The sequence below is a fragment of the Nocardioides sp. NPDC087217 genome, assembly GCF_044744805.1.
Classification (GTDB): Bacteria; Actinomycetota; Actinomycetes; order Propionibacteriales; family Nocardioidaceae; genus Nocardioides.
Genome location: NZ_JBIUZB010000001.1, coordinates 330262 through 1240001, shown reverse-complemented (window position 1 = coordinate 1240001; position 909740 = coordinate 330262). Strand labels below are relative to the sequence as shown.

General features: G+C 69.2%; 861 protein-coding genes, 9 tRNA genes, 1 pseudogene and 2 riboswitches (2 of these 873 only partly in view). Of the genes and pseudogenes, 381 read left to right on the top strand and 490 right to left on the bottom strand.

From position 1 onward, the window contains the following. Positions 1–401: the end of a pyruvate carboxylase gene (locus ACIO3S_RS06050; protein WP_400460537.1), read on the top strand. Its footprint begins 2977 nt before the window's first position; the window shows 401 of its 3378 coding nt (coding positions 2978–3378); its start codon lies beyond the left edge, outside the window; it ends in the stop codon at positions 399–401. Between the two features lie 96 nt (positions 402–497). Here the strand turns inward: ACIO3S_RS06050 and erm are convergent, their stop codons facing one another. The 3 genes from erm to ACIO3S_RS06035 form a co-directional block, all read right to left on the bottom strand. Beyond that, complete coding sequence (erm, locus tag ACIO3S_RS06045; protein ID WP_400460535.1) at positions 498–1256, bottom strand: 23S ribosomal RNA methyltransferase Erm; 759 nt, start codon at positions 1254–1256, stop codon at positions 498–500. A 258-nt stretch (positions 1257–1514) separates the two neighbouring features. Next, entirely contained in the window at positions 1515–2915 is a 1401-nt protein-coding gene (locus ACIO3S_RS06040; protein ID WP_400460534.1) for an NAD(P)H-quinone dehydrogenase, read from the bottom strand. 36 nt (positions 2916–2951) lie between these two features. Next, positions 2952–3494: a DinB family protein gene (locus ACIO3S_RS06035; RefSeq protein WP_400460532.1), complete on the bottom strand. Its 543-nt coding sequence runs from the start codon at positions 3492–3494 to the stop codon at positions 2952–2954. Positions 3495–3613: 119 nt separating this feature from the next. On the opposite strand from ACIO3S_RS06035, the gene ACIO3S_RS06030 reads away from it, so the two are divergent. Next, the gene (locus ACIO3S_RS06030; protein ID WP_400460530.1) at positions 3614–4147 is read left to right on the top strand and encodes a TetR/AcrR family transcriptional regulator; all 534 of its coding nucleotides are present in this window, start codon (positions 3614–3616) and stop codon (positions 4145–4147) included. Between the two features lie 67 nt (positions 4148–4214). Here ACIO3S_RS06030 and lpdA read toward each other — a convergent pair whose 3' ends face one another. Continuing rightward, positions 4215–5615 (bottom strand): dihydrolipoyl dehydrogenase, encoded by a 1401-nt coding sequence (gene lpdA / locus ACIO3S_RS06025; RefSeq protein WP_400460528.1) that lies wholly within the window; start codon positions 5613–5615, stop codon positions 4215–4217. A 72-nt stretch (positions 5616–5687) separates the two neighbouring features. On the opposite strand from lpdA, the gene ACIO3S_RS06020 reads away from it, so the two are divergent. The 3 genes from ACIO3S_RS06020 (at position 5688) to ACIO3S_RS06010 (ending at position 9292) form a co-directional block, all read left to right on the top strand. Continuing rightward, positions 5688–6140 (top strand): gamma-glutamylcyclotransferase family protein, encoded by a 453-nt coding sequence (locus ACIO3S_RS06020; protein ID WP_141806039.1) that lies wholly within the window; start codon positions 5688–5690, stop codon positions 6138–6140. Between the two features lie 31 nt (positions 6141–6171). Beyond that, positions 6172–6969 (top strand): purine-nucleoside phosphorylase, encoded by a 798-nt coding sequence (locus tag ACIO3S_RS06015; RefSeq protein ID WP_400460525.1) that lies wholly within the window; start codon positions 6172–6174, stop codon positions 6967–6969. 673 nt (positions 6970–7642) lie between these two features. Continuing rightward, a complete protein-coding gene (locus ACIO3S_RS06010) occupies positions 7643–9292 on the top strand; it encodes a phospho-sugar mutase (protein WP_400460523.1) in 1650 nt (549 codons plus the stop codon). 131 nt (positions 9293–9423) lie between these two features. Here ACIO3S_RS06010 and ACIO3S_RS06005 read toward each other — a convergent pair whose 3' ends face one another. After that, positions 9424–9993, bottom strand: a complete 570-nt coding sequence (locus ACIO3S_RS06005; RefSeq protein WP_400460521.1) for a hypothetical protein — start codon at positions 9991–9993, stop codon at positions 9424–9426. A gap of 45 nt (positions 9994–10038) precedes the next feature. On the opposite strand from ACIO3S_RS06005, the gene deoC reads away from it, so the two are divergent. Further along, positions 10039–10707 carry a deoxyribose-phosphate aldolase gene (deoC, locus tag ACIO3S_RS06000; protein ID WP_400460519.1) on the top strand — a complete coding sequence of 223 codons (669 nt, stop codon included), beginning with the start codon at positions 10039–10041 and terminating at the stop codon, positions 10705–10707. A 30-nt stretch (positions 10708–10737) separates the two neighbouring features. Then, positions 10738–11349 carry a uridine kinase gene (locus ACIO3S_RS05995; RefSeq protein WP_400460517.1) on the top strand — a complete coding sequence of 204 codons (612 nt, stop codon included), beginning with the start codon at positions 10738–10740 and terminating at the stop codon, positions 11347–11349. Here the strand turns inward: ACIO3S_RS05995 and ACIO3S_RS05990 are convergent. Then, a complete protein-coding gene (locus ACIO3S_RS05990) occupies positions 11324–12403 on the bottom strand; it encodes an adenosine deaminase (protein WP_400460515.1) in 1080 nt (359 codons plus the stop codon). The two genes, ACIO3S_RS05995 and ACIO3S_RS05990, sit on opposite strands and share 26 nt — an antisense overlap. Before the next feature lie 35 nt (positions 12404–12438). Here ACIO3S_RS05990 and ACIO3S_RS05985 point away from each other — a divergent pair, with 35 nt between their 5' ends. Next, positions 12439–12894, top strand: coding sequence for a MaoC family dehydratase (locus tag ACIO3S_RS05985; RefSeq protein ID WP_400460513.1), 456 nt, complete (start codon positions 12439–12441; stop codon positions 12892–12894). A gap of 7 nt (positions 12895–12901) precedes the next feature. Here the strand turns inward: ACIO3S_RS05985 and ACIO3S_RS05980 are convergent, their stop codons facing one another. From ACIO3S_RS05980 to ACIO3S_RS05970, 3 genes are all read right to left on the bottom strand, one after another. Continuing rightward, positions 12902–13945: a S66 peptidase family protein gene (locus ACIO3S_RS05980; RefSeq protein ID WP_400460511.1), complete on the bottom strand. Its 1044-nt coding sequence runs from the start codon at positions 13943–13945 to the stop codon at positions 12902–12904. Between the two features lie 188 nt (positions 13946–14133). Then, a complete protein-coding gene (locus ACIO3S_RS05975; RefSeq protein ID WP_350841198.1) occupies positions 14134–15417 on the bottom strand; it encodes a thymidine phosphorylase in 1284 nt (427 codons plus the stop codon). A gap of 53 nt (positions 15418–15470) precedes the next feature. Then, entirely contained in the window at positions 15471–15884 is a 414-nt protein-coding gene (locus ACIO3S_RS05970) for a cytidine deaminase (RefSeq protein WP_350666577.1), read from the bottom strand. A 179-nt stretch (positions 15885–16063) separates the two neighbouring features. On the opposite strand from ACIO3S_RS05970, the gene ACIO3S_RS05965 reads away from it, so the two are divergent. From ACIO3S_RS05965 to ACIO3S_RS05950, 4 genes are all read left to right on the top strand, one after another. Further along, entirely contained in the window at positions 16064–17152 is a 1089-nt protein-coding gene (locus ACIO3S_RS05965; RefSeq protein ID WP_400460508.1) for a BMP family protein, read from the top strand. 114 nt (positions 17153–17266) lie between these two features. Then, the gene (locus ACIO3S_RS05960) at positions 17267–18781 is read left to right on the top strand and encodes an ABC transporter ATP-binding protein (RefSeq protein ID WP_400460506.1); all 1515 of its coding nucleotides are present in this window, start codon (positions 17267–17269) and stop codon (positions 18779–18781) included. After that, positions 18778–20058, top strand: coding sequence for an ABC transporter permease (locus ACIO3S_RS05955; protein WP_400460504.1), 1281 nt, complete (start codon positions 18778–18780; stop codon positions 20056–20058). The genes ACIO3S_RS05960 and ACIO3S_RS05955 overlap by 4 nt, the downstream gene beginning before the upstream one ends. Positions 20059–20063: 5 nt before the next feature. Continuing rightward, positions 20064–21347 (top strand): ABC transporter permease, encoded by a 1284-nt coding sequence (locus ACIO3S_RS05950; protein WP_400460502.1) that lies wholly within the window; start codon positions 20064–20066, stop codon positions 21345–21347. A gap of 7 nt (positions 21348–21354) precedes the next feature. On the opposite strand, the gene ACIO3S_RS05945 is transcribed toward ACIO3S_RS05950, so the two are convergent. From ACIO3S_RS05945 to ACIO3S_RS05925, 5 genes are read right to left on the bottom strand one after another with little or no spacing between them, the layout of a single operon-like run. Next, positions 21355–22539, bottom strand: coding sequence for an amidohydrolase (locus tag ACIO3S_RS05945; RefSeq protein ID WP_400460500.1), 1185 nt, complete (start codon positions 22537–22539; stop codon positions 21355–21357). Between the two features lie 12 nt (positions 22540–22551). Then, complete coding sequence (gene meaB, locus ACIO3S_RS05940; RefSeq protein WP_400460498.1) at positions 22552–23550, bottom strand: methylmalonyl Co-A mutase-associated GTPase MeaB; 999 nt, start codon at positions 23548–23550, stop codon at positions 22552–22554. A gap of 12 nt (positions 23551–23562) precedes the next feature. Beyond that, positions 23563–25254, bottom strand: coding sequence for a protein kinase (locus ACIO3S_RS05935; protein WP_400460496.1), 1692 nt, complete (start codon positions 25252–25254; stop codon positions 23563–23565). Positions 25255–25314: 60 nt separating this feature from the next. Continuing rightward, on the bottom strand, positions 25315–27492 hold the full coding sequence (scpA, locus tag ACIO3S_RS05930) for a methylmalonyl-CoA mutase (protein ID WP_400460494.1): 2178 nt from the start codon (positions 27490–27492) through the stop codon (positions 25315–25317). Continuing rightward, positions 27489–29279: a methylmalonyl-CoA mutase family protein gene (locus ACIO3S_RS05925; protein WP_400460492.1), complete on the bottom strand. Its 1791-nt coding sequence runs from the start codon at positions 29277–29279 to the stop codon at positions 27489–27491. Before ACIO3S_RS05925 ends, scpA begins: the two co-directional genes overlap by 4 nt. An 89-nt stretch (positions 29280–29368) precedes the next feature. Between ACIO3S_RS05925 and ACIO3S_RS05920 the strand changes: the two genes are divergently transcribed. Beyond that, complete coding sequence (locus ACIO3S_RS05920) at positions 29369–29812, top strand: hypothetical protein (protein WP_400460490.1); 444 nt, start codon at positions 29369–29371, stop codon at positions 29810–29812. Here ACIO3S_RS05920 and ACIO3S_RS05915 read toward each other — a convergent pair. The 3 genes from ACIO3S_RS05915 to ACIO3S_RS05905 are packed head-to-tail and all read right to left on the bottom strand — an operon-like array spanning position 29809 to position 33309. Continuing rightward, positions 29809–30147: a DUF1707 domain-containing protein gene (locus ACIO3S_RS05915; protein ID WP_400460488.1), complete on the bottom strand. Its 339-nt coding sequence runs from the start codon at positions 30145–30147 to the stop codon at positions 29809–29811. The two genes, ACIO3S_RS05920 and ACIO3S_RS05915, sit on opposite strands and share 4 nt — an antisense overlap. Continuing rightward, the gene (locus ACIO3S_RS05910) at positions 30144–31688 is read right to left on the bottom strand and encodes a sulfatase-like hydrolase/transferase (RefSeq protein ID WP_400460486.1); all 1545 of its coding nucleotides are present in this window, start codon (positions 31686–31688) and stop codon (positions 30144–30146) included. The genes ACIO3S_RS05915 and ACIO3S_RS05910 overlap by 4 nt, the downstream gene beginning before the upstream one ends. A 49-nt stretch (positions 31689–31737) precedes the next feature. Next, on the bottom strand, positions 31738–33309 hold the full coding sequence (locus ACIO3S_RS05905; protein WP_400460484.1) for a sulfatase-like hydrolase/transferase: 1572 nt from the start codon (positions 33307–33309) through the stop codon (positions 31738–31740). Between the two features lie 104 nt (positions 33310–33413). Between ACIO3S_RS05905 and ACIO3S_RS05900 the strand changes: the two genes are divergently transcribed. The 4 genes from ACIO3S_RS05900 to ACIO3S_RS05885 all read left to right on the top strand — a co-directional run bounded on the left by ACIO3S_RS05900 (position 33414) and on the right by ACIO3S_RS05885 (position 38150). Then, positions 33414–34517, top strand: a complete 1104-nt coding sequence (locus ACIO3S_RS05900; protein ID WP_400460482.1) for a glycosyltransferase — start codon at positions 33414–33416, stop codon at positions 34515–34517. A 108-nt stretch (positions 34518–34625) separates the two neighbouring features. Further along, positions 34626–35345, top strand: a complete 720-nt coding sequence (locus ACIO3S_RS05895) for a succinate dehydrogenase cytochrome b subunit (RefSeq protein ID WP_350719721.1) — start codon at positions 34626–34628, stop codon at positions 35343–35345. A gap of 13 nt (positions 35346–35358) precedes the next feature. Further along, positions 35359–37413 (top strand): fumarate reductase/succinate dehydrogenase flavoprotein subunit, encoded by a 2055-nt coding sequence (locus tag ACIO3S_RS05890; RefSeq protein ID WP_160025236.1) that lies wholly within the window; start codon positions 35359–35361, stop codon positions 37411–37413. Further along, a complete protein-coding gene (locus tag ACIO3S_RS05885) occupies positions 37410–38150 on the top strand; it encodes a succinate dehydrogenase/fumarate reductase iron-sulfur subunit (protein WP_400460479.1) in 741 nt (246 codons plus the stop codon). Before ACIO3S_RS05890 ends, ACIO3S_RS05885 begins: the two co-directional genes overlap by 4 nt. Positions 38151–38287: 137 nt before the next feature. Here the strand turns inward: ACIO3S_RS05885 and ACIO3S_RS05880 are convergent, their stop codons facing one another. Beyond that, a complete protein-coding gene (locus tag ACIO3S_RS05880) occupies positions 38288–38704 on the bottom strand; it encodes an organic hydroperoxide resistance protein (RefSeq protein ID WP_400460477.1) in 417 nt (138 codons plus the stop codon). 48 nt (positions 38705–38752) lie between these two features. Between ACIO3S_RS05880 and ACIO3S_RS05875 the strand changes: the two genes are divergently transcribed. Further along, positions 38753–39214 carry a MarR family transcriptional regulator gene (locus ACIO3S_RS05875; protein WP_160025239.1) on the top strand — a complete coding sequence of 154 codons (462 nt, stop codon included), beginning with the start codon at positions 38753–38755 and terminating at the stop codon, positions 39212–39214. Between the two features lie 3 nt (positions 39215–39217). Here ACIO3S_RS05875 and ACIO3S_RS05870 read toward each other — a convergent pair whose 3' ends face one another. The 4 genes from ACIO3S_RS05870 to trpS (ACIO3S_RS05855) all read right to left on the bottom strand — a co-directional run bounded on the left by ACIO3S_RS05870 (position 39218) and on the right by trpS (ACIO3S_RS05855) (position 42055). Continuing rightward, positions 39218–39442 carry an SCO4848 family membrane protein gene (locus ACIO3S_RS05870; RefSeq protein ID WP_091052819.1) on the bottom strand — a complete coding sequence of 75 codons (225 nt, stop codon included), beginning with the start codon at positions 39440–39442 and terminating at the stop codon, positions 39218–39220. 76 nt (positions 39443–39518) lie between these two features. Continuing rightward, complete coding sequence (locus tag ACIO3S_RS05865) at positions 39519–40436, bottom strand: YihY/virulence factor BrkB family protein (RefSeq protein ID WP_400460475.1); 918 nt, start codon at positions 40434–40436, stop codon at positions 39519–39521. A 44-nt stretch (positions 40437–40480) separates the two neighbouring features. Then, a complete protein-coding gene (locus ACIO3S_RS05860; protein WP_350665729.1) occupies positions 40481–41005 on the bottom strand; it encodes a 2'-5' RNA ligase family protein in 525 nt (174 codons plus the stop codon). A gap of 12 nt (positions 41006–41017) precedes the next feature. Then, positions 41018–42055, bottom strand: coding sequence for a tryptophan--tRNA ligase (gene trpS / locus ACIO3S_RS05855; RefSeq protein WP_400460473.1), 1038 nt, complete (start codon positions 42053–42055; stop codon positions 41018–41020). A gap of 440 nt (positions 42056–42495) precedes the next feature. Here trpS (ACIO3S_RS05855) and ggpS point away from each other — a divergent pair, with 440 nt between their 5' ends. After that, a complete protein-coding gene (gene ggpS / locus ACIO3S_RS05850) occupies positions 42496–44778 on the top strand; it encodes a glucosylglycerol-phosphate synthase (protein ID WP_400460471.1) in 2283 nt (760 codons plus the stop codon). On the opposite strand, the gene ACIO3S_RS05845 is transcribed toward ggpS, so the two are convergent. After that, on the bottom strand, positions 44775–45977 hold the full coding sequence (locus ACIO3S_RS05845; RefSeq protein ID WP_400460469.1) for an MFS transporter: 1203 nt from the start codon (positions 45975–45977) through the stop codon (positions 44775–44777). The two genes, ggpS and ACIO3S_RS05845, sit on opposite strands and share 4 nt — an antisense overlap. 122 nt (positions 45978–46099) lie before the next feature. On the opposite strand from ACIO3S_RS05845, the gene ACIO3S_RS05840 reads away from it, so the two are divergent. After that, positions 46100–46312, top strand: a complete 213-nt coding sequence (locus ACIO3S_RS05840; protein ID WP_141802873.1) for a helix-turn-helix domain-containing protein — start codon at positions 46100–46102, stop codon at positions 46310–46312. Then, complete coding sequence (locus ACIO3S_RS05835; RefSeq protein ID WP_400460466.1) at positions 46312–46851, top strand: Clp protease N-terminal domain-containing protein; 540 nt, start codon at positions 46312–46314, stop codon at positions 46849–46851. Before ACIO3S_RS05840 ends, ACIO3S_RS05835 begins: the two co-directional genes overlap by 1 nt. A gap of 100 nt (positions 46852–46951) precedes the next feature. On the opposite strand, the gene ACIO3S_RS05830 is transcribed toward ACIO3S_RS05835, so the two are convergent. Together ACIO3S_RS05830 and ACIO3S_RS05825 are read right to left on the bottom strand one after the other, a co-directional pair. Next, a complete protein-coding gene (locus ACIO3S_RS05830; RefSeq protein ID WP_400460464.1) occupies positions 46952–50485 on the bottom strand; it encodes an ATP-binding cassette domain-containing protein in 3534 nt (1177 codons plus the stop codon). Between the two features lie 226 nt (positions 50486–50711). Next, entirely contained in the window at positions 50712–52904 is a 2193-nt protein-coding gene (locus tag ACIO3S_RS05825; RefSeq protein ID WP_400460462.1) for an NADP-dependent isocitrate dehydrogenase, read from the bottom strand. 254 nt (positions 52905–53158) lie between these two features. On the opposite strand from ACIO3S_RS05825, the gene ACIO3S_RS05820 reads away from it, so the two are divergent. Continuing rightward, positions 53159–54238, top strand: coding sequence for an MIP/aquaporin family protein (locus tag ACIO3S_RS05820; protein WP_400460460.1), 1080 nt, complete (start codon positions 53159–53161; stop codon positions 54236–54238). 57 nt (positions 54239–54295) lie between these two features. Here the strand turns inward: ACIO3S_RS05820 and ACIO3S_RS05815 are convergent, their stop codons facing one another. From ACIO3S_RS05815 to ACIO3S_RS05795, 5 genes are all read right to left on the bottom strand, one after another. Then, the gene (locus ACIO3S_RS05815; protein ID WP_400460458.1) at positions 54296–54658 is read right to left on the bottom strand and encodes a DUF3017 domain-containing protein; all 363 of its coding nucleotides are present in this window, start codon (positions 54656–54658) and stop codon (positions 54296–54298) included. Positions 54659–54663: 5 nt separating this feature from the next. Beyond that, positions 54664–55515 (bottom strand): bifunctional methylenetetrahydrofolate dehydrogenase/methenyltetrahydrofolate cyclohydrolase, encoded by an 852-nt coding sequence (locus ACIO3S_RS05810; protein ID WP_400460456.1) that lies wholly within the window; start codon positions 55513–55515, stop codon positions 54664–54666. 152 nt (positions 55516–55667) lie between these two features. After that, a complete protein-coding gene (gene purH / locus ACIO3S_RS05805; protein ID WP_400460454.1) occupies positions 55668–57245 on the bottom strand; it encodes a bifunctional phosphoribosylaminoimidazolecarboxamide formyltransferase/IMP cyclohydrolase in 1578 nt (525 codons plus the stop codon). 30 nt (positions 57246–57275) lie between these two features. Then, a riboswitch (ZMP/ZTP riboswitch) is annotated at positions 57276–57352 on the bottom strand. Between the two features lie 10 nt (positions 57353–57362). Then, complete coding sequence (purN, locus tag ACIO3S_RS05800) at positions 57363–57974, bottom strand: phosphoribosylglycinamide formyltransferase (protein ID WP_400460452.1); 612 nt, start codon at positions 57972–57974, stop codon at positions 57363–57365. 10 nt (positions 57975–57984) lie between these two features. Beyond that, positions 57985–59247, bottom strand: coding sequence for a DUF6350 family protein (locus tag ACIO3S_RS05795; RefSeq protein ID WP_400460450.1), 1263 nt, complete (start codon positions 59245–59247; stop codon positions 57985–57987). A 156-nt stretch (positions 59248–59403) separates the two neighbouring features. Here ACIO3S_RS05795 and ACIO3S_RS05790 point away from each other — a divergent pair, with 156 nt between their 5' ends. The 6 genes from ACIO3S_RS05790 to ACIO3S_RS05765 all read left to right on the top strand — a co-directional run bounded on the left by ACIO3S_RS05790 (position 59404) and on the right by ACIO3S_RS05765 (position 67052). Continuing rightward, positions 59404–61236 (top strand): hypothetical protein, encoded by a 1833-nt coding sequence (locus ACIO3S_RS05790; protein ID WP_400460448.1) that lies wholly within the window; start codon positions 59404–59406, stop codon positions 61234–61236. Positions 61237–61370: 134 nt separating this feature from the next. Further along, positions 61371–61874 (top strand): SigE family RNA polymerase sigma factor, encoded by a 504-nt coding sequence (locus ACIO3S_RS05785; RefSeq protein WP_160025253.1) that lies wholly within the window; start codon positions 61371–61373, stop codon positions 61872–61874. 1 nt (position 61875) lies between these two features. After that, positions 61876–63408 (top strand): hypothetical protein, encoded by a 1533-nt coding sequence (locus ACIO3S_RS05780; protein ID WP_400460446.1) that lies wholly within the window; start codon positions 61876–61878, stop codon positions 63406–63408. A gap of 97 nt (positions 63409–63505) precedes the next feature. Next, positions 63506–64009, top strand: a complete 504-nt coding sequence (locus ACIO3S_RS05775; protein ID WP_350719689.1) for a SigE family RNA polymerase sigma factor — start codon at positions 63506–63508, stop codon at positions 64007–64009. A gap of 1 nt (position 64010) precedes the next feature. Continuing rightward, positions 64011–65513 carry a hypothetical protein gene (locus ACIO3S_RS05770; protein ID WP_400460443.1) on the top strand — a complete coding sequence of 501 codons (1503 nt, stop codon included), beginning with the start codon at positions 64011–64013 and terminating at the stop codon, positions 65511–65513. Between the two features lie 156 nt (positions 65514–65669). Then, a complete protein-coding gene (locus tag ACIO3S_RS05765) occupies positions 65670–67052 on the top strand; it encodes a dicarboxylate/amino acid:cation symporter (RefSeq protein ID WP_400460441.1) in 1383 nt (460 codons plus the stop codon). Between the two features lie 63 nt (positions 67053–67115). On the opposite strand, the gene ACIO3S_RS05760 is transcribed toward ACIO3S_RS05765, so the two are convergent. After that, entirely contained in the window at positions 67116–67712 is a 597-nt protein-coding gene (locus tag ACIO3S_RS05760; protein WP_400460439.1) for an NADPH-dependent FMN reductase, read from the bottom strand. A gap of 102 nt (positions 67713–67814) precedes the next feature. Here ACIO3S_RS05760 and ACIO3S_RS05755 point away from each other — a divergent pair, with 102 nt between their 5' ends. Next, positions 67815–68651 carry a helix-turn-helix domain-containing protein gene (locus ACIO3S_RS05755; RefSeq protein ID WP_400460437.1) on the top strand — a complete coding sequence of 279 codons (837 nt, stop codon included), beginning with the start codon at positions 67815–67817 and terminating at the stop codon, positions 68649–68651. A 6-nt stretch (positions 68652–68657) separates the two neighbouring features. Here the strand turns inward: ACIO3S_RS05755 and ACIO3S_RS05750 are convergent, their stop codons facing one another. Next, the gene (locus ACIO3S_RS05750; protein WP_400460435.1) at positions 68658–69326 is read right to left on the bottom strand and encodes a GntR family transcriptional regulator; all 669 of its coding nucleotides are present in this window, start codon (positions 69324–69326) and stop codon (positions 68658–68660) included. Positions 69327–69477: 151 nt separating this feature from the next. Between ACIO3S_RS05750 and ACIO3S_RS05745 the strand changes: the two genes are divergently transcribed. Further along, entirely contained in the window at positions 69478–70188 is a 711-nt protein-coding gene (locus ACIO3S_RS05745; protein ID WP_160025261.1) for an alpha/beta hydrolase, read from the top strand. Between the two features lie 97 nt (positions 70189–70285). Continuing rightward, positions 70286–70954, top strand: a complete 669-nt coding sequence (locus tag ACIO3S_RS05740) for a trimeric intracellular cation channel family protein (RefSeq protein WP_400460432.1) — start codon at positions 70286–70288, stop codon at positions 70952–70954. Between the two features lie 15 nt (positions 70955–70969). Here ACIO3S_RS05740 and ACIO3S_RS05735 read toward each other — a convergent pair whose 3' ends face one another. The 3 genes from ACIO3S_RS05735 to sucC all read right to left on the bottom strand — a co-directional run bounded on the left by ACIO3S_RS05735 (position 70970) and on the right by sucC (position 73964). Continuing rightward, on the bottom strand, positions 70970–71731 hold the full coding sequence (locus ACIO3S_RS05735; protein ID WP_400460430.1) for a LysM peptidoglycan-binding domain-containing protein: 762 nt from the start codon (positions 71729–71731) through the stop codon (positions 70970–70972). Positions 71732–71886: 155 nt separating this feature from the next. Next, positions 71887–72783 (bottom strand): succinate--CoA ligase subunit alpha, encoded by an 897-nt coding sequence (sucD, locus tag ACIO3S_RS05730; RefSeq protein WP_008364062.1) that lies wholly within the window; start codon positions 72781–72783, stop codon positions 71887–71889. A gap of 17 nt (positions 72784–72800) precedes the next feature. Further along, the gene (sucC, locus tag ACIO3S_RS05725) at positions 72801–73964 is read right to left on the bottom strand and encodes an ADP-forming succinate--CoA ligase subunit beta (RefSeq protein ID WP_091052902.1); all 1164 of its coding nucleotides are present in this window, start codon (positions 73962–73964) and stop codon (positions 72801–72803) included. 511 nt (positions 73965–74475) lie between these two features. Here sucC and ACIO3S_RS05720 point away from each other — a divergent pair. Next, positions 74476–76503, top strand: a complete 2028-nt coding sequence (locus tag ACIO3S_RS05720; protein ID WP_201451131.1) for a peptidoglycan DD-metalloendopeptidase family protein — start codon at positions 74476–74478, stop codon at positions 76501–76503. 162 nt (positions 76504–76665) lie between these two features. Here ACIO3S_RS05720 and pcrA read toward each other — a convergent pair whose 3' ends face one another. Together pcrA and ACIO3S_RS05710 are read right to left on the bottom strand one after the other, a co-directional pair. Further along, positions 76666–79125, bottom strand: coding sequence for a DNA helicase PcrA (gene pcrA / locus ACIO3S_RS05715; RefSeq protein WP_400460426.1), 2460 nt, complete (start codon positions 79123–79125; stop codon positions 76666–76668). A 62-nt stretch (positions 79126–79187) separates the two neighbouring features. Then, positions 79188–79550, bottom strand: a complete 363-nt coding sequence (locus ACIO3S_RS05710) for a hypothetical protein (protein WP_350719670.1) — start codon at positions 79548–79550, stop codon at positions 79188–79190. A 170-nt stretch (positions 79551–79720) separates the two neighbouring features. Here ACIO3S_RS05710 and ACIO3S_RS05705 point away from each other — a divergent pair, with 170 nt between their 5' ends. Continuing rightward, on the top strand, positions 79721–81991 hold the full coding sequence (locus ACIO3S_RS05705; RefSeq protein ID WP_400460424.1) for a SulP family inorganic anion transporter: 2271 nt from the start codon (positions 79721–79723) through the stop codon (positions 81989–81991). Between the two features lie 5 nt (positions 81992–81996). Here ACIO3S_RS05705 and ACIO3S_RS05700 read toward each other — a convergent pair whose 3' ends face one another. Together ACIO3S_RS05700 and ACIO3S_RS05695 are read right to left on the bottom strand one after the other, a co-directional pair. After that, positions 81997–82644: a response regulator transcription factor gene (locus ACIO3S_RS05700; protein WP_350719667.1), complete on the bottom strand. Its 648-nt coding sequence runs from the start codon at positions 82642–82644 to the stop codon at positions 81997–81999. Further along, positions 82637–83962 (bottom strand): PspC domain-containing protein, encoded by a 1326-nt coding sequence (locus ACIO3S_RS05695; RefSeq protein ID WP_400460421.1) that lies wholly within the window; start codon positions 83960–83962, stop codon positions 82637–82639. Before ACIO3S_RS05695 ends, ACIO3S_RS05700 begins: the two co-directional genes overlap by 8 nt. 124 nt (positions 83963–84086) lie before the next feature. Between ACIO3S_RS05695 and ACIO3S_RS05690 the strand changes: the two genes are divergently transcribed. From ACIO3S_RS05690 to ACIO3S_RS05680, 3 genes are all read left to right on the top strand, one after another. Further along, the gene (locus ACIO3S_RS05690; RefSeq protein WP_400460419.1) at positions 84087–85385 is read left to right on the top strand and encodes a PspC domain-containing protein; all 1299 of its coding nucleotides are present in this window, start codon (positions 84087–84089) and stop codon (positions 85383–85385) included. Further along, positions 85382–85636 carry a hypothetical protein gene (locus ACIO3S_RS05685; protein ID WP_160025267.1) on the top strand — a complete coding sequence of 85 codons (255 nt, stop codon included), beginning with the start codon at positions 85382–85384 and terminating at the stop codon, positions 85634–85636. The genes ACIO3S_RS05690 and ACIO3S_RS05685 overlap by 4 nt, the downstream gene beginning before the upstream one ends. A gap of 410 nt (positions 85637–86046) precedes the next feature. Continuing rightward, positions 86047–87321 (top strand): DUF222 domain-containing protein, encoded by a 1275-nt coding sequence (locus tag ACIO3S_RS05680; RefSeq protein ID WP_400460417.1) that lies wholly within the window; start codon positions 86047–86049, stop codon positions 87319–87321. A gap of 641 nt (positions 87322–87962) precedes the next feature. Here ACIO3S_RS05680 and ACIO3S_RS05675 read toward each other — a convergent pair. The 6 genes from ACIO3S_RS05675 to fgd form a co-directional block, all read right to left on the bottom strand. Then, positions 87963–88583: a helix-turn-helix domain-containing protein gene (locus ACIO3S_RS05675; RefSeq protein WP_350841120.1), complete on the bottom strand. Its 621-nt coding sequence runs from the start codon at positions 88581–88583 to the stop codon at positions 87963–87965. 29 nt (positions 88584–88612) lie between these two features. After that, positions 88613–89491 (bottom strand): glycerophosphodiester phosphodiesterase family protein, encoded by an 879-nt coding sequence (locus tag ACIO3S_RS05670; protein ID WP_400460414.1) that lies wholly within the window; start codon positions 89489–89491, stop codon positions 88613–88615. A 101-nt stretch (positions 89492–89592) separates the two neighbouring features. Next, the gene (locus ACIO3S_RS05665) at positions 89593–90318 is read right to left on the bottom strand and encodes an acyltransferase (protein ID WP_378840532.1); all 726 of its coding nucleotides are present in this window, start codon (positions 90316–90318) and stop codon (positions 89593–89595) included. Between the two features lie 19 nt (positions 90319–90337). After that, a complete protein-coding gene (locus ACIO3S_RS05660) occupies positions 90338–91120 on the bottom strand; it encodes an SDR family NAD(P)-dependent oxidoreductase (protein ID WP_400460411.1) in 783 nt (260 codons plus the stop codon). A gap of 107 nt (positions 91121–91227) precedes the next feature. Then, positions 91228–92202 carry an RNA polymerase subunit sigma-70 gene (locus ACIO3S_RS05655; protein WP_400460409.1) on the bottom strand — a complete coding sequence of 325 codons (975 nt, stop codon included), beginning with the start codon at positions 92200–92202 and terminating at the stop codon, positions 91228–91230. A 168-nt stretch (positions 92203–92370) separates the two neighbouring features. Further along, entirely contained in the window at positions 92371–93375 is a 1005-nt protein-coding gene (gene fgd, locus ACIO3S_RS05650) for a glucose-6-phosphate dehydrogenase (coenzyme-F420) (protein ID WP_160025275.1), read from the bottom strand. A gap of 23 nt (positions 93376–93398) precedes the next feature. Here fgd and ACIO3S_RS05645 point away from each other — a divergent pair, with 23 nt between their 5' ends. From ACIO3S_RS05645 to ACIO3S_RS05615, 7 genes are all read left to right on the top strand, one after another. Next, positions 93399–94454, top strand: a complete 1056-nt coding sequence (locus ACIO3S_RS05645) for an LLM class F420-dependent oxidoreductase (RefSeq protein WP_400460406.1) — start codon at positions 93399–93401, stop codon at positions 94452–94454. A 92-nt stretch (positions 94455–94546) separates the two neighbouring features. Further along, the gene (locus ACIO3S_RS05640; RefSeq protein ID WP_400460404.1) at positions 94547–96856 is read left to right on the top strand and encodes an MMPL family transporter; all 2310 of its coding nucleotides are present in this window, start codon (positions 94547–94549) and stop codon (positions 96854–96856) included. A gap of 337 nt (positions 96857–97193) precedes the next feature. Then, complete coding sequence (locus tag ACIO3S_RS05635; protein WP_400460402.1) at positions 97194–98372, top strand: hypothetical protein; 1179 nt, start codon at positions 97194–97196, stop codon at positions 98370–98372. A gap of 128 nt (positions 98373–98500) precedes the next feature. Then, entirely contained in the window at positions 98501–100759 is a 2259-nt protein-coding gene (locus ACIO3S_RS05630) for a serine/threonine protein kinase (RefSeq protein ID WP_400460400.1), read from the top strand. Positions 100760–100796: 37 nt separating this feature from the next. Then, complete coding sequence (locus ACIO3S_RS05625; RefSeq protein WP_400460398.1) at positions 100797–103322, top strand: bifunctional FO biosynthesis protein CofGH; 2526 nt, start codon at positions 100797–100799, stop codon at positions 103320–103322. Between the two features lie 19 nt (positions 103323–103341). Continuing rightward, complete coding sequence (locus tag ACIO3S_RS05620) at positions 103342–104559, top strand: hypothetical protein (RefSeq protein WP_400460396.1); 1218 nt, start codon at positions 103342–103344, stop codon at positions 104557–104559. A gap of 10 nt (positions 104560–104569) precedes the next feature. Beyond that, a complete protein-coding gene (locus ACIO3S_RS05615) occupies positions 104570–105547 on the top strand; it encodes a formylglycine-generating enzyme family protein (RefSeq protein ID WP_400460394.1) in 978 nt (325 codons plus the stop codon). Here the strand turns inward: ACIO3S_RS05615 and ACIO3S_RS05610 are convergent. After that, positions 105532–107073 (bottom strand): sulfatase-like hydrolase/transferase, encoded by a 1542-nt coding sequence (locus ACIO3S_RS05610; RefSeq protein WP_400460392.1) that lies wholly within the window; start codon positions 107071–107073, stop codon positions 105532–105534. The two genes, ACIO3S_RS05615 and ACIO3S_RS05610, sit on opposite strands and share 16 nt — an antisense overlap. A 127-nt stretch (positions 107074–107200) precedes the next feature. Here ACIO3S_RS05610 and ACIO3S_RS05605 point away from each other — a divergent pair, with 127 nt between their 5' ends. After that, positions 107201–107668, top strand: a complete 468-nt coding sequence (locus ACIO3S_RS05605) for a DUF5709 domain-containing protein (RefSeq protein WP_400460390.1) — start codon at positions 107201–107203, stop codon at positions 107666–107668. On the opposite strand, the gene ACIO3S_RS05600 is transcribed toward ACIO3S_RS05605, so the two are convergent. After that, positions 107665–108060: a VOC family protein gene (locus ACIO3S_RS05600; RefSeq protein ID WP_160025283.1), complete on the bottom strand. Its 396-nt coding sequence runs from the start codon at positions 108058–108060 to the stop codon at positions 107665–107667. The two genes, ACIO3S_RS05605 and ACIO3S_RS05600, sit on opposite strands and share 4 nt — an antisense overlap. A gap of 138 nt (positions 108061–108198) precedes the next feature. Here ACIO3S_RS05600 and ACIO3S_RS05595 point away from each other — a divergent pair, with 138 nt between their 5' ends. Then, positions 108199–109248 carry an adenosine deaminase gene (locus ACIO3S_RS05595; protein ID WP_400460387.1) on the top strand — a complete coding sequence of 350 codons (1050 nt, stop codon included), beginning with the start codon at positions 108199–108201 and terminating at the stop codon, positions 109246–109248. 40 nt (positions 109249–109288) lie between these two features. Next, positions 109289–110140: an alpha/beta fold hydrolase gene (locus tag ACIO3S_RS05590; RefSeq protein ID WP_400460385.1), complete on the top strand. Its 852-nt coding sequence runs from the start codon at positions 109289–109291 to the stop codon at positions 110138–110140. Here ACIO3S_RS05590 and ACIO3S_RS05585 read toward each other — a convergent pair. The 5 genes from ACIO3S_RS05585 to ACIO3S_RS05565 are packed head-to-tail and all read right to left on the bottom strand — an operon-like array spanning position 110137 to position 116320. Then, entirely contained in the window at positions 110137–111864 is a 1728-nt protein-coding gene (locus ACIO3S_RS05585; RefSeq protein ID WP_400460383.1) for an acetyl/propionyl/methylcrotonyl-CoA carboxylase subunit alpha, read from the bottom strand. The genes ACIO3S_RS05590 and ACIO3S_RS05585 overlap by 4 nt on opposite strands. 1 nt (position 111865) lies before the next feature. Then, a complete protein-coding gene (locus tag ACIO3S_RS05580; RefSeq protein ID WP_400460381.1) occupies positions 111866–113488 on the bottom strand; it encodes a 5-oxoprolinase/urea amidolyase family protein in 1623 nt (540 codons plus the stop codon). Further along, the gene (locus tag ACIO3S_RS05575) at positions 113485–114279 is read right to left on the bottom strand and encodes a putative hydro-lyase (RefSeq protein ID WP_400460379.1); all 795 of its coding nucleotides are present in this window, start codon (positions 114277–114279) and stop codon (positions 113485–113487) included. The genes ACIO3S_RS05580 and ACIO3S_RS05575 overlap by 4 nt, the downstream gene beginning before the upstream one ends. Next, positions 114276–115049, bottom strand: a complete 774-nt coding sequence (locus ACIO3S_RS05570) for a 5-oxoprolinase subunit PxpA (RefSeq protein WP_350841077.1) — start codon at positions 115047–115049, stop codon at positions 114276–114278. The genes ACIO3S_RS05575 and ACIO3S_RS05570 overlap by 4 nt, the downstream gene beginning before the upstream one ends. A gap of 14 nt (positions 115050–115063) precedes the next feature. Then, entirely contained in the window at positions 115064–116320 is a 1257-nt protein-coding gene (locus tag ACIO3S_RS05565) for an NRAMP family divalent metal transporter (protein WP_400460376.1), read from the bottom strand. A 150-nt stretch (positions 116321–116470) separates the two neighbouring features. Here ACIO3S_RS05565 and ACIO3S_RS05560 point away from each other — a divergent pair, with 150 nt between their 5' ends. Next, a complete protein-coding gene (locus tag ACIO3S_RS05560) occupies positions 116471–117112 on the top strand; it encodes a GntR family transcriptional regulator (RefSeq protein WP_400460374.1) in 642 nt (213 codons plus the stop codon). Between the two features lie 98 nt (positions 117113–117210). Here ACIO3S_RS05560 and ACIO3S_RS05555 read toward each other — a convergent pair whose 3' ends face one another. The 5 genes from ACIO3S_RS05555 to guaA form a co-directional block, all read right to left on the bottom strand. Then, on the bottom strand, positions 117211–117582 hold the full coding sequence (locus ACIO3S_RS05555; protein WP_400460372.1) for a DoxX family protein: 372 nt from the start codon (positions 117580–117582) through the stop codon (positions 117211–117213). A 76-nt stretch (positions 117583–117658) separates the two neighbouring features. Beyond that, complete coding sequence (locus ACIO3S_RS05550) at positions 117659–118294, bottom strand: UdgX family uracil-DNA binding protein (RefSeq protein WP_400460370.1); 636 nt, start codon at positions 118292–118294, stop codon at positions 117659–117661. Further along, positions 118291–118632 carry a DUF3140 domain-containing protein gene (locus ACIO3S_RS05545; protein WP_400460368.1) on the bottom strand — a complete coding sequence of 114 codons (342 nt, stop codon included), beginning with the start codon at positions 118630–118632 and terminating at the stop codon, positions 118291–118293. The genes ACIO3S_RS05550 and ACIO3S_RS05545 overlap by 4 nt, the downstream gene beginning before the upstream one ends. A 66-nt stretch (positions 118633–118698) precedes the next feature. Beyond that, positions 118699–119730: a hypothetical protein gene (locus ACIO3S_RS05540; RefSeq protein ID WP_400460366.1), complete on the bottom strand. Its 1032-nt coding sequence runs from the start codon at positions 119728–119730 to the stop codon at positions 118699–118701. Positions 119731–119766: 36 nt separating this feature from the next. Continuing rightward, positions 119767–121341 carry a glutamine-hydrolyzing GMP synthase gene (guaA, locus tag ACIO3S_RS05535; RefSeq protein WP_160025297.1) on the bottom strand — a complete coding sequence of 525 codons (1575 nt, stop codon included), beginning with the start codon at positions 121339–121341 and terminating at the stop codon, positions 119767–119769. A gap of 175 nt (positions 121342–121516) precedes the next feature. Here guaA and ACIO3S_RS05530 point away from each other — a divergent pair, with 175 nt between their 5' ends. Next, positions 121517–122245 (top strand): phosphotransferase family protein, encoded by a 729-nt coding sequence (locus ACIO3S_RS05530; protein WP_400460363.1) that lies wholly within the window; start codon positions 121517–121519, stop codon positions 122243–122245. A gap of 266 nt (positions 122246–122511) precedes the next feature. Here ACIO3S_RS05530 and ACIO3S_RS05525 read toward each other — a convergent pair whose 3' ends face one another. The 14 genes from ACIO3S_RS05525 to ACIO3S_RS05460 all read right to left on the bottom strand — a co-directional run bounded on the left by ACIO3S_RS05525 (position 122512) and on the right by ACIO3S_RS05460 (position 137363). Beyond that, positions 122512–124230 carry a GMC family oxidoreductase N-terminal domain-containing protein gene (locus tag ACIO3S_RS05525; RefSeq protein WP_400460361.1) on the bottom strand — a complete coding sequence of 573 codons (1719 nt, stop codon included), beginning with the start codon at positions 124228–124230 and terminating at the stop codon, positions 122512–122514. Further along, entirely contained in the window at positions 124227–125849 is a 1623-nt protein-coding gene (locus tag ACIO3S_RS05520) for a succinic semialdehyde dehydrogenase (RefSeq protein WP_400460359.1), read from the bottom strand. Before ACIO3S_RS05520 ends, ACIO3S_RS05525 begins: the two co-directional genes overlap by 4 nt. A gap of 48 nt (positions 125850–125897) precedes the next feature. After that, a complete protein-coding gene (locus tag ACIO3S_RS05515) occupies positions 125898–126497 on the bottom strand; it encodes a hypothetical protein (RefSeq protein ID WP_350716723.1) in 600 nt (199 codons plus the stop codon). 90 nt (positions 126498–126587) lie between these two features. Continuing rightward, positions 126588–127214: a hypothetical protein gene (locus ACIO3S_RS05510; protein WP_400460357.1), complete on the bottom strand. Its 627-nt coding sequence runs from the start codon at positions 127212–127214 to the stop codon at positions 126588–126590. A gap of 88 nt (positions 127215–127302) precedes the next feature. Next, positions 127303–129042 (bottom strand): glycerol-3-phosphate dehydrogenase/oxidase, encoded by a 1740-nt coding sequence (locus tag ACIO3S_RS05505; RefSeq protein WP_160025303.1) that lies wholly within the window; start codon positions 129040–129042, stop codon positions 127303–127305. A gap of 99 nt (positions 129043–129141) precedes the next feature. Then, a complete protein-coding gene (locus ACIO3S_RS05500) occupies positions 129142–129723 on the bottom strand; it encodes a C40 family peptidase (protein WP_400460354.1) in 582 nt (193 codons plus the stop codon). Next, positions 129720–130874, bottom strand: a complete 1155-nt coding sequence (locus ACIO3S_RS05495) for a dipeptide epimerase (RefSeq protein ID WP_400460352.1) — start codon at positions 130872–130874, stop codon at positions 129720–129722. Before ACIO3S_RS05495 ends, ACIO3S_RS05500 begins: the two co-directional genes overlap by 4 nt. Positions 130875–130876: 2 nt before the next feature. Then, positions 130877–131647: a serine hydrolase gene (locus tag ACIO3S_RS05490; protein WP_160025306.1), complete on the bottom strand. Its 771-nt coding sequence runs from the start codon at positions 131645–131647 to the stop codon at positions 130877–130879. 9 nt (positions 131648–131656) lie between these two features. Next, positions 131657–132403 carry an SDR family oxidoreductase gene (locus ACIO3S_RS05485; protein ID WP_400461063.1) on the bottom strand — a complete coding sequence of 249 codons (747 nt, stop codon included), beginning with the start codon at positions 132401–132403 and terminating at the stop codon, positions 131657–131659. A 138-nt stretch (positions 132404–132541) separates the two neighbouring features. Further along, complete coding sequence (locus ACIO3S_RS05480) at positions 132542–133870, bottom strand: ABC transporter substrate-binding protein (RefSeq protein ID WP_400460350.1); 1329 nt, start codon at positions 133868–133870, stop codon at positions 132542–132544. Next, complete coding sequence (locus ACIO3S_RS05475) at positions 133867–134949, bottom strand: branched-chain amino acid ABC transporter permease (RefSeq protein ID WP_400460348.1); 1083 nt, start codon at positions 134947–134949, stop codon at positions 133867–133869. Before ACIO3S_RS05475 ends, ACIO3S_RS05480 begins: the two co-directional genes overlap by 4 nt. Positions 134950–134952: 3 nt before the next feature. Further along, positions 134953–135831 carry a branched-chain amino acid ABC transporter permease gene (locus ACIO3S_RS05470; protein WP_400460346.1) on the bottom strand — a complete coding sequence of 293 codons (879 nt, stop codon included), beginning with the start codon at positions 135829–135831 and terminating at the stop codon, positions 134953–134955. Positions 135832–135840: 9 nt separating this feature from the next. Further along, the gene (locus ACIO3S_RS05465; protein ID WP_400460344.1) at positions 135841–136545 is read right to left on the bottom strand and encodes an ABC transporter ATP-binding protein; all 705 of its coding nucleotides are present in this window, start codon (positions 136543–136545) and stop codon (positions 135841–135843) included. Continuing rightward, positions 136545–137363, bottom strand: a complete 819-nt coding sequence (locus tag ACIO3S_RS05460; RefSeq protein ID WP_400460342.1) for an ABC transporter ATP-binding protein — start codon at positions 137361–137363, stop codon at positions 136545–136547. Before ACIO3S_RS05460 ends, ACIO3S_RS05465 begins: the two co-directional genes overlap by 1 nt. Before the next feature lie 156 nt (positions 137364–137519). On the opposite strand from ACIO3S_RS05460, the gene ACIO3S_RS05455 reads away from it, so the two are divergent. Then, positions 137520–138734, top strand: coding sequence for a helix-turn-helix domain-containing protein (locus ACIO3S_RS05455; RefSeq protein ID WP_350716706.1), 1215 nt, complete (start codon positions 137520–137522; stop codon positions 138732–138734). 72 nt (positions 138735–138806) lie between these two features. On the opposite strand, the gene ACIO3S_RS05450 is transcribed toward ACIO3S_RS05455, so the two are convergent. From ACIO3S_RS05450 to ACIO3S_RS05405, 10 genes are all read right to left on the bottom strand, one after another. Further along, the gene (locus ACIO3S_RS05450) at positions 138807–139889 is read right to left on the bottom strand and encodes an acyl-CoA dehydrogenase family protein (protein ID WP_400460340.1); all 1083 of its coding nucleotides are present in this window, start codon (positions 139887–139889) and stop codon (positions 138807–138809) included. Beyond that, complete coding sequence (locus ACIO3S_RS05445; protein WP_400460338.1) at positions 139886–141073, bottom strand: acyl-CoA dehydrogenase family protein; 1188 nt, start codon at positions 141071–141073, stop codon at positions 139886–139888. Before ACIO3S_RS05445 ends, ACIO3S_RS05450 begins: the two co-directional genes overlap by 4 nt. Continuing rightward, complete coding sequence (locus ACIO3S_RS05440; RefSeq protein WP_160025315.1) at positions 141070–142302, bottom strand: acyl-CoA dehydrogenase family protein; 1233 nt, start codon at positions 142300–142302, stop codon at positions 141070–141072. The genes ACIO3S_RS05445 and ACIO3S_RS05440 overlap by 4 nt, the downstream gene beginning before the upstream one ends. 3 nt (positions 142303–142305) lie before the next feature. After that, positions 142306–143340, bottom strand: a complete 1035-nt coding sequence (locus tag ACIO3S_RS05435) for a phosphotransferase family protein (protein ID WP_400460335.1) — start codon at positions 143338–143340, stop codon at positions 142306–142308. Then, positions 143337–143972 (bottom strand): HAD family hydrolase, encoded by a 636-nt coding sequence (locus ACIO3S_RS05430; RefSeq protein ID WP_400460333.1) that lies wholly within the window; start codon positions 143970–143972, stop codon positions 143337–143339. Before ACIO3S_RS05430 ends, ACIO3S_RS05435 begins: the two co-directional genes overlap by 4 nt. Continuing rightward, the gene (locus ACIO3S_RS05425; protein WP_400460331.1) at positions 143969–144952 is read right to left on the bottom strand and encodes an NADPH:quinone oxidoreductase family protein; all 984 of its coding nucleotides are present in this window, start codon (positions 144950–144952) and stop codon (positions 143969–143971) included. The genes ACIO3S_RS05430 and ACIO3S_RS05425 overlap by 4 nt, the downstream gene beginning before the upstream one ends. Then, positions 144949–145725: an SDR family oxidoreductase gene (locus ACIO3S_RS05420; RefSeq protein WP_350844612.1), complete on the bottom strand. Its 777-nt coding sequence runs from the start codon at positions 145723–145725 to the stop codon at positions 144949–144951. The genes ACIO3S_RS05425 and ACIO3S_RS05420 overlap by 4 nt, the downstream gene beginning before the upstream one ends. Beyond that, the gene (locus ACIO3S_RS05415) at positions 145725–146480 is read right to left on the bottom strand and encodes an SDR family oxidoreductase (RefSeq protein ID WP_160029184.1); all 756 of its coding nucleotides are present in this window, start codon (positions 146478–146480) and stop codon (positions 145725–145727) included. Before ACIO3S_RS05415 ends, ACIO3S_RS05420 begins: the two co-directional genes overlap by 1 nt. A 318-nt stretch (positions 146481–146798) precedes the next feature. Beyond that, positions 146799–147905, bottom strand: a complete 1107-nt coding sequence (locus tag ACIO3S_RS05410; RefSeq protein WP_091051839.1) for a GuaB3 family IMP dehydrogenase-related protein — start codon at positions 147903–147905, stop codon at positions 146799–146801. 69 nt (positions 147906–147974) lie between these two features. Continuing rightward, complete coding sequence (locus tag ACIO3S_RS05405; RefSeq protein ID WP_400460328.1) at positions 147975–148796, bottom strand: class I SAM-dependent methyltransferase; 822 nt, start codon at positions 148794–148796, stop codon at positions 147975–147977. A gap of 161 nt (positions 148797–148957) precedes the next feature. Here ACIO3S_RS05405 and ACIO3S_RS05400 point away from each other — a divergent pair, with 161 nt between their 5' ends. Continuing rightward, complete coding sequence (locus ACIO3S_RS05400; RefSeq protein WP_400460326.1) at positions 148958–149662, top strand: winged helix-turn-helix transcriptional regulator; 705 nt, start codon at positions 148958–148960, stop codon at positions 149660–149662. On the opposite strand, the gene ACIO3S_RS05395 is transcribed toward ACIO3S_RS05400, so the two are convergent. Continuing rightward, complete coding sequence (locus tag ACIO3S_RS05395; RefSeq protein ID WP_400460324.1) at positions 149647–150108, bottom strand: DUF3224 domain-containing protein; 462 nt, start codon at positions 150106–150108, stop codon at positions 149647–149649. The two genes, ACIO3S_RS05400 and ACIO3S_RS05395, sit on opposite strands and share 16 nt — an antisense overlap. Positions 150109–150171: 63 nt before the next feature. Here ACIO3S_RS05395 and ACIO3S_RS05390 point away from each other — a divergent pair, with 63 nt between their 5' ends. After that, a complete protein-coding gene (locus ACIO3S_RS05390) occupies positions 150172–150969 on the top strand; it encodes a DUF6597 domain-containing transcriptional factor (RefSeq protein ID WP_400460322.1) in 798 nt (265 codons plus the stop codon). Here the strand turns inward: ACIO3S_RS05390 and ACIO3S_RS05385 are convergent. Beyond that, entirely contained in the window at positions 150947–151444 is a 498-nt protein-coding gene (locus ACIO3S_RS05385; RefSeq protein WP_400460320.1) for a GNAT family N-acetyltransferase, read from the bottom strand. The two genes, ACIO3S_RS05390 and ACIO3S_RS05385, sit on opposite strands and share 23 nt — an antisense overlap. Then, positions 151434–151874: a rhodanese-like domain-containing protein gene (locus tag ACIO3S_RS05380; protein WP_400460318.1), complete on the bottom strand. Its 441-nt coding sequence runs from the start codon at positions 151872–151874 to the stop codon at positions 151434–151436. Before ACIO3S_RS05380 ends, ACIO3S_RS05385 begins: the two co-directional genes overlap by 11 nt. 92 nt (positions 151875–151966) lie before the next feature. Between ACIO3S_RS05380 and ACIO3S_RS05375 the strand changes: the two genes are divergently transcribed. Continuing rightward, positions 151967–152428: an Lrp/AsnC family transcriptional regulator gene (locus tag ACIO3S_RS05375; protein ID WP_350716679.1), complete on the top strand. Its 462-nt coding sequence runs from the start codon at positions 151967–151969 to the stop codon at positions 152426–152428. Here ACIO3S_RS05375 and ACIO3S_RS05370 read toward each other — a convergent pair. Next, on the bottom strand, positions 152383–153261 hold the full coding sequence (locus ACIO3S_RS05370; RefSeq protein ID WP_400460316.1) for a helix-turn-helix transcriptional regulator: 879 nt from the start codon (positions 153259–153261) through the stop codon (positions 152383–152385). The genes ACIO3S_RS05375 and ACIO3S_RS05370 overlap by 46 nt on opposite strands. 118 nt (positions 153262–153379) lie before the next feature. Between ACIO3S_RS05370 and ACIO3S_RS05365 the strand changes: the two genes are divergently transcribed. Genes ACIO3S_RS05365 through ACIO3S_RS05345 form a run of 5 tightly spaced genes read left to right on the top strand, consistent with a single transcriptional unit; the run spans position 153380 to position 159625 of the window. Beyond that, positions 153380–154801, top strand: a complete 1422-nt coding sequence (locus ACIO3S_RS05365; protein ID WP_400460314.1) for an MFS transporter — start codon at positions 153380–153382, stop codon at positions 154799–154801. 27 nt (positions 154802–154828) lie between these two features. Continuing rightward, positions 154829–156055 carry an LLM class flavin-dependent oxidoreductase gene (locus ACIO3S_RS05360; RefSeq protein ID WP_400460312.1) on the top strand — a complete coding sequence of 409 codons (1227 nt, stop codon included), beginning with the start codon at positions 154829–154831 and terminating at the stop codon, positions 156053–156055. Further along, a complete protein-coding gene (locus ACIO3S_RS05355; protein WP_400460310.1) occupies positions 156052–157419 on the top strand; it encodes an NtaA/DmoA family FMN-dependent monooxygenase in 1368 nt (455 codons plus the stop codon). The genes ACIO3S_RS05360 and ACIO3S_RS05355 overlap by 4 nt, the downstream gene beginning before the upstream one ends. After that, a complete protein-coding gene (locus ACIO3S_RS05350) occupies positions 157416–158501 on the top strand; it encodes an LLM class flavin-dependent oxidoreductase (RefSeq protein ID WP_400460308.1) in 1086 nt (361 codons plus the stop codon). The genes ACIO3S_RS05355 and ACIO3S_RS05350 overlap by 4 nt, the downstream gene beginning before the upstream one ends. Continuing rightward, positions 158498–159625, top strand: coding sequence for an LLM class flavin-dependent oxidoreductase (locus ACIO3S_RS05345; RefSeq protein ID WP_400460306.1), 1128 nt, complete (start codon positions 158498–158500; stop codon positions 159623–159625). Before ACIO3S_RS05350 ends, ACIO3S_RS05345 begins: the two co-directional genes overlap by 4 nt. A gap of 21 nt (positions 159626–159646) precedes the next feature. Here the strand turns inward: ACIO3S_RS05345 and ACIO3S_RS05340 are convergent, their stop codons facing one another. The 9 genes from ACIO3S_RS05340 to ACIO3S_RS05300 all read right to left on the bottom strand — a co-directional run bounded on the left by ACIO3S_RS05340 (position 159647) and on the right by ACIO3S_RS05300 (position 169193). Further along, a complete protein-coding gene (locus ACIO3S_RS05340; protein WP_400460304.1) occupies positions 159647–160441 on the bottom strand; it encodes a DUF1684 domain-containing protein in 795 nt (264 codons plus the stop codon). A 17-nt stretch (positions 160442–160458) separates the two neighbouring features. Beyond that, positions 160459–161412, bottom strand: coding sequence for a transporter substrate-binding domain-containing protein (locus tag ACIO3S_RS05335; protein ID WP_400460302.1), 954 nt, complete (start codon positions 161410–161412; stop codon positions 160459–160461). A 23-nt stretch (positions 161413–161435) separates the two neighbouring features. Then, entirely contained in the window at positions 161436–162197 is a 762-nt protein-coding gene (locus ACIO3S_RS05330; RefSeq protein ID WP_160025334.1) for an amino acid ABC transporter ATP-binding protein, read from the bottom strand. Then, positions 162194–163165 (bottom strand): amino acid ABC transporter permease, encoded by a 972-nt coding sequence (locus ACIO3S_RS05325; protein WP_400460299.1) that lies wholly within the window; start codon positions 163163–163165, stop codon positions 162194–162196. Before ACIO3S_RS05325 ends, ACIO3S_RS05330 begins: the two co-directional genes overlap by 4 nt. A 220-nt stretch (positions 163166–163385) precedes the next feature. Then, positions 163386–164885: an IMP dehydrogenase gene (gene guaB, locus ACIO3S_RS05320; RefSeq protein ID WP_091051815.1), complete on the bottom strand. Its 1500-nt coding sequence runs from the start codon at positions 164883–164885 to the stop codon at positions 163386–163388. A 125-nt stretch (positions 164886–165010) separates the two neighbouring features. After that, positions 165011–165922: a GNAT family N-acetyltransferase gene (locus ACIO3S_RS05315; protein ID WP_160025336.1), complete on the bottom strand. Its 912-nt coding sequence runs from the start codon at positions 165920–165922 to the stop codon at positions 165011–165013. Positions 165923–165985: 63 nt separating this feature from the next. Continuing rightward, positions 165986–166771, bottom strand: coding sequence for a DUF1684 domain-containing protein (locus ACIO3S_RS05310; RefSeq protein WP_400460297.1), 786 nt, complete (start codon positions 166769–166771; stop codon positions 165986–165988). Positions 166772–166852: 81 nt separating this feature from the next. Beyond that, positions 166853–167566, bottom strand: a complete 714-nt coding sequence (locus ACIO3S_RS05305; protein WP_400460295.1) for a hypothetical protein — start codon at positions 167564–167566, stop codon at positions 166853–166855. 160 nt (positions 167567–167726) lie between these two features. Beyond that, positions 167727–169193: an LVIVD repeat-containing protein gene (locus ACIO3S_RS05300; RefSeq protein ID WP_400460293.1), complete on the bottom strand. Its 1467-nt coding sequence runs from the start codon at positions 169191–169193 to the stop codon at positions 167727–167729. A 219-nt stretch (positions 169194–169412) separates the two neighbouring features. On the opposite strand from ACIO3S_RS05300, the gene ACIO3S_RS05295 reads away from it, so the two are divergent. Together ACIO3S_RS05295 and ACIO3S_RS05290 are read left to right on the top strand one after the other, a co-directional pair. After that, positions 169413–170042, top strand: coding sequence for a DUF305 domain-containing protein (locus ACIO3S_RS05295; RefSeq protein WP_400460291.1), 630 nt, complete (start codon positions 169413–169415; stop codon positions 170040–170042). A gap of 19 nt (positions 170043–170061) precedes the next feature. Continuing rightward, the gene (locus ACIO3S_RS05290) at positions 170062–170811 is read left to right on the top strand and encodes a GH25 family lysozyme (protein WP_400460289.1); all 750 of its coding nucleotides are present in this window, start codon (positions 170062–170064) and stop codon (positions 170809–170811) included. 83 nt (positions 170812–170894) lie between these two features. Here the strand turns inward: ACIO3S_RS05290 and groL are convergent, their stop codons facing one another. The 3 genes from groL to ACIO3S_RS05275 all read right to left on the bottom strand — a co-directional run bounded on the left by groL (position 170895) and on the right by ACIO3S_RS05275 (position 173706). Next, entirely contained in the window at positions 170895–172514 is a 1620-nt protein-coding gene (gene groL / locus ACIO3S_RS05285) for a chaperonin GroEL (RefSeq protein WP_400460287.1), read from the bottom strand. Positions 172515–172592: 78 nt separating this feature from the next. Then, complete coding sequence (groES, locus tag ACIO3S_RS05280; protein ID WP_008362423.1) at positions 172593–172886, bottom strand: co-chaperone GroES; 294 nt, start codon at positions 172884–172886, stop codon at positions 172593–172595. A gap of 187 nt (positions 172887–173073) precedes the next feature. Beyond that, positions 173074–173706, bottom strand: a complete 633-nt coding sequence (locus tag ACIO3S_RS05275; protein WP_400460284.1) for a hypothetical protein — start codon at positions 173704–173706, stop codon at positions 173074–173076. 99 nt (positions 173707–173805) lie between these two features. On the opposite strand from ACIO3S_RS05275, the gene ACIO3S_RS05270 reads away from it, so the two are divergent. Next, positions 173806–174999, top strand: coding sequence for an SAM-dependent methyltransferase (locus ACIO3S_RS05270; RefSeq protein WP_400460282.1), 1194 nt, complete (start codon positions 173806–173808; stop codon positions 174997–174999). A gap of 8 nt (positions 175000–175007) precedes the next feature. Here the strand turns inward: ACIO3S_RS05270 and tsaD are convergent, their stop codons facing one another. From tsaD to glmS, 10 genes are all read right to left on the bottom strand, one after another. Next, positions 175008–176069: a tRNA (adenosine(37)-N6)-threonylcarbamoyltransferase complex transferase subunit TsaD gene (tsaD, locus tag ACIO3S_RS05265; protein WP_400460280.1), complete on the bottom strand. Its 1062-nt coding sequence runs from the start codon at positions 176067–176069 to the stop codon at positions 175008–175010. A gap of 255 nt (positions 176070–176324) precedes the next feature. After that, a complete protein-coding gene (locus ACIO3S_RS05260) occupies positions 176325–176879 on the bottom strand; it encodes a hypothetical protein (protein WP_400460278.1) in 555 nt (184 codons plus the stop codon). Positions 176880–176950: 71 nt separating this feature from the next. After that, positions 176951–177406 carry a ribosomal protein S18-alanine N-acetyltransferase gene (gene rimI, locus ACIO3S_RS05255; RefSeq protein WP_400460276.1) on the bottom strand — a complete coding sequence of 152 codons (456 nt, stop codon included), beginning with the start codon at positions 177404–177406 and terminating at the stop codon, positions 176951–176953. Continuing rightward, positions 177403–178083, bottom strand: coding sequence for a tRNA (adenosine(37)-N6)-threonylcarbamoyltransferase complex dimerization subunit type 1 TsaB (gene tsaB, locus ACIO3S_RS05250; RefSeq protein ID WP_400460274.1), 681 nt, complete (start codon positions 178081–178083; stop codon positions 177403–177405). The genes rimI and tsaB overlap by 4 nt, the downstream gene beginning before the upstream one ends. 10 nt (positions 178084–178093) lie before the next feature. Continuing rightward, complete coding sequence (tsaE, locus tag ACIO3S_RS05245) at positions 178094–179038, bottom strand: tRNA (adenosine(37)-N6)-threonylcarbamoyltransferase complex ATPase subunit type 1 TsaE (RefSeq protein ID WP_400460272.1); 945 nt, start codon at positions 179036–179038, stop codon at positions 178094–178096. Beyond that, a complete protein-coding gene (locus ACIO3S_RS05240; RefSeq protein ID WP_400460270.1) occupies positions 179035–180132 on the bottom strand; it encodes an alpha/beta fold hydrolase in 1098 nt (365 codons plus the stop codon). The genes tsaE and ACIO3S_RS05240 overlap by 4 nt, the downstream gene beginning before the upstream one ends. Further along, a complete protein-coding gene (alr, locus tag ACIO3S_RS05235) occupies positions 180129–181325 on the bottom strand; it encodes an alanine racemase (protein ID WP_400460268.1) in 1197 nt (398 codons plus the stop codon). Before alr ends, ACIO3S_RS05240 begins: the two co-directional genes overlap by 4 nt. Positions 181326–181353: 28 nt before the next feature. Further along, the gene (locus ACIO3S_RS05230) at positions 181354–182730 is read right to left on the bottom strand and encodes a bifunctional ADP-dependent NAD(P)H-hydrate dehydratase/NAD(P)H-hydrate epimerase (RefSeq protein WP_400460266.1); all 1377 of its coding nucleotides are present in this window, start codon (positions 182728–182730) and stop codon (positions 181354–181356) included. Between the two features lie 112 nt (positions 182731–182842). Then, positions 182843–183196, bottom strand: coding sequence for a holo-ACP synthase (locus tag ACIO3S_RS05225; RefSeq protein ID WP_160025352.1), 354 nt, complete (start codon positions 183194–183196; stop codon positions 182843–182845). A 13-nt stretch (positions 183197–183209) separates the two neighbouring features. Next, positions 183210–185054 (bottom strand): glutamine--fructose-6-phosphate transaminase (isomerizing), encoded by a 1845-nt coding sequence (gene glmS / locus ACIO3S_RS05220; protein WP_400460264.1) that lies wholly within the window; start codon positions 185052–185054, stop codon positions 183210–183212. Positions 185055–185124: 70 nt separating this feature from the next. Here glmS and coaA point away from each other — a divergent pair, with 70 nt between their 5' ends. Further along, the gene (gene coaA, locus ACIO3S_RS05215; RefSeq protein WP_400460262.1) at positions 185125–186090 is read left to right on the top strand and encodes a type I pantothenate kinase; all 966 of its coding nucleotides are present in this window, start codon (positions 185125–185127) and stop codon (positions 186088–186090) included. A gap of 55 nt (positions 186091–186145) precedes the next feature. Here the strand turns inward: coaA and glmM are convergent, their stop codons facing one another. The 5 genes from glmM to ACIO3S_RS05190 all read right to left on the bottom strand — a co-directional run bounded on the left by glmM (position 186146) and on the right by ACIO3S_RS05190 (position 190652). Beyond that, positions 186146–187516, bottom strand: coding sequence for a phosphoglucosamine mutase (gene glmM, locus ACIO3S_RS05210; protein WP_400460260.1), 1371 nt, complete (start codon positions 187514–187516; stop codon positions 186146–186148). Positions 187517–187620: 104 nt separating this feature from the next. Beyond that, complete coding sequence (rpsI, locus tag ACIO3S_RS05205) at positions 187621–188121, bottom strand: 30S ribosomal protein S9 (RefSeq protein WP_160025356.1); 501 nt, start codon at positions 188119–188121, stop codon at positions 187621–187623. A gap of 14 nt (positions 188122–188135) precedes the next feature. Beyond that, positions 188136–188579, bottom strand: coding sequence for a 50S ribosomal protein L13 (rplM, locus tag ACIO3S_RS05200; protein ID WP_141791781.1), 444 nt, complete (start codon positions 188577–188579; stop codon positions 188136–188138). A gap of 415 nt (positions 188580–188994) precedes the next feature. Further along, the gene (locus ACIO3S_RS05195) at positions 188995–189210 is read right to left on the bottom strand and encodes a hypothetical protein (protein ID WP_160025357.1); all 216 of its coding nucleotides are present in this window, start codon (positions 189208–189210) and stop codon (positions 188995–188997) included. Continuing rightward, entirely contained in the window at positions 189207–190652 is a 1446-nt protein-coding gene (locus tag ACIO3S_RS05190) for a hypothetical protein (RefSeq protein ID WP_400460256.1), read from the bottom strand. The genes ACIO3S_RS05195 and ACIO3S_RS05190 overlap by 4 nt, the downstream gene beginning before the upstream one ends. A gap of 251 nt (positions 190653–190903) precedes the next feature. Between ACIO3S_RS05190 and rocD the strand changes: the two genes are divergently transcribed. Further along, a complete protein-coding gene (gene rocD, locus ACIO3S_RS05185; RefSeq protein WP_350838445.1) occupies positions 190904–192142 on the top strand; it encodes an ornithine--oxo-acid transaminase in 1239 nt (412 codons plus the stop codon). 106 nt (positions 192143–192248) lie between these two features. Here rocD and ACIO3S_RS05180 read toward each other — a convergent pair whose 3' ends face one another. From ACIO3S_RS05180 to ACIO3S_RS05155, 6 genes are all read right to left on the bottom strand, one after another. Continuing rightward, entirely contained in the window at positions 192249–193319 is a 1071-nt protein-coding gene (locus ACIO3S_RS05180) for a nitrate- and nitrite sensing domain-containing protein (protein ID WP_400460254.1), read from the bottom strand. Further along, positions 193316–193840, bottom strand: a complete 525-nt coding sequence (locus ACIO3S_RS05175) for a SigE family RNA polymerase sigma factor (protein ID WP_400460252.1) — start codon at positions 193838–193840, stop codon at positions 193316–193318. Before ACIO3S_RS05175 ends, ACIO3S_RS05180 begins: the two co-directional genes overlap by 4 nt. Positions 193841–193982: 142 nt before the next feature. Next, positions 193983–195239 (bottom strand): hypothetical protein, encoded by a 1257-nt coding sequence (locus ACIO3S_RS05170; protein WP_400460250.1) that lies wholly within the window; start codon positions 195237–195239, stop codon positions 193983–193985. Further along, entirely contained in the window at positions 195239–195835 is a 597-nt protein-coding gene (locus tag ACIO3S_RS05165) for an RNA polymerase sigma factor (RefSeq protein ID WP_400460249.1), read from the bottom strand. The genes ACIO3S_RS05170 and ACIO3S_RS05165 overlap by 1 nt, the downstream gene beginning before the upstream one ends. 136 nt (positions 195836–195971) lie before the next feature. Beyond that, positions 195972–197555, bottom strand: coding sequence for a hypothetical protein (locus ACIO3S_RS05160; protein WP_400460247.1), 1584 nt, complete (start codon positions 197553–197555; stop codon positions 195972–195974). Between the two features lie 157 nt (positions 197556–197712). Next, entirely contained in the window at positions 197713–198312 is a 600-nt protein-coding gene (locus ACIO3S_RS05155; protein ID WP_400460245.1) for a TetR/AcrR family transcriptional regulator, read from the bottom strand. Positions 198313–198361: 49 nt separating this feature from the next. Between ACIO3S_RS05155 and ACIO3S_RS05150 the strand changes: the two genes are divergently transcribed. The 3 genes from ACIO3S_RS05150 to ACIO3S_RS05140 are packed head-to-tail and all read left to right on the top strand — an operon-like array spanning position 198362 to position 201251. Beyond that, on the top strand, positions 198362–199876 hold the full coding sequence (locus tag ACIO3S_RS05150; protein ID WP_400460243.1) for a flavin-containing monooxygenase: 1515 nt from the start codon (positions 198362–198364) through the stop codon (positions 199874–199876). After that, on the top strand, positions 199873–200709 hold the full coding sequence (locus tag ACIO3S_RS05145; protein ID WP_350716615.1) for an SDR family NAD(P)-dependent oxidoreductase: 837 nt from the start codon (positions 199873–199875) through the stop codon (positions 200707–200709). Before ACIO3S_RS05150 ends, ACIO3S_RS05145 begins: the two co-directional genes overlap by 4 nt. A gap of 17 nt (positions 200710–200726) precedes the next feature. After that, positions 200727–201251: a DUF402 domain-containing protein gene (locus ACIO3S_RS05140; protein ID WP_400460241.1), complete on the top strand. Its 525-nt coding sequence runs from the start codon at positions 200727–200729 to the stop codon at positions 201249–201251. On the opposite strand, the gene ACIO3S_RS05135 is transcribed toward ACIO3S_RS05140, so the two are convergent. Then, on the bottom strand, positions 201246–202586 hold the full coding sequence (locus ACIO3S_RS05135; protein ID WP_400460239.1) for a threonine/serine exporter ThrE family protein: 1341 nt from the start codon (positions 202584–202586) through the stop codon (positions 201246–201248). The genes ACIO3S_RS05140 and ACIO3S_RS05135 overlap by 6 nt on opposite strands. Before the next feature lie 82 nt (positions 202587–202668). Between ACIO3S_RS05135 and ACIO3S_RS05130 the strand changes: the two genes are divergently transcribed. Continuing rightward, positions 202669–203796, top strand: a complete 1128-nt coding sequence (locus tag ACIO3S_RS05130) for a glutamate--cysteine ligase (RefSeq protein WP_400460237.1) — start codon at positions 202669–202671, stop codon at positions 203794–203796. A 94-nt stretch (positions 203797–203890) separates the two neighbouring features. On the opposite strand, the gene ACIO3S_RS05125 is transcribed toward ACIO3S_RS05130, so the two are convergent. The 5 genes from ACIO3S_RS05125 to ACIO3S_RS05105 all read right to left on the bottom strand — a co-directional run bounded on the left by ACIO3S_RS05125 (position 203891) and on the right by ACIO3S_RS05105 (position 208529). After that, a complete protein-coding gene (locus ACIO3S_RS05125) occupies positions 203891–205006 on the bottom strand; it encodes an aromatic acid exporter family protein (protein ID WP_400460235.1) in 1116 nt (371 codons plus the stop codon). A 128-nt stretch (positions 205007–205134) separates the two neighbouring features. After that, entirely contained in the window at positions 205135–205785 is a 651-nt protein-coding gene (locus tag ACIO3S_RS05120; protein ID WP_400460233.1) for an HNH endonuclease family protein, read from the bottom strand. 109 nt (positions 205786–205894) lie between these two features. Then, on the bottom strand, positions 205895–206707 hold the full coding sequence (locus tag ACIO3S_RS05115; RefSeq protein WP_400460231.1) for an MBL fold metallo-hydrolase: 813 nt from the start codon (positions 206705–206707) through the stop codon (positions 205895–205897). Between the two features lie 18 nt (positions 206708–206725). Continuing rightward, entirely contained in the window at positions 206726–207967 is a 1242-nt protein-coding gene (locus ACIO3S_RS05110) for a site-specific DNA-methyltransferase (RefSeq protein WP_400460229.1), read from the bottom strand. 10 nt (positions 207968–207977) lie between these two features. Further along, positions 207978–208529: a hypothetical protein gene (locus tag ACIO3S_RS05105; protein ID WP_400460227.1), complete on the bottom strand. Its 552-nt coding sequence runs from the start codon at positions 208527–208529 to the stop codon at positions 207978–207980. A 77-nt stretch (positions 208530–208606) separates the two neighbouring features. Between ACIO3S_RS05105 and ACIO3S_RS05100 the strand changes: the two genes are divergently transcribed. Beyond that, positions 208607–209182, top strand: a complete 576-nt coding sequence (locus tag ACIO3S_RS05100; protein ID WP_350716598.1) for a mismatch-specific DNA-glycosylase — start codon at positions 208607–208609, stop codon at positions 209180–209182. Positions 209183–209284: 102 nt separating this feature from the next. On the opposite strand, the gene ACIO3S_RS05095 is transcribed toward ACIO3S_RS05100, so the two are convergent. Together ACIO3S_RS05095 and ACIO3S_RS05090 are read right to left on the bottom strand one after the other, a co-directional pair. After that, complete coding sequence (locus ACIO3S_RS05095) at positions 209285–210442, bottom strand: hypothetical protein (protein ID WP_400460225.1); 1158 nt, start codon at positions 210440–210442, stop codon at positions 209285–209287. 150 nt (positions 210443–210592) lie between these two features. Then, on the bottom strand, positions 210593–214633 hold the full coding sequence (locus ACIO3S_RS05090) for a carboxypeptidase regulatory-like domain-containing protein (protein ID WP_400460223.1): 4041 nt from the start codon (positions 214631–214633) through the stop codon (positions 210593–210595). A gap of 328 nt (positions 214634–214961) precedes the next feature. On the opposite strand from ACIO3S_RS05090, the gene ACIO3S_RS05085 reads away from it, so the two are divergent. Further along, positions 214962–216803 (top strand): hypothetical protein, encoded by a 1842-nt coding sequence (locus ACIO3S_RS05085; protein WP_400460221.1) that lies wholly within the window; start codon positions 214962–214964, stop codon positions 216801–216803. A gap of 1 nt (position 216804) precedes the next feature. Here ACIO3S_RS05085 and ACIO3S_RS05080 read toward each other — a convergent pair whose 3' ends face one another. Then, complete coding sequence (locus ACIO3S_RS05080) at positions 216805–217344, bottom strand: TOPRIM nucleotidyl transferase/hydrolase domain-containing protein (RefSeq protein WP_400460219.1); 540 nt, start codon at positions 217342–217344, stop codon at positions 216805–216807. A gap of 75 nt (positions 217345–217419) precedes the next feature. On the opposite strand from ACIO3S_RS05080, the gene ACIO3S_RS05075 reads away from it, so the two are divergent. Beyond that, a complete protein-coding gene (locus ACIO3S_RS05075) occupies positions 217420–218169 on the top strand; it encodes a helix-turn-helix domain-containing protein (RefSeq protein ID WP_400460217.1) in 750 nt (249 codons plus the stop codon). Then, positions 218163–218948 (top strand): hypothetical protein, encoded by a 786-nt coding sequence (locus ACIO3S_RS05070; RefSeq protein ID WP_400460215.1) that lies wholly within the window; start codon positions 218163–218165, stop codon positions 218946–218948. Before ACIO3S_RS05075 ends, ACIO3S_RS05070 begins: the two co-directional genes overlap by 7 nt. Before the next feature lie 3 nt (positions 218949–218951). Here the strand turns inward: ACIO3S_RS05070 and ACIO3S_RS05065 are convergent, their stop codons facing one another. The 4 genes from ACIO3S_RS05065 to ACIO3S_RS05050 all read right to left on the bottom strand — a co-directional run bounded on the left by ACIO3S_RS05065 (position 218952) and on the right by ACIO3S_RS05050 (position 223027). After that, complete coding sequence (locus ACIO3S_RS05065) at positions 218952–219566, bottom strand: nucleoside/nucleotide kinase family protein (RefSeq protein ID WP_400460213.1); 615 nt, start codon at positions 219564–219566, stop codon at positions 218952–218954. Positions 219567–219581: 15 nt separating this feature from the next. Beyond that, positions 219582–221117 (bottom strand): alpha-N-arabinofuranosidase, encoded by a 1536-nt coding sequence (locus ACIO3S_RS05060; RefSeq protein WP_400460211.1) that lies wholly within the window; start codon positions 221115–221117, stop codon positions 219582–219584. A gap of 254 nt (positions 221118–221371) precedes the next feature. Continuing rightward, on the bottom strand, positions 221372–222394 hold the full coding sequence (locus tag ACIO3S_RS05055; protein ID WP_400460209.1) for a LacI family DNA-binding transcriptional regulator: 1023 nt from the start codon (positions 222392–222394) through the stop codon (positions 221372–221374). A 207-nt stretch (positions 222395–222601) separates the two neighbouring features. Continuing rightward, positions 222602–223027 carry a very short patch repair endonuclease gene (locus ACIO3S_RS05050; protein WP_400460207.1) on the bottom strand — a complete coding sequence of 142 codons (426 nt, stop codon included), beginning with the start codon at positions 223025–223027 and terminating at the stop codon, positions 222602–222604. 76 nt (positions 223028–223103) lie between these two features. On the opposite strand from ACIO3S_RS05050, the gene ACIO3S_RS05045 reads away from it, so the two are divergent. Then, a complete protein-coding gene (locus tag ACIO3S_RS05045) occupies positions 223104–223532 on the top strand; it encodes a hypothetical protein (RefSeq protein WP_400460205.1) in 429 nt (142 codons plus the stop codon). A gap of 10 nt (positions 223533–223542) precedes the next feature. Here the strand turns inward: ACIO3S_RS05045 and ACIO3S_RS05040 are convergent, their stop codons facing one another. Continuing rightward, positions 223543–224985 carry a hypothetical protein gene (locus ACIO3S_RS05040; RefSeq protein WP_400460203.1) on the bottom strand — a complete coding sequence of 481 codons (1443 nt, stop codon included), beginning with the start codon at positions 224983–224985 and terminating at the stop codon, positions 223543–223545. Between the two features lie 49 nt (positions 224986–225034). Next, positions 225035–226630, bottom strand: coding sequence for a DNA cytosine methyltransferase (locus tag ACIO3S_RS05035; RefSeq protein WP_400460201.1), 1596 nt, complete (start codon positions 226628–226630; stop codon positions 225035–225037). 210 nt (positions 226631–226840) lie between these two features. Between ACIO3S_RS05035 and ACIO3S_RS05030 the strand changes: the two genes are divergently transcribed. Beyond that, a complete protein-coding gene (locus ACIO3S_RS05030) occupies positions 226841–227683 on the top strand; it encodes a hypothetical protein (protein ID WP_400460199.1) in 843 nt (280 codons plus the stop codon). A gap of 204 nt (positions 227684–227887) precedes the next feature. Here ACIO3S_RS05030 and ACIO3S_RS05025 read toward each other — a convergent pair whose 3' ends face one another. Continuing rightward, positions 227888–228562, bottom strand: coding sequence for a helix-turn-helix domain-containing protein (locus ACIO3S_RS05025; protein ID WP_400460197.1), 675 nt, complete (start codon positions 228560–228562; stop codon positions 227888–227890). Positions 228563–228750: 188 nt separating this feature from the next. On the opposite strand from ACIO3S_RS05025, the gene ACIO3S_RS05020 reads away from it, so the two are divergent. From ACIO3S_RS05020 to ACIO3S_RS05005, 4 genes are all read left to right on the top strand, one after another. Further along, on the top strand, positions 228751–229629 hold the full coding sequence (locus tag ACIO3S_RS05020; RefSeq protein ID WP_400460195.1) for a DUF5919 domain-containing protein: 879 nt from the start codon (positions 228751–228753) through the stop codon (positions 229627–229629). Continuing rightward, on the top strand, positions 229629–230402 hold the full coding sequence (locus tag ACIO3S_RS05015) for an inositol monophosphatase family protein (protein ID WP_400460193.1): 774 nt from the start codon (positions 229629–229631) through the stop codon (positions 230400–230402). Before ACIO3S_RS05020 ends, ACIO3S_RS05015 begins: the two co-directional genes overlap by 1 nt. A 144-nt stretch (positions 230403–230546) precedes the next feature. Beyond that, positions 230547–232940 carry a DNA/RNA non-specific endonuclease gene (locus ACIO3S_RS05010; protein ID WP_400460191.1) on the top strand — a complete coding sequence of 798 codons (2394 nt, stop codon included), beginning with the start codon at positions 230547–230549 and terminating at the stop codon, positions 232938–232940. Next, a complete protein-coding gene (locus tag ACIO3S_RS05005; protein WP_400460189.1) occupies positions 232891–233358 on the top strand; it encodes an agglutinin cell wall attachment protein in 468 nt (155 codons plus the stop codon). Before ACIO3S_RS05010 ends, ACIO3S_RS05005 begins: the two co-directional genes overlap by 50 nt. Positions 233359–233364: 6 nt before the next feature. On the opposite strand, the gene ACIO3S_RS05000 is transcribed toward ACIO3S_RS05005, so the two are convergent. Next, a complete protein-coding gene (locus ACIO3S_RS05000; RefSeq protein ID WP_400460187.1) occupies positions 233365–233721 on the bottom strand; it encodes a hypothetical protein in 357 nt (118 codons plus the stop codon). 91 nt (positions 233722–233812) lie between these two features. Then, entirely contained in the window at positions 233813–234733 is a 921-nt protein-coding gene (locus ACIO3S_RS04995) for an AraC family transcriptional regulator (protein WP_400460185.1), read from the bottom strand. A 53-nt stretch (positions 234734–234786) separates the two neighbouring features. Between ACIO3S_RS04995 and ACIO3S_RS04990 the strand changes: the two genes are divergently transcribed. From ACIO3S_RS04990 to ACIO3S_RS04955, 8 genes are all read left to right on the top strand, one after another. Next, a complete protein-coding gene (locus tag ACIO3S_RS04990) occupies positions 234787–235482 on the top strand; it encodes a class I SAM-dependent methyltransferase (RefSeq protein WP_400460183.1) in 696 nt (231 codons plus the stop codon). A 48-nt stretch (positions 235483–235530) separates the two neighbouring features. Beyond that, positions 235531–237288, top strand: a complete 1758-nt coding sequence (locus ACIO3S_RS04985) for a DUF429 domain-containing protein (protein WP_400460181.1) — start codon at positions 235531–235533, stop codon at positions 237286–237288. A 119-nt stretch (positions 237289–237407) separates the two neighbouring features. Then, entirely contained in the window at positions 237408–238946 is a 1539-nt protein-coding gene (locus ACIO3S_RS04980) for a molybdopterin-dependent oxidoreductase (protein ID WP_400460179.1), read from the top strand. An 82-nt stretch (positions 238947–239028) separates the two neighbouring features. Beyond that, complete coding sequence (locus tag ACIO3S_RS04975; RefSeq protein WP_400460177.1) at positions 239029–239670, top strand: fasciclin domain-containing protein; 642 nt, start codon at positions 239029–239031, stop codon at positions 239668–239670. A gap of 37 nt (positions 239671–239707) precedes the next feature. Beyond that, positions 239708–240307 (top strand): ECF RNA polymerase sigma factor SigK, encoded by a 600-nt coding sequence (gene sigK, locus ACIO3S_RS04970; protein WP_400460175.1) that lies wholly within the window; start codon positions 239708–239710, stop codon positions 240305–240307. Beyond that, positions 240304–241059, top strand: a complete 756-nt coding sequence (locus tag ACIO3S_RS04965; protein ID WP_400460173.1) for an anti-sigma factor domain-containing protein — start codon at positions 240304–240306, stop codon at positions 241057–241059. Before sigK ends, ACIO3S_RS04965 begins: the two co-directional genes overlap by 4 nt. Before the next feature lie 126 nt (positions 241060–241185). Beyond that, positions 241186–241320 (top strand): hypothetical protein, encoded by a 135-nt coding sequence (locus tag ACIO3S_RS04960; RefSeq protein WP_400460171.1) that lies wholly within the window; start codon positions 241186–241188, stop codon positions 241318–241320. After that, on the top strand, positions 241320–242459 hold the full coding sequence (locus tag ACIO3S_RS04955; protein WP_400460169.1) for a N(5)-(carboxyethyl)ornithine synthase: 1140 nt from the start codon (positions 241320–241322) through the stop codon (positions 242457–242459). Before ACIO3S_RS04960 ends, ACIO3S_RS04955 begins: the two co-directional genes overlap by 1 nt. A gap of 7 nt (positions 242460–242466) precedes the next feature. On the opposite strand, the gene ACIO3S_RS04950 is transcribed toward ACIO3S_RS04955, so the two are convergent. Beyond that, positions 242467–243243, bottom strand: a complete 777-nt coding sequence (locus ACIO3S_RS04950; RefSeq protein WP_400460167.1) for an NPP1 family protein — start codon at positions 243241–243243, stop codon at positions 242467–242469. A 124-nt stretch (positions 243244–243367) separates the two neighbouring features. Between ACIO3S_RS04950 and ACIO3S_RS04945 the strand changes: the two genes are divergently transcribed. Continuing rightward, positions 243368–243814: a TY-Chap domain-containing protein gene (locus tag ACIO3S_RS04945; protein ID WP_400460164.1), complete on the top strand. Its 447-nt coding sequence runs from the start codon at positions 243368–243370 to the stop codon at positions 243812–243814. Here ACIO3S_RS04945 and ACIO3S_RS04940 read toward each other — a convergent pair. The 9 genes from ACIO3S_RS04940 to ACIO3S_RS04900 form a co-directional block, all read right to left on the bottom strand. Beyond that, positions 243808–244254 carry a hypothetical protein gene (locus ACIO3S_RS04940; RefSeq protein ID WP_400460162.1) on the bottom strand — a complete coding sequence of 149 codons (447 nt, stop codon included), beginning with the start codon at positions 244252–244254 and terminating at the stop codon, positions 243808–243810. The two genes, ACIO3S_RS04945 and ACIO3S_RS04940, sit on opposite strands and share 7 nt — an antisense overlap. Beyond that, positions 244251–244673, bottom strand: coding sequence for a hypothetical protein (locus ACIO3S_RS04935; RefSeq protein WP_400460160.1), 423 nt, complete (start codon positions 244671–244673; stop codon positions 244251–244253). Before ACIO3S_RS04935 ends, ACIO3S_RS04940 begins: the two co-directional genes overlap by 4 nt. Before the next feature lie 2 nt (positions 244674–244675). Next, complete coding sequence (locus tag ACIO3S_RS04930; protein ID WP_160025412.1) at positions 244676–245035, bottom strand: hypothetical protein; 360 nt, start codon at positions 245033–245035, stop codon at positions 244676–244678. Between the two features lie 7 nt (positions 245036–245042). Beyond that, positions 245043–246245: a hypothetical protein gene (locus ACIO3S_RS04925; RefSeq protein ID WP_350716524.1), complete on the bottom strand. Its 1203-nt coding sequence runs from the start codon at positions 246243–246245 to the stop codon at positions 245043–245045. Next, positions 246245–246547: a hypothetical protein gene (locus ACIO3S_RS04920; protein ID WP_400460158.1), complete on the bottom strand. Its 303-nt coding sequence runs from the start codon at positions 246545–246547 to the stop codon at positions 246245–246247. Before ACIO3S_RS04920 ends, ACIO3S_RS04925 begins: the two co-directional genes overlap by 1 nt. Positions 246548–246599: 52 nt before the next feature. Then, the gene (locus ACIO3S_RS04915) at positions 246600–248612 is read right to left on the bottom strand and encodes an MDR family MFS transporter (RefSeq protein ID WP_400460155.1); all 2013 of its coding nucleotides are present in this window, start codon (positions 248610–248612) and stop codon (positions 246600–246602) included. Positions 248613–248685: 73 nt separating this feature from the next. Further along, entirely contained in the window at positions 248686–249735 is a 1050-nt protein-coding gene (locus ACIO3S_RS04910) for a hypothetical protein (protein WP_400460152.1), read from the bottom strand. Positions 249736–249949: 214 nt separating this feature from the next. After that, positions 249950–250210: a metal-sensitive transcriptional regulator gene (locus ACIO3S_RS04905; protein WP_091051628.1), complete on the bottom strand. Its 261-nt coding sequence runs from the start codon at positions 250208–250210 to the stop codon at positions 249950–249952. Beyond that, on the bottom strand, positions 250194–250616 hold the full coding sequence (locus ACIO3S_RS04900) for a DUF302 domain-containing protein (RefSeq protein WP_400460150.1): 423 nt from the start codon (positions 250614–250616) through the stop codon (positions 250194–250196). The genes ACIO3S_RS04905 and ACIO3S_RS04900 overlap by 17 nt, the downstream gene beginning before the upstream one ends. Before the next feature lie 129 nt (positions 250617–250745). Here ACIO3S_RS04900 and ACIO3S_RS04895 point away from each other — a divergent pair, with 129 nt between their 5' ends. The 3 genes from ACIO3S_RS04895 to ACIO3S_RS04885 all read left to right on the top strand — a co-directional run bounded on the left by ACIO3S_RS04895 (position 250746) and on the right by ACIO3S_RS04885 (position 252428). Then, the gene (locus ACIO3S_RS04895) at positions 250746–251135 is read left to right on the top strand and encodes a carboxymuconolactone decarboxylase family protein (RefSeq protein ID WP_400460149.1); all 390 of its coding nucleotides are present in this window, start codon (positions 250746–250748) and stop codon (positions 251133–251135) included. Positions 251136–251170: 35 nt separating this feature from the next. Beyond that, the gene (locus ACIO3S_RS04890; RefSeq protein WP_400460146.1) at positions 251171–251341 is read left to right on the top strand and encodes a hypothetical protein; all 171 of its coding nucleotides are present in this window, start codon (positions 251171–251173) and stop codon (positions 251339–251341) included. Positions 251342–251429: 88 nt separating this feature from the next. Continuing rightward, a complete protein-coding gene (locus ACIO3S_RS04885; protein ID WP_400460143.1) occupies positions 251430–252428 on the top strand; it encodes a hypothetical protein in 999 nt (332 codons plus the stop codon). 51 nt (positions 252429–252479) lie between these two features. Here the strand turns inward: ACIO3S_RS04885 and ACIO3S_RS04880 are convergent, their stop codons facing one another. The 4 genes from ACIO3S_RS04880 to nrdR form a co-directional block, all read right to left on the bottom strand. Then, a complete protein-coding gene (locus ACIO3S_RS04880; RefSeq protein WP_400460141.1) occupies positions 252480–252830 on the bottom strand; it encodes an HIT domain-containing protein in 351 nt (116 codons plus the stop codon). A 21-nt stretch (positions 252831–252851) separates the two neighbouring features. Continuing rightward, positions 252852–253217: a DUF4440 domain-containing protein gene (locus tag ACIO3S_RS04875; RefSeq protein ID WP_400460139.1), complete on the bottom strand. Its 366-nt coding sequence runs from the start codon at positions 253215–253217 to the stop codon at positions 252852–252854. Positions 253218–253355: 138 nt separating this feature from the next. After that, on the bottom strand, positions 253356–256283 hold the full coding sequence (locus ACIO3S_RS04870; RefSeq protein WP_400460137.1) for a vitamin B12-dependent ribonucleotide reductase: 2928 nt from the start codon (positions 256281–256283) through the stop codon (positions 253356–253358). A gap of 164 nt (positions 256284–256447) precedes the next feature. Next, entirely contained in the window at positions 256448–256948 is a 501-nt protein-coding gene (nrdR, locus tag ACIO3S_RS04865; protein ID WP_160025421.1) for a transcriptional regulator NrdR, read from the bottom strand. Positions 256949–257346: 398 nt separating this feature from the next. On the opposite strand from nrdR, the gene ACIO3S_RS04860 reads away from it, so the two are divergent. Continuing rightward, positions 257347–258243 (top strand): hypothetical protein, encoded by an 897-nt coding sequence (locus ACIO3S_RS04860; protein WP_400460134.1) that lies wholly within the window; start codon positions 257347–257349, stop codon positions 258241–258243. A 111-nt stretch (positions 258244–258354) separates the two neighbouring features. On the opposite strand, the gene ACIO3S_RS04855 is transcribed toward ACIO3S_RS04860, so the two are convergent. Beyond that, positions 258355–258732 (bottom strand): LysM peptidoglycan-binding domain-containing protein, encoded by a 378-nt coding sequence (locus tag ACIO3S_RS04855; RefSeq protein ID WP_400460132.1) that lies wholly within the window; start codon positions 258730–258732, stop codon positions 258355–258357. 182 nt (positions 258733–258914) lie between these two features. On the opposite strand from ACIO3S_RS04855, the gene lexA reads away from it, so the two are divergent. The 3 genes from lexA (at position 258915) to ACIO3S_RS04840 (ending at position 263070) form a co-directional block, all read left to right on the top strand. Further along, on the top strand, positions 258915–259682 hold the full coding sequence (gene lexA, locus ACIO3S_RS04850; RefSeq protein WP_160025424.1) for a transcriptional repressor LexA: 768 nt from the start codon (positions 258915–258917) through the stop codon (positions 259680–259682). An 86-nt stretch (positions 259683–259768) separates the two neighbouring features. Continuing rightward, positions 259769–261439 carry an alkaline phosphatase D family protein gene (locus tag ACIO3S_RS04845; RefSeq protein ID WP_400460128.1) on the top strand — a complete coding sequence of 557 codons (1671 nt, stop codon included), beginning with the start codon at positions 259769–259771 and terminating at the stop codon, positions 261437–261439. 74 nt (positions 261440–261513) lie between these two features. After that, the gene (locus tag ACIO3S_RS04840) at positions 261514–263070 is read left to right on the top strand and encodes an MXAN_6640 family putative metalloprotease (RefSeq protein WP_400460125.1); all 1557 of its coding nucleotides are present in this window, start codon (positions 261514–261516) and stop codon (positions 263068–263070) included. 57 nt (positions 263071–263127) lie between these two features. Here the strand turns inward: ACIO3S_RS04840 and ACIO3S_RS04835 are convergent, their stop codons facing one another. The 9 genes from ACIO3S_RS04835 to miaA form a co-directional block, all read right to left on the bottom strand. Continuing rightward, a complete protein-coding gene (locus ACIO3S_RS04835) occupies positions 263128–265122 on the bottom strand; it encodes an ATP-dependent DNA helicase (RefSeq protein WP_400460122.1) in 1995 nt (664 codons plus the stop codon). A gap of 10 nt (positions 265123–265132) precedes the next feature. Next, positions 265133–265885: an SGNH/GDSL hydrolase family protein gene (locus ACIO3S_RS04830; protein WP_160025428.1), complete on the bottom strand. Its 753-nt coding sequence runs from the start codon at positions 265883–265885 to the stop codon at positions 265133–265135. A gap of 113 nt (positions 265886–265998) precedes the next feature. Beyond that, complete coding sequence (gene hflX / locus ACIO3S_RS04825; protein WP_400460118.1) at positions 265999–267483, bottom strand: GTPase HflX; 1485 nt, start codon at positions 267481–267483, stop codon at positions 265999–266001. Positions 267484–267543: 60 nt separating this feature from the next. After that, a complete protein-coding gene (locus ACIO3S_RS04820; protein WP_400460115.1) occupies positions 267544–269175 on the bottom strand; it encodes a VWA domain-containing protein in 1632 nt (543 codons plus the stop codon). 101 nt (positions 269176–269276) lie between these two features. Continuing rightward, positions 269277–270053 (bottom strand): SDR family NAD(P)-dependent oxidoreductase, encoded by a 777-nt coding sequence (locus ACIO3S_RS04815; RefSeq protein ID WP_378826466.1) that lies wholly within the window; start codon positions 270051–270053, stop codon positions 269277–269279. Positions 270054–270113: 60 nt separating this feature from the next. Next, complete coding sequence (dapF, locus tag ACIO3S_RS04810; RefSeq protein ID WP_400460111.1) at positions 270114–270965, bottom strand: diaminopimelate epimerase; 852 nt, start codon at positions 270963–270965, stop codon at positions 270114–270116. After that, positions 270965–271594, bottom strand: a complete 630-nt coding sequence (locus tag ACIO3S_RS04805; RefSeq protein ID WP_160025433.1) for a pyridoxamine 5'-phosphate oxidase family protein — start codon at positions 271592–271594, stop codon at positions 270965–270967. Before ACIO3S_RS04805 ends, dapF begins: the two co-directional genes overlap by 1 nt. A gap of 53 nt (positions 271595–271647) precedes the next feature. Further along, complete coding sequence (locus ACIO3S_RS04800; protein WP_400460107.1) at positions 271648–272577, bottom strand: helix-turn-helix domain-containing protein; 930 nt, start codon at positions 272575–272577, stop codon at positions 271648–271650. Then, the gene (miaA, locus tag ACIO3S_RS04795; protein WP_400460104.1) at positions 272574–273473 is read right to left on the bottom strand and encodes a tRNA (adenosine(37)-N6)-dimethylallyltransferase MiaA; all 900 of its coding nucleotides are present in this window, start codon (positions 273471–273473) and stop codon (positions 272574–272576) included. Before miaA ends, ACIO3S_RS04800 begins: the two co-directional genes overlap by 4 nt. A 153-nt stretch (positions 273474–273626) precedes the next feature. On the opposite strand from miaA, the gene ACIO3S_RS04790 reads away from it, so the two are divergent. Beyond that, complete coding sequence (locus ACIO3S_RS04790) at positions 273627–273821, top strand: antitoxin (protein WP_400460101.1); 195 nt, start codon at positions 273627–273629, stop codon at positions 273819–273821. A 257-nt stretch (positions 273822–274078) separates the two neighbouring features. Beyond that, positions 274079–274588, top strand: coding sequence for a hypothetical protein (locus tag ACIO3S_RS04785; RefSeq protein WP_400460098.1), 510 nt, complete (start codon positions 274079–274081; stop codon positions 274586–274588). Positions 274589–274685: 97 nt separating this feature from the next. Here the strand turns inward: ACIO3S_RS04785 and ACIO3S_RS04780 are convergent, their stop codons facing one another. Continuing rightward, complete coding sequence (locus tag ACIO3S_RS04780; RefSeq protein ID WP_160025436.1) at positions 274686–275618, bottom strand: zinc metalloprotease; 933 nt, start codon at positions 275616–275618, stop codon at positions 274686–274688. Between the two features lie 107 nt (positions 275619–275725). Next, entirely contained in the window at positions 275726–277231 is a 1506-nt protein-coding gene (gene miaB / locus ACIO3S_RS04775; protein ID WP_160025437.1) for a tRNA (N6-isopentenyl adenosine(37)-C2)-methylthiotransferase MiaB, read from the bottom strand. A gap of 157 nt (positions 277232–277388) precedes the next feature. Here miaB and ACIO3S_RS04770 point away from each other — a divergent pair, with 157 nt between their 5' ends. The 4 genes from ACIO3S_RS04770 (at position 277389) to ACIO3S_RS04755 (ending at position 280777) form a co-directional block, all read left to right on the top strand. After that, positions 277389–278165, top strand: a complete 777-nt coding sequence (locus ACIO3S_RS04770; protein ID WP_160025438.1) for an amino acid ABC transporter ATP-binding protein — start codon at positions 277389–277391, stop codon at positions 278163–278165. 82 nt (positions 278166–278247) lie between these two features. Next, positions 278248–279066, top strand: a complete 819-nt coding sequence (locus ACIO3S_RS04765; RefSeq protein WP_400460093.1) for a glutamate ABC transporter substrate-binding protein — start codon at positions 278248–278250, stop codon at positions 279064–279066. Between the two features lie 116 nt (positions 279067–279182). Next, a complete protein-coding gene (locus tag ACIO3S_RS04760) occupies positions 279183–279872 on the top strand; it encodes an amino acid ABC transporter permease (RefSeq protein WP_400460090.1) in 690 nt (229 codons plus the stop codon). Further along, positions 279872–280777 carry an amino acid ABC transporter permease gene (locus tag ACIO3S_RS04755; RefSeq protein WP_400460087.1) on the top strand — a complete coding sequence of 302 codons (906 nt, stop codon included), beginning with the start codon at positions 279872–279874 and terminating at the stop codon, positions 280775–280777. The genes ACIO3S_RS04760 and ACIO3S_RS04755 overlap by 1 nt, the downstream gene beginning before the upstream one ends. A gap of 64 nt (positions 280778–280841) precedes the next feature. On the opposite strand, the gene ACIO3S_RS04750 is transcribed toward ACIO3S_RS04755, so the two are convergent. From ACIO3S_RS04750 to ACIO3S_RS04735, 4 genes are all read right to left on the bottom strand, one after another. Beyond that, complete coding sequence (locus ACIO3S_RS04750; protein WP_160025442.1) at positions 280842–281309, bottom strand: hotdog fold domain-containing protein; 468 nt, start codon at positions 281307–281309, stop codon at positions 280842–280844. A gap of 49 nt (positions 281310–281358) precedes the next feature. Continuing rightward, positions 281359–281625 (bottom strand): metal-sensitive transcriptional regulator, encoded by a 267-nt coding sequence (locus tag ACIO3S_RS04745; protein WP_008362591.1) that lies wholly within the window; start codon positions 281623–281625, stop codon positions 281359–281361. Between the two features lie 149 nt (positions 281626–281774). Next, positions 281775–282155: a VOC family protein gene (locus tag ACIO3S_RS04740; protein WP_400460082.1), complete on the bottom strand. Its 381-nt coding sequence runs from the start codon at positions 282153–282155 to the stop codon at positions 281775–281777. Further along, on the bottom strand, positions 282152–282949 hold the full coding sequence (locus tag ACIO3S_RS04735; protein WP_400460079.1) for a methyltransferase domain-containing protein: 798 nt from the start codon (positions 282947–282949) through the stop codon (positions 282152–282154). The genes ACIO3S_RS04740 and ACIO3S_RS04735 overlap by 4 nt, the downstream gene beginning before the upstream one ends. Positions 282950–283057: 108 nt before the next feature. Between ACIO3S_RS04735 and ACIO3S_RS04730 the strand changes: the two genes are divergently transcribed. Further along, the gene (locus ACIO3S_RS04730) at positions 283058–283546 is read left to right on the top strand and encodes a MarR family transcriptional regulator (RefSeq protein ID WP_141791697.1); all 489 of its coding nucleotides are present in this window, start codon (positions 283058–283060) and stop codon (positions 283544–283546) included. A 106-nt stretch (positions 283547–283652) separates the two neighbouring features. Here the strand turns inward: ACIO3S_RS04730 and ACIO3S_RS04725 are convergent, their stop codons facing one another. Next, on the bottom strand, positions 283653–285446 hold the full coding sequence (locus ACIO3S_RS04725; protein ID WP_400460075.1) for an ATP-binding cassette domain-containing protein: 1794 nt from the start codon (positions 285444–285446) through the stop codon (positions 283653–283655). A 107-nt stretch (positions 285447–285553) separates the two neighbouring features. On the opposite strand from ACIO3S_RS04725, the gene ACIO3S_RS04720 reads away from it, so the two are divergent. Next, positions 285554–286819: a TetR/AcrR family transcriptional regulator gene (locus ACIO3S_RS04720; RefSeq protein WP_400460072.1), complete on the top strand. Its 1266-nt coding sequence runs from the start codon at positions 285554–285556 to the stop codon at positions 286817–286819. 219 nt (positions 286820–287038) lie between these two features. Then, positions 287039–287851, top strand: coding sequence for an IclR family transcriptional regulator (locus tag ACIO3S_RS04715; protein WP_160025447.1), 813 nt, complete (start codon positions 287039–287041; stop codon positions 287849–287851). A gap of 99 nt (positions 287852–287950) precedes the next feature. Here ACIO3S_RS04715 and ACIO3S_RS04710 read toward each other — a convergent pair whose 3' ends face one another. Genes ACIO3S_RS04710 through ACIO3S_RS04700 form a run of 3 tightly spaced genes read right to left on the bottom strand, consistent with a single transcriptional unit; the run spans position 287951 to position 290914 of the window. Further along, positions 287951–288853, bottom strand: coding sequence for a 4-(cytidine 5'-diphospho)-2-C-methyl-D-erythritol kinase (locus tag ACIO3S_RS04710; RefSeq protein ID WP_400460068.1), 903 nt, complete (start codon positions 288851–288853; stop codon positions 287951–287953). Further along, on the bottom strand, positions 288850–289719 hold the full coding sequence (gene rsmA, locus ACIO3S_RS04705) for a 16S rRNA (adenine(1518)-N(6)/adenine(1519)-N(6))-dimethyltransferase RsmA (RefSeq protein WP_400460065.1): 870 nt from the start codon (positions 289717–289719) through the stop codon (positions 288850–288852). The genes ACIO3S_RS04710 and rsmA overlap by 4 nt, the downstream gene beginning before the upstream one ends. 34 nt (positions 289720–289753) lie before the next feature. Continuing rightward, positions 289754–290914, bottom strand: a complete 1161-nt coding sequence (locus ACIO3S_RS04700) for a ubiquitin-like domain-containing protein (protein WP_400460062.1) — start codon at positions 290912–290914, stop codon at positions 289754–289756. A gap of 480 nt (positions 290915–291394) precedes the next feature. Here ACIO3S_RS04700 and ACIO3S_RS04695 point away from each other — a divergent pair, with 480 nt between their 5' ends. Next, on the top strand, positions 291395–293725 hold the full coding sequence (locus tag ACIO3S_RS04695) for an immune inhibitor A domain-containing protein (protein ID WP_400460058.1): 2331 nt from the start codon (positions 291395–291397) through the stop codon (positions 293723–293725). Between the two features lie 67 nt (positions 293726–293792). Here ACIO3S_RS04695 and ACIO3S_RS04690 read toward each other — a convergent pair whose 3' ends face one another. Next, complete coding sequence (locus ACIO3S_RS04690) at positions 293793–294614, bottom strand: TatD family hydrolase (protein WP_400460055.1); 822 nt, start codon at positions 294612–294614, stop codon at positions 293793–293795. A gap of 13 nt (positions 294615–294627) precedes the next feature. Further along, on the bottom strand, positions 294628–295476 hold the full coding sequence (rsmI, locus tag ACIO3S_RS04685; protein ID WP_400460052.1) for a 16S rRNA (cytidine(1402)-2'-O)-methyltransferase: 849 nt from the start codon (positions 295474–295476) through the stop codon (positions 294628–294630). 33 nt (positions 295477–295509) lie between these two features. Between rsmI and ACIO3S_RS04680 the strand changes: the two genes are divergently transcribed. From ACIO3S_RS04680 to ACIO3S_RS04670, 3 genes are read left to right on the top strand one after another with little or no spacing between them, the layout of a single operon-like run. Next, positions 295510–297291 (top strand): dolichyl-phosphate-mannose--protein mannosyltransferase, encoded by a 1782-nt coding sequence (locus ACIO3S_RS04680; RefSeq protein WP_400460049.1) that lies wholly within the window; start codon positions 295510–295512, stop codon positions 297289–297291. Beyond that, positions 297282–298412: an N-acetylglucosamine-6-phosphate deacetylase gene (locus ACIO3S_RS04675; RefSeq protein ID WP_400460046.1), complete on the top strand. Its 1131-nt coding sequence runs from the start codon at positions 297282–297284 to the stop codon at positions 298410–298412. The genes ACIO3S_RS04680 and ACIO3S_RS04675 overlap by 10 nt, the downstream gene beginning before the upstream one ends. Positions 298413–298435: 23 nt before the next feature. Continuing rightward, complete coding sequence (locus tag ACIO3S_RS04670) at positions 298436–298861, top strand: DUF3054 domain-containing protein (protein WP_400460043.1); 426 nt, start codon at positions 298436–298438, stop codon at positions 298859–298861. A 4-nt stretch (positions 298862–298865) separates the two neighbouring features. Here the strand turns inward: ACIO3S_RS04670 and ACIO3S_RS04665 are convergent, their stop codons facing one another. From ACIO3S_RS04665 to ACIO3S_RS04650, 4 genes are read right to left on the bottom strand one after another with little or no spacing between them, the layout of a single operon-like run. Next, the gene (locus tag ACIO3S_RS04665) at positions 298866–299618 is read right to left on the bottom strand and encodes an ABC transporter ATP-binding protein (RefSeq protein WP_350838591.1); all 753 of its coding nucleotides are present in this window, start codon (positions 299616–299618) and stop codon (positions 298866–298868) included. Next, positions 299615–300226, bottom strand: coding sequence for a cobalt ECF transporter T component CbiQ (gene cbiQ, locus ACIO3S_RS04660; protein ID WP_160025458.1), 612 nt, complete (start codon positions 300224–300226; stop codon positions 299615–299617). Before cbiQ ends, ACIO3S_RS04665 begins: the two co-directional genes overlap by 4 nt. 4 nt (positions 300227–300230) lie before the next feature. After that, positions 300231–300560 carry a PDGLE domain-containing protein gene (locus tag ACIO3S_RS04655; RefSeq protein ID WP_400460039.1) on the bottom strand — a complete coding sequence of 110 codons (330 nt, stop codon included), beginning with the start codon at positions 300558–300560 and terminating at the stop codon, positions 300231–300233. Further along, a complete protein-coding gene (locus tag ACIO3S_RS04650) occupies positions 300557–301249 on the bottom strand; it encodes an energy-coupling factor ABC transporter permease (RefSeq protein WP_160025460.1) in 693 nt (230 codons plus the stop codon). The genes ACIO3S_RS04655 and ACIO3S_RS04650 overlap by 4 nt, the downstream gene beginning before the upstream one ends. A 186-nt stretch (positions 301250–301435) precedes the next feature. Between ACIO3S_RS04650 and ACIO3S_RS04645 the strand changes: the two genes are divergently transcribed. The 4 genes from ACIO3S_RS04645 (at position 301436) to ACIO3S_RS04630 (ending at position 306082) form a co-directional block, all read left to right on the top strand. Beyond that, positions 301436–302662, top strand: coding sequence for an acetyl-CoA C-acetyltransferase (locus ACIO3S_RS04645; protein ID WP_400460036.1), 1227 nt, complete (start codon positions 301436–301438; stop codon positions 302660–302662). 49 nt (positions 302663–302711) lie between these two features. Next, positions 302712–303500, top strand: a complete 789-nt coding sequence (locus ACIO3S_RS04640) for a CoA transferase subunit A (protein WP_160025462.1) — start codon at positions 302712–302714, stop codon at positions 303498–303500. 3 nt (positions 303501–303503) lie between these two features. Then, positions 303504–304154 carry a CoA transferase subunit B gene (locus ACIO3S_RS04635; RefSeq protein WP_400460033.1) on the top strand — a complete coding sequence of 217 codons (651 nt, stop codon included), beginning with the start codon at positions 303504–303506 and terminating at the stop codon, positions 304152–304154. Positions 304155–304246: 92 nt separating this feature from the next. After that, entirely contained in the window at positions 304247–306082 is a 1836-nt protein-coding gene (locus tag ACIO3S_RS04630) for a CocE/NonD family hydrolase (protein ID WP_400460030.1), read from the top strand. Positions 306083–306113: 31 nt separating this feature from the next. Here ACIO3S_RS04630 and ACIO3S_RS04625 read toward each other — a convergent pair whose 3' ends face one another. The 4 genes from ACIO3S_RS04625 to ACIO3S_RS04610 form a co-directional block, all read right to left on the bottom strand. Continuing rightward, a complete protein-coding gene (locus tag ACIO3S_RS04625) occupies positions 306114–307334 on the bottom strand; it encodes an MFS transporter (RefSeq protein ID WP_400460027.1) in 1221 nt (406 codons plus the stop codon). 69 nt (positions 307335–307403) lie between these two features. After that, positions 307404–307877 (bottom strand): MarR family winged helix-turn-helix transcriptional regulator, encoded by a 474-nt coding sequence (locus ACIO3S_RS04620; RefSeq protein WP_400460024.1) that lies wholly within the window; start codon positions 307875–307877, stop codon positions 307404–307406. A gap of 111 nt (positions 307878–307988) precedes the next feature. Further along, entirely contained in the window at positions 307989–308453 is a 465-nt protein-coding gene (locus tag ACIO3S_RS04615) for a glutathione peroxidase (protein ID WP_400460021.1), read from the bottom strand. Between the two features lie 55 nt (positions 308454–308508). After that, a complete protein-coding gene (locus tag ACIO3S_RS04610) occupies positions 308509–308811 on the bottom strand; it encodes a hypothetical protein (RefSeq protein WP_400460018.1) in 303 nt (100 codons plus the stop codon). Positions 308812–308997: 186 nt separating this feature from the next. On the opposite strand from ACIO3S_RS04610, the gene ACIO3S_RS04605 reads away from it, so the two are divergent. Further along, a complete protein-coding gene (locus tag ACIO3S_RS04605) occupies positions 308998–309822 on the top strand; it encodes a metal-dependent hydrolase (RefSeq protein WP_160025469.1) in 825 nt (274 codons plus the stop codon). Between the two features lie 15 nt (positions 309823–309837). Here ACIO3S_RS04605 and ACIO3S_RS04600 read toward each other — a convergent pair whose 3' ends face one another. The 3 genes from ACIO3S_RS04600 to ACIO3S_RS04590 form a co-directional block, all read right to left on the bottom strand. Continuing rightward, the gene (locus tag ACIO3S_RS04600; RefSeq protein ID WP_400460014.1) at positions 309838–311892 is read right to left on the bottom strand and encodes a protein kinase; all 2055 of its coding nucleotides are present in this window, start codon (positions 311890–311892) and stop codon (positions 309838–309840) included. Between the two features lie 82 nt (positions 311893–311974). Next, a complete protein-coding gene (locus tag ACIO3S_RS04595) occupies positions 311975–313582 on the bottom strand; it encodes a serine/threonine-protein kinase (RefSeq protein WP_400460011.1) in 1608 nt (535 codons plus the stop codon). A 90-nt stretch (positions 313583–313672) separates the two neighbouring features. Then, positions 313673–315145: a GAF domain-containing protein gene (locus tag ACIO3S_RS04590; protein ID WP_400460008.1), complete on the bottom strand. Its 1473-nt coding sequence runs from the start codon at positions 315143–315145 to the stop codon at positions 313673–313675. Positions 315146–315299: 154 nt separating this feature from the next. Here ACIO3S_RS04590 and ACIO3S_RS04585 point away from each other — a divergent pair, with 154 nt between their 5' ends. Genes ACIO3S_RS04585 through ACIO3S_RS04570 form a run of 4 tightly spaced genes read left to right on the top strand, consistent with a single transcriptional unit; the run spans position 315300 to position 318638 of the window. Continuing rightward, complete coding sequence (locus ACIO3S_RS04585; protein WP_400460005.1) at positions 315300–316343, top strand: amidohydrolase family protein; 1044 nt, start codon at positions 315300–315302, stop codon at positions 316341–316343. Position 316344: 1 nt separating this feature from the next. Continuing rightward, positions 316345–317115: an iron-sulfur cluster assembly protein gene (locus ACIO3S_RS04580; RefSeq protein ID WP_400460002.1), complete on the top strand. Its 771-nt coding sequence runs from the start codon at positions 316345–316347 to the stop codon at positions 317113–317115. Further along, positions 317112–318146, top strand: a complete 1035-nt coding sequence (locus ACIO3S_RS04575; RefSeq protein WP_400459999.1) for an NAD(P)-dependent alcohol dehydrogenase — start codon at positions 317112–317114, stop codon at positions 318144–318146. The genes ACIO3S_RS04580 and ACIO3S_RS04575 overlap by 4 nt, the downstream gene beginning before the upstream one ends. Positions 318147–318158: 12 nt before the next feature. Further along, positions 318159–318638 (top strand): DUF1097 domain-containing protein, encoded by a 480-nt coding sequence (locus ACIO3S_RS04570; RefSeq protein ID WP_400459996.1) that lies wholly within the window; start codon positions 318159–318161, stop codon positions 318636–318638. A gap of 62 nt (positions 318639–318700) precedes the next feature. Here ACIO3S_RS04570 and ACIO3S_RS04565 read toward each other — a convergent pair whose 3' ends face one another. The 5 genes from ACIO3S_RS04565 to ACIO3S_RS04545 form a co-directional block, all read right to left on the bottom strand. Further along, a complete protein-coding gene (locus tag ACIO3S_RS04565; RefSeq protein WP_400459993.1) occupies positions 318701–319714 on the bottom strand; it encodes a hypothetical protein in 1014 nt (337 codons plus the stop codon). Next, on the bottom strand, positions 319711–320322 hold the full coding sequence (locus ACIO3S_RS04560) for a DUF2867 domain-containing protein (RefSeq protein WP_400459990.1): 612 nt from the start codon (positions 320320–320322) through the stop codon (positions 319711–319713). Before ACIO3S_RS04560 ends, ACIO3S_RS04565 begins: the two co-directional genes overlap by 4 nt. 75 nt (positions 320323–320397) lie before the next feature. Further along, entirely contained in the window at positions 320398–321075 is a 678-nt protein-coding gene (locus ACIO3S_RS04555; RefSeq protein ID WP_400459987.1) for a response regulator, read from the bottom strand. Continuing rightward, positions 321072–322238 (bottom strand): sensor histidine kinase, encoded by a 1167-nt coding sequence (locus ACIO3S_RS04550; protein WP_400459984.1) that lies wholly within the window; start codon positions 322236–322238, stop codon positions 321072–321074. Before ACIO3S_RS04550 ends, ACIO3S_RS04555 begins: the two co-directional genes overlap by 4 nt. A gap of 97 nt (positions 322239–322335) precedes the next feature. Then, positions 322336–323349 carry a TerC/Alx family metal homeostasis membrane protein gene (locus ACIO3S_RS04545; protein ID WP_160025480.1) on the bottom strand — a complete coding sequence of 338 codons (1014 nt, stop codon included), beginning with the start codon at positions 323347–323349 and terminating at the stop codon, positions 322336–322338. Between the two features lie 311 nt (positions 323350–323660). On the opposite strand from ACIO3S_RS04545, the gene ACIO3S_RS04540 reads away from it, so the two are divergent. The 5 genes from ACIO3S_RS04540 (at position 323661) to ACIO3S_RS04520 (ending at position 327384) form a co-directional block, all read left to right on the top strand. Further along, complete coding sequence (locus ACIO3S_RS04540; protein ID WP_400459980.1) at positions 323661–324191, top strand: flavin reductase family protein; 531 nt, start codon at positions 323661–323663, stop codon at positions 324189–324191. Positions 324192–324240: 49 nt separating this feature from the next. Then, on the top strand, positions 324241–324636 hold the full coding sequence (gene sodN / locus ACIO3S_RS04535) for a superoxide dismutase, Ni (protein WP_400459977.1): 396 nt from the start codon (positions 324241–324243) through the stop codon (positions 324634–324636). 110 nt (positions 324637–324746) lie between these two features. Then, positions 324747–325127: a bile acid:sodium symporter family protein gene (locus ACIO3S_RS04530; protein WP_400459974.1), complete on the top strand. Its 381-nt coding sequence runs from the start codon at positions 324747–324749 to the stop codon at positions 325125–325127. A 644-nt stretch (positions 325128–325771) separates the two neighbouring features. After that, a complete protein-coding gene (locus ACIO3S_RS04525) occupies positions 325772–326380 on the top strand; it encodes a copper resistance protein CopC (RefSeq protein WP_400459971.1) in 609 nt (202 codons plus the stop codon). After that, positions 326377–327384 carry a copper resistance D family protein gene (locus tag ACIO3S_RS04520; protein ID WP_400459968.1) on the top strand — a complete coding sequence of 336 codons (1008 nt, stop codon included), beginning with the start codon at positions 326377–326379 and terminating at the stop codon, positions 327382–327384. Before ACIO3S_RS04525 ends, ACIO3S_RS04520 begins: the two co-directional genes overlap by 4 nt. A gap of 56 nt (positions 327385–327440) precedes the next feature. Here ACIO3S_RS04520 and ACIO3S_RS04515 read toward each other — a convergent pair whose 3' ends face one another. After that, positions 327441–328826, bottom strand: a complete 1386-nt coding sequence (locus tag ACIO3S_RS04515; RefSeq protein WP_400459965.1) for a PepSY-associated TM helix domain-containing protein — start codon at positions 328824–328826, stop codon at positions 327441–327443. Positions 328827–329514: 688 nt separating this feature from the next. On the opposite strand from ACIO3S_RS04515, the gene ACIO3S_RS04510 reads away from it, so the two are divergent. From ACIO3S_RS04510 to ACIO3S_RS04495, 4 genes are all read left to right on the top strand, one after another. Beyond that, the gene (locus tag ACIO3S_RS04510; protein WP_400459962.1) at positions 329515–331704 is read left to right on the top strand and encodes a YncE family protein; all 2190 of its coding nucleotides are present in this window, start codon (positions 329515–329517) and stop codon (positions 331702–331704) included. Positions 331705–331889: 185 nt separating this feature from the next. Beyond that, positions 331890–333158 carry a copper resistance protein CopC gene (locus ACIO3S_RS04505; protein ID WP_400459959.1) on the top strand — a complete coding sequence of 423 codons (1269 nt, stop codon included), beginning with the start codon at positions 331890–331892 and terminating at the stop codon, positions 333156–333158. A 16-nt stretch (positions 333159–333174) separates the two neighbouring features. Continuing rightward, positions 333175–333642, top strand: coding sequence for a hypothetical protein (locus tag ACIO3S_RS04500; RefSeq protein ID WP_400459956.1), 468 nt, complete (start codon positions 333175–333177; stop codon positions 333640–333642). A 2-nt stretch (positions 333643–333644) separates the two neighbouring features. Beyond that, positions 333645–334973: a hypothetical protein gene (locus tag ACIO3S_RS04495; RefSeq protein ID WP_400459953.1), complete on the top strand. Its 1329-nt coding sequence runs from the start codon at positions 333645–333647 to the stop codon at positions 334971–334973. 129 nt (positions 334974–335102) lie between these two features. Here the strand turns inward: ACIO3S_RS04495 and ACIO3S_RS04490 are convergent, their stop codons facing one another. Together ACIO3S_RS04490 and ACIO3S_RS04485 are read right to left on the bottom strand one after the other, a co-directional pair. Further along, positions 335103–335438, bottom strand: a complete 336-nt coding sequence (locus tag ACIO3S_RS04490; protein ID WP_400459950.1) for a hypothetical protein — start codon at positions 335436–335438, stop codon at positions 335103–335105. A gap of 4 nt (positions 335439–335442) precedes the next feature. Beyond that, positions 335443–336138 (bottom strand): ArsR family transcriptional regulator, encoded by a 696-nt coding sequence (locus tag ACIO3S_RS04485; RefSeq protein WP_400459947.1) that lies wholly within the window; start codon positions 336136–336138, stop codon positions 335443–335445. Positions 336139–336334: 196 nt separating this feature from the next. Between ACIO3S_RS04485 and ACIO3S_RS04480 the strand changes: the two genes are divergently transcribed. Beyond that, the gene (locus ACIO3S_RS04480) at positions 336335–336739 is read left to right on the top strand and encodes a DUF4345 domain-containing protein (RefSeq protein ID WP_400459944.1); all 405 of its coding nucleotides are present in this window, start codon (positions 336335–336337) and stop codon (positions 336737–336739) included. Positions 336740–336809: 70 nt separating this feature from the next. On the opposite strand, the gene ACIO3S_RS04475 is transcribed toward ACIO3S_RS04480, so the two are convergent. From ACIO3S_RS04475 to ACIO3S_RS04455, 5 genes are all read right to left on the bottom strand, one after another. Then, on the bottom strand, positions 336810–338369 hold the full coding sequence (locus tag ACIO3S_RS04475) for a sulfatase-like hydrolase/transferase (RefSeq protein WP_400459941.1): 1560 nt from the start codon (positions 338367–338369) through the stop codon (positions 336810–336812). 322 nt (positions 338370–338691) lie between these two features. Beyond that, positions 338692–339636 (bottom strand): phosphatase domain-containing protein, encoded by a 945-nt coding sequence (locus tag ACIO3S_RS04470; RefSeq protein WP_400459938.1) that lies wholly within the window; start codon positions 339634–339636, stop codon positions 338692–338694. A 590-nt stretch (positions 339637–340226) separates the two neighbouring features. Then, a complete protein-coding gene (locus tag ACIO3S_RS04465; protein WP_400459935.1) occupies positions 340227–340865 on the bottom strand; it encodes a T6SS immunity protein Tdi1 domain-containing protein in 639 nt (212 codons plus the stop codon). Between the two features lie 376 nt (positions 340866–341241). Continuing rightward, the gene (locus tag ACIO3S_RS04460; protein ID WP_400459932.1) at positions 341242–341757 is read right to left on the bottom strand and encodes an SUKH-3 domain-containing protein; all 516 of its coding nucleotides are present in this window, start codon (positions 341755–341757) and stop codon (positions 341242–341244) included. Then, on the bottom strand, positions 341757–348371 hold the full coding sequence (locus tag ACIO3S_RS04455; protein WP_400459929.1) for an RHS repeat-associated core domain-containing protein: 6615 nt from the start codon (positions 348369–348371) through the stop codon (positions 341757–341759). The genes ACIO3S_RS04460 and ACIO3S_RS04455 overlap by 1 nt, the downstream gene beginning before the upstream one ends. Before the next feature lie 1046 nt (positions 348372–349417). On the opposite strand from ACIO3S_RS04455, the gene ACIO3S_RS04450 reads away from it, so the two are divergent. Both ACIO3S_RS04450 and ACIO3S_RS04445 read left to right on the top strand, forming a co-directional pair. After that, the gene (locus tag ACIO3S_RS04450) at positions 349418–352951 is read left to right on the top strand and encodes a hypothetical protein (RefSeq protein WP_400459926.1); all 3534 of its coding nucleotides are present in this window, start codon (positions 349418–349420) and stop codon (positions 352949–352951) included. Positions 352952–352966: 15 nt separating this feature from the next. Next, the gene (locus tag ACIO3S_RS04445; RefSeq protein WP_400459923.1) at positions 352967–353446 is read left to right on the top strand and encodes a tyrosine-type recombinase/integrase; all 480 of its coding nucleotides are present in this window, start codon (positions 352967–352969) and stop codon (positions 353444–353446) included. Between the two features lie 69 nt (positions 353447–353515). Here ACIO3S_RS04445 and ACIO3S_RS04440 read toward each other — a convergent pair. The 8 genes from ACIO3S_RS04440 to ACIO3S_RS04405 form a co-directional block, all read right to left on the bottom strand. Next, positions 353516–353591, bottom strand: a tRNA-Ala gene (locus ACIO3S_RS04440). A gap of 54 nt (positions 353592–353645) precedes the next feature. After that, entirely contained in the window at positions 353646–354455 is an 810-nt protein-coding gene (locus ACIO3S_RS04435) for a hypothetical protein (RefSeq protein ID WP_400459920.1), read from the bottom strand. A 100-nt stretch (positions 354456–354555) separates the two neighbouring features. Next, a complete protein-coding gene (locus ACIO3S_RS04430) occupies positions 354556–355155 on the bottom strand; it encodes a GNAT family N-acetyltransferase (RefSeq protein WP_160025521.1) in 600 nt (199 codons plus the stop codon). Further along, positions 355152–355631, bottom strand: coding sequence for a molybdenum cofactor biosynthesis protein B (locus ACIO3S_RS04425; RefSeq protein WP_400459916.1), 480 nt, complete (start codon positions 355629–355631; stop codon positions 355152–355154). Before ACIO3S_RS04425 ends, ACIO3S_RS04430 begins: the two co-directional genes overlap by 4 nt. Continuing rightward, on the bottom strand, positions 355628–356098 hold the full coding sequence (moaC, locus tag ACIO3S_RS04420; RefSeq protein ID WP_400459913.1) for a cyclic pyranopterin monophosphate synthase MoaC: 471 nt from the start codon (positions 356096–356098) through the stop codon (positions 355628–355630). Before moaC ends, ACIO3S_RS04425 begins: the two co-directional genes overlap by 4 nt. Further along, positions 356098–357306: a gephyrin-like molybdotransferase Glp gene (gene glp / locus ACIO3S_RS04415; RefSeq protein WP_400459910.1), complete on the bottom strand. Its 1209-nt coding sequence runs from the start codon at positions 357304–357306 to the stop codon at positions 356098–356100. Before glp ends, moaC begins: the two co-directional genes overlap by 1 nt. A 10-nt stretch (positions 357307–357316) precedes the next feature. Continuing rightward, positions 357317–357910, bottom strand: coding sequence for a hypothetical protein (locus ACIO3S_RS04410; protein ID WP_400459908.1), 594 nt, complete (start codon positions 357908–357910; stop codon positions 357317–357319). 66 nt (positions 357911–357976) lie between these two features. Further along, entirely contained in the window at positions 357977–359353 is a 1377-nt protein-coding gene (locus ACIO3S_RS04405; protein WP_350713311.1) for a UTP--glucose-1-phosphate uridylyltransferase, read from the bottom strand. A gap of 23 nt (positions 359354–359376) precedes the next feature. On the opposite strand from ACIO3S_RS04405, the gene ACIO3S_RS04400 reads away from it, so the two are divergent. The 4 genes from ACIO3S_RS04400 to ACIO3S_RS04385 all read left to right on the top strand — a co-directional run bounded on the left by ACIO3S_RS04400 (position 359377) and on the right by ACIO3S_RS04385 (position 361503). Then, positions 359377–359994 (top strand): 5-formyltetrahydrofolate cyclo-ligase, encoded by a 618-nt coding sequence (locus ACIO3S_RS04400; protein WP_400459905.1) that lies wholly within the window; start codon positions 359377–359379, stop codon positions 359992–359994. Positions 359995–360053: 59 nt separating this feature from the next. Beyond that, positions 360054–360323, top strand: a complete 270-nt coding sequence (locus ACIO3S_RS04395) for an FmdB family zinc ribbon protein (RefSeq protein ID WP_160025529.1) — start codon at positions 360054–360056, stop codon at positions 360321–360323. A 102-nt stretch (positions 360324–360425) separates the two neighbouring features. Beyond that, positions 360426–361085 carry an SAF domain-containing protein gene (locus ACIO3S_RS04390; RefSeq protein WP_400459900.1) on the top strand — a complete coding sequence of 220 codons (660 nt, stop codon included), beginning with the start codon at positions 360426–360428 and terminating at the stop codon, positions 361083–361085. A gap of 67 nt (positions 361086–361152) precedes the next feature. Further along, a complete protein-coding gene (locus ACIO3S_RS04385) occupies positions 361153–361503 on the top strand; it encodes an MscL family protein (RefSeq protein ID WP_400459897.1) in 351 nt (116 codons plus the stop codon). A 23-nt stretch (positions 361504–361526) separates the two neighbouring features. On the opposite strand, the gene ACIO3S_RS04380 is transcribed toward ACIO3S_RS04385, so the two are convergent. Further along, positions 361527–361730, bottom strand: a complete 204-nt coding sequence (locus ACIO3S_RS04380) for a hypothetical protein (protein WP_350713315.1) — start codon at positions 361728–361730, stop codon at positions 361527–361529. After that, the gene (locus tag ACIO3S_RS04375; protein ID WP_400459894.1) at positions 361730–363805 is read right to left on the bottom strand and encodes an LCP family protein; all 2076 of its coding nucleotides are present in this window, start codon (positions 363803–363805) and stop codon (positions 361730–361732) included. The genes ACIO3S_RS04380 and ACIO3S_RS04375 overlap by 1 nt, the downstream gene beginning before the upstream one ends. Before the next feature lie 203 nt (positions 363806–364008). Here ACIO3S_RS04375 and ACIO3S_RS04370 point away from each other — a divergent pair. Continuing rightward, a tRNA-Arg gene (locus ACIO3S_RS04370) sits at positions 364009–364084 on the top strand. 15 nt (positions 364085–364099) lie between these two features. Here the strand turns inward: ACIO3S_RS04370 and ACIO3S_RS04365 are convergent. After that, positions 364100–365305: a saccharopine dehydrogenase family protein gene (locus ACIO3S_RS04365; RefSeq protein ID WP_400459891.1), complete on the bottom strand. Its 1206-nt coding sequence runs from the start codon at positions 365303–365305 to the stop codon at positions 364100–364102. A 176-nt stretch (positions 365306–365481) separates the two neighbouring features. Here ACIO3S_RS04365 and ACIO3S_RS04360 point away from each other — a divergent pair, with 176 nt between their 5' ends. Genes ACIO3S_RS04360 through ACIO3S_RS04350 form a run of 3 tightly spaced genes read left to right on the top strand, consistent with a single transcriptional unit; the run spans position 365482 to position 367434 of the window. Further along, a complete protein-coding gene (locus tag ACIO3S_RS04360) occupies positions 365482–366243 on the top strand; it encodes a response regulator transcription factor (protein WP_160025538.1) in 762 nt (253 codons plus the stop codon). A gap of 31 nt (positions 366244–366274) precedes the next feature. Then, a complete protein-coding gene (locus ACIO3S_RS04355) occupies positions 366275–366544 on the top strand; it encodes a DUF2277 domain-containing protein (RefSeq protein WP_160025540.1) in 270 nt (89 codons plus the stop codon). Further along, positions 366541–367434, top strand: a complete 894-nt coding sequence (locus tag ACIO3S_RS04350) for a Sir2 family NAD-dependent protein deacetylase (protein WP_400459887.1) — start codon at positions 366541–366543, stop codon at positions 367432–367434. The genes ACIO3S_RS04355 and ACIO3S_RS04350 overlap by 4 nt, the downstream gene beginning before the upstream one ends. Here the strand turns inward: ACIO3S_RS04350 and ACIO3S_RS04345 are convergent. The 7 genes from ACIO3S_RS04345 to ACIO3S_RS04315 all read right to left on the bottom strand — a co-directional run bounded on the left by ACIO3S_RS04345 (position 367420) and on the right by ACIO3S_RS04315 (position 375579). Then, positions 367420–367689 (bottom strand): hypothetical protein, encoded by a 270-nt coding sequence (locus tag ACIO3S_RS04345; RefSeq protein WP_160025542.1) that lies wholly within the window; start codon positions 367687–367689, stop codon positions 367420–367422. The two genes, ACIO3S_RS04350 and ACIO3S_RS04345, sit on opposite strands and share 15 nt — an antisense overlap. Before the next feature lie 263 nt (positions 367690–367952). Next, positions 367953–368639, bottom strand: coding sequence for a metal-dependent transcriptional regulator (locus ACIO3S_RS04340; RefSeq protein WP_160025543.1), 687 nt, complete (start codon positions 368637–368639; stop codon positions 367953–367955). Between the two features lie 101 nt (positions 368640–368740). After that, positions 368741–369232: a MarR family winged helix-turn-helix transcriptional regulator gene (locus tag ACIO3S_RS04335; protein ID WP_400459882.1), complete on the bottom strand. Its 492-nt coding sequence runs from the start codon at positions 369230–369232 to the stop codon at positions 368741–368743. 5 nt (positions 369233–369237) lie between these two features. Beyond that, a complete protein-coding gene (locus ACIO3S_RS04330) occupies positions 369238–370863 on the bottom strand; it encodes an MDR family MFS transporter (RefSeq protein WP_400459879.1) in 1626 nt (541 codons plus the stop codon). Positions 370864–371215: 352 nt separating this feature from the next. Further along, positions 371216–373204, bottom strand: coding sequence for an ABC transporter ATP-binding protein (locus ACIO3S_RS04325; RefSeq protein WP_400459876.1), 1989 nt, complete (start codon positions 373202–373204; stop codon positions 371216–371218). Continuing rightward, positions 373201–374949 (bottom strand): ABC transporter ATP-binding protein, encoded by a 1749-nt coding sequence (locus ACIO3S_RS04320; RefSeq protein WP_400459873.1) that lies wholly within the window; start codon positions 374947–374949, stop codon positions 373201–373203. Before ACIO3S_RS04320 ends, ACIO3S_RS04325 begins: the two co-directional genes overlap by 4 nt. Then, entirely contained in the window at positions 374950–375579 is a 630-nt protein-coding gene (locus tag ACIO3S_RS04315) for a TetR/AcrR family transcriptional regulator (protein WP_400459870.1), read from the bottom strand. It lies immediately after the preceding gene. 181 nt (positions 375580–375760) lie between these two features. Here ACIO3S_RS04315 and ACIO3S_RS04310 point away from each other — a divergent pair, with 181 nt between their 5' ends. The 8 genes from ACIO3S_RS04310 to ACIO3S_RS04275 all read left to right on the top strand — a co-directional run bounded on the left by ACIO3S_RS04310 (position 375761) and on the right by ACIO3S_RS04275 (position 385352). Beyond that, entirely contained in the window at positions 375761–377470 is a 1710-nt protein-coding gene (locus tag ACIO3S_RS04310; RefSeq protein WP_400459867.1) for a S8 family peptidase, read from the top strand. A gap of 165 nt (positions 377471–377635) precedes the next feature. Then, on the top strand, positions 377636–378259 hold the full coding sequence (gene pnuC / locus ACIO3S_RS04305; RefSeq protein WP_400459864.1) for a nicotinamide riboside transporter PnuC: 624 nt from the start codon (positions 377636–377638) through the stop codon (positions 378257–378259). Beyond that, positions 378252–379286: an AAA family ATPase gene (locus tag ACIO3S_RS04300; RefSeq protein ID WP_400459861.1), complete on the top strand. Its 1035-nt coding sequence runs from the start codon at positions 378252–378254 to the stop codon at positions 379284–379286. The genes pnuC and ACIO3S_RS04300 overlap by 8 nt, the downstream gene beginning before the upstream one ends. Beyond that, a complete protein-coding gene (locus ACIO3S_RS04295; protein ID WP_400459858.1) occupies positions 379283–380848 on the top strand; it encodes a hypothetical protein in 1566 nt (521 codons plus the stop codon). The genes ACIO3S_RS04300 and ACIO3S_RS04295 overlap by 4 nt, the downstream gene beginning before the upstream one ends. Further along, entirely contained in the window at positions 380845–381510 is a 666-nt protein-coding gene (locus ACIO3S_RS04290) for a hypothetical protein (protein WP_400459855.1), read from the top strand. The genes ACIO3S_RS04295 and ACIO3S_RS04290 overlap by 4 nt, the downstream gene beginning before the upstream one ends. Beyond that, a complete protein-coding gene (locus tag ACIO3S_RS04285) occupies positions 381507–383357 on the top strand; it encodes a hypothetical protein (protein ID WP_400459852.1) in 1851 nt (616 codons plus the stop codon). The genes ACIO3S_RS04290 and ACIO3S_RS04285 overlap by 4 nt, the downstream gene beginning before the upstream one ends. Beyond that, positions 383350–383976 (top strand): hypothetical protein, encoded by a 627-nt coding sequence (locus tag ACIO3S_RS04280; RefSeq protein WP_400459849.1) that lies wholly within the window; start codon positions 383350–383352, stop codon positions 383974–383976. Before ACIO3S_RS04285 ends, ACIO3S_RS04280 begins: the two co-directional genes overlap by 8 nt. A gap of 2 nt (positions 383977–383978) precedes the next feature. Further along, entirely contained in the window at positions 383979–385352 is a 1374-nt protein-coding gene (locus tag ACIO3S_RS04275) for a hypothetical protein (protein WP_400459846.1), read from the top strand. On the opposite strand, the gene ACIO3S_RS04270 is transcribed toward ACIO3S_RS04275, so the two are convergent. The 4 genes from ACIO3S_RS04270 to ACIO3S_RS04255 are packed head-to-tail and all read right to left on the bottom strand — an operon-like array spanning position 385306 to position 388863. After that, on the bottom strand, positions 385306–385641 hold the full coding sequence (locus ACIO3S_RS04270; RefSeq protein ID WP_400461061.1) for a DUF234 domain-containing protein: 336 nt from the start codon (positions 385639–385641) through the stop codon (positions 385306–385308). The genes ACIO3S_RS04275 and ACIO3S_RS04270 overlap by 47 nt on opposite strands. A 27-nt stretch (positions 385642–385668) precedes the next feature. After that, positions 385669–387672 carry a beta-galactosidase gene (locus ACIO3S_RS04265; RefSeq protein WP_400459843.1) on the bottom strand — a complete coding sequence of 668 codons (2004 nt, stop codon included), beginning with the start codon at positions 387670–387672 and terminating at the stop codon, positions 385669–385671. Beyond that, on the bottom strand, positions 387669–388316 hold the full coding sequence (gene pdxH / locus ACIO3S_RS04260; protein WP_400459840.1) for a pyridoxamine 5'-phosphate oxidase: 648 nt from the start codon (positions 388314–388316) through the stop codon (positions 387669–387671). The genes ACIO3S_RS04265 and pdxH overlap by 4 nt, the downstream gene beginning before the upstream one ends. Positions 388317–388359: 43 nt before the next feature. Further along, entirely contained in the window at positions 388360–388863 is a 504-nt protein-coding gene (locus tag ACIO3S_RS04255; RefSeq protein WP_400459836.1) for a hypothetical protein, read from the bottom strand. Between the two features lie 63 nt (positions 388864–388926). On the opposite strand from ACIO3S_RS04255, the pseudogene ACIO3S_RS04250 reads away from it, so the two are divergent. Further along, positions 388927–390073: pseudogene (locus ACIO3S_RS04250) on the top strand (citrate synthase 2). A gap of 69 nt (positions 390074–390142) precedes the next feature. Here ACIO3S_RS04250 and ACIO3S_RS04245 read toward each other — a convergent pair. After that, on the bottom strand, positions 390143–390622 hold the full coding sequence (locus ACIO3S_RS04245; protein WP_400459833.1) for a GNAT family N-acetyltransferase: 480 nt from the start codon (positions 390620–390622) through the stop codon (positions 390143–390145). Positions 390623–390665: 43 nt separating this feature from the next. Here ACIO3S_RS04245 and serC point away from each other — a divergent pair, with 43 nt between their 5' ends. Continuing rightward, entirely contained in the window at positions 390666–391781 is a 1116-nt protein-coding gene (gene serC, locus ACIO3S_RS04240; protein WP_400459830.1) for a phosphoserine transaminase, read from the top strand. A 38-nt stretch (positions 391782–391819) separates the two neighbouring features. Here the strand turns inward: serC and ACIO3S_RS04235 are convergent, their stop codons facing one another. After that, positions 391820–392788 carry a hypothetical protein gene (locus tag ACIO3S_RS04235; protein ID WP_400459827.1) on the bottom strand — a complete coding sequence of 323 codons (969 nt, stop codon included), beginning with the start codon at positions 392786–392788 and terminating at the stop codon, positions 391820–391822. Positions 392789–392798: 10 nt separating this feature from the next. Beyond that, positions 392799–394010 carry a class I SAM-dependent methyltransferase gene (locus ACIO3S_RS04230; RefSeq protein ID WP_400459824.1) on the bottom strand — a complete coding sequence of 404 codons (1212 nt, stop codon included), beginning with the start codon at positions 394008–394010 and terminating at the stop codon, positions 392799–392801. Positions 394011–394266: 256 nt separating this feature from the next. On the opposite strand from ACIO3S_RS04230, the gene ACIO3S_RS04225 reads away from it, so the two are divergent. Beyond that, the gene (locus ACIO3S_RS04225; protein ID WP_400459821.1) at positions 394267–394638 is read left to right on the top strand and encodes a DUF4267 domain-containing protein; all 372 of its coding nucleotides are present in this window, start codon (positions 394267–394269) and stop codon (positions 394636–394638) included. Between the two features lie 12 nt (positions 394639–394650). Here ACIO3S_RS04225 and ACIO3S_RS04220 read toward each other — a convergent pair whose 3' ends face one another. Further along, a complete protein-coding gene (locus ACIO3S_RS04220; RefSeq protein WP_400459818.1) occupies positions 394651–397449 on the bottom strand; it encodes an FAD-binding and (Fe-S)-binding domain-containing protein in 2799 nt (932 codons plus the stop codon). 151 nt (positions 397450–397600) lie between these two features. On the opposite strand from ACIO3S_RS04220, the gene ACIO3S_RS04215 reads away from it, so the two are divergent. Both ACIO3S_RS04215 and ACIO3S_RS04210 read left to right on the top strand, forming a co-directional pair. After that, positions 397601–398959, top strand: a complete 1359-nt coding sequence (locus tag ACIO3S_RS04215; RefSeq protein ID WP_400459815.1) for an MFS transporter — start codon at positions 397601–397603, stop codon at positions 398957–398959. A 19-nt stretch (positions 398960–398978) separates the two neighbouring features. Then, on the top strand, positions 398979–399938 hold the full coding sequence (locus ACIO3S_RS04210) for an ornithine cyclodeaminase family protein (protein WP_400459812.1): 960 nt from the start codon (positions 398979–398981) through the stop codon (positions 399936–399938). A 118-nt stretch (positions 399939–400056) separates the two neighbouring features. On the opposite strand, the gene ACIO3S_RS04205 is transcribed toward ACIO3S_RS04210, so the two are convergent. Then, complete coding sequence (locus ACIO3S_RS04205; RefSeq protein WP_400459809.1) at positions 400057–400989, bottom strand: NUDIX domain-containing protein; 933 nt, start codon at positions 400987–400989, stop codon at positions 400057–400059. Then, positions 400989–402221, bottom strand: a complete 1233-nt coding sequence (locus tag ACIO3S_RS04200) for a geranylgeranyl reductase family protein (RefSeq protein ID WP_350836602.1) — start codon at positions 402219–402221, stop codon at positions 400989–400991. Before ACIO3S_RS04200 ends, ACIO3S_RS04205 begins: the two co-directional genes overlap by 1 nt. A 126-nt stretch (positions 402222–402347) precedes the next feature. Between ACIO3S_RS04200 and ACIO3S_RS04195 the strand changes: the two genes are divergently transcribed. From ACIO3S_RS04195 to ACIO3S_RS04185, 3 genes are read left to right on the top strand one after another with little or no spacing between them, the layout of a single operon-like run. Next, the gene (locus ACIO3S_RS04195) at positions 402348–403406 is read left to right on the top strand and encodes a FecCD family ABC transporter permease (protein WP_400459805.1); all 1059 of its coding nucleotides are present in this window, start codon (positions 402348–402350) and stop codon (positions 403404–403406) included. 16 nt (positions 403407–403422) lie between these two features. After that, entirely contained in the window at positions 403423–404391 is a 969-nt protein-coding gene (locus tag ACIO3S_RS04190; protein ID WP_400459802.1) for an ABC transporter substrate-binding protein, read from the top strand. Beyond that, positions 404388–405143: an ABC transporter ATP-binding protein gene (locus ACIO3S_RS04185; protein WP_400459799.1), complete on the top strand. Its 756-nt coding sequence runs from the start codon at positions 404388–404390 to the stop codon at positions 405141–405143. The genes ACIO3S_RS04190 and ACIO3S_RS04185 overlap by 4 nt, the downstream gene beginning before the upstream one ends. A gap of 7 nt (positions 405144–405150) precedes the next feature. Here the strand turns inward: ACIO3S_RS04185 and ACIO3S_RS04180 are convergent, their stop codons facing one another. The 4 genes from ACIO3S_RS04180 to ACIO3S_RS04165 form a co-directional block, all read right to left on the bottom strand. Beyond that, positions 405151–405636 (bottom strand): pyridoxamine 5'-phosphate oxidase family protein, encoded by a 486-nt coding sequence (locus ACIO3S_RS04180; protein WP_400459796.1) that lies wholly within the window; start codon positions 405634–405636, stop codon positions 405151–405153. Between the two features lie 23 nt (positions 405637–405659). Beyond that, positions 405660–406727 carry a glycerophosphodiester phosphodiesterase family protein gene (locus ACIO3S_RS04175; RefSeq protein ID WP_400459793.1) on the bottom strand — a complete coding sequence of 356 codons (1068 nt, stop codon included), beginning with the start codon at positions 406725–406727 and terminating at the stop codon, positions 405660–405662. 30 nt (positions 406728–406757) lie between these two features. Then, a complete protein-coding gene (locus tag ACIO3S_RS04170; protein ID WP_400459790.1) occupies positions 406758–407219 on the bottom strand; it encodes a DUF4232 domain-containing protein in 462 nt (153 codons plus the stop codon). Positions 407220–407499: 280 nt separating this feature from the next. Further along, positions 407500–407886 (bottom strand): helix-turn-helix domain-containing protein, encoded by a 387-nt coding sequence (locus ACIO3S_RS04165; RefSeq protein WP_350836613.1) that lies wholly within the window; start codon positions 407884–407886, stop codon positions 407500–407502. Positions 407887–407995: 109 nt separating this feature from the next. On the opposite strand from ACIO3S_RS04165, the gene ACIO3S_RS04160 reads away from it, so the two are divergent. Then, the gene (locus ACIO3S_RS04160) at positions 407996–408877 is read left to right on the top strand and encodes an alcohol dehydrogenase catalytic domain-containing protein (protein WP_400459787.1); all 882 of its coding nucleotides are present in this window, start codon (positions 407996–407998) and stop codon (positions 408875–408877) included. Between the two features lie 55 nt (positions 408878–408932). On the opposite strand, the gene ACIO3S_RS04155 is transcribed toward ACIO3S_RS04160, so the two are convergent. From ACIO3S_RS04155 to rplJ, 15 genes are all read right to left on the bottom strand, one after another. Further along, the gene (locus tag ACIO3S_RS04155) at positions 408933–412808 is read right to left on the bottom strand and encodes a DNA-directed RNA polymerase subunit beta' (RefSeq protein ID WP_400459783.1); all 3876 of its coding nucleotides are present in this window, start codon (positions 412806–412808) and stop codon (positions 408933–408935) included. Between the two features lie 88 nt (positions 412809–412896). Then, complete coding sequence (rpoB, locus tag ACIO3S_RS04150) at positions 412897–416367, bottom strand: DNA-directed RNA polymerase subunit beta (protein ID WP_350713356.1); 3471 nt, start codon at positions 416365–416367, stop codon at positions 412897–412899. A gap of 349 nt (positions 416368–416716) precedes the next feature. Further along, complete coding sequence (locus tag ACIO3S_RS04145) at positions 416717–417637, bottom strand: J domain-containing protein (RefSeq protein ID WP_400459778.1); 921 nt, start codon at positions 417635–417637, stop codon at positions 416717–416719. Next, positions 417634–418266, bottom strand: coding sequence for a hypothetical protein (locus ACIO3S_RS04140; RefSeq protein WP_400459775.1), 633 nt, complete (start codon positions 418264–418266; stop codon positions 417634–417636). Before ACIO3S_RS04140 ends, ACIO3S_RS04145 begins: the two co-directional genes overlap by 4 nt. A gap of 135 nt (positions 418267–418401) precedes the next feature. Then, on the bottom strand, positions 418402–419670 hold the full coding sequence (locus tag ACIO3S_RS04135; protein ID WP_400459772.1) for an MCE family protein: 1269 nt from the start codon (positions 419668–419670) through the stop codon (positions 418402–418404). After that, positions 419667–421139: an MCE family protein gene (locus ACIO3S_RS04130; RefSeq protein WP_160025581.1), complete on the bottom strand. Its 1473-nt coding sequence runs from the start codon at positions 421137–421139 to the stop codon at positions 419667–419669. The genes ACIO3S_RS04135 and ACIO3S_RS04130 overlap by 4 nt, the downstream gene beginning before the upstream one ends. Next, positions 421136–422278, bottom strand: coding sequence for an MCE family protein (locus ACIO3S_RS04125; protein ID WP_400459768.1), 1143 nt, complete (start codon positions 422276–422278; stop codon positions 421136–421138). Before ACIO3S_RS04125 ends, ACIO3S_RS04130 begins: the two co-directional genes overlap by 4 nt. Positions 422279–422357: 79 nt before the next feature. Next, on the bottom strand, positions 422358–423332 hold the full coding sequence (locus ACIO3S_RS04120; protein ID WP_400459765.1) for an MCE family protein: 975 nt from the start codon (positions 423330–423332) through the stop codon (positions 422358–422360). Further along, the gene (locus ACIO3S_RS04115; RefSeq protein ID WP_400459762.1) at positions 423329–424381 is read right to left on the bottom strand and encodes an MCE family protein; all 1053 of its coding nucleotides are present in this window, start codon (positions 424379–424381) and stop codon (positions 423329–423331) included. Before ACIO3S_RS04115 ends, ACIO3S_RS04120 begins: the two co-directional genes overlap by 4 nt. Next, positions 424378–425739: an MCE family protein gene (locus ACIO3S_RS04110; protein WP_400459759.1), complete on the bottom strand. Its 1362-nt coding sequence runs from the start codon at positions 425737–425739 to the stop codon at positions 424378–424380. Before ACIO3S_RS04110 ends, ACIO3S_RS04115 begins: the two co-directional genes overlap by 4 nt. After that, on the bottom strand, positions 425736–426563 hold the full coding sequence (locus ACIO3S_RS04105) for an ABC transporter permease (protein ID WP_355228099.1): 828 nt from the start codon (positions 426561–426563) through the stop codon (positions 425736–425738). The genes ACIO3S_RS04110 and ACIO3S_RS04105 overlap by 4 nt, the downstream gene beginning before the upstream one ends. A gap of 12 nt (positions 426564–426575) precedes the next feature. Next, entirely contained in the window at positions 426576–427361 is a 786-nt protein-coding gene (locus ACIO3S_RS04100; protein ID WP_160025586.1) for an ABC transporter permease, read from the bottom strand. Then, positions 427361–428347, bottom strand: a complete 987-nt coding sequence (locus tag ACIO3S_RS04095; protein ID WP_350713365.1) for an ABC transporter ATP-binding protein — start codon at positions 428345–428347, stop codon at positions 427361–427363. Before ACIO3S_RS04095 ends, ACIO3S_RS04100 begins: the two co-directional genes overlap by 1 nt. 395 nt (positions 428348–428742) lie before the next feature. Next, positions 428743–429129: a 50S ribosomal protein L7/L12 gene (gene rplL / locus ACIO3S_RS04090; protein ID WP_141802532.1), complete on the bottom strand. Its 387-nt coding sequence runs from the start codon at positions 429127–429129 to the stop codon at positions 428743–428745. A 93-nt stretch (positions 429130–429222) separates the two neighbouring features. After that, positions 429223–429804, bottom strand: a complete 582-nt coding sequence (gene rplJ, locus ACIO3S_RS04085; RefSeq protein WP_400459754.1) for a 50S ribosomal protein L10 — start codon at positions 429802–429804, stop codon at positions 429223–429225. 245 nt (positions 429805–430049) lie between these two features. Between rplJ and ACIO3S_RS04080 the strand changes: the two genes are divergently transcribed. After that, positions 430050–431039, top strand: a complete 990-nt coding sequence (locus ACIO3S_RS04080) for an aldo/keto reductase (protein WP_400459751.1) — start codon at positions 430050–430052, stop codon at positions 431037–431039. Positions 431040–431230: 191 nt separating this feature from the next. Continuing rightward, entirely contained in the window at positions 431231–432463 is a 1233-nt protein-coding gene (locus tag ACIO3S_RS04075) for an MFS transporter (RefSeq protein ID WP_400459748.1), read from the top strand. Here the strand turns inward: ACIO3S_RS04075 and ACIO3S_RS04070 are convergent. Both ACIO3S_RS04070 and ACIO3S_RS04065 read right to left on the bottom strand, forming a co-directional pair. Next, positions 432440–433150: a maleylpyruvate isomerase family mycothiol-dependent enzyme gene (locus ACIO3S_RS04070; RefSeq protein ID WP_400459745.1), complete on the bottom strand. Its 711-nt coding sequence runs from the start codon at positions 433148–433150 to the stop codon at positions 432440–432442. The two genes, ACIO3S_RS04075 and ACIO3S_RS04070, sit on opposite strands and share 24 nt — an antisense overlap. 57 nt (positions 433151–433207) lie before the next feature. Further along, entirely contained in the window at positions 433208–433747 is a 540-nt protein-coding gene (locus tag ACIO3S_RS04065; protein WP_400459742.1) for a CGNR zinc finger domain-containing protein, read from the bottom strand. 64 nt (positions 433748–433811) lie between these two features. Between ACIO3S_RS04065 and ACIO3S_RS04060 the strand changes: the two genes are divergently transcribed. Further along, positions 433812–434990, top strand: coding sequence for an MFS transporter (locus tag ACIO3S_RS04060; RefSeq protein WP_400459740.1), 1179 nt, complete (start codon positions 433812–433814; stop codon positions 434988–434990). A 64-nt stretch (positions 434991–435054) separates the two neighbouring features. On the opposite strand, the gene ACIO3S_RS04055 is transcribed toward ACIO3S_RS04060, so the two are convergent. The 5 genes from ACIO3S_RS04055 to rplK form a co-directional block, all read right to left on the bottom strand. Next, entirely contained in the window at positions 435055–435822 is a 768-nt protein-coding gene (locus ACIO3S_RS04055; protein WP_400459737.1) for an amino acid ABC transporter ATP-binding protein, read from the bottom strand. After that, positions 435822–436634, bottom strand: a complete 813-nt coding sequence (locus tag ACIO3S_RS04050; RefSeq protein ID WP_400459734.1) for an amino acid ABC transporter permease — start codon at positions 436632–436634, stop codon at positions 435822–435824. The genes ACIO3S_RS04055 and ACIO3S_RS04050 overlap by 1 nt, the downstream gene beginning before the upstream one ends. Then, on the bottom strand, positions 436631–437422 hold the full coding sequence (locus tag ACIO3S_RS04045; protein ID WP_400459731.1) for a transporter substrate-binding domain-containing protein: 792 nt from the start codon (positions 437420–437422) through the stop codon (positions 436631–436633). Before ACIO3S_RS04045 ends, ACIO3S_RS04050 begins: the two co-directional genes overlap by 4 nt. Before the next feature lie 80 nt (positions 437423–437502). Then, on the bottom strand, positions 437503–438219 hold the full coding sequence (gene rplA / locus ACIO3S_RS04040) for a 50S ribosomal protein L1 (protein ID WP_400459728.1): 717 nt from the start codon (positions 438217–438219) through the stop codon (positions 437503–437505). Between the two features lie 61 nt (positions 438220–438280). Beyond that, positions 438281–438709, bottom strand: coding sequence for a 50S ribosomal protein L11 (gene rplK / locus ACIO3S_RS04035; protein ID WP_160025595.1), 429 nt, complete (start codon positions 438707–438709; stop codon positions 438281–438283). A 212-nt stretch (positions 438710–438921) separates the two neighbouring features. Between rplK and ACIO3S_RS04030 the strand changes: the two genes are divergently transcribed. The 3 genes from ACIO3S_RS04030 (at position 438922) to ACIO3S_RS04020 (ending at position 443209) form a co-directional block, all read left to right on the top strand. Continuing rightward, entirely contained in the window at positions 438922–440115 is a 1194-nt protein-coding gene (locus tag ACIO3S_RS04030; RefSeq protein ID WP_400459724.1) for a lytic transglycosylase domain-containing protein, read from the top strand. A gap of 116 nt (positions 440116–440231) precedes the next feature. Further along, positions 440232–441947 (top strand): alpha-glucosidase, encoded by a 1716-nt coding sequence (locus ACIO3S_RS04025; protein ID WP_400459721.1) that lies wholly within the window; start codon positions 440232–440234, stop codon positions 441945–441947. Positions 441948–442057: 110 nt separating this feature from the next. Beyond that, entirely contained in the window at positions 442058–443209 is a 1152-nt protein-coding gene (locus tag ACIO3S_RS04020; RefSeq protein WP_400459718.1) for a glycosyltransferase family 4 protein, read from the top strand. Between the two features lie 190 nt (positions 443210–443399). On the opposite strand, the gene nusG is transcribed toward ACIO3S_RS04020, so the two are convergent. From nusG to ACIO3S_RS04005, 3 genes are all read right to left on the bottom strand, one after another. Continuing rightward, the gene (gene nusG / locus ACIO3S_RS04015) at positions 443400–444206 is read right to left on the bottom strand and encodes a transcription termination/antitermination protein NusG (RefSeq protein ID WP_400459715.1); all 807 of its coding nucleotides are present in this window, start codon (positions 444204–444206) and stop codon (positions 443400–443402) included. Between the two features lie 62 nt (positions 444207–444268). Beyond that, positions 444269–444544 carry a preprotein translocase subunit SecE gene (gene secE / locus ACIO3S_RS04010; protein ID WP_160025598.1) on the bottom strand — a complete coding sequence of 92 codons (276 nt, stop codon included), beginning with the start codon at positions 444542–444544 and terminating at the stop codon, positions 444269–444271. 16 nt (positions 444545–444560) lie between these two features. Further along, positions 444561–444633, bottom strand: a tRNA-Trp gene (locus ACIO3S_RS04005). Positions 444634–444761: 128 nt separating this feature from the next. On the opposite strand from ACIO3S_RS04005, the gene ACIO3S_RS04000 reads away from it, so the two are divergent. The 5 genes from ACIO3S_RS04000 to rlmC all read left to right on the top strand — a co-directional run bounded on the left by ACIO3S_RS04000 (position 444762) and on the right by rlmC (position 449416). Beyond that, positions 444762–446045 (top strand): aminotransferase class I/II-fold pyridoxal phosphate-dependent enzyme, encoded by a 1284-nt coding sequence (locus ACIO3S_RS04000; RefSeq protein WP_400459712.1) that lies wholly within the window; start codon positions 444762–444764, stop codon positions 446043–446045. Positions 446046–446124: 79 nt separating this feature from the next. Then, positions 446125–447189 (top strand): adenosine deaminase, encoded by a 1065-nt coding sequence (locus tag ACIO3S_RS03995; protein WP_400459709.1) that lies wholly within the window; start codon positions 446125–446127, stop codon positions 447187–447189. Positions 447190–447204: 15 nt separating this feature from the next. Continuing rightward, on the top strand, positions 447205–447894 hold the full coding sequence (locus ACIO3S_RS03990) for a DUF4190 domain-containing protein (RefSeq protein ID WP_400459707.1): 690 nt from the start codon (positions 447205–447207) through the stop codon (positions 447892–447894). Between the two features lies 1 nt (position 447895). Next, on the top strand, positions 447896–448300 hold the full coding sequence (locus tag ACIO3S_RS03985; protein ID WP_400459704.1) for a DUF4190 domain-containing protein: 405 nt from the start codon (positions 447896–447898) through the stop codon (positions 448298–448300). Between the two features lie 3 nt (positions 448301–448303). Beyond that, a complete protein-coding gene (gene rlmC / locus ACIO3S_RS03980) occupies positions 448304–449416 on the top strand; it encodes a 23S rRNA (uracil(747)-C(5))-methyltransferase RlmC (RefSeq protein WP_400459701.1) in 1113 nt (370 codons plus the stop codon). 46 nt (positions 449417–449462) lie between these two features. Here rlmC and ACIO3S_RS03975 read toward each other — a convergent pair whose 3' ends face one another. Then, positions 449463–449828: a DUF6223 family protein gene (locus ACIO3S_RS03975; RefSeq protein WP_400459698.1), complete on the bottom strand. Its 366-nt coding sequence runs from the start codon at positions 449826–449828 to the stop codon at positions 449463–449465. Between the two features lie 171 nt (positions 449829–449999). Here ACIO3S_RS03975 and ACIO3S_RS03970 point away from each other — a divergent pair, with 171 nt between their 5' ends. Next, entirely contained in the window at positions 450000–451109 is a 1110-nt protein-coding gene (locus ACIO3S_RS03970) for a sensor histidine kinase (protein ID WP_400459695.1), read from the top strand. Further along, positions 451106–451777, top strand: coding sequence for a response regulator (locus tag ACIO3S_RS03965; RefSeq protein WP_400459692.1), 672 nt, complete (start codon positions 451106–451108; stop codon positions 451775–451777). The genes ACIO3S_RS03970 and ACIO3S_RS03965 overlap by 4 nt, the downstream gene beginning before the upstream one ends. Here the strand turns inward: ACIO3S_RS03965 and ACIO3S_RS03960 are convergent. The 11 genes from ACIO3S_RS03960 to ACIO3S_RS03910 all read right to left on the bottom strand — a co-directional run bounded on the left by ACIO3S_RS03960 (position 451755) and on the right by ACIO3S_RS03910 (position 458825). Next, positions 451755–452771 carry a UDP-N-acetylmuramate dehydrogenase gene (locus ACIO3S_RS03960; RefSeq protein ID WP_400459689.1) on the bottom strand — a complete coding sequence of 339 codons (1017 nt, stop codon included), beginning with the start codon at positions 452769–452771 and terminating at the stop codon, positions 451755–451757. The two genes, ACIO3S_RS03965 and ACIO3S_RS03960, sit on opposite strands and share 23 nt — an antisense overlap. Continuing rightward, positions 452764–453162, bottom strand: a complete 399-nt coding sequence (locus ACIO3S_RS03955; RefSeq protein ID WP_400459686.1) for a MaoC/PaaZ C-terminal domain-containing protein — start codon at positions 453160–453162, stop codon at positions 452764–452766. The genes ACIO3S_RS03960 and ACIO3S_RS03955 overlap by 8 nt, the downstream gene beginning before the upstream one ends. Then, on the bottom strand, positions 453162–453569 hold the full coding sequence (locus ACIO3S_RS03950; protein ID WP_400459682.1) for a MaoC family dehydratase N-terminal domain-containing protein: 408 nt from the start codon (positions 453567–453569) through the stop codon (positions 453162–453164). Before ACIO3S_RS03950 ends, ACIO3S_RS03955 begins: the two co-directional genes overlap by 1 nt. Positions 453570–453809: 240 nt before the next feature. Then, entirely contained in the window at positions 453810–453980 is a 171-nt protein-coding gene (gene rpmG / locus ACIO3S_RS03945) for a 50S ribosomal protein L33 (protein WP_091042824.1), read from the bottom strand. 47 nt (positions 453981–454027) lie between these two features. Continuing rightward, positions 454028–454101 (bottom strand) — tRNA-Met (locus tag ACIO3S_RS03940). A gap of 67 nt (positions 454102–454168) precedes the next feature. Then, a tRNA-Thr gene (locus tag ACIO3S_RS03935) sits at positions 454169–454241 on the bottom strand. A gap of 74 nt (positions 454242–454315) precedes the next feature. Beyond that, the gene (locus ACIO3S_RS03930; RefSeq protein ID WP_400459679.1) at positions 454316–455746 is read right to left on the bottom strand and encodes an amidase; all 1431 of its coding nucleotides are present in this window, start codon (positions 455744–455746) and stop codon (positions 454316–454318) included. A gap of 27 nt (positions 455747–455773) precedes the next feature. Beyond that, entirely contained in the window at positions 455774–456451 is a 678-nt protein-coding gene (locus ACIO3S_RS03925) for an LrgB family protein (protein ID WP_400459676.1), read from the bottom strand. Further along, positions 456448–456837 carry a CidA/LrgA family protein gene (locus ACIO3S_RS03920; protein ID WP_378815802.1) on the bottom strand — a complete coding sequence of 130 codons (390 nt, stop codon included), beginning with the start codon at positions 456835–456837 and terminating at the stop codon, positions 456448–456450. Before ACIO3S_RS03920 ends, ACIO3S_RS03925 begins: the two co-directional genes overlap by 4 nt. Continuing rightward, positions 456834–457772, bottom strand: coding sequence for an ROK family protein (locus ACIO3S_RS03915; protein WP_160025612.1), 939 nt, complete (start codon positions 457770–457772; stop codon positions 456834–456836). The genes ACIO3S_RS03920 and ACIO3S_RS03915 overlap by 4 nt, the downstream gene beginning before the upstream one ends. A 21-nt stretch (positions 457773–457793) precedes the next feature. Further along, positions 457794–458825 (bottom strand): pirin family protein, encoded by a 1032-nt coding sequence (locus ACIO3S_RS03910; RefSeq protein ID WP_400459673.1) that lies wholly within the window; start codon positions 458823–458825, stop codon positions 457794–457796. A 91-nt stretch (positions 458826–458916) separates the two neighbouring features. On the opposite strand from ACIO3S_RS03910, the gene ACIO3S_RS03905 reads away from it, so the two are divergent. Together ACIO3S_RS03905 and ACIO3S_RS03900 are read left to right on the top strand one after the other, a co-directional pair. Continuing rightward, the gene (locus ACIO3S_RS03905; RefSeq protein ID WP_400459670.1) at positions 458917–460101 is read left to right on the top strand and encodes a glycosyltransferase; all 1185 of its coding nucleotides are present in this window, start codon (positions 458917–458919) and stop codon (positions 460099–460101) included. 176 nt (positions 460102–460277) lie between these two features. Next, positions 460278–460520 (top strand): hypothetical protein, encoded by a 243-nt coding sequence (locus ACIO3S_RS03900; RefSeq protein WP_160025614.1) that lies wholly within the window; start codon positions 460278–460280, stop codon positions 460518–460520. Here the strand turns inward: ACIO3S_RS03900 and ACIO3S_RS03895 are convergent. Together ACIO3S_RS03895 and ACIO3S_RS03890 are read right to left on the bottom strand one after the other, a co-directional pair. Then, positions 460517–461404 (bottom strand): DMT family transporter, encoded by an 888-nt coding sequence (locus ACIO3S_RS03895; protein WP_400459667.1) that lies wholly within the window; start codon positions 461402–461404, stop codon positions 460517–460519. The two genes, ACIO3S_RS03900 and ACIO3S_RS03895, sit on opposite strands and share 4 nt — an antisense overlap. A gap of 80 nt (positions 461405–461484) precedes the next feature. Further along, entirely contained in the window at positions 461485–463188 is a 1704-nt protein-coding gene (locus ACIO3S_RS03890; protein ID WP_400459664.1) for a hypothetical protein, read from the bottom strand. Positions 463189–463485: 297 nt separating this feature from the next. Between ACIO3S_RS03890 and ACIO3S_RS03885 the strand changes: the two genes are divergently transcribed. Both ACIO3S_RS03885 and ACIO3S_RS03880 read left to right on the top strand, forming a co-directional pair. Further along, complete coding sequence (locus ACIO3S_RS03885) at positions 463486–464022, top strand: type III effector (protein ID WP_400459661.1); 537 nt, start codon at positions 463486–463488, stop codon at positions 464020–464022. A gap of 333 nt (positions 464023–464355) precedes the next feature. Continuing rightward, positions 464356–464922, top strand: coding sequence for a type III effector (locus ACIO3S_RS03880; protein ID WP_400459659.1), 567 nt, complete (start codon positions 464356–464358; stop codon positions 464920–464922). Between the two features lie 125 nt (positions 464923–465047). Here ACIO3S_RS03880 and ACIO3S_RS03875 read toward each other — a convergent pair whose 3' ends face one another. Further along, positions 465048–466214 carry a Fic family protein gene (locus ACIO3S_RS03875; protein WP_400459656.1) on the bottom strand — a complete coding sequence of 389 codons (1167 nt, stop codon included), beginning with the start codon at positions 466212–466214 and terminating at the stop codon, positions 465048–465050. Between the two features lie 111 nt (positions 466215–466325). Here ACIO3S_RS03875 and ACIO3S_RS03870 point away from each other — a divergent pair, with 111 nt between their 5' ends. From ACIO3S_RS03870 to ACIO3S_RS03860, 3 genes are all read left to right on the top strand, one after another. After that, positions 466326–467276, top strand: coding sequence for a metallophosphoesterase (locus ACIO3S_RS03870; RefSeq protein ID WP_400459653.1), 951 nt, complete (start codon positions 466326–466328; stop codon positions 467274–467276). A 96-nt stretch (positions 467277–467372) separates the two neighbouring features. Then, entirely contained in the window at positions 467373–468632 is a 1260-nt protein-coding gene (locus tag ACIO3S_RS03865; RefSeq protein ID WP_400459650.1) for a serine hydrolase domain-containing protein, read from the top strand. Between the two features lie 88 nt (positions 468633–468720). Further along, on the top strand, positions 468721–470979 hold the full coding sequence (locus tag ACIO3S_RS03860; protein ID WP_400459647.1) for a hypothetical protein: 2259 nt from the start codon (positions 468721–468723) through the stop codon (positions 470977–470979). A gap of 14 nt (positions 470980–470993) precedes the next feature. Here ACIO3S_RS03860 and ACIO3S_RS03855 read toward each other — a convergent pair whose 3' ends face one another. Next, positions 470994–471629 (bottom strand): response regulator, encoded by a 636-nt coding sequence (locus ACIO3S_RS03855; RefSeq protein ID WP_400459644.1) that lies wholly within the window; start codon positions 471627–471629, stop codon positions 470994–470996. Beyond that, complete coding sequence (locus ACIO3S_RS03850; protein ID WP_400459641.1) at positions 471622–472854, bottom strand: sensor histidine kinase; 1233 nt, start codon at positions 472852–472854, stop codon at positions 471622–471624. Before ACIO3S_RS03850 ends, ACIO3S_RS03855 begins: the two co-directional genes overlap by 8 nt. A gap of 175 nt (positions 472855–473029) precedes the next feature. On the opposite strand from ACIO3S_RS03850, the gene ACIO3S_RS03845 reads away from it, so the two are divergent. Beyond that, positions 473030–474025 (top strand): SMP-30/gluconolactonase/LRE family protein, encoded by a 996-nt coding sequence (locus tag ACIO3S_RS03845; RefSeq protein WP_400459638.1) that lies wholly within the window; start codon positions 473030–473032, stop codon positions 474023–474025. Further along, complete coding sequence (locus tag ACIO3S_RS03840; RefSeq protein ID WP_400459635.1) at positions 474022–475314, top strand: ankyrin repeat domain-containing protein; 1293 nt, start codon at positions 474022–474024, stop codon at positions 475312–475314. The genes ACIO3S_RS03845 and ACIO3S_RS03840 overlap by 4 nt, the downstream gene beginning before the upstream one ends. Before the next feature lie 73 nt (positions 475315–475387). Here the strand turns inward: ACIO3S_RS03840 and ACIO3S_RS03835 are convergent, their stop codons facing one another. Beyond that, positions 475388–476182: a MerR family transcriptional regulator gene (locus ACIO3S_RS03835; protein WP_400459632.1), complete on the bottom strand. Its 795-nt coding sequence runs from the start codon at positions 476180–476182 to the stop codon at positions 475388–475390. Positions 476183–476260: 78 nt separating this feature from the next. On the opposite strand from ACIO3S_RS03835, the gene ACIO3S_RS03830 reads away from it, so the two are divergent. Next, on the top strand, positions 476261–476623 hold the full coding sequence (locus ACIO3S_RS03830; RefSeq protein WP_400459629.1) for a nuclear transport factor 2 family protein: 363 nt from the start codon (positions 476261–476263) through the stop codon (positions 476621–476623). Positions 476624–476659: 36 nt separating this feature from the next. After that, on the top strand, positions 476660–477445 hold the full coding sequence (locus tag ACIO3S_RS03825) for an SDR family oxidoreductase (RefSeq protein WP_400459625.1): 786 nt from the start codon (positions 476660–476662) through the stop codon (positions 477443–477445). A 10-nt stretch (positions 477446–477455) separates the two neighbouring features. Here the strand turns inward: ACIO3S_RS03825 and ACIO3S_RS03820 are convergent, their stop codons facing one another. The 10 genes from ACIO3S_RS03820 to ACIO3S_RS03775 form a co-directional block, all read right to left on the bottom strand. Beyond that, entirely contained in the window at positions 477456–478715 is a 1260-nt protein-coding gene (locus ACIO3S_RS03820) for a class I SAM-dependent methyltransferase (protein WP_400459622.1), read from the bottom strand. Next, positions 478712–480715 carry an FAD-dependent oxidoreductase gene (locus ACIO3S_RS03815; protein ID WP_400459619.1) on the bottom strand — a complete coding sequence of 668 codons (2004 nt, stop codon included), beginning with the start codon at positions 480713–480715 and terminating at the stop codon, positions 478712–478714. The genes ACIO3S_RS03820 and ACIO3S_RS03815 overlap by 4 nt, the downstream gene beginning before the upstream one ends. A gap of 120 nt (positions 480716–480835) precedes the next feature. Next, positions 480836–481570: an SDR family oxidoreductase gene (locus ACIO3S_RS03810; protein ID WP_400459617.1), complete on the bottom strand. Its 735-nt coding sequence runs from the start codon at positions 481568–481570 to the stop codon at positions 480836–480838. Then, positions 481570–482403 (bottom strand): bifunctional allantoicase/(S)-ureidoglycine aminohydrolase, encoded by an 834-nt coding sequence (locus ACIO3S_RS03805; RefSeq protein WP_400459614.1) that lies wholly within the window; start codon positions 482401–482403, stop codon positions 481570–481572. The genes ACIO3S_RS03810 and ACIO3S_RS03805 overlap by 1 nt, the downstream gene beginning before the upstream one ends. Next, entirely contained in the window at positions 482400–483758 is a 1359-nt protein-coding gene (gene allB, locus ACIO3S_RS03800) for an allantoinase AllB (protein WP_400459611.1), read from the bottom strand. Before allB ends, ACIO3S_RS03805 begins: the two co-directional genes overlap by 4 nt. After that, positions 483755–484627: a fumarylacetoacetate hydrolase family protein gene (locus ACIO3S_RS03795; protein ID WP_400459608.1), complete on the bottom strand. Its 873-nt coding sequence runs from the start codon at positions 484625–484627 to the stop codon at positions 483755–483757. The genes allB and ACIO3S_RS03795 overlap by 4 nt, the downstream gene beginning before the upstream one ends. Positions 484628–484742: 115 nt before the next feature. Further along, positions 484743–485924 carry a glycerate kinase gene (locus ACIO3S_RS03790; RefSeq protein ID WP_400459605.1) on the bottom strand — a complete coding sequence of 394 codons (1182 nt, stop codon included), beginning with the start codon at positions 485922–485924 and terminating at the stop codon, positions 484743–484745. Between the two features lie 74 nt (positions 485925–485998). Further along, positions 485999–487774: a glyoxylate carboligase gene (gene gcl / locus ACIO3S_RS03785; RefSeq protein ID WP_400459602.1), complete on the bottom strand. Its 1776-nt coding sequence runs from the start codon at positions 487772–487774 to the stop codon at positions 485999–486001. A 1-nt stretch (position 487775) separates the two neighbouring features. Then, complete coding sequence (locus tag ACIO3S_RS03780) at positions 487776–488669, bottom strand: 2-hydroxy-3-oxopropionate reductase (RefSeq protein WP_400459599.1); 894 nt, start codon at positions 488667–488669, stop codon at positions 487776–487778. 21 nt (positions 488670–488690) lie between these two features. Continuing rightward, positions 488691–489512: a hydroxypyruvate isomerase family protein gene (locus ACIO3S_RS03775; protein WP_400459596.1), complete on the bottom strand. Its 822-nt coding sequence runs from the start codon at positions 489510–489512 to the stop codon at positions 488691–488693. 200 nt (positions 489513–489712) lie between these two features. On the opposite strand from ACIO3S_RS03775, the gene ACIO3S_RS03770 reads away from it, so the two are divergent. From ACIO3S_RS03770 to ACIO3S_RS03740, 7 genes are all read left to right on the top strand, one after another. Beyond that, entirely contained in the window at positions 489713–491245 is a 1533-nt protein-coding gene (locus ACIO3S_RS03770; RefSeq protein ID WP_160025639.1) for a helix-turn-helix domain-containing protein, read from the top strand. Between the two features lie 311 nt (positions 491246–491556). Next, positions 491557–493512 (top strand): 2-oxo-4-hydroxy-4-carboxy-5-ureidoimidazoline decarboxylase, encoded by a 1956-nt coding sequence (gene uraD, locus ACIO3S_RS03765; RefSeq protein ID WP_400459592.1) that lies wholly within the window; start codon positions 491557–491559, stop codon positions 493510–493512. Next, the gene (locus tag ACIO3S_RS03760; protein WP_400459589.1) at positions 493509–494951 is read left to right on the top strand and encodes a xanthine dehydrogenase small subunit; all 1443 of its coding nucleotides are present in this window, start codon (positions 493509–493511) and stop codon (positions 494949–494951) included. The genes uraD (ACIO3S_RS03765) and ACIO3S_RS03760 overlap by 4 nt, the downstream gene beginning before the upstream one ends. Next, positions 494948–497329, top strand: coding sequence for a xanthine dehydrogenase molybdopterin binding subunit (xdhB, locus tag ACIO3S_RS03755; protein WP_400459586.1), 2382 nt, complete (start codon positions 494948–494950; stop codon positions 497327–497329). The genes ACIO3S_RS03760 and xdhB overlap by 4 nt, the downstream gene beginning before the upstream one ends. 4 nt (positions 497330–497333) lie before the next feature. Further along, positions 497334–498161, top strand: a complete 828-nt coding sequence (gene xdhC / locus ACIO3S_RS03750; protein ID WP_400459583.1) for a xanthine dehydrogenase accessory protein XdhC — start codon at positions 497334–497336, stop codon at positions 498159–498161. An 8-nt stretch (positions 498162–498169) separates the two neighbouring features. Beyond that, positions 498170–499471 (top strand): guanine deaminase, encoded by a 1302-nt coding sequence (locus ACIO3S_RS03745; RefSeq protein WP_400459581.1) that lies wholly within the window; start codon positions 498170–498172, stop codon positions 499469–499471. Positions 499472–499624: 153 nt separating this feature from the next. Further along, positions 499625–500122 carry a hypothetical protein gene (locus ACIO3S_RS03740; protein WP_400459578.1) on the top strand — a complete coding sequence of 166 codons (498 nt, stop codon included), beginning with the start codon at positions 499625–499627 and terminating at the stop codon, positions 500120–500122. Positions 500123–500326: 204 nt separating this feature from the next. Here ACIO3S_RS03740 and ACIO3S_RS03735 read toward each other — a convergent pair whose 3' ends face one another. From ACIO3S_RS03735 to aceB, 7 genes are all read right to left on the bottom strand, one after another. Then, positions 500327–501739 carry a nucleobase:cation symporter-2 family protein gene (locus ACIO3S_RS03735; RefSeq protein WP_400459575.1) on the bottom strand — a complete coding sequence of 471 codons (1413 nt, stop codon included), beginning with the start codon at positions 501737–501739 and terminating at the stop codon, positions 500327–500329. Positions 501740–501748: 9 nt separating this feature from the next. Then, the gene (gene pucL, locus ACIO3S_RS03730) at positions 501749–502654 is read right to left on the bottom strand and encodes a factor-independent urate hydroxylase (RefSeq protein WP_400459572.1); all 906 of its coding nucleotides are present in this window, start codon (positions 502652–502654) and stop codon (positions 501749–501751) included. Position 502655: 1 nt separating this feature from the next. Then, entirely contained in the window at positions 502656–502994 is a 339-nt protein-coding gene (uraH, locus tag ACIO3S_RS03725) for a hydroxyisourate hydrolase (RefSeq protein WP_350836729.1), read from the bottom strand. Then, on the bottom strand, positions 502991–503497 hold the full coding sequence (gene uraD, locus ACIO3S_RS03720; protein ID WP_400459568.1) for a 2-oxo-4-hydroxy-4-carboxy-5-ureidoimidazoline decarboxylase: 507 nt from the start codon (positions 503495–503497) through the stop codon (positions 502991–502993). The genes uraH (ACIO3S_RS03725) and uraD (ACIO3S_RS03720) overlap by 4 nt, the downstream gene beginning before the upstream one ends. A 100-nt stretch (positions 503498–503597) precedes the next feature. Next, entirely contained in the window at positions 503598–504065 is a 468-nt protein-coding gene (locus ACIO3S_RS03715) for a helix-turn-helix domain-containing protein (RefSeq protein ID WP_160025650.1), read from the bottom strand. A gap of 41 nt (positions 504066–504106) precedes the next feature. Beyond that, a complete protein-coding gene (locus ACIO3S_RS03710) occupies positions 504107–505363 on the bottom strand; it encodes a DUF6986 family protein (RefSeq protein ID WP_400459565.1) in 1257 nt (418 codons plus the stop codon). After that, positions 505360–506949 (bottom strand): malate synthase A, encoded by a 1590-nt coding sequence (gene aceB / locus ACIO3S_RS03705; RefSeq protein ID WP_400459562.1) that lies wholly within the window; start codon positions 506947–506949, stop codon positions 505360–505362. The genes ACIO3S_RS03710 and aceB overlap by 4 nt, the downstream gene beginning before the upstream one ends. A gap of 164 nt (positions 506950–507113) precedes the next feature. Between aceB and ACIO3S_RS03700 the strand changes: the two genes are divergently transcribed. Then, positions 507114–507881, top strand: coding sequence for an IclR family transcriptional regulator (locus tag ACIO3S_RS03700; protein WP_160025653.1), 768 nt, complete (start codon positions 507114–507116; stop codon positions 507879–507881). A 13-nt stretch (positions 507882–507894) separates the two neighbouring features. On the opposite strand, the gene ACIO3S_RS03695 is transcribed toward ACIO3S_RS03700, so the two are convergent. Further along, complete coding sequence (locus tag ACIO3S_RS03695; RefSeq protein ID WP_350713428.1) at positions 507895–508269, bottom strand: VOC family protein; 375 nt, start codon at positions 508267–508269, stop codon at positions 507895–507897. Between the two features lie 120 nt (positions 508270–508389). Here ACIO3S_RS03695 and ACIO3S_RS03690 point away from each other — a divergent pair, with 120 nt between their 5' ends. Further along, positions 508390–509163 carry a carbonic anhydrase family protein gene (locus tag ACIO3S_RS03690; RefSeq protein ID WP_400459558.1) on the top strand — a complete coding sequence of 258 codons (774 nt, stop codon included), beginning with the start codon at positions 508390–508392 and terminating at the stop codon, positions 509161–509163. Between the two features lie 6 nt (positions 509164–509169). Here the strand turns inward: ACIO3S_RS03690 and ACIO3S_RS03685 are convergent, their stop codons facing one another. Beyond that, positions 509170–510096: an alpha/beta hydrolase gene (locus tag ACIO3S_RS03685; RefSeq protein WP_400459555.1), complete on the bottom strand. Its 927-nt coding sequence runs from the start codon at positions 510094–510096 to the stop codon at positions 509170–509172. A gap of 140 nt (positions 510097–510236) precedes the next feature. On the opposite strand from ACIO3S_RS03685, the gene ACIO3S_RS03680 reads away from it, so the two are divergent. After that, positions 510237–511115: a helix-turn-helix domain-containing protein gene (locus tag ACIO3S_RS03680; protein ID WP_400459552.1), complete on the top strand. Its 879-nt coding sequence runs from the start codon at positions 510237–510239 to the stop codon at positions 511113–511115. A 6-nt stretch (positions 511116–511121) separates the two neighbouring features. On the opposite strand, the gene ACIO3S_RS03675 is transcribed toward ACIO3S_RS03680, so the two are convergent. Further along, positions 511122–511826 (bottom strand): PPOX class F420-dependent oxidoreductase, encoded by a 705-nt coding sequence (locus ACIO3S_RS03675; RefSeq protein WP_400459549.1) that lies wholly within the window; start codon positions 511824–511826, stop codon positions 511122–511124. Positions 511827–511933: 107 nt separating this feature from the next. Then, positions 511934–512015: transfer RNA gene (locus ACIO3S_RS03670), tRNA-Tyr, on the bottom strand. A gap of 152 nt (positions 512016–512167) precedes the next feature. Between ACIO3S_RS03670 and ACIO3S_RS03665 the strand changes: the two genes are divergently transcribed. Genes ACIO3S_RS03665 through ACIO3S_RS03655 form a run of 3 tightly spaced genes read left to right on the top strand, consistent with a single transcriptional unit; the run spans position 512168 to position 513656 of the window. Then, positions 512168–512659, top strand: coding sequence for a YajQ family cyclic di-GMP-binding protein (locus ACIO3S_RS03665; protein ID WP_160025658.1), 492 nt, complete (start codon positions 512168–512170; stop codon positions 512657–512659). A gap of 4 nt (positions 512660–512663) precedes the next feature. Continuing rightward, positions 512664–513158, top strand: a complete 495-nt coding sequence (locus ACIO3S_RS03660) for an SRPBCC domain-containing protein (protein WP_400459546.1) — start codon at positions 512664–512666, stop codon at positions 513156–513158. A gap of 39 nt (positions 513159–513197) precedes the next feature. Next, complete coding sequence (locus ACIO3S_RS03655) at positions 513198–513656, top strand: Rrf2 family transcriptional regulator (RefSeq protein WP_160025663.1); 459 nt, start codon at positions 513198–513200, stop codon at positions 513654–513656. A gap of 104 nt (positions 513657–513760) precedes the next feature. Here ACIO3S_RS03655 and ACIO3S_RS03650 read toward each other — a convergent pair whose 3' ends face one another. From ACIO3S_RS03650 to ACIO3S_RS03520, 27 genes are all read right to left on the bottom strand, one after another. After that, entirely contained in the window at positions 513761–514732 is a 972-nt protein-coding gene (locus ACIO3S_RS03650) for a sulfate/molybdate ABC transporter ATP-binding protein (RefSeq protein WP_400459543.1), read from the bottom strand. 13 nt (positions 514733–514745) lie between these two features. Further along, on the bottom strand, positions 514746–515588 hold the full coding sequence (locus tag ACIO3S_RS03645; RefSeq protein ID WP_350713439.1) for a sulfate ABC transporter permease subunit: 843 nt from the start codon (positions 515586–515588) through the stop codon (positions 514746–514748). Beyond that, a complete protein-coding gene (cysT, locus tag ACIO3S_RS03640; protein WP_400459538.1) occupies positions 515581–516420 on the bottom strand; it encodes a sulfate ABC transporter permease subunit CysT in 840 nt (279 codons plus the stop codon). The genes ACIO3S_RS03645 and cysT overlap by 8 nt, the downstream gene beginning before the upstream one ends. Before the next feature lie 7 nt (positions 516421–516427). Next, positions 516428–517504 (bottom strand): sulfate ABC transporter substrate-binding protein, encoded by a 1077-nt coding sequence (locus tag ACIO3S_RS03635; protein ID WP_400459535.1) that lies wholly within the window; start codon positions 517502–517504, stop codon positions 516428–516430. A gap of 218 nt (positions 517505–517722) precedes the next feature. Continuing rightward, positions 517723–518640, bottom strand: a complete 918-nt coding sequence (rarD, locus tag ACIO3S_RS03630) for an EamA family transporter RarD (protein WP_400459533.1) — start codon at positions 518638–518640, stop codon at positions 517723–517725. Positions 518641–518840: 200 nt separating this feature from the next. After that, the gene (locus ACIO3S_RS03625) at positions 518841–519854 is read right to left on the bottom strand and encodes a polyprenyl synthetase family protein (RefSeq protein ID WP_160025669.1); all 1014 of its coding nucleotides are present in this window, start codon (positions 519852–519854) and stop codon (positions 518841–518843) included. After that, positions 519851–521395 carry an NADH-quinone oxidoreductase subunit NuoN gene (gene nuoN / locus ACIO3S_RS03620; protein ID WP_400459531.1) on the bottom strand — a complete coding sequence of 515 codons (1545 nt, stop codon included), beginning with the start codon at positions 521393–521395 and terminating at the stop codon, positions 519851–519853. The genes ACIO3S_RS03625 and nuoN overlap by 4 nt, the downstream gene beginning before the upstream one ends. A 4-nt stretch (positions 521396–521399) precedes the next feature. Next, on the bottom strand, positions 521400–522821 hold the full coding sequence (locus ACIO3S_RS03615) for a NuoM family protein (protein WP_400459529.1): 1422 nt from the start codon (positions 522819–522821) through the stop codon (positions 521400–521402). Next, positions 522821–524686 (bottom strand): NADH-quinone oxidoreductase subunit L, encoded by a 1866-nt coding sequence (gene nuoL, locus ACIO3S_RS03610; protein ID WP_400459527.1) that lies wholly within the window; start codon positions 524684–524686, stop codon positions 522821–522823. The genes ACIO3S_RS03615 and nuoL overlap by 1 nt, the downstream gene beginning before the upstream one ends. Then, the gene (nuoK, locus tag ACIO3S_RS03605) at positions 524680–524985 is read right to left on the bottom strand and encodes an NADH-quinone oxidoreductase subunit NuoK (RefSeq protein ID WP_008356449.1); all 306 of its coding nucleotides are present in this window, start codon (positions 524983–524985) and stop codon (positions 524680–524682) included. The genes nuoL and nuoK overlap by 7 nt, the downstream gene beginning before the upstream one ends. Then, positions 524982–525686: an NADH-quinone oxidoreductase subunit J gene (locus ACIO3S_RS03600; RefSeq protein WP_350713446.1), complete on the bottom strand. Its 705-nt coding sequence runs from the start codon at positions 525684–525686 to the stop codon at positions 524982–524984. The genes nuoK and ACIO3S_RS03600 overlap by 4 nt, the downstream gene beginning before the upstream one ends. Next, the gene (nuoI, locus tag ACIO3S_RS03595; protein WP_400459522.1) at positions 525683–526222 is read right to left on the bottom strand and encodes an NADH-quinone oxidoreductase subunit NuoI; all 540 of its coding nucleotides are present in this window, start codon (positions 526220–526222) and stop codon (positions 525683–525685) included. Before nuoI ends, ACIO3S_RS03600 begins: the two co-directional genes overlap by 4 nt. Then, positions 526219–527514, bottom strand: coding sequence for an NADH-quinone oxidoreductase subunit NuoH (gene nuoH, locus ACIO3S_RS03590; protein ID WP_160025675.1), 1296 nt, complete (start codon positions 527512–527514; stop codon positions 526219–526221). Before nuoH ends, nuoI begins: the two co-directional genes overlap by 4 nt. After that, the gene (locus ACIO3S_RS03585) at positions 527511–529742 is read right to left on the bottom strand and encodes an NADH-quinone oxidoreductase subunit G (protein WP_400459519.1); all 2232 of its coding nucleotides are present in this window, start codon (positions 529740–529742) and stop codon (positions 527511–527513) included. The genes nuoH and ACIO3S_RS03585 overlap by 4 nt, the downstream gene beginning before the upstream one ends. Further along, a complete protein-coding gene (gene nuoF / locus ACIO3S_RS03580) occupies positions 529721–531034 on the bottom strand; it encodes an NADH-quinone oxidoreductase subunit NuoF (protein ID WP_400459517.1) in 1314 nt (437 codons plus the stop codon). The genes ACIO3S_RS03585 and nuoF overlap by 22 nt, the downstream gene beginning before the upstream one ends. Next, positions 531027–531773, bottom strand: coding sequence for an NADH-quinone oxidoreductase subunit NuoE (nuoE, locus tag ACIO3S_RS03575; RefSeq protein WP_400459514.1), 747 nt, complete (start codon positions 531771–531773; stop codon positions 531027–531029). Before nuoE ends, nuoF begins: the two co-directional genes overlap by 8 nt. Beyond that, positions 531770–533083 (bottom strand): NADH-quinone oxidoreductase subunit D, encoded by a 1314-nt coding sequence (locus ACIO3S_RS03570; RefSeq protein WP_160025679.1) that lies wholly within the window; start codon positions 533081–533083, stop codon positions 531770–531772. Before ACIO3S_RS03570 ends, nuoE begins: the two co-directional genes overlap by 4 nt. Beyond that, complete coding sequence (locus ACIO3S_RS03565; RefSeq protein ID WP_400459511.1) at positions 533080–533733, bottom strand: NADH-quinone oxidoreductase subunit C; 654 nt, start codon at positions 533731–533733, stop codon at positions 533080–533082. The genes ACIO3S_RS03570 and ACIO3S_RS03565 overlap by 4 nt, the downstream gene beginning before the upstream one ends. 79 nt (positions 533734–533812) lie before the next feature. Then, positions 533813–534367 (bottom strand): NADH-quinone oxidoreductase subunit B family protein, encoded by a 555-nt coding sequence (locus tag ACIO3S_RS03560; protein WP_160025681.1) that lies wholly within the window; start codon positions 534365–534367, stop codon positions 533813–533815. A 1-nt stretch (position 534368) separates the two neighbouring features. After that, positions 534369–534725 carry an NADH-quinone oxidoreductase subunit A gene (locus ACIO3S_RS03555; protein ID WP_008356428.1) on the bottom strand — a complete coding sequence of 119 codons (357 nt, stop codon included), beginning with the start codon at positions 534723–534725 and terminating at the stop codon, positions 534369–534371. A 207-nt stretch (positions 534726–534932) separates the two neighbouring features. Beyond that, positions 534933–535994, bottom strand: a complete 1062-nt coding sequence (locus tag ACIO3S_RS03550; protein ID WP_400459507.1) for a hypothetical protein — start codon at positions 535992–535994, stop codon at positions 534933–534935. Positions 535995–536166: 172 nt separating this feature from the next. After that, complete coding sequence (locus ACIO3S_RS03545) at positions 536167–536886, bottom strand: hypothetical protein (protein ID WP_400459504.1); 720 nt, start codon at positions 536884–536886, stop codon at positions 536167–536169. A gap of 523 nt (positions 536887–537409) precedes the next feature. After that, positions 537410–538060, bottom strand: coding sequence for an HD family hydrolase (locus ACIO3S_RS03540; protein WP_400459501.1), 651 nt, complete (start codon positions 538058–538060; stop codon positions 537410–537412). Between the two features lie 37 nt (positions 538061–538097). Further along, positions 538098–539012: a hypothetical protein gene (locus ACIO3S_RS03535; protein ID WP_400459499.1), complete on the bottom strand. Its 915-nt coding sequence runs from the start codon at positions 539010–539012 to the stop codon at positions 538098–538100. Between the two features lie 46 nt (positions 539013–539058). Beyond that, the gene (locus ACIO3S_RS03530; RefSeq protein WP_400459496.1) at positions 539059–539739 is read right to left on the bottom strand and encodes a hypothetical protein; all 681 of its coding nucleotides are present in this window, start codon (positions 539737–539739) and stop codon (positions 539059–539061) included. A 19-nt stretch (positions 539740–539758) separates the two neighbouring features. Beyond that, positions 539759–540448 (bottom strand): demethylmenaquinone methyltransferase, encoded by a 690-nt coding sequence (locus ACIO3S_RS03525; RefSeq protein WP_350836793.1) that lies wholly within the window; start codon positions 540446–540448, stop codon positions 539759–539761. A gap of 37 nt (positions 540449–540485) precedes the next feature. Continuing rightward, positions 540486–541067: a hypothetical protein gene (locus tag ACIO3S_RS03520; RefSeq protein WP_160025686.1), complete on the bottom strand. Its 582-nt coding sequence runs from the start codon at positions 541065–541067 to the stop codon at positions 540486–540488. Between the two features lie 105 nt (positions 541068–541172). Between ACIO3S_RS03520 and ACIO3S_RS03515 the strand changes: the two genes are divergently transcribed. Genes ACIO3S_RS03515 through ACIO3S_RS03500 form a run of 4 tightly spaced genes read left to right on the top strand, consistent with a single transcriptional unit; the run spans position 541173 to position 543859 of the window. Then, positions 541173–542423, top strand: coding sequence for an isochorismate synthase MenF (locus ACIO3S_RS03515; protein ID WP_400459491.1), 1251 nt, complete (start codon positions 541173–541175; stop codon positions 542421–542423). Between the two features lie 9 nt (positions 542424–542432). Further along, on the top strand, positions 542433–542924 hold the full coding sequence (locus ACIO3S_RS03510; protein WP_400459488.1) for a hypothetical protein: 492 nt from the start codon (positions 542433–542435) through the stop codon (positions 542922–542924). A 24-nt stretch (positions 542925–542948) separates the two neighbouring features. Beyond that, complete coding sequence (locus ACIO3S_RS03505) at positions 542949–543581, top strand: MBL fold metallo-hydrolase (RefSeq protein ID WP_400459485.1); 633 nt, start codon at positions 542949–542951, stop codon at positions 543579–543581. After that, positions 543581–543859 carry a YciI family protein gene (locus ACIO3S_RS03500; RefSeq protein WP_400459483.1) on the top strand — a complete coding sequence of 93 codons (279 nt, stop codon included), beginning with the start codon at positions 543581–543583 and terminating at the stop codon, positions 543857–543859. Before ACIO3S_RS03505 ends, ACIO3S_RS03500 begins: the two co-directional genes overlap by 1 nt. Positions 543860–543885: 26 nt before the next feature. Here the strand turns inward: ACIO3S_RS03500 and ACIO3S_RS03495 are convergent, their stop codons facing one another. Continuing rightward, entirely contained in the window at positions 543886–544722 is an 837-nt protein-coding gene (locus tag ACIO3S_RS03495) for a GH25 family lysozyme (RefSeq protein WP_400459480.1), read from the bottom strand. Positions 544723–544928: 206 nt separating this feature from the next. Between ACIO3S_RS03495 and ACIO3S_RS03490 the strand changes: the two genes are divergently transcribed. From ACIO3S_RS03490 to ACIO3S_RS03480, 3 genes are read left to right on the top strand one after another with little or no spacing between them, the layout of a single operon-like run. Beyond that, positions 544929–545288: a metalloregulator ArsR/SmtB family transcription factor gene (locus tag ACIO3S_RS03490; RefSeq protein WP_160025692.1), complete on the top strand. Its 360-nt coding sequence runs from the start codon at positions 544929–544931 to the stop codon at positions 545286–545288. Continuing rightward, complete coding sequence (locus ACIO3S_RS03485; RefSeq protein ID WP_400459476.1) at positions 545285–545773, top strand: SRPBCC family protein; 489 nt, start codon at positions 545285–545287, stop codon at positions 545771–545773. The genes ACIO3S_RS03490 and ACIO3S_RS03485 overlap by 4 nt, the downstream gene beginning before the upstream one ends. Beyond that, complete coding sequence (locus ACIO3S_RS03480) at positions 545770–546339, top strand: TIGR03086 family metal-binding protein (RefSeq protein WP_400459473.1); 570 nt, start codon at positions 545770–545772, stop codon at positions 546337–546339. Before ACIO3S_RS03485 ends, ACIO3S_RS03480 begins: the two co-directional genes overlap by 4 nt. A gap of 1 nt (position 546340) precedes the next feature. Here ACIO3S_RS03480 and ACIO3S_RS03475 read toward each other — a convergent pair whose 3' ends face one another. From ACIO3S_RS03475 to ACIO3S_RS03430, 10 genes are all read right to left on the bottom strand, one after another. Further along, positions 546341–546685, bottom strand: a complete 345-nt coding sequence (locus ACIO3S_RS03475; protein WP_350836808.1) for a hypothetical protein — start codon at positions 546683–546685, stop codon at positions 546341–546343. A gap of 35 nt (positions 546686–546720) precedes the next feature. Further along, positions 546721–548325: a 2-succinyl-5-enolpyruvyl-6-hydroxy-3-cyclohexene-1-carboxylic-acid synthase gene (gene menD / locus ACIO3S_RS03470; RefSeq protein ID WP_400459469.1), complete on the bottom strand. Its 1605-nt coding sequence runs from the start codon at positions 548323–548325 to the stop codon at positions 546721–546723. A gap of 99 nt (positions 548326–548424) precedes the next feature. Continuing rightward, entirely contained in the window at positions 548425–549393 is a 969-nt protein-coding gene (locus ACIO3S_RS03465; RefSeq protein WP_400459467.1) for an o-succinylbenzoate synthase, read from the bottom strand. Further along, positions 549390–550430 (bottom strand): AMP-binding protein, encoded by a 1041-nt coding sequence (locus ACIO3S_RS03460; RefSeq protein WP_400459464.1) that lies wholly within the window; start codon positions 550428–550430, stop codon positions 549390–549392. The genes ACIO3S_RS03465 and ACIO3S_RS03460 overlap by 4 nt, the downstream gene beginning before the upstream one ends. Positions 550431–550565: 135 nt before the next feature. After that, positions 550566–552509, bottom strand: coding sequence for a peptidoglycan DD-metalloendopeptidase family protein (locus ACIO3S_RS03455; RefSeq protein ID WP_400459461.1), 1944 nt, complete (start codon positions 552507–552509; stop codon positions 550566–550568). Positions 552510–552514: 5 nt separating this feature from the next. Beyond that, on the bottom strand, positions 552515–552982 hold the full coding sequence (locus tag ACIO3S_RS03450) for a hypothetical protein (protein WP_400459458.1): 468 nt from the start codon (positions 552980–552982) through the stop codon (positions 552515–552517). Positions 552983–553044: 62 nt separating this feature from the next. Further along, complete coding sequence (locus tag ACIO3S_RS03445) at positions 553045–555177, bottom strand: hypothetical protein (protein WP_400459455.1); 2133 nt, start codon at positions 555175–555177, stop codon at positions 553045–553047. Next, complete coding sequence (locus ACIO3S_RS03440) at positions 555177–557900, bottom strand: ATP-binding protein (RefSeq protein WP_400459452.1); 2724 nt, start codon at positions 557898–557900, stop codon at positions 555177–555179. Before ACIO3S_RS03440 ends, ACIO3S_RS03445 begins: the two co-directional genes overlap by 1 nt. Then, positions 557897–559171, bottom strand: a complete 1275-nt coding sequence (locus tag ACIO3S_RS03435) for a hypothetical protein (RefSeq protein WP_400459449.1) — start codon at positions 559169–559171, stop codon at positions 557897–557899. Before ACIO3S_RS03435 ends, ACIO3S_RS03440 begins: the two co-directional genes overlap by 4 nt. A gap of 39 nt (positions 559172–559210) precedes the next feature. Then, positions 559211–559471, bottom strand: a complete 261-nt coding sequence (locus tag ACIO3S_RS03430; RefSeq protein ID WP_350713473.1) for a hypothetical protein — start codon at positions 559469–559471, stop codon at positions 559211–559213. A 468-nt stretch (positions 559472–559939) separates the two neighbouring features. Here ACIO3S_RS03430 and ACIO3S_RS03425 point away from each other — a divergent pair, with 468 nt between their 5' ends. The 3 genes from ACIO3S_RS03425 (at position 559940) to ACIO3S_RS03415 (ending at position 562769) form a co-directional block, all read left to right on the top strand. Continuing rightward, complete coding sequence (locus tag ACIO3S_RS03425) at positions 559940–560113, top strand: hypothetical protein (RefSeq protein ID WP_160025706.1); 174 nt, start codon at positions 559940–559942, stop codon at positions 560111–560113. Positions 560114–560274: 161 nt separating this feature from the next. Beyond that, positions 560275–561540, top strand: coding sequence for an MFS transporter (locus ACIO3S_RS03420; RefSeq protein ID WP_400459445.1), 1266 nt, complete (start codon positions 560275–560277; stop codon positions 561538–561540). A gap of 218 nt (positions 561541–561758) precedes the next feature. Beyond that, positions 561759–562769 (top strand): type IV toxin-antitoxin system AbiEi family antitoxin domain-containing protein, encoded by a 1011-nt coding sequence (locus tag ACIO3S_RS03415; protein ID WP_400459442.1) that lies wholly within the window; start codon positions 561759–561761, stop codon positions 562767–562769. Positions 562770–562868: 99 nt separating this feature from the next. Here ACIO3S_RS03415 and ACIO3S_RS03410 read toward each other — a convergent pair whose 3' ends face one another. The 13 genes from ACIO3S_RS03410 to ACIO3S_RS03350 all read right to left on the bottom strand — a co-directional run bounded on the left by ACIO3S_RS03410 (position 562869) and on the right by ACIO3S_RS03350 (position 576874). After that, positions 562869–563744, bottom strand: coding sequence for a 1,4-dihydroxy-2-naphthoate polyprenyltransferase (locus tag ACIO3S_RS03410; RefSeq protein ID WP_400459439.1), 876 nt, complete (start codon positions 563742–563744; stop codon positions 562869–562871). Between the two features lie 195 nt (positions 563745–563939). Beyond that, positions 563940–565226 carry a multiple monosaccharide ABC transporter permease gene (gene mmsB, locus ACIO3S_RS03405; RefSeq protein ID WP_160025709.1) on the bottom strand — a complete coding sequence of 429 codons (1287 nt, stop codon included), beginning with the start codon at positions 565224–565226 and terminating at the stop codon, positions 563940–563942. A gap of 6 nt (positions 565227–565232) precedes the next feature. Beyond that, positions 565233–566765: a multiple monosaccharide ABC transporter ATP-binding protein gene (gene mmsA, locus ACIO3S_RS03400; RefSeq protein WP_400459435.1), complete on the bottom strand. Its 1533-nt coding sequence runs from the start codon at positions 566763–566765 to the stop codon at positions 565233–565235. A gap of 80 nt (positions 566766–566845) precedes the next feature. Continuing rightward, positions 566846–567913: a multiple monosaccharide ABC transporter substrate-binding protein gene (gene chvE, locus ACIO3S_RS03395; protein WP_400459432.1), complete on the bottom strand. Its 1068-nt coding sequence runs from the start codon at positions 567911–567913 to the stop codon at positions 566846–566848. A 259-nt stretch (positions 567914–568172) separates the two neighbouring features. Further along, the gene (locus ACIO3S_RS03390) at positions 568173–568793 is read right to left on the bottom strand and encodes a hypothetical protein (protein WP_400459429.1); all 621 of its coding nucleotides are present in this window, start codon (positions 568791–568793) and stop codon (positions 568173–568175) included. 17 nt (positions 568794–568810) lie between these two features. Beyond that, positions 568811–569119, bottom strand: a complete 309-nt coding sequence (locus ACIO3S_RS03385) for a DUF4229 domain-containing protein (RefSeq protein ID WP_400459426.1) — start codon at positions 569117–569119, stop codon at positions 568811–568813. Beyond that, positions 569116–570117 (bottom strand): c-type cytochrome biogenesis protein CcsB, encoded by a 1002-nt coding sequence (gene ccsB / locus ACIO3S_RS03380; protein ID WP_400459423.1) that lies wholly within the window; start codon positions 570115–570117, stop codon positions 569116–569118. The genes ACIO3S_RS03385 and ccsB overlap by 4 nt, the downstream gene beginning before the upstream one ends. Continuing rightward, complete coding sequence (locus tag ACIO3S_RS03375; RefSeq protein WP_400459420.1) at positions 570114–571700, bottom strand: cytochrome c biogenesis protein ResB; 1587 nt, start codon at positions 571698–571700, stop codon at positions 570114–570116. Before ACIO3S_RS03375 ends, ccsB begins: the two co-directional genes overlap by 4 nt. Then, positions 571697–572455, bottom strand: coding sequence for a cytochrome c biogenesis CcdA family protein (locus tag ACIO3S_RS03370; RefSeq protein ID WP_400459417.1), 759 nt, complete (start codon positions 572453–572455; stop codon positions 571697–571699). Before ACIO3S_RS03370 ends, ACIO3S_RS03375 begins: the two co-directional genes overlap by 4 nt. Beyond that, positions 572452–573015 carry a TlpA family protein disulfide reductase gene (locus ACIO3S_RS03365; RefSeq protein ID WP_400459414.1) on the bottom strand — a complete coding sequence of 188 codons (564 nt, stop codon included), beginning with the start codon at positions 573013–573015 and terminating at the stop codon, positions 572452–572454. The genes ACIO3S_RS03370 and ACIO3S_RS03365 overlap by 4 nt, the downstream gene beginning before the upstream one ends. 34 nt (positions 573016–573049) lie before the next feature. Then, complete coding sequence (locus ACIO3S_RS03360; RefSeq protein ID WP_400459411.1) at positions 573050–573727, bottom strand: histidine phosphatase family protein; 678 nt, start codon at positions 573725–573727, stop codon at positions 573050–573052. Next, a complete protein-coding gene (gene hemL, locus ACIO3S_RS03355) occupies positions 573724–575049 on the bottom strand; it encodes a glutamate-1-semialdehyde 2,1-aminomutase (RefSeq protein ID WP_400459408.1) in 1326 nt (441 codons plus the stop codon). The genes ACIO3S_RS03360 and hemL overlap by 4 nt, the downstream gene beginning before the upstream one ends. Before the next feature lie 43 nt (positions 575050–575092). Further along, the gene (locus ACIO3S_RS03350; RefSeq protein ID WP_400459405.1) at positions 575093–576874 is read right to left on the bottom strand and encodes a LamG-like jellyroll fold domain-containing protein; all 1782 of its coding nucleotides are present in this window, start codon (positions 576872–576874) and stop codon (positions 575093–575095) included. 225 nt (positions 576875–577099) lie between these two features. Here ACIO3S_RS03350 and ACIO3S_RS03345 point away from each other — a divergent pair, with 225 nt between their 5' ends. Beyond that, positions 577100–577696, top strand: coding sequence for a TetR family transcriptional regulator C-terminal domain-containing protein (locus tag ACIO3S_RS03345; protein WP_160025720.1), 597 nt, complete (start codon positions 577100–577102; stop codon positions 577694–577696). A gap of 78 nt (positions 577697–577774) precedes the next feature. Further along, on the top strand, positions 577775–579811 hold the full coding sequence (locus tag ACIO3S_RS03340; RefSeq protein WP_400459401.1) for a discoidin domain-containing protein: 2037 nt from the start codon (positions 577775–577777) through the stop codon (positions 579809–579811). Here ACIO3S_RS03340 and ACIO3S_RS03335 read toward each other — a convergent pair. Genes ACIO3S_RS03335 through ACIO3S_RS03325 form a run of 3 tightly spaced genes read right to left on the bottom strand, consistent with a single transcriptional unit; the run spans position 579799 to position 583817 of the window. Further along, complete coding sequence (locus ACIO3S_RS03335; protein ID WP_400459398.1) at positions 579799–581196, bottom strand: GH1 family beta-glucosidase; 1398 nt, start codon at positions 581194–581196, stop codon at positions 579799–579801. The genes ACIO3S_RS03340 and ACIO3S_RS03335 overlap by 13 nt on opposite strands. Before the next feature lie 10 nt (positions 581197–581206). Beyond that, positions 581207–582454, bottom strand: a complete 1248-nt coding sequence (locus ACIO3S_RS03330) for an MFS transporter (RefSeq protein ID WP_400459395.1) — start codon at positions 582452–582454, stop codon at positions 581207–581209. After that, positions 582441–583817 (bottom strand): GH1 family beta-glucosidase, encoded by a 1377-nt coding sequence (locus ACIO3S_RS03325; protein WP_400459392.1) that lies wholly within the window; start codon positions 583815–583817, stop codon positions 582441–582443. The genes ACIO3S_RS03330 and ACIO3S_RS03325 overlap by 14 nt, the downstream gene beginning before the upstream one ends. A gap of 67 nt (positions 583818–583884) precedes the next feature. Here ACIO3S_RS03325 and ACIO3S_RS03320 point away from each other — a divergent pair, with 67 nt between their 5' ends. Continuing rightward, complete coding sequence (locus tag ACIO3S_RS03320; protein WP_400459389.1) at positions 583885–584502, top strand: TetR/AcrR family transcriptional regulator; 618 nt, start codon at positions 583885–583887, stop codon at positions 584500–584502. Positions 584503–584521: 19 nt separating this feature from the next. On the opposite strand, the gene ACIO3S_RS03315 is transcribed toward ACIO3S_RS03320, so the two are convergent. Genes ACIO3S_RS03315 through ACIO3S_RS03305 form a run of 3 tightly spaced genes read right to left on the bottom strand, consistent with a single transcriptional unit; the run spans position 584522 to position 588407 of the window. Beyond that, positions 584522–586021: an aldehyde dehydrogenase family protein gene (locus ACIO3S_RS03315; RefSeq protein ID WP_400459386.1), complete on the bottom strand. Its 1500-nt coding sequence runs from the start codon at positions 586019–586021 to the stop codon at positions 584522–584524. After that, positions 586018–587202 carry an MFS transporter gene (locus ACIO3S_RS03310; RefSeq protein ID WP_400459383.1) on the bottom strand — a complete coding sequence of 395 codons (1185 nt, stop codon included), beginning with the start codon at positions 587200–587202 and terminating at the stop codon, positions 586018–586020. Before ACIO3S_RS03310 ends, ACIO3S_RS03315 begins: the two co-directional genes overlap by 4 nt. Further along, entirely contained in the window at positions 587199–588407 is a 1209-nt protein-coding gene (locus ACIO3S_RS03305) for an amino acid deaminase/aldolase (RefSeq protein ID WP_400459380.1), read from the bottom strand. The genes ACIO3S_RS03310 and ACIO3S_RS03305 overlap by 4 nt, the downstream gene beginning before the upstream one ends. 109 nt (positions 588408–588516) lie before the next feature. On the opposite strand from ACIO3S_RS03305, the gene ACIO3S_RS03300 reads away from it, so the two are divergent. Next, positions 588517–589851 (top strand): D-arabinono-1,4-lactone oxidase, encoded by a 1335-nt coding sequence (locus ACIO3S_RS03300; RefSeq protein ID WP_400459378.1) that lies wholly within the window; start codon positions 588517–588519, stop codon positions 589849–589851. Positions 589852–589870: 19 nt separating this feature from the next. Here the strand turns inward: ACIO3S_RS03300 and ACIO3S_RS03295 are convergent, their stop codons facing one another. Genes ACIO3S_RS03295 through ACIO3S_RS03270 form a run of 6 tightly spaced genes read right to left on the bottom strand, consistent with a single transcriptional unit; the run spans position 589871 to position 596290 of the window. Continuing rightward, positions 589871–590350: an SRPBCC family protein gene (locus ACIO3S_RS03295; protein WP_400459375.1), complete on the bottom strand. Its 480-nt coding sequence runs from the start codon at positions 590348–590350 to the stop codon at positions 589871–589873. Continuing rightward, on the bottom strand, positions 590347–591738 hold the full coding sequence (locus ACIO3S_RS03290) for a flavin monoamine oxidase family protein (RefSeq protein ID WP_400459372.1): 1392 nt from the start codon (positions 591736–591738) through the stop codon (positions 590347–590349). The genes ACIO3S_RS03295 and ACIO3S_RS03290 overlap by 4 nt, the downstream gene beginning before the upstream one ends. 3 nt (positions 591739–591741) lie before the next feature. Next, positions 591742–592686, bottom strand: coding sequence for a carbohydrate kinase family protein (locus ACIO3S_RS03285; protein ID WP_400459370.1), 945 nt, complete (start codon positions 592684–592686; stop codon positions 591742–591744). Next, positions 592683–593360 (bottom strand): class II aldolase/adducin family protein, encoded by a 678-nt coding sequence (locus ACIO3S_RS03280; protein ID WP_400459367.1) that lies wholly within the window; start codon positions 593358–593360, stop codon positions 592683–592685. The genes ACIO3S_RS03285 and ACIO3S_RS03280 overlap by 4 nt, the downstream gene beginning before the upstream one ends. A gap of 9 nt (positions 593361–593369) precedes the next feature. Continuing rightward, complete coding sequence (gene sph / locus ACIO3S_RS03275) at positions 593370–594311, bottom strand: sphingomyelin phosphodiesterase (protein ID WP_400459364.1); 942 nt, start codon at positions 594309–594311, stop codon at positions 593370–593372. Continuing rightward, the gene (locus ACIO3S_RS03270; protein ID WP_400459361.1) at positions 594308–596290 is read right to left on the bottom strand and encodes a neutral/alkaline ceramidase; all 1983 of its coding nucleotides are present in this window, start codon (positions 596288–596290) and stop codon (positions 594308–594310) included. Before ACIO3S_RS03270 ends, sph begins: the two co-directional genes overlap by 4 nt. 411 nt (positions 596291–596701) lie before the next feature. On the opposite strand from ACIO3S_RS03270, the gene ACIO3S_RS03265 reads away from it, so the two are divergent. After that, positions 596702–597970, top strand: a complete 1269-nt coding sequence (locus tag ACIO3S_RS03265; protein ID WP_400459359.1) for a lytic transglycosylase domain-containing protein — start codon at positions 596702–596704, stop codon at positions 597968–597970. Positions 597971–598041: 71 nt separating this feature from the next. Here the strand turns inward: ACIO3S_RS03265 and ACIO3S_RS03260 are convergent, their stop codons facing one another. The 7 genes from ACIO3S_RS03260 to ACIO3S_RS03230 form a co-directional block, all read right to left on the bottom strand. Beyond that, positions 598042–598761, bottom strand: coding sequence for a TetR/AcrR family transcriptional regulator (locus tag ACIO3S_RS03260; protein ID WP_400459356.1), 720 nt, complete (start codon positions 598759–598761; stop codon positions 598042–598044). A gap of 66 nt (positions 598762–598827) precedes the next feature. Continuing rightward, entirely contained in the window at positions 598828–599811 is a 984-nt protein-coding gene (gene hemB, locus ACIO3S_RS03255) for a porphobilinogen synthase (RefSeq protein WP_400459353.1), read from the bottom strand. Between the two features lie 96 nt (positions 599812–599907). Then, the gene (locus ACIO3S_RS03250; RefSeq protein WP_400459351.1) at positions 599908–601593 is read right to left on the bottom strand and encodes a uroporphyrinogen-III synthase; all 1686 of its coding nucleotides are present in this window, start codon (positions 601591–601593) and stop codon (positions 599908–599910) included. Beyond that, positions 601590–602603, bottom strand: a complete 1014-nt coding sequence (hemC, locus tag ACIO3S_RS03245; protein ID WP_400459348.1) for a hydroxymethylbilane synthase — start codon at positions 602601–602603, stop codon at positions 601590–601592. The genes ACIO3S_RS03250 and hemC overlap by 4 nt, the downstream gene beginning before the upstream one ends. After that, complete coding sequence (locus tag ACIO3S_RS03240) at positions 602600–603895, bottom strand: glutamyl-tRNA reductase (protein ID WP_400459346.1); 1296 nt, start codon at positions 603893–603895, stop codon at positions 602600–602602. The genes hemC and ACIO3S_RS03240 overlap by 4 nt, the downstream gene beginning before the upstream one ends. Next, the gene (locus ACIO3S_RS03235) at positions 603892–604617 is read right to left on the bottom strand and encodes a redox-sensing transcriptional repressor Rex (protein ID WP_400459344.1); all 726 of its coding nucleotides are present in this window, start codon (positions 604615–604617) and stop codon (positions 603892–603894) included. Before ACIO3S_RS03235 ends, ACIO3S_RS03240 begins: the two co-directional genes overlap by 4 nt. A gap of 178 nt (positions 604618–604795) precedes the next feature. Further along, a complete protein-coding gene (locus ACIO3S_RS03230) occupies positions 604796–605035 on the bottom strand; it encodes a glutaredoxin family protein (RefSeq protein WP_160025742.1) in 240 nt (79 codons plus the stop codon). 57 nt (positions 605036–605092) lie between these two features. Between ACIO3S_RS03230 and ACIO3S_RS03225 the strand changes: the two genes are divergently transcribed. The 3 genes from ACIO3S_RS03225 to ACIO3S_RS03215 all read left to right on the top strand — a co-directional run bounded on the left by ACIO3S_RS03225 (position 605093) and on the right by ACIO3S_RS03215 (position 608266). Beyond that, a complete protein-coding gene (locus tag ACIO3S_RS03225; protein ID WP_160025743.1) occupies positions 605093–605992 on the top strand; it encodes an HAD-IB family hydrolase in 900 nt (299 codons plus the stop codon). A 158-nt stretch (positions 605993–606150) separates the two neighbouring features. After that, positions 606151–606933, top strand: coding sequence for a sigma-70 family RNA polymerase sigma factor (locus tag ACIO3S_RS03220; protein ID WP_350665890.1), 783 nt, complete (start codon positions 606151–606153; stop codon positions 606931–606933). Between the two features lie 142 nt (positions 606934–607075). Further along, positions 607076–608266, top strand: coding sequence for a DUF5667 domain-containing protein (locus tag ACIO3S_RS03215; RefSeq protein ID WP_160025745.1), 1191 nt, complete (start codon positions 607076–607078; stop codon positions 608264–608266). A gap of 99 nt (positions 608267–608365) precedes the next feature. Here the strand turns inward: ACIO3S_RS03215 and ACIO3S_RS03210 are convergent, their stop codons facing one another. From ACIO3S_RS03210 to ACIO3S_RS03190, 5 genes are all read right to left on the bottom strand, one after another. Continuing rightward, positions 608366–609322: a lysophospholipid acyltransferase family protein gene (locus ACIO3S_RS03210; protein WP_160025746.1), complete on the bottom strand. Its 957-nt coding sequence runs from the start codon at positions 609320–609322 to the stop codon at positions 608366–608368. After that, positions 609315–610334 (bottom strand): NAD-dependent epimerase/dehydratase family protein, encoded by a 1020-nt coding sequence (locus tag ACIO3S_RS03205; protein WP_400459338.1) that lies wholly within the window; start codon positions 610332–610334, stop codon positions 609315–609317. The genes ACIO3S_RS03210 and ACIO3S_RS03205 overlap by 8 nt, the downstream gene beginning before the upstream one ends. A gap of 14 nt (positions 610335–610348) precedes the next feature. Next, positions 610349–610450 carry a 30S ribosomal protein bS22 gene (locus tag ACIO3S_RS03200; RefSeq protein WP_008356322.1) on the bottom strand — a complete coding sequence of 34 codons (102 nt, stop codon included), beginning with the start codon at positions 610448–610450 and terminating at the stop codon, positions 610349–610351. Between the two features lie 186 nt (positions 610451–610636). Next, complete coding sequence (locus ACIO3S_RS03195) at positions 610637–610840, bottom strand: helix-turn-helix domain-containing protein (RefSeq protein ID WP_008356311.1); 204 nt, start codon at positions 610838–610840, stop codon at positions 610637–610639. A 208-nt stretch (positions 610841–611048) separates the two neighbouring features. Then, positions 611049–612254 (bottom strand): acetoin utilization protein AcuC, encoded by a 1206-nt coding sequence (locus ACIO3S_RS03190; protein WP_160025748.1) that lies wholly within the window; start codon positions 612252–612254, stop codon positions 611049–611051. Between the two features lie 184 nt (positions 612255–612438). On the opposite strand from ACIO3S_RS03190, the gene trpS (ACIO3S_RS03185) reads away from it, so the two are divergent. Then, positions 612439–613392 (top strand): tryptophan--tRNA ligase, encoded by a 954-nt coding sequence (gene trpS, locus ACIO3S_RS03185; RefSeq protein WP_400459330.1) that lies wholly within the window; start codon positions 612439–612441, stop codon positions 613390–613392. Positions 613393–613490: 98 nt separating this feature from the next. Here the strand turns inward: trpS (ACIO3S_RS03185) and ACIO3S_RS03180 are convergent, their stop codons facing one another. The 3 genes from ACIO3S_RS03180 to ACIO3S_RS03170 form a co-directional block, all read right to left on the bottom strand. Then, positions 613491–614942, bottom strand: coding sequence for an MFS transporter (locus ACIO3S_RS03180; protein WP_400459327.1), 1452 nt, complete (start codon positions 614940–614942; stop codon positions 613491–613493). A gap of 203 nt (positions 614943–615145) precedes the next feature. After that, entirely contained in the window at positions 615146–616603 is a 1458-nt protein-coding gene (locus ACIO3S_RS03175; protein ID WP_400459325.1) for an alkaline phosphatase PhoX, read from the bottom strand. A 427-nt stretch (positions 616604–617030) separates the two neighbouring features. After that, positions 617031–617981, bottom strand: coding sequence for a 5'-nucleotidase (locus ACIO3S_RS03170; RefSeq protein ID WP_400459322.1), 951 nt, complete (start codon positions 617979–617981; stop codon positions 617031–617033). Positions 617982–618088: 107 nt separating this feature from the next. Between ACIO3S_RS03170 and ACIO3S_RS03165 the strand changes: the two genes are divergently transcribed. Then, positions 618089–618161 (top strand) — tRNA-Pro (locus ACIO3S_RS03165). 8 nt (positions 618162–618169) lie between these two features. On the opposite strand, the gene ACIO3S_RS03160 is transcribed toward ACIO3S_RS03165, so the two are convergent. After that, positions 618170–618643, bottom strand: a complete 474-nt coding sequence (locus tag ACIO3S_RS03160) for a nitroreductase (RefSeq protein WP_160025754.1) — start codon at positions 618641–618643, stop codon at positions 618170–618172. 92 nt (positions 618644–618735) lie between these two features. Between ACIO3S_RS03160 and ACIO3S_RS03155 the strand changes: the two genes are divergently transcribed. From ACIO3S_RS03155 to acs, 7 genes are all read left to right on the top strand, one after another. After that, positions 618736–619851 (top strand): histidine kinase, encoded by a 1116-nt coding sequence (locus tag ACIO3S_RS03155; RefSeq protein WP_201451158.1) that lies wholly within the window; start codon positions 618736–618738, stop codon positions 619849–619851. Continuing rightward, the gene (locus ACIO3S_RS03150; RefSeq protein ID WP_160025755.1) at positions 619848–620618 is read left to right on the top strand and encodes a LytTR family DNA-binding domain-containing protein; all 771 of its coding nucleotides are present in this window, start codon (positions 619848–619850) and stop codon (positions 620616–620618) included. The genes ACIO3S_RS03155 and ACIO3S_RS03150 overlap by 4 nt, the downstream gene beginning before the upstream one ends. A 1-nt stretch (position 620619) precedes the next feature. Then, positions 620620–620988, top strand: coding sequence for a hypothetical protein (locus tag ACIO3S_RS03145; protein ID WP_400459317.1), 369 nt, complete (start codon positions 620620–620622; stop codon positions 620986–620988). Further along, positions 620985–622523: a cation acetate symporter gene (locus ACIO3S_RS03140; RefSeq protein ID WP_400459314.1), complete on the top strand. Its 1539-nt coding sequence runs from the start codon at positions 620985–620987 to the stop codon at positions 622521–622523. Before ACIO3S_RS03145 ends, ACIO3S_RS03140 begins: the two co-directional genes overlap by 4 nt. 186 nt (positions 622524–622709) lie before the next feature. Then, positions 622710–623060 carry a DUF485 domain-containing protein gene (locus tag ACIO3S_RS03135; RefSeq protein WP_160025759.1) on the top strand — a complete coding sequence of 117 codons (351 nt, stop codon included), beginning with the start codon at positions 622710–622712 and terminating at the stop codon, positions 623058–623060. Then, positions 623060–624691, top strand: a complete 1632-nt coding sequence (locus ACIO3S_RS03130) for a cation acetate symporter (RefSeq protein ID WP_400459310.1) — start codon at positions 623060–623062, stop codon at positions 624689–624691. Before ACIO3S_RS03135 ends, ACIO3S_RS03130 begins: the two co-directional genes overlap by 1 nt. Positions 624692–624802: 111 nt before the next feature. Further along, positions 624803–626773 carry an acetate--CoA ligase gene (gene acs / locus ACIO3S_RS03125; protein WP_400459307.1) on the top strand — a complete coding sequence of 657 codons (1971 nt, stop codon included), beginning with the start codon at positions 624803–624805 and terminating at the stop codon, positions 626771–626773. A gap of 93 nt (positions 626774–626866) precedes the next feature. On the opposite strand, the gene ACIO3S_RS03120 is transcribed toward acs, so the two are convergent. Then, on the bottom strand, positions 626867–627394 hold the full coding sequence (locus tag ACIO3S_RS03120) for a C40 family peptidase (protein ID WP_400459304.1): 528 nt from the start codon (positions 627392–627394) through the stop codon (positions 626867–626869). Between the two features lie 517 nt (positions 627395–627911). Between ACIO3S_RS03120 and nhaA the strand changes: the two genes are divergently transcribed. From nhaA to ACIO3S_RS03065, 11 genes are all read left to right on the top strand, one after another. Continuing rightward, positions 627912–629210, top strand: a complete 1299-nt coding sequence (gene nhaA, locus ACIO3S_RS03115; RefSeq protein ID WP_400459301.1) for a Na+/H+ antiporter NhaA — start codon at positions 627912–627914, stop codon at positions 629208–629210. A 42-nt stretch (positions 629211–629252) separates the two neighbouring features. Further along, positions 629253–629660 (top strand): phage holin family protein, encoded by a 408-nt coding sequence (locus ACIO3S_RS03110; RefSeq protein WP_400459298.1) that lies wholly within the window; start codon positions 629253–629255, stop codon positions 629658–629660. A 146-nt stretch (positions 629661–629806) separates the two neighbouring features. Continuing rightward, positions 629807–630739: a DUF559 domain-containing protein gene (locus ACIO3S_RS03105; RefSeq protein ID WP_400459295.1), complete on the top strand. Its 933-nt coding sequence runs from the start codon at positions 629807–629809 to the stop codon at positions 630737–630739. A 296-nt stretch (positions 630740–631035) separates the two neighbouring features. Beyond that, positions 631036–631635 (top strand): septum formation initiator family protein, encoded by a 600-nt coding sequence (locus ACIO3S_RS03100; RefSeq protein ID WP_350714280.1) that lies wholly within the window; start codon positions 631036–631038, stop codon positions 631633–631635. A 4-nt stretch (positions 631636–631639) separates the two neighbouring features. Further along, positions 631640–632149, top strand: coding sequence for a DUF501 domain-containing protein (locus ACIO3S_RS03095; protein WP_400459292.1), 510 nt, complete (start codon positions 631640–631642; stop codon positions 632147–632149). Beyond that, complete coding sequence (locus tag ACIO3S_RS03090; protein WP_400459289.1) at positions 632146–633066, top strand: exopolyphosphatase; 921 nt, start codon at positions 632146–632148, stop codon at positions 633064–633066. Before ACIO3S_RS03095 ends, ACIO3S_RS03090 begins: the two co-directional genes overlap by 4 nt. Positions 633067–633165: 99 nt before the next feature. After that, the gene (locus ACIO3S_RS03085) at positions 633166–633831 is read left to right on the top strand and encodes a hypothetical protein (RefSeq protein WP_400459286.1); all 666 of its coding nucleotides are present in this window, start codon (positions 633166–633168) and stop codon (positions 633829–633831) included. A gap of 87 nt (positions 633832–633918) precedes the next feature. Continuing rightward, positions 633919–634437, top strand: coding sequence for a glycine cleavage system protein R (locus ACIO3S_RS03080; RefSeq protein ID WP_400459283.1), 519 nt, complete (start codon positions 633919–633921; stop codon positions 634435–634437). Then, positions 634434–634994: a peptide deformylase gene (gene def, locus ACIO3S_RS03075; protein ID WP_400459280.1), complete on the top strand. Its 561-nt coding sequence runs from the start codon at positions 634434–634436 to the stop codon at positions 634992–634994. The genes ACIO3S_RS03080 and def overlap by 4 nt, the downstream gene beginning before the upstream one ends. Positions 634995–635012: 18 nt before the next feature. Beyond that, a tRNA-Leu gene (locus ACIO3S_RS03070) sits at positions 635013–635087 on the top strand. A 125-nt stretch (positions 635088–635212) separates the two neighbouring features. Continuing rightward, entirely contained in the window at positions 635213–636061 is an 849-nt protein-coding gene (locus tag ACIO3S_RS03065; RefSeq protein WP_400459277.1) for a Bax inhibitor-1/YccA family protein, read from the top strand. A gap of 54 nt (positions 636062–636115) precedes the next feature. Here ACIO3S_RS03065 and ACIO3S_RS03060 read toward each other — a convergent pair whose 3' ends face one another. Beyond that, a complete protein-coding gene (locus tag ACIO3S_RS03060; protein ID WP_350842712.1) occupies positions 636116–637138 on the bottom strand; it encodes an SGNH/GDSL hydrolase family protein in 1023 nt (340 codons plus the stop codon). A gap of 87 nt (positions 637139–637225) precedes the next feature. On the opposite strand from ACIO3S_RS03060, the gene ACIO3S_RS03055 reads away from it, so the two are divergent. Continuing rightward, positions 637226–638626: a cystathionine beta-synthase gene (locus ACIO3S_RS03055; RefSeq protein WP_160025018.1), complete on the top strand. Its 1401-nt coding sequence runs from the start codon at positions 637226–637228 to the stop codon at positions 638624–638626. Positions 638627–638681: 55 nt separating this feature from the next. Continuing rightward, positions 638682–639056: a hypothetical protein gene (locus ACIO3S_RS03050; protein WP_400459273.1), complete on the top strand. Its 375-nt coding sequence runs from the start codon at positions 638682–638684 to the stop codon at positions 639054–639056. On the opposite strand, the gene ACIO3S_RS03045 is transcribed toward ACIO3S_RS03050, so the two are convergent. Continuing rightward, positions 639017–641581 carry a LuxR C-terminal-related transcriptional regulator gene (locus ACIO3S_RS03045; protein ID WP_400459270.1) on the bottom strand — a complete coding sequence of 855 codons (2565 nt, stop codon included), beginning with the start codon at positions 641579–641581 and terminating at the stop codon, positions 639017–639019. The genes ACIO3S_RS03050 and ACIO3S_RS03045 overlap by 40 nt on opposite strands. 465 nt (positions 641582–642046) lie before the next feature. Between ACIO3S_RS03045 and ACIO3S_RS03040 the strand changes: the two genes are divergently transcribed. From ACIO3S_RS03040 to ACIO3S_RS03025, 4 genes are read left to right on the top strand one after another with little or no spacing between them, the layout of a single operon-like run. After that, positions 642047–643516, top strand: a complete 1470-nt coding sequence (locus ACIO3S_RS03040) for a cytochrome ubiquinol oxidase subunit I (protein WP_400459267.1) — start codon at positions 642047–642049, stop codon at positions 643514–643516. A 10-nt stretch (positions 643517–643526) separates the two neighbouring features. Next, complete coding sequence (gene cydB / locus ACIO3S_RS03035; protein WP_400459264.1) at positions 643527–644528, top strand: cytochrome d ubiquinol oxidase subunit II; 1002 nt, start codon at positions 643527–643529, stop codon at positions 644526–644528. 1 nt (position 644529) lies between these two features. Further along, entirely contained in the window at positions 644530–647910 is a 3381-nt protein-coding gene (gene cydD, locus ACIO3S_RS03030; RefSeq protein ID WP_400459261.1) for a thiol reductant ABC exporter subunit CydD, read from the top strand. Then, entirely contained in the window at positions 647904–648566 is a 663-nt protein-coding gene (locus ACIO3S_RS03025) for a response regulator transcription factor (protein ID WP_350714305.1), read from the top strand. The genes cydD and ACIO3S_RS03025 overlap by 7 nt, the downstream gene beginning before the upstream one ends. A gap of 1 nt (position 648567) precedes the next feature. Here ACIO3S_RS03025 and ACIO3S_RS03020 read toward each other — a convergent pair whose 3' ends face one another. Further along, positions 648568–650208, bottom strand: a complete 1641-nt coding sequence (locus tag ACIO3S_RS03020; RefSeq protein ID WP_400459257.1) for a GAF domain-containing sensor histidine kinase — start codon at positions 650206–650208, stop codon at positions 648568–648570. A gap of 96 nt (positions 650209–650304) precedes the next feature. Further along, positions 650305–650730, bottom strand: coding sequence for a YchJ family protein (locus tag ACIO3S_RS03015; protein WP_400459254.1), 426 nt, complete (start codon positions 650728–650730; stop codon positions 650305–650307). A gap of 114 nt (positions 650731–650844) precedes the next feature. On the opposite strand from ACIO3S_RS03015, the gene ACIO3S_RS03010 reads away from it, so the two are divergent. The 3 genes from ACIO3S_RS03010 to ACIO3S_RS03000 all read left to right on the top strand — a co-directional run bounded on the left by ACIO3S_RS03010 (position 650845) and on the right by ACIO3S_RS03000 (position 657224). After that, positions 650845–653697: a BTAD domain-containing putative transcriptional regulator gene (locus ACIO3S_RS03010; protein ID WP_400459251.1), complete on the top strand. Its 2853-nt coding sequence runs from the start codon at positions 650845–650847 to the stop codon at positions 653695–653697. After that, positions 653694–655097, top strand: coding sequence for a magnesium chelatase (locus ACIO3S_RS03005; RefSeq protein ID WP_400459249.1), 1404 nt, complete (start codon positions 653694–653696; stop codon positions 655095–655097). The genes ACIO3S_RS03010 and ACIO3S_RS03005 overlap by 4 nt, the downstream gene beginning before the upstream one ends. Positions 655098–655208: 111 nt before the next feature. Continuing rightward, entirely contained in the window at positions 655209–657224 is a 2016-nt protein-coding gene (locus ACIO3S_RS03000; RefSeq protein ID WP_400459246.1) for a hypothetical protein, read from the top strand. 32 nt (positions 657225–657256) lie between these two features. On the opposite strand, the gene ACIO3S_RS02995 is transcribed toward ACIO3S_RS03000, so the two are convergent. Beyond that, positions 657257–657859: a DUF6461 domain-containing protein gene (locus ACIO3S_RS02995; RefSeq protein ID WP_400459244.1), complete on the bottom strand. Its 603-nt coding sequence runs from the start codon at positions 657857–657859 to the stop codon at positions 657257–657259. A 94-nt stretch (positions 657860–657953) separates the two neighbouring features. Between ACIO3S_RS02995 and ACIO3S_RS02990 the strand changes: the two genes are divergently transcribed. The 3 genes from ACIO3S_RS02990 to ACIO3S_RS02980 are packed head-to-tail and all read left to right on the top strand — an operon-like array spanning position 657954 to position 660406. Continuing rightward, positions 657954–658733 (top strand): TSUP family transporter, encoded by a 780-nt coding sequence (locus tag ACIO3S_RS02990; RefSeq protein WP_350714315.1) that lies wholly within the window; start codon positions 657954–657956, stop codon positions 658731–658733. 1 nt (position 658734) lies between these two features. Next, complete coding sequence (locus ACIO3S_RS02985) at positions 658735–659358, top strand: YigZ family protein (RefSeq protein WP_400459241.1); 624 nt, start codon at positions 658735–658737, stop codon at positions 659356–659358. 46 nt (positions 659359–659404) lie between these two features. Continuing rightward, positions 659405–660406 (top strand): GNAT family N-acetyltransferase, encoded by a 1002-nt coding sequence (locus ACIO3S_RS02980; protein WP_400459239.1) that lies wholly within the window; start codon positions 659405–659407, stop codon positions 660404–660406. A 7-nt stretch (positions 660407–660413) separates the two neighbouring features. On the opposite strand, the gene ACIO3S_RS02975 is transcribed toward ACIO3S_RS02980, so the two are convergent. Both ACIO3S_RS02975 and ACIO3S_RS02970 read right to left on the bottom strand, forming a co-directional pair. Continuing rightward, positions 660414–661217 (bottom strand): SDR family oxidoreductase, encoded by an 804-nt coding sequence (locus ACIO3S_RS02975; RefSeq protein ID WP_400459237.1) that lies wholly within the window; start codon positions 661215–661217, stop codon positions 660414–660416. A gap of 166 nt (positions 661218–661383) precedes the next feature. After that, the gene (locus ACIO3S_RS02970; RefSeq protein WP_400459235.1) at positions 661384–662496 is read right to left on the bottom strand and encodes a diacylglycerol kinase; all 1113 of its coding nucleotides are present in this window, start codon (positions 662494–662496) and stop codon (positions 661384–661386) included. A 76-nt stretch (positions 662497–662572) separates the two neighbouring features. Between ACIO3S_RS02970 and ACIO3S_RS02965 the strand changes: the two genes are divergently transcribed. Beyond that, the gene (locus ACIO3S_RS02965) at positions 662573–663112 is read left to right on the top strand and encodes a DinB family protein (RefSeq protein ID WP_400459233.1); all 540 of its coding nucleotides are present in this window, start codon (positions 662573–662575) and stop codon (positions 663110–663112) included. Beyond that, positions 663112–663591, top strand: coding sequence for a GNAT family N-acetyltransferase (locus ACIO3S_RS02960; protein WP_400459231.1), 480 nt, complete (start codon positions 663112–663114; stop codon positions 663589–663591). Before ACIO3S_RS02965 ends, ACIO3S_RS02960 begins: the two co-directional genes overlap by 1 nt. A 2-nt stretch (positions 663592–663593) precedes the next feature. On the opposite strand, the gene msrA is transcribed toward ACIO3S_RS02960, so the two are convergent. Further along, on the bottom strand, positions 663594–664247 hold the full coding sequence (gene msrA / locus ACIO3S_RS02955) for a peptide-methionine (S)-S-oxide reductase MsrA (RefSeq protein ID WP_400459229.1): 654 nt from the start codon (positions 664245–664247) through the stop codon (positions 663594–663596). A 105-nt stretch (positions 664248–664352) separates the two neighbouring features. Between msrA and ACIO3S_RS02950 the strand changes: the two genes are divergently transcribed. The 5 genes from ACIO3S_RS02950 (at position 664353) to greA (ending at position 670310) form a co-directional block, all read left to right on the top strand. Continuing rightward, a complete protein-coding gene (locus tag ACIO3S_RS02950) occupies positions 664353–665522 on the top strand; it encodes a cystathionine gamma-synthase (protein ID WP_350842749.1) in 1170 nt (389 codons plus the stop codon). Continuing rightward, entirely contained in the window at positions 665509–666900 is a 1392-nt protein-coding gene (locus tag ACIO3S_RS02945) for a glutamate mutase L (protein WP_400459227.1), read from the top strand. The genes ACIO3S_RS02950 and ACIO3S_RS02945 overlap by 14 nt, the downstream gene beginning before the upstream one ends. Positions 666901–666910: 10 nt before the next feature. Next, entirely contained in the window at positions 666911–668359 is a 1449-nt protein-coding gene (locus ACIO3S_RS02940; protein ID WP_350842753.1) for an AI-2E family transporter, read from the top strand. A gap of 1 nt (position 668360) precedes the next feature. Beyond that, positions 668361–669572 carry a threonine ammonia-lyase gene (ilvA, locus tag ACIO3S_RS02935; protein WP_400461059.1) on the top strand — a complete coding sequence of 404 codons (1212 nt, stop codon included), beginning with the start codon at positions 668361–668363 and terminating at the stop codon, positions 669570–669572. Between the two features lie 228 nt (positions 669573–669800). Beyond that, positions 669801–670310, top strand: a complete 510-nt coding sequence (gene greA / locus ACIO3S_RS02930; protein WP_400459224.1) for a transcription elongation factor GreA — start codon at positions 669801–669803, stop codon at positions 670308–670310. A 91-nt stretch (positions 670311–670401) separates the two neighbouring features. Here greA and ACIO3S_RS02925 read toward each other — a convergent pair whose 3' ends face one another. Beyond that, a complete protein-coding gene (locus ACIO3S_RS02925) occupies positions 670402–670785 on the bottom strand; it encodes a DUF4307 domain-containing protein (protein WP_400459221.1) in 384 nt (127 codons plus the stop codon). A 166-nt stretch (positions 670786–670951) separates the two neighbouring features. On the opposite strand from ACIO3S_RS02925, the gene mca reads away from it, so the two are divergent. Continuing rightward, positions 670952–671938, top strand: coding sequence for a mycothiol conjugate amidase Mca (gene mca, locus ACIO3S_RS02920; protein WP_400459218.1), 987 nt, complete (start codon positions 670952–670954; stop codon positions 671936–671938). Positions 671939–671971: 33 nt separating this feature from the next. Further along, positions 671972–672247, top strand: a complete 276-nt coding sequence (locus ACIO3S_RS02915; RefSeq protein WP_160024995.1) for a hypothetical protein — start codon at positions 671972–671974, stop codon at positions 672245–672247. Here the strand turns inward: ACIO3S_RS02915 and ACIO3S_RS02910 are convergent. Further along, positions 672228–672890: a hypothetical protein gene (locus ACIO3S_RS02910; protein ID WP_400459214.1), complete on the bottom strand. Its 663-nt coding sequence runs from the start codon at positions 672888–672890 to the stop codon at positions 672228–672230. The genes ACIO3S_RS02915 and ACIO3S_RS02910 overlap by 20 nt on opposite strands. Next, positions 672890–677134 (bottom strand): LamG-like jellyroll fold domain-containing protein, encoded by a 4245-nt coding sequence (locus ACIO3S_RS02905; RefSeq protein WP_400459211.1) that lies wholly within the window; start codon positions 677132–677134, stop codon positions 672890–672892. Before ACIO3S_RS02905 ends, ACIO3S_RS02910 begins: the two co-directional genes overlap by 1 nt. Positions 677135–677338: 204 nt before the next feature. Here ACIO3S_RS02905 and ACIO3S_RS02900 point away from each other — a divergent pair, with 204 nt between their 5' ends. Then, positions 677339–678139, top strand: a complete 801-nt coding sequence (locus ACIO3S_RS02900; RefSeq protein WP_400459208.1) for a cobalt transporter — start codon at positions 677339–677341, stop codon at positions 678137–678139. A 24-nt stretch (positions 678140–678163) separates the two neighbouring features. On the opposite strand, the gene ACIO3S_RS02895 is transcribed toward ACIO3S_RS02900, so the two are convergent. Both ACIO3S_RS02895 and ACIO3S_RS02890 read right to left on the bottom strand, forming a co-directional pair. Beyond that, positions 678164–678739 carry a TerD family protein gene (locus ACIO3S_RS02895; RefSeq protein WP_400459205.1) on the bottom strand — a complete coding sequence of 192 codons (576 nt, stop codon included), beginning with the start codon at positions 678737–678739 and terminating at the stop codon, positions 678164–678166. 198 nt (positions 678740–678937) lie between these two features. Then, a complete protein-coding gene (locus tag ACIO3S_RS02890; RefSeq protein WP_400459201.1) occupies positions 678938–680419 on the bottom strand; it encodes a cellulase family glycosylhydrolase in 1482 nt (493 codons plus the stop codon). A 158-nt stretch (positions 680420–680577) separates the two neighbouring features. On the opposite strand from ACIO3S_RS02890, the gene ACIO3S_RS02885 reads away from it, so the two are divergent. Together ACIO3S_RS02885 and ACIO3S_RS02880 are read left to right on the top strand one after the other, a co-directional pair. After that, positions 680578–682938 carry a phosphoribosyltransferase domain-containing protein gene (locus ACIO3S_RS02885; protein ID WP_400459198.1) on the top strand — a complete coding sequence of 787 codons (2361 nt, stop codon included), beginning with the start codon at positions 680578–680580 and terminating at the stop codon, positions 682936–682938. Further along, positions 682938–683780 carry a ribokinase gene (locus tag ACIO3S_RS02880; protein ID WP_400459195.1) on the top strand — a complete coding sequence of 281 codons (843 nt, stop codon included), beginning with the start codon at positions 682938–682940 and terminating at the stop codon, positions 683778–683780. The genes ACIO3S_RS02885 and ACIO3S_RS02880 overlap by 1 nt, the downstream gene beginning before the upstream one ends. Here the strand turns inward: ACIO3S_RS02880 and ACIO3S_RS02875 are convergent. Then, positions 683777–684670, bottom strand: a complete 894-nt coding sequence (locus ACIO3S_RS02875) for a GNAT family N-acetyltransferase (RefSeq protein ID WP_400459192.1) — start codon at positions 684668–684670, stop codon at positions 683777–683779. The genes ACIO3S_RS02880 and ACIO3S_RS02875 overlap by 4 nt on opposite strands. Positions 684671–684786: 116 nt before the next feature. On the opposite strand from ACIO3S_RS02875, the gene ACIO3S_RS02870 reads away from it, so the two are divergent. Further along, entirely contained in the window at positions 684787–685683 is an 897-nt protein-coding gene (locus ACIO3S_RS02870) for a virginiamycin B lyase (protein ID WP_400459189.1), read from the top strand. A gap of 63 nt (positions 685684–685746) precedes the next feature. Here the strand turns inward: ACIO3S_RS02870 and ACIO3S_RS02865 are convergent. Continuing rightward, positions 685747–685822, bottom strand: a tRNA-His gene (locus ACIO3S_RS02865). A 48-nt stretch (positions 685823–685870) separates the two neighbouring features. After that, positions 685871–686518 carry an oligoribonuclease gene (orn, locus tag ACIO3S_RS02860; RefSeq protein WP_350842792.1) on the bottom strand — a complete coding sequence of 216 codons (648 nt, stop codon included), beginning with the start codon at positions 686516–686518 and terminating at the stop codon, positions 685871–685873. A 125-nt stretch (positions 686519–686643) separates the two neighbouring features. Here orn and ACIO3S_RS02855 point away from each other — a divergent pair, with 125 nt between their 5' ends. The 4 genes from ACIO3S_RS02855 to ACIO3S_RS02840 all read left to right on the top strand — a co-directional run bounded on the left by ACIO3S_RS02855 (position 686644) and on the right by ACIO3S_RS02840 (position 691361). Then, positions 686644–687402, top strand: coding sequence for a DsbA family protein (locus ACIO3S_RS02855; protein WP_400459186.1), 759 nt, complete (start codon positions 686644–686646; stop codon positions 687400–687402). A 1367-nt stretch (positions 687403–688769) separates the two neighbouring features. Beyond that, positions 688770–689531, top strand: coding sequence for an FkbM family methyltransferase (locus ACIO3S_RS02850; RefSeq protein WP_400459184.1), 762 nt, complete (start codon positions 688770–688772; stop codon positions 689529–689531). A gap of 9 nt (positions 689532–689540) precedes the next feature. Further along, the gene (locus ACIO3S_RS02845; protein ID WP_400459182.1) at positions 689541–689957 is read left to right on the top strand and encodes a limonene-1,2-epoxide hydrolase family protein; all 417 of its coding nucleotides are present in this window, start codon (positions 689541–689543) and stop codon (positions 689955–689957) included. A 78-nt stretch (positions 689958–690035) separates the two neighbouring features. After that, positions 690036–691361 (top strand): hypothetical protein, encoded by a 1326-nt coding sequence (locus ACIO3S_RS02840; protein ID WP_400459180.1) that lies wholly within the window; start codon positions 690036–690038, stop codon positions 691359–691361. A gap of 6 nt (positions 691362–691367) precedes the next feature. Here ACIO3S_RS02840 and ACIO3S_RS02835 read toward each other — a convergent pair whose 3' ends face one another. Then, complete coding sequence (locus tag ACIO3S_RS02835) at positions 691368–691949, bottom strand: dihydrofolate reductase family protein (RefSeq protein ID WP_400459177.1); 582 nt, start codon at positions 691947–691949, stop codon at positions 691368–691370. Between the two features lie 187 nt (positions 691950–692136). Here ACIO3S_RS02835 and ACIO3S_RS02830 point away from each other — a divergent pair, with 187 nt between their 5' ends. Genes ACIO3S_RS02830 through ACIO3S_RS02820 form a run of 3 tightly spaced genes read left to right on the top strand, consistent with a single transcriptional unit; the run spans position 692137 to position 695319 of the window. Continuing rightward, positions 692137–693684, top strand: a complete 1548-nt coding sequence (locus ACIO3S_RS02830) for a heme peroxidase family protein (RefSeq protein ID WP_400459174.1) — start codon at positions 692137–692139, stop codon at positions 693682–693684. A gap of 19 nt (positions 693685–693703) precedes the next feature. Next, positions 693704–694777 carry an NAD(P)H-dependent flavin oxidoreductase gene (locus ACIO3S_RS02825; RefSeq protein WP_400459172.1) on the top strand — a complete coding sequence of 358 codons (1074 nt, stop codon included), beginning with the start codon at positions 693704–693706 and terminating at the stop codon, positions 694775–694777. 23 nt (positions 694778–694800) lie between these two features. After that, positions 694801–695319 carry a DUF664 domain-containing protein gene (locus ACIO3S_RS02820; RefSeq protein ID WP_400459169.1) on the top strand — a complete coding sequence of 173 codons (519 nt, stop codon included), beginning with the start codon at positions 694801–694803 and terminating at the stop codon, positions 695317–695319. A 13-nt stretch (positions 695320–695332) separates the two neighbouring features. On the opposite strand, the gene ACIO3S_RS02815 is transcribed toward ACIO3S_RS02820, so the two are convergent. Beyond that, positions 695333–695986: an NAD(P)H-binding protein gene (locus ACIO3S_RS02815; protein WP_400459166.1), complete on the bottom strand. Its 654-nt coding sequence runs from the start codon at positions 695984–695986 to the stop codon at positions 695333–695335. Positions 695987–696122: 136 nt separating this feature from the next. On the opposite strand from ACIO3S_RS02815, the gene ACIO3S_RS02810 reads away from it, so the two are divergent. Genes ACIO3S_RS02810 through ACIO3S_RS02800 form a run of 3 tightly spaced genes read left to right on the top strand, consistent with a single transcriptional unit; the run spans position 696123 to position 698210 of the window. After that, on the top strand, positions 696123–696530 hold the full coding sequence (locus ACIO3S_RS02810) for a DUF6069 family protein (RefSeq protein ID WP_400459163.1): 408 nt from the start codon (positions 696123–696125) through the stop codon (positions 696528–696530). A gap of 10 nt (positions 696531–696540) precedes the next feature. Continuing rightward, a complete protein-coding gene (locus ACIO3S_RS02805) occupies positions 696541–697605 on the top strand; it encodes a sensor histidine kinase (RefSeq protein ID WP_400459160.1) in 1065 nt (354 codons plus the stop codon). Beyond that, positions 697602–698210 carry a response regulator gene (locus ACIO3S_RS02800; protein WP_400459157.1) on the top strand — a complete coding sequence of 203 codons (609 nt, stop codon included), beginning with the start codon at positions 697602–697604 and terminating at the stop codon, positions 698208–698210. Before ACIO3S_RS02805 ends, ACIO3S_RS02800 begins: the two co-directional genes overlap by 4 nt. A gap of 10 nt (positions 698211–698220) precedes the next feature. Here ACIO3S_RS02800 and ACIO3S_RS02795 read toward each other — a convergent pair whose 3' ends face one another. Beyond that, positions 698221–698673: a MarR family winged helix-turn-helix transcriptional regulator gene (locus tag ACIO3S_RS02795; RefSeq protein WP_400459154.1), complete on the bottom strand. Its 453-nt coding sequence runs from the start codon at positions 698671–698673 to the stop codon at positions 698221–698223. Positions 698674–698814: 141 nt separating this feature from the next. Here ACIO3S_RS02795 and ACIO3S_RS02790 point away from each other — a divergent pair, with 141 nt between their 5' ends. The 3 genes from ACIO3S_RS02790 to ACIO3S_RS02780 all read left to right on the top strand — a co-directional run bounded on the left by ACIO3S_RS02790 (position 698815) and on the right by ACIO3S_RS02780 (position 701325). Continuing rightward, complete coding sequence (locus ACIO3S_RS02790) at positions 698815–699996, top strand: MFS transporter (protein WP_400459151.1); 1182 nt, start codon at positions 698815–698817, stop codon at positions 699994–699996. Positions 699997–700025: 29 nt separating this feature from the next. Continuing rightward, positions 700026–700847 carry an aldo/keto reductase gene (locus ACIO3S_RS02785; RefSeq protein WP_400459148.1) on the top strand — a complete coding sequence of 274 codons (822 nt, stop codon included), beginning with the start codon at positions 700026–700028 and terminating at the stop codon, positions 700845–700847. Positions 700848–700938: 91 nt separating this feature from the next. Beyond that, the gene (locus tag ACIO3S_RS02780) at positions 700939–701325 is read left to right on the top strand and encodes a hypothetical protein (protein WP_160024970.1); all 387 of its coding nucleotides are present in this window, start codon (positions 700939–700941) and stop codon (positions 701323–701325) included. Positions 701326–701345: 20 nt separating this feature from the next. Here ACIO3S_RS02780 and ACIO3S_RS02775 read toward each other — a convergent pair whose 3' ends face one another. Next, positions 701346–701771 carry a hypothetical protein gene (locus ACIO3S_RS02775; protein WP_400459144.1) on the bottom strand — a complete coding sequence of 142 codons (426 nt, stop codon included), beginning with the start codon at positions 701769–701771 and terminating at the stop codon, positions 701346–701348. A gap of 155 nt (positions 701772–701926) precedes the next feature. On the opposite strand from ACIO3S_RS02775, the gene ACIO3S_RS02770 reads away from it, so the two are divergent. From ACIO3S_RS02770 to ACIO3S_RS02755, 4 genes are all read left to right on the top strand, one after another. Next, positions 701927–702160 carry a hypothetical protein gene (locus tag ACIO3S_RS02770; RefSeq protein ID WP_400459141.1) on the top strand — a complete coding sequence of 78 codons (234 nt, stop codon included), beginning with the start codon at positions 701927–701929 and terminating at the stop codon, positions 702158–702160. After that, positions 702157–702807, top strand: coding sequence for an RNA polymerase sigma factor (locus ACIO3S_RS02765; RefSeq protein ID WP_400459138.1), 651 nt, complete (start codon positions 702157–702159; stop codon positions 702805–702807). The genes ACIO3S_RS02770 and ACIO3S_RS02765 overlap by 4 nt, the downstream gene beginning before the upstream one ends. Continuing rightward, positions 702804–703028 (top strand): hypothetical protein, encoded by a 225-nt coding sequence (locus ACIO3S_RS02760; protein WP_400459135.1) that lies wholly within the window; start codon positions 702804–702806, stop codon positions 703026–703028. Before ACIO3S_RS02765 ends, ACIO3S_RS02760 begins: the two co-directional genes overlap by 4 nt. A 91-nt stretch (positions 703029–703119) precedes the next feature. Beyond that, the gene (locus tag ACIO3S_RS02755; protein WP_400459132.1) at positions 703120–703611 is read left to right on the top strand and encodes an SRPBCC family protein; all 492 of its coding nucleotides are present in this window, start codon (positions 703120–703122) and stop codon (positions 703609–703611) included. Between the two features lie 141 nt (positions 703612–703752). Here ACIO3S_RS02755 and ACIO3S_RS02750 read toward each other — a convergent pair whose 3' ends face one another. After that, complete coding sequence (locus tag ACIO3S_RS02750) at positions 703753–705282, bottom strand: alpha/beta hydrolase (protein WP_400459128.1); 1530 nt, start codon at positions 705280–705282, stop codon at positions 703753–703755. A 253-nt stretch (positions 705283–705535) separates the two neighbouring features. Here ACIO3S_RS02750 and ACIO3S_RS02745 point away from each other — a divergent pair, with 253 nt between their 5' ends. After that, positions 705536–706309 (top strand): HAD-IIA family hydrolase, encoded by a 774-nt coding sequence (locus ACIO3S_RS02745; protein WP_400461056.1) that lies wholly within the window; start codon positions 705536–705538, stop codon positions 706307–706309. Here ACIO3S_RS02745 and ACIO3S_RS02740 read toward each other — a convergent pair. Next, positions 706303–707010 carry an SDR family NAD(P)-dependent oxidoreductase gene (locus ACIO3S_RS02740; RefSeq protein ID WP_400459125.1) on the bottom strand — a complete coding sequence of 236 codons (708 nt, stop codon included), beginning with the start codon at positions 707008–707010 and terminating at the stop codon, positions 706303–706305. The genes ACIO3S_RS02745 and ACIO3S_RS02740 overlap by 7 nt on opposite strands. Before the next feature lie 101 nt (positions 707011–707111). Between ACIO3S_RS02740 and ACIO3S_RS02735 the strand changes: the two genes are divergently transcribed. The 6 genes from ACIO3S_RS02735 (at position 707112) to ACIO3S_RS02710 (ending at position 713336) form a co-directional block, all read left to right on the top strand. Further along, positions 707112–707972, top strand: a complete 861-nt coding sequence (locus ACIO3S_RS02735) for a helix-turn-helix transcriptional regulator (protein ID WP_400459122.1) — start codon at positions 707112–707114, stop codon at positions 707970–707972. A gap of 124 nt (positions 707973–708096) precedes the next feature. Next, positions 708097–709359, top strand: a complete 1263-nt coding sequence (locus ACIO3S_RS02730) for an Nramp family divalent metal transporter (protein ID WP_400459119.1) — start codon at positions 708097–708099, stop codon at positions 709357–709359. Between the two features lie 26 nt (positions 709360–709385). After that, positions 709386–710051 (top strand): response regulator transcription factor, encoded by a 666-nt coding sequence (locus ACIO3S_RS02725; RefSeq protein ID WP_160024960.1) that lies wholly within the window; start codon positions 709386–709388, stop codon positions 710049–710051. 19 nt (positions 710052–710070) lie between these two features. Next, complete coding sequence (locus tag ACIO3S_RS02720) at positions 710071–711429, top strand: sensor histidine kinase (RefSeq protein WP_400459115.1); 1359 nt, start codon at positions 710071–710073, stop codon at positions 711427–711429. Next, positions 711426–712394 (top strand): TAXI family TRAP transporter solute-binding subunit, encoded by a 969-nt coding sequence (locus ACIO3S_RS02715; RefSeq protein ID WP_400459112.1) that lies wholly within the window; start codon positions 711426–711428, stop codon positions 712392–712394. The genes ACIO3S_RS02720 and ACIO3S_RS02715 overlap by 4 nt, the downstream gene beginning before the upstream one ends. 54 nt (positions 712395–712448) lie before the next feature. Then, on the top strand, positions 712449–713336 hold the full coding sequence (locus ACIO3S_RS02710; protein ID WP_400459110.1) for a helix-turn-helix domain-containing protein: 888 nt from the start codon (positions 712449–712451) through the stop codon (positions 713334–713336). Here the strand turns inward: ACIO3S_RS02710 and ACIO3S_RS02705 are convergent. After that, on the bottom strand, positions 713223–714392 hold the full coding sequence (locus tag ACIO3S_RS02705) for an MFS transporter (protein ID WP_400459107.1): 1170 nt from the start codon (positions 714390–714392) through the stop codon (positions 713223–713225). The genes ACIO3S_RS02710 and ACIO3S_RS02705 overlap by 114 nt on opposite strands. Before the next feature lie 178 nt (positions 714393–714570). Between ACIO3S_RS02705 and ACIO3S_RS02700 the strand changes: the two genes are divergently transcribed. The 7 genes from ACIO3S_RS02700 to ACIO3S_RS02670 are packed head-to-tail and all read left to right on the top strand — an operon-like array spanning position 714571 to position 722063. Then, a complete protein-coding gene (locus ACIO3S_RS02700) occupies positions 714571–715848 on the top strand; it encodes an amidohydrolase family protein (protein WP_400459104.1) in 1278 nt (425 codons plus the stop codon). Between the two features lies 1 nt (position 715849). Further along, the gene (locus ACIO3S_RS02695; RefSeq protein ID WP_400459101.1) at positions 715850–716596 is read left to right on the top strand and encodes an ABC transporter ATP-binding protein; all 747 of its coding nucleotides are present in this window, start codon (positions 715850–715852) and stop codon (positions 716594–716596) included. Continuing rightward, positions 716593–717474: an ABC transporter permease gene (locus ACIO3S_RS02690; protein ID WP_400459098.1), complete on the top strand. Its 882-nt coding sequence runs from the start codon at positions 716593–716595 to the stop codon at positions 717472–717474. The genes ACIO3S_RS02695 and ACIO3S_RS02690 overlap by 4 nt, the downstream gene beginning before the upstream one ends. A gap of 47 nt (positions 717475–717521) precedes the next feature. Beyond that, positions 717522–718706: a hypothetical protein gene (locus ACIO3S_RS02685; RefSeq protein ID WP_400459095.1), complete on the top strand. Its 1185-nt coding sequence runs from the start codon at positions 717522–717524 to the stop codon at positions 718704–718706. A gap of 5 nt (positions 718707–718711) precedes the next feature. Beyond that, positions 718712–720055 (top strand): FAD-binding oxidoreductase, encoded by a 1344-nt coding sequence (locus tag ACIO3S_RS02680; protein ID WP_400459092.1) that lies wholly within the window; start codon positions 718712–718714, stop codon positions 720053–720055. Then, entirely contained in the window at positions 720055–720828 is a 774-nt protein-coding gene (locus tag ACIO3S_RS02675; protein ID WP_400459089.1) for a creatininase family protein, read from the top strand. Before ACIO3S_RS02680 ends, ACIO3S_RS02675 begins: the two co-directional genes overlap by 1 nt. Beyond that, the gene (locus tag ACIO3S_RS02670; protein ID WP_400459086.1) at positions 720825–722063 is read left to right on the top strand and encodes an amidohydrolase family protein; all 1239 of its coding nucleotides are present in this window, start codon (positions 720825–720827) and stop codon (positions 722061–722063) included. Before ACIO3S_RS02675 ends, ACIO3S_RS02670 begins: the two co-directional genes overlap by 4 nt. Here ACIO3S_RS02670 and ACIO3S_RS02665 read toward each other — a convergent pair. Then, complete coding sequence (locus ACIO3S_RS02665) at positions 722041–722586, bottom strand: helix-turn-helix domain-containing protein (RefSeq protein WP_400461054.1); 546 nt, start codon at positions 722584–722586, stop codon at positions 722041–722043. The genes ACIO3S_RS02670 and ACIO3S_RS02665 overlap by 23 nt on opposite strands. A 184-nt stretch (positions 722587–722770) precedes the next feature. Here ACIO3S_RS02665 and ACIO3S_RS02660 point away from each other — a divergent pair, with 184 nt between their 5' ends. Continuing rightward, positions 722771–723223, top strand: a complete 453-nt coding sequence (locus tag ACIO3S_RS02660) for an agglutinin cell wall attachment protein (RefSeq protein WP_400459083.1) — start codon at positions 722771–722773, stop codon at positions 723221–723223. 108 nt (positions 723224–723331) lie between these two features. Next, a complete protein-coding gene (locus ACIO3S_RS02655; RefSeq protein ID WP_400459080.1) occupies positions 723332–728857 on the top strand; it encodes a carboxyl transferase domain-containing protein in 5526 nt (1841 codons plus the stop codon). Positions 728858–728879: 22 nt separating this feature from the next. On the opposite strand, the gene ACIO3S_RS02650 is transcribed toward ACIO3S_RS02655, so the two are convergent. After that, the gene (locus tag ACIO3S_RS02650; protein WP_400459077.1) at positions 728880–730169 is read right to left on the bottom strand and encodes a hypothetical protein; all 1290 of its coding nucleotides are present in this window, start codon (positions 730167–730169) and stop codon (positions 728880–728882) included. A gap of 139 nt (positions 730170–730308) precedes the next feature. After that, the gene (locus tag ACIO3S_RS02645) at positions 730309–730746 is read right to left on the bottom strand and encodes a hypothetical protein (protein WP_400459074.1); all 438 of its coding nucleotides are present in this window, start codon (positions 730744–730746) and stop codon (positions 730309–730311) included. 228 nt (positions 730747–730974) lie between these two features. On the opposite strand from ACIO3S_RS02645, the gene ACIO3S_RS02640 reads away from it, so the two are divergent. Beyond that, a complete protein-coding gene (locus tag ACIO3S_RS02640; RefSeq protein WP_400459071.1) occupies positions 730975–733215 on the top strand; it encodes a LuxR C-terminal-related transcriptional regulator in 2241 nt (746 codons plus the stop codon). On the opposite strand, the gene ACIO3S_RS02635 is transcribed toward ACIO3S_RS02640, so the two are convergent. The 5 genes from ACIO3S_RS02635 to ACIO3S_RS02615 all read right to left on the bottom strand — a co-directional run bounded on the left by ACIO3S_RS02635 (position 733212) and on the right by ACIO3S_RS02615 (position 740730). Beyond that, a complete protein-coding gene (locus tag ACIO3S_RS02635) occupies positions 733212–734408 on the bottom strand; it encodes a cation:proton antiporter (protein ID WP_350838341.1) in 1197 nt (398 codons plus the stop codon). The two genes, ACIO3S_RS02640 and ACIO3S_RS02635, sit on opposite strands and share 4 nt — an antisense overlap. A gap of 94 nt (positions 734409–734502) precedes the next feature. Then, positions 734503–735321 carry a substrate-binding periplasmic protein gene (locus ACIO3S_RS02630; RefSeq protein WP_400459068.1) on the bottom strand — a complete coding sequence of 273 codons (819 nt, stop codon included), beginning with the start codon at positions 735319–735321 and terminating at the stop codon, positions 734503–734505. 158 nt (positions 735322–735479) lie between these two features. Next, positions 735480–737627 carry an alpha-galactosidase gene (locus ACIO3S_RS02625; RefSeq protein ID WP_400459065.1) on the bottom strand — a complete coding sequence of 716 codons (2148 nt, stop codon included), beginning with the start codon at positions 737625–737627 and terminating at the stop codon, positions 735480–735482. Further along, positions 737624–739693, bottom strand: coding sequence for a beta-galactosidase (locus tag ACIO3S_RS02620; RefSeq protein ID WP_400459062.1), 2070 nt, complete (start codon positions 739691–739693; stop codon positions 737624–737626). Before ACIO3S_RS02620 ends, ACIO3S_RS02625 begins: the two co-directional genes overlap by 4 nt. Further along, positions 739690–740730, bottom strand: a complete 1041-nt coding sequence (locus ACIO3S_RS02615; protein ID WP_400459059.1) for a LacI family DNA-binding transcriptional regulator — start codon at positions 740728–740730, stop codon at positions 739690–739692. The genes ACIO3S_RS02620 and ACIO3S_RS02615 overlap by 4 nt, the downstream gene beginning before the upstream one ends. A gap of 110 nt (positions 740731–740840) precedes the next feature. Between ACIO3S_RS02615 and ACIO3S_RS02610 the strand changes: the two genes are divergently transcribed. From ACIO3S_RS02610 to ACIO3S_RS02595, 4 genes are all read left to right on the top strand, one after another. After that, positions 740841–741788 (top strand): carbohydrate ABC transporter permease, encoded by a 948-nt coding sequence (locus ACIO3S_RS02610; protein ID WP_400459056.1) that lies wholly within the window; start codon positions 740841–740843, stop codon positions 741786–741788. Then, positions 741788–742657, top strand: coding sequence for a carbohydrate ABC transporter permease (locus ACIO3S_RS02605; RefSeq protein ID WP_400459054.1), 870 nt, complete (start codon positions 741788–741790; stop codon positions 742655–742657). Before ACIO3S_RS02610 ends, ACIO3S_RS02605 begins: the two co-directional genes overlap by 1 nt. 15 nt (positions 742658–742672) lie before the next feature. Beyond that, the gene (locus tag ACIO3S_RS02600) at positions 742673–744013 is read left to right on the top strand and encodes an ABC transporter substrate-binding protein (protein WP_400459051.1); all 1341 of its coding nucleotides are present in this window, start codon (positions 742673–742675) and stop codon (positions 744011–744013) included. A gap of 71 nt (positions 744014–744084) precedes the next feature. Continuing rightward, entirely contained in the window at positions 744085–745839 is a 1755-nt protein-coding gene (locus ACIO3S_RS02595; protein ID WP_400459048.1) for a beta-galactosidase family protein, read from the top strand. A gap of 37 nt (positions 745840–745876) precedes the next feature. Here ACIO3S_RS02595 and ACIO3S_RS02590 read toward each other — a convergent pair whose 3' ends face one another. Further along, entirely contained in the window at positions 745877–746461 is a 585-nt protein-coding gene (locus ACIO3S_RS02590) for a TetR/AcrR family transcriptional regulator (RefSeq protein WP_400459046.1), read from the bottom strand. Between the two features lie 117 nt (positions 746462–746578). Between ACIO3S_RS02590 and ACIO3S_RS02585 the strand changes: the two genes are divergently transcribed. After that, complete coding sequence (locus ACIO3S_RS02585) at positions 746579–747421, top strand: alpha/beta fold hydrolase (RefSeq protein WP_400459043.1); 843 nt, start codon at positions 746579–746581, stop codon at positions 747419–747421. 102 nt (positions 747422–747523) lie between these two features. On the opposite strand, the gene ACIO3S_RS02580 is transcribed toward ACIO3S_RS02585, so the two are convergent. Genes ACIO3S_RS02580 through ACIO3S_RS02550 form a run of 7 tightly spaced genes read right to left on the bottom strand, consistent with a single transcriptional unit; the run spans position 747524 to position 756338 of the window. Further along, entirely contained in the window at positions 747524–749101 is a 1578-nt protein-coding gene (locus ACIO3S_RS02580; RefSeq protein WP_400459041.1) for a glycoside hydrolase family 32 protein, read from the bottom strand. A 38-nt stretch (positions 749102–749139) separates the two neighbouring features. After that, on the bottom strand, positions 749140–750612 hold the full coding sequence (locus tag ACIO3S_RS02575; protein WP_400459039.1) for a glycoside hydrolase family 32 protein: 1473 nt from the start codon (positions 750610–750612) through the stop codon (positions 749140–749142). Positions 750613–750622: 10 nt separating this feature from the next. Beyond that, positions 750623–751600, bottom strand: a complete 978-nt coding sequence (locus tag ACIO3S_RS02570; protein ID WP_400461052.1) for a LacI family DNA-binding transcriptional regulator — start codon at positions 751598–751600, stop codon at positions 750623–750625. Positions 751601–751653: 53 nt separating this feature from the next. Beyond that, positions 751654–752562 carry a carbohydrate ABC transporter permease gene (locus tag ACIO3S_RS02565; RefSeq protein ID WP_400459036.1) on the bottom strand — a complete coding sequence of 303 codons (909 nt, stop codon included), beginning with the start codon at positions 752560–752562 and terminating at the stop codon, positions 751654–751656. Beyond that, entirely contained in the window at positions 752559–753464 is a 906-nt protein-coding gene (locus ACIO3S_RS02560; protein WP_400459033.1) for a carbohydrate ABC transporter permease, read from the bottom strand. Before ACIO3S_RS02560 ends, ACIO3S_RS02565 begins: the two co-directional genes overlap by 4 nt. Further along, positions 753457–754794, bottom strand: coding sequence for an ABC transporter substrate-binding protein (locus ACIO3S_RS02555; RefSeq protein WP_400459029.1), 1338 nt, complete (start codon positions 754792–754794; stop codon positions 753457–753459). The genes ACIO3S_RS02560 and ACIO3S_RS02555 overlap by 8 nt, the downstream gene beginning before the upstream one ends. Positions 754795–754853: 59 nt before the next feature. Next, the gene (locus ACIO3S_RS02550) at positions 754854–756338 is read right to left on the bottom strand and encodes a GH32 C-terminal domain-containing protein (RefSeq protein WP_400459026.1); all 1485 of its coding nucleotides are present in this window, start codon (positions 756336–756338) and stop codon (positions 754854–754856) included. A 124-nt stretch (positions 756339–756462) separates the two neighbouring features. Here ACIO3S_RS02550 and ACIO3S_RS02545 point away from each other — a divergent pair, with 124 nt between their 5' ends. Further along, positions 756463–756555, top strand: a complete 93-nt coding sequence (locus tag ACIO3S_RS02545; RefSeq protein ID WP_400459024.1) for a DUF255 domain-containing protein — start codon at positions 756463–756465, stop codon at positions 756553–756555. 348 nt (positions 756556–756903) lie between these two features. On the opposite strand, the gene ACIO3S_RS02540 is transcribed toward ACIO3S_RS02545, so the two are convergent. Then, the gene (locus ACIO3S_RS02540) at positions 756904–757644 is read right to left on the bottom strand and encodes an SDR family oxidoreductase (protein ID WP_400459021.1); all 741 of its coding nucleotides are present in this window, start codon (positions 757642–757644) and stop codon (positions 756904–756906) included. Then, the gene (locus ACIO3S_RS02535; RefSeq protein WP_400459019.1) at positions 757641–759314 is read right to left on the bottom strand and encodes a (2,3-dihydroxybenzoyl)adenylate synthase; all 1674 of its coding nucleotides are present in this window, start codon (positions 759312–759314) and stop codon (positions 757641–757643) included. Before ACIO3S_RS02535 ends, ACIO3S_RS02540 begins: the two co-directional genes overlap by 4 nt. 153 nt (positions 759315–759467) lie before the next feature. On the opposite strand from ACIO3S_RS02535, the gene ACIO3S_RS02530 reads away from it, so the two are divergent. Then, positions 759468–761012, top strand: a complete 1545-nt coding sequence (locus ACIO3S_RS02530) for an FAD-dependent monooxygenase (RefSeq protein WP_400459017.1) — start codon at positions 759468–759470, stop codon at positions 761010–761012. 147 nt (positions 761013–761159) lie between these two features. Here ACIO3S_RS02530 and ACIO3S_RS02525 read toward each other — a convergent pair whose 3' ends face one another. The 4 genes from ACIO3S_RS02525 to ACIO3S_RS02510 are packed head-to-tail and all read right to left on the bottom strand — an operon-like array spanning position 761160 to position 764127. Continuing rightward, the gene (locus ACIO3S_RS02525; RefSeq protein ID WP_400459014.1) at positions 761160–762410 is read right to left on the bottom strand and encodes an alpha/beta hydrolase; all 1251 of its coding nucleotides are present in this window, start codon (positions 762408–762410) and stop codon (positions 761160–761162) included. Continuing rightward, positions 762407–762655, bottom strand: coding sequence for a hypothetical protein (locus ACIO3S_RS02520; protein ID WP_400459012.1), 249 nt, complete (start codon positions 762653–762655; stop codon positions 762407–762409). The genes ACIO3S_RS02525 and ACIO3S_RS02520 overlap by 4 nt, the downstream gene beginning before the upstream one ends. Then, on the bottom strand, positions 762652–763338 hold the full coding sequence (locus tag ACIO3S_RS02515; protein ID WP_400459009.1) for a VOC family protein: 687 nt from the start codon (positions 763336–763338) through the stop codon (positions 762652–762654). The genes ACIO3S_RS02520 and ACIO3S_RS02515 overlap by 4 nt, the downstream gene beginning before the upstream one ends. Before the next feature lie 33 nt (positions 763339–763371). Then, entirely contained in the window at positions 763372–764127 is a 756-nt protein-coding gene (locus tag ACIO3S_RS02510) for a maleate cis-trans isomerase (RefSeq protein ID WP_400459007.1), read from the bottom strand. A gap of 162 nt (positions 764128–764289) precedes the next feature. On the opposite strand from ACIO3S_RS02510, the gene ACIO3S_RS02505 reads away from it, so the two are divergent. The 7 genes from ACIO3S_RS02505 to ACIO3S_RS02475 all read left to right on the top strand — a co-directional run bounded on the left by ACIO3S_RS02505 (position 764290) and on the right by ACIO3S_RS02475 (position 776255). Next, on the top strand, positions 764290–765639 hold the full coding sequence (locus ACIO3S_RS02505) for an MFS transporter (RefSeq protein ID WP_400459004.1): 1350 nt from the start codon (positions 764290–764292) through the stop codon (positions 765637–765639). Further along, entirely contained in the window at positions 765632–766771 is a 1140-nt protein-coding gene (locus ACIO3S_RS02500) for an acetyl-CoA C-acyltransferase (protein ID WP_400459001.1), read from the top strand. The genes ACIO3S_RS02505 and ACIO3S_RS02500 overlap by 8 nt, the downstream gene beginning before the upstream one ends. 47 nt (positions 766772–766818) lie before the next feature. Next, entirely contained in the window at positions 766819–767550 is a 732-nt protein-coding gene (locus tag ACIO3S_RS02495) for a TetR/AcrR family transcriptional regulator (protein ID WP_400458999.1), read from the top strand. 181 nt (positions 767551–767731) lie between these two features. After that, entirely contained in the window at positions 767732–769837 is a 2106-nt protein-coding gene (locus ACIO3S_RS02490) for a hydantoinase/oxoprolinase family protein (protein ID WP_400458996.1), read from the top strand. 11 nt (positions 769838–769848) lie between these two features. Further along, positions 769849–772164, top strand: coding sequence for a hydantoinase B/oxoprolinase family protein (locus tag ACIO3S_RS02485; protein WP_400458994.1), 2316 nt, complete (start codon positions 769849–769851; stop codon positions 772162–772164). A 101-nt stretch (positions 772165–772265) separates the two neighbouring features. Next, positions 772266–774296 carry a thioredoxin domain-containing protein gene (locus ACIO3S_RS02480; RefSeq protein ID WP_400458991.1) on the top strand — a complete coding sequence of 677 codons (2031 nt, stop codon included), beginning with the start codon at positions 772266–772268 and terminating at the stop codon, positions 774294–774296. A 63-nt stretch (positions 774297–774359) separates the two neighbouring features. Further along, the gene (locus ACIO3S_RS02475; RefSeq protein ID WP_400458989.1) at positions 774360–776255 is read left to right on the top strand and encodes a helix-turn-helix domain-containing protein; all 1896 of its coding nucleotides are present in this window, start codon (positions 774360–774362) and stop codon (positions 776253–776255) included. Here ACIO3S_RS02475 and ACIO3S_RS02470 read toward each other — a convergent pair. The 5 genes from ACIO3S_RS02470 to ACIO3S_RS02450 are packed head-to-tail and all read right to left on the bottom strand — an operon-like array spanning position 776252 to position 780895. Further along, on the bottom strand, positions 776252–777247 hold the full coding sequence (locus ACIO3S_RS02470; RefSeq protein WP_400458986.1) for a branched-chain amino acid ABC transporter permease: 996 nt from the start codon (positions 777245–777247) through the stop codon (positions 776252–776254). The two genes, ACIO3S_RS02475 and ACIO3S_RS02470, sit on opposite strands and share 4 nt — an antisense overlap. After that, positions 777244–778116 (bottom strand): branched-chain amino acid ABC transporter permease, encoded by an 873-nt coding sequence (locus ACIO3S_RS02465; RefSeq protein WP_160024912.1) that lies wholly within the window; start codon positions 778114–778116, stop codon positions 777244–777246. Before ACIO3S_RS02465 ends, ACIO3S_RS02470 begins: the two co-directional genes overlap by 4 nt. Positions 778117–778139: 23 nt before the next feature. After that, on the bottom strand, positions 778140–779387 hold the full coding sequence (locus tag ACIO3S_RS02460; protein ID WP_400458983.1) for an ABC transporter substrate-binding protein: 1248 nt from the start codon (positions 779385–779387) through the stop codon (positions 778140–778142). Between the two features lie 49 nt (positions 779388–779436). Beyond that, positions 779437–780129 carry an ABC transporter ATP-binding protein gene (locus tag ACIO3S_RS02455; RefSeq protein WP_160024910.1) on the bottom strand — a complete coding sequence of 231 codons (693 nt, stop codon included), beginning with the start codon at positions 780127–780129 and terminating at the stop codon, positions 779437–779439. Then, the gene (locus ACIO3S_RS02450; RefSeq protein ID WP_400458981.1) at positions 780122–780895 is read right to left on the bottom strand and encodes an ABC transporter ATP-binding protein; all 774 of its coding nucleotides are present in this window, start codon (positions 780893–780895) and stop codon (positions 780122–780124) included. The genes ACIO3S_RS02455 and ACIO3S_RS02450 overlap by 8 nt, the downstream gene beginning before the upstream one ends. A gap of 189 nt (positions 780896–781084) precedes the next feature. Here ACIO3S_RS02450 and ACIO3S_RS02445 point away from each other — a divergent pair, with 189 nt between their 5' ends. Both ACIO3S_RS02445 and ACIO3S_RS02440 read left to right on the top strand, forming a co-directional pair. Next, positions 781085–782755 carry a tannase/feruloyl esterase family alpha/beta hydrolase gene (locus ACIO3S_RS02445; RefSeq protein ID WP_400458979.1) on the top strand — a complete coding sequence of 557 codons (1671 nt, stop codon included), beginning with the start codon at positions 781085–781087 and terminating at the stop codon, positions 782753–782755. 55 nt (positions 782756–782810) lie between these two features. Beyond that, on the top strand, positions 782811–784310 hold the full coding sequence (locus ACIO3S_RS02440; RefSeq protein WP_400458977.1) for an amino acid permease: 1500 nt from the start codon (positions 782811–782813) through the stop codon (positions 784308–784310). A 65-nt stretch (positions 784311–784375) separates the two neighbouring features. Here ACIO3S_RS02440 and ACIO3S_RS02435 read toward each other — a convergent pair whose 3' ends face one another. Then, positions 784376–785338: a DUF5937 family protein gene (locus tag ACIO3S_RS02435; protein ID WP_400458975.1), complete on the bottom strand. Its 963-nt coding sequence runs from the start codon at positions 785336–785338 to the stop codon at positions 784376–784378. A 56-nt stretch (positions 785339–785394) separates the two neighbouring features. Between ACIO3S_RS02435 and ACIO3S_RS02430 the strand changes: the two genes are divergently transcribed. Continuing rightward, the gene (locus tag ACIO3S_RS02430) at positions 785395–786660 is read left to right on the top strand and encodes an MFS transporter (RefSeq protein ID WP_400458973.1); all 1266 of its coding nucleotides are present in this window, start codon (positions 785395–785397) and stop codon (positions 786658–786660) included. On the opposite strand, the gene ACIO3S_RS02425 is transcribed toward ACIO3S_RS02430, so the two are convergent. Continuing rightward, entirely contained in the window at positions 786621–787361 is a 741-nt protein-coding gene (locus ACIO3S_RS02425; RefSeq protein ID WP_400458971.1) for a hemolysin III family protein, read from the bottom strand. The genes ACIO3S_RS02430 and ACIO3S_RS02425 overlap by 40 nt on opposite strands. A gap of 88 nt (positions 787362–787449) precedes the next feature. Between ACIO3S_RS02425 and ACIO3S_RS02420 the strand changes: the two genes are divergently transcribed. The 3 genes from ACIO3S_RS02420 (at position 787450) to ACIO3S_RS02410 (ending at position 790816) form a co-directional block, all read left to right on the top strand. Then, positions 787450–788226, top strand: coding sequence for an isoprenyl transferase (locus tag ACIO3S_RS02420; protein WP_400458969.1), 777 nt, complete (start codon positions 787450–787452; stop codon positions 788224–788226). Between the two features lie 299 nt (positions 788227–788525). Then, positions 788526–789917 carry a PhoH family protein gene (locus ACIO3S_RS02415; protein WP_350838275.1) on the top strand — a complete coding sequence of 464 codons (1392 nt, stop codon included), beginning with the start codon at positions 788526–788528 and terminating at the stop codon, positions 789915–789917. A gap of 188 nt (positions 789918–790105) precedes the next feature. Next, positions 790106–790816: a lytic transglycosylase domain-containing protein gene (locus ACIO3S_RS02410; RefSeq protein ID WP_160024902.1), complete on the top strand. Its 711-nt coding sequence runs from the start codon at positions 790106–790108 to the stop codon at positions 790814–790816. Between the two features lie 120 nt (positions 790817–790936). On the opposite strand, the gene ACIO3S_RS02405 is transcribed toward ACIO3S_RS02410, so the two are convergent. Further along, on the bottom strand, positions 790937–792325 hold the full coding sequence (locus ACIO3S_RS02405; RefSeq protein WP_400458967.1) for a class II fumarate hydratase: 1389 nt from the start codon (positions 792323–792325) through the stop codon (positions 790937–790939). A gap of 18 nt (positions 792326–792343) precedes the next feature. Further along, positions 792344–793030, bottom strand: coding sequence for a spermidine synthase (locus ACIO3S_RS02400; protein ID WP_400458965.1), 687 nt, complete (start codon positions 793028–793030; stop codon positions 792344–792346). 36 nt (positions 793031–793066) lie between these two features. Here ACIO3S_RS02400 and ACIO3S_RS02395 point away from each other — a divergent pair, with 36 nt between their 5' ends. The 6 genes from ACIO3S_RS02395 (at position 793067) to ACIO3S_RS02370 (ending at position 796853) form a co-directional block, all read left to right on the top strand. Then, positions 793067–793933: a glucose 1-dehydrogenase gene (locus ACIO3S_RS02395; RefSeq protein ID WP_400458963.1), complete on the top strand. Its 867-nt coding sequence runs from the start codon at positions 793067–793069 to the stop codon at positions 793931–793933. Beyond that, complete coding sequence (locus tag ACIO3S_RS02390; protein ID WP_400458961.1) at positions 793933–794433, top strand: DUF6328 family protein; 501 nt, start codon at positions 793933–793935, stop codon at positions 794431–794433. The genes ACIO3S_RS02395 and ACIO3S_RS02390 overlap by 1 nt, the downstream gene beginning before the upstream one ends. Before the next feature lie 61 nt (positions 794434–794494). After that, positions 794495–794941, top strand: a complete 447-nt coding sequence (locus tag ACIO3S_RS02385; protein ID WP_400458959.1) for an NfeD family protein — start codon at positions 794495–794497, stop codon at positions 794939–794941. A gap of 15 nt (positions 794942–794956) precedes the next feature. Further along, entirely contained in the window at positions 794957–795985 is a 1029-nt protein-coding gene (locus ACIO3S_RS02380) for an SPFH domain-containing protein (protein WP_160024896.1), read from the top strand. Between the two features lie 61 nt (positions 795986–796046). Further along, entirely contained in the window at positions 796047–796592 is a 546-nt protein-coding gene (locus ACIO3S_RS02375) for a GNAT family N-acetyltransferase (protein WP_400458955.1), read from the top strand. Positions 796593–796610: 18 nt separating this feature from the next. After that, a complete protein-coding gene (locus ACIO3S_RS02370; RefSeq protein WP_400458953.1) occupies positions 796611–796853 on the top strand; it encodes a hypothetical protein in 243 nt (80 codons plus the stop codon). An 87-nt stretch (positions 796854–796940) separates the two neighbouring features. On the opposite strand, the gene ACIO3S_RS02365 is transcribed toward ACIO3S_RS02370, so the two are convergent. The 5 genes from ACIO3S_RS02365 to ACIO3S_RS02345 all read right to left on the bottom strand — a co-directional run bounded on the left by ACIO3S_RS02365 (position 796941) and on the right by ACIO3S_RS02345 (position 801148). After that, positions 796941–797243: a zf-TFIIB domain-containing protein gene (locus ACIO3S_RS02365; RefSeq protein WP_350714639.1), complete on the bottom strand. Its 303-nt coding sequence runs from the start codon at positions 797241–797243 to the stop codon at positions 796941–796943. Positions 797244–797357: 114 nt separating this feature from the next. Next, a complete protein-coding gene (locus tag ACIO3S_RS02360; protein WP_292648302.1) occupies positions 797358–797591 on the bottom strand; it encodes a helix-turn-helix transcriptional regulator in 234 nt (77 codons plus the stop codon). Between the two features lie 3 nt (positions 797592–797594). Continuing rightward, positions 797595–798461 carry an ABC transporter permease gene (locus ACIO3S_RS02355; RefSeq protein ID WP_400458950.1) on the bottom strand — a complete coding sequence of 289 codons (867 nt, stop codon included), beginning with the start codon at positions 798459–798461 and terminating at the stop codon, positions 797595–797597. Continuing rightward, positions 798458–799402, bottom strand: coding sequence for an ABC transporter ATP-binding protein (locus tag ACIO3S_RS02350; protein WP_400458947.1), 945 nt, complete (start codon positions 799400–799402; stop codon positions 798458–798460). Before ACIO3S_RS02350 ends, ACIO3S_RS02355 begins: the two co-directional genes overlap by 4 nt. Positions 799403–799459: 57 nt before the next feature. Beyond that, on the bottom strand, positions 799460–801148 hold the full coding sequence (locus tag ACIO3S_RS02345; protein WP_400458944.1) for a fumarate hydratase: 1689 nt from the start codon (positions 801146–801148) through the stop codon (positions 799460–799462). A 101-nt stretch (positions 801149–801249) separates the two neighbouring features. Here ACIO3S_RS02345 and ACIO3S_RS02340 point away from each other — a divergent pair, with 101 nt between their 5' ends. The 8 genes from ACIO3S_RS02340 (at position 801250) to thiC (ending at position 807756) form a co-directional block, all read left to right on the top strand. Next, the gene (locus ACIO3S_RS02340) at positions 801250–801840 is read left to right on the top strand and encodes a carboxymuconolactone decarboxylase family protein (RefSeq protein WP_400458942.1); all 591 of its coding nucleotides are present in this window, start codon (positions 801250–801252) and stop codon (positions 801838–801840) included. Positions 801841–801884: 44 nt separating this feature from the next. Beyond that, positions 801885–801994, top strand: a riboswitch (TPP riboswitch). Beyond that, a complete protein-coding gene (thiE, locus tag ACIO3S_RS02335) occupies positions 801988–802599 on the top strand; it encodes a thiamine phosphate synthase (RefSeq protein ID WP_160024888.1) in 612 nt (203 codons plus the stop codon). (Overlaps the previous riboswitch by 7 nt.) Then, complete coding sequence (thiO, locus tag ACIO3S_RS02330; protein ID WP_400458940.1) at positions 802599–803702, top strand: glycine oxidase ThiO; 1104 nt, start codon at positions 802599–802601, stop codon at positions 803700–803702. The genes thiE and thiO overlap by 1 nt, the downstream gene beginning before the upstream one ends. Beyond that, entirely contained in the window at positions 803699–803899 is a 201-nt protein-coding gene (thiS, locus tag ACIO3S_RS02325; protein ID WP_400458937.1) for a sulfur carrier protein ThiS, read from the top strand. Before thiO ends, thiS begins: the two co-directional genes overlap by 4 nt. Next, positions 803896–804663, top strand: coding sequence for a thiazole synthase (locus ACIO3S_RS02320; RefSeq protein ID WP_400458935.1), 768 nt, complete (start codon positions 803896–803898; stop codon positions 804661–804663). The genes thiS and ACIO3S_RS02320 overlap by 4 nt, the downstream gene beginning before the upstream one ends. After that, the gene (locus ACIO3S_RS02315) at positions 804660–805295 is read left to right on the top strand and encodes a thiamine phosphate synthase (protein WP_400458932.1); all 636 of its coding nucleotides are present in this window, start codon (positions 804660–804662) and stop codon (positions 805293–805295) included. The genes ACIO3S_RS02320 and ACIO3S_RS02315 overlap by 4 nt, the downstream gene beginning before the upstream one ends. After that, entirely contained in the window at positions 805292–806071 is a 780-nt protein-coding gene (gene thiD, locus ACIO3S_RS02310; RefSeq protein ID WP_400458929.1) for a bifunctional hydroxymethylpyrimidine kinase/phosphomethylpyrimidine kinase, read from the top strand. The genes ACIO3S_RS02315 and thiD overlap by 4 nt, the downstream gene beginning before the upstream one ends. Then, positions 806068–807756 carry a phosphomethylpyrimidine synthase ThiC gene (gene thiC, locus ACIO3S_RS02305; protein ID WP_160024882.1) on the top strand — a complete coding sequence of 563 codons (1689 nt, stop codon included), beginning with the start codon at positions 806068–806070 and terminating at the stop codon, positions 807754–807756. The genes thiD and thiC overlap by 4 nt, the downstream gene beginning before the upstream one ends. An 8-nt stretch (positions 807757–807764) precedes the next feature. On the opposite strand, the gene ACIO3S_RS02300 is transcribed toward thiC, so the two are convergent. Then, entirely contained in the window at positions 807765–808664 is a 900-nt protein-coding gene (locus tag ACIO3S_RS02300) for an NAD(P)-dependent oxidoreductase (RefSeq protein WP_400458926.1), read from the bottom strand. A 127-nt stretch (positions 808665–808791) separates the two neighbouring features. Here ACIO3S_RS02300 and ACIO3S_RS02295 point away from each other — a divergent pair, with 127 nt between their 5' ends. The 4 genes from ACIO3S_RS02295 (at position 808792) to ACIO3S_RS02280 (ending at position 813207) form a co-directional block, all read left to right on the top strand. Next, positions 808792–809451 (top strand): DUF1707 domain-containing protein, encoded by a 660-nt coding sequence (locus tag ACIO3S_RS02295; RefSeq protein WP_400458923.1) that lies wholly within the window; start codon positions 808792–808794, stop codon positions 809449–809451. Between the two features lie 56 nt (positions 809452–809507). After that, positions 809508–810188, top strand: coding sequence for a DUF1707 and DUF2154 domain-containing protein (locus ACIO3S_RS02290; RefSeq protein WP_160024879.1), 681 nt, complete (start codon positions 809508–809510; stop codon positions 810186–810188). A gap of 120 nt (positions 810189–810308) precedes the next feature. Beyond that, positions 810309–812030, top strand: a complete 1722-nt coding sequence (locus tag ACIO3S_RS02285; protein WP_400458920.1) for a sulfatase-like hydrolase/transferase — start codon at positions 810309–810311, stop codon at positions 812028–812030. A gap of 103 nt (positions 812031–812133) precedes the next feature. Further along, positions 812134–813207 carry a sn-glycerol-3-phosphate ABC transporter ATP-binding protein UgpC gene (locus tag ACIO3S_RS02280; RefSeq protein WP_160024877.1) on the top strand — a complete coding sequence of 358 codons (1074 nt, stop codon included), beginning with the start codon at positions 812134–812136 and terminating at the stop codon, positions 813205–813207. Between the two features lie 16 nt (positions 813208–813223). Here ACIO3S_RS02280 and ACIO3S_RS02275 read toward each other — a convergent pair whose 3' ends face one another. The 12 genes from ACIO3S_RS02275 to ACIO3S_RS02220 all read right to left on the bottom strand — a co-directional run bounded on the left by ACIO3S_RS02275 (position 813224) and on the right by ACIO3S_RS02220 (position 822805). Continuing rightward, positions 813224–814201 carry a cytochrome c oxidase assembly protein gene (locus ACIO3S_RS02275; RefSeq protein ID WP_400458917.1) on the bottom strand — a complete coding sequence of 326 codons (978 nt, stop codon included), beginning with the start codon at positions 814199–814201 and terminating at the stop codon, positions 813224–813226. Between the two features lie 33 nt (positions 814202–814234). Continuing rightward, complete coding sequence (locus ACIO3S_RS02270; RefSeq protein ID WP_400458916.1) at positions 814235–814900, bottom strand: TetR/AcrR family transcriptional regulator; 666 nt, start codon at positions 814898–814900, stop codon at positions 814235–814237. A 3-nt stretch (positions 814901–814903) separates the two neighbouring features. After that, a complete protein-coding gene (locus ACIO3S_RS02265; RefSeq protein WP_400458914.1) occupies positions 814904–815827 on the bottom strand; it encodes an alpha/beta fold hydrolase in 924 nt (307 codons plus the stop codon). A 20-nt stretch (positions 815828–815847) separates the two neighbouring features. Continuing rightward, positions 815848–816282: a hypothetical protein gene (locus ACIO3S_RS02260; RefSeq protein ID WP_400458913.1), complete on the bottom strand. Its 435-nt coding sequence runs from the start codon at positions 816280–816282 to the stop codon at positions 815848–815850. A gap of 65 nt (positions 816283–816347) precedes the next feature. Beyond that, positions 816348–818138, bottom strand: a complete 1791-nt coding sequence (locus tag ACIO3S_RS02255; protein WP_400458911.1) for an alpha/beta hydrolase — start codon at positions 818136–818138, stop codon at positions 816348–816350. Next, entirely contained in the window at positions 818135–818440 is a 306-nt protein-coding gene (locus tag ACIO3S_RS02250) for a hypothetical protein (protein ID WP_400458909.1), read from the bottom strand. Before ACIO3S_RS02250 ends, ACIO3S_RS02255 begins: the two co-directional genes overlap by 4 nt. Next, positions 818437–818904, bottom strand: a complete 468-nt coding sequence (locus ACIO3S_RS02245) for a hypothetical protein (protein WP_400458907.1) — start codon at positions 818902–818904, stop codon at positions 818437–818439. Before ACIO3S_RS02245 ends, ACIO3S_RS02250 begins: the two co-directional genes overlap by 4 nt. A gap of 181 nt (positions 818905–819085) precedes the next feature. Next, positions 819086–820105 carry a class II fructose-bisphosphatase gene (gene glpX, locus ACIO3S_RS02240; RefSeq protein ID WP_160024873.1) on the bottom strand — a complete coding sequence of 340 codons (1020 nt, stop codon included), beginning with the start codon at positions 820103–820105 and terminating at the stop codon, positions 819086–819088. Between the two features lie 43 nt (positions 820106–820148). Beyond that, positions 820149–820847 carry an ATP-binding cassette domain-containing protein gene (locus ACIO3S_RS02235; RefSeq protein WP_160024872.1) on the bottom strand — a complete coding sequence of 233 codons (699 nt, stop codon included), beginning with the start codon at positions 820845–820847 and terminating at the stop codon, positions 820149–820151. Continuing rightward, a complete protein-coding gene (locus tag ACIO3S_RS02230) occupies positions 820844–821605 on the bottom strand; it encodes an ABC transporter permease (RefSeq protein ID WP_400458906.1) in 762 nt (253 codons plus the stop codon). Before ACIO3S_RS02230 ends, ACIO3S_RS02235 begins: the two co-directional genes overlap by 4 nt. Positions 821606–821663: 58 nt before the next feature. Next, the gene (gene modA / locus ACIO3S_RS02225; RefSeq protein WP_400458905.1) at positions 821664–822419 is read right to left on the bottom strand and encodes a molybdate ABC transporter substrate-binding protein; all 756 of its coding nucleotides are present in this window, start codon (positions 822417–822419) and stop codon (positions 821664–821666) included. Beyond that, positions 822416–822805: a molybdopterin-binding protein gene (locus ACIO3S_RS02220; protein WP_400458904.1), complete on the bottom strand. Its 390-nt coding sequence runs from the start codon at positions 822803–822805 to the stop codon at positions 822416–822418. Before ACIO3S_RS02220 ends, modA begins: the two co-directional genes overlap by 4 nt. Positions 822806–822935: 130 nt before the next feature. Between ACIO3S_RS02220 and ACIO3S_RS02215 the strand changes: the two genes are divergently transcribed. Further along, entirely contained in the window at positions 822936–823559 is a 624-nt protein-coding gene (locus tag ACIO3S_RS02215) for a DUF4245 family protein (protein WP_400458903.1), read from the top strand. A gap of 110 nt (positions 823560–823669) precedes the next feature. Here ACIO3S_RS02215 and ACIO3S_RS02210 read toward each other — a convergent pair whose 3' ends face one another. Both ACIO3S_RS02210 and xseA read right to left on the bottom strand, forming a co-directional pair. Then, complete coding sequence (locus ACIO3S_RS02210) at positions 823670–823870, bottom strand: exodeoxyribonuclease VII small subunit (RefSeq protein ID WP_160024867.1); 201 nt, start codon at positions 823868–823870, stop codon at positions 823670–823672. Further along, entirely contained in the window at positions 823863–825095 is a 1233-nt protein-coding gene (gene xseA, locus ACIO3S_RS02205; protein WP_400458902.1) for an exodeoxyribonuclease VII large subunit, read from the bottom strand. Before xseA ends, ACIO3S_RS02210 begins: the two co-directional genes overlap by 8 nt. Before the next feature lie 113 nt (positions 825096–825208). Between xseA and ACIO3S_RS02200 the strand changes: the two genes are divergently transcribed. Both ACIO3S_RS02200 and ACIO3S_RS02195 read left to right on the top strand, forming a co-directional pair. Continuing rightward, on the top strand, positions 825209–826207 hold the full coding sequence (locus tag ACIO3S_RS02200; protein ID WP_400458901.1) for a 4-hydroxy-3-methylbut-2-enyl diphosphate reductase: 999 nt from the start codon (positions 825209–825211) through the stop codon (positions 826205–826207). Positions 826208–826240: 33 nt separating this feature from the next. Continuing rightward, positions 826241–826870, top strand: coding sequence for an L-threonylcarbamoyladenylate synthase (locus ACIO3S_RS02195; protein ID WP_160024864.1), 630 nt, complete (start codon positions 826241–826243; stop codon positions 826868–826870). Here the strand turns inward: ACIO3S_RS02195 and ACIO3S_RS02190 are convergent, their stop codons facing one another. Together ACIO3S_RS02190 and ACIO3S_RS02185 are read right to left on the bottom strand one after the other, a co-directional pair. Then, the gene (locus ACIO3S_RS02190; RefSeq protein WP_350720373.1) at positions 826871–827314 is read right to left on the bottom strand and encodes a DUF6542 domain-containing protein; all 444 of its coding nucleotides are present in this window, start codon (positions 827312–827314) and stop codon (positions 826871–826873) included. Between the two features lie 4 nt (positions 827315–827318). Further along, entirely contained in the window at positions 827319–828410 is a 1092-nt protein-coding gene (locus ACIO3S_RS02185; protein WP_400458900.1) for a DNA recombination protein RmuC, read from the bottom strand. Positions 828411–828485: 75 nt separating this feature from the next. Here ACIO3S_RS02185 and ACIO3S_RS02180 point away from each other — a divergent pair, with 75 nt between their 5' ends. Then, positions 828486–828803: a TfoX/Sxy family protein gene (locus tag ACIO3S_RS02180; protein ID WP_400458899.1), complete on the top strand. Its 318-nt coding sequence runs from the start codon at positions 828486–828488 to the stop codon at positions 828801–828803. On the opposite strand, the gene ACIO3S_RS02175 is transcribed toward ACIO3S_RS02180, so the two are convergent. Together ACIO3S_RS02175 and ACIO3S_RS02170 are read right to left on the bottom strand one after the other, a co-directional pair. Further along, the gene (locus tag ACIO3S_RS02175; RefSeq protein WP_400458898.1) at positions 828786–829691 is read right to left on the bottom strand and encodes an endonuclease/exonuclease/phosphatase family protein; all 906 of its coding nucleotides are present in this window, start codon (positions 829689–829691) and stop codon (positions 828786–828788) included. The genes ACIO3S_RS02180 and ACIO3S_RS02175 overlap by 18 nt on opposite strands. 52 nt (positions 829692–829743) lie before the next feature. Next, positions 829744–830526: an exodeoxyribonuclease III gene (locus ACIO3S_RS02170; protein WP_400458897.1), complete on the bottom strand. Its 783-nt coding sequence runs from the start codon at positions 830524–830526 to the stop codon at positions 829744–829746. Between the two features lie 45 nt (positions 830527–830571). On the opposite strand from ACIO3S_RS02170, the gene ACIO3S_RS02165 reads away from it, so the two are divergent. The 4 genes from ACIO3S_RS02165 (at position 830572) to ACIO3S_RS02150 (ending at position 834285) form a co-directional block, all read left to right on the top strand. Then, positions 830572–831363, top strand: coding sequence for an ABC transporter ATP-binding protein (locus ACIO3S_RS02165; RefSeq protein ID WP_350720381.1), 792 nt, complete (start codon positions 830572–830574; stop codon positions 831361–831363). Further along, on the top strand, positions 831360–832205 hold the full coding sequence (locus tag ACIO3S_RS02160) for an ABC transporter permease (protein WP_350838223.1): 846 nt from the start codon (positions 831360–831362) through the stop codon (positions 832203–832205). Before ACIO3S_RS02165 ends, ACIO3S_RS02160 begins: the two co-directional genes overlap by 4 nt. Positions 832206–832227: 22 nt before the next feature. Then, a complete protein-coding gene (locus tag ACIO3S_RS02155) occupies positions 832228–833316 on the top strand; it encodes an ABC transporter substrate-binding protein (protein WP_400458896.1) in 1089 nt (362 codons plus the stop codon). A gap of 165 nt (positions 833317–833481) precedes the next feature. Continuing rightward, on the top strand, positions 833482–834285 hold the full coding sequence (locus ACIO3S_RS02150; protein WP_400458895.1) for a M57 family metalloprotease: 804 nt from the start codon (positions 833482–833484) through the stop codon (positions 834283–834285). A gap of 65 nt (positions 834286–834350) precedes the next feature. On the opposite strand, the gene ACIO3S_RS02145 is transcribed toward ACIO3S_RS02150, so the two are convergent. Next, positions 834351–836198 carry a glycoside hydrolase family 3 protein gene (locus ACIO3S_RS02145; RefSeq protein WP_400458894.1) on the bottom strand — a complete coding sequence of 616 codons (1848 nt, stop codon included), beginning with the start codon at positions 836196–836198 and terminating at the stop codon, positions 834351–834353. A gap of 243 nt (positions 836199–836441) precedes the next feature. On the opposite strand from ACIO3S_RS02145, the gene ACIO3S_RS02140 reads away from it, so the two are divergent. Beyond that, positions 836442–837494 carry a WD40/YVTN/BNR-like repeat-containing protein gene (locus tag ACIO3S_RS02140; RefSeq protein ID WP_400458893.1) on the top strand — a complete coding sequence of 351 codons (1053 nt, stop codon included), beginning with the start codon at positions 836442–836444 and terminating at the stop codon, positions 837492–837494. A 2-nt stretch (positions 837495–837496) separates the two neighbouring features. On the opposite strand, the gene ACIO3S_RS02135 is transcribed toward ACIO3S_RS02140, so the two are convergent. From ACIO3S_RS02135 to ACIO3S_RS02125, 3 genes are read right to left on the bottom strand one after another with little or no spacing between them, the layout of a single operon-like run. Beyond that, positions 837497–837904, bottom strand: a complete 408-nt coding sequence (locus ACIO3S_RS02135) for a VOC family protein (protein WP_165112114.1) — start codon at positions 837902–837904, stop codon at positions 837497–837499. A gap of 40 nt (positions 837905–837944) precedes the next feature. After that, positions 837945–839546: a PH domain-containing protein gene (locus ACIO3S_RS02130; RefSeq protein ID WP_400458892.1), complete on the bottom strand. Its 1602-nt coding sequence runs from the start codon at positions 839544–839546 to the stop codon at positions 837945–837947. After that, positions 839543–840061, bottom strand: a complete 519-nt coding sequence (locus ACIO3S_RS02125; RefSeq protein WP_400458891.1) for a PH domain-containing protein — start codon at positions 840059–840061, stop codon at positions 839543–839545. The genes ACIO3S_RS02130 and ACIO3S_RS02125 overlap by 4 nt, the downstream gene beginning before the upstream one ends. Positions 840062–840192: 131 nt before the next feature. Between ACIO3S_RS02125 and ACIO3S_RS02120 the strand changes: the two genes are divergently transcribed. From ACIO3S_RS02120 to ACIO3S_RS02085, 8 genes are all read left to right on the top strand, one after another. Then, positions 840193–840552: a PadR family transcriptional regulator gene (locus tag ACIO3S_RS02120; RefSeq protein WP_400458890.1), complete on the top strand. Its 360-nt coding sequence runs from the start codon at positions 840193–840195 to the stop codon at positions 840550–840552. Continuing rightward, complete coding sequence (locus ACIO3S_RS02115; RefSeq protein ID WP_400458889.1) at positions 840549–841916, top strand: permease prefix domain 1-containing protein; 1368 nt, start codon at positions 840549–840551, stop codon at positions 841914–841916. Before ACIO3S_RS02120 ends, ACIO3S_RS02115 begins: the two co-directional genes overlap by 4 nt. A 183-nt stretch (positions 841917–842099) precedes the next feature. After that, complete coding sequence (ychF, locus tag ACIO3S_RS02110; protein ID WP_141803377.1) at positions 842100–843173, top strand: redox-regulated ATPase YchF; 1074 nt, start codon at positions 842100–842102, stop codon at positions 843171–843173. Between the two features lie 37 nt (positions 843174–843210). Then, positions 843211–844026, top strand: a complete 816-nt coding sequence (locus ACIO3S_RS02105; RefSeq protein ID WP_400458887.1) for an APH(3'') family aminoglycoside O-phosphotransferase — start codon at positions 843211–843213, stop codon at positions 844024–844026. 180 nt (positions 844027–844206) lie between these two features. Further along, a complete protein-coding gene (locus ACIO3S_RS02100; protein WP_350838209.1) occupies positions 844207–844500 on the top strand; it encodes a DUF1330 domain-containing protein in 294 nt (97 codons plus the stop codon). 20 nt (positions 844501–844520) lie between these two features. Next, on the top strand, positions 844521–844979 hold the full coding sequence (locus tag ACIO3S_RS02095) for an SRPBCC family protein (RefSeq protein WP_400458885.1): 459 nt from the start codon (positions 844521–844523) through the stop codon (positions 844977–844979). 54 nt (positions 844980–845033) lie between these two features. Next, entirely contained in the window at positions 845034–845522 is a 489-nt protein-coding gene (locus ACIO3S_RS02090; protein ID WP_400458883.1) for a hypothetical protein, read from the top strand. A gap of 31 nt (positions 845523–845553) precedes the next feature. Continuing rightward, positions 845554–846219, top strand: a complete 666-nt coding sequence (locus ACIO3S_RS02085) for a hypothetical protein (protein WP_400458881.1) — start codon at positions 845554–845556, stop codon at positions 846217–846219. A gap of 23 nt (positions 846220–846242) precedes the next feature. Here ACIO3S_RS02085 and ACIO3S_RS02080 read toward each other — a convergent pair whose 3' ends face one another. Next, on the bottom strand, positions 846243–847187 hold the full coding sequence (locus ACIO3S_RS02080; protein WP_400458879.1) for an SMP-30/gluconolactonase/LRE family protein: 945 nt from the start codon (positions 847185–847187) through the stop codon (positions 846243–846245). 104 nt (positions 847188–847291) lie between these two features. Here ACIO3S_RS02080 and ACIO3S_RS02075 point away from each other — a divergent pair, with 104 nt between their 5' ends. Further along, positions 847292–847744, top strand: coding sequence for an Lrp/AsnC family transcriptional regulator (locus ACIO3S_RS02075; RefSeq protein ID WP_160024846.1), 453 nt, complete (start codon positions 847292–847294; stop codon positions 847742–847744). A gap of 2 nt (positions 847745–847746) precedes the next feature. Here ACIO3S_RS02075 and ACIO3S_RS02070 read toward each other — a convergent pair whose 3' ends face one another. Beyond that, positions 847747–848100 (bottom strand): nuclear transport factor 2 family protein, encoded by a 354-nt coding sequence (locus ACIO3S_RS02070; protein ID WP_400458877.1) that lies wholly within the window; start codon positions 848098–848100, stop codon positions 847747–847749. A 117-nt stretch (positions 848101–848217) separates the two neighbouring features. Here ACIO3S_RS02070 and ACIO3S_RS02065 point away from each other — a divergent pair, with 117 nt between their 5' ends. Then, positions 848218–849006 (top strand): helix-turn-helix domain-containing protein, encoded by a 789-nt coding sequence (locus ACIO3S_RS02065; protein WP_400458876.1) that lies wholly within the window; start codon positions 848218–848220, stop codon positions 849004–849006. 22 nt (positions 849007–849028) lie between these two features. Here ACIO3S_RS02065 and ACIO3S_RS02060 read toward each other — a convergent pair whose 3' ends face one another. After that, the gene (locus tag ACIO3S_RS02060; RefSeq protein ID WP_400458875.1) at positions 849029–849934 is read right to left on the bottom strand and encodes an SDR family NAD(P)-dependent oxidoreductase; all 906 of its coding nucleotides are present in this window, start codon (positions 849932–849934) and stop codon (positions 849029–849031) included. A 98-nt stretch (positions 849935–850032) separates the two neighbouring features. Between ACIO3S_RS02060 and ACIO3S_RS02055 the strand changes: the two genes are divergently transcribed. Next, positions 850033–850695, top strand: a complete 663-nt coding sequence (locus tag ACIO3S_RS02055) for a TetR/AcrR family transcriptional regulator (RefSeq protein ID WP_400458873.1) — start codon at positions 850033–850035, stop codon at positions 850693–850695. A 1-nt stretch (position 850696) separates the two neighbouring features. Here the strand turns inward: ACIO3S_RS02055 and ACIO3S_RS02050 are convergent, their stop codons facing one another. Next, on the bottom strand, positions 850697–851149 hold the full coding sequence (locus ACIO3S_RS02050) for an Lrp/AsnC family transcriptional regulator (RefSeq protein ID WP_350838185.1): 453 nt from the start codon (positions 851147–851149) through the stop codon (positions 850697–850699). 63 nt (positions 851150–851212) lie between these two features. On the opposite strand from ACIO3S_RS02050, the gene ACIO3S_RS02045 reads away from it, so the two are divergent. From ACIO3S_RS02045 to ACIO3S_RS02025, 5 genes are read left to right on the top strand one after another with little or no spacing between them, the layout of a single operon-like run. Further along, complete coding sequence (locus ACIO3S_RS02045) at positions 851213–851941, top strand: AzlC family ABC transporter permease (RefSeq protein WP_400458871.1); 729 nt, start codon at positions 851213–851215, stop codon at positions 851939–851941. Next, positions 851934–852263: a branched-chain amino acid transporter permease gene (locus ACIO3S_RS02040; RefSeq protein ID WP_400458869.1), complete on the top strand. Its 330-nt coding sequence runs from the start codon at positions 851934–851936 to the stop codon at positions 852261–852263. The genes ACIO3S_RS02045 and ACIO3S_RS02040 overlap by 8 nt, the downstream gene beginning before the upstream one ends. 30 nt (positions 852264–852293) lie before the next feature. Beyond that, positions 852294–852692 carry a low affinity iron permease family protein gene (locus ACIO3S_RS02035; protein ID WP_400458867.1) on the top strand — a complete coding sequence of 133 codons (399 nt, stop codon included), beginning with the start codon at positions 852294–852296 and terminating at the stop codon, positions 852690–852692. A 35-nt stretch (positions 852693–852727) separates the two neighbouring features. Then, positions 852728–853057 (top strand): nuclear transport factor 2 family protein, encoded by a 330-nt coding sequence (locus ACIO3S_RS02030; protein WP_400458865.1) that lies wholly within the window; start codon positions 852728–852730, stop codon positions 853055–853057. Between the two features lie 6 nt (positions 853058–853063). Next, positions 853064–853642: a DUF1349 domain-containing protein gene (locus ACIO3S_RS02025; protein ID WP_400458864.1), complete on the top strand. Its 579-nt coding sequence runs from the start codon at positions 853064–853066 to the stop codon at positions 853640–853642. An 8-nt stretch (positions 853643–853650) separates the two neighbouring features. On the opposite strand, the gene arr is transcribed toward ACIO3S_RS02025, so the two are convergent. Further along, a complete protein-coding gene (gene arr / locus ACIO3S_RS02020; protein ID WP_400458862.1) occupies positions 853651–854061 on the bottom strand; it encodes an NAD(+)--rifampin ADP-ribosyltransferase in 411 nt (136 codons plus the stop codon). 447 nt (positions 854062–854508) lie between these two features. Between arr and ACIO3S_RS02015 the strand changes: the two genes are divergently transcribed. The 3 genes from ACIO3S_RS02015 to ACIO3S_RS02005 all read left to right on the top strand — a co-directional run bounded on the left by ACIO3S_RS02015 (position 854509) and on the right by ACIO3S_RS02005 (position 856843). Next, the gene (locus tag ACIO3S_RS02015) at positions 854509–855750 is read left to right on the top strand and encodes a DUF222 domain-containing protein (protein ID WP_400458860.1); all 1242 of its coding nucleotides are present in this window, start codon (positions 854509–854511) and stop codon (positions 855748–855750) included. Between the two features lie 62 nt (positions 855751–855812). Next, the gene (locus ACIO3S_RS02010) at positions 855813–856289 is read left to right on the top strand and encodes a GNAT family N-acetyltransferase (RefSeq protein ID WP_400458858.1); all 477 of its coding nucleotides are present in this window, start codon (positions 855813–855815) and stop codon (positions 856287–856289) included. A 5-nt stretch (positions 856290–856294) separates the two neighbouring features. Beyond that, entirely contained in the window at positions 856295–856843 is a 549-nt protein-coding gene (locus ACIO3S_RS02005; protein ID WP_400458857.1) for an AAA family ATPase, read from the top strand. Here the strand turns inward: ACIO3S_RS02005 and ACIO3S_RS02000 are convergent. Continuing rightward, a complete protein-coding gene (locus ACIO3S_RS02000) occupies positions 856802–857566 on the bottom strand; it encodes a DeoR/GlpR family DNA-binding transcription regulator (protein WP_400458855.1) in 765 nt (254 codons plus the stop codon). The genes ACIO3S_RS02005 and ACIO3S_RS02000 overlap by 42 nt on opposite strands. A gap of 47 nt (positions 857567–857613) precedes the next feature. Between ACIO3S_RS02000 and ACIO3S_RS01995 the strand changes: the two genes are divergently transcribed. Further along, positions 857614–857997: a DUF4406 domain-containing protein gene (locus ACIO3S_RS01995; RefSeq protein WP_400458853.1), complete on the top strand. Its 384-nt coding sequence runs from the start codon at positions 857614–857616 to the stop codon at positions 857995–857997. Further along, positions 857994–858680 (top strand): NUDIX domain-containing protein, encoded by a 687-nt coding sequence (locus ACIO3S_RS01990; RefSeq protein ID WP_400458852.1) that lies wholly within the window; start codon positions 857994–857996, stop codon positions 858678–858680. The genes ACIO3S_RS01995 and ACIO3S_RS01990 overlap by 4 nt, the downstream gene beginning before the upstream one ends. On the opposite strand, the gene ACIO3S_RS01985 is transcribed toward ACIO3S_RS01990, so the two are convergent. Both ACIO3S_RS01985 and ACIO3S_RS01980 read right to left on the bottom strand, forming a co-directional pair. Next, positions 858655–859293: a dihydrofolate reductase family protein gene (locus ACIO3S_RS01985; protein WP_400458850.1), complete on the bottom strand. Its 639-nt coding sequence runs from the start codon at positions 859291–859293 to the stop codon at positions 858655–858657. The genes ACIO3S_RS01990 and ACIO3S_RS01985 overlap by 26 nt on opposite strands. A 65-nt stretch (positions 859294–859358) precedes the next feature. Further along, the gene (locus tag ACIO3S_RS01980; RefSeq protein ID WP_400458848.1) at positions 859359–859919 is read right to left on the bottom strand and encodes a TetR/AcrR family transcriptional regulator; all 561 of its coding nucleotides are present in this window, start codon (positions 859917–859919) and stop codon (positions 859359–859361) included. Positions 859920–860005: 86 nt separating this feature from the next. Between ACIO3S_RS01980 and ACIO3S_RS01975 the strand changes: the two genes are divergently transcribed. After that, positions 860006–860770 carry an SDR family NAD(P)-dependent oxidoreductase gene (locus ACIO3S_RS01975; RefSeq protein WP_400458846.1) on the top strand — a complete coding sequence of 255 codons (765 nt, stop codon included), beginning with the start codon at positions 860006–860008 and terminating at the stop codon, positions 860768–860770. Between the two features lie 81 nt (positions 860771–860851). Beyond that, on the top strand, positions 860852–861268 hold the full coding sequence (locus tag ACIO3S_RS01970) for a YkvA family protein (protein WP_400458844.1): 417 nt from the start codon (positions 860852–860854) through the stop codon (positions 861266–861268). A gap of 19 nt (positions 861269–861287) precedes the next feature. Here the strand turns inward: ACIO3S_RS01970 and ACIO3S_RS01965 are convergent, their stop codons facing one another. Beyond that, the gene (locus ACIO3S_RS01965) at positions 861288–861812 is read right to left on the bottom strand and encodes a VOC family protein (protein WP_400458842.1); all 525 of its coding nucleotides are present in this window, start codon (positions 861810–861812) and stop codon (positions 861288–861290) included. A gap of 109 nt (positions 861813–861921) precedes the next feature. Between ACIO3S_RS01965 and ACIO3S_RS01960 the strand changes: the two genes are divergently transcribed. Together ACIO3S_RS01960 and ACIO3S_RS01955 are read left to right on the top strand one after the other, a co-directional pair. Continuing rightward, positions 861922–863109: a winged helix DNA-binding domain-containing protein gene (locus ACIO3S_RS01960; RefSeq protein WP_400458840.1), complete on the top strand. Its 1188-nt coding sequence runs from the start codon at positions 861922–861924 to the stop codon at positions 863107–863109. Positions 863110–863133: 24 nt separating this feature from the next. Then, positions 863134–863988, top strand: a complete 855-nt coding sequence (locus ACIO3S_RS01955) for a carbohydrate kinase family protein (RefSeq protein WP_400458838.1) — start codon at positions 863134–863136, stop codon at positions 863986–863988. A gap of 11 nt (positions 863989–863999) precedes the next feature. Here ACIO3S_RS01955 and ACIO3S_RS01950 read toward each other — a convergent pair whose 3' ends face one another. Then, positions 864000–864539, bottom strand: coding sequence for a TetR/AcrR family transcriptional regulator (locus ACIO3S_RS01950; RefSeq protein ID WP_400458837.1), 540 nt, complete (start codon positions 864537–864539; stop codon positions 864000–864002). An 83-nt stretch (positions 864540–864622) separates the two neighbouring features. Between ACIO3S_RS01950 and ACIO3S_RS01945 the strand changes: the two genes are divergently transcribed. Then, entirely contained in the window at positions 864623–865603 is a 981-nt protein-coding gene (locus ACIO3S_RS01945) for an SDR family NAD(P)-dependent oxidoreductase (RefSeq protein ID WP_400458836.1), read from the top strand. Here ACIO3S_RS01945 and ACIO3S_RS01940 read toward each other — a convergent pair. From ACIO3S_RS01940 to ACIO3S_RS01920, 5 genes are all read right to left on the bottom strand, one after another. Continuing rightward, positions 865591–867054, bottom strand: coding sequence for a benzaldehyde dehydrogenase (locus tag ACIO3S_RS01940; protein WP_400458834.1), 1464 nt, complete (start codon positions 867052–867054; stop codon positions 865591–865593). The two genes, ACIO3S_RS01945 and ACIO3S_RS01940, sit on opposite strands and share 13 nt — an antisense overlap. A 24-nt stretch (positions 867055–867078) precedes the next feature. Next, on the bottom strand, positions 867079–868296 hold the full coding sequence (locus ACIO3S_RS01935) for an MFS transporter (protein ID WP_400458832.1): 1218 nt from the start codon (positions 868294–868296) through the stop codon (positions 867079–867081). 90 nt (positions 868297–868386) lie between these two features. Continuing rightward, positions 868387–869097, bottom strand: a complete 711-nt coding sequence (locus tag ACIO3S_RS01930; protein WP_400458830.1) for an IclR family transcriptional regulator — start codon at positions 869095–869097, stop codon at positions 868387–868389. Positions 869098–869148: 51 nt separating this feature from the next. Next, on the bottom strand, positions 869149–870141 hold the full coding sequence (locus ACIO3S_RS01925; RefSeq protein ID WP_400458828.1) for a DUF5829 family protein: 993 nt from the start codon (positions 870139–870141) through the stop codon (positions 869149–869151). Positions 870142–870218: 77 nt separating this feature from the next. Further along, a complete protein-coding gene (locus tag ACIO3S_RS01920) occupies positions 870219–870857 on the bottom strand; it encodes a LysE family translocator (protein ID WP_400458826.1) in 639 nt (212 codons plus the stop codon). Positions 870858–870995: 138 nt separating this feature from the next. Between ACIO3S_RS01920 and ACIO3S_RS01915 the strand changes: the two genes are divergently transcribed. Next, positions 870996–872624, top strand: a complete 1629-nt coding sequence (locus ACIO3S_RS01915; protein WP_400458825.1) for an MFS transporter — start codon at positions 870996–870998, stop codon at positions 872622–872624. Between the two features lie 7 nt (positions 872625–872631). On the opposite strand, the gene ACIO3S_RS01910 is transcribed toward ACIO3S_RS01915, so the two are convergent. The 4 genes from ACIO3S_RS01910 to ACIO3S_RS01895 are packed head-to-tail and all read right to left on the bottom strand — an operon-like array spanning position 872632 to position 878089. Further along, positions 872632–873108, bottom strand: coding sequence for a DinB family protein (locus tag ACIO3S_RS01910; RefSeq protein WP_400458823.1), 477 nt, complete (start codon positions 873106–873108; stop codon positions 872632–872634). A gap of 24 nt (positions 873109–873132) precedes the next feature. Beyond that, a complete protein-coding gene (locus ACIO3S_RS01905; RefSeq protein ID WP_400458821.1) occupies positions 873133–873714 on the bottom strand; it encodes a histone deacetylase in 582 nt (193 codons plus the stop codon). A gap of 44 nt (positions 873715–873758) precedes the next feature. Continuing rightward, positions 873759–875573, bottom strand: a complete 1815-nt coding sequence (recQ, locus tag ACIO3S_RS01900) for a DNA helicase RecQ (RefSeq protein ID WP_400458820.1) — start codon at positions 875571–875573, stop codon at positions 873759–873761. Positions 875574–875608: 35 nt separating this feature from the next. Then, entirely contained in the window at positions 875609–878089 is a 2481-nt protein-coding gene (locus ACIO3S_RS01895; protein WP_400458818.1) for an MMPL family transporter, read from the bottom strand. Positions 878090–878226: 137 nt separating this feature from the next. On the opposite strand from ACIO3S_RS01895, the gene ACIO3S_RS01890 reads away from it, so the two are divergent. The 4 genes from ACIO3S_RS01890 to ACIO3S_RS01875 are packed head-to-tail and all read left to right on the top strand — an operon-like array spanning position 878227 to position 880072. Continuing rightward, on the top strand, positions 878227–878805 hold the full coding sequence (locus tag ACIO3S_RS01890; protein WP_400458816.1) for a TetR/AcrR family transcriptional regulator: 579 nt from the start codon (positions 878227–878229) through the stop codon (positions 878803–878805). A gap of 60 nt (positions 878806–878865) precedes the next feature. Next, positions 878866–879330 (top strand): methyltransferase family protein, encoded by a 465-nt coding sequence (locus ACIO3S_RS01885; RefSeq protein WP_400458814.1) that lies wholly within the window; start codon positions 878866–878868, stop codon positions 879328–879330. Continuing rightward, positions 879323–879718, top strand: coding sequence for a VOC family protein (locus ACIO3S_RS01880; RefSeq protein ID WP_400458812.1), 396 nt, complete (start codon positions 879323–879325; stop codon positions 879716–879718). Before ACIO3S_RS01885 ends, ACIO3S_RS01880 begins: the two co-directional genes overlap by 8 nt. Before the next feature lie 54 nt (positions 879719–879772). Then, on the top strand, positions 879773–880072 hold the full coding sequence (locus tag ACIO3S_RS01875; protein WP_400458810.1) for a GNAT family N-acetyltransferase: 300 nt from the start codon (positions 879773–879775) through the stop codon (positions 880070–880072). A 10-nt stretch (positions 880073–880082) separates the two neighbouring features. On the opposite strand, the gene ACIO3S_RS01870 is transcribed toward ACIO3S_RS01875, so the two are convergent. Continuing rightward, complete coding sequence (locus ACIO3S_RS01870) at positions 880083–880994, bottom strand: hypothetical protein (protein WP_400458809.1); 912 nt, start codon at positions 880992–880994, stop codon at positions 880083–880085. 137 nt (positions 880995–881131) lie between these two features. On the opposite strand from ACIO3S_RS01870, the gene ACIO3S_RS01865 reads away from it, so the two are divergent. Then, positions 881132–882793: an FAD-binding dehydrogenase gene (locus ACIO3S_RS01865; RefSeq protein ID WP_400458807.1), complete on the top strand. Its 1662-nt coding sequence runs from the start codon at positions 881132–881134 to the stop codon at positions 882791–882793. A 10-nt stretch (positions 882794–882803) separates the two neighbouring features. Here ACIO3S_RS01865 and ACIO3S_RS01860 read toward each other — a convergent pair whose 3' ends face one another. Continuing rightward, positions 882804–883127 (bottom strand): multidrug efflux SMR transporter, encoded by a 324-nt coding sequence (locus tag ACIO3S_RS01860; protein WP_160024812.1) that lies wholly within the window; start codon positions 883125–883127, stop codon positions 882804–882806. 83 nt (positions 883128–883210) lie between these two features. Between ACIO3S_RS01860 and ACIO3S_RS01855 the strand changes: the two genes are divergently transcribed. From ACIO3S_RS01855 to ACIO3S_RS01845, 3 genes are read left to right on the top strand one after another with little or no spacing between them, the layout of a single operon-like run. Continuing rightward, complete coding sequence (locus ACIO3S_RS01855) at positions 883211–883762, top strand: TetR/AcrR family transcriptional regulator (protein WP_400458805.1); 552 nt, start codon at positions 883211–883213, stop codon at positions 883760–883762. Positions 883763–883786: 24 nt separating this feature from the next. After that, positions 883787–884494, top strand: coding sequence for a YoaK family protein (locus ACIO3S_RS01850; protein ID WP_400458803.1), 708 nt, complete (start codon positions 883787–883789; stop codon positions 884492–884494). 10 nt (positions 884495–884504) lie between these two features. Continuing rightward, entirely contained in the window at positions 884505–885215 is a 711-nt protein-coding gene (locus ACIO3S_RS01845) for an NUDIX domain-containing protein (protein WP_160024809.1), read from the top strand. Here the strand turns inward: ACIO3S_RS01845 and ACIO3S_RS01840 are convergent. The 3 genes from ACIO3S_RS01840 to ACIO3S_RS01830 all read right to left on the bottom strand — a co-directional run bounded on the left by ACIO3S_RS01840 (position 885199) and on the right by ACIO3S_RS01830 (position 888246). Continuing rightward, complete coding sequence (locus ACIO3S_RS01840; protein ID WP_400458801.1) at positions 885199–885909, bottom strand: aspartate/glutamate racemase family protein; 711 nt, start codon at positions 885907–885909, stop codon at positions 885199–885201. The genes ACIO3S_RS01845 and ACIO3S_RS01840 overlap by 17 nt on opposite strands. Then, the gene (locus ACIO3S_RS01835) at positions 885909–887411 is read right to left on the bottom strand and encodes an NCS1 family nucleobase:cation symporter-1 (RefSeq protein WP_400458799.1); all 1503 of its coding nucleotides are present in this window, start codon (positions 887409–887411) and stop codon (positions 885909–885911) included. The genes ACIO3S_RS01840 and ACIO3S_RS01835 overlap by 1 nt, the downstream gene beginning before the upstream one ends. Before the next feature lie 124 nt (positions 887412–887535). Further along, the gene (locus ACIO3S_RS01830) at positions 887536–888246 is read right to left on the bottom strand and encodes a GntR family transcriptional regulator (protein ID WP_400458797.1); all 711 of its coding nucleotides are present in this window, start codon (positions 888244–888246) and stop codon (positions 887536–887538) included. Between the two features lie 314 nt (positions 888247–888560). On the opposite strand from ACIO3S_RS01830, the gene ACIO3S_RS01825 reads away from it, so the two are divergent. From ACIO3S_RS01825 to ACIO3S_RS01810, 4 genes are read left to right on the top strand one after another with little or no spacing between them, the layout of a single operon-like run. Further along, positions 888561–889676: an ABC transporter substrate-binding protein gene (locus ACIO3S_RS01825; protein ID WP_400458795.1), complete on the top strand. Its 1116-nt coding sequence runs from the start codon at positions 888561–888563 to the stop codon at positions 889674–889676. Between the two features lie 2 nt (positions 889677–889678). Beyond that, positions 889679–890512, top strand: coding sequence for an ABC transporter ATP-binding protein (locus ACIO3S_RS01820; protein WP_350720500.1), 834 nt, complete (start codon positions 889679–889681; stop codon positions 890510–890512). Beyond that, entirely contained in the window at positions 890512–891321 is an 810-nt protein-coding gene (locus ACIO3S_RS01815) for an ABC transporter permease (RefSeq protein ID WP_400458793.1), read from the top strand. Before ACIO3S_RS01820 ends, ACIO3S_RS01815 begins: the two co-directional genes overlap by 1 nt. Beyond that, entirely contained in the window at positions 891297–892124 is an 828-nt protein-coding gene (locus tag ACIO3S_RS01810) for an ABC transporter permease (RefSeq protein ID WP_400458792.1), read from the top strand. Before ACIO3S_RS01815 ends, ACIO3S_RS01810 begins: the two co-directional genes overlap by 25 nt. 97 nt (positions 892125–892221) lie before the next feature. On the opposite strand, the gene ACIO3S_RS01805 is transcribed toward ACIO3S_RS01810, so the two are convergent. The 8 genes from ACIO3S_RS01805 to ACIO3S_RS01770 form a co-directional block, all read right to left on the bottom strand. Then, positions 892222–892701 (bottom strand): nucleoside deaminase, encoded by a 480-nt coding sequence (locus ACIO3S_RS01805; RefSeq protein WP_400458790.1) that lies wholly within the window; start codon positions 892699–892701, stop codon positions 892222–892224. 61 nt (positions 892702–892762) lie between these two features. Further along, entirely contained in the window at positions 892763–893596 is an 834-nt protein-coding gene (locus ACIO3S_RS01800; protein WP_400458788.1) for a MurR/RpiR family transcriptional regulator, read from the bottom strand. Between the two features lie 5 nt (positions 893597–893601). Next, positions 893602–894477, bottom strand: a complete 876-nt coding sequence (gene pucL, locus ACIO3S_RS01795; protein WP_400458786.1) for a factor-independent urate hydroxylase — start codon at positions 894475–894477, stop codon at positions 893602–893604. Beyond that, positions 894477–894791, bottom strand: coding sequence for a hydroxyisourate hydrolase (gene uraH, locus ACIO3S_RS01790; protein ID WP_350844098.1), 315 nt, complete (start codon positions 894789–894791; stop codon positions 894477–894479). Before uraH (ACIO3S_RS01790) ends, pucL (ACIO3S_RS01795) begins: the two co-directional genes overlap by 1 nt. After that, a complete protein-coding gene (gene uraD / locus ACIO3S_RS01785; RefSeq protein WP_400461049.1) occupies positions 894788–895282 on the bottom strand; it encodes a 2-oxo-4-hydroxy-4-carboxy-5-ureidoimidazoline decarboxylase in 495 nt (164 codons plus the stop codon). The genes uraH (ACIO3S_RS01790) and uraD (ACIO3S_RS01785) overlap by 4 nt, the downstream gene beginning before the upstream one ends. Positions 895283–895357: 75 nt before the next feature. After that, the gene (locus tag ACIO3S_RS01780; RefSeq protein ID WP_400458783.1) at positions 895358–896896 is read right to left on the bottom strand and encodes an AtzH-like domain-containing protein; all 1539 of its coding nucleotides are present in this window, start codon (positions 896894–896896) and stop codon (positions 895358–895360) included. Then, a complete protein-coding gene (locus tag ACIO3S_RS01775; RefSeq protein WP_400458782.1) occupies positions 896893–897288 on the bottom strand; it encodes an acetamidase/formamidase family protein in 396 nt (131 codons plus the stop codon). Before ACIO3S_RS01775 ends, ACIO3S_RS01780 begins: the two co-directional genes overlap by 4 nt. A 28-nt stretch (positions 897289–897316) precedes the next feature. Then, complete coding sequence (locus ACIO3S_RS01770) at positions 897317–897694, bottom strand: DUF202 domain-containing protein (RefSeq protein WP_160024799.1); 378 nt, start codon at positions 897692–897694, stop codon at positions 897317–897319. 45 nt (positions 897695–897739) lie between these two features. Between ACIO3S_RS01770 and ACIO3S_RS01765 the strand changes: the two genes are divergently transcribed. Further along, positions 897740–898567 (top strand): thioesterase family protein, encoded by an 828-nt coding sequence (locus tag ACIO3S_RS01765; RefSeq protein ID WP_400458779.1) that lies wholly within the window; start codon positions 897740–897742, stop codon positions 898565–898567. A gap of 34 nt (positions 898568–898601) precedes the next feature. Here ACIO3S_RS01765 and ACIO3S_RS01760 read toward each other — a convergent pair whose 3' ends face one another. Then, entirely contained in the window at positions 898602–900257 is a 1656-nt protein-coding gene (locus ACIO3S_RS01760) for a D-alanyl-D-alanine carboxypeptidase family protein (protein ID WP_400458777.1), read from the bottom strand. A 112-nt stretch (positions 900258–900369) separates the two neighbouring features. Here ACIO3S_RS01760 and ACIO3S_RS01755 point away from each other — a divergent pair, with 112 nt between their 5' ends. The 5 genes from ACIO3S_RS01755 to ACIO3S_RS01735 all read left to right on the top strand — a co-directional run bounded on the left by ACIO3S_RS01755 (position 900370) and on the right by ACIO3S_RS01735 (position 905646). After that, on the top strand, positions 900370–901077 hold the full coding sequence (locus tag ACIO3S_RS01755) for a (deoxy)nucleoside triphosphate pyrophosphohydrolase (protein ID WP_400458776.1): 708 nt from the start codon (positions 900370–900372) through the stop codon (positions 901075–901077). 10 nt (positions 901078–901087) lie between these two features. Continuing rightward, positions 901088–902011: an N-acetyl-1-D-myo-inositol-2-amino-2-deoxy-alpha-D-glucopyranoside deacetylase gene (gene mshB / locus ACIO3S_RS01750; RefSeq protein WP_400458774.1), complete on the top strand. Its 924-nt coding sequence runs from the start codon at positions 901088–901090 to the stop codon at positions 902009–902011. After that, positions 902008–902364 (top strand): hypothetical protein, encoded by a 357-nt coding sequence (locus ACIO3S_RS01745; protein ID WP_400458772.1) that lies wholly within the window; start codon positions 902008–902010, stop codon positions 902362–902364. The genes mshB and ACIO3S_RS01745 overlap by 4 nt, the downstream gene beginning before the upstream one ends. Before the next feature lie 62 nt (positions 902365–902426). Next, complete coding sequence (locus tag ACIO3S_RS01740) at positions 902427–904706, top strand: VanW family protein (RefSeq protein WP_400458771.1); 2280 nt, start codon at positions 902427–902429, stop codon at positions 904704–904706. Between the two features lie 109 nt (positions 904707–904815). Beyond that, positions 904816–905646 carry an esterase/lipase family protein gene (locus ACIO3S_RS01735; protein ID WP_400458770.1) on the top strand — a complete coding sequence of 277 codons (831 nt, stop codon included), beginning with the start codon at positions 904816–904818 and terminating at the stop codon, positions 905644–905646. Between the two features lie 34 nt (positions 905647–905680). On the opposite strand, the gene ACIO3S_RS01730 is transcribed toward ACIO3S_RS01735, so the two are convergent. Together ACIO3S_RS01730 and ACIO3S_RS01725 are read right to left on the bottom strand one after the other, a co-directional pair. Beyond that, complete coding sequence (locus tag ACIO3S_RS01730; RefSeq protein WP_400458769.1) at positions 905681–906082, bottom strand: type II toxin-antitoxin system VapC family toxin; 402 nt, start codon at positions 906080–906082, stop codon at positions 905681–905683. Then, a complete protein-coding gene (locus tag ACIO3S_RS01725) occupies positions 906069–906320 on the bottom strand; it encodes a type II toxin-antitoxin system Phd/YefM family antitoxin (RefSeq protein ID WP_350720710.1) in 252 nt (83 codons plus the stop codon). The genes ACIO3S_RS01730 and ACIO3S_RS01725 overlap by 14 nt, the downstream gene beginning before the upstream one ends. 68 nt (positions 906321–906388) lie before the next feature. On the opposite strand from ACIO3S_RS01725, the gene ACIO3S_RS01720 reads away from it, so the two are divergent. Next, entirely contained in the window at positions 906389–906778 is a 390-nt protein-coding gene (locus tag ACIO3S_RS01720; RefSeq protein ID WP_400458768.1) for a VOC family protein, read from the top strand. A gap of 4 nt (positions 906779–906782) precedes the next feature. On the opposite strand, the gene ACIO3S_RS01715 is transcribed toward ACIO3S_RS01720, so the two are convergent. Then, complete coding sequence (locus ACIO3S_RS01715; protein ID WP_400458767.1) at positions 906783–907673, bottom strand: GNAT family N-acetyltransferase; 891 nt, start codon at positions 907671–907673, stop codon at positions 906783–906785. 79 nt (positions 907674–907752) lie between these two features. Here ACIO3S_RS01715 and fdxA point away from each other — a divergent pair, with 79 nt between their 5' ends. The 3 genes in view from fdxA to ACIO3S_RS01700 are tightly spaced (at most 37 nt apart) and all read left to right on the top strand, a layout consistent with a single transcriptional unit that may run on beyond the window. Further along, positions 907753–908076: a ferredoxin gene (gene fdxA / locus ACIO3S_RS01710; protein ID WP_008358813.1), complete on the top strand. Its 324-nt coding sequence runs from the start codon at positions 907753–907755 to the stop codon at positions 908074–908076. Further along, positions 908076–909182: a succinyldiaminopimelate transaminase gene (gene dapC / locus ACIO3S_RS01705; RefSeq protein WP_350720716.1), complete on the top strand. Its 1107-nt coding sequence runs from the start codon at positions 908076–908078 to the stop codon at positions 909180–909182. The genes fdxA and dapC overlap by 1 nt, the downstream gene beginning before the upstream one ends. Before the next feature lie 37 nt (positions 909183–909219). Then, a protein-coding gene (locus ACIO3S_RS01700) for a hypothetical protein (RefSeq protein ID WP_400458765.1) crosses the window boundary here: on the top strand, positions 909220–909740 show its 5' portion. The gene runs 511 nt beyond the window's last position; the window shows 521 of its 1032 coding nt (coding positions 1–521); its start codon is at positions 909220–909222; the stop codon falls past the right edge of the window.

The window sequence follows — 909740 nt, the reverse complement described above, 5'->3', positions numbered from 1 at the left end:
GCGAGGAGCACATCGTCGAGCTCTCCGAGGGCAAGACGGTCATCTTCGGGCTCACCGCCGTCTCCGAGCCCGACGAGCGCGGCATCCGCACCGTCATGGCCACCATCAACGGCCACCTGCGTCCGATCGGAGTACGTGACCGGTCCGTCGCCGCGGAGGTCGCCGCCGCCGAGAAGGCCGACCCCGCCGTTCCCGGCCAGGTCGCAGCGCCGTTCCAGGGCGTCGTGACCATCTCGGTCGCGGCCGGTGAGTCGGTCAAGGCCGGCGACACCGTCGCCACCATCGAGGCCATGAAGATGGAGGCCGCCATCACCGCGCCCGTCGACGGCACCGTCTCCCGGCTCGCCTTCTCCGGCACCCAGGCCGTCGACGGCGGCGACCTGGTGCTCGTCCTCGGCTGAGCCGAGACGTCAGCCGCGTCGGCCGAAGCGTCGCTGCGGCAGGCCGAGATGGCACCTAGGTGCCATCTCGGCCTGCGCGAGTGACGTCTGGGCAGGTCAGACCGCTGCGTACGCCGCGACCCAGTCCTCCGCACGCAGGTCCCGCGGCAGCACCGGGGCCTGAGACCGCCGGCGCCGCTGAGCGATCTGGTTGGCGAGACGAGCGGGGACACCGTTGCGGCGCAGGATCTCGGCAACCCCGCGGCCTCGGCTGCTGAAGACCTTCGCCACCCAGGACTGGAAGTCGCGGACGTCCGTGTCCGGGAGCAGCGGCTCACGACGGCGGTCGATCAGCAGCAGCCCGCCGTCGACGTTCGGCCGCGGTCGGAAGGCGGACGACGGCACCCGGCGGTCGAGGGTGAAGGTGAACCACGGCCACCACTGCGCGGTGAGCTGGGTCGTACCGCCGACGCCCGCGCGCTTGCGGGCGACCTCCCACTGGGTGAGGAGTACGGCATGGCGCCACGTCGTCGAGGCGAGCAGGTGGCGCAGGACCGGTGTGGTCAGGTGGAACGGGACGTTGGAGACGACGACCGCGTCCTGCGGTGGCGCGTGACGCAGGATGTCGCCCTCGGCGATACACACGTGCGGACCGATCCGTCGGCGCAGCTCGGCGGCTCGGCGAGAGTCGATCTCGACCCCCTCCAGCGGACGACCCAGTTCGGACAGCGCCAGGGTGACGGCGCCGTTGCCGGTGCCCCACTCGACCAGCGGACCCGGCCGCTGCGAGACGAGATGGACGATGCGGTCGAGTACCGACCTGTCGGTGAGAAAGTTCTGGCCGAGCTCGTGCCGGCCAGGGCGTACGTCGGGCATGGATGCTCCTCGAGACAGAAGGAGCCGGGCGGCCTGCGGGTAGCACTCGGAGCCGCCCGGCAGGGTTGCCAGGTGGCGGCGCGAATGCGACGAGTGCTTCGGTGGGATCCGCGCCGTCAGCGGCGGCGGATCCGGACGAACATCGTCATGCAGCAGTTACCCATGGCGCTCACGCTAGCGAAGCCGTGGCGCTGCTCGCACACCGTTTTCGGGTGCCTTCTCGGCCGACGCAAGTGACGTCTCGGCCGACGTAAGTGACTACTCGACGTGGTGGAGGCGGCGGGCGACCTCGGCGGTGGAGCCGGAGATCGAGGGGTAGACGGTGAAGGTGTTGGCGATCTGGTCGACGGTGAGCCCGGTGGAGACGGCGAGCGTGATGGGGTGGATGAGCTCCGAGGCGCGCGGGCCGACGACGACGCCGCCGATGACGACGCCGGTGCCGGGGCGGGAGATGAGCTTGACGAAGCCGTCGGTGATGCCCTGCATCTTGGCTCGCGCATTGCCCTTGAGGTCGAGTCGCAGGGTGTCGGCGACGACCTCGCCCGAGTCGACCTGAGCCTGCGAGTAGCCGACCGTGGCGATCTCCGGGGAGGTGAAGACGTTGGCCGCGACCTCCTTGAGGTCCATCGGGATGACCGCGTCGCCGAGGAAGTGGCGCATCGCGATCCGGCCGGCCATGGCGGCCGTCGAGGCGAGCATGAAGCCGCCGGTGCAGTCGCCCGCTGCGTACACGCCGTAGGCGGAGGTACGCGACACCTTGTCGGTGCGGATGAAACCGCCCTCGTCGAGCTCGATGCCGGCCTCCTCCAGGCCCAGGCCCTCGGTGTTGGGGATCGAGCCCAGCGCGAGGATGCAGTGGCTGCCGGTGACCTCGCGGCCGTCGGTCAGCTTGACGGTGACGACGTCGCCGGAGCGGGTCACCGACTCCATCCGCGACTTGCTGAGGATGTTCATCCCCTGCCGCTCGAGTACGTCCTGCAGGACCGTCGCCGCATCCGCGTCCTCGCCGGGGAGAACCCGATCGCGCGACGAGACCAGGGTGACCTGGGAGCCGAGGTTGAGGTAGGCGTTGGCGAACTCCACGCCCGTGACACCCGAGCCCACGACGATCATGTGCGAGGGCAGCTCGTCGAGGTCGTAGACCTGCTCCCAGGTCAGGATCCGCTCGCCGTCGGGCTGTGCGGTGGGCAGCACCCGCGGCCGGGCGCCGGTGGCGATGAGGACCGCGTCGTTCTCGATCGCCTCCTCGGTTCCGTCCTGGGCCCGGGTCGCGATCACCTGACGCTTGTCGGCGTCGATGCGCCCGGTGCCCTTGACGATGCGGATCCCGCGGCGGGTCAGCCGGCTCTCGATGTCGCTCGACTGCGCGAGCGCGAGCGACTTGACCCGCTTGTTGACGACCCCGAGGTCGGCGTAGAGCTCGGTGGCCGGGTCACCCTGGTGATCGCGGAAGTGGATGCCCAGGTCGCGGGCGAGCGTCATGTCCGACATCAGCTCGGAGGTGGCGATCAGGGTCTTGCTCGGCACGCAGTCGGTGAGCACCGCGCTGCCACCGAGGCCGTCACGGTCGACGACCGTGACCTCCGCCCCGAGCTGCTGCGCGACCAGCGCCGCCTCGTATCCGCCTGGACCCCCACCAATGATCGTCACCCGCGCCATGGGCCGCATTCTTCCACGCCCCCTGGAGCGACAGAGTCAGCCCATCGTCTTCTGACCGTCGATGGTCTCCCGGATGATGTCGGCGTGACCGGCATGCTGGGCGGTCTCGGCCAGGATGTGGGTGAGGACGCGACGGTTGGACCAGCGGCCACCCGGCTCGAACCACGGCGCCTCGGGAAGCGCGTGGTCCGCGTCCAGATCGACCGTGCGGATCAGCTCGTCGGTGGCCGCGGCCACGTCCTCGTACGCCTCGAGCACGCCCGCCAGCGTCTCGTGCTCGGCGAGCACGAAGTCGGCGGCGAACTCGGCGTACTTCTCCGGGGTGAGCTCCTGCGCCACCGCGCCACGGACGATGAAGTCGGCCCAGCCCCGCTCGCAGGCTGACACGTGCTTGACCAGGCCGCCGAGGCTGAGCGCGGAGGCGGTCGGGGTGAGCCGGGCCTGGTCGTCGGTCAGGTTGCGGACGGCGTAGCGCAGGAAGCCGCGGTGCTTGGCCAGGGTCTCGAGCAGGTCGGAGCGCTCACGGGACAGGGTGGCGGTGGCGCTGGTCTTCACGGCGCTGGCGGCGGTTGCGGTCATGACATGGACTCCTTGGTGGTGTTTCCCTCTGACACCACCAACGCTATGAGGCGTTCAGGTCAGTTTCTGTCCGCATTGGTCGGAGGGCCGAAAGATCCTCCGGCCATTACCCTGCTGGGATGACGAGCCCAGCCAACCCGACCCGAAGCGACGCGGTCCGCAACCGGGACCTCCTGGTCACCGCCGCCCGCGAGGTGCTCGCCGAGCAGGGTCTGGACGCGCCGATGTCGGCGGTCGCCAAGCGCGCCGGCGTCGGCCAGGGCACCCTCTACCGGCACTTCCCCGACCGGCTCACCTTGGCCACCGCGGTGCTGGAGGGGAACGTACGCGACATCGAGCAGGTCGCCGCCCGCCCCGATGCGACGCTGGCCGATGTGCTCGGCGTCGTCACCTGGCAGATGATCCGCTCGACCGCGTTCGTCGGCATCATCCGGCTCACCGACGAGGAGAGCTCCCGCTTCCTGGCCGACCGGGTACGCACCGCCATCGACGGGCTCCCGAGGGAGACCTACAGCACCGACGACCTCATGCTCGCCGTCGCGATGGTCTCCGGCGGGGTGCACGGACCGACCCCGGAGGCGCGCGAGGCCGCCGCCCGCCGGGCGTGGGACCTGCTCGGCATCGAGATCGGCCCGGTCACGGCGGGCGTGTAGAGGACACCGCAGACGTGACGAGGCCCGGATCCGCGGATCCGGGCCTCGACGCGAGAGATTGGTCTGATCAGAGGTTGATCATGTGACCAGCGATGCCTTCGATGGCTTCCTTCATCGCCTCCGAGAGAGTCGGGTGGGCGAAGACGTTGCGCGCGACCTCGTCGGCGGTCAGGTCCCACTGCTGAGCGAGCGTCAGCGCGGGCAGCAGCTCGGTGACCTCGGGGCCGATCATGTGGGCGCCGAGGATCTCGTTGTGCTCGGCGTCGGCGACGATCTTCACGAAGCCGACGGTCTCGGCCATGCCGCGGGCCTTGCCGTTGGCGGAGAACGGGAAGGACGAGGTCTTGACGTCGTAGCCCTTCTCCTTGGCCTGCGCCTCGGAGTAGCCGAACGAGGCGATCTGCGGCTGGCAGAACGTCGCGCGCGGGATCATGTCGAAGTTGATCTCCATGGTCTCGGCCTCGGCGATGGTCTCGGCGGCGACGACACCCATGGCCTCGGCGGTGTGGGCGAGCATCAGCTTGCCGGTGCAGTCACCGATGGCGTAGATGCCCTCGACGTTGGTGCGGCCACGGGCATCGACAGCGATCGCGCCCCGGTCGGTGAGCTCGACGCCGGTGTTCTCGAGGCCGAAGCCCGCGACCCGCGGCGCGAACCCGAAGGCGGCCAGGAACTTGTCGGCCTCGAGGACCTGCTCGTCGCCGCCGGCGGCCGGAGCCACGGTGACCTTCACGCCCGATCCGGTGTCCTCGGCGCCCTTGACGGCGGTCGAGAGCAGCACGTTGACGCCGAGCTTCTTGTACTGGCGCAGCAGCTCCTTGGACACGTCGGCGTCCTCGGTCGGCACCATCCGGTCGAGGAACTCCACGATCGTGACGTCCACGCCGAAGTTCTTCAGCACGTAGGCGAACTCGACGCCGATGGCGCCCGAGCCGCCGATGATGATCGAGCTCGGCAGCTGCTCGGTGAGGATGTGCTCCTCGTAGGTCACGATGTTCTGCCCGTTGGGCACGACACCTGGGACCGAGCGCACGGTCGCGCCGGTGCCGATGATCAGGTTGTCGAAGGTGTAGTCGGTCGAGGCGCCGTCCTTGCCCTTGACGGCGATCGACTTCGGCCCGGTGAGGGTGCCCCAGCCGTCGATCTCGGTGATCTTGTTCTTCTTCATCAGGTAGTGCACGCCCTTGGCGCTGGCGTCCGCGACACCGCGGCTGCGCTTGAAGGTCGCGCTGAAGTCCATGGTCGCGTCACCCGAGATCCCGAAGGTCTTCTTCTCGTGGGTGATGATGTGCGCGATCTCTGCGTTGCGCAGCAGCGCCTTGGACGGGATACACCCGACGTTGAGGCAGACACCGCCCCAGTACTTGTCTTCGACGACGGCGACGGACTTGCCGAGCTGAGCGGCACGGATGGCGGCGACGTAGCCACCGGGGCCAGCGCCGAGGACGAGAACATCAAAGTGGGTCACGTACCCAAGGGTAGACCGCCAATAACAGATAGATCCCAAGCGGGTGAGGACTGGGCGGTAACCTCGTGACCCGTGACTCTCTATGCGGCCTATGGCGTCAATCTCGACCCGGCGCTGATGAGTGAGCGGTGCCCGCATTCGCCGTTGCGCACGACCGGGTGGCTGGGCGGTTGGCGACTCACCTTCGGGGGCGAGGACAACGTGCTCGGCGACGGACCGACGGCCACGATCGTCCAAGACCCGTTCGAGCAGGTCTTCGTCGCGGTCTACGACGTCGTGGACCAGGACATGGAAGCCCTGGAGAAGTGGGAGCTGGCCGACATCGGCCTCTACTTCAAGACCAAGGTGCGGATCTCGGCGCTCGCCGAGGACCTGCTCTGCGAGACCTATGTCCTGGACACGTACGAGGGTGGCATCCCGGACGCCCGGCACCTGGGCGCGCTGGCCGATGCCGCCGAGGCGGCCGGGGCACCGGACGACTACGTGCACGCGCTGCGTACGCGCCCGTGCCGGTCCAACGACTGAGTCGGTCTGGGCGCGGGTCTAAACTCGGCGAGTGACCACGCCTTACGAACTCGCCAAGGAAGCCGCCTCCGCGCTCGCGGAGAAGACCGGCATCGAGAAGCACGACATCGCGTTGGTGCTGGGCTCGGGCTGGCTGCCCGCCGTCGACGCGCTCGGCGAGGACTACACCGAGATCGCCACCACCGACCTGCCCGGCTTCAGCGCCGCCGCGGTCCAGGGGCACAGCGGCAAGATCCGCTCCATCCGGTCGGCGAGCGGTCGCAACCTGCTGGTCTTCCTCAGCCGCACGCACTACTACGAGGGCAAGGGCGTCGACGCGGTCGTGCACCCGGTACGCACCGCCGCGGCCGCAGGCTGCTCGACGATGGTGCTGACCAACGGCTGCGGCGGACTCAACCCGTCCTGGTCCCCCGGCACCCCGGTGCTGATCAAGGACCACATCAACCTCACCGCCACCTCGCCGCTGGTCGGCGCCAACTTCGTCGACCTCACCGACCTCTACTCCTCCCGCCTGCGCGGGCTGGCGAAGCAGGTCGACTCCTCGCTCGACGAGGGTGTGTACGTCCAGTTCCCCGGCCCCCACTACGAGACCCCGGCCGAGGTGAAGATGGCTGGCATCATCGGTGGTGACCTGGTCGGCATGTCGACCACCCTCGAGGCGATCGCGGCTCGCGAGGCCGGGATGGAGATCCTCGGGATCTCGCTGGTCACCAACCTCGCCGCCGGCATCTCTGACCAGCCGCTCGACCATGCCGAGGTTCTCGAGGCTGGGCGCAATGCGGCTGCTCGGATGGGCGGGCTTCTTGGGGATCTGTTGCCGAAGATCTGAGGTCGTCATCCCGGTCCGACGCTTGTCGCGGGTCGTTCTTCGGGGTTGGTCTTGGGCCGCCGACCCGTTCTTTCAGGGTGTTCTCGACCTGCCCCGGAGTCAAGGACGGCCTGCGGCCGCCGGCTACGCCGGCCGCTTCGCGGTCCTTGACACCGGACCATGTCGAGAAAGATTTTGGCTGGCTATCGGGGCGGCGGCCCGGGTGTGGCCACGGCACACTCACCCACGGCAGGTGACCGCTCCACTCCGAGACCAGACATGGGGTCTCCGGGTGGAAGAAAAATTTCTTCCACCCGCCAACCCCACCCCAGACCAGGCTCCCTCTGAGGCGAACGAAAATTCGTTCGCCTCACCGAACTAGCTGCAGAGCTGGTCCCCGGGCGGAAAGAAAATTCCTTCCACCGGTCGGCTCACCCCAGTCCCCAAACCCCTACCCAACCCAAACCGCTGCGCCAAACCCCTGCCGCCGACCCGATAGCCAGCCAAAAATTCTCGACGAATCCCGGTGTCAAGGATCGCCGAAGGCGACCGGCGTCAGCCGGCGGCCGAAGGCCGTCCTTTACTCCGGACGCCGCTGAGAACACCCCCCAAGAACGGGTCGGCGGCAAACACCAGCCACAAAACGGCAGAAGCCCTTCCATCTTCCGCCACCCGATGACCTAGGGTCAGATCCATGGTCCCCACAGATCAATCTGCGCTCGTCGTCCAAGCCCGGGAATGGCTTGCCGATGACCCAGACGCACAGACCCGAGCAGAGCTCGAGAGCCTCCTCACGTCCACCGCCCCGGGCGCCGCGGCCGAGCTGGCCGACAGGTTCTCGGGCATGCTGCAGTTCGGCACCGCTGGGCTGCGAGGCGCGCTCGGGGCCGGTCCCAACCGGATGAACCGGGTGGTCGTGATCAAGGCCGCCGCGGGGCTGGCGCGCTACCTGCTCGCGACCGGCGCGCAGGGGCCGGTGGTGATCGGCTACGACGCGCGGCACAACTCCGACGTCTTCGCCCAGGACACGGCCGAGGTGATGACCGGAGCGGGCCTCCACGCGCTGGTGATGCCGCGCTCGCTGCCGACGCCGGTGCTGGCGTACGCCGTCAAGGCGCTGGGCGCGAGCGCTGGGGTGATGGTGACAGCCAGCCACAACCCACCGCAGGACAACGGCTACAAGGTCTACCTCGGTGACGGTTCGCAGATCGTGCCGCCGGCGGACATCGAGATCGCGAAGCGGATCGCGGCGGTCGACAAGGTGAGCTCGGTCCCGCAGGGGCCGGCCGGCCAGGTGATCAGCGAGGACCTGGTCGACAGCTATCTCGACACCGTGGTTGGGCTCCTCACCGAAGGTGGCCCGCGTGACCTCAAGACGGTCTACACGCCGCTGCACGGTGTCGGCGGCGATCTGGTGAACCTGGCGATGAAGTTCGCCGGCTTCCCCGAGCCGCTCGTGGTCAAGGAGCAGGAGCGGCCCGACCCCGACTTCCCGACCGTCGCCTTCCCCAACCCCGAGGAGCCCGGGGCGATGGACCGGGCGATGGCGCTGGCGAGCAAGAAGGGCGCCGACCTGGTCATCGCCAACGACCCCGACGCCGACCGCTGCGCTGCCGCCATCCCGGTCGGAAAGAAGTGGCGGATGCTGACCGGTGACGAGGTCGGCGCGCTGCTGGCGACCCACCTGATCCGCAAGGGCGTGACCGGGACGTACGCGGCCTCGATCGTCTCCTCCTCGCTGCTCGGCAAGATCGCCGCGGCCGCCGGCCAGGCCTACGCCGAGACGCTGACCGGCTTCAAGTGGATCTCCCGCGCGCCGGGGCTCGCCTTCGGCTACGAGGAGGCGCTGGGCTACTGCGTCGACCCCGAGCACGTACGCGACAAGGACGGCATCTCGGCGCTCCTGCTCCTGTGCGAGCTCGCGGCGTCGCTGAAGGCGGAGGGTCGCGGCCTGGCCGACCTGCTCGACGAGCTCGCGGTCGAGCACGGTCTGCACGCCACCACCCAGCTCTCCGTCCGGCTCGAGGACCCTGCCCAGATCGCGGGCGCGATGCAGCGCCTCCGCGACCGGCCGGTGACCGCGTTGGCCGGGGCCACCGTGCAGCAGCTCGACGACCTCACCACCGGAGTCGGTGGCCTGCCGCCGACCGACGGGATCCGTTACCAGCTGGCCGGCGGGTCACGGGTGATCGTGCGGCCCAGCGGCACCGAGCCCAAGATCAAGTGCTACCTCGAGGTCGTCGAGCCGGTCGACTCACCGGAGGCTCTGGCACAGGCCCGCACGGACGCCGAGATCGCTCTCGGCGCGCTCAAGGTCGACATCCGCGCCGCCCTCGGCGTCTAGCATTCAGCTGGTCGAGCCGCGAGCGCCAGCGAGCGTGTCGAGACCAACACGTCCCCTCGGCGCTCGATAGGACCGTGTTGGTCTCGACACGCCTCCGCCTAGCGGCTCCGGCGGCTCGACCAGCGGGCGGCTCAGACGACGAGCAGGACCACGAAGACGACGGCCACGACGCCGGTGACGGCGATCAGCGGCCAGTCCCAGCTGCGGCGTACGTCCTCGGCGAGGGCGAACTGCTCGTCGGAGTCGCGCTTGATCCGGCGCCGGTCGCGCGCGTCCTGGGCCAGCGCGTTGAGCCGGTCCTCGATGAAGTCGGCATGGTTGCTCAGCGGCTTGTGGTCGCGCTTGGCGCCCTTGATCGCCTCCCGCATCGGACGCCCGACGGCACCGCTGACGAAGGTGCGTCCACCGGCGTAGGCGCCGAGGGTGCGGCCGACCGAGACGCTCTCCAGCGCGGCCATCGGGAAGCGCACCGTCGAGTAGAGATGGTGGAGCACGAAGTCGCCCTCGCTGACCCCGACCTTGGTGCGGACGAACGCGGCGTACGCGACCAGCGCAAAGAGCACCCCACCGGCTGTCGTCTCGGGGTGCCAGCCGGTGACCACGTCGATCACCACGACCGCGATCGCGGCCCCTGCCGAGAGGAATCCCCAGGTGGTGCTGCTGGAGTTGCGGAACCACTCCTCGGGCTGATCGTCATTCACGGCGCAAACCTTAGCCCTCCGGGCGTAGATGCATATGCTGAGCCCGTGCCTACCCCCGCTGACATCGCGAAGCTGATCGACCACACCCTTCTCAAGCCCGAGGCGACCCACGCCGACGTCGAGGCGCTGATCCTGGAGGCCGCCGAGCTCGGCACCTACTCGGTGTGCGTCTCTCCCTCGATGCTCCCGGTCAACGCGCCGGCCGAGCTGAAGATCGCGGTCGTGTGCGGATTCCCGAGTGGCAAGCACCTCTCCTCGATCAAGGCCGCCGAGGCCAGGGCCGCGGTCGACGCCGGCGCGGACGAGGTCGACATGGTCATCGACGTCGGCGCGGCGAAGGAGAAGCGGTACGCCGACGTGGAGGCCGACATCGCCGCCGTCCGTGCGGCCGTTCCCGCTCCCACCGTGCTGAAGGTGATCATCGAGTCCGCGGCGCTCGACGACGACGAGATCGTCGGCGTGTGCCAGGCGGCCGTTAACGCCGGCGCGGACTTCGTGAAGACCTCCACCGGCTTCCACCCCGCCGGTGGCGCCAGCGTCCACGCCGTGAAGCTGATGCGCCAGACCGTCGGCCCCGACCTCGGCGTCAAGGCCTCGGGCGGCGTACGGACCATGGAGCAGGCCGAGCAGATGATCGCCGCAGGGGCGACCAGGCTCGGGGTCTCGGGCTCGCGCGCGCTGCTGGCGGGTTCGGCTCCCGGCGCCGGCTACTGACTTCGGCCTGCCACAGGCGAGAATGCTCCGGTGCGCGCTCAGGTCATCGTCCTCGCCGGCCCCTCGGGGGCCGGCAAGTCCCGCCTCGCCGAGCGGCTCGGTCTGCCGGTCCTGAGACTGGACGACTTCTACAAGGACGGCTCCGACCCCTCGCTCCCCCGGATCACCGAGGGCCCCAACGCGGGCCTGGTCGACTGGGATCACCCCGACTCCTGGCATCCCGCTGACGCGATGAAGGCGATCACGGCGCTCTGCGAGACGGGCACTGCCGACGTACCCGTCTACGACATCGCCCACGACGGCCGCACCGGCTGCCAGTCACTGACCCTCGGCGACGAGCCGTTCTTCGTCGCCGAGGGGATCTTCGCCCAGGACATCGTCGCCGAGTGCCGCGACGCGGGGCTGCTGGCCGCCGCCTACTGCGTCACCCAGTCACCGACGGTGACCTTCTGGCGACGGCTCACCCGCGATCTCCGCGAGCACCGCAAACCACCGTTCGTGCTGGTCAAGCGGGGCCTGGCGCTGATGCGAGCGCAGCCGCAGGTCGTCGCTGACGCGGTCGCGAAGGGCTGCACGGCGGTCTACCCGAAGCACGGCTTCATCGCCATCCAGCGACTCACAGGGCCGCGTACGCGTCCTTGATCTCGTGGATCAGGTCGACCCGCTCGTCGTAGGGCAGGAACGCCGACTTCATCGCGTTGGTCGTCAGCCGCTGGAGCTCGGGCAGCCCCCAGCCGAACGCCTCCACGATGCCGGCCATCTCCGCCGACATCGAGGTGCGTGACATCAGTCGGTTGTCGGTGTTGATCGTGACCCGGAAACCCAGGTCGTAGAGCAGCCCGATCGGGTGCTCGGCGATCGACTTCGCCGCCCCGGTCTGCACGTTGGAGCGCGGGCAGAGCTCGAGGGGGATCCGCCGGTCCCGGACGTACGCAGCGAGCCGGCCGAGCCGCGGCGCCTCGCCCTCCTCGAGGGTGATGTCGTCGACGATGCGTACGCCGTGACCGAGCCGGTCGCAGCCACAAGGGTGCACCGCCTCCCAGATCGAGGGCAGCCCGAAGCCTTCGCCGGCGTGGATCGTGAAGCGCATGTTGTCGGCGGCCAGCTGCTCGAACGCCGCCAGGAAACGGCTCGGCGGGAAGCCCTTCTCCGGCCCGGCGATGTCGAACCCGGCGACGCCGCGGTCGCGCCAGGTCACCGCGAGCTCGGCGATCTCGGCGGCGCGAGCGGCCTGCCGCATAGCGGTGAGCAGCTGGCGTACGACGATCTTCCGCCCGGTCGCCGCAACGGCCGCCATACCCTCGTCGAACCCGGTCTGAACGGCCGCGACGACCTCATCCAGCTCGAGACCGTTGGCCAGGTGGAGCTCCGGCGCCCAGCGAACCTCGGCGTAGACGACGCCGTCCTCGGCCAGGTCCTCGACGCACTCCCGAGCCACCCTGGTCAGCGCGGGCAGCGTCTGCATGACCGCCAGCGTGTGCGCGAAGGTGTCGAGGTAGCGCTCCAGCGACCCCGAGTCCGCGCTGGTCACGAACCACTCCTCCAGCGCCACCGGATCGTCCTGAGTCCCCTCCGGCAGCCGGTGACCCACCTCAGCGGCGAGCTCGACGAGGGTCGAGGGACGTACGCCACCGTCGAGGTGGTCGTGGAGCAGCACCTTCGGGGCGGCCTTGATCTGCATGTCGGACGGTTCCATGGGCCCATCATTCCGTATGCCGCTAGATTCCGGGGGTGCGCACATTCACCACTCTCCAAGAAGTCTCCGACGCCGCAGGCACCGAGATCGGCACCGGCGAATGGCTCCTGGTCGACCAGGACCGGGTCAACGCCTTCGCTGACGCCACCGGCGACCACCAGTGGATCCACGTCGACGAGGAGCGAGCCAAGGAAGGCCCCTTCGGGGGCACCATCGCCCACGGCTACCTGACGCTGTCGCTGATCCCCTACCTCGGCACGAGCGTCTACTCGCTGGAGACTCCCGGCGCGAAGCTCAACTACGGCCTCAACAAGGTCCGGTTCCCGATGCCGGTCCTGGTCGGCTCCCGCATCCGACCGGTCATCACCTTCGGCGAGGTCACCGAGCTCCCCGCCGGCCTCCAGCTCGTCGTGAAGACGACGGTCGAGATCGAGGGCTCCGCCAAGCCCGCATGCGTCGCGGAGTCGGTCGTCCTGCTCCTCGAGGGCTGAGCCCCGCTCAGGAGTAGTCGGCCCACAGACGCTGGCTCGTGCCGTCGACGGTCATCTCGCCGCCGTAGGGCACGATCCACTGCGGCCGGGTGTGACCGAACGGCGGGCCGACGACGACCACCGCGTCGGGGTTGTAGCGGGCGACGGTCTCGATCGCCGCGTCGCGCTGTTCGGCGCGCTTGGCGACACGCTCGTCGGCGCTGGGCCGTCGCTCGAAGTCCGACGTCGGCGGGCGCGCGACCACGACGGCGTCGATCGCCTCGAGCAGCCCGCGCTCTCCCAGCGAGCGCGCGATCCAGCCGAACTCCTGCGCCGGGATGAGCTCCTCGGAGGTCTCCAGGAGGAGTACGCCGCCCGCCAGCACCCCCGGATCGGCCGGGAAGCGTCCGGCGGTCAGCGCCCACTGGAGGATCTCGATGCAGCCTCCCCAGGTGCGGCCGGTGACCTTCCGTTCGGGACCCGTCCAGGTCCAGGGCTCGGTCGCCTCCCGCTCGCCGTACTCGGTCAGCGCGCGCGGGTCGTTCCAGTCGCGCCCGATGTCCTCGGACTCTCCTGGCTCGGTGATCTCGAGGGTCTCGCCCGTGAGGAGCGCGGCCTCGAGCGAAGCCTCGTGGATCGGATCGACTCCCGGGCCCGGACCGAGGTGGACCTGGGTCGACCCACCGTGGAAGGCGGCCACGCCGTTGGTCCACAGCCAGTTGAGCAGGTTGGTGTTGTCGCTGTAGCCGAGGAACGGCTTGGGATCGGCCCGCACCAGCTCGGCGTCGAGATGCGGGATCACGGTGATCTGGTCCTCGCCCCCGATGGTCGCCAGCACCGCCCGGATCTCCGGATCGCCGAACGCGGCGTTCAGGTCGGCCGCCCGCTGCTGCGGCGTCGCACCGACCTTCCTCGTCGTCGGATACTCCACCGGCACCAGCCCGGTCACCTCAGTCAGCCGCCTCAGCGCCTGCTCGTGGATCGCCGGTGCCACCCCGGGCGCGGCGAACGAGGGTGACAGCACGGCGACCTTGTCGCCCGCGACGGCCTTGGGTGGCTTGACGATCTCCATGAGTGAAGTCTGGCGGTACGCCGGCCGGTGAAGCGAACGGTTATCGCCGCCCGCTGGTCGAGCCGGATTCGTGAGGAACGAACGAATCCGTGTCGAGACCAACACGGTCCCATCGAGCGCGAAGGGGACCGTGTTGGTCTCGACACGCTCGGCCGCAGGCGGCCTCGCGGCTCGACCAGCGGATCGAGTCAGCCGATCCGGTCGAGGATCAGCGGGGTCGCCTCGTACGCAGCTCCGTCCTCGATCTCGTAGCCACCCTCCAGCGCGGCCAGCGCACGGTCGAAGCGCTCAGGGGTGTCGGTGTGGAGGGTGAACAGCGGCGCACCGGCAGCGACAGAGTCGCCCGGGCGAGCGTGCCAGGTGACCCCGGCCCCGGCCTGGACGGCGTCCTCCTTCCGCTCCCGCCCGGCGCCGAGGCGCCAGGCGGCGAGCCCGACGGCCATGGCGTCGAGCCGGGTGAGGACACCGGACGTCGGCGCGGTGACCACGTGGGTCTCGCGGGCGACCGGCAGCGGCGCCGACGGATCGCCGCCCTGGGCCGAGATCATCGCCCGCCAGGCGTCCATGGCTTTGCCGGAGGCGAGTACGTCGGCAGGGTCCGGGCCGGACACACCGGCGGCGGCCAGCATCTCCCGGGCCAGCGCGACGGTGAGCTCGACGACGTCGGCGGGTCCACCGCCGGCCAGGACCTCGACGGACTCGGTGACCTCGATGGCGTTGCCTGCGGTCAGGCCGAGCGGGGTGGCCATGTCGGTCACGAGCGCGACCGTGTTGACGCCCGCGTCGGTGCCGAGGTCGACCATCGTTCGCGCCAGCTCCTGCGCGGAGGCCAGCGTCTTCATGAACGCCCCGGCACCGACCTTGACGTCGAGGACCAGCGCCCCGGTGCCCTCGGCGATCTTCTTGGACATGATCGAGGAGGCGATCAGCGGGATCGACTCGACGGTGCCGGTGACGTCGCGCAGCGCGTACAGCTTGCGGTCGGCCGGGGCCAGCCCCTCACCGGCTGCGCAGATCACCGCACCGACCGACCCGAGCTGGGCCAGCATCTCCTCGTTGGAGAGCGACGCGCGCCACCCGGGGATCGACTCGAGCTTGTCGAGCGTCCCGCCGGTGTGGCCGAGCCCGCGCCCGGACAGCTGCGGCACCGCCACCCCGCACGCGGCGACCAGCGGCGCCAGCGGCAGCGTGATCTTGTCGCCCACGCCGCCGGTGGAGTGCTTGTCGGCGGTCGGCCTGTCCAGGGAGGAGAACGACATCCGCTCTCCCGAGGCGATCATCGCCGCCGTCCACCTCGCGATCTCACGCCGCGACATCCCGTTGAGCAGGATCGCCATGTTGAGCGCCGACATCTGCTCCTCGGCCACCACCCCACGGGTGTAGGCCGCGATCATCCAGTCGATCTGGGAGTCGCTCAGCTCGCCACCGTCGCGCTTGGCGAGGATCACCTCGACCGCATCATGTTCCGCCATGCGGACAGCGTAAGGCGCGATCGCCGCGGGTCCGCTACCGGCAGGAACGAGGCCTACGCGAGATTCTCCGGACCGAAGGCGTCCGGAAGGACCTCGGACATCGGCCGCACTCCCGAGACGGTCATCAGCAGCAGCTCCGGTCCGCCGTTCTCCCAGAGCAGCTGACGGCAGCGGCCGCAGGGCATGATGACCTCGCCGGAGCCGTTGACGCAGACGACGTGGGTGAGGCGGCCGCCGCCGGTCATGTGCAGTGAGGAGACGAGCCCGCACTCGGCACACAGGGTCACACCGTAGGCGGCGTTCTCCACGTTGCACCCGTGGAGCAGGCGTCCGTCGTCTGCGTATCCGGCCACTCCGACGGGGTAGTTGGAGTAGGGCGCGTACGCATGTTTTGCGGCTTCCACCGCCTGTGCACGCAGGCCTTCCCAGTCAAAGCCCTCTGCGGCGTACGTCTGCTTCTCGGTCATGGTTCGACCTTAAAGCCTGTCCGGACAACCAAGCACAAGGTACGAGGCTTAGGCTTCGTCGAGATCAAAAGTTGGTAACCGTTCGCGTAATCCCTGGCAATGCTCGGTCTTTGGGGAGAACGTTCGGACATGAATGTCCTTTGCGCCGCGCTTCGCGGAGCAACGACCTGGAGGCACCAGTGAAGAACAACATCAAAAAGGCCGCCGCCGGCGGCTTCGCCGCGGTCCTGACCGCTGCCGCGCTCGCCGCGTGCGGAGAGGCGCCGGCCGAGCGCGCTGGGGAGGGGAACAGCGACTACCTTCCCTGCATCGTCTCCGACGAGGGCGGGTTCGACGACAAGTCGTTCAACCAGCTCAGCTACGAGGGTGTGAAGGAAGCCGCCGACGAGCTCGGCGCGAAGTTCAAGGACGTCGAGTCCAACAGCCCCAACGACTACACCTCCAACCTGGAGAGCCTGGTCGGGCAGGGCTGCGACACCATCGTGACCGTCGGCTTCGCCCTCTCGGCCGCGACCATCGAGTCCGCCAAGGCCAACCCCGAGACCGAGTACGTCCTGATCGACGACGCGGCCGACGCCGACTTCGACGGCAAGACCGACGCGGAGAACATCAAGCCGATCCTCTACGACACCGCCCAGGCCGCGTTCCTGGCCGGCTACGTCGCCGCCGACTACACCAAGACCGGCGTCGTCGGCACCTACGGCGGCCAGCCGTTCCCGACCGTGACGATCTTCATGGACGGGTTCAAGCAGGGCGTCGAGTACTACGCCAAGACCAAGAACAAGGACGTCAAGGTCGTCGGCTACGAGGGTGGCGAGAAGGGCTCCTTCACCGGTGAGTTCGTCGCCAACGAGAAGGCCACCAACACCGCCCGCCAGATCATCGACCAGAACGCCGACGTGATCCTGCCGGTCGGCGGCCCGATCTACCAGGGTGCGCTCACCGCGATCGACGACTCCGGCAAGGAGGTCGCCCTGATCGGTGTCGACGCCGACTTCTACGAGACCGACCCGAACACCCAGGACGTCGTGCTCACCTCCATCCTGAAGAACATGAAGACCTCCACCACGGATGTCATCCTCGCCGCGGGTGAGGACAAGTTCGACGCGACGCCGTACGTCGGCACGCTCGAGAACGACGGGGTCGGCCTGGCGCCGTTCCACAACTTCGAGTCCAAGGTCTCCGAGACTCTCCCCGACGAGATCGAGGAAGTCACCGCGGGCATCAAGGACGGCTCGATCAAGGTCAACTCCTACCTGGCGAAGTGACCTAGGTGGTGGTCCCGCTCGTCGGGACCACCACGACGAGGGGGCCGGATGCACCCGGCCCCCTCACCACGTACTTCCGGAATTTCTCCACCCCTGCAAGGAATGATCCGTGCCATGAGACTCGCGCTTCGCGACATCACCAAGCGCTTCGGCTCCCTGGTCGCCAACGACCACATCTCCCTGACCGTCGAGCCGGGTGAGATCCACTGCCTGCTCGGTGAGAACGGCGCGGGCAAGTCCACGCTGATGAACGTCCTCTACGGCCTCTACCAGGCCGACGAGGGCGAGATCGTCATCGACGACGTGCCGCAGCGCTTCAAGGGTCCCGGCGATGCTATGGCCGCCGGCATCGGCATGGTGCACCAGCACTTCATGCTCATCCCCGTCTTCACCGTCGCCGAGAACGTCATGCTCGGCCACGAGGCCACCGGGTTCGCCGGCAGTCTCGACCTCGACGCCGCCCGCAAGCGCGTCCGGGAGATCTCCGAGCGCTTCGGCTTCCAGGTGGACCCCGACGCGCTCGTCGAGGATCTCCCCGTCGGCGTGCAGCAGCGGGTCGAGATCATCAAGGCTCTCTCGCGTGACGCCGAGGTGCTCGTCTTCGACGAGCCGACCGCTGTGCTGACGCCGCAGGAGACCGACGAGCTGATGGCGATCATGCGCCAGCTCAAGGAGTCGGGCACGGGCATCGTGTTCATCACCCACAAGCTGCGCGAGGTGCGCGAGGTGGCCGACCGGATCACGGTCATCCGCCGCGGCGCCGTGGTCGGCGAGGCCTCCCCGGAGGCCTCCAACGCCGAGCTCGCGGCCCTGATGGTGGGGCGACCGGTCGAGCTCAAGGTGCACAAGGACCCGGCACAGCCGGGCGAGCGTGCGCTCGTCGTCTCCGACCTCACCGTCGCCGACGAGGACGGCCGTGTCCACGTCGACTCGATCAGCTTCCACATCGACGTCGGTGAGATCCTCGCCGTCGCCGGGGTCCAGGGCAACGGCCAGACCGAGCTCACCGAGGCCATGGTGGGCCTGGCTCCGCACGTCGAGGGCTCGATCATGCTCGACGGCCGCGAGATCGTCGGCCGCTCGGTGCGCAAGGCGCTCGAGGCCGGGATCGGGTTCATCCCCGAGGACCGCCAGGTCGACGGTCTCGTCAGCAACTTCACCATCGCCGAGAACCTCATGCTCAACCGCAGCTACGACGAGCCCTTCGTCTCGCGCGGCTCGCTGAACCTGAAGAAGCTCGACACCTTCGCCAAGGAGAAGCTGGCCGAGTACGACGTACGCGCCCCCGGGGTCTCGACTCTGGCCGGGCAGCTGTCGGGCGGCAACCAGCAGAAGGTCGTCGTAGCCCGTGAACTCTCCCGTGACCTGCGACTTCTCGTCGCGGCACAGCCGACGCGCGGCGTCGATGTCGGGTCGATCGAGTTCATCCACCAGCAGATCGTGGCCGCGCGCGACTCCGGTGTCCCGGTCCTCGTGGTCTCCACCGAGCTCGACGAGATCGCCGCCCTCGCCGACCGGATCATGGTCCTCTACCGCGGGCGGGTCGTGGGCATCGTGCCCGCCGACACCTCCCGCGACACCCTCGGCCTGATGATGGCCGGCGAGTCTCCTGAAGGGAGCGATTCGTGAGCGAGAAGGGGCCGGAGAACGAACCGGCCGAGACGACAGAGCCCACCGAGCCGACCGAGCCAACTGAGCCGGCTGAGCCGGAGAAGGCGTCCGCCGACACCGACCGGGTGCCCGAGGCGAGCCGTTGGCACGTGGCGATGCGCGAGATCACCACGGGCAACGCGCTGGTCGCGGTGCTCTCGGTGGTGCTCGCGATGTTCTTCGGGTCGCTGATGATCCTCTTCACCGACGAGGACGTCCGCTACGGGCTCTCCTACTTCTTCGCCCGCCCCTCCGACACGTTCTTCTACGCGTGGGAGGCCATCTCGGGGGCGTACGTCTCGCTGTGGCGGGGCTCGGTCTACAACGATCTGGGCGGCACGTTCGCCCAGCAGATCAAGCCGATCACCGAGACGATGAAGTTCGCCGCGCCGCTGACGCTGGCCGGCCTCGGCATCGGCCTGACCTTCCGCGCCGGGCTCTTCAACATCGGCGGTCGCGGGCAGATGCTGCTCGGTGGCGCCGCGGCCGCGTTCGTGGCGGTCAGGTTCGACCTGCCGATGATCGTGCACCTGCCGCTGGCCATCCTCGTCGGAGCGCTGGCTGCCGCCCTGTGGGGCGGGATCGCCGGCCTCCTCAAGGCGCTCACCGGCGCCCACGAGGTGATCGTGACGATCATGCTCAACTACATCGGCTACTACCTGGTCTTCTACGCCCTGACCCGCAAGTCGCTGCTCCAAGCGCCCGGGTCGGGCAACCCGAAGTCCTCGCCGATGCCGGAGTCGGCGATCCTGCCCGACCTGCTCGGGCCGCAGTTCAACCTGCATGCCGGTTTCCTGCTCGCCGTGCTGGCGACGTTCCTGGTCTGGTGGATCCTCAACCGTTCCTCGCTCGGCTACCGGTTCCGGGCGGTCGGCGAGAACCCCTCGGCCGCGAAGGCTGCCGGCATCAACGTCGGGGTCGCCTACCTGAGCGCGTTCCTGATCTCCGGCGCGCTGGTCGGCCTGGCCGGTGTCAACCAGGTGCTCGGCTCGGTGACCGACGGCGCGACCAGCGGTCTCGACGCCGGGATCGGCTTCGACGCGATCACCGTCGCGCTGCTGGGACGGTCGCGGCCGTTCGGCATCCTGGCCGCCGGGATCCTGTTCGGCGCGTTCAAGTCCGGCGGCTTCTTCATGCAGGCCTCCGAAGGCATCCCGGTCGACATCGTGCTGGTCATCCAGTCCCTGATCGTGCTCTTCCTCGCCGCGCCACCTCTGGTGAAGGCGATCTTCCGACTCCCCACGAAGGAGGCCTGAGGACCGTGTCTGTTGTCGATCTTCCGGTCAACTCCGACGAACCAGTCGTCGCCGAGCGCATCCCGGGCCTGTGGAAGACGCCCATCGTCATGGCGGTGTTCACCGTGCTGGTGGCGCTGCTCGTCATCGTGGCTCCGCGCACCGGTGACTCCACCTTCCGGTGGAGCCGCGACGGTGACTGGTTCGCCATCCCCGACATCACGCTGCCCGCCAACGGCGTTGTGTGGACGGCCGTGGTGCTGTGCCTGCTGTGCACGGCGTACGCCGCCTGGAACGCTCGCGCCGGCCGCAAGACTCCCCTGGTGCTGGTCGCGGCGTTCGCCGTGATCGCCGTGTCCGGGTTCCTGGCCTGGGCGGTCGCGGGCAAGACGCTGCCCGTGGTCGGCCTGCTCGCCGGCGCGCTCGCGCTGGCGGTGCCGCTGGTGTTCGGTGCACTCGGCGGCGTACTCGGTGAGCGGGCGGGCGTCGTCAACATCGCCATCGACGGCCAGCTGCTCTTCGGCGCCTTCGGCGCCGCGATCGTCGCCTCCCTCACCGGCAGTCCATGGGCCGGCCTGGTGTCCGCGATGGTCGCGGGGATGCTGGTCGCGCTGCTCCTGGGCCTGTTCGCGATCACCTACTGGGTCGAGCAGGTCATCGTCGGTGTCGTCCTCAACGTGCTCGTGATCGGCTTCACCAGCTTCATGTTCTCCCAGGTCCTCTCGGAGAACGCCGGAGCACTGAACAACCCGCCGCACTTCCCGCGCTTGGAGATCCCGCTGCTGTCCGGCATCCCGGTGGTCGGCCCGATCTTCTTCCGCCAGACGGTGCTGGTCTACATCATGTACGCCGCCGTCTTCCTCGTCGCCTGGGCCCTCTACCGGTCCAAGTGGGGCCTGCGCGTGCGCGCGGTCGGCGAGCACCCGAAGGCGGCCGACACCGTCGGCATCAACGTGATCGCGACCCGCTACCGCACCATCGTGCTGGCCGGCGCGATCGCGGGCATCGGCGGAGCGACGTACACGCTCGTCTCGGTGCCGTCCTTCGGACGTGAGATGACCGGCGGCGCGGGCTACATCGCGCTGGCGGCGGTGATCTTCGGCAAGTGGGATCCGATCAAGGCGACGCTGGCGGCGCTGCTCTTCGGCTTCGCCTCCAACGTCGAGTCCGTGCTCTCGGTGATCGGCTCTCCGGTGCCGTCGCAGTTCATGCTGATGCTGCCGTACGTGGTGACGATCTTCGCCGTCGCCGGTCTCGTCGGCCACTCACGCGCACCCGCCGCCGACGGCATCCCGTACCGAAAGGGCTGACCCCGAGCTAGACCAGCGCGCGGTGGGCGGCGGCGGCCAGAACCTTGGCGCCGACGCCCACCGCGCGTTCGTCGATGCGCAGGTCACCCTGGTGGAGGTCGTAGGTGGGGCCGCCGGGGGTGCGTACGCCGAGCCGGAACATCGAGCCGGCGACCTGCTCCTGGTACCAGCCGAAGTCCTCGCCACCCAGGCTCTGCGCGGAGACGACGGCACCCCGCTCCCCCAGAACCTCGCGGACGCTCTCCACGAGGATCTGGTGGGACTCCTCGTCGTTGCTCACCGGTGGGACACCGCGGGTGTAGTCGACGGCGGCGGTCACGCCGTAGGGGGCGATGATCTCGGCGACGACCTCACGCACGACGTGCTCGACCTCGCTCCAGGCGTCGCTGTCGAGGATCCGCACGGTGCCTCCGACGGAGCCGTGGGCCGGGATCACGTTGTGGATCTGGCCGGCGGTGACCTTGCCCCAGACCACGCTCACGCCGGCCCGGGGGTCCATCCGGCGGCTCAGGATCACCGGCAGCTCGGTGGTCACCTTGGCGAGCGCGAAGACCAGGTCGCCGGTCAGGTGCGGGCGCGAGGTGTGACCGCCGGTGCCACTGAGGTGTACGTCGATCAGGTCGGCCGCGCTGGTCAGCGCGCCGGAGCGGATCCCGACGCGGCCGACGTCCACGGTCGGGTCGCAGTGCAGCGCGAAGATCCGCTCCACGTCGTCGAGCGCGCCCAGGCTCATCAGGTGCAGCGCCCCGCCCGGCATGACCTCCTCGGCGGGCTGGAACAGCAGGCGTACGCCACCGGGCAGCGGCGACTCGCGATGCAGGTCGGCCAGCGCGAGGCCGGCGCCGAGCAGGGCCGTGGTGTGGACGTCGTGGCCGCAGGCGTGCGCGACCCCGGGAACGGTGCTCGTCCAGAGGTCGGTGGTGACGTCGTCGACGGGCAGGGCGTCCATGTCGCCGCGCAGCGCGACGATCCTCGACTCCTTGCCCCCGCTGCCCAGGTCGGCGATCAGACCGGTCGCGGACGGCCGGTCGACCTGCCAGCCCGCCTTCTCCAGTCGTTCGGCGACCAGCTCGGTGGTGCGATGCTCTTGCCACGAGAGCTCCGGGTGCGCGTGGATGTCCCGGCGCAGGTCGATCAGCTCGGCGTCGTAGGCGTCGACTCGCTCGGCGAGGAAGGCAGCAGGCTCCAGCATGGTCCCGTCAGACTAATCCTTGTCGTAGGCGGCGAGGATCCTGTCCGCGGCAACGGTCGCCGGCAGCTCGCCTGAGAGCACCTCGGCACGCACCTCGTCGCGGATCGCCTTGACGCCCGCAGAGTGCTTGAGCCGCTGGTCGAGCTCGTCGCGGACGAGCGCCCAGGTGAAGTCGAGCTGCTGCTCGGCGCGCTTGGTGCGCAGCCCGTCCTTGCCGAGGTGCGTGCGGTGCGCCATCACCTGCTCCCAGACCGAGTCGACCCCGTCGTCGTGGAGCGCCGAGGCGGTGACCACCGGTGGCGCCCACTCCTCGCGGGAGCGCACCAGCCGGAGCGCGCCGGCGAGCTCGCGCGCGGCCGCGCGCGCCTCCTGGGCGCGGTGGGGGTCGTTGGGGTCGGCCTTGTTGACCGCGATCACGTCGGAGATCTCCAGGATGCCCTTCTTGATCCCCTGCAGCTGGTCACCGGTGCGCGCGATGGTGAGGAACAGGAACGTGTCCACCATCCCTGCCACGGTCACCTCGGACTGCCCGACGCCGACGGTCTCGACCAGCACCACGTCGTAGCCGGCCGCCTCGAGCACCGCCATCGCCTGCACGGTCGCCCGCGCGACCCCGCCGAGCGTGCCGGCCGACGGGGAGGGCCGGATGAACGCGTTGGGGTCCACGGAGAGCCGCTGCATGCGCGTCTTGTCGCCCAGGACGGAGCCTCCGGTGCGTACCGACGACGGATCGACGGCCAGCACTCCCACCTTGAGGCCGTTGGCGGTCAGCCGGCTGCCGAGCGCCTCGATGAAGGTCGACTTGCCGACCCCGGGAACCCCGGAGATCCCGACCCGCACCGTGTCGCCGGCCGGAAGCTTGGTGAGCAGCTCGCGCGCGATGTCGCGGTGCTGGGGCTTGGTCGACTCCACCAAGGTGATCGCTCGTGACACCGCCGCCCGCTTGCCGTCGCTGATGCCGTCGAGAAGGTCTTGTACGTCGGGCCCTGGCATGGCCAGCACCTTAGCCAATCGCGAACCCGGTCAGCGAGCGCGCCGCAGGACGTCGCGCACGACGCCCGGCAGCTGACCCGAACGGACGTCGTCCAGCGGCACCCACGAGACACCCATCTGCACCGCGTACCAGGCCGCCGCGGCGGCGATGATCGCCAGGCCGACGACGGCGACGACCCAGCGCTGTGACGGCGAGGACGCTGCCCGGGCGACCGGTCCGACGGTGTCACGGACCCGTTGCGAGGCGAGCCAGGCCGCGGACATGAAGACCATCGCGGCGACGTAGAGCACCGCGGTCAGCGGCAGCCCGAGCGCCAGGCAGCCGACCGCGACGGCGGCCGCGATCACGCCCGTCAGCGCGGTCAACGCCATCGTGCCGGGGACGGCGCGCACCAGGTCCCACGGCGAGCGGACGAGCGCCCACAGGCCGTCGTACCACTTCCGGCCTCGCGCCTCGCGACGCTTCGACAGATGGTCGGCGGCCAGCGAGACCGCCCGCAGCAGCCAGACACCGAGGCCGAGCAGGGTGGCGCCCGGGAGCGGGTACGCAGCCACCACCCCGGCGAGGATCGCGGCGAGCGCGACCAGGATCAGGAAGTGCATCGGCCCCGGCCAGCGCTTGAGGTTGGCGTGCTTGCTGGGTGGGCTCCAGCCGGGCTCGGGCGACGGAGCCGGTGGCGGCGCCTGCGGGTCGAACCGGCGCACCACCACAGGCTCGGCCGGCGCGTCGGCCACGGTCACCGCGGTCGGCGGCACCTCCTCCACCTCCGTGACGGCATCGCCGGCGGCGTCCGGGTCCACCAGCGTCGGCTTCAGCCCGGCGTCCACCGGTGCGGCGGCCAGCGGCATCGTCACCGGCAGCACCTTGGTGACCGCCGAGGCGTCGGCTCGCGACCACGGCACCTCGGGCTCCATCAGCCACTCCCGCAGCTCCTCCAGGCCCGGCCGGTCCGCGGGATCCGTCGCCAGCGCCGCCGTCAGGACCTCCCGCATCGACCCCTCGATGCCGTCGAGGTCGTGCTGGCCGCGGCGTACCCGATCCAGGACGGCCATCGACGGACCGGTCCCGAACGGCGGGCGGCCCAGCAGCGCATAGGCCGTGGTGGCAGCCCAGGAGTGCACGTCACTGGCAGGCGAGGAGGGCGTCCCCTCCAGGATCTCCGGCGCCAGGTATCCCGGGGTGCCGACCAGCCATCCGGTGAGGGTGATCTTGGGATCGTCGGCGACTCGGGCGAGCCCGAAGTCGATGAGCACCGGCGTACGCCCCTCCATCACCACGTTGGAGGGCTTCACGTCACGGTGCAGCACGCCGGCGTCGTGGCAGGCGGCGACGCCGCCGGCCAGGCAGCGCGCCAGCCAGAACCGGTCCTCGCCGACGACGGGTCCGTCGTCCTTGATCCGGTCGTGCAGCGTCGGCCCCGGCACGTAGCGGGTCGCGACGTAGGGAAGGTCCGCGTAGGGGTCGGCGTCGACGATCTCGGCGATCCACGGGCTGCGCACCTGCCGCAGCGACCGCACCTCGCGCTCCAGCCGGGCGCGGGTCTCCTCGTCCCCCACGACATGGGTACGCAGCACCTTCAGCGCCACCCGCTCGCCGGTCTCCTCGTGGCGGGCCAGGTGGACGACGCCCATGCCGCCCTCACCGAGCTTGCTGAGGATCTCGTAGGCGCCGACCCTCATCAGCCCGTCCCCGGATGCCCGCCCGGGGCGTAGGTCCGTCACAGCTCTGAGGCTAGACGAGCCCGACGCCCCCGGCGAGGACATACTCGGAGCTACCGCTGGTCAGTGGTCGAGCTGCTCCCGCAGACGACCGAGCAGGTCGATGGCGGAGTCGGCGATGACGGTGCCGGGCAGGAAGACCGCGGCGGCGCCCATCTGCTCGAGCGTGGCCACGTCGTCGGGCGGGATGACCCCGCCGATGACGATCATGATGTCCGGGCGCCCCTGCTCCTCCAGCGCCGCCTTCAGCGCGGGGAGCAGCGCGAGGTGACCGGCAGCCAGCGACGAGACCCCGACGATGTGTACGTCGGCGTCGACCGCCTGCTGCGCGACCTCCTCGGGGGTGGAGAACAGCGGGCCTACGTCGACGTCGAAGCCGAGGTCGGCGAAGGCCGAGACCACGACCTTCTGGCCACGGTCGTGACCGTCCTGGCCCATCTTCGCGACCAGGATCCGCGGGCGGCGTCCCTCGGCCTCCTCGAACTCCTTGGTCGCCTCCAGCACCTTGGTGACCTTCGAGTCACCCGACGTCGTCGCCTCGTCCCGATACACACCGGAGATGGTACGGATGACGGCCTGGTGCCGTCCCCAGGCCTTCTCCATCGCGTCGGAGATCTCCCCGACGGTCGCCTTCGCCCGGGCCGCGTCGACGGCCAGCTTGAGCAGGTTGCCGTCCAGGTTGCCGGTGCCGCTGGGCTTGCTCGTCGAGCCGGCCGCGTTGGTGATGGCCTCCAGGGCCCGGCGTACGTCCTCGTCGTCGCGCTCCGCGCGCAGCCGCTCGAGCTTGGCGAGCTGCTGCTTGTAGACCTGGTCGTTGTCGACCTTGAGCACGTCGAGCGGGTCCTCGGAGGGAAGTCGGAAGGTGTTGACGCCGATCAGCTTCTGGGCACCGGAGTCGAGGCGCGCCTGGGTGCGGGCGGCCGCCTCCTCGATGCGCATCTTCGGGATGCCCTGCTCGATCGCCTTGGCCATCCCGCCGGCCGCCTCGGCCTCCTGGATGTGTGCCCAGGCGCGCTCGGCGAGGTCGTGCGTCAGACGCTCGACGTAGTAGGAGCCGCCCCACGGGTCGATGATCTCGGTCGTGCCGGACTCCTGCTGCAGCAGCAGCTGGGTGTTGCGGGCGATGCGGGCCGAGAAGTCGGTCGGCAGCGCGATCGCCTCGTCCAGCGCGTTCGTGTGCAGCGACTGGGTGTGGCCCTGGGTCGCCGCCATCGCCTCGATCGCGGTGCGGCCGACGTTGTTGAAGACGTCCTGGGCGGTCAGCGACCAGCCGGAGGTCTGCGAGTGGGTCCGCAGCGAGAGCGACTTGGGGTTCGCCGGGTCGAACTGCGAGACCAGACGCGACCACAGCGCGCGGGCCGCGCGCATCTTGGCGACCTCCATGAAGAAGTTCATCCCGATCGCCCAGAAGAAGCTGAGCCGCGGCGCGAACGCGTCGACGTCGAGGCCCGCGGCCAGACCGGTCCGCAGGTATTCGACACCGTCGGCCAGCGTGTAGGCGAGCTCGAGATCGGCCGTCGCCCCGGCCTCCTGCATGTGGTAGCCGGAGATCGAGATCGAGTTGAACCGGGGCATCTTCGCGGCGGTGTAGGAGAAGATGTCGCCGATGATCCGCATCGACGCCGCCGGCGGGTAGATGTAGGTGTTGCGGACCATGAACTCCTTGAGGATGTCGTTCTGGATGGTCCCAGCCAGCTTCTCCGGCGGGACACCCTGCTCCTCAGCGGCCACGATGTAGAGCGCCAGCACTGGCAGCACCGCGCCGTTCATGGTCATCGAGACCGACATCTGGTCCAGCGGGATGCCGTCGAACAGCGTCCTGGTGTCGTAGATGGAGTCGATCGCGACGCCCGCCATGCCGACATCGCCGCGCACCCGCGGGTGGTCGGAGTCGTAGCCACGGTGGGTGGCCAGGTCGAAGGCGACGCTCAGACCCTTCTGGCCGGCGGCGAGGTTGCGGCGGTAGAACGCGTTGGACTCCTCCGCGGTCGAGAACCCGGCGTACTGCCGGATCGTCCACGGCTGGGTCGTGTACATCGTCGGGTAGGGCCCGCGCAGGAACGGGCTCAGCCCCGGGAAGGTGTCGAGCGCGTCGAGACCCTCGAGATCCTCAGGCCCGTACGCCGGCTGGATCTCGATGCCCTCAGGGCTCAGCCAGCCCTCACCCGAGGGAGCGTCGGCGGGGTACGGCGGGGTCTCGCCCTTCAGCGGGAGGCCCTTGAAGGAGCTGGGGATGGTCATGCGAGCTTCTCCCTCGTAGCGGTCAGGAAGGCGAGCGCGTCGACACCCATCGAGGCGGCGTCGTCCACCTCGGCGTCGACGGCGTCAGGCTTCCCGGCGATGATCACGTGTGTGGCACCGGCCTCGCGGAGGGCTGCGATCGCGGCCGCACCCCACTCGGCGTACGCCTTGTCCGAGCCGGCCAGGCAGACGACCGGCGGCGCGCCGGTATGCCCCCGAGAAATTGCGCGGTACTTCCCGGCGAGGTCCTCGGCGTCAGCGGTCGCGCCCGCGACCTCGACGCCGATGCCACCGGCGGCGAGGAGGTTGGTCGCGAACGTCGCCCGGGCGGTGTGCTGGGCGACCGTGCCGAGGGTGGCGAGGAAGACCTTGGTGGTGGCGGGAGCGTCGCGCAGGGCCTCGAAGGAGGCGCCGTAGCGCACCACCCGCTCGTTGAGCGGGTCGACCGGCCGCTCCGGGAGCGTCTCGGCGAGGTTGGGGAACTCAGTGAGCCCGGTGATCGGACGTCGGCGGCGCGCGATCGCCTTCTCCCGCTCGGCGGAGACCGCGGCGATCCGGTCGCGGAAGGGCGAGAAGTCGCGTCCCTGCTCCCACTCCTCCTCGATCTGGATGAACGCCTCCCAGCCGGCCGCGGCCATGTCGGCGGTCAGCTGCTCGACGGCGAAGGAGCCACCGGCGGGGTCGGCGACGGCCGCGACGTGGGACTCGTCGATCAGCAGGTGGGACACGTTGCGGGCGATCCGTCGCCCGAACCCGTCCGGCACGCCGTTGGCGGAGTCGAACGGCAGCACGGTCACCGCGTCCGCGCCGCCGACACCGGCGGCGAAGGCCGCGACGGTGCCGCGCAGCATGTTCACGTAGGGGTCGTACTTCGACAGCATCGGTCGCGAGCTCACCGCGTGGGTGCGCATCTCCACGCCCTCGGCCCCGGAGAGCTCGAGGACGCGTGCCCACAGCTGACGGGCGGCCCGCAGCTTGGCGATCGTCGGGAACTGCTCGTCGGTGGCCGCGAACCGGAACTCGATGAGGCTCGCCGCCACGGCGGGCGAGAACCCGGCCTCGGTCAGCGCACGCAGGTAGGCGACGCCGACCGCGATCGACCAGCCGAGCTCCTGCACGTCGGACGCGCCGAGATCGTGCGCAGCCGTGGCGTCGACGACGATCGCGCGCACCCCGATCCCCTGGGCGAGGCGGGCGAGGTCGACCAGCTCGGCGAACGCCTCGTCGGGCGCCAGCGGCAGGTCGCGCAGCAGCGCGCCCATCGGGTCGGCACCCAGGTTGGTCGCGGCGTGCAGGCCGGTGCCGCGCTCGGCGATCAGCGCGAGCAGGTTCTGGGCGACCTTGACCGCACCGATCGGCGCGTCGAGCACGATCGGGGCCAGGTCGAGGAGCACCTTGTCGAGGAGCACTGCGAGGTCGGTGGTCTCGTCGGCTGCCACCCACAGCGAGGAGACCCCGCCGTCCAGGTCGACCAGCGCGGCCTCGTTGGCCGCCTTGGCGTCCACGCCGGAGAGACCGGAGACGAGCGAGCGGATGTCCCAGGCGCCGGCGCGCGCAGGACGGGCCGCGTCGACGAAGGACCCTCCCGGCAGGCCGAGCGGGGCGATCCGGAGTCCGTCGAGGGAGGTGCGGGTCAGCTTGTCCCAGACGAGCGAGTCGGCGTCGTCGGCGGTCAGCCGACCGCTCTTACGGAGGACGGCAGCAGTCGCCGCCTCCCACTCTGCCTGGGAATGGGCATCCGCCGGCTGGGCAAGGCGCAACGAGTCGTCGCGAGCGGCGTCGTTCATGGGTCGAACCTTAGGCCGATGAAGTGGCGGTGACCACAAAGTGTGAGGTTTACAACCGCTAACTGAGACACGCCGTTAGGTTGACCGCCGTGAAGGTACGTACTCCGGGCGGACAGGCCTATCGGATCACCCGACGCTGGGTCCCCTGGCAGCGGAAGTCGCGCCGCCTGAGTCTCGACGCATTGGAGATCCCTCTCGGCGCCCCTTCCGGCGACGACCCGATCAGCGCGATCCTCATGGTGCTCTGGCTCATCATCGCGCTGCCGATCCTCGTCGTGGTCGTCGCGGTCATGCTGCTCACCGGCATCGAGCTCCTCCTCCTGCTCGCGATCCTCCCCTTCGCCGTCGGCGCCCGGGTCGTCTTCGGCCGCCACTGGACCGTCGAGGTGCGCCGCGCCTTCACCCCCATCCACGAGGAGCGCGCCGGCAGCTGGGCCGCCAGCGGCGTACGCATCACCGAGCTGGCGCGGGAGATCGAGTCGGGCCGCGTCCCCGCGGACACCCTGGCCAAGCAGTCGGCCAAGCAGTCCTAGTCGCGCCACAGGCGCAGCAGGGGCAGGCCGGTGTAGACCAGCACCCAGACCGGCCAGAAGAACCCCCTGCCAGTGAGGTGCCAGACCAGGACGGCGATCGCGCCGCAGATCAGGAAGACCAGCAGATCACGTACGAGGCGGGGGCCCGCCCCACCAGGCGGAGCGGGATCCTCGCCCAAGTCGTCGACGACCGCGGCGAGCTCGGCGGACCGGGCGGCGCCCCACACCGCCTCGGCACGCGACTCCAGCTCGGGCGCGTCGATCCTCCCCTCGGCGTACGCCTCGACGAGCCGCGCCCGCGCGGCCTCGCGGTCCAGGTCACCGATCCTGGTCACAGCGTCTCCAGGTCGAGCGCCCGGCCGGAGGCGTACAGGTCCTTCGGGCAGGTCGAGTCGGCGCAGTTCTGATAGCGGTCGGCTAGCCTCGCGAGCGCCTTCACGGTCTCCGCGACGGCCGGGTCCGCGGCGAGGTTGTGCTGCTCATAGGGGTCCGAGGAGCGGTCGTAGACCTCGACCTGGCCGGTGTGCAGACGGGCGTAGGTCCAGGAGCCGACCCGGACGCCGGACCACAGCTGCCTGCTCCCGTCGGTCACCCGCCAGCCGCTGATCGGGATCGCGCGGACCTGCTCGGGCGCGCTCAGCCACGGCATGATGTCGATCCCGTCCGGCGCCCGAGGTGGCCGAGCCCCGGCCGCCGCCAGCAGGGTCGCGGCGAGATCCGGGTTGGTGACCGGGGTCCGTACCGTCCGGCCGCGCGGCACTCCGGGGCCGCTCATCAGCACCGGGATCCGCAGCGACTCGTCGTAGTGCCACAGCTTGCCGTTGAGGTTGTGGTAACCGTTCGAGAAGCCGTTGTCGGAGGTGAACACGACCAGCGTCCGCTTCAGCTCACCGCTCTTCTTCAGCCCACCCAGAAGCGAGGCGATGTTGCGATCCAGGCTGCGGATCGCCTCGAGGCGGCGCTGGTAGGCGATCCGGAGGGCGTCCTTCTTGCGCGGGTTGAACTTCCCGCGCCCGGGCGAGCCCTTCGCGTAGCCGGAGGTGTCCTCGGGAAAGAGGTTCGGCCGCGCCGGGATCTGGACGTTGTCGTAGAACCCTCGGTCCTGGGCGTCGGGCACGGTCACGGACAGAGCGGCGTCGGTGCCCGGGTAGATCTTCTTCGGATCGTCGGGCCCCGAGGGCCCACCGTGGTGCGGCGCCACGTAGTTGACCCAGGTGAACCAGGGCTTCCCGCTCGCCCGCTCGGCCGCGATCCCGGCCTTCGCGTGCTCGGTGATGACCGTCGAGGAGTAGCCCTTGGACTTGATGATCTCGCCGTTGACGTTGAACTTCGGCGAACGGAAGTTGTAGGTCGACGGGTCGACGGTCGCGCGCCACTGGTCCCAGCCGGGCGGCACGTCGCCGCGGGTCGCGCCCTCTCCGTAGCCGTTGAGGTACTTCCCCGCCAGGACCGTCGAGTAGCCCGCGTCCTGCAGCGACGTCGCGACCGTCGAGGAGTCGTCGAAGGCCTGATACCCGCCGTACGGCCCCTCGATCGTGCGCGCGCCGTGGTTGTGGGCGTACTGCCCGGTCAGCAGCGAGGCCCGCGCCGGCACACAGATCGGCGTCGGCGCGATCCCGTCGGAGAAGGAGACGCCGGTCCGCTCGAGCAGCTTCCGCACTCGCGGCAGGTAGTCCATGTCCAGGGCGGAGAGATCGTCGACCGTGACCATCAGCAGGTTCGGCCTCTCCGTCGGCCGCTCCAGAGCAGGCGTACGCGTCGGGCCGGCCGCCACCGCGGCCGGCTCGTGCACCAGGCCGGTCACCGCGAGGGCGCTCATCGCCGCCGTCGCCACAGCAGCGCGCTTGCGACGCGTGAACAGGTTGACGACCGGCATGACCAAACACTCCCCAAGTAATAAGAGTTATTTAGTCTACTTTAACTCGTTAGAGACCGTCGAGGTCGAGCGGGCGGTCGGCGGCGTACATCTTCTTGGGACAGCTGTCGCCGGCGCAGTCGCGGTACTTGTCGGTCAGGTCGGCCAGCTGCGAGACCGTCGCGGCGTGGGCCGGGTCGTCGGCGAGGTTCTTCATCTCGTACGGATCGTTGGTGCGGTCGTAGAGCTCGACCTCACCGGTGGTCAGCTCGACGTAGGTCCACCGCCCCACGCGCACCCCGGACCAGAGCCGCGAGGTGCCGTCGGAGGTCGGCCACGCCTCGATCGGTACGACGCGGGTCTGCTCGGGCGCACGCAGCCACGGCAGGATGTCGATGCCGTCGGGCTCGTGCGGATCGCCGGCCCCGGCCGCCGCGAGCAGCGTCGTGGCGATGTCCGGGTTGGTCAGCGTGGTCCCGACCTCGCGCCCCTTCGGTACGCCGGGCCCGCTCATCAGCACGGGGATCCGCAGCGACTCCTCGTAGTACCAGAGCTTGCCGTTGAAGTTGTGGTAGCCGCTCGAGAAGCCGTTGTCGGAGGTGAAGACGACCAGGGTGCGCGCCAGGTCGCCGCTCTTCTTCAGCCCACCGAGCAGGGAGGCGATGTTGCGGTCCAGACTGCGCGCCGACTCGATCCGCCGCTGATAGGAGAGCCGGTAGGCGTCCTTCTCGATCTGCGAGGGGTTCTTCCGCGACGGCGACCCCTTCGGGAACTTCTTGCGCGCCTCCGGGAACAGGTTGGGCTGCTCCGGGATCGGCTCGTCGGCGTACTTGTCCCGGTCCTGCTTGTCCGGCACCGGTACGCCGATCGCACCCTTGGTGCCCGGGAAACGCTGCTTGGGGTCACCCTTCTCCGTCGGCCCGCCGATGTGCGGGGCCACGTAGTTGACCCACTGGAACCACGGCTTCTCCGCGGCCCCGGCCTTCTTCTTGGCGTCCGTCAGCGCTGCTCTCGCCTGCTGGGTGATGACGGTGGTCGAGTAGCCCTTGGGCTTCACCAGACGCCCGTTGACGTTGAACTTCGCACCCAGATAGTTGTACGTCGAGGGGTCGACGGTCGCGCGCCACTCGTCCCAGCCCGGAGGCAGGTCGCGCTCGGTCCCCGCGTCGCCGTACTCGTTGAGGTACTTCCCGGTGAACACCGTCGAGTAGCCCGCCTCCTGCAACGAGGTGGCCAGGGTCGCGGAGTCGTCGAAGGAGGGATAGCCACCCTCGGGACCGTGGATGGTGTGGGCCCCGTGGTTGTGGGCGTACTGCCCCGACAGCAGCGAGGCGCGGGCCGGCACGCAGATCGGCGTCGGCGCGACCGCGTCGGTGAAGGTGACGCCGCTGTCCCCCACGAGCTTCTTCACGCTCGGCAGGTAGTCCATGTCGAGGGCGGAGAGGTCATCGACCGTGATCATCAGCAGGTTGGGCTTCTCGACCGGCATCTCGAAGGCCGGCGTCGCGGTCGAGGGCTGCTCGGAGACGCGCTCGCCCGACGGCTGCTGGGTCGGTGCCTGACCACAGCCCGACATCCCTACGAGCCCAGCAACCGCGAGTGCTGCTGCCGAAAGCGTCCAGACCCGTCTGGATACCGCCACTGATTGTCCTCATCACGCTGGTCGTCTACTGGTCGTGCCGATGGTTCATCCCAGGTCAACGCACACGTCGCGCTCTCGCCATCCCCGGCCAGGACGCTGGTCCCATGAAGATGGCGCTGGTCACCGAGAGCTTCTTTCCTACCATCGATGGTGTCACAACCACGGTGAAGGCCATCGCCGACCGCATGATCGAGTCGGGCCACGAGGTGCGGTTCATCGCGCCCGGCCCCGGACTCTCGGTCTACCGCAACAGCCGGGTCGTCCGCGTCTCGCCGATCGCCAAGACCGGCCGCCAGGTACGCAACGCCCTGGAGTCGTTCGAGCCGGACGTCGTGGTCACCTTCGACCCGGGCCGCCTGGGCCGCAAGGCTCTGTCGTCGCCGACGGCGGCCGCCGCGACTACGCTGGTCGTCCAGCAGTCCCCTCTCTCCCCCAAGGCGGCGCTCACCTGGAGCACCTCGATCGCCGCGTACGCCGATGAGATCTTTGTCACAAGCGAGTACCTGCGCCGCACGCTCGCGGCGATCGACGTCGCCGCCGAGGTGTGGGAGCCGGGGGTCGACACGGCCGCCTTCTCGCCCAGTCTGCGCGACGACTGGCTCCACCGCCGGTGGTCCAAGGCGAAGTCCCGACCCACACCGCTGGTCGTGGTCGGCTACGCGGGCAACCTCGCCAAGAGCCATGGCGTACGCCGCCTCGCCGAGCTCACCGTGGTGCCGGGGATCCGCCTCGTCATCATCGGCGACGGACCCCAGCGCGGATGGCTCAAGCAGCGGGTCCCGCAGGCGAAGCTGACCGGCCCGCTGGGCACCGGCGACCTCGCCATCGCACTGGCGTCGCTCGACGTTCTGGTCCACCCCGGCGAGGAGGAGGGATGCGGCCACATCCTGCGTGAGGCCGCGGCCAGCGCCCTCCCGGTGGTCGCCCCGCGCGCCGGCGCGGCGGCTGAGATCGTCCAGCACATGGAGACCGGATTGCTCTACAACCCGGCCCGCGCCCGCGAGCTCGCCGACGCGGTCGCCTCGGTCGTCTCCGACCCCCGGCGGCGCCTGCTCGGCGACCGCGGCCGGGAGCTGGTCGCGACGCGTCCGTGGACCGATGCCGTCGACGAGCTGCTGGCCCGCCTGGTGGCGCTGAGCGAGGTCCGGTCCTCACAATCTCACGCCATCGCCACGGAGAATGCACACCCTGCTGTTAGGCTTGCCTAACCCATTCCCAAGATACTCGCCAGTAACCCCACCCGCCCACGCAGCGACGAAAATGTCACATACTCCCTGCGTACAAGTTCGGGTATGAGGGGTAGTAGCGTGCGTGCCGTGGCAACCACGACTCTGATCAAAGGCGCGCGGTCGACGCGCTCGACGATCGCCCTGAAGCTCCTTATGGCGGCCAGCGGCATCGTCTTCATCCTCTTTGTGCTGGCGCACATGTACGGCAACCTCAAAGCCTTCAGCGGCGAGATGGCCTACAACGAGTACGCCGAGCACCTGCGTACGTTCGGGGAGCCGATGCTGCCGTACGGCGGGCTCCTCTGGATCCTGCGGGTAGTGCTCCTGGGCTCACTGATCGCGCACGTCGCTTCGGCGGTGGCGCTCTCCATCCGTGCCCACGCGCAGCGCCCGGTGAAGTACGCGGTGAAGAAGAACAAGGCTTCGTCGCTCTCCTCGCGCACCATGCGCTGGGGCGGCGTGGCCCTGCTCCTCTTCGTCGTCTGGCACCTGCTCCAGTTCACCATCGTGAAGATCAACGTGGGTGCTGGCGGGCAGGCCCCTGAGGTCACCGAGAACCCCTACCGGCTGCTGATCGCCGCGTTCCAGCCGGAGCAGTGGTGGATGGTCATCATCTACCTGCTCGCGATGCTCGCGCTCGCGTTCCACCTGCACCACGGCACCTTCAGCGCCATCCAGACGCTCGGGTTCACCAACACCGCTGAGTCGCGTGCCAGGGCCCGCGTCGCCGGCTGGGTCGTCGCGATCGTGGTCGCCGGCGGCTTCTCGCTGGTCCCCCTGTTCACCGTCTTCGGCGTCATCTCGTAAGGACATCTGACACATGGCTGCTGGAACCCACTACCTGTCCGGCCTCACCCCGACCAACGAGGCACCGGTCCAGAAATCCGACGACGCCGCGGGCTACTACGTGCTCGGCGACAAGCTGGTCGACCCGAAGGCGCCGACCGGCCCGATCGCGGAGCGCTGGACGACCCGCAAGTTCGAGAACCGCCTGGTCAACCCGGCCAACCGCCGCAAGCTGTCGGTGATCATCGTCGGCACCGGTCTCGCCGGTGGCGCCGCTGCCGCCACGCTCGGCGAGGCCGGCTACAACGTGAAGTCGTTCTGCTACCAGGACTCCCCGCGTCGCGCCCACTCGATCGCCGCCCAGGGCGGCATCAACGCCGCCAAGAACTACAAGGGCGACGGCGACTCGGCCTACCGGCTCTTCTACGACACGGTCAAGGGCGGCGACTACCGCGCCCGCGAGTCCAACGTCTACCGCCTCGCCGAGGAGTCGGTGAACATCATCGACCAGTGCGTGGCCCAGGGCGTGCCCTTCGCCCGCGAGTACGGCGGCCTGCTCGACAACCGCTCCTTCGGTGGCGTGCAGGTGTCGCGTACGTTCTACGCCCGCGGCCAGACGGGGCAGCAGCTCCTCATCGGCGCCTACCAGGCCATGGAGCGCCAGGTCGCCGCCGGCACCGTGGAGCAGTTCACGCGTCACGAGATGCTCGAGCTGATCGTCGCCGATGGCAAGGCCCGCGGCATCATCGCCCGCGACATGGTCACCGGCGAGATCGAGACCCACCTGGCCGACGTGGTCGTGCTCGCGACCGGCGGCTACGGCAACGTCTTCTACCTCTCGACCAACGCGATGGGGTCCAACGTCACCGCCACGTGGCGTGCGCACCGCAAGGGCGCCTACATGGCCAACCCCTGCTACACGCAGATCCACCCGACCTGCATCCCGGTGACCGGCGCCCACCAGTCGAAGCTGACCCTGATGTCGGAGTCGCTGCGTAACGACGGCCGCATCTGGGTGCCCAAGAACGCCGAGGACTGCGCCAAGGACCCGCGCGAGATCCCCGAGGAGGACCGCGACTACTTCCTGGAGCGGATCTACCCCGCCTTCGGAAACCTGGTCCCCCGTGACATCGCCTCGCGCGCGGCGAAGTACATGTGCGACGAGGGCCGCGGCGTCGGTCCGGAGGTCGACGAGACCCAGCCCGACGGCACGGTGAAGAAGTTCCGCCGCGGTGTCTACCTCGACCTGGGTGCCGCGATCGAGCGCCTGGGCAAGGCCGCGATCGAGGAGAAGTACGACAACCTCCTCGACATGTACGAGCGGATCACGGGTGAGAACCCCTACGAGCTGCCGATGCGCATCTACCCCGCCGTCCACTACGTCATGGGCGGCCTCTGGGTCGACTACGAGCTCTCGACCAACATCGAGGGTCTCTACTGCACCGGTGAGGCCAACTTCTCCGACCACGGCGCGAACCGCCTCGGTGCCTCGGCGCTGATGCAGGGTCTGGCCGACGGCTACTTCGTGCTCCCGAACACCATCCGCGAGTACCTCGCCGACGGCCCGTTCGACCCGATCTCCGAGGACCACCCGGCGGTCGTCGAGGCGAAGCAGTCGGTCCAGGAGCGGATCGACAAGTTCATGTCGATCAACGGCACCCGCTCGGTCGAGTCGATCCACAAGGAGCTCGGCCTGATCATGTGGGAGTACTGCGGCATGGAGCGGACCGAGGAGGGCCTCAAGAAGGCCATCGGGCTGATCCGCGAGCTCAAGAAGGAGTTCTGGACCAACGTCAAGGTCCTCGGCTCGGCCGACTCCCTCAACCAGGACCTCGAGAAGGCCGGCCGTGTCGCCGACTTCATCGAGCTCGGTGAGCTCATGTGCATCGACGCGCTCAACCGGCGCGAGTCCTGCGGCGGCCACTTCCGCGCCGAGTCGCAGACCGAGGACGGCGAGGCGCTGCGTCACGACGACGAGTTCGCCTACGTCGCGGCCTGGGAGTTCGGTGGCGAGGACGGCGCCCCGATCCTCCACAAGGAAGATCTGATCTACACCGCCATCGAGATGAAGCAGAGGTCCTACAAGTGAAGCTGACGCTCAAGATCTGGCGGCAGGCCAACGCGTCCGACAAGGGTGCGCTCAAGACGTACGAGCTGGACGGCGTCTCGCAGGACATGTCCTTCCTCGAGATGCTCGACCTGCTCAACGAGCAGCTCCTGCACAACGACGAGGAGCCGATCGCGTTCGACTCCGACTGTCGCGAGGGCATCTGCGGCATGTGTTCGCTGATGATCAACGGCGAGGCGCACGGCCCGGAGGTCACCACGACCTGCCAGCTGCACATGCGCTCCTTCAACGACGGTGACACCATCACCATCGAGCCGTGGCGCGCCGCGTCGTTCCCGATCGTCAAGGACCTGATCGTCGACCGCTCCGCGTTCGACCGGATCATCCAGAACGGCGGCTACATCTCGGCCAACACCGGCTCGGCCCCCGAGGCCAACTCGGTGCCGGCCCCGCGCGACAAGGCCATGCGGGCGTTCAACACGGCCACCTGCATCGGCTGCGGCGCCTGCGTCGCCGCCTGCCCCAACGGCTCCGCCTCGCTGTTCCTCGGCGCGAAGATCACCCACCTCGGTGAGCTGCCGCAGGGCCAGCCGGAGCGCTACTCGCGCGTGCAGTCCATGGTCGGCCAGCACGACGCCGAGGGCTTCGGTGGCTGCACCAACATCGGTGAGTGCGCCTCCGCCTGCCCCAAGGAGATCCCGCTCGACGTGATCTCCCAGCTCAACAAGGACCTGCGCAAGTCGCTGATCCTCGGCTGACCGTCTGGTCACCACGTGACAGAAGGGCCGCTCTCCTCGGAGAGCGGCCCTTCTTCTATGCCGAGACGTCAGGTACGTCGGCCGAGACGTCACGGTCGTGCCCACTCGGCCGACGTAGGTGACGCCTCGACCGGTGGTCAGGCGACGGTGAGCTTGACCTCGATGTTGCCACGGGTGGCGTTGGAGTACGGGCAGACCTGGTGGGCCTGCTCGGCGAGCTGCTGCGCGGTCGTGGCGTCGGCGCCGGGGATGGTCACCTCGAGCTGCACGGCGAGGCCGAAGCCGCCCTGGCCGTTCTCACCGATGCTCACGTCGGCGACGACCTCGGAGTCGGTCATGTCGACCTTGGCCTTGCCTGCGACGAGCTTGAGCGCCGAGTGGAAGCAGGCCGCGTAGCCGGCGGCGAAGAGCTGCTCGGGGTTGGTGGCACCGCCGGCGCCACCCATCTCCTTGGGGACGCGAACGTCGGCGTCGATGAGACCGTCGGAGGACTGGACGTGGCCGTTGCGGGCGTCGCCGGTGCTGACTGCGGTGGCTGTGTAGATCGGTGTCATGTGCACAACTATATTGTGCACAATTTAATAGCGCAAGGGGGTAGACTGATCGATGTGTCCGGCCGTACCTACCCTCAGCTCTCGCTCGACCTTCAGCTCTGCTTCCCGCTGTACGCAGCGACCAGAGCCGTGACGAAGCGCTATGTGACGCTGCTCAAGGGGACCGGGCTGACCTATCCGCAGTATCTGGTGATGCTGGTGCTCTGGGAGAGCGAGGAGCCGCTCTCGGTGACCTCCCTCGGCCAGCGCCTGCGGCTCGACTCGGGCACCCTGACGCCGCTGCTCAAGCGGCTCGAGACCGCTGGGCTGGTGCGGCGCGACCGCGACCCCGGCGACGAGCGCCGGGTGCTGGTCAGCCTGACTGAGGCCGGCCAGGCCCTGGAGGAGCAGGTCTCCGGCGTACCGCAGGAGCTCGGCGCATCGATGGGGATCACCCGTGACGAGGCGCTCGCGCTGCGCGACCAGCTCACCGAGCTGGTCGACCACCTCGACACGGCCGAGTCCTCCTGAGGGCTATCCCCTCGTCAGCAGCCGCTGCACTCCCAGCTTGATCAGCAGGCCGCCGAGGAGAACGTCGACGACCACGAGCACCGCGTGGGCGATGTAGTAGGGCTTCGGACGGGTCTGCTCCGGGTCCTTGGCGGTCTTGACGAGGTTGCGGCCGAAGTTGGTCCAGATCGCGATCGTCCAGACCCCGATGACCAGGAGGAGCGCGCCGTCAGTCTTCTCGAGCTTCATGGGTACGACTCTCTCATCCGCCGCACCCGTGCTGGCGTTCGGGCCGCTCCCGGATAGTCCGGGGAGTTTCCGTCCATTACTCGCCGGTAGACCGACCGGAACTCCCCGGACTATCGGTCTCCGGCTCGGCAGGAGTCGCGCCGACGTGGGCGTAGCAGGCGGCGTACAGGATCACCATCGAGGTGTAGTGGATCCAGACGACCAGGATGAGGGCGATGCCGAAGGCCTGGAAGGCCGGCTGCCCCTGGGTGGCCTTGAGCAGCAGGGTCGAGGCCTGCTTGAGGATCTCGAAGCCGATCGCGCCGAGCACGGCGCCGGCCCACAGGGGACGCTTGGGGGTGTCGCTCTGGGGAGCCAGGTGGAACATCGCGAAGAAGAGCACCGTGTTGGCCGCCAGGCCGAGCACCAGGGTGAGGAGGACGATCAACCAGCCGAAGCCTTCGTCGAGGCCGATCCAGTCCAAGACGTTGACCGAGAAGGTGCGTACGAGGCCGGTGACGGCCACCGCGACCAGCAGGATCAGGCCGAGCCCGATGAGTGCGACCAGGTCGCGGGCCTTGGCCGCCAAGAAGCCCGGCTGATCCTCGTCGGGCACCAGGAAGACCGCCTCGAGGGCCTTGCGAAGTCCGTCGATGAAGCCGAGGCCGGCGTAGAGCAGACCGATGACACCGATGATCCCGACCGCGCCGGCCGCACTCTCGATGTCGGAGATCTTCAGCTGCCCGGCACCGTCGCCGACCAGCCCGGGCAGGACCTGGTCGATCGCCTCGACGAGGTCGCTCTCGGCTCCGGAGTAGACCTTGGCGATCTGGCCGACGGCGAAGAACGCGAGCGCGAGGATCGGGAACGTCGACAGGAAGCCGAAGTAGGTGATCGCACCGGCCTGCTGGGCGGCCCCGACGTCGCCGTAGTGCTCCTGCGTGCGAATCACCCGGTCCAGCGCCGGGAAGCGCGCACGCAGCTCGGCGATCTTTGCCTTGACCTTGTCCTTCATCCCGAGGTCCCCATCCGTCGTTCATGGGCGGACCCGAGCCCGCCTCAACCGGTCAGTGCTGCTCTCAGCGCGAACTCCCGCGTCGGGCGCCAGCCATCCGTGTCGTCGTGGACGTAGAGGTGGAACTCCTCGACCGACCACTCGCACTCGAAGTCGGCCAGCTCGCCGAAAGCCTTGTCGAGGCTAGCGTCGGGAAGGTCGTGAGCGATCGTGACATGCGGGTGATAGGGAAACGTGAGCTTCTGATCGAGCGGTCCCTGCCGAACCGCGTTGGCCAGCTGTTCACAGCCCGAGATGCCCTGCACCACAGCCACGAACACCACCGGCGAGACCGGCCGGAAGGTGCCGGTGCCGCGCAGGTGCACGCTGAAGGGGGCGACCCGCGAAGCCGCCGACTCGAGATGGCTCTCGACGTCGGGCAGCAGGTCGTCGTGGATCTCCGTCGGGGGCACAAGAGTGATGTGCGTCGGGATCATGGTCGCCGTCGCGTCCCCGAGAGACGTCCGGTAGTCCTGGAGCTGACTTGCCCATGGCTCCGGGATCGCGATGGCAACACCGATGGTGCGCATGCGCCGACCTTACTAGCCGAGCGGCGACGCGGGGGGCACAAAGCCGACCCGCTCGTAGACGTCGGCCAGAGTCTTGCGGGCGACCACGCCTGCCTTCTCCGCACCCTGCTGCAAGATGCCGTCGAGGTACGCCCGGTCCTCGAGAACCTCGAAGGTCTTCTCCCGGAACGGGGTGACGTAGTCGACGACGACCTCGGCGAGATCCTTCTTCAGATCGCCGTAGCCCTTGCCGGCGTACTTGCCGACCAGGGTGTCGATCTCGGAGCCGGTCAGCGCGGAGTAGATCCGGAGCAGGTTGGAGACGCCCGGCTTGGCCTCCTCGTCGAAGCGGATCTCCATCTCGGAGTCGGTGACCGCGGAGCGGATCTTCTTCGCCGAGACGTTCGGGTCGTCGAGCATGTCGATCAACCCGGTCGGCGACGAGGCCGACTTGGACATCTTGATCGTCGGGTCCTGGAGGTCGTAGATCTTCGCGACCTCCTTGAGGATGTAGGGCTCGGGCAGCCGGAACGTCTTCTTGTAGCGGCTGTTGAACCGCTGCGCGAGGTCGCGGGTCAGCTCGAGGTGCTGCCGCTGGTCCTCACCGACCGGGACGTACGCCGGGCGGTAGAGCAGGATGTCGGCGGCCATCAGCATCGGGTAGGAGAAGAGGCCGACCGAGGCCGCGCCCTCACCGCCCTTGGCGGACTTGTCCTTGAACTGGGTCATCCGCCGGGCCTCACCGAACGAGGTGATGCACTGCATCACCCAGCCGAGCTGAGCGTGCTCGGGCAGGTGGGACTGGACGAAGATCGCGGACCGGTCCGGGTCGACGCCGGCGGCCAGCAGCTGGGCGGCGGCCCGCCGCGTACGCTCGCGGAGCACCTTCGGGTCCTGCTCGACCGTGATCGCGTGCAGGTCGGCGATGAAGAAGAACGGCTCGTGCTCCTCCTGCAGGCTCACCCACTGCCGGACCGCGCCGAGATAGTTGCCGAGGTGGTAGGAGTCCGCCGTCGGCTGGATGCCGGAGAGGACCCTGGGCCTAGTCGTAGGAGCAGTGCTGCCGGTCATGTGCGCATTCTGTCAGCCACCCGCCGAAAGGCTCGAAATGGTGGGAGGAAGAGGATCGATCACCGATCCGTACGATCTGTGGATCCTGCCCGCGGCACCGACCTGCGTGCCGGCCATGGGCCTCGGCGCCCCCCGTGATCAACGTCGAGGACCGTGGTCGCCCGCGGTCTTCTTGAAGGCCGCGGGCAGGATCCGCATGACCCATCAACGACCGATTCTCGACGGAGTTATCGAACAGGTGCATCCAATTTCTTACGAGTTTGTGGACCTCCTGAGAGGCTCCACTCAGTGCAGATTCGATGGCCCGTCAAATGCCCTTTTCCGGCCCGACACATGCCCCTGTTAACCTGTTTGGTCGACCCGCGGATCCTCCAAGGGGTCCGCAGCCTCGGGCCAGCTGCCGAATCGGCCTCGAGGCCAGGCGACCCTCGAGGAGACTTGTGAACGACACGTCCGCTGCCAACGCACGCATGCTGCTTGCGACCGATCTGGACGGAACATTCCTAGCCGGCGACCCCGAGGCGAAGGTCAAGCTGTACCAGACGCTGAGCCGTCGCGAGGACGTACTTCTGTCTTTCGTCACCGGTCGTGGGCTGGAGTCCGTGCTGCCGCTGCTCGCCGACCCGACCATCCCGACGCCCGACTTCATCATCTGCGACGTCGGCGCCACCATCGTGACCGGACACGACCTGCTCGCCGTCGAGCCCATCCAGCAGGAGATCGCCGCCAAGTGGCCGGGCGAGCTCACCGTGCTCGAGAAGATCGGCGACCGCCCCGGGCTGGTCCGGCAGAACGTGCCCCAGGACCGCAGGGTCTCCTACTTCTGCGACCCCGAGGCCGTCACCGACGACCTCGCCCCGCTGGTCGCGGAGATCGGCTGCGACCTGCTCTACTCCGCCAGCCACTATCTCGACGTGCTGCCCGCCGGGATCAACAAGGGCCACACGGTGACGAAGCTCGTCGAGCACCTCGGCATCCCCAAGGACCGCGTGCTGGTCGCAGGTGACACCCTCAACGACCTGTCGATGTACGACATCGGGTTCCCGGGCGTCTGCGTCGGCGAGGCCGAGGACCTGCTGCTGGACGCGACCCGCGACAAGGAGCGTACGTTCCACGCCACCTCCCCCGGCACCGGCGGGATCCTGCAGGCGATCAGGCACTTCAACCTGCTCGACGACGAGCACATCTACGACCCGGAGAACGACGCCGACGACCCCGGGAAGTCCGACCTCGTCATGGTCTACCACCGGCTCCCCTATGACGAGGTGATCGAGGACGGCGAGGTCAAGCGCCGGCGGCCGAAGTCGCCCAACGGCATCATCCCGACGCTGCTCTCGTTCTTCACCGAGCGCACCGGATCCTGGGTCGCCTGGTCCATCGACGACCCCAAGCGCGGCAAGTTCGCCACCCATACGGTCGTCGACCCCAAGCTCTACCCGGGCCTGGTGGCCTCCCGGCTGCCCCTGTCGAAGAAGGACGTCGACGTCTTCTACAAACGCTTCTCCAAGGAAGCGTTCTGGCCGCTGCTGCACACCTTCTGGGAACGCGCGAAGTTCAAGGAGGACGATTGGAAGGTCTATTGCCGGGTCAACAGGGCCTTCGCCGAGCAGGCGGCGGCCGAGGCGGCGTACGGCGGCATCGTCTGGATCCACGACTACAACCTGTGGATGGTGCCGGCCTACCTGCGGGAGATGCGGCCGGACGTGAAGATCGCGTTCCTGCACCACACCCACTTCCCCGGCGCTGACGTCTTCAACGTGGTGCCGTGGCGCCGCGAGATCATCGGCTCGCTGCTGCAGTGCGACTACATCTCGTTCCACATCCCCCGCCAGGTCGAGAACTTCGTCGACGTGGCCCGCGGAGTGGCGCCGGTCGAGGTCATCGAGACCGAGGACTCGGCGCCTCGGTTCCGGACGTACGGCTTCGCTCTCGGTCTGGACACCATGCCCTCGGTGATCGACGTCGGTGGACGTCGCGTGCACCTGGGCGCCAACCCGGTCAGCGTCGACACGAAGCGGATCGAGCAGACCCTGGCCTCCCCGGCGGTGCAGAGCTCGATCGCCCGGGTGAAGGAGGAATTCGAGGGTCAGCGGATCGCGCTGGCCGTCTCCCGCCTCGACTACACCAAGGGCGTGCTGCAGCAGCTCGAGGCCTTCGAGCGAGCGCTGCTGGAGGACCCGTCGCTGCTGGGCGAGCTGTCGCTGGTGCTGGTCTGCGTGCCCGCGGCCGGCGAGATGACCGTCTACAAGACCCTGCAGAACCAGATCGAGCAGGCGGTCGGGCGGATCAACGGCCGGTTCTCGCGGATGGGCTGGATGCCGGTCCACTTCTACTTCCGGCCGATCCCGTTCGAGGAGCTGCTGGCCTACTACGCCAACGCCGACGTCATGTGGATCACCCCGCTGCGCGACGGCCTCAACCTGGTCGCGAAGGAGTACGCCGCGGTCCACGGTCTCCTCGGCACGAGCGGCACGCTGGTGCTCTCCGAGTTCGCCGGGGCAGCCGCCGAGCTTCGCGGCGCGGTGCTGACCAACCCCCACGACGTCTCCGACATGGTCCGGGTCTTCCTGCAGGCCGTCGACATGGACGAGGCCGAGGCCAAGGACCGGATGCGCGGACTGTGGGACACCATCCGCCACCACGACTCCAAGGCCTGGGCCGACGGTTTCCTGGCGGCGGTCGAGGCGGCGACCGCCACGGACGGCAACGAAGAGGCCCTCTAGGCCTTACGCCGGTGGATGCTGGTGCTCCACAGCAGCACCAGCATCCCGGCGGCGGCCAGGCCGGCGCCGACCAGGGGCGCCTCACGGACGCTCCAGACGTCGAGGGCCAGGCCACCGGCGAAGGCGCCGAGGGCGTTGGCGATGTTGAGGCTCGCGTGGTTCATCGCGGCGCCGAGGGTCACCGCGTCATCGGCGACGTCCATCAGGCGCACCTGCAGGTTGATCACCAGCACCGACGCGATCGCGGTGGTCAGGAAGGCGACTGGCGCGAGCCACCACCCGGCCGGGGCGACCAGCCAGAAGAGCGTCAGCACCGCCACCATGCCGAGGCTGCTCGCGAGCAGCGAGCCCATCACCGACCAGCGGGCCAGCTCCCCCGCGACCCAGGTGCCGACGACCATCCCGGTGCCGAACGCGAAGACGAACCACGGCACCGCCCCCTCGGCCAGGCCGGCGGTGTCGGTGACGATCGGGGAGATGTAGGAGTAGGCCGCGAACATGCCGCCGAACCCGATCGCACCCGCGAGCATCGTCAGCCAGACCTGCTTGTTGGTGAAGAATTGGCCGGCCTCGCTGCGGCCGGTCGCGGTCGGGTCACCCGGGAAGTGGGGCACCGAGAGCTGCACCAGGACCACGGTCAGCAGCGCGAGGCCCGCTGCGGCTGCGTACGGTGCCCGCCAGCCGGCGGTCTGACCGAGCCAGGTCGCGAACGGGACGCCGATCACATTGGCGACCGAGAGCCCGAGCATCACCAGGGCGACCGCTCGTCCGCGGTGCTTGGGCGCGGCCATCGACGTCGCGACGATGCTTGCGACGCCGAAGTAGGCGCCGTGCGGGAGCCCGTCGAGGAACCTCGCGACCAGCAGCATCTTGTAGTCCACGGCGACGGCGCTGAGCAGGTTGAACAGCGCGTACGCCGCCATCAGCGACAGCAGTAGCCCCTTGCGCGGAAGATGGGCGACGAAGAACGAGAGGATCGGTACGCCGACCACCACTCCCACCGCATAGGCGCTGATCAGGTGGCCGGCCGTCGAGGTGCCGACGCCGACGCCCTCGGCGATCTCGGGCAGCACGCCCATGGTGACGAACTCGGTCGTACCGATCGCGAACCCACCCGTTGCGAGGGCGAGCATGGCGATCACGAACCGGACGGTGGTGACCGGTCTCGCGGCGGTCTCGGGGCTGGCGATGTCAGTCACTACTGCCTAACCTTCGGCGATTTGCGGGCTATTCCGTGAATCGGTGTGACGCGTGTCCCGGCGGCGGGCCGGTTTCGTCAACCCAGGTTGACACGATGGTGATGTCAACCTATATTGACAGCATGACGGATGCGAAGGACCTTGCCGAGTCGGCCGCGAGCGCCGACCCGAGCACCGGGTTGCGAGCCGCGCTCGCACTGCGTCGCCTCGCCGACTCGCTGGAGCGGCTGCAGGTGGCGAACGCCCGCCGACAGGGATGGGCCTGGCAGGAGATCGCCGACGCGCTGGAGGTCAGCCGACAGGCGGTCCACAAGAAGTACGCGAAGGAGATGTGATGTTCGAGAGGTTCACCAAGCCGGCCCGCGATGCGGTGACCGCTGCCCAGACGTACGCCGCCGAGCTCGGTCACGAGCGCATCGGCGACGACCACCTGCTGCTGGCGGTCGGCTCCAGCGCCGGCTCGTCCGCCGCCCGGGCACTCGCCGAGGCCGGTGTCGATGCCGCTGCGCTGCGGGCGGAGGTCGAGCGGGCCCACGGGCGCCTCGGCGACGACGACGCCGACGCGCTGTCTGCGCTCGGGATCGACCTGGACGCGGTGCGATCCAAGGTGGAGGAGGTGTTCGGTGCCGGTGCTCTGGACAGTGGGAAGCCACGCCGCCGCCTCGGCGGGCACATCCCCTTCACCAAGGACGCGAAGAAGGTCCTCGAGCTCTCGCTGCGCGAGGCGATCCGGCTCAAGGACCGCTCGATCGGCACCGAGCACATCCTGCTCGCCATCCTGCGCGCGGAGGGGGAAGGACATGCTGCCCTACAGGCCCTCGGCGTGGATGCTGCTTCGCTGCGCCGCGCACTCGAGCACGGCAAAGCCGCCTGAGGCCGAGGCGTCACCCCCGTCGGCCGAGGCGTCACCCCCGTCGGCCGAGTGGGCACCGCAGTGCCCAGTCGAACGACCGGAGTGACGCCTCGGCGGGGAGTCAGCCGGCCAGGTGGGACCACGCCGGAGCGAGCTCGGTCCACGGACCCACCGCGGCGATCTCACCGTCGACCATGACGACGACCCGGTCGGCCTGAGCGAGAGCGGCTCGCTTCGAGGTGGCGCCGATGACCGTCGTGTGCCGGTCACGCAGCGCCCGCCAGAGCTCGATCTCGGTGGCCGCGTCGAGCGCACTGGAGACGTCGTCGGCCAGGAGCAGCTCGGTGTCGGCGGCCAGCGCTCGCGCCAGGGCGAGGCGCTGGACCTGTCCCCCGGAGAGGCGTACGCCACGGTGACCGACGATCGCGTCCGCGCCGCCCGCCTCCTTGACGTCGAGCTCGAGCCGCGCGTCGGCGACCGGGCTGTCGAACGGCCGGTCGTGGCCCAGGCGGATGTTGTCGGCGAAGGTGCCGGAGAGCACCCGCGGCACCTGGGCGACGTACGCCACCTGCCCCGGCCTCAGGAAGGACTGCGGGTCCTGGACCAGCTCGTCGTTCCACCGGATCGTGCCGGTGTGCTCGATCAGGCCGGCCAGCGACGCCAGCAGGGATGACTTGCCGGAGCCGACCTGCCCCACGAGCAGGACCAGCTCGCCGCTCGAGATCGTGAGCGAGACGTCGGAGACGCCGATCGTGCCGTCGTCGTGGACCGCCGACAGGGCCGAGAGCTCGAGGGACTCGAGCGGCACCTGCTCGACCGGGCCCGGATCCGGCGCGTCACCGGTGACCAGGTCGACGCCCGGCGGCAGATCCATCAGGTCGCGACCGCCGGCGAACCGGCTGGTCTCCTTCTGCCATGCGCGGGTGCCGGGAGCCTCGGTGACGACCATGCCGGCCACCCGGCCGAACCAGTCGAAGCCCGAGACCGCGTTGGCGACCAGCAGCGCGGTCGCCAGACCCCAGCCGCCGCCGAAGTAGATCCCCCAGGCAGCCACGACACCGCACTGCACCATGAGCGCGGGAACCCCGTCGAGGAACGCCTGCACCCGGTGCTCCTTCACCGCTGCCTCGACCCTCCCTGCGTCGACGTGCTGCAGGTGGGCGTGGACCTGCGGCGTGGCCGCGGCCAGCTTCACCGTGCGTACGGACTCCAGCGCGGAGACCACCGCACGGCCGAACCGCGCGCGAGCGGCGGAGGAGGCCGCGGCCGAGCGGCCGGCGATCGGCCGACCGACCGCGGAGGCCAGCGCCGAGGCGATCATGACGACCAGGAGCACAGCGCCCGCGAGCGCGGTGCCGGCGAGCAGAGCGGTGATCGTCGCGATCACGAGACCGTTGACGAAGTCGACCCAGCGGTCGGCGTAGCGGGCGTACCGGTCCGCGTCCATCGAGCGGGCGACAACCTCGCCCGGCGGCGTACGCGTCAGGCGGTGCTGGCGGGTCTGGCCGTAGAGCACGGCCATCCGGGCACGCAGCATGACCTCGATCCACCAGCGCGGGTAGCGGTAGAAGGCGTCGGCGAGCATCAGCGGCGCGGCCAGCAGGCTGACCACGAGCAGTCCCGACATCACCGTCGGCCTGCCGCCGTCCTGCAGCGACTCGACGATCCGGCCCCACAGGAGCCCGGTGAAGGCACCCTGCGCACCGGTCATCGAGGCGAACAGGAAGAGCAGCGCACCCGCGACGCCCCACTCGGGGCGCAGGAACAGGACGTGCAGCATCCCACGGGCGAGCGACGGCCCGGTGCCGACCTCGGGGACGTCCGGCGGAGCGCCCTGGCGGCGCTTGCCGCCGACGTTGCCCTCCGCGACATGGTCGAGGGTGGAGTGGTCCACAGGCTTGGCAGCCGGGGAGGGTGAGTCGTGATGGTCGGTGCGGCTGGCCTCCAGCAGGTCATGGAACGGCCCCGGCGTGGTCGCCAGCGAGGCCCGCAGGCCGTGCTGGATCACCCGGCCGTGGTCGAGCACGGCCACGTGAGGCGCCCGCTCGATGGTGGAGAGCCGATGGGCGATCAGGATGCCCGTACGCCCGGTCAGCAGCCGGTCGGCGGCCGCGACCACCCGGCGCTCGGTGAGCGGGTCCATCCGCGCCGTCGCCTCGTCGAGGACGACCACCCGTACGTCACGCACCAGCAGCCGGGCGAAGGCGACCAGCTGCTCCTCCCCCGCAGACAGCGAGGTGCCGCCAGGTCCGAGCAGGGTGTCGAGCCCGTCGGGCAGACCGGCGACCCACTCCGAGAGCCCGAGCCGGGCCACCGCCCGCTCGATGTCCTCGCGCGGACGCACGTCATCGAAGAGCGCGATGTTCTCCGCGAGCGTGCCGGCCAGGATCTCGGTGCGCTGAGTCACCACGCCCACGGAGGCGCGCAGCTGCTGCAGGTCGAGGTCGCGTACGTCCACGCCACCCAGGAACACCGAGCCGCGCGGGGGCTCGACGGCCCGGGAGAGCAGCGAGGCGAGCGTCGACTTGCCGGAGCCGGTGCGGCCGACCAGGGCGATGGTGTCGCCGGCCGGCACCGTGAGCGAGATGCCCTGGAGGGCGAAGGTGCCCTCGGCGTAGGAGAAGGTCAGGTCGCGCAGCTCGACCTCGAGGGCTCCCCCGCCGGGGACGGGCTCGCCGCCTTCGGGCTCCGGCTCCGATCCCATCATCTGGCGCAGCCGGATGACCGCGCCCAGGCCCGCCTGGATGTCGGGCAAGTGGTTGGCGAGCATGGCGATCTGGCCCACGAACGTGCTCGTGACCAGGAACAGCGTCACCAGCGCGCTGATCCCGAGGCGGTCGTTCGCGGCGAGCGCCACTCCGGCGAGACCGATGCCGGCCAGCAGGGAGTGCAGGAGCACGCCGGCCCGGCGGCCGACCTTCGCCTCGACCGTGACGACCGCTCGGAACTTCTCGTGGACGATCGCCGACAGCCGGGCCACCCGGGCGACCACGTGGTCCTGGCCCAGGCTCGTACGCAGGTCGTCACGCCCCGCGATGCCCTCCTCGAGCACAGCGGCGTGGTCGGTCCAGGAGGCCTCCTCGATGACCTTGAGCTCGGAGATCTTGCCCAGCAGCCGGCGGATGACGAACCAGGTCACCGCGGCGAGCAGCGGGAACAGGATCGCCGCCGGCCACCAGGTGAAGCTGGCCACGATCCACATCGGCAGCGCCGCGAAGACGGAGCGGAAGAGCATCCACAGCTGCCAGCGCAGCAGGTTGCCGACCTCGTGGGAGTCGTCGTCGACCCGGTCGAGGATCTCGCCGACGGCCTGCTCGCTCAACTCGGAGAGCGGCTGTCGCATGGCCGCTTGGAGCACGTCCTCGCGCAGCTTGCCCTCGACCCGGTCCGAGACCCCGACCCAGGCGATCTTCGCCGTCGAGTCGATCAGCGAGGCGCCGATCACGCAGAGCGCCAGCCAGCCGACCAGGCTCGCGGTCGGGTTCTCCGCCAGCCGTCCGGCCACGACGGTGCCGATCGACTGGGCCACCATGGCCACCGCCAGCGCGATCAGCGCGGCGAGCGTCACCGGCCCCTTCAGGCGTCGCCAGTCGACCTGCCGGCTCGGGTCGGCAGGGTCGGCGGGGACTCCGAGAGCCTTGCCTGAGGTGGGCACGGGCGGAGTCGAGAGCGTCGCAGTCATCAGAAGATCACGGTATGCGCGACCACCGACACCAGCCTAAAGGTTTTCCGCCCTCAACCGGCGACAAACACCACGCTGACCTGCATCTATAGGAATCAGAAGAAAGATCTGGAGAGCAAGGTCACGTACGCCGGGAAGGTGTCCCGAAACGGCACGACGGCCCGGCACGGGAGTCCGTGCCGGGCCGTCGTGAGGTGAATCAGAGAGAGTCGATCGCCTCGTTGAGCGTCGCGGAAGGACGCATCACGGCGGTGACCTTCTCGGGGTCGGGCAGGTAGTAGCCGCCGATGTCGGCGGGCTTGCCCTGGACCGCGAGGAGCTCCTCGACGATCTTGGCCTCGTTGGCGGCGAGGGTCTCGGCGAGGCCCTTGAACGCTGCGGCGAGCTCGGTGTCCTCGGTCTGCGCGGCGAGCTCCTGGGCCCAGTAGAGACCCAGGTAGAAGTGCGAGCCGCGGTTGTCGGTGGTGCCGAGCTTGCGACCCGGGGAGCGGTCGTTCTCGAGGAAGGTCGCGGTCGCACGGTCGAGCGCACCGGCGAGCACCTTCGCGGCCGGAGCGGACGCCTGCTCGGCGTACTTCTCGAACGCGGGCACCAGCGCGAAGAACTCACCCAGCGAGTCCCAGCGGAGGTAGTCCTGCTCGACCAGCTGCTGCACGTGCTTCGGCGCCGAGCCGCCCGCACCGGTCTCGAACAGACCGCCACCGGCGATCAGCGGGACGATGGAGAGCATCTTCGCCGACGTACCGACCTCGAGGATCGGGAACAGGTCGGTGTTGTAGTCACGCAGCACGTTGCCGGTGACCGAGATGGTGTCCTCACCGTTGCGCAGGCGCTCGAGGGAGTACGCCGTGGCGAGCTCGGGCGAGAGGATCTTGATCTCGAGACCCTCCGTGTCGTGCTCGGTCAGGTAGGTCGCGACCTTCTTGATCAGCTCGGCATCGTGGGCGCGCGACTCGTCGAGCCAGAAGATGGCCGGGGTCTTCGAGTCACGGGCACGCGAAACGGCGAGCTTGACCCAGTCGCGTACCGGGATGTCCTTGGTCTGGCAGGCGCGCCAGATGTCGCCGGCCTCGACGTCGTGCTCGATGAGCACGTCGCCGGCCTCGTTGAGGATCCGCACGGTGCCGGCGGCCTCGATCTGGAAGGTCTTGTCGTGGGAGCCGTACTCCTCGGCCTTCTGCGCCATCAGACCGACGTTGGGGACGGTGCCGATCGTGGCCGGGTCGAGCGGGCCGTTCTTCTTCACGTCGTCGATGACCGTCTGGTAGACGCCGGCGTAGGAGGAGTCCGGGATCACCGCGAGGGTGTCGTCCTCGCCGCCGTCGGCACCCCAGAGCTTGCCGCCGTTGCGGACCAGGGCCGGGATCGAGGCGTCGATGATCACGTCCGAGGGGACGTGCAGGTTGGTGATGCCCTTGTCGGAGTTGACGTAGGACAGGCGCGGGCCGGCCTCGATCGCGGCCTTGAAGGCGGCCTCGATCTCGGCGCCCTTCTCCAGGCCGGAGAGACCGGACAGGATCGCGCCCAGGCCGTCGTTGGCGGACAGGCCGGCGGCCTCGAGGTCTGCGCCGTACTTCTCGAAGACGTCGGTGAAGTAGGCCTTCACGACGTGGCCGAAGATGATCGGGTCGGAGACCTTCATCATCGTGGCCTTCAGGTGCAGCGAGAAGAGCACGTCGTCGGCCTTGGCCTTGGCGAGCGCGTTCTCGAGGAAGGCGTGCAGGTTGGCCACGGACATGTACGTCGCGTCGACGATCTCGCCCTCGAGCACCGGCAGCTCGGCGAGCAGCGTCACCGTCTCGCCGTCGGCCTTCTCGAGCACGATGGAGAGCGTGTCGTCGGCCGGGAGCGTCACGGACTTCTCGTTGGACTTGAAGTCGTGGGAGCCCATCGTGGCGACGGTCGTCTTGGAGTCGTCGGAGAACGGCTTGTTGGTGTGCGGGTGAGCCTTGGCGTACGCCTTGACCGAGCCCGGCGCGCGGCGGTCCGAGTTGCCCTCACGCAGGACCGGGTTCACCGCGGAGCCCTTGACCTTGTCGTACTTGGCCCGGATCTCCTCCTCCTCGGGCGTGCTGGGCGCCTCGGGGTAGTCGGGGATCTGGTAGCCCTGAGTCTGCAGCTCCTTGATCGCGGCCTTCAGCTGCGGGATGGAGGCGGAGATGTTGGGCAGCTTGACGATGTTGGCTTCCGGCGTCTTCGCCAGGTCACCGAGCTCGCCGAGCGCGTCGTCGGCCAGGCCGAACTGGGCCAGGATGCGCGAGGCCACGGAGATGTCACGCGTCTCGACCTCGACCCCCGCCTTGGCCGCGTAGGCCGAGACGATCGGAAGGAAGGAGTACGTCGCCAGCAGCGGCGCCTCGTCGGTGTGGGTGTAGATGATTCGTGCGGCCATTGCTGTGGCTACTCCTGACAAGTTGCGATCTGCGTAGATCCGGACCCGGGACGATAGAAAGTGTCTTGATATCAAGATAACAGAAAGGGTGATGAGACACCGCCCCGCCCCACCTAAGCACCACGATGTGCCGTCGCAAAAGAGTTACTGTGTGTCAACACCTCATGTTGTTCAGGTGACTGCTGATACCTGAGTGCTTCTCGGGTGTCGATGGGTCTGACCGACGTCAACAGACATTGAAGGGTTAAGGGGACATGACTGAGGAATCACTGTCGGCGGCTGAGCCGACCTTCATCCAGAAACTCGCAGCCGAGGTCATCGGGACATTCATCCTCGTGTTCATCGGGTGCGGCTCGGTCGTAGCCGTCGTCGCCGGCGCCACCCACGCCGGGCAGCCGACCTGGGGGCTCGAGGTCGCGGCCGTCGGCCTCGCCTTCGGCATCGCCGTCGTGATCGGCGCCTACACCTTCGGCCGCATCTCCGGCGGCCACTTCAACCCGGCGGTGACGCTCGGCGTGGCCACCGCCGGCCGGATCAGCTGGAAGGACGCCGGCGCCTACATCGGCGCACAGTTCGTCGGCGCCACCCTCGGTGCGATCGTGCTGTTCCTCGTCGCGCTCGCCTCGGACTACAACTCGTGGAACGACGGCGGCCTCGGCGCCAACCGCTTCGGCGACGGAGCCGGCACCGGCCTCATCGGCGCGATCCTGGTCGAGCTGGTCCTCACCTTCATCTTCGTCTTCATCATTCTCGGCGTCACCGACGTTCGGGCCGGGACCAACGCCACCGCTGCGCCGCTGGCCATCGGCCTTGCGCTGGCCGCGATCCACTTCGTCGGCATCCCGCTGACCGGCACCTCGGTCAACCCCGCCCGTTCGTTCGGTCCCGCCCTCTTCTCGGGCACCGACGCACTGGCCAACCTCCCGGTCTTCCTGATCGTGCCGGCTCTCGGCGGTGCGATCGCCGGTTTCGTCTACCCGCTGCTCTTCGACAAGGACGGCTCCGAGCTCGCGGGGGCCGGCCTCGCCTTCGGCGGCGACAACCTGAAGCCGGCCCAGAGCGTCCCGTCCTGGGACTCCCAGGCTGTCGCCCCGGCGGCACCCGCCGCCGCTCCGGCGGCGCCAGCGGCTGCGGCTCCGGCGGCACCCGCTGCGCCCGCCGCCGAACCGACGCCTCCGGCTCCGGACACCGGCGACCGCACGGTCGTCTCCGGTGGCGGTCAGCCGGCCTGGCAGCAGCCGACCCCGGCCGCCGAGGGCGACCTCCCGGTCTACGAGCAGGACGGCTGGCGCTGGGACTACGCCAAGCAGGAATGGGTCCCGATCGAGCAGTAGTCTCGAGAAGCACGAAGGCCGCCCCTCGGGGCGGCCTTCGTGCTATCTGTACGTCTTCTATTCGCCTGGAACGGTCACCGCGAGGATCCACAGCGCGCCTGCGGTCAGCGCCAGCAGGGCCACGTCGAACCAGCGGTTGCGCACCGCGAGCATCCCGGCATCCTTCGTACGCAGCACCGCACGCCCCAGCGACGCGGCCCCCACCCCGGCGGCGAGGACGATGATCCCCACCCGCCAGTGGCCGAAGCCGACCAGCCCGAGACCGACGATCGCCGCGGTCAGCACCCCGAGGTAGACGAACCCACCGATGGTCGAGGGGAAGCCGCGTACGTCCTGGAGGTCCGTCTTCTCGTGCTCAGACGCCACCACCACCGGTGCGGGAGCCTCCGGTGTGGGGGTGAGCGGCGGGTGAACGGACACGATTTTCAGAGCCTTTCGAGAGCCTTCTCGGCGCTGAGGACGATATTGGAGAGCAGCATCGCGCGTGTCATCGGACCCACCCCACCCGGGTTCGGCGACACCCAGCCAGCCACGTCCCATACGTCCTCGGCCAAGTCTCCTGCGATCTTACCGTCGACCCGGGAGACACCGACGTCCAACAGGGCCGCGCCGGGCTTGACCATGTCCTTGGTGATGATCCCGGGGACGCCCGCGGCAGCCACCACGATGTCGGCGTTGCGGGTGTGGGCGGCCAGGTCGCGGGTGCCGGTGTGGCACAAGGTGACCGTGGCGTTCTCGCTGCGGCGGGTGAGCAACAGGCCCAGCGGACGCCCGACGGTCAGCCCACGGCCGACCACGACGACCTCGGCGCCGTTGATCTCGACCCCGTGACGCCGCAGCAGCTCGATGCAGCCCACCGGGGTGCACGGCAGCGGCCCGTCCTCACCGAGGACCAGCTTGCCGAGGTTGTAGGGGTGCAGCCCGTCGACGTCCTTCTCCGGAGCGACCCGGGAGAGCAGCGCGAACTCGTCCAGACCGGTCGGCTGCTGGATGAGGTAGCCGGTGACGGCAGGATCCGCGTTGAGCTCGTCGATGACCTTCTCGACCTCCGCCTGGGTCGCGGTGGCGGGCAGGTCGACACGGGTGGAGGCGACACCGATCTCGGCGGCGTCCTTGTGCTTGGCGTTGACGTACCAGTGCGAGCCCGGGTCATCACCGACCAGAACGGTCCCGATGCCCGGGGTGACCCCCTGGGCCTTCAACTTCTCGACCCGCTCTGCGAGCTCGGCCTTGATCGCCTTCAGCGTCGCGGTGCCGTCCAGCTTCTGTGCTGTCACGATGTCAATCCTGTCACTCGAGTCTCTGTATTCCTTGTACGCGACGCCGACCCGGCTCATCTTGACCAAATCCCAGGCCGAGTCGGCTCGTTCTGACACGATTTCCCGCCGAGTCGGCTCGTCACAACGAGCCGACTCGGCGGGGTTGGAGATCAGTGTGCGAAATGCCTGGTGCCGGTGAAGTACATCGTGACTCCGGCCGCCTCGCACGCCTTGATGGTGAGCTCGTCGCGGATGGAACCGCCGGGCTGGACGATGGCCTTGACGCCGGCGTCGATCAGGATCTGCGGGCCGTCCTCGAAGGGGAAGAAGGCGTCGGAGGCGGCGACGGCGCCGCGGGCCCGCTCGGAGCCCTCGGCGAGGGTGTTGGCGCGCTCGACCGCGAGTCGGCAGGAGTCGACGCGGTTGACCTGGCCCATGCCGATGCCGACCGAGGCACCGTCGGAGGCCAGCAGGATCGCGTTGGACTTGGCCGAGCGGCAGGCCTTCCAGGCGAAGGCGAGGTCGGCGAGGGTGGCCTCGTCGGCGGCCTCACCCGTGGCCAACGTCCACGCAGCCGGGTCGTCGCCCTCGGCGTCGACGTGGTCGACCTGCTGCATCAGCAGGCCACCGGAGATCGGGCGGGTCTCGACCGCGGAGCGCTCGTCGGCGGCGGCGACCAGGATGCGGATGTTCTTCTTGCCCTGCAGGATCTCGACGGCACCGTCCTCGTAGCCCGGAGCCACGATGACCTCGGTGAACACCTCGGCGACCTGCTCGGCCATCTCGACCGATACCGGCCGGTTCGAGGCGATCACGCCACCGAAGGCGGAGACCGGGTCGCAGGCGTGCGCCCGGCGGTGCGCCTCGGCGATGTCGGCGCCGACGGCCAGGCCGCACGGGTTGGCGTGCTTGATGATCGCGACCGCCGGCTCGGCGAAGCCGTTGGCGGCCCGACGCGCGGCGTCGGTGTCGACGTAGTTGTTGTAGGACATCTCCTTGCCGTGCAGCTGCTCGGCACGTGCGAGCCCGGCGGGTCCGAACCCGTTGAGGTAGAGCGCCGCCTTCTGGTGCGGGTTCTCGCCGTAGCGCAGGACGTTGGCCTTCTCGTACGTCCCGCCGACCCACGCCGGGAAACCGGTGCCCTCGGAGGTGTCGGTGAGCACGGAGCCCATCCAGGAGGCGACGGCCACGTCGTACGTCGCGGTGTGGACGAACGCGGCCGCGGCGAGGGCCTTGCGCTGGTCGTAGGTGAATCCTCCGGCCTGCACCGCGGCGAGGGTGTCGGCGTACTGCTCCGGGGACGTCACGATCGCGACGGAGGGGTGGTTCTTGGCAGCGGCGCGGACCATCGAGGGGCCGCCGATGTCGATCTGCTCGACGACCTCGTCCGGGCCGGCGCCGGAGGCGACGGTCTGCACGAACGGGTAGAGGTTGGAGACGACCAGGTCGAAGGGCTCGACCTCGAGCTCCTTGAGCTGCTCGACGTGGGACTCGAGGCGGCGGTCGGCGAGGATGCCGGCGTGCACGCGCGGGTGCAGCGTCTTCACGCGGCCGTCGAGGCACTCGGGGAAGCCGGTCAGGTCCTCGACCTTGGTCACCGGCAGGCCCAGCTTCTCGATCAGTGCCGCCGAGCCGCCGGTCGAGACGAGCTCGACACCGGCGTCATGGAGCCCGCGGACCAGGTCCTCGAGACCGGTCTTGTCGTAGACGGACACCAGGGCCCTCTTGATGGTGATCTGATCGAGCACAGCAATCTCCTCATCGGTCAACGATTTCGATGAGGGCACCCAGGCGGTCGATGCCGTCTCTCACACTCCCCGGTGGTCCCCCACCCGCGCCAGTCGTGTGCTCGTCACTCTAACCGCTCAGGCAGGCCCGAATCGAACTCGCCTGCCGTCGACCGTGTAGCCCTCGCGGGCGATCCGCCCGACCGTCTCGACGAGCATCGACCGCTCGACGACCTTGATCCGCTCGTGGAGCGTCTCCTCGGTGTCGTCGTCCTCCACCGGCACCGTCACCTGGGCCATGATCATCCCGGTGTCGACCCCGGCGTCGACGATGAACAGCGTCGCCCCGGTGACCTTCACGCCGTAATCCAGCGCATCCCGCGCCCCGTGCATCCCCGGGAAGGACGGCAGCAGCGCCGGATGCGTGTTGAGCGTCTTCCCGCCGAACCGGTCCAGGAACGCCTCCCCCACCAGCTTCATGAAGCCCGCCGAGACCACGAGATCGGGCTCGTACGCAGCGACCGACTCGGCCAGGGCCGCGTCCCACTCCTCACGCGAGCCGAAGTCCTTGACCCGGTGCACGAAGGTCGGGATCCCGGCGTCGGTCGCCCGGGTGAGCCCCTGGATCCCGTCGCGGTCGGCCCCGACCGCGACGACCTCTGCCCCGAACCCCGGGGACGCGCAGGCGTCCAGCAGGGCCTGGAGGTTGGTGCCCGAGCCGGACACGAGGACGACGAGACGCAGCGACATGCTGCGAACTCTAGGCGGCCGGCTCGGTCGGGAGGGAACGCCGGTGCCACCAGGTCATGGTGAGCCCGGCGAGCAGACCGGCGAGACCGAAGAACGCGATGGCGTTGACGAGCACCTGCCCGGCGTACGGCCCGACGTCGAGCATCCGACCGGGGCCGACCGCGCCGCCGGCGACACCGGACAGAATCGCGACGAGGAGGCCGGCGACGACGCCGGCGCTGACGCCACGGAGCGCGCCCTCCGACCAGCGCAGGGTCGGCCGGACCCGGCTGACCCGGCAGACGGCCCAGAAGGCGGTGAGCGGGCCGAGCGCCATCACCGCGGCGACCCAGGCGGGCGGGGCACCGTTGTCGGGCAGAGCGGCGAGCATCGGGAACATCGGGAGCGGCCCGAGGGTGACAGCGGTGGGGGTCACCGTGGTGCCGACGCCGACGGTGAACCCTGGCCCGAGGGCGTACGCACTGGAGAACAGCACGGCGTTGGGCAGCACCAGGACGGCGAGCAGGGAGTAGAGGATGATCCCGCCGAGGTCGAGGTGGAGCTGGGAGACGACGTTGATCGAGGTGGTGAAGTCGGCGAAGAGGGCCGCGAAGAACACCAGCGTGCTGACCGCGATCCACCAGAGCAGGATCGACCTGACCATCACCAGTACGTCCACGGCGGCGCGTGGCAGCAGGGTGATCCACAGCGCCGCACGGCCGGAGCCGACCGCGATCGCGGGCAGGGCGACGACCACGCAGAGCCCGACCGACCAGGCGAAGACGCCGAGGACACTCGGCGCGGTGGCCGGGGTGCCGGCGATGATCGCGGTGGTCAGCGCGGTGCCGGTGTAGCCGAGCGTGAAGAGGCCGGCGACGACAGGGACGGTCAGGTCACGCTCGCCGTCGGCGAGGGCGTTGACGTCCGGGCCGTGCAGCGAGACCGAGTCACCGACCCGGACGGCGACCTGCCACATCGCCCAGGCGAGGACCAGCGTCAGCCCGAGCGGGACGACGGTGACCGCGACGCCGGAGACGAGGACGCCCGATCCGTGGCCGAGCAGCCACCCCAGCGCAGCGACGCGCAGGGCGTCCGAAGGCTCGCCGTGAGCTCCCATGTCGCTGAGGAACCAGCCGAGGATGCCGATCGCCAGGCACACGACCAGCGTCGCGGCGGCCGTGCCGATACCGCCCAGCAGGGCGACCGCGACCAGCGGGCGGCGGTGGCGGAGATCGTGGAGATCATCCGCGACTCGCCCGCGGTCAGGGGTACGTGGAGGCAGCAGCGAGGACATCGCGTCTCATCCTCGCAACCCGCGTCGTCTCGATCTCGGCGACGCGCCGCCTCAGGCGTTCACCGGGTTGGTCACAGCGGTTGATACCCGCCTGTGCATCTGCGGCTATTGCCGTTCATTCGACCGAATCACCTACAGTTGACCGCTGACATGGGCATGACCACGGCAGACCACGAGACCTTCGAGGCGTTCTATCAGGACGTCCGTGGACGCCTCCTTCTCCAAACCTGGTCGCTGACCGGGGATCTGGAGGCTGCCAAGGCCGCCGTGCGCGGTGCGCTGGTCATCACCTGGCACCACTGGCGCAAGGTGAAGCCGATGGACGACTTCGAGCGCGAGGACTGGGTGCGCCCGATCGCCTGGTCCAAGGCGATCCGCAACCACTCGGTGCCGCTGCTCCACCGCGACCAGACGATCGCGCCGGAGGCCCGCCACACGCTCTCCGCGCTGCGCAGCCTGCCGCTCCACGACCGCAAGGTCTTCCTGCTCGGCCACCTCACCAGCGTCGACCTGGCCCAACTGGCCCGCGAGGTCGGCACCCCGATCAGCCGCACCGAGACCGATCTGCAGGGCGCCAACGCCGCCATCTGCGCCGAACTCGGGATCGCCCCGGAGCAACTGCAGTCCATCTTCGACCCGCTCGTCGACGTGCTCACCGAGCAGCCCTGGCCGAAGACCTCGACGATCACCACCGCCGGCGCCGTACGCCGCCGGGTGCACACCGCCATCGGCGCGGCCGCGGCCATCGCCGCCCTGGTCGGCACCGGCTTCTTCGTCACCCAGGACGCGGAGAGCGAGCCGCGGCTCAACACCCTCTCGATGCAGTCGGCGGCCGAGGAGTTCGAGGTCGAGCCGAGCCAGATCCCCGGCAAGAAGCTGACCGCCAAGGACCTGATGACCGAGGAGGAGGTCGCGAAGATCTATGGCGGCTCCTGGGCCGTCGACATCTCCTCCGACAACCTCGAGGGCACCGGCCTCACCATCCCCTGCCAGGCCGACACCTCGGCCGACAAGCGGCCGGTGGCGAGCCTGGCGCGCACCTTCGTCGCCAGGGCGAAGGCGACCACCGCAGGCACCACGATCGAGTCTTCGGTCGACGCGAAGGCGGCGGCTGGGGCGTACAAGAAGATGCAGGGGTGGTACGCAGCGTGCGCCGAGCCCCGCTACCAGCTGATCTTCACCGAGTCGGTCGATGGCATCGGCGACCAGGCGACGCTCTTCACCTACCGCGACTGGGAGAACAACCGGGCGGTCACCTATGGCGTCGCTCGGACCGGCAGGCACACCGCCGCGGTCACCGTGAAGACCGAGGGCAAGTCGAGCACGACCGCGGCCAAGACCTCGACCATGCTCGGCACCGCCGTCCACAACCTCTGCTCCATGCCCGGTGCGGGCGCGTGCGTCGAGACCAAGCGACCGCGGACGACGGTGGTCCCGATCGCCACCGGCAAGGCGCCCGGGCTGATCAACGAGACCGATCTGCCCCCGGTCAGCACGATCGGTGACCCGTGGGAGGGCACCGAGGCGAAGCCGGCCAAGTCCAACCCCGCCCAGACCCGCTGCGACGAGACGCAGTTCAACGCCAAGGGCATGACCGGCGCCCAGACCCGCTCCTTCGTGATCCCCGAGACGAAGAAGAAGCTCGCGCCGATCTTCGGGCTCACCGAGACGGTCGGCAAGTTCGGCTCCGCCAAGGAGGCGCAGGCCTTCAACGTCGGGATCAAGGGCCGCTTGGACAAGTGCAGCGACAAGCAGCTCGGCAGCCACGTCACCCAGGTCGCGACCGAGTCCATCAAGGACGGCGCGATCACGGTGTGGTACATCCGAGTGGAGCTCGAGAACACCTCGATCTACTACCGGATGGCTGCGATCCGACGCGGCGCCACCGTCGCCCAGATGAGCTTCGTGCCCGACGGCGGCGCCGACATCAGCAACTCCGAGTTCGTCACCCTCGCCAAGCGCGCCGCCTACCGGCTCGACTATCTCTGAGCCCGGAGTCTCTGAGCCCAGAAATCTGAGCCCAGTTTCCTCCCGGATGCAACCGGACCTGCCTCCCAGGCATCTGACCCTCTGAGGCTGGCGCAGCGCCAGATCAGGGTCCGGCCAGTCTGGGGAGGCAAGCGATGGACGAGGACGAGTTCGACGCGTTCTACAACGCGTCCTTTCGTCGCGTGTGCGCTCAGGTGTACGCCATGATCGGCGACTCCGACGAGGCCGCCGAATGCGTCCAGGAGGCCTTCGCCCGCGCCTGGGCGCACCGGCGCAAGCTGTCCTCGGTCGACTACCCCGAAGCCTGGGTCCGCACCACCGCCTACCGCCTCGCAGTCGGCCGCTGGCGCCGGAAGAAGTACGCCGGCCGCGTCACCGACAGAGCCGTCGGCGTCCGCACGGAGATGCCCGCCGTCGACGAGACCCATGTCGCCCTCGTCGCCGCTCTCAAGAAGCTCCCCGAGGCCCAGCGCCAAGCCATCGTCCTGCACCACATCGCCGACCTGCCCGTCCACCAGGTGGCCGCGGAGGTCGGCGCCCCCACCGGCACCATCAAAGCCCGCCTGGCCCGAGGACGAGCCACCCTGGCCGAGCTGCTCGCCGACGAACAACCCGGCGCCGTCTGGAAGGAGGCCTGAGATGAGTGACCCGATCTCGCGTCTGGACCAGTTCCGCGCCGACACCCCTGGAGCACCGATGAAGTCCGCAGCCGAGGTACGCCGACGGGGTGACCAGATCCGCCGCCGCCGGCGCACCCTCGTCGCCGCCGGCGCGGTCGCCGTGGCCGCGGTCGTCGCCGGACCGATCATCTTCCTCTCCGCCGGGTTCGGCGAACGCGCCATCGAACCGCAGCCCGCACCGGCGCCGAGCCAGACGCCGAGCACGGTGGCGCCGAGCCCGTCAGGCTCGGCCCCCGCGTCGGACCTCACCCGCGCCAACCTGCCGACGGAGGACGACCTGGTCGCCGAAGATCCCTATCCGCAGTGGGTCCTGGAGCAGACCTACGACGGCGAAGGCCGGGGCGACCACAACGAGTGCCTGCCGGCATTGGCAGACGCGGGCGCGTTGGCGACCTTCCGCCGCGACTTCATCGCCGAGGCCGGGCAGGAGTACGCAGACTCGGCCGGGACGCTGAAGGCGGTCGTCGCCGAGTTCGGCTCGGCCGACGAGGCCGAGAAGGCACGCGCGGAGCTCTCCGACGCCGCGAGCTCCTGCAGTGCCGTCGACGGCGCGGAGGTGGCCGGCTCGCTCCCGGTCGAGGGCGGCGTCGTCACCCGTGGTGACATCGACGTGGTGACGTACCTGCCCGAGGACACCGACACGAACGCCCGCCGGGAGGTCGCGACCGCTGTCGTCGCCGTCGAGGACCGGCTGGTGGTGATCACGCGGCGGCGCGGCGTACAGGACTACGTCTCGCCGACCTCCCTGCAGACCTCCGCCGTCAACGCCGCCTACCGACTGGTCGGTTCGTCGCCGCCACCCGCGTCGACGTCGAGCTCAGCGTCCTCGAGCTCGTCCTCATCCTCATCCGCGACCGCACCGGCGGCGGTCCTCAGCGACGCGCATCTCGTCGTGGCCGGGTCACTGCCGGGGCTGCCGATGGAGGGTGAGTCGTCCGCGGTCTGGCAGCAGGTCGCGCCGCAGCCGACCCCGACGCTGTACTGCCAGGGCGCCTGGCTCTCGTCGCTGAAGGCCGCCGAGTCGGTCAGCCGGGAGTTCCGCCTCGAGAACGGCGGCAGCCAGATCGGCAAGGTCAACGTGACCGTGCTGGAGTTCGCCGAGCAGAAGGGCGCCGACGCGGCCTTCGACACGGTCCACGGCTGGCTCGACGCCTGTCCGGCGTCGATGGCCGACGCGAAGCTCTTCACCGCCAGGCCGGTCGAGGCCATCGAGATCGGCACCACCCCCGAGATCGACCGAGCCGCGCAGACGCTCGCCGAGTACGCCGCCGACTGCGGTGGCGAGGGCTGCGATGCCACCTGGTACGACCACCAGACCGTCGCCCAGCTCGGGACCCGGCTGGTGCTGGTCACCCACGCCGAGGCCGGTGGCCCCTGCCCGCCGACCAGAGCCTGCCCGCCGGAGGAGGCCTCCGACTACACCGAATGGGACAACCGGGTCGACCAGACGGTCGAGGCCACGGTGGACCGTGCCTTCCAGGACCTGCCCTGATGAGGACGCAGTGCAATTGACCTTTACGCTCGCACAGGCCACCGCAGACACTGGCGCACGGGCAACAGTCAGGGAAAGCCAGCCGGGGAGGCGAACGATGGACGAGGACGAGTTCGACGCGCTCTACAACGCGTCGTACCGCCGCTTGTGTGCTCAGCTGTATGCCATGATCGGCGACTTCGACGAGGCTGCGGAGTGCGTCCAGGAGGCGTTCGCCCGTGCCTGGGCGCACCGGCGCAAGATGTCCTCGGTCGACTACCCCGAAGCCTGGGTCCGCACCACCGCGTACCGTCTCGCGGTCGGCCGCTGGCGCCGGAAGAAGTACGCCGGAAGGGCCGCCGACAGGGCCGTCGGAGCCCGCACGGAGATGCCGGCGGTCGACGAGTCCCACGTGGCTCTCGTCGCGGCCCTCAAGAAGCTCCCCGAGGCGCAGCGCCAGGCCATCGTCCTGCACCACATCGCCGATCTGCCGGTCCATCAGGTGGCCGCCGAGGTCGGTGCGCCCACCGGGACCATCAAAGCCCGCCTGGCTCGAGGACGAGCCGCGCTCGCGGAGCTGCTCGCCGAGGACAATCCCGGCGCCGTCTGGAAGGAGGCCTGAGATGAGTGACCCGATCTCGCGTCTGGACCAGTTCCGCGCCGATGCCCCCGGAGCGCCGATGAGCTCCGCAGCCGAGGCACGGAGGCGAGGCGACCAGATCCGGCGCCGCCATCGTGCCGTCGTGACCGCGAGCGCGGCGGCCGTGGCCGCCGTCGTCGCCGGGCCGATCATCTTCCTCTCCACCGGACTCGGCGACAAGGGCATCGACCCCGCACCGGCGCCGAGCGACAGCGCGGCCGCGCCCAGCGCGTCCGCCTCTGCGTCGGCGTCCGATCTCAGCCGAGCCAACCTGCCGATCGCGGACGACCTCGTCGCCGACGAGCCCTATCCGGCCTGGGTCCAGGAGCAGACCTACGACGGCGAGGGCACCGACGCCTACAACGACTGCCTGACCGAGTCGCTGGGCGACGCGGGTGCACAGGCGACGTTCCGCCGCGACTTCGTCGCGAAGCCCGGGGAGGAGATGGCTGACGCCGCCGGCACCATGAAGGCCGTCGTCGCCGAGTTCGACTCGGCCGCCGAGGCCGACAAGGTGAGCGTCGACCTCTCCGACGCCGCGATCTCCTGCTCCGGTGTGGACGGGGCGGAGCTGGCCGGCACGCTGCCGGTCGAGGGCGGCGTCGTCTCGAGCGGCAGCATCGACGTGGTGACGTACCAGCCCGAGGACCCCGAGATGAACGCGGTCTGGGAGACCGCGACGGCCGTCGTCTCCGCCGAGGACCGGGTGCTGGTGATGACCCGGAAGCGGGGCGTGCAGGATTACGTCTCACCGACCACCCTGCAGACCTCCGCCGTCAACGCGGCCTACCGGATGGTCGGCGCCACGCCCCCGGGCGAGCCGTCCGAGGAGCCGACGGAGACTGAATCGCCAGCGGCGGACGGTCTCAGCGCCGCCAACCTGGTCGACGGCAGCGCCCTCCCCGCTCTCGACCGCTTCGAGAGTGCTCTCGGCTGGAACCAGTACACGCCCACCCCCGACGTACCGACCCTCGCCTGCCAGAAGGAATGGCTCTCCTCGCTCGGCGCCTCGGCGAAGGTTGCCTCCGACTACCGCTGGGACACCGACAGCGCCGTGGTCGGGCAGGTCCACGTCGCGGTGCTGGAGTTCGCCGACGCGAACGCCGCCGGCGCTGCGTACAACGAGGTCATGGAGTGGATGGAGGTCTGCCCGGCCAACAAGCTCGGGGTCGACCCGGACGTCACCGCGCTGCCCATGGACGTCAGCGCCGACCTCGATGCCGGGCCGAAGCGTGCGGCACGCTCACAGGCGACCTACCCGGGCCTGGACGGCGGCGACAGCATCTGGTTCGAGACCGAGCTGGTCGCGGAGTACGAGACCCGGCTCGTCCTGGTCGGCTACGCCGAGCTCGCCGGCCCCTGCCCGCCGAGCACCGGCGACGAGGACGACCCGTGCTACCAGCCCGACCAGCCCGACTCGTGGCCCGGCCGGATCCTCGCGATCGAGAAGGCGGCGGTCACGGCCGGGATCAGCGACCTGCGCTGACGGACACCACTCAAACACGATATGGTTGATTGTCTTTCATGACTTAGCGCGTGGAGACTCCTGTCACAACGCGCTCACCCGAGGAAGACACGTATCGGTCATGGCGTTTGGGCCCATCAGAGCCCCGACCCGCATCAACCTTGGAGTAGCCCTCTCGTGTCCACCGCCCCCACTGCACCCGCCAGGCGGCGGTTGCGCCTTCCGTCCTTCTCGGTCCAGATCATCCTGGGCCTCGTCCTCGGCGTCGCTCTCGGCGCGGTCGCGCGAGCGATCGGTCCCGGGGCGGGCGACGAGGCCAACTGGCTGACGACGACGCTGGCCACGATCGGCGACTCGTTCGTCTCGCTGCTCAAGGCCGTCGTCGTACCGCTGATCTTCACCGCCATCATCGCCTCGATCGCCAACCTGCGTACGGTCAGCAACGCGGCTCGGCTCGCGGGCCAGACGCTGCTGTGGTTCGCCATCACCGCGGCGATCTCGGTCGCCATCGGCATCGGCCTGGGGCTGCTCTTCCGGCCCGGCAGCAACACCGCCGTCAGCACCTCCGACGCGGCCGAGGCCGGCGCATCCGCCTCGTGGCTCGACTTCCTCCAGGGCCTGATCCCGGGCAACTTCCTCGGCCTCCAGGCATCGACCAGCGTCGAGCAGGTCGGCGGGAGCCCGCTCGCGGAGACCGCGCTGAGCTTCAACGTCCTCCAAGTGCTCGTGGCGGCCCTCGCGATCGGCATCGCGGCACTCAAGACCGGCGACAAGGCCGAGCCGTTCCTCGCCCTCAACCGCTCCTTCCTCGCCATCGTGCAGAAGGTGCTGTGGTGGATCATCCGGCTGGCGCCGATCGGCACCCTCGGCCTGATCGGCAACGCGGTCGCCTCCTACGGCTGGGACTCGCTGAGCTCCCTGGCCTGGTTCGCGGTGGCCGTCTACGTCGGCCTGGCACTGGTCCTGTTCGTCGTCTACCCGGTGCTGCTGCGGGTCAACGGCCTCAACCCGCTGGCGTACTTCCGCGGTGCCTGGCCGGCGATCCAGCTCGCCTTCGTCTCACGCTCCTCGGTGGGCACCATGCCGGTGACCGAGCAGGTGACGGTCAAGAACCTCGGCGTCCCGCAGGAGTACGCCTCGTTCGCCGTCCCACTGGGCTCGACCACCAAGATGGACGGCTGCGCGTCGATCTACCCGGCGATCTCGGCGATCTTCGTCGCCCAGATCTTCGGGATCGACCTGGGCATCACCGACTACCTGCTGATCGCCTTCGTCTCGGTCGTCGGCTCGGCCGCCACCGCGGGCCTCACCGGCGCCGTCGTGATGCTGACGCTCACCCTCTCGACCCTCGGCCTGCCGCTGGCCGGCGTCGGCCTGCTGCTCGCGATCGACCCGATCCTCGACATGGGTCGTACCGCCGTCAACGTCGCGGGGCAGGCGCTCGTGCCGACCATCGTGGCCAAGCGCGAGGGCATCCTCGACGTCGGCCGCTACCGCTCCGCCTCCGCGGCCGGGCTCCTGGCCGACGACGAGCCCGTCAAGGAGACGGTCGCCGCCTGACGTCTCCCGGACGTACGCGATCGAGCGCCCCGGCAGCCGGCTGGCTGCCGGGGCGTCTCTGTCTCACCCGGGATAGGGCGCGCCACCACGCGCGGCACGCAGGGCCTCGGCCCACCAGGTGAGCTGGGCGAGCATGCCCTTGGCGTAGACGGCCGAGTCCGGGTCGTTGGGGCGACCGTTCTCGTCGAGGCGCTCCCAGTAGCGCGGGAAGGCGAGGCGCGCCTGCAGCGGGTGGGCGTGCAGCTCGGTGAGCACGTTCTCCAGGTGGAGGGCGGCGTGGCGACCGCCGCTGTCGCCACCGTAGGAGACCAGCGCGACCGGCTTGGCCTGCCACTGGGTGAAGTGCCAGTCCAGGGCCGACTTCAGCGAGGCCGGATAGCTGTGGTTGTACTCCGGAGTGACGATGACGAAGCCCTCTGCCGCAGCGAGGGCGTCGGTCAGGTCCGCCTGGCCCTCCGGTCGCGGGTAGTCGTCGCCGGCCGCCTTCGGCGACTCGGCGGGCAGGGACAACGGGATCTCATGGTCGGCCAGGTCGATCAGCTCGACGTCGAGACCGCCGTACGCCTCGGCCTGCTCGGCCATCCAGGAGCCGAAGATCGGGCCGCCGCGGCCTTCCCGGACGCTGGCGGTGATGACTGCGATACGTAGTGGTTGGGTCATGCCGTCCAGGCTCACGCGGATCGGCGAGCGCCGGGAGACCGAGCCGAGGCTGGCCCCAGCAGGGCCACCCTGACCGCCCGTCCGGCCCGTAGGCTCGACGACATGCCAGCCAACGCGGGAGCCCTCGGCTCGTACATCCGGGACCGCCGCGACCAGACCACGCCGGAGAGCGTCGGTCTCCCGGAAGGCGTACGTCGCCGGGCCCCCGGCCTGCGGCGCTCCGAGCTGGCCACGCTGGCCGGGATCAGCGTCGAGTACCTGGTCCGGATCGAGCAGGGCCGCGACCGTCACCCCTCACCGCAGGTCCTGCGGGCGATCGGTGACGCGCTCCGCTTCGACGCCGCCGCCCACGAGCACCTGCGCACCCTCGCGATGGCCTCCAGCGGCCAGTGCCTCGGACCCTTCTCCTCCGGTCGTGACGTACGCCCCGGCGCACGCGCCCTGGTGGAGCAGTTCGAGCCGGGCGTCGCTGTGCTCACCAACCGGCTCGGCGACCTGCTCGCCCACACGTCCACGTTCGACCTGCTGGCTCGGCCCCTGGGGATGCTCGACCACGCGGAGCCCAACCTGACCGCGTACGCCTTCCTCCACCCGCGCGCCCGCGAGGCGTTCCCCGACTGGGCGCGGGTGGCCGACGACCTGGTCGCGAACCTCTACCGGGGCCCCAACCCGGTCGCCTCGCGGATGATGGTCGAGGCGATGTCGGACCAGGCTGGGCCGGAGTTCACCGACCGGCTGACTCGCCATGACCCGCCCCACGGCGGCGTGTGGCGCTGGCTGCATCCCGACGCCGGCGAGCTGCGGTTCGACGTCGAGGAGCTCGAGCTCCCGGCCGCCGACAACCAGCAGATCCAGGTGCTGATGCCGGCCGACGACGCCACCGCCGAGGCCCTCGACGCGATGCGGCGCCGCCGCTCGGGAGCGTTGCGCGCGGTCTGACGTAGGTCAGCCTCGGCCGCTCTTCTCAGCGTCGTCGTCGGCCGACAGGCTGTGCCAGACCTCGTAGGCGACCGATGCTGCACCCTCTGCGTCGCCGGAAGCGAGCAGATCGATCAGGGTGTCGTGGCGCTCGACGGAGGCCTGGCCATCGGCGTCGAAGCGGAGTCGCTCGGCGCGGCGCACCAGCGGGTCGAACTGATCGAGGACCGTCTCGATGGCGCGGTTGCCGAGAGCTGCCACAGGGATTCGGTGAAGCTCCTCGTCGGCGTCGAGAGCAGCGTCGACGTCGCCTGCACGCACCGCATCCGCGAACCGGCGGTTGGCCTCGCGCATGCGATCGAGGTCCCGCTCCGTCAGCTTGCCGGCGACCTCGCGTGCGGCCAGCTGGTGCATCGCGGCCACCACGTCGCGCGCGTCTCGCACTGCTTGCGACTCGATCTTGCTCACGGTCGTCGACCGTCCAGGGAGCGCCACGACGAGCCCGCTTCCCCCGAGGCGCAGTAGCGCCTCGCGGACGGGGGTGCGGCTGACACCGAGCCACTCCGCCAGCTCGACGTCCTTCAACTGCTCGCCAGGACCGAAGGTGCCATCGACGATCGCATCTCTGAGCCGTCGGTAGACGTCATCCCGGAGGAGTGTGCGGTCGACTGCGGGGGTACCCGAGGGGATCGGCATGCAACATATTGCACACGCTTCCCGGGGCCGACGCAAACCCGGGAGGGCTTGTCCTCGATCACCGCATGCAATATATTGCACATTGGATGGCGAAAGCGCGCCGCTCAAATTCCCGCGGGACCGCCTCGCGGCACACGAAAGGAACTGCAGCATGAGCACCACCGGTCAGCAGATCAAGAACATCGTCCTGGTGCACGGGGCCTTCGCCGACGGCGCGGGATGGCGCCGCGTCTACGACGACCTCACCGCCCGCGGATACCGCGTCAGCATCGTGCAGAACCCCCTGACGTCGCTCGCCGACGACGTCGCGGCAACTACGCGGGTCCTTGATCGTCAGGACGGTCCGACCGTCCTGGTCGGTCACTCGTGGGGCGGCACCGTCATCACGGAGGCGGGCAACCACCCGAACGTCGCCGGCCTCGTCTACGTCTCGGCGCTCGCGCCGGCTTCGGGCGAAACGACCGCGCAGCAGTACGAGGGCTTCGGCCCCACCCCGGATTTCGTCATCGAGGTCGGCGAAGACGGCTACGGGTTCCTCAACTCCGAGAAGTTCAAGGTCGGCTTCGCGGCGGACGCGAGCGATGAGGACGCCGCGTTCCTCCGCGACTCGCAGGTGCCGATCAACATGTCGGTGTTCGACGAGGCCGTGACCCGCGCCGCGTGGGCCGACAAGCCCAGCTGGGCGGTCATCGCCACCGAGGACAAGTCGTTCGACCAGGCGATGCTCCAGCACATGGCCAGCCGCGCGGGCGCCAAGATCACGAACGTGTCTGCGAGCCACGCGTTGTACATCACCCAGTCGGGCGTCGTCGCCGACGCGATCGTCGACGCCGCCGAACACGCGCTGATCGCGGTCGGCTGAGTCACGCGGGCCGCTGAGTTCATCCGACCGCTGAAGCACGGGGAGCGGCCCGGACTACCACAGCCCGGGCCTCGCTCCTCGAAGGAGACAGACCATCATGATCACCACGCTCCAGGCGCCCTTGTGGATCGAGTTGCTTGCAGCCGGCCTCGGCGGGCTACAGGGCGCTCTCTTCGCCGCCAGCGAGCGCCACCGCCGCATCGATGTCCTGGGAGTCGTCGTCATCGGCCTCGCCGTCTCACTGGGCGGCAGCCTGCTGCGCGACATCTTGCTCAATCAGCCGCCCGTGGTGATCTGGAGCAACGGGTACCTGCTCGTGGCCGGCGCCTCCGCGGTCCTCGGAATGCTGATTCAGCCTCTGCTGGCGCGCGCCGACTGGACGCTCACCGCCCTGGACGCGGTCGTGATGGGCCTGTTCGGCGCGATCGGCGCCTCCAAGGCGCTCGCGCTCGGGGCGGGTGAAGCCGGTGCACTGGTGGTCGGGGTCGTGGGCGCCATCGGTGGCGGGATGCTGCGCGACGTCATCCTGAGCCTGCCCCTCTCGTTCCTCCAGGTAGGGACCCTGTACGCCGTCGCCGCGGGAACCGGCGCCGGCGTCCTCATCCTGCTCGTCGGCCTCGGCGCCCCGGTAGCGGTGGCGGGCCCTGTCTGCGTCATCGTGACGGCGACCGTCCGGCTGGTCGCCGTGCGCTTCGAATGGCGCTTTCCCGAGCAAGGGCCACTACGCCTCCGGCGTCGTGTCGGGCGCGGCGGCGAACCCGCGTGAATCGAGAGCGAGTGATCAGTTCGTCGGGATGTACAGCTTGTACCCAGGAGGCAGCTTGTCCGGCGCCCTGGACCCGTTGTACATCCGCAGCTCCTCCTCGGTGACGCGGAACCTCTTGGCGACGCTTGCGTAGGTGTCCCCGGCAACGGTCGTGTAGACCGTCTCCCCGGTGCCGGGCTGGGGTTTCGGCTCGGGCTTGGGCTTGTCGGCCTTGACCGGGATCTCGATCGTCGTGCCGGCGAGCAGCTTGGTGGCGTCCTGGTAGCCGTTGTGCGCCATCAGCTCGTCCGCGGTGACGCCGAACTTCTTGCCGATGCTGAAGAACGTGTCACCGGCGGCGACCTTGTACTTCTTCGGCTTCGGCTTCGCCGTCGGGATCTTGATCTCGCTCCCCGCCAGCAGCTTGGTGGGATCTTCGTAGCCGTTGTAGGCCATCAGCTCCCCGACATCGACGCCGAACTTCTCGGCGATACCGGAGAAGGTGTCACCGGGCGCCACGGTGTACGTCTTCCCGGCCGGCTTCGCGGGCGGGCTCACCATGAGCTTGGCCCCCGCTCGGATCTTGGCGGGGTCGGCGATCTGGTTCCAGGTCACGAGGTCGCTGACCTTGACGCCGTACTTCCCGGCGATGCCGGAGAGGGTCTCCCCCGGCTGGACGGTGTGGGTCTTCCGCTCCGTCTTTGCCTGATCCACGCTCTGGTGCGCGCTCCGGGTCGACGCCGCCACGGCCGGGGCCAACCCGGCGATCGACGACCCGACCGAGGCTGAGACAGCCATAACAACCGCACCCGAGATCAAACGCCTCATTCTCTTGGCCATAGCCGTCACAGTAATCCGTTCGGACGCTCACCCGCGCCCAATCGAACCAATCCCCGAAAACACGACCACCCCGCGACCATGACGGTCGCGGGGCGGTCAGGAACTGACGTACGTCAGAGGGACTGCAGGATCTCGCGAGCGAGAGCAGCGGTCTCCGACGGGGTCTTGCCGACCTTGACGCCGGCGGCCTCGAGGGCCTCCTTCTTCGCCTGCGCGGTGCCGGCGGAGCCGGACACGATCGCACCGGCGTGACCCATGGTCTTACCCTCCGGCGCGGTGAAGCCGGCGACGTAGCCGACGACAGGCTTGGAGATGTTCTCCTTGATGTAGGCCGCGGCCCGCTCCTCGGCGTCGCCACCGATCTCACCGATCATGACGATGAGCTTGGTCTCGTCGTCCTTCTCGAACGCCTCGAGGGCGTCGATGTGGGTGGTGCCGATGATCGGGTCACCGCCGATGCCGATGGCGGTGGAGAAGCCGAAGTCCTTCAGCTCGTACATCATCTGGTAGGTCAGCGTGCCCGACTTGGAGACGAGACCGACCGGGCCCTTGCCGGTGATGGTGTGCGGGGTGATGCCAGCCAGCGACTCGCCCGGTGTGATGATGCCGGGGCAGTTCGGGCCGATCATCCGGGTGGCCTTGCCCTGCAGGTAGGACCACACCTCGGCGGTGTCCTGGACCGGGACGCCCTCGGTGATGACCACGATCAGCGGCATCTCGGCGTCGATGGCCTCGATCGCGGCGTCCTTGGTGAACGCCGGCGGCACGAAGAGCACCGACACGTTGGCGCCGGTCTCCTTCATCGCCTCCGCGACCGTGCCGAACACCGGGAGCTCCACGTCGGCGCCCTGGGCGTCCTTGTGGGTGACCGTGGTGCCGGCCTTGCGGGCGTTGACGCCACCGACGATCTGGGCGCCCGAGTCGAGCATCAGGGCGGTGTGCTTCGCACCCATGCCGCCGGTGATGCCCTGGACGATGACCTTGCTGTCCTTGTTGAGGTAGATGCTCATGTTTCTCTCTCCTGACCTCAGGCGTTGGCCAGCTCGGCGGCCTTGTCGGCGCCGCCGTCCATGGTGTCGACGATGGTGACCAGCGGGTGGTTGGCCTCACTGAGGATCTGGCGACCCAGGTCCACGTTGTTGCCGTCCAGACGCACGACGAGCGGCTTGGTGGCCTCGTTGCCGAGGATGTCCAGCGCGCCGACGATGCCCTTGGCGACCTCGTCACACGCGGTGATGCCACCGAAGACGTTCACGAACACGGACTTGACCTGCTCGTCGTTCAGGATGACGTCGAGACCGTCGGCCATGACCTGCGCGTTGGCGCCGCCACCGATGTCGAGGAAGTTGGCGGGCTTGACGCCGCCGTGAGCCTCACCGGCGTACGCGACGACGTCGAGGGTCGACATGACCAGACCCGCGCCGTTGCCGATGATGCCGACCTGGCCGTCGAGCTTGACGTAGTTGAGGCCCTTGTCCTTGGCCTTGGCCTCGAGCGGGTCCTCCTCGTCACGGATGACGAACTGCTCGTGGTCCTCGTGGCGGATCTCGGAGGCGTTGTCGTCCAGCGACACCTTGCCGTCGAGAGCCTCCAGCTTGTCGCCCTCCAGGCGAGCCAGCGGGTTGACCTCGACGAGCGTCGCGTCCTCCTCGGTGAACACCGTGTAGAGGCTCTGGATCATCGCGACGGCCTGCTCGAAGACGGGCTCCGGGAAGCCGCACTCGGTCGCGATCTCGCGCGCCTTGGCCTCGTCGACGCCCTTGCCGGGGTCGATGCCGATCTGCTTCACGGCGTCGGGGTTGGTCTTGGCGACCTCCTCGATCTCCACACCACCCTCGACGGACGCGATGCAGAGGTACTGCCGGTTCGACCGGTCCAGCAGGAAGGAGAAGTAGTACTCCTCCACCGGCGGGGTCGCCGGCGTGATCAGCACCCGGTTGACCCTCAGGCCCTTGATCTCCATACCGAGGATGTTCGAGGCGTGCTCGAACGCCTCGTCCGCGGTCTTGGCCAGCTTCACGCCGCCGGCCTTGCCTCGGCCACCGGCCTTGACCTGCGCCTTGACGACGCAGAAGCCGATCTCCTCGGCGGCCTTCCTGGCTTCCTCAGCCGTCTCGACGACGACACCTTCGGTCACGGCGACGCCGTGCTTGGCGAAGAGCTTCTTCGCCTGGTACTCCATGAGATCCACTGATCCACCTGGTCTGTGTGTTGCGGTACGGGGCGGCGTACCGCATGGATCAGCGGTCGACGCCCTCGTCTTCAGATGTGTCCGTCCAGCACCATAGACCCCGCCGAGCCGGACTTACGAGCCCAGGGCACACGACGTGACGTATGCCACTAGCGGGGCGTGGGGCCGGACACACCGGACATATACCAACAAATCGGCAACCTCGGGTAACAGACCGTAGCCGCACGTAGTGACCCCCGTTTGACCCCGTACGACGCGGTCCGAGGTCCGGGGACCGGACGGTTTTGACACCGTATCGAGGCTCAAATGGACCGAAGACACGCGTTTCGGGTGACATGAATATTCCGCAATCGAGTTCCGAATCTGGCGGAAATACGCAGATCAGCGACTGATTCGGCCGTCGCCGAAGGTGAAATCAGCGAAACGGGCGTGCCACATTTCTTGACCGCGCCCTCCGGTCCGTTACAGTCATGGCTCGCCGTCTGACCCCGAACAGCGGAGATATGAACTGATGGGCAACCACCGAGCCGACGTCACAAGTGACAGTCCGCGTTCGGTCACCCCTTCCCCCGGAGCAACCACGAGCAGCAGCAGCTACGTCGGGAAGCGGCGCGCAGCGCCGGCGACCGACAGCCCTGCCTCCAGGCCTGCCCCGCGAGCGACCGGATCGACCTCCTACGTCGGGAAGCGGCGCGCCGCGCCGTCCCCCGCCGTTGGGACCGCGAAGCCATCCCCCGCCCCTGAGATTCCTGAAGAGCCGGTCGCCAAGGCCCGGCCCAACCGCGTGGTCCTCGATCAGACCGGCAAGTTGCCGGTCGTCGGATCCCCGCGTGCCGACGAGACCCGAGACGGCCGCATCTCGACGGGTGAGCTGCGTGCTCTCGTCGAGGGCGACGGCCCTTCCTTCCCGGCCTCGTTCCCGACGCCGCCGCCTCCCGCGGCGACCCCGATCGTGCCCGTGCAGCGCCGGGCGGCCCAGATCGACCCGGTCCTGGCCGACCTGCTCTCCTCGATGGGCATCGACCCGGACAAGGTGACCCCCGAGGTGCTCGAAGACCTCGGCGTCGGAGGCATGACGACCTCCGAGCTCACCATGTTCCTGACCCAGCCGACCAAGCCCGCGCCGACCAAGGCGACGTCGAGCAGGTCGGTCTCGACCAAGACGCCGCCGCGCGGCGTCCCGGCGGTTCCCGCAGCTCCGGTTGTTCCCGCGCCGGTGCTTCCCGAGCCGGTGGCGCCCGTCGCCCCGGTCGCTCCCGTCGCTCCCGAGCCGACCTTCCAGGCCCCCGAGCCGACGCACACCCCGAAGCCGCTGCGAATGGCCAACACGTTCGCGCCGCTGACCGGCAAGATCCGCGCCGTGCGCGAGGCCCGCCAGATCCCGGCTCCGCCGGTGGCCCCGGCCGCTCCGGCCTACGAGCCGGAGATCCAGGAGCCCCGCGGGTTCCAGGAGGCGTTCGACGCGCCGCCGACGTCGTTCAAGATCGACACGACCTCGTTCCCGGCCCCGCCGGTGTCGCTGCCGCAGCAGATCGACTTCGATTCGATGGCGATCGACCTGCCGGCCGAGACCTACACCGTCGACGCGCCCTACTACGAGGCGCCGCAGCCCCACGAGGCGTACTACCAGGACGACTACGCCGACGGCTACCACAGCGACCCGCAGCAGGCCGAGACCTACTTCCGCGCCGACACCGGCAGCATCGACCTGCCGAGCATCAGCGAGATCGCGACCTACCGGCCCGAGCTGCACGACCTCCCGGCGGTCGAGACCACCGGCACGATGGTCGGCATCGGCGGCCCCACCCGTCCCCGCACCCGGCGCGCCGCCGCTGCGGCGGCCGGTGGCCGCCCGACGGTCCCGCTGACCGCCGGCGCCGCGGCTCTCGCCGCAGCCATCGGTGGCATCGCGCTGACCGGCGGTCCGACGATGGTCGCCGCCGATGACGTACGCCTCGTCGGCGCCACCGCGCTCGGTGGCGACAGCGACATGGTCGTCGTCGGTGACCGCTCCGCGACCGTCACCCGTAACGACGAGCGCTCCGAGGCCGACACCGCGGCGAGCGACCGCGAGAAGGCGCTCCAGGGCGTCGACGTCCAGGCCGACAAGCAGGACAAGTTCCTCAAGTCCAACATGTGGGAGCTGCCGATCCCGGCGGGCGTCTACCGCATCACCGGCACCTTCGGCTCCTCGGGCTCCAACTGGTCCAGCACCCACACGGGTCTCGACTTCGCTGCTCCCTACGGCACGCCGATCCACGCGATCGCCCGCGGCACGGTCACCGAGACCGCCTGGGGCGGGGCGTACGGAAACCGGACGATCATCACGCTCGAGGACGGCACCGAGATCTGGTACTGCCACCAGAGCGACTACGGCGTCTCCGTCGGCCAGACGGTCTCCCCCGGCGAGGTCATCGGCTACGTCGGCTCGACCGGTAACTCCACCGGCAACCACCTCCACGTGGAGGTCCGCCCCGGTGGTGGTGACGCCGTCGACCCCGACGCCGCCCTCAACGAGCACGGCGTAGACCCGAGCTGACGCGCGCAGCGCGTCAGCTCGGCACACAGCCGAGTCGGCGCAACTGCACGCCTTGCAGCGAAGCGAAGCGAGCGAGGCGTGCGGTTGCGCCGACTCGGCGTACCACGAGGAACAGCCGCTTACCGCGCTACCAAAGCCCCGTGAGCCCTCAGCCGCCCCGCGTCACAGCTTCTCGACCGGCGCGTAGCGCAGCAGCAGCCGCTTGACCCCGGTGTCCCCGAAGTCGATGCTCGCGACCTGCTTGTCGCCCGAGCCCTCGATGGTGACGACGGTGCCGAGGCCGAAGGAGTCGTGGGTGACGCGGTCGCCCGGGTCGAGCGAGGGCACCTCACGGGCCGGCTTCGACTTGGCCGCGACGTCGGCACGCAGCGCGGCCGAGGAGAAGTTGCGGCGTCCGGCGGCCGTGGGCTGACCGAGACGCTGGCCACCGCCCCAGCTGTCGTTGGCGAAGTTCGGCCGGCCCCAGGAGGACATCTCCTTCTCCGTACGCCGCCAGTCGACCAGGTCGACCGGGAGCTCGTCGAGGAAGCGGCTGCCGGGGTTGTGCGAGGGCGCGCCCCAGGCGGACCTGACGACGGCGCGCGAGATGAAGAGCCGCTTCTCGGCACGGGTGATGCCGACGTAGGCCAGGCGGCGCTCCTCCTCGAGCTCGGTGCCGTCACCGAGGGCCCGGGAGTGCGGGAAGACGCCGTCCTCCATGCCGGTGAGGAAGACCGCGGGGAACTCCAGGCCCTTGGCGGTGTGGAGGGTCATCAGGGTGACCACGCCGTCCTCGTCGTCGGGGATCTGGTCGGTGTCGGCGACGAGGGCGACCCGCTCCAGGAAGTCGCGGAGCCCGGGCTCGACGGTTCCGGCGTCGACGTCGGCCGGGTCGGCGCTCGGGGCCGCGACCGGGTCGTCGGAGAACTCACGGGCCACGGCGACGAGCTCGGCGAGGTTCTCCACGCGGGTCTCGTCCTGCGGGTCGTCGGACTCCTCGAGCGAGGCGAGGTAGCCCGATCGGTCGAGCACCGTCTCCAGGATGACGTCGGCCCGCTCACCGGCGGCGACCATCTGCAGCAGCTCTTCGACCATCGCGACGAAGGCCTTGATGTTGGTCAGGCTGCGGGTGGCCAGACCGGGAGCGTCCTCGGCCTTCTGCAGCGCGTCCCAGAAGGTCAGGCCGTCGCGCTCGGCGAGCGCGTTGACACAGGCCACGGCACGGTCGCCGATGCCCCGCTTGGGGGTGTTGAGGATCCTTCGGAGCGAGACCTGGTCGTCGGGGTTGGCCAGGGTGCGCAGGTAGGCCAGGGCGTCGCGTACTTCCTTGCGCTCGTAGAAGCGCACACCGCCGACGACCTTGTAGGGCTGGCCGGTGCGGATGAACACCTCCTCGAAGACACGCGACTGGGCGTTGGTGCGGTAGAAGACGGCGACGTCGGCAGCCTTGAGCCCACCGTCGACCAGCTTGTCGATCTCGTCGGAGACGAACCGGGCCTCGTCGCGCTCGTCGTCGGCGACGTAGCCGACGATGCGATCACCGTTGCCGGCGTCGCTCCACAGCGCCTTCTCCTTGCGACCCTTGTTGTGCTTGATGACCGCGTTGGCCGCGGTGAGGATCGTCTGGGTGGAGCGGTAGTTCTGCTCCAGCAGGATGGTGGTCGCGTTGGGGAAGTCCTGCTCGAAGTCGAGGATGTTGCGGATGTTGGCGCCGCGGAAGGCGTAGATCGACTGGTCGGCGTCGCCGACGACCATCAGCTCGGCCGGCTCGGCACGCGGAGTCTCCTCGGCGTAGGTGTCGGTCAGCGCGGTGTCGTCCATCCGGTCGGCGCAGAGCTCGTGGACCAGGGCGTACTGAGCGTGGTTGGTGTCCTGGTACTCGTCGACCAGCACATGCCGGAAGCGGCGCCGGTAGACCTCGCGCACCTCCGGGTAGGTCCGGAAGAGCTCGACCGTCGACATGATCAGGTCGTCGAAGTCGAGGGCGTTCGCCTGCCGCAGACGCTTCTGATACTCCTTGTAGGCCGCCACATAGGTCTGCTCGAGGTGGTTGCGCGCGTCCTTCTCGGCCGCCTCGACGTCGCGCAGCTCGTTCTTCTGGTCGCTGACCCAGTTGAGCACCTGGCCGGGCTGGTAGTGACGCGGGTCGAGGTCGAGGTCGCTGAGCACCAGCTGCATCAGCCGCTTCTGGTCCTGGGCGTCGTAGATGGAGAAGTTGGACTTCAGCCCGACCTTGTCGATCTCCTTGCGAAGGATCCGCACGCAGGCGCTGTGGAACGTGGAGACCCACATGATCCGGGCGCGCTTGCCGACCAGGGCCTCGACGCGCTCCTTCATCTCGGCCGCGGCCTTGTTGGTGAAGGTGATCGCCAGGATGCTGCCGGGGTGGGCGCCGCGCTGCGAGATCAGCCACGCGATCCGCCGGGTCAGCACCCGGGTCTTGCCCGACCCCGCACCCGCGACGACCAGGAGGGGCGCTCCCTGGTGCTGCACCGCGGCCTTCTGGGGCTCGTTGAGCCCGTCGAGGAGCTCCTCGGTGCTCGGGCCACGCCGTTTCGTACGCGGCTCGTCGGCCGGCTGCGCCGAGGCGAAGGCCTCGAGGCCCGGAATGGTTGCGACAGGGGTCTGGTCAGGCGTACTCATGCTGCCTCCAGCCTAGGGGCTGGCACCGACAAGTCACGGGTCGGCGGGCCCTGTGAGAATCGTCAGGCAGCGACGTGCGCGGAGGACCAGAAGACCGCCACGCAGACGTTGATGATCGTCAGCCCGAAGATCGTCCAGTAGAGCCCGTCGGAGATCTTGGGCTTGCGCAGCTGCGACATCACCAGGCCGAGGATGACCAGGCCGATCACGAGCTTCACGCCGACCTTGGCGTGGTCGACCGGCCCGTCGCCCATCTCGAGGACGCCGACGAGCAGCAGCCCGGCGAGGAACGCGGTGCCGGAGCCGTCGCGCATGAGGCCGTTGGCGACCTTGTCAGGGGTCTTGATCTGCACCAGCAGGCCGCCGAAGAGCGCTGCGAAGCCGAGCAGGTGAATGACGAGCAGGATGTGCCGCACGATCTCCATGGGCAAAGACTAGAGCCACCGCTTCGGAGCCCACCACGCGGTACCGCTTCGGCACGTTTTCGAACGATCACACGATTTTGGTCACATTCACCTTGGGGAATTCGGCGACGTCTGCCTACTCTCACCGTGACCGCCACCATCGCTCTCGGCTCCGCAAGGAGGATTCTGACGTGTCATCACCCAACCCGACCCTGCCCACTGGCGGGTCCAGACCGCTCGATCAGCTCCGCCAGACCATTCGCTTCGACGTACCGGCCTCGCTGGTCGTCTTTCTCGTCGCCGTGCCGCTCTCGCTCGGCATCGCCGTCGCCTCCGGTGCTCCTGTCGCCGCGGGCCTGATCGCCGCCGCAGCGGGCGGCATCGTTGCCGGCCTGTTCGGCGGCTCCCCACTGCAGGTCAGCGGCCCCGCTGCCGGCATGACCGTCGTCGTGGCCGAGACGGTCGCCGAGTTCGGCTGGGAGGCGACCTGCGCCATCACCGTGATGGCCGGGGTGCTCCAAGTCGTGCTCGGTGCCACCCGGCTCGGGCGCTACGCGCTGGCGATCTCGCCCACCGTCGTCAGCGCGATGCTCGCTGCGATCGGAATCTCGATCGTGCTCGGCCAGCTCAACGTCGCCCTCGGCGGCCGGTCGCAGTCCAGCGCGTTCGAGAACGTCAAGCACATCATCGGCAACGCTCAGGAACCCAACATCCACGCCGTCCTGGCCGGGCTCGGGGTGATCGCCATCCTGCTCGCCTGGCCACGGCTCCCGCAGCGGATCCGCGCGGTGCCCGGCCAGCTGGTCGCTGTCGTCGCGCTCACCCTCCTCGCGGCTGCGTGGCTGCCGGGCGCCGAGCGGGTCGAGCTCGGCGGTGACCTGCTCAACGAGATCGGCTCGGTCGCGCTGCCGGAAGGCACCCCGCTCGCCGTGGCCGGCGCGGTGCTCACCGTGGCGCTGGTCGCGAGCGTCGAGAGCCTGCTCTCGGCGGTTGCCGTCGACAAGCTGCACGGCGGCCCGCGCAGCAACCTCAACCGCGAGCTCGTCGGCCAGGGTCTGGCCAACTCCGCATCCGGTGCCCTGGGCGGCCTCCCGGTCACCGGCGTCATCGTGCGCAGCTCGACCAACGTCGCCGCCGGAGCCCGCACCCGTGCGTCCGCGATCCTGCACGGCGTCTGGGTGCTCCTCTTCGCCCTCGTCCTGGTCGGACTCGTGGAGCAGATCCCGCTCGCCGCTCTGGCCGGGCTGCTGATCATGATGGGCACCGGCCTGGTCCGGCCTGCCGACATCTCCCAGGCGCACGCCCGTGGCGAGCTGTGGATCTACGGCCTCACCATCGCGGGAGTGCTCGCGCTCAACCTCATCGAAGGTGTCCTGATCGGCCTCGTGGCCGCGCTGGTGCTGGTGCTGTGGCGCCTGGTCCATGTGCGGATCGACGTACGGATGGCCGGCCAGGCCGCCGACGGCCGCGAGAAGTGGCTGGTCGAGTTGCACGGCAGCCTTTCGTTCCTGGCGACGCCGACACTGGTGAGCAGGCTCGACGAGATCCCGGAGGGCCAGGTCGTCGAGCTCGACCTCCTCGTCGACTACCTCGACCCGGCGGGACGTGACCAGCTCGACCACTGGCGCGCCCGCTACGAGGCCGCCGGTGGCACCGTGCTCGTGGAACACTCCGGACCGCACGGCGAAGAAGCACCCCGCCAGGAGCGCGCACTGAAGGCGCCGCCGATCAGCCCCCGCGGCCTGCTGCCGTGGAGCGCCTGGCAGGACGTACGCGCCGACCGCACCGACCGGCACCACCCGCTCGCCCTCGGCGTGCGGGAGTACCACCGCCGCCACGCGGCACCGCTGCGCCCGGTCTACGAGGGGCTGGCCGACGGCCAGGAGCCGCACGCGGTCTTCCTGACCTGCGTCGACTCCCGGGTCGTGCCGAACCTGATCACGTCGAGCGGACCGGGCGACCTGCTGACCGTGCGCACCATGGGCAACCTGGTGCCCGAGCCCGGTAGCCCGGACAGCTCGGTCGCGGCGCCGATGCTCTTCGGCGTCGACGACCTCGGCATCAACACCGTCGTCGTCTGCGGCCACTCCCGCTGCGGGGCGATCACCTCCGCGCTGGAGAGCACCCGTGCCGGGGACGTGCCCGCCGGGCCGGTCGGCGACTGGCTGCGCCATGCCGCTCCGGCCATCCACGAGTGGCAGGCCGGACACCCCGTCGGCGCCGCAGCCGCCGCGGCCGGCCGGAGCGAGGTCGACCAGGTCTCCCAGGTCAACGTCGCGGTGATGATCGACCGCCTCGGGGAGCTCCTGGCAGGCCGGGACGTACGTCTCGTGGGGCTGTTCCTGGACATCTCCGACGGGACGCTGCAGATCCTGCGCGGCGACGGGTTCACGACGCTCACCGACGCGGAGACCGATGAGCTCGCCCACCTGATGGAGGCTCGCCCACCGGAGCCGGCGTAGGAGGTCTAGAGCAGGCGGCGGTCGTTGGCCCAGCGAGTGAGCTCGTGACGGCTCGACAGCTGCAGCTTGCGCAGCACGTTGGACATGTGGGTCTCGACCGTCTTGATCGAGATGAACAGCTCGCCGGCGACCTCCTTGTAGGAGTAGCCACGGGCGATGAGGCGCATCACTTCGCGCTCTCGTTCGGTCAGGCGGTCGAGATCCTCGTCGATGTCGGCGATGGCGATGGTGCCGGCGAAGGCGTCGAGCACGAAGCCGGCCAGACGCGGTGAGAAGACCGCGTCTCCGCCGGAGACGCGCTGGATCGCGGCGACCAGCTCGGCACCGGTGATGGTCTTGGTGACGTAACCCCTGGCGCCGCCGCGGATGGTGCCGATGACGTCCTCGGCCGCGTCGGAGACAGACAGCGCGAGGTAGCGCGGCGAGCCGTCGACGGCGGGCGCCTTGCGCATCACCTCGACACCGCCCCCGCCGGGAAGATGTACGTCGAGCAGCACCACGTCGGGCTTGCCCTCGGCGATCGCCTTGACCGCGGAGTCGACATCCTCGGCCTCCCCGACGATCCGGATCACCGGCGAACGGCTCAGCTCGGCGCGTACGCCGGTGCGGAACATCGCATGGTCGTCGACGATGACGACCTTGACCTCACTCATGGTTGCTCTCCATCCGCGGCTGCTTCAGCCGCACCTCGGTGCCCTCTCCCGGAGACGATCTCACCACAGCGCTGCCGCCGTGGCGCGACATCCGGTCGATGATGCTGTCGCGTACGCCGTGCCGGTCGGCGGAGACCTCGTCGACGACGAAGCCCGCTCCCCGGTCGCGGACGAAGACCTCGAAGGCCTCCTCGGTCGCCTCAGCGTAGACGTCGACCCGTCCGGTGCCGGCGTGCTTGGCGGCGTTGGTGACCGCCTCTCGGGTGGCGGCGACGATCGGGCGCACGGTCTCGTCGAAGGGGCCGTCGCCGACGACCACCACGTCGACGGTCACGCCGTGGGCGTCCTCGACCTCTGCTGCGGCCGCCTTCAGCGCGGCCGCGAACGTCTCGTCGGCCTCGGCCGGGGTCGAGAAGAGCCACTCTCGCAGGTCGCGCTCCTGGGCGCGGGCCAGCTTCTGCACCATCGCGGGATCGCCGGAGTTGCGCTGGATCAGGGCGAGGGTCTGAAGGACGGAGTCGTGCAGGTGAGCGGCCATGTCGGCACGCTCCTGGCTCCGGATCCGCTCCTCGCGCTCGCTGCCCAGATCGCTGGCGAGCTGGTGCATCCACGGCCCGACGACGAGGAAGCCCGCGCCGAGCACGATCAGCCCGGCGATGATCAGCGCGGTGGCGTTGCCGAAGTCCAGCTGGCCGCCGGCGAGGATCACCGCGAAGAGCATCAGCCCGACGCCGACACCGACCCGGACGTACGCCCGCCAGCCACCCTTCCCGAACACCATCCGCACCAGGTCGAGGCGTCCGGTGCCGTCGATCCAGCGCTCCCGCTGGGCGGCGTCGGCCTGGCGCCACAGCAGCGCGACACCGGCGACGCCGAGCATCGCCGGCCAGATCAGCGCACCGGCACCGAGCACGGTGTCGAAGAGCACCACGGCACCGAACCCGAGGGCGAGCAGCGCGATCGCCGGGCCCTTGTCGACGCCGCCCGAACGCGCGGCGGGGCGGCGGCCACCGCGGGTCGCGCTCTCACCGCCTGGTGTGGACTGCTCCAGGAGAGGCGCGGCGGGGATGAAGATCCACAGGGCGGCGTAGAGCAGCACGCCGAAGCCGCTGAACACGGCGGTCACCACGAAGAACGCACGCACGGCGAGCACCGGGAGGCCGAGGTGTTCGGCCAGGCCCGCGGCCACGCCGCCGATCACCGACGCGTCGGTGTCGCGGTAGGCGCGGCGTACCGCTGGAGCGGGGCCCGAAGCCATAGGGCCTGTGCGCTCCGGGGGCGGTTCCGGCAGCTCCGCGGTGGCATGGGTTGTCGTCATGATGACATCCATCGTCACACCAACCACGGGTGTGTGCCATGAGGATTCACCCTGATCCTTGCTCGTCGAGAACTCAGGGCCGTCCCTGATGGTCTGCGGGGTGCGGAGGAGTCAGAGTAGGGGTGTGACGATCCCGCCCGAGGCGCCGCCGCCTCCCAACCCGGAGCCGCCACCGCCTGCCTCCGAGGCGCGCGCCCGGCCCAGTGTCGAGCAGCTGCGCAACCTCAGTGGCCTGCGGCGTACGACCCATGCCTCTCCGGAGGGACGGCACATCGCCGGCGTCGCGGGTGGGATCGCACGCCACTTCGACGTCGACCCGCTGCTGGTGCGGGTGTTGCTGGTCGTGGCGGTGTTCTTCGGGGGCGCCGGCGGGATCGTGTACGTCGCGGCCTGGGTGCTGGTGCCCGAGGAGGGCGCCGAGGACGGGATGATCCCCGTCGGACCACCTGCCCGCAACCTCCTGCTCTGGATCGCCGGCGGGATCGCGGCGATCTCGCTGCTCGGCGACGCGTTCGGTGACACCAGCGTCCCGTGGTTCTGGCTCGCGGTGCTCGGGGTGGTCGCGCTCTGGTACGCCAACCGCGGGAAGTGGGGCCGCAAGCGCGGCGGACCTCCCCCGTCCTCTGCCTCGTCTCCTTCCACCACGAGCATGCACGTTCCCGCAGCCCAGACACGTACTCTTCCGGCGCCGTGGCCGCCCGGATCCTACGATCCCAGCGCGCCCGTCACCGTGGCCGGTCGGCGGCGCCCGCCGCTGCTGTTCGGACGCGCCATCGCGGTCGCCGCGCTGGTGGTCGGTGTCCTCGGGCTCGTCGACGTCGCCGACTGGGCGCCGGTCCCGACCAGCGCCTACCCGGCGGCGCTCCTGGCCGTCTTCGGTGGCTTCCTCGTGCTCGGCGCCTTCTGGGGCCGGGCCGGCGGGCTGATCTTCCTCGGGCTGCTGGCGCTCGCCGCGCTGCCGCTCACCATGATCGACCCCTCCAACATCGACACCGGCAGCAGCATCGAGTCCCATCCGCGGAGCGTCGCGATGCTGGAGTCGTCGTACCAGGTCGACGCCGGGGAGATCACGCTGGACCTGAGCGCCATCGATGCGAAGACGCTCGACGGCCGCGAGCTCGACATCAACAGCTCCTTCGGCGAGATCACCGTGATCGTCCCCGACGACGCCACCGTCGCCGTCGACGCCTCCGTCAGCGCCCTCGGTGAGACGCGGATCTTCGACGAGACCCGCGGCGACGTCGGCGGGTTCAGCCTCGCCCGCACCCACGTCGCCGGCGAGGAAGGCAGTGAACCCGGTCTCGCCGACGACGCCGACCTCCACCTGACCATCACCGCGGACGTCGGGGAGATCAAGGTCTTCGAGGAGAGCGACCCCCGAGCCGCCGCCTTCGTCGGAACGGCCGAGAGGAGCAACCCGTGAGCTACGACTACGCCCCGCCGCCACGTTTCGAGGACCAGGCGCAACCGCCGAAGCCCACCGGCCGGCACCCGGTCAACATCGGCCACCTGGTCATGGGACTCGCCTTTCTCGTCTTCGTCGTCGTGTGGGCCTTGATCGTCAGCGGGACCGTCGTCATCCACAGCGTCGAGGACCTTCGCTGGCTTCTTCCGCTTCCCTGGATCGTCGGCGGCTCCATCGGGCTTCTCGCTGCGCTTCTTCGGAAGAACTGACTTCTTTTCGCGGGGGCGCGTTTGTCTTCTCTGCGGGATCGTTCTTCTTGGTTGGGGTGGGCCGCCGACCCTTGCTTTGAGGGTCTTCTCGACGAACCCCGGAGTCAAGGACGGCCTTCGGCCGCCGGCTTCGCCGGCCGCTTCGCGGTCCTTGACACCGGGGCCCGTCGAGAAAGATTTTGGCTGGCTATCGGGGCGGCGGCCCGGGTGTGGCGCAGCGGAATCTAGCTTCGGACAGGTGATGCTCATGGGGTGTGAGGGTGGCCCTTCGGGCCACTTACCATCCACAGGAACGAGAGCGTTCGCTCACCGCGAAAACAGTGCTTGACCTGGGAAAATAGATAGTCAGATGAGCATCTGAGGCGTAGAATCGGACACATCACAGCACACCTCTGAAGGAGAGGGCAGCGATGAGTCTCGGCCGCTCGATCGACCACTGGGGCACCAACCCCGGCGACGCGATCGACGCTGCCCTGCAGGCCATCGAGACCGCCCTCGAAGAGCTCCTCGCCACCGATCCCGCCTACTGGCGCACTGAGCAGAAGAAAGGCCTCCTCGAGCGGCTGGAGAAACTCCAAGCCCAACAAGCCGCACTGAAACTGCGAGTCCTTGCTGCGGCCGGTGATATTGCTGAGGAGACCGGCGCGAAAGACGCCTCCGGATGGATGCGGGCCGACCTCCTCGTTGACAAGGCCGTGGCGCGCTCCCAGATCAAACTCGCGGCGGCGGTGACCAAGTACGACCTCGTCGCTGCCGGCCTGGCCGCAGGTGTCGTGTCCCAGGACAAGGCCCGGGTGATCACCCAGGCGCTCGACAAGATCGAGGCCGACCCTGTCGCGAGTGCCGAGGACCTGGTCCTGGCGGAGAAGCTGCTCGTTGACTACGCCACCCGGTTGACCGCGAACGAACTCCGCATCGTCGGGAGACGGATCCTGGCCGAGATCGACCCGGCCCGGTTCGAGGACGCCGAAGCCAAAGCCCTGTTGGCCGAAGAAGAACGCGCCCACCAGAAGACCGCGCTACGGGTGTGGGACAACCACGACGGCACCATCGGGTTCGACGGCGTCCTGCCGACCTCGATCGGGATGCGGTTCAAGCGGCTGGTGGAGGCCTACGCCCAGCCCCGTAAGCAGCAGTTGGTCGGCAAGGGTGCCCCGCTGCCGCCGTGGGAACGGCTGATGGGCCAGGGCTTCGCCCGGCTGCTCGAGACCGTCGACCCGGCCGCGCTACCCCGCCACGGTGGCGATGCCACCACCATCAACGTGGTCATCAGCCTCGAGGAGCTCCGCAAGGACCTCGGGATCGCCACGTTGGGCTATGACGAGACCAACGGCACCACCATCAGCGCGGCCGAGGCCCGCAAGTTGGCGTGTAACGCCACCATCATCCCCTGGGTCCTCGGCGGCGACAGCGAGGTCCTCGACGCCGGTCGGGGCAGCAGGTTCTTCCAGCCCATCCAACGCAAAGCGATGCGGCTCCAGCACAAGTGCTGCCAAGCCGAGGGGTGTGACATGCCACCCGAATGGTGCGATGCCCACCATCTAGACCCGTGGTCCGCCGGCGGGAAGACAGATCTCAAGGACGGTGCGTTGTTGTGTCCGCATCATCACCGATTGGCCCACAATGCGGCGTACGTTCATGAGCGGCTACCGGACGGCACCATCCGGTTCACCCGCCGCCCCTGACCGGCTGGGCGAGGAACCACACCACCGGGCCTGCCCGTCGGGCCTGACGACTCGCTGAAGGCGCCTGGTGCCCAAATGAGCCTTCCGGCCAGATGCCTCGACTCCACGCGCGCCGTTCCCCTGCTGGCGGGAACATTTCCCCACTGCAGCGAACGTTCCCCACACTCCGGCGCATGGGGAACCTCCACGCCCGTAGAGAACTCTCCCGATCGGTGGGAAACTCGCGACCCGGCCGGCACCGAACCATACCCGGTACCGAACCAGACCCGGTCAGGAACAACGGCCCGCTTGTGAACCATTCACAAGATCGCGCCGACTGCCGTAGGCACCCACGAGGCACGATCCGCCCGCACACGACGAGCCCACGGCCCCCAAGCCCGTGCCCAACTGAATCCGCTGCGCCAAACTCTCGCCGCCGACCCGATACAGGCCAAGTCTTTCTCGATCGCGTACCGGGTCAAGGATCGCCGCAGGCGACCGGCGAAGCCGGCGGGCGAAGCCCGTCCTTGACGCGGTGCGCGATCGAGAAACAATCGAACCAAGGGTCGGCGGCGAACCCCGAAACGAAACCACGGCCACCTCCGCGGCGGCGAACCGAGACCAAACCAAGACCGACGAAGCTCGACAGCGAAACCGACAGCCTAGGAGACGCTCGAGATCTCCCCCGCCCACCGCCCGATCAACTCAGCTTCATGCGGAGGCGGACCGGGGAGGCGGCGGCTGGCTGCCTCGGCGCGAAGGCCGTCGCAGACGAGGGCGAGGTAGCGGCGACGCAGGGCGGCGCTGCGTACGTCGTCTCCTACGTCGATGCGGCTGATCTGCTCGAGGAGCACGGTGATGTCGGCGCGAGTGACGTCGGGGCGGAGGATGCCGCTGCCACGGGCGCCGCGCAGGAGGCGGTTGGTGGTGTGTACGGCGAGTTTGTCCAGGTCACGCAGGACCTCGTCGAAGCTGACCTCGTCGCGCAGGGCGAGGGTGAGCCTCGGGAGTCCGTCGTCGAGCACCTGGCGCAGGAAGCCCGTGAACGCGTGCCACGGGTCGTCGGTGTCGCTCAGCGCCGCCTCGGCGAAGGCGATGTAGCGGCGATAGCTGTCGGCGGCGACGGCCCGCAGCAGTGTCTGCTTGTTGGCGTAGCGCCGATAGAGCCCGGCCACTCCCATCCCGGCCTCCTCTGCGACCGCGGCCATAGTCGCGCGGGGGTCCCTGAGCAGGACCTCCCGAGCGGCGATCAGGACCGCGCGGTCCGCATTGAGGGGCGGCATGCCCCACACCCTACGTGCGGGCGCCAGACTCAGGCGGTCTGAACCTGTGTGATGTCGGCCAAGGCCGCGATCGGACGGTTCGGGTAGTCGGCGAACACGCCGTCCACACCGGCCTCGAAGAGGCGATTCGCCTGGTCGCGGCCTGCTTTCAGGGTCCAGACGAAGACCAGCAGACCGTGCCGGTGGGCCTCGTCGGCCAAGCCGGTGGGTGGCTGTCCCTTCTTGCGGACCATCGACTTCTTGGGGCCGATGGCCTGGGCGTACGTCGCGATCTCCGCACAGTCGACCGCACCCCACTTCTTGTCGACCAGCTGGACCAGCGGAAGGTCGGTGCGGGTGCTCATCTCCCGCACCCACGCCTCGTCGAAGCTCTGCAGCCACAGCCGCTGGGTGGGCAGGCCCGGAAGACTGTTCCAGGCGTCGACGCCGTGGTCGGCGAGGATCTGCAGCAGGGTCTCGGTGACGGGCAGGCCGATGGAGGCGAAGTACGTCGGGTGCTTGACCTCCACATGCAGCCCGACCCGCCGACCGCGGCGCTGCGACTCGTCGGCGACGAGCAGCAGGAGCGTGTCGAGGGTGATGATCGGCTGGCTGTTCGTCGGTGCCCCGAGGCTGAGCAGCTCGGAGAAGGTGAAGTCCTCGGTGAACCAGCCGGTCCACTTCTTGCCGCTGATGACCTTGGTCGTACGCCGCTCCGCGAACTCCAGGCGCGAGGCCACGTCCGTGGTGCGGGAGAGCTCGTTCTCGTGGCGGAGCACCATCACCCCGTCCCTCGTCATCACCACGTCCGTCTCGAGCGCGTCCACGCCCTGGCGCAGCGCCAGACGGTAGGACTCCAAGGAGTGCTCCGGCAGATAGCCGGGCGCTCCGCGATGGCCGATCACAAGGGGGCGGTGGGCCGATGCCATGGCGTCAAGCGTGCGTGCCGGCAGCGACGCTGCGGCGGGCGCAATGTGAATGGGACGTTACGAGCGGCGGGCCGTTCGGTTCGGCGCCCTGAGGGTTGTCGTCAGGGGGTGTCCTCGCCGGACCAGACGACGTTCTCGCGGATCAGTCGGGCGGGGACGCCGGCCACGGCCGTACGCGGTTCGACCTTCTGGTTGCGGACCATGGCGCGCATACCGACGACGGCACCGTCACCGATCTCGGCGTGGCCGGTGACGATCACGTCACGGCCGAGCCAGACGTGCTCGCCGAAGCGGATGTTGGCGCCGTACGGATTGATCCGCTGCCCGGTCTCACCGTCCTCGAGCCGGTGCATGTCGTCGGTGGCGACGTAGACGTTGGCCGCCCAGAGCTGGTCGCGGGCAGCCACGATGGAGCCGCCGTTGCGGGCGTCGATCTGCGCGCGCGAGGTCGCGACGAGACCACCGGAGAGGATCACCGCAGAGCCGCCGCCGCAGTAGATCTCGCCCCAGACCATGCTCGTGTCCGGGCCGATGAAGATGGTCGGCGAGTCGCCGCCGACCAGCAGCGCCTGCATCGAGGTGATGTCGGTCGCGACCACGATCAGCGCGTCGGAGAACGGGTAGAACCCGAGCAGCTCGATCAGCCGCTCGTCGAGGGGGAACCCGTCGCGCAGGTAGAGCGCGTTGCCGCCCTCGTGCCACCACTCCGGCAACGGCCCGGTGATCTCGCTGAGCTCGAGCCCGGCAAGCACCTCCGGCTCGAGCCCCGCGGCGATGAGCCGCTCCCGATGTACGTCGGTGAGCGGCTCACCCCTGGTCCAGGACATGCCGGGAACCATAACCGGTTCAGCTCGGGTACATCCCACTGGTCACGTTGAGCCAGGCGCCGGTGATCGCGCCGGCGCCGTCGGAGGCGAGGAAGATCGCGGTGTCGGCGACCTCCTTCAGCCGCGGCGACCGCTTGGTCATCCGCATTCCGTCGAGGTTCGCCCGGATCCCGTCGAGGGCCTCCTCCGGCAGCCGCGTCCCGAGGACCCGCTCGAACTTCTCCACCGTGAACGTCTCGGTGATCCCGGCGGTCCAGATCCCCACGACGCGTACGCCGGAGGGTCCGACCTCCGCGGCGAGATCACGGACCAGCGCGTCGAGGGCACCGTCGGCCGCGCTGGTCCCGCCCATGCCGGGCGCCGAGCCGCGTGCGGAGCCGGAGTCGAGCGCGAGCACGACACCGCGGCCCTGCGCAACCATCTGCCGCGCGGCCGCGCGGGCGGTGTGGAAGGAGCCGGCGATGCCGCGTACGACTGGCTGGGTGTAGTCGTCGGCCGAGATCTCCAGCAGCGTCTGCCCCTGGATGTCGCCGCGGTCGGCGACGTTGAACGAGATGTCGAGCGAGCCGGTCTCGGCAACGACCCGCTCCACGAAGTCGATCACGGCGTCCTCGTCGAGGATGTCGACCACCCCGTAGCCGGCTGCGCCGACCTCCTCGGCTCTGGCCGCCAGGCTGGCCTCGGTGCGGCCGGCGAGGTAGACCGTGGCACCCGCCTCGGCGAAGGCCTTCGCGGTCGCCGAGCCGATGTCGCCCGCGCCGCCCCAGACGATGGCGGTGCGGTCCTGAAGCTGTGCGTTCATGGTTTCTCCTGAGCTCCTGTCGCGCACCCGTCGTGCGCGATCTGCCCGTTAGGACGTACGCAGCGCCGGCAGCTCATCGGGTGCGCCGAGACTTTTTCGGGCCGGCGTCAGGTCAGCGCCTGCGGGAGCCCGAAGGCGGGGAAGAGATGCGGCTCGAAGGTGGTGATCTGGGCGAGCCGGCCGTCGACGATGCGGAGCACGTCGAGCGTCTGCGGGCGGTAGATCGTGGTGCCGGGGCGGCGTACGTAGCCCGCGACCGCGGGCATCCGGTTGGCCTGCGCCGGGATGAACCTCCATTCGCCCAGGTAGGTCGGCGAGTTCGGGTCGAGGTTGGGCAGCACGAACGACAGCAGCGCGTCGCGGGTGGTGAACCAGAACGGGTTGGGCGGCATGGTGAGCACGGCATCGCTGGTCAGCAGGTCGGCGATGCCCTCGCGCCAGTTGCTCGCCCCGGCGGCGATGTAGGCGTCGATGACCTTCCGCTCCTCCTCGGTCGGCCCCTCGGTGCGCCACGTCGACCGGTCCTCGGGCAGATGGCGGCGCAGCGCCGGCTTGGCGCGCTGCAGCAGCGAGTTCACGGTGGCGACGGTGACGTCGAGCGCGGCCGCGGTGTCGTCGGCCGACCAGCCGAGCACCTCGCGGAAGACGAAGACGGCCCGCTGCTGCGGGGTCAGGTGCTGGATCGCGGTCAGGAAGACCAGCTCGATCGTCTCGCGCGCGACCGCCTCGTCCTCCGGGCGCTCCGGCTCGAGCAGGGAGTCCGGGAACGGCTGGAGCCACTCCAGCAGCTCCGGGGGCTCACCGGTGCCGTGATCGAACCCCGGCAGCGGGGCGTACGTCCTCGGCCGCCGTTCGTTGCGGCGCAGAAAGTCGAGGCAGGTGTTGGTGGCGATCCGGTAGAGCCACGCCCGCATCGCCTCGGGGTCGGTCAGCTGGTCGCGCCGCTCCCAGGCCTTGACCAGGGTCTCCTGCACCAGGTCCTCGGCCTCGTCGAAGCTCGCCACCATCCGGTAGCAGTGCACACGCAGCTCGCGCCGGTGCTTCTCGGCGGCGTCCACGAACGGGTCGACCATCAGGCTCATGCCTGGTGAGCGTAGGTGCCCGCCGACCACACCGAGAACGGAATTCGCAACCGATCCCAAACGAGTGCAACACAACACATCCGGACGGCGTACCACGTATGTGGGGCGGTCCTCCCAGGGCCCCGGTTCTGATTCCCGGCCGGGGCCCTGGCCATGCTCCGGCCCAGCTCAGGCGAGAGCGCGGAGCTTGGGGAGGATCTCCTCACCGTAGAGCTTGAGGAACTTCGCCTGGTCCGGACCCGGGGCGTGGAAGACCAGGTGGGTGAAGCCCATGTCGAGGTATTCCTTGATCCGCGCGACGTGCTCGTCGGGGTCGGTCGACACGATGAACCGCTTGGCGGTCGCCTCGGTCGGGAGCGCGTCGGCGAGTCGCTGCATCTCGACCGGGTCCTCGACGGAGTGCTTCTGCTCGGCGCTGAGACCGAGAGCGCCCCAGAAGCGGGTCGCCTCCATCGCCTGCTCCAGGTCGTGGTCGAAGGAGACCTTGACCTCGATCATCATGTCCACGTCCTCCGGCTTGCGCTCGGAGAGCTCGATGCCGGTCCGTACGGCCGGGAGCAGCGTGTCGGTGTAGAGCTCGGCGCCCTTGCCCGACGTGGTGATGTAGCCGTCACCGGCTCGGCCGGCGTACTTGGTCGCGGCCGGGCCGCTGCCGGCCAGGTAGATCGGGACCGGCGTCGACGGCTTGTCGTAGATGGTCGCCCGGTCGAGCTGGTAGTAGTCGCCCTCGAAGGTGACCCGGTCCTCGGACCAGAGCTTCTTGATCACGCGCACGGCCTCGCGGAACCGCGCGAACCGCACCTTGCCCTCGGGCCACTCGATGCCCAGCGGGGCCTCGTTCATCGCCTCACCGGTGCCCATCCCGAGGACGACGCGGTCGGGGAAGAGCGAGCCGAGGGTCGCGAACGACTGCGCCACGATCGCCGGGTGGTAGCGGAACGTCGGGGTGAGCACCGAGGTGCCCATCACGATCCGCTCCGTGCGCGCACCGAGTGCGCCCAGCCAGGTCATCGCGAATGGTGCGTGACCGCCGTCGTGTCTCCAGGGCTGGAGATGGTCGGAGATGAAGACCGAGTCGAAACCCTGCTCCTCCGCCATCACGCCGTAGTTCAGCAGCTCCGTGGGTGCGAACTGCTCGTTGGACGCCTTGTATCCGAACCTGATCTCCGTCACACGGTCACGGTAGCCTCCCCAACATGAAGCAGCCCAGTATGAAGCTTGCGATGCCCTTGACCTACTTCGGCAACCCGCGCGAGACCGCGGACCAGGTCGTCGGCCTGGAGAAGGCGGGGCTCGACCAGCTCTGGGTCGCCGAGCCGTACGGCTTCGACGCGGTCTCGCTGCTCGGCTACCTGGCCGCCAAGACGGAGAGGGTCGAGCTCGGCTCGGGCATCCTCAACATCTACAGCCGTACGCCGGGAGCACTGCTCCAGACCGCGGCCGGTCTCGACAACGTCTCCGGCGGCCGCGCGATCCTGGGCCTGGGCGCGAGCGGACCCCAGGTCATCGAGGGCTTCCACGGGGTGGCGTACGACAAGCCGTTGACCCGCACCCGCGAGATCATCGGGCTGCTGCGCGCCGGCCTGCGGGGCGAGCGGCTGAAGAGCGACGGTCTCTACAAGATCCCGCTGCCGGCCGACCAGGGCACCGGTCTCGGCAAGCCGCTCAAGCTGCTCAACAGGCCTGAGCGTGCCGACACCCCGATCTGGGTGGCCGCGCTCGGTGACAACAACGTCGCCATGACCGCCGAGATCGCCGACGGCTGGCTGCCGTTCCAGTTCCTGCCCGACAAGGCCCGCGACGTCTGGGGCGCGGCGCTCGACAAGGGCCTGGCCAAGCGCTCGCCCGACCTGAAGCCGCTGGAGATCTCCGCCGGCGGTCTGCTCGCGATCACGGACGACCCCGACGAGGCCAAGCGCCACCGCGACACGATGCGCGGACTGCTGGCGCTGTACGTCGGCGGCATGGGCGCCCGCGGTAAGAACTTCTACAACGACATGGCCGTGAAGTACGGCTTCGGCGACGCGGCCAAGAAGATCCAGGACCTCTACCTCGACGGCCACAAGCGCGACGCCGAGGCCGAGGTCCCCGACGCCTGGCTCGAGGCCGGCAACCTCGTCGGACCGGAGTCGTTCGTGAAGGAGCGGATCGCGGCGTTCCAGGAGGCCGGCGTGACCAGCCTCCAGGTGACTCCCGCCTTCGGCACCGACGGTCTCGCGTCGATCGCCCAGGTCAAGGAGTGGCTGGCCTGATCTCCCGGCCGGCTGTGAACTCGCTTACACCCACGGCCGGCCCGGACGTCCCGCTGTGACGCTGCCCCCACGGGCATTGGTTGCATGGACGTATGTCTGAGCGGATCGTCAGCGCCATCACCGGGCCCGTCACCAAGTGGGTCGTGCTCGGCTTCTGGCTGGTGATGCTGGTCCTGATGGGTCCGCTGACGGGCAAGCTCGGCGACGTCGAGTCCCACGACAACTCCGACTGGCTCCCGGCCAACGCGGAGTCGACCCAGGCGATCGACGAGCTCGCCAAGGTGCAGGACCCCGACGACCTGACCACCACGATCGTCTACCACCGCGAGGGCGGCCTGACGAAGTCCGACTACACCGCGATCGTGCTGCAGATCCCGGAGATCGCGTCGCTCGACGGCGTGGTGACCCAGGAGAGCAAGCCGGATCAGCCGGTCATGCCGGCGATCGCGTATCCGACCGGGGAGAAGAAGGGTCAGAAGCACGGCCTGGTCTCCGCCGACGGCGAGGTCGCCACGGTCTCGCTCGTGGTCAACTACGCCGACGAGGACCCGACCGCGCTGCTCGAGCTGCGCGACGACCTGGTCGAGATGACGAAGATCGACGGCGTCGACGTCTACATCGGCGGCGCGGGTGGTTCCACGGCCGACCAGATGGAGGCCGGCGCCGGCATCGGCGGCGCGCTGCTCTACGCCGCCGCGGGCGTGGTCATCGTGATCCTGCTGATCACCTACCGCAGCCCGGTGCTGTGGTTCCTCCCGCTCGTCTCGGTGCTGGTCGCGCTGGTCGTGTCGATGGGGGTCGTCTACCTCTGCGCGATGTACGCCGGGCTGACCCTCAACCAGATGAACCGGGCGATCCTCGACGTGCTCGTCTTCGGCGCGGGCACCGACTATGCGCTGCTGCTCATCGCCCGCTATCGCGAGGAGCTGGGCCGCCACGAGGACCGGCACAAGGCGATGGCGGCTGCGCTGCGCGGGTCGGCCCCCGCGATCATCGCCTCGGCCGGCACCGTCACCGTCGGCATGCTCGGCCTGATGGTCGCCACCATGGGGTCGACCGCCAGCCTCGGCCCGGTCTGCGCGATCGGCATCGTCGCCGGCCTGGTCGTGATGCTGACCCTGCTCCCGGCCCTGCTGGTGATCACGGGTCGCTGGGTGTTCTGGCCGGTCAAGCCGGCGTACGGCACTTCCGGCGAGAAGTCCGGCGGCATCTGGGCGCGGCTCGGCGACTGGATCCGGAAGCGGCCCCGGGCGGTCTGGATCGGCACCGCCGCGGTGCTGCTGGCCTGCTGCGGCGGGCTCTCGATGCTCAACATCACCACGCTGGACAGCTCGGAGACCTACACCAAGGACTTCCCGTCGCTGATCGGCGACCGGGTACTCGAGGAGCACGACCTCGGTGACCCGTCCAACCCGATCCAGGTCGTCTCGGCCCCGGGCACCGAGAAGGACGTCGTCGAGGCGCTCACGAAAGCCGGCTACGAGGGCGTCACCCCGGTCACCGACGGCACCCACGAGGTCGCGCTGACCGCGGTCCCGCTGGCCACCGACCCGATGTCGAAGGCGTCGTTCGACACCGTCGAGGACGTACGCGGCGTCGTCCACGCCGTCGACGGCGCCGACGCGCTCGCCACCGGCACCGCAGCGATCCAGCTCGACATGGCCTCGGCGACCGACCGGGACACCAAGGTCGTGATGCCGCTGGTGCTCGGGCTGGTGCTGATCATCTTGATGATCCTGCTCCGCTCGGTCCTCTCCCCGCTGCTGCTGATGGCCACGGTCGTCCTCAGCTTCGGCGCCGCGCTCGGCCTCTCGGCGATCATCTTCGACGCGATGGGATTCGCCGGGCAGGGCCGCGAGTTCCCGCTGTTCGTCTTCGTGTTCCTGGTCGCGCTGGGCATCGACTACAACATCTTCCTGATGCACCGGGTCCGTGAGGAGGTCGTCGCCCATGGCGACACCCGCCGCGCCTCTCTGGTCGCCCTCTCGGCGACCGGCGGCGTCATCACCAGCGCCGGCATCGTCCTGGCCGCGACGTTCGCGGTGCTCACCACGCTGCCGCACGTGAGCTTCATCGAGATCGGCCTGGCGATCGCCCTCGGCGTACTCCTCGACACCCTCGTGGTCCGCTCCATCCTGGTGACCGCCATCAACCTCGATCTGGGTGACGTCATCTGGTGGCCGAGCCGGCTCGCGCGCGGGCGAACGAAAATTCGTTCGCCGCATCCGGCGGCCGTCGGGCAGCCGATGGCCCCTGCCTATCACCAGCCCCGCCAGCAGATCGATCACCAGCTCCGCCAACCTCCGCCCATGCGCGGCCCGCGGCCCCCTCGGGACCTCCGGGGTCAGCCACCGCAGCAGCGCCGGCCGCGCGACCCCGGCCGGTATCCGGGCCAGTACTGAGGCCCCGGCTGCGAATTCGGCGAAGTGTCTTTACGATGTGCCCTACGACTCGGGTCGCTCGGCCCGGTCGCCCACTTCACTGACATGCGGGGCGTGCGACATGGGGCCAGACGACCAGGACAAGACGAGACCGGGTACGCCGCGGCCCACGCCGCCTCCGGCGCCTGAGCCGGCGAACCCCATCGACCCGGACGCGACCCGGATCCCCAGCGCGCGCCCCACCCCGCCGCCTCCTCCGCCTCCCCCGTCGTCGCCTCCCCCGTCGTCGCCCCCTCCCTCATCGCCGCCGCCCTCTCAGCCGCCGACGGCACCGCCCCCGCCGCCACCCACAACGGCGATGCCGGCTGCACCGCCCAGCGGCTACGGGCCGCCCCCGGGGCAGCCGCCCGTTGCGTACGCCTCGGCCTATGGGCTGCCGCCACACCACCAACAGCAGAAGAAGAGCAACAAGGGACTGTTGATCGGGCTCGGCGCCGCGGGCGCGGTGGTGCTCGTCGCACTGCTCGGCACCGGGGCATGGGCGTTCTTCACCGGGCGTCTCGGGTTCGGCCCGCTGAGCGCGGAGGACAAGAAGGCGGTGGCGGCGATCGCCGCGGACGCGCCGAAGCCGGCCTGGGCCTCGGCCGGGGACGCCACGTGTGCCGCCGAGCAGCTGGTCAAGGACGAGCGCAGCGACGCCCTGCGCAAGGCCGGGCTGATCCAGATCTCCGGCGAGTCGGTGACCTACACCGGCGCGTGGCGGGGACAGCAGGCGACGACGTACGCCGAGGGTCTGCTCTCCTGCTCGGGTGACTGGAGCAAGGCGATCGGCAAGGAGTGGGCACTGACCGACACCGACTGCCTCGGCGACGTCGACGAGACTGCGATGGCCGGCCTGATCACCACCCAGGTCATGGAGGTCGAGGACGCCGGCGTCACGAAGCAGGCCGACAAGGCGGTCGCCGCGCTCGACGAGTGCTACGTCAGCGACGAGCTCACTGCGCCGGCCGCGACGGCCACCCCGGCCGTGCTCGGCGTCGACTTCGCGGTCACCTCGCCGACCGTCGAGGGCAGCGAGGTGGTCGTGCAGGCGAAGTCCGCCGACTCCTCGGAGTGGGCGCCGGTGACCGGCGGGAAGATCAACATCCCCGTCCGCGAAGGCGGCCAGGAGGGCTGCGCGACCTTCCAGGCCTCGATCAACTACCCCTGGGGCACCACCAAGACCAGCGAGAGCGAGGCCTGCGGGAAGGCGAAGGATCGCAGGCTGTGGTGGACGAAGGACAAGTCGTGCGCCCAGCCGAAGTACGCCCCGTGCAGCTCCTGGACGCTCCACTACGAGGGCTACGAGCTCCTCTCCAGCGTCACCATCAAGCTGAAGCTCAACGGCGGGGACTGCCGGTCGGCCTCCGGATCGTGCTCGGACACGGCCTTCGTCACCAAGCCGAGTGGCACCTGGACCAACTGGACCGCACCGAAGGGCTGGAAGGACCGGTTCACCGCAGAGGTCGACGGGCTCAAGGCCGTCCTCCCGAACTAGTCCAACCGAACGAGCGTCTTAACAATTGGTCTCGCCCGTGGCGTTGCCGCACGACGATCGTTAAGGGGACGCTAGGGTTTCGGCAGAGGTCTGGAATCGGGTAAAAAAATCAGGGCGAGGTTCTAAAGATGGTTGCGTTCCCCCAGGAAGGCGAGCAGTTCGGTCGCTACGTGATCGAGCGGGTCCTGGGTCAAGGTGGCATGGGTGTCGTCTACCAGGCGAAGGACCCGGCACTGCGACGCAAGGTGGCGCTGAAGCTGGTGCTGCCCTCGCTCACGGTCGACAAGGACTTCATCACCCGCTTCGAGCGGGAAGCCAACATCCTGGCCAAGCTGCGCTCGCGCAACATCGTTCAGATCATCGAATACGGCGAGGTCGAGGGCACCGTCTACCTCGTCACCGAGTACGTCCCCGATGGCGACCTGCACGGCTGGCTGAAGACCAAGGGGGCGCTGGAGACCGTCCAGGCGCTGCGCCTGGTCGGTGACGTCAGCGACGCCCTCTTCGACGCGCACCGCGCCGGTGTGGTCCACCGCGACGTGAAGCCGTCCAACGTGCTCCTGTGGGAGCGCCAGGAAGGCGAGCTCGTCCCCTACCTCACCGACTTCGGCATCGCGACCGAGGGCGACTCCAACGTGACCCGGGCCGGCTCGGTGGTGGGCTCGCTGCCCTACATGTCGCCCGAGCGTCACATGGGTGAGCAGGCGACCGCGGCGGGCGACATCTACGCCGCCGGCTGTCTGCTGTGGGCCTGCCTGACCGGCAAGGCGCCCTACACCGGCACCGACTTCGAGCTGATGAGCGCCCACATCAACAGCCCGGTGCCGCGGCTGCCCGCCTCGACGCCCGGCGCCGACCTGATCAACCCGATCATCCAGCGGGCGCTGGCGAAGAAGCCGGAGAACCGCTTCCGGACCGCGGCCGAGCTCTCCAAGGCGCTCGACAAGGCCGCCGACCGGCTCGAGGAGTCCGGTCTCGGTGGTGGTGTCATCGGCGGTGTCGCCGGAGCGGCCGCTGCCGATCTCGGCTCCCGTCCCGGGGTCACCTGGGACACCACCGCGGACGGCACCTCCGGGGCCGGCGCCGACGCCCCCGAGGCCGAGGCTCAGCCGACGATCGTCAAGCGCCCGGGCGAAGGCACCCCGACTCCCGCCCCGCTCGCCAACGAGACCGACTCCACGGTCGTGCACAGCGGCAAGGGCCTGCCCCAGACTGCTGCCGCCGCGGCCTCGACCGGCGGCACCGGCGCCGGCGGCGGCCAGCCCGAGTGGCTGCCCTCGCACCACTCCAACGCCGGCCAGGGCAACGCCGGCGACAAGAAGAAGCTCTACACCATCGTCGGTGGCGGGGTCGCCGCGGTTCTGCTGCTCGGCGTCGGCATCTTCACCCAAGGCTTCGGCATCTTCGGTCTCCACGGCGACGACGCCAAGGCGGCCGAGGCGATCGCCAGTGGCGTTCCCAAGCCGGGCTGGGCCACCGAGGACCAGATGACCTGCGCGGCCGAGACTCTGGTCGGGAAGGTTCCCGCGGCCGAGCTGCGCTCTCACGGCGTCGTGGACGCCGGCGACGACTGGACCTACACCGGCGAATGGCCCGCGGACGACGCGATGAACTTCAGCCGGGGCCTGCTCGACTGCACCGAGTCGTGGGCGACCGAGATCGGCGACAACTGGAAGGTCGGCGACACCCGCTGCATGGAGAAGGAGGTCGACAAGACCTCCATGGCCGGCCTCCTCGCGGTCGGCGACCTCCTCAAAGACGGCGACCCCGGCGCTGCCGGCCCGGCCAAGGAGAAGGCGGTCAAGGCCCTCGACGCGTGCTACGTGAAGGCCGACGCGCTCGGCGCCAAGGTGACTCCCAAGGCCGCCTACATGCAGGTCGACTTCGACGTCCAGGAGCCCACCGCTCCCGGCGGGCAGTCGGTGATCGGGATCGCCAAGGGCGGAAGCGAAAGCTTCGAGGAGCTCAAGGGCTCCACCTACGAGCTGCCCGTCACCGAGGGTGGCGTCGAGGGCTGTATCGCGGTCAAGACCACCGTCACCTTCGCCTGGGGCACCGAGAAGGCCACCGACGCCCAGTCCTGCGGCCGGGCCGCGGCGAAGAAGCTCGAGTGGACCAAGCAGGACAAGTGCACCGACCCCGTCTACACGAAGCAGAAGATCGCCTGCAACACCTGGCGGCTCAGCTTCGAAGGCTTCCAGCCGGGCAAGAAGTTCAACGTGAAGCTCACCCTCAACGGGGGCAAGTGCGGCGCCAAGAAGTGTGACTGGCCGGGCACCCCCGGCGGCGACGGCAAGGGTGTCATCGTCGACTGGTCGGGCCCCCAGGACTGGAACGCCAAGTTCGTCGCCACCGCCCCCGGAGCGAGCGCCCAGATCGACAACTAGTTCGACAACTGGGCGGTGCCTACTAGGCTGCTTGGTGATGAGCGAGCAGCCGACACCTCAGCAGATCCGCCGGGCGCTGGCCCGGGCCGAACGCGGCGCAGCCCTGGACGTGGCGGAGGCTTCGGCACTCCTCGCGGCCAGGGGCGATGACCTCGAACGACTGACCGCCGCCGCGGCGAAGGTACGCGACGCCGGGCTGGTCGCGGCCGGGCGACCCGAGACGGTGACGTACTCCCCCAAGGTCTTCATCCCGGTCACCAAGCTGTGCCGGGACCGATGTCACTACTGCACGTTCGTGGAGACGCCGGGGCAGGCCGAGCGCGAGGGCCGCGAGCCCTATCTGAGCCCTGACGAGATCCTCGAGATCGCCGCCGAGGGCGCGAAGCTCGGTTGCCTGGAGGCGCTGTTCACCCTCGGGGACCGGCCCGAGGACCGGTGGCCCGAGGCGCGGGAGTGGCTCGAGTCCCGTGGCTATGAGTCGACCCTCGACTACGTGCGCGCGATGGCGATCCGGGTGCTCGAGGAGACCGGACTGCTCCCCCACCTCAACCCCGGGGTGATGTCGTGGGAGGAGATGAACCGGCTCAAGCCGGTCTCCCCCTCGATGGGGATGATGCTCGAGACGACGAGCCGACGACTGTTCGAGACCAAGGGCGAGGCCCACTTCGGCTCGCCCGACAAGGACCCCGCGGTGCGTCTGCGGGTGCTCGAGGACGCGGGTCGCCTCTCGATCCCGTTCACCTCCGGGCTGCTGGTCGGCATCGGCGAGAACCTCACCGAGCGCGCGGAGACGATCTTCGCGCTGCGGAAGGTGCACAAGGCGTACGCCGGGCTGCAGGAGATCATCGTGCAGAACTTCCGGGCCAAGCCGTCGACCGCGATGCGCCATGTCGACGACCTGGGGCTGGACGAGTACCTGGCCGCGATCGCGGTCACCCGGATCGTCCTCGGGCCCAAGGCCCGGGTTCAGGCGCCACCCAACCTGGTCGACCTCGACGAGTGCCGGGCGCTGCTCGGCGCCGGGATCGACGACTGGGGCGGCGTCTCACCGCTGACCCCGGACCACGTCAACCCCGAGCGCCCCTGGCCCTCGCTGGACGCGCTGCGCCAGGTCAGCGCCGAGGCCGGATTCCAGCTGCGGCCGCGACTGACCGTCCACCCGGAGTACGTCAACGGCACCCTGCGCGAGGGGCAGGCCTGGATCGACCCGCGCGTCCTCTCCCACGTCGAGGCACTCGCCGACCAGGACGGGCTGGCCCGTGACGGCATTCGGCCCGAGGGTCGTCCGTGGCAGGAGCCCGATGGTGGCTTCACCGCAGCCGGCCGGGTCGACCTGCACGCCTCGGTCGACACCACCGGCCGCACCAACGACCGCAGGGACGACTTCGAGACGGTCTACGGCGACTGGGACGCCGTCCGAGAGGCAGCCACGGCGACCGGTGCTCCGGCCGTACTCCACGCCGAGGGACACGAGGCTCTCGCCGCCGCCGAGAAGGACCCCGGCAACCTCTCCGACGAGCACGCACTGACCCTGATGACCGCCGAGGGCGACCTGCTGCGCCAGGTCACCAAGCTCGCCGACGACCTGCGCCAACAGGTCAACGGCGACACCGTGACGTACGTCGTCAACCGCAACATCAACTTCACCAACGTCTGCTACGTCGGCTGCCGGTTCTGTGCCTTCGCCCAGCGCAAGACCGACGCGGATGCGTACTCCCTGGATCTTGACCAGGTCGCCGACCGCGCCGAGGAGGCCTGGAACCTCGGCGCCACCGAGGTGTGCATGCAGGGCGGGATCGACCCCGAGCTCCCCTCGACGGCGTACTTCGACCTCGTCCAGGCCGTCAAGCAGCGGGTGCCCGAGATGCACGTGCACGCCTTCTCCCCGATGGAGATCGTCAACGGCACCTCCCGCACCGGACTCTCCATCGAGGACTTCCTGATCAAGGTCCGCGAGGCCGGGCTGGGCTCGCTGCCCGGCACCGCCGCGGAGATCCTCGACGACGAGGTCCGCTGGGTGCTGACCAAGGGCAAGCTGCCCGCGAAGACCTGGATCGAGATCGTCTCCACCGCTCACCGCGTCGGCATCCCGACGACCTCGACGATGATGTACGGCCACGTCGACAACCCGCGCCACTGGGTCGGTCACCTCCGCGTCCTGGCCGGCATCCAGGACCAGGCCCGGGAGCACGGAAACGCCGGATTCACCGAGTTCGTACCCCTCCCCTTCGTCCACACCAGCGCACCGATCTACCTCGCCGGCGCAGCCCGCCCCGGCCCGACCATGCGCGACAACCTCGCCGTCCACGCGCTCGCGCGGATCATGCTCCACGGTCGCATCGACAACATCCAGACGAGCTGGGTCAAGCTCGGCATCGACGGCACCCGGGCGATGCTCCAAGCCGGCGCCAACGACCTCGGCGGCACCCTGATGGAGGAGACCATCTCCCGCATGGCCGGCTCCGAGCACGGCTCGGCAAAAACTGTGTCCGAGCTCGAAGAAATCGGTGCCGGCATAGGCCGGGCGGTATCGGAAAGGACTACCCTCTACGATCCTCGCTGAACCGTCTCGAGGGAGTGAGATGTCCGACCCCACCGGCAGCACCGCTCAACAACAACCGAAACCCACCGAGCTCGCCAACGCGGCGGCCGAGGAGGCTCGTCGGCGACGGCTCGGGCTGCCGCCGCTGCCACGGCGGCGGCGTGACCGGAGCCGCCCCGTACGCCTGGCGCTGCGCTGGCTCGTGAGCGTCGGCGTACTCGTCGCGGTGGCCTTCCTCGGCACCTCGGCGTGGGCCTACTTCACCGGTGAGATCGGTCCGCTGCGCGGTGACGAGAAGGACGTGGCGCGCACGCTCGCCCTCGCCGGCGACACCCCGGCCTGGGCCGACCCCGAACAGATCCGCTGCGCAGCGGAGGCCGTGGTCAAGGACAAGGGCAGCGCGGGGCTCACCCGTGCCGGAGTCGTGGCCAAGGCCGGCAGCGGGTTCAGCTACGCCGGCGAGTGGCCCTCGGCGCTGGGCTCGCAGTGGTACGCGGAACTGCTCGACTGCGCCGACGGTGGCGCCCACAGCTGGAGCAGGCAGGTCGCGGACGCCTGGACGCTCGATGACCCCCGATGCCTGCGGGAGGTCGGGCGACCGGCGATCGCCGGGGTCCTGGCCGTCACCAACCTGCGACTCACCGACGAGGACCTCGCCGCCAAGAACGTCGACGCGATCACCCACCTCGACAGCTGCTACGCCCGCACACCGGAGGCGCCCGTCGGTGCTGCTGCCGCGGGCTACCGCGAGGTCACGCTGAAGGTCACCGCCCCGTCGGTCACCTCCGGCATCGCCTCGATCGATGACGGCACCGCGCAGCCATCCGCCGGTGAGGACCCGGAGCTCACCTACACGCTGCCCGTCGCCAAGGGCGGCACCGAGGCCTGCGTGCAGGCGACCACCAAGGTGACGTACGCCTGGGGCACGGTCCGCGCCGGCGAGCCGGCCAAGCTCTGCGGCAAGGCGGCCGCGGCCCGGATGGAGTGGCACACGGTCGAGCGTTCCTGCCCGAAGGGGAAGCCGAAGTGCACCTACATGGCGGCCTACGTCGAGGGGCTGGCGGACAACCAGACGATGACGGTCACCTACCGGCCGACGGGTGACTTCAAGTGTGCCGGCAAGAAGCCGACCTGCACGGTCAAGATCAAGGCGGACGCCAACGGAAAGGCCCGTACGCCCGGCCTCATGGTCACCGGCAAGAAGGGGAAGGTCGTGGCGAGCGCAGGCAGTCTGAAGGCGACGTACGCCGGCTCGTAGGCTGGTGGGCGTGCCTTCCAACCTCACCTTCGGCGCGACCCGTGGACCCAGCCCCGACCCGGCCCAGCGCCCGCCGGCGCTGCCCCGCAAGCGCCGCCGGACCCTTGTCGACCTCCCCGGTGGGACGTACGCCGCCGGCGACTCGTTCGGCGAGGGCTACCAGGCCGACGGCGAAGGTCCGGTGCACCCGGTCGGCCTGCCCGGCTTCCGGCTGGACGCGACCGCGGTCACCAACGAGGAGTTCGCCCGGTTCGTGAAGGCGACGGGCCACGTCACCACGGCCGAACGAGAGGGCTTCTCTGCCGTCTTCCACCTGGCCTTCGACGGCTCGCCCCGCGACATCCTGGGCCGCTCGCCCGAGGCACCCTGGTGGCTCGGCGTACGCGCCGCCTCCTGGCGGGCCCCGGAGGGCCCCGGCTCGAACATCGGCCGCCGCGGCAACCACCCGGTCGTGCACGTCTCCCACGACGACGCGCTGGCCTACTGCGACTGGGCCGGGACCAGGCTGCCGACCGAGGCCGAGTGGGAGTACGCCGCCCGCGGCGGTCTCGCCGGCTCACGGTTCCCGTGGGGCGACGACCTGGAGCAGGACGGCACTCACCATGCCAACGTCTGGCAAGGAGTCTTCCCCGACACCAACACCGCCGAGGACGGGTTCGTCACGACAGCGCCGGTGCGGACGTACGAACCCAACGGCTTCGGGCTGTTCCAGATGATCGGCAACGTCTGGGAGTGGTGCGCGGACTGGTTCTCGCCGACCTACTACGCCGACCTCGTCGGCTCTCCCGATTCCGGGGGCTCCTCATCCGACCCGCGGGGCCCTGCCGAGGGCCTGACCCGGGTCATGCGCGGTGGCTCCTACCTCTGCCACGACTCCTACTGCCACCGCTATCGGCTCTCGGCGCGCTCCAGCAGCCCGCCCGACTCGACCGCGGGCAACCTGGGGTTCCGCTGCGCGGCCGACCTGGACGATCAGTCGGCGGGGTAGAACTCCTTCGGGCAGGTGGCACCTGCACAGTCGGCGTACTTCTCGCTCAGCCCACGCAGCTCGGCCAGCTCGTCGGCGTACTCGGGGAGCAGCGCGAGCGAGCGGATCTGGTAGGGGTCGTCGGCCAGGTTGTAGAGCTCTTCGCTGCCGTCGGAGAAGCGGGCGTAGGTCCAGTCGCCGAAGCGGATCCCCGAGTAGATCTGCTTGTAGCCGTCGTTGACCCGCCAGGCGGAGAGCGGGATCACCCGGTTCTGCGCGGGGGCCTTGAGCCACGGCATGATGTTGACGCCGTCCTGGGTCCGCCCCGGCTCGGCGCCGGCGACCGCCATGATCGTGGTGGCGATGTCGGGGTTGCCGACGCCGGTGGCCAGGGTCCGGCCGGCCGGGATGCCCGGGCCGCGCAGGATCACCGGGATCCGCTGCGTCTCGCGGTAGTGCATCAGCTTGCCGTTGATGTTGTGACCGCCGGTGGTGTAGCCGTTGTCCGAGGAGAAGATGATGATCGTGTTGTCGAGCTGGCCGGTCTCCTGAAGACGGAGTACGTGGCTGGCGACCGCGCGGTCGAGCGACTGGACCGCCTCCACCCGCTGCTCGTGCGCGATCCGCAGCTCGGCGCGGCCCTGCGCGTCGAAGTACTTGCGGGAGGCCGAGATCCGCGGCGCATCGGTCGGGGTGCGGAACATGTAGGGAGTGTCCGGCAGCTCGAGTCCGTCGAAGGAGTGCTTGTCCTCCTCCGCCGGCCGGGTCGTGCTGGTGCCCTCCGGGTCCTCCGGCTCATCGGGCCCGCCGTGGTGCGGTGCCACATAGTTGAGCCACATGTACCACGGCTTGTCGGCACGCTCCGGCGCCGAGATCATCTCGTTGGCCTGGTCCCGCATGACGTACGTCGTGTAGCGGTTGTAGGTCGTGAGCTTGCCGTTGTGGTTGATCCGCGGCCGGATGAAGTTGTAGGTCGACATGTCGGTCGTAGCCCGCCAGTCGGTCCACCCGGGCGGCACGTCCTTCGCCGTTCCGTTGAGGCCGTAGCCGTTGAGGTACTTGCCGGCGAAGAGGGTGTCGTAGCCGGCGTCCTGCAGCGCCTCGGGCAGCGTGCCGGTGTGGTCCATCGACTCGTAGCCACCGCGTTCGCCGTTGATCGTGACGGTGTGGTGGTTCTGGCTGTACTGCCCGGTCAGCAGGGACGCACGGGCCGGCACGCAGATCGGCGTCGGAGCGATCGCCTCGGTCAGCGAGGTGCCCTGCGCGGCCAGAAGGCTGCGGGTGTGGGGCATGAACTCGAGATCCTCGTAGGCGAGGTCGTCCGCCGTGATCATGAGGATGTTGGGTGGGGTCGAGTAGGGCGCCCAGTCGGGCGTCGATGTCGGCGTCGAGGGCACCACACCCTCGTTGTCGCGCGCGAAGGCGTTCCCGGCCAGAGACCCCAGCGACCCCAGCGGACCGGCCGACTCAGGCATCGCGCCGAGTGCGATCGAGGCGCCGGCGAGCACGGCAACGGCCGCCACCGCCAATCGGGCGCGAGGCGCCATCTGGTCTGCTCCCTTGGTCGATCCCCGCGTCGTATATTTCCGTCCGGTTCCACTCCATACCGGACCGGGTTAACGTTACCGAAGGGGGCCGTCATGACCCCAATGCCCGGCCGATCAGGAGACTCAAGTGAGCGAATCGCGCGAGAACTACGGCGACTACAGTGTCGACGACGAGGACCAGATCACCGGGGAGGACGCGCTCTCCGGGGAGGTTCTCGAAGGTGAGGTGCGCGACGAGCTCGACCACGGCATCGTCACCGCCGACCACTACTCCACCGACTACGGCAACACGCCCTGGGAGGAGGAGCACCGGGAGTGCATCGACCAGCGGGTCCACCAGGAGGTGCCGGAGCCGGATCCGTACGCGGTCGAGTACGACGACGCCGAGGAGAGCGACGACCCCGACGGCCGCGAGGTCGGCAACCAGCGAGCGGGCCGGCTGGTCGACCCCGACCGCGGCGAGGGCGAGGACGCGGAGTCCGAGCTCTACGGGATCGATGCCGGCATCGACGGCGCCGGCGCCTCCGCGGAGGAGGCCGCCATCCACATCATCGACGACAGCGACGACGGTGACGACGGTGACGACTATCGCTAGGCCGTGAGGTCGTCGATCTCCAGCACGATCTCGACCTCGAACCCCTCAGAGCTCTCCAGGTAGAGCGCCGTGTGCTCGTCGCCGCCTGCATGCGGGTAGCGGTCGGCGTACATCTCGTGCCAGCCGTGCTCGGTCGACGCAGCCCGGATCCTGTCGAGCTGGTCTCGGTCGTCGATCATGAACGCGATGTGGTTGACGCCGGGGCGGAGCCGATCCTGCGTGCCGTGCTGGTCCTTGGAGTGCTCCATGAAGACGTACGTCCCGTCCGGCGCCTCCCAGAAGTGGCCCTTCTCGCCGGCCTCCCAGCCGAGCTCGCCGAAGAGCCAGCCCCACTCCCCCGAAGCGGTCTCGAAGTCGTCGACCCAGAGGTCCCAGTGGTGGATCGCCCGCATCTCTCCCCCTTACCAGCCGGTGAGCCTGAGGCTACATCGTGCACCGGCGTACGCGGATCGGTTCAGGCCCGAAGACTTGGGTGGCGAAGCCGAGAAACGGAGTCGCGGGAGGACGAACCCGCGTGTGAGGATCGGGGCGTGAGTGACCTGAAGACCTTCATCGCCGGGCTGCCCAAGGCTGAGCTGCATGTCCACCACGTCGGGTCGGCTTCGCCGCGGATCGTCGCGGAGCTGGCGGCACGGCATCCGGGGACGGTGCCGGCGGACATCGAGCTGCTGCGGGAGTACTTCACGTTCAGCGACTTCGCGCACTTCATCGAGGTCTACCTCTCGGTCGTGGACCTGGTCAGGACCCCCGAGGACATCCGCTATCTGACCTACGAGATCGCGCGCGACCTCGCGCAGACCCAGCAGGTGCGCTACGCCGAGCTGACCTGCACGCCCTACACCTCCGTACGCCCGGATCTGGCCGAGCGCCCCGCCGGGAGCGGGCACACCGGGATGGCGATCGAGGCCTACACCGAGGCACTCGAGGACGCCCGGGTGGGCGCCGAGCGCGACTTCGGGATCACGCTGCGCTGGATCTACGACATCCCGGGTGAGTCGGGGATCCCGGCGGCCGATGCGACGCTGGCGTACGCCGTCGACCACGGCCCCGAGGCGCTCGTCGGGTTCGGGCTCGGCGGGCCCGAGGTGGGGGTTCCCCGGCCGCAGTTCGAAAGGCACTTCGACGCGGCCCGCGCCGCGGGGCTCCGCTCGCTGCCGCACGCCGGCGAGACCACCGGTCCGCAGACGATCTGGGACGCGCTGACCGTGCTGAAGGCCGAGCGGATCGGTCACGGCACCTCGGCGGCTCAGGATCCCGCCCTGCTCGCCCACCTCGCCGAGCACCGGATCCCGCTCGAGGTCTGCCCCTCGTCCAACGTCGCCACCGGCGCGGTCGCGACGCTCGAGGAGCACCCGCTGAAGACGTTCGTCGATGCCGGTGTGCCGGTCACGATCAACTCGGACGACCCGCCGATGTTCGCGACCACGCTCAACCAGGAGTACGAGATCGCGACCGACCTCCTCGGCCTCGACACCGCCGGCATCGCCGACCTCGCCCGCGCCGCCGTCGACGTCTCCTACGCACCCGACGACCTCAAGGCCCGGCTGCGCGCCGAGATCGACACGTACGCCACGGCTTAAGCGCTTGACGCGGCTCGGACCCGCCCGTTTGCTGGTCGCCATGGGCGAACTGACACTGGCGGTCAACGGGATCGAGCTGTGCGTCGAGACGTTCGGGAGTCCTGCGGACCCGCCGATCCTGCTCGTCGGTGGGATGAGCGCCTCGATGGACTACTGGGAGGACGACTTCTGCCGGGCGCTGGCCGCGGGCCGGAGGTTCGTGATCCGCTACGACCACCGCGACACCGGCCGCTCGACGACCTGGCCGCCGGGAGAGCCGGGCTACACCGGCCGCGACATGATCGCGGACATCCCGGCGCTCCTCGACGCCTTCGGCCTCGACAAGGCCCACATCTTCGGCATCTCGATGGGCGGGGCGATGGCCCAGTGTGCGGCGGTGCTCTATTCGGAGCGGGTCGAGACGCTGATCCTCGACGAGACCTCACCGGCCTTCGACGGCGTACCCGACCTGCCGCCCATCGGCGAGGAGCTGGCCGACTTCTTCGCGAAGGCAGCCACGACCACCGTCCCGGATCCCGATGACCACGAGGCTCTGGTGTCGATGCTCGTCGAGGACCAGCGCGCGTTCGTCCCGGAGGGCTTCGACGAGGCCAGGATGCGGGCGGTGATCGAGCGGGTCGTACGCCGCACACCGGACATGCGGCCGAGCTTCGCCAACCACCAGGCGATGAGCGACGGCGAGCCGATCGAGGCGACCCTGGCCGACATCGCCGTCCCGACGCTGGTCATCCACGGCACCCGCGACCCGCTCTTCCCGATCGGGCATGCCGAGATCCTGGCCCGCGACATCCCCGACGCGACGCTCCTCGTCCTCGACGGCGTCGGTCACGAGCCGCCGCCGCCCTCCACCTGGGACAAGGTCATCCCGGCGATCATCGATCACACGAGCTAGACCTCGATCTTCCCGAGCACGTCCCCGATCGCGACCGTCCCACCCACGTCGGTGCCGCGGGAGAGCACGCCCGCACGATGTGCGGCGACCCGGGTCTCCATCTTCATGGCGTCGATGACCGCGACGTCCTGGCCCTCGGTGACCTGCTCGCCGTCAGGAACGAGCCAGTCGACGAGCACACCGGGGACGGTGGCCTCGAGCACGGCCGGGTCCGCGACGGCAGCTGCCGATCCGACCTCGGTCGTCGCCGTCCCGCCGGCCGCGATCCCCCGGAGCAGATCGTCGGGGAGACCGAGCATCACCCGACGTCCGTCGATCTCGATCGGCACCCGCCGCAGCGGCTGCACGGGTGCCGGCTCGGGTCGCCGCTGCGCCTCCAGGCGCGGCATCAGCGTGGTCTCGATCCACTGCGTGTGCACCGCGAACCCGGCGGTCGAGAAGGCCGGGTCGTCGAGCAGGACGCGAGCGAAGGGTACGACGGTCGCGACCCCCTCGACGTCGAGCTCGCGGAGCGCGCGGCGGGCACGTACGACGGCGGTGTCCCGGTCCGGGGCATGCACGATCAGCTTGGCGATCAGCGAGTCGAAGGCGCTCTGCACCGTGTCGCCTGCCTCGATCCCGGCGTCCCAGCGCACGCCGGGACCCGCGGGCACCCGCAGGCCGGTCACGACGCCGGGGCTCGGCAGGAAGCCGCGGCCCGGGTCCTCGGCATTGATCCGCAGCTCGATCGCGTGGCCCGAGGGCACCGGGGTCTCCGCGAAGGAGATGCCCTCACCCGCGGCGATCCGCAGCTGCTCGGCGACGAGGTCGACGCCGGTGACCGCCTCGGTGATCGGGTGCTCGACCTGGAGGCGGGTGTTCACCTCGAGGAACGAGATCACTCCGTCCTCCCCCATCAGGAACTCGACGGTCCCGGCCCCGCGGTAGGAGACCGCCGCGCAGATGTCGCGGGCGGCGTCGTGGATGCGGCGACGCTGCTCGTCCGTGAGCCCCGGAGCGGGTGCTTCCTCGACGAGCTTCTGGTTGCGTCGCTGCAGCGAGCAGTCCCGGTCGCCGACGACCACGACGTGCCCGGTGCCGTCGCCGAGCACCTGCGCCTCGATGTGCCGCGGGCGCTCGAGGAACCGCTCGACGAAGCACTCACCGCGACCGAACGCGGCCAGCGCCTCGCGCGAGGCGGAGTCGAAGGCGTCGGCGACGTCGTCGAACTCGCGGGCGACCTTCAACCCGCGGCCGCCACCGCCGAAGGCGGCCTTGATCGCGATCGGAAGCCCGTGCTCGCGCGCGAACGCGACCGCCTCGTCGGCCGACTCCAGCGGCCGGTCGGTGCCCGCGACCAGCGGGGCACCGACGCTCTGCGCGATCCGGCGGGCGGTGATCTTGTCGCCGAGGCTGTCGATGCTCTCGGGGCTGGGGCCGATCCAGATCAGGCCGGCGGCCTCGACGGCGCGCGCGAACTCGGCGCTCTCCGACAGGAACCCGTAGCCCGGATGCACCGCGTCGGCACCGGAGGCCTGCGCCGCGGCCATCAACCACTCGATGCTGAGGTAGGACTCGGCGGCGGTGGCGCCGCCGAGCACGTACGCCTCGTCGGCAAGACGCACGTGCAGCGCGTCTGCGTCCTGGTCGGCGTAGACGGCGACCGACACGAGGCCGGCCTCGGCAACCGCCCGCACGACGCGGACGGCGATCTCTCCCCTGTTGGCGATGAGCACCCTGCGCATGTCAGTCTCCTCGGGTCTTGGTGGTCGACCCAATGGGCACACTGGGCACAGTGGGCGCGACGGGTCGGAAGCGGATGCGGACGCCGGGCGGCAGCTGACCGGCCAGGTCCAGGTCGCGGTCGATGACCGCGCCGATGATCGGATAGCCGCCGGTGAGCGGGTGGTCCGGAAGGAACAGCACGGGCTGGCCGTCGGGCGGCACCTGGATCGCGCCGGTCACCGCCCCCTCGCTCGGCAGCTCACCGGCGACGTCTCGCTCGAGCGGTACGGCGCCCTCGAGACGTACGCCCACGCGGTCGGAGCGCGGCGTGACGGTCCACTCCTGCTCGACGAGAGTGCGTACGCCGGCAGGGGTGAACCAGTCCTCGCGCGGGCCGAGCACGACCCGCAGCTCGACCGTGTCACCGGGTGCGGGCAGTGGGACGGCGGGAGCCGGACAGGGGTCGACCGCGTACGGCGCGGCCGCAGGCCCCAACAGCGGGACCACGTCGCCCGTGCGCAAGGGCCGTCCGCCGAGGTCGCCGGGGCCGAGGCCCGCGAGCGTGTCGCTGGAGAGGCTGCCGAGCGCCGGCGGAAGATCCAGTCCGCCACGTACCGCGATCACGGCGCGCAGGCCGGCGCTCACCGCGCCGAGACGCAGCTCCTCGCCGTCCTCGAGCGCGGCGGCGGCGCCGTGCTCGACGGGGAGCGGCGGGCCGTCGCTGCGTACGATCGTCGCCTCGGCAGTGGCGCCCGCGACCGCCACGACCGCGGGGCCGCTGAAACGCAGAACGGCGCCGCCACCGGCGAGCTCGAACGCGGCGGCTCCGGGAGCGTTCCCGACGGCGCGGTTCGCGGCCCGCAGCGCGCGGCGGTCTGCCGCACCCGATGCGGAGACGCCGAGGGCGGCATGGCCGGAACGACCGAGGTCCTCGAGCACGAGCTGGAGGCCGGGACGTACCACCTCGACGGCGAAGGGGTGCTCCGCGGCGTCGGCCGAGGGAGCGGACGCCGTCACCGCGACCGACTCCCGCTCGAGCCGCTCGAACCGCACGGTCATCCCGGGCGCGAGCAGGGCGGGCGGATCCCGGTGCAGGTCCCACATCGGCGCGTCCGTACGCCCGATCAGCTGCCAGCCGCCGGGACTCTCGCGCGGGTAGACGCCCGAGAACGTCCCGGCGAGCCCGACCGAGCCGGCCGGGATCCGGGTGCGTGGAGAGGAGCGCCGCGGTACGTCGAAGAGCGGGTCGTCACCGACGAGGTAGCCGAAGCCGGGCGCGTAGCCGGTGAACGCCACCCGCCAGGTCGCGGCCGCGTGGCGCTCGGCGACCTGCTCGGCGCTGACCCCGAGCAGGGCCGCGACCTCGTCGAGGTCCTGCCCGTCGTAGCGCACGCCGATCGTCACCGAACCAGCGGTCGGGAGACCACCGTGGACGGCTTCGACCCCACCCAGCTCCTTCGCGAGGCTGACCTCGTCGACCAGCGTCGGATCGAACCGGACGAGGACCGTCCGGGCCGCAGGCACCAGCTCGACGACGCCGGTCGGCGGGGCGGCCACGAGCGCCGCGTGCAGCCGCATCGCGCCCTCGAGGTCGTCCTCCTCGACCAGCAGCGCCTGGTCCGATGCGATGAGAACGCGCCTCACGCCAGATACTCCGCATCCCGTACGTCGGTGATGAACATGTGACCGGGCGCGTGGGTGAGCGCGAACGGCGGGCGCGAGTCCATGATCGCGGCCTGCGGCGTGACCCCGCAGGCCCAGAACACCGGCACCTCGCCGTCGCGCACCTCCGGCGGGTCCCCGAACTCGGGAGCGGCGAGCTCGGCGATCCCGAGCGACGCCGGGTCACCGACATGCACCGGCGCACCGTGCACCGCCGGATACCGCCCGGAGATGCGTACGGCATCGGCGACGCGGTCAGCGGGGATCGGGCGCATCGAGACCACCATGTCGCCGCGCAGGCGCCCGGCCGGTGCGCACGGGCGCGACGTGCGGTACATCGGCACGTTGCGGCCGAGCTCCTGGTGACGGATCGGGATCTCGGCGTCGGCCAGGCCCGCCTCGAAGGTGAAGCTGCAGCCGATCAGGAACGAGACCAGATCGGGGTGCTCCTCCCACGCCGCGCTCGCGTCCGTGACCTCCTCGGCCAGCACACCATCACGCCAGATCCGGTACGCCGGGATGTCGGTGCGCAGGTCGGATCCGGGTGCCAGGGTCGACTCGTGGGCGCCCGGGTCGAGCACCTCGAGCACCGGGCACGGCTTCGGGTTGCGCTGCGCGAAGAGCAGCACCTCGAAGGCCCAGTCCGCCGGTACGGAGATCAGGTTGGCCTGCACCAGGCCGTGGGCGACGCCGCTCGTCGGCGCGACCTCGCCCGCCCGGTAGGAGGTGCGCGCGGCGCGGGCCGCGGCGAGCTGGGTGATGCTCGCGGTCATGCGGCGGCTCCGGCGAACGGAGCGATCACGATGCCCTCGGCCTCGAACAGGGCCCGGGTCGCGGCAGCCATCCGGATCGCCCCGTCACTATCGCCGTGCACGCAGATCGAGTCGGCACGAATGGCGACGTCGGTGCCGTCGATCGCCTCGACCACACCCTCGCGCGCGAGTCGCAGCATGCGGGCCGCGACCGCGTCGGCGTCGTGCAGCACCGCACCCGGCTCGGCGCGCGAGACCAGCTCACCGCCGGGGGTGTAGGCCCGGTCCGCGAAGGCCTCCGCGGCCGTCGCCAGCCCGGCGGCGTCTGCCACGTCGAGCACGACGCCGCCCGCGAGCCCGAGCAGCACGAGGGACGGGTCGACCGCCTTGACCGCGGCGACCACGTCACGGGCCTGTCGCTCGTCGCGGGCGATCGTGTTGTAGAGCGCACCGTGCGGCTTCACGTAGCGGACCGCGCCGCCGACCGACGAGGTCAGGCCGATCAGCGCGCCGAGCTGGTACTCGACGTGCGCCTGCAGCGTCGCGGAGTCGATGTCCATGGCGCGGCGTCCGAACCCTTCGTAGTCGCGGTAGCCGGGATGCGCGCCGATCGTGACGCCGTTGGCCACGGCGTCGGCGAGCGTCGTACGGATCCCCTCGGGGCTGCCGGCGTGGAACCCGCAGGCGACGTTGGCGCTCGAGACGATCGCGAGCATGGCCGCGTCGTCGGCGACCACCCGGTCGGGCGTGTTCTCGCCGAGGTCGGAGTTCAGGTCGATGGTTGCTGCCATGTCGTTCATGGTGCTCACGCTCCAATGCCGATGAAGGCGAAGATCGGGCGGATCGAGACGATGCCCATGTACCAGCTGAGCAGGGTCGCGAGCGTGCCCACGGTCAGCAGCCACACCGGGTAGCGGTAGCCGTGCAGGACGTCGCGCTGACGGAACCAGCCGATGTACATGAAGATCGTCATGCCGATCGGGAGGATCAGACCGTTGAAACCGCCGACGAAGACCAGGATAGCCGCGGGCGCGGCGCCGATCAGCAGGTAGAGGACGAGGGAGACCACGATGAAGGCGACCGTCGCGACCTGCAGCCGCCACCCCGCTCCGAGCTTCTTCGAGAACGTCGAGATGAAGGTGGCCGAGGTGTAGGCGGCGCCGATGACCGAGGTGATCGCCGCGGCCCAGAAGATCGCCCCGAAGATGCGGATGCCCGCGTCGCCGAGCACGGCGCCGAACGCCTGACCGGCGGGGTTGGCCGCCTGGCTGGAGAAGTCGAGGGTGACGCCGGAGGCCACGACTCCGAGGATCGCGAGGAAGAGTACGTAGCGCATGATCCCGGTGACGAGGATGCCGCTCATCGAGGCACGGTGCACGGCCGGGACGTGCTCGGGGCCGGTCAGCCCGGAGTCGAGGTAGCGGTGGGCGCCGGCGTAGGTGATGTAGCCGCCGACGGTGCCGCCCACGATCGTGGTGATGGTCGCGAAGTTGAGCGTGTCGGGCGCGAAGGTCTGGCGCAGCGCGTCGCCGACCGGAGGCTGCGAGGCGATCGCGACGAAGAGCGTCAGCCCGATCATCAGCAGACCGAGCACGAGCACGACCATGTCGACGACGCGGCCGGCCCGCTTGTACACGAAGATGCCGATGGCGAGCAGCGCCGAGAGCAGGCCGCCGACCTTCGGGTCGAGTCCCAGCAGGGCGTTCAGGCCGAGCCCGGCACCCGCGATGTTGCCGATGTTGAACGCCAGACCACCGATCACGATGAGCGTCGCCAGCAGGTGACCGGAGTACGGCACCGCCTCGTTCGCCAGATCGCCGGCCCGTTTGCCGGCGACGGTGATCATGCGCCACACGTTCATCTGCAGCGCGAAGTCGATCAGGATCGAGGCCAGGATCGCGAAGGCGAACGCCGCGCCGAGCTGCGCGGTGAAGGTCGCGGTCTGGGTGATGAAGCCGGGGCCGATGGCCGAGGTGGCCATCAGGAAGATGGCGCCGAGGATGGGTCCTCGACGAGTTCGGGCGAAGCTCTTCGCGCGCTCGGCGCTGGTCGTCTCGGTCATGGGGGACTCCTGCCATCAACGGACTGTGTGGCTCCCACCACACTCTCTCTGGTGTAGTACAGGATGGCAGTAATTGTTCAACAATAATAGTTCTGCCTGTTAAAAGGATGTTTCGATTGTCCGCGGATGCGATTCCCCTAGGATGCGGTCATGCCCGATGTCGAGGACACCCTGACGAACGCCCTGCGCCGGCGAATCATCGACGGCGAGTTCGCGCCCGGCACCCGGCTGTCGGAGATCTCCCTAGCCGAGAAGCTCGGCGTCTCGCGCAACACGCTCCGCGAGGCGTTCCGCGTGCTGGCCGAGCAGGGCCTCATCGAGCACGTGCCCCATCGCGGGGTCTCGGTCGCCTCCCCCACCGTGGCGGACGTCGTCGACATCTATCGGGCGCGGCGCTACGTCGAGCCGGCCGCGCTGGCCGCCGGCTCCCCGCTGCATCCCGCGGTGACGGCGATGCGCGCGGCGGTGGAACAGAGCGAGACCAGCCTCGAGGCGCGCGACTGGCGCACGGTGGGCACCGCCAACATGGCGTTCCACGACGCCATCGTCGCCCTCGCCGACAGCCCACGCCTGGAGCGCCTGTTCCGCGACATCGCCGCCGAACTGCGGCTCGCGTTCCTCGAGATCGACAACCCCGAGGCGCTGCACGCTCCGTTCGTGACACGCAACCGCTCCCTGCTCGAGACCTTCCTCGAGCAGGGAGGACCTGCGGCCGCTGAGGAGCTTCGCGACTACCTCATCCTCTCCGAGCAGACCGTGCTCGGAGCGTTCACGCGACTGCGCCGCGGCTAGGCCGGCTCGTCGTTGAGGGGTAGTCCGGGAGCGAACTGCCCATTTACTGGCGAGTAATGGCAGTTCGCTCCCGGACTACCCCGACGATGTCGCCTACCTCAGGCGGCGACCAGACCGCGCAGCCGCTCGTCCCGCGGCCAGGCACCGGCCCAGACGAGGACAGCGGTGGCGATGGCGAAGACGGTGTTGAAGGCCGGCTGGCCGAACACCAGGTTCACCGTGACCGCGCCACCCAGGTAGGCGGTGATCAAGATCGTGCCCATCGCCCGGGTGGCCGGGACGTGGTAGGCGACCAGCGACAGGCCGAGGACGACGCCGCAGACGACGGGGAACCAGCCCGGGGCGCCGATCTTGTCGTTGAAATCCATGACGGGCTCGACCTGCAGCAGGTGCGAGACGATGTCGAAGCCGAGGAACAGGGTGACCAGGACGGTGATGACCCAGCCGGCTCGTTGTGCGTTGGTGCTCATCTCGATCTCCTCAGAGGTGGGTGGTGATGCTCTTACCCACGCGTCGAGCGTGCACCGGCGATCTCGACATCGCCTCTCACCTTTTCTCGAGAGCGGCGGCGGCGACCCGCAGATCGGCGACCAGACCGTCGTACGTCGCCTGCCGCTCGTCCTCCGCCCTGAGGACGGCGGAGGGGTGGGTCGTCGCGAGGACCCAGGGGTCGAGGGTCTCCGTGGCGATGGCGTCGGGCCATTCGAGGAGGTGGCCGCGGGCCTCACCGACACGGAAGGACGAGCCGTACAGCGCCTTGCCGGCGGTGCCGCCGAGCAGGACGACGCCGCTGGGACGTACCAGATCCAGCTCCGCCGCCAGCCACGGAGCGCAGGCGCCGACGTGCTTGCTCGTGGGCGATTGATGGATGCGGCGCTTGCCCGAGAGGCGGTGGCGGAAGTGCTTGACGACGTTCGTCGTGTACGTCTCCTCCGGCTCGATCCCGGCATCGGCCAGTGCCTCGTGGAGGATGCCGCCCGCCGGACCGACGAACGGCTCGCCCTCACGGTCCTCCCGGTCACCGGGCTGCTCACCGAGCAGCATCAGCGGGGCCGGCGTACACCCCTCGCCCATCACCCCCTGGGTCGCGTCGCGGTAGAGCTCGCAGCCACGGCAGTCCTGGACCGCGGTGCGCAGGTCGGCGAGAGTCGGCGACTCCGGCACCCACTCCGCCGCGCTCACGGGCTCAGCGGGTCGTGTCCGACGTTCATCAGCCGGTGCCGCCAGTGGTCCTCGCCCGCGGTCGGCTCCCACTGGCCGGTGTCACCGCCGCGAAGGTCGGTCACCTTGTCGACGACGCGTCGCATCACCTCGACGTCGTCGGGGGTCACGTCAGCCCGGCGCTTGCCGAGGATGTCGGCCACCCGGTGGCCGAGCTCGCTACCGGCCTGGTCCGGCTCGGTCTCGGTGATCTCCCCCGCACCCTGCACGGCGAGCCACTTCCGCAGCTCGCGCGAACTCATGTTCACCGCGCGGTGGAAGTTCTCCCAGAGCCTGTCATCGACGATCGTCTCGGCCATCTCGTGCCTCCTGCCTGATCGAGTGCACCGGTTCCGGTACCCATCCCGACGGCCAGGCACACGGCCTCACGCCAGGAGGGTCCGAGCCTCCGGCGAGTCGTAGAAGCTCGAGAGCCGGCGGCGGATCAGCTGCTCGAGGACGCCGGCCTCGGCGAGCGCCTCGATCACCGGCGGGCCGAAGCGGAGCGCCTCCTCGACCAGGTCGTCGCGGCCCAGACCCCACTCCTCCAGGAGCCGGTCGAGGGTGAAGCTCCCATAGGTGTCGAAGAAGAAGTCGACGCCCGTGTCGACCAAGGCCTGCAGGTATTCGGAGTCGCGGACGTCGAGCCAGACCTGGTAGAGCCCGACGAAGAGCGCGACCAGCTGCTCGTCGTCGACGAGGTCGGCGATCTCACGCACAGGGCGGGTCGCGAGCGCGTCCCAGACCTCCAGCAGCGCGTCGTGCACCTCCTCGTCGGTGACCGAGCTCGCGGCGGTGTCGGTGAGGTAGCCGAGCAGCGCTCCGGCACCCCGCTCCGCGAGCTCGCGGGCGCTCTGGTCCACGGCCGCGCCGACCGGGGTGCCCTTCATCGTGTCCGCCATCCGGCCGGCGACACGTTCGGCGATCGAGAAGCCGAGGGAGCCACCCGGCAGGTTGTCGGCGAGCCTGCGGCCGGTGTCGACCGCACCCCGGGCGGTGCCGCGCATCAAGGTGCCGACACCCGCCTGGATCCCGGAGTTGTCGGCCAGGCTGCGCAAGACCTGCTGGCGCAGCGTACGCATCTCGACGAGGGCCTCGACGAGCTCTGCGATCCGCGGCCGGCTGACCACCTTGCCCAGCGGCGTCTCGTTGGCGGGATGCGCCTTGAGCCTCGTCGCGAGCGCACCAGCGACCTCCGGGATCGCGCCCGGGAGGCGGAAGGTGCTGACGTACTTCAGTGCGACCTCCTTGATCAGGTCGCGGGGCATCACCTGGTCGAGGGTCAGCTCGCTGGCGGAGCGCAGCGCGAAGTCGATCTCGCCGGTGACGAGATCGAGGAAACGTACGCCGCGCAGCGCCGCCATCTCATGGGCGACGTGGGCGTCGAGGAGTCGTCGAGCGAGGTCCGGCTCAGTCATGGACGACATTGTCCACGGCCGAGACCTGTCAACGAATCATTCCCACTCGATGGTGCCCGGGGGCTTCGAGGTGATGTCGACGGTGACCCGGTTGATCTCGCTCACCTCGTTGGTGATCCGGGTGGAGATGCGCTCCATGACCTCGTAGGGAAGTCGGGCCCAGTCGGCGGTCATCGCGTCCTCGGAGGTGACCGGGCGGAGCACGACGGGGTGGCCGTAGGTGCGGCCGTCGCCCTGGACGCCGACCGAGCGGACGTCGGCGAGCAGCACGACCGGCATCTGCCAGATGTCGCGGTCGAGACCGGCGAGGGTCATCTCCTCGCGGGCGATCGCGTCGGCCTCGCGGAGGATGTCGAGCCGCTCCTTGGTGACCTCACCGATGATGCGGATCCCGAGGCCGGGGCCGGGGAACGGCTGACGCTGGACGATCTCGTCGGGCAGGCCGAGCTGGGAGCCGACGGCGCGCACCTCGTCCTTGAAGAGCTCACGCAGCGGCTCGACCAGCTCGAACTCGAGGTCCTCGGGGAGGCCGCCGACGTTGTGGTGGGACTTGATGTTGGACGTGCCGGCACCGCCGCCGGACTCGACGACGTCGGGGTAGAGGGTGCCCTGGACGAGGAAGGCGACCTTCTCGTCGCTGTCGCCCAGGATCTCGACCTCGGCACGCTCGAAGCAGCGGATGAACTCGCGGCCGATGATCTTGCGCTTCTCCTCCGGGTCGGTGACCCCGGCGAGCGCGTCGAGGAACTCCTTCTCGGCGTCGACGATCTTCAGCTCGGCGCCGGTCGACTCCCGGAACGCCTTCTCGATCGCGACCGACTCGTTCTTCCGCATCAGGCCGTGGTCGACGTAGACGCAGGTCAGCCGGTCACCGATCGCCTTGGCGACGATGGCCGCCGCGACCGCGGAGTCGACTCCACCCGAGAGCGCGCAGATCGCGCGGTGGTCACCGATCTGCTCGCGAACCCGCTCGATCTGGTCCTCGGCGATGTTGCCGATGGTCCAGGTCTGGCGCGCGCCGGCGATGTCCCACAGGAAGTGCTCGAGCACCTTCTGCCCGTGCTCGGAGTGGAGCACCTCGGGGTGCCACTGCACGCCCGCCAGCTGCTTCTCGACGTTCTCGAAGGCCGCCACCGGGGTGTCGGCGGTGCTCGCGAGGACGGTGAAGCCCTCGGGCGCCTCGGAGACCGAGTCGCCGTGCGACATCCACACGTTGTGAGCCGGCGGGATGTCCTTGAGCAGCGTGCCGGAGACACCGACGGTGACCGGCGTGCGGCCGTACTCGCGCGCCCCGTTGTCGTCGACGGTCCCGCCCAGGCCCTGGGCCATCAGCTGGAACCCGTAGCACATCCCGAACACCGGGGTGCCCGCGGTGAACAGGCTGTTGTCGATGGCGGGGGCGCCCTCGGCGTACACGCTCGAGGGGCCGCCGGAGAGGATGATCGCCTTCGGGTTCTTGGCGAGCATCTCCTCGACCGGCATCGAGTGCGGCACGATCTCGGAGTAGACCTTCGCCTCACGTACGCGGCGGGCGATCAGCTGCGCATACTGCGCGCCGAAGTCCACCACGAGAACCAGATCGTGCTCTTCCGCCCCAGGAGCCTGCGTCATGCACGAATCCTAACGACGCCGTACGCCACGGCCCAATCTCACCGGACTGTCGCCGATCGAGCCCCCACCGCTGGTGACAGGGATCGTCCGCGCGAACGGCCAAGCGCGCCGATCCTTGCCTGAGCACCCGAAAACCCGTCGCGCCCACGGCGGCGATCTGGGAATCATGGCCGACATGGACGAAGTCGAGGTCGTCGTCGCCCACAACGAGCGAGCGACCCTGCGTGTCGGCGACACCTTCTTGAAGGTCGACGCCGATCAGACGCGCATCGACGCGGAGGTCGCGGCGATGACGGCCGCGCCGATCCCGACCCCGGAGATCCTCTGGCGGAAACCGCCGGTGCTGGCTCTGGCCGCCCTACCGGGTTCCGCGCTCGGCACTCTCTACGAGCCGTCGCCCGCCTCGTCCGCGGCATGGGCCGCGGCCGGTGCCACCGCACGGATGCTGCACGAGGCGCCGCTGCCGTCACGGCGCGTCACCTACCTGGACGACATCGCGTCACACCTCGATCACGAGTGCCGGTGGCTTGTCGAGAACGATGTCCTCTCTTCCGACGTTGTCCGCCGCAACCGCCGGATCGCCGAGGCGGCACTCCGGCCGCTGACGCCTGCGTTCATACACGGCGACCTCCAGATCACCCATGTGTTCGTCGATGGTGACGAGGTGACGGGCGTGATCGACTGGTCCGAGGCTGGCCAAGGAGACCCGATGTTCGACATCGCAACCTTGACGCTCGGACACGAGGACCACCTCGACGATGTCATCGCCGGCTACGGCACCGACGTCGACATCGCGGTGATCCGCGCATGGTGGTCGTTGCGGAGCCTGCGGGCGATCAGGTGGCTGGTCGGTCATGGCTTCGACCCGGCACCTGAGATCGCCGTCCTGAGATCTCAGGTGTGAGGACGCCCGGCCGATGAGCCACTCAGCGCCCCGCCTCGACGCGCACGTCGGTGAAATGCACCAGGGCCCGGCCGGGGAGGGAGGTGGCCGGGCCCTGATTGCCCGAGGCAAAACTGTCCCGGACGAAAGACCCGGCATGTATTAGGGAGGGAGCAATCCCGGGTCTGATCACTCCAACGAACCCTCTTAACCACAGTTACGGGTCAACTAAAAACTTCCTGCCAGAAAATTCCTGCGCAGCCCGTGTCACCAACACAACAGTCTGGTCACCGTACGTCAACAATGGGCAGCTGCAGGGCGGCCGGCGCACTCGCGGGCACGGCAGGCGAGGCCGGCCTGACGGGCTGGATCCGGGCATAGCCGGCACCGAGCTCCGGCCGCGGGTCGGCCTGGTCCTTGTTGGGCCAGAACGCCATCGCTCGCTCGGCCTGAGCGGTGATCGTCAGCGACGGGTTCACGCCCAGGTTGGCGGAGATCGCGGAGCCGTCGACGACGTGCAGGCCGTCGTAGCCGTAGAGCCGCTGGTAGGGGTCGATCACGCCGGTCTCCACCGAGTCGCCGATGGTGCATCCGCCGATGAAGTGGGCTGTCATCGGCTTGTTGAACGGCTCTCCGATCGTGCCACCGGCATACCCCGGCTTCTCGCCCGAGCTCATCACCCCCGCCATCTTCCGCACGGCGTCGAGGCCGGCGGGGATCCAGGTCGGGTTGGGCTTGCCGTGGCCCTGCTTGGACGACATCCGCCACCCGAAGATGGTGCGCTTCGGGAAGGTCGTGATCGAGTTGTCCAGCGCCTGCATGACCAGCGCGATGACGGTGCGCTCGGACCAGTGCTTGAAGTCGTAGAACGTACGCAGCGACCGCCGCTGCAGCCACATCTCCTTGAGCCACCGGCGGAGGCGATGGGGGCCACCCTCGGTGAGCACCGTCTGCATCGCGGCGATCGCGTTGCTGCCGTGCCCGTAGCGGACCGGCTCGATGTGGGTGTGCTCGTCGGGGTGCCACGAGGAGGTGATCGCCACGCCCTCGGTGTAGTCGATGGCGGTGTCCGGGGCGATCGCGCCCAGGATCGACTCGGAGTTGGTGCGGGTCAGCTCACCCAGGCGCGGGGAGATCTCGGGGAGGTCGCCGGTGCGCTTGAGCTTGTGGAGCAGCTTCTGCGTGCCGAGCGAGGCCGCCGAGAAGATCACCTGGTCGGCGGTGAACCGCTTCGTGCGGCCGATGCCCAGCTTGGCCTTCGTGGAGCGGGTCTCGATGACGTACCCGCTTCCGGTCTTGGCCGGGTAGACGCGCGTCACCGTGGTCAGCGGGTGCACCTCGGCGCCGTTCTTCTCGGCCAGGTAGAGGTAGTTCTTGACCAGGGTGTTCTTCGCGTTGTGACGGCAGCCGGTCATGCACTCGCCGCAGTTGGTGCACGTACGCCGGTCCGGGCCCTCCCCGCCGAAGTAGGGGTCGGCGACCTCCTGCCCGGCCACATGGCTCGGGCCGCCGAAGAAGACGCCGACCGGCGCCTTGTGGAAGGTGTCCCCGCGTCCGGCCTCCGCCGCGACCTTCTGCATGACCTCGTCGGCAGGGGTCAGATGGGGGTAGAGGGTGACGCCGAGCATCCGCTTGGCCTGCTCGTAGTAGGGAGCGAGCTCGTCCTTCCAGTCGGTGATGTGGCTCCAGGAAGGGTCCTCGTAGAAGGGGTCGAGCGGCTCGTAGAGGGTGTTGGCGTAGACCAGCGAGCCGCCACCGACCCCGGCGCCGGCCATGATCACGCAGTCCTTGACCATGTCGATGCGCTGGATCCCGTAGCAGCCGATCGCCGGCGCCCAGAGGTATTTGCGCAGGTCGAAGGAGGTGTTGGGCAGCTCGTCGTCGGCGAACCTACGTCCGGCCTCGACCACTCCGACCTTGTAGCCCTTCTCGGTCAGGCGCAGCGCGCTGACCGATCCACCGAAGCCCGACCCGATGATGAGTACGTCGTAGTGGTTCCCGCTCATGCGCGGCCCAGCGACTTCAGCACCCGCAGCGAGGCGGTCATGAACTTGGCGTACGCCTGGTCGCTCATCCCGAACTGCGGGGCGAAGCGCAGGATGGCCTGGGAGGCGACCGACTGGGTCTCGGTGTAGCGCAGGATGCCCTCGACACCCTGACGACGGCCCTGGCCGGACTCGCGCATGCCGCCCATCGGGGCGTCGATGCTCGCGAAGGTGGCGCCGAAGGCCTCGTTGATGTTGATCGTGCCGCACTTGATCTGCCGGGCGATGCGGCGGGCGCGCGAGGTGTCGCGGCTGTAGATCGAGCCGTTGAGGCCGTACTCACCGTCGTTGGCGCGCTCGATCGCCTCCTCCTCGCTGTGGAAGCGGTAGATCGAGACGACCGGGCCGAAGGTCTCGTTGCCGAAGCAGGTCATCTCCGGGGTGACGCCCTCGAGGATGGTCGGCTCGAAGAAGAACGGCGCGAGGTCGGGACGAGCCTTGCCGCCGGTGAGGACGCGGGCCCCCTTCGAGACGGCGTCCTCGACGTGGGCGGTCGCGGTGTCGACCTGTGCCTGCGAGATCAAGGTGCCCATGTCGTTCTCCCAGCCCAGGGTGGCGCCGAGGGTCATCGCCTGGGTGCGGGCGACGAAGCGCTCCACGAACCGGTCGTAGACCTTGTCGTCGACGAAGAGCCGCTCGACGCTCACGCACAGCTGGCCGGAGTTGGAGAAGACCGCGCGGGTAGCGCCCTCGGCCGCCTTCTCGATGTCGGCGTCCTTGAGGACGAGCATGGGGTTCTTGCCCCCGAGCTCCAGGCTGGCGCCGATCAGCCGCTCCGCCGCCTGCTTGGCGACGAGCTTGCCGGTGTTGGTCGAGCCGGTGAAGCAGACGTAGTCGGCGCGCTGGATGATGCTGGTGCCGATCTTCGAGCCCGGGCCGGCGACGACGGTCCACAGGTTCTCCGGGAGCCCCGCCTCCGCGAGCAGCTCGGCGCCGAGGAGCGCGCTGAGCATGGTCTGCGAGTCGGGCTTGATGACCACCGCGTTGCCCGCTGCGATCGCGGCGAGGCCGTCGCACAGCGCCATGGTGAACGGGTAGTTCCACGGGCTGATGATGCCGACGACGCCCTTGGGGACGTGGTTGAGCTCGACCCGGGTGAGCACGGGGATGACGCCGAGCTTGCGCTCGGTGTCGAGGATCTTGCTGCTCCGGCGGCCGTAGTAGCGCGCGGTCAGCGCGATGTGCAGCGGCTCGTCGAAGGCGTGCTTGCGGGCCTTGCCCGACTCCAGCACGATCAGGTCGAGGATCTCGTCCTGCCGGTCGAGGACGAGGTCGTGCAGCTTGATCAGGATGCGCTCGCGCTCGGCGACCGGCGTCGCCGCCCACTTCTCCTGCGCGACCCGCGCCTTGGCGAAGGCCGCGGCGACATCGTCATCGCTCGACTGCGGGATGTGCGCCAGCGGCGCCCCGTTGAGCGGACTGATGACCTCTCGAGACTCCCCCGTGGTCGCCACGACGCGGCCGGTCAGGCGGGCAACATAGTCAGGCTCGAGGGCCAGGGACGCCGTGGCGTCGTGCTCGGGATCGAGCGGGCCCTCGACGATCGGGCCGCCGGAAGAGGTCGGGTTCGATGCGCTCATGTACCGAGAGTATGTGACGGGCGTCTCGGAAGCCAGACAGCCGTCCCACTAACTCACCATGCGAACATCCGCGGCCCACCACAGATAGTCGTGTTGCTCGGCCGGGAGGTCGATCACGACACGGTCGAGAGGCAGCCGGTCGAGCGCGTGCACGGTGCACTCCTCCGCGGGCGTGGCCCGGTAGAGATAGGCGTCCAACGGCCATTTCGTACGCAGCCACTCGTCCAGCCGCTCGGCGACCGATGCGGTGAGCTCGGGCTTTCGGTCCTGGCGGAGCCAGTAGCTGACCCGGGCGGTGGACCCACCGGCGTACCTGAGCAGGGTCTGGGCGTCGGCACCCATCGCCTCCAGGTAGGGGAACAGGGGCTGCACGTAGAGACAGCCGAGGGACGACGTGCCCTCGGGGTCGAGGAAGAGGTAGGTGAACGCTCGTTTCGCCTGGTGGTCGGACCAGTGCCGGATCACCAGCGGTAGGTTGTCGTCGCTGCCGAAGCCCTCCCGCGGCCACCTGCCGCAGCTGTGGTCGCGGATCACGTCCGGGCTGGCCAGGTAGGCCTCGGTGTCCAGGTCGAGCAGCTCGGGGCGGAGCGGGGCAAGCACGAAATCGTCGGTGGCCAGCGGCTCGGGGGGATCAGCGACCAAGAACATGGAGTCAGATTGCTACGTCAACCGCTTGCTCCGCCACGGCAATTCGTGGGACGCAGCCATGCCGGGCTCGGTCGCGACCCGCGAGCACCATCAACTTGAGGTGAACCGCTCCAAGGACGCCAGCTCTGCGCGGTCGGCAGGGGTCTTGGCGTACCGGGACACAAGACCGATGACCTCCTTGGCGGGGAAGGCAACAGCCGTGATACCAACCTTGATCTCCTCGTCACCACGTAGGTGCAGCCCGATCCACCCGTCCCAGAGCGGATCGCTCTCCACCTCGAAGATGTCGCGCCACAACACGGTGCGTGATCGGCTCAGCATCGGGTACGAGGTCAAACCATCCGGGGTCAAGAGCAAGCCGCCCCGACGACGGACAATGGCGACGGCCATGAAGCCGGCCAGTGCGAGTAACCCCGGCGCGCAGATGACGAGCGCTCCCGCGCGACGATCCCCTGCATCGGCAAGGAGCGAGACGACCCCGACGATGCCGCTTCCGACAGCCCCGAACAGGCAGATGGCGAACATTTCGGCGGCATAACCCGGGCGTCGCGGCAGCAGTACGCCTCCGCCGAACGCCTCCGGTTCCAGTCGTCCCCGTGGCGCGTACACAACATGGGCTGATACGCCGCATGCGATCACCCCGCATCCCCCGGCAACCTGGAGCCACGTCGAGTCCGACAGTGCAACCAGGAAGGCACACGCGATGACACCCGCCACCAGGAGAACCCCCACCCCGATTCGATGACGTCGACGGCGGCTCAGACCCAACTTCCTCGCCCCGAATTTTGCCTTCACCGCAGACAGGTCAGACGAGGTCTTCGACCTCCAGACGTGCGCGGTCGGCCTCCTCGTCGGTGACCTGGAGCTGGGAGCGACGCTCGGCCTCGATGCGGCGCAGGTAGTGGTCGACCTCCTCCTTGGTGCGCGTCTCGTCCCAGCCGAGCTCGTCGGCCATGATCTTGGCGACCCCCGGGGCAGCGCTGACGCCGCGGTCGAAGGTCTCCATCGAGATCCGGGTGCGGCGCTCGAGCACGTCGTCGAGGTGGCGGGCACCCTCGTTGTTGACGGCGTAGACGACCTCGGCGGCCAGGTAGTCCTCGGCGCCCTCCAGGGGCAGCGCGAGCGGGCGGCGCTCTTGGATGAGGTCGAGCACGTCGTCGATCAGGCCGCCGTGGCGGCCCAGGAGGTGGTCGATCCGGGCGACGTGGAGGCCGGAGCGGCGGGCGAGCAGGACGCGCTGGTTCGAGCGGGTCTCGAAGCCCTCGGCGCCGACCAGCCGGACCTTGTCGGTGATCGAGTCGCGCAGGGTCATGTTGGTGGTCGTGCCGAGCGAGTGGGCCGCGGCGTCGACGGCGTCCTTGGCCATCACCCGGTAGGTCGTCAGCTTGCCGCCGGCGATCAGCACGAGGCCCGGCAGCGGCGTGACCACGGTGTGCTCGCGGCTGAGAGCGGCGGTCTGCTCGGACTCGCCGGTCAGGAGCGGGCGGAGCCCGGCGTACACGCCCTCGACGTCCTCGAGGTCGAGCGGCACGCGCAGGATCGCGTTGACGTGCTCCAGGACGTACTCGATGTCGGTCTTGGAGGCCGCCGGGTGGGCGAGGTCGTAGGTCCACGGGGTGTCGGTGGTGCCGATGATCCAGTGGCGGCCCCACGGGATCACGAAGAGGACCGACTTCTCGGTGCGGACGATGAAGCCCGACTCCGAGCGGATCCGATCGCGCGGGACGACGAGGTGGATGCCCTTGGACGCCTTGACGTGCAGCGCGCCGCGGCCGCCGACCATGTCCTGGATCTCGTCGGTCCACACCCCGGCGGCGTTGACGACCGTCTTGGCCCGGATGACCAGGTCCTGGTCGTGCTCGAGGTCGCGGGCTCGGACGCCGACGACCCGCTCGCCCTCGCGCAGGAATCCGGTCACCTGGACGCGGGTCGCGATATGGGCGCCGTGGGAGGCCGCGGTGCGGGCGATGGTCATGACCAGGCGGGCGTCATCGACCTGGGCGTCGTAGTACTGGATCGCGCCGGTGATCGCATCGGTGCGGAAGTCGGGGGCGATCCGGGCGACGCCCCGGCGGGTGAGGTGGCGGTGGCGCGGGAGGCCGGAGTTGCCCATCCCGGAGAGCGGCCCGAAGCTCGCCATCCCGTCGTAGAGCGCGAGGCCGGCGCCGATGTAGGCGCGCTCCCACACCGGGTTGGTCAGCGGGTAGAGGAACGGCACCGGCCGGACCAGGTGCGGGGCCAGAGTGTTGAGCAGCAGCCCACGCTCCTGGAGCGCCTCGCGGACCAGCTCGAAGTCGAGCATCTCGAGGTAGCGGAGTCCGCCGTGGACGAGCTTCGAGCTCCGCGAGCTCGTTCCCGAGGCCAGGTCGCGCTGCTCTACCAGCCCCGTGCTCAGGCCTCTGGTGACGGCGTCCAGCGCCACCCCGGCGCCGGTCACACCCCCTCCGACGACGAGTACGTCGAGCTCGGTCTCCCCCGCCGCACCGACCATCGTGCCGATCGCGAGGTCGCGGCTGTGTGGACTCAGTGCCCCTGTACGAGTCATACGTTCGAAGTTAACTCACCACGTCGAATTGTCACTTCTGGCGCGCGAGAAATTCACCGGCGCCGCTCGATACGTCACGCAGCCGTCACAGACAGGCGGTCACAGACGCGCGGCGCTGACGAGGGTGGCGAGCCGGTCGGGAGGCATCGGCTCCTCGACGACGACCATCTTGTCGCCGTCGGCGTGGATCATCGGACGTACGCCGTCGGGCTCCGGGGGCGCGGTGGCGATGGCCACGTGGGTGATGCGTTCGCCGGGATCCTGGGCGAAGAAGTAGAGGTCGCCCGGACGGACCTCGTCGAGGTCGATCGCCGCGAGCGCGGCGGCCTGGTCGCGGGCGTCTCGCGGGACACGTACGCCGATGGCCTCCGCGGCTCGGAAGACCAGGCCGGAGCAGTCGATGCCCGCGTCGGTGGTGCCGCCCCAGACGTAGGGGACGCCGAGGAAGCTGCGAGCCTTGCCCAGCAGCGTGGCCACCGGCTCGGCGAGGGCTGCTGTCGGCAGCCAGCCGGGATAGCCCCGCTCGTCCTTCGTCGAGGAGTGGGAGGGGACCACGACGTACGCCCACTCCCCCTGCGTCTTCAGGACGACGATCTCCTCGCCGGGGACGACCTCGGTCTCGTGCTCGGCGTCGTCGGCGGGCTCGGAGACGACGAAGGTGGGCTGGTTCACGGTGGTCACGAGAGGACTCCTTCGATGCCGAGGCCGGGGGCGTCGGGGAACAGGATGCGGGGGCCGTCGTAGCCGATGCCACCGATATACGGACTGGTCTTCGCCCACCAGCCCGCGTCGAGGTCCTGCTCGCCGGGGATGCCTGCCGCCGCGACCAGTGCCGCGGCCGCGCCGATGCCGAGGTGCGACTCGATCATGCAGCCGACGAGCCGGCCGAGGCCGTGCAGCTTCGCGACCTCCAGCAGCTCGATCGCGGGCGTGATCCCGCCGCACTTGGCGAGCTTGACGTTGACCGCATCGGCCGCGCCGGCCCGGATGACGTCGACGAGGTCCTCGAGGTCGAAGACCGACTCGTCGGCCAGGACCTTGTAGGGCTGGTGACGACGGACGTACGCCATCGCCTCCAGGTCTCGCCGGGCGACCGGCTGCTCGACGAACTCCAGCTCGACACCCTGGTCGGCCAAGTCCGTCAGCACCGCCACCGCCTCGTCCGCCCGCCAGCCGGTGTTGGCGTCGAGCCTGAGTACGCAACCCGGGGCTGCCTCGCGGACCGCGAGCACCCGCTCGGCATCGCCCGCGGCATCGGTCCCGACCTTGATCTTGAGCGTCGTGAACCCGTCTCGCGCTCGCGCGGCCGCTGCCTCCGCCAGCTCGTCGGGGGTGCCTACGGAGAGGGTCATGTCGGTGGTGAGCTGCGTTGGAATACCCGGTTCACCGGGTATTCCTGCACTTCTCCGGTGTTGCATTGCCCGAGAAGCGCAGGAAGTGCCTGAGCGCTGTGACGCATGAGACTGCAGATGCTCGGTCATGGACATACCTGCCCGCCGGGCGACGAGGTCGTGCAGCGCGATGTCGGCGGCCATCTTGGCCGAGTGGTTGCCGACGACCGCGCCCTGGATCAGGCCGGCCGACGACAGATCGGCGGCGGCACCGGCGAGGACATCGGAGATCGGCCCCTCCAGCGCCGCGGCGGACCCGGCGAGCGAGTCGCCGGTGACCTTCCAGACCTGCGGAGCCTCACCCCAGCCGACGCACCCGTCGGAGTCCTCGACGGTCACGACGACGGTCTCGGCGAAGTCTGTACGCCGCAGAGCGGTCACGAACGGGGTGTGCAGCGGCACCCGGACCCGCTGGGTGCGCACCGCGGCGACCCGAGGCACCGTCACAGGGTCGACCACAGATAGCGAGCGACCTCGCTGATCCGGAACTCCGACTCGTCGTCGTCCAGGCCGGTCGTGAGCACGACCATCACCTGCGGTTCACCCTGAGCCGGCCGGATGATCGCCATGTCGTGGCGTACGCCGTCGATCCAGCCGGTCTTGTTGCCGACCACCGCGTCCTCGGGGACGCCGAGCGGGATCGCGTCGCGATACTCCTGGGCGACCAGGATCCCCTCGAGCTCGGCGGTCGACTCGGGCGAGAGCAGCCGGCCGGAGGCAAGCTTGGTGAGCAGCTTGCCCATGTCGTTGGCGGTCACCAGGTTCTGCAGCCCGGCCTCGCGCGCGGGCGCGTCCTCGATCCCCCGCGAGACCGTCGTCATCGGCGTCACGCCGGCGTCGGCGAGCACCGCGGCGACCTCCTCGAGCCCGACCCGCTCGAGCACGAGGTTGACGGCCAGGTTGCCGGAGACGGTCAGGGAGCGGCGTACGAGATCACCCAGCGGCAGCGGGGAGCCGACCGCCGCCCAGGTCTCAGGATCCTGATCCTCCTCCTGCGACATCTCGAAACGCGCCCCGACGACGGCGGAGTCGAAGTCGGGATGTACCGTGATCGGCTCGTCGAGCGAGAGCAGCCCGCGGTCGCGCAGTCGATAGGCGGCGATCGCGACGGGCACCTTCATCAGGCTCGCCGCATAGTGCTGCTGGTTGACGTTCTGCGCCTGCGTCGGGATGCCGTCGAGGCCGCTGAGCCAGGTCGAGACCAAAGGTTCCACGGCTCGAGACTAGTCGGTGCGGTCGAGCTCCTGCCGGACACGGTTCACGTCGTCGATCCAGGCGTCGACGTCCGAGGCACGCGTGGCGTACTCCTCGGCCACGTCGGGCTCGAGCGAGATCCAGAACCTCGAGCTCTGCCCGGCTTCCCAGACGGCGTCGGCGACCTCCTCGGCGGTGAGCGCGCCCTCGGCCGACCGGAAACCCGGGAGTCCGGAGGAGCGCTCGAGCATCGCCGTCTTCACGCTGCGCGCGACGATCGCCTGAGCGACGACGCCCTGGTGCCGGTAGGTGGCGGCGAGCCACTCGGCGAAGGCGATCTCGGCGTGCTCGGTGGCCGCGTACGACGGGGAGCCGAGCAGTGTGAGGAGACCCGCTGAGGAGGAGGTGACCACGAACCGGCCGGCACCGCGCGCGACCCACTCCGGCAGCAGCAGCCGCGCTGCGCGTACGTGGGCGAGGACGTTGACCTCGTACGAGGTCATCCAGGCGTGGTCGGAGGCCTCGAGGCCGCGGCCGCGCTCCACTCCCGCGTTGCCGTACCAGGCGTCGATCTTGCCGAGCTCCTCCCGCGCAGCGTCCACCAGCGCCGCGGTGCCTGCGGCCGAGGCGGCGTCCCCGGGGACCGCCAGGGCGCCGATCGAGTCCGCCACGGAGTTGAGCTCGGCGGTCTCGATGTCCGCCACGACGACGCGACACCCCTCCGCTGCGAACCGCATGGCCAGAGCTCTCCCGATCCCTCGGGCTGCTCCGGTCACAACCACCCCGCTCCCGGGTGCGAGTACGTTCACGGACCGACCACCTCCAGTGGCGTTAGTGAGGGTTAATCACTGTAACCGAGGCCGGTCCGTGAACGTGCAGCAACCTACTGATCAGTACCGATCACTCCGCCCATCTCACTCGGGCAGACCCGACGAGGGCGGGGCGTCCGAGGCGGCGCTGTCGTCCTCCTCGATGGGGGCGTCGCCGATGTCGGTGACGAGGACCGGCGTGAGCGGCTCGGAGGCACCGTTCTTGATCTCGACCACGCTCATCCCGGAGATGCCCATGTGGGAGTCCTCGGAGAACCGGAAGGGTGCCATCCCGGGTCCTTCGAAGGAGGAGCCCTCCTTCTCGATCGTCTCCACGATCGACTCGCGGGTGAGATCCTTGCCGTTGGCCTGCAGCGCCTGGACGAAGGTGTAGGCCTGCGACATGCCGTAGATCCGGTAGTTGGTCAGCTTCTCCGAGCCCTTCTTGGAGTACTCGTCCCAGACCTTCTGCCACAGCTTGACCCACTCGTCGTCGGGAGCGTCGACGCCGGGGATGTACTCGGTCGTCATCATCCCGTCCATCAGCTTCACGCCCTGCTCGGCCGGGATCTTGCCCTTGGTCATCGAGGCCAGCAGCCCGCCGACGAGCGCCGGGTCCGAGCCGACGTTCGAGTAGAACCACTTCGACTTGAAGCCGACGCCCTGCGCGGCGATCTGGCTCAGCGCGGTGTAGGACGGCGTGTTGAAGCCGATCACCAGGTCGACGCCCTTGGACTTGAACGAGGACATCTGCGGGGAGAAGTCGGTCGACCCACCTGGCGTGTACTTCTGTACGTCGACGATCTGGGCGTCGAGGAACTGCCGTGCGCCCTTCTCGCCGTCCTCGCCGAAGTCGTCGTCCTGCAGGAAGAGACCGACCTTGGCGTCGGGCATGTTCTCCTTGATGTACTGACCGATGACCTTGCCCTCGATCTCGTAGTCCGGCTGCCAGCCGAACGTCATCGGCGAGCCGGACGGGTTGTCGCCCCACTGCAGCGAGCCGCTGGAGACGAAGAGGTCGGGGATGCCGTCGTCGTTGAGGCGCTGGACGACCGCGCGGTGCGTGGGGGTGCCGAGGCCACCGACCATCGCGAAGATCTCGTCCTGCAGGATCATGTCGTTGGTGACGGCGCTGGTGTTGGTCGGGTTGTAGGCGTCGTCCTTGACGACCATCTCGATGTCGCGGCCGTGGACGCCACCGTTGTCGTTGACGTACTCATAGAACGCCTGGTGGCCCGACGGGATCTCCGAGTAGCCGGGCGCGGCCGGACCGGTCAGTGGGAAGTGCGCGCCGACCTTGATCGAGGTGTCGGTGACGCCGACCGCCGTCCCGTCCTCGGACGGCCTTTCCTTCCCCGCGCCACAGGCCGCGAGGAGCGAGGCAGTGGTGAGGACACAGACGACCTGTACGGCTCTGCGTGCAGTGGTTCTCATGTTGTCTTCTCCTTGGTTGACCCGAGAGTTGAGCGCGCTAGGAAGGTGCGCAGGCTGCCGACGATCCCTGCCGGAGCGAGGAGGATGACGAGCATCAGCACCAGTCCGTAGACCACCGGGGTGACCTCCGCGGCCTGGGTTGCGCTGAGTCCGACCGACTCCCCGAGATCGGTGGCGAAGTGAGGAAGAAAGGCGAGTACGCCGGCCCCGATGAGCGCTCCGGTCAGGCTGCCGAGCCCGCCCAGGACGACCGCGGCCAGGAGCGTCAGGGAGAGCGTGATCGTGAACGCGCCCGGCGCCGTGAGACGTACGTTCATGGCCATCAGGCCGCCGGCCAGCCCGGCAGCCATGGCGCTGACGGTGAAGGCGACCACGCGGGCGCGGCCCAGGTGGATGCCGGCCAGCTCGGCGGAGACGTCGTCGTCCCGCACCGCCCGCCAACGACGACCGATTCGGGAGCGGCTCAGGTTGGCGAGCGCCACGAAGGTGATCGCGAGGAGCAGCCAGCCGAGGTAGGCAAGGAAGGAGTACTGGTCGATCTCCACGGCGGTGAAGAACCAGACCAGGTCCTGGATCCAGGCCGGGAGGTCGGTCGCGCGGGGAACGGGCACCTGGAGCCCCTGCTCGCCGCCGAGGACCTCCCACTGGTTGGCCAGCCGGGGCACCGCCACGGCCAGCGTCAGGGTCGCGCCGGCGATGTAGGGTCCGTGCAGCCGCGCCGCCGGGACCCCGACCACCACCCCGACCACGGCACAGACCGCGATCGCGACGAGCAGGGCGACGAAGACGTCGGCCAGGGTCTCGCCGCCGGTGCGCTCGAGCACCAGGGTGGCGGCGTACGCCCCGACGGCCATGAGCGCGCCGTGGCCCAGCGAGAGCTGGCCGGAGAGACCGGTCAGGAGCGTGAGCCCGCCGGCGGCGATGGCGAAGTAGGCCATCTCGGCGTAGCGGGTCTGCAGGTACTGGCTGGAGCTGCCGATGACCGCCATCGCCACCACGAAGGCGACCAGGGCCACGACGAGGTGACGTGCCAGCGGCACCGAGGTCACCGGACGGACGAGTGAGCGCAGACGTTCCATGGGTCAGACCCTCCTGGCCGCAGCCGCCGCGAAGAGGCCGCTGGGACGTACCAGCAGCACCACCATCAAGATCCCGAGCGCGACCAGCGGCGCCAGGTGCTCACCGACGTAGCCGGTGACGTAGGAGAGCGAGAGGCCGAGGATCAGGCCGCCGATCACCGACCCGAGCGGCGAGTCGAGGCCGCCCAGCACGGCGGCGATGAAGCCGTAGATCACGAACGGGTCCATGAACGCCGGGTTCACCAGGTCGCCGCCGGCGATGAGCATCCCGGCCACCGCGCCCACGGCCGCGGCGAGCGCCCAGCCGAGGGTGAGCATGCGGCCGACGCGTACGCCCAGGAGCCGGGACACCTCGCCGTTGAACGCGGACGCCCGCATCCGCAGCCCCAGGTCGGTGAAGCGGAAGAGGACCACGAGCCCGGCCATCACGACGGCGACCACGACGATCGTGAGGATGCCGAACGGGGTGATCCCGATCGAGGTGTCCCCGACGTTGATCGCGTTGGTACTGACCGGGGCCGGGAAGCCGCGGTGCTGGACGCCGAAGGTGATCGCGGTCAGGCCGTGGAGCACCATGAACAGCCCGAGGGTGAGGATCACCGCGTTGAGCTCGGCCTTGCCCTCGACCGGGCGGATGATCACCCGCTCGATCACGGCGCCGAGCCCGAACCCGGCGGCGATCGCGGCCATGAAGGCGACCCAGTAGGGCACGTCGGCGTTGATCAGCGAGAGCGCGATGTAGGTGGTCACCATCGCCATCGCCGCCTGGGCGAAGTTGACGATCCGGGTGGAGCGCCAGATCAGGCACAGGGCCAGCGCGAACGCGGCGTAGACCGCGCCCAGGACCAGCCCTCCGAGGGTGGTGTCGAGAAACTGCTGCATGTCTGCTCCTCAGAACCCGAGATAGGCGTGGCGGAGCTGCTCGTCGGCGGCCAGCTCGGCAGCTGGCGCCGAGGCGACGACCCTGCCGAGGTTGAGCACGACTCCGTGGTCAGCGATGGACAGGGCACTGCGGGCGTTCTGCTCGACCAGGACGACGGTGAGCTCCTCGGTCTGCACCAGCCCGCGGAGCAGGTCGAAGATCTGGGCCACCACCCGGGGCGCGAGCCCCAGGGACGGCTCGTCGAGCAGGAGCACGGTCGGTCGCGCCATCAGCGCGCGGCCGATGACGAGCATCTGCCGCTCACCGCCCGAGAGCATGTGAGCGGTGGCCTCGCGGCGCTCGCCCAGGCGCGGGAAGAGCTCGAAGACCCGCTCGACCGGCATCGGCTCGGAGCCGGTCGCGCGGTGCAGCCCGCCGAGGCGGAGGTTCTCGGTGACGGTCAGCTCGGCGATCACGCCGCGCCCCTCCGGGACGTGGGAGAGGCCGTACGAGGTCAGCTTCTCGGTCGCGGTGCGCGTGATGTCCTTGCCGTTCAGCGTCACGGTGCCCTTGCTGGACTTCACCAGGCCGGACACGGTGCGCAGCAGCGTGGTCTTGCCGGCGCCGTTGGCGCCCAGGACGGCGGTGACCTGGCCTCTAGAGGCGGTGAAGGTGACGCCGTTGAGCGCCTTGACGGGTCCGTACGCAGCGCTCAGGTCCTCGACGGCGAACATCAGGCCTCCTCGGCGACGGTCAGTGCGTGGACCTCGGCGGCGTCGTCGTGCTCGACCTGGTCACCCAGGTAGGCGGCGAGGACGGCCGGGTCGTTGCGGATCTCGTCGGGTGAGCCGGCGGCGATGACCCGCCCGAAGTCGAGCACCGTGATCCGGTGGCAGACGGACATCACCAGGTCCATGTGGTGCTCGACGAGCATCACGGCGGTGCGTTCGGTCAGGCCGGTGATGATCTCGCCGAGCTCGGTCATCTCCTCGGCGCTCAGCCCGCTGGCGGGCTCGTCGAGAAGCAGCAGCTCCGGCTCGGCCACCAGGGCGCGCGCGAGCGCGACCTTCTTCCGGATCGGGTACGGCAGGCTGCCCGGGTAGCGGGAGGCGTACGACTCGATCCCGAGCTCGCCGAGGACCTCGCGCGCCTTGGCGGCCAGCCGGGCGTCGTCGCGGTGGCCGAGCCCGAGCAGCCCGCGCACGAAGCCGGCGCGGGCGAGTCGGTCCGCGCCGACCATCACGTTGTCGAGCACCGTCATCCGCTCGAAGAGCCCGAGCCCCTGCAGGGTCCGGGCGATGCCGTGGCCGGCGAGCTGGTGCGGGCGGAGGTCGTGGATCGTCTCGCCGCGCAGCCGGAGCTCGCCCTCGGCGGGGCTGACGAAGCCGCACACGACGTTGAACAGTGTGGTCTTGCCGGCACCGTTGGGGCCGATGACGCCGAGCACCTCACGGGGCGCGACCTCCAAGGAGACGTCCTCGAGGGCACGCACGCCCCCGAACCGGACCGAGACTCCCTCGACCGCGAACAGCGGTGGGTCTTCGCCAGGCATCTGCATCATGCTCCCTTCACCCGTTGTGACGGCTATCACTTTGGACTCTCCGCACAACTGGGGATATGGGCAGTGAGCACAAAATCTTTCGGGCGCTCCGACCGAGATTCCCTGGTTTACTGGCGGATGCGGCAGTGGGCATGGGACGCTCCGCACATGGGTGTGACGAGTGACACAGCTCCCGACGCGGAACTCCGCCCGCTGGTCGAGCGTGCCTGGGCCTCGCTGGTGAGCCAGGCGGACGCGATCGCCGACGACATCACGCTGACCCTGATCGCGATCCAGCCGGAGTGGCACCAGAACGCCGAGCCGTCGGTGCGGGCCGACCTGCGCTCGAGCACGCGGGAGCACGTACGCCGCGGCATCCGGGCCATGGCCGGAATGACCCCGGGAGCCAATCCCGTCGACCTGTGGCGCGAGACCGGCCGGCGGCGGGCGCGGCAGGGCGTACCTCTGGAGTACTGCCTCAACGCCTACACCGTCGGCACCCGGATGCTGTGGGAGGCGATGGTCCACCAGCAGGAGGAGCTCGGGATCGACGACCGGGTGATGGTGCTCGCCGGACGCCAGGTGTGGACCGACCTGGACGTGCAGAACTCGGTCATGTCGGGGGCCTACCGGAAGGAGGCGGCGCTGCTGCAGCGCCGCGACCTGCAGCTCCAGGGCCGGCTCCTCGACGGGCTCGCCGAGGGTCGCGGCGGCGACCCCGCGTTCGCCGCCGAGGTGCAGGACATCCTCGGGGTCGCCGCCGACGCGCGGATGGCCTGCGTGGTCGCGGCCTTCGACGGCAACCGCGACTCACCGCTGCGCAACCCCGACGACCGGCTGGAGAAGGCCGGTCTGGTGTCGTTCTGGCACGTACGCGGCGACCACCACTTCGGGCTGGTCCCGTTGGGGTCGCGCCCGGTCGCGGAGGCCGTCGCCGATCTGGTCGACCAGCTCGCCTGCTGCAACTCGGGCCGGGTCGGGATCGCCACCGCCGACGACCTCAGCGGCTTCGGCACCGCCTTCCAGCTCGCCACCCACACGGTGGAGACGGTGCCCCGAGGACGTACGGACATCGCGGTCGTCGACGACCGTCTGCCGCAGGTGCTGCTGACCGCCTCACCCGCCGTCTCCCACCTGCTCGTACGCCGCACCCTCGGCCCGATCCTGGCGCAGCCGACCCACCAGTCCGACGTACTGCTGGCGACGCTCCGAGCCCTCATCGCGCACGGCGGCTCCCCCACCCACGCCGCCGAGGACCTGATCTGCCACCGCAACACGGTCATCTACCGCATCAAGCAGATCCAGGACCTGACCGCGAAGAGCATCTCCGACCCGCGCGACCGACTCCTGTTCGCTCTCGCCCTGATGGCGCTGGAGAAGTAGCCGAGGCGTCACTCGCGCCGGCCGAGATGGCACCGTGGTGCCACCTCGGCCGACCGGCGTGACGCCTCGGCGTCAGATGTCGACGAGGGCCCCCAAACGGTCGCGATGGAGGCCGGGAAGGCCGTACGCGATCTGGTCGGCCTTGGCCCGCTTGAGGTAGAGGTGGGCGGGGTGCTCCCACGTCATGCCGATGCCGCCGTGCAGCTGCACCGCCTCCTCGGCCGCGGTGACGGCCAGGTCACCGCAGTACGCGGCGGCGACGTGGGTCGCGATCTCGGTCTCCTTCGCGTCTCCGAGAGTCAGCGCCCCGGCGGCGTAGCGCGCAGCCGCGCCGGCGCCCTCGACGTTGGTGTAGAGGTCGGCGAGCCGGTGCTTGAGCGCCTGGTAGCCACCGACGATCCGGCCGAACTGCCGCCGGACCTTGAGGTACTCCACCGTCGTGGTCAGGCACCACTGCGCCACGCCGACCTGCTCGGAGGCCATCAGCGCGGCCCCGGCCAGCAGACCGGAGCGTACGCCCTCGGCACCGTGCTCAGCGGCCACGACCACCTCGCCGGAGGCCGGATCGAGGGTGACATCGGCGAGCTGGCGGGTCATGTCGAGCGAGCTCACCGGGGCGATCGTCGCCCGGTCCGCAGGGACGGCTCGGATCTCGATGCCGTCGGGAGTCGTCACGGGCACCAGGAGCGTGTCCGCCTCCAGGGCGCCGGCGACCGACCGGATCTCGGTCTCGACGGGCTCCAAGGGCTGGACGGTCGTGGTCGCGAGCGACACGGCCAGGGCTGCGGTGCGGTCCCCCGAAGCCAGTGCGGCCAGCAGCTCCGAACCGGCCTCGGTGGGCCCGGCCAGCAGGACCGAGGTGGCGACGACGGAGCTGGTCAGGAACGGCACCGGCGCAACCGCCCGGCCCAGCTCCTCCAGGACCACGGCGGCCTCGCGGGCGGACGCCCCGGCACCACCGTAGGACTCCGGGATCAGCAGCCCCGCGAGCCCGAGCTCGCTGGCGAGCCCCTTCCACAGGACCGGGGTGAGCGAGCTGTCACCGTCGTACGCCTTGACCACGTCGGCCGGCGCGCAGTGCTCTGCCAGGAACGACCTGACCGTGGCCCGCAGGTCGGCATCGAGCTCGTTGTCGAGCAGTTCGACATCGCTCATCGCGGGATCTCCTTCCAGGAAACGTCCTTGTCGACCCGGTGCTCCCCGGGGAGACCGAGGACTCGCTCGGCCACGATGTTGCGCAGGATCTCCGAGGTGCCGCCCTCGATGGAGTTGCCCTTGGCGCGCAGGTAGCGATAGACGGCGTCGCGACCGCCGAAGTCGACGTGCTCGGGCCGGACCATCGCCCAGCCGTCGCCGTCCTCGTAGCGGAGCCCTTCCTCGCCGCGCAGCTCCAGATCGAGCCCGGTGAGCTGCTGGTTGATCTTGGCGAAGGTCAGCTTCATCGCCGACCCCTCGGGGCCGGGCTGGCCGACGGCCAGCTTCTGCCGCAGCCGGGCTCCGGTCAGCCGGGCCACCTCCGACTCGACCCACAGCCTCAAGAGCCGGTCGCGCAGCTCCGGGGTGTGGTTCTCCGGATGCGTACGCCACGACTCGGCGACCACGCCGAGCATCCCGCCCTCGCGGGGCATCGCGGCGCCGCCGATGGCGACCCGCTCGTTGTTGAGGGTGGCGTTGGCGACCTCCCATCCCTGCCCGACCGCACCGAGACGGTGGGCGTCGGGGATCCTCACATCGGTCAGGAAGACCTCGTTGAACTCAGCCTCGCCGGTGATCTGGCGCAGCGGCCGCACCTCGACGCCCGGATCGTGCATATCGCACAAGAAGTAGGTCAGACCGCGATGCTTCGGGACGTCCGGATCCGTGCGGGCGACGAGGATCGCGAAGTCGGCGTTGTGGGCGCCCGAGGTCCACACCTTCTGCCCGTTGACGACCCACTCGTCACCGTCGAGGACGGCCCGGGTGGCCAAGCCGGCGAGGTCGGAGCCGGCGCCGGGCTCGGAGAAGAGCTGGCACCAGATCTCCTCGCCGCACCACAGCGGCTCCAGGAAGCGAGACTTCTGCTCCGGGGTGCCGTAGGCCAGGATCGTCGGCGCGGCCATGCCGAGCCCGATCCCGTTGCGTCGCGGGTTGTTGTCGGGGGCGCCGGCCGCCTCGAAGAGGTCGGAGACCAGCGGCTGCAGGGCGCGCGACGCGCCGAGACCACCGTGGCCCTCGGGGAACGCGACCCACGCCAGCCCCGCCTGGTATCGGGCGTGCAGGAAGGCGCTCGGCTCGGTCGTCGCGACCGGGTGCTCAGCGAGGAACGCCTTGACCCGGCCCTGCAGCTCCTCGGGAGTCACTGCCGTCCCTCCCGCCGCGCGGCCTGCTTGCGCAGCTCGGCCTTGGCCAGGGCGTTCTTGTGCACCTCGTCGGGGCCGTCGGCGAACCGCAGCGTACGGATGCCGGCGTAGGACTTGGCCAGCGGGAAGTCCTGGGAGAGACCACCGGCGCCGTGGGCCTGGATCGCCTTGTCGAGGATCCACTGGACGGTCGCCGGAGTGGCGATCTTGATCGCCTGGATCTCGGTGTGGGCGCCCTTGTTGCCGACCGTGTCCATCAGCCAGGCGGTCTTGAGGACGAGGAGCCGCAGCTGCTCGATCCGCACCCGCGACTCGGCGATCCAGTCACGGATCACGCCCTGCTCGGAGAGCGGCTTGCCGAAGGCGACCCGCTCCTCGACCCGGGCACACATCAGCTCGATCGCCCGCTCGGCCAGGCCGATGGAACGCATGCAGTGGTGGATGCGGCCGGGGCCCAGGCGCGCCTGCGCGATCGCGAACCCCATGCCCTCGGTGCCGATGAGATTGCCCGCCGGGACACGTACGTCGGAGAAGATCAGCTCCGCGTGACCGCCGTGGTCGTGGTCGTCGTAGCCGAAGACCTCCATGCCGCGCTTGATCGTGAGGCCCGGGGTGTCGCGGGGCACCAGGATCATCGACTGCTGCTTGTGGCGCTCGGCGGACGGGTCGGTCTTGCCCATCACGATGAAGATCTTGGCGTTGGGGTTCATCGCGCCGGTGATCCACCACTTGCGGCCGTTGATGACGTACTCGTCGCCGTCGGGCACGATCGAGGTCTCGATGTTGGTCGCGTCGGAGGAGGCGACGCCCGGCTCGGTCATCGCGAAGGCGCTGCGGATCTGCCCGTCCAGGAGCGGCTCCAGCCACTCCTTCTGCTGCGCCTCGTTGCCGAAGTCGTGCAGTACCTCCATGTTGCCGGTGTCCGGCGCGGCGCAGTTGAACGCGGCCGGCGCGAGGTGACTGCGGCCGGTGATCTCGGCCAGCGGGGCGTACTGCAGGTTGGTCAGACCCGCCCCGCCCTCACCGGGCAGGAAGAGGTTCCACAGGCCGCGCTTGCGGGCCTCGGCGCGGATCTCGCCGAGGATCGGCACGCTGTCCCAGGCCCACTTGTCGTCCTGGGCCGCGAGCTGCTCCTCGAAGACGGCCTCGTTGGGCTCGACGTACGTCTTCTGGAAGTCCCATACCGAGGCGACGAGCTCCTCGGTCCTGGCGTCGGGTGCGAAATCCATGCGTCACTTCTCCTTCATTGCAGACAGTCCCATGTCCAGGAGCGGGTGGATCCCGTCCCCGATCTTGTCGAAGCCGGGCCCCACGGTCTGGCCCTTGAGGTAGCGGTAGTGGATCCCCTCGAGGATCGCGGCGAGCTTGTAGGCGGCGAGCCCGCGGTAGAAGCCGAACTCGCTCAGGTCACGTGGGCTGGCCGCGTCGTAGCGGGCGATGATCTCGTCCTCGGAGAGCCAGCCGGGAGCGTTGCTGACGTCGGTCACGGTGCCGTCACCGGAGACCGAGGCCATCCGCTGGTAGGTGAGCAGGATCGCCAGGTCGGTGACCGGGTCGCCGAGCGTGGCCATCTCCCAGTCGACAACGGCCTTGATCTGGTCGGCCTCGTCGGTGAGCACGTTGTCGAGGCGGTAGTCGCCGTGCACGATCCCCGGCCCGGTCGAGGCGGCCTCGGCAGCACCCACCTGCGCCTCCAGCAGCGCGTGGAGCTCGTCGGCTGCGGGGAGATCGCGGGAGTACGACGCCTCGAGCTGCTTCTTCCAGCGCCGGACCTGCCGGCTCAGGAAGCCCTCGGGGCGGCCGAACTCGCTCAGCCCGACCTCGGCCGGGTCGACCGCGTGCAGCGCGGCCATCACGTCGATGAGCTGCTCCGAGATCGCCTTCGTGCGGTCCGCACCGAGCGGCTCGAGCTCGCGGGCGTAGCGGTAAGGCCGGCCGTCGACCTTCTCCATCACGTAGAACGGCGCCCCGAGCACGTCCTCGTCGTCGCAGAACGCGAAGGTGTGCGGCACCGGTACGTCCGTGTCGCGCAGCGCGGTGATCACCGTGAACTCACGCTTCATGTCGTGCGCGGTGGCGAGCACGTGCCCGAGCGGTGGACGGCGGACGATCCACTCGTGGGTGCCGTCGGAGACGGCGTACGTCAGGTTGGACTTGCCTCCGGAGATGTGGGTGGCGCTCAGCTCGTGGCCGGCGCCTGTCACGTTCTTGGCCAGCCAGGGGCCGAGCCGGTCCAGGTCGAGTCCGGGCAGCGATTCGGTCGTCACGCGGCACCTCCGAGGGTGGGAATCATGCGGGCGAGCGCCGCGCGGGTGCTCGCCGGGTCTGTGTGCAGCAGGGCGTCGAGGCCGACCGCCCGGGCGCCGAGGACGTTGGGCTCTGCGTCGTCGATGAAGAGGCACTCCTCGGCCGGGAGACCGAGCCTGCTCAGGGTGCGATCGAAGATCGGCGCCTCCGGCTTCCGCATGGCGACCTCCTCGGAGATCACCACCACCTCGAACAGCGCGTCGACCTGCTTGCGCGGGTAGAAGTTGCCCCAGCTGTTGGAGAGCAGGGCCAGCCGGATGCCGGCGTCGCGGAGCTCCTCGGCCAGCGCGAACATCTCCGGGTTGGGCCGCATCCCGGCGAAGAGCCGGGACAGGACGCCGTCGGGATCGACCGGGTTGCCGTCGTACGTCTCCAGGCGAGCGGCCAGGAGCTTGTCGAACTCCTTGACCGAGAGCTCGCCGAGCTCGAGGCGGTGGATCGGGGTGCCGGCGTCGGCGTAGCGGCCCAGCCACTCCTTGAGCACCTTCGTGAAGCTCTCCGGCTTGATGCCGTCAGCCTCCAGCCAGGCCCGGATCGAGTCGCCGATGGGCGTGGTCAGCACCCCGCCGTAGTCGAAGATGACCGCCTTCATGCGACGTACACGACCCGTCCGACGGTGGTGCCGTCGGCAAGGCGCTGTACGCCGTCGGCCACCTCGTCCAGGGACAGCTCCTCGCTGACCAGCGGCTTGATCGACCCCTCGGCGGCCATCCGGGTGAGCTCGCGGTGGCACTCGGCGACCAGGTCGGGCGCGAGCGCGTTGTAGAGGCCCCAGTGGAGTCCGACGATCGAGTAGTTCTTGATCAGCGAGTGGTTGAGCGCGGCCTCCTGGATGCGGCCGCCGGCGAAGCCGATGATCAGGATCCGGCCCTCGAAGGCGATGCACTTGGTGGAGCGGTCGTAGGTGTCGCCGCCGACCGGGTCGTAGATCACGTCGGCGCCCTTGCCGCCGGTGACCTCCTTGACGACCTTGACGAAGTCCTCGGTGTGGCGGTCGATCACGACATCCGCACCGAGCTGCTTGGCGACCGCGGCCTTCTCCGGCCCGCCGACGACACCGATCACGGTCGCTCCGGCGGCCTTGCCGAGCTGGATCGCGGCGCTGCCGACCCCGCCCGCGGCAGCGTGCACGAGCAGCGTCTCGCCGGGCTGGATGTGGGCGCGGCGGTGGAGCGCGAACCAGCCGGTCTGGTAGCCGATGTAGAGGCTCGACGCCTCGGCGTCGGTGAGCGCCTCCGGAGCCGGGAACGTGGTCGCGGCGTCCATCAGCGCGAGCTCGCCGAAACCGCCGTACGGCAGCGACCCGCCGCCGATGACGCGGTCCCCGACCTGGAAACCGTCGACGCCCTCGCCGAGCGCGACGACGTCACCGCACAGCTCGACGCCGGCGGTGAACGGCAGCTCGGGCTTGACCTGGTAGAGGCCGCGGCACATGAGTACGTCGGGGAAGTTGGCCGGGCTGGCCAGCACCTTCACGACGAGCTGTCCGGCGCCGGGGGTCGGGTCGGGCACCTCCTCGAGCCGCATCACGTCCTGGGGCTCGCCGAGCGAGCCGATCCGCCACGCCTTCATACCTGTCCTTCCACGTGCTGCCAGAGTCGATTCATTCCGCCGAGCCACTTGTCGGTCTGCGTCGCCCGCGCGGCGTAGTAGTCGCCCACCTCCGGGTGCGGCAGCACCAGGAAGCGGTCATCGGTCGTCGCCTCCCAGGCCGCATCGGCGACCTGCTCGGGCGTCAGCGCTCCGTCGCGGCTGAGCAGGCCGGCCATCGGTCCCGACCGCTCGAGCATCCCGGTCTGCACGCCCTGCGGGCAGATCGCCTGCACGACGATCCCGTGGTGGCGGTAGGTCGCCGAGAGCCACTCCGCGAAGGCGACCGCGGCGTGCTTGGTGACCGAGTAGGTCGGCGTACCGACCATCATCAGCAGCCCCGCCGCACTCGCCGTCACCACGTAGCGACCACTCTTCCGCTCGACCCAGTCGGGGACGAGGAGACGCGCCGCCCGGACGTGGGCCATCACGTTGACCTCGTGCGACGCCTGCCAGTCCTCCTCGGGACAGTCCAGGCCGATGCCGCGGTCGATGCCGGCATTTCCGTACCACGCGTCGATCTGGCCGAGGTGGTCCTTCGCCGCCTCGACGAGGCGGGCCACGCCCTCGACCGAGGCCGCGTCGCCGGCCACCGGATGGGCGCCGATCTCCTTCGCCGTCTCGGTCAGGCGTACGTCGTCGATGTCGTTGACCACGACGCGCACGCCCTCGGCGACGAGGCGGGCGGCGAGGGCACGGCCGATCCCGCCCGCGGCTCCGGTGACGACGGCGGTGCTGCCTGGGGCCGGGGCCATCAGACGCGTCCGCCGGCGAGGGTGAGGCCGCCGTCTACGGTGACGAGCTGGCCGGTCATCCAGCCTGCGTCCTCGGAGAGGAGGAACGAGGCGACACCGGCGATGTCCTCGGGGGTGCCGAGGCGCTTGAGCGGGTACGCCGCCGAGACCTCCTGCTCGCGGCCCTCGTAGAGGAGCTCGGCGAACTTGGTCTTCACCACGGCCGGGAGGATCGCGTTGACCCGCACCTTCGGGCCGAGCTCGACCGAGAGCTCCTGGGTGATGTAGCTGAGCATCGCCTTGCTCGCGCCGTACGTCGCGATCAGCGGGGTCGGGGCCAGGCCGGCCACCGATGAGATGTTGACGATCGCGCCGCCGTGCTCGGACATCCACGCCCGCCAGACCTGCTGGGTCCAGCCGATCGGCGAGAGGCAGTTGACCTCGACGGTCTTGCGGGCCGACTCGCGGTCCATGTCGATCAGGCCGCCGGCCTTCGGATTGATGCCGGCGTTGTTGACCAGCAGGTCGGCGCTGCCGAAGGTGTCGATCGCAGCCTTGACGACCTCCTCCTGGTGCTCGGGGTCGTCGGCCTTGCCGGCGATGCCGAGGGCGACCTCTTTGCCTCCGAGACCCTCGACCGCCTCCGCGAGCGCCTCGGGCTTGCGCGCCGTGATGACGACCTTCGCCCCCTCGTCCACCAGCCGCTGGGCGATGCCCAGACCGATGCCCCGGCTGGCCCCGGTGATGATCGCCGTACGTCCCTCGAACCTCGACATGCTCATTCCCTCGTGTGCTCGGCTAATCTAAGCGCTTGCTTAGGTGGTGACAGCGGTCACTCTACGGGGTAGCCCAAGAACATGGAAGGTCGGCGTCCAACCAATGCCGAGAAGTCAGCCGCGTCGGCCGAGACGTCGCTCCGGTCGGCCGAAGCGCCACCTCCTGACGTCTCGGCCGACGTACGCGACGCCTCGACCTGCGGGAGTGACGCCTCGGTAGCACCGATCGAAAACGCAGTTGTGGGCGACGAAACCAGAGTTTCGTCGCCCACAACTACAGATTCGGCCCGCCAGAAGTGCGGATTCGGCCGAGGGGCGTCAGCCGACGACGACCTCGATCCGCTGGAACTCCTTGAGGTCGGTGTAGCCGGTGGTGGCCATGGCGCGCTTGAGGGCGCCGACGAGGTTCATGGTGCCGTTGGCGACGTGCGAAGGACCGAAGAGGACCTCCTCGAAGGTGCCGACGGGCTCGAAGGCGACGCGCTCGCCGCGGGGCAGGTCGGCGTGGTGGGCCTCGTTGCCCCAGTGGAATCCCTTGCCGGGCGCATCCGTCGCCCGCGCGAACGGGCTACCGACCATGACCGCGTCGGCACCGCAGGCGATCGCCTTGGCGATGTCGCCGGAGCGGCCGACGGCGCCGTCGGCGATGACGTGTACGTAGCGGCCGCCGGACTCGTCCAGGTAGTCGCGGCGCGCGGCGGCGACGTCGGCCACCGCGGAGGCCATCGGCACGGCCACGCCGAGCACGGTGCGGGTCGTGTGCGCCGCACCGCCGCCGAAGCCGACCAGGACGCCGGCAGCACCGGTGCGCATCAGGTGGAGCGCGGCCTGGTAGGTCGCGCACCCGCCCACGATCACCGGCACGTCGAGCTCGTAGATGAACTCCTTGAGGTTGAGCGGCTCGGCCTGCGAGGAGACGTGCTCGGCCGAGACCGTGGTGCCGCGGATGACGAAGAGGTCGACGCCGGCGTCGACGACGGCCTTGGCGAACTCCTTCGTACGCTGCGGGGACAGCGCCCCGGCCACGGTGACACCCGAGGCGCGCACCTCGCGCAGCCGCTCGGTGATCAGCTCGGCCCGGATCGGGGCCTCGTAGATCTCCTGCAGACGCCGGGTCGCGTCGACACCGCTCAGCTCGGCCAGCTCGTCGAGCAGCGGCTGCGGGTCGTCGTAGCGGGTCCACACGCCCTCGAGGTTGAGCACCCCGAGGCCGCCGAGCTTGCCCATCGCGATCGCGGTCGACGGCGACATCACCGAATCCATCGGCGCCGCGATCAGCGGGATGTCGAAGCGGTAGGCGTCGATCTGCCAGTCGGTGCTCACCTCGGTGGTGTCACGGGTGCGCCGGGACGGCACGATCGCCACGTCGTCGAAGGCGTACGCCCGTCGTGCTCGCTTGGCCCGGCCGATCTCGATCTCAGTCACATGACGGATTGTTCCACGGGACCGGATCGAGATCGGAAAGGCCACACGCACCGAGCCAGCACGACCGGACTAGCTACGCACCGCGGTCAGCAGCAGGTACTCCCACTTCATCACCCCGGCCGTGACGTAGCGGTCCCCCAGCTCGGCGAGCGCGGCGTCGAGCTCCGCCGTCCGCTCGGCGTCCTCGGCGATCCCGCGATAGGCGACGATCGTCGGCCCGTAGCAGGCCTTGAAGAAGTCACGGAACTCCGCGCCGGTCTCGAACGAGTCGATCGCGACCATCCGCTTCTCGGCCCGGACGGAGGTCACCTGGTCACCCAGCAGGCCGCGTACGTGGCTCTCGTCGCCCCATCGCGGCGGCGGCTGCGCTCCCTCGGGCGGCGGCGCCATGAACGGCTTCATCGTCGAGAACATCTGGCCGATGAAGCCCTCCGGCGTCCAGCTGACCAGGCCGATCCGGCCACCCGGCCGTACGACCCGGAGCAGCTCGGACGCGGCCTTCTCGTGGAACGGCGCGAACATGATGCCGACGCAGGACATCGCGACATCGAAGGCGGCATCGTCGAACGGCAGCGCCTCGGCATCGGCGGCGCGCCAGGTGATCGAGTCGGCACCTGTCTCGCCGGCTGCCCGAGCCTGGCCGATCTCGAGCAGCTCGGGCGTCAGGTCGCTCGCGGTCACCTCGGCGCCGGCGAGGGCGGCGGGGATGGCGGCGTTCCCGGTGCCGGCGGCGATGTCGAGCACGCGGTCGCCCGGCCCGATCTCGCAGGCCTCGACGATCACCTGGCCGAGCTCTGGGATGAGCTCGTCGGCGACCCGGGCATAGTTTCCGAGGCCCCACATCGCACGGTGGCGGGCCTTCAGGTCTGGCTGGACGGGTGTTGCGGTCATGGCTTCCTCCACGGACGTCGAACCCGAGAGGAGATCTGGAGTCTCCAGCATCGCCCCCGCGCCGCCGCCCGGATAGTTCCTTATCTGTACTTGCCGCCCGCGACCGATAGGGGTCTACTGAACGGACAGGGATCTCGGGCTGCACAAGGGGAGGCGGTCCCATGACGGGATACGGCCAGTTCTGTCCGATGGCGAAAGCCATGGAGGTGCTCGACGAGCGGTGGACGCTGCTCGTCGTTCGCGAGCTTCTGCTCGGCAGCACCCACTTCAACGAGCTGCGCCGGGGTGTGCCCAAGATGTCGCCCGCCCTGCTCTCCAAACGCCTGCGGACCCTGGAGCGGGCGGGCATCATCCAGCGCCGCGGCGAGGGGCAGAGGACCTCCTACCACCTCACCGCCAGCGGCCAGGAGCTCGCCACGGTCGTCACCGCACTCAACGAGTGGGGGGCGCGCTGGGTCGGCTCGCTGGGCCAGGCCGACCTCGATCCGCACCTATTGCTGTGGGACATGCGCCGCACGATCCCGGTCGACGTGTGGCCGGAGCAGCGCACCGTCGTCGAGTTCCGGCTCACCGACGTCGCCCCGAAGGTCGCCCGCTGGTGGCTGATGGTGGCCGCCGACCAGGCCGAGGTCTGCGACTTCGACCCCGGGTTCGAGATCGACGCGCGGCTCACCGCCAGCCTGCGCACGCTCACCGAGATCTGGCGCGGCGACCTCGCCTGGCCGATGGCGCTCCGCGCCGAGATGGTCACCATCGCCGCCGACCAGGAGGTACGCCACGCCCTGCCCTCCTGGCTCGGCCAGTCCTCCGCCGCTCGCGTCCCCCGCCCCCGCGTCGAAGCGGGACGGGTTCAGCTCCAGTCGTAGGAGAGGACGAAGCCGTACGCCTCTCCGCCGCCCTCCTCGGAGAGGACCATGTCGGCCTCGCCGACAAGACCCTCGAGGCCGCCGGTGCCGAGCCCGGGGATGATGGTGAGGTGGGAGCGGACGGTCTTGTCGGCGTACGCACCGCTGATCCGCCACACGCACGAGCCCTCCTGGCCGGCGATGGAGCCGGTGAACTGCTCGTACGCCTCGAAGACCGCGCCGCCGGCGGGGTTGCCGTAGGCGCCGATCATCCGCGCGACGCCCGTGCCCTGGATCTCGCCCGCGTAGGTGTAGTCGGTCTCGGCGGTGGTCAGGCCGCGGTGGGGGATGTAGACGTCGTCGCCAATCGTGGTGCCCTCGCCGTCGATGTCGACGTAGGCCGCCTCGTGCCAGCGCGCGACGGTCATGGTGGTGCTTGCCTTGTTGCTGTAGCTCTTCTCGGTCATGGGTCCAGCCTGCTCCGGACACCAGGGCCGAGGATTGAAGGAACGCGCCATATCGTTGGCGGCATGGCCGACGACACCGAGGGCAGGGGCTATCCCGACGCGATCGTGCGCCCGGTGACGGCGGCCCGGACGATCACCACCGAGCGGTTCGCGGTCTCACCGGCGCTGGCGGGACACGTGGACTACCACTGGTACGTCGGCTGGGAGCTCGAGCACCCGCACGACCAGCAGGTCATCCCGCAGCCGCGGATCCACGTCGCCGCCGAGGACGGCCGGCTGCTGGTGCACGGCATCGGCCGGCGCCCGTTCGTCCGGCATCTCACCGGCCGCGGCCACACGCTCGGCGTCTCGTTCCTGCCCGGCCTCTTCCGTCCGGTGCTCGGCAGCCGGGTCAGCGCGATCGCCGACCAGGTCGTCCCGGCCCAGGACCTCCTCGGCGTCGACGACCGGCCGGCCGCGGAGCGCATCCTCTCCGTCGCCGATCCCGCGGAGATGGCCGCCGCGATGGAGTCCTACCTCCTGGAGGTCGGCCTCCCCACGGACCCGGTCGCCGAGGACGTACGTCGCTGGGCGACCCTGGCCGAGGAGGACCGCTCGATCACCCGGGCCGAGCAGCTCGCCGACCGCGCCGGCGTGAGCCTGCGGTCGCTGCAGCGCCTGTTCAGCGAGTACGTCGGGATCGGCCCGAAGTGGGTCGTGCAGCGGTTCCGCGTGCTGGAGGTCGCCGCCCGCGCCCACTCCGGTGAGGTCGACTGGGCCGCGGTCGCCGCGGAGCTGGACTTCAGCGACCAGGCCCACCTGGTGCGTACGTTCCGCGACGTCGTCGGCGCTCCTCCGGCTACGTACGCGAAGGATCTGTGAGCGGCAGCGTGAACCGCGCCTTGGCGTCGTCGCGCGCGCCGGTGCGTCGGTAGAAGCGGATCGCGCCCTCGTTCCACTCCGGCGTCTGCCACTGCAGCTCGCCGGCGCCGGCCGCTCGCGCCTCGGCCTCCACCGCCCCCATCAGCAGGCGGCCGGCCCCTCGACCCCGAGTGGCCTCCCGCAGGTAGAGGCAGTCGAGATGGGCGTACTCGGCCGCCTGCCAGGTCGAGGCCTCCAGGCTCCAGCTCGCGTAGCCGACCAGCGCGTCGTTCTGGACGGCAACGAGCACACGCACCCGCGGCCGAGGGACGAACACCCACGCCGCCAACGCGGTCTCCAGGTCCGGTCGCGGCTCGCTGGCTCGCTCGTAGCGGGCGTGCTCCCGGATCAGCTCGACCAGCTCGGGCAGGTCGTCGACCCCGACGGGACGGATCGAGACGCTGCGGGTCAGGCGGATCCTGGGGTCAGCAAGCACAGGAGATCGCGTCCAACGGCACGGTCAGCGGGTCCTTGGCACGCAGGACAGGGCCGCGTTCGTCCTCGACCGGATAGCCTTCGCGGGCCCAGTACTCGAAGCCGCCGATCATCTCCTTGACCTGGTAGCCGAGCTTGGCGAACTCGAGCGCGGCTCGAGTCGCGCCGTTGCAGCCCGGACCCCAGCAGTACGTCACGACCGGCAGGTCCACGGGAATCTCCGCGGGAGCCCGGGTGGCGATCTCGGCGGTCGGCATGTGGACGGCGCCGACGACGCGGCCCTGGGTCCAGGCGGCCTCACCACGGGAGTCGACCAGCACGAACCGGACGCTCGCTGACTGGTCGGCGTACACGTCGGAGGCGTCGGTCTCGAAGGCGAGCTTGCTCGCGAAATGGGCGACGGCATCGGCGGAGGCGGCGGGGAATTTCATGCCTGAACCGTACTGACGCCAGAACGCGATCTGAAGGTTCGTTCCCCGGCATCCAGAGCGGATGGCCTTCGATTTCATGGCATTCTTGCGCGGTGCCCGTGAATATCCCGTTCGAGCCCGACAAGGTCGACACCGCCATCCTGAAGTCGCTGCAGACCAACGGTCGGCAGAGCATCGCCGACCTGGCCCGACACATCAACATGAGCCACAGCGCCGCCGCCGAGCGGGTGCGTCGACTCGAGGAGTCCGGTGTCATCGCCGGCTACGGGGCACAGGTCGATCCCGAGAGGCTCGGCTTCACCATCCTGGCCTACCTTCGCCTGCGCTACCCCAGCAGCAACTACGACCCGCTCCACAAGCTGCTCGCCGACCAGCCCGAGGTCATCGAGGCCCATCACGTCACCGGCGACGACTGCTTCATCATGAAGGTCGTGGCCACCAGCATGAAGCACCTGGAGCAGGTCAGCGGCAGGATCGGCACCCTGGGCAGCGTCACCACCAGCGTCGTCTACTCGTCCCCGTTGCCGCCGCGGCCGCTGCTGCCGCCGAGCTGACCGACCGAAGACGTCGCAGCCAGCGTGGCCAGCGCGTCCGCTGACGGCGAGCCGGGCTCGGCTCGGTAGAGCACGATGCGCTGGCTGGTCTCGGGCAGCACCATCGCCTCGTACGCCAGGTCCATCCGCCCCGCCACCGGATGCCGCAGCCGCTTGATCCCGTAGCCGCAGTCCATCACCGGATGCTCGGCCCACAGCTCGGCGAACAGGTCGCTGCGCTGGACGAGCTCGCCGACCAGGCAGCTGAGGATGTGGTCGTCGGGGTGCAGGCCCGATGAGTAGCGCAGGAAGCCGACCATCTGCAGGCCGGTGCCCTCGGGGTCGACGAAGAGCTCCGGCCCGTCCGGCTCGAGGAAGAACCGGCGAATGAGGTTGGGGCGGTGGGGACGGCCGGCATAAGGCGCGTCGAAGTCCAGCCCGTGGCCGTAGAGGCGGTGACCGAGATCGTTCCAGGCGAGCACGTAGTTGGCGTGGTCGACGATGAGCGCCGGACCGGGGTAGTCCATCACCATCGCCACCGCGGACGGGCGCGGCTCCACGTCGCGGCCGCCCGAGACCGTCTCGACGGGCCGCGCCAGCCGACGCAGGTGGTCGTGCTCCTCGGCGCTCAGCCGCAGCGCCCGGGCGAGCGAGTCGATCACCGCGTCGGAGGCGTTGTGGTGGGCTGCCTGCTCGAGCCGGGTGTAGTACGTCGGCGAGACGCCGGCCAGCATCGCCAGCTCCTCACGCCTGAGCCCGGGTACCCGGCGGGCGCCATAGGACACCAGCCCGGCGTCCTGGGGACTGATCGCCGCCCGGCGGCTGCGCAGGAACTCTCCGAGCTCGGTCGTCATGGTTCCTATAGTGCGGCCGCGCGGCGTTTTCTTCCTGACCCTGTCAGTGCCAGGCAGGCGGGTGGGTGGCAGGACAGGTGTCTGGCTGGCGTACGTCATCTGCCAGAGCGTTGATGTCATGACCCTCACCACCCAGGCCGAGCCCGTACGCCCGGCCGCCATGACCCGCGGACAGCTGCTGGTGCTCCTGCTGCTGCTCGCCTCCCAGTTCACCCTCACCGTCGACTTCTCGATCCTCAACGTGGCGCTGCCGACCGTCGGTGCCAGCCTCGGTTTCGCCCAGGCAGACGTGCAGTGGATCGCAACCGCGTTCGCGCTGTGCGCGGCCGGGTTCACGCTGCTCTTCGGCCGGATCGGCGACTACGTCGGCCGGCGGCGGGTCTTCCTGATCGGCATGGTCGCGCTGGGTGCGGCCTCCCTGCTCGGCGGGGTCGCCACCTCGCCCGAACTGCTCCTCACGGCCCGGGTCGCCCAGGGTCTCGCGACCGCCGCAGTCACCCCCGCGGCGCTCTCCCTGCTCACCGTCTCCTTCCCGGAGGGTCCGCTGCGCCAGCGTGCTCTGGGGCTGAACAGCGTGGTGATGTCGACCGGGTTCACCGCCGGGGCGGTGCTGGGTGGCGTACTCACCGATCTGCTGTCGTGGCGCTGGGCCTTCCTGGTCAACGTGCCGATCGCGTTGCTGGTGGTCGCCGTCGCGCCGTTCGTGCTGCGTGACTCCGCCGACCGGGAGCGGTCGCGGCTCGACCTCCCGGGCGCTGTGCTGGTGACGTCCGGGCTGCTCGCGCTGGTCTACGGCGCGACCCGGCTGGGCGAGGCGGGCATCGCCGACATGTGGGGGATGGCGGCGATCGGCGTCGCGGTGGCGCTGCTGGTCGCGTTCTGGCGGGCCGAGTCCACGCACCCGCACCCGCTGGTGCCGCTGCACATCCTCACCCGCCGCACCATCGGCTTCGGCAACATCGCCGGCTTCGCGACCTTCGCCTTCGAGTCGTCGCTGGTCTTCGTGCTGACTATGTATCTGCAGCACGTCCTCGGCCTGAACGCTCTGCAGACCGGGCTGATGCTCGTCGCGATGGGGGCTGGGGCGATCATCGGCGGATCCGTCGGTTCGCGGGTCATCGAGGCGTTCGGCGTACGCAACACCGTGGCCGGCGGACTCGCGATCCAGGCGGTCACCACCGGCGCGCTCGTCCTGATCGGGCCCTCGGCCGGCTGGCTGTGGTTCATCGGTCTGATGAACTTCATCGGCGCCATCGGGCACGTCGCCGCGATCGTCGGGTTCATGGTCGCGGCGACCTCCGGACTTCCCGACCACGAGCAGGGCCTGGCCACCGGGCTGGCGATGATGACCCAGCAGGTCGCGATCGCGCTCGGCATCCCCATCATGTCCACCGTCGCCACCGCCGCCGGCGGCGTCGCCTCGCTCGGAGCACTCCAGGTGGCGATCGCGGTCAACGCGGTCCTGGTCCTGGCCGCGGCGCTGCTCGTGGCCGTCGGACTGCCCCGGGCGCGGTCCATCCTCCGAAACTCTCCACACTAAGTTGATGAAGTCAGTAGACTTTTACTCATGAGTGCGCCCCCATCTCGTCTTCGACTCGCCGTGGCTCTCGACGGCGCCGGGTGGCACCCGGCCGCCTGGCGGGAGCCGAACGCCCGGCCCGGTGATCTACTGAAGTCCGGCTACTGGGCCGGTCTCGTCCAGGAGGCCGAGGCCGGCCTGCTGGACTTCGTCACGATCGAGGACTCGCTCTCGATCCAGACCGACTCACCGTTCGGCACCGAGGACGACGAGCGCACCGACCGGGTGCGCGGACGGCTCGACGCGGTGCTGATCGCCTCCCGGATAGCCCCGCTGACCAGCCACATCGGCATCGTGCCGACGGCCGTCGTCACCCACACCGAGCCGTTCCATCTCAGCAAGGCGATCGCGACGCTGGACTACGTCAGCCGCGGCCGGGCCGGCGTACGTGTGCAGGTGGCGCCGCGGCCACGGGATGCGGCGCTGTTCGGCCGGCGCGAGTTCCCAGAGATCTCCTACGCCGCCCTCGGCTCCCCCGAAGGGCAGGAGCTGATCCGGGACGCCTTCGCCGAGGCGGCCGACCATGTCGAGGTGCTGCGGCGTCTGTGGGACTCCTGGGAAGACGATGCGGAGATCCGCGACGTCGCGACCGGGCGGTTCATCGACCGGGACAAGATCCACTACATCGACTTCGAGGGCCGCTACTTCGACGTGAAGGGGCCCTCGATCACCCCGCGACCGCCGCAGGGTCAGCCGGTCGTGGCCGCCCTCGCCCACCGCGACCGGCCGTTCGAGCTGGTCGGCACCTCGGCCGACGTGGGGTTCGTGACGCCTCGGACAGCGGCCGACATCGCCTCGATCACCGCCGAGATCCGGGCCGCGCAGGACGCCGCCGGACGCGGTGGCGACACGGTGCACGTCTTCGGCGATGTCGTCGTCCTTCTCGACGAGACCGAGCAGGCTGCCCGCGAGCGGCTGGCTCTCCTCGATGAGGCGGCCGGGGCTGCGTACGCCTCGGACGCACTGGTCTTCGCCGGCACCCCGGAGGGGCTCGCCGACCTGCTCGCGACCTGGCACGCCGCCGGGCTCTCCGGGTTCCGGCTGCGGCCGGCGGTGCTCCCCGACGACCTGGAGCAGATCACCCGCCGGCTCGTGCCCGAGCTGCAGAGGCGCGGGCTCTTCCACGATGCGTACGACGGAGCCACCCTGCGCGGCGCGCTCGGCCTGCCGCGTCCCATCAGCCGCTACGCCACCACCGAGGGGACGCCCGCATGAGCACGCCGCACCGGAACGACAGGCCGAAGAAGCAGATCCACCTCGCCGCCCACTTCCCCGGCGTCAACAACACGACCGTGTGGAGCGACCCGGCGTCGGGCAGCCACATCGAGTTCGACTCGTTCGTGGAGTTCGCGCAGATCGCCGAGCGCGGACTGTTCGACTTCATGTTCCTCGCCGAAGGGCTGCGGCTGCGCGAGCAGGCCGGGAGGATCTACGACCTCGACGTGGTCGGTCGGCCGGACACGTTCACGATCCTGGCCGCGCTCGCGGCGGTCACCGACCATCTCGGACTGACCGGCACGATCAACTCGACCTTCAACGAGCCCTACGAGGTGGCCCGCCAGTTCGCCTCCCTGGACCACCTCTCCGACGGGCGCGCTGCCTGGAACGTGGTCACCTCCTGGGACGCGTTCACCGGCGAGAACTTCCGGCGCGGCGGCTACCTGCCGCAGAGCGAGCGCTACGAGCGCGCCAAGACGTTCCTCGACGCCGCGACCCGACTGTGGGACACCTGGACGGGCGACGAGATCCTCGCCGACAAGACCTCCGGAGAGTTCCTGTCGACACCGGCGCCGGGCGCCTTCGAGCACCACGACTCGCAGTTCGACATCAGCGGCCGGTTCAACGTCCCGCGCAGCCCGCAGGGCCGCCCGGTGATCTTCCAGGCGGGCGACTCCGAGGAGGGTCGCGAGTTCGCCGCCCAGAAGGCCGACGCGATCTTCTCGCGGCACAGCCACCTGGACGACGGTCAGCGGTTCTACGTCGACGTGAAGGGACGCCTGGAGAAGTACGGGCGCCGCCACGAGGACCTGCTGATCCTGCCCGCCGCCACCTTCGTGCTCGCCGACACCGACGCCGAGGCCGTCGAGCTGGCCCGGGAGATCAGGTTGCAGCAGGTCTCCCCCGCGACCGCGATCAAGCTGCTCGAGCAGCTGTGGAACCGCGACCTCTCCGACCACGACCCCGACGGCCCGCTGCCCACCGTCGACCCGCTCGAGTCCGACGAGCTGATCGCGCAGGGGCGTGCCAGCGCCCGCAGCCACGGCGACCGGCTGGAGCAGGCCGAGCGCTGGCGGACGATCTCGCAGGCGAAGGGGCTGAGCACCCGCGAGACGATCGTCGAGGTCACCGGCCGGCAGAGCTTCATCGGCTCGGCGGAGACCATCGCGTCCACCATCGACGACTACGTGCAGGCGGATGCCGCCGACGGCTACATCCTGGTCCCCCACATCACCCCCGGCGGCCTGGCGCCCTTCGTCGACCACGTCGTGCCGCTGCTCCAGGAGCGCGGCGTCTTCCGCACCGCCTACGAAGGGACCACGCTCCGCGAGAACCTCGGCCTGCGGGAGCCGACCAGATGAGGTTCCTGGCGATCACGCTCATCGTCCACCGGCCCGATCCGGTGACGGGGCAGCAGAAGGCGACGTACGACCGGTTCCAGGAGGTCGTCACCAACGCCGTCCTCGCCGAGGAGCTGGGCTTCGACGGGTTCGGGGTCGGCGAGCGGCACGAGCGGCCGTTCATCTCCTCCTCCCCAACCGTCGTGCTGTCCCACCTCGCCGCACGCACCGAGCGGATCCGGCTCTTCACCGCGGTGACGACGCTGGCCCTGCTCGACCCGGTGCGCGCCTATGAGGACTACGCCACCCTCGACCACCTCTCCGGCGGTCGGCTCGAGCTGATCATCGGCAAGGGCAACGGCTCCGCGCAGCGTGACCTGTTCCGGGTGACGCCGGAGGACCAGTGGGACCGGAACGCGGAGTCGTACGAGATCTTCCGCAAGCTGTGGCGTCAGGATCGGGTGACCGCCTCGCCTCGCTTCCGCCCCGAGCTGGTCGATGCGGAGGTCTGGCCGCGGCCGCTGCAGCAGCCGGTGCGGGTCTGGCACGGGAGCGCCACCTCGAAGGAATCCGTCGACCTCGCCGCGCGCTACGGCGACCCGCTGTTCTCGGCCAACGTCACCCACCCGATCGAGCCCTACGGCGAGCTGGTCGACCACTACCGCGAGCGCTGGCTCGCCTACGGACACGACCCTGCCGACATCGCGATCGGCGCCGGAACGGCAGGGCTGTTCGTGGCGCCGACCAGCCAGGAGGCGTACGCCGCCTATCGGCCCGTCTTCGAGGGCCAGCTCGCCTTCCAGGCCGACCTCGGGCTGGAGCCGGTCTTCCCAACCCTGGAGGACTTCGTCGAGCGATCCTCGGCGCTGATCGGGTCGCCGCAGCAGGTGATCGAGAAGATCCACCGCTACCACGAGCGCTTCGGGCACCAGGTCGTCCACGTCCAGGCGGACGCCAGCGGCCTGTCCGAGCAGCAGCACCGCGACAGCCTGGAGCTCTTCGCCACCGAGGTCGCCGCCCCACTGCGGACCGCCCTCCCCGACCCGCCCTGGGGCTGGGGCTCCCCGGCCGAGGACACCCCCACGATCGGAGCACACCGATGAGCCGCATCCCCCTGTCAGTCCTCGATCTCGTGCCGGTGTCCTCCGGAGCCTCCGGCCCTGATGCCGTACGCAACGCCATCGCGCTCGCGCGGGCGGCCGAGTCCTTCGGCTACCACCGCTACTGGGTCGCCGAGCACCACCTCAACCCCGGCGTCGCCGGCACCTCACCGGCCGTGGTCCTGGCCCTGCTGGGCGCGGCGACCTCGCGCATCCGGCTGGGCTCCGGCGCGGTGCTGATGGGGCACCGGACGGCGCTGTCGACGATCGAGGAGTTCGGGCTGCTCGACGCCGCCTTCCCCGGCCGGATCGACCTCGGCCTGGGTCGCTCCGGCGGCCGGCCCGGGGCCTCCGGCCCGGCGGTCATCCCGGTGGAGCTGGTCGACGGACGTACCCCGGAGGGCCTGCTCGTCCCGCCGAAGTTCGATCCGAGCGGGCTGCTCGGGTCGCCGCGGTTCCAGCTCCAGAAGGAGCTCCTGCAGCTGCCCGGGGCGGCTTCCGCCGACTACGGGGAGCAGATCGACACGATCCTCGCCTTCATCGACGGCACCTACCGGGATGCCGCCGGCACCCCGGCGAGAGTAGTCCCCGGCGAGGGCGCCGAGCTCGAGCTGTGGGTGCTGGGGAGCAGCGGCGGCGAGAGCGCCGAGGTGGCCGGCAAGCGCGGCCTCCGGTTCGCGACGAACTACCACGTCAACCCCTCCGGGGTCCTCGAGGCGGCGCACTCCTACCGCACCGCCTTCGCACCCTCCGACACCCTGACCGCGCCCCACGTCGCGGTCTCCGCCGACGCGGTGGTCGCCGAGACCGAGCAGGAGGCACGCGAGCTCGCCGCCGGCTACGGCCTCTGGGTCCGCTCCATCCGCACCGGCGAGGGAGCCATCCCGTTCCCGACCCCCGACGAGGCTCGCGCCTGGGAGTGGACCGAGGAGGACCGGGCCCTGGTCCAGGACCGCCTCGACACCCAGTTCGTCGGCACCGCTGCCCAGGTCGCCGATCAGCTGGAGATCCTCCAGCACGCCGTCGAGGCGGACGAGCTGGTCATCACGACCATCACCCACGATCACGCCGACCGCGTCCGCTCCTACGAGCTCATCGCCGAGGAGTGGGCCCGCCGCGGCCACTGAGACCGCGGCGGGCCGCGGGTGTCAGGGCTTCTTCTCCCCCGCCTCGACCGCAATCGGGAGCCGGTTGCCGGCCGGCGGGAGCGGGCAGGTGGCGTGGTCGGTGTAGGCGCACGGCAGGTTGGTCGCGCGGTTGAAGTCGATCACCACGTTGCCGTCCGCGTCAGGCGCGCCCACGGAGAGCGAGCGGTTGGCGGCGTACGTCGTCTTTCCCGAGGTCTCGTCCACGAACAGCACGTGCAGAGAGCCGGGGGCGAAGCCGGGGAAGGCGATGAGGCTGTGCACCGCACCGCCCACCTCGAACTCGATCTCGCCGACGGCCTCGTAGACGTGCTCGAGGCCGTCGACGACCGAGCCGACGGTGGTCGGCACCGGCGTCTCATAGGCGACGAAGCGCCCGGGCACGGCCCAGCGGGGGTCCGGCGCGTACGCCTCGGTCCCCTGGTAGCCGGTCAGGACCGGATTGTCGGGATGGCGGGGGCGGATGATGTCGTTGCCGCCGCGCTTGGCGATCTCGACGGCCGCGTCGCCGAACTCGGCGGTGATCCCGCCCCGCTCGTCGATGACGCCGAACGAGTGCCGGCCGGTGATCTCGACGCCGTCGACGACCAGCGACTCGCCCGGTGCCAACGAGACCACGATGCCCTCGGGGCCGCTCGACCAGGCGCCCGGCACGTCGTCGTACGTCTCCGGCTCCTCGCCGAGCCAGCGGATCGAGGTGATCGCGAGAAACCCGTGTGCCGAGGCGCGCTTCTTCTCGTGCTCGTCGTGCCAGGCGGTCCAGTCCTGGACGAAGGTATCGGCGTCGGTGACGGTCATTGGTCCTCCCGGAAGGTTCAGAATGCCGGCTTCGGATTGAACTCCGACTTGTCGAGCTTTATGTCCGAAACGTCCCACTTCGTGAAGATCTTGTTATAGGTCCCGTCGGCGATGAGCGCATTGATGGCGTCGACCAGCACCGGCGCCAGCGGCGACTTCTTGGCGACGACGAAGCCGACGTCGGTGAGGCTGAGCTCGCCGAGGTACTTCAGGCCGGGCTGGTGGGAAACCAGGTACTTCAGCGACAGGGTCGGCCCGAAGTAGAGGTCGGTCTTGCCGTTCTGCAGACCGAGCAGGATCGCGGCGTTGTCCTTGAAGTACTCGACCTCATAGGCCTTCTTGCCCGCCTTCTCGCACTCCGCGGCGCCGTCCTCGAGGATCTGCTGGAAGCTGGAGCCGGGCGTGGTCGCGACCGTGTGGCCGCAGATGTCGGTCAGGGCCTCGACCTGGTCGAGGTCGCCGTCCTCGCGGGTGACGAACGACTGTCCGTCGAGCAGGTAGGTCGCGTAGTCGACCACCTTGATCCGCTCCGAGGTGACCGCGAAGTTGGCCTGGCCGACGTCGTACTTGCCGCTCTGGGTGCCCGGGACGATCGTCTCGAAGCTGCCGAACTCCGTCTTCCAGGTCACCCCGAGCTTGGCCGCGAGGGCGTTGCGCAGGTCGATGTCGAGGCCGATCTGCTCGCCGGACTGGTCCGAGCCGCCGTGCGGGAGCCCCTGCTCGCCGGTCGCCTCGGTCGTGCCGAGGACGAGCGTCTTGGACTTCCGTACGTCGGCGGGCAACCGCTCGGTCAGCGCGGGGTCCGCCTGGACGTCGGAGACGACATCCTGGGTCGGGATCGCGGCCGGGGTGGCGGAGGCCGAGCCGTCCGACCCGATCCCGCGCTCGGCGTCGCTGAGCGTGTCGGAGGCGTTGCCGCATCCTGCGAGGGCGAGGGCCGCGATGGCGACCAGGGCGAGCTTGAGCTTCACGGAACGGGGTCCTTTCGAGGGGGTCACAACACAGCGGAGAGGAACGCCCGAGCGCGCTCATGGGTGGGAGATACGAGTACGTCGCCGGGTGCCCCGGCCTCGACCAGCCGACCTTCGTCGAGGAAGACGACCTGGTCGGCGACCTCGCGCGCGAAGCCGATCTCGTGGGTGACCACGATCATCGTCATCCCGGTCTGGGCGAGGTCCTTCATCACGCCGAGCACCTCGCCGACCATCTCGGGGTCGAGCGCGGAGGTCGGCTCGTCGAAGAGCATCAGGTCGGGTTCGACCGCGAGCGCGCGGGCGATCGCCACGCGCTGCTGCTGACCACCCGACATCTGCCGCGGGTAGGAGCGCTCCCGGTCGGCGAGGCCGACCCGGTCGAGGAGCTCGCGCCCGCGCGCCTCGGCCGCCCGGCGGCGTACGCCTGCGGCCAGCTGCCCCTCCAGGATGTTCTCCAGCGCGGTCTTGTGCGGAAACAGATTGAACTGCTGGAAGACCATCCCGATCCGGCTGCGCTGCCGGGTGATCGCCCGGCCGGAGAGCTCCCGCAGCTGGTGACCGTCACGCCGGTAGCCGATGATCTCGCCGTCGACCTCGACGAAGCCGGCATCGGGCTTCTCCAGGTGGTTGACCGTACGCAGCAGTGTGGACTTGCCCGAGCCCGACGGCCCCAGGACCACCGCCACCGAGCCCCGGGCGACGTCGAGGTCGATGCCGTCGAGGACCGTGGCGGGGCCGAACCGCTTGGTCAGGCCGCGGACTCGCACGAGGGGCTCGCTCATCGGAGCACCTCCAGCTCACGTCGCCGGGGCGAGCGCGGCACCAGCGGGAGCTGACCGCGCCACAGCCGCCAGAAGCCGGTGCGCGCACCCTTGCCGCGGGCGTAGTAGCGCTCGACGAAGAACTGGATCGTCGACAGGATCGTGACCAGGATCAGGTACCAGATGGTGGCGACCAGCAGCAGCGGGATGACCAGGTAGTTCTGGGCGTAGATGAGTTGGACCGAGTAGAGCAGGTCCTGCACCGCGATCACCGAGACGATCGAGGTGCCCTTGAGCAGCCCGATCAGCAGGTTGCCGGAGGCGGGGATGATCGCGGGCATCGCCTGCGGCAGCACGATCCGCCAGAAGATCCGCGCCCTGGACAGGCCGAGCGCCTTGGCCGCCTCGGTCTGCCCCGCCTCGACCGAGACCAGCCCGCCGCGGATGATCTCGGCGGCGAACGCGGCGATGTCGAAGGTGAGCCCGACGAAGGCGGCGAGCAGGCCGCTGAACAGGTGAGCCGTCTCGATCGTGACGAACGGTTTCAGGAGCGGGATACCCAGGCTGATCTGCGGATACAGCGACGCCATCTGGAACCAGAAGAGCAGCTGCAGCAGCGGCGGCACGCTCCGGAAGAACCAGATGTAGACAGCGCTGACCGAGCTCAGCACCGGGTTCGAGGAGAGCCGCATGACCGCGAGCACGATGCCGAGCAGGTAGGAGCTCACCAGCACCGCGGCGGTCAGCCACAGGGTCAGCACCAGACCGTCGAGGATCGAGGGGCGCAGGAAGAACGCGCCGACCACGTCCCAGTGGTAGCGCGGGTTCGTCACCAGGCTCTTCGCGATCCCGGCGACGACCAGCAGCGCGAGCACCGCCGAGATCCACTGTCCCGGTTTGCGGCGCCCGACGAGCCTCGCACTGAGGAGCTCGTCGTCTCCGTCGCGAGCGAGCAGGGGGTGGCGACGTACGGCCTCATCAACACTCACGCCGCCGCCTCCGTAGCGCAAGCGCAATCGTACGGAGGCGGCGGCGTGTGGAGCCGTTGGTTCACTCGCTGACGCTCGTTCACGCGCGACCACCTCTATATGTCGAGTAACTTACTCAACATTCTATCCGTAGTGGGTGTTCCCGGGTGAGGCATCCGAGAAATGGGACGAGCCCCGAACCCAGGGGGTTCGGGGCTCGACGCGCGAGCGGGTCAGCCGGTCAGACGTGGTAGTTCGGCGCCTCGGCGGTGACCTGGACGTCGTGGGGGTGCGACTCCTTGAGCGAGGCGGAGGTGATCCGCATGAAGCGGCCCTGCGTCTGGAGCTCGGGGATGGTGCGCGCGCCGACGTAGAACATGGTCTGGTGCAGGCCGCCGGTGAGCTGGTGGGCGACGGTGGCCAGCGAGCCCTTGTAGGCGACCTGGCCCTCGACACCCTCAGGGACGATCATGTCGTCGTCGGTGACCTCGGCCTGGAAGTAGCGGTCCTTGGAGAAGGACTTCTTGCCGCGGCTCGACATCGCGCCCATCGAGCCCATGCCGCGGTAGGCCTTGAACTGCTTGCCGTTGATCAGGACCGTGTCACCGGGGGTCTCCTCGGTGCCGGCGAGCATCGAGCCGAGCATCACCGTGTCGGCGCCGGCGACGATGGCCTTGCCGATCTCGCCGGAGTAGCGCAGACCGCCGTCGGCGATCACCGGGACGCCTGCGGGCTTGCAGGCCAGGGAGGCCTCGTAGACCGCGGAGATCTGCGGCACGCCGACGCCGGTGACGACGCGGGTGGTGCAGATCGAGCCCGGGCCGACGCCGACCTTGACCGCGTCGGCGCCCGCGTCGACGAAGCTCTGCGCGCCTTCCTTGGTGGCGACGTTGCCTCCGATGACCTGGACGTGCTTGGTGGCCGGGTCGGTCTTGAGGCGGCGGACCATGTCGATCAGCATGCGTACGTTGCCGTGGGCCGTGTCCGCGACCAGCACGTCGACACCGGCCTCGATGAGCGTGGTGGCCCGCTCCCAGGCGTCACCGAAGTAGCCGATCGCCGCACCGACGAGCAGCCGGCCCTGAGCGTCCTTGGAGGCGTCGGGGAACTGCTCGGACTTCACGAAGTCCTTGACGGTGATCAGGCCGGTGATCCGGCCGTCGGTGTCGACCAGCGGAAGCCGCTCGAGCTTGTGCTGGCGCAGCAGCTTGGTGGCCTCTTCGCGCGAGATCTCGGCGGGGCCGGTGATCAGGTCCTTGGAGGTCATCACCTCGTTGACCTTGGTGGTCGCCCACTCCGCTACCGGGGTGAACCGGAGGTCGCGGTTGGTGATGATGCCGATCAGCTTCTGGTCGACGTCGACGACGGGGAAGCCGGAGATCCGGTATTCACCGGCGAGCTTGTCGAGCTGCTCCAGGGTCGCGTCGGGGCCGATGGTGACCGGGTTGGAGATGATCCCGGTCTGGGTGCGCTTGACCAAGTCGACCTGGTAGGCCTGATCCTCGATGCTCAGGTTGCGGTGGAGCACGCCGATGCCGCCCTGGCGCGCCATCGCGATCGCCATCCGGGACTCGGTGACAGTGTCCATCGCCGCGGAGATCAGCGGGACCCGCAGGTTGATCTCGCGGGTCAGCCGGGAGGTCGTATCGATGTCAGACGGCGCCAGATCCGAGTATCCAGGCATCAGGAGTACGTCGTCGTAGGTGAGGCCGAGCGTCGCGAACTTCTCCGGGATCTCCATAAAGAAATGTTACGGCCGAGCCCCAGGGATCGCCGAAACGGCGATACTTCTCTGGCTTTTCCTGCACTTCTCGGGTGTTGCAACGCCTGAGAAGTGCAGGGATACCCGGTTAACCGGGTATCCCTTCATCTGTCCAACGGCTTGAGGTCCCGCACCGGCACCTTGACGGTCAGCAGGTCGCCGGCCATCCGTATCCGTCCGCGCATCCCGGCGGCGAGAACCATGGGCAGCACGGCCTGGTTGTCGGACTGGGTGGTGAGCAGGATCTCGTCGGCGCCGAGCATGTGCGCGAGCCTGGCGGTGTCGACCAGCAGCCGGGTGCCGATGCCGCGGCGCTGCCAGGCCGGGTCGACGCGCAGGTTGACGATGCGTACGTTCTCGTCGTCCTCGGTCGGGGCCAGGACCTCGCCGATGCCGACGGCGACACCGTCGATCAGGGCGGTGACGGTCTCTCCGGTGACGACGAGGTCGGGGGTGCTTCCGGTGCCCAGGCGGCGTACGGGCGGGGTGGTGCCGATCGCCGCCGACTCGCGGCTGCGGTCGAGGACGTCGTTGACAAGGTCGGCCATCGCGGACCCGCGGGCGTGCTCGGTCGCGGTGAAGGGGGCGGTGCGGTGCAGCTGGACGTCGACGTCGGCGACCCGCAGCTCCATGGTGTCGTGGACGACGCCGGGCGGGGCCTCGGCCTCGGCGTCGAAGAGCTGGGCGACCACCTCCGGGAACGCCATCGGCCGCTCCAGGACGTGTCGAGCCGCCTGCACGTAGCGCGTCGGCTGGTCGGCGAGCGCAGCCTCGTTGGCGGTCTGGATCACCATGTCGCAACCGCCGGCCGAGGCCAGCAGCTCAGCCACGCGCAGGTCGTCCCAGCCCGGTGGCGTGCGCAGCACGAACTCGTCGGTCACCTCTTCCAGCCCGGGGAAGATCTGCATCCCCAGGATGTTGACCCCGGCCTCACCACAGCGCTGCGCCAGCGCCGCCAGCGTGCCGGGTCGGTCCGGCAGCGTCGTACGTACTCTCCACAACATCGTCCCCGCCATGAGCCCTAGTCTGCCTGTTTCGCTGTTTCTGGTCCGTTACCCAGGGTTAAACCTTCGACCCAGTCAGTCCGCGGGTGGTCGCGGCGGGGTCTGTTCGCCCGCTTCGACAAGCACGTCGATGTGGTTGGTCGCGGGCGGGAGCGGGCAGGTGGCGTGGATCGTGTAGGCGCAGGGCATGTTGGCGGCGCGGTTGAAGTCGAGGACGACGGTGCCGTCGACCGGCGGATCGACGGCGAGCTGGCGGCAGGCGGCGTACGTCGTCACGCCGCTGGTCTCGTCGGTGAAGAGCAGCCACAGCTCGCCGTCGCCACCGTCGAACGCGATCAGCCGCTGCGGGCGGCCTCCCACCTCGAACGCGACCTCCCCCACGGCGTCGATGACGCTCGAACGACCCTCGACCACGGAGCCGACCGAGATCGGGCGGTTCGTCTCGTAGGCGGTGAAGGCGGCCCTGATCCGCCACGCTGGGTCCGGAGCGTACGTCGGCGTGCCGGTGTAGTCGCGCAGGAAGGGTCCGTCGGGCTGCCGCGGCCGCAGCACCGGGGTGCCGAAGCGGTCGGCGACCTCGACCGTGCCGCCGTCGAAGGTCGCGATCACGCCGACGGGATCCACGTGACCGAAGACGTGCCGGCCGGCGAGCTTGGTACCGCCGAGCTCGAGCCACTCATCCTCACCGAGCTCGACGACGGCACCCTCCGGACCGGTCGACCAGACACCCGGGATGCCGGGGAACCGCACCGGTCTGCGGCCCAGCCAGTGCAGGCCGGTGATCGCCAGGAAACCTTCGGGGCTTCTCAGCTCGGCTTCCCGCTCATCGCGCCACCGTTGCCAAGCCCGCTCGAAAGTCACGCGCTGCACTCTACAAAGACTTGCGTTGCCAGGTCTTGCAATGGTTGCTGACTTTTACCCTCGGGTTCACCGTCGGGGCGCCTAACCCTTCACGCGAGCGAGCCGGGCCAGACGGATCGCACCGCGGGCCGCGGTGACCAGGACGAGGTACCAGATCGCGGCCACCACCAGCAGCGGGATGATCAGGTGGTTGCGCTCCTCGAGCGCCTGGACGACCCCGAGCAGGTCGGTGATCGAGAGCACCGAGACCAGGCTCGTCATCTGGAGCGTCGTCACCAGGAGATCGCCCAGCGCGGTCAGCCGGTCGCCGCCCGGGTAAGCCTTCGCCTCGTACGCTCCCATCGCCAGCGCCAGCCCCGCGATCGCCGCGTAGACCGGCGTGACCAGCTGGACCGCGTCGATGTGCACCCCCGGGATCCCGAAGGTGATGTCGGGAAAGATCAGCGCGACGTTGCTCCACAGCAGCAGCTGGACGAGCACCGGGATGCTGCCGAAGACCCAGACGTACGCCGCCGCGATCCCGCCCAGCACCGGGTTGGCCGACCTCTGCATCCAGATCGCGACGAGTCCGATCGCCCAGGCCGCCGCGAAGACCAGCACGGTCAGCCGGATCGTGAGCCAGACTCCGGCGAGGACGTCCGGATGGAGCAGATAGCCGACCACCGCACCCGGGAGGAGGTTCTCGTTCCTCAGCAGGCTCCAGCTGAGTCTTGCGAGAACTACGGCCAGGAGGGCTGCGATCACCCAATTGACTGGGTTGGTCTCGACTTCGTCGTTGGCAGCCGTTTCGGTCACGACGGAGAACCATCTCGTCCCACGATGACCAGCGGGTTGCGGACAGCTGGTCATTCACTGAAATCGCCGAGTCGGCGCATCGTGCCCCTCTTGCTCGCTTCGCTTCGCAAGATACGGGGCAAGATGCGCCGACTCGGCTCTGTCCCGGCTCGGCTCTGCCTCAGTAAGACGGCTGAGCCTGGACGTTCAGCTCATCGAACCTGACCCGCTTCGCCGAGGCGACGCGGGGGTCGCGCAGGTCGAAGACGTCGAAGCCGCGCTGGATCTCGTTGGAGTAGATGAAGCCGTTGTAGTAGTAGGTCGACCAGGGTCCGGCGATGGTCGTGGTGTCCTCGAACGGACCGCGGTCGAACCAGGCGATCTCCTTCGGGTTGGCCGAGTCGGTGAAGTCGTAGACCGACACACCGCCCTGGTACCAGGCCTGCACCATGATGTCCTTGCCCTTGACCGGGATCAGCGAGCCGTTGTGGGCGACGCAGTTCTCGGTGTTGGACTGGGTGCGCGGGATCTTGTAGTAGGACTTGAAGACGAGCTGGCCGCCCTCGATGTCGTAGATGCCGTTGGCGCCCTTCTCCATCCCCGTCTCCGGGTTGCAGGTCGGCGCACCGCCGCCGCCGAGCTCGTCGGTGAAGACGACCTTGGTGCCGGTGTTGTTGAAGGTGGCCGAGTGCCAGAACGCGAAGTTCGCGGTGTCGGTGACCTGCTCGGTCACCACCGGGTTCTCGCGGTCGGAGATGTCCATCAGGATGCCGTCACCCATGCAGGCGCCGGCGGCGATGTCCTTGGACGGGTAGGTGGTGATGTCGTGGCAGCCGGCGGTGTTGGTGTAGCCGCCGTCGGGGAACAGCACCGGCTCGTTGACCACCGCAGCGCGCTCCGGCGCCCGCTTCGGGATCTTCACGACGCTGATCTTGTCGTGCGGGGGCTGGCAGTCGGGGTATTCCGCGCGCGGGCCGTAGGAGGAGACGTACGCATAGACCGACCGCCCGTCCCTGCTCGGTGCCAGCGAGTGGGTGTGCGAGCCGCACTTGGTCTCGACCGCCGCGACGTACTCCGGGTCTCTCGGGTTGCTGATGTCGAAGACGCGGATGCCTTCCCACGACTCCTTGATCGCGGCCGACTGCGCCACGTTGTCGCAGGTGTTGTTGCTGCGGCTGGAGTCGACGGAGAGGACCAGCAGGTCGTCATAGACGGAGATGTCGTTCTGGGACCCGGGGCAGACGTACTGCTTCACGAGTCGCGGGCGGGCCGGGTTCCGGATGTCGATGACGTTGAACCCGTTGTAGTTGCCCGCGAAGGCGTAGTTGCCCTGGAAGGCGAGGTCGCTGTTGAGCGCGTTGGTGGGTGTGAAGGCACCAGACTTGGGGATGTTGGCGATCAGGTGCATGTTGGGTGTGCCGTCGGACTCGCCAGCGGGCACGACCGGATTGTTGGCGCCCAGCTGGGCGAGGTCGTTGCCGGCGACGCAAGCGGAAGCGAAGTTGTCACCGAGCTTGGTGATCGCCTGCTTCTCTTCGGCCGTGCAGCTCGTCTGGGCCTCGGGAGCCTCGGTGGTCTCGTTGCCGTGGGTGTGGGACTCGTCTGCGGAGGACGGGGCGGCGACGGCCAGCCCTCCTGCGACAACCATGACCACCGCGATGGGGGCCAGGTATTGGGTGGGTCGTCTAAGCCTCATGTTCGCAAGCCTTCCGAGTCGGCCGCCGTGGGGTGGCACGGGCAGGACCTCTCAACTTTAGTAAAAGTCGTACACAGCAGGCATGGAATGTGAATAAATTGTTCACCTCTGCGGGATCTCGGAAGGAGACACGTGCGCGGTAGGCGGTTGGGTGTCATCACATCGGGCGTCGTGTTCGCAGCGATCTCGCTCGGCGGGTGCGGAGGTTCCTCGGACGACGCGCACGGCGAGCACGCGGGGCACTCGCCCAGCCCGGAGGCGGCCGCCCAGTCGGCTCCCGTGGTTCAGGGCGGAGCGCCGGGCGAGGCCGCGGCGACGATCTCGCCCTCGGCCGCTGCCACGGACCCCTGGACCCAGACCGATGCCGACTTCGTGACGATGATGATCCCGCACCACGCCCAGGCGCTGGAGATGACCCGGCTGGCGCGCGAGCACGGCGTCCACCCCGAGGTCGTCTCCCTGGCCAAGCGCATCGAGTCGGCCCAGGGCCCCGAGATCGTGGCGATGAGCGGATGGCTCAACACCCGCGGGCTGCGGGTGCCGCGTGCCTCGGACCCCGCGCACACCATGGCCGGCATGCTCACGCCGGATCAGATGAGCGAGCTCGGCAAGGCCCGGGGCGAGGCGTTCGACCGGCTCTTCCTGACCGGGATGATCCAGCACCACCAGGGCGCCCTGGAGATGGCGAAGCCGATGGCCTCCCAAGGCAGCGACGCGCTGGCGATCGAGATGGCGACGGACATCGAGGCCACCCAGTCGGTCGAGATCGACATCATGGAGAAGCTGCTCGAAGAGCTGTGAGAACCGGTACGGTTCCGCGGTGCCCCTCGCCCCCGCCCGCCGTCGACGCGTGCTGATCGGCTCCGCCGTCGTCGTCTGCCTCGCCCTGATCATGACCGCGCTGGTCTATACCGGCGTCGTGATGCCGACCCGTCTGTTCGCGGCCAAGTACGACGTACGCGGCATCGACGTCTCCCACCACAACGGCACCGTCGACTGGCCACGGGTCGCTGAGCAGGACATCGACTTCGCCTGGATCAAGGCGACCGAGGGCTCAGCGCACGTGGACACGCGCTTCGCCGCCAACTGGGCCGAGGCCCAGCGGGCCGGGATCGCGACCGGTGCCTACCACTTCATGAGCTTCGAGAGCCCTGGCGCCGACCAGGCGCACAACGTGATCGGCACCGTGCCCCGCGTGCCCGGCACGCTCGCCCCGGTCGTCGACCTGGAGCCCTATGGCTCCTTCAAGGGGAATCTGCCGCCCGCCACCGAGGTCCGCGCCATCCTCGACCCGCTGCTCGCCAAGCTCGAGGCTCACTACGGCATCGCGCCGGTCATCTACACCACCCCGTCGGCCTACCGCGCCTACCTGGTCGACCTCTACCCCGACAACCCCATCTGGTTCCGCTCCGTCGCCTGGCCGCCCCGGGTCCCCGACGGACGTGAATGGACGATCTGGCAGTACTCCAACCGGGACCGGCTCGACGGCGTGGGCAGCGAGGACGAGGCATACGTGGATATGAATGTGCTCTCCGACGACGTGGACCTCGACGAGCTCACCCTTCGCTGAAATCGCCGAGTCGGCGCATCCCGCCCCTTTCGCTCGCTTCGCTTCGCGAAGCACGGGGCAAGATGCGCCGACTCGGCTATTCGTCAGTGGCCGTGACCGTGGCCGTGACCGGCTGCGGGGGCCTCTTCCTCTTCCGGCTGGTCGACGACCAGGGTCTCGGTCGTGAGCAGCATGCCCGCGATCGAGGTGGCGTTGATCAGCGCGGAGCGGGTGACCTTGACGGGGTCGATGACGCCCTGGGCGACCAGGTCGCCGTACTCACCCGTGGCGGCGTTGAAGCCCTGCCCAACGCCGAGCTCGCGGACCTTGGTGGTGATGACGTAGCCGTTGTCGCCACCGTTCTCGGCGATCCAGCGCAGCGGCTCGTCGGCGGCCTTGCGGACGACGCGTACGCCGACCGCCTCGTCGCCCTCGAGGCCGAGGTCCTTCTCCAGGACGGAGACGGCGTGGATCAGCGCGGAGCCACCGCCGGCGACGATGCCCTCCTCGATGGCGGCGCGGGTCGCGGAGACAGCGTCCTCGATGCGGTGCTTCTTCTCCTTGAGCTCCACCTCGGTGTGAGCGCCGACCTTGATCACGCAGACGCCACCGGCGAGCTTCGCGAGGCGCTCCTGGAGCTTCTCGCGGTCCCAGTCGGAGTCGGTGCGCTCGATCTCGGACTTGATCTCGTTGACGCGACCCTCGACCGCGGCAGCGTCGCCGCCGCCTTCGACGATCGTGGTGTTGTCCTTCGTGACCGTGATCCGGCGAGCGGTGCCGAGCACCTCGAGGCCGACCTGGTCGAGCTTGAGGCCGACCTCCTCGGCGACGACCTGCGCGCCGGTGAGGATCGCGATGTCCTGCAGCATGGCCTTGCGGCGGTCACCGAACGCGGGCGCCTTGACGGCGGTCGCGTTGAAGGTGCCCTTGATCTTGTTCACGACCAGGGTCGAGAGGGCTTCGCCCTCGACGTCCTCGGCGATGATGAACAGCGGCTTGCCGGCGGCGATGACCTTCTCCAGCAGCGGCAGGAGCTCCTGGATGGAGCTGATCTTGCCCTGGACGAGCAGGATCAGCGGGTCGTCGATGACGGCCTCCATCCGCTCCTGGTCGGTCACGAAGTACTGAGAGATGTAGCCCTTGTCGAACTGCATACCCTCGGTGAACTCGAGCTCGGTGCCGGTGGTGTTGGACTCCTCGACGGTGATGACACCGTCCTTGCCCACCTTGGCGAAGGCCTCGGCGAGGATCTCGCCGATCTTCGCGTCGCGGGAGGAGATGGTGGCGACCGAGGCCATGTCGGACTCGTCGACGACCTCACGGGCGGCGGCACGCAGGGCGTCGCCGACGGCGGCCGCGGCGGCGTCCATACCGCGCTTGAGGCTCATCGGGTTCGCACCGGCGGCAACCGCGCGCAGACCCTCGTGGACCATCGCCTGGGCGAGGACGGTCGCGGTGGTCGTACCGTCACCAGCGATGTCGTTGGTCTTGGTCGCAACCTCCTTGGTGAGCTGAGCACCAAGGTTCTCGAACGGGTCGTCCAGCTCGATCTCACGCGCGACGGTGACACCGTCGTTGGTGATGGTCGGAGCGCCCCACTTCTTGTCGAGGACGACGTAGCGGCCCTTGGGGCCCAGCGTCACCTTGACGGCGTTGGCGAGGGCGTCGACGCCACGCTCGAGGGCGCGGCGGGCGTTCTCGTCGAACTCCAGGATCTTCGGCATTTCACATACTCCCTTGTACGCACGGACGCGGCCGGGCCGGCTGGCCCGGCCGCGTCAGATGTGCGAGACGGATGATCGTCAGGCGATGACTGCGAGGATGTCGCGGGCCGAAAGGATGAGGTACTCCTCGCCGGCGTACTTCACCTCGGTGCCGCCGTACTTGCTGTAGATGACCTTGTCGCCGACGGCGACGTCGAGCGGGACGCGGTTGCCCTTGTCGTCGATGCGACCCGGGCCGAGCGCCAGGACCTCGCCCTCCTGGGGCTTCTCCTTGGCGGTGTCCGGGATGACCAGACCGGAGGCGGTGGTCTGCTCGGCCTCGACGGCCTTGACGACGATCCGGTCCTCAAGAGGCTTGATGTTGACCGACACTGTGTCGACCTCCCCATTTCTTTTCTACGGAGTCAGACTTCGGTGGGTGTTGCTACGTCTGTGCTTGCGATCTGCCACGTACGCCGTCGCGGGGGTCGCACCCGGCTCGCAAGCGCTGGCACACTCAGGGGGAGAGTGCCAGTGCAGACGTTAGCACTCGGCTGCAATGAGTGCCAGCAAGGCCGGTCTATCGCTGCCCGGGGATCCGCACCATCAGCGCGATCGCACCGGCGAGAAGCCCGACGACGATGATCCCGCCGACCACCAGGAACGACCAGCGATCCTCGCTGTCGTCCTTTTCCTCGAAAGTGGTGATCTGGAGCTCCTCCCCGTCGCTCAGCTGGGACGGCAGCAGCGTGGACTTCCCCGGGGCGGCCGACTTCTCGGCGGGGGCCGAGCGGCGCGGTTCCGGCTCCGACTCCTCAGCTGTCGGCGTACGTTCGGCCTTCGCCTCTTCCTTCTCCGCCGTCGTCTCCTCGGCCGTTTCCGGCACGCTCGCGGCCGGGACCTGCACGTACGTCACCGAGTAGCTCTCCAGCTGCTTGCCGGAGCTGTGCGCGACGACCGTGCTCCTCTGCGGCGTGGACAGGGTGTGCGTCTCCGCGCCCGCGTTGCCGCGGCCGACCACGCAGAAGGACGCGATCCGGTAGCCCTCGGGCGCCGTCGCGGTGACAGAGGCGGTGCCGACCGAGGAGTAGGTGCGATCCCCGGATGAGCACTGGCCCACCGGAGTCGCAGTGTCTGCCGAGACCGGCGCGGCGAGCAACAGTGACAGCAGCGTGATGACGGCCGCGGCCGCCGAGAAGGTCAGAGAGGTCATGCGGGGGGATCTACGCACTCGGCGGATCCTAGATCACAAACACCCAGTGGGGTAATGGAGTTTGCCCGGACCGGAAACCGGCCTGAGAGGATCGGCTGCATGGATCTCGACGCCTTCTCCTGGTTGCTGACCGATGACGGGCAGCGGCTGCTGGCGCGGGCCACCGAGATGACGGCGTCGGCGCGCACCGACGGCAAGGGAGACGGCAAGGACTCGGCGCTGGCGGTGCAGACCGCCCTGCGCAAGGACGAGGCGGCCGAGCGCGTGGCCGTCGCGATGACCCAGGTCGACCTGCGCCGGAAGGCGGCCGCCAAGTTCGGCGACCTGGCACCGCGGATGTACTTCACCCCAGACGGCCTCGAGCAGGCCACCCGCCTCGCCGTGGCCCACCACCGGGCGGCGCGGCTGCGTGCCTTCGATGCGACGAGCGTCATCGACCTGGGCTGCGGGATCGGCGGTGACCTGATCGCCTCCTCGCGAGCCGGGCTCACCGCCGCCGGGGTCGACAACGATCCGGAGCGGGTCGCCGTCGCCCAGGCGAACCTCGACGCCCTCGAGCTGCCAGGTGCAGTCACCGTCGCCGACGCGACAGGTGTCGACCATTCCCCCTTCGACGTCGCGTACGCCGATCCGGCACGCCGCGGCGCCAAGGGCCGGGTGTTCTCCGCGGAGGGGTGGACGCCGCCGTGGTCGTGGGTCGAGACGCTCTTCGCGCGCGACGCATGCGTGAAGGTCGCCCCCGGCATCCCGCACGACCTCGTACCCGACAAGGTGGAGGCCGAATGGGTCAGCGACCGCGGCGAGGTCAAGGAGGCCGCGCTGTGGTCAGGCTCCCTGGCCAGCACCCACCGCCGGGCCACCGTGATCGGCGAGCGCGGCCTGGCGACGCTCACCTCCGAGGACGATCCCGGCGCCGAGGTCGGTGCGGTCGCCGAGTTCCTCTACGAGCCCGACGGGGCCGTGATCCGCGCGGGGCTGGTCACCGCCGTCGCCGCCGGGGTGCAGGGTCACCTGATCGACGAGCACATCGCATACGTCACCTCCTCCGCCTCCTTCGAGACACCGTTCGCCCGCGGGTATCAGGTGCTCGAGGAGCTCCCCTACCGGGACAAGCAGCTCAAGGCGGCGCTGCGCGAGCGCGGGATCGGGAAGCTGACCATCAAGAAGCGCGGCGTACAGGTCGTCCCCGAGCAGCTCCGCAAGCGGCTCGCACTGTCCGGCTCCGAGGAAGCCACGATCGTGCTCACCCGGGTCGCCGGCGAGGGAACGTGTCTGTTGGTGCGGCCGTTCTGAGATGGAGGTCAGACCAGGACGGTCGTGATCGGCTGGGAGGAGTCCGCCGGGAGGTCAAGCGCCGAAGGTGTACGTCCTCTGGCCACCATCTCCGCCCCCAGAGCCGCCACCATCGCCCCGTTGTCGGTGCACAGGCCCGGGCGCGGAACTCGGACGCGGATGCCGAGCTGGGTGGCACGCTCCTCGGCGAGCACTCGGAGCCGGCTGTTGGCCGCGACCCCGCCGCCGATGATGATGTCCTCGATACCTTCGGAGGAGGCTGCGTCGAGGGCCTTTCGCACCAGGACGTCGACCACGGCCTCCTGGAAGCTGGCGGCCACATCGGCAACCGGGACGGGTTCGCCGCTGCGCTCCTTGGCCTCGATCCAACGGGCGACCGCGGTCTTGAGGCCAGAGAAGGAGAAGTCGAAGCGGTGACGCTCCAGGTCGCGGCGGCCGGTGAGCCCGCGGGGGAAGTCGATCGCGATCGAGCTGCCCGACGTGGCTGTCCGGTCGATCACCGGGCCGCCGGGGAAGCCGAGGCCGAGCAGGCGGGCGACCTTGTCGAAGGCCTCGCCCGCGGCGTCGTCGATGGTCGCGCCCATCGGGTCGACACCCTCGGTGATGTCGGTGACCTTGAGCAGGCTGGAGTGGCCGCCGGAGACGAGCATGGCAACGCACGGTTCGGGAAGCGGCCCGTGCTGCAACTGGTCGACCGCGACGTGCGAAGCGAGGTGGTTGACCCCGTAGATCGGCTTGTCGAGCCCGAGGGCGAGCGCCTTGGCCGCCGCCACCCCGACCAGCAGGGCACCCGCGAGGCCCGGTCCCGAGGTGACGGCGATCGCGTCTACGTCGTGGAGCTTGATGCCCGACTCCTCGCAGGCACGCTCGATCGTCGGCACCATCGCCTCCAGATGCGCCCGGCTGGCAACCTCTGGCACGACCCCGCCGAACCGGGCATGCTCCTCGACGCTGCTCGCCACCGCGTCTGCCAACAGCGTGTGCCCGCGCACCACCCCGATCCCCGTCTCATCGCACGACGTCTCGATGCCAAGGACCAAGGGCTCGTCGGCGAGGGGACCAGCAGTCATAGGGGCATTCTGCCTTGTGAGCGCTGAGCAACCGGAAAGCGGCCCGCGTGCCTTGTAACCGACGCGGCCAGCGAGAGAGTCCTCCGGCAGCGGAAGGAATTTTCCTTGCGCTCGGCAGCCGTCAGGTTTGCGGCGTGATCCCGGGCCACGCTGGACTCACCTTCTCTCCGCGGAAGGAATTTTCCTTCCGCTGGCACCGCTAGGCCCCACCTCAGTTGATCCGCCGGAAGGAATTTTCCTTCCGGCGACAGCCGATCACGCCGCCGCAGCGCCGATCGGGAACTCCGCCAGAGACGCATGGACCGCCTCCCACAGGCGATGCGCGAGATCTGCGTCGATCGGATCCGCTGTGCAGAGACCGTCCCAGAGTCCCCGAAGGATCACCTCCACTCCTGCCGCCTCGAAGTCGGTGAGCTCGCGGCCGAGTACTGATCGGAACCAGAACCTCGCGTCGTGCCACAGCTCGCCCACTGCTTGTCCGACGCCGTCGTCGGAACGGGCGAGCTCCTCGAAGCCGAGCCAAGCTCTCAGGAAGAACAGGTCGTCCTCGCTCGCGGGCAGAAAGCCGGCCCAGCCGGTCCCATTCACCCGATCCGCGATCCGAGTCCAAAACATGTCCGCGAACGCAGCGGTTGCGTGCGGCAACATCCCCTGCGTCCCGCCGAACCACCGGTGCAGCGTCGACACACCCGTCTTCGCCTCCTCGGCGATCGTCTGAAGCGTGGGCGGACGGAGCCCGCTGCGCCCGATCGTCCGGGCCAGAGCGAGGCCCGCGGTCTGCGAATCGAAGGCGTTGCGTCTGAGGTGCATGACACCCATCGCAACACAGAGCACCGACAATTTTCGGGCTCGTAAGTTTCGGGCTAGTCAGCCTCGGCCGCTCACGACGGAGCAACAAGATCGAAAGCCAGCACGATCCCCGTCGCCCCATCGCGGTAGTAGCGCTCCCGGCGGTCGATCTCGACGAATCCGGCTTGGTGGTAGAACTCGATGGCCCCGACGTTGCCCTCGCGTACCTCGAGGAGAAGTCGCTCGGCTCCCTCGCTCCGAGCGAGGTCGATCGACGCGGCGAGGAGCGATCCACCGATCCCGCGGCGGCGCTGCTCCTCAGCGGTCGCGATCCGCTGGAGCTCGGCGATCTCGTAGACGACGCTCACCAGCGCATGACCGATGACCGTTCCCGCATCATCGACCGCGACGAGGATCCGGACCGTCGGCATCTTCCCTTCGATCGCCACCTGCAGGTACTCGGGTGTCCAGGCATCGTCCGGGAACGCCTCGAGCTCGAGGGCGGCGATCGCGTCGACGTCGTCCGGGCCGGCCGGACGCACAGTCACTGGGAAACCTTCTTCTGGACCTTCTTCTGGACCTTCTTCTGGGCAGCCTGCTCCACCGCATCCGGCCGACGCAGGTAGAGCGGCTCGGGATCCATCAGCTCGACCTGCTCCTCGGCGACCGCCCGGGCCAACCAGCCGGCGGAGGGCCGCGCGGGGCCAAGCGGTGTCGGGAACGCGTCGGGATAGAGCAACGCCCCCTCGCCGACGACCGGCGCCGACGTGGCGACCTCGGCGGGGCGGGCGACGACAGGACCCTCGAGGCGTACGCCGTCGGGGTCGTAGGAGGCCAGGTAGACCTCCTTACGCCGCGCATCCGTCGCCACGAAGAATCCCTCGGTGGTCGAGCTCGTCGAGATCACTCCCGAGGCAACGGCCTCCACCGCCAGCACGTCCAGCGTGCAGGCCGCATAGACCGGGATCTCCAGCGCGAACCCGAGCGTCCGAGCGGTGACCAGCCCGACGCGTAGGCCGGTGAACGGCCCGGGGCCCGCGCCGACGGCGATGGCGGTCAGATCCTGGCGTACGATCCCGGCCGCCGCGAGGACGTCGGAGATCAGCGGCGCGAGCTGCTCACCATGCTTCATGGTGCGGTCGGAGACGACCTCGGCGACGACGTCGTCGCCATCGTGGAGCGCCACGGTCACCTGGGGCGTGGCGGTGTCAAAGGCGAGAAGCACAACTCACACCCTAGAGCGCACTGAGGTCCACGCCGCGCCAGCGGGCCCCGACCGGGAGGATCTCCACGCGCCGAGGATCCGCACCGTCGGGTGCCTCGACCAGATCCAACGGGGCCTCGTCGGCCTCGGCACGTACGATCCGGATCTCCAGCCGCGACTCGGAGAGCCCCTCGGCCAGGCCCTCGCCCCACTCCACGACCGTCACCGCGTCGTCGAGATCGGTGTCCAGGTCGAGGTCGTCGAGCTCCTCGATACCGCCGAGCCGATACGCGTCGACGTGGACGAGCTCCGGGCCGCCGACGGTCGAAGGATGCACCCGGGCGATGACAAAGGTCGGCGAGGTGATCTCGCCGCGGACCTCGAGCCCGGCCCCCAGACCCTTGGTGAAAGTGGTCTTGCCGGCGCCGAGGCCGCCGGAGAGGACGAGTACGTCACCGGCGGCGACCAGGCCGGCCACCCGTCGACCGAGCTCGAACATGGCGTCGGGATCGAGCGCCTCGACGACATACTCGTTCAACGGACGATGGAGCCGTACCGCGGGCGACTCCCGGGAGATCTCCCGAAATCCCTGCCGCACCCAGAACCGCAACGTCTCCGGAAGCTCCTCGCGCGCGATCACCGCGAGATCCTCGAACCCCTCCGAGACCGCGACCCCGGCGGCGTACGTCACCATCTTGTGCGCCACCCCATGACCCTGCTGATCAGGCAGAACAGCGAAACGACGCAGCCACAGGGTCGAGTCCGCGGGATCCATGACGACGGCCCCGACGCCAACCCCGTCCAACCGCGCCACCACCCCGCCGAAGCCAGCCAAGCGGTCCTTCATCGACGCCTCGGTCTCGCCGAGCGCATCCGCGGGCGGGTCCAGCGGCGGGCGGGCGGAGAATGCCGCCCGGACGATACCGAGCACCTCGGTCGCGGCCTCCGGCCCGACCCGCTCGAAGACGAGCGTCATGCCGAGGCCGCATCCCGGGTGGCCGAGGCGAGCAGCTGATCGAGCTCGGCGTTGACCTGACCGTGCCGCTCGAGGATGACCATGTGGCCGGCCTTCTCGCACTCGACCAGCCGGGAGCCCGGGATGTAGGAGTGCAGCTTGCGGCTGTGGCCGATCGAGGTGAGCCGGTCGGCGGTGCCGCAGATGATCGTGGTCGGCACCCGGCCGAGCATGGTGATCGACGAGAACTTGTCCAGCGCGCGGAAGCTCGGGAAGAACTCCGCGACCACCTCGAACGGTGTCTGCGAGAGCAGTCCGTCGACGAAGTCGACGTACGCCTCCGGCACCTCGTCCCCGAAGGCGAACACGTCGGTGAAGACCGTCGCCACCGAGGACCCCATGGCGCGGAACCGGTCGACGATGCCGTGTCCCCTGGCCAGCGTCCGCATGGTGCTGTTGGCGATCCCGCCGGACAGCTTGGCCGGGAGCACCGGGATCAGCAGCCGGCTCGGGTCGAGACCACCGGCGGTCGTGGAGATCAGGGCGGCGCCGATGATGCGGCCACCCTCGCCGTACGGCGCGAACAGCTCGGGGTGATCCTCGGCGAGCGCCGCGATCGTCATTCCGCCCATCGAGTGGCCGACCAGGATCACCGGTCCCTCCGGCACGACCGCGTCCAGCACCCGGAGCAGGTCGTCGCCGAGCTGGTCGATCGTGGCGTTGCCGAGCGAGGAGCGGCCGCTGCGGCCGTGGCTGCGCTGGTCGTAGAAGACCGACCGCACCAAACCCCGGTACGCCGCCCGCTGGAAGTGCCAGCAGTCGAGGTTGAGGGCAAAGCCGTGCACGAAGACGAGCGTCACCCCGCTCGCCCCGCCCGGGTGCGAGTGAGCCGGGTCGACCTCGTCGACCTCGACATGAAGAGGTACGCCGTCAGAGGTCACCACGGTGACCGGGCAGGACCGCAGGGTGCCGAGCGGGGTCCGGTCCTCGGGGCGTTCCTCTATCGCGCGGCGGCGCTTCCTGACCACCACCGCGCCGCGGGCCGCGGCAGCGACCGCCGCCGCGCCCAGAGTTCCCGCCGCGATCTGACCGATCCGTGCTGCGATGCTGCTCATGTGTCGCCTCCCTGCTCGGCCTGCTCGGTGTCGACGTCTGTGTCAACATAACGGCGCTTCATCCGTCCTCCGATTCTGGTGACGACCTCGTAGGCGATGGTCTCGCTCGCCTCGGCCCAGTCCTGGGCGGTCGGCTCGCCATCGGCACCGGTGCCCCACAGGAGCACCTCGGCACCGCGTTCGACCGAAGCGTCCCCGAGATCGACGACGATCTGGTCCATGCAGATGGTGCCGCGCACGGGGTATCGAGCTCCGTCGATCCACACCTCGGCGCGATTCCCGGCACGACGCTGGATGCCCTCGGCGTAGCCGACCGGGATCAGCCCCACCGTCGTCGGCTCATCGGCCACCCAGGTGTGGTTGTAGGAGACGCCCGCACCGGCCTCGATCGGCTTCACCAGCGCCAGCTCGGCCCGCACGGTCATCGCCGGGACGAGTCCGAGCTCGGCCCACGGCGATCCCTCGACGCCGGGCGCCGGGTCGATGCCGTACGTCGCGATCCCGACCCGCACCAGGTCGAGCCGCGCGCTGGGGCGCAGCAGCGCTCCCGCGGAGTTGGCCAGGTGACGCACCTCGGGCCGGAGGCCGGCCTCCTCGGCGACCGCGAGCGCCTCGGCGAAGACCTTCTCCTGGAGGGCGCTGGCCGGGTCGGCGGTGTTCTCGCTGGCGCTGAAGTGCGACCAGATCCCGGTGACCCGGATCGCGCCCTCGGCCTCCAGGATGCGCGCCAGTCCGACCAGCTTCGGCCAGTCGCCGAACGGCGCGCCGCCCCGGCTGAGTCCGGTGTCGACCTTGAGCTGCACCCGCGGCGTAATGCCCAGGGTGTCACCGGCGGCGGCGAACTTCTCCAGGTCGGCGATCGTGTAGGCGGTGACGTCGATGTCCGCGGCCACGAGCTCCTCGGCGGGCTCGCTGGGCATGATCAGCCAGGCCAGCAGCCGGCCCTCGTCGCCCGCCGCGCGCAGCGCGAGCGCCTCGTCGGCCGAGGCCACGCCGAGCCAGTCCGCACCGCCCTCACGAGCGGCCCGCCCGGCCTCGACCAGACCGTGCCCGTAGCCGTCGGCCTTGACCACCGTCATGATCGGCGTACGCAGGTGCTCCCGCAGCCGCGAGACGTTGTGTCGGATCGCGGCGAGGTCGATGACGATCTCGGCTCGCCGAAGCGGAGCCCGAGGCGCTGGGCTCGGTGACATGGTGTCAAGGATAGTTCCTGCGCAGTGCTCAATTGCGTAGGGGGGAGACAGCAGGAAGGGACCGGATAACGGCGGGTATGGCCGCAGCCACCCCGCTCGCGGTGACCGGCCCACCCGCGCTCGCGAGGCTCGCCGCCGCGCCATGCAGCCAGGCGCCCGCCGAGGCGGCGTCGATGGGGGCGAGACCGGCGGCCAGCAACGAGCCGATCAGTCCGCCGAGCACGTCCCCCGAACCGGCGGTGGCCAGCCAGGAGGTGCCTGTGGTGTTGACCCGTACCGGTGTGCCGGGGTCCGGTGAGGCGATCGTGGTACGCCGCCCCTTCAGCAGCACCACCGCGTCGAACCGCTTGGCCGCGAGCCGTGCGTAGTGCAATGGACGAGCCTCGATCTCGCCGCGGTCCTCCCGGATCAGCGCCGCGAGCTCGCCGGCGTGCGGAGTCAGGATCGCGGGCACCCCGAGCGGCCCGTTCAGGGCGCGCAGGCTGTCGGCGTCGATGACCAGAGGTACGCCGCTCGCCCGGGCGAACGCGAGCGCGCTGTTGGCGCCGTCGGCGCTGCCGGAGCCGACCACCCAGGCCTGTGCCTGGCCGTCGCCGACGACCTCCGGGTTGTGTCGCTTGACCCACTCCGAGGCGGTGCCGACGTAGCGGACCATCCCGGCCAGTCCGGTGTTGGCACCGGAGACGGCCAGCAGCGCGGCCCCGGGGTAGGTGGCACTGCCGACCCTCAGCCCCACCACGCCGCGGGAGTACTTGTGCCCGTCCGGCGCGGGACGCGGCACCAGGTCCGCCACATCCGCGGCCTCGAGGCTCTCGATGGCCGGCCTCGGCAGCCGGAGGCCGATGTCCACCAGCTGTACCGTCCCGCACGCCGAAGCGGCCGGGTCGAGCAGGTGACACGGTTTGTGGGTTCCGAAGGTGACCGTCAGGTCAGCGGTCACATGGGCGCCGTCGACCTCGCCGGTGTCGACGCAGACGCCGCTCGGCGTGTCGACCGAGACGACCGGGATCCCGGGGAGCAGGGCCAGTGCCCTCTCCGCGTCCGGCCTCAGCCCGGGCTTTCCCCCGATCCCGACGATCCCGTCGACGACGACATCGAAGGCGCCGGTGGTCGAGCTCGTCGAGAAGACGTCCGAGGACACCGTCCCTCCGGCCGCTTTCAGAGCTGCGACCCCACCCGCGTGCGCCCGGTCCGACAGCAGCCACGCCTCGACCCGCGCCCCTCGACGCGCGAGCAGCGCCCCGGCGTACAACGCGTCTCCGCCGTTGTCCCCGCTCCCGACGAGCAGGACGATGCGTTTCCCGTAGGCACCGCCGAGACCCCGCCCGCGAAGGTGACCGACGACCGCGTAGGCCAGCCCGGCCGCCGCGCGCTGCATCAGGGCACCTTCTGGCAGGCTCGCCATCAGGGCTCTCTCTGCCGCTCTGACCTGCTCAACCGAGTGCGCACGCCGCATGGCCCCAGCCTACGCGCCCATGCCCTGGCGGGCCTGGGCCGAAGGGCTCGAACAAGCCCCGTCAGTCCTCCAGGACGACCATCGCCGAGGCGATGCCGGCGTCGTGGGAGAGCGAGAGGTGGACGGTGGCGACACCGAGCTTGGTGGCCTGCGCCAGCACCGTGCCGCGGAGCTCGAACCGGGGCTGGCCGGAGGACTCCGAGATCACCTCGGCGTCGTGCCACTCCATCCCCTGCGGCGCGCCGAGCGCCTTGGCGAGCGCCTCCTTGGCGGCGAACCGGGCGGCCAGCGAGGCCATCGGCTTCGCCGCCTCTGCAGGCGTGAACAGGCGCTCGCGCAGCCGCGGCGTACGCTCCAGCGACTCCTCGAAGCGCTCCAGGTCGCAGACGTCGATCCCGACCCCGAGGACAGCCATCAGAGGACCGCCATCACTCGACCGTGACGGACTTGGCGAGGTTGCGCGGCTGGTCGACGTCGTAGCCGAGCTCGGTGGCGAGCTGGCAGGCGAAGAGCTGCAGCGGTACGACCGCGACGAGCGGCTGCAGGAGCACGGGCACCTTGGGCAGCCGGATGATCGTGTCGGAGACCGAGTCGACCGAGTCGTCGCCCTCCTCGACCAGGGCGATGGTGCGGGCGCCGCGGGCGCGCACCTCCATGATCCCGGAGCGCATCTTGTCGTGCAGGAAGTCGCGGCCGCGCGGGGGCACGATGCACCAGATCGGCAGGCCCTCCTCGACCAGCGCGATCGGGCCGTGCTTGAGCTCGCCGGCGGCGAACCCCTCGGCGTGCAGGTAGGCGAGCTCCTTGAGCTTGAGCGCGCCCTCCAGCGCCACCGGGTAGCCGGCGTGGCGCCCCAGGAACAGGAAGGCCCGGCGGTCCGCGTACTCACGCGCGAGGTCGTAGACCTGCGGCGCCGTCTCCAGGACCTTCTCGACCGCCGCGGGCATCGCCTCGAGCTGGGTCATCACGCCGTCGATCTCGTCGCCGTACATGGTGCCCTTGACCTGGGCCAGGTAGAGCGCGAGCAGGTAGCAGGCGACCAGCTGGGTGACGTACCCCTTGGTCGAGGCGACGCCGATCTCCGGGCCGGCGTGGGTGTAGATGACCGCGTCGGACTCGCGCGGGATCGTGGAGCCGTTGGTGTTGCAGATCGCCAGCACCTTGGAGCGCTGCGAGCGCGCGTGCCGGATCGCCTGCAGCGTGTCGGCGGTCTCGCCGGACTGCGAGATCGCCACGACCAGGGTGGAGTTGTCGAGGATCGGGTCGCGGTAGCGGAACTCGGAGGCCAGCTCGACCTCGACCGAGATCCGGCACCAGTGCTCGATGGCGTACTTCGCGACCATCCCGGCATAGAACGAGGTCCCCGCGGCGATGATGATGATCTTGGTGACCTCGCGCAGCTCGTCGTCGTCGAGCCGCATCTCGTCGAGATGCAGAGACCCCGAAGGCGTACGCCGCCCCAGGAGAGAGTCTGCGACCGCACGAGGCTGCTCGAGGATCTCCTTGCGCATGAACCAGTCGTGGCCGTCCTTCTCGGCGGCGGCGAGGTCCCAGTCGACGTGGAAGCGGCGGCCCTCGGCGGGAGTGCCGTCGAAGTTGGTGACCGTCGCGCCGTCGCGGGTGATGGTGACGACCTGGTCCTGGTCGAGCTCCATCGCCTCGCGGGTGTGCTCGATGAAGGCGGCGACGTCGGAGCCGAGGAACGACTCGCCCTCGCCGAGACCGACCACGAGCGGGCTGTTGCGCCGGGCGGCGACGACCCGGGACGGGTCCTGGGCGTCGATCGCGACGAAGGTGAACGCGCCTTCGAGGATCGAGCAGACCTTCTGCATCGCGATGGTCAGGTCGGCTCCGCCGACGACCTCGCGCTCGAGCAGGTGGGCGGCGACCTCGGTGTCGGTCTGCGAGGTGAACTCGTGCCCGTCGGTCTCCAGCGAGGCCCGCAGCTCGGCGAAGTTCTCGATGATGCCGTTGTGCACGACCGCGACGCGGCCGGTGCGGCCGACGTGCGGGTGGGCGTTGCCGTCGGTCGGGCCGCCGTGGGTCGCCCAGCGGGTGTGGCCGATCCCGGTCGTCGACGCCGGCAGCGGCGTGTCCGCGATCGCCTTCTCCAGGTTGGCGAGCTTGCCGGCCCTCTTGTCCACCGCCAGCCCGTCGGCGGTGATCAGAGCGATCCCCGCCGAGTCATAGCCGCGGTACTCCAACCGCCGCAGCCCATCGATCACGACGTCCTGCGCCGACCGGTCTCCGACGTACCCAACGATGCCGCACATGGCGGATGATCCTACGGCTCTCGTGGACCCCAGCAGGAAGCGGCGGCGCATGTGCGTAACAATCGTTGCCATGTCACACCCCGGGCCACACGGCGATGACCGCGGCTCCTCGCCCTACGTCGAGCTCGACCGTAGCGCGTGGGCCGAGCTCGCGACCGAGACCGAGAGTCCGCTGACCGAGGCCGAGATCGAGTCGCTGCGGGGCCTGGGCGACCAGATCGACCTCAACGAGGTCGAGGAGGTCTTCCTACCGCTGAGCCGCCTGCTGAGCCTCTACGTGAGCGCCTCGGACAAGCTCCACGACCAGCAGGAGCTGTTCCTCGGCAAGGCGATGCCGGAACGTACGCCGTTCGTCATCGGGGTCGCCGGATCCGTCGCCGTCGGCAAGTCGACCACGGCTCGTGTCCTCCAGCAGATGCTCGCCCACTGGCCCGAGCACCCCAACGTCGCTCTGGTCACCACCGACGGGTTCCTCTACCCCAACGCCGAGCTCGAGCGTCGCGGCCTGATGGAGCGCAAGGGCTTCCCGGAGTCGTACGACCGCAAGGCCCTGCTCCGCTTCCTCGTCGACCTCAAGTCGGGTGAGGACGAGGTGCGTGCGCCGATCTACTCGCACCTGACCTACGACGTCACCGACCAGACCGTGCTGGTCAAGAAGCCCGACATCGTCATCCTCGAGGGCCTCAACGTCCTGCAGCCCTCCCGGGTCCGCGCCGACGGCACCATCTCCCTCGCCCTCTCGGACTTCTTCGACTTCTCCGTCTTCGTCGACGCCGACTCCCGCGACATCAAGCAGTGGTACGTCGAGCGGTTCCTCCGGCTGCGCGAGACCGCCTTCCGCGACCCCTCGTCCTACTTCACGAAATATGCGGCCCTGAGCCACGACGAGGCCATCACCCGCGCCACCGAGATCTGGAACGAGATCAACGGCCCCAACCTCCGCGAGAACGTCCTCCCCACCCGCTCCCGCGCCACCCTCGTCCTCCGCAAGGACCGCGACCACTCCGTCCGCTACGTACGTCTCCGAAAGATCTGACGCCGAGTCGGCTCGTTAGAACGAGCCGACTCGGCGACGGGTGTGACAGGAGGGGTCAGAGGGCCAGGCGGGACCGGACCACGTCCGCGAGCCGCTCGGCGCAGGCCTCGGCCTCGTGATGGGTGGGGGCCTCGACCATGACGCGTACGAGGTTCTCGGTGCCCGACGGGCGCAGCAGGATCCGCCCGGAGCCGGCGAGGGCCTTCTCCTCGGCAGCGACGGCGTCGAGGAGGCCGTGGTCGGTCTTGCAGCGGGCCTTGTCGACGCCCTTGACGTTGAGCAGAACCTGCGGGAGGCGGGTGACGACGGAGGCGAGGTCGGCGAGGGTACGCCCGGTGAGGGTCATCCGCTGCAGGACGTGCAGCGCGGTGAGGATGCCGTCGCCGGTGGTGGCGTGCTCGCTCATGATGATGTGCCCGGACTGCTCGCCACCGATGGCGTAGCCGCCCCGGCGCATCTCCTCGAGCACGTAGCGGTCGCCCACGGCGGTCTGCTTCACGTGGACGCCCGCAGCGTCCATCGCCTTGACGAACCCGAGATTGCTCATCACGGTGACGACCACGGTGTCGTCCGGGAGCCGGCCGGCGTCGTGGAGCCCGAGGGCGAGGATCGCGATGAGTTGGTCGCCGTCGACGAGGTTTCCCTCACCGTCGACGGCCAGGCAGCGGTCGGCGTCGCCGTCCCAGGCGAACCCGACGTCGGCGCCGTGCTCGACGACCGCCTTCTGGAGCATCTCCGGGTGGGTCGAACCGACGCCGTCGTTGATCGAGAGGCCGTCGTTGACGTCGTTGATCGCGATCACCTTCGCCCCGGCCTGGTCCAGGGCCAGCGGACCCGCGGCCGCGGCGGCTCCGTTGGCGCAGTCGACGACGACGGTCAGCCCGTCGAGTCGGCGCTCGAGCGTGGAGATCAGGTGGGCTGCGTACGTCTCCACGGGATTCTCGTGGGTCGAGATCCGGCCCACCGACGCGCCGGTGGGGCGGTCCCAGGGCTCGTCGAGGTGTGCCTCGATCCGGTCCTCGAGCACGTCGTCGAGCTTGTGCCCGCCGCGCTGGAGGAACTTGATGCCGTTGTCGGGCATCGGGTTGTGCGAGGCCGAGATGACCACACCGAGGTCGGCCTGGAGGGCCGCGGTGAGGTAGGCGACCCCGGGCGTCGGCAGCACGCCGACGTCGATCACGTCGCAGCCGGCCGAGGCCAGACCGCCGGCCACCGTCGCCTGCAGGAACTGTCCGGAGACGCGCGAGTCGTTGCCGACCACCGCCAGCGGCTTGCGCGGTCCATCGGTGGTCGAGCCTGTCGAGACCCGCAGCTCCTCGGTCAGGACCAATGCCGCCGAGGTCGCCAGGTTCTGGGCGAGCGAGGCGGTGAGGATCTCGCCGTTCGCGAGACCGCGAACTCCGTCAGTGCCGAAAAGGCGTGCCACGTCCGTGTGACCTTCTTTCGTACGTCGGCCCCCGCCCGAAAAATGAGTTGGGGTGCCTCGGCGAGCCGAGGCACCCCAACAATGCTAGGCGATCGCGAGGGCGATCAGCGCTTGCTGAACTGCGAGGCCTTGCGGGCCTTCTTGAGACCGGCCTTCTTCCGCTCCACGACGCGGGCGTCGCGGGTCAGCAGACCGGCCTTCTTCAGGGTCGGGCGGTTGGCCTCGACGTCGACGTCGTTCAGCGCACGGGCCACGCCGAGACGCAGCGCGCCGGCCTGACCGGCGATGCCGCCGCCGTCGATACGGGCGATCACGTCGAAGCGACCCTCGAGCTGCAGCGCGGCGAACGGCTCGTTCGCGATCTGCTGGTGCAGCTTGTTGGGGAAGTAGTCCTCGATGGTGCGACCGTTGATGGTCCACTCGCCGGTGCCCGGGACGATCCGGACGCGGGCGACGGACTCCTTGCGGCGGCCGGTGGCGGCAGCCGGGGCGATGGTCGCCGGGCGCTCGGGGGTGTCGGCGGACGGGGCGCTCTCGGAGGTGTACGCGAGGCCCTGCTCGTCGGTCTCGAAGGTCTCCTCGACCTCTACGGTGTTCTCAGTCATGTCCTGGTCCTGGCTCACTGGGCGATCTGCTTGATCTCGAACGGAACGGCCTGCTGCGCGGCGTGCGGGTGCGTCGGACCGGAGTAGACCTTGAGCTTCTTGAGCATCTGGCGGCCGAGCTTGTTCTTCGGCAGCATGCCCCACACAGCGGTCTCGATCGCCTTGCGAGCGTCCTTCTCGAGGATCTCGCCGATCGGGGTCGCGGTCAGACCACCCGGGTAGCCGGAGTGGCGGTAAGCCAGCTTGGTCTTGGCCTTGTTGCCGGAGAGGGAGACCTTCTCGGCGTTGATGACGATGACGAAGTCGCCGGTGTCCGCGTTGGGCGCGAAGATCGCCTTGTGCTTGCCGCGGAGGAGCTCAGCGGCCTGGACCGCGAGGCGGCCGAGACGGACGTCGGTCGCGTCGATCACGAGCCAGGCGCGCTCGATGTCGCCCGGCTTGGGAGCGTAAGTACGCACGTATGCCTTCTTAGTTCGTTGGACCCGGCGCACGGATGCGCACCGGGATGGTGCTGCGTGGCTTCTGACGAACACGGCCCGGCTTGCCCTGTCCTCTGGGTGGTCCCAGTGGCAGTCATCCGGATCTGCGTCCCTGACCGTGCGCAGTTCTTATCGAACCAGGGATCAGGACGCGGCAGGAGTCACGACTCACAAGGTTACGAGCCCCCGCACGGCGGAGCCAAATCAAGACGTACGCCGCCGGTCGGGGAGCCGGGCGGCGTACGCGATCTTGGGCGGGTCGACTCGGCCGACCCTGGCTCCAGTGTCCGTCGGGTTCCTGTGACGAGGCTGTGACAGGCCTTCTGCTCTCCTGAAAACCACAGACGTACGCCGCCGGGACCGTGCCCGGCGGCGTACGTCTTCTTCTTGTCGGCTAGTGGTCGACGCCGACCTCACCCTCGGGGGCGTACAGGTCGGTGACCTCCTCCGGGTCCGGGTGCTTCTCTGGCCCGGGCGGGGTGGACTGCTTCTTCTCGACCACCGGTCGCTTCGGCTCGTCCTCGCCGGTGAGCGCGACGGCGCCGCCGACAGCGCCGCCGGCCACCAGGACCGCTGCGGCGGCCAGGATCAGCTTGCTCGACACGGTCACGCCAGCACGCGGTACTGGATGCCGACGGAGTACTTCCAGACGTCGTAGCGCGAGCTCGAGTTGAGCCCGGCGGTCCACCACACGGCGGGGCAGTACTGCGTCGAGAGACGGCTCTGGATCAGGCTGTTGGGCGAAGCGACCGACGCCATCGTCTTCCACTTGATCGAGTTGCCGAACTGGTGGCGCTGACGCGTCGACCAGTCGGACGGACGCAGGACGGTGGTGACCAGGTAGACGTCCTTGGTGTAGCCCTTCGGACGGCCGCCGTAGTGCTTGAGGGTCAGGTTGCGGTAGTTGCCGTCGACCGACTTCGGCAGGCACTTGACGTTCTCGGTGTAGACGGTCGCCTTGGCGCTGTCGCCGGGGGCCTTGCAGCGTACGTTCGAACGCAGGCCGCGGGACTCGGACCAGTCGCTGCGAGCGGGCGCCTTGAGGGTCGAGCAGGAGCCGACGTACTTGTAGTCGAGGGCATCGGCTGCGGTGACGGTCCTGCTGTAGGTCTTCCAGGTCAGCTTCTTGGCGGACGCGGCGACCGAGATCTGGGCGGTGGTGGCGTTGCCAGCCTTGTCCTTGGCCTCGATGCGGATGTAGAAGGTGCCCGAGACCCGGGTGCCAGCGTTGTTGTAGCCGTTCCAGGTGTAGGAGGTGGTGCCGGTGAAGCTCGTGGACGAACCCAGGGTGCGGACCAGCGTGCCGGTGGCGGTGACCACCTTCGCGGTGTAGCCGACGGTCTCGTTCACGGTCATCTTCGCCGTGACCGTGTCGCGGTAGCCGTCCGGGTAGGGGTAGAACGTCGTCAGGCTGCGGCTCAGGGTGACGACCGGCTTGGTGGCGTCGACGGACCCGAGCTCGACGGTGACAGAGTCGGTCGCACCGCTCTCACCCTCGACGAATCCGGTGATCCGGTAGGTGTCGGTCGCGGTCGGCATCGTCGCCTGGACCGACCCGACACCGTCGGCGTCGAGCGTGATCGGCGCCGACTGCGGGCCGCTCGGCGAGGTGCCGTTCGAGCCGGTGATCGTCCAGTTGGCCACCGGGTTGGCGCCGAGCGCCTCCACGTTCTCCACGTCGTACGTCACCGGGAACGTCGCACCCCCGGCAGGGGTGGTGGCGGGAACGGTGATCGCGACGGTGGTCACGACGGCGGCTGCGGGCTCCTCGGCCACGCCTGCCGCGGGAGGCTCGGCCTCGGCGACGGGGTCGGTCTCGACCTGGGTCTCGGGCTGGGTCTCCGGCTCCGTCTGGGTCCCCGTCTCGGTGCCCGTCTCGGTGCCCGTCTCGGCACCCGTCTCGGGAGCAGGCTGCGAGTCGTCCGGGGTCGTCTCGACGGTCGTCGTCTCCGACGGGTCCGTGGTGGTCGACGGGGCCTCCGTCGCGAAGGCCGGCACCGCCGGCACGATCAGGGCGACGGCAGCAGCCGCCACCAGTGCGCGGATGCGCATCTGTGGTTCCTCCGAGTCTCTTGCCCGAGATGGTCTAGGGGTCGCTTCGCTGCCAGAGAACGCGAGGCGGGCCGAGATGGCTGACGCAACATATACCCCGGGGCGCACACCCCTCGCACCGGTATTTGCTGCCGCGTTACCGGCCTGGCGACAACGATGAGACATCTGGCGTAGCCTGATCGTAGGATTGTCTGACAATCAGATGATCCTGTCTCAGATCACCGAGAACGCCCCACAGATGGAGGAGTGCGATGACCCTGCTCAACGAGGCTCAGGCCACCGCTGCGACCAGCTTGACCCCCGCCGCTTTCGCGGCCGCCGAGGCGCACTCCGCGCACAACTACCACCCCCTCGAGGTCGTGATCAGCCACGCCGAGGGCGCCTGGGTGACCGACGTCGACGGCCGCCGCTGCCTCGACATGCTGGCCGGCTACAGCGCGCTGAACTTCGGTCACGGCCACCCCGCTCTGCTGTCCGCGGCCCGTGAGCAGCTCGACAAGGTCACGCTGACCTCCCGTGCGTTCGTGCACGACCAGTTCGCCGAGTTCACCGCCCGCCTGGCCGCGATGTGCGGCAAGGACATGGTGCTGCCGATGAACACCGGCGCCGAGGCGGTCGAGACCGCGATCAAGGTCGCCCGCAAGTGGGGCTACGACGTCAAGGGCGTCCCGGCCGACCAGGCCGAGATCATCGTGATGGCCGGCAACTTCCACGGCCGCACCACCACGATCGTCGGCTTCTCCGACGACGCCGACGCGCGCGACGGCTTCGGCCCGTTCGCCCCCGGCTTCGTGATGGTCCCCTACGCCGACCTCGCCGCGATCGAGGCCGCCATCACCCCCAACACGGTGGCCGTGCTGGTCGAGCCGATCCAGGGTGAGTCCGGCGTCGTCATCCCCGGCGACGACTTCCTGATCGGGCTGCGCGAGGTCTGCACCCGCGAGAACGTGCTCTTCGCCGCCGACGAGATCCAGGCCGGCCTCGGCCGCACCGGCTACACCTTCGCCTGCGACCACGCCGGCGTGAAGCCGGACATGTACATCCTCGGCAAGGCCCTCGGCGGCGGCATCGTCCCCGTCTCGGCCGTCGTCGCCGACCGCGACGTGCTCGGCGTCATCGGCCCCGGCCAGCACGGCTCCACCTTCGGTGGCAACCCGCTCGCCTGCGCCGTCGGCACCGCCGTCATCGACCTGCTGGAGACCGGCGAGTTCCAGGCCCGCGCCGAGGCGCTCGGCCAGGTCCTGCGCGACCGCCTCCTGGCGATGGTCGGCAAGGGCATCGTCGGCTTCCGCTCCCGCGGCCTGTGGGCCGGCGTCGACATCGACCCGGCGATCGCCAGCGGTCGCGAGATCTGCGAGCGCCTGCTCGCCCGCGGCGTACTCGCCAAGGACACCCACGGCTCCACCATCCGCCTCGCGCCGCCCCTGGTGATCGCCGAGGAGGACCTCCACTGGGCCCTCGACCAGCTCGAGGCGGCAGTCTCGGCCTGACCCAAGCGAGCCCGCAGTTCTGGCAGGCCGAATCTGTAGTTGTGGGCGACGAAACTCTACTTTCGTCGCCCACAACTACCATCTCGGCCGTTTGGCCGTGCCGAGCTCAGTCGACCTCGGCGAGGTCGTCGATGAGCTCGTTCGCCGCCGCGACGGACAGCTTTTGCAGCCCGCGGAACAGCTCGGTGCAGGACGCCGCATGCTGGTCCGGCGTCATCGTGACCCGGTCCAGATTGCCGTTGGCCAGGACCTGGTTGACCGCCCGTTGCGCGGGAACGCCGACGGCCCCGTTGGTGGCAGTGTTCTTGGTGATCTCGTCGAGGGAGTCGCGCTGAGGTTCCGAGCTCGACGTGTAGAGCGCCGAGAGCGACAGGCGCCACTCAGCCTCGGCCCGAGCAAGCTCGGCGAACTCCTGCTTGCTGAGAGCATCCGCGCCCGCAGCGCCCGCACTCTGCATGGCCTCACGCTTGGCGAGTGCCGGCATCATGATGTTCCGCTGCGTACCGAGCGACCGGAAGGCCGGGCCCAGGTGGCCGAGCGCCTCGATCTCGTCGTCGATCTCGGCGTCACCGACGTACGGCACGAGCGTCGAGATCGCGAGGAGGCCGTTGGAGAGTGTCGACAAGGCCAGCGCCCCCTGCAGCCGAGTCTCCTCCGTACGCATCATGGATCGCGTCTCCGGCAGGGCGGCCAACGACTGCTGGATCTCGGAGACGAGGTCAGCGAGCTCCTGGTCCCCGCCGTCGATCTTCTCCGCCTTCGCGGTCCAGGTCACGACGGCCTCGTCGGTCTGCTCCTGGATCGGCTTCATCACCACGTCAGGGACGTCCGCGAGGGCAGCGTCGCGCTCGAAGATCAGGTTGATCGCCAGGCCGAACGTGCTGGGCAGCGCCTGCGCGACCGACTCGGCCCGGCGCACCGACGAGGAAGATGTGGAGGTGGGCGACACGGCCGGGTCGGTGGCCCGATCCGCAACGAGAGGCCGCAGCGCGACCCCGGTGATGGCGATGATCCCGGCCGCCATGATGGTCCCGGCGGCGGTGAGCAGTCGCGCCGAGCGCACGCGGCGGCGGCCGCGGCGTACGTCCTCGGAGGGGTCCGGGAGCGGGACCGGAACTGTGGCGCCGATGCGGTAGAGGCGCTCGCGCAGCAGGGTGTCGTCGTCGAAGGTGTTCATCGCCGGCCTCCTCGGGCAGCGTCGGGGGCAACGTCGGGGACAGCGAGGCCGGGACGGAGGGCGCGGCGCAGGCTGGCCAGGGCGGCCGAGGTCTGGCTCTTGACCGTCCCGGTGCTGATGCCGAGGTCGGCAGCGGTCTCCTCGACCGACAGACCCCAGTAGTGACGGAGCACGACGACTCGCCGCTGACCTGCGGGAAGCGCACGCAGCGCGGTCCAGAGCTCGTCGAGGTCCTCGGTCTCCGGGCCGCTCGGCGCCGGCCGGTCGACGATCTCACCGGCCCGCTCACGCCGCCACGGACGACGGCCCTCGTCCAGGTGGCTGTTGACCAGCACCCTGCGTACGTAGGCATCGACGCTGTCGGCCTTCCGAACCTTTCGCCATGCCGCGTACACCTTCGACAGCGTCAGCTGCACGATGTCCTCGGCGCGATGCTCGTCACCGCACAACAGGTACGCCGCGCGGTACAGATGCGCGCGTCTCTCCCTGACGTAGGCGGTGAACTCCTCGTCCCTGCTCAACGTCTCTCCTCCTCCGGTTCCAACCCCCGACGCCCTATTGACGTAGCCGGCGCTGGATCGGTTGGGGCACCGAGCCCCTCGACGTAGATCGCGCACAGGACCGGGTCGCACTCGCCAAGACCGCCGACGGCGAAACCTGACCTCAGCCCTGCGGCTGCCACCTCCGATCGAGTACGAAGTCGACGGCGCGGTCCACCGGGATCGCGCGGTCGCCGTAGACGCTGACGGTGTAGACGGGGCCCTGGAAGACGACGAGGTTCACCGGGTCAGCGGGCTTGCCCATCCAGCGGCGGTTCTTGCCGAGCCCGATGAAGACCTCGTTGCCATCGACGGTGCGGATGATGCAGCGCTTGTAGACGGTGCGGTGGCACGCCTTGTCCATCTGGATCGGGTTGAGCGTCTCCTCCAGCCGCACCTCGACAAAGCCCGGCTCGCCACTGGAGAAGCTGTCCGCCATGTCCTGCTTGACGTCGGTCAGAACGACGTACGCCTCGTGGTCGAAGCGCATGGGCATGCCGTCGCGCCACGTTGCCGGGGTTCCGGGCGGGACCAGCGTCTTCAGCGCGGTCCTGCCCAGCTCCTTGGCGTCGACCTGAGGCGGCAGATCGAGTTCCGGGACGACCAGCCGGGGGTCGGCAGCGGCCGCCATGACCTCCTTCTCCCCGAGGTCGACACCGGAGACGGGGATCGTCGAGTTGTTACCGAACAGCGAGTCGAGGGTGATCGCGACGACCGTCCCGTCGGAGCGCTCGACGGCATAGGTCCGTGCGCCGCCATTCGTCGCGACTCTCGCCTCCTTCGCTCCCGGGTGGTCGACGTCCTCACAGGTCCACCCGGGGTCATCGCACAGGAAGCCGACTCCATCCCAACCGGACCCGACGGCAAGCTGAATCATCCCGAGACCGTCCTCGCCTTCGACGGTCCACCCCAGCTTCGTACCGATGCGGCGCCCACTGCCCGCCTCACCGGCCTGCATGTTCGAGACGGTCTTCTCGAGGTGCTCCCCGGCGGGATCCAGATGCTCGGCGAGGACGTCTCGGTACTTCTGAAGCACCGGGATGTCGCGAGACCACGAGACTCCGTGGCCGTTGAAGGCCGCGGGCCACAGCCCCGTGACGTCGTCCCCGGGGACCTTCACCGGCGCTACCACCCGGTCCGGCACCGGCGACGGCTTCGCAGACGTCTCCAGTGGACCTGCGATCTGCTCGTCGCCCTTCAGCAACGACGTCCTCTGGGTGACCACGACGCCACCGGCCGCCGTGATCGCCACCGCGGCGGCAGCCGCGACAGGTACCATCCACCTCTTCGTACGACTCTCCTGGGAGATCGCCTGCATCAGCTCCGCCTCTCGCCGCGCCTTCACATGAGGGCGCAGGCTGCGTTCAGGAATTCCGGTCATCATTTCTCCCCCTCACCCATCAGCGCGGCGACCCGCTTGCGTGCGCGGGAGAGCCGGCTGCGTACGGTCCCGACAGGGATGTCGAGAGCCTGGGCAACTTGCAGATACGAGAGGCCGTCCCAGGCGATGAGCATCAGGATCTGACGGTCCTTGCGGCTGAGCCTGTCGACGGCCGCGAGGAGCTCGGACATCCGGCGCTCCTCGTCGAGGCGGCGTACGACTCCGTCCGCGTGGTCCTCGGCGTCGTCGACCCGCACCAGCTGCAGCCTGCCCGCCAGCGCGTTCTGCCGGCGGGCACCACGGGTGGCGTTGCGGCAGACGTTCTCGGCGACGGTGAAGAGCCACGGCATCAGCGAGCCGTCGTAGGCCACCGCCCGTTCCCGCACCCGCCAGACCTCCAGGAACGCCTGGGACATCACGTCCTCGGCGAGGTTCCAGGAAGCCACGCGCCGGAAGCAGAAGTTGTAGACCGGATCCGCATAGCGCCCGAACAGCTCCGCCATCGCCTCGTGGTCGCCCCGGCGCAGACGCTCCGCCAGACCGCTGTCGTTCTCCGTCACCACGAGCCCGAAGCTCTGCGACTCACTACCTCTCACGCACCCTCTATGTCCGGGAGGCCCGAAGTGGTTCCAGCTCCGGGCCTCCCTTTGTCAGGCCGTCATCTGCATGCCGGTCCTGGGATGACCGGCTCCTGGCGATGGTCGGCACGGGCAGCGGGGGTGTAACAGCAGGTCAGCCGCGGGTCGGCGCCGGCGGCAGGTTCTTCGCGGGGTCGGGGATGACGAACACCTTGCCGATGAGGACGTCCTTCGTCGTGACCGGGACGAAGCGGATCCGCTCGTGCGCCTCACGCGTCGCGGTGAGAGTGACCCACTTGGTCCCTACCGTGGAGGAGTAGGCGTTGATGGTGCCGAAGTACGTCCCGCTGACATAGACCTTCGCCCGACCCCACCTCGGGCCGACTCGGTATTGGATCCGCAGCTTCTTGGCCGAGTAGCGATCTCTGGTACGTGCCGGCCGGTGGTAGTAGTCGTCGAGCATGCGCACCGACGTCCAGGCCTTGCCTGCCACCGCAGGACCGGCGCTCGCGGTCCAGTCACTGATCGGAATCAGCGGCGCATGCGAGCACTTCCAGCTCGTCCACGGCGAGAAGTTCCCGGCCGCGTCGAACGCCCGGACCCGGTGGCAGGTCGCCGAGCCGGCCCAGTCGACGATGACCGGCATCGACGTGCTGGTCGTCGCACCCGAGCCGCCGTCGTAATAGGAGGTCGAGCCGCCGTGCTTGGTCGCAACCTCATAGCCGGTGACCTTGACGTTGTCACTGCCTCGCCAGGACGCCTTCACGCTGTAGAAGCCGTTGCTGTTCCGGGTTGTCGGGAACGTCGGAGACAGCGAGAAGCCGGTCATCTTCGGGCGCGTGGTGTCGGAGCTCTCCACCGGGTCCGTGACCGGCCACAGCTCGCTTGGCGACCGCCAGGTGACCACCCTGCTCGACCCCAGAGGGGCCGTCGCCCGCAGCGCCCACAGGCCGACGAACCTGAACGGTCGGGAGTCGTCGGAGATCGCCCGGACCTTGATCGCGCCGGTCAGGTTGGCGGACTTCTGCAGCGTCACGACCTTGTAGCCGGACTTGCTCGCATAGCCGCTGACCGTGCCGAGCAGCGTCGAACCGACGAGGATCCGCGCCTTGCCGTACTTCGGGCCGGTGCGCACCTTCACCCGCACGCCCTTGGCGAGGTAGCTCGCGGACCGCATCGGATTGTTCGACGCCCCGTTGTTCCTCGCGTAGTAGTCGAAGACACCGTTGTCGAAGCCGTAACCCGGCTCGAACTCCTCGGTGCCGAGCGGAGCGTAGCTGCACTTCCACCCCGACCATCGGCCGACCGTCCCAGCACTGTTGACGGCCCGTACGCGGCGGCAGACCTGATCGCCGGAGTAGATGTGTCCGGCGACCGAGGTGCGCGACGCCGGGTAGTTGGCGACCGTCGACTGGTAGCCAGAACCCAAGGAGTCCATGCCGACCATCGACCCCCGCCGCTTCCCGTGCCAGGTCTGCACCTGGTACTTCGCGACGCCTGCCGTGGTCGTCGGCGTCCACCGGAAGGACGGAGTCGCGCTCCAGTGCGTGCCACGCCAGCGCATCGAAGAGGACTCGACGAACTTCGGGTACGAGGTGGAGGCGATCGACGGCGGCGCCGTATCGGCGGACGCGCTCGGGGCACTGGTTGCGACCGGGGTGAGCACAGCCGAAACCAGTGCGACCGCACCGACGAGGCGCATCTTGCGCGCACCTCGAGCGGCGGAAATCCAAGACATGGGGACTCCTCGAGTTCAACCGGCTCACGGGCACTCCCGGAGCCTGGCCAGCGGAGCATAGCGAACACCCACCGGGGTGTATGCGCACCCGTGTAACACGTCGTTCGCAGCACTACTCGCCCGTTCGGAACGACCGGATAGTGCTACGAACGACGTGTTACAGCTCGCCTGGACCCGCCCCGGGCAGCAGCTCCAGCAGCACCGGCAACGACCCCGCCAGCATCCCCAGCAGCTCCTCGCGCGACAGCCCCGCAGGATCGGCCTTCCAAGACAGCACCAGCTCCTCCGACATCGCCTGCCAGCCCCTGACGACCAAGCGGGCGGCGGGGGTGTCGACGACGAAGTCGACGTCGGCCTTGAAGATCCGGGCCCCGAGAGCGCCGAAGGCGTCGTCGTAGATCTGGCGCAGGACGGGGTCGCTGGCGGCGCCGCGGACCATCGAGACGTACCCCTCGTAGTTGGCGTCGACGAAGTCCACATAGGCCGTCATCGACGCCAGCAGGCGCTCGACCGGCTCCCCCGTCTCGGGTGGGGCGGTCTGGGCGACGAGCGCGTCGGCGGCGCGGCGCACGACCGCCTCACGGAAGGCCATCTTGTCGCCGAAGTAGTGGTAGAGCAGCCCGCGCGAGATGCCGGCCTCACGCGCGACCACGTCGATCGAGATCTCGTCGAGGGAGTGGTTCGCGAAGAGGCGAATGCCCAGATCGAGCAGCTGCTCGCGGCGTTGCTCGGGCGTCAGTCTCGTCCGTTGGCTCATGCCCACCATTCTATTGACATCTGTTCAATAGGCAAGCCATACTCGAAGTATGACCACTGCTGACCTCACCCATGTCGACCACCTGATCGTCGGTGCCGGCTTCGGAGGCCTGTGCGCGGCGATCAAGCTCGAAGAGGACGGCGAGCGCGACTTCGTCGTCATCGAGAAGGGCTCCGGCGTCGGCGGCACCTGGCGCGACAACACCTACCCCGGCGCCGCCTGCGACGTCCCCAGCCAGCTCTACAGCTACTCCTTCGCACTCAACCCCGACTGGTCGATGAGCTTCTCGCCCCAGCCGGAGATCGAGGCGTACATCAAGAAGGTCGCCGAGCTGTCCGGCACGCTGGACCGCTTCGTCTTCGACACTGCGATGACCGCCGCGACCTGGGACGAGACCCGGCAGCGCTGGCTCGTCGAGACCGAGGGCAAGGCCGGGAAGAAGACGTACGCAGCGACCACCGTCATCGCCGGCCCCGGCGCGCTCTCCGAGCCCAAGCTCCCGGACATCGCGGGCATCGACACCTTCCAGGGCGAGATCTTCCACTCCGCTCAGTGGAACCACGACGTCGACCTCACCGGGAAGCGCATCGCGGTGATCGGCACCGGCGCCAGCGCGATCCAGATCGTCCCGGAGATCCAGAAGAAGGCCGCCCGCCTCGACGTCTACCAGCGCACCGCACCGTGGGTCCTCCCCCGCAACGAGCACCGCTACTCCAAGCTCGAGAAGGCCGCCTTCCGCCACGTCCCGGGCGTCCAGCGGCTCGCCCGCGCGGCGGTCTACTGGGGCCTCGAGGTCCGCGTCCTCGGCCTCGCCGTGCAGCCCAAGCTGACCCTGGCCCACGAGCTGATGGCGAAGAACAACATCCGCCGCGGCATCAAGGACCCCGAGCTCCGCCGCAAGGTCACTCCCGACTACACGCTCGGCTGCAAGCGCACGCTGATCTCCAACGCCTACTACCCGGCGCTGGCCGCCGACAACGTCGACCTGATCACCGACGGCATCGCCCGAGTGAGCGAGAACGCGATCGTCGCCAAGGACGGCACCAGCCGCGAGATCGACGTCCTCGTCGTGGCCACCGGCTTCTACACCACCGACCTCCCGATCGCCCACGCGATCACCGGCAACAAGGGCCGCACCATGGCCGAGCGGTTCGTGGAGACCGGGATGAGCGCCTACAAGGGCACCACTGTTCCGGAGTTCCCCAACCTCTTCTTCGTGGTCGGCCCCAACACCGGCCTGGGCCACTCCTCGATGGTCTACATGATCGAGTCGCAGGTGGCGTACATCCGCGACGCGATCCGCACCATGCGCACCAACTCCTACGCGACCGTCGAACCCACCGAGGACGCCACCTCCGCCTGGAACGACGACCTGCAGCGCAAGATGGACAACACCGTCTGGTCCGAGGGCGGCTGCGCGTCGTGGTACCTCGACGAGCACGGCCGCAACACCACCCTGTGGCCGAGCTTCACCTTCCTGTTCCGTCACCTGACCAGCAAGTTCGACGTCGACAAGTACGCCGTCACCGCCGCCACCACGACCAAGGAGAGTGTCCCCGCATGAAGTCCTTCGACGACAAGGTAGTCGTACTCACCGGAGCCGGCTCCGGGATCGGCCGCGCCCTCGCGGTCAACCTCGCCGGCCGCGGCGCCCGGCTGGCGCTCTCCGACGTCAACGAGGCCGGTCTGGCCGAGACCGTCGAGCTCGCCAAGCAGGCCGGAGCCCGCGAGATCAAGGAGGACAGGCTCGACGTCGCCGACCGCGAGGCCTTCAAGACGTACGCCGAGGGCGTCATCGCCCACTTCGGCCAGGTCAACGTGGTGATCAACAACGCCGGCGTAGCGCTGTCGGGTCGGGTCAACGACCTCGACTGGGAGGACATCGACTGGATCATGGGCATCGACTGGTGGGGCGTCGTGCACGGCACGAAGTTCTTCCTGCCGGCCCTGATCGAGTCCGGCGACGCGCACATCGTGAACATCTCCTCGCTGTTCGGGCTGGTCTCGATGCCCGACCAGGCCTTCTACAACGCGGCGAAGTACGCCGTGCGCGGCTTCACCGAGGCGCTGCGCGAGGAGATGCTGATCGACGGTCACAACGTCGGCGTCACCTCGGTCCACCCCGGTGGCATCAAGACCGCGGTCGCCCGCAGCGCCCGCGTCTCGGCCAAGGACGACCAGGCCGCGACCGCGAAGTTCTTCGACGAGAAGCTCGCCAAGATGGAGCCGGCGCGCGCCGCGGAGATCATCGTCAAGGGCATCGAGAAGAAGCAGGCCCGCGTGCTGGTCGGCCTCGACGCCCACGTGATCCACAACTTCGGCAAGTTCACCGGCTCGCGCTACCAGGACCTCATCGCGATGGGGGCCAAGTATGTGATGCCGAAGAAGAACGGCTGATCCCTAGACTGAGCGCCATGCGCTTCGAGGCCGGTCACCCTGTTCGTGTCGAGTTCACGAAGTGGGGTGGCCGGCCTCATTGGTCCTTCACGGGCCTCTACCTCGGCGAGGACGAGCACGGCGAGTGGATCGGCCACCCGATCGGCACCGAATTCGCCCGTCCCGGTCATGGCTGGGTCGCCGACTGGGAGTCGGTCAGCCTGGTCCCCCACCACGACGCGGCCCACTTCCCCGCCTTCAACCGGCCCAACAACCGGGTGAGCTCGCAGATATATGTCGACATGTGCACCCCGCCGGTGTGGCAGGACTCGACAGTCACCTGCATCGACCTGGACCTCGACGTGGTCAAGAAGTTCGACGGCTCGGTCTACATCGACGACGAGGACGAGTTCGAGCACCACCAGCTCGAGTACGGCTATCCGCCCGAGATCATCTCGATGACCGAGGACTCCGCCGAGCGCGTCTTCCTCGCGGTCAAGGAGAGCCAGGCGCCGTACGACACGACGCCCGAGCGCTGGTTCGAGGTGCTGAGCGGCCTATGAGTCGGTGTCCGCGACAGGCACCGGGGCTCGATCCTTCCGCAGCGGACCGACCAGGCGCGGCCCGGACAGGCGCGTCTCGATCCGCCACGACCGGCGACTGAGCGGCTGGGCGATGTATTCGCCCAGGTAGACGCCGGAGGCGAGAGCGAGCGCGACCGAGGCTGCGGTGAAGAGGGCGACCAGGCCGACCGAGGTGGTCGCGGGCGTCTCCTGGGCGAGCATCGTGAGACCGCGGTAGATCGAGTAGCCGGGCAGGAACGGCACCACCGACGAGACCACGACGACCAGCGGCGGCACCTTCAGCCGGGTGGCGACCGAGTAGGCGACCAGACCGATGAAGAGGGCCGCCACCGCCACCCGCCAGGTACGCCCGACGTCGCCGGGTACGACGATCGACAGGATCACGGCGACGCCGGCGATGACGGCGATCGGGAGCAGCGTCCGCTTGGGCGCGTACGCCGCGTAGGCGAAGGCCGCGGCGCCGACAGCACCACCCGCGGTGGCGAGCGTGATCGACTGCAGCGACGTGGTGCCGCCCGAGACCGCACCGTCGATCGGCACCCCGACCGCGCCCGCGAAGACCAGACCGCCGGTGACCCCGGCGATGATGCCGGCCGTGGAGACAAGGGCCTCCATGATCCGGGCGCTGGCGGTGACGTGGAATCCGGTCAGGGCGTCCTGGAGGGCACCCATGAAACTGATCCCGGCCAGCATCACCGTGATGTTGGCGGCGATCGAGGTGGAGACGTCGAGATCCAGCGGCAGCGCCGCGGCGATGACCGCGAGCAGCGTGGCCAGACCCGCGCCGGCGACCTGCAGGTAGAAGAGCGGCAGCCGCCAGCGGCGGTGGAGGAAGTGCTGCAGCTGGTCGATCGCGGCACCGGAGATGAAGGCGAGGATGACGACTCGGAGCTCACCGCCGACGTAGACGGTGAACGCGGCCGCCATGATCGCCATGCCGAGCGTCACCGCCCAGCGTGGCCGGCGGTGACCGCCGGAGATGATCCGGCCGAGCGCGATCCGGGCGCCCTGGAGGTCGACCTCGTCGTGTACGACCTGACGGACCAGGTGGTCGACGGCGGTCAGGTGGTCGTAGTCGATGGTGCGGTTCTTGACCTGGCGGGTGGTGTGGATCGGGATGGCCTCGGGATCGGCCTGATAGCTCATCGAGAGGCTGGTGTAGGTGACGTCGACCTCGGCGCCGCGGAGGCCCAGATGTTGGGCGAGCGACCTCATCGTCGCGGTCACGTCAGCGGCCCCGGCGCCGGTCGAGATCAGCAGCTCACCGACGCGGAGGCAGAAGTCCAGAGTCAGGTTCACCTCACGCGCGTCCACCGTCACAGGGTGCCATCGGGCCGGTGAACGACAGGCATTCACGATGCTCGACAAACGGGCCCGTGCAAGGAACGCTCGTTACATGCGGATCGACTTCCATCCCTCCCCCCGGCCGACGCTCGGCGTCGAGTGGGAGCTCGCGCTCGTCGACCGCGAGACCCGGGACCTGGTCAACGTCGCGGACCACATCTTCGCCCGGGCCAAGGCACGGGTTCCCCACCCCGGGCGGATCCACAAAGAGCTGCTGCGCAACACCGTCGAGGTCGTCACCGGGGTCTGCGAAACGGTCGAGGAGGCCATGGACCAGATCCGCGAGACGACCACCGGTGTGGTCCGCGCCGGTGACGATCTCGGCGTGGATCTCTTCGGCGCCGGCACCCACCCGTTCGCGTCCTGGACCAGGCAGGAGCTGTCCGCGGGGCATCGCTACCAGGAGCTGATCAACCGCACCCAGTGGTGGGGCCGGCAGATGCTGATCTGGGGCGTCCACGTGCACGTCGGGATGCCGGAGCGTGACCGGCTGCTCCCGGTCCTCAACGGGCTGCTGACCTACTACCCCCACTTCCAGGCGCTGTCGGCCTCGTCACCGATCTGGGCGGGCATGGACACCGGCTACGCCTCCAACCGGGCGCTGATGTTCCAGCAGCTGCCGACCGCCGGGCTGCCGTTCCAGTTCTCGACGTGGCAGGAGTTCGAGGCGTACGTCTCGGACCAGACGGTCACCGGCGTGATCGAGGACATCAGCGAGATCCGCTGGGACATCCGGCCCTCGCCCCGGATCGGCACCATCGAGAACCGGATCTGCGACGGGGTCTCCACGATCCAGGAGCTGGCCGCGATCGCCGCGCTGGCGCACTGTCTCTGTGTCGACCTGGACTCCCGGGTGGCGGCCGGGGAGCCGGTGGCGACGATGCCGCCGTGGCACGTCCAGGAGAACAAGTGGCGCGCCGCGCGCTACGGCCTGGACGCGATCGTGATCCTCAACGACGCCTCCGAGGAGCGGCTGGTCACCGACGACCTCGCGGACCTGCTGGTGCGCCTGGAGCCGGTGGCCGCGCGCCTGGGTTGCGAGAAGGAGCTCGCCGGGGTGCACGACATCATCCACAAAGGTGCTTCCTACCAGCGACAACGGGCCATCGCGGCGTCCACCGAGGGCGACCTGGTCGCGGTCGTCGACTCGGTCGTACGCGACCTGCGCGGGTCGCTCTAGCGGGATGCTGACCGAGGTACCTCGGTCAGCCGTCGCTTCCCTCGTGGAGTTCCCCGAAGTCAGTACGCGTTCGCCGAGTTACCTCGGTGAGCATTCAGCGAGGCGGTAACGGCGGCAGGGCGTCGGTCGCCTCGAACTGCCCCATCCCGGTGACCCCGAGCAGGTCGACGATGATCGACCTGATCTGGACGAGGATGACCTCGGCGTTGAGCGATTCCGTACGCTCCACCTCGGCCGAGTGCTCGCCGACGGCGAGCAGCACCGACCTGGCCTCCCCACTCAGTCCGTCCGGGCCGAGGCCCGCGGCGAGCTCGGCCTCGACGACATCGACGGCGTCGGCGAGCCCGAAGGCCAGCTGGTAGTAGCTCTCCGGCACCACGTCCCCGCGGTAGGCCGACACCGCCGCCCTCCGCACCAGCACCCGGGTGCTGCGCAGGGCACGGTCGAGCGGCTCGACGAGCTCGGCCATCCGATGCACGTGGCTGCGATGTCGGAACCGGAACGGCGAGACGGCCAGCACCGACATGCCCTCGTCGGAGGCGTCCTGCAGCTCCCGGATCAGCGGGTCGGTGGCGCGCGCGTCGGCGAGCACCTTGAGCCCGTGGACCGCGTCCGCGTCGAGCATCACCTGGCCGGCGGCGCGCAGCAGCGAGGCGATCTTCTTGGCGACCACGGCCGCCTGCTCACCGGGCCGCCGCAGCGGCGCGGCGGGCACGATCGAGGCCGCGACCAGCGCGACCGCACCGCCGATGAGCGCGTCGGTCCAGCGCGTGAACGCCGCGCCGGGCGTCGGCAGCAGCCCCATCACGAAGATGGACTGCACCGCGGCCTGGTTGCGGAAGACCTGGCCCGAGGAGATGAAGATCCCCACCGCCATGGCCATCGCGACCACCAGGGTCATCTGCCAGGCGCCCTCGCCGATGACCTGCACCACGACGTCGCCCAGGAACACCCCGAGCGCGACCCCGATGGTCACTTCGGTCACTCGCCTCAGCCGCTGGCCGTAGGAGGTGCCGAGGCTGACCACCGCCGCGATCGGCGCGAAGACGGGTTGGGCGTGGCCGAGCAGAGTGGCCGCGATGAACCAGGCCACCCCGGCCGCCCCAGCGGCCTGCAGCACGTGCCACCGCTTCGACTTCAATCGCGCCAGTCGGCGACGTACGTCGGAATTCACCTGCTCACGGGTGACTCGCGGAGCAGAGAACGCCATGCCGCAGATCCTAAGGCAGCCGAGTCCTCAGTTGTGGCGGCCGAATCGGTCGTACTGGCGAATGAGATCGGGATCTCGGCCGCCATTTCTACGGATTCGGCCGCCACTTCTGCGGACTCGGCGCGGGGTCAGCGGGCGAGGGTCACCGAGACAGCCTGGCTGCCGCAGCCGTTGGCGGAGGTGAGGTTGGTGAGGGCGGACTTCTCGGTGCTGTCGACGGAGAGGCGCCAGCGGATCTTCACCGAGACGTACTCCTTCAGGTAGCGGCACTTCTGCAGGTCGGGCATCCACTCGGCCGGGTCGGCGTCGGACTTCTCCTGGTTCTCGTTGTCGGTGACGCCGACGAGGGAGCCGTAGTAGCCGAGGTCGTTGGCGTAGTTCTTGCGCTCGGTCGAGGTCCAGGTGCGGGCGCCGGAGTCCCAGGCCTCGGCGAGCGGGACCATGTGGTCGATGTCGATGTCGCTGGTGAGGGTCCAGGACAGTCCGTCGTAGTAGGAGTACCAGCGGCCGCCCGACAGCGAGCAGCTGGAGCTGACCGTGGGGGCCTCCTCGGCCTCCGCGATCAGCACCTCGTTGCGGGTGTTGCAGCCGTCGCCGTCGGCGTCGATCCAGTGCTGGAAGAGGTCACGGCTGTAGCCGGTGCGGTTCTCTGCCGCGACCGGGAGGTCGCCGATGGCGGTCGAGAGCGGCTGGGAGTAGGTCTCGGCGTGTGCTGCCGCCGGAACGGTGAGCGGCACGAGCGCGCCGCAGGCGAGGATGAACAGGCCACGGAGTTTCATGGGGGTCTCCCGAGGTGAGGTGTTCGGTCGCCCCCAGACGATGCCGCGTTTTACGCGCCCCGTGTAACTCGGTTACCAGATGTTTCGAGAAGTTCACCCAGTGGCGCGATCACGCCGAGATGAACGGCTCCGTCAGATGCGGCGTCGCCAGGTGAAGCGTGGTGGCGGTTTCGCGGTTGAGCATGCGCTCCCTCGAGCGCCTGGCCGCCTCAGGGTCGATCTCGTTCGAGTAGGCGAGCTCGGGGTGCAGCAGTTGCAGCGCGTGCACCAGGAGGTCTCCGGTGACGAGCACCAGCTCGCGCCCCTCGGCAACCAGCACGCTCTGATGCCCGGGCGTGTGACCGGGCGTGGCGACCGTACGCCCGGCGCGCAGGGGCGTGTCGCCGTCGAGAAGCCGGAGCCGGCCGGCCGCCGCGAGCGGGTCGGTGAGGGTCTCGCGAAGCCGGGGGTTGAGCGCGTCGAGGGCGTCGTACTCGGCCCGCTGGAGCAGGTATTCAGCGTTCGGGAAATAGGGGCGGCGGCCGCTGGCCTCGGTCACGACCGCCCAGCCGACGTGGTCGGTGTGCAGATGGGTGAGCACGACCGTGTCGACCTCGGCCGGGTCGATGCCCGCGGCGTCGAGCGACCGGGGAAGCACACCGGGCACGGGCGCCCACGAGGCAGCCGGGCTGTCCGCTGGACCGATCCCTGCGTCCACGACGGTGAGGCCCTTGTCGCTGCGGATCGCATAGGCACGGAACTGGAGCCGCCAGCGTCCCTCGGCGTCGACCGCGCCCGGATCGTAGCGGTCGACCTCGGCCCATTGATCGGCCGTGGCCTCAGGGAAGGCATCGGCGCGCGGGGAGAAGAACGGGCCCTCGCCGTCGGCGAGGGCGATGATCTCGGTCGAGCCGATCCGGAGGCGGGGGACGCTGAGAGCCATGGTCGCGATCCTGCCCTCCTACGCGCCCCGCGTCACGCCAGATATTTCGAGAAGTTCACCCATGTCGCGTTCGACCAACCCCTCCGCGCCGCCGTTCCCGTGGGCCGCGACCACGGCCCGCAGGCGCGCGCGGGTGATGTCGGAGACGTACGCCATCTCGGCCTTGGCCGCGTTCGAGCCGGGCCGGGTGGTCTCGGCGATCTGGACGGACCAGCACGTACGCCGCGCCCCGTCCTCCACGTTGGCCAGCGCGACCGCGTGGCCAGTGGTGCCGGAGCCGGCGAAGAAGTCGAGGACCCGCGCGTCGGCCGGCATCGTGGCCAGGATCCGCCGGATCAGGCCGGTCGGCTTCGGCGACTCGAACAGCGGCCCCACCAGCGACTTCAGCTCCGCGACGGCGGTGTCGGTCGAGCCGATCTCCTCGGCCATCCAGATCGTGGTGAGCTTCTTCCGCCTCGCGTCACCGGAGGCGTCTCGGGAGAGCCAGTCGCGCTGATAGACGTCGACCCGCTCCCCCAGCTTCCCGCGTACCCGACGGCACATCAGGTCGTCGGGACGGGCCGCGATCAGCGGGGCGCTCCACCGCCAGACCGCGGGACGGCCGTCACCGAAGACCGGCCAGATCTCCTGCCCGCCCTCGAACGGCTCGATCCCGACCCGACCGGTCTCCGGGTCGCCCCATACCGGGAAGTGGAGCGTCCTGGCGGTTGCCGGGTTGAACTTCTTGTTGGTGTTGCGCAGCGGCAGCCGCCGGTAGTGGCGCCCGTCGTCGGTGACCAGCGGGAAGTCCTGCTCGTTGACGGCCTCGGGGATGCTCGACTCCAGCGCACAGGCCCGGGCGTCCTTGGCGTAGACCAGCAGATACTCGTGGGACGTCGCGAACCCGTTGCCGAGCTGGCGGCCCTTGGGGTTGAGGTTGACCACGATCTGCGCGAGCTGGTTGCGCTCCTCGAAGACCTCGTCCATCAGGACCTTGAGGTGGGCGGCCTCGTTGTCGTCGATGGAGACGTAGATCGCCGCGCGCTCCGACATCACGGTGCGCGCCGCCTGCAGCCGGGGCCTCATCATCGCGACCCAGGCCTCGTGGCGACCGGCCCGACGGCCGTCCTCACCGCGCCGGTCGTCGTGGTAGGCGAAGAGACTGCCGGTGTTGTAGGGCGGGTCGATGTAGATCAGGTCGAACTTCTCCCCCGCGACCGAGAGCGCCCGAAGAACGTCGAGGTTGTCGCCCTCGACGAAGGTGTTCCACGGCTCCCCCACGCGGGGAACGTTAGCCGACGGGCAGGTCGGTGCTCAGCAACGCGACCGATCGCTCGGCGACCAGGCACTGGATCTTGGTGCTCTTCGGCGGCGTGACGCTCAGGACCACGTCATCGCCGGTCGTCCCGGCCGTGATCGTCGCCGGGTCCGGGGCCTCGCAGCCGTCGTAGACCGTCTGGGCGTAGAGCCGCTGGCCCGCCGGGACGTGGGCGAGCAGCCTGGTCGCCTCGGTGGTGAAGGACGCCTGCAGCGAGGTGCCGAGGGTGGCTGCGTACGCCTTGATCGCAGCCTCGTCCGGGAGGGGCGTCGCGGTCTTCTCCAGGTCGCCCTCGGCCGCGCCGCCGGCGGAGACCAGGCCGCGTACGGGCTTCTCCGAGCTCGGCGGGCGGGACGGCTCGGGCTGGGGCTTCGGCTTGGCCGAACCAGTTGGGGACAGTGGGGTGCCGGAAGGCGAGGCCGACGGGCTCGTGCCCGGGTCGGTCGCTTCCTCGGCGGTGCCGCAGGCGGAGACCAGGAGCGCCGTCGCAGCGAGTGCGAGTGGGAGAAGACGCGTGGGGTGCATATTTCACATACTCCCCACGGCACCCGGCTGTTGCACCCCCGACCGGTACGTCGTTACGGAGATGGAAGGATCACGCCGTGGCCCGCTTCACCCAGGCCGAGCTCCAGACCTACTACGGCGCCTCGGTACCCGACCTCCTTCCGGCAGACGACCAGCCGCTTCGCCTCCTCTTCGTCGGCATCAACCCCGGCCTGTGGACGGCAGCGACCCAGACCCACTTCGCGCACCCGCTCAACCGGTTCTATCCGGCGATCTTCCGCGCCGGGATCACCACCCGTCCGATCGACGCCTCGGCTGGGATGACGCCGGAGGACCGCGACTATTTCCGAGCCCGCGGCATCGGCTTCACCAACATCGTCCGTCGCGCCACCGCGAAGGCGTCCGAGCTCAGCAACGCTGAGCTCAAGGAGGGCGGCGCCGAGCTGTTCTCCCTGGTCGCACGGAGGAAACCTGCGGTCGTCGCGATCGCCGGGATCACCGCCTACCGGACCGCGTTCAACCGCCCCAAGGCCAAGCAGGGCCTCCAGCCGGAGCCGCTGGCCGGCGCCGAGCTCTGGGTCGTGCCGAACCCGTCAGGCCTCAACGCCCACGAAACCGTCCCCACCCTCGCCGCGGCCTACGCCGAAGCAGCCCGCGCCGCCGGTCTCCTCTGACCTGCCGAGGCGTCACCCCCGTCGCCCGAAGCGTCAGTTACGTCGTTCGAGTGCGCACACGTGTGCCAACTCGGCCGACGTAACTGACGTCTCGGCAGAGAGTCAGAAACCGGAGGGTGGCTGAGGAAGCTCCGGCACCCCGAGCTTAGCCAGCAGCGCCACCGCGTCGTCGGCCGAGACCCGCGACGACTGGGAGTGAAGCATGTCGTCGACGGCGAGGTCGACCTCGGCGGTGAGGCAGACGAGCACGTCCTCGCCCTCGGCCTCGGCAGGCCCCTGGAAGGCGAGCACGGGCAGGTAGGCGAGATCGAGGGAAGCGGTCTTCTGTAGAAGACGTACGGCGGCGAGCACATCGGCCCGCGGGTCGGCGACCTCCAGCGGACGGCCGTCGACGGACGCCGCGCCCGCGGCCGGCACCTCGACCATGCCGGCGGTCGAGGGGATGTCGTGCTGCTCGATGACCGCGACCCCACCCGGATGCACCACGACCGCCTCGAGCTCGCGCGACCCGATGCTCACGTTGAGCACGACCAGCGCCGACTCGAGCTGGCCGAGCGCCTGACGGAGCTTCTCCTCGCCGAAGGTCTCGGGCGCGCCGAGGTCGAGCATCCACCCGCCCGCGGCGGTGGCGACCCACGAGGCGGTCTCCTGCTCCTTCAGCGCCACCAGCTTCTCGGCCTCCTGCCGCAGCCGGTCCCGCTCGAGGGCCGCGTCGTGGGCGCGCCGGCGCTCGTCGTCGAGCTCGGCGCGCAGCATCGCGACCTCGCTCTCGGCCAGCTGCTGCAGCTCTCGGCGCCGCTCGGCCTCCCGGGCACGCTCCTCGGCCTGCTGCTTCTCGGCCTTCAGCCGGGCGACCTCGAAGCGGCGTACGCCCTCCTCGAGCAGCCCGAGCGTGCGGTCGGAGACCGCCACATCGGCGCCCGACTCGAGCCGGTCCCGCAGCGCACCCCAGTTGACCTCGGGGTGGTCGGTCACCAGCGCGTCCAGCACCTTCAGGAGTACGTCACCCTCGACCCCGGCACGCGAAGCCAGCGAGGCCTGGTTGAACCGAGCCGGCACGGGCGCCGCGGTCGAGGCCGGAGCCAGGCTCCACTGCCCCGGCGGCCCCTCGACGAAGCCGCCCGAGTTCAGCACGGCGAGCAGCTCCTCCTCGGTCAGCAGCACTCGCTTGCCCTTCAAAGCGGCGCGCAGGACCTGCAGGCTCAACGGAGCCCGCAGGCGCAGGATCTCGGCGACGGCCGGCATGGAGGAATGAGGCATAGGGGCTGGTTAGGGGGTTGTTCTCGCAGGCGCCGCGATCGTACACCGCAGCACCGACATTCGAGCCGTGCCAGAGCCGTTCCGAACAAACACGCGAAGGCCCCGGACACCGGATGGTGCCCGGGGCCTCGCTGTCGAGCCGGTCGAGTGCTAGTCGAGCGGCTTCAGGTCGAAGTCGTAGACAGTCGTCTGACCAGCCACGATCTGCGCCTTCTTGGTCGCCGGGACAAACCCGTCGGCCGCGACGACCACCTGGAGCGGCGCGTTGGACTTCTGCATCCAGTACCCGTAGGTGCCGTCCGCATCCGTCCGCAGCGTCACGTCGTACGACACGCCGTCGAGGGCCACCACAGCACCCTCGAGCGCCTCACCCGAACCCGTCACCGTGCCCGTGACCTTGCCCCAGCCGGAGGGCGCCTTCACGATCATGGTCGCCGGGACCGGCGCCACGGTGTAGGGAGTGTTGTTCCCGATGACCACGTCGGCCGTGTAGGTGCCCGGCTGGTCGACCGTGGCCGCGAACGTGGCGATCGCGGTGACCGACTTGCCCGGTGCCAGCGTGAACGACGGCGGCTGGACGTCCAGCCACGCGACGCCACCGCCGCCACCGGTCTCACCGGTCACATCGAGGATGATGTTGGAGTCGGGGAACCCGAGCTCCGCGGCGTCGGTCGGCTCCGGCGTACCGCAGGCGTCGGAGGCCAGGTAGGTCGGCGAGGTCTCGGCGGCGGCGTTGCCACCGAAGTAGACCGCACCACCGGCGACGGAGACGACCAGGATGTCGTCCGGCGCGATCTCCGCCGACGCCGCGATCGGCACCGTGTAGGTCGCCCCGAAGTCACCGGTCACCGTCGTCGTACCCGACCCGATCGGGGTCAGGTTGGCGAAGGTGAACGCCGCGCCCTCCGGCAGCGTGTAGAGCGTCGCCGTCACCGGCGTGCTCCCGTTCGCCGACTCCTGGACCGCGAAGCTCACGCTGGTGGGCGTGAAGCCGCCGGAGACCCCGAAGTCACCCGGAGAGTAGGTGCGCAGGATCGTCGTGGTCCCCGAGGGGCACGCGACCGAGCTGGACATCACGACCTCGTGCGAGCTCGAGTGGGACAGGGTCGTCTCACCCGCGGGGGTCGGCGCGAGAGCGGTCACCGAGGGCTGACCCGACGAACCCAGCTTGCTCCCCGACTTCGACGAGGTCAGGCCCGACGCCTTCGACCCGGCACCCGGCTTGGTCTCGACCGTCGTGGCCTTCGTGGTGACGCTCTTGGTGACGCCGGCCGAGGCGGTCTTGTCGCCCTGGATGACGATCTCCTCGCCGCTGGCACCCAGATCGACCTCGACGGGCGCGGACCCGGTGTTGGCGATCTTCAGGTTGCGGGAGACCGAGCCACCCATCGCGAGGCTGGCGTTGAGCGCGGTCTGAGTGACGGCGAGCCGGCCGGCCTTGAGCTGGGCGTTGGAGGTGAGCGTGGTGTCCTCGGCGACGGTGAGGTTGCGGCTGATCGGGTCGTAGTCGGGCGCGGTGAAGCTCACGCCGTACGCACCGGTCACCAGGTCGACGCTGTAGGAGCCGTCGGCGCCGGTCTCGACCGTCTTGACGGACCCGCCGGCGGTCGGGGTCAGGGTGACCTCGGCGCCGTCGATGCCCTCCTTGGTGTTGTAGTCCTTGACGACACCGGAGACCGTGCCCATCGAGGCCAGGTCGAAGGTGATCGACTTGTCGTCGCTCAGCGAGGCGGTGTTGAGCGAGAACTGGGTGCCGATCGTGCCGGTGGCGTTCTCGATCCCGATCGTGGCCGAGCCGCCCAGTGCCCGGTCGCCGGTGGGCAGGTCCCCGTAGCCCAGCTCGACCCGGCCGTCCTCGAAGAGGGTGACCGAGAAGTCGAGCAGGTCCGAGCTGCTCAGCGGGTAGACGTCACGCCACTCGATGACGAACGCGTCCACGCCGTCGACCGTCGTCGCCGCGGTGAACACGTCGGCCTCACCGCGAGCGTCGAGGTCGTCCCAGAACGGGTAGATCGCCGCGTTCGGCACGGCCGTGGACGGCAGCGCCCCGTTGGCGTAGGCCGTGCTGGACGCGAGGAAGTTCACGTGACCGTTCGATGCGACGTACGCCTTGGCGTAGCTGCCTCCGTAGAGCGGGAAGCTGAACGGCAGGTCGACCGAGGCGGCCGCGTCGTCACCTTCCAGCCCGAGCGCGGTGGTGCCGGAGCGTACGCCGCTCGAGCCCTCCGAGCAGAAGTAGCCGTAGTCGTCGTAGGAGAAGACCACCTTGACGTTGTGGGTCTTGGCGCCCGTGACCTCGATCTCGGAGCTCGTGGCCTCGGCACAGCCGGACCCCTCGGTGAAGATCGTGTACGTCCCCTCCGGGACGCCCGCGATCGAGTAGGTCCCGTCGGCACCCGAGGTCGCGGACAGGTTGCCCGGCGAGAGCTGGATCTCGGCCCCGGCGATCGGGGCGTTGGTGCTGGCGTTGGTGACCGTGCCGCTGACCGTGTGCTTCGGAGCCTCGGCGAGGTCGAAGTCGACGGTCGTGGTGGCGTCCTGGGTGACCGTCGCGGACCCCGTCTCGGTGACGAACCCGAAGGCGGAGGTGGTCAGGTCGTAGTCACCCACGAAGACACCGGCCGAGAAGTGGCCCTCGGCGTCGGTCGTGAGGGTCCGGTCGAGAGCCTCGCCGTCGAGCTCGACGGTCGCGCCCTCGATCGGCTCACCGCCGCTGGTGACGGTGCCGGCGACCGTGCCGCCCTCGGCCGGAGCCAGGGCGATCAGGCGCGCCAGGTCGAGGTAGCCCTCGCCGTACACGTTGTTGTTCTCGGCGGTGCCACCGCAGGTGGTGTCGTCGACATCGGTCGCCGCCTCGTTGAGCAGGCGGCGGGTCTCCTCGACGTTGCCGATCAGGGTGGGGTTGTAGCTCCACAGCGCCGCGACGGCTCCCGCGAGGTGCGGGGCGGCCATCGAGGTGCCGTTGTAGCTGCCGTACGAACCGCCCGGGAGGGAGGAGCGTACGTTCACGCCCGGCGCCGCGATGTTGGGCTTGACCAGGCCGTTCTGGCCCGAGCCACGGCCCGAGAAGGAGGCGACGGCGCCGGAGGAGTCGACCGCGCCCACCGAGTAGGTGAGCACGTTCGCGCCCGGGGACGACGTCCCCTGGCACATCGAGCCCGGGTTGCCGGAGGCCCACGAGGAGAATTGGCCGGCTGCGTTCCAGGCGGCGTTCACGTCGTCGAAGAAGGAGTCGATGTAGCCGACGCCGTTCCAGCCCCAGGAGTTGTTGATGACGTGCGGGCGCTTGGCGACGTCCGGGTTCTCCCCGGCGGCGTCGGTCGGCTCCAGCAGCCACCAGCCCGACTCGAGCAGCCCGGCGTCGGTGCCGCAGCAGCCGTTGGTCTCGATCCACTCGGCGTCGGGTGCGACACCGATCTGGTTGCCGGCGCCGTCGTCGCCGACCATCGTGCCCATCGTGTGGGTGCCGTGGCCGTCGAGGTCGCAGGGACCGCTGGAGCAGTCGCCGTAGGCGTCGTACCAGTTGTAGTCGTGGGTGAAGGTGCCGTCACCGTTGTTGCCGCGGTACTGGTTCACCAGGGCCGGGTGGGTGTAGTCGGTGCCGGAGTCGACGCTGGAGACCACGATGCCGGCGCCGGTCGCGCCCTGCTCCCACGCCTCGGGGGCGTTGATGAAGTCGATGCCCCACTCGATGCCCTGCGGCGCCTTGGTGGCCGTCTCCTCCTTGACCGGCTCCACGAGCGAGAGCTTGGCCCGCTCGTGGACGGTCTTGATCTCCGGGTCGGCGGCCAGCTTCAGCGCCAGGTCCTCGGAGCCGTCCTTCACCAGGATCGCGTTCGAGATCGCGTACGTCTTGTAGCTGACCTTGGCGGCGTCGAGCTCGGCGACGGCGCCGGCCTGAGATGCCTTCGCCGTCTTCTCGAGCGCGTCGACGACGTACTGGCCACGCTCGGTCCAGTCGTCGATGGAGGAGGCCGGGCCGAGGTTGGCCTTGTCGGAGAACCGGAGCCAGAAGTCGGTCGATTCCGACTTCTCGAACTTCGACTCGAGGGTGGACGTGAGCTTGGCCGCGGGGGCCTTGTCGTCGGCCGTAGGGGTGCCGGCGAATGCGGGAGTGGCAAGCATCGCAGCCGTGGCGGCGAGTATGCCTGTGGCTGCTACGGCCGATCGGCCGAGGCGTGAATATCTCAAGGTGGGTCTCCTTGCGGAAACCGTCGGCAAAACCCGCGAGCAGAGATCGTGCACATTCCCGGGTAATGCGGACGGATCGATTATTGCCACGGGAGAGCGTTCTCTCGATTTGTTACAGGCGCAGTCATTCCAAGCGCCGGAGCGCGGCAGATACCTGCCAATGTCGTAAAAGCGTCACGGCTCTAGACAAGTTGGCGAGGCAAATATGACACGGCCGCGTCATTGACACCCGCCCCCGGTATCGGCTCTGACGAATGCTCCCTCAAAGGCCGGGTCGTTGACGTCGGTCCGCTTTCCGTTCGCTGTACGTTTTTGTAAAAGGAGGGGCATGTCTGCGATCAAACGCGTGACGAACACGTCCGAGGCCGAGGCGCTGGCGGCGTTGCTCAACGGCGACTCCCGCACGAAGCCGACCGTGGTGGTGACGGTCGCGTCAGGACACACCGAGCCCTACGCCGACGTGGAGCGGATCGCGGCCGAGATCGGCGACCTCGCCGACCTCTACCTGGTCACGACCGGCGGACACACCTGGGCCTTCTCCAACAAGATGACGCCGGGCACGCAGGTCTACGGCGGCGCCGGACGGGTCTACCCGGTCGGCCTGGGGTGGAACATCGATCTGAAGCAGGCCCCGCTGCGGTTCGCGTGGAGCAAGTCCGAGGGCCCCAAGCTCACCGGGCAGCTCATCGACGACGCTCTCGACATGGCCGCGGCGGCCGGGCTCTTCGACAGCGCCCGCACCGCCTCCACCCGCGAGCGCCGGGCCGGCACGGTGCGCTCGATCATGAGCGAGCGCGCTCTGGTCGCCCTCGATGGGGGCGACATGGCCTCGGTCCCGCCCCAGCTCGCCCAGGCCGGGGTGCCGATCGAGCGCGTACTCGCCCCTGGGATGCACGTCGACGGCGTCCTGGAGAAGAAGTCACGCTGGCTCGACATCCGAGAGAGCCGCCCCACCGCCGAAGAGGCATTGAAGACGTACGCCGCCGGGGACGTCGTCCCCGCCGAGGTCCGCTCCGTGCTGGCCGGCTCGGCCGACCTGCGCCTGCATCCCGACGTCACCGTCGAGCTCTTCCGCTCCGATGTGACCGGCGACCCCGACGACGACCTCTCGGCGCTTCTCACCCCCGGTGAGGTCGTGCTCGCGCGGGTCATCGCCACCGGGCCCAAGTGGCGGCTGTCGCTGCGCGAGGTCCGCGAGCACGACACCGCCCGCGAGGCCCTGGCTCTGTACGCCGGTGGCCCGCCCTGGCTCGATCCGGATGCTCCACCGCCCGCCGTCGTCGAGCACGTCGATCCCGAGCCTGCGTCTGCCGAGGTCGCCGCGGTGGTCGAGCCGGTCGAGCCGGCTGTCGCGATGGCTGTCGAGCCCGTTGCCGAGGCTCCGCCCAGGCCGGCGATCCCGAGCCCCGCGATGATGCCGCGCCGCAAGGGCGAGCCGGTCCGCGCGGTCCGTCCGGCCCCGGCGCCTCCGCCCGAGCCCGCGCCGATGCCGGAGAAGGAGACCGCGCCGGCGAAGAAGGCCGCGGTGCAGTCGATGTCGCTGCAGGTCACCGCCATCAAGGCCGAGAAGGCTCACCTCGAGGCCGAACTGGCCGAGCTCCGCGACCAGGTCTCCGGGCTGCGCAACGAGCGCGTGCAGTTCGCCAAGGACCTCGCCCGCGCGGCCCGCCAGGTCGAGACCCGCGACGCCGAGCTGGCCCGGATGCGCTCCCAGCTGCGTCGCGCCAAGCAGCGCACCGCACCACCCGATGTCGCTCTGCCGGTCTTCGCCGACCGCGAGCGCGGCTTCCGTCACCTGGTCGAGGCCGCCTGGGCCCGCCGTATCCCCGTAGGCGAACAACCGACCCGGCCGCTGCCGGACTACGCGATCGGCGAGCGGTTCCTCGACAGCGTCGACGCACTCGAAGGCATCGCCGTCGACAAGATCGCCGACGTGGTCATGGAGGTGCTCACCGGCCTCGCGGAGCAGTCGACCGGCCGCGAGCTGCACCAGCTGCGTACCTCCGCCGGGGGCAACTCCGCGCCACAGTCCCGCCCCGACGGCGCGGTCTGCTACCGGGTCTCGATGCAGATCCACACCCCCAGCGCCCGCCGGCTGCACTTCTGGAAGTGCCCCGACGGCACCATCGAGCTCTCCCGCGTCGTCGTCCACGACGACATGGAGCCCTAGCTCAGCCCCAGCACCAGGTCAGCAGCCCGATGAGCGGGTCCGGGATCGACTCGATCTCGACGGCCTCGCCGAGGATGGTGCCGTAGCGGATCTTGCGGCCCGACGCGGTGCCGAAGAAGCGATGCAGCTGGTCGGCGACCTCCTCGCCGCGGTGCTCGGGCTGGTTCTGCAGCGTACGGAACTTGCCGCCCTCACCGTTGGCCTCGAGGATCTCCACGATCCGCGCGGCGCCGATGGCCCGGATCATCTCGTCCTCCAGGTCGCGCCGGCACGCGAAGAACCCCTGGCCGGAGAGGTCCTCGCCGACCTGCCGGCCGAGCGCATTGGTGACGAAGTGCTCCTCGGCTTCGTCGTAGAGGCCGCCGACCCGGTGCCCCGCCGCCGTCGTCTCCCGGATGAACCGCCCCGCGTTCCCGGCACCGCCCATCGAGACGACCTCGATCCCGAGTTCGGTCAGCTCCACTCCGTAGCGCGGAGCCAGCGCCTCCACCAGAGCCTTGTCCGACTCTCCTTCGACGAGCAGCGTGATCGGTCGCGTCATGGCGCACACATTAGAAGAAAGGTACGTCGCCGCGCCTGTTCCATATATGCAACACCTCGACCTAGAGTTGCATATATGGAATCGGACGTCGGCCGCCTGGTCGCCGAGTGCATCGAGCACTCGGGCCTCAACGCCCGCCAAGTGGCGGCGCGCGCGGGCGTGGCCGCGTCGACGGTCCATAGGATCCTCAACGACCAGGTCAGCCCGTCGGTCGCGACGCTCCACAACATCACCGCCGCCTGCGGGCTCGACCTGACGATGAGCACCTCACCGCTGGCATCCGCAGCAGCCGCCGCGGCGGCGCGAGCCATCCTCGACGAGAACTACCCGGCGGAGGTGGACGCCGACATCGAACAGTGGGCCGCCCGGCTCGACACCTGGGCCGACGGCGACCCGGTCCAGATCATCGAGGAGGCCGCGCGCGCCTCGGGCGTCCTCCACCGACCGGACGCCGTCCGACTCGGCGGGGAGGCCACCATCGGCCGGCTCGCCTCCGCCGGCGACGCCTCCGGCCAGCGCTGGGCGCTCTCCGGCGCGGCCGGCCTGGACCTCCCGTCCTTCGATGGAGCCGTCCCCCGGATCTCGGTCCTGTGGTGCGAGGATCCGAGCTCGATCCGGACTCTTCTCACCGGCGGAGCCCTCCGGCCGGCATCCGCCCCGCACCGTTCCACCGTGGTCATCGCCGCCGCCGAACCCGACCTGTTCCTCGGCACGTTCGAGCGCGACCGGGTGGTCTACGCGGCCCCGATCCAGATCGCGATCGACGCCATCTCGGTCGGCGGCGACGCCGCGGCCCGCGCCCGCGAGGAGATCCGGACATGGTGACCAAGCAGCCCCGCTGGGCACCGGACCCCGAGACGTACGCCGCCCGCAAGGCGACCACGGACGACTCCTACCGGGAGGTCGCGGACCGTGATGCCCAACTGCGCGACACCGGCATCTGGTGGACCGAGGTCGACACCGCCCGCATCCTCCCGAGCGACACCGACCGCGCCTGGCGCCGGTTCCGCGCGACCCTGCCTGAGTTGATCTGGAACGCCGCGACACTCGAGGGCAACAGCTTCACGCTTCCCGAGGTCCGCTCCCTCCTCGACGGCATCACCGTCGGTGGCCATCGGGCCGCGGACGAGCTGCAGGTGCTGGCGCTGAACGAGGCGTACGGCGCGCTTCGCGACCTGATCGGCTACGGCAGGTTCCATATCGACAAATCGACGTCCGACCGCCTCAACCGCATCGTCGCCCTCCACGAGACGCCTGACGCCGGACGGTTCCGCGGCGAGGGCACGCTGCGTCGCAACGGCAGCGAGCTGCTCCGAACCCGCTTCGCCACACTGCGGGAGCGCCTCGCCGAGACCGACGACCCCCGGCTCCAGGCACTGATCTACTTCTGCTCCGCCGCGCGGACCCGGTTCTACGCCGGCGGCAACGAACGCACCGCCCTGCTGATGATGACCGGCATCCTGATCTCGAACGGCTTCGACGCCATCAGCATCCCCGGCGCCCGCCGCCTCGAGCTCGACCACGCCCTCGACACCCTCGTCACCACCGACGACGCCACCGAGCTGATGTCGTTCCTGATCGACTGCGCCGCGTCGGCGGACTGAGGATCAGAGCACCCGATCTGCTCGATCCCGCGTCGCCCGCACCAGCGCGGCGTTGCGCAGATCGCTCCCGGCGATCTTGGCCTCCGCCTCCGCCCGAGACCTCCCGCCGGCAAGAAACCGCTCGAGCAGCCGGGGCACGAGGATGTCATCCGGGACGTCGACGAACCATGCCTCGTCCAGCAGGCCGCGCACGTCCTTCCACGGCCCATCCGCCAGCAGCAGGTAGTTCCCCTCGGTGATCACGATCGGCTCGCCGTCGATCACCACCCCGCTGGGCACCGGCTCGTCCGTAATCCGACTGAACGTCGGCCACTCGACTCGTCCGCGACCCCGCACCTGTCGCAACGCCGCCACGTATGCCTCGGCGTCGAAGGTGTCCGGCTCGCCCTTCCGCGCCCGCGCGCCCATCGCGTCGAGCTCGGCGTTGCTCCGGTGGAACCCGTCCATCGGCGCGACCACCGCAACCTGCGCGGTCAAATTGAGTACGTCGCGCAGCCGCTCCGCCAGCGTCGACTTCCCCGCCCCCGGCGGACCGACGATGCCGAGTACGAACCTGGCGCCTGCCTTCTCCCCGATCTTCTCCGCCAGCCGGAGGAGCTCGCTCTCACTGACGGTCAAGGTCAACCTCGGGCCTCACGACACCGACACCTCGAGCTCGACGACCGCCCACGACAACGGCGGAAGGTTCAGCCGCAGGCTCCCGTCCTGGACGCCGACGTCGCGAAGCGGCACGAGCCCCACCCGATCGGGTGCGGCCTCCACGTTGGACGTGTGCCGGTCGCCGCCCTCGGGAATGGTGAGAACCTCGGCACTCGCCACCCGCGAAACCCCGAGGCCGCGCAGATCGACGGTCACCTCGGAAGCCTCCTCGAGCCCACGGTTGGCGACGAAGAGGGCGACCCGACCGTCCGGCTCCGACCAGGTCGCGGCAGCGTCGATGACGTCGACGTCGCCGAACTTCTCGGTCGGGATCTGGTCGGCGGAGACGGCGAGCCGCAGGATCTGTCCGCGGGCGAGGGAAGCCATCCGGGCGAACGGCCAGAAGATCGTCTGCCGCCAGGCCGGCCCGCCCTCCCCGGAGCGGATCGGCGCGATCACGTTGACCAGCTGCGCCTGGTTGGCGATGCGTACGCGATCACCGTGGCGCAGCAGGCTGTTGAGCAGGGTCCCGACGACCACGGCATCGGTGACGGAGTAGGTGTCCTCGATCAGCCGCGGGTGCTCGCGCCACTCCTTCTTCACCTGGTGGGGCTGGTCCTCGGAGTCGAGGCCCTCGTAGTACCAGACGTTCCACTCGTCGAAGGAGATGTCGACCTGCTTGGTGTGCTTGCCGGCCGCCTTGACGGCATCGATCGTGGCGACGACGCCGTCGATGAACGCGTCCATCCCGACCGCCTCGGCGAGGAACGAGGCGGCGTCCCCAGAGCGCTCCTGGTAGTACTCGTGCATCGAGATGTAGTCGATCTCGTCGTACGCGTGGGTCAGCACGGTGTGCTCCCACGAGCCGAACGTGTCCATGTAGCGGTTGGACGAACCCACCGCGACCAGCTCGATCGAGTCGTCGACGAGCTTCATCGCCTTGGCCGTCTCCTGCGCCAACCGGCCGTACTCGTGCGCCGTCTTGTGGCCGATCTGCCACGGCCCGTCGAGCTCGTTGCCGAGACACCACAGCTTGATATCGAAGGGCTCCTCGGCCCCGTTCTTCCGGCGAAGATCGGACCAGTACGTCCCACCGGGATGGTTCGCGTACTCGACCAGCGCTCGCGCCTCCTCGACCCCGCGCGTACCGAGGTTGATCGCCTCCATCACCTCGACGTCGGCCTCGCGGGCCCACCCGACGAACTCGTGGAGCCCGAACGCGTTGGTCTCGATCGTGTGCCAGGCGCCGTCGAGGCGGCGGGGCCGGTCCCCGACCGGGCCGATGCCGTCCTCCCAGCGATAGCCGGAGACGAAGTTGCCGCCGGGGTAGCGTACGACCGTCGGGCCCAGTTCGCGGACGAGCTCGAGCACGTCCTTGCGGTAGCCGCGGTCGTCGGCCGTCGGGTGGCCGGGTTCGTAGATGCCGGTGTAGACGCACCTCCCCATGTGCTCGACGAACGAGCCGAAGAGACGACGAGGTACGTCGGCGATGGTGAAGTCACGGTCGATGGTGATTCGTGCGTGGGTCATAGATCTCCTAGCGTTGCATGCGCACTATTACATCGTTGTAATGATGTGGGCAAGTGTCTCTTCCTCCCCTATTCGGTGGATCCCTCCCGACGCCGACCGACCAGGTCTCGATCACGAGTGCCAATGGGAAGCATGACGTCCCGAAAGCCACTCGCCCGATGAGCACGACGCTCCTCATCGGTGCGGGTATCGGCTACCTGCTGGGCATCCTCGTCGGCGCGTGGATCGCCCGCGGCCGCCGGACCGCCCACTAGCTACCGCGTAGTGCTTGCCCGCACGACCAGCTCGTGCGGGATCGCGACGGCGCGCGGTGGGGACGTACGGTCGCCGATCCGGGTCAGCAGCAGATCGACCGCCGCCTCGGCGTACGCACGCCGATCCAGGGCGACCGTGGTCAGCGTCGGATTCATGAAGCGAGCGTGCTCGACATCGTCGAACCCGCTCACCAGGACGTCGCCCGGCACCGCGAGCCCATGCTCCTGGAGCACGTGCACCGCGCCGAACGCGATCGAGTCGGTGAACGCCATGACCGCGTCGAACTCGACGCCGCGGGCCAGCAACTCCTCCGCCGCCGCTGCCCCACCCACCATCGACCAGTCCGCGATATCCACCTCCAGCGAAGGGTCGTACGCGACGCCGTGCTCATCGAGCGCCCCGCGGTAACCCTCGAGCCGCTGGACGCTGGTAGCCGGGGCGTAATCGGCACCCCTCGCCCCACCCAGAACGGCGATCCTCCGCGCGCCCTGGTCCAGAAGGTGAGCCGCCACCTCGTACCCCGCCTGCCGGCTGTCGACCAGCACCCGGTCGACCTTGTGCTGCTCGACCTCCCCGATCAGCACCACCGGCGGCAGCTGATCGTCATGGACGAGGACGCTGTCCTGGAGCCGGATCGGATTGAGGATCAGGCCGTCGACAAGGTGCTCACGGGCACGCGAGACGAGGTCGTGCTCCCGCTTCGGCTCGGCGCCCGTCTCTTCGATCTGGACCGCCATCCCCCGCGCGTGCGCCACCTGCACCACCCAGTGCACCATCTCGGCCGAGAAGGCCGTCGACAGGTCCGGCAGCGCCAGCGCGATCACCCCGGTCCGCCCGTTCCGCAGGCTCCTGGCACTCAGGTTCGGTACGAAGTCCAGCTCCGCGACCGCCGCCAGCACCTTCTCGCGGGTGTCGGGACGTACGAACACCGTCTCGTTCATCACGTTCGAGACCGTCTTCGGCGACACCCCCGCCAGCGCCGCGACATCCTTCACCGTCGCCCGCCGCGGCCCCCTGGTCATGGGGTCAGCGTAGTTGAGTTCCGCTGCTTGGCCTGTGCCTCATCGGCTCGAGAGTGGCCCCAGGGAATCGGAGATTTGTGACGCTCGAATCTAGACGCCCAAGCGGCGACCGAGGCAGATCCCGACCGGTAGCCGGGCGCAGATTCGTGTTGCAGTCCACTCGACGAGCTCCAGCCCGACCGACGTGCGACGCAAGCGACGACGGGGTTACGTTCGCGCCCGCACAGATGCAACGATCCGACTGCAAACGAGCGCTGGGTCCTCGTGCTCCCAAGCTCGTACGACCACCCACCCGGCCTCACTCAGCAGCTGGTTCGTCTCGCGGTCGCGCTCGACGTTTCGGGCAATCTTTGCCGACCAGTACTCGTCGTTGGTCTTCGCCCGCGTCCCATGGTCGGGGCAGCCATGCCAATAACACCCATCGATCATTACGGCAACCCTCGCGCGGGTGAAGACGAGGTCTGCTCGTCGATTTAGGTCGGGAATCGGCCTGACGTCCACTCGGTAGCGAAGACCCTGGGCGTGCACCAGGCGCCGCACCGCCAGTTCCGGCTTGGTGTCACGCCGCCGGTTACCTTGCATCGTTGACCGGGCTGATGGCGAAGACGCCCACGATGTGTACTTAGCGCTCATACAACAACTCCCCGCACGCTCTACTACGAGCAAGAATCTCAACCACCAACCAACACACGGCGCTAGGCTGCGAACTGTGGCCAAGTATGCCAACTGCAAACATGGCAGGAACTCAGCCTTCTGCCCCTACGGCTGCGAAGCCGTCGAGGCGACGAAGAAACCACGACACGCCGCACAAGCTCGCGAGCGCAAGGGTGAGCACGGCTTTCACGGGGGCGAAACAAAGCAAGACGTCATCGACGACATCTGCCTCCTCCTAGGAGTTCGCAGACAGCAGGTCTCGGTAGGCAGCAGCCTCCCCTCCGAAGTCTTCCGGACCGCTTCCGAACGGCTTGGCCTGCCGTATCACTCAATGCCTGATGCTTGTGAACGAATCGTGAAGCGCGCCGGCATGACGTGGAACACGGCCTTCGACTCTCGCGGCACCGCCTCAGGTGGCGGCTCCACCGTCACTCTCGATGGCATTCAAGCAGTCCGTGCTGCGTTGCGTTCGCTGCTCGCCTAACAAGACGCGGCTACGTCTGCCTCGCCGCCGGCCAGTCGTGTCGAGCGACTCGAATTCCTCGTCGTGCCTTTCGAACATTCATCATGAACTTGGGCTCTCGAGTCGCTCCGCGCTCCCCTGCCTTCTTCGGCGCCTGGGGTGGCTGTTCCTGCACACGAACCTCACCACCGGCAATCGCTGCTGATAGTGCTGGAGGGTTGGGGATCCAGAACGCTTCGACATGGAGCGGGGTGAAGGCCGACTTCCTGATGCGGCTAATGCCACTATTCGACGGTGCCGGCGCTTTGCCCGTCGCGGCGGCCTTGAACTCTCTGTGCCAAACCACAAATTCGCCGTCGGCATCCATCTCGGCAGCACCACTGATAGTGAGGAAGCCGAGGCCCTGCTCTTGCACACACTGCCACACGGCTTGCTCGTCGTTGAGCCACATCGCTCCGTTGTTGGTCTTCACTCGCTCGGGGAAACGTTGGAGTTCGACATGGACTTTGATGTCCCAGACCCAGTTCAGCGAGTAATCGAACACCGTGTTGCCATACTTTACTCGCGGACCTGGAACCTTGGGCTGATATGCGGCACCGAGCACTTGCCGAGCACGTTGCTCCCCGAAGAAACCCTGCCACTCATTGTCGTTCGCGCCACGCAGGCTGTTGTCCGCGAGCCACTTGACCGACTTCCTGCCGTCCCAGTAGTTGGGTAGACCCGCTTGGAGCGCAGCGGCAAGCGCGTCGCCTTCGGCCTCCGGTGTGGCGAGCATGTCGGAGACCACCGCACCGAGACGTCCGAGCTTTCGTTCGGCGCCGGCGAGGATGGTGTTGAGGCCAGGGAGCTGGATCGTCTCACCCGTTGAGGCGCAGTCGTCAGTCCATGGCACGTTGAGCACGCTTGCGAGGGATGCACCGAGTCTGGTCTTGCTGCTCTTATCGATCCGCGAATCGCCCGGAAAGAGGGCGTCTGCAAGGTTCACGAAGACCGACTTGTGTTCCTTCGATCCTGGTCCGAGCGTCTCTCGTGGTGCGTTCGTCAAGGCGGCGATGCGCGTGACCGCCTCGATCTTAGAGCGCGCAGGCTCGAAAGCATCCCACTCCTCCCCGCGCAGCGCTACCGGTGCCTCATCCTTGAGTTGGCGGAGAGAGCCCGCGTAGAAGGCGCGCGTGGCGCCTTCGAGCAACGCGTTGAATCCGTCGAGCGTGACCATGTTCTTGACTACGAAACGGTCATCTGTCCAGACAATATCGAGGTGCGACGCAATCGCCTTTCCCATCGCGGCTGGGGTGCGGACGACGTCGACGTCGAGTTCAAGCGAATCACGCAGAGCAACCAGGGCCCGCTTGCCGGCTCGGGTACCACCAACGCTAGCGCTGGGCGCCCTGCCCGTCAGAGCGTGTATGCGTCCGAGCGCCTCCCCAAGTGACTCCGCGGGGATAAAGAACGGGTCATCAAGAACAGCGCGCACAGGCGTACTACATCAGATCCAGGCCCGTGATGTTCACGAATCCGGAGGTTCACCCACGTTCAATCGCGGGTACATGCTGGCTGAGGAACTGCTCAACGACAGCCGGCGTCGTCCGCTCCGCTGCCTCAGCAAGCCACTTACCCACGCCGTTCGCATCGTACGGCTCACCGTTCGGACCTTCCACCCCGTCGGTGTCGTAGTTCGCCAAAATCGACGCGTCTCGTCGGAGATGTTCGCGGAAGACGTGCTGCACGGCGCCAATCGCTACGCCGTTTCCTAGTTGCTTATAGGTCGCAGCGTCCCTCTGGTTTGGGAAGATGAACGAGTCCGGCAAACCCTGAAGACGGGCCGTCTCGCGGGGCGACATGCGACGCTCACGTGGGCCAACGATCGTCGTCTGGGTGATCGCGACAAGAGCCGGGACATAGGTCGGCCTCTTGGCACGGATGCCCGATGGCCGGAGATGCATGATCGTGTCCCACAGACGCTTGGTGTCCTGCGCCTGCCACTCGAGTTTGCGACGGGACGCCGGGAAGAGTTCGGTGTAAACCCCCCAACGGTATGCCCAAGCGAGAATGTCCCCCCAATGCGCCTCGAACGCGTCGTAATTACGACGAAGGTGGCTCTTCTTCCACTCAGGCAGTTCGGGGTCGATGCTTGGCCTAGTGACGCGAGCGGGCATCCAGGTCTTCGGCATGTCGCCAAGCGGCTCATACTTGCCCGTGGTCGCATCGCGCTCGGGACTCGGCAACGGGCGTCGCACCAGCTGTGCGACCTCTTGAAAATCACGCCACGAATCTGCCCAGTAAGGGAAGCCCTTCAGGTGCTCACCCGTGCGGTCGTACATCATCGTCTTGAACTCGTCCCAAGCGTCGATCCACAGACGCTCAGCCGGCGTGAGCGTGCAACCGGCGATGTTGTGCGAGTCGTCCAAGAGCCGATCGAGGTCCCAGCCGTGGTCCGGATGCCCCGGGTCGAAGAGATCCGCGGACCCGGGCTCTCGGGGGAAACGCTTCGCCATCTCCGCAACCGGCGCAGGACCGATCTCAAACTCTGCGATGCTCCCATCGGGCTCCCGCGGAACCCGATGAGGAGCGTAGGTGGCGGTGATAAACACCCGCTCGCGAACCTGAGGCGTTCCGCCCAGGTGCTCGGGCAGCAGGTGCGGGGAAAAGATCGCCGGCTTGTACGAGACGTGATAGCCCTCTTGGCGGAGCGTCTTGATGATGACGTGCCATTCGTGCTCGTGACGAGGGCCGATCAGATTGCGGACGTTTTCAAGTAGAACGACCTTCGGATGGTGCGCCTTGATGATCGAAGCGATGTTGTAGAAGAGCGTCCCGCGGGCCTCATCCATGCCGCGCTGAGCACCAGACTTGGAGAACGGCTGACACGGGAACCCTGCACAGAGCACATCGTGCTCAGGGACGTTCATGATGTGGCGCTGGTCGTCAGCATCCTGGGTGATGTCACCCAGTGCCGACTCTCCACCGTGGAGGCCCCAGTTGGCGTCGTAGACAGCAGCGGCGGCCTTGTCGATCTCGACGGCGTACACACACTCACCACCGAAAGCCTTCATCACAGCATGGAAGCCGCCGATCCCGGCGAAGAGGTCAATGAACCTGAAGTTGCGCTGCTCCGCCATGACTGCATCCTACGGGAGGGGAGCTGATGTTCGAACACGGCAGCCCTGGCGTGTCCAGTTCCGTTGATCACTCCCGCTGACTCAAGCCGTCCTGCGGCGCTGGTGCACGAGCACGTAGCCCGAAGCCCAGGCCCACCTCAGGGTCGACCTGGCCCTTGGCTCTGATGACTTCCATGGCCTTAGACGACCTGGCGTGCCATCGTTGGGGACGTGGCGGCCAACCGGAAGGTGATCCATGGCGACGATCTCATCTATCGGTTCCTGCGAGACCTGTTCGCTAACGATCCCGACCGCCGGTTCGGGGCAGTTGCACGTTCGCTGATTGCCGCAACAGCGATCTGGTTCCCGGTCGATCTGTACGCCACCTTGCCGGTGCTCACTCCATTCGTAGCCCGGGACAGTTCTGCCCGCGGAGGAAAGGGCAAGCCTGACGAGTGGTCAAGCCCCGATTCGCAGGGATACTTGCGAGATGACAACTCCATGATCAAGGGGCTTCCCCGTTCGCTAGACATCCACGCGCCTGCTCAACCCCACCTCAACGGACGCCGGATGGGAACTGAGTTCGTCGCGGCGCATGTTTGGAGAGTCACTGCGGATGGTGGCCCACTGGCGAGCCGACGACCTCTGCTCAACTCCTTCGTGCCAAATCTTGTCTGGGTCCCGAGCCAGATCGCCAAGCTCACAGACCTCGAGGGCCAAGTCGTCCAACGCACGCTTCAGGGGATGTCGTGGCTGCTGTACCACGATGTAGACGTGCACCCTTCGATGACGGACGTTGCGAAAGAGGCATGGGCTCTGCTCCCTCCTCCTGATCTCACGTACATGGACGACATCACCTCCGTCGATTGGAACTTCTTCATCCACACCGACCGCTTCCTCACGACTCGATTCCATCGAATTGACCTGGTCCGCGCAGCCGTTACGGAGGTACTCCAGGGCATCACCCTGAGCACTAAGGTCATCTCGACTCGCTACACCGAAGGACTCCCAGGTGTGGATCATGAAGCGCTTGGCAATCTACGGACGTTTCTGGATCGCTTCAGCCGCGCCTGACCTCACATCACACCTGGGCGGCGTCGGTGCGGCGAGCCTGAGGCTCGCTGTCCCGGATGCCTCATGCAATCGCCCAACCGACCCGTCGCCCGCTGCCGCAGCCGACCACGCCACCCCCCGCGCTATCCTGGCTCAACTTCTCGCGCCCTGTTTGCAGCCGCCGACCCACCACCACCGTGATAGGCCGGCAACCGGTTCTTGGGATCATGCCTCTAAAGACCCGATCAGGTCCGCCGCCCGTGCAGCCGCCTCATCGATTCGCGATTGGTCAGTCAGACAGACCCGAAGACATGACGCGGCTACGATCGCCTCGATCGCCGGCGTGATCCGGTGCCCGTGCGAACGCATGCCGATGACGACCTCGACCAACTGGAGCAACAGCGCGCCGAGGAGGTCGCGGTCAGGAGTCATCGCTACTGCTCGACCGTCCGTGATCTGCATTCCCAGACGCGCATACGCGTCTCGGAGCTCATTGCGTGCAGAGCCGAACGGTCCGAACACATCCTTGCGCTGCACCTCTGGCAGCCGGCTCAGCACGCCTGCGTTGCGCGGCGCTGCGGCAAGCGTGCGTACGTCCAGCACGACCAGCACGTGCAACAGGACCTCCGGCCCCGCGCCGGTCTCAGCAGCCAGCGCCTCGATCCGCTCGATCCTGTCGAGCGTGGGCCGGATCGATCGCTGGAGCAGTTCGCCCAGAATCTCCTCCTTGTTGGCGAAGTGGAAGTAGAGCGACGCTTGCCGGATCCCTACCGCCTCGGCGATCTCTCTGGTTGAAGTCGCCGCGAAGCCCCGTTCCACGAACAGGCCTGCTGCGACGTCGAGGATCTCCTCACGCGGCTCGATCAGCGACGGCCGCCCTCGGGCAGCCTGAGGCAGCACGCGAGGGCGCCCTGCCCGGCGAGCGACCAACGCTCCGCGTTGGATGGTTGCCCCCTCGGCGCCCCTCATCGTGGAGCACCGAGAATGACGTGGCGTTTAGTCATGACTTCACGCTAAGCGGGGGTTTGTCTCGTGTTAGTCTCAATTCGTCTCATATTGGTCCGGTTTCGGTCTCATGGAGTCTCATCGTGCCTACGGAAGCGGCTCGCTCAGTGCAGGTTGATCAGCCAACGACGGTGCTCAAGGCGTTGCTGGAGCGGACTCATAGCGCGCAGTACGCGGTCTTCGTGCGCGACTACAACCGCCATGCTCGGACCGCCTCTCCAGAGATGAAGGCTCCAAGCCGGGCAACGTTCTACCGCTGGCTCAACGGTGACCTCGGCACCCGTCCCCACCCGGGACACCGCAGGGTGCTGGCGAGCATGTTCCCCGGTTGGGAGGTCGCAGAACTCACCCAGACGTGGGAACCAGGGATGCCACTGGTGCGCGAGCGCAGCGACCGCCCGACACCGGCGACCGTGGGTGATCTGGCTGGAGTCACTCACGTCTTCCAGAACCGGCCGGCGTTCCTCCGTGAGTTCTCCACGAGCCGACTCTTCGACGCCGCCACAGAGGTTGACGGGTTAGGGCTCTCCCACAATCTGCTGTGCCAGCAGTACTCCGACGGCGACCTTGCCGACCTGCTCACTCGTGCCCACGTACGTCTGCTGTTCCTGGATCCCGACGGTGAGGCGATCCAAGTCCGCAACACTGAGGAGGGCCACGCCAAGGGCCATCTGTCGGAGTGGACCCGAGTGAACCTCCAGGTCATCGCCAAGCACCGAGCCAGCCTGCCACCCGAGGCAGCCGACCGCGTCCGGGTCAGGCTCTATGACGAGACCGTCCGCTTCCAGGTGATGCTCGTTGATGGCAATCTCGGGATTGTTCAGCCCTACCTGCCCCGCGGGCGCGGACTCGACAGCCCGACCTTCGTGATGCAGCCCCTGATCGGCACTCCATCGCTCTACTCCACCTACCGCCAGATCTTCGACGACGTCTGGGCCCGAGGAAGCGAGATACCCGCCTGATGTCCGACCTGGACAAGTACCTCACTGCCGCCCACGAGGCCGTCGACGTTGCCGACGCAATCCTGCGGGCGAGCAGGGACCACGCCGTCGCTTTCAAGGGCGACCGGGACCCGGTCACGGAGACCGACCTTGCCATCGAACGGGCCATGCGCGACTGTCTCCGCCGAACGACGCCCGAGGCGGGGTTCCTGGGCGAAGAGACCGGCGGCAGCACCGATGGCCTCGCTTGGGTTCTCGACCCGATCGACGGCACCGCAAACTTCACCCACGGCGTCCCGCTGACCGCGGTCAGCCTCGCCCTCCTCGACCACGGCGAACCAGTCGTCGGCCTCATCGCAGTCCAGGCGGAAGGCATCCGGTACGCCGCGATACGCGGACAAGGCGCTACCCGAGGCGAAGACCCCATCAGTGCCAGCGCCTGCGCCGAACTGCAATCGGCCATCGTTGCCATGGGTGACTACGCGACCGGCCCCAACGCCGACGCCCGCAACCAGGTCCGCCTCGGCATCACGGCCGTTCTCGCCGCCCGCGCTCAACGCGTGCGTATGCTCGGCAGCGCCGCCATCGACCTCGCCTGGGTCGCTGCGGGCAAACTCGACGCCTCGGTGATGCTCTCCAACAAGCCCTGGGACACCGCTGCCGGTGTTCTCCTCGCCCGCGAGGCTGGCGCACGAGTCACCGACCTCGACGGTCAAGACCACGACCTGACCTCGACCGCCACGATCGCCGCCGCGCCCGGGGTCATTGACCAGCTTCTGACCCTGTTGAGCTAAGACGGCCGGGCCTGACTGCACGAAGATTCTTTGCTTGATTCGGTTTAGATGTCGGTGGTCGCGGGTAGAACACTTCACGTGAAGGCTGCTCGGGCGGCATCGAGGGATCGGGGAGGCAGGCGGGCGTTTGGCCGGCTGCTGGCCTTGGCAACCCTTCTGCTCACGCTGCTGACCGCGGTTCCGGCTGCGGCGATCGACGTACCGTTCGACCCGTTGCCGATCCCTGGCGAGGACGCGTGCAACAACCTCGATGCGCCGATTCCGGCATCACCTCATGGGTTCGGATCGTTCGTCGTCGAGCTCGATGTCGATCGCGCGGGGCGGTCGGCAGATCCGTTCGCCGCCGATCACCCAGCATCGATCGAATCGGTCTACGGGACATCACCGCAATGGTTCACCTACGACAACGGTTGCACCGGGCAGTTCATCGCCGACGCCGGCACGGCGCTCAGCAACATCCTGCTCGAGCTTTCCGGCCTGCTGCCGAACTGGTCGCATGCTCTGCTCCACTCGGTGCTCTCCCCCAGCTCATGGCTGATCGCACTCGAAGAACCCGTCGTGGATGCCACTACCGCGACCGCACAGGGAGTGTGGTCGCCATGGCTGCCGATCGTCCTGCTTCTCGTCGCCGTGATCATCATCTTGCGGTCACGAGCCGGCCGATTCGCCGGGTCGGCTACCGCAGCAGCCTGGGCGCTTCTCGTACTCGGCCTCTCGTCCTGGTTGATGAACTACCCGTTGGAGGCGGTTCACCTCGTCGACGACGGTGTGCGCGGCGCGACCGAGCTGATCGCCACATCGTTCAACGACGACAAGGCCCTCCCGGAGGACGCCAAGGACCTCGGCGACGAGTCGGCGGTGGTCGCGGTGGACGTCCAGTTCGACCACATCGTCCGAACCACGCAGTACCGCACCTGGGCCACGGGAGTCTTCGGCAATCCAGACTCGGCGACCGCCAAGGAGTACGGGCCGAAGGTCTTCGCCGCTACGCACTTCTCCTGGGAGGAGTACGAGACCTACCGCGACGATCCTGATGGCGCCGGCGCAAAGATCGTCGAGAAGAAGGCCGATGACTTCAAGACGTACGCCGAGCAGATCAAAGAGACCGACGCGCTCGCGTACGACCACTTCAAGGGCGGCCACTGGTCACAGCGAGTCACCACTTCGCTCGTGAACCTCGCCATGATCCTGGCGACCTGCGGTTTCCTGCTCCTCGCCGCTCTCGCCACGCTGCTCGCGTACGCGCTGATTCGGCTCATTGTTCCCTTCTCCCCGGCGCTGGGTGTGCTGTTCATGATCGATCGCACCCGCGACGCGGCAGTCGCGATGCTCAAGCGTGTCGCCGGGCCACTGGTGATGGGCCCCGTCTGCTTCCTCGTGGGACTTCTGCTGCTGCGGTTCTTCGCCGCCATCCTTGCCACCGACGCCATCTGGTTCGTCCTCAAGCTCGGCCTCATCGGCGTCCTGACGTACGTCGCTTGGAAGCTGGTCCGCCCGCAGGCCTACACCGTTGGCCCCATCCTGAGTCGCGCGTTCGCGCCGCTCAGGACGGCGTTGTCGGCTCGAATGGGTGCCGCGCATGGCACAGCACGCCGCCCTGTGGGCAGTGCCGAGGCAGCGTCCACGTTCGCAGGTGCGCAGTCGGCCAGCTTCGCTCTCCCTTACCTGCCGCCGCCCGGCGCGACCTGGACCGATCCTGATGCTGCCAACTTCGTGCCGTACGTTCCAACGCCGAAGGCACTGGAAGCATCGCCGTCGGCCACGCCGACCGAGAGAGAGCCGCAGTACGGCTGGCCGATCGGGCCGCACCCATTGGTTCGAGCCACTGAGAAGTACCCACCACCGCGTGTGAGCCGAACCCTCACAACCAATCCCCTAGGACCCCGAACTCGATTCCCGCCGAGAGGGCTTGCCCTAGAGCCGAACACTGCGTACGAGGTGCCCGGTCGGGGCATCTACTACACCAACGACGCAGCAGAGCTCACCCACGTCGAAACGGCCTTTGGGACGAAGGGCAACCTGAACTGGGATCTCAACTATCCGGCCCCGAATGTCACCTACGTCGTCAGCGACCGATTCCGCTACGACACCGACGACGAGACCCGGACGGTGAAGGCAAACGACGTCCAGGCGGCCCGCGGGGATGCACCACGGTCGGAGTCGATCCAGGCCGCAGTCGGAAACGCAGCGGGCGACGGGTACGACGGCGGTCACCTGCATCAGAACGCCCATGCAGGAGGAGCGGAGAGGATCAATATCGTCGCCATGCTCGAAGAGTTGAACCGATCCGGGTCGCAGGAATTCGGTTCGATCCCGAACAGCTTCTACGCGTTCGAGGCGAGGCTGCGTGGGCTTGTCAACCAAGGGCGTAACGTGAGCGTCGACCTCAAAATCGAGTACCAGCGCAACAGCCCCAGCCGGACGCCACGCCGGATCCGGGCCGACTACACCATCGACGGGGTCCACCAGCCGGAGGAGTATTTCAGGAATGTCCGAAGCCAGCGAAGCCGGGACTCCAGCGATGATCCGCCAAGGTGAGCTGATCAGCGAGATCGCAGCGCTGGCGGCCCAGGCGGTTCCCGGTGAGTGGTCAAGCTTGGTCTACGCCCCTCGAGTTCTCACGATGTACGCCGAGATCGAACTGCTTGCTCATCGGCCAGACGGCACGGTCGAACGCGTCCCGGGACCCGATGCACTCGATGCGATCGAGGAGCTTCGCGACGTCATGTATCGGCCCGGTGCCGGAACGTGGTTCTCATCGCAGTGGACTGTCACCAACAACGATGGTCAGTGGTCCACAGAGGTCGAGTTCAACTACGACGCCGAGCCCGAGTGGAGCAGGCCCGTCGACCCGGGACTCTACGGGCTCGATCTGGAGGATTTCCCACGCCGCGATGACCTCATCCCCAACTGGCTCACTGCAAGGCTGGAGGAGGCCCGCGCTCGCGCAAAGTGAGCGCTGTCAGCGCTCATAGGAGAGCGTGATCGGCCTGGTAGAAGTCACGGCCACGCCGGGAAGCTGGGCGAAGGCGGCACAGACGAAGGATGAGCGCTTCACATTGAGGTCGTCGTGGGCGACGAGTTCCTTGTTCGTGAGCACACCCCGGACAGTTAGACGTTCCCAAGCCTTCGTCAGCATCTCGGCGGGAACACGCTCGGGATCGACACCACGGCCTCTCGAGCGCTCGGTCTCCACGTAGATCCCCTCAGGCGCGATCCTGATGATCCAGTTTGGTCGCTGCGAACCGAGCGTATAGATCGCCTCGCCGAGTGGGAGATGGTCGGAGAGGAGCTGGCGTAGGCCGTCGTCGAGCGACATGCGATGAGCATCCCATGCATCGGCCTGGCTTGCAGACGCTCACGGAGCATCCTCGCCCCGACTCAGGAGCCAAGGTCGACCATCACGGTGCTCATGCCTCCCGACGCCAGCGGTCGGGGGTGGTGCCGTAGCGGGTTTTGAAGCGGCGTACTAGGTAGCCGGGGTCGGTGAGGCCGGTGCGGGTGGAGATGACCGACAAGGGCAGGTCGGTCTCGCGGAGGAGGCGGCGGGCTTCGGTGAGGCGGCGCTCGGTGAGCCAGTCGAGGAGGGTGCGGCCGGTGCGTTGGCGGACGACCGTGGTGAGGTGGCCGGGGGTGTAGCCCAGGGTGCGGGCGAGATCGCCGGTGGAGACCTTGGTGGCGTACGTCCTCTCGATCTCGTCGAAGACCCGGCTGACCAGCGGGTCCGGGGCGATAGGAGCACTGGGAGCGAGACGCGCGGACGCGACGAGGAGCCGGGTGAGGATGGCGGTGACGGTGTCGTGGGAGCCGAGGCGTTCGGGGTGGCGTAGCTCGTCGTCGAGCTCGGTGAGCCAGGCCTGCCAGCGCGGGCGCTCGACCTCGGGGACGACGCCACGGCGACCGTCGGCGGCAAACAACGCAAGCAGCGGGTGGTGGGCCCAGGTGAGCGGAGAGATGGAGGCCAGCGACGGGATGGCGTCGGGGGTGAACGCCACCGACCAGGCTCGGGCGTGGGTGAGCTCGGCGATCGACTCGGCGGCCACGACCTCGCCGGGAGCCACCGCGTGGACCTCGCCGTCGCGCAGCTCCACCTGCTTCCCGTCGAGACCGACGGCGCCGCCGCCGCGCTCGACGTAGGCCAGCACCCAGAAGTCGTGGGCGTGCCGGTTGTCGGGCGGCAGGTGCTCGCCCTCGCAGTCGGGGTCGAGGGGGACGACCCTGACCGGAGGTACGCCGGGGCGCTGGTCCCAGCGGTAGACAGGGGTGCCGTCGGCGCGCACGGTGCGCACCCGGCGCGCGTCGACCGACGCCGGATCCGAAGAACGTCCCATGGCGACCGACTTCCCTCCCACCGCTGATCCGCAAGATGTCCCATCGTGGATGTATGACCACCATACAGATCATCGACGGCCGCGCCGAGAGCGATCGGGGCCGCGAATTCCTTCCCGGCATGGGCCGCACCTGGCTCCTCCCCCTCTACGACCTCTTCACCCGGTTCGCCCACGTCCGCGCGCTCCATGAGCGGACGGTCGAGCTCGCCCGCATCGAGCCCGGCCAGAGCGTCCTCGACGTCGGCTGCGGCACCGCCAACCTCTCCTTCGCGGTGCTCAGGTCCGTCCCCGGGGCCGTCGTCACCGGGCACGACCCGGACGCCGGCGCATTGCGGATCGCCGCCCGGAAGGCGGGTCGGCGAGGCGTACGTCTCTCGCTGGTGCAGGGGTACGCCGACCGGTTGCTGCCCGAGGACGGCAGCGTCGACCACGTCGTCTCCTCGCTCGCGCTGCACCACGTCGACGACGCCGGGCGCGAGGGGTTCGCACGGGAGGCCCACCGGGTGCTCCGGCCCGGCGGGCGGGTGACCATCGTCGACTTCGGCGCCCCCGACCACGGACACGGTGGCCACGGAAAGGGACACGGCCACGAGGGCCACCGGCACCGCGGGATGAACGTCCACACCGAGCGGAACCTCGACGGCGGGATCGTCACCCTGCTGAGCGGCGCCGGGTTCACCGACGCCCGCGAGATCGACCACATCGAGCATCGGTTCGGGCCGATCACGATCGTCCAGGCGACTCGCTGACGAGCTCGGGGGTTAGACCCGCGCCTCACGGACGGGCAGTCTTGCCCCATGTACTTCCTCGGAGTCGACCTCGCCTGGGGCGTGCGCAGGCCCACCGGCGTGGCCGTCCTGGACGAGGATGGCCGTCTCGTGCACGTCAGCGCCGCCAAGACCGACGACGAGATCGTCGCGGCCATGGAGCCGTACGTCGGCGACGACTGCCTGGTCGCGTTCGATGCTCCCCTGATCGTCAACAACCCCACCGGGAACCGTCCGGCCGAGGCGGCGCTCAACAAGGACTTCGCGCGCTTCGACGCCGGCGCGCATCCCTCCAACACCAGCAAGCCGGAGTTCAGCGAGCAGCCTCGAGGCGCCCGGATCGCGGCCCGGCTCGGGCTCGACATGAACCCCCGGTCCGGCCGGCGGCGCCGGGCGATCGAGGTCTACCCCCACCCCGCGACGGTGGCACTCTTCCGCCTGGGCCGGACACTCAAGTACAAGCACAAGTCGGGGCGTGACATCGACCAACTGCGCGCCGAGCTGATCACGTTGCTCGGCCTGCTCGAGGGGCTCGCCAGTGCCGACCCGCCGCTGCTGCTCGACAACCCGTCCTGGCACGCCCTGCGAACCGCCGCCGAGAGTGCCGTACGCAAGAGCGAGCTGCGCGCTGTCGAGGACCAGGTCGACGCGGTGCTGGCCGCCTACATCGGCCTCTTCGCGACCCGCGCACCGGACCGCACCACCACCTACGGAGACTTCGCCACCGGCTACATCGTCACCCCGACGCTGCCCGACGACCTCCGCCCGACACCCCGCGGACGAGCCGGGTCGAGGATCCACGACACCGCGACCGCGGTCCGTGAGTACGCCGCGATCCAGCCGATCCTGCAAGAGGCGGCCGACCAGTACGTACAGCTGGTGACCTCGATCCTCGACGACGCGGGCATCAACTACCTGACCGTGACCTCGCGCGCGAAGTCCGTCGCGTCGTTCGCCGCCAAGGCGGCTCGTACCGTCGACGGACGGCAGGTCTTCACCGACCCGCTCCGCCAGATCACCGACCAGATCGGGCTGCGGGTGATCACCTACGTCCACAGTGACGTCCAGGCCGTCGCCGACCTCCTCGACGACCAGGTCGTGGTCCACGACGACCGCGACATGGGCGAGGAGACCGCGAGCGAGGGCCGGTTCGGGTACGCCAGCCGCCATCTGCTGGTCAGCCTCGACCCCGCGCGCGAGGGCCAGGCGGCGTACGAGCTGTTGCGGGGCCGCCAGGCGCAGATCCAGATCCGCACCGTGCTGCAGCACGCCTGGGCCGAGTTCGAGCACGACATCCGCTACAAGGGCACCATCCCCAGAGAGCACAGACCCGACTTCGACCGACGGTTCACGCTCGCGGCCGGCCTGCTCGAGCTCGCCGACCGCGAGTTCTCCACGATCAGGGATCGGCTGCGGGAGGGCGGGACCGCCGCCAGCACGGAGTCTCCCGACGACGACCCGCGGATCAGTCCCCGCGAGCTGGCGGCCTTCTTGGCCGGGCAGTACGCCGACGCCGGCTGGTCACGCACCGACCACTACGGGTGGATCTCCGGGGTCATCCTCGAGCTCGGCATCACCTCCCTGAGCGAGCTCGGCGACGCGCTGCGCTCGGTCGACGAGGAGACCCTCATGGCGCGGATGGACTACCGCTATCCGCCGGGGGCGGTGCGGCGGCTCGATGACGCCCTGCTCTGGGTCTACGGCGACGCCTACGTCGAGCTGCGTGCCAATGCGCACCGGGAGCAGGGCCTGCGTGCCAGGCTCGCCAAGATGCGCGACACGGACTGACTCGATCGCCCGTGTAACACGCTGTTCGTAGGACTATCCGGTCGTTCTGATAGGGCGAGTAGTCCTACGAACAGCGTGTTACAGGAAATCCGCTCCGTCTCCGGGCGCGAACCACCCCCATGAGACGTCTGGATCGTCACACCCTCGCCCATGCCGCCGCCGGTGTGCTCGCCGGAGCGGTCGGAATGTCCGTCGCGCACCTCACGGCCGCGCTGCTCACGCCGGCCTCCTCCCCCGCGCTCGCGGTCAGCACCGCGGTCATCGACGCGACACCCACTCCCGTCAAGGAATGGGCGGTGCGCGAGCTCGGCAGCGCGGACAAGCCGATCCTGATCGGCAGCGTGCTGCTGGTCACGATCGCGTTCGCCGCCGTGATCGGCGTGATCGCCCGCAGACGTCTGTGGCTCGGCGTCGGCCTGATGGCGGGCCTGGTCCTGCTCGCCGGAGCCGCCGTGGTCCGCCAGCCGCTCTTCGAGATCGCCAACCTCGTGCCTACGCTGGTGGCGCTCGTCCTCGGACCAGGCGTGCTGGTGCTGCTGACCCGCGCCCTGACCGCCGAGCGCACCCCGGCCCGCCGGCAGGATGCCCCAGACGAAGGCGCGGCCACCCGCCGCAGCGTCCTGATCGGGTTCGGGGCCCTCGCCCTGCTCTCCGCCGCGGCCGCGACCGGCGGGCAGATGATCGTGCGCGGCCGTACGGCGCTCGCCGACATCATGCTGCCGCGGGTCCGCAAGCCGTTGCCGGCGCTCCCGGCAGGGCTGGAGGAGACCCACCAGGGGATCTCCCGGTTCATCACCCGCAACCGCGACTTCTACCGGGTCGACACCAAGCTGGCCGTCCCGATCGTCGACCAGAACAGCTGGTCGCTGACCATCGACGGTGACGTCGACCGCGAGCTCACCTTCAGCTACGACGACCTGCGCGCGCGGGAGAACGTCGAGTACGACATCACCCTGGCCTGCGTCTCCAACGAGGTCGGCGGCAAGCTCGTCGGCGCGGCGCGCTGGACCGGCGTACCTCTCAAGGAGCTGCTCGAGGAGGCTGGAGTCGGCAAGAACGCCGACCAGATCCTCTCGACCGACGTCGAGGGCTTCACGATCAGCACCCCGCTCGAGGCCGCGATGGACGGCCGTAACGCGATGGTCGCCCTCGGCATGAACGGCGAGGTCCTCCCCCGCACCCACGGCTTCCCGGCCAGGCTGGTGGTGCCCGGCCTCTACGGGTACGTCGGCGCCACCAAGTGGGTCACCAAGCTCACCCTGACCCGCTATGACGAGGCGACGGCCTACTGGACCGACCGCGACTGGGCCATCGATGCCCCGATCAAGCTCTCCAGCCGGATCGACACGCCCCGGCCGCTGAGCAACATCGAAGGCGGCCGCACAGTGATCGGCGGCGTCGCCTGGGCCCAGCACCACGGCGTTGCCACGGTCGACGTACGCATCGACGGCGGCCGCTGGCAGCCGGCCGAGCTCGGTCCGGACGCCGGGATCGACTACTGGCGCCAGTGGTTCATGCCGTGGGACGCCGAGCCCGGGAGCCGCCAGCTGGCCGTCCGGGTCACCGATCGCGACGGCAACGTGCAGAGCGCTGAGCGAACCACCCCCTTCCCCGACGGGTCCAGCGGGATCCAGGAAATCGTCGTCACCGTCACCTGAGAACAAATTGGCGAAATCCGATTCGGCGACCGCGCCGAAGCCCTCATGACAGCAAGAGACCAACCCTCGAAAGGCTCTCCCAATGAAGCTCAACACGATCACCCGCACCGGCAGCGTCGCCGCGTCCATGGCGCTCCTGCTGGGTCTCGGTCTCTCGGCATGTGGCTCCGAGGACACCGCTTCCGGCAGCGAAGGCGGGTCCAGCACCTCCGAGTCGACCGAGGCCGCTCCTGAGGAGGACATGGAGGCCGGTGCGCAGACCTTCGGTGAGGGCTGCAAGCTGATCCCCGCCGACGGCGCCGGCTCGTTCAACGGCATGTCGACCGCTCCGGTCGCCTCCGCGGCGAGCGCCAACCCGCTCCTCAAGACGCTCGTCTCGGCCGTCGGCCAGGCCGAGCTCGTCGACACCCTCAACAGCGCCGACGCGCTGACCGTCTTCGCCCCGACCGACGACGCCTTCGCGAAGATCCCGAAGGCCGACCTGGACGCCGTGCTGGCGGACAAGGAGACGCTGACCAAGGTCCTCACCCACCACGTGGTGGCCGGGCAGCTCGGCCCGGACGAGGTCGCTGGTGAGCACGAGACCCTGGCCGGCGACATGATCACCGTCGAGGGCTCGGACGAGGAGTTCACCGTGGGCAAGGAGAACGCCAAGGTGCTGTGCGGCAACATCCCGACCGCCAACGCCACGGTGTACGTCGTCGACACCGTCCTGATGCCCTGATCGGGACATCGGACCGGATCTCCGCGAGGATCGACACATGAGACCGCTCAGCTCAGTTCCCTCCGGCGACTCGTCGCCGGAGGGAACCGGGTCCCCGGGGCTTGCCGAGCTCCTCCGTCGCGTCGCCCGAGGCGATGAGACCGCCTTCGCCGCCCTCTACGACGCGACCTCCGCCCGTGTGCACGGACTGGTGCTGCGGGTGGTCCGAGACTCGGCTCAGGCGGAGGAGGTCACCCAGGAGACGTACCTCCAGGTGTGGCGCACCGCCAGCCGGTACGACGAGAACCTGGGCAGCGCCCATTCGTGGCTGCTGACGCTGGCCCATCGTCGTGCGGTCGACCGGGTCCGATCCGCGGAGTCCGCCGGCCGCAACGACACGGCCTACCACGGGACCACCCAGACCCCACCACATGACACGACGGCCGAGGCCGTGGAGACCTCCTTGGAGGCTCGCCGCGTCCACGCCGCCCTCGAAACCTTGACGGCGGTCCAACGGGAGGCGCTACAACTGGCGTACTTCGGCGGTTACACCCACACTGAGGTCGCCGCCATGCTGGACCTGCCGATAGGCACTGCAAAGACCCGTATCCGGGACGGACTGATCCGGTTGCGCGACGCGATGGGAGTGAGCCGATGAACGCGCAAGACATTCACGCCCTCTCCGGCGCATACGCGGTGGACGCCCTCGACGACCTCGAGCGCATTCGCTTCGAGGAGCATCTCGCCGCCTGCGCGGACTGCCGCGACGAGGTGGCCAGCCTGCGCGACAGCGCCTGGATGCTCGGCAGCCTGACCGACACCGCACCTCCGCCTGAGCTGCGCGACCGTCTGCTCGCCGGGATCAAGGAGATCCGGCCGCTTCCGCCCGAGACCACACCGAAGCACAGGGCCGTCGAGGCTCCTGAGCCCTCGGACGAGTCGTCCGGCCGTCGCCGGTTCGGGTGGCGTACGTTCGCCGCCGCGGCCGCGGTGCTGGCCGTCGTCGGCAGCGGGACGGTCGCCGCGGTCGAGCTGATCCGCGAGGACTCCAGCCAGACCATGTCGACCGCGGAACGGGTGCTGAACGCGAAGGACGCGACGACCGTGGCCGTCGACCTGCCCGGCGACGCCCGGGCCCGCGTGGTCCGCTCGGTCTCGGAGAACAGGGCGGTGCTGGTCACCTCCGACATGCCGGCCGCGCCGGCAGGCAAGGTCTACGAGCTCTGGCTCCAGCACGACGAGGTCATGGTCCCCGCCGGCCTGATGCCCGCCGGCAGCGACCAGACCGTCGTCCTCGAGGGCGACGCCGGGGACGCGAGTGCGGCTGGGATCACCGTCGAGCCCGAGGGAGGCTCCGACGAACCGACCTCGGCCCCGATCGCGCTCTTCGACTTCTCGCAGGCCACCTGACCTGCGAGAAGTGGAGGCCGGCCGGCTCAGGCGCACGGGGCGAGGGAAACTCCGGCCGGCTTCCGACCACTAGGGGCGTACTGTCACAGGATGGAGCCATTCAGGCTTCCCATCAGAGAGATCCCCATGAGCGACAAGTCGCCGCGGCAGAAGATGTCCAAGAAGTCCGGGAAATCCATCAAGGCGAAGCGCGCCGAGAAGCGCAGCTCGGGGTCCCCGGAGACCCTCGCCGACAAGATCCACCCGCCGAAGAAGAAATGATGCATCTGGGGCTCGGGGTCATCGGCTCGTCGGCCAAGGAGAACGAGCACCGGCTGCCGCTCCACCCCGAGCACATCCCGCACCTGGACCCTGACATCCGGTCCAGGATCACGCTCGAGGACGGCTATGGCGCCCGGTTCGGGGTCAGCGACGAGACTCTCGGGAAGTACGTCGCAGGGTTCGCGTCACGCGAGCAGATCTTGGCCGACTCCGACGTCGTGCTGCTCCCCAAGCCGCAGCTCGAGGACGTCGAGGCGCTGAGCCCCGGGCAGACGCTCTGGGGCTGGCCGCACTGCGTACAGGACCCCGAGCTGACCCAGATCGCCATCGACCGGCGCCTGACCCTGATCGCCTTCGAGGCGATGAACCACTGGACCAGCGACGGTGCGGTCGGGCTGCACGTGTTCCACAAGAACAACGAGCTGGCCGGCTACTGCTCGGTCCTCCAAGCGCTCGAGCTGGCCGGGTTGACAGGTGACTACGGTCGCCGCTTGAGCGCGGTGGTGATCGGGTTCGGGGCCACCGCACGTGGCGCCGTGACCGCCCTCAACGCGCACGGCGTGCACGAGGTCGCGGTGCTCACCAACCGAGAGGTGGCCGCGGTCGGCTCACCGATCCACTCAGTGCGGATCCGGCAGTTCGACCACGAGCCGGACGGCAAGCACCTCAGCCACGTGATCACCGAGCGGGGGCGCGAGCCGCTGGCGCCGTACCTCGCCGAGAACGACATCATCGTCAACTGCACCCTGCAGGACACGGCCAACCCGCTGATCTACCTCGAGGAGGAGGACCTGTCCGCGTTCCGCCGCGGCAGCGTCATCGTCGACGTCTCCTGCGATCTGGGCATGGGCTTCGCCTGGGCCCGGCCCACGACCTTCGACGACCCGGCCTTCCTGGTCGGCGACAACGTCCTCTACTACGCGGTCGACCACAGTCCGTCGTACCTGTGGAACTCGGCGACCTGGGAGAACAGCAACGCGTTGATCCCGTTCCTGCGCCCGGTACTCGAGGGACCGACCGCGTGGGACGCCGTCGAGACGCTGCGCCGAGCGATCGAGATCCGCGACGGCCGCGTGCTCAACCCCGCCATCCTCGCCTTCCAGGGGCGCGCGACGGAGGCGCCTCACGCTCTGGTGTGACTGTGGGTCAGGCGTACGGATCCAGAGTGACCGCCGCCGGCTTCCCGCCCGCGAGCGCGTTGCCGAAGCGCGCGTCGGTGAGCTTGAAGGTGGCGGCGCCGAAGTCGGCTGCGACGAGGCGGTCACGGATGCCGGCGGGGTAGTTGTCCCAGCCGACCAGGCCCTTGACCTGCCAGACGCCCTCGTGGTTCTCGGGCGGCTCGTCTCCACCGCCGGTCTTGGGGAAGCGGAAGCAGTGGGTGCTGCCGCCGTCCTTGTGATAGACGGCCTTGGGGTGCGTACCGCCCTCGAACTGCAGCTCCGACTCGGGCTTGATCTGGTAGCCGGAGTGCTGTGAGACGGACATGAACCGCGCGTGACCGTCCTGCACCCACACGATGATGTGCTCCCAGTCGTGCCGGTGGCCGGCCGAGCCGGGGCCCCAGGAGACCTGGTCCTTCTCGAAGTAGTAGCCGTAGAGGTACGCACACCAGCCGTTGTTGCACTTCGAGCGGGAGTAGACGTTGGTGTTCTGCAGGTCGGAGAGGTCGCGGCACTGGCCGTTGACCGTGCCGCCCATCGCCAGGCCGCCGTTGAGCGTGCCGTCCGGGCCGATCGCCGGGGTGCTGTAACAGCCGTCGGTGTCGAAGTCGAGGGCCGGCTGCCAGGTGCGGTCGCCCTCCGGGGCCGAGGCTGGCAGCGCCGGCGGCGGGGCGGCCCAGGCGGCCGCGGGAACGAGGGAGAGGAGTGCGGCGAGCGGGAGCGCGAGGGCGAGCTTGCGCGTGAGTCGTTTCCCGAGAGTCATGTGGGGTCCCTTGATCGTGGGGGGAAGGGGGTGCTCAGATGCAACCAGTGCCACGATCGCGTGACAACCCCTGGTGTGTGAACGCGCCGGTAACGCTGCTCGCCGGCCCTGGTTGGATGGACCGGTGGACGCAACGCAGTGGCAGGAACGGATCACCGCCGAGCTCGCCGGCCTCGGGCAGCAGGAGTTCGTGATCATCGCTGAGCCCTCGCCGCCGGCGCCGGAACCGACGGGCATCTTCGCCCGGCTCAGGTCGAAGGCCTCACGGTCGGCCCCGCCGTCTCGCTGGGGCCAGGTGCTGTGCGTGGACTCGGTCCTCTACGCAGAGTTCGCGGGTACGCAGCACGTCGGCGGCACCTGGGAGGCCTCCGCCGAGCAGCACGAGGCGCTTCGCGCGGCCGGCTGGCTCACCCCCGACGAGACCGACCCGATCGCCCCGGCGCCGGGGGTGCCGCACTACTGGCGCACCGTTCCTCAGGCCGAGGCAGCGCTCGTCGCCGGGCTCCTCGTCGATGCCTTCGGCATCCTCGGCGCCGACTTCGCGACGCTCACTCTCCGCCGGGATCAGTAGTCGCCGAGCTGCTGGCAGAGCATCCGGTAGAAGCCGGTGTTGGTCATCGGGGTGAGCCTGTTCTCCAGCGCGAGATGCAGGCCGTCGGGGCCGTTGATGCCGGCGAGCTGCCACGGGCCGACCGTGATCGACCAGGCGGTGCGGGCACCGAGCTCCGTCAGGATCACCTCGCGAGCGTCCTGGTCCTCGCCCAACAGCTCGGCCAACCGGGAAGTCGGGAACGGGCGCACCGACCCGGCCGCGCCCTTGACCGGGCGGATCTTCAGCGTGCGCACCAGGCTCGGGACCAGGTGACCTCGCGGGAGGTCGAGGGGCTGCGTACGCGTGCCGTCGACGCCGAGCTCGAGGTGGATGCCCGCGGGGTCGACAGCGGCGCGGTGCTCGAGGCGTCCGCCCGGGCCGGCAAGGACCCAGACGACCTCCGTCGCGGCGGCGCTCATGCCGGGCTCCAGGTCATGGCGGCGGCGTCGATCTGGGCGGCCCAGGTCGCATAGTCGCTGGTCGGCAAGGTGGCGGTCAGGGTGTGACCGACTCCGTCGATCGCCACGAACCACTGCTCCATGGTCAGCGCGGAGCCGCCCGGCCCGTCGTACATCGCCAGCCGCCGCCCTGCCTCCTGCCCGGCGATCGTTAGGCGCTCGAGGTCGATCGGCGTGTAGCCCGGCATCATCTCGGTGAACGCCATCTCGGAGCCGACCTGCCAGTCGCGGAACCCCAGATCGCCGTTGGTCTGGGCGGTCACCGTGAGGTTGGCGCGGAAGGTCCCGCTCGCGGGCGCGAGCGCCAGAAAACGTACGCCCTCGGGTGGCTCGACGCTCTCCCAGCCTTCCGGGAGCGTCATCGTCGTCTGATCGGACATGGTCACTTCTTTCCTGCGGTGCGCTTCTTCTTCGGGCGCGACTCGCGATACCACTTCGGCTTGATGAACGACGGGGTGGGCACGATGACCAGCAGCGGATAGACGAGGCAGGTGAGCAGGAAGAGCCCACCGATGATCGTCCATGCCGCGGTCTGCTCCGGCACCAGCCCGAACGCCGTCGAGCCGGTGATGGCCAGCGCGGAGATGCAGGGCAGATGGATGAGTACGACGTCCTCGCCCACGCCGCCCCGGTTCCACGCGGTCGCCCAAGAACGGGCACGAGCCGAAAGCCCGAGATGCTGCCAGATGCTGACCCCGGCGCCGATGACGCCGGCGACGAGGATGAGTGCGGCCCAGATCATTGCGGTCCTAGTCCCAGAAGGTGATGGCGTCGCCGACATCGGAGGCTACCTCGCCGGCGCCCTCCGCGAAGTCGCTGACCCCGTCGACCACGGCCTCACCGAGCTCGCCGGCCTCGTCGACCACGAAGTCGGCGGCCTTGCCGGCCAGCCCGGAGCCGATCGCACCACCGATCACGCCACCGACGACACCGCCGATCACCGTGCCCGGTCCCGGGAAGATGCTGCCGATCGCGGCACCGGCTTGAGCGCCCGCCCAGGCTCCACCCGCAGCGCCCGCGGTCGTGATCGCGGAGGTGCTCACCGTGCGACTCACCCGCTCCGTCGTCGACAGCGACGGGTCATCGGCGTCCTTCTGCCACTGCTCCCACGCCGAGGTGCCGGCCGTGACCACCCAGCCCGCCCGGGTCGCCCACTTGCCCGCGGTCAGCCACTTGCCGCGTACGGCTGCCTTGTTGGCCTTCGCGTGCCAGTTCTTGTCGCTGAGCACCTTCGCGGCGCGCTCCAGCTTCGTCAGGCTCGACGGGCTGGCGAACCGGCCGTTCACCCGCGGCTGGAACGTGCCGTAACGGCTCTTCACCATCCAGTCGACGCCGGCACCGGCCCCCAGACCGGCCAGCCCCAGAGCGTACGCACCGATCTGCATGCCGTCGGAGAAGTCCTTCGGCAGCAGGCCCAGGTCCTCGAGGCGGTCCTCGATCCAGCCGTCGCCGGTCGACTTCGAGATCGCCTTGCCGAGGTCCTCGTGGGCGTTGTCCTCGTCCTTGCGAGCCGTCTCGACCCGGCTGACCAGGTCGTTCCACTTCTCGACCTTGGTGTTGTGGGCGTTGACGTCGCCCTCGGAGGCGTCCTCGCCCGGGTCGGTCGGCGGCGAGATCATGGTGCCGCTGACCGTGAGCCCAGCGCCGCTGGCTTCGGTGCGGATCGTCGACATCTTGGTCTCGACCGCCTTGAGGTCGCCCGAGAAGGTCGAGAGACCCTTGCCCATGGCCTCGATGCGCGACTCGAGCTGGCGCAGGTCGCTCTTGCGCTTCTCCGCCTTGGACTCGAACGCGGCGCCCGCCTGGCCCTTCCAGGAACCGGCGGTCTTGATCGCCTTGCCGAGATCGTCGAGCGCGTCACCGACCGCGTCCTTGGCGGTCGTACACGCATCCGCCGCGGTCTGCGCCGCCGACGCGTCGCCGTAGACCTTCGTGTCCATCGCCTCAGGCATCAGTTGCCCCTCACCCTCTGCTCGTGACGCCGGCCCGCGTCGCCGGCCGCGTCATCGGTCGTGGTCGCGTGGTCGAGAGCGTTCTGTACGCCGTCGCTGAGTGACCCGAGGCCTTCTGCCATCCCGCCGACGGCCGCCGCCAGCGACGCCAGCGCGGTCGCGACCTCCGAGGACGACTCGCCCACGTCAGGTGTCTTCTGCAGCGGCTTGGCCTGCTTGAAGAGGTCGCCGCCGGCGGTGTCGAGCGTGCTCTTGATGGACCTGAGATCGTCGGGATTGACGTGCATGTCGTCGTCACTCATGCCTTCGTCCTACCCGCTTTCGCCGATTTCAAACAGGACGAAAGTAAAAGCCCTATATGGCCGCCTCGGCCGGGCTCCGCACGTCCTGCTCGCCCTCGACGATCCTGCGGGAGAGCGCGGCGAGCGCCTCATCGAGCTTGGCGTCGTCGGCACCCCAGTCGGCGAGCTCGGTGACCAGCCATTGCTTGAACGCAGCGACCAGCTTGGCGAGCTCCTCCTTGCCCGCCTCTGTCAGGGCGTACGCCGTCTCGTCACCGTGGAGGTAGCCCTGCGCCGCAGCGGAGGCGAACGCCGGCGCCAGCACCGCGCCGGGCATCCCGAGGCGGTGGCCGATCGCGACCAGCGAGGTCTCGCCGCCGACCCACTCGCGGATCCCGATCTGGCGTACGCACCAAGCGGTCGCCGCGTCGAGGTCGACCGCCGACTCCCGGAGCATGGTGAAGGTCTCCGGCGGTTGCCGGCGGACGAGCTGGGCGACGGCGGCATCGAGGCGCATCGCGCTGTCGGCGGAGTTGGGCATCGCGAAGCCGTCGCCGGTGTCGGTCGCGGCTGCCCTCGAGGTGCCGCGAAGGGGCACCTCCTTGAGGAAGAGCGCGACCAGGAACGCGAGTCCGGCGACAGGGACCGCGGCGAGGAAGACGACCTGCAGCGTCGCCGCGTAGGCGCCGATGATCGGCGCGCTCTGGGCGTCGGGCAGCGTGTGCAGCAGGGCGGGTGTTGCGACGTCGTTCGGGGAGACTCCGGCCGTGGCGAGGGCGGCGGGGAGCCGGTCGGCGAGCTGGTTGGCGTAGACGGTGCCCATGATCGAGGCGCCGAACGAGCTGCCCATCGTCCGGAAGAACGTCACGCCCGAGGTCGCGACGCCGAGGTCCTCGTAGGCCGCGGTGTTCTGCACGATGATCGTCAGGATCTGCATGCTCAGGCCGACACCCATGCCCATGATCAGCAGATACAGCGACATCATCAGCGTGCTCGTGTCGGCGTCCATGGTCGAGAGCAGATAGAGCCCCAGCGACATGATCAGCGCACCGGCGACCGGGAAGATCTTGTAGCGACCCGTCCGGCCCACGATCGAACCCGCCACTGTCGATGTCACCAGCAGACCGATGACCATCGGCAGGGTGCGGATCCCGGACGACGTCGCGGAGACGCCATGGACGTACTGCATGTAGGTAGGCAGGTAGGTCATCGCGCCGAGCATCGCGAAGCCGACGATGAACGAGAGCACGACGCTGACCGTGAACACCCGGTCCCGGAACAGCCGCAACGGCAGGATCGGAGAGACCGCCCGCGACTCGACCCAGACGAAGATCGCGAAGGCGACGGCCGAGCCGACGAACAGACCGATGATGGTCGCCGATCCCCAGGGGTACTCGGTCCCGCCCCAGCTGACGGCCAGCGTCAGCATCGAGGCGCCGAGGCCGACGAAGAGGATGCCGAGGTAGTCGATCGAGGGTCGCTTGCCGCGGGCGATCTGCGGCAGCGTCACGCTGGCGATCGCAATCACGGCGATGCCGAGCGGCAGGTTGATGTAGAACGCCCAGCGCCAGGAGAGGTGGTCGGTGAAGAGACCGCCGAGGAGCGGACCGAGGACGGTGGTGGCACCGAAGACCGCGCCGAGTGCGCCCTGGTACTTCCCGCGATCTCGCAGCGGGATGATGTCGCCGATCAGAGCCGTCGCGGTCACCATCAGGCCACCGGCGCCGATGCCCTGCACGGCGCGGGCGCCGATCAGCCAGGCCATGTCGGTCGCGAACCCGCACGCGGCGGAGGCGAGGATGAAGAGCCCGGCAGAGACCTGCAGCATCAGCTTGCGACCGAAGAGGTCGCCGAACTTGCCGGCGAGCACGGTCGCCACCGTCTCGGCCAGGAGGTAGGACGACACCACCCAGGACAGGTGTCCGGCACCTCCGACGTCGGCCACGATCGTCGGCAGCGCTGTCGACACGATCGTCTGGTCGAGCGCCGCGAGCAGCATGCCGAGGAGCACGGTGCCGAAGATGAGATTGATCCGGCGCCGGCTCAGCTGAGGCTCGGTGTCCGACGTCGCCTGCGGTGCTGCCATTGCGACCCCCACGGTCTCGACTGGAATCAAACTAAGCCAAACTCCAGGTCGGAGCGGGAGGCCTCGCGGAGTGTCAGGCAGCCTCCTCGTGGTGGTCGGCCAGGTCGCGGATCAGGCTCGCGGCCGGCTCGTGGACGAACTCTGCGAACCCGCCGAGCGCGGCGAGACCATCGAGCGGCACGCCCGCACCGAGCGCAGTGATCGTCTCCGGTCGCATCAGCCACGCGGCCAGACAGGCGGGATAGTCGGCCGGATGGTTGAACAGCTCGTCGAGCTCGACCAACCCATCGTCGTCGGGATTCCTGAACGCATGTAGACCAGCGTCCATGGCGAGGTTGACCAGTCCGTACGGAATGTCGGTGAGCAAGCCGTAGTCGCGCAGCCCGCGGTGGGTCCAGATCTCCCCCGGCTCGTGACCCGGCCTGCCGGTCCGGTCACGCAGCGCGTCGATCCACCGCTCCGGCTCATCCGCGACGGCGTACGCCACCTCCTCAGGCACCCGCAGCGGCGCGGTCTCGAACATCAGGCCATCGTCGATCGGCACGATCCGGCCGATCACGCACTCGCCGTCGTCGACGAGCAGTCCGGCACCGATGTTGATCGTGGTCAGCTGCTCGCCGGTCCTCGGATCCGCCCAGAGCAGGTGTCGCGGCTCGCGTCCCAGCAGCCGTAGGCCACGCATCGGTGCCCGCACCCATTCCCAGATACTGTCGGCACCGGCGATCAGGTCGCCGGACGCGTTGTGACGCAAGAACGCCTCGAGTCCGCCGAGCTCGTAGAGGAAGGTCTGCCGGTAGACCCAGTCGCGATCCAAGATCTGGATCCGGTCGTCCTCCCGGTCACGTCCGGGGTCGGGGCCGCCACGGACGTCCAGCGCGACACGGATCGCCTTCGACATCCGCCACTGGTTGCGCGCGTTGGTGCTCTGCATCGCCTGTGCGACGATCCATCGCGAATGCGCCCACCTCGGCATGAGCGCCTCGAGCAGCTGCAGCTGTTCCAGCCGCTCGAGGCGCGACGGATGCCAGAACTGCTCCTTGTCGAGCTGATCGCTGGTCGTGTGGATGATCTCCAGGGCCGACTTCACATCCCCGCGGGCCTCGGCGTCGTTCACCGCGAACATCGCCGGCCAATAGGGACTGTCGATGACCTTCTCCGCGAACGACCGCCGCCGCGGATCCGCGGGCCTGTTCGGTGGACGAGGTGACTTCTCACGCTTCTTTCGTTTGGGCATGACCCCAGCAGACCTCGGATCCCGAGGCCCCGCCAGCGCCTATCACCTGCCTGTGGATAACCCCGTCCCGGAGCTCGCCTGTGGACAGTGATCGGCCCGCCGATCAGGCAAGAGCGAGGAAGAGCTTCTCCATCTTCTTGGTGTCGACACTGTCGCGCCCACCCTCGGCGAGGCACTTCTCCAGCCCGGTGGCGACCAGCGCATAACCGCCTCGGCTGACCGCCTTGTTGACCGCCGCGAGCTGGGTCAGGGCGTCTTCACACTCCGAGCCCTCCTCGAGCATCCGGATCACGGACGCGAGGTGTCCGTTGGCCTTCTTGAGTCGGGTGATGATGGCCTTGATCTCGTCAGGCTCGAGCTGCATGGTCGTCCTTCTTCGCTTCCGTGAGTGCTTCCAACATGCCAGTGAGGCGCTGGCGCGCGTCCGCCGCGACCTCGGCGACGCCGGCGTCCGAGCTGAACGAGGTCATCGCGACCGGATCGAAGATCTCCACCCGGGTCTCCTCCCCCTCGGCCGCCACCACGACGTTGCACGGCAGCATCGTCGCGATCCGCGGGTCGGCCTCGAGCGCGCGATGTGCGAGCTGGGGCATGCAGGCTCCGAGAATCACCTGCTGCGGGATGTCGACACCGAGCTTGGCGTGCAGGGTGGCGGCCAGGTCGATCTCGGTGAGGACGCCGAATCCGGCGTCGCCGAGGAGGTCTCGCACGCGCGCCAAGGTCTCCGCGTACGACGCGGGGATGGTGGCGCTCAGAGTGAAGCTGGTCATCGGTTCTCCTTCGTCTTCAGTGATTCTATAACCCCCCGGGGGGTTATGCTACCGTCGTCAACGTAACCCCCCGGGGGGTTATGCCCGCCGAGGAGAGACAGTCCCTCGACCACGCCGAAAGGAGCCATCATGTCCACCACGACCGACCACAGCTCACCTCACGGCAAGAGCGTCCTGCGTGACCTGGGGCCGCTCCACCAGGAGCTACGCCGCGCCATCCCCGACGTCTACAAGGGCTGGGGCGGGCTCTCCAAGGCGGCCTTCGCCGACGGTGCGCTCGACCGCAAGACGAAGGAGCTGATCGCCTTCGCGATCGGCGTGGTCGAAGGCTGCGACGGCTGCATCGCCTCTCACGGCCAGGCCGCCGCCCGCGCCGGCGCGAGCCCCCAGGAGGCAGCCGAAGCGATCGGCGTCACCTTCCTCATGCACGGCGGCCCCGCCACCATCCACGGCGCGCGAGCCTTCGACGCGTTCTGCGAGTTCGTCGACGCCCTCGACGCCGGCGAACCTCCCGCCTGAGCCCCGACCAGAACCACAGAAGCAGGAACCGAACCATGTGTCGCCCCGTCCGCTGCAAGAAGTGCAAGAAGACCACCTGGGCCGGCTGCGGCCGCCACGTCTCCGACATCAAGGCCTCCGTACCCGCCGGCCAGTGGTGTCCCGGCCACACCGCCGACCCCAACGACCCCAACGGCACCTGGCTGAGCCGCATCCTCGGCCGCTGACCGCTCGGCATCGACGGAGCACGCGAAACTGTCGGCGCCTGCACCTATCGTTCCGAGCGACGCTCATCGTGGCCGGAAGGGGGCAGAGGTGACGGCTATTGCAGATCTTGAGCTCTCCGCCCGCGAGTTGGCCGCGCGGCGAGCCTGGGCCGAGCGTGAGCTGGAGCTTCAGGATGGCGTGGCGAGCCGCGCTCAGCTCGCCTTCGGTGGATACACGCCGAACGACATCCGTCGGGCGATCAGACGCCGCGAGATGCAGCTGGTCCATCGCGGCGTCTACGTGACCCACACCGGCCCCCTCACCTGGCGCCAGCGCGCCTGGGCGGCGGTGCTCTACGCAGAGCCCGCAGCATTGTGCGGACCGACCGTCCTCGAGCCGATTCGCACGGACGACGCCGACGGCCCCATCCACGTCGCCATCGACCACAGCCGCCGCCTCGTCGCGCCCCCAGGCGTCGTAGTCCACCGCGTCGTCGGGCTGGCCCGCCAGATGTTCGCCGGCCAGCGCCCGCCGCGGCTCAAGCTCGAAGACAACGCCCTCCTCCGAGCTCGCGAGGCAACCTCCGAGATCGAGGTCATCGGCCTGCTCACCGACATCATCGGCCGCCGTGGAGTGACGACCGATGCCGTACGCACAGCCCTGAAGCGCCACCCACGTCTCCCCCGTCGCGGCTTCATCACCGGTCTGCTCGCCGACGTGGAGGCGGGCACCTGCTCGGTCCTCGAGCACGGCTACCTCACCCGCGTCGAACGCGCCCACGGGCTCCCCACGGGCACCCGCCAGAGCAAGAGACTGACTCCGACGGGCAACGAGTTTCGCGACGTCGAATACGAGGCGTACGGCCTCGTCGTGGAGCTCGACGGCCGCCTCAACCACGAGTCCTGGAGAGCTCAGGGCCGCGACACCGACCGCGACCTCGACGACCTGGCGCTGGGCGGCAGGCTCACCGCCCGCCTTCGCTGGCACCAAGTGTTCGAGACTCAGTGCCGAACGGCCGCAAGAGTCACGCAACTACTGCACCAGCGCGGCTGGACGGAGGACCCGACGAGGTGCGGAGACGATTGCACCCTGGAGAACTGGAGGTGACGTGGGAGTCCCGATGTCACCCAGTGACACCGGGGCTCCCACGTCGCCGGATCAATCTCGGCGCCCGCCGCTATGGACGTGCACATGCAGGTGCTTGGAGTCCTGGTAGGCGCCTAGATTGGTGAGCACGGCCGCGGCGCCATGCTCGACCTCCACGTCTCTGGCCACTGCTTGGACGACACCGAACAGCTCACGTACATCGATCTCATCCTCGTCGCCCACAGTTGTGAGCGACCCGATGTGGCGTTTGGGCACCACCACGACATGGACCGCCCAGAACGGCCGCGTGTGGTGGAACGCCAGCACCCTGGCGCTGTTGTGCACCACCTCGAGACGGTCGGGGTGGGGAATGGCGACGTCACAGTAGAAGTCGTTTCCGTGGTACGAGGCGCCTGCGGTCACGAGCACTCCCACGTCGTCGGCCTAGCCGTCAGCTTCAGGCGCGGGCGTTCCTTGATGGTGCACTAGGCGCCAACCTTCGGGGCGTCGTTGCCACAGAGACGTTCGGTGGACCCGTCGTCCACCCCTGACCGACTGCCACCGATCCATCATCACGTCATCCGTGATCGCGCGCCCTGCGAGTCCGTGCACCTCGATGTCTGGAGCCTTGTCGTTCTCGGCTAGGAGCATCCCGAGAATCGACTGAATATCCCACACTCGTCCCGACGCACCGATCTCCTCGAAGTCTGGCGCCAGAAGTTCGGTGAGCCGCTCTTTGTCCGCGCGAACCGCAGCGGTCTGCAACTCGCGCTCGCGCGCCATCACCTCGGCCAGGTCCGCGTCACTCACGTGCCGCATGGTAATCGAGAGGAACGTGGGAGTCCTGATGTCACCCAGTGACACCGAGACTCCCACGTCACCTCTGAAAACGAGCCGGTCCCGCACCCCAGGCTCGGGTGCGGGACCGGACTCATTCAGCCTTCAGGCTCAGCTGCAACCAGAGGTCGAGCCGCAGCCCTCGCAGACGTAGCAGGAGCCGGCGGGGCGCATCTTGGTGCCGCAGGTGAAGCAGAGCGGGCTGTCGATGGCCATGCCGCTGATCGACTCGAGCAGCTCGGCGGTGGTGTGGGCGGTGGCCTTCGGCGCCTCCTCGACGACCTCGGCCTCAGTCTCCTCCTCGGCCTCGGCCTCGACCGGCTCGGCGACAGGAGCAGCCTTGCGCTCCGGAGCCGGCTTCTGGACCAGCTCGGCGGCGGTGGTGCCGTTGCCGAGCTGCTCGTAGGAGCCGGTCTCGAGGTAGCGCTGACGCTCGTCGGCGGAGTAGATGCCGAGAGCCGAGCGATCCTCGAAGGACATGTAGTCCAGCGCCAGGCGGCGGAAGACGTAGTCCATGAGCGACTGCGCCATGCGTACGTCCGGGTCGTCGGTCAGGCCGGCGGGCTCGAACTTCAGGTTGGTGAACTTGGAGACGTAGGTCTCCAGGGGCACGCCGTACTGGAGACCGACGGAGACCGCGATGGAGAAGGCGTCCATGACACCGGCGAGGGTCGAGCCCTGCTTGCCGAGCTTGAGGAAGACCTCACCGAGCTCGCCGTCGGCGTGGGCACCGGAGGTCATGTAGCCCTCGGCGCCACCGACCGTGAAGGAGGTGGTGCGCGAGACGCGGGACTTCGGCAGGCGCTTGCGGGTCGGCGCGTAGACGATCTTCTCGATGATCTTCTCGACGACCTCGGGCTCGACCTCGGCGGCCGCGGCCTCCGCAGCGGCAGCGGTGGAGAGACCCTGGTCCTTCTTGGCGCCCTCCGACTTGCCGTCGGCCAGCGGCTGGCCGACCTTGCAGTTGTCGCGGTAGATCGCGGTGGCCTTCAGGCCCAGCTTCCACGACTCCATGTAGACCTGCTCGATCTCCTCGACCGTGGCGGTCTCGGGCAGGTTGACGGTCTTGGAGATCGCACCGGAGAGGAACGGCTGGGTCGCCGCCATCATGCGTACGTGGCCCATCGGCTGCAGCGCACGCTTGCCCATCGCGGTGTCGAAGACCTCGTAGTGCTCCTGGCGCAGGCCGGGGGCGTCGATGACGTGGCCGTGCTCGGCGATGTAGGCGACGATCGCCTCGATCTGCTCGGGCTGGTAGCCCATCTTCTTCAGCGCGCGCGGGATCACCTGGTTGACGATCTGCATGGAGCCGCCGCCGACGAGCTTCTTGAACTTGACCAGCGAGAAGTCGGGCTCGATGCCGGTGGTGTCGCAGTCCATCATGAAGCCGATGGTGCCGGTCGGGGCGAGCAGCGAGGCCTGCGCGTTGCGGAAGCCGTTGACCTTGCCGATCTCGACGACGTCGTTCCACACGCGGGTCGCCGCGTCGATGATGTTGCGGTCGACCGGGTTGATCGAGCGGACCGCGTCGTTGGCGGCCTGGTGCTTGCGCATGACCCGCTGGTGGGCCTCGGCGTTGCGGGCGTAACCGGCGTACGGCCCGACGACACCGGCCAGCTCGGCCGAGCGCTTGTAGCCGGCACCGGTCATCAGCGAGGTGATGGCGGCGGCCATGGTGCGGCCACCCTCGGAGTCGTAGCCGAGGCCCATCGCCATCAGCAGGGCGCCGAGGTTGGCGTAGCCGATACCGAGCTGGCGGTAGTCGCGGGTGGTCTCACCGATCGCCTCGGTCGGGAAGTCGGCGAAGCAGATGGAGATGTCCATCGCGGTGAAGACGACCTCACAGGCCTGCTGGAAGCGGACCGCGTCGAAGGTGTCGTCCTCCTTGAGGAACTTCAGCAGGTTCAGCGACGCCAGGTTGCAGGAGGAGTTGTCCAGCGACATGTACTCCGAGCACGGGTTGGAGCCGGTGATCCGGCCCGTCTCCGGGTTGGTGTGCCAGTCGTTGATGGTGTCGTCGTACTGCAGACCCGGGTCGGCACACTCCCACGCAGCGATCGAGATCTTGCGGAACAGCTCGCGGGCGTCGATCTCCTCGATGACCTCGCCGGTCGTACGCGCCCGGAGGCCGAACTTCTTGCCCTCCTCGACAGCGCGCATGAACTCGTCGGAGACGCGCACGGAGTTGTTGGCGTTCTGGTACTGCACGGACGAGATGTCCTTGCCGCCCAGGTCCATGTCGAAGCCGGCGTCGCGCAGCGCGCGGATCTTGTCCTCCTCGCGCGCCTTGGTCTCGACGAACTCCTCGATGTCGGGGTGGTCGACGTCGAGCACGACCATCTTCGCCGCGCGGCGGGTGGCGCCACCGGACTTGATGGTGCCCGCGGACGCGTCGGCGCCGCGCATGAAGGAGACCGGGCCGGAGGCGGTGCCGCCGGAGGACTTCAGCAGCTCCTTGGAGGAGCGGATGCGGGAGAGGTTGAGACCGGCACCGGAGCCGCCCTTGAAGATCAGGCCCTCCTCCTTGTACCAGTTCAGGATCGAGTCCATGGAGTCGTCGACCGAGAGGATGAAGCAGGCCGAGACCTGCTGGGGGGACTCGGTGCCGACGTTGAACCAGACCGGCGAGTTGAAGGCGAAGTGCTGGTTGACCAGCAGCCAGGTGAGCTCGCGACCGAAGAGGTCGGCGTCGTCGTCGGAGGCGAAGTAGCCGTTCTCCTTGCCGGAGGCGACGTAGGTGTTCACGACCCGGTCGATCAGCTGCTTCAGGCTCTGCTCACGCTTCTCGGTGCCGAGCGCGCCGCGGAAGTACTTGGTCGTCACGATCGTCGAGGCGTTGATCGACCAGAAGTCGGGGAACTCCACTCCGGTCTGCTCGAAGACGGTCTCGCCGGTCTTCCAGTTCTTCTGGACGACGTCGCGCCGCTCCCAGGTGATCTCGTCGTAGGGGTGGACGCCCTCGGTGCTGAAGATCCGCTCGATCTTCAGCCCGGCGCCTGCCTTCGCCGATGCCTGTGCCTCTGCTGCCGTGTCTGTCATTTCGTTCCCCCTGTTGTCATCGATCGCTGTGCCGTACTGCTGGTCGGTGCTGATGGTGGAGTCCTTGCTCTGTTCTATCTGTTTCCGCTGGCTGTGCCGTTGAATGGCCCGAGCAGGTCGCTTCCCCACGGCCTGCCCGGGCCGGTCTGTGTGTCCCGTGGGACCTAGTCGGAGCCCACCGGGGCCTCGACCGGATGTTCTGCCTCGAAGTCCTGGACTTCCCGTTCCGTACGCAGCATCTGGATCTCACGCTCGAAGTCCTCCACCGAGCCGAAGGCCCGGTAGACGCTCGCGAAGCGCAGGTAGGCCACCTCGTCGAGCTCCCGCAGCGGCGCGAGGATCGCCAGCCCCACCTCGTTGCTGGGAACCTCGGCCAGCCCCTGGCTGCGCAGCGCCTGCTCGACCTCCTGGCCGAGGCAGGCGAGCTGGTCCTCGGTGACCGGCCGACCCTTGCAAGCCTTGCGTACGCCGTGCACCGCCTTGTCGCGACTGAACGGCTCCGCTGCGCCGGAGCGCTTGGCCACCATCAGCTGCATCTGCTCGACGGTCGTGAACCGCTTCCCACATTCCTGGCAGACCCGGCGGCGCCTGATCTGGCCACCGTCCTCGGCCACGCGGGAGTCGAGCACCTTGGTGTCGCTGTGTCGGCAGAACGGACAGTGCACGGTCGAGCCCCTCTCGTGAGACCTGTGGATCCAGGCCGTCTCATTGGCGGCCCGAGCCTGTGGAACCTGTGGATATGAGCGTGAGTCCCTGTGGAACAACACCCCCATCGCTGTGGGCCATCCGCCTGTTCATGTGAACTAGATGTGGATAACTACAGCGGTGTAACTACTAGATGTAGTGGTAACCGTACGCCCGCCCCCACGACGATGCAAGCGAGCGCCGTGTTTACCCGCGTGTCCGGCGTGTCGCCGGTCAAACACCGAAAGATTCCGGTTCAGCGGCGACGGACTGGCCTGGATGAGTAAGAATGACCCCCGTGACAAACATCTCCGGAGGAAATCGCGTCGGGTCGCGGAGAGGCACGCGCCCCAGAAGCGGTCCCCGGCCACCTTTCATCTTGCCTGCGATCGCGACACTGGCCTTCCTCGTCATCTGGGGAGTGCTCGTGTGGGTCGCCGTCGGTTTCGGGGCCGACGCACGGGGAGGCGATTCCGGCGCCTGGGCGAAGCTCGCCATCGCGGCGGTCGTTGCAGTCGCCTGCCTCTTCCTGACCTTCACCTTCGCCGGGAAGGCCTGGCGGGCCTTCTCCGGCTCCCCCACCACGCCACCCACCGACGACTACACCGGAAGCCACTCCAACGCCTACGTCGAGGAGCAGGACTACTCGGCCCCGGCCTACTCCGACCAGGCCTACCCTGAGCAGGCCTACCCGGAGCAGGACTACTACGGCACCGGCTCCTACGGCTACGACGACACCGGTTCGTACGGCCGGCACAGCTCCGACACCGGGAGCCAGCCGCCCTACGGCGACACCAGCAACCGCTCGGCCTATACCGACACCGGCTCCCAGTCGCCCTACGGCTACCCCAGCAGCGACCAGGCCTACGGCAACACCGGCAGCCGGGCCGCCTACGGTGCGCCGTCCTACCAACCGCCGACCAGCCCGCCGCCCGCCCCACAGCCCTACTACTCCAGCCCGCCGACACCGACGTCGACACCACAGAGCACTCCGGGGTACAGCTCGCAGGGATACGGCACGGACAGCTACCCCACCCAGCAGGCCAGCTCCCCGCAGTATCAGTCCGGCGCCTACCAGACCCCGACCGGCTACGGCCAGACCGGCTCGCGGGCTCGACTGACCCAGGACCCCGCCGCGACCCAGGCGATGCCCACCCAGCGCCAGCCCCAGGAACCGACGGTCGAGCCGGACGACGAGTGGCCGCCGCGACACAGCACACGCAACAAGCAGTGGCCGCCGGCCGAGCCGGACAGCCCCTACCGCGGGCGCCACTGACCCGACACAGCGAGAGTGCTGCAGACGCTTCCCATCGTCTGCAGCACTCTCACTTTCCCCGGTAGCCGGCTGCCAGGGTCGAAGGAGCAGCCGGACATCTATAGCGGCGCCCTACGGCGCGGTCGGAACGATCAGCGTCTGTCCGGACACGAGCATCGAGGACTCGAGACCGTTGAGCTCCTTGATCCTCTGCTCCATCTCCCGAATCGAGGAGTCGGTGCCGGCGATGGCCTTCGAGGAGATGTCCCAGAGCGTGTCGCCATCGCCGACGACCATCGTGTGGGCGGAGGTGGAGGGGCTTTTGTCCGCACCGTTCTCCACCGCGAACGCCACCCGTGCCCCGATCAGCGCGATCCCGAAGAGCACGACGAGCGCGAATGCGAACACGACGACTCGGCCGCGACGCGTGAGCCGCACGGTCGAGCGACGCACCTCCGGCGCCGGACGCGGCGGCTCGGCTACGGGCAGCACATAGACTGTTGCACTCATCTCACGGCCTCCTGATCACAAGTCTCTCGATCACGTGTTCGATCGAGCACATGTTCGAAGGTAGATCACGTGTTCGAACAACGCAAGTAGCGACCCCAAGAATTTTCGAACGCCGACACGCGCCGCCCACGAGGTCGAACAAATGTTTGATGTCGTGGTGCCAGAGGGACTAATGTGATGACATGACCACGCAGAAGACAGGCACCGGATCAGGCGGTTCGAAGAAGAGCCGCGTCCGCGAGCTGCCCGACGGGCCGCCGGACGCGACCGGGCTCACGCCGCGTCAGCAGCGCATCCTCGCTCACCTGCGCGACAGCATCGAGCAGCGCGGCTACCCGCCCAGCATGCGCGAGATCGGGGCCGCGGTCGGGCTGACCAGCACCAGCAGCGTCGCCCACCAGCTCCGTGCGCTGGAGCAGCGTGGTCTGATCCGCAAGGACCCGAAGCGACCGCGCGCTCTGGAGGTCTTCCTCCCGGAGGTGATGGCCCACCGCAAGGCCATGTCCGGCGAGGAGCCCGAGTCGACGATCACCGCCGAGGCCGACATCAACCCCAACCCCGACGCCGCCATGGTCCCCCTGGTCGGGCGGATCGCGGCCGGTGGCCCGATCCTGGCCGAGGAGACCTCGAGCCAGCAGAGCATCGAGGACGTCTTCCCGCTGCCCAAGCAGCTGGTCGGCAACGGCGACCTCTTCCTGCTCTCGGTCTCCGGTGACTCGATGGTCGACGCGGCGATCTGCGACGGCGACTTCGTGGTCGTGCGCCAGCAGCCGACCGCCGAGAACGGCGAGATCGTGGCCGCGCTGATCGACGGCGAGGCCACGGTCAAGACGCTCTCCCGCAAGGACGGCAAGGTCTGGCTGCTGCCGCACAACGCTGCGTACGAGCCGATCGACGGCACCCACGCGACCATCCTCGGCAAGGTGACGGCGGTTCTGCGAAGCCTCTGAGCCCTCCCGGAACCAGTCCGGGAACACTGCGTGAAATCCAGCCGCCGGCCCATGACAGGGCCGGCGGCTGCGTCGTTCCATACAGCGTGACCCAGACGCAGATCGACCGCCGTACCCTCATCGCCGCCGGGCTGGCGACCGCCGCAGGGGCCGGAGCCATCGCTCTTCCCGAGCCCGCCGAGGCAGCGAGCGGCGCGCTCACCCACTTCCAGCACGGTGTCGCCTCCGGTGACCCACTCCCGGACCGCGTGGTCATCTGGACCCGGGTCACGCCGACCGTGGACGCGACTCCGGGGTCCGGACAGGGTGAGGAGGTCCTGGTCCGCTGGGAGGTCTCACCCACCGCCGACTTCGGCCGCGTCACCGCGAAGGGATCCCAGCAGACGGGCCCCGACCGCGACCACACCGTGAAGCTCGACGTCTCCGGCCTGGCCCCGGAGAGCTGGTACTTCTACCGCTTCACCTACAACGGCCAGACCAGCCGGGTCGGCCGCACCCGCACCGCTCCGGCCGCGGACGCAACCCCGGAGAACGTACGTTTCGGGGTGGTCTCCTGCTCCAACCTGCAGGCCGGCTGGTTCGCGTCCTACCGCCACCTGGCCGCCCGCGACGACCTGCACGCGATCCTCCACCTGGGCGACTACCTCTACGAGTACGCGCCCGGCGAGTACGGCTACGGCATGGCCAACGAGAACGTCCGGCCGCACGAGCCTGCCCACGAGATGCACACGCTGGCCGACTACCGGATCCGGCACGCGCAGTACAAGCGCGACGCCGACCTCTCCGCCGCCCACGCCCGGCTGCCCTGGATCGTCACCTGGGACGACCACGAGTCGGCCAACGACGCCTGGCTGCTGGGCGCCGAGAACAACGAGCCCGGCGAGTACGACTGGATCGACCGCAAGACCAACGCCAACCAGGCCTATGACGAGTGGATGCCGCTGCGCGTCGACGGCACAGCCACGGTGGAGACCGACAGCCACCTCCACGACCGCATCTACCGGCGGCTGCGTTTCGGCAACCTGCTCGAGCTGAGCATGCTCGACCTGCGCTCCTACCGCTCCCAGCAGGTCGCCCGCACCGACCTCTCCGGCGTCGACGACCCTGACCGCACGATCACCGGTGACGAGCAGCTTGCCTGGCTCAAGGACGGCCTGCTCACCGATGCTCAGTGGAAGATCGTCGGCAACCCGGTGATGATCGCGCCGGTCACCTTCGGCGCGCTCCCCAAGAGCCTCATCAGCCCGGTCAACGACGTCACCGGCCTGCTGCCCGACAACGGCATCGCCTACAACGTGGACCAGTGGGACGGCTACACCGCCGACCGCACCGAGCTCTTCGAGCACATCCGCAACCACGCGATCACCGACACCGTCTTCGTCACCGGCGACATCCACTCGGCGTGGGCCTGCGACCTGCCGTACGACTCCGCCGTCTACCCGCTCGGCAAGACCGCCGGGGTCGAGTTCGTGGCCACCTCGGTGACCTCGAACAACCTCAAGGACATCCTCGGTGCGCCGCGCCGCACGGTCAGCCTCACGGTCGAGAACATCATCAGGACCGCCAACCGCCACGTCCGCTACCTCAACTTCGACGACCACGGCTACTCCGTCCTCGACGTGACCCGCAACCGGGCTCAGATGGACTGGTACGTCATCGGCGAGCGCAAGGACTCCACCACCACCGCCACCTGGACCAGGTCGTACGCCACCGCAACCGGAAGGAACAGGCTCCATCACGTCACGGAGCCCGTCTAGGCCGTGTCCCCCGGACACAGCGGCGCTCTGCGCTTAGACTGCCCAGGTCTGCCTTCCCGAACGTCTGGTATCTCATGCGAAACATTGCCCGCCGGATCAACCGCAAACAACGATCCCTCGTCCTGATCGCAGGCATGGTCGCCGCGACATTCGTCGCCACCATGCCCGCAACCGGTTCGACGCCGGCGACCTCGGTGAGGACCGGCGGTGACACCAGCGCCGCGCAGCCGGTGACGGAGAAGGCGGCCCGGGAGGCGCTCGCCGCGGCCAAGAAGGTCAAGCGCAACCAGTCGGTGCGCGGCGCTCGCCAGGTCGTGCCCGGTCGGCACGTCGCGGGCCGGCCCGACGCAACCATCGCGCTGACCGACCTGTGGAACGCCAAGGACGCCCTGGACGGCTCCAACAAGGCGGCCGCGCGTGAGCTGCTCGCCCGCCCGCGCACCGCCACCCAGACCTGCAGCGACGCGGTCTGCGTCCACTACACGCCGGGCAAGGGCGGCGACCGCGCCTCGTCGACGTACGCGAACCAGGTCCGTGACGTGGTCACGAAGGTCCACAACCTCTACGTGCAGGCGGGCTACCGCAAGCCCGCGGCCGACAAGTCGGTCACCCCGGGCAAGGTCGACATCTACCTGGAGAACCTCTACGACGAGGGCTACTACGGCTACTGCGCGCCTGAGACCAAGGTCTCCAAGACGGCCGCGACGGCCTACTGCGTCATGGACAACGACTACGCCACCAGCGAGTACGGCACGGTCAACACACCCACCGAGAACCTCCGGGTGACCGCCGCCCACGAATACTTCCACGCGGTCCAGTTCGCCTACGACGCCGGCGAGGACCGCTGGATGATGGAGTCGACCGCGACCTGGGTCGAGGACGAGGTCTACGACAGCATCAACGACAACCGGCAGTACCTGGGCTACGGCCAGCTCGAGGACCAGCGCAAGCCGCTGGACAACTCCTACGCCTCCAACCTCGGCATCTACGGCAACTGGATCTTCTTCCGCTACCTGTCCGAGCGCTTCGCCAAGGAGCGCGGGACCCTGCCGGAGGTCGTCCTCTCGATCTGGAACCGAGCGCCCTCGACCTACTCGACCACCGCCATCCGACAGGCGCTTGCCGCTCGTGGCACCACGCTTAAGCAGCAGTACATCCGCTTCGCCGCCGCGAACCTGGCCCCCTCGAAGACCTACAGCGAAGGCCGGGCCTACTACCCGCCGGTCTACGACGGCCGCACTGCGCTGCCCGCCAAGCGCCAGACCGTCGACGGCCAGTTCACCCTCAAGCACCTGACCTACGCCTCCCAGCGCCTCGTCCCGAAGAACGTCGGCAAGGGCTGGAAGCTGCGGGTCAAGGTCGACGTGGCCCGGCCCAACGCCAACGGCGCCGTGGTCAGCATCTTCCGCACCGACGGCACCCGCGGCGTCTACTACCTCAAGCCCAACAGCAAGGGCATCGCCACCAAGACCATCGAGGGCTTCTCCTCGAAGCGGATCCGCAAGGTCGAGGTCACCTTCGCCAACGCGAGCAGCAACTTCAACTGCGGCCAGGGCACCGCGTTCTCGTGCCACGGCATCGCGACCCCCGACAAGGCCACCCACCGCTGGTGGGCGAAGACGTACCGCTGACCCTCAGATCACGCCGAGTCGGCTCGTTAGAACGAGCCGACTCGGCGTGATTTTCGGTCAGGACGAGGCCATCTCCGACAGTCGCTTGAGGGCCTTCCGTACGACATCCGGGTCGGTTGTGGCCCACATCGGCGGCAGGCTGGCCTTGAGGAATCCGCCGTAGCGGGCGGTGGCCAGGCGGGCGTCCAGGACGGCCACCACGCCACGGTCGGTGGTGGTGCGGATCAGCCGGCCGGCGCCCTGGGCGAGCAGCAGCGCCGCATGGGTGGCGGCGACCTGCATGAACCCGTTGCCGCCGGCCTTGTCCGCCGCCTGCTGCCGGGCTGACATCAGCGGGTCGTCGGGCCGCGGGAACGGGATCCGGTCGATGATCACGAGCTGGCAGGTGTCGCCGGGGACGTCGAGGCCCTGCCACAGCGACAGCGTGCCGAAGAGCACCGTGTGCGGGTCGGCGACGAACTGCGCGGCGAGCTCGGGCAGCTGCGCGTCGCCCTGGGCCAGCGTGGTCAGGTGAGGCAGCTTCTGGCGCACGACCTCGGCGGCGGCCTCGGCGGCTCGCCGGGAGGAGAAGAGCCCGAGCGTACGCCCGTCGGCCGCGTCGACCAGGTCGACGATCTCGTCCAGGGTCTTGGCGCCCATGCCGTCGCGTCCGGGCGGAGGCAGGTGGCGGGCGACGTAGAGGATCCCCTGCTTGCCGTAGTCGAACGGGCTGCCAACATCGAGCCCGATCCACGGCAGCACGTCATCGGTACGCTGCGCCCCGGCGCCCACCGCTGTGCGCTCCTCCGCCTTGAGCCCGAGGGATCCGGCCACGGGGCCGAAGTCGCCGCCGAGCTTGAGGGTCGCCGAGGCGAAGACGACGGTCTTCTCGGTGAGTAGCTTCTCGCGCATCTGCGCCCAGACCTGCAGCGGCGCGACGCAGAGGCGCGGCGGGATCCGGTCTCCGCCCTCGTTGAGCCAGATCACGTCGTGCTCGGAGGCGGCGGCCATCCGCTCAGCGGTGGTGAAGACCTCCTGCAGGCCGCCCTTGGCCTGCTGGAAGCCGGGGTCGGCGCCTTCGGAGTCCTTCGGCTTCGGGAGCGCGGAGAGCGCTGACCGAGCGGCGTCGCGCACCAGCACGAGCGCGTCCGAGACGACCTCGGGCAGCGTGATCAGCCGCCCGGGCGAGGTCTCGTTGATCGCCGCCCGCAACGCGTCGGAGGCGTCGGCGAGGTCGTCGGCCTCGGAGCCCTCGATGTGCTTCTGGGCCCGTCGGGCGGCCCGCTCCACCTCGGCCGCGGTCAGCTCGTCGGTCGCCGCCTGGGTCACCCGGGCGACGAGCTCGTGGGCCTCGTCGATCACCACTGCGTCGTACTCCGGGATCATCGGCACGCCCTCGATCGCGTCGATCGCGAGCAGGGAGTGGTTGGTGACGATCAGGTGGCTCTTCTGAGCCTTGTCGCGGGCGACCTCGGCGAAGCACTCCTCGCCGAAGGGGCACTTGGCGGCGCCGAGGCAGTCGCGGTGGTTGACGGAGACCTGACGCCACTCGCGGTCGGTGTGGCGGGGCGCGGAGTCGCGCTCGCCGCTGCCGCCCTTCTCCGCCTCCTTCTCGGCCCACCTGCGCAGCTCGAGGACCTTCTCGGCCATCGGGCCCAGCGGGACGTCGACCAGGGTGCCCTGGTCGTCGGGGGCGCCCTCGCGCACCCGGTGGAGGCAGGCGTAGTTGGAGCGGCCCTTGAGTACGGCGTAGGACGCGTCGACGCCGGGGCGCGAGCCGATCGCCTTGACCAGGCGCGGCAGGTCACGCTCGACGAGCTGGTGCTGCAGCGCCAGGGTCGCGGTGGCGACCACGACCCGGCTGTCGTGGAGCAGCGACGGGACCAGGTAGGCCAGCGACTTCCCGGTGCCGGTGCCGGCCTCGACCAGCAGGTGCTCCTCGTCGGCCAGAGCCTGCGCGACCGCGTCGGCCATCAGCACCTGACCCTCGCGGGTGGCCCCGCCGAGGGTCGCGACCGCATCCGCCAGGGCTTCACGTACGGGCGTCTGGGAGGCGGTCTCGGTTACGGTCACCCGGGCAACTTTAGCCGTGGGCGGGGACAGTCTCCGATCGGCTCTCCGCGATCCGGCGGGCGACGATCTCCCCGAACTGCATGTGGCCCGCCACGGTCAGGTGGGTGTTGTCCTCGAGCATCGGCAGCTCGAGGTCGAAGACGTTGATGTACGTCACGCCGTACTCCGCCGAGACCCGCCGCATCATCTTGTTGACGCCCCGGATGGCCTTGGCGCGGGAGTTCACCTTGGGCGCGCTGAGCACGATCACCTCGTGGCCCTTCAGCTCGTCCAGGGTGGCCCGGAAGCCCTTCTCGACGTCGTCGAGATCGCTCTTGGAGTCGTTGATGCCGCCCTCGAGCACGACCAGGTCGGCCCCCTGCGCCACCGCGTCGGGGACCCGCTCGGGGAACGAGATCGGGCCGCACCGCTCCATCAGCTCGTGCGAGTAGCCGGTGCCGCCGAAGCCGGAGACCCGCACCTCCCCGTCGAGATAGCGCGGCCAGGACAGGCCGGGGTCGTCCAGCCCGAAGCCGGAGGCCCAGGAGTCACCGATCACCACGACCTTCTCGCCGGCTCCGGTCACCACAGAGGCGCGGGTCACCGACTCGGCGGCCAGACGAGTGCACAGGTCCTGGGTCACCTCGGACTCGTGGCTCGCCTTCTGCCCTGGGAGCGCGCCCTCGTCCTGGCTGCCGCAGCCCGCCAGCGTGGCCACCAGGACAGCACCAGCCAGCGCGCTCACGATCGTGGCGCGCGCCGCGTGGCGTACCTCTGTCCGCATCCCTGACCTCTCCGACGACTGATCGTCCCAAGTGTGAGGGACCAGCCTGTCATCGCCAATGTCGCAACGCCGGATCAGCGTCGAAGATCAGCGCCCAAGATCAGCTTCCAAGATCATGCAGAGTAAGCAGCCAGCTCCCCGGCCAGGTCCGCGTTGGCGCGGCCCTTGACGATGGTGCCTTCGGCAGTGTGCTCGAGGTGGTCGATCTCGCCGTGCTGGTGGATCCGGTTGACCAGGTCGCCCCGCTCGTAGGGAACCAGCGCGGAGAACTCGACGCCCGGTCGCGGCAGGTCGGTCTCGACGGCCTTGATGGCCGCGTCGATGCCCTCTCCGGTCTTGGCCGAGACTGCGACCGAGTGGGGCTCGGCGCGCAGCAGCCTGGCGATCACCAGCGGGTCGGAGATGTCGGCCTTGTTGATCACGACCAGCTCCGGCACCTCGCTGGCACCGATTTCGGCGAAGACCTCACGCACCGCCGCCAGCTGACCCTCGGGATCAGGGTGAGAACCGTCGACGACGTGCACGACCAGGTCGGCGTCGGCGACCTCCTCCAGCGTCGAGCGGAAGGCCTCGACGAGCTGGTGGGGCAGGTGGCGCACGAACCCAACGGTGTCGGACATCGTGTAGACCCGCCCGTCCTCGGTGGTGGTGCGGCGGGTGGTCGGGTCCAGGGTCGCGAAGAGGGCGTCCTCGACGAGCACGCCGGCACCGGTGAGGCGGTTGAGCAGCGACGACTTGCCGGCGTTGGTGTAGCCGGCGATCGCGACCGCCGGGATGTGGTGGCGCTTGCGGTCGGCACGCTTGGTGTCTCGGGTGCCCTTCATCGCCTTCAGCTCACGGTTGAGCTTGGCGATCTTGGTGTTGATCCGGCGGCGGTCGGTCTCGATCTTGGTCTCACCGGGACCACGGCCACCGATACCGGCACCACCGGCGACACGGCCACCGGCCTGGCGGGACAGGTTGCCACCCCAACCACGAAGCCGCTGCTTCATGTAGTTGAGCTGGGCGAGCTCCACCTGCGCCTGGCCCTCGCGCGACTTGGCGTGCTGAGCGAAGATGTCGAGGATCAGCGCGGTCCGGTCGACGACCTTGACCCCGGTGCGGTCCTCGAGGTTCCTGAGCTGGCTCGGCGCCAGCTCGCCGTCGGCGATCACGGTGTCGGCGCCGGTCGCGGCGACGATCTCCTTGAGCGCCTCGACCTTGCCGCGTCCGATGTACGTCGCGGGGTCCGGCGCCTGGCGGCGCTGGTAGATCGCCTCGAGCACCTCCGAGCCGGCCGTCTCGGCGAGGAGCGCGAGCTCGGCCAGGGAGTTCTCGGCGTCGGTCTGGGTGCCGCCGGCCCACACGCCCACGAGCACCACTCGCTCCAGGCGAAGCTGGCGGTATTCGACCTCGGTGATGTCCTCGAGCTCGGTGCGCAGGCTGGCGACGCGCTTGAGCGCGTGCCGCTCGGCGAGCTCCATCGCACCGACGGTGGGGTCGATGTCCTCGGGATCCTCGTCGGCGTAGCCGGACTCGAACCCGTCCTCGAGCGCGTCCCAGTCCTCGGTGGCCTCGAGCTCGTCAGCGAGTGAAAAATCGTGTGCGTTGTTCGTCATATACCAACAAGGGTACGGCGCCGCACCACCCGGGGGACAATGCTTATCCAAGAGCGCGCCTCAGCGCTGCTCCAGGGCCTCTCGCAGAACGGTTCCGACGTCCTCCGGCCGCTCGGCGACGTACGCCGCCCCGCCGGTCGTTTCGGCGATCGCCTGCAGCGTGCCGAGGTCGGCGTCGGCGGTGATACCGATCCCCAGGATGCGGACCGGCCGCCGTGGGTCGGAGGCAGCCTCGAGCTGGCGTACGAGCTCTGCCACGTCCATCGAGTCGGGGTCGTCGTTGGTGCCGTCGGTGAACAGGAGCACGTCGTTGGAGGCCAGCGGGTCGTAGGAGGCGACCGCGGCCTGGTAGGCCGCCAGGGCGGTGTCGTGCAGGGACGTGCCGCCACCGGTGCGCTCGGTGAGACCGGCGATCTCCTCGGTCAGCTGAGCGCGCTGGTCCTTCGAGGCCAGCTGACGGGTGGGGACGAGCACCTTGTGGTCCGCGCCCAGCGTGCCCTCGGTCTTCTCGGAGAAGGCCCAGAGCCCGAGCGCGGCGCTGCCGGGAAGGAGACCGACGGCCTCCGACGCCGCCTCCTGGGTGAGCTGGAGGCGGGTGGTGGCGCTGTCGGGAGCGGCCGGCCAGGCCATCGAGCCGGAGACGTCCATGACCGCGATCGCCCGGGTCGGCCGAAGCCTCGCGTTCCACTCCGAGGCCGTCTCCGCCACCGCGGCCGAGTCGACGCGGGTGTACGCGCCCACGTTGGGCGCCGGCTTGCCGGCTCCGGTGGTGCGGAACCCGGCCTGGGTCAGCGCGGTGTCGGCGGCACCGCTGTCGAGCACCCTGGCAAAGCTGGTGATCGAGGCGGCGATCGAGTTGCGGCGCGAGGCGTCCGCGGTGATCAGGACCGGGTAGTCGAGGACCACCGTGCCCTCCTTCGGGGCACTGGCCTTCAGCGACGGCGCGTACGTCGACCACTGCTGTTCGCTGGTCGCGGTCACTCCGCTCATGACCGTCTGCAGCTCGGCCAGGCGTCCCGAGTCGGTCGGCCCGGCGCCCTCCACGCCGGAGGCGAGCCGCTCTGCGTACGGCTCCAGCTTGGCCTCGCTCTGGGGCTTCCCCCGGCTCGCGACGGCCGTGCCGAGCGCGCTCATCATCCGCTGTGGGTCGCCCATCAGCAGATCGTCCTCGGCGAATGCCTCGGCGTAGGAGGTGCGGGTGAGCCCGTCGCCGGAGACGAGCACGACCGGCGAGGAGGCCATCGAGGCCCGCAGCGTCACCGGCTCGACGGCCGGGTCGATCCGGTCCAGCCAGACCGAGGAGTCAGGGATCCACACATCGGGGAGATCGCCGTCGAGCGCCAGCGGCTGGAGGACCTGGTCCGCCTTGGTCGCCTCCACCTCGATCTGGCCGCAGCCGGCGTCCTCGAGGATGTTACCCACGACGGTCGCCGCCTCGGGGGCCACCGCGACCGTCATGTCCGGGCCGAGACAGGTCCGGTCGTCGGTCGAGTCCGCGTTGCCGTTGGCGACCAGCGCGGTCGCGATCAGGCACACGGCCAGTACGCCGGCCGCACCGGCGATCACGCCGATCGTCTCCCGCGTCAGTCGTGGCTCGCGCGGGGGCTCGCCCGGTCCCGCCGACCCCGTGGGGTCGTCGGGCTCGATGATCGCGAGAGCCTTCGACGTACTGGTGTCCGCCTTATCGGACATGCGAACTCCTTGCTCCGACATCCGCGGAGCGGTCTGAAACGATCCGCGGCTGGCGCACACATTAGCGGTGCGCCAGCCGTCGGGGTACTTCTTGCCTTCAGTTACTTCGGTGGCATCCGGATGCCACCGTCGACGCGGATCGTCTCGCCGTTCATGTAGTCGTTGGTCAGACACTCCACGACCATGCTGGCCAGCTCCGCCGGCTCACCGAGCCGGTGCGGGAACAGCACGCTCTCGCCGAGCTTGGCCTTGAACGCCTCCGACTCCGGGCCCTCGCCGTAGATCGGGGTGTCGATCAGCCCCGGGGCGACGGTGTTGACGCGGATTCCGACCGCGGCGAGGTCGCGCGCGAGCGGGAGGGTGAGACCGACGACGCCGCCCTTGGACGAGGAGTAGGACACCTGCCCGATCTGGCCGTCGAAGGCCGCCACGCTGGCCAGGTTGACGATCGCGCCACGCTGCCCGTTGGCGTCGGGCTCGTTGCGGCTGATGTAGGTCGCGGCCTGGCGGCACATGTCGAAGGTGCCGATCAGGTTGATCGCGATGACCTTCTTGTACGCGTCCAGGTCGTGCGCCGAGCCGATCTCACCGTCGCGGCCGATGGTGCGCTGCGCCCAACCGATCCCGGCCGAGTTGACCACCGCCTTCAGCGGCGCGATCTCCACGGCCCGCTCCACGGCGTTGGTGATCTGGTCGGTGTCGGTGACATCGACGGGCACGAACAGGCCCTTGATCTCCTCCGCCAGGGCCTCGCCCTTGTCCTTCTGCATGTCCGCGACGATCACCGTCGCACCCTTGGCCGCCAGCGCCCGGGCGGTCGCCGCCCCGATCCCACTGGCCGCACCGGTCACGATCGCTGTGCTATCAGTCAACTCCATGGGCAGCACCATAGACGTGACCACCCTCACGATGGTGAATACCCGTTAACCGTCTCGCAGTCAGAGCGCGGTGGTGCCCTCGGCGATCAGGATCGCCGGCCCGGTGAGCAGCACCCGGTCGTCGGTGGTCCAGGTGACGTGGAGCGTGCCGCCAGGGACATCGACCCGGTACGTCACATCAGCATCGCGCGCGATCGCGAGACCGTCGGCCTCGGCGGCCGCGACCATCACCGCGCAGGCTCCGGTGCCGCACGATCGGGTCTCGCCCGCGCCGCGCTCGAAGACCCGCATGGCGACGTGACGCTCGCCGACGCGTTCGAAGAACTCCACGTTCACCCCGTGCGGATAGACCGCCTCGTCGAAGATCGGGGAATCGTAGAGGTCACCGACGGGGCCGTGGGGATCGATCGACTCGACCTCGGCGGCGGCGTGCGGGTTGCCCATGTCGACGTTGCAGGCCGACCAGAAGTGGTGGGCGACGCTGACCTGGGTCGACCCGAGCAGCTTCGGCGAGCCCAGGTCGGCGGTCCAGACGTCTCCGGACGCGCGGAGGATCTTGTCGCCGGCGCGGGTCGCGAAGGTGACCTCGTCGCCGGCGAGCCCGACGGAGCGCAGATACTCCGCGAAGACCCGGGTGCCGTTGCCGCACATCTCGGCTCGGGTGCCGTCGGCGTTGCGGTAGTCCATGAACCACTCGGCGTCGCTGACCGGACGGTCCTCACCGGTGTAGGCGGCCGTCCGGATCACCCGCAGGATCCCGTCGCCGCCGATGCCGGCCCGGCGGTCACACAGCGCCCGGACCCGGTCGGCCATCTCCTCCTCCGAGAGGGCGCCGTGCACCGACCCGTCGACGTCCGGCAGCAGCACGAAGTCGTTCTCCGTACCGTGCCCCTTCAAGAACACATAGCACATCAGTACAGGAACTTCGAGTAGGTGTCGGTGCGGTAGTAGTCCTCCATCTCCGCAAGCGTACGCGGGTCGTTCTCGACCTGCTTGGCGATGACCGCACGCTTGGGGAGGTGGTCGGGGTCCCAGGTCTCCGGGTCCCACAGGCCGGAGCGCAGGAACGCCTTCGCGCAGTGGAAGAAGATGTCGTCGATGTCGACGACCAGGGCGAGGATCGGCCGCTTGCCCTTCACGACCATCTCGTCGAAGAACGGTGCGTCCGAGACCAGCCGGGCGCGGCCGTTGATCCGCAGCGTGTCTCCGCGGCCCGGGATCAGGAAGTTGAGCCCGACGTGCGGGTTGGCGAGCACGTTGCGGTAGCCGTCGACCCGCTTGTTGCCCGGACGCTCCGCGATCGCGATCGTCGTGTCGTCGATGACGTGCACCAGCGACCCGGCCGGGTCCCCCTTGGGTGAGGCGTCGCAGTTGCCGTCGGCGTCCGAGGTCGCGAGCACGCAGAACGGCGTCGCGGCGAGCCACTGCCTGTCGATGTCGAGGAGCGCGGGACGCCCCTTGGTCACCGCCCGCTCGTTCGGCACGCCGACCAGGTCGACGAGCTCCTCGAGCGTGCTGATCTCAGTCCAGGTAGGGGTCACGGCCTCAGGGTACGAGGCGGGCGCGCGGGCGGCCGAATCATTTCGCCCGTCGCTCAGACCGTCGGTACCTCGCCCCGGCGAGCCCGCAGCCACTCGATCGGGTCGCCCCGGTCGACCTCGACACCGGCCATCCGGAGCATCATCCGGACCAGCAGACGGCGATGGGCTGCGTACGTCAGGACGTGGGCGACCACCGACCCGATCTGGAAGCTCTCCGGCGGCTCGCACAGGGCGTCGATGAGCCGGTCCTCCCAGGCCCCGCGCCGCTCGATGTCGCGTACGACCGCCAACCACCGCGCCGCCACGGCCTCGTGCCGCTCGACCAGAGCGACGATCGAGTCCGTGCGGCTCCGGACCGGCATCGAGAGGCCCTCGATCGAGGCCACCCAGCACTCCTTGGCCCACACCGTCGCCTCCAGGACCTGCGCGAGCGACTCCTCCGGGCCGTCCCAATCCAGCACCTCGTGGCCGGCCAGCCGCACCTGTGTGAGCACCTCCGCGGGCAGGCCCTTGGCGAGGTCGAGCAGGGCTCTGGTGTCGTCGAGGTCGTGCATGACGAGCTGCTCGGTGAGCGGAGAGAGCACCCGCTCCTGGGAGTCGACCCACAACGACTCCGGCGGATGGAAGTGGATCCCGTTCGGCGCCGGCAGCCAGTGGCTGACCGCGGCGGTGCTCGGCGGGTGCCCGAAGGCCTTCGCATAGGCCCGCGAGAAGCCCTCCACCGACTCGTAGCCGGCGGCCCAGGCGGCATCGGTCACCGTGCCACCGTGCTGCAGCTGCCACGCGGCGCGCTCCAGCATCACCCGCCGCCGCATCGCCACCGGCGGCTCGCCCGCACCCCGGGAGAGCAGCCGGTTGAAGTGGTAGGGCGAGGTGTAGGCGTCGCCGGCCATCTGCGCCAGCGTGCGCGGCTCTCCGGCGTCGGCCCCGTCGAGCACCGCGTCCAACAGCTCCCTCAGCCGGTCCCGCTCGTTCCCACTCATGGCGCCACCGCCCGCACGGCCGCGACGGCCTTCTCCAGACGGGACGGATCGTCGTACGAGACCCACACGACCCGCGGATCCTTGCGGAACCAGGCGTCTTGCCGGCGTGCGAACTGCCTCGTCTTGATGGCCGTTCTCTCCATGGCCTCCTCCAGCGTCGTCTCCCCCGCGAGATAGGCAGCGACCTCCTGGTAGCCGATGGCCTTCGACGCGGTCCGCGACCGCCCCAGACCCGCCTCCAGGAGCCGCGCGACCTCCTCGACGAAGCCGGACTCGAACATCTCCGAGACCCGCTGCCGTATGCGTACGTCCAGGGCTTCCCGGGAGATGTCGACGCCGATCTGGATGGAGGCCGGGTCGTGGTAGACCTGCTCGGGCAGTCGTGCGCTGAACGGCTCGCCGGTCAGCTCGATGACCTCCAGAGCGCGTACGACGCGACGGCCGTTATCAATTTCGATCCGCTCGGCCGCGACCGGGTCCAGGGCTCGCAGGCGGTCGTGAAGTGCCTTCTCACCTGCGGTTTCCAGCTCCTTCTCCAGACGCTCACGCACCTCGTTCGAGGTCCCTGGGAACTCGAACCGGTCCAGGATCGCTCGCGTGTAGAGAGCACTGCCGCCGACCAGCACGGGTGTCTTCCCAGCCTTGCGAAGCGTCGCGATCTCCTCGCGCGCCAGCGCCTGGAAGTCGGCGACGGAGGCCGGTTCAGCGATGTCGAGGAGGTCGAGCAGATGGTGCGGGATCCCGCGCCGCTCCGCGACCGGCAGCTTCGCCGTCCCGATGTCCATACCGCGGTAGACCTGCATCGCGTCGGTGTTGATGATCTCGCCGCCGAGGGTCTCGGCGAGGTCGAGGGAGAGTGACGTCTTCCCTGCAGCGGTGGCTCCGACGACGGCCACGATCGGAGTGATGGACTGGGGAAAAGATCCCGACCTGCGTAGCTCATGTGAACTATTCGGGTCGCGTGTCCCCCTGTTGCCGTCGTACTCCATGTGGTTAGTCTGGCCGCAAGTCGGCTCAAACGGGGAGCCGACCAATCAAGAGGGGGAAGCATGAGCTTCTTGGACAAGGCAAAGGACCTCGCCCAGCAGGCGGTCGACAAGGTCGGTGCCGACAAGGTCGGCGAGGGCCTGGACAAGGCCGGCGAGTTCGCCGACGAGAAGACCGGTGGCAAGTTCAGCGACCAGATCGACCAGGGCGTCGAGACTGCCAAGAACGAAGCAGAGAAGCTGGACGGCGGCAACTGAGCCCTCCACACGCCTTGAGGCGGGGAGCGACCCACACCGGGTTGCTCCCCGCCTCGCGTTTACGTCCCGTTACACCCAGCTGACTTTTTACGTATCGACTTTCAAAACACTGTTACGAATCTGTTGCGACTTGTGCCGTCACATGGAACGGTCGAGACCGTCTCATTCTCGTCTCACGAATGAGGCAGCCGGGGGGCGGGCGTGCGATGCACGTTCGATTCCGGTCCGATCACAACTACTCGGAAGTGTGGACCAATATGTCTGAGAACTACGGCAACAGCGACGAGCAGCAGAACTACGGCCAGGAGGGCGGCTTCGGCGGCCAGGAGTCCAGCGAGGGCTCCTCCTACGGCTCCGAGTCGTCCAACGAGGGTGGCTTCGGCGGCCAGGAGGGCGGCCAGAGCGAGGGCGGCTTCGGCGGCGGCGAGCAGTCCAGCGAGGGCGGCTTCGACGGCGGCCAGGAGCAGTCCGAGAGCTCCTCCTACGGCTCGAGCGAGGGCGGTTCCTCCTACGGTGAGCAGTCCAACGAGGGCAGCTCCTACGGTGGCGGCGAGCAGTCCGAGGGTGGCTTCGGCGGCCAGGAGTCCAACGAGGGCTCCTCCTACGGCTCCGAGGGTGGCCAGAGCGAGGGTGGCTTCGGCGGCGAGCAGTCCAACGAGGGCGGCTTCGACGGCGGCCAGGAGCAGTCCGAGAGCTCCTCCTACGGCTCCGACGAGGGCTCGAGCGAGGGCGGCTTCGGCGGCGAGCAGAGCCAGTCGCAGTACTGATCCAGCTCAGCTGATCACACACGGATCGAGCGCCGGGCCCGCAAGGGACCCGGCGCTCGGCGCATTTCACACAGAGATCTCACCCAGAGATCGACGATCAGGCGCGGTACGCCACCCATCCGTCGATCATGCGCTGCACCTGACCCGGCGTGAACTCGTCCATGCACGCGTCCTCGGTGTAGTCCATGAAGTTGTGGATCGGGTCGAGGCCCGGAGCGGTGCAGGTGTCGGAGCCCTCCGGGCAGCCGAAGGCCGGCGCGGCCTCGGCCGGAGTGTCGGCAACCTGGTCACCCTTGCCGCGGCAGCCACCCTGGAAGGTGTGGTAGAGGTGCAGCCAGTGGCCGACCTCGTGCGTGGCCGTGTCGCCCTCGTCGTACGGCGCCGCCGAGCCGCCCGGCAGCGACTCACCGAGGATGACCACACCGTCCTGCGACCCGATGTTCTTGGTCGGGAAGGTCGCCCAGCCGAGCAGACCGTCGTCGATCTCGCCGATGTAGACGTTGAGCGCGTTGTCGCCGCCCTGGCGCAGGGCCGCCTTCATGTCCCGCTCGCCGGCCGAGCCGGAGATGATCGGATACCAGGCCGGGTTGATCGTGGTCTCCTGGCCGACCACGTCGAAGGAGAACGGCGTGCCGGCGTACGCCGCGTTGAGCACGTCGATCTGGGCGTCGATGTTCGCCTGCGGGACGACGCCGGTGGTGGCGTCCTCCTGGATGACGTGGATGTAGGTCGGGATGGTCGTCGCGGCGAGGTTGGCGGTGCCGCCCTTCTTCCCCTGCGCGGCCAGGGCGCTGGAGAGCGCCTTCTCCTTGGCCTCGGCCTGCTTCGCGGTCAGGTGGTTCGTGTCGCGGACCTGCTTGGCCCCTTCGGCTACGCGAGCGGCGCCGACCTCGTGCGGGTCGAAGCAGGCATCTCCTCCCGCGGACGCCTGCATGGCGCCCGCAGGGGCCGCGGCTGCCAGGCCTGACGCCACGAGAACACCGAGTGCGCCCATCGCCGCTGCTCTGTTGACCAGCTTGGGAATCGACATGGGGGTATCCCTTCCTGAGACAAGTTGCCTCAGACTAGGACAGGAATACCCTCAGGGGGAACGAAGTTACGGAGAATTTGCTGTTCGAGTAACCAGGTGCCGAACGATCAGCCGCAGGCCGGCGCAGCCGGCAGTGGAGCGGGTACGCCGACCGACGGCATCCCCAGCCCGACCGAAGCGGCCTCGGGCTCGGGTCGGCCCTGGCGCGCCTCCCAGGCGTCGCCGGAACGGGTGCGGCGTACCTCGAGCACGGGGTTGTCGGCGACCAGGTGGTGCGGAGCCGCGTAGGTGATCTCGACCTTCACCATGTCGCCAGGACGTACGCCCTCGGCCCCGGCGGCGTTGAAGTGGACGAGTCGGTTGTCGGGGGCCCGACCGGAGAGCCGGTGGGTCTCGGCATCCTTGCGACCCTCGCCCTCGGCGACCATCAGCTCGAGCGTACGTCCGACGTTCTTCTTGTTCTCCTCGTAGGCGATCTCGTTGACGAGGTCGACGAGCCGGCCGTAGCGGTCCTTCACGACCTCCGGAGAGATCTGGTCGGGGAGATCGGCGGCGGGGGTGCCGGGACGCTTGGAGTACTGGAACGTGAAGGCGGAGGCGAAGCGCGACTCACGGACCACGTCGAGGGTGGCCTGGAAGTCCTCCTCGGTCTCCCCCGGGAAGCCGACGATGATGTCGGTGGTGATCGCCGCGTGCGGGATCGCTGCCCGGACGCGCTCGATGATGCCGAGGAACTTGGTCGACCGGTAGGAGCGGCGCATCGCCTTGAGCACGCGGTCGGAGCCCGACTGCAGCGGCATGTGCAGCGACGGCATCACGTTGGGCGTCTCGGCCATCGCCTCGATGACGTCGTCGGTGAACTCGGCCGGGTGCGGGCTGGTGAACCGGACCCGCTCCAGCCCCTCGATCTCGCCGCAGGCACGCAGCAGCTTCGAGAAGGCCTGCCGGTCGCCGAACTCGACGCCGTAGGCGTTGACGTTCTGGCCCAGCAGGGTCACCTCGGTGACACCCTCGGCGACCAGCGCCTCGATCTCGGCGAGGATCTCGCCCGGTCGCCGGTCCTTCTCCTTGCCGCGCAGGCTCGGGACGATGCAGAAGGTGCAGGTGTTGTTGCAGCCCACGCTGACGGACACCCAGGCGGCATAGGCCGACTCGCGCTTCGTCGGCAGCGTGGACGGGAAGACCTCGAGGGACTCCAGGATCTCGACCTGGGCCTCCTCCTGCACCCGGGCCCGCTCGAGCAGCACCGGGAGCGAGCCGATGTTGTGCGTCCCGAACACCACGTCGACGTACGGCGCCTTCTCGGTGATCGTCGCTCGGTCCTTCTGCGCGAGGCAGCCGCCGACGGCGATCTGGAGGTCGGGGTTGGCCTGCTTGATCGGGGCGAGGTGGGAGAGGTTGCCGTAGAGCTTGTTGTCGGCGTTCTCCCGGACCGCGCAGGTGTTGAAGACGACCACGTCGGCCTGCGTGCCCTCGGTCGCCTTCAGATAGCCGGCATCCTCCAGCAGCCCGGAGAGGCGCTCGGAGTCGTGGACGTTCATCTGGCACCCGTAGGTGCGGACTTCGTAGGTGCGCACCGCCGAAGCGGAGCCAGAGGCGATCGACGTAGTCATAGCGCCTTCAAGCGTACGACCGCAGGGGCCGCGTCGAGGAATCCAGCGCGGATGGCCGGCCCAGCGGGCGTACCCAGTCTTGTTGGTTATCTGGTTGTAACCGATCCCGGGGGCCAAGTCATAGATGTGCAATGCAGGATGTGGTTAGGTCTGCGGCATGACCGTGCTTGACACCGAACCCGCCGGCGCACCTTCGGGAGACGCTTTGGTGGTTCTTGACCATGTCGACAAGCACTACGGCGACCTTCACGTTCTCCAGGACATCAACCTGGAGATCAAGCGTGGCGAGGTCGTCGTGGTGATCGGGCCGTCAGGCTCGGGGAAGTCGACTCTCTGCCGCGCGATCAACCGCCTGGAGACGATCGACTCGGGCACGATCAAGCTCGACGGCAAGGAGCTGCCCGCGGAGGGCAAGGGCCTGGCCAAGCTGCGCGCCGAGGTCGGGATGGTCTTCCAGAGCTTCAACCTCTTCGCGCACAAGACGATCCTGCAGAACGTCACGCTGGGCCCGATGAAGGTGCGGAAGCTGAAGAAGGCCGAGGCTGAGGCCGAGGCCAAGAAGCTGCTCGACCGCGTCGGCGTGGGCGTCCAGGCGAGCAAGTACCCTGCGCAGCTCTCCGGTGGTCAGCAGCAGCGCGTCGCCATCGCCCGGGCGCTGGCGATGAAGCCGCAGGTGATGCTCTTCGACGAGCCCACCTCCGCGCTCGACCCGGAGATGGTCAAGGAGGTGCTCGACGTCATGGTCAGCCTCGCCAAGGAGGGCATGACCATGATCGTGGTCACCCACGAGATGGGCTTCGCCCGCGTCGCCGCCGACCGGGTCGTCTTCATGGCCGACGGCCAGATCGTCGAGTCCAACACCCCGGCCGAGTTCTTCGACAACCCGCAGTCCGAGCGCGCCAAGGACTTCCTCGGCAAGATCCTCAAGCACTGAACGTACGTCTCGGGTGAGCCCTGAGCTCGCGAACCCTGCACCGCACCAACCCTTATTTCCAGAATTCCAGAAGGTGGAAACGATGAAGTTCACGAAGATCGCCGCGACGCTGGGCGCTCTCGCGCTCACGGGCTCGCTCGCTGCCTGTGGTGGTAGCGACGACACCGGCTCCGACGCCAGCGGCGACAAGATCAAGATCGGCATCAAGTTCGACCAGCCGGGCCTCGGCTTCAAGGAGGCCGACGGTGACTACTCCGGCTTCGACGTCGACATGGCGGAGTACATCGCCGAGGGTCTCGGTTACGACGACGACCAGATCGAGTGGGTCGAGGCCGTCTCCGCCAACCGCGAGACGTTCCTCAAGGACGGCACCGTCGACATGATCCTGGCGACGTACTCGATCACCGATGAGCGCAAGGCCGAGGTCGACTTCGCCGGTCCTTACTACATCGCCGGCCAGGACCTTCTGGTCGCCGCCGACAACACCGACATCACCGGCCCCGACACGCTCGACGGCAAGAAGCTGTGCTCGGTGACCGGCTCGACCTCGGCCCAGAAGGTCAAGGACGAGTACGCCAAGGGCGTCCAGCTGCAGGAGTTCGACACCTACAGCAAGTGCGTCACCGCGATCGACGGCGGTCAGCTCGACGCGATGACCACCGACGACATCATCTTGGCGGGCTACGCCCAGCAGGACCCGGGCAAGTTCAAGATCGTCGGTGCGCCGTTCTCCGAGGAGAACTACGGCGTCGGTCTGCCCAAGGGCAGCGAGGACCGCGACAAGATCAACGACCTGATCGAGCAGGCCTTCGCGGACGGCGCTTGGGAAGAGGCGTTCAACGACAACCTCGGTGAGTCCGGCTACGAGCTGCCGGAGCCGCCGGCCGTCGACCGCTACTGAGCGAGCTTGACGTCATGCCGAGTCGGCGCAATCGGTCCGCTGCGTAGCGCAGGACCGTATTGCGCCGGCTCGGCATGACCGAAGCAGACGCTTTCTGAACAATCCTGGAAGGACCCATGGATCTCTTCTCCGAGTACGGGTCAGCCATCCTGACTTCGTTCGGGCTGACTCTGAGGCTTGCCGTCTACAGCGGCATCTTCGCGCTCATCCTCGGCACCGTGCTCGCCGTGTTCCGGGTGTCCCCGGTGCCGGTGCTGCGGTTTGTCGGTGCGGCCGTCGTCTATACGTTCCGCAACACGCCGCTGACGCTGGTGATGTTCTTCGCGCTCTTCGGGCTCGCATATCAACTGGGGTTCAACCCCGCGCCTGACGACCTCTACGAGAACAACTTCCGTCTCGCGGTCCTGGCGCTGGGGATCTACACCTCTACGTTCGTGTGCGAGGTGCTCCGAGCCGGCATCAACACGGTGCCTCTCGGACAGGCCGAGGCGGCTCGCGCGATCGGACTCACCTTCACCCAGAACCTCACATACGTCGTTCTACCGCAAGCCCTGCGTTCGGTGATCAACCCGCTGGCCAGCGTGCTGATCGCGATGACCAAGAACACCACTGTCGCCGTCACCATTGGTGTCGTCACCGCGACCGGCGTCAACGAGGCATCGGGCCAGATGAAGACCATGATGGAGAACGAGTCCGACCAGATCCTGCTGATCTTCATCATCTTCGCGATCGGCTTCATGATCCTGACCCTGCCCATCGGCTTCGTCGCCAACTGGGCCTCCAAGCGATTCGCGGTGATCCGATAATGGCCGCCTCCGTTCTCTACGACGCCCCCGGCCCGCGCGCCAAGGCGCTCAACCGGGTCTATTCCGGTGTCGCGTTGGTGGCGCTCCTGGCCATCGCCTGGTTCGTCTGGGCGAAGTTCGAAGAGACCGGCCAGTGGGAGGCCGACAAGTGGACACCGTTCCTCGAGTCACCCGCCTGGGAGAACTTCCTCATCCCCGGCATCATCGGCACACTGAAGGCCTTCGCGGCCGGCTCGGTCCTCGCGCTCGTCTTCGGGTTCGTGTTCGCCGTCGGCCGGCTCTCCCAGAGCAAGCTCATCAGCCTGCCTTCGGCGGTGGTCATCGAGTTCTTCCGTTCCATCCCGATGCTCCTGCTGATGATGTTCATCTACTTCATGCAGGCGCCGCTCGGATTCGACACGAGCGTCTTCTGGGCGGTCGTCCTCGGTCTGATGCTCTACAACGGCTCCGTCCTCGCCGAGATCATCCGAGCCGGCGTCGGCGCACTGCCCAAGGGGCAGACGGAGGCCGGTGTCGCGGTCGGGCTCACGGACGGGCAGGTGATGCGCGCGATCCTGCTGCCGCAGGCGGTGCGCTCGATGCTTCCGGCGATCATCGCCCAGCTGGTGGTGCTCCTCAAGGACACCGCGCTCGGCTACATCCTCGCCTACAGCGAGCTGCTCAATCAGATCGTCAAGCTCGACGGCAACTTCGACAACCTGCTCCCGGCAGCGATCGTGGTCGCCGCGATCTACATCGTCCTCAACACGATCCTCGGACTCCTCGCCAACTACGCCGAAGTCCGCACTCGGCGCGTGGGACGCACCGCAGCCCCGGTTGGTCACGCCGACGCGATCGACCCGGTCGCCGACGAGGCCGCGCTCGTTCAGAAGAGCAACGCCATAGGCCCCGGCGGCCCAGCCTAGGCGTCAGCGCACGAAAACGGCCCGCTGCCCCTCGTCGGGGCGGCGGGCCGTTGCGTACCTGCTCTTACTTCTTCTTCGGGGTCACCCAGAGGTTGATCGTGCCCTCGATGGCCACGGTGCCGTCCTCACGGATGCCCTTGACGCGCACCGCGAGGTCACCGTCGGCGGTGTCCCACTGCTCCTGGTCGGTCTCCGCGATGCAGGTGATGTCGGTGGAGGCCTTGGCGGTGTAGGAGACGGTCATCCCCTTGGGGATCCAGCGCTTGTCGCGCGGGATGGTGACCTCCGCAAGGGCACCCATGGCCATCTCGAGACCGTTGCACAGCGCGATGGCGTGAACGGTGCCGATGTGGTTGTGGTTGCCCCTGCGGTTGGGGACGATGACCTCGGCGTAGTTGGGTCGCAGCTGGTTGACCAGCGGGTGGATGGACCCGAAGTAGGGCGCCTTCTTCGCGAACGCGACCGAGAATGCTCGCTTGCCGACAACCGGGACACGGTTGAAGGACTTCCAGAGGTCGTAGAGCTGGCTCATGGCAGTCAGGTTACCCGAGGGTAACCTCCTCCCCTCTCCTGGCCCGAGATCAGGAGAGGGAGAGGAAGACCTTCTCGAGCTCCTCGATCTGCTCCGGGCGATCTCCGTCGGCGTGCGCGCGGCGCAGCTCGTTGGAGAGCAGCGCGAAAGCCGCCTTGTCGAGGGCGCGGGTCACTGCCTTGAGCTGGCCGACCACATCGGCGAGCTCACGGCCGTCTTCGATCATGCGGAGCACGCCACCGAGCTGGCCCTGAGCCCGGCGGACTCGATTGACCACGCTCGTCGTCTCCGCGTCCCGAGGCTGGGGGACGGTCACGTCGTCAGTCAAAGTCTTGCCTTCCATCGTTTCTGGCATCATTCCTGGCTCGTTGTTGTATCCCCCGGGGGACAACGGTCCAGACCAGTTGGCGTTACGGTTCTTTTTGGATGATTCCGGTTTTCGCCTACATGGGACCAAAGTTCGTGCTAGATGCCCGTCTGCCACACGATCTCGACGCGGTTGCCGAACGGATCGCGGACATGGAAGCGCTCGAAGCCCTCGGCGTTGTGGCGCTGGCTCCAGTCGACATCGAAGTCCAGGCTCGCCAACCTCGCCCCCATCGCCTCCAGGTCCGCCTCGGTCTCGACCGCCAGCGCGGGATGGGCCTTGGCCTGCGGTCGGTGCGGATCCTCGACACCGAGGTGGATCTCCGCGCCGCCCGGCGAACGGAACCAGGCGCCGCCGCGTTTGGCCAGCTCGGCCGGCTTCGGCACCTCGGTCAGCCCGAGGCCGTCGGCGTAGAAGGTCCGGGCCTCGTCCTCGCGGCCGGCGGGCATACCGACCTGCACGTGATGGATGCGCATCATGCCGCCAGTTTCCGGGCGACCACGAAGACGCGGCGAAACGGAAGCAGGACGAAACTGTTTCCTACCGAATCGTTTCGTACGGGATAGGCCTGTGCCAGACGGTTCTTGAGCTCTTCGGCGAACAGATCGAAGAGACCGGCCTTCTCCAGCGCGGCGGCCGTAGGACGAAGGCTCGTCCCGGCGATCCAGGTGAAGACCGGATCCTCCCCGGTCAGCACGTGCAGGTACGTCGTCTCCCAGGCATCGATCTCGAAGCCCTCTCCCACCAGCACGTCGAAGTAGTCGGCCGGGTCATGCGACCCGGGCGACTCGAGGTGACGGGTGTGCTCCGCGTACGACTCCTCGGCGGCGAGATCCTCGCGCAGCCGATGGCTGGGCTCGTCGAAGTTGCCCGGGACCTGGAAGGCGAACCAGCCGCCGTCGCCAACCGCACCGGCGAGCGTGGGGAGCAGGTCCAGATGACCGGACACCCACTGGAGGGTGGCGTTGGAGAGGAGTACGTCGACGGAGCCCGGCACCACCGACTCGGCCCAGTCGCGGAGATCCGCCACCGCGAAGTCGACGCCGTCGATGGTCGCGCGCGCCTTGTCGATCATCGGCGCACTGGAGTCGATGCCGACGACCCTGGCCTCCGGCCAGCGACCCGCAGCCAGGGCGGTCAGGTTGCCGGGGCCGCAGCCGAGGTCGACCACGGTCTTCGGACGATCCGCATCGACCCGGCGAAGGAGATCGACGAACGGCCGACCTCGCTCGTCGGAGTAGGTCAGGTAGCGCTCGGGATCCCATGCGGTCATGGCGTACGTCCTCTCGATTTCTCTTGACGTCAAGATATTCAGATCGTCTCGCCGACTTGTCTCGATGTCAAGATTCTCGATGAGGCGAACTTGGGCTACGCTCACGCCATGCGCGACGAAGTCGACGACCTGAGCGAGGCCTGGGCACACGAAAGGCCCGACCTGGACCTGGGTCCCGTCGAGATCTTCTCGCGTCTCTCCCGCCTCTCGCGTCACCTCGACCTCGCTCGACGCGACGCGTTCTCGGGTTCGGGAATCGAGTCGTGGGAGTTCGACGTACTCGCCGCCCTGCGCCGAGCGGGCGACCCCTACGAGCTCTCCCCCGGCCGCCTGCTGCGCGAGACCCTGGTGACCAGCGGGACCATGACCAACCGCGTCGACCGGCTCGCCTCGCGCGGCTTGGTCGAGCGGCTGCCGGATCCGGCCGACCGGCGGGGCGTCCTCGTCCGGCTCACCCCCGACGGCAAGGCGACCGTCGACAGCGCCTTCGAGGCGCTCCTCGCGGCTGAGCGGGAATTCCTCGACGGCCTCTCCGACGACCAGCAGAGCCAGCTCACCGACCTGCTGCGCCGGCTGCTAGTCCCCTTCTCGTCCTGACTTCGATCGGCGCATACGGCGTGTAACACGCTGTTCGTAGCACTATCCGGTCGTTCCCATAGGGCGAGTAGTGCTACGAACGACGTGTTACAGCAGCCGCAAGCCGCTACTCCAGGACCTCGGCGGCTTCTAGCCACTCCAGCTCGAGGTCGTCCTTTTCCGCGGCGAGCTGATCCAGCTCGGCGCTGAGCTCGGCGAGCCGGGTGTAGTCGTTGACCGACTCGGCCATCGCGAGCTCGAGCTTCTGCTGCTGCTCGCCGATCCGCTCGAGCTGCTTGTCGATCCTGGCGATGACCTTCTTCGCCGCTCGTTCGTCGGCGGAGCCGGGCTTGGCCTTCGACGGGCCACCCGCTGCCGTCTCGGCCGACGCGCGTGACGCCTCGGCCGGCGGGGCTGACGCCCCGGCAGGGATGGGGAGGCGGCGCTCGAGATACTCGTCGACACCGCGCGGGAGCATGGAGATCTGTCCGTCGCCGAGGAGGGCCCAGACGGAGTCGGTGACGCGCTCGAGGAAGTAGCGGTCGTGGGAGACGACGATCAGGGTGCCCGGCCAGGCGTCGAGGAAGTCCTCGAGGACGTTGAGCGTCTCGATGTCGAGGTCGTTGGTCGGCTCGTCGAGCAGCAGCACGTTGGGTTCGGTGAGCAGCAGGCGCAGCAGCTGGAAGCGGCGGCGCTCGCCGCCGGAGAGGTCGCCGATACGGGTGACCAGCTTGTCGCCGGTGAAGCCGAAGCGCTCGAGCATCGAGGTCGCCGAGAGCTCCTGGCCGTCGGTCGTCTTGGTGACGCGCTTGATCGACTCGACGGTCGGGAGGACTCGCGCCTCCGGGTCGAGGTCGTCGAGCTGCTGGGTCAGGTGCTGGAGAGCGATGGTGCGGCCGTGGCGTACCTTCCCCACCGCAGGCGGGAGGGTGCCGTCCAGCAGCGACAGCACCGAGGTCTTGCCGGCGCCGTTGACGCCGACGATGCCAATCCGGTCCCCAGGACCGATGCGCCAGGTGGCGTGCGACAGCAGCTGTCGTTCGCCGCGGAAGAGGTCGACGTCCTCGACATCGATGACGTCCTTGCCGAGCCGCTGAGTGGCGAACTTCTGCAGCTCGAAGCGGTCGCGCGGCGGAGGTACGTCCTCGATGAGCTGGTTGGCGGCGTCGATGCGGAACTTCGGCTTCGACGTACGCGCCGGGGCGCCGCGGCGCAGCCAGGCCAGCTCCTTGCGGACCAGGTTCTGGCGGCGTACTTCGGTGGCGGCGGCCTGACGGGACCTTTCGGCCTTGGCGAGGACGAAGGCGGCATAGCCACCTTCGTAGGCGTCGACCTGGCCGTCGTGGACCTCCCAGGTGAACTGGCACACCGCGTCGAGGAACCAGCGGTCGTGGGTGACCACGACGAGCGCGGACGAGCGCGCGGCCAGGTGGGAAGCGAGCCAGGCCACGGCCTCGACGTCGAGGTGGTTGGTGGGCTCGTCGAGCACGATCAGGTCGTGGTCGCCCAGGAGCAGCTCGGCCAGGGCACAGCGGCGGCGCTCGCCACCGGACAGACCCATGACGGAACGGTCCAGGTCGATCCCGGCCAGGAGCTGTTCGACGATCTCACGGAGCACGGGGACGCCGGCCCACTCGTGATCGGACCGCCCGCCGAGCACCGCCTCGCGCACGGTGTGGGTGTCGATGAGCTGGTCACCCTGGTGCAGGAACCCCACCAGCAGGCCACGCTGGCGCGAGACGCGACCGGAGTCTGGCTCCTCCAGACCGGTCATCACCTGCAGGAGCGTCGTCTTCCCGTCGCCGTTGCGGCCGACGATGCCGACCCGGTCGCCGGCGTTGATGCCGAGGGAGACGTCGTCGAGGAGGGGCCGGATGCCGTACGCCTTGGAGACGTGCTCGAGGTTGAGGAGGTTCGCCATATCGTCTCCCATTGTCCCCGAGGCCGGTGAGGCAGCCAGCATCGCGGCGGCCACCCAGCGGCACACCGGACGGACGAAGAGCCCCTGACCTGCTTAGACTCAGTGCAATGGCCGAGAAGACGACGCTCCGCGAGCACACGCAAGGCTCGCGTCAGATGATCCTCGAAGCAGCGCTCCGGCTGGCCGCCGAGCGTGGCTATGTCGGCACGACGATGGCGCTGGTCCGTCGCGCGACCGGCCTCCCGCCGTCGTCCCTCTACTGGCACTTCTCCAACAAGGACCAGCTCCTCGCCGAGGCGCTCGAGCACGGCTACACCCGATGGAACGACATCGCCCCGCGGTGGGAGCCGACACCGACCGGCGACGACCTGCGCGAGGGGCTGCTGGCCAACCTGCGGCGTACGACGTCGGACACCCACGGCGCCAGGGCCGACTGGTGGCGGATGGGCCTGATGCTGGCACTCGAGTCCGGACCGACGGTCGGCGACGGTCCGCGCCAGCGCTTCCTCCAGATCCGCACCCAGACGCTGGCCGACTTCGAGCGGTGGTGGGACGAGGCGGTCGACCTTCCGGCCCCGCACATCGAGACCCTCGCCCGACTGACGCTCGCCGCGCACGACGGCCTCTTCATCCACGCCCAGACCGACGAGTACGCCGAGCTCGACCCGCTCCGGCAGCGGCTCGCCGACGGGCTGGCCGAAGTCGCGGACCACCTCCGGAAGCAGGACCCGGCGGCCGTCCCCGAGCCCGTGGATCTGCCGCCGGTGACGTACGAGGGCAGGAGCAGCAGCCGCGAGAAGCTGGTCGCGGCAGCGCTGGAGGTCGCCGCGGAGAGTGGCTACGAGGGCGCCTCGATCAGCCGGATCTGTGCCGCGGCGGAGCTGCCGGCCTCATCGGTCTACTGGCACTTCGCGAACAAGGACGACCTGTTCTCGGCCGCGGTGGACGACTCCTACCGCGCCTGGATCAGCACCCAGTCCTCCTGGCAGTCGCCGAGCGCTGACTACGACTGCGCCGCCGAGCTCCCCCTGATGCTGAGGCCCCTGGTGGCCAGCCTGCGCCGGCTGCCCCCGTTCCTGCGGATCGGCCTGATGCTGGTGCTGCCGAAGCGGGCTGAGCCACTTCCCGGCCGCGACCGGTTCCTTGCCGTACGCCGCCAGTCGCGCGACGACTTCGCCGGCTGGTTCCGCGGAGCTCTCGGTGACGACGGGTCGGTGCACGCCGATCAGATGGCCGCGCTGCTGCTGGTGATCGCAGACGGACTTCTCTTTGCCGAGGCGCTCGACAGCGCCGACATGCCACCGGCCACGACCTCGGACCTGCTGGCGCGACTGGTGACGGCGACGCCGTTTCATACACAGATCAGTCACTGACCTACTACCGTACGTCCACAGAGGATTTACGACGCTAACGGGCAGAAACGCAGCGAACTGTATGCCGTGTCATCTATTTCCGCAGGTCAGGAATGAGATTTATCCAACATTTGCTCCACAACCTCCGGAACGATCGTTACAGTGACTGCTGTCACAGAGAGTTGGAGGCCCCAGATCCCCCCTTCGTGGTGCCTCCGTCTCAGTTAAGGAGATCCCCCCATGAGCGTCACTGCTATCCCCACCCTGGCTAGTCAGCACGACCATGAAGGCGCCCCGAGGACGACCTCCTCGGCGACCCCGTCTGCGACGAAGGCCCTCCAGATCCTGGAGGCATTTCTCGGAGCCGGCCCGAAGCTCGGTGTCAGCGAGATCGCTCGCACCGCGGGCCTTCCCAAGTCGACCGCCTTCCGCCTTCTGCGCCACCTCGAGCAGAGCGGGTACGTCGAGCGCACCGGCCGCCACTACGTACTCGGCCGGCGGCTCTTCGAGCTCGGCAACGCGGTGCAGATCTGCCGCCCGCAAGGCATCCGGGAGACCGCGATGCCACATCTGGCCGAGCTATACGTGGCGACCGGCAAGACCGTGCACCTCGCCATCCTCGAGGGCACCGACATCGTCATCCTGGAGAAGATCACCGGTCGTGGTGGCATCCAGCCGGACACGTACGTCGGCGGGCGAGCGCCCGCCGCCTGCTCCGCGCTCGGCAAGGCGATCCTCTCGTTCAGCGACCGCAACCACATCGCGCCGGTGCTCGAGTCCGGCCTGGTGAGGCGCACCCGCCACTCGCACGGCGACCCGGCGAAGTTCCTCGCCGAGCTCCGCCGCGCCAACAGCGAGCGCATCGCCTTCGACCGCGAGGAGGCCCAGCTCGGCATCGTCTGCGCCGCGGTCCCGATCATGATCGAGGGCCGGGCGATCGCCGCGGTCTCCGTCTCCGGCAGCGCCGCCGGGTTCAACGCCGCCAGCATCACCCGCCATCTGCGCCGCGCCGCCGCGGCGATCTCCGACGAGGTCGTCTCCAGCGCCGCCTGACCCGGCCGAGGCGTCAGGTACGTCGGCCGACACGTCACGTACGTCGGCCGAGAGGGCACGGTGCTGCCCTCTCGGCCGACGTAGCTGACGTCTCGGCTGTCAGTAGGTGACGACGTGGGCACCGGCGACGGGGCCCGGGGCGGTCCAGACGCGGTCGTACGCCTTGGCCTGCATCGCTCCGGCGACCTCGCGGGCGTGGGCCGCGTCGCGGCAGAGCATCAGGACGGTCGGGCCCGAGCCGGAGAGCTGTACGGCCAGGGCACCTGCCTCCGCGCCGTCGACGAAGGTCTTGGCGAGGTCGGGGCGTAGCGCCAGCGCCGGCGCCTGCAGGTCGTTGGCGAGCGCCTCGGCGAGGAGCTCCGCGTCGCCCTTCTCCAGCGCCATGAGCAGGTTCTCGGGGACCTGGGGGTCGCCGACCTCGGTCCCGGCGTGCTCGTCGAAGGCGCGGTAGACCGCCGGCGTCGAGAGCCCCTGCTCGTTGCCGACCGCGACCCACCACCAGGCACCGTTGTCGGTGACCGGCTCCACGATCTCGCCGCGGCCGCCGCCGATGGCGGTGGCGCCGATGAGCGCGAACGGTACGTCGGAGCCCAGCTGGCCCGCCAAGCGCAGCAGATCCTCGTCGGAGGTCTCCAGCGACCACAGCCGGTCGAGGGCGACGAGCGTCGCGGCGGCGTCGGCCGAGCCGCCGGCGAGACCGCCGGCGACCGGGATGCCCTTGTGGATCGCGACGTTCGCGGCCCTGTCGATGCCGTGGTGGGCGGCGAGAGCCTTGCCGGCCCGCACGACGATGTTGTCATCGCCGGTCGGGATCTCCGCCAGCGCGATGTGGTCCTCCGCGGTGAGCGTCACCTGCCACTCGGCGGCCTCGCTCACGGTGACGTCGTCGTAGAGCCCGATCGCCTGGTAGACGGTCGCCAGCGGATGGAACCCGTCCGAACGGACCGGCCCGACACCGAGGTGGAGGTTGAACTTCGCGGCCGCGCGGACGGTGATGGTCATGAGGGAACCCTTTGGAGCGATTCGGTGATGCGTACGAAGTCCGCGACGGTCAGCGCCTCGCCGCGCGCCAGCGGGTCGATCCCGGCCGCGACGAGTGCCTTCTCGGCGGCGTCGGCAGAGCCGGCCAGGGGCTTGAGTACGCCGCGCAGCGCCTTGCGACGCTGCGCGAAGGCGGCGTCGATGACCGCGAAGACCTCTTCGCGCGAGACGGCGGTCGACGGCGGTTCACGGTGACGCCAGTAGACGAGGCCGGAGTCGACGTTGGGCGCCGGCCAGAAGACGTTGCGGCCGATCGCGCCGGCGCGGCGTACCTCGGCGTACCACGCGGCCTTCACCGAGGGGACGCCGTAGACCTTGGAGCCGGGCTTGGCCGCCAGCCGGTCGGCGACCTCGGCCTGCACCATCACCAGGCCGTGGCGCAGCGAGGGCAGCAGCGACATCAGGTGCAGCAGGACCGGGACCGAGACGTTGTAGGGCAGGTTCGCGACCAGCGCCGTGGGCGGCGGGCCGGGGACGGAGTCGACCCGGAGGGCGTCCGCGCGGAGCAGGCTGAACGCATCGGCCTGGTCGGGGGCGTACTCCTGGATGGTTCTCGGCAGCCGCTGCGCCAGGACCTCGTCGATCTCGATCGCGGTCACCTTCGCGCCGGTCTCGAGGATGGCGAGGGTGAGCGACCCGAGGCCGGGGCCGACCTCGACGACGACGTCATCGGCGGTGACGCCGGACTCGCGCACGATCCGGCGCACGGTGTTGGCGTCGATGACGAAGTTCTGCCCGCGCTGCTTGGTCGGGCGGAGATCGAGCTCGGATGCGAGCGACCGCACCTCCGCCGGGCCCAACAGGCGCGGCGGGGTGCGGTCGGTCATGGGTACAGACTATGGCCCGAGGGCCGAAACAGCCTTACTGCGGCAGACCGAGCTGCTGCGAGCAGTGCGGCCAGGAGCCGTAGCCACCGTTGGCGTCACGGACCTTGGTCGCGATCGCGATCTGGGTCTCGCGGCTGTTCTCGCTCGGGAGACCGGAGCCACCGTAGGCCTGCCAGGTCTGCAGATTGAACTGCAGCCCGCCGTAGTAGCCGTTGCCGGTGTTGATCGCCCAGTTGCCACCGGACTCGCACTGCGCGAGCTGGTCCCAGACGGTGTTGCCGCCGGCGAAGTTGGCCGCAGGCGCTTCCTTCGCCTTGGTGCCGACCTTGACGATGCGCGGCTCGGCCTCCTCGAGGACGTTCTGCTCGAGGACCTTCTTGGAGACGGCCTCGCCGTTCTTGAGGACGATCCGGTAGGTCACCGAACGGACCCCGTCGGAGCCCTCGTCGACGACCTCGGTCTCACCCTCGTACATCGAGGAGTCCTCGCGCTCCTCGACCGGCGCCTCGACCTTCTCGCGGGCGACCTTCTGGGTCTTGGCGGAGAAGTCGGTGAAGACGATCTTCTGACCGGTCTTCACTGCCTTGTCGGAGGCCGGGGAGACCTTGTCCCGGCGCTCGAGGTCGACACCGAGGTCCTTCAACGCATCGGCGACGGTCAGCGCGGTCACGCTGACCTTCTTGGTCTTCTTCCCCGCCAGCTCGACCTTGACGGTCTTCGGCGTGATGACGTCGAGCGACATCCCGTCGCGGCCAATGTAGGCACCGCGGCTGGTCGAGAGCTCTGCCCGGTCGTAGTCACGGCCGAGCTCGGCGAGAGCACCGCCGACGGTGGTCGCGGTCACCCAGTGGTCCTGGGCCTTGCCGTCGACCTCGAGGCTCAGCTGACGGGCGTAGCGGACGCTGATCGCGCTGCCGTCCTCGACCTGGGTGTCGAGCGATGGAGCAACCGCGTCACGGTCGCCGATCTCGATGCCCTCGGCCTCGAGGACCTCACCCACCGTGTCGGCGTGGACGCTGACGTCCTTGGCCTTGCCGTCGACCGAGACGATGACATCGGTCTGGGAGGTCTTGACGCCGTATGCGGTGCCGCCTGTGGCGACCACGGCGGCGGCGAGTCCGCCGACCAGAATGGCCTTACGGCGACGAGTAGATGCGATGTTGCGAACCCATGAGGTGGTGCTGCTGACGGGCACAATGCTCCGATGTTCGTGCTCTCCGGGCACGGGCGAACGGTGTTGCGAGATCTGGTGATCTACGCGCTGAGGCCCACCCCCAACACCGTCCGGATCTGTCCCGATCCCGGCTATCTCGCCGGACAGCGGAACAAATGCGGTCGGTTAAATGCAAGTCTCCTGCCCGATCCGCAGGCAATTACAAGCATGCAATCTCGGCATCAAATGAGGGCCACGGAGTGCTGTCAATACCTGTCGTAGCAAATGACAGGTGTGCGATTCACCACGTCGAAATCGCTGGTCAAGCGGGTTGATCAGAGCGCATGTCGTAATCCCGCCACGAAATTTCGCTCCCTCTGGCCAATAGGCGACAAATCCTTTACAGGTAACTCCGTTGCTTGGTGTTGTACTCCGAAGCCATCTCTGTCGTGATGGCCCGTCGTGCCGGTCAGTTCTCGGGGAAGGCAGATGTGCGCGATGTCACCAGACTCCGGAGGAACGATGAACAGACGCCTTACCAGCGTTCTCGCCGCGGTTGCGGTCGCCGGCGTGACGCCGGTGGCCCTGACCCACTCGTCGGCTAGCGCCGTCGAGGACTCGGGGACCCCCGCCGCCGCTGCGGTGAAGCAGAAGGTCGATGACAAGCCTGACGCGCTCAACACCAAGCGCCGCGAGCTCAAGACCAACGCCGCCACTGCCGTCGCCACGGGCGAGAAGCAGACGGTCACGAAGAACGGCAGCGAGGTCGTGAAGATGGGCTCGGGCAAGAACGCCCGCTGGGTGGAGCACGAGCCCACCGAGAAGTCTCAGCTGCTGAGCTTCCTGGTCGAGTTCGGCGAAGGCGGCAACCCGGCCTTCCCGGACAACACCTCGGGCCCGCTCCACAACGAGATCGCGCCGCCCGCTGAGAACGACAACTCCACCTACTGGGAGGAGGACTTCTCCCGCGAGCACTACATGGACATGTTCTTCAACCAGAACAAGGGTGAGGAGTCGTTCCACAACGTCTACAAGGAGATGTCGAGCGGCCGCTTCGACCTCCAGGGCGACGTGAGCGACTGGGTGACGCTTCCGCACGCGGAGTCCTACTACCAGAACGACAAGGGCGACGAGACCGCCGCCGCGATGAAGAACTTCGTCCAGGACAGCGCCAACGCCTGGTACGACGCGCAGAAGGCGGCCGGCAAGACCGACGCCGAGATCACTGCGTACCTCCAGGACTACGACATCTGGGACCGCTACGACCTCGATGGCGACGGCAACTTCAACGAGGCCGACGGCTACATCGACCACTTCCAGGCGATCCACTCCGGCGTCGGCGAGGAGGCCGGTGGCGCACCGTGGACCATCTGGTCGCACCGCTGGGCCGCGAACGCGTCCGGCTCCGACGGCCCGGCCAACCACCCGAAGGCCGGCGGCGTCAAGATCGGTAACACCGACATCTGGATCCGCGACTACACCACCGAGCCCGAGAACGGCGGTCTGGGCGTCTTCGCGCACGAGTTCGGCCACGACCTCGGTCTGCCGGACTTCTACGACACCGCAGGCGGCGAGAACGGCACCGGCTTCTGGACCCTGATGAGCTCGGGTTCCTGGCTGGGCCACGGTGACGGCACCATCGGCACCACCCCCAACCACATGGGCGCCCCGGAGAAGCTCTTCCTCGGCTGGCTCAACTACGACACCGTCGAGGCCGGCACGTCGAAGAAGCTGACCCTGGGTCCGAGCTTCCACGACACCGGGTCCAAGACCCCGCAGGCGCTCGTGGTGAACCTGCCCGACGGCGAGACCACCCACGACGTCGGTTCCGGTACGTCCGGCAAGACGTTCCTCTACTCCGGCAAGGGCGACGACCGCACCGCCACCGCGGTCAGCCCGGAGATCACCGTCCCCGCGGGCGGCACGCTCTCGGCCAAGGTGAAGTACGACCTCGAGGCGGAGTACGACTTCACCTTCCTGGAGGCCTCCACCGACGGCGGCACCACCTGGTCGACCCCGCTGGCGACGAACCTGTCCTCTGCCGAGTACAACAACGGCATCCACGGCACCTCCGACAGCACCTGCGACGGCAACTGCGCCGACCACGACCCGCAGGAGTACGTCGACCTGACCGCCGATCTCTCGGCGTACGCGGGTCAGAACGTGAAGCTCCGCTTCCGCACCGCGAACGACGGCGGCGTCGCCTACTACGGCTTCGCCATCGACGACCTCTCGGTCGGCTCGGCCTACACGACGGACTTCTCGTCCTTCGACGGCTGGACCAACAAGGAGTACATGGGCATCACCGACGGCACCTACATCTCGACGTACCCGCGCTTCTACATCGCCGAGAACCGGCAGTACAAGGGCTACGACAAGACGCTGGCCGAGGGTCCGTACAACTTCGGCTACGGCGTGACCGCGCCTGACAAGGTCGACCACTACGCATACCAGGACGGCCTGCTGATCTGGTACAAGAACGGCGAGTTCACCGACAACAACACCTCGGAGCACCCCGGTGGTGGCCAGGCGCTGGTCGTCGACGCCTCCGTCGGCGTCCAGAAGTGGTCGAACGGCACCCTGTCGCGCAACCGGATCCAGGGGTACGACTCGACCTTCGACGTCGACCGCACCGACGCGCTCCACCTGGAGAACGAGATCGCCGGCGCCCCGAACAACGTCCTCGACCTGCCGCGGCGCAAGGGCGTGCCGACCTTCTACGACAGCTCGGAGACGGCGTACTACGACGCGTCCAACCCGGCGCACTCCACCAAGACGGCCGGCAGCGGCGTCAAGATCAAGGTGCTCTACTCGGACGAGCGCAGGGGCACGATGACGCTCAGCGTCTCCTGACCTGATCACAGCAACGAGAGGGCCCGAGGCGATCGCCTCGGGCCCCTCTCGTGTCAGTGCCGGTCCATCACCAGGTGCCGCCGAAGGCCGTCTCGGTGTTGGTGTTGACGGCGTTGCAGAGCGCCTCGAGGTCCTCGCCGCGTACGTCGGCCATCACCCGCATCGTGGCCGGGATCATGTAGCTGGAGTTGACCGCGCCGCGATGCGGGTGGGGCGTCAGGAACGGGGCGTCGGTCTCGACCAGGATGCGGTCCTGGGGAGTGATCGCGAGGGCGTCGCGGAGGTACTGCGCGTTCTTGAACGTCACCGTGCCGGCGAAGGAGAGGTAGGCACCGCGGTCGAGGCACTGGCGGGCGAACTCGGGGTCGCCGGAGAAGCAGTGCATCACCCACCGCTCGGGCGGGCCGACGCTGTCGATCACCTCGAGCACCGCCTCGTGGGCGTCGCGGTCGTGGATCATCAGGGTCTTGTCGAGGCGCTTGGCGATGTCGATGTGACGCCGGAACGAGTAGGCCTGGGTCTCGCGACCCTCCTCGTCGGTGCGGAAGAAGTCCATCCCGGTCTCCCCCACCACGCGGACCTTGTCGTGCGCCCCGGCGAGCTTCTCGATCTCGTCCAGCGCAGCCTCGAGGTCGGGCTGGCGAGGAGCGTCGTTGGGGTGGAGCGCCACCCCGGCGACCATGTTGTCGTACGTCTGGGCCGCCTCCACCGCCCAGCGTGCACCGGGCAGGTCGCAGCCGATCTGGACCACCCTGGTCACGCCCACCGCCGCCGCCTGCGCGAGCGCCTCCTCGATCGGGAGACTCTCGTCCCCTCGGACGATGTCGAGATGGGTGTGGTTGTCGACGACCGGTGCGGGCAGTGGCTCGGGTGCCGGGGCGAAACTCATGCTCACCAGTCTTCTACACGCTCTTGTGGACGAGGTCGTAGACCTCGCGTTTCGGTACGCCGGCCAGTCTGGCCACCTCGGCGATGGCTTCCTTCTTCGTGTGGCCCTCACCTTCCAGGTCGGCGACGGCGGCGCGGAGGCTGTCGGGGTCGCTGCCGACCTCGGCGGACGGGTCGGCACCGGAGACGACGATGGTGACCTCGCCGCGCACTCCCTCTGCGGCCCAGTCGACGAGCTCGGCCAGTCCCCCGCGGCGTACCTCTTCGTGGGTCTTCGTCAGCTCCCGGCAGACCGCGGCGGCGCGGCCGTCGCCGAAGGCGTCGCGCATCGCCGCCAGGGCAGCCTCGGTGCGGTGGGGGGCCTCGAAGAAGACCATGGTGCGCTCCTCCTTCGCCAGCGAGGCGAGACGGCGGCCCCGTTCGCCGGCCTTGCGGGGCAGGAAGCCCTCGAAGCAGAACCGGTCGACGGGGAGGCCGCTGACGGCCAGGGCGGTGAGGACCGCCGAGGGGCCGGGCACCGCGGTGACGCGTACGTCCTTCTCGACCGCGGCGGCGACCAGGCGGTAGCCGGGGTCGGAGACCGAGGGCATGCCGGCGTCGGTCACCAGCAGCACGCGGTTGCCGTCCAGGAGGTCGGCGAGCAGCGTCGGCGTACGCGCACTCTCGTTGCCCTCGAAGTAGGAGACGATGCGGCCCTTGATCTCGACCCCGAGATCCGTCGTCAGCCGACGCAGGCGGCGGGTGTCCTCAGCGGCGATGACATCCGCGGTGGCGAGCTCGGAGGCCAGTCGCGGAGGGGCGTCCTCGACGCGTCCGATCGGGGTTGCCGCTAGTACGAGCACGCCATCGTTTGGATCTACCACACCGATATTGTCGCAGGCTTATAAGGTTCCCTCGTGACGACGACGGTGACCGAGGAGCCGGAGCCCATGGAGGGCCTGGCCAGCACCCCCTCAGGTCACTTCCTGCCGACCGCCTGGGAGCGCGCCCGGCGCCGCATCAACGGCTCGCCGCGGGCGGGCTGGGCGGCGACGCTCGGGATCACGGCGCTGGCGTTCCTGCTGCGGCTGTGGCACCTGGGCACCCCGAAGGTCTTCGCCTTCGACGAGACCTACTACGCCAAGGACGCCTGGGCTCTGCTCGAGTTCGGCTACGCGCGCAACTTCATCGAGGGCGCCGACGAGAACATCCTGGCCGGACAGCTCGACGGACAGTTCGCCGACGGGCCGTCGATGATCGTCCACCCCGACGTGGGCAAATGGATCATCGCCCTCGGCATCAAGCTCTTCGGGATGGACCCGTTCGGCTGGCGGATCGCCTCGGTCGTGGTCGGCTCGCTGCTGGTGCTGCTGACCATCCGGTTCGTACGCCGCGTCTCCGGCTCCATGCTGCTCGGTCTCGTCGGCGGCATCCTGGTCACCTTCGACGGGCTCGCGTTCGTGCTCTCGCGCCTGGCCCTGCTCGATCTCTTCGTCGCCTTCTTCCTGCTGCTCGCGGTGCACCTGATGGTGATGGACCGCGACTGGTGCCGACGCCGGTTCTCCGCGCTCGCGCCCACCCAGCTCGCCGCGCCCGGCGCCTGGGGACCCGTCCGCCAGATGCTGTTCCGTCCGTGGCTGCTCTGCTCGGGCATCGCGTGGGGCCTGGCGATCGGCTCCAAGTGGGAGGCGCTCTACCCGCTGGCCGCCTTCGGTCTCCTCTATGTGGCCTGGTCCGCGGGGATGCGGCGCTCGTTCGGCGTACGTCTGTCCTGGCTTCGTGCCTGTGTGGCCGACGGGCCGACGGCGTTCGTGCACCTGGTGGGCGTCGCGCTGGCGGTCTACGTGATGACGTGGATCCCGTGGATGACCCACGCGGACGTCTACGAGGAGTCGCTCTCGGCAACGCAGTACACGCGCTACACCGGCGAGGGCCACTGCGAGAACAAGTCGTACGTCCCCGAGAACCTCAACGACAAGCGCTGGCCGACCGCCACGGAGCCGGACGCGTCCGGCCTCGGCGAGGTCAGCCAGTCGCTGCGGTCGCTGTGGTACTACCACCGCGACGTCTTCACCTTCCACACCCACTTCCTGGAGTGCGCCGAGCACACCTACGGGTCCCATCCGATCGGCTGGCTGGTTCTGAACCGGCCGGTCGGGGTCGCCGCCGACACCGGGATCCTGTCGGGCGCGAAGTCGCGCGGCGAGATGTGCGATGCCTCCCCCGCGACCGATCCCGACGGCGACGGTCCTGCCGAGGCGGGGACGTGCCTGCGGCAGGTGCTGCTCCTGGGCACTCCGGTGCTGTGGTGGGGAGCGTTCGTCGCGCTGATCGTCTCGGCGTTCATGTGGGTCGCCGCGCGGGACTGGAGGTTCGGGGTCGCCGTCGTCGGGGTGCTGTCGACGTGGCTGCCCTGGCTGCAGTACGCCGGGCGGCCGATCTTCTCCTTCTACATGATCATCGCGCTGCCGTTCCTGGTGCTCGGCCTGTGCCTGTGTCTGGGCAAGCTGCTCGACCGGCCGCCGCCGCTGGCCGGCGGAAACCCTGCCACCCGGCGTCGCGTCGGGGGTGCCGTCGCCGGTGGCATCTTCGTCGTGCTGGTGATCTGCAACTTCGCCTGGTTCTGGCCGATCTACACCGATGAGCTGCTCACCCGGCAGGAATGGCTGACGAGGATCTGGTTCAAGCGATGGATCTAGAGCATGTGGTGCGCGGCCGAGTGCCGCGACCGGGCGGCTTCGACGACGTCGTCGTGACCGTGTCCGCAGGACTCGTCTCGGATGTGCGGGCTGCCGTCCCCGGCGACCCGTCGTCTTCGGGGATCCTGCTCCCGGGGCTGGTGGACATCCACAACCACGGCGGTGGCGGTGCCTCGTTCCACTCGACGTCGGCGGACGAGATCGCCACCGCGGCCGGCGTTCATCACGCTGCCGGCACGACCACGCTGCTGGCCTCGACCGTGACCGACTCGCCTACCCGGTTGCTGTCGGTCGTCTCGGCGCTGGCCACGGCCGCGGAGTCCGGGCTGATCGCCGGGATCCACATGGAAGGGCCATTCCTGGAGCACTCCTGCCGCGGGGCGCACGATCCCGCGCTGCTGCTCGCGCCGGATGCCGGTCTCGCCCGTGAGTTCGTCGAGGCCGGACGGGGTCACCTGCGGGTGATGACGCTGGCCGCGGAGCTCCCCGGGGCCGACGAGGTCGCCTCGGTGCTCACCGAGGCCGGGGTCGTGGTGGCACTGGGACACACCGCGGCGTCGGCTTCGCGGGCTCGTGCCTTCCTGTCCGGGCCCGGGAGCCTGGTCACCCATCTCTTCAACGGGATGCCGCCCGCGCACCATCGCTCGCCTGGTCCGGTGCTCGGCGCTCTGGGAGCCGCGGGTGTGGGCGATGCCTGTGTGGAGCTGATCGCTGACGGCGTACACCTCGACGACGAGACGGTCCGGGCCGTGATGTCGATGGTGCCCGGCTCGGTCGTACTCGTCACCGACGCGATGGCCGCGGCGGGGATGGCCGACGGCGACTACCAGCTCGGACCGCTGTCCGTGGAGGTACGCTCCGGGGTCGCCCGGGTGGCCGACGGGACCGGCAACGGGTCGATCGCCGGAGGTACGTCGCGGCTCATCGACCAGGTACGCCGCCATGCGGCCGCCGGGGTGGACCTGGCCATGCTGATGAAGGCCGCGAGCCTGCGGCCGGCATCGGTCGTGGGCCTCGACGCGGGCCGCCTCGAGATCGGCGCGCGCGCCGATCTCGTGCTCACCGACGAGTCGCTGCAGCCGACCCGGGTGATGCGCGGCGGGGCCTGGCTGGTCTCGTAGATCGGGCTCGTATTCTGGGCACCATGTCCTCCACGAAGCCCGACGACTCTTCCCCACTCATCGCCGGGCTCGTGCCCAAGTGGGCGGTCGCGGCCTTCGCCGTCGACATCTTCTTCGTGCTCCTCTTCGCCTTCGCCGGACGTCAGTCGCACGACTCCGGCCCGGCGCTCGTCGTGCTCCGCATCGCCTGGCCCTTCCTGATCGGGCTCGCCGTGTCCTGGGCCGTGCTGATCTGGCGCCGCTGGCCTGCCGCTCGCGCATGGCCTGCGGGCGTGGTCGTCTGGCTCGGGACGTACGTCATCGGGATGGTGCTGCGCGGCCTCTCCGGCGAGGGCCTGGCGCCGGCCTTCCTGGTCGTCTCGCTCCTCTTCCTCGGCCTCACCCTGGTCGGCTGGCGCGGCTACGTCAGCGCCAAGCTCCACTACCGCTCCCGCCGCCTGGCCGAGTAGTCGGCTAGAGCGTGGCGGCTGCGGCGACCGGGTCGAAGCCGAAGGGGAGCTCGAGGCGGTGGGCGCGCATCAGGTCGGCGTTGGAGAGTACGTCGACGGTGCGGCCCTCGGCGGCCACGATGCCGCCGTCGAGGATGACGGAGCGCTCGCAGAGCTCGAGGGCGTACGGCAGGTCGTGGGTGACCATGAGGACGGTGACGTCGAGGTCGCGGAGGATGTCGGCGAGCTCGCGGCGGGAGGCGGGATCGAGGTTGGAGGAGGGCTCGTCGAGGACCAGGATCTCGGGGTCCATCGCCAGCACGGTGGCCACCGCGACCCGGCGGCGCTGGCCGAAGGAGAGGTGATGCGGGGGCCGGTCGGCGTACTCCTCCATGCCGACCTTCGCGAGCGCCTCGGTCACCTTGGCGTCGAGCTCCGAGCCGCGCAGGCCGAGGTTGGCGGGGCCGAAGGCGACATCCTCGCGGACGGTGCCCATGAAGAGCTGGTCGTCGGGATCCTGGAAGACGATGCCGACGCGGCGGCGGATCTCCTTGATGTTGGCCTTGGTCACGGGGAGTCCGCTCACCGCGACCGATCCGGCACCCGCGAGATGGATCCCGTTGAGATGCAGGACCAGCGTCGTCTTGCCGGCCCCGTTGGGACCCAGCAGCGCGACCCGCTCACCGCGGTGGACGTGCAGGTCGACGCCGAAGAGCGCCTGATGGCCGTCGGGGTAGGCGAAGGCGAGGCCGCGTACGTCCAGGACTGGAGTGGTCACCGGGGCATTCTCCCTGTGTAGCCGCGCGAGACCATAGCCAGGTGCACGCGCTCGCCGCGCTCGAAGGAGCGGATGAACAGCGCGCCGACCGAGCGGGCCAGCACCGGCCAGTGGAGCGGGTTGCGGGCCTCGAAGCCGCGGGATGCACGCGCGACCGCCATCCGGCGCATCTCGTCGGTCACGACCTCGAGGTAGCGCACCATGAACGCCATGATCTGCACCAGCTGCTGAGGCAGCCGCAGCCGCTCCAGGCCGTGGACCAGCTCCTGGGGCGTCGTGGTCGCGGCCAGCAGCAGCCCGGCGATCACACCGAGGGTGCCCTTGACGAGCAGCCCCCACGCCGAGAGCAGACCCGACTCGCTGAGGCTGAGTCCGAGCACCTCGATCCGCGGCCCGTGAGCGATGAAGGGCATCAACACCGCGAAGACCACGAACGGCGTCTCGACGACCATCCGCTTCAGCACCCACCCCGGGCGCACCCGCGCCACCGCGCCGACCGTCACGAGGACCGCGAGAAAGAAGGCGTACGCAGCGAACCACTCCCGCGGCGTCGCCACCACCACGAGCATGAAGCCGATCAGGGCGAGCACCTTCAGATGGGCGGGCACCGGGTCAGGCCTCGTCGGACTCGGCGGAACGACGGCGTACGACCAGGGCCAGACCACCGGCGATGACAAGCACCACCACGGTGCCGATCACGCCGGCGAGACCGCCGGAGAGCCGCTCGTTGTCGACGCCCTTGGTGCCGTAGTCGGCCAGCGGGCCGTCGGCGGCACCGTGCTCGGAGGCGCTGTCGAGGAAGCCGGTCTTGCCGGCGACGTACTCGAGGCCGTCGGGGTGGGCGGAAGCGTAGTAGGAGACCACCCCGGCCAGGAGGAGCGCGACGACGGCGATGCCGACGGCGACCCACTTGAACGGCACGGCCTTCGTGGACTCGCTCATGCCACCGACTCCTTCGGCTTGATCACCAGGTCGCGCTCGGCGATCACGCCTCGCGCGGCGTAGACGAGGTCGGGGCGTACGGACAGGATCGCGCCGACCGCGAGGAACGTGATCGCGCCCTCGCCCAGACCGATCACCGTGTGCCAGCCGAGCATCGCGGTGGCCAGTGTGGTCAGCGAGATATCGGCGGTGCCACCGACCGCGTAGAGCGCGGTGAAGACGGCCGCTGCCGCGGGGACGGAGAGGAAGGCGCCGATCGCAGCCGCGGGGGCGACCAGTCCGACCCGCTTCGGCAGCACCTTGATCAGCACCCGGCTCACGAACCAGCCGACGAGCACCGTGGTGACGGCCATGAGCAGGATGTTGGTGCCGAGCGCGGTGATGCCGCCGTCGGCGAAGAGCAGGGACTGCACGATCAGCACGACCGAGACGCACAGCACCCCGGTCCACGGCCCCACCAGCACCGCCGCCAGCGCGCCGCCCATCAGGTGACCGCTCGTGCCCGCCCCCACCGGGAAGTTGAGCATCTGGGTCGCGAAGACGAACGCGGCCACGAGGCCGGCCAGCGGGGCGGTCTTGTCGTCGAGCTCGCGGCGCGCGCCGCGCAGCGCGACGCCGACCGCGACGACAGCGACTGCACCGGTGGCGATCGACGTCGGCGCGTCGAGGAAGCCGTCGGGGACGTGCATGGTCACCTCATTGATCTACGTGGGGGCGGTCGAAGTGGAACCCGAGAGGAAACTGCTAACGCGAACTTATCGCAATAGCCTCGCCCGCGCACTGTCCGGTCAGACAGTGGATCAAGACTTCAGACATTTCAATCGACGCCAAATGAATACTTCTCAAGTCATGACAGCGCGCGTACCGTCGACGGCATGAGCAGCTCCGCCAACGACATCGTCATCTGCGAGCCCCTCCGCACCCCGGTCGGCCGGTTCCTCGGCGCCCTGGCGCCGCTGACCGCGACCGACCTCGCCACGACGGTCCTGCGCGAGCTGGTCGCGCGCACCGGCCTCCAGGAGGGCGACGTCGACGACGTCATCCTCGGCAACGGCTACGCGAGCGGCGAGAACCCTGCGATCGGCCGCATCGCGGCCCTCGACGCCGGGCTCGGCAACGGCGTCCCCGGTCTTCAGATCGACCGTAGGTGCGGGTCGGGCCTGCAGGCGATCCTGTACGCCGCGGGCTCGGTCGCCACCGGCGCCGCGAACCTCGTCGTGGCCGGCGGTGCGGAGTCGATGTCCAACGTCGAGCACTACGCGCTCGGGCTGCGCGGCGGGGTGAAGCAGGGCGGCATCGAGCTGCTCGACCGCCTCGACCGGGCTCGCGAGACCGCGGGCGGCAAGGACCACCCGCTCCCCGGCGGCATGATCGAGACCGCCGAGAACCTGCGCCGTGACTACGGCATCGGGCGCGAGGAGCAGGACGAGCTCGCGCTGCGCTCCAACCAGCGTGCCGTCGCCGCCCACGAGGCCGGCAAGTTCGCCGACGAGCTCGTTCCGGTGACCGTCCCCGGCGGCCGCCGCAAGCCCGACGTCGTCGTCGACCGCGACGAGCACCCGCGCGCCGACATCTCCCTGGAGAAGCTCGCCGCGCTGCGCCCGATCCGGCTGAAGATCGACGAGGAGTCGACCGTCACCGCCGGCAACGCGTCCGGCCAGAACGACGGCGCCGCCATGTGCGTGGTGACCACGCGCGCCGAGGCCGAGCGGCGCGGCCTGACTCCCCTGCTGGCGCTCAAGTCGTGGGCCGTCACCGGCTGCGAACCCGAGCGGATGGGCATCGGCCCCGTCCTCTCCAGCAAGGCGGCGCTGTCCCGGGCCGGGCTCACCCTCGACGAGATCGACCTGATCGAGCTCAACGAGGCCTTCGCCGCCCAGGTCCTCGCCGTCCTGCGCGAGTGGAAGATCGACGCCACCGACGAGCGGCTCAACCCCAACGGCTCGGGCATCTCGCTCGGTCACCCGATCGGCGCCACCGGCGCCCGCATCCTCGCCACCGCCGCCCGCGAGGCGCAGCGGCGCGAGGCCCGGTACGTCCTGGAGACGATGTGCATCGGTGGCGGACAGGGGCTGGCGGCCGTGTTCGAGTCGGTGCGCTGAAGCAGCCGGCAGAGCGACGTACGAAATTCTTCGAGAGAGCAGAGAAGACATGGGTCTGGACAAGGTGGTCGGGTCGGCCGCGGAGGCGGTCGCCGACATTCACAGCGGGGCCAGCCTGGCCGTGGGCGGCTTCGGGCTGGTGGGAATCCCGTGGTTCCTGATCGAGGCGCTGCGCGAGCAGGGTGCGGACGACCTGATGGTGGTCTCCAACAACTGCGGCGTCGACGGCGCCGGGCTCGGGCTGCTGCTCGACGACCACCGCATCTCCCGGGTGATCGCGAGCTACATCGGCGAGAACAAGGAGTTCGGGCGCCAGTACCTGGCCGGCGAGATCACCCTCGAGCTCACCCCGCAGGGCACGCTCGCTGAGCGGATGCGCGCGGGAGGCAGCGGGATCGGCGCCTTCTACACCCCGACCGGCGTCGGCACGATGGTCTCCGACGGCGGCCTGCCCTACCGCTACAACCCCGACGGGACGATCGCCGAGGCCTCCGAGCCGAAGGAGGTCCGCGAGTTCCACGGCAAGCAGATGGTGCTCGAGGAGGGCATCATCACCGACTTCGCGCTGGTCCGCGCGACCCGCGTCGACCGCGCCGGAAACGCCCAGTTCAACGCCTCCACGCGCAACTTCAACGTACCGGCCGCGATGGCCGGCCGAGTGACCGTCGTCGAGGCCGAGGAGGTCGTCGAGGTCGGGGAGATCGCCCCGGCCGACGTCCACCTTCCGGGGATCTTCGTGAAACGGATCGTCGCGCTGACGCCCGAGCAGGCAGCGCGCAAGGACATCGAGAAGCGTACGACGCGCGGCGAGCGCCCGACCACGAACCAGGAGGCCTGAGTCATGGCTTGGGACCGCAACCAGATGGCCGCACGCGCCGCGCAGGAGCTGCAGGACGGCGACTACGTCAACCTCGGGATCGGCCTGCCGACGCTGATCCCCGACTACATCCCGGAGACCTCGACGGTCGTGCTGCACGCCGAGAACGGCATCCTCGGCGTCGGCCCGTTCCCCTACGAGGACGAGGTCGACCCCGACCTGATCAACGCAGGCAAGCAGACCGTCACGGTGCTCGCGGGGGCTTCCTACTTCGACTCGGCGACCTCGTTCGCGATGATCCGCGGCGGCCACATCGACGTCGCCGTCCTGGGCGCGATGCAGGTCTCGACCAACGGCGACATCGCCAACTGGATGGTGCCCGGACAGATGGTCAAGGGCATGGGCGGCGCGATGGACCTCGTCTCCGGCGCCGGGCGGGTGATCGTGCTGATGGAGCACGTCACCAAGAAGGGTGCACCCAAGCTGCTCTCGGCCTGCGACCTGCCGCTGACCGGTCGCGGGATCGTGAAGCGGGTCATCACGGACCTGGGCGTCCTCGACGTCGCTGGCTCGTCGTTCGAGCTCGTCGAGCTCGCTCCCGGGGTGACGTACGACGAGGTCGTGGCGGCCACGGGCGCGCCGGTCGTCGACAAGACCGTCGCCGTGACTGCTTAGTCTCACTATTCAAAACCCGAGACCTGCTACGTAACTCGCGTTTGCACTCCGTCGTTCGAGGTGTGATATCCAACACACCCCTGGAGTGAGTCGTGAAACTCGGCAGACTGGCATTCCTCGTACCGTTCCTGGCTCTGGTCACGACCTTTCTGCCACCGACGCACTCCGCGTCCGCGGCCCCGGCGACCGCCGTCGCCTCGGCCGCGACCGCGCAGGCGCCGCAGGCGCGGGCCGGGGCGTGGAAGCCTCGCCCGGCGACGTACGGCGTGGTGGTCGAGAAGGACATCCAGCTGACGATGTCCGATGGGGTGGTGCTCCGCGCCGACGTCCACCGTCCGGCGAAGGCGGACGGGACCGTGGCGCCGGGCCGGTTTCCGGTGATCCTGACCCAGAACCCCTACAACAAGAACGTCTCCGGCGGGGGCGGCGGCGACTACTTCGTCGAGCGTGGCTACGTCTGGGTCCAGACCGACGTACGCGGCACCGGCTCCTCCGCGGGTCAGTGGGACGCGTTCGGCGACCGTGAGCAGAAGGACGGCCTCGAGGTCGCCAACTGGGCGACCTCGAAGAAGCGCCCGTGGAGCAACGGCGAGCTCGGCCTGTGGGGCGCGTCCTACATGGCGATCAACCAGTTCTTCACCGCCGCTCAGCACCCGCGCGGGCTGAAGGCGATGTTCCCGATCGTGCCGGCCGGCGACGTCTACCGCGACGTCGTCGCCTCCGGCGGCCAGATCGACGCCGGGTTCATCCCGCTGTGGTTCGGGCTGGTCACGGGCGCCGGACTGGTGCCGCCGGCCGTCAACCAGACCCGCCCCGACGCCACCTTGACCACGCTGCTCCAGCACGTCGGCGGTGCGCTCGGGTTCCAGGTGCCGATGCTCGTCAGCGCGGTCCTGGGCAGCGACGCCGGCTACGACGGACCCTTCTACAGGAAGCGGTCACCGCTGAGCGTGGTCGACGAGATCGACGTACCGACGTTCGTGACGGCCGGGCAGTACGACATCTTCCAGCGCGGCACGCCGATGCTCTTCGACCGGATGCAGAAGAACGGCGTGGACACCAAGCTGCTCATCGGACCGTGGACGCACGCCGAGGCGGCCACCGGCGCCGGCCTGGAGGGCAGCGGGATCAACAGCATGGGCGAGATGGCCCTGCGGTGGTTCGACACGCACCTCAAGGGTCTGCCCGACGCCACCCTCGACCGCGACGTCGCGCCGGTGACCTACCACGAGATCGGGTCCGGGAAGTGGCGCACGATGCAGTCGTGGCTCGGGAGCGAGGTCCGTGCGAAGACGTACGCCCTCGGGTCGGCCCTGAAGCCCGTCGGCGGAGACACGATCATGCCGCTGCCGGTGCAGGGGCTGTGCTCGCGCAGCACCGCGCAGTGGACCGCCGGCGCCCTCGCGATCCCAGGCTGCGAGACCGACAACCGGATCAACGACGCGCTCGGGGTCTCCTACGAGACCGCTCCGGCGACGTCGGACCTGGCCTTCTCCGGCCCGCTCAACGCCGACCTGTCGGTCTCCACGACCGGCACCGACGGCCTGATCTCGGTCTCGGTCGAGGACGTCGCGCCCGACGGGTCCGTCGACCGCATCACCGGCGGCTGGCAGACCCTGCGCCACCGTGCCGTCACCGCGTCGAGGTCGCGAACCTTGAACGGCCAGGTCGTCCAGCCGTGGCACCCCTTCACCCGTGAGGCCGAGCAGGCGGTCACGCCCGGGACGATCTACCGCGTGCCCGTTGAGGTCTTCCCGACCGGCGCAGTGATCGAGAAGGGCCACCGCCTCCGAGTCACCGTCCACTCCTACGACGTCCCCCACCTGCTGCCCAACGTGAAGCAGCTGGTCCGCGGCATCGCCGGCGTGGTCACGGTCCACCACACGAAGACGAACCCCTCGACGCTGGTGCTACCGGTCCGGAGGTAGCGCCGAGGGGTCGGCTTCTGGCGTCGAGACGTCAGAGACTGGCGGCTTCGTCCGGCACGCGCTTGGAGATCTTCGGGTCCCGGGCGCGTGCCGCGTCCACGAGCAGGTACGCCGCGATCGCGGCTCCAGCACCCAATGCGATCGCGGCCGAGGCGTAGGCGGCACCGTAGCCGACGGTCGTGACCAGGCCGGCGGCGATCAGGGTGCCGAGGAACCCACCGAGCTGCTGGGTCGTCGTGGTCAGGCCGGAGCCGATCCCGCCATGCTCCGGCGCCAGCGCGCCCATCGCCAACGCCGTCACCTGCGGCATCGCGAGGCCGAAGCCGAGGCCCATCACGACCGCGCCGGGGAGAACGTCCAGGGCGAAGCCGCCCGCTCCGGGGAGGCGGACGAGGTAGACCATGCCTGCGACGAAAGCGAGCACGCCGACGAGCAGGACGCGCTCGGACCCGAACCGTTCGGCCAACGTGGCGCTGAAGCCGAGGCTGGCGACGGCGATCACCACGCTGACCGGAAGGAACGCCAGGCCGGTCGAGAGCGCGCCGAACCCGAGCGTGTCCTGCAGGTAGAGCGTCGTGACGAACTGGAACGTGAACCCGCCGAAGGTCAGGGTCAGCAGGATCAGGTTCCCGAGCGCGAACCTGCGCTGGGCGAACAGGCCGCGCGGGAGCAGGCCACCCTTGGCGCCGGTCGGTGGCGTACCCTCCACCGCGCGGAGCGCGACGATCAGGGCGATGATCCCGAACGGCACGTTGATCAGGAAGGCCCAGCGCCAGGACGCGACGTCGGTGAGTACGCCACCCAGGACCGTCCCCACGGACGCACCGATCGAGCCGACGAAGGCGAGCACCGCGAAGGCGCGGAGGCGCTCGCGGGGCTCGGCGTAGAGGCCGGCGATCATGCCGAGCACCACGGCCGAGGCGATGCCGCCGCCGAGGCCTTGGACGAATCGCGCGAGAACCAGGGAGATCGGGTCCCAGGCGATGCCGCACCATGCCGAGGCGAGCGTGAAGATGCTCAGCCCGGCGAGGAAGACCGGGCGGGTGCCGAACGCGTCGCCGGCCCGGCCCGCAGGGAGCAGGACGAGCGCGAAGGCGAGCAGGAAGCCGTTGACCACCCAGGACAGCGACGCGTCGCCGAAGCCCAGGTCGTCGCGGATTGCGGGAAGGGCGACGGTCACGACCGTGCCGTCGAGGATCACCATCAGCTGAGTGGCTGCGAGGGTCGCGAGCGCGACTGTCTTGGTCGTCATAGATACGACCATAGAAGATTGTTTGTTATGAAACAATCTATTTCGGGATATTCAGTTGTGAACCCATCCCTAGCGGGACGAGGCAGGCGCGCGACGCCGCAGCGTCATCGTGTGCGACGGCGTCGCCCACGGCCCCTCGACGAGGTGCTGCAGCGCCTCGATGAACGCCTCGCCCTCCCTCGGCGCCAGACCCTCGAGCGCCTTGGCGACGGTCGCGTTGTAGGCCTTCGAGGCCTCCTCGAGCGCCTTCGCGCCGGCCGGCGTGAGCGCGACGATGCGGGCACGGCGGTCAGTGGTCGAGACCCGTCGCTCGGCCAGGCCGCGGCGCTCGAGGTTGTCGAGGGTGGTGACCATCGTGGTCTTGTCCAGCATCGCCATCTCGGCCACGGCGTTCTGGGTGTACTCCCCCTCGGCGGCTTTCATCAGCACGCAGTACTCCCGCACCGAGAGCTCCAGGTCGGCCAACGCCTCGCCGACCTGGGCCGCGAAGGCGTGCGCGGACTGGTTGAGCAGGAACAGCAGGTCGATACGCGGTCCGGTCATGAACTAGATCTTAACGAACCATCCGATACCGAACTATCTTCTGACCAACTATCTAACCCAAACGGCGCCCGACCCCGCAGACATCGGGATCGAGCGCCGTCCGGCATCGCCTCAGAGATACTGGGCGAGGTCCGCCTGGATCTCTTCGGGCGTCACCTGCGGTTCGTAGCGCTTGACGACCTCGCCCTCGCGACCGATCAGGAACTTGGTGAAGTTCCACTGGATGTCGCCCGGCGCCTCGGCACGCAGGAACTCGTAGAGCGGAGCAGAGTTCTCCCCGTTGACGTCGACCTTGGAGAGGACCGGGAACGTCACGTCGTACGTCGTCTTGCAGAACTCCTGGATCTCGTCGTCGGTGCCGGGCTCCTGACCCATGAATTGGTTGCACGGGAACCCGATGACCTCGACGCCGGAGTCCTTGCTGGCCCGGTAGAGCGCCTCCAGGCCCTCGTACTGCGGCGTCAGGCCACACTTGCTGGCTACGTTGACGATCAGCAGCAACTTGCCCTTGTAGTCGCTGAGCGAGACGGTGCTGCCGTCAGCGGCGGTCGCTTCGAAGTCGTACGTGGTGGTCACAGGTCTCTCCTCGATCGAGTTGCGGTGCAGGGGGACAACCTTGCTCCGCTCGAGGTTATGCCCCGCGCTGGTGCGGAACCGACGAGGCCTCCTCGGCCAGGCGCCGGTCACGCGCGACCGTCATGATCGCGGCCGACATCCATTCCAGCGCCTCGGGCATCTCGAAGGCGATCTCCTCGAGCAGCGTCGGCATGTCGTGCCGGCCCACCGAGAGGAGCATCTCGCTGAGCGAGCCGTCGGGCGCGGTGACCATGAACCGGAACTCGATCGCCTCGGCGGTCACCGTCGCGGCACACCGACTGGTCTCGAACGTCCACGGCGCACGGCGGGCACTGCCGTGGGCGCCGGGAGTCGTCATGACCGCGCATCCTATTCAGGTTGCCGCCCCGACCGCACCCCTTTCACTCCTCGGATCAGCCCTCGAACAGTGATTCGAATCTCGTCACCAGACACACCACCCCGACGCACACGAAGCGACCCGAGGACCGGTACGTTCGTCCGCGGTCATTCAGCGGGGGAACACTGGAGAGGGACACAACTTCACATGATGGGCGGGCATCACGCGGCCTCTGGGGCTGCCGCGTGGATCGCAGTGACATCGTCGGCACCGATCGCGTTCGGGTGGTATCCGGGCGTCTCGGACATAGGCGTGATGACCGGCACCCTGGTGTGCGCCGGCGCCGCGCTGCTTCCGGACGCGGACCACCACAACGGCACGATCGCCCACTCGCTGCCGCCGGTCTCCGAAGGCTTGACCAAGATCGTCGGACAGGTCTCCGGCGGCCACCGCAACGGCACCCACTCGATCCTCGGCGTACTCGCCTTCACCGGACTCGCCTGGGGCGCGGGGAAGCTCTCGCTCGAGACCGAACGTTTCGGCAGCATCCTGATCGGCCCGGGCATCATGTGCGTCCTTCTGGTCGCCTTCGCCATGGACGCGCTGAAGCTCACCCGCAAGGGCGTCCACTGGCCATGGATCCCGGCGGTTGCTCTGGCGACGGTGATCGCCATCTTCGCGCCCGAGGAGTGGTGGTGGATGCCCTTCTCCGTCGCCCTCGGCTGCGTCGTGCACCTGATCGGCGACTTCGTGACCACGATGGGGATCCCGCTGTTCTGGCCGATCGCGCCGAAACCGCCACGGTGGGTCCGGCGCAACAAGTGGCTGCCGTTCGACAACATGTGGACCCGTGGCGGCCACTTCGCCCTCCCGATCCTCGGCGACGCCGGCTCCATCCGGGAGTGGGTCGTGATGACCCCGATCAGCCTGTACGCCGTCGTCGGCTTCGGCTGGGCGCTGCTGAGCCAGATGGGCTTCGACGTCGAGAGCCGCTGGGACGTCCTGGTCTCGAACCTCAGCACCCTCGTCTGACCGACGGCTCTCCGCTCAGCTCTCGACGGAGCGCCGGCGCCCGCGGAGCGGGCGGACGAGGAACATCCCGGCCAGCAGCGCGAGCGCGGCGAGGAGCGCGACGACGGCGAGCACCCCGCTCAGGACGACCTTCGTCTGGATGCCGCGGTGCTCCTCGCCGACATCGTCGGAGACGATCAGCGTCATCGACACGATGGTGTCCTTGAGGAGCTGGATGAAGCGGGTCATGTCCTCGGACCAGACCTGCGCGGCCGGCCGCCCCGGGGCATGGGACTCCAGGTCCCGGACCGCGCCCGCGAGCGAGCCGTCGTTGATGACCTGGACGACCGCGTTCTGCGACACCAGGCCACGGGACCCGTCGGCGAAGGTGCCGTCCGAGATCTTGTCCAGCGCCTTCTGGGTGGCCTTCGGGGCGTCGCCGTAGAAGGAGCGCGAGGTGAGCTGCCAGGACGTACGCGCCTCGCTCATCGCCTCCATCGACTCCTCGTCGATCTTCCCGGTCATGAGCGCGGGCACCATCACCGCGCGCTCGATCCCCAGCGACTCGGAGGCTGACCTGACGTACTTGAGGTTGGTGACCTGCTTGTAGATGTTCTCGTTGCGGATGTTGGGCATCTCGGTCGCGAAGTCGAGCAGCTCGTAGGCGGTGTCGGTGTAGGCGGCGACCGCAGCCTCCGTGCTCGCCTTGTCGCCTTCCTCGAGGTCGGTGCGGTAGGCGTCGATGCTCTTGAGGACGGTGTAGGTGCGCTCGACGCGCTCCCGCAGGCTCGGGGTGTCGGCGAGGTCGACCTTGGTGATGTCGTCGTGCCACGCCTCGATCGAGTCGTCGGTCACCTGGCGATAGGCCTGCCGGACCGCGTCCGGGACCTGGTCGGAGCTGAGCGCGTCCCGCTCGAAGATGAGGTCCATCCCGAGCTCGTAGCTCTCCGGGAGCGCTCCGGCGATCGTCACCGCGCGACTGGAGACGGCACGCTCGTCGAGCGCATCGGCGAAGGTCAGCCCGCCGAGGACCAGGGCGATCAGCACCGGGACCAGCAGCACGGCGAGCACCCGGGTGCGGAGGAACCTCGGCTTCGGGGCGGCATGGGACCGAGGCGTACGCTGCGCCGACTCGACCACGCCGGCGACCGCGGTGACCGACGAGACCGAGGCGCCTGAGGAACCCGAGGAGGCCGAGGACGCGGACGAGAGCGCCAGGGGCTTGAGCCCGGCGGGCAGCTCGCGGCTGCCGACCGGAACCGGGGGCACGACCTCGGGCCGGCGCGCGAAGCCGACGACCTCGCCCGCGGTCGGCCGCCGGGAGGGGTCCTTGTCCATCATCGACGCCACGAACTCGTCGACATGGGACGGCACGGTGACCACGTCGTTGACGTGCGGGACCGGCGCGGTCACGTGCTGGTAGATCATCGAGACCGGCTCGGAGCCGGCGTACGGGGCGCGTCCGGTGAGCAGCTCGAAGTACACGCAGCCGAGCGCGTAGATGTCGCTCGGTGGGCCGACCACGTTGTCGGCGGCCTGCTCGGGCGAGATGTAGGGCAGGCTCCCCATCACGTGGCGGGTGGAGGTGAGCCGCTCGGCCTGGTGGTTGGCCAGCTGGGCGATGCCGAAGTCGAGCACCCGGATCCGGCCGTCGCCGTCGTAGACAAGGTTGGACGGCTTGATGTCGCGGTGGATGATCCCGGAGGAGTGGACCGCGGTGAGCGTACGCGCGACCTGGACCATCGCCTCGCTCGCCTCCTCGACGGTGAACCGCCCCTGCTTCTCCAGGCGGTCGGCCAGCGTCGGGCCGGGAAGCAGCTCCATGACGAGGTAGACGATGCTGCCGTACTCGGTCTGCTCGACGCCGACGTCGTGCACCTGCACCGTGCCGGGGTGGCTGGCCGCCGTCGTCGAGAGCGCCTCACGCCGGAAGCGCTCGGTCACCTTGGGGTCGGCAGAGGTCTCCACGACCTTCACGGCGACCCAGCGTTCGAGCCTGATGTCGGCCGCCTGCCAGACCTCGCCCATCCCGCCGCGGCCAAGCAGTCGGTGCAGGCGGTACCGGCCTGCGATCGGGGGGCGCGTTCGCATGCGCATATGTTGTCGGACTCACACCCCGTGCGTCTCGTGTACGCACCGATGAGATCCGCCGATCTTTGCCATCGTCGCCGGTTTACGCATCAACTGATCGCCCTCGCGCACGGAGCAGCGCGACCCCGAGCCCAGCGAGCACCGCCAGCACGATGCCGGTGAAGACTCCCCAGGCGATCGTCTGGTTCTGGGCGTCCCTGTGCTCGCGCTCGACGTCGTCGGCGAGCCGGCTGGCGGCGTCGACGACCACCTCCTTGAGGTCCTGGACGTAGCTGGCGGCATCGGCCAGCCAGAGCTGTTCCACGGGCCTTCCGTCGGCGCTGTCCTCCAGCTGCCTGACGACGTCCTCGACGTCACGAGCGTTGAGCACCCGGATGACGGCACGCTGGGACGAGACCGCGTAGGACCCGAACTCGAAAGACCGGCCCGAGATCCTGTCGAGCCGCTGCCGCGTCGCCGCGTCAGCGCGCGTGTAGATCGACTCCGAGTGGGTCGCCCACGAGTCCTGGGCTGCGCTGAGGTCGGAGATGCCCTGGTCGCTGATCCGCTCGTTCCGCAAGGCGTTCGCCATGATCCTCCGCTCGAATCCGAGCACCTCCGAGACGGATCCGATCAGCTCCAGGTTCCGGGCCTGCTTGGCCAGCTCCTCGTCCCGGAACGAAGGCAGCTCGGCGGCGAGGTCGAAGAGCCCGTTGACCGCGTTCGTGTACAGCTCGACGGCCGCCAGCTTGCCGGCCCTGTTCCCCGCCCGGGCGGCGGCGCGGATGTCCGAGAGCCGCTCGAGGGCGGCGGCCGACCTCTCCGTACGCCGCCGCAGACCCGGATCGCCGGCGGTGTCCAGCTTCTCGACCTCGGCGGTCCAGGCTTCGATGGACCGGTCGGTGATCTGGAGGAAGTCCTCGGTCAGCGCCGCATCGGTCCGCAGCGCGTCGCGCTCGATCGAGAGGTCGAAGGCGAGCTGAAAGCTGGTCGGCAGGATGTTGGCCAGCGGCGCGGCGCTGCCGACGTTCGACATCGTGTCGCCGGCCCGGAGCGTGCCCCAGCCACCGAAGACCAACCCCGGCAGGACCAGGACCATCAGCACACCCAGGAGCGTGGGCGAGAGGCGCGGCCCTCTGATGTTGGGCGGACGTACGATCCGCTTCGGCGGCGGAGCGACGCCGCTCTCGAGCACCGTGGCCACCTCGTCGGCTCGGGGCCGCTTGGCAGGATCCGGGTCGAGCATGGCGGTCGCGATGCCATCGAGGTGGCCGGGCACGGTCACCAGCGTGCCGACCCGCTCGGGCACGAGCCCGGCGTAGGGCGGGCGCCCGGCGAGCAGCTCGAAGAACACGGCACCGAGGGAGTAGACGTCGCTCGCCGGCCCGATCCGCTTGCGGTCGATCTGCTCGGGGGACATGTACGGCAGGCCCTCCCCGCCGCGGGGCGCCGGCGCACCGAGCAGCGCGATCCGGCCGTCGGGGGCGTACCCGATGGTGGCCGGTCTGATGTCTCCGTGCACCTGCCCGGCGGCGTGGCCCGAGGCGAGGAGACGCGCGACCTGCGCGACGATGCTCGAGGCCTCTTCAGGGGCGAACGGGTGCTGCTCGACAAGCCGGCCGGCAAGATTCCGACCGCTCAGAGCGGGTCCGCCCTGTCCGGTCAGATGGTTCAAATGCTGGCGACCGGCGCGTGGGGGACGGATACGCATGGGTCCATAGTCCCTGGTGAGCACCTCTGACGCCCCGGCCTCAGCCGAGAGTTTTCCTGGACTTGGCCAAGAGTTCGACTCCCCCGCGGGCTAGCCCGGCCGAAGCCTGATCCCGTACTGCTGCACCTTCCGGTAGACGGTGGCGCGCGACATCCCGAGCTCCGCGGCCGCCTCCTGCATGGTGATCCCCGGACGGGTCAGCACGCGGACGATCTCTCCGCGTTCGAAGGCATCGATGCGGGACAGCGGCCGCCTGGTGTCGGAGAGTACGTCGGCGGGAAGGTGACGCAGGTCGATCAGGTCACCGGCGCTCACGGCCCGCTGGACGACATGGACGAGCTCGGCGACGTTGCCCGGCCAGCCGTGGTCGTGCAGCGCCCGCTCCGCAGCCGGCGTCAGCGCGATCTCCCGGCCCCGCACCCGCAGCCCCACCTGATGCGCCAGTGGAAGTACGTCCTCGGGCCGCTCCCGTAGCGGTGGCACCTCGACCACGGTGTCGACCAGATCGGCCAGGGCCGCCGGGATGCCGTCGAAGGACTCGGCGGTCATCGCGAACGGCACGCCGGCGAACGCCCCGGGCGCCGCCTCGACGAGCAGGGCGTGCAGCCGCTCGGCCACCCAGGCGGGAAGCATGTTCACGTCGCGTACGACCACCGCGGTGTCCTGCTTGGCGAGCTCCGGCGTCCACAGCGACAGCCAGGCCTCGGCGTCGGCCGGCTCCGGGGCGGAGGCCGCCAGGATCCGGTCGCGCGGCCGCAGGTCGCGGAACGCCTGGGCGACCAGGGTCGTACGCCCTACCCCCGGCTCCCCGACCACGGCGACCCGCCGGCCGACCCGGAGCGCGTCGCGGACACTGCCCAGCGCTTCGCACCAGGCGGAGGAGAGGTCGCGGAGACTGCCGGCGCCCGGCTCCAGCCGGGGCGCCTCGACCCGGAACACCTCACCGCGGGGAGCCGGGCGTGGCGAGCGGCCGTGGGCGCGGGCGAGCATGAGCGACGCGGTGTTGCTGGCCGCCGACTGCGCCAGGGCGAGCAGCAGATCGTGGGACGACTCCGACCAGGTGGTCAGGTTGACGCTGCCCTCCAGGCGTCCGCTGATCGGGTCGATCACCGGGGCTGCGGCACAGGTGTAGCTGCACAGCGAGAGCGAGTAGTGCTCCTCGGCCCGGACCACGGTGGGTGTCCGGTCGGCCAGCGCGAGACCGAGCCCGTTGGTGCCCGCCGCGCGCTCGGCGTAGCTGAACCCCGGTGCCAGGTGGACGGCATCGAGGTCCCGGAGCAGCTGCTGGTCTCCGCTGAGCCGGTTGAGCACCAGGCCGACGGGATCGGTGAGCATCAGGCTGACCGGCTCGCCGACGAGCGTCCGGTGCAGGTCGTCGAGCACCTCTTGGCCGCACTGGAAGAAGAGCGACTCCTGGTCGTAGGCGCCGGAGAAGACCGGGTCGACCTCCTCGACGGAGACCCCGTACTCCTGGCTGCGCTGCCAGGAGGCGCGTACGCGCGGCGCCAGCGCCGACGCGTCGACGGCCGCGGTGCGCTGCGCGATCGGATGACGCCCTGTCATGTGATCGACGTTACATCCGCCGGTCGGCGGAGACGGTCGGACAGCGTCTCAGATTGAGACGGTCGAGGTCTCACATTGAGACGCCGCACCCCTGATCTGCGCGTCGCCGCCGCCCTAGCGTCCTGTGACGAAAGCCACAGATCGGAGGAACCCGATGTACACCAAGAACAACGAGTCGTACTTCATCGTCGACGCCCACGTCGCTCTCTGGGACGCCCGGCCGGAGAACCAGCGCAACATCCACGGCAAGCAGTTCATCGACTGCTTCTACGACTACCACCGCAACCTCTCCCCCGAGGCGGAGCACTGGTCCTACGAGGACTACCTCTACCAGGGCGGCGAGCGGCTGATGCACGACCTGTTCGAGGTCGGCTACGTCGACCACGCGATCTTCCAACCGGCCCACCTGGGCGAGTTCTACACGAACGGGTTCGGGCAGACCGAGGAAGCCTCACAGCTGGCGGCGAAGCACCCCGACAAGCTGACGTACAACCACCACTTCGACCCCCGCAACGGGGAGGCCGGCCTCGAACAGCTCCACGCCGACGCCGAGCGGTTCGGGCTCAAGGGCGTGAAGCTCTACACCGCCGAGTGGCACGGGGAGTCGCGCGGCTGGAAGCTGACCGACCCCTGGGCGTACCGCTACTTCGAGGCCTGCCGCGAGCTCGGGATCACGAACATCCACATCCACAAGGGCCCGACGATCCGGCCGCTGGACCGCGACGCGTTCGACGTCGCCGACATCGACCACGTCGCCAGCGACTTCACCGACCTCAACTTCATCGTCGAGCATGTCGGCCTGCCCCGGCTGGAGGACTTCTGCTGGATCGCCACCCAGGAGCCCAACGTGCACGGCGGGCTGGCGGTCGCGATGCCGTTCATCCACACCCGGCCGCGCTACTTCGCGCAGATCCTCGGCGAGCTCGTCTACTGGATCGGCGAGGACCGGATCCAGTTCTCCTCCGACTATGCGATCTGGACGCCGAAGTGGCTGATCGAGCGGTTCGTCGACTTCCAGATCCCGGAGGACATGACCGAGTACGCCCCGCTCACCGTCGCGCAGAAGAAGAAGATCCTGGGCCTCAACGCCGCGAAGATGTACGGCCTGGAGGTGCCCGCCGAGCTGCGGCTGCCCGAGGCGGACGAGACCGCGACAGGTCCCCGTGAGCCCGAGCGGGCAGACCTCGCGGCGGTGTGACATGACCTTGCTGACCTGCGAGAACACTCGTGACACCGAGGCGTACGCCGCGCTTCACGCCGTCGTCGACCCCGAGCTCGACGAGCCCATCACCGACCTCGGCTTCGTCCGGTCGCTGACCGTCTCCCCCAGCGCACCGGACGGCGAGACGATCAGGGTCGAGGTCCATCTGCGGCTGCCGACGTCGTTCTGCTCCCCCAACTTCGCCTACCTGATGGCGAGCGACGCCAAGGACGCGCTGACCGCGCTGCCGTGGACCGACCAGGTGGTCGTCGAGCTCGACGACCACCACGACTCCGATCTGATCAACGCCGGGCTGGCGGCCGATGCCGGCTATCTCGGCACGTTCCGCCACGAGGCCGAGTCGTCCCTGGACGAGCTCCGGACCACGTTCCACCGCAAGGCCCACACGGCGGCGCTCGAGCGCTGCCTGACCCGGCTGCTGAGGGGGCAGCCGGACCTGGCCGAGGACGCCGTGGGCGAGGTCCGTCTCGTGGACCTGCCGGACGACGACTTCACCGCCTCGCTGAGGCGGCGCCGGGCGGTCGTCGGCCTGCCCGACCTGCCGGAGGCGTACGTCCTGGTCGACCACGACAACGAGCGGCCCGGCGACATCCCGCTGGCGCTGCGAAGGGCGCGTTCGACCCGGATCTCGATCGACGGGAACGCGCACTTCTGCCGTGGCCTGCTGGCCACGCGCTACGGCGAGCAGGTCACCTCGCCCGCTTTCGTACCCCTGACCGACCTGCACCGAGAAGGAGCATCATCATGAGCACCATGCGAGCCGTCCAGGTGGTCGGCTACCACCAGCCGCTGGCGATGGCCGAGGTCCCGGCCCCCGAGCCGACCGGCCCGTTCGACGTCGTCGTCAGGATCGGCGGCGCCGGCGTGTGCCGCACGGACCTGCACATCCTGGAGGGGCAGTGGGAGGAGAAGTCCGGCGTCACGCTGCCCTACACGATCGGCCACGAGAACGCCGGCTGGGTGCACGCGGTCGGTGCCGCCGTCACCAACGTCGCCGAGGGCGACAAGGTGATCCTGCACCCGCTGATCACCTGCGGGCTGTGCCGCGCCTGCCGCTCGGGCGACGACGTGCACTGCGAGCTCAACCAGTTCCCCGGCATCGACACCAACGGCGGCTACGCGGAGTACCTGAAGACCTCCGCCCGCTCCGTGGTGAAGATCGATGACTCCCTGGAGCCTGCCGACGTGGCTGCCCTGGCCGACGCCGGCCTGACCGCCTACCACGCAGCCGCGAAGGCGGCCCGTCGGCTGACCCCGCGCGACAGGTGCGTGGTCATCGGCGCCGGCGGGCTCGGGCACATCGGCATCCAGGTCCTCAAGGCACTCAGCCCGGCCGAGCTGATCGTCGTCGACCGCAACCCGGACGCGGTGAAGCTCGCCCTCGACATCGGCGCCGACCACGGCGTCGTCGCCGAGGGCACCCAGGTCGACCAGGTGCTCGAGCTCACCGACGGCGCCGGCGCCGAGGTCCTCATCGACTTCGTCGGCGAAGGCGGTGCGACCGCGGAAGGGGTCCGGATGCTCCGCCAGGCGGGCGACTACCACGTCGTCGGCTACGGCGAGAACATCGATGTGCCGACCATCGACATCATCTCGGCCGAGATCAACTTCATCGGCAACCTGGTCGGGTCCTACAACGACCTGTGCGACCTGATGGCGCTCGCCGCCCGCGGGGCCGTCACGCTGCACACGCAGAAGTACGCCCTCGACGACTTCCAGACCGCCATCTCCGACCTCGACGCCGGCCGGGTCCGTGGCCGCGCGATCCTGATCCCCTGAGGAGGCGACGTCATGAAGAGTCTCCTCGGAATCGGCATCTCGGTCGGCGTGCTCGCGGGCATCTGGACCCAGGTGAGCATCGAGCTCACGCTCATCACCTGGGTCGGGTTCGTCGCCTGGGCCTGCTACTTCGCCGCCGGAGGTGGCCGCGCAGGCTTCCAGAAAGGTCTCGCGGCCAACCTCGCCGGCGCCCTGTGGGGCTACGGAGCGAGCCTGGTCCTGACGTACGCCACCTTCACCGGCGCAGTGGCCCTGGTGGTCACGGTCGTCGCGTTCATCCTGTGCCTGCAGGCGGCCGTGGACCTGCTGTCCTTCATCCCAGGCGCCTTCGCCGGGACGGCAGTCATCTTCGGCACCTCGTTCGACCTCGGCGGCACTCTCATCGCGCTGGTGGTCGGTGCCTGCCTCGGGTGGCTCTCGGACATCGCCGGTCGCCGGATCCAGGCCGCGGTCGAACGATCGGGGCAACCGGTCCGCGCCGCCCAGCCCTGACCGGCTGAACGCGCCGATCCCGCTTGACCTGGGGTGATTCCAGGTCGAGCGGGATCCGTACGTCATCCGCGTCCCGCGGTGCGTCGCCCCAGGTAGGCGAGGCAGGCGACGGCGAGCGCGACGCCCCAGATCGGCCAGAGCATCTCCGGCGCCCATGCGCCCCAGTCCGAAGTGGCTCCGGGGACCGTCCAGAGGTCGTCCGCGATCGCCATCCGCCAGAAGGAGATCCCGGCGGACGTGACCGTGCCGGCGACCAGGATCCCTGGCACGAGGGCCATCGCGACCGGGACCGGATGCCCGCCGATGCGGGGCACCCAGCGCCAGAACACCTCGCCCCAACGCGCCACCAACCCCCAGGTCAGGACCGCCCCGACCACGGCGAAGGCCGCGAGCCCGAAGCCGGCCCACTTCCCCGCGCCGAGGTCGTCCAGCATCTCGCGGCTGATCCCGAGCGGGATGTTCAGCGCCCAGGCGATCCGGGTAACGGCGTAGAGAAGAGGTACGACGACAGCGACCGCCACCGCAGGACGCCCCCAGCGTGCCCAGTGGCCCCAGTCCAGACGCCTGCCAGGCTCGGCCTTCCCGAGCAGGGTGACACCAGCGACGACCATGGCAAGTCCGCCGGCAGCATGCGCCAGAGCGACACCCGAGTCGACGAAAAGACGCCACTCGAGCTGTCCAGCGCCCGGTCCGAGCCCGGCCATCGCAAGCAGGACCTGAGGCAGATAGCCGAGGAACATCAGCGCGCGGACGTCGGAGACGACCACGGCGACGACGAGCCCGAGGACGATCAGGAGCCACCCTGTCGCTCTCGTCGTACGCGGTGTCCGCACCTTCGAGACCGCGCCCCCGGCAGCCAGGGCGAGGAGCGCGAGCACCGCGAGCACCCAGGACATCTGGGTGCCGCTCAGAGCGCCGAGCGGCGAGGCCGCATCGGGGACCCACGGATCCGGTGCCCTGCCCAGCAGGGCGAGCCCGACCAGGGCGCCGAAGACGAGGGTCCAGGCGCCGGCCACCCAGGGCGCAGCGCGCAGCACGACGGAGCGGTGCTGCGTACGTTCCATCGTGATGCTCATCGGTCCACCCCCTGAGCGGTCTCCCAGCGCCGGCCGACCGTGCGCAGCAGCGCCGGGTAGACGACGAGGTAGCGGAACGGCTTGATGAACCTCATGTAGGCCTCCCCAAGCAGCCCGTTGGGCCGCACGAGCACGCTCATCTGCGCGCTGTAGCCGCCGGGCGAGCTCTCGTCCTCGACCCAGCCGAGGTGCAGGACACCGTGCATCGTGCGGTTAGCGATCTCCGCGGCGTACTCCCGATCCGTCAGGTAGAGCGGCTGGAACGGGCTGTCGTCGCGCTCGGGCGCGGGGTGGTCGCGGAGGTCATCGGGCAGCCGGTCGCGCAGCGACTCGACGCGCTGCCCGAGCCCGTGCTCGGCCTCGTCGGCGCCGAGCAGCCGGCCGAGCGCCCAGCGGATCGCGAAGAGGAGGCGGTACGCCGCCGGGAAGTCGCGGTCGTCGCAGCTCATCATGGCCTCGACGAAGCGCGGGAAATCATCGGCGCCGCCCTGGACGGGCAGGGCCCAGACGTCCTCCAGCTCGAAGTCCTCGGTGATCTCGTGGATGCGCCAGGGCCTGCTGGAGTAGACGCCCGACGGAAGCGGTCTCGTGGATGCTTGTGTGGTCATGTCTCCACACTGGTCCGCGCACGCCGGGGGTTCGTCGCCCTCAGGTCGCGGGCCGCTCATCCCCCAGGATGAGACTCAGCTCCGGGGACCCACCAGCCCGGTCTCGTACGCCAGCACGACCGCCTGCACCCGGTCGCGCAGGCCGAGCTTGGCGAGCACATGGCCGACATGCGTCTTCACCGTCGCCTCGGAGAGGTGGACGCGGCGGGCGATCTCGGCGTTGCTGTCGCCGGTGGCGAGCTCGAGCAACATGTCGAGCTCGCGCGGCGTCAGGGTCGCCCGGATGTCGGCACCCCGACCGTTGTCGGGGGCCGGCGCGGTCGCCACATGCTCCAGCAGACGCCGCGTCGTCGACGGCGCGACCACCGCGTGACCCGCGTGGACGGTGCGGATCGCGGCCACGATCTCCTCGGCCCGGGCGTCCTTGAGCAGGAAGCCGCTGGCCCCGGCCCGGATCGCCGGGAACGCGTAGTCGTCGAGATCGAATGTCGTCAGCGCGACCACCCGCGTCTCCGGCTGCTCCCCGGTGATCGCGGCCGTCGCCTGGATCCCGTCGAGGCGGGGCATCCGCAGGTCCATGAGGACGACGTCGACCCGCTTCGTACGCACCAGGGCGAGCGCCTCGTGACCGTCGGCCGCCTCCCCGGCGAGCTCGAGGTCCGGTTGGCTCTCCACCATCATCCGGAGCGCAGAGCGCATCAGCTCCTGGTCGTCGACGATCGCGACGCGGATCGGGGCCTCTTCCTCGCTCATAGCGGCATCATGGCGCGTACGCGCCAGCCCTCGTCGCTCGGCCCGGCCTCGAGGGTCCCGCCCACCGCCGTGACCCGTTCGCGCATCCCGCGCAGGCCGCGGCCGGGCGGGCGTTGGATCCCCACGCCGTCGTCGCTGACCTCGATCGTGAGGTGGCGCGCGGTGCGGGTCACCGACACCGTCGCGACGGCTCCTGAACCTGCGTGGCGGGTGACGTTGGTGAGCGCCTCCTGCACGACGCGGTAGGCGGTCAGCCCGACTGCGGGCGCGACCTGACCGAGCTCGTCCGCCTCGAGCCGGACCGTCAGCCCTGCCGCTCGCGTCCTCTCGACCAGGTCACCGATGTCGGCCAGCCCCGGTTGCGGCTCGGTCGAGGACTCGCCACCGAGCACGCCGAGCAGCCCGCGCATCTCCGTGAGCGCCTCGCGGCCCGTGGTCGCGATGGTGTCGAGGATGCCCGAGGCCCGTTCCGGCTGCTGCCCGACGACCATCCGGCCGGCCTCGGCATGGCTGACCACGACCGCGAGCGAGTGCGCGACCACGTCGTGCATCTCGCGCGCGATGCGCTGGCGCTCCTCGGCGGCGGCGCGGTCGGCGAGCTGGTCGATCCAGGCGGCCCGCGTCGCCCGGAACCGGCCGAGCGCCCATGCCGCCACCGTGGCCGCGACCGTCGCGGTGGCCACCATCAGCCACCACGTCCACCCCTGCAGCCCGGTGCCGTCGAACCCCGAGAGACGTACGACGGTCAGCAGGCATCCCACCAGCCCGATGCCGAGCACGATCCCCGGCCACGGTCGCCGGTCCTGCGCACTCACCGCGTACAGCAGCACGAAGAAGCACAGGCTGCTGGGCAGCAGCACCGGTCCGTACGCGCTTCCCGCCGCCTCGGCCGTCGGCCCGCTCAGATCCGGCGCGGCCACGAGCACCAGCTCGGCCAGCGCCCCGACGGCGTACGACGGCAGCGGCCAGCGCCGGGCGGTGGCCACCGCGGCGTGAAGCGCCACCAGCGCGACCAGGAGCGCGATCTCCCACGCCGTGCTGACCTCGCCGTCGACGACCGAGGTCCACCCGACCGGCAGCAGCACGAGCGCCAGCGCTCCGGCCAACGCGACCTGTCCGGCGTCCCCGAGCCAGCGAGGTCCGGGAGCAGCTGCCACCGTCATGGGCTCACCCTAGTGCTGCCCGAGAACGACCGCAGGCCCTCTCCGATCGGAGAGGGCCTGCGGGCTGTCCCGGCTCAGCGGGACAGTCGACGAAGCGTCACATGCTGCGCGGACCGGTGGCGTCGTCGCGCTCCTTCTCGGTCATGCTGCGCGACTTCAGCAGGCTCAGGATGGTGGTGATGGCCAGGATGCCGACGATGACGCTGAGGGAGACGGAGATCGGGATCTCGGGCGCCCACTCGACGTGGTGACCACCGTTGATGAAGGGCAGCTCGTTCTCGTGGAGCGCGTGGAAGACGAGCTTGAGGCCGATGAACCCGAGCAGGATCGCCAGACCGTAGGAGAGGTAGACCAGCCGCTCCAGCAGACCACCGATGAGGAAGTAGAGCTGGCGCAGACCCATCAGGGCGAAGATGTTGGCGGTCAGGACCAGATAGGCCTCGTTGGTCAGACCGTAGATCGCCGGGATCGAGTCGAGCGCGAACAGCAGGTCGGTCGTGCCGAGCGCGCAGATGACCACGAACATCGGGGTCGCGATCCGCTTGCCGTTCTCACGGACGAACATCTTGGCGTTGTCGCCCCACTGCGAGGTCAGCGGGATGTGGCGCTCGAGGAACTTCACCACGGCCGGTTCCTCGTACTCGTCCTCGTCCTCACCGCCCTCCATCGCCAGCTTGACCGCGGTGTAGATCAAGAAGGCACCGAACAGGTAGAAGACCCAGCTGAAGTTCTCGATCGCCGCGGCGCCGACAGCGATGAAGATGCCGCGGAAGATCAGGGCCAGGATGATGCCGATCAGCAGCGCCTTCTGCTGGAACTGCCGAGGCACCGCGAACTTCGACATGATGATGATGAAGATGAACAGGTTGTCGACCGACAGCGAGTACTCCGTCAGCCAGCCCGCGAAGAACTCCGTGCCGTACTTCGGGCCGGAGAACACGAAGACACCGATGCCGAACAGGATCGCCAAGCCGATGTAGACGCTCAGCGCGACGATCAGCTCCCGACGCGAAGGCTCGTGCGGTCGCCGGCCGATGACGAGCACATCGAAGAGCAGCACAGCGCTGGCGATGCCGATGGTCAACCACCAGATGAGAGGGGAGACGTCCACGAAGGGACTCCTTAGATCGTGAGGCAGAGCGGTTCTTTGGGAAGGTTAGGCGACCGAGGTCAAACCTTCGAAGTCGTAGCGGGCGCGGCGTCCATCGACGGCATCGGCGACGGAACCCGGAATCGGCGTACGGCAGCACACCAACCCGATTTGTATGACAAGTGCGCAACCAGTCTAACAAGTTGCACTCCCGCCACTCCACATGATCCCAGCCGCGGACAACCAGATGAGTCGGCGATCACAGCGTGGATGACTGGACCTCAACCGGACTTGATGTTTTAGCGTCACTGCCAACAGAGAGAGGAGGGGGTGTGAGCGACACACTCACCGACCAGTTCAAGGCCGGCTTCCGTCGATATCCCACTGGCGTAGCGATCGTCGCCACCTCGACCGAGACGGGACCCGTCGGGGCGACCGTGTCGAGCGTAGCCTCGGTCAGCGCCAACCCGCCGATGCTGTCGTTCTCGGTCTCCCGGTCCGGGCGGTCCGGACCGGCACTCACCGGGAGCGACCGTCTCGCGGTGCACGTCCTGACCGAGTCCCAGGCCGACGTGGCCGCCGCCTTCGCCGACCGGACCGCGCCGCGATTCACGGTCACCCAGGGCTGGACACTCCCGCACGGGGAGCCGCCGGTCCTGCACGACGCCGCGGCCAGCTTCTACGGGCGCGTGGCCCGCGTCATCCCCGCCGGCGAGGCATGGCTGGTGCTGCTCGAGGTCGATGCGATCAGCCTCGGCGAGCCCACCGACCCGCTCCTGCACCACGACCGCAACTACTGGTCGCTCGGCCCCTCCGCCAGCACCCTCCCGCTCGATCGCATCCTGCCCGAGAAGGCTTCCTGACCGTCGGCCCCCGACGGTCGCTCCACCACACCACCGAGAGGAACCAAGAATGCGTCTGTTCGCTCCCACCATCGAGGTCTCGGCCCACTGCGACCTGCCCTGCGGCGTCTACGACCCCGCCCAGGCCCGCATCGAGGCCGAGTCCGTCAAGGCCGTCATCGCCAAGGCCCTGGACAGCGACGACCCCGACTTCCGCACCCGCGCGGTGATCATCAAGGAGCAGCGCTCCGAGCTGGTCAAGCACCACCTCTGGGTGCTGTGGACCGACTACTTCAAGCCCCCGCACTTCGAGGCCTACCCCCAGCTCCACACCCTCGTCAACGAGGCCACCAAGCTCGCCGGCGCCTCCGGCACCAAGGGCACCCTCGACCTCGAGGTCGCCGACAAGCTCCTCGCCAAGATCGACGAGATCGCCGAGATCTTCTGGGCCACCAAGAAGGCCTGACTCACCCAGAAACCACACGACGAAGCCAGGTTCCGGCGGCCAGCCGGGACCTGGCTTCTTCTTGGTGCAACGCCTCGAGGGCATAGACGTATGACAAGTACGTCACTAGTGTGACAAGTGTCACCGTCCGCCTCGCGCTTCCGCTGATCTCGGTCGCCGGCATCACCGGAGTCGTGCTCGCCGTCGTCGCCGGCCTTGCCCTGGGGTACGCGGTCGGGCGAGTCTGCGGAATGCCGATCTCGAGCCGGCGCGCCATCAGCATCGAGGTGGGCATGCAGAACTCGGGGCTGGCCGCCGCGCTCGCCACGGTCCACTTCTCACCGGCCGCAGCGCTGCCTGCCGCTATCTTCTCGGTCTGGCACAACGTCTCCGGCTCGATCCTGGCGAGCTACTGGTCGAGGAGGCCCATCGAGGCCGCAGAGGCCACCGGCGACGGCGTCGTGGATCTCGCCGACGAGCACTTCGATGGCACGCGCCCAAAGGGATTCTGAAGACGTACGCGTAGAGGGTTACCCACGTCCACCTTTGCTGAAGGTGTCAGAGGCTCCTCCACGATCCGAGGCGCATGGGCAAGAATTGTTCCCTGAATGAATCGATCCCCCAACCCGTAAGGGTATTCTCAATTCACAACGCACTCACACCAACGGCCGAAAAGGCTGAATGACAACCAGGCGTTACAGGGGTGTTGCTGCCACCCCGATTCCCTGAACGCCAGCGTTAAGGCCATTTCACTTGGCACTTTTATTTGTTACTAGCGCCATGCGCGATACGTAACTGCGGCGCAACCCGTCTGAGTTCAACTTTTAGTGCCGACTTTCGAGGCTAGCCACATGCACATCGTGGCGCGCGTTCGCGAACACAGAATGGGTATTCGTCATGCAGAAGGATATTGCCCGCAGCATTGCCGCCATCCCCATCCATTCGTCGTCGCCACCCGAACCACGGTGATCACAGCCGGTCCCGCGTCGGCACCGACACGGACGGCGAGAAGAACCCCGAGCCGAATCACCGGCACTGAGGCCAAGGAAGGCACGCGACACGTGGTCCTGCGCTCTCCTGCGCGGGGCCCGGTGCCGGCTGAGCCATGGACCACCCCCTCGTTCGATGACTCTTGAAACTCACTTAGGTGGAAGCAATGTCGAATGCTTCAACACGCGGATCGCAGCGCCTCGCCATGGCGTTCGCAGCAACGATCTTCGCACTCTCGTTCTTGCCCCCCATACTGTTCACCGCGACGCCGGCGGCCGCGCACGCCGACTTGGAAAAGAGCATTCCGCGTGCCGGCGCCGTGCTCGCTGCCAGCCCGTCGGAGGTGGTGCTCACCTTCAATCAGCCGATCCAAGCGTTTCCCGGCGCGAACGGCATAGTGGTGACCGGACCACAGAGCAGCCACTGGGCGTGTGGTCGTGCTCGCATCGACGGGAACACCCTGACCGCCTCGATGAGTGAGGTGGGGCCTCCGGGCCGCTACCAGATTCATTACCGGGTGCTCGGAGCGGACGGTCACCCGATCACCGGGTCAGTGCCGATCAACATCCGGCGGTCGGCCTCCACCGCTTCCACCGCGTCCGTTGCCACCGCTTCCACCGCGTCCGCTGCCACCGCGATGACGGCGTTCGACGTAGATCGGCCGCGTGGTTTGGCAGCGCTGCCCACGTGGCTGTGGATCGCGCTGCTGGCCGCGATCGCGGTGTGCGTCGGGGCCATCGGTCGCCTGACCGTACGCCGAACGGATGCGACATGAGCGACCGTGCCCGGCTCCTGCAGGTCTCGGCGCTTGTCGGAGTGAGCCTCATCGCGCTTGCCTTCGGGATCCTGGCCACGCTGCCCCAGCCGGTCGTGGGCATTCCCGAGCCGTCGGTGGTGGTGCGCGCCGGGATCCCGCTGCTCCGCTGGACCGCGAACGTGTGCGCGTTCGGTGCCGTGGGCTCTGTGCTGGTGCTGGTGCTTCTGGGTGAGGCTGGTCGCGACCGGGCCCCTGCCCTGGCCCGACGTACTTCAGCAGCGGCGGTGTGGGCCGCAGCAGTCTGGGCGGTCGCGGCGCTGCTGGGTCTCTGGTTCAACGCGGCGGAGATCTCTCTCCGCCAGCTACGGGTGCCGGTCGGCGGTGTGCTCGGCTACGGCGGAAACGTCAGCCTAGGTCTCGCACTGCTGATCAGCGCCGGGTCGGCGGGAGCGTTGACCGCCTATTCGGTTGCCCGCTTGCGGCGGCCGTCATTGCCGCCGGACGTGGGCTTTCTGATCGCGCTGTCGGGCCTGACGGCCGTGTCGATGAGCGGGCACGCTTCGCAAGGTGAGCCGCCGTTGCTGCTGATGATGGCCAGCGCCCTCCACGTGACCGGAGCTGCACTCTGGGTGGGCGGACTGGCCATCACCTTTCTGATCGTCAGCGCCGACCGGCAGGCGCTGGCAGTCGTTCTTCCCCGGTTCTCGCGGGTCGCCGAGGCGAGTTTCGCGCTGGTGGCGGTCAGCGGCCTGTTGTTGGCCGCGCCCCGGCTGACCGGCGACGTGACGCCGCCCTTCGGAGACGTAGTCGCCGCATTGACACAGACTGGCGCCGGCTGGCTGGTCATGGGCAAGCTCGCCTGCATGGCCCTGCTGGGCTGCTCGGGGGCGTACATCCGTACTGCCGTCGTCGAACGGGTGGCGCGCCAGCAGCCCACGCCACTCACCGTGTGGGCCGGGCTCGAGCTCGCTGTGATGGCGGTCGCGGTCTCGCTGGCCACGGCGCTGGGGCGTCCCCTCTAGCTCGCTGGTCTCGCCACGACCCACCGGATCCCGCCGGCCGGTCGTGGCGAGACGCCTCAGACGGCGCTCACGCGTGCGCGACGCCGCCTCAGTGCATTCACGGTGCCGTCGAGGAGGACGAACGCGACGAGGGTGACGCCGAAGACCGGCATCGCCCAACCCAGTGCACCCGCCGCGAGAAGCACCACGACCAGCATCGGCACCGACAGGTTGCGCCACACCGGCGGCGGGGAGGAACGCCCGGACCGAGTGGGCCGGCGCTGCCACCACATCCGATACCCCAGCCCCAGGAGCACGAGCGATCCCACGGCCAGCAGGGCCAGCGCGAACTGGTTGGCCAGACCGAACAGGGTGCCGCTGTGGGCATCGACACCGATGCTGGTGAGCTTGGCCATCAGGGGGTAGTCCTCCCAGCCCTGGCGGGCAGTGACCTGCTCGGTGTAGGGATCGATGGCGACGGCGGTCTTGCGGATCGGCAGCCCTTCGGACGACTCCTCGACGGTGAACGGCTCCTTGGCGGCGTGCGGCGGCGCGAGAGTGAGTTCACCCTGCAGGCCTTCCGACCTGGCGACCTCGACAGCACGGTCGAAACCGATCGGCTCACCGCCCACGGCCGCCACCTCCGGCGGCGAAAGCCACGGAGTCTTGCCGTTCACGGCAGTGATCGCGGCGTCGACGCGGCCACCGGCATACGTCGACCACGTCAGGCCGGTGATACTGATGCCGAGTAGCCCGACCGCCAGCCAGAGACCCAGCACCCCGTGCCAGGACCGGTTGCGTGCACGTCCCTTCGCAGTGAAGGACGGAACCAGCACGGCCCGCAGGGACCGGCCACGGGCTCGCTTGCTGAGCCACAGCACCAGGCCTCCGAGCACGATGAAGGGCAGCCAGCTGGCAACGAACTCGGAATAGATCCGACCGAAGTCGCCCAGGTGCAGGTTGCCGTGGAGCTCGCGCAGCCACACCTGCGCGGGTGGCCGGTCGGCCACCGTGACCAGCTCGCCATTGACGCCACCTGTGTACGGATCGACGTACACGGTCAGCGACTCCGAGGAGAAGTGGCTCCCGGTCTGATGCAGGCCGTCAATGCCCATGAGCACGACCCGGGTGGTTCGGTCGGGGTCCTCCGCCGGGATGACCGAGGTGACATGAGCGTCCGGATGGACGGCGAGTGCGGCCTCGACCTGCTCCGAGAGCGGTCGCGGTTTCCCTGTCTGCGCCTCGACGTGCAGTTCGTCGCCGTACAGCACATCGTTGATCTGGGGAGTGAAGGCATAGGCCAGGCCTGTCAGCGCCAACACCGCGAGGAACGGTGCGACCAGAAGGCCCGCCATGAAGTGCACGCGTCGAGCGAGCAACCACAACGGGGCGCTGGAACGCCTTCGATCGACCGTACCGGCACCAGCCCGGGGCCGTGAGGGGTCAGTGGGGATCGTGGTCATGCCAGCTCCATCGCTACGACGGCCTTGTTCAAGTTGATATCGGCAAGCACCTGGACCGTCCTTCCGGAGCTGCCCTGGTGAACGTGGGTAAGACTGGGCATGGGTTTCTCCTTCTTTACCTATTTCCTCCTTATACCCAGTTACCTTGGATGTTTCAGAGGCATGTTTTGGATGTTTCAGGGGTTCCCAGATAGGCAATCTGGGTCAGATATCCAGTAGGCCGATCAGGCATGACCGATTCGTCGCCGTAACGTAACGCACCAGTTAAAAGCGCACCGTGCCTTCGCATTGCATGTCCGATGGCAAAGATCTCCTAAACTCCCGGGGGTATATAAACTCCGAGGGGTATTTAAACTCCTGGGGGTATATATTGAGCGCGAAAGTCGATGCCAGTCGTCGAATCTCCTCCCCGAAATGAATGCCTCGTGAGGCCGTGAGGTCCCATTAACGATGAGATTTCACCCAGGGTCGAGGGCCCTTAATGAGGGCAGTATTGAGTGATTACCACTCCTCGGGATTCCCCGAATTTTCACCTTGGAGATCGAATCAAATGCGCTAGAACAGAGAGGCATTCTTCATGTCTGTATCAGCTCCCCAAGGCTTCTTGGGGCTCAGGAATCGACGACGACGACTCGGCGCGGTGGCCGTGGCGGCGGCCTCGGCGATCACAGCGGCGAGTCTGACCACGATGCCGGCCGTAGGCCAGCAGCCGGTCGGGGTGGGCCCGCTCCCCATCACCTTCGACCTGACCGACGAGAACGGAGGATGGTTCGACTCCGGTCTCAACCTCTTCGGCAGCAAGTCCCTCGCGGTAGGCGTGCTCCCCCGGGTCGCCGTGCCTGCTGGCGGAGTGCCATCTGTCGGCGGCCCGTTGCTGCCGACTGACGCGTCGTTGGTGGAGAACCTCCTCGGCGGGCTCGGCACCGCCGGCGGCGCGAGCGCAACCGACCCGCTCGCCCTCGACTCGACCCTGGCCACCGTGCAGGGCATCGCGAAGTCCTCGCCGGAGGCGGCTTCCAAGGCCGCCGAGGCCGAGGACCTGATCGGCGAGCTCGAGGCGACCGTCGCCGACATGCCGGCGGGCGAGCCGGTCGACCTGACCTCGCTGCCGGTCGGCGTGGACCTGGCGGGTGTCCTGGACTCCCTCCAGGAGTTCGCGGTCGAGGGGCCTCCGGTCACCGTCACGTTCAACGTGGACCCGGCCAAGTCGCAGGGAATCCGCAACCCGATCGGGCTGATCGCTCCCGAGGGGGCGGACGAGTTCCCGTACATGGACTCCAAGGGCGCCTTCTTCGGCGAGAAGACGATCCAGCTCACCGAGCCGGGGCTGTACGCCTTCACCGACTCGGTCGCGCCGTACATGCTCGGCGCGGTCGTGGTCGACGACCCGCTCACGTTGGGTCTCGACTTCGGCGAGAAGCTGGTGGTCAACGGCAAGCCCGAGCCCGTTCCGTCGAACGCCGACATCATCCAGCGGCTGGTGAACGCCTTCTTCACCATCACCAACCCGAACAACTGGCAGCAGTTCAGCGACTCCAAGGAGGTGTCCTGGAACCCGGTCCAGCCGCCGGCCCCGATCCTGCAGTACGACGCAGAGGGCAAGCCCGTGCTGATCCCGAACCTGGACGCGTACTACGACCAGAAGTTCGAGTACCCGAGGAAGCTGCCGGCGCTGAAGAAGCCGACCACCCCTGGCGTCGGTGAGGTCTGGATGGCCACTCAGATGGAGGACTTCGCAGGGAAGAAGAAGCACGGCTCCATCACCAAGATCAACGCCGAGGACTGGACGATCGATCGGAAGATCGCAGCCCCCGAGATCAACATGAACAACATCCACAACATGTGGGCGGACAAGACCTACAAGTACCTGTACGGGAACGAGTGGTTCGACAACGAGACCGACGTGTTCGACCGGGCGACCGGCAAGTTCGTACGGAGCCTCGAGGTCGGGCCCAACCCGGCGCACGTGATGACTCGTCCAGGCAACGACAACCTCACGATCGGCGTCAACGCCGGGACGGACATCGTCGAGGCGGCACCGGGCGCCACGAAGATCATCAAGCGCATCCACGCCGATCCGGAGAGCGGCATGACCCCGCACCCGCACGCGCACTGGACCAGCCATGACGGCAAGACGGTCGTAGCGCCGAACACGATGACCGAGGAGGCCGTCATCGCCGACATGGACACCGGGAAGGTCAGGCACGAGCCCGTCGGGGCGTTCCCGATCGCCACGTCGATGACGCCGGACTCGAAGAAGGCGTACCTGTCCAACTTCCTGGGCATGAGCGTCTCGTGCGTGTCACTGGAGGAGGACGCGTGTGCGACCCCCGACGGCGGTGTGGCCAAGAACTCCACGATCGACCTGTGGCAGAACTACGACTCACAGACCGGTCCTGAGAAGGGCAAGTCGTGGGGCGGACTGACCATCCAGCTCCCGGTGAGCCCGGACGGCAAGGCGCTGCTGGCGGTCAACACCCTGTCCCAGACGGTCAACGTGATCGACCCGGACACACACAAGTTGATCAAGGATCTGCCGTGCAACGCCGGTTGCCACGGCGCCAACTTCGGCGCCAAGGAGGGTGGCGGCTACTACGCCTACGTCTCCAACAAGTTCTCCAACGCCATGCAGGTCATCGACGTCGACCCGAACAACGATGGTGACATCTCGGATGCCGCCATCGCCGGCCAGCTGACGCTGGGGCCGACGGCGGACACCAAGATGGACGACGAGCTCGTCGCCCACCCGGGTGTGGGCGGACAGGGCGTCCTGGCCCTCCCGCTGGTCTACAACGGCTGGTCGCAGGAGATCCCGGCGGCCTGGCGAAAGGGTCTGACCTGCGAGCAGATCAACCCGATCGACGAGTCGGCCTGCTGATCAGTATCAGCATCTGACACCACCGACGGTCCGGGGCTGGGCTGCGCTGCACAGCCCCGGACCGTCTCTGCCAGACCCGAAATTTCCCACGAGTTCCCGATCACGCAGGAGGCCGGCCGATGACGGCGCAGGATATTCGCCCACGGGCTGTGACAACCCCACCCCGCCCCAGGATCCGTCGGCGCGTGATCGGGCTGGTCGTGTTGGTCGCGGCCTGCTGGGGAGTGTTGCTCACGGTGCTGCCGTCGACATCCGGTGACCCGGTGCTGGTCTCCGTGAGCCCTCAGGACGGTGAGACGGTCAGGTCCCCCGACGAGGTCCGGATCACGTTCGACCGGCCTGTACCCGCGGAGCTCACGACGATCCAGATGACTGATCCCGCGGGCGAACGCATCGTGTCGACCCGGCCGTACAACCCGCCGGGGGCCGACGACGCGATTGCCGTGCCCATGCCGGAAGCCCGCTACGAGGGGATCTACACGGTCGTCTGGTCGGTGCCGTCCAGCACCCTCGAGCCGATGATCGGGTCGTCGAACTTCTCCGTGTACTCCGCGCAGAGGTTCACCGCGGTCCCCGGCCTCGTCGTCGACCGCGACCCGGTCGTCGTCGCGGTGTACACGGTGGCGGAAACCCTCGCGACGGCCGCCCTGGTGCTCGGCGTCGGGACCGTGTTCGTGCTCGGAGTCGCCTGGCCCGAGGGCACCCGCCGTCCAGGATCGCGCCGTCTGCTCAAGTACACCTGGGCGACCATGGTGCTGGCGACGCTCGTGTCCCTGCTCTCGTTCGGCGGTTACGCCGCCCGGACCTCGCTCGGCGACGCGTTCGACCCGGCACTCCTCGCCGGGACGGTCGAGTCGGACATCGGGGCGGCGCTCATGGCCAGGCTGCTCATCATGCTGCCGCTCACACTCGGTTTCTGGCAGCTCCTGCGGAACGCGCCCGCCCGGACTTCGGTCGAGCGGTGGATGGCCGCGGCGACGGTGCTCGGTGCCGCCTCGGCATTGGCAGCGACCTGGATCTTCGCCCGCCCGCACGCACCGGCGGGACCGGGGCCGCTCAGCGTGGTCGCGAGCACCACGCTCCTACTGGCGGCTGCGGTCGGCGTCGGCGCCGCGGTGATGCGGTGGACGGTCCTACGTCGAGCCGGTGGACAGGCGGCGCCCGCCGCGCGGCTGCTTGCCCGGATCATGCTGGAGGGCGGTGCGGTCGTGCTGCTCGCGGCGACCACGACCGGCGGCTGGCAGCTGGCGGCGTACGCCGCGCTGGGGGCGGTGATCGTCGGCACGGGGGTGGCACTCCTGTTCCAGGAGCGGCGCCGCAGATCCGACCCCGAGCAGGGCGACGGCCGGCGGGACAAGCTCGCTCGCCGCCGGCTGCGGGAGGTGGCCGCGGTGTCAGCCTCGGCCACCGTCGTGGCGCTCGCAGCGCTACCCGGTTCAGACCTCCTCGGTTAGGACTTGAGGGATACCCATGCCTACGTACCACCGCCTTCTCTGGCGAATCAGCGCCACCATCGGTGTGACCTTCACGCTCGTCCTTGCGCCCGCCGCGTGCGGAGGCACCGACGAAGACACTGTCCCATCGGCCGAGCCGGCCGGCACGCCGTCCTCCGTGATCCCCTCGGGCGTCGCATCGTCAGCAGCTCCGGTCAGCCCCACCGCCGAGTCAACCGCTATCGGTCCGCTTCTCAAGGTCACGATCGACGGAGAGAAGGTGTCGCCCAATGCGGAGGAGATCGAACTCAGCGCCGGCGAGAAGCTCGTCGTGGAGATCGACTCCGACCGGGCCGGCGAGCTGCACGTCCACTCCGCCCCTGAGCAGTCCATCGAGTACGCCGAGGGGACCTCGAACAACGAGATCGTCGTGAACACGCCTGGCACCGTCGAGGTCGAGGACCACGACACCGGCGCCGTCGTCGCGCTCATCGAGGTGCGCTGACTTTGTTCGCCCTGATCCTGCCCATGCATGGCTTGGGCGGGGGCGCCGACCTGCCCGTCCCTGCCCCCGTCGCGATCGCGGGCGGCACGGCCGCCCTCGTGCTGTCCTTCGTCGTTCTGCTCCTGGCGTGGCGTACGCCTCGGTTCGCGACGACTGGCGGCGAACGAGCTGTCCACGTGGGCCTTGCAGCCTTCCTGGACGGTCGCGGCTGGACCTTGAGTGTCCGCGCACTCGGAACGACGTTCTTCTGCTTCATGCTCTGGCCCGCGCTGTTCGGGCCGGACCTGCTGAGCAACCCGACCTTCGGCGTGGTCTACGTCTGGCTCTGGGTCGGCATCGTCCCGGCTTCGCTGCTGTTCGGCCGCTTCTACCGTGCTGTCAGCCCGGCCCGTACGCTCCACTTGATCCTCGCGAAGGTCGCGGGGCGACCACCTGACGCAGGCATCCGCCGCTATCCGGCCCACCTGGGGTACTGGCCCGCAGCAATCGGTCTGTTCGCTTTCGTCTGGCTCGAGCTCGTCTCACCCCAGGCGACCTACCTCGGCTCGGTTCGCGCGTGGTTCGCGTGCTACCTGGCAGCGATGTTGCTCGGCGGCGCGATCTTCGGTGAACCATGGCTCGAGCGGGCCGACCCGTTCGAGGTCTACTCCACCCTTCTGGCCCACCTCTCACCGTGGGCCCGAAACGACGAAGGCGACCTCGTCTGGATCAGTCCATTGCGCCACCTTGCCCGTGTGCCGGGCGAAGCCGGGCTGGTGGCCACGGTCGCGGTCCTCCTCGGCAGCACCGCATACGACAGCTGGCGCGAGAGCGTGACCTGGATCCGGTTCGTCCAGTCCAGTGGCATCGATTCGATCGTGCTGGGAACGGCCGGGCTCCTGACGACGATCACCGTCGTCGGAGTCGTCTTCGTGGCGGCGTCGATGGCAACAGCGGCCGATGAGAGCGTCGATCGCAGGCAGATCCCGCGTCGCCTCGCTCACTCCATCGTCCCGATCGTCGTCGGCTACATGGTGGCGCACTACCTGAACTTCTTCGTCCAGGTCGGCTCACAGACTCTGATCCAGATCAGCGACCCCGCCGGAACCGGGGCGAATCTGTTCGGGACCGAGGACTGGGAGGTCAGCTACTGGTTCTCCGAGCATGCGACCTTCCTGGCCACGACCCAGGTGGTCGCCATCGTGACCGGGCACGTCTTGGGCGTCATCGCAGCTCACGACCGTGCCTTGGAGATCCTCCCGCGGCGTCACCAGGTCGCCGGTCAGCTGCCGCTGCTCATCGCGATGGTGCTCTACACCTACATGGGCCTCTACCTGCTGTTCGGAGCCTGACCCGGTAGCCGACAGCTCGCGGGACCTGGGGTCAGGTCCACGCACGATCGGCCCGTGAACGTCCTCGCACAACCCGGCGACAAGTCCACCGCCACCACCGACGACGGATCTATCGCGACGTTGGTGCGGTCAGGTCTTGGGGTTCCGGTCGCCGGTGGGAAAACGCCAGGGCCGAGTCGGGATTCGGCGACCGCGCGCGGAGCGAGCTGACTCCCCGCCAGACATTCTCCCGACGTTGCGGCGATGGGTCGGCCGTCGATCGTCCCGGCTATCGGCGGCCATCTCGGAGAAGTAGACGATGCCGGCGAACTGCTCGGCGAGCGATGGCGCATCAGGGACGGTGTCCGGGCCCTTCGGGCGGCCATCGAGCGAAGCAGGCAGGATAGTGCCACTGAACTCCTCGGCAGGGCGATCGGCAGTGCCGCTCGGCGCAAACGTCTGATCGAGGGCGACCTCGGTGTCCATAGGGCTACTCCTTGCGCGTGGGTGGCTCATCAGGATGAAAATGGGACGCGAGCACCTTGATGCGGCGCTCGAGTTCTGCGTACGCAGCGTCGAAGGCCTCGGGGCCCCTGCCCACCGGGTCGGGGATCGACCAGTGCAGCTCGCCGGCGACCTTCGGGGTCTCATGCGCGCGGTCGCACACGGTGACCACCAGATCGTCCGGGTCCAGCACATCGTCGAGATGACGAGGATCGATGACGGGAAGCTCCAGGTCGTGGCGGGAGGCGACCTCGACCGCACCCGGGTTGATCTGCTCGGCGGGATGGGTGCCGGCAGAGGCGGCCGGGATCGTGCTGACCTGGCGCCACAGCGCCGCGGCCAGATGCGATCTGGCCGAATTGCCGGTGCACACGAACAGGACACGCCTGGGCACCGCCACGGGGGATGCGGTGCCCAGGCTCTCGAGCCCGTCCTGCTCGAGGTGCAGGTACGTACGTCTCCCGTCGCCCTCGGAATGATGACGGGACACGACACCTGCGCTCACCAGGGTCTGCACATGGTGAGCAAACAAGTTCGACGAGACATTCAGCATCCCGGCGAGCTCTGTGGGGGAGGCATCACTCATCTGGAGGCTGTCGACGATCCGAAGTCGCACCGGATCACCGAGCGCTGCGTGCATCTTCGCCCGGCGCTCCAGTTCGACCTGTCGCTCAACCTCCATTGAGTCAATGGTTACTGAGTGATCTGCGGAAGGTCAAGAGGATCGTCCCTGAATACCAATCAAGTGACCAAGGTCACGCCCGCTGGCCGGCCACGCTTCGATCCTCCTGGGAGGCTTCATCCAGTACCACGATTAGTTCGTGCCGCATGTTCTGGAGCTTCTTCGATGAGACTCCCAATCCGGAGGTATCAGCAGGATGAGTCTGAACAAGATCGTTCTTGGTTCCGCGGGGCTCGGGATCGCCGTGATCGGGTTGATCTATCTCTTGGCTCCCCACCTCTTGCTCGACATCTACGGGGTCGACATCCAATCGCCATCGGAGGCGAACATTTTCAGGAGCGGCTCCGGGTCACTGTTCGTAGCCATGGCGATCCTGTTCTTCCTGGGAGCCTCCAACCCGCGTTACACCAGGACTTCGCTCATCACGCTGTTCACCTTCATGAGCGGCCTGGCTGTGGGGCGCCTGGTCAGCATCGCGGCGGATGGGTGGCCCCATGCAGTGCTGATCGCCGTTCTTGTCATCGAGGCTTCCTACGCCGGCGCCGCGGCCTATTTGTTGCGGGTGGAGGACTCCTCTCCGCAGCGGACGGAGACCGCCTGACGGTCAACGCCCCCGCGAGGCAGGTCGCGCAACGGCCACCTCCAGGCAGTCGATGTCGCTGCCGAGTGGCCTAGGCGGGACTCGGCGCGACCAGTGTCGCCGAGTACGTCTTCGGACAGGTGCTACCTGAGCATGCTCGGTACTTCGCGTCGAGAGCCTTCAGGTGAGCGACCACCTTGGTGTAGCGCAGGTCGCCGGCCAGATTGCGGGTCTCGTAGGGATCGACAGCACGATCGTAGAGAACCGGGGTGCCGGTCGATGTGAGGGTGATGTAGGTGTAGCGCCCGTAGCGGATGCCGCGATACTTGCTGGTCGTCCCGCCCAGAGTCGGCCAGGCGGCGATCGGGATCGGCCGGTAGAGCGTCTTGCCCGCCTTCACGCTCGACGCGAGCACGCGCGTGATGTCGACACCATCCTGCGCCCGCCCCGGCGTCGCCCGCCCGAGGGCGGCGACCGTGGTGGCGATGTCCGGGTTGCCGACCGCGGAGCCGACCTTGATGTTCTTCGGGATCCCGGGCCCGACCATGATCAGCGGGATCCGCATGGACTGCGACGACTCCCACAGCTTGCCCAGACGGTTGTGGTGCCCGGTGGTGTAGCCGTTGTCTCCGGAGAAGATGATGACGGTACGCCGGTACTGCCCACTGTCCTTCAGGTGGGCGATGGTGCGGGCGACCGCCCGGTCGACCGACTGCGCCGCTTCGATGCGCTGTTGGTAGACGTAGCGCATGACCCGCTTCTGGGCTGCCGTGTAGGGCTTCCCGGCCGTCACCTGGCCCGGTCCGGCGTAGAACATGTCCGGAGTCGTGGGCAGCCCGAGCCCGCTGAAGCGTCCCTTGTCCGCACCCATCGGCCGGGTGTTCTCCAGCCACAGTGAGGGCTGGTTCGGGTAGCGCTTCTTCGGGTCGCTGGCCTCGACCGGGCCACCCGCGTGTGGCGCCACGTAGTTGACCCACAGGAACCATGGCTTCGTGCCGCCGACGTTGGTCCCGGCGTTCTTGATCATCTTGATCGACCGGTTCTGCAACGCGACCGAGCTGTAGAGACCAGGGCTCTGGATCGTGCCGTTGGTGTTGAACTTCGGACTCAGCAGGTGGTAGGTCGACGGATCGATCGTCGCCTGCCAGTTGTCCCATCCGGGCTCGCCGCTGGAGTAGCGCTCGGACCCCTTGCCGTACCCGTTGAGGTACTTCCCGAGGAACATCGTGCGATAGCCGGCCTTGTCCATCCACACCGGAAGCGTGTTTCGCCGCCCCGTGAAGCCCGTATAGCCGCCGTTGGTCCCGGAGATGGACCAGTTCCGATGGTTGTGGGCGTACTTGCCGGTCAACAGGCTCGCCCGTGCCGGGACGCACAACGGCGTCGGCGCCACCCCATCGGTGAACGTCGTCCCCTGCTGCACCAGCAGCCTCTGCACGTTCGGCATGTACTTGATGTCCGTCGCGGCCAGATCGTCGACGTTGATCATCAACACGCTCGGCCGCCCCGACTCCAGCCGCCCCGGCAGCGCCACCGCCTCCGCCGACGACGTCGGCCCGCACAGGACCGCGACGGTGCTCGCCACTGCCAGGGTGGCGATCGTGGTCCGTCCACGCCGAAGCGCCTGGCCCAGGCCCATCCCGGAACTCATACTTCAACCTGTCTCTTCATGACCTCTGCTCCGCAGAGATGGAACCAACCCGGACACGACGGACCTCGTCGGGCCATCAGCGCCCAACGCGCGTCAACAGCGCGGAGATCACTGCCGGCCGCTGGCCATGCGACTCACTGCTTCTCGGCGTCCGTCAGCACCGGTCTCGAGTCGAGGTTCAACGAGACTCCTGGCAAGAATCGGACAGCTGGAAGCGCGTCTCCGATCCCGAGCCGGCGAGCAACCCGAAATCTAGCCCGCGGCGGATTTTCGCCGCAGCCGTTCAGGGCTCTGTTAATCAGTTGTACACATCGCGCCGTTCTCAGAGGAGGCCGAGACCGGTGGCGTGGCGACGTACCGCCTCGCTGTCGGCGACGAGCACGAGCGGCACCTCGTCGCCCATGGAGTTCCACACGTGCTCGACGCGGCCGTCGTGAGGATCGAGCCGCACCTCGCGGATGTAGACCGCGAGGATCCGCCCAGGATGGCGGCGGACGGCGTCGGCGTAGATCTCCGGATCGTGCTCACCGGAGTCACCCAGGAGGACGAACGGAAGGCTCGGGTGGAGCGCGAGGACCTCGTCGATGCGCCCGCTCTTCGGCTCCCGGCCGCCGGCGCTGCCGAGCAGATCGCGCAGCAGCAGCGGTCCGCGCGGGAAGTCGCGGTGGCGCACGAAGGCGTCCAGGAACGCATGCAGGTTCCACGGGCTGGAGGAGATGTAGAACACCGGGTTCGCGTGGGCGGCGAGGTCGCGGTAGAGCTCTGGCGCGCCAGGGAACGGCGTACGCGTGAGCGCCGACCCGGTGAGGGTCTGACGCACCATCCGCCCGACGCGCTGCACCCCGGTCTCGAGGATCGTGTCGTCGATGTCGGAGATCACGCCGAACCGCGCCTCACCGACAGGCACGCTGACCTCCACCGTCGCCCGGTGGTCCCCGGCCAGACCGCGGTACTCGCCGGCCAGCTCGACGGCACCGCGCGTGAACGGAGCCTCCAGCGTTTCCGGGACGGGCCGCAGCCGTGCCACGAAGTAGCCCTCGTCATCGGTGACCGCGTCCACCGCGGCATCACCCACAGTGATCCGCAGCGGCACACCCGGCAGCTCGTCGGTCACGAAGTGACGGATCATGCGGCGTACGGCGGCACCCGCCCCCTCGCCCTCCACGGCCTCCGAGGGCGGTGGATCGTCGACGACCCGACCGCGTACCACGACCCCCTCGGCACTCCCGTGCCCGCCATAGCACTCGATCCGGAAGTCCGCCGGCACCCGTGATCCTGCCCGACGGAATTTCGCTGCATCCCACGCTCGCTCCAACCCGAGCATCCACTGACGTGCCGACATGGGCCACAGCCTAGATTCCGCCCCGTCTGAACGCCCCGCGGAGTCCTGGAACCGTCGCTGACGAGGCCGGATTGTCCACCTGAACCGTTCAGGGAATGCGGAGGGAATCTTCGCCGGAACGGCAGCCTAGACGCAAAGAACCCCGCCTGACCTTCTGCGTTTCCGCAGGTCAGGCGGGGTTCTTATTGGTGGAGTTGAGGGGATTCGAACCCCTGGCCTTCTCGTGGTGCCCGACACGCTTCGTCGCCTGCCGCATCCCTCGAGTTTTCTCGACCTGTTCCGAGAAGCCACCGCTTGACCTGGACGAACATCTGTCATCGATCTCGCTGAAGAACTCCAGGATACCTCATCATCTCGCCTGATCTAGGGGTCCCTCGACGGAGTTTTCGCGGAGTTTTCGCGGAGCAAAGGGTACGCGGTACTCGTGAACTCAAGGAGCCAAGTCCGTTGGCCGGAGTGCGAAATCTAATCTATTTGCATGCAAGGAACTCACAGAACACTAGATGCCGCGAACCCTACCGGTCACCTATATCGACACCAGCAACATCCACACCGTTCTCATGGGGCCGCACAGAAAGGAGCAATTGCCCACACAGTTCCCAGTAGACCTCAATATCAGTCAACTCCAGGTTCGAGACCTCGTCGGCCCCACCTAAGAATAAGGGGACGCGATATCCAACACACCGATCACGATCGATCAGATCCACGACCCGAGCACTTTCTCGCCAGTTCGCATAGAAGTCTACAGCCAAAGCGTCGCCTGCGTAATTGACGAGCTCAGACTCGCGGAATTCCGCAAAGGTGGTTGGCACTTTCAATGCTTCACCGCTGCCCGGCTCGACCAACAGAACCAATGGCTCTGCGCCTCTGGTTCTAGTTCTATCAATGCAGAACTGTCGCCCAAGCCAGTCATACGAAAAAGGCCGCAGACGCCCTCTAAACTCAGGGAAGTACTCGTTAATCTTGGCCAACATGGCGGGAGCCGTCGTTGCGGTGTGGAATCGGTATATTCCTCCACCGAATGATCTACCAGCGTACTTATCCAGCATCTGCTCGTATCCAGGTACGCCGAGGAGTGCCGGATCTGCCCAGACGCTTGACGTCTGAGCGGTCGAAGGATCAACACCAAACGCCTCAATGAATTCGTCGAACATTATCTTCACGCAAGGCGCGCAACTCCGAGAATCGTTGCCATTCCTGGTGCCCCTGCACTTGCTCCAAACCGTGTCACGCCGTCAGATAGTCCCAATAATCGATGGAGTCAGGCGAGTATACTTGCACGCAATCACTCACGAACCGAGCCGACCGATCTAACAACTCGTTCGGCCGCGAGTCTCGCCACCGCCCAGACCTTCTAATCAGCCGCGAGAATTCTTGGCTGAGTTCGGAGTCAGTCATCTCGTCGACTCCCCGATGGAGCGGCAACCGTGTCACGTACCGCCAGTTGGGAAACCCCCGCGGCCCCTTCGCCGTTGTGGACTCTGTCCACGTGCTTCCCAGTGCGCTTGCTGGCCACCTGAACGATCCGGGTTAGCAAGACTTCAGGTTCGTCGGTGGCCAAGGTTCAAGTCCGTCATCGGCGTGGAGGCAGACCAATGGCCGATCCGCACCTATCGCCAACTGCAGTGATTCCTCGAAGGTTGCCCCAAGTTCCCAGATCCATCCCATTCCCGCAGCTACCACACGCCCACCAGCCTCAACGAAAACGCTGGAATAGCTAAGCCATTCACCGACGGGAAAGTACTGGCCACCGAGCAGGTCTTCGATCTCCGCCGCGAGCGCCCGCTGACCGACTCCGGCAGCTAACGGATCAAAGGAATACGGTTCGTCATTCGCAAAGTTGGGCCCGCATTCCCTTATCGGATCAATCGTTAACCCGCCCACCCTTGCTAGAACTTCTTCTGCCAACGGGTGGAGGCGATACCCCTCGGCTTCCAAAGGCTCAACCCAACCCTTGATATCGATCTTTCGCTCAGGCGTCCACCCCGCTGCTGCAAGGGCACCGAGCACATCCGGAGAGAGCCGACCTAGTCGAAAAAGGTCCATCAGTTGATCCCCAAGTCGGCTTGCAGTCGCCCGCACCTACCGCATGGATGGGCAGGCTCACCATGTCCAGCCGCATTCGACGTCGGCATCGAGTTGTTTCGTGTTCGGACTGTGCGCATCGTGCCGCCCCTAATGGCTTCGGGTCCTTCCTCACGCTGTGCCTGGATCAGACAATGTACTTCCGCGCATCCACCATGGTGGCCAGTGCGCTCAAGCGCCGCAGCCAACTCACCGTCAGCAGCCTCACCGTGCCTGTTTCGACCGTAGTACGTGGCCCCAGAAGGGGACGTGTACTCCGATGCAAACTTTACCCCCGGCTCGTTGCGCACGCTTTCGGCGTAGCCCGCCAAATCGCAGTTGTGGACGAGGACGTCAACCGGTGGCCCCCGGTCCGGGTCGGTCAGGACGTGGAAGGTGTGGATCCCAGCCACGGTCAGGTCGAACGCCTGGTCGTAGTAGGCGGTGGTCAGGTCGATCGGTGCGGTGACCAGATGACTGCTCCCGTCCGCAGACAACACCTTCTCACCGACCTGAAGGTCATCAGCGCGCTCCCACGTCTGGTCGGTCACCGACCAGAACGGGTGATCTTCGGTGGTCACCAGCACCTGGCCATCGATCTCGAGGACGAGGAGCATGTCGCGATGCGGCCACGTCGCAAGCACCGGCCGCGGACCAGCAACACCTGTCACCGGATCAGTAGCCCACACCACATCACCCGGCTGGATCTGACTGATCGGCTTACTCGTCCCATCCGCCAGCAGCACCCGCGTATCGCCTGAGAAGCTCCTCCCGGTCGGACACGATCCGCCACTGGCCGCGTCAGTCTCAGGGGTGTTCTTCGACCCCTTCGCTGCCTTCGCCGCCTTCCCGATCAACGAGACGGCCTTCCCACCACCGAAGATCATGGTCGCCAAGTCCCCAGAAACCGAGACCGCGAGCTTGCCCAGAGCCTTCCCGAACTCGTAGTCGCTACCCGACTTGTAGGCGTTGTAGACCGCCTTGGCCTCATCGATGTGCAACAGACTCGAGAACACCGACTTGAAGAACGCCGCCGGCGACGGAGGATCCTTGATGACAGCCTTGATGTTGTTGTAGATCTCGACCGGGTTGAACGAGGAGATCACCTCGGCGATCGCTTCACCGCCGCCGTCTTTCGCGCCGTCCCAGAACGTCTTGGGAGGATCCGGCTCTTCGGCCGGCGTCGGCGTCGAGGACGTGTTGTAAACGACGCCCCGCGGCGGGCCACCCGCCATGTACTGCAGACCAGAGGCGTCGTTGAACGTCACCGGGTTGTTGCCCGAATACGTGTACCCGTTCGCAGCGGCGGGATCAGTCGAAGACAGGATCGGGTCCACACTCGTGAACCGGCCGACAGCCGGGTCGTACAGTCTGGCCCCAAGCTCGGAGAGTCCTGCAGCGACGTTGACCGGCTGGTCCAGGAAACCGCGCTTGCCTGCCACAGTTCCCGGCGCCGACCCGTTCTTGTTTGCCAGCGTGACGCCGTATGGGTCGGTGTAGCGTCGCTGCACCGCCCACGTCAGCGGGTTGACCGAGACCTGCGCGGTCTGGTTGTGGTCGGCGAGCAGGAAGTTCGCCTGCCCGGCGTTCGTCCGCACCGCAACCGTCTGACCGTTGAACTCATAGGTGCGATACGCCGACGTCGCCAGCGTCGAAGGCTTGACCACCACATCCTGACCAGGCAGGAACAGGGTCGTCAGGTCCTTCTCCCGACGCAGCAGCACGTTTCCGTCCGCGTCGTACACGTACCTAGCCGAAGCCACCGGGTCCGCGACCGTCTGGACCTCACCGTCAGGACCGTAGGAGAACGACGTCTTCTTCGTCACGCCGGCGTCGGTGACCGTCCGAGACGCCATCGACCCATCAGCGTTGTAGGTGTAGCTCGACGAGCCGGTCTTGGCACCCGTGGTCGATGTCGAGGCCAGCGCGTGTTCCGGAATGGTGTCGGTGTCGGAGGTGCCGTTGGCGTAGGTGGTCGTGGTCGAGGCCGCGCTGCCCAGCCCGTGCCGGACCTGCTTGGTGCGGTTGCCGGCGTCGTCGTACGCCCAGGAGGTCCAGAAAGCCTGCGGCCCGTCCACACTCGCGTTCGAGTTCGCGACCGCTGGGTTGGTGGCACACCCGTCCTTCGACGACCATGCTTCGGTCAGCTGCCGCAGACCGTCGTAGTCGTAACAGGTCGTCTGCACCGGGCCGGTCGAGGAGTTGCCCTGCTGGTTGACGACCTTGGTGATGTTCCCAGCCGGGTCGTAGGAGTAATCCAGCTTCTCGATCTGCGGGGCGGCGAGCTGCCCGGTCAGCAGCACCGACTTGGTGTGTCGGCTCTTCGCGTCGATGTCGAACGTCGCCGCCATCGTCAGATCGTTCACACCGAACACGTACTGAGCCGGTTCCCCATAGGGGGTATAGGTGGTGTTCTGAACGAGCACGCTCATGCCGTGCATCGCTACCGGGTTCCCGGAGGCGTCGTACTCGTAGAACACAGTCTCCGGAGATGCGCCCCCGGCGCCGCCGGCCTGGCTCGTCGATCGGGCCGTGGTCGCCGACTCGAGCAGCCCAGTGGAGGTCCATTCCTGGGTCGAGGTGTAAGACGGGTTCAGACCCGTTTCGTTCAGGGTGACGGTGGTGCCGAGCTCGTGCCCGGCGTTGTCATAGCCGGTGATCGTCTTGGTGTAGGACTTCCCGCTGTCGTAGCTGGTCGAGGAGGCAATCCTCCCGATTCCCAGAGCCGGGTTGTCGTAGGCCCATTCAGCCAGCGTCGTGCCCGACGCGCCGCCGGACTTCTTCTTCACCTGGCGCCCGACAGCGTCGTACTCGAAGTACTGGGATCGACCGGTCGCGTCGGTGCGAGTCTTGACTTCGCCGGTGTCCCAGTAGGAGGTGCTCACGGTGCCGGCATCCGGAGTGGTTACGGACGTTACGCGTCCGGCGAGGTCGTACACGTTGGACCAGGTCGCGGCGAGGCTGGTGTCGGTGGTGTTGTTGCGACCTGTGGACTGGGTCAGCTGCTGGCCCATGGCGTCGTAGGTGTAGGTGAGACGCTGATAGGTGCCGCCAGAGACCCGGTTCCCGGAGATCGTCGGGAGGGTCTTGTAATTACGCAGCTCGGTCTTCTCACCCCGCCCGTTGGTGAACGTCGTGGAGGAGACGCCGCCTTCGGGGTTGATGACGGTGACGGCGTTGCCGGAGTAGATCGTCTTGGTGCTGGCAGCGACAGCGGAACCGGTCTTGTAGCTGGTCACCTCGACGGGGCGGCCTGAGCCGTCGTACTTGGTGGTCTGCCAGTCGTCGATGTTCGCCTGCGGCGTTGTGATGATCGACGCGGTCGGTTCGCCGGTGGTGTACCAGTGGTCGTAGGTCTTCACGGCCCAGCCGTGGGAGTCGTTGAAGGTGTCGGTGACGACGCGACCGCCGCCGACACCGTCGGCTTGGGCTTGCCGGATCGCGCCAAAGGCGTCGTAGAGCACGATCCGGGTGCGGTAGCTGGGCGTGCCGTTGCCGGTCAGGCCCGCTCCGGGGTCTACGAGGGTGTTGGTGGTGACCGCGAGGGGGGCGTCGGGACTGACGCGATAGTCGTAGGTCTCGGTGGCTTGGTCGGTTCCCTTGACCTGGCCTGGCTTCCAGACTGCGGTCAGACGACCAAGTGCGTCATAGGTGCCTTCGGTGACAAGGCCGTCGACCGCAACCGCCTTAAGTGTGACGCCACGACCTGGGTCGAGGTGCTCTTCAGTCTTGTGGCTGGAGATCGGCAACGTCGTGGTGACCTTGGTCAGCGCACCCGGGCCTGCGGGCGTGTAGGTCGTCGTAGTCGTCCGCTTAGTGGTCGCAGCACCGGGGTTGTCCACGCTCGAGGTCGCGATGCGGCCGTAGGCGTCGTAGGTCGTGGTGGAGACCTGGGCGTTGCTATCCCAATCCGGCGTGCTACCGCTGACCTTTGTCGCTGTCACGGTCTTGGTGGGGAGACCGTCGGTGACCTCGCCGAGGGTGGTTGACCCGTCGTAGTAGGTGCGGGTGGCGCGCAGGACCTTCGGGGACGGGGTCGTGTCGGTCGGACAGGTGTTGGCGTAGGTCGTGACCTGGGAGGCCTTGTCCCGGATCCAATTGGTGGTGTTGTCGACATAGGTCGTCTTCACACACGTCGTGCCGGACCCGGTGGCGGTGTTGGTGACCTCGGTGGCGCGGCCGAAGCCGTCGTAGACGGTGGTCGTGCCCGAGGACATCGTGCCGCTGGTGCCATCCTCGTTGACATGCGGCGTGTAGGTCTTCGACCCGCCAGGCTGGATGATGCGGGCCTTGACCGGATCGAGGCCATCGCGTGCCCGGGTGGCAGTGGTGTCGACCACTCGAGGGGCATGGACGGTGGTGGAGACGACCTCGCCGCCGTCGCCGTTGTGATGGGTGGTCTCCAGGGCCTGCCCCGCGAACCAGTCGGCGTCGGCTCGCGAGCCGCCGCGCGAGTCGGTGACGGTTGCGACTCGGGTGGTCTCGCCTCCGGGGAGACGATCACCGTCCATGCCACGGAAGTACTTCGTCGAGCTCAGCGTCCACTCGTCATCACCGACTTCGCTGGTCACACCAGGGTTCCCGGAGCGGGTCTCGACGGTCTGGTAACCACGAAACTGGGACCAGGTGCGGTACTTCGGCTTCTGGACCTCGTTGTCGTCGTAATGCCAGGCCGGGGTGCCCTTGTAGGTGTAGGCCGTCAGGCGCATGGGGGCGAGAGCGTTGTGGTCCTGGATGCCGATCTCGGTGACCACGTACTTGTGGAAGTAGTCCAGGATCGGCTCCTCGGCACCCTCCTGCACCCACTTGACCGGATAGCACTCGGTCGTGTTGTTCCCCGGGGCGGACGGGATCGTGTCGGGGGTGCACAGGCCAGGAGCACGGCCGTCCTGACCAGGGTCACCGGAGTACTTGATCGAGATGTCCTGGCCGGTTTCGGTGTAGATCGCATGCATGCGCACCCTCGACATCGCTGGCAGCCCGTGCAACCCGAGGACACGGTTGTGGCGCGTCGACATCGAGAAGCGCACCAGCGGGGTCTCCACCGACGCGGCACCGTTGTGGCCTGTGCGGGCGATCGAGTCCAGCACGAGCTCACCCGAGGTGTCGGTGTAGAACGACTGACCGAGCCGGTATGTGTCTACCGTGTGCCGGGCGTCGTCAGCACCGAGATAGCTGGTGGTGATCGTCGTCAGGCGCTTGCGGGTCCAGAAGGTGGGGGTGTGGGCCTCGCAGGCTCCTTCTGCGTCACAAGTCTGGTCGATCGGGGAGTCAGCCCAGTGGGCAGCGTTCGCCAAGGTCGCGTCCTCGGCGTTGCAGGCGAAGTCCGCGGTCGGGAAGCAGCGTTCCGCGACCGTGAACGCGACCTGCTGAGGTGCCGCGGCCGAGAGATTATCGGCGCGCATCCCGTAGCGGATCGACTTCATGTAACCGCCGCGGTCGTAGGCACGCAACGTCGGGTCGTCCCAGGCATCGACCATCGGGTAGCGCGAACCGTAGTGGTTCGTTTCGACCGCGTAGTCGTAGACGGTGGCGTTGCCATGGCGGTCCTCGATCAGGTCTAGGTTCCACCGATACACCATCCGGCACATCTCGTCGGTGGATCCGTGACACGGGTCGGAGGCATCAGGGTGGTAAACCGGGGCAACCCACGCAGAGTCGGTCTTGTCGCCGGCCGCGGCATTGGGAAGGACTTCCCGACCGAAGGTGTATCGGGTGCCGTCCGCAGTAGTGACCAGCCAGTACTCACCGTCGTGACCACCATTGTCGGCGCCGGTCTTGCGCTGGATCCGCAGACCGGTGTCGGTCTGTGGCTTCCAGGTCCCTGTCGCGTCGTCCCTGACCAACGCGGTGCTGCCGGCACCGGGCATCTGGAGGGTGATGATGTTGCCGCCCTCGGTCCAGCACCGATCCCCGGTCCGCTTGAGCTCAGGTAGGTCCTTGTCGTCAGCGCACGAGGCGTAGGTGCGCTCGATGTAGCCGCCGTCGAGCGACCAGCCCTGGCCGACCCAGGACGCCTGGTTGTTCGACGTCGTGTTCTGGCCGTCAACGCTCTGGGAGGAATAGTCCAACGACAACGACGGCGCGATCCCGCTACCTGTCGCGGCAGGAGGCAACACGAGCGGATAGGTCCAGGAGAACCCACCCGTCGCACCGCCTTGCGACCAGGAGCCTGACGGCTTCAACGAGGTCGCGGCGAAGTCTCCGTTGACCCCCGATGAATCCCCTGTGGCGGCAAGCACAACCGGCTCGGTCGCTGAAGGCGGCGACGCCTCAGCCGAAGCACTGCGGCCGTCAGGCTTTACTTCGGATGCGGCCTCAAGGTCGACCGTCGCCTTGAGCTGCTTGTCCTGGTAGTTGCGGCGGCTGGTTACGCTCGTCGCGATCCGACATTCGGGCTTGGTCGGTGTGGTCAGGACACACGCCGGGTACGACACCAGTTGCAGTCGCGTGGCCCATTCACCGCCAACAGCGTTCTCGAACGCGCCGTAGTCCAGGGCAACATCGACCTTCCCGAGGTCAACGGTTCCGCTCTGGTCGGTGACAGTGAACATCACCCCTGGGATCTGGGCCTCGGCGGCTGTGTTCGCGTCCAAGAGTTCGACAGCAACTCCCGGCGCTTCCGTCTGCGGCGCGTCTCCGCGAGCCGAGTCTTCGCTAGCGCCACCAGCAACCTGTTGCACGCTCTTCGCGGCCCTCTCGACGGCTTGAGCGGTAAAACCGACTCTTACGGGGAGCTTCCCAGCGCCCAGCAAGCCGGTGGCCTTCGCTTTCGTCGGAGCAGTCGAGGTCATGCCCTTCGGAACGGGGACATTCACGGTGGCCACTCCCGGCGTCGGGAGATGCGCATCCTCGGCCGCTGCAGGATCCGTGGTGCCCTTCGGCTTCTCCCGATCACGCTTCTCGAGCTTGACCACCGAGTTTGGGACCTGCTTCTCGGGCTTCACGTCGGGGATGTAGACCATCGTCCGCTCCGGCGGAGCCGCCTCAGCCGGCGGCATCAGCACAGCGGTCAAACTCAAGACCGTCGCCGCCACCACCAAGGCCGAACGCCACACACGATCCACCGCGAATCCGCGCGGTGACCGCTGCACAACCTCGGCGCTGGCAAGGAAAAGACCCATCGGGGAAACCCGAGACATGCACGCTCCTGCTAGTGGGGGAATCGCCCGGATGAGACCGGCCGATGAAACTTAGCCATACCCCAGCACGCATGCATATAGCCCGTTCGGACCATCCAACTTAACTCTTTCGAGTCTGGCGATCCGCGCGGCGAGGGGCCTGCTTGACAACATCTGGATCGACTTGGGACTCTCGGGCTCCCTATGCCCCCACACGCATCGAACCGACACCATTCACGGGTATCAGGCTGTCGCTTAGAACGTCACCTGACACGTACGTATGTCGGAGGGCAGGGCTGCCTTATTTCCACTGTCTCCGTTCACTCGGTGCCTGATACTCGGGAGCTCCCGTGCCTCGATTCCCCCACCACGCTGATCACCGCTCGCCCGGGAGAAGTCCCCTGCGTCGAGGCGCCGCGATCCTTCCCGTGCTGATTGCGGCCAGCCTAGGAATATCCCTCGCTGCCGGACCAGCGTTCGCAGCCCCGACGAGCCTGGTCACCGCTGCCGCCGCGACTACCGTGACCGCCCAGGCCGCGACACACCTCGGGCAGACCACGACACCGCCCACCGAGGAGCCCGCCGAGCCGCTCTCGGCCGAGGCCGCTGAGATCCTCAAGACCAATGGAGCAGCCTCCCAAGAAGCAGCCGCGGCAGGCGAGCCCGTCGAGATCGAAGAGTTCACGACCGAGACCTCCCGAACCATGGCGTTTCCTGACGGGACCTACGAGCTCACCGCCAGCCGCTCGCCCGTCCGTGTCAAGCAAGATGGCCAGTGGCGCGACATCGACACCACCCTCGTCCTTCGCGACGGTGTGATCGCGCCAGCAGCCGCGATCGGTGGCGTTAAGTTCTCCACCGGCGGCTCAGCGCCGATGGTGACGCTCGATGCTGATGTCACCGACGAAACCGGCACGACACCTAGCGCTCCCGGAACTGTTTCGATCAGCTGGGAGGGAGATCTTCCGGCCCCGAAGCTGGACGGATCTACCGCGACCTACGCAGACGTGCGGCCGGGCGTCGATCTCGTGCTCACCGCACAGCCTTCTGGCTACGCCCAAACACTCGTCATCGCGGACAAGGCCGCCGCAGAAGCGATCATCACTGATCCGGTCGAACTGACCGCGGCCACCGAGTCGCTCACCTTCACAGTGACCGACGAAGGGCACACCAGCGTTACCCACGAGGCCAACCCAGGAACCGTCGTTTTCGGTGGCGCTGCCCCTGTTCTATGGGACTCCCAGACATCAAACGGTGATGGCGGCACTGATCCCACTCCAACCGCCACAGATCCGGCCAACGGCAAGATCCTCCCCGCCGATGCTGATCTGACGGTCTCCCAGACTGGCGACGCGATGGACGTCGCCCTCGCGCCGCCCGCGGAAGTCCTCACGGACAGCAGCCTCGTATACCCGCTTCACCTCGACCCCCGGCTCGAAAGAAACAAGTACCACTACCTCACGGTCCACTCGCGAGGCTGGAACTACTACGACGACTCGACCGAGCCTATGCGGGTGGGATACTGCGGCTGGGACGAGTGCAACCCCAGCGTCCAAGGAACTGCTCGGTCCTACTTCTCTTTCCAAGCACCCGGCTTGTTCGTGGACGGGCTCGACCCCACCATCTACGACGCCGCCGTACGCGTCTTCCAGATCTACGGCGCCACCCCCGAATCACATTCCGTGCAGCTCCATCGAGCCGAAGGGTTCCTCGCGTCCACCGAATGGCCCGGACCGCTAGGCACCCACCTCCAGAGCGTCTCCGCCGCAGGCGGCTCCAGCGCAGATCCCAAAATGTTGATGTTCAACAATCAGAACGTCATCGACTACATCAAGTCCGAAGCTGGAACCGAGGACCAGAACATCCAGTTCGGCCTCCGGGCGCCCGAGGAAACCACCGACGACCGCCGCTTTTGGAAGAAGTTCTCGAACAGTCCAACGCTGGCTGTTCGGTACGGCTACCCACCCACGACGCCGACCAATCTAAGCATCTCGGGATCGACCCAATGCGACGGACAACCGCGCTACGCCGACATCACTTCGGACACCTACGTCACCGCGAGGTCAGATGAACAGAGCTACCAGAACCTGGGTCTGCTCTACGACTTCGAGCTCTACAAGTGGCCCGGTACCGCCGACCAGACCCTTGTGCGCAAGAACGAGACGCTGATCTCCGGAACCTCAGGAACCACGGTGTCCTGGCAGCCGGCCAGCGCCAACTCAAACTCCCAAACCCTTATCAGCGACGGGACCTACGCGTATCGAGCCCGCTCGTACGTCAACGACCCAGAAACGACCAACACAGCATCCGCGTGGTCCAGCTCGTTCCACTTCACCGTCGACACCACCGACCCTGCGGTCCCGACCATCGTCAGCCACGATTACCCCGCCAGCTATTGGGGCGCAGCTGACAACACGACGGGGACCTTCGCCCTGAAAACGTCCAGCGACGCCGCGGCATTCACGTATGCCTTCGACACTGGCACCCCGCCGATCCCGAACAACACGGCCTGCACCTACACGCCGGCCAACGGCGCAATGTCTGGGTACCTCACCGCATCCTCCGGCAGCGCGACGCTGACGCCACCAGCCAGCCTAGGGGCGGGCACTCACACGCTGAAGGTGGCAGCGTTCGACCACGCCCACAACACCACCAGCTTCAAGACCTACACCTTCATGATCGCCCCCACCATCTCAGGGGTGCCGACCGAGCGCACCAAGAACCGCATCGAGTTCACTAACGGCGCTCCCGCGGCTAACGGCACCAGCATCGCCCTGGCATCTGACACCGACGTGGCGAATGATCCCGCCGACTACGTCAAGGACGTCCCTGCAGATCGATACCGAAACGACAACCTCACCATCGCCTCCGATGGAAGCTTCGCCAGGATCATGGCCAACCGCGGCACTACCGCCGATCCCGAGGCCAGCACCTACAAGTTCACCGTCCCGGTCGACGGCTACTACGCCCTTGGTGCCCAACTGATTACCGCCAACCACTTCGGCCAAGTCCGCCTCACCCTGGACGACCCAGACGAGAACAGTGACCTCGAACGGATCAGCTTCAGAGAATCCGACCGCAGCGATCCTCTGACCATCAACACCTTCGCCACAGCCACCGGCACCACCTACGCCAAGCTCGGCGACTACCTACCCGACGCCCGTGGCGTACTCCTGAACGCCAACACCACCTACACCCTCACCGTCGAAATCGTCGGCACCACCGGCGTCGACTACACCTATACCGACGGCTTCCACGACTACGGCTACACCGTCGGCCTCGACTACCTCACCCTCGCTCCTCTTCGCCTCGCGCCCTTCGCGAGCCTGAGGGACGCGTTCGACAACACCGCCATCGGAACCAGCAGTGCCACCGACTTCGACCTGATCGCGCCCACGAGCGCGGCACCGGATACCTCGATGGCCGCCTCCGCGCTGCCCGCTGGCCTCACCTACCCGACCTCGGGGACCAGCACGTTCACCACACCTTCAGGGACCGCCTTCCCGATTCCAGCCAAGCGGGCCAGCACCAGCCCCACCGGACGCACCTACGACAACGTCATCTCAAACGGCCAGACCATCGCCTACAGCGCGGGCAGTCAGCCCACTGGAGATGTCTACCTCTTGGCCGCCGCCACCTGCGGACCCATCGCTCCATCCACAGCAAGGGCGCTGAGTGTCGTCGTCAACTACGACGAAGACCCCATCGAAGACCCCGGAGCCGAGCCCGTCGACTCCGACCACATCCTCGGCGTCGAGATCCCCTCCTGGGACAGCGCCGCCGCCGAACCAAGCGGCGAGATCGCCAACAAGACCGCCATCCGCATCGTCGAAACCATCACCATGCCTCAGCGCTACAACGGGACCACGCTCGAGAACACGCCATCAACCTTCTATGTGCTCAAAGCCCCCGCACAGGCAGACCTGGCCAGCATGCCCATCACCTCCATCACTCTTCCCCGCATCGGCACCAGCTTCACCTCCAAGAGCTGTAGCGACGGAGGTGCCCAAGCGCTGCACATCTTCTCCATGACCACCACCTCAGCGCAGCCGTAGTTCCTCAACCGCAAGATGGGCTGTCACTCGTGCCGAGGGACAGCCCATCTGTCATCTCATGCCCGACCGCGCGACCGCCTTATCCTTCCTCCGGAACAACACGCAGACATCGATAGCGCCCAACAGACCACTTTCATTCGAGATCCCCCGGGCCACATGCACGCTCTCCGGCCCTTGGGGAGGCGTGACCCTGACGATCCACAGGGTATGAGCCAGCTCCTTGGTCTTCAGGTCGGCGTCCCAGCGTTCGTCCAGGGCGGTGAACGGGCATCGGGGCGCAGGTCGCCGGCGTGTCCGATTCACGATCTGCGCCACACGGCTGCCTGTCTGTGGCTGGCGAAGGGCGTGCCCGCAACCACGGTTCAGGCCTGGATGGGGCACGCCTCGATCGCGACGACCAACATCTACCTGCACCACCTCGGGACCGTCGCAGATGAAGCCGGATTGGCCCGCCTGAACGGCTCGGGGGGAATCCGGGGGGAATCCGCGGAGTAACGGCAGCACAAACAAGCAAGAACCCCGCCTGGATCTCTGCGTTTTCGCAGGTCAGGCGGGGTTCTTCTTTGGTGGAGCTGAGGGGATTCGAACCCCTGGCCTTCTCATTGCGAACGAGACGCGCTACCAACTGCGCCACAGCCCCAAGCGATGAGAAACGTTAGCACCTCGTCGCGGGTGTTACCCAATCAGTATGGCCTCAGGAGCCCGTGGCGCGGCCACGGGCAGCCTCGGCGGCCTCGGCCGCGGCGCGCTCGGCCTCCTCGGCCTGGCGGACGAGCTCGGAGTCGGCGGCGTTGCGGCCCGAGCTCCATACGCCGGTGGCGTCGAGGTCGATGGTGCGGACGGTGCGGCGCGGCGCGGCCTCCTTGGAGACGTACGTCGGCAGCGGTGTCTCCACCGGCTTCCAGGCACCCGCGGGGAGGTGCTCGCCGGTGTCGTCGTGCTCGACGACGGCCACCAGGTCGCCGGTGTCCTGGTCGATGTCGAAAGTGACCCGGGGCGGGGCGACCGGCTCGGGCTCGGGGATGTCCTCGGGGAACGGGATCCGTGCCCAGACCTCGCGCTGGTGACGCACGCTGAGCCGGCAGGTGACCAGCCAGGCGACGACCAGGCCGGCCGGGATCGCGATCCACACCGGACCGAAGACTCCGAAACCAGCGAGCGCGCCCACCACGGCCAAGCCGAAGACGAGCACGCCCAGGACGATCGAACGGCGCTTGGCCGCGGCGCGTGCCGCTCGGCGCCGTACGGCCATCGGTACGGGCCGAGGAGCAGGCTCCTCGACCTCCGCCTCAGGCTTCTTCGGCGACTTCTCGGTCACCAGATCGGTCGAGTCCTTGCCGGTGGCTTCTCGCCGTGCGAGGATCCGGCGGGACTTGGAGATGGCGGCGCTGGCCCGGCTCTTGGTCCCGTCCTCGGCCGTCGCTGTCTGTTCGAGCGCTTTGGGCACCAAGTACACCGCCCACGCCACGGCGAGGGCGACGAAGATGAGTGCGCTCGGGTCCACGTTAAGAAGCGTAGGAGCCATTACCAGCCCGTAGGCGGACGTGCAGTGGTGTGTCGCGTGTGACTTGTGTGATTTCAGCAGGACACGCCGAGTCAATGCCTCATTCAGGTGACAAACCGAGCCTGGCCAGCATTCCTTGGTGACATTCTTCAACCGTTATCGCGAAGATACGGTGATCTCTCCAGGCACCGTCGATATGCAGAAATCGGGGCGCATATCCGATCTCGTTGATGCCCAGTTTCTCCACGACGCGGAGCGAGTTCGAGTTCTCCGGGCGGATGCAGATCTCGATCCGGTGCAGCCGCGCGGCGGTGAAACAGTGGTCGATGACCAGCGCCACCGCCAGCGGCATCACGCCGCGTCCGGCGAAGCGCTGGTCGATCCAGTAGCCGATCGAGGCGAACTGCGCAGAGCCCCGCACGATGTTGTTGACGGTGACCTGACCAGCGAAAACACCGTCGACATCGATCGCGAACGGGTAGGTCACTCCGCGCTTGGCCTGACGCCGAAGTCGACGTACGAGGCTCGCGAACGTCGTGGGCCGCGCGCTCGATCCCGGGGGAACGGTCGCGTCCCACTGGTGCAGCCAGGCCGCCGAGCGGCGGCGTGCTTCGGTCCATGCCTTGGCGTCGGTGCGGTCGAGCGGGCGTAGGGTCACCGAGCCGTGAGAGAGGACGGCGGGCCAGCCGGGATCGGTCACTGATGGTCGCTTCCGACACTCTGCTCCACGGCGTGGAGCAGCACCGGACGAAGGACCTCGATCGCATCCTTCACGCCACCCCGGGACCCGGGAAGGTTCACCACCACGCACGCTCCGATCTGACCGGCCAGACCGCGGGACAGTAGCGCCGTCGGGATCCCCTTGGCCACTCCGGCCGCCCGGATGCCCTCGGCGATGCCGGGGATCTCACGATCGAGCAGCGGGCGGGTGACCTCGGGGGTGCGGTCGGTGGGGGTCAGCCCCGTCCCGCCGGTGGTCAGGACGACCCGCGCCCCCTCCTCGGACGCGCGGGCGATCGCCTCGCCGACCGGGTCTCCGTCGCGTACGACCTCGGGAGGGCCGACCACGAAACCGAGCTCTTCCAGAAAGGTGACCAGGAGGGGCCCGGTGGTGTCCTCGTAGACACCCGCCGAGGCGCGGTTGGAGGCGACGACGACCGTCGCTTTGAGGCTCATCGCTGGAACGTACCCGACTTTCCACCGGTCTTCGTCTCGACGCGGATATCGGTGATGACCGCCCGCTTGTCGACGGCCTTGATCATGTCGACCACGGTGAGGCCAGCGACGGCAACCGCGGTCAGTGCCTCCATCTCGACACCGGTGCGGTCGGTGGTCTTCACGGTCGCCGTGATCTCGACGGCGTCGTCGGCGACGCTCAGCTCGACCTTGACGCCCGAGACCGCAAGCGGGTGGCACAACGGGATCAGGTCGGGGGTCTTCTTGGCACCCATGATCCCCGCGATGCGGGCGACGGCGAGCGCGTCACCCTTGGGTACGCCCTCGCCGCGGAGCAGCTCGATGACCTCCGGTGCGACCAGCACGCGCCCGGACGCGGTCGCCGTGCGAGCCGTGACCGCCTTCTCGGAGACGTCGACCATCCGAGCCGCGCCGGTCTCGTCGACGTGGGTCAACCTGTCAGCCATCAGAACTCCACATCCAGCTCGATCACGTCCACCTCGGCGTCCTTGTCCAGCGAGGTCGTCTCCGGCGGGATGACGATCAGGCAGTTGGCGCCGGCGAGGTCCCCGATCAGGTGGGACCCCGGGCCGCCGATGGGCGAGACGCCGGCGCGGGAGCCGTCGTACCAACCGCGGAGGTACTGCTCCTTGCCCTTCGGCGAGCGCACCGCGTGGGTCAGGGCGGCGCGGCGTACGGGCCTGGCCTCGGGGGTCATGCCCATCAGCCGGCGCAGCGCCGGGAGCACGAAGAGCTCGAAGGAGACGAAGGAGGAGACCGGGTTGCCGGGGAGGCACAGAACCGGCACCCGCTCCTCACCGATCCGGCCGAACCCCTGCGGCTTGCCCGGCTGCATGCTCACGGGGCCGAACCAGACGCCCTCCGGCGTCAGCGCCTCCTTGACCACGTCGTAGTCGCCCATCGAGACGCCGCCGGAGGTGACCACCAGGTCGGCGCGGACGAGCTGGTCGGAGAGCGCGGTCATGAACGCCCGCGGCTCGTCGGGCACGATCCCGACGCGGTACGCAATCGCGCCTGCCTTGCGCGCAGCGGCGGCCAGCAGGAAGGAGTTGCCGTCGTAGATCGAGTCGTGGCCCAGGGTCTCACCGGGCTCGCGCAGCTCGGTGCCGGTCGAGAGCACCACGACCCGGGGCCGCGGACGCACCGCGACCTGCGCGCGGCCGACGGAGGCGATCAGGCCCAGATGGCGCGGGCCGAGGACCGTGCCCGCAGGGATGAGCAGGTCGCCCTTGGCGACGTCCTCGCCCGCGTAGCGGACGTGCTGCGCCTCTTCGGGGCTCTGCCGGATCTCGACCTCGGCGACGCCGCGGTCGGTCCACTCGTACGGCACGACCGTGTCGGCACCCGTCGGCAGCGGAGCGCCCGTCATGATCTTCGCCGCCGCGCCCGGCGGCAGCGCCAGCAGCGAGGCCTGCCCGGCACCGATCTCACCGAGCACCGGCAACCGCACCGGCGCCTCGGCGGAGGCTGTCGCGACATCGGCGTAGCGGACCGCGTACCCATCCATCGAGGAGTTGTCGAAGCCCGGCAGGGCGACCTCGGCATGGATGTCCTCCGCCACCGCCAGCCCGAGGCAGTCCATCAGGGGCTGCGGGTAGGCCGGCATCGGCTCGAGGTCGTCGAGAATGCGCTGGCGATAGTCATGGGGCGTCACCCCGGAAACACTAGTCGCCCGCGCCGCCGTTCCGCGCGGCCGCCTGTGCCCGGCGGGCTCGGAAGTCTCGAACGTACGGCAGCAGACCACAGGCCAGGAGGAAGGCAGCTCCGACGATCAACGTGAACGTGCCTTGGACCGGGGTCAATCCCTCTGGAACCGCCTCGGGGTAGTCACTGGTCGGTAGCTCTCGCCCGCCGATCCGAACCTCGATGATCCGACCGCGCCAGAGGGTCGCGGTGACCGGCGCGCCGTAGGTCAGTCCCTCGACGGTCTTTCCTTCGATGCCCTCGCGGTCGAAGTCGACGGTCCGGATGAGACCGGGACTACCGTCGTCGTCAGGCCTCGCGTCGCGGAGGTCGATCGAGTACGAGCCGCCGCCACGTTCCCATTGGTAGTCGGAGCCGACGTACTCGAACTCGCCTTCCCAGATGCACGCGGCAGGCTCTGTCGGCTGGCTGTCACACGCCGGAGCCGAACGCAACGACTCCATCTCGGCTGCGGCCTCGCCATCGGGATCGCCAGGGCCAACGGCCCCCACCCCGACGATCACCACAGCGAGCAGCCCCATGACGATCGACGCCACGAGTCGTACGCTCCTCATGCCGGAACGATCACACAGGCCGGGTCGCCCCGCAGAGCAACCCGACCCCTGTTTATCAGCCGTGGATCAGTCGGAGAGGACGGTGGCGGGCGCGACGCGTTCGGCGTTGGCGCCGTCGAGAGAGACCGCGCCGATGACCTGGACGCCCTTGCCGAAGGTCCAGTCGCCGTTGACGGTGAGCGAGGACGCCTTGCGCAACGAGGGAGCGCCCTCGGGGAAGCGCTCGTCGAAGTTCGCGACGTACTTGTAGTAGTCGCCGTCCAGGTCGATGAACGGCACCACGTCGGCGACCTGGTCGAGCACGAAGTTGTCGCCGATGTCGTAGACGTCGGAGCGGAGGACGAGGAGGTCGTTGGTCGTCTTGACCGGGACGAACCGGTCGCGGCCGACCTCGATCAGCTGCGAGCCCTCGAAGACCTCGATCGCGGCGCCCATGGCGGTCTCGATCTGGACGACCTTGGGGGTCTTCGGGTCGGCGGGGTCGACGGTCTTCTCGTTGCGGATCAGCGGCAGGCCGAGGATGCCATCGCGCTCGGAGAGGACCTTCTTGAGCGCCTTGAGGTCGAACCAGATGTTGTTGGTCGAGCAGTACTTGTGGCGGTTGAGGTCCTGCAGCGCCACCTTGTCCTCGTCGAGCGTCTGCGCGGTCTCACGGAGGATCAGGCGGCCATCGGACTTGCGGCGCGCGAAGTGGCCGCCCTTGCGGTCGCTCGGGGTGCGGCGTACGGCCTCGATGGCGAAGGGGGCACCGGACTTGGCGAACCAGCCGGCGACCTTCTCGTCGGGGACGGCGCCGAGGTTGTCGGAGTTGGAGACGAAGACCCGCTCGTAGCCCTGCTCGATGAGCAGGTCGAGGAGCCCGGTGTCGAGCAGGGCGGTGTAGATGTCGCCGTGGCCCGGCGGGCACCACTCGAGCTCGGGGTCCTTGGGCCACTCGACCGGGGTCAGGTCGTCGACGAGCAGGCGCGGCTCGCGGTTCTGCAGGAACTCCAGCGGCAGACCCTCGACCGGCAGGTCCTGGTAGCGCTCGAGCGCGGCCAGGCTGTCCTCGGAGGTGCGGAAGGAGTTCATCAGCAGCAGCGGCAGGCGTACGTCGTACTTCTCGCGCATGTGCAGGATCTGGCGGGCGATCACGTCCAGGAAGCTCAGGCCCTTGCGCACGCACAGCAGCGACTTCGCGCGGTCCATGCCCATCGAGGTGCCGAGGCCACCGTTGAGCTTGATCACCGCGGTGGTCGAGATGGCGGCGTGCGCCTCCTCGTCGGTGACCACGGCGTCGCTGATCGACGGGATGTCGACCGGCTCGATGGTCTCCTCCGGGATCATCCCGGTCTCACCGTGCTCGAGCTGGCGGTAGTAATGTGCGAATGTCTGCACCGCGACGTCGTCTACGCCGGCATCGCGCATCTTCGCCATTGCCTTGGCCAAACCTGGGCTACCCATAGAGGAAAGCCTAGGCTGTCGTTGTGTCGGGTTCACACACCCCTCCGGGTTCTGATAGTCCAGCCCCCGCTGACTTCGTGGGGCGCAAGACTGCCTTACGCGACCAGTTGTTGACTACCCGGGGGCGCATCGGGCTCCCTCGGTTGGGCTCGCTCGCGCGTGCCCTGTCGCAGGTGGTCACTGATATTCCAGACGTACGCAGCGCCGGAACGGTTGCGCTCTACGTCTCGATCGGCACCGAACCGGGCACCGGACCTCTTATCGACGAGCTGGACGCGGCCGGGAAACGCCTCCTGCTGCCCTGTCTTCTGCCGGACAACGACCTGGACTGGGCCGCCTACGACGGAGAGCTGGTCCGGGCGCCTCGGGGGCTGCTGGAGCCTGGCGGGGAGCGGTTGGGCGTCTCCGCGATCGCCACTGCCGACGTCGTGCTCGTCCCCGGCCTGGCCGTCGACTCCAGCGGGCACCGGATGGGGCGTGGCGGCGGATCCTACGACCGCGTCCTGGCCCGGGTGCCGGCCGGAACCTTTACCTGCGTACTTCTCTATCCGTGGGAGATCGGCGTCGCGGTGCCGGTCGAGGCGCACGACCGGGCGGTCGGAGCGGCCGCGAGCGCGGAGGGAATGCAGCGCTTCTCCTAGGCGTTCGCTAATATTGGCAGTCGCGCCCGTCGAGTGCCAGATTCTGTTCTAGGAGAAACGTGCCCACCTATCAGTACGCCTGCACCGAGTGCGGCCACGCCTTCGACCAGTTCCAGAGCTTCAGCGACGCCTCGCTGACCGAGTGCCCCGAGTGCGGCGGCAAGCTGCGCAAGGTCTTCAGCGCCGCCGGCGTCGTCTTCAAGGGCTCCGGCTTCTACCGCACGGACTCCCGGTCCGGGTCCTCCTCGTCGACGTCCTCCACGTCCTCGACGACGTCGTCCTCGAGCACCTCCTCCCCGGCGCCGGCCGCCTCCAGCTCGTCGGACTGAGACCCACCCGCGGCAGCGGGTTATCCACAGGGTCATCCACAACCTGACCTGGGTTGTGGATAGCGAGATGCGGGAATCGCGAGTGCGACTTAGCGTGCCCGCATGTTCACTCGAATCACGTCCCTGTCCCGCCGCGTACGCCGCGGGGTCCTCGCCCACCGACGCCTGCTGGCGTTCCTGCTGACCGCCTCTGCGGTCGCGATCGGCCTGTCGGCCACCCGGCCTGACCCACCCGACACCTCGACGATGGCGGTCGCCTCCCGAGATCTGCCGGTCGGCACGGTCCTCACCGCAGCCGACCTCACCGACGTCTCGACCGACCCCGCCACCGTGCCCGCCGACCTCGCCGAGGCGCCGCTCGGTGAGCGCCTGGCCGCGCCCCTGCGGCGCGGCGAACCCGTCACCGACGTACGTCTGGTGGGGCCGGAGCTGACCCAGGGACACCCCGACCTGGTGGCCGTCCCGGTCCGGCTCCCCGACGCCGAGATGGCCGGGCTGCTCCACGTCGGCGACACCGTCGACCTCTACGCCACCGACCCCGCCACCGCCGAGACCGCCCAGGTCACCACCGACACGCTGATCCTCAGCCTCCCTCAAGCCGCGGAGACGAGCCGCGATGATTCCATGGCACAGGGAAAGACCGAGGGGTTTGGCGTCACGAACACTTCGGCGGGGCGTCTGGTCATCGTCGGAGTCGCCGAGAACAGCGTCGAGGACGTCACATCAGCAGGGGTGGGTGGCTACCTCACCTTTGCGTACTGACGGCCAACGCACGCCATATCCGGGGTCTCCTTCACCTCACACAATGAGCAACAGGAGAAAGCAAGACATGGACGGTTTCAAGAAGTTCCTGCTCCAGGGCGACCTGATCAAACTCGCGGTCGCCTTCATCATGGGCGGCGCGTTCGCCACGGTCGTCACAGCCACCGTCACGGTGATCATGGACCTGATCGGCAAGCTCGGCGGCACACCTGACTTCTCCGGTTGGAAGCCCGGCGGCGTCCACCTCGGCGACTGGTTCACCGCGGTTGTCGCCTTCGTCATCATGGCCGCGGTCGTCTACTTCATGATCGTGAAGCCCTACACCGCCGCCAAGGAGCGCTACTTCCCGGACCCCGACCCGGGCGAGACCGAGATCGACATCCTCAAGCAGATCCGCGACAGCATCGCCGTTCGCTGACGTATCCGCTTCCAGGTGCCGTCTCACCCACCGTGGTGAGGCGGCACCTGCGATTTCAGCCACCGGTCCGACGCCGACTCCTCGGACTCCGCAGACGACTCCCGCTCGTCGCTGGTCGTCTCGGGGAGTACGTCACCGAAGATCCGCGCCAGCCTCTGCTTGCGCTTCCACTCCGGCTCCTCCGGTTCGTCCGGCCGTTCCGTCTCGGGCGAGGTGTCCTCAGCCATCAGCAGAGCCCCGCACGCTCGCGCTCAGCCTTCGCCTGTTCGGCGATCTCGGCGAGCTCCTCCTCGGTTGCTCCACTGCTGGCGTTGCCCGACGCGTCTCCCGAGGAGTCGCCCGAGGGTGCATCGTCGGAGGGCTCCGAATCAGCGGTCTCGCCGTCGGTTCCGGTGCCTTCACCGGAGTCTCCGGACTTCTTCTTGTCCTTGGCGCCCGCGGCCTGCCCGGCATCAAGCGAGCCCGCCGCGATCTTCTTCGTCAACGGCTTGTCGTTCGCGATGGCCCGCCAGACGTTCTTGGCCTTCTCGTCATCGAGGACAACTCGGTTTTCGTTCTGCGGGTCCGTCGCCACCGGGATGGTGAGGAACTTGATGTTCTCCATGCCGATGCTCTGGAAGCCGGCGCCGATCTTGGCCATCGTGTCGAGGTTGTCCTTGAGGCCCTCGTCCATCGTCAGCCCCTTGGTGGCCGCATTCAGGAAGCCGAGCACCTTCGTGGGGCTGGACAAGGTGTCACCGGAGAGCAGCTTCGCCGCCATCGAGCCGATGAACGCCTGCTGGCGCTTCGCTCGCAACAGGTCGCTTCCGTCACCGAAGACGTGACGCATGCGAACGTACTGAAGCGCTTCCTTGCCGTTCAGCGTCTGGGGGCCGGCCTTGAACTTCGCGCCTGTGTAACTGTCCTCCACGGCCTCGGGCAGGCACACGTCGACGCCGTCGATGGCATCGACCATCCCCTTGAAGCTTCCGAAGTCCACGACGACGACATGGTTGATGGTGATGTCGCACTTCTCACCGCACATCTCAGAAGCCACCGACTCCACCTGTTCAACGGTGCACGTCGGACCTCCGGCGGCGTATGCAGCGTTCCACTGCACGTAGTCAGCCGGGGCGGTCTTCCCGTCCTCCGTCTTGCACGAGGGTCGGTTGACCATCGTGTCGCGCGGGATCGAGACGCCGTAGGCGAACTTACGGTTCGCGGAGAGGTGCAACAGGATGGTGGTGTCCGATCCGCCACCGCTCTCGCCGTCCAGGCCGCATCCCTTGCAGTCGCGGCTGTCCGACCCCATCACGAGGATGTTGATCGGCTCCTTCGGGCCGACGTCAGCGGCCTTCTCGCCGAGGCTGACGGTGCTGATGTTCGACCGTAGGTCGCGGTAGGTGTAGACCACGAACAGCCCGACGATCAGTGCGAGCACGAGCAAGGTCGAGCTGAGCACCTGCCACACACTGACCCGCGGCTTGTCGCGGCCCTCGCGCTCGTCGTCGGGGTAGGGAGCGTACGGCTCCTGGTAGCCGTCCTGGGGCGGATAGTCGTCATAGGGCTCGTCGTCGTAATCCGCCGCATACGCAGCGCCTCGGCGGCCCGGAGCGGGATAGGCCTCGTGGCGGGCCTCATGCAGCTCATCACGCGAAGAGGTACGCCCGCGGGGCCGGTCGGCCGCGTCGGGGCGGGGCGCGACAGTCGTCGCGGCGGGGTCGTTCCAGTCGAACTCGCGCGCGGCCGGCGGGGCGAGCTGCTGGTCGGGAACCTGGGGCGCGGGAGGGGCCGGGTGTGGATCCTGGCGATACCACTCCGGCGCCGGCGCGACCGCGGTCTCCTCAGCGGAGGGAGCAGGCGCGGGCGGCGGAGGTATCCGGCGCGCAGGACGCGAGGTCTCGCGCAGCGGAGGAGCTACGGCCGTCGCGTCCGGGGCGTTCCACTCCTGAGGGGCCGGAGGAGCAGGCGCCGGTGACGGTCGCGAGGTCTCTCGGCCCAACGCCTGATAGCGCTCAGCCCGGGTCGGCTCCCGCCGCACCGGTTCCGCGCGCGGCGGCTCGACGACGGGAGGCTCAGGCTGAACCGGCTCCTGGCGAGTGGGACGCGCAGCCCGACGGCCACCGCCCGATGATCCCGGCCCGGGAGGCGGCGGCGACACGAAGTCAGACTGCGGCCGCGCGGCCCGCCGGCCACCGCCGGGCTCCACCGACGGCTGGTCGATCGGTACGTCCGCGACCCGGGCACCACGGCCGGCATGAGTCCCCCCAGACTCGTTGCTCTCAGGCTCGTCGGCGCCGTACATCCACTCGAATCCGGACACGCCGGAGCCTGAATCCGCACCCCCACGTCGGGGAGGCATGGAGGCGTCAGGCATAGATCACCGTCACTCGTCGCTTGTCTTTGGGGGGATTCGGGTTGAGTCGACGGTGACTCAACCTACGCGAGGGCCCCAAGTTTGGCCCCTGACCGCATCGAACCCCAAACCGTAGTATCACCTGTCACCATGGCAAGATATTCGCGAATGCCCCAGTAGCTCAGTGGATAGAGCAGCCGCCTCCTAAGCGAAAGGTCGCAAGTTCGACTCTTGCCTGGGGCACCAGTTCCAGATATTTCCCTATGACACCGCGACCTGTGACGCGTCGATGACCTCGAACCGGATCCCGGCAGCCTGCAGGCGATCCAGGAGCGCGTCGCCCATCGCGACCGCGGTGGTGACCGAACCGGACGTCTCTGGCAGCGTGTCGAAGGCCAGGCAGAGCGCCGACTCGGCGAGCATCTTCGCCGTCTCGGTGTAGCCGGGGTCGCCTCCGGAGACCTTGGTGTGGATCTTCCGACCTCCGGACTCGGCGACGAAGTCCACGGTGAACCACGACTTCTCGCGGCGCCCCTCGGAGGGGCCGGTGCCCTGCTTGACCCGCTCGCCCAGCTTGGCCCGCAGCGGCGGCACCTGCATCGCGAGGGCGAGGGCGCCGACGCCGACGACGCCGACGACGGCGTACCTCAGTGTCTTGGTCCCGGCGAAGTGCGAGTAGGTGAAGGCGGGGCCGTAGGCCTCCAGCGCCCGCCCGGAGCGGGCGACGATGAACGGGTCGATGGTCGGCAGCGGCAGCAGCCAGTAGCCCAGCTCACTGTCACGGCCGAGGGATCGCCAAGAAAATGAGGCTAGCGCCGGTCGAGACGTACGCCCCTTCGGCCGCTCCTCGAGCGCACGGCGCTCGCGCGACGCGGCTGCCATCTCCCGGGGTCGCGACATCTGCCCCAGCGCGGAGTGGAAGGTGCCGCCGGAGAAGGTGGCGTTGGAGCGGACGACGCCCTTCATCGTCAGCGGCCCGGTGATCTCGCCGCCGGCGGCGAGCTCGCGCACCGTGAAGAAGGCCCCGAGGTCGTGCGGGATCGAGTCGAACCCGCAGGCGTGCACGATCCGGGCACCGTTGGCGCGGGCGGTGGCGTCGTGCTTCACGAACATCCGGTCGACGAACTCGGGTTCTCCGGTCAGGTCGACGTAGTCGGTGCCGGCCTCGGCGCAGGCCTTGACGAGCGGCTCGCCGTACTCCAGGTAGGGCCCGACGGTGGTGATCACGACGCGAGCACGAGCCGCCAGCGCGGCCAGCGACGAGGAGTCGTGCACGTCGGCCTGGAGGAGCTCGACGCCAGCAGCGTCGAGGTCGTCGCGAACGGCCTCGAGCCGCGACAGGGAGCGGCCGGCGAGGGCCCATCGCAGTCCTTCGGGCGCGTGCTCCGCGAGATATCTGGCCACCAGACCGCCCGTGAATCCGGTCGCGCCGAACAGGACGATGTCGAGATCGCGAGGAGACGTCATGACCGCTACCTTTCCAGAAGCAACGAAATCCGAGACGGCACGGGTCTTTCAGTGATCAAATGTTGCATCAATAGGGGTACTCTTGAGCGGTTTCTTTCGGTGAATCAGCATTTGAGTGAACGACCAGACACCATCCCCAACCACGAGATGAGTGAGACGAGCCTGTGGGCGACGCGGTGATCAGCGTTCTGCTGGCCGACGGTCACGACGTTGTGCGTGTCGGCGTGCGTACGGTCCTGCTGCCCGAACCGGACATCGAGGTCGTGGGTGAGGCCCGCACCGCCGCCGAGGCACGGCCTCTGATCGCGACGCTCCGTCCCGACGTACTCATCCTCGACGCTCACCTGCCCGACGCCTCCGGGGTGGCGCTCTGCCGGGAGGCGCTCGCGATGAAGAGCGACATCCGCTGCATGATCCTGGCCACCGACGCCGACGACGAGGTGATGAGCCAGGCGATCATGGCCGGAGCGGCCGGTTACGTGCTCAAGCAGATCGAGGCGACGAGCCTGGTCTCCGGCGTACGCCTGGTGGCCAGCGGCCACACCCTCTTCGACCCCGAGGCGGCCGCCAAGGTGGTCCACAACGTCGAGGAGCGCCGCCGGATGCACGAGGTGGTCGCCGACCTGACTCCGCAGCAGCGCCGGATCCTGGTCCTGCTCGCCGAGGGCATCTCCAACCGGCAGATCGCCGACCGTCTGGTGCTGGCGGAGAAGACCGTGAAGAACCACATCACCGGTCTGCTCGCCAAGCTCGGCGTCAGCCACCGCACCCAGGCCGCACTGATGGCGAGCCAGCTGCTCGAGGACGGCGTCGTCCCGCGGCCGGCTCCCCCGGCCGACGACGTGAGGCAGGCCAAGGGCGCCGCGCCCAACGGCGGGCCGATACCGCCGCATCCGCGCGGCCAGTCCCCCTCCCACACCCCTGGCCGATCGCGCTGACCGTCCCCTCGATCCAGGTACCGTGGATGGCATGTGCCGCAACATCCGCCCGCTCCACAACTTCGAGCCGCCCGCCACCAACGACGAGGTCACCGCTGCCGCCCTGCAGTTCGTACGCAAGGTGAGCGGCACGACCAAGCCTTCGGCCGCCAACCAGGAGGCCTTCGACCGCGCCGTCGCCGAGATCGCCCACATCACCCGGCATCTCCTCGACGATCTGGTCACCAACGCCCCCAAGAAGAACCGTGAGGTCGAGGCCGCGAAGCGCAAGGCTCGCGCCGAGGGCAGGTACGCCTCGTGACCCTCGCCCCGGAGGCGAGCAGCACCGACTCGTACGCAGAAGCCCTGGCCCTCCTGCAGGACCGCCGCCTCGTGGTGCTGACCGGGGCCGGCGTCTCGACCGACTCGGGCATCCCCGACTACCGCAGCCCGGGCAGCCCGTCACGGCAGCCGATGACCTTCCAGCAGTTCATCTCGGGCCCGCAGGAGCGGCAGCGCTACTGGGCGCGCAGCCACCTCGGCTGGCGGCGGATGGGCAGCGCGGTGCCGAACGCCGGCCATCGTGCCCTGGCCGCGATCGATCCCGAGCTGCTGATCACCCAGAACGTCGACGGTCTGCACGAGCAGGCGGCACCCGAGCTCGCCAGCAGCGGCCGGATCGTGACGCTCCACGGCCGGGTGGCCGATGTGATCTGCCTGTCCTGCCGCACCGTGAGCCCGCGTCGCGACCTCCAGGAGCGGATGGAGGCGCTCAATGCGGGCTGGGCCGAGGCGCACGCGGACGTCGAGACCCGGCCGGACGGTGATGTCGCGCTCGAGGAAACGCAGGACTTCGTCGTGCCCGACTGCGAGATCTGCGGTGGCATCCTCAAGCCTGACGTCGTCTTCTTCGGCGAGAACGTCCCCAAGGACCGGGTCGCCCGGTGCATGGCGGCCGTCGACGCGCTGGCAGAACCAGGCCCCGGAGCTCAGGCCCGCGACGAGCGGCACGAGGGGAAGGGCGTGCTGCTCGTCGCGGGCTCGAGTCTGGCGGTGATGAGTGGCTATCGGTTCGTGCGCCGGGCGGCGAAGGCCGGGATCCCGGTCGTCATCGTCAACCGCGGCGCGACCAGGGGCGATGGGGAGGCTGCCTACAAGCTGGAGGTCGGAACCAGCGAGTTCCTCACCACCTTGGCGTCACGCCGAGCGTGACTGGATCGGCAGGTCGGCCATGCGGCCGGCGGCCTCGTCGACGGAGAGTCTGGCACCGATGAAGAAGTGGTAGACCGGGCCTTCGTCGATCAGCAGCACCTTGGCGCTGTGGTAGTCACCGCCGAGGTCGGTGAGCACGATCTCCTCGCCGCGCTCGAGGTGACGAGTCAGGCCGGTGTCGGTGTGGTGGACGGCGACTGGGCGGAACGTCTCATCCAGCTCGCGACCGCGAGCGGGCAGATGAACGACCTCCATAGAGCTCTCCCCTCCGGAGACCCCCGCAAGTCTCGACATGACAACTGCTGAACGTCTCCCTCCAGCAGGCCTTGCACGTCAAACATAAGCATCTATGACGTAATCGGTCCAGAGTCGTGTGCCAGAATCTGCCGACGTCGAGAGAATTTCACCCGCGGTTGCAAAGGTGGGCCCGAAGTGGACACAGCGTTGCCACATCGAAGACGACTCGTGGAGCCGACGAACGACGCGATGTGTCGAGCTTGTCGAGATGAATCTGCGGGTCAGAGAGCCTTGACGAAGATATGGTCCGCGGCCTCAGGGATGATCTCCGCGGTCTCCCCACCGGAGCCGAGCATGACCCCGTCGGGGGTCGCCTTGATCGCGACGGTCTGGTCCGGGGTCGCACCGACCCGGCGCAGGGCGCTCATCAGCGACTCGTCCTTCTGCATCTCCTCCGAGATGCGGCGCACCAGGACGGTGGCGCGCTCGGAGGTCGCCGCGGCCGTGAGCGACTGGACGCCGGCCATGAAGTCCTCGTCGGCGGGCTTGCCGCCGAGCTCGTCGAGACCCGGGATCGGGTTGCCGTAGGGCGACTCGGTCGGGTCGCCGAGCAGGTCGAGCAGTCGCTTCTCGACGGTGTCCGACATGACGTGCTCCCAGCGGCACGCCTCCTCGTGGACGAGCTCCCAGTCGAGGCCGATGACGTCGGTCAGCAGCCGCTCGGCGAGGCGGTGCTTGCGCATCACCCGGGTGGCCAGGCGAAGGCCCTCGTCGGTGAGCTGCAGGTGGCGGTCACCCTCGACGGTGAGCAGCCCGTCGCGCTCCATCCGGGCGACGGTCTGGGAGACCGTGGGGCCGGACTGGTGCAGGCGCTCGGCGATGCGGGCGCGCAGCGGAACGATTCCCTCTTCGACCAGCTCGTAGATCGTGCGGAGGTACATCTCGGTGGTGTCGATGAGATCGCTCACGGGCTAATCCTACATCCTTGAATCAGTCAGAAAAACCGAACCCAGCAGGTGTGTCCCGAAACGACGTCGGCCTGCAGGAGAGATCAGCGCGGCGTGATCCCCTAAGAGCCCTGGCGTTCGAGGGCCTCGTTGTATCTGGACAGCATAGCGCTGAGCCGGTCGATCTCGTCGGGACTCCAGTCGGCCAGCCGGTCGTTGAACCGTACGCGACGCTCCCGCGCCACCCGCTCGAGCCCCTCGCGGGCCTCGGCGGTCACCGAGACCAGGCTGGCCCGCCCGTCCTCGGGGTCGGGATGGCGTTCGAGCAGGCCCAGGTCGATCATGGCCTGCACCATCCGGCTGACCGCCCCCTTGTCGATCCCGAGCCCGTCGACCAGCGCGGAGGCGCGCACCGGGCCACGCTCGGCGATCCAGGTCAGCATCATGTAGCCGCCGGGCGGCAGATCCGGGTGAAGCATCCGGCCGCGTGCCTTCATCGCCCGCTTGGCCCGCCACACGAGCACGCCGACCTCGGACTCGAGCCGGCTGAGCGACTCACCGCGAGGACCGTCCTCGAGCTGCTCGCCCTGAGCGGCGTCCTCCATGGCTGTCATCCCTGTCATCTCCGGCCCGCTCCCCCCGCCTCGAGCTCCGCGGCGACCTCAGGAGCGATCTCATCGTCAGCGAGGTCCTCGATCGTAGTCTTGAGCGGAACCTCCTTGATACCCAGGATCGCAACCAGCGCGATGACCGCGCACGGGATGGCCACCAGGAAGAGATCGGCCGTGGCGACGGCGAAGGCGTGCTCGTAGAGCGCCTGCACGGCGCTTGGCATGCTCGCCGGGTCGGCGAGCCCGCCGCCCTGCAGGCTCTGGAGCTCCTCAGGGGTCACCTTTCCGCTGGCCACCAGCCCTGGGATGCCATCGGTGATGACGTCCTCGACCCGGTGGGAGAGCACGGCGCCGAGCGCGGCGATGCCCATCGAGCCACCCATCGACCGGAAGAACGCGACGACCGAGGACCCGGCACCCATGTCCTTGTTGTCGAGGTTGTTCTGCACCGCGAGGACGAGGTTCTGGTTGGTGGCACCGACACCGAGACCGAGGATGGCCATGAAGGCGCCGACCAAGGCCAGGTTGGTGTGCTCGTCGATCGTGCTGAGCAGGAAGAGCCCGATCGGCAGCATGATGCCGCCGAAGATCAGGTAGCGCTTCCAGCGTCCGGTGGAGCTGATCAGGCGTCCGGTGACCATTCCGGCACCGGAGAGTCCGAGCACCATGCAGATCGACATCAGGCCGGCGTGGGTCGGCGTCATCCCGCGGGCGGTCTGGAAGTACTGCTGGAGGTAGACCGTCGCCCCGAACATCCCGGCACCGACGAAGAACGAGGCGAGGGTGGAGAGGACCATCGTGCGGTCGCGGAAGAGGCGCAGCGGGATGATCGGCTCCTTGGCGAACCTGCCCTCGACCAGGATCGCGAGCGCCAGCACGACGACGCTGCCGGCGACCAGGGCGTACGACATCAGCGAGGTCCACGCGAAGGAGTCGCCACCCAGGGTGACCCAGATCAGCAGCGTGGAGACGCCGGCGACCAGCAGGAACGCGCCGAGGTAGTCGATGCTGACCTCGCGGCGTACGTGCGGGAGGTGCAGGGTCTTCTGGAGCAGGATGAAGGCGACCACCGCGAACGGCACACCGACGTAGAAGACGCCGGGCCAGCCCAGCGGGGAGTCGACGATCACGCCGCCGACGAGCGGCCCGATGACGGTGGCCAGGGCGAAGACCGCGCCGATGTAGCCCGAGTAGCGGCCGCGCTCACGCGGGGAGACGATCATCGCGATGATCACCTGGATCAAGGCGATGATGCCGCCCATGCCGAGGCCGGCGATGACCCGGCCGGTGATGATCACCGGCATCGACGGCGCCAGACCACAGATCGCCGAGCCGACGATGAACAGGCCGAGCGCGGCCTGGACCAGCATCTTCTTGTTGTAGAGGTCGGCGAGCTTGCCCCAGATCGGCGTGGTCGCAGTCATCGCCAGCATGCTCGAGACGACGATCCAGGTGTAGCCGCTCTGGGTGCCACCGAGGTCGGTGACGATCCGCGGCAGGGCGTTGGCGACCGACGTGCTGGACAGCATGGCGACGAAGAGCGCCATCAGAAGGCCGGAGAGGACCTCCATGATCTGGCGGTGGGTCATCTGCGGCGCGGCGATGGCCTGCGACGACTGCTGGGACTCTGACAAGTGGTGACTCGGCTTTCACGAGAATTGGTTGAACATCGACAACCAATGTACGTCCGATTAGTTGCTAAACGCAACTTGTCGCCGGTCCCGGCTGATCCCAACACTGCAGAAAACGGGGCGACCCGCAGGCGGGCCTGGTGGCCGACCCGGTGGATGAGTCCGGTACGCCTGCGGGTCGGGTGGCTGCTGGTGAATTGCCAGCCCCCATCCGTAGTTGGGGAAGCTGCTAGCGAGCAGCCACCTCACGCATCCAATCGTTCTTCATCTGATCGGATCACCTCCTTTCCCGTGTGGCTCAACGGTAGGCGCCGGGTCATAGCGGGATCAAAGGGTTATTTCTCAGAGTTGCAGCTCAGGCGGGCTCCTCGACGAGGGCGTGGCTGAACTGCGACTGATAGAGCTCGGCGTACGCACCCTTCGCCTCGAGCAGCTCGGCGTGGTTGCCCTGCTCGACGATCGCGCCGTCGCGCATGACCAGGATCAGGTCGGCGTCGCGGATCGTGGAGAGCCGGTGGGCGATCACGAACGACGTACGGTCCGAGCGCAACGCCGCCATGGCGTGCTGCAGGAGCAGCTCGGTGCGGGTGTCGACCGAGGAGGTCGCCTCGTCGAGGATCAGCAGCGACGGCTCGGCGAGGAACGCGCGGGCGATGGTGATCAGCTGCCGCTCGCCCGCCGAGAGGTTGCCGCCCTCGTCGGTGATCAGGGTGTCGTAGCCGTCCGGCAGCGAGTGCACGAACCTGTCGACGTACGTCGCCCGGGCCGCCTCGAGGAGCTCCTCCTCGGTCGCGTCCGGCCGGCCGTAGCGGATGTTGTCGCGGATCGTGCCTTCGAAGAGCCAGGTGTCCTGGAGCACCATCCCGGTGCGTTCACGCAGGTCGGAACGGGGAATCGAGGCGATGTCGACGCCGTCGAGGGTGATCTGGCCGGCGTCGAGCTCGTAGAACCTCATGATCAGGTTGACCAGGGTGGTCTTGCCCGCACCGGTGGGCCCGACGATCGCGACGGTCTGCCCGGGACGGGCCACGAGGGACAGGTCCTCGATGAGCGGCCTGTCCTTGTCGTAGGAGAAGCTCACGTGCTCGAACCGGACCTCGCCGGCACCGGCGCCGTTCCCGGGAGCGCCGACATCGGGCGTCTGCTCCTCGGCGTCGAGCAGCTCGAAGACCCGCTCGGCCGAGGCGACGCCCGACTGGAGCAGGTTCATCATCGAGGCGAGGGTGGTGATGGGCTGGGTGAACTGGCGCGAGTACTGGATGAAGGCCTGCAGCTCACCCAGGCTCAGCGCCCCGCTGGCGACCCGGAGGGACCCGACCACGCAGACCACCACGAACATCAGGTTGCCGACGAACATCATCAGCGGCATCAGGATCCCGCTGATGAACTGTGCCTTGAAGGATGCGGCGAAGAGCTTGTCGTTCTCCTCGGCGAAGGTCTTCTCGACCTCCTCCTGACGCCCGAAGACCTTGACCAGGTCGTGGCCGGAGAAGGTCTCCTCGATGTGACCGTTGAGCTTGCCGGTGTGGCGCCACTGGGCCACGAACTGGCCCTGCGACCGCTTCATCACCGCACTGGTCACCACCAGCGAGACCGGCACCGCAAGCAGCGCGATCAGGGCCAGGACCGGGCTGATCCAGAACATCATGAACAGCACCGTGACCAGCGTGAACAGAGCGGTCAGCACCTGGCTGAAGGTCTGCTGCAGGGTCTGGCTGATGTTGTCGATGTCGTTGGTGACCCGGCTGAGCAGCTCACCTCGCGGCTGCTTGTCGAAGTAGGACAGCGGGACGCTGTGGACCTTCTTCTCGACGTCCTCGCGCAGGCCCTTCACGGTGCCCTGGACGACCGAGTTGAGGATCCAGCCCTGCACGAAGGAGAGCAGGGAGGCGACGAGATAGACGGCGAGCACCACCAGCAGCGCGCTGCGCAGCGCGTCGAAGTCGACGCCCTGGCCCGGGGTGACGTACTCCATCCCGGAGAGCATGTCGGCGAGCTTGTCGTCGCCCTGGGCACGCAGACCCTCGACGGCCTCCTCCTGCGTCACCCCCGCCGGCAGCTCCCTGGAGAAGACGCCGCCGAAGATGATGTTGGTCGCCTTGCCCAGCAGCCACGGACCCAGCGACATCAGGGTGACGCTGACCGCGGCCAGGGCGATGGTGGCGAAGGCGTGGATCCTGTAGGGCGCCATCCGGCGCAGCAACCGCTTGGCCGAGGGGACGAAGTTCATCGCCTTGTCCCCCACCGCGCCGCCCGCGCCCATCGGGCCGGGGCCGCCCTGGGGACGTACGATCCGCTCGGTCTTCTTCATCTGGCCGTTCTGGCCCGTCTTGGGGTCGCTCATGCCGCGGCCTCCTCTGCACTGAGCTGGGAGGAGACGATCTCCTGGTAGGTGGCGTTGCCGGCGAGGAGCTCCTCGTGGGTGCCCTCGCCGACGATGGCGCCGTCCTCGAGCACGAGGATCTTGTCGGCGTCGCGGATCGTGGAGACCCGCTGGGCGACCACGATGACCGTGGCGTTGCGGGTCTCGGGGGCGAGCGCCGCGCGGAGGCGGGCGTCGGTGGCGACGTCGAGCGCGGAGAAGGAGTCGTCGAAGAGATAGATGTCGGGCCTCCTCACCAGCGCCCGGGCGATGGCCAGACGTTGCCGCTGACCACCGGAGACGTTGGTGCCGCCCTGGTCGATCTCGGCGTCGAGGCCAGTGCCGTCCTCGGGGGCCATCCGCTCCACGAAGTCACGCGCCTGGGCGACCTCGAGAGCATGCCAGAGCTCCTCGTCGGTGGCGTCCGGCTTGCCGTGGAGCAGGTTGGAGCGGACGGTGCCGGTGAAGAGGAAGGCCTTCTGCGGCACCAACCCGAGGGAGCTGCGCAGGGTGGCCGGGTCGAGGTCGCGTACGTCGATCCCACCGACGCGGACGACACCGGCCGTCGCGTCGAAGAGCCGCGGGATGAGGCCGAGGAGGGTCGTCTTGCCGGCGCCGGTGGAGCCGATGATCGCGACGGTCTGGCCGGGCCTGGCCTCGAAGGTGAGGTCGTGGAGGACGGGGTGGTCCGCGCCGGGGTAGGTGAAGCCCGCTCCGTTCAGGTCGACGTGCCCGTGCCGGGAGATCTCGGTGACGCCCGCCGCCGGCGGGGTCACGCTGGTCTCGGTGTCGAGGACCTCGGTGATCCGGTCGGCGCAGACGGCCGCACGCGGGACCTGCATGAGCATGAAGGTGCCCATCATGATCGACATCAGGATCTGCATCAGGTACTGCAGGAAGGCGGTCAGCGGGCCGACCTGCATCAACCCGTTGTCGACCCGGATGCCGCCGAACCAGATCACCGCGACGCTGGCGACGTTGATGACCAGCATCATCAGCGGGAACATCGTCGACATCCAGCGCCCCGCGCGCAGCGCGACGTCGGTGAGCTCGTCGTTGGCCTTGGCGAAGCGCTCGGTCTCCTGACGCTCGCGTACGAACGCCCGGATCACCCGGATGCCGGTGATCTGCTCGCGCAGGATGCGGTTGACCGCGTCGATGCGCTCCTGCACCTTGCGGAAGTTGGGGACCATGCCGCGCACGACCACGGTCATGGAGATGAGCAACGCGGGGATGACGACCGCGAGCAGCCAGGAGAGCCCGGCGTCGACCTGGATGGCCATCACGACGCCGCCGACCATCATCATCGGCACCATCACCGCGAGGGTGCAGGTGAGCACGGCGAGCATCTGGACCTGCTGGACGTCGTTCGTGGTCCGGGTGATCAGCGACGGGGCGCCGAAGCGGCCGACCTCGCGAGCGCTGAAGGAGCCGACCTTCGCGAAGATCGCCGCACGCAGGTCGCGGCCGAAGCTCATCGAGCTGCGGGCGGCGAAGTAGACGCTGGTGATCGAGGCGAGGATCTGCACCAGCGCCACGCCGAGCATGATCGCGCCGATCTCGAGGATGTAACGGGTGTCGCCCTCGGCGACGCCCTTGTCGATGATGTCGGCGTTCAGGCTGGGCAGCAGCATGAAGGCCGAGGTCGACAAGAGCTGCAGGATCGCGATGACGACCAGGAATCTCTTGTACGGGAGCAGGTAGTCCCGCAGGAGTCGGAGAAGCATTCAGGAGGTCTCTCTGGTCAGGATGCCGCCGAGCAGCACGTCGATGACGTCCTCGCTGCTCAACGGCTGGTTCGTTCGGTTCAGACCAGGGAGCCAGGCCCCGATCGTGAGGCTGCGCAGCACCAGCGCGGCCTTGCGCGGCGGCAGCCGCAGCTCGTTCACGTGCGGCTCGAAGACGAGCCTCGTCAGGTTGTCGATGAGGGCCTTGTTGGCCTCGATGAGGAACTTCGGAGGACCGGGCGGATGACGTACGCCCTCGGGATCCGGCTCCTCCGTCACGGCCGAGCGCACGGCCATCATGACGAGGAGGCCACGCTGCGAGGTCGCGGCGAGCAGGTCGATCACGGCACGGAGCTTGTCCTCGATGTCGGCCTTGCCCTCCACCACCTCCGCCATCGACTGACCACCCCTGGTCGGGTCGAAGACGTTCTCGGCGACCGCTCGGTAGAGCTCCCGCTTGTCGCGGAAGTGCCGGAAGATCGTGCCTTCGGCGACTCCGGCCGCCTCGGCGATGAGCCTGGTCGTTGTCGCCGTGCCGTGCTCGATCAGCAGCGTCTCCGTCGCCGCGATGATCGCGGCGCGCCGGTCGGCTGCAGGAATCGGCTTGGCCCGCGTACGTCGTTCGTCCACATGGGCCAGCGTAAGTGAGTGAGTACTCACTCACAAACCTAATTATGGGTGGATGCTCCTCCCAAACCCTGTTCGACCGGATGCGGACTAGGGCATGCTGGGCCCCACTGTCGGGCCGACAAGGGCCATGGCAGCGGTGGTCCCGACAATCTCGACCACCGAATCCAGGAATGGAGACAGCATGCGTAGGTTGTTGACAGGCGCGGCCGCAGTCGCGCTGGGGGTCACCGGCACCCTCGTCATGGCGAACTCGGGCAACGCCACCTCTGACCAGGAGGTCCGCTATGTCGTGGCATATGCCGAGGGATCCTCGGCCGCCAGCGCCCGTGCCGCGGTGAAGGCCGCGGGGGGCGAGATCATCTCTGAGAACAGTGCCATCGGAGTCGCGACGGTCACCGCGGGTGAGGGATTCGCCGAGGCGGCCAACGCCTCGAACGCCCTCGTCGGCGCGGCCCAGGACAGGATCGTGGGCGCCACGACTCCTGACGCGGCCAGCAAGGCACGCAAGCAGGAGGTGTCGAAGGTCGAGACCGAGTTCCGGTCCGGCAAGGGCACCGCACCCAAGACCCCGAAGCCCAAGGGATCCACGGAGCCGCTCTCCGGTCTGCAGTGGGACATGAAGCAGATCGACGCCGCGGCGGCCAACAAGACCGAGCGCGGCAAGGGTGTCCGCGTCGGCATTCTGGACACCGGTGTCGACGGGTCGCACCCCGACATCGCGCCCAACTTCGACGCGCGACTGAGCCGCAACTTCACCACCGACATCCCGGTCGACGCCAACGGCGCCACGGTCGACGGTCCGTGTGAGGACGAGCCCGACGCGTCCTGCAGCGACGCGGCCGACGTCGACGAGAACGGCCACGGCACCCACGTCGCCTCCACCATCGCCTCGCCGGTCAACGGCGTCGGCATCACCGGCGTCGCCCCGGAGGCCGACATCGTCAACCTGCGCGCCGGCCAGGACTCCGGCTACTTCTTCCTGCAGCCGTCGGTCGACGCGCTGACCTACGCCGGCCGCAACGGCATCGACGTGGTCAACATGAGCTACTACGTCGACCCGTGGCTGTTCAACTGCACCAACCACCCCGCCGACTCGGCCGCGGACCAGGCCGAGCAGGTCACGATCATCACCGCGATGCAGCGTGCCCTCGACTACGCCCGCGCCCGTGGCGTCACCCTCGTCGCGGCCGCCGGCAACCAGGCGATCGACTACACCAAGCCGCAGACCGACGCGAGCAGCCCCGACTACGCCAGCGAGCCCGGCGAGGCCGCCTACGTCCGTGACCTGCTCGACCCGGAGTCGTGCGTCTCGATGCCCACCGAGGGCAACGGGGTCATCGCGGTCAGCTCCACCGGTCCGTCCGAGCGCAAGTCCTACTACTCCAGCTACGGCGACGGCTTCGTCGACGTCGCGGCGCCTGGTGGGGATGCGTACGACACTGCAGACGGGACGCGCGACTACGCCGCCACCATCCTGGCCGCCTACCCGTACGACCTCGGTGTTGCCGAGGGCGCGATCGACCCGGCGACCGGCGAGGTCCTGGTGCCGTGGGCGGTCGCGGACTGCTCCAGCGGTGAGTGCTCCTACTACCAGTACCTGCAGGGCACCTCGATGGCCTCCCCGCACGCTGCTGGTGTGGCCGCGCTGATCGTCGGCGAGTACGGCAGCCGCGACTACTCCGGCAAGACCCTCTCGCCCAAGAAGGTCGAGAAGATCCTGCTCAAGTCGGCCACCGACAAGGCCTGCCCGGTCCCGGCGGACTTCACCTACGTACGCCACCTGCCCAACGGCACGACGGCGACCTCGACCCACACCTGTGAGGGTGGCGAGGCCCCGAACGGCTTCTACGGCAGCGGCATCGTCGACGCCAAGGCGGCGGTCAGCCACTGACCAGCTGCAGGGATACCCGGTTAACCGGGTATCCCTGCACTTCTCTGGCATTGCAACACCTGAGAAGTGCAGGTTTCACCGGTTAACCGGGGATTCCTACCGCCACCACGGGCCCGGATGCTCAACCCGAGCATCCGGGCCCTTCGCGTCCCATAGGGTTCGGCCATGCAGAGTTGGTGGGTGGCGCACTGGGTCGAGATCGCGGGGGTCGTCACCGGGGCGGCATGCGTGATCCTGGCGGCACGGCGGAGCATGTGGACGTATCCGATCGGGATCGCGAACACCGCGCTCTACCTGGTCGTCTTCGCCGAGAGTGCGCTCTACGCCGACGCGGCGCTGCAGATCATGTTCATGGTGCTCTCGGTGACCGGCTGGGTCGACTGGGCCATGGCCCGGCGACGGGAGTCGGAGGCGCAGCTGCGCCGTGACGAGGCGTTCGTCGGCGTCGCCTCGGCCCGCACGCTGCTGCTCCTGGCGCTGGGGTTCGTGGTGGCGCTGACGGCGATCGCGTACGTCCTGTTCGCCTTCACCGACTCCACGACCGAGCTTCCCGACGCCACGGTGACCGCGGGCAGCGTGATCGCGCAGATCATGCTCAACCGCCGCTGGTGGCAGTGCTGGCTGGTCTGGCTGGCCGTCGACGTCGTCTCCGTCGGTCTGTACGCCTACAAGGGCCTGTGGCCGACCGCGGTGCTCTACCTCGGCTTCTGCGTGATCATCCTGGTGGCGCTGCGGGACTGGCGCCGGGTGCTGGTCGCCGACCGCGAGCCGGAGGTCGCGGGTGTCTGAGAAGCGCTTCACGCACGGGCTGGTCCTCGGGAAGTTCTACCCGTTCCACGCCGGCCACCAGGCGCTCATCCGCGCGGCCCTGCGGGCATGTGACCGGGTCACCGTCGAGCTCCTCGGCTCGCAGGTGGAGACCATCCCGCTCGAGGTGCGGGCGGAGTGGCTGCGCGAGGAGCACCCGACCGCCCACGTGGTCGCCGCGATGGACGAGGCGCGGGTCGACTTCGACGACCCGGCCGCCTGGGACGAGCACATGGTCGTCATCTCCGAGCTGCTCCCCGGCCCGGTCGACGCGGTCTTCTCCTCCGACGCCTACGGCGAGGAGCTCGCCCGGCGGCTGGATGCGACGTGGGTCCAGGTCGATCCCGGGCGGGTGTTCAATCCCGTCTCCGGCACCGCCGTACGCCCCGACCTGACCGAGCACTGGGCCGACCTGCCGGCTCCGGTCCGCGCCTGGCTCACCGAGCGGGTCGTGGTGCTCGGCGCGGAGTCGACCGGGACCACCACGCTGGCCGAGAGGCTGGCCGCTGACCTGGGAACCCACTGCGTCCCTGAATATGGCCGGCTCTGGTCGGAGATCCGTCCCGGCGGCCTGTTCACGCCCTGGCGCAGCGACGAGTTCGACCTGATCGTGGACCGGCAGATCGGCTGGGAGGACGCCGCCCGCAGACGGGTGCCGAAGCCAGTTCTGGTCTGTGACACCGACGTACTGGCGACGACGCTGTGGCACGAGCGCTACGTCGGCCCGACACCACCTCACCTGGTCGAGCGCGCGGCGGCGCACCGGCCGGTCGCCTATGTCCTGACCGGAGACGAGATCCCGTTCGTGCAGGATGGGTTGCGCGACGGCGAGCACGTCCGGCACGGGATGCAGGAGCGATTCCGCGAGATGCTGGCCGGGCAGCCGGTGCCGTGGTTCGAGGTCCGCGGGAGCGTCGAGGCGCGACTCGCCGCGACCAAGGGGTTCCTGGAGCCGTTGCTCGGACACAACAACCGGATCGGCCCGTCACTTGAGGAGCTGGGTAGATGAGTGATCGCTGGCAGAAGACGTCGGCATCGCCGACCGTGCCGCACGTCCAGCACGGCGGGCCGCGCGACGGGCTCACCGCCGCCGACCTCTTCAGGTCCCCCGACGAGACCGTCGAGCTGGACGAGAAGCTGCGACGTACCTACTTCTGGCTGGTCAACAAGGCGGTGATCTCGCCGTTCTACGACGTCGAGTTCGATGCCGCGAAGGCCAACCGGTTCCCGCTCGGCGATGCCGGCGCGGAGATCACGCTGCCCACCCAGCCGGCCTACTCCTCCAACGTACTGCTGCCGCTGCTCACGTTCGCGGTCGGCGGGAAGTGCCTGATGATCGGCGGGCCCGGCCGTGGCAAGACGACGCTCGCGGTGCTGATGGGGGTGCTGTCCGGGGCGACCCCGGAGGACGTACGCCGCCACCTGCAGCAGGGGCAGCCGCAGCTGACCGTGTCGGACCTGGTCGGGTTGCCGCTGCCGCGCGACCTCGTCGCCGCGGGTTCGCTGGCGGAGATCACGATCGCCTGGAAGTCCTGGCTGACCCAGAAGGTCAAGATCGTCGACGAGTACAACCGCATCCCCACCAAGACCCAGTCGGCGCTGCTCACCATGGTCGCCGAGGGCTACGTGGAGAGCCACGACCAGCTGCGCCGCACCGCCCCCGACGCGGGTGTCGAGAGCTGGTTCTTCACCGCCAACGACGACTCCGGCGGCGGCACTTTCCAGGTCATCCAGGCCCTCAAGGACCGGCTCGACGTCACCGTGCAGGCGTTCGGCTTCAACGGCCGCTTCTTCGACGAGCTGGTCACCCGGGTCGAGGCCGGTGAGCGGCCGGAGGAGCACGTGCCGTCCTCCCTGGTCTTCTCCTCCGACGAGCAGTCGACGATGCTCGCCGCCATCCGGGCGGTGCCGCTGCCCGCGGACGTACGCCGGAGGCTGGAGTACTTCACCGGGCAGTTCGAGTTCGTGCAGCACGGCGGGCGGCGGTTCGAGTACCGCACCAAGGACGTCGTCGCGACCGCCGGCGGGGACGTGAGCGCGGTCATCGACGCCAACTCCGGCGCCGACCTGGTGGTCGACCTCGGTGCGCAGACCCTGAACGGACTCTCCGTGCGGGCGCTGCAGACCCTGATCCTGTACGCCAAGGCGTCGGCGTGGTTCCGCGGCGCCTCGTCCGTCGGGCTCGACGACGTGCGCGCCATGGTGCCGTTCGTTCTCCGCGGGAAGCTGCTGCCCAACCCGCAGCACCCGCGGTTCGAGGCAGGCGACAAGGAGCTCGCCCACGACCCGGCGTCCTGGCTCGTCGATCTCTTCGACACCGCGATGAAGCAGTTCGTCGCGCTCGGCCTCGAGGCCTCCGATCCCGTCGGGGATCTGCTCGCCGAGCTCGGCGGCGGCCTGGACGGGCTCGACCGGCTGACCGTCTCGCAGCGGCTGACCCGGATCGAGTCCGAGGTCGGCCGGATCTCGAAGGTCGGCAAGATCTACGGCCGCGACTACGACGACCTCGTCGCGCTGAAGTATCTCCACCAGCGCTACTCCAACTACCTCCACTGGCTGGAGGGTTCATGATCCGGCGTCCTGGGCACTCCGTGAACGCCTCGGTGGCTCGACGACCGGGCGGGTTGCCTGCCGTCACCGGGCTCGACCTGGAGCTCGCCGAAGCCAACGTCGCCCGTTGGGGCGGCGACACCGGGCTCTTCCGTACGTCGCTGGCAGCCGCGCTGTCGTCCGGGCCCCTGCCCGAGGCCGCGGCGGTCCAGGACCTGGCCGCCGTGGCCGCCTGGCGGGCGGGAGTCATCGGGCTCCGCAAGGACGCCCTCCGCGCGGCGTCGTCCTGTCTCGACGCCGGGCTGGTCGACGCGGTCGGCGCGACGCTGGGAATGCCGGGCACCGACGTGGCCGGATTCGTCGACGGGCAGCGTACGGACCGGTTCTTCTGGCCCGCCTGGCAGCAGCTGGGCCGTGCCTATCTGATCGCCCGGATCGGCGGCTTCGCAGGGCTCGGCGGACCCTGGCTGGCGCACCCGGGCGACGTCATCGCGGACGGTGACGGACGGTGGCTGGTGGAGGTCGGCGAGGAGCTGTGGGCGGTCGACGCCGACCTGTTCGGTCACTCGGTCTCACTGGCGGGCGACGACCCGGCGGACACCGGCGACCCCGGCACCGCCGGCGTACGGGTGGTCAGTGTGCCCACGTCCTACCTGCTCGAGGTCGTGCGGGAGGCCGGGTGAGAGCGCCGACCGCGGCGGAGCGCGAGGCCTGGGAGGCGGCCCTCGACCTGTGGGGTGTGGACCTCCATGACCCGGTCGTGCACACCCGCTCCGACCAGGGCAGCTTCGCCTGGTTCGGGTTCCCGCCGGAGGTCAACGTCGACCCCGGCGAGCTCGCCCGCCACGGCGGAGAAGGGCATCTGACCAGCGTCTTCGCTCACGAGATCGGCCATCACGTGCTCTCCCCGAGCACCCGGGTCGACTCGCTGAAGATCCGTCAGCAGATGGCGCGAGTGATCGACCTCTACGACCGGCAGCACCGCCTCGACCTGGTCGCCGCGAGCGGGTTCTGCGCCAACCTGTGGTCCGACATGCTGATCAACGACCGGGTGATGCAGCTGCAGCGCGCCCGGCTCGCCCCGGATGAGACCCCCGACATGGTGCGGCTCACCCAGGCCCTCGCGGCGCCTGCTCTGGCCAAGGGGCTGCGTGGAGCGGAGGACAACGAGCTGTGGTGGGTGGTGCAGCGGGCGTACGAGCTCCTCTGGCGGCTTCCCGAGGGCTCCCTCGCCTGGCCCGCGCCGCCGACGCGGTGGAAGACGGACTACGAGCAACAGCTCCGCAGTGCCCGGCGTCGCCTGCACGGCTCGAAGTCGAAGCAGCGGCACGAGTCCTACCAGGCCAAACGGGAGGTCGCCGAGCTCGAGTACGACCCGCGCGCGGGCCTCGACCCGGCTCACGACGCGACGACGGTGGCCGACGTGGTGCGTACGCTCGCCTCCGACCCGGTCAGCGGCGCGGTGCCCTGGGCGATGGTGATGGCGCCCTACCTGCTGCTGGGCTTCACGAGCAGCGGATGCCACGAGGACTCGCCGGGCGCCCCCAGCGCGGCCGAGCTGGCCGGAGCGATCGGTGACCCACGGCTGCAGACGCCGTTGGTGCATCCCGACGACGCCGAGGTCGTCCTCGCCGACGGCGACGCCGCCGCGGCCGCCTCCGACGGCAGCGGGCAGGCCCTCGGGCTGGCCCGGACGCTGGAGCTGATGGCCGGCGCCGACCCCAACGCGGTGATGGCCGCCTGGTACGAGGCCGAGGCCCGCCCGCACGTCGCGCCCCTGGTGCAGCGCGGGCTCGCTCCCGCCGGCCCCGCGATCCCCGGCCCCGTGGAGGAGTGGGAGCTCGGCGACGACCTGGCCGAGCTGGACTGGCCGGCGACGCTGACCACAGGTGCGGTGTTCGTGCCGGGAGTGACCACTCGGCGGCGTACGTTCATCGCGGACGAGCCCGAGCCGGCGTACGAGCCGGTTCTGCTCGACCTCTACCTCGACTCCTCGGGATCGATGACGAACCCGCAGCGCGGTTCGGCCGCGATCGTCGCCGGGACGATCCTCTCGCTCTCGGTGCTGCGCGGCGGCGGGCGGGTGCGGGTCACCTCGTGGAGCTCGGCCGGCCAGGTCGCCGGCGACAGCTCCTACACCCGCGACCGGGTCGAGATCATGCGACAGCTGACCACCTACTTCGGCGGCGGCACGACGTTTCCCCTGGACCTGTTGCGTGCGCGCTATCCCGAGTCTCGTCAGCCCAAGGACGGGCAGCGCCACCTCGTGGTGCTCTCCGACGCCGGGCTGGACACGTTCCTGGGCCGCGGCCAGGAGGAGTACGCCGACGTGGCCCCCGCCGTGCGGCGCGTGATCGACACCGGGTCACTGATGATCATCGGACACTGGCGCGGGCAGGCCCGCGAGCAGGCCGAGCGGCTCGGCTACGACGTCGCCGAGATCCCGGACGTGATGCAGGCGCCCGAGGCGTGCGCGGCGCTCGCCGCGCGGATCGCCGCCTACACCCCGGAAGGAGCAGCTCGTGGCTGATGAGGACCTGTTCGAGACCTGGCTCGACGAGGAGCTCGATGTCGACGCCGCCTGGGACGGGTTGACGCCCGGCCCGTCGGTCGACGAGGTGATGGCCCGGATCTCGACCACGCCGTCGTGGTTCCTCGACGACGCCGTCGACATCGTGGCGCTGGCCGGGGACGTGCTCGACACCTCTGGCGGGCCGTTCATCGCGGCTGCCCGGAGGGTGGCCGCGACCGGGAAGCCGGTCGCGCGCCAGGGAGCCGGGGTCGTCCTGTGGCTGGTCGCCTCGCAGGAGCTGGCGGGACCGTTCTCGGCCGCGCTGCGCGAGGACCGGTTCGACCGGGCGCTGGTGACGCTCTCACTGCGCCTGGCCGCGGTCGTCGAACCGCAACGCTGGGTCGAGGAGTCCGAGCGCCGCGAGGAGGCGGCGCGGACCTTCCTGCTGTGGAATGGGCAGCTGCCGGCCCGCGAGGACGAGCGCAACGCCCGCGCGCTGTTGTCGCGCCTCGACTCCGCCGCCCGCGCCGAGGCGCTCGAACGGGCCCGGCGCGACCGCGAGCACCGCTCCGAGATCCGGCGGCGCCTGGAGGACGCGCGCGCACGTGAGGCCGCCAGCCGCTACAGCCCGGAGTGACCGTGAGCGAGACACAGGACCCGCTTGACCTGGCCGAATACACCCCGATGGCATCGGCCGCCCTCACCGACGCCGAACGCTGGCCGGGGCTCTCGGCTGCCGGGGAGGCTCGCCTGGCCGCGGCGTACGACCATCCCGCCGCACCGGTCTGGCGGCACCGGGTCGGCCACCGCCTCACTCCGGCCGAGCAGGAGGCGGCCCGGTCGCAGCTCCCGCTCGAGGGCTGGCTGGAGCAGCACCTGGCGGTGGCACGGTCACTGCCTGCGTACCGTCGACATCAGGGGCCGCTCGAGACCCTCGGTGAGTTTCCGCTGATCAGCCGGCAGAACCTGGTCGACGACATCGGTGGGTTCGTGCCGCTGGACGCCGACTACGGGCGGATGCTGCACGGCACCTCCTCGGGGAGCACCGGGACGGCTCTGGTCATGCCGGACGATCCCGACGAGCTGGCCCGCGGCTTCCACTGGCTGCGCGACCTGGTCGCCAGACTGACCGACGGCTGGGCGCCGGATCCGGCTCGTTTCGCCGTGGTGCAGGTCGTGTGGCAGCGCCAGGCGTTCACGTACGTCTCGGTCGCTCCCGGCTTCGGCGAGAGCCTCGTCGCGCGCGTGAACCTGCACCCGGGCGAGTGGCCTCTCGAGAGCCAGCGGGCGTTTCTCCGCGACGCCGACCCGCAGGTGATCTCCGGGCACCCCACGTCGCTGGAGCATCTCCTCGACTTCCGCGACGTCGCACGCCCGATCGCGATCATCTCCTCCGCGATGGCGTTGAGCGCGACGCTGCGCGCCGATCTGGAGCGGGCCTTCGAGTGCCCGGTGATCGACGTCTACGGGCTGCACGAGACCCGGCCGGTGGCGGTCAGCACCGACGGCGGCCCGTTCGTCGTCGCCGACCGCCGGGTGCACGTCGAGATCATCGGTCCCGACGGCTCCGCGCTCCCTGAGGGCGAGATCGGGGAGATCGTCGTCACCGCAGGTGAGAACGGCTTTCTGCCGCTGGTCCGCTACCGCACCGGCGACACCGGCCGCCTGGTTCGCGTCGACGGCAGGCTCGCGATCGATGCCCTCGAAGGGCGCGAGGCCACCGTCTTCGTCACCCCGACCGGCACCTTGGTCCCCTGCGTCGACCTCACCCAGCATCTCCAGGACGCGGGCGCGCGTGGCTGGTCGGTGGAGCAGGCCGCCGACGGCACCGTCGTCGCGACCATCGCCGGCGGCGACGCGTCCGTGGTGGCGGCACGCCTCGGAGCCATGCTCGGCCTGGACGTCACCGTCCGTCGCGTCGCGACTCTCGCCGACCTGGGCGAGGGCAAACCCCGCCGCTACAGATCTAGCGCCACGCATCCAGAAGGTCGTCGGCAGTCCAGACCTTCGTGAAAGCCGCCTCCGGCTCGGCGCCGGCCGGGCAGACTCCGACCATGTCGGTGCGTGGATCGGCGCCCGGGACAGCGGTCGAGTCCCGCGCCAACTGGTGCCGGTCACGCTCGCTCAGCGGTTTGTCCGTACGCCACTTCACCGTGCCGACGAACGCGATCTGATTGGCAGGGCGCGTGTCGGCACCGACGAGGTCGATCTCGGGATTGTTACTGCGTGGCCACCACCCGCCGACGGCCCGCACCTCCGGCCATTCCTCACGCGCGGAGAATAGTTTCTCCCGTGATTGTATCGCGAGCGAGAGTAATCTTCGACGCTCTCAGCGATCCTCCCTGATGACCGCGACCTGACCCGCGCGGACCAGGTGCGGGCCGCCCTCGTTGCCCGAGAGCAGGTCGGTGCCGCGGACGGGGACGATGACCGGCTCGTGGGTGTGGTTGATGACGAAGACGTACGTCCCCTGCTCACCCACTCGCCGGATCGCCTCGACGCCCTCGGGGAGACCTCCGACGACCGGCTTGGTCGTGGTGAAGATCTGGGTGGCCAGGGTGTCGAGGGCGTCGGGGATGAGCTCGGTGCCGACGTACCAGGCGGTGCCCTTGCCGACGCGTCGGCGCGTGACGGCCGGGTCGCCGGCGCAGTCGCCGGTCGCGTACGCAGCGACGACATCGGCCCCGACGGCGCGGCCCCGCTCGCTCCAGATCGCGCCGGAGCCGTAGGCGGTCAGCGGGATCTCGTCGCCCTCGGGAAGCGGGCAGAACTCCTCGATCCGCACGCCGAGGAGATCGGACAGCGCGCCCGGGTAGCCGCCCAGCCGTATGTGGTCATGCTCGTCGACGATCCCGGTGAAGTAGGTGGCGACCAGAGTGCCGCCGGCCTCGACGAAGGCGGTGAGCCGGTCCACGGTCTCGTCGGCGAGCAGGTACTGGACGGGCAGAACCACGACGTCGTAGCCATCGAGCGGGTCGGTCACACCCACGACGTCGACGCCGAGGTTGCGGGCCCAGCAGGCCTTGTGCCAGGCCCGGGTGGTCGCCATCGGGTCGACGTCGACCGACGGGTGCGAGTCGAAGGTCGCCGCCCACCACGAGTCCCAGTCGAAGACGATCGCGACGCTGGCCTGCTCCACGCGGGTGCCGGCGACCTCCGCGATCGCGGAGAGATCCGCCCCGAGGCGTACGACATCTCGCCAGAGCCGGCTCTCGGTGCCGGCGTGCGGAACCATCGCGGAGTGGAACTTCTCCGCTCCACCACGCGAGGCACGCCACTGGAAGAACAGGGCGCCGTCCGCGCCGCGGGCGACGTGCTGGAAGGAGTTGCGGCGCATCTCGCCGGCGGTCTTGGCGATGTTGCGCGGCTGCCAGTTGACCGCGGAGGTGGAGTGCTCCATTAGCAGCCACGGTGCGCCATGGGCCAGCGAGCGGGTCAGGTCGGCGGTCATGGCGAGCTGCTGGGCGCGGTCCTCGTCGGCGGCGTCGAGGTAGTGGTCGTTGGAGACGAGGTCCCCGACGTCGACCCAGCTCCGGTAGTCGAGCGACTTGCGGAAGCCCATGAAGTTGGTGGTCAGGGGCTTGTCGGAGTGCGCCCGCACCGCCGCCGCCTCGACCCGGTAGATGTCGCGGATCTCGTCGGAGCAGAACCGCCACCAGTCGAGCTGCTGACCGGGGTTGGCGAAGTTGCCGTAGGAGACCTGTCGCGGCGGCCCGATCTGCTCCCAGCTGGTGTAGCGCTGGCTCCAGAAGGCGGTCGCCCAGGCCTCGTTGAGCTCGTCCACGGCGCCGTAGCGGCTCTGCAGCCAGCGCCGGAAAGCCACCGCGCTGGCGTCGCAGAAGCAGTGGTCGTTGTGGCAGCCGTACTCGTTGTTGACATGCCACATCACCACCGCCGGGTGGTCGTCGTACCGCTTGACCAGCTCGGTGATCAGGGTCGTGGCGGCCTCGCGGTAGGCGGTCGACGAGGGACAGTACGCCTGGCGCGCGCCGAACGCGCGCGGGTTGCCGATCTGGTCGACGAGCGTCGCCTCCGGATGACGCTCGAGGAACCACGGCGGCGGGCTCGCGGTCGCGGTCGCCAGGTCCACGGCGATCCCGCCGGCGTGCAGCTTGTCGAGCACCCGGTCGAGCCAGCCGAAGTCATAGCTGCCCGGCTCCGGTTCCAGCAGAGCCCAGGAGAAGATCCCCACGCTGACCAGGTTGACCCCGGCCTCCCGCATGAGGCGTACGTCCTCGTCCCAGACCTCCTCCGGCCACTGCTCCGGGTTGTAGTCGGCGCCGTAGGCGATCCGCCCACCCAAGGCCCGGGTGACCTGCTCCATCCCGGTCATGGCGCCAGTCGCTCGGTACGCCACTTCTCGCCCTCACGCCGGTAGACGAGTCGGTCGTGCATCCGCCCGGGGCGCCCTTGCCAGAACTCCACCGCCTCCGGCTCGACCCGGTAGCCGCCCCACTCCTCCGGCACCGGAACCGGCTGGCCGTCGAACTGCGCCTCGATCCGCTCGTACGCCGCCTCCAGCTCCTCGCGTCCGGCGACGACCCGGCTCTGGTGGGAGGCGTGCGCACCGAGCTGGGAGCCGCGCGGGCGCTGGGAGAAGTAGGCCTCGACGTCCTCTCGGGAGAGCTCGTGGGCGAGCCCGTCGATGCGTACCTGCCTCTCCAGCGGATGCCACGGGAAGAGCACCGCGCAGCGCGGGTTGTGCGCGAGGTCGGAGCCCTTGCGGGAGGCGGTGTTGGTGAAGAACGTGAAGCCCTCGGTCGAGAAGCCCTTCAGCAGCACGGTCCGCGACGAGGGCGCGCCGTCCGGTGAGACGGTCGAGACCACCATCGCGTTGGGCTCGACGATGCCCGCGTCCCGCGCCTCGGCGTACCACCTCTCGAACTGCTCGAACGGGTCGTCCGCGAGGTCACCCTCGGTCAGACCACTGCGGGTGTACGACTCGCGCGCTGCGGCCAGCTCGGCTGAGAGATCCATGGTCTCAACCTACGACCCTACGCACGGACTCAGCCCATGGGACTCAGCCCATGAAGCCCTTGACCTGGGTGCCCGACTCGTCGAGCTTGTCACCCAGCTGCTCCAGCGCCGAGCCGACCTTCGCCAGGAGCTCCGCGATCGTCTCCAGCGAGCCGGAGAGGTCGTCGAGCGCCGAGCCGGCGCCGCCGATCTCCTTCGCCGCGCTCGCGATCGACTTGGCGGGACCGTCTGCCATCGGCACGCGGCCGAGGCCCTCGGCGACATCGGCGAGCCGGTCGACGCCCTTGGAGATCGCCGCCGAGATCCCACCCAGCGAGGTGGCGACGTCGCCCAGCGTCCCCTTGACGCCGCCGGCGCCGTCCCCGACCAGCACGGAGCCGGCCTCGCGGGCGCGCCCGCCGGCCTCCGCGAGGCCCTCGCCGAAGGTGTCGAACAGCTTGGGCAGCCGCTCGATCGACGCCAGCGCGTCCTTGTTCTCGGTGATCAGCGTGATCACCTTGTCGATGTCCTTGGCGTTGAGGCCACCGACGAGCTTCCCGAGGTCCATGGGGGCGACACTAGCGGCGCGCCTCCTACCATGGCCGCTCCCCACGCCCGGCTCGAAGCCAGGATGCGGCACAATGCCCGTGACAGCAGAGGAACGGAGAAGGCAGTGAGCCAGGTACAGCACGGTCTCGAGGGCGTCGTGGCCTTCGAGACTCAGATCGCGGAGCCCGACAAAGAGGGTTCAGCCCTCCGCTACCGCGGGGTCGACATCGAGGACATCGTCGGCCGCGTGCCGTTCGAGAACGTCTGGGGCCTGCTGATCGACGGCTCATACGGCCCCGGCCTGCCGCCCGCAGAGGCCTACAACCTGCCGGTGCACACCGGTGACGTGCGCGTCGACGTCCAGGCCGCGATCCCCATGCTCGCGCCCGCCTTCGGGTTCGGGCAGACCTACGACATCTCCGACGAGCAGGCCCGTGAGGACCTCGCCCGCGTGGCCGTCATGGTCCTTTCGTACGCCGGCCAGTCGGCCCGCGACATCCACCTGCCGATCGTGCCGCAGCGCGAGGTCGACAAGGGCAAGACCCTGGCCGAGCGGTTCCTGATCCGCTGGCGTGGCGAGGCCGACCCCGCCCACGCCCACGCGATCGACGCCTACTGGTCCTCGGCCGCCGAGCACGGCATGAACGCCTCCACCTTCACCGCCCGGGTGATCACCTCCACCGGCGCCGACGTGGCCGCGGCCTTCTCCGGCGCGATCGGCGCGATGAGCGGGCCCCTGCACGGTGGCGCGCCCTCACGCGTGCTCGGCATGATCGAGGACGTCGAGAAGTCGGGCGACGCCTCCGGCTATGTGAAGGGCCTGCTCGACTCCGGTGAGCGGCTGATGGGCTTCGGCCACCGTGTCTACCGCGCCGAGGACCCGCGTGCGCGCGTCCTGCGCCGCACCGCCCGCGAGCTCAACGCGCCCCGCTACGAGGTCGCCGAGGCCCTGGAGAAGGCGGCGCTCGAGGAGCTCCGCGCCCGGCGCCCCGACCGCGTCCTGGAGACCAACGTCGAGTTCTGGGCCGCCATCGTCCTCGACTTCGCCCAGATCCCGGCCAACATGTTCACCTCGATGTTCACCTGCGCCCGCACCGGTGGCTGGTCCGCCCACATCCTGGAGCAGAAGAAGACCGGGCGCCTGATCCGCCCGAGCGCCATCTACACCGGCCCCGCCCCCCCGCCCCGCCGACGCGGTCGAGGGCTGGAACGCCGACTGGGCGAAGTAGACGCCTGATACTCAAGGAACCGACCGGCTTCAGCCGGTCGGTTCCTGCGTTGTGGGGGTCGGTAGCGGGTCAGCCGTCGAGGCGCTTGGCCATGCAGACCACGAGGTCGTCGTCCTTGTAGAAGCCGAAGGGCTCGACGTCGACATAGCCCTTGGCAGCGTAGAGACCGATGGCCTCGTGCTGGAGGCCGCCGGTGGTGAGGACCATGGCCTCGAAGCCGGCGCCGCGGGCTGATGCCTCGACATGCGCGAGCATCCGCTTGGCGAGCCCCTGACCCTGGGCCTCGGGCACGACGTACATCCGCTTGATCTCGGCGGTCGCCACGGTCCCGAGTGCGGGCTCCCCAGAGCGTCGCCAGGCACCAGAGGCGACCGGGACGTCGTCGAGGTAGCCCAGGAAGTACGCGCCCGCGGGCGGCTCGAACATCTCCGGCACGGTCGGGTCGTGGTCGGGTTCGCCGTAGCGTTCGACGTAGAACTCCTGGACCCGGTCGACCAGTTTCTGAGCATCAGGGTGGTCGTACGCGACCCGGCGAATCTCAACAGACACGTCGGTATTCTGGCCGATGCCCGCGACTTGCGAGAATGGGTTTATGACGCTGCAGATCCCCGCCGACCTCCTGCCCGCCGACGGACGTTTCGGGTCCGGGCCGTCCAAGGTGCCGGCCGGCCGCCTGGAGGCGCTCGCCGCGACCGGAGTGTCGGTGATGGGGACCTCTCACCGGCAGCAGCCGGTGAAGGATCTCGTCCGCCGCGTGCAGACCGGGCTGGCCGATCTGTTCTCCCTGCCGGAGGGCTACGAGGTCGTCATCGGCAACGGTGGCTCGGTGGCGTTCTTCGACCTGGTGACGTACGCCCTGGTGCGCGAACGCAGCCAGCACGCCGTCTTCGGGGCGTTCGGCAAGAAGTTCCTCTCCGCGGCCAAGGCGGCGCCGTGGCTGGCCGACCCGTCGGTGATTTCGGCCGATCCGGGCTCGCTGGCCGCGCCGGCGTACGAGTACGACGTCGATGTCTACGCCTGGACACACAACGAGACCTCGACGGGCGTGATGGCTCCGGTCGTACGTCCCGCCGGCGCGGGCGCGGACCAGCTCACCGTCGTCGACGCGACCTCGGCCGCCGGTGGGCTGCCGCTCGAGGTGACCCAGAGCGACGTCTACTACTTCGCGCCGCAGAAGTCGTTCGCCTCCGACGGCGGTCTGTGGCTGGCCCTGCTCTCCCCCGCCGCGATCGCGCGGGCCGAGGAGATCGCGGCGAGCGGCCGGCACATCCCGTCGTTCTTCTCGCTGACCGAGGCGATCAAGCAGTCCCGCAGCGCGCAGACCGTCAACACCCCCGCGGTCGCGACGCTCTTCCTGATGGCCGAGCAGCTCGACTGGATGAACTCCTCCGGCGGGCTGGACGCGATGGTCGCCCGCACCACCGCCTCCTCCGACGCGCTCTACACGTGGGCCGAGAAGGCGCCGTACGTCCGCCCGTTCGTCGAGGACCCCACCCACCGCTCCCTCGTCGTCGGCACCGTCGAGCTCGACGCCGGCATCGACAAGGACGAGCTGCGGCGCGTGCTCGCCGAGAACGGCGTCGTCGACCTCGACGCCTACCGCGGCGTCGGCACCAACCAGCTCCGGATCGCGATGTACCCCTCCGTCGACGCCGCCGACATCGAGGCCCTCACCGCCTGCATCGACTGGGTCGTCGACCGCCTCTGATCCGTCGGGTCGGCTCGTCATGACGAGCCGACTCGGCGTCAGGTGCGCTTGCGGAAGATGAAGTACGCAGCGACAGCGAGCGCCACCAGGGCGATCGGCCCGGCGGAACCGCCGTCATCCTCACCCTCGTCCCCACCGTCGCCCTCGTTCTCCGGCTCAGCCTCGTCCGGGATCGGGTCGGTGGTCGGGTCGGCGGTCGGGGATGGCTCGTCGCCGAGCACCTCACCGACCAGCTCGGGATCGACCCTGATCACCTCGGCGCGGATGCCTTCGCTGGTCACGACCACCTCGCCCTTCGAGGTGACGCCGATGGCCTCGCCCTGCTCCTGGTCAGGGGTCCGGAAGGAGCCCACCCGGTCCATCGAGGGCCAGGCGTAGATCGTGGCGGAGTAGTAGCCGCGTACGACCAGGTGCTTGCCGTCGGGGAAGAAGGCGCCGTCGGTGGCCATCGGGATGACCGGGGCGACCTCCTTCAACCGGTTGGGACCGTCGGGGTCGAGGCGCCTCGGCACGGCGTAGAGCCGCCCGCCTCCCCAGTCCTTCGTGGCGACGAAGACCCGGCCGTCGGGGTGGGCGAGCAGCGACTCGGCGTTGTGCGGCCCGTCGGGATAGACGAGCTCGTAGACGGTCGGGGAGACCGTGCGCTCGCCCCGCCCGACACGCACCTTTGCGATCCGGATCGAGTCCCAGACGCTGTTGTTGTCGCCGATGTCGCCGACCCAGACGTGGTTGCCGCCGGCAGGAGCGAGACCTTCGACGTCGACCGGGTCGGCGGCCCAGTGGGTCACGCCGACCGTGTCACCGCTCGAGTCGACGGTGAAGACGCGCCCGCTGTCGCCGGAGTCGTTGGTGGTGGCGTACAGACCCTTGCCGAGCGGCGTCAGCGCGCTGGCCTCGCTGATCGTCAGGTCGGAGAAGGCGAAGAGCACGTCGTCACCCGCGGCGCTCGCGGGCACGGCCGAGATCAGCACGAGCCCGAGTGCGCCCGCGGTGACGACCGCCTTCATCGCCCGGATCTCATCGCTCCGCGAGCAGCTCGCCGAGCTTCGGACGTACGCCCCATTCGGCCACGAGCTCGTCGTACTCCTTCTTCACCGAGCCGCCCTTGACCGGCGAGCCGGTGCGGATCGCGCGGAGCATGGTGTTGCGCGGGGTGTGCTGGCTCTCCACGAACTGCACGACCTCGACGCGGTAGCCGGACAGGCGCAGCAGGCTCGCGCGCAGGGCATCGGTCAGCGTGTCGGCGAAGCGCTCCCGGAGGATGCCGTGCCGAGTGAGCATGGAGTAGGGCGCCGGCGTCGGGGCCTTGCGCAGCTGGGCGGCGATGTCGTGGTGGCAGCACGGCGCGGCCAGCACCAGCGGCGCCTCCCACTCGATCGCCCGGGCGAGGGCGTCGTCGGTGGCGGTGTCACAGGCGTGCAGAGCGAGCACGACGTCGGGCTTCTCGTCGAGCTGTACGCCCTCGATCGTCCCGGCCACGAACTCGGCATGCACCCCGAGCTCGGCCGCGATCTTCGAGTTGTGCTCCCGGGACTGCTCCTTGACGTCGACGCCGGTGACGACGACCGGCAGCTCGCGGACCTCGGTGAGGTAGCGCTGGGCCGCGAAGGTCAGGTAGCCGTTGCCGGCGCCGAGGTCGATGATCCGCAGCGGCTCCTCCGCGGTGGGCGTGCGGACCTTGCCGGACTTCATCGCGTCGGTCAGGGCGGCGTCGAGCTGGCGCAGGAACTCCTCGACCTGGCGGTACTTCGCCTGGCGCGACGGCTTCAGCTTGCCGTCCTTGTCCGAGAGCCCGAGCACCCGGAAGACCGGATCTGACTCCGGCAGCAGCCGCTCTTTTGCCTGGTCGTGACCGCGTTCGGCCTCGACCGGAGCGGTCAGCTCCGTGGTCGAGACGAGTGCCGTCGTCGGCGACTTCGCCTGGATCTGGGTCTGCTCGGTCGCGGTCGTCACGACCCAGTTGGCGAACGGTACGTCGAGCAGATCGTCCAGCGCGGTCGGGTCGCCCACCGGGTGGTTCGCGGTGAACGCCTGGGTCGCGTCGTACGTCGTGATCTGCAGGTGTCGTCCGGCCTTCAGGTCGACATAGCGGATCTCGGCGCGACGCCACTTCGGTGCGCTGCCACGCTGCTTGCCGGACGCGACCGCCTTGACCAGCTGGTCGGGATCGAGGATCACCGACCGCATCCGATTCAGCGCCCGCAGCAGCGGTTCGGACTCCCTGCTCAACTCAGCACCCCAGCAATGACGACTACCAGCAGAAGGGCGACCAGCGCGCCGGGAATGATCATTCGGCGGTAACGCGGGTTCACCGCTTCAGTCTAGGCGCGGCCCGGGTGCCAACACCCATCGCCGCAGCCGCCTCAGGCGGCGAGCAGCGCGATGGCCCGAGCCCCCACAGCAAAAATCTAGCACCGCTAGACGTAACCGACTCCGTGATCTAGCATTGCTAGAAAATCTTGCACAGACAATCTGAGGAGCGGAAATGCTGTACACCATCGGAATGGTCCTGATCTGGATCGTCGCCCTGGGGATCATCTACATCGGCGTGATGTACCTGTTGAGGAACGAGGCCAACGCGGCCGGCTTCGGCCTGCCGGTCCTGCCCGCCCCCGAGGCCCGCGCCTGGTGGCAGCTCAAGGGCGTACGCGACATCGCCAGCGGCCTCGTCCTGATCCCGCTGATCTTCGTGGAACCCGACGCCGTGCCCTGGGTGGTCCTCGTCGAGGCCATGATCCCGGTCGGCGACATGCTCGTGATCCTCGGCAACCGAGGGAGCAAGGCGCGCGCGTTCGGGGTCCACGGACTCACCGCGGCCCTGATGCTCGTCGCCGTGGCGCTGCTCTGGCTGAGCTGATCCAGCCGGGCGTCAGACGCGTGAGGCGAAGAGCTCGGCGAGGTGCATGGTGGGGACCGAGGCGAGGTCGTCGAGCTGGACCCGGCACGACATCCCGTCGGCCAGGATGACGGCGTCGGGGTGGGACCGGACAGCCGGGAGCAGGTGGGTCTCCGCGACCGCGACCGACACCTCGTAGTGCCCCTCCTCGACCCCGAAGTTGCCGGCCAGGCCGCAGCACCCGGAGACCCGGGTGACCTTCGCACCGGCCTGGGTCAGCAGCGCCTCGTCGTCGACCCAGCCCAGGACGGCGTGCTGGTGGCAGTGCGGCTGGGCGACGACCTCGACGCCGGTCAGGTCGGGCAGCGTCGCCCGCCCCTCGCCCACCAGCCGCTTCACCAGCTCGGCGAAGGTGAGCATCCCGTCACGTACGACCTCCGCCTCGGGCAGCGCCGAGAGCTCCACCGAGTCCGACCGCAGCGTCGCGGTGCACGACGGCTCCAGGCCGACGACGGGGACGCCGGAGGCGACATAGGGGGCGAGCGTACGCACGGTCTTCTCCATGATCTTGCGCGCGTCATCGAGCTGGCCGGTGGTGATCCAGGTGAGCCCGCAGCAGGCCTTCTCGCCGATCACGCGGACGGTCAGACCCTGGGACTCGAGCCACGCGATCGCGCCGTGGCCGGACTGGGCGAAGAAGTGGTCGGTGAAGGAGTCGGCCCAGATCCACACGTCGGGGGTCTCGGGGAGCTTCGCGGTCGGCGCCGACCGCTTCAGCGTCTTCGGTGCGAACGCGGGGATCGAGCGCCGCTGGTCGATGCCGGCGGTCTTCTTGGCGATCTTGGCGAGCGGCGAGATCTTCAGCGACGCGTTGGCCATGCCGGTGAACGGTGCCGCGAGCCGCGCCCACTTCGGCAGCTGCCCGAGAAGAGCGTGCGATCGCGGCCGCCGCTCCCCGAGGACGTCGTGCTTCTGGTAGAGCGCCTCGGACTTGTACGTCGCCATGTCGATGCCCGTGGGGCAGTCGGACGCACACCCCTTGCAGGCCAGGCACAGGTCGAGCGCCTCGCTCACCGCGGGGTCGCCGAGCCCACCGACGAGCGACCCGTCGAGCGCCTCCTGGAGCACACGCGCGCGTCCACGGGTCGCGTCCTTCTCCTCGCGGGTCGCGAGGTAGGAGGGGCACATCACGCCGGCGGTCTTCGGGGCCACGCACTTGCCGACGCCGGTGCAGCGGTGCACGGCAGCGCCCAGGTCACCGGAGTCGTGGATCAGCCGCAGGCCGGTCCGGGGAAGGGCACGGGGTCGCACCGGACGCAGGTCCTCGGTGATCGACGCGGGCCGCACGATGTTGTCCGGGTTGAGCAGCTCCGAGGGGTCACAGATGCCCTTGACCTGCTCGAAGAGATCGATGGAGGTGGAGTCGTACATGATCGGCAACAGCTCCGAGCGCACCCGCCCGTCACCGTGCTCGCCCGACAGCGAGCCGCCGTAGGTCACCAGCTGCGTGGCGCACGCGGTCATGAACTCGCGGAACACCTGGGCCGACTCCGGCGCGTCGGGCGCGAACGGGAAGTCGATGCGGCAGTGGATGCAGCCGTCACCGAAGTGGCCGTAGGGGTAGCCGTGCAGACCGAAGGACTCCAGGATCCCTTCGAAGTCGCGCAGCCAGGCACCGAGGTGCTCCGGCGGGACCGCGGCGTCCTCCCAGCCGGAGTGGGCCGGCGTGGGCAGCGAGACCCCGGCCAGCCCGGCACCGTCCTCGCGGATCCGCCACAGCGCGGCCGCCTCGAGCGGATCGACGACCACTCGCGACTCGAGCGCGCCCGACTCCGCGGCGATACGTTTCACCAGGTCAGGGGCGTCCTGCCCGGCGACCTCGACCATCAGCCAGCCGGCCCCCTTGGGCAGGTCCGGCACCGCGCGGCCCTTGGCGCGCACCAGGTCGGCGATCCGGGCGTCCATCCCCTCGCAGGCGATCAGCCGCCCCGGCGCCACCCGGAGGAGCGCAGGCACCGCGTCGGCCGCCTCCGCCATCGTCGGGTAGCCGAGCACCAACAGCAGCCGCCCGGGCGAGTCCTCGACGAGCCGCACGGTCGTCTCCAGGATGGTCGCCAGGGTGCCCTCGGTGCCAGCCAGGAACCGGTCGACCCGACCGCCCTTCTCGGGCAGCAGGTGCTCGAGCGAGTAGCCGGAGACCTGGCGCCCGAACCGGCCGAACTCGGTCCGCACGTGACCGAGGTTGGCGCCGACGAGCGCCTGGAGCCGCTCCGCCGTCTCCCCCGTGGAGACGCCATCGGCATAGGTCGCCTGCTCGCCGTTGCCGAAGAGCACGGTCAGCGCCTCGATGTTGTCGACGGTGCGGCCGTAGCCCAGCGCACGGTTGCCGCAGGCGTTGTTGCCGATCATGCCGCCGATGGTGCAGCGGGTGTGGGTGGACGGGTCGGGCCCGAAGCGCAGTCCGTGGGGAGCAGCGGCCCGCTGCAGGTCGGCGTGCACGACACCCGGGTCGATCCGCGCGGTCCGCGCCTCCGGGTCGATCTCGTAGATGGTCCGCAGGTCCCGGGTGTCCACGACGATCCCGGACCCGACGGCGTTGCCGGCGATCGAGGTGCCCGCACCTCGCATCGTCACCGGCGCCCCGGACGAACGGGACACCGCGTGCACCGCGAGCAGCTCGTCGCGGGACTGCGGCCGTACGACGACGGAGGGCACGACCCGGTAGAGGCTCGCGTCGCTGGAGTAGAGCGCCCGGGCCAGTGGCGAGTCGTCGACCCGGCTGATCCCCTGGTTGCGCAGCTCATTCGCCAGATCCGAGGCAGTCGCATTCACCCGCTCATTGTCACAGACCTCAGCACGGTCACCGGTCAGCGCCCACCGTCGATGACCACAACGCGAACCCGTCTCATTGAGCGATATTCGACTCTCATATAATGGGACGGCCCGCGAGAGCGCGGGCACTTCCAGACCTCGGAGAGAGACCATGTCCGCCACCCCCGCACCGGCCAACCCGCGCTCGCGCGTGCTCGTCGCCAGCCTCGTCGGCACGACGATCGAGTTCTACGACTTCTACGCGTACGCGACCGCAGCCGTCCTCGTCTTCCCCGCCCTCTTCTTCCCGGCCGGCGACCCGACCACCGCGCTCCTGGCGAGCTTCGCGGTCTTCGGCGCCGCGATGGTCGCCCGCCCGGTGGGGGCGATCTTCTTCGGCCACCTCGGCGACCGGCTCGGCCGCAAGACGACACTGGTCATCTCGCTGCTCACCATGGGCATCGCGACCTTCCTGATCGGTGCGCTCCCGACGTACGAGACGGTCGGCTGGGTCGCGACCGCGCTGCTCGTGCTGATGCGTCTGGCCCAGGGCTTCGCGCTCGGCGGCGAGTGGAGCGGTGCCGCGCTGGTCGCGACCGAGAACGCCCCCGAGGGCAAGCGCGCGATCTTCGGTACGTTCCCGCAGCTCGGCGCGCCGCTGGGCTTCATCCTCTCCAACGGCCTGTTCCTGACGATCGCGGCGCTGCTCTCCGCCGAGGGCGCCGACCCGACCAAGCCCTCCGACGCCTTCCTGGCGTGGGGCTGGCGGGTGCCGTTCCTCTTCTCCGCGGTCATGGTCATCGTCGGTCTGTGGGTCCGGCTACGCCTGGTCGAGAGCGACGTGTTCACCAAGAGCCAGGACGCCGGTCTGGTCCGCAAGGTCCCGCTCGCCTCGGTCGTGCGCAACCAGGGCAAGCAGCTGGTCCTCGGCACCTTCTTCATGCTGGCGACGTACGTCCTCTTCTACCTGATGACCGCGTTCTCGCTGTCGTTCGGCACCGCCGGCACGGACCTCCCGGTTCCCGGCCTGGGCTACGGCTACACCACCTTCGTGCTGATGCTGATCTTCGGCGTGATCTTCTTCGGCATCTTCACCATGGTCTCCGGGCCGCTGGCCGAGCGCTTCGGCCGCCGCCGGCTGCTGATCGCGGTCACCCTCGGGATCATCGCCTTCGGCCTGGCCTGGGTGCCGCTGGTCGACGCCGGCACCGTCGGCGTGCTCCTCTGGCTCGTCCTCGGCTTCTCCCTGATGGGCCTCACCTTCGGCCCGATGGGTGCGCTGCTGCCGGAGCTGTTCCCGACCAGCGTGCGCTACACCGGCTCCGGCATCTCCTACAACGTCGCCTCGATCCTGGGCGCCGCGGTCGCGCCGTTCATCGCGGTCGCGCTGTGGAAGCAGGCCGACGGCTCGCCGGTCCTGGTTGGCGTCTACCTCTCCGTGATGGCCGTGATCACCCTGATCTCGCTGGTGATCGGCAAGGAGACCAAGGACGTGGCGCTCGAGGAGACCCCGGAGAAGACCTCCGTCTGACGGGTCTACGGTGGGCGGGGTGACCGTCAGGATCCTCTCCGCCACCGACGTACGCAGCATCTTCACGCCTGAGCTCGCGCTGGAGTCCCAGCGCGAGGCGTTCACCCGGCTGGGAGCCGGGGAGGCCGTCCAGCCTCCCCGGCTCCTCGTGCCTGGGCCGGACGAGTCGGTCTCGTTCTGCTACTCCTCGCGGATCGCTCCTGACGCCCCCGCGGTGAGCAAGTTCGGCAGCGTCAACCCTTCGAACGCGGCCCGTGGCCTCGGCGCGGTGCACTCGGTCATCACGGTCCTCGACGCCGAGACCGGCGCACCGCGCGCGATCATCAACGGCGACAGCGTCACCGGCCTGCGCACCTCGGCCGCGACCACCCTCGCCATGCAGCAGGTCGCCCCCGACGCCCGCAGCGTGCTCGTCGTCGGCACCGGCGCCCAGGCCCGGGCCCACCTCGCCGCCTTCTCCGTGACTCACCCCGACGCCGACCTCTGGATCTTCGGCCGGAACCCGGCCGCCGCCACCGAGATCGCCGCCGAGCACGGCGCCACCGCGACGGCAGACCTGGAAGAGGCCGTACGCACCGCCGACATCGTCGTCCTCTGCACCTCGTCCCTCACCCCGGTGATCGAGGACGCCTGGGTCACCGACGGCACCACCGTGGCCAGCGTGGGCTCCTTCGCCCCCGACCGCGTCGAGCTGCCGCCGTCACTGCTGTCGCGCTCCAGGGTCGTGGTCGACCACCGCCCCTCGGCACTGACCGACTCCGGCCCCGTCGTCGAAGCCGTCGCCTCAGGGTCGGTCGATGCGGACCGGATCGTCGACCTGGGCTCGCTCCTGATCGGCAGTGCCTCCCTCGACGGTAGATCAGGCGGCCCCGTCACCTACCTCTCCGTCGGCGTCGGCATCCAGGATGCTGCCGCGGCAGCAGTGATCCTCACCGCAGCCGAGGAGCGGGGCGTCGGCATCCTCGCCGATCTCGACTAGTGGCCGCGCGCTGCGTCCCTGCCGAGTCGGCGCAAACTGACCAAGATCCGTGTCGAGTCGGCGCGTCATGACGCGCCGACTCGACGCTGATTTCGGTCAGGACGAGCCGAGTCGGCAGCTAGGCCGTTGCTTCGGCGGCCAACGCGGCCTCCACCACGTCGAGCAGCGGCAGCGTCGCCAGCTCGTCGCGGGACACCCAACGTACGTCGTCGGTGGTGCCGTTCTGCTCGACCACCCGCGGCTCAGCTCCGTCTGGGACGGTCGCAGCGAAGATCAGGTGGACGCCGTGGAACTCCTCGTGACGACCGCTGGGGGCGGTGCCGGTGATGTTCACATCGTGTACGTCGAGCAGGGCGCCGACCTCGCAGGTGAGCCCGCACTCCTCGACCACCTCGCGCATCAGCGCCTCGCGAGGCTGCTCGCCGAAGTCGACGCCGCCACCGGGCAGCGTCCACGTGCCCGAGTGGTAGCCGAGCGGCGAGATCCGGGTGAGCAGGATCGCGTCGTCGGAGGGACGGGTGATGAAGGCGTACGCGGCCAACCGCTGCATCCGGGACGGCTTGTGCACCTCGAGGGCGTCGGTGACCAGCGGAGACGTCGGGATCTCGCCGCTCGTCACCGCGGCCAGGGGCAGCCAGGCGGCCTCCGCGGTGGACCCGTCGACCTCCATCGTCTGCGGCTCGGGAGCGTCGTGAGGCACCCAGCCGTCGTAGACGATCCGGATCGCGTGGGAGTTGACCCGCCGGCCCAGCCGCCAGGCCTTGGCCTGATGGACCGAGTAGACCCGCGCCTCGACGCCGACCTCGACCGGCACCCCGGCCTCCTCGTAGACCTCGCGCACGACCGCGTCGCGCGGGTCCTCGCCGTGGTCGATCCCGCCGCCGGGCAGCGTCCAGCGCTCCTCCGGCGTGACCTTCTCCGAGAGCCGGCTGAGGAGGATCTCCGGCTCAGCGGCCGCACCCGCCCGGATGATGACGGCGTACGCCCCCACCCGCTGCACCTTCGGAAGCTTCCGTCGCCGCCCGCTGCGGCCCCGATTCCGCGTCGCCATCAGCTGAACGGGGGTCGGGAGTCGAGAGCCAGCGAGCGGCGACCGGCCCAGCGCCACACCTTGGCGGCTCGGTCGCGATCCTCGTCGGTGACTAGGTTGCCCATCCACCGCAGGGCCAGCGTCATCAGCCAGTCGGACCGCATTCCCGCAGGCCCGAGGGTGGATACCAGGCGCGGACGGGTCGCGATCCCGGCCAGACGGCGGGCGACGGAGAACGCCTCGCCGTAGTGCTCGCGCAGGGTCGCCGGCCAGGCTGTGGCCAGGTCCTCGCCCGCGATCAGCGCGTCGGCGACCATCCGTCCGGTCTCCAGGCCGTAGTCGATCCCTTCGCCGTTGAGCGGGTTCACGCACCCGGCGGCGTCACCGATCAGCGCCCAGTTGGCGCCGGCGACACCGGAGACGGCACCACCCATCGGCAACAGCGCGGACTTCTCCGCCCGCAGCTCACCGGTGAGCCCGAACTCCTCGCGGCACTGCTCGGTGTAGTGCCTCATCAGCGGCTTGATCGCGACGTCCGCTGGCCTCTTCGAGGTGGCCAGCGCACCCGCGCCGATGTTCACCTCGCCCGACCCGAGCGGGAAGATCCAGCCGTATCCCGGCAACGCCTCACCGGACTCGTCACGCAACTCCAGGTGAGAGGAGATCCATTCGTCATCGGCCTGGTCGGAGGCGATGTAGGCCCGTCCGGCGACGCCGTAGACGGTGTCGCGGTGCCACTCGCGCCCCAGCACCTTGCCCAGCGGCGAGCGCACGCCGTCGGCCACCACGACCGACCGGCAAGTCACCTCGTGACCGCCCTCGAAGATCACCGCAGCAATCCGGGCACCATCCCAGCGCACGTCGACCGCCCGCACGCCGTCGACCGCCGTCGCGCCGGACTTGATCGCCACGGTGCGCAGATGATCGTCGAGCTCGGTCCGCGGCACCGCCGAACCCCACGACGGCAACGTCCCGCCGGGCCACGGCAGGTGCAGCGTCTGCCCGAAGCCGTGCGCCCGCAGGCCCTTCGAGACCGGGTGCGCGCGCAGCCAGTCCTCCAGCCCGAGCCGGACCAGCTCGTGGGTCGCGCGCGGGGTCAGCCCGTCACCGCAGGTCTTGTCACGCGGGAAGACGGCAGCGTCGGTCAGCAGGACATCGACACCGGCGCGCGCCAGCCAGGCCGCCGCGGCCGAGCCCGCAGGCCCCGCCCCCACGACGAGCACATCAGCTGACTGCGGAAGGGACGACGTCATGCGCATATCTTCCCAGAACCGGCCAACGGCCCGCGAAAGAACCCTCACCTCCGGCCGAAGCCGGCCTCTGCTAGGTTATTGCAAGTTCTTCGCAATAGTCCGGATGCAGTCTCGGAAGGCCCCCACGTGCACGACCCTCTCGGCGTACGTCGCCGCCGCCGGCGCGCCGTCATCTGGCTCCTGGGCCTCTTCGCGGCCGCCGCCCTGACGGTCGTCGTGGCGGTCGGACTGGGGGCTGCATACGTCACCCCAGGGACGGTCGCCCAGATCCTCGGCCACCACCTCCTCGGCCTGCCCGAGGCCGGTTGGAAGGCCACAGAGGAGGCGATCGTGTGGAAGGTACGCCTCCCCCGCGTGCTCCTCGGCGCGCTCGTCGGCGCGGGCCTGGCCGTCACCGGCATGGCGCTGCAGGCGATGGTCCGCAACATGCTCGCCGACCCCTACCTGCTGGGGATCAACTCCGGCGCCTCCAGCGGCGCCGCGGCAGCGATCCTCTTCGGCGCGGGCACCGGCCTGGGGGCGTACGCCCTGCCGGGCTCGGCCTTCCTCGGCGCCCTGGCGGCCTCGTTCCTGGTGTTCGCGCTCGCCCGCAGCGGCGGCAGGGTCACCTCGTTGCGGCTGCTGCTCTCCGGTGTCGCGGTCGGCTATCTGCTCTACGGCCTGACCAGCTTCCTGATCTTCGCGTCGGGTTCGGCCGAAGGGGCCCGGTCGGTGATGTTCTGGCTGCTCGGCTCGCTCGGCCTGGCCCAGTGGGACGGCCTGCTGGCCGTCGTGGCCGTCGCGGTGCTCGCCACCACCGTCCTGCTGACCCTGTCCGGACGCGGCCTCGACGCGCTCGCGATCGGCGACGAGACCGCCCACACCCTGGGCATCTCTCCCGACCGCTTCCGCACCCTGCTGCTGGTCCTCGTGGCGTTGACCGTGGGCGTGGTCGTCTCGGCCGCCGGCAGCATCGGCTTCGTCGGCCTGGTCGTGCCCCACCTCGCCCGGCGTGCCGTCGGCTCCGCACACTCCGTGGCGATACCGGCCGCCGCCCTCATGGGCGCGATCCTGCTGGTCTGGGCCGACGTGCTCGCCCGCGTGCTCCTCCAGCCCCAGGAGATCCCGATCGGGATCGTCACCGCGCTCCTGGGCGCCCCGTTCCTCATCGTCCTCATCCGGCGCTTCTCGGCGCGCGACGTCTGACCACCAAGGAGCCGAAATGATCCGCCCCATGCTCGCCACCGCCGCCCTCGTGCTGGCCACGACCACCGCGTGCGGCGCCGACGCCGCCGGCGACGAGGCCACCGCCGATGGCTCCCCGGTCACCCTCGAGAACTGTGGCGCCGAGGTCACCTTCGACGCTCCGCCGGAGCGCGTCGTGATGCTGAAGAGCTCCGCGGTGCCCTATCTGCACGCGCTCGGCGTGATGGACCAGGTCGTGGCCAGGGCCGGCGACTATCCCGCCGACTACTACGACGCCGAGACCCAGGCCGAGCTCGACGACATCCCGCTGCTCACCGACGAGATGGACACCAGCGGTCACCTGCAGATCTCCAAGGAGGTCGTGATCGCCGAGGAGCCCGACCTGGTCCTCGGCGAGGTCGACAACCTCTCCCGCGACACCCTCGACGCCGTCGACATCGACCTCCTCGAGGAGCCGGCGATGTGCCCCGAGGGCGTCGACGACCCCGGCTTCGACGACGTCTACAGCCAGCTGGAGGCCTACGGCAAGGTCTTCGACCGCGAGGACGAGGCCACCAAGGCTGTCGCTGACCTGCGCAAACGCGTGACGGAGCTGGAGAAGCAGAAGGTCGGCGAGGGACGTACGGCGGCGGTGCTCTACCCCACCGTCGGCGGCGGCGTGACCTACGCCTACGGCACCAGGTCGATGGCCCACCCGCAGCTGGAGGCGGCCGGGTTCGAGGACGTCTTCGCCGACGTCGACGAGCGCGTCTTCGAGGTCTCGACCGAGGACCTCCTCGAGCGCGACCCCGACGTGATCATCCTGCTCCACAACGCCGGCGACCCGAAGCAGGTCGAGGAGTCGATCACCCAGCTCGCCGGCGCCGAGGACCTCACCGCGGTCAGGAACGGCGACGTCATGGCGCAGCTGTTCAACTTCACCGAGCCGCCCTCCGCCCTCTCCGTCGACGGCCTCGAGCGGATCATCGACAGGTTCGGCCGGTGATCGAGGCAGCGGGCCTGTCCTGGACGTACGGCACCACGACGATCCTCGAGGACGTCGATGTCGCCTCCCACGAGGGCCGGGTGCTCGGACTGATCGGCCCGAACGGCAGCGGCAAGACGACCCTGCTCCGGCTGCTCTACGGCGCCCTCCAGGGCACGGGCACCATCGAGATCGACGGCGACGACCTCGCCGGGCTTCCCGCCAAGCAGGTCGCCCGGCGGTTGGCCGTCGTCGTCCAGGAGTCCGGCACCGACACGACGCTCACCGCCGGCGAGATGGTCCTGCTGGGACGTACGCCGCACCTGTCCGCCTTCGCCAGGGCCGGCGAGCACGACCTGGCGATCGCGGCGGAGTGCCTGGAGCGGGTCGGCGGGACCCACCTCGGTCCGCGCTCCTTCGCCGCTCTTTCCGGGGGCGAGCGGCAGCGGGTGCTCATCGCCCGGGCGCTGGCGCAGGAGGCGACCCACCTGCTGCTCGACGAGCCGACCAACCACCTCGACATCCGCTACCAGCACGAGATCCTCTCGCTGGTCCGGAAGCTCGGGACGACGGCCATCGTCGTGCTCCACGACCTCAACCTGGCAGCGCGCTACTGCGACGACCTCGTGCTGCTCGACCAGCGCCGCGTCGCCGCCCGTGGCACCGTTGACGAGGTGCTCCGGCCCGAGATCCTGGAGCCGGTCTACGACATCGGCATCGAGCGGCTCGAGCTGCGCGAGGAGATCCACCTCCTCTTCCGTCCGTCGGCCTGACCGGACCTCAGATCTCCGGGGCGGCCTCGATCCTGGTCTCGGGCACGGCCTCGTCGTCCGGGTCCACACCGGGAAGGTGCGCCTCCCAGAGCTCGACGTCCATCACGTACAGCCGGAGCGGCGCCTCGCCGCGCAGCTGCTCGGGCTTGAAGGCCCGAGCCGTGCCGACCAGCCGGTGGAACGCCACCGCACAGCGCTTCTCGAGCTCGAAGTCGGGCACCTGGCGCGCCATCCCGGTGACGTACGCAGCGCTCGCCCCGTACCCCGGGAGCACCGAGGAGTCGAAGATGACCCCGGCCACGCGCGGGTCGCGGATGAGGTTGCGGGAGTGCTGCGCATCAGGCGCCGAGACCCAGTAGAGGTCTCGGTAGCCGTCGTGAGAGAAGTAGACCGGCGACGTACGCGGCCGGCCATCGGGATCCGAGGTCGCCAGCACCAGGTAGGCGACGCCGTCGACGATCCCGCGGACGTGTCTGTCCAGATCAGCTGCCATACCCCAGAGGGTAAACGACTTTCTCAGCTGTGACCTCGGTATATGCGCGGCAGCCTGTAGCCGTGCTCGGCCAGCACGTCGCGCAGCACGTCCGGCCTGTCGGTGATCAGTCCGTCGACCCCGAGCCCGATCAGATGCTCCATCGTGGCGACGTCGTCCACCGTCCACGGCACGACCGCGATGCCGCGCGCGTGGGCCGCGTCGACCAGTTCCTGGGTCGTGAACGGCACGTAGCCCGGGTCCGACACCGAGCCGCCCTGCGGGTCGCCGTGGACCGGCGAGACCGCATCCGCCCCGAACGAGTCCGCGGCCGCGACGTACCGGGCCTGCAGCGATCCCTCGAAGTCGTCGATGTCGATCCCGCCCAGCCACGGCGAGGCGCCCGGCCGTCCCTGCTGGAGGAACTGCTGCCCGTTGGTCAGCGCGACGATCGGCAGCCGCGGCTCGACCTCGCGGACCCGCTTCAGCGCACCCCAGTCGAAGCTCTGGATCGTGACCTGGTTGCGGATGTGCGCCCGACGGATCTCGGCCAGGACGACGCGGACGAACTGCTCGCGCGGCGCCGTCTGCTCCGGCGCCCCCGCCTCGACCTTGGTCTCGACGTTCAGCGTGACCTGGCCGGCGTGGTAGCTGTTGACCAGCGCGAACACCTCCGACAGCAGCGGCATCCGCTCCCCGGGCGAGAGCACCTGGTCGGGGAACTGCGGCTGCCGCAGCGACCCGCAGTCGATGGTGCGCACCTGCGCGAGCGTCAGGTCCTTGATGTAGGTCCGGTTCGGCACGTACGGGAACTCGGGGTCGCCCGGGAACGCCGGCGCGGTGTCGACGCACTTGGCCGGGTTCGGGTCCCGGTCGTGGGTCACGACGGCCTGGCCGTCCTCGGTGATCTGCACGTCGAGCTCGAGCGTGCTCACGCCCAGCTGGAGCGCCCGTTCGAAGGCCGGCAGCGTGTTCTCGACCGTCAGCGCGATGCCGCCGCGGTGCGCCTGGAGATCGAAGGTACGCGGATCGTTCTCGGCGTGCGCCGGGGCGATGGCGGAGCTCGCCAGGAGCGCCGCGGACACGAGGAGGCCTGCTCGGACACGTCTCATGCCCGACAGGATCCCGCAGCCGGATGGCCGCTAGTGGAACGCGCGATGAGACAGGAGCGACACGTTCTTGTCCGCACACCCGGTCGTCTCGTGACGGACGAACTGGGAGTCGTAGGAGTCCGGCACGTAGACCCGGAACCCGTCCACCTCGGTCGGCTTGCAGGCCGAGGCCGGATGGTTCTCGGCCGTCGACTCCGAGACCTCGCTGACCGCCACCTGACCCGGCTTCATGATCACCGTGCGCCACTTGCCCTCACGTGCCGCGGGCGCGCCGACCTGGGTGCCGTCGCCACCCCCGACGTACGACAGCCCGCCGAAGCCACCGAGGGCACACGCACGGTCGGAGACGTTGGTCAGCGTGATCTCGCCGAACCGCGATCCGGCGCCGGCATCGGTCGCGCGGTAGCCGGCCTTCAGGTCGGCGTTGGTGCACTTCGGTGTCTTCCGATCCGCCGACGCGCGGTCAGAGGAAGCAGAGGACTCAGTCCCCACCGGCGAACCCCCCGTGGCCGCCGGTGAGGACTGAGTCGGGGACGATGGGGTGCCGCTCGCTTGGGAGGGGTCCGCGGTCCCGGAGGCAGATGGTGACGCGTCGACCGCCCCGTCCGTCGTCGACGCGCAACCTCCCGCCGCGAGCACGCCGAGGATCCCGAGACCGACCATCAACAGCCGCATGTGCCGCATCGTCGCTCCTCGAGTAGCAGACAACTCATCGTCCCACCCCTGAGACGTGCGGGCGTCCCGGTCCGTTGCATCTCGTTTCGAGATTTCTTCAGACCCTGCTGTCGTACGCCGTCCGGGCCTCGTCCACCTCCGCCATGTGCTCCTCGGCCCAGGCCTTGAGGTGACCGATGACCGGCAGCAGCGTCTGCCCGAGCGGGGTGAGCTCGTAGTCGGTCCGCACCGGCACCGACGGGGTCACCGTGCGGGTCAGCAGACCGTCGCGCTCCATCCTCCGCAGCGACTGGGTCAGCATCTTCTGGCTCACGCCCTCGATCTGCGAGGCGAGCTCCGAGTATCTCAGCGGCCCGTAGAGCCCCAGCGCCACGATCGCCAGACTCACCCACTTGTCACCGATCGTGTCCAGCAGCCGCCGGCTCGGACACAGCGCCGAGAACGCGTCGAATCCGCTCGGTCGTTCGGCCGTCGTCGTCCCCATGGCAGACCTCCAGGTGCGTACGCCACTTCAAAGTGCCTTCTTCCCAAAGGAGAGTAGGGCACCGAAAGTAGTACATGCAACCAGCCGACCATCACAAAGGACGAACACCATGTACGCACTCATCTCCCGTGCCGGCGACCCGACCCCGCGCCTCGAGGAGCTCCCGGCTCAGCCGCTCGGCCCCGACGACATCCGGGTCGAGGTGGCCGCCGCCGGCTTCACCCTCTTCGACGCCTTCGTCGCCGGCGACCACGCGGCCATCGGCCTCCCCGACGTGATCGGCCTCGGCTTCGACTTCAGCGGCGTGGTCACCGAGGTCGGCAAGGCCGTCTCCGGATTCGCCGTCGGCGACCGCGTCGCCGGTCTCCATGGCAACCCGGCCGCCGGCGCCCGCGCCCATGCGACCGAGGTCGTGCTCCCCGCCTCCGCCGCAGCGGCCGTACCCGAGGGGCTCACCCTCGAGGCGGCCGCCGCGGCTCCGCTCAACGCGCTCACCGCCCGCCAGGCGCTCGACCTGCTCGGCACCGAGCGCGGCAGCCTCCTCGTCACCGGTGCCGCCGGCGGCGTCGGCCTGTGGGCACTGGGGCTGGCCAAGGCCGACGGCTGGACGGTCGACGCCCTAGTACGCCCCGGGACCGAGCCTCTCGCCACCGGGGCCGACCACACCGTCACCGAGATCGAGTCGCACGCGCACGACGCCGTCCTGGACCTGGCGGCGCTCAACGAGCCGGCCCTGGCAGGCGTACGCGACGGCGGCCGCTACGTCAGCGTCAAGCCCGGCCGGGCACCGGCACCCGAGCGCGGTATCGAGGTCTCGACCGCGCTGAACCAGCCCGACGGGGCGGTGCTCGCCGACCTCCTCCGGCTGGCGGCAGACGGCACAGTGCCGACCCGGATCGCCGCGACCCGCCCACTGAGCAAGGCCGCCGAGGCCTACCAGGAGGCGGAGGCGGCACCGGGATCCGACGGACGCTGGCTCCTCGTGCCCTGACAAAAGGGCGAAGGCCCCGCCTCCCGAGGGAGGCGGGGCCTTCTAGACCAATCGATCAGCTCTGGTACGAACCGAAGTCGAAGTCGTCCAGCGCGACGGCCTGGCCGCCGGTGTTGCCGAACTCGTAGTCGTAGTTGTCGTAACCGGTGACGGAGTACGCCGCGGCGCGAGCCTCATCGGTCGGCTCGACCTTGATGTTCCGGTAGCGCTCCAGGCCGGTGCCGGCCGGGATGAGCTTACCGATGATGACGTTCTCCTTCAGACCGCGCAGCGAGTCGGAGCGGCCGTTGATGGCAGCGTCGGTGAGGACGCGGGTGGTCTCCTGGAAGGAGGCCGCCGACAGCCAGGACTCGGTGGCCAGCGAGGCCTTGGTGATGCCCATCAGCTCCGGACGACCCGAGGCCGGCTTGCCGCCCTCGGAGACCACGCGCCGGTTCTCCGACTCGAAGTCGATGCGGTCGGCCAGGTCGGACGGCAGCAGGTTGGTGTCACCGGACTCGAGCACCGTGATCCGGCGCAGCATCTGCCGCACGATGATCTCGATGTGCTTGTCGTGGATGGACACACCCTGCGACCGGTAGACCTGCTGAACCTCGTCGACGAGGTGCTGCTGGGTCTTGCGGACACCGAGGATACGGAGGACCTCCTTGGGGTCCGGCGTACCGATGGTCAGCGGAGCGCCGACCTCGATGTGGTCGCCGTCGGCAACCCGCAGACGCGAGCGGCGCGACACCACGTACTCCTTGACCTCGGAGCCGTCGTCCGGGGTGACCAGGACCTTGCGGGCCTTGTCGGTCTCCTCGATCTCGACACGTCCCGCGACCTCGGAGATCGGCGTGACACCCTTCGGCGTACGCGCCTCGAAGAGCTCGACGACACGCGGCAGACCCTGCGTGATGTCGTCGGCCGAGGCCACACCACCGGTGTGGAACGTACGCATGGTCAGCTGGGTGCCGGGCTCACCGATGGACTGGGCGGCGATGATGCCGACCGCCTCACCGATGTCGACGAGCTTGCCGGTGGCCAGCGAGCGGCCGTAGCACTTGGCACACGTACCCGTGCGGGCCTCACAGGTGAGGACCGAACGGACCTTGACCTCGGTGATGCCGGCGCGAACCAGCTCCTCGATCTTGACGTCGCCCAGGTCCTCGCCGGCGACAGCCAGAACCTCGCCGGTCGACGGGTGCTCGATGTCGACGGCAGCCGTGCGAGCGTACGCAGCGGTCTCGGCGTTGTCGTCCTTGACGACGACGCCGCCCTGGTCGACACCGATGACCTTGGGCAGACCGCGCTCGGTGCCGCAGTCGTCCTCACGGATGATGACGTCCTGCGAGACGTCCACCAGACGACGGGTCAGGTAACCCGAGTCGGCGGTACGCAGCGCGGTGTCGGCCAGACCCTTACGAGCACCGTGGGTGGAGATGAAGTACTCCAGGACGGAGAGACCCTCGCGGAAGTTCGACTTGATCGGCCGCGGGATGATCTCGCCCTTCGGGTTGGCCACCAGGCCTCGCATGGCGCCGACCTGGCGGATCTGGTTGAAGTTACCCGAAGCACCCGAGGTGACCTGCATGAAGATCGGGTTCTTGCGGTCGAACGCCGCCTCCATGGCAGCACCGACGACCTTGGCGGCCTCGGTCCAGATCTCGACGAGCTCCTGACGGCGCTCCTCGTCGGTGACCAGACCACGCTCGAACTGCTTCTGCACCTTGGCAGCCTGCGTCTCGAACGTCTCCAGGATCTCGGCCTTGTTCGGCGGCGTGGTGACGTCGTCGATGGAGACCGTGACACCCGAACGGGTGGCCCAGTGGAAGCCGTTGTCCTTGAGCGCGTCCAGCGACGCCGCGACCTCGACCTTGGTGTAGCGCTCGGCCAGGTCGTTGATGATCGCGCCGAGCTGCTTCTTACCGACCTCGTAGTTCACGAAGGGGTAGTCGGCGGGGAGGGTGTCGTTGAAGATCACCCGGCCCAGCGTGGTCTCGAGGACGAGCGGGTTGCCCTCGGTCCAGCCCTCCGGCACGTCGTAGCCGATCGGCGGGACGATGTCGTCGAGACGGATCTTCACCTTCGACTGCAGCGTGATCTCGAGGTGGTCGAAGGCCATGATGGCCTCGGCCGGGGACGAGAAGGCACGACCCTCGCCGACCTCACCCTCGCGGTCGGAGGTGATGAAGTAGAGACCGATGATCATGTCCTGGGTCGGCATGGTGACCGGACGACCGTCGGACGGCTTGAGGATGTTGTTGGTCGAGAGCATCAGGATGCGAGCCTCGGCCTGGGCCTCCGCCGACAGCGGCAGGTGGACAGCCATCTGGTCACCGTCGAAGTCCGCGTTGAACGCGGTGCAGACGAGCGGGTGCAGCTGGATGGCCTTACCCTCGATCAGCTGCGGCTCGAAGGCCTGGATGCCGAGGCGGTGCAGGGTGGGCGCACGGTTCAGCAGAACCGGGTGCTCGGTGATGACCTCTTCGAGGACGTCCCACACGACCGGGCGAGCACGCTCGACCATCCGCTTGGCGGACTTGATGTTCTGAGCGTGGCTCAGGTCCACCAGGCGCTTCATCACGAACGGCTTGAACAGCTCCAGGGCCATCTGCTTCGGCAGACCGCACTGGTGCAGCTTGAGCTGCGGGCCCGACACGATGACCGAACGACCGGAGTAGTCGACGCGCTTACCGAGCAGGTTCTGACGGAAGCGACCCTGCTTGCCCTTGAGCATGTCAGAGAGCGACTTCAGCGGACGGTTGCCCGGCCCGGTGACCGGGCGGCCACGACGACCGTTGTCGAACAGGGAGTCGACGGCCTCCTGCAGCATCCGCTTCTCGTTGTTCACGATGATCTCGGGGGCACCGAGGTCGAGAAGACGCTTGAGGCGGTTGTTGCGGTTGATCACACGACGGTAGAGGTCGTTGAGGTCGGAGGTCGCGAAGCGGCCACCGTCGAGCTGCACCATCGGGCGCAGGTCCGGCGGGATGACCGGGACGGCGTCGAGCACCATGCCGGTCGGCTGGTTGCCGGTCTTGCGGAAGGCGTCGACGACCTTGAGGCGCTTGAGCGCGCGGACCTTGCGCTGACCCTTGCCGGTGGCGATGGTCTCGCGAAGGTTCTCGACCTCGGCCTCGATGTCGAAGTTCTCGAGGCGCTTCTGGATCGCCGTGGCGCCCATGTGGCCCTCGAAGTACTTCCCGAACCAGGTCTTCATCTCGCGGTAGAGCAGCTCGTCGCCCATGAGGTCCTGGACCTTCAGGTTCTTGAAGGTGTCCCAGACCTCGTCGAGACGGTTGACCTCACGCTCGGTGCGGTCACGCAGCTGCTTCATCTCGCGCTCGGCGCCGTCCTTGACCTTGCGCTTGGCGTCGGACTTGGCGCCCTCGGCCTCGAGCGCGGCCAGGTCGGTCTCGAGCTTCTTGGCGCGGTCGTTGATCGCCACGTCGAGCCGGCCGGTCAGCATCTTGCGCTGCTGGTCGACCTTGGCCTCGAGCGAGGACAGGTCGCGGTGACGCGCGTCCTCGTCGACCGAGGTGATCATGTACGCAGCGAAGTAGATGACCTTCTCCAGGTCCTTCGGAGCGAGGTCGAGCAGGTAGCCCAGCCGCGACGGAACGCCCTTGAAGTACCAGATGTGGGTCACCGGGGCGGCGAGCTCGATGTGGCCCATCCGCTCGCGGCGTACCTTGGAGCGGGTGACCTCGACGCCACAGCGCTCACAGATGATGCCCTTGAAGCGCACGCGCTTGTACTTGCCGCAGTAGCACTCCCAGTCCCGGGTGGGACCGAAGATCTTCTCGCAGAAGAGGCCGTCACGCTCGGGCTTGAGCGTGCGGTAGTTGATGGTCTCAGGCTTCTTGACCTCGCCGTGGCTCCACGCGCGGATCTCGTCCGCGGTGGCCAGGCCGATCTTGAGCTGATCGAAGAAGTTGACGTCGAGCACGGTGGCTTCCAGTTCCTTCGTTAGTTCTTGGAAAGTTCAAAGGGGACTGAGGGAGGGGAGGTACGCCGGGGGCGCACCTCCCCGCTCGTCAGACTTCCTCTACGGAAGAGGGCTCGCGACGGGAGAGGTCGATGCCGAGCTCCTCGGCGGCGCGGAAGACGTCTTCCTCCGCGTCACGAAGCTCGATCGCCGAACCGTCCTGGCTCAGCACCTCGACGTTCAGGCACAGCGACTGCATCTCCTTGACGAGAACCTTGAACGACTCCGGGATACCCGAGTCGGGGATGTTCTCGCCCTTGACGATCGCCTCGTACACCTTCACGCGGCCGGGCACGTCGTCCGACTTGATGGTCAGGAGCTCCTGCAGGGCGTAGGCGGCGCCGTACGCCTCCATCGCCCAGACCTCCATCTCACCGAAGCGCTGGCCACCGAACTGGGCCTTACCGCCGAGCGGCTGCTGGGTGATCATCGAGTACGGACCGGTCGAACGCGCGTGGATCTTGTCGTCGACCAGGTGGTGCAGCTTCAGGATGTACATGTAGCCCACGGCCACCGGCTCCGGGAACGGCTCGCCGGAGCGACCGTCGAAGAGGCGGGCCTTGCCGTCGGTGCCGACCACACGCCGACCGTCCCGGTTGGGGAGGGTCGCGCTGAGCAGACCGGTGATCTCGTCCTCACGCGCACCGTCGAAGACCGGGGTGGCCACCTTGGTGCCCGGCTCGGCCTTGTCGGCGTGGATCTTGATGAGGCGCTGCTTCCAGGCGCTGTCCTCGGGGTCCTCGGAGAGGTTGAGGTCCCAGCCCTGCTTGGCGAGCCAGCCGAGGTGGAGCTCCAGGACCTGTCCGATGTTCATACGACGCGGAACACCGAGCGGGTTGAGCAGAACGTCGACCGGGGTGCCGTCCTCCATGAACGGCATGTCCTCGACCGGCAGGATCTTCGCGATGACGCCCTTGTTGCCGTGACGGCCGGCGAGCTTGTCACCCACGGAGATCTTGCGCTTCTGCGCCACGTAGACCCGAACCAGCTGGTTCACGCCCGGGGGCAGCTCGTCGCCCTCCTCACGGTCGAAGACGCGGACACCGATGACGGTGCCCTCCTCGCCGTGCGGAACCTTCATCGAGGTGTCGCGGACCTCGCGCGCCTTCTCACCGAAGATCGCGCGGAGCAGGCGCTCCTCCGGGGTCAGCTCGGTCTCGCCCTTCGGGGTGACCTTGCCGACCAGGATGTCACCGGTGGTGACCTCGGCGCCGATGCGGATGATCCCGCGCTCGTCGAGGTCGGCCAGCATCTCCTCGGAGACGTTCGGGATGTCCCGGGTGATCTCCTCCGGACCCAGCTTGGTGTCGCGGGCGTCGACCTCGTGCTCCTCGATGTGGATCGAGGTGAGGTAGTCCTGCTGCACCAGACGCTGGGAGAGGATGATCGCATCCTCGTAGTTGTGGCCCTGCCACGACTGGAAGGCGACCAGGAGGTTGGCACCCAGCGCCATCTCGGCACCCTGGGTCGCCGGACCGTCGGCCAGCGGGGAGCCGACCTCGACCCGGGCGCCCTCGTCGACCAGCGGCTGCTGGTTGACGCAGTTGCCCTGGTTGGAGCGCTCGAACTTCGCGAGCTTGTACGAGGTGTAGGTGCCGTCGTCGTTGAGGGTCTCGATCAGGTCGGAGGAGACCTCCTTGACCACACCGGCCTTCTTCGCGACGAGCACGTCACCGGCGTCGACAGCCGCGCGGTACTCGATGCCCGTGCCGACCAGCGGCGAGTCGCTGCGGACCAGCGGCACCGCCTGACGCTGCATGTTGGCGCCCATGAGCGCACGGTTGGCGTCGTCGTGCTCGAGGAACGGGATCAGCGCGGTCGCGACCGACACCATCTGGCGCGGCGAGACGTCGATGTAGTCGACCTCGTCGGCCAGGAGCTCGGAGACCTCACCGTCGCGCTGGCGGACCAGCACGCGCTCGGTCGCGAACTTCATGTTCTCGTCGACGGCCGCGTTGGCCTGCGCGATGACGTAGCGGTCCTCGTCGTCGGCGGTCAGGTAGTCGATCTTGTCGGTGACGACACCGTTCTCGACCTTGCGGTAGGGCGTCTCGACGAAGCCGAACGGGTTGATCCGGCCGAAGGAGGCCAGCGAACCGATCAGACCGATATTGGGACCTTCAGGGGTCTCGATCGGACACATCCGGCCGTAGTGCGACGGGTGGACGTCTCGGACCTCCATGCCGGCGCGGTCACGGGAGAGACCACCCGGGCCGAGAGCCGACAGACGCCGCTTGTGCGTCAGGCCCGCGAGCGGGTTGTTCTGGTCCATGAACTGCGACAGCTGCGAGGTCCCGAAGAACTCCTTCAGCGCAGCGACCACGGGACGGATGTTGATCAGGGACTGCGGCGTGATCGCCTCGACGTCCTGGGTCGTCATCCGCTCGCGCACCACGCGCTCCATACGAGCCAGACCCGTACGCAGCTGGTTCTGGATCAGCTCGCCGACCGTCCGCATCCGGCGGTTGCCGAAGTGGTCGATGTCGTCGGCGGCGATGTCGATCGTGCCCTGCGGCATGTCGAGCTGCGTACGCCCGTCGTGGAGCGCCACGACGTACTTGATCGTCGCGACGATGTCGTCGACGGTCAGGGTCTGCTGGTCGAAGGCCTCGGTCAGACCGAGCTTCTTGTTGACCTTGTAGCGACCGACCTTGGCGGTGTCGTAGCGCTTCGGGTTGAAGTAGTAGTTGTTCAGCAGCGTCTGCGCGGCCTCACGCGTCGGGGGCTCGCCCGGGCGCAGCTTGCGGTAGATGTCGAGCAGCGCGTCGTCCTGAGCGGTGGTGCTGTCCTTCTCGAGGGTCAGCATCATCGACTCGTACTCGCCGAACTCCTCGCGGATCTGCTCGTTGGTCCAGCCGAGGGCCTTGAGCAGCACCGTGACGTTCTGCTTGCGCTTGCGGTCGAGACGGACGCCGACCAGGTCGCGCTTGTCGATCTCGAACTCGAGCCAGGCGCCGCGGCTGGGGATCAGCTTGGCGGTGTAGATGTCCTTGTCGGACGTCTTGTCGGCGGTGCGCTCGAAGTAGACGCCCGGGGACCGGACGAGCTGCGAGACGACAACACGCTCGGTGCCGTTGATGACGAAGGTGCCCTGTTCGGTCATGAGCGGGAAGTCGCCCATGAAGACCGTCTGGCCCTTGATCTCACCGGTGTCGTTGTTGGTGAACTCCGCCGAGACATAGAGAGGCGCGGAGTAGGTGAAGTCCTTCTCCTTGCACTCCTCGACGGTGTACTTGGGGTCGTAGAAGACAGGGCTCTCGAACGAGAGGGACATCGTCTCCGAGAAGTCCTCGATCGGGGAGATCTCCTCGAAGATCTCCTGTAGACCGGACTTGTGAGACACGTCCTCGCCCGCTGCTTCGCGGGCGGCGACCTGCTCCTGCCAGCGCTCGTTACCGATCAGCCAGTCGAAGCTGTCGGTCTGGAGGGCGAGGAGCTTGGGAAGCTCGAGAGGCTCTGAGATCTTAGCGAAAGAGATGCGGCGAGGGGTGGAGTCACCCGACGAGGTGCGCGCGGCCAAGAGGAATCCTTCGACAAGGTTCGCAGGTGGATTCGCGCTGCCGACCACCGAACAGCCACCGGGCAGGCTGAGGGGCATATGAAGGCATGCGCAAAGCGCCATAGTACGGCACAAAAGCGCACTTCACAACACCGGGCCCAATTAAAAGTCCGGCGTACCTTCATTCACACCTGCGGCGCTCGACCGTCGGCGTTCTTGGTGCAGTGCCATTGTCGAGCATCGCGGATGATCATGCGCCCCATCGGCACCCCGGGTCAAGCATCCGCGCCAATCGGTCCGACCCACGGAAAAGTTATTCCAATCACTTGACAGGTAGTGCAAAGGCCCTGAGGCCGGGCCACAGCGCCGCCTAGTCCTGGCTGGGCTGGGTCTCGACCTTGTCCACCAGCCACTCGTCGCCGACCTTGGCCATCGTGAGCATCGCGTACTCCTGGTAGCCGATCGGGGTGCTCCGCTGGGCGTTGGTGACCTGACGGTCGACCAGCACGAGGATCTGCACGGTGTCCTCGGAGACCCGGATGACGCCGGCGTCGACCGGGGCGAGCGTCTTCACCACGGTCTTCGTCTCGGGGACGTTGTCCACGAGCACGGCGAAGAGCCGGTCGTAGTCCTCGCGGTAGTCCTTCGTCATCACGTCGTGAGCCTTGCTCTTCGACTCGTCCATCTTGCTGTAGTCGTAGGAGAGCAGCGGGACGACTGCCTTCTTGGCCGCCTCGAGCGCCTCGCCGCCCTGCTCCTCGACGAGGAGCTTGTGGTTGCGGGTGATCTGCTTGCCCACCGCACCCTCGACGGTGCTGGTCGTGACGTTGTTGTTGGCGACGGTGCTGACCTTCTCCTGCCCGAAGAAGACCACGCCGGCAGCGACGACCGAGGCCAGGGCGAGCGCGCCGGCGGCGAGCAGCCCCCACGTCGGGAGCAGCGGCAGCGTACGTCCGGTGGCCGCACTCTCCTCGGCGTCGGGCTCCTCGTCGGCAGGCTCGTCGTCCTCTGCGTCGGCCGCCACCTCGACGTCGGCGGTCTCCTCGTCGGCCTCGCGGTCCTCGTCCTCGGCCGCGGCCTCCTCGAGAGCGGCCAGCTCCGCGTCGTACGCAGCCCGCTTCTTCTCGTCCAGCAGAACCGCCGCGGCATCGTTGAGGGTGCGGAAGCGGCGGTCGGTGGGGTCCAGGTCGGCGATCGCGGACTTCCACGCCGCGCGAATGTCGTCGGTGGCGGCATCGGGCTCGACGTCGAGCAGGTCGTACCAGGTCGGACTAGTCATCGTGGAACTCATGGTGTCACCCCTTCGCTGCTTTCCGAAGTAGGAGCTTCCTCGGCGGGGTACCAGTCGTCGACCAGCCACTTCCCGTTCTGCTTCACCAGCTCCACCTCCGTCCGAGCGAGCTGACGCGCCGCCTCCACGCGCTCCTCGGAGCCCTCGGACTTCGGGTAGCTGATCGCGAGCTCGGCGACGACGAGCACGGTCGCGCTGTCCTCGTCCAGGCTGGCAACGCCCGTGCTGTGCACGCTCGTGGTGCGACCGACGCCCTGCTGGACGACGGTGGCCTCGGCGAAGGCGACGTTGCCCAGGAAGCTCTTCTCGAACTTCGGGGTGAGCAGCTTACCCACCCGCTCGCGATACTTCGGCATCGTCTTCTTGTCGCTGCCGACATCATCGGGACCGTAGGTGTTGACCCGGCCGACGAACTTGTCGGCCGCCGCCATGACCTGCTCGCGCTGGCTCACCACCGACTCGTCGGCGCCGCGGGTCAGCTGCCAGCCGACGTAGCCGACGGCAGCCAGGATCACGGCGATCAGCAGGGCCAGGACGCCCCAGCGGAGCAGGGCGCCCCGGTTCGCGGTCGCCTGGTCGGTCTCTGCGCCGGTCTCCGTGTCGGGTCCGGGGTCGGTCGTGGTGCTCAAGACGGATCACTCTCTGTGGTCAGCGGCTCCAGGAGCCATTTCCAAGCATCAACACCGTACGCCGCGGGCGAGTCGGTCGATGCGGCAGCACTTCGGGCCCCGACCCCGGTCGGCTGCGTGGTGGTCAGGGTGCGGCTACTCGGTCTCCATCGGCTGCAGGTAGAGCCACTTCCAGGCGTCCTCGCCGTAGGAGGCCGGCGCCGCGGTCGACACCGTGGTCTCCTCCGCCTCGCCCCAGGTGAGCTCTCCGGTCTCCGGGTCGAAGCTGGCGATCGAGCCGGCCCCGCCCGCCGCGGCGCGCGGCAGCTGGCTGGACCCGCGAGCGTTGGACTTGGACGGGTCCTCGGTGCAGGAGACCTCGGTGTTGAACGGACGGCTCTGCAGGTCCAGCGGGCTGCGCTTCTTGGTGCTCTCGTAGCCCTGCTTGCACGGCGTCTGGGTGGTGAGGGCCAGCCCGAAGTGGGCCTGCGCCAGGCCGGGGTGGCCGACGTCGACGACCGCGAAGCTGCCCTCGACGACGACGGGGAAGATCGAGAGCAGGTGCCTGACACCCGGCAGGTTCTTCCGGACGACCTTGCCGGTCACCAGCACCTCGTTGAGGAGCTCGCTGATCTCCACGTCGTTCTGCTCCAGGAACTGCCGCAGCTCGACCGAGCTGGCCGAGCCGCTCTCGATCAGCCTGATCAGATCCTTGTTGGAGCCGGCCAGGGTGCCGGTGAACAGCTCCAGGTCCGTCGCGAACGACTTGATCGCCGAGCTGCTGTCCAGCTGGCCCTGGAGAACCGTGTTGCTGTCCCGGATCAGCTGGGTGGTGAGGGCGAAGTTCTGATCGGCGGTCTCCACGAAGGCGGTGCCGGTGTCGATGATGGTCTGCAGGTCCTGACCGGTGCCGGCGAAACCCTTGCCGAGCTCGTCGATGGTCGTGGTGAGCGCCTTCTGGTCGACCGAGTTCACCGTCGTGGTGACGTCCTCGAGGAGCTTCTCGGTCGGCAGCGGCGTGGTCGTCGCGGCGCGGGCGATCTCGGAGCCGTCCTCGAGGTAGGGCGCGCCCTTCGACTGCGGCTGCAGCTCGACGTACTGCTCACCGACCGCGGAGCGGTTGCCGACCACGGCGAGGCTGTCGGCCGGGATCTTGTCCTCCCACCCCTTGTCGATCTTCAGGGTCACGTCGACGCCGCTGCGGTTGAGCACCAGCTCACCGACCTGGCCGACCTTGACGCCTCGGTAGTCGACCTCGGCGTCCTCGTAGATGCCGCCGGACTGCTCGAAGTGGGCCATCACGACGTAGTGGTCCTTGACGAACAGGGACCCCAGGCGGGCGTAGCGCGCACCGACGAAGCTGACCCCGACGAGGGTGATCAGCAAGAAGACCATCAGCTGCATCTTCGTACGGCGGGTGATCATGAGACGCCCTCCTGATGAGTGTTGCTCGAGGTGCTCAGCGCGGGGATCATCAGCGAGGTCAGCCCCGGGTCGAGCTCCTTGCTCAGCTCGTCGTACGTCACCGCATGCGTCCCCGGCGTCGCGCCGGCACGGCAGAACAGGATCAGCACGCACCCGGAGCCGTCGTCGGTGGTGCTCCCGCCGTTGGAGGAGGGAGCGCCGAGCCCGAGCAGGCCGTCGAGGGTCTTACCGATCGAACCCAGCACGCCCGTCACGCATGCCTGGGGCGCCGAGGAGGACTGTCCCGTCAGCACCTCCTGGCAGGTGTCGATGGCGCTGGCCAGCCCGCCGTCCTTGCAGACGTTCGTCAGGTTGTTGAGCCAGTCGAGAGCCGTCTCCTCGTCGGGGAACGTCTTGAGGTGCCGGTTGATCTCCTCGAGACCCCAGCACACGGTGTCGCCGACCCGAGGCGCGTTCTGGAGCAACGTGTCGAGGTTGAGGTCGACGGTGACGTCGAGGTTGACGAAGTCACCCATGTGCAGGTTGCGCGCGGCCTGCGGCGAACCACCGACCGCCGCGTCGACGAACGGATAGGTGAGGATCGTGTTCATCGCCCGGACAAAGTCGTCGCCGGAGTCGGCCAGGTTCGACAGGAGCGGCCTGAGATCCTTGATGATGCCGATGGTGTTGTCCTTGGACGCCCGGATGACGCGTACGCCGGTGTCTCCGAGCCGCTCCAGGGCCTTGAGCATCTTGACCAGGTCGGCGCGCTGCTTGTCGATGCTGGAGATCGCCGAGGGCAGCTCGTCGAGGGCGGCGTCGATGGAGCCCATCTGCGCGTTGGTGGCCTTCGCCAGCGCATCGAGTGCCTCGATGGCCGCGACGATCTTCTCCTTGTTGTTGTCGAGGTCGCGCGCCAGCTTCTCCACCTGGTGAAGTACGGAGCGGGCGGAGTCCTCACGACCGGCGAGCGCCTTGTTGAGCTCGGTCGAGATCGTCTTCAGCTGGGCCACACCACCACCGTTGAGCAGCAGGCTCAGCGCACTGAAGACCTCTTCGATCTCCGGGTTGCGGCCGGTCTGCGACAGCGGGATGGTCGAGCCGTCGGCGAGCTTGGTCGAGTCGGGCTCGGCCGGCCGCTCCAGCGAGACGAACTTCTCGCCCAGCAGGGAGGTCTGCTGGATCGACGCCCGCGCGTTGCTCGGCAGGCTGACGTCCTTCTTCAGCAGCATCTCGACGGTGGCGACGCCGTCGTCGAGCCAGATCTTGTTGATCTTGCCGACGTCGATGTCCTCGAGCTTGACGGTCGACTGGGGCACCAGGTCGAGGGTGTCCTCGAACTGCGCGGTGACCGAGATCGCGTCGTCACCGGCGTCCACACCGCCCGGGAGCGGCAGGTCGTAGACGGAGAAGGTGCCGCAGCCGGTCAGCATCAGGGCGCCGGCGACCACACCGACGAACGCCTGGAGGGCGCGCTTCATCGTCGTCATCGTTTCACCTCCACCAGGCCGCCGAGCGACATGTCATAGGGCACCCCGTAGGACGAACCCGTGCCGAGTCCGATCGCCGCGGAGCGGTTCAGCCCCGGCATCTGCCGGATCTGCGAGCAGATCTCGGCGCTGCTGCCGTCGGTCGCCTGGTCCACGAGGCTGCACAGGAACGAGGCCGGGTTCTCGATGATCTCGTCGAGGATCATCGTGATGTTGGCGTTGGTGTCGAGCGTGGCGGTCTCCGGGTTGTACGCCAGACCCAGGTTGTTGAGCGCCAGCGGTGCGGTCCGGAGGCTCTCGTCGAGCGCCTTGCGCTGCCGCACCAGGACCTTGCCGATCCGGTTGAGGCTCTGGATGTCCTCGCGCAGGATCGCCTTGTTGTCCCGGACGAACTGGGTCACCTTGTTCAGCGCCACCGAGAGGTTCTTCATCGACGCGGCGAGCTCTTCGCGCTCACCCTCCAGCATCGAGGAGACCTCGGCGAGGGCCTGGGCGAAGTCGCGTACCGTCTTGTCGTTCTCGGCGAGCGTGCCGATGAAGCCTTCGAGCTGCTCGGCGGAGTCGAAGAACTGCTCGTCGCGGTTGTCGAGCACCTTGGTCAGCTTGCCGAGGTCGCCGACGGTCGAGTTGATCTTCTCGCCCTGGCCGCCGAGGTTCTTCGCGGTCTGCTGCAGCAGGTCGGTGAGGGCGCCGTTCTTGTTGGCTCCGTCGGGACCGATCGCGACCACGAGGTCGTCGACGCTGGAGTAGATCTGGTCGAGCTCGACCGGGACCGAGGTCTTGTCGGTGCTCAGCACCGCACCGTCGGCCATCTTCTTGCCGCCGTCGTAGGCCGGCGTGACCTGGACGTAGCGGTCGCCGACGATCGACGGCGAGATGATCACGGCCTTGGCGTCCGCGGGCAGGTCGACGTCGCTCTTGTATTCCATGGTGACCTTGACGTCGGTGCCGTTCGGCTCGACCTTCGTCACCTTGCCGACGGCGACGCCGAGCACGCGCAGGTCGCTGCCCTCGTAGAGCGAGACCGTGCGCGGGAAGTGCGCCACGAGCGTCTTCTCACCGGTGTCGCGGACCAGCGCCCAGGCCCCGACTCCGAGGACGAGAGCACCGATGATGATGGGAATGATGAACTTGTTCATGCCGCCACCCCCGTAGCGCAAGCGCCAGAATACGGGCGCGGCGCCGTGTTGATCCTCATGTTCACTCGCTGACGCTCGCTCATGGGGTCCCCCCAGTGAGAGCCGGGACGGGAGGCATGTTCTGGATGTAGGTGTCCCACCAGGGACCGTTGCCCAGGGTGTTGTTGAAGACCTTGTAGAACGGAGCCATCAGCCGCAGGGACTTCTCGAGGTTCTCCTCGTTCTTCGTGAAGACGTCGAGGATCACGTCGAGGCTCTCCAGCGCCGGCTTGAGGTCGGCGCGGCTGTCGTCGACCAGCTGGGAGAGCTCCTTCGAGAGCTGCTGGGTCGAGATCAGCAGGTTGTGGACCGCCTCGCGCCGCTCGACCAACGCAGCGAAGAGCTGGTTGGCGTCGTTCATCAGCGTGATCAGGTCCTCGTCGCGCTCGTCGAGCACCTTCGTCACCCGGTCGAGCTGGGTGAGCAGCGACTCGATGCGCTCGTCCTTGGCGGCCAGGTTGCGGGAGAGGTCGGAGACGCCGTTGAGAGCGGCCTGGAACTCCTCCGGCGTCGACCGGGTCAGGTCGGCGAGCGTGGTGAGCGCTGCGGCGAGCTGGTCCTTGTCGATGTTGGCGGAGGTGTCGGCCAGGCCCTCGAAGGCCTCGACCACGTCGTAGGGAGACTCCGTGCGGTCCACCGGGATGGTGGCTCCCGCCTTCATCTGGCCCTCTCCGGCGGGCTGCAGCTCGAGGAACATGTCGCCGAGCAGCGTCTTCACGCGTACGCCCGCTCCGGAGTTCTCACCGAAGTTGACCTTCTCGCGGATCTTGAAGCCGACCTTGACCTGGTTGCCGTCCAGCTCGATCGAGTCGACCTTGCCGACCCGGACACCGGCCACCCGGACCTCGTCGCCGGTCTTGAGGCCACCGGCCTCGGAGAAGTTGGCGTAGTAGGTGGTGCCACCACCGATCAGCGGCAGGCTGTCGGCCTTGAACGCCATCACCATCAGCATGGCGAGGACGGCGATCGAGACGGCGCCGATCTTGACTGGGTTACGTTCGCGGAAGGGAATCATCCGAGGTTGCACCTCGCTTGACCGGGCTCGTAGAGCGGAATCTCGAGGTCCTTGCCCTCAGGGTCTCGGATCGTGCCCCGCAGACCGCACAGGTAGAAGTTGAACCAACCGCCGTAGCTGGCCGTCGCGCCGATCTTGTCCAGCTTGATCGGCTGGAGCTCGAGGGCGTCGTCGAGCTGGCGCTTGTCCTCGGCCACCTCGTCGGAGAACCTCCGGGCCTGCCGCAGGTCCTCCAGCAGCGGGTCCTTCGCCTCGTGCACCAGGTCAGCGGTCTCCACGGAGAGCGCCGAGATCTGGTCCAGGGAGCCGAGGATCGCCTCGCGGTCGTTGTTGAGACCGCCGACGAAGTCGCGGAAGGTCACGATCAGGCTGGAGAGCTCCTTCTCGCGATCACCGACGTGCTCGAGGACCTCGGTGAGGTTGTCGATCAGGGCGTTGATGACCTGGTCCTTCTCGGCCAGCGTCGAGGTCAGCGAGGCCGTGTGGGAGAGCAGGCTCTCCAGCGTGCCGCCCTCGCCCTGGAAGACCTGGACGATCTCGTACGACAGGGTGTTGACGTCGTTGGGCGACAGCGCCTGGAAGAGCGGCTTGAACCCGTTGAAGAGCACGGTCAGGTCGAGCGCCGGGTGGGTCTGCCCGACCGGGATGGTCTGGCCCTCCTGCATCGCGGAGGCGTCTCCCACCAGCTGGTTGGTCAGCGCGAGGTAGCGCTGGCCGATCAGGTTGCGGTACTTGATCGTCGCCTCGGTCGTGGTCGCGATCTGCTGCGCACTGTCGACCGTGAAGGTGACCACCGCGCTGCGGGCATCGTCGGAGATCTCGATGTCCTTGACCGAGCCGACCTTGACCCCGGAGATGCGTACGTCGTCGCCCTTGTTCACACCGGTGACGTCGGTGAAGACGGCTTTGTACTCATCGGTCTGTCCGAAGGTGACGTTGCCGATGGTGATCGCAAGCAGGCCGGTGGCGAGAGTCGTGACGATCACGAAGATCACCAGCTTCCAGAAGTCCTGGAAGGTCTTGGCGTCGAAGAGCTTCACAGCACTCATTCGTACGTCACCTCAGCTCCACGTGCGGCCGGGCCGAGCAGCAGCCCGCCGAGGTCCGGGACCTCACTGGCGGTCATGCCCATGCCGGGGGCGAACAGCTCGTTGATGACATCGGTCTCGGCCGACGTACCGACGTAGGACAGGGCCGAGTAGCCGGTCGTCCCGGTGGCGGAGCGCATGACACCCTTTCCGGTGGGCTCGTCGACGCCGTCGTTCTTGTTGGGGAACGGCGCGAACGGCTTCTTCTGGCTCCAGGACGCGTTCGGCATCTCACCGCAGTAGGGCCCGCTGTCCTCGCCGTAGCGCGGCTTGTCCTTGGTCGAGTAGGGACGCGACTGGTGCGGCAGCGTCTCCAGCGTGATGTGGACGGTGTTGTTGCGGAACACTTCGGTGAACTCGTCGGTCAGGATGTCCATGCCACCGATGAGACACGGGAACATCGGGGCGTAACGGGCCAGCGTCTGGGTGACCGGCCGGCCGACCTCGCCGACCTGGATCAGCGTGTCGCCGTTGTCGTCGAGGAACTGGTCGGCGGTGTTGGAGAACGCGGTGACGTCGGTCAGCATCTTCTTGAGCTCCACCTCGCGGTCCTCGAGCGTGGTCGCGGTGACGATGGTGTTGCGCAGGATCTGACCGATCTCCGGGAGCACGGCCTGGTAGGTGCCGGAGACCTCGGTGGCGAGCTCGAGGTCCTCGATCAGCGCGGGGATCTCGGGGTTGAGCCGCTTCAGGTAGGAGTCGAGGGTGTCGAGCGACTCTCCGAGCTTGTCGCCGCGACCCTCGAGCGCGGTGGCGAGCGCGTTGAGCGTGTTGTTGAGGTCGGCCGGCTGGATCGTCCGCAGCAGCGGGTAGAGGTCACGCAGCACGGCCTGGACCTCGGTGGCCATCTTGGTCTTCTCGATGACGGCACCGGCCTTGATCGGCTCGGTGAAGTCGGTGTCGGGCGGGACCAGCGAGACGTACTTCTGGCCGAAGAGTGTCTTCGGGAGGATCGCTCCGGTCACGTCCGGGTGGACCTTGCTGATCTCGTCCGGGAACAGCCCCAGAGTCAGCTCGGCACCCTCGTCGGTCGGCTTCATCTCGAGGACCTCGCCCACGATCAGGCCTCGGACCTTCACGTCAGCACGCTCGGGGAGCTGCAGACCGATGCGGTCGGCCTTGAGCGTGATCTCCTCGAAGTTGCCGAACCTGTTGGTGAACTGCGCCCAGGTCAGGACGAGCGCCGCGAGGAGTAGGGCGAGGAAGACGACCCCGAGGATCTTGCCCTTCTGCCGGCCCCAGGCGAGCGCCACGGCGCTTCTCTTGTGCGGCGCGGGGAGGTCGTGATGGACCTCGTCGCGAGCGAGTGTCTGAGTCATCCCGCCAACCTCACTGTCGTCGTGCTGCCCCAGATCGCCATCGAGAGCATCAGGTCGAGCACGGAGACGGCGACGATGCTCGTACGCACCGCCTTACCGACCGCGACACCGACCCCCGCGGGGCCGCCGGAGGCGTTGTAGCCGTGGTAGCAGTGGATCAGGATCACCACGACGGCGAAGATCAGCACCTTGCCGAAGGACCACAGCACGTCGATGGGTGGCAGGAACGTGTTGAAGTAGTGGTCGTAGGTGCCCGCGCTCTGGCCGTAGAAGAGGATCACCGTGAACCGGGTGGCGACGTAGGAGGAGAGCAGGCCGACCACGTAGAGCGGCACGATCGCGATCAGGCCGCCGATCATCCGGGTGGTCACCAGGAACGGCAGCGACGGGATCGCCATGACCTCGAGGGCGTCCACCTCTTCGGAGATGCGCATCGCGCCCAGCTGGGCGGTGAAGCCGCAGCCCACCGTCGCCGCGAGCGCGATCCCGGCGACCAGTGGCGCGATCTCGCGGGTGTTGAAGTAGGCCGACACGAAGCCGGAGAACGCCGAGGTGCCGAGCTGGTCGAGCGCGGTGTAGCCCGACAGACCGACCTGGGCTCCGGTGAAGAAGGTCATCGCCAAGATCACGCCGACGGTGCCGCCGATGACGGCCAGCGCCCCCGATCCGAGGGTGACCTCGGCGAGGATCCGGAGGATCTCCTTCTTGTAGCGCCTCAGTGTGCGCGGGAACCACGAGATCGCGCGCAGGTAGAAGCCGAGCTCGTCACCGAGGTGGTCGAGGCTCTTGGCGGGCTTCTCGTAGATCGCTTTGAGGTTTGCCATCCGTCTCGCCTCCTATCCGGACTTGCTCGGGATGATCTGCAGGAAGATCGCAGACATCACGAAGTTCACGATGAACAGCAGCAGGAACGTGATGACGACGGACTGGTTCACGGCGTCGCCGACGCCCTTGGGGCCGCCGCCGGCGTTCATGCCCATGTACGAAGCCACGATCGCCGCGATCAGACCGAACACGAGCGCCTTCGCCAGGCCCTGCCACAGGTCGGCCATCTGCGCGAGCGCGGTGAAGCTGGCCAGGTAGGCACCCGGGGTGCCGCCCTGGATGATGACGTTGAAGACGTACCCGCCCATGACGCCGACGATCGAGACCAGGCCGTTGAGGAAGACCGCGATCATCATGCAGGCGAGAACACGCGGGACCACCAGCCGCTGGATCGGGTCGATGCCCAGAACCATCATGGCGTCGAGCTCTTCACGGATCTTCCGAGCACCGAGGTCGGCGGCGATCGCCGAGCCACCGGCACCTGCGACCAGCAGTGCGGTCGCGATCGGCGCAGCCTGCTGGACGACCGCGAGGACCGCTGCCGACCCGACGAAGGACTGCGCACCGAACTGGGCCACGAGGCCACCGACCTGCAGCGCGATGACCGCGCCGAAGGGGATCGCGACCAGCGCGGTCGGGACGATCGTCACCGACGCGATGAACCACGCCTGCTGGATGAACTCTCGGAACTGGAAGGGGCGCCGGAAAACGGCTCGGCCCACATCCAAACCGAATGCGAAGAGCGAGCCAGCGGTCCCGATCGGCTTCAGGACCCTGGCGGCGGTCAGAGATGACATCAGTGAGGAGCCTCTGTGGGGTCTGCTGCTTTCACGCCGCCGGGGGCCATGGCCGCGTCTGCTCGGAACGATCCCGGCGGCGGGGTGACACCGTTCTCTCGGCACCAGGCGCCCGGCGGACGCTGGTACTTGCGCGGAATGCCGTTGGACGGCTCGAGCTGCATCGGGATCGGCGGCAGCGGCGGCAGGCCCATGTCCTTCTCGGCGGCCAGCTCGTCGGCGTCCTTCTCCTCGGACATGCCGATCGGGCCGATCGTCTGGGCGTTGAGGAACTGGCGAACCACCGGCTCCTCGGAGCTCAGCAGCATCTCGCGGGGCCCGTACATCGCCAGGTGCTTGTGGTAGAGCAGGCCGATGTTGTCCGGCACCGTACGCGTCGAGTTGATGTCGTGGGTCACGATCAGGAACGTCGCGTCGATCTGCGCGTTCAGGTCGATGAAGAGCTGGTTGATGAACGCCGTACGCACCGGGTCCAGGCCCGAGTCGGGCTCGTCGATCAGCAGGATCTCGGGGTCGAGGACCAGCGCACGCGCCAGACCGGCACGCTTGCGCATACCACCGGAGATCTCGCCGGGAAGCTTGTTCTCGGCGCCGATGAGACCGACCAGGTCCATCTTCTCCATGACGATGTTGCGGATCTCGGACTCGCTCTTCTTCGTGTGCTCACGAAGCGGGAACGCGACGTTGTCGAAGAGGTCCATGGAACCGAACATGGCGCCGTCCTGGAACAGCACGCCGAACAGCTTGCGAACCTCGTAGAGGTCTCGCTCCGAGCAGCTGGCGATGTCGACACCCTCGATGACCACAGAGCCCTGGTCGGGCTTGATCAGACCGATCAGGGTCTTGAGGAGCACCGACTTGCCCGTGCCGGACGGACCCAGCATCACGCTGATCTCGCCCGCGGGCAGGGTCAACGAGACATCTTTCCAGATGAGCTGCTTACCAAAACTCTTGGTCAGCCCTTCGATCTTTACGTCTACACCCATCCGGGCCGGCTCCCTTCCTGTTCGCGTGGGGGTCTCCCTCAAGCCCCCACTGCCCGACTAACGGCGGAGTGTGACGGGGGTTACGCACTTCCTGCGACACGCGTCACACTTTTGTAAACCATAGTGGCCTGCGAACGATGACGGTGATCACCACCCGAGACGAACTCCCCCAGCCAACACGTCGACGGTCGGATTGCGACCCTTCACGCCCGGTGTGTGTTCAAGATAACGAAACAAACCGCGAGAGGCTACTCAGGAGTAGCAACCCGCGGTTTGAACGATCGCAGTGCTGCGCTGCAGCCTGACCGATCTGTTGCGGAACTGTTTCCGCGATGTAGAAAGCCCGGGTCCGGCGGAATCCGCCGAACCCGGGCTCAAGGGCCGAAGCCCTCAGATCACTTGACGGTGACCGTGGCGCCGGCGGCCTCGAGGGCCTCCTTCGCCTTGTCAGCGGTCTCCTTGTTGGCGGCCTCGAGGACAGCCTTGGGGGCACCCTCGACGAGCTCCTTGGCCTCCTTCAGACCGAGGGAGGTCAGAGCGCGCACCTCCTTGATGACGTTGATCTTCTTGTCACCAGCGGCCTCGAGGATGACGTCGAACTCGTCCTTGGCCTCCTCAGCGGCGGCGGCCGGGGCGCCCGGGGCGCCGGCAGCGGCAACGGCGACCGGAGCGGCAGCGGTGACACCGAAGGTGTCCTCGAAGGCCTTGACGAACTCGGAGAGCTCGATGAGGGTGAGCTCCTTGAAAGCGTCGAGCAGCTCGTCGGTGGAGAGCTTCGCCATGATGGCATTTCCTTTCGTGGTGGCCCTGTGCGTTTTTCTGTGAGTACGCAGCGGGGCCGGGTTACAGGTGGTGGTTAGTTACGACCGGGGCCATCAGGCCTCGGCCGGAGCCTCCTCGGCGGCAGCCGGCTCAGCGGCACCACCTGCGAGGATCGAGGGGTCCTCCGCGGCCTTGGCCTCGAGAGCGGCAGCGAGCTGCGCGGTCTTCGAGGGCAGAGCGTTGAAGGCGTACAGAGCCTGCGACAGCGTCGCGGTGAACGCGCCCGCAAGCTTGGCGAGCAGGACCTCGCGCGACTCGAGGTCGGCAAGCTTGCCAACCTCAGCAGCGTCGATGGCCTTGCCGTCGAGGTACCCACCCTTGATGACAAGGTTGGGGTTGGCCTTGGCAAAGTCACGCAGACCCTTGGCCGCCTCGACGACGTCACCCTTGATGAAGGCGATCGCGGTCGGGCCGGTCAGCAGGTCATCGAAGCCTTCGATGCCGCTCTGAGAGGCAGCGATCTTGGCCAGCGTGTTCTTGACCACGGCGTAGTTTGCGTGCTCACCGAGCGAGCGACGAAGAGTCTTCAGCTCGCCCACGGTGAGACCGCGGTACTCGGTCAGCACGGCACCGGTCGAGGCGCTGAACTCGTCAGCGATCTCGGCAACGGCAGCCTGCTTGTCAGCCCGCGCCATGGGTCTCCTTCTTCCGGGAATCGATTCCGTCGGTGAGGGCCCTGCATGACAAACGCCCCGAGCGCAGGCTCAGGGCGTGACGTACGTTCTCGTCTTGCTCTTCACCTACGCTGGCCGTCCGCATCCTGCGGAACCTTCGATCGAGTGCATGCGCACCTGACAACCGGCGGTCTCTGGTTTCAGACAACAATTATGCGTACGCCGCGGGGTGCCGCCAAATCGGCGCTGCCCAGTACGTTTGCGGCATGGAGAGCCACACCTTCGGAAGGATCGGTCGCTCAGCGTCGGTCATCGGTCTCGGCACCTGGCAGCTCGGCGCCGACTGGGGCGAGGTCAGCGAGTCGGATGCGCTGGCGGTGCTCGAGGCCGCGGTGGGTGACGGGGTCACCTTCCTCGACACCGCCGACGTCTACGGGGACGGCCGGAGCGAGCAGGTGATCGGGCGGTTCCTGCGGTCGCACGACGGAATCTTCGTGGCCACGAAGATGGGGCGTCGGGTGGACCAGGTGCCCGCGAACTACACGCTCACCGCCTTCCGCGAGTGGCTGGACCGCTCGCGCACCAACCTCGGCGTCGACACGATCGACCTGGTGCAGCTGCACTGTCCGCCGACGGAGACGATCGAGTCCTCGTCGACCTATGACGCGCTGGACACCCTGGTCTCGGAAGGGGTGATCGCTGCGTACGGCGTCAGCGTGGAGACCTGCGACCAGGCCCTGGCCGCGATCGCGCGGCCCCACGTGGCCTCGGTCCAGATCATCCTGAACGCGTTCCGGCTCAAGCCGCTGGACCGCGTGCTTCCGGCGGCCGCGGAGGCGGGTGTCGGGATCATCGCGCGGGTGCCGCTGGCCTCCGGGCTGCTGTCCGGTCGCTACTCGGAGTCGACGACGTTCGCCGCCGACGACCACCGCACCTATAACCGCCACGGCGAGGCCTTCGACGTCGGTGAGACCTTCTCCGGTGTCGACTACGCCACCGGGGTCAAGGCCGCCCAGGAGTTCGCCGCCCTGGTCTCCGAGCACGGCCCCGAGGGCGCGACGCCCGCGCAGGTCGCCCTCGCCTGGGTCGCTCAGCAGCCCGGCGTCACCACCGTCATCCCCGGCGCCCGCAACACGTCCCAGGCCCACGCCAACTCCGCCGCCGGCTCGCTGCCTGCGCTCTCCGACGAGCTGCTCTCCGGCGTACGCCGGATCTACGACACCCACTTCCGCGAGGCCATCCACTCCCGCTGGTGACCTCCCCCGCTGAGGCGTCACTCGCGTCGGCCGAGTGGGCACTGCGTTGCCGTCTCGGCCGACCTGAGCGACGTCTCGGCCGACCTAGGTGACGTCTCGGCCGACCTAGGTGACGTCTCGGCCGACGGGGGCGACGTCTCGGCGGGTGAAAAAATAGTGAGCCTTGGTAATGAATCGGGCAGAGTAAAGGGGTGACGACAGAGACGACGACCGCGGAGTTCCGGTTCCGAGATATCGCGCTGGTCGCATACGCGCCCTCGATCGTCAGCTCGATGGGCCACGGTGCGGTGATGCCGGTGCTGGCGCTTCGGGCCTCCGACCTGGGCGCGGACGCGTCGACGGCCGCGTTCGTGGTCGCACTGCTCGGGATCGGGTCGCTGGCCACCTCGTTGCCCGCAGGGTCGCTGGTGGCGCGGATCGGCGAGCGGCGGACGCTGATGGGCGCCGGGGCGCTCGACGCGGTCGCGATGACGGTGGCGTTCCTCAGCAGCTCGGTCGCCGTGCTCGCCATCGCCGTGTTCGTGAGCGGGATGAGCTGGACGGCGTTCCTGATCGCGCGGCAGGGCTTCCTCATCGACGCCACCCCGCTCTCCCGCCGGGCGCGGGCGATGTCGCTGCTGGGAGGGTCGTTCCGGCTCGGGGTCTTCGTCGGACCGCTGCTCGGCGCCGGGCTCATCCACGCCTTCGGGCTCCCCGTGGTCTTCCTGTTCGCGGCCGCGATGTCGTTGTGCTCGGCGGTGATCGGTGGCTGGATGCCCGAGCTCGGTCGAACCCGCTCGCGCGAGCAGGGGCATCTGAGCGTACGCAGCGTGCTGTGGACCCACCGCCGGACCTTCGCCACGCTCGGGGTGGCGGTGGTGATCATCGGGATCTCGCGGTCCGTACGCACCGGCCTGCTCCCCCTCTGGGCCGACCACATCCACCTGGAGGCCTCGGTGGTCTCGCTGCTCTTCGCCGGGGCGGCCCTGGTCGACATCGCCCTCACCCTGCCTGGCGGCTGGCTGCTCGACCACCGCGGGCGTCAGGTCGTGGCGATCCCGGTGGTGCTCGCCGTCGGCCTCGGCTGCCTGCTGCTCCCGCTCACCCACGACGCGCTCAGCCTGGGCGCGGTGATGGCGCTGATCGCCGTCGGCAACGGCCTGGGCTCGGGGATCGTGATGACGCTCGGCGCCGATGCCGCACCGGCCGACGGACGCGCCCAGTTCCTCGGCGGCTGGCGGCTGTGCGGCGACCTCGGCGGCACCGGCGGACCGCTCCTCGTCTCCGGGCTGGCCGCGGTCTTCTCGATCGCCGCCGCTCCGGTCGCGCTCGGGGTCTTCTCGCTCGCCGGGGCGGTCTGGGTCGGCTACTGGACCGGCCATGCCGACCGTGCCCGGTTAGAAGCCCGGCCGGAGGCGCGGCTACGGGACGAGCGCGCGGGATAGTGCTTCGGCCAGGGCGGCCTCGTCACCGCTGACGGTCAGCTCCGCGGCCCGGGGCGACGTACGGCCCCAGAGCAGCAGGGCCAGATCACGAGCGGATCCGGTGACGGACACCTTCTGCACCGCGTTCGGCGCCCCGATCGCCCAGGTCTGTTCGATGTCGGTCGCGGTCAGCTCGATGCGGGTGACGACCTTTCGGGTGCGCTTGAGGGCGATCTGACGCGGGTACATCACGGTCAGCACCTCGTCGACCGTGTCGGCCCAGAGCTCCGGGGTCGCCTCCGGTGCGGAGAGCCCGAGCGCAGAGCGGATGTCCCAGAGGTGGACCAGGGTCTCGTGCACCTGACGCCGGAACCAGAACGAGACCGGCCCACGGCCGTCCTCGGTCAGCCCGTTGAGGATCCGGCCGGTCGCTTCAGGCCCCAGCGCCGCGAGCGTCTCGCGCAGCTCGGCCGCCTGGGCTTCGTAGTGAGCCACCAGGTCCAACGGGACCGGCAGCGGCTCCTCGTCCTCGTCGCGCGCCATCGCCGCCGCCCAGTGGTGCACCCCTGACAGGTGATCGGCCAGGTCGCCGATGGACCAGTCGTCGCAGGACGGAACCGGCACGTCCGGGTCGGCCTGCTTGAGCGCGGCGGCGAACTCGGCCTGCAGCTCAGCGAGAGTCACGAAGTAGTCATCAGACGTAGGCACGACGCAGACCCTATCGACCGCGAGGGCCGCTCTCAGCAGTATCTCGTTCTGGCCGGACTACTTCTGGCGGGCGCGGTGGGCGGCCGCTTTCACCCGGCTCTGGCAGCGGGTGGAGCAGAAGCGGCGGCCGGCGTTCTTGGAGGTGTCGACGAAGACACGGTCGCACGGGTCGGCCTGGCAGACACCGAGGCGGCCCGCCAGGTCGGAGCCGATCGCCAGGGCGAGGCCGGCGGCGATCCCCGCTCCCCAGCCGATGACGAGGCCGGGGTCGCGGCCGTGGAAGTGCAACGCCCAGCCTCCCCCTCGGGCCCGGTCGAGCTGTGGGACCGAGCCCATCTCGCGCATGAGCGCGTTGACCGCGATGGCGGCGGTGTCGAGGTCACCATCGGCCGCTGCCTCGAAAACGACGCGCAGAGACTCGGCGAGCGCGACCATCCCGTCTGCATCTGGTTCCTCGACCTTGGGTTGGTAGTCGGAGCGGGCCAGCAGGTCGCTGACGACCTGCGCCCGCCGGCCGCTGGGAGGTGGCTGCACCGGACGGGTGCCGTCATGCCCCGGGGTCAGCGCGTTGACGAGCTTGCAGGCCTGCTCGGTCACCGTATGCACGTGACTGTCGAAATGTATTTGACCAGTCACAAACTCGGGTCCTATCGTCTCAGCCATGACCGTCATTCAACCATTGACCAGTCACCGACGTACACGGTGGCCGCGATCCCTCGTCGTGTTGGTCATCGCCCGGGCGGTGAACCGGCTCGGTTCCTTCGCCATGGCCTTCATGGCGGTCGCCCTGGTGGAGGTGCACGGGGCCTCCCTCGCCACTGCCGGTGCGGTCGTCACGGCCTTCGGTGTCGCCACCATCCCGTCGCGGCTCCTCGGCGGCTGGATGGCCGACACGGTGGGCCGGCGGCCGACCATCGTCGCGGGACTCGTCGCCTGCGCGATGGCCCAGCTGGTCATCGCCGCGTCTCCGGGGATCGCCGGCGCGCTGATCGGCGCGACGCTGCTCGGGCTGGCGTACGAGATCTACGAGCCCGCCTCCCAGGCGCTGATCGCGGAGTCGGTGGAGGTCGAGCGGCGGCCGCAGGCGTACGGACTCTATGGCGCTGCGATGGCGGTCGCCGGTGTGGCGGCAGGAGCGCTGGCCGCCCTCGTGGGCGGTATCGACCTGCGCCTGCTCTTCGTCGCCGACGCGCTCACCTGTCTGTGTGCCGCGGTTCTCGTCCTCGCACTCGTGCGGGACACCACGGCTCGAGGTGTGCGCCGGCGGCGGTCCGGGCCAAGTCCGTGGCGTGATCGCCGGCTCCTGACAATGCTCGCGCTCGGCACCGGGTTCGCCACCGCATGGATCCTGAGCACGATCGCTCTTCCCCTCACCGTCTCCGCTCGCGGGCACGACGCCGCGGCGACCGGCTGGCTGCTCGTGGTCGCCGCGCTGGTCACGATCGCCGGCCAGCGCCTGCTCCGTGGCGCCGCCGCCCGGCCCTTCACGCTCATCCGCGCGGGACTGGTCCTGATGGCCGTCGGCTTCGCCGTGATCGCGTACGCCGCACCGCTGCCGCTCCTCGCACTCGGCTCCGCGATCGTCGCCCTCGGTGAGGTGCTTCTCCTCGGCCCGCCGATCGCGCTCGTGGCCGGCCTGGCCGTCACCGACGCCTCGCGGGCGGGCTATCTGGCGGCGTACGGGACCTGCTGGGGGATCGCGCAGACGATCGGGCCGATGCTGACGACCAGCCTGATGTCGCACGCCGTACCGACGCCCTGGCTGGCAGGAGCCGGCCTGTGCCTGGCCTTGGCCACGATCACACCTCTGGCGGCGGTGTACGCCGCCGAGACGAGGTAGTCCGGGGAGTTTCCGTCCATTACCCGGCAGTAGACCGACGGGAACTCCCCGGACTATCCCAACGTCAGAGCACGCGCGACAAGAACGCCTGGGTGCGCTCGTGCTGGGGGTTGCCGAGGACGTCGGCCGGCAGGCCCTCCTCGACGATCACGCCGCCGTCCATGAAGACGACCTTGTCGGCGACCTCGCGGGCGAAGCTCATCTCGTGAGTCACCACCATCATGGTCATGCCCTCGGCAGCCAGGTCCTTCATGACCGCCAGAACATCCCCGACGAGCTCGGGGTCCAGCGCGGAGGTCGGCTCGTCGAAGAGCATCATGTCGGGGTTCATCGACAGCGCCCGGGCGATGGCGACGCGCTGCTGCTGGCCACCGGAGAGGTGGGCCGGGTAGGCGCCGGCCTTCTCCGAGAGCCCGACCTTCTCCAGGTTGACCCGGGCGATCTCGGTGGCCTCGGCCCGGCCGCGCTTGAGGACCTTCTCCTGCGCCACGGTCAGGTTGCGCAGCACGGTCATGTGCGGGAACAGGTTGAACTGCTGGAAGACCATCCCGATCCGGGCGCGCAGCGCGTCGACGTCGGCATCCGGGTCGGTGATCTCGTCACCCTCGACGAGGATCGTGCCGCTGGTCGGCTGCTCGAGCAGGTTCACGCAGCGCAGCAGAGTCGACTTCCCGGAACCGGACGGCCCGATCACGCAGACGACCTCGCCTCGGCCGATGTGGAAGTCGATGCCCTTGAGGACCTCGTTGTCGCCGAAGTACTTGTGCAGCTGCTGTACGTCGATCACGGCGGTGCCGCGGCCGGCGTCCGATGCTGTCTCGGTCTGGGTCATCAGCGGGCCTTCCCGGACTTGGCTTCCATGCGGCGTACGACGATCGAGAGCGGCACCGTGATCAGCAGGTAGCACAGCGCGATCGTGACCATCGGGGTCAGGTTGGAGAAGGCGTTCATGTTCTCCCGACCGAAGGCGGTCAGCTCGTACTCGTCCAGCGAGAGCCCCAGGATGTAGACCAGCGAGGAGTCCTTGGTGAGCAGGATCAGCTCGTTGGTCAGCGGCGGCAGGATGATGCGGAACGCCTGCGGGATCACGATGGTCACCATCGCGCGAGTGTGGGTCATGCCCAGGGTGCGTGCCGCTTCGTACTGCCCCTTCGGCACCGCCTGGATGCCCGCCCGGATGGTCTCTGCCATGTAGGCACCACCGACCAGACCGAGCGCCAGCGTCACCGTAACGAGGTTGCCGAGGTTCACTCCGAAGGCCAACGGCAAGCCGAGACCGAGGACCAGGAAGACGACCAGCGCCGGCAGCCCGCGGAAGAGCTCGATGAAGCCGGTGGAGATCCACCGGTACGGACCGACGCTCGATAGCCGCATCAGCGCCAGCACGAGGCCGAGCGCCAGACCGAAGGCGAAGCCGCAGGCGGTGTAGATGATCGTGTTCTTGAGCGCGATCAGGATGACATCGGGGAACAACTGAGTGGCGATGTCGAGATCGAGGAACGCCCGCCGGATCTCACCCCAGTCGGCGATCAGCGCGACGACGATGACCAGCAGCACCAAGATGGCGTACTGGACGTAGCGGAAGAGCGCCGCGCGCTTGCGCGGCGACAACCGCTTCTTGGGAACTACCGCCGCGCTGGTCACTGCGCGGCAGCCTCCCCGAACCACTTCTTGTAGACCTCGTCGTAGGCGGCCTTGTCGTTGATGCCCTTGTTGAGCACGTCGAGCAGCTTGTCGTTGCCGTTCTTCTTCACCGAGAAGCCGTACGCCTCACCAGTCTGGAACTCGCTGGTGATCTCCATGTCGGTGTTGTCCTTGACGAAGTCGTAGAGCAGACCGTTGTCGTTGACGCCCGCGTCGGCCTTGCCGGACTTGACCGCCTGCATCATCAGCGCGGAGTCCTCGAGGGTGATGATCTTGGCGTCCTTCGGGGCGTTCTCCTTGACGTAGTCGGCGCCCGTGGTGGCCTCCTGGACGGCGATGGTCTTGCCACCGAGGTCATCGAGGGCGGTGTAGCCCGCGCCCTTCTTGGTCATCAGGGCCTGGGTCGCCTCGAAGTAGGGCTCGGAGAAGTCCATGACCTTCTCGCGCTCCTCGTTGATCGTCATCGCGCCGGCGGCGACGTCACACTTGCCGGAGTTGAGGGCCTCACCGGAGACGATGGTCTCCCAGCCGATGTTGACGACCTCGGTCTCGAGCTTCTCGGCGTCGGCCGCGATCTTGAGCACGTCGATGTCGAAGCCGACGACCTCGCCGCCCTCGTTGAACTCGAACGGCTTGTAGGGAAGGTGCGTGCAGATGGTCAGGGTGTCGGCCTTGACCAGCTTCGCACCTGACGGGGAGGTGCCACCCTCGTCGCCGCCACCGCAGGCGGCGAGCGCCAGTCCGAGGACGGGAACGGTCAGGGCAGCAGCGAGCTTCCGCAGATTCATGCGCCGAACTCTACGACGCTTTGGACGCCGATGGCCCGCCACCCCTCGGGGTGGCGGGCCATCGCGGGAGATCCTGAGGCTCAGGCCTCGTCCTCACCCGCCACGTTCTTGACGCGGTTGGGGTCGACCTGGACACCGGGGCCCATGGTGGTCGAGAGGGTGACCTTCTTCAGGTAGCGGCCCTTGGAGGAGGACGGCTTCAGACGAAGCACCTCCTCGAGAGCAGCGGCGTAGTTCTCAGCGAGCTGGGCCTCGGAGAAGGAGGCCTTGCCGATGATGAAGTGAAGATTGGCGTGACGGTCGACCCGGAAGTCGATCTTGCCGCCCTTGATGTCGGAGACGGCCTTGGCCGGGTCCGGGGTGACGGTGCCGGTCTTCGGGTTCGGCATGAGGCCACGGGGGCCGAGCACGCGGCCGAGGCGGCCGACCTTGCCCATCATGTCGGGGGTCGCGACGACGGCGTCGAAGTCGAGCCAGCCACCGGAGACCTTCTCGATGAGGTCGTCGCCACCGACGACGTCCGCGCCGGCCTCGCGAGCGGCCTCGGCCTTGTCCGGAGCAGCGGCGAAGACGATGACGCGCATCGTCTTACCGGTGCCGTGGGGCAGGCTGACGGTGCCGCGCACCATCTGGTCGGCCTTGCGGGGGTCGACGCCGAGACGCATGACGACGTCAACGGTCTCGTCGAACTTCTTCTTGCTGGAGGACTTGGCGATCTTGATCGCGGCCAGCGGGGCGTACAGCTCGTTCTTGTCGAACGTCTCCGACGCCGCGCGGTAGGTCTTGCTGCGCTGCATGGTGATTCCTTCGGTAGTTAAGAGGAGATGTGGTTAGCGAGCCAGCGCGGCTCTCCCACGGTCAGTCGGTGGTGACGCCCATGGAGCGGGCGGTGCCCTCGACGATCTTCATCGCGGCGTCGATGTCCTCCGCGTTGAGGTCGGGCAGCTTGGTGGTCGCGATCTCGCGCACCTGGTCCTTGGTCAGCTTGCCGACCTTGTCCTTGTGCGGGACGGACGAGCCCTTCTTGAGGCCGGCGGCCTTCTTGATCAGCTCAGCGGCCGGCGGGGTCTTGGTGATGAAGGTGAACGAGCGGTCCTCGTAGATGGTGATCTCGACGGGGACGACGTTGCCGCGCATGGACTCGGTCTGGGCGTTGTACGCCTTGCAGAACTCCATGATGTTGACGCCGTGCGGACCGAGCGCGGTACCGACCGGCGGGGCCGGGGTCGCGGAGCCGGCCTGCAGCTGCACCTTGACGAGCGCTGCGATCTTCTTCTTCGGAGGCATTCTTGAGATCTCTTCCTTCTCGTGGTCATGACGAAGCCGCGTGTACGTTGCGGCCTCTGCCACCTGCTGTGTTGCTCTCGCAACTGGTCAATTGTCCGTGATCCGTCCGGGTTCACGAAATCAGCGGAGCCGGCCCACTGAGTGGGACCCCCTGAGTGACGGCCACCACTCCCCTTGGCATACTCCCCCGGGGATTTACAAAGGGAGCTGAATTGTTCAACCGACGTCTGTCCATGTTCGCCGCGCTCGTGCCGCTCGCCGCGCTCTCGGCGGGGTGGACCGCCGCCGCCACCGGCACCGGGTTCGATCCGGTCGAACCCGTGACGCTGCCCGGCGGCGAGACCCTGGTGACGTCGGCGATCGACCAGCCCGCGAGCGTCACGAAGCCCGCGCCCGCGCAAGGCGCGCGCAAGGGCGCCCGAACCGGCACGATCGCCGTCGCGATGGCGCAGGGAAGCGACATCCCGATGCCGGCATTGGCCGCCTACCAGCGTGCCGCCGCCGTCGTCACCACCGCCGACCGGGCCTGTGCCCTCGACTGGACGCTGCTCGCCGCCGTCGGGATGGTCGAGTCCGACCACGGGCGCCTGAAGAGCAGCCGTCTCGACGACTCGGGCAAGGCCTCTCCTGCGATCTACGGCCCGACGCTGACCACCGGCTCCGGCAGCCCCGCCCCGGACACCGATGCCGGCGCCGTCGACAAGCTCACCAGTGGCGACCGGGCCGTCGGGCCGATGCAGTTCATCCCCTCGACCTGGCCGTTGGTGGCGGTCGACGGAGACGGCGACGGCGTACGCGACCCGCAGGACATCGACGACGCCGCCCTCGCCGCCGCCGTCTACCTCTGCTCCGGTGACGAGGACGTCTCCACCGATGCGGGGAAGCGGGCCTCGCTCACCCGCTACAACCGCAGCGCGGCGTACGTCTCCACCGTCCTGAAGATCGCCAAGGGCTACGCCGACAGCCCCTACGGCGGCGACGACATCGAGCTCGCCGCCGCGCCCGCGCACGCCGAGCCGAAACCCGGCCACCCGGGACAGAATGCGGCGAAGAAGGCCGACAAGAAGCCCGGGAAGAAGAAGCCCCCCGCCGTCACACCGAAGCCGAGCTCGGGGGCCCGGCCCTCGAACGAGCCGAGCCCGACCCCCTCGACGGCCCCGAGCCCCAGCCCCACCCCGACCGACGACGGCAGCTGGGCCTCGATCTCCGAGCGCCGCGGCATCTGTGCCGCCGAGCTCTCCTCCCGCTTCCCCGACCTCGCGGACGGCTGGGACACCAACCGCGCCGTCGACTCCTGCAGCATCCGGCTGCTCGGCAAGACCGTCACCCAGGCCAACGCCGCGGTCCCCGGTGTCGTCACCGACATCACCGGGTACGTCGAGTGGCTGATCAAGACGCTGCCCTGAGGCTTCCCGTCGACCCCCGAATGCCCACTTGGCAGTCCGGATAGGCTCGAAGCAGGGCCACAGTCGTCCAGGTCACTCTCGACACTGGCATGGTGGCAAACCCGAGGCGGTGGCACATGGCCACACGCGGCGCGTCTCGGTCGGCCTCGGCCCAGGAGGCGTGGTGGAAGTCGGCGGTGGTCTACCAGATCTACGTCCGCAGCTTCGCCGACTCCGACGACGACGGCATCGGTGACCTTCCCGGCATCGTGGAACACCTGGACTACCTCCAGGAGCTGGGGATCGACGTCATCTGGCTGTCCCCGGTCTACCGCTCACCGCAGGAGGACAACGGCTACGACGTCAGCGACTACCAGGACGTCGATCCGCTCTTCGGCACCCTGGAGGACCTCGACCGGCTGCTCACGGCGGTCCATCTGCGGGGCATGAGGCTGATCATGGACCTCGTCGTCAACCACACCTCGGACCAGCACCCCTGGTTTCTCGCCTCGCGCGGCTCGCGTGAGGCAGCCACCTCCGAGTGGTACTTCTGGCGGGATGCCCGGCCGGGGACGGTGCCCGGCGAGCCCGGGGCGGAGCCGAACAACTGGGGTGCGTCCTTCGGCGGGTCCGCATGGGAGTGGGTGCCGGAGCGAGGCCAGTACTACCTGCACCTGTTCGCGCGGTCCCAGCCGGACCTGAACTGGGACAACCCGGACACCCGCGAGGCGGTCTTCACCATGATGAACTGGTGGCTCGACCGCGGGATCGACGGCTTCCGGATGGACGTCATCAACTTCATCTCCAAGGATCCCCGGCTCCCCGACGCGCCGCTCAACCGCGACGGCTACGGCGACGGGATGCCGTACTTCAGCCATGGTCCCCGGATCCGCGACTACCTGGCCGAGATGAAGCGCCGGGTCTTCGACTCGCGGCCAGGCAGCTACCTCACCGTCGGCGAGATGCCAGGGGTCACCCCGGAGCAGGCCCGGGAGTTCACCGACCAGGTGCACGGCCAGCTGGCCATGGTGTTCCAGTACGAGCACGTCACCCTCGATGCGGACGGCGACAAGTGGACGCAGCGACGGATGAGTGTGAACGATCTGCGGGACACGCTCGCGAAGTGGCAGACCGCACTCGGCGACACCGGCTGGAACAGCCTCTACTGGAACAACCACGACCAGCCCAGGGTCGTCTCCCGCTACGGCAACGACACGACGTACTGGCGTGAATCGGCCACCGCCCTGGCCACCGTGCTGCACCTGCACCGGGGCACGCCCTACGTCTTCCAGGGCGAGGAGATCGGGATGACCAACACCCGGTTCGCCGGCATCGACGACTTCCGGGACATCGAGTCACTCGACCACTACACAAGAGCGGTCGGTACGCACGGCGAGGACGCCACCGTCGTGGTGAACACCCTGCGACGCCAGAGCCGGGACAACGCGCGTACGCCGATGCAGTGGAGCGCCGCATCCGGCGCCGGCTTCACGACCGGCAGTCCCTGGATCGGGGTCAATCCCAACCACAGCTGGCTGAACGTCGCGGCACAGCGCGGCGCGCCGGGCTCTGTCTATGAGTACTACCGCGCCCTGATCGCGCTGCGGCACCGCCTTCCGGTCGTCGTGGACGGGTACTTTGCCGCCATCGACACGGGCCGCGACCAGATCTACGCCTTCCGGCGCCATCTGGGCGGCGCGACCCTGACGGTCCAAGGGAATCTGTCCGACCTGCCGGTCTCCGTCGACCGCGATGACCGGCTGGCTCGTGATCTGGTGCTGGCCAACTACCCCAGGAGCAGGATCGATCCCGATCGGCTGGGGCCCTGGGAAGTCCGCGTCTACGTGAGCTGAGGGCCCGACGGCTACGCTGGGACCAAGACTGCAGGACACCTGTCGCTCGCCGCGGACACCGCGGAGGCACACGGCAGCGGTGTCGGCAGCAACCCGCAGACAGTGGGCAGATGGCTTCGTATCTCGACAATCGTCCGAAGGCAGTCGAAGACATCTACTTCGTCTGGAACCCGCACCAGCCGCTGCCGGCAGGCACCGGAGGCACTGAGAACTACACGATCGGCCACGTCCGCGAGCTCAATCGCCGCGGTATCAACGCCCACGTCGTCACCATCGGAGTCGGGACGACGGACGGACGCGACGAGTTCGCGGACATCCCCTTCGTATCGATTGCGAGCGTCATGGACGTCGGCGAGCTGGACGGGGTGGTGATCTTCGTCGCCGAGTTCCCGGTCGTGGTGACCAAGCGACCGGCGTACCAGATGCTGCACGTGCCACCACCGGGAGACGCCGCCGACCGGACCCGCATCGCGGCCACCATGCAGGACCGATCGTTGATCGCGACCAGCCGGTTCTCGGCGCAGCTGTGGGCCGAGTTCCTCGATGTCGACATCGACACCATCAGCATCGTCTACCCCTACGCCGAGGCATGCTTCAGCACGGAAGTACGCCCACCCGCCGATGAGGCCGCGGTTCGCATCCTCTACGCGGGCCGGCTGAGCCCGGAGAAGGGGATCTACACCTTGCTGGCGATGCTCGACCTGGACCCGGCCGGCCACGAGCGGGCCTTCATTTGCACGGCCACGACCGCCGGCGCCGACAAACCCCAGGGCCGCAACATCGAGCGGGTCCTCGACGCGCATCCCAGCGTGCGCCTCGTGCCCCGGCGGACCACGCCGCGCGCGATGGCCACGCTGATGGCCCAGCACGACATCATCGTCATGCCCTCCAACAGCCAGTACTGGCACGAGACCTTCGGCATCGTCTCGATCGAGGCCCAGCACTCCGGCTGCCGCGTGGTCGCCTCCGACGACGGCGGGCTCCCCGAGACGGACTGCGGCTCGATCACCCTGGTCGCCCCCGACGACCCCGCCGCGCTGGCGCGAGGCATCCGCGCGGCCGCCGCTCAGGGTGCGGTCGACGAACTCGTCAGGGTCAACGCTGCCGCGAGGTTCACCGTCGACAACTCGGTCGACGGCCTCATCGACGTGCTGCTGATGCCGTCACCTCTCACGCCTGCCGCCGTCGTACGGGACCTGGAGACTCTCGTCCGGTTGCCGGCTGCTGGCGAGGAGCTCTCCGTCATGCAGACGCCAGCCTAGAGTCCAGCCACCAACGCAATCAGGCCCCTGCTCGCGGATGCGGGCAAGGGGCCTGATTGCTACGGGAAAGTTGGTCTCGACCCGCTTCGCGGCTTCGCAAGCTCAGCCGCTGCGGACCCTCCTGAGCTTGTCGAAGGGCTCGCTCGACCTCTTCGCGTTGTGACCTGCGACTTCGTCGCAGGTCACAGGCTCAGACCTTCTCGATCTGGTTGAACGAGAGCTCGACAGGGGTCTCGCGGCCGAAGATCTCGACGAGCGCCTTGACGCGCTGGGACTCGGCGTTGAGCTCGGTGATGGTCGCGTGGAGGGTGGCGAAGGGGCCGTCGACGACGGTGACCGAGTCGCCCTCGGCGAAGTCGACGACCTCAACGGGCTTCTTGGCGGTGCCGGTGGCACCGGAGGAGGCGGTCGCGGCCTCACCGGCGGCGGCAGCCTCGGCCTCGGCCTGGGCGACGACGGCGGGGGCGAGCATGTTCTCGACCTCGGTCATCGACAGCGGGACCGGCTGGTGGCTGTGGCCGACGAAGCCGGTGACCGACGGGGTGTGGCGTACGGCCGCCCAGGACTCGTCGGTGAGGTCCATCCGGACCAGCACGTAACCCGGGAGAACGGTGCGCTTGACCATCTTGCGCTGGCCGTTCTTGATCTCCGGGACCTCCTCGGTGGGGACCACGATCTCGTGGATGTAGTCCTCCATGTTGAGGGAGACGATGCGGTTCTCCAGGTTGGACTTCACCCGGTTCTCCATGCCGGAGTAGGTGTGGATCACGAACCAGTCGCCCGGCTTCGCCCACAGCTCACGGCGGAACGTCTCGAGCGGGTCGTCGTCAGCGGCCTCGGGGGCCTCGCCCTCGACGATCTCGTCGAAGGACGACTCGGCCTCGCCGGCGTCGCCGGACTCGTCAGCCTCGTCGAACTCGGCCTCTGCAGGCACGTCGGAGGCGGCCTCGGCCGTCTCGAGGACCTCGGTCTCCTCGGTGTAGTCCTGCTCAGACACGTCCTGCTCCAAACCGTTGATTGTGTGTATCGGGTGTGTTCCGCGGGCCGGGGCCCACGCGATCACGCGTCGCGGCCGCCGAACACCCAGAACATCAACTTGCCGAACCCGAGGTCAAGGCCCGCGACGATCGCCATCATGACCAGGACGAAGACCAGAACCACGATGAAGTACGTCGTGAGCTGCTGCTGCGTCGGCCAGACGACCTTGCGGAGCTCGGCCACGACCTGGCGGTAGAACGTCGGGAGACTGGTGCGCTTCTCCGTCTTCTTGTCGTTCGGAGTCGGGACTGCCTTGCTGTCCGTCACGCCGCCACCTTCTCTCGAAAACGTTTCCATCGCTGGTCCGGCTTTGCAGGGCACGAGGGACTTGAACCCCCAACCTTCGGTTTTGGAGACCGATGCTCTGCCAGTTGAGCTAGTGCCCTACGGAGGCCTGCATCAGACGCGCGGTTGAGGGCGCGGCTAACCATGTGGGAAGACCACCAACGGTGAGTCTACGCACTCGGGTTAACGCGTTCCAAACTGGGCCCTCATGACCCATAGGATTGCGGGCATGACCTCAGATCCCCGTCCCCTCGCCGAGCTCTCGCGCGAGGAACTCGAAGCGTTCGCAACGGAGCAGCGCACGGCGTACGACAACTTGGTGGCCAAGGGCCTGAAGCTGGACCTGACCCGGGGGAAGCCCTCCGCGGACCAGCTCAACCTCTCCGACGGCCTGCTCCATCTCCCCAAGACGACGACCGCCCCGGACGGCACCGACACGCGCAACTACGGCGGCCTGGCGGGCGGCATCGAGATCCGCGAGATCTACGCCGAGCTCCTCGGTCTGGACACCGACCAGCTCATCGCCGGCGGCAACTCGAGCCTCACGATGATGCGCGACACGCTGATGTGCCTGTGGCTTCACGGTGGCGTCGACAGCGAGCGGCCGTGGGGCCAGGAGGAGACGGTCAGGTTCGTCTGCCCGGTGCCGGGCTACGACCGCCACTTCACGCTCCTGGAGTGGTTCGGGATCGAGATGGTGACCGTGCCGATGCACGCCGACGGACCCGATGCCGACGCCGTCGCCGCGCTGGTCAAGGACGACCCCACGATCAAGGGCATGTGGCTGGTCCCGACCTACGCCAACCCGACCGGCGACACCACCTCGCAGGAGATCGCCGAGCGGCTCACCTCGATGCCGACCGCGGCCCCCGACTTCAAGATCTTCTGGGACAACGCCTACGCGCTGCACCACCTGACCCCGGCCGAGACCAAGACCGCCGACGTCGTCTCGCTGGCCAACGCGGCCGGCAACCCCCACCGCCCGCTGGTCTTCGCCTCGACCTCCAAGGTCACCTACGCCGGCGCCGGCGTCGGCTTCTTCGGCGGCTCGAAGGAGAACGTCGCCTGGTGGCTCGACCACCTCAGCCACGGCGCGATCGGCCCCGACAAGGTCAACCACCTGCGGCACGCGGAGTTCTTCGGCTCCGCCGCCGGCGTACGCGAGCACATGGCCAAGCACCGCGACCTGCTCGCGCCGCGGTTCGCGGCCGTCGAGGACGCGCTCACCGACCAGCTCGGCGCGCTCGGCGTGGCGACCTGGACCAAGCCCGCCGGCGGCTACTTCGTCAGCCTCGACGTGCTCCCGGGCACCGCCACCCGGGTGATCGAGCTGGCCAAGGGCGCGGGCGTCGCGCTGACCCCGGCCGGTTCGGCGTTCCCCGGCAAGGTCGACCCGGAGGACACCAACATCCGGCTGGCACCGTCCTTCCCGCCGTTGGAGCAGGTCAGCGGGGCCATGGAGGTCGTCACGGTGTGCGTGAAGCTGGCCGCTGCGGAGAAGCTGCTCGCGTGAGAGAGCGTCAGCGAACGAGCCATGAGGTCATCACGCGACCGCGTCCGTATTCTGGCGCTTGCGCTACGGAGGTGGTCGCGTGAGTGAGGACCGACCCCACCGAGACCGGCGCAGCCTGCGTACGCTGCCCAAGGCACATCTGCACCTGCACTTCACCGGTGCGATGCGCCACGAGACCCTGCTCGAGCTGGCCACCCGCGACGGGATCCGGCTGCCCGACCAGCTGGTCTCGGAGTGGCCGCCGGCACTGAGCGCGGCCGACGAGAAGGGCTGGTTCAGGTTCCAGCGTCTCTATGACGTGGCGCGCTCGGTGCTGCGCACCGAGTCGGACATCCGGCGGCTGGTCATGGAGGTCGCCGAGGACGACGTACGCGACGGCGGCAGGTGGCTCGAGATCCAGGTCGACCCGTCGGGCTATGCGGCGAAGTTCGGCGGGATCACGGCCTTCACGGATCTGGTCCTGGACGCAGTTCGCGACGCGGAGCGGGCGACCGGGCTAGGGATCGCGGTGATCATCGCCTCCAACCGCACCCGGCACCCGATGGACGCGCGCACGCTGGCGCGTCTGGCCGCGCAGTACGTCGACCACGGCGTGGTCGGCTTCGGGCTCTCCAACGACGAACGGCGCGGGCGGACCGAGGAGTTCGACCACGCCTTCCAGATCGCCGAGAAGGCCGGCCTGCGGCTGATGCCGCACGGCGGTGAGCTGCGTGGGCCCGAGCACATCCGCACCGTGCTGCGGTCGCTGCACGCGACCCGGCTGGGTCATGGCGTACGCGCTGCCGAGGATCCGGCGCTGCTCGACGAGATCGTGCGTGCGGGCGTCGCGCTGGAGGTCTGCCCGACCTCCAACGTGTCGCTCGGCGTGTACTCCGACCTGACCTCGGTGCCGCTGCCGCAACTGCTCGACGCGGGTGCGACGGTGGCGCTGGGGGCCGATGACCCGCTGCTGTTCGGGTCCCGGCTGGCGGCGCAGTACGCCACCATGCGGGCGGCTCACGAGCTCACCGACGAGACCCTCGCCGACCTGGCGCGGATGTCGATCACCGCCTCGACCGCGCCCGAGTCGACCAAGAAAGGTCTGCTCGCCGAGATCGACGACTGGATCAGCGCGCCCTCGCAACCCACGGATCCGGCAAGTTAAGACAGAATGTCGGCCATGACGAACCCGTCCGACGATCAGCCCGATCCCAACAAGCCGGCCGACGCCTCCACCCCGCCTCCGCCGACCCCGTCCGAGCCGACCCCTGCCGAGCCGACCCAGGGCGACGAGACCCAGGTGGCGACTCCGCCTGCGTCGACGCCGCCTGCGCCGACCCAGCCGATGTACGGCCAGACCTACGGTGAGCAGCCGTCCAACCCCTACGGTGGCGCGACGTTCGACCAGAAGCCGCCGGCCCCGCCGACGGCCGGCTACGGACAGACGCCTCCGCCGCCCGCCTACGGCGGTCAGCCGAACTACGGTGGCCAGCCGGGCTACGGCCAGGCGCCCTACGGTGCTCCGGCTGCGTACGCCGGTCCGGTCGGCACCCCGGACTCGGGGGCGACCACGGCGATGGTCCTCGGCATCGTCGGGCTCGTGGGGTCATTCCTCTGCGGCCTCCCCATCGTCCTCTCACCGTTCGCTCTGTTCATGGGCCTCTCGGCCAAAAAGCGGATCGACGCGTCGGCCGGTGCTCTGACCGGCCGCGGCAACGCGCAGGCGGGCTTCATCCTCGGCATCATCGGCACCGTCCTGTTGGTCCTGAGCATCCTTCTGATCGTCGTCATCATCATCATCGGCGTCAGCGGCGGGTTCGACGACCCGGGCTACGACGGCGGCTACGAGACCTACGACAGCGAGTTCTGAGATGACGGACACGCCTCCGCCCGGCTATCAGCCCGCACCGGCGCCCTACGGCTTCCCGCAGCCCCCTCCGCATCCCGAGGCCAACTCGGCGATGGTCCTCGGGATCGTCGGGCTGTGCCTGTCGGTCATGTGCGGCGGGATCGGCGTCTTCGTCGCACCGTTCGGATGGGTCAAGGGCAAGCGGGTGATGGCCGAGATCGACGCCAACCCGGCTGCCTACAGCGGGCGTGGCAACGCTCAGGCCGGTTTCATCACCGGCCTCATCGGGACGATCTTCGGGGCGCTCTACATGCTCTTCTGGATCGCCTACATCATCTTCATCATCGTGATGATCGTCGTCGCCTCCAACGAGACCGACAGCACGACGTTCGACAGCATCAACGCGATGCTGAGCAGCCGACTCTGACGGATGGACTGCGGCTACTTCACCTCCGGCGCCTGCCGCTCCTGCCGCTGGCTGGAGATGGCGTACGCAGACCAGCTCGCGCAGAAACAGCAGCGGGTCGCCGAGGCTCTCGGTGACGTACGTTGGGAGGAACCGGTCTCCAGCCCGGAGGCCGGTTTCCGCAACAAGGCGAAGATGGTCGTCGCCGGTTCCGTGGAGGCGCCGACGCTGGGGATCCTGTCGCACGACGGTCTCGGGGTGGACCTGCTCGCGTGCGGGCTGCACACCCCGGGCCTGCAGGCCGCGCTGCCGGTCCTCTCCCGGTTCGTCACGACCGCGCGCCTGACTCCCTACTCCGTGCCGGAGCGGCGCGGCGAGCTCAAGCACGTGATCGTCACCGAGGCGCCCGGCGGGGAGCTGATGGTGCGTTGGGTGCTGCGGTCCACCGAGGCGCTGGCCCGGCTGCGCAAGCACCTTCCGGCGCTGCTGGACGACCTCCCGATCGGCGTCGCCTCGGTCAACATCCAGCCGGAGCACAAGGCCGTCATCGAGGGACCTGAGGAGATCTTCCTGACCGCCCGCGAGGCGCTCACGATGGAGGTCAACGGGATCGGTCTGCGGCTGCGCCCCCACTCGTTCTTCCAGACCAACACCGATGTCGCCGCCGCGCTCTACCGCCATGCCCGCGACCTGGTCTCCTCGGCAGTGCCGACCTCCGTGTGGGACCTCTACTGCGGCGTCGGCGGATTCGGGCTGCACGTCGCCGCTCCGGGGCGGCAGGTGCTCGGTGTCGAGTCCAGCGAGCAGGCCGTCGAAGCGGCCGCCTCGACCGCCGCGGAGCTGGGACTGCCGGGCACCAGCTGGGTGGCCGGGGATGCGGCGGCGTACGCACTCTCGGCCGGCTCCGCGCCCGACCTGGTCATCGTCAACCCGCCGCGGCGCGGGATCGGCTCGTCGCTCGCCGGGTGGCTGGAGCAGTCGGGGGTCGAGCACGTCGTCTACTCCTCGTGCAACGTCGACACCCTGGCCCGCGACCTGCGCGACATGCCGTCGCTCCGCCCCGTCTCGGCACGGCTGCTCGACATGTTCCCCAACACCGACCACCACGAAGTGCTCGTGCACCTCGAACGAGCCTGATGCCGAGTCGGCTCGTTCTGACGAGCCGACTCGACGGGGAATCACGTCAGTTCGCGCCGACTCGGCGCGATCTGGCCAGGGTCAGCGCGCCGAGGACGAGACCGGTGAGGCCGAGGACGATCGCCATGCCGCCGCCGACCACGCCGTTGCCGGTGCCGGGTCCGCCGTCGGCCACGATCAGGTTGACGACGCCGACGACCAGGGCGATCGTGCCGCAGCCGAGCGCCACGACGGCGCCGTTGCGGCCACGGTTGCCGACGCCGCGTACGGCACGCGCCAGCGCTGCCGCACCGGCGACCGCGCCGGCCAGGCCGACGAACGCGGCGAGCGTCGCCCACAGCCGGGCGGTGGTCAGTGTGTAGGCGCCGACGTCGGGGTCGGCGGCGCTGATGAGTACGTCGTTCAGAGACATGGAGGACTCCTTCATCAAGTTCGATCGGATGACTCGATCGTCCCGTCGACGCACGCCGGAGTCGTCCTGCCTGCGTGGACTCTTCGGAGCCGTCGCTACTGCGTACGTGGTAGCCGGATCTCCTGCGTCAGAGGGACTCGCGGGTGGCGGGCGCGGGCATATCCTGCTCGCATGGCCAGGCAGCGGATCACGGTCGGAGACTGGGTCATCGCCGCTGGTGTGGCCGTGGCCCAGCTGGCGGCTGCGCTGAGCGGCGGTCAGCCCGACTCCGGCAACGAGCTTCTCGGCTACGCCGCGCTGGTCGCGAGCGGTCTGGTCCTGGTCTTCCGGCGCCGAGCACCGGTCGCCGTACTGGTCGCCAGCGGCGCGTGCGGGCTGGCCTTCCAGGCACTCGGGCTCGACGTCGCGGTGATCGCGTTCCTGGTCGCCGTCTACGCAGCCGTGCGGGAGGGGCATCGGCTGGTCACGGTGGTCGCTGCGGTGGCGATGCAGACCGGGCTGTTCCTGGTGGCGTACGCCTCCGTGGGTGACCTCGGCGCCGCCTCCGAGCAGGCGCGCGGAGCCCTGGAGATCGCCTGGCTGATCGCGGCAGGCGCCGCCGGCGAGGCGCTCCGGCAGGCCGAGCGGCGTGCCGACGAGGCCGAGCGCACCCGGGAAGCCGCGGCACAGCGCCGGGCCGACGACGAGCGGCTGCACATCGCCCGCGAGCTGCACGACTCCCTCACCCACCAGATCTCGGTGATCAAGGTCCAGTCCGAGGCGGCGGTCCACGTGGCGCAGCGCCGTGGCGAGGAGGTCCCCGAGTCGCTGCTGGCGATCCGGGAGGCCGGGCGCGAGGCGGCCCGCGAGCTGCGGGCCACGCTGACGGCGCTGCGCGACGACGATCCGAACCCGCCGCGGGGGCTCGAGGACGTACGCGACCTGGTCGGGTCCGCCGGGTCCACCGGGCTGGACGTCACGCTGACCGTCGACGGGCAGCCCGGCGCGGTGCCGGTCGCGGTGGGCCGGACGGCCTACCGGATCGTCCAGGAGGCGCTGACCAACGTGACCCGCCACGCCGCGGCCACCACCGCGTCGGTCCACATCGACCACCGGCCTGACTCCCTCGGGATCCGGGTCGAGGACAACGGCACCGGCGCCCCGGCGACGACCGTGCCCGGCATCGGGCTGCTCGGGATGCGGGAGCGGGTCTCCGCCCTCGGAGGTCAGCTGCGGGCACAGCCCCGCGAGGAGGGCGGATTCATGGTCGAGGCACGGCTGCCGGTGGAGCGTACGTCGTGATCCGGGTGCTCCTGGTCGACGACCAGCCGCTCATCCGCAGCGGCTTCCGGGCCTTTCTCAACATCGAGGACGACATCGAGGTGGTCGCCGAGGCGGCCGACGGCGTCGAGGCGGTGGCGCTAGCCCGGGAGCATCTGCCGGACGTGGCCCTGGTCGACATCCAGATGCCGGTGGCCGACGGTCTCGAGGCGACCCGGCGGATCGCCGCCGACCCCGCTCTGAGCGAGGTCCGCGTCGTGATCCTGACCAACTACGGGATGGACGAGTACGTCCTCGAGGCCCTGCGCGCCGGCGCCACCGGGTTCCTCGTCAAGGACATCCAGCCTGAGGACTTCGTGCACGCGGTGCGGGTCGCCGCACGTGGCGATGCCCTGCTCGCGCCGTCGGTCACCCGCGCGCTGATCGACCACTACGTCAGCCAGCCCTCCCCTGCCGACGCTCCCCTCGGTCTCGCCGAGCTCACCAACCGGGAGCGCGAGGCGGTCGGCCTGGTCGCCCGGGGCATGACCAACGACCAGGTCGCCGAGGCCATGGTGATCAGCGTGCTGACCGCCAAGACCCACATCAACCGGGCGATGACCAAGCTGCACGCGCGCGACCGCGCCCAGCTCGTGGTGTTCGCCTATGAGTCGGGGCTGGTCGCTCCTAGAGCTCCACGCCGAGCATGACGGGCTCGTTGACGAGCACGATCCCGTACGCCGCCTCGACCCCGTCGCGTACCTCTCTCGCCAGGGCGAGCAGGTCCTCGGTCGTGCCCTGGCCGCGGTTGGTGAGGGCGAGGGTGTGCTTCGTGGAGAGCGACACCCTCTGGTTGCCGTGGCCCTTCTTGAAGCCGGCGTGGTCGATGAGCCAGGCAGCGGAGGTCTTCACCGTGCCGTCGGGCTGGGGGTACGCCGGAGCACCCGCAGGCACGTCCTCGGGGGCGACCACGGGGTTGGTGAAGAACGAGCCCGCCGACCAGGTGTCGTGGTCGGCCTCGTCGATGACCATGCCCTTGCTGCGACGCAGCGCCAGCACCGCCTCGCGGATCTGCTTGGACGGCACCCGGGTGCCCTGCTCGACGCCGAGGGCGCCGGCGAGCTGGGCGTACGCGATCGAGGAGCCGGTCTCGCCGTCGGTGCCGAGCCGGAAGGTGACCTCGAGGACCACGTAGCGGCCGGGTCGCTCCTTGAACCGCGACCAGCGGTAGCCGAACGCGCACTCCCCAGCGGTGAAGCTCCGCACCTCGCGGAGCTCGCGGTCGAACACCTTGACCGAGGTGATGGTCTGGGAGACGTCCTGGCCGTACGCCCCGACGTTCTGGATCGGGGTCGCGCCCACGCTGCCAGGGATGCCGGAGAGCGCCTCGACGCCGCTCCAGCCCTTGCCGACCGCGGTCGTCACGAAGTCGTCCCAGGTCTCGCCGGCAGCCACCGTGACGCGTACGCCGCCCTCGACCGGCTCCGCCGCGACGCCCGTGGTCGCCAGCTTGATGACGGTGCCCGGGAAGCCGGCATCGGCGACGACCAGGTTGCTGCCGCCGCCCAGGACGAGCAAATCCTTCCCGGCCACGTCGGCCGCGGTCACGGCCTCGATGATCTCCGTCTCGGTGGTCGCGGTGACGAACTCCGCCGCCGGGCCACCGAGATGGAAGGTGGTGTGCTTCGCGAGAAGTTCAGACACGTACGGAGACCTTCGGCATGCCGAGGACCTTCTGGTCGCCGGAGACGACGGTCAGGGCGATCGTCGCCAGCCCGTCCTCGACCGACTTCACGGTGCCGCTGACCGTCACCGAGGTGCCCTCGTCGTCGTCGGGAACGACGACCGGGTTGGTGAACTTGGCGCCGAAGTCGACGACCTCGGCACCGTCGGTCCACTCCGAGACCGCCCGGGCGACCAGCGCCATGGTGAACATGCCGTGGGCGATCACGCCGGGGAGGCCGACGGCGGTGGCGATCCGGTCGGACCAGTGGATCGGGTTGAAGTCGCCGCTCGCGCCGGCGTAGCGCACCAGCGACGCACGGGTGATCGGGTAGGTCTTCGGGGCCAGCTCGGCGCCTGCTTCGAGTGCCATCACGCGACCTCCGCCGCTCGGTGGACCAGGGTGGCCGAGGTGGTGCACACGACCGCCCCGGATTCGTCGGTGATCTCCGAGACCGTGCCGATGATGTCGTTGCCGCCGATCTGTCGCAGCGAGGCGACGCTCAGGGTCGCGACCAGCACGTCCCCCGGCGCGATCGGCCGGGCGTACGCGAACTTCTGCTCGCCGTGCACGATCCGCGACAGCTCGACCTGGACGTCGTCCAGGAAGGCGTTCATCGCGTCGAAGGCGAGCACGATCGGGAACGTCGCCGGGACCGGGTCCCCGCCCTCCCAGCTCACGCCGGTGGCGGTAGCGAACTCCCGCACCTTCTCGTCGGTGACCCGATAGGGCCTGGTCGGAGGAAACGCGCGCCCTACGAGCGACCCATCAACTGCCATGCGGACAACTCTAGTGGCCCGCCGAGAAGTCGCCCGCGTCGGCCGAAGCGTCACGTAGGTCGGCCGAGTTGGCAGACCCGTGCCAACTCGGCCGACGGCGGTGACGTCTCGGCCGACCTACGTGACGTCTCGGCGGATGGGGGTGACGTCTCGGCAAATGACGAACGCCCCGCCTCCCGGAACTCGGGGCGGGGCGTTCGGAGCGCCGATCAGTGTCGCGCTCTACCTAGAAGACAGGCTTCAGCGGGTCTCGCGGTGCGCGGTGTGCTTGCGGCAACGCGGGCAGTACTTGTTGAGCTCGATACGGTCGGGGTCGTTCCGACGGTTCTTCTTCGAGATGTAGTTCCGCTCCTTGCACTCGGTGCAAGCGAGGGTGATCTTCGGGCGAACGTCGCTGCTCTTGCTGGCCACAGGAGTTTCCTTACGGTGCTGAATCGAGGTGATGCGGTCTTTGGCGGTAGCGGGGGCGGGGATCGAACCCGCGACCTCACGATTATGAGTCGTGCGCTCTAACCGCCTGAGCTACCCCGCCTCAACAGGAATCAGGCCCGCAGTATTCCTACTGCGGGACCTCAACCCAAGAATCCTAATGGACCCAGAGCCCCTTTACGGAATCGAACCGTAGACCTTCTCCTTACCATGGAGACGCTCTGCCGACTGAGCTAAAGGGGCGTTGCGAAAGAGAACATTACGGTAGGGGCGGCGTGCTCAACAAATCGACAGGGCCCTTCCCGCCGCCGACCGCATCATCGCAGGTCAGCGGGGCCCTCGGCGCCTCGAGCGGGCTCCCAGATGCGCGCGAAACCCATCGCTTCCTCGAGCTCGTAGGACAGCTCGAGCAGCATTCGCTCGCGTCCCGGCGCCGCCCCGAACATCATCCCCTGGGGCAGCCCGGCGATGGTCTGCTGAATGGGCAGCGACACCGCCGGCCCACCGGTGACGTTCTGCCACGGCGTGAACGCGACCCAGTCCATCAGCCCCTTCATGACCAGCTCGTAGACCTGGCTCGGCGCCAGCCGCCCGATCTCGGGGGTCTCGTGCGCGACCGTGGGCGTCAGGACGACGTCGTACGCCGCATGGAACCCCTCCGCGATCGCCTGCGCCTTGCGCAGCCGGACGATGGCGGCCGGGACGTACTTGGCGTTCTTGAGCGTGTGCTGGGCGAGGCCGACCGTGAGGTTGTCGAGCCGGGTGCGGTCCCAGGTCTTGCCGCGGAGCGGGCCGGCGTTGACCAGGGCGACCGCCAGGGTCCCCCAGTAGAGGACGAAGTCGTCGGCGAAGGTCTCGGGCACGGGCGGCGGCACCGCCTCGACGGTGTGACCGAGCTCCTCCAGCACCGCGGCCGTCTTCAGCGTCAGCTCGGCGACCTCGGGACTGGCGTCGCGCCCGAGCGCACCCGTGAAGATGGCGCAGCGCAGCCGTTTCGACCCGGGGCCGGTGACGTCCCCGATCGGCGGCAGCGAGGTGTGGTGCGCCTTCTCGGCCTCCCGGAAGAAGGCGGCGGTGTCGCGCACCGAGCGGGTCAGCACGCCGTCGGTGACGATCTTGAGCGGCAGCAGACCGTAGAGCGGGTCCTGGGGCAGCCGGTCGCGGGTCGGCTTGAGCCCGACCAAACCGCACGCAGCCGCCGGTATCCGGATCGAGCCACCGCCGTCGTTGCCGTGGGCGATCGGTACGGCCCCGGCGGCCACTAGCGCACCCGAACCCGCCGAGGACGCCCCGGCCACCCGGCCGGTGTCCCACGGGTTGCGCACCGCGCCGAGCCGCGCGTGCTCGGCCGTGCCCGAGAACCCGAACTCCGAGAGCTGAGTCTTCCCCAGCGACAGCAGCCCGAGCTTGAAGAGCAGCTTGGTCATCTCGCCGTTGCGTGAGGCCGGCGGCATGACGTACGAATCCGTGCCGTTCCTGGTGGGCACACCGGCGACGTCGGTGTTGTCCTTGATCAACGTCGGGACGCCGGCGAAGAAGCCGGCCCGGGGAGCACGCGCCTGGATCCGGGCCCGGTCGAAGGTGCGGTAGGCCATCGCTCCGAGCGCGGCGTCGACCGCCTCGATCCGGGCGATGGATGCCTCGACCGCCTCGAGAGTGCTGAAGTCACCGCGTCGCAGGGCCTCGGCGACCCCGACCGCGTCGAGAGTGCCGAGGACGTCGTCGGTGAAGGCGTGCACTCGAGCCATGAAACCAACGTTAAGGCGTGAGCAAGGTCAGAGGAGGAAGTACGCCACCAGCGGAATCATGAGACAGGTCACCACCGCGGTGAGCCCCATCGCCAGTCCGGAGAAGGCGCCCTCCACCTGGCTCTCCTCCAGCATCCGGGCGGTGCCGATCCCGTGGGAGACCGCACCGACGGCGACGCCGCGTGCGCGCGGGTCGCGGATCCGAAGCAGGGTCAGCACCCGCGGTGCGACCATCGCGGCGACGATTCCGATCACGATGGCGAAGGCCGCCGACAGCTCCGGATAGCCGCCGAGGCGCTCCGTCAGCTCGATCGTCACCGGCGTCGTCACGGCCTTCGGAGCCATCGTCCGCTCCAGCACGTCGCCGCCACCGAGCCAGCGCACCAGCAGGATGCCGCTGACCATCGACACGACCGCGCCGGCGGTCAGCGCGACCAGGACGGGCACCACCATCCCCTTCAGCCGCGCGACCTGGTGATAGAGCGGGATCGCCAGGGCGACCGTCGCCGGGCCGAGCAGAAAGCTGATCAGCGTGGTGGCGTCGGCGTAGTCGTCGTAGGTCGTGCCGCTGACCGTCAGCAGGGTGCCGACGATCACGATCGCCACCGCCACCGGCTGGGCGAGCGGCGAGTGGGTCTTCTTGCGGAGCCACCTCCCGAACTCGTACGCCGCCACCGTCACGAACAGCCACAGGATGACGCTCACTCGATCTCCTCCCCCGGCGCGCCTTCGGTGCCGGCGACCTCGGGCACCCGGCGCAGGAACAGGGTGAGCACCCAGCCGACGGTGGCCAGCCCGAGGAACCAGGAGCCGAGCAGCGCGACGACGATCGGCAGCGCCGCGTCGCGGATGACCGCGAGATAGGCGATCACGCCGACTCCGGCGGGGATGAAGAAGAGCTGCAGGTGGGAGAGGAAGTAGTCGCCGACCTGGATGACCGGGTCGTCCTCACCGTCACGGCGCCGCAGGACGAGGACGACGAAGAGCAGCAGCATCCCGACGACGGGACCCGGCAGCGGGATCCCGGTCAGCTCGACGATCGCGGTTCCGGCCAGCTGGCACCCGAGCAGCCAGAGCAGGCCGACGATCACTGCGGGTCGGAGAGGGACTCGATCGCCATCGCGGCGCAGCCCACCAGGCCCGAGGAGTCGCCGTGGAGCTGGGCCATGAAGGTGAGCTCGCGGGTGGCGATCGGGTTGGAGCGGGCGTAGACGCTCTCGCGCACCCCGGCGGTGTAGAGGTCGAAGGCGCCGGCCATGTCGCCGCCGATGACGACGACCTCCGGGTTGAGCAGGTTGACGGCCGTGGCCACGACCTCGCCGAGCTGTCGTCCGCCCTCGCGCAGCAGCCCGCGCGCGACGGCGTCACCGGCGAGCGCGGCGGCCACCAGGTCGCGTACGTGGCCTGCGGGGACCCCGGAGTCGGTCAGCCGCTGGGCGAGCGCCCAGCCGGAGGCGACGGTCTCCAGGCAGCCGGTCGAGCCGCAGCGGCAGGGCCGGTCTCCGGCCGCGTCGATGCGGGTGTGGCCGATCTCGCCGGCCGCCCCGAGCGCGCCGGTGACGACCTTGCCGTCGACGATGATGCCCATGCCGAGACCGGTCGAGGCCTTGACGACCAGGGCGTTGCGTACGGGATGGTCGGAGTTGAAGAGCTCCGAGCGCGCCAGCGCGTGGGCGTCGTGGGCGAGGATCAGCGGCGCGTCGGTCAGCGCGGTGAAGTAGGGAGCCAGCTGGACGCCGTCCCAGCCGCCCATCGCCGGGGTGTCGATGCTCATCCCGAGATCGGGGTTGACCACCCCGGGCAGGCTCATCCCTATCGCCAGCACCGGCAGGTCGATCGAGGTCACCATCTTGGTCATCCGCTCGACGACCTCGGGCATCAGCACCTCGGCGGAGATGCCGACCTCGTGGTCACGGGTGTCACCGGCCAGCTCGCGCCCGGCGAGGTCGAAGACCGCCGCCTGGCTACGGCTGCGGCCCACCGCCACGGCCAGCACGACCCCTGGGTCTGAGGATTCGTCACTCACGACTGCAGTCTAAGCACGGACCTAAGACCGCGAGCGGAGCCGGGCGTTGGGAAGCGGCGGTGCCGGGATCGGCCGCTGGTGGTTGCCCTCGACCACACCGAAACGGCCCGCGGTCAGGTCCTGGGAGTCCTCGACCAGCTCGCCGCCACCGCGGGTGATCTGGCCCTGCCACTCCTCGCGGTAGCCGACGACCTCCTCGTGGGTGCGTCCGACGAAGTTCCACCACATGATGATCGACTCGCCGAACGGCGTACCGCCGAGGAGGAGCAGCCGGGTCCACGCCTCACCGGCCTGCAGGATCAGCGTGGTGGCGCCCGGAGGCGCGTAGGCGAGCGAGTCCTTCTCCACGTCGGCCGACGCCGGGCCGGACGCGCCGAGGCCGGTCATCGACACCTCGCCGGTGTCCACGAGTACGCCGTGCTCGAACCGCTCATCGACCGGGATCTCGAGCCGGGTGCCGGGCTCGAGCAGGATCTCGGCGCCGAGGATCTCGGAGTGGGTCCGCACCGGCGAGGTGACGCCGAGGAGTGACCCCATGAAGACCCGCACGGTCGCCCCGTCGCGCTCGATCGGCGTGGGCACGTGGTTCTGAAAGGCCGGCTCGACGTCGCGGAACTCGTCCGGCAGCGCGACCCACAGCTGCGCCCCGTGCAGCACGGTGGTCTCGGGCGTGGAGTTCTCCGAGTGGGAGATCCCGCGCCCGGCGGTCATCAGGTTGACCTCGCCCGGGCGCACCATCGCGACCGTGCCGACCGAGTCGCGGTGCTCGATCTCCCCGGTGAACAGCCAGGAGACCGTCTCCAGCCCGGTGTGCGGGTGGGGCGGCACCTCCATCCCGCCGGAGACGACGACGTCGTCGGGACCGTAGTGGTCCAGGAAGCACCACGCGCCGATCAGCGAGCGCGAGCGGGCGGGCAGGGTGCGGCGTACGTTCATCGCTCGCGGACCACCCAGCGGGACGTCTCGCGGGGTGATGATCTGGATCTCGACGCCTTCGTCCCCGTTTCCACCGACGCACTCGACGGGGGTGGGGTGCGCGTCCAGGTTTGTCATGCCCCAACGCTACTCCGGCCGACGCGCCCCTGAACCAATACGCCGCCTCGCCATGCCGACGTCACATCGAGGTCGCCGAAGGGCTACCTCGATGCCACACGATGTGGCCGTGCTCATCGCTCAGCTCGCGAACTTCGTCGGCCCCACCTCCGGCGGCATGAAGACGGCTCTGGAGGCGCTCGCCCGTGGCTATCTCGAGGCGGGCCACGACCGGCTCCTGGTCGTCCCCGGCCCGTACGACTCGGTCACCTCGACCGACCTCGGCGAGGTGGTGCAGCTGAGAGCGCCACGCGTGGGCGGCGGCTACCGGTTGATCATCGAGCCGTGGCGGGTGACCGACGTGCTGACCCGTTTCAACCCGACGAGCCTCGAGGTCAGCGACAAGTTCACGATGCTGCCGGTCTCCCGGTGGGCCCGGCGCCAGGGCATCGGGACGGTGCTCTTCTCCCACGAGCGGCTCGACGAGTACATGCCCACCTACACCGGCATGGACACCACCTCGAAGGTCTCCACCGCGCTGCTCAACCGGATGCTGGTGCGCTCCTTCGACCAGGTGCTGGTGACCTCCGACTATGCCCGGCACGAGTTCGAGCCGCTGGCCGCGACCGTCGGCTGCCCGATCGCGCAGGTGCCGCTGGGCGTCGACCTCGACTTCTTCCACCCCTCGCTCGGGCACCGCGACGACACCCTGAGGCTCATCCACGTCGGCCGCCTCTCCCGGGAGAAGTCTCCCGACCTCGCCGTCGCCACCGCCGTCGAGCTGCATCGCCGCGGGTTCGACGTACGCATGGACGTCTACGGCGACGGGCCACACCGTGCCGAGATCGAGGCCCTCGCCGCCGGGGCGCCGGTCGTCTTCCACGGGCACGTCTCCGACCGCCGGCGGATCGCCCGGGCGCTGGCCGAAGCCGACGTGGCCCTCTCCGTCTGCCCCCGCGAGACCTTCGGACTGGCCGTCCTGGAAGCCCTCGCCAGCGGTACGCCGGTGGTGACCGCCGACCGCGGCGGCGCCCGTGAGCTCATCGACCCCCGGTGCGGAGCCTGGGCGTCCGCCCATCCGGCGGCGCTGGCCGACGCGGTCATCGACGTCGCCGAGCGGCCGGTGGTGGCGACCCGGCACGCGGCACGCGAGCGGGCCGAGCAGTTCCCCTGGTCGCGCACGATCGAGGACATGCTGGAGCTTCACGAGAGCCTCGCGCAGGAGACCGCGCCGACCTATCTCCTCGCGCGCTCGCGGCAGCGGCAGGCGGCCCGTCGGGCTCGGCGCTACGCGTAAACCCTCGCTGAGCGAGGTCGCCAGAGCGTCGAGGCCGCGTTTTCTTTGTGGGAATAACGTTACTCAGTCGTGGTCGTTATCCGTCCGGGGCCGCTTCTTTGGCCACGTTCAGAACACGAAGACCTAGGTCTCGTCGCCATCCTGGTATTTCATGCCAATGACCATATGAGGGGCATATGAGCGAGTTGACCACCCAGGCTGCGGTGAAGCCGGTGACGCCGGAGCAGACACACTTCGCCGACTCCTTCGGTCCGGTGTGTCGCGCGTACGGAGAAGATCCGCTGACCTCCTACGACTATCGAGACGTCACCTGTGGCGAGTGTCGGCATGCCGCGCCCTACATCAGCGCGCTGCCCGAGCACCTCAAGCCCAGGTCGACCAGGCGGCGCTCGTGGCCGCGGTCGATGCAGGACCGCTAGGACACCCGGATCTCGGTCCGCTCGTGCTGCACCGGCGTCCACCTGCCCGCCGACCGTGACCGGGCGAGCCCGACGATCCCGGTGACCAGCAGCGCACCCGCGCTCACTGCGACCCAGAGCGTGGGTGCCGAGGCGCCGAAGGCGACCACCGCGGCGACGTACGAGACGGTGGGGTTGGTGATCGTCATCGCCGCCATCGCCCAGGGCAGCGGGCCGGCGGCGAGGGCTGCCTGGGTGAGCACGATCCCGAGGCCGCAGGTGCACAGCAGCCCGTAGAACGCCGGCAGCGTGAGCAGTCCGGAGAACCCGTCGGCGGCGGCACGGTCGGCGGTGATCTTCAGCAGCACCGAGGTCGTCGCGAACGAGCAGCCGGCCGCGACCGCCGTGGTCGCCGCCGCGACCGGCGGCGGGAACCGGTGGGCCACCAGCAGGATTACGCAGATCACGACCGCCACGCACCCGGCGAAGAGCGCGACGCGGCCGACGTCGGCGTAGGTGCCGCCGCGATGGTCGTCGGTGACCAGCAGGATCACGCCGCCACAGATCGCGGCTCCGCTGACCCAGTCGGAGACCGTCGGCCAGTGACGGGCCGCGATCGAGGCGAAGACGAGCGCGAAGAGCAGCTGGGTCGGCATCACCGACTGCACGACGGAGACCGATCCCAGGTGGAGCGCGACCGCCTGCACCGCGAAGCCGATCGCGTTGATCACCGCGCCAGCGACCCACAGCGGGTTGCGCACCAGCGCCAGCATCAGCTGCTCGACGCCGGCCATCCCGCCGCTGCGACCGGGCGCGAGCGCGCTGGCGCGCTGCTGGACGGCGGCGGAGAGCGAGAACAGGACGCATGCGCCGATGGCCAGGCTCACGGCCGCAGCATGATCCATGCTTCGACGCTAGACCTCGCGAGGAAAGCCCACCCGCCGCTCACGCGAGCATCGTGCGATCAGCGGATGAACCCTGAGGGTCAGCTCTTCACCTTCGCACCCAGGATCTCGCCGTACTCGACCCCGAGGACCGAGGGGTCACCGTCCTTCGGCACCAGCACCGCGACCATCACCGCTGTTCGGATCGACAGGTTCTTGCCGGCCTGGCTGCGGAACTCGTCGAAGGGCGGGTTCCACTCCCACTCGGTGCCCTGGCCACCGACGATGCTGTCGACGGTGAACTCCAGCATCGCGAACACGCCCTCGGGCGTCTGCACCATCCGGGGTCCGGTCTCATCGAATGGCTCCACGGTCGTCTTGACTGTGTCCACACCCATCTCCGCGACGTACGCGTCCATCTCGCGCCGCGGCGCACGGAGCTTCTTGAGGCCGGCGAGACCATCGACGGTCTTGGGCCTGCCGAGGTACGCATCGATCTTGTCGGCGACATCCTGGACCCGCTTCGCATCCGCGGCGGAGACCGGCGCGGCACCCTCGACCTCGGTGGGGATGTCGCTCGCCTTGACCTTGACCTCGACACGGTGCTTCCAGGGCGAGAGGGCGTCCTGCTGCTCGTAGACCGCCAGCGCGGGCCTCCGGCCGCCGCCGTCGATCTCCACGATGGCCCACATCGGATACTCGCCCCGCTGCACCGACCAAACCCGGCCCGGGTCCAGGTTCAAGGTGCGCGGGCGCTGCTTGTAGCCGGTGGCTTTGGCCGCGACCGTCACGGCCTGGAACATGGCGAGCACAGGACCAGTGGCGGCCCGGTCCCACGCCTCGACCTTCCACTTCCCGCGTCCGTTGGCTCTGATGGCCTCGTTGTTGCGCGCGTTCCAGTCCCGCATCACAACACCGACGTCGTCCTTCCGCAGCGAGACCTTGCTGGCCGCGTCGAGCTCGACGGACGCGGGCATCGAGCACCCGGTCAGCGAGAACGCCACGACGCCGATCCCGGCCACCATGCCCAGGCGGCGGTAGAGCCCGCCGGCCGGCGGGCGGGGCATGGCCGGGCGAGCCGGCGCCGGCCCCGTCGGCCCCGTCAGGACCGGGCGGGCCGGCTGGGTCGGGTAGCTCGACTGGGCGGGGTGGGGCGGCTGGGCGTACGAAGCCGGCGGCCGGGGCGGCTGCCACTGGTCCTGGCGTTCACGTTTCCTGGTCAGCAGCATGACGACCGCGCCGAGCAGCAGCAGGGCACCGAAGCCCGCGACACCCAGCGCGACCAGGAAGATCCCATCGAGCCGATACCCGAAGGCGAGCTTGATCGGCGCACCGTCCCGGCTCGCGGCCAGGAACGAGACCGGCTCCCCGGTCAGCGTCACGTTGAGCTCCTGGGTCCCCGAGCCCGAGACCGACTCGTCCCACCACGGTGCCGCGGACGCATCCGGCACGCTCTCCCCCGAGCCGGCGGCACCGCTGACCCTGGTCAGCGGGGTCTTGGCGATCTCGACGGCCCTGGTGCCCTTGACGACGTCGAGCACATCGACCGGGTTGCCGACACCGACGTACGCCTCCCCCATCGCCTCCACGCGAACCGTGACCGGAAGTCGGTCGAAGGCGAACGCCTCCGGCGTGGAGTACGCCGCGCCCTGCGCGATCGGGGTCTCCTTGCCCATCAGGACGTCATCGGGCCCAGCGGCGATGGCCAGGCCCACCCCGACGAGAAGGAGTGGTGCGCCGAGCAGTCCGAGGAGCACCGACAGGACGACCCTGCCGCCCTTCCTCGGCCGACCGGAATCAGCCATCACAGGCGCGTACGTTGCCGAGCTCATCGATGCCTTCTAGGTGGGGGTCCCGAGAAGTGGACGCGGCAATCTAGCGCGCTCGACGAATTCCAGGAACCCATTAACCCGACCGGGCATGGTATTACCCGGCGGTATGGAACGTTTACGTCCACTTGGTAATTACGAAGCCGTGTCGGACGGAACATCGCACGGTGAGCATCCCTAGCGTCATGAACCGCACGCGGACGTATCGAAGCGAGTGTTATCAGCTCGGCGGCCGCGCTGCGATCGATTCGAATTGACGATGAAAGGTATGAAATGAGCAAGAAGACAGGGCTGCTCCGCCGCGCCGCGGCCATCGCCGCCTTCTCGGGTGTCGCCGTCGCACTGACCACCGGCACCGCCGTCGCCGCTCCGGCGCCGGCCACCGCCAGCATCTCCTCCTCCGACCTCTCGCCCTCCTCGCAGAAGGCGTGGGAGGACTTCATCCTCGGCGGCTCCTACGTCGCCGGCGGTGCTTCCCAGATGGTCAGCGGCGCCTGGGTCGGCGCCCCGGGCCTGATCCTCGCCGGCGCCACCGGCTCCCCGATCACCCCGGAGCAGCTGGCTGCCTGGGAGAACTGGGACGAGGGTGGCCACAAGATCGGTGAGGGTGCCGCCATGATGGTCGCGGGCGCCTACGTCGGTGCCCCCGGCATCATCCTCGACCAGATCGCGGGCGGGGCGACCCCGAGCGACCTGTCGCCGAGCGAGCTCGAGCAGGTCACGTTCCTCATCCCGGAGGACAGCCCGGCACTCGATGGTGTTCCCACCGAGCAGATCCCGAACCCGATGGCTCCCCTCGGATCCTTCTGAGCGGCGACATGACAGCTGCCGACCGCACGTAGCTCCCACCACGATGTGATCGGCGCCGTCCCCAGATGGCCTAGGCGTGCACTCGTGCACGGCCGGGCCATCTGCGCATTTACGCGCGACCAGACAACGATGTTGCAGTTTGACGGAAATTACGTCATTACATTTCATTCGGCACTTAGTTGACACGAAAACCGCCGTGTCGCTTGCACTGATGGCCGTCGATGCTCCTAGCATCTTTTCCCGGATGCGAACGTATCGATGCGTCTTTTATCGGTCCGGGGGTCGCGTCCGTGCGTGATGTTTCAATTCGAATTGATCGATGAAAGGTACGAAATGAACATGAAGACAGGGCTGCTCCGCCGCGTCGCGGCCGTCGCCGCCTTCTCGGGTGTCGCAGTCGCACTGACCACGGGTACCGCCACCGCAGCCGACGGCACCCACCACAACCGCACCGAGGCCGAGTGCATCAAGGAGAACTCCGCCGGCGCCTCGGACCTCTCGCCCTCGAGCCAGAAGGCCTGGGCCGGCTTCATCTGTGGCGCCGGTCAGGCGACCGGCGGCGCGGCCCGCATGGTCTCCGGCGCCTGGGTCGGCGCTCCGGGCCTCATCCTGATGGGCGCCACCGGCGGCGAGCTGAGCCCGGCGCAGAAGAAGGCCTGGGTGAACTGGGACGGTGGCTCGCACCAGGTCGGCAACGGTGCCGCCATGGTCGTCTCCGGCGCCTACGTCGGTGCGCCCGGCATCGTGATGGACAAGATCATGGGCGGCGCGCTGCCGTCCGAGCTGTCCGACAGCGAGATGGAGCAGGTCTCGTTCCTGCTCCCGATGGAGAACCCGGCTCTCGACGGCCTCCCCGTCGACCAGGTCCCGAACCCGCTGGGTCCGCTCGGCACCTTCTGAGAAACATGACCATGGCCGGGTGATCACCCCCTACCGACTGCTCGGCTACGTCACACAGGTGGCCCTGGGCGTGCACACGTGCACAGCCGGGGCCACCTGCACGTTTTCGCCGTGCTCAGGTCCGTTCAGTCGTACGCCAGTGGCTCCTCGATCACGTCCATCACCGCTCTGGCGATCCAGTAGTGCCGGCCGCCGCGGCCCGATCGGCCGGCGGCCTCGATCCACCCGCGCCGCTCGGCGTCCTGGATCAGGTTGCGGGCACCCTGGTTGGTCAGGCCGGTCGCGTCCTGGACGCGCTTGACGGTCAGGTAGGGGTTGGCGAACAGCAGCGTGACCAGCCCGGACAGATTGGCGCGTGAGGTGGCGGCCTCGTCGAGATAGCCCTCCCGGAGCGCGACCAGGCGCTCGGACCTGGTCGTGGCGTCCTCGGCCGAACGCCGCACCGCGGTGAGGAAGAACTGCAGCCACTCCTGCATCTCGCCACGTTCCCGGACGCTCTGCAGCCGCTGGTAGTAGGTCTGGCGGTGAGCCTCGATGTAGCCCGAGAGGTAGAGCAGGGGCGTGGTCATCCGGCCCTCCTCCATCAGCATCAGGTTGATCAGCAGCCGCCCGATGCGCCCGTTGCCGTCCAGGAACGGGTGGATCGTCTCGAACTGATAGTGCATCAGGGCGCACCGCACCAGCGTCGGGCTGAGGTCGGGGACGTTGACGTACGCCTCCCAGTCGGCGATCAGCTCGGGCAGGTCGGGCGGGAGGGGTGGGACGTACGCGGCGGAGGTGGGGTTGTCGGTCGGCGAGCCGACCCAGACCGGGCTCCGCCGGAACTCGCCGGGGTGGCGCTCGTGACCCCGCACGCCGGTGAGCAGGGTCTTGTGGAGCTCGAGGACGAGCCGCTGGCTGAGCGGCCAGCTCTTGATGAGCTCGAAGCCCTGACGGGTCGCGGCAAGGTAGGCCTTGACCTCGGCGACGTCCTCGCTCCTGGTCGCCTGGCCGCTGACCTCGTCCTGGAGGACCTCCTCGAGGGAGGTCTGGGTGCCCTCGATCCGGGAGGAGGCGACCGCCTCCTGGGTCAGGTAGGGCCCGATCAGCAGCTCGGGATCCTGGATCAGCGCGCTCACGCCCTGAAGGCGTCCCAGCGCGGCGTCGGCGTCCGAGAGCGCCTTCACGGTGAGCGGCTGTAACGGCAGGTCACGCGGGATGTGGGCGGGCTTGTAGTACCAGTAGGCCCACTTGTTCCCCGGCTCGCGCGTCGCCCGGCCGAACTGCGGAGCGTCGTACCTCTCCGGATCCATGACCGCTCAAGTTACCACTCCGAGGCCATTTGAGTTGGAAGTTGACGGGAACTTCCAAGTGGGGCTTGGGAGTTCCTTGCCAACTTCCAAGTCGGTCCTACGCTGGGCATCGTGCAGTTCGGCCAGTACCCCTCTCCCCGTCATACGATCGCCCACCTCTCGGACCCCCACCTCTACGCCGGGGACCGGCTGATCTTCGGCAAGGTCGACCCGACGCCGGGGTTCGAGCGTGCGCTGGATCGGCTGCGAGGGATGACGATCCCGCCGCAGGCGATCGTCTTCACCGGCGACCTCGCCGACCTGGGTGAGCGCGACGCCTACGTACGCCTCCGGAAGCAGGTCGAGCCGGTCGCCGCAGACCTCGGCGCCGAGATCATCTGGGTGATGGGCAACCATGACGAGCGCGAGGTCTACTCCGAGGTGCTCTTCGGCGAGGCCTCCGATGCACCGCAGGACCGGGTCTACGACATCGCCGGGCTGCGGATCATCGCTCTGGACACCACCGTGCCCGGCTGGCACCACGGCGACATCACCGAGCCGCAGCTGGAATGGCTGGCCGACGTGCTCGCCGAGCCGGCGCCGCACGGCACCCTGCTCACGATGCATCATCCGCCGGTCCCGCTCCCCCTCAACGAGGCCAGCGTGATCATCGAGCTCGACGGCCAGGACCGGCTCGCTCAGGTGCTGGCGGGGACCGACGTACGCGCTGTTCTCGCAGGTCACCTGCACTACTCGACCTTCACCACCTTCGCCGGGATCCCGGTCTCGGTCGCCTCCGCGAGCTGCTACACCGCGGCGCCGGCGACCCTCGACCGCTACTCCGCCTCCGTCGACGGCCACCAGGCGATCTCGCTGGTCCACCTCTACGACGAGGGCGTCGGCGGCGTCCCGGGCGCCCCGGTCGTCCATACCACCGTGCCGATCGGCGAGGCCCCCGAGGTCGCCGGCTTCCCCTCCTCGGTCCTCGAGAAGCTCGGTCCGATGACCCCGGCCGAGCGCCGCGACCTCTTCTCGCGCAAGGGCAAGGCCGCTCGCGCCCTGCGGCGTCAGCTTCGAGACTGACCAAGGACGGCCCCGATCTCCGACTCGAGGCTGATGTGGGCGTACGTCCGGTCCCGGAACGATGGCTGTGACACGTCGACGACGACAGGAGCAGCCATGTCTCGGACCCTCGTCCGCACGGGCACGGCAGCGATCGCCGCGGTGCTCCTTCCCCTGACGGCCGTGCCGGCCGCGTACGCCCAGCCTGATCCCGATCCTGATCGCGGGCCTGCGGCCTTCGCGCCGGACCCGACCGCGCTGACCCGGGAGGCGACCGCGATCGCCGAGCGGGCGGCCGCCGAACGGAAGGGTCTGCGGGCGCGGTCGGCGACTCCGAACGCCGCCGACCTCGACGATGCCGTCGACGCGTTCATCGCCGATGGTGCCGTGGGCGTGACCGCCCGGGTGGAGACGCCGGGCCTGGAGTGGTCGGGGGCGGGTGGCGTACGCGAGGTCGGGAAGAAGAAGGCGGTCAGGGCCGGCGACCGGTTCCATGTCGCCAGCAACACCAAGACCCTGATCGCGACCCTGGTGATGCAGGAGGTCGAGCGCGGCGGCTGGACCCTGGACACGCCCGCCAACGACCTGCTCCCCGGCACCTTCCCCGAGGGCGTCACGATCAAGCACCTGCTCAACCACACCTCCGGTGCCCCACGCGGACCTGAGGAGATCCTCTTCGACCGCGTGGAGGACCCGACCTCGTGGAACCAGCTGACCGACGCCCTCGGCCAGTACTACTCCGAGGCCGAGCACCTCGCCTTCATGCGCGGCGCCGGCTGGCTCTTCGAGCCCGGCACCGACTTCTCCTACTCCAACTACGGCTACGTCGCGCTCGGGGTCATGCTCGAGAAGGAGACCGGGGAGCGGATCGAGGATCTCGTACGCGACCGGGTGCTCGAACCCGCTGGCATGCGTCAGAGCGACTACCCGACCGATGCCCGCAACCGCGGCCCGTTCGTCGAGGACGCCGGCCACTACGAGGGCCGCTGGCGGCCGATGACCGACCTGCACCCGAGCATCTTCCACGCCGCCGGGGCCGCGACGAGCACCACCGAGGACCTCGCCGACCTCAACGAGTCGCTCCTCACCGGAAAGCTGGTCAGCCCGGCATCGGTCGAGAAGATGCTGCCTCCGATCGCGGGCAGCGCCGACCCGGAGTACGGGTTCGGGATCTACCGGGTCGCCGACCCGTGCAATCCCGGCGAGTACCTCTATGGCCATGACGGCGCCCACATGGGTGCGCAGTCGATCAGCTGGGGCTCACCGGACGGCACCCGCCAGATCACGCTCGGCTGGACCGGCCGCAACTGGGACAGCACCGACCCGATCTACGACCTCGGCCTGCTCCTCGAGCCGATGCTGCTCGCGACCTGCTGAGCTGCCGGGCGCCGGTGTCGACACCGAGCTTGGTGAAGTTTCGATGGACGGTGGCCCGCCAAGGACGTTAGCGCTAACATTCCCCGCCATGCCGGCCGTACGCCATCTGCTCCTGCGGGCGTTCGCCGTCGCGACACTCGCCTCGGTCGCCGTACCGCTCGCCGATGCCCCTGCCGGGGCGGCGACGAACATCACCGACAGAGTTCGGGCGAACGAGAACATCGAGCTGGCGGGCGATGCGACCATCACGCTCGGCGAGGGCGAGGAGATCGTCTACGGCGGCGTCATCTCCGGTGTCGGCACGCTGACGATCACCGGGCGCGGCAAGCTCACGGTCACGGCGGACAGCGACTTCCAGATCCCGGAGAGCCGCCGGCGGCAGCGGCTAGAGATCCTGGGCGAGCAGAACCACCCGTACGCCACGGTGCGCGATCCCGATCCACCGGCCGTCACGGTCGAACAGGGCGCGACGCTCCAGTACGGCGACGGAACCGGCGGCACGATCGGCCGGATCGGCCACTACCCGTACGACTATCCGAACTTCGCCTGGAACGCCCTCAACCACCGCGTCGACGGCACGCTGATCGTCGCGGTCGCCGGGCCGTCGTACCACCCGGGCATCCTCTCCGGCGGCGGCGTCCTGAAGCAGCCCCGTTTCATCTGGGACGGTGTCGAGCTGGCCGGGGACCACCCGTTCTCGGGCACCATCGTCGACGGCACCTTTGCCAAGGCCAGCAGCCGGGAGCAGTACCGCACGTCCCTCCCGAACGCGAAGTTCGTCAACTACGGCACGTTCCAGGTGGACACGCCGCACGACTACGACACCGTCCTCGGGTTCGACGTCTGGTCCCGCGAGTGGGGGAACGACATCAACTTCTACGGCGCCCCGGACGGCAGCCGGGTGATCATGTCCGGCGTCTACTCGTGGAGCGACCAGGGCACCGAGACGGACCCGCGGCTCTCCGACCCGGGCTTGAACTGGCGGCCGGTGCCGAAGAACATCAACAAGCGCGGCGTGAACATCCAGGGCGCGATCGTCCAGTGGGGCGACGGCACGCACAACCGGTTCTTCCTGCCCGGAACACGCGACACCATCTACATCAACCTGTACTCGCGGCGGGCCCGCGGCCACCTCATCTTCGACTACAACGGGCCCGTCACGCTCGGTGCGCCGATCTCGGGCGGCGTCTTCCACGACACCATGGCCGCCGTCGCGGTCGGGGACGTCACCGTCGCCGGCACGCCGGGCAACGACGTCACCTTCGCCGACCAGCAGAACTACGACGGCACCACCACGATCGAGCGCAAGGCGAAGCTGCGGCTGGGGACCGGCAAGCCGGGCCAGGACTCCTGGCTGATCACCGGGACCGCAGGCTCGCGGATCGTCGACAACGGCAAGCTCGTCGTCCACAACGCGAAGCGGGCCGTCGAGCTCTCCAAGATCTCCGGGACGGGCTCCTTCCAGCAGGCCGGCCCGGCGCCGGTGAGGTTCACGGGCGATGTCACCTACACCGGTCGCACCACGGTGTCGGGAGGGAAGCTCGTCCTCGCAGGCGGGAGCCTGGCCAGCTCGTCCGGCGTACGCCTCACCAAACCGCGGGCGACCCTCGACATCGGCAGGGCTGGCGACCAGACCGTCAAGAACCTCAGTGGTGTCGCGGGCAGCGCCGTACGGCTCGGCGACTCCACCCTGACCGTCAAGAGCACCAAGGACACGACGTTCGGCGGCGCTGCCCAGGGAGCCGGCGGCCTGGTGAAGGCCGGTACGGCACGGCTGACGTACTCGGGCACCAGCAACGCTCGCGGCCCCTGGGAGGTCGCCGCCGGGACGCTGGTACTGAAGCATGCGAAGCTCGCTGGGGACCTGGTCGTCGACACGGCGCTCGGCGTCAGCGGCCGAGTCGCGGTGGGCGGCGACGTGACGCTGCGTCAGACGTCCACCCTTCAAGCGGGTACGGACAGCCACCTGGAGGTCGCCGGCGACGTCACCTTGACGGGCGCCAAGCTCTCCGTCGGCCACGAGCCCGGCGCCGCGCTGCCGCAGGAGATTCCGATCATCACCTCCCGGGGGAAGATCACCGGGACTTTCGCGGGCCTCGACCAGAGCGATCGGGTCGACGTTGGAGGCACCGCGTACGAGATCACCTACACCGACCGCCGCGTCCTGCTCTCCACTGCAGAGCCCACTGCAGCCGCCGCGGAGAACGGCACCGTCGAGCGCCCGTCCGCCCCATGGATGGTCTACCTCGCGATCGGACTCGCCACGGCCGCGCTGGCTGTCGTCGCTTACGTCGTCGCACGACGACGCCGCCGAACCCCTCCGCCGGACGTCGCAGATCGTTCGTGACGCCAGGGCTGACGTCAGGGTCGCAGGATGCGGCGCTCGATGGCCGTGGCCACGGCGCCGGCGCGGGTGTCGACGCCGAGCTTGGTGTAGATGTGGGAGAGGTGCGACTTGACCGTCGCCTCGCTGACCAGGAGCTCGCGGGCCATCTCCTTGTTGCCCAGCCCCCGGGCGAGCAGCCGCAGGATCTCGACCTCGCGCGGGCTCACCTTCGGCGCCGGCGAGGCGGCCCGCTGCAGCAGCCGGGTCGCGACCGAGGGCGCCAGCACGGTCTCGCCTCGTGCGGTGCCGCGGATGGCGCGGAACAGCTCGTCGGGCGGCGCGTCCTTCAACAGGTAGCCCGCCGCACCGGCGTCGACCGCCTCGAGGACGTCGGCCTCGGTGTCGTAGGTCGTCAGCACCAGCACGTGCGGCGGCTCCGGCAGGTCGCGGACCAGCCGGGTGGTCTCCGCGCCGCCCGGCCCGTCGCCGAGGCTGAGGTCCATCAGCACCACGTCCGGCTTGGTCTGGCCGACCACAGCGACGGCCTGTGCCGAGTCGGCGGCCTCGCCGACCACGTCCAGGTCCTCCTGGGCGTCCACCAGGGCGCGTACGCCTGCCCGGACGACCGGATGGTCGTCCACCAGCACCACCCGGATGCGTTGCTCAGCCACGACGTTCCTCCCCCTGAGATGCTGCCTGTCCGGCCGCGAACGAGGCCGCGACCACCGTGCCCTCGCCCGGGGCGCTCTCGATGACCAAGTCTCCACCCAGCAGGCGGGCGCGAGCCCGCATTCCGGCCAGGCCGTGTCCGCGCAGCCCGTCCGTCTCCCGGAGCGCGGCCGGGTCAAACCCGGCTCCGTCGTCGCGTACGTCCAGGGCGACCCCGCCCTCGTGGAAGGTGAGGGAGACGACCGCCGTGGTCGCGCCGGCGTGCTCGGCGACGTTGGCGAGCGCACCCCGCAGGGTGCGTACGACGGCCGTCGCCACTCGCCCGCCGACCTCGTGCGGGTCGCCGTGCACGTGGACCGGGACGCTGAGCCCGGTGGTGGCGGCGACGTCGTCGGCGACCTGGCGTACGGCGGTGGCCAGCGCCGATCCGCCGGTCAGCTCGGTGGGGGCGAGGTCGCGGACGACCCGTCGCGCCTCGTCGAGCGAGGAGCGGGCCATCGTGGCCGCCTGGTCGACATGGCCGCGGGCGTCGGCCGGGCGCGACTCCCACTCCTGGTCGGCCGCCTGGAGCAGCAGGTTGATGCTGGTCAGGCCCTGGGCGACGCTGTCGTGGATCTCCCGGCTCAGCCGCGCGCGCTCGGCCACGACACCGGCACGACGCTCGGCGTCGGCGACCTCGTCCTGGGCCGCCTCCAGCTCGTTGAGGAGTTGGCGACGGGTCGCCGCGTCGCGCTCGAGGGCGCGGTAGGCGGTCACCGCGAGCACGGCGACACAGACCGGGCCGAGAAGGACCGTCGGGTCGGCCAGGCCGGTCATCCGGCTCCACGCGACCGCGACGACCGCGACGAGGAACACCGTGACGGCCACGGCCCAGCGGAACGGCAGCACCCGCAGCGCCAGGAAGACCAGCGGCACCGCCGCCCACGAGAACGACGGCGCGATCAGCGCCAGCACCGTCCAGCAGGCGACCACCGCGGCCACCCAGACGACCGCGGCGGTGCCGGCGAGGCGGCGGCCCGCGGCGTACGCGATCAGGAGTACGGCGGCGCCGGGCAGGACCACCTCGGCCTGGTCGCCGAGGCCGTGGCCCTGCAGATAGCGGGCGACCGAGGCGATGACGAGCACCACCAGCGAGATGTGGAGCCAGCGGTCGAGGAGCGTCTGGCCGGCCAGGATCCCACCGGTGCGCGGGCTGGGCCCCGAGGTTGGCACGGTTTCGGTCGACATGGTCGTTCCAGGCTAGGCCGGTCGCGCGGCTGCGGCATCATCCGATCGGCTATCCGGGGTGTCGCCGAACGGCTATCCAGACGTCGCCGGTCACCCGATGTCTCGACCCCTCCCCGACGGCGATGGTTGATGCATCAGCTCGACCAACAGCACCGAACACCGGAGGAGCACCACCATGCGTACGTCCCGAATCGCCGCCCTCGCCGGCCTGGGCGGCATCGCCGCCTCGGCCACCCTGTCCTTCACCGCCCTCGGCATGGGCACCGCGGCCAACGCCGCCGAGGACAACGGCCGCCCGGCGAGCTACCTGCTCGAGGGCGACCCGTCCGCGCAGGGCGGCTCGAAGTTCGAGGGCATCGGCGTGGACCAGGAGTCCGGGAGGTTCTACGTCAGCGAGGTCACCGGCGGTGAGATCCAGCGCGGCTCGGCCGACCGTGCCCAGGCCGAGGAGTGGCTGGCCGGTGACGGCACCGACGGCCGCTACACCGCTCGCGGCATCACCGTCGACGACGAGGGCCGCATCTACATCGCCGGTGGCCCGAACGGCACCGGCAACGACCGCCCCGACCTGTGGGTCTACAGCCCCGAGGGCGAGCTGCTCGCCGCCCTCCGCGTCCCCGACAACAATGCGTTCCTCAACGATGTCGCGATCGGGCCGGATGGCGCTGCGTACTTCACCAACTCCAACGACCCGACGATCATCCGCGTCGCCGAGGGCGCCTCCGGCTGGCAGGCGACCGAGTGGGCCGACGGCAGCGACCTGATCACCCGGCAGGAGGGCTTCAACCTCGGCGGCATCGTGCTCAGCCAGGACCGCTCCGCGTTCGTGGTCGCCCAGGGCACCACCGGGCAGCTGTGGCGCTTCTCCGTCCCGACCGGCGAGGTCAGCGAGATCGACACCGACGGCGCGAACCTGCGCAACGCCGACGGCCTGATCGCGCAGGGCCGCGACCTCGCCGTGGTCCGCAACTTCGACAAGCAGCTCGTGCACCTCGAGCTGAACCCGTCGGCGACCTCCGCCGAGCTCGTCTCGTCGCGCGCCACCGACCCGGACCGCGTCTTCACTACCGGCAAGCTGCTCGACGGCAGGCTGCTGCTGGTCGACAGCCACTTCGACGAGCAGACCGCGCAGGGGCCGTACGAGATCGTCACCGCCAGGATGCCGCGATGACCGGTCCGCGCCTGCGGCGGTCGGCGGCAGCCTCCGTCACGGCGTCCGCGGTGCTGGCCATGCTTCTGGCAGGCTGCGCCTCGGCGCCGGAGGAGGCCGCCGAGCCGGCCTCCCCCGCCCCGTCCGCGTCCGCCGCGACCTCCGCGCCGGCGCGCAAGACCCTGGAGCCCGAGGAGCGAAAGCGCATGAACGAGGAGCTGATCAAGGCCGCCTGGGACAACGACGTGGCCCGTGCCCGTCAGCTGGTCCAGGCCGGGGCCGACGTCAACTACGAGGACGAGACCCAGCAGAGCGCCTACCTCATCGCCGCGAGCGAGGGCTACGTGGACCTGCTCGACCTGACCCTCCGCAACGGCGCCGAGATCAACGCCAAGGACTCCTACAACGGGACCGCGCTCATCCGGGCCGCCGAGCGCGGCCACGCCGACATCGTGGGGCGTCTGGTGCAGGCCGGGATCGACCTCGACCACGTCAACAACCTGGGCTGGACCGCGCTGCACGAGGCGGTCGTTCTTGGTGACGACGGCCCGGACGCGGCCGACACCGTACGGGTGCTCGTCGCGGCCGGCGTGGACATCTCGATCGAGGCGGGCCGGGACGGGAAGACCGCCCTGGAGCACGCCGAGGAGCGTGGATTCGACGCGATCGTGTCGACGCTGCGTACTGCTTCTGCCGAGGTCGCCGACGGTGACCAGCAGCTCCTGCGGGCGGCGGCTTCGGGTGACACCGACTCGGCCGCGGCGGCACTCCGTGGCGGCGCCGATCTGGAGACCAGGGACGGCAACCGGCGTACGCCTCTCCTGCTCGCGGTCACCGACGACCACCTCGAGACGGCCCGTCTGCTCGTATACCTGGGTGCCGACGCGGACGCCCTCGACGGCCAGCACGACACCCCCTGGCTGGTCACCGGCGTCACCGGGAGCGTCCCGATGGCCGAGCTGCTGCTCAGCGTCGATCCGGACCTGACCGTACGCAACCGCTACGGCGGTCTCTCGATCATCCCTGCCAGCGAGCGCGGCCACGCGGACTACGTCGAACACGTCGCGAAGACCGCGATCGACCTCGACCACGTCAACGACCTCGGCTGGACCGCCCTCCTCGAGGCCGTGATCCTCGGCGAGGGGTCCGACCGCTGGCAGCGGGTCGTCCGCAGCCTGCTCGAGAACGGCGCCGACCCGAGCATCGCCGACCGCGACGGCGTGACCCCGCTCGAGCATGCCCGAAACCGCGGCTTCACCGAGATCGCGCACATCATTGAACGGCACAGCATCGAGCAGCGCCGCGGCTGATCAGCCGCCGGCTCAGAGCCCGAGGCCCTGACCGGTTCCCCCGCCGGTCGGGGCCTCGTTCGTCCCGTTCGTCTCAGGTGACACGAAAGACCGGCCAGCCGATCTCGGTGCGCCACGCAGCGGGATCACTTGTGTCGCGAGGGCCGACGACGTAGACCTCCCGCACCGGCCCGGCCACCGACATCGCGTTCTCCACGACCCAGGTTCCGAGTTCGCCGTACGTCACCTCGATGCCGTCGTGCTCGCCGACGTGGGTGGTGACTGCCAGTTCCGCGGCAGGAAGGGTCGCGGGGTGCACGCGTCCGGTGCGAGGTGGCGCATCGGTCGGCAGGTAGACGAGCGCGTGACCGCGCTCCTGCTCGAAGAGGGCGTTGTCGTAGCTGCCGCCCGGCGGACCGGTCACGGCTGTCCCGACGGCCGCCTGCAGCTCGGCCATCGCGCCTGCGTACCAGGTCTCGACGTCGCGATGCCCGACGACGGCCTCCACCGCGGCGACCGTCCGGGCGGGCTCCGCACGCAGCTCGACGTCGATCGGCGCGGGGTCGGGCCGGAGCAGACGGCGCAGTGACACGACCGCAGCCCGCGTGCGGTCGAGCTCGTCCTCGAGGCGTTGCAGGTGGTCCGCGATCAGGGCCGCCCGGACACCCGGGTCGGGGGTCCGCAGGATCCGCTGCACATCGCCCAGGGGGACGTCGAGCTCGCGAAGCCGGTGGATGACCTGCGCGGTCGGGATCTGGTCGACGCTGTAGTAGCGGTAACCGGTGGTCTCGTCCACCACAGCCGGATCCAGTAAGGCGGCCTCGTGATACCGGCGCAGGGTCCGCACACTCAAGTGGGTCAACCGCGAGAACTCCCCGATGGTCAGCACCCCCTCATTGTGAACGCTCCCCCTGGGGGAGAGTCCACCGCTTGACCCTCCCACGCCGAGAGGCCAGATGGTGGGCTCATGACACAGCACACTGATCTTCCGTCCGACCTGCTCCCGACCACCGTGCGCGATTTCTTCGCCGCCCACGTCGTCCACGACGCCGACACCGCCTCGTCGTTCCTCACCGAGGACGCGGTGGTCGTCGACCAGGGCGAGACCTTCCGCGGTCGAGAGGACGTCCACGCGTTCCTGCGGGACGCCGGGTCCGAGTTCGAGTACACGACCGAGCAGATCGGCGCTCGCCGCGTCGATGACGCCCACTGGGTGGTCACCGTGCGGCTCGAGGGCACCTTCCCGGGAGGCGTCGCCGAGCTCGACTACCGGTTCGCGCTGCGGGATGGCCTCGTCGCCGAACTCGTCATCGCCAACCACCCAGCCTGACCGAACCCACACCACCTCGATCTTCACAGGAGAGAAATGTCTATCTCAGATCGCGATCGTCTCGATGGTCGCCGGGCCTTGGTCACGGGCGGCTCGAAGGGCTCGGGCAAGGCCGTCGTGGAGAGACTGCGAGAGATGGGTGCCGACGTGTACGTGACGGCGCGCACCATGCCCGACGGGTACGAGCACCCTGACCGGTTCATCGAAGCAGACATCCTGACGGCAGCAGGCACCGACGCCGTGGCCGCTCGCATCGCAGAGGCCGGCGCACTCGACATCCTGGTGCACGTCGCCGGAGGGGCGTCGACGCCGTCGGGTGGATTCGCGGTCATCACCGACGACCAGTGGCTCACCGAGCTGAACCTCAACTTCCTGGGAGCAGTACGGCTGGATCGAGCCCTTCTCCCGGCGATGATCGAGTCCGGGTCGGGCGTGGTCCTGCACGTCACCTCGATCCAGCGTGAGCTGCCCCTGTACGACGCGTCCTTGGCCTACGCAGCAGCGAAGGCCGCGCTGCGCACGTACAGCAAGGGGCTTGCCAACGAGCTCGCGCCACGCGGCGTACGGGTCAACGCGATCAGCCCCGGAGGAATCGAGACCGAAGCCTACGAACGATTCGTGGACCGGATCGCCGAGGGCAACGGACTCACCCGTGAAGCCGCCAAGCAGACGATCTACGACTCCCTCGGAGGAGTACCCCTGGGACGGTTCGCGAACACGGAGGAGATCGCGGACCTGGTCGGATTCCTCGTCTCAGACCGCGCCTCGGCGATCGTCGGCGCCGAGTACGTGATCGACGGTGGCACCGTCCCGACCGTCTGAGCACTCGCGATCACCCCGCTGATCGGCCGCCGGTCGGGGCCTCGTCCCGGGTGAACGTGAGCTGCTGGACATCGATGTAGTCGGCTGCGAACCCGGCGCGGGAGTACTCCAGGTAGAAGTGCCACATCCGCAGGAAGGTCTCGTCGAAGCCGAGGGACCTGGCCTCGTCGGCGTGCTCCCACAGCGCGAGGTCCCAGCGCCGCAGGGTCTCGGCGTAGTGGGGGCCGAACGAGAGCCGGCTGCGGACCCGGAGCCGGGTGTGCGCCTCGGTGGCAGCGGTGATCGCCTCGTTCGAAGGGAGCAGGCCGCCGGGGAAGATGTACTTGGTGATCCAGGTCTCGGTGTGACGGGTCGCGAGCATCCGGTCGTGAGGCATGGTGATCGCCTGGATCACCGCAGTGCCGCCCGGGGCCAGGACCTCGTCGATCTTCGCGAAGTAGACCGGCCAGAACCGTTCTCCGACGGCCTCGATCATCTCGACCGAGACCACCGCGTCGTACGTTCCGTCCACGGCTCGGTAGTCGCGCAGCTCGATGTCCACGCGATGGTCCAGACCGGCCGCGCCGATCCGGCGCCGGGCCAGCTCGGCCTGCTCGACGGAGAGGGTCACCGAGGTGACCTGGGCGCCCCGGGCGGCGGCCCGCAGGGCCAGCTCTCCCCAGCCGGTCCCGATCTCGAGCAGACGGGTCCCCGCTCCGACTCCCGCCTCGTCGAGGATCCGGTCGATCTTGCGGTGCTGGGCGAGCGCCAGGTCCTCGGTGGAGGGCAGCGTGGAGAAGAGGCCCGCCGAGTAGCTCATCGTCGGGTCCAGGAAGAGCGCGAAGAAGTCGTTCGACAGGTCGTAGTGGTGCCCGATGTGCTCGCGCGCGTTCTCCGGCGTGTTCAGGTCCTTCGCACCGCGGCGCCGCTCGTAGACGCCGCGCAGCCGCTGTGCCCACCCGGGCAGGAGACCGTCGAGATCCCGGCACAGCACGGTCAGCGTCTCCCCGAGCTCCGGCGCGTCCCAGGCACCGGTCAGGTACGCCTCGCCGAAGCCGATCAGCCCGTGCCGGCTGAGCCTGGCGTAGAAGTCCTCGGGCCGGTGCAGCACGATGTCGGCGGGGCTGCCGTCCTCGCTCACGCTGATGCCGAGCCGCTTCGTGGCGGCCCGGAACACGGCCGCCGCGGCAGCCGCGGTGCCCCGGGCAACCAGGCCGCTGGGTGCTTCCTGCAGCATCGGCCAACGCTCACCCACCAGGGGCTGGGCGGTGGGGGCTTCGATGGTCTTCATCGGACTCCTTCTTGGTGGTGCAACGGCCGTCTGTGGACCGGCAGGCGTCGTAGCCACAGCGCCACGCCGTGGATGCGGATCCAGACCACGCCGAGAATCGCGGCGGGCGCGGAACGGAGCGTGTCCCCGAACCGCCCTTCGACCCGGGATCCGCGGACGGAGGCGTCGAAGACGGTCCCGTCCTCGGTGGTCAGCCGGACGGCGACCCGGAGTCGCCCGTCGGGTGGCGGCACGGTCAGCTCGTAGTGGCCGTCCACACCGTGGAACGGTGAGACGTACATCGCCTTCGCGACCTGCGCCCGGTGCCGTTCGTCGGGGTGGACGAGGTACGCGTGCCGGTCGCCGTAGGTGTTGTGCACCTCGACGACGGTGGCCAGCGGCTCCCCGGAGGCAGCCGTGCACCAGTAGACGCTGATCGGGTTGAAGCTGAACCCGAGGGCTCTCGGCTGAGCCGCCATCAGCACCCGCGCGTCGGCCAGGTTGATGTCGTGGAGCTTCAGGAACGCGGCGAGGTTCTCCCGGATCGAGAGCCCGGGGTCGCCCAGATGGTCGCGGGCCTCGAAGCGGCCGAGGGGCCCGCGGTCGGGCAGCCGGTCCAGGTCGACCACCTGCCAGTGGGAGCGGTGCACGAACCGGTTCCGCAGCGGCCCCCGCCGGGTGTGGCTGATCGTGGTGCGATACACCCCGGTCGCGTCGTCGGGCCGCTCCGCCGGGGCCGTCCAGGACAGTCCCAGCCGCTCGGCCGCACGGGCACCGGAGCGGGCGCCGTCCTCATGGAACCCCCAGCCACGCCAGGCGCCGGCGAAGACCAACGCGTCGGAGTCCAGCTCGTCGGCCCGCTGTTGAGCGGCGACCGACTCCGGGGTGTAGAGCGGGTGCTCGTACTCCATGGTGGCGATGACCTTCTCCGGGTCGATCAGGTCGGCCCCACCGAGCGTGACCAGATGACGTACGCCTCCGGGAGCCGGCAGCCGCATCAACCTGGTCAGGTCGTAGGTGACCGTGACCTGGCCGCGGCACGGGCGCTCCAGGTAGTTCCACGAGGACCGGACGTGCTCGCTGTCCGGCAGCAGGCTGGTGTCGGTGTGCAGCTGAGCCTGGTTGGCGGAGTACGGGAACCCACCCAGGATCTCCCGCTGGGCCGCCGTCGGCTCGCCAAGCATCGCCAGCGACTGTCCGGGATGGGTCGCGAGCACGGCCGCGTCGAAGAGCTCGGTGCGCCCGTTGCCGTCGGTGATCTCGACACCCGCACCGGTCTCGACCACGTTCACCACCTTCGTCGAGGTCAGCACCCGGCCGCCGCGGTCGCGGATCGCGGCGGCGACCCCCTCGACGTACGTCGCCGACCCGCCGGTGACCGTGCGCCAGCGCGGCGAGCCGAAGATCTGCAGCATCCCGTGGTGGCTGAGGAACTCGAAGAGGTAGCGAGCCGGGTAGCTCAGCGCCGTGGCCGGGTCGCAGGACCACACCGCGGCGACCAGCGGTGCCATGAAGTGGCGGCGGAAGTGCGGCGTGAACCCGTGCTCGTCCAGGAACGCCTCGAGGGTGCGATCGTCGGGCTCACCGCCGGCGAGCAGTGCCCGCGCCGCCCGGTGGAACCGCGGGATCTCGGTGAGCATCCGCAGGTGCGCCGGGCGCCACGCGCGGCGGTCGGGCAGCACCCCGCGCAGCCCGCGCGCCCCTGCGTACTCCACCTCGGCGCTCTCCGAACGCACCGACATCGACATCTCGGAGACCTGCGTCGGCACGTCGAGCTCGGCGAAGAGCCGGAGAAGCGTCGGATACGTACGCCGGTTGTGCACGATGAACCCGGTGTCGATCGCCAGCTCGCTCCCGTCCGGCGCGGTGACGCGGTGGGTGTCGGCATGGCCGCCCAGCCGGTCATCGGCCTCGAAGAGCGTCACCGCGCTGTCGCCGGAGGCGACGTAGGCCGCGGTCAGGCCGGCCACCCCGCTGCCCACCACGGCGATCCGACGGCGTTCGTGGTCGGCGCTGCTCATCGGGCTCCTCGGGTCGAAGTGGGCGGTCGGCGCAGAGGCGCCGCCACCCGGTCTTCGGTCACCGGGGCGAATCGGATTGGTTCCGGGCCGTCAGCTTTTCTCGGGACGGCCCGGGGAGCGTCAGCCGCGGCCGGCGTACGGCATCCCGGTCGCGAGGATGGTCATCGCAGGCACGCTGACACCGAGCGGCAGCTGGGCCGTCGCGACGACTGCGTCGGCGACGTGCTGCGGGTCGAAGGTCGGCTCGGGGCGTACGGTGCCGTCGGCCTGACGGGCGCCGACGGCGATCCCGGCGGTCATCTCGGTGGCCGCGTTGCCGATGTCGATCTGGCCGACCGCGATGTCGTGGGTGCGGCCGTCGAGGGCCAGCGAACGGGTGAGACCGGTGATCGCGTGCTTGGAGGTCGTGTAGGCGGCGCTGCCCGGTCGCGGCACGTGTGCGGAGATCGAGCCGTTGTTGATGATCCGACCGCCGCGCGGGTCCTGACGCTTCATCTGGGCGACCGCCTCGCGGGCGCAGAGGAAGGAGCCGGTGACGTTGACGGCCAGCGTCGCGGCGAACTCCTCGGGCGGGACCTCGTCGACCTCGCCGCTCGGCCCGAAGGTGCCGGCGTTGTTGACCAGCAGGTCCACGCGGCCCCACATTCCGACGACCGCGGCGAACGCCGCCGACACCTCAGCGGCGGAAGCGACGTCGGTGGGCACCACGAGGGACCGCGCCATCACCGACGCGGTCTCCTCGAGCGATCTCCGCGTGCGGCCGAGGAGCGCGACCTGGAAGCCGGCACCGTCCAGCGCCTGCGCGATCACCCTCCCCAGCCCGGAGCCGGCACCGGTGACGACCGCGACCGGCATCAGGTGAACTGCCTCGACAGGACGGCGTGCCGGTTGACGTCCTTGTAGAGCAGGTAGCGGAACCGGTCGGGTCCACCGGCGTAGCAGGCCTGCGGACAGAACGCCCGCAGCCACATGAAGTCGCCCTCCTGCACCTCCACCCAGTCCTTGTTGAGCAGGTAGACGGCCTTGCCCTCGAGGACGTAGAGCCCGTGCTCCATCACGTGCGTCTCCGGGAACGGGATCGCGCCGCCGGGCTCGAAGCTGACGATGTTGACGTGCATGTCGTGGCGTACGTCATCGGGGTCGACGAAGCGCTGGGTCTTCCAGGCGCCGTTGGTGCCCGGCATCTCGCCACCGGGCACGTCGACCTCGTTGGTGACGAACGGTTCGGGAACGTCGATGCCCTCGACCGCCTGGTAGGCCTTGCGGATCCAGTGGAACCGGGCGACCTGGTCGCTGGTGTTGTGCAGCGTCCAGGTGGAGCCGGGCGGGAGGAAGGCGTAGCCGCCCGGGGTGAGATCGTGCTTCTCGCCCTCGACCGAGAGCGTCAGCGCGCCCTCGACCACGAACAGCACACCCTCCGCGCCCGGGTCGAGCTCGGGCTTGTCGCTGCCGCCGCCGGGCGAGACCTCGACGATGTACTGCGAGAAGGTCTCCGCGAACCCCGAGAGCGGACGGGCGATCACCCACAGCCGCGTGCCCTCCCAGAACGGGAGCTTGCTGGTGACGATGTCGCGCATGGTGCCACGGGGGAGCACGGCGTACGCCTCGGTGAAGACGGCCCGGTCGGTGGTCAGCTCACGCTGCGACGGGTGGCCGCCGGTCGGGGCGTAGTAGCGGGGTTCGCTCATGGTCGGGCTCCTTCTGTGGTGACTCTGCTGAGCAGCCGGCCCTGGGGCGCGGCCTCGATGTCGATCTTCTCGCCACGCAGCCAGGTCGCGCGGACAACACCTGCGAGCGATCGACCGTGGTAGGGCGTGACGGCGTTCTTGTGATGGAGCCTCGCGGCATCGACCACGTAGGAGGCGTCGGGGGCGAGGACCGCGAAGTCGGCGTCGTGGCCGACCTCGATCTGCCCCTTGCGGCTCAGCCCGGCATGACGTGCGGGAGCCTCGGACATCCAGCGGGCGACGTCGGCGAGGGTGAAGCCGCGGCTCCTTGCCTCGGTCCAAACTGCCGACAGGCCCAGCTGGAGCGACGAGATGCCACCCCACGCGACCCCGAAATCGCCGGTGTCGAGAGCCTTCAGGTCGGGAGTCGAGGGCGAGTGGTCGGTGACGACCATGTCGATGACGCCGTCACGCAGGCCCTGCCAGAGCAGCTCGCGGTTGGCGGCCTCCCGGATCGGCGGGCAGCACTTGTACTGCGTCGCGCCGTCGGGGATCTCCTCCGCGGCGAACGTCAGGTAGTGGGGGCAGGTCTCGGCCGTGATCGGGACCCCGTCGCGCCGGGCCGAGGCCAGCATCGCGAGCACGTCGGAGCTGGAGACGTGAAGGATGTGGACGCGGCAGCCTGTCCACCGGGCCAGCTCGATCACCTGGGCGATGGCGAGGTTCTCGGCGCCGCGGGGACGGCTGTGCAGGAATCTTTCGTACGCCGCGCCCCCGGCCTCCGGCGCGTGCTCGATCGCGTGGGCGTCCTCGGCGTGGACGATCAGCAGACCGTCGAAGGACGCGATCTCGCGCATCGCGAGCTCGAGCTGTGCGCTGTCGAGCGGCGGGAACTCGTCGACGCCTGAGTGCAGTAGGAAGCACTTGAAGCCGGAGACCCCGGCCTCGTGCAGCGTACGCAGCTCCGCGACGTTGCCCGGGATGGCTCCGCCCCAGAAGCCGACGTCGACGAAGGCCTGGCTCGCCGCCGTCTTGCGCTTGAGGTCGAGAGCCGGGAGGTCGCAGGTGGGCGGGATGCTGTTGAGCGGCATGTCCACGATCGTGGTGACCCCGCCGGCGGCCGCGGCACGGGTCGCGGAGGCGAAGCCCTCCCACTCGGTCCTGCCGGGGTCGTTGACGTGCACGTGCGCGTCGACGACGCCGGGCATCAGCACCTCGTCGTCGGCGAGCTCGACCACTCGGGCCGCGGTCAGGTCCTCTGCGATCGGCGCCACCGCGACGATCGCGCCGTCGCGAACTCCGACGGCTCCGGCTCGCTCGCCCTCGGGGGTCACCATCCGTGCCGCCCGGATGACGACATCGAGATCTCGACTCACACCCTCACCTCCACCTCATCGACTGCCACCACCCGGGTCCGCTGGCGACCGAGACCGGTCACCTCGGCCTCCACCACGTGCCCCTCCCGCAGGAAGGGCCGGGGCTCGGGCCGCAACGCTGCGACCCCGCCAGGCGTCCCGGTCAGCACCAGGTCGCCGGGCTCGAGTGTCATCAGCGTACTGAGGAAGGCGAGGAGCTCACCGACGCCGTAGGCCATCCGGGCGGTCGTCCCCCGCTGCCGGTGCTCTCCGTCGACCCAGAGCTCCAGACCGAGGGCCTGCGGGTCGCCCACGGCGTCGGGCGTGACCAGCCACGGGCCGATGGGGGTGAAGGTGTCGGCACACTTCCCCTTCGCCCACGTCGGCCCGGCCGCGATCCGCGCCCGCTCGCTGACGTCGTCGGCGGTGAGGTAGCCGCCGACCGCGGCCAGAGCCTGCTGCGGGTCGGCACACCGGGTCAGTCGGCGGCCGATCACCACACCCAGCTCGACCTCGTAGTCGGTCATCGTCGACCTCGGCGGCAGCTCGATCGCGTCGTGAGGACCCACGATCGACGTCGAGGGCTTGAGGAAGACGACCGGCTCGTCCGGGATCGCGACGCCGGCCTCCTCGGCGTGGTCCTCGTAGTTGAGCCCGATCCCGACGACCTTGCCCGGCCGGGCCACCGGCGGTCCGATCCGGGTGCCGTCGGGGATGACGGGAAGGCTGCCCGAGGCGATCGCGCCTCGCACCAGTCCGAGCCGCTCCGGGTCGCCGAGCAGGTCGCCGTCGATCGCCGGCACGACGGCCGACAGGTCACGCAGTACGTCCTGGTCGTCGAGGGCTGCGGGGCGCTCCTGGCCCGGCGGGCCCACACTCAGCAGTCTCATGCCGCCTCCTCGGATGCTGACCGAGGTACCTCGGTCTGGTTGCACTTCCCTCGTGGAACTCCACGAAGGAGGTGGGCGCTCACCGAGTTACCTCGGTGAACATTCCACCGCTCGCTCATGCGTCCTCCTTGATGAGATGGTCGGCGGCGATCCGCTCGGCGATCTGCTCGAGCAGGGCGGCGCCCTCGGTCAGGCAGCGCTGCAGGTCGGGCTCGATGTCCGTCAAGGCGTACGCCGCTCCGATCCCGGCCGCCTGCAGCCGGTCGTGGTCGAGATGGTTGACCCCGCAGACCGCCACGACCGGGACACCGGCGCGGGCGGCCGCGGCGGCGACGCCGGCCGGGGCCTTTCCGTTGAGGGTCTGCTCGTCGAGCGCGCCCTCGCCGGTGACGACGAGGTGCGCGCCGTCCAGCCCGGCGGCGAAGTCGACCAGCTCGAGCACGAGCTTGATGCCCGAGCGGAGCTCGGCGCCCAGGAGCGCGACCGCAGCGAAACCCACACCCCCAGCAGCACCGGCACCCGGGTGGTCCCGGTGATCGGCACCCGTCGTGGCCGCGACGACGTTGGCCCAGTGAGCGAGCGCGGCGTCCAGGCGCCGCACCTGATCGGGATCGGCGCCCTTCTGCGGCCCGTAGACCGCAGCCGCGCCGCGGGGTCCGGTGAGGGGGTTGTCGACGTCGCAAGCGACGGTGATCTCGACCCCCTCGATCCGGCGGCGGAGCTCGGCGAGGTCGAGCCGGGCCACCTGCTCCAGGCCGACTCCGCCATCGGGCACCGGCGCGCCGGAGGCGGTGAACAGCCTGGCGCCGAGCCCGCAGAGCAGCCCCGCTCCGCCGTCGGTACTGGCGCTGCCGCCGATCCCGAGCACGATCCGGCGACAGCCCGCATCGATCGCGGCCGCCATCGCCTGCCCGGCCCCGAGGCTGGAGGAGCGCAGCGGATCCGGCAGACCCGGCAGCCGCGCCAACCCGGAAGCGTCGGCGAGCTCGATGACCGCGACGTCGTCCCGCCGGGCGTACGCTGTCCGCACCGGCTCCCCGGTCGGCCCGGCCACGGTGACCGGCACGAGGGCGAACCCGGCGGACTCGGCCGCCGCCAGGGTGCCGTCGCCACCATCGGCGACCGGGATCGCGTCGACGACCACGCCGGGACTCCCCCGGCGCATCCCGGCGCTCACCGCCGCCGCGACCTCGGCAGCGGTGAGCGATCCCTTGAACTTGTCGGAGGCGACCAGTACCCGCTGCGCAGGCCGAGTCGGCTCATCCTGACCGAGATCTCCGTCGAGTCGGCTCGTCATGACGCGCCGACTCGGCGGATGTGCGTCAGGACGCGCCGACTCGGCACAGGTGGAAGCGGGAGACATGGCCCGCCTCAGTCCAGCGGGACGAGCGCGGTCGGGGCGTGCTCACCACGCTCGGCCAGCTCCTCGAACTCGACGACGCCGTCGATCTCGACGCCCATCGAGACGTTGGTGACGCGCTCGAGGATGACCTCGACCAGCACCGGCACGCGGTATTCGGCCATCAGGGCCTTGGCCTTCTCGAAGGCGGCACCGAGATCGGCCGGGTCGGTCACCCGGATCGCCTTGCAGCCCAGGCCCTCCGCGACCTTGAGGTGGTCGACACCGTAGCCCTCGACCTCAGGGCTGTTGACGTTGTCGAAGGCCAGCTCCACGCAGTAGTCCATCTCGAACCCGCGCTGGGCCTGGCGGATCAGGCCGAGGTAGGAGTTGTTCACGACCACGTGGATGTAGGGGATGTTGAACTGGGCGCCGACGGCCAGCTCCTCGATCAGGAACTGGAAGTCGTAGTCGCCCGAGAGCGCGACGACCTGGCCGTCGGGGACGGCTGTCGCGACCCCCAGCGCGGCCGGCAGGGTCCAGCCGAGCGGGCCGGCCTGGCCGGCGTTGATCCAGTGCCGCGGCTGGTAGACGTGCAGCAGCTGCGCGGCCTGGATCTGGGACAGGCCGATCGTCGTGACGTACCGGGTCGCCGGCCCGAAGGCGCGGTTCATCTCCTCGTACACCCGCTGCGGCTTGATCGGGACGTTGTCGAAGTGGGTCTTGCGCTGCAGGGTCCGCTTGCGCTCGGCACACTCCTCGGCCCAGGCCGCACGGTCGGTGACGCGGCCGTCGGCCGCCCACTCCTTCGCGACCTCGACGAGCACCTCGAGCGCCGCGCGAGCGTCGGAGACGATCGAGTAGTCCGCCGCGAAGACCCGGCCGATCTGGGTCGGCTCGATGTCGATGTGCACGAACGTACGTCCGCGGGTGTAGGTCTCGACCGAGCCGGTGTGGCGGTTGGCCCACCGGTTGCCGATGCCGAGCACGAAGTCGCTGGCCAGCATGGTCGCGTTGCCGTAGCGGTGGGAGGTCTGCAGGCCGACCATGCCCGCGTTGAGCGTGTGGTCGTCCGGGATCGTGCCCCAACCCATGAGCGTGGGGACGACGGGAACCCCGGTGACCTCGGCGAGCTCGACGAGCAGGTCGGAGGCGTCGGCGTTGATGACGCCACCGCCCGCGACGATCAGCGGACGCTCCGCCTCGAGCATCATCGCCAGCGTCTTCTCCGCCTGAGCACGGCTGGCCGCCGGCCTGGCGATCGGCAAGGGCTCGTACGTCTCGATGTCGAAGTCGATCTCGGCCAGCTGGACGTCGAGCGGCAGGTCGATCAGGACCGGGCCGGGACGCCCCTCGCGCATCAGCCGGAAGGCCTTCTGGAAGGTGCCCGGGACCTGGGCGGGCTCCATCACGGTGACCGCCATCTTGGTGAGCGGTCCGGCGACGGAGGCGATGTCGACCGCTTGGAAGTCCTCCTTGTGGAGCTTCGCGACCGGTGCCTGGCCCGTGATGCACAGGATCGGGATCGAGTCGGCGGAGGCCGAGTAGAGCCCGGTGATCATGTCGGTGCCGGCCGGGCCGGAGGTGCCGATGCAGACGCCGATGTTGCCGGCCTTCGCCCGGGTGTAGCCCTCGGCCATGTGCGAGGCCGCCTCGACGTGGCGGGCGAGCACGTGCTGGAGCCCGCCGTGCTTGCGCATCGCGCTGTAGAACGGGTTGATCGCGGCACCCGGGAGGCCGAACAGCTGGGTCGCGCCCTCCTTCTCCAGGATCAGGACAGCGGCGTCGACCGCGCGCATGCGTGCCATCTCAGTTCTCTCCCTTGGTGACAGAGCCGCTCAGGCGCTCGACCCCGCGCAGCAGTGCGGAGTGGTCCAGGCCGCCGTCGTCGTTGGCCCGGGCGCTCGCCATCAGCTGGGCAACCAGCGAGCCGAGCGGGACCACGACGCCAGCCTCGCGGGCGGCGGCGGTGACGATGCCCATGTCCTTGTGGTGCAGGTCGATGCGGAAGCCGGGCTGGAAGGAGCGGGTGAGCATGTTCTCCTTCTTCTGGTTGAGCACGCTCGAGCCGGCGAGCCCGCCGCCGAGCACCTCGAGGGCGGCCTTCGTGTCCACGCCGTACGCCTCGAGGAAGACGACCGCCTCCGAGAGCGCCTGGATGTTGGCCGCGACGATGAGCTGGTTGGCCGCCTTGACCGTCTGGCCGGCCCCGCTCGGACCGACGTGGACGATGGTCTTGCCCACGACGTCGAAGAGCGGCTTCGCGGTCGCGAAGTCGTCGGCCGAGCCGCCGACCATGATCGAGAGGGCCGCGTTCTTCGCGCCGGCCTCGCCGCCGGAGACCGGGGCGTCGAGGATGCGGAAGCCACGCGCCGTGGCCTGCTCGGCGAGCGTCGCGCTCACGTCGGGCCGGATGCTGGAGAAGTCGATGATCAGCGCGCCGGCGGGGGCGGACGCGAAGACGCCGTCCTCGGCGGCGAGGACCTCCTCGACGTGAGGCGAGTCCGGGACCATGACGCAGACGACCTCGGCGTCGCGGCAGGCGTCGGCGGTCGAGGCGGCGGCGCGGCCGCCCGCCGCGGCCAGGGCCCGGGTGCGCTCGGGGCTGTGGTCGAAGCCGGCGACGGTGTGGCCCGCCTCGACGAGGTGGGCGGCCATCGGGCTGCCCATGATGCCGAGGCCGATGAAGGCGATGTTGGTCATGATGTTCCTCCTACGGGGTGGTCAGTGGGTGGCGGTCGCGGCGCTGCGGCGCTCGCGCGGCAGCCAGTCGAAGCTCTCGGTCGAGGTCGTGGCGGGCTTGTACTCCAGCCCGACCCAGCCGGAGTATCCGGCCGCCTCGAGGGCGGCGAGCTGCCGCTCGAGCGGGAGCTCGCCGGTGCCGGGCTCGTTGCGGCCCGGGGCGTCGGCGATCTGGACGTGAGCGATGCGAGCGGCGTACGCAGCGATCACCGCGTCGACGTCGTCGCCGTTCACGGCGAGGTGGTAGAGGTCGGCGAGCAGCCCGATGTTGGCCTCGCCGGCGCGGTCGATCGCCGCGATCGCGTCGGCGGCGGTGAGCAGCGGATAGCGGTCGGCACCGCTGACCGGCTCGACCAGCACGGTGCCACCGATGCGGGCCGCCGCGCGGGCGGCCAGCGCGAGGTTCTCGGCGCCGAGCTCGTCCTGCGCCTCGGGGGCGACACCGTCGACGCGGTTGCCGTAGAGGGCGTTGAACGCCGTGCAGCCGAGCCGTTCACCGATGCCGATCGTGACGTCGATGTTGTCGCGGAACTCCGCCGACCGCGCCGGCCACGAGACCAGACCGCGGTCACCGGCGGGCATGTCGCCGGCGAAGAAGTTGAGGCCGACCAGGTGCACCCCGGCGTCCTGCACGGCGGTCACGAAGGCGTCGACGTCCTGGTCGGACGGCACCGCCTCGGCGAACGGCCACCAGAACTCCACCGCGTCGAAGCCGGCGGCCTTCACCGCCGCGGGGCGCTCGAGCAGCGGGAGCTCGGTGAACAGGATCGAGCAGTTCACCTCGTACCGGAGCTGGTGGGTCATCACACCGTTCCTTCCGTATTGCGGAATTTGATTTCTGACATTCGAAATATAAGGATGTGAGCGGAGTCACGTCAACCCGCGTCTCGAACTCGGCCGCAAAGTGGTGAAGAAACGACAACGGGCCTCCCGTGCACATGCGCGGGCGTTGTACGTTCCTCCAAGACGCGGCCGATATGGACCGGCGGACCGGTGGAGGCACCGTGCTACTTGCAGAGCTGTTGGAGCAGCCCAGCCTGGGCCTGCGACTCCTGCACGCGCCCGACGGCTCGCTGGAGCGTCCGGTGGGGCGCACGATCACGATCGACCTGCTCGAGCCGGGCCGCTATCTGAACGGCGGAGAGCTCGTGCTCACCGGCCTCGTCTGGCGCCGCGGACCGGAGGACAGCGAGACGTTCGTGTCCTCGATCGCCGACGGTGGCGCGACCTGTCTGCTGGCCGGAGCGGCCCTGCTCGGCGCGGTTCCCGACGACCTCGTCGAGGCCTGTCACCGCCATCAGGTCGCCCTGGTCGAGGTGCCCGGCGACGTGGCGTTCGCCGACGTGACCGAGTACGTCGCGGCCGCTGGCGCCGCCGGCGCGAGCGCCCGGATGTCGGCCAGCCTGGCCCGCCAGCGTCAGCTCCTCTCCGCCATCGCCTCGGGCCGCAGCCTCGACGAGCTGGCCGCCCGGGTGGCCTCCGAGATCGGCCACGCGTGCCGGGTCCTCACCGCAAGCGGGCGCCATGTCGTACCCGGCCCCGGAGAGCTCGATCCCGAGACGGTCGACGCGCTGACCCGCCGCTTCCTGACCGCTGACCTGCTGCCCGCCGTGGCCGAGGTAGGCGACCGCAGCTACTCGCTGTTCCCCATCGGATCGGGCCTGGCCGACCGCCTCACCGGATGGACCGTGGCGGTCGAGGGCGACCACACCACCTGGCCGCGGGAGGACCTCGACATGGTCCACGAGTTCGGCGCCATCACAGCCCTGGACCGCTCGCGGCGCGACGAGGGATTCCGTGTCCGGCGACCACTCGCGGCCGCCACCCTCGCCCACCTGGAGGCCGGTGCCTCACCCGCCGAGATCGCGACCGGCCTACGCCAGTCCGGGCTCGATCCCGAGCGTCCGCTGGTGCTCGCCGTGGCCGAGCTCGGGCCAGGTGGCCCGCCGGACGCGGTGGCCGCGGTGCTCGAGGATGTGGCCCTCGGCCTGGGGCCGTCCGTGGTCGCGAGCGCGCGGGACGGCTGTGCCGTCGCCTTCCTCCCGTCCCGTCCGGACCTCACCGACCAGCTGCGCCGCTCGCTGACGCGGCTGGCGCCGGCGCTGGTCCGCGGGTCGCTGTCGGTCGGACTGAGCGGCGAGAGCGCCATCGACGCACTGGCCGGAGCGCTCGAGGAGGCCCGGTTCGCGCACCGGGTCGCCCGCTCCGGCGGCGGCGCGGTGGCGCTGTCCAGCTCGGAGGAGGTCACCTCTCACGTACTGCTGCTGGCCACGGTCCCCGACGACATCCGCCGCACCTACGCGCAGCGCGTCCTCGGTCCCGTCCTCGAGCACGACCAGCGCACCGGCAGCGATCTGGTGCCGACGCTCGACCGGTTCCTGACGTACGCCGGCTCGTGGACGCGTACGGCGGAGTCGCTCCATCTCCACGTCAACAGCGTGCGCTACCGGATCTCCCGGGTCGAGGAGCTGACCGGGCGTGATCTGACCACGATGGAGGACCGCGTCGACGTCTTCCTCGCCCTCAGATCGCTGTGACCTACCTGATCGAGACGCGCGCTGGCCGGTCGGCGCTGTAACACGTCGTTCGTAGTACTACTCGCCCTATTGGAACGACCGGATAGTGCTACGAACAGCGTGTTACACGCGATCCCGGCGCGGAGATTCACTCCGCAGAAACGGCTACGAAACCGGCCGCGCCCCATTCTGGAGAATCACACAAAGGCCAGATCCGCGCAGACCCCATCTTCGGATGATCGGCGGGTGCCGCTCGGGGCCCCGAGAGACCAGGCTGTGGGGTAAGTCACAGCTCACCTGCCCACCAGGGCGCCCCCGAGAAAGGTGTGAGGATGAACGCGAGAGCAGTCCTGAGGTCGATACGGCCCCAGAAGAAGGACGGTGGCCGCCCCACCCACCCCGTCGACGAGGTGCTCCCGGCGGGCAAGCTCGCCGTCTACGGCCTCCAGCACGTGCTCGCGTTCTACGCCGGGGCGGTGATCGTCCCGATCCTGCTCGCCAACTCCATCGGGTTGAGCCAGGAGGAGCTGATCCACCTGATCAACGCCGACCTGTTCACCTGCGGCATCGCCTCGATCATCCAGTCGGTCGGCTTCTGGAAGGTCGGCGTACGCCTGCCGCTGCTGCAGGGCGTCACCTTCACCGCGGTCTCGCCGATGATCGCGATCGGGCTCGCGGCGGGCGGTGGCACGGACGGGCTGCTCGTCATCTACGGCGCGGTGATCGTCGCCGGGCTCGCGACGTTCTTCATCGCCCCCTACTTCAGCCGGCTGATCCGGTTCTTCCCGCCGGTCGTGACCGGCTCGGTGATCACCATCATCGGCATCGCACTGCTGCCCGTCGCCGCCGCGGACGCGACCGGTGGCGCCGGCCCGACCTCGGACCCCACCAGCGGCCGCAACCTGGCGTACGCCCTGGGCACCCTGGCCCTGATCGTGGTCATCCAGCGGGTGTTCAAGGGCTTCATGGCCACCGTCGCCGTGCTCGTCGGCCTGGTCGTCGGCACCCTGGTCGCCTGGGCGCTCGGGGATGCCCACTTCGACGCCGTCGCCAGCTCCGACTGGGTGGGCGTCACCACGCCGTTCCACTTCGGCTGGCCACAGTTCTCCGCGGCCGCGATCGTGTCGATGATCGTCGTCATGCTGATCACCGCCGTCGAGACCACCGGTGACGTCTTCGCCACCGGCGAGATCGTCGAGAAGCGGATCGGCCGCAACGACATCGCCCGCGCCCTGCGCGCCGACGGCCTGGCCACCACCATCGGCGGCGTCTTCAACTCGTTCCCGTACACCTGCTTCGCCGAGAACGTCGGCCTGGTCCGGCTGACCCGGGTCAAGAGCCGCTGGGTCGTCGCCACGGCCGGCCTGATCATGGTGTTCATCGGGCTGCTCCCGAAGGTCGGCGCGATCGTCGCCGGCATCCCGCACCCGGTCCTCGGCGGCGCCGCCCTGGCGATGTTCGCGACGGTCGCGGTCGTCGGCTTCCAGACGCTCAGCAAGGTCGACTTCCACGACCACCGCAACGTGGTGATCGTGGCGACCAGCGTCGGTCTGGCGATGTACGTCACCGCGCAGCCCGAGGTCGCCCAGGCCGTCCCGGGCTGGGCCGAGATCATCTTCGGCAGCGGCATCACCCTCGGCAGCCTCACCGCGATCCTGCTCAACATCCTGTTCCACCACGTCGGCCCTGACTACGGCCCCGCGGTCGCCGGCCAGCCCGGCGAGGGCGTCCGGCTCGACCAGGTCAACCAGATGGGGCGTACGGAGTTCGTGGAGACGTTCGACGGTCTCTTCCAAGGGCCGCGGTGGATGGTGGAGCGGGCCTGGGAGCAGCGTCCGTTCGCCGACACGCACGCCCTGCGACGCGCCTTCCAGGACGCCCTCTTCAGCGGCTCCGTCGAGGAGCAGCGCGAGCTGATCGAGGCCTACCCCGAGCTCGGTTCGCGCCTGGTCTCGGAGGGACTGGTCGGCGAGGAGTCGCTGCGCGACCAGTCCTCGCGCGGCCTGACCCACCTGGCCGAGCCGGACCAGGAGACACTGTCCACGCTCACCGACGCCTACCATGAGCGGTTCGGCTTCCCGCTGGTCATCTCCGTGCGCGACTCCGACTCGCTCGACCGGATCCTCGCCGAGGGCCGGTCGCGGCTCGGCAACTGCGAACGGCAGGAGCACGCCGCAGCGCTGATCGAGATCGCCAAGATCGCCGGCCACCGCTTCGACGACTTCCTGCGCGATGCCAACCCGATCCACAGCGCCCGCACCCGCAACCCGATCCGGAGCCAGCCATGACCGATCCCTCTGTCACCGTCAACGGGGACCACGTGCCCCTGACCGGGGTCGCCACCCACACCACCGCCCTCGACTGGCTACGCGGACGTGGCCTGACCGGTGCCAAGGAGGGCTGTGCCGAGGGCGAGTGCGGTGCCTGCTCGGTGCTGGTCGCCCGGCCCGGCACCACCTCGCCGACCGAGTGGACCGCGGTCAACGCCTGCCTCGTCCCCGTCGCCGCGCTCGACGGCCAGGAGCTCGTGACCAGCGAGGGCCTCGGGTCCAGCGACGACCTGCACCCGGTCCAGCAGGAGCTGGCCGTACGCGGCGGGTCGCAGTGCGGCTACTGCACGCCGGGCTTCGTCTGCAGCCTCGCCGCGGAGTACTACCGCCCGAGCCGCGAGGCGGCCGCCGAGACCTGCGACCACGAGCACGGCCCGAACGGCGTCGACCTGCACGCGCTGAGCGGCAACCTGTGCCGCTGCACCGGCTACCGCCCGATCCGCGATGCCGCCTACGCCCTCGGTGCGCCCGAGGCCGACGACGCCTTCGCCGCGCGCCAGCAGCAGCCTCCGCCCGAGCCGCGACCGACCCGGATCGCGGTCGACGGCGCCGAGTTCGTACGCCCGGAGACGCTCACCGAGGCCCTCGACCTGATCACCGAGTGGCCCCAGGCGCAGGTCGTCGCCGGCTCGACCGACTGGGGCGTCGAGGTCAACATCCGCGGCCGCCGCGCACCGCTGGTCGTGGCGGTGGACCGGCTGCCCGAGCTGCGCGAGCTCTCCTTCCGGACCGGCCACGTCGAGATCGGCGCGGCCCTCACCCTGACCGAGATCGAGCGCAAGCTCAACGGCCGGATCCCGCTGCTGGCCGAGATGTTCCCGCAGTTCGCCTCGCGGCTGATCCGCAACGGCGCGACGCTCGGCGGCAACATCGGCACCGCCTCGCCCATCGGCGACGCCCCGCCGGCGCTCCTCGCGCTCGACGCCGAGGTCGTCCTGGCCTCGCCGCGCGGCGAGCGGGTCGTCCCGCTGGCCGACTACTTCACCGGCTACCGCGAGACGGTCCGGGCCGCCGACGAGCTGATCCGCAGCGTACGGATCCCGCTGCCGCTGGCCCCGCTCGTCGGCTTCCACAAGATCGCCAAGCGCCGCTTCGACGACATCTCCAGCGTGGCCGTCGGCTACGCGGTCGAGGTCGTCGACGGCACCGTGGTCCGCGCCCGGATCGGTCTGGGCGGCGTCGCGGCCACCCCGCTGCGTGCCGTCGCCACCGAGGATGCCCTGGTCGGCCGGCCCTGGACCGCGGAGACCGTACGCCGCGCCGCGGCCGTCCTGGCCGGCGAGGGCACACCGATGGACGACCACCGCGCCAGCGCGTCCTACCGCTCGGCGATGCTGGGCCAGTCCCTGCTGCGCCTGTTCCACACCAACCCGGAGACCCAGGAGGTGCCGGCATGAGCGCCCTGTCCGAACGTCCCGACAACCCGATCGTCGGGATCCCGCTGCCCCACGAGAGCGCCGCGCTGCACGTCACCGGCGAGGCGCTCTACACCGACGACCTGGTCGGACGGATGACCGGCGTGCTGCACGCCTGGCCGGTCCAGGCCCCGCACACGCACGCCCTCGTCACCGCGCTCCGGACCGCCCCTGCCTACGACGTGCCCGGCGTCATCCGGGTGCTGACCGCCGAGGACGTACCCGGCGTCAACGATGCCGGCGTCAAGCACGACGAGCCGCTCTTCCCGACCGAGGTGATGTTCCACGGCCACGCGGTGTGCTGGGTCCTCGGCGAGACCCAGGAGGCCGCTCGGCTGGGCGCGGCCGCGATCGAGGTCGACTACGAGCCGCTGCCTGCCCTGGTCACCGTGACCGAGGCGATCGCGGCGGAGAGCTTCCAGGGCACCCCGCGCAACCTCGAGCGCGGTGACGTCACGGCGGCCCTGCAGAACGCCGCCCACGTCTTCGAGGGCGAGTTCGAGTTCGCCGGCCAGGAGCACTTCTATCTCGAGACCCACGTCTCCCTCGCCCTGGTCGACGAGGGTGGCCAGGTGCTGGTGCACAGCAGCACCCAGCACCCCTCCGAGACCCAGGAGATCGTCGCCCACGTGCTCGGCGTCCCGAGCCACGAGGTCACCGTCCAGTGCCTGCGGATGGGTGGCGCGTTCGGCGGCAAGGAGATGCAGCCGCACGGCTACGCGGCCATCGCCGCGCTGGGCGCCACCCTGACCGGGCGCCCGGTGCGGCTGCGCCTCAACCGCACCCAGGACATCACCATGTCCGGCAAGCGCCACGGCTTCCACAGCACCTGGCGCGTCGGATTCGACAACGAGGGCCACATCCTCGGCCTCGAGGCCACCCTCACCGCCGACGGCGGCTGGAGCCTCGACCTCTCCGAGCCGGTGCTGGCCCGCGCGCTCTGCCACATCGACAACGCCTACTGGGTGCCCGACATCCGTGTCGACGGCCGGGTCGCGCGCACCAACAAGACCTCGCAGACCGCCTTCCGCGGCTTCGGCGGACCGCAGGGCATGCTCGTCATGGAGGACCTGCTCGGCCGGTGCGCACCGCTGCTCGGCATCGACCCGCTCGAGCTGCGCCGCCGCAACTTCTATCAGCAGAACCAGACCACGCCGTACGGTCAGCAGGTCCGCCAGGCCGACCGGCTGGCGGCCTGCTGGGACCAGGTCGCCGAGTCCGGTGAGGTGGCCCGCCGCCGCGCGGAGATCGCCGACTTCAACGCTCGCCACCCGCACACCAAGCGTGGCCTGGCGATGACGCCGGTGAAGTTCGGCATCTCGTTCAACCTCACCGCCTTCAACCAGGCCGGCGCCCTCGTCCACGTCTACAAGGACGGCTCGGTGCTGATCAACCACGGTGGCACCGAGATGGGCCAGGGCCTGCACACCAAGATGCTCCAGGTGGCCGCCACCGCACTGGGCCTGCCCCTGTCCCGCGTACGCCTCGCCCCTACCCGCACCGACAAGGTCCCCAACACCTCGGCGACCGCGGCCAGCTCCGGCGCCGACCTCAACGGGGCCGCGATCAAGAACGCCTGCGAGCAGATCCGCGAGCGGCTCGCCCAGGTCGCCGGCGGCCATCTCGGGATCAGCCCGAACGACGTGCGTTTCGACGACGGTGTCGTCCGCGGCCTCTCCCCCTCCTCGGGCTCGATCGGGTGGAACGAGCTCGTGAACACGGCCTACCACCAGCGAGTGCAGCTGTGGGCGGCCGGCTTCTACCGCACCGAGGGTCTGCACTGGGACCCCAACGTGATGCAGGGCGAGCCGTTCAAGTACTTCGCCAACGGGGTGGCCGCGTCCGAGGTGGAGGTCGACGGCTTCACCGGTGCCTACACCCTGCGACGGGTCGACATCGTCCACGACGTCGGTGACAGCCTGAGCCCGCTGATCGACATCGGTCAGATCGAGGGCGGCTTCGTGCAGGGTGCCGGCTGGCTGACCCTGGAGGACCTGCGCTGGGACACCTCCGACGGACCGAACCGGGGCCAGCTGGCGACGCAGGCGGCGAGCACCTACAAGGTGCCGAGCTTCTCCGAGATGCCCGAGGACTTCCGGGTGAAGCTGCTCGAGAAGGCCCACGAGGAGGGCGCCGTCTACGGCTCCAAGGCCGTCGGCGAGCCCCCGCTGATGCTCGCCTTCTCCGTACGCGAGGCGCTGCGTGAGGCGGCCGCCGCGTTCGGTCCGGCCGGCACCAGCGTCGTGCTCGGCTGTCCCGCCACCCCGGAGGCGGTCTACTGGGCCCTCGACAAGGCTCGTACGCCGCAGGCCGCCGAGTCGGGCGGCGAGCCCGAGCCGGTCATGGCCGGAGAGAGGTGATGACATGGAGTGGCTGAAGGCCGTCCAGCGGCTGCGCGAGCGGCGGTTGCCCGGCGTACTCGTGACCCTGACGTCCGTACGCGGCCACTCGCCGCGCGAGGCCGGGGCGAAGATGGTCGTCTCGGCCGAGCGCACCTGGGCCACCGTCGGTGGTGGCAACCTGGAGGCGGTCGCGATCGAGCGCGCCCGCGCGATGCTGACCGAGGGCCTCGCGGTGCCGGAGAGCCTGAAGGTGTCGCTCTCCGACAAGGCGCCCTATCAGCACGGCGTGCAGTGCTGTGGTGGTGAGGTCGAGCTGCTGCTCGAGCCGCTGCCCGTCGTACCGTCCGTGGCCATCTTCGGGATGGGACACGTCGGGCTCGAGCTGGCGCGCATCCTGGCCCGCCACGATCTCGAGCTGCACCTGGTCGACTCCCGCACCGCCCAGCTCGAGCCGGAGCAGCTGCGGGGGCTGGACGACGCCGTCGCCGGCATCCATGTCCACCAGGTGCCGGTGCTGCCCGAGCTCGTCATCGGCGAGCTGCCCGAGGGCACCCATGTCCTGGTCATGACCCACGACCACGCCGAGGACGCCGCGCTTTGCGACGCGGCTCTGCGCGCCGGACAGCTGGCGTCGATCGGGCTGATCGGCTCGAGCGCCAAGTGGAGCCGGTTCCGGGCCAAGCTCGCCGACGAGGGCCACGCCCCCGAGGCGATCGACCGCATCACCACACCCATCGGACTTCCCGATCTCGGCGGCAAGGAGCCGGCCACGATCGCTGTCAGCGTCGCAGCCCGGCTGCTGCAACTCTTCGCGGGCGACCCCGCGCAGACCGAACAACAAGCAAGGTGACATCCCGCATGACGCTCTATCGAGGAACCTTCCTCGACACTCCCGACGACCCCTTCACCGGCGGCCGGCTCCGCACCGAGCAGGACGGCGCGCTGCTCGTGCGCGACGGCGTGATCCGCGCCCGAGGGTCCTTCGCCGACCTTCGCGGCCAGCACCCCCAGGAGGAGGTCGTCGACCTCTCCGGCGGCTTCGTGCTGCCCGGATTCGTCGACACCCACGTGCACTTCCCGCAGGTACGCGTCATCGGCGGACTCGGCATGCCGCTGCTCGACTGGCTCGACCAGACTGCCCTCCCCGAGGAGGCGCGCCTGGCCGACCCGGCCTACGCCGAGGGCGTGGCCGGCGACTTCGTCCGCGGCCTGGTCGGTGCCGGCACCACCACGGCACTCGTCTTCGGCAGCCACTTCGCGCCCGCGGTCGACACCGTCTTCGCCGAGGCCGCCCGCGTCGGGCTGCGGATCACCAGCGGCCTCGTGGTCAGCGACCGGCTCATCCGCGAGGACCTGTTCACCGACCCGGACCGGGCCCGCGAGGAGTCTCTCGCGCTCGCGGCCCGCTGGCACGGCGTCGGCCGCGCCCGCTACGCCGTGACGCCGCGGTTCTCGCTGTCGTGCTCTGACCCGCTGCTGGCGGCCTGCGCCGACGTCCTCCGTGCCGTGCCGGGCGCGATGCTGACCTCCCACGTCAACGAGAACACCCGCGAGATCGAGACCGTCGAGGCGCTTTTCGGCTGCGACTACGTGACCTCCTACGACCGGCACGGCCTGGTCGGCCCCGGCACCGTCCTGGCGCACAACGTGCACCCGACCGACCCCGAGCTCGCTCTGTTGGCCGCCCGCGGTGCCGCCGTCGCGCACTGCCCCTCCAGCAACGCCGCCCTCGGCAGCGGTCTCTTCCCGCTCGCCCGCCACCGAGCCCACGGCGTACGCGTCGCGATGGGCTCCGACGTCGGCGCCGGCACCGGGTTCTCCCTGCTCAAGGAGGGCCTGAGTGCGTACGTCGCCCAGCAGCTCCTCGGCGAGGCTGGCCACCCCTTGACCCCCACCCACCTCCTCCACCTCGCCACGGTCGCGGGAGCCGAAGCCCTCGGCCTCGGGGCCTCGGTCGGCGACTTCTCCGTAGGCCGCCGCTTCGACGCCCAGTGGATCAAGCCGGCCGCGAGCACACCCCTCGACGTCGGCCTCACCCACGCCGCGGATGCCGGCGACGCCCTTGCCAAGATGTTCGCCCTCGGCACCCCCGCCGACGTACGCAGCGTCTGGATCGAAGGCGAGCTCGTCAACGCCCCCGACCCCCACCTCGTGGGTTAGAACGCCGAGCCGTCACCCCGGACGACCGAGACGTCACCCCGGTCGGTCGAGTGGTCACCTCGCTGCCAACTCGGCCGGCGGGAGTGACGTCTCGACACGTTCGAAAGACCGGTTCACCGATCTGGAACGTCCCGGCTGCGTACCATCTCCAGGGTGTCGGACCTGTTCGTTGCGATCGTCTCGGCAGTCGTCGGCGCCGCCGTCGGCTCGGGTCTGACGACGCTGGCTGCCACCATCCGGTGGCGACGGGTCCAGGTCAGGGCGCATCGCGCGCGTTGGCTCGAGCCGGAGGAGAGCCTCGTCGACCCGCCGGCGAGTGGCTTCCTCCCGGTCGACTTCCCCGTTGACGGTGCGACAGCAGGCGCGAACCTCCATGTGAAGATCGTCAACCGATCGACCCGTGACGTGGAAGTCACCCATGTCTGGCTCGCGACTGATCCTGTCCGTGAGCTCGATCTGTCCCGCTTCGCGCTGCCGGTGAGGATCCGACCTGACGAGACTCACGAGGTCTGGTTCCCGATCGGCAAACTTCCAGCCGACGCTCCGCTCGAGCGGCTGGCGACGGTCCGGTTGTCGACAGGGAAGACGATCAGGTCTCGGCCCAACGACACGGTGCCGCCGTTCGGGTCGGTCGCTCGTGCGCAAGGCTGAACAGCCCGATGCCGACAACACGTACAACACGCGTGTCCGGGGCGGCGTGAGACGTCAGCTCGCCGCCTTTCTTCCCAAGGTCGAGCCGGCGCATCATGACGCGAAATCGCGCCGAGTCGGCTCGTCATAACGAGCCGACTCGGCATGATTTCGGGTGAGGACGAGCCGACTCGACAGGCCCGACGTACGCCACTCCTCAGCCGGTCACGACCGGTCGATGTCGTCGTCGAGCCGGTCCCCGAAGCCCTCGCGAGAGTCCTGGGAGGCGGCGAAGACCGAGGCGCCGGAGCGGTTGCCGACGGTGATCTCGTTGAACAGCAGGTTGAGCACGACGGCGACCAGGGCGGTGGCGCTGATGCCGGAGTGCATGATGACCCCCAGCCACTCCGGGAAGGCGTCCCAGAAGGTCGGTGCGGCGATCGGCAGGATCCCGACGGCGAGAGCTACGGAGACGATCACCATGTTGAGGTTGTCCTCGTAGTCGACGCGGGACAGCGTGCGGATCCCGGAGGCCGCGACGGAGCCGAAGAGCACGATGCCGGCGCCGCCGAGCACGGGGTACGGGATCGCCGCCACCACCGCGCCGACCACCGGCAGCAGACCGAGGAGCAGCAGGACGAGACCGCCGGTGGCGACGACGTACCGACTCCGGATGCCGGTCAAAGCCACGAGGCCGACGTTCTGGGCGAACGCGCTGCACGGGAAGGTGCCGAACAGCGGGGCGACCGTGGTGGCGGCCATGTCAGCGCGGAGACCGCGAGCGACCCGTCGAGCGTCCACGTCGGTCTCCACGATCTCGCCGATCGCCAGGATGTCGGCGGTCGTCTCGGTCATGATCACCAGGACGACGATCGTCATCGAGACGATCGCGCCGACCTCGAAGGTCGGGCTGCCGAAGTGCAGCAGCGGCGGCAGCGCGACCACGTCGGCCTTGCCCACGGAGGAGAAGTCCGCCTGTCCCGCGATCACCGCGACCAAGGTCCCGATGACCAGCCCGATGAGGATCGAGAGCCGGGAGATCGCACCCTGGAACACCCGGCTGATCACCAGGATGATGAGCAGCGTCAGCCCGGCGTACGCGATGTTGGTCATCGAGCCGTAGTCCGGCGCGGAGGCGTCGTTGCCCATCGCCCAGCGGAACGCCACCGGCATCAGCGAGAGCCCGATGACCGTGATGATCGTGCCGGTGACGACCGCCGGGAACAGCCTGACCAGCTGAGCGAAGAACGAGGAGAGCACCAGCCCGATCAGGCCGGCGACGATGATCGCGCCGAAGACGGGGCGCAGCCCGTCCTCGCTGGCGATGGTGACCATCGTCGACACGCTGGCGAACGAGATGCCCTGCACGATCGGCAGCCGGCTGCCGAAGGGCCCGAGACCCAGTGTCTGGAGCAGCGTGGCGAAGCCCGAGACGAAGAGCCCCGCTGTCACCAGCAGCGCGAGGTCCGTGCCCGAGAGACCCGCGGCACCCCCGACGATGAGCGGCGGCGCGATCACGCCGCCGTACATCGTCAGGATGTGCTGCGTGCCGTAGGCGAGGAGCTGGCCCGGCGGATGCCGCTCGTCCTCAGGTCGGGTCGTGATCGGCGCGGTGGCCTGCCTCCTGCGACCTAACATGGCCGGGCCTCAGCAGAATCCGGGGATGGCGTGCCAGGCGTTGCCGGCGTCTGGCGCCTCGTCGCGTACGACCGAGGCTTCGATCAGGCCGTAGGGCCGGTCCGCGGCGAAGAAGACCTCGCCGGGGTTGTCCAGGCCGAACGGCGAGAGATCGGAGAGGAAGTGGTGCTTGTTGGGCGCGGAGAACTTGATCTCGGCGACGTCACCGTGCTGCTCGAGCACCGACGTGCCCATCCCGTGGAGGGTCTGCTGCAGCGCAAGACTGTGGATCTCCGCGAACCGCTGCAGCAGCAGCGCCCGGATCGAGTCGTACGACTTGTCCCAGTCCACCTCGGTGGTGGAATAGCGCCAGCGGGCGACGAGCGAGGTCGCCAGGATCCGGTCGGTGGTCTCCTGCAGGGTCGTGTACTCGTCCTTGAGGAAGCCGTGGAACTCCGAGCCGGTCGACTTGAGCACGACCAGGTCCTTGATGCCGGAGACGACGTGCGCCACCCGATCCGACCCGCGACCGTCGACGTTCACCACAGCGGTCCGTACGCCACCACCCGAGCGGACGAAGGAGTGGTCGTGACCCGCCCCGTCGACCTCGATCCGATCCCAGGCGTACTCATCGATCTCGACCCGCGCCCCCTCGGCGGCCGGGCAGGCCTCGAGGTAGCGGTCGGCGAGAGCCAGCGCGAACTCCTCGATCGAGGCGACGCCGATCTTCTTCGCGTAGGCGAAGACGGTGTTCTTCTGGGTGTCTGTCGGCAGTACGTCCTGCTGGTCGCCGGTGGTGTGGGCGTCGTCGAAGCTGCCGCGTAGCGCGGTGGAGACGTTGAGGTCACGGATCTGGTGGCGAGGAGTGTCGCGGTAGATGCGTACGACGCGGTTCTCGGCCTTGCCGTACTGGTTGGGTCCAAGACGAATGGGCATGTCAGCTCCCTCGGTAGGTGGAGTAGGCGAACGGGCTCAGCAGAAGTGGCACGTGGTGGTGCCGCCGGTCGGTGACCGCGAAGGTGACGGAGACCTGCGGGTAGAAGCACTCCTGACCGGTCGCCGCGTAGTAGGCGGCGGTGCCGAACCGGAGCTGATAGGTGCCGGCCGGGACCTGATCGGGTCCCAGGTCGGTCACCCGGCCGTCGTCGTCGGTGACGGCGTCGGCGAGTACGACGGATGACTCGTTGGCATCGATCCGGCTGAGCCGGACCGGGACACCGGCGGCCGGTCGGCCGAGCGCGGTGTCGAGTACGTGGGTGGTGATGGCACTGGTCATGCCGACACCTCGGCCGACAGGACCCGCTCGAGGCGGAGCAGCGCGATCCGGCGCAGCTCGTCGGCGACCACAGCCGCCTCCTCGTCGTGCTCGTGCCCCAGTCTCTCGCGGAGGGCGCCGAGCACCTGGTCTGCCGAGAGGCCCGAGGCGCAGATCAGGAAGACCCGGCCGAAGCGCTCCTCGTAGGCCCGGTTGCCTTCGGCGAGGGCCTCTGCCGTGGCCTGGTCGGTGCCGACCGCGGCCTGCTCGCGTCGCGACCAGGCGGCCTCGGGGTGCTCGCCCTCGGCGCGCTCCCCGATCCTGGGGTGGGCGGCCAGCGCCTGGTCGACGTCGGCCGCGGTGAACCGTCGGGCCGCCTCGTCGGCGGCCCGGAAGAGGTCGGCCTCTGCGGCATAGGGACGTCCGGCCAGGACGGCGGCGACCCAGCTCGGAGCGTCGCAGCAGGCCCGCAGCACGGGCCGTACGACGTCCGCCGGTGAGGTGTTGAAGCTCTGGAGATCCATGAACCGTTCTCTCTCGCTATGCGGAAACTAATTTCCGTACAGCAACAACGATTGCATGTGTCGCTCATCACAGTCAACAGTTTGTTGAAAAGTCTGGGGACTACTCCCGTTCGCGGTTCAGGTAGTTGTAGACCGTGAACCGGGTGACGCCGAGCGCGGCCGCCACGATCTCGGCGCTCTTGCGATAGTCGAAGGCGCCGCGCTCCTCCAGCAGCCGCACGGCGCGCTGCTTCCCCTGGCGGTCCAAGGCCGCCAGGTCGCCACCGAGGCTCTCGGCAACCTCGGCGAGCAGCGCATCCAACCCGCTCGCCGTACGCCGCGGCGCGCTGTGTCCTTCGACCCGTACCTGGAAGGTGATCTGATCGGCGCCGTGGTCCAGGCCCGCGGCCACCACCGAAGCCAGCGTGGCCAGCACCGCGTCCCGCTCGCCGCGCACCGACGTGCCCAGCGGCCCGAAGTCACATTCCAGGCCGGCCTCGCGGGCGGCCGCGAGCGCCGCCGTGGCGTGCTCGGGAGGCTCGCCCTCGCCACGGAACGGTTCGGTGGTGAACTCGGCTTCGACGCGCATGGCGGCAGGCTACCCAGCCTGCCGCCATGCGATCGGGATGCTCAGGCGGTGATCCGCCGGCGAGCCAGCTCGGCCAGCTTGGCCTGGTCGATCCCCGCGAGCGCCTCGACCTCGTCGGCCGCGACAGCACCGCACTCCACGCCACGCAGCACGAACGCGGCGAGCGCGGCAGCGGTGGCGGGCTCGTCGAGATAGCTGGAGTCGCCGCCATGGACGTACGCGCGCAGCCGAGCCGAGGCGACCTCGAGCCCGTCTCGGAAGAACGCGTACGTCGCGATGTAGCGGCTGGGGAGCTGGGCCGGATGCAGGTCCCAGCCCTGGTAGATCCCGCGGGCCAGCGACCGACTCACCAGTCGGGAGTGGAGCCGCCAGGCGGCGCGTACGGCCTCCGGGTCGCCGACCGGGAGCACGTTGGTCGAGCCGTCCGAGACGAAGACACCGGTGCCGGCGGCGGCCACCTGCATCACGTCCTTGGCATGGTCTGCGACCGGGTGCTCCATGCTCTGGAAAGCGGCCGCGACCCCGAGCGAGGCGGAGTAGTCGTACGTCCCGTAGTGCAGGCCGGTGACCCGGCCGGCGCCGGCGGCGATCATCCGCGCGATCAGTGCCGTGCCGTCGGAGCCGAGGATCGCCTGCGGCGTCTCGACCTGGATCTCGAACCGCAGGCTCCCGGCCTCGATCCCGTGGGCGGTCTCGAGCGCGGACAGCGCGGTGACCATCGCGGTCACCTGCTCGACGGAGGTCACCTTGGGCAGCGTGATGACGAAGCCGTCGCCCAGGCCGCCCTCGCGGACGAGTTCGCCGAGGAAGAGGTCGAGCGTACGCAGCCCGCGGCGCCGCGTCGGAGCCTCGAACGACTTGATCCGGATGCCGTGGAACGGCGTCGCCGAGCCGTCACGGACGGTGGCGGCGAGAGCCCGGGCGGCCGCCACCACCGCGGCATCCTCGTCCGCGTCGGGCCGAGCGCCGTAGCCGTCCTCGAAGTCGATCCGCAGGTCCTCGATCGGCTCGGCGGCCAGCTTGGCCGTCACCCGGTCGTAGATCTCCTCCGCCAAACCGGGCTCCAGCTCGAAGGAGTCTGCGACGTCTGCAGCCGAACCCGCATGCTCAGCCAGCACCCGACCGGACTCGGCCGACCACTCCGAGACGGTCTTCTCGTCGTAGCGGTCGCCCGGGACGTAGACGGTGTGCACCGGCTGACGTACGCCACGGTCCCCCGGATAGCTGGCGGCCAGCGCCGCGTCGGCGCCGGCCAGCGCGCGGTCGAGCCGGGCAGCGAGCTCCTCGAGACGGCTCATGCACCCACCACCTGCTCGTAGGCGGGCAGGGTCAGGAAGTCGACGTAGTCGTCGGCGAGCGCGACCTCCTCGAAGATGGTGCGGGCCTGCTTCAGGTGGTGCTCGATGCCGTCGGCCGCCCCGAGCAGCTTCGTCATCTCCTCGTCCAGCACCCGGCGTACGAGCTCTGCGGTCACCTGGGTCCCGTCGTCGAGCTTCGATCCGTTGTGCACCCACTGCCAGATCTGCGAGCGGGAGATCTCGACCGTGGCGGCGTCCTCCATCAGGTTGTGAATCGCGACCGCACCGGCGCCGCGCAGCCAGGCGTCGAGGTAGACCAGCGAGACCTCGACGTTGTCGTGCAGCCCGGCGAGAGTGATCGTGCCGCCCGCCGAGGCGACGTCGAGCAGGTCATCGGCCCCGACCGAGACGTCGTCGCGCTGCCGGTCGACCTGGTTCGGCCGGTCGCCCAGGACACCATCGAAGATCTCGCGGCAGATCGGGACCAGGTCGGGGTGGGCCACCCAGGAGCCGTCGAAGCCGTCGCCGGCCTCGCGCTCCTTGTCCTCCCGGACCTTGGCGAAGGCGATGGCGTTGACCTCCTGGTCCCGGCGGCTCGGGATGAAGGCGGCCATGCCGCCGATCGCGTGGGCGTTGCGGCGATGGCAGGTCTTCACCAGCAGCTGGGCGTACGCACGCATGAACGGCGAGGTCATCCCCACCGTCGCCCGGTCGGGCAGCACGAACGAGGGCCCGGCGTCGCGGAAGTACTTGATCAGGCTGAACAGGTAGTCCCACCGGCCGGCGTTGAGCCCCGAGGCGTGGTCGCGCAGCTCGTAGAGGATCTCGTCCATCTCGAACGCGGCCGGGATCGTCTCGATGAGGACGGTCGCGCGCACGGTGCCGTGCGGGATCCCGAGCTCGGCCTGGGCGAAGGTGAACACGTCGTTCCACAGCCGCGCCTCGAGGTGGCTCTCCATCTTGGGAAGGTAGAAGTACGGCCCGCTGCCACGCTCCACGAGCTCGTGGGCGTTGTGGAAGAAGTAGAGCCCGAAGTCGACCAGGGCGCCGACGACCGGCTTGCCGTCGACCAGGACGTGCAGGTCGTCGAAGTGCCAGCCGCGCGGGCGCATCACGATCGTGGCCAGCCGCTGGTCCTCCTTGAGCTCGTAGAGCTTGCCCTGCGGGGACATCGCCGAGATCTGGCGCCGCACGGCGTCGTACAGGTTCACCTGGCCGCCGACCACGTTGTTCCAGTGCGGCGTGCTGGCGTCCTCCATGTCGGCCAGCCAGACCCGCGCCCCGGAGTTGAGGGCGTTGATCGTCATCTTCCGGTCCGTCGGGCCGGTGATCTCGACGCGGCGGTCCTGGAGGTCCTCGGGCACCGGCGCCACAGTCCAGTCGCCGGCGCGTACGTCGGCCGTCTCGGGCAGGAAATCGAGCCGGCCGGTGCGGGCGACCTCCTCGCGGCGCACGCGGCGGGCGGCCAGGAGCTCGTCACGGCGGGCCCCGAACCGTCGCTGCAGCTCCGCGACGAAGTCGAGGGCCTCGGGGGTGAGGATCTCGGCTCCTCGCTCGACCTCGCCACCGGTGATCTGAATGTTCACGAGCTCCACCCTCCCAGGGCTTCAGTTTTCCTTTGAATGGATTCTTCTTTCCGCATTGCGGATATTAATCCGACCAGACAAGGGACGCAACCAGCCGGATTTCCTCTACACGAGGCTAGACTTCCGTCATCCGGAAGACAGTACCCATAGAACGGGGAGCTCAGGTGAGCGAGAACGAGAAGGCGCCGAAGGCCCGCACCGGGGCCGTGCAGTCGATCGAGCGTGCCTTCGCACTGCTGGAGACGATGGCCGACGCCGGCGGGACCATGGGGCTCTCCCAGCTCGCCGCCGCCTCCGGCCTGCCGCTGCCGACCATCCACCGGCTGGTACGCACCCTCGTCGACCTGGGCTACCTCCGCCAGGAGGCCAACCGGCAGTACGTCCTCGGGCCCAAGCTGATCCGGCTCGGCGAGAGCTCCTCGCGCATGCTCAGCACCTGGGCCCGCCCGCACCTCACCCGGCTCGTGGACGAGGTCGGCGAGTCGGCCAACCTGGCGATGCTCGACGGCGACCAGATCGTCTATGTCGCCCACACCGAGTCGCGCCAGTCGATGCGTATGTTCACCGAGGTCGGCCGCCGGGTGTCCCCGCACTGCACCGCCGTCGGCAAGGCCATCCTCGCCGACATGGCTCCCGACCAGGTCCGCGACATCCTCCGGCGCACCGACATGGTCCCCTACACCTCGACCACGATCACCTCGCGCGACGACTACCTCGACCAGCTCGAGCAGGTCCGCGAGCGCCGCTACGCCATCGACGAGGGCGAGCAGGAGGCAGGCGTACGCTGCGTCGCCGTCGCCGTCCCCGACTACGCCCCGCGCCTGGCGATGTCGATAAGCGGACCCACCGGCCGGATGAGCGACGAGCTCATCGAGCGCGCCGTCCCGCTGCTCACCGAGGCCGGCAAGCAGCTCGCCGCAGACCTGGCCTGACCTGCGTCGACGGTCAGCCGCCGTACGGCACCGTGATGATCTCGAGGTTGTGTCCGTCGGGGCTCTCCCAGTAGACGCCGCGACCGCCGTCGTTGTGGTTGATCTGGCCCTCCCGCCGGTGGAAGGGGTCGGCCCAGTAGGTGATGCCGCGCTCCTTGATCCGCCCGAAGATCTCATCGAACTCGGTCTCGGAGACCTTGAACGCGTAGTGCTGCGGCCGGAAGTCCTGGTCCTCGACCACGTCGAGGCTGACCTGGTTGGTGAGCTCGACGACCCGGAACGGGCCGAAGACCTGGGCCTCCGGAAGCCCGAGGATCTCGGTCAGATGGGTCGCCATCGCGTCCCGGTCGGAGGCGTGGACGATCGTGTGGTTCAGCTGGACGCTCATCGGATTCTCCTCTCGCGTCATGACGACTCTAGGTCGCGGATACGACGCCGCCGACCGCAATTCGTGGTACGTATTGCGGTCCACGGGTCACATCGACCCGGTAGATCTCGGGAGATCTCCATGAAGCGCACCACCGTCGGGCTGAACCGTCGCGCACTGCTCCAGGGAGCCGCCGCCATCGCGGGGCTGACCGCTCTGTCCTCGTCGGCGGCCGCATCCGCGACCTCCGCCGGCCCACCGCACCAGAGCCCCATCCGCATCTACCGCGGCGACACCCAGCATGAGCACCTACCCGCTCTGCACGTCCACTATCCCCACGACGCGACCGTCACGATGAAGTACATCCGCGAGGACGCCGACGAGCCCGACGGCTGCACCGTCCGCGGCGACGAGGAGACCGTACGCGCCGAGCTCCCGCCCGGCGTCGGCTCGCTCGAGATGGCCGGCGTGACGTACGGCCTGGTGCAGTTCCACTGGCACACCCCGAGCGAGCATCTGCTCTCCGCCCGGGACTACCCGATCGAGATGCACTTCGTGCACCAGGACGCATCCGGCCACACCCTCGTCGTCGGTGTCTGGGTCCGCCCGGGCCTCGTCAACCCGACCCTCGGCCGCCTCTACGACCACCTGGTCTCGGAGTGCTCGACCGCCGACCACGTCGGCCACATCGACGTCGGCGCCCTCCTACCCCGCCGGCACACCTCCTACCGCTACGACGGCTCCCTGACGACCGCGCCCTACACCGAGCACGTCCAGTGGGTCATGCTCACCGACCCGATCACCGCCTCATCCCGCCAGATCGACCGGTTCCGCACCATGTTCCCGACCGGCAACCGGCGCGACGTCCAGGACATCAACGACCGCGTCGTCCTGAGCGACCGAGGGCTCCTCTGAGTCTGATCAGCTGGCCGGAACGCCGAGGTTCTGCGTGAAGAAGGCGCCCAGCCTCTCCACGGCCGCGCCGACGTAGGGCTCCCGGTCGTAGAGGTCGACGTGGCTGGCGCCCTCGACCCAGAAGACCTCCTTCGGCCCGACCGCTCGCTGGAAGGCGTCGATCGACATCCAGGCGGTCTCCGCACGGGTGCCGACCACCATGAACAGCGGTCGCTGCCCGATAAGCGGCACCTGCGCAAAGGCGTCGAACGTGGCCATCTTGTCGACGCTCGTCCAGTCGAACGCCTTGGCGGCCCGCTCGTGCTCGGCGCGCGGGGTGCAGTAGTAGTCGAACCCCTCGGCCGCGTGCTCGCCGCCCATGGCTCGCGCCTCGTCCGCGGTTGCGGGGAAGAGCGGCAGGACCCCGGGATCGTCGCCATTGGCGCGGGCCGTACGGGCAGCCGCGGCCCCATCGAGCATCGCCTGGAACACGGCCGGATCCTGGGTGCCGTTGGAACCGAGCCGGAACTGGCGAGCGACATCGACGGCACAGACCGTCCCGAGCGCCTTGATCCGGTGGTCGCCGGCGGTCGCCGGCAGCGAGTAGCCACCCGACGCGCAGATGCCGAGGGCCCCGATGCGCTCGCTGTCCACCTCGGGTCGGGTGGTCAGGAACGAGACCGCCGCCTTGATGTCCTCGATGCGCTGAGCCGGGTCCTCCAGCCCTCGGGGAAGACCACCGCTCGCGCCCTGGTACGCGGCGTCATAGGCGACGGTGACGAAGCCCTGCTCGGCCAGCCGTGCGGCGTACAGTCCCGACGCCTGTTCTTTGACTCCCGTCCCCGGGTGACCGACGACGATGGCAGGCGCGTCGCTGGCGCCGGCGGGGACATAGAGGTGGGCGGCGATCTGAATCCCCGCGCTGTCGAAAGTGACGTCCAACTTGGTGACCACGAGTTCTCTCCTTCTTGCTGGGCCGGTCCATCCGGCACACCCCAACTTCCACCGCTTCGAAGGAGCGCAAAAGCGGCGAGCTCTTGCCTGGGAACGTTCCTTCCCTCCCAGGCTTCGTCCCCCGAGGCCACAATTGACGTATGAGCAATCCAGCGGTGCCCAATGAGCTCGGAGCGTTCCTAAAAGCCTGCCGAGCGCGCCTGACCCCAGGTCAGGTAGGCCTGCCTGACCTGGGAAATCACCGGAAGGTACGCGGCCTGCGCCGGGAAGAGGTCGCAGCCCTCGCCGTGATCAGCGTGGACTACTACACCCGCCTCGAGCAGGGGCGGGTGAAGGCGTCCGCATCGGTTCTGGAGACGCTGGCTCGCGCACTTCGGCTGGACGAGGACCAGCAGGCTTACATGTACGAGATCGCGGGCAAGGTCGACGCGCTCCCCAGAAGACGACGGACCGTGCAGAAGATCCGGCCCGCCGCGCGCCGACTCCTCGATCAGCTGGTCGATACGCCGGCGCTGGTCCTCGGACGGAGGCTCCACGTCCTCGACTGGAACCGGGCCGCCGCGGCCCTGTTCACCGACTTCTCGACGATTCCCGAACCAGAGCGCAACTACATCCGCCTGATGTTCACCCACCCGATCGTGCGCGCCCTGCATGCCACCTGGGAACACGACGCTCGCGACGCCGTAGCCGCCCTCCGGATGGAGGCTGCCACAGACCCCGACGATCCCGAGCTGGCCGTGCTCGTCGGCGAGCTCTCCGTGCGAGACGCCGACTTCCGTACGTGGTGGGCCGAGCGGCACGTGAACTCCGCGAGCTTCGGGACGAAGCAGTACCACCACCCCGTGGTCGGCGACCTGACCCTGGACTGCGACACCTGGCAGAGCCCGGACGGCTCCGGACAGCGGTTGATGGTGCTGACCGCCCCCGCCGGCAGCCCGTCGGACGACCGCCTTCGCATCCTGACCTCGTGGGATGCGAACCCCGGCAAAGCCGACGGATTTACAGTCCGCTCCCCGTAAGAGCGCTCACCAGCCCGAAGGACGGGTGTTACCAAGCACCCGGGTCACCGTGATCTCGATGACCACGCGCTCCGGGTTGGGCCGGGGCTGCCGGTAGCGCTCCGCGTACCGCCGCTCGGCCTCGGCCACCGACTCCGCGTCGTCCTTGACGACCGCCCTGCCCTCCAACGTGCACCAACGACGCCCATCCACCTGACTGACCGCCGCCTGGGCGCCGTCGGGCCCGGCCGCGCGTACGTTGCGGACCTTCTTGCTGCCCGCGCTGCTGATGACGCGCGCGACCCCGGCCTCCGGATCGAACGTCACCCCCACCGGGACGAGATGCGGGCTGCCATCCGGGCGGCTCGTGGTCAGGAAGCAGACCCGCCGCTCCCGCCAGAACTCATCGTTCCCAGCGGGGGCTGGAGTTGCCTCGACTGCCATGTTGCTCCTTGGTCTGGTCGCGAACTTGTCGTGTCTGTTGGCCAGGCGCAGGTACTCGTCGTGAAAGCCGCTGCTCATGGCAACTTCCTGGAGCGCGCCGGTGGGGGCGAAGAGCAGGGCCAGTTGCTCCTCCGCCGACGCGCTTCCGTCCGAGAGAGATGACTCGATGCGCTCGACCTCTGCCCTCAGGTCCACACCCGTGTCGAACGAGGTCCAGACCGTCTCGAGCTCAACCGAACGGAGCAGGTCGAGCAGGTCGCTCACAATCTCTGCTCGACTGTCGCGCACGCTGGTCACCGTAGCCGAACGGCTCTGTCGTGTCACGACTGGCACGGACAAGCGAAACACCCCGGTGGCCAACGTTTCCGCTGGTCACCGGGGTGTTCTCCCAGGCGTGGCAGATGAAGGATTCGAACCTTCGAAGGCAAAGCCGACGGATTTACAGTCCGCTCCCATTGGCCGCTCGGGCAATCTGCCTGGGTTGTGCGCGCGCCCCGGTTAAGGGGATCGCGACAGCAATAAACAATAGCGCAGGGGCTGGCGGCGTACGAAAACGGCACGAGGTCCTAGGGTGAGACAGGTACGTTCCCGGGGCGCACAGTCCTGGTCAGAAGCTAGAGGAGAGAGTCATGGCGGACTCGTCGTTCGACATCGTGAGCAAGATCGATCGCCAGGAGGTCGACAACGCGCTGAGCCAGACCGCGCGGGAGATCGCGACGCGGTTCGACTTCAAGGGGACCAACGCGACCATCGAGTGGAGCGGCGAGCAGGGGATCGAGATCTCGGCCTCCGCCGACGACCGCGCCAGCGCGGTGCTCTCGGTCTTCCAGGACAAGCTGATCAAGCGCAAGCAGTCGCTGAAGATCCTCGACGCGAGCGAGCCGCGTCAGTCCGGGCAGCAGTCGAAGATCTCGATCACCCTCAAGGAGGGCATCTCCTCCGAGGACGCCAAGAAGATCTCCAAGCTGATCCGTGACGAGGGCCCCAAGGGCGTCAAGGCGCAGATCCAGGGCGACGAGCTCCGCGTCTCCTCCAAGAAGCGCGACGACCTGCAGACCGTGATCTCGCTGGTCAAGGGGCAGGACTACGACTTCGCGGTGCAGTTCATCAACTACCGCTGAGCGCGTGGCCTACGAGCACCCGCGAGCCTCGGTCGAGATCGACGCTCCGATCGAGGTGGTGTGGCGGGTGATGGTCGAGACCGAGTCGTACGCCGCATGGAACCCGTTCGTCGTCTGGGCCGAGACCGCGCAGCCGGCGGCGGTCGGCAACCCGATCGTGCTGCATGTGACCTGGGCGAACGGCGGCCGCTCGCGCTCGCCGGAGCGGATCTCGGCGCTCGAGCCACCGATGGTCGGCGAGGACGGGGTCGCGGCTGCGTACCTGGCCTATGTCTATGAGGGCTGGCCGGCGCGGCTCGGCCTGGTGCGGGGCGTACGTCACCAGCGGCTGACCCAGCGGCCCGGCGGGCCGACGCGTTACGAGACGGTCGAGGAGTTCTCCGGTCCGCTGGTCGGGCTGGCCGGGCCCGAGCGAGTTGCCGACGGGTTCCGGCGGCATGCCGCGGCACTCAAGGTGCGATCCGAGACGCTCGTGAATGAAAGTGGACTTGACCACTAGATTGAGCGAAATTCTGCATTCATCTGCAAGAATGTGGCCGTGCGAGTATCTGCCAAGTCCGACTACGCCCTCCGCGCCCTCATCGAGATGGCCGCGCGCGAGGACGGAAAAGCTGTCAGCGCCGAGGAGCTCGGCCGCGCCCAGGAGATCCCTCACGGGTTCCTGCAGGCGATCCTCGCCGACCTCCGCAAGGCCGGCGTGGTCATCTCACAGCGCGGCCAGTCAGGCGGCTGGCGTCTGGCCCGGAAGGCCGAGGACGTCTCCGTCGCCGACGTGATCCGCGCCGTCGACGGTCCGCTGGTCTCGGTCTACGGGCTGCGCCCCGAGGGGGTCACCTACAACGAGCGCGCCGACGTCCTCCAGCACGTGTGGATCGCCGCCCGCGACTCGCTGCGCGAGGTCTTCGAGAAGGTCTCCATCGCCGAGCTCGCCTCCCGCGAGCTGCCCGACGAGGTCACCACCCGCACCGCGCGCGACGAGGCCTGGCTGCCTCACTGAGCCGTTGGGATACCCGGTTAACCGGGTATCCCTGCACTTCTCAGGCATTGCAACACCAGAGAAGTGCCAGTTTTACCGGTTAACCGGGTATCCCGTCACCGCCGCTACGCCGCCGGCGCCGGCATCGTGTAAGCCCCCGGCGACGGCGTGACGAAGACGTTGACGCCCTCCTCGAGCTGCAGCGCTCGGGCATGCGTACGCGTCAGCTCGGCGGTCACGACCTCACCGTCGTCGGTGAGGACCGTCAGGCGCACCTCGAACCCGATCCGCAGGACGCGCGAGACGGTGCCCTCGAGCGAGTGCTCGGAGATCGGCGAGGGGGTGACCTCGACATCATGGGGCCGGATCAAAGACCCGCCCAGGGTGGTGACGTCGCCGAGGAACGACATCACGAAGTCGTTGGCGGGCTCGTCGTAGAGCTGCTCAGGGGTGCCGATCTGCTCGATGCCACCCTGGTTGACGACCACGATCTCGTCGGCGACCTCGAGGGCCTCCTCCTGGTCGTGGGTCACGAAGACGGTAGTCACGTGCACCTCGTCGTGGAGCCGTCGCAGCCAGTCACGCAGCTCCTTGCGTACCTTCGCGTCCAGGGCGCCGAACGGCTCGTCGAGCAGCAGCACGGACGGCTCGATCGCCAGGGCCCGGGCCAGTGCCATCCGCTGCCGCTGGCCGCCGGAGAGCTGCGAGGGCAGCCGGTTGGCGAACTGCGAGAGGTGGACGAGCTCGAGCAGCTCCTCGACCTTCTTGGCGACCTCCGCCTTGGGGCGCTTGCGGATCTCCAGGCCGAAGGCGACGTTCTTGGCGACCGAGAGGTGCTTGAACGCGGCGTAGTGCTGGAAGACGAAACCGACGTTGCGCTTCTGGACCGGCAGTGACGTCGCGTCCTTGCCCTCGATCACGACCGATCCGGTGTCGGGTGTCTCCAGCCCGGCGATGACCCGCAGCAGCGTGGTCTTTCCGCCGCCGGAGGGCCCGAGCAGGGCGGTCAGCTGCCCGGTCGGGATGGTCAGGTTGATGTCCTCCAGGGCGACGAAGTCGCCGTAACGCTTGTTGACACCACTTACTTCGATGCTCATGGGATGTGTCCTTTCACCGCACGCGCGCACCGCGGGCGCGCAGCACGAAGACGATGAGGATGCAGATGACCGAGACGCTGGCGAGGAGGAAGGCGACGGCGTACGCGCCCTGCTGGTCGAAGTTGAGGTACTTCTCCTCGACCGCGAGGGTGGCGGTGCGGGTCTGGCCGAGCACGTTGCCGGAGACGACCTTGACCGCGCCGAACTCGCCGAGCGAGCGGGCCAGGGTGAGCACGACGCCGTAGATGACGGCCCACTTGATGCCCGGGAGCGTGATCCGCCAGAACGTCTGCCAGCTGCTCGCGCCGAGCGACGCGGCGGCCTGCTCCTGCTCGGTGCCGATCTCCTCCAGCACCGGGATGACCTCGCGGATCACCAGCGGCAGCGAGACGAACGCGGTCGCCATGATGATGCCCGGCGTCGAGAAGATGATCTGGATACCGGCCGACTCGAGCGTCGGCCCGAACCAGCCGTCGCGGCCGCCGTAGACCAGCACTAGCGCCAGGCCGACGACGATCGGCGAGACCGACAACGGCAGGTCGATCATCGCGCTCAGGATGCGCTTGCCAGGAAATTCGGTACGCACCAGCAGCAGCGAGATCGAGACGCCGAAGAGCAGGTTGATCAGCGTCGCGACCACTGCGGCCACGCAGGTCAGCTGGATCGCGTGCATCATCTGCGGGTCGTTGAAGATCGCGGTGAACGCCTCGGTCGTGAACCCGATGTCGGGCACGTAGAAGGCGTTCCAGGCGACCAGGACCACCGGCCAGGCCACCAGGAGCCCGAGGTAGGCGATGACGATGACGCGAAGGACGTACGTCAGTGGGGTGCGGGGAGCACGACGGGTCTCAGCCACGGCGGACCATCCTCCTCTGGACCAGGTCGAGGATCACGATGACGAGAAGGGAGACGCCCAGCAGCAACGCCGCGATCGCCGCCGCGCCCTCCGGGTTGTCGTTCTCGATCGCGGACAGGATCCGCACCGAGGCGACCTCGGACTTGAACGGCAGGTTGCCCGAGAGCAGGACCAGGGAGCCGTACTCCCCCATCCCGCGCGCGAAGGAGAGCGCCGCGCCCGCCGCGATGGCCGGGGCCAGCGACGGCAGGATGATCCGCCAGAACGTGGTGAACCGGGAGGCCCCCAGGGAGGCAGCGGCCTCCTCCACGTCGGTGTCGAGCTCCTCGAGGACGGGCTGCACCATGCGTACGACGAAGGGCAGCGTCACGAAGGCGAGGGCGAGGTAGACCGAGGTCGACGTGTTCGCCCAGTGCAGGCCGAGGGGCGACTCGGCGCCGTAGAGGGAGAGCAGCACGAGGCCCGCGACGATCGTCGGCAGTGCGAACGGGATGTCGATGATGACCTCGAGCAGGCCCTTGCCCCAGAACTTGTCGCGGACCAGGACCCAGGCGATCACGGTGCCGATGACGACGTTGATCAGGGTGACCACGATGGCCGCACGGATCGTCAGCAGGATCGCCGACGCGGTCTGCTCGTTGGCGAGCTGGTCCGCGAAGGCGGACCAGCCGCCGCTGGAGGCGGTGATGATCACCGCCACCAGCGGGATGAGGACGAGCAGGCTGAACCAGAGCATCGTGATACCGAGCCCGATGCCGCTGGTCCTTGTCAGAGTGTTGCCCGGCCGGCTGCGACGGGCAGCCGGCCGGGCCGTAGGGATGGTTGTCGTCATGACCGGACTACTGCGAGGCCTTGCCGGACTTGGCGATGGAGTCGGTCACGATGCCGAGGGCCTCGCCGTCCTCACCGGTGCCGAAGAGCTTCTCCTTGACGCCCGACCAGTCGCGGCCGCCGAAGTCGTTCTCCAGGGTGAGCAGCTGCTTCGGCGCCGGGAACGGGTCGGCCGGGTCCTTGGCACCCTTGATGTCCTCCGGCTTGAGCCCGATCGCGTCCCAGTCGACGACGCCGGGCTCGGCGATGTTGACCGGGCGGAAGCCGGTCAGCGCGAACTGCTTCTGACCGCCCTGCGGGTCGAGGACGAAGTCGAGCCAGTCCTGAGACGGCTTGGAGGAGTCCTTGAGGATGGCGCCGGGGTTCTCGATCAGCACGGTGGAGTCCGGGATGATGTACTCGAAGCCCTCACCCTGCTGGGCCGCGAGGATCGCCTCGTTCTCGTAGGCGAGCAGCACGTCACCGGTGCCGCCGAGGAAGGCGGTGGTGGCGTCGCGGCCGGAGTTGGTCAGGGTGACGACGTTCTTGAAGAGCTTGTCGAGGTACGCCTTGCCCTCCTCCTCGGTGCCACCGTTCTTCACGACGGAGCCCCACGCGGCCAGCGCGTTCCAGCGGGCGGCGCCGGAGGAGGCCGGGTTGGCCGTGACCACACCGACGCCGGGCTTGACCAGGTCCTCCCAGCCCTGGATGTTCTTCGGGTTGCCCTCACGGACACCCAGCACGACGACCGAGCTGGACACGATGCCCTTGTTGTCGCCGTCGTCCCACGACGCGTCCACGAGGCCGGCCTTCTCCAGGCGCTGTACGTCGGTGCCGACGGACAGGTGGACGTAGTCGGCCTTGAGGCCGGACTCGACCGCTCGGCTCTGGTCGCCCGAGGCGCCGTACGAGGTCTGGAAGGTGACGCCCTCGCCCTCAGGTGTCTTGTTGAACTCCTTGGCGATCGCCTTGTTGGCCGTCTCGGGGACGGCGAAGCCGACGATGGAGATCGACTCCGCGTCGCTGTCGCCGCCGGAGCCACCGCACGCGGTCAAGGTCAGGATGCTCGCAGCGGCCAAGGCCACTGCAACCTTGATCTTCTTCATCTGGTTCCTCACTTCTGCCCTGCCGAGTCAAGGTCGATCGGGTTACGAATGTCGAGGACAATACTCGAGTTAGTCGAGTGGATGTGAAAACACCCGAACGGTCCGCTCCTTGGACGGCAACCAGTCGCCGAGACGTCAGCTAGGTCGGTCGAGATGGCACCGGGGTGCCAGCTCGACCGACCTGAGTGACGTCTCGGCCGGCGGGAGTGACGTCTCGGCTATGCGCCGGTGGTGCTCAGCGGGGCGACGCTCTCGCGCAGGACCTTGCGCCGATGGTGTACGGCCTCGGCGCTGAAGATGACCAGGGCGATCCAGACGATCGCGAAGCCGGCCCAGCGGCCGGGAGGCATCGCCTCGTGGGCGATGAAGACGCCGACGGCGAACTGCAGGATCGGGGCGAGGTACTGGAGCAGCCCGATCGTGACCATCGGCACCCGGATGGCAGCCGCGCCGAAGCAGGCCAGCGGCACGACGGTGATGATGCCGAGGCTGATCAGGAGGAGTACGTGGAGGACACCGTGCCCGAAGAGCGTGCCGTTGCCGGTCGCCTGGAGGGCGATGATCAGGGCCAGCGCGAACGGCGCCGTCACGGCGGTCTCGACGGCCAGCGACTCGAACGGCCCTACCCCCGCGCTCTTCTTGAGCAGCCCGTAGGTGCCGAACGAGAAGGCCAGGATCAGCGCGACCCACGGCAGCCGGCCGTAGTCGACGGTGAGCACGACGGTGGCCACGAACGCGATCCCGAGCGCGACCCACTGCAGCTTCCGCATCCGCTCACGCAGGATGATCACGCCCATCAACATCGTGACCAGCGGGTTGGTGAAGTAGCCCAGGCTCGTCTCCACGATCCGCCCGTTGTTGACGCCCCAGATGTACGTCACCCAGTTGATCGAGATCACCGCCGCGGCCGCAGTCAGCAGCATGAGCTTGCGCCGGTCGCGCAGGATCGCGGCCACCTGCTGGCGGCGCCCCACGATCAGCACCAGCGCTCCGGCCACGACCAGCGACCACACGATCCGGTGTCCCAGGATCTCCCAGGCCCCGGCGGGCTCCATGAGTGGGAAGTAGAGCGGGAACGCTCCCCACATGATGTAGGCCGCGGCGCCGAACATCACTCCACGCCGTTGCTCATTCACGTCGCCACGGTACTGCCATGTCGCCGAATCCCTTTACCGAATATCGCGCCCTGGATTCCCACCCCACCAGACCTGCCACGCTGGTCGAGCCCGCGAGCGCCAGCGAGCGGTGTCGAGACCAACACAGCCCATATGTGACTGTGTTGGTCTCGACACGCCTCCGCCTAGCGGCTCCGGCGGCTCGACCAGCGCGTGAGACGTCAGACGGAGCGGACGGCGACGATGTCGGCGAAGGCCTCGAGGGCCTTGCGGACGGGACCCTCGGGGAGCGGCGCGAGAGCGGCCTTGGCCTCCTCGGCGCGGGACTGGACGTAGGCGCGGGCCTCCGCCAGCGCCGGGTGGGCGCGGAGGAGGCCGACGCACTCGGCCAGGGCCGCGTCGTCGGTGAGGTCGCTGTCGAGCAGCTCCAGGAGCCTGGCGTCGGACGCGTCGGTGGACCGGCGGGCCAGCAGCACCGGAAGCGTCGGTACGCCCTCACGGAGATCGGTCCCGGGCGTCTTGCCGGACTCGTCGGAGGCGATGTCGAGGATGTCGTCGGAGAGCTGGAAGGCGACGCCGACGATGTCGCCGTAGGCGAGCAGGGCGTCCTGGATCTCCTTGTCCGCACCGGCGAAGAGCGCACCGTAGAGAGCCGAGGTGGCGATCAGGACGCCGGTCTTCCCGGCCAGCACCTCGAGGTGGTGGTCGACCGGGTCGACACCCTCGGGCGGCGCGACGCCCTCGAGGATCTGACCCTCGACGAGCTTGGCGAAGGTGGCCGCCTGGATGCGTACGGCCTCCGGCCCCAGCTGGGCGGTCAGCTCCGAGGAGCGGGCGAAGAGGAAGTCGCCGGTCAGGATGGCGACGTGGTTGTCGAAGCGGGCGTTGGCGGTGTCCTCACCGCGGCGCACGAGCGCCTCGTCCATGACGTCGTCGTGGTAGAGCGAGGCCTGGTGGGTGAGCTCGACGACGCAGGCGGCGGTGATGACCTCGTCGGCGAGCTTGTCCGGGCCGTACTCGGCGGCCAGCAGCACCAGCAACGGCCGGAACCGCTTGCCGCCGGCCTCCAGCAGATGGGAGGCCGCTTCCGTGACGAACGGGGAGCTGCTGCGGGCGTAGCCCGCCAGCTTCTCCTCCACGATCGCCAGCCGAGCGCGCAGCCGCTGCTCGAGCTCGGGATCGGTGATCGGGAGGGCGAGTTCAGGGGCTCGGTCGGTGGGTGCGCTGGTGCTCACCCGATGAATCCTCCCGCATCCACCAACAGGCTGAGCACAGGGCCCGGAATTACACCCAACAAGACGGTGGCGACAGCGCTCAGTGCGATCACGACGGTGGTGGCGTACGACGGGGTCATCACCGTGGCTGCGTCCTCGCGCGGGTCGGTGAAGAACATCAGCATCATCACGCGTACGTAGAAGAAGATCGCGATGATGCTCGAGCAGATCGCGACCACGACGACGGGCCACTGGCCGGCGCCCAGCGCGGCGGCGAAGACACCCCACTTGCCGATGAAACCGGCGGTCAGCGGCAGCCCGGCCATCGAGAGCAGGAAGACGGCGAAGGTCGCCGCGACCCACGGGTTGGAACGGCCCAGACCGGCCCAGCGGTCCAACGAGTTGACCTCGCCGTTGGGCCCTCGCACCAGGGAGACGATCGCGAAGGCGCCGAGCGTGGCGAACCCGTAGGCGGTCAGGTAGAAGAGCACCGCCTGGGTGGAGCCGAAGGCGTCAGTCTGTACGCCGAGGAGCCCGGTCAGCAGGAACCCGGTGTGGGCGATGGCGGAGTAGCCGAGCATCCGCTTCACATCGGTCTGGACCACGGCGAAGGAGGCGCCCAGCAGCATCGTCAGCACCGCGATCACGCCGATCGCCGGGCGCCAGATGTCGCCCTCGGCACCGAAGGCGACGTAGAAGAGCCGGAGCATCGCGGCGAAGGCGGCGATCTTGGTGGCCGCGCTCATCCACGCCGTGACCGGCGTCGGGGCGCCTTGGTAGACGTCGGGGGTCCAGGAGTGGAAGGGCACGGCACCGGTCTTGAAGAGCAGGCCGACGGCCATCAGGCCGATGCCGAGGAGCAGGAGCGGGCTGGAGCCGTCCTCGGCCGCCACCTCACCGATCTCGGCCAGCGACATCGACCCGGCGAAGCCGTAGACCAGCGCGAGACCGTAGAGGAAGATGCCGGAGGAGAACGCGCCGAGGAGGAAGTACTTCAGTGCCGCTTCCTGGGAGAGCAGCCGGCGACGGCGCGCCAGCCCGGTCAGCAGGTAGAGCGGCAGGGACAGCACCTCGAGCGCCACGAAGAGCATCAGCAGGTCGCCGGAGATGCAGAAGAGCATCATCCCGCCGACCGCGAACATCATCAGCGGGTAGACCTCGGTGTGCTCGAGCCCTCGCTGGGAGGCGGTGCGCTCGGCAGGTGTGCCCGGCAGGGCCGCGGCCTGACCGGCGAAGGCGCTCACGCCGTTGTCGAGACGTCGCTCGGCAAAGAGCGCGACGCCGCCGAGCGAGACCAGCAGCACCAGTCCCTGGGAGAAGACCCCGGGGCCGTCGACGATGAGGGCACCCTCACCGGTCGAGGCGCCGAGACTGGATCCGGCGCCAACGGCGACGGTCCCGGCGAGTGCGGCGACCAGGCCCGCCAACGCCAGCGACACCTGGGTGTTGAACCGCGCGGCACGCGGCGCGAAGGCCTCCACCACGACGCCGGCGCACGCCACGGCCAGCACCAGCAGGACGGGCCAGAGGGTGGCGTACGAAATTCCGGGGGACTCGAACATCGCGTCACTCACCTGCCTGGATGACATCAACAAGAGGAGCCACGACCGGTTGGGCCGCCGAGATCAGCGGTCCGGGGACGAAGCCGAAGAAGAGAAGGGCGACCAGCAGCGGAACGAGTACGCCGACCTCTCGCCGATTGAGATCGGGGACCGGTGTGGACAGCTGAGCAGGTCCGGTGAAGATCCGCTGGTAGGCCCACAGCACGTAGATGGCGGCGAGCACGATCGCGGTGACCGCGATGACACCGACCAGCCAGTGGTAGTCGAAGGCGCTGATCAGGACCAGGATCTCGGAGACGAACTGGCTCAGACCCGGCAGGCCGGCGGTCGCCAGACCGGCGATCAGGAACGTGCCGGCGAGCACCGGCGTCGCCTTCTCCATCCCTCGCATCGAGGAGATCGAGGCGGTCCCCTTGCGGGCGATCAGGAACCCGGCGATCAGGAACATCGCCGCGGTGGCGACACCGTGGTTGACCATGTAGAGGATCGCCCCGACCAGGCCCTCACGGGTGGCCGCGAAGATGCCGAGGGTGATCAGCCCGAAGTGCGACAGGGAGGTCAGACCGATCAGGCGGAGCAGGTCGTCCTGCCCGATCGCCAGCACGGCGCCGTAGACGATCGAGATCAGCGCCAGCACCACGACGACGGGCGTCGCCCAGGCGGACGCCTCCGGCACCAGGCCCAGGCAGAGCCGGATCATGCCGAAGGTGCCGATCTTGTCGAGGACGCACACCAGGAGCACCGAGGTCGGTGTGGTGGCCTGCTCGGTGGTGTCGGCCAGCCAGGTGTGCACCGGGAACAGCGGCGCCTTGACCGCGAACGCGATGAACATCGCCACGAAGATCCAGCGCTCGGCGGTGGTGCCGATGTCGAGCTGGGCGAGGTCGCTGATCAGGTACGACGGCGAGCCGGCCTCCGAGGAGACAACGAAGAAGCCGATCAGCGCACCGAGCAGCACCAGTCCGCCGCCGAGCTGGAACATCAGGAACTTGAGCGCGGCTCGGGCCCGGTTGGGGCCGCCGTGCTGGCCGATCATGAAGTACGCCGGGATCAGCGTCGCCTCGAAGGCGATGTAGAAGAGGAAGAGATCGCCGGCGGTGAAGGTGAGCAGCGCGAAGGCCTCCAGGGCCAGCGCCCAGGCGTACCACCGCTTGTCGTGGTCCTTGACGGCCGCGACCATCACGAGCGGGACCAGGACGACGGTCAGCATCACCATCAGCTTGCCGAAGCCGTCCATCTCCAGCGCCCAGTGGACGCCGAGCGGCTCGATCCAGACGAGATCGGTGTCGGGAGCCGTGAACATCGTGACGATGCCGGCGATCAGGGTGGCGAGCGCGAAGCCGAAGGCCCACGCCTTGGGCCGCGCCGGCATCACCGCGGTGATCAGCGCACCCGCGAACGGGACGAGGACGAGGATTGTCAGCATCAGTTGACCACCAGGATCGCGAGGGTCACCAGCACAGTGCCGCCGAGGACGGAGAGGGCGTAGGAACGTACGTAGCCGGTCTGTGCCTTGCGGAGCTCACCGGCGATCGCCGCGAGGGCGATCGGGCCACCGCTCATCAGGCCGTCGACGGCGTACTTGTCGGTCGCGAGGGCACCGCGGGTGATCGCCATCCCCGGCGGCACCACCACGTCCTCGACGTGCGGGACGTGCAGGTAGGGAGTCGGCTCGGTCGTGATCGGGCGGCGCCCGAAGACGAACCCGGCGGCCGCGACCCCGATCGCGACGACCAGCACCGCGAGGACGGAGGTCGCCCAGACCGGGAGCGGACCGTGGTGCTCGGCGTGGCCGATCGCGACCACCGGCTCGAGCCAGTGCTCGATCCAGCCGCCGAGCGCGAAGACGCCACCAAGGACCGACAGCGCGGCGAGGACGACGAGCGGACCGGTCATGATCCGCGGCGACTCGTGCGGATGTACGCCCTCGGGCCAGCGCTTGCGGCCGAAGAAGGCGAGCATCATCAGGCGGGTCATGTAGAAGGCGGTCACACCGGCGGCCAGGAGGGCGATGATGCCGACCAGCCAGCTCTCGGCGAAGGCGACCTCGAGGATCTTGTCCTTGGACCAGAAGCCGGCGAACCCGGGGAAGCCGATGATGGCCAGGTAGCCCATCGAGAAGGTCAGGAACGTGACCGGGAGCGCCCGGCTCAGCGCGCCGTAGTGCTTGAGGTTCACGTCGTCGTTCATGCCGTGCATCAGAGACCCGGCGCCGAGGAACATGTTGGCCTTGAAGAAGCCGTGGGTGAGCAGGTGGAAGATCGCGAACGCATATCCCGGCCCGCCGAGCCCGGCCGCCAGCATCATGTAGCCGATCTGGCTCATCGTCGAACCGGCCAGGACCTTCTTGATGTCGTCCTTCACGCAGCTCACCGCGGCACCCCAGATGATCGTCACCAGGGCGACGACCACGACGGCGGTCGAGGCGGCCTCGGCGGCATCGAAGATCGCGCTGCTGCGGACGATGAGGTAGACACCCGCGGTCACCATCGTCGCCGCGTGGATCAGCGCCGAGACCGGGGTCGGGCCCTCCATGGCGTCGAGCAGCCAGCCCTGCAGCGGCACCTGGGCGGACTTACCGCAGGCACCGACGAGCAGCAGGATGCCGAGCCAGTTGAGGGTGGTCGTCGTCGTCTCGCCGATGTCGATCGCCGAGAACGACGTCGACCCGAAGGTGACGAAGCAGAGCGCGATCGCCAGCGAGAGACCCATGTCGCCGACCCGGTTCATCACGAACGCCTTCTTGGCGGCCGCCGCTGCCGACGGCTTGTACTGCCAGAAGCCGATCAGCAGGTAGGACGCCAGGCCGACGCCCTCCCAGCCGAGGAAGAGGCCGACGTAGTTCTCCGCCAGCACCAGCATCAGCATCGCGGCGAGGAAGAGGTTGAGGTAGCCGAAGAACCGGGTGCGCCGCTCGTCGTCGGCCATGTAGCCGACCGAGTAGACGTGGATCAGGGTGCCGACGCCGGTGATGAGCAGCAGGAACAGGCTGGAGAGCTGGTCGTAGAGTAGGTCGAAGCCGACGCTGAGGTCGCCGGTGTCGAACCAGGTGTAGAGATGCTGGACGACCTGCCTGCTCTCCTCGTCGCGACCGAGGGCGGCGATGAAGAGGACGAGCGACAGCACGAAGGACGCACCCGCGAGCCCGACCGCGAGCCAGTGCCCGATCCGGTCGAAGAGCGCCGGCGCGAACGGCCGGCCGATCAGGATCAGAGCAGCGCCGGCCAGGGGCAGCGCGATGACCAGCCAGATCAGCGAGAAGACGCCGCTGGCCTCGACAGGATTCACCACTTGAGCATCCTTGGCTCGTCGACCGAAGCCGTGTTTCTGGTGCGGAAGATGGTCATGATGATCGCCAGCCCGACGACCACCTCAGCGGCCGCGACGACCATCACGAAGAACGCGGTCACCTGCCCGTCGAGGTTTCCGTGCATCCGACTGAAGGCCACCAGGGCCAGGTTGGCCGCGTTGAGCATCAGCTCGACGCACATGAAGACGACGATGGCGTTTCGCCTGGTCAGCACGCCGATCGTGCCGATCGTGAAGAGGATGGCGGACAATATGACGTACGCCGTGGTGTTGTCTGTCATTCGTCCTCTCCCTGGTCAGTGCGACCGCCGGCGAGGATGGCCGGGACCGACTTCGTGCTCTGCGACCCGTCCGGCAGCAGGGCCGGGGTGTCGTTGCTGTTGTGCCGCGCGAAGGTGCCCGGTGGGGGCAGCGGACCGAGGTGCTTGCCGCTCTTCGCGTAGTCGGCGACCCGCTTCTGGGCCAGATCGGTCTGGCTCTGCTTCGGGTCGATCCGCTCGCGGTGGGCCAGCACCATCGCGCCGATCGCGGCGGTGATCAGCAGCGCGCTGGTCGCCTCGAAGGCGATCACGTAGCGCGAGAAGAGGAGGTCGGCGAGGCGTTGTACGTTGCCGCCCTCGTTGGCGCTGGCCAGCCCGCGCATCGTGGCGATGCTCGCCTGACCGACGCCCGCGATCAGCGTCGCGCCCAGCCCGACCCCGAGGATGACGGCGAGCACCTTCTGCCCCGCGATCGTCTCCTTGAGCCTGTCGGAGGTGTCGACGCCGACCAGCATGATCACGAACAGGAACAGCATCAGGATCGCGCCGGTGTAGACCACGATCTGCACCGCGAACAGGAACGGCGCCTCCAGCGTCGCGTACATCATCGCCAGCCCGATCATCACGACCGCCAGCGACAGCGCGGCGTGCACCGGCTTGCGTGCAAACAGGAGGCCCATCGCCGCGATCACCATGATCGAGGCGAGGATCACGAAGCTCATCGGATGGGCTCCTTGGGCTCCGGCGCGTAGTAGGAGGTGTCGTCGTTGCCGAGGAACATCGGGTGCGGCGGCGCCTCCATCCCCTCCTCGAGCGGTGCGAGCAGATCCTGCTTCTCGTAGATCAGGCTCTCGCGCGAGGTGTCGGCGAGCTCGTACTCGTTGGTCATCGTCAGCGCCCGCGTCGGGCATGCTTCGATGCACAGCCCGCACAGGATGCAGCGCAGGTAGTTGATCTGGTAGACGCGGCCGTAGCGCTCACCGGGCGAGTAGCGCTCCTCCTCGGTGTTCTCCGCACCCTCGACGTAGATGGCGTCAGCAGGGCACGCCCACGCGCACAGCTCGCACCCGACGCACTTCTCCAGGCCGTCGGCGTGCCGGTTGAGCTGGTGCCGGCCGTGGAAGCGCTCCTCGGTCGGCTCCTTCTGCTGTGGGTACTGCTCGGTGACCGGCTTCTTGAACTGCGTCCCGAACGTCACCGCGAACCCGCTCACCGGGTCCCAGAAACGCTCCTTGAACGAGCGGTCGTCGTTGCTCACTTGGCCTCCTCAGGAGAGGGAAGAATGCGTACGCCGTTGGTGGCTGTCGGCACAGCCGGCGGTCCGAACACCAGCGGCTGGGCCGCACCCCGTACGGCCCCGCCCAGCGGCAGGGCGGGGGTGGGGAAGCCTCCGGTCGGCGTGGTGACCTGGGCCTCCTTCTCCGGAAGCCGGTTGAGGAAGCCGAGCACCACGACCACCGTCACGGCCAGGCCGAAGCCGAAGAGGACCCAGTTGGGGCTGAAGCCGCCCTGGATCGCGGCCATCTTGATCACCGCGACGACGACGATCCAGGCGAGGCTCGCCGGCAGCAGGACCTTCCAGCCGAGCGACATGAACTGGTCGTAGCGCAGCCGCGGCAGCGTGCCGCGCAGCCAGATGAAGACCCAGATGAAGAAGAACATCTTCAGGAAGAACCACAGCACCGGCCAGTAGCCCTCGTTGGCGCCGGCCCAGAGCGTGCCGAGGCCGAGCGGGGCTCGCCAGCCCCCGAGGAACAGCGTCGTCGCGAGGGCGCTGACGGTGGCCATGTTGATGTATTCGGCCAGGAAGAAGAGCGCGAACTTCAGGCTGGAGTATTCGGTGTGGAAACCACCGACCAGCTCACCCTCGGCCTCGGGGAGGTCGAACGGCGCGCGGTTGGTCTCGCCGACCATCGAGATGCAGTAGATCAGGAAGGACGGCAGCAGCAGGGCGCCGAACCACCAGTCCGTCTGCGCCTCGACGATCTGGCTCGTGGACAGGCTGCCCGCCATCAGGAAGACGGTGACGAGCGCCAGACCCATCGAGACCTCGTACGAGATCATCTGGGCGCTGCTTCTCAGCCCTCCCAGCAGCGAGTAGGTCGAGCCCGACGCCCAGCCGCCCAGCACGATCCCGTAGATGCCGATGCTGGCGATCGCCATCACGAACAGCACCGCGACCGGCATGTCGGTCAGCTGCAGCGGCGTCTGCACGCCGAAGAGGTTGACCTCGGGCCCGAACGGGATCACCGAGAACGTCACGAACGCCGGCACCGTGGCCAGGATCGGGGCCGTGATGAAGACGATCTTGTCGGCCTTCTCCGGCGTCAGGTCCTCCTTGAGCGCCAGCTTCACACCGTCGGCCAGGGATTGGAGCAGACCGAACGGTCCGTGCCGGTTGGGCCCGATGCGGTGCTGCATCCGGGCCACGACCTTGCGCTCCCACCAGATGTTGAACAGCGTCAGCACGACGCAGACCACGAAGACCAGCAGGACCTTGATCGCGATGATCCACCAGGGGTCCTGGCCGAACTGCTCCAGCCCGTTCACTGCTCCCCCTCGGCGGTCGAGCTTGTCGAGACCACGGTCACCGTCGATCCCGGGGACGCCAGGTCCGCCCAGACGCCTCGTCCGAAGCTGTTCGTCGGCACCCACACGGTGTTGTCGGCCAGCTCGGCCGGGAGCGCCGGGAGCGTCCAGCTCCCCCGGTCGCCGGTGATCGTCACGACGTCGCCGACTTTCTCGTGGAGCGCTGCCGGGATGCGTACGAACGCCGGTCGCGCGGTCGCGGCCAGCGCCTTGTCGCCGCTCTGGAGCGTCCCGTTGTCGAGCATGAGATGCCAGGTCGCCAGCCGAAGCCCCGTCGAATCGGTAGCTGTGGCGGCCGAATCGGTAGTTGTGGGCGACGACTCGACACTCTCGTCCGTCACTTCTGCGGACTCGGCGTCCACAAGTGCGAACTCGGCGGTGATGTGGCCGAGGACCTCGGCGTCGGAGTAGGCGGCGGGCTTGTCGAAGACCTTCGGGAACGGGCGGCGGCGACCTTCCCAGGTGACGAAGGTGCCGACCTTCTCCGAGGCGGTGGCGACAGGGAGTACGACGTCGGCGCGCTCGGTCACGGCGGTGACCCGCTGCTCGAGGCTGACCACGAAGCCGGCCTCGTCGAGGGCGGCCAGGAAGGCGGCCGGGTCGGCGGTGTCGTCGGGGTCGACGCCGGCGACCACGAGGGCGTCGAGTCCGGCGCGGACCATGGCCTCGGCGTCGAGGCCGCCCGCACCGGGCAGCAGGTCTGCCTCGACCGCACCCCGGTCACCGGCACGACGCGGCACCCAGGCGAGCCTGGCGCCGGTGCGATCGGCGAGCTCCGCAGCAGCGGAGTAGGCGCCCGGGCTGGTCGCCAGCCGCTCGCCGACCAGGATCACCGAAGCCTCGGTGACCCTGCTGACCTGGGACAACGCGTCCTTCTCGGCACCGGGAGCGGTCAGGACGACCTCGGCTCCGAGCTTGCGCGAGCCCTCCGAGGCGTACGGACTCAGGGTGGTGATCCGCAGACCGCTCTTGTTGGCCTTGCGCAGCCGCAGGAAGAGCGTGCCGGCCTCGTCCTCGGGCTCGAGGCCGGCCAGCACGACGTGGTCGGCCGCGTCGAGGTCGGCATAGGTGAGGCTCGTCCCGGCCACGCGTGAGCGCAGGAAGCCGGTCTCCTCCTCCGAGAGTGGGCGCGCGCGGAAGTCGATGTGGGGAGTGCGCAGGGTGTCACGGGCGAAGGTGGCGTACGCCTTCGCGTCCTCCAGCGTCAGGCGCCCGCCGGGCAGCACGCCCACCGAGCCCGCCTCGGCTAACCCGGCAGCGGCGACGGCGACGGCCTCCAGCCAGGACGCCGGCCGGAGCTCGCCGTCCTCACGGATCATCGGCGAGGTGAGCCGGTCGCGGACGGCGTAGCGGAAGCCGAAGCGGTCCTTGTCAGAGATCCACTCCTCGTTGACCTCCGGGTCGTTGCCCGCGAGGCGGCGCATGACCTTGCCTCGGCGGTGGTCGATGCGGATCGCGGCGCCGCAGGCGTCGTGCTCGGCCACGCTCGGGGTGGAGACCAGGTCGAACGGCCGTGCCCGGAAGCGGTAGTCGTCCGAGGTCAGCGCGCCCACCGGGCAGATCTGGATGACGTTGCCGGAGAAGTAGGACGAGAACGGCTTGTCCTCGGCGATACCGATCTGCTGCTGTGCGCCGCGCTGGATCAGCGCGATCCCCGGGTCGCCCGGGATCTCGGCGGCGAAGCGGGTGCAGCGCTGGCAGACGATGCACCGCTCACGGTCGAGCAGCACGTTGGGCGAGAGGTTGATCGGCTTCGGGAAGGTCCGCTTGGTCCCCTCGAAGCGGGTCTCGCCCTGGCCGTGGGACATCGCCTGGTTCTGCAGCGGGCACTCGCCGCCCTTGTCGCACACCGGGCAGTCCAACGGGTGGTTGACCAGGAGAAACTCCATGATTCCGTGCTGGGCCTTCACGGCCGTGGAGTTCTGCGTCTCCACCACCATGCCCTCGGCGACCGGGATGGTGCAGGAGGCCTGCGGCTTCGGGAAGCCGCGGCCGTTGCCGGCGTCGGGGATGTCGACCAGGCACTGCCGACAGGCGCCGACGGGCGCGAGCAGCGGGTGGTCACAGAAGCGCGGGATCTCGATCCCGGCCTCCTCGGCGGCCCGGATCACCAGCGTGCCCTCGGGCACCGTCACATCGGCGCCGTCGATCTTGAGCGTCACATCGGTCACTGAACTGCCTCCGCCCATGCGGTCGACTTCTTGGCGTCGAAGGGACAGCCACCCTGCTCCAGATGGGCGAGGTATTCGTCCCGGAAATACTTGATCGAGCTCGTGATCGGGCTCGTCGCGCCATCACCGAGCGCGCAGAACGAGCGGCCGAGGATGTTGTCGCACTGGTCGAGCAGCAGATCGAGATCCTCAGGCGAACCCTGGCCCTTCTCCAGCCGCTCCAGCACCTGCACCAGCCACCAGGTGCCCTCACGGCACGGCGTGCACTTGCCACAGGACTCGTGCTTGTAGAACTCCGTCCACCGCAGCACCGCGCGCACCACACAGACGGAGTCGTCGAAGATCTGCAGGGCGCGGGTGCCGAGCATCGAGCCGGCCGCGGCCACCCCCTCGAAGTCCAGCGTCACGTCCAGGTGCTCCTGGGTGAACAACGGGGTCGAGGAGCCACCGGGGGTCCAGAACTTCAGCTCATGACCCTCGCGTACGCCGCCGGCCAGCTCGATCAGCTTGCGCAGCGTGATGCCGAGCGGTGCCTCGTACTGCCCCGGCTTCTTGACGTGACCGGAGAGCGAGAAGATGCCGACACCGGCTGACTTCTCCGTGCCCATGCCGGCGAACCAGTCGGCGCCGTTCTTCACGATGGCCGGCACCGAGGCGATCGATTCGGCGTTGTTGATCACGGTCGGGCTGGCGTAGAGACCGGCGACAGCCGGGAACGGCGGCCGCAGCCGCGGTTGACCGCGGCGCCCCTCGAGCGAGTCGAGCAGCGCGGTCTCCTCGCCACAGATGTAGGCCCCGGCACCCGCATGCACGACCAGCTCCAGGTCGTAGCCGGAGCCATGGATGTCGGTGCCGAGGTGGCCGGCGGCGTAGGCCTCACGGACGGCTGCCTGCAGCCGCCGGATCACGTGCAGCACCTCGCCGCGTACGTAGATGAAGGCACGCTCCGCGCGGATGGCGTAGGAGGAGATGATCACGCCCTCGACGAGGGTGTGCGGACTCGCCATCATGAGCGGGATGTCCTTGCAGGTGCCCGGCTCGGACTCGTCGGCGTTGACCACCAGGTAACGCGGCTTGGGGTTCTCGGGGTCGGGCGCCGGCAGGAAGCCCCACTTCACCCCGGTCGGGAACCCGGCGCCACCGCGACCGCGGAGCCCGGAGTCCTTGACCATCGTCTGTACGTCCTCGGGCGCTATCCCGAGCGCGACGTCGAGCGCGTCGTAGCCGCCCTGCTCGGCGTAGGCGGGCAGGGTCCAGGCCTGCTCGTCGGCCCAGTTGGCGGTCAGCACCGGGGTCAGGGTGTCAGTCATCGGACGCCTCCTCGGCGATCGTCTCCGACTCGGCGCGACGGGTGTCGGCCACCTCGACGGCCTCGGGCAGCTCCTCCGGTACGTCGGCGGAGCCGTGGGTGTCGGAAGGTGCGGCCCAGCCGCGCTCGCGGGCGATCTCCAGCCCGACGAGCGACGCCGGCCCGGCCGCGGGACCCTCGTCGACGAGCCCGTCCTCGAAGCCGGCGAGGACCCGCTCGGCCTCGCGCCAGCTCGTGATCCGCGCGCCGCGGGAGGCCACGACCTCGCGGCCCTCACGCAGGTCGTCGACCAGCTGCGAGGCCGACTCCGGCGTCTGGTTGTCGAAGAACTCCCAGTTGACCATCACCACCGGCGCGTAGTCGCAGGCCGCGTTGCACTCGATGTGCTCGAGCGTGATCGCGCCGTCGGCGGTGGTCTCGTCGTTGCCCACCTCGAGCTTCTCGCGCAGGCAGGCGAAGATCTCGTCGCCGCCCATGACCGCGCACAGCGTGTTGGTGCAGACACCGACGTGGTGGGTGCCGACGGGATGGCGCTTGTACATCGTGTAGAACGTCGCCACCCCGCTCACCTCGGCCGGGGTGAGGCCCAGGACCTCGGCGCAGGCCTGGATCCCTTCGGGCGTGACCCGGCCCTCGACCGACTGCACCAGATGGAGCATCGGCAGCAGGCCCGAGCGGGCCTGGGGGTAGCGAGCCGCGATCTCGCGCAGCTCGTCGTAGGTCTCAGCAGCAAGCGTCATCGGTCGACGCCTCCCATCACCGGGTCGATGGACGCGATCGCCACGATCACGTCGGCAACCATGCCGCCCTCGGACATCACGCTCGTGGCTTGAAGGTTGGTGAACGACGGGTCCCGGAAGTGGACCCGGTAGGGCTTGGTACCGCCGTCGCTGACCACATGGGCGCCGAGCTCTCCGCGCGGCGACTCGATCGCGGCGTACGCCTGGCCGGCCGGCACCCGGAAGCCCTCGGTGACCAGCTTGAAGTGGTGGATCAGCGCCTCCATCGACTCGCCCATGATGTGGCGGATGTGGTCGAGGGAGTTGCCCTGGCCGTCGGGACCGACGGAGAGCTGCGAGGGCCACGCGATCTTCTTGTCGGCCACCATGACGGGAGCGCCGTCGAGATCCTTCAGCCGCTTGAGAGCCTGCTCCATGATCCGCAGCGACTCCCACATCTCGGCCAGCCGGATCCGGAACCGCCCGTAGGAGTCGCAGGTGTCCCAGGTGATGACCTCGAAGTCGTAGTCCTGGTAGCCGCAGTAGGGCTGGGTCTTGCGCAGGTCCCACGGATAGCCCGTGCTCCGCAGGATCGGGCCGGTCAGACCGAGCGCGAGGCAGCCTTCCAGGTCGAGGTAGCCGACCTGCTCCAGGCGACCCTTGAAGATCGGGTTGGCGTTGCACAGCGCCGCGTACTCGGTCAGGCGCTTCTTCATCAGCTCGATGAACTCACTCACCCGCGCGACGGTGCCGTCCGGCACGTCCTGGGCGACACCGCCGGGACGGATGTAGGCGTGGTTCATCCGCAGGCCGGTGATGAACTCGAACAGGTCCAGGCACAGCTCACGCTCGCGGAACCCGATCGTCATCACGGTAAGCGCGCCGAGCTCCATGCCGCCGGTCGCGATCGCCACCAGGTGGGAGGAGATCCGGTTGAGCTCCATCAGCAGGACCCGGATGACGTCGGCCTTCTCCGGCACCTCGGCGCCGATGCCGAGCAGCTTCTCCACCCCGAGGACGTACGCCGTCTCGTTGAAGATCGGCGACAGGTAGTCCATCCGGGTGACGAACGTGGTCCCCTGGGTCCAGGACCGGAACTCCATGTTCTTCTCGATGCCCGTGTGCAGGTAGCCGATCCCGGCACGCGCCTCGGTGACCGTCTCGCCCTCGAGCTCGAGGATCAGCCGGAGCACCCCGTGCGTCGAGGGGTGCTGCGGGCCCATGTTGACGACGATCCGCTCGTCCTTGACGTCCTTGAGGGCGTCGGTCAGCTCGTCCCAGTCCTGGCCGGTGACGGTGAACGTACGTCCTTCGTCTTCCGTGGTCGTCATGAGTAGCTCCTGCGGGTGTCCGGCGGCGGGATCGTCGCGCCCTTGTATTCCACCGGGATCCCACCCAGCGGGTAGTCCTTGCGCTGCGGGTGGCCCGGCCAGTCGTCGGGCATCAGGATCCGGGTCAGTCCGGGGTGGCCGTCGAAGACGATCCCGAACATGTCGTAGGTCTCGCGCTCGTGCCAGTCGAGCGTCGGGTAGATGGCCACCGCGCTCGGCACGTGCGGATCCTCGTCAGGAGCGGAGGTCTCCACCCGCACCCGGCGGTTGTACGTCATCGAGAGCAGGTGATAGACGGCGTGAAGCTCGCTACCCCTATTTTCTTGGCCTTGGTCAGCGGGGTAATGCACCCCGGAGACACCCGAGCAGAGCTCGAACCGCAGCTCGTCGCGGAGCACCTGCAGGGCCTCGAGCAGCCGCTCGCGGCGTACGTGGAAAGTCAGCTCACCGCGGTGGATGACCGCCTCCGCCTCGGTGAAGGCGAGGGCGTCGGCGATCTCCTTGAACCAGCCGCCGTAGGGCTGTACGCCGACGTCGCTGGTGCGGCTCGGCATCGCGTGCTGGCGGGTGAGACCGCCGTAGCCGCTGGTGTCGCCGGTGTCCGCCACCCCGAACATGCCGCTGTTCTGGCCGCTGTTCTGGTCGCTCACCGGGCCACCTCCGTAGCGCAAGCGCCAGAATACGGACGCGGCCCGGTGAAAGACTGGATGGTCGCTCGCTGACGCTCGCTCATCGCAGGAGTCCCGTCTGGTCGATCAGCGGCAGCTGGCGCAGCGCCGCGGTCTCGTTGGCGACCTCCTCGCGCTCGGCGTTGACGCCCAGCGAGCCGCCCTGGATCTTGTCGTGGAGCTTGAGGATCGCGTCGATCAGCATCTCCGGGCGCGGCGGACAGCCGGGGAGATACATGTCGACGGGCACGATGTGGTCGACACCCTGGACGATCGCGTAGTTGTTGAACATCCCGCCGCTGCTGGCGCAGACGCCCATCGCGAGCACCCACTTCGGCTCGGGCATCTGGTCGTAGATCTGGCGGAGCACCGGCGCCATCTTCTGGCTCACCCGGCCCGCCACGATCATCAGGTCGGCCTGCCGCGGACTCGCGCGGAAGACCTCCATGCCGTATCTGGCCAGGTCGTACTTCGGGCCGCCGCTCGTCATCATCTCGATGGCGCAGCAGGCCAGTCCGAACGTCGCCGGCCACAGGCTCGCCTTACGGAAGTAGCCCGCCAGGCCCTCGACGGTCGTGAGCAGAACCCCGCTCGGGAGCTTTTCTTCGAGACCCATGTCAGTCCCAGTCCAATCCGCCGCGGCGCCACACATAGGCGTACGCCACGAACACCGTCAGCAGGAACAGGCCCATCTCCGCGAGGCCGAACCATCCCATCGCGTCGAACCTGACGGCCCACGGGTAGAGAAAGATGATCTCGATGTCGAAGATGATGAAGAGCATCGCGGTGATGTAGTACTTCACCGGGAAGCGACCGCCCAACGCCTGTGGCGTGGCCTCGATCCCACACTCGTAGGGATCCGCCTTGGCCTGGTTGGCGCGGCTCGGTCCGACGACCGAGCTCATGATCACCGAACCGACCGCGAAGAGCGTCGCCAGTCCCGCCAACGCGAGCACCGGCACGTAGAGCTCCATCTCGCCTCCTACCCTGAGCGGCCCACCCCTTCTTGAGACTTTGTGAATAGAATCACAATGTGGGCCAACTCACATCCTGCCACTCCTGTGACGGAATGCAAGTGGGTTGCCGAAATGGCGCGCGCACTTTCTCGCCATGGCGGGAAAGTGCCTCAGCATCCGGCGGCAAACGCTTGCAGAACCACGCCATGGCGGGGTTGTGGCGGGTCAGACTTCGGTGCTGACGGCCGGCGTCGGCGTGTCGAGGAAGGCCCGGGGGATCACGACGATCCGCTTCTCGACGTCGATCAGCTGGGCGGGACTTCCGTCGGCGTTCGCCTGCCTCACTTCGTACGTCACGGTGTGCGCGGTCATCCGCCGCTGCTTGAGCCACCCGTGGTGCCAGGCGACGCTCCCCCACGGTCCCTGGATCTCCAGCGACTCCCCAGCCGACCCGACGACTGTGGCGCCGAGCGGGTACATCCCCGTCATCCCGCGCCCTCCAACGAACAATTGGGACAGCGGTCCCATGCCGACGAGCGCCGCGACGTAGACCGCGCCTCGATAGAAACCTGTGGCCGCGAAGACCACGAGGACGACACCGACGACAACCGACATCAGGAAGGGCGAGAGCCCGACCCGTTCCCACAGCCAGGCGTAGACGAGCCGTCGTCGCATGGCCCGGTCAACGTCGATGCGTACGCCCGGCAGCGGCGGCTCCACAGGTCCTCGGGCGCCCGCCTCCAGCTCGTGTCGGATCACCGGGCCGATGAGCGCAGCCGGAAGGTCGATCGATCCTGTCAGCTCGTCCGGCCCTGCCGGGAGATAGGACGGGACCAGATGCCTGAGGTACGGCTGCCGACATCTCACCAGCACCGGACCGACCTCGGCCTGGGTGAGTCGCGACCAGGGGTAGAAGACCATCCGACTGGGCGTGCGTATCCCCAGGCCGCTCCCCGTCGCCCATGCCGTGAGCACAGCCCCGACCGGGTAGTCACGCCGCACGGCGCGGCGCACGGTCCACAGCGGCATCGCCAACTGGAGCACGAGGACCGTGCCTCCGAGGATCGCCGGCGTCGCTATCCGGAAAGGGTCATTGATGGGGCTCGACAGCGAGAACGGCCACGCGAACCAGAGAGCCCCCACCATCACCGCCGGCAGCACCAGCGCCGCGACCCAGTAGGCAGCACTCCGCAGTCGCAGGCCCACGAGGGTCCGCCGCAGCCGACGCTGATCGTCGATCGTGACGGTCCAGTGCGTCACCGAACCCGGCACCACATCCATGTCCACCAACGGCCTCCTCGACATCGCCGCAGCTCGGCCGCGGCAGCGTACTGGAGGTCTGCGAAGGGATCTGGAGACCTCGGTCAGAACCCCACATATGAGCGAAAGTCTCGTACGCCCTGGGCCCAGGTCGTGCCAGAACTCCACATGTGCGCGGATGTTGCAGGGTTGTGGCGGGTCAGACTTCGGTGCTGACGGCCGGCGCCGGCGTGTCGAGGAAGGCCCGGGGGATCACGACGATCCGCTTCTCGAGGTTGGTCGGTGCGATCAACCTTCCATCGGGGCCGACCTGCACCATCTCGTACGTCACGATGTGCTTGTTTATCCGGCGCAGCTTCAACCATCCTGGGGGCCAGGCAACGCTTCCCCACGATCCCTGGATTTCGAGCCACTGGCCCATCGAGCCGACGACTCTGGCACCGACGGGGTACATCCCGGACATCCGGCCCTCCCCGGAGAGCAGCCAGATGAGGGGGTTGAACAACACCAGCACCATCCAGACGGTCGCCATCCGGTAAGAACCACCGGCCAGTGAGAGCAGGATGTTGAGAGCGAACACAGCCGAAACCAGCCACGCCGTGATGCCGAGCTGCGCCCGCAGCCACGCCCGGACGAGGCGCCACCGCAGGGCGCCGTCGACGACGATCGGCTCCCCGAGCATCGGAGTCTCCACCGATCCCCGGCGTGCCCTCGCCGCCAGCTCACGTCTGATCGCCGGCCCGATGAGCTGGGCCGGAAAGTCGATCGACCGCGCCACCTCATCAGGCCCGGCCGGAAGATACGCCGGTACGGCCAGCGTCCTCGGACCGTCCTGCAGACACCGGACGAGCACCGGCCCCGCCTCGATCTGCGTCAGTCTCGACCAGGGATAAAAGGCGAGTCGCCTGAGCGTACGCATGCCCAATCCGCTCTCGGTCGCCCATGCGACGAGAGTGGCCAACAGGAAACTCGCGCTCCACTCGGCGAGAGACTGTCCACAGCGGCGTCGTCAGCGAAAACCCTAGGAAGACGACTCCGACAACGACCATCATCCCGAGTTCGACGGCCTCGCTAACGAGTCCCGGACCAAGACCCGGATCATGCATGCCGGACCAGAAGGCGCCGGTCAGCAACACGGGCAGACCCAACGCCAGGACCCAGTGTGCCCAGCTCCGCAGCCGCACCCCCACCATCGCCCGCTTGAGCCGACGCTGATCGTCGAGCGTGACCGTCCAGACCGTCACGGATCCCGGCACCACATCCGCGTCCACGAGCGGCCCTCCACAGCGTCCCGGTCTCCAAGGTCGAGCGCAGCGTACCGGATACCCAGGAGGGGATTCCGAGCTTTCCATTGACCCGCTCAGGCCGCCGAGTCGGCTCGTCATGACGAGCCGACTCGGCCTGATTTCGCGTCAGGATGCGCCGACTCGGCGGGATCGGGGTCAGTCGGGATCCGGGCGGATCCAGCCCTTGGCGAGGCCCGCGCGGACGATGGCGTCGGTGGCTTCGCCGAGAGTCGTGCTCGCCGCGACGACGCCGGCCTCACGGGCCCGGACCCTGGACTCGGTGGCACCGGGCATGCTCCAGGTGCCGCCGCGGTTGAGCCAGTTGAGGAGCATCGGCTCGAGGCGGTCCATGGCCTTGCAGAAGCGTGCCTCGGGGGTCTGAGCGGCCTCGAACTCGTCCCAGAGGGCGCGGATCTCACCGGCCTGATCCGGCGGCAGCATCGTGAAGAGCCGCTCGGCGGCAGCGACCTCGCGCTCGACCTGGTCGACGACCGCGGCGGCGTCGAAGACGGGGCTGTCGCCGGCGTAGATCTCGACCATGTCGTGGATGATCACGAGCTTGATCGCGTGCCCGACGTCGATCGGCTCGTCGGCGTACTCGGCGAGGAGCAGCACCATCAGCGCCAGGTGCCAGGAGTGCTCGGCGTCGTTCTCACGCCGGTCGGCCGCGGCCAGCGGCGAGGCACGCAGGATCGTCTTGAGCTTGTCGGCCTCGGCGATGAACTCCAACTGAGCCCTCAGCCGGGCGCCGATCTCGTCCGGGAGGGGGTTCAGGTCGGTGATCAGGTCGTCGGTCGAGTCATCCATGCGTCGACCTTCGCATGCTGCGTACGTCTGGAGAAACTCACTTCTCGTCGAGAATCGCCCGCGGCACGACCACCCAGGTCGGACCCGACTTGAAGGCGATCGCGTGCTTCGTTGTGGCGACCAGCTTGAGCTTGGACCGGTGGATCGACGTACGGCCCCAGGGACCGTGGACGACCAGGCTCTCCCCCATATGACCACGGATGGTCGACCCGACCGGATAGCTGCCGATCGTCGGAGCAACCACTGTGAGAACGACAGCACCCAAGCCAAGCATCAGCACGCCCACCATCCACATGGTCGGCCAGGGGTCGGAACCAGCCATCGCGAGAAGGACCATGAGCACCATGACCGTGACCAGGAACCAGCCCGTCACGCGGAACTGCCGTGCTGCCGCCAAGCCAAGCGCTATCTGCAGCTGTCGGTCGACTACCACGGAGCGCTCACCGGGCACGTCCTCGCGAACGACCGGCTCGGAGTCACCTTCCCCGACCCCCAGAGCCAGGCGCGCTCTCGCCTGCTCACCCAGCACCTGCCCAGCGACCAAGAGGTTCTGCTTCGGCGTCCGCGTCCTTAGATGCGTCGCGACCGGTCCGACGTTCACAGCGGTGATGCGACCCCAGTTGATCTCCATACCGCCCCCGGGGCCTTCGAGCCGGTACGCGGTGACATCTGCCCAGGAGCGAAAGGTCTCTCCAAGGGGATAGATCCTCCGCACCCGCCACACCGAGAAGGCGGCGAACACGGCCAGATCCACGAGCAGGAAGACGATCACCACGGCCGGATAGACGTCAAGAACCACCACCGCACCGATGACGACTCCCACAGCCCCGCACAGCACCAGCCAGATCGAGGGCTGCCGCCACCACCACAACCAGTACGCGCGGAGGAACCTGCGCCGCTCCTCGGAGGTCACCGTCCAGGTGGCATCCGGGACGTCGATCGTGTCAGTCATGACGGCGCATCATGCCGTAACGCTGCACGGGTCGACAGGCTAGGGGTCAGCGAGCGGGGAGGGCGGGAACGGCGCGCTTGGAGCGGCTCACGTAAGCCGATCCCTCCGGGCCGACGACGACGTAGGAGTCGCCCAGCCGGGAGTTGTACTCCAGGTGGGCGCGGCCCCAGAACATCCCGATCCGGATGCCGCCGTACATCCCCGGGGCGGTGAACCAGGCCTCGTCGGGGCCGCCCTCCTCGGAGATGAGCCGTACGTCGAACGTACGCAGCTGGTGCTCGCCGCGGAACTCGGCGGTCAGCTCCGCGAGCGTCGTGTTCACGTGGAGGTTGACGTTCTCGAGGTTGTCGCCGAGCGGGGTGCCGGGGCGGAAGTAGGGGTCGAGCATGTCGAGCAGGTGGTCGTGACCGCGTCGCTGGGCGAGCTGGTAGGGCGTCTCGCCATGGGCAGTGGGGAGCGAACGAACCCCACCCAGCGAGAGCAGCTCCTGGACGGTCTCCCGCGGGGCACCGAGGTAGGCGGCGTGGTGGAGCGGCGTGAACATCGACTCGCCGCCGATCTTCCAGGTGTTGACGCCGACGGTGTAGTCGTTGCGCACCTGCGAGAGCGCGCGACGCCAGTCACCCTGTGCGGCCGCGTCGGTGAGTGAGTCCCTGGCCTTGACCGCTGCGGGCCCGTAGGCCTCGCGAGGCATCAAGATGCCGTCCCATGGCAACGTCGTGGTCATAGTTGAACTTTCGCAGAGATCAAGCGGTTGCGTGATGAAGTGCGACGATTCCACCCGAGAGGTTCGTCCAGGTCGGAGCCTGCCAACCCGCTGCGGAGAGCATGGCGGCGAGGCCTGCCTGGTCGGGCCATGCGCGGATGGACTCGGCGAGGTAGACGTAGGCGTCAGGGGAGGACGATACCGCCCGAGCGACCGGCGGCAAGGCCTTCATCAGGTATTCCACGTAGACCGTCCGGAAGGGCTTCCAGGTCGGGTGCGAGAACTCGCAGACCACGATCCGGCCGCCGGGGCGGGTCACCCGGCGCAGCTCACGCAGGCCCGCCGCCGGGTCGACGATGTTGCGCAGGCCGAATGAGATCGTCACTGCGTCGAAGGTCGAGTCGCGGTAGGGCAGCTTGGTGCCGTCGCCGGCCGTGAACGGCAGGTGGGGCTTGGCCTTCTTGCCGACCTGGAGCATCCCGATGGAGAAGTCGGTCGGGACCACCTCGGCACCCGCGTCCAGGAACGGCTGGGACGAGGTGCCGGTGCCGGCGGCGAGGTCGAGCACGAGCTCGCCCGGCTTCGGGTCGACGGCCTTGATGACCTCGCGTCGCCAGCGTCGGTCCTGGCCGAGGGAGAGCACGTCGTTGGTCACGTCGTAGCGCTTGGCCACGGCGTCGAACATCCGACGTACCTCGCCGGGCTGCTTGTCCAGATCTGCTCGGGTCACGGGCTGATTCTGTCTCGGTCTGCGTCCGGGACCGAACTCAGGCGAGCTTCTCGAAGATCTCGTCGGCGTACTTCGCCGCGTCCTTCTTCGAGGCAGCGGTCGCCTGGACGGTCAGGTCGTTGGACGCGTGCGAGCACGTCGCCTGGGTCTGACCGGTCTGCTGGTCGGCGCTGGAGTAGCAGACGTTGTCGCCCACCTTGGAGACCTCGCCACCGCCGTAGTAGGCGCTGCCGTCACCGGCGAAGGCGCGGATCATCACGGATTTCTTCATGTCCTTGGTGATGTAGGTGCGCGAAGCCATCGAGAACCCGAGGGCGTCGGACACGTTGCGGTCCTCCGTCTTCGAGCTGGCGGCGTTCTGCTTGATGAACAGGTCCAGCTGCTCCTCGGACGCGCCCTGCTTCTTGATCACGTCGAGGTCGTAGGAGGACTTCTGGTCCGCCGGCTTGTAGCCGCCCGACAGCGTCTCCGGAAGCGTGATCTTCACGCCCGAGTGGGATTCGGAGTCGCCAACCCACCGTGGCAGGCCAACGCCCAGCACGACGAAGAGGGCCAAGGCGATGATGCCGAGGGTGATGCCGTTCTCTGCGATGAACGACTGCTCTTTGTTGGTACTCACGCCAGCGCACGCTACAACCCACATGGTCATATATGGCAACCCGGGGCGGATGCCATACATCACTTCGACTCGTCCTCGCCGACACCACGCCGATACCCTGGGCGTGTGAACGAGTCTGAGCAGCCGTCCCTGGTAGCCACCACCGTGGCACTCGATGCCGGGTCGGAGACGCTCGACGACCTGCTCGCGCTGCTGCCCGCCCGCCGGCGCGTTCTGTCCTGGGTCCGCCACGGCGAGGGCCTGGTCGGCTGGGGCACCGCCGCCGAGATCCGTACGTCCGGACCGGAGCGGTTCGCACACGCGACCAAGTGGTTCGAGGAGCTGGCGGCGGTCTCCACGGTCTCCGATCCCGTGCGCGAGCCCGGCACCGGCCTGGTCGGCTTCGGCTCCTTCGCCTTCTCGGACCTGCCGGGATTCTCCGTCCTCAAGGTGCCCGCGGTCGTCGTGGGCAAGCGCGGCGACACGGCCTGGGTGACCACCGTCGGCCCGGCCGCCACACCACCCCCCGACCTGACTCCGACGCCGGAGCCGGAGGCGCCGCGCGACGTCGTCTTCGCCGATGCGTACGTCGATGGCGAGCACTGGATGCGGATCGTCGCCGACGCCGTCGCCCGGCTCCAGGACGGAGACCTCGACAAGGTCGTCCTGGCCCGCGATCTGCTGGCCGCGGCCAGCGCCCCGATCGACATCCGCGCCGTGCTGCGGCGGTTGGCCGCTGCGTACCCGACCTGCTGGACGTTCCACGTCGACGACCTCTTCGGCGCGACCCCTGAGCTGCTCGTACGCCGCGAGCGCGGCCTGGTCACCTCCCGCGTGCTCGCCGGCACGATCTGGCCCACCGGCGAGGAGAACCTCGACCACGCCCTCGCCGCGTCGCTGGCGGAGTCCTCGAAGAACCTCGAGGAGCACGAGTACGCCGCCAGGTCGGTCGCCGACGCACTGGAGCCGCACTGCTCCTCGATGAACGTGCCCGACGCGCCCTTCGTGCTCAAGCTCCCCAACGTGATGCACCTGGCCACCGACATCACCGGCGTGGCCAGCGACGGTGTCAGCTCGCTCGATCTGGCCGCCGCATTGCACCCCTCGGCCGCCGTCGGTGGCACCCCGCGTGAGGACGCCGTCGCGCTCATCGCCGAGATCGAGTCGATGGAGCGCGCCCGCTACGCCGGTCCGGTCGGCTGGATGGACGCCACCGGCGACGGCGAGTGGGGCATCGCGCTGCGTACCGCCGAGTTGATCGACGACCGCACCGCCCGCCTCTTCGCCGGCTGCGGCATCGTGGCGAGCTCCGACCCGGAGACCGAGCTGGCCGAGACCCAGGCCAAGTTCGTCCCGATTCGGGACGCGCTGTCTTAACCTCCGTTCATGGAGAACTCGGACGGCCTCATCCGCACAGCCCTGCGTGAAGGAGAGGAGACCGCCGACCGGCTGGCACGTACGCAGCTGCTCACGATTCCGTTCCTGATCGTCGCGATGATCTCGGTGCCGGCCTTCCGGATCGTCCACGACGACGGCGAGGACGGCGACAGCTACGGCTTCTGGTCGGCGATCGCGTGGTTGGGCGACCGCCCCGACGACGCCCCGGGCGCCTACAAGCTGCTGATCGTCGCGGCGGTGCTGACGATCCTCTTCGCCGTGGCAGCCGCGGCGATGGGCCTCTACCTCGCCTACTCCCGGAGCAACCATCCCGGGATCGAGACGGGGATCGCGATCGTGGCGGGGGCGCTGCCGAGCGCCATCGCGATGATCGGCGTCGTGGCCCTGCCGGACGGCTCCGCGGTGCGGATGGGCTGGGGCGTACTCCTTCCGGTCTTTCTCGGCCTGTGGCTGGCCAACATGGTCCGCTCCGACGTCTAACCCAGCCGCGATAGATTCGGCGGCATGAGGATCACGAAGTTCGGCCATGCCTGTGTCCGGATCGAGCACGACGGGGCGGTGGTCGTCGTCGACCCCGGTGTGTTCACCCAGCCCGAGGCGCTGGATGGCGCGACGGCGGTGCTGATCACCCACGAGCACCCCGACCACTACAACCCGGCCCTCCTGGAGGGCAGCGACGCCCCGGTCTACACCATCGGCGCGGTCGCGGCGCAGATCCAGAAGGGCGCTCCCGCGGTGCATGAGCGGACCACGGTGGTGAAGCCGGGCGAGTCGTTCGACGCCGGGCTCCCGGTCACCGCGATCAACGAGAAGCACGCGGTCATCCACGCCGACCTGCCCCACTTCGACAACTCGGGCTACCTGATCCAGGCCGGAGACACGAAGATCTTCCACCCGGGCGACGCGCTCGACGGCCCCGGCCAGGCCGTGGACGTACTCTTCCTGCCGGTCTCCGCACCGTGGGCGCGCTCGGCCGAGTTGATCGACTTCGCCCGCTCCGTCGGTGCCTCCCAGACCGTCGCGATCCACGACCGGGTCTACTCCGAGGCCGGCTCAGGCATCTTCGACACCCAGGCGGCAGCGCTGATCCCGGCCGAGCGCGGCTACGTACGTCTCGCGGACGAGGCCGACCTCTGATGGCTCTCGTCGCAGTCCTGTACGCCTACAACGACCTTCCTGACGTACGCGCCGAGCATCTCGACGCACATCGTGGGTTCCTGGCGAGCCAGGACAACCTGGTCCTCTCCGGCCCGACCTCCGACGGCGGCGGCCTGCTCGTCTTCGAGGGCGACACCGCCGCGGTCGAGGCGGCCGTGGACGAGGACCCGTTCCTCGCGGTCGGGCTGATCAAGGAGCGTCGCGTCTTCGAGTGGACCCCGGTCGTCGGTTCCTGGAAGACCCAGCTGGGCCTGTGAGGACCGGGGGTCCGCCCGACGAGGATTCACCCCAGGGCGAGCGTCTGCAGGCGGTCGTACGCGCCGTTGAAGGTGTTCTGGTCCAGCGGTGACGAGGTGTACTGCCAGAACGTGTAGTAGCCCCAGCCTGCGGGCAGGGTGCCCGGCGTGCTGGCGTAGCGCGCGATCCAGAGCGGGTGGGCGCTGGCGAACTGCGAGGTGTTGCCGGTGCAGGTCGTCCACCAGTCGGTGGTCGTGTAGATGACCGCGTCACGCCCGGTGCGGGCGCGGTAGCGGTCCAGGAACGCCGCGATCCACGAGCGCATCGACGCCTGGGAGAGGCCGTAGCAGGTGCCGCCGCTGTAGGGGTTGTACTCGATGTCGAGCACCCCGGGAAGGGTCTTCCCGTCGGCCGACCAGCCGCCGCCGTTGTTGACGAAGTAGTCGGCCTGCGCCGCGCCGCCCGAGTCGGACGGGTTGGCGAAGTGGTAGGCGCCGCGGATGAAGCCCTGGTTGTAGGAGCCGTTGTACTGCTGCGGGAAGTAGGTGCTGTTCCGGTAGTAGGTGCCCTCGGTCGCCTTGATGTAGGCGAACCGCTTTCCCTGACCCCACCAGTAGGCCCAGTCGACATTGCCCTGGTGGCCGGAGACGTCGATGCCGCTCACGGTCGCCTGCGCGGTGATCGGGGTGTCGTTGGAGGTGCCGCCCGTGGCGTTCGAGCCGGGCGTCGACCAGCCGACGTACGCGCCGTGCTTCAGCGTGACGCCGTGCGACCTCGCCTTCTGAGTGAGGTGGCGGTCGTCCTTCTCGGCGGCGCCGGCGGACTGGGTCGGGGAGAGGGAGAGGGCGAGGAGGAGACCGGCGGCAATCGCGGTCACTCTCATGGATCTGCGGCGCGAAGGACTCATTGGCTGGGCCTTTCCCGAGGAGGAGACTTGCACTGAGAAGCGTCGTGACTGGGAAACATGGTGCCGCAACCGATGTCCCCCGGGGAATGTTTTCCGGTAAGCAAGTTACTCAACCAAACGGTTGACAACCGTCGAGCGGGGAGTCTAGCCTCGTTATCAACCAAATGGTTGAGGAGTACGAGATGAGCGAGGACAGACTCTCCCGAGTCTTTGCGGCCCTGGCGGACCCGACCCGGCGCGACCTGGTCGCCCGGCTCTCGTCCGCCGACGCAACGGTCGGCGAGCTGGCGGCGCCCTATGACGTCAGCCTCCAGGCGGTCTCCAAGCACCTCAAGGTGCTCGAGGACGCCGGCCTGGTGAGCCGGGAGTCGCGCCGCGCCCCCGTACGTCTCGAAGCGGAGGTGTTCGACCTCATGACCAAGTGGATCGAGAGATATCAGCAGCAGGCCGAGGAGCGCTACCAGCGCTTGGACGCACTGCTCGCCGAGATGCAGGAAAGCACGCCATCACGAGAATCATCACGAGCAGAGGACGCATCATGACCACCACGAAGCACGAGACCACGATCGAGGCCTCCAAGGAGACCCCGACGATCACCATCGTCCGCGAGTTCGACGCTCCCCCGGAGCTCGTCTTCCGCGCCCACGCCGAGAAGGAGCTGTACGCCAAGTGGCTCGGCCCGCGCGACGTCGAGATGAACATCACCGAGTGGGACTTCCGCACCGGCGGCTCCTGGGCCTACTCCGCAGAGCGCGACGGTGACGAGTTCACCCAGTTCTTCGGCAGCTTCCACGAGGTGCGCGAGAACGAGCGCATCGTGCAGACCTTCACCTGGCGCGGCGCGCCCGACGGGGCCTCGCTGGAGTTCCTCACCCTCGAGCCGCTCCCCGGCGGCCGCACCCGACTGACCGGCCTCAGCGTCGTGGAGTCCTTCGAGACCCAGGCCGCGATCATGGCCAGCGGCATGGAGAAGGGTGTCCTCCAGGGCTACGAGCAGCTCGACGAGCTCCTCGCGGAGCTCTCGTGAGCTCCCCCGATCTGAGCAGGCGCGAGCAGCACGCGTACGACGCTGCCCGGTTCGCCGAGATCGTCGGCTCCGCCGCCCCCGAGGACTGGGCCCGCCCCAGCCCGGTGGCGGCGTGGACCGCGCTCGATGTCGTCACTCACCTGGTCGAGTGGCCGCGCGACTTCCTCCGCGGGTCGGCCGGGGTGGAACTTGCGCCGCTCGACATCGCTGCGGACCCGGTCGCCGCCTGGAAGGCCCACACTGCCGACATACAGGATCTCTTCGACGACCCCGCCGGCCGGATGGTCTCCAACCCGCACATGGGCGACAAGCCGCTCGACGTGGCGCTCTCGGAGATCTACACCCCCGACATCTGGATGCACTCCTGGGACCTGTCCCGCGCCCTGGGGCGCGACTTCGACCTCGGCACCGAGCGTGCCGCGGCGATGCTGGCCGCCGCTGCAACCATGGAGGACGCGATGCGCGCCTCGGGTCAGTTCGGCCCTCGCGTCGACGTCCCGGCTGATGCGACTCCGCAGGAGCAGCTCCTCGGCTTCATCGGCCGGGATCCGTACTGGCGGGCCTGAGTCAGGACAGCGTCAGCGAGCCGACGCCGGAGGTGTAGTGGGTCGCGTACGTCAGCTGGACCGGCTCCGCGCCGGGTGAGAGCAGGATCGTGGCGGCCTGCTGGATGTAGTCGCCCTCGACGTGGACGCTGACGTGGCAGGCCCGCTCGGCGGGGATCTCGAAGGAGACGGTGCCCCAGTAGACGACGTACTGCCGGCCGTCGATGCTCGCGATCGGCGGCAGCTTGCCGGGGTTGTTCGCCAGCATCTTGTTTCCGCTGGTCAGGTGGAGCACCAGGATGCGCTTCGCGCCGGTGTAGTACTCGACGTAGGGCACCACGCCCGGCCACTGTGGCTGTTCGGTCACGGGCACACTGTGCCATGGCCGATCGGGTCAGCGGCTCAGGAACGGGCGAGCGCGCGGATCGCCAGGTCGAGCTCTCGACGGCCGTCCCGGGAGACCACTGCCTCGACGACCTCGATGCCGCCGTTCGGGGAGGCGAGGGCGGCCTCGAGCTCGGGCACGGAGGTGACCGCGAGGTGCGGGATGCGGTGGGCGGCGCAGAGCGCCTCCAGCGATGTCCCGTGCGGGGTGCCGAAGAGGCGCTCGAAGCTGTCGGCGTAGTCGTCGGCACCCTGCTCGAGAGAGGCGAAGATCGAGCCGCCGTCGTCGTTGGCGACGACGATGGTGAGGTCCGGGCGGACCTCCTCGGGACCGAGCAGGAGACCGCCGGCGTCATGCAGGAAGGTGACGTCGCCCATCAGCGCGAGCGCGCGCGTCGAGGACTCGCGGCCGACGGCGGCACCGATCGCGGTGGAGGCGATGCCGTCGATGCCGGCCAGGCCACGGTTGGCCAGCACCTTCCGGCGCCCGCCGACACGGTTGGGCCGCATCATCAGGTCGAGGTCGCGTACGGGATTCGACGGGCCGAGCATCAGCAGCCCACCGTCGGGCAGGGCGCGGGCAACGCATCCGGCGACGTCGTACGCCGTCATCTCCTGCTGCTCGTGGAGCAGCCGATCCAACTGGCGGCTGATCGTGCGGTCGGCCTCGCGCCACTCCTCCAGCCACGCCGGATCGGGCTCGCCCTCGACGTGGAGCCGGGTGCGGATCGTGCGGTCGACCCGGAACGGGCGCGCGGGCCAGACCCCCTCGACCGGAGCCGCGATGACCTCGATGTCGGCGCGGGCGAGCAGGTTGGTGACCGGCCGGGAGAGGGTCGGGTGGCCGTAGACGACGACCCGCTCGATCCGTTCGGCGAGCGGTGACTCGAGCAGCAGCCGGTAGGAACGCAGCGCGTTGTCGCCGGTGCGCGCGCCCGAGGAGGGCTCGGCGAGCAGCGGCCAGCCGCCGTCCTGGGCGAGGATCCGCGACGGCGGGCCGGCGTCGTCACCCGCGACGACGACCGTCCGCGGCGTCCCGGGGCCGGTCGGGATCGACTCGTGGATCATCAGCTCGGGGCGCGGCGGAGCCGGTCGGGGGTCGATGGTTCCCGGCTGCCAGCGGTCGGGCGGGGTCAGCGGGTCGTCGAGCTGGATGTTCCAGTGGACTGGGCCGCGGGCGGAGTCGAGCGCCGCGATGTCGTTCTCGGCGGGCACGTCGGCCAGGTCGCGGGTCTCCACGAGCCGGCCGAAGATGCCGACCTGGTCGGTGACCTGGTTGGCGCCCGTCTCCCGGAGCCGCGCCGGCCGGTCGGCCGTGACGACGGCCAGGGGCACCCCGGCGTGAGCGGCCTCGAGCACCGACGGATGCAGGTTGGCGACCGCGGTGCCGGAGGTGCACATCACCGCCGCGCGCGAGCCGACCTTGGTCAGGCCGAGCGCGAAGAAGCCGGCAGAGCGCTCGTCGATCCGGGTGTGCAGACGTACCAGCCCCGCTCGCGACGCGTCGAGAACGGCGAACGACAGCGGTGCGTTGCGCGATCCGGGTGCGATGACGATGTCGGTGACACGCGCCTCGAGCAGCGCGGTGACGACCGCCCGGGCGAGCTCAGTAGCTGTTGGCATTCATCCTCCTCGGGGCATTTCCCCGCCATGGCGGGGAAATGCGGCAACCAGGGCGACGGGTACCGCGCAGAATCCCGCCATGGCGGGAAAGTGGTCGACTCACCGAAGCGTTCCCCGGTAGGCACGCACGTCCGCCAGACGCTTGCGCCAGAACTCCGCGCGCTCCGAGGTCGCGTGCAGCGCCCGATCGGCGAGCAGGCGCTCGGGTGCGGGCGAGGTCGTCAGTACGGGCAGGACGCCGCCGGACGGGAGGAGCGGCGACGCGGCGATGTCCTCGGTGAACATCGAGACCGTGCCGAGCCCACAGGCGTAGGGCAGCTCAGGCAGCGCCGCGGCGAGGGCGATCCCGGCGGCCATCCCGACCGAGGTCTCCAGCGCCGAGGAGACCACGCATGGCAGCCCGATGTCCTCGGCGATCCGCAGACAGGCGCGTACGCCGCCGAGCGGCTGCACCTTCAGCACCGCCACGTCGGCGGCCTCGAGGTCGCGCACGCGATAGGGGTCCGCGGCCCGCCGGATCGACTCGTCCGCGGCGATCCGGACATCCACCTTGCGGCGTACGTCAGCGAGCTCCTCGACCGTGGGGCAGGGCTGCTCGACGTACTCGAGCCCGCCCGCGGCCCTGTCGAGCACGCCGATCGCGGCGAGCGCCTCGTCGACCGTCCAGAGTCCGTTGACATCGATCCGCACCTTGCCGGCGGGTCCGAGGGCATCCCGGACGGCCTCGACGCGGGCGATGTCGTCGGCCAGGCTCTGGCCCGGGTCGGCGACCTTGACCTTGGCGGTCGCACACCCGGAGCGGGTCACGATCTCGTGGGCGCGCTCCGGGCCGATCGCCGGCACGGTGGCGTTGACGGGCACCGTCTCACGTACGGGCGTCGGCCAGTCCCCCGCGGCCGCCTCCTCGGCGCAGCGCAGCCAGGGCTCGATCTCGGGGGTGTCGTAGTCGAGGAACGGCGACCACTCACCCCATCCGCCGGCGCCCTCGAAGACGAGGCCCTCGCGCTCGGTGATCCCCCGGAAGCGAGTCGTCATCGGCAGGGCGAAGACGTGGCCCTGGTCGGTCATCGTGCCTCCGCGTCGTCGGTCGTGGCCAGCGCGAGCAGAGCCTGCCGGTCGGGCTTGCCGTTGCCGAGGAGCGGGATCTCGTCGAGCGCGACGACCTGTCGCGGCGCCCAGGAGCGGGGATGCTCAGCGGCGACCCACTCGCGGACGGCGCCGGCGTCGATGTCGCCGACGACGAAGGCGACCAGGCGCTGTCCCCACTCCTCGTCGGGGGTGCCGAGAGCCTCCGCGGCATCGACGTCAGGATGCTCGCGGAGCCTTCTGGCGACGAGCGCCGCCGGGACCTTCACGCCGCCGGTGATGACCATGTCGTCGATGCGACCGAGGATCCGGAGCCGGCCGTCCTCGTCCAGGGTGCCGGCGTCGGAGGTGAGGAACCAGCCGCCCACCAGGGAGTTCGCGGTCTGCTCGGGGTCGTCCTGATAGCCGTCGAAGAGCGTCGGGCCGCTGATCCGGACCCGGCCGTCGGTGCCGATCGCGATCCCGACCCCGTCCAGCGGCATCGCGTCGTAGACACACCCGCCACAGGTCTCGGCCGAGCCATAGGTGGCGACGACGTCGACCCCGGCGCTCTCGGCTCGGGCGCGCAGCGACGGGTCGATCGGACCACCTCCGAGCAGCAGCGTGTGGAAGCCGGCCAGCGCTGCGAGGTCGTCGCCGCCCGACTCGATGATCCGGTGCAGCTGGGTCGGCACCATCGACACGAACCGAGGCCCGTCGGCCATCGCCGCGGCGGCCTCGGCGAAGGACTCGTGGGCAGCGGCGATCACCGGCTCGAACCCGGCAAGCAGCGAGCGGGCGATCACATTGGCCCCGGCGACGTACGACTCCGGCAGCGTCAGCAGCCACTGCCCGCTCGCCCCGACGCGCCGCGCCGACGCTGCTGCCGACGCCGTCACGGCCTCTCGGGAGAGCATCACCCGCTTGGGCTTGCCCGTCGATCCCGAGGTCTCCACGACCCAGTGCTCCGGGCCGCCTCCGGCGAGCCACTCGGCCATCGCGGCGACGGTCTTCTCAGCCCGTACCACCGCGTCGTCCACACCCCAACGCTATCTCCTGCGGTGCGGGGGTTCGCGGGCGGCCGTCGGCTGTAACACGCTGTTCGTAGCACTATCCGGTCGTTCCGATAGGGCGAGTAGTACAACGAACAGCGTGTTACACCTCGCGTCGGCGCGCTACTGGCCGCGGATGTTGAAGTCGCCGACGAGGCCGTGGTGGTCGGACTCCAGCTTGAACGTGGCGTGGCGGGTGGGAGTGGCGGTGGCGCTCGAGCCGAGGAGCCAGTCGATGGTGCCGCCGCCGTCGTGGGTGGCCCAGCCCTGCGGAGGCGCGCCCAGCGTCTCGAAGGAGGAGGTCATCCCGGCCTTGGTCATCAACGGCTTCGGGCCCCACGGATCCCCGTCACCGCCGTTGCGCGGGTAGGGCGAGTTGAGGTCGCCGGCGACGAGGACCGGGCCGTACTTCTGCAGCCCCTGGGCCAGTCCGGCGAGCTTCGCGAAGCCGCGCTGGGCCTCGTTCTTACGCGCCTGCGGGCTCTTGGCGGGCGAGGTCATCGTGTGGGTCGAGATCACCGAGATGCGCCCGGAGCCGTCGCTGCTGGCGAGAACCACCCAGGTGGCGTACCTGTTGTCGTTCTTGACGCCGGTGACCGGCTTGGTGAGCTGGACGGTGCCCTTGTCGACCGCCACCCAGCGGTCGGTACGCCACATGACGACCGGACTGAGAGCCTGGCTCCGGGTGCCGTACTCGTCCGCCGAGGCGCGATAGGTGCCGTAGCCGCGCACCGAGAGGTCGGAGACCGACCGTGACTGGGCCTCGTTCAGGGAGACGAAGTCGGGTCCGTGCTTCATGACCTTGGCCAGGTCGGAGCGGTATCTCGAGCTGGACATCGAGACCTTGATGTTGGCCTGCGCCAGGCGCACCTGCGGGCCGGAGACGGCGGCCGGGGAGGCGCCGACCTGCCCCGCACCGGGCAGCCCGGCGACCTGCTTGGTCGTCTCGAGGGTCTTGCCGATGTTCTTGTCCAGCCAGGCCGCCGGGTCCACCTGGTCCTGCAGGTAGCCGCCGCCGTGCGGGTGCACCTCGAAGTGGAGGTGGCAGCCGGTCGAGTTGCCCTCGCTGCCGACCTGCCCGATGACCTGCCCGGCCTTCACCGTCTGCCCCGCGGCCACCGAGAGCGACTGCATGTGGCCGTACCACGTGGTCAGGTTGCCGGGCGCCGTCTGCACCTTCACCAGCCAGCGTCCCGACCAGCCCCAGCTGCCGCCCGACTCGATCACGATGGTGCCGCCGTGGGCCGCCTGCACGGGCGTGCCGCACGGCGAGGAGTAGTCGTTGCCGGTGTGCATGTTGGCCCAGTTGGAGCCGGAGTTGCCGTAGTTGTCGTTGTCGACCGCGAGGCCGGCCTGGATGGGACGTACGACGCTGGTGCTGATCCCGGCCATGCCGATGGTGCAGGACACGTCGGTCGCGGTGGCCGTCAGGTCGGCGGCCGAGACCCCGTCGGCGAGCGCTGCGACGAGCGCACGCGCCTCGTCCTCGTGCTGGGCGTACGCCAGCGGGAACGCCGAGCGCTGCACCGCCTGCGCCGCCGCGGTGACCTGCATCTTGCGCCAGCCCGGGATGTCGAGGAGGCCGGTGTTGCCGGTGTGGGCGGCCACCCCGTAGAACGCCTGGGCGGACTTGACCGGGTTAGTGATGTCGGCGACCGAACCCCATCCGGAGACCGGACGCTGCTGGAAGAGACCCTGCGAGTCGCGGTCGCCGTAGCTGAGGTTGCGCAGGGTGCTCTCCTGCATGGCGGTCGCGAGCGCGATCACCCACCCGTAGGCGGGCACACCGGACTGCTTGCCGACCGCCACGATGGTCCGGGCGTTCTGGATCTGCTCGGTGTTGAACCCGGCGATGCTGCCCTCCGGGATCTCACCGTCCGGCCCGAGGTTGCCGGCCTGGATCGCGTTGGTCCCGCCGACACAGCCCGACTCGGCCTGGTCCTGGGTGCTCTGCTCCGTGCTCGCCAGACCACCGATGAGGATCACCAAGGCACCCGTGACCACCAGGACGAGCGTGGCCGCCCCGGCCACGATCCCCCAGATCAGACGCGCCTTGAAGATCCACATCGGTCTCATCCCCCCGGAAGAATGTTCGCGACGTACCAGACGTTGTCGACCAGCGTCAGGTAGACGATGACCTTGGGACCATCCGTGGTGACCTCGACGCGTGCCTCACCGTCGGTCTGCTCGAGCACCTTCGCGGGGCCGACCACCTTGGTCGCCGGCACGGTCGCCGGGTCGGTGGTGCCCAGGGCCTGGGCCAGCGACTCGTCGGGGCGGGCGGCGTTGATCCCGGCCCACCATTCGTCGGTGGTCAGGTCGGGACGGGCCCAGGCGGCGACGAACTTGGTCGCCAAAGGTGTCGGGTCCGGGACGGGTGCCGGCGAGCCGGTCGCGGAGGCGCTCTGCTGCGCCGACGCGGAACCCCGCTCGGGCTGGGCGGCCGGCTCGGCGTCGGGAGCGTCGCTCCACTGGGCGATGAGCCAGATGACGAAGACGATGCCGACAACCACCGAGAAGAACCGGAACGGTGACCTCATGGGCCACCTCAGCACCGGCGCGATGACCTCCCACAGCACACCACGCGTCGTTGTCGACCGCACTAACGGGCTCCTCCTTCAGACCAGCTCGGACCGTTGTCGACGGGCACCGAGCGGTTCCCGTTCGGTGAGTAGATGACGAAGACCGCGTTGCCGTCGGCGTCGTAGTCCACGTTGGCCTCCGCCACCGGCGACTGTCGCGGTGGCTCCGGCTCGCGGTCGGCGTAGGCGCCTGCGGTGTAGTCGACCGGGCTCGGCGCCTCGGGACGGTCGTTGTTGTAGACCTGCCCGGCGGCGAACCCAGGGCGGGCCTCGTCGCGGAAGGACGGCTCGTCGCGCTCGACGGAGCGCGAGTCGAACCACTGGCCGGCCACCCGCTCGCCTTCCTCGCCGCTCATCGAGGACCCCAGGGCGTACGTCGGTGTGGCGCTCGCGCTCGCCCCGGCGCCCAGCGCTCCGGCGGCCGACACCGGAGCCTGGTTGGGTACCTGCTCGGCGACCATCGTCGGTCGCCTGCCGGTCAGCTCGTGTCCGGGCATGTAGACACCGCCGGGGCTCGAGACCGATCCGGTGCCTGCCGGGCCACCGCCCGGGACGGGCGGTCGGTCGGCGTTCGCGTCGCTGACCCCGGCCTCGGCGCCCGCCCGGGTGCCGACGTACGAGGAGAGCATCGAGGTGAGCCGGCCCATACCCGGCAGTGGGATCCCGTAGGCGGCCGGTCGGGTCAGGCGCCAGGCCAGCACGGTCAGCACCGCGATCAGCCCCAGCTTCAGCACGAACCACATCGTCGAGGTCAAGATCGCCGAGTCCAGCCGCAGCAACAACAACGCGACCAGGAAGTAGATCGGGCCCATCACCAACGGACCCACCACCCGCTTCAGCATCGCCACCGCCGCGTCCCGGGTGTGGTCCAGCATGAACAACACCCCCGCCGCCGGCGCGAACGGCACGATCAACCGGATCAACGCGAACGACAACAAGATCGCCAGCCCGGCCACCAGCAAGAACCCACACACCACCACGACCACGGCCAGGTTCACCAACGCCGTGGTCGCCCGCTGCGACCAGTGCTCGCCCTTGAAGTACTCGTACGCCACCGGATCGGACTTCTTGACCGCCTCGGCATGCTCCTTGAAGGCGTCCTGCTTGGCCTCGAGGACCTTCTTGCCCTCGCCGTTGGGATCCTTGCGGTAGGTGTCGTACTCCTGCCAGGAGAAGTGCGTGGACCGGAACACCCGCGGCCCGTACGTCTTCGCGGTAGCCGAGTCCGGGTCACCGAAGGCACCGGCCAGCCAGGTGCGGTACTGCGTCGACCGCACCACCTCGTCCATCTGGCCATCCACGGCCTCGACCGCATCGGTCTCACCGAACTTGTCGTCGTTGACCCCGGGCACCGTACGACCGTCGTTGAACCCGGTCGCGATCATCCCCGTCGCCGACCGGACCCCGTCATCGACCAGCTTGGTCGACTCCACCGGATACTGGATCAACCACGAGGTCACCACCAGCACACCCAGCGCCCAACCCGCCGCCGTGACCGCCCGCGCGAACCGGCCATCACGCGCCCGGATCATCACCGTCGCCGCCACCAGCAACAACACCACGCTCACCCACGGCGCCCACACCCCATTGGTGACCGCCTCCGAGGCCGCCACGATCGGGTCGTCCAACGCCTTGAGGAAGGAGTTCTCACCGATCACCGCGTTCAACAACGCATGCGACCAGTTCGGCAGGATCCCCGAGATCTCCAACATGATGTTGCCGATCGAGGTCCCCGCCCCCGCGACGAACTGCCCCGTGCACCCGTTGTCATAGGTCCACCACTGCGGCGTGGTCCCGTAGGCCGACTCCAGCGAGACCTCGTCCTTGTTACGGAACGGATCCAGCTCGTCGTTGATCTCCTTCGGGTCGTTCAGCTGCGTACCCGCCTTCGACGCCGCCCCCAACGCCGTCATCCGCACGATGAAGCTGCCATCCCCGTAGGGAGAGGCCGGCATCGGCGCGTCCAGGTTGTTGCACGCATCGCTCACACCCGAGAGGCCACCCGTCGGATCGAACGGGATCGGGATGTCGATCCCCTTCGGCCCCGCTGCCGCCGCCGGCCCGGCGACGGACAGCAGAGCAACCACGAGTACGACGAGGGCAGCCGCCCTACGGCGCAGGGGTGTCCTGTGGTGAGCGGGGCGCGGCTGCATCAGCCGATCCCATCCCCGGAAAGCTCAGACGTGGGGAGATCGACCGGGTCGCCGCCGATGGCTCGACTGACGCGGCGGGTGGGGTCGGCGGTGGTGTTGAGCGCCTCCTGCAGACCCGGGTGGTGGTTGAGGGTGACCTTGATGATCTCCATGCCGCCGTGACCGGTGTCGCCACCGAGGCCATCGCGGTAGATGAACTCGCGGTAGCCGAGCTGCTCGTCGCCGCGCCTGGTGCGCGGCGAGAGTCGCGCCAGGATCGACTCGTAGCCGAGCCCCTCGGGCTTGCCGAGCAGCTTGAGCGCGTCACGCTGGGCGCTCTCGTCCTGCGTACGTCCCACGAAGGCCGCCCCGACGAAGTTGTTGATGTCGGAGCCCAGGATCGCGGAGGCGTTCTGGGTCGAGACCAGCGCGGCACAGTTGTTCTTGCGGGAGTCGCTGGAGAGCTTGTGGACGAGGGCGCGACCGGTGCCGCCGGAGGCCTGGGTGACCTCGTGGGCCTCGTCGAGCGCGAACAGCTTCCGCTCGTTGGGGTCGCTGCGGTAGATCAGGTGCAGCGCGGACCAGGCGGCGAGCGTCATGATCGGGCGCGCCATCTGCTCCTCGGCGCTCCACTCCTCGCGCGGCACGTGCTCGGGCGGGGTGTTGAGTCCCTTGAGGTTGTAGAAGGTGAACGGCGTGCCCTTCAGCTCCTCGTCGGACTGGAGGAAGTCGTTGCCGAAGAAGAGGCGGCCGAGCTCGCGCTCGCGGGCGGCGGCGAGCTCGCGGCCGATCTCGTGGTCGCCACCGTCGCCCTCGAAGAGCATCTTCACGATCGTCGAGGTGTCGGCGCCACGGTCGGCCTGCGCCTCCATGACGCGGGCGCGGATGCGCTTGAGCACCTCTTCGTTGTTGGCCAGTCCGACCGGGAGGCAGGAGCGGAGCACCGAGACGGTCAGGTCGCGGCGCTGCTGCACGGCAGCCGATCGCTCCCGGTGGAGCCGCTCGGCGAACTCGTGGTCCGACATCGCCTCGGCCCGGATCAGCTCCGGGTTGGGGTCGGGGACGACTGCGTACGGCGACAGGCTTCCCGGCCGACCGCCGAGGACGTCCACGCTGCGGGCGCGGGCGGGCACCTGCTGGCCGTTGAAGATGCCGCCGCCGATCTCGGGCAGCGTCATCAGCCGCTGCAGTCGTCCGGCCGGGTCCATGGCGACGCCGTGGATGCCTGACAGGATCGACATGTAGATGACGACGCCCATCAGGGTCGACTTTCCGGAACCGGGCGTGCCGACGAGCGGGATCAGGCCGGCCTGCTCCATGACCTCGGTGAGGTACCACGGGTCCATCAGGACGGCTCGGGACGCCATCGCTGAGGTCTCGCCGAGGTAGAAGCCGCGCTTGTCGCCGACCTCGGCGGTGACCGCCGGCAGCCCGGCGGCGACCTTGAGCACCGGGAACTTCCGGGCATGCGCGGTCGAGGCGAGCGGCTCGCCCGGGACGAACTCGCGAGCCAGGTGATACTGCCCCAGCTGGCGGGTGATCTTGATCTGGGGCCGATAGAGGTCGACCACCTTCTGCGCCTTGTCGAGCGCCTCCGCCTCGCTGCGGCCGGTGACGGCGATCCGGTACCAGCCCCTGGTCCGGGTGGACAGGCCCGTGAACTCCGAGCGCATCTCGTCCTCGACGTCGGCGGCCCTGCCGGCCTGACGGGAGAGCTGTTTGGGAGGCCGCTTGCCGTGGTCCTCGGACCAGTGGCTGACCTGGCCGTCGATGCGGCGAGTCAGGGACGCCATCTCGCGGGAGACGTCCTCCGGCGAGCGGGGCTCGACCCGGAACGACCACTCCACCGGGAAGCCGAGGGCGTCGGTCTTCGCCATCCACGGCGCGTGGGTCTCCGGGACCTCGATGTCGCCGATCCGGGAGACCGTCAGCACGCACACGTGGCTGGTCTCCTGGCGGCCGCCGATGCTGCTGGTGACCTGCACGGTCGGCGCCAGCGGCTCTGCCGACCAGGCGACCGACTCGAACCACTCGGCCATGTCGTCGGTGTCGAGGAAGTTCTGCTGGGCCTCGCCCGGCTCGGGCACCGGGATCTTGGCGCCCAGGGAGAGCGAACGGGCGATCATCCACTCCATGTCGTGACCGACCGCAGGCCGCGCCGAGAAGCCCGGGCGCGACATCACTCGGTTGACCGTGTCGAGGCGCTCGCTGATCGCAGCCATCTCACGCTCGGCGGCGCTCGCGGAGAACTTTGCCAGCGTCCTCACCGTCGCGTCGCGGCGGCCGAGGTCGACGCCGTAGTAGACGAGCTTGTCGGCCTGGCTGTGGGCGGCCATGTGGGCCTGGTTGCGCGCCATCATCTCCTCGAACCCGGGCTGCGGGTCGGGAGCGTTGGCGAACGCGGCGTGCGCCCAGTGACGTACGGGATAGGGGCGGGTGGTGACCCGGCCGTGGACCGTGTTGCCGACCAGGTCGGCCAGCTGGCTCGCCTGGTCGGTGATCAGGGCCTCGAGGTCGGAGTGGGCGCGGAACGACCAGGTCTGCGGCTCGGCGAGGTACCAGGCGATGATGCGGTCGCTGGTGAAGGTCAGGTGACCGCGCACCTCCTCCAGCGCCCACTTGTCGCCTCTGGGCTCACGGACGCCCTTCGAGTCGTCGCCGCCCCGGCCGAAGACGCTCTTGCGTCCCGGCTTGGGCTTCTCGAAGCCAGGCCCGTAGGCCCGCTCCGTTCGCGGCCGCCTCATGCGGTTCCTCCGTCGTTGGGTGCGTCGTCGCCGTCGAGGCGCTTGCGGTAGTCGTCCACACTCTGCGGGCGCCCGTCAGGCACCGCCCGCTCGTCCTGATTGTCCCTGGGACGGGTACCTCCCGAGGGCGCATCGTCGAAGTCGTCCCATTCGTCGGCGTCGTCCCACTCGTCGACGTTGTCGAACCGTGGCTCCGGTGCGATCACCACTGCCGGCCTGACCGCGTGCGAGAGCGGCAGCCGGGCGGGCTTGGGTGCCGGCTCAGGCGCAGGCTCCGGTTCGGTCTTCGGTTCGGTCGTCGGGGCAGGCTGTTGGGCCGCCGGGGCCGTCGCAGGCGGTGGCGGAGGAGGTGGCGGGGGTGGCGCAGTGGGCGGTGCCGACTGGGCCGGGGGCGGAGGCGGCGGTGCAGCGGAGGTCTCAGCAGCCGGAGCCGGGGGCGCGGGCGGAGCGGCCGGCGCGGGCGGCGCGGGCGGAGCGGCCTGAGTCTTCGGCTCGGTCGGCTCGGTCGGCTCGGCGGACGGCTGCGGGCGCGACACGGGCTGCTCCGGCTCCTGCCGGGCCTGCCACGGCGCACCGCCCTTCCACGGAACGTCGCGCGGCTCACGCGGCGAGGAGGACGGCCGGCTCGACCAGCCACCCTTCGCCGGACGTACGCCGGTGGCGTGCTGCTGCCTCGCAGGCTGAGCCTCGGGCTGGACCGAGAGATGGGCCGGGAGCGGCTCCTCGACGACCTTCGCCTCGATCACCGGCCGCACGGGCGCGGCCTTGCCGCGCACCGGCTGGGGCTGGACGCGGGTCTGGACGCTCGGGGTCGAGGCGACGACCGTCGCCTCCAGCAACCTCGGCGAGGGTGTGGCGCCCGGCTGCTGCGCGAACCGCCGGCCGGGCCGCCGCATGGCCTTCGCCCAGCCGCCGCGGGGGCTCGTGGCGTGCCGGAAGGCGACCGCCGCGCCGCCTGCGTACTGGGCGCTGGTCTCCACGCGCGGCGTGGTCAGCTCGTGCCAGAAGGTCATCAGCCAGGCGCCGGCCGAGCTCTCCGAGCTGATGTAGTCGGAGGCCTTCATCGAGAGGTAGGAGGCGCCGATCAGCCACAGCCCCATGCTGAGCAGCGTCACCGGCATGCCGAGCTTGCGCAGCAGCACAAGCGTCAATGGTGCGATCACCAGAAAGAGGAAGATGGTGCGATAACGCATCTCCCCGATGTAGCGACGAGGGGGACCGAGATAGGTCTGGTCGACCTCGTACAGCTCGTCGTCGTCAGGCAGCCTCATCCCCGAGATCCCTCCCTGGGTTAGCTAACGGGACCGGGTTCACCCCTTGAAGAGACCAGCCATCCACTGACCGAGGTCCGTGGCGTTGTTGCCCACGGCCAGGCCGAGGACGCCGAGACCGATGATCAGGCCACCGACGATCGTGACGGCCTTCGAGATGTTGCCGCTGCGGGCAGCCCACAGGACCGTGACGCCCAAGATCAGGACGACCAGCGTGATGATGTTGTCGGTGATCCACTCTGCCAGGCCGCCGGTGCCATACTCGGCGGCTTGTGTCTGAATCAACTGGTGCGGTGCCATTGTTCTGCTCCCTTTCCCGAGGTGAGGTGTGGTTGCCGGATCCGTCCGGAAGTATTCGGTTGTCCCGGCCGGCGCAGCCCCATGCGGCACCGGTGGGTGGGGGCGCCTTGCCCCTCCCGCGGGCTGACGCAAACTCCCGGGCATCGGCATTCTGGACAAACGCCACCGCCATGTGAGACGAGCGTAGTCGCCAGACCGCCGTAGCGCACCTCGTTCCACCTGACGACACGTGCACACCGCGCGCGTACCAGCACTCGATGGACCGCGTCACCCGGACGTCATGCCGCCCACCGGACCGCTGCGCACGACACTGTCCCGCTCAGCGGTCTCCTTCGCCGTATTCTTGCGAGGGGAGGCTAACTTCGGGGAATCTATATCCCGGAGCAACCTCGCGAGTTTCGCGCGCTTGCGTCCGGATTCGCGAATTCACTCCACATTCAATCGGATTTCTCGGGAGGACGAGCTCACATGGACAAGAAGAAGATCTTCATCGTCATCGGCGCCCTGTTCGTCGGGTTCTGGCTGTTCACCGATCCGCAAGGGCTGACCAGCACGATCTCCGCAATCGCCGGCGGCATCTGGGGCGTCACCACCGACGTCTTCGGCGGCGTGATCGGCACGATCGAGGGCTCCACCCGCTGACCTCGGCCGCAACCTACGCCGACGCACGGGCGTCGGCGCGATGGACTCCTTTTTCCTCGCTGCCCGGTTTGGGGACCGTTCAGCACAGAAAACTGTTTGACGTCGAACCAGGCGATGACAAGACTGCGCTTGTCTCGATGTCAAGATAGTTTGGAGTCGTCTTGTCCCCTCACTTCATCCGGTTGAGGGACAAGGTCCTCTCAGACGACCCGCTCATCCGGGCGATGTCGTACCAGTCGGTGCTCTCGGCCTTCGCCGAAGGCACCTTTCTCACCGGTTCGGCGGTCTTCTTCACCCAGATCGTCGGCCTCTCCGCCGCACAGGTCGGCCTCGGTCTCACGATCGCGGGCGCTGCAACCTTCTTGTTCGCCGTCCCCCTGGGCCGACTCGCGGATCGTCTCGGCACCCGGTTCAGCTGGATCGCCGGTGCCGTCCTCCAGGCGCTGCTGTTCGGCGCCTGGGTGCTGGTCGGCAACTTCGCCGCGTACGTCGCCGTCGAGGTGCTCCTCGCGCTCGCGTCCTCCTGGCAGAAGTCGGGTCGTGACGCCTACCGGATCTCGGTCTTCCCCGCAGCGACCCGGGTGCGCTCGTTCGCCTACATGCGTGCTGCCCGCAACGTCGGCTACACGCTCGGCGCGCTGGCCAGCGGTCTCGCCCTGGCCGCCGACTCGAACACCCTGATCAAGGCCATCCCAGTGCTGACCGCCGTGGTGCTGCTGGTCAACGCCTACTGGATCTCGCGCCTCCCCCGCCTCGCCACCGCTGCCTCGCCCGGCGACCTGAAGCCGGACGTACGCGACCGCCTCGGCGCCCTGCGCAACCGCGCGTTCCTCGCGACGACCTTCTTCGACGGCGTGCTCGGCACCCATCAGGTCCTGCTCAACGTCGTCATCCCGCTGTGGCTGGTCCAGGAGACCGACGCCCCACGGGTGCTGCTGGCGTGGCTGTTCGGCACCAACACCGTCATGGCCGTCGGGCTGCAGGTCATCGCCGCCCGTGGCGTCACCGACGTGACGACGTCCCTCAAGGCCCAGCGCCGCGGCGCACTCTGCTTCCTGGCCTCCTGCGCGATCATCGCGGTCACCCACGACACCGTCGGCCTGATCACGATCGCCCTCGTCTGGATCGGCCACGTGACCGTCACCGGCGCCGAGCTCTTCCAGTCAGCCGGCGAGTGGGGTCTGATCGCCGACCTCTCCGATCCGGAGCACCGTGGCGACTACCAGGGTGCCGCTCAGGTCGGCTACACCCTCGGCACCGTCTGGGCCCCCGCGGCGTACACCTTCCTGGCCATGGAGCTCGGCCACCTCGGCTGGGCCATCATCGCCGGGATCATCGTCATCGCCGCGATCGGCGTCCACCCCTCCGCCCGCGCCGCCGAGCGCTACCTCGCCCGACAGACCCAGCCCGTCCCCGCGCCGGCGTAGCGCCTTCGCGGTCGGGGCAGTCCCGGTGTAACACGTCGTTCGTAGTACTACTCGCCCTATCAGAACGACCGGATAGTGCTACGAACAGCGTGTTACACCCGCGCCCGAAGCCGCCACGGGGCCACCAACCATCCACAGGCCCAGGCCGTGCCGGAGTTATCCACAGCGCAGCTCTGAGAGGTCGGCAGGTGTCGGCGCGAGACCACAGGCTAAGGCCTATGAACCCACGCATCCAGGCGATCATGGCGGCCAATCATGGCCTCATCACCCGCGACCAGGCGCTCACCGCCGGCCTCGATCTGAACGCGATCCATCGATACCTCGAGAGCGACACGTGGACCGTGGTCCGCCGCGGGGTCTATGCCGAACGGACGTACGTCGAGAGCATCACCCTGCCCACAGAAAAGCGACGCCTTCGCGACCGGGCCGCCTGCGCGGCGATCACGGTTCCGTTCGTACGTAGCCACGAAACGGCGGCCCTCGAGCTCGAGATGGGCATCCTGCTACCCATGAAGCCTCAGACGCACGTCACTCGCCAACCTGTGGTCGGCACCCACAACAAGTGGGGCGTGAAGCATCACCTGGCGCCCTACTCGGACGATCAGGTGACCCGAGCGAACGGGTTCGACGTGCTGGGTCCTGCCCGGACGGCGATCGACATCGCTCGGGAGCACGGCCGGCCGTACGGGGTTGTGGCCGTCGACTCCGCCAGGCGGATGGGGGCGTCCGTCAACGAGCTCTGGGAGATTCTCGACCACATGAGGCATTGGCCCAACCGCCGTCTGGCGCGGGAGGCCATCGAGCTCTCGTACGCGGGGGCCGAGTCGGTCGGCGAGTCCCTCACCCGCGACGTACTCGAAGAGATCGGGCTGACCGGGATCGAGACCCAGTTCGAGATCACGGACGGCGTACGTACCGCCAGGTTCGACCTCCGGGTGGGCCGTCACCTCTTCGAGTTCGACGGCCGGAGCAAGTACACACCCGCCGCAGCTGGAGGTCTGGCACTCCGATCGGTCGACGACATCCTGGCCGAGGAGAAGACCAGACAGGACTGGGCCCACGGCTTCCATCTCGGCATGTCACGAGTGGAGTGGGACGATCTCTTCGGCCGCAACCGCACCTATCTGAAGGATCGCCTGCGCCGGGAGTACCTGACCACATGCCGAGCCTTCGGCACCGACATCTCCGACCTGGAGCGATTCCGAGTACGTCGCCCGAAGGCGGCGTGAGGCCGGCCACCACTCGTGTAACACGTCGTTCGCAGCACTATTCGCCCTATCAGAACGACCGGATAGTGCTACGAACAGCGTGTTACACACGCCCAGTGCTCAGACGAACAGCAGAGGTACGCCGACGAGCAGGCCCCACACCAGCGTGGCCAGCCCGGTCTGCTGGAGGACGGGGATGAGGCGCGGGCCGAGGTTGGCGCGGTCGAGGACCGTGCGTACGCCCTGGGCGGCGACGGCGACGAACCCGAGACCGAGCAGCGCCCACCAGGACGTCGTCAGGGCCACGAGCACGACCGAGACTGCGGCGACGGCCACGAGGGCGACGTAGAGCCAGCGGGTGCGCGCGTCGCCGAGGCGTACGGCGAGGGTGATCTTCCCCGACTCGGTGTCGCCGGGGATGTCGCGGAGGTTGTTGGCGACGAGGAGGGCGGAGGTGATCGCGCCGATCCCGACACCGGCCCACAACGCGCCCCACTCCCAGGTCTGCGTCTGGACGAAGGTCGTGCCGATGACCGCGACGAGTCCGAAGAAGACGAAGACCATGACCTCGCCGAGGCCGGCATAGCCGTAGGGGTGGGAGCCGCCGGTGTAGTACCAGGCCGCGATCATGCAGACCAGGCCCACGACGACCAGCCACCATGCCGACGTCACCGCCAGCACCAGGCCGGCGACCGCGGCGATCCCGAACGCGATGAACGCGGCGCGCTTGACCGCGGCCGGCGCCGCGAGGCCGGAGCCGGTCAGCCGCAGCGGGCCAACGCGCTCGTCGTCGGTCCCACGGATGCCGTCGGAGTAGTCGTTGGCGTAGTTGACCGCGACCTGCAGCGACATCGCCACCACGAGAGCGAGCAGCGCCTTCCACCAGACCAACCCACCGGCGTACGCAGCCACCCCGGTGCCAGCGATGACCGGCGCGAGCGCCGCGGGGAGGGTGCGAGGACGGGCTCCCTGGAGCCACTGAGCGGTGTTTGCCACCCCGCTATTCAACACCGACGGCTCGGAGTGGGTGCCGCGGGGATGTAACACGTCGTTCGTAGCACTATCCGGTCGTTCCAATAGGGCGAGTAGTACTACGAACAGCGTGTTACACGACCCCACCCCGCCCCTGAAACCCAACGACCCCTGCCCGGGGGGAGGCAGGGGTCGCGGGGTGGGGGTGTGGGGGATGGATCAGGTCTTCGGAGGGTCGTTGGAGTCGACGCTCAGCTCGGCCTCCATGGCCTCGATCTCCTCGGCCAGCTTGTCGGGCGGCGGAGCGCTGGGCTCGGCGGCCTCGGCACCGGCACCACCGGAGCCGGCCGTGCGGCGCTTGTTCCACACGTCGAAGGCAACGGCAAGCAGGAGCACGAGGCCCTTGATGGCCTGCTGCCAGTCGATGGAGACACCGAGCAGCGACATGCCGTTGTTGAGGACACCCATGACGAGACCACCGATGATCGCGCCGACGACGGTGCCGACACCACCGGTGACGGCCGCGCCACCGATGAAGGCGGCGGCGATCGCGTCGAGCTCGAAGTTGACGCCGGCCTTCGGGTTGGCCGCGGTCAGGCGGGCGGTCGTGACCAGGCCCGCGAGACCCGACAGCAGCCCCATGTTCATCATGACCAGGAAGTCGACACGCTTGGTGTTGACGCCGGACATCGTGGCCGCGTCGACGTTGCCGCCGATCGCGTAGACGTGCCGGCCGAAGACGGTCTTGTTCATGATGAACGTGTAGACCACGATCAGCCCGGCCAGGATCAGCCCGACGATCGGCAGCCCGCGCGCGTCGGCGAGCAGGTAGGCGAAGTACATGATCACGATCGTCAGCAGCGCCAGCTTCACCACGAAGAGCGGGAAGGGCAGGACGTCGAAGTTGTACGCCATCTGGGCGTTGCGGCGGCGCACCTCGAGGAAGATCAGCACACCGACGGCGGCCACCGCGATGAGGAGCGTCAGGTTGTGGAACCCGGTGTCCGGCCCGATCTCGGGCAGGAAGCCGTTGCCGATGGCCTTGAACTGCTCGGGCAGACCGCCGACGGTCGCGCCCTTGAGCACGACCAGCGTCAGACCGCGGAAGAGCAGCATCGAGGCCAGCGTGACGATGAACGCCGGGATCCCGACGTAGGCCACCCAGAAACCGTGCCAGGCACCGATGGCAGTGCCGATCAAGAGCCCCAGGAAGACGGCGACCCACCACGGGAAGTCGTACTGGGTCATCATGATCGCCGCGGCGGCGCCCACGAAGGCGGCCACGGAGCCTACCGAGAGGTCGATGTGTCGCGCCACGATCACGATCACCATGCCGATGGCGAGGATCAGGATCTGGGCGTTCTGGACCACCAGGTTGGAGACGTTGAGCGGCTTGAGCAGCACGCCCTCGGTCGAGATCTGGAAGAGGATGACGATCGCCGCCAGAGCGATGATCATCCCGTACTGGCGGACGTTCCCGCGCAGCGTGTTGAGCAGGGCATTCATCGGGGGTTACTTCCTCGCGTCCGCGGTCATGTAGCGCATCAGGGACTCCTGGGTGGCCTCTGAGCGGTCGAACTCATGGGTGATCACGCCCTCGGCGAGCGTGTAGATGCGATCACACAGTCCGAGCAGCTCGGGCAGCTCGGAGGAGATCACCAGTACGCCGCGACCGCTGCGGGCGAGCTCCTGGATGATCCCGTAGATCTCGTACTTGGCGCCGACGTCGATGCCTCGGGTCGGCTCGTCGAGGATCAGCAGCTTCGGGTCGGTGTACATCCACTTGGACAGCACCACCTTCTGCTGGTTGCCGCCGGAGAGCTTGCCGACCCCGGCGGTGATCGAGGGCGCCTTGATGTTCAGGTTCTTGCGGTAGCCCTCGGCGACCACGACCTCCTTGTGCTCGTCGACGACGAGCCCGGAGCGCAGCTTCTTCAGCGCCGCCGCGGTGACCGAGGTCTTGATGTCGTCGATGAGGTTGAGCCCGAGGCCCTTGCGGTCCTCCGAGACGTACGCGATGCCCGCATCGATCGCCTGGGTGACCGTGTTGAGCTGCAGCTCGGCGCCGTCCAGGATCAGCGATCCGGAGGTCCGGGATCCGTAGGAGCGTCCGAAGATCGACCGCGCGAGCTCCGTACGTCCCGCGCCCATCATCCCCGCGATGCCGACGATCTCGCCGGCCCGCACGGACAGGTTGGCCTGGCGGATGACCTCACGGTGGCTGTCCTGCGGATGCATGACGGTCCAGTCGCGCACCTCGAAGAGGACGTCCCCGATGGACGGGGTGTGATCGGGGAAGCGGTTCTCGAGGTCACGGCCGACCATCCCGCGGATGATCCGGTCCTCGTCGACGCCACCGCTGGCGACGGACAGGGTCTCGATGCTCTGGCCGTCACGGATGATGGTGATCTCGTCGGCGATCTGCTCGATCTCGTTCAGCTTGTGGCTGATCATGATCGAGGTGATCCCCTTCTCCTTCAGCCCCTCCAGGAGCGCGAGGAGGTGCTGGGAGTCGTCGTCGTTGAGGGCGGCGGTCGGCTCGTCGAGGATGAGCAGCTTGACCTCCTTCGAGAGCGCCTTGGCGATCTCGACCAGCTGCTGCTTGCCGATGCCGAGGTTCTTCACCGGCGTCAGCGGGTTCTCCCGCAGGCCGACCCGCGCGAGCAGGTCGATCGCCTCGCGGTTGGCGCGGCCCCAGTCGATGATGCCGCGCTTGGCGGTCTCGTTGCCGAGGAAGATGTTCTCCGCGATGGAGAGCTCGGGGATGAGGGCGAGCTCCTGGTGGATGATCACGATGCCGGCGGCTTCGCTCTGCCGGATGTTGGCGAACTTCGCGGTCTCGCCCTCGAAGACGATTTCGCCGCTGTAGGTGCCGTGGGGGTAGACCCCGCTGAGCACCTTCATCAGGGTGCTCTTGCCGGCGCCGTTCTCACCGCAGATCGCGTGGATTTCACCGCGGTTGACGACGAGGTTGACGTCGGCGAGCGCCTTGACGCCGGGGAACTCCTTGGTGATGCCGCGCATCTCCAGGATCGGTGAGGTCATGTGGTGGTTCCTGCTATCTGGCCAGGTGACGGCGTGGGCCCGGTCCGGAGGGACCCGGGCCCACGCCGTGTACGTGGGCGCTACTTGATCTCGTCGGCGGTGTAGTACTCGGAGTCGACGAGCACCTTGGTGACGTCGTCCTTGGTGACCACGACCGGGTCGAGGAGGTAGGACGGAACGACCTTCTTGCCGTTGTCGTAGGTCTCGGTGTCGTTGACCTCGGGCTCCTCGCCCGCGCCGACGGCGACGATCATGTCGACGGTCACCTTCGCGAGCTCGCGGGTGTCCTTGAAGATCGTGGAGTACTGCTCACCGGCGTTGATCGACTTCACCGACTGCACCTCGGCGTCCTGACCGGTCACGACCGGGAGGTCGGCGGTGGTGTAGCCGTTGCCCTTGAGGGCGGCGATGATGCCGAGCGAGAGGCCATCGTAGGGCGAGAGCACGCCCTGAACCTTCTTGGAGGCGTACGTCTTGGTGAGGATGTCCTCCATGCGCTTCTGCGCGGTGGCGGGGTCCCAGCGCAGGATCGCGGCCTGCTTGAAGTCCGTCTGACCGGAGGGGATGACGATCTCGCCGGACTTGATCAGCGGCTCGAGCACCGACATGGCGCCGTCCCAGAAGAAGGTGGCGTTGTTGTCGTCCGGCGAACCACCGAAGAGCTCGACGTTGTAGGGGCCCTCGCCCTTGGCCTTCAGGCCCTCGACGAGCGAGGTGGCCTGCTGCACGCCGACCTGGAAGTTGTCGAAGGTCGAGTAGTAGTCGACGGCCTCGGTGTCGCGGATGAGGCGGTCGTAGCTGATCACCGGGATGTCCTGCGACTCAGCGGTCTCGAGGACCTCGCCGAGCGCGGTGCCGTCGATGGCCGCGACCACCAGGACGTCGACGCCCTTGGTGACCATGTTCTCGACCTGGGAGACCTGGGTCGGGATGTCGTCCTCGGCGTACTGCAGGTCGACGTCGTAGCCCTCGGCCTCGAGCTGCTTCTTGATGTTGTTGCCGTCTGCGATCCAGCGTTCCGAGGACTTGGTCGGCATGGCTACACCGACGGTGCCCTTGTCGCCGCCCTCGCCGCCGTCGCCGCCGCCGCATGCCGCCAGACCGAGCGCAAGCGCTGCCGCGGTGATCGTGGTGAGTACCTTGCGCACTTACCTGCTCCATTTCATCTACGGCCATGTCGGTAGGCCGACGCGGCCGCTCTCGGGGGGTGCCGGAAACCGGTGCACGGACCGGTTCCCAGGTGAGCCACATCACAGATGTGAACGCTCACATTGGGACAGGCTGCCTCTTCATGTCCGAATGCGTCAAGTGCGGGACGAGGATGTTTCCGACTCGTGACTTACGGGAGGCTCCGTTGATCATCTGCGCTACACAGCGGACTCACAGACAAGCCCGGAGCCCGTCCCGTCACAGGTGACGTACGCCGACCAGCGCCCCGGCGCCGTCCGGCCAGGTGACCTGGATCGACTCCGCGCCGTCGGCGTCGGAGCCGTCGACGACCCGCTTCACGACGATCGCGAAGCTGCCCGCGTCCACGCGGGTGTCGGCACCGTGGGAGCGGATGGTGACCCCGTCGAAGTGCGGCACCGCGTTGCGCGACCACGAGCCGGTGCCGGTCGCGGTGACGACGCTCTCGCGACGATCCACCAGGCGTCCCCGGTCGTAGACGTCCATCGGCTCCTGGGTGGCGCCGGTGAGCGCGGCCGTCAGCAGGGCCCGGACCGCCACCGCGTCGGCGGTAGCGTCGTAGACGTAGCGCGTGCCCAGCGCCGAGTGTTCGGTGGTCGCCATCAGGAAGTCCTCGGCGCCGTCGAGGGGCGCCTCGCGGTAGGAGACCGGGAGGTGAACGACGGACTCGCCGACCTCGAGGAGGACACACTCGATCCCGACCCGTCCGGCCGGGTCGTCGAACCGGTAGGAGCCGATCGTGCCGGTCAGGTCACCCCCGCACCACGTCCGGGTGGCGAGCCAGGCACCGAAGATCTCTTTCTTCGACGGGGTGAGCGTGGCCTTGTGAACGATCGACATGACCGTTATCTACCAGTTCAGGACACCTTGTGGCTATCGCCTTCGCCGTTCGAGGTGGTGTCGGCCTCGGAGTCGATCTCGGCGTCCTCCTTGGCGCGAGCGGCCTCGACCGCCTTCGCGGCCCGGGCCTCGACCTTCTCGGCGAAGGCCCGCCGCTGCGGGTCGAGCACGAAGAAGGAGAGCACGCCGCTGATCACGAACGCCAGGATCACCGAGAAGAAGATGTCGACCTCGCCCGCGACGAGCGACCAGATGCCCGCGACGATCCCGAAGGTGGCGACCAGCGACAGCAGCCGCAAGCCGGTGTAGATCCAGAACTCTTTCATCGTGAGGCTCCCTCGGTGAGCTCGACGACCGCCGGGGCTGCGGGCGCAGCGTACGAATGCTGCGAGGTCGAGGAGAAGTAGTTGATGCCGATGAAGTTGAACCACAGCGTGGCCAGCCCGATCAGCGCGACGATCGCGGCCTTCTTGCCCTTCCACCCGGCGGTCGCGCGGGCGTGCAGGTAGCCGGCGTAGACGACCCAGGTGATGAACGCCCAGACCTCCTTGGGGTCCCAGTTCCAGTAGGAGCCCCAGGCCTCGTGCGCCCAGATCGGACCGGAGATCAGCACCCCGAAGGTCCACACCGGGAACGCGAAGGCGTGGATCCGGTAGGAGACCCGGTCGAGGTTGTCGAGTTCGGGCACCCGCGCCAGCAGAGCTGCGTCGGGGAAGCGCGCCTTGAGGAGGTACGCCGCCGAGGCGATGCCGCCCAGCGTGAACCCGCCGGTGGCGATGATGGCCGCGATGACGTGGATGACGAGCCAGTAGGAGTTGAGCGCCTCGGTGAGCGGCGCGACCGGCTCGTAGAGCCCGACCACGGCCAGCATCAGCACCACGACGGTGAAGCCGAGCACCCACGGCGCCATCCAGGACAGCTTGAGCCGCCGATACAGAGCGACGTACGCGGCGGCCACCACGAACGAGCCGGAGATCGTGAACTCGTACATGTTGCCCCACGGCACCCGGTTGGGGTCGGCGGCCATCCCACGGCCGACCAGCGCCAGCAGGTGACACACCACCGCGATCGCGGTCAGCAGCAGGCTGAGGCGTCCGAAGAGCGCGGCGCGCTGCTCGCGTACGGCAGCGGCGGGGTTCTCTGAGGCGTCGGTCTCGTCGGCCGGGGCACCGGCGCCGACGAGCTCCTTCTCCGCGACGGCGGCCCGGGCGCGCGACTGCCAGGCCGACCACTCGACCAGCGCGCAGAGCAGCGCCAGGAAGTAGACGACGCCGGCGGCCGTGATGGCCTGGTTGCTGAGTACGCCCCAGGTGTGGTCAGTCATCGGTTCTCCTCCTGTGTTCGCGCGCCTCGTAAGGTCTCCGCAAGGCCGGTGACGACGGCTGCGGTGTCTCCACCGCCGGAGCGGTCGAGGGCGGCGATCTCGACCAGTGTGCGCCCATCGACTCGGCGGGCGCGAACCCACACCCGTCGCGGGCGGATGAAGAGGGACCCGAGCAGCCCCACGAGGGCGAGGGAGACGCCGAGGAGCGCCCACTCCTTGCCGGGCGACTTCGAGATCTGCACCCGGTTCCACTGCTGGACGTCGTCGAAGGAGATCGACCCCAGTCCGTCGGGGAGCTCGGCCGTCTCCCCGAGGCGCAGGTTGAACGCCTTGCCGGTCTCGTCGGGCGACATCATGTTGGCCTTGGAGGTGTCGAGCGCGTAGACCGACTGGGGCCCCGCGTCGAGGTTGAGGTCGCCCCGGAAGCCCTGCAGCGAGAGCATCGCGTGCGACCCGTCCCCGATGTCGCCCATCAGGTTGACCGGCTCGCCGTCGACCGTGCCCTCGAACGGGTAGAACAGCCCCTGGAAGCCGAGCTCCTCGGGTGAGGCGTACGGCGCCTTCACGACGCCGAAGGAGAGCAGGTTCTGGCTCTGCGGGAGGAAGATCGTGGGGCCGGAGTAGGCCACGTCGCCGTTGCCGTCGCGCACGGTGATCACCGGCGCGTAGCCGTGGGCGAGCAGGAAGACGTCGGTGCCGCCGATGGTCAGCGGGTGGTTGACCCTGAGGTCATAGCTCTTCTCCTCGCTCGACCCCGCGGTGTAGCGGATCTTCGAGTTGAACCCGCGCGCGGTCCCGGCGCCCGCGCCGGTGCTCAGCCACTCGGCCTTGAAGTCCTCGATCTTGAAGGAGAAGTCGTCGAGGTCCTCGGGAGCGAAGAGCGAGCCCGGCTTGAAGTCGTCGTACTGCGACAGCTCGTTGGCGAAGCCGTACTCCTCCCCCACCAGCACGATCACGCCGCCCTTGTAGCCAAACAGGCTCCCGGTCGCGAACGCGACCAGCACGATGATCAGCGACATGTGGAAGATCAGGTTGCCGGCCTCGCGCAGATAGCCCTTCTCGGCGGAGACGGACTCGTCGTCTTCGTCCTTGCGGATGCGGTAGCCGCGCAGCTGCTTCCGCGCCGCGGCGAGCACCTCGGCGGGCTCCTCGTCGGTGACGTACGTCGTGGAGTCGGGCAGCCGGGTCAGCTTGGACGGCGTCGCCGGCGGCTCGGCCCGCATCGCCCGCGCGTAGACGAGGCACCGCGGGATGATGCAGCCGACCAACGAGACCATCAGCAGCAGGTAGATCGCCGCGAACCACGGGGTCGAGTAGACGTTGAAGAGCCCGAGCTTCTCGTAGATCGGCGTCAGCGTCGTGTGCGCCTCGCGCCACTGGTCCGCCTTGAGCGAGTCGACCCCGTCCTGCGGGATCAGCGACCCCGGGACCGCCGCGAGCGCGAGGAGCAGCAGCAGGATCAGTGCGGTACGCATCGAGGTCAGCTGACGCCATCCCCAGCGTGCCAGCTCGCGGGCGTTCAGCTCGCCCGGGCGGCGTACGGAATCTTTCTTCTCCTGGTCGGGAGCCGAGGTGGTGCTCACAGTGCGATGCCCTCCCAACGCTGAACGAGCTGAACCTGCAGCCACTGGACACCGTTGTCCCACCATCCGGTGAGCATGGCGACACCGATCAGGATCATCAGTACGCCGCCGATGATCGTGATCGCGCGGGTGTGCCGGCGGAACCAGCTGAGCGCGACGGTGGCCTTGCGCCACATCACCGCGACGAGGATGAACGGGATGCCGAGCCCGAGCGCGTAGACGGCGAGCAGCAGGCCACCGCGGGCGGCAGTGCCCTGGTCCCAGGCGAGGCCGGCGATGACGCCCAGCGTCGGTCCGGTGCACGGGGTCCAGGCCAGCCCGAAGAGGAAGCCGAGCAGGGGCGCCGCGGCCAGGCCGACCGCCGGCACCTTGTGGAACTTCAGGTCGCGCTGCAGCAGCGGGATGAAGCCCATGAACGCGATCCCCATGATGATCGAGAGCACGCCGAGGACCTTGGTGCCGGTCTGCTGGAACTCGAGCAGCTTGTAGGCGATCCCGCCCACGGTGATGCCCATCAGGACGAAGACCACCGAGAACCCGGCGACGAAGAGCAGGGCGCCCGCGAGCATGCGGCCGCGGCGTACGTCTCCGGAGGCGAGGTCGGCGCCCGACAGGCCGGTGGCGTAGGAGAGGTAGCCCGGGAGCATCGGCAGCGTGCACGGCGAGACGAACGAGAGGAACCCGGCGAGCAGCGCGACCGGGATGGCCAGCATCAGCGACCCGCTCCCGGCGGTGCTCGCGAACCAGTCCGTCATGCGGAGCCCTCTCCTGACTTCCCCGCCGCGGAGATCAGCTCGTCGAGCGTACGTGCCGAGGGGATCTCGCCGCGGATCAGCGCCGCTACGCGCCCCTCGGTGTCGAGGATCGCGGTGGCCGGGATGGCGCGCGGCGCCAGCGAGCCCTTCAGCGCGAGCACGGCGGCTCCGTCGGGCGAGTAGACCGAGGGGTACTCCACGCCGTAGTGCCGCTCGAAGGCCAGCCCCTGCGCAGCCGAGGCGTCGCGGGTGTTGAGCCCCACGAACGCGACCTCGTCGCCCAGCTCCTCGTAGGCGGCCTGGAGCATCGGCATCTCCTTGCGGCACGGCGCGCAGCCGGTCCACCACACGTTGAGCACCGTGACCTTGCCCCGGGTGTCGGCCAGGTCGAAGGGCTTGCCCTCGAGGGTCTCGCCGGTGAGCTCGACCGGCTCCCGGCGATCGGCGACCGGGATCTCCTGGGTGCGGCCGTCACCGGAGATGTAGCCGGCTTCGTTCGTGCCGGTCTGCCCGCAGGCAGCGAGCATCACCACCAGTGGGAGAGCGAGCAGCCAACGCATGCCCCTGAGCCTGCCTAACAAAACTGAGAGACTTCTAATCTTCCGAGTCGCCCGCCGAGAACGGCGCGTACTTGTCCTTCGCCGGCAGCATGTCGCCGGCCGGCTCGCCGTAGGAGAGCGCGACGAACTCGTCGTCGACGAAGTGCAGCGAGGTCAGCGAGCACAGCGCGCACTGGCGGCGGCGCGGGTCGTGCAGGAAGCTGCGGCCCTCGATGTGGAGCCGGGTGGTCCAGATCGGCAGCTGGTGGGAGACGATGACCGCCTCGTGCCCCTTCGCCTGGTCCCGGGCGTCGTGGATCGCGGCCATCATCCTGGCCACGATCTCCAGGTAGGGCTCGCCCCACGACGGCTTGAGCGGGTTGAGCAGCTTCGGCCAGACCTTGGGATCCTTCAGCGGCCCCATGCCGTCCTTGAAGCTCTTGCCGACGAAGAGGTTCTCCGACTCGAGCACCCGCTCGTCGAGCGAGATGTCGACGCCGAGCGCCTTCGCCAGCGGCCCGGCGGTCTGCTGAGCGCGCTCGAGCGGGCTGGAGATGACGTGGGTGATGTCCTGCCCGCCGATCCGGTCGGCGACCCGCTCGGCCATCCGCAGGCCCAGATCGGAGAGGTTGAACCCTGGCCGGCGCCCGTAGAGGATCCCCTCCGGGTTGTGCACCTCACCGTGGCGCAGCAGGTGGACCGTGGTCTCGATGCCATTTCCCTGGGACGTCATGCCTTCACCTTTACAGCAGCCTCGGCGGCGTACGGAAGCGCCTCCGTGATCTGGGAGATCGCCCGCTCGTCGTGGGCGGAGGAGAGGAACCAGGCCTCGTACGCGCTCGGCGGCAGGTAGACGCCCTGGTCGAGCATGGCGTGGAAGAAGGCCTTGTACGCCGCCTCGTCGGTGGTCTTGGCCTCGTCGAAGTTGCGCACCGGCTTGTCCGTGAAGAAGACCGAGAACATCGTGCCGGTGGACTGGATGACGTGCGGGAGACCGACCTTGGTGAAGCTCTCCTCGATCGCCGCCTTCACGACGTCGGCGGCCCTGGTGATGTGGTCGTAGACCTCGTCCGTCGCCAGCCGCAGCGTGGTCAGGCCGGCGGTGGTCGCGACCGGGTTCCCGGAGAGCGTGCCGGCCTGGTAGACCGGCCCGTCGGGGCTGAGCGAGCCCATCACGTCGGCGCGGCCGCCGAAGGCAGCCGCCGGGAAGCCGCCACCCATCACCTTGCCGAAGGTGACCAGGTCGGGCGTCCAGCCCTCGGGCTTGCCGTCCAGACCCCACTGCCCCTGCTTGCTGGCCCGGAACCCGGTCATCACCTCGTCGGAGATGAACAGGGCGCCGTTCCTCGTGCAGGTCTCGCTCAGGAACTGGTTGAACCCGGGCTCCGGCGGCACGATGCCCATGTTGCCGGGCGAGGCCTCGGTGATCAGGCAGGCCACCCGGCCGGCGTACTCCTCGAACGCCGCGGTGACCGCGGCTCGGTCGTTGTACGGCAGCACGACGGTGAGCTCGGTGCTGCTCTCCGGGACGCCCGGGGTGCCGGGGATCGCGTGGGTGACCAGCCCGGAGCCGGCGCTGGCGAGCAGCGAGTCCACATGGCCGTGGTAGTTGCCGGCGAACTTCAGGATCACGTCGCGCCCGGTGAACCCGCGTGCCAGCCGGATGGCCGACATCGTCGCCTCGGTGCCGCTGCTCACGAACCGCACCTTCTCGACCGGCGCCCGCTCGACGATCGCCTCGGCCAGCTCGACCTCGGGGGTGGTCGGGGTCCCGTAGGAGGTGCCCCGAGTGACGGCCTCCAGGACCGCGGCCTGGACCTCCGGATGGGCGTGACCCAGGAGCATCGGGCCCCAGGAGCAGATCAGGTCGACGTACTCGTTCCCGTCGACGTCGGTCAGCCACGCCCCCTTCGCCTCCCGGATGAAGCGCGGCGTCCCGCCCACCGCGTTGAAGGCGCGTACGGGCGAGTTCACGCCGCCCGGCGTCACGGCCTTCGCGCGGGCGAAGAGCGCTTCGGATGCCGCTGCGGACCGGGGTGAGATGTCGTGAGGCACCCGGTCATTCTCTCCGAGGCGCCTCCGAATCCCCATTTCGGCCTCAGCCGACGGCAGTCGCAGCCCCCGGGGGCAGCCCCGGATCGGCGTTGAAGATGTCGTTGGCATCGAGCGCGCCGGCGTACTGCCACACCCCGACGAGGTCGCCGGCAAGCGGCGCAGTCGGCCCGGCGAGATCAGCTGTCGTGGAGCCGTTGCCGACCTCGAACCCGCCCCGAGCAGTCCACGGAGCGCTGAACGACGCTTCCGGCATCTCACCCTCGGTGCTGCCGTCGCCCGGGGCCGGCGGGAACCCGTTGAGATAGATCTCGATCTGCCGACGTTCGGCGTTGTAGACGCCGATCACGACATTGACCTCCTCCGGCGTCCAGACGTCCGCACGCACCTCGGCGAACTCGGCGTCGGTGCTGTCGCCCGCGGCCATACGGAAGTAGAACTGCCCACCCGTACCGTCGCTCTTGACGCGATAGCCGAGGGTCCAGGCAGCCGCGTTCTCGCCCGCTTGCTGGGCGATCACTCCCGGTCGCGTCGGATCGGTGAGGCGTACGGAGGAGGCGACCGAGAACGAAACGGCCGAGTCCGTCACTGGATGACTCAGCGTGAGGCGCTGCTCGGGCGTGCCCGGCAGTGCCAGGACCCCACCGGGAAGGTACTGGTCGCCGGCGCCGTCGACCTGAAGCTGGGCGTCGAAGGAGCGATCGGTCAGCACGCCCGACTCGACGGTGTCGTCGCTCACGCCGAGATTCCATTCGGCGGCCATGCTGGTCGCGTACCCCGTGTTCGTCTCGAGGGCCACACGCTCGGCGATCACGGAACCGGAGGCCGCGTTGTCCCAGATCCCGACCTCGTCCACCATCGCCGTCGCGCAACCTGCCCCGGTGGTCGACGCGCTACCGCAGCCCAGCGTCCAACTGGCGCTGCCCCAGGCCTCCGAGGCGTACGTCACGCTGGACCGCGCCACCCCGTTCACCCAGAGCGTGAGCTCGTCGAGAGAGGCCCGATACGTGGCCGCGAGGTGCGTCCAGGTGCCCTGGCCACCCGCAGCCGATGCGAGCTCGGCGCTCGTGGCCGAGCGCCGTCCGGCGACCCAGCTGCGGCTGATCGCGTCGTACCCGATCTCGAGCGCGTTGCCCTCCGGAGAGGTCGCCGAGACCAGGGTCATCGACTCGGCGGCATCGACGTGCGCCCACAGCGCAACGGTGAAGTCTGCGGCGGTCGAGATCTCTGATGTCGCAGTCGCAGGCTCTCCAGCGTCGAACCGCAGGCCGATGTCGTTGCGACCGAGCGGCGACGTCGCCGCGCCTCCGAGGCTGAGGTCAGCGACGGCGGGATCCCGGCCGGTGTTGGCGCCGGGGGCGTTCGGGTCGTCGAAGGACCAGTCCACCTGGGGAGTGTTGCGAGGCACATAGAAGGTATAGGTCGCCACGGAGCCCCACACGTCTGCCTTGTCGTGGGCCTGGACGCTCACCGTCCGAAGTCCGGACGCGGCCGGCGTGAACGAGATCGAACGAGGCTGGCCGGCCCTGGTCGCGACGGGCTCGCTCCACCCCGACGGCTCACCTTCGGCGGCGCCGACGACGGACCATCGGTACGCATCCACATCGACGTCGCCCTTGGCGGCTTCGAACCGGAAGCTGCCCGTCTCGCCTACGTGGTTGCCGGTGTGGGGACACACCGAGTCGCATTCGGGGAAGTCGAGGCTGGACACGACCGGAGCCAGCGGAGCGGGGTCGAGGGGCGCTGCCATCGCGGCTCCCGGACCGAACGAGGCGGTGACCAGTGCCGCACCGAGAGCAGCGACGAAGAGCGACGACGCGCGACGCATGGGAACTCCTGACTCCAGAGAAACGAAAGGGGCGAACCGGTCCCGAGGCGGCGCAGCGCATGGAACGTACCAACGCCCAAGCCGAAGTTCTTTGCTTTGGTCCTGCTGTTTCCGATCCGTGACACCACGGTTACCCATCCGGACGATCCCGGGCCTGGCGTCCTGGTCAATCGTCTTGGTCGCGTACGCTCACGACATGCGCTTCCCGATGACGAGAGACCTCTGATGGCGCGCGTCTCAGCCGACGTACGCCGCGAACGCCTGGTCGAGGCCGCGATCCGGGTGATGGTCCGTGACGGCGTCGCCAAGACCACGACACGCTCGATCGTGGCGGAGGCCGACATGCCGCTCGGGGCCTTCCACTACTGCTTCCGCTCCAAGCAGGAGCTCCTGGAGAACGTCATCGAGGCGATCACCGGGCACACGCTCCAGCTGGCCCTGGTGGAGATGCGCGGGGAGGAGTCGTTCGAGGAGAAGCTCCAGGCGGCGCTCAGGGCGTACTGGCAGCACGTCATCGCCAACCCCGACGAGCACCAGGTGACCTACGAGCTGACGCAGTACGCCCTTCGTCAGCCGGGCCTGGCCACGGTCGCTCGCCGTCAGTACGAGACCTACCTCGAGGCCAACACCCAGGTCCTCACCGTGCTCGCCGAGTCCACCGGGGTGACGTGGGACCAGCCGATCCCCATGCTCGCGAGATACCTCACCGCCAACATCGACGGCCTCACCCTGCTGTTCCTCAACGAGGGCGACGCCGAGGCCGCCGGGGCCGCGCTCGACTTCGCCGCGGCGCACGTCGCGTCCATGGCCAGATCGGCGTAGTCACCGGCATCTGGACCGTTGACCGGGTCATGCGTCCAACTCTAGGATGCGGCGTACGTCACGCACCCTGGAGGCACTGTGAACGCCGTCCGCTCGCTGCTCTGTCTCGTCCTCATCGGCTTCGTGGCGTTCGCCCCGCCGGGCTGGTCGTCGCCGCCGGACCGGTGGTGGGAGCCTGCCGACCGGCCGACGCCCGATTCCCAGGTCAACGTCACCGGCAAGCCGTTCACCGGCACCGACGCCGCGGGTGACGTACGCGGCTTCGCCGACGTCCACAACCACCTGATGACCAACGAGGCGTTCGGGGGCGAGCTGGTCTGCGGCAAGCCGTTCTCCGACGCCGGGGTCGCCGACGCGCTCGAGGACTGCGCGGCGCACTACCCCGACGGCTCCGGCGCGCTGCTGGAGAACCTGACCGGCGCGGAGCCGGACGGCAAGCACGACCCGCTGGGCTGGCCGACCTTCAAGGACTGGCCCTCGTACCGCACGATGTCGCACCAGCAGAACTACTACGCCTGGCTGGAGCGGTCGTGGCGAGCCGGACAGCGGGTCCTGGTCACCGACCTGACCAGCAACGGCGTGATCTGCTCGATCAACCCCAACCGTGACCGCGGCTGCAACGAGATGGAGTCGATCCGGCTGCAGGCGGAGAAGACCTACGACCTGCAGGACTTCGTCGACAGGATGTACGGCGGCGAGGGCAAGGGTTGGTTCCGGATCGTCACCGACCCCGCCCAGGCCAAGCAGGTCATCGAGGACGGCAAGCTCGCCGTGATCCTCGGCGTGGAGACCTCCGAGCCGTTCGGCTGCAAGCAGGTGCTCGACGTCCCGCAGTGCAGCAAGGCGGGTATCGACCAGGGCCTCGACGAGCTGCACGCCCTCGGCGTACGCAGCATGTTCCTGTGCCACAAGTTCGACAACGCGCTCTGCGGCGCGCGCTTCGACTCGGGCACGACCGGGACGATCATCAACGTCGGCCAGTTCCTCTCGACGGGCACCTTCTGGCAGACCGAGAAGTGCCGCGGGCCGCAGCACGACAACCCGATCGGCAACGCAGCCGTCCCCGAGATCGAGGAGAAGCTGCCCGCGGGCACCGAGGTGCCGACGTACGACGGCGACGCGCAGTGCAACACCCGCGGCCTCTCCCGACTCGGCGAGTACGCGATGCGCGGGATGATGCAGCGCGGCATGCTCGTCGAGCTCGACCACATGAGCGTGAAGGCCACCGGCCGCGCGCTCGACATCCTCGAGTCGGCCGACTACCCCGGTGTCATCTCCAGCCACAGCTGGGCCGACCTCGGCTGGGCCGAACGCGTCTACGGGCTCGGCGGCTTCATCGGTGAGTACATGTTCGGGCCCGAGGAGTTCATCGGTGCCGCCGGGCGGACCGAGGCGCTGCGCACCGAGTACGACAAGGGCCTCGGCATCGGCACCGACTTCAACGGCCTCGGCTCCCACCCCGCTCCCCTGGGTGCCGACGGACCGAGCCCGGTGGCCTATCCGTTCCGCAGTGTCGACGGCGGGTCGATGATCGACCGGCAGGTCACCGGCGAACGGGTCTGGGACGTGAACACCGACGGCGGAGCCCACGTCGGCCTGGTCCCGGACTGGATCGAGCAGATCCGCCGCCTCGGCGGCACGGAGGCCGTCCAGGACCTGATGGGCGGAGCCCAGTCCTACCTCGACACCTGGGGTGCCGCATCCGGCTACACGCCGCCGGGCAACCTCGCGGCAGGATCGCGCGCCACGGCGAGCTCGTCGGAGTGGAGCGCCTTCACCAGCTTCGCCCCGGGCCGCGCCATCGACGGCGACACCGGCACCCGCTGGGCCAGCGACTGGAGCGACGACCAGTGGCTCGGCCTCGACCTGCGCAGCGAGCGGACCGTGGGCCGCGTGGTCGCCGACTGGGAGAGCGCCCACGCGGCGGCGTGGAAGGTCGAGGTCTCCTCGGACGGCACGACGTGGCGCACGGTGTGGTCGACCGACACCGGGAAGGGCGGGGTCGAGACGGCGACCTTCGAGCCGACCACCGCTCGCTACGTACGCATCCACGGCGTCAGCCGCGCCACCCGCTACGGCTACTCCCTGTGGGAGGTCGGCGTCTACGACCGCTGACCCGCCCGGGCGGCGATCAGCTCCTGGTACCAGCGGAACGAGTCCTTGGGAGTACGCCGCAGCGTGTCGTAGTCGACGTGCACGAGCCCGAAGCGCTCGGCGTACCCCTCCGCCCACTCGAAGTTGTCGAGCAGCGACCAGGCGAAGTAGCCGCGTACGTCCACACCCGCGGCGATCGCGTCGGCAACGGCCCGCAGGTGCGCGTCGTGGTAGTCGATCCGGCGCTGGTCGTGCACTCCTCCGTCGGCGGCGACGGTGTCGTGGAACGAGCATCCGCTCTCGGTGACGTAGACCGGCGGCAGCGCGTCGGCGTACCGCTCGTGGAACCGGGTCAGGATCTCGGTGAGCCCGTCGGGGACGATCGCCCACCCGAAGTCGGTGGTGGGTACGCCGACGAGCTGGCGCGGCTCGAACGGAAGCCCCTCCGGCATGATCGCGCCCTCGAGGGCCGGGCCGTGGTCGCCACCAGATCCGGGGGCGCCGACCAGCACCGGCTGGTAGTAGTTGATGCCGTACCAGTCGAGCGGCGCCGAGATCACCTTCAGGTCCTCCGCCACAGGTCCCGGCATCATCGAGGTGATCAGCTCGTCGGGGTACTCGCCGCGCAGGATCGGGTCGGAGAACAGCCAGTTGGTCAGCGTGCCGAACATCTCGGCCGCCTCCCGGTCCTCGGCCGAGTCCGACGCCGGCCGGGCGGGCTGGTGGTTGGACGCGATGCCGATGTTGCTCGCTCCGGCCGCCCGCAGCGCGGAGACGGACAGGCCGTGGCCGAGCAGCAGGTGATGGGCCACCGGCAGCGCGTCGAAGCCGAGCGCCTGGCCGGGGGCGTGGGTGCCGAGCGCGTGCCCGAACATGGTGACCACGACCGGCTCGTTCAGCGGCATCCACATCGAGACCCGGTCACCGAGCCGCTCGCCGACGATCGCGGCGTACTCGGCGAGACGGAGCGAGGTGTCGCGGTTGAGCCAGCCGCCGGCGTCCTGCAGAGCCTGCGGCAGGTCCCAGTGGTAGAGCGTCGCGGCCGGCTTGATGCCCGCCTCCAGCAGCCCGTCGACGAGCCGGTCGTAGAAGGCCAGCCCCTCGGCGTTGGCCGGCCCGGAGCCGGTCGGCTGGATCCGCGGCCAGGCGATCGAGAACCGGTAGGCGTCCACGCCGAGGTCCTTCATGAGCGCGATGTCCTCGGGGTACCGGTGGTAGTGGTCGCACGCGACCGCCCCGGTGTCGCCGTTTTTGATCCGGCCCGGCTCTGCGCAGAATCTGTCCCAGATCGACGGCCCGCGGCCGCCCTCCTCGACGGCACCTTCGATCTGGTACGACGCGGTGGAGACGCCGTACACGAAGTCGGTGGGGAGCCGCAGGCTGGGCAGATCAGGGTGGGTGGTCACGAGTTGTCTCCTATCGAACGGACTTGATCCGGTAGACCAGGACGGCGCCGATCAGCGTCACTCCGGCGGCGACGGCGTACAGGGTGGAGTAGCCGCCGAGCACGCTCACGATCGGCGCAGCCACGATGGGGGCGAGCACCTGCGGAAGCGAGTTGGCGATGTTGACGACGCCGAGGTCCTTGCCGCGGTCGATCGCCTCGGGAAGTACGTCGATCATCAGCGCGAGGTCGACCGAGGTGAACACGCCCATGCCGAGACCGAGGACGGCCACGCCGATGATCGCGGCCGTCCAGGAGTGGAAGCCGGCCAGCGAGAGGGTGCCGGCAGCCATCACGACGCCGGCGACGGTCACGAAGATCCGGCGGCGGTCGAACCGGTCCGACAGCCATCCGCCGGCGACGACCGTGACCAGCAGAGCGAGGGAGTTGACCGCCGAGAGCAGGAAGACGCCGGCTTCGGGGTTCTCGTGGTGAACCGCGTCGTCGAGGTAGAAGAGCAGGTAGACCAGCCCGATCGCGAACCCGAGGTTCATCAGGAAGCGAGTGAGCCACGCCCAGGCGAAGTCGGGGTGCAGGCGAGGGCTGATCCAGAAGCCGCGGAGGAACGTTCCCCACGAGAACGATGGCCGGTCGGCGGGGTCGAGGACCAGGTCGCGGCGCATCGCGACGTACGGCGCGCTCGCGATCACCAGGAAGACCGCGCACGCGAGATAGCCACCGACGATCCCACCCGCAGCAGCCGCGAGCCCGGCGCCGACGACGGCACCGAGGGTCTGGGCGAGGCCGAGGAAGCCGCCGATGGTGCCGCGCTGCTGGTGCGGCGCATGGTCGGGTACGGCGGCGGTGATCGCCGCGAAGTTCGCGTTGAGGGCGATCTGGGCCAGGCACCATCCGATGGCCACCACGACGAGGTTCGGCGCGAAGGCCAGCAGCACCAGGCTGGCCACGCCGCCGCAGATGCCGAGGACCGTCCACGGCAGGCGGCGGCCGTAGCGCGACGTCGTCCGGTCCGAGAGCGCGCCGAAGACCGGGTTGGCGACCGTCGAGCAGAGCGCGCCGATGCCGACGACCCAGGCGAGCGCGGCCTCCTTGTCGTCACCGGCGAACCGCTCCGCCTGCATCCCGAGCAGGGTCAGGATCGGGCCGAACCATGCGGTGAACAGTCCGACGTTGGCCAGCGAGATCGCGGCCACCCATGACATCGGGGCCGGCTTGGCCGGCTCATCCAGCGCCGACAGAGTGAGCTCAGAACTGGTCACGTTGGGCGCCGATCAGCTGCTGATACCAGGAGTAGGAGTCCTTCGGCGTACGCACCAGGGTGTCGTAGTCGACGTGCACGAGGCCGAAGCGCTGGGTGAAGCCCTGGGTCCACTCGAAGTTGTCGGTCGGCGACCAGACCCAGTAGCCGCGGACGTCCGCGCCCTCCTCGATCGCCTGGCGTACGGCGCGCACGTGCGCGTCGAGGTAGTCGATCCGGCCGTCGTCGTGGATCCTGCCGTCCGGACCGGGTTCCTCGGTGCCGGGCTGCTGGGAGGTGCCGTTCTCGGTGACGATCAGTGGCGGCAGGCTCTCGCCGTACCGCTCGGTCAGCGTCAGCAGGATCTCGCGCAGGCCGTCGGGGCTGATCTCGCCGCCGAGCCCGGTCTTGGGCCCGTCGACCTCGACCGCCCGGAACGGCATCTCCGCCGGGATCTCGTGCTCCTGGATCAACGACGGCTCACCGGTCGGGGCTGCGACTCGCTGCGGGCTGTAGTAGTTGACGCCGTAGAAGTCGAGCGGGGTCGAGATGACCGCGAGGTCTTCGGCGACCGGACCGGGCATCCCCTCGGCATACCCCTCAGGGTAGCTTCCGAGGAGGATCGGGTCGCCCCAGATCCAGTCGGTGAGGTCGGCGCTGAACGCAGCGGCGGCGAGGTCCTCCGGACTGTCGGAGGCGGGCCAGGTCGGTGCGTGCGGGTTGGCCGTCCCGATGCTGCGGCCGCCGGCCGCACGGATCGCCTGGACGCTGAGCCCGTGGGCGAGCAGCTGGTGGTGGACGGTCGGCAGCGACTCGAAGAGCAGCTCCTGCCCGGGGGCGAAGCCGCCGATCGCGTAGCCGAGCAACGAGAGCACGACCGGCTCGTTGAGCGGGATCCAGTACGCCGCGCGGTCGGCCAGCCGCTCGGCCACGACCGCGGCGTACTCGCCGAAGCGGAGCGCGGTGTCTCGGTTCATCCAGCCGCCGGCCTCCTCGATCGGCAGCGGGGTGTCCCAGTGGTAGAGGGTCGGCGCCGGCTTGAGGCCGGCCGCCAGCATCTCGTCGACGACCCGGTCGTAGAAGTCCAGGCCCTTCGCGTTGACCTCGCCCGACCCGGTCGGCAGGATCCGTGGCCAGGCGATCGAGAACCGGTAGACGTCGGCGCCGAGGTCGCGTACCAGCGCGATGTCCTCGGGGTAGCGGTCGTAGAAGCCGGCGCTGGTCGTCGGCGTCGATCCGTCGGCGATCCGCCCGGGCTGCTCGCAGAACACGTCCCACGTGGACCGTCCCCGCCCGTCGGCGTCGAGCGCACCTTCGGTCTGGTACGCCGAGGCGCCGACACCCCACTCGAAGCCAGCGGGGAATCGGGGCAGCGGCCGGGTCATGGCCATGACCATAACGCCAATACCGAATGGCCGCTAGGTTTTCGTTCGGGCCACCTAGACTGCGAGCATGTCCAGCCGAGCCCGTGGTCCTTACGCCAAGTCCGCCGAGCAGCGGCGCCGGATCCTCGACGTGGCGCAGGACGTGTTCGGGCGCCGCGGCAGCCACGGGGCGTCGCTGCGCGAGATCGCCGACCTGGCCGGCATGAGCCAGGCCGGGGTGCTGCATCACTTCGGCTCCAAGACGGGCCTGCTGATGGCCGTGCTGGAGGAGCGTGACCAGGCCTCGCGCCAGCAGTCGGACGCCGGCACCACCTGGGACGAGCAGGCCCAGGTGGCGCGGAGCATGTTCGAGCGGGCCATCGCCGACCGCGGGCTGACCCAGCTGTTCACCACCGTCACCGCCGAGTCGATCGTCCCGAGCCACCCGGCCCACGACTTCACCGTGGCCCGCTACCGGCGTACCGTCGCCGAGTTCACCGCAGCGCTGACCGAGGCCGCACCGGCCGAGCCGGACGCGGCACCCACTACAGACCTGGCGGGCGTTGCGCGCCTGGTGATGGCGGCGATGGACGGCCTGCAACTGCAGGCCCTGCTCGACCCGGACGCGGACGTGCTCGGAGCCTTCGACATCCTGCTCGAGGCACTACCTCTCCTCGCCCCGCCCTCACCCGGTCCGACGGACTGACCGCCGGGCCTCGCAGGGCTCAGTCCTTCGTGTTGCGGGGGTGGCCGTAGAGCGTCTTGATGAGCCGGGTCAGCGTCCGGATGTTCGTGGCCTTGAACGGCATGCCGTGGAGCTCGTTCTTCATGCCGAAGCGGGTCACCAGGATCGACTGCCGCTTGGTGAACTTCCGGATGCCGTCCCGCCCGTGCCGGGCGCCGAGACCGGAGTCCTTCCACCCGCCCATCGGCAGCTCGAGAGCGAAGTAGTTGGCGAGTGCGTCGTTGACGGTGACGGTGCCGGCCTGGAGCTCGCGCGCGATGCGCTGCCCCTTGGCGAGGTCCTTGGTGTAGACCGCCGCCTGCAGGCCGTACGCCGAGTCGTTGGCCAGCCGCACGGCCTCGGCCGCGTCGGCGACCTTCATGATCGGCAGCGTCGGACCGAACGTCTCCTCGCGCATGCACGCCATGTCCTGGTCGACATCGACCAGCAGCGTCGGCTCGAAGAACCGCCCCTCGCCCTGGCGTACACCGCCTCCGGTGAGGGCCTTCGCACCGCCGGCCACCGCGTCCTCGACATGCCGGGTGACGGTGTCGAGCTGCGGCGGGAAGGTCAGCGACCCCGACTCCGACGTGCCGAAGCCGGTCGACTCACCCACGCGCAGCGACTCGAAGCGCTCGGTCATCAAGGCCACGAACTCGTCGTAGACCGGCGCCTCGACGTACACGCGCTCCGAGGAGGTGCAGGTCTGGCCGGAGTTGTGCATCGCGCTGAAGAGCGTCACGTTCGCCGCACGTTCGAGATCGGCATCGGCCAGCACGATCACCGGGTCCTTGCCGCCGAGCTCGAGGCTGCACGGGATCAGCCGCTCGCCGCAGCGCCCGGCGACCTTCTTTCCGGTCCGGGTGGAGCCGGTGAACATCACCGCATCCACGTGCTCCACGAGCGCCGCGCCCGCCGCCCCGGTCCCGGTCGCGACGCTGAAGACGCCGTCGGGAAGCCCGATCTCGCGGGCCATCTCGGCCATCAGCACCGACGTGAGCGGAGTGATCTCCGACGGCTTGAGCACGGCGGTGTTGCCGGCCGCGAGCGCCGGGATCACGTCGCCGAAGTTGTTGAGGAGCGGGTTGTTCCACGGCCCGATCACGCCGACGACGCCCACCGGCTGGTAGCGGACGACCAGCTTGCGCCCGAGCACGAGCGGCGACCGGCTGGTGATCTTCTCGTCGGCGAGGTACGCCGAGGCGTGCTTGGCCCAGAACGCGCTCGCGACAGCGCCGTACATCACCTCGATGTTGGCCTCGTCGAGCGACTTGCCGTTCTCGGCGTGGATCGTCTCGGCGATCTGGTCGGCGTTGTCCAGGAACCACTTCTGCATGCGGCGCAGGTAGCGGCCGCGGCCGGCGTACCCGAGGGCGGCCCAGGCCGGCTGCGCGGCCCTGGCGGTGGCGACGAGCGCCTCGACCTCGACCGGACCGAGGTCGGGAACGCTCTCGATCGTCTTGCCTGTCGACGGGTTCTCGACCTCGATGACAGCACTCATGCCTTGCTCCTTAACTGGGGGGCGAATCGGGATGCCATCAGCAACAGGACCGGGCTCAGCAGCAGCGGCAGCACGAACATCGCGCGGTGACTGACCTGCTCGGCGACGGTGGCGATGGCGACGGCGGCCACGAGGTAGCCGACGTAGTTGGACACGTTGACTCGGGCGACGGCCTGACCGCCGCCGTCGGCGTCGAGGTGGCCGGCCGCGACGAACGACAGCGGCGGGATCATCGCCAGGCCGGCTCCGAGCAGGCCGAAGCCCACGATCGCGACCCACACCGACGGCGCGGCGACGACCAGCGCCATCGAGACGATCGCGACGAGACCGCTGATGCGCACGGTGCGCACCGGCCCGATGCGGCGTACGACCGTGTCACCGACCAGCCGGGTGAGCAGCAGCACGGCCTGGTACGCCGTGAACGCCAGGGCCGCCGCGCTCTGCGTCGACGACAGCCCGTCGACCAGGTAGATGCCACCCCAGGCCGAGATCGACGAGTCGAGGAACCACATCACGAAGGTGGGTACGGCGAGCAGCAGGACCGGCAGCCACGGCACCTGCGGTGGGTGCGGCGTGTGGTCATCGGCGTCGACATGGCCGTCGATGGGGTCGACCACCAGCAGGTCGCCCAGCAGCGCGGCGTTGAGCACGAGTCCGACCGCGCAGACGATCGCGAACGACAGCAGGAGCGACCAGCCCAGCTCCAGGGTCAGCGCCGCGTAGCCGCCGCCGATGACCGCGCCGAGGCTCCACATACCGTGGAAGCCGACCATGATGCTGCGGCCGTAGAGGTCCTCGATGCCGACGCCCTGCATGTTCATCGCCGCATCGATCTGACCGACGAAGAGCCCGTACGCACACACCGCGACTACCAGGCCCGCAACGCCGTCCGGGAGGGCGACCAGCAGTGTCGCCACCGACGCGCCGACGAGCGCGGCCCTGAGGACCCGGGCGCTGCCGAAGCGTGCGGCGGCGTACCCGGTGATGACGCTGCCGACGGCCGACGCGATCGCCACGCCACCCAACAGCAGGAGCACCTGGTAGTCGCTCAGGTCGTGCTCGGCCTTGATCGTGGGCAGCCGGCTGATCAGGGACGCGAAGGTGAAGCCCTGGATCCCGAAGGCCGCGAAACAGGCCCGGCGGGCCGCCCGTGGCGGCGCGGTGGTGACGGTCGTGGTCACAGGAACGTCCTTCCTTCTCCTCGGTAGGTCGGGACGGTGTCGACGACGCTGCCGCCGTCGACGAGCACCAGCTCGTCGACGTGCTCGCAGAGCTCGCCGGCCTTGGTGTGCCGGAACCACACCCGGTCGCCGATCCCGAGCCGGGCGGCCGCAGCACCGGTCAGCGGCGTCTGCACCTCGCCCGCCCCCTCGGACGGCACCAGACCGAGGCCGCGCGGCCACACGGGGATCGGGAGCCGATCCTTGCCGGCGGCTCCGGAGGCGATCCACCCACCGCCGAGAACCGTCGCGTGACGCGGTGAGGGGCGGCGTACCACCGACAGGACGAAGTACGCCGCGGGCTGGGGGCGGAAGCGGGTGTAGTGGTCGAACTGGTGCGGAGCGAGCAGTCCCGACCCGGCGGCCACCTCGGTCACGGCGTCCTCGGCGACGGTCGTCTCGATGCTGCCGGTGCCGCCGCCGTTGACGAACTCCAGCGGCGCCACGCGGCGCACAGCGGCCACGGCGGCGGCCCGTCGTTCGGCCAGCTCGTCGACGGACCTCCGCTGCAGCGCCCGGACGACGTGCTTGGACAGGCCCGGCTGGTTGTCGCCCATTCCCGCGATCTGGCCTTCGTACGCCATCACGCCGACGAGCTCGCAGCGCGGATGCGCCACGACGGCCCGGGCGAGCGCGGCCGCCTGCTCGGGCGCGTGCACGGGCGAGCGCCGGGCGCCGAGGTGCACTCGACCGGACGCCAGGCGGAGCGAGGCGTCGAGCTCGATGCAGATCCGGATCCGCGGACCGCTGGCGCCGGCCGCGGCGGCGATCAGCTCCAGATGCTCGACGCTGTCGATCATCAGGGTCACCCGAGAGGCCAGCAGGTCGTCGGCGGCGAGCCGCCGGATGGCGGCCGTGTCCGCGGTCGGGTAGCCGACCACGACGTCCTCGACCTCACCCGCGAGCCAGAGAGCCTCGGGCAGGGTGTAGGCGAGCACACCCTGGAAGCCCGGCATCGCCAGGGTGCTCCGCATCAGGGCACGGCAGCGCACGGACTTGCTCGCGACGCGGATCGGCGTGCCGCCGGCACGGCGAACCAGGTCGGCCGCATTGGTGCGCAGCGCGGCCACGTCCACCACGGCGTACGGCGTGGGGAGGTCGGCGGTGGCGGCTTCGAGGTCGTCGAAGGAGGCACGTACGCGCGTCGGGACGGTGAGATCCAGCATTCGTCGAGCATGGACCGACCACCGAATTAGGTCAAGTGTCCAAGACTATTGACCTTTGCTGTGACCTGGGTCATCCTGAGGCCCGACTGCCCACAGAAGGGACCCATCCATGAGCACTCGATGGCGCAACTGGTCCGGTACCGAAGAGGTGACCCCGGCACGCGTGGCCACGCCCGGGACGACCGATGAGGTCGCGGCCGCGGTGAAGGCTGCCGTCGCCGACGGCCTGACCGTGCGCGCCATCGGATCCGGGCACTCCTTCACCGGCGCGGCCGTCGCGCCCGGGCTGCAGCTCCGGCCGGACCGGCTGGACGGCGTGCTCGCCGTCGACGCGGACTCGGGCCTGGTCACCGTCGGGGCCGGACTCCCGCTGCACCGGCTCAACCCGATGCTCGCCCAGCACGGCCTGGCGATGGAGATCCTCGGAGACATCGACCGGCAGACCGTCGCCGGCGCGGTCTCGACCGGCACCCACGGCAGCGGCGAGAGGTTTCGGAGCATCTCCAACCAGATCCGCGCGCTCGAGCTGGTGCTCGCCGACGGCTCGGTCGTGACGTGCTCACGCGAGGAGCGGCCGGAGCTCTTCGAAGCCGCACGGGTGTCGATCGGATCCCTCGGCGTCATCACCACGGTCACCCTCCAGTGCGTGCCGCTCTACGCCCTGCGCGCTGTCGACGCGCCGATGCCGCTCGACGAGACCCTCGACGGGCTCGACGAGCTGGTGGCGGGCAACGACCACTTCGAGTTCTTCTGGTTCCCGCACACCACCACCGCGCTGACGCGCCAGTTCCAACGGCTTCCGGGCGATGTCGAGCTCAACCCGATGAGCACGCTCGCCAGGACGATCGACGACAGGATCGTCACCAACATCGGCTTCGAGGCGATGCTGCGCCTCGGCACCCGATTCCCCGGCCTGGTGCCCGGGATCAGCCGGTTCGTGACCCGCGCGGTGTCGTCCCGGGACTTCACCGACCTGGCCCCGAACGTGTTCGCCTCCCACCGCGATGTGCGCTTCCGCGAGGGTGAGTACGCCGTCCCGCGGGCCGCGGTCGCAGACGTGCTCCGCGAGCTCCGGCGATGGGTCGACACCCATGACGAGAAGGTGTCGTTCCCGCTCGAGGTCCGCTTCGTGAGGAGCGACGACATCTGGCTCTCGCCGGCGTACGACCGCGACGTCGCGTACGTCGCCTTCCACCAGTACCACCGGATGCCCCACGAGCGCTGGTTCTCCGTCTGCGAGGACATCCTCGGCGCCGCCGACGGGCGTCCGCACTGGGGCAAGATGCACCGGCTCACCGCGGCCGACCTCGCCGAGCGATACCCGCGATTCGGCGACTTCACCGCGCTACGCGACGAGCTCGACCCGACCGGCGTCTTCGCCAATCCGTACCTCGACCGGGTCCTCGGCCTCACCAAGAATCAAGCGTCGCCGATCCGGCACTGATCCCTCGACGGTGGGGCGGTCAGTCCGCACCCTCGGCGACGATCAGGTCCTCCAGGTTGCGCATCGACTGCTGGAACGCCTTCCGCAACCCAGGCTGGGTGACCTTGTCGATCACCGCGCCGAGCGGGCCGAGACCGACGCGGTAACGGACGGCGTACGTCATCTCGGTGCCGGCATTGTCGACACCGTCGACAGCGACCGGCCGGAACCGGAAGACGTTGGTCATCTCGTGCAGCGGGGCGAAGCCCTCACCGGTGTCGATGCGGGTCGTCAGGGGCTCGATCTCCCGGACCGTCCAGGTCGACCGCGTGGACAGCGGTCCGATGGTGCGGTTGCGCTCAGCGTAGGTGCGGCCGACCTCGGCCTCGCCGTGATGGTCGGTCACCTCGAAGACGCCGTCCACCCACTCGGCGTACCGGTTCGTCGCCGACACCACCTGCCAGACCCGCTCCACAGGGACGGCCAGCACAGCGGTCTCGCTCAGCTCGGTCATGCTCATCTCTCAGTTCCTTCCAGTACGTCGATCACGGCGGCCGCGGCGTCGCGGCCGGAGCGGACGGCGCCGTCCATGTAGCCGTTCCAGTAGTCGGCGTGCTCCGCGCCGGCCCAGTGCACGAGCCCGAAGGGGCGGTCCCGCCAGGCGCCGAGCGCGGTGAGCACGCCGGGCGCCAGGACCGAGGTCGGCCCGCCCCGGGTCCACTCCTCGCTCGACCAGTCCTGCTCGAAGTAGTCGCGCGGCCGCAGCGCCTCCCGCCCGACGGCCCGGGCGAAGGTACGCAGCACGGCGGCCCGGCGTTCGCGGGGCGGCCGGTGGGCCAGCGCCCGCCAGGCGCGGCCACCGAGGAAACCCATCAGCACACCGGGTCCGCCGCTCGGCGGGGTGTTGTCGAACATCGAGCAGATCGCGGAGTCGGGCGAGCGGAACGTGGCCTGGCCGGAGAGCCCGTCCGCGCGCCAGAACGGCTCGTCGTACACCGCCTCGCACTTCATCAGGTTGCCCATCGGCATCCGGTCGAAGAGAGCCGCCTGCGGCGCGGGCAGCAACGGCGACCACGAGATCTTGCCGGCGAGCGGGGGCGGGACGGCCACGATCGCATGCCCGGCCTGCCACACACCCGCGTCGGTACGCAGCTTCACGGTGCGGCCGTTCTGCTCGATCGCGCGCACCGGAGCGTTCGGCACCACCCGGTCCCCCAGCTGCTCGGCCATCGCCAGCGAGACCGCCTGCGAGCCGCCGACGAAGCGATCCTGCTGGGCTCCGCCCTCCACACCGATCCCCCGGGTGATGGAGCCGGGGTTGTCCTCGTCGCCCATGCCGGCGACGTAGTGGAGGCTGAACAGGGCCGAGGCATCCGCCGCGGTGCCGCCGTAGGCCGACCCGAAGAAGATGTTGACCAGGTCGACGCCGGCGGCGCTGACCGTGGTGTCGCGGATCCACGAGTCGAAGGTGACCGCGTCCAGCCGGGCGGCGTTGCGTGCCCGCCATGGTGCGCCCAAGGGGATCCGCCTGGCGAGCCGGTCGATACGAGCCATCGTCACCGCGACGTCCGCCAGGGCCGTCGGGTCCGGAGGTACGTCGCCTGCGTAGCGCTTGGCGCGGCCGCCGCGGACGTAGACCGACTCGCCCTCGGTGTACGCCGGGAAGGTCTTGACGTCCAGCTCGGCGGCCAGCCCGAGGATGTGGTTCTGGGTCGGCCCGACGAACTGCCCGCCGGCCTCCACGACCTGGCCGTCGCCGAGGTCGTGGTTGAGGGTGCGACCGCCCACCCGGTCGCGCGCCTCGAGCACGACGACGCTGAGGCCCGCGGCGACCAGGGCACGAGCGGCGGTCAGCCCGGCCAGCCCTGCGCCGACGATCGCCACGTCGACCCGAGCGGGGCGCGGCACCGCTCAGACCTCCTTGAGCGCCGCGTCGGCGGCGAATCTCTCGACCGAGGCGAGGTCGAAGCTGCCGAAGTCGGAGCCGAGCCCGCCGGCGACCTGGGCGGCGGTCGCGCAGCCCAGCGCGGCCGCCTCGACGGGCGTCCGGCCGAGCGCGAGACCCCGGATGTAGCCCGCCGAGAACGCGTCGCCGCAACCGGTGGTGTCGACGACCTCGATGTCGTACGCCGGCACCCGGACCGTGTCGTCCGCGGTCACCACGACCGCGCCCTGGGCGCCGGCTGTCACGGCCACGCAGCCGGCGCCGGCCTCGACCAGCGCGCGGCAGGCCGCCTCCAGGTCGGCGGCACCGGTCCAGCCGAGGGCCTGCTCGTCGTTGACCAGCAGGTGGTCGACATAGGGGAACGCGGCCGCGATCCACTCGAACATGCCCGGGTCGCCGGGCGCGAGGGAGTCGAGCGACGTGGTCACACCGTTGTCGCGCGCATGGGCGAGGATCTTCGCGGCCGCGTCGCCGCCCATGAACTCCGGGCCCCCGAGGTGCAGGTGGTCCGCCGCGGCGATCACGTCCAGCGGCGCGTCGTCGGCACCGTAGGCGCCGTTGGCCCCGATCACGTGGAACGCCGGCCGCGACCCGTCGGGGCGGATCGGGAGCACGCTCGCGGAGGTCTGGTGGTCCTCTCGGCGTACCAGATGCTCGGTGTCCACGCCGTCGCGCCGCAGCAGCGAGAGCAGCTGGTCGCCGACCGCGTCGGTCCCGATGGCGCCCGCGCTGACCACGGTCGCACCGAGCTTGGAGAGCACCAGCGCGGTGCCACCGGCAGGCCCGGCCGCGGTGACCCGGATCTCGTCGACCAGCTGGCCGGCCTGTCCTTCGGGGATCGACTCGACGTGGCGTACCAGTGTGTCGAGCACGTGTGCGCCGAGGGTGACGACGGTGGGGGAAGTGGTCACGAGTTCTCCTGTGATGAGGGGCGGGTGGTGCCGTAGCTGCGGGTCAGGGCGGCATGGATCACCGCGGCCTGTTGGTCTTCGTCGAGGACACGCGGGGTGCCGATGGCGGCGGCTCGCCAGTAGACGGTGCAGCCCCACTCCAGGAGCAGGGCCAGCTCGACCGCCTTGACCAGGTCGGCCGCATGAGTGATCGCCCCGTGGTTGGCCATGAGCGCGCCGCCGCGCCCCTCGAGAGCCTTGATGACCAGCTCGGCGAGCTCCGGCGTGCCGAAGGTCGCGTACGGAGCCACGCGGACCGTGCCGCCAAGTGCCAGCAGACCGTAGTGAACGCACGGCAGCTCGGTCAGGACGCATGACAGCGCGGTGGCCATCGGAGCGTGCGTGTGGACGATCGCGCCGGTCTCCCGGCGTCGGTAGAGCCCGAGGTGCAGGTCGACCTCGGAGGTCGGCGCGAGCTCACCCGCGACGACCTGCCCGTCGAGGTCGAGGACGGTCACCTGGTCTGCGGTCATCGTGGCGAACGACGCCCCGGTCGCGGTGATCGCGACCAGGTCACCGGAGCGGACGCTGACGTTGCCCGCCGTACCGATGACGAGCCCTTCGGCAGCCAACGCCCGGCAGGCATCGGCGACCGCCTCCCGCTCGGCGGCCAGAAGGTTCGACGTGACAGTCATCGGAGCTCCTCAGCTGCCTGCGACGGGATAGTGGTCGGAGTAGTCGGTGTAGGTCGTCCCGGCGTACTCCCAGGGCGGCGACGTGGGCGTGAGCACCGTGTTGGTCCACGTCCGCGGGCGTACGTGGCCGCGGCGATGCAGCACGTAGTCGAGGTGCTCCTGCGCGCCCGTGGCCAGCGGGTTCGTCGTCGGGTCCCAGCTGAACGAGTGCCCGGCGTACGACGTCGGGGCGACGGTGTCGGTGGCCGCGAGCAGGTCGGCGTACTCGGGCGAGGCCTTGTCGACGTTGAGGTCGCCGGTCACGATGACCTGTTCGTCGGCCGGGATCGCCAGGCCGTCCAGGAAGTCGTCGATCGCCGCGAACTGCTCGGCGCGGACGGCGGCCCCGCCACCGAAGCAGAGCGGGTCCTCCGCCTGGACGTGGGTGCCGACGACGTGGACGGGAGTGCCGTCGACATCCAGCCTCACGTAGACGAAGCCCTTGTTGGAGAGCGCGTCGGCGCCGCACCCGCCGCTGTAGACGTACTGGATCTTGTGGGTGATCGGCCACTTGCTCAGGATCGTCACACCGCCGTCCTCGGGGGTCAGCCAGGAGTAGGCGCCGAGGGTCTCGTCCCAGCCCGACCTCGAGCGCCCGAGCACAGGCGTCTGGTGGGGATACTGCGCTGCGAGCCGGCTCTTGAGGGTCTCCGACGGACCGTTGTCGAAGGCCTCGTCGAAGACGACCACGTCATAGCCCTTCACGTAGTCGGCCTTCGCGATCAGCTCGGCCCGGGTGGCGTTGGCCTTGCCACCGATGATCGGCGGCAACATCTGCACGTTGTGGGTGAGCACTCGCACGCGCGGCGTGGCGGGCGCCGCGTCGGGTGCGGCCGTGGCGGTCCCCGGGAGCGCGAGCCCCGACGCCGCCAGCAGAGCGACGCCCACCACCCGACCCGCGACCCGGCTCACGAGCTGACCCCGAAGACGGGCGAGGTGCCGGTGAACGACGAGACCGTCCCGAGCAGGTTGCGCGCATCGCCGAAGTAGCGGATCCGGTAGCTCCCTGACGCTGTGCCAGGTGGGACGTCCCACGTGATCGTCACCTCGGAGGCCGCGATGCCGTCGCGCGCCCAGCGGAACTTCGTCGACCAGTCGCCGTCGTCGGCGACCCGCCGCCAGGTCGTACCCACCTTGCGCTCGACGGCCAGGTAGCTGCCGCCGAGATGGAGGTCGTTGTTGGGGTGCGCCCCGGCGAAGACCACGCTGACCTGCTGGCCGGGACGGTAGATCGAGCCCGGCGCAGTCAGCACGTCGCCGAACCTCCGGCCGATCTGCGGCGCATCGACGAGCACGGCGCCACTGGGCGACGGCATCTGCCAGACGCTGCGGTCGGCCTCCTTCTCCCCCTGCGGTACGTCGACCCCGGCGCGCATCGCCGTACCGAGGTCGGAGGCCACCTGCATGAACGCCGGCAGCTCATAGCGACCGAACAGGGTGCTCGCACCCTCGTACTCCTTGGAGTCGTACTCCTCCGGCGTCGTCAGGTAGTGGGCGTAGGCGTTGGCGTAGCCCTGGACCAGGACGTTCTCGAGATCGGTGCCGACCGCCTCGGCGACGGCCCGTCGGATCCGTAGACCCGACACCACGGTGACCTCTGCCGGCATCCCGACCAGGTAGAAGTCGCCGATCTTCATCAGCTGCACCGGCAGCTTCTGCTGCACCAGGTCGAGGTCGCCGACGGGGAGCAGCACCTCCTTGGGCGCCTGGCAGGCCTTCAGCTCGGGCGACGCGGTGTAGAGCGCCTCGGCGATCAGCCCGACCAGCGGGTTGCCGCCGTCCTTGCCCTCCTTGAAGATCGGCAGTCCGCCACCGCCGTCCTCGGTGCTGCCTGCGGCGAAGGAGGCGCCGAGCGCGGCCGAGCAGGTGTGGTGCGGCTTGCCGTCGGGTGCGAACTCCGGCCGTACGGCGACCTCGGAGAAGTCGACGTACACGATGCGTGAGTCGATGCTGCCCTCGAGCGACCGCTTGTCGGACCCGAGCCCCTCGCGGGCCGCGTCGAACATCCGGGTGCCGATGATGCGGGTGTTCTCGAACTCGTCCCTGGTCGGGCCGTCGGTCGGCTGCAGGTTGAGGTTGGGCGACATGTCGCCGGCGTTGGACTGCGCGAACGACGCCACGAAGTCGGGGTCGGTGTCGTCGATGTAGTCGACGCTGCGCACCTGCCGCTCCCAGGCGTACTCCGCGTAGCCCTTGTTGTCGGGGCTGATCAGCGTGTTGTTGGTCGACATGCTCGTGGCGTGGACGGGGAACCAGTTGATGACCCCGTCGAGACTGGTCGACCCGTCAGGGGCCTTGCGGCGTACCTGAAGCGTGGTGCTGCGGGTGTCGGCGCCGTCGGGGAAGTACGCCTTGTCGGCCTCCGGGTTGCGGTCGAACGCCTGCTTGGAGCGGTTGACGTTGGCGTTGGTGAGCTGGCTGGTCGAGAGGCTGAGGTCCGCCGGTGCGAGGTCGGCGTCGGCGCGTCCGATCGCGGCGACGATGCCGTCGACGAGCGCCCGGAAGGTCTTCTCGTGGTAGCCGAGGGTCGTGATGTTGTAGAGATTGTGGTGCGAGAACCCGCCCGGACCGGCGTGGGTGTGGGTCGCGGTGAGCATGACGTTGCGCTCGCTGTAGCGGTCGCCGTACCGCTGCTCGAGCTTGGTGAGGACCGCGTCGCGCACGCCCTGGAAGATCATCCCGACGTCGGCCACGACATGGACCACGCGCTCACCGCTCGCCGCGTCGGCGATCACGAAGGCGCGGGCGCGCTGACGCATGTGGATGCCGGTGGTGCTCTGCGCGATGTCGGCATATCCCATCATGCCGTTCTCCCCCGGCTCGCCGGTGACGTCGGCGATCCCACGGCCGACGAGGTACGCCGACTCGGGCGCGGCACTCGCACTGTTCATGGCCGATCCCGGCGAGGGCCCGAACAAGAGCCCGGTGGCGACGACTGAGGCGACGAGCAGGCGGACACACATCGTGGTTGAACGCTGGTGGCGCATTCGATCGGATCCTCTCGAGGAGTTCCACCCGGCCCTCCCGTGGCCCGGCAGTGTGATGAGGATTACCTTTTTCACCCGCTCGGTCAATCGTCCTGGACACTTGACCCACATATTGGGACCAAAATATTTCGGATCCGGGTTCGGCGTCATGAACGGGAGCTTTCATCCGTCTCACAGGCGTCTCGTTTAGTGGAACGCTATGTTCACGTAAAACGTGACGCGCGTAACTTTGACGTGAGACGGTTCGTTTGAACGTTGCATGAGGGAGCACGACCTCCGTACGTTTTCAGTGCGGTGATCACCAGGGGAGATTCGATGTCCGCTTCGCGCTACAGCCGCCTTCAGAAGGCGACCGCGCTCGTTCCGCTCGCGCTGCTGAGCGCAGCCTGGACGGTCAACGTCACCGGTCTGACGCAGTCGAGTGCCACCGCATCAGGGCCGAGATACGACGACGCGTTCAGCCTGCCCGACGGGACGTCGGTCCCGGCCGAGGCGATCGAGGCGCCGGCCAGCGTGTCGGCCTCGACCAACGGGGGCGACAAGTCGCTGCCCGGGACGGCCAGCGCCGCCGGGATCCCGTCCGCCGCGCTCGCCGCCTACCAGCGCGCGGCCACCGTCATCAACGCCGCGGACGCCGCCTGCAAGATCGACTGGCCGCTGATCGCCGCTATCGGGCGGGTCGAGTCCAACCACGGTCGCGCCAACGACAACCGGCTCAGCGCCGAGGGCGTCTCCACTCCCGGCATCTACGGGGTGCCGCTCAACGGCAAGGGCAACGTCTCCCAGATCACCGACACCGACGGTGGGCAGTACGACGGCGACACCAGCTACGACCGCGCGGTCGGCCCGATGCAGTTCATCCCCTCCACCTGGGCGATGGTCGGCGTGGACGCCGACGGCGACGGCAAGCGCAACCCCCAGGACATCAACGACGCCGCCCTCGCCTCCGCCGTCTACCTCTGCTCCGGCGACGACGACCTCTCCACCGACCAGGGCGCGCGGGCAGCGGTCTTCCGCTACAACCACAGCCAGTCGTACGTCACGACCGTGCTCGGTGTCGCCGAGGCCTACCGCTCCGGCGACTTCACCTCGATCCCGAACAGCACGGTCCCGGTCGACTACGCGATCCCGCGGATGGATGCTCCCAAGTCTTCGAAGCAGAAGGACCGTGAGTTCCGGGCAGGCGGCCAGCAGGCCGGCCCGCGCGGCGGCTCCTCGCAGTCTCCCTCCGGCCCCTCCAGCGAGGCTCCTTCCGGGGAGACTCCCGGCGGGAGCACCGGTGGTGGCACAGGCGGCGGTGGCGGCGGTGCCACCGAAGGTCCTGCCGAGACGGTGACCAAGCCGCTCGAGGAGACTGTCGAGACGATCGTCGCCACGCCCTCTCAGATTCTTTCCGCGTGCCAGCGTGAGCTGGCGAAGTATCCGCTGCTGAGCGCGACCCAGTCTGGCCAGGCGCTGACCCAGTGCGTGAACGCCATGGCCGGCAAGACGCTCGAGCAGGTCAACGCAACCATCGGCAACGTGCTCACGCTGATCCTCAAGGGCATCCTCGGCGGCCTGTTCGGCGCCCTCACCGGCAACTGATCCGACACGACGAAGGGGCCCCGCCATCCGGCGGGGCCCCTTCGTCGTGTCAGGAGGCGCAGCGGAGCGCCTCAGGCGGCGGGCTCGTCGTCCTCGTACTCGGTGACGAAGGCGCGCCCGAGCTCGCGGACCGCATCCAGCGAGGACGCGTCCGCCAGCAAGGAGCTGAGGTGGTAGTCGGCGACCGACTCGGCCAAAGCGTCCGGGCTCGCCATAGCCTTCTCGTCGTCGCGCCGGCCGTGCCAGAGCCGGTGCTGGGCGCCTTCGTTGAGCGAGAGCAGCATCAGCGCGGTGGCGGCGGGGTCGGTCTGACGCAGCTCACCGCTGTCGACGCCGAGCTCGAGGAGCTGGGCGGCCGCGTCACGCAGCTTGTCGCCGTCCTCCTCGAAGCCCGCGAAGACCTGCGGCTGCGCCAGGGCGGCCACCTCCAGCTCGTAGAAGTCGAGCGGGGCGGTGCACAGCTGGCGGACGTCGGTGTAGAGGAAGGCGTAGAGCCGCGGAGCAGCCGGGCCGTCCTCCTCGAGAAGCTTCTCCGCGAGCGTGAGCGACTCGCGGTTCTTCTCCATCAAGGCGGAGAGGATCTCCTCCTTGGATTTGTAGTAGTAGTACATCGAGGACTGGCGCAGTCCGACACACTCGGCGATCTGGCTGATCGTCGTCGCCGCGACCCCTTGAGCGGTGAAGAGGCGGGACGCCTCTTTGAGAATCTCTTCCCGCGGGTTCGCCGAATTCCGTCCACTGTTGCGCGGCCGACCGGTGCGCTTTGTGCTGCCCAACTCTCGATTGGTCACAGGCTCGAGTCTACTCTCAGGATATGTTCCACGTCACAGAGGTGCTCGGCTGATCAAGCGAGAACGTCAGCCTCGCAGCCAGCCAGCTGCTTCGGTGGCCCAGTAGGTCAGAATGACGTCCGCGCCCGCCCTCTTGAAGGCGGTGAGTGTCTCCAGGATCGCCGGTTCGCGGTCGATCCAGCCGTTCGCGGCGGCGGCTTCCAACATCGAGTACTCCCCGGAGATGTTGTAGGCAGCCACCGGAACATCGACAGACTCACGCACTCGCTGCAGGACGTCGAGATACGGGAGCCCGGGCTTGACCATCACGATATCGGCACCCTCGGCGACGTCAAGGAGCGCCTCGCGGACGCCCTCCAGCGCGTTGGCCGGATCCTGCTGGTAGGTGCGCCGGTCGCCCGTGAGGGCGGAGTCGACGGCCTCGCGGAACGGGCCGTAGAAGGCCGAGGCGTACTTCGCGGAGTAGGCGAGGATCGAGACGTCGGTGTGGCCCGCGCCGTCGAGAGCGTCGCGGGTCACCGCGACCTGGCCGTCCATCATCCCGGACGGGCCGACCATGTGGACGCCGGCCTCGGCGTGGGCGATCGCCATCTGGGCGTAGATCTCGAGGGTGGCGTCGTTGTCGACCGAGCCGTCCTCGGCGAGCACGCCGCAGTGGCCGTGGTCGGTGAACTCGTCCAGGCACAGGTCGCTCATCACGGTGAGCGCGTCGCCGACCTCGGAGACGACGTCGGCGATGGCGACGTTGAGGATGCCGTCCGGGTCCAGCGCGCCCGAGCCCACGGCGTCCTTGGTCTCCGGGACACCGAAGAGCATGATGCCGCCGATACCGGTGGACGCGGCCTCGGCCGCGGCCTTCCGCAGCGACTCCCGGCTGTGCTGGACCACGCCGGGCATGGTCGAGAGCGGGACGGGCTCATCGATCCCCTCGCGCACGAACGCGGGCAGGACGAGGTTGGCGGGACGTACGGCCGTCTCCGCGACCATCCGGCGCATGATCGGCGTGCGGCGCAGCCGGCGGGGACGGATCACGGGCTTCTCGATGCTCATCGGCACTCCATCGCAAAAGGGTACGTTCCACGGTAGTGCAACAGCCGCGTGCACCCACACTCGGGAGCACGCGGCTGTTGCCGTCGAACGGTCGGTTCAGGAGGTACGCGAACGGCGGCGCGAGGCGGGGCGTCGGTCGGACGGCTTGGTGACCGGCAGGCCCTGCTCGACCAGCGAGGCACGACGCGCGGCACCGAAGGCGGCGAGCGCCTCGGTGAGCGCCTCGATCGACGGCTCGGGCGACATCACGTCGACCCGCAGGCCGTGCTCCTCGGCGGTCTTGGCGGTGGCCGGACCGATCGCCGCGATCACCGTGGAGGTGTGCGGCTTGCCCGCGATGCCGACCAGGTTGCGGACCGTGGACGAGGAGGTGAAGACCACCGCGTCGAACTTGCCCGTCTTGATCGCGTCGCGGGTCGGCGCGGGCGGCGGGGCCGCCCGGACGGTGCGGTAGGCGGTCACGTCGTCGCACTCCCAGCCGAGGTCGACCAGGCCGGCGATGAGGTTCTCGGTGGCGATGTCGGCGCGCGGGAGGAAGACCCGGTTGATCGGGTCGAGGTCCTCGTCGTACTCCGGCCACACCTCGAGCAGACCGGCCGCCGACTGGTTGTCGGTGTTCGGCACCAGGTCGGGGCGCAGGCCCCAGGCCTCGAGCGCCTGCCCGGTCTTCTCGCCGACGGCGGCGATCTTCAGACCGGAGAAGGCGCGGCAGTCCAGTCCGTACTCGTCGAACTTCTCGCGTACGGCGCGCACCGCGTTGATGGAGGTGAAGGCGATCCAGTTGTAACGGCCCTCGACCAGACCGCGTACGGCCTTGTCCATCTGCTGCGGGTTGCGCGGGGGCTCGACGGAGATCGTCGGCACCTCCTCGGGCACGGCGCCGAAGCCCTTCAGCTTCAGCGACAGCGCAGGCGCCTGCTCCTTGGTGCGGGGCACCAGCACGCGCCAGCCGAACAGCGGCTTCGTCTCGAACCACGAGAGCGTCTCACGCAAGTTGACCACCTTGCCGATCACCACGATCGCCGGCGGCGCCATCCGTGCGGCACGAGCGTCGACAGCGATGTTCTCCAGCGTCGACTCTACCGTCGACTGCTCGGTCGTGGTGCCGACGCGGGTGATCGCGACCGGGGTCTTGGCCGGGCGGCCCGCCGCGACGAGCTCCTTGGCGATGTCACCGATCATGCCGACGCCGGAGAGGAGAACCAGGGTGCGGTTGTCGGCGTACTGGCTCCAGTCGATCTTCTCGTTGCAGGTGACGACCGCGACCTCTTGGTGGTCCTTGGTCGTCAGCGGGATGCCGGCGTAAGCGGGAACGGCCGACACGGACGAGACGCCGGGGACGATCTCGAAGCCGATGCCCGCCTTGGCGCAGGACTGCGCCTCCTCGGGGCCGGAGGCGTAGAGGAAGGGGTCGCCGGTCATCAGGCGCACGACGCGCTTGCCCAGCTTCGCCTGCTTGACGACGGCCTTGGCACGGGCGGCGTTGGCCAGGGGCTGGCCGTCGACGCCGAACCCGCCGTCGATGAACTCGGGTCCGACCGGTTCCGGAGTCTCGTCACCCTCCGCGGGCTCGACCGGCTCGGGGATGCCGAGAACGCCGCGCACCATCGAGGCGTGCTCGGGGGCCTCGGTCACGACAACATCGGCCTGCTTCAACAGGTCGATCGCCCGTACCGTCAGCAGCTCAGGGTCACCAGGACCGCTGCCGACGAAGGACACCCAGCCCAGTGGGGTGGCCGAGCTGTGCTCGGCCGTCTGCTCGGTGGTCTTTGCTCGGGTCATGCGTTGTGCACCTTGTCCTGCTCGGGAGCGGTCTGGGGGGAACCGCCCGTGTCCATGACAGCCTGTCCGGGGTCAGTGGTGGGGTCGTCGGTCAGGTCTGCTGCACCCTCGGCGAGCATCTCCTCAGCGAGCCGGCGCCCGACGCCTGCGGCGTCGTCGAGCGGCCCGGATGCGGAGAGTCGGATCGAGAGCGAGCCATCGAGTGAGAGCGCGACTGCCCGCACCCACAGCTCTGGTCCTTCCTCACCCTCAACCACGTCGGCGAGGGTCCCGATGGGCGCGGCGCAGCCACCTTCGAGGGTGGCGAGCACCGCGCGTTCCGCCTCGACAGCCGCTCGGGTGGACGAGTCGTCGAGGGAAGCCAGAATCTTGCGTACGTCGGCATCGGCGTCGCCTGCACGGCACTCGACCGCCAGGGCCCCCTGACCAGGAGCGGGCAGCACCTGGATCGGGTCGAGGACCTCGGTGACCTCGTCGAGCCGGTCGATGCGGGCCAGGCCGGCACGCGCGAGGACGACCGCGTCGAACTCGCCCGAGCGGACCTTGCCGATGCGGGTGTCCACGTTGCCGCGGATGCCGGCCAGCTCCAGGCCGAGGCCGAGGGCCTTGATCTGGGCGACGCGTCGCGGCGAGCCGGTGCCGACCCGCGAGCCCTGCGGGAGCTCACCGAGGGTCAGGCCGTCGCGGGCGACGATCACGTCGCGCGGGTCCTCGCGCGGCAGGATCGCGACCAGCTCGATGCCGTCCTCGGGGTAGGTCGGCAGGTCCTTGAGGGAGTGGACCGCGAGGTCGATCTCCTTGGCGTGGAGCGCGTCGCGCAGCGCACTGACGAAAACGCCCGTCGAGTTCGCGCTGGTCAGCGGGGTGTTCGCCGCCTGGGTGCGGTCGCCGTCGGAGACGATCTCGACCAGCTCGACGATGTGGCCCTGGGCGCGGAGCATCTCCGCGACGAGGGTCGACTGGGTGACGGCGAGCTGGGAACGGCGGGTGCCGAGACGAAGAGTTCTCATGAGTGGTCTCCTGGGACGTCGGCCCGGGTCACTGCGGAGACGGCCTCGGGGTCGAGCGCGAAGAGCTCGGCGAGCGCAGCGGCGTAGGACACCGCGCCGGTCTCGTTGGCGAGCTCCTTGACCCGGACGGTCGGTTCGTGGAGCAGCTTGTCGGCCACGCGGCGTACGGTCCGGAGGACCTCGGCACGAGTCACCTCGTCGAGGCCCGGCAGCTTGTTGTCGAGACGCTCCATCTCGGCGGCGACGACACCGGTGGCCATGCTCCGCAGCGCGACCACCGTCGGGGTCACCGCGGACTGACGACGAGCGCTCAGGAACGCCGCGACCTCCTGGGTGACGATGTCGCGGACCGCGAGCACCTCCTTGCCTGCGGGCGAGGCGTGCAGCTCGTCGGCGAGGGCGGCCAGGTCGATCAGGGTGGCACCCGGGAGCGACCCCGCGGCGGGGTCGATGTCGTGGGGCAGGGCCAGGTCGATCAGCGCGATCGGGCGGCTGCTGCGGTCACCGACCATGTCCGCCGGGACGAGCAGACCGCTGGCGCCCGCGCAGGTGATCACGATGTCGGCGGCCGCGATCTCGTCGGCCAGCGTGTCGAGCGAGGCGGAACGCGCGGAGTACTCCCTGGCGAGGCGCTCGGCGTTGGCCGTGGTGCGGTTGACCACGACCACGTCGGCGGCCCCCAGCCGGGAGACGGTCGCGGTGGCCAGCCCGGCCATCGCACCGGCGCCGACGACGGCGACCCGCTTGCCGCGTACGTCACCCACGGCTCGCGCGGCGCGGTCCAGCGACGCGGTGACCAGCGACGGGGCGGCCTGGTCGATGTCGGTCTCCGCGCGCGAGCGCTTCCCGACCCGCAGCGCCTGCTGGAACAGGCTGTTGAGCGCCGGTCCGACCGTGCCCACCTCCTGGCCGAGCTGAAGGGCCGCGCGGGCCTGCCCGAGGATCTGGCCCTCGCCCACGGCCATCGAGTCGAGCCCGGCAGCCACCTTGAACAGGTGGGAGACGGCACCGTCGTCGTAGTGGACGTACAGGTGCGGCAGCATCGTCTCGAGCGTCTGACCGGCGCCCTCGATGATGCGGCGGGAGAGCTCCTCGACGGACCCGTGGAAGCGCTCGACCTCGGTGTAGATCTCGAGACGGTTGCAGGTCGCGATGACCGCTGCCTCGCTGACATGTTCACAACCGGCCACGTCGGTGAGGAGCTTCTGCAGGCCGTCCGCGTCCACCGACGCCGCCTCGAGCAGCGAGACCGGCGCAGAGTTATGTGAGATGCCGACAACAAGGACACTCATGCGGTGATCCCTTCCTCGGAACCATTGTCCACCGTCTCGTCAGCTTCTGCAGCCTTGCGCGACTCGTGATACGCGAGGATCTGCAGCTCGATCGAGAGATCGACCTTGCGTACGTCGACACCCGGCGGCACGTTCAGGACGGCGGGCGCGAAGTTGAGGATGCTGCTGATGCCGGCCGCGACCATCGCGTCGGCGACGTCCTGGGCAGCGGTCGCCGGCACGGAGATGACTCCGATCGAGACCTGCTCGGCCGCGACGATCTCGGCCAGGTCGGCGAACGGCCGGACCTCGAGCCCGGCGACCGTGCGGCCCTGCATCGGCGCGGCCGCGTCCAGGAGCGCGACGGTGCGGAACCCGCGGCTGCTGAAGCCGGAGAAGTTGGCGAGTGCCTGACCCAGGTTTCCGATACCGACGATGATGACCGGCCAGTCGTGGGTGACGCCGATCTCGCGGGCGATCTGGTAGCTCAGGTAGTCGACGTCGTAGCCGACCCCACGGGTGCCGTAGGAGCCCAGGTAGGAGAGGTCCTTGCGCAGCTTGGCCGAGTTCACCCCGGCGGCCGTCGCGAGCTCCTCGGAGGAGCAGGAGGCGATGTTGCGCTCGGCGAGCGAGGTCAGCGCCCGGAGGTAGACCGGAAGCCGGGCGACAGTCGCCTCGGGGATCTCCCGGTGGGGGTCCTGGGCACCGCTGCCCTCGCCCGTATTCGTACTCCGTGCCGTCACGCTCTGCTCTTTCAATGCCGGCGCCACAGACGGGGGCTTTTTAGCCCGGGATCGCCCTGCGGCTCAGCCACCATACGGAGTTTGTGACCGCGAGAACAAACTCGCAGAGCGTCGGCTAGCACACGTGTTTGCGGAGTTGGCAGAGGGGGGTTGTTCGCGGTAATGGGCCGATCGACAGTTATTCTGGGGAGCGCGCGAGCGCTGCCCTCAGCCGGTCCTCGGAGACACGCCAGAAGTCGTGCTGCTTCCCGTCGACGTACGTCACGGGCACCTCGTTCGTGAATCGCTCGCGCAGTTCTTCGTCGGCGTCGATGTCGACCTCGGTGTAGTCGTCCCCGACCACCTTCTCAAGGACCAGCCGAGCCTCGTCGCACAGATGGCAGCCCTGACGGGAGTAAAAGGTCACACGCGGTTCCATCCGACCATCTTGACACCTGGGTCCCCTCACGGCGTCCAGACCACTACTGTTGGCGAAATGAGCAGCGCCAGCGACCGCCGCCGTGCCGAGCTGCGGCGAAAAGACCTCAAACGCCGCTCGGCTCTCGCCGGCGAGGCATCGGCTGCGGCCGCGGAGATCGAGGCCTGGCTCTATCCGGCGACCGGAGACCCGACCGCCGCAGCCTTCTTCGACGTGGACAACACGATCATGCAGGGCGCGACGATCTTCCATCTGGCCCGCGGCCTGCACCGGCGCAAGTTCTTCCGTACGCGGGACATCGCCTCGGCCGCGTACAAGCAGGCCTATTTCCGCGTGGCCGGGGTCGAGGACCCGGCTCACATGGAGTCGGCGCGTTCGTCGGCGCTGTCGTTCATCCGCGGCCATCGCGCCGAGGAGGTCGAGAGCCTGATGGAGGAGATCTTCGACGAGGGCATGGCCCACCGGATCTGGCCCGGCACCAGGGCCCTCGCGCAGACCCATATCGACCAGGGGCAGCGGGTGTGGCTGGTGACCGCGGCACCCGTCGAGGCCGCGCGGGTCATCGCCCGGCGGCTCGGGCTCACCGGCGCGCTCGGGACGGTGGCGGCCACCGAGGACGGCGTCTACACCGGTGAGCTGGTCGGCGAGATGCTCCACGGGCCGGCCAAGGCGGAGGCGGTCAAGGCGATCGCCGCCCGGGAGGGCCTCGACCTTTCTCGCTGCGCCGCCTACTCGGACTCCTACAACGACCTGCCGATGCTCTCGCTGGTCGGGCATCCGTGCGCGATCAATCCGGATGCGCGCCTACGCGCCCACGCGCGCGTGAAGGGCTGGCCGATCCGTGACTACCGCACCGGGCGCAAGGCCGCCCGGGCCGGCGTGGTGACCGCGGCGCTGGGCGGGGCGGCCACCGGGGCGATCGCGGTGGCGATCGCGCTCCGCGGACGGCGGGACTGATCGCGCCGTTGGCGACCTGTATGCAGTGCCGGGTATTCGCCGCTCTGTCAGGAAATTGCCAACACACGCCGAGGCAACTTCGGCTCGGGACCTGACATCGGGATGCCCTAACCCGTAAGGTTGGGCTCGCTCAGGGGGAGTCTTCGGGAGGGACCCACATGTCGCGCCGCGCCAATGACGTCCATCGTCGCTTGGATGCGCTGCGCGCTGCGGTCGAGCTCTTGATGAACGAGGGCTACGAACCCGCCTATGCCGGCGTCGCCGGTGCGTCCGGCCCGCTCGCCGAGCCCGAGCGTCGCGGCTCGGGCGGCACCCACGAGTCCAAGCCCCGCTCCGACAACGAGCCGGACGACGACGCCGAGCTCGCCACCTCTTCGGAGGAGAGCGAGGCCGACCGCACCCGGCTGATCGCGCTCGTCGAGCTCGCCCGCAAGGGTGACAAGGAGGCGTTCGGCCTCCTCTACGACCACTACCATGGCGCGGTCTACCGCTTCCTCTTCTACCGGACCCGCTCCACCCAGGTCGCCGAGGACCTGACCTCGGAGACGTTCTTCCGGGCGCTCCGCTCGATGACCGGCTTCCGCTGGCAGGGCAAGGACTTCGGCGCCTGGCTGATGACCATCGCTCGCAACCTGGCCACCGACCACTTCAAGGCGGGACGTACGCGCCTGGAGATGACCACCGAGGACATGGGTCAGCACGACTCGTCGTCGGACGGGCCGGAGAAGATCGTGATGGCCGGGATCACCAACGAGATGCTGCTCGGGGCTCTCTCCAAGCTGCCCGACGAACAGCGCGACTGCATCATCATGCGTTTCCTCCAAGGGCTGTCAATCGCCGAGACAGCGGCTATCCTCGGGCGCAGCGACGGAGCCGTGAAACAGCTCCAGCTGCGCGGGATCCGCAATCTCGCCAAGCAGATGCCTGACGGGATCCGCTGATGACTGTGTTCCGCACCACCATGAATGCTCGACCGGTTGCCGTAACCCGCGGCCGGGGCGACTCGTTGTCCGACATGGCAGCGCCTTGTGCGCAGCTGTTTCGACGAATCCCTGACAGCCGACACCGAGTAGGAACCCCCCGATGAGCCCGGCATTCCCGGCGCGAAAGCGTGCCGACGAGTTCGACCGAATGGTCGCGGCTGCTGCCGCGACGGATCGGCGTGCCTCGCAGTCTGCCGACGAGCTTCGTGATCTGGCCGTCTTCGCTTCGTCGCTCTCCACTCTCAGCGACTCCGCCGTCCCCAGTCGCGACTTCTCCGTCTCCCTGCGCGAGCGCCTCATGGCGGCCGCCGACACCGAACTCGTGCCCGCGCCGCGCACCGAGAAGACAGTCGAGCGCAAGCTCACCGTCGGCCCCGTGCGCAGGCCGCGCCGGCAGCGCAAGCTCGCCGTAGCCTTCGCCGCGATGGCGATCGTCGGCGGCACCGCAGGTGCCGCGGCCGCGTCCCAGACCGCGCTGCCCGGCGACTCGCTCTACCCGGTCAAGCGTGCCGTGGAGAACGTCTCCGCCGGCTTCACCGTCAGCACCCAGGCCCGTGGCATCCGGATCCTCGAGGACGCCGGCACCCGCCTGCGCGAGGCCAAGTCGCTGGTCGCCGACGCGCCGATGACCGACTCCGAGCGGGTCACCACGACGCTCGAGACCTTCTCGCGTCAGGCTGCGCACGGCTCCGACCTGCTGATCAGCGACTTCGAGAAGTCTCAGGACAACGACTCGCTCGCCCAGCTGCGTACGTTCGCGGCCGATGGTGTCGAGGAGCTGGCCGAGCTGAGCCCGAAGGTGCCCGAGCGGGCCGAGCCGGCCGTCTCCGATGCCGCTCAGACTCTCGTGCTGATCGATCAGGCCGCCGCCCAGCTCTGCCCCACCTGCGAGGGCGGCATCACCGAGCTTCCCGCGACGCTGGTCTCCAGTCTCACCTCCGACATCGACGGGCTGCTTCCGGCCGACACCGTCGTCGAGGCCGAGGCGCTGCCGCCGCTCACCCAGGACGACAACGCCCTCGACCTGCCCTCCATCGACCCCGACAAGATCGGTCCCGGCTCGGTGACCGACCCCAAGGGCGAGAAGGACGACCCGGAGAAGCCCTCCGAGGAGCCGGAGGAGGACGGCAGCATCCTGCCGACCCCCACCACTCCTTCCGACGGCGATCCCTCCGAGGAGCCCGACACCGACCCCGGCACCGTGACGGACCCCGTCACCGGCCTGGTCACCGGCGTCACCGGCCTGGTCGGCGACGTGCTCGCCGGCGCCACCGGCCTCCTCACCCCGTAACCCGGGCCGAGGCGTCACTGGCGCTGGTCGAGTTGGCACAGGCGTGCCGTCTCGGCCGGCGCAGCTGACTTCTCGGCCGGCGGGGGTGACCTCTCGGGATCAGCCGAAGACGGAGGCGCGCTCGCCCAGCAGACGGTAGAGGGTCTGCTGGATCGTCTCGCGCACCTGGTCGGTGACGTTAAAGACCAGCATCGGGTCGTCGGCCTCCGAGGCGTCGTACGCATCGGTGCGGATCGGCTCGCCGAACTCGATCAGCCACTTGGACGGGAGCGGGATGAGGCCCAGCGGCCCGAGGAGCGGGAAGAACGGTGTGATCGGCAGGTAGGGCACGCCGATGACCTTGGCGAGGGCCGGGATGTTGCCGACCAGCGGGTAGATCTCCTCTGCGCCGACGACGGAGAGCGGAACGATCGGGACGCCGGTGCGCAGCGCGGAGGAGACGAAGCCGCCGCGGCCGAAGCGCTGGAGCTTGTAGCGCTCGCTGTAGGGCTTGCCGATGCCCTTGAAGCCCTCGGGCCACACGCCGACCAGCTCACCGTTGCGCAGCATCCGCTCGGCGTCCTCGCTGCACGCCAGCGTCGCGCCCGCCTTGCGGGCGATGTTGCCGACGATCGGCATCCGGAAGACCAGGTCGGCTCCGAGCGGGCGCAGGTTGCGACCGAGCGCGTCGTGGATCGAGACCATCGTCATCAGGCCGTCCATCGGGATGGTGCCCGAGTGGTTGGAGACGATCAGAGCGCCGCCGTCGGTCGGGATGTTCTCGATGCCGCGCACCTCGACCCGGAACCACTTCTCCTTGATCGGCCGCAGCACGGCCAGCATGAAGCGTTGGGTGAGCTCGCGGTCGAAGCCGTATTCGTCGACGGAGTACTCGCCGGAGATCCGGCGGCGCAGGAACACGATGAACCGGGCGAGCTGTTCCTCCCACTCGGTGCCGAAGACCTCTTTGGCGGCGCTCTCCAGAGCCGCGGCCCAGTCGGCCGCCGGGATCGCCCGCAGCGGGTGGCGCTCGCGCGCCGTGGTGCCGGTGAAACCCTGGGCGGGGGACTCAGTCACCGGGCGCTCCTGTCAGTCGGCTCTCCAAGGCGGCCAGCGCACGGTCGGCACGGTTCGCGGACGGCATCACGCTGTCCGCGAAGTCTACGACCGTGCCCTCGGTGGTGTATCGGGGTTCGAAGCCCAACATCGTGCGCATCCGGGTGGTGTCGACGCCACGACCGTAGGTCAGCAGCGCCCTCAGCTCCGCGGGATACTCGCCGCCGCCGAACCTCGCCAGGCCGAACAGAGGCTCGGGGATCGGCACGGTGACCCGCTGCAGGCGACGGGCGACCTGCGAATGGGTCAGCACGCCGTCGCCGGCGACGTTGAACGTCCCGGGGACCCCGGTGCGTACGGCATGCTCGAGGACGCCGTAGAGGTCCTGCTCGTGGAGGAACTGAAGGCGCGGGTCGAAGCCGAGCACGTTGGGCACGACCGCACGCCGGAAGTGGGACGCGATCGGGCTGACCACGCTCGGCCCGAGGACGTTGGCACAGCGCAGCACCGTGACGGCGATGTCCGGGCGACGACGGGCGAAGCCGCGTACGTAGGACTCGATGTCGGCCACGTCGCGGGCATAGCCGGAGGACGGGGTGCGCCGCGGCTCCATCGACTCGGTGAACATCGCCGGGTCGCGGCTGCTCGCCCCGTAGACCTGGGTCGTCGACTTCACCACGACCTGACGCAGGGACGGCGCGGTCTGACAGGCCGCGAGGAGCTGCATCGTCCCGATGACGTTGAGCTCCTTCATCGTCGAACGACCCCCGGTGGTGCCGGGGGTCGCGATGACGCTGAGGTGGACGACGGTGTCGACCTCCTCCTTGGCGATCACCTTGGCGATCACCGGGTTACGGATGTCGGCTCGGACGAATCCGACCTTGCCGATGTCACCGCGAGGCGGTGCGACATCGACGCCGATCACCCGCTCGACGTTCGGGTGGCGGGCGGCAGCGCGCGCGAAACGGCGACCGAGGTCACGCGAGACCCCGGTGACCAGGAGGACCCGACCGGGCCCAGTGCGTTCCGCCACCTACGCCACGAACGTCACTTGCCGAGCTTGCGGCGCTGGACGCGAGTCTTCTTGAGCAGCTTGCGGTGCTTCTTCTTCGCCATGCGCTTGCGACGCTTCTTGATGACAGAACCCACGGGGAACCCTTCACGATCGTTGCAGAGAATGCCGGCCCGGTGCCGACGCGGCCACTCACCGCAGCGCGCGGCAAACAGACCTAGGGGGTAAGACTAACGAAGCCAGGGCACCCAGAGAGAATCGGTGACCCCGATGGGACCGGTGTTGCCCCCGCGCCCATCGTGCCCGGGCGCGGGGTCCGACAACTAGCCCGCGTTGTAGAACGAGCTCTTGAGGTATTCGTTCGCGTCGTCCTCCCGAACCCGGAAGGAACGACCGACACGCACCGCAGGCAGCTCGCCCGAATGAACCAACCGGTAGACCGTCATCTTGGATACGCGCATCATCGACGCAACCTCGGCAACGGTCAGGAACTTGCTGTCAGAGATGTCTCCAGAAGGAGTAACCATCTGCTTCCACCGTTCTCTCTCGAGTGATCGCGACGCCGGCGGCTTCCCCACCGCCGGTCCAAAACGCGATCCCAAAGTGAGAATAGGGCCTGATGTGACTGATGGGGAAGGGGACACCCCTGAGAATCTCACATACCACCGGCGTGTCGAGTTGCAATTGGGCGCGACGAACTGCCGTTTCTAGGCCGTCCCGAAACTATCCGACTGCCTACGGCATCGGGTCGAGCCCGTGCAGCGGGAACACCGCTGTGCGAGTCGCGTGGACCTGCCGGTCCAGCCACGTGCCGGGGTCATATCCGCTCCCCCAGTCGCGGTAGGCCGGTTCACGCCCGTCCGTCATGCGCAACGGTGCGACCCTCCCCAGGCGCGTCTGCACGTGCTCACGCCAGCCACCTGGCACGTCGAGCGTCGGCTCCAAGGGATTCCCCGAGACTAGCGCAAGAAGGTGCGTCCATGCGCGTGGCACGACGTCTACGACCGCATAACCGCCGCCACCGAACGCTACCCATTTGCCCCCGCACACCTCGTGGGCGAGCTCGTGGAGCGCGACGTACGCCGCCCGCTGGCCGTCCACGCTGAGCGCCAGGTCGGCCAGGGGGTCGTCGGTGTGCGAGTCGCAGCCCTGCTGGGTCACCAGGATCTCCGGCTGGAACTCCCGGATCAGCTCCGGCACGACGGCATGGAAGGCACGCAGCCAGCCGTGGTCGGCGGTGCCGGGCGGCAGCGCGACGTTGACCGCGCTCCCCTCGGCCTCGGGCCCGCCGACCTCCTCGGCGAAGCCGGTCCCGGGGAAGAGCAGCTGGCCGGTCTCGTGAAGGGAGATCGTCAGGACGCGCGGATCGTTCCAGAAGGCCCGCTCGACGCCGTCCCCGTGGTGCACGTCCACGTCGACGTAGGCGACCTTCTTCACGCCCTGGTCGAGGAGCCACTGGATGCCGGCGGCGACGTCGTTGTAGATGCAGAACCCGGCGGCCCGTCCGCGCATCGCGTGGTGGAGGCCGCCCATGATGTTGGCGCTGTGCAGGCTCTCGCCGGAGTAGACCTGGCGGCAGGCCTCGATGCTCGCGCCGACGATGTGGGCGCTGGCGTCGTGGATGTGCGCGAAGACCGGGTCGTCCTCGGTGCCGAGACCATGGGCCAGGTCCGACTCGCCGCTCCGGCCGGCCTTGATGACCGCCTCGATGTAGCTCTCGTCGTGGATGGTGAGCAGCTGCTCCGGAGTGCCCATCGGCGCCTCGACGACCTTCAGATGGTCGAGTACGCCGAGCTCGTCGGCCAGGCGCATCGTCAGGTCCACCCGGATCGGCGCCATCGGGTGGGTCGGGCCGAAGTCGTAGTCGGCCAGACTCTCGTCGAAGACGACCGTCGAGTGCCCCTGGCACGAGGTCGGCCACGTGGTCGGCGGAGTCGTCATGGGCCACACGGTATCCGTGACGTGTGCGACACTGGAGAGGTGTTCAGCATTCGTTCCACCCAGTGGTGGTCCGCCTCCTAGGCGGTCCACCCGATTGTTGAGCACTCACATCAGGCCGCCCACGGGCGGCCTTTCTCGTTGATCGTCGCTGACCCGTGGGCCTCACCACCCCGAAAGGTCCACCATGACCAGGCGACTCTCTCTCATCACACCCTCCGGCCGACTCACCATCGGCAACCTGCTCGGTGCGCTGCGGCCGATGGCCGCCACGGCCGACTCGGACGCCTTCTACGGGCTCTCCGACCTGCACGCACTGACGCTGCCGCACGAACCGTCGGTGCTGCGTACGCGGACGGAGGAGATGGCTCTCCTCCTGATGGCGTCCGGGCTCGAACCGGCCACGTTGTTCATCCAGTCCCACGTCCCAGCGCACAGGTCGCTCAGCTACCTGCTCGAGTGCGTCGCGCACACCGGTGAGCTGGGCCGGATGATCCAGTTCAAGGAGAAGTCGCGCCGGGTCGGGGCATCGGTGCGCGCCTCGCTGTTCACCTATCCGGTGCTGATGGCGGCAGACATCCTGCTCTACGGGGCGACCGAGGTGCCCGTCGGAGACGACCAGCGCCAGCACGTCGAGCTGGCACGGGACATCGCGATCCGGTTCAACACGACGTACGGCCGGGTCTTCTCGGTGCCCCAGGCGGTACATCCCGAGGCCGGGGCCCGGATCATGGATCTGGCCGAGCCGACGCGCAAGATGTCGAAGTCGTCCGGCGACGCGCACCCGGGCTCGATCTTCCTGCTGGACGATGCCGATGTCGTACGTCGCAAGGTGGCCCGTGCGGTCACCGACTCCGCCGGGGACGTCTCCCGCGACGAGGAGCGGCCGGGGGTCACCAACCTGATCGACATCCTCGAGGCCTGCGGCGGATCTGCGGCCCGGCTGTCGAACTATGGCGGCCTGAAGGCCGCGGTCACCGACGCGGTCGTCGCCGAGCTCGAGCCGATCCAGAAGCGCTACCGCGAGCTAGCCGCCGACCGGGCGTACGTGACGCAGGTGTACGCCGCCGGGGCGGAGCGCTGCCGCGAAGCGACCGCCCCGGTCCTGGCCGCGGCGGAGGCGGCGATCGGTCTGGCCTGAAGGCGCCTGACCCCCTGTAACACGCTGTTCGTAGTACTACTCGCCCTATCCGAACGGGCGAGAAGTACTACGAACGACGTGTTACAGGGGGCCGACGCTCAGATTCGTACGTCGGCCAGCTCCCCGACCCGCGCGCTCTGCGGTCGCAGGTAGACGGTGAAGGTGACCAGGGCGCAGATGGCGTAGAAGACCGTGAAGGCGATGAACGCCGACTTGGTGGCGTCGAGGGGGTTGTCGACCCACGGGCTGTTGAAGGCGATCGGGATGAGGAAGCCGCCGACCGCACCGACGGCGCCGATGATGCCGACCGCGGCGGAGGACTTCTTGGTCGCGCCGATGAGTGCGGCGTCCCGCTCGGCGGTGCCCGGCGTGGTGGCCAGCTCGGCCTCACGACGGAAGATCGACGGGATCATCTTGTAGGTCGAGCCGTTGCCGATGCCGGTCGAGGCGAAGACGAGCATGAAGAAGCCCAGGAAGACCGGGAACCAGGACTGGTTCTCGAACGCGATCGCGGGGGTCGCGTCCGGGTTCGGGGTGAGCTGCATGAGCGTCCACAGCACCCCGAGGGTGAAGACGACCATCCCGCTGAACGCGCCGAGGGTGACCTTCGCGCCGCCCCAGCGGTCGGCCAGCCAGCCGCCCAGCGGGCGGGTCGCGGAGCCGATCAGGGCGCCAAGGAAAGCGAAGTAGGCGAAGTAGATGCCGGTGCCGAGCGGGGCAGGCTCGGGGACCCAGAAGTTGAGCTTGATCAGCAGCGGCATCGCGGCGGAGTAGCCGATGAAGGACCCGAAGGTGCCGATGTAGAGGAACGACATGATCCAGGTCTGCTTCGACTTCACGACCGAGAGCTGCTCACGCGCGGACGACTTCGCGGAGCTGATGTTGTCCATGAAGAAGAAGGCGGCGAGGATCGCGATGACGGCCAGCGCCGCGTAGACGAACGCGGCCCGCTCGAGGTGGATGCCGCCGTCGGAGGCCTTGATCAGCCCGAAGATGCCGGCACCACCGACGATGACCGGCAGCAGGAACTGGATGAGTGCGACGCCGAGGTTGCCGCCGGCGGCGTTGAGGCCGAGCGCGGCGCCCTTCTTGTCGGAGGGGTAGAAGAAGTTGATGTTCGCCATCGAGGAGGCGAAGTTTCCGCCGCCGAGACCGGCGGTGGCGGCGATGACGCAGAAGACCCAGTAGGGGGTGGACGGCTGGGTGACGGCGTACGCGAAGCCGAGGGTCGGCACGAGCAGCAGCGCGGCCGACATCATCGTCCAGTTGCGGCCACCGAACTTCGGCACCGCGAGGGTGTAGGGCACCCGCAGCAGCGAGCCGACCAGGTTCGGGATGGCGATCAGGAAGAACAGCTGGCTCGGGGTGAACTCGAAGCCCTGGGCGACCAGGAAGGCCGAGGAGACCGACCAGATCAGCCAGACCGAGAAGCCGAGGTGCTCGGCGAAGATCGACCAGATCAGGTTGCGGCGGGCGGTCTTGGCCCCGGTCTCCTCCCAGAAGGTGGCGTCCTCCGGACGCCAGTCGTCGATCCAGTAACGGCGGCTCATGGTGGGCTCCTCAGATGCGGGCAGTCGGCGAGATGCCACTCACCATCGCCAGCCCACGTTTCAACCGGAGCCAACCCTCGCGCGCAAGCCCGTCAACTTCCTCTCACGACCTCACAGTGCTCACGACCTCACTGCTGAGAAAGTACGTGGCGGGCGGCCCGAGCCGCCCGCCACGTACGTCGTGTCGCCGATCCGCCAGGGAATCAGCCGAGGTAGCGCTCCCACGGGCCGGTGATGGCCAGGGTGTAGCCGGGGTCCTGCATGTTGACGAAGAGGACCTTGCCGTCGGGCGAGAAGCACGGCCCGCAGAACTCGGAGTCGTTGAGGTCGTTGCGGGCGATGGCGTACGCCGGGCCGCCCGGGAACGCGCCGAGCACGTGCGAGGCGCCGGAGCCGTCCTCGGCGAGCACCAGCGAACCCCAGGGGGTGACGGTGACGTTGTCGGGACCGTCGAAGGTGAGGTCGCCGTACTTCGGTGCCGGGGCATCGTCCTCGGACTGCGTCTGGTGCGGGAAGTACGTCACCAGCTGGATGGTCTCGGCCGCGTAGTCGTAGAACCAGACCATGCCGTCGTGCGGCGACGCGTCGGCGGGCATGTCGCCCTCCTCCCACGCGTAGGAGTTGACCACGTAGACGCCCTCGTCGGTGCCCCACACGCCCTCGAACTTGCGCCCGCGGGTGACCTCGCCGTCGGCGAACTGCTCGCGGCACGGCGTCTCCTGGGCGTCACGCTCAGGCACGGTCTTCCACTTCACCGGGAAGGGCTGACCCATCTGCGCGGAGGTCAGGTAGGCCACGTCGGGCAGCACCGAGCCGTCGGGAAGGATGATCTGCATCGCGGCGAGCGTGCCGGCGTCGTCGGCCAGCTCGGTGAGCACGCCCGGGCCGAGCCTCACCCCGGCCGGGGCGGTCCAGCGGTAGAAGAGCCCGTTGGGCTCGTCGGCGTCCTCGGAGAGGTAGACCTTCGTGCGGGTCTTGTCGATCGCGAGGGCCTCGTGGTCGTAGCGGCCGAAGGCCTTGATCGGGCGGGGGTCGGCCGAGCCGTCGGCCCAGACCTCGAAGACGTAGCCGTGGTCCTTCTCGTAGACGCCCGTGGTGCCGTCCTCGCCCTCCCACTCCTCGCCGGCGTCGTTGACGGTCTCCTCGCAGGTCAGCCAGGTCCCCCACGGCGTCGGGCCGCCGGCGCAGTTGGTGGAGGTGCCGGAGATCGCGACGAACTCACCGAAGTTGGCGCCGCCCGCGTCGGTGGTGATCACGGTGCAGCCGCCCGACGGCGCGCCCGGGTCGTAGACGGTGCCCTCGACGAGCGGCACCGGGATGCCCTCACCGGGCTCGATCTCGTGGTTCTGGATCAGCGTGTAGCGCCCGCGCCTGCCGCCGAGCACCATCATCCCGTCGTGGTTGGACGGCGTCTTCTCGCCCGTCTTCAGGGTCGTCTCCCCGGCGGAGGTGACGATGGCGTACGTGAACCCCTCGGCCAGCGCGAGGATCCCCTTGGGGTCGTCCACGAGCGCCGGGAACGGCTCGCGGGCGCGCTTGCGTCCCGGGGCGCCGGGCCGCGCCGGCTTCGCCTCGGCAAGAGCGGGAACGGCGCCGGCGACGGCCAGGCCGACCCCGGCCGCGGCTCCTCCGGTGAGCAGGGAGCGTCGAGTTGCGGACATGGGTTGGTACTCCTCGGAGCGTGGTAGGGGATCCCGAGACAGGTCTCAGCCCTCTACCCAAGCCACTCCGCAACACCTGCGCGCCCGCGCGAGATGAACCTCAGGCGACGGCGGCGTGAAACGTACGCCGACGGCGCCTCAGGCCGCTCCGAACAGGCCGTTCAGGCCGGTCCTCCGGGCGGGGCCGGAGCGCCCGCTCTCCCACGCGTACCCGCACCTGCAGCACATCAGCCGCCGGCGGCCCCCCGCCGAACGCGAGAGAACCCGGATCTCCTCGTCTTCGGTGCACTTGGCACACATAGCCGAAGTCATCGAGTGAACTCCTCGCACTTCTCAAGTGAACAGAATCTGTACAACTCTGCCCAGGGTGACATATACGAGGGTCCATCCACCAGATGAGAACTTCCTGTGGGTGAACTGTAAAGCGCTATTGACCAGCGGGAACGTCGTCGGCGTTGGCCACGCCGTAGGGGATGTGGACCCCGGCGATCGACCCGACCGCCTCATCCAGGTGCGTCGTCTGATCGTCGAAGAAGATCAGCGGACGGAGCACCTCGAGCACGCGCACCTTCTCCACGCCACCGAGGAAGAAGGCCTCGTTGACGTAGACATCCCAGGACTGCAGCGACCGGATCGCCCGCTCGTGGGCGGGCGCGCCGCGGGCGGTGACGAGCGCGATCCGCAGCCGTGGCTCGTAGCCCGGATCCTCCAGGCGGCGCTGCTCCTCGATCTGCTGGATCCGGTTGAGGTCGCGCAGGAGCGGCTGCAGCGGCCCGGGCTCGAGCGGCTCGGTCTTCCGGCTGGCCTCGTAGGCCCTGTACTTCTCGATGCCCTCCTCGCGGAAGACCCGCTCGGAGCCGTCGTCGGCGAGCACACCGTCGAAGTCGAAGGCGACGACGACTGAGCGGTCTGTCTCGTCGTACGTCGCTGCCGACGGCAGCACGTGACCGGCCGGGAATCCCTCGCGGCTGGCGGCGATGACGTCCTCGCGGTTGCCGCTGAGGAACAGCGACATCCCGAGCGCGCCGATGTAGGGGTGGGGCGAGCGGCCCTGGGTGAAGACCGCGCGGGTCATCGGCAGGCCGTGGTCCTCGATCGAGCGCATCACCCGCAGACCGGTGTTGGGGTCGTTGCGGGAGACCACGATCACCTCGACGAGCCCGTCGTCGGCGTCAGCCGCCAGGTCGTTGAGGCTCAGCAGCCGCTTGATGAACGGGAACGCGACCCCCGGCCGGAGCGGTTCGTCGATGCGCTCGTCCTGGTAGAGGCGGTACGCCTTCTCCCCGTGCTCGCGGAAGTACGCATCCGACTCGGTGAGGTCGAAGAGCGCGCTCGACGCGATCCCGACCACCAACCGGTCCCTCAGCTCGTATCCCACGCGTCGCAACCTACCGTCGATGAATCGATAAATCGTGTGCGTTCCGGGTCTGGGCCTGCCTACGGTGGACGACATGCAGCAGCGACCGCGCCCGTGAAGACACTGCACGGGTTGTGGGGAAGCGGCTATCCCTCCTGGGTTGGGTCCAGGCGATCGCGGGTTCGAGTCCCGCCAACCCGACGGCGATGTCAGTCCGCGTTGGTGACGCGGAGGAACTCCTGGACGTCGAAGACGGCGCGGACGACGCGTTCGGACTTCGGGATCAAGGGTGCGACCTCGTCGTACGAGACGATCCGCGGGTCGGTGACGCGGTGATCGACGCCGTCGTGGACGATCGTGGCCGACTTGGCGGCCAGGACGTTCTGGGCCCAGTCGACCTTCGAGGTGTAGGGCAGGAAGACGACGAAGCCGTCAGGGGTGGGGAGCGGGGTGATCGGGGTGGCGTACTCCCGTCCGCTCGCGCGGCCGACATGGAGGACGACGCCGTTGCTCGCGCCTTCCGTCCCGGCGGTCTTCAGGGCCTCGGAGGCGAAGCGCTTCGAGAAGGCGCGGATGCGGTCCTGCAACCACGGCGACTTGTTGCGCATGCCGATCACGAAGGCGGCGCCCGCGCCCGCTACACCGACAGCCAGCAGACCCGGGATCACTCGACTCAGACGCATGCGGCAAACCTACCTCGCACCCGTACAGCGGCTCGGGTGACAGATACCGTGGGCGCCGTCACAATTGTGAGAAGCGGACGAGAGGAGTGCGGATGCGGCGTTGGCTGCGCTCTCCCATGCGTACCCACCTGGGCACAGAAGCCGATCGGGCGACCTTCCGCACCCTCCACAATGCATCGCTGGCGAGCCCGGCGCTGCGTGGCGGCCTGACCGTCGACAGCGCCGAGCGGGCTGCTCCACACCTGCAGGCGCTCCTGGCCGCCCCCGCGCTCGCGATCACCGACACCGACGGCCTGCTCGCCTGGGAAGGCATCGGCACCCACCACCAGGAACACGTGACCAAGCTGGCGGAGGGGACGCTGGAGCGCGGCGCGACCCGGTTCTACGACCGGGTCGATCTGGAGTGCGGCCAGGCGGGCTGCCCGCTGCACTCCGCCGTGGTCAGCCCGTTGGTCGTCGACGACCACCTGGTCGGCACGCTGCAGGCGTACGCCCCGGACACCTCCGCGATGATGGTCCGCGCCACCGACGAGGTCGCGACCTGGGTCTCCGGCCAGCTCGAGCTCGCCGAGCTCGACGCATCGCGGCGACGTCTGATGGAGGCCGAGGTGCGCGCGCTCCGCGCTCAGATCAGCCCGCACTTCATCTACAACTCGCTCGGGGCGATCGCCAGCTTCGTACGCACCGATCCGGAGCGTGCGCGCGAGCTGCTGCTGGAGTTCGCGGACTTCACCCGCTACTCCTTCCGGACCCACGGCGAGTACACCACGCTGTCCGAGGAGCTCCGTTCCGTGGAGCGCTACCTGCTGCTGGAGCAGGCTCGGTTCGGCGAGCGGCTCTCGGTGAGGCTCTCGGTCGCGCCCGAGGTGCTGCCGATCGCGGTGCCGTTCCTGTGCCTGCAGCCGCTGGTCGAGAATGCCGTACGCCACGGTCTGGCCGACGCGCAGACCGGCCACATCTCGATCCGGGCCGCCGACAGCGGCACCGAGTGCGTGATCGAGGTCGAGGACGACGGCGCCGGCGAGGATCCGGAGAAGGTACGCAACGCGCTGGCCGGCGGCAACGACTCCGTCGGACTCGGCAACGTCGACGCCCGACTCCGCAACGCCTACGGCGACGACTACGGCCTGGTGGTCGAGACCGCCCCCGGCGCAGGCACGAAGGTCATCCTCAGAATCCCGAAGTTCGCCCCAGGAGTGCACCCATGAACCGCACCACTCAGGCAGTCGCCGCGCGACAGGGAGCGCCTGGTGGCCGGCTGAGAATCCTGGTCGTCGACGACGAGCCGCCGGCGGCCGACGAGCTCTCCTACCTGCTCACCCAGGACGCGCGGGTGGCGGAGGTGCGCACCTGCCTGAACGCGACCGACGGGCTGCAGCAGCTGCAGGGGTCGGGGGTGGACGCGGTCTTCCTCGACATCCAGATGCCCGGTCTCAACGGGCTCGAGCTGGCCCGGCTGCTGGCCCGGTTCAAGACGCCGCCGGCGGTCGTGTTCGTGACCGCCCACGAGGAGCACGCGCTGGAGGCCTTCGACCTGCGCGCGGTCGACTACGTGCTCAAGCCGGTCCGCGCCGAGCGGCTGGCGGAGACGGTCACCCGGCTGATGGGCAGCATGCCGGAGGAGGAGCCGAGCGGCGACATCCAGATCCCGGTCGAGCTCGGCGGCATCACCCGCTTCGTGTGGCGCTCCCAGATCACCCACGTGGAGGCGCAGGGTGACTACGCCCGGCTGCACACCGCCGACGCCTCCCACCTGGTGCGGGTCCCACTGACCCAGCTGGAGCAGGAGTGGGCCTCCGCCCGGTTCGTACGCATCCACCGCTCTCTCCTCGTCAACCTCGCCCACGTGACGGAGGTGCGCTCGGAGGCCGGACGCTGCTCGGTCGTCGTCGGCGGCTCCGCCCGCGGGACCGAGCTGCAGGTCAGCCGCCGGCACACGCGCCAGCTCAAGGACCTGCTCGCCCGGCGAAGCTGACATGACCGAACCTCAACGCGTACGCGTCACCGGACCGCCCCGGCGACGCCCGGCCGTCCGCCGGGTCGACGTCGACGAGGACACCCGCCTCGGCGAGGTCTACCTCGGCTCGCTGATGCGCGCCCAGCTCTCGATCGCGTTCCGAACCCTGGCGGTGCTCTTCCTCGGCGTCGGCTCGCTCCCGCTGCTGTTCTGGCTGGCCCCGGGTCTGGTGCGCACCGCGCCGTTCGGCGTCCCGATCCCGTGGCTGCTCCTCGGGGTGCTGGTCTACCCGTTCCTGTTCTTCCTCGGCCGCTGGTACCTGCGCGGCGCGGAGCGCAACGAGGCCAGCTATGCGGACCTGCTCCGCTCGGACGACGAGGCGCCATGACCTTCGACTCCGCCCCGGCGATCGTCGCGGTCACCCTGGTCACCCTGGCGACGCTGACCATCGGCACCTGGGGGCTACGGTTCAGCCGGACCACGAGCGACTTCTACGTCGCCTCGCGGTCGGTACGCCCAGGCCTCAACGCCAGCGCGATCGGTGGGGAGTATCTCTCAGCCGCCTCATTCCTGGGCGTCGCCGGGCTGGTGTTCACCTCGGGCGCGGAGATGCTCTGGTATCCGATCGGCTGGACCGCCGGCTATCTCGTGCTGCTGACCTTGGTCGCGGCACCTCTGCGCAGGTCAGGGGCGTACACCCTTCCCGACTTCGCCGAGGAGCGGCTCGCCTCCACAGGGGTGCGGCGGCTCTGCTCGCTGCTGGTCGTGAGCATCGGCTGGCTCTACCTGCTGCCCCAGCTGCAGGGCGCCGGGCTGACCCTGGAGTTGGTCGCGGGCGCACCTCGCTGGGTGGGTCCGGTGCTGGTCGGAACGGTCGTGCTGGTCAGCGTCTTCTCGGGCGGGATGCGCTCGATCACGTTCGTCCAGGCCTTCCAGTACTGGCTCAAGCTGACCGCCCTGCTGGTACCCGTCGGGGTACTGGTCGCGGTCTGGGCCAACGACGGCGCACCCCGCGCCGATCTCAGCCAGGCCTGGTCGCTGCCCATCGGCACCGACACCACCACCGGCCTCTACGCCACCTACTCGCTGATCGCCGCGACCTTCCTCGGCACGATGGGCCTGCCGCACGTCGGCGTCCGCTTCTACACCAACCCCGACGGCCGCGCCGCCCGTCGCACGACCCTGGTCGTGCTCGCCCTCCTCGGCGTCTTCTACCTGCTGCCGCCGATCCTCGGCCTCCTCGGACGCGTGTACGCAGCCTCCCCCGCCTCCGCCGACACCCTGGTGCTCGAGCTGCCTCGGCTGATGGTCCCCGGCTGGGCGGGCGACGCCCTGACCGGACTGGTCTGCGCGGGCGCGTTCGCGGCCTTCCTCTCCACGTCGTCGGGCCTGGCGATCGCCGTCTCCGGCGTGCTCTCCCAGGACGTTGTCGTACCGCTGCTGCGCCGAAGGGGCAGCCGCTTCGGTGGCGTGGCCGCCTTCCGGATCGCCTCTCTGGTCGCTGTCATCGTCCCGGTCGCCGTCGCCCTGCTGACCCCCAGCGTCGGGGTCGCCCGCGGGGTCGCCCTGGCCTTCGCACTCGCGGCGGCCACCTTCTGCCCGCTGCTCCTGCTCGGCATCTGGTGGCGACGGCTGACCGCCTACGGCGCCGCCACCGGGCTGGTCACCGGCCTGGTCACCACGGGGTCGGCCGTGGTGTTCACGATCAGCGGGTCGCGTACGGGCACCTGGGCGGATGTCGCGCTCACCCAGCCCGCACTGTGGGCGGTGCCGCTCTCCTTCGCCGTCATGATCCTCGTCAGCCTCGCCTCCGCCGCCCACGTCCCGGCCCACACCACCCGGCTGCTGGTCCGCCTGCACTCCCCTGAGCCGGTGAGCGAGCCGGCTGTGTCGTCCATGAAAGCGGCTCTGCAGAAGCGCTGACCGGCCTGCGACAGCAGCCATTCAGCGTACGAAATCGACCGCTCGTCGCGCGACGACGCCGTCTACCGAGGGACCGGGCGTTCCCCCGCGACGAGCGGTTCGACCGACCCCTAATGTGACTGCGATCACACGTCGTCCGTCATCCACCCCCACGGTTGACGGCCTCGTCAACGAAAGGGTTAGACCGTGAGCGAAGAAGCGCACGACCAAGCCCACCGGCACGACCCGGTCTACGACAGACTGCACGCCACGGCAGAGTTCCGCGCTCTGCGGTCGGCGTACCGGAAGTTCGTATTCCCGGCCACGGTGGCATTCCTGGCTTGGTATCTCCTCTACGTGTTCTGCTCCAACTGGGCAGAGGACTTCATGAACACCAAGCTCGTCGGCAACATCAATGTCGCGCTGGTCTTCGGGCTCCTCCAGTTCGCGACCACGTTCGGCATCGCCTACCTCTACGCCAACTACTCCAACAAGCACCTCGATCCGCTGGCTCGGAAGCTCGACGAGGAATACGAGATCGAGAAGAGGCAGCTCTGATGGACGGTAGCCAGATCCTCACCACGGTCCTCTTCCTCGCGGTCGTCGCGGTCACGATCGGCATCACCTTCTGGGCGAGCCGGCAGACGAAGACCGCGGCCGACTACTACGCCGGTGGCCGCGGCTTCTCCGGTTTCCAGAACGGTCTCGCCATCGGCGGCGACTACATGTCGGCGGCGTCGTTCCTCGGCATCTCCGGCGCCATCGCCCTGTCCGGCTACGACGGCTTCCTCTACTCGATCGGCTTCCTCGTCGCCTGGCTGGTGGCGCTGCTGCTGGTCGCGGAGGTGCTGCGTAACTCGGGTCGCTACACGATGGCCGACCAGCTGGCGTACCGGATGAAGCAGCGCCCGGTCCGCCTGGCAGCCGCGACCTCCACGGTCGTCGTCTCGATCTTCTACCTGCTGGCCCAGATGGTCGGTGCGGGTGCCCTGGTGGCCCTGCTGCTCGGCGTCGAGGACCAGGCGGTCAAGAACGTCGTGATCCTGTTCGTCGGCGCGCTGATGATCTTCTACGTCACCGTCGGCGGGATGAAGGGCACGACCTGGGTCCAGATCGTCAAGGCAGTCCTGCTGATGACCGGCTCGGCGCTGATCGTCATCCTGGTGCTCGCCCAGTTCGGCTTCAACCTCTCCGAGCTGCTCGGCTCGGCCGCCGACGCCTCGGGCAAGGGCGACGCCTTCCTCCAGCCCGGGCTGAAGTACGGCCTGAGCTTCACCAGCGAGCTGGACTTCGTCTCGCTCGGGCTCGCCCTGGTGCTCGGCACCGCCGGCCTGCCGCACATCCTGATCCGCTTCTACACGGTCCCGACCTCGGCAGACGCTCGCAAGTCGGTGCTGTGGGCGATCGGCCTGATCGGTGTCTTCTACCTGTTCACCCTGGTCCTGGGCTTCGGTGCGGCCGCGCTGGTCGACCCGACCACCCTGGACAAGGCCGGCAACCTGGCGGCACCACTGCTCGCGCAGGAGGTCGGTGGCGGTGAAGGCTCCGTCGGCGGCGCCGTACTGCTGGCACTCATCGCCGCGGTCGCCTTCGCCACGATCCTCGCCGTGGTCGCGGGTCTGACGTTGACCTCCTCGGTCTCCGTCGCCCACGACATCTACAACTCGGTGATCAAGCGTGGCACGGCCACCGAGAAGGAGGAGATGAAGGTCTCGCGCTGGGCCGCGGCGGGCATCGGCCTGGTCGCGATCCTGCTGGCCATCCCGGCGCAGTCGCTGAACATCGCGTTCCTGGTGGCACTGGCCTTCGCGGTCGCCGCCTCGGCGAACCTGCCGGCGATCATCTACAACATGTTCTGGGCGCGGTTCAACACCCGCGGCGCGATCTGGTCGATCTACGGCGGCCTGATCTCCTGCGTCGGCCTGGTCTTCTTCTCGCCGGTCGTGTCCGGCAAGACGGCCGTGGACGCGGTGACGGGCGAGACGATCTCCGCCTCGCTCTTCCCGCTCGGCGTGGACTTCTCCTGGTTCCCCCTGGAGAACCCCGGCATCATCTCCATCCCGCTCGGGTTCTTCCTGGGCTGGCTGGGCACGGTGACGTCGAAGGAGCCGGAGACCGCTGAGCGTTACGTCGAGCTCGAGGTGCGCGCCCTCACCGGCGCCGGCTCGGAGAAGGCGATCACGCACTGATCCATCGCGGCGGGCCGTCGTACACAGGTGTTGTACGACGGCCCGCCATCATTCTTTCCCCCGCACTACCCTGTGGCTTGAGCCACACATTTTTCGTACGTAGGAGTCACTGTGAGCGACGAGACCCTGTCCAACCTGCTGCACGAGAAGCGCCGGTTCGAGCCCCCGGCCGAGCTTGCCGCCGCTGCCAACGTCAAGGCCGATGCGTACGACGCCGCTGCCGCGGACCGCGACGCGTTCTGGGCGGCCGCCGCGGAACGGCTCACCTGGACCAAGCCGTTCGATCGCGTCCTGAACTGGGACAACCCGCCCTTCGCGAAGTGGTACGAGGGTGGCGAGATCAACGTCGCGTACAACGCCGTCGACCGCCACGTCGAGGCCGGGCTCGGCGACCGGGTCGCGATCCACTGGGTAGGCGAGCCTGCCGATGACAAGCGCACCATCACCTATGCCGAGCTCAAGGACGAGGTCTCCCGGGCCGCGAACGCCTTCGAGGCGCTCGGCGTCGGCAAGGGCGACCGGGTGGCGATCTACATGCCGATGATCCCCGAGGCCGTCTTCGCGATGCTCGCCTGCGCGCGGATCGGGGCGATCCACACCGTCATCTTCGGTGGCTTCTCCGCCGACGCTCTCGCCACCCGCGTCGTCGACTGCGGCGCGAAGCTGATCGTCACCTCCGACGGCGGATACCGCCGTGGCGCACCCTCGGCGCTCAAGCCCGCCGTGGACGAGGCGGTCACCAAGGTCGAGGCGACTCAGCCGGGCCTGGTCGAGAACGTACTCGTGGTCAAGCGCACCGGCCAGGACGTCGACTGGAACGACTCGGTCGACAAGTGGTGGTCGGATGTCGTGTCGTCGGCGTCGACCGAGCACACTCCGGTGGGGCATGACGCCGAGCACCCGCTCTTCGTCATGTACACGAGCGGGACCACCGGGAAGCCGAAGGGCATCCTGCACACCACCGGCGGCTACCTCACCCAGGCGGCGTTCACGCACTGGGAGGTCTTCGACCTCAAGCCCGAGACCGACGTCTACTGGTGCACCGCCGACATCGGCTGGATCACCGGCCACTCCTACATCGTCTACGGGCCGCTGGCCAACGGCGCGACCCAGGTGCTCTACGAAGGCACCCCGGACTTCCCCGAGAAGGGTCGCTGGTGGCAGATCATCGAGGAGTACGGCGTCACCATCTTCTACACCGCGCCGACCGCGATCCGGACGTTCATGAAGCAGGGGCGCGCCATCCCGGACGGCCGCGACCTCTCCTCGGTCCGCCTGCTCGGGTCCGTCGGTGAGCCGATCAACCCCGAGGCCTACATCTGGTACCGCGACGTCATCGGTGGCTCCTCGGTGCCCGTCGTCGACACCTGGTGGCAGACCGAGACCGGCGCGATCATGATCTCGCCGCTCCCCGGGGTGACGGCTGGGAAGCCGGGATCTGCGATGAAGGCACTGCCGGGCGTGGGCGCCGACGTGGTCGACGACAACGGCGTCTCCGTCCCGAACGGTGCCGGGGGCTACCTCGTGCTGACCCAGCCGTGGCCATCGATGCTGCGTACGATCTGGGGCGACGACCAGCGCTACATCGACACCTACTGGTCGCGCTTCAAGGACCAGGGGTTCTACTTCGCCGGTGACGGCGCGAAGAAGGACGAGGACGGCGACGTCTGGGTCCTGGGCCGCGTCGACGACGTGATGAACGTGTCCGGACACCGGCTCTCCACCACCGAGATCGAGTCGGCGCTGGTCTCGCACCCCTACGTCGCGGAGGCGGCGGTCGTCGGCGCGACCGACCCCGACACGGGGCAGGCCGTGGTGGCGTACGTCATCCTGCGCGACGGGTCGCCCGAGGACTGCCACAAGGAGCTCTCCGACCACGTCCGCAAGGAGATCGGCCCGATCGCCAAGCCGCGGCAGATCATGATCGTGCCCGAGCTGCCGAAGACGCGCTCGGGGAAGATCATGCGGCGACTCCTCCGCGACCTCGCCGAGGGTCGCGGCGTCGGCGACACGACCACGCTCGCCGATCAGACGATCATGGACCTCATCGCCGCCGGGAAGACGACCGCCACGGACGAGTAAGCCTCTGCCGAGTCGGCGCATCTGACCCCGTGTCTCGCGAGCGAAGCGAGCGAGAGGGGGCGGATGCGCCGACTCGGCGTTCCTGTACGGCCTCTAGCCCTTCTTGCCGTACTTCACCCGGCGGATGAAGTGGCTGTCGGTCCAGATCGGGTCCTTCGTGACGGCCTCACCCGACCCGGGCGCGTGCCAGACCCAGCGACGGCCGTCGCGCTTCCCGGCGTAGATGCCGACGTGGTAGACCCCGCCACTGCCGTAGAAGAAGACCAGGTCGCCCTTGCGTGGCTTCTTGACCTTGAAGGTGTGGCTGACCTGTGCCGACGAGCTGTGCGGCAGCTTGCGGCCGAGCTTCTTGTAGACCCATTGGGTCAAGCCCGAGCAGTCGTAGGCGCGGGGGCCGTTGGCGCCGTAGGAGTAGGGGTCGCCGGCCTGGCTCTTGACGCGACGCAGCGCTCGCAGCCCGCGCGACTTCTTCTTTTTCTTGGTGGTGGTGCCCGTCTGAGCGCTGGTGCTTGCACTGGTCTGGGCACGTGCGCCCGGCGAGGAGGCTGCCGTGGCGGACTGGGTGGGAGCGGCGACGAGCGCGAGACCGACCACCAGGGCGGTCGCGAGGCCGACGGTCATCGTTCTGTGGGCGCGCGAAAGCGCACGGACACACGATCCGGTCATTCGAGGTTCCCCTGTTGCAGCGACGCCTGCGAAGGTTGACCTGTCGGATTCGGGCTGCTGTTGCCCGGGCGCTGGATGTGTTCCGTCTACGCCTTCACCCCAAGCCGGTCTGCCTTGTCTCTGGCTCCCGGCGTACTGCTCGGCTCCCCCGTGCCCGCCACCGTGGTCGGATCGACTCTCCTCCGGTTGTGACGGGCCTCGGCGCGACCGGAGCGGCCCCACCGTTCCGTAGGGCTCATCCACTATGCAACGGAACCCGGTGCCGGTCGGGGCATTTGTGCAGCAACTCACTCTCTAATTGATGGTTTTGTATACGTTTGCCATCGTTTTCATTCAATTCTTGGATGAAGGTGGCCCCGAGTTGGCCACCTTCCTACCTCTGGCAGCGGTGCTTGCTAGGGTCGTCATCAGGTGTGCCGGGAAGTCTGGTCGGCGTGAGTTCATCGACCCCTGAGCCCTTGGAGGCCCATCCGTGTCCGACACCCGCAACCGCCTCTTCACCCGCGGCTCCTGGCTGGAGACCTCGCGGACGGCCGAGATCCTGCGAGCCGAGACGACCGGCGGCGTACTCCTCATCATCGCCGCGATCATCGCGGTCATCCTGGCCAACAGCCCCTGGCAGGAGGCGTACGAGGCGGTCCGCGACTTCCGGATCGGTCCCGAGGCCCTTCATCTCGACCTGACCATCGGAGCCTGGGCGGCCGACGGCCTGCTCGCGATCTTCTTCTTCGTCGCCGGCCTGGAGCTCAAGCGCGAGTTCGTCTCCGGCGACCTCCGCGACCCCCGGCGTGCCGCACTGCCGATCGCGGCCGCGGTCGGCGGCATGGTCGTACCGGCGCTGGTCTACGTGGCCGTCAACCTGATCGGCGACGGCTCGCTGGCCGGCTGGGCGACACCGGTGGCCACCGACATCGCCTTCGCTGTCGCCATCCTGGCGGTCATCTCGACGCATCTGCCTGTGGGACTGCGTACGTTCCTGCTGACCCTCGCCGTCGTCGACGACCTGCTCGGCATCATCGTCATCGCGGTCTTCTTCACCTCCGAGCTGCACATCGGCTACCTGCTGCTCGCGCTCATCCCGATCGGACTCTTCGCGGTGCTCGTGCAGCGTCGCGTACGCAGCCCCTGGCTGCTCCTCCCGCTCGCCCTGATCGCCTGGGCCCTCGTCCACTCCAGCGGTGTCCACGCCACCGTCGCCGGGGTGCTGCTCGGGTTCACCGTGCCGGTCATCGCCCGCAACCCGGAGGCCAAGCGCGGGCTCGCCGAGCACTTCGAGCACCTGGTCCGGCCGATCTCGGCCGGCGTCGCGGTGCCGATCTTCGCCTTCTTCGCCGCCGGCGTCTCCCTCGGCGGCTGGGACGGGGTGACCAGCGCGCTGCGCGACCCGATCACGCTCGGCATCATCCTCGGTCTGGTCGTCGGCAAGACCATCGGGATCTCGGGGTCGACCTGGCTGCTGGCCCGGTTCACCCGTGCCTCGCTGGACGACGACCTCGCCTGGACGGACGTGATCGGGATGGCGATGCTGGCCGGCATCGGGTTCACGGTGTCGCTGCTGATCGGCGAGCTCGCCTTCGAGTCCGATCCGTCCGCCCACGACCACATGAAGGTGGGCGTTCTGTTCGGGTCCGTGCTGGCCGCTGCCCTGGCGACGGTGGTGCTGCGGGCCCGCAACCGGGTCTACCGCCGCATCGAGGAGATCGAGACTCTCGACGCCAACAAGGACGGCGTGCCGGACGTGTTCGAGGATGATCAGGGTCGCGACCGGTAAGGTCGTGGGCGCTCCCCAACACACGTTCAGCGAAGGATTCCCATGGCAGTCGACATCGTGAAGTCCCCGGGCGGCGAGGACCCGACGATCGGCAAGCTCGTCGTCGACGCCACCCGCGACATCTCCGAGCTCGTCAACAAGGAGATCACGCTCGCCAAACAGGAGCTCAAGGTCTCGGTGACCAACGCCGGCGTCGGCGTCGGTCTCTTCGCCGCCGCCGCGTTCCTGCTGGTCCTCGCCGTGATCATGCTGTCCGTCTCGGCTGCCTACTTCATCCACTGGACCGGCCTCGGCCTGCAGTGGTCCTTCCTCATCGTCTTCGGTTTCTACGTCCTCCTCGCCGCCCTGCTCGGCTTCGTTGGCGTACTCAAGGTGAAGAAGGTCAAGGCTCCCGAGAAGGCCATCGCCCAGGGCAAGGAGATCCCCCGGGCTCTCAAGGGCCACCGCTGACCCACCCCGCCGAGGCGTCACTCCCGTCGGCCGAGGCGTCACGGTGACGGGCCAGGTTTCGTCCACAGGGCACGCTGAGTCCGGAGTTATCCACAGCCTCTGAGAAGACGGATGACTTCGTACGCAACCTGTCGCACGCTGCGGCCATGAATCTCTCACTCGTCAAGACCGACAGCCACCTGCCAGAGCGTCCCTTCACCACGTCCGACATCGAGTCGGTCGCGACCAGCCGATACGCCCTCGCCCAGGCGATCAGCCATGGGGATGTGCGCCGCCCATTCCGGGGCGTCTATCTCGCCGCGCAGGCAGAGGACGATCCGGTGAAGCGGGCCGAGGCGCTCGTGCAGGTGGTGTCCGAGCACCAGGTGATCAGCGATCGAACCGCCGCCTGGGTGCACGGCATCAACACCTTCACCCAGACCGAGATGGCACAGCTCCCGGCCGTGGAGACGTGCGCCCTCCGTGGGCACACGCGCACCCGGCGCCCGGGCACCGACGGCCGCTCGCGCGACCTCCTGCCCGAGGACATCGCGGTCATCGGCGGCGTACGTGTGACGACGCCACTACGCACCGCGCTCGACCTCGGCTGCAACCTGAAGCGGCGGGAGGCGATGGCCGCGCTCAACGAGTTCGCCAGACACCACGGGATCACTCGGGACTCCCTCGACAAGGAGTTGCCCCGCTTTCGCGGGCGCCGCGGTGTCGTCCAGCTCCGCGAGCTCGTCCCGCTCCTGAACCGTCGCCTCGAGTCCCAGCGTGAATCCTGGACCTTGCTCGCGATCAGTGACGCCGGACTTCCTCTTCCCGAGGCACAGGTCTGGGTCGATGTCGAAGGAATCCCGACCTACCGCCTCGACTTCGCCTACCGGCTCGCCAAGGTCGCCATCGAGTACGACGGCGAGGACCACGACGACCCCGACCAACGAATCTACGACGAAGAGCGACGAGGCTGGCTGATCGATCACGGCTGGACGATCGTCATCGTGCGGAAGGGCGACTTCACCGGCGACCGTCTCGACGCCTGGCTTCGCGAGATCAAGGACGCCCTGACCCCGACGTACTCCTCCCGCCGCTTCTGATCGAAGCGTCACCCCCGTCGGCCGAAGCGTCACCCGCGCAAGCCGAGGCGTCACTCCCGTGGGGGGGGGGGGGGGGGGGGGGGGGGGGCGGGGGGGGCGCGGGGGGGGGGGGGGGGGGGCGGCGGGGGCGGGGGGGGGGGGGGGGGGCCGGGGGGGGGGGGGGGGGGGGGGGGGGGGGGGGGGGGGGGGGGGGGGGGGGGGGGGCGGGGGGGGGGGGGGCGGGGGCCCCCCCCCCCCCCCCCCCCCGCCGCGCGTCTGCCGCCAGGAGGTAGGTCGTGGATGGGAGGATGAGCGACGTGGCAACGCAGGGACCCGGTCAGAGCAAGCGCGTACGCGGTCCTCGGGCCCAACAGGGTCCGGGACGACGGCCGCGCGCCCCGATCCCCGCCCGCCCGGCATCGATCGGCGGGATCGGCGGGATCGACGCACTGCGCAAGCGGCTGCGCCGGCCCAAGCTCACCGGCCGGGCGATGATGATCATCGTCGTGGCCGCCGTGATGGTGATCTCCTACGCCTCCTCGTTGCGCGCCTACATCCAGCAGCGCCACGACATCAACGCCCTCCAGACCGAGATCGCCGAGCGCAAGGAACACATCAAGCAGCTCGAGGAGCAGACCCGTCGCTGGGAGGACCCCGCCTACGTCCAGCAGCAGGCCCGGGAGCGGTTCGGATTCGTGATGCCGGGCGAGACGGCGTACGTCGCCCTCGACGAGAACGGCGAGCGCATCCAGACCGAGCCGGAGCTCACCGACCCCGGCAAGGTGGGCAGTGCGGAGCAGCCGAAGGCGTGGTGGGACGATGCGTGGGGTTCCGTGCTGCTGGCCGGTGACCCGCCGGAGCAGACAGGAGACGGGCCGGAGTCGGAGATCGACCCGCCCAAGCAGAAGAAAGACTGAAGACATGGCGATCGATCCCAAGGACGTGTCCGCGATCACGGCACAGCTGGGACGCGAGCCACGGGGGATCCACGAGGTCGGGCACCGCTGCCCGTGCTCGCTGCCCGATGTGGTGACCACCGAGCCGCGGCTGCCCAACGGCACCCCGTTCCCGACGACCTTCTACCTCACCTGCCCGCGTGCCGCCTCGAAGATCGGCACCCTCGAGGGCACCCACGTGATGAAGGACATGGAGGCGCGGCTGGCCACCGACGAGGAGCTCGCCGCCGCCTACGCCATGGCCCACGAGGCCTATCTCGAGGCGCGCTACGAGCTCGGTGACCCGCCCGAGATCCACGGTATCTCCGCAGGTGGGATGCCCAACCGGGTCAAGTGCCTGCACGTTCTCGCCGGCCAGGCGCTCGCCCAGGGCCCGGGCGTCAACCCGCTCGGCGACGAGGTGCTCGAGCGCCTCGGCGAGTGGTGGAAGTCGGGTCCGTGCGTGGATCTCGAGCTGGAGGACGAGGAGCAGTGACGAAGGTCGCTGCCATCGATTGCGGCACCAACACCATCAAGCTCCTGATCGCGACGGTCACGGCCGACGGCCTGAACGAGGACGTACGCGAGGCCCGCATGGTCCGCCTGGGCCAGGGTGTCGACCGCACCGGTGTTCTCGCGGAGGAGGCCCTGCAGCGCGCCTTCGGGGCCATCGACGAGTACGCGGCGCTGATCCGCGAGCACGGTGTCGAGAAGGTGCGCTTCGTGGCCACCTCGGCCACCCGGGACGCCGCCAACGCGGCGACCTTCATCGACGGCGTACGCGCTCGGCTCGGGGTCACGCCCGAGGTCGTCACCGGGGCGGAGGAGGCGGCGCTCTCCTTCGGCGGCGCGGTCCGAAACCTGCGCGGCACCCCGGAGCCGCCGGTGCTCGTGATCGACATCGGCGGCGGGTCGACCGAGCTGATCCTCGGCGACGGGCCGACGCAGAGCGTCGGCGAGGCGGACAGCATGGACATCGGCTCGGTGCGTCTGCACGAGCGTCACCTGCGCTCCGACCCGCCGACGCGGGACGAGATCGAGGCTTGCGTACGCGACATCGACGCCCACCTCGACGCCTGCCCCGTCGACCCGGCGACCGCCAACACCGTGGTCGCCGTCGGAGGCACCATGATCCAGCTGACCATGGGGCTGCTCGAGCTGGCTGCGTACGACCGCACCGCCACCGATCACGCCGAGGTCGCGCCCGACGACGTCTACCGGCTCGTCGACCGCCTGCTCGCGATGACCGTCGACGAGCGCCTGGCGCTGCCCTGGATGCACCCCGGCCGAGCCGACGTGATCGCGGCCGGTGGAGTCATCCTCAGCCGGATTCTGAAGCGCTCGCGCGTCGAGTCTCTGCTGGTTTCCGAGGCCGACATCCTCGACGGAATCGCGTGGTCCGTTAGAGACTAGGCATGTCGGGGGACTTGATCTTGTGTTTGACGCCTAGTTTTGGGTTCACCGGCGTACCCATCAAACAGAACCAAATGCTGTCTCTCGGAAGGTCAAGAAGTGAAAAAGCTCATCCTGCTTGCCATCGCCGCCGCTGGTGTCGGCGTGCTGGTCAAGAACAAGTCTGAGCAGCTGAAGGCCGGCGCGAACAAGGTCACCCATGACCCGCGCGTCCAGTCGGCCCTCGCGACCGCCTCGGAGAAGGCGGCGCCCCTCAAGGAGAAGGCTGCTCCCTATGCCGAGGCCGCCAAGGCCAAGGCCGGTCCCTACGCCGCCACGGTGAAGGAGAAGGCCGGTCCCTACGCGGAGCAGGCCAAGGAGAAGGTCTCGGCTGCTGCCGGGGTCGCCTCCGACAAGCTGCACCGCAACGGCTCCGTCCCGGAGCCCACCACCCCGACGTCCGCTCCGGAGGCCCCGGAACCGACCACGGGCTCGTCCTCGAGCAGCGAGTACGGCGGCTACCCGCCGGCTCCGCCGGTTCCGCCGTCGCCTTCTGCTCCGCAGGCCGGCGTCACCGGTGACCCGCTCACCGACCCGATCGCCCCGGCCGACCCGTACGCCGCTGAGGTCCCGCCGCCCCCGCCGGCCGACCCCGACAAGGCGTCCTACGACGACCTGGGCGGTGGCGACACCGCGGTCAAGCCCACCTCGGAGGGCACGCCCGAGTTCGCTCCCGAGCCGGTCGACCCTCCCGAGGAGGAGAAGGACAAGTGGTTCCGCGGCTGAGCTGCGGCTGACAGCTGATCTGTCATAGCGGGGCCATCTGCGTCACCCGCGGTCCGCCACAGGTGGACCGCGGGTGACAATGGTTTGGTGACCATCCACGCCATCACCGTCCTGGGACACGACCGCCCGGGGATCATCGCCGACACCACCGCCTGCCTGGCCGGACTCGGACTCAACATCGAGGACTCGACGATGACCCGGCTCCGCGGTCACTTCGCGATGACGCTGCTCTGCGCGGGCGAGGCGACGACCCAGGCCATCCAGGCAGATCTCGAGCCGATCGCGGCCGACGGCACCCTGACGGTCACGGTCTACGAGCTCCCCGAGGAGCAGGCGCCGGCCGGCGCTGGCCAGCTCTTCGTGCTCTCCGTCCACGGAGGTGACCGCCCGGGCATCGTTTCCACGGTGACCGCCGAGATCGCCGCCGTCGGCGGCAACATCACCGACCTGACCACCCGTCTCTCCGGGGACCTCTATGTCGTCGTCGCCGAGCTCGAGCTGCCGGCGGACGCCGACGTCGCCGTGCTCGAGGCGTCGATCAAGCGGGTCACCCAGGAGCTCGGTGTCGATGCCACCCTGCGGCCGATCGAGGCCGACGACCTGTGAGCGGCGTCAATGAGCGGGTGCTGGCCTGGACCGAGGCGGAGTTGGGCGTCGAGGGCAAGGTCCTCGAGGTCGTACGCGCTCCCGCACATGTCCTCTCCGTGCCAGGCAAGGACGTCGACCCCACCGCCCCCGAGACCGTCCAGCTCGCCGCCGACCTGATCGCCACCATGCGGGTCTCGCCCGGCTGCGTCGGTCTGGCCGCCGACCAGGTCGGCGTCTCGGCCCGGGTCTTCTGCGTCGACGTCTCCACCCACGTCAAGACCAAGACCCACCACGGGACGTACGTCCTGTGCAACGCGGAGGTCGTCGAGGCCAGCCGCAACGAGAAGGCGCGCGAGGGCTGCATGTCCGTCCCCGACCTGACCGGCGACGTGAAGCGAGCCTCCCGGCTGAAGGTGCGCGGCCAGCTCCCGGTCACCGGCGAGACCGTCGAGATCGTCACCGACGCCTTCGAGGCTCGCTGCCTGCAGCACGAGATCGACCACACCAACGGCCTGCTCTTCATCGACCGCGTCGCCGGCGCACACGCGCTGCACCAGCGCCAGACGTACTTATGACGCTAAGGTCGGCCGCGCGCCCCGGTATCCCAATCGGCCAGAGGAAGGCGTCTTAAAAACGCTTCAGTGTGGGTTCGAGTCCCACCCGGGGCACTCCCGCGATCCGCGGAACATCAGGGTTGTCCCGGACGTTGAGTGAGACACAGGGCCGGTACGCTGGCCACAGGAGCCGCCACCGTGGCGGAACCTTCCAGTCGCTTTCGAGGAGTGACCCCCAGATGCAGAGCAACAACCCGGTGTTCCGTCGGGCAGAGGGCTTCGGGCAGCCGTCGCAGAACGCCTACGGCAACGCGACCTACGGTGGCAACGGCGCGTCCTACGCCGGCTACGGGCAGGACCCGAGCCAGTGGTCGACCGGCGGCCCCGAGGCGCCCACCACGGGCGCCCCCATGACGATCGACTCGGTGGTGCAGAAGGGTGCGATCACGCTCGGCGTGGTCTTCCTCGCCGCCATCGCGACGTGGGTCATGACTCCCGACATCAGCTCCGACGCCAACCTCGCGCCGCTCTACCTGGCCGCGACCATCGGTGCCGGTGCGGCGTTCATCCTGTCGCTGGTCAACTCGTTCAAGCGCGTGGTCAGCCCGGCGCTGGTCCTGGCCTTCGCCCTCGCCGAGGGCATCGCCCTGGGCGCGCTCAGCAAGACCTTCGACGCCCTGTTCGGCGGTGGCATCGTCGTCCAGGCCGTGATCGGCACGTTCGCCGCGTTCGCGGGCACCCTGGCTGCGTACAAGTTCTTCAACATCAAGGTCGGCAACAAGTTCCGCACCTTCGTGATCGCGGCCATGTTCGGCATGGTGGGCCTGAGCCTGATGGAGCTCGTGCTCGGCATGTTCGGCGCCAGCTTCGGCCTGTTCGGCTTCGGCACGCTCGGCATGATCACCGCCATCGCCGGCCTCGCGCTCGGTGTGTTCATGCTGATCCTCGACTTCGACCAGATCGAGTACGGCATCCGTGCCCAGCTCCCTGAGCGTGAGTCGTGGCGGGCCGTCTTCGGTCTGACCGTCAGCCTCGTCTGGATCTACACCAACCTGCTCCGCCTGCTGGCGATCTTCCAGCAGGACTGATCGAACCAACAGAACCGCCCCGCTCCGGAATGGAGCGGGGCGGTTTGTTCGTCGTCAGCGCTGGGCGTGGTGGCGCTCGGCCACCGGGGGAGTCTCGTCGGGACGCTCGCCCCGACGAGGCTCGCGCTGCTCGTTCTCGAAGGAACGGGCGCGGGCCCAGTTGCGGCCGAAGCGGCCACGGGGGCGCGGGGCCGGGTCGATCTCGGTTCCTGGCCGGATGACGGCGCGGAGCGAGGCGGCCGCCAGCGGCATCACCTGCTTGCCGTTGTAGGTCTCCAGGATGGCGTTCTCGTCGCCGACGAGGCCGAGCACCGAGAGCGTCGGCGGCACCAGCACCTCGCCGAGGGCGTGGTAGCCGGCGGCGGAGGGGTGGAACTGGTCGGCGCCGAACCAGAACGCCGGGGTCGCCTTGAAGGCCGGACCAAGGACGTCACCCAGGGACACCGTGTGGCCACCGGCGCGGATGACGTGGAAGATCTGGCCGGCGGCGATACGGATCGACCAGGCCCGCATGATCGACCGCAGCGGCGGCAGGATCGGGGTGGCGGTGCTGAGGTCGGGGACGGTGCCGACGAGCACGGTCACCCCGGCCTCCTGGAGCCGGATGACGGCCTGGGCGAGGTGGCTCACGGCGACCCGCGGGCGCACCCGGCGGATCACGTCGTTGGAGCCGACCAGGATGACCGCGATGTCGGCGTCGGCGGCGATCGCCTTCTCGACCTGCGGGTGCAGGTCGGAGGACTTGGCACCGATCTCGGAGAGGTCGTGCAGGCGCACCGGCCGGTGTGCCTTCTCGGAGACGCCGGAGGCGAGGACGGCGCCGGGCGTGTCCTCGACCTCGGTCATCCCATAGCCCGCGGCGCTCGAGTCGCCGAGCAGCGCGATGCTGATCGGTCGCCCCGGTTGCCGTGCTCCGTACCACCCGGTCGGGGAGGGTGCCACCGGCATCTTGACCTGATGCGTCGCTTTGACGGCAAGCGCCGCTTCCGCGACGAGGACCCCGGCGAACGCGGCCGTCGCGGCCAGAACACCCCCGCCGGCGTACGCGGTCTTGCGTGCCAGACTCTTCTTCGCCACGGGGACCACTCTAAAGTCTTCGGCCCATTACCGGGCACTCAGTATCGGGATATAGGGGATCTCACCTAGTGGACATACGCTGTCGGCATGGAGTACGTGGACTCGCTTCTCGACCTTATTGGCAACACTCCGCTCGTGCGGCTGGGGCGTGCGTTGGACGGCGCCGGGGCGTCCGAACCCGGTGCTGGACCGCTGGTTCTGGCCAAGGTGGAATACCTCAACCCGGGCGGTTCCGTGAAGGACCGCATCGCCACCCGGATGATCGAGGCGGCCGAGGCGTCCGGTGAGCTGAAGCCGGGCGGGACGATCGTGGAGCCCACCTCCGGCAACACCGGTGTCGGACTGGCGATGGTGGCCCAGCAGAAGGGTTACAAGTGCATCTTCGTCTGCCCCGACAAGGTCAGCGAGGACAAGCGCAACGTGCTCAAGGCCTACGGCGCCGAGGTCGTCGTCGCGCCCACGGCCGTGCCGCCGGAGCACCCTGACTCCTACTACAACGTCAGTGACCGGCTCGCCTCGCAGCCCGGGGCCTGGAAGCCGAACCAGTACGCCAACCCCAACAACCCGCGCTCCCACTACGAGGAGACCGGCCCCGAGATCTGGCGCCAGACGGAGGGGAAGATCACCCACTTCGTGGCCGGTGTCGGCACCGGCGGCACGATCTCCGGGATCGGCCGCTACCTCAAGGAGCAGAACCCTGACGTCCAGGTGATCGGTGCCGACCCCGCCGGGAGCGTCTACTCCGGTGGCAGCGGGCGGCCCTACCTGGTCGAGGGCGTCGGGGAGGACTTCTGGCCGGAGACGTACGACCGCGATGTCGCCGACCGGATCATCGAGGTCTCCGACGCCGACTCCTTCGCCTACACGCGCAGGCTCGCCCGTGAGGAGCAGCTGCTCGTCGGCGGCAGCGCCGGCATGGCTGCGTACGCCGCCAAGCAGCTCGCCGCGGAGCTGGCCGGCACGCCGGAGGGCGAGAACGCCGTGATCGTCGTGCTGCTGCCCGACTCCGGGCGCGGCTACCTGACCAAGGTGTTCAACGACGAGTGGCTGGCACAGTACGGCTTCGCGACCGGCGAGGCCGCCAAGCAGACCGTCGGCGACGTGCTCCGCGGCAAGTCCGGCCGGCTGCCCGACCTGGTCCACACCCACCCCGGCGAGACGATCGCCGAGGCGGTGCACATCCTGCAGGAGTACGGCGTCTCGCAGATGCCCGTCGTCCGCGCCGAGCCGCCGATCGTGGCCGCCGAGGTCGCGGGCTCGGTCTCGGAGCGCACCCTGCTGGAGGCGCTGTTCACCGGCAAGGCCAAGCTCACCGACTCCGTCGAGGAGCACATGTCCCCGCCGCTGCCCTCGATCGGCTCCGGCGCCGACGCGCACGACGCCGCCCACACCCTGGGCTCCTCCGACGCGCTGCTGGTGCACGAGGACGGCAAGCCCGTCGGTGTCCTCACCCGCCAGGACCTGCTCTTCTTCCTGACCAGCTCCTGAGGCGGGCGACCCTCCCCCTGGCGGGGGAGGGTCGGGTACGCCATGATGCGTGCTCATGACCGCCTACCCCCACACCCGCCGAGGCCGACAGCATCGCCGATCGGCGCTCGCTGCGGCAGCTCTGCTCACCGTCTTCTCGCTGACTGCGTGTGGCGGCGGCGAGGGCAGCGGCGGCGGGGGTGATCGGCCCAGCGCCGAGGACATCGAGGGCCAGATCACCCAGAGCAGCGGCAACCAGGTGACCGAGAAGCAGGCCGCGTGCCTGGCGAAGACCTACTACGAGTCGGACCTCTCCGACGAGGCGGTACGCCTTCTGGTCGAGGCCGAGGACGTCTCCAAGATCAGCCCGGAGGATCTCTCGGAGGCGGACCAGAAGGCCAGCAAGGAGCTCTACGAGCCGCTGGTGAAGTGCCTGGCGCCGGCTGAGTAGTCGCCGTTCGGCGCCGGCCGGAGCCAGGTGTCGGCCACCCGGGCGAGGTCCTCGCGACCCGAGACCCCGGTCTTGCGGCTGATGTTGTGCAGGTGGGTCTCGACGGTGCGGGTGCTCATCTCCAGGTCCGCGGCCAGCGAGGCGGTCGTGGGTCCCTCCGGGAGCAGCCGCAGCACCTCGCTCTCGCGTCCGGAGAGCCCGATGTGGGCGGCCGCGCGACGGAACATGCCGGCTCGGCTGCCGGAGATCTCGGAGCGCTCCCACGCGGTGTCGAGGGTCTCGGCGGCGCCGGCCAGGTCCCCGGCCTCGCGCTGCAGGATCGCCAGCGAGATCGCGGCCCTGGTCACGAACACGAGGGCTCCGGCATCGGCGAGCTTCACGATCGCCTCGCGGAGGCCGTCGACGTCACCGGCCGCGGTGGTCGCGGCGTACGCTCCCATGCCCTGCAGCAGCGGGCTCTCGGTGCCGGCCGCCAGGCTGGCGGCCCGGGTGATGTGCTTGTTCTCGTTGGCGCCGCGCTCGACCGCCTCGACGGCGAGGAAGATGCCGCCGGTGATGTAGCCGGCGTCCAGGCGCTGGCCGACGAGCTCGCACAGCTCCTTGAGACTGGGCATCCGGCCGCTGGCCGGCGCCATGATGCTGGCCACCATCCCGGGCCAGGGGCCGAAGGCGACCTTCACGCCGCCGATCTGGGAGGCGAGGCTGCGGGCGTACTCCGGGCGGCCCTGCGCCATCGCGATCTCGGCGCCGAGGGTCAGGATGCCGGTGTGGGCGACGTCGCGGTAGGCCGCGACGCTGGAGGAGGAGAGGCTCTGGAAGGCCGCCTGGCTCGCCTCGGTCAGCCGGCCGGCGATGCTCAGACCGAGCACGCAGAGATAGGCATGGGCCTGGATGAGCATGGCGCTCGAGCTCTGGTTGGCCGCCTCGAGCTGCTCGCGGGCGAAGTCGATGCCGCGCTCGAGGTCGCCGCCGAGCATGTCGGCGAGCCCGACGAGGAAGGCGTGCAGACCGGCGGGCAGCGGGTTCTCCGGGCGCTGGCTCTCCAGCAGGTTGCGCGCCTGCTCGACCATCCCGGCGGCGAGGAGGCGTTCGGCGGCGACGACGCCGAGCATCTCGGGGCCGACCGTGTCGCGCGGGTCGGGCTCGACCGTGGGCACCTCGGGGACGTACTCCGTCTGGAACTGCAGGTGGGCGCGGGAGGCCTCGAGCGTCGCGGCGAAGGTGGGCAGCCGCTTCAGCCCGTCGTCGAGCACGGCCTTGGCGGCGTTCAGGTCGCCGAGCTCGACCGCCTTCCAGGTGGCGAACCAGGCCAGCATCCAGGCGGACTCCTGGGTGTCGGTCAGGGGCGTACGCCGCTCGACCTCCTCGATCTGGTCGCTGGGCGCCGCGGTGTTGCGGAGCGCCACGAGCAGCGGCAGCGCCGTCTCGGGTGAGGGCATCTCGGTCCAGGAGCGGCGCGCACGGGTGACCTCGTCGGCCATCTGGCGCAGCGAGCGCTGGTGGAGCAGGGCGGCGTCGGCGCCGCGGGGCCGGTGGGTGGTGTAGTCGAGGAGCGGTTGTTCGGTGGCCAGGTGGTTGCGCGCGATCACCAGCCCGAACGCCGAGCCCTCGGTGATCAGGTAGTCGCCGATGAGCGGCGGGTAGAGGCCGACGACGCCGCTACCCGGGCCGTCCTCGCTGTGCCGTGCCAGGCCGTGCGCGAAGAGCGCGTCGAGCACGTTGCGCTCGATCATCTTCTCGGCCTCGTCCAGCGGCACCGGTCCCGTCACCGCGAGCGCGGTCGCGCCGTCCCAGGCGTCCTGGTCGAGCCCGGCGACCAGCGGCTCGACCGCTGAGGCGAGCTCAGGAGCCCAGCCCGTACGCCGCGGCAGCCGCCACAGTCCGTCGAGCTGCTCCAGCACTCCTGCCCGCGGCCCGACGGTGGCGATCGCGCGGACCAGGCCGAGCAGGCCGCCGGTCGCCATCGCGATCCGGGCCAGGGACCCGGCCTCCACCGGGCCGCCGAGGATCCCGCGGCACACCTCGTGCACCTCGTCGACCTCGAGCGCGGGGGAGCGGACCTGGACCGAGGGGGCGATGCCGAGCATCAGCGTGTTCTCGGCGACGGGGTGCTGGTGGCGGCTGCTGGTCACGGCCAGGAGACGTCGTTGGCGGTGGATGTTGCGCAGGGCGCCGACCGAGTAGGTGTCGAGCGCGTCGGCGTCGTCGATCACCAGGACGGTGCCGTTGCCGAGCTGCTTGCTCAGCGCCGTGGTCATCTCGCCGATGGTGCGACGGGGACCGGTGGGTGTCGCGCTGCCGATGCCGGCGGCGGTCAACGCGGCGAACGGCTCGTTCTGCCAGGCGCGGTGACCACTGATCTGCAGCACGGACCGGCCTTCGTCCTCGAGCCGGTTGGCGACCAGGGAGCAGATCTCGCTGCGTCCGGATCCGCGGGGCCCCACCAGATGGACGCTCAGGCCCGCGCCGACGTAGTCGATGACCTCGTCGACCACCCGCGCGAGGACACCTTCGCGATCCGACATGCTCACCCCCTACCTCAAGGTACATCCAAATGCATACCGGATTTTCTGTGGGGACGCTGTATCGCCCGCGTATTAGGTCTACTGATACGCAGGTTACCTGTTTACAGTACGTAAACAGTCCGTCCGCGACCGCAACCTCTGGGCGCAGATGATGAGATAGTGATCTCACGGGCTGAGGTTCTCCTCGGCCTGCACCACTGAGTGACACCAGGGTGCCGCATCAGCTCCCCCATCTGTATGCGGCCCTGGTGGCACGAAGACCTACAGAGCCCGGCCGTCCCGGACTCGAGGTCGCGATCATCCCCCCGCGGTCGTGACCTCGAGCCCAGGGCGGCCGGGTTCTTTGGCGTTGGCGAGCGTGAACGGTGGCGTGGTTCACAAGGGACGTAAGCCACGACACAAGGGACGTATGCCTAGGGGAGGGGGTGGTGTGGCCGGTGTTGCGGCAGTGACATAGTGACTGGCGTGGACAGCGTCCTGGAGTTAGCCAGGTGGCAGTTCGGCATCGTGACCGTCTACCACTTCCTGTTCGTCCCGCTCACGGTGGGACTCACCATGCTCGTCGCCGTGCTGGAGACGATCTGGCTGCGTACGAAGAACCCTGAGTGGCTTCGGCTGACCAAGTTCTTCGCGAAGCTCTTCCTGATCAACTTCGCGCTCGGTGTGGTCACCGGGATCGTGCAGGAGTTCCAGTTCGGGATGACCTGGTCGGACTACTCCCGCTTCGTGGGGGACGTCTTCGGGGCCCCGCTGGCGATCGAGGCGCTGCTCGCCTTCTTCCTGGAGTCGACCTTCCTCGGCCTGTGGATCTTCGGCTGGGACAAGCTGCCGCGAGCGTTGCACAACGCGTGCATGTGGATCGTCCACCTCGGCACCCTGGCGTCGTCGTGGTTCATCCTGGCGGCCAACTCCTGGATGCAGCACCCGGTCGGCTACAAGTTCAACGAGGTCACCGGCCGCGCCGAGCTCACCGACTTCTGGGCGGTGATGTTCAACAAGGTGCAGCTGGGCACGTTCCCGCACGTCATCCTCGCCGCCTACCTGACCTCGGCCGCCTTCATGCTCGGCATCCTGGGCTGGCTCTACCTGCGCCGGCCGGGACGTGACGGGTCTGAGCGGCCGATGTACCGGCGCGGGATGGTGCTGGCGGCCTGGGTCATGGTCTTCTCCGGCATCGGCGTGGCGGTCTCGGGCGACGTCCAGGGCAAGATCATGACCGAGGTGCAGCCGATGAAGATGGCGGCCGCGGAGGCGCTGTGGGAGACCTCCGACTCGTGCGCGCCGTTCTCGATCCTGACCATCGGCACCCGCGACGGGAAGCACGAGAAGTGGGCGCTCGAGGTGCCCTGCGTGCTCTCCTTCCTCGGCACCGGCACCTTCGACGGCAAGGTCGAGGGCATCTACGACCTGCAGGAGAAGTATCGGGAGACGTACGGCTCGACGCCGGGCGCGACCTACTACTCACCCGGCGACTACACCCCCAACATCCCGGTCACCTACTGGACCTTCCGCTGGATGATGGGCCTGGGCGTCGTCGGTGGCCTCATCGGGCTGGCGGTGCTGTGGTTCACCCGCCGAGGACGTACGCCGACAGGGCTGGTCGGGCGCTTCCTGCCCGCGCTGGCGATCTCGGCGCCGGTGATGGTGCTGCTGGGCAACTCGATGGGCTGGATCTTCACCGAGATGGGGCGTCAGCCATGGGTGGTCTTCGGGGTGCTGACGACCGCCAACGGCGTCTCGCCGGGCGTCGAGCCCTGGGAGGTGTGGATGTCGCTCCTCGGGTTCACCGCGCTCTACGCGGTGCTCGCCGTCGTCGAGGTCGGGCTGCTCATCAAGTATGTGAAGAAGGCTCCGGACCCGTTCGTGGAGCCACCCGACCCCTCCCTGCGCGGCTCCGACTCGGATGCCGACGAGCCGATGAACTTCGCGTACTGAGGAGCCTGCGATGGAACTCACGACTGTTTGGTTCTGCCTCATCGGCGCCATGTGGATCGGCTACTTCGTTCTGGAGGGCTTCGACTTCGGCGTCGGGATGCTGCTTCCGGTGCTGGCCCGCGACGACCGCGAGCGACGGGTCATGATCAACACGATCGGCCCGGTCTGGGACGGCAACGAGGTCTGGCTGATCACTGCGGGCGCAGCGACGTTCGCGGCGTTCCCGGAGTGGTACGCCACCCTGTTCTCCGGTTTCTACCTGCCGCTCTTCGTCATCCTGATCGCCCTGATCGTGCGTGGCGTCGCCTTCGAGTATCGCCACCAGCGGCCATCGGTCACCTGGGCCGGCTGGTGGGATCGCGCGGTGATCTTCGGCTCCTACGTCCCCGCGTTCCTGTGGGGCGTGGCCTTCGCCAACATCGTGCGCGGGGTGCCGATCGACGCCGACTTCGAGTTCACGGGGACGGTGCTGACGCTGCTGAACCCGTACGGCATCCTCGGCGGACTCGTCACGCTGTCGCTCTTCGTGACCCACGGTGCACTGTTCATCGCGCTCAAGACCGACGGCGAGATCCGCGGCCGGGCTCGTGCGCTGGCGCTCAAGGTCGGGGTGGTCGCGGCCGTGCTCGCCGTCGTGTTCCTGGTCTGGACGCAGGTGCTGACCGGCAATCTCGGCACCGCGATCCTCTTCGTCCTGGCTGCGCTCGCGCTCGTGGGCGGGCTGGCTGCTGCGTACGTCGGTCGTGAGGGGTTCGCCTTCGCCGGCACCTTTCTCGCGATCGGGCTCGCCGTGGCCGGGCTCTTCGCCGGGCTCTTCCCCGACGTGATGCCCTCGACCACCGACGTCGCCAACTCGCTGACGACGACGAACGCCGCGGCGACGCCCTACACGCTGAAGCTGATGACCATCACTGCAGCAGTGTTCGCGCCGCTCGTGCTCGGTTACCAGGCCTGGACCTACTGGGTCTTCCGCAAGCGGATCTCGATCCACCACATCCCCGCCGCTCATTGACATGCGTCCGAACGACCCGCGACTGCGAGCCCAGCTGTCGGTAGCCCGGCGGCCGCTCGCCGTCGTGGTGGCGGCCGGCGTGCTGGGTGCGGTGCTGCTGATCGCCCAGACGTACGCCGTCACCGGACTGCTCATCTCCGCGATCCGCGACACCGGGTCAGTGAGCGGCTGGGCCCTGGCGGTCGTGGCCGTCTTCGCCGGGCGCGCCCTCGTCGGGGTGGTCTCCGACGTGGCCGGTGCGCGGGCTGCCGGTGTCGTCGGCGCGGACCTGCGACGCCGGGTGGTCGGCGCGATCCTGCGCGGCCGGTCGGAGAGCTCGGGCTCGCTCTCGGCGCTGGCCACCCGCGGGGTCTCGGCGGCCGAGCCGTACCTGACCCGCTATGTGCCGGCGCTGGTGCTGGCGTGCGTCCTGCCGGTCATGGTGCTCGCGGTGATCGTCTGGACCGACCCGCTCAGCGGTCTGATCGTGGGACTCACGCTGCCGCTGATCCCGATCTTCGGTGTGCTGGTCGGGCTGGCCACGCGTGACCAGGCGGCCAGCCAGTGGCGGGCGATGTCGGCCCTGGCCGGTCACTTCCTCGACGTGATGAAGGGGCTGCCGACCCTGGTCGCCTTCGGTCGCGCCACGGCCCAGTCCCGTGTCATCGCCTCGATCACCGACCGCTACCGCCGCCGCACCCTCGAGACCCTGAAGATCGCGTTCGCCTCCTCGGCCGTGCTCGAGCTCGTCGCGACCATCTCGGTCGCCCTGGTGGCGGTGATCATCGGGGTCCGGCTCGCCGCCGGCTCGGTCGACCTGCAGACGGCTCTCGTGGTCCTGCTGCTCGCCCCCGAGGCCTACTGGCCGCTGCGTCGCGTCGGCACCGAGTTCCACGCGGCCGCCGAGGGTACGGCGACTCTCGAGGCCACCGCGGACCTCTCCCGAGACGTCACCCGCGTCGGACGAGACGTCACCGACTGCCATCTCGACCGACCGGAGCGACGCCTCGGCATGTCTCTCGATGAGGTGGGGGTGACCTATCCGGGGCGCGAGCGGCCGGCGCTGGCGCCGGTCTCCGCGACGGTCCCCGCTCGGGGGATCACCGCGATCGTCGGCCCGAGCGGTTGCGGAAAGTCCACGCTGCTGGCGACGATCGCGGGCCTCCACGAGACGTACGCGGGCTCGGTGGAGCTCGACGGACAGACGCCGGCCGCGGGCGACGAGTGGCGACGGCGGTTCGCCTACCTGCCTCAGCGTCCGGTGTTCGTCAGCGGGACGATCGCCGACAACCTGCGGCTGGGGTCGTCCGAGGCGACCGAGAGCGACCTGTGGCGCGTACTCAAGCGGGTCGCCCTCGCCGACAGGATCGCCGACCTCCCCGGCGGTCTCGGCGCCGACCTGGCCGAGGACGGCCGCTCCCTCTCTGCGGGTGAGCGGGCCCGGCTGGCGCTGGCCCGCGTCGTACTCTCCGATCGTTCCTGGATCCTCCTCGACGAGCCGACCGCCCACCTCGACCCCGACACCGAGCGGATCATCGCCGACACCGTCGCCGACCTCGCCCGCGACCGCGCCGTCGTCCTCGTCGCCCACCGCGAGGCGCTGATCGACATCGCCGACCAGGTCATCACCCTCTCCGCCGAGACCCCGCCCGCCGAGACCGTAGAAGCGGCGGCCGAGACTGCAGAAGTGGCGGACGAAAGTGGAGTTTCGGCGCCCACAACTACCGATTCGCCCGCCACTACTACCGATTCGGCTGCCAGAAGTGAGGGCTCGGCGCGGAGGGCGCTGTGGGGGTCGGCGGTGGTCGGCGGGCTGAGCTGGGCGTCGGGAGTGGCGCTGACGGCGCTGGCGGGATGGCTGATCATCAAGGCCTCCTACCATCCGGTGATCCTGACGCTGGTGGCCGCGATGGTGGGGGTGCGTACGTTCGGGATCGCGCGGCCGGTGCTGCGCTACCTGGAGAGGTTGTGGTCGCACGACAGTGCGCTGCGGCTGCTGGCCAGGCGACGGGTGCAGATCTACGACGCGCTGATCCCGTTGGTGCCGGGTGCGCTCCCCGGCCGACGGGGCGACGTGCTGGCGAGCGTCGTCGACGACGTCGACGCGGTGCTCGACGAGGAGCTGCGGGTGCGGCTGCCGATCCGGGAGTACGCCGTTGTGGCTGCCCTCGCGGTTCTGGCGACAGCGCTCATCGACCCGGTCGCCGGGGCCTTCACCCTGGCCACGGTGCTGGCGGCGGGCGCCGCCTTCGGGATCGCGTACGCCGGAGCAGCACGCGCCGAGAACATCTCGGTCACGGTGCGGGCGAGGGTGTCCGAGCAGGTGGTCGAGGCGACTCAGACGGCGACCGAGCGCCGGATGTGGCAGGCGAGCGAGCCCGTGCTCGACACCCTCGACGACCTGGCCGGCGCAGCCACCAGGGCGACCACGACGGCGGCGTCGGCCTCTTCGCTGGCCAAGGCCATCGTGCTGGTGACCGCCGGCGCGGCGGTTGCCGCGACCGCCGCCTACACCACCGTCGGCGACGGCCCGATGCTCGCTCTGCTCACCCTGGTCCCGCTGGCGCTGGCCGAGCCCGCGGCGACGCTCGCCGACGCCGGTGCGGCCCGGGCACGCACCCGTGCCGCGCAGCGCCGTCTCGACGACCTCACCAGTCGCCCGCCGGCGGTCAGAGCCCCGGAGCACCCCGAGCGGCCCACCCACGACACCACGATCACGATCACCGGCGTCACCGCCCGCCCGGGCGACGGCCAGAGCGTCGAGCTCCCCGATCTGCACGTCGAGCCGGGCGCGCGGATCGGCATCGTCGGCCCGTCCGGCTCCGGCAAGAGCACCCTGGCCGCGCTGCTGTTGCGCTTCCTCGACCCGGACACCGGCACCATCACCCTCGGCGGCCGGTCGACGCGTGACATGGACCCACAGGACGTACGGAAGATCGTGGGTCTCGTCGACGACGACCCGCACGTCTTCGCCTCGAGCCTCGTCGAGAACGTCCGCCTGGCCAGGCCCGGAGCCACCGACGAGGAGGTCGAGCAGGCGATCCGGCGCGCACACCTCGGCGACTGGCTCGATGCCCTCCCCGCAGGGATGCAGACCAGGCTCGGCGACGGTGCCGCCGAGGTCTCCGGCGGAGAGCGGGCCAGGCTGGCGGTGGCGAGGTCGCTGCTGGCAGGGCACAAGGTCCTGGTCCTGGATGAACCTTTGGCTCATCTCGACACCGCGACCGCCGCGTCGCTGGCGCGTGAGGTGCTCGCGCGGGAGGATGGCTCGACGGCTGGCGCAGAGCCTGGTCCGCATGGCGGCACGAAAACCGTATTGTGGATGACTCACACATCGACCGGACTGGGGCTGACCGATACCGTGGTCTCCCTTCAACGAATGGGGGAAGTGAGACGGTGTTGACCGAGACAAGGACGATCCGGGTCTACCTGCTCGACGACCACGAGGTCGTGCGCCAAGGGTTGACGACACTGCTCGACAGTCATGACGACATCGCCGTCGTCGGCCAGGGTGGCACCACCGCCCAGGCACGCGAGGACATCGACCGCCTCCAGCCGGACGTGTGCGTGCTCGACGCCCGCCTGCCCGACGGCTCGGGGATCGAGGTGTGCCGTGAGGTCCGTGCGGCCTACCCGGAGATGCTCGCGCTCATCCTGACCTCCTATGACGACGACGAGGCGCTCTTCTCGGCGATCATGGCCGGCGCCAAGGGGTACGTCCTCAAGGACATCCGCGGCAACGACCTGGTCGAGGCGATCCGCACCGTCTCCGGTGGCGGCTCCCTGCTCGACCCGCTGATGACCGCGAAGGTCATGGAGAAGATGCGCAACCCTGATGGGGAGTCGCCGCAGATGCAGGCGCTCACGCCTCAGGAGAAGCGTCTGCTGGCGCTCATCGGCGAGGGCCTGACCAACCGCGAGATCGCCGGCCGGATGTTCCTGGCCGAGAAGACGGTGAAGAACTACGTCTCCAGCATCCTGGCCAAGCTCGGCGTGCAGCGACGCACCCAAGCGGCGCTGATGGCCAAGGAGCTGCTCCACCCCCGCAAGGGAAACTGAGTCAGACCCCAGCGGTGATCGGCACCTGCCAGACGAGCTCGGTGCCGCTGGGTGAGCGCGGGCCGATCTCGAGCTGACCGCCGAGCTGGACCGCGCGACAGCGGGCGTTCTTCAGCCCGCTCTCCTCGGCCTCGTCGGGGACGCCGCTGCCGTCGTCGCGTACGACCAGCTTGATCTCGTCGTCCTGAAGGGTCAGCTCGATCTGAGCGCTGTGGGCCTGGGCGTGCCGGGCGAGGTTGGAGACCGCCTCGCGCAGGACCGGCAGCAGGTGGTTGCGTACCGAGTCGGGCACCGCGGTGTCGACCGGCCCGGTGATCTTGATCTCCGGGGTGAAGTCCATGACGCCCGCGTACTCCCGGACGACCCCGCGCACTTGCGCCCGCAGCGAGGAGGGATCGTGGTTGCTGAGGTCGAAGATGGATCCGCGGATGTCCTTGATGGTCTGGTCCAGTGCGTCGACCTGCTCGGAGAGCCGCTGGGGCAGGTCCTCGACCCGCTGCGGGTTCCGGCCCAGGGCCTCGAGCTGGATGCCGATGGCGAAGAGGCGCTGGATGACCACGTCGTGCAGGTCACGGGCGATCCGGTCGCGGTCGGTGATGACGGCGAGGTCGGCCCGGTCCTCGACCGCACGGAGGCGGTCCAGGGCGAGCGCGGCCTGGCCGGCGAAGCCGAAGAAGAGCTCGCGTTCGTGCTCGTCGTGGGCGGCGCTGGCCTTGTCGTAGATCGCCAGCAGCGCGCCGCGGCCGGCGAGCGTGGACCGCACCGGGGCGACCACGACATGGAGCCCGTCGACCTCGAGGTCCAGTGGCTCGACGATGCGGCGGTCGATCAGGTGCGGGACCTTCTCGGTGACTGCCCGGACCCGTTCCTCCTGGCCGGGCGCGGCAGCGACTCCGGAGACGATGCCGTGCTCGATGCGGGTGCCGGCGCCGACCCCGATCGCGCGCATCAGCGGCAGCGCGGTCTCGCACATCCGCTCGAGCGCGACCAGGTGGTCCAGCGGCGGGGTCAGGGCGCGGCTGAGCTCGGCGCTCGCCTCGAGCCACCTGCGGCGCTGCTCGCTGAGCTCCAGCTCGCGCACCTTGTCGATCTGGGCGCCGGCGGCCCGGGCCAGAGCGACGACGAGCTGCTCGTCGTGGCTGGTGAACTCGGCACCGCCGACCTTCTCCGACAGCAGCAGGTGGCCGAAGTCACGGCCACCGATGCGCAGTGGCACCTCGATGAACTTGCGCTTGCCGGGGTCGCCGGTACGCAGCGCGTGGCTGCCGCCGCCATCATGCGTGCGAGGTGAGACCAGCAGGAGAGGCTCGGGAGCGGTGATCCCTCGTGGCCGGGTCGTCGAAGCCGGCTCATCGTCGTCGCCGTCGTCATCGACGCGGGCCCGGCGGCCCCGGCTCTTGCCCACGACCTGCAGCGTCGGCTCCTGCTGGTGCCCGTAGGTGATCAGGTCCTGCAGGTCGCCGTCGGGGCTGAGGACGCCGAGGGCGCCGTAGCTCGCCCCGGTGAGCTCGCAGGCGGAGCGGGTGATTCTCTCCAGCATGGCGCTCAGGTCGAGCTCGCTCGACATCGCGATGACCGCGTCCAAGAGCGAGCGCGCCGATGGCTCCAGACCGGTCAGGTCCTCGGTCGCGTCAGTGGTCACTCGTCAGAGTCTGTCGTGCTGGACCCAGTCGCGTCCACATATCGGCAACAGTTTCTCCACTGTCTGCCTCAAACTCACGTGGATGCTTGCGTTTGGTCACTGACTCGCGATCTCCCCGTCGACGTAGAGCCACCGTCCGGCACGCACCTCGAACCGGCTGTGCTCGGCGAGCACCCCGTCGCCCGACGGTGCCTGGTAGGACGCCCGGAACGCCACCCAGCCGTGGGTGTCGTCATCGAGCCCGGAGCCCTCGATCTCCAGCCCCGTCCACGTCAGTCGCGAGTCGGGTGCGGCCACGCCCAGGTCGTCGGGGCGGGTCCCCGGATGCCAGGTGCGGAAGATGTAGTCCCAGTCCCCGAGGGCGTACGCCGCGTAGCGGCTGCGCATCAGCTCCTCCGGAGTCTCGGCCAGGGCGCCGCCGCGGTGCAGCCGGTGGCAGCACATCGCATAGCGTCGCCCGCTGCCGCACGGGCACTCCTGGGGCAGGGGCGAACCGGTGGCGGTGCGGCCGAAGGGAGACATGCGCCCCATTGTGTACTGGAAAGGGCGCATTCTCGTCGTAGGCCCGGAGCGCCCCGTCTATTGTGTGAGGGTGGCTCTCAGGCGCGATCGGCTCGGGACGGCGGGGGTGCATCGGTGACGGATGTGAGCATCTGTCTGCTGGGCCCCCTGATCGTCACGCGCGCAGGCGAGCCCGTGGAGGTCCCGGGACGACGCCCGCGCACGTTGCTGTCGTTGCTGGCCCTGGAGGCCGGCACCCCGGTCTCCGCCGACCTGCTCGCCGACCGGATCTGGGGCGAGGAGCTCCCCGACAACCCGCGCGGCAGCCTGCACACCTACATCGGGCGGCTGCGTCGGGTGCTCGGCAAGGAGGTCGTACGCCGCGCCGCCGGCGGCTACATCCTCGACCTGCCGCGCTCCTCGGTGGACGCGCTCACCTTCATCGACCTGCTCGACGCGGCCGAGGGCCCGGAGGCCTACGACCGGCTCGAGGAGGCCATCGCGCTGTGGCGTGCCGAGCCGTTCGATGAGCCGTCCGGGGACTCGCTGGCCGAGCGCACCCGTCCGTGGCTGGTCGACCGCTATCTGGCCGCGCTGGAGCATCGTGCTGCGCTCGACATCGCCGCCGGCCGGGCCGCGAAGGCGGTCGCCGACGTGCGCCGGGTGGTGGGCGACCATCCGCTGCGCGAGTCCCTGTGGGTGGTGCTCCTGGACGCGCTGGACGCGGCGGGGCGTACGGCCGAGGCGTTGGAGGCCTATGAGGAGGTCCGGGCGCGGTTGGCCGACGAGCTCGGCGCCGACCCCGGCGCGGAGCTGCGTGCCACGTTCACCCGGCTGCTGACCGGCTCCTCGCCGGCCCCGGAGGTCGAGGCCTCCCAGGGCCAGGCGACCGTGCCCGCGCAGCGCGTCTCGGAGGAGGACATGGTCCCGAGACAGCTCCCGGCCGACATCCCCAGCTTCTCCGGGCGTGAGGCCGAGCTTCGGCTGCTCGACGCCGTGACCATCTCCCACGACGCCGGCTGGCCGAGCGTGATCGCCGTGCACGGCATCGGGGCGGTGGGCAAGACCGCGTTCGCGGTGCACTGGGCCCGGGCCCGGACCGAGCACTTCCCCGACGGTCAGCTCTTCATCGACCTGCGCGGCTTCGGCCCGGGCGAGCCGCTCTCGCACGCCCAGGCGCTCACGACCCTGCTGATCGGGCTCGGCGTCGACGCCGCCTCGGTGCCGGCCGAGGTGGACGCGGCGTCGGCCCTGCTGCGTACGACACTCGCGCAGCGACGCATGCTCCTGGTGCTCGACAACGCTCGCGACTCCACCCAGGTGCGGCCCCTGCTGCCGGGTGGTGACTCGCTGGTGCTGGTGACCAGCCGGAGCCAGCTGCGTGGCCTGGCCACCCGCGAGGGTGCCCGCCGGCTCGCACTGGACACGCTCGCCCCGGCCGAGTCGGCCGCCTTCCTGAGGCAGCGGCTCATCGACCGGACGGCCGACGAGGCGGACATCCGCGCCCTGGCGGACAGGTGTGGACACCTTCCGCTGGCTCTCGCCGTCGCGGCCGAGCGCTGCAGCCGCTACCCCGATCTCCCGCTGACCGACCTGATCGCCGAGCTGGACGGCGAGACCAGCCGGCTGGCGGCTCTGGAGGCACCGCTCGACCCCATCTCCGACCTGCGCGCGGTCTTCTCCTGGTCCTACGACTCTCTCGACGAGGAGTCGCGGCGTGCCTTCCGCCTCCTCGGCCTCCGCCCGGGTCATGAGATCGGGATGCCCGCGATGGCGGCGCTCTTCGCCGTCGACATCGCCGCCGCCCGGCGTCTGGTCGACAAGCTGGTCGACGCCAACCTCGTCCGCGAGCACCGCCCCGGACGCTTCGTGCTCCACGACCTGATCCGCGACTACGCCCTGGAGATGGGCTCCGAGAAGGAGTCCGGCGAGGCGCTGCTGCGGCTGGTGAGCTGGTACACCCACTCCCTGGTCGCGGCCTCTGAGGCCGACGGCCGGTCCTTCCGGCTGATGAGCCTCGACCCCGTCGTCGACGGGGTGACGCCGCTGAGCTTCGCCACCTCGCAGCAGGCCCGCGCCTGGGGCGACCGGGAGTGGCCGACCATGGGCAGTGCCGTACGCCTCGCCGTGCGCGCGGGGCTGCTGAGCCCTGCGTATCAGCTGGTCAACAAGATGTTCAGCCTCTCGATGCGGCACCCACCCGCCGAGACCATTCCCCTCCAGGAGCTCGGCCTCGACGCCGCCCTCCGCGCCGGTCAGCACATCGACGCGGCCTACATCCGCAACCAGTTCGGGATCAGTCGGGCGCGGGTCGGTGACCTGCCTCGCGCGATCACGGAGTTCCGTGGTGCCGCCGAGGTGTTCCGTGAGGCCGGGACCGCCGCCGGACTGGAGATGGCGCTGTCCAACTGCGGCCAGGCGCTCAGCATGATCGGCTCGCTCGACGAGGCCGTCGCGGTCCTCGAGGAGGCGTACGCGGTCGCGGATGCGGCCGGGATGGACGACCGTGCCCGCGCCAGCCTGATCGGGCTGGCCGAGGTCTACGTCCGGATGGAGCGCTACGAGGATGCGGTGCGGCTGGTCGAGGAGGAGATCGGCTACGCGTCCGTCGACGTCGACTCCTCCGCCTCGCCGCGGATGACCCTGGTCGATGCCCTGATCGGCCTGCGGCGCTACGCCGAGGCCGAGAACCATCTGCGGCTGGAGCTGGCCCACCGCCTCGAGGAGCGCAACCGGTGGGGTGAGGCCAACGTCCTCGTCCGCCGGGCCGTGGTCGAGCGCGAGACCGAGCGTGTCGCGCAGGCCCGGGCGACGCTCCACGAGGTCGTCGCGATCCTGGACGAGGTGGGGGAGCTCGACCGCACCGCGCTGACCCGGGAGCGGGTCGAGGAGCTGCTCGCCAGCGTCGGGTCGTCTGCATCCGCGGATCGGGACGTCGACGCCGAGGCCGCCCAGGGGTTGGGTGGCGGCGTAGCGTTGCGTCCGTGACTGCCGCACCCACGATCAGCACCCTCGGCCAGCTTCGCGCGAGTGGCCATGTGTTCAAGTCGCTCCGCGAGGAGATCCGCGACAACCTGCTGGCGAAGCTGGCAGCCGGAGAGGACCCCTGGCCCGGGCTGCACGGGCTGGAGGACACCGTCATCCCACAGCTCGAGCGTGCCCTGATCGCCGGGCACGACGTCGTCCTGCTGGGCGAGCGTGGTCAGGGAAAGACCAGGCTGCTGCGTACCTTGGTGGGGCTGCTCGACGAGTGGACCCCGGTCATCGAGGGGTCCGAGCTCGGCGAGCACCCCTACGAGCCGGTCTCGGTCGGGTCGCAGCGGTTGGCAGCGACCGCCGGCGAGGCGCTCCCGGTCGCGTGGAAGCACCGCTCCGAGCGCTACTCGGAGAAGCTGGCCACCCCCGACACCTCCGTGGCCGACCTGATCGGCGACGTCGACCCGATGAAGGTCGCCGAGGGACGCTCGCTGGGCGACCCGGAGACGATCCACTTCGGCCTGATCCCACGCTCCCACCGCGGCATCGTCGCGATCAACGAGCTGCCCGACCTCGCCGAGCGGATCCAGGTCGCGATGCTCAACGTGATGGAGGAGCGCGACATCCAGATCCGCGGCTACGTGCTGCGGCTGCCGCTCGATCTGCTCGTGGTCGCCTCCGCGAACCCGGAGGACTACACCAACCGTGGCCGGATCATCACGCCGCTGAAGGACCGCTTCGGTGCCGAGATCCGCACCCACTACCCGCGCGAGCTCGCCGCGGAGATGGCGGTCATCCGGCAGGAGGCCGCGCTGGTCGCCGACGTACCCGACCACCTGCTCGAGATCCTCGCCGTCTTCACCCGTCATCTGCGGGCATCCTCCGCGGTGGACCAGCGCTCCGGGGTCTCGGCGCGCTTCTCGATCGCCGGCGCCGAGACCGTCGCCGCCTCGGCGCTGCACCGCGCCACCGTCCTGGGCGAGGCCGACGCGGTCGCCCGCATCGTCGACCTGGAGACCGCCGTCGAGGTGCTCTCCGGCAAGATCGAGTTCGAGTCCGGCGAGGAGGGCCGCGAGGCCGAGATCCTCACCCACCTGCTGCGTACGGCCATCGCCGAGACCGTCCGCAAGTCCTTCCGAGGCCTCGACTTCGCGCTCCTCATCGACGCCATCGAGGACGGCCGCATGGTCACCACCGGCACCAAGGTCGCTGCCGGTGACTTCCTGGCCGGCCTCCCCGTCCTGGGCGAGTCCGACCTCTACGACCAGATCGGCGACCGCGTCTACGAGTCCACCGGCGGCCCGAAGAACGACGGCCAGCTGGCCAGCGCCATCGAGCTGGCTCTGGAAGGCCTCTTCCTGGCCAGAAAGATCGGCAAGGACACGGCCGACGGGGAGACGATCTATGGCTGAGCCGGGAGGCATCGGCCGGGGGTAACACGTCGTTCGTAGGACTACTCGCCCTATCAGAACGACCGGATAGACCTACGAACAGCGTGTTACATGCGTGAAGGAGCACCAACCATGAGCCGCTACAAGAAGTACGCCGGGGGTGACCCGCTCGCGCCGCCGGTCGACATCGCCGAGGCGCTGGACGCGATCGGCGAGGACGTGATGTCCGGCTACTCGCCCGAGCGGGCGATGCGGGAGTTCCTGCGGCGCGGGGGACAGGACCAGCGAGGGCTCGACGACCTCGCCCGGCAGGTCGCGGAGAGGCGCCGTGAGCTGCTGCAGCGCCACAACCTCGACGGCACGCTCGAGCAGGTGCGTGAACTGCTGGACAAGGCGGTCCTCGAGGAGCGCAAGCAGCTGGCCCGCGACGTCACGATGGACGACGGCGACCGCGCGTTCCGGGAGATGCAGATCGACAACCTCTCGCCGAACACCGCCGCCGCGGTCAGCGAGCTCGCCTCCTACGACTGGACCTCACGCGAGGCCCGCGAGGCCTACGAGGAGATCAAGGACCTGCTCGGCCGCGAGCTCCTCGACCAGCGGTTCGCCGGGATGAAGCAGGCGCTCGAAGGGGCCACCGACGAGGACCGCGAGGCGATCGCGGAGATGCTGCGCGATCTCAACGAGCTCCTCGACAAGCACAACCGCGGGGAGGACACCCCCGAGGACTTCGACGAGTTCATGGCCAAGCACGGCCAGTACTTCCCCGAGAACCCGCAGAACATCGACGAGCTGCTCGACACCCTCGCGCAGCGTTCGGCGGCCGCGCAGCGGATGCTCAACTCGATGTCGGCGGAGCAGCGACGCGAGTTGATGGAGCTCTCCCAGCAGGCCTTCGGATCGCCCGCGCTGATGGAGCAGATGGCACAGCTCGACGCCAACCTGCAGGCAGCGCGGCCCGGCGAGGACTGGTACGGCTCCGAGGAGTTCGACGGTGGCGAGGGCCTGGGCCTCGGTGACGGCACCGGCGTACTGCAGGACATCGCCGAGCTCGACCAGCTCTCCGAGCAGCTCCAGCAGTCCTACGCCGGCTCGCGGCTCGACGACATCGACCTCGACGCCCTCTCCCGTCAGCTCGGTGACCAGGCCGCGGTCGACGCGCGCACGCTGCAGGAGCTCGAGCAGGCGTTGCGCGACTCCGGCCAGCTCGAGCGCGGCTCCGACGGCGACCTCCGGCTGACCCCGAAGGCGATGCGCCAGCTCGGCAAGGCCCTGCTCCGCGACGTCGCGCAGCGGCTCTCCGGACGGCAGGGCGAACGCGACCTGCAGCGCGCCGGTGCGGCGGGCGACCTCTCCGGCTCCTCGCGGCCTTGGGCCTTCGGCGACACCGAGCCCTGGGACGTACCTCGCACGATCACGAACGCCGTCATCCGGGAGGTCGGCGAAGGCCGACGCGGCCCCGGAGTGCGGCTGAGCGTCGACGACATCGAGGTGCAGGAGACAGAGGCCCGTACGCAGGCAGCGGTCGCCCTCCTGGTCGACACCAGCTTCTCGATGGCGATGGACGGCCGTTGGGTGCCGATGAAGCGCACCGCGCTGGCGCTGCACACGCTGATCAAGAGCCGGTTCCGCAACGACGACCTGCAGCTGATCTCGTTCGGCCGCTATGCCCAGACGATGGAGATCGAGAAGCTCACCGCGCTCGACGCGATCTGGGACAAGGGCACCAACCTGCACCACGCGCTGCTGCTCGCCAACCGGCACTTCCGCAAACACCCCGGCGCCCAGCCGGTGCTCCTGATCGTGACCGACGGCGAGCCCACCGCCCACCTGGAGGCGGGCGGCGACGTCTGGTTCTCCTACCCGCCTCACCCGGTGACGATCGCCCGGTCCGTCGAGGAGCTGGAGAACTCCCGCCGCCTCGGCGCCCAGACGACCTTCTTCCGCCTCGGCGACGATCCCGGCCTGGCCCGCTTCATTGACTCCATGGCCCGCCGCGTCGAGGGCCGCGTCGTCGCCCCCGAGCTCGACGACCTCGGCGCGGCCGTGGTCGGGTCCTATCTCGGCGACCGGACGGCGCGGCGTACGTCGAACACCTACGGCGGCTATCCGGACGCGTTCGGTGGCCGCGGCTGGTGGGCTACCTGAGGCGGTTCTCGTCCGCCTCTGTTCGTGGCACCTCAGGCGGAAATCGGGTCACCGCCGAGGATGCCCGCTGTCAGAGCGGCGTTGTACATCAGATGCTCAGTCATCTGGACGCCGGAGATCTGCTCGATCATCCGGAGAGCAGCGACCTTGAAATTCGGGATTGGACCGTCTTCCGGCTGCGTCAGAATGCCGGCGCGGGCCATGTGCTCGTCGAGTCCGTGTGGGTCCTCGCCGCCGTAGTGGTCAGGTCCGAAGAGGTCCAGGGTGGTGACCCTTCGACCGTTCCGGTAGTGAGCGAAGAGATAGAGGGGCTTGCCATCGAGGTTGTAGAAGCTCCAGACCTCGGTGTCCCGGGAGAGCTCTTCGAGCCACTGACTCTCCCAGCCGTACCAGCTCATGAACTCGATACCGACGGCGTAGTCGCCCACCTCCGCGACTCGCACGCCATAGCGTCCAGACTCCCAGTCTTCTTCGTCGTAGATGGTGGCGGACGTATGTGTCCCGTCCACGACCTCGGCCCGCCAGCGAGCTAGGAAGTCCTGTGCGCGGAGGCCGCGGGCAACGGTGATGCAGTACATCCCAGTGTCACCGTTCGCCCAGGCGTAGCGCTCTAAGCTGCCGGGGTCGTCGATCATGGCGGGAGTCTGGCAGAGTCCCCGCCATCGCGCCGGTCGAATAGACCTGCTCACCGAGTTAACTCGGGGGCATCCCGCCGCGTAGCCTGCGCTCGTGCCCGAGGAGACGCTGAACGTACTTGCCCTTCTCGCCCTCGCGGCCCTGGCCGCCGGATACGTGGACGCGGTGGTCGGCGGAGGCGGGCTGATCCAGCTGCCGGCGCTGCTGCTGTTCCTCCCCGGTGCCGCACCGGTGCAGATCCTGGCGACCAACAAGCTGGCCTCGATCTTCGGCACCTCGATCAGCGCGGCGACCTACTACCGGCGGGTGGGTCCGGACCCGAAGACGTTCATCCCGCTCATGATCCTCGCGTTCGCGGGCTCTGCGCTGGGGGCGGGGGTGGCGTCGTACCTGCCCGAGTCCGTCTTCGAGCCCATCGTCCTGATCGCGCTGATCCTGGTCGGCGCGTGGGTGCTCTTCAAGCCGTCCCTGGGCGAGGCGACCGAGCTGAGGTACGACGGTCACCGGCACCTGATCGGTGCGATGGCTGTCGGGTTCGCGGTCGGCTTCTACGACGGTGCCCTGGGCCCCGGGACCGGCAGCTTCCTGGTGATCGGGCTCGTCGGTCTCCTGGGCTACTCCTTCCTGGAGGCGAGCGCGAAGGCGAAGATGGCCAACGTCGCCACCAACCTCGCCGCCCTGGTCGTCTTCATCCCGCAGGGCGCGGTGCTGTGGAAGACCGGCCTGGTGATGGGCGTGTGCAACCTGATCGGCGGCTACCTCGGGGCGCGGACGGCGGTGGCCAAGGGAGCCGGGTTCGTACGTGTCTTCTTCATCGTCGTCGTCGCCGGGTTCATCATCCGTCTCGGTGGCAGCGTCCTGGGAGTCTGGTGACGTGCACTACCTGACCATCGGCCGCGACGGTGCCGCCGAGATCGAGGAGAAGCGGTCCCGGTTCCTGTGCACGCTCGCCCGGGTGGAGGATGAGGCGGGCGCGCGGGCGGTGGTCGAGCGGCTGCGCAAGCAGCACTGGGACGCCCGCCACACCTGTTCCGCCTTCGTGATCGGCCCGCCGCCACAGCCTGTCGAGCGCTCCAACGACGACGGCGAGCCGGCCGGCACCGCCGGGGCGCCGATGCTCGAGGTGCTCCGCGGCGCGGGAGTCTCCGACACGGTCGCCGTCGTGACCCGCTGGTTCGGTGGAACCCTGCTCGGCGCGGGCGGCCTCGTCCGGGCCTATTCCGACGCCGTCCGGACCGCGCTCGACGAGGTCGGCACGCGCCGGCGCGAGCTGGTCCGGGAGTACGAGATCGAGGTCCCGTACGACGCCGCCGGCCGCCTCGAGACCGACCTGCGATCCTCCGGAGTGACCGTCCTCGACACCTCCTACGGGACTGCCGTGACGCTGCGGATCGGAGCGCCTCCGGAGGACGAGAAACGGCTCGAATCGTTGCTCGCCGAGCTCACCGCGGGTGCATCTTCGCTGGTCCCAGGCACGGACCGCTGGGTCGACCGCTGACACCATTTGGGAGAATGGCCGGGTGAGCGACCATAGCGAGACGCCCGTGGAACTCCCTTCCGGATGGACGGCGAAGGTCCCTGACCTCGACGATCTGCCCGCCCTGCTGAGGCTTCGGGCGGCCGACAAGACGCCGTTCGAGGGCTCCGGAAAGGTCGATGCCGACGCCATCACCGGTGAGATCGCAGGGCCTGCTTCCTGGACCCGCCAGCAGCTCGTCGCGATCGACCCCGGTGGCGACATCCGCGCCTGGGCCATCGCCCACGACCGCGCCGCCGGCCGTACGCTCGTCTACCTCTACGTCGACCGCACCATCGCCCAGGCCGCCGAGGTCGCCGCCGGGCTCTACGCCTGGCTCGAGGACCAGGCCCGATCGATGGCCGAGCTGCGCGGCATCACCGAGTCCCACCTCGACGCCAGCCCGTTCGCCGACGACACCGTGCAGCGCGAGTGGCTGGCCGCGGCGGAGTTCACCAACAAGCGCACCTGGCTGCACATGAGCCGGCCGGTGCTGCCCGACGAGAAGGTGCCCACGCTCCGCGAAGGGGTGACGATCCGACCGGTCGAGACCCACGAGAACGGCATGCCCGTCGCAGCCGACCTGCAGACGGTCCACCAGACCCTGGAGGAGTCCTTCCAGGACCACTTCAACTCCTACCGGGAGAGCTTCCCGGAGTTCGTGCAGCGCCTCCGCGAGGACCCGGGCCACCGCTGGGACCACTGGTGGCTGGCCTACGTGGACGTTCCCGACGAGCCGGACACCCTCCTGCCCGCCGGCTCACTGGTGGCCTCCGTGCTGCCCGCCAACGCGGCCGGGGTCGAGGGGACGTACGTCGAATACATCGGCGTCAACCGCAACGCCCGCGGCCGCGGGGTGGCCAAGGGACTGCTCTACGCCGTCATCGGCGACGCCCTCGAGCGCGGCCGTGACCGGGTCTCGCTCGAGGTCGACGCCGACAGCCCCACCGGCGCCGACGGGCTCTACAAGTCGATGGGCTGGGTGACCGACTACGTCACCGAGTCCTGGCACAAGGACGTCACGGTCTGATCGAGGATCAGGCGCCGACGTCGGGGAGCTTGAGGTCGAGCGTCGGCGCCTCGGTGCCGCCGTCGACCTCGAGCATCTTCCCGGTGACGAACTGCCCGGCCCGGGAGGTCAGGTACACCACCGCGGCGGCGATGTCCTCCGCCTCGCCGATGCGTCCGAGCGGCGTCTTCGACTCGATCTCGCCGCGCATGGTGTCGTCGCCCGCCACGAACTCGAGGGCACTGGTACGCACCGAGCCGACGAAGATGCCGTTGACCCGGATCCGCGGCGCCAGGTCGGTCGCGGCCAGCCGCGTCCAGTGCGCCAGCGCCGCCTTCGCGGTGCCGTAGGCGAGATAGCCGCGCCCTGCGGTACGTCCCATCATCGAGCTGATCGACACCACCGACTGCTGCCCGTCCGGGCTCTTCACCAGGTACGGCACCGCCGCCCGCGTCAGTGCGTGCGCGGTGGTCACGTTGAAGTGGAACGCCTCCTCGAGGTAGCCCTCGTCGGTGTCGAGGAACGTGTTCGGGATCGTCCCGCCCACGTTGTTGACCACGATGTCGAGGCGCCCGAACTCCTCGTACGCCCTCGCTGCCAGCCCCGCAGTCGCGTCCGTGTCGGCCAGGTCCGCGGGCACCACCAGCGCCCGCCGACCCGCCGCCTCGACCTTCTCGGCGACCTCCCGAAGCTGCTTCTCGGTGCGCGAGGCGATCACCACATCCGCCCCCGCCTCGGCCAGCGCCACCGCGGTGGCCGCCCCGATCCCACGCCCCGCTCCCGTCACGATCGCAACGTGGTCGGTCAGCTCGAATCGTTCAAGAATGCTCATGCGCTTCCTTCATGTCGAGACGTCAGCCTGGTCGGCCGAGACGTCGCTTGCGTCGGCCGAGACGTCAGCCGCGTCGGCCGAGACGTCACTCGCGTCGGTCGAGATGTCGCCGGTGACGTCTCGACCGACGTACGTGACGCCTCGGCCGACCGGAGTGACGTCTCGCTCATGGGGAGACCAGGCCGCGGCCGGTGATCAGCGGGAGGTCGAGAGGGGAGACGAGGCCCGGTTCGGCAGCGACGACGGCGGGGATGGCGTTGACCAGGCGCTGGGCGGTGACGATCATCCCGGAGACGTTGTGGTCGCCGTGCTCGCCGTGGTGGCTGAACTCGACGGTCATCGACGGCTCGCCGGTGATCTCGATGCGGTAGCAGCCATCGCCGGTGGCCGGGGTGGGCCAGTCGGGGTCGGACTCCGCGTCGGTCCGGGTGACGTGCTCGAGAGTGATGCGGGGGACTCCGTCGACGGTGCCGGTGACGGTGAAGCGTACGGAGCCCTGGGTGCCCTCCGCGATGTCCACCGACACCGTCTTGGTGTCCTTCGTTGCCGCCCGGCGCTCGACCGACTCGACGAGCGGTTCGTCGAGGGTCACCCCGAGCCCGGCGGCCAAGACCCGCACGACGGGGCCCCACGCGGTGCTCAGCACCCCCGGCTCCCACAGGAACGGCTTGTCCTCCAGCGAGCCCCCGAAGCCGAAGAGATCCTTCATCACGACCGGCTGGAAGTACGTCGAGTAGTCGGCGATCTCGCTGACCCGAAGGTGGTCGATCCGCTGGGACAGGGACGTCATCGCGAGCGGCAGCACGTCGTTGGCGAAGCCCGGGTCGATGCCGTTGACGTGCAACGACGCACCGCCCTCGCGGCCGGCGTCGTCGATGCCCGCGATCATCTCGTCCGGCAGCGTCCCCTGCGGGTGGACCAGGATCACGGGCCCGGAGGAGACGACGTTGACCCCGTCCCGGATCAGCCCGGTCAGGTCCTCGATCGCCTCGAAGACCCGGTCGTCGGTCATCGCGGCGTGGACGACGCAGTCCGGGGCGAGCGCGAGCAGCTCATCGCGCGACGTGGTCGCCGCCACCCCGAGGTTCCGGCCCAGTCCGGCCAGCTCCCCGGCATCGACCCCTGCCTTCGCCGGCGTCGAGGTCCAGACCCCGACCAGCTCCAGGTCGGGATGGGCATCGACTCCCGCGATCGCGTGCCGACCGACCGTCCCGGTGGACCAGACGACGACTCTGAGCGGCTTCTCCGGACTCTGGGGACCTCTGGGCGCGTGGGGCATGGCCCAAATCTAGAACGCGTTTCAGTTTCGCGAAAGTGATTCGCTGAGGAAACTCCCCGCCGCTACGTTGGCGCCCATGACCGAGGCACTCTTCGAGGACACCCGCCATCCGACCGGTGCCCCCTATGTCGCAGACGAGTCCACGACCCTGCGTACGTTCCTCGACTTCCACCGGGCGACCCTGCTCAGGCAGGTCGCGGGCCTCGACCACGAGCAGCTCAACCGTCCCTTCCCGCCCAGCACCATGACGCTGGCCGGGCTCGTCAAGCACATGGCGTACGTGGAGGACATCTGGTTCGGCGTACGCCTGGCCGGCAACGATCCGTTCCCGCCCTTCGACACGGCTCCCTGGGGCGACGACCAGGACTGGGAGTTCAACAGCGCCGCCGCCGACGACCCCGAGGCGCTGCGCACCCTGCTCCGCGACGCGATCGCTCGCTCCAACGAGCTCACCGACGCCGCCGGCTCCCTCGGCCGCATCGCGGTCGGCAGGACACGGGACGGCCAGGAGATCAGCCTGCGCTGGATCCTGGTCCACATGATCGAGGAGTACGCCCGCCACTGCGGCCACGCCGACCTCATGCGCGAGGCCATCGACGGAAAGGTTGACCTCTGATGGAGATCCGCGAAGCGACGGCCGAGGACTGGCCGCAGATCTACCCGTTCTGGGCCGAGATCGTGGCGGCGGGGGAGACCTACGCCTACCCCGAGGGCCTCACGTCCGATGAGGCCAAGGACCTGTGGATGTACGACCACGTGGTCGTCGCGGTCGAGGGCGACCAGATCCTGGGCAGCGCCAAGATGGGCCCCAACCGCCCGGGCCGCGGCAGCCACATCGGCACCGCCTCGTTCATGGTCTCGCCGGCCGCCCGCGGCAAGGGCGTGGGCCGGGCCCTCGGCGACTACTGCGTGCAGTGGCACAAGGACAGCGGCTTCCACGGCATCCAGTTCAACGCGGTCGTGGAGACCAACACCACCGCCGTACGCCTGTGGAAGTCCCTCGGGTTCCAGATCATCGGGACCGTCCCGGACGCGTTCGACTCGACGTCGCACGGCCGGGTCGGCCTCCATGTGATGTATCTGCCGCTGACCTGACCTCAGGCGGTCGCGGGGAAGGCGATGCCCGTGTTGGCGTGGCAGCGGTAGCCGTTGGGCACGCGGTCCAGGTACTGCTGGTGCGCGGGCTCGGCGGCGTAGAAGGTCGGGACCTCGCGGATCTCGGTGGTGATCTCGCCGTAGCCCCGCCGGGCGATCTCGTCGCCGTAGACCTTGGTCAGCTCCTCAGCGGTCTCCCGCTGCGCGTCGGAGACGTAGTAGAGCGCCGAGCGGTACTGGGTCCCGACGTCGTTGCCCTGCCGCATCCCCTGCGTCGGGTCGTGCACCTCGAAGAACTTCTTGACGAGGTCCGCGTAGGAGACCACGGTCGGGTCGAAGACGACCCGGACCGCCTCGGTGTGGTTGGTCTGACCGCTGCAGACCTCCTCGTAGGTCGGGTTGGCCGTGGTGCCGCCCTGATACCCGACAGCGGTCGAGTAGACCCCCGGCGTCTGCCAGAAGATCTCCTCGGCGCCCCAGAAACAGCCGAGACCGAAGTACGCCACCTCGGACCCCTCGGGCGCGGTGCCGTCCTCGGGGGAGGCGAGCAGCAGAGTGCCCAGGACGCGGTGCTTCGCGGGCAGGTCGAAGAGGGCCTGGTCGCGCCCGGCGAGGGTGCGGTCCTCGGGGAAGAGCTGTGTTGGCCGACCGAACATGAGTGACCTCCAGAAAGTCAGGGTTGCTACCAGTCTCCAACACAGTTCGACGCGCGAACGTTCCCGGATGGGCCGCGAGGTGGGATCGGACGTAGGCTCGGCTGTGTGAGCGAGCAGCAGCACCTCGGCAAGGCCGGTTTCGAGACCAAGGCGATCCACGCGGGCTACGAGCCCGACCCGACGACGGGTGCGGTGATCCCGCCGATCTACGCCACCACGACCTACAAGCAGGACGGCGTCGGTGGCCTGCGAAACGGCTATGAGTACAGCCGCTCCGCCAACCCGACCCGCACCGCGCTCGAGGGCGCGCTGGCCGCGGTCGAGGACGGTGAGAAGGGGTTCGCCTTCGCCTCCGGCCTGGCCGCCGAGGACACCCTGATCCGCAGCCTGATGCGGCCCGGTGACCACATGGTCATCCCCGACGACGCCTACGGCGGCACCCACCGGCTGATCGACAAGGTCGAGAGCCAGTGGGGGATCGCGCACACCCCGGCCCAGGTCGCCGACATCGACGCGGTCGCGGCCGCGATCCAGCCGGGCAAGACCAAGGTCGTCTGGGTCGAGACGCCGACCAACCCGCTGCTCAACATCGCCGACATCGCAGGCCTTGCCACGGTCGCCCACGAGGCCGGCGCCCGTCTGGTCGTCGACAACACCTTCGCCAGCCCCTACCTGCAGCAGCCGCTCACCCTCGGCGCCGACGTCGTGGTGCACTCCACGACGAAGTACGTCGGTGGCCACTCCGACGTCGTCGGCGGCGCCGTGGTCGTCCGCGACCTCGGGATCGCCGAGAAGATCGGCTACCTCCAGAACGCCGCTGGCGCGATCGCCGACCCGTTCGGGGCCTGGCTGACACTGCGCGGCCTCAAGACCCTGGCCGTACGCATGGACCGCCACTGCGACAACGCCGAGCGCGTCGCCGACTTCCTGACCTCGCACCCGAAGGTCGGCGAGGTCATCTACCCGGGCCTGGAGACGCACCCCGGCCACACGACCGCCCAGAAGCAGATGAAGCGGTTCGGCGGCATGATCTCCTTCCGCGTCGAGGGCGGCGAGGCAGCTGCGCTCGCGGTGTGCGAGCGCACCAAGATCTTCACGCTGGGCGAGTCGCTCGGCGGTGTCGAGAGCCTGATCGAGCACCCGGGACGCATGACTCACGCGAGCGTCGCGGGCACCGACCTCGAGGTGCCGGCCGACCTGGTCCGGCTCTCCGTCGGGATCGAGTACGCCGAGGACCTCGTCGCGGACCTCGAGCAGGCCCTTGACCAGAGCTGACTCGCCACAGACCGCCGTCTGCGTCGACTTCGGCTCCACCTGGACCAAGGCGCTCCACGTCGACCTCGTCTCCGGCGAGATCCTCGGCACCGCGAGCGCACCGACGTCGCTGCACGAGGTCATGGAGGCGTACGACGCCTGCCTGACCGCGCTCACCGAACAGGACTCCCGGTCGGCCGAGGCTGAGATCCTCGCCTGCTCCTCGGCCGGTGGCGGCCTCCGGATCGCCGTGGTCGGCAACGAGGAGCTGGTGACCGCCGAGGCCGGGCGCCGGGTGGCGCTGTCCAGCGGGGGCAAGGTCGTCGCGGTGATCGCGATGGCCTCCCCTGACGCCAGAGGCGCCCTTCGACATACCCTCGGCACGACAAAGCCTGACCTTGTGCTGCTTACGGGAGGAACGGACGGGGGCAACGGTGAGGCGTTGCTCCATGGCGCGGAGGAACTGGCAGCAGCAACACGCGCCGGCGTATGGCGCGGCCCGGTAGTAGTTGCCGGCAATAGCGCGGTTGTTGATCAGGCAGCCGGGTACATGGCAAACACCAAGGCGGGCCTCGACGTCATTGTCGCCGAGAATGTCGTTCCGAAGATCGGCGTGCTGGCACCCGAGAGCGCCCGCGCGGCGGTCCGGGAGATGTTCCTCGAGCACGTGATCGGCGGCAAGAACCTCAGCAGCCGGGCCGACTTCCGGCGGATCGTCCAAGGGGCGACCCCTGACGTCGTGCTTCAGGGAGTCGAGACGCTGGCCGAGGTGCTCGGCGAGGACGTGGTCGTCGTCGACGTCGGCGGCGCCACGACCGACGTGCACAGCGTGGTCCGTCCCGACCCCGAGGCGGAGCACGTGCGCGAGGAGGTCGTCGCCGTCACCCCGGTGACCCGGACCGTCGAAGGCGATCTGGGCATGCGCTGGTCGGCGACCACGACCCTCGAGGCGGCCGATCACTCCGACCCGAGCCTCGCCGAGTCGGACCTCTCCGGCGAGGTCGAGCATCGGCGCCACCATCCCGGCTGGCTGCCGCGCACCGAGCAGGACAAGGACATCGACGAGCTCCTGGCGAGGATCGCGATCTCCACGGCCCTGCAGCGGCACGCGGGTCGCTCCCGGGTCGTGCTGTCCCCGAGCGGCAAGGTCATCGAGCGCACCGGCACCGACCTGCGCCGGGTCGGTGTGGTGATCGGCTCCGGCGGCGTACTCAGGCACGGACGCCGGGGCATCGCGGAGCGGGTGATGCGGTGGTCGGGTCGCGGCGGATGGCAGCTCCCGGAGGCGCCGCTGCGGGCGGTCGACAGCGACTACGTGCTCGCCGCGGTGGGCCTGCTCGCGCGGTCGCACCCCACGACCGCACGGCACCTTGCGACCCATCTCTCACCCTCCCGGTAGCCTCTGTCAGGTGACAGATCAGGGGGATGTTCCCGGGGGCGAGAAGCGGACCGCCAAGGATGGCTTCGAGCGGATGAAGGGCGCGTTCAGGCGCAGCCGAGAGACACGTGAGGCGCACCGCTTCGCCCAGGAGGAGGCCGACGCGCGCGAGTCCGCCGAGGTCGCCAAGGAGGCCGCCGCGGAGGCCCGTGAGTCGGCCGAGAACTTCGCGCTTCGCCTCGTCAACCAGTTCGAGCGTCTGCGCGAGGAGCGCCAGGAGCAGCTGGCCGCGCCGGAGCCGGTGACCGCGCCCAAGGCCGTCAGCCGCACCGACGTCCCCTACGGCGTCGAGCTCTCCGCGCAGTGGGCCTGGCGGTTCCTGGTGATCGTCGCCGCCGGCTACCTCATCGTCCGCGCTCTCGGCTTCCTCAGCATCGTCGTGGTCCCGGTGGTCATCGCGCTGCTGATCGCCGCGCTGGTCTCCCCGGTCGTCAACGGACTCGCCCGGATAGGGCTGAAGCGGAGCATCTCGGCGCTCTTCGTGGTGCTCGGCGTGCTCGTGGCGGTCATCGCCATGCTGAGCTTCGCCGGCACTCAGGTCGCCAACGGCTTCAACGACCTGGCCGGGCAGACCGTCAAGGCGCTCGACGAGATCCGCGACTGGCTGATCAACGGCCCGTTCAACGCGAGCGAGACCCAGATCGACACCTGGCTCAACACGGTGCAGACCACCCTGGAGGAGTGGGCGGCGGCGTACGCCTCCAACCCGTTCTCCCGGGTCAGCGAGGTCGGCGGGGTCGCTCTCGACGTCTTCGCCGGCCTGTTCATCGTGCTCTTCTCCACCTACTTCTTCTGCGCCGAGGGCGAGCGGATCTGGGGCTGGCTGGTCCGGCTCGCGCCGCGGGCCGCGCGCAGCCGGATGGACAGCTCGGGTCGGGTCGCCTGGGTGTCGCTGACCCAGTTCACCCGGGCGACGGTCATCGTGGCCGCGGTCGACGCGGTCGGCATCATGATCATCGCCAGCGCCCTGCAGGTCCCGTTCGTCGCGGCGATCGGCGTGCTCGTCTTCCTGAGCTCGTTCGTGCCCCTGATCGGTGCCACCGTCGCCGGCGCGGTCGCCGTGCTCGTCGCGCTCGTCTCCCAGGGACCGGTGACGGCGCTGCTGATGCTCGGTGGCGTGATCCTGGTCCAGCAGCTCGAGGCCCACGGCCTGCAGCCGTTCCTGCTCGGCCGCTGGGTCCGGGTCCACCCGCTCGGCGTGATCCTGGCGGTCGCCACCGGCATCGTGCTCGGTGGCGTGGCCGGTGCCCTCGTGGCCGTGCCGCTGGTGGCCGCCCTCAACGCGGTCGCCAATCATCTGACCGCCACCGCCCCGGCCCAGGCGCTGGCCCAGGCTCAGGCGCCGACGTCGCCGCCCCCGCTGCCGGCCAACGGGCCGACCTCCCCACCCCCGCCGAGCCCAGGAGCAGGCAGTGCCTGAGATGCATGGTCAGCCGACGTACGAGGACATCCTCGAGGCCCGCGAGCTGCTGCGCGACCACATCACCGAGACGCCTGTCCAGGGAGCCCGCTGGCTCACCGACATGATCGGCGACACGGTCATCCTCAAGTGCGAGAACCTGCAGCGTACGGGCTCCTTCAAGGCCCGCGGTGCCTTCGTACGCATCGCCCGGCTGACCGAGGAGGAGCGCAAGAACGGCGTGGTGGCGGCGAGCGCGGGCAACCACGCCCAGGGCGTCGCGCTGGCGGCGACCACCCTCGGCATCCCGTCCACCGTGTTCATGCCCGAAGGCGCGCCGATCCCGAAGGAGAAGGCCACCCGGGCGTACGGCGCCGAGGTGATCTTCGAGGGGCAGTACGTCGACCAGTGCCTCCAGGCCGCGATGGCGTTCGCCGAGCGCACCGGTGCCGTGATGATCCACCCGTTCGACCACCCCGACGTCGTCGCCGGCCAGGGCACGATCGGGCTCGAGATCCTCGAGCAGGCCCCGGACGTGAAGACCGTCGTCATCCCGCTCGGCGGCGGTGGCCTGCTCGCCGGCGCGGCACTCGCGATCAAGGCGAAGCACCCCGACGTGAAGGTGGTCGGCGTGCAGGCCGAGACGGCCGCCGCCTACCCGGTCTCGCTGCGCGAGGGCCGTCCGATCCGGCTCGACAAGATGCCGACGATGGCCGACGGCATCGCGGTCGGCCTGCCGGGGGAGACCAACTTCCCGATGATCCAGACCTACGTCGACGAGATCCGTACGGTCTCGGAGGAGGCGATCTCGAGCGCGCTGCTGGCGCTCGCCGAGAGGGCCAAGCTGGTCGTCGAGCCCGCCGGCGCGGTCGGGGTGGCCGCCCTGATGGACGCGCCCGAGGCCTTCGAGGGCCCCGTCGTGGTGGTGCTCTCCGGCGGCAACATCGACCCGCTCCTGCTCGGTAAGGTGATCCAGCACGGCATGACGCTGGCCGGGCGCTACCTGCCGGTCGCGGTGACGATCCCCGACCAGCCCGGGGCGCTGGCCACCCTGCTGTCGGTGATCGGCGACACCGGCGCCAACGTCATGGAAGTCGTGCACTCGCGCACCAACCCCGGACTGCGGCTCGCCGAGGTCGGTGTGCAGCTCCAGCTGGAGACCCGGGGTCAGACCCACGCCGAGCGAGTACTCGAACAGCTGCGCAGCAAGGGATATCCAGCGACCACGCCCTGACGGTTGCACCGGACGTTCCGGGGAACGGTCCCGAGGTCAGATTGCGCGACGTTTCGGTCGCGAACTGTCTTCGGGTGTGGTTGCCTTGTTAAACTGAACCTTCTGACAATCTCCCGCGGAACGTTCAGCTGGGTGAAACACGCCCGCTCAGCAGGGAGAAAAGGCGCCGGTTGATGGGGGTTGACCGGCGCCCCTTACCTATTCACTACCCATCAGGAGTAACTCGCTATGACTCAGTCGACCGAGACCACGGCTGCCACGATCTGGCTCAGCAAGGGTGCATTCGACAAGCTCACCGCGGAGTTGGAGTACCTGAAGGGCCCGCGACGCCAGGAGATCCTTGCCGAGATCAGCTCCGCGCGCGACGAAGGTGACCTCAAGGAGAATGGCGGCTACCACGCCGCTCGCGAGGAGCAGGGCAAGCTCGAGGGTCAGATTCAGCAGCTCGAGGCACTGCTGCGCAAGGCCGACACCACCGTCCCCGAGGACGACGGTGTCGTCTCGGTCGGCAAGCTGGTCACGTTCAAGTTCGAGGGCGATGACGACGACGAGGCCGAGACCCGCCTCATCGCCTCGATCGAAATGAAGGACTACGCGGGCGGTGTCGAGATCTCCTCTGCCGCCTCGCCCATCGGCGCTGCCCTCATCGGTGCCAGCGTCGGCGACACCGTGACCTACGAGGGTCCTCGCGGGCCGCTCAAGGTCGAGATCATGAAGACCGAGGTTTTCACCGGCTGACCTGCGCAGGGATACCCGGTTAACCGGGTATCCCTGCACTTCTCTGGCGTTGCAATGCCAGAGAAGTGCAGGGATTGCCTGAGAAGTACGGTCACTCGACCGTGCACTCACCCCACTCGACCCGCAGCGCACGGCGCTCGGTCGGGATGGTGATCGTCTGACGCCCCTCGGTGGCGGTGAACTCGGCGTGGCCGACCTTCTCCTCCTGGTCGTCCTCGGCCTCGACGGTGCAGACCGGCTTGGCGTCCTTGTCGTGGAGGCGTACGACGAAGGTCACCTCGACCTCGTTCTCGCTGACCGCCTCCCACTTCTCCAGCCCGGAGGAGACCTCGGGATGCAGGGCCATCCACAGCGCCCAGCCGAACCAGCCGACGATCGCCACCAGGGCGAGGATCAGCGCGATCATGAGTACGCCCGGGCGACGGCGCGGGCCGCGGCCGTAGCGGGCCGCGATGCGGGACTCTTCAGAACTCACGGCTTCGGGCTCCGCTTCGGCAGATGACGGCGTGCTCACGGGAAACATGGTCCCACCCCGGCGAAGGAGACCGCACATCCGTCCCCGGCCGCCTACCACCAAAGTTGTCCGCGGAGTGGGAGCGGGTAACCGAGTGGTGAGACGGGGCGTGGTTAGGATTGAACTCATGCCAGAGCAGCTCCAGCAGGCGTTCCGCCTGATGCACGTGCACGCGCACCCCGACGACGAGTCGAGCAAGGGCGCGGGGATCACCGCGAAGTACGTCGCCGAAGGGGTCGACGTCCATGTCGCGACGTGTACGGGCGGCGAGCGGGGCGACATCCTCAACCCGAAGATGGAGCGCCCCGGGATCCTGGAGAACATCCACGAGATCCGCCGCGAGGAGATGCATCGAGCCCGCGACATCCTCGGCATCAAGCAGGACTGGCTCGGCTTCGTCGACTCCGGTTGGGTCGAGGAGTTCATGCTGGTCAAGGAGATGGGGGCCAAGGACTGGTCGCTGCTCCCCGAGGGCTGCTTCGGCCGGACGCCGCTCGAGGTGAGCACGCGCCGGCTCGTCGAGATCATCCGCTCCTTCCGGCCGCACGTGGTCACGACGTACGACGAGAACGGGGGCTACCCGCACCCGGACCACATCATGTGCCACCGGGTCTCGGTGGAGGCGTTCCGCGCGGCGGGCGACCCCGACCTGTTCCCGGACGCGGGTGAGCCGTGGCAGCCGCTGAAGCTCTACTACAGTCACACCTTCAACTATCCCCGGATGATCGCGCTGCACGAGGCGATCAAGAGTCACGGCCTCGCCTCGCCGTACGAGGAGCGCCTCGAGGAGTGGAAGCCGGATCCGGGCTGGGACGAGCGGGTCACCACGAAGGTGGAGTGCGCCGAGTTCTTCGGCGTACGTGACCAGGCCCTGCTCGCGCACGCCACCCAGATCGACCCCGACGGCCCCTGGTTCGCGGTGCCCCGGGAGATCGAGAAAGAGGCCTGGCCGACCGAGGACTACGAGCTGGTGACCTCCTACGTGCCGGTGCCCGAGGCCGAGAAGCGCGAGGAGACCGATCTCTTCGCCGGTCTCGACGTCTCCACCGCCGACGACGAGGGCAAGGCCGCCGTCGGACGCGAGATCAGCTTCGGCAAGGTCGTCACCGCCTGAGCTTTCCTCAGACAAGGGTGAGACAATGTCGGTATGTCCGGCCTCCCGATGACGACGCACACGCTGCACACCTCTCAGCCAGCTCCTGAGCCCACCCCGCCGCAGGACGAGGACGTGGTCGCGGGCTGGACCGCCTTCGGCATCTTCATCGCGCTCTGCGTGGCCGTCGCGGTGATCGCGTGGAGCATGCTGCGTCAGTTCAAGAAGGTCGAGAAGGCCAAGGTCGAGGGTGTCTTCGGCGAGGAGGCCCAGGCCGAGGCGATCGCCCAGCAGGCCGCCAAGGACGAGATCAAGAAGCTGAAGCGCTAGCTTCTACGCGCCGACGGCGTCGCACGAACCACCACCCGCCGGCACCGACCAGCGCGATCGCGCCGAGGGTGCCGCCGAGTTGGAGAAGTGCGCTGAGCCCGGTCGCCGCGCCCCGGGACTCGTCGAGGAACCAGCCGTGGGAGCGGGTGGTCCCTGCGTACGCCGCCTTCTGACCGTTCGGCCCCGAGGCGAGGGTCTGGTACGCCGGATGCAGGTCGGTCATCATGTCGATCTCGATCTTCGTGGCCGAGGCCGGGGACGGGCAGTCGAAGGTGACCGTGGTGCCGTCGGCGATCAGATCCTCACCCGCCTCGACCGACCCTCCGCAGCCCTCGATCCGGATGTGGTCGAGGACGTAGTCGGCGTACGCCTCCGACTGCGCGAGCGCGGTCTCGTCGCCGGGCTCGTAGAGGACGACGCCGTCGAGCGTCATCCGGTCCGGCGGTAGAGCCCCGACCTGCACCGCGAGGTAGGCGATGTCGTCGGTGGCCCCGAACCGCCAGGTCACCTCCGGAGCGCCGGTGGTGCCGGCGATCGTCGCGGTCTGCGGGGCGCCGAACGGGTGAGCGGAGGCGGGCACGGCCGCGGTGGCCGCCAGCACGAGGCCGGCGACCACCGCGAGTGCCAGGAGAGGACGAGCCACTAACGCTGCCTGACCGTCAGGGTGAGGTTCGTCGTGGCCGGGGCGTGCGTGTCGTCACCCGGGTAGAAGACCTGCACCTGGTGACGTCCCGGCGGCGGCAGCACGTCGACCTCACACTCGGCGACGCCGCGTCGGACGCGCGCCTCGCACAGGACGTCCTCACCGATGAGGAACTGCACCGTGCCGGTGGCGCTGCGCGGCGCGACCGACGTACGCAACACCAGGTCCCGTCCGAAGCGGACCGTGACGTCCTTCGCGGTGAGCGTGACCGGGGTCAGCTCGGGCACGTCGGGCTCCTCCACGACGACCGCGCGCGAGGCGACGGCCTGGTTGCCGTTGGAGTCGGTGACCGTGTAGGTCAGCGGGTAGGCGCCAGCCTTGGTCGTGTCGACGCTCCCGGAGACCTGGATCGCCGAGGTGAGGTCACCGTCGGTGTTGTCTGTCGCGCTGACCCCGTCCAGCGGGTCGAACTCCGCGCCCACCTCGATCGTCGTCGAGGCCGGGACCGTCAGCACCGGAGGCGTCGCGTCGGTGCCGGCCGCGGTGGCCAGGAAGACGCCGCCGAACTGGTCGATCGAGCCGAGCGTCTGGGCCTCACCGGTGCGTGAGGTCGAGGTCCAGGCGTACACCTGGCCCTCGGTCAGCCCGGCCCACTCCACCGTTGCAGGCCAGCCCGAACGCGCGGTGTCGGTGCCGATCACGGTGTCGGTCGGGGTGACCACCGTCAGCGCGTCTGTCGTGAAGGACGTACGCCTGGTGGAGAGGTCCACCGGAAGCGTGAGGTTGTCCTCGGCCCCGTTGTAGCGGTGCCGGTCGTCGTACTCGGTCGCCCCGAAGTCGTCCAGGTGCGGGGAGTAGGTGTCGATCGACATCTCGGCGCGTTCGGTGTCGAACTGCAGCAGGCGCAGGTAGGAGGCGCCGAACTGCAGCAGGTCGGTCGCTTTGTGGTCGACCGTCCCGTCACCGTTCAGGTCGATGTTGCCGGCCGCGTCGACCGAGTCGGGGAAGAGCTCACCGGCGGTCACCTTGTAGAACTGGTAGTCGGCGAGCAGCTCCACGACGTTGTGCGAGACCGTGGCGCCGATGCCGCGCTTGAGGTTGGTGCCGACGCCGTGCTCGTGGCCGGCGAGGACCAGGAACACGTTGGGATTGGCTTCCACGACCTGGTCGAAGAGCCGGGACCCGTCGGTGGAGAAGTTGGCCCCACGGCCGTCGGGCGCCGAGGAGGGCGCCAGGTAGGCGTGGGTGCTCAGGATGCCGTTGCGGTCGGGGAAGCGGGCGAAGATCTCGCTCGCCCAGGCCGCCTCCTCCGGGGTGACGCCGTAGGAGAGGCCGACGGCGACGAAGTCGAGCCCGCCGGCGGAGAAGAGCACGTAGTTGTTCTGGTTGTCCGTGCCCGGCGTGACCACGTTGCCGGAGCCGTCGGTCACCTCGTCCCAGGCGTGGTAGGACGCGCCCTCGGGCCATCCCTGCGCCGCCTGGTAGTAGCGCTCCGGGCTGAAGTAGCGGCTGAACCGCGACTGCGCCCCGGTCTCGCGGCCACCCTGGTTGTCGTGGTTGCCGGCGACGACCTGGTTGACCACGCCCGCCTCGTCGAGGATCCCCTGAGCGTCCGAGGTGAACTCGAACTCGCGGGTGATCTGCTCGTCGAGCCCCGGGTAGAGCAGGTTGCCGTTGGCGTCGGTCGCCAGCGGGTCCTTGGTGTCGTTCTCGGTGACGTCACCGGTGTGCGAGGTGAACGCGATCTTGCGCTGGTCGGCGTTGTCGCGGATCCACTCGGTCTCGGCGCGGTAGGCGCGCTGCCACACCGCCTGCTCCTCGACCAGCTGCACGTCCGAGGGCTCCTCGATCCCGTTGAAGTTCTCGTACGTCCCACCGGCCGCGCCCTCGGCGATGTACTGGGTGTCGGTGAAGTGGGCGAAGGAGAAGTCGTAGTCGTCGGGGTTCTCGAAGTGGTCCTTGTCGGCGGCGGCCGACTCGTCGCGCGGCGAGAGGTCGTCGGCGAACGGGTCGATGCCGGTCACCAGGACGTGCACGACGCCGCTGTCGACGTGGGCGGCCAGCGCCCGGCCCTGCAGCGTGGTGTCGCCGTCGGCGATGCCGCGCGCGGAGGCGAGCTCGTCCCAGCGGCTCTCGACCGCATTCCACACCCGCAGCGAGACCGAGCGGGCCGGGTCGGCCGTGCCGGTCCAGACCACGTGGCGACGCGAGTCGGAGGCCGGGACGGAGACGTCGTAGCGCTGGAACGGGATCAACTTGCTCGAGGCGCTGTCGGTGGTCTGCCCGTCCGGCTTCTGGCTCCCGTCGATCGTCTCGGGGGAGGAGTAGTCGAACTCGAGCGCGCTCGGGAGCACTGGCACGACCCCCTGGAAGCCGCCGTCGGCGACGGAGGCGGAAGCCGCCTTGAAGGTGGTGGTCACGTCCGAGCCGTCGGGGCTGTTGGCGATCGCGGAGAGCGTCACCTTCCCCTTGCCCTGACCGGTGTCGGTGCCGCCGCCGGTCGGGATGGCGTCGGAGGTGAACGTCGAGGTGTGCGCGACCGGACGTCCGAAGACGTCCTTCGCCGCGATCTCGATGGTGTGCTCGCCGCGAGCGAGGCCGGCGCCGATCTCCTGGCCGGGCCGGATCGGGTCGCCGTCGAGCGTGTAGGTCCAGCCGGAGGCGTTGCCCTGATTGGTGATGTCGACGGCGAACTCGGTCGGTGTGGTGATGTGCGAGCCGGCCGCGGGGGTGGTGCCGTTGACGACCACGCCGGCGTCGCGTACGTCACCGAGCGCGGCCACGCTGAGGGCGTTGGCCTCGTCCGCGGTGAGCACGTCGGTGAAGATCCGCGCGGTGCGCACGGTGACCGGCGACCAGAACTGGTTGACCGAGTCGGCCCCGACGTAGAAGGAGTTGAGGGCGCTGCCACCGGGACGGGTCAGCGGCGCGGGCGCCGCGATCGACGCGGCCAGCGCGCCGTCGACGTAGAGCCGCGCGGTCGAGCCGTCCCAGGTGCCGACGGCGTGGTACCAGCGGCCGGTCTCGATCTCGACCTGGGCGTTGCGGTAGGCACCGCCGGCGTGGACCGCGAAGGTCAGCTTGCCGCTGTAGACGACGATCGAGTAGCCGCCGCCCTCCTTCTCCGAGCAGATCGAGTGCTCGGTCCCGTTGGGGAAGGTGCCGTTGTCCTTGAACGTGCACTCGATCGAGACCTGCTCGTCGATCTGGTCCCAGGCCGCGGAGCCCATCGCATAGGCGTACGCGTCGTTGGCGCCGTCGAAGGAGGCGACCTTGGCGTCCAGCGCGGTGTCGTCGGAGATCACCGGCTCACCCACCGTGGTCACGGCCCGGCCGGTGTCGTCGGCCGGGGTGCCGTCGTCGAAGTCGACGTCGAGCACGTCCGCGGCCGGCACCGGGGGAGCGGTGTCGTAGGCGCCGGCCAGCGCCGCGGCCTCGGCGTCGGTCACCGCGCGGGCGAAGAGGGAGGCCGCGGCGAACGAGGCGGGCGGGGCCGGCTGGCCGATCCCGGTGGGAGCCGAGTCGGCGCCGACCACGAAGCGGCGCGAGGTCGCGGCCGGGGCCTGCAGCGCGCCGGTGGCGGCGGTCGAGCCGGCCTTGGTGCCGTTGACGTACAGGTTCAGCCTCTGGCCGTCCCAGACCGAGAGCACGTGATACCAGCGGTGGGCGGTGATCGGGGTCAGCACCGTCTTGTAGCCGCCGCCGATGTGGGCCATCGTGCCGAGGTTGGAGCCGGTCACGTAGATCGAGTAGCCGCCCGCCTCCTTGTTGGAGCAGAGGTCCTTCTCGTTGGTGGTGGGCAGCGTGGTCTCGACCCGGAAGACGCACTCGATGGTGAAGCCCTGCTGCAGGCCGGCCCACGGGTCGTGCTCGACGGAGACCGCGTCGTCGGTGCCGTCGACAGTCATGACATCGGTCGGCGTCTCGGCGAGGGTGTCGTCGGTGCCGTACGTCGGCGCACCCCAGGTGCGCGGCTCGAGCGCCTGGGCGCGCTCGTGCGGGGCGCCGCCCTCGAAGTCGATGTCGAGTACGTCGGGTGTCGGCGCGTCCACGGTCGCCAGCGCGGCGCGCGGCGGGCCGGTCAGCGGTGCGCCGACGGCAGTGTAGGTCGACGCGCTGGCGGAGGTGACGGCGTCACCGGGCAGGGCGGCGATGACACCCCCGGCGAGGGCCAGACCGGCGGCTACGGCGACCAGTCGCCTACGTCCGGGTCTGGCGAAGCTGGCACTCGTTGGTGCGAACACGATGCTCCTTGGGGTCGTGCGGCATGACGTGCGGCATCGCCCGAGGTGCCGAACGGCCGAGGCACACGCCCGGCCATTGGATGAGGATCCTGAGATCTGGTGAACGTGGCCGAGCGGCGTTGTCGACGCCCGTCTGTCCGGTGGGTAAACGCTTGCCGCAGCCGTATCCGGCGGCGGAACTCTGTGCCATCGTTTGCGTCTGACATGGACGACTTCTTCACGGGTGACTGGTTCGGCGCGGCGGCTCTGGTCGAGCGCGTGCAGGGCTATCTGGACGAGCCCGGCATCGCTGCGGCCGCCTTCGTGCTCGCCTTCGCCGCCGGCGCTGCGCATGCGATCGCGCCGGGCCACGGCAAGACCCTGGCGGCGGCGTACCTGATCGGCGCGGAGGGCCGGGTGCGCGACGCGGCCTGGCTGGGCGGCTCGGTGGCGGTGATGCACACCTTCTCGGTGCTGGTCATCGCGGTGGCGTGGGCGTTCTTCTCGCTCTCGGATCTCGTACGCCTGGAGAACCTCACCGCCGGGCTGCAGATCGTCGCCGGGGTGCTGATCATCGGCACCGGGCTCTGGCTGCTACGCCGGCACTGGCGTGCTGCCCGCTCGGGGACCGGACACGGGCACTCCCACGGGCACTCCGCCGAGCACGGGCACGGACATGGGCATGGCCACGGTCAGCCAGGCGTACGCCGCCCCGGCATCGTCCTGCTCGGTATCTCCGGCGGCCTGACCCCGTCCCCGGGGGCCTTCCTGGTCCTGGTGACCGGCCTGTTCGCCGGCCGCTCGGCGTTCGCGCTGCTGCTGGTGATCACCTTCGGCCTGGGCATGGCGACGATCCTGTTCGGCGTCGGCCTGCTGGCCCTGGCCGGCAACAACCTCGTCGTCCGCGTCGCCGAGTCGAAGGCCTACCTCCAGGTCGCGGCGAAGGTCACCCCGATCCTGGCCGCGCTCGGCGTCACGGTCCTCGGTGCAGGCCTCACCGTCGTCGGCGTCGGCGCACTCGGCTGACCGCGATCCACGCAGTCTGAGCGGTCAGAGTGTCGGGGCGATCGAAGGCAGCAGGTCCTGGAACGTACGTCCGTTGCCGATCTCGCCCAGCGCGGTCATCGCCCAGCCACCGTCCTGACGGCTGACCTTGGCCATGATCTCCGCGGTGTGCGGGCCGGTCTGGCTCACGTCGAAGCGGGCGATCTCGGTGTGGGTGTTCTCGTCGACCAGTCGGCAGAACGCGTTCTGGATCTGGGCGAAGCTCTGCCCGGTGAAGGAGTTGATCGTGAACACGATCTGCGCGACCTCCGCGGGCATTCGGTCGAGGTGGACGATGATCGACTCGTCATCGCCCTCGCCGGCACCGGTGCGGTTGTCGCCGGTGTGGACGACGGCGCCGTCCCTCGACTTCAGCTGCCGGAACCAGGCCTGGTCGAGGTGGGCGCCGGCCGCGTCGTAGAGGATCGCGGAGGCGTCCATGTCGACGTCGGCCCCGCGGAACCCGCCGAAGAGGCCCTTTCTGACCGCGTCCCAGCCGAGCGCTATCCGTACGTGCGTCATGCTGCTGCCGTCACCGGTGGTGAGCGAGACCGACTGTCCCTTGGCGAGCGAGACGGACAACTGATCCTCCGATGGCTGGACCGACGCGGACGCGACCAGCCTAGTGGCCATCGCCTCGATCTCGTCCCGGTTCCGCCGTCATGGCACGCACCGGGCGGCGTTGCCCCCGCTCGAAAGACCCCGGTATGCCTTCGCGGGGGCGCCTTGCCCAGCACGCACCCTGACGACGGAACCGGGACGAACTCTCGGCTCAGGCCACTAGTCAATCGTGACGGTCACCGGCTCGGTTCCGGTCGCCTCGACCAGGATCCGGTGGTGCTCGGCCTCACCGACCACCCGGCCGCCCTCGACCGAGATGTCCGGCCCGGACTGGTAGTGGAGGGGGCTGACGAAGATCTCGGTCGGCTCGTCGACGTCGGCGGCGGGCTCGTAGGTGTAGCTGAACGCACCGGTCTCCGGGTCGAAGGAGAGGTCCATCGGCGTCCCGGCCGTGGCCTGCGGGTAGGTGCGGACCAGCGTACGCAGCTTCTCGGACTTCACCGTCGAGAGATCGGCGTCGTCGGTGAACATGCCCTGGCGTCCGTCGGCGGTGGTCGGGTCGTCCCAGTGCTTGTAGGCCCAGTGCATCCAGGAGGTGAAGTGGTCGTCGGCCGAGGCGGTGTCGATGGCCAGCAGCTCGGTGTTGTCGGTCGCGCCGAACTCCGACATCAGGTTGGTCGCACCCATCGTCTCGGCCTGCTCGAGCGCCTTGCGGTTGTGCGTCTCGTCGTAGTCCTGGCAGCCGCTGACCCCGGTCGGGATGCCCTGGGAGTCGAGATAGCCGTAGGGGCAGTAGCTGTGCCAGGAGTAGCCGACCTGGTCGTCGTCGGCCGGCCCGAAGCTCGAGTTGGGGACCTGGTTGGCGAGCAGCTGCGACTCGTACCAGACGATCCCGTCGGGGTCGGACCGGCGGATCGCCGCCGTCGCCCTCTCGTACGCCGGCTGGAACTCGTCCCGGTAGGAGCTCGCGCACCCGGTGATCGGGCAGGTCAGCCACTCCCGGCCCGCCCACGGCTCGTTGATGAGGTCGTAGCCCATCGAGTAGGGCTGGTCGCCCCACCGCTGTGCGACCGCGCCCCAGGCCGCGGCCCAGCCGTCCTGGACGCCGTTCTTGTTGGCCCAGAAGTTGTCGTAGACGGTGGCCAGCTCGGGCGTGATGTACGTCGCCGGGAAGGACAGCTTGATCGGCGGGTGCAGGTTGTAGGGCGCCGGTCGCTTCGCTGCCCAGTCGGGCACGCCCTCGCCGCCGTAGGTCTCGTGCCACATGTCCTGGTGGAAGTCGTACTGCATCCAGATGCCCTCGTCGGCGAGCAGGTCGATCACCCGCTGCCAGTCGTCGAGGTAGTCCTCGTCGACCTGCCCGGGGGCGTCCGGGGTCACGCCGGCCCACAGGGTGCCGATCCGGGCGCCGTTGAACCCGTGCTCCGCGAGCCATTCCGCGTCGGCCGCGGTGAAGCCCTCGGGGGAGTCGGGCGGGACGTACGGATCGTGCTTCCAGACCAGGTTCTGCCCGTGCACCAGCACGATCCGGCCGTGCTGGTCGACCAGCCAGCGCCCCTCGCGGGACAGCCGCGGCGTCTCCGCCGGGTCGGCAGAAGGGTCGGCGGCGGCCGGGCCGACGGGGCTCAGCAGCGAGGTTCCGAAGGCGAGCACAGCCGCCGCAGCGGCAACGATGGCGAAGCTTCCCGAGCGACGTGACATGTGCGGAACCTAGTGCTCTCCATCACATCCGGCAAGAACATGTTCTCATTCCGGACGGCGGTCCGGCCGTCGGGGCTGTTGGGGAGAGACCCGCAGTGGACAGGGGCGGCCTCTCTGCGGTTGAGTCAGGTGAGGAGCATTGGGGGAGAATGTCACCTGTGAGAGACGAAGCGAGCGGCTGGTCAGGCACCTGGGTGGCCGAACGTCTGGGCGTGCGTCTGCGGACGACCGACGCGCCGAGCGGGATGATGCTCACCGATCTGGTGGGCCTGGCGGTGCGACGCAACCCACGCCGGGCGCAGCTCCTCGTCTCCTCCGTCCTCGGCAAGCACGTTCCGACCGACCCGCGTCTGGTGACCGACGCCGGTCTGCGTCTGGGCGCCAAGGCGCGCGCTGCGGTCACGGGTGACGCGGTGGTCCTCGGCTACGCCGAGACCGCGACCGCACTCGGCCATCTCGTCGCCGACGCCCTCGGGGCGCCCTACCTGCACTCCACCCGCCGGGTCGTCGACGGCATCGAGTCCGTCGCGGACTTCTACGAGGAGCACTCGCACGCGACCGCCCACCGGCTGCTCCCCGCCGACCCCGCCTTCCTCGCCCGCGCCGACACCCTGGTGCTGGTCGACGACGAGGTCATCACCGGCAAGACCGTCGTCAGCACCATCCGGGCGCTGCACAAGAAGTTCCCGCACAAGCACTACGTCGTGGCCGCGCTCGTCGACCTGCGCTCGGAGGCCGACCGCGGCCGCATGGAGCGCTCGATCAAGCGGCTGCGCGCGACCTTGGACGTGGTCTCCCTCGCGAGCGGCGAGATCGAGCTGCCCGAGGACCTCGCCGACAACGGCAACCGGCTCATCGACACCGTCGAGAACCTCCGTCAGCTGGCCGGCGTCGAGACGAGCCAGCGTCCGCGCGGCGAGGTCGTCCAGGTCGTCGCAACCTGGCCACGCGCCGTCCAGGAGGGTGGCCGCCACGGCTTCGCGCCCAGCGCCGCCGGCTCCTACGAGTCGGCCGTCACGGTGACCGCCGCGGCCGTCGCCGGCCGCATCCCCGACGGCCCGGTGCACGTTCTCGGCACCGAAGAGCTGATGTACGCACCGCTGCGGATCGCCTCTGCGCTGGCGGACCGGCGCGCGGCCGAGGGCCGCCGCCACGAGATCACCTACTCCACGACCACGCGGTCGCCGGTGCTCGACGTCGACGACCCGGGCTATGCGATCCGCACCGCGATCACCTTCCCGTCCCACGACGCCCCGGCCGACGGCGACGGACCGCGCTTCGCCTACAACCTGCGTGAGGGCGTGTTCGAGACGATCGTGCTGGTGGTCGACGAGCCGGCCGACACCCCCGCGTTGCACGAGGAGGGCGGCCTGGTCGACCAGCTCGCCCGGCTCGCGCCGCGGGTCGTGGTCGTGACCATCCCGGCGTACGCCCCGGAGCCGCGCCACGACCAGCCGGCCCGGCAGCTGCCTGCTCCTCTCCACGGGCCGGCCTTCGGCTCCTACGACCGCGACGACGTCGCCTGGCTGCTCAAGGACCTGTCCGCGGACACGGCCGAGGCACCGGCGGAGGAGCATGCGGAGGCTCACCGGGAGCTCTTCGACGAGGCCTTGAGCGCATCGGCCCAGCGGGTCGCGTACGCCATCGGCCTGGTCACCGAGCAGGTGCTCGCCAGACGCGGGCAGGATGCCGTGCTGGTCTCCCTGGTGCGTGCCGGCATCCCGATCGGGGTGCTGATGCGGCGCTGGGTCCAGCGCGTGCACGGGCTCGACCTGCCCCACTACGCGATCTCGATGATCCGCGGTCGCGGCATCGACCAGACCGCGCTCGCCTATCTGGCCGCCCACCACGACCCCGCTCAGGTGATGTTCGTGGACGGGTGGACCGGCACGGGCGCGATCGCCCGCGAGCTGGCCGCGTCGGTCGAGAAGGCCAACTCGACGCTCGACGCCCATCTGGCCTCGCCGTTCTCCCCGGAGCTCGCGGTCCTCGCCGACCCGGGCCGGAGCGTGGCGGTCTACGGCACCCGCGAGGACTATCTGATCCCGTCGGCGTCCCTCGGGTCCACGGTCTCCGGCCTCGTCTCGCGCCCCATCATCGACGACGACCGGGTCGGCCCCAACGACTTCCACGGCGCGGTGTTCCACGCCGAGCTGGCGCCGGCCGACGTGTCCAAGAAGTTCATCGACACGGTCGCGGCCCGCTTCCCGATCGTGCGCACCAAGGTGATGCTCGACCTCGGTGCCCACCTCGGTGGCGACCACACCCCCACCTGGGTGGGCTGGGACGCGGTCGAGGAGGTCGCGGAGAAGTTCGCGGACGGCGACGTCAGCCTCGTCCAGGCCGGCGTCGATGAGACCCTCCGGCTGCTGCTTCATGGCAAGCCGGCGAAGATCCTGGTGGACCCGGCCCATGACGCCGACGTGAGTCAGGTGAAGAAGCTCGCCGAGGCGCGCGACGTGCCGGTGGAGCGCATCTCCGGCCTGCCCTACTCCTGCATCGGTCTCGTACGTCCCTGATGCCGGTGCGCCCGCCACAGGACCTGGTCGTCGTCGGGAGCATCAACGTCGACCTGACGGCGCTCGTCGAGCGGTTGCCCGGTGCCGGAGAGACCGTCGGTGGTGGTCGGCTGCGCCGCGACGTCGGCGGGAAGGGTGCCAACCAGGCGGTCGCGGCGAGTCGGCTGGGAGCGGGGGTGCGGATGGTCGGCGCCGTCGGCTCCGATGCCGACGGTGCCTGGGCGGTCGAGACGATCCGGGCCGCCGGGGTCGACGTCGCCGGCGTGTGCGTCACCGACTCGCCGACCGGGACGGCGCTGATCGCGGTCGACGCGGCGGGGGAGAACCAGATCGTGGTGTGCTCCGGCGCCAACGCGTCGGTCGGCGCCGACGGGATCTCGGTCGGGGCGGACGAGGCGGTGCTGATGCAGCTCGAGCTCTCCTTGGAGGTGGTCCGCGCCGTCGCCGCCCGGGCGTCGGGCTTCGTCGCGCTCAACGCCGCTCCGGCCCAGCCGCTCCCGGCCGACCTCGTCGAGCGGGTGGACCTGTTCATCGTCAACGAGACCGAGTACGCCGCGATGCCCGAGCTGCGCGCGGCCCGGCGGGTCGCGGTGACCTACGGCGCCTCAGGCGCGGCGATGATCGCCGACGGTGTCGAGACCGCTCGCGTGCCCGCCGCGCCGGCGCCGGACGTGGTCAACACCGTCGGCGCCGGCGACGCGTTCTCCGCGGCGCTCACCCTCGCGATCCGGGCCGGCGCACCGGACGAGCAGGCGCTGCGTACGGCCTGCGCGGTCGGCGCCGCCGCGGTCGCGCACCCCAGCGCCCAACCGCCGCTGGCGCGGCTGGAGACGTACGCCTAGGCCAGCTCCTTCCGGAAGAAGTGGGTGGCGTGGGGGTTGTCGTTGTAGCGGTCGATGCGCTCGTAGCCGGCCCGCTCGTACATCCCGATCGCCTCGCTGAGGACGTCGCGCGTGTCCAGGCGTACGACCGTGTGGCCCAGCCGCAGCGCCTCGGCCTCGAGGTGGCGCAACAGGCGTGAGCCGAGACCCGCGCCGCGCCAGGCGGGGTCGACCCACATCCGCTTGATCTCGCCGGTGCCGTCGAACTCGCGCACGCCACCGCAGGCGACCGGGGCGCCGTCGCTGGCGGCCACGAAGAACGTGCCGTGGGGCGGTCGCAGGGAGGGGTCGTCGCCGAAGCCCTCGTCGCCGACGGTGAACCCGAAGCGGTCGCCGATCTCGGCGAAGTAGTGGCCCACCGCCTCCTGGGCCATCGGGTCGCGCGGGTCCACCTGCTCGATGGTGATCGTGGCCGCGCGGACCAGGAGGTCGGCTGTCGCCAGCGCCTCGTTGAGACGGTCGCGCTGCCGCTGGGTGAGCGGATCGAGCAGCAGGTGGGCGCGCTCCTCGGAGCGGCGCTCGAGGTCGTCCCACTGCTTGAGGCCGTCCTCGGTGAGCGCCACCAGCCGGCGCCGGCCGTCGGAGGGGTCGCGGTCCGTCGCGACGTACCCCTTGGTCTCCAGCGTCCGCAGCATCCGGCTGACGTAGCCGGAGTCGAGGCCGCCGAGCCGGGTCCTGAGGTCCTGCACCGTGGGGGCGGAATCGGAGTCCGAGGCGGCGAGCCCGATCTCGTAGAGGATCCGAGCCGTGCCATAGGGGAGACCACTGCCGAGGAAGGAGTCTTCGAGCGCTCCCACCCGACGGACGTAGCTCATGTTGAACTTGCGCATCACCGAGGTGTCCACTGTCATATACCTGACTTTAGTCAGGTAATTCCTGGATTCCAAGGATGGTCCGAAAACTGGTTGTTCGGGCCTCGCTGCGCGGCGAGAGTGGGAGCGCCGAAGCCGAACGGAGAGAGGTACGTATGACATCCGAGCAGCCCGGCCGCATCACCGAGCACCCAGTGCCCGGCCGTGGCCCGTACGCCATCGCCCCAGGTCCGGATGATGCGCTGTGGTTCACCCTGGAGGGCAGTGGCGAGATCGGCCGCCTCGTCCCGGGGGAGTCTCCTGCCACTTTCTCGCTGGCGGCCGACTGCGGTCCGACGATCATCGCGCCCGGGCCGGACGGCGCGCTCTGGTTCACCGAGACTCGCGCCCACAGGATCGGCCGGATCACCGTCGACGGCGTGGTGATCGAGTACGCACTGCGGGAGTGCGGGCCGTACGGGCTCGCCGCCGGTCCCGACGATGCGCTGTGGTTCACGGAGATGACGACCGACTGCATCGGACGCATCACCACCGACGGCACGGTCACCGAGTTTCCGCTCCCGATCACCGAGGCGTTCCCGTCGGCGATCGTCGCCGGTCCGGACCAGGCGCTGTGGTTCACCATGAACCGAGCCAACGCGATCGGCCGAATCGACCTGCGCGGCGAGGTCACCGTGCACGACCTACCCACTCCCGACGCGGCGCCGGTCGGCATCACGCTCGGCCCCGATGCTGCGCTGTGGTTCGTCGAGATCGCGGCCGGCCAGATCGGCCGCATCACCGTCGACGGAGAGATCGCCGAGCATCCCCTGCCCGACCGTGGCGCGCGCCCGCACGCCGTCGTCGCCGGCGCCGACGAACTCTGGTTCTCCGAGTGGGGCGGCAACCGGGTCGGCTCGATCACCGCGGCCGGCGTGATCGAGTCCGTCGCGCTGCCGACCCCGAACTCCGAGCCTCATGGACTCACCATCGGGCCCGACGGTGCCCTCTGGGTCGCTCTGGAGCACGGCGCGCTCGCCCGCGTCTCGCTCGGCATCAGCGAGAGAAAATGATGAAGGGCGAGGTTCAAACCCGACCAGAGGTTTCCCTCTGGTGGAGGTTTGAACCTCGCCATATGGGGTGAGCGACGGGGCTTGAACCCGCGACCCTCGCGACCACAACGCGATGCTCTACCAGCTGAGCTACGCCCACCATCGGCTCGGACAGCGCATGTTCGAGCCAGCAAGAATCATAGGGGAATCAGGCCGGATCTGTGGAATCGGGGGTGGCCACCGGGTCGCCGAGGCCGGTGATCGAGGCTCCGTGCCGGCCGGCGATCTCCTTCGCCGCCTCGGAGTCCGGGCCGGGCATCGGCACGAAGACCGCCTCGCGGTAGTAGCGAAGCTCCTCGATCGACTCCTGGATGTCGGCCAGGGCGCGGTGGTTGCCGCGCTTGGGAGGCGCCGAGAAGTAGGCCCGCGGGAACCAGCGGCGCGACAGCTCCTTGATCGAGGAGACGTCGACGTTGCGGTAGTGGAGGAAGCCCTCCAGTTCGGGCATGTCGCGGGCCAGGAAGTTGCGGTCGGTGGCCACCGTGTTGCCGCCCAGCGGCGGCCGGGAGTCCTTGCCGCAGTGCTCCCAGACGTACGCCAGGACCTGCTCCTCCGCCTCGCGCATCGGCACACCGTTCTCGAGCTCGACCAGCAGGCCGGACTTGGTGTGCATGTCGCGTACGAAGTCGTCCATCTGCTCCAGCGCCTCGGCCGGGGGCTTGATGATGATGTCGACCCCGTCGCCGAGCACGTTGAGATCGAAGTCGGTGACGAGGGCTGCCACCTCGATGAGCGCATCGTGCTCGAGGGACAGCCCGGTCATCTCGCAGTCGATCCAGACCAGACGTTCGTTCAGTGAAGCCACCGCAGCACCATAACGCTGCTGCTCAGCGGCTTCGCGGAGGGTTAGGAGACGATGTGATAACGGTTCCCATGGCGTGGTTTCAGCCTGCGCTCAGGAGACCGCCCTATGTTGGTTCCATGAGCACGGATTCAGCCAGCAGCCCCTCGCGCAAGGAGAAGCGTGAGGCCCGCGCTGCCAAGGCCGCCGCGGAGCTGGAGGCTCTGCGCAAGAAGCAGGCCCGCAAGTCGATCCTCACCGTCGCGGCGGTCGTCGTCGCCATCGCGGTGATCATCGGTGGGCTCGTCTGGTTCAGCGTGAACCGCTCCGGCGACGACAAGGTCACCGCCGTCGAGGCCGGTAGCAGCGAGCACGGCCTGGTGATCGGTCCCGACGATGCGCCTCACAAGGTCGTCATCTACGAGGACTTCCTGTGCCCCTACTGCGCTGAGTTCGAGGCTGCCACCCGCGAGGACCTCGCCGAGCTCGCGGCCGACGGCAAGGTGCAGGTCGACTACCGCCCGTTCGTGCTCCTCTCGAGGCTTGGCCCTTACTCCGAGCTCGCCACCTCGGCATTCGCGGTCGTCCAGGAGGAGGCCGGTAGCGAGGTCGCCAAGAAGTTCCACGACTTGCTCTTCGAGAACCAGCCCAGCGAGTCTGGCCCCTTTCCTGAAGCCGCCAACCTCGTCGACCTCGCCGTCGAAGCGGGTGCGTCCGAGGCCGCTGTCAAGGACCGTATCGAGAGTCTTGACGGCAAGGCGTGGGCTGATGCTGCCACACGGGCGGCCGCCGACAGCGGAGTCAACGGCACTCCCACCATCCTCCTCGACGGGAAGCAGTTCCAAGAGGGCAACACGATGGAGGACATCGCCGATGCGTTGGTTGAGCAGATTTCCTGATCTGCTGGAAGCGCTAGGTGCGGAGCGCAAGAGAGGCTTGCGCGGGATCGTGAGTGCATGAAGACCCGAGGGCCGGGTGACGTAGACTGGAATCTGGTCTCGAACCGCTTCGCGGTTCTGCGTAGTTCTTGACCGAACGGTTCTCGTATCAGGTTCGATTGGAGACTGCCAAGCAGCCGCGCCGATCAGGCATCGACGTCGAGCGCCGCCACTTGGGGATGTTCCTGCAATGCGAATAGATGCAGAGCTATTCTCTGCGAAGCCGGGTTGGCATCCACGTACCGTGGCGAAGTGGCTAGAGGAGCCGCTATCGATGCCCATTGGTCAGGTTTCGGGTTTGCTTGCTTCAGAGATCCAGGGGGAATTTTGCGTTCAACTGCTAGGGTCATCGTCGTAGTTGTTGCGACGGTTCTAGGTGTCTTTTCGCTTGCCTCGCCTGTTCATGCGGAGGCGTACAAGACGGAGTCGGCGTGTGGCTCTTCGGGCCGCGTCCACAACACGACTCGCCTAACGGCGTTCGCCGGCCACCATGTGGAGATTAGTGAGCGCGCCTGCCACAACGGTACTTTCATGAAGTGGGCAACGAATCCGAGAATATCGTTCCCAAGCCGCCCTAACCCAGCTGCTCCCTTGGAGAGTGTCAAGGTGAAGCAGAAACCCTTCATCTACTCCAAGAAGAACTGCGTTGGCCACCCTTGCCGAATTACGTGGCGGTTCACTGTCGAGCAGGGAATCAAGGGTGCCCCAGTGCAGGAGTTTGTGTTCTACTACCGCGTGTATCCGGCGTACACGCAGTTGTGTCTAGGTAAGTCCTGTAATAAGAAGCGCTGGTCGGCGGGGTAGGCTCTAGCTCATGACTCGACAGATTCAATTCTTCTTCAGTTTCGTCGGGATCCTTCTCATGACCTACTTTGCTGCTGCTGGCCTGGTGACTGTCGTGCTGGCGCTCGCGCAGTCCTAGCAAGGATCCGTCTGCAGGCAGGGTGGGCAGGTCTCCCGATCCGGAGACCTGCCCGAAGGTCGTGTTTGTGCGCCGCGCACGGGAACCTCGTGACGGTGCCGTACTTTGGCTCAGGTTTTCCACGGCGGCCCCGTTTCTTGATCATCGAGAGGTCGCGCTCCTGCGACGTACTCGGCGATTGGGTCACAGGTGGCGCACTCCTATGGCGGGAAACTAGGGCCGAGCGTCCAAAGAGTTTATAAGTGGTTCAATCGGGCCAAGGCAGGGACATGCTGCGCGCCGTACTCGTCGACTACAGGCTTGCGGCCTGATCCGCGTTGCCAAAGGTTCGGCTGGCGTTTCCGTAGGCACTTTAGGGTTCGGCGACGGCCGACGGCGGCTGGATCCCTAGGCGAAGGTGCTCGAGATGGCGTACGCGACGACCGAAGACGGGCATCGGATCTATGTGAAGCCGACGGATCCGCGGGCTCTGGGCCTGATCGCGAACAAGGGGCGGATCATCCGGGGCTCGCTCGAGCTGTGGCGGGTGGCGCTCGGCCTGCACCCCTGGCAGACAGTGATCGACATCGGTGTGAACTACGGCGAGATGCTCGTCGGGGTGGAGATCCCCGAGGGTGTGGAGCTGATCGGGTTCGAGCCGAACACCTCGCTGCACAAGGTCCTGCGCAAGACGCTCGAGACCCGCGGGATCAGCATCGACCTGCGCGCGCAGGCCGTCGCCGACAAGCCCGGAGCCGCGCGGTTCGCGGTGGATCGGACCTGGTCGGGGACGTCGTCGCTCTACGACGAGCGCCACGACGGCTCGGCCCGTTGGCAGCTGCGGGAGGTCGAGGTCACCACGCTCGACGAGGTGCTCGGCGACCAGCGGCGTCCGTTCTGCGTGAAGGTGGACGTGGAGGGCTTCGAGCGGGAGGTCGTCGACGGCGCGGCGAGGTCGCTGGAGGGCACGGAGCACTGGGCGCTGATGCTCGAGATCGAGCACATGGACCGTGGCTACCTCGCCGAGCTGGCCAGGACGCGCGACGTGTTCGTGAAGGAGAAGGACTCGACCACGCTGCGTCGGGTGCCAGGCGGACGGGTCGCCGTCGAGGAGCTTCTCGACGACCCGGCGCTGCACCGGCAGGACTGTCTGGTCCTGAGCCCGCCGCTGGCGGCTGAACAGCGATAACGTGGCGGCATGACCGAGATCCAGATCGTCGAGCAGTTTCTGGCCGCCCTCGAGACGGGCGACGTCGACGCGGCGCTGCTGCTGTGTGCGGACGACGTCACCTACCAGAACGTGCCCCTCCCGCCCGCGCGTGGCCTCTCCGACGTCGGGCGCCAGCTGCGGGTCATGGGGAAGTACGCCACCGGCTTCGAGGTCCGGATGATCAACATCGCGGCCAACGGCCCGGTGGTGCTCACCGAGCGCATCGACGTGCTCAGTCGCGGCTCGGTCTCCGCCGATTTCTGGGTCTGCGGCACATTCGAGGTGCGTGACGGCAAGATCGTGCTCTGGCGCGACTACTTCGACTGGACGACCTTCATCGCGGCGGGCGTCAAGGGCGTCGGCCGGGCGGCGTTCGGCGCGATCCGGAAGGCCGTCGGCCGCTGAGTCGTTGTGCGCAGTGCACGAGGCACATCGTGCGCTGTTCTTGTGACGCCAGTCACAGCGAGCCCTACTCTCGGAGACATGCCTCGTGCGTCAGCCGCTCTCCTCGCCCTGCTCCTGACCGCTTCCGCTCTGGTCGCCTCGACCGGCACGGCGCTCGCTGACCCCGAACCACCCGGTGACCAGCCGCTTCCCGGCTACACGATCAGCAACCCGCCGGTCGCGCCGATCGTCGTCGATGGCCAGGAGACGACGGTGCGCCAGGGCGTGCACGAGCACGCCGCGTACATCCTCGAGGTGCCGGCAGACTGGAACGGCGAGCTGGTGATGTGGGCCCACGGCTACCGCGGGCTCAGCTACACGCTGACGCCCGAGACACCGGGGTTCGGGCTGCGGCGTACGTTCCTCGAGCAGGGGTACGCCTGGGCGGCGTCGAGCTACTCGACCAACGGCTACGACGTGGGCGCCGGGGTGCGCTCGACCCGGGATCTGGCGACGTACGCCTCCGAGCTGCTGCCGCGGAAGGCCACCCGCACCTATGTGACCGGGGTGTCGATGGGCGGCCATGTGATCGGGCGGTCGCTGGAGCAGTATCCGGGCTTCTACGACGGTGCGATGCCGATGTGCGGGCAGCTGGGGGATGTGGAGCTCTTCGACTTCTTCGTCGACTACAACCTCGGCGCGCAGGCGCTCGCGGGCCACGACGCCTACCCCTACACGAAGGACTACCAGAGCGTCGACGTCCCGGTGATCAAGGAGCGGCTCGGGCTCGGCGGCACGCTGACCCCGGAGGGCGAGCAGCTGCGGGCGATGACCATCGAGCGCAGCGGCGGTCCGCGGCCCGGCGCGGTGGCGGCCTTCGGGCAGTGGAAGGACTTCCTCTTCACGCTGCCGTCGGTGGACGACGGTGGCACGCTGGGCTTCAACATCGGCCGGGTGGCGACCAACCGGGACACCGTCTACACCCCGAGCTCGCCGGTCGACCTCAACACCGAGATCGAGCGGGCGGACCCCACCGATCCGGCCGGGCGCTACAGCCACCGGCTCAACGCCCCGTCGCGGATCTCCGGCCGTCCCACCGCCCCGGTGGTGAGCCTGCACAACCTCGGCGACATGTTCGTGCCGTTCTCCCTGGAGCAGATCTATGCCCGTGAGGTGGCCCGCCACCACCGCGACGGTCTGCTCGTGCAGCGGGCGATCCGCTCGGCCGGGCACTGCGAGTTCAGCCCCGCCGAGGCCTCGGCCGCCTGGGGCGACCTCGTCGACTGGGTCGAGCACGGTGACCGTCCGGCCGGCGACGACGTGCTCGACCGGGCAGCCGTCGCCGCACCCGACTACGGCTGCGCGTTCACCGATCCCACGGCATACGGAAGCGGCTCGCGTCGTCTCTACGCGCGCTGCCCCTGACCGAGGTCAGCGGAGGACGTCGTAGACGAGCTTGATGATGCCGTTGGCGTAGGTCTCCGACTCGACCAGCTCGAGGCGCTGCTTGTCCTTGTCGGTCTCGCTCCACATCGACTTGCCGGCGCCGAGGACGACGGGGAAGACGAGCAGGTGGTAGCGGTCGATCAGGCCGGCGTCGGAGAGGTTGCGGGCGAGCTCGGCGCTGCCGGCGATCAGGATCGGGGCGCCGTCGCCCTGCTTGAGCTTCTCGACCTCGTCGAGCGACCTCAGGATGTTCTGCGGGCCCCAGTTGTCGACCAGGGCGTCGTCGCCGAGGGAGGTCGAGACGACGTACTTGGGGATCTCCTTGACCACCGTGAAGTCCTCGATGTCGGGCCAGATCGGTGCGAAGGCCTCGTAGCTGCGCCGGCCGAACATCAGCGCGCCGGCCTCCTCCATCTCGCTGCCCTTGATCGCATAGGCCTCGGGCAGGAACTCGATGTCCTTGAAGGTCCAGCCGCCGCTGCGGTGCTGCTCGGAGGGGGAGCCGCCGCCGGGGGAGTCGACGACGCCGTCGATGGACACGAACGCGGAGTAGATGAGTGTGCGCATGGGCCGATCCTGCCGCACGAGCGGGGTCGCAGCACGCGGATTCTCCAGGGCTTGCCCTAGATACTGGGGATGCGGCCCATGTGGTCACATGACACGGTGGAAGGGCATTCATTCCATGACCGCCGGTCTCGGGGCGCGGCGCGCCTGTTTGCCCACCTTCGTGCACGGAAACCCATATGGGGATCGCATGTCCACACCAGTCAAGCCACCTACCGAGAAGAGCCCGAAGAAGCCCGACGAGGTCGCAGACCAGGACGGCAGAGCACCCGAGGACCTCGTCAACCGGATCGGCTCCGCCCATGGATTCGGTACGCCGCACCAGCACGCCCGCGGCCACGGCCGCGAGCAGCGGGGGCTCGCCTACCTTCCCGGATCCCAGCTGTTCGAGGGGAGGTTCGGCCGGATGTTCCGGTTGAACCCCTACGTACCCTCCGAGGGGCGGATCCTGGAGATCGCCCAGATGATGACCGACAACGCTCCTGGCGATGCCGCCAAGGACAACCCGGACATCCCGGCCGGCTACACCTACCTCGGCCAGTTCATCGACCATGACATCACCTTCGACCCGGTCTCCAGCCTGACCAGGCGGAACGACCCGGACGCGCTCACCACCTTCCGTTCCCCGGCCTTCGACCTCGACAACGTCTACGGTCGGGGACCCGCCGACGACGCGTTCATGTACGACAAGGCTCCCGGCCGCGCCGGCTACCTGCTCATCGGCCGCCACGACAACGAGGACGACCTGCCGCGCAACGCGCAGGACATCGCGATCATCGGTGACCCGCGCAACGACGAGAACACCTTCGTCAGCCAGCTCCAGCTGACCATGATGAAGTTCCACAACGCCGTAATGGACATGGTCCTCGCCGACCCGCGGATGCAGCGGGACAGCGAGACGGTGTTCGAGGCGGCGCAGCGCACGGTCCGCTGGCACTACCAGTGGCTGGTCGTGCACGACTTCCTGCGGCGTACGGTCGGCCAGGCGATGCTCGGCGACGTGCTCGACGAGACCGGTGCGGTTCCGAGGCTCCGCCTCGACCACTACGAGGCGAAGTCGGGGAAGGCGTTCATGCCGGTCGAGTTCTCCGTCGCGGCCTACCGCTTCGGTCACTCGCAGGTGCGGGGTCGTTACAAGCTCAACACCACCGTGCCGCCGCTGCCGACCTTCACCAAGGCGACCACTCCGGGGGAGGACCTGAGGCTGAAGCACTTCGTCGGGTTCCGGATCCTGCCGCCGTTCTGGACCGTCGAGTGGAACCGGTTCTTCGACCTCGACGGGCCCGGTGGCGTCCAGCCGCAGGCCACGCGGGCCATCGACACCATGGTGGTGCCGCCGATGACCGACCTTCCTCCCGAGATCGCCGCGGACCCGAGCTCGATCGTGGTGCGCAACCTGACTCGTGGTGCCCGCATGGGCCTGCCGTCGGGGCGGGCGGTGGCGCGCAAGATGGGGATCACGCCGATCGGCGACGAGCTGGGGTTGCCCGGTGGCGGTCCTGCTCCGTTGTGGTTCTACATCCTCAAGGAGGCCGAGCTGCTCGCCGGCGGCCGTCGCCTGGGGCCGGTCGGTGGCCGTATCGTCGCCGAGGTGTTCCTCGGGCTGCTCGCCATGGACCCGACCTCCTACCTGCGCAACGACCCGTCCTGGCGCCCGACGCTCCCCGCGGCCACTCCGGGCGAGTTCACCACGGTGGACCTGATCAACCTGGCCGGCCACGGATTGGGGACCACCTGATCGCGCTAACGTGGCCGGCGTGACCGCTCGACGACGTGCTCAGGAGTTCTGTGAGGCGTACGGCCTCTCGATGCCGATCCTTCAGGCGCCGATGGCGGGTGCCTGTCCGCCCGCGGCGGCGGCCGCGGTCGCCGCCGCCGGTGGGATGGGCGCGGCGGGGGTGGTGCTCGACGCGCCGGAGCGGATCGCGGAGTGGGCCGCCGAGTTCCGGTCGCTGTCGGCGGGGCCGTTCCAGCTGAACATCTGGATCCCCGACCCGGCCGATGACGACCCCGCCAGGATCTCGGCGGCAGAGGAGTTCCTGGCCCGGTTCGGTACGCCGGGCCCCGAGCAGCCGCCCGCGCCGTCGTTCGAGGAGCAGTGCGAGGCGATGCTCGCCGCCCGACCGAGGGCCGTCTCCTCGATCATGGGGCTCTTCTCGCCGGAGTACGTCGACCGCCTGCACGCGGCCGGGATCGCCTGGTTCGCGTGCGCCACGACCCTGGCCGAGGCAGTCGCCGCGCAGGAGGCCGGTGCCGACGCCATCGTGGCGCAGGGTCTCGAGGCCGGCGGGCACCGAGGGGTCTTCGAGCCGGAGACGGCGGAGCGTACGGCCGTCGGGCTGTTCGCTCTGCTGCCGCACATCGTCGACGGGGTCGACGTGCCGGTCATCGCCACGGGCGCAATCGCCGACGGGCGTGCGGTCGCCGCCGCGCTGACCCTCGGGGCGAGCGCCGTGCAGGTCGGCACCGCGCTGCTGCGGTCGCCGGAGACCGCGATCGCCGACGCCTGGGCGGCCTCGCTCGACGGGCTCGCGCCGGAGGACACGGTCGCCACCCGGGCCTACTCCGGCCGACTCGGCCGCGCCGCCCCGACGGGCTATGTCCGCTCCTGGGAGGCTCCGGACGCGCCGTCGCCCGCGCCCTACCCTCATCAGCGCAGGCTGGTCGCCAGGTGGCGCAAGGGAACGCCCGAACCCGTCGCCGAGGTGGCGCTCGACCGGGCCAACCACTGGGCCGGACAGGCCGCAGCGCGCGCGGTGGCCGAGCCGGCCGCCGACATCGTGACCCGGATGTGGAGCGAGGCACGGAGCCTCCTCCCGGACACGGTCTAGTTCGACGGTGTAGAACGGAAGGCATGAGCGAAACCTGGCCCCAGCGACTGCTCGTGGACGGCTTCGGCCGGATCGCGGAGACCCTTCCTTCGATCGTCGACGGGCTCTCGGTCGACGACCTGCTGTGGCGGCCCTACGACCGCGCCAACTCGATCGCCTGGATCCTGTGGCACATCGCCCGGATGGAGGACGCCCAGATCGCGCCGCTCGCCGGCACCGACGAGGTGTGGGCGCGCGAGGGCTGGGTGGAGCGGTTCGGGCTGCCGTACCGGCCCAGAGCGATGGGATACGGGCAGAGTGCCGAGGAGGTCGCGGCGTTCCGGCTCGAGGACCCGAAGCTGCTGACGGGCTACTACCAGGCGGTCCACGCGGCCACGATCGAGCTGGTCGACTCGTTGAGCGAGGACGACCTCGCCCGCGTCATCGATGAGCGCTGGGACCCGCCCGTCACCCTCGCGGTGAGGCTGGTCAGCGTCGTCGACGACGCCGCCCAGCACATCGGCCAGGCGGCGTACGTCAAGGGCTTGCTGGGTCTCCGCTGAGTCAGCGCCGGGGTCAGAGGACGGCGGCGATGGCCTCGTCGATCGAGGCGTCGCCGGAGACCAGCTCCCACTGCTTGCCGACGGTGGCGTCGTCGTCGATCACGGCGGCGATGACCGCGGCCACGTCGGCACGCGGGATGGTGTCGCGGTCGACCTTCTCGGCCAGCTTGACCCGCCCGGTGGCGGGCTCGTCGGTGAGGCCACCGGGACGCAGGATGGTCCAGGCGAGGTCGCTGTCGCGCAGGGCGATGTCGGCGTCGCGCTTGGCCTCGACGTAGGCCTTCCACACCTCGCCCGCATCGGCCGGGACCGGCTCGTCGACGCTGATCGCCGAGACCTGCACGAAGCGCCGGATGCCGGCGGCCTTGGCGCCCGCGATCGACTTGGTCGAGCCCTCCAGGTCGACGGTGCGCTTGCGCTCGATGTTGCCGTCGGGGCCGCCGCCGGCGGCGAAGACCACCGCGTCGCAGCCCGCGAAGGCGGCGGCGAACCCGTCGGCGTCCTGGTTCTCGATGTCGAGCAGGCCCACCTCCGCCCCGAGCGCTTCGAGTTCGGCGCGGTAGCTCTCGTTGCGTACGAGCGCGACCGGGGTGTGGCCCGCGGCCGCGAGGATCGGATGGAGCTGCAGGGCGACCTTGCCGTGGCCGCCGACGATGGCGATGCGCATGCTCCCACCCTAGGCATACGAGGCCACTGACAATTGTCACCGTCGGGTCCGGACAATCAGATCTGACGCCCGGGTGCCTCCGAACGCGAGTCTGGAGACACCACCCACGGTGGGTGGTGGAGACGGAGGAATCGCGATGACAACCGTGACGAACGAGACCGTGCAGCGCACCCGGGTCGGGTGGCTGCGGATCGGCGGGATAGCGGCCACCGCGGCCGTGGCAGCGACGGTCGTATGGCTGCTGTGGACCCAGGCCGGGGGCGTGGACTTCGAGGTGAAGTCGGGTGGCGGCAGCCAGCAGATCGGGATCGGTTCGGTGATCGTCAGCAGCCTGATCATCGCGCTGGCCGGGGGTGTGCTGCTGCGCTGGTGGGAGGGCCGTTCCGAGCGCGGGACGCGGCGATGGACGATGCTCGCCGTCGGGATCGCCGTGCTCTCGCTGATCACACCGACCAGCGCGCTCACCATAGCCGCCGGGCTGGGGCTCGCGAGCCTGCACGTCGTCGTGGCCGTTGTGGTCATCGCCGGCCTGCGGCGACGGTAAAGTGACGCGCGTGTCCGGCCTGAGGTGTCACCTCCAGCGCCACGGCGTGGTGCTGGTGTGGCTGCCGGTGCTGCTCCTCTTCCCGCTCCTCAACCTCTCCGGCGAGGTGCTTCCGGCCGTCGGCCAGGTGGTCCTGGTGCTGGCCCTCGCCGCGGCCGCCGTCGCTCTCGTGGTCAGCGGCCGGGTCCGGGTCCTGCTGCCCGTCCTCGTCGCGCTGATCGTGCTCGCCGCGATGCAGGGGGAGGGCTGGCAGACGGTCTGGGGCGTGCTGGCCATCGTCTCCCCGGCGGTCCTGCGGGGCTGGCGCCTGCTGGTCGCCATCGTCGCGGCCACGGTCGGCGTCGCGGTGTCGATCGCGGTGATCGAGGGCATCGGCGACGCCTACCTGCTCAGCGTCGGCGGCACCTTCCTCAGCGGCGTCACCACGACCTCCTTCCTCCGCCTCGTCGAGGCCGTCGAGCAGCTCCGCCGCACCCGCGAGGAGCTGGCCCGGGCGGCGGTCGCAGAGGAGCGCGCCCGGATGTCGCGTGACCTCCACGACCTGCTCGGCCACACCTTGAGCGTGATGGTCGTCAAGGCCGAGGCCGTACGCCGCCTGGCGGCCCGTGACCCCGAGGCAGCCGCCGCGCACGCGGCCGACATCGAGGAGGTCGGGCGCGCCGCCCTGGCCGACGTCCGGGCCGCCGTCGACCAGATGAAGACGCTCTCCCTGGCCGAGGAGCTCGACGGCGCGCGCCGCGCGCTCGACGCCGCCGGGATCCGTACGTCGATCGCCGCCGCCCGGACCGAGGTGCCCGACATCGCCGGACAGGCGCTCGCCTGGGTCGTACGCGAGGGGGCGACCAACGTGATCCGCCACTCCGGGGCGGCGAGCTGCCGCTTCGAGCTCACCGAGGACGGCGGCGAGCTCCGGCTCGCCGTCGTCGACGACGGCGTCGGCGGTCCGGTGGACACCAGCGAGAGATCAGGCGGACTCGAGGGCCTGCGGCAGCGGTTGCGTGCGGTCGACGGTCGCCTCGACGTACGTCCCGGGGCCGACGGGTTCCGCCTCGAGGCGAGGGTGCCGGCATCGTGATCCGCATCCTGCTCGCCGAGGACCAGGCGATGATGCGCGGCGCGCTCGCCGTGCTGCTCGGGCTCGAGGACGACCTCGAGGTGGTCGCCCAGGTCGGGACCGGCACCGAGATCGTGCCGACGGCGCTCGAGGTGCGCCCTGACGTGGCCCTGCTCGACATCGAGCTGCCAGGGATCAGCGGGCTCGAGGCCGCGCGCGAGCTGACCGCGCGGCTCCCGGAGTGCCGGGTGATGATCCTGACGACGTTCTCCCGACCCGGCTACGTGCGCCAGGCGATGGCCGCGGGCGCGGTCGGCTTCCTGGTCAAGGACGGGCCGGTCGAGGAGCTGGCCGACGCGATCCGCCGGGTGCTGCACGGCGAGACGGTCCTCGACCCCGGCCTGGCCGCGGCCACGCTCCGCGCCGCCCCGAACCCGCTGACCGCGCGCGAGCGCGATGTGCTCGTGGCCTCCGAGGACGGGGCGAGCATCGCCGACATCGCCGCTCGGCTCTTCCTCTCGCCGAGCACGGTGCGCAACTATCTCTCTGCGGCCATCGGCAAGACCGGCACCCGCAACAAGACCGAGGCGGCCCTCACCGCTCGGCGCAACGGCTGGCTGGCCTGACGCCGCGCGATCAGGCCGGGGCCGGCGACAACGACCCGAGCGCGTGCACGAGCGGCGCGAGCTCGGGGATCTCGGCGGCCTCGTCCAGTGCCGTACGCAGCACCTCGTCGTGCAACGGACGGGCCTTCTTCAGCAGGTCGCGTCCGGCGGGCGTGAGCTCGGTGTAGATCCCGCGGCGGTCGTCGGCGCACAGGATCCGGGTGAGGAGGTCGCGGTTCTCCAGGCGCGTGACCAACCGGGTCGTGGCCGAGGAGGAGAGGGCCGCCGCGCGTGCCAGCTGTTGCATGCGCATGTGCCAGCCGTCCTGACGACTGAGCGCGTCGAGGACGGTGAACTCGACGACCGACAGCCCGTGCTCGCGCTGCAGCGCCTTCTCGAGCGCGGCCTCGATCAGGCCGTGCACGGCGGCCAGCGTGCGCCAGCCCTGCGCGCGGATCTCGACGGCGTCGTCAGCGATTCCCATGGGGTCCTCCTTCGTGGACGCCTCCAGCATACCCGAGTTGCGCGGATAGTGCGCGCGTGCAACTATAAATACGAAGCGTGTGCAACTACTGCGCACGCGGACTATCGACAGACGCAACCCGTCCACGTTCAGGAGTCATCCATGCCCGTCGCACTGCTAGCCCTCGCGATCGGAGGGTTCGGCATCGGCCTCACCGAGTTCGTCATCATGGGCCTGCTGCCCGAGGTCTCCACCGACTTCGGGGTCAGCGAGACCACCGCCGGCTACCTCATCTCCGGCTACGCCCTCAGCGTCGCGATCGGCGCCGTCGGCCTGACCCTCCTGCTCACCCGGGTGCCCCGCAAGGTCGCCCTGCTCGGCCTGATGGTGCTGTTCATCCTCGGCAACCTGATCTCCGCGATCTCGCCCGACTACGCCACGATGATGGTCGGCCGGATCATCGCCGCGCTGTGCCACGGCGCCTTCTTCGGCATCGGCGCCGTCGTCGCCGCGCAGCTGGTCGCCCCGGAGCGCAAGGCCAGCGCGATCGCCTTCATGTTCGGTGGCCTCACGCTCGCCAACGTCCTCGGGGTACCCCTCGGCACCCTGCTCGGCCAGGCCGCCGGCTGGCGCTCGACCTTCTGGGCGATCACCGTCATCGGCATCATCGCCTTCATCGGTATCGCCCTCCTGGTCCCGGCCCACACCGGTCGCAGCGAGGCGGCCACCCCGGCCGTACGCACCGAGCTGGCCGCCTTCGCCAGCCCGCAGGTCTGGTTCTCGATCGCCCTGACCGTGCTCGGCTACGGCGGGATGTTCGGCGGGTTCACCTACATCGCCTTCACCCTGACCGAGGTCAGCGGCTTCTCCTCCGGCACGGTCCCGCTGCTGCTCGTCCTCTTCGGTGTCGGCCTCTTCTTCGGCAACATCGTCGGCGGCCGCGCCGCCGACCGCGACGTGGTGAAGACCCTCGGCGTGCTCCTGGCCGCCCTGACCGTCGTCCTGGCCGGCTTCGCCCTCGTCGCGACCAGCCAGGTGCTGACCGTCGTCGCGCTGGTCCTGATGGGCGCGGTCGGCTTCGGCACGGTGCCGGCCCTGCAGATGCGGGTCATGGGGTACGCCGACCGGGCCCCCACCCTCGCCTCCGGCGCCAACATCGCCGCCTTCAACGTCGGCAACGCGCTCGGCGCCTGGATCGGCGGCCTCACCCTCGCCGCCGGGCTCGGCTACACCTCGCCGCTGTGGGCGGGCGCGGGAGTCACCGCACTCGGTCTCCTCGTCCTGCTGGTCGCCGTCCGCGCGCCCGGGGGCGAGCGGCGTACGTCCGTCCCCGTCCCTGCCTGAACCTCACCCATCCCAGAGAAGGAAGCCTCATGACCATTCCGACCATCACCCTGAACAACGGCATCGCGATGCCGCAGCTCGGCTACGGCGTCTTCCAGGTGCCGGAGGACGAGACCGAGGCGGCCGTGACCGCCGCGCTCGCGGCCGGCTACCGCAGCATCGACACCGCGGCGGTCTACGGCAACGAGGCCGGCGTGGGCCGTGCGCTCGCGAAGTCGGGCATCGCCCGCGAGGACCTCTTCATCACCACGAAGCTCTGGAACGCCGACCACGAGCGCCCGGTCGAGGCGTACGAGAAGAGCCTCGAGCTCCTCGGTCTCGACCAGGTCGACCTCTACCTGATCCACTGGCCCACTCCCGCGCGTGACCTCTACGTCGGTGCCTGGCAGGGCCTCGAGGAGCTGTACGCCGCGGGGCGAGTCCGCGCGATCGGCGTCTCCAACTTCCTGCCCGAGCACCTCGACCGGATCGTCGCGCTCGGCGGCACGGTGCCGGCCGTCAACCAGATCGAGCTGCACCCGGCGCTGCAGCAGCGCACTACGGTCGCTGCGAACGACAGGCTCGGGATCGCGACCGAGGCTTGGAGCCCGCTCGCACAGGGCGCGATGCTCGAGAACCCGGCGGTCACCGCGATCGCCGACCGCCTCGGTCGTACTCCTGCGCAGGTGATCCTGCGCTGGCACCTCCAGCAGGGCAGGATCGTCATCCCCAAGTCGGTGACCCCGTCGCGGATCGCGCAGAACCTCGACGTGTTCGGGTTCGACCTCACCGCCGCCGACCTGGCCGCGATCGACGACCTGGAGAGCGAGGGTCGCACCGGGCCGGACCCGGCGACCTTCAACGCCGCCTGACCATCTGCGTCTGACTATCTGGAGCAGGTGTTATCGATCGGTGATCAGCCCGGGGCAGATGTCCGGACCGGTTGAGGGCATGCTTGGCGTCATGCGATTGACCGAGCATGAGCTCACCGTGGCCCTGACCGGGACGGCCAAGACCGTCCTGGCCTCCGGCCGGAGGTTCCGCAAGGGCGGCGCCGACATCGACAAGGTCTGGGACGAGACCGACCGCTTCCAGCGCTTCAAGCTCCTGGACAGCATCGGCACCCAGATCTTCCCGGTGCTCACCGATCTCCCCGACATCGATGTCCCTGTCGGTGGTCGCCCGACGTTCCCGGAGGAGCAGATCCGCGAATCCGTCGAGCGCAACATCGGTGATGACGTCGGCCGGCTCCGCCGGGCGGTCACGGTCAAGGCACGCGTCGCGCTCGTCCAGGCCGCCCTCTCCAACCTGCCGCCCCGGGCCGAGGGCGACCTGCGTCTGGCTGACTGAGCCCGGGACGCACTGGTCGATCAGGCAGCGTTCCGCTTGCGGCCGAAGGCAAGGGCGGCGAGGGCGAGCGCCCCGACCAGCAGGCCGAAGTCGCGCAGAGCGACGTCGTAGAACTCGCCCATCGAGACGAGGTTGACGATGATCCCGGCCAGCCAGGCAGCGACCAGCAGTGCGCCGTAGCGAGGGATGATCGCGACGACGACGCCGGCCATGATCTCGATGATGCCGACCGCCAGCATCGCCTGGTGCGCGTTGCCGGGAACGATGTCGTCGATCCAGGGCGCGAGGTAGCGGTCCCAATCGGTGAGAACCTCGGCGAACTTGTCGAGTCCGAATGCGATCGGGGCGATGACAAAGACCGTACGCAGCAGGAAGAAGGCGCGGTCGCTGCCGGAGGATTCGGCGATCGACTTCGTGATCGAGGTCTCGGATGTGTGGCTGGTCATGAGTGCTCCCTTTCGGAGAGGCGGATGAAGGCGATGTTCGGGACATCCCGGGTGCCTTTGCTTCATGTGTGTCATCGACTCGTCCGCGTCTTACCGCCGTCCAAGAAGTTCGGTTCGCCCGGTAAGAACCTCGCTGCACGCGACACCAATCAGTCATGAAGCTGCAGAAGCGGGACCGCGCGCTGCGCTCACGCCAAGCTTTCGAGGAGGCGGTGGCGTGGCGTCGGCGAAGCCTGCTCGGCGCCGGCTTTCCGGACGACGTGGCCTCGAAGGTGGCCGCGGACGTACGCCTCGACCTGCACGCGCTGCTGCAGCTGGTGGATCGCGGGTGCCCGCCGGAGCTGGCTGTCAGGATCGTGGATCCGTCGCCGGGCGAGGTGGGATCATGAACATCGTGCAGGGTGGCATGGCTGAGATCGGCGTAGCGTCGGACGAGCCCTGGGTGAATGACCTGAACGACCCCGGGACTCCGGGGCATGTCGCCCAGCGCAGTCTCCATGACCTGCTGCTGCGGGCAACCCGGCATCAGGTGTGGCGCCTGCGGAGTCAGCTGCCTGGTGCGGGGCCGGCGGACCTGGAGGACCTGGCTCAGCAGGCTGCCGACGACGCCTTGGTCGCGGTGCTCGGCAAGCTCGCCACCTTCGAGGGGCGAAGCCGGTTCAGCACCTGGGTCTACAAGTTCGGCGTCCTGCACGCCGGCGTCGCCGTCCGGCGGCAGGCATGGCGGCATCGGGAGGTCGCGCTTCCGGACTCGTTCGAGGTCCCGGACGACGGCAGCGCTCCCGAGGGATACGTGCAGGCGGATGATCTCTCGCGGGCCGTCCAGGCCGCGATCGCCACCGTCCTGACACCCCACCAGCGGCGGGTCACACTGGCGCTGCTGATCGATCAGGTGCCGATCGACGTGCTCGCCGAGCGGCTCAACACCAATCGCAACGCCCTGTACAAGACACTCCACGACGCCCGCCAGCGACTACGTACGTCCCTGCTGGCCAGCGGCCATCTCGATGAATCGTCCCTGCGGAGCGCGCCATGACCGACAGAAACCGCCGTCTGCCCGCTCCCGCTCTCGACGGCCTGCTGCTCGACACCAATCCCTACTTGTCCTGCGACGACTGCTTCGACCAGATCGACACCTACGTCGAGCAGTTGCTGGCCGATCCGGGCCACGTGGACCTTCCGATGCAGGTGCATCTGAAGGCCTGCGGCGCCTGCGCCGAAGAGGCTGAGGCGTTGATGGACCTGCTCACGTCGTGACCTGATCGTCTCGCCGCGCCGCTGCGGTCCTGCCGATCGTGTATCGACGAAGATGTAGTCGTCCTCTTCTCGAGCTCACAAAGGTTGGCCCATGACCCGCTGGTACCCCCTCGCTCCCGCCGACGACGACTTCCTGGGGACCGCACGCGCGGTCACCACGAAGGTGCTCGACATCGACGTTCCGGTCGAGACGTTGTGGGAGGCGCTGGCCGCCGACGACGCCGTGGTCTCGTGGGGGCCTGGTGCCACGAAGACGCGGTGGGTCGGCCCGCGACCGTACGGCGTCGGCACGGTTCGCGAGGTCACTATGGGCGGTGTGGCCACGGTGCGGGAGAAGTTCTACCGCTGGGACGAGAACCGGCGGATGACCTTCGCGGTCGTCGAGTCGAACCGACCCGGCATCCGCCGGTTCGCGGAGGACTACGTCGTCGAGTCGACGCCGACCGGCTCCCGGCTGACCTGGACCGTTGCCGTCGAGGTGGCGAAGGGAGCCGGACCCACGGCGCCGATCGTCCGGGCTCTGCTCTCGCTCGCCGTGGGGTCGCTGATCAACGGGTTGAGGAAGAGGCTCGAGCGCGGCTGAGGCTCAGGTCCAGGGGTTGTCCCAGCGGCCGTCGGCCCGCGCTGCCTCGACCTCGGCCAGGCCGGCCGGTCCAGCACCGGCTCGCCGTCGACGGTCTCCACCCGGCCAATCTCATGGCTGGCCGGGTGGAGACCTGGCCAGTTAGCCGCCGAAGGGTGTCGCGGCGCGGGGTGCGGCGTCGGCCGAGCAGTGGTAGTCGCGCAACGGCCGCTCGCCCGTGGTCAGATAGGTCGTCACCACGTGGTTCGCGCAGCGGTTCCTGCCGCCCGGGTAGACGCCGTGGCCACTCTGATCGGCGGTGACCATGGTGGCCCGCTTGCCCAATGCCGCCCGCATCTCCCGCGCGCCGTCGAGCGGTGTCGCCGGGTCGCGAAGGTTCTGCACCATCAGTACGTTGGCCGGACCCCGATCGGTGATCCGGACCTGCGGTTCGGCGGGATCCGGCCAGTACGCGCACGGCGTGATGTTGGCCCCGGCGGCACCGAACAGCGGGTACCTGATCCGGTCGACGGCGACGTTGCGCTGGTAGGTCGCAACCGACGACGGCCAGCGCGCGTCGTTGCAGATCATGTAATAGCGACCGGAGATGAGGTTGTCCACGTCGGTCACGGCCCCGCCTCCGGGCAGCGGTGGCGGCGGCTGGTTCGCGTCGACGGCCTGCCAGATGTCGGCCAGCAGCGGCAGCTGGGTCGGGCCGTACAGCAGACCGAAGTTGATCAGCCGGAACGCGACATGGTCGAAGGGGCCGTCCGGTGTCGGGATCGGCTTCTTCTCCAGCTGCCCGGCGAGCTCGAAGTACTTCGCTCGCACCTGCGCCGGTGTCTTACCCAGGTCGTACTCGCGGTGGTTCGCCGCAGCGAACCTCGCGAAGGCCGGGAAGGTGTCCTCGACGCCCTGCGACCACAGCCGGTCGCCGGCGTAGTCCCAGCCACCCGGTCCCATGTTGCTGTCGAGCACGATCCGGTCGCTGCGCTGCGGGAACAGGGTGGTGTAGACCGCACCCAGGTGGGTTCCCCAGGAGGCACCGGCGTACGACAGCTTCGACTCACCCAGCGCGGCCCGGATCCGATCCATGTCACGTGCGGTGTTGGCCGGGCTGACGTGCGGCAGCATCGGGGATGTCTTGGACGCCGCGCACTGCTGGGCGATCTGCTTGCTCACGGCCGCGTGCTCGGCCACATCGGCGGCGTCGAGCGGGTACGGCGGGATGCTGCCTGTGAGCACTTGATCCGGGGTGAGGTCGCACGTCACCGGTGTGCTGCGGCCGATCCCGCGCGGGTCGAAGCCGATCACGTCGTAGCTGTCTCGGACACTCTGTGGGAGTCCGATCGCGACGAGCATCGCCGGATAGCTCTCTCCGGCGGAGGGGCCGCCGGGGTTGGTGACCAGGATGCCGCGCCGCTTGTCGGGCTTCTTGCTCGGCAGGCGCGAGACCGCGATATCGATCGTCCGGCCGTTGGGGTCGCTGTAGTCCAGCGGGACCTTCAGGGTCCCGCACTGCATCCCTTCCGGGATCGGCACCGGAGAGATCTCGGCGGGGCACTTGTTCCACTTGATGCTGTCCGGTGGCGCGGCCTGCGCCGCGGCCGGACCTGCCAGCGAGACCCCTGGGATCAGGGTGGCCGCCAGCGAGACGACGGCGACGGCGAGCGGTATTGAGATGCGTTTCATTTCTTCCTCCCGAGGATGGTGCGGGGACGGTGTCAGTCTTCGCTGATCGGAGGGCGCGAACATCCGGCCGCAGACCATTCCGGGGTGTCCGAAAGGACTATTGACCGATGGGGAAAGTAGGAGTGGTGCAGATCACTGCCCCTGCTGAAGACGGTTGCCGTACGCGTCGGCGACAACGGTTGGCGGTTGGGCCGCGATCAGCGAGGATGTCCCCGTGATCGACGAGCGCCCCATCAACACCTGGCTGACCGACATGGACGGTGTCCTCGTACGTGAGGAGGAGCCGATCCCGGGCGCCGCCGAGTTCCTGGCGAAGCTCACCGAGGCGTCGGTGCCGTTCATGGTGCTGACCAACAACTCGATCTACACCCCGCGGGACCTCCGGGTGAGGCTGCTCCGCTCCGGGCTCGACGTCCCCGAGAAGTCGATCTGGACCTCGGCGCTCGCGACCGCGCAGTTCCTCGCCGACCAGCGGCCGGGCGGCTCGGCGTACGTCGTCGGCGAGGCGGGGCTGACGACCGCCATGCACGCGGTCGGCTATGTGATGACGGAGAACGACCCCGACTATGTGGTGCTCGGGGAGACCCGCACCTACTCCTTCGAGTCGATCACCCGGGCGATCCGGCTGATCGAGGCCGGCGCGCGGTTCATCGCGACCAACCCGGACCCGAGCGGGCCGAGCCCGCAGGGCACGCTGCCCGCGACCGGCTCCGTCGCCGCGCTGATCAGCGCCGCGACCAACCGGGCGCCCTACTACGTCGGCAAGCCGAACCCGCTGATGATGCGCAGCGCTCTCAATCAGCTCGAGGCCCACTCCGAGACCACGGTGATGATCGGCGACCGGATGGACACCGACATCATCAGCGGTCTCGAGGCCGGGATGCGCACGATCCTCGTCGAGACCGGGTCGACCAGGCCCGAGCAGATCGAGACCTTCCCGTTCCGGCCGACGCGCACGGTGTCCTCCATCGCCGACGTACTGCCGCTCCTGGAGAGTCAGCTCGAGAGTCAGCTCGACGTTCAGTAGGGGAGCGGGCCGCGGTTCGAGACGAACGTCCCGCTCGGGCCGTCGGGGCCGATCTGCGCCATCCGGACGATGATCTCGGCGCCTTCCTCGACGGTCTGGGTGCCGGTGTGGCCGTTGAGCTCGGTGTCGGTGAAGCCGGGTTCGACCGCGTTGACCCGGATGGTCGGGTAGGCCTTGGCGAGCTGGATGGTGGCAGCGTTGACGGCGGCCTTGGAGGCGGGGTAGCTCAGGCCCGTGTAGAAGTGGGTGAAGCCGTCGGGGTCGCTGAGCATGCCGAGCGAGGCGAGCCCGCTGGAGACGTTGACGATGACGGGTGCCGGCGACTTCAGCAGTAGCGGGACGAAGGCCTGGGTTACCCGGAGGCCACCGAACAGGTTGGTCTCGAAGGTGGCGCGTACGTCCTCGACGCTCTCGTCGGCTGCGGTGGGGATGGCGTTGTCGACCAGCCGCGGCTCGACGCCGGCGTTGTTGACGAGTACGTCGATGCCGCCCTCGGCCGCGACCTGCTCTGCCGCGGCGGTGACGGACGTGTCGTCGGTGACGTCGATGCGTACGAACCGGGCGCCGAGCTCGGCGGCGGTGGCCCGGCCTCGGGCCTCGTCGCGGGCCCCGATGTAGACGATGTGCCCCGCGGCGATAAGGCGGCGGGCGGTCTCCTTGCCGAGACCCTTGTTGGCCCCGGTGATCAGTGTGGTGGTCATGTCTCCAGGCTGCGCCGGCGGCGCGGGTTCAGGAAGCGGTCCGGTTTTCGTAGGACTGGCAGGGCCAGGACATCGGCTCCGCCATGGCGGAGACTGGTGAGATGGAGTCAACGGAGTTCGGGCGGGTGCTGCGTCGCTGGCGCGACCGCGTGGCGCCCGCCGCGGTCGGGCTGCCTGCCGGTGGCCGTCGCCGGGCGACCGGTCTGCGGCGTGAGGAGGTCGCGAACCTGGCCGGCATCTCGGTCGACTACCTGACCCGGCTCGAGCAGGGTCGAGCGACCTCGCCCTCGGTGCAGGTGGTCGAGGCGCTCGCCCGGGCGCTCCGGCTCCCGGACGCCGACCGCGACCTGCTGTTCCGCCTCGCCGGACATGCCACGCCCGGCCGTGAGGTGGTGTCCTCGCGAGTCTCGCCGAGCGTCCAGCGGCTCCTGGACCGCCTGGCGCACACCCCGGTCGTCGTCTATGACGCCTCGTGGACCGTGGTGAACGCCAACGATGCGTACGACGCGCTCATGGGGGCGACCGCCACCTGGCAGGGCCGTGAGCGCAACGCGGTGTGGCGCAACTTCGTCGGTCCGGGCAGCCGGGCCGTCGCCACCCCGGCGGAGACCGAGGCGCTGCAGGCGGGGCTGGTCGCCGACCTGAGGCTCACCGCCGCTCGCTATCCCGCCGACCAGCGGCTGCGACGGCTCATCGCCGACCTGCGCGCTGCGAGCTCCCGCTTCGCGGACCTGTGGGAGAGTGCCGAACCGTCCCGTCACCACGAACCGGCGCGACACAAGATCATCGACCATCCGAGCGTCGGCCGGATCGCGCTCGACTGTGACACCCTGACCGTCGCGGTCGAGGACCTGCGGATCATGGTCTACACCGCCGAGCCCGGCACCGAGGACGCCGAGCGCCTGGCGCTGGCGACGGTCGTCGGCAACCAGGCGCTCGGTGGAGCCTCGGGCGGGGCCTGATTCGTTGGGTTGTGTAAGGAAATCCCTCTGAGGGCCTCTCCTCGTGGACGCGACTGTGTCGACCGTCACATAGTCGAGCGCGGCCGGGTGATCCAGCCCGGCAGAGACCGAGGAGCTACAACTGATGACTGTCATCGATGACAAGGCCGCAGGGGCCGTCCCTCGCTGGCGCTTGATCGGACCCGGCCTGGTCGTCGCCGCGACCGGTGTCGGCGCCGCCGACCTGGTCGCCACCATGATCGCGGGCAGCAAGTACGGCTATGCGCTGCTCTGGGCCGTCGTGCTCGGGTGCCTGATGAAGGTCGTGCTCGTGGAGGGAGCCGGCCGCTACAGCCTGGCGACCGGACGCACGATCTACGAGGGCTGGAGCAGCCTGGGCCGCTGGACCCACGCCTACTTCGGGCCGTATCTCATCATCTGGGGGTTCGTGTACGGCGCCGCCGCCATGTCGGGCACCGGCCTCGCTGCCCACGCCCTGGTGCCGGTGCTGTCGGTGAAGGCCTGGGGCATCATCGCCGGGATCTTCGGCCTCGCGCTGGTCTGGACCGGCCGCTACGGACTGTTCGAGAAGGCTCTCAGCATCATGGTGCTGCTGATGTTCATCTCGATGGTCGCCGCCGCCGCGCTCACGGTGCCCAACCTGCCCGAGCTCGCCGCCGGCCTGGTGCCTCGGATCCCGGACGGGTCGCTGCTCAACATCCTGAGCGTCGCCGGTGGTGTCGGCGGCACGATCACGCTGGCCGCGTACGGCTACTGGCTGCGGGAGAAGGGCTGGGCGACCCCGGCGTACATGCGGGTGATGCGCATCGACAACTCGGTCGCGTACATCGTGACGGGAATCTTCGTCGTCTCCACGCTCATCGTCGGGGCCGAGCTGCTGTATTCGGCCGGCATCGCGGTCGACACCGGCGACAAGGGGATGCTCGATATCGGGAACGTCCTCGAGGATCGGTACGGCCCGGCCGCCGGAACGATCTTCCTGATCGGCTTCCTCTCCGCCGCGCTGAGCTCGCTGGTGGGGGTGTGGCACGGGGTCAGCCTGATGTTCGCCGACTTCGCCGGTCACGTGCGGAAGGCCCCCGAGGACGCGCCCGAGCGGATGGCCGGCGGCATCTGGTACCGCGCGTACATCCTGTGGCTGACGTTCCCGCCGATCATCGCCCTGTTCCTGGACCAGCCGGTCTATCTGATCCTCGCCTACGGTGTGCTCGGGGCGCTCTTCATGCCGTTCCTCGCGATCACGCTCCTGTGGATCCTCAACACCGACCGGGTGCCGCGCGAATGGCGCAACCGGATCTCCTCGAACGTGGTGATGGGCCTGTGCGCACTCGCCTTCTTGGCACTGGCAGTGCATCAGGTCCGCGTGGTCATCACCGGCGCGCTCTGATCACCGCACCACGTTAGGTTTGCTCCGTGCGGATTCTGGTGGTCGAGGACGACCCGAGCGTTGCGGAGGCGTTGGTGGACGCCTTCCAGGACGTGGGGTGGACCACGACGCACTGCAGCCGCGGCGACGACGGGCTGCATCAGATCGCCGGAGCCGACCTGGTGGTGCTCGATCTCGGCCTGCCGGACATGGATGGACTCGACTTCCTGCGTACGGTGCGGCGGGTCTCGACGGTTCCGGTGCTCGTGCTCACGGCCCGTGACAGTGACGGGTCTGTCGTCCTCGGCCTGCGTGCCGGCGCCGACGACTACCTGGTGAAGCCGGTCGGCAGGGCGGTGCTGCTCGCGCGTGTCCACGCGCTGGTTCGGCGGAGCAGGATGGCCTCCGCCGAACCGCGGCCGGCCGAGCGTGTGGTCACGTTGGGCGAGCTGAGCGTCGACGTCGCTGCGCGCACGGTTCACCGTGCCGGGTCCCCGGTCTCGGTGACCGCGACGGAGTTCGATCTGCTGGCCGCGCTGATCGCCCGCACCGGCGAGGCGGTGAGCCGCGACGAGCTGCTGCTCCAGGTGTGGGGTACGCCGGCGGTCGGCAAGTCGCGGTCGCTGGACTTCTTCGTGACCGCGCTCCGCAGCAAGCTGGGTCGGGACCTGCCGCTGCACACGGTGCGCGGCTACGGCTTCCGGCTCGGCTGATCGAGAAGGGGAGACGTCGATGATGGAGCGTCGGGTACAGCTCGTCGTCGGCCTGCTCCTGCTCGGGACGCTCCTGGCACTGGCGTTTCCGCTGGCGACCACGCTCGCCGACCGGCGGACCGCCCGGCTCGCGTCCGAGCGGGACCGGCAGATGGCGGTGATCGCGGAGGCCGCGGCCTCCGGCCAGCCGGTCGCAGAGCTCGTCGATCGCTACCACGACGTCTACGGCGAACCGGTCCTCGTCGTCGATGCCGACGGCCAAGAGCTCTCGCTCGCAGGCGACCTCGACGCCGGCGCCGCCTCCGTCCGCGGAGCGCTGCGGATCGGACTGGTGGGCGTGCCTCCCGTCGCGATGCGTCGGATCCTGCCCTGGACCACCGCGGACCCGCTGCGCGGAGCGCCGGGGCGCGAGGACGGCGAGGTCAGGTCGTACGCGCTGACTCGCGTCGACACCTCGGCCGCCGCCGCACAGATCAGGCGGGACTGGGCGCTCATCGCGGTCGGGGCGCTGGCGCTCCTGCTGGTGGCCGCGGCGCTGACCAGGCGGCTGTCGCGATGGACCATGCGTCCGGTGCACTCGCTCGAGGCAGCGGCGCGAACGATCACGCATGGGGACCGCAGCGCGGATGTGCTCGCGACCGGCCCGGCGGAGCTTCGCGGTCTGGTCGCAGAGTTCAACCGCATGGGTGCCGCCGTCGAGAGGTCCCTGGAGCAGCAGCGTCAGCTGGTCGCCGACGCGTCGCATCAGCTGCGCAACCCGCTCGCGGCGCTGCGGCTGCGAGCCGACGGACTGGAGTCACATGTGAACAGCACCGGCCAGCGGGCCTATGCGGGTCTGACCAAGGAGCTAGAGCGCCTGGAGACGCTCCTCGACCAGCTGATGTCGCTCGCGCGGGCCCAGGAGGCCGGGGCGGCCCGTACCGGTGGAGGCGCCACGGTCCCGAATCAGGTCGTGGGCACCGTCACCCGCGAGCGCGTGGAGGCCTGGCGGCCGGCCGCGGAAGCGGCGGGGCAGTCCTTGGCGATCACCGGAGACCTGCCGGAGGTGGAGGTGGCCGGGGTGCTCGACCAGATCCTCGACGTCCTCATCGACAACGCCATCCGCTATGCCGGTCCGGGCGCCCACGTCGAGCTCTCGGCGACCGAGACCGCCGACGGGGTCGTCGGCTGGGTCCGTGACGACGGGCCGGGGCTCGAACCCGACGAGTGGCACCTGGCGACCGAGCGGTTCTGGCGGTCCGGTGGCCAGCGGACGGGATCCGGCCTCGGACTGGCGATCGCCGAGGAGCTCGCGAGCGCCAACGGTGGTCGCGTACGCCTGCGGCCCGCCGAACCGGTCGGGACGATCGCCGAGTTCTCACTGCGGGTCGCGTCGTGACCTGGCCGGGTGGGCAGCTGACCAGGCGGACGTTGGTGCGGACGGTCACCGCCGCCGCCGTCGCGCCGGCCGTGGCGTCCTTGGCGGGATGCCGCGACACCGCGACGTCACCCGTCACGATCGCGGCGGGCACGGAGTACGGGACCTATGCGGTCTTCGCTGGCCTGCTCGCCGATCAGCTGCGCGCCGTGAGCCCTGGGCTGGAACCGACGGTCCTGTCGACGGAGGGAAGCCTCGACAACGTACGTCTCCTCGGAGACGGCGAGGCCGCGCTCGGGCTCGCGCTCGAGGACGGCCTCGACCGGACCGTCGCCGACATGCCCGAATCAGCGCGTCCGATGGCGTTGGCGCGCATCTATGAGAACTATCTGCAGCTCCTCGTGACCGACGACAGTCCGATCCGCGAGGTCGGCGACCTTCGCGGCCGGCGCGTCGTGCTCGGGGCCGCCGGGTCCGGTGCCGCCGTGACCGCTGTCGTGCTCCTGGGAGCAGCCGGTCTGCAGACCCGCGATCTCACGGTGAGGTACATGGGGCTGGCTGCCGGTCTGGACCGGCTGCTCGAGGACGACGTCGATGCCGTGTTCTGGTCCGGCGGGATCCCGACGCCCACGATCAGCAAGGCGGGACGTGAGCGGCAGCTCCGGATGATCGACATCGGGGCGCTCGCCGCCCCGATGTCGCGACAGTCCGGCTACCGCTACTCGACGCGGAAGGTGCCACCGGTCGACTACGGTCCTCCCTCGGGTGGCACGACGATCGGCGTTCCCAATCTGCTGCTGGCGCGCCGCGACCTACCGCACCGAGTGGCGCGGGAGATCGTCGATGTCATGGTCAGCCGTGCGGACCTGCTGATCCCAGACTTCGTCCGAGGGCTTCAATACCTGGAGCCCGCCACGATGATCCAGACGGGACGGATCCCCCTCCATCCCGGCGCCTTGTCTGCCTATCGCGCTCTGCACGGATGAGGTGGCGGCGAGGCCCCGGGAATAGCCGGGCTGCGGTCGCACGCTGGGGCTGATGTGAACGAGGACCGTCCGTCGTGGGAGATGACGCTCGCCTACCAGGAGGAGCTGGCCGCCGGCTCCGCCGGTGAGGACGTACGCTCCGCCACCTGGTTGCTCGTCGACGACGGCACGGTCGTGCTGACCGCCGCCGGGCAGTCGCACCTGCTGCGCGTCGGGGACGCGGCGCTGGTCGGGGGCCAGGTCAGGCACCGGCTGGCGACCCACGACGGGGCCGCGGTGACCAGGGCTGATCTGCGGGCGGTCGCGGTGGCGTACCCGCTCGCCAACCCGCTGGTCGTGCGTGACTTCGTCGGCAGACACGGCGGGGTGGCGGAGCTGGTGCGGCGGTGTCCGCTGGCGGGGCCGTGCCGGCCGACGGCGCTGTTCGCGTCGGGCTACGCGTCGCTGCTCGGCGCCGCGATGACGGCCTCCTGGCTCGAGGACACCGGGCGCGGCACCGATGGTCCCGCGCCCGTCCTCGACCCGACGGTGGCGCAGGTGCTGTCCGCACTGATCGCGGATCCGGCACGGGCCTGGTCCGTCGAGGCGATGGCGGAGTCCGTGCACCTGTCGAGGTCGGCGCTGGGGGAGCGGTTCCGGCGCAGCCTGGGGCAGAGCCCGAGCGAGGCGCTGCGGGACGTGCGGATGCGCGCGGCCCGCCACCTGCTGGCCGGAGGTGACCGTCCGGTCGAGCAGGTGGCGTACGCCGTGGGCTACGGGTCGGGCGCGGCGTTCAGCCGCGCCTTCACCACGGTCCACGGGACGGGGCCGCAGGCGTGGCGGGACGCCTCAACCACGCGGGACGCGAACGGCCGCGAACCCCGCCGCGGCGATCACCGCACCGACCGCGCCGATGAGGAGCACCCGGCCGACGCCGTACTCATCGAGGACCGCGCCTCCTAGCGCCGCCCCGAGGGCGATCGAGACCTGGAACGCGGTGACCTGGAGCGCCAGCGCCGACTCGGTGCGCTCGGGCTCGACGCGGGTGACCCACAGCTGGGTGCCGACCGGCACCAGGTTGAACCCGAAGCCCCACACGATCATGGCCAGCGCCATGACCGGCGTGCTCTCGGCGAGGAACGTCAGCACCAGCCCGCCCGCGAGGAGGAGCGGCGCGACGGTGACGACGACCCGAAGCCGGCCGGCGAACCGCCCGGCCGCGAGGTTGCCGAAGAGCCCGCCGAGACCCCACAGCGCCAGCATCCACATGCCGTCGCCCGGCGAGGTCTCCGAGATCGCGATCCGGATGAACGGGTACGCCACGAAGTTGCCGAGCACCACCACGACCACCAGCAGCACACCGGCGACCAGCCGCGGGTTGCGGAGGGCCTGACGCATCATGGTCAGCCCGGCCGACGGGTGGGCAGGCACCGGCGGCAGCGCCCGGGCCAGCGCGGCGGCGGAGACCAGGCTCAGCACCGCCGCGGCCGCGAACCCCCAGCGCCAGCCGGGGCCGTCGGCGAGCAGCGAGCCCAGCGGCAGGCCGACGATCGTGGCCACCGTGACGCCCAGCGCGATCGAGGTCGAGATGACGTGGTCGCGGCCCGGCGAGGCGTACGTCCCGACGGCGAACGCGAAGGACCAGTAGCCGGCGATCGCCGCACCCAGCACGAGCCTGCCGAGGAGCAGGACGACGAAACCGGGGGAGATCGCGACGGCCAGGTTGGCGACGGCCGCGGCGACGAGCAGGCCGACCAGCAACGTACGCCGGTCCATCCGGGGGAGGAGCATGGCGATGGTCGGTGCGGTCGCGGCCCCGGCGATCGCGGTCGCCGCCACCGCGAGCCCGGCCGTCCCCTCGCTGATCCCGAGGTCGCGCGCCATCGTGGGCAGTACGCCCGCGGGCAGGAACTCGCTCGAGACCAGGATCGCGATCCCGGCGGCGAGGGCGACCACCGGCGCCGCTCGGCCCTGGGAGGTGGTCGTGGACGGGGTCGTTTCAGGCGAAGTCGTTGTCACCCTTCGATCGTCGCCGCGATCCGAGCGCCCGCGTTGATCGTCCGTCGCCCGTGCTTGACCGGACGACCGCCATCGCTGGTTTCATCGAGGATGACCGAAACGGTTACGCCACCGAAATAACCGCTCCTTACGCTCGAAAATGTTCATCTCATCAACATTTGAGCCGGAAGGGGTGTCGATGGCCGTGGCACGAAGTGCGGGACAGATCGGTCCGGTGGACGGCCCGGCGCAGCTGGCCGGCGTGGAGCTGACAGCGCTGCGCGGCGTACGTCTCCTCGACGGCACCCTCGCCGATCTCGAGCTCGCGGACGGCGATATCACCGTCGTCCGGCCGCTCGAGGGCGGTCCCGGGACCGATGCCACGGGCTGGCGGCTGATCCCCGCCGCCGGCGAGCCGCACGCGCACCTCGACAAGGCGCTGAGCGCGGAGCAGATCGAGCCGGGCCCGCAGGCCGGGAACGACCTGGTGACCGCGATCGAGCAGTGGCGCTCGCTCGTTCCCACGCTCACCTCCGACGACTTCGCCGATCGCGCCCGGCGGGCGGTCCGCCGCTACGTCGCGAACGGCATCACCACGATCCGTACGCACGCCGACGCCCTCCTCGCGGGCGACCCGCTGCGCGGGGTCGATGCGCTGCTCGGCCTGCGCGAGGAGCTCAGCGGAACGGTCACGCTCCAGGTCTGCCTGCTCGCCGGCCAGGACGTCCCGGACGAGGTGATCGAGGACGCGATCGGGCGCGGGATCGACGTCCTCGGCGGGTGTCCGCACCTGGCCGACGAGCCCGCCAAGGAGACCAGCCGCATCCTCGACCACGCCGAGCGGTCCGGTCTCCCCGTCGACCTGCACACCGACGAGCAGACCACCACCGGCCACCTCGACCTTGCCGACCTTGCCGAGCAGGTCATCGCCCGCGGGCTGCAGCAGCGGGTGACCGCGTCCCACTGCGTACGTCTCGGCATGCTCGACCACGACCGCCGAGCTCCCGTCGTGGACCTGGTGGCGAAGGCGGGGATCGGCATCGTGACGCTCCCGATCACCAACCTCTACCTGCAGGGCCGCGACGCGGACGGTGCGGTGCCACGCGGTCTCACCGCGGTCCGGGCACTGCTCGAGGCGGGCGTGCCGGTCGCCGCCGGTGCCGACAACCTGCGCGACCCCTTCAACCCGGTCGGCCGGGCCGACCCGTTCGAGACCACCTCGCTCCTGGTCGCCGCCGGTCATCTCCGGCCGGCCGAGGCCCTCGCCGCAGTCACGACGACCACCCGCACCGTGCTCGGGCTCCCGGACGCGGGCACGGGACCCGGCAGCCGGGCCGATTTCATGCTCGTCCCCGACGTACCTCTCGACGAGGTCGTCGCCGGGGCGCAGACCGCCCGCGTCGTCGTCCATGGCGGCCGCGTGCTCGCCGACACCCGCGTCAGCACCGTCCTCGATCTCGAACCCATGCCGAGGTGACATGAACACGACGACCACCACCGCCACGCTCGCCCTCTCGGGGGTGACGAAGCGATTCCCGACCGGTACCACCGCGCTGACCGGGGTCGACCTCAGCGTCGACGCCGGAGAGTTCGTCTCCGTCGTCGGCCCGTCCGGCTGCGGCAAGTCCACCCTGCTCCGCCTCGCCTCGGGACTCGAGGACGCCACCGTCGGCCGGGTCGACGTCGACGCGGACACCACCAGCTACGTCTTCCAGGACCCCACCCTGCTGGAGTGGCGCAGCGCCCGGAAGAACGTCGAGCTGATCGGCGAGCTGAGCGGGCTCCCCAAGGAACAGCGCCGCCGAGCGGCGCAGGAGGCCCTCGACCTGGTCGGCCTCACCGGCTTCGAGAAGCAGCATCCGCGCCAGCTCTCCGGAGGCATGCGGATGCGGGTCTCGATCGCACGGGCCCTCGTCGCCGAGCCCGACCTCGCCCTCTTCGACGAGCCGTTCGGCGCGCTCGACGAGATCACCCGGTTGGCGATGCAGACCGAGCTGCAGCGGCTCTTCAAGCTGCTGGGCTTCGCCGGCCTCTTCATCACCCACTCCGTGGCCGAGGCCGTCTACCTCTCGACGCGCGTCGTCGTGATGAGCGGCCGGCCGGGCCGGATCGTCGCGGAGATCCCGGTGCCCTGGGAGTTCCCACGCCCACCCGAGCTGCGTTTCGAGTCCGACTTCGCCTACCTGGTCGGCCAGGTCTCCGAGGCACTGGAGGAGCACGCATGAGCACCGAGCTGAGCACCGAGCTGATCGTCGAGCCGGACGTCGAGCCCGTGACCGAGGCCGCGCCCGCCGAGCCGCCCACCAGACGTACGTCCCCGGTGCTCCGCAGCATCATCGCCAAGGTCCTGCCGATGATCGCGGCGCTCGCCGGCCTGGCGGCCGTGTGGTACGCCGTGACGTACCTCGTCCTCGGTGAGGACAAGCGGTTCCTGCTGCCGCCGCCGCACCAGGTCTTCGGCGAGACGCTGGGCCGGCCGGAGATCATGCAGCCGATGCTCGCCGCGCTGTGGCAGTCGGTCATGGTCGCGCTGGCCGGTCTGGCGATCGCGGTGGTCATCGGGATGGCCTGGGCGATGGTGATGGCGCAGACCCGGCTGCTGGAGAAGGTGCTCTACCCCTATGCGGTCATCCTGCAGACGGTCCCGATCCTGGCGCTGACCCCGCTGATCGGGATCTGGATGGGCTACGGCATCGCGGCCCGGATCGTGGTCTGCGTGATCATCGCGGTCTTCCCGATGATCGCCAACACCCTCTTCGGCCTGCAGTCGGCAACGGCGCCGGTGCACGACCTCTTCACCCTCAACCGGGCGACGCGGCTGCAGCGGCTGCTCAAGCTGCAGCTGCCCGCCGCGATGCCGGCGATCTTCACCGGCCTGCGCAACGCCGCCGGGCTGTCGGTCATCGGCGTGATCGTCGGCGACTTCTACTTCCAGCAGGGCAGCCCCGGCATCGGCGGCCTGCTCCGCGTCTACACGCTCCGGCTCAGCATGGAGCCGCTCTTCCTGGCGATCATCCTCACCGCCCTCTTCGGTGTCGTCGTCTTCTCGGCCTTCGCAGCTCTCGACCGTGCCGTCATCGGCAAGTGGTACGGCGAGCGCTGAACTCACTCCATCCCCCAAGCTCTACCCATAAGAAAAAGGGACACAGCATGAACCGACACATACCCCTGCGCGCCGCCACTCTCGTGGCGCTCTCGACGATCGCCCCGTTCGCACTGGCCGGCTGCGGGAGCGACGCCGGCTCCACCAACACTGCCACCGCGGGCGAGGTGACGAAGGCCGAGAAGGGCAGCGCGAAGGACCTCTCCGACGTCTGTCCCGCGACCGTGGTGATGCAGCAGGACTGGCAGCCCGAGGCCGAGCACGGCGGCATGTACAGCCTGATCGGCGAGGGCTACACCGTCGACACCGACAAGAAGACCGTCACCGGGCCGCTCGTCTCCGGGGGCGTCGACACGGGCGTGAAGATCGAGGTCCGCTCGGGTGGGCCGGCGACCGGCTTCCAGCCCGTCCCCGCGACCATGTACCTCGACAAGGACATCCTCATCGGAGCGGTCAACACCGACGCCGCGATCGCGGCCGCGGAGAAGCAGCCGACCGTCGCGCTGGCCTCACAGCTCACCGTCTCGCCGCAGATCCTGATGTGGGACCCGAAGAGCCAGGACGACGCGAAGACCATCGCCGAGGCCGCCGGCGACGGCGACCCGGTCGTCACCGCCGGCGACGTGATCCCGGCGCTGCTCGAGTCGCAGGGGATGATCGAGAAGAAGCAGTCCGACCTCTCCTACGAGGGCACCCCGCAGCGCTTCGTCACCGAGCCCACGATCCTCCAGCAGGGCTTCGCCACCGCCGAGCCCTACATCTACGAGAACGAGATCAGCAGCTGGTCCAAGCCGATCGGCTACCAGCTGCTCGCCGACGTCGGATACACCATCTACCCCGAGCCGATCGCGGTCCGTGCCGAGGACGTACGGAAGGAGGCGGACTGCCTCGAGAAGCTCGTCCCGGTGATGCAGCAGGCCGAGATCGACTACCTGGCCGACCCGGACTGGGCCAACGGGATCATCGTCGACATCGTCGAGCGCTACCAGACCGGCTGGACCTACAGCGAGGGCGTCGCCGCGTACGCCGCCAAGACGATGACCGACCTCGACCTGGTCCACGACGACCCGAAGTCCGGAGTCTTCGGCCAGATCGACGGCGAGCGGATGAAGGGGATCGTCGAGACGTTCGCGCCGATCATGAAGCAGGCCGGCACGATCCCGTCCGACGACATCGACCCGGAGTCGCTCTACGACAACCGGTTCATCGACGACTCGATCTCGATGAAGTGATGTCGATGACCATCTCGCAGCGTACGTCCCAGGTGACCGCACTGGTCGCCGACCGCCTCGGCGCGGACCGGGTCGAGACCGACCCGGCCGCGCTGGTCAAGCTCTCCTCGGACTGGTCCCGGATGTCGCCGGTGCTCCAGGAGAAGGTGCCGAGCGGCAGGTACGTCGCCGACGCCATCGTCCGGCCGCGCACAGAGCAGGAGGTCGCCGACGTGCTGGCCGTGGCCTACGAGCACGACGTGCCGGTCGTCCCACGTGGGGCCGGGACCGGCAACTACGGCCAGGCGACACCGTTCACCGGCGGGATCATCCTCGACCTGCGTGGTCTGGACTCGATCGAGGTGCTGGCCGACGGCAACCTGCGCACCGGGGCCGGTGCCCGGATGACGCGCATCGACAAGGTCGCCCGGGCGGCGGGGCGCGACCTGTGGATCTTCCCCTCCACCAAGGGCTCCACGATCGGCGGCTTCATCGGTGGCGGCAGCGCCGGCACCGGGACCATCGAGCACGGCACCACCTCCGACGGCTTCGTCACCGAGCTGACGGTGGCACCGATGGACGGCAGCGGACGCCTGCTCACGGTGACGGGCGAGGAGACGCTGCCCTACATCCACGCCTACGGCGTGACCGGCGTGGTGACCTCGGTGGTCGTCCGCACCGACCCCGCACGGGACTGGGTGGCGGTCTATGCCGCCTTCGACAGCTGGGACGCGATGGTGTCCGTGCACCGCCGCCTGCTCGACCTGCCGGTGCTGCCGAGGTTGGCCTCGGGCGACGAGCCGGCGCTGGTCCCGACCCTGACCACCAACGTCGAGCTCGACCCGTCCCAGCACAGCCTGCGAGTGATCGCGGAGGCGTCCACGGTCGCCGAGATCGAGTCGCTCGTGATGGCGGCCGGAGGCAGCGTACGGGCTCGTCTGGAGGACTATGCCGCGACCGATCTGCTCTCCGGGATGTCCTACAACCACCCGGTCTACTTCCTCCAGCGCGCGCACCGCGACCGGAGCTGGTTCCACATGGAGACCGGGGGCGAGCTCTACTGGAACGACGCCGACCGGGTGCGGAAGGTCTACGACGGCCCCGTCTGGCTGCACCTGGAGCTGATGGGGAACGCCCCGCTGGCGATGGTGGTCGCCGAGTACGTCTCCGAGGAGCAGGTCCTCGCCGGCATCCCGCGCTTCGACGAGATCGGGGTCGGTGTGCACTCGCCCCATCAGTGGTACGTCGACCGCAACGTCGAGCTCGTCACCGCGGTCGCGCGCGAGCGCGACCCCAAGGGGCTGCTCAACCAGGGCAAGCTCACCGACCACGCGCTGGTCGACACCCGTATCAACATCGGAGTCCGCTGATGCCCCGTTTCGCCGACCTCACGGCCCCCGAGATCGCCGCTCTGCCCGAGGACACCGTCGCGGTGCTCGGTCTCGGCGCGATCGAGCAGCACGGTCCTCACCTGCCGGTCTCGACGGACTACGTCATCGCCGCCGAGGCGGCCTCGGCAGCGGTGGCGGCCGTGGCCGAGGCGGGCAGCGCGTCCGTGGTGCTGCTCGAGCCGCTGGCCTACACGAAGTCCGACGAGCACTCCTGGTCGCCCGGCACCATCTGGCTCTCCTGGGACACCCTGATGCGGGTCCTGGTCGACATCGGCCGCTCGCTGAGCACGTCCGGGATCACCCGGCTGCTCTTCGTCAACGGGCACGGAGGCAATTCCGCCCTCGGGCAGGTCGCCAGCCGTGAGCTGCGCAAGCAGTTCGGGCTGGCCACCTTCTTCGCCCACCTCTCGGTGCCACCCGACCAAGGAGGACGCTCCTCACGGGAGGACGAGCTCGGCCTCGGCATCCACGGCGGCCACGGCGAGACCTCGATGATGCTCCATCTGCGGCCCGAGCTGGTGCACCAGGAGCGAGGGGAGCGGAAGGTGCCCGAGCAGTTGGCCGGCTACCGGCACATCGGCTTCGGCAAGCCGGTCTCCTTCGGCTGGCTCTCCGACGACTTCGGCACCGACGGCTACCTCGGCGACCCGACCACCGCCACCGCCGAGGACGGCAAGCTCCGCTTCGAGGCCGGGGTCGCCACGCTGGCGGAGGTCATCGTGGAGGCCTCCCGCTTCACGCCGTCGGCATGACGCTGCGGATCACCGGCGCAGCCACGGGAGACCTCTCGATCGAGGGGCCCGACGACACCCTCGACGCCTCGGGCTGCCTGGTCACGCCGGGCCTGGTCAACGCCCACCATCACCTGCTGCAGACCGCGTTCCGCACCCTGCCCGGGACGCGCGGCGTCCCGATGGCGACCTGGCTGCCCACGATGGCGGCGGCCTACGACCGCGTCGGGGTCGACGCCGAGCTCACCTACGCCGCCGCGCGGGCCGGGCTCGCCGAGTCGCTGCTCTGCGGGGTCACGACGGTGGCCGACCATCACCTGACCTGGCCGGGCTCCCTGACCCCGGAGGAGACGGTGCCGTTGGCGCAGGGGACCGCGCGGGCGGCGGCCGAGCTGGGCGCCCGCCTGGTCCTCGTCCGCGGTGCCGCCCGGGACGACCCCGAGACCGCGGCGCACAGCGCCGACCTGATCGCGGAGGCGCTGGTGGGGGACGCACCCGGCGGGGTGAGCGCCGACGGCATGCTGCAGGTCGCGGTCGGGCCGGCCGGGGTGCACTCCGATCCGGAGCCGACTTTCCGGCTGATGGGGGAGGTGGCTGCCCGGCGCGGGCTGCGGCGGCGTACCCAGGCCAACGAGCAGGTCGACGTCGCGATCGCGGCCGAGCGCTACGGCCGCCGCCCGATCGACCTGCTGGAGGAGTGGGGCTGGCTCGCGCCCGACGTGACCCTGGCCCATCTGTGCGACGTGACGCCGGACGAGATCCGGAGGCTGAGCGCGGCCGGGGTGAGTGCCACCCACGCGCCCGGCTGCGACCTGCCGATGGCGTGGGGGATCGCGCCGGTCGCCGCGCTCCGCGAGGCCGGAGTCGAGGTCGGGCTCGGCACCAGCGGTGGCGGCAGCAACGACGCCGGCCACCTGCTCGCCGATGCCCGTCTCGCCATGCAGGTGGCACCGCTGGTGGGTCCTCCGCTGGCGGCCGCCGACGTGCTCGCGATGGCGACCACCGGCTCGGCGGCCGGCCTCGGCCGACCGAGGCTGGGGGAGCACCAGGACCTGTGCGTCTGGGACGTCTCCGGGGTCGCCGACGCCGGCGTCCACGACCCGGTCGCCGGCCTGCTGTGGGCCTCGCCGGGTCGTCGTCCGCGGCACGTGGTCGTGGCCGGCCGGGTCGTCGTACGCGACGGGGTGCTCACCACCGCCGACGAGCGCGAGATCGTCGCGGATCTGGCACGGCTCAGCGCCCGCGCTGCTCCTTGACCACCAGCAGCCGGAAGAGCTCGCCGTCGGCGCTGGCCCACCGGTGCCGTACGCCGCCGGGGATGTAGACCGAGTCGGCCGTCTCCATGACCTGCTCCTCGCCGTCCAGGTCGATCCGGAGCGTCCCGCCGACCACGTAGACGAACTCGTCCTCCTCGTGCTGCCAGTAGCGGTCCCAGGCGGACCTGTCCCCGGTGAACTCCATCGGGATGAACGCGTGGTCGGCCCCGGCGACCAGCGCCTGCACGGCGCCGTTGGCCGCCTCCGCGGTGCCGGGGTCGGAGCGGCGTACGACCGTCACGGGGCCGGCGGAGGCGCTCTCGACGCTGTCCGCGAGCAGCGCCTGCTGGGTCGTGCCCAGCGTCTCGGCGATCCGGAACAGCGAGGACATCGAGGGCCGCGCCATCCCACGCTCGATCTGGCTCAGGAACGGGTGCGACAGGTCGGTCGCCTCGGCGAGCTGGACCAGTGTCATCCCCCGCCCCTTGCGCAGTTCCCGCACGCGGGCGCCCAGCCGTAGCACCGAGCGATCCAGGGACTGTCGCGGATTCCGGGTCACCTGCTCAACCTAGCCGTCGACGGCGCTCCGTGTTGACCGCGTCACGAGGAACTCACGGTTCCGTCGCGTGTCAGAAACAACACATCCGTTCCTGCTCTGCGAAACGGAGTTTCGAAATGCTGTCGACAGTGGTAGTAGGTTGATGGGCATGACCGTTCCTCCTGTGGTCAGACAGGAACAGCTCATCGACGAGATCGCCCTCCACCTCGCGGACGAGGTAGAGGGCGACTGGTCCACGTTGGTCTTCAACCACCGCAACCTGTCCATGTTCTTCACCGGCCGCATCGACGTCCATCGCCCGGACGGCAGCTTCGCCCATGCCCGCCCACCCGACACGATCCTCGCGCTGACCGATGAGCTCCGGCGGGTGATGTACGAGCCCGGCAAGGGGGCCTGGTTCTCCGCGCGCTGGACCATCGCGTGCGAGGGCGGCGAGGCGCCCACGACGAACATCGCGTTCAACTACGACGACGAGCCCGTCTGGCGCTGGCCTGCGCACCCAGGGCTGTACGCCCTCGACCTCGAGACCTTCCCGCGTGACGAGGATCGCATCCCCGCCTGGCTTCGGCAGAAGGTCAACGGCGCCCGCCGAACGCTGTAGAGACGCTGGTCGACCCGTCTCGCTTGGGAAGGACCCACAAGGAATCCCGGCGAAGCCTGTCAGAGTTAAGCGGTCACAGGAGCGGCGGCAGATGAAAGGGTCTGCACCGTGCCACAGGTCTCTCGAATTGCCATCGTCAACCGCGGTGAAGCCGCGATGCGTCTGATCCATGCTGTCCGCGACCTCAACGCGCGGGATACGTCCGAAGGGACGATCCGCACCATCGCGCTGCACACCGACGTCGACGCCGGGTCGGCGTTCGTACGCGAGGCCGACGAGGCCCACTTGCTCGGCGCCGCCGCGGATCGCCCGTACCTCGATCTCGCCGTCCTCGAGCAGGCGCTCGTCGCCTCCCGGGCCGACGCCGCCTGGGTCGGCTGGGGCTTCGTGGCCGAGGACCCCGCCTTCGCCGAGCTGTGCGACCGGCTGGGGGTCACCTTCATCGGCCCCAGCGCCGAGGCCATGCGGAAGCTGGGCGACAAGATCGGCTCGAAGCTGATCGCCGAGGAGGTCGGCGTCCCGGTCGCTCCCTGGAGTCGCGGGGGCGTGAACACGCTGGAGGAGGCGCTCTCGAGCGCCGAGGAGATCGGCTACCCGCTCATGCTCAAGGCCACCGCCGGTGGCGGCGGTCGCGGCATCCGGAAGGTCACCTCCGGTGCCGAGCTCGCCGAGGCGTACCAGCGCACCCGGGACGAGGCGGAGCGGGCCTTCGGCAGCGGCGTCGTCTTCCTCGAGAAGCTGGTCACCGACGCCCGCCATGTCGAGGTCCAGGTCATCGCCGACGGTCAGGGCACCGCCTGGGCGATCGGCGTACGCGACTGCTCCGTGCAGCGGCGCAACCAGAAGGTCATCGAGGAGTCGTCCTCCCCGCTGCTGACCGAGGACCAGTCCGCCGAGCTCAAGGCTTCCGCCGAGCGGCTCGCCACGGCGGTGGGCTACGCCGGAGCCGGCACCGTCGAGTTCCTCTACCACCCGGGCGAGAAGACGTTCGCCTTCCTCGAGGTCAACACCCGCCTCCAGGTCGAGCACCCCATCACCGAGGCCGTGACCGGCACCGACCTGGTCGCGCTGCAGATCCAGGTCGCTTCCGGCGTACCGCTCACCGGCGACCGCCCGCTCGAGCGCGGCCACGCGGTCGAGGCCCGGCTCAACGCCGAGGACCCGGACCGCGACTTCGCGCCCGCTCCGGGGCGGATCACCCGCCTCGAGTTCCCCGCTGGCCCCGGCATCCGCGTCGACACCGGCGTGGCCGAGGGCGACACCATCCCGGCCGACTTCGACTCGATGATCGCCAAGGTGATCGCCTGGGGCGCCGACCGCGAGCAGGCGCTGGCGCGACTGCGCCGGGCGATGGGGGAGACCACCGTCATCATCGACGGCGGCGCGACCAACAAGAGCTTCATCCTCGACCTCCTCGACCAGCCCGAGGTCACCACCGGCAGCCCGGCCTGGGCCGACACCGGATGGATCGACCGGGTGCGCGGCGAGGGACGGCTCCAAGCGGCCCGGCACGCCGGCGTCGCGCTCGTCGCCGCCGCGATCGAGGGGTACGACGAGGCCGAGCGCGGCGAGATCGCCCGCATGCTCCAGACCGCCCAGGGTGGCCGGCCCCAGATCCAGCACGACCCCGCCCGCACCATCGAGCTCAAGCTGCGCGGGGCGACGTACGCCCTGACCGTGCGGCAGTCCGGACCCGCCCGCTACCAGGTCACCATCACGGCCGGCGGCGAGCGGCGCACCCTCACCGCCACCCTCGACCGGATCGACGAGGTGCACGGCCGGCTCACCGTCGACGGCCACCGCTACCGGCTGGTGACCGCCACCCACGGCCCCGTCCACCTGGTCGAGGTCGACGACGTGATGCACCGGGTCAGCCGCGACGAGGGCGGCATGGTCCGCGCCCCCGCGCCGGCGCTGGTCGTGTCCACCCCGCTCGCCGTCGGCGACGAGGTGGCGGCCGGGCACCCCGTGCTGGTGCTCGAGTCGATGAAGATGGAGACCGCGCTGACCGCGCCGTTCACCGGCCGGGTCAAGGAGCTGCTGGTCCGGGTCGGGAGCCAGGTCGAGACCGCGGCGCCGCTGCTGCGCCTGGAGCCGACCGGCGAGGCCGAGGGCGAGGCGACCACCGCCACCCTGGCCGACCTCGATCTGCCCGAGCCCACGACCGAGATTGGCCGCAGCAACGGTGCGCTGGACGACCTGAGCAGCCTGCTGCTCGGCTACGACGTCGAGGAGGATCAGCGTCCGGCGCTGCTCGCCGCCCATCTCGCCTCACGCTCCGCCGGTGCGCCCGCGGACACCCTCCGCACCGAGATGGACCTGCTGGCCCTGTTCACCGACTTCGCCGAGCTCAGCCGCAACCGCCCGGCCGGTGACGAGCCGTCCACCGAGCTGCGCGTGCACAGCTCGCGGGAGTACTTCCACACCTACCTGCGCAGCCTCGACCCCGACCGGGGCGCGCTCCCGGACCACTTCCGCGACAAGCTGCTGCGGGTGCTCGCGCACTACGGCGTCACCGACCTCGAACGTACGCCGGAGCTCGAGCGCGCGGTGTTCCGCATCTTCCTCGCCCAGCAGCATCCCTCCGACGTCGACGTCGCGATCGGGGTGCTGCAGCGCTGGCTCGGCGACCCGCCGCCGGCGACGGAGGACGCCGCCGCGGTCCGCGCGCTGCTCGAGCGGATGGTGCGCGCCACGCAGCTCCGGTTCGCCGTGGTCGGCGACCTGGCCCGCTCCGTACGGTTCGGCTGGTTCGACCAGCCGCTGGTCGATGACGAGCGCCGCGCGGTGCTGGAGGGCGTACCGGCCGAGGTCGCCGCCCTCACCGACCCGAACGCCCCCGACCGGGCCGCCCGCGTCGACGCTCTGGCGGCTGTCCCCGAGCCGCTGGTCGGCTTCCTCCGGGACCGGTTGGTCGACGGGCTTCCCGAGCGCGAGCCGCTGTTGGAGGTGCTGATCCGGCGCCACTACCGCGACTACCACCTGCACGACCTGACCGTCACCGGCACTGGCACAGACGATGACGGCGGACGCCCCGTCGCGCACGCCGAGTACGCCACGGACGAGAAGGGCGCGACCCGTGTGGTGTCCACCATCGGTGACGTGACGGAGCTCGCCCAGCCTGACGGCCCTCTCGCTGCCGCCATCACCTCGGCGCTCAGCTCCGACCACGACGACGTCGTCGAGATCTACCTGCGCTGGACCGACGCACCCACCGATCCGGACCTCGCCTCGACCGAGCTCGCCAAGATGCTCGCCGGGCAGGAGTTCGCCCGCCGCGCCCGCCGCGTCTCGGTCGCGGTCTGCCATGCCGCGCCACAGCCGATCGACTACTTCACCTACCGCCACCACGCAGACGGCGCCCCCCACATCCCGACAGCCGAGCTGGTCGAGGACACGCTGCTCCGGGGCATGCACCCGATGGTCGGTCGCAGGCTCAACCTGTGGCGCCTCAGCGAGTTCGAGGTCACCCGGCTCGCTGCACCCGACGACGTCCTGCTCTACGAGTGCGTCGCCCGGGCAAACCCGGCCGACCGCCGACTCGTCGCGGCCGCCCAGGCCCGCCAGCTCGCCGTGATCCGCGACGACGAGGGCCGCGTGATCGGGCTGCCGCACGTCGAGCGTGCCGTGGAGAACTGCCTCGAGGCGATCCGCCGCGTACGCACCGCCCGAGGCCGTGAGGGCACCAAGCTCGACGTCAACCACGTCTGGGTGACCGTGTGGCCGGTGGTCGAGGCGGATCTCGACCAGATCACCGCGCTCCAGAGCAAGATCACACCGCTCAGCGAGGGCGCCGGGATCGAGGAGGTGCTCGCGCAGGGCCGGGTGGCCGGGCGGGACGGCGGCGACCCGACCCCACTGGCCATCCGTTTCCACGCCAAGCCGGGCGCGGGCGTCGTGGCCGACGTCATCGAACCGCCCACCGAGCCGCTCGCCCCGATGGACGAGTACGCCGCCAAGGTGCTGCGCGCCCGACGCCGCGGCCTCGTCTACCCCTACGAGCTCCAGCGCGCCCTGGCCGGGAGCGGCACGGTCGTCGAGCACGACCTCGACGCCGACGGCGTACTCGTACCCGTCGATCGTGCTCCCGGGCTCAACAGTGCCGGCATCATCGTCGCCGTCGTGACCACCCCGAGCCCTCTCTACCCTGAGGGCATCAGCAGAGTCGTGCTCTGCGGTGACCCGCTCAAGTCCCTCGGTGCGCTCTCGGAGCCCGAGTGTGCCCGGGTGATCGCCGCCATCGACCTCGCCGAGCGGATGAACGTCCCGGTCGAGTGGTTCGCGGTGTCGGCCGGTGCGCGGATCTCGATGGAGAGCGGCACCGAGAACATGGACTGGGTCGCGGCCGCGCTGCGCCGGATCGTCCAGTTCACCCAGGACGGCGGCGAGATCAACATCGTCGTCGCCGGGATCAACGTCGGTGCCCAGCCGTACTGGAACGCCGAAGCGACGATGCTGATGCACACCAAGGGCATCCTGGTGATGACCCCGGACAGCGCGATGGTGCTGACCGGCAAGCAGTCGCTCGACTTCTCCGGCGGTGTCTCCGCCGAGGACAACCACGGGATCGGCGGCTACGACCGGGTGATGGGCCCGAACGGGCAGGCGCAGTACTGGGTGCCCGACCTGGCCGGTGCCTTCCGGGTGCTCATGGCGCACTACGAGCACAGCTACGTGGTTCCCGGAGAGACCGGGCCGCGCCGCGCGCCGACGGCCGACCCGATCGACCGCGACGTGTCGTCGTTCCCGCACGCGGGTGACTTCACCACGGTCGGCGAGATCTTCTCGGCCGAGCACAACCCCGACCGCAAGCGACCCTTCGACATCCGCACGGTGATGCGGGCCTTGGCCGACGCCGACCACGAGATGCTCGAGCGGTGGGCCGGCATGGCCGATGCCGACACCGCCGTGGTCGTCGACACCCGGATCGGCGGCTACCCGGTCAGCCTGGTCGGCATCGAGTCCAAGCCGGTGCCGCGCGCCGGCTTCCCTCCCACCGACGGTCCGGACACCTACACCGCGGGCACCCTGTTCCCGCGGTCGTCGAAGAAGGTCGCGCGCGCGATCAACGCGGCGTCGGGCAACCGGCCGCTGGTGGTGCTCGCCAACCTGTCCGGCTTCGATGGCTCCCCGGAGTCGATGCGCAACCTGCAGCTCGAGTACGGCGCCGAGATCGGCCGCGCGGTGGTCAACTTCCAGGGGCCGATCGTCTTCTGCGTCATCTCCCGCTACCACGGGGGTGCGTTCGTGGTGTTCTCCAAGCACCTGAACCCGTCGATGACGGTGCTCGCCATCGAGGGTTCGTACGCCTCGGTCCTCGGTGGCGCTCCTGCGGCGGCCGTCGTGTTCGCCGCGGAGGTCTCCAAGCGGGCGGCGGCCGACCCTCGGGTCGCCGCGCTCGAAGAGCGCATCGACCACGCCGAGGACGGGGAGCGCGGCGAGCTCGTCGTCGAGCTGGCCGAGCTCCGCGCCCAGCTGCGGGCGGACAAGATCGCCGAGGTCGCGGCCGAGTTCGACGATGTGCACGACATCCACCGCGCCGTCGAGGTCGGCTCGGTCGACGAGGTCATCGCGGCCAGCGACCTGCGGCCCAAGGTGATCGACGTCATCGAGCGGGCGTGGGGCAACGGGTGACCGACCGAGGTCACCACATGCTCTAGGTCGCCGGGCTGGAGCCCAGGGAGGCGGTTGGCTCCCTGGGCCGGCCGGCTCCGACCAGAACCTGGAGAACGACCAGCAGGGCGAGCACCAGAGCCAGGGACCACCAGAGTCGGTCCATCGTGACGTCGTTGCCCCAGAGCAGGACCACGCCGCCCAACGCCACCACGGCGACCCGAAGCCAGGTCACGTTGGCGGCGACCCAGCGGCCCGCTCCACCGACGGGACCGTCCCCCAGCCGAGCGCCGACGCTCTCGAGACCCCCGCCGATGGTCGTACGTGCGGTGGTGCCGTACCTGTTGGAACCGGCGAACCAGCCGGCGAGCACGATCACCAGACCGAGCCACAGCACCACCTGCTGGCCGCGGTCGAGGTACGTGAGAAGGGTGTCGAAGAAGATCCGGCTCGCCGGCCCGAAATCGGTGCCGGAGAGCGCATTGACGAACATCTGCTCTCCGATGGACAGCACCCACGCCAGGAGCAGGGCGTTGGCGGCGATGACCGCTCCGATCCACACCGCCATCCGTGGCCGGCGGCGGGCCAGCACCAAGGCGGCCAGGAACAGGACCCCGACCACGGGAAGGAGCCACTGGGCGACCGGGTTCGAGAACGCGTAGATCGTGCGTACCTGCCGGAGCTGGGGTGCGTCCATCAGCACGATCTGACGGTCGGTCTCGGGGATGGGCACGTTCTCGACGATGGTTAGACCCCGGGCGACTAGTCGTTCCTTGACCCGTTCGATGACCTCGTCGACGTCGAGCACGACCTCGTCGCCCTGGAGCGACACGGCACCGGTGTCGTCGCCGTTCAGGATCCGCTGGAGGGTCTGCTGGGCTCTGGTGTTGGCCAGGACCCAGACGTCGGCGAACTCGTCGGAGGCGATGAACGCGCGTACCTCGCGCTCCACCAGGCCGTTGATGGCCGCGGCAAGAGGCGCCACGAGCTGCTCCAGGCGCGGTCTGTCCTCGATCACGCCGGCGAACGCGGTGTTGAGGATCGCCTCGACATCGACCTGCTGCTGGATCGCCGCGGTGACCCGGGTCGCGATCACGTCCTGCACCTCGGGCGACTCCACGAGGGGGCCGACGGTCTCGACGTACCGCTCGGCGTCGTTCAATGTGCGCTGCCCCCAGTAGGCCACCGCCGCCGGCGTGGTCAACAACCCGGCCAGCACCAGGCAGATCACCGCCGCGATCGATCGTCCTCGTGACGGTCGGTCGGCGGTGGTGATGACGGGGTCGTCGGTGGGTTCTCGGGGTTCGCGGGTGATGGGCGAGTCGTTCGACATGGTGGTGGTCCTCTCGGCAGGTCCCGTCTTCGAACGAGGCCGGTCCCCAGGCTGTCCGGCGGGTCCGTCCGAGACATCACCCGGAGCGGGCGAACCCAGGTCCCGTCAGCCGGTCGTCCCGATCCGGTCGAGGGCCAGGTCAGCGGGTGATGTCGCGACCGTGCGCCGTCAGCGCCCAGATGACGAAGATGTCGACAGCGATGATCAGCGTCGACCAGAACGGCGAGTAGGGGATGAACGCGAAGTTGGCGCAGGCACTCAGCACGGCCAGGGTGACTCCGATGATGCGACCCCAGACCATGCCGTTGAGCACGGCGAAGCCCGCGAACACCACGAGCAGTCCCAGGATCAGGTGGATCCAGCCCCAGCTGGTGGCGTCGAGCTGGAGCAGGTAGTTGGGAGTCGTGACGTAGAACTCGTTCTCGAAGAGGGCGACGAGGCCGGAGAAGGCCTGGAAGCTGCCGGCCATGATCATCATCACGCCGGCGAACAGGATGAAGCCGGTCGCCCAGCTGCTGGGCGGCGGTTCCTGCGCCTTCCAGGTGGTCTCCTCGTTCAATGGGGTCTGTTCGGTCATGACGGGACGCTCCTTGGATTGCCGCCGACCGCGAGGGACTCGATGTCGGGTCGTGAAGTGAACGGACGATCTCAATCTGGTCGCCGGGACCTGGCGGCGAATCATCCTCATTGTGTGAAACGTGAGGGCGTCAGGACTGAGACGGTGGCCGAGACTCCGCCGGGCCTACCCACAAGTCATCCGTCAGGGATGAGACGTCGGGCTGCCCGGATCTCTAGCGTGCGAAGGGTGGAAGACGCTGGCGAAGCCGCGCGAACGGCTGCCGGGCTCGACGAAGTTCTGCTGGACGTCAAGCTTTCGGTTCCCGAGCTGCCGCTCAGACTGGTGAGCAGGGCCCCTCTGATCGAGGCGGCCCGGAGCAGCGGCGCGTCGTCGGTCGGAATCACCGCGCCCGCCGGCTACGGCAAGTCCACACTCCTGGCGCAGTGGGCAGAGGCCGAGGACCGCCCGGTCGGTTGGGTGTCGCTCGACCGCCTGGACGACGACTCCAGCGCCCTCCTCGTGCTGCTCGCCTCGGCGTACGCGCGGGCCGTGCCGGATCAGCAGGGCGTGGTCGCCGACGTGAGCGGTCTGGGCGTCTCGCCGTTGGGACGTGCCGCACCGCACCTGGCCGCCGCCCTCAGTCGAAGCCCGGAACCCTTCGTGCTGATGGTGGATGACCTGCATGAGCTGCACTCCTCGGCCTGCCACGATGTGCTGAGCGTGGTCATCTCCGGTGTACCGGCCGGCTCCCAGCTGGTGTCGGCCAGCCGCGTCGAGCAGCCCCACCTGGCTCGGCTGCGCGCCTCCGGCGCCGTCCTCGACGTGCTGGGACCCGACCTGGCGCTGGATGTGACGGGTGCCGAGCAGATCTTCACCGCGGCACAGGTGCCGCTCACGCGTGACCAGGCGATGGTGGTGACCGAACGGACGGAGGGTTGGGCGGCCGGCCTGCACCTGGCGGCGATGATCGCTCGGGACACGAGACAGGACGTGTCGAGCATCTCCGGCGACGACCGGTACGTGGCCGACTACCTCTACCGGGAGTCGCTGAGCCAGCAGGACGAGGCGACGCAACGGTTCCTGCGGCGTACCGCTGTGCTCGACCGGCTCTGTGGTTCGCTGTGCGATGCGCTGTCGGGGGACACCGACGGTCAGGACCGGCTTCTCGCGCTCGAGGGATCCAACTCGTTCCTGCTGCCGCTCGACCGGCGGCGGGAGTGGTACCGCTATCACCCGCTGTATCGCGAGTTCCTGCTCGGAGAGCTGCGTCGGGTGGAACCGGAGGTCGTCGCGAAGCTGCACCTGCGGGCCGCCGACTGGTTCGAGGCCAACGAGTCTTCGGCGATGGCCCTCGAGCACCTGCTGAACACGCCCGAGCGGGACCGGTGCGTCCAGATCGCGACGCAGCTGGTGCTGCCGACCTACAGCGCCGGGCAGATGTCGACCGTGCGGCGGTGGCTGTCCGTGCTCGGTGACTCGGCCATCGAGGAGCACCCTCCGTTGGCCGTCCTGGCCGCCTGGATGGACGTCCTCGGTGGCGACCCCCTCGGGGCGCAACGCTGGGCTGCCGTGGCAGAGGCTGCGGAGTACGACTGGGTGCCGATGGACGGCACCGCATCGTTCGAGTCGGCGCGCGCCATGTTGCGGGCCGCCATGTGCCCGGCGGGACCTGCGGCGATGATGCGTGATGCCGACCTCGCCATGGTCCAGGAACCGCCGTGGAGCCCGTGGCGCGACACGGCCCTGGCCGACGCCGCCGAGGCACAGCTGCTCCTGGGGGACGTCGAACGGGCCGCCGCCCTGTTCGCCGAGAGCTCCACCGCCGGAGCCGAGCTCGGCAACACCGACACCATCGTCAACGCGCAGGCCGAGCTCGCGCTGTTGGCGATGGAATACGGACGATGGGACGAGGCGACGGAGCGGGTCGCCGTCGCCCTCGCCGTCGTCGAGAAGCACCGGATGTACGACTACGCGATGAGCGTCCTCGCGTTCGCGGCCGCTGCCCGGCTCGGGTTGCACGACGGGAATCTCGGTGAGGTCGACCGGCAGCTGACTCGGGCCATGCGCGCGCGTCCGTCCTGCACGTACGTGCTGCCGCACCTGGCCGTGCGCAGTCGCCTCCAGCTGGCCAGGGTGTTCTGGGCACGCGGCGACCAGACGTCCGCCCGGCACCTGCTGCGCGAGATCGACGACGTGCTGCAGCGCCGACCGGAGCTCGGGGTGCTGGTCGACCAAGTCGCGAGGCTGCGCGCCAGGATCAACTCCTCAGAACGTGTCACCGCTGGCAGGCCGCCCCTGAGTCCGGCCGAGCTGCGCCTTCTGCCCTACCTCCAGACCCACCTCACCATCGCCGAGATCGGCGAGCGACTGTTCGTCTCCCGCAACACCGTCAGCTCGCAGGTCGCCTCGATCTACCGGAAGCTGGGCGTCACATCGCGAAGTGATGCGGTCCGGCAGGTCATCTCGATCGGGCTCCTCGGCTCCTAGCCATCCGCAGGCGGTCCTTGCGCGGCGAACCGGTTCGCCGCGGGTACGGCGCTGAACCCGTGCGCCATCACGCTGAGCAGGACGGTGAGCGAGATGACCGCGACCACGTCCTCACCCGCGACATGGAGATCTTCCAGCGCGATCAACGCGAAGATGACCGAGGCCAGGCCGCGCGGGCCGAACCAGCCGACGAACACCACGCTGTAGCGGTCGAGCCCCGCGCCGAGCAGTGCCAGGACGACCGGCAGCATGCGGACGACGGTGAGGCTGAGCACGGCGTAGCCCAGCATCGTCCAGCTCCACGCGTCCTGGATGACCGGGATCGCCAGTGCACCGAAGATCAGCCAGCTGATCATCGAGGCCATGTCGCTGGACTGGTCGACGAAGTAGACCTCCTTCTCCCCGCTTCGCCCGGCAACGGTGCCGAAGACCAGGCCACCCACGAAGGCGGCGACGAACCCGTTCCCATCCGTGACCAGTGCCACGGCGTACGCCAACAGGGCCAGTGCGAGCACGGCCGGGCCGCCGAGCTCCTCGGACAGCCAGCCGCGCTTGCGTGCGCGCCTGGTGACCACGCCGCCCACGCTGCCGACGACGATGCCCGCGATCAGGCCGACCAGCAGGGAGACGACCGCGCCGCCGGGGCTCTCGACACCGAGCACCCCCTCCTCGACCGCGACCCCGGCGATCGCCACCAGCACGATCGGAGTGGCGATCCCGTCGTTGAGCCCGCTCTCCACGTTCAGCACGCTTCGCACCTTCGCGGGCACATGAGGGTTCGACATGACGGGTGCACCGAGGGCAGCATCCGTCGGCGCGAGCGCGGCGCCGACCAGGAGCGCTGCCCACGGGTCGAAGCCGAGCACGATCATCGCGGCTCCGGTGCCGATGGCGATCGTCAGCGGCAGACCGACACCGAGCAGCCGGACGTAGGTGCTCAGATCGCGTCGGAACTGCGCGAGCCGGACCCGCGACGCATCCGCGAAGAGGACCCAGACGAGGGTGACCTCCGCGATGACCTTGACCAGCTCGGGTTCGGCCTCGAGCTCGAGAAGGCCGAGTACGTCCGCGAACACCCAGCCGCCTGCCACGAACACGATGGGGGCGGTGAGCCCCAGCTGTTGGAGGCGACCTGCGAGGACGCACCACGCGACGATCGTCGCGAGAACCGCGACGAGCGCCGAGGTTTCCATGGGGCGGACCTCCCGGTCGGCTCAGCGTGGGTGTATCACTCCCGTCTATCACGGACCCGAGGGGGATGTGCGCCGTTCGCCAGGAGTGATGAACTCAGGATCCCTTGTCGCGGAACACATCGGCGAGCGGGTCCGCCTCGAAGTAGGCGGTCTTGATCCGCATCCACTCGCCGTCGAGGACCATGTCCTTCAGGACCTCGTCGATCTGTTCCTTGCGCTGGTCGCCGGAGCGGATCACGAAGCCGATCGGGGCGTCCTTGACCGGGTAGACGATCGGCTCCTCCAGGGCTATGGGCGCGCTCTTGATGATCGACTGAGCGTAAGGAGCCCCATGGAACAACGCGTCCGCCTCGCCTCGCTCGATCAACCCGATGGCAGCGCCCACGTCAGGAGCCCTGACGATCTCGACGTCGTGGTACTTCTCTTCGAGGTAGGACCCTTGGACGGCGCCGTCGACGACCGCGATCTTCTTCCCGTTGACGTCACCGCGCTTCCGGATGGTCGATCCCTCGGGGGTGAGGAAGGCGACGTACGTCGAGAAGTACGGCGCGCTGAAGTCGAACTCCCGCTCGAGGTCTGAGGTGCTCGTGACCTGGGCCCCGATCATGTCGATCTTTCCCGCTCGCAGGGCCGGGAAGAGCTCGTTGAAGTCCATCGCCACGAACTCGGGCTCGACGCCCATGCCGTCGGCGACGCTGCGCGCCATCTCGTAGTCGAAGCCCTTGGTCGCGCCGCCGCTCTGGTAGTAGACGGGTTCGGTGCTGTCGACACCGATCCGAAGGGTGTTGCTGCTGCTGACCGCGGCGCTCGCCTTTCCGCTGGCGGATGGTGTGGGGTCCGAGAAGTGTCCGCTGAAGGCGATCGCGCCTAGAAGGGCCACGGCGCCGGCGACGACCAACTTGATCTGGTTCATGTGGGGGTCCTGTTGCTGGCGATGGCTGGCACGCCAGCCCGAGCAGTATGGCGTGAGTCAGCCAACCGGACCCGGACGTCAGGTGGAGCCTGGCCAGACCAACACGGCGCGAACGAGCGACGAACCCCGGGTGACGTGGCCGGCATCGGCGGTGACGGTCACGACGCCACCTCCGCGACCAGGTGCACGATGACCAGGTCGTCGGCCCCCAACAGAGGCGCGACCACGCCGACCTCGTCGAGCAGCCGGCCGCTCATCACCGCGCCGCCGTCGTACCACGCGGGTCGCGGGCGGTCCGTGGGCGACACCGCAAGAGGCACCGGCGTCACTCGGTACGCCGTCTCCGGGGCCAGGCCGGGGAACCGAACGCGGCCGGCCGGCTGGCCCAGGGTGAGGTCGAGCGCCGAGAGACGGAACAGCGCCTCGCGCCCGTCAGGGGCGACCACGCCGTCCAACTGCAGGCCGTCGGGCACGGTGTCCGCCCGCACGACGCGGCCGGAGTGGAGCAGGCCACGGAACCGCTTGTGCAGCGCGATCCAGGCCCGGAGCTCCTCGCGCTCCTCGTCCGTCATGGCGGTGAGGTCCCACTCGATGCCGAGGTGTCCCCACATGGCGGTGCCGGCACGGAAGCGCAGGGTGTGCTGGCGTCCGGTGGTGTGGTCGGTGCTCGATCCCACGTGGGTGCCCATCAGTTCGGGCGGGAGGGTCAGCCCGGTCCACCGGACCAGGCGGTGCCCCTCGTGTGCGTCGATGCAGTCGGAGACCCAGGCCCGGTCGGTCCGCTCGAGGACTCCCAGGTCGAGGCGCCCGCCGCCCCCGCAGCAGGACTCGATCTCGAGCCCGGGGTGCCTGGCACGGAGCGCGTCCATCAGGCGATAGGCCGCGAGTGTCTGCAGGTGGACCGCAGGCCTGTGGTCCCGGCCGCGGCCCGCGCCGGTCAGGGCACGGTTGTGGTCCCACTTGATGTAGGCGATGTCGTAGCGGTCCACCAGCGCCGAGATCTGACCGAACACGTGGTCCCAGGCGTCCGGGTTGGCGAGGTCGAGGACGTGCTGGTTGCGCGAACTGATGCCGGGACCGGCGTGGGTGCCGAGGATCCACTCGGGATGCTCCCGGGCCACGTCGGAGTCGAGGCTGACCATCTCGGGCTCGAACCACAGCCCGAACTCCATGCCCAGGCTGCGCACGGTCTTGACCAGCGGGGTGAGCCCGTCGGGGAACACGTCCTCGTCCACGACCCAGTCACCCAGGGAGCTCGTGGCGTCGCGCCGCCCCTTGAACCAGCCGTCGTCGAGGACGTACCGCTCGACGCCGAGGTCGGCAGCACGCTCGGCGAGCTCGACGAGCTTCTGCGGGTCCATGCCGAAGTAGACCGCCTCCCAGGTGTTGAGGAGTACGGGTCGCGCGCGCCGTGGGTGCACGTCCCGCGCCCTCAGGTGCTCGTGGAAGCGGCCGGAGAAGGCATCGAGCCCCTCGCCCCAGGAGGCGTAGAGCCAGGGCGAGGCATAGGTCTCGTCCTGGCCCAGCACCATCTCGCCCGGCATGAGCAGCTCGCCTCCGCGCAGCAGCTTCCAGCCGGTGAAGGAGTTCTCGGCGCAGAGCACCTGGTTGCCGCTCCAGCCGAGGTGAACACCCCACACCCGACCGGCACGGAAACCGAACCCGGACCGGCCGGCACACAGCACGGTGGCCGAGTCGTGGCCGGGACGACCGCCCCAGGCCTCGCGGACGTGCTGTCCCTGGGTGAACGCGTGGCGCTGCGGGGTGCGCTCGTGGGCGTGCCGCCCCGCCATGTCGAGGAGCTCGTCGGCCTCGGCCGGCACCGGCAGAGCCGGCTCGAGCAGCGTCACCTCGTACGGCGTCGCCCCCAGGTTCCGCACGCAGGCACGGAGGCGCAACAGACCGTTCCCGAACAGCTCGATCTCGGTGGTCACCTCCACCCCGGCCGGCCTGTCCAGCGCGACGCTGATGAGCCGGGTGCAGTCGGTCGACTCGGTGACCGTGTGGTCCACCGAGTCGAAGGTGAGCGCCCAGGCCTGGCCGGCGCGGCTGCCCAGCAGACCCGGACGACCCACCCAGCCACTGGTCTGCTGCGGCAGCACCGATGCCCACGAATGCTGGTAGATCGCCCCGTCGAGGCTCGGCATCTCCAGCGAGCGGAGAAGGTCGGGAAGGTGCTCGACCGCGGTCTCGCCGAGATCCGGTCCCCAGTGGAGGATGCACGGGAGCTCGGTGGAGTCCAGCCGGACGACCAGGCTGGTGTCGCCGCGCCGGAGGTGCGCGCCGCGGGCGCGCTCGCCGGTCATCGGGCGGTGCGGGTGAACACGGCCACCCCGGAGCCCGCCAGCTCGGCGACGCCGCGATCGGCACCCGAGGAGAACATCGGCTCGCCGAGGCCGCCCAGCTCGTCCAGCTCGCCGAGGTCGACCACGTCGTCGGTCCGGTTGACCAGGAACCAGTACTCCTTCTCGCCGTCTGTGCGGATGGCGAGCTCCACCCTGCCGCGAAGCCCCGCGGGCAGCTCGCTGTCCACCCCGGCGGCCTCGAGCAGTCGGGCCAGCAGCGGCTCGAGACCATCCGCACCCAACCGGGTGGAGACGTACGTGGCCGAACCGTGCGCCAGGGCCCGCCGGGTCACCGCCGGACGGCCCGCCTGCAGGCCGGTCTTGTACGACGCGAGGACCTGTGTGCCGGGAGTCGTCGTGGTGATCCGGTCGGTCCACCGTGTCCCGGTACTGCCGTCGTCGAGAACGACCTCGCTCTCGTCCAGGAGCGGCCCGAACTCCTCGATGCGGATGCCGAGCAGGTCCCGCAGCGCACCCGGGTAGCCGCCCGGCCACACGTGGTTGTTCTCGTCCACGACGCCGGAGAAGTACGTCGTGACCAGGTGGCCGCCGCGGTCGACGAACTTCCTCAGCAGGTCGGCCGTCGCGGCCGGCATCACGTGCAGCACCGGCGCCACCACCACGTCGTACCCGTCGAGCGCTGCGCCGACGGGCAGGACGTCAGCCCGGACACCGAGCGCGAGGAACGCGACGTACCAGTCCAGCGCCTCCGCCCGATGGCTCACCGCGGAGCTCGGGTTGGCCTCCAGATCGAGGGTCCACGACGATTCGATGTCGAAGAGGATCGCGGCACGTGCCTGCTGGCGCCGCGTCCCGACGACGGAGGCGAGCCGCTCGAGGTGTCCGCCCAGTCGGACCACCGTCCGATAGACGTCGCTGTCCTCGCCGGCGTGGGGCACCATCGCCGAGTGGTACTTCTCCGCGCCGGCCAGGGACTGCCGCCACTGGAAGAAGCAGACGGCGTCCGCACCGTGTGCCACGTGGGTGAGCGAGTCCCGCACCAGCGCACCCTCCGCCTTGGGCGGGTTGATCGCGCGCCAGTTGACCGCGCTGGTCGAGTGCTCCATCAGGAACCACGGCTCACCGCCGGCGATGCCGCCGGTCAGGTTGGCCGAGAACGACAGCTCGTCGCGGGCGCGGTCGTCCACGAGCACGTAGTGGTCGTTGGAGACGAAGTCGACCTCGGCCGCCCAGTCGGCGTAGTCGATGCCGTTGAAGTGGTCCATCACCATGAAGTTGGTGGTCACCGGCACGTCGGGGGTCAGCCGGTCGAGGACCTCCCGCTCGGCGCGCAGGTAGTCCTTGAGGGCGTCGGAGGAGAATCTCTTGAAGTCGAGCTGGTGCGTCGGGTTGGGAATGGTGGGCGCCAGCCGCGGCGGCAGCACCTGGCTCCAGTCGCTGTAGCGCTGCGACCAGAACGCGGTGCCCCAGGCGCGGTTGAGGCCGTCGAGGTCGCCGTACCTCTGCGACAGCCAGGTGCGGAACGCCGCCGCGGCGTCGTCGGAGTAGTCGTAGAGGTTGTGGCAACCGAGCTCGTTGGAGATGTGCCAGGCGGCGAGCGCCGGGTGCTGGGCGTACCGGCTCGCCATCTTCTCGACGACCGCCAGGGCATGCTGCCGGAACACCGGTGACGTCGGTCGCCAGTGCTGCCGGGCGCCCGGCCACATGGTCTCGCCGGTGCGGGTGACAGGAAGGATCTCCGGGTGCCCGGTGCTCAACCAGGGCGGCGGCGAGGCGGTCGCGGTGGCGAGGTCGACGGCGATGCCGTGGGCGTGCAGGAGGTCCATCACCTCGTCGAGCCACGCGAAGTCCCAGGTGTCCGCGGTCGGCTGCAGGCGGGCCCAGGAGAAGATCCCGAGGGAGACGATGTTCACCCCGGCCTGACGCATCAGCCGGACGTCCTCGTCCCACACCTCCCGTTCCCACTGGTCGGGGTTGTAGTCGGCCCCGAAGCCGAGCGGTCCGTGAACGTTCTCGACCGTGAGCGACTCGGGCCATCGCACCCACCGGTGGAGGCGCCGGCTCATGCGGTCGTCCTGCGGGGCGCGGCGGTGCTGGCCCGGACCACCAGCCGGGGCCGCACCAGGGCCTCCTGGTGCTCGTGCTCGCCGGACTGGATCTCCCGGATCAGGGCATCGACCGCGCCCCGGCCGACCTCGTCGAACGACTGATGGACGGTGGTCAGCGGCGGCCAGAAGTACGCCGCCTCCTCCATGTCGTCGAAGCCGACGACGCTGACGTCGTCGGGGACCCGGCGACCGCGCTCGTGCAGGGCTCTCAGGAGTCCCAGGGCCATCTGGTCGTTCGCGGTGAACACCGCGGTCACCTCCTCGTTGTCGGCCAGCCGGAGGCCGGCCTCGTAGCCGGCTCCGGTCGACCAGTCGCCCGGCAGCACCGGTGGCACCGTTCGGCCGTGGGCCTCGAGCGTCTCCTGCCACGACGTCCGGCGGCGCCGCGCGGAGTAGGACAGCTCGGGCCCGGCGACGTGCCAGACGGTCTCGTGACCGAGGTCGAGCAGGTGCTCGGTGGCCAACCGTGCTCCGAGGGCCTGGTCGTTGTCGACGATCGGGTAGTCGTACTCCGCGCTGGAGTCGACCACGACCACCGGCAGCCCCTCCGGTACGGCGACGCCGTCGAGCCGGTGCGTCTCGACCAGGATGATGATGCCGTCCACCGCCTGCTCGCCGAGCTGGTCGAACGCCGCTCGAACGGCGTCCTGGGTGGCGTCCAGCACCGGCAGCAGGTTGATGGCGTACCCGGTCTGGGTGGCGGCGGCCGCGATCGCGTCGAGCGTGTGGGTGGTGCCGACGCTGGAGAGCTCGAACGCGATCACGCCGATGCTCTGGAACCGTCCGCTTCGCAGCGCCCGGGCGGCCCGGTTGGGCCGGTACCCGACCTCGCGCATCGCGGACAGCACCCGCTCCCGGGTGGCCGCGTCGACATAGCGGGCGCCGTTCGCGACCCGCGAGACCGTCTGTCCCGATACCCCAGCGATCCGGGCAACGTCGGCCTGAGAGGCCCCCCGCCGTGTCACTGGCCCCGAGGCCGTGCTGTCTGTCGCCATGGGCCGAATAATCCTTCCGCCAACCTGTTGACGTCAACATGTGTCGTACGTCACTGTACCTGTTGACGTTAACAGGCCGCCATCGGAAAGGCGGTGAAAGGAGGTGGACCGTGTCCCAGGGCGTGACTCAAGTGGAGAGCATCCGGGAGACCCGCGGTGGTGGGCGACCGCCCGTGCCCGGTCGCCGGTGGTCCCGCAGCGACACGAAGGGCTGGATCTTCGTCGGCCCGTTCCTGGCGGTCTTCGCGCTGACCTTCCTGGCGCCGATCGGCTACGCCGCCTACCTCAGCCTCTTCCGTGCGCAGGCGTTCTTCGGCACCACGCAGTTCGTCGGCCTGGACAACTACGTCGACGTGTTCACCGACGACAAGTTCTGGGACGGCTCGTTGCGGGTCCTGTTGTTCCTCGTCGTACAGGTGCCGATCATGCTCGGCCTCGCCCTGGTGGCCGCGCTGGCCATCGACAGCGCCCGGCTCTACGGCACGAGCTTCTTCCGGCTCTTCATCTTCCTGCCCTACGCCGTGCCCGGCGTCGTGGCCGTCCTGATGTGGGGCTTCATGTACGGCACCAACTTCGGGCTGGCCGCCGACCTCAACGACCTGTTCGGCACCTCGATCGCGCCGCTCAGCAACAACTGGATGCTTGCCTCGATCGCCAACATCGTGACCTGGGAGTTCGTGGGCTACAACATGCTGATCTTCTACTCCGCCTTGCGCACGGTGCCCGGCGAGATCTACGAGGCCGCCGCGCTCGACGGCGCCGGGGCGCTGCGCACCGTGCTCTCGATCAAGATCCCGGCACTGCGCGGGGCCATCCTGATCGCCACGATCTTCTCCATCATCGGGACCTTCCAGCTCTTCAACGAGCCGAACATCCTGCGGACGCTGGAACCCAACATCATCACGACCTACTACACGCCGAACCTCTACGCCTACAACCTGTCCTTCGGCGGGCAGCAGTACAACTACTCGGCGACGGTCGCGATCGTGATGGGCCTGCTGACCGCGGTGATCGCGTACGCCGTCCAGCTCCGCGGCTCACGAGAGGCGATGAAGTGATGGGCCGGGTGAGCACGTCGCCGCTGGCGCCGCGACGGTCGCCGCTGCTGACCGCGCTGATGGCGCTGTTCCTCGTCTATACGCTGGTGCCGCTGGCGTGGCTGATCCTGAGTGCCACCAAGACACAGGCGGATCTGTTCTCGAGCCCGGGGCTGTGGGTCGGCGACGAGTTCGCGTTCTTCAGCAACGTCCGCGACACGCTGACCTACCGCGACGGCATCTTCCTGCGCTGGCTGGCGAACACCCTTCTCTACGTCGTGGTGGGTGCCGGCGGCGCGACCCTGCTGGCCACCGCGGCCGGCTACGGCCTGGCCAAGTACCGCTTCCCCGGACGGCGGGCGGTCTTCGCCGTCATCATCGGCGCGGTGGCCGTGCCCGGGACCGCGCTGGCCGTACCGACGTTCCTGATGTTCTCGAACATGGGCCTCACCAACACGGTGTGGGCGATCATCATCCCCTCGTTGATCAGCCCGTTCGGTCTGTACCTGATGTGGGTCTATGCCGCGGACGCCGTACCGGATGAGCTGCTCGAGGCGGCGCGTATCGACGGTGCCGGCGAGATTCGGATCTTCTTCACGGTCGCTCTGCGCCTGCTCGCTCCCGGCATCGTCACGGTGCTGCTGTTCGCCGTCGTCTCGACGTGGAACAACTACTTCCTGCCACTGATCATGCTGAGCGAGCCGAAGCTCTATCCGCTCACCGTGGGCCTCACCCAGTGGAGCGCTCAGGCGACGGGCGCGAACGCGCAGCCCGTCTACAACCTGGTGGTCACCGGCTCCCTGCTGACCATCGCCCCGCTCGTCATCGCCTTCCTCCTCCTCCAGCGGTTCTGGCAGTCCGGCTTGAGCGCGGGAAGCGTCAAACAGTGAAATGAAAGGAACGCCATGTTGATCATCAATGGGCGCAGATCCCGCCGGATCGCCCTCATCGCGGCAGCCCTCACAGCCGCCTCCGTGCTCGCCGGCTGCGGCTCGGACGACGGGGGCGGCAGTGGAGGCGGCGGCACGGCCGCAGACCTCGACGCCGCCCTCGAGGAAGGGGGCACCATCACCTACTGGACGTGGACCCCGTCCGCCGAGGCCCAGGTCGCGGCGTTCGAGGACCAGTACCCGAACGTCGACGTGAAGCTGGTCAACGCCGGCACCGGCAACGACCACTACACGAAGCTGCAGAACGCGATCAAGGCCGGCTCCGGCGGCCCCGACGTTGCGCAGGTCGAGTACAAGGCGCTGCCGCAGTTCGCGCTGCCCGGGGACCTGGTCGACCTGAGCCAGTACGGCTTCGACGAGTTCGAGTCGGACTACACGCCCTCGACCTGGGCCTCGGTGCAGGCCGGCGAGGGCCTCTACGGGCTGCCGCAGGACTCCGGCCCGATGGCGCTCTTCTACAACCAGCAGGTCTTCGACGAGCACAAGCTCGAGGTGCCGACCACCTGGGACGAGTACGTCGAGGCGGCCCGGACCATCAAGAAGGCGGACCCGTCACAGTGCATCACCAACGACAGCGGTGACGCCGGCTTCACCACCAGCATGATCTGGCAGGCCGGTGGCACGCCGTTCGAGGCCGACGGCGAGAACGTCACGATCGATCTGCAGGACGAGGGCACGCGGAAGTGGACGGGCGTGTGGAACCAGCTCGTCGAGGACGAGCTGGTCTGCACCATCCCCGGCTGGACCGAGGAGTGGTACAAGGCGCTGGGCGACGGGACCATCGCGTCCATCGGCCTCGGTGCCTGGGCGCCTGGCGTGTTCGAGCAGTCCGTGCCCGACGGTGCGGGTAAGTGGCGGGTCGCACCGATGCCGACGTACGACGGGCAGCCGGTGACCGCCGAGAACGGCGGCAGCACCCAGTCCGTGCTGGAGCAGAGCAAGAACCCCGCGCTGGCCGCGGCGTTCGTGCGCTGGCTCAACCACGACGAGGGAGTCGAGCCGTTCTTGGAGAGCGGTGGCTTCCCGGCGACGGTCGCTGACCTGCAGGACCCCGCGTTCGTCGACAAGAAGAGCGACTACTTCGGCGGCCAGCAGGTCAACCAGGTGCTCACCGACGCGGCCACCCAGGTGGCCGAGGGCTGGCAGTACCTGCCCTACCAGCTGTACGCGGACACGATCTACGGCGACACCGTCGGCAAGTCCTACCAGACCCACTCCGCCCTCGATGAGGGCTTGGGGGCCTGGCAGGAAGCGCTCGTGAAGTACGGCGACGAGCAGGGCTTCAGCGTCAACTGACCCACGACTGACGGACAGACGGCCGCCGCACTCGCGGAGCGGCGGCCGTCGGTCCCTCGCGAGAGGTAGGCATGCCCGAGTTCACGATCGGCGAGACCGACTTCCTCCTCGACGGTGAGCCGTTCCGGATCCTCTCCGGCGCGCTGCACTACTTCCGGGTTCACCCCGATCACTGGGCGGACCGGATCGAGAAGGCCAGGCTGATGGGCCTCAACACCATCGAGACGTACGTGCCGTGGAACGCCCACAGCCCCCGCTCGGGGGTCTTCGACACGGACGGCATCCTCGACCTGCCGCGGTTCCTGCGTCTGGTGGGCGAGGCCGGCCTGTACGCGATCGTGCGTCCCGGGCCGTTCATCTGCGCGGAGTGGGACAACGGCGGGCTGCCGCCCTGGCTGTTCCGGGAGCCGGGCGTCGGGATCCGCCGCCACGAGCCGCGCTTCCTCGACGAGGTCGAGAAGTACCTCCACCAGGTCCTGGCGCTCGTGCACCCGCACCAGGTCGACCAGGGCGGACCCGTGCTGCTGGTCCAGGTGGAGAACGAGTACGGCGCGTACGGCGACGACCAGAGCTACCTGCAGGCACTCGTGGAGATGACCCGTGGCGCCGGCATCACGGTGCCGCTGGTCACGGTGGACCAGCCCGTCGATGCCATGCTCGCCGCCGGCGGAGTCGACGGGGTGCTGCGTACCAGCTCCTTCGGCTCGGACAGCGTGAACCGCTTGCGCACCCTTCGCGACCACCAGCCGACCGGGCCGCTGATGTGCATGGAGTTCTGGGACGGCTGGTTCGACCACTGGGGAGGCCGGCACCACACCACCGCCGTCGATCAGGCCGCCGAGGAGCTCGATGCCCTTCTCGCCGCAGGAGCCTCGGTCAACGTCTACATGTTCCACGGCGGCACGAACTTCGGCCTGACCAGCGGGGCCAACGACAAGGGGATCTACCGGCCGACGGTGACCTCGTACGACTACGACGCTCCCTTGGACGAGGCCGGGAACCCGACCGCGAAGTACTTCGCGTTCCGCGACGTCATCGCCCGCTACGCCCCGGTGCCGACCGAGACCCCCGGCGCCGCCGGTCCCGCCCCCGAGCAGACGGTGGCCTTGGGTGAGCCGGTCCGGCTGCTCGACGACCCGGCGGCGTGGGGCTCCTGGAGCAGGTGGGAGCCGCTGCCGATGCTGGATGAGCTGGAGACAGACACGCGTCTGGCCGTCTACCGGACCGAGCTGCCGGGCGACCGCCCGGGCGTTCTCACCCTCGGCGAGGTCCGTGACCGGGCCGCCGTCTTCCTCGACGGCGCTCCGGTCGGCATCCTCGAGCGGGAGCACGGCGAGCGGGCGATCGCGCTACCGCGTGGGCGCGGCGTACTGGAGCTAGTCGTCGAGGACCAGGGCCGGGTCAACTACGGCGCCCGCATCGGTGAGCAGAAGGGCCTGGTCGGGCCGACTCTGCTCGACGGGGTGCCGCTCATGGGCTGGGAGGTCCTAGCCGTCGACCTCGACCGGGTGCCACGCCTGTGGGAGACCGACTCACCCGAAGACCGCGGCTCCGGCGTCGGGCCCACCGCGTGGCGCGCACCCTTCTCGGCCGAGCCCCACGTCGACCTCTTCCTCGACACCACCGCCTGGGGCAAGGGCATCGCCTGGATCAACGGCTTCTGCCTGGGCCGCTACTGGCGGCGCGGGCCGCAACGCACCCTCTTCGTGCCGGGCCCGGTGCTGCGGCCCGGCCGCAACGAGCTGGTCGTACTGGAGCTGGACGTGCTCCCCGAGCCGACGGCCCGGTTCGTCGCCGGGCCCTCCCTGGGGCCACTCGAAGACTGAGGGCAGTCAGTGCTGCGGGATCACCTGCGGCATCTCCTCAGTGCGAACCGCCCACGGTTTGCAGGCGTGCCGCCGCATCGAGCAGTGTCTCGGCGGCGGCGCGGGCATGTTCGGCGGCGTCGGGCGTTCCTGCGATGGCAGCTGTGGTCTGGGCACCCTCGGCCAGGATCGCGAGCTGCGGTGCGAGGCCGGGCGGACCTCCCAGCTCCTCGACCAGGCGGGCGACGTAGGCCTGGAACGCGGCCTTCTGCTCGCGTACGGCATCAGCCACGGCCTCCGAGCTGCCGCCCAGCTCTCCGTTGGTGTTGATGAAGGCACAGCCACGGAAGTCGGGCTGCCGGAACCAGGAGTCGAGGAAGTCGAAGATCGCGAGTATCCGCTCGCGCGCCGTCGTGGCGCGCTCGGTGGCTGACGCGAGGCCGGCATCCCAGATCTGGGTGCGATGTCGTAGGACGGCGACGATCAGGTCGTCCTTGGAGGCGAACAGTGCGTAGATCCGTTTCAGCGATACGCCTGCCGCAGTCCGGACCGCGTCCATGCCGACCGCCTGCACGCCCCGTGCGTAGAACAGCTCGTCCGCGGCTCGGACGACCTGCTCCCGTGCGCTCGTATCGTCGATCATCTGCCCTCTTCCTCTGTCCGGATCCGCGGCACTTGCGCGGAGAACGATCATTCTCTATGCTAGCAAACAAGGCGGAGAACGATCGTTCTCCGGGGGCGAATCCAAAGGAAGAGGATCATGGGCTACATCAACGTGGGCACCGAGAACAGCACCACCACCGAGATCTACTACGAGGACCACGGCACCGGGCAGCCGGTCGTCCTCATCCACGGCTATCCGCTGGACGGCAACAGCTGGGAGCTCCAGTCGCGCGAGCTGATCGCGGCCGGCTACCGCGTCATCACCTACGACCGGCGCGGGTTCGGGCAGTCGAGCAAGGTCGGCACCGGCTATGACTACGACACCTTCGCGGCAGATCTGAACGCACTCCTCGAGACCCTGGACCTGCGTGACGTCATTCTGGTCGGCTTCTCCATGGGCACGGGTGAGCTGGCACGCTACGTGAGCAACCACGGTCACGAGCGTGTCGCGAAGCTGGCGTTCCTCGCCTCCCTGGAGCCGTTCCTCCTGGCGGCCGACGACAACCCGACCGGAGTGCCTCAGTCCGTCTTCGACGACATCGCCAAGGCGGCCCGCGCCGACCGGTACGCCTGGTACACGCAGTTCTTCAGCGACTTCTACAACCTCGACGAGACGCTGGGCTCACGGATCAGCCAGGAGGCGGTCACGGCCAGCTGGAACACCGCCACCCGCAGCGCACCGGTGGCTGCCTACTCGGTGGTGCCGACCTGGATCGAGGACTTCCGTGAGGACGTCGTCGCCGTGCGCGCCGCCGGCAAGCCGGTCCTGATCCTGCACGGGACCAGCGACAACATCCTGCCCATCGACGCCACCGGGCGGCCCTTCCACGAGGCGCTCCCCGAGGCTGAGTACGTCGAGATCGAAGGCGCTCCCCACGGTCTGCTGTGGACCCACGCCGCCGAGGTCAATGAGGCACTCCTGGGTTTCGTGAAGGCATGAGACCCCCTCTTTCCGCCTCCGTCCGGCTCCCTTCGGGCGGAGGCGGAAAGAGTCCTAGGTGCCTGCGGCGGTTCCCTGCAGGACCCGGCTGGTCGGTCCGAGCTAGCCGATGCTTCGGAGCTCGCGGATGGTGATGCCGGTGAAGCTCGCCGGTCCGCCATCGGTGTAGAGCGAGATGCCGGTGTCGCCCTCGGTGAAGTGCACTTGCTGGGAGAGCACGGTATGGCCGGAGTTGACGAACACCTCGACGCTCTGGGTGTCGACGAAGATCCGCAGGTGCACGGAGCGTGCGGCGGCGTCGATGGGTGCGGCGGCACGTGTGTAGGGAGCCAGGGAGTACCCGGCAAGGTCGGACGGGGCTCGGTCGACGTAGAGCTCGGCTCCGTACTTGCCGATGTTCGTGTGCCGTGAGCCGTCGGCCGAGCGTCCGACGGAGACGCCGACGTTGGTGGCGGCGTCCCAGGAGATGTCGAGCTCGAGCTCGTACGCCCGTCCGGTCCAGGGGAGGACGAGGCTGCCGTTGGCCGTCTGGTCGGGCAGCGTGGTGGTCGCTGCCACGTAGTCCGAGAGCTTGCTGACGGGGCTGCTGAGCAGGGAGTACCAACCGCCGGACTGGCGCTCGAGGCGTAGCTCTCGCACGATCGAGTTCTGTCCGTTGTAGCCGTCGGAGGCATCCGTCGGTACGTCTCGGGCGGCGTACTTCCAGTTGTTCATCCAGGCGATGGCGAGACGTTTGGTCTCCGGCGTGTCCATCGAGGGCCAGGTGACGGCGGCGTACCAGTCCCAGCCCCAGTCGAGCCACTGTGGGGTGAGGTCGTGGGCGATGAACTCCTCGCCGTTCCACGTGCCCATCCAGTACGCGTACGTCATCGGAAGCCCGATGCCGTAGGCGTCCATGCTGGCGCCGAGCACCCAGTGCCGGGTGCCGTCGTTCGCGGTCATCTCGAACAGGTCGGGGCACTCGATGCCGCCGAGCGCGTGGTTGGGGTAGTCGAAGTTGCGCTTGAGCTGCCAGTCGATCAGGTTCGTGGAGGTGTAGAAGGCCGCGTACCGCGCTCGCCCGATCACGCAGACCCATTCGCCGCGGGCCGCGTCCCAGTGGATCTTCGGGTCCCGGAACCATTCGGCGTTCTCGATCTCGGCGGGCGTTGTCGCGGTGCGGCCGTCGGTGTTGACGATCACCGGCTCGGACCGAGGGGTGAAGGTGAAGCCGCCGTCGGTCGACCAGTAGAGGTACTGCTCCTGGTACTTGCGGATGCCGTCGGTCGGCTGGGTGGCGAGCGCGATGACGGCTCCGGCGCCGTATCCGGCGGTGTTCGCGGTGTCGACGACTGCCGATCCGGACCACACGGGGAAGTCGGGCCTCAGGGGCATCACGGTTCCGTGGTGGGTGAACGAGACGGCGTCGGTCGTCGTCGCGTGGTCCCAGCCACCGGGGCCGTTGTTCTGGTCGGAGTGGAGGTAGTAGAGCTGGTAGGCGCCGCGGGTGGTGACCGGACGCTGCGGGTCGCAGAGCCAGCCCGAGGGCGGGGTCATGTGGTAGATCGCCCGAAGCGATGTCTGGGCGGCGGGGCCCGTGATGGCATGGGCGGCGACTGGAGTGGCGTGGACCGCGAAGAACGCGAGCGACCCGACTCCGGCGCCCTGCAGCATGGTCCGTCGTGAGATGGGGTGGGGCATGATGACTCCTTCGACTCAGGTTTCGACTCGGGTTCGGCTCAGACCGATGCGCCCGGCGCATCAGCGTGGATCGGCGTCGGGGCGAGGTGCCGCCCCGACTTCTCGTCTTCGATGTCGACGGCGGTGTACGCGATCGGCCCGCCGATCTCGGTGTCGATGGTCACGCTGATGGGTCCGGGACCGAGCGTGACGAGGTGCGAGATCGTTGCCTCGCCATCGTTCGCGAAGACCTCGAGGAGGGGTCCGTCGAGGCTGACGAGCAGTTGGCCCCGCCGCCCGCCCTCGAGATCGGTGATGCTGGTCGAGGGAAAGTCCGGATGCACCGCGTCGGCCGCGGGACCGCCACGGGTGACGCGGATGGTCCGCGCGGAGTGCTCCAGCTCGACCCAGGCATCCGCGTCACCACGCAGTCGCAGACCGACGGAGCCTGTGGCGGTCGGATCCCAGGTGAGCGCCAGCACGCTGTGGCCGCTGAGCGAGAGCTCGACAGGCTGGGCGCCGACCGACACCGTCGCCGGTGCCGCTCGAGCGAGCCGTTCGAGGAGGAAGGCGGGCGGCTTCTGGATGACGCGCGGTGTCCTCTCGACGGTGCGCAGGGCGAGCTGTCGTGGCAACGACATGGCGCCCCTCCACGGCGACGAGGGAAATGCTCCCGCATACCGCCAGTTGCTCATCCAGCCGAGCATGACCGCGGCTCCCTGCGGCGCGCTGTCGAAGGTGACTCCTGCGTAGAAGTCGCGGCCGTCGTCCAGGCGGACGAGCTCGGGAGAGTCTGCCGTGAACGTGGATCCGTCGAAGCGACCGACGACATAGCTCATCGAGGAGCCCTCCGGATCCGGGGCGTCGCCGATCGGATTGGTGCTGAGGATCAGCACCCAGCGAAGGTCATCGGGATCGCCGTCGAGCGGCAGCGGGACGAGATCCGGACACTCCCACACGACCCCGGTCGGGCCCAGCGGTCCGAAGACGCTCGCGTGCTCCCACGAGCGCAGGTCGTCCGAGGTGTAGAGGTGCACCTGTCGGTCCTCCGCCTCGACCGCGAGCAGGACCCACCGAAGGCGGCCCGCCTCGTCGGTGTAGCGAATGACCTTGGGATCTCGGAACGCGCTCGTGCCGCGGTCGAGCACCGGGTTGTCGACGTCGAGCTCCCAGGTGAAGCCGCCGTCCCTGCTGATGGCGCGCGATTGCGCCTGATGACCGTTGGCGTAGGCGCTCGTGTAGTACGCCGTCAGTGAGGTTCCATCCTCGGTGGAGGTGGAGACGATCGATCCGGAGAAGATCTGTTCGCTGTCACGGAACCGCAGCGCGACCGGGTGCTCGGTCCAATGCTGCAGGTCGGTGCTGGTCGCGTGGCCCCAGCTCATGTTTCCCCAGTCGGATCCCTCGGGGTTGAACTGGTAGAAGAGGTGCCAGCGGCCGCGGTCGTGGACGAGACCGTTGGGGTCGTTCATCCAGTTGCGCTGCGGTGCGAAGTGGAAGGTGGGCCTGGGCACGACAACGGGGTTGGACACTGCGCGTTCCTCAGATCGAATGTCGTGGGACGGATGGGCATGCGACGCGGATCAGCTGCTCGTCGGTGGACGACTCGATGCCGAGAAGCGTTCGTACGCCGGCCGCACCGAGTTCGTAGTGCGGAAGCGCCACCGTCGACAGCGGCGGACGCAGGTGCGCGGCGATCACGTCCTGGTTGTCGAACCCCATGACCGCGACGTCGGTCGGGATGCTCAGCCCGAGCTCGCGCAGCCCGTCATAGAGACCCATCGCCACGCGGTCGTTGTGGCAGAACACGGCCGTCACCTCCGACTCCACGATTCGCGGCGCGGTGGCGTACCCGCCTTCCTGGGCAGGTTCGGCCGGGAACACGAGGGAGTCGTCGAAGTCGACACCTGCTGCCTCCAGGGCAGCCCGGTAGCCGGCCAGACGACCGCTCTGGGCCGGCGACGGTGTCGTCGTGTTGATGAACGCGATTCGGCGGTGGCCGGCAGCCAGGAGCTCTTCGGTCGCCGTCCTCCCGCCCTGCTCCTCGTCCGGCACGACGGCGGGAAGACCGCTGCCCTCGGCGAAGCAGTCCACGAGGACCGTATCGGTCTGATGCAGCATCTCGGGAACGACGATCTCGCGGTGGTACCAGCTCGAGTAGAGGATGCCCTGCACCTGATGCTCGAGCATCATCGCGATGGCCTCGTTCTCTGCTGCCTCGTTGCCGTCGGTGTTGGCGACGAGAAGGACATATCCGTGCGCCCAGGCCTCGTCCTGCGCACCGTGGATGATCTGGCCTGCGAACGGGGTGGTCGCGATCGCGTCGGCGACCAGGCCGATGAATCGCGACCCTCCTCGCGACAAGGTCTTGGCCAGGGCGTTCGGCCGGTAGCCCAGTGCCGCGACCGCGTCCTGCACCCTGCGTCTGGCCTCGTCTCCGATGCGCGCCCCGGGCTTGTTGTTGACGACGTGGGACACGGTCGCGACCGAGACGCCCGCGGCCTTGGCCACGTCTCGCATCGTCACGTTCGCCACGCTTTTGTTGGGTTCAGCCTTGTTGGGTTCCGTGCCGCTCATCCCTTGGTCGCCCCGCTCTCCAGCCCCTGGATCATCGCCTTGTTGAGGACGAGGAAGACCAGGAGCAACGGCGTCACAGTGACGCAGACTGCCGCGAACGTCGCCGTCCAGTCGGTGTTGCCCATGGCCCCGATGTAGTTCTGCAGACCGAGCGGGATGGTCTTGAGCCCGTCGGAGAGCACGAAGGTGTTCGCGAAGATGAAGTCGTTCCAGATGAAGATGCTGTTCACGAGAACGACCGTAATGATCGTGTTCGCCGAGAGTGGGAAGGTGATCTGCGCGAAGATCCGGTACGGCCCGGCGCCGTCGAGCGACGCGGCCTCGTAGAGCTCGCGGGGGATGTACTCGTAGAAGGACGAGAACAGGTAGACGGCCATCGGGAGCGAGAACGCGGCCAACGGGATGATCATCGACAGGTGGGTGTCGAGGAGCCCGACCCGGGAGTAGTCGATGAACAGGGGCACGAGCGCGATCTGCACCGGAACGACGATCCCGAGCAGGAACAGCGAGCGTACGACGCCGCTGAACCGGAACCCGAGCACCTGCAGCGCGTACGCCGCCATCATCCCCGCGATGACGATCAGCACGCTTGCACCCGCGGTGACGATGAAGCTGTTCAGGATGTTCAGCCACAGGTTGCCGGTCGCGAAGGCTCGTGTGTAGTTGTCGAGCGTGTAGTCCGACGGCAGCGCGAACGGGCTGCCACCGGCGAAGTCAGCGGCGGTGCGGAAGCTAGTCACGAAGAGCCACAGCAGCGGGTAGACCTGCACGATGACGATGAGCACGATCGTGATCATGAGCAGCGCGCGTTGGGCGCGGAGCCGTGGCGGTCGCGCTGCCGCTCGGGGCTTCGGCGAGTGCGGCACGGCGGCCTTCGGCGGTCGGGTGAGCACAGGCGTGGTCACGAGTCGTCCCTTCGACGGAGCAGCAGGAAGATGAGGCCGACGGCGACCAGACACTCCACGACGATGAAGACGGAGATCGCGCTGGCGTAGCCGTAGTCGGTGTGCACGAACGCGGTCTTGTACATGTACGTGGTGAGCAGCTCGGAGGACTGGCCCGGGCCACCGTTCGTCAGCAGGTAGGGGATGTCGAAACCGCGTAGCGCGAAGGTGGTTGCCATCACCGTGGTCGTGATCCACACGGGCCGGATGTAGGGGAACCGGATCTTCCAGAACGTCTGCCACCAGGATGCGCCGTCGAGTCGAGCCGCCTCCTCGAGCTCACGAGGCACGGCGATGAGTGCCGCATAGACGATGAGCATGTAGAGACCGGTGAAGCGCCAGCCCTCCGGGACGGACACAGCCGTGAGTACCGTGTTCACGTTCGAGAGCCAGGCGGTCTGGGCGCCGTCGAGACCGACCCACGCCAGCAGCTGGTTGAGCGGGCCGACCGGGTCGAGGGAGTAGATCCGCTGGAAGAGGAACGCGATCGCGACCGTCGAGATGACCGCCGGGAGCAGATACAGCGTCTTCACGAGCTCCCGGGCCCGCGGCAGCGCCGTCAGGAGCGCCGCGACTGCGAGTGCGCCGCCGAGCTGCAGCACCAGGCAGATCACCAGATACCCGAGCGCGTTGCCGAACGCCCTCCAGAAGACGTCGTCGCGGGCGAACATCTTGACGTAGTTGTCGAGGCCGACGAACTCCATCTCCGTGATGCCGTCCCAGCTGAACAGGCTGAGGAACAGCGACTGCACGATCGGAAGCAGCACCGCGACGCCGTACAGCAGAAGGGGTGGCACCAGGAAGACGGCGACCGACAGCCTCGACCGGCGCGGCAGCATCGATGTTCGTGCGAGGTCAGCCATCGCTGTTCTCCGCGAGGGTCGCGTCCATCGTCTCGATGAACTCATCCGGCTTGATGTCTCCCTGGACGAGCAGCGTCAGCTCCTGCTGCAGGCGGGTGTTCGTCGCGGGGTCGAGCTGGGTGTCCCAGGGCATCGCGCTCTCCGCACCGACCCCGTCGGCCTGCTTCACTGCCTTGGCGTAGAGGTCGGTCGCGTTGTCCGGGACCGAGGTCTCCACGTTGGTGGTGGGAGAGAGGGCACCGGTCGAGGCGTAGGTCTCCGGGTAGCGCTCGAGCGCGTAGGCGAGGAAGTCGCGGACCAGCGGGTCGTAGGTCTGCGTGTTGACCGCCATGCCGATGCCTGAGGGGGTGACGTACGCGTTGTCGTCGGTGACGGCGTCCTCGACCGTCGGCAGCGTGAAGTAGTCGACAGACTTGCGTACGCCCGGGTCCAGCGCGTCCGTCGCGAGGTTCGCGAGCTCCCAGGTCCCGATGTTGTAGATCGCGGCCTTGCCCGAGGTGAACTGCGCCTGGGCATCGGCATAGCCGGTCGAGGAGAAGTCTTCCTGGAAACACCCGGCCTGACCGAGCTCGTAGAGCCACTCGGCGGCCGCACGGCCGGCGGGGTCGGCGAACTTCGCCTTGCCGTTCTTGAGGTCCTGGACGTACTCCGGTCCGGCCACCCTGAACGGGTAGTAGGACATGTAGCGCTCCAGTGGCCACTGGTCCTGCCCGTCGAGGGCGATCGGGGTGATGCCTGCGGCGCGCAGGTCCTTGCAGATCTGAGGGAAGTCGTCGAGCGTCTTGGGGATCTCGACCTTGGCGCGTTCCAGGAGCGCGGAGTTGTACCAGAAGAACTCGAGCTGGAACTCGAACGGCACCATGTAGAGGGAGCCGTCGTCGAACCGCTGGTAGTTCAGTGCTGCCTCGCGATAGTCGTCATCGAGACCGAGGTCCTTCAGCAGCAGCTCGACGTCGAGCATGCGGCCCTGGTCGGCGAGCTTCTGGGCGAACGGCGTCGCATCGGTGTCGAACAGCTCGGGCAGCTTGTTCGCTGCGGCGAGCGTCTCGTACTTCTGGATGTAGGAGGGGCGGTCGGGGGTCGTGATCAGGTTGAGCGAGAACCCCGGGTGGTCCTTGGCGTACTCCTCGGCGATCTGCTCCATCGCGGTGATCACCCCGCCATCGGCCGGGCGCGAGAGGAGCCAGGAGATCTCGCGAGCCTCGACCTTGCCCTCGGGATCGACTTCCGTGGGGTCGGCGCTACCAGCTGTGCCCGAGCAGCTGGTGAGTGTGAGCGCGGCGGCGGTCAGGGCGGCGAACAGAGCCGTCTTGGGGTTGCGGATGGGCATCGTTGTCTCCGTTGACTAGGTCGGAAGGGGGCGGATGGGTCGGGCGGATGAAGAGGGGATCAGGTGGCGGCCGCGACCAGATCGTGGTCCTGGGCATCGGGTTCGTCGCCCGGCTCGGCGCGAGTGAAGACGGAGAAGGCGTCGATCGTGACCGTGCCCTCGCCGACGAAGACGCCCAGACGGCCCGTCGGGCGGTCGTAGATCCGCGTGCTCAGTACGGTCGCGTTGTCGACGGTGGCCACGCAGATGTCACCGTCGACGATGACCTCGAGCTCGTGCACTCCGGGCTCGAGGCGGCAGGGACGCTCCAGCTCGATCGCGAACGGTACGTCGCCCGAGATTTGCCACTGCTCGGTGCCGGTGCTCCGGCGGGGCCAGCGGTCGAAGACGAGGCGCCCGCGCTTCGGTTCGAGACGAAGAACGTAGGCCTCGTCACCGTCGGCGCTCGCACGCAGCAGTACGCCGCACTCGGTCGTGCCGTCCGAGATGCCGAACCTGACGACCGACCGGAACGCACTCGGTGCATCGGTCGAGGTCAGCACTTCGGCACGGCTGCTCGGTGCGTCCAAGAGCGTTCCTGCGGCGATCCCGGCGCCGTCGGCGATCTCGGTGTCCAGCGTGTCGCGCAATCCGTCGGTCGGATGGAACGCGAGGGTGCCGTCCGGCCGCTGGTCGGCCTCGAGCACCGCCATCGTCCCTGCCCACTGCCAGGCGCCGTCGTCGCGGGCACCCTCTCGCGAGGCGATCCAGCCGAAGAAGAAACGGCGGCCGTCGCGGCCGGCCGACTTGGCGGCGTAGAAGGCGCGTCCGTCGAGCGTGTCGTGCTCCGGCACGATCCACGGGCCGTGCTGGCTGCGTGACATGCGGTAGCGCGTGGTGAAGGCGTCACTGAACTCGGAGTAGACGAGATACCACCACTCGCCCCACTGGAAGACCTCGGGACATTCCATCGCGACGTACCGCTGGGGGTCCCAGAACGGCTCCGCGGGCTCCCAGCGAACCAGATCGCTCGAGACGCACTGCGCGATCACGCCACGCCGCCGGGTCGGTCCCTCCGCACGGCGTGCGGTGATCAGCATCCGCCACAGCTGCGCCTCCTCGTCCCAGAAGACGAAGGGGTCGCGCCAGTCGCCGGTCTCGTAGCCGTCGGTGGCGCCGAAGGTGTCGTCGGGACGCCGCTGCCAGGTGTGCATGCCGTCGTTGCTCGTTGCATGCATGACCAGCTGCAGCGGGCGGCCGTCCTTGCCCGTCTTGGCCGGGTTCTGGCCGGTGTAGAAGGCGTGATGAGTGCCATCGGCCTCCAGCACGATGCTGCCGGTGTAGACGTTGAAGTCGTCAGCCGAGGTCCCACCCGATCCGATGGCCTCGCCGAGCTCCTGGAAGCCAGCGAGGTCGTCCGTCACCACCCGGTGCCACGGCATTCCCTCGGCCGGAGTCCGACGAGTCTCGCGCAGGTAGAAGAGGTGGAAGGTTCCGTCCTCCTGCCACGGGATGACATCGCCTACCCATGCACCCTGCGGTCGGTAGAAGCCCTGCTGGCTCATGACACCTCATTCGTTGGTTAACCGGTTACGCAGGAACCATAGATGTGACACGGGTCACTGGTCAAGCGGTTAACCAGGTTGTCTCAACTCATCGGCCCGCTCACGAGCGTGCAAGGGCGGGGGAGTGGCTAACCGACTCGCGCCCGCGGAGGCGCAGCGGCGGGAGGTTCCTGTGCTTCTCTCGGTCGGCTACGCCGCCTGCCACTGGTGCCCGTGATGTACATGTCGCCGCAGACCTGCGGTCGCCTCGGGTTCGCGCTCCGCGAGGTGCCGTTTCGTATTAACTCGAGGTGGTTGGGACCCGGCTCTCCGACGCGATTCCTGTCCCGAATTCGTGTCCCGACGGTCTCAGTGGCTTGTGTGACCAGGATTGAGGTCTCTCGCGGTCAGAAACGTATGGCACGGATTACGGTCTGAGTCGTGAGCGGTGGAGGTCGGTCCGGACGCCTTCGTGTCAGTCGCGTGCGCCGGGTTCGGCCCTGGTGCCATCCATGTGGATGAGGTGCACACCGTTGGGCGTCCTGAACGTTACTTGGATCTGCAGTTGCCGTCTGGCGAGAGCGAATCAACCCAACGCGCGCCAGTCCACCAGCTCGTGCATGCCGGCACCCGCCGTCACGAGTGGCAGGACTGGCACGAAGCAGCGAGGCGACTGGCCCAGCAGGAAGCGAACAGCCGCTGCAACGTCTTCGGCTGGGATCATGCGATCGTGCGTTTCCTTCGGGGCCCAGCTGGTGCCGGGGGTGTCGACGAGTCCGGGTGCCAGCGCGGTGACATGGATGCCGTCGGCGCTGAGCTCCGCGTGGAGCGAGCGGGATAGAGCAACCAGGGCGGCCTTAGTGGCGGAGTACACCGACGCGTACGGGGGCGTCTCGGTCGCCGTCATCGAGCTGACGTTGATGATCCAGCTCGCGCCGTTGCTCCTGGCGGCGTCCCTCAGTTGAGGTAGGGCTTCCTGGATGAGTCTCACGGCGCTGCGGAGGTTCAGCGTGAGTTCCAGGTCGAGCTCCTTGGAGGTCTTCTGCTGGATCGGGCCGATGAGGCCGGCGCCGGCGTTGTTGACGAGGAGGTCCAGCCGATCGTGACGGCGTACGTGTTCGGCGACCACATCCTTGGCAACGTCGGTCGCCAAATTGGCGGCAACGACGTGGACATGGTCGGAGCCGAGCTTGGCGGCGGCGCTCAGCAGCTTGTCGCGGGCGCGGCCTACGAGGGTCACTGACCAGCCCTGGTCGACGAGCATGGCAGCGATCGCCATCCCGATGCCGGCTGAGCCACCTGTCACCAGTGCTGCTGGGGTGCTCATGCGAGCGAGCGCCGCTCGTCGTCGATCCGGGCCACGATCTGTGCGTGCAGGCGCTTCTTGTCGATCTTGCCGACCGCGGTCTTCGGCATCTCCTCGATCCACTCGAGTCGCTCAGGCCACTTGAATTTGGCGACCCCGAGGCTGTCGAGGTGATGTTGGATGTCGGACATGGAGAGCGGCTCTCCGCGCCCGACGAGATAGGCACACGACCGCTCCCCGAGCCTCTCGTCGGGCATGGCTACGACGGCAGCGCCGATGATGTCGGGGTGACGCAGCAGCAGGACCTCGACCTCCTCGGCATTGATCTTCTCGCCGCCGCGATTGATGACGTCCTTGAGTCGTCCCTCCACCGAGAGGAATCGTTCGGTCCCGTAGGTCTGCACCGCGACCAGGTCTCCGGTCCGATAGAGCCCGGTCGAGGTGAACGCGCCGAGATTGTGCTCGGCGGCATCGAAGTATCCCCGCAGTGTGTAAGGCCCCGAGCAGCAGAGCTCTCCCACCCCTCCATCGGCAATCTCATCCTCGGATCCGGGGGCCAGGACCACGAATGAATCCGCGGGAGAGAGTCCGGAACCGACCGTCGTGAGGCGCGCCTCGCGGGGTGCGTCGAGCGGGGTGACCGCGAAGAACCCCTCGCCCATCCCGAACAGCTGACCGCTCCAGATGCCGAGTCCCTCGAGACGTTCGAAGATCGGAAGGGGCACCTTTGCGCCTGAGAGCACCACCCTCCGAAGGGTCGGTGCGAGCTTGTCGAACTCGGGGGAGCGGATGGCGTTGTAGTGGCCGTGTCCGAGGAGTACGTCGGTGACCTGGGAAGCCGCGAGGAGTGGAAGAGCCTCGGAGAGGTCGGGGGTGGCGAGGATGAGCGCGCCCCCGACGCTGTGGGGGCCGTGCAGGCCGCAGACGATCCCGGCGTTGTGGATCAGCGGGATCAGGTGACCGTTGCGGGTGCTCTCGTCCCAATCCCACGCAGCGGCGTAGGCGCGCGCGTTGTACCAGTACTCGGCGTGCAGGCGCGGGATGACCTTCGGGACGCCGGTCGTTCCTCCAGACAGTTGGAACACCGCGACTTCGTCGGGATCGACACGGGCCTGAATGAAGTCGACGATCTTGCGGGCGGTGGCGGCATCCAGGTGCTGACCTAGATCCTCGATCCGAGTTCCTGCCCTGTCGGCGCCTGCCGCGATCGTGAGGAGATGACGTAGCTGGGGATGTTCGGCCTGCTGCTCCTCGGCAAAGGCGACGAGGTCGAAGCCGCGGGTTCCCGACTCGACCAGGTGGGCGACGGCCCCAGTGCGCTCCGCGATGGTTCCGATCTCGTGCGCACGGTGTACGGCCAGCGTGCAGACCGGGATGAGGCCGGCCTTGAGGGTGGCGTACCAGGCGACGACAGCCAGGAGTCGGTTGGTGACCTGGAACAGGACACGATCCCCGGGTTCGAGGCCAAGCCCGACAAGTCCAGCGGCCACGCGGTCGGCCCGCTCGTCGAGCTCGGCATAGGAGAGCCGACCCTCTGAGGTGATGACCGCGTCCCGCGCGGCGTACTTCTCGGCGACCGCGCGAAACTCGGCCGCGATGGGGAGCGTCCCCCAGAGACCTCCGGCGCGATACGTCGACACGAGCTCCTGCGGGAACGGGACGACTCGTCCCGACCAGTCGATGCTGCCCATCCTCTGCCCCTCGGCATCTCGCCGCGACGGCCCGGTAGCCGCCGACATCAGTCTGCACCGTATGCCGAGTTCGACGTATGCGTCAACTTATTGACGTGCATGTCGAACAAGACTACTGTGAAAGACACCTGTCGTCGGCCGAAAGGCATCACCGTGGAACTGCGTTCCGTCGCCGTCCTGGGCGGAGGTCCAGGCGGTCTGTACGTCGCTCGCCTCCTCAAGCTGCGCTACCCCCACTGCGCCGTGGACCTGTACGAGCAGAGCCCGCCGCAACAGACTTTCGGCTTCGGCGTCGGGCTCGCGACCCGGACTCAGCGCAACCTAGAGGCCGCTGACGCGGAGAGTCTCGCCGCGATCGTCGAGCGATCGTTCCAGCACGAGATGGCGATGGAGGTCCGCGGTCAGCGCTCGCTGCTACCCGTCGACAATCTCATCGCCATCGGCCGCTCCACGCTGCTGGACGTCCTCCGTCACTACGCGGAGGAGGCCGGCGTCGGGTTGCACTACGGCAAGCGCGTCTCGGCGGCCGATCTCGACGCAGAGTTGGTGATCGCGGCGGACGGCGTCAGCAGCGCGACCCGGGAGGGGGCTGGCGACGCCTTTGGGGCAACGATCGACATCCATGAGTCCCTCTACCTGTGGTGCGGCACTGACTTCGCTCTCTCGAGCGCCGTCTTCGTGCCAGTCGAGACCGAGCACGGAACCTTCGTTGCACATGGATATCCCTATGCCCCGGACCGCAGCACGTTCCTCGTCGAGACAGACGAGGAGACCTGGCGCCGAGCCGGCTTCGACCTGACGACGGCTCGCACGCCATTCGACCAGACCGACGAGGAGTCGCTGGCCTACCTCAGCGCCGCGTTCCAGGACGAGCTGCAGGGTCACCGCCTCATCGGCAACCGCACCCGCTGGCTTCAGTTCCGCACGGTCCATTGTGCGCGGTGGCGCCACCACAACGTCGTACTGCTGGGAGACGCGGCCCATACGGCGCACTACTCGATCGGCTCCGGGACGAAGCTCGCGATGGAGGACGGCATCGCACTCGACGCCGCCCTAGCGGCCGCGCCGGACCTGCCGTCGGCGCTCGCCCGCTACGAGACCGAGCGCCGACCCGCGGTTGAGCATCTCCAGGAGACCGCTCGGCGCAGCATGCGCTGGTGGGACACGTTCCCCGACCGGCTCGATCTCCCTGTCGACCAACTGCTCATCGCCTATATGACGCGTGCCGGGAAGGTGAGCGTCGACCGCTTCGCCACCCTCGCCGGCGAGGTCGTACGTCGCGGGCTGAGCCAATACGCCGGGTGCGAGGTCTCCGACGTGCCCGACGACGACCGCACCCCGTGGATCCTGTCACGGCCCTTGGTTCGAGACGGCCGGACCTGGTCATCGCGGTCCGTCTCCCTCGAGGAGTTGGGCGACCATCACGAGCTCGTCGTCGACGTACGCGACCCCTGGGGCCCGGAAGGGGACGCCCTGGTGAAGCACCTGGCCACCGGTATCGACCACTCCGCGAGCAGCGTGCTCCTTCGCGCCGAGGGCGACCTCGGATCGACGCTCACGATGTTCGACCTGGGCGAACGACTGCGCCGGGAGACTGGCGCGGTCGTTGCGGTGCGCGCCGATGAGCGCTGGACCGAGCATGCCATCGCCGGGCTGGCCAGTGGCCGCATCGACCTGGTGGTCCGCACAACGACTTGATGCGCCGCCCATCTGCATGGGCCCGATCTCTGCGAAGGAGATCGGGCCCCATGTCGTCTGGATTGACCCTTAGACAAGACAAGCGGCAGACAGATCGAAACCGCCGGGCCACGGGAACTCCCCTGGCCCGGCGGCTGCGTTCGGCGTTCAGAACCGCTGGCGGAGCCAGTCCTCGATGCGCGTCGCCGCCAGGGATGTGCCGGTCGGCGCGCCGGAACGGATCGCCCCACCGAAGTGGGTGCCCTGCACAGCATCGACGGTCAGGTCGCTCGCCGCCAGGGCATCGCTCATCGCCGTGATGTCCGCAGGGAAGGACGCCTGATCCCCGGTGAACTCCAGAAGGAGGGTGGGGACGGTGACTCCCGAGGCACAGCGGACGAAGTCGGCATTGGTGGTGTTGGCCGACCACGTCGAGAGCCAGGCTTCAGCCGTGCTCAGTCGACCGAAGCCGACGAGACCGTAGTTCGTCAGGTCTGGGCGCCGCCCGAACAGAGAGCCGTATGGCCGCTCGTTTGGATCGAGAGTGAGGTCGACGTTGCGCAGATCCGCATCGGTCCGGTGCACGGTGATCAGCCGCGGCGCCAGCGCGCGCCGACGCGCGGCCGGCTCGCCGCTCTCGCGGAACTCCTCGTTCGCGAGGCGGGCCTGCTCGACGTGCCTGCGCGCCACCGCGTCGATCCTGCGTAGCCGCTGCTCCTGTGCCTCGCGGTAACGCTCGATGAACTCGGCGGCGTACCGAGTCGGCTGCGGGGCCGCCCGGTAGCCGTTACGGGCGTCGAAGGGGTCGAGTTTCGGATCGACCGACAAAGGGTCTGCCTCGTCCACGACAGACGGGTCGATCACGCGCCGGAGAAGGGCGCCTTGGCCCGGGTGGGGCGCCAGGAAGACGACTCCGTCCGGCAGCGGCATATCGGCGCTGGACAGAGCGACCGGACGTCCCGAGGGCGCCGTGGCGAGTCGCTGCGCCGGGTCGAGACGGGCCTGTTGACAGTAGAAGGCGGCGAGAGTGCCGCCGCCTGAGTGTCCCAGAGACACCACGCCGAGGCCCTGCGACCGCAGGAACGAGTGCCCTGCTGCGAAGTCGAGGATCGCCTGCTCGTGGATGAGGGTGAGGTCGTTGTTGGGCGACCGCGAACCCTGGGTCCACACCGCGTAGCCCGAGCGGAGGAGGTACGGCACGAGCGAGTGGTGGGTGACGTCCTGCCGCGGGTGCATGATCGTCACGACGGTCTGCGCGCCAGCAGGCATCCGCAGCAGCCCGATGACCTTGGCGTCATCAGCCGTGACGAGCTCATGGATCGAGGTCACCACTCCGTCGGGCGCGTCGATCGTGCCGACGTAGCGGCCGGCGCCGAGCCGCGTGGCCGTGCCTGCGTGATCCGCTCGGGGGCTGGTCATCGCTGCTCCAGCCGGAGCGCGTCCTTGTCCCACTGGGTGATGCGGCAGCCGTCGAGGCCGCCGACGCAGCTGTACCAGACGGCGTGCCGCGCGCCCGTTGCCCGGCGATCGATGACGACGGGATCCTCGGACGCGATGACGAAGTACGGACCGAGCTTGTCGACCTCCACGCCGGGCACCTCCTCGGCCACGGCGGCGATCGCGGTGTTCTCGGGAACATCGAGCATGAAGAGACGGTGCGTCATCGCGCCACCGGTCCTTCCGGCCCCACAACCTGATCGGAGCGTACGTCCTCGACGAGGGCCTTCTGATGCTCCTGCCAGGCCTGGGCCCGTTCGACGATCAGCTCGGCCTTGCGCACGAGTAGGTCGTCCATGCCGGCGCCGGGACGCTGGGCGATGTCGACGAGGGCGTCAATGGTCAGGTTGGCGTCCAAGTCCTCCTGCGGGGTGACCGGGCGCAGTGCACGAGTGATCTCGACCATGTAGCCGTTGGGATCATGGGTGTAGATCGACTCGATCGTCTCATGCTGGATCTGCATCTCGACGGGCCACTGGCTCGCATCGAGCCGCTTGCGGTACTCCAGCAGGTGGTCCTCACTGTCGACATGGATCGCGAGGTGGCGCGAGCGGACGAACCACTCCGGCGTCTCCTCTCCGAACTGGGCGTACACGTCGCCTTTCGATACCTCAGGCGCAGGCAGACCGAAGTAGTAGAAGAAGGCGATCCGATCGTCGTTGCCGATGTCGAAGAAGAAGTGGATGAAGTCCGGGTGGTCGTCAGGGCCCCAGCCGGCGGCACAGATCGAATGCACGACCGGGAAACCCAGAGTGTCCCGGTAGAAGCGCACCGTGCCGACGGGGTCGAAGGTGGGGAAGGCGGCGTGGTCGACGCCACGGACCAGGTGCTGGTCGGAGAGCGAGCTCATCGGATTCCTTTCGGCGTTGATCGTGGGCGGGGGTCAGGTGGTGGGCTGCAGGCTGTCGGCGCGCAGCAAGGAACCGGCGCCGGGGATGTCCACAGGCAGTCCCGCGGCGCGCAGGATGCTGTAGGCGCCGGCCGTCGCGGCTGACAGCACCGGCACGCCCAGCTCTTGCTCGGCCGCCTCGACGAGCGGGAGCGACGGCATCTGGACGCATGCCGAGATGACGAGCGCGTCAACGTCGGCAAGGTCGAGGCTTCGGGCTGCCTCCATGACCCGGTCGCCGGGGATGCAGCCGACCTCGCGGTTGTCCTCGACCTCGAGCGCACGCCAGTCGGCTACCTCGAAGCCTTCGGCCTCGAGGTAGGTCACGACCTTCTGCGCGAGCGGCTTCATGTAGGGGGTGACCAGCGCGATGCGTCGCGCCGATAGCGCTTGGAGTCCTTCGACCAGGGCCCCTGCGCTCGAGCGGACGCGCGCATCGGCACCGCCGGTCGCGAGCTGCTCGGCTACGAGACCCTCGACTCGCTGGTGCTCGCCCGGCCCTACAGACATCAGGGCGACCAGGCATGCATAGAGGATGACGTCGGGCGAAGCGTCACCGAGCTCGAGGATGCAGCGCTCGCGCTGCGCGTTCATCGCGGCGAGCTGCTCGGGGGAGACCTTGGCCATCCGCATGCGGCTGGCGTGGAACGAGAAGCTCGCCTGCGGGTGGCGGTTCAGGATGGCTGGCATCTCCGTCTCGACCGTCACGTTGGAGCTCGGGACGACCAAGCCGATTCGTACGTGGTTCATGGGGGTCCTTTCGTCTCCAATCATCATTCAACGCATGTGACAAAAAGTCAACGTAAGTGTCAATGCTGCGCGCTCCCTCAGGCGCCCTCAACGCATACGTCAAACTATTGACGAATGTGTCACCTCGATCTACCGTCTGCGACGACACCAAGGAGTTTCGACATGCAGACATCCACGACCGCGACTGGAGCCGGGCTCGACGTTCGGCGAACCCCCAGAGTCGTTCTCGCGCTGAGCTTCGCTGCGCTTGCCCTCGAGGGCTACGACCTGATCATGTACGGCACGGTGGTTCCGAGCCTGCTGAGCTACCAGGCCTGGGATCTCACCCCTGAACGAGCTGGCTTCCTGGGATCTCTCGCCGTCTTCGGCATGCTGATGGGCGCCCTGGGCTCGGGGGCCCTGACGGACAGGATCGGGCGACGCAAGACCATGGTCCTGAGCGTGGCCCTGTTCTCTGTCGCGATGGGCTTGTGCGCCGTCGCCGGAAGCCCTGGCCAGTTCGGGTTCTTCCGGTTCGTCGTCGGTCTCGGCGCCGGCGGGCTCATGCCAACCGTCGTCGCGCTCATCGTCGAGTATTCGCCGAGACACCGACGAAGCCTCAACACGGCCATCGCCTTTACCGGCGTCGGCATCGGCGGCGCGTTCGCGGGCCTGCTCGCCATCGTCCTCGTGCCCGCCTATGGTTTCCGGGCGATGTTCGCCGTCGGGCTGGCGCCTCTGATTGTCGTGCTACCTCTCTTGCTCCGCTACCTTCCCGAATCGGTTGAGTACCTTCGAGCACAGGGCCGCGCGGACGAGGCTCGCGAAGTGATCGAGCGCCACGGCCTAGAGGTCGACCTCGAGAGCGTCGACGGTTCGGTCGCCACGGTAGGCGCGGGGGATACGACCGGACGCCGGGCGCAGGTGCGAACCATCTTCGGCAAGGATCTGCTGGTGACCACGCTGCTCTTCTGGGTGGCGACGTTCCTGTGCCTCCTGGTGCTGTTCGGTGCGAACGCGTGGCTGCCTGCGCTGATGGTCAAGGCCGGCTACGGGCTGGGCTCGGCGTTGTCCTTCCTTCTGGTGCTCAACCTTGGCGCCGTCTTCGGAACCCTGGCTGCCTCGCCTCTGGCTGATCGATTCGGCTCGAAGCCGGTTGTCGCCGCGGCGTTCTTGGCCGCCGCGGGGTCACTATCGCTGCTCGCCCTGCATCCGCCGACCGCTGTCGTCTATCTCCTTGTCGCAGTGGCGGGAGTGGGTACCACCGGAACCCAGATCCTGATCAACACCTATGTCGGAAGCTCCTACCCGACCGACAGTCGGGCGACGGCGCTCGGCCTGTCCCTGGGGGTCGGCCGCCTGGGCGGGGTCCTGGGACCCATCTATGGCGGCTATCTGCTGGCTACCGGTCTACCGGCCTCCGGCCAGTTCTACGCGTACGCCGTACCCGCGCTCGTCGGCTGCGTGGTCATTCTCGCCATCCCTGCCGCTAAGCGCACCGGCCTGACGACTGGGGCTGGTACCCGTGCGTGAGGCTGTAGTCGTCAGCACTGCGCGGACGCCGATCGGAAAGGCATACCGGGGCGCGTTGAGCGGGGTCTCTGCGCCCGAGATGGCGGCGCATGCCATCACGGAAGCCCTCGGTCGCACGTCGGTCGAGGGCGGTGAGGTGGAGGATGTCGTTCTGGGTTGCGCCATGCAGGAAGGAACGTCCAGCTATAACGTCGCACGACAGGCGGCCCTGCGGGCAGGGCTACCGACCAGCGTCCCGGGCATGAGCCTTGACCGGCAATGCGCGTCGGGCCTGATGGCGATCGCGACCGCAGCCAAGCAGATCGTGGTGGACGGCATGAAGGTGACGGTCGGAGGTGGAGTCGAGTCGATCTCCTTGGTGCAGAACGATCACCGCAACATCTACCGCGCACAGGACGCCTGGCTCGCGGAACGAGGGCACGCCATCTACGTGAGCATGCTGGAGACGGCAGAGACGGTCGCGGAGCGCTACGGCGTCACGCGGGAGACGCAAGACCAGTACGCCCTCGAGTCCCAGCGGCGTACTGCTACGGCGCAAGCGGCAGGTCTGTTCGAGGAGGAGATTGCTCCGTTCCACCTCGACGCGGACGAGGGCAATCGCCCCTCGACGACGATCGAGGGTCTCCGGGGGTTGTCGGCCGTACTCCCAGACCGTCCGGCGCACCCGGCGTCGGTTACCGCAGGGAACGCGTCGCAACTGTCGGACGGCGCTGCTGCTGTCGTCCTCATGGAGGCCGGCGAGGCGTCTCGGCGCGGCCTTGATCCGCTGGGCGTCTACCGCGGGATGGCGGTGGCAGGGTGCGAGCCGGGCGAGATGGGAATCGGCCCGATCTTCGCGATCCCCCGACTATTGCGCCAACACGGCCTGGGCGTCGACGACATCGACCTGTGGGAGCTCAACGAGGCGTTCGCCTCTCAAGCGGTGTACTGCCGAGACCGGCTGGGGATCGACCCCGACCGATACAACGTCAACGGCGGGGCCATCGCCATCGGTCACCCATACGGGATGAGCGGGGCCCGCATGGTCGGCCACGCGGTTCTGGAAGGGCGACGCCGCGGAGCGCGGTACGTCGTCGTCAGCATGTGCGTCGGCGGCGGCATGGGCGCAGCCGGATTCTTCGAGCTGCGATGACGCGCCGTGCCGCTTGACATGACCGTAAAATTGATAACATCAACGTCATGAGTGCCAGCAAGCCCCACACGAAGACCAAGGCCGGTAAGGACGCCGAACCGGCCCGCTCCGGAGTTCGCCGCGGCCTGGTCGAGCAGGAGATCTACGATCACGCAACCCGCCTGTTCGCTGAACGTGGCTTCGCGGGGACCAGCTTCCAAGACATCGCCGACGCCGTCGGGCTGACTCGGCCGGCGCTCTACCATTACGTGAGCAGCAAGGACGAGCTCCTGGCGAAGCTGGTCGCTGAGATCACTCAGGACTCCGCTGCCGGCATCCAGGCGATTGCTGGTCGCGACGACGTCGATGCCACCCGCAAGGTGCACGAGATCGTCGCCATGAGCGTGCGCCGCCAGGCGGAGAGTGCGGCACGGTTCCAGCTCCTGATCCGGTCCGAGGCCGACCTTCCTGAGGGCATCGCTGCTACGCACACGGCCGGTCGCCGTGCCGTGCTCAAGGCCATGGCCGGGGTTATTGAGGACGGGGTCGCGCAGGGCGTGTTCCGGCCCGTTGATCCGCGCGTGGCCGCCCTCGGCCTGCTGGGCATGAACAACTGGGTCGCCTGGTGGTATCACCCCGACGAGCGCAACGACCTCGACCAGATCTGCGAGCAGCTGGCCGAGATGGCCGTGGCATCACTGGTCAACCCTGACGGCAGCGCTACCACTCGCGCGGAGCCGCGTGATGTCCTGCGGCTGATCCGCCGCGACCTCGACCACCTCGAGGATCTGCTCGGCTGAGCGCCCACGACTCACCCCTCTCTGTCAGGTCCCCGCGATCTCGCGGGGGCCTGACGCGCTTCGCGACCGACCAGAACGGGAGGTGGAGTATCTTTCGATTTACACATGCGTCAACCTATTGACGTTACTGTCGAATCGTTCTAGCGTCTGTGACTACGGACACAACGAAACGAGGATGCTCATGGCTTACGTCATCGGTGTCGACGTCGGCGGAACCTTCACGGACGCCGTACTCGACGACGACGCAGGGAACATCGTCGCGGCGAAGGCGCCGTCGACACCCCCGGACTACTCCCAAGGCGTGATGGACGTGCTGGGAGTGCTGGCCGAACAGCTCGGCATGCCGGTGGAGAAGATGCTGGCCGACACCCACCACATCGCGCACGGCACGACGTCGTCGCTGAACGCGCTGGTCATGGGCAATGTGCCGCCCGTCGGGTTCCTGACGACAGCCGGGCACCGAGACTCGATCTTCATCATGAACGTCGAGGGCCGTTACCTCGGCGGATCACCCGACCAGCTCCAGAACGTGCTGGGGCAGAGCAAGGACCATGGCCTTCTGCCCAAGCGGCGCGCACTGGAGGTCATCGAGCGCATCGACCGTGACGGCACGGTCATCGTCCCGCTGGACGAGGAGTCCGTGCGTACGGCGGTCCGCAAGCTCCTCGACGCCGACGTCAAGGCGATCGCCGTCTCCCTGCTGTGGTCCTTCAAGAACCCGGCCCACGAGCAACGGATCCGCGAGATCGTCCACGAGATCGACCCGGACATGTTCGTCTCCCTCTCCTCTGAGGTGAGCCCGCGGATCCGGGAGTTCGCCCGCAGCTCCACCACGGTGATGAGCGCCCAGATCGGCCCCGGCCTGCGCGACTACCTTGGTTCCCTCGAGGGCCAGCTTCGTGAGCACGGCCTCGTCGGCCCGCTCCTCGTCATGCAGAGCAACGGTGGCGCCATCGCCGCCGCCGAGGCGCCTGCCACCGCCATCAGCACGGTGGGGTCGGTGCTCACCGGTGGCGTCGTCGGTGCTGTCTCGCTCGGCGAGCAGCTGGGACACCGCAACATCATCTCCACCGACGTCGGCGGCACCACCTTCCTCGTCGGCATGGTCGTCGATGGTGAACCGGTGCGGACCAGCAGCACCATCATCAATCACCACCCGATCAACGTGCCGACCCTCGAGGTCCACGCCATCGGGTCCGGTGGAGGCGCCATCGCCTGGCTCGACAAGGGCGGCAACCTGCAGGTCGGTCCGCGCAGCGCGCAGTCGGTGCCCGGACCCGCCTGCTACGACGCCGGTGGCACCGAGCCGACCAACACCGACGCCAACCTCGTGCTAGGGATCCTCCCGGAGACCGGCCTGCTGGGCGGACGAAAAGCGCTCAACGTCGAGGCGGCGCGTGAAGCCATCCGCGTGAAGATCGCCGAGCCCCTCGGTCTCAGCGTCGAGGACGCCGCTGCCGCGATCTACGCGATCCAGAACGCACAGACCGGCGACCTCCTCCGCAAGACCGTGGTCGAGACCGGCCACGACCCCCGCGACTTCGTTCTCTACGCCTTCGGTGGGGCCGGCCCCGCCTACTGCGGTTTCTACTCCGCCGAGGTCGGGGTCAAGGAGTGCATCGTGCCGCTCGGCCCGGTGGCCTCCGCCTTCTCGGCCTACGGCCTCGCCTCCTCCGACATCGTGCTCGCCTCCGAACTGTCGGACCCGGGCCAGATGCCGCTCGACCCCGCCCGCGTGATGGAGAACTTTGCTTCGTTGGAGGAGCAGGTCAAGGCCGCGCTCGAACGGCAGGGCCTCGACTTCGAGCGGATCGAGCTCGTCCGTTCCCTCGACCTGCGCTACACCGCGCAACTAGCTGAGGTGGCCGTCGAGGTCCCGGCCGGCGCGCTGGACGCGGCGGCGATGACCCAGGTGATGGCCGACTTCGAGCAGCGCTACGCCGAGCTCTTCGGCGAAGGCACCGGCTTCAGCGCTGCGGGCGTCCAAGCGATCACCTTCCGCGTCCGCGGCACCGGCGTACTGCCGTTCTCACCTGCCCTGCCGAAGGTGGACTCGGCCGCCGAACCCGACCCGTCCGCCGCGCTCCACGCGACCCGCAAGGTCTGCCTCGACCCGCGCGTGGGATACGTCGACACCCCGGTCTACGACTACCGCGAGCTGCGTGCGGGCCACCGGATCGTCGGCCCGGCGATCATCGAGGTCCCCACGACCACTGTCGTCGTACCGCCGGAGATGACCGGCACGGTGGACCACCTCGGCAACCTGACCATCACCACCAGGAACTAAGAGGAACTGACATGACGATGCAGATTCCCGGCTCGGAGCATTTCTCCAGCCGTCCCACGGACCTTGACGAGATCGCGGCCGGCTTGCCGGACTCCTTGAAGGTCCATACCGTCAGCCAGGATCAGATCAATGACCTGGACCCCCTGACGTACGAGGTCGTCCGGCACCGGCTCTGGTCGGTGACCGAGGAGATGGGCGAAGCGCTCAAGCGCATGTCCGGGTCGCCGATCGTCACCGATGCCAACGACTTCGACTTCGCCATCTGCGACGAGCTCGGCCAAGAGGTTCAAGTCGGGCTCTACAACACGATGCTCGCCGGTGCCGTCGACCTGGCGATCTACTGGACACTGCGCAACCGGTCGCACAACCCGGGCATCCGCGAGGGCGACATGTTCCTCTGCAACGACCCGTGGGTCGGCGGCGGACTGCACCAGAACGACGTCATCGTCTTCCAGCCGGTCTTCCACGACGGAAAGCTCTTCGCCTGGACCAGCGCCATCTGCCACGAACCCGACCTCGGTGGTGTCGGGCTCGGCTCCTTTAGCCCTGCGGCGCAGGACGTATTCTCCGAGGCCCTGCCGACACCACCGATCAAGGTGGTCAAGGACTTCGACCTGCAGGACGACGTCGTCGACGTGTGGATCCGCCGATCGCGTGTGCCCATGCTCGTCAACCTCGACCTGCGCGCCAAGGTCGGCTCGAACACGGTCGGTCGCAAGCGGCTCGAGGAGGTCATCGCCCAGTACGGCGCGGACACCGTCAAGGCCGTCATGAAGCGGATGATGGCTGACGCCGAGGGCCGGATGCGCACCAAGCTCAGCGACCTGCCCGACGGCACCTGGGAGGCCACTGGCTACCAGGACCAGTCCCACGAGGGTGACCGCGGGGTGCACAAGATCACCGTGGCCATGACGAAGCAGGACGACCACCTGACCTTCGACTTCACCGGGACCGACCCGCAGGCCGGCATGATCAACTGCACCTACGCCGGGATGCGTGGCGGAGTGATGCTCGCCCTCCTTCCGATCCTCGCCAACGACATCCCTTGGTCTGCAGGCGGCCTGATGCGCTGCTTCGACCTGGTGTCGGAGGAAGGCACGATCAACAACGCCACCTATCCCGCCGCCGTCAGCCGTGGCCCGATCGGACCAGCGTGGTTGACCGGCACCCTGGTCGCCCAGTGCCTGTCCCAGATGCTCGACCGCTCCACCGACCTCGGCAAGAGCGTCCAGGCGGCCTGCTGTGGCACCTGGGACACTGCAGTCGTCGCGGGTCTCGACGAGCGCGGTGACGTACCAACGCCCTTCCTCAACGTGATGATGGAGCCGATGGCTGGCGGCTTCGGCGCCCGCCCCGAGACGGACGGCATGGACACCGGCGGACTGTTCTGCATTCCGATGGGCCGCATCCCCGACGTCGAGATGACCGAGTTCCTCTACCCACTGCTCACCCTGTGGCGTCGCGAGGAACCCGACTCCGGCGGCCCCGGCCGGCAGCGCGGGGGAGTGAGTGCCTCGTTGGCCGTCACCCTGCACGGGTCCTCGCAGCCGGCCGGTCTCGTACTCGCCTCGGCAGGCAAGGCTGTCTCGCAGAACAACGGCCTCGCGGGCGGCTATCCGGGCAACACCGGGCTGGACGCTGTCGTCCGCCAGGCGGACGTCGGGCAGGTCCTCGCCGACGGCCGCATCCCTCAGTCCCTGGAGGAGTTCGGCGGCGAGGTGGAGATCGGGAACTGCTATGCCCAGTCATACCTCGCGCCCGGCGAGGTCCTCTATATGAACTGGCAGGGCGGCGGCGGATACGGCGATCCTCTGCTGCGTGACCCGCACGCCGTCCTCCACGACGTCGTCGAGGACAAGGTCAGCCCCGCCGCTGCCACCACCGTCTACGGTGTCGTTCTCGCCGATGGCGAGGTCGACCAAGCGGCGACCACGACACGGCGTGCAGAGCTGCGTGACGAGCGACGGCAGCGGTCGAGAACAGATCCCCGGGACCGCGGGACGCTCGACATGAGCCGAGCGCGTCGCATCGACGACAACCTCGTCATCGCCGGCGACACGGTCGGCTGCGCACACTGCGGTCACGGTCTGGCCGACGTTACCCGGGACGTGTCGCTCGGGCTCGCTGTCTACGACGGGCCATCGACCGACGCCGGGCCCCAGGTCACCTCCGACCCTGGGAACTACGTGGACGATCAGATCGTCTTCCGCCAGCTCTGCTGCCCCGGATGCTGGACTGCGATCATCTCGTCGATTGTCCCTGCAGACCACATTGACCAGACCGACGATGTCTCCCGCCTCGGAGTGGGTCTCGTCGCCACGCAGTAGGGTCACCGCGTCGCGACCGTGCCCGTGTGTGCGGTCGCGACGCAATTGGTGAGAAGACGACACCGCCCGATACTTGTTCCCGTACGTGCAAGGCTGGGGGTGTGGCTAACCGACTCGCGTCCGCGACCTCGCCGTACCTGCTCCAGCACGCCGAGAACCCGGTGGACTGGTGGGAGTGGGGGCCTGACGCGTTCGCGGAGGCGCAGCGGCGGGAGGTTCCTGTGCTTCTCTCGGTCGGCTATGCCGCCTGCCACTGGTGTCACGTGATGGCTCACGAGTCGTTCGAGGACGCCACGACGGCGGCGTACATGAACGAGCACTTCGTCAACATCAAGGTCGACCGGGAGGAACGGCCGGATGTGGACGCGGTCTACATGGCGGCGACGACGGCGATGACCGGGTCGGGTGGGTGGCCGATGACGGTGGTGCTCGACCACGACGGCAACCCGTTCTTCGCCGGCACGTACTTCCCGGACATGCCGCGCCATGGGCAGCCGGCGTTCACGCAGGTGCTGCAGGCGCTCTCGGAGGCGTGGACGCAGCGCCGCTCGGAGATCGGGGCGGTGGCGGAGAACGTACGTCAGCACCTGGCCAACATCTCCGGGGCGGCCGGGTCCGCGGGCAGCCGGCAGGTCGACGTGGATGCCGCGGTCGAGACGCTGGCGGGGGAGTTCGACCCGATGGCGGGCGGGTTCGGGGGTGCTCCGAAGTTCCCGCCGTCGATGGTGCTGGAGTTCCTGCGGCGAGCAGCCGGGGCGCCCGGGGCGGACTCGCGGGTCTCGCACATGCTCTCGCGGACCGTGGCCGCGATGGCCGGTGGCGGGATCTACGACCAGATCGGGGGTGGGTTCGCCCGCTATGCCGTCGACCGCGGCTGGGTCGTTCCGCACTTCGAGAAGATGCTCTATGACAACGCCCAGCTGATCGGCCTCTTCGCCCGCCTCGGCACCGAGCTCGGCGACCGGGTCGCGCGGGAGAGCGCCGACTGGATGATCCGCGAGCTCGGCACCGCCGAGGGCGGGTTCGCCTCCGCGCTCGACGCCGACAGCGAGGGGGTCGAGGGGAAGTTCTACGTCTGGACCCCGGGCGAGCTCGTCGACGTCCTCGGTGCCGACGACGGAGCCTGGGCCGCCGAGGTCTTCGAGGTGACCGAGGCCGGCACCTTCGAGGAAGGAGCCTCGACCCTGCAGCTGCGGCACCGGCCCGAGGACACCGAGCGGCTCGAGTCGGTCAAGGCGCGGCTGCTGGCGGCGCGCGCGGAGCGGGTACGCCCGGCCCGCGACGACAAGGTCGTCGCGGCCTGGAACGGGCTGGCGATCAGCGGTCTGGTCGACGCCGGACTGCTGCTGGGGGAGCGGCGCTACGTGGACGCCGCGGTCACAGCCGCGGAGCTGCTGTGGCGAACGCACTGTGTTGGTCTCGACACGCCTCCGCCTAGCGGCTCCGGCGGCTCGACCAGCGAAGCGTCGGTCCGCCTGCTCCGCGTCAGCCGCGACGGCGTGGCCGGCGCCCACGCGGGAGTGCTGGAGGACTACGGCTGCGTCGCGTCGGGATTCCTGGCGCTGACCCAGGCGACCGGTGACAGCACCTGGCTCGACCGGGCGACGGCACTGCTCGACACCGCACTGAGCCACTTCCGCGCGGAGGACGGCGGCTTCTACGACACCGCCGACGACGCGGAGGCGCTGGTCACCCGGCCCAGGGACCCCTCCGACAACGCCAGCCCCAGCGGCACCAGCGCGATGGTCCATGCGCTCGTCAGCGCCCATGCGATCACCGGAGAGGGCCGCTACCGCGCTGCCGCCGAGGAGGCGCTCGCCGCCACGAGCAACCTGATGGCCAAGGCGCCCCGGTTCGCGGGCTGGTCGCTGGCGGCCGCGGCGACGATGGCTGACGGTCCGCTCGAGATCGCGGTCGTCGGACCGCCTGGACCCGACCGCGACGCTCTCGAGGCCGCGGCCCGGCGCAAGCCGGGTGCGGTGGTGGTCGTCGCCGACGAGGCGCGCGACGACATCCCGCTGCTGAGCAGCCGCACTCCCGTGGACGGGAGGGCGGCGGCGTACGTCTGTCGGGGGTTCGTCTGCGAGCGCCCGGTCACCACGGTGGACGACCTGGCGAAGACCCATACCTGATCCCGGGCAACTATGTGGTGATCCCCTATGTCGGTGGGCGCGTAGAAGTGTAACTTCGGTCACATGACGGTCGATGTGGTCGCGTTCCTGGAGCTGCTGGCCGGGGATGCCGCGGAGGCCGACTTCGAGGGACCGTCGCAGGCCGCGCGAGCGGCGGGCGCGACCGCCGGGGAGCAGGAGCGGATCGACTACGCCAAGAGGCTCGCGCTGCAGGTCAGGGCCACCCTGGAGGCGCGCCGCCGGCGCGAGGGCGAGCTGGGGGCGCTGTTCGAGTCGGCCAACGACCTGGCGATGCTGACCAACCTGGAGGCGGTGCTGCAGGCGATCGTGACCCGGGCGAGGCAGCTGCTCAACAGCGACGTCGCCTATCTGACCCTCAACGACGAGCGTCGTGGTGAGTACATGCGGGTGACCGAGGGCATCCTGACCGCGGCCTTCCGCTCGACCCGGATCCCTTACGGCATCGGGCTCGGCGGCCTCGTCGCCCAGACCATGAAGCCCTACTCGACAGCCGACTACATCCCCGACGAGAGGTTCCGGCACGCCCCCGACATCGATGGCGCGGTCAGCGGCGAGGGCATCCGCGCGATCATCGGCGTACCCCTCCTGCTCGGCACCCAGGTCATCGGCGTCCTCTTCGCCGCCAACCGCACCGTACGTCCCTTCGGTGCGGAGGCGAGCGCGCTGCTCGTCTCCCTGGCGGCCCACGCAGCGATCGCCGTGGACAAGGCTCGGCTGCTGGAGGAGACCCGTGCCGCGGTCGCCGAGCTCGAGGTCACGACCCGCAAGCTGCAGGCACGCAACGAGGCGGTCGAGCGCGCCGCGGACGCCCACGACCGGCTCACCCGGATCGTCGTCGAGGGCGGCGGCGTCGACGACGTCGTACGCAGCGTCGCCGAGGTCCTCGGCGCCCGGGTGGTGGTGCTGGACCTGAGCGGCGAGACCATCGCGAGCAGCGCCCCGGACCAGCCCGTCTCCGACTACGAGGCCGCCGTGACCAGGCGCAGCCTCGACCTGAGCCGTACCGCCGGCAGCGGCGACATCTACGCCACCCCGGTGCTCGCCGGCGCCGAGCAGCTCGGCTCGATGCTCCTCGGCCCGCGCGAGGTCGACCGCGAGGACGGGGACCTGGACGACGGCGACCAGCGGATCCTGGAGCGCGCGGCGCTGGTGACGGCGCTGCTGCTGCTCTTCCGTCGCAGCGTCGCCGAGGCCGAGGGACGCGTACGCGGCGAGCTCCTCGACGAGCTCCTCTCCGGCACCACCCCGGATCCGGAGACGCTGCGCGAGCGTGGCCGGCTGCTGCAGGCGGATCTGTCCCGGTCCTATGCCGTGGTGGTGGCGAACGTGCCCGGCGACCGGGCCCGGGTCGGCCAGGCGGCGACGTTCGTCGCCGCCACCCACGACGGGTTCGCGGCCGTGCGCCAGGGGCAGGTCGTGCTGATCTTCCCCGACTGCGACGCCCGTGCCGCCGGCGAGCTGGTCGTCGAGGGGCTGCGGCTGTCCGCGGGCGCCCCGGTGACGGTCGGCGCCGCCGGCCCGGTGCCAGGACCGCTGAGCAGTCCCGACGCCGTGGTGAAGGGCTACGACGAGGCTCGCCGCTGTCTGGCGGCCGCGATGACGCTGGGGCGTGAGGGCCAGGTGGTCACCGCCGAGGACCTCGGCTTCGTGGGGCTGCTGCTCGGCTCCGACGGCCACCCGGCGGCGTACGTCACCTCGCGGCTGGGTCCGGTGATCGACTACGACACCGCGAAGGGGTCGAAGCTGGTGGAGACCCTGCGGGCCTACTTCGCCGCCGACCGCAACCTCACCCGCACCGCGGGTGCGCTGCACGTGCACGTCAACACCGTCACCCAGCGCCTGGAGCGGGTCACCCGGCTGCTGGGCAAGGGCTGGCAGGAGCCGGAGCGCCAGCTCGAGGTGCAGCTGGCGCTCCGGCTCCATCAGCTGGTCGGCTAGCGGCGCCGGGTCAGCCAGAGATGACGGGCGGTGCCCCAGATCCCGCGACGGAAGAGCAGCACCACGGTCACGAATACGGCGCCGGTGACGATCCCGATCCCGTCGAACCCGGACGAGGCCAGGTAGTCGGCGAGCATCACGATCAGGCCGGCGCCGATGACGCCGCCCCACAGGGTCCCGATCCCGCCGAGCACCGTCATCAGGACGACCTCGCCCGAGGTGGCCCAGTGCAGCTCGGGCAGCGCCACGAAGCCGTGAGAGACGGCGAAGACGCCGCCGGCGAGCCCGGAGAGACCGGCCGAGAGCACGAAGACGATCAGCTTGTAGCGCTCGACGTCGTAACCCAGCGCCCGGGCCCGCGGTGCGTTGTCACGGATCGCGACCAGCACCCGCCCGAAGGGGGAGTGGACGATCCGCCAGGCGGCCCACATCCCGAGCAGGATGATCGGCAGCGCGGCGTAGTAGAAGAAGAACGCGTCGGTCTCGACGGCCTCGATCCCGAAGAACGAGCGGGGCACGCCCTGGAGCCCGTTCTCGCCGCCGGTGAGCGAGGAGGCCTGGTTGGCGATGAAGAAGAGCATCTGCGCGAAGGCGAGGGTGACCATCGCGAAGTAGATCCCGGACCGCTTCACCGACAGATAGCCGATCGGTACCGCCAGGACCATCGCGAAGAGCGCCCCACCGAGGACCGCCACGGGGAACGGCACACCGAGGTGGATCGCGATCAGTCCGGTGGCGTAGGCGGACCCGCCCCAGAACGCGGCGTGGCCGAACGAGAGCAGCCCGCAGTAGCCCAGCAGCAGGTCGAGGGCCACCGCGAAGAGCGCCCACGCGGCGATGTCCATCGCCACCGGCGGGTAGACGAACCAGGGGAGCCCGAGGGCGACGACCAGACCGATCCCCAGCAGGACCAGCCGCTGCCACGGCCGCGCCCCGGCGATCGCCGCATGCTGCTCGGTGACGCTCGCACCGGCTGTCGCGATGGACGTCATGCCGTCGCCTCCTCTCGGCCGAAGAGCCCGGCCGGCCGGGCCAGGACCACCACAGCCATCAGCACGAAGATGAGCACCTGCGCGAACGTCGGTGCGTACGCCTGCCCGAAGGCCTCGACGAGCCCGACCAGGAAGCCGCCGACGACGGCGCCCACGATCGAGCCGAGCCCACCGATCACCACGACCGCGAACAGGATGATGATGAAGTCGCTGCCCATCTCGGCGGTGATCGCCCGGAACGGCGCGGCCAGCACCCCGGCCAGACCGGCGAGCGCGACCCCGAAGCCGAAGACCGGCGTCACCCAGCGCCCGACGTTGATCCCGAGCGCGCCGGCGAGCTCGGGCCGCTCGGTCGCGGCCCGGACGATCATGCCCACCCGCGTACGCGTCATCAGCAGCCAGACGCCGAGGCAGACGAGCAGCGCGACACCGATCACGAAGAGCTGGTAGACCGGCAGCCCGACGCCACCCACCTGCACTCGCCCGGTCAGCGCTTCGGGGCGCTCGTAGGGCAGGCCCGAGACCCCGTAGCGGCGCTTGACCAGGTCGACCAGCAGCAGGGTCAGACCGAAGGTGAGCAGCAGGTTGTAGAGCGGGTCGAGCGGCAGCAGCCACTGCACCAGCAGCCGCTCGACCAGCATCCCGAAGACCAGCATCAGCAGCGGCACCACGATCAGCGCCAGCCACAGGCTCATCCCGACGGTGTCCAGGAGCACCGCGGCGGCGACCGCTCCCAGCATGTAGAAGGCGCCGTGGGCGAAGTTGACCACGCCCAGCACCCCGAAGATGACCGCCAGGCCGAGCGCGGCCAGCGCGTAGAAGCTGCCGGCCGCGAGCCCTTGGACGGTGTACTGCAGAACCGCGTTCATACCAATCCCTCTAGACCTCGCACCTACATCGAGCAGCCGGACTCGGCCGCCGGCCGGAACGCCTCCTCGGCCGGGATGGTCTTGATGATCTCCTCGTAGTCCCAGTCCTCCTTGACGTCGTCCGGGCCCTTGACCCGAGCCAGGTAGACGTCGTGGATGACCCGGTGGTCCTCGGCACGGATCTCACCGTTGCGCAGGAACATGTCTTCGACCTTCTTGCCCTCGAGCTCCGCGACGACCTTGTCGGCGTCGTCGGTGCCGGCCGCCTGGACCGCCTCGAGATACTGCAGAGCCGCGGAGTAGTTGCCCGCATGGGCGTACGTCGGCCGGTCGCCGGTCTCCTCCATGAAGCGGTCGGCCCACTCCCGCGACTTCTCGTCGAGGTTCCAGTACCAGGCGTCGGTGAAGATCGTGCCCTCGAACGCCTCGACGCCGAGCGAGTGGATGTCGGAGATGAACATCAGCCCGACCGCCAGGTCGATGCCCTGGTCCTTGAGCCCGGACTCGTTGTACTGCTTGACCAGGTTGATCAGGTCGCCGCCGGCGTGCATGGTGCCGATGACCTGCGGTTTCGCGGCTCCCGCCTTGGTGATGTACGTCGCGAAGTTGTCGTTCGGGAACGGCGTCGCGATCGTGCCCGCCACCTTCCCGCCGCCGGCCTCGATGGCGCCGGTGAAGGACTTCACCATGTCCTGGCCGAAGGCGTAGTCGGGGTAGATCAGCTGCCAGTTCTTGCCGCCTTCCTCGGTGACGACGGTGCCGGTGCCGTTGGCCAGCATCCAGGTGTCGTAGGCGTAGTGGAAGGTGTACTTGTTGCACTGTGCGCCGGTCAGCTCGGTCGTGGCCGCACCGACGTTCATGTAGAGCTTCTTCTTGTTCTTCGCCTGCGTGGCGACGGCCAGCGCCGCCGAGGAGGTCGGCACGTCGAGGATCACGTCGGCGCCCTCGCGGTCGTAGAGCTCCTGGGCCTTGGTGTTGGCGATGTCCGGCTCGTTCTGGTGATCGGCCGAGGTCACCTCGATGTCGTCGACGACGGCGTCCTCGCCGTACTTCTCCTGGTAGTCGTCGATCGCCATCTGGATCGCGATCTTCGAGTTGGGGCCGGAGACGTCCTTGTAGACGCCGGAGGCGTCGTTGAGCAGGGCGAGGACCACCTTGTCGTCGGTGAAGTCGCCTCCGCTCGCGCTCGGCCCGCCGGCACCGCAGCCTGCGGTGGCCAGGACACCTGCCATCAGTATCGAAGCGCCGGCAGCTGTGCGTCGCTTGTTCATCGTGTCTCTCCTCGTGGGGTAGGGCTGTGCTCGATCTCTGGGACGTACGTCAGATCCCGAGGTGTTCGAGTAGCTCGTCCTGACGTTCGACGAACTCGTCGTTGTCGAGGCTCTCGACCAGGCGGCCCTGGGCGAGCAGGTAGTGGCGGTCGGCGACGGTGGCGGCGAAACGTACGTTCTGCTCGATCAGGAGCACGCCGATCCCGGACTGCTTCGCGGTCCGCACGATGTCGCCGATCTGGGCGACGATGACGGGGGCGAGCCCTTCGGAGGGCTCGTCGAGCAGCAGCAGGCGGGCGCCGGTGCGGAGCACCCGGGCAACGGCGAGCATCTGCTGCTCACCGCCCGAGAGCGTCGTCCCACCCGCTCGCCGACGGCTGCCGAGAGCCGGGAAGGCGTCGTAGACCTGCTCCAGCGTCCACGCCGACTCGGAGACCTTGGGCGGCAGCAGGAGGTTCTCCTCCACGCTCAGGTTGGCGAAGATGCCGCGATCGTCCTGCACCCAGCCGAGCCCGGCGCGGGCCCGCTTGTGCGCGGGCAGCGAGGTGATCTCGCGGCCGTCGAGCCGGATCGATCCGGTCAGGTGCTTGTGCAGGCCCATCAGGCAGCGGACGAGCGTGGTCTTGCCGGCGCCGTTGCGGCCGACGAGGGTGACGACCTCGCCCTCGGCCACGCTCAGGGTGGCCTCGCGCAGTGCCTGCGCCTCGCCGTACCAGGCGCTCAGGTTCTCTATCTCAAGCACGGTGAGCCTCTCCGAGGTAGGCGGTGATGACCCGCGGATCCGCGCGGACCTGGTCGTAGGGACCTTCGGCGAGTACCGAGCCCTGCTGCAGGACGGTGACCCGGTCGGCGAGGTGGGCGACGACGTGCATGTTGTGGTCGACGAAGACGACCGTGCGGCCCTCGGCGATGCGCCGGACGAGCTCGATGGTGCGGTCCACGTCCTCGATGCCCATCCCCGCCGTCGGCTCGTCGAGCAGCAGCAGCCGGGGCTCGACAGCGAGGACGAGGGCGAGCTCGAGCGCCCGCTTCTGTCCGTACGCCATCAGCCCGGTCGGCTTGTCGGCCAGCTCGGTGAGGCCGACCTCGGCCAGCAGCCGGTCGACCTCGTCGCGGCGGCGCCCGAGCAGCTTCTCGGAGCGCCAGAACTTCAGCCCCTGGTTGGTCAGCCCCTGGAGCGCGATCTCGACGTGCTCGCGCGGGGTGAGGTTCTCGAAGAGGCTGGTGATCTGGAAGGAGCGGGCCACCCCGTGGCGGGTGATCCGCTCCGGCGCCATCCCGGTGACGTCGTCATCGAAGACCGTGATCCGTCCGCCGGTGGGCTTGAGGAACCCGGTCAGCAGGTTGAAGAGAGTCGTCTTGCCGGCGCCGTTGGGGCCGACGAGCGCGTGTACGGTGCCCCCGGCGACCTCCAGGTCGACGGAGCTGACCGCGCGGAAGCCGCGGAAGTCCTTGGTGAGACCCTCGGTCCGTAGTGCGCACCTCGGGGTCGGTGTGGTGCTCGTCACAGGGGCGACGCTAGGGAAGTGGTGAGACGTACGCCATAGGGGTTCGGGACACACTGAGCCCGGTCATTGTGTGACTCTTCCCTATGCCGGCTCTTCGACGCTCGGCTCCCGACTGGCCACATCTCGCGCACCGGAGTTGTGTGCGGCGGCCACATGGCGCAGGTCACACCGCGTCGCGATCCTTGAGCAATGGCCCCCACCCACGTACGCAGATTCCTGACCGTCGGCTCATCGCTCGCCCTCGCCGCCGCGGCCCTGGTCGTCGGCCAGGTGCCCGCGAGCGCCGCGCCGTCGACGGGCACCGCCGACTGCTCGTCGCTGGTCGGGCTGAAGATCCCCGCCCACCGCATCGGCCTGCCGACCACCGGTGCCGAGGTCACCGCGACGACGTCGATGTCGGCCTCCGGGACCGGGCCGACCGCGCTCCCGGCCTACTGCCGCGCCGACATCGCGATCCACCCGGTCGACCCCGCCGCCCCGGACATCCGGATGGGCCTGGCCCTTCCCCAGGGGTGGAACGGGAAGACGATGATGTTCGGCGGTGGCGGCTACAACGGCACCGTCCCCAATCTCGCCCAGAACGTGCCCTTCGGGCCGGTCGACCAGCGCACCCCGCTCGGCCGCGGCTACGCCACCTACGCGAGCGACTCCGGCCATCAGGCCGACACCAGCCGCCACCCGATCGCCAGCCTGGACGGCTGGTTCGGCCAGAACGACGAGGCCGTGCGCAACTTCTCGGGTGACGCGCTCAAGAAGGTGCATGACACCGCCACGTACGTGATCTCGAAGGCCTTCGGTCGGGCGCCCGGCACGGCCTACTTCGCCGGCGGCTCGACCGGTGGCCGGGAGGCCCTGGCGGTCGCGCAGCGCTGGCCGCGCGACTTCGACGGGGTGATCTCCGCGTACCCGGCCTGGAACGCCGCCACCCTCGACCTCTTCTTCGGCCGGATCACCCACGAGTTCGGCAAGCCCGGCGCGTTCCCGTCGAAGGCGCAGCAGGACCTCGTCGCACAGCGGGTCCTGGCCGCCTGCGACGGCGGCGACGGGGTCACGGACGGGGTGATCTCCGACGAGGCCGGCTGCGACTTCGACCCGGAGACGCTGTTGTGCGGCGACGGCGAGACGCCGGGGGACACCTGCCTCTCGCGTGAGCAGGTGGATGCGGTGGTGGCGGCCGACAGCAGCTGGCGGCTGCCCTACCGCGTGGCGAGCGGGGAGTGGGGCTATCCCGGGTTCCCGCTGCTGTCCGGGGCACGCATGTCGACGCCGGTCCTCGGCTTCGGCACTGCCGCGCCGGCCGACCCGATGCCGGTGACCGCCGGCTACGGCATGCAGTTCTGGAACCAGTGGGCCAAGTACTTCGTGGCTCGCGACCCGCAGATCAGCCCGTTCGCGATCGACCCGGCCGACCCGGGGGAGTGGCAGGGCCGGATCAGCGAGCTGACCGCGCTCCAGGACGTCAACGACGCCGACCTGCGCCCGTTCGCCCGGTCCGGAGGCAGGCTGATCCTGGTCCACGGTGCCGCCGACGAGCTGGTCAGCCACCGCTCCACGATCGACTACTACCAGCGCGTCCAGCGGGTGATGGGCAAGCGGGCGACCGAGGGGTTCTCCCGGTTCTATCTGGTTCCCGGAGCCAACCACGCCAACTTCGCCCCGGTCGCCTTCTCCGCCTCCTACGACTCGCTCACGACCCTGGAGAAGTGGGCCGAGCGGGGCGTCGCTCCCGGGCAGAACCAGGTGGTCGCCGACGGCAACGCCGGAGCCGCCCGAACCCGGCCGTTGTGCGAATGGCCGGCCTGGCCCGCGTACGTCGGAGGACCCGCCTCGGAGGCGAGCAGCTTCCGGTGCGAGATGTGACGGATTACACCCCCGACCTTTCCCGTCCATCAGCCGAGATGGTTTCCTATCCCTCATGTCTGTTTGGCGCACCAAATCCATCGAGCAATCCCTTGCCGATGCCGAGACCCCGGAGTTCAAGCTCAAAAGGCGACTCACTTCGGTTGACCTGACCGTCTTCGGGATCGGCGTCATCATCGGAGCGGGAATCTTCACGCTGACCGGTAGAGCCGCGGCCGAGTACGCCGGACCGGGTGTGGTCTTCTCCTTCGTCATCGCCGCGATCTGCTGCGGCCTGGCGGCGCTGTGCTACGCCGAGTTCGCCTCGACGGTGCCGGTGTCGGGGTCGGCGTACACCTTCTCCTACGCCACCCTCGGCGAGATGCTCGCCTGGATCATCGGCTGGGACCTGATCCTGGAGATGGTGCTCGGTGCGTCCGTGGTCGCGCAGGGCTGGAGCAGCTACCTGGTGACGTTCCTCGAGGAGATCGGCCTCGGCTGGCCCAAGGGCTACGGGCCCGACGCCAGCGCCGACTGGGGTCAGCCCAACCTGGCCGCCCTGCTGCTCGTGATCGTCCTGGTGGGCCTGATCGCGATCGGTATCAAGGAGTCGCTGCGGGTCAACCTCGTGCTGGTCGCGGTCAAGCTGTTCATCGTCCTGTTCGTCATCGTCGCCGGCATGTTCTACATCACCGGCTCCAACTACGACCCGTTCATCCCCGACCGTGCCGGTTCCGTCAGCGGTGAGGGCATCCACCAGCCGCTGATCCAGTGGGCCTTCGGCCTCGAGCCGCAGACCTTCGGTGTCCTCGGCATCATCTCCGCAGCGTCGGTCGTCTTCTTCGCCTACATCGGCTTCGACGTGGTCGCCACGACCGCGGAGGAGGCCAACAACCCCCAGCGCGACCTGCCGCGCGGCATCATCGGCTCGCTGGTGATCTGCACGATCCTCTACGTCGCCGTCGCCCTGGTGATCACCGGCATGGTGAAGTACGACGAGATCGATTCCGAGGCCGCGCTCGCCACCGCGTTCCGAGACGTCGGCCGCGGCGGCTTCGCGACCCTGATCTCGGCGGGCGCCGTCGCCGGTCTGACTACCGTCGTGATGACGCTGATGATCGGCGCCATCCGGGTCATCTTCGCGATGAGCCGCGATGGTCTGTTCCCGGTGAGGTTCGCCCACGTCAACCCGAAGACCGGCACCCCGGTCCGGATCACCCTCACCGTCGGCGTCTTCGTCGCGATCGTGGCCACCTTCACGCCGATCGGCAAGCTCGAGGAGATGGTCAACATCGGCACCCTGACCGCGTTCGCGCTGGTCTCGATCGCCGTGCCGATCCTGCGCAAGCGTCGCCCGGACCTGCCGCGCTCCTTCAAGGTGCCGTTCAACCCGGTGCTGCCGATCGTGGCCGCGCTGATCTGCATCTACCTGACCCTCAACCTGAGCGTCGAGACCTGGCTGCGGTTCCTGGTCTGGATGGCGATCGGCTTCGCCATCTACTTCCTCTACGGCTACCGCAACTCGCGGGTCGGTAAGGGCGGCGACGACAACGTCGTCGAGCCGCTGCACATGTGAGGATCTCGTAGACGAGAAGGGGCGCGTGGCCGGACCGGCCGCGCGCCCCTTTCCTCGTCTGGACGTCACCTGACGGCATCGACCAGGCGGTCGCCGAGGTCGGAGCGGAGATAGAGCACCGATCGACCGTGGCGGGCCGACGTCAGCAGGCCCGCGGCGCGCATCGCCCGCAGATGCTGGTTGACGGCCGTGGGGGTCACCCCGAGGCGTACGGCCAGCTCGGTCGACGAGGCCGGAGCCGCCAGCAGGGTGAGGAGCCCGGAGCGGGTCTCGCCGATGAGGTCGCGCAGCGCCCGCGGCGCCTGCGGCCGGTCGCTGGTCCACAGCGTGCCGAGGCCGCGTGCCGGGTAGAACATGACCGGCGGCTCCTCGGGCGAGATCGGCGTCGACGGGTTGCGGGTGAACAGGGTGGGCACCAGGGTGAGCCCGTCGCCCGCGGTCGTACGCCGATAGTCGACCTTCGACGTGGTGAGCCGGATCGTGAGGAGGTCGTCGGCGAGGGTGACTCGCGGCGAGATGCCGGCGAACATCGACGCCATGCCGGAGTGGACGATCGTCCGGCCGCGATGGACGATGTCGGCCTCCAGCACCGCTCGCATCCGCTGCCAGTGCGGTTCGAAGCAGGCGTCCCAGTAGCCGCGCAGTGCGGTGAGGACGCGGCGCAACACCACCGGTGGCCGTCCGCTCAGGACCGGCGGCGGTCCGCCGTCGAAGTGGACCGCGTCGAGGTCGCCGCCTACGCGCTCCGGCGGGGTCGCCGCGATCACCTCGAGCTCGTCCTCGAGCCGGGCGAGCGGGTTGCGCGGGCGCGGGTTGAGGAAGTCCGGCGTCCAGAGTCGATCGTTGGTCAGCGCCAGCAGGGTCTCGCGATCCAGGTCGGCGGTGCCGACACCGCGGAGCCAGGGCAGGTGGAGCGGGAACCTGCCGGGGTCGCGCAGCGCCCGCAACGAGAGGGTGAGCTCGTTGAGCGGCGAGATGGCGAACCGGACCTCGCTCAGGTCGGGACCGGCCAGCTCGTACCTGATCATGAAGCAATACGCTACATCGTTAGCGCGCGCGGGCGCGGGGTGCGACAACTGGGCCCATGATCCGCCTCCCCAGCGACCCGGTCGAGCGCCCGCTCGTCGGCGCGGTCGCCGCCCTCTCGCTCGCCCGCGGCATGTTCTTCGCGGTCAGCGCGCTCTACTTCACCCGCACGGTAGGCCTCTCGGCGGTGACCGTCGGCATCGGCCTGACCGTCGCCGGAGCCGTCGGCGTCGTGGCGACGTACGCAGGTGGCCGGCTCAGCGACCGGTGGGGCGCCGACCGGGTGCAGCTGTGGGCGATGGCGAGCTACGGCATCGCCCTGCTCGCCTATGCGCTGGCCAGAGACGTGACCGCGTTCGTGCTGGTCGCGACGTGGGTCTCGGCCTCGCGAGGCTTCCAGTCGAGTGCCCAGTCCACGCTGGTCGCGCGCTGGTTCGACGGCCCCGACCGGGTCGCCGTACGTGCCCGGCTCCGCGTGGTCATGAACGTGATGATCGGCGCGGGCACCCTGCTCGCCGCACTGGCGCTGGCGGTCGACACCGGGACTGCCTATCGCACGACGATGGTGGTCGTCGGGGTGCTCACCACGCTCGCGGCCGTGCCGCTCATCGGGCTCAGGCGCCGGGTCGCCGGCCTGGCCGGGTGCATGGACGCCGGCGCCGGTCCGACGGTGGCCGCGGGCCCCTCACCGCTGCGCGACCGCACCTATGTGACCGCGACCGTGCTCAGCGGAGTGATGGCGATCCACTTCGGGGTGACCTCGATCGGGGTGCCGCTGTGGGTTGCCGACCACACCGACGCGCCGACGGTCCTGGTCTCGCTCCTCCTGGTGGTGAACACCGTCTACGTCGCGCTCTTCCAGGTGCGGGCCTCGCGCGGCACCCACGACATCGCCACGGCGGGTCGGGCCGTGCGCGGTGCCGGATTCCTGCTGCTCGCCGCCTGCCTGCTCTTCGCGGGGGCGGGCTATGCGGGGCCGGTGTTCGCCACGTGCCTGTTGCTGCTCGCCGCGCTGGCCGCCTCGGCAGCCGAGACGCGTGGCGAGGCGGGCAGCTGGGGGCTGGCCTTCGAGCTCGCCGACCAGCAGCGGGCCGGTGCCTACCAGGGCGTGAGCCAGATGGGCTACGCGCTGGCGCACATGCTCGCGCCTCTGGTGGTGACCGCCACCGCGATCGACCACGGCACCGGTGGCTGGATGGTGCTGGGCGCGCTCTTCGCCGTCACCGGCATCCTCACCGCGGTGCTCGCCCGGCACGCGGCCACGGCACGCGCCCGGGATCAGGCTCAGCGCAGCGAGTACGTCGCCAGCGAGACGCCCGTGTAGTGCGCGACGAAGGCCAGGATGGTGAAGGTGTGGAAGACCTCGTGGAAGCCGAACCAGCGCGGCCACGGGTTGGGCCGCTTGAAGCCGTAGATGACGCCGCCGGCGGTGTAGAGCGCGCCGCCGACACAGATCAGCGTGAAGGTGGCGATGCCGATGCCGACGCCGAGCGCCACCGCGCCGGTGAAGAACGACGGGATGAAGAAGATCGCCGCCCAGCCGAGCGCGATGTAGTTCGGGACATACAGCCAGCGCGGGGCGTCGTTCCAGAAGACCCGGAACAGCACACCGAGGATCGCACCGGTCCACACGACTGAGAGCAGCACGACCTGGGTGACGCCATCGAGGAGCAGCAGCGAGAAGGGCGTGTAGGAGCCCGCGATCATCAGCATGATGTTCGCGTGGTCCCAGCGCTTCATGATCGTGAACCACCGCTCGTTCCATCGACCGAGAGCGTTGACCCGGTGGTAGACCGCGGAGACGGTGAAGAGCAGGAGCGCGGCCATGGTGAACACTGCCGCACCGATCCGTGGCGCTCCCGCGGGCGCCAGCACGATGAGGACGATGCCGGCCGCCAGCGTGAGCGGTGCGGTGGCCAGATGGATCCAGCCGCGCAGCTTCGGAAGGGCCTCGTGAACGGTCGAGGAGACCGAGTCGGAGATCGTGCCGACCTTGAGGCGCATCGCGTCAGTCATCTCGCTCATAACGGCCAAGGCTATCGGTTCGACCTGAAGACCGGGTGAACCCCGTCCCGCTGGGAGATGTGGGCGCGGCGCCGATACCCTTCTGCACGTGGCAGACTGGAAGGAAGGCGTACGGCGGGTTCTCTACCCAGCCTACGAGGCGCGGATGCTCCGCAAGCTCGATGCCTCCAAGCTGCCCAAGCACGTCGGGGTGATGCTCGACGGCAACCGTCGCTGGGCCAAGGAGGTCGGCCAGTCGACCGCTCACGGTCACCGGGCCGGCGCGGCCAACATCGAGCCGCTGCTCACCTGGTGCGACGAGATCGGCATCGAGGTGGTCACCCTGTGGCTGCTCTCCACCGACAACCTCAACCGCCCCGCCGACGAGCTGGCACCGCTCCTCGAGATCATCGCCGACGCGGTCGACTCGCTGGCAGACGTACGCCGCTGGCGGCTGCACCCGGTCGGCGCGCTCGATCTCCTGCCCGACTGGCTGTCCCAGCGCCTCAAGGCCGCCGAGGAGGCGACCCGGGACGTCGACGGGATGCTGGTCAACGTCGCCGTCGGCTATGGCGGCCGCCGCGAGATCGCCGACGCCGTACGCGCCCTGCTCAACGAGCACGCCATCCGGGGCACGTCGCTGGAGGAGCTCGCCCAGATCATCGACGTCGAGCACATCGCCGATCACCTCTACACCAAGGGCCAGCCCGATCCCGACCTGGTGATCCGTACGTCGGGGGAGCAGCGCCTGGGCGGTTTCCTGCTGTGGCAGAGCGCGAAGTCGGAGTTCTACTTCTGCGAGGCCTACTGGCCCGACTTCCGGCGTACCGACTTCCTGCGGGCCCTGCGGGCCTACGCTCAGCGCGAGCGTCGCCTCGGAAGGTGACCACTGGCCGGAACATTCGGTCGCGTCACCAGGAGTTCACAAAGAAAAATCGTTCGTGTTGCCACAGACCGTTGGTCCGGCGTCGTAGCGTTGTCCCAACGGCGGGGAACAAATTCCCGTCGCACCTGGAGGCCCGTTACGTGAGTAGTCACGAACCGAACCTGCGTCAGGATCTCATCGATCCCGACGGGTGTGAGGCGGTCGGCACCCCGACTGACGGTCCACCGTCCGGTCCATCTGATTAACGATGAAATGACCGGACTCATGGGTGTATGAGCCGGTCGCGAGAGGTGATCCGCGTGGCCAACCGAACCACGAACGAGCATGTCACCGAGGCCGATACGTCGGCCGCTCCGACACCGGCGTCGGAGTCTTCCCCGGAGAGCGAGTCGCCTTCTGTGCGCACGTTCGTTCTCGACACCAGCGTCCTGCTCTCGGACCCGAAGGCCATGACGCGCTTCGCCGAGCACCAGGTCGTCCTCCCGGTGGTGGTCATCACCGAGCTGGAGGGGAAGCGACACCACCCGGAGCTGGGCTACTTCGCCCGCTCCGCGCTCCGGCAGCTGGACGGGCTGCGGGTCACCCACGGACGCCTCGACACGGCGGTCCCGGTCGGCGAGGAGGGCGGCACGATCCGTGTCGAGCTCAACCACACCGACCCGTCCTCGCTGCCGAGCGGATTCCGGCTCGGGGACAACGACACCCGGATCCTCGCGGTCGCGCGCAACCTGCAGGGCGACGGGCTCGACGTCACTCTGGTCTCCAAGGACCTGCCGATGCGGATCAAGGCGTCCGCGGTCGGGCTGAAGGCCGAGGACTACCGCGGTGAGCGGATCAACGACTCCGACCCGGGCTACTCCGGGATGGCCGAGCTGGACGTCGCCTCCGCGTCCCTCGACGAGCTCTACGACGACGGCGTCCTCGAGCTCGACGCGGCCCGCGACCTGCCCTGCCACACCGGTCTGGTGCTGATGTCGGACCGTGGCACCGCGCTGGGTCGGGTCGGACCGGACAAGCAGGTGCACCTCGTCCGCGGGGACCGGGAGGTCTTCGGGATCCATGGCCGCTCCGCGGAGCAGCGGATCGCGCTGGAGATGCTGCTCGACCCCGAGGTCGGCATCGTCTCCCTCGGTGGCCGGGCCGGCACCGGGAAGTCCGCGCTCGCGCTGTGCGCCGGGCTGGAGGCGGTCATGGAGCGCAACCAGCACAAGAAGGTGCTGATCTTCCGCCCGCTCTTCGCCGTCGGCGGTCAGGAGCTCGGCTACCTCCCCGGCACCGAGGGCGAGAAGATGTCGCCGTGGGGCCAGGCGGTCTTCGACACGCTCTCCGCGGTCACCACGCAGGACGTGATCGACGAGATCATCGACCGGGGCATGCTGGAGGTGCTGCCGCTGACCCACATCCGCGGCCGCTCGCTCCACGACTCGTTCGTGATCGTCGACGAGGCGCAGTCGCTGGAGCGCAACGTGCTCCTGACGGTGCTCTCCCGCATCGGCGCCAACTCGAAGGTCGTGCTCACCCACGACGTCGCCCAGCGCGACAACCTCCGGGTCGGACGCCACGACGGCGTGGTTGCGGTGATCGAGAAGCTGAAGGGCCACCCGCTCTTCTCCCATGTCACCCTGACCCGCTCCGAGCGCTCGCCGATCGCCGCGCTCGTCACCGAGATGCTGGAGAACGTCGTCCCGTAATCCTTGTCACGTCAACGGCCCCGGACCGGTAAGGTCTGGGGCCGTTGTGATTTCTGTGACTCATGTTACGGAAGTGATGCTCAGGACGGTCATTTCTGACCTACAAACGGTGCGTCCGGTTTGATACGAGGTTGGTGCTCATGCATTGTTTGCGGGTCTGTAATGCCTCAGCCCCCGAATGAGAGCCCGTGACCAAGCCTGTTCATCGTGCCCCGCGACATCGCGGTGCGCCAGCGAATCCGCTTGTCGACGTTCCGCACAAGGCTGCGCGTACGACCGCCAAGACAACCCTCCTCCTCTCCGTCCTCGCCCTCGGCGGGACGGGCGCCGCAGTCGCAGGCGGGGTGGCCTACACCGGCCCCGCCACCGACGACCCGACGCTCAGCGCCGGTGAGTCGGCAGCCGCCGACATCCCCGAGCTCACCGACGCCCAGCGCGCCGCGATCGAGGCCGAGTCCGCCGCCCGCGGCAACGAGACCTCCCTGTCGCGTTCGGCCGGTGACCGCCGCGAGGTCGCCGACCCCGGCAAGCAGGCCGCCCTGTCGGCCGGCAACGACGTACGGGCCATCGCCGGCGTCGAAGAGATCGAGATCGATCTCCGCAACCCCAAGGACATCGCCAAGTCGATGCTCGGCGACTTCGGCTGGGGGATGGACCAGTTCTCCTGCCTCGAGCCGCTCTGGGAGAAGGAGTCGGGCTGGAACCCGACCGCGGCCAACCCCTCCTCCAGCGCCTACGGCATCCCGCAGGCCCTCCCCGGCTCCAAGATGGCCTCCGCAGGCGACGACTGGGAGACCAACCCCGCCACCCAGATCGAGTGGGGCCTCGGCTACATCAACGACCGCTACGGCTCCCCCTGCGGCGCCTGGAGCCACTCCCAGTCCGTCGGCTGGTACTAGGCCGAATCTGTTGGCCTGGCGGCCGAGTCGGCTCATCCTGACGTGAAACCTCGCCGAGTCGGCGCGTTAGAACGCGCCGACTCGGCGAGGTTTTTGGTCAAGATGAGCCGACTCGGCGGTTCAGGGGTGGGTCATCGACTCGACGTCGAGGGCTTCGTCCAGCTGGGCCTCGGTGAGGGTGCCGTCGGCGACGTAGCCGAGCTTGATGACGGTGTCCTTGATCGTGGCACCCTCGGCGAGGGCCTGCTTGGCGACCTTGGCGGCGGCCTCGTAGCCGATGTACTTGTTGAGCGGGGTGACGATCGAGGGGGAGGACTCGGCGTAGGCGCGCAGGCGCTCGGGGACGGGGACGATCCCGTCGACGGTGCGCTCGGCCAGCACGGTCATCGAGGTGGAGAGCAGGCGGATCGACTCCAGGATGTTGCGGGCCATCACCGGCATCGCGACATTGAGCTCGAAGGCGCCCGAGGCGCCTGCGGCGGTCACCGCGGCGTCGTTGCCGATCACCTGGAAGGCGACCATCAAGGTTGCCTCCGGCACGACCGGGTTGACCTTGCCGGGCATGATCGAGGAGCCCGGCTGGAGGTCGGGCAGGTGGATCTCGGCCAGGCCGGTGGTGGGGCCGGACGACATCCAGCGCAGGTCGTTGTTGATCTTGATCAGGCCGACCGCGAGCGTCTTCAGGACGCCGGAGAGCTCGACCAGCGAGTCGCGGGTGCCCTGGGCCTCGAAGTGGTTGCGGGCCTCGGTGAACGGCTGCCCGGTGCGGTTGGAGAGGTCGGCGATCACGGCCTGCGGGAACCCGGCGGGCGTGTTGATGCCGGTCCCGACCGCGGTGCCGCCCAGCGCGAGTTCGCGCACCCTCGGGAGCACCGACTCGAGCCGCTCGGCCGCGTAGCGGACGGTGGCTGCGTACCCTCCGAACTCCTGGCCGAGGGTGACCGGCGTGGCGTCCATCAGGTGCGTACGTCCCGACTTCACCAGCCCGGAGAACTCCTGGGCCTTCGCCTCGAGCGAGCCGGCCAGCACGTCGATCGCGGGCAGCAGCTGCTCGGTGACGGCGACGGCGGCCGCGACGTGGATCGCGGTCGGGAAGGTGTCGTTGGAGGACTGGGAGGCGTTGACGTGGTCGTTGGGATGTACGTCCCTGCCCGCCCGAGCCGCCAGCGACGCGATCACCTCGTTGGCGTTCATGTTGGAGGAGGTGCCGGAACCGGTCTGGAAGACGTCGATCGGGAACGCGTCGTCGTGGCGGCCCTCGGAGACCTCACCAGCGGCGGCGATGATCGCCTCGGCCTTGTCGCCGGGCAGGACGCCGAGGTCAAAGTTGGCCTTGGCGGCGGCCGCCTTCACATGACCGATCGCATGGATCAGCGCCGGCTCGATGGGCGTGCCCGAGATGGGGAAGTTCTCCACGGCCCGCTGGGTCTGGGCGCGCCACAGCGCGTCCTTCGGGACCCGGACCTCTCCCATGGAGTCGTGCTCGATGCGAAAGCTCATGTCGTCCATGTCTGATTCAACCTTTGACTAGTTGGTGCCATTCCCACGCGAGACCCCGTCGGCAGAGAGCCGGCCCACACAGAGCCAGTAGGTCTCGGAGTGCCCCTGCAGGTCGACCGGGTAGGAGAGCGCCTCGGCGTCGTCGAAGACCTGCGCCATCACCTCCATCAGCGCCGGAGCCTTCGCCGCCGACCACACCACCACGGTGCCACCCGGGGCCGTCGCCCGCCGCGCATCCGCCAGCGCGGGCGCCTCGTAGAGCGCTCCGTTGGCGTCGTGGACCAGGTAGCCGGGGCCGTTGTCGACGTCCAGCAGCACGACGTCGTACGCCTCGGGCCGGCTCTCCCGCAGGACCACCGCCACGTCGGCCACCTCGATGTGGACGCGCTCGTCCCTGAGCAGGTCGGGGCCGTGGGGGATCCGGCCGGTCCGCATCCACTCGACCAGGCGCGGCTCGATCTCGACGACCGTGACCGCCTCGACCCGTGGATCGGTCAGCACGGCCTCGAGAGTGAACCCGAGCCCGAGGCCACCGATGAGCACGTGCTTCGGCGCCGGGTGCAGCTCGAGGGCGTGCGTGGCCAGCGCCTTCTCGGTCGAGGTCTCCCGGGTGTCCATCACGAAGATCCCGTTGGCCCGCAGCTCCAGGTGGCCGTCCGCTCGATGCCGTAGCGCCAGCCCACCGTCGACGATCACCGATTCAGTCCCACTCACGGTTCCATTGTGTCCGATGTGGGTACCGGGCCCGTCATGAGCGATGACGACACCCAGTTCCCAGCCCAGCAGCAGGAACCTCCCGGGCTCACCGGAGAGATGGACCCGCTGCCCGACCACGGCGAGTCCAGCTACCAGGGCCACGGCCGCCTCGATGGCAAGGTCGCGCTCATCACCGGCGCCGACTCCGGCATCGGCCGCGCGGTCGCCATCGCGTACTCCCGTGAGGGGGCCGACGTGGCCTTCACCTACCTCCCGGAGGAGGAGCCGGACGCCCAGGAGACCTCGAAGCTGGTCGAGGAGGCCGGACGTACGCCGCTGGCCATCCCGATCGACCTGCGCGAGCGTGAGGCGTGCGACGAGGTCGTCGAACGCACCGTGCAGGAGCTCGGCGGCCTCGACATCCTGGTCAACAACGCCGGCTACCAGTTCGCCCGCGACAAGGGTCTGACGGACATGGACGACGAGCGGATCGACCGGACGTTCAAGACGAACCTGTACGCGCTCCTCTGGCTGACCCGTGCAGCCGTCCCGCACCTGCGGAAGAGCAACGGCTGCGTCATCAACAACGCCTCGATCCAGGCGTACGAACCTTCGACCAGCCTGCTCGACTACGCCGCGACGAAGGCGGCCATCAACAACTTCACGGTCAACCTCGCCGCCGAGCTCGGGCCCGCCGGGGTCCGGGTGAACGCGGTGGCCCCTGGACCGATCTGGACCCCGCTGCAGCCGGCGACGCAGGCGCCGGAGAAGGTGCAGAAGTTCGGGGCCAACACACCGCTGGGGCGCGCCGGCCAGCCGGCCGAGGTCGCGCCCGCGTTCGTGTTCCTGGCCTCTCCGGCCGAGGCGTCCTACGTCTCCGGCACCGTTCTCGGGGTGACTGGGGGACGGCCGGTGTTCTGATGGCCGCGAGCAGCTTTCACCACGGTGAGATCGAGGGCGGTGGTCCGGACGAGGACCCGGCCGAGCGGATCACCCGGAACTGGAACGAGCTCCTCCAAGAGCTGCGGGTGCTGCAGACCGGCGTGCAGATTCTGACCGGTTTCCTGCTGACCGTCCCGTTCTCGCCCCGCTTCCCGGACCTGGCCGACCACCAGCAGACGATCTACCTCGTCGTGCTGGTCGGCTCGGTCATCACCACATCCCTGATCATCGCCCCGGTCTCCTTCCACCGGATCCTGTTCAGGCGCCGCCAGCGGCCGTGGCTGGTCATTGCCTCGCACGCCTGTGCGCGGGCCGGACTGGCGGGCTTCGCGATCACCTCGGCGCTGGTCGTGCTGCTCGTCTTCGACGTCGTCCTCTCCTTCGGAGCCGGGGTCGTCGCCGCGGTCGGCGTGCTGGTCCTGTTCGTCTCGCTGTGGGCGGGACTGCCCCTGCTGAACGGAAAGAACAACTCGCACTGATCCCATGTGATGACCACCACAGCGGGAGTACTCTGGTGAGAAACCGAGTCTTGGTGGGCTTATGTGGTCGATCTTCTGGATCCTCGTCGCGGTGCTGCTCGGAGTGGCCGAGGCGTTCACGATGACGCTGGCGTTCGCTTTCGTCGCCGGCGGGGCGCTGCTTGCCGCGGGCAGCGCGGCCCTCGGCGCGCCCGTGCTGGTGCAGCTGCTCGTCTTCGTCCTCGCGGGCGGTGGCAGCGTGCTGCTGGTGCGGCCGGTGGCGCGTCGGCACCTGGCCATGCCGCCGCCGTCGCGTGATGGCACCGACGCGCTGGTCGGCCGCCAAGCGGTCGTTCTCGCGGAGGTGAGCTACGCGCACGGGCTGGTCCGGCTCGCGGGCGAGGAATGGACCGCCCGGCCCTATGACGAGGACCTGGTCATCCCGGTCGGATGCCGGGTCGACGTGCTCGAGATCGAAGGCGCGACGGCGCTCGTGCACCCGCGCGACCCGCTGTCGCTGTCCCCTTAGAGGAGGGCGTACGAGATGGAACTTCTGCTGATCGTTCTGGTCATGGTCGCGCTTGTGGTGGGGGCGGTCGCCTCGACGGTGCGGATCGTGCCGCAGGCCCGGCGCTACAACATTGAGCGCTTCGGGCGCTACCGGATCACGCTGCAGCCAGGGCTGAACTTCGTGATCCCGCTCGTGGACCGGGTCAACACCAAGCTGGACGTACGCGAGACGGTCTACTCCTCCAACCCGCGACCGGTGATCACCGAGGACAACCTGGTGGTCAACATCGACACGGTGCTCTACTACCAGATCACCGACCCGCGGGCGGCCGCCTACGAGGTCGCGAACTACCTGCAGGCGATCGACCAGCTCACCGTCACCACGCTGCGAAACCTGATCGGCTCGATGGACCTCGAGCGCACCCTGACCTCGCGCGAGACGATCAACGCGCGGCTGCGTGAGGTGCTCGACGACGCCACCGGGAAGTGGGGGATCCGGGTCAACCGGGTCGAGATCAAGGCGATCGACCCGCCGGCCTCGATCAAGGAGGCGATGGAGAAGCAGATGCGCGCCGAGCGTGACAAGCGCGCCGCCATCCTGCACGCGGAGGGCAAGCGAGCCTCGCTGATCCTCGAGGCCGAGGGCACCCGGCAGAAGTCCATCCTGGAGGCGGAGGGCAACCAGCAGGCTCGGATCCTCGAGGCCGAGGGTGAGGCCACGGCGTTGGAGCGGGTCTTCCAGGCGGTCCACGCCAACGACGCCGACCCCAAGGTCCTGGCCTACAAGTACCTCGAGATGCTGCCTTCGCTCGCGTCGCACGGCAACTCGTTCTGGGTCATCCCCGGCGAGCTCACCGAGGCGATGCGTACGGTCACCGGCGCCTTCGCCGACAACGCCTCCTCTATGCAGTCGGCGAAGGGGTCGGACAACGGCCACGACGCAGGACGTACGCCGCCGGTTCCCTCGCCTCGTGAGGCGATCGAGCAGGCGGAGCACGAGGCGGCCAAGGCGGTCGAGGCGGCCCACGAGGAGTCGGCCCGGGCGGACCGCATCATCGGGTGACGCCGCGGAGGTTGCAGAAACCCGTTTCCTGAGGGCACCCGGTCGCTGACAAGATGGCCGGGTGCCGCTGCCCACCCCGACGCTGACGACGGAGCGGTTGCGGCTGCGGCCGTTCGCCGTCACCGATGCCGAGCCGCTGTTCGCCCTCCAGAGCGACGCGTACGTCCTGCGCTACTGGGACTCGCCTCCCTGGACCGAGCGGGCGCGTGCCGAGCAGTTCATCGCCCGAAGCCATGCGATGGCCGAGGAGGGGAGCGGGGCGCGGCTGGTCATCGAGCGCGACTCCACCTTCGCCGGCTGGTGCACCCTGAACTCTTGGAATCCCGACTTCCGCAGCGCCTCGCTGGGCTACTGCCTCGCCAGGGCAGGGTGGGGTCAGGGCGTCGCGACCGAGGCCGCGGGCGCGCTCCTGGACTGGGCCTTCGACACCCTGGACCTGAACCGGGTCCAGGCCGAGGCCGACACCCGTAACGCCGCGTCCGCCCGGGTGCTGGAGAAGCTCGGCTTCACGCTGGAGGGGACGCTGCGCGAGGACTGCGTGGTGAACGGCGACGTCTCGGACTCGTGGGTGTTCGGGCTGCTGCGCCGGGAGTGGTTCTCCCAGTAACGGGGTACCGCACAGGACATGAGCCAGCAACCGTTACCAGCAGAGGGCCCCGACGATCCCGAATACACCGAGGAGACGGGGGAGGACGAGGAGGGCGGCCAGGTCTCCGCGGCCGAAAACCTCCAGGGCGAGGGTGGCACTCCGATCGCGCCGTCCGACGCGACTGCCGGCTACCCCGACTCCGAGTCCGGCAGCCCGGACACGCACGGGTCCGGGCCTGGTGAGGCGCCGCCCGAGAACCGGCGCGACAACGACGTCTAGGGACTCTGCGTACGTCCAGCCCCCGCGGTACACCAAATCTCGGTGTGCCGCAGGGACCATCAGGTGCGTTCGTGACGCCCAGCAGGATCAGCCGAAGAGGTCACCCAACCAGGACTCGCGGTGGTGGCCGCGGCGGTTGTCGTGGCGGCGGTCGTCGTCGTCATAGTCGCGCCGCTCGTACTCCCGCTTCTCATAGCGTCGCTCGTCGCGCTTCTGCTCCTGGCGGGGCTGCTGGTAGCTGCCGGGCTGCGGGGCACCGACGGACCGCTCGATGATCTTGTCGATCTCGCCGCGGTCCAGCCACACACCACGGCACTGCGGGCAGTAGTCGATCTCGATGCCTTGGCGCTCGCTCATCACCAGGGTGGCACCGTCGATGGGGCACTGCATGGGGGTCTCCTCGTCGTCGGGGATCGGCGCCCATCAACCTAGCCGGTCGCCCCGCATCGCTGAGGCTCAGCGTCGGCGGACGTCCGGTCCTCGGCGGCTCCGGGAGGAATGGGATCAGTCGCCGAGACGCTTGAACGGCTCGATGGCGAAGACGACGTCGACGGCGACGTCGAAGTAGGCGGCGATCCGCAGAGCAAGATGCAACGAGGGGCTGTATTCGCCCCGCTCCAGGTAGCCCACGGTCTGGTAGTGGACGCCGAGGGCGTCGGCGAGCTCCCGACGGGAGATGCCGCGCTCGGCGCGTAGCATCGCGATCCGGTTGTAGACGGTGTCCGATTCGTTGGCCACAGGTCAGTAGCCCCTGGACATGACCTTGTCGCGCGCCGCCGCGATCGCGGAGCCGGTCTGGCGGCGAGCCATCCGGCGGAGCACGATCGGTGCCAGCACGAGGCCGACCACGGCCCAGACGCCGAGGACCCCGAACATCTCGACCGTGCGCCACGAGTCTCCGATCTCCGCGGCCTCTGCCCCGGCAGGCATCATCGCGGAACGCGTGCCGAGCCCGAGCCAGTAGAAGGGGAAGATCTGCCCGACCCACTGCAGCCAGGTGGGCATCGCGGTGATCGGGTAGAAGATGCCGGAGATCGCGATCAGCAGCATCGAGGCCAGCATGATCAGCATCGACTGGGCGCTCGACTTGAAGATCGAGCCGAGCGCCGACCCGATCGGAACGGTCGCGACCATGCCGACGACGAAGATGACCGGGAGCAGCAGCGCCGTGCGGCCGTCGATCCGGAGGTCGCCGATCACCGTCAGCGCGGGAATCGCGAGCAGCACCAGGCTGGCCAGCGTGGTCAGCCCGAAGAACCAGATCTTGCCGATCAGGTAGCCGAGCATCCCGTCGGGCGTCGCTTTGGCCCGCAGCAGCGTGCCGTCCTCACGGTCGGTGGCGATCTGCATCGCCGGGCCGGCGAGGCCGCCGAAGGCGATCGACATCCCGATCAGGCTCGGCAGCACCATCGCACCCAGGGCTAGGTCGGTGCCGGGCACGGTGTTGCCGCGCATGAACAAGAGCGTCACCGTGAAGCTGACCGGGAACAGGAGCATCCAGAAGATGTCGCCGACGTCGGTCAGCGAATACTTGGTCTCCAGCCACCCGCGGTGCAGCCCGGCGCGTACGGCGACGCCGCGCGTGCCTGTCGTCCCGGTGGTGATCATGACAGCGCCTCCAGCTTCTCGTGCTCCTCGGCCTGGCCGCTCTCGACCCGCTGGACGAGCGCGAGGTAGGTGTCCTCGAGGTTGGCCCGTTTCACCTCGAGCTCGGTCACGTCGGGGTCGGTCGCGAGCAGGCGGCGTACGAACTCGGTCGGGTCGCGGTCCTCGACCGCGTGCACGTGCCGCTCGCCTCCGGCGGTCCAGCGGACCTCCGCCTTGGTCGCGAGGTCGAGGGCCAGCTTGTCGGGACTGCCGTCGGCGATGATCGTGCCGCGGTCCAGCACCAGGATCCGGTCGGCGAGCTTCTCCGCCTCGGCCAGGTCGTGGGTGGTCAGCAGCACGGTCGTGTTCTCGAAGTCGGAGAGCCGGTGCACCAGCTCGTGGAACTCTCGTCGCGCGTGCGGATCGAAGCCGGCCGTCGGTTCGTCGAGGAACACCAGCTCGGGACGGCCGACGATGCCGATCGCGACGTCGACCCGGCGGCGCTGGCCGCCGGAGAGCCGCATCACCCTCTGGTCTGCGTGGGCGGTGAGGCCGACGATGGCGAGGAGCTCGTCGACGTCCCACGGGCGAGGGACCTCAGCGGTGGCGTACGGCGCGTAGAACCGCGCGTGGTAGTCGAGCAGGTCGCGCACCCGCCAGCGGCTGTGGTCCCGCCATGACTGGAGCACCACGCCGACCCGCGCACGCCACCGCTCGTCGCCCCGTGCCGGGTCGGAGCCCAGCACCGAGACGTCGCCTGAGGCCGGCATCCGGAATCCTTCGAGGACCTCGATGGTCGTGGTCTTGCCGGCGCCGTTGGGGCCGAGCAGGGCGACGACCTCGCCGCGACGGGCGGAGAAGGTCACGCCCTTGAGCACCTCGTTGCTGCCGTAGCGCACCCGCAGGTCGCGTACGTCGAGCGCCAGGTCGGTGAGCGCTGTTGTGCTCTCGCTATCGGGCATAGCAGGAATACTACGACCGATAGACGAAGTGCGACAGCGAATTGGGTAGGCCCCCGCTCAGCGCTCCTTGGAGCGCACCCGGATGCCGGTCAGCGGCACCGTGGTGGTGCCGGAGGGGTCGGTGAAGAAGTCGTTGCCCTCGCCGTCGACGACGATGAAGGCCGGGAAGTTCTCGACCTCGATCTTCCAGACCGCCTCCATGCCGAGCTCGGGGTACTCGAGCACCTCGACCGACTTGATGCAGTCCTGCGCCAGCCGGGCGGCGGGGCCGCCGATGGAGCCGAGGTAGAAGCCGCCGTAGGTCCCGCAGGCCTCGGCCACGACCTTGGAGCGGTTGCCCTTGGCCAGCATGACCATCGAGCCGCCGGCAGCCTGGAACTGCTCGACGTAGGAGTCCATCCGGCCGGCGGTGGTCGGCCCGAAGGACCCGCTCGCCATCCCCTCGGGCGTCTTGGCGGGCCCGGCGTAGTAGACCGGGTGGTTCTTCAGGTAGTCCGGCATCTCCTCGCCGGCGTCGAGGCGCTCCTTGATCTTGGCGTGCGCGATGTCCCGGGCCACGACCATCGGCCCGGACAGCGACAGGCGGGTCTTGACCGGGTGCTGCGACAGCGTCGCCAGGATCTCCGACATCGGCTGGTTGAGGTCGATGTCCACGACCTCGCCGGCCGAGATCTCCTCGGCCATGCCGGCGTCGGGCATGTACTGCGCCGGGTCGGTCTCGAGCTGCTCGAGGAACACTCCGTCGCGGGTGATCTTGCCCAGCGCCTGGCGGTCGGCGGAGCAGGAGACCGCGATCGCCACGGGGCAGGATGCGCCGTGGCGGGGGAGCCGGACGACACGTACGTCATGGCAGAAGTACTTGCCACCGAACTGGGCGCCGATCCCGAAGGACTGGGTGAGCTCGAAGACCTTCTCCTCCAGGTCGGTGTCACGGAAGCCGTGGGCGCTCATCGAGCCCTCGGTCGGGAGGTTGTCGAGGTAGTGGGCGCTCGCGTACTTCGCGGTCTTGAGCGCGAACTCCGCCGAGGTCCCGCCGATGACGACGGCGAGGTGGTACGGCGGGCAGGCCGCGGTGCCGAGCGAGCGGATCTTCTCGTCGAGGAAGGTCAGGATCCGGTCGGGGTTGAGGATCGCCTTGGTCTCCTGGAACAGGAACGACTTGTTGGCCGAGCCGCCGCCCTTGGCCATGAAGAGGAACTTGTACTCCGGGCCGTTCTCGCCCTCGGTGGTCGAGTAGATCTCGACCTGCGCGGGCAGGTTGGAGCCGGTGTTCTTCTCCTCGTAGGTGGTCAGCGGCGCCAGCTGGGAGTAGCGCAGGTTGAGCTTCGTGTAGGCGTCGAAGACACCGCGGCTGACGGTCTCGGCGTCGTCGGCGCCGGTCAGCACACCCTCGGACTTCTTGCCCATCACGATCGCGGTGCCGGTGTCCTGGCACATCGGCAGGATCCCGCCGGCGGAGATGTTGACGTTCTTGAGCAGGTCGAGCGCGACGAAGCGGTCGTTCCCGGAGGCCTCGGGGTCGTCGATGATCTTCCGCAGCTGCTTGAGGTGGGCCGGGCGGAGGTACTGGTTGATGTCCTTCATCGCCTCGGCGGTCAGTCGGCGGATCGCCTCGGGGTCGACCTTGAGGAACTTGCGCCCGTCGACCTCGATCTCTTCCACCCCCTCGCTGGTGATCAAGCGGTAAGGAGCGTCGTCCTTGCCGGTCGGGAGGAGGTCGGAGTACCGGAACTCAACGTCAGCCACGGAAGAGAATCGTACGCCGCCGGGGATGTCACAGATCGCGCGCGTCCGTCGTCTAGATGTCGAGCGCCCCCGGAGAGCGGGGCCGAGAACCAGGAGGAGAAATGACTGCCACCCGTATCGCGCCCGCGGAGATCACCGGCTTCAAGGGGATGCTGATCAAGCGGTTCGCCAAGAAGATGCTCGGTCAGGTGCCGTCCTCGGTCGGCGTCTACTGGCACAACCAGGAGGTGCTGATGGGCATGTCCGGCCTCGGCTCCAAGGTGAAGAAGTGGGACGCCTGCGACGAGCAGCTGAAGTCCTTCGCCCACATGGCCGTCGCCTCGGCCGTGGGGTGCAGCTGGTGCCTGGACTTCAACTACTTCGAGGCGCACAACCGCGGTCTCGACATGGACAAGGCTCGGGAGGTGCCGCGCTGGCGTGAGTCCGATGTCTTCACGGCGCTGGAGCGGGACGTGATGGCGTACGCCGAGGCGATGAGCCAGGCGGAGCCGATCGTCACCGACGAGATGGTGTCGGGCCTGGTCGCGCAGCTCGGCGAGGCGGCGGTGGTCGAGCTGACCGCGGTCATCGGGTTCGCCAACTTCTCGACCCGCACCAACATCGCCCTGGGCATCGAGTCCGACGGCTTCGCGGAGGCCTGTGAGCTCAAGCCGCTCGCACAGCGCGGAGGTCAGTCGTCCATGATCGGGTGAACCCCTTGCGTCGGGTGCCCACGATTCCGTTACAGTGATCGAGACCCAACCCACACGGGAGTCCGCGGCAGCGGGCTGAGAGGGAGCTGGAGCCGCTCCGACCGTAGTACCTGATCCGGATAATGCCGGCGAAGGAAGTGACCTGACGTGTTGCCTGCTCTCCCGCGGCTGTTCTGCCTCGTGTCCACGACCGACGACCTGACGCTCCTGCCTGCGCTCGCCGCGGCAGGAGTCGACGGCTTCCAGGTACGCGACAAGGGCGCGACCACACGGGAGCTGGTGGTCCTCACCGCGTCCGTCATCGAGCTCGTCGCGGCGTACGAGGCGTGCGTCGTCGTCGACGACCGGCTCGATGTAGCGCTCGCCGCCGGTGCTGACGGCGTCCATCTCGGCGCGTCCGATCTGCCGTTGGCAGACGCCCGGCGGATCGCCGACGCGGTCGCTCCGGGGCTGATCATCGGCGCGACCTGCCGGGACCGTGCCGCGGTCGAGGCGGCAGCCGCGGCGGGCGCGGACTACGCCGGGTTCGGGCCGGTCTTCGCCACCACCTCCAAGGCCGGGCTTCCCGACCCGCTCGGCGTCGACGCGGTCACGGCCGCCGCCGGCGTCCTGCCGCTGATCGCGATCGGCGGGATCTCGACGACCTCCGCCGGGGCCGTCCGCGCCGCCGGCGCCCACGGAGTCGCCGTGATCGGCGGACTCTGGCGACAACCCGACCCACTCCAGGCCGCGAAGGAGCTCGTGGAAGCCGTCGGCTGATGCGGGTACGGATCCTCGGTGCCGGGATCGTCGGGCTGTCCGTGGCCGACGAGCTGCTCCGCCGCGGGCACGACGTCACGGTGGTCGATCCGGCGCCGGGCTCGGGGGCGTCGTACGCCGCGGCCGGCATGCTCAGCCCGGCCGGTGAGGCCTGGTACGGCGAGGAGTCGCTGACCCGACTGTGCCTGTCGTCGCTGGCACTCTGGCCCGGGTTCGCCGCCCGGCTCGGGGTGCCCGTGCACACTCGCGGGACGCTGCTCGTCGGCCTCGACGCTGGGGACGTCCAGCAGGTCGAGCGGCAGCTCTCGGTGCTCGATCTCGCCGGGGTCTCCTACGAGAGACTCGTACGCCGCGAGCTGCTGGCCCGCGAGCCGGGGCTCGGCCGGGTCGCCGGTGGGGCGTTCCTCGCCGAGGACCATTCGGTCGACCCGCGCGCGGTCGTCCGCGCGCTGCTCGAACGGGTCGGGGACCGTGTTGGTTTCGACACGCCTCCGCCTAGCGGCTCCGGCGGCTCAACCCACGCAACCGCCGGTTCTCCGCTGGTCGAGCCCGGCGAGCGCCAGCGAGCCGGTGTCGAGACCAACACGGTCGCTGACGTCACCGTCATAGCCACGGGGGCGAACCTCCCCGATCCCTACTCCTCTCTCATCCGCCCGGTGCGCGGGGACGTCGTGCGGGTGCGGACGCAGGAGCCGGTGGAGCGGACGGTGCGGGCCTGGGCGCACGGCGAGCAGATCTACGTGGTGCCGCGGATCGACAGCGACGAGGTGGTCATCGGGGCCACCACCGAGGAGCGCGACGGTCCGCTGCTGCCGACCGTCGAAGGCGTGTGGCGGCTGCTCGACTCCGCCCGCCGGGTGGTGCCGGCGCTGGACCGCGCGAGCGTGGTGGAGGCGACCTCGCGCGACCGCCCGAGCACCGCCGACAACCTCCCGCTGGTCGGCCCGACCCACGAGCCGGGAGTCGTGCTCGCCGCGGGCGCCTACCGCAACGGCGTCCTGCTGGGGCCGCTCATCGCGCAGCTGGTGGCCGACCACATCGAGACAGGGTCAGTGGAGCCCGCGGTCGATCCGCGTCGGTTCCGGACGAAGGAGGACGGATGAAGATCACCGTGAACAGCGAGCCGATGGAGGTCAGCGGCACCGTTGCCGACCTGCTCGAGGCACGTACCGGCGACCGGCGGCCGAGCGGCATCGCCGTCGCCGTGGACGAGGAGGTCGTGCCGCGCGACGACTGGGCGCGATGGCAGCTCCAGGACGGTCATGTCGTCGAGATCGTGACGGCGGTGCAGGGCGGATGAGCAGCATCTTCAAGATCGCCGGGCGCGAGCTCTCCTCACGCCTCTTCCTCGGCACCGGCGGCCTGCCCAACCTGGCCCTGCTGCCCGGCGTCATCGCCGCGGCCGAGCCGGGTCTGGTGACGGTCTCGATGCGGCGTACGTCCTCGACGGCCTCCGGCGGGCTGCTGGAGACGCTGCGCGCGGCGGAGGTTCCGATCCTGCCCAACACCGCGGGCTGCCTCTCGGCACGCGAGGCGGTGCTGACCGCTGAGCTCGCCCGCGAGGCGCTGGAGACCGACTGGGTCAAGCTGGAGGTGATCGGCGACGAGACCTCGCTGATGCCCGATGCCGTCGAGCTCGTCGAGGCCGCCGAGCAGCTGGTGCGCAAGGGCTTCACGGTCCTTCCGTACGCCACCGACGACCCCGTCCTCGCCCGCCGGCTCGAGGACGCCGGCTGCGCGGCGGTGATGCCGCTCGGCTCGCCGATCGGGTCGGGGCTCGGGCTGCTGAACCCGTACGCGATCGAGGCGGTGGTCGCCGCGGTGTCCGTGCCCGTCGTGCTCGACGCCGGTGTCGGTACGGCCTCGGACGCGGCCCTGGCGATGGAGCTCGGCTGCTCAGCGGTCCTCGCCGCCACCGCGGTGACCCGCGCCGACGACCCGGTCGGGATGGCTCGCGCGCTGCGTCTGGCCGTCGAGGCCGGGCACACCGCCCGCGCCGCCGGCCGGATCCCGCGGCAGGCGGTCGCCCGGGCGTCGTCTCCGATGGAGGGCCGGATCGCATGACCGCATTGCCGCGACTGCTCGTCCTCACCGACCGCTCCCAGCTGCCGCTCGGCCGCAGCCTGTTCGCGACGATGGCAGCATGCGCCGAGGCCGGCCTGACCCACGTCGTACTCCGTGAGCTCGACGAGCCCCTGGAGCATCGGGCCAAGCTGGCCGAGCTGCTCGCCGGACTCGGCCTGAACGTCATCGCCGCCCACATCCCGCTGCCGGCCGCGGAGGGCCTGCACCTGCCCGCCTCCGCGAGCTGTAACACGTCGTCCGTAGCACTACTCGCCCTATCGGAACGACCGGATAGTCGGTGTAACAGCGTGTTACACCTCGGCCGGAGCTGCCACAGCGCCACCGATGTCGCCACCGCCGCCGAGGAGGGGTTCGACTACGCGATGCTGAGCCCGTACGCGCTGACCGAGTCCAAGCCCGGTTACGGGCCGCCGCTGGGGCCGGCCGCGTTCGGCGACCTGCCGCTGCCGACGTACGCGCTGGGTGGGATCACCCCGGACAACGCCGCGGCGGCGGTGGCGGCCGGGGCCCACGGGGTGGCCGTGATGGGCGCGGTGATGCGCGCGGAGGAGCCGGCCGAGGTCGTACGCGACCTGCTGGCGGCCCTCGCCACGACGGCGGTGGCGTCATGAACCCACCGGTCGCGCTCACCATCGCGGGCACCGACTCCGGGGGAGCGGCGGGTACGGCCGCCGATCTGGCCACCTTCGCCGCGCTCGGGGTCCATGGAGCCTGCGTGATCACCGCCGTCACCGCCCAGGACACGAGCGGGGTCAGCGATATCCACGCCATCCCGGTCGCCACCGTCGAGGCTCAGCTCCGCGCCGTCTTCGACGATCTCCCCGTCGCGGCGGTCAAGACCGGGATGCTCGGCAGCGCCGAGGCGGTCGCGCTCGTCGCGCGTCTCTGCGCCGGCCGGCCGCTCGTCGTCGACCCCGTCCTGGTCGCCACCTCCGGCGCGGTGCTGGGCGGTGAGGACGTACGCCGCGCCTACCTCGACCACCTGCTCCCCGTCGCCACCGTCGTCACCCCCAACCTCGACGAGGCCCGAGCCCTGGCCGGTCACGACGGATCGCCCGAGGAGATCGCCGCGGAGCTGGCAAGTGCGAAGTCGGCGGCGATCGTCACCGGCGGCGACCCGGAAGCCACCGGCACATGCACCGACTGGCTCGCCGAGCCGGGGAGACCCCCTATCCCGCTCACCCATCCCGCCGTCCCGACGAAGAACGACCACGGAACCGGCTGCACCTACAGCTCGGCCCTGGCCGCCCACCTCGCCCACGGCGCGCCGCTGCGCGAAGCGGCTGAGCAGGCGGCTGCGTACGTCACCCGACAGCTCACCAGAAGCCAGCACTGGACCCTCGGCCGTGGCCGGGGACCGATCGCTCACACCAAGGAGACCGCATGACCGTCCACCCCGCCCACACCCGCCTCGAGATCGGCGACCTGAAGGTCCCGGTGACCCGGGTCGCGCTCACCAACGGCGAGACCTTCGACCGCTACTGCACCGAGGGCCCCGGCTCGCAGCCGGAGCAGGGCCTCCCGCCGCGCCGCGACGAGTGGATCGTCGAACGAGGCGACACCGAGACCTACGAGGGCCGCCGGACCGAGCTGGTGGACAACGGCAAAGCAGCCGTACGCCGCGGCGAGGCCCGTCAGGAGTGGCAGGGCGAGCGCCGCCAGCCGCGCAAGGGCAGGAACATCACCCAGATGCACTACGCGCGCCAGGGCATCATCACCAAGGAGATGGCCTACGTAGCGGTGCGCGAGAGCTGCGACCCTGAGCTGGTCCGCGAGGAGGTGGCGGCGGGCCGGGCGATCATCCCGAACAACGTCAACCACCCCGAATCCGAGCCGATGATCATCGGGAAGCGCTTCCTGGTGAAGATCAACGCCAACATCGGCAACTCCGCGGTCACCAGCAGCATCGCGGAGGAGGTCGACAAGCTCACCCACGCGATCACCTGGGGTGCGGACACGGTGATGGACCTGAGCACCGGGGACGACATCCACACCACGCGCGAGTGGATCCTGCGCAACTCACCCGTCCCGATCGGCACCGTGCCGATCTACCAGGCCCTGGAGAAGGTCAACGGCGAGGCCGACAAGCTGACGTGGGAGGTGTTCCGGGACACCGTCATCGAGCAGGCCGAGCAGGGCGTCGACTACATGACGATCCACGCCGGCGTACTCCTGCGCTACGTCCCGCTCACCGCCAACCGCGTCACCGGCATCGTGTCCCGAGGCGGCTCGATCATGGCCGGCTGGTGTCTCGCGCACCACCAGGAGAGCTTCCTCTACACCCACTTCGACGAGCTCTGCGAGATCTTCAAGCAGTACGACGTCGCCTTCTCGCTCGGCGACGGGCTCCGCCCGGGCTCCACCGCCGACGCCAACGACGAGGCGCAGCTCAGCGAGCTGCGGACGCTGGCCGAGCTCACCGAGAGGGCCTGGGAGCACGACGTACAGGTCATGGTCGAGGGCCCCGGTCACGTCCCGCTCAACCTCGTGGAGGAGAACGTACGACTCCAGCAGGAGTGGTGCCACGGCGCGCCGTTCTACACGCTGGGCCCGCTCGCCACCGACATCGCGCCCGGCTACGACCACATCACGAGCGCCATCGGCGCGGCCACGATCGCGATGCACGGCACCGCGATGCTCTGCTACGTCACCCCCAAGGAGCACCTCGGCCTGCCGGACCGGGACGACGTGAAGACGGGCGTGATCACCTACAAGCTCGCCGCCCATGCCGCCGACATCGCCAAGGGCCACCCGGGCGCCCGCGACCACGACGACGCGCTCTCCAGGGCTCGCTTCGAGTTCCGCTGGCGTGACCAGTTCGCCCTCTCGCTGGACCCCGTCACCGCGGAGAGCTTCCACGACGAGACCCTGCCGGCGGAGAACGCCAAGACCGCCCACTTCTGCTCCATGTGCGGCCCGAAGTTCTGCTCGATGAAGATCAGCCAGGACGTACGCGACCGCTTCGGCGGCGAGAACGGCGCGTCCCCCGAGGAGATCGAGGCGGGGATGCTGGAGAAGTCGAAGGAGTTCGCGGCCGCAGGGAGCCGGGTCTACCTCCCGCTCGCCGACTGACCCGCCGGCTACGAGTCCGACCGCAGGCTCTCGTAGACCCTCGCGAGTCCCTCCGAGCCGCGCCCTGCAGCGATCTGTTCGCTGATCAGTGCCTGGACGGCAGCGATGGGGGAGGGGTCGACCCCCTCCTCCTCGCTGGCACGCACGATGTGCGAGAGGTCGGAGAACTCCAGGCTCTGCTGGCCCGCGACGGTGTAGTTGCCGCCGTCGATGACCTCCGCGTAGCCGGCGAGCCCCTCGGTCATCGCGGCCAGGAACGGAGCCTGCCGAGCCGCGAAGCCGGCCGCGCTCATCCCCATCGAGGCGACCATCGCTGCGCCGTGGAAGAAGCCGGTGAACATCTGGTACATCCCCGACAGCATCGCCAGGTCCACCAGCGACGCCCGGCCGGCGTCCTCGCCGTGGAACTCGCTCGTGGCCCAGACCTCGAGCGTCGGCAGCAGGGCGTCGTACGCCGCCCGTGAGCCGCTGTAGAAGATCTGGCCCGCGCGGGACCCGATCATGGCGGGCACGGCCATGATGGCGCCGTCGAGGTAGCCGATGCCGTGCTCGGCCGCCCAGGAGGCCAGGGCACGGGCCTCGTTGGGCGTCGTGGTCGTGACGTTGACCAGGGTGCGGCCACGCAGCTCGCCGGCGGCCAGGCCGAGGGTCTCCTCGACGGAGGAGTGATCGAGCAGGCAGGCGATGACCACGGGGCTCGCCAGCACCGCCGCCGGGACCGAGTCCGCGGCGCTGGCACCGCGGGCCACCAGCTCCTTGGCCCGGCCGGGCGTGCGGTTCCAGACGGTCACGGAACGACCGGCTTCGAGCAGCGCGGTGGCCAGCGCGCTGCCCATCGCGCCGAGGCCGAGCACGCTGACGTCGGTCGAAGGGATCGAGTTTCCATTGGTTTCTGACACGTCATCCATGCTGAAGGACGTCGCCCGGCTGCGGGAGTACCCACTATTTACTGGGGTACGCACCAATCGGTCAGTGCTCAGCCTCAGGGTTGAACCTGAGAGACGGGCGACACGTACGCCGATAGCATTCAGGACCATGGGACTCCCTGAACCGCACCCCGGCCAGCCCCGCCGAGCCGACCTGCGCGTCAGCGATGCCGACCGCCACGCCGTGGCCGACATCCTGCGCGAGGCTGCCGGCGAGGGCCGCCTGGACATCGACGAGCTGGAGGAGCGGCTCGAGGAGACCTACAAGGCCAAGACGTACGCCGACCTGGAGCCGATCACGCAGGACCTGCCGGTCGCGGGGCAGGCGCCGGTGTCACCGCCATCGGCCGCGGTGCAGGTCGTCTACGGCGAGGGCGCGGCGAGCGACAGCGCCAGCGCGTTCCTGAGCAACGTCGAGCGCAAGGGCGTATGGGTGGTTCCCCAGCAGTTCTCGGTCAACGCGGTGCTGGGCGACGCCAACATCGACCTGCGCGAGGCGCACTACTCAGCGCGCGAGGTGGTCATCAACGCGACCTCCGTCCTGGGCAGCGTGAAGGTCACCGTCCCACCGAACGTGCACGTGATCGTCGAGGGCAACGGCGTCCTCGGCGACTTCAAGGAGCCCTCGGAGAAGGTGCCCGAGGCGCTCACCGCGGACTCCCCGGTGGTGCGGGTGCGGGGCCTTGCTGTGCTCGGCGACGTGACCGTCAAGCGCCGGGGTCCGCGCGGCCCGAAGCGCACGCTGAGGCAACACCTCGGCCTGGAGTGAATGGTGTAGGGGGATTGTTGAGGCACAGGCTCGAAGCCCCCACTAGCATTCGCCCCATGGGAACGACCCCCGAGCCATTCCGCGGCCAGAATCCTGATCCGAACCTCCGGATCAGCGATGCCGACCGCCACAAGGTGGCCGACATCCTGCGCGAGGCCGCAGGCGAGGGCCGCCTGGAGATCGACGAGCTCGACGACCGCCTCGAGGCGACCTTCAAGGCCAAGACGTACGCCGACCTGGTCCCGATCACGGTCGACCTGCCGGCCGCGGGCACCCCGGCGCCGCCGGTTCCGGTGTCCAAGCCCGCCACCGCGAGCAGCCCCGCCGTCTTCGCAGCCAATCCGATCGAGAGCCAGCTCTACGTCGCGATCATGAGCGGCGTCGACCGGCGCGGGGTCTGGACGGTGCCGGCGACCGGCAACGTGATCGCCCTGATGGGCGGCGCCGAGCTCGACATGCGTCAGGCGCAGTTCTCCGCGCAGGAGACCGTGATCTACGCCAACGCGATCATGGGCGGGGTCAACATCACCGTCGGCCCCGATGTCCAGGTCGTGATGCAGGGAGTCGGGATCATGGGCGGCTACGTCGGTCCGCGCGGGATCGAGCCGACCGGCGGTCCGGTGCTGCGGGTGAAGGGCCTGGCGCTGATGGGTGGCGTCACGGTCATCCGCAAGCCGCTGAAGGAAGCGAAGGGCTCGCGGCAGCTGAAGATGCCGCCGCCGCACGAGCTGCACTGAGCAACACCATCTCGGGGATGGTCCGCTCCGCGGACCGATTTTGTCGTGCCTGGAAATCAGGCACTAACCTCACCTGAACAAGTTATTGTGTAGTTACATAATAGACAAAGGAGTCTCGGGATGAAGCCGAAGTGGAGCGCACTGCTGGGCGCCGCACTCCTGGCCGTCGTGGCCCTGATCGCCGGACTCCTGGTCCTCGGCCCGAAGACGGTGGCCGCCGGATCTGCCGCCGCCGACCCGTCGGCCGCGCCGGTCGAGGACGCCGCGGAGCTGGCCGCGACGACCGACGAGCGCCCCAACATGGTCCTGATCCTGATGGACGACTTCTCCCTGGAGCTGCTCCGCACGATGCCGGAGGCGACCAGGATGGCGGCCGAGGGCGCGACGTACCAGAACTCCTTCGTCATCGACTCGCTCTGCTGCCCCTCGCGGGCGGCGCTGCTGACCGGGCAGACCCCGCACCACACCAAGGTCCTCACCAACACCCAGAACGACCCGGAGCACCCGGTCGGCGGCTGGTCGGCGTTCCAGCGCTACGGCAACGTCGAGAAGCAGTTCAGCATTGGGCTCCAGGAGGCCGGCTACACGACCGGTTTCGTGGGGAAGTACATCAACGCCTACGAGGCCACCGTCGGCTCCGACGGCAAGCGCGTCCCGCCTCCGAAGGTGCCCGGCTGGGACTCCTGGAACGCACTCCTCGGCGGTGCCTACGGCGGCTGGGGCTACCAGAGCACCTTCCTCGACGGCAACGGCGCGGTGCAGCTGCGCAACCACCCGCGGCCGCCGACCTCGGCCGGCCCGGCCGTGAAGGACGCCGGGTACGCCGGCAACGTCACCCGTGACTATGCCCTCGACTTCATCGAGAAGCACCGCGACGACGAGAATCCCTACTTCCTCGAGATCGCCGCCTACGGCCCCCACTCGCGCCTGGGCCACCACTACCCGGGCCTGGACACCTGGTTCCCGCCCGCGTTCGCCGACCAGGCGCCGGCCGGCGACCCGACCGGCGGCAACTGCGGCCGGGTCGCGTGCGGCGACCTGACGCTGAAGGACCTGGTCGGCTACGGCGACGACCGCTGGGACAACGCGCCCACCTACCTCGGCCGCGGGGGACGCACGTCGCAGGCTCCTGCCTGGCGCACCAACAAGGTCTCGCTGAGCGACGAGACCGCGCTGAGCCAGTACCGCGACCGCGCCCGGATGGTGCAGTCGATCGACCGGATGATCACCCAGGTGCGGGAGGCCGCCGGCGATGACACCTACATCGTGCTGACCTCCGACAACGGCTTCCACCTGGGACAGCACCAGCTCAACGGTGGCAAGGGCGCTCCGTACGACTCCGACACCCGCGTGCCCATGGTCGTCGTCGGCCCGGACGTGGTGCCGGGCAAGCGCAGCCAGTTCGTCAACAACATCGACCTCGCGCCGACGTTCCTCGACATCGCCGGCGCTCCGACCCCGTCCTACGTCTCCGGGACCTCGTTCGCGGAGACCCTGAGTCGGCCGCGGCTGCCGGGTGGGCGGTACGCCTTCTTCGAGCACACCTACGCCAAGTCGCATCCCGGCGAGGTCGACCTCGACAACGGCTCGGGCGGCACCATCGACATCATCCCGTCCTACATCGGGGTGCGCGGCTCGCAGGGCCTGCTGGTCCGGTTTGACCTGGACAAGTCCTGGAAGGGCACCGACTACGCCTACGAGCTCTACCGCTACGACCGGCCGTGGGAGGACCGCAACGTCTTCGCCGAGGACCACGCGAAGCCGTACGCCCGTGACCTGATGCGCCGGCTGAACGCCTACGAGGGTTGCGCACCAGCTGTGTGCCGGGCTTTGACCCGCTGATAACCGATGTGGGCTATGGTGTCTCCGCCGAGGAAATGTGTCCTCGGTCACTTCACAACGGATCGTCCGGCACGTACCTGCCGGTGAAGGAGACAACGGAATCATGGCAACAGTTACGTTCGAGAAGGCGCAGCGTTGGTACGCCGGCGCCGCCGAGCCCGCGGTCAAGGGCATCGACCTCGAGATCAAGGACGGCGAGTTCATGGTGCTCGTCGGTCCGTCTGGATGCGGTAAGACCACCACCCTGCGCATGCTCGCCGGGCTGGAGGAGGTCAACTCGGGTGCCATCAGGATCGGCGACCGCGAGGTCACCAACGTGGCCCCCAAGGACCGCGACATCGCGATGGTCTTCCAGAACTACGCGCTCTACCCGCACATGAGCGTCGCCGAGAACATGGCGTTCTCGCTGAAGATGGCCAAGGTGCCGAAGGCCGAGCGTGACAAGCTCGTCGCCGAGGCCGCCAAGACCCTGGGCCTGACCGACTACCTCGACCGCAAGCCGAAGGCGCTCTCCGGTGGTCAGCGCCAGCGCGTCGCCATGGGCCGTGCGATCGTCCGCCAGCCGCAGGTCTTCTGCATGGACGAGCCGCTCTCCAACCTCGACGCCAAGATGCGCGTGCAGACCCGCACCGACATCGCCAAGCTCCAGGCCGACCTCGGCATCACCACCGTCTACGTCACCCACGACCAGGTCGAGGCCATGACGATGGGCGACCGCGTCGCGGTGATGAGCAACGGTGAGCTGCAGCAGGTCGACACCCCGCTCAACCTCTACCGCAAGCCGGTCAACCTCTTCGTCGCCGGCTTCATCGGCTCGCCGCAGATGAACCTCATCAAGGCCACCGCTGCCGACGGCGGCGGCGCGAAGATCGGGGAGTACGTCGTCCCCGTCGGCACCACCGACATGCCCACGCAGATCACCGTCGGCGTGCGTCCGGAGAGCTTCCGGGTCATCGGCGAGGGCCAGGGCGGGCTGCCGGTCCAGGTGACCGTTGTCGAGGAGCTCGGCTCCGACTCCTACGTCTACGGCACCAGCGACGTCGAGGGTGTTCCCTCGACCCTGATCGTCCGGGTCTCCTCCAAGGACCACGTCAGCAAGGGCGACACGATCTACGTCACCACCGACCCCGAGGACGTCCACGTCTTCGACACCGAGTCGGGTCTGCGCGTCAACTGAGCGCCGACCGACGCACTCAGTGCTGCTGGTTCATCCGGGCCAGCATCGCGTTGTAGGCATCGAGGGCCTCGTCGCTGTCGGGATCCACGGATCCCGGCTCGGCGGGGCCCTCAGTCGTGCCCCGGGCGCTCTCCTCGGCGAGCCGGCTGCTGCGTACGCCATCGAGGAAGCGGCCGGTCATCTTGACCCGGCGCTCGGGTGAGGAGACGACGGCGATCACCAGGCCGATGGCGAGCAGCATCATGCCGCCGTCGCCGCCGGCCCACATCAGGCCGCCGGCGGTCTGGATGTCCTTGACCGCGTCGAGCGCCCACTCGGGCCGGGCGCCGGAGTAGACCGGGTAGAGGTCGCGCTCGGTCTGCAGCATCACGATCCCCACGATCGTGTCGGGCACCATCCCGACGACGAGGAGCGCGATCCGGCCCAGGTAGGGCAGGTCGGTGCGTACCTTCTCCTCGCCGATCGTGCCGGTGAGGAAGAGGAAGCCGGCGACGACGTAGAGCACCTGCTCGCCGACCATCAGCGACGTGCTCTGTGCCATCGAGTCCATGAACCCGGACAGGTGGGTGCCGATGATGACCACCGAGTAGAGCAGCGTGCCGGTGACCGGGTGGATCAGGATGGTGACCGGGAGCGAGCGCATCGCCCGCTCGGCCCGCGGGCCGGTCTCGGCGATGACGGTGAGCGGGTGACCGAGCACCAGGAGCGTGGGCACGACCATGATCAGCGTCAGGTGGAGCACCATGTGCATCCAGGCCAGCGCCATCGCGTAGCCGTTGATGGCCGAGGCGACCACGACGTACATCAGGCCGAGCCCGGTCAGGAACGACGCCACCCGCCAGCCCTTGACCGTCGAGGCCGCTCCGGCGGCGTTGCGGAGCGTGAGATAGCCCGCCGCGAGGATGACCACGGCGAGCAGCCAGCCGGGCTGGAGACTCCAGGTGGTGAAGAACTCGGACCAACCGAGCGGGGGCAGGGAGCCGTGGTCGTGCATGGTCTCACGGTATCTCCGGGCCCACGCCGAAGGTTATTTCGGGCGGCTGCCGGGGTCGATCAGCGGCACCAGGAACAGCCGGGCGAGCGCGCGCAGCTGCGCCTCGTCGTCGATGTCGACGACCTCGCTCGGGGTGACCAGGAACGAGGTCGAGGTGCGGACCATCAGCTCGGCGACGAGGTCGACCTCGATCTCGGCAGGTACGTTGCCGGCCCGCTGCTCGCGACGCAGCTGGCCCGCGACGAAGCGTGCGATCGTGGCCACGGTGCGGCCCCCGTCACCGACGATGGAGTGCACCAGAGAGTCGGTCTCGACGGTGAGCAGGCCCCCGATCAGCGGGTTGCCGCGGATCGCCCGCATCGCGCTGGCGAAGCCGATCTCCACCCGCTCCGCCGCGTCGGCGGCATCGGCGATGTCGAGCACGAACTGGTCGAAGTAGCGGCGGAACTCGCGGCGTACGACCTGCTCGACCAGGGCGTCCTTGTTGGCGAAGCGCCGGTAGACGGTGATCCGGGCGACCCCGGCGCGGTTCGCGACCTCCTCCATGGTGGTCCGCCTGATCCCGATCTGGCGGAACTGCTCCGCGGCGGCGTCGAGGAGCTTCGCGGTCACCGCCTCGTCCTCGATGGGCTCGGCGACGTCCGCGAGCGCCCGGGCGAGCAGCGAGCCCGACTCGCCCTCGGGGACCGTGGCGTGCATCCGCTACGCGGTGACGGTGTGGTCGGCGGCTCGGTCGGCCGTGCGGCGTACGACCTTGATGAAGGCGGGCCACAGCGCTCGGGGCAGGTCGTGACCCATGCCCTTGAACAGGGTGATCTCCGAGCCGGGGACGGCCGCGGCGGTCGCCCGGCCGCCGGAGACGTGGACCATCTTGTCGGTCAGGCCGTGGATCACGCTGAACGGGACCTGGATGCGTCCGAGGTCCTCGGTGCGGTCGGGCTGGGTGAGCACGGCCAGCATCTGCCGCGCGACGGCAGGACCGCTGACGCCGCGGTTCCAGGTGTCGATCGCGCGGCGGCGTACCTCGTCCTCGGGCTCGGGGAAGCCGGGGGAGCCGATCTGGATGCCGCCCTTGATCTGACGCTCGATGTAGCCCTCCAGTCCGGGCTTCTTGATGACCAGCGCGGGCAGCAGGGTCGGGTGCTGGAAGCCGACACCTCGACGGCCGGTGGTCGACATCGTCGAGCAGACCGAGCGCACCCGGTCGGGGTGGCGGATGGCGAGGGTCTGGGCGATCATCCCGCCCATCGACACGCCCCACACGTGCGCGGAGTCGATGCCGAGATGGGTCAGCAGCGCGGCCGCGTCGTCAGCGAGGTCGTCCATGGCGTACGGCGCCGGCGTCGGAAGCCCCGCGAATGCACGCGCCAGCCTCGCGAGCGTGATCCGCTCGTCGGAGGGGTGCGGCGAGGAGTGGCCGATGTCGCGGTTGTCGTAGCGGACCACGTAGAACCCGGCCTGGGCGAGCTGCTCGCACAGCTCGGTGTTCCACCAGGTCATCGGGCCGCCGAGCCCCATGATCAGCAGCAGCGGATCAGCGCTGGGGCTTCCGAACGTGTCGTACGCCAGCTCGACCCCTCCGGGGAGGAAGGCGGTGGACTCGGTCGGCTCGGCGGCGGAGGTCATGCGCCGATTTTACCGGGTCGTCAACTGAGGTCGATCGGCTCGCCGACGACGTAGCCCTTCCAGTCCCGGATCTGGTCGTGGTCGATCTCGACCGGCGCCCCTTCGACGAACATGCCGACCTGTCCCGGGCCCTTCGGGTAGGTCTGGAAGATGGCCGTCAGATCGCCGTGCGAGAGGCGCAGCGCGTTCCCGGTGATGGTCGGGTCGTACTCCGCGAGGTCGTCACTCAATGCGGTCAGTGGGTCTTCCTGCTCGGTGACGAAGTCGGCCTGGACGTCGTACCTGTAGGAGGTGAACTGGTCAGAGAGCCCGGACCGGTCCACCCCGTCGTAGCCTTCCGTCGCGTTCTCGGGAGACGCGGCCAGCGTCGTCGCGGCAACCGATGACAGATCGCGTGCCCAGGTGAGTACGTCGTCTCGCTGCTTCTCCAGCTGCGTGTAGGTGCTGTCGCTCACTTCGCCACATCCTCCGGCAATCAGGATCGTCAGCGCCGCCACCATGACGGCCGGGGTCCGCCCTCTCATCGGCCGTCCGTGTTCGGGCTGGTCGGCGTGCGGTCGCTCTCGGGGTCGACCGGGTCGCGGTACCACGGGTCGTACACATGCCCGGCGCGCACCACCTCGTCGTACTGACCGTTGACGATGTGGGCCATGTTGGCGAGTGACTCCGAGTCGTGGTCGTAGTACTTGACGTGGTCGTCGATGTTGGGGATCGACCCCCTGCTGGTGCTCTCGGCCTGAAAGCGTACGGCACCGAAGTCGTCCTCAGCCGGGTTGTGGCCGAGGCCGGCGCCGGCCATCTGGGCGACGACGCCACCGAGGGGGCCGGTGAGCACACCCGCGCCGGCGGCTGCCGGGCTGACCCATCCTGTCTGTCCCAGTCGGCCGACGAGGTCTTCGCTGTTCGTGCCGACGAAGACGTGTCCCGATCCGATGCCCAGGTCGTCGGCGGAGTCGGCGTCGTCGCCGGCTCGGGGGCTGCCCAGCAGGATGACGTCGTCGACCTCAGGATCGTCGTCGGTCATTGCGTGCGCGACGGTCGTCGAGCCGTAGCTGTGCCCGATCGCGGTCAGATGGAAGTCGTCGGTGCGCATGGCGTTGAGGCCGTCGAAGGTGTCGGCGAGACGTTCTCCGCCGGCGGTAGCCATGCCCTCGCCTGCGACGCCGCCCGAGTCGGCGCCGCTGGGAGCGTCGTAGCCGATCCAGAACATCGTCGCCGTGCTGGAACCTCCTTCGAACGAGGCCGCCTGCTGGAGGTTGATGGCGTTCTGAGCGTTTCCGTCGGCGGACTCCATGTCGGTGGTCAGGCCGGGAACGTTGACCGAGACGTTCTCGGCCGTGTCCAGGTCGCCGACGGCCATCGCGACGGCGCCGTCACCGTCGAACGCCATCGGATCGTAGATGTAGATCTGCGCGTCGTAGTTCTCGCCGGTGGTGGGGTCGACGCTCCGGTCGATCTTCCGCCGCGCCTCGTCGGCGGCGCGGGCGTTGTCGTAGCGGGTCTGCTCATCGTCGGTGCGCTGGTCCTCGGGGATGGCGCCGAGCTCGGCGAGGTCGCGGTCGAGCGAGATCGTGTTCGCCGCGCTGCGGTCGGCAGCCGGGATGCCGTCGGTGTTGCCCACGATCTCGGGGTACGCGGCGGTCATGCCCTCTCGTTGCTCGTCGGTGAGTCCGTCCCACCACGCCTTGACCGCCTTGGGGTCCTTGCCGGACGGCATCGAGTCTCTGGCGGTGTCAGCGGGATCGGCGACTCCGGCGTACTTCTGGTCGATCTGCCGCTCGGTCATCGCATCGCGGAGCGCAGCCGCGACCTTCTCCTCGCTGGCCTCGAGGTCCTCGGTCCACCTCACCAGGTCGGACTCGTACGTCTCGACCTGGCCGGTGCAGCGGTCGCAGTCCGACTGGAGGTTCCGGAGCTCGGCCTCGTCGGTGGGCAGCGGGGTCGCTCGGGCGGTGAGCGCGTCGACCAGGCGGGTCAGGCGCTCCCGTTCTCCCCTCAGATCCTGATGACGTCTGGTGAGATCGACCAGCTCGTCCCCATGGGCCAGGACGGCGTTGGCCGCGGCGCGCAACGCCAGCGAGCAGGCATCGGCGTGCGTGCCGATGGGATTGAGTGCCTGGGCGTACGCGGCGGCCGCCCGGCCGTCGAGGAGGCCGGAGTCCCTCGCCTTCCCGCCGACGAAGGAGCCGTGGTCGTCGAAGATCGACGACGAGGTGCGGAGGGTGGACCCCATCTCCTGCACCTTCTGACCGTCCGCGGTGAACTCGGGCGTCTCGCTCGGCCTCGGGGGCAGGGAGACGGTGATGGTCACCGGATCTCCCTGATGCTGCTCAGCACCAAGGATGCGTTGATGTCGGTCTTCGCGTCGGTCTCGAGGATGCCGATCGCAGCGCTCCTCAGCCCGTCGGCCTGGGACTCGGCGGAGCGGGCGGACTTCGTCGCGATCGCCTGCCAGGCCTCGATGAACTGTCCGACCAGACTCGCCACGGTCGGCGTGAAGCCACCTGCGCCGACACCGTTGATCTGCTTCGCCGCAGCGGTGAGATGGAGATTCTCCGTATCCCACGCGGCAGCCGTGGACTGGACCTTGGCGGGTTCGACGTGCAGCGTCATACCAGCGCCTCCCTCACGGTCGGCGTGGGGCGGAGGACCCGGCCGGTCACGGTCACCACGAGCCGGTCATGACGCTCGGACCAGGTGCCGACGATCTGGACGTCCGCTCGGGAAGCGGTCCAACGGTGGAATGCCTTCACCGCGACACTGGAGTGCCACCTCGCGTCTCGGAACCCCTGGTCGAGGCCGGCCAGGATCGCGTCGCCATCGGCTGTTCGAGCCTCGAGCTGGGCCCAGCGGCGTACGTTCTCGCTGTTGTACGGCTCCCACCTCGGCCCGTCAGAGGTCGGCTCCGGCAGGCGTGCGGCGATGGCTACGACGGTGGCGTCGACCACCTGCGCCGACCGGCTCAGCTCATCGGCCGTCGCCTCGGGTAAGGGCTCGGGAGGGTCTGCCGGAGGCAGGATGACGATGTCGACGTCTGGACGACGCTCGCGCAGCGCGGCGAAGAATGGGTCCGTCACAACGATGCCTCCCCGAGTGACCTACACCTGAGACGCTCATCAATGCTCGTGTCGCACCACAAGATAGCAACAAAATGGCACCACGGGCGGTCGCTCCGGGGACAAGGGGGACAACGAGAAGCGCGGCAGGGACCAGGAGGTCCTTGCCGCGCATCTGGCCGGCGCAAGCGCCGGGCGAGGATCAGAAGTCGATGGCGCTGTAGGCCTGGAGCTTGGCGAGCTGGTGCTCCGAGGTGACCTTGCGGATCGTGCCCGAGCGGCTGCGCATCACCAGGGAGTCGGTGACGATGGCGCCGTGGGGGAGGTACTGCACGCCCCGCATCAGGTCGCCGTCGGTGATGCCGGTGGCGACGAAGAAGCAGTCGTCGCCGGTGACCAGGTCGTCGGTGTGGAGCACGAAGTCGGGGTCGAGGTTGTGGCCGGCGTCGAGGGCGCGCTGGCGCTCCTCGTCGTCCTTGGGCCACAGCCGGCCCTGGATGGTGCCGCCGAGCGCCTTCATCGCGCACGCGGCGACGATGCCCTCGGGAGTGCCACCGATGCCCATCAGCAGGTCGGCGCCGGAGCCGGCGCGGGCGGCCGAGATCGCGCCGGCGACGTCGCCGTCGACGATGAACTTGATCCGGGCGCCGGTCTCGCGGATCTCCTCGACCAGCTTGTCGTGGCGCGGCCGGTCGAGCACGATCACGGTGATGTCGGAGGCCTTGGTGTCCTTCGCCTTGGCCACCGCGGCGATGTTCTCGGCCACGGGAAGGCGGATGTCGACGACGTCGGCGGCCTCGGGACCGGTGACCAGCTTCTCCATGTAGAAGACGGCGCTGGGGTCGTACATGCTGCCGCGCGGGGCGACCGCCATCACGGCGACGGCGTTGCTCATGCCCTTGGCCGTCAGCGTGGTGCCGTCGATCGGGTCGACCGCGACGTCGCACTCGGGGCCGGTGCCGTCGCCGACCTGCTCGCCGTTGTAGAGCATCGGGGCGTTGTCCTTCTCGCCCTCGCCGATCACGACGGTGCCGTTCATGGCGACCGTGGAGATCATCGTGCGCATCGCGTTGACCGCGACACCATCGGCGCCGTTCTTGTCACCACGCCCCACCCAGCGGGCCGCGGCCATCGCAGCCGCCTCCGTCACGCGCACGAGCTCCAGGGCCAGGTTGCGGTCAGGAGCGGTGGGGGCGACGCCGAGCGGCTGGGTGTCGTTCATAGGGGTCAATCTATCCGCCGGGCGCGGTGGAGCGGCCACGGTGTCACTTGATCGATCCAGAGACAAGCCTCACAGCAAAACCCGACTGCGGGTCGTTCAGAACCTGCTCGGTGGGGCCGTCCTCGACGATGTGACCATGCTCGATCACCACCACCCGGTCGGCGAGCGCACGGGCGTCCGCCGCGTCGTGGGTGACGATGATGGCGGTCCTGTCCTCGAGGGCGGTACGCAGGGTCTGCCGCAGCGCGGGACGTACGTCGACGTCGAGCGAGGCCATCGGCTCGTCGAGCAGGAGCAGCTCCGGGTCGGCAGCGAGGGCCCGGGCCACCGCCACGCGCTGGGCCTGACCGCCGGAGATCTGCGTGGGTCTGCGGCCGGCGAGCATCTCGGCGCCGACCTCGGTGAGGTGGCGGGTGGCGAGCTCGTTGGCCTGGCGGCGGCGTACGCCACGTGCGCGGGGCGCGAAGGCGACGTTGGCCAGCACCGACAGATGTGGGAAGAGCAGCGGGTCCTGAGCGAGGAGCGCGATCCCGCGGGCGTGTGGGGGAGTGCCGTCGAGGACGCGGTCGCCGAGGCGTACCTCTCCTTCGTCGGGACGTAGGAGTCCGGCGATCACGCCGAGGATGCTCGACTTGCCGGCGCCGTTGGGTCCGGTGAGCGCGACCGTCTCGCCCGCGGCCACGTCGAGGGTGACGTCGATGCCGCGCTGGGGGATCACCGCACGCAGATGCAGCGCACTCATAGAGCTCTCCCATGGCGGGCGAAGCCGATCACGGCGACCGCGACGACGACCAGCACCAGCGAGAGCGCGACCGCAGCGTCCGGGTCGTCGACACGGAGCAGGTAGACCTGCAGCGGCATCGTGCTGGTCACCCCGGGGAGGTTGCCGGCGAAGGTGATCGTGGCGCCGAACTCGCCCAGGCAACGGGCGAAGGCCAGGACCGACCCGGAGAGCAGGCCGGGGCCGACCAGCGGGAGGGTGACGCGCCGGAAGACGGTGGTCGGGCGGGCCCCGAGGGTGGCCGCGACCGCCTCGTAGCGGGTGCCGCTGGTGCGCAGCGCGCCTTCGAGGCTGATCACCAGGAACGGCAGCGCGACGAACGTCTGCGCCATCACCACGGCGAGCGTGGTGAACGGGATCTGGATGCCGACCAGGTCCAGCGACTGTCCCAGCAGCCCCCGCCGGCCGAAGGTGTAGAGCAGCGCCAGGCCGCTGACGACCGGTGGCAGCACGAGCGGAAGGAGCACCAGCGAGCGCATCAGCCCCTGGCCCCGGAAGCTGGTGCGGGCGAGGACGGTGGAGAGAGGTACGCCGAGGAGGATGCACAGCGCGGTGCTCGCCACCGCGGTGCGCAGGCTCAGCCAGAGTGCCTCCAGCGCGGACGGCGAGGTGATCAGCTCCGGGAAGCTCGCCAGATCGACGCGGAGGATGATCGCGGCGAGCGGAACGATGATGAACGCCGCCGCGAGGGCCGCCGGGAACCACAGCCAGCGTGGCATCCCGACGGACGGACCGGCCCCCCTCTGCCGGTCCGTCCGCCTGGCGGTCCCGAGAAGATCAGGGCTGGCTGAAGCCGGCATCGGTCAGGACCTTCTGTCCGGTCTCGCTCAGCACCAGGTCGACGAACTCCTGGGCGAGGTCGGCGTCGTCGGAGCCGTCGATGGTGCTGATCGGGTAGGTGTTCACGACCTGGTCGGCCTCGTCGAACTCGACGCCCGTCACGGTGTCGCCGGCGGCTTTGACGTCGGTGACGTAGACCAGTCCGGCGTCGGCGTCACCGGAGGTGACCTTGGCGAGCACGTCGCTGACCGACTGCTCCTCGCTGACCGGCTCGATGTCGACGCCGGTCTCCTCCTCCATCTGCGCGGTCGCGTTGCCGCAGGGGACCTCGGCGGCGCAGACGACGACCTTGGTCCCGGCCTTGGCGAGATCCTGGAAGCCGGTGATGTCGGCCGGGTTGCCCGGGGGCGTGGCGATCTCCAGGGTGTTGGCAGCGAAGTCCTCCGGGTCGGCGGCCAGGTCGCCGAGCTTGTCCATGTTCTTGGTGTCGGCCGAGGCGAAGACGTCCGCCGGGGCGCCGTCCTCGATCTGGGCCACCAGGTCGGAGGAGCCGCCGAAGCTGGTGGTCACCTTCACGCCGGGGTGGTCCTTCTCGAACTGCTCGGCCAGCTCGGTGAACGTGTCGGTCAGCGAGGCCGCCGCGAAGACGGTCAGCTCCCGGTCCTCCGACCCCTCGCTCGAGCTCCCGCAGCCGGCGAGCGCGAGGGTGGCCGCCATCGCGACGGCGGCACCGATTCCAGGGTTCTTGATCATGGGCGCTCCACGACGACGTTGGTTGACTTGATGGATGCGACCGCGCTGACGCCGGGCTCGAGGCCCAGCTCGACAGCGGCCTCGGCGCTCATCAGGGAGACGATCCGGTAGGGCCCGCAGACCATCTCCACCTGGGCCATCACGGTGTCCAGGGTGGTCTTGGTGACGATCCCGAGCATCCGGTTGCGGGCGCTGACCGCCTTCGCCCGGTCCGGGGCGGGGGCATCGGCCAGCTCCGAGGCCAGCTCGGCCAGGACGATGCCGTCGATGACCGCTCGGCCGTTCTCCGTGCCTGCCTCGATCCGTCCCGCGTCGATCCAGCGGCGCACGGTGTCGTCGCTGACGCCGAGGAGGCCGGCGGCTTCGGCGATACGGTAGGTGGTCACCGGAGGAGTATCGCATCTGCGGAGAGATCGTGCGTATATTCTCCTCATCTGCGGAACGTTCGGACTCGGCGGTCGAGCTCGCCGTGACCACGATTCGAGGGAACATCGACCGAGTGGGACCATGGAGGGCGTGAGCGACACCGATCAGCAGCAGCCCGCCCAGCCGTCGAGTGAGCCGGCGAGCGAGCAGCCGGAGACCCCGGCGCGCAGCTACCCACGCACGTTCGGTGCCTTGATCGGGTCGATGATCTTCCTGCTCGTCCTCGTCGTCCCGATCGTGCTGATCGTGCAGTGGCGCGGCAACCTCGAGCGCGAGGTCAGCGGCGCCAACGAGACCTACAAGGCCGACTGGGCCGAGGCCGTACGCAGCGCCCAGGTCGCCGACCTCGACGTGGTCTACCCGCGCGAGCTGCCCTCGGGCTGGTACGCCAACACCGACCCCTCTTACCAGGGCGGTGAGGAGCCGGCCTGGACCATGTCGTTCGTCAAGGGCGAGACCTCCTACGTCGGCCTCGAGCTCTCGAGCCGCTCCGCGCAGTCGCTGGCCCAGAAGAACGTCGACACCCAGGCCAAGAAGGGCGACGAGGTCAGCATCGACACCGACGTCGCCGACACCTGGACCGAATGGTCCGACTCCGGCGGCGACACCGCCTACTCTGCCGAGGTCGACGGCCAGACGCTGATGCTCTGGGGCCCCAAGGACGGCGACGTCCGCGACTACCTCGCCCTCATCACCACCGAGCCCCTGAAGTAGCGAGACGTCACCCGCGTCGGCCGAGACGTCACCTACGTCGGCCGACGTGGCAGCGCGGTGACTTCTCGGCCGACCTAGGTGACGTCTCGGGCGGCGGGAGTGACGTCTCGTCAGTCCTGGATGGCGGCGTCGATCTTCTTCCGGGCGCCGTCGAGCCACTCCTGGCACAGCGTGGCCAGCTTCTCGCCGCGCTCCCACAGGGCGAGGGACTCCTCGAGGGTGATGCCGCCGGCCTCGAGCTTGCGGACGACCTCGACCAGCTCCTCGCGGGCCTGCTCGTAGGACAGGTCGCTGTTGTTGTCGTCAGTCATCGGCAGGATCTTTCTCAATCGAGGTGATGGTCGTTGTCAGGCGGCCGTCGGCGAGGCGGATGCTGACCGCCTCGCCCTCGGCGGCGTCGGCGACGCTGGTGAGGACGTGTCCGTCGGCATCCTGGGCGACGGCGTACCCACGTCTCAGCGTCTCCAGGGGTGAGAGCGCGCGAGCGCGGGCGCGATGGTGGCCGATGTCGTCGGCGGCCCGGTCGAGGGCGTGCTCGACGGTGCGGCGGGCACGGTCGCGCAGCGAGGTCACCTCGTCGCGCCGGGCGTCGATCAAGGAGCGCGGGTCGGCCAGCACCGGCCGGGAGCGCAACGCGTCCAGGAGCGTCTGCTCGCGGTGGATCAGCGCGGCGATCCCGCCGCGGAGCCGGTCGCGTCCGGTCGCGACGATCCGCTGCTCCTCGACCACGTCGGGCACGACGAGCTTGGCGGCATCGGTCGGCGTCGAGGCACGTACGTCGGCGGCCAGGTCCAGCAGTGGCGAGTCGGGCTCGTGGCCGATCGCGGAGACGACCGGGGTGCGCGCGGCATGCACCGCACGGATCAGGTGCTCGTCGGAGAAAGGCAGCAGGTCCTCGACCGAGCCGCCGCCACGGGCGATGACGATCACGTCGACCTCGGGGTCGCGGTCGAGCCGCTGCAGCTTCTCGACGACGTCGGCAGCGCTGCGCGCCCCCTGCATCGCGGCGTACGCCACCTCGAACCGCACCTGCGGCCACCGCCGCTTCGCGTTCTCGAGCACGTCCCGCTCGGCCGCGGAGTTCGCTGCGGTGAGCAGCCCGACCTTGGTCGGCAGGAAGGGGAGCGGGCGCTTGAGGTCGGCAGCGAACAGGCCCTCGGCGGCCAGCAGCTGCCGGCGCTGCTCGAGCCGGGCGAGCAGCTCGCCGAGCCCGACCGGACGGATGTCGCGGGCCTGCAGCGAGAGGGTGCCGCGGTTGGCGTAGTAGGACGGCTTCGCATGGATGATCACCGAGGCGCCCTCGACCAGCGGCGGATTCAGGCTGTCGAGCAGGAACCGCGTGCACGTCACCGGCACAGAGATGTCGGCCACCGAGTCGCGCAGGGTCAGGAAGACGGTCTGCATCCCCGGCCGCCGGCTCATCTGGGCCACCTGCCCCTCCACCCAGACCGCACCGAGCTTGTCGATCCAGCCACCGATCGCGTTCGCGATCTGCCGCACCGGGGCGGGCGACTCGGGGGAGGTGTCCAACGCCATGGCTGCAACCCTAATGGTGCCGAGTCGGCGCGTCATGACGAGCCGACTCGGCGCGGGCGACGGTCAGGATGAGCCGACTCGGCGTTCTCGGACCGGGTCTCTAGACTGGAGCCATGAGCATCGACCTCGGCACCCCACGCCTGATCTCCGACGACGAGAAGGCTGTCCTCCTCGCGGAGCCGCGCGGTTACTGCGCCGGTGTGGACCGGGCCGTGATCACGGTCGAGGAGGCGCTGGACCTCTACGGTGCGCCGGTCTACGTGCGCAAGGAGATCGTGCACAACAAGCACGTCGTCGACGACCTGCGCAACCGTGGCGCGATCTTCGTCAACGAGCTCGACGAGGTGCCCTCGGGTGCGACCGTCGTCTTCTCCGCCCACGGCGTCTCCCCGGCGGTCCACGCCGACGCCGCCGTGCGTGAGCTGAAGACTATCGACGCGACCTGCCCCCTGGTCACCAAGGTCCACCTGGAGGCCAAGCGGTTCGCGCGCGAGGGCTACAGCATCCTGCTGATCGGCCACGCCGGTCACGAGGAGGTCGAGGGCACCATGGGCGAGGCGCCGGAGGCGACCACGCTCGTCGAGGGCCCCGGTGACGTACCTGGCCTCGAGGTCGCCGACCCGTCCAAGGTCGTCTGGCTCTCCCAGACCACCCTCTCGGTCGACGAGACGATGGAGACGGTCGCCGCGCTCCGGGCGAAGTTCCCCGAGCTGCTCGACCCGCCCAGCGACGACATCTGCTACGCCACCCAGAACCGCCAGCAGGCGGTCAAGGAGATCGGCGGGGCCAGCGACCTGGTCATCGTCGTCGGCTCCGGCAACTCCTCCAACTCGGTCCGCCTGGTCGAGGTCGCCCTCGAGGCCGGCGCCAAGGCCGCCTACCGCGTCGACGACGCCAGTGAGATCGACGAGTCCTGGCTCGACGGCGTGCGCAGCGTCTCGGTCACCTCCGGAGCCAGCGTGCCCGAGAAGCTGGTCGAGGGTGTCGTCGGGTTCCTCAAGGACCGCGGCTTCCCCGACGCCAAGGCGCACAAGAGCGCCGAGGAGTCGCTGATCTTCGCGCTGCCGACCGAACTCCGCAAGGACCTGAAAGCCGCTGCCGCGAGGGGTTGATCCCAGCCCGCCAGGTGGCGTTAGGGTCGAGGGGTGGCCCGATTTCTCGACGTACACCCAGACAACCCGCAGTCCCGTCTGATCAGCCAGGTCGTCGATGCCCTGCGTGACGACCAGCTGATCGCGTACCCGACCGACTCCGGTTACGCGCTCGGCTCGCGGATCGGCAACAAGGACGGTCGCGACCGGATCCTCAAGATCCGTGGTCTCGACGACCGCCACCACTTCACGTTAATCTGCAAGGACTTCGCGCAGCTCGGCACGATGGTCCACGTCGACAACAGCGCCTTCCGGGCGATCAAGCACGCGACCCCGGGGCCCTACACGTTCATCCTCCCGGCGACGCCTGAGGTGCCGCGACGGCTGATGCACCCGAAGAAGAAGACCGTCGGCGTACGCATCCCCGATCACGCCGTCGTGCAGGCGCTGCTCGAGGAGCTCGGTGAGCCGCTGCTGTCCTCCACGCTGATCCTGCCCGGCGAGACCGAGCCGGAGGTCTTCGGGTGGAACGTCAAGGAGGCGCTCGACCACCAGGTCGACATCGTCATCGAGGCCGGTGAGACCCCGGCCGAGCCGACCACTGTCATTGACTGGTCCGACGGCGAGCCCGAGGTCATCCGTGAGGGTGCCGGCGACGTCTCCGGGTTCCTGGCGCTGGACTGATCAGGAGGCCAGGGCGCGTTCGCGCTCGACCTCGTCGCGGGTCTCGGTGCGCTGTTTCAGCACCCGGCGGCGCATCACCAGGCAGCCCAGGCACAGGGCGTAACCGATGAAGAGGCTGATCGCGTGGTGTCCGAGGCCGCTGACCACGGCTTGGACGAAGCCGTCCCCGGCGTCGGCGATCGACCCGGGCTGGGTCGCGGCCAGCAGGATGAAGATGCCGAGCATGATCAGCGGCGGGAGCACGCCGACCACGAAGAAGTCGCTGGGTCTGACGATCAGCGCGAGCGTCAGCGCGATCGCCACGAAGGTGAAGTCGAAGAGCAGGCCGATCTGGTCGTCGATGAGCAGATCGACGAAGGTCACCGTCAGTGAGGTGGCGGATCCGAGCGCGACAACATGGCGGCCGGACTCGCGTCCTTCCTCCCAGATGGTGCGCTGACTCATGGGGTCACGATCTCTCGTATGCAGCCTGTGTATCCGAACCCACGGTAGGGCCCGGCACACCGTCATTCTCGGCGGCGCGCCGATCATCTTCCCTTACGCTGCTGAGCCGCTCCACAGCGCGTATCTCCACCGGACGCGGCGTCTCGAGTTCGTCGTCGGTTACCGATAATTCATTGAAACGACGGGCGGCCACCAGGACCCGGTTGTCGAGGGATCCGATCGCCTGGTTGTAGCGGGTCACCGCGGTGTTGAGGGAGCGCCCGATCCCATCCAGGTGGCTGGACATCGTGGACAGGCGCTGGTGCAGGTCACGGCCGAGTCGGTGGATCTCCCGAGCCTGTTCGGCGAGCGCCTCGTGGGACCATCCGTGCGCCACCGTGCGCAGCAGCGCGATCAGCGTGGTCGGCGAGGCCAGCACGACCCGGCGTTCCGCGGCGTACTCGATCAGGCCGGGCTCGGTCTCCAGCGCCGCCGAGAGGAACGACTCCGCCGGCACGAAGAGCACGACGAACTCGGGCGACTCCTCCAGGAAGCGCCAGTAGGCCTTCGAGGCCAGCTGGTCCACATGCGTACGCAGCTGGGCGGTGTGTCTGCGCAGATGAGCTCGGTAGTCGTCCTCGTTGTCCGCCGCCGCGGCGTCGAGGTAGGCATCCAGGGGGACCTTGGAGTCGACGACCAGCTCCTTGTTGCCGGACAGGTGCACCACCAGGTCGGGTCGCAGCCGCCCGTCCTCGAGATGGACCTGCTCGGAGAAGTCGCACTTGTCCACCAGGCCGGCGAGCTCCACCGCGCGCCGCAGGTGCATCTCGCCCCAGCGACCTCGGACCTGAGGCTTCCGCAGCGCCGTCGACAGCGACCGGGTCTCGGTCTGGAGTCGTCCGACCTCCGTCTCGAACTGCCCCTGCCAGCGGGCCCGCTCGCGGTCGAGATGCTGCATCTGGTCGCTGAGCCGGTCGAGCCCCTGCATCACCTCGGCCTGGTCCACCATCCCCGCCGCGACCGTCCCCACGCTCCGGGCGCGTGCCCACAGCACCCCGAGCACGACGCCCAGGGCAAGACCGATCACCAGTCCGAGCACGAGGATCCAGATCTCCATGACATCGATCCTCGCAGGGACCACCGACAATTTGTTCGGATGGGCACGGTCGGCGGTTCGTGGTTCCATGGAGGCATGGCCCACGACGTCGAGCTCGCCGATCGAGTGCGGGACCTCGTGCCCGCCGGCGCCACCGAGGTGAAGATGTTCGGCGGGCTGGCCTTCATGGTGAACGGCAACATGGCCTGCGCCATCCGCCGCGACGACCTGCTCGTACGCACCGGCAGATCGGCCTTCGAGGCAGCCATCGCCGCGGGTGCCGAGCCGGCGATCATGGGTGGCCGGACGATGTCCGGCTACGTCAACGTCGCCGCCGACCTGCTCACCGGCGACGCGCTCGCCGGCTGGGTCGAGCGCGGCGTCGCCACCGCCGAGTCACTGCCACCGAAGTAGCGCCACCACCGGAAGGTGATCGCTCCCGGTCCGGTCCAACGGTCGTACGTCCGTGACCTCGGCGCCACGGGCGAAGACGTGGTCGATGCGGATGGCCGGGAGGGCTGCCGGGAAGGTGAATCCGAAGCGGTCCTGCGGTTCGCTGACCTGGGAGATGACCGCACGGAGTGCGCGGTCGCGCGCGTCTGCGTTGAAGTCGCCGGAGACGATCACGACCTCGGAGTCGTCGGCCCGCAGAGCCTCGGCGAGAAGCTCGATGCTCCCGTTGCGTGCCCTGACGTCCAGGCCGCGGACGCCCAGCCGGATCGAGGGCAGATGCACGGCATAGACCGCGATGACGGGCGCGTCGTCGGCAGGCCTGGTCTCGACCCGCAGCCCGCGTCTCCACGACGCGTCCACGCCCGCCGGGCGCAGATCGAGAGGTGTCGCGTTCTCCAGCGGTCGCGCCGACCAGACCCCGACGGTGCCGTACGTCGCGTGGTGCGGGAGGACATCTCCGAACGCCCGGCTGTAGTCGTCGACGCGCTCGGGAACCACCTCGTTCAGCGTCACGACGTCGGGCGAGGCCGCGAGGATCTCGCGGACGGTCCCGGTGATGTCCGTGTTCGTGTCGCTCACGTTGTGCTGGACGACGACCAGGTCGTGGCGCGACGCGGGAACGTCGGAGAGCTTGGGATGAAACGTCCAGCCCCAGGCCACAGCGGGCACGAGGAACGCGACGACCGCGGCGGCCGACCGTCGCGCCAGCCCGACGATCAGGACCAGCACCGCCACCGCGCCGAGCCAGGGCACGAACGTCTCCACGAGGCTGCCGATGCCGAGCGCCGACGGGAGATGGGCGTGGAAGACGATCGCGCCGCCGATGGCGAGCAGGAGGATCGCGCACACCGTTCCACGGGACCAGACCGTGCTCCGGCCCTCCCGGTTCACCTCATCGCGGTCAGTCGGCGAGATCGACGATCACCGGAGCGTGGTCGGAGGGGGAGCCGGTGCCGATCGCGGGGTTGCGCTCGTCGAGATCGACGAACGCGCCCGTCACCCGCGAGGCGAAGGAAGGGGAGCCGAGGACGAAGTCGATGCGCAGGCCGCGGTTGCGCTCGAATCGCTGCCGGTAGTAGTCGAAGTAGGTGTAGGCCTCCGGACCGGGCACGAAGGGGCGTACGACGTCCTTGAAGTCCTTCTCGATGGCGAAGAAGGCGTCGCGCTCGGCGGGGGTGAGGTGGGTCTTGCCGACGAACTGCTTGGGGTCGAAGCAGTCCTCGTCGAAGGGGCAGACGTTCCAGTCGCCGACCATGGCCGAGGGGCCGTCGTGCCAGGCCTGCGAGGCCTTCTGCAGGGCCGCGAGCCACTCCAGCTTGTAGGCGTAGTGGGGATCGTCCGGCTTGCGGCCGTTGGGGACGTAGACCGACGTCACCCGTACGTCACCACAGGTCGCGGTGAGCGCACGCGCCTCGGCGACGTCCTTGAACGACGGCATCCCCTCGAACCCGACCTGGATGTCGGTCAGCCCGACCCGGGAGATCAGCGCGACGCCGTTCCACTGGTCGTAGCCGACCGAGGCGACCTCGTAGCCACGGGCCTCCAGCCCCATCGTGGGGATCTGGTCGGGCTTGGCCTTGGTCTCCTGCAGGGCCAGCACGTCGATCGAGTGTCGCTCGACGAAGGCCTCGACGCGGTCGATGCGGGAGCGGATGGAGTTGATGTTCCAGGTGGCGATACGCACGCCCGTCAGACTATCCAGAGGACGTATTGGACTACCGTTTGAGGCGTGGGCAGAGCGACGATCGAGATGCACGGGGTCCGTCGTCTCTATGAGCAGGCCGATCTCGCCGAGCTGATCGCCCTCGACGACATCGACCTGACGATCGAGCCCGGCACGTTCGTGAGCATCATCGGGCCCTCGGGCTGCGGCAAGTCGACGCTGTTGCGGCTGATCAGCGGGCAGGAGTCGGCCGACGCCGGGAAGATCACGGTGTGCGGTCTGACGCCGAAGGAGGCGGCCGAGGCCAAGGCCTTCGGGTTCGTGCCGCAGTCTCCGGCGCTGCTGCCCTGGCTGAGCGTGCTCGGCAACGTGACCCTGCCGCACAAGGTGAATCGACGAAGCGACCGCGGCCGGCCCGATCTCGAGGCGATGCTGCGCGAGGTCGGCCTGGGGGAGTCGCTCCACAAGCTCCCGGCCGAGCTGTCCGGCGGCATGAAGCAGCGGACCGCGATCGTACGCGCCTTCGGGCTGCGCCCCGACGTACTCCTTCTCGACGAGCCCTTCGGTGCGCTCGACGAGTTCACCCGCGAGGCGCTCCAGGAGCAGCTGCTGGAGCTGTGGGAGCAGACCCGCGCGACGGTCGTCTTCGTCACCCATTCGATCTCCGAGGCGGTCAGGCTGTCCGACAAGGTCGTGGTGATGGCCCCGCGACCGGGCCGGATCACCGACGTCATCGATATCGACCTGCCCCGTCCCCGTCACCAGGAGCTGCTCACCTCGCCCGAGTTCCACGCCTACGAGCTCGCCCTCCGGGGCAGCCTGAGGGACGCCTTCAGCCACGGAGAGGTCGTCTCGTGACCCTGGACTCAGGTACGCAGCCGGCCCCTCGGCCACATCTCGTCGTCCCCACCCCCGAGCAGCTCGCCGCGCGCCGCCTGCGCCGCCGCACGCGGCTGCTCCGCCCGCGCTACTGGCTCCCGTTCGTCCTCCTCGTCGTGGTGCTCGGGCTCGCCTGGGAGCTGGGCGCGCGGCGGATGCCCTACCTGTTCGCGCCGCTCGGCGACATCGCGAGCGTGCTGACCGAGGACCCCGGCTACTTCCTGAGCAACACCCTGGTCACCCTCAGCGAGGCGCTGGTGGGCCTCGGGATCGGCTTCGTCGCCGCCTTCGCGCTCGCCGTCGTGGTGAGCGAGATCGCGGTGGTGCGGCGTGCGGTGATGCCGGTGGCCGTCGTCCTCTCGGTGACGCCGCTGGTGGCGATCGCGCCGCTGCTCGTGGTCGCGCTCGGGTTCGGGATGGGGCCGAAGGTCGTCCTGACCGCGCTGGTCTGCTTCTTTCCGATCCTGATCAACGTGGCGACCGGGCTGCGGGCGGTGCCCTCGCCGGTGCTGCAGGTCTACCGCACCGTGGCCGCGAGCCGGCTGGAGGTGCTGCGCTACCTGCGGGTGCCGGCCTCGCTGCCGTACGTCTTCGCGTCCCTGCGGATCGTCTTCCCGCTGTCGATGATCGGCGCCGTCGTGGCCGAGCTCTCCGCAGCGGGTTCGGCGGACGGCCTCGGCAGCGTGATACAGGTGGCCAGCTCGCAGAACAGACTGGCTACGGTGTGGGCAGCGATCTTCGTCCTCGCGGCGCTCGGGTCGCTGCTGTTCTGGCTCGTGACGCTCGCCGAGCGTCGAGTGCTCCACTGGCACGAGTCCTGATCTTCGAGTGAAGGAGCCCTTCATGTCTCGCGTACGTCCGATCGCTGCTGCCCTCACGTCGGCGGTCGTCCTGCTCGGTGCGCTGACCGCCTGCGGGTCCTCGCAGAACTCCGCCGGCGAGCAGGGGAGCGCGGTCTCGGCCGAGCGCTGCGAGCAGAACGAGAAGGCCGGGAAGATCACCTACATGTCGGGCTACTACTGGCAGGCGTCGGCCTCGATCATGGAGGCCATCGCCGCAGATCGGCTCGGCTACTTCAACGACCTCTGCCTCGACGTCGAGCTCCAACCGGGCTCGGGCGACGTCTCCCAGAACGCCAAGCTGATCGCCGCCGGGAAGGTGCAGGTCGGGCCGCTCTCCGAGCAGGACATCATGACCTCCAACGCGAGCGGCCTCAAGGTGCTCGGCGTCTCGTCCTACTCCAACGCGGGTCTCGACGTGCTGATGACCGGCACCTCGATCACCGACCTGAAGCAGCTCGAGGGCAAGACGCTCGGCCACAAGGGCTGGGTGCCGGTCGGCGTACAGGCGATGCTCGCCGAAGCCGGCGTGGACATGGCGAAGGTGAAGCAGGTCAAGGTCGGCTACGACCCCGGCGTGCTGCCGCGCGGCCAGGTCGACGCACTGGTCGGGTTCGTCTCCAACGAGCCCAACCAGCTGAAGGAGGCGGGCGAGGATGTCACGGTCTGGGAGCCGACCGACTTCGACGTGCCCGGATCCCTCGGCGCCTACTCCGTCAACCCCGCCTGGGCCGAGAAGCACCCCACCGCCGTCGAGGACTTCCTCCGGGCCGTCTTCAAGGCCTACACCTACTGCGCCTCCGCGGACCACGTCGAGGAGTGCATCGGCTACCAGCACGACCTGGCCGGGGCCGAGTCCGACGAGAAGCACGAGACGGCCATCTGGCGCACCGAGGTCGCGGTCGCGGCCGACAACCCGCTCCCGGACAAGTTCGGCTCGGTCGACCCCGACAACGTCGCAGCGCTGGCCGGGGTCGTCACTGCGTACGCCGGGCAGAACGTCACGCCCGAGCAGGCCGCCTCCTGGTTCGACACCTCCTTCGCGGAGGCCGTCGTCGACGACAGCGACAAGGTGATCTGGCCCGCTCCGTGATGCGACCGGTGGCAAACGTATGAGTTTCGTTCGAAACTTTTGCCTGCTCAACGGGAATTTGACCGAAGTTTCTATGCCGTATGCGGGGTCGTAACGCTTGAATCTCCTGTGGCCCTCGGGGTGCCCTATCTCGGGCGGCCGCTCACATTTCCAGGAGGAAGAGCTATGCGAGTTCGTATTCCCATGATGATCGCCGCGGCTGCGGGTGCCGCAGCGCTGACTGCGTCGATGGTTCCCGCATTCGCCGAGGAGGCGCCGAGCTACCAGGAGTTCGAGGCGTCCACGTACGTCGACGTCGGCGGTCAGTACATCGTCAACGGCGACGAGGTCGTGTCCAACCAGGGCGACCTGCACAAGTTCTACGAGTCGATGGTCTCGACGCCGAAGCACGTCCCGGAGGACGGCCTCATCGTCAACACCGTCAGCGGCCGGGACGACAAGTGGTCGGCCTCGCAGGCGCTCAACCTGACCTACTGCGTCTCGAACAAGTTCGGCACCAACAAGGCAGGCATCGTCTCGGCGATGGACCAGGGTGCCGGCCTGTGGGAGGCGGCGAGCTCGGCGGTCGAGTTCACCTACGTCCCCGCCCAGGACGGCTCGTGCAACACCCGCAACTCCAACGTGCTCTTCTCGGTCGAGCCGGTCAGCACGTCGCAGTACATCGCGCGGGCGTTCTTCCCCTCGACCTCGAAGCGCTCGCGCAACGTGCTCATCGACGACTCGATCTTCTCGTCGGGCAACTGGGAGCCGGGTGACATCCTCGCGCACGAGCTCGGTCACGCCCTCGGGTTCCGTCACGAGCACACCCGCCCGGAGGCGGCGACCTGCTTCGAGGACAACAACTGGCGTGCGCTGACCCCGTACGACTCCTCCTCGATCATGCACTACCCGCAGTGCAACGGTGGCTCGGAGGACCTGGAGTTCCAGGCCTCCGACGCGGCCGGGATCCGGGCGCTGTACGGCTCCTGATCCTCCAGTACGCACGCACGACGGCGGCCCTCCCGGTTTCCGGGAGGGCCGCCGTCATGTGGTGACTAGTAGGACAGCCCGTGACCGAGCGGGAAGAGATCGGGGATCTCCACCGGAAGCCTGCCGCTCGGGTTCACCTCGCCGTAGAGCACCCGAACCAGCGACTCGAGCTGGTGGGAGGTGTAGCCGTAGGTGTCGAGCACCGTCGCCGCCTCGGGGAAGGAGGTGACGTCGTAGGGGTTGCGCATCGCGGTCACGATCACCGGGGTGTCGGTGGCGAGCAGCGCCTTGACCAGCTTGGTCTGGGCCACGGACGCCGGGGTCGGCTGACCGGTCGCCGGGTTGATCTGCCAGGCGTTGTTGGTCGGCACCACCACCAGATCCTTGCCCGCGGCAGCGGCGACCGCGGCATCGATCTGCGCGTCGGTCGGGGTGGTGCCCGACTGCAGCACCTGGGTCGTCGCGCCGCGCTTCTGCAGCCCGGCCGCGATGCCCGCCGTCGTGTCCACGCCCCAGCCCGCGACCAGGACGTTCTTCGCCCCGGGCGCCAGCGGCAGCAGGTCGTCGTCGTTCTTCACCAGCGTGGTGGTGCGGTCGGAGATCGCCTGGGCGTCGGCCTTGTGCACCGGGTTGCTGAAGACCGTCGGGGCGGCCGCCACGTCGACGTACGGACTCTCGAAGATCTTGTTCTCGAGCTTGTGCTCCAAGATCCGGTAGACCGACTCGTCGAGCCGCTGGCGCGAGATGGTGCCGTCCTTGACGGCGTCGAGGACCGCGGCGTACGCCGTGTCCATCTGCGGCGGGATCAGCAGTTGGTCGGCGCCGGCGAGGAAGGCCTCGACCGGGGCGACGTCGGGCGGGTACGTCGCGCTGGCGCCCTGCATGTCGAGCGCATCGGTCACGATCAGGCCGTCGAAGCCCATCTCCTCGCGGAGCAGGCCGGTGAGGATCGGCTCGGACATGGTGGCCGGCTCGCCGCTCGGGTCGATCGCGGGCACGGTCACGTGGGCGGTCATGATCGCGTCGATCCCGGCGTCGATCGCCGCCTTGAACGGCGGCAGGTCGATCGCCTCGAGCTCCTCGCGGCTGTGGGTCACCTCGGGCAGGCCGTAGTGGCTGTCGGTGCCGGTGTCGCCGTGACCCGGGAAGTGCTTGGCGATCGAGGAGAGGTCACCGTCGTCGAAGCCGCCGACCTCGGCCTCGACGATGTCGGAGACCGCCGCCGAGTCGGCCCCGGCGCTGCGGATCCCGATGACCGGGTTGTTGGGGTTGAGGTTGACGTCGGCGACGGGCGCGTAGTCCTGGGTGACCCCGACCGCGGCCAGCTCGGTGCCGATCACCTCGGCGGACCGGGCTGCGTCCTCGGTCGAGCCGCCGGCGCCGAGCGCCATCTGGCCGGGCATCTGGGTCGCGCCGCTGGCCGGGCCGAAGCGGGCCACGAGCGCGCCGCCCTCCTGGTCGACCGCGATGTTGAGCGGGATCTTGGGCCGCTGCTGCAGCGCGGCTCGCTGGAGGCCGTTGGAGAGTGTCGCCACCTGGGCCGCGTCACCGATGTTGTCGGGGCCGCGGGTCGTGAAGTAGATGACCCCGCCGGGCTGGTACTTGGTGATCGCCTGAGCCGGGGTGTCCACCCCGTAGAGCTTCTGGTTGCCGGCCTTCGCCGTGTCGCTGACGTTGTTGGCGTCGCGTCCGTAGACCTCGATCACGAAGAGCTGGCCGATCTTCTGCTGCAGCGACATGTGGCGCATCAGGGAGACGATCTGGCCGTGCTGCGTCGGTGTCTTGGCGGTGGTCGTCGCGGGCGGATCCGGCTCTGCGGCGTGGGTTGCTGCGTACGGCGTGGCAACCGCCACCGCGGCCGCGAGTCCCGCAGCCGCCAACCTTCCGCGTCTGGTCAGTGTCGTTCTGCTCATGACAACCTCCCCATCTGCACCGCTGGTACGCGGCACGGCGATTCACTCTAGGGGCTACCAACCGGTCACGGAAGAAAATTCCCGAGTCCGCACATCTGGCCCGCCGAATCTGGACTTGTGGAGGACGAAACTCGACTTTCGTCGTCCACAACTGCAGATTCGCCTGCCATTGCTGCCGATTCGGCGGACGAGTTTTGCCGGATCGGTGGACAGAACGGCCCGGCAGGGCCAGGGTGAACCTTCGTGCGCATCGTTGTCGGAGCCGCAGCGGCGGCCACTCTCGCTCTCACCACCCTCACGTTCGCGCCGGCGGCGCAGGCTGTGCAGCCAGGGGGTGCGTACGACTGGACGTCTGTGAACGTGGATACGACCCAGGGGTTCCGGGCGCTGGACGCCGTCGACGCGGAGACCGCGTGGGTCGGCGGGGACGGCGGGGGAGCGTTCCGTACGACCGATGGCGGCCGGACCTGGGACGAGGTCTCGCCGCCGGGATCCGACGGGCTGCTCTTCCGCGATGTCGAGGCACGCTCGGCGAGCGAGGCGGTGGTGCTCTCCATCGGTGAGGGTGAGGCGAGCCGGATCTACAAGACCGTCGACGGCGGAGCGACCTGGACCGAGACGTTCCGGTCCGCGGAGCCGACCGCGTTCTACAACTGCGTCGACTTCTGGCCCGGCGGCAAGCGCGGGATCGCGATGAGCGACCCGGTCGACGGTGAGTGGCGCATCATCACGACCGCCGACGGCGGCGACACCTGGACGATCGCGGACACGCGCGGCCTGGAGGCGCCGGGCGAGTTCGGCTACTCGGCCAGCGGGACCTGCCTGGTCACCGCGGGGGCGCGCGACGCCTGGATCGGCGGTGGCGGCGCGGCCGCGAAGATCTACGCCACCCACGACGGCGGTCGTTCCTGGTCCGCTGCCGACTCCACGATCGCGACCGGTGAGGCCGCCGGTGTCTTCGGGCTCGGGTTCCGCAACCCTCGCCAGGGCATCGCGGTCGGTGGCGACTTCGGCCTCGAGGACGACGGCGTCGACCGCGCCGCCTACTCCACCGATGGCGGCCACACCTGGACCAACTCCGACTCCGACCTGGGCGGATACCGTGAAGCGGTCGCCTGGAGCGGTGGCCGCACGGCGATCGCCGTCGGCCCCAACGGCAGCGACATCAGCCATGACAACGGCCGTTCCTGGAAGCCGTTCGGCGCCACCCAGACCCGGTTCCACACCGTCGACTGCGCCCAGGGTGTCTGCTGGGCCGCCGGTGCGGGCGGGCGGGTCGGGGTGCTCGCTCGCTGAGCTCAGATCTTGAGCCCGATCGTCATCGGTCCGCTCGAGGCCATCTCGTGCTCGCCGCGCTCGATGCAGAACTCGTTGCCCTCGGGGTCCCGGAGCGCGACGAAGCCGGTCCCGTCCTCCTTGCGGTGGTCGCCGAAGACGGTGGCGCCGAGCGAGAGCGCGCGCTCGACGAGCTCGTCGCGGGTGGTGTCCTCCGGCTTGATGTCGATGTGGACCCGGTTCTTCGCCGACTTCGCCTCGGGCACCGGGACGAAGAGGAACATCAGCTCCTTCGAGGGGAAGCTGCGGGCGACGATCACCTCGGGGTCCTCGTCGTAGAAGAGGTGCCAGCCGGTGACCGCCGACCAGAACTCCCCGAGCTTGCGGGGGTCGGCACAGTCGAAGGTGAGATGGCGGATCTGGATTGTCATGGCCGGATCATCCACCGAAGCCCGCCCGACGCGGAACGGGTTATTCGACGAACTCCGAGACCGTACGCGGCGTGGCCGCCGTCGCCACGGCGACGGCCGTCTCGAGCGGCACGTCCGGGATGTCGACGTGCTCATGGCCGGCCGCGGTCATCGCGGTGACCTGGGCCAGGCCGATGCGGCGGTCGAAGAACGTCTGCCTGACCCGCCAGCCGATGATGCCGTCGGTCTGCAGCGCGGTGCGCACGGCGGTGTAGGAGCCTGAGCGGACGACCAGGTAGCGATCGGTGAGCGCGTGGCCGAGGTGGCGGTGGCGCAGCTCGGCACCGAGCAGCCCGAGAACGAGGGCCACCACCAGCATGGCGACCGGGATCCACCAGAGCCAGATGTCGCCGAAGACGCCGATCAGCACGGTCGGGACGAGCGCGACGAGCGTCCATACGACGGTGGCGACGACCGCTCGGAACCAGTAGCGCCGGCGTGGCCGCGGCCCGTGTCCGGTGAGCGCCGCCGAGAACGCGTCCTCGCCGAGGATGTCGGTGCCGACCTCGGAGACGACCTGCTCCGGGGCCGTCGGCAAGACCGCGGGGAAGTTGTCGTTGAGCCCGGTCGTCAGCAGGTTCAGGTCGGCCCCGCCGGCCAGGCCGATCAGCGGGCCGACGGTGGAGGTGGCGCCGCGTACCTTCGCCTCTTCCACCGTCGTCGCGCGGGTGCTGGTCAGGCCGAAGCTGCGCCGCAGCGTGGTGCCCTCCCGGCCCTGCTCGCGTACGACCTGGAGGTCCCACCAGCGCACCGCGTAGCCCACGCACGACCCGATCGCCCACACCGCGGCGGCCCCGACGATCGCGATCGGCACGGCGATGAACAGCATGCGTACGAACTCGTCGACAGGGACGCCGTTGACCTCGCCGTTGGTCACCCGGACACCGAAGGACTCCCACGGGATGAGGTCGGAGAACGCACCGAAGAGCGCGCCCAGACCGCCGAGCGCGATCGCGAGGTTCCTGAGGTTGAGCGGGGCGTACCTGATCCAGGACCAGTCGAGCTTGGCGATGATCTCGCCTTCGGGCGAGGCCGCGACGGGCGTGGTCTCCGGCGAGGAGCCTTCGGCTGCGGGCACGTCAGGCGTGGATGGCGCGGATGGCGCGGGGGCCACGTGCAGGAGCTCGCGCCGCAGCCGGGCGGCGGCGTCCTTGGTGAGCGAGTCGAGGGTGATCTGGCCCTCGTCGACCCCGGTGCCGACATTGACCTTGGTGACCCCGAGCGCACGGTGGATGAGGGTCGAGCTCAGATCGACGCTCCGCACCCGGTCGAGCCGGGCGGTCAGGGTGGTCCGGTTGAGCAGCCCCTTGCGCACCTCCAGATGCGTCGGTGTCACCCGATAGCTCGTGGTCAGCCACGGGACCATGCCGGCCAGGGCCGCGACCACCGCGATGCCGACCGCGACCAGCAGACCGATGAACACGTTCGCCTGCCCGGCACCGAAGGCACCGACCGCGGCCGGGATGATCGCCTGACGCAGCGTCGAGAGCGGGCTGACGACCGCGGTCCACCCCGCCAGCCGCTGCCACTCCGCATCAGGAACGACAGGAGCGTCAGGGACCTCGGGGGCCTCGGGGACGTCAGGGACCTCGGGTGTGCTCACGTCGCGTCCTCAGGCGTCGCCGCAGTGATCGCCACCAGCTTCGCGACGACCTCGAGCGCGAGCGCGTCGTCGAGGCAGGCGATCTGGACGATGCCCGCCGAGGAGGCGGTGGAGACCTTGACCGTACGCAGCCCGAACCGCCGCATCAGCGGCCCCTGGGTCGAGTCGACCGTCTGCACCCGGGAGAGCGGCACGATCTCGTCGATGACGGTGAGCCACCCGTGGCGTACGTGGACGGCGATGTCGGTCACCTCCCACCGGTGGATCCGGAACCGGATCGAGGGCACGAAGGTCAGTCCCGGCACCGGCGCCAGGACGAAGACGACGGCGACGAGCCAGAGGATCCACGTCCAGAAGCCCGCCGGGACGAGCACCGCCGCCACGATCGCACCCACCGCGAGCGCCAGCCAGATCACGGCGCCGATCGCCTCCGCCGTACGCCAGTACGCCGGCGCGCGCTCGGAGACCTGATGTGCGGGTTCGCGCAGTCGCTGTGGTGCGTCGGGGGCGTTCACGGGACGCGAGCCTATTGGGTGGTCGGTCTTTACCGTCGGATATGTGCAGATTCGGTGCAGACGGCGGCAGCGCACCCCTAGAACAGCTAGGGTTAATGCCTAGAAGAGCTAGGTATGGGAGGCGGGTGCGCATGCGCATCGACAAGGATCTGGTCGCCGCCTCGGCGACCCCGCTCGTGCTCGGCATCCTGGCCGAGGGCGAGTCGTACGGCTATGCCATCGGCAAACGGGTCGCGGAGCTCTCCGGCGGCCGGATGGAGTGGACCGACGGGATGCTCTACCCGCTGCTGCATCGTCTAGAGCGACTCGGCTACGTCGACGCAAGCTGGGGACGATCGGAGAGCGGCCGCCGGCGCAAGCACTACGCGATCACCGACACCGGCCACCAAGCGCTCGCCGACCGGCAACGTCAGTGGCAGGTGGTCGCCGACACCTTGGACAACGTGTGGCGCAGCTTCGGCACGCCCCCGGTCGCGGAGGGGCTGGCATGAGTCTGGACCTGGAGGCACAGATCGATCAGTGGCGCGGCTTCGTGGCTCGCCGGCCCGCCCTGGCCACCGACGACGTCGTCGAGATGGAGGACCATCTCCGCCACCAGATCGCTGATCTCACCGACGGGGGTCTCGCCGAGGACGAGGCGTTCCTGGTCGCGGTCAAGCGGATGGGCAACCTCGACGACGTCTCCCGGGAGTTTGCCCGCGAGCACTCCGAGCGGCTGTGGCGACAGCTGGTGCTGATCCCGGAGCCGGGTGCCGGCGTCGTCGGGTCGCGCTGGCGCGACCTCGGCATCGTGATCGGCGTGGCGCTGCTGGCCGGCGTCGCGCTCAAGATCCTCATCGAGTCCTTGGACGAGTTCGCGTTCATCCGCAACGTCGCGTTCGTGCTGGTCCCGGCCGTGGCCGGCTGGATGGCGTACAAGCGCCGGGTCTCCTGGCGCGTGGCTGCAGTCCTCACGGCGGTGGCTGCCGCGCTCGTGCTCGTGGTCAACCTCTACCCGTTCGAGATGTCGCCGGTGCCCGGCGCGGGCGAGGATCCGGGCATGACCGCCGTGCTCGTGGTCATCCACACGCCGGTGGTGCTGTGGCTGCTCACCGCGGTGGCGTACGCCGGCGGCAACTGGCGCTCCCACGGCCGTCGGATGGATTTCGTGAGGTTCACCGGCGAGCTGGCGATGTATCTCGCGCTCATCCAGGCCGGCGCCGGAGTGTTGATCGGGCTCAGCGTCGGGGTGTGGAACCTGGCCGGCTTCGACCTCGAGCCCTACCTGGAGGACTGGATCCTTCCCTTCGGTGTCCCCGGCGCGATCATGGTCGCGGCCTGGCTGGTCGAGGTGAAGATGAACGTGGTCGAGAACATCGCCCCGGTGCTCACCAAGGTCTTCACACCGCTGGCACTGGTGATGCTGGTGGCGATGTTCGCGGTGATGGTCCTCGGCGACTCCTTCGACGCGGTCGACCGCAACCTGCTCATCCTGATGGACGCGGTGCTGATCTTGGTCGTGGCCCTGCTGCTCTACTCCATCTCCGCCCACAACCCGATGGAACCCGCCGGCGTCTTCGACTGGATCCAGCTCGCGTTGGTCGTGGCCGCCCTCGCTGTCGATGCGATCGCGCTGAGCGCGATGCTGACCCGGATCGCGGAGTTCGGCTGGACCGCCAACAAGACCGCGGCCCTCGGCCTCAACCTGATCCTGCTGGCGCACCTCGCCTGGACCGGTTGGCTCACCCTGCGTTTTGTACGCCGCACCGGAACGTTCCACGACGTGGAGCGCTGGCAGACCCGCTATCTGCCGGTCTACGGCCTGTGGGCGGCGGTCGTGGTCGTGGCCTTCCCGGTCCTCTTCTCGTTCGACTGACGCGCCCGGGTGTCATCGCCGCGCCTTGTGCGCGGCGATGACCGAGGGGCTTCAGTCGAAGGAGTGTCGCGGGAGCGCGCCGGCGATACCGGTCGACGATCCGGCCGGGTTCGGCGCAGAAGGCCGCTGCAGCCCCGTCCGCGTTTCGGCCGTGGTCGGCGTACGACCCTAGGATTGTCGATCGTGGCACTCACCATCGGCATCGTGGGACTTCCCAACGCGGGCAAGTCGACCCTCTTCAACGCTCTGACCAAGAACGACGTACTCGCGGCGAACTACCCGTTCGCCACCATCGAGCCCAACGTCGGTGTCGTCGGGGTTCCCGACGAGCGGCTGGCCGAGCTGGCGAAGATCTACGGGTCCCAGAAGCTGCTGCCGGCCACGGTGCAGTTCGTCGACATCGCCGGCATCGTGCGCGGCGCCTCGCAGGGTGAGGGCCTGGGCAACAAGTTCCTCTCCCACATCCGTGAGTCCGACGCGATCTGCCAGGTCACCCGGGTCTTCCGCGACGACGACGTCACCCACGTCGACGGCAAGGTCGAGCCCGCCAACGACATCTCCACCATCCAGACCGAGCTGATCCTGGCCGACCTGGAGACGGTCGAGAAGGCGATCCCGCGGCTGGAGAAGGAGTCGCGCAAGGCTCCTGACCTCAAGGCGAACCTCGCCGCCGCGGTCGAGGCCAAGGAGGCCCTCGAGGCCGGCACCCCAATCATCGCCACGAAGATCGACCGCGCGCTGATCCGCGACCTGATGCTGCTCACCGCCAAGCCCTACATCTTCGTCTTCAACTGCGACTCCGACGAGCTCGCCGACGAGGCCCTGAAGGACTCCATGCGCGAGCTGGTCGCCCCCGCCGAGGCGATCTTCTTGGACGCGAAGTTCGAGTCCGAACTCGTCGAGCTCGACGAGGACGAGGCCCGCGAGTTCCTGGCCGACGCCGGCGTCGAGGAGCCCGGCCTGGACATCCTGGCCCGCGTCGGCTTCGACACCCTCGGCCTGCAGACCTACCTCACCGCCGGCCCCAAGGAAGTACGCGCCTGGGAGATCCCCAAGGGCGCCACCGCCCCCGAAGCAGCCGGTGTCATCCACACCGACTTCCAGAAGGGCTTCATCAAGGCCGAGATCGTCTCCTACGACGACCTCATCTCCGCCGGCTCCGTAGCCAAGGCCCGTGACCTCGGCAAGGTCCGCATGGAGGGCAAGGACTACGTCATGGCCGACGGCGACGTGGTCGAGTTCCGTTTCAACGTCTGAGCCTCCGGGACCGAGCCTCCGCGGAGATACTCGCGTCATGACGATCGACCGTCTGATCGCGTCGGGGCTGTTGTCGGCCGACGACGCGGAGTGGTCGCCGGTAGCCGGCGGAGAGTCCGGTGCCACGGTGCTTCATGACCGTGAGGCGGAGCGCTATGCGAAGGTCGTTCCCGCTGCGGCGGCGCAGGACCTGGCTGCGGAACGCGATCGGATCACCTGGCTCGGCGAGGCAGGCCTCCCCGTCGCCTCCGTGCTCGACTGGCGGGCGACGGACGATGGCGCGTGCCTGATCACCAGTGCGGTGGCCGGCGTCTCGGCAGACCAGCTGGATGCTGATGCGCTTCGACGCGCCTGGCCGAGCATCGCCGCGATCGTTCGTACGCTGCACGGCCTGCCTGTGGAGGCGTGTCCCTTCGACAGGGGGCTCGGGGTGATGGTGCCGCTCGCACGGGAGGTGGTCGCCGCGGGTCGAGTCCAGGCTGAGTTCCTGCCGGTAGCGCTGCAGCAGGTGCCGCCGGCGACGATCCTCGACGGGATCGAGGACGAGCTGCCGCAGCGTACGTTTCAAGAACGCACCTCACCTGTCGTGTGCCACGGCGACCTCTGCCTTCCGAACATCCTCGTGGACCCGGACACGATGCGCGTATCTGGACTGATCGATCTGGGGCGGCTCGGTCGTGCGGACCCGTACGCGGACATCGCCCTATTGCTTGAGAATGCTCGCGAAACGTGGCGTGATGAGGCCACCGCTTCCCAGGCCGATCGTGAGTTCGCCGAGTTGTATGGATTCCGTCTCGACGCCGAGCGTCGGCGCTTCTATCTGCGTCTCGACCCACTGACCTGGCCTGGCTGAACGATCAGGCGACAGCCGCATGATCAGTGGACTGGTGGGCCCTGCGGCTGCCCCTCGAACCTGGCTCCGCTCGGTTCGGCGAATACCGCACCTCATGAGCGGAGGCCGGCGGCGTGGTCCGCGTAAGCGATACTGAGCGGGCACGACATGCCGCCGCCTCAACCCAACACTGGAGGTTCCATGCCCAAGGGCTACTGGGTCAGCGCCTATCGCAACATTTCAGACCCTGAGAAGCTGGCCGCTTACAACAAGCTGGCCCCGCAGGCCGTCAAGGCCGGGGGCGGTCGGGTCCTCAGCCGTGGCAGTCGGGTCGTGGCGCACGACTCCGGAATCGCCGAGCGCACCGTCCTGATCGAGTTCGACAGCTTCGAGCAGGCCGTCGCGGCGCACGAGAGCGCGGCGTACCAGGAGGCGCTGGCCGCCCTCTCCGACGGTGTCGAGCGCGACTTCCGCATCATCGAAGGTATGGACTGACCGAAGTCCGGGATCTTCAGGTGCCACGGCTCGAGCTCACCACTGAAGTTCAGGCGACGCCGGAGCGGTGCTTTGAGCTGAGCTTGTCCGTGGACGCGCACCAGTCGTCGATGTCCGACTCGGGTGAGCGCGCGATCGCCGGTGTCACCTCGGGCGCGATGCGTCTCGGCGACTCGGTGACCTGGCACGCCCGACATTTCGGGGTCCCGTTCACGATGACCTCGGTGATCAGTCAGTACGACGCTCCGTACCGATTCGTGGACGAGCAGGAGTCCGGCCCGTTTCGGCGGTGGTGGCACGGGCACCGATTCGAACCAGTCTCTGGTGGCACCCTGATGACGGATGTCGTGGAATTCGAGTCGCCTGCTGGACCGGTCGGTCGGTTCGTGAACGCACTCGTGCTGACTCGGTACATGACGAAGCTGCTGGAGCAACGGAACGCGTGGTTGGTCGACGCCCTCTCTGCGCCTGACGTCTGACGGCTGGCCACCGCTAGGCTCGGCCGAGGTCTCGGCTGACGGAGTGGAGCTGCGATGGTTGGCCAGGTTGAGGTGATGTTGATCGTCGCGCTTGTGGCGATGTGGTGGGTGCCGACGATCGTCGCGCTGGTCCTGATCGTCCGCAGTGTCTCTGCCCGGGGGCGCATGAATGGGCTGGACGTCCTCGACATCGTGATGGTGCTGGTCTTCAGCTGGGCAGGTGCCTTGGTCTACTTCCTCATCGCGTTCCTGCGTCACCGACAGGAGTCCCGGGCCGTGGTCGCGGTGGCGCCTGCGATCGTAGAGACCGAGACGACCTTGAACCGGGTCGATGAGGCGTACGCACTGGCCTGGGCCGAAGCGCGTACGGCAGCCGATGACGACCTGATCGACGTGCTCCGCCAGGCAGGACTCGGGCCGAGCTGGACCGAGCCGAGCCGGCCACGGGCGGATCTGCTACTCGCCATCTGGCGGGCGGGCGCTACCCCGCGGTCCGCCTCGAGACAGCTTCGCGAAGCTCTCGGCGCACGGTATGGTGCTTGACCCTGGTGGGGACCAGGAGAATTCTGGAGAGATGACCAACCGTGCGATCGATGACTCGCGTTCGCTGCTGACTCTCGGCCGGGTGGACTCGGTGCGGGTCCAGGTCGGCTATCGGGCCAGCCCGGACGACCAGGTGGACCGGCAGTACCTGCTCGACCTGTCGGTCCCGGAGCCGGACGGCGGGGGAGGCGAGGATGTACTCGACGATCAGGAGATCCTCGCCGCGCTGGAGCCAGTCCTGTACGCCGGAGCCGACGCGCGACGGCACTACTCGCTGCACCAGCACCGATGGCACACCAGCTGGGGCGCCAGTCCGGGCGCCCTCGAGATCGGGCTGCTGGTGAACACCGGGCCTCGGACCACGGCCGTCTCAGAGGCATCGTACGACGGTGTGGCCCGCGCCTTTCGTGACGTGATGGAGGTGGTCGGCCAGCCGGAGCGGACGCCGACCTCGCGGGAGTCGGCGGTCCAGCGCACACTGCGCGCGGCCGCGACGGCGTACGCCGTGGACCCGGACGCCCTGTCGCTCCGTGCGGAGGAGCACCACGCGGCCGACAACTCCTGGATGCTCACCCTGCGCTCCACCGCGGGGGATGAGTACGACGTGGTGGTCGGTTTCGTCGAGGGGTACGCCGGTGCGGTGTCGGTGCGGCACGCACACCGGATCGAGGCGGCCGACTCCATCGGCCCCGAGTGACGTGGAGCCATGAAGTCGCCGCGCTACAGCCAGGGCGGGCGTCCGGGGCCGGTCGGGTGGGTGCCGGTGACGCCCATGACGACCGAGTACAGGCTGGTCTCGGCGGTGATGAAGAGGCGGTTGCGCTTGGCGCCGCCCCAGGAGATGTTGGCGACGGTCTCGGGGACGTTCAGGCGGCCGATGAGGGTGCCGTCGGGGTCGTAGCAGTGCACGCCGTCGTCCATCGCGGCGACCCAGAGGCGGCCGCCGTCGTCGAAGCGGAGGTTGTCGAAGCGGGCGTCGTCGCGGGCTCCGGCGTCGGCGAAGACCTCGCCCTCGGCGAGAGTGCCGTCATCACGTACGTCGAAGACCCAGATCTTGCCGGCACGGGTGTCGGAGACGAAGAGCTGGCGCTCGTCGGGGGAGAAGACCAGCCCGTTCGGGGCGCCGAAGCAGTCCGCGACCAGGCGGACCTCGCCGCTTGCGGGGTCGATCCGGTAGACGTTGTTGGAGCCGATCTCGCTCTCGGCGCGGTAGCCCTCGTAGTCGCTGGTGATGCCGAAGTCTGGGTCGGAGAACCAGATCGAGCCGTCTGACTTCACGGTCGCGTCGTTGGGGCTGTTCAGGCGCTTGCCCTGCCAGTGCTCGGCCAGCACCGCGATCGTGCCGTCGTGCTCGGTCCTGGTGACCCGGCGGTTGCCCTGTTCGCAGGTGATCAGCCGGCCCTCGCGGTCGAGGGTGTTGCCGTTGGTGTGCCCGGCGGTGCGGCGGAAGACGCTCACGTCTCCGGTCTCCTCGTCCCAGCGCAGCATCCGGTCGTTGGGGATGTCGCTCCAGACCACCTGACGCCAGGCGGGCACGTAGATCGGCCCCTCAGCCCAACGGCACCCGGTGAAGAGGACCTCCAGCGCCTCGTCGCCGTTCATGCACCGTCCGGCGCGGAACCGGTCATCGAGCATCTCGTACAGCCCAGGGCGATCGCTGCTCATGGAGTCCACTCCTCAGTTTCCAGAACGCCGAATCTGAATCGGCCTGAGATGAAGACTGCAAGATCAGATATGGTCAGCGCAAGACATTTCTGAACGGAGAACCTGTGGACCAGATCGATCGCGAGCTGCTGGCCGAGCTTCAGAGCGACGCCACCCAGTCCTATGCTGCGCTGGGCCAAGCGGTCGGCCTCTCCGCGGGCGCGGCTCACGAGCGCGTACGCAAGCTGCGTGAGAGTGGCGTCATCCGGCGCACCACCGCCGACGTGGACCCGGCCGCCGTGGGCAGCTCGGTGCTGGCGTACGTCATGGTCGACTCCACGTCGTGGATGGGAGAGTCGGCGGAAGCGTTCGCCGCGCTCCCGGAGATCGTGGAGGCCCACATCATCGCGGGCAGCGCCTCCGTGCTGGTGAAGGTGAGGACCGCGACCACCGAGCAGCTGCAGGACGTGCTGCGCCGGATCTACGCCATCGAGGGCGTCAGCGGAACGCAGGCGACGGTCGTCCTGGAGACCTTCTTCGAGCGGCCGCTCTCGCCGGTGGTCGCGGACCAAGCCTGATGTCAGGCGGGCACCTTGTCCAGGAAGCCGCGTACGTCACGGATCCGCTGGTCGGCGTCGACGACGACCACGTCGAAGCCGATGACGACCGGCTCCGCGCCGGCCGGTCCCAGACCCCACTGGAACCGGGCCTGCTGGTGGTGGGTGTCGACGGTCCCCACGGGCGTGAACACGAAGTCCGGGAACTGCGCGCGTACGGCCTGGATGGTCGCCCCGACGGCCTCGCGGCCCTGCACGTCGGCGAGCGGGTCCACGTAGACGCAGTCGTCGGACCAGTGCTCGGCCAGCAGCTCGGTGAGCACCGACTCGTCGGTGGCGTTCCAGGTGTCCAGGTAGCGCGTCACGATGTCGTTCATGGTGTCTTCCTTCTCTCGGATCGGGTTGCCAGGAGAAGGGTCGCCGCTGGTCGGTGCGCCGGTCGATAACCTCCGAGGTCATGGCCCTCGGAATCCAGGGTTGGCTAGCCTCGGGCCGTGATCTCAACCGCGACGTCACCGTCAGCGTCGGTCGGCAGCGAGCTGCGCCGGTGGCGCGAGCTGCGGTCCTTGAGCCAGCTCGCGCTCGCCACGCAGGCCGAGGTGAGCACCCGGCACGTGAGCTACGTCGAGAACGGTCGCTCCCGGCCGACACCGGAGATGATCGTCCGGCTGGCCGAGGTGATGCGGGTGCCCATGGCCGAGCAGAACCGGCTCCTGCTCGCCGGGGGCTTCGCCCCTCGCTATCCGCACCGTGCCACCGATGACGACGCGCTCGCGCCGGTGATGGCCGGGCTCCGCAGCCTGTTGGACGCCCACGCGCCGTACCCGGCTCTGCTCCTCGACGAGCACTGGGACATCGTCGATGCCAACCAGCCCGTCGACGGACTGCTCGACGGCTGTGACGCCAGCCTGCTCGAGCCTCCGCTGAACGTGATCCGGCTCTGCCTGCATCCGCGAGGACTCGCCCCGCGTATCCGCAATCTGCCCGTCTGGCGAGCCCACCTGCTCCACCAGCTCGGCCGCCGCATCACCCACACAGGCGGTGACCCGGCCCTGGTCGCTCTCCGCGACGAGGTCACCGCCTACCACTCCGGCGACGAGCCGTCCGTCCGGCCGCTGGCCGACCCGGTCGTCCCGCTGGAGATCGACGCGGGCGGCCACGCGCTGCGCTTCTTCAGCGTCGCCAGCCAGATCGAGAACGCCTCGGACGTCACTCTCAACGGCCTCCATCTGGAGACCTTCGTCCCCGCCGACGACCGGACGCGACAGCTGCTCAGCCGGTGACCAGTCGGATGGCGCGTGCGGCTCAGCTGTCGAGGGGCATGCGTACGCCGGTGAGCTCCTCGGAGACGGTCCAGAGCCGCTGCTGGGTCTGCAGGTCGTAGGAGAACGGGCTGGAGGTCACCAGCTTCGGATGTCCGCGGACCTCGCCCCGGCCGCCGGGCCCGTAGTACTGGCCGCCGATGACGGCGGGGTCGGTGGCGGCGCGCAGCGTGGGCAGGGCGCCCATCTCGGCCGGCTGGGCGATCAGCGGTGCGAGCCAGGTGAAGGGCACCCGAAGCGCGGCGGGGGTGTTGCGGGCGAGCTCGGTGTTGGACCCGCCGGGATGAGCGGCCACCGCGACCGTGGTGCCGTGCGGTGCGAGCCGGCGCTGAAGCTCGTAGGTGAACATCAGGTTGGCGAGCTTGGCCTGGCCGTACGCCGCGACGCGGCTGTAGGAGCGCTCCCACTGAAGGTCGTCGAAGTGGATGTCGGCCCGGATGCGGTGACCGATGCTGCTGACGGTGACGACCCGGGACCCGGGGACGGGGAGGAGGCGGTCCAGCAGCAGCCCGGTGAAGGCGAAGTGGCCCAGGTGGTTGGTGCCGAACTGCAGTTCGAAGCCGTCCTCGGTGGTCTGCTTCGGCGTGTACATCACGCCGGCGTTGTTGATCAGGAGGTCGATCCGCGGATGGGCGGCGCGAAGGTCGGCCGCAGCCGATCGGATCGACTCCAGAGAGGTCAGGTCGAGGACCTGAACGGAGACGTCGCCGCCGATGCGCGCGGCGGCCTGCTTCCCCTTCTCGACGTCGCGGACGGCCAGGACCACGTGGGCGCCGTGCTCGGCGAGCATCCGGGCGGTCTCGAAGCCGAGGCCGGTGTTGGCGCCGGTCACGATCGCCACTCGGCCGTGCTGGTCGGGGATGTGCTGATCAGTCCAGGTGTTGCTCATTGTCCGCTCCCTAAAGAACCATCGGTCTGTTACAACCAACTTAAGAGACCAGTGGTCTGATGTCAAGGGACCGGCGGTCTTTAAGTTAGTCTGGGGCGGTGACATTCCAGCGGGCACGAAGCGACGAGCAACGAGAGATCCGCCGCCGGGCGATCCTGGACACCGCGGCGGCGATGCTCGACGAGATGCCGGTGGCCGAGGTGAGTCTCAACGAGCTCAGCCGGCGGGTGGGGCTGGCCAAGTCGAACGTGCTGCGCTACTTCGAGTCGCGTGAGGCGGTGCTGCTCGAGCTGCTGGACGACTTCTTGGGAGCGTGGCTCGAGGAGCTGGCCGAGGAGCTGGCTGCGGGTGTCCAGGCCGAGGCGTCACCGGAGGTGCGGGCGGACCAGCTGGCTGAGGTCCTCAGCCGGTCGCTGTCGGGGCGGATGGTGCTCTGCGACCTCTTCGGCGCGCAGGGTGGCGTCCTCGAGCACAACGTCTCGGTCGAGGTCGTCAAGCGTCACAAGCGCTCCACCCACACGCACCTCGTGACCATGCTCGACCTCGTACGCCGCCACCTGCCCGAGCTCGGCGACGGTGCCCAGACGTTCTGCATGATGAGCCTGATCTCGGCGGGCGCCCTGGCGGCGTACGTCCCGCCGCCGCCCAGCGTCCTCGCCGCCTATGCGGACGAGCCGGACCTCGGCGTACTGCATCTGGATCTGCACGACGCCCTGCGCACCTCGTTCACCGCGGCGCTCGTGGGCGTGCTGCCACGCTGACCTACCCCTTGATCAGCCGCATGGTCTGGTGCGAGAGCAGTCTGTTCACTGCGGGCAGCCGGGAGATCGTCCCGACGATGAGGGCTTCGTACGCATCGGGGTCGGCGACCTGGACGCGCAGGTAGTAGTCCGGCTGGCCGAGCATGCGTCGCATCTCGGTGACCTCGGGGACGGCGACGGCGGCGGTCTCGAAGTCCTCGATGGTCTTGCCGTCGTTGACGGCGATGTCGATGGCAACGATGACCTCGAACCCGCGTCCGCCGCTCTTCGGGTCGATGCTGGCGTGGTAGCCCTTGATCACGCCGTCGCGCTCCAGTCGCTGCACCCGGCGCAGGCATGGCGCCGGGGTGAGCCCGACCCGTCGGGCGAGCTCGGCGTTGCTCAGCCGGGCGTCATCCTCGAGCTCGGCAATGATTGCTCGATCCAGGTCGTCAATCGCATGATCATTGCGCACAGCGGCACTTTAGCATCGCCAATGGGCAACCCAAGGACGTCAGAACTTTCCTAGGCTTGCGGCATGCAAGTGATGGAGATGGAGACGGCGCACCGGGAGCTCGCGGGGACCCGCGAGGAGGTCGCCGCCGGGTGGAGGACAGTGCTTCCCGCGTGTGTCGCCGTCGTCCCGCTCGGGCTCGCGCTCGGCGTACTGGTGGTCCAGTCCGGGCTCGCCTGGTGGTGGGCGCCGGTGCTCGGCGCGGTCGTGTTCGCCGGCTCCATGGAGTTCCTGCTGGTCGGCCTCCTTGCCGCCGCCGCGCCGCTGGCGCAGATCGCCGTCAGCACGCTGCTGGTGAACTTCCGGCACGTCTTCTACGCCATCACGTTCCCGATGCACCGGGTGCGCGGCCGTGGGTGGAAGGCCTACAGCACCTTCGCGCTGACCGACGAGGCGTACGCGCTCACCGCGACGCCGGAGGCGGCCGAGTGGTCGCGGACCAGGATCGTCAGCATCCAGGCGTTCTTCCACCTGGCGTGGGTGCTCTGCGTGGCTGCCGGCGCCGGGCTGGGATCGCTGATCCCGCCGCAGGTGGTCGGCCTCGACTTCGCGGTCACCGCGCTGTTCGTGGTGCTGGGGATCGAGGCGTACAAGGTCCGGAGGTCGGTGCCGATCTCAGTGCTTGCCCTGGGCTGCGCGATCGTCGCGGCGCTGATCTCGCGCGACAACATGCTGCTGATCGCGATGGGCATGTTCTGTGCCGCGCTGGTCTGCTCGTACGTCCTGGCTGCCGGTAGGAGCAGGCGTGGCTGATCCCTGGTACGTCCTGTCCGCCGTCCTCGTCTCCGCGGCCGTCACCTGGACCCTTCGCGCGGCTCCGTTCGCGATGCTCGCTCCGCTGCGGCACAGCGCGCTGCTGGCCTACATCGGCGACCGGATGCCCGTCGGCGTGATGGTCATCCTCGCCGCGTACACCCTCCGTGACACCGACCCTGCCGTCCTGGCCTCTGCCGGACCGGCCGCCCTCGCCCTCGCGATCACGATCGGGCTGCACCTGTGGCGAGGCAGCATGACGCTGAGCATCTTCGCCGGCACGGCAGCGTACGTTCTGATGACCTCGGCCATCGCGGCCTGATCATCAGCGATCGGGGACTACGGTGTCCGCATGACCGTAGAGAACAGTGCCAGGAAGTCTCGTCAGCGAGGCGACGGACGGAACGGGTTCGAACGCTTCGTGGAGGTGGTCACCTCTGTGGTCAGCCATGCTCCCTTCTTCTATGTGATCGTGGCCGTCCTGCTGGTGTGGGCGGTGAGCTTCCCCTTCTGGTCCTCGAGCACCAAGTGGGAGCTGGCCGTGCACACGGGTTCGTCGGTCCTCTCGCTGCTGTTGCTGGTGCTGCTCCAGAACGCCGGGCGGCGCTCGGAGGAGGCCTCCCACGAGAAGCTCAACGTGATCGCCTCGGCCCTCTCTGATCTCATGGAGTCCCGGGCCCGCGACGACGAGGACCTTGCCGACTCGGTACGGATCCTGCGCGAGGCCGTGGGGCTCGAGGAGCGACACTGAATACTCCCGAGACCACCTGCTGAGAAGGAGTGCACATGACAGAGCAGACGATTCCTGAGCCGGTCGCCGCCTTCATCGAGGCCGTCAACAGGCATGACGAGTCCGCGTTCCTCGACGCCTTCACCGAGGGTGGAGCTGTCGACGACTGGGGCCGCGTCTTCACCGGACGAGAGCAGATCAAGGGGTGGAGCGACAACGAGTTCATCGGCGCTCAGGGGACCCTCGCCGTCGAGGAGGTCGAGGCCGAGGACGGCACGGTGACCGTGATCGGCGACTGGCGCTCCACCCATGCCAACGGCCGCTCGAAGTTCGTCTTCGACGTCGACGGCGACCGGATCACCACGATGACCATTCGCGAGGGCTGACCCGCCTTGACCTCGATCCGCTGGGGGAGCGGGCGCTGGACCCATCCGCCCGTCGCCGCTGTCGAGCGCGGCTCCGACCTGCTCGTCACTGCCGCCGAGGGGAGCGACGCGTGGCGTACGACCTCCTACGGGTTCGTCCACGACAGCGAGCACGCCCTGCTGGCTCCCTTCGACCAGGACACCGCTTTCGAGGTCGAGTTCACGGCGGCGTTCTCGCAGCAGTTCGACCAGGCCGGGATCTTCGTACGCGTCAGCGAGACGCACTGGGTCAAGGCGGGCGTCGAGTACGCCGACGGTCGTCCTCAGCTCGGTGCCGTCGTCACCGACGGCACCTCCGACTGGTCACTGGCGCCGGTGCCCGACTGGCGCGACCGCAAGGTCCACATGCGGGTCAGTCGATCCGGTGACGCGCTCACCATCCGAGCCGCGGTCGACGGAGGCTCTCTTCAGCTCGTCCGACTCGTTCCATTCGCTCCGGAGTTCGTCGCCGAGGCCGGGCCGTTCACCTGTGCGCCCACGCGGGCAGGGCTCACGATCGCCTTCCACGCCTGGCGTACGACTGCGGCGGATGCCGCCCTGCACTGATCGTCGCCCTAGTTGATGATCTCGGCCCGTTCGTCGGTCCGGATCGCAGCGAGGCGGTCGCGCCACATCTGCAAGGCTTCAGGCGTCAGCCGGGTCCAGTCGTGGACCTCGGAGACGATCCGGAGCGGTGCCTTGCTGCGGTAGGAGCGGGTCGGGTTGCCGGGGAACTTCTTGTCCGTGACGTTGGGGTCGTTCTCGTACTCTCCGGTCGGCTCGACGAGATAGACCCGTGGCTCGCCGTCGCCGGGGGCGATCTCGGCGGCTAGGCCGGCGCCGTCGGGGAGCGCGGTGAAGTAGATGTGGTTCATCACCACCTCGGGCTTGTAGTTCGACCGGAAGCCGGGGGTGAGTAGATCTCCTTCGCGCAGATCGGCCTTTGTGCCGTGGTAGAACGGCCCGTCGTCCAGCGGCTCAGTCATGGTTGGAGGCTATCTGAGGGCTGGGGTATTCGTGCTTGGGTTCCAGCGTGGGTGGGGCCAATACGTTGTCTGGGTTGGGGGATTTAGAAGCAGGGTGTCTGGGTGGGTGCCATTCGGGTGTCTTGCGGGCTTCCGGCAGCGGTCTGGGTTTTGGTTGGGATATCTGTCCCTGATTGGGTTTTGCGACTTTTTCCGTGGCTTGGTTTTGTCTTGTGTGGTAGGCTCGGCGCAGGCGTAAACGTGAAGGCCGACCACCTCGAAAGAGGCGTGCCCTATCCATCCGAGACACAACGGGGGTGGGGTAATCCAGGGGAACCAGGGGCGTGCACGCTGAGCTGCGAGGGTAAGTAATAGCCCGTACTGCCGGGCCTCCGAGACCAGCGAACCAACCGGGATTCTGCACAGGCAGAAACCCTTGAGTTCGTACGTCGGGAGGTGACCGTGTCGATGACCATGCTGCAGCAGCCCCAGCACCCTGTGCTGGGGGCCGTGGTCGCGGTCACTGCATCGCTCGAGGGCGTCGCGGAAGGGAACCCCTCGTTCATGGCCGCCGATCAGAAGGCCACCACGCTGCTCGAGATCGCTCGCGCGAAGGCGCAGTTGGCTGAGCTCGAGCTCCGGGTGCTCGCCACCGCCGATGACGTGGCCGCCGAGAGCGCGGCGCGGGATGTGGCGGCGTGGCTGCATCACCACACCCACCAGCGCCCCGAAGCACTGCGCGCCGACCTCCGACTGGCCCAGGCACTGGACCGCTCCTATGGGCTGGTGGCGGCCGCGATGCGGGCCGGGGACTGCAACCCGGCCCAAGCCCGGGTGATCGTCGACGCCCTCGACGACCTCCCCGCCGACCTCGACCCCGAGATCAAGACCAAGGCCGAAGAGGCCTTGGTCGCTTACGCGGCCCGGTTCGACCCCACCCAACTCCGTCGCCTGGGGCGGCGGATCCTCGATGTCATCGCCCCGGAGGTCGCCGAAGCCGAAGAAGCCCGACGCCTTGCGGCCGAGGAAGCCCACGCCCGCAAGAAGACCCGACTCAGTATGCGGCGCCTCGGAGATGGCACCACCCGGATCACGGCGGTGGTCCCGGATGCAGCCGCGGACCGGCTCGCCACCACCCTGGGGGCCTTCGCCTCACCCCGACGCGATGACGGCATCCGCACCGAGACCGGCGAGTACCTGCCCTACGACCGCCGCCTGGGACGCGCGTTCTGTCAGATGCTGGAGACGATTGACCCGGCCCGGCTGCCGATCCACGGCGGGGATGCGACCACGGTGATCGTGACCATCGACCTCGACCAGCTCCGCAAAGAGGCCGGCATCGCCCAGATCATCGGCGGCAGCCCGATCACCGCCGCCCAAGCCCGCCGCCTGGCCTGCACCGCAGGCATCATCCCCGCCGTCCTCGGCGGCGCCTCCGAGGTCCTCGACCTCGGCCGCAAGGAACGGTTCTTCACCGCCGCCCAACGCCGTGCGCTCCTGCTCAGGTCAGCGACCTGCGAGGCCGAGGGCTGCGACATCCCCGGCACCTGGGCCGAAGCCCACCACTGGATCGAATGGGCCCAAGGCGGGGCCACCGACCTCGACAACGCCGCCCTGCTCTGCTCCCATCACCACCACCGCGCCCACGACCCGGAGTACCTCCACGAACGCCTCCCCAACGGCGACATCCGATTCACCCGACGCACATAGACCCCGGCCGACCTCAGCTGAGCCGAGGGTGTGAAGGGCCTGTGCGTCGTACGGTTGCCACCATGAGCGTCATCCCGATCGGGCCGAACCCCGAAGGCATCAGACGCGCGGAGCCGGCGGACGCCCCAAGGCTGAAGGAGATCGCGCTGGCGGCGTACGCGAGGTATGTGGAGCGGATCGGGCTCGAGCCTGGGCCGATGGGGGCGGACTACGAAGAGGCGATCGAGTCCGCCGAGGTCTGGGTGGCGATGGCTGATGGCGATGTTGCCGGATACGCGGTCACGAGGCATCCAGGGGATGCCGGGGTGCTGTTGGAGAACCTCGCGGTGGCGCCTGGTCATCAGGGGCGGGGGATCGGACGAGCACTGATCGCTCACGTCGAGTCCCGCGCGATGGCCGGCGGCGCGGCGTACGTCGAGCTCTACACGCATGAGGCGATGACCGAGAACCGGCGGCTCTATGCGCGGTTGGGGTATGAGGAGACCGGGTACGTCGTCGAGGATGGCTACCGCCGTGTGTTCATGACGAAGACAGTCTGATGCGGGTGTCGGTGGTCGGATCCTCGGGTTCGGGTAAGTCGACGGTCGCCCGGAGGCTGGCGGAGACTCTTGGGGTCCGGTACGTCGAGCTCGACGCGATTCATTGGCGGCCGGGATGGGTCGAGGAAGAGCACGACGTGTTCGTGGACAGGGTCCGCGAGGCGACCCGCGGTGAAGCCTGGGTCATCGACGGGAACTATCAGAGCAAGGTCGGCACCCTGGTGTGGGGACCGGCGGAGCTCGTCGTGTGGGTGAACCCGCCGCGGTGGCGGGTGATGGTGCAGGTCATCCTGCGTACGTTGCGGAGAGCCGCGAGGCGTGAGGAGCTCTGGAACGGCAACCGCGAGGGTTGGGGCGGTCTTCGTCTCTGGGATCCGAGCGACTCGGTGATCCGCTGGGCGTGGGACTCGTATGCTCCGCAGGTGAAGCGTTATGAGGCCGCGATGGCCGATCCGCGCCATTCTCACCTGCGGTTCGTGCGGCTCCGCTCGAGGCGGGACGTCGAACGGTTCCTAGAGAACGCCGGCGTGCAGGATCTCGACGTCGAGTGCTGACAGCTGCTTGATCACACCATCGGTCGGGCTGGCGTCGGTGATGATGCCGGTGACCTGACCCCAGGGGAGCACCCGGTAGGGGGAGGCGGTGCCGATCTTCTCCGAGGAGGCGAGGACGTACGTCTCGGCCGCACGCGCGGCGAGGGCGCGTTTCATGGCGGCGTCCTCGGCGTCGCCGGTGGTGAGGCCGGCCTCGGGGTGGACGCCGGTGACGCCGATGAGGCAGAGGTCGGCGGAGACGTTCTGGGCTGCTTCGACGGCTACGGCGCCACAGGCGACGGCGGAGTGCTTGAAGACCGTGCCACCGAGGAGGAACAGGTCGGCGCTCGGGTGCTGCAGGAGGGCCGAGGCGACGGTCGGGCTGTTGGTGATGACGGTGCACTCCACGTCTCGGGGAAGTGCCTCCGCGACGGCGAGCGCGGTGGTGCCTCCGTCCAGGATGAGCGTGCTTCCGGGACGTACGAGGCCGGCGGCCGTGGCTGCTACCGCACGCTTTCCGCCGGGCTCGACGCTGTGGCGGGTGGTGTAGTCGACGACCGCCGGGGAGACGGGGAGCGCACCACCGTAGACGCGCTGGCACAGACCTTCCGCGGCCAGGTCGCGCAGATCGCGGCGGATGCTGTCCTCGGAGACGCCCAGGTCGACGGCGACGTCCTTGGCCACGATCTTGCCTGTTTCATCCAGAATGCGCAGAAGATGAGCGCGGCGCTGTCCAACGAGCATGCACGTTCCTTTCTGTTTGTGCACAGTATTGCATGTAGTCTGACGCCATGACGACACCGAAGCCGATGCTCATCCTCATTGCCGGCCCCTATCGTTCCGGCACCGACGGTGACCCCGCGGCCATGGCCGCCAACCTCGAGCGGCTCGAAGCGGCCGCCTGGCCGATCTTCGCCGCCGGCCACATCCCGATGATCGGTGAGTGGGTCGCGCTGCCCGTGCTGAGCTCGGCCGGTGCCGGGCCCACTGACCCCCTGGCGGAGGAGGTCCTCTACCCGACCGCCGAGCGGCTGCTTCAGCGCTGCGACGCCGTCCTCCGGCTTCCCGGGGAGTCGGCCGGAGCCGACCAGGATGTGGCGATCGCCGAGCGCCGAGGGCTTCCGGTCTACTACGACATCGCGGAGGTCCCGACGATCGAGGCCCAGCGCGCATGAGCCGCCGTCCAGGCATCGAGGTCCCCGACCATCGAGGCCGCATCGGTCTCGACCGCGCCGGTCGGGAGCTGACCCGCAACCCCGACGTCGTGGTCCGAGACGTCGAGCTGACCTCGCAGGGGTGGCACGTACTCAGGCGCACGACGTTCGACTACCGGCGACGGGACGGGCGCTGGGAGACGCAGCAGCGCGAGACGTACGACCGTGGGAACGGCGCCGTGCTCCTTCCCTACGACACCGAGCGCGGCACGATCCTGCTGACCCGGCAGTTCAGATATCCGGTCTACGTCAACGACCATCCCGACGGGCTCCTCATCGAGGCGGCCGCGGGGCTGCTGGATGCCGACGACCCGGTCACCGCCATCCGCCGGGAGAGCGCCGAGGAGCTCGGTATCAGCCTCACCGACGTCGACCACGTCTTCGACGCCTACATGAGCCCCGGGTCGGTGACCGAACGGCTCCACTTCTTCGCGGCGGCCTACACGCAGGCAAGCCGCATCGGAGACGGGGGAGGAGTCGCCGAGGAGGGCGAGGACATCGAGGTGCTCGAGCTCGACTTCGCCGAGGCGCTGGCGATGACCCGGGACGGCCGGATCATCGACGGCAAGACGGTCATGCTCCTGCAGTGGGCCGCCCTCGACGGACCTTTCGCCCGCGTCAGGAGTCGGCAGGCTTACGCGTGAACGTCAGGTGGGTGACACCGCTGGGTGTCGAGACCGCCTCGATGTCGTAGTCGTTCTCGGTGCCCTCCAGGCCGTCCCAGACGCGTACGCCACGACCGAGGACGATCGGCACCTGAACCAGGTGCATCAGATCGACGAGCCCGGCGGCGACGAAGTCCCGCACCACGGTCGCGCCGCCCCCGAGGCGTACGTCCTGACCGTCGGCCGCCTCGAACGCGGCCGCCAGCGCCTCGGCCGGGGGCGCATCCAGGAAGTAGAAGGTGGTGCCGCCCTCCATCTCCACGGGCGGACGCGGCCGGTGGGTGAGGACGAAGGTCGGCGAGTGGAACGGCGGGTTGGAGCCCCACCAGCCCTTCCACTCGGGGTCGTCCTGCCATCCCGGCGGACCGAACTTGTTGGCGCCCATGATCTCGGCGCCGATGCCCTGGCTGTGCCGCTGCGCGAAGGCGTCGTCCGCGCCCGCGCCGCCGGACGAGTCCCAGTAGCGGGTGGCGAACATCCATTCGTGAAGGCGCTCGCCGGCATGGCCGAACGGCGCCTCGGCCGACTGCGGCTCCCCGGTCGCGAAGCCGTCGAGCGAGATCGAAAGATTGTGGACTCTGGTGAGTGGCATGGGTTCCTCCGTGAACCATGACGTCGAGGTCAGCTCGGCATCTGATCGAGCGTACTGCTCGAGGTTTAGCCGCGGAGGTGATCGAAGAGGATCTCCATGGACGCCTCGAGATGGCCGATGTCGCCTGTCGAGCGCAGCACCAGCACGCCGCCCTGGATCCCGGCGATCATCGCGGCCGCGCAGCGCACCGGGTCGATGGCGGCGCGGATCAAGCCGGAGGCCTGCATGGTGCGGATCCCGCGCTCGACCTCGGCCTGCCATCGTCCGATGAGGGCCGAGATGACCACAGGTGCGCCGGGCGTCTCCGCGAGCTGGCTCATCAGCGAACCCAGCGGACACTGCTGTCCCTGGGCGCGGTAGCGGGCGAGAACGGTCTCGCGCCATCGTTCCCAGGCTTCCCACGTGTCGAGAGCCGAGAGGTAGGGCTGCTGGTCCTCGATCACCTGGTCGGCCTCATAGCGGGCGACCTCGAGGAACAGCTCCTCCTTCCCGCCGGGGAAGTAGTGGAAGATCTGGCTGTTGCTCGTCCGGGTGACAGCTCTGATTTCCTCGAGCGTGATCCCGCCGGGGTCCTGGGTGCGCAGGTGAGCGGCCGTGCCTTCGATGATCTCTGCGCGTCTCCTCATGCCCTTCGGCGTCAGCCCCATGCCGTTCTCATTCCTCGAAAAAACTGGACTTGTGAGTCCAATTTACGCTCTCTACCGTCGCAGACATGACACACAGATTCTCTGGGAAGACGGCTCTCGTCACCGGCTCGACCAGCAACATCGGACGCTCGATCGCTCAGCGTCTCGCCGCCGAAGGCGCGCACGTGATCGTGTCCGGCCGCAACGAACAGCGTGGTGCCGAGGTCGTCGAGGCGATCCGTACGAACGGCGGCCGCGCCGACTTCGTCGCCGCGGACCTCGACGGCAGCCCCGAGGCGAGCCGGACCCTCGCCGAGCAGGCCCTCGCTGCGCTTGGCGGGCGGCTCGACATCCTCGTCAACAACGCCGGGATCTTCCCGCCGGCCACCACCCTCACGGCCGACGCCGACATGTTCGACCAGGTGTACGGCGTCAACGTGAAGGCGCCGTTCTTCCTGACCCAGGCGCTTGCGCCGCAGATGCAGGCCGCCGGGGGAGGCGTCATCATCAACCTCGGCAGCTGGGTCGCGCGGCTGAGCCTGCCGCTCGGTGCCCTGTACGCCTCGACGAAGGCGGCCATGGAGACCCTCACGCGCGCGTGGTCCGCGGAGTTCGCCGACAGCGGGATCAGGGTCAACGCGGTCTCGCCCGGTGTCATCCGCGACCCCGCTCTGGATGGCCCTTGGGCTGCCGACGGACTCATGACCGGCACCCCGGCGGGTGGCTCGGGCGGTCCGGACGCGATCGCCGCGGCCGTTGCGTACCTCGCCTCCGATGAGGCCGAGTTCGTCCACGGCGCGGTGCTGGACGTCGACGGCGGACGTACGGGCGTGGCGGTCGTCGCGGCCTGACCATCCGGCCCGGTGTGGCGCCGTGATCCAATTCAGGGGTGCGGCGCCACCACGGAGCGCGGCGTGACTCGGAGGGTGAGGATGACCGGTTCGTTCTGGTGGGACCTGGCGATCGGCATCGCGGCGGCGCTCCTGCTCACCTGGCTCTGCCTCATCGTCGCGCTGCTCGTCGTCCGCCCGCGTGGCGACCTGTTGCGTGAGGCACTGCGGATCCTGCCCGATGTGGTGCGGCTGCTGCGTCGGCTCGCGACCGACAGATCGATGCCTCGCGGCGTACGGATCAGGCTCGGGCTGCTCATGGTCTACCTCGCTCTGCCGATCGACCTGGTGCCCGACTTCATCCCGGTTCTGGGCTACGCCGACGACGCGATCATCGTCGCCGCCGTCCTGCGCGGCGTCGTACGTCGCGCAGGGATCGACGCGGTTCGCGCCCAGTGGCCGGGCACCGACGACGGGTTCGCCGCGCTGGTGCTGATCGCGGGCCTCGACTCGAAGTAGGCCCTCGCGCCCTCCCTGCTCAGCGGACGGGAGCGCTGCTTCGTCCCTGCGCCCGACCGCTGAGCTCGGCGTCGAGCGTCATCTGCGCCACTCGCATCTGCTCGGCGTGGACCGGATCTTGGAGACGCTGCCAGATCACGTCCTCCGGTACGTCCTCGACGTGGCGGACGACCCACCAGATGTTTCCGAACGGATCCTTGATCCGCCCGCCGCGCTGACCGAACGCGTTGTCGCTGATCTCGGTCACGACCGTCGCGCCCCGCTCGACGGCCCGCGCGAAGGAGGCGTCGGGATCAGCCACCCACACCCGCAGAAGACTGGGCATCACCGGCCATTCCGGACGCCGGTCGAAGGCCAGCACGACGGTGTCGCCGATGCGGATCTCGCCGTGGCCGATCGATCCGTCCTCGGTGGCCACGCGACCGATCTCCTCGCCGTCGAACACCTCGGTGATGAAGTCGAGCAGCGCACCCGTGTCGTCGGAGACGACCCATGGCGCGACGGTCGTGTAACCGGCTGGGACGTGAGGGCTTGTGGCTGTCATGTCGATCTCCTCGGGTCGGCGATTGCATGCATGACTCTAGGAGTGGATCAGGTCAGATACCGGCCTGAATACAGGGAGGCAAAGAGACGAGCAGACGTACGCTGGGTCGGTGGCCGAGCGAGTCGAACGGGAGCGTGTGGTCGCTTTCCGGCTGGCATCCCACCAGCTCGACGCCCGGGGCGGAGAGCAGAGCCTGGTGGCGGCTGCGGGACGGTGCGGTATCCAGAACTCTCCTCCCGGGTCGGCGCTGCTGGCGTTCCACGCACGGATCGACGGTGTCTCGGCTGACATGGTTGCCGACGCCGTCGAGGGTCGGGAGCTGTTGCTGACCTGGAGCATGCGGGGTGCTCCCTACTATGTCCCGACCGCCGAGGCGCACGTCTTCACGACAGGGGTGCTTCCCATGACCGAGGATGCGCGGCGTCATTTCCTGCTGGGTGCCCAGCCGGCGGTGGACAGACTCGGGCTGACCCTCACCGAGGCCGTCGACCTCGTCGCAACGGCCACCCGTGAGGTGCTGTCGGGACAGCAGCTGGCGATCGACGAGCTCGGAGCCGAGGTGGCCGCACGGATCACCCCCGAGCTGACGGACCGGCAGCGAGCGGTGTGGAACGAGGAGGGGCCTTACGCCGAAGGGCAGCCCATCGGGGAGGCGGTGGTGCATTTCTGCGTCCGCCTGCTCGCGCTGCAGCGGACCGTCTGCTTCGCACCACGCACCGGGAACAAGGCTCCGTTCGTCCTGACCGAGGAATGGCTCGGACGTCCTCTCGAGGAGACGGATCCAGTGGCGTGCCGCCGCGAGCTGCTCCGGCGCTACCTGCGCTGCTACGGCCCGTCGACCCGAAGCGACTTCGCGACGTGGCTGGGCGTGCGGGCCGGTGATGTCGATCCGTGGTGGAGCCAGCTCGAGGATGAGCTGGTCGAGGTGGACTTCGGTGGCCGGGCCTGGGCCCTCGCCGCCGATCTCGACGCACTCCGAACGGCGAGGATGCCCACGGGCGTGCGGCTTCTTCCGCCGCGAGATCCCTACACCCAGCTGCGCGATCGAGACGCCATCGTGGGCAGGGCCCATCACCGGGACGTCTGGAGAACCGTCGGCGACCCCGGAACGATGCTCGCCGACGGCGAGATCGTCGGCACCTGGCGCGCACGCAAGAGCGGGCGGAGGCTCCGCGTCGACCTCAAGGCGTTCGAGGCGCTGAGCCGACGCCATCAGGACGCCCTGGTCGCGGAGGCGGAGAGCATCGCACCGCTGCGGGAGGCGTCGTCGGTGTCGGTGGACGTCACCACCTACTGACCGCGATGGTGCTGGAATAGGGCGATGTCGTCTGCTCCCCGTGTCGTCGTCTGCGGCCCCGCGTCCTGGAACCACCTGATCGAGCTCGACCGGCTGCCCGAGCCGGTGCCACACATGCAGTTCGCGCGCCGCGCGTGGCACACGGTCGGCGGCACCTCCGCGGGCAAGGCGCTGCATCTGGCCGGGCTCGGCATCGACGTACGCCTGTGGGCGTCCGTCGGCGACGACGAGGACGGCGCGCGGCTGCGGGAGCGGCTCGAGCAGGCGGGGGTCGTCATGGAGGCGATCGCAAGCGAGCAGACCGAACGGCACGTCAACCTGATGGCCGAGGGCGGGGGCCGGGTCTCGCTGTACGTCTCGACCCCGTCGACCCCATCCGCCGAAGCGGTCGAGGCGGCGGTGAGCGCGGTCGCCGCCGCGGATCTGGCGGTGATCGACCTGAGCGAGCTCGGCCGGATGGTGCTCGAGGCCGTGCCGTCGCCGCGCACCCCGCTCTGGATGGATCTGCACGACTACGACGGCGCCACCGCCTTCCACGAGCCCTTCCTGCGCGCGGCCGCTGGCGTGTTCATGAACGACGACGGCACCGAGGACCCGTGGGGGTTGATGGCCTCGTGCCTCGACCGCGGTCCCGGCCTCGCCGTCTGCACCCTCGGCGCGAAGGGAGTGATCGCGCTCGAGGCCGACGGGACCCGGCACGAGGTCGCGGCGACACCGGCCACCGTCGTCGACACCAACGGTGCCGGCGACGCCTTCATGGCCGGCTTCTTGGCCGCGCGGCTGCGTACGGAGCCGGTGGACGTCGCCCTTCGTGCCGCCGCCGAACAAGCCAGGGTCGCGATCGAGACCGAGCACCTCCACCCGGTCCTCGCTCGGTAGGCCGTCCGCCGTCAGGCGTGAGGAGAGAGCCCGGTCAGCATCACGTCGAGGAGCAGGTCGCGGTCGGTTCCGTCGCCCAGTCGGACGGCGTGCTCGACGCCGCAGACGAGCCGCTGCAGGTGGCTGGTGGTGATGTCGGGACGCACGGCGCCATCGCGGATGGCCGCCTCGAGGGTGGTCTCGGCGAGACCGAAGAGCTCGTCACGGAGCGCGCGTGCGGCCGGTGAGACTTCCTCGGACAGCAGGATCGCCTGGAGACCCTCGTGCTCGACCTGAAACAGGGCGGCGCTGCGTACGAAGGTGGTGAACGCCTCGCCGGGATCGGGCATCTCGGCCGCCGTGCGCGCCCGGGCGACCAGCTGCTCGAGCGCATCGAGGTTGAGTGCCTCCACGAGGGCGTCGACCGTGGCGAAGTGGCGGTAGACCGTCGCGACGCCGACGCCGGCTGCACGCGCCAGTTCGTTGAGGCGCAGGTCGGCCACCGGTCGCGCGCGGGCCGTGTCGAGGATCTTCGCGCGGGAGCGAGCTGCGTCCGAACGTAGCGGGGACATGGGCACAGTCTACGCGATTCGGATGAGTTATCCGCTTTGGGTATACCCTGAAACGGATCATCTATCCGATTAGAGGAGCATTCATGACCTGGGACCCCATTCACCTGCCCGATCTACGTGGTCGCGTCTATGCCGTCACCGGCGCCACCGGAGGAATCGGCTACTTCGCCGCCGAGCAGCTCGCCTCGGCCGGCGCCGAGGTGGTGCTCGCCTCGCGCTCGCCCGAGAAGATCGACGTCGCCGCGGCCGCGATCCGCGGGCAGGTCCCGGAAGCGGTCACCAGCGCGGTCGCCTTCGACCTCACCTCGCTCGCGTCGGTCGCGGAGGGCGCCGAGCAGCTCGCTGCGCTGCCGCGGCTCGACGGGATCTTCCTCAACGGTGCCCCGATGCAGCTCGCCCGCCGGGCCAGGACGACGGACGGCCTGCCACTCATGACCGGAGCGCACACCGTCGCCAACTTCGGCCTCGTCGCTCGGCTCCTCTCCACGCGGGCCACCGGGACCGCCTACCCGCTCCGGATCGTGCATGCCTCGACCGGGTTCGTGCGGCGCTTCCACCTGGACGTGTCCGACCCGCGGGCGACGCCGCGCACCGGCATCGCCGCGTACGTCAAGGCCAAGACGCTCACCGAGATCTTCGGCTACGAGCTCGACCGCCGGCTCCGCGCAGCGGGGCTGCCCGTCGCCTCGATCCTCACCCACCCCGGAGTCGGGGTCGACGCGAAGACACCCCTGCGCGCCGGGATCCGGGACGACAGCGTCGGCTATCGGCGCAACCCGTACACGCCCTGGGCCCAGGGCAAGGACGCGGCGGCCTGGTCCGGGGTGCGCGCCCTGGTCGACCCGGACGCGGTCGGCGGCGACTATTTCGGTCCCGCGAAGATCGCCGGCCCTCCCGTACGCCTGACCCCGCTGCCGCACACGATCGACCCGGGGCCGGGCGTCGTCGCGCGCGTGTGGGAGGCGCTCGAGGAGATGGCCGGCGTGACCGTCGACTTGTCCTCCCCGGGAGCTACCCGCACCTCACCTGCAAACCCGTCAGGGTCGCGGGCTCAGAACGGGTAGCGCGCCGGCTCACCCCGCATGGTGATCCACCGGGTCTCGGTGAACGCCTCGATGTTGGCCTCGGCGCCGCCGAACCGGGACCCGGTGCCGGACGCGCGCACGCCACCGAACGGCGCGTTGGCCTCGTCGTTGACGGTCTGGTCGTTGATGTGGACGATGCCGGTCGGGATCTGCTCCGCGACCGCGAGGCCACGCATGACGTCCTTGGTGACGATGCCGAGGGACAGGCCGTACTCGCTGGCCGCCGCGAGCTCGATCGCGTCCTCGACGGACTCGACCTTGGTCACCGGTGCGACGGGGCCGAAGACCTCTTCCGCGTACGCCGGCGCGGTGATCGGGACGCCCGCCAGGACGGTGGGCCGGTAGAAGAGATCCTCGTACGTGCCGCCGGCTGCGATGACGGCTCCGGCATCCGCCGACGCAGTGACCAGACCGTGGATCTTGTCGCGCTGGCCGGCATCGATGACGGGGCCGAGAGCGACTTCGTCGGTGGCGGGATTGCCGACCGGTAGGTGGCTGGCCTTCTCGGCGAGGGCCTCGACGAAGTCGTCGTAGATGCTGGCAGCGACCAGGTGTCGGCCCGTCGTCATGCAGATCTGGCCTTGGTGGAAGAACGAGCCCCACGCCGCCAGGTTGACGGCGGCCTCGACGTCGGCGTCATCGAGGACCAGCAGCGCGGAGTTGCCGCCGAGCTCGAGGTGGGCACGCTTGAGGTGTCTGCCCGCCAGCTCACCGATGCGGCGGCCGACGCCGGTGGAGCCGGTGAACGAGATGACCCGGACGTGGGGATCCGTGATCAGCGCTTCGCCTACGTCGGCGCCGCCGGGCAGCATCTGGAGCACTCCCGGGGGCAGGCCGGCCTCCTCGAAGATGCGGGCCATCAGCGTGCCGCCGGTCACGGCGGTGCGCGGGTCCGGCTTGAGGATGACGGCGTTGCCGAGGGCGAGGGCAGGGGCGACCGAGCGGATGCCGAGGATGATCGGCACGTTGAAGGGGGCGATGACGGTGACCACCCCAGCGGGCATGCGGCGTGTCATCGACAGACGCGGCTGTTCGGACGGGATGACTTCGCCGCTCGGACGGCTCGGGAGGCTGGCAGCCTCGTAGCACTCCTCGGCCGCGACGTGGAGTGCGAACCCGGCCATACCGGGTACGGCGCCGACCTCGCGGACGTTCCACCCGGTGATCTCCTCGGCATGCCGCTGCCACAGGTCGCCGGCGCGACGCAGGACGGCGGCGCGTTCCGGGTGGGGGAGTGCGGCCCACTCGAGCTGGGCATCGGCGGCTGCTGCGGCGGCATCCGCCACGTCGGCCGCGGTGGCCAGCCCCATCCTGCCCAGCTCGGCGCCGGTGGCCGGTTCGACGACGGCGTAGTCGCCTCCTCGCCCGGGTTGCCAGGCGCCGGCCTTGAGGATGTTTCCGGACCAGTCGACGGAGTCGAGAACGGACATGGTGTGCTCCTGAATGTCGGGTGGTCAGTTGCTGGGATGCGCCGGCACGGTCAGCAGAGCCAGCATGGCGATCACGGCCGCGCCGGCGAAGGCGTAGAAGCCCCACGGATAGGCGATGCCGGCGGTGAGGAGCGCGCCGCCGAGGAACGGCCCGACGATGGCGCCGACCCGGCCGATGCCGGCGGACATGCCGAGCGCCGTGCCGCGGATCCGGGCGGGGTAGAGGTGGCTGACGAACGCGTAGACCAGCACCTGCGCGCTGAAGACGAAGATGCCGGCGGCCAGCACCGCTGCGTACACCAAGAAGCTGCTCTCCATCTTGATCGACAGCAGGGCCAGCATCAGCGCAGCGACGCCGAACCAGGTCACCACCGTCGGCTTGTTGCCCTTGGCGTCGGAGATCAGGCCCGCCAGGACGAGTCCGATCACTGCGCCGACGTTCAAGGTGAGGAGCAGGCCGAGCCCGGCGTCGAGGGAGTAGCCCGCCTCGCCCATGATCGTCGGCAGCCAGGTGTTGAGGCCGTAGACCAGCAGCCGTCCGCAGAACGACGCCGCCCACAGGCCCAGGCTGACCCACAGCAGGCGGCCGCGAACGACCTCCGAGGGACGTACCTTCTCGGCCTCGACGGTCTCCAGGTAGGCCTGCGACTCCGGGAGCTTCGCCCACATCACGGGGACCGTCAGCAGGCCCGCGACGCCGCCGATCACGAACATCGCCTCCCAGCCCAGGTGCGGGATCACCCACAGGGCCAGCAGAGCGGTGAGTACGGCTCCGACGTGGTAGCCGGTCATCATCCGCGTCATGGCCGTGCCCGAACGGCCCTGGCGGGCATGCTCGCTCATGAACGCCAGGGCCGTCGGCAGGCAGGCGCCCAGGCCCAGGCCTGCCAGGAAGCGCAGCACGATGAACACCGTGGCGTTCGGAGCGAAGGCGACGGCCAGGGTGAGCAGCGAGAACAGCGCGATGCTGCTGATCAGGGTCCGGCGACGGCCGAACCGGTCGGCGAGCGGGCCGATGGCCACGGCGCCGATGCCGACCCCGATCAGGCCGACGGTGGCGGCCGTGGTCAGTGACGCCCCGGTGAACCCGAGCGCGCCGGTCCCCGCCAAGGTGGGGATGACCGCTCCTAGAACGACGAGGTCATAGCCATCGAGGGCGACAGCGAGCCAGCAGAGGACGACCGGCCACAGGCTCCGGGTATCGCCGCTGACGGTGGACGATGTGGTTGCGGACACATTCATGGGGCGAACCTACGAGCGCTCGCCCTGTGAGCATCGACACAGCTTCCATTCAGTGGAAGCATCGCCAAAATTTTTCCGACCCGACGTTCTTCAGAGCCGCCGTCCGATCGACTGCGCGGCGACACGGAGTGCGCCGTACAGCCTCTGTTCGCTGCCCTTGAGCGTGGGCACCACCAGGCCCAGGGAGGCGATCACCTCCTCGCGGTGGTGGATCGGGACGGCGATCGAGCAGGCGCCGAGGCTCATCTCCTCGCGGGTGGTGGCGTAGCCCTTGTCGAGCACCTGCCGCAGCTGTCTGCGGAGGACGCCCGGCTGGGTGATCGTGTAGGGGGTGATCGGGGTGAGGGCGCCCAGCACCGTGTCCTGGACCTCGACCGGAGCGTGGGCGAGGAGGACCTTGCCGACGCCGGTGGTGTGCAGCGGCAGGCGTCCGCCGACCTTGCTCACCACCGGGACGGACTGGTTGCCGCGCAGCCGGTCGAGGTAGACGACCTCGAACTCTTCGCGTACGGCGAGATGGACGGTGGCCAGGGTGGCGCCGTAGAGGTCGTGGAGGAACGGTTCGGCGACCTGGCGCAGCCCGGTCTCGGCAGGTGCCAGGTGGCCGATGTCCCAGATCTTCCGCCCGATGACGTACTCGCCGGAAGGAAGACGCTCCAGGGCACCCCACCGGAAGAGCTCGCCCAGGAGCCGATGGGTCGTGGCGAGCGGAAGGTCCGCGCGGGCAGCGATGTCGCTGAGCGACATCGACCGGTGCTGCTCGTCGAAAGCGCTCAGGATCGCAAGTGCCCGGCTGGTCACGCTCGTGCCAGTCTGTCGGGTGTTCCCTGCCATTGCTGCGGAGATTACTCCTCAGCCGCCGAACGCGGGGTGGAGCGGCCTGCCGGACCCCTGGGACCGGGCGGTCGCGGTGGGCTCGACCGGGTCGAAGGTCCACAGCGCGTACGCCCCGGGGCCGACGTGCAGCGTCGAGTTGCCGATCGTCTCGGTGTGAGGCTCCTCGGCCGCCTCGTTTAGGGCGAGGATGATGTGGCGTACGCCTGCTTCCTCGGCCGGGACCGGGAGCAGGCGGATCGTGGTCATGCCGTCGAAGGCGAGGACGCCGCCGTCCTTGAGGACCTTGATGGTGATGCCGGCAGCGCGCCACAGCGGGACCATCTTCTCGATGTCGGCGGCGGTCGTGGCGATCTGGATGCCGATGACGTCGCGCAGCTGGTGGTCGAGATAGCGGTCGCGGTTGTAGCGGTCGCGGCTGACGTCGCCCTCGTAGGCCGGGGGCGGGAAGGAGAGCCGCGGGTCGTCGAGGAACTCGTCGCGATACTCCATCGCCCAGGAGAAGAAGGTGTCGTAGGTCGAGGTCGTGTAGGCGGCGTCGAACCACGGGATCAGGTTGCCGTCGCCGAGATCGGTCACCTGGGTGAACTCGACCGGGTCGGCGACGAGGTCGCGCAGGTTGTCCGCCGCGATGGCCAGGTCGCCGTCGTCGTCCGCCGAGACGGCGAGCCCGGTGTCACCGGCGACCGCGTCGGGAGCGTCGCCCGGACCGAAGAACTCCAGGTAGGTCTCCTTGCCGAGCAGGTAGCGACCGGTCCAGGTCGAGGTCCCGTCGTTGCCGGTGTTGATCCGACGGTCGGCGAACTCGCCCAGGTAGTCGGAGTGCTCGATCGCGTCGGCCGTCTCCCGGTCGACCATCGCCCAGGCGTGGTTGAAGGCCAGGAGCGGGTCGGGACCCCCCTCCTCAGCGCGAGCAGGCTCGGTGGCGTGGGCGGGAGTCGCCAAGGCCCCCGAGGTGATGGCGAGTGAGGCGAGTGCGGCCGCGATGAGGCCCGAGAGTGGAGTCCGCATGCGTCCCAGTCTCGATGACCGAGGCGCTCCTGTCTTCGGAATTCGGCGGCCGGCTGCCGGTGTTCGGTGCGGTTCGGTCAGGCGCCGTGGGATGCGGTCGCCAAGGTGGCGCCGAGTCCGATCATCACAACGCCGCCACCGGCGCCGAGGCCGTCGAGACGCTTGGGCTTGCGGGCGAACCAGGCCTTGGCACGGCTGGCAGCGAAGACCCAGCCGGAGTCGCAGGCAAAGGCCATCGCCGAGAAGATCGCACCCAGCAGGAGGATCTGTGGAACGGCCGGCGCCGAGGTGTCGATGAACTGGGGCAGGAACGCGAGGTGGAAGACGATCGTCTTCGGGTTCGTCGCGCCGACGATGATGCCGGTGCGGACCGCGCCCCACCCGCTCACTCTCGCAACGTCGCCACCGTCCAGGGCCGCGCGGGCATCGCCGCGGTGACGGATCGCCTGGATCCCGAGATAGACGACGTACGCAGCGCCGACCAGCTTCACGACCGTGAACGCCGTCGCGGACGCGGCCACGAGCGCGCCGAGCCCGATGGCCACCGCCAGAACCTGGAGGAACTGGCCGGACGCGTTGCCACCCACGGACAGCACCGCATCGCGGCGCCCGGCGGTCAGAGCCCGGCCGAGGGCGAAGAGAACGCTCGGGCCCGGGATCAGGATGAAGACGAAAGAGGCCAGCGCGAAGGCGGCGAACTGGTTCAGGGACGGCACGAGTCTGATTCTCCGGCACGGCCGCCAGACGTACGAACCATTTCTGGCAGGCGAGACGAGGTTCGGGCGCACGGTCCCGGTCCGGATCACGCGCCATGGGTGATTCGCAAGCCGCGCGGGTCGTCTCGAATGGCTGTCATGAGCAACGTGACAGGCGCAGCGGTGACCGCCGGATCAGGAACCGTCCTGTTCACGCTCGCCTCGGCGCAGTTCCTGATGACCCTGGACAGCTCGGTCATGAACGTCTCCATCGCAACGGTGGCCGAGGATCTCGACACGACGGTCACGGGGATCCAGACGGCCATCACCCTCTACACGCTGGTGATGGCCAGCCTCATGATCACAGGCGGAAAGGTGGGCCAACTGCTGGGCACCAAGCGGGCCTTCGCGATCGGCTGTGTCATCTACGGTGTCGGCTCATCGACGACAGCACTGGCTCCCAACCTGACCGTGCTCCTCATCGGATGGTCGTTCCTGGAGGGTGTCGGGGCCGCGCTGATCATGCCGGCGATCGTCTCGCTCGTAGCCACGAACTTCGCTCGGGCCGAACGACCGCGCGCCTATGGACTGGTGGCGGCAGCAGGCGCGATCGCAGTGGCCGCAGGACCGCTGATCGGCGGAATGCTCACCACGTACGCCTCATGGCGGTGGGTGTTCGCCGGAGAGGTCCTGATCGTGTTGGGCATCCTGCTCCTCACCAAGAGGATGACGGACGCGCCGGCAGACCCGAGCGCACGCCTCGACCTGGTGGGCACCGTGGTATCGGCGCTCGGGCTCGGCCTGGTCGTGTTCGGGATCCTGCGCGCGGGGGCCTGGGGCTTCCTGATCCCGAAGGAGGGGGCGCCGTCATGGCTCGGCGTCTCACCTGTCCTCTGGCTAGTGATCGCCGGTGGACTCGTGCTCCGGGCGTTCCTGGGATGGGAGCGACGGCGCCAACAGGAGGGGAGGTCAGCGCTGATCGACCCAGCGATCCTCGACAACGGAGTGCTACGTGGCGGCCTGACGTCCTTCTTCTTCCAGTATCTCCTGCAGGCCGGCCTGTTCTTCTCGGTGCCGCTGTTCCTGTCGGTGGCCCTCGGACTGTCCGCGGTCGAGACCGGGGTGCGCATCCTTCCGCTGTCCCTCACCCTGCTGCTCGCCGCGGTCGGCATCCCGAAGCTCTTTCCGGACGCCTCGCCCCGCAGGGTGGTCAGGGTCGGGTTCGCCGCCCTCTTCGCCGGCAACGTCTCTCTGCTGGTCTCGCTCGAGGTCGGCGTAGGGCCCGAAGTCGTCACCTGGCCGATGCTGCTGGCCGGACTCGGCGTGGGAGCGCTGGCCTCGCAGCTGGGCAGCGTCACCGTCTCTGCGGTCCCCGACGAGCAGAGCCCGGAAGTCGGCGGGTTGCAGAACACGGTCACCAACCTGGGCGCGTCGATCGGCACAGCCCTTGCGGGCGCCGTGCTGATCTCTGCCCTGACCTCGTCGTTCCTGACCGGAATCCAGAACAACCCCGACGTCCCCGACAGCCTCTCCTCGACCGCCGCGGTCGAACTCGCTGGAGGAATCCCCTTCGTCCCTGACGACGAACTGGAGGACGCCTTGGCCGACGCCGGCGTGCCGGACAGTACGTCCGCCGCGATCATCGAGGAGAACACGGCCTCCCGCCTCGACGGGCTGCGGGCCGCCCTGTCGGTGCTCGCGCTGATCTCTCTCGTCGCCCTGTTCTTCGCCCGACGAGTGCCGACCAGGCAGCCCGGTGCCGAGCCGACCGTCTCGAGCGGGGTATGAGCAACAGCTAGCCGACGCGGGAAGCCTGGATCTGCTCGACGAGGATGTCGCCGTGCCCGGCATGGCGGGCGAGCTCCTGGATCATGTGCGCGTAGATGAACCGCAGCGACACCGGGTTGCCGTGCCAGTCGAACTCATCGTCCAGCTCGTGTCCGGCGGCGATCTCGCGGGAGCGCTCGCAGGCCGCGCGGTGGTCCGCCCGGACGGATTCGACCGTGTCCTCGGGGTCCGGCATGAAACTCTCGTCGACGGTGTCGGGCAGCCCGATCTCCTTGCGTGGCACACCCGCCACCCTGGCGTGGAACCACACCTTCTCCACGAAGGTCGCATGCTTGACCAGCGCCAACGGTGTGGTCAGCGACGGCACCAGCCGCCGTCGCGCGTCCTCGTCGTCGAGGTCCTCGAGGATGGCGTTGATCTCGTCCCTCTGGGTGTCGACCATTCCTTCGAGAAGCGCGCGCTCGTCCGCCTGTCCGATCTTCATGCGGGCAGGCTAGCCGGGCGTCGCTCAGCAGCGCTCCCTGACGTACGCCTCGGCCTGCCGGCGATCCCAGCCGCGTGACTCCCCGAGCCCGCGAACGAGCATCGAGACGTACGCAGCCGACGGCCGGGTGTGCGGGACGGCGTCGAAGCCGTGCGGCGCGGTGAAGGTGAGCATGGGGAGGCCGTCGCGGCGACCGACCTCGATCAGGGTCTCGTAGTGCCCCGGGCCCGCCTCGTGGCGGCCCTTCTCGAGCCCGTCGATGACGACCTTCTCGATCGGGTCGCCGACGGTGGGCAGCCGGTCCATCTCCTGGGCAGCGATGTCGGCGAACTGCTCGGCGGTCATCCGGAAGGCCCGGGCAGCAGTCCACGACCCGGCCGCGTCGTGGTCGTAGAACGCCACCCCACCGGTCCACGTCGTCGACTCACCCGCGAAATAGAGTCGCCCGGGGAGATCGACAGCGGCGTCGTCGACGGGCATGGCCGGCGTACGGGCCCCGACGTACGACCGCCGCGCACCCTCCGGTTGGCCACCGAGGAGATAGGCGCGGAGACGGTCGCGGCACATGTTGGACCCATAGCTGACGTACCAGACCTCAGAACTCATCGCGGCGCAGCCTACCGAGGGTGTGGGAGCGAGCAGCCGGCGACCTAGAGAGCAGCGAGCACGCCGTCGGCGTACTTCTCCAGCTTCGCCTCGCCGATCCCGCTGATCGTGCCGAGCTCCTCGCGGCTGGCCGGCAGCCGGGTGGCGATCTCGCGGAGCGTGGCGTCGTGGAAGACGACGTAGGCAGGTACGCCCTGCTCCTTGGCGACCTCGCCGCGCCATGCTCGCAGCCGCTCGAAGACCTCGGCGGCCTCGGGCGACAGGTCGGCGGCGGCCACCTTCGGCTTCCGCTCCCCGGAGCTGCGACGGGCCTGCCGCGGCGGCTCCTTGCGGAGCATCAGCTGCTGCTCGCCGCGCAGCACCGGGCCGGCGGGCTCGGCCACCGAGAAGACGCCGTAGCGGGTGTCGACCGCGAGCATCTCCCGGGCCAGCAGCTGCCGGATGACGGAGTGCCAGTCGCTCTCGGCGATGTCGGTGCCGATCCCGAAGACCGAGAGCTCGTCGTGGCGGAACTGGCGGACCTTCTCGGTCTCCTTGCCGCGCAGGATGTCGACGATCTGCCCGGCCCCGAAGCGCTGTCCGTTGCGCTCGCGGTCGAGCCGGATGACGGTGGAGAGCACCTTCTGGGCGGGGACGGTGCCGTCCCAGGACTCCGGCGCGGCCAGGCAGGTGTCGCAGTTTCCGCACGGCTCGGCGGCCTGGCCGAAGTAGCGCAGCAGCTGCACCCGCCGGCAGTCGACGGTCTCGCACAGCGCCAGCATCGCGTTGAGGTGCTGGCCGAGCCGGTGCTTGTGGGCCCGGTCGCCCTCGGAGGTCTCGATCATCTGCCGCTGCTGCACGACATCGGCGAGCCCGTAGGCCAGCCACGCGGTCGACGGCTGCCCGTCACGCCCGGCCCGGCCGGTCTCCTGGTAGTAGCCCTCGACCGACTTGGGCAGGTCGAGATGGGCCACGAAGCGTACGTCCGGCTTGTCGATCCCCATCCCGAAGGCGATCGTGGCGACCATGACGATGCCGTCCTCGCGCAGGAAGCGGGACTGGTTCTGAGCGCGCGTCCTGGCGTCGAGACCCGCGTGGTAGGGGAGCGCCGGGATCCCGGCGCCGACCAGGGTCGCGGCCGTGCGCTCGACCGAGTTGCGCGAGAGGCAGTAGACGATGCCGGCCTCGCCGGGATGCTCGGTGCGGATCAGGTCGAGGAGCTGCTTGGCCGGCTTGTCCTTCGGGGCGATCCGGTACTGGATGTTGGGCCGGTCGAAGGAGGCCACGAAGTGGCGGGCGTCCTCCAGGTTGAGCCGGGAGGCGATCTCGCGCCGGGTCTCGGCGGTGGCGGTCGCGGTCAGCGCGATCCGCGGCACCTCCGGCCAGCGCTCGTGCAGGTGGGAGAGCTGCAGGTAGTCGGGCCGGAAGTCGTGACCCCACTGGGAGACACAGTGGGCCTCGTCGATCGCGAAGAGCGAGATCTTCGCCTGGTCGAGCAGCCGGCCGGTTTCGGGCACTCGCAGCCGCTCCGGGGCCAGATAGAGCATGTCGAGCTCACCGGCGAGCAGGGCCTTCTCCACCTGCTGCCGCTCGTGGGGCATCTGGGTGGAGTTGAGGAAGCCGGCGCGCACGCCGAGCGCGGAGAGCGCGTCGACCTGGTCCTGCATCAGCGCGATCAGCGGCGAGATGACCACCCCGGTCCCGGCCCTCACCAGGGACGGGATCTGGTAGCACAGCGACTTCCCGCCACCGGTCGGCATCAGGACGAGCGCATCGCCGCCGCCGGCGACGTGCGCGATGATCTCCGCCTGCTCGCCGCGGAACTCGTCGTAGCCGAAGACGCGGCGCAGGACATCCAGTTCGGGAGTCAGCGCATTCACGCGAGTGACCCTATCGGCCGCCACCGACGGTCTCCTCAGACAGAGACTTTCTCCCGCTCGACCGTGGCCCCGCCGGCTTCGTCGGCGCCGTGGGCGCGCTCGAGCGCGGCACCCTCGACGTCCACGTTCGGCAGGATGCGGTCGAGCCACTTCGGCAGCCACCAGGCGGAGCGGCCGAGCAGGTGCATCAGCGCCGGCATCAGCAGCATCCGGACGATGAATGCGTCCAGCAGCACCCCGAGCGCGAGCCCGAAGCCCATCGAGCGGATCATCACCGACTCGGCGAAGATGAACCCGCCGAAGACGGAGACCATGATCAGACCGGCCGCGATCACGACCGAACGCCCGGCCCGGAAGCCCTGGGCGACGGCGACGCGGGCCGGGGCGCCGTGGACGTACGCCTCACGCATGCCGGAGGCCAGGAACAGCTGGTAGTCCATCGCCAGGCCAAAGAGGATCCCGACCAGCAGGATCGGCAGGAAGCTCAGGATGGGGCCGGTGCTGTCGAGGCCGATCCACTCCGCGCCGATGCCCTTCTGGAAGACCGCGACCACGACGCCGTACGTCGCCAGCAGCGAGAGCACGAAGCCACCGGTCGCGATGAGCGGGACCAGGATCGAGCGGAAGACCAGGATCAGGATCAGCAGCGAGAGGCCGACGACGACGGCGAGGTAGGGGAGGAGTACGTCGTTGAGCCCCTGTGACACGTCGATCGCGACGGCGGTGGCGCCGGCGACGCCGAGCGTGATGTCGCCGTTGACCGCCGGCATCTCCCGGATCGCGTTGACCAGCTCGTTGGTCGAGACGCTGTTGGGTCCCTCCTCGGGGACGACCTGGAAGGCCGCCGTGCGACCGTCCTCGGAGACCGCGACCGGGGCCACGGCGCGTACGTCATCGAGGTCCGCCAGCGCCTTGGCGACCGTCAGCTGGGATCGCTGGATGCCGGCCTCGTTGAGACCGTCGGGCAGCTCGGCGGCGACCAGCAGCGGGCCGTTGGCGCCGGCGCCGAAGCTGTCCTCGGTGATCGTGTAGGCGGTCTTGGCCAGCGAGCCCTCGGGCTCGGAGCCGCCGTCGGGCAGGCCGAGGCGCATGTCGAGGGCGGGGACCGCGAGAGCGAGCAGGGCGACCACGGAGGCGACGACCGTGACCAGCGCACGCCAGGTGGGCATCGGCCTGGCATGGGCCTCGGCGGCGTCCTGCTCGGCGACCTTCTTCCGGGCGCGCCTGGAGACGATGCGGCCACCGACGAGGCCGAGGATGGCCGGGGTCAGGGTGATCGCGACCAGGACGGCGATCGCGACGCAGGCCGCGCCGACCGAGCCCATCAGACCGAGGAACGGGATCCCGGTCATGTTGAGGGCGACCAGCGCGACGATCACGGTGGACCCCGCGAAGACGACCGCCGTGCCGGCGGTGCCGTTGGCGAGCGCGATCGACTCCTTCACGTCGGCGCCGTGGAGCAGTTGCTTGCGGTGCCGGTTGAGGATGAAGAGCGAGTAGTCGATGCCGACCGCCAGGCCGAGCATCAGACCCAGGATCGGGGTCATCGACGCCATCTGCACGACGCCGGAGAGGGAGAGCGCGCCGAGCGCACCGATGCCGACTCCGGTCAGCGCGGTGACCAGCGGGACGCCGGCGCCGATGATCGTGCCGAGCATCACCAGGAGGACGATCGCGGCGACGCCGACGCCGACGATCTCACCCGGACCCATCGGGTTGGGCGCCTCCTGGGAGAGGTCGGAGGAGACGCCGATCTCGACGCCGTCGATCGGGTTGTCGGTGAAGTGGTCGACCGTGGCCTTCTTGGTCTCCTCGGACATCTCCAGCCGGCCGACGGAGTAGGCGACGTTGACCAGGGCGGCCGAACCGTCCGCGGAGACCATCCGGATCTCCTCGGAGAGGTCGAGCAGCTCGGCGCCGTTCTCGGCCTTGGCGGTGTTGGCCTCGAGGTCGGCGGCACTGTCGTCGAGCTTGGACTGCTGCTTGTCGAGGGCGGCCTGCTGGGCGTCGATCTGGGTGGTCGGCATCCCGGCGGCCTGAAGCTGGGCGCGGGCCGCGTCGATGTCGGCCTGCGCCTTGTCGAGCCTGGCCTGGGCGCTGTCGAGCCGGGTCCGGCCGGCCTCGAGCCTGGCCTGACCCTGGGTGACCTTCTCGGCCTGCGCCTTGCGCTGGGCCTCGGTCTGGAACGGGTCGGTGACCGCGGCGACGTCGGGGAGGTCCTCGGCGCTGGCGATCAGCGCCCGGATCTCCTGCTTCTGGGTCGCGCTGAGCGGGGTGCCGTCCTCGGTCTGGAAGGCGATCGTGCCGGAGCCGCCGGCCAGGTCGGGCAGCCCCTCCTGGAGCTCGTCGACCACCTCGGACGAGGGCAGCCCCGGGATGTCGAAGCTGGTGGTGAGCTCGCCGGACCAGGCGACGTACGCCCCGGCGGCGCCGGACAGCGCCAGCACCCAGGCGAGGATCACAAGCCAGGCGCGGCGCGCGGCCGACTTGCCCAATCGGTACAACAGCTCCGCCATGACGGCATCCCTCCGGTAATACGCAACGGTGCGTCCAGTTAATCACCTGTACGCCGATGGACAAGGGCTGCTGAGCGAGTGATGTGTCACACCTGTGCCGTGGCCAGGAGATGCCACGGGCTCTTAGGATGCCGTTCATGCCAGCGTCAGCAGGAGTGCGCCGAAGGGGTGCCGTACGCAGCGAGGAGGCTCGCATGGCGGTCCTCGACGCGACCGGGCGGCTCTTCGCCAGCCAGGGCTATGACCACCTCACCATCGAGGGAATCGCGGCCGAGGCCGGTGTCTCCAAGCAGACGATCTACCGCTGGTGGTCCTCGAAGAGCGCGGTCGTCGCCGACGCCATGATCGAGGACCTGCTGCTGCCGGACCACCCGGTCGTACCGGACACCGGGGACATCCGCGGCGACCTGATCGCCTGGATGCAGAGCCTCATCGACCTCGTCGCCCAGCCCGGCAACGACAGCCTCGTCCGCTCGCTCGTCGCGGCCGCCTGCGAGAACCCCGACATCGGCACCCGCCTCAACGACGCGCTCGGCATCACCGCCACCGTCTCGACCCGTATCGAGGCAGCCGTCGAGGCCGGCCAGCTGCCCGCCGACCTGCCGGTCAAGGAGTTCGTACGCGCCCTCGTTGGTGGCTTCGTGCTCCACTCCCTCGAGCGCACAGAGCCCGCTCCGGACGTCGCCGAGCGCCTGGTTCGCGCGCTCTTGCACTGAACTTCTCTTTACCCAAGAAAGAGGGGTGCGGACCTTCGCGGCCCGGCTACGGTGGAAGGCATGCCGAAGGTGCCGCCGCCCGTCTACGTCGCCGTGGGCCTGGCCGCCCAGCATCTGCTCGCTCGGGGCCGCCGGCCGACGCTCGTGCGGTCTGTCGCGGCCGGGCTCCTCGCAGCCGGCTCGGTCTATGTCGCCGGCGGAGCCGCCCGGGCGTTCAAGCACAAGGACACCACGTTCAACCCGCTCGAGCCCGAGGGGGCGACCGCGGTCGTCACCGACGGGCCGTTCCGCTACACCCGCAACCCGATGTACGTCGGCATGGCCGGTCTCCTCACCGCCCACGCCGTTCTCCGCGGTGGCTGGCTTCCGCTCGTCCCCGTCGCGGCCTTCGTCGCCGTCATCGACCGCACCCAGATCCCCGCCGAGGAGCGCGCCCTGTCGTGGAGCTTCGGCGAGGCGTACGACTCCTACCGGAGCACCACGCCCCGCTGGCTCGGTCCGGTCCGGGGTGTCCCGCGTGGCTGAGCTCCTCCACACCGTTCTCGACACCACCGACGTACGCCGCCTCGCCGAGTTCTACCGCCAGCTCCTCGGCCTCGTCTACCGGCCGGGCGACGAGGAACCAGGGGATGACGACTGGCTCGTTCTCACCTGGCCCGACGGGCGGCGGGCGCTTGCGTTCAACCGGGTCGACGAGTCCGAGATGGCACCATCCGACTGGCCTGCTCCTGGGGCAGTCAAGCACATGCATCTCGACACCGTCGTACGTTCTGTTGCGGAGCTCGATGCCGAGCATGTCCGTGCGCTCTCTCTCGGAGCTGAGCTGCGCCTTGATCGGTCTGACGATCCTGAGGAGCCGCTGCGCGCTTATGCGGATCCTGCGGGGCACATCTTCTGCATCTTCGTCGGGTGATCTTTCTTCGGGGTTGATGGGCCAGGGCTTCTCCCGGCTGCGCAGAATAGGCGCGTGAGCGAGATCGAGTACGTAGACAACCCGGCCAGGCATCGCTACGAGATCCGTGACGGCGAGACCGTCGCGGGGCTGGCGGCTTACCGGCTGCCCGACGACGAGCACGTGGACTTCGTGCACACCGAGGTCAAGGAGGCCTACAACGGGCAGGGGCTGGCCTCGAAGCTGGTGGCGTTCGCGTTGGCCGATGTGAGGGCGAAGGGGAAGCGGATCATTCCGCATTGCCCGTACGTCGCGGGGTGGCTGAAGCGGCACGGCGAGGAGTACGCCGACATCACCGACTGGCCGGGCCGATAACGAGACTCGATCAGAGGGAGTCTGCCGACTTCCGCGGCTCCAGGCCGAGCTTGGCCAGGGGAGTGCAGGTCATGTGGGCCGAGGGCCAGGTCTGGCCCCGGGAGGAGCCGCGGGAGTAGGGCCTGGCGCCCGACTGGTAGGTCACGAAGAACTCGTCCCCGACCTCGGCGACGCCCTCGGCCAGGTTCGGGAGCCACTGCAGAGCGCGGGGCCGGATCGTGACCCGGTCCTGCACGATCAGCTGGCTGCGTCGGGCGGGGCCACGGTTGACGCTGAAGACGTACTCCTCCTCCCGGACCACGACGCCCTGGGTGCCGACGGGGGTGCGTACGCCGATCGGGGTCTTGATCTGCCAGGTGTCGTCCTTGCGGATGTACTTGTAGAGGCGGTTGTTCGCGTGCGACCCGACGTAGAGCAGATCCTTCGCGGCGGCGAGGTAGGAGCCGGCGGCGAGGGCGACCAGCGGGGAGACCGTCGAGACGGTCGAGAGTGGTTCGGCGTGGACGATCTGGGTCAGTGAGTAGCGGTAGAGGCGGGGCGGATTTCCCTCGCGGCAGACGAAGACCTCGTCGCCGATGACCGCGACGCCGCCGGCGTTGACCGGGCCGCTGACGCTGCCCTTCGGCCCGCCCAGGTAGACGGCGTTGATGAGCTCGCCCGACGGCCTGTCGATCAGAGCGAGCGCGGAGCCGAGCTTGTCCCCGTAGTAGCCCTGCAGGAGCAGCTCGGCCTCGGGGGAGTACGCCAGGCCCTGGGGGATCCAGCCGTGGTCCTCGTCTCCGGTGAGCACCCCGGCGGTGGCGATGTGCGGGATCAGCGGACCGAGTCTGCTGCCACTACGGCCCAGCCAGGTCTCGGTGCGGTCGATGCCGCGTTGGACCCACTTCTGCTGCCTCTTGGCCATCACCTTGGGGTCGATCACGATCAAAAAATCTATCCGCTCGGGCACCGATCGACGGTCGCTTCGGGGTGCGAGTCCGACAACTGTCCATCTGACGGAACGGTCGGGCGACAGGTTCCATGTACTCGCGGGTAGATATGGTGGCAGGATCTGCCGACATGACGAAGCACGCCGACGTGATCGTGGTAGGAGCCGGCCTCGCCGGCCTGGCAGCAGCGGCCGAGGTCGCCGACGCGGGAAAGAGCGTTCTCCTGGTCGACCAGGAGCCGGAGCAGTCGCTGGGCGGCCAGGCCTTCTGGAGCCTCGGCGGGCTCTTCCTCGTCGACAGCCCCGAGCAGCGCCGGATGGGGATCCACGACTCACCCGAGCTGGCGCTCCAGGACTGGATGGGATCCGCCCAGTTCGACCGTGACGAGGACCTGTGGCCGCGGCGCTGGGCCGAGGCGTACCTCGACTTCGCGGCGGGCGAGAAGCGGTCCTGGCTGCGCCAGATGGGTCACCGGATCTTCCCGGTCGTCGGCTGGGCCGAGCGTGGCGACGGCCGCGCGGACGGCCACGGCAACTCGGTGCCGCGCTTCCACATCACCTGGGGGACCGGGCCGGGCGTGGTCGAGCCGTTCGAGCGGCGGGTGCGCGCCCACGCCGACAGCGGCCGGATCACCTTCGCCTTCCGGCACCGCGTCGACCATCTCGTGGTCGAGGACGGAGCCGTCGTCGGCGTACGCGGCAAGGTGCTCGAGCCCAGCGACATCGAGCGCGGGCACGCCTCCTCGCGCACGGAGGTCGAGGACTTCGAGCTCAGCGGCCAGGCCGTGATCGTCACCTCCGGAGGCATCGGCGGCGACCACGACCTCGTCCGCAAGCACTGGCCCGCCCGCCTCGGCACCCCGCCGAAGTCGATGGTCTCCGGTGTCCCGGCGCACGTGGACGGCCGGATGCTCGCCATCACCGGAGCGACCGGCGCCAAGATCATCAACGACGACCGGATGTGGCACTACGTCGAGGGCATCCGCAACTGGGACTCGATCTGGGCCAACCATGGCATCCGGATCTTGCCCGGCCCCTCCTCGCTGTGGCTGGACGCGACCGGCAAGCGTCTCCCGGCGCCGTTCTTCCCCGGCTTCGACACCCTCGGCACGCTCAAGCACCTGCGCCAGACCGGCTACGACTACTCCTGGTTCGTGCTGACCGAGAAGATCATCAAGAAGGAGTTCGCGCTCTCCGGATCGGAGCAGAACCCCGACCTGACCGGCAAGGACATCAAGCTGCTCGCCGAGCGGGCGCGCAAGGGTCCCGGCCCGGTGAAGAGCTTCATGGAGCACGGCGAGGACTTCGTGGTCGCCGAGAACCTCACCGCCCTGGTCCACGGCATGAACGGCCTCGCCGACAAGGACCCGACCGGCCCGCAGATCAAGGAGAGCGAGCTGCGCCGGATCATCGAGGCCCGCGACCGCGAGATCGCCAACAACTTCACCAAGGACGCCCAGATCACTGCGCTGTACGCCGCCCGCCACTACCGCGGCGACAAGCTGCAGCGCACCGCCAAGCCCCACCGAATCCTCGACCCCGAGGCCGGCCCGCTGATCGCGGTGAAGCTGCACATCCTCTCCCGCAAGACCCTGGGTGGGCTCGAGACGGACCTGTCCGGCCGCTGCCTGACCGCCGCCGGCACCCCGCTTCCGGGGCTCTATGCGGCCGGCGAGGTCGCAGGCTTCGGCGGCGGCGGGATGATGGGCTACAACGCGCTCGAGGGCACGTTCCTCGGCGGCTGCCTGTTCTCGGGACGTACGGCGGGCAGGGCCGCGGCCGCCGCGATCTGACCCGGTCGGCTCAGTGGGCGCCGGAGAGGTTCAGCCCGACCACGCCGACGACGATCATCGCCAGGAAGCCGGCCTTGGCGGCGGTGAGGTGCTCACCGAGGAACATCACGCCGATGCCCGCGACCAGTGCGGTGCCGAGGCCTGACCAGATGGCGTACGCCACCGAGACCGGCATCCGCTCCACGACCACCGAGAGCAGCCAGATCGAGGCTCCGTAGCCGGCCAGGACGGCGACCGACCAGCCGAGGTTGCGGAAGCCCTCGGTGCGCGGGAGCAGCGCGGTGCTGACCACCTCGATCGCGATGGCGGCGACGAGCAGAATGGCGGCGTACATCTTCGGTCCTCCTGAGGCGCATGTAGCGACTGCTACATCATGCCAAATGTAGCAGTCGCTACATGTTGGGCATAATGCTTTTCATGGACCGCAAGGAGGAGCTCCTCGGGCAGGTGGTCGACCACGTGCTGGAGCACGGGCTGATCGGGCTGACCCTGCGTCCGCTGGCGGCGGCGATCGGCACCAGCGACCGGATGCTGATCTACCACTTCGGCGGTCGCGACGAGCTCGTCGCCGCGGTGGTGGCGCGCACCAACGAGCTCTCCGTCGCAGCGATCGCGGCGCTGGAGCCGGCCGATGACGTACGCGCCGGGGTGGAGACCCTGTGGCGGGCCTACCGCACCGAGCCGCTGCACAGCTGCCTGCAGATCTACCTGCAGGCGGCCGCGACCGGCCTGATCGGGATGGAGCCCTATCGCTCGGTCGTCCGGGAGACCAACGAGCTGTGGTACGCCGCGCTGCGCGACTACCTCACCGCCTGTGGCGCGCCGCCCGAGCGTGCCGGCCGGATCGTCACGCTCGTCGACTCGTCGCTGTTCGGTTTCCACCTGGACCTGGCCACCGACCGGCCCGACGAGCTCGCCGCCGGTGTGGCCGATCTCGCCGCGGCCGCGGGAGCGATCGCCGAGGGCTGATCGGCGGTCCGGCACAATGCGCGGGTGAACTCGCTGCTGAAGACCGTCCCCGCCGACCGCATGCATCTGTGGCTGATGCTCGTGCTCACCTTCACCACGGGCATCAACGACGCCGTCGGCTACCTCGGTCTGGACAAGGTGTTCACCGGCAACATGACCGGCAACGTGGTCATCCTCGGCATGGCGCTGGTCGGCGACACCGACCTGCCGGTCCTCGGGCCGGCGCTGGCACTGGTCGGGTTCATGGCCGGCGCCGCGCTCGGCGGGCGGGTGCTGAAGGCCGACAAGCGGGCCTGGAGCGGGCGCACGACCGCACTGTTCTCTCTGGTCGCGGTCATGATGCTGGCGTTGGCCGGGCTGCTCTTCGTCGCCGGTGACGAGCCCTCGAGCGCGGTGATGATCACGACCACCACGCTCGCCGTGGTCGCCATGGGGACCCAGGCGGCGGCTGCTCGCCACATCGCGGTCAAGGACGTGACGACCGTCGTCGTCACCAGCACGATCACGGGCCTCGCGGCCGACTCGCCGATCGGATCCGGCAAGGCGTCCTTCCGTGGTGGCGGCACCGCGCGGCGCGCGATCACCGTGCTGCTGATCCTGCTCGGCGCCTCCGCCGGCGCCGGGATGCTGCTGTGGCACACCGGCGGCGGCCTGCTGCTCGCCGGCATCCTGATCGGGCTCGCCACGATCCTCGGCGCCTGGCACGCCCGGGTGCACCGCTCGATCCTCTAGGGTCTGCCACGTGGAGTGCCCCAAGTTCGCGGTCAGCGTCGATCTCGTCGTGCTCACCGTGCGTGACGACGCGCTCTGCGCCCTGGTCGTGCGCCGCGGCATCGAGCCTTATCGAGGCGCCTGGGCGCTTCCGGGTGGGTTCGTCCTCGACGACGAGGGCCTCGAGGAGGCGGCGGCGCGCGAGCTCGCGGAGGAGACCGGCATGCGGCCGGGCAGCGTGCATGTCGAGCAGCTGGCGACGTACGGCTCTCCGGGGCGGGACCCGCGGACACGCGTCGTGACCGTCGCCTATCTTGCGCTGGCGCCCGACCTGCCGGTGCCCGCGGCGGGTTCGGACGCGGCAGAGGCGCAGTGGTGGCCGGTCGACTCGCTCCTGGCCGGCGGCGGCCTCGCCTTCGACCACGCCGCGATCCTGCGTGACGGCGTCGAGCGCGCCCGCTCCAAGCTGGAGTACTCACCGCTGGGTGCGGCGTTCTGCGCCGAGGAGTTCACCGTCGCCGAGCTGCGCCGGGTCTACGAGATCGTCTGGGGTGAGCGCCTCGACCCCCGCAACTTCCATCGCAAGGTCACCAAGACCGAGGCCTTCCTCGAGCCCACGGGCGCCACGACGACCCGGGACGGTGGCCGGCCGGCTCAGCTCTTCCGCCGGGGCTCCGCCGAGCACCTGCACCCACCGCTGCTGCGGCGTACGGCTTCCCTCGGGGTCACGCCCGGCACGTGATCTCCTTCGCCGGGGGAGCGGCGTACTCGTTGCGCTTGCTGGTGCTCAGCCCGAGGCGGACGAGCCTCTCGACCTCCGCGGTCGCGGCGGCGACACCGTCGACGACGGGTACGCCGAGGTCCGCGGAGAGCCGGGCACACAGGTCGGCCATGCCCGCACAGCCGAGGACAACCGCCTCCGAGCGGTCCGCGACGAGGGCCTGCCGACAGGCGGCCCGGATCGTCGCGTACGCCATGGGGTCGGTCTCCAGATCGACGACCGGGATCTCGCAGGCATGGATTCCGGCGATCAGATCGGCAACGCCGTAGTCACGCGCGATGGACCAGGTGTGCGTGATGACCCGGGGCAGGGTGGTGACCACCGAGAACCTCCGGGTGAGGTACGCCGCCGTTCGCAGCGCCGCCTCCGCGATCCCGACCACGGGACCGGTGAGGATCTCACGGGCCGCGTGCAGTCCCGGGTCGCCGAAGCAGGCGATCACGAACCCGTCGTACGCCTCGCGTTCGCGCTCCAGGACGTCGAGCAGGTGGGGCACCGCGATCGCCTCGTCGTAGTGCGACTCCAACGAGGCCGGCCCGGCACCCGGGTCGATCGCGTCGACGACCACGCCCGGGCCGACGCTCGCCCGGGCGCACTCGCCGATCAGCGTGGTCATCGATGCCGTGGTGTTCGGGTTGACGACCAGGATCCGCATCAGGCGACGGGTTCCGTGGCGGCCTCAGCTTCCGTCGCGTCGGTCGAGCGCCGCGAGGCGACGCCGGCGACGTCGGCGGCGTACGCGAAGGCGTAGTAGGCCACGAACCCGACCCCGCAGCCGACGAACCAGGAGTAGTCGGGGAGCCAGGTGAGCACCCCACCGAGCTTGGGGACGAGCACCGAGGCGAAGGAGAACACCGCGGCCACGACGAGCGCGTAGACGGCGGACGGGTTGGTGCCCCGGGTGTAGTGGTAGGCGCCCGACTCCGAGAGCGTGTAGAGGTCGTCGACGACGATCTTCTGCTGCCTGACCAGGTAGAAGTCTGCGATCAGGATGCCGAACAGCGGCCCGATCAGGGCGCCGAGGAGGCCGAGGGTCCAGAAGATCGCCTCGTCGTTGGCGTACCAGTTCCACGGGGTGAGCAGGACCGATCCGCCGGCCGCGATCATCCCGCCCATCCGCCATGAGATCCGCTGCGGGGCGACGTTGGAGAAGTCGAACGCCGGTGAGATGAAGTTGGCCACGATGTTGATCCCGACGGTCGCGATCACGAAGGTCAGCCCGCCGAGCAGTACGGCGGTGTAGGTGTCGATCCGCTCGATCGTGGCCACCGGGTCGGTGATCAGCTCCCCGAAGACCGGAATCGTCGCGGAGGCGGTGAGCACCGTCAGCAGCGAGAAGAGCACGAAGTTGACCGGGAGGCCCCAGAAGTTGCCGGTCTTCACGGCCTTGAACGACTTCCCGTAGCGCGCGAAGTCGCCGAAGTTCAGCATCGGACCGGAGAAGTACGACACCACCAGGGCGATCGCGCCGAGCATCGCCGCCACCTGCTGGCCGGGGCTCAGCTCCTTGTCGGAGAGGGAGAAGGAGACGTTCCAGTCGGCGCGGTAGAGCATGTAGACGCACAGCACCAGCATCGCCACGTAGACCGCCGGGCCGCAGAAGTCGATGAACCTGCGGATCGACTCCATCCCCCGCCAGAACACCAGGGCTTGGGCAACCCAGAGGATCGCGAAGCTCGCATAGCCGAGATAGGAAAGGCCGAGGAAGGACTGGTCGGCGGTGGCGTAGGCCGCCAGCGAGGGAAAGAGCTTGAGGATCACGATGGTGAGCGACCCGGCGGCGAGGAAGGTCTGCACGCCGTACCACGCGATCGCGATCGATCCACGGATGATCGCGGGGATGTTGGCGCCGAGCACACCGAAGGACGCCCGCGAGACCACCGGATAGGGCGTCCCGGTCAGCTGGCTCGGCTTGGCGACCAGGTTGCAGAAGACCTGGACCAGGACGATCCCGGCGATCAGGCAGACGAAGACCTGCCAGCCGGTCAGGCCGAGCGCGAACAGCGCACCCGCCGTCACGTAGCCACCGATGCTGTGCACGTCCGACATCCAGAAGGCGAAGATGTTGTACCACCCCCACTTCTGCTCGGGAAGTGGGTCGAGGTCCTCGTTCGACAGTCGGGGATGGTAGGCAGGCGGTGCTGTCACCTCGGTCATCACAGTCTCCTTCGGGTGGGGGTCACCCCATCGTGGAGAGCAGGTGTTTCACCTGATCAGATGCCGTGTCAGAGCAATGTGACGCGAAAGATATACGACGTCCGCGGCGGGCAGCCGGCGGCGCTCAGGGCTGCCGGAACACGTCCGGGTCGCTCCGGAAGGCCTCGATGGCGGTCTTGAGATGCTCGTAGTGGGCGGCCGACTCGGTGACGAGCCGATCCGCGTCGCGCGCACAGAAGGCGGCGACCATGACGTCGTGGTCGCCGTGGAGGAGTGCCCGGTCGACCTCGGCGACGCGTGACATCGGCCGCGCCGGCTCGGTCATGTTCCAGGCGGAGTCGTACATGTGCAGCAGTCGCTGCATCCCGGCCGGTGCGATCAGCGCCCGGTGGAAACGGCGTGACTCGACGTGATAGCCGCGCTCGTCCTCTCGGGCGACGGCTGCCGCCATGGCTGAGTGGGCGCTGCGTACGAGCTCGTCGTCGGCCTCCGTCGCCGACCGGACGGCGACGCGCAGCGCGGAGGTCTCCAGGGCGGCGCGGACGTCGTAGAGCTCGCGGAACTCGGCGAAGGTCAGCTTCGCGACCGCATAGCCGATGTGGGGTCGATGCTCGACGAGCCCCTCGCCGATGAGGACCTTGAGCGCTTCGCGTACGGGGATCTGGCTGACGCCGAAGAACGTCGCCACCGAAGCGATCGGGATGAGCGTCCCGGGTGGCTCCTCGCCGGACACGATCGCCAGGCGGAGGTCCTCGATGACATGCGGCTGTTCACCGTCGCCGGCAGAGCTGACCAGGCGAGAGGCGAACACGGAGCGGCGCCGAGGTCCCTGCATCGAAGGTCCTCCTGCAGTTGTCCGGCGCGTCCGCTCGGTCACCGTATGGTCTCGGTGCGATCACGAATCGATAACGGCGAATCCCGGTGTGGTGGACGGCACACGCGACGCGGCCGAGCGCGTTGGGTAACTAGACAACAACCACGGCATTCTTGTCCAGCGGACGCCGCGTCTCGGGACCGAAGGCCCTGTTCGAGAGTCTCGTCTTGAAAGGGTCGTTACAACGCCGAAACGCCAGTGCCAGCCCCTGAAACCTCCGCTCGCTACGGTCCCCGAAACCTATGCGTGACACTCCTCGAAGGGAACTCGTTTCGATGTCTACCCCCGCCTCTCGGACCTCGCGACGTAAGTCAGTTCAACGCCGGGCCGCCGCGGCCCTGCTGACCCTGGTCGCCGCCACCACCCTGGCCGCCTGCGGCTCCGACTCCGAAGAAGGCAGCAGCGAGGAGGGCTTCGGCACCATCTCGATGCAGTACTCCTGGATCAAGAACGAGGAGTTCGCCGGCGAGTTCTACGCCGAGGACAAGGGCTACTACGAGGAAGCCGGCTTCGACGCGGTCAACGGCATCTCCGGCCCCGACACCGGCGTGGCCAAGCTGCTCTCCGGCAAGGTCCAGGTCGCCATCAACGACGCCGCCTCGGTCGGCTCCGCGATCGCCGAGCAGGAGGCGCCGCTGAAGATCATCGGCGCCACCTTCCAGAAGAACCCGTTCACCATCCTCTCCCTCAAGGACGGCGGCAACATCGCGACGCCGGCCGACCTCAAGGGCAAGAAGATCGGCGTCCAGGACTCCAACGTCAACGTCTTCAAGGCGATCCTCGCGGCCAACGGCCTGGAGGAGAAGAAGGACGACATCACCGTCGTCCCGGTCGAGTTCGACCCGACCCCGCTGATGAAGGGCCAGGTCGACGGCTTCATGGCCTACCTGACCAACGAGTCGATCACCGTCGAGATGGCCGGTCACGAGGTCACCAACCTGCCCTACGCCGAGAACGGCGTGCCGTACGTCGCCGAGACCTACACCGTCACCGACCAGTACCTCGCCGAGAACCGCGACCTCCTCAAGGCGCTGCTGACCGCCGAGATCAAGGGCTGGACCGAGACCTTCAAGAACCCCTCCGACGAGGTCGTCAAGGTCATCACCACCCACTACAACCAGGCGGCCAGCGACTCCGACGGTCTCGAGGCCAGCTTCGGTGAGCTCGACCCGGTCAAGACCAAGCGCGGTCTCGAGGAGTCGCAGAAGCTGATCTCGACGCCGGAGACCGAGAAGAACGGCCTCTTCACCATCTCTGAGGAGCTCCAGCAGCAGACCGTCGACTCGCTCGCCGCCGCCGGCTGGGAGGTCTCGGCCGAGGACCTGTTCGACACCTCGATCATCGACGAGATCTACGAGGAGAACCCCAAGCTCAAGGACTACCAGAAGTAGTCATGGCCGAGAACAAGCTCATGGATGCCGGTGCTCCCGCTGCGGAGACCGGTGGCGGCACCGGCATCCACATCTCCGGAATCAGCAAGGTCTTCGGCTCCGGGTCGAAGGCCGTCACCGCGCTCAAGGACACCGAGCTACACACCGACCAGGGCTCGTTCCTGGCCCTGCTGGGGCCTTCCGGCTGCGGCAAGTCGACGATCCTGCGGATCCTCGCGGGCCTGGAGACGCCGACGAGCGGAGAGGCGTACGTCGACGGCAAGGCTCCCGCCGAGCTGCGGCGTGACTCGGAGCTGGGGATCGCGTTCCAGGACCACGCGCTGCTGCCGTGGCGCTCGGTGGTCGGCAACATCAAGCTCGTCTTCGAGGTCGCCGGGCGCCGTCCCGACATGTCCTACATCCACGAGCTGATCAAGCTCGTGGGGCTGGAGGGCTTCGAGAAGGCGCGCCCGGCGCAGCTCTCCGGCGGGATGCGGCAGCGGGTTTCGATCGCCCGCGCGCTCGCACTGAAGCCGTCGGTGCTTCTGCTCGACGAGCCGTTCGGCGCGCTGGACGACATGACCCGGCAGAACCTCAACCTGGAGCTGCTGCGGATCTGGACCGAGAAGCCGGCGACCACGCTGCTGGTCACCCACGGTGTGAACGAGGCGATCTTCCTCTCCGACCGGGTCGCGGTGATGTCGCCACGACCTGGCCGGATCAAGGAGATCATCGAGGTCGACCTTCCCCGGCCACGCACGCCCGACATGATGCGTACCCCGGAGTTCCACGCGCTGGCCGACCGGGCCTCCGAGCTGCTCTTCGGTGACGACGGGCGCGCCGAGGCGGAGTCTTGATGCGACTGAGTCAACAGCTGGCCGGCTGGATGGCCGGTCTGATCGGCGTGGTCACCCTCTTCGTGCTGTGGGCGGTCGTGGCGGTGACCGTGTTCCCGCCCGACCCCGGCACCGGGTTCACGCCGGTGCCGCCGCCGTGGACGGTCCTCTCCGAGATGGCCGCGGCGGGTCCGTCGGCGTTCTGGGACGGCGTGCTCCGGGAGACGCTGATGGAGGCGTCGATCGGGTTCCTCTGGGGCAACCTGATCGCCCTGCTGCTGGCCTCCCTGGTGCTGCTGGTGCCGTGGCTGGAGCCGATGATCATGCAGATCGCGGTGACGACGTACTGCCTGCCCGTCGTCGCCGTGGGCGGCATCTCGATCGTCGTCCTCGGCGGCGCCGAGCAGCCCGGTGACCCGTCGAAGACGTCGATCTTCCTGGCCGCGCTGATGGTCTTCTTCACGACCGTCGTCGGCGCCGTGCTCGGGTTCAAGTCGGCCGACCGCGCCTCGCTCGACGTGGTGCGGGTCTACGGCGGGTCGGTGTGGACCCAGCTGGTGAAGGTACGCCTCGTCGCGGCCGTGCCGGCGATCCTCAACGCGCTGCAGATCGCGGTGCCGACCGCGATCCTCGGTGCCGTGCTCGGTGAGTACCTCGGCTCCACCGACCGTGGCGTCGGGCGCACGCTGATCGTGCTGCAGGGCAAGCCCGACCCGGAGCGGCTCTGGGCCGTCTTCCTGGTCTGCGCCCTAGTCGCCCTGGCCGGCTACCTGCTGCTGGGGCTGGTTTCGCGTCTGGTGACGCCATGGGTCGCTGGGAGGTCCGGATGAGGTCGGGTGCCAAGGGTCTGTCGCGGGCGGTCCTGAGGCCGGTGCTGCACACCGTCGCCGCGCTGGCGATCGTGGTCGTGCTCTGGCAGGCGTTCGTGTCGTTCTCCAGCGTCTCGGAGTTCGTCGCGAAGGGTCCGCTGGATGTCGTCGACCACCTCTTCACCGGGCCGGACGCGGCTGCCCACCGGGCGGAGCTCGTCCCGCTGACCTGGGTGACCCTGAGGGACGCCGCGCTCGGCTTCCTCGCCGGGATGGCGATCGCGGTGGTGGCGGCGGTGCTGTTCAACCTGTCGCGTACGGTCGAGGCCGGCGTGATGCCGCTGGCGCTGCTGCTGCGCTCGATCCCGCTGGTCGCGATCGCTCCGGTGGTCATGTTGATCACCGGCAGGGCCTCGACCGCCTCGGTCGTGGTGCTCGGGATCATCGTGGTGCTGTTCCCGGCGCTGGCCGCGGTCCTGTTCGGGCTCTCGCAGGCCTCGCCGCAGTCGCTGGACCTGGTCGCCGTCTACGGCGGATCGCGGCTCACCGCGATCCGCAAGGTGTCGTTGCCCGGCGCGCTCCCGTCGATCTTCGCCGCCGCCCGCGTCTCGGTGCCCGGCGCCGTGACCGGTGCGCTCCTGGCCGAGTGGCTCTCGACCGGCAAGGGCATCGGCGGCAACATCCAGAAGTTCCCCGCCGCCGCCCGCTTCGACGACCTGTGGGCCGCCGTCGCGATCATCACCGTCGTCACGTTGGTGCTCTACAACCTCGTCCAGCTCCTGGAGTCGGTCGCGCTGGAGCGGATGGGGATGACGACCCGCTAACGCCGAGGCGTCACGTACGTCGCGCGAAGCGTCACTCCGGTCGGCCGAGTGGGCAATCCGATGCCCACTCGGCCGACCGGAGTGACGTCTCGACGGGTCAGTAGTCGGTGCGGTCCTGCTTCGCGAGCCACGCGTCGAACGGGTCGTACGCCTGCGGGATCCGCAGCTCGTCGACGCGGGTCGGCCAGTCGTGGTGCTCGTTGGCGCGGCCGGTCCCGAACAGGTCGTAGAAGGCGCGGTCGTCGAACCCGCCCTTGGCCGCGTCGTCACGGTCGGCCGCATAGACGACGCGGTCCAGGCGCGCCCACAGCGCGGTTGCCAGGCACATCGGGCAGGGCTCGCACGAGGTGTAGAGCGTGCAGCCGGTTAGCGAGAAGCTGTCGGCCTCCTTGCAGGCGGCACGGATCGCGACGATCTCGGCATGGGCGCTCGGGTCCAGGTCGCGGGTGACCCGGTTCTGGCCCGTGCCCAGCAGGATGCCCTCGCGCAGGATGATGGCGCCGAACGGCCCGCCGCCGTTGTTCACGTTGCGCACGGCCAGCGCTACGGCCTGCTCCAGCCACATGGTGTCCGTCATGCCCAGTCCCCTCGCACAGGCCCGAGGATCGATGTTCCTACTGTCATTCTGCTCCTCGACATCACTCGACCTCGTGGAGCCGGTCGTAGGTGGCGCTGATGGTCGAGACGCGGTCGCGTCCGGCCCGTCCCCGCTCGTGGAGTACGCCGTCGGCGAGCACGCTCGCCAGCGACATCGGCGCGGCCAAGGAGTCGAAGGCGAGAGCGCCCTGGACCGGGCACTCCAGCGCGATGTCGGCACGGCCGAGGTGAACCGTTCCGGTCGGGTCGGCGATCACGATCACGGTGCTTCCGGAGGCCGCGGCGGCGTCGACGAACTCGCCGAAGCCCGGCGGCCGGCGCCGGAGCCCGACCGCGACCACCACCGATCCCTCGCCGAGCTCGGCCAGCTCCTCGCCGATGACCTGGCCGGGAGCGGGCGCGAGCGTGACCCGCTCACGGGTCTGGGTGAGCTGCTGGCGCAGATGGAGGGCGACCGGGTAGGAGTTGCGCCAGCCCGCGACCATCACGTCGCTCGCCTTGGCGATGGCCTCGATCGCCTCGGTGATGCCGGCCTGCTCCACGACCCGCGTGATCGCGGCTGCCTCACCCTCGGCGTGGGCGCTCAGGTCCGGGGCGCCCTCGACCCGTCGCGGCTCGCCGGCCGTACGCAGCCCCCGCAGGTGGTCGCGTACCTCGTCGAAGCCGTCGAATCCCAGCGAGCGGAAGAGCCGGCTCATCGTCGCCTTGGACACCTCCGCGAGCGAGGCCAGCTCGGCCGCGCGGTAGGTCGCCAGGTCGTCGAGATGCTCCAGCAGCGTGTCGGCCGCCTTGCGCTCTTGGGGCGAGAGCGTCTGGTAGTTCGCGGCGATCCGCCGGTCGATCCGCTGGTCCGCCCGAGTCGTGCTCACGGTCATGCCGATCACGCGAAGCCCGGCACCGAGGCCCAGGCGTCCGGCTCGGTCGATCCGTCGCGCTGCAGGGTCGCCTCGATGAGCCCGTAGGGCCGGTCGGCGGCGAAGAAGACCTCGTTCTGGTTGTCGAGGTCGAAGGGGGAGAGGTCGACGAGGAAGTGGTGCTTGTTGGGACAGGAGATCTTGAACTCCGCGATCCCCTCGAAGGCTTCCATCACGGCCCTGCCCATCTCGTAGATGGTCTGCTGCAGCGCGAGCGAGTGCACCTCGGCGAAGGTGTCGAGCATGATCGCGCGGATCCGGTCGTAGGCCTCGTCCCAGTCCTCCGGATGGGTCTCCCAGCGCCACCAGGCCGTGACCGAGGTCGCCAGTATCCGGTCGGTCGTCTCGGCGAGGGTGGTGTAGCGGTCGCGCGGGAAGCCGTGGAACTCCGAACCGGTCGACTTGAGCACCACCAGGTCGCTCAGGCCCGAGAGAACGAACGCTCGTTCGCCGTGGCTGTTGACGACTGCCGTACGCGTCTCCTGACCGCGACGGGCGAACGAGAACTCGTTGGCCGGGATGCGGTCCCAGGAGTAGGACTCCGCCTTCATCACCGACCCGGTCACCCACGGCTGCTCGGCCCAGTAGGCGGTGAGGTCGAGCAGGAACGCCTCCGGCGAGGTGATGCCGAGCTCCTTGGCCTTCGCGTAGACCACATTCTTCTGGGTGTCGGTGGCGTGCACGTGCACGTTGTCGCCCTCGGTGAAGGCCGTCGCGAAGTCGCCCCTGAGCTGGGTCGACACGTTCAGGTCGTGGATCGTGTGCCGCGCGCCCTCGCGGTCGACCTTGACCAGGCGTACCTCCGCCTTGCCGTGCTGGTTGGGGCCAAGAGTGATCGACATCAGCTTCCTCGATAGGTCGTGTAGGAGAACGGGCTGAGCAGGAGGGCGACATGGTGGTGCTCGCCAGCGGTGACGGTGAACCCGACGGTCACCTCGGGAAAGAAGGTCTCGCGATCCTGCTCGGCGAACCACGGCCCGGTCTCGAAGGTCAGGATGTGCGGCCCGGGCGGCACCTCGCCGTCGAACCGCACCCGCCCGTCGGCGTCGGTGGTCGCGGTGCGCGCGCTGTCGTCGGGAAGGGTGAGGTAGAGCGCGAGCCCGGCGGCGGGCCGGCCGAGGGCGGCGTCGAGGACGTGCGTGGAGACGGTGGTCATACCACCAAGCCTCGCAGCCGGAGCAGCGCGATCTCGGCGAGCTGGCCCTTGGTCACCGTGATTTCGGTAGCCGGGTCGTTCTCCAGCCGCTCCTCGAGCAGCGCGAGCATCTCCTCGGCGCTGCGGCCGGCCGCGCGCACCAGGTAGATCCGCCCGAACCGCTCCTCGTAGGCGGCATTGCCCGCCCTCAGCCGCGCCTGCACCTCGGCGTCGGCCGGGTCGACCCCGGCCTGCTCGCGGGCGGAGAGTGCCGCGCTCGCCCCGTCCCCGGAGTGCCGTTCCCCGATCCTGGGGTGGTCGGCCAGGGCGCCCTCGACCTCCTCGTCGGTCCAGGCCGCGGCCAGCTGCCTCGCGGCGGCGAGCAGGTCCGGGATGTCCGTGTAGGGCCGCCCCGCGACCAGCCCGGCCGCCCACGAGGGGATCGCGACGCAGGGGGCGACGACGCTCTCCGCCTCGTCGGCGGGGAGCGCATGGAACTCGGCGAGCGTCATGGTCACCAGGGCAGCCTATGAAACGAGCGTTTCGGCGTCCGCAACGCAGGTTGCCTTTGTGTAACGCCCCGGCGGCTACCCCGCGAAGCTCTGGGCGAGGGCGAGAAGGTCGTGATCGCGGCCGGGTGCCGCGACCAGACAGAGCCCTGCCGGGAGGTTGGTGGAGGTGCGTACCGGAATCGAGACGGCGGGGAGGCCGGCGATCCCGGCGACACAGGTGAGGCGCATGGTGTCGTCGCGCGCCCCGGCAGCGTCGGCCGCCGTCGGTGCCACCGACGAGGCGCTCGGGTAGGCGAGGATGCGGTCGCCGACGACGTCGAGGATCTCCGTACGCGCCTGCGCGAGCACGGTGCGCGCCTCGGCGGCCTGCTCCCGGGTCACCGACCGGGCCATCTCGAACCGCCCGCGCACCGCCTCACCGAGCGTGTCGAGCCGGGTCTCGAGCCAGGCCCCGTGGGCCTGCCATGCCTGGTAGGCCTGCCCGATCACGAAGGCCTGGCGCCACTCGTCCAGCCTGGCCGCCTCCCAGTCCAGCGGCTTGGCCTCGGGCAGCGCCTCGTTCACCGCGGTGGCGACGTCCTCCGTGGCGAGCCTGACCAGCGACGGCACCAGGTGGACCTCGTCCACCGAGACGGATGTCGACGCCGGAGCCTCCGGCAGCAGTACGTCACCGACCGCCTGCAGCAGGAACGCCGACCGCGTCATCCACCCGACGGTGTCGAAGGCCTTGGCGAGCGGAAGCACGCCTTCGCGCGAGACGGCCCCGTGCGACGTACGGATCCCGTAGAGGCCCTGATAGGCGGACGGGACCCGGATCGAGCCACCGGTGTCGGTGCCGAGCCCGATCGAGGCCTGGCCGAGGGCGACCGCGGTCGCCGACCCCGATGACGAGCCGCCGGGGATGCGCCCGGGAGCCTTCGGGTTCGGCGGCGCTCCGTAGTGGGCGTTGAGCCCTGACAGCGAGTAGGCGAACTCCTCGGTGCGCGCGATTCCGCGCACCGACGCCCCGGCGTCGAGCAGCGCGGCGACGGCGGCGGCATGCGACGGTGCCGTCGGCGCCTGCTCCAGCCAGGCCGGGCTCCCGGCGCCGACCGCGAAACCGGCGACCGCGAAGAGGTCCTTGACCGCGACGGTCTCTCCCGAGAGCGCGCCGTCGGCGGTGTGCGAGGAGACCAGCGGGTCGCCGACGACCCGCCAGATCCGGGTGTCGAAGGCCGGTGCGGGCGCCGAGACATGGGCCGCGGTGACCTGCCAGCCGCCGTACTCGATCCGCACCGGGTCCCGGGCCCACAGCTGCGTCTGGAGCCCGCGTCCGCCGCGGTCGAGCTCCGTGACGGCCACGATCAGCGCGTGGTCGTCGTCGATCACCTGCACGTGGGTCTGCACGATGCGCCGCTTCGGCGCGCCACCGCGCGACCCACGGAAGGCGGAGATCTGCTCGTGCCCGACGAGCAGACCGGCGGCATCGCCTCGCAGGGTGGTCGGTGAGTCGGCGAAGAGCGCGTCCAGAGCGGCGACGTCGTCGGACATCAGCGCGCTCTCGTACGCCCGGAAGGCCTGCAGCAGCCCGTGCGGGACCGGTTTGAGCTGGGCGCCGGCATGTCGAGGGGTCATAGGGCGAAGTCTGCCTTGCGGATCGTGGCGTGTACGCCTTTGACGACGTCGACGACCTGAGAGATCCGGAAGTCGGTGGCCGCCGAGAGATAGGCGTACGCAGCCTCCGGCTCCATCCCGAAGCGCGCGCTGAGCAGGGCGATCGCGGCACGGACGCAGTTCTGCGTGGCCACGTCGAGGGACTCGTCGAGCCCGGTGGGAATCAGAAACTCAGAGGTCTCCGCCAGCGGACCGGCGAGCTCGCCGAACCGCGTGGCGGCCTCCTCGCGAGCGACCAGGTCGAAGCGGCGCGTCGCCCGGAGCGACGCCTCCAACGCCGTCAGCGAGACCTCGCCGTCACCCTGCGCGAAGTGCGGGTCGCCGACGTAGGCCAGCTGGAACGGATGTTTCACGCTCGTGACGAGCGGATCGGCCGGCGGTTCAGAAGACGAGCGCGACGCCGAGAAGCACCGCGATGAGCAGCAGCGCCCCGGCGAGGATGAACCCGGTGGAGAAGGCCGGCAGCGGGCGCCGTTCCCGCATCGCGCGCTCGACCCGTGCCCAACGGACCATCGCGAGGACGGTGCACAGGATCGCGGTGAGCACCAGCAGGGCGACCACCCCGATGCGTACGCCCTCTGCGGAGGGCACCTGGAACGAGTGCAGCGCGACCGCTCCGGCGAGCAGGCCGAGAACGGTGCGTGCCCAGGCTAGGAAGGTGCGCTCGTTGGCCAGCGTGAACCGCGGGTCCGGCTCGGAGCCGTGGTGGTAGACCCAGTGCGGGTGCCGCGGGTCCTCCTTCGATGGCGTCTCGGTCATGCCCCCATCGTCCACCACATCGGGTCCCGATCTAGATTATTACCCATGGGTAATAGGGAACCGGCCGAGTTCGACCGCGACATCGCGGTCCGTCGGGTCGATCAGAAGACGTATGCGGCCGACCTCGCGCCGGGCTGGGTGGTCGGCGGCGGGGTCAACGGCGGCTACCTGCTCGCGGTGATCGCCAACGCGCTGCGGGCTCACCTGCCGAACCACCCGGACCCGATCGTGCTGAGCGCGTTCTACGCCGGCGCGAGCACCCCGGGGCCGGCGGAGGTCCGCATCGAGACCAAGCGCGACAAGGGCTCGCTGGCCATCGCGACCGCCGAGCTGTGGCAGGGCGAGGAGCTGCGGATCACCACCACGGCGACGTACGCGGACCTCGACGGCCTCCACGCCAAGAGCAGCGGCTTCGAGCGGGTCACCGCGACCGAGCCGGAGCTGCCGCCGCTCGATGAGTGCCTCTCCTCGACCACGGCGCCCGAGGAGATGAAGAAGTTCGTGCCGATGCTGGACCGCTACGAGCTCTGCGTGCCGAAGGAGCAGTTCGTCTGGGGCGGCGCGGCGCCGACCGGCGAGGCGGTCTTCACCGGCTGGTTCCGCCACCACGACCGCGAGCCCGACCCGCTCTCGCTGCTGCAGGTGCTCGACGCGCTCCCGCCGGTCACCTTCGGGCTCGATCTGCCGGGCTGGGCGCCGACCCTCGAGCTCACCTGCCACATCCGCCACAAGCCGGCACCGGGCTGGCTCAAGGTCACCCACTTCTCACGCAACCTCTCGGGCGGCATGTTCGAGGAGGACTGCGAGGTCTGGGACTCCGAGGGCAAGCTGGTCGCGCAGGCGCGTCAGCTGGCTCGGCTGCCGCGCGCCTGACGGGTCAGATCCGCCGACTCGGCGCCACGAAGGGTCACATCGGGGCGCAGCGGTCCTTCCCGCCGTACGCATCCCAGTGCCAGGCCTCGGCCGAGTACTGCTTCAGCCCGAAGTCCAGAGCGTTCTTGTTCAGGAACCGCCACACCGCGCTGGCCGGCTCCGAGGCCCGCGTCGCGCAGGTCTTGCCGCCGGTCGCGCTGGGCTGCTCGAAGTCGATGGCGATGCCGAGCTGGTGGGAGGAGTGGCCGGGCTGCGCGGTGAGCGTGTAGTCGCCGGACGGGCAGCCGCCGGTGGCGTCCTCCTGGCACAGCGCCTTCTGCTTCTTCATCGTCCGGAACGAGCTGCCCGCGACCAGGTCGACGCCCTGCTTCGAAGCCCTCTTGACCAGCGCTGCCGCGGCCCCGGAGATGCGTGCGTTGACGACGGTCAGGCCGTCGGCGCCGTCGATGTAGTAGGGGTCGCCCTTGGTGCTCTCAGTGCCGGTGTTGGGCAGCCCCTCGACCGCGCAGAGTCGCACGGGGATCAGCCTGCCCTCGTCATACCCCTCGCCTTCGCCGAGGTCCTTCGTCCCCGGCGCGCACACCAGCGCGGTCGAGTCGGCGCGTACGTTGCCGACCGGCCTCGTCGGTGCCGCGACCTCGAGGAGCTTGCCCTCGGCGGCGCCGGCGGCGCGCTGCTCGGAGGCCTTTACGGCCAGCTCGGCGAGATGACCGGTGACCCCGCCGGTGTTCGCGTCGGCGTCGGCCTGTCCGGCGTCCGGGGCCGTCTTCGGAACGTCCTCGGGGCAGGCCGTGATCGTCTCGCTCAGCGGCTTCTGGGTCCCGGACGCGAGGGTGATGTTCGCGCACACGACCGTGGTGTGGTCGCGCTTGGCGTAGGTGTCCTGCCAGGTCCGGTAGCCCGCCACGGTGAAGCTGTTGCCCTCTGTGCCGGCAGGGTCGGCCTGCAGCGTACGCAGCCTCAGGCCGTCGCCGTAGGCGCCCGGCTGCTCCAGCCAGGTGCCGATGTCCGCGGCGGTAACCTCCCAGCCGACGCTGCGCAGCGACGCCACGGCCGCCGACAGGTCGCTGCCGACGCCGTTCAGGTCGTCGGTCGTGGTCTGTTCCCACTTCTGCATCTGGTCGTAGAAGTCGTACGCCCCGTAGCCGCCGACCCCGACCAGCGCGAGCAGCAGCAGACCCACGACCACCTTCGGCCACCGCCGCTTCTTCGGCGGCTCCGGCCCGAACCGGCCTGGTCCGAAACCCTGCGGGTACGCCGGGGGAGGCTGCTGTCCGTAGGGCTGCTCGAGGTAGGGCTGGTCCCGGTAAGGCTGGTCTTGGTAAGGCTGATCCGGATAGGGCTGGTCCTGGTAAGGCTGCTCCGGATACGGCTGGTTCGGGTAGGGCTGCTGATCCGGGTAGGGCTGCTGGCCGTAGGGCGGCTGCTCAGACGGATAGGGCTGCTGCTGTGCCGGTGGGTAGGGCTGCTGCTGACCCGGGTACGGCCGCTGCTCGGGGTAGCGCTGCCCGCCCGGGTAGGGCTGGTGCTGCCCCGGATGAGGCCGCTGCTGACCGGGCTGCGGCTGCTGCGGCCGTCCCGGCGGCGCCTGTGGTCGTTGGGGCTGCCGCGGGCCGGGGAAGGGCTGCTGCCCCCGGTAGGGCGGGCGAGGCTCGCCGGGGCGCCGCGGGGGCCACTGCTGATCGCTCATGATCGGGCCCCGGACGGGGGCAGGCAGGCGATGAGCAGAAGACGGCGGGGCACGGCGTTGGAGCGTACCCAAGTGACACCACATTCCGGGTGTCTAGGGAACAATCTCACACGTGAACAGCCCCAAGACCGTAGTGGCCGCGGCGATCCTCAGTGCCGACGGCAAGCAGGTGCTGGCCGCGAGGCGTACGTCCCCGCCCGAGGCCGCCGGACGCTGGGAGCTCCCCGGCGGCAAGGTCGAGGAGGGGGAGACGGCGGAGGCGGCGCTCGTCCGGGAGATCGGCGAGGAGCTCGGCTGCCTGATCGAGGTGCTCGACTGGATGCAGGGCGAGGCGCCGATCGGTGAGGAGGCCCGCCTGATCGCGGCCACCGCCCGAGTGGTCGCGGGGGAGCCGAGGCCGCGCGAGCACGACCAGGTCCTCTGGCTGGCGGCCGAGGACCTCGACTCGGTCGACTGGCTCCAGCCCGACCGTCCGTTCCTCGATGCGCTCCGCCACGTACTCGGCGTGCCCGAAGGGACCACGCTGCGTGGCATCTTCTTCGAGGAGGAGGCCGCCCGCTCGGCCGCCTCGACGCTGGAGCGCGAGGGCTGGACGGCCCGGGTCACCCGGGAGCGCTACCAGGGCGAGGACGACGACGAGGACCACCCCTGGTCGGTGGAGACGGACGCCCCGGAGATGGTTCTGGAGCTGCTGGTGGACCAGTACGACGGCTGGCTCGACATCCCCGAGGACGCGCCGGACGACTCGATCGCCCCCGAACCCGTCGAGCTCCCCGACAACCCGAAGCGGATCAAGCGCCCAGATTTGGGCAACTCCTAGGATCGAGGACGTGACCTCACAGAAGAGCCTGCTGCTCGTGCACGCCCACCCCGACGACGAGACGATCGCGACGGGGGCGACGATGGCGAAGTATCTCGCCGAGGGCGCCCGCGTCACCCTGGTGACCTGCACGGCAGGGGAGATGGGCGAGATCCTGGTGCCCGAGCTGGCCCACCTCGCCGCGGACCAGGACGACGCCCTGGGCGATCACCGCCGGGGCGAGATCGAGGATGCGATGGCGGCCCTGAAGGCGCCCGACGGCAGCCAGGTCGACCACCGCTGGCTGGGCGGATTCGGCAACTACCGTGACTCCGGGATGACCTGGAGCGAGGACCGCACCCACGCGCTCCCTGACCCCGACGCCCGCGAGAACGCCTTCTGGTACGCCGACCTCAACGAGGCCGCCGACCACCTCGTCACGATCATCCGCGAGGTGCGCCCGCAGGTGCTGGTCACCTACGACGAGTTCGGCAACTACGGCCACCCCGACCACATCCAGGCCCACCGGGTCGCGACGTACGCCGCCCATCTCGCCGCCGTGCCGACCTACAAGAAGGAGCTCGGCGAGGCCCACGAGATCGACCGGATCTTCTGGACCGCGATCGCGGAGAGCTGGATCCGCGAGGGGCTGCGGGCGGCCCGCGCGGCCGGCAACGAGGACGCGCTCGGCGGGATGGACCCCGAGGGTCCGCTGCCGATGGCCACCCCCGACGTCGACATCGCCGCCGCGATCGACGGCACCGCATTCGCCGACCAGAAGGTCGCCGCGATGCGCGCCTACCCCACCCAGATGGACATGGAGGAGGGGATCTTCGCGATGACCAACAGCCTCGGTACGACCGCGTGGTCCCACGAGCACTTCCGGATCGCCAAGGGAGACGTCGAAGGGACTGTCGACGGGACCACCCTGACCGACCTCTTCGCCGGGTTGTGAGGCCGCTCGGCGGCGGCCTGGCTCGTGGTGGGGCCGGTCTTCTCCTCGGTCTTGTCGTCGGGGTCGCGGCGGTCGCGGTCCACCCCTGGTGGTGGGGTCTGCCGCTCGCGTTGGCCGCGTCCTCGGCGACGCTGCTCGTGCTGCCGCGTGGGGCCGCGAGGATCGCGTACGCCGTGGCCTGGGCGATCGTGGTCGCGCTGGCCGCGACGCCGAGGCCGACGGGCGGGTATGCCGTCGCGGGCGACGTGGCGGGATACCTGATGATCTTCTGGGCCGTGCTGATGCTCGTGGTGGCCACCGCGACCGTGTCGAGGGCCGCTTCCCGGGCCGATCAGGACCTCGCCGCGAAGTGACGAACGTCCCAAGATGGGCTACGGGTTCGGCCTAGGGGGGTATAGGTCCTAGGCTCTCCCGCATGTCCCATGAGCCCGAGGCCTCCAAGGCCCCCGAGCCCGCGAAGCAAACTGACGCGGCCGGGTCCAACGCCAGCCAAGCTGGCGCGGACGATGCTGCCATCGAGACGATCATGATCCCTCAGATCGAGATCGATGCTCGTGTTGCCGAGTCGACGGGTGCTGCGCCGGTCCCGACCGATGCCGATGAGGATCCCGCCGAGGAGACCCTGCTGCGCAGCACGATGCTGCGCTCGGAGCTGCCGAAGCGCGCGCCGCTGCCGGAGGACGAGAACTTCCTCTTCGTCTCGAAGAACCGGAAGTTCGCCCCGGAGCCGGACGCGGCCGACGCCGCCCCCGACCTGGCGGACGACGCGGCGACCGAGATCGCCTTCGACCGCCAGGTCCAGGACGTCCCCGACTTCGATGACGAGCCTCTCGAGGCGACCGTCATGGGCGTCGGGCCGTTCGTCGTGAACGAGCCGGCGCCCGCCGAGCCTGCTCCTTTCGAGACGGCCTTCGAGCAGCCCGACTACGCCCAGCCGGTCGCGGCCGAGAGCAAGCCGCTCGGCACCGGCACCAAGGTCGCCGTCGCGGTCGCGGGCGGCGTCGCCATCCTGGCCTTCGCCGGGTGGGCTGCTGCGTACGCCGTGGCCGGGGAGAAGATCCCCGAGGGCACCACGGTCGCGGGCGTGGACATCGGCGGCATGACGGCCGACGAGGCGACGCCGCTGCTGGACCAGAAGTTCGCCCCGGCCCACAGTCAGCCGATCAACGTGACCGCCGGCGACAGCACGACCGAGGTCAACCCGGCCGACGCGGGCCTGAGCTTCGACGCCGAGGCGACGATCGCGAAGGCCAACGCCGTACGCAGTTGGAGCCCGGTCAAGCTGTGGAAGCACTTCACCGGCGGTGGCGAGATCGAGCCCGTCATCAAGGCCGACGACAAGCTGATCGCCAAGGTCGCGGCCAAAGTGAACAAGCGCGCCGGCACCCCCTTCAAGGACGGCGACGTCGTCATCAAGAAGGGCAAGATCAAGACCACCCAGCCGGTCGCCGGCGAGGGCGTCAGCGACGAGGCGCTCCAGACCGCGCTCGCCGGTCAGCTCCTCGTCGAGGGCGACCGCAAGGCCGACGTACCTCTCGCGGAGCTCACCCCCGACGTCGACGAGGCCGACGTCCAGGAGGCGGTCGACAAGGTCGCCACGCCGGCGGTCTCCGGCCCGATCACGCTGAAGTTCGAGAAGACCCCGGTGGAGCTGTCCCCGAAGGAGTTCGGCGACGCGATCCGGTTCGACCCCAAGGACGGCGAGCTGCAGGCCTCGGTGGCGCCCAGCAAGCTCAAGAAGGTGCTCAAGAAGGCCCTCGCCGACGACGCCGCGAAGCCGGTGGACGCGACCATCAAGATGGTCAACGGCGCTCCGAAGGTCATCCCCGCCAAGCCGGGTGTCACCTTCAACCAGAAGGACCTGGAGGCGGTCTTCCTCGACGTCGTCACGGCGCCCCAGGGCGAGCGCACCGTCGAGGTGAAGTCGAAGGTCGCCAAGCCGAAGGTCACCACCGAAGAGGCCAAGGCCTGGGGCGTGAAGGAGAAGGTCTCGACCTTCACCACCAACTTCCCCTACGCCGAATACCGCAACGTCAACATCGGCCGCGCCGCCGAGCTGGTCAACGGCACCGTGCTCGCTCCGGGCGACACCTTCTCCCTCAACGGCATCGTCGGGGAGCGTACGGCCGCCAACGGCTTCACCAAGGGCTGGATGATCCAGAACGGGATCTTCCGCGAGGACTACGGCGGCGGTGTCTCGCAGATGGCGACGACCACCTTCAACGCGATGTTCTTCGCCGGTCTCCAGGACGTCGAGCACAAGGCGCACTCGCTCTACATCGACCGCTACCCGATCGGCCGTGAGGCGACCGTCGCCTGGCCCTCGCTGGACCTGAAGTTCAAGAACAACACCAAGTACGGCGTCCTGATCCGCTCCTGGGTCAACCCCGCCAGTGCCAGCGGCCAGGGCTCGGTCACCGTCGAGATGTGGTCCACCAAGATCTACGACATCAAGGCCCGCACCGGCGAGCGCTACGACTTCAAGTCGCCGGGCAAGCAGAAGATCACCGACGGCAACTGTGAGAACACCGTCGGCGCCCCGGGCTTCTCGATCAACGTCTGGCGCGACTTCTACAACGCCGGATCGGGCACGAAGGTCGACACCGAGACCTTCAAGACCACCTACATCCCGCAGGACGAGGTCGAGTGCACCGACGAGTCGGAGAAGCCGCCGCCGCCCGCCGACCCCAACTGACCCGAGTCGGCCGGTTCTGACCGAAACCATCGCCGAGTCGGCGCGTCATGACGCGCCGGCTCGGCGATGTCGACCGTGACGCGGATCACAGCCATTCGTTGAAGCGGTCATGCGCCCGTTCCTGCTGAGTCTTCTCGCTGCTGTCGCGCTCGTTCTCGTCCCGGCTCCGCCTGCCGCTGCTGCGGGGTCGAGCCCGACCGCGATCCCGCTGCCGGGGTCGCCCTACGGAGACCCTGCCGGGTCCAACGACTGGGCGTGCGCGCCGTCGGCGGCGCGCCCGACGCCGGTGATCCTGGTGCACGGCACCTTCGGTGACCGCCGCTCGCTGCTGGACCCGATCTCGCTGGCCATGAAGCGGGCGGGGTTCTGCGTCTACTCGTTCGACTACGGCAACCGCGCGACCGGCGACATCCGGGACTCGGCCGCTCACCTGGGCGAGTTCATCGAGCGCGTACGCGAGGTCACCGACGCCGACAAGGTGTCCCTCGTCGGTCACTCCCAGGGCGGGATGATGCCGCGCTACTACATCAAGAACCTCGGTGGCGCCGCCTACGTCGAGGACCTCGTCGGCCTCGCCCCCTCGAACCACGGCACGACCATCGTCATGGACGGGACCGCGATCGGAGCCACCGGTCTGTGCCAGTCGTGTGCCCAGCAGGCGGCCGGCTCGCCGTTCCTCGTCGACCTGAACGCCGGCGACGAGACCCCGGGCGACATCTCCTACACCCAGATCGTCACCGCCACCGACGAGGTGGTCGTGCCTCACACCTCCGGCTTCCTCGCCGAGGGCCCGAACACCACCAACGTACGCATCCAGGACGCCTGCGCCCTCGACCTCTCCGACCACCTGCTCATCCCGATGAGCACCGCCGCCATCGCCCTCACCCTCGACGCGCTCACCCACGAAGGCCCCGCATCCCCGGGCCTGAAGACCTGCTGACCGCCGCCGGGAGAGGGCATCCCCGACGATGTGGTCACCAGATGGTGTGAATGGAGTCGTACGCCTGCAGCCTGCTGTCCTTGGTCACCAGGGGAAGGTTCTCGAGCATGCTCTGAGCTGCGAGCATTCGGTCGAACGGATCGCGGTGGTCCCAGTCGAGCTCACCGGCGAGGCGTGAGTGGTTGAAGTCCATCGGCAGCCGCTCCAGGACATGAAGGCGTGTGCGGTCCTCGAAGGTGGCGGCCAGGGTGCCTCCGCCGGGGAGCTTGCTGAGCCGAGCCTTGGTGGAGATCTCCCAGAGGCTCGCCGCCGAGACGAACACCTCGGTGTCGATGTCGATGACGGCCTCGTAGGCAACGGTGCTGAGCCGGTCGGGGTCGCTCACCAGCCAGATGTATGCGTGGGTGTCGAGGAGGACCCGCTCATAGGTCTTCATCGAGCGAGCCCTCCCAGGCGGCGATCTCGTCGTCGGGGAGTGGGTCGAAGAACTCGTCGGGCACGCTCACGCGCAGGCCGCCGAGAATCCGTCTGGTCGGCCTCTCGATCGGCACCAGGCGGGCGATGGCACGGTCACCTCGGGCGATGACGACCTGGCCGCCCGCCTCGACCTCGGTGAGCAGGCTCGACAAGTGTGTCTTCGCCTCCTGCACCTTCACCACATGTGCTGCATCCATAACATCCACGGTAGGTTGGTCAACCAGGTTGGTCAACCCATGGTCGTGACCCACTGAGGAGGATCAGGATGCATCTGGATCTGGTGACATTCGTCGTGCCCGACTACGACGAGGCGGTGGGCTTCTTCCGCGACGTCCTCGGCTTCGAAGTGACCGAGGACGCCCCCGCGACGACGAATGACGGCCGCCCGAAGCGATGGGTGGTCGTCCGCCCGCCGGGCGGCGGCACCGGCTTCCTGCTCGCCCGGGCCGACGGTCCGGCGCAGGTTGCGAGGGTCGGTGACCAGACCGGTGGCCGGGTCACGTTCTTCCTCCGCGTGGACGACTTCGGGGTGGCGTACGAGAAGCTGGTCGCTGCCGGGATCGAGCTCGTCGGGCCGGTGCGCGAGGAGCCCTACGGCACCCTCCAGGTCTTCAGGGACCCCTTCGGGAACCTGTGGGACCTGCTGTCGGGATGACGCGCTACGGAGTGGGCGAGGCGTAGTAGCGGCAGCGGTGGTGCTCGGTGAAGCCGAGGCCTTCGTAGAGGGCGAGGCCGGGGGCGTTGGTGGTCTCGACGTGCAGCCAGGCGGCGCGGGCACCGCGTTCGGCGCCCCATTCGAGCAGGGTGGCGAGGGCTTTGCCGGCGAGGCCATGGCGGCGGTGTGCCTCGGCGACCTCGAGGTCGTGGATGGCCAGCCAGTCGCGTTCCATCGTGCCCATGATCCGGGCGGTGTCGCCGAGAGTGATCAGCACCTGGGCGCCGCTCTCGCCCACGGTCTCGACGTGGGCGTCCTCGACGGGCGGCGGCAGCAGGCGCCGGGTGGCGGCGAGCCCGGCGAGCTGGAACTCGACAGTCACGTCCTCGGCCCAGCCGCGCGCGAGCACGGCCTCCTCGGCCGCGGAGCCGACCTCGATCTTCACCCTGGGTCGCTTGTGGCGGGTCCGGTAGAAGCCCTCGACCCGATCGATCGCCGCCTCCAGGTCGACACCGGGGTCGCCGATCGCCAGCGCCGAGTTGGGCCGTCGGCGGACCGAGATCTCGTGGTCGAAGAGCACCCACTCGCCCAACGCCTCCGAGGTGGTGCCGGGGAAGATCGCGGCGCTGAGCAGCTCGGCCTCGCGCACCCCGATTCGCAGGCGTACGTTCGGCCGCGGCGGCACCGGTTTGCCGGAGACGATCTCGGCGACGGGCACGCTCACCTGCTCCCCGGACTCGCGCTCGATGACCGCGGTGCCGTCGGCCCAGGACGTACAGATTCCGAGGATGTCGGTGAAGGCGGGGCCGCCGGTGGGGCCGGTCTCGCCGGGGACGAGGCGGCGGATCACGATCCGCTTGCCGACGACATGTGGTCCCAGGAGATGAGAAGGCACGTGGGGATACTAGGCTGTCCCCTGAAGGGCCAGCATCGCCCCTCTGACTTTCGTGATACCCCCGCTAGGAGAGCACCGAATGACGTACGTCATCGCCCAGCCCTGTGTTGACGTGAAGGACAAGGCTTGCGTCGACGAATGTCCGGTGGACTGCATCTACGAAGGCAAGCGGATGCTCTACATCCACCCCGACGAGTGTGTCGACTGCGGCGCCTGCGAGCCGGTGTGCCCGCCCGAGGCGATCTTCTACGAGGACGACACCCCGGAGGAGTGGAAGGAGTACTACGACGCCAACGTCAAGTTCTTCGACGACCTCGGTTCGCCCGGTGGTGCCGCCCGCATGGGTGAGATCGACAAGGACCACCCGTTCGTCGCCGCGCTGCCCCCGCAGAACCAGGACTGATGCCGGCCTCGATCCCGGTCTCGCAGCGGCTGCCTGACTTCCCCTGGGACAAGCTCGCTCCGTTCAAGGAGAAGGCGTCCGCGCACGCTGACGGGCTGGTAGACCTCTCGATCGGGACTCCGGTCGACCCGACTCCCGTGGTGGTGCAGAAGGCCCTTGCTGCTGCTGCGGACTCGCCGGGGTACCCGACCACGATCGGCACACCCGCGGTGCGTCAGGCCGCGATCGACTGGCTCGCCCGCAACCACGGCGTCGACGGCCTCGGGCTGGACAACGTGCTGCCGGTGATCGGCTCCAAGGAGCTGATCGGCTCGCTGCCGCTGCATCTCGGCGTCGGGCAGGGTGACCTGATCGCCTACCCGGAGCTCGCCTACCCGACCTACGAGGTCTCCGCGGCTCTCGTCGGCGCCGACACCGTCGCCACCGACTCGCTGGTCGCGCTGGGCCCGAAGGCGCCGAAGATCCTGTGGATCAACTCGCCCTCCAACCCGAGCGGCCGGGTGCTCCCGGTCGAGCACCTGCGCAAGACGGTCGAGTGGGCGCGCGAGCGCGGCACGCTGCTGATCTCCGACGAGTGCTACATCGAGTGCGCCTGGGACGTGGAACCGATCTCGGTGCTGCACCCCGACGTCTGCGGTGGCTCCTACGAGGGCATCCTCGCCGTCCACTCGCTCTCCAAGCGCTCCAACCTCGCGGGCTACCGTGAGGCCTTCGTCGCCGGTGACGCCTCGGTCCTCGGCGAGCTCCTCGCGGTCCGCAAGAACCTCGGCCTGATGATGCCGGGCCCGCAGCAGGCCGCCATGGTGACCGCGCTCGGCGACGACCAGCACGCCAAGGAGCAGCACGCCCGCTACGCCGCCCGGCGCACCAAGCTCAAGGCGGCGCTGGAGTCGGCCGGCTTCCGCATCGACCACTCCGAGGCCTCGCTCTACCTGTGGTCGACCCGCGACGAGGACTGCTGGGCCACTGTCGAGTGGCTCGCCGAGCGCGGCATCCTCGCCGCTCCCGGCGTCTTCTACGGTCGCGCCGGCAGCCAGCACGTACGCATCGCCTTCACCGCCACCGACGAGCGCGTCGACGCGGCCGTCGCCCGCCTCTCGGCGTAGCCGGGCGGGGTTTGCCCCATACGTGAAGATTGGTGGAGTGAGCGCACAGCCGGGGACCCCGACGGGCCCGCCGACCATCCCGCCCCCGGGTCCGCGCCCTCCTGCGCCGGGCCCTCACGGGCCGAGACTCCCCGAGCCGGCGCGCGAGGCGCTGCGGAAGTCCGCGCGGGAAGCCCGCAAACAGCTGCGGCCGGTACGCAAGCACCTCATCGTCCTCGGCGTCGTGATCGCCGTCGCCCTGGTCTTCGCGGGCCTGCGGCTCCTCGGTGTCGGGGTCGGCGGCATCCCGGTCCTCGCCCGCGAGGCCTGCACCGTCACCTCCGAGGGCGAGACCTACGACCTCTCCTCCGAGCAGGCCGAACGTGCCTCGGCGATCGCCGCCCAGGCCGTACGCCGCGGCCTGCCCGCCCGCGCGGCCTCCGTCGTACTGGCGGTCGAGCTCGCCGACCACTCGCTCGAGCGGGATCCGGCGAAGGCGGCCGGCCTCTACGACCGGCTCTCCGGGGTCGCCGACTATCGCCAGCGGTCCGTCCCGGGCGTCGCCCAGCAGATCAGCGA

Coding starts and splice junctions, on each gene's coding strand:
- ACIO3S_RS02960 (WP_400459231.1), top strand. CDS start 663,112: ATGGAGATCCGCGAAGCGACGGCCGAGGACTGGCCGCAGATCTACCCG.
- ACIO3S_RS03300 (WP_400459378.1), top strand. CDS start 588,517: ATGAGCACTCGATGGCGCAACTGGTCCGGTACCGAAGAGGTGACCCCG.
- ACIO3S_RS03450 (WP_400459458.1), bottom strand. CDS start 552,982: ATGAGGTCACCGTTCCGGTTCTTCTCGGTGGTTGTCGGCATCGTCTTC.
- ACIO3S_RS02975 (WP_400459237.1), bottom strand. CDS start 661,217: ATGAGCATTCTTGAACGATTCGAGCTGACCGACCACGTTGCGATCGTG.
- trpS (WP_400459330.1), top strand. CDS start 612,439: ATGACCAGGCGACTCTCTCTCATCACACCCTCCGGCCGACTCACCATC.
- ACIO3S_RS03895 (WP_400459667.1), bottom strand. CDS start 461,404: ATGGATCATGCTGCGGCCGTGAGCCTGGCCATCGGCGCATGCGTCCTG.
- ACIO3S_RS02120 (WP_400458890.1), top strand. CDS start 840,193: ATGCGCATCGACAAGGATCTGGTCGCCGCCTCGGCGACCCCGCTCGTG.
- ACIO3S_RS02275 (WP_400458917.1), bottom strand. CDS start 814,201: ATGCACGACCACGGCTCCCTGCCCCCGCTCGGTTGGTCCGAGTTCTTC.
- ACIO3S_RS04205 (WP_400459809.1), bottom strand. CDS start 400,989: ATGGCGACGCGGAATCGGGGCCGCAGCGGGCGGCGACGGAAGCTTCCG.
- ACIO3S_RS05890 (WP_160025236.1), top strand. CDS start 35,359: ATGGCTGCTGGAACCCACTACCTGTCCGGCCTCACCCCGACCAACGAG.
- ACIO3S_RS04385 (WP_400459897.1), top strand. CDS start 361,153: ATGGACGGTTTCAAGAAGTTCCTGCTCCAGGGCGACCTGATCAAACTC.
- ACIO3S_RS05865 (WP_400460475.1), bottom strand. CDS start 40,436: ATGAAGGACAAGGTCAAGGCAAAGATCGCCGAGCTGCGTGCGCGCTTC.
- ACIO3S_RS05400 (WP_400460326.1), top strand. CDS start 148,958: ATGACGGGATACGGCCAGTTCTGTCCGATGGCGAAAGCCATGGAGGTG.
- ACIO3S_RS03530 (WP_400459496.1), bottom strand. CDS start 539,739: ATGACCACGACGTTGCCATGGGACGGCATCTTGATGCCTCGCGAGGCC.
- ACIO3S_RS02430 (WP_400458973.1), top strand. CDS start 785,395: ATGATCCGCCTCCCCAGCGACCCGGTCGAGCGCCCGCTCGTCGGCGCG.
- ACIO3S_RS05430 (WP_400460333.1), bottom strand. CDS start 143,972: ATGAAGGCGGTCATCTTCGACTACGGCGGGGTGCTGACCACGCCCATC.
- ACIO3S_RS05870 (WP_091052819.1), bottom strand. CDS start 39,442: ATGAAGCTCGAGAAGACTGACGGCGCGCTCCTCCTGGTCATCGGGGTC.
- ACIO3S_RS03585 (WP_400459519.1), bottom strand. CDS start 529,742: ATGGGCGGAGGCAGTTCAGTGACCGATGTGACGCTCAAGATCGACGGC.
- ACIO3S_RS02745 (WP_400461056.1), top strand. CDS start 705,536: ATGGACGGTGTCCTCGTACGTGAGGAGGAGCCGATCCCGGGCGCCGCC.
- ACIO3S_RS04565 (WP_400459993.1), bottom strand. CDS start 319,714: ATGAGCATCACGATGGAACGTACGCAGCACCGCTCCGTCGTGCTGCGC.
- ACIO3S_RS04800 (WP_400460107.1), bottom strand. CDS start 272,577: ATGAGTGGGAACGAGCGGGACCGGCTGAGGGAGCTGTTGGACGCGGTG.
- rplK (WP_160025595.1), bottom strand. CDS start 438,709: ATGCCTCCGAAGAAGAAGATCGCAGCGCTCGTCAAGGTGCAGCTGCAG.
- ACIO3S_RS05260 (WP_400460278.1), bottom strand. CDS start 176,879: ATGCACCTCAGACGCAACGCCTTCGATTCGCAGACCGCGGGCCTCGCT.
- ACIO3S_RS05465 (WP_400460344.1), bottom strand. CDS start 136,545: ATGTTCGCCGTCGAGGACCTGAGCGCTGCGTACGGACCCGTCAAGGCG.
- ACIO3S_RS04635 (WP_400460033.1), top strand. CDS start 303,504: ATGGCTTGGGACCGCAACCAGATGGCCGCACGCGCCGCGCAGGAGCTG.
- ACIO3S_RS02890 (WP_400459201.1), bottom strand. CDS start 680,419: ATGTCACGTCGCTCGGGAAGCTTCGCCATCGTTGCCGCTGCGGCGGCT.
- ACIO3S_RS03190 (WP_160025748.1), bottom strand. CDS start 612,254: ATGACGACTCCGCCGACCACGTGGCCGACCTCGTGCCAGGGGCACTCG.
- cysT (WP_400459538.1), bottom strand. CDS start 516,420: ATGACGACAACCATCCCTACGGCCCGGCCGGCTGCCCGTCGCAGCCGG.
- ACIO3S_RS02380 (WP_160024896.1), top strand. CDS start 794,957: ATGGAACTTCTGCTGATCGTTCTGGTCATGGTCGCGCTTGTGGTGGGG.
- ACIO3S_RS04625 (WP_400460027.1), bottom strand. CDS start 307,334: ATGACGACCAAGACAGTCGCGCTCGCGACCCTCGCAGCCACTCAGCTG.
- ACIO3S_RS05775 (WP_350719689.1), top strand. CDS start 63,506: ATGGACGAGGACGAGTTCGACGCGCTCTACAACGCGTCGTACCGCCGC.
- nuoK (WP_008356449.1), bottom strand. CDS start 524,985: ATGACAGACAACACCACGGCGTACGTCATATTGTCCGCCATCCTCTTC.
- ACIO3S_RS01760 (WP_400458777.1), bottom strand. CDS start 900,257: ATGAGCGATCAGCAGTGGCCCCCGCGGCGCCCCGGCGAGCCTCGCCCG.
- ACIO3S_RS05505 (WP_160025303.1), bottom strand. CDS start 129,042: ATGACTCGTACAGGGGCACTGAGTCCACACAGCCGCGACCTCGCGATC.
- ACIO3S_RS04100 (WP_160025586.1), bottom strand. CDS start 427,361: ATGTCATCTCTGACCGCCGCCAGGGTCCTGAAGCCGATCGGGACCGCT.
- ACIO3S_RS03505 (WP_400459485.1), top strand. CDS start 542,949: ATGAGGATCACGAAGTTCGGCCATGCCTGTGTCCGGATCGAGCACGAC.
- ACIO3S_RS05395 (WP_400460324.1), bottom strand. CDS start 150,108: ATGACCGAGAAGAGCTACAGCAACAAGGCAAGCACCACCATGACCGTC.
- ACIO3S_RS02365 (WP_350714639.1), bottom strand. CDS start 797,243: ATGCAGTGCCCCATCGACGGTGCCACCCTGGTGATGAGCGAGCGCCAA.
- ACIO3S_RS03820 (WP_400459622.1), bottom strand. CDS start 478,715: ATGAAGACCATCGAAGCCCCCACCGCCCAGCCCCTGGTGGGTGAGCGT.
- ACIO3S_RS04815 (WP_378826466.1), bottom strand. CDS start 270,053: ATGGAGTTGACTGATAGCACAGCGATCGTGACCGGTGCGGCCAGTGGG.
- ACIO3S_RS02280 (WP_160024877.1), top strand. CDS start 812,134: ATGGCAACAGTTACGTTCGAGAAGGCGCAGCGTTGGTACGCCGGCGCC.
- ACIO3S_RS03780 (WP_400459599.1), bottom strand. CDS start 488,669: ATGACCAACATCGCCTTCATCGGCCTCGGCATCATGGGCAGCCCGATG.
- ACIO3S_RS04950 (WP_400460167.1), bottom strand. CDS start 243,243: ATGACTCTCGGGAAACGACTCACGCGCAAGCTCGCCCTCGCGCTCCCG.
- ACIO3S_RS03415 (WP_400459442.1), top strand. CDS start 561,759: ATGAACCCACGCATCCAGGCGATCATGGCGGCCAATCATGGCCTCATC.
- ACIO3S_RS02650 (WP_400459077.1), bottom strand. CDS start 730,169: ATGTCGAACGACTCGCCCATCACCCGCGAACCCCGAGAACCCACCGAC.
- ACIO3S_RS03615 (WP_400459529.1), bottom strand. CDS start 522,821: ATGCTGACAATCCTCGTCCTCGTCCCGTTCGCGGGTGCGCTGATCACC.
- ACIO3S_RS04355 (WP_160025540.1), top strand. CDS start 366,275: ATGTGCCGCAACATCCGCCCGCTCCACAACTTCGAGCCGCCCGCCACC.
- ACIO3S_RS04730 (WP_141791697.1), top strand. CDS start 283,058: ATGCGCGACGAAGTCGACGACCTGAGCGAGGCCTGGGCACACGAAAGG.
- ACIO3S_RS05440 (WP_160025315.1), bottom strand. CDS start 142,302: ATGGATTTCGCACCCGACGCCAGGACCGAGGAGCTCGTCGCCTCGGTA.
- ACIO3S_RS02635 (WP_350838341.1), bottom strand. CDS start 734,408: ATGGAAACCTCGGCGCTCGTCGCGGTTCTCGCGACGATCGTCGCGTGG.
- ACIO3S_RS02475 (WP_400458989.1), top strand. CDS start 774,360: ATGACGGTCGATGTGGTCGCGTTCCTGGAGCTGCTGGCCGGGGATGCC.
- ACIO3S_RS02340 (WP_400458942.1), top strand. CDS start 801,250: ATGACTGCCACCCGTATCGCGCCCGCGGAGATCACCGGCTTCAAGGGG.
- ACIO3S_RS03665 (WP_160025658.1), top strand. CDS start 512,168: ATGGCGGACTCGTCGTTCGACATCGTGAGCAAGATCGATCGCCAGGAG.
- ACIO3S_RS05925 (WP_400460492.1), bottom strand. CDS start 29,279: ATGAACGACGCCGCTCGCGACGACTCGTTGCGCCTTGCCCAGCCGGCG.
- ACIO3S_RS05340 (WP_400460304.1), bottom strand. CDS start 160,441: ATGACCGTCACCGACGCCGATACCTTCGTCCAGGACTGGACCGCCTGG.
- ACIO3S_RS03240 (WP_400459346.1), bottom strand. CDS start 603,895: ATGAGTGTCCTTGTTGTCGGCATCTCACATAACTCTGCGCCGGTCTCG.
- ACIO3S_RS05155 (WP_400460245.1), bottom strand. CDS start 198,312: ATGAGCCAACGGACGAGACTGACGCCCGAGCAACGCCGCGAGCAGCTG.
- ACIO3S_RS02155 (WP_400458896.1), top strand. CDS start 832,228: ATGTCTCGCGTACGTCCGATCGCTGCTGCCCTCACGTCGGCGGTCGTC.
- pucL (WP_400459572.1), bottom strand. CDS start 502,654: ATGCCCATTCGTCTTGGACCCAACCAGTACGGCAAGGCCGAGAACCGC.
- ACIO3S_RS03810 (WP_400459617.1), bottom strand. CDS start 481,570: ATGCCGGTCGCGGTCGTCACCGGTGCCGGCTCCGGGCTGGGGAGGGTG.
- ACIO3S_RS02105 (WP_400458887.1), top strand. CDS start 843,211: ATGACGATCGACCGTCTGATCGCGTCGGGGCTGTTGTCGGCCGACGAC.
- ACIO3S_RS03220 (WP_350665890.1), top strand. CDS start 606,151: ATGTCGCGCCGCGCCAATGACGTCCATCGTCGCTTGGATGCGCTGCGC.
- ACIO3S_RS03455 (WP_400459461.1), bottom strand. CDS start 552,509: ATGTGGATCTTCAAGGCGCGTCTGATCTGGGGGATCGTGGCCGGGGCG.
- ACIO3S_RS02550 (WP_400459026.1), bottom strand. CDS start 756,338: ATGAGCCAGCAGGGCTTCTACCGACCGCAGGGTGCATGGGTAGGCGAT.
- ACIO3S_RS04655 (WP_400460039.1), bottom strand. CDS start 300,560: ATGAGCGAGTCCACGAAGGCCGTGCCGTTCAAGTGGGTCGCCGTCGGC.
- ACIO3S_RS04840 (WP_400460125.1), top strand. CDS start 261,514: ATGCGAAACATTGCCCGCCGGATCAACCGCAAACAACGATCCCTCGTC.
- ACIO3S_RS05370 (WP_400460316.1), bottom strand. CDS start 153,261: ATGACGACCGAGCTCGGAGAGTTCCTGCGCAGCCGCCGGGCGGCGATC.
- ACIO3S_RS05680 (WP_400460417.1), top strand. CDS start 86,047: ATGAGTCTCGGCCGCTCGATCGACCACTGGGGCACCAACCCCGGCGAC.
- ACIO3S_RS02230 (WP_400458906.1), bottom strand. CDS start 821,605: ATGCCACGCTGGCTGTGGTTCCCGGCGGCCCTCGCGGCGGCGTTCATC.
- ACIO3S_RS02560 (WP_400459033.1), bottom strand. CDS start 753,464: ATGGCTGACCTCGCACGAACATCGATGCTGCCGCGCCGGTCGAGGCTG.
- ACIO3S_RS02605 (WP_400459054.1), top strand. CDS start 741,788: ATGGGCCGGGTGAGCACGTCGCCGCTGGCGCCGCGACGGTCGCCGCTG.
- pucL (WP_400458786.1), bottom strand. CDS start 894,477: ATGTCGATCACTCTTGGCCCCAACCAGCACGGCAAGGCGGAGGTACGC.
- ACIO3S_RS05160 (WP_400460247.1), bottom strand. CDS start 197,555: ATGTCTTGGATTTCCGCCGCTCGAGGTGCGCGCAAGATGCGCCTCGTC.
- ACIO3S_RS04465 (WP_400459935.1), bottom strand. CDS start 340,865: ATGTTCGACGAATTCATTGAGGCGTTTGGTGTTGATCCTTCGACCGCT.
- ACIO3S_RS02485 (WP_400458994.1), top strand. CDS start 769,849: ATGACGATGCAGATTCCCGGCTCGGAGCATTTCTCCAGCCGTCCCACG.
- ACIO3S_RS05545 (WP_400460368.1), bottom strand. CDS start 118,632: ATGGCCGAGACGATCGTCGATGACAGGCTCTGGGAGAACTTCCACCGC.
- ACIO3S_RS03970 (WP_400459695.1), top strand. CDS start 450,000: ATGGCCAGGCAGCGGATCACGGTCGGAGACTGGGTCATCGCCGCTGGT.
- ACIO3S_RS04895 (WP_400460149.1), top strand. CDS start 250,746: ATGTCCACCACGACCGACCACAGCTCACCTCACGGCAAGAGCGTCCTG.
- modA (WP_400458905.1), bottom strand. CDS start 822,419: ATGATCAAGAACCCTGGAATCGGTGCCGCCGTCGCGATGGCGGCCACC.
- ACIO3S_RS05140 (WP_400460241.1), top strand. CDS start 200,727: ATGCGCTTCGAGGCCGGTCACCCTGTTCGTGTCGAGTTCACGAAGTGG.
- ACIO3S_RS03425 (WP_160025706.1), top strand. CDS start 559,940: ATGGACAAGAAGAAGATCTTCATCGTCATCGGCGCCCTGTTCGTCGGG.
- ACIO3S_RS04955 (WP_400460169.1), top strand. CDS start 241,320: ATGCATCTGGGGCTCGGGGTCATCGGCTCGTCGGCCAAGGAGAACGAG.
- ACIO3S_RS03230 (WP_160025742.1), bottom strand. CDS start 605,035: ATGGAACCGCGTGTGACCTTTTACTCCCGTCAGGGCTGCCATCTGTGC.
- ACIO3S_RS05390 (WP_400460322.1), top strand. CDS start 150,172: ATGGCCGACGACACCGAGGGCAGGGGCTATCCCGACGCGATCGTGCGC.
- ACIO3S_RS03305 (WP_400459380.1), bottom strand. CDS start 588,407: ATGCTGGATCTCACCGTCCCGACGCGCGTACGTGCCTCCTTCGACGAC.
- ACIO3S_RS02845 (WP_400459182.1), top strand. CDS start 689,541: ATGACCGAGATCCAGATCGTCGAGCAGTTTCTGGCCGCCCTCGAGACG.
- ACIO3S_RS05710 (WP_350719670.1), bottom strand. CDS start 79,550: ATGGAGATCGTGCGGCACATCCTGCTCGTCATTCACCTGCTCGGCTTC.
- ACIO3S_RS03465 (WP_400459467.1), bottom strand. CDS start 549,393: ATGACCGACCAGGGCCACGTCTTCGCCCTGCCGATGACGACTCGCTTC.
- ACIO3S_RS04735 (WP_400460079.1), bottom strand. CDS start 282,949: ATGACCGCATGGGATCCCGAGCGCTACCTGACCTACTCCGACGAGCGA.
- ACIO3S_RS05150 (WP_400460243.1), top strand. CDS start 198,362: ATGACCACTGCTGACCTCACCCATGTCGACCACCTGATCGTCGGTGCC.
- ACIO3S_RS05945 (WP_400460500.1), bottom strand. CDS start 22,539: ATGCTGGAGCCTGCTGCCTTCCTCGCCGAGCGAGTCGACGCCTACGAC.
- guaB (WP_091051815.1), bottom strand. CDS start 164,885: ATGGAGATCCCGGAGAAGTTCGCGACGCTCGGCCTCACCTACGACGAC.
- ACIO3S_RS03295 (WP_400459375.1), bottom strand. CDS start 590,350: ATGAGCATGACCGAGCTGAGCGAGACCGCTGTGCTGGCCGTCCCTGTG.
- ACIO3S_RS02790 (WP_400459151.1), top strand. CDS start 698,815: ATGCCCGTCGCACTGCTAGCCCTCGCGATCGGAGGGTTCGGCATCGGC.
- ACIO3S_RS04310 (WP_400459867.1), top strand. CDS start 375,761: ATGCGTAGGTTGTTGACAGGCGCGGCCGCAGTCGCGCTGGGGGTCACC.
- ACIO3S_RS04180 (WP_400459796.1), bottom strand. CDS start 405,636: ATGGCAGCTGATCTGGACAGACACGTCCGCGGGATCGTCGACGGCGTC.
- ACIO3S_RS02770 (WP_400459141.1), top strand. CDS start 701,927: ATGAAGCTGCAGAAGCGGGACCGCGCGCTGCGCTCACGCCAAGCTTTC.
- ACIO3S_RS05635 (WP_400460402.1), top strand. CDS start 97,194: ATGCCGGCTGCACCGCCCAGCGGCTACGGGCCGCCCCCGGGGCAGCCG.
- ACIO3S_RS05745 (WP_160025261.1), top strand. CDS start 69,478: ATGAGCACCACCGGTCAGCAGATCAAGAACATCGTCCTGGTGCACGGG.
- ACIO3S_RS02965 (WP_400459233.1), top strand. CDS start 662,573: ATGACCGAGGCACTCTTCGAGGACACCCGCCATCCGACCGGTGCCCCC.
- ACIO3S_RS03160 (WP_160025754.1), bottom strand. CDS start 618,643: ATGCGTCTGAGTCGAGTGATCCCGGGTCTGCTGGCTGTCGGTGTAGCG.
- ACIO3S_RS05350 (WP_400460308.1), top strand. CDS start 157,416: ATGAGGTTCCTGGCGATCACGCTCATCGTCCACCGGCCCGATCCGGTG.
- ACIO3S_RS03865 (WP_400459650.1), top strand. CDS start 467,373: ATGTCTCGGACCCTCGTCCGCACGGGCACGGCAGCGATCGCCGCGGTG.
- ACIO3S_RS04650 (WP_160025460.1), bottom strand. CDS start 301,249: ATGCACGTCCCCGACGGCTTCCTCGACGCGCCGACGTCGATCGCCACC.
- ACIO3S_RS05625 (WP_400460398.1), top strand. CDS start 100,797: ATGAGCGAGCAGCCGACACCTCAGCAGATCCGCCGGGCGCTGGCCCGG.
- uraH (WP_350836729.1), bottom strand. CDS start 502,994: ATGACCAGTGCCATCACCACCCACGTACTCGACACCGCGCTCGGCCGA.
- ACIO3S_RS02815 (WP_400459166.1), bottom strand. CDS start 695,986: ATGCGCATCGCCATCGTCGGCGGCCACGGCAAGGTCGCCCTGCAGCTC.
- uraH (WP_350844098.1), bottom strand. CDS start 894,791: ATGACCACCGTCTCCACGCACGTCCTCGACGCCGCCCTCGGCCGGCCC.
- ACIO3S_RS04165 (WP_350836613.1), bottom strand. CDS start 407,886: ATGGGGACGACGACGGCCGAACGACCGAGCGGATTCGACGCGTTCTCG.
- ACIO3S_RS04975 (WP_400460177.1), top strand. CDS start 239,029: ATGAAGCTCAACACGATCACCCGCACCGGCAGCGTCGCCGCGTCCATG.
- ACIO3S_RS05070 (WP_400460215.1), top strand. CDS start 218,163: ATGGTGACCAAGCAGCCCCGCTGGGCACCGGACCCCGAGACGTACGCC.
- ACIO3S_RS04130 (WP_160025581.1), bottom strand. CDS start 421,139: ATGACGACGATGAAGCGCGCCCTCCAGGCGTTCGTCGGTGTGGTCGCC.
- ACIO3S_RS05575 (WP_400460379.1), bottom strand. CDS start 114,279: ATGACCGCGAGCATCACCCAGCTCGCCGCGGCCCGCGCCGCGCGCACC.
- ACIO3S_RS02370 (WP_400458953.1), top strand. CDS start 796,611: ATGAGCCAGCAACCGTTACCAGCAGAGGGCCCCGACGATCCCGAATAC.
- ACIO3S_RS02870 (WP_400459189.1), top strand. CDS start 684,787: ATGACATCCGAGCAGCCCGGCCGCATCACCGAGCACCCAGTGCCCGGC.
- glmS (WP_400460264.1), bottom strand. CDS start 185,054: ATGTGCGGCATCGTTGGGTACGTCGGAGACCGGTCGGCGCAGGACGTC.
- ACIO3S_RS04785 (WP_400460098.1), top strand. CDS start 274,079: ATGTCTGAGAACTACGGCAACAGCGACGAGCAGCAGAACTACGGCCAG.
- sucD (WP_008364062.1), bottom strand. CDS start 72,783: ATGAGCATCTACCTCAACAAGGACAGCAAGGTCATCGTCCAGGGCATC.
- ACIO3S_RS01980 (WP_400458848.1), bottom strand. CDS start 859,919: ATGAGGAGACGCGCAGAGATCATCGAAGGCACGGCCGCTCACCTGCGC.
- ACIO3S_RS05620 (WP_400460396.1), top strand. CDS start 103,342: ATGTCCGACCCCACCGGCAGCACCGCTCAACAACAACCGAAACCCACC.
- ACIO3S_RS04515 (WP_400459965.1), bottom strand. CDS start 328,826: ATGACCACGATCCCCACTGACCCCTCACGGCCCCGGGCTGGTGCCGGT.
- ACIO3S_RS01970 (WP_400458844.1), top strand. CDS start 860,852: ATGACCGGTTCGTTCTGGTGGGACCTGGCGATCGGCATCGCGGCGGCG.
- ACIO3S_RS05640 (WP_400460404.1), top strand. CDS start 94,547: ATGTCTGAGCGGATCGTCAGCGCCATCACCGGGCCCGTCACCAAGTGG.
- ACIO3S_RS05960 (WP_400460506.1), top strand. CDS start 17,267: ATGAGACTCGCGCTTCGCGACATCACCAAGCGCTTCGGCTCCCTGGTC.
- ACIO3S_RS01895 (WP_400458818.1), bottom strand. CDS start 878,089: ATGGCGGAGCTGTTGTACCGATTGGGCAAGTCGGCCGCGCGCCGCGCC.
- ACIO3S_RS02700 (WP_400459104.1), top strand. CDS start 714,571: ATGGCCGTGGCACGAAGTGCGGGACAGATCGGTCCGGTGGACGGCCCG.
- ACIO3S_RS01910 (WP_400458823.1), bottom strand. CDS start 873,108: ATGAAGATCGGACAGGCGGACGAGCGCGCGCTTCTCGAAGGAATGGTC.
- ACIO3S_RS04445 (WP_400459923.1), top strand. CDS start 352,967: ATGGGCTGTCACTCGTGCCGAGGGACAGCCCATCTGTCATCTCATGCC.
- ACIO3S_RS04060 (WP_400459740.1), top strand. CDS start 433,812: ATGACCGTCATTCAACCATTGACCAGTCACCGACGTACACGGTGGCCG.
- ACIO3S_RS03735 (WP_400459575.1), bottom strand. CDS start 501,739: ATGTTAGGTCGCAGGAGGCAGGCCACCGCGCCGATCACGACCCGACCT.
- ACIO3S_RS05125 (WP_400460235.1), bottom strand. CDS start 205,006: ATGGCGTTCTCTGCTCCGCGAGTCACCCGTGAGCAGGTGAATTCCGAC.
- ACIO3S_RS05095 (WP_400460225.1), bottom strand. CDS start 210,442: ATGCCTCATTCCTCCATGCCGGCCGTCGCCGAGATCCTGCGCCTGCGG.
- ACIO3S_RS05330 (WP_160025334.1), bottom strand. CDS start 162,197: ATGAGCGAGCCCCTCGTGCGAGTCCGCGGCCTGACCAAGCGGTTCGGC.
- ACIO3S_RS01825 (WP_400458795.1), top strand. CDS start 888,561: ATGTCTACCCCCGCCTCTCGGACCTCGCGACGTAAGTCAGTTCAACGC.
- ACIO3S_RS01940 (WP_400458834.1), bottom strand. CDS start 867,054: ATGTCCGTTCTCGACTCCGTCGACTGGTCCGGAAACATCCTCAAGGCC.
- ACIO3S_RS03775 (WP_400459596.1), bottom strand. CDS start 489,512: ATGACCCACCAGCTCCGGTACGAGGTGAACTGCTCGATCCTGTTCACC.
- guaA (WP_160025297.1), bottom strand. CDS start 121,341: ATGACGCAGGCTCCTGGGGCGGAAGAGCACGATCTGGTTCTCGTGGTG.
- ACIO3S_RS02085 (WP_400458881.1), top strand. CDS start 845,554: ATGACCAACCGTGCGATCGATGACTCGCGTTCGCTGCTGACTCTCGGC.
- ACIO3S_RS03345 (WP_160025720.1), top strand. CDS start 577,100: ATGGCGCGCGTCTCAGCCGACGTACGCCGCGAACGCCTGGTCGAGGCC.
- ACIO3S_RS03990 (WP_400459707.1), top strand. CDS start 447,205: ATGACGAACCCGTCCGACGATCAGCCCGATCCCAACAAGCCGGCCGAC.
- ACIO3S_RS05360 (WP_400460312.1), top strand. CDS start 154,829: ATGAGTGCGCCCCCATCTCGTCTTCGACTCGCCGTGGCTCTCGACGGC.
- ccsB (WP_400459423.1), bottom strand. CDS start 570,117: ATGACTGACCACACCTGGGGCGTACTCAGCAACCAGGCCATCACGGCC.
- rplA (WP_400459728.1), bottom strand. CDS start 438,219: ATGCAGCGCAGCAAGACCTACCGCGCGGCGTCGGAGACGTTCGACAAG.
- ACIO3S_RS04345 (WP_160025542.1), bottom strand. CDS start 367,689: ATGGAGGTCGTTCATCTGCCCGCTCGCGGTCGCGAGCTGGATGAGACG.
- ACIO3S_RS03805 (WP_400459614.1), bottom strand. CDS start 482,403: ATGAGCGAACCCCGCTACTACGCCCCGACCGGCGGCCACCCGTCGCAG.
- ACIO3S_RS05315 (WP_160025336.1), bottom strand. CDS start 165,922: ATGGCGGGGACGATGTTGTGGAGAGTACGTACGACGCTGCCGGACCGA.
- ACIO3S_RS02540 (WP_400459021.1), bottom strand. CDS start 757,644: ATGAGCACCCCAGCAGCACTGGTGACAGGTGGCTCAGCCGGCATCGGG.
- ACIO3S_RS02730 (WP_400459119.1), top strand. CDS start 708,097: ATGACTGTCATCGATGACAAGGCCGCAGGGGCCGTCCCTCGCTGGCGC.
- serC (WP_400459830.1), top strand. CDS start 390,666: ATGACGCTGCAGATCCCCGCCGACCTCCTGCCCGCCGACGGACGTTTC.
- ACIO3S_RS05760 (WP_400460439.1), bottom strand. CDS start 67,712: ATGACCCAACCACTACGTATCGCAGTCATCACCGCCAGCGTCCGGGAA.
- ACIO3S_RS03110 (WP_400459298.1), top strand. CDS start 629,253: ATGGCAGTCGACATCGTGAAGTCCCCGGGCGGCGAGGACCCGACGATC.
- thiO (WP_400458940.1), top strand. CDS start 802,599: ATGCGGGTACGGATCCTCGGTGCCGGGATCGTCGGGCTGTCCGTGGCC.
- ACIO3S_RS01950 (WP_400458837.1), bottom strand. CDS start 864,539: ATGTCCCCGCTACGTTCGGACGCAGCTCGCTCCCGCGCGAAGATCCTC.
- ACIO3S_RS02385 (WP_400458959.1), top strand. CDS start 794,495: ATGTGGTCGATCTTCTGGATCCTCGTCGCGGTGCTGCTCGGAGTGGCC.
- rpsI (WP_160025356.1), bottom strand. CDS start 188,121: ATGACTGAGAACACCGTAGAGGTCGAGGAGACCTTCGAGACCGACGAG.
- ACIO3S_RS03195 (WP_008356311.1), bottom strand. CDS start 610,840: ATGGTTACTCCTTCTGGAGACATCTCTGACAGCAAGTTCCTGACCGTT.
- ACIO3S_RS05405 (WP_400460328.1), bottom strand. CDS start 148,796: ATGACCGCAACACCCGTCCAGCCAGACCTGAAGGCCCGCCACCGTGCG.
- ACIO3S_RS02780 (WP_160024970.1), top strand. CDS start 700,939: ATGCGATTGACCGAGCATGAGCTCACCGTGGCCCTGACCGGGACGGCC.
- ACIO3S_RS04670 (WP_400460043.1), top strand. CDS start 298,436: ATGTCCTCCACGAAGCCCGACGACTCTTCCCCACTCATCGCCGGGCTC.
- ACIO3S_RS03440 (WP_400459452.1), bottom strand. CDS start 557,900: ATGAGGCGGCCGCGAACGGAGCGGGCCTACGGGCCTGGCTTCGAGAAG.
- ACIO3S_RS04500 (WP_400459956.1), top strand. CDS start 333,175: ATGCCTACGTACCACCGCCTTCTCTGGCGAATCAGCGCCACCATCGGT.
- ACIO3S_RS05450 (WP_400460340.1), bottom strand. CDS start 139,889: ATGAGCGATGTCGAACTGCTCGACAACGAGCTCGATGCCGACCTGCGG.
- ACIO3S_RS03885 (WP_400459661.1), top strand. CDS start 463,486: ATGAGCAAGAAGACAGGGCTGCTCCGCCGCGCCGCGGCCATCGCCGCC.
- moaC (WP_400459913.1), bottom strand. CDS start 356,098: ATGGCTGACAGGTTGACCCACGTCGACGAGACCGGCGCGGCTCGGATG.
- ACIO3S_RS05170 (WP_400460250.1), bottom strand. CDS start 195,239: ATGACCGGAATTCCTGAACGCAGCCTGCGCCCTCATGTGAAGGCGCGG.
- ACIO3S_RS03055 (WP_160025018.1), top strand. CDS start 637,226: ATGGAGTACGTGGACTCGCTTCTCGACCTTATTGGCAACACTCCGCTC.
- uraD (WP_400459568.1), bottom strand. CDS start 503,497: ATGGATCTCCAGAGCTTCAACACCTCACCGGCGGACGTCGTACGGCCC.
- ACIO3S_RS05820 (WP_400460460.1), top strand. CDS start 53,159: ATGACTGAGGAATCACTGTCGGCGGCTGAGCCGACCTTCATCCAGAAA.
- ACIO3S_RS04675 (WP_400460046.1), top strand. CDS start 297,282: ATGGATCTAGAGCATGTGGTGCGCGGCCGAGTGCCGCGACCGGGCGGC.
- ACIO3S_RS04940 (WP_400460162.1), bottom strand. CDS start 244,254: ATGAGCGCCGCCGCGACGGAGGTCGTCTGGGTCCTTGCCGGCCCGGGC.
- thiS (WP_400458937.1), top strand. CDS start 803,699: ATGAAGATCACCGTGAACAGCGAGCCGATGGAGGTCAGCGGCACCGTT.
- ACIO3S_RS04520 (WP_400459968.1), top strand. CDS start 326,377: ATGAGCGACCGTGCCCGGCTCCTGCAGGTCTCGGCGCTTGTCGGAGTG.
- ACIO3S_RS05910 (WP_400460486.1), bottom strand. CDS start 31,688: ATGCCGGTCGTCAACCTGTTCACGCGTCGCAAGCGCGCTGCTGTGGCG.
- ACIO3S_RS04935 (WP_400460160.1), bottom strand. CDS start 244,673: ATGTCCGATCAGACGACGATGACGCTCCCGGAAGGCTGGGAGAGCGTC.
- mca (WP_400459218.1), top strand. CDS start 670,952: ATGCCAGAGCAGCTCCAGCAGGCGTTCCGCCTGATGCACGTGCACGCG.
- ACIO3S_RS01725 (WP_350720710.1), bottom strand. CDS start 906,320: ATGGATGCAGCACATGTGGTGAAGGTGCAGGAGGCGAAGACACACTTG.
- ACIO3S_RS02525 (WP_400459014.1), bottom strand. CDS start 762,410: ATGACCAGCCCCCGAGCGGATCACGCAGGCACGGCCACGCGGCTCGGC.
- ACIO3S_RS04295 (WP_400459858.1), top strand. CDS start 379,283: ATGAGTGATCGCTGGCAGAAGACGTCGGCATCGCCGACCGTGCCGCAC.
- ACIO3S_RS04560 (WP_400459990.1), bottom strand. CDS start 320,322: ATGACCACACAAGCATCCACGAGACCGCTTCCGTCGGGCGTCTACTCC.
- ACIO3S_RS02405 (WP_400458967.1), bottom strand. CDS start 792,325: ATGGACGACATGAGCTTTCGCATCGAGCACGACTCCATGGGAGAGGTC.
- ACIO3S_RS03790 (WP_400459605.1), bottom strand. CDS start 485,924: ATGACGAGCCGACTCGACGGAGATCTCGGTCAGGATGAGCCGACTCGG.
- rlmC (WP_400459701.1), top strand. CDS start 448,304: ATGGACTGCGGCTACTTCACCTCCGGCGCCTGCCGCTCCTGCCGCTGG.
- ACIO3S_RS02290 (WP_160024879.1), top strand. CDS start 809,508: ATGGGAACGACCCCCGAGCCATTCCGCGGCCAGAATCCTGATCCGAAC.
- ACIO3S_RS05780 (WP_400460446.1), top strand. CDS start 61,876: ATGAGTGACCCGATCTCGCGTCTGGACCAGTTCCGCGCCGACACCCCT.
- ACIO3S_RS05840 (WP_141802873.1), top strand. CDS start 46,100: ATGACGGATGCGAAGGACCTTGCCGAGTCGGCCGCGAGCGCCGACCCG.
- ACIO3S_RS02675 (WP_400459089.1), top strand. CDS start 720,055: ATGCCCCGTTTCGCCGACCTCACGGCCCCCGAGATCGCCGCTCTGCCC.
- ACIO3S_RS03900 (WP_160025614.1), top strand. CDS start 460,278: ATGAGCGAGTTGACCACCCAGGCTGCGGTGAAGCCGGTGACGCCGGAG.
- ACIO3S_RS03690 (WP_400459558.1), top strand. CDS start 508,390: ATGAAGCGCACCACCGTCGGGCTGAACCGTCGCGCACTGCTCCAGGGA.
- ACIO3S_RS04105 (WP_355228099.1), bottom strand. CDS start 426,563: ATGGCAAACCTCAAAGCGATCTACGAGAAGCCCGCCAAGAGCCTCGAC.
- ACIO3S_RS03975 (WP_400459698.1), bottom strand. CDS start 449,828: ATGTCTCTGAACGACGTACTCATCAGCGCCGCCGACCCCGACGTCGGC.
- xdhC (WP_400459583.1), top strand. CDS start 497,334: ATGGAGTGGCTGAAGGCCGTCCAGCGGCTGCGCGAGCGGCGGTTGCCC.
- ACIO3S_RS05190 (WP_400460256.1), bottom strand. CDS start 190,652: ATGCGCATCCGCGCACTGGTGGCGGCTGCTGCCGTCGCCCTGATCGTG.
- ACIO3S_RS04020 (WP_400459718.1), top strand. CDS start 442,058: ATGGCTTCGTATCTCGACAATCGTCCGAAGGCAGTCGAAGACATCTAC.
- ACIO3S_RS04710 (WP_400460068.1), bottom strand. CDS start 288,853: ATGACCATCACCGTCCGCGCGGCCGCGAAGTTCAACCTCCACCTCGGT.
- ACIO3S_RS04585 (WP_400460005.1), top strand. CDS start 315,300: ATGTACACCAAGAACAACGAGTCGTACTTCATCGTCGACGCCCACGTC.
- ACIO3S_RS05415 (WP_160029184.1), bottom strand. CDS start 146,480: ATGTCGAGGTTCGAGGGACGTACGGCGATCATCACCGGGGCCAGCCGG.
- ACIO3S_RS05380 (WP_400460318.1), bottom strand. CDS start 151,874: ATGAAATTCCCCGCCGCCTCCGCCGATGCCGTCGCCCATTTCGCGAGC.
- rplL (WP_141802532.1), bottom strand. CDS start 429,129: ATGGCGAAGCTCTCCACCGACGAGCTGCTCGACGCTTTCAAGGAGCTC.
- ACIO3S_RS05980 (WP_400460511.1), bottom strand. CDS start 13,945: ATGGAGATCGTCAAGCCACCCAAGGCCGTCGCGGGCGACAAGGTCGCC.
- ACIO3S_RS03050 (WP_400459273.1), top strand. CDS start 638,682: ATGACCGCCTACCCCCACACCCGCCGAGGCCGACAGCATCGCCGATCG.
- ACIO3S_RS04055 (WP_400459737.1), bottom strand. CDS start 435,822: ATGACCCAGACCGAGACAGCATCGGACGCCGGCCGCGGCACCGCCGTG.
- ACIO3S_RS05475 (WP_400460348.1), bottom strand. CDS start 134,949: ATGGAACGTCTGCGCTCACTCGTCCGTCCGGTGACCTCGGTGCCGCTG.
- ACIO3S_RS02840 (WP_400459180.1), top strand. CDS start 690,036: ATGCCTCGTGCGTCAGCCGCTCTCCTCGCCCTGCTCCTGACCGCTTCC.
- purN (WP_400460452.1), bottom strand. CDS start 57,974: ATGTCGCTGCGTCTCGTCGTCCTCGTGTCCGGCTCGGGCACCAACCTC.
- ACIO3S_RS04855 (WP_400460132.1), bottom strand. CDS start 258,732: ATGAGTGCAACAGTCTATGTGCTGCCCGTAGCCGAGCCGCCGCGTCCG.
- ACIO3S_RS02150 (WP_400458895.1), top strand. CDS start 833,482: ATGCGAGTTCGTATTCCCATGATGATCGCCGCGGCTGCGGGTGCCGCA.
- ACIO3S_RS02190 (WP_350720373.1), bottom strand. CDS start 827,314: ATGAGTCAGCGCACCATCTGGGAGGAAGGACGCGAGTCCGGCCGCCAT.
- uraD (WP_400459592.1), top strand. CDS start 491,557: ATGAACGCGAGAGCAGTCCTGAGGTCGATACGGCCCCAGAAGAAGGAC.
- ACIO3S_RS04595 (WP_400460011.1), bottom strand. CDS start 313,582: ATGCGTATCCGTCCCCCACGCGCCGGTCGCCAGCATTTGAACCATCTG.
- ACIO3S_RS03095 (WP_400459292.1), top strand. CDS start 631,640: ATGGCGATCGATCCCAAGGACGTGTCCGCGATCACGGCACAGCTGGGA.
- ACIO3S_RS04290 (WP_400459855.1), top strand. CDS start 380,845: ATGATCCGGCGTCCTGGGCACTCCGTGAACGCCTCGGTGGCTCGACGA.
- ACIO3S_RS05005 (WP_400460189.1), top strand. CDS start 232,891: ATGTCCGAAGCCAGCGAAGCCGGGACTCCAGCGATGATCCGCCAAGGT.
- ACIO3S_RS04255 (WP_400459836.1), bottom strand. CDS start 388,863: ATGGACCTCGGGAAGCTCGTCGGTGGCCTCAACGCCAAGGACATCGAC.
- ACIO3S_RS03370 (WP_400459417.1), bottom strand. CDS start 572,455: ATGACGGACTGGTTCGCGAGCACCGCCGGGAGCGGGTCGCTGATGCTG.
- tsaE (WP_400460272.1), bottom strand. CDS start 179,038: ATGACGCTCGTCTTCGAGCGGGTCGGGCCGGAGGCCGCGACCGAGGTG.
- ACIO3S_RS02300 (WP_400458926.1), bottom strand. CDS start 808,664: ATGGATGACGTGTCAGAAACCAATGGAAACTCGATCCCTTCGACCGAC.
- ACIO3S_RS05835 (WP_400460466.1), top strand. CDS start 46,312: ATGTTCGAGAGGTTCACCAAGCCGGCCCGCGATGCGGTGACCGCTGCC.
- ACIO3S_RS02755 (WP_400459132.1), top strand. CDS start 703,120: ATGACCCGCTGGTACCCCCTCGCTCCCGCCGACGACGACTTCCTGGGG.
- ACIO3S_RS05790 (WP_400460448.1), top strand. CDS start 59,404: ATGACCACGGCAGACCACGAGACCTTCGAGGCGTTCTATCAGGACGTC.
- ACIO3S_RS05120 (WP_400460233.1), bottom strand. CDS start 205,785: ATGAAACTCCGTGGCCTGTTCATCCTCGCCTGCGGCGCGCTCGTGCCG.
- ACIO3S_RS04480 (WP_400459944.1), top strand. CDS start 336,335: ATGAGTCTGAACAAGATCGTTCTTGGTTCCGCGGGGCTCGGGATCGCC.
- ACIO3S_RS03225 (WP_160025743.1), top strand. CDS start 605,093: ATGAGCAGCGCCAGCGACCGCCGCCGTGCCGAGCTGCGGCGAAAAGAC.
- ACIO3S_RS02880 (WP_400459195.1), top strand. CDS start 682,938: ATGCCGGTGCGCCCGCCACAGGACCTGGTCGTCGTCGGGAGCATCAAC.
- ACIO3S_RS03145 (WP_400459317.1), top strand. CDS start 620,620: ATGACCGAACCTCAACGCGTACGCGTCACCGGACCGCCCCGGCGACGC.
- ACIO3S_RS04095 (WP_350713365.1), bottom strand. CDS start 428,347: ATGGGTGTAGACGTAAAGATCGAAGGGCTGACCAAGAGTTTTGGTAAG.
- ACIO3S_RS03845 (WP_400459638.1), top strand. CDS start 473,030: ATGCGTACGTCCCGAATCGCCGCCCTCGCCGGCCTGGGCGGCATCGCC.
- ACIO3S_RS02625 (WP_400459065.1), bottom strand. CDS start 737,627: ATGACCGGCGAGCGCGCCCGCGGCGCGCACCTCCGGCGCGGCGACACC.
- hemB (WP_400459353.1), bottom strand. CDS start 599,811: ATGAGCATCGAGAAGCCCGTGATCCGTCCCCGCCGGCTGCGCCGCACG.
- ACIO3S_RS02285 (WP_400458920.1), top strand. CDS start 810,309: ATGAAGCCGAAGTGGAGCGCACTGCTGGGCGCCGCACTCCTGGCCGTC.
- ACIO3S_RS01935 (WP_400458832.1), bottom strand. CDS start 868,296: ATGAATGTGTCCGCAACCACATCGTCCACCGTCAGCGGCGATACCCGG.
- sigK (WP_400460175.1), top strand. CDS start 239,708: ATGAGACCGCTCAGCTCAGTTCCCTCCGGCGACTCGTCGCCGGAGGGA.
- ACIO3S_RS03280 (WP_400459367.1), bottom strand. CDS start 593,360: ATGACTGTCACGTCGAACCTTCTGGCCGCCGAGCGGGAGGCGGTCGCC.
- thiD (WP_400458929.1), top strand. CDS start 805,292: ATGAACCCACCGGTCGCGCTCACCATCGCGGGCACCGACTCCGGGGGA.
- ACIO3S_RS02750 (WP_400459128.1), bottom strand. CDS start 705,282: ATGAAACGCATCTCAATACCGCTCGCCGTCGCCGTCGTCTCGCTGGCG.
- ACIO3S_RS03715 (WP_160025650.1), bottom strand. CDS start 504,065: ATGCGCGTCGAAGCCGAGTTCACCACCGAACCGTTCCGTGGCGAGGGC.
- ACIO3S_RS02000 (WP_400458855.1), bottom strand. CDS start 857,566: ATGCTCGTTGGACAGCGCCGCGCTCATCTTCTGCGCATTCTGGATGAA.
- ACIO3S_RS03490 (WP_160025692.1), top strand. CDS start 544,929: ATGAGCGAGGACAGACTCTCCCGAGTCTTTGCGGCCCTGGCGGACCCG.
- ACIO3S_RS04115 (WP_400459762.1), bottom strand. CDS start 424,381: ATGAGTGCTGTGAAGCTCTTCGACGCCAAGACCTTCCAGGACTTCTGG.
- ACIO3S_RS02015 (WP_400458860.1), top strand. CDS start 854,509: ATGACCATGCTGCAGCAGCCCCAGCACCCTGTGCTGGGGGCCGTGGTC.
- ACIO3S_RS05085 (WP_400460221.1), top strand. CDS start 214,962: ATGTCTGCGATCAAACGCGTGACGAACACGTCCGAGGCCGAGGCGCTG.
- ACIO3S_RS04000 (WP_400459712.1), top strand. CDS start 444,762: ATGACCTCAGATCCCCGTCCCCTCGCCGAGCTCTCGCGCGAGGAACTC.
- ACIO3S_RS05975 (WP_350841198.1), bottom strand. CDS start 15,417: ATGGCGGAACATGATGCGGTCGAGGTGATCCTCGCCAAGCGCGACGGT.
- ACIO3S_RS03875 (WP_400459656.1), bottom strand. CDS start 466,214: ATGGATCCGGAGAGGTACGACGCTCCGCAGTTCGGCCGGGCGACGCGC.
- ACIO3S_RS01890 (WP_400458816.1), top strand. CDS start 878,227: ATGCCAGCGTCAGCAGGAGTGCGCCGAAGGGGTGCCGTACGCAGCGAG.
- rocD (WP_350838445.1), top strand. CDS start 190,904: ATGACCCTGCTCAACGAGGCTCAGGCCACCGCTGCGACCAGCTTGACC.
- ACIO3S_RS03130 (WP_400459310.1), top strand. CDS start 623,060: ATGGACGGTAGCCAGATCCTCACCACGGTCCTCTTCCTCGCGGTCGTC.
- ACIO3S_RS04045 (WP_400459731.1), bottom strand. CDS start 437,422: ATGAATCTGCGGAAGCTCGCTGCTGCCCTGACCGTTCCCGTCCTCGGA.
- ACIO3S_RS01905 (WP_400458821.1), bottom strand. CDS start 873,714: ATGAGTTCTGAGGTCTGGTACGTCAGCTATGGGTCCAACATGTGCCGC.
- ACIO3S_RS02470 (WP_400458986.1), bottom strand. CDS start 777,247: ATGACGTCCATCGCGACAGCCGGTGCGAGCGTCACCGAGCAGCATGCG.
- arr (WP_400458862.1), bottom strand. CDS start 854,061: ATGACTGAGCCGCTGGACGACGGGCCGTTCTACCACGGCACAAAGGCC.
- ACIO3S_RS03985 (WP_400459704.1), top strand. CDS start 447,896: ATGACGGACACGCCTCCGCCCGGCTATCAGCCCGCACCGGCGCCCTAC.
- cydB (WP_400459264.1), top strand. CDS start 643,527: ATGGAACTCACGACTGTTTGGTTCTGCCTCATCGGCGCCATGTGGATC.
- ACIO3S_RS01720 (WP_400458768.1), top strand. CDS start 906,389: ATGCATCTGGATCTGGTGACATTCGTCGTGCCCGACTACGACGAGGCG.
- ACIO3S_RS04760 (WP_400460090.1), top strand. CDS start 279,183: ATGGATCTCTTCTCCGAGTACGGGTCAGCCATCCTGACTTCGTTCGGG.
- ACIO3S_RS04125 (WP_400459768.1), bottom strand. CDS start 422,278: ATGAACAAGTTCATCATTCCCATCATCATCGGTGCTCTCGTCCTCGGA.
- ACIO3S_RS02970 (WP_400459235.1), bottom strand. CDS start 662,496: ATGCCCCACGCGCCCAGAGGTCCCCAGAGTCCGGAGAAGCCGCTCAGA.
- nuoN (WP_400459531.1), bottom strand. CDS start 521,395: ATGTTCGAGTCCCCCGGAATTTCGTACGCCACCCTCTGGCCCGTCCTG.
- hflX (WP_400460118.1), bottom strand. CDS start 267,483: ATGACGAACAACGCACACGATTTTTCACTCGCTGACGAGCTCGAGGCC.
- ACIO3S_RS05275 (WP_400460284.1), bottom strand. CDS start 173,706: ATGACCTCTCTGACCTTCTCGGCGGCCGCGGCCGTCATCACGCTGCTG.
- rsmA (WP_400460065.1), bottom strand. CDS start 289,719: ATGACCGACCGCACCCCGCCGCGCCTGTTGGGCCCGGCGGAGGTGCGG.
- ACIO3S_RS02855 (WP_400459186.1), top strand. CDS start 686,644: ATGAGCACGGATTCAGCCAGCAGCCCCTCGCGCAAGGAGAAGCGTGAG.
- ACIO3S_RS05145 (WP_350716615.1), top strand. CDS start 199,873: ATGAAGTCCTTCGACGACAAGGTAGTCGTACTCACCGGAGCCGGCTCC.
- ACIO3S_RS02320 (WP_400458935.1), top strand. CDS start 803,896: ATGAGCAGCATCTTCAAGATCGCCGGGCGCGAGCTCTCCTCACGCCTC.
- ACIO3S_RS06040 (WP_400460534.1), bottom strand. CDS start 2,915: ATGGCGCGGGTGACGATCATTGGTGGGGGTCCAGGCGGATACGAGGCG.
- trpS (WP_400460473.1), bottom strand. CDS start 42,055: ATGACCGGCAGCACTGCTCCTACGACTAGGCCCAGGGTCCTCTCCGGC.
- ACIO3S_RS03365 (WP_400459414.1), bottom strand. CDS start 573,015: ATGCGTTGGCTGCTCGCTCTCCCACTGGTGGTGATGCTCGCTGCCTGC.
- ACIO3S_RS03385 (WP_400459426.1), bottom strand. CDS start 569,119: ATGAAAGAGTTCTGGATCTACACCGGCTTGCGGCTGCTGTCGCTGGTC.
- ACIO3S_RS02045 (WP_400458871.1), top strand. CDS start 851,213: ATGCAAGTGATGGAGATGGAGACGGCGCACCGGGAGCTCGCGGGGACC.
- ACIO3S_RS03105 (WP_400459295.1), top strand. CDS start 629,807: ATGAATCTCTCACTCGTCAAGACCGACAGCCACCTGCCAGAGCGTCCC.
- ACIO3S_RS03950 (WP_400459682.1), bottom strand. CDS start 453,569: ATGGCAGTTGATGGGTCGCTCGTAGGGCGCGCGTTTCCTCCGACCAGG.
- ACIO3S_RS02995 (WP_400459244.1), bottom strand. CDS start 657,859: ATGATCGACGACCCCGGCAGCTTAGAGCGCTACGCCTGGGCGAACGGT.
- ACIO3S_RS03270 (WP_400459361.1), bottom strand. CDS start 596,290: ATGAACAGTGCGAGTGCCGCGCCCGAGTCGGCGTACCTCGTCGGCCGT.
- ACIO3S_RS03680 (WP_400459552.1), top strand. CDS start 510,237: ATGAGCAATCCAGCGGTGCCCAATGAGCTCGGAGCGTTCCTAAAAGCC.
- ACIO3S_RS01735 (WP_400458770.1), top strand. CDS start 904,816: ATGCGCCCGTTCCTGCTGAGTCTTCTCGCTGCTGTCGCGCTCGTTCTC.
- lexA (WP_160025424.1), top strand. CDS start 258,915: ATGACCACGCAGAAGACAGGCACCGGATCAGGCGGTTCGAAGAAGAGC.
- ACIO3S_RS03930 (WP_400459679.1), bottom strand. CDS start 455,746: ATGGCTCGAGTGCACGCCTTCACCGACGACGTCCTCGGCACTCTCGAC.
- ACIO3S_RS04960 (WP_400460171.1), top strand. CDS start 241,186: ATGAGCGACAAGTCGCCGCGGCAGAAGATGTCCAAGAAGTCCGGGAAA.
- ACIO3S_RS02735 (WP_400459122.1), top strand. CDS start 707,112: ATGGAGTCAACGGAGTTCGGGCGGGTGCTGCGTCGCTGGCGCGACCGC.
- ACIO3S_RS02145 (WP_400458894.1), bottom strand. CDS start 836,198: ATGAGCAGAACGACACTGACCAGACGCGGAAGGTTGGCGGCTGCGGGA.
- ACIO3S_RS02570 (WP_400461052.1), bottom strand. CDS start 751,600: ATGCGAGACGTGGCCAAGGCCGCGGGCGTCTCGGTCGCGACCGTGTCC.
- ACIO3S_RS05675 (WP_350841120.1), bottom strand. CDS start 88,583: ATGCCGCCCCTCAATGCGGACCGCGCGGTCCTGATCGCCGCTCGGGAG.
- ACIO3S_RS05365 (WP_400460314.1), top strand. CDS start 153,380: ATGACCCTCACCACCCAGGCCGAGCCCGTACGCCCGGCCGCCATGACC.
- hemC (WP_400459348.1), bottom strand. CDS start 602,603: ATGAGAACTCTTCGTCTCGGCACCCGCCGTTCCCAGCTCGCCGTCACC.
- ACIO3S_RS01915 (WP_400458825.1), top strand. CDS start 870,996: ATGAGCAACGTGACAGGCGCAGCGGTGACCGCCGGATCAGGAACCGTC.
- ACIO3S_RS04225 (WP_400459821.1), top strand. CDS start 394,267: ATGCTGTACACCATCGGAATGGTCCTGATCTGGATCGTCGCCCTGGGG.
- ACIO3S_RS05530 (WP_400460363.1), top strand. CDS start 121,517: ATGGACGAAGTCGAGGTCGTCGTCGCCCACAACGAGCGAGCGACCCTG.
- ACIO3S_RS05630 (WP_400460400.1), top strand. CDS start 98,501: ATGGTTGCGTTCCCCCAGGAAGGCGAGCAGTTCGGTCGCTACGTGATC.
- ACIO3S_RS02585 (WP_400459043.1), top strand. CDS start 746,579: ATGGGCTACATCAACGTGGGCACCGAGAACAGCACCACCACCGAGATC.
- ACIO3S_RS02670 (WP_400459086.1), top strand. CDS start 720,825: ATGACGCTGCGGATCACCGGCGCAGCCACGGGAGACCTCTCGATCGAG.
- ACIO3S_RS01730 (WP_400458769.1), bottom strand. CDS start 906,082: ATGAAGACCTATGAGCGGGTCCTCCTCGACACCCACGCATACATCTGG.
- ACIO3S_RS01810 (WP_400458792.1), top strand. CDS start 891,297: ATGGGTCGCTGGGAGGTCCGGATGAGGTCGGGTGCCAAGGGTCTGTCG.
- ACIO3S_RS05515 (WP_350716723.1), bottom strand. CDS start 126,497: ATGTTCTTGGTCGCTGATCCCCCCGAGCCGCTGGCCACCGACGATTTC.
- ACIO3S_RS01780 (WP_400458783.1), bottom strand. CDS start 896,896: ATGACCCCTCGACATGCCGGCGCCCAGCTCAAACCGGTCCCGCACGGG.
- ACIO3S_RS03760 (WP_400459589.1), top strand. CDS start 493,509: ATGACCGATCCCTCTGTCACCGTCAACGGGGACCACGTGCCCCTGACC.
- ACIO3S_RS02425 (WP_400458971.1), bottom strand. CDS start 787,361: ATGAGCGAGATGACTGACGCGATGCGCCTCAAGGTCGGCACGATCTCC.
- ACIO3S_RS03555 (WP_008356428.1), bottom strand. CDS start 534,725: ATGGAGCTCTACGTGCCGGTGCTCGCGTTGGCGGGACTGGCGACGCTC.
- ACIO3S_RS05455 (WP_350716706.1), top strand. CDS start 137,520: ATGGGTGTGACGAGTGACACAGCTCCCGACGCGGAACTCCGCCCGCTG.
- ACIO3S_RS04890 (WP_400460146.1), top strand. CDS start 251,171: ATGTGTCGCCCCGTCCGCTGCAAGAAGTGCAAGAAGACCACCTGGGCC.
- ACIO3S_RS02535 (WP_400459019.1), bottom strand. CDS start 759,314: ATGGGCAGCATCGACTGGTCGGGACGAGTCGTCCCGTTCCCGCAGGAG.
- ACIO3S_RS02350 (WP_400458947.1), bottom strand. CDS start 799,402: ATGCCCGATAGCGAGAGCACAACAGCGCTCACCGACCTGGCGCTCGAC.
- ACIO3S_RS02355 (WP_400458950.1), bottom strand. CDS start 798,461: ATGATCACCACCGGGACGACAGGCACGCGCGGCGTCGCCGTACGCGCC.
- ACIO3S_RS04135 (WP_400459772.1), bottom strand. CDS start 419,670: ATGATCACCCGCCGTACGAAGATGCAGCTGATGGTCTTCTTGCTGATC.
- ACIO3S_RS03600 (WP_350713446.1), bottom strand. CDS start 525,686: ATGAGCTTCGTGATCCTCGCCTCGATCATGGTGATCGCGGCGATGGGC.
- ACIO3S_RS05600 (WP_160025283.1), bottom strand. CDS start 108,060: ATGCGGGCGATCCACCACTGGGACCTCTGGGTCGACGACTTCGAGACC.
- ACIO3S_RS04905 (WP_091051628.1), bottom strand. CDS start 250,210: ATGCAGCTCGAGCCTGACGAGATCAAGGCCATCATCACCCGACTCAAG.
- ACIO3S_RS03445 (WP_400459455.1), bottom strand. CDS start 555,177: ATGCAGCCGCGCCCCGCTCACCACAGGACACCCCTGCGCCGTAGGGCG.
- ACIO3S_RS02495 (WP_400458999.1), top strand. CDS start 766,819: ATGAGTGCCAGCAAGCCCCACACGAAGACCAAGGCCGGTAAGGACGCC.
- ACIO3S_RS05345 (WP_400460306.1), top strand. CDS start 158,498: ATGAGCCGCATCCCCCTGTCAGTCCTCGATCTCGTGCCGGTGTCCTCC.
- ACIO3S_RS01860 (WP_160024812.1), bottom strand. CDS start 883,127: ATGTACGCCGCCATTCTGCTCGTCGCCGCCATCGCGATCGAGGTGGTC.
- ACIO3S_RS04765 (WP_400460093.1), top strand. CDS start 278,248: ATGAAGTTCACGAAGATCGCCGCGACGCTGGGCGCTCTCGCGCTCACG.
- ACIO3S_RS04390 (WP_400459900.1), top strand. CDS start 360,426: ATGTTCACTCGAATCACGTCCCTGTCCCGCCGCGTACGCCGCGGGGTC.
- ACIO3S_RS04830 (WP_160025428.1), bottom strand. CDS start 265,885: ATGCGGACAGAGGTACGCCACGCGGCGCGCGCCACGATCGTGAGCGCG.
- ACIO3S_RS03000 (WP_400459246.1), top strand. CDS start 655,209: ATGAGCCGCTACAAGAAGTACGCCGGGGGTGACCCGCTCGCGCCGCCG.
- ACIO3S_RS03360 (WP_400459411.1), bottom strand. CDS start 573,727: ATGACGTCCCAGGGAAATGGCATCGAGACCACGGTCCACCTGCTGCGC.
- ACIO3S_RS04265 (WP_400459843.1), bottom strand. CDS start 387,672: ATGACCGGGATGGAGCAGGTCACCCGGGCCTTGGGTGGGCGGATCGCC.
- ACIO3S_RS02680 (WP_400459092.1), top strand. CDS start 718,712: ATGACCATCTCGCAGCGTACGTCCCAGGTGACCGCACTGGTCGCCGAC.
- ACIO3S_RS03650 (WP_400459543.1), bottom strand. CDS start 514,732: ATGAGCATCGAAGTAAGTGGTGTCAACAAGCGTTACGGCGACTTCGTC.
- ACIO3S_RS02810 (WP_400459163.1), top strand. CDS start 696,123: ATGACAACCGTGACGAACGAGACCGTGCAGCGCACCCGGGTCGGGTGG.
- ACIO3S_RS05900 (WP_400460482.1), top strand. CDS start 33,414: ATGAAGATGGCGCTGGTCACCGAGAGCTTCTTTCCTACCATCGATGGT.
- ACIO3S_RS02720 (WP_400459115.1), top strand. CDS start 710,071: ATGATGGAGCGTCGGGTACAGCTCGTCGTCGGCCTGCTCCTGCTCGGG.
- ACIO3S_RS05460 (WP_400460342.1), bottom strand. CDS start 137,363: ATGCCTGGCGAAGACCCACCGCTGTTCGCGGTCGAGGGAGTCTCGGTC.
- ACIO3S_RS03890 (WP_400459664.1), bottom strand. CDS start 463,188: ATGGCTGATTCCGGTCGGCCGAGGAAGGGCGGCAGGGTCGTCCTGTCG.
- ACIO3S_RS05785 (WP_160025253.1), top strand. CDS start 61,371: ATGGACGAGGACGAGTTCGACGCGTTCTACAACGCGTCCTTTCGTCGC.
- ACIO3S_RS01965 (WP_400458842.1), bottom strand. CDS start 861,812: ATGACAGCCACAAGCCCTCACGTCCCAGCCGGTTACACGACCGTCGCG.
- ACIO3S_RS03155 (WP_201451158.1), top strand. CDS start 618,736: ATGCGGCGTTGGCTGCGCTCTCCCATGCGTACCCACCTGGGCACAGAA.
- ACIO3S_RS03905 (WP_400459670.1), top strand. CDS start 458,917: ATGCCACACGATGTGGCCGTGCTCATCGCTCAGCTCGCGAACTTCGTC.
- ACIO3S_RS04900 (WP_400460150.1), bottom strand. CDS start 250,616: ATGACCAGCTTCACTCTGAGCGCCACCATCCCCGCGTCGTACGCGGAG.
- ACIO3S_RS03325 (WP_400459392.1), bottom strand. CDS start 583,817: ATGACCCGGCCGCTGCCCCGATTCCCCGCTGGCTTCGAGTGGGGTGTC.
- cydD (WP_400459261.1), top strand. CDS start 644,530: ATGCGTCCGAACGACCCGCGACTGCGAGCCCAGCTGTCGGTAGCCCGG.
- ACIO3S_RS02615 (WP_400459059.1), bottom strand. CDS start 740,730: ATGGCGACAGACAGCACGGCCTCGGGGCCAGTGACACGGCGGGGGGCC.
- ACIO3S_RS02795 (WP_400459154.1), bottom strand. CDS start 698,673: ATGGGAATCGCTGACGACGCCGTCGAGATCCGCGCGCAGGGCTGGCGC.
- ACIO3S_RS03500 (WP_400459483.1), top strand. CDS start 543,581: ATGGCTCTCGTCGCAGTCCTGTACGCCTACAACGACCTTCCTGACGTA.
- ACIO3S_RS04790 (WP_400460101.1), top strand. CDS start 273,627: ATGAGCTTCTTGGACAAGGCAAAGGACCTCGCCCAGCAGGCGGTCGAC.
- ACIO3S_RS05660 (WP_400460411.1), bottom strand. CDS start 91,120: ATGAACGCACAGCTTCAGGACCGCACCGCCATCGTCTGGGGCGGCGCG.
- ACIO3S_RS03215 (WP_160025745.1), top strand. CDS start 607,076: ATGAGCCCGGCATTCCCGGCGCGAAAGCGTGCCGACGAGTTCGACCGA.
- ACIO3S_RS05355 (WP_400460310.1), top strand. CDS start 156,052: ATGAGCACGCCGCACCGGAACGACAGGCCGAAGAAGCAGATCCACCTC.
- ACIO3S_RS02030 (WP_400458865.1), top strand. CDS start 852,728: ATGACAGAGCAGACGATTCCTGAGCCGGTCGCCGCCTTCATCGAGGCC.
- coaA (WP_400460262.1), top strand. CDS start 185,125: ATGTCACACCCCGGGCCACACGGCGATGACCGCGGCTCCTCGCCCTAC.
- ACIO3S_RS05880 (WP_400460477.1), bottom strand. CDS start 38,704: ATGACACCGATCTACACAGCCACCGCAGTCAGCACCGGCGACGCCCGC.
- ACIO3S_RS06030 (WP_400460530.1), top strand. CDS start 3,614: ATGACGAGCCCAGCCAACCCGACCCGAAGCGACGCGGTCCGCAACCGG.
- ACIO3S_RS03850 (WP_400459641.1), bottom strand. CDS start 472,854: ATGTCGACCGAAACCGTGCCAACCTCGGGGCCCAGCCCGCGCACCGGT.
- erm (WP_400460535.1), bottom strand. CDS start 1,256: ATGCCCGACGTACGCCCTGGCCGGCACGAGCTCGGCCAGAACTTTCTC.
- ACIO3S_RS02630 (WP_400459068.1), bottom strand. CDS start 735,321: ATGAACCAGATCAAGTTGGTCGTCGCCGGCGCCGTGGCCCTTCTAGGC.
- ACIO3S_RS05075 (WP_400460217.1), top strand. CDS start 217,420: ATGGAATCGGACGTCGGCCGCCTGGTCGCCGAGTGCATCGAGCACTCG.
- ACIO3S_RS03175 (WP_400459325.1), bottom strand. CDS start 616,603: ATGTCCGCAACTCGACGCTCCCTGCTCACCGGAGGAGCCGCGGCCGGG.
- dapC (WP_350720716.1), top strand. CDS start 908,076: ATGCCGGCCTCGATCCCGGTCTCGCAGCGGCTGCCTGACTTCCCCTGG.
- ACIO3S_RS02515 (WP_400459009.1), bottom strand. CDS start 763,338: ATGAGCTCGCTCTCCGACCAGCACCTGGTCCGTGGCGTCGACCACGCC.
- ACIO3S_RS05540 (WP_400460366.1), bottom strand. CDS start 119,730: ATGACTGAGCCGGACCTCGCTCGACGACTCCTCGACGCCCACGTCGCC.
- ACIO3S_RS02435 (WP_400458975.1), bottom strand. CDS start 785,338: ATGATCAGGTACGAGCTGGCCGGTCCCGACCTGAGCGAGGTCCGGTTC.
- ACIO3S_RS04235 (WP_400459827.1), bottom strand. CDS start 392,788: ATGAAGGCGGTCGTCACCGCGGGCGCACTCGGGCTCGTGCTGATCTCG.
- ACIO3S_RS01835 (WP_400458799.1), bottom strand. CDS start 887,411: ATGACCGAGGTGACAGCACCGCCTGCCTACCATCCCCGACTGTCGAAC.
- ACIO3S_RS04145 (WP_400459778.1), bottom strand. CDS start 417,637: ATGAGTTCCACGATGACTAGTCCGACCTGGTACGACCTGCTCGACGTC.
- uraD (WP_400461049.1), bottom strand. CDS start 895,282: ATGACGCTCGCCGAGTTCCATGCGCTCCCCGCCGACGAGGCGGAGAGC.
- ACIO3S_RS04325 (WP_400459876.1), bottom strand. CDS start 373,204: ATGAGCGACCCCAAGACGGGCCAGAACGGCCAGATGAAGAAGACCGAG.
- ACIO3S_RS02315 (WP_400458932.1), top strand. CDS start 804,660: ATGACCGCATTGCCGCGACTGCTCGTCCTCACCGACCGCTCCCAGCTG.
- ACIO3S_RS03860 (WP_400459647.1), top strand. CDS start 468,721: ATGCCGGCCGTACGCCATCTGCTCCTGCGGGCGTTCGCCGTCGCGACA.
- ACIO3S_RS02760 (WP_400459135.1), top strand. CDS start 702,804: ATGACCGACAGAAACCGCCGTCTGCCCGCTCCCGCTCTCGACGGCCTG.
- ACIO3S_RS02645 (WP_400459074.1), bottom strand. CDS start 730,746: ATGACCGAACAGACCCCATTGAACGAGGAGACCACCTGGAAGGCGCAG.
- ACIO3S_RS02100 (WP_350838209.1), top strand. CDS start 844,207: ATGCCCAAGGGCTACTGGGTCAGCGCCTATCGCAACATTTCAGACCCT.
- ACIO3S_RS03140 (WP_400459314.1), top strand. CDS start 620,985: ATGACCTTCGACTCCGCCCCGGCGATCGTCGCGGTCACCCTGGTCACC.
- groL (WP_400460287.1), bottom strand. CDS start 172,514: ATGCCGAAGATCCTGGAGTTCGACGAGAACGCCCGCCGCGCCCTCGAG.
- ACIO3S_RS03910 (WP_400459673.1), bottom strand. CDS start 458,825: ATGACAAACCTGGACGCGCACCCCACCCCCGTCGAGTGCGTCGGTGGA.
- ACIO3S_RS01945 (WP_400458836.1), top strand. CDS start 864,623: ATGACCTGGGACCCCATTCACCTGCCCGATCTACGTGGTCGCGTCTAT.
- ACIO3S_RS04110 (WP_400459759.1), bottom strand. CDS start 425,739: ATGACTCAGACACTCGCTCGCGACGAGGTCCATCACGACCTCCCCGCG.
- pnuC (WP_400459864.1), top strand. CDS start 377,636: ATGCAGAGTTGGTGGGTGGCGCACTGGGTCGAGATCGCGGGGGTCGTC.
- scpA (WP_400460494.1), bottom strand. CDS start 27,492: ATGACCATCCCCAGCTCCTTCAAGGGCCTCCCGCTGAAGGGCGAGACC.
- ACIO3S_RS04555 (WP_400459987.1), bottom strand. CDS start 321,075: ATGAGCGAGGAAGAGGCCCCGATCCGCGTCGCGATCGTCGACGACCAG.
- ACIO3S_RS02510 (WP_400459007.1), bottom strand. CDS start 764,127: ATGAACCACGTACGAATCGGCTTGGTCGTCCCGAGCTCCAACGTGACG.
- ACIO3S_RS05480 (WP_400460350.1), bottom strand. CDS start 133,870: ATGAGAACCACTGCACGCAGAGCCGTACAGGTCGTCTGTGTCCTCACC.
- xseA (WP_400458902.1), bottom strand. CDS start 825,095: ATGGCGTTGGACACCTCCCCCGAGTCGCCCGCCCCGGTGCGGCAGATC.
- ACIO3S_RS04405 (WP_350713311.1), bottom strand. CDS start 359,353: ATGGGTAGCCCAGGTTTGGCCAAGGCAATGGCGAAGATGCGCGATGCC.
- ACIO3S_RS02295 (WP_400458923.1), top strand. CDS start 808,792: ATGGGACTCCCTGAACCGCACCCCGGCCAGCCCCGCCGAGCCGACCTG.
- ACIO3S_RS02505 (WP_400459004.1), top strand. CDS start 764,290: ATGCAGACATCCACGACCGCGACTGGAGCCGGGCTCGACGTTCGGCGA.
- ACIO3S_RS05270 (WP_400460282.1), top strand. CDS start 173,806: ATGGATCTCGACGCCTTCTCCTGGTTGCTGACCGATGACGGGCAGCGG.
- ACIO3S_RS05560 (WP_400460374.1), top strand. CDS start 116,471: ATGCCCGATGTCGAGGACACCCTGACGAACGCCCTGCGCCGGCGAATC.
- ACIO3S_RS02685 (WP_400459095.1), top strand. CDS start 717,522: ATGAACCGACACATACCCCTGCGCGCCGCCACTCTCGTGGCGCTCTCG.
- ACIO3S_RS01770 (WP_160024799.1), bottom strand. CDS start 897,694: ATGACCGAGACGCCATCGAAGGAGGACCCGCGGCACCCGCACTGGGTC.
- ACIO3S_RS05860 (WP_350665729.1), bottom strand. CDS start 41,005: ATGCGCACCATCGGTGTTGCCATCGCGATCCCGGAGCCATGGGCAAGT.
- ACIO3S_RS03250 (WP_400459351.1), bottom strand. CDS start 601,593: ATGACCCGAGCAAAGACCACCGAGCAGACGGCCGAGCACAGCTCGGCC.
- ACIO3S_RS05015 (WP_400460193.1), top strand. CDS start 229,629: ATGTCCGACCTGGACAAGTACCTCACTGCCGCCCACGAGGCCGTCGAC.
- msrA (WP_400459229.1), bottom strand. CDS start 664,247: ATGTTCGGTCGGCCAACACAGCTCTTCCCCGAGGACCGCACCCTCGCC.
- ACIO3S_RS04995 (WP_400460185.1), bottom strand. CDS start 234,733: ATGGGACGTTCTTCGGATCCGGCGTCGGTCGACGCGCGCCGGGTGCGC.
- ACIO3S_RS05755 (WP_400460437.1), top strand. CDS start 67,815: ATGCCAGCCAACGCGGGAGCCCTCGGCTCGTACATCCGGGACCGCCGC.
- ACIO3S_RS05420 (WP_350844612.1), bottom strand. CDS start 145,725: ATGGCCCCGGCCCCAGGCAGCACCGCCGTCGTCACCGGAGCCGCGGGC.
- ACIO3S_RS05565 (WP_400460376.1), bottom strand. CDS start 116,320: ATGACCGAGACGACCAGCGCCGAGCGCGCGAAGAGCTTCGCCCGAACT.
- thiC (WP_160024882.1), top strand. CDS start 806,068: ATGACCGTCCACCCCGCCCACACCCGCCTCGAGATCGGCGACCTGAAG.
- ACIO3S_RS02185 (WP_400458900.1), bottom strand. CDS start 828,410: ATGGAGATCTGGATCCTCGTGCTCGGACTGGTGATCGGTCTTGCCCTG.
- ACIO3S_RS02595 (WP_400459048.1), top strand. CDS start 744,085: ATGCCCGAGTTCACGATCGGCGAGACCGACTTCCTCCTCGACGGTGAG.
- ACIO3S_RS04525 (WP_400459971.1), top strand. CDS start 325,772: ATGTCGAATGCTTCAACACGCGGATCGCAGCGCCTCGCCATGGCGTTC.
- ACIO3S_RS04550 (WP_400459984.1), bottom strand. CDS start 322,238: ATGACGGTGGCAGCTGCTCCCGGACCTCGCTGGCTCGGGGACGCCGGA.
- ACIO3S_RS04475 (WP_400459941.1), bottom strand. CDS start 338,369: ATGAGTTCCGGGATGGGCCTGGGCCAGGCGCTTCGGCGTGGACGGACC.
- ACIO3S_RS01885 (WP_400458814.1), top strand. CDS start 878,866: ATGCCGAAGGTGCCGCCGCCCGTCTACGTCGCCGTGGGCCTGGCCGCC.
- ACIO3S_RS03320 (WP_400459389.1), top strand. CDS start 583,885: ATGTCCAGCCGAGCCCGTGGTCCTTACGCCAAGTCCGCCGAGCAGCGG.
- ACIO3S_RS04510 (WP_400459962.1), top strand. CDS start 329,515: ATGCCGGCCGTAGGCCAGCAGCCGGTCGGGGTGGGCCCGCTCCCCATC.
- ACIO3S_RS05700 (WP_350719667.1), bottom strand. CDS start 82,644: ATGAGTGAGGTCAAGGTCGTCATCGTCGACGACCATGCGATGTTCCGC.
- ACIO3S_RS03350 (WP_400459405.1), bottom strand. CDS start 576,874: ATGCGTCGCGCGTCGTCGCTCTTCGTCGCTGCTCTCGGTGCGGCACTG.
- ACIO3S_RS04920 (WP_400460158.1), bottom strand. CDS start 246,547: ATGAGTGACGACGACATGCACGTCAATCCCGACGATCTCAGGTCCATC.
- ACIO3S_RS02520 (WP_400459012.1), bottom strand. CDS start 762,655: ATGACGCACCGTCTCTTCATGCTCGATGTTCCCGAGAACACCGCGATC.
- ACIO3S_RS05230 (WP_400460266.1), bottom strand. CDS start 182,730: ATGGCGAGCCTGCCAGAAGGTGCCCTGATGCAGCGCGCGGCGGCCGGG.
- ACIO3S_RS03840 (WP_400459635.1), top strand. CDS start 474,022: ATGACCGGTCCGCGCCTGCGGCGGTCGGCGGCAGCCTCCGTCACGGCG.
- ACIO3S_RS03495 (WP_400459480.1), bottom strand. CDS start 544,722: ATGAGAGTGACCGCGATTGCCGCCGGTCTCCTCCTCGCCCTCTCCCTC.
- ACIO3S_RS02900 (WP_400459208.1), top strand. CDS start 677,339: ATGGACGACTTCTTCACGGGTGACTGGTTCGGCGCGGCGGCTCTGGTC.
- ACIO3S_RS04770 (WP_160025438.1), top strand. CDS start 277,389: ATGACCGTGCTTGACACCGAACCCGCCGGCGCACCTTCGGGAGACGCT.
- nuoF (WP_400459517.1), bottom strand. CDS start 531,034: ATGACTGACACCCTGACCCCGGTGCTGACCGCCAACTGGGCCGACGAG.
- ACIO3S_RS05695 (WP_400460421.1), bottom strand. CDS start 83,962: ATGACGACAACCCATGCCACCGCGGAGCTGCCGGAACCGCCCCCGGAG.
- xdhB (WP_400459586.1), top strand. CDS start 494,948: ATGAGCGCCCTGTCCGAACGTCCCGACAACCCGATCGTCGGGATCCCG.
- ACIO3S_RS04380 (WP_350713315.1), bottom strand. CDS start 361,730: ATGGCTGAGGACACCTCGCCCGAGACGGAACGGCCGGACGAACCGGAG.
- ACIO3S_RS05050 (WP_400460207.1), bottom strand. CDS start 223,027: ATGAGCGCTAAGTACACATCGTGGGCGTCTTCGCCATCAGCCCGGTCA.
- ACIO3S_RS01740 (WP_400458771.1), top strand. CDS start 902,427: ATGTCCCATGAGCCCGAGGCCTCCAAGGCCCCCGAGCCCGCGAAGCAA.
- ACIO3S_RS05610 (WP_400460392.1), bottom strand. CDS start 107,073: ATGGCGCCTCGCGCCCGATTGGCGGTGGCGGCCGTTGCCGTGCTCGCC.
- tsaD (WP_400460280.1), bottom strand. CDS start 176,069: ATGACTGCTGGTCCCCTCGCCGACGAGCCCTTGGTCCTTGGCATCGAG.
- ACIO3S_RS04965 (WP_400460173.1), top strand. CDS start 240,304: ATGAACGCGCAAGACATTCACGCCCTCTCCGGCGCATACGCGGTGGAC.
- ACIO3S_RS04755 (WP_400460087.1), top strand. CDS start 279,872: ATGGCCGCCTCCGTTCTCTACGACGCCCCCGGCCCGCGCGCCAAGGCG.
- miaB (WP_160025437.1), bottom strand. CDS start 277,231: ATGACTACGTCGATCGCCTCTGGCTCCGCTTCGGCGGTGCGCACCTAC.
- ACIO3S_RS02820 (WP_400459169.1), top strand. CDS start 694,801: ATGAGCGAAACCTGGCCCCAGCGACTGCTCGTGGACGGCTTCGGCCGG.
- ACIO3S_RS05825 (WP_400460462.1), bottom strand. CDS start 52,904: ATGGCCGCACGAATCATCTACACCCACACCGACGAGGCGCCGCTGCTG.
- ACIO3S_RS02740 (WP_400459125.1), bottom strand. CDS start 707,010: ATGACCACCACACTGATCACCGGGGCCAACAAGGGTCTCGGCAAGGAG.
- ACIO3S_RS04605 (WP_160025469.1), top strand. CDS start 308,998: ATGATGGGCGGGCATCACGCGGCCTCTGGGGCTGCCGCGTGGATCGCA.
- ACIO3S_RS02115 (WP_400458889.1), top strand. CDS start 840,549: ATGAGTCTGGACCTGGAGGCACAGATCGATCAGTGGCGCGGCTTCGTG.
- ACIO3S_RS03880 (WP_400459659.1), top strand. CDS start 464,356: ATGAACATGAAGACAGGGCTGCTCCGCCGCGTCGCGGCCGTCGCCGCC.
- ACIO3S_RS01805 (WP_400458790.1), bottom strand. CDS start 892,701: ATGACGGACACCATGTGGCTGGAGCAGGCCGTAGCGCTGGCCGTGCGC.
- ACIO3S_RS04610 (WP_400460018.1), bottom strand. CDS start 308,811: ATGACGACTCCCGGCGCCCACGGCAGTGCCCGCCGTGCGCCGTGGACG.
- ACIO3S_RS04590 (WP_400460008.1), bottom strand. CDS start 315,145: ATGACAGGGCGTCATCCGATCGCGCAGCGCACCGCGGCCGTCGACGCG.
- ACIO3S_RS02695 (WP_400459101.1), top strand. CDS start 715,850: ATGAACACGACGACCACCACCGCCACGCTCGCCCTCTCGGGGGTGACG.
- mmsA (WP_400459435.1), bottom strand. CDS start 566,765: ATGACCTCACCGATCCTGGAGATGCGCGGCATCACCAAGGAGTTCCCC.
- ACIO3S_RS05300 (WP_400460293.1), bottom strand. CDS start 169,193: ATGGTTGTCGCAGGAGGGCTGGCCGTCGCCGCCCCGTCCTCCGCAGAC.
- ACIO3S_RS02080 (WP_400458879.1), bottom strand. CDS start 847,187: ATGAGCAGCGATCGCCCTGGGCTGTACGAGATGCTCGATGACCGGTTC.
- ACIO3S_RS03015 (WP_400459254.1), bottom strand. CDS start 650,730: ATGTCTCCCTTCGGCCGCACCGCCACCGGTTCGCCCCTGCCCCAGGAG.
- ACIO3S_RS04990 (WP_400460183.1), top strand. CDS start 234,787: ATGACCACCATACAGATCATCGACGGCCGCGCCGAGAGCGATCGGGGC.
- ACIO3S_RS03745 (WP_400459581.1), top strand. CDS start 498,170: ATGACGCTCTATCGAGGAACCTTCCTCGACACTCCCGACGACCCCTTC.
- ACIO3S_RS03430 (WP_350713473.1), bottom strand. CDS start 559,471: ATGGCACCGCACCAGTTGATTCAGACACAAGCCGCCGAGTATGGCACC.
- ACIO3S_RS03485 (WP_400459476.1), top strand. CDS start 545,285: ATGACCACCACGAAGCACGAGACCACGATCGAGGCCTCCAAGGAGACC.
- ACIO3S_RS05570 (WP_350841077.1), bottom strand. CDS start 115,049: ATGGCAGCAACCATCGACCTGAACTCCGACCTCGGCGAGAACACGCCC.
- ACIO3S_RS05180 (WP_400460254.1), bottom strand. CDS start 193,319: ATGAACACCTTCGACGACGACACCCTGCTGCGCGAGCGCCTCTACCGC.
- ACIO3S_RS02620 (WP_400459062.1), bottom strand. CDS start 739,693: ATGAGCCGGCGCCTCCACCGGTGGGTGCGATGGCCCGAGTCGCTCACG.
- ACIO3S_RS04320 (WP_400459873.1), bottom strand. CDS start 374,949: ATGCTTCTCCGACTCCTGCGGGACTACCTGCTCCCGTACAAGAGATTC.
- ACIO3S_RS03695 (WP_350713428.1), bottom strand. CDS start 508,269: ATGAGCGTCCAGCTGAACCACACGATCGTCCACGCCTCCGACCGGGAC.
- ACIO3S_RS05055 (WP_400460209.1), bottom strand. CDS start 222,394: ATGACCAGGGGGCCGCGGCGGGCGACGGTGAAGGATGTCGCGGCGCTG.
- ACIO3S_RS04695 (WP_400460058.1), top strand. CDS start 291,395: ATGAACAGACGCCTTACCAGCGTTCTCGCCGCGGTTGCGGTCGCCGGC.
- ACIO3S_RS04715 (WP_160025447.1), top strand. CDS start 287,039: ATGAGCGTCACTGCTATCCCCACCCTGGCTAGTCAGCACGACCATGAA.
- ACIO3S_RS01765 (WP_400458779.1), top strand. CDS start 897,740: ATGGGTAATAGGGAACCGGCCGAGTTCGACCGCGACATCGCGGTCCGT.
- ACIO3S_RS02270 (WP_400458916.1), bottom strand. CDS start 814,900: ATGCACGCCACGGTCCCCGAGGGCGAGTCGGGCTCGCTGCTCGCCCGG.
- ACIO3S_RS02600 (WP_400459051.1), top strand. CDS start 742,673: ATGTTGATCATCAATGGGCGCAGATCCCGCCGGATCGCCCTCATCGCG.
- ACIO3S_RS02835 (WP_400459177.1), bottom strand. CDS start 691,949: ATGCGCACACTCATCTACTCCGCGTTCGTGTCCATCGACGGCGTCGTC.
- ACIO3S_RS05035 (WP_400460201.1), bottom strand. CDS start 226,630: ATGGCGGAGCAGCGCAACTTCAGGTTCATTGACCTCTTCGCCGGGATC.
- ACIO3S_RS03635 (WP_400459535.1), bottom strand. CDS start 517,504: ATGAAGAAGATCAAGGTTGCAGTGGCCTTGGCCGCTGCGAGCATCCTG.
- ilvA (WP_400461059.1), top strand. CDS start 668,361: ATGCATGGTCAGCCGACGTACGAGGACATCCTCGAGGCCCGCGAGCTG.
- ACIO3S_RS02135 (WP_165112114.1), bottom strand. CDS start 837,904: ATGACAATCCAGATCCGCCATCTCACCTTCGACTGTGCCGACCCCCGC.
- ACIO3S_RS04930 (WP_160025412.1), bottom strand. CDS start 245,035: ATGATCTGGGCCGCACTCATCCTCGTCGCCGGCGTCATCGGCGCCGGG.
- secE (WP_160025598.1), bottom strand. CDS start 444,544: ATGGAAACGTTTTCGAGAGAAGGTGGCGGCGTGACGGACAGCAAGGCA.
- ACIO3S_RS03435 (WP_400459449.1), bottom strand. CDS start 559,171: ATGAGGCTGCCTGACGACGACGAGCTGTACGAGGTCGACCAGACCTAT.
- ACIO3S_RS02490 (WP_400458996.1), top strand. CDS start 767,732: ATGGCTTACGTCATCGGTGTCGACGTCGGCGGAACCTTCACGGACGCC.
- ACIO3S_RS03120 (WP_400459304.1), bottom strand. CDS start 627,394: ATGACCGTCGGCCTCGCGACCGCCCTGGTGGTCGGTCTCGCGCTCGTC.
- ACIO3S_RS05590 (WP_400460385.1), top strand. CDS start 109,289: ATGGGCGAACTGACACTGGCGGTCAACGGGATCGAGCTGTGCGTCGAG.
- ACIO3S_RS05105 (WP_400460227.1), bottom strand. CDS start 208,529: ATGCACCCCACGCGTCTTCTCCCACTCGCACTCGCTGCGACGGCGCTC.
- ACIO3S_RS02210 (WP_160024867.1), bottom strand. CDS start 823,870: ATGACTGACGACAACAACAGCGACCTGTCCTACGAGCAGGCCCGCGAG.
- ACIO3S_RS05990 (WP_400460515.1), bottom strand. CDS start 12,403: ATGGAACCGTCCGACATGCAGATCAAGGCCGCCCCGAAGGTGCTGCTC.
- ACIO3S_RS02590 (WP_400459046.1), bottom strand. CDS start 746,461: ATGATCGACGATACGAGCGCACGGGAGCAGGTCGTCCGAGCCGCGGAC.
- ACIO3S_RS05795 (WP_400460450.1), bottom strand. CDS start 59,247: ATGTCCTCGCTGCTGCCTCCACGTACCCCTGACCGCGGGCGAGTCGCG.
- ACIO3S_RS04910 (WP_400460152.1), bottom strand. CDS start 249,735: ATGTTCGCGGTGAACGACGCCGAGGCCCGCGGGGATGTGAAGTCGGCC.
- ACIO3S_RS04600 (WP_400460014.1), bottom strand. CDS start 311,892: ATGCGAACGCGCCCCCCGATCGCAGGCCGGTACCGCCTGCACCGACTG.
- ACIO3S_RS03710 (WP_400459565.1), bottom strand. CDS start 505,363: ATGAGCCGTCTCGAGGAGCTCGCTGCCCGGCTCGACCGCGCGCTGGCC.
- ACIO3S_RS03535 (WP_400459499.1), bottom strand. CDS start 539,012: ATGACTGACACGATCGACGTCCCGGATGCCACCTGGACGGTGACCTCC.
- ACIO3S_RS05130 (WP_400460237.1), top strand. CDS start 202,669: ATGCGGATCGACTTCCATCCCTCCCCCCGGCCGACGCTCGGCGTCGAG.
- ACIO3S_RS04925 (WP_350716524.1), bottom strand. CDS start 246,245: ATGCCTGAGGCGATGGACACGAAGGTCTACGGCGACGCGTCGGCGGCG.
- gcl (WP_400459602.1), bottom strand. CDS start 487,774: ATGGCACGCATGCGCGCGGTCGACGCCGCTGTCCTGATCCTGGAGAAG.
- ACIO3S_RS05240 (WP_400460270.1), bottom strand. CDS start 180,132: ATGAGCAGCATCGCAGCACGGATCGGTCAGATCGCGGCGGGAACTCTG.
- ACIO3S_RS06010 (WP_400460523.1), top strand. CDS start 7,643: ATGGTCCCCACAGATCAATCTGCGCTCGTCGTCCAAGCCCGGGAATGG.
- alr (WP_400460268.1), bottom strand. CDS start 181,325: ATGTCACCGAGCCCAGCGCCTCGGGCTCCGCTTCGGCGAGCCGAGATC.
- ACIO3S_RS02440 (WP_400458977.1), top strand. CDS start 782,811: ATGTCTGTTTGGCGCACCAAATCCATCGAGCAATCCCTTGCCGATGCC.
- ACIO3S_RS02660 (WP_400459083.1), top strand. CDS start 722,771: ATGACCGTTCCTCCTGTGGTCAGACAGGAACAGCTCATCGACGAGATC.
- ACIO3S_RS04120 (WP_400459765.1), bottom strand. CDS start 423,332: ATGATTCCCTTCCGCGAACGTAACCCAGTCAAGATCGGCGCCGTCTCG.
- ACIO3S_RS05645 (WP_400460406.1), top strand. CDS start 93,399: ATGAAGCAGCCCAGTATGAAGCTTGCGATGCCCTTGACCTACTTCGGC.
- ACIO3S_RS05665 (WP_378840532.1), bottom strand. CDS start 90,318: ATGTCCTGGACCAGGGGTGAGCCGCTCACCGACGTACATCGGGAGCGG.
- ACIO3S_RS01975 (WP_400458846.1), top strand. CDS start 860,006: ATGACACACAGATTCTCTGGGAAGACGGCTCTCGTCACCGGCTCGACC.
- ACIO3S_RS03815 (WP_400459619.1), bottom strand. CDS start 480,715: ATGAGCAGCGCCGACCACGAACGCCGTCGGATCGCCGTGGTGGGCAGC.
- ACIO3S_RS02070 (WP_400458877.1), bottom strand. CDS start 848,100: ATGAACGACATCGTGACGCGCTACCTGGACACCTGGAACGCCACCGAC.
- ACIO3S_RS01815 (WP_400458793.1), top strand. CDS start 890,512: ATGCGACTGAGTCAACAGCTGGCCGGCTGGATGGCCGGTCTGATCGGC.
- ACIO3S_RS01855 (WP_400458805.1), top strand. CDS start 883,211: ATGGACCGCAAGGAGGAGCTCCTCGGGCAGGTGGTCGACCACGTGCTG.
- ACIO3S_RS04485 (WP_400459947.1), bottom strand. CDS start 336,138: ATGGAGGTTGAGCGACAGGTCGAACTGGAGCGCCGGGCGAAGATGCAC.
- fdxA (WP_008358813.1), top strand. CDS start 907,753: ATGACGTACGTCATCGCCCAGCCCTGTGTTGACGTGAAGGACAAGGCT.
- ACIO3S_RS04410 (WP_400459908.1), bottom strand. CDS start 357,910: ATGAGGAGCGTACGACTCGTGGCGTCGATCGTCATGGGGCTGCTCGCT.
- ACIO3S_RS02915 (WP_160024995.1), top strand. CDS start 671,972: ATGTCCGGCCTCCCGATGACGACGCACACGCTGCACACCTCTCAGCCA.
- ACIO3S_RS01990 (WP_400458852.1), top strand. CDS start 857,994: ATGAGCCGCCGTCCAGGCATCGAGGTCCCCGACCATCGAGGCCGCATC.
- ACIO3S_RS04335 (WP_400459882.1), bottom strand. CDS start 369,232: ATGACAGCCATGGAGGACGCCGCTCAGGGCGAGCAGCTCGAGGACGGT.
- ACIO3S_RS03510 (WP_400459488.1), top strand. CDS start 542,433: ATGGAGAACTCGGACGGCCTCATCCGCACAGCCCTGCGTGAAGGAGAG.
- ACIO3S_RS04460 (WP_400459932.1), bottom strand. CDS start 341,757: ATGGACCTTTTTCGACTAGGTCGGCTCTCTCCGGATGTGCTCGGTGCC.
- ACIO3S_RS05585 (WP_400460383.1), bottom strand. CDS start 111,864: ATGCGCAGGGTGCTCATCGCCAACAGGGGAGAGATCGCCGTCCGCGTC.
- ACIO3S_RS04980 (WP_400460179.1), top strand. CDS start 237,408: ATGAGACGTCTGGATCGTCACACCCTCGCCCATGCCGCCGCCGGTGTG.
- ACIO3S_RS03150 (WP_160025755.1), top strand. CDS start 619,848: ATGAACCGCACCACTCAGGCAGTCGCCGCGCGACAGGGAGCGCCTGGT.
- ACIO3S_RS04570 (WP_400459996.1), top strand. CDS start 318,159: ATGAAGAGTCTCCTCGGAATCGGCATCTCGGTCGGCGTGCTCGCGGGC.
- ACIO3S_RS05470 (WP_400460346.1), bottom strand. CDS start 135,831: ATGCAGCAGTTTCTCGACACCACCCTCGGAGGGCTGGTCCTGGGCGCG.
- ACIO3S_RS06035 (WP_400460532.1), bottom strand. CDS start 3,494: ATGACCGCAACCGCCGCCAGCGCCGTGAAGACCAGCGCCACCGCCACC.
- ACIO3S_RS01840 (WP_400458801.1), bottom strand. CDS start 885,909: ATGCGGATCCTGGTCGTCAACCCGAACACCACGGCATCGATGACCACG.
- ACIO3S_RS02775 (WP_400459144.1), bottom strand. CDS start 701,771: ATGACCAGCCACACATCCGAGACCTCGATCACGAAGTCGATCGCCGAA.
- ACIO3S_RS04820 (WP_400460115.1), bottom strand. CDS start 269,175: ATGTCCGATAAGGCGGACACCAGTACGTCGAAGGCTCTCGCGATCATC.
- ACIO3S_RS05525 (WP_400460361.1), bottom strand. CDS start 124,230: ATGAGCGGGAACCACTACGACGTACTCATCATCGGGTCGGGCTTCGGT.
- sodN (WP_400459977.1), top strand. CDS start 324,241: ATGCGTCTGTTCGCTCCCACCATCGAGGTCTCGGCCCACTGCGACCTG.
- ACIO3S_RS03570 (WP_160025679.1), bottom strand. CDS start 533,083: ATGACGACCACGGAAGACGAAGGACGTACGTTCACCGTCACCGGCCAG.
- pcrA (WP_400460426.1), bottom strand. CDS start 79,125: ATGAGTACGCCTGACCAGACCCCTGTCGCAACCATTCCGGGCCTCGAG.
- ACIO3S_RS04190 (WP_400459802.1), top strand. CDS start 403,423: ATGATCCGCCCCATGCTCGCCACCGCCGCCCTCGTGCTGGCCACGACC.
- ACIO3S_RS02460 (WP_400458983.1), bottom strand. CDS start 779,387: ATGAACAAGCGACGCACAGCTGCCGGCGCTTCGATACTGATGGCAGGT.
- ACIO3S_RS05670 (WP_400460414.1), bottom strand. CDS start 89,491: ATGGCATCGGCCCACCGCCCCCTTGTGATCGGCCATCGCGGAGCGCCC.
- ACIO3S_RS04750 (WP_160025442.1), bottom strand. CDS start 281,309: ATGAGCCAGCTCTACGACCTCTGGAAGTCCTTCAACCGTGTCCCGGTT.
- pdxH (WP_400459840.1), bottom strand. CDS start 388,316: ATGGATCTCTCAGCCGAGCTGGCCGCAGCGCGCGAGTCGTACACCCGC.
- glpX (WP_160024873.1), bottom strand. CDS start 820,105: ATGAACGACACCCAGCCGCTCGGCGTCGCCCCCACCGCTCCTGACCGC.
- ACIO3S_RS05520 (WP_400460359.1), bottom strand. CDS start 125,849: ATGAGCGCATCGAACCCGACCTCTTCCGGCGGCCCGATCGTCGAGGGC.
- ACIO3S_RS03540 (WP_400459501.1), bottom strand. CDS start 538,060: ATGGATGACTCGACCGACGACCTGATCACCGACCTGAACCCCCTCCCG.
- ACIO3S_RS04575 (WP_400459999.1), top strand. CDS start 317,112: ATGAGCACCATGCGAGCCGTCCAGGTGGTCGGCTACCACCAGCCGCTG.
- ACIO3S_RS02035 (WP_400458867.1), top strand. CDS start 852,294: ATGACCGTAGAGAACAGTGCCAGGAAGTCTCGTCAGCGAGGCGACGGA.
- ACIO3S_RS05115 (WP_400460231.1), bottom strand. CDS start 206,707: ATGGCTCTCAGCGTCCCCCGCCTCCGGATCGGCTCGACCGAGATCATC.
- ACIO3S_RS04780 (WP_160025436.1), bottom strand. CDS start 275,618: ATGTCGATTCCCAAGCTGGTCAACAGAGCAGCGGCGATGGGCGCACTC.
- dapF (WP_400460111.1), bottom strand. CDS start 270,965: ATGTGCTATGTGTTCTTGAAGGGGCACGGTACGGAGAACGACTTCGTG.
- ACIO3S_RS02580 (WP_400459041.1), bottom strand. CDS start 749,101: ATGCCCCACCCCATCTCACGACGGACCATGCTGCAGGGCGCCGGAGTC.
- ACIO3S_RS02265 (WP_400458914.1), bottom strand. CDS start 815,827: ATGACCTCCGCCGCCGAGCCGACCGAGTCCACCGCCTTCCTCCCCGGA.
- ACIO3S_RS05655 (WP_400460409.1), bottom strand. CDS start 92,202: ATGAGCCTGATGGTCGACCCGTTCGTGGACGCCGCCGAGAAGCACCGG.
- ACIO3S_RS02250 (WP_400458909.1), bottom strand. CDS start 818,440: ATGACGCTGCACGTCGAACCCGCCAAGGTCCAGTCCACGGCTGCCGCG.
- ACIO3S_RS04080 (WP_400459751.1), top strand. CDS start 430,050: ATGGAGAGCCACACCTTCGGAAGGATCGGTCGCTCAGCGTCGGTCATC.
- ACIO3S_RS01955 (WP_400458838.1), top strand. CDS start 863,134: ATGTCGTCTGCTCCCCGTGTCGTCGTCTGCGGCCCCGCGTCCTGGAAC.
- mmsB (WP_160025709.1), bottom strand. CDS start 565,226: ATGAATGCCCTGCTCAACACGCTGCGCGGGAACGTCCGCCAGTACGGG.
- ACIO3S_RS04985 (WP_400460181.1), top strand. CDS start 235,531: ATGTACTTCCTCGGAGTCGACCTCGCCTGGGGCGTGCGCAGGCCCACC.
- greA (WP_400459224.1), top strand. CDS start 669,801: ATGACTCAGTCGACCGAGACCACGGCTGCCACGATCTGGCTCAGCAAG.
- ACIO3S_RS05750 (WP_400460435.1), bottom strand. CDS start 69,326: ATGCCGATCCCCTCGGGTACCCCCGCAGTCGACCGCACACTCCTCCGG.
- ACIO3S_RS02200 (WP_400458901.1), top strand. CDS start 825,209: ATGAGCATCGACCTCGGCACCCCACGCCTGATCTCCGACGACGAGAAG.
- ACIO3S_RS05000 (WP_400460187.1), bottom strand. CDS start 233,721: ATGTCGCTCGACGACGGCCTACGCCAGCTCCTCTCCGACCATCTCCCA.
- ACIO3S_RS03830 (WP_400459629.1), top strand. CDS start 476,261: ATGACACAGCACACTGATCTTCCGTCCGACCTGCTCCCGACCACCGTG.
- ACIO3S_RS05740 (WP_400460432.1), top strand. CDS start 70,286: ATGATCACCACGCTCCAGGCGCCCTTGTGGATCGAGTTGCTTGCAGCC.
- ACIO3S_RS02395 (WP_400458963.1), top strand. CDS start 793,067: ATGAGCGATGACGACACCCAGTTCCCAGCCCAGCAGCAGGAACCTCCC.
- ACIO3S_RS02235 (WP_160024872.1), bottom strand. CDS start 820,847: ATGAGTGCGCTGCATCTGCGTGCGGTGATCCCCCAGCGCGGCATCGAC.
- ACIO3S_RS03180 (WP_400459327.1), bottom strand. CDS start 614,942: ATGAGCCGCCGTTACTGGATCGACGACTGGCGTCCGGAGGACGCCACC.
- ACIO3S_RS03560 (WP_160025681.1), bottom strand. CDS start 534,367: ATGGGTCTCGAAGAAAAGCTCCCGAGCGGGGTTCTGCTCACGACCGTC.
- ACIO3S_RS05225 (WP_160025352.1), bottom strand. CDS start 183,196: ATGGCTGTCCTCGGGGTCGGGATCGACGTCTGCGACCTGGAGCGCTTC.
- ACIO3S_RS04620 (WP_400460024.1), bottom strand. CDS start 307,877: ATGACCGGACCGCGTATCGACCTGCTGTTCCTGCTCAACCAGTCCGCG.
- ACIO3S_RS02445 (WP_400458979.1), top strand. CDS start 781,085: ATGGCCCCCACCCACGTACGCAGATTCCTGACCGTCGGCTCATCGCTC.
- ACIO3S_RS03390 (WP_400459429.1), bottom strand. CDS start 568,793: ATGTCGATCGTTCACAAGGCCACGCTCACCCCGTCGAAGAAAGAGATC.
- ACIO3S_RS04740 (WP_400460082.1), bottom strand. CDS start 282,155: ATGATGCGCATCCATCACGTGCAGGTCGGTATGCCCGCCGGCCGCGAG.
- ACIO3S_RS04690 (WP_400460055.1), bottom strand. CDS start 294,614: ATGAGTTTCGCCCCGGCACCCGAGCCACTGCCCGCACCGGTCGTCGAC.
- ACIO3S_RS01800 (WP_400458788.1), bottom strand. CDS start 893,596: ATGACCGTGAGCACGACTCGGGCGGACCAGCGGATCGACCGGCGGATC.
- ACIO3S_RS03045 (WP_400459270.1), bottom strand. CDS start 641,581: ATGTCGGATCGCGAAGGTGTCCTCGCGCGGGTGGTCGACGAGGTCATC.
- ACIO3S_RS05970 (WP_350666577.1), bottom strand. CDS start 15,884: ATGACCGAGAAGCAGACGTACGCCGCAGAGGGCTTTGACTGGGAAGGC.
- ACIO3S_RS05770 (WP_400460443.1), top strand. CDS start 64,011: ATGAGTGACCCGATCTCGCGTCTGGACCAGTTCCGCGCCGATGCCCCC.
- ACIO3S_RS02875 (WP_400459192.1), bottom strand. CDS start 684,670: ATGACAGTGGACACCTCGGTGATGCGCAAGTTCAACATGAGCTACGTC.
- ACIO3S_RS04200 (WP_350836602.1), bottom strand. CDS start 402,221: ATGACGTCGTCCCTTCCGCAGTCAGCTGATGTGCTCGTCGTGGGGGCG.
- ACIO3S_RS01830 (WP_400458797.1), bottom strand. CDS start 888,246: ATGCAGGGACCTCGGCGCCGCTCCGTGTTCGCCTCTCGCCTGGTCAGC.
- ACIO3S_RS04490 (WP_400459950.1), bottom strand. CDS start 335,438: ATGGACACCGAGGTCGCCCTCGATCAGACGTTTGCGCCGAGCGGCACT.
- ACIO3S_RS04915 (WP_400460155.1), bottom strand. CDS start 248,612: ATGGCAGCACCGCAGGCGACGTCGGACACCGAGCCTCAGCTGAGCCGG.
- ACIO3S_RS05425 (WP_400460331.1), bottom strand. CDS start 144,952: ATGAAGGCGTGGCGGATCGGCTCGCTCGGCGAGCCCCAGGACGTGATG.
- ACIO3S_RS02090 (WP_400458883.1), top strand. CDS start 845,034: ATGGTTGGCCAGGTTGAGGTGATGTTGATCGTCGCGCTTGTGGCGATG.
- ACIO3S_RS01995 (WP_400458853.1), top strand. CDS start 857,614: ATGACGACACCGAAGCCGATGCTCATCCTCATTGCCGGCCCCTATCGT.
- nuoE (WP_400459514.1), bottom strand. CDS start 531,773: ATGACGCTTGCTGCTGAGACCTACGACGAGCTGCGCGAGATCGCGGCT.
- ACIO3S_RS02180 (WP_400458899.1), top strand. CDS start 828,486: ATGGCCCACGACGTCGAGCTCGCCGATCGAGTGCGGGACCTCGTGCCC.
- ACIO3S_RS05060 (WP_400460211.1), bottom strand. CDS start 221,117: ATGACCCACGCACGAATCACCATCGACCGTGACTTCACCATCGCCGAC.
- ACIO3S_RS04425 (WP_400459916.1), bottom strand. CDS start 355,631: ATGAGCCTCAAAGCGACGGTCGTCGTCGCCTCCAACCGCGCCTCGGCG.
- ACIO3S_RS05080 (WP_400460219.1), bottom strand. CDS start 217,344: ATGACGCGACCGATCACGCTGCTCGTCGAAGGAGAGTCGGACAAGGCT.
- ACIO3S_RS02830 (WP_400459174.1), top strand. CDS start 692,137: ATGTCCACACCAGTCAAGCCACCTACCGAGAAGAGCCCGAAGAAGCCC.
- ACIO3S_RS04580 (WP_400460002.1), top strand. CDS start 316,345: ATGACCTTGCTGACCTGCGAGAACACTCGTGACACCGAGGCGTACGCC.
- ACIO3S_RS04160 (WP_400459787.1), top strand. CDS start 407,996: ATGTACGCACTCATCTCCCGTGCCGGCGACCCGACCCCGCGCCTCGAG.
- ACIO3S_RS04640 (WP_160025462.1), top strand. CDS start 302,712: ATGGGTCTGGACAAGGTGGTCGGGTCGGCCGCGGAGGCGGTCGCCGAC.
- ACIO3S_RS05735 (WP_400460430.1), bottom strand. CDS start 71,731: ATGGCTGTCTCAGCCTCGGTCGGGTCGTCGATCGCCGGGTTGGCCCCG.
- ACIO3S_RS04870 (WP_400460137.1), bottom strand. CDS start 256,283: ATGACAGACACGGCAGCAGAGGCACAGGCATCGGCGAAGGCAGGCGCC.
- menD (WP_400459469.1), bottom strand. CDS start 548,325: ATGCCAACAGCTACTGAGCTCGCCCGGGCGGTCGTCACCGCGCTGCTC.
- ACIO3S_RS03795 (WP_400459608.1), bottom strand. CDS start 484,627: ATGAGACTGCTGAGTGTGGGCCCGCCGGGCCAGGAGCGCCCCGCAGCC.
- ACIO3S_RS02555 (WP_400459029.1), bottom strand. CDS start 754,794: ATGCCCATCCGCAACCCCAAGACGGCTCTGTTCGCCGCCCTGACCGCC.
- ACIO3S_RS03315 (WP_400459386.1), bottom strand. CDS start 586,021: ATGAGTGCTGTCATCGAGGTCGAGAACCCGTCGACAGGCAAGACGATC.
- ACIO3S_RS03955 (WP_400459686.1), bottom strand. CDS start 453,162: ATGGCACTCGAAGCAGGCGCCGAGCTGGCCCCGAAGACCTACCCGATC.
- ACIO3S_RS02850 (WP_400459184.1), top strand. CDS start 688,770: ATGGCGTACGCGACGACCGAAGACGGGCATCGGATCTATGTGAAGCCG.
- ACIO3S_RS02785 (WP_400459148.1), top strand. CDS start 700,026: ATGACCATTCCGACCATCACCCTGAACAACGGCATCGCGATGCCGCAG.
- ACIO3S_RS04215 (WP_400459815.1), top strand. CDS start 397,601: ATGTCCGCCACCCCCGCACCGGCCAACCCGCGCTCGCGCGTGCTCGTC.
- ACIO3S_RS02690 (WP_400459098.1), top strand. CDS start 716,593: ATGAGCACCGAGCTGAGCACCGAGCTGATCGTCGAGCCGGACGTCGAG.
- ACIO3S_RS02465 (WP_160024912.1), bottom strand. CDS start 778,116: ATGAACGCGGTTCTGCAGTACACCGTCCAAGGGCTCGCGGCCGGCAGC.
- ACIO3S_RS01865 (WP_400458807.1), top strand. CDS start 881,132: ATGACGAAGCACGCCGACGTGATCGTGGTAGGAGCCGGCCTCGCCGGC.
- ACIO3S_RS03825 (WP_400459625.1), top strand. CDS start 476,660: ATGTCTATCTCAGATCGCGATCGTCTCGATGGTCGCCGGGCCTTGGTC.
- ACIO3S_RS03265 (WP_400459359.1), top strand. CDS start 596,702: ATGTCCGCTTCGCGCTACAGCCGCCTTCAGAAGGCGACCGCGCTCGTT.
- ACIO3S_RS04175 (WP_400459793.1), bottom strand. CDS start 406,727: ATGAGACGTGTCCGAGCAGGCCTCCTCGTGTCCGCGGCGCTCCTGGCG.
- ACIO3S_RS05720 (WP_201451131.1), top strand. CDS start 74,476: ATGGGCAACCACCGAGCCGACGTCACAAGTGACAGTCCGCGTTCGGTC.
- ACIO3S_RS04720 (WP_400460072.1), top strand. CDS start 285,554: ATGGCCGAGAAGACGACGCTCCGCGAGCACACGCAAGGCTCGCGTCAG.
- ACIO3S_RS03065 (WP_400459277.1), top strand. CDS start 635,213: ATGCAGAGCAACAACCCGGTGTTCCGTCGGGCAGAGGGCTTCGGGCAG.
- ACIO3S_RS04365 (WP_400459891.1), bottom strand. CDS start 365,305: ATGACGTCTCCTCGCGATCTCGACATCGTCCTGTTCGGCGCGACCGGA.
- ACIO3S_RS02390 (WP_400458961.1), top strand. CDS start 793,933: ATGGCCGCGAGCAGCTTTCACCACGGTGAGATCGAGGGCGGTGGTCCG.
- ACIO3S_RS02765 (WP_400459138.1), top strand. CDS start 702,157: ATGAACATCGTGCAGGGTGGCATGGCTGAGATCGGCGTAGCGTCGGAC.
- ACIO3S_RS05555 (WP_400460372.1), bottom strand. CDS start 117,582: ATGAGCACCAACGCACAACGAGCCGGCTGGGTCATCACCGTCCTGGTC.
- ACIO3S_RS02010 (WP_400458858.1), top strand. CDS start 855,813: ATGAGCGTCATCCCGATCGGGCCGAACCCCGAAGGCATCAGACGCGCG.
- rplJ (WP_400459754.1), bottom strand. CDS start 429,804: ATGGCGCGGGCTGACAAGCAGGCTGCCGTTGCCGAGATCGCTGACGAG.
- ACIO3S_RS03545 (WP_400459504.1), bottom strand. CDS start 536,886: ATGCGTACGCTCAGGCGACTCGCCTTTTATCCCTGGTCGAGACTGACG.
- ACIO3S_RS01925 (WP_400458828.1), bottom strand. CDS start 870,141: ATGCGGACTCCACTCTCGGGCCTCATCGCGGCCGCACTCGCCTCACTC.
- ACIO3S_RS04725 (WP_400460075.1), bottom strand. CDS start 285,446: ATGGCGAACCTCCTCAACCTCGAGCACGTCTCCAAGGCGTACGGCATC.
- ACIO3S_RS01820 (WP_350720500.1), top strand. CDS start 889,679: ATGGCCGAGAACAAGCTCATGGATGCCGGTGCTCCCGCTGCGGAGACC.
- ACIO3S_RS02060 (WP_400458875.1), bottom strand. CDS start 849,934: ATGAGCAACACCTGGACTGATCAGCACATCCCCGACCAGCACGGCCGA.
- ACIO3S_RS04645 (WP_400460036.1), top strand. CDS start 301,436: ATGAGCAGCTCCGCCAACGACATCGTCATCTGCGAGCCCCTCCGCACC.
- ACIO3S_RS04025 (WP_400459721.1), top strand. CDS start 440,232: ATGGCCACACGCGGCGCGTCTCGGTCGGCCTCGGCCCAGGAGGCGTGG.
- ACIO3S_RS01985 (WP_400458850.1), bottom strand. CDS start 859,293: ATGCCACTCACCAGAGTCCACAATCTTTCGATCTCGCTCGACGGCTTC.